Origin of the sequence: Polynucleobacter asymbioticus QLW-P1DMWA-1 (genome assembly GCF_000016345.1) — a bacterium.
GTDB classification, from domain to species: domain Bacteria; phylum Pseudomonadota; class Gammaproteobacteria; order Burkholderiales; family Burkholderiaceae; genus Polynucleobacter; species Polynucleobacter asymbioticus.
In genome coordinates this window covers 283,364-1,206,109 of sequence record NC_009379.1, presented here as the reverse complement: position 1 = coordinate 1,206,109, position 922,746 = coordinate 283,364, and the positions used below count along the sequence as shown (strand labels likewise).

878 protein-coding genes, 23 tRNA genes, 3 other RNA genes, 5 pseudogenes and 2 riboswitches (2 of these 911 only partly in view) are annotated in these 922,746 nt (G+C 44.7%); of the genes and pseudogenes, 400 read left to right on the top strand and 509 right to left on the bottom strand.

All coding sequences use genetic code 11. The features are described 5' to 3' along the window. Positions 1-1,539 carry the 5' portion of a penicillin acylase family protein gene (locus PNUC_RS06050; protein WP_011902991.1) on the bottom strand. 921 nt of this gene lie to the left of the window's left edge, so only the first 1,539 of its 2,460 coding nucleotides appear in the window; its start codon is at positions 1,537-1,539; the stop codon falls past the left edge of the window. A gap of 132 nt (positions 1,540-1,671) precedes the next feature. Here PNUC_RS06050 and PNUC_RS06045 point away from each other — a divergent pair. The 7 genes from PNUC_RS06045 (at position 1,672) to PNUC_RS06015 (ending at position 12,697) form a co-directional block, all read left to right on the top strand. Further along, positions 1,672-1,760 (top strand) — tRNA-Leu (locus PNUC_RS06045). Positions 1,761-1,939: 179 nt separating this feature from the next. After that, entirely contained in the window at positions 1,940-8,536 is a 6,597-nt protein-coding gene (locus tag PNUC_RS06040; protein ID WP_177182405.1) for a two-partner secretion domain-containing protein, read from the top strand. A gap of 51 nt (positions 8,537-8,587) precedes the next feature. Next, positions 8,588-9,361 carry a bestrophin-like domain gene (locus tag PNUC_RS06035; RefSeq protein ID WP_011902989.1) on the top strand — a complete coding sequence of 258 codons (774 nt, stop codon included), beginning with the start codon at positions 8,588-8,590 and terminating at the stop codon, positions 9,359-9,361. Between the two features lie 3 nt (positions 9,362-9,364). Next, positions 9,365-10,156, top strand: coding sequence for a phosphate ABC transporter substrate-binding protein (locus tag PNUC_RS06030; protein ID WP_011902988.1), 792 nt, complete (start codon positions 9,365-9,367; stop codon positions 10,154-10,156). Further along, a complete protein-coding gene (locus tag PNUC_RS06025) occupies positions 10,153-10,992 on the top strand; it encodes a phosphate ABC transporter substrate-binding protein (protein WP_011902987.1) in 840 nt (279 codons plus the stop codon). The genes PNUC_RS06030 and PNUC_RS06025 overlap by 4 nt, the downstream gene beginning before the upstream one ends. Before the next feature lie 11 nt (positions 10,993-11,003). Then, positions 11,004-12,194: a TAXI family TRAP transporter solute-binding subunit gene (locus PNUC_RS06020; RefSeq protein WP_011902986.1), complete on the top strand. Its 1,191-nt coding sequence runs from the start codon at positions 11,004-11,006 to the stop codon at positions 12,192-12,194. Positions 12,195-12,232: 38 nt separating this feature from the next. Then, positions 12,233-12,697: a hypothetical protein gene (locus tag PNUC_RS06015; protein ID WP_011902985.1), complete on the top strand. Its 465-nt coding sequence runs from the start codon at positions 12,233-12,235 to the stop codon at positions 12,695-12,697. Between the two features lie 15 nt (positions 12,698-12,712). Here PNUC_RS06015 and PNUC_RS06010 read toward each other — a convergent pair whose 3' ends face one another. From PNUC_RS06010 to PNUC_RS05990, 5 genes are read right to left on the bottom strand one after another with little or no spacing between them, the layout of a single operon-like run. After that, positions 12,713-13,126 carry an ExbD/TolR family protein gene (locus PNUC_RS06010; RefSeq protein WP_011902984.1) on the bottom strand — a complete coding sequence of 138 codons (414 nt, stop codon included), beginning with the start codon at positions 13,124-13,126 and terminating at the stop codon, positions 12,713-12,715. Positions 13,127-13,128: 2 nt separating this feature from the next. Beyond that, complete coding sequence (locus PNUC_RS06005; protein ID WP_011902983.1) at positions 13,129-13,821, bottom strand: MotA/TolQ/ExbB proton channel family protein; 693 nt, start codon at positions 13,819-13,821, stop codon at positions 13,129-13,131. A gap of 5 nt (positions 13,822-13,826) precedes the next feature. Next, the gene (locus PNUC_RS06000; RefSeq protein ID WP_011902982.1) at positions 13,827-14,531 is read right to left on the bottom strand and encodes an energy transducer TonB; all 705 of its coding nucleotides are present in this window, start codon (positions 14,529-14,531) and stop codon (positions 13,827-13,829) included. Further along, positions 14,528-15,334: a glutamate racemase gene (murI, locus tag PNUC_RS05995; protein ID WP_011902981.1), complete on the bottom strand. Its 807-nt coding sequence runs from the start codon at positions 15,332-15,334 to the stop codon at positions 14,528-14,530. The genes PNUC_RS06000 and murI overlap by 4 nt, the downstream gene beginning before the upstream one ends. Before the next feature lie 18 nt (positions 15,335-15,352). Further along, positions 15,353-16,876 carry a fumarate hydratase gene (locus tag PNUC_RS05990; protein WP_011902980.1) on the bottom strand — a complete coding sequence of 508 codons (1,524 nt, stop codon included), beginning with the start codon at positions 16,874-16,876 and terminating at the stop codon, positions 15,353-15,355. Positions 16,877-17,053: 177 nt separating this feature from the next. Between PNUC_RS05990 and acs the strand changes: the two genes are divergently transcribed. Together acs and PNUC_RS05980 are read left to right on the top strand one after the other, a co-directional pair. Next, on the top strand, positions 17,054-19,027 hold the full coding sequence (gene acs, locus PNUC_RS05985) for an acetate--CoA ligase (RefSeq protein ID WP_011902979.1): 1,974 nt from the start codon (positions 17,054-17,056) through the stop codon (positions 19,025-19,027). 58 nt (positions 19,028-19,085) lie between these two features. Continuing rightward, positions 19,086-19,176 (top strand) — tRNA-Ser (locus PNUC_RS05980). 85 nt (positions 19,177-19,261) lie between these two features. Here the strand turns inward: PNUC_RS05980 and PNUC_RS05975 are convergent. Next, entirely contained in the window at positions 19,262-19,591 is a 330-nt protein-coding gene (locus tag PNUC_RS05975; RefSeq protein WP_048812113.1) for a hypothetical protein, read from the bottom strand. Between the two features lie 324 nt (positions 19,592-19,915). Between PNUC_RS05975 and PNUC_RS05970 the strand changes: the two genes are divergently transcribed. Both PNUC_RS05970 and PNUC_RS05965 read left to right on the top strand, forming a co-directional pair. After that, the gene (locus PNUC_RS05970) at positions 19,916-20,779 is read left to right on the top strand and encodes a DUF2971 domain-containing protein (RefSeq protein WP_011902978.1); all 864 of its coding nucleotides are present in this window, start codon (positions 19,916-19,918) and stop codon (positions 20,777-20,779) included. Continuing rightward, entirely contained in the window at positions 20,780-21,784 is a 1,005-nt protein-coding gene (locus tag PNUC_RS05965) for an SIR2 family protein (RefSeq protein WP_011902977.1), read from the top strand. 150 nt (positions 21,785-21,934) lie between these two features. Here PNUC_RS05965 and PNUC_RS05960 read toward each other — a convergent pair whose 3' ends face one another. Next, positions 21,935-22,237 (bottom strand): hypothetical protein, encoded by a 303-nt coding sequence (locus PNUC_RS05960; protein ID WP_011902976.1) that lies wholly within the window; start codon positions 22,235-22,237, stop codon positions 21,935-21,937. 142 nt (positions 22,238-22,379) lie between these two features. On the opposite strand from PNUC_RS05960, the gene hsdR reads away from it, so the two are divergent. From hsdR to PNUC_RS05945, 3 genes are read left to right on the top strand one after another with little or no spacing between them, the layout of a single operon-like run. Next, a complete protein-coding gene (hsdR, locus tag PNUC_RS05955; RefSeq protein WP_011902975.1) occupies positions 22,380-24,722 on the top strand; it encodes an EcoAI/FtnUII family type I restriction enzme subunit R in 2,343 nt (780 codons plus the stop codon). 39 nt (positions 24,723-24,761) lie between these two features. Beyond that, positions 24,762-26,234, top strand: a complete 1,473-nt coding sequence (locus PNUC_RS05950; protein WP_011902974.1) for a type I restriction-modification system subunit M — start codon at positions 24,762-24,764, stop codon at positions 26,232-26,234. Beyond that, positions 26,234-27,922, top strand: a complete 1,689-nt coding sequence (locus PNUC_RS05945) for a restriction endonuclease subunit S (protein ID WP_048812112.1) — start codon at positions 26,234-26,236, stop codon at positions 27,920-27,922. Before PNUC_RS05950 ends, PNUC_RS05945 begins: the two co-directional genes overlap by 1 nt. 27 nt (positions 27,923-27,949) lie before the next feature. On the opposite strand, the gene PNUC_RS05940 is transcribed toward PNUC_RS05945, so the two are convergent. After that, a complete protein-coding gene (locus tag PNUC_RS05940) occupies positions 27,950-28,153 on the bottom strand; it encodes a helix-turn-helix transcriptional regulator (RefSeq protein WP_048812111.1) in 204 nt (67 codons plus the stop codon). A gap of 551 nt (positions 28,154-28,704) precedes the next feature. Between PNUC_RS05940 and PNUC_RS10825 the strand changes: the two genes are divergently transcribed. From PNUC_RS10825 to PNUC_RS05920, 4 genes are all read left to right on the top strand, one after another. Next, entirely contained in the window at positions 28,705-29,637 is a 933-nt protein-coding gene (locus PNUC_RS10825) for a YdaU family protein (RefSeq protein ID WP_011902971.1), read from the top strand. Beyond that, the gene (locus PNUC_RS05930) at positions 29,627-29,857 is read left to right on the top strand and encodes a hypothetical protein (RefSeq protein WP_048812110.1); all 231 of its coding nucleotides are present in this window, start codon (positions 29,627-29,629) and stop codon (positions 29,855-29,857) included. Before PNUC_RS10825 ends, PNUC_RS05930 begins: the two co-directional genes overlap by 11 nt. Continuing rightward, positions 29,854-30,324 carry a hypothetical protein gene (locus PNUC_RS05925; RefSeq protein WP_011902970.1) on the top strand — a complete coding sequence of 157 codons (471 nt, stop codon included), beginning with the start codon at positions 29,854-29,856 and terminating at the stop codon, positions 30,322-30,324. The genes PNUC_RS05930 and PNUC_RS05925 overlap by 4 nt, the downstream gene beginning before the upstream one ends. A gap of 117 nt (positions 30,325-30,441) precedes the next feature. After that, positions 30,442-31,662, top strand: a complete 1,221-nt coding sequence (locus PNUC_RS05920; RefSeq protein ID WP_227717079.1) for a terminase — start codon at positions 30,442-30,444, stop codon at positions 31,660-31,662. 33 nt (positions 31,663-31,695) lie between these two features. On the opposite strand, the gene PNUC_RS05915 is transcribed toward PNUC_RS05920, so the two are convergent. Further along, entirely contained in the window at positions 31,696-32,148 is a 453-nt protein-coding gene (locus tag PNUC_RS05915) for a hypothetical protein (protein ID WP_011902968.1), read from the bottom strand. An 82-nt stretch (positions 32,149-32,230) separates the two neighbouring features. Here PNUC_RS05915 and PNUC_RS05910 point away from each other — a divergent pair, with 82 nt between their 5' ends. The 4 genes from PNUC_RS05910 to PNUC_RS05890 all read left to right on the top strand — a co-directional run bounded on the left by PNUC_RS05910 (position 32,231) and on the right by PNUC_RS05890 (position 36,839). Then, positions 32,231-33,079 carry a hypothetical protein gene (locus PNUC_RS05910; protein ID WP_011902967.1) on the top strand — a complete coding sequence of 283 codons (849 nt, stop codon included), beginning with the start codon at positions 32,231-32,233 and terminating at the stop codon, positions 33,077-33,079. Further along, entirely contained in the window at positions 33,076-33,282 is a 207-nt protein-coding gene (locus PNUC_RS05905) for a hypothetical protein (protein WP_048812109.1), read from the top strand. The genes PNUC_RS05910 and PNUC_RS05905 overlap by 4 nt, the downstream gene beginning before the upstream one ends. Positions 33,283-33,694: 412 nt before the next feature. Then, the gene (locus PNUC_RS05895; RefSeq protein ID WP_011902966.1) at positions 33,695-35,656 is read left to right on the top strand and encodes a hypothetical protein; all 1,962 of its coding nucleotides are present in this window, start codon (positions 33,695-33,697) and stop codon (positions 35,654-35,656) included. After that, a complete protein-coding gene (locus PNUC_RS05890; protein WP_048812107.1) occupies positions 35,637-36,839 on the top strand; it encodes a hypothetical protein in 1,203 nt (400 codons plus the stop codon). The genes PNUC_RS05895 and PNUC_RS05890 overlap by 20 nt, the downstream gene beginning before the upstream one ends. A gap of 119 nt (positions 36,840-36,958) precedes the next feature. On the opposite strand, the gene PNUC_RS05885 is transcribed toward PNUC_RS05890, so the two are convergent. Further along, positions 36,959-38,458: a Fic family protein gene (locus PNUC_RS05885; protein WP_011902964.1), complete on the bottom strand. Its 1,500-nt coding sequence runs from the start codon at positions 38,456-38,458 to the stop codon at positions 36,959-36,961. Positions 38,459-38,569: 111 nt separating this feature from the next. Beyond that, complete coding sequence (locus tag PNUC_RS05880) at positions 38,570-39,175, bottom strand: 3'-5' exonuclease (RefSeq protein WP_011902963.1); 606 nt, start codon at positions 39,173-39,175, stop codon at positions 38,570-38,572. 449 nt (positions 39,176-39,624) lie between these two features. On the opposite strand from PNUC_RS05880, the gene PNUC_RS05870 reads away from it, so the two are divergent. From PNUC_RS05870 to PNUC_RS05845, 6 genes are all read left to right on the top strand, one after another. Further along, positions 39,625-40,671 carry a phage major capsid protein gene (locus PNUC_RS05870; protein WP_011902962.1) on the top strand — a complete coding sequence of 349 codons (1,047 nt, stop codon included), beginning with the start codon at positions 39,625-39,627 and terminating at the stop codon, positions 40,669-40,671. 11 nt (positions 40,672-40,682) lie between these two features. Beyond that, positions 40,683-41,066 (top strand): hypothetical protein, encoded by a 384-nt coding sequence (locus PNUC_RS05865; RefSeq protein WP_011902961.1) that lies wholly within the window; start codon positions 40,683-40,685, stop codon positions 41,064-41,066. A 194-nt stretch (positions 41,067-41,260) separates the two neighbouring features. Then, the gene (locus PNUC_RS05860; protein WP_011902960.1) at positions 41,261-41,794 is read left to right on the top strand and encodes a hypothetical protein; all 534 of its coding nucleotides are present in this window, start codon (positions 41,261-41,263) and stop codon (positions 41,792-41,794) included. After that, a complete protein-coding gene (locus PNUC_RS05855; RefSeq protein WP_048812105.1) occupies positions 41,791-42,141 on the top strand; it encodes a M15 family metallopeptidase in 351 nt (116 codons plus the stop codon). Before PNUC_RS05860 ends, PNUC_RS05855 begins: the two co-directional genes overlap by 4 nt. Positions 42,142-42,255: 114 nt before the next feature. Beyond that, on the top strand, positions 42,256-43,362 hold the full coding sequence (locus PNUC_RS05850) for an AAA family ATPase (RefSeq protein WP_011902959.1): 1,107 nt from the start codon (positions 42,256-42,258) through the stop codon (positions 43,360-43,362). Then, positions 43,313-44,098, top strand: a complete 786-nt coding sequence (locus tag PNUC_RS05845; RefSeq protein ID WP_143070061.1) for a hypothetical protein — start codon at positions 43,313-43,315, stop codon at positions 44,096-44,098. The genes PNUC_RS05850 and PNUC_RS05845 overlap by 50 nt, the downstream gene beginning before the upstream one ends. Here PNUC_RS05845 and PNUC_RS05840 read toward each other — a convergent pair. Further along, entirely contained in the window at positions 44,072-45,376 is a 1,305-nt protein-coding gene (locus tag PNUC_RS05840; RefSeq protein ID WP_011902957.1) for a tyrosine-type recombinase/integrase, read from the bottom strand. The two genes, PNUC_RS05845 and PNUC_RS05840, sit on opposite strands and share 27 nt — an antisense overlap. A gap of 266 nt (positions 45,377-45,642) precedes the next feature. On the opposite strand from PNUC_RS05840, the gene PNUC_RS05835 reads away from it, so the two are divergent. From PNUC_RS05835 to PNUC_RS05825, 3 genes are all read left to right on the top strand, one after another. Beyond that, positions 45,643-45,948, top strand: a complete 306-nt coding sequence (locus tag PNUC_RS05835) for a YciI family protein (RefSeq protein WP_011902956.1) — start codon at positions 45,643-45,645, stop codon at positions 45,946-45,948. A gap of 72 nt (positions 45,949-46,020) precedes the next feature. After that, positions 46,021-46,377 (top strand): toxin-antitoxin system TumE family protein, encoded by a 357-nt coding sequence (locus PNUC_RS05830; RefSeq protein WP_048812104.1) that lies wholly within the window; start codon positions 46,021-46,023, stop codon positions 46,375-46,377. Next, positions 46,374-46,721 (top strand): HVO_A0114 family putative DNA-binding protein, encoded by a 348-nt coding sequence (locus PNUC_RS05825; RefSeq protein WP_011902954.1) that lies wholly within the window; start codon positions 46,374-46,376, stop codon positions 46,719-46,721. Before PNUC_RS05830 ends, PNUC_RS05825 begins: the two co-directional genes overlap by 4 nt. 1 nt (position 46,722) lies before the next feature. Here PNUC_RS05825 and PNUC_RS05820 read toward each other — a convergent pair whose 3' ends face one another. Continuing rightward, positions 46,723-47,316: a 3-keto-disaccharide hydrolase gene (locus tag PNUC_RS05820; protein ID WP_011902953.1), complete on the bottom strand. Its 594-nt coding sequence runs from the start codon at positions 47,314-47,316 to the stop codon at positions 46,723-46,725. Positions 47,317-47,395: 79 nt separating this feature from the next. On the opposite strand from PNUC_RS05820, the gene PNUC_RS05815 reads away from it, so the two are divergent. From PNUC_RS05815 to PNUC_RS05775, 9 genes are all read left to right on the top strand, one after another. Further along, positions 47,396-49,816 carry a DUF748 domain-containing protein gene (locus tag PNUC_RS05815; RefSeq protein WP_011902952.1) on the top strand — a complete coding sequence of 807 codons (2,421 nt, stop codon included), beginning with the start codon at positions 47,396-47,398 and terminating at the stop codon, positions 49,814-49,816. Between the two features lie 10 nt (positions 49,817-49,826). Further along, on the top strand, positions 49,827-50,051 hold the full coding sequence (locus PNUC_RS05810) for a hypothetical protein (protein WP_048812103.1): 225 nt from the start codon (positions 49,827-49,829) through the stop codon (positions 50,049-50,051). Positions 50,052-50,200: 149 nt separating this feature from the next. Then, positions 50,201-52,003: an NAD(P)H-dependent oxidoreductase subunit E gene (locus PNUC_RS05805; protein WP_011902951.1), complete on the top strand. Its 1,803-nt coding sequence runs from the start codon at positions 50,201-50,203 to the stop codon at positions 52,001-52,003. 38 nt (positions 52,004-52,041) lie between these two features. Next, positions 52,042-54,933: a formate dehydrogenase subunit alpha gene (fdhF, locus tag PNUC_RS05800; RefSeq protein WP_011902950.1), complete on the top strand. Its 2,892-nt coding sequence runs from the start codon at positions 52,042-52,044 to the stop codon at positions 54,931-54,933. Positions 54,934-55,079: 146 nt separating this feature from the next. Next, on the top strand, positions 55,080-55,322 hold the full coding sequence (locus PNUC_RS05795; RefSeq protein ID WP_011902949.1) for an AbrB/MazE/SpoVT family DNA-binding domain-containing protein: 243 nt from the start codon (positions 55,080-55,082) through the stop codon (positions 55,320-55,322). Beyond that, positions 55,322-55,663: an endoribonuclease MazF gene (gene mazF, locus PNUC_RS05790; RefSeq protein ID WP_011902948.1), complete on the top strand. Its 342-nt coding sequence runs from the start codon at positions 55,322-55,324 to the stop codon at positions 55,661-55,663. Before PNUC_RS05795 ends, mazF begins: the two co-directional genes overlap by 1 nt. A gap of 35 nt (positions 55,664-55,698) precedes the next feature. Further along, the gene (locus PNUC_RS05785) at positions 55,699-55,911 is read left to right on the top strand and encodes a hypothetical protein (protein ID WP_048812102.1); all 213 of its coding nucleotides are present in this window, start codon (positions 55,699-55,701) and stop codon (positions 55,909-55,911) included. Between the two features lie 22 nt (positions 55,912-55,933). After that, complete coding sequence (gene nadB / locus PNUC_RS05780; protein WP_011902947.1) at positions 55,934-57,592, top strand: L-aspartate oxidase; 1,659 nt, start codon at positions 55,934-55,936, stop codon at positions 57,590-57,592. Between the two features lie 65 nt (positions 57,593-57,657). Beyond that, the gene (locus PNUC_RS05775; RefSeq protein ID WP_011902946.1) at positions 57,658-59,037 is read left to right on the top strand and encodes a TAXI family TRAP transporter solute-binding subunit; all 1,380 of its coding nucleotides are present in this window, start codon (positions 57,658-57,660) and stop codon (positions 59,035-59,037) included. Between the two features lie 7 nt (positions 59,038-59,044). On the opposite strand, the gene nadC is transcribed toward PNUC_RS05775, so the two are convergent. The 4 genes from nadC to PNUC_RS05755 all read right to left on the bottom strand — a co-directional run bounded on the left by nadC (position 59,045) and on the right by PNUC_RS05755 (position 62,632). Next, positions 59,045-59,902: a carboxylating nicotinate-nucleotide diphosphorylase gene (gene nadC, locus PNUC_RS05770; protein WP_011902945.1), complete on the bottom strand. Its 858-nt coding sequence runs from the start codon at positions 59,900-59,902 to the stop codon at positions 59,045-59,047. A 95-nt stretch (positions 59,903-59,997) separates the two neighbouring features. Then, a complete protein-coding gene (nadA, locus tag PNUC_RS05765; protein WP_011902944.1) occupies positions 59,998-61,125 on the bottom strand; it encodes a quinolinate synthase NadA in 1,128 nt (375 codons plus the stop codon). 93 nt (positions 61,126-61,218) lie between these two features. Beyond that, a complete protein-coding gene (locus PNUC_RS05760) occupies positions 61,219-61,920 on the bottom strand; it encodes a hypothetical protein (protein ID WP_011902943.1) in 702 nt (233 codons plus the stop codon). Between the two features lie 49 nt (positions 61,921-61,969). Beyond that, positions 61,970-62,632, bottom strand: a complete 663-nt coding sequence (locus PNUC_RS05755; RefSeq protein ID WP_011902942.1) for a bactofilin family protein — start codon at positions 62,630-62,632, stop codon at positions 61,970-61,972. A gap of 294 nt (positions 62,633-62,926) precedes the next feature. On the opposite strand from PNUC_RS05755, the gene PNUC_RS05750 reads away from it, so the two are divergent. From PNUC_RS05750 to PNUC_RS05740, 3 genes are read left to right on the top strand one after another with little or no spacing between them, the layout of a single operon-like run. Beyond that, complete coding sequence (locus PNUC_RS05750) at positions 62,927-63,661, top strand: M48 family metallopeptidase (RefSeq protein ID WP_011902941.1); 735 nt, start codon at positions 62,927-62,929, stop codon at positions 63,659-63,661. Between the two features lie 24 nt (positions 63,662-63,685). Then, positions 63,686-64,273 (top strand): adenylyl-sulfate kinase, encoded by a 588-nt coding sequence (gene cysC / locus PNUC_RS05745; protein ID WP_011902940.1) that lies wholly within the window; start codon positions 63,686-63,688, stop codon positions 64,271-64,273. After that, the gene (locus PNUC_RS05740) at positions 64,274-65,068 is read left to right on the top strand and encodes an FkbM family methyltransferase (protein WP_011902939.1); all 795 of its coding nucleotides are present in this window, start codon (positions 64,274-64,276) and stop codon (positions 65,066-65,068) included. It abuts the gene before it with no gap. Between the two features lie 27 nt (positions 65,069-65,095). On the opposite strand, the gene PNUC_RS05735 is transcribed toward PNUC_RS05740, so the two are convergent. Next, positions 65,096-66,313 carry a hypothetical protein gene (locus PNUC_RS05735; RefSeq protein WP_011902938.1) on the bottom strand — a complete coding sequence of 406 codons (1,218 nt, stop codon included), beginning with the start codon at positions 66,311-66,313 and terminating at the stop codon, positions 65,096-65,098. A gap of 129 nt (positions 66,314-66,442) precedes the next feature. Between PNUC_RS05735 and PNUC_RS10890 the strand changes: the two genes are divergently transcribed. The 4 genes from PNUC_RS10890 (at position 66,443) to PNUC_RS05715 (ending at position 105,498) form a co-directional block, all read left to right on the top strand. Then, the gene (locus PNUC_RS10890; protein WP_011902937.1) at positions 66,443-71,737 is read left to right on the top strand and encodes a sulfotransferase; all 5,295 of its coding nucleotides are present in this window, start codon (positions 66,443-66,445) and stop codon (positions 71,735-71,737) included. Between the two features lie 211 nt (positions 71,738-71,948). After that, the gene (locus PNUC_RS05725; protein ID WP_011902936.1) at positions 71,949-103,238 is read left to right on the top strand and encodes an ESPR-type extended signal peptide-containing protein; all 31,290 of its coding nucleotides are present in this window, start codon (positions 71,949-71,951) and stop codon (positions 103,236-103,238) included. A gap of 166 nt (positions 103,239-103,404) precedes the next feature. Beyond that, on the top strand, positions 103,405-105,177 hold the full coding sequence (locus PNUC_RS05720; RefSeq protein WP_048812100.1) for a ShlB/FhaC/HecB family hemolysin secretion/activation protein: 1,773 nt from the start codon (positions 103,405-103,407) through the stop codon (positions 105,175-105,177). Between the two features lie 24 nt (positions 105,178-105,201). Then, complete coding sequence (locus tag PNUC_RS05715) at positions 105,202-105,498, top strand: hypothetical protein (protein ID WP_011902934.1); 297 nt, start codon at positions 105,202-105,204, stop codon at positions 105,496-105,498. Positions 105,499-105,503: 5 nt separating this feature from the next. Here PNUC_RS05715 and PNUC_RS05710 read toward each other — a convergent pair whose 3' ends face one another. Both PNUC_RS05710 and pgi read right to left on the bottom strand, forming a co-directional pair. Continuing rightward, positions 105,504-106,889: a phosphomannomutase/phosphoglucomutase gene (locus tag PNUC_RS05710; protein WP_011902933.1), complete on the bottom strand. Its 1,386-nt coding sequence runs from the start codon at positions 106,887-106,889 to the stop codon at positions 105,504-105,506. A 60-nt stretch (positions 106,890-106,949) separates the two neighbouring features. Next, positions 106,950-108,482 carry a glucose-6-phosphate isomerase gene (gene pgi, locus PNUC_RS05705; RefSeq protein WP_011902932.1) on the bottom strand — a complete coding sequence of 511 codons (1,533 nt, stop codon included), beginning with the start codon at positions 108,480-108,482 and terminating at the stop codon, positions 106,950-106,952. 137 nt (positions 108,483-108,619) lie between these two features. Between pgi and PNUC_RS05700 the strand changes: the two genes are divergently transcribed. The 4 genes from PNUC_RS05700 to mdlC all read left to right on the top strand — a co-directional run bounded on the left by PNUC_RS05700 (position 108,620) and on the right by mdlC (position 112,646). After that, positions 108,620-109,756, top strand: a complete 1,137-nt coding sequence (locus PNUC_RS05700; RefSeq protein WP_011902931.1) for an NAD(P)/FAD-dependent oxidoreductase — start codon at positions 108,620-108,622, stop codon at positions 109,754-109,756. A 34-nt stretch (positions 109,757-109,790) separates the two neighbouring features. Continuing rightward, positions 109,791-109,880, top strand: a tRNA-Ser gene (locus PNUC_RS05695). 540 nt (positions 109,881-110,420) lie between these two features. Then, positions 110,421-110,837 carry a hypothetical protein gene (locus PNUC_RS05685; protein ID WP_143070036.1) on the top strand — a complete coding sequence of 139 codons (417 nt, stop codon included), beginning with the start codon at positions 110,421-110,423 and terminating at the stop codon, positions 110,835-110,837. Positions 110,838-111,044: 207 nt separating this feature from the next. Then, positions 111,045-112,646 (top strand): benzoylformate decarboxylase, encoded by a 1,602-nt coding sequence (gene mdlC / locus PNUC_RS05680; RefSeq protein ID WP_011902929.1) that lies wholly within the window; start codon positions 111,045-111,047, stop codon positions 112,644-112,646. 168 nt (positions 112,647-112,814) lie between these two features. Here mdlC and PNUC_RS05675 read toward each other — a convergent pair whose 3' ends face one another. Then, positions 112,815-113,732, bottom strand: a complete 918-nt coding sequence (locus tag PNUC_RS05675; RefSeq protein WP_011902928.1) for a hypothetical protein — start codon at positions 113,730-113,732, stop codon at positions 112,815-112,817. 43 nt (positions 113,733-113,775) lie between these two features. Continuing rightward, positions 113,776-115,011, bottom strand: coding sequence for a patatin-like phospholipase family protein (locus PNUC_RS05670; protein ID WP_011902927.1), 1,236 nt, complete (start codon positions 115,009-115,011; stop codon positions 113,776-113,778). Positions 115,012-115,113: 102 nt separating this feature from the next. Between PNUC_RS05670 and PNUC_RS05665 the strand changes: the two genes are divergently transcribed. Together PNUC_RS05665 and PNUC_RS05660 are read left to right on the top strand one after the other, a co-directional pair. After that, positions 115,114-116,556, top strand: a complete 1,443-nt coding sequence (locus PNUC_RS05665) for a sensor histidine kinase (RefSeq protein ID WP_011902926.1) — start codon at positions 115,114-115,116, stop codon at positions 116,554-116,556. Positions 116,557-116,667: 111 nt separating this feature from the next. Continuing rightward, on the top strand, positions 116,668-118,773 hold the full coding sequence (locus tag PNUC_RS05660) for an alkyl/aryl-sulfatase (protein WP_011902925.1): 2,106 nt from the start codon (positions 116,668-116,670) through the stop codon (positions 118,771-118,773). 67 nt (positions 118,774-118,840) lie between these two features. On the opposite strand, the gene PNUC_RS05655 is transcribed toward PNUC_RS05660, so the two are convergent. The 4 genes from PNUC_RS05655 to rph form a co-directional block, all read right to left on the bottom strand. Further along, on the bottom strand, positions 118,841-119,779 hold the full coding sequence (locus tag PNUC_RS05655) for a Bug family tripartite tricarboxylate transporter substrate binding protein (RefSeq protein WP_227717078.1): 939 nt from the start codon (positions 119,777-119,779) through the stop codon (positions 118,841-118,843). Positions 119,780-119,895: 116 nt separating this feature from the next. After that, positions 119,896-121,116 (bottom strand): radical SAM family heme chaperone HemW, encoded by a 1,221-nt coding sequence (gene hemW / locus PNUC_RS05650; protein WP_227717077.1) that lies wholly within the window; start codon positions 121,114-121,116, stop codon positions 119,896-119,898. Beyond that, positions 121,067-121,657, bottom strand: a complete 591-nt coding sequence (gene rdgB / locus PNUC_RS05645; protein WP_011902922.1) for an RdgB/HAM1 family non-canonical purine NTP pyrophosphatase — start codon at positions 121,655-121,657, stop codon at positions 121,067-121,069. Before rdgB ends, hemW begins: the two co-directional genes overlap by 50 nt. Before the next feature lie 12 nt (positions 121,658-121,669). Beyond that, positions 121,670-122,410: a ribonuclease PH gene (gene rph, locus PNUC_RS05640; protein ID WP_011902921.1), complete on the bottom strand. Its 741-nt coding sequence runs from the start codon at positions 122,408-122,410 to the stop codon at positions 121,670-121,672. 56 nt (positions 122,411-122,466) lie between these two features. Between rph and PNUC_RS05635 the strand changes: the two genes are divergently transcribed. From PNUC_RS05635 to PNUC_RS05620, 4 genes are all read left to right on the top strand, one after another. Next, positions 122,467-123,396 carry a YicC/YloC family endoribonuclease gene (locus PNUC_RS05635; RefSeq protein ID WP_011902920.1) on the top strand — a complete coding sequence of 310 codons (930 nt, stop codon included), beginning with the start codon at positions 122,467-122,469 and terminating at the stop codon, positions 123,394-123,396. 16 nt (positions 123,397-123,412) lie between these two features. Further along, the gene (gene gmk / locus PNUC_RS05630; RefSeq protein ID WP_011902919.1) at positions 123,413-124,051 is read left to right on the top strand and encodes a guanylate kinase; all 639 of its coding nucleotides are present in this window, start codon (positions 123,413-123,415) and stop codon (positions 124,049-124,051) included. Between the two features lie 44 nt (positions 124,052-124,095). After that, positions 124,096-124,299: a DNA-directed RNA polymerase subunit omega gene (gene rpoZ, locus PNUC_RS05625; RefSeq protein WP_011902918.1), complete on the top strand. Its 204-nt coding sequence runs from the start codon at positions 124,096-124,098 to the stop codon at positions 124,297-124,299. A gap of 90 nt (positions 124,300-124,389) precedes the next feature. Continuing rightward, positions 124,390-126,714: a RelA/SpoT family protein gene (locus PNUC_RS05620; protein WP_011902917.1), complete on the top strand. Its 2,325-nt coding sequence runs from the start codon at positions 124,390-124,392 to the stop codon at positions 126,712-126,714. Positions 126,715-126,726: 12 nt separating this feature from the next. Here the strand turns inward: PNUC_RS05620 and greB are convergent, their stop codons facing one another. Continuing rightward, positions 126,727-127,227 (bottom strand): transcription elongation factor GreB, encoded by a 501-nt coding sequence (gene greB / locus PNUC_RS05615; protein ID WP_011902916.1) that lies wholly within the window; start codon positions 127,225-127,227, stop codon positions 126,727-126,729. Positions 127,228-127,245: 18 nt separating this feature from the next. On the opposite strand from greB, the gene PNUC_RS05610 reads away from it, so the two are divergent. From PNUC_RS05610 to PNUC_RS05575, 8 genes are all read left to right on the top strand, one after another. Continuing rightward, positions 127,246-127,322 (top strand) — tRNA-Arg (locus tag PNUC_RS05610). An 87-nt stretch (positions 127,323-127,409) separates the two neighbouring features. After that, a complete protein-coding gene (locus tag PNUC_RS05605; protein ID WP_011902915.1) occupies positions 127,410-128,591 on the top strand; it encodes an MlaE family ABC transporter permease in 1,182 nt (393 codons plus the stop codon). After that, positions 128,591-129,367, top strand: a complete 777-nt coding sequence (locus PNUC_RS05600; protein WP_011902914.1) for an ABC transporter ATP-binding protein — start codon at positions 128,591-128,593, stop codon at positions 129,365-129,367. Before PNUC_RS05605 ends, PNUC_RS05600 begins: the two co-directional genes overlap by 1 nt. Next, entirely contained in the window at positions 129,364-130,293 is a 930-nt protein-coding gene (locus PNUC_RS05595) for an MlaD family protein (RefSeq protein ID WP_011902913.1), read from the top strand. The genes PNUC_RS05600 and PNUC_RS05595 overlap by 4 nt, the downstream gene beginning before the upstream one ends. After that, positions 130,290-130,916, top strand: a complete 627-nt coding sequence (locus tag PNUC_RS05590) for a PqiC family protein (RefSeq protein WP_011902912.1) — start codon at positions 130,290-130,292, stop codon at positions 130,914-130,916. The genes PNUC_RS05595 and PNUC_RS05590 overlap by 4 nt, the downstream gene beginning before the upstream one ends. Positions 130,917-130,977: 61 nt before the next feature. Continuing rightward, positions 130,978-131,916, top strand: a complete 939-nt coding sequence (locus PNUC_RS05585) for a tripartite tricarboxylate transporter substrate binding protein BugE (protein ID WP_048812255.1) — start codon at positions 130,978-130,980, stop codon at positions 131,914-131,916. 47 nt (positions 131,917-131,963) lie between these two features. Further along, positions 131,964-132,749 carry an SDR family oxidoreductase gene (locus tag PNUC_RS05580; RefSeq protein ID WP_011902910.1) on the top strand — a complete coding sequence of 262 codons (786 nt, stop codon included), beginning with the start codon at positions 131,964-131,966 and terminating at the stop codon, positions 132,747-132,749. Further along, positions 132,746-135,244: an ABC transporter permease gene (locus PNUC_RS05575; RefSeq protein WP_011902909.1), complete on the top strand. Its 2,499-nt coding sequence runs from the start codon at positions 132,746-132,748 to the stop codon at positions 135,242-135,244. Before PNUC_RS05580 ends, PNUC_RS05575 begins: the two co-directional genes overlap by 4 nt. Positions 135,245-135,261: 17 nt before the next feature. On the opposite strand, the gene PNUC_RS05570 is transcribed toward PNUC_RS05575, so the two are convergent. From PNUC_RS05570 to PNUC_RS05555, 4 genes are read right to left on the bottom strand one after another with little or no spacing between them, the layout of a single operon-like run. Next, on the bottom strand, positions 135,262-135,798 hold the full coding sequence (locus PNUC_RS05570) for an RDD family protein (RefSeq protein WP_011902908.1): 537 nt from the start codon (positions 135,796-135,798) through the stop codon (positions 135,262-135,264). A gap of 18 nt (positions 135,799-135,816) precedes the next feature. Further along, positions 135,817-136,446, bottom strand: coding sequence for a DUF3106 domain-containing protein (locus tag PNUC_RS05565; protein ID WP_011902907.1), 630 nt, complete (start codon positions 136,444-136,446; stop codon positions 135,817-135,819). Positions 136,447-136,466: 20 nt separating this feature from the next. Continuing rightward, positions 136,467-136,934, bottom strand: coding sequence for a DUF3619 family protein (locus tag PNUC_RS05560; RefSeq protein ID WP_011902906.1), 468 nt, complete (start codon positions 136,932-136,934; stop codon positions 136,467-136,469). Beyond that, positions 136,931-137,500 carry an RNA polymerase sigma factor gene (locus PNUC_RS05555; RefSeq protein ID WP_011902905.1) on the bottom strand — a complete coding sequence of 190 codons (570 nt, stop codon included), beginning with the start codon at positions 137,498-137,500 and terminating at the stop codon, positions 136,931-136,933. Before PNUC_RS05555 ends, PNUC_RS05560 begins: the two co-directional genes overlap by 4 nt. Before the next feature lie 193 nt (positions 137,501-137,693). Between PNUC_RS05555 and PNUC_RS05550 the strand changes: the two genes are divergently transcribed. From PNUC_RS05550 to PNUC_RS05525, 6 genes are all read left to right on the top strand, one after another. Further along, positions 137,694-139,481 (top strand): acetolactate synthase 3 catalytic subunit, encoded by a 1,788-nt coding sequence (locus tag PNUC_RS05550; RefSeq protein WP_011902904.1) that lies wholly within the window; start codon positions 137,694-137,696, stop codon positions 139,479-139,481. Next, on the top strand, positions 139,481-139,972 hold the full coding sequence (gene ilvN / locus PNUC_RS05545) for an acetolactate synthase small subunit (protein WP_011902903.1): 492 nt from the start codon (positions 139,481-139,483) through the stop codon (positions 139,970-139,972). Before PNUC_RS05550 ends, ilvN begins: the two co-directional genes overlap by 1 nt. 51 nt (positions 139,973-140,023) lie before the next feature. Further along, positions 140,024-141,040 (top strand): ketol-acid reductoisomerase, encoded by a 1,017-nt coding sequence (gene ilvC, locus PNUC_RS05540; RefSeq protein ID WP_011902902.1) that lies wholly within the window; start codon positions 140,024-140,026, stop codon positions 141,038-141,040. Positions 141,041-141,079: 39 nt separating this feature from the next. Next, positions 141,080-141,727, top strand: a complete 648-nt coding sequence (locus tag PNUC_RS05535) for a phosphatidylserine decarboxylase (RefSeq protein WP_011902901.1) — start codon at positions 141,080-141,082, stop codon at positions 141,725-141,727. A 22-nt stretch (positions 141,728-141,749) separates the two neighbouring features. Then, complete coding sequence (gene pssA, locus PNUC_RS05530) at positions 141,750-142,610, top strand: CDP-diacylglycerol--serine O-phosphatidyltransferase (protein WP_011902900.1); 861 nt, start codon at positions 141,750-141,752, stop codon at positions 142,608-142,610. Between the two features lie 234 nt (positions 142,611-142,844). Next, positions 142,845-144,392, top strand: coding sequence for a 2-isopropylmalate synthase (locus PNUC_RS05525; RefSeq protein ID WP_011902899.1), 1,548 nt, complete (start codon positions 142,845-142,847; stop codon positions 144,390-144,392). A 26-nt stretch (positions 144,393-144,418) separates the two neighbouring features. Here the strand turns inward: PNUC_RS05525 and PNUC_RS05520 are convergent, their stop codons facing one another. After that, a complete protein-coding gene (locus tag PNUC_RS05520; RefSeq protein ID WP_011902898.1) occupies positions 144,419-145,012 on the bottom strand; it encodes a lipid-binding SYLF domain-containing protein in 594 nt (197 codons plus the stop codon). Between the two features lie 208 nt (positions 145,013-145,220). Between PNUC_RS05520 and rpsO the strand changes: the two genes are divergently transcribed. The 22 genes from rpsO to PNUC_RS05410 all read left to right on the top strand — a co-directional run bounded on the left by rpsO (position 145,221) and on the right by PNUC_RS05410 (position 166,154). Next, entirely contained in the window at positions 145,221-145,490 is a 270-nt protein-coding gene (gene rpsO / locus PNUC_RS05515; RefSeq protein WP_011902897.1) for a 30S ribosomal protein S15, read from the top strand. A 268-nt stretch (positions 145,491-145,758) separates the two neighbouring features. Further along, the gene (gene pnp / locus PNUC_RS05510) at positions 145,759-147,927 is read left to right on the top strand and encodes a polyribonucleotide nucleotidyltransferase (protein ID WP_011902896.1); all 2,169 of its coding nucleotides are present in this window, start codon (positions 145,759-145,761) and stop codon (positions 147,925-147,927) included. Positions 147,928-147,957: 30 nt separating this feature from the next. Continuing rightward, entirely contained in the window at positions 147,958-148,956 is a 999-nt protein-coding gene (locus PNUC_RS05505) for an NAD(P)H-quinone oxidoreductase (protein WP_011902895.1), read from the top strand. 16 nt (positions 148,957-148,972) lie between these two features. Beyond that, positions 148,973-149,731: a triose-phosphate isomerase gene (gene tpiA, locus PNUC_RS05500; protein ID WP_011902894.1), complete on the top strand. Its 759-nt coding sequence runs from the start codon at positions 148,973-148,975 to the stop codon at positions 149,729-149,731. A 22-nt stretch (positions 149,732-149,753) separates the two neighbouring features. Further along, complete coding sequence (secG, locus tag PNUC_RS05495) at positions 149,754-150,098, top strand: preprotein translocase subunit SecG (protein ID WP_011902893.1); 345 nt, start codon at positions 149,754-149,756, stop codon at positions 150,096-150,098. An 86-nt stretch (positions 150,099-150,184) separates the two neighbouring features. Beyond that, positions 150,185-150,269, top strand: a tRNA-Leu gene (locus PNUC_RS05490). Positions 150,270-150,377: 108 nt separating this feature from the next. Then, positions 150,378-150,737: an NADH-quinone oxidoreductase subunit A gene (locus PNUC_RS05485; protein ID WP_011902892.1), complete on the top strand. Its 360-nt coding sequence runs from the start codon at positions 150,378-150,380 to the stop codon at positions 150,735-150,737. A gap of 5 nt (positions 150,738-150,742) precedes the next feature. Beyond that, the gene (locus PNUC_RS05480; RefSeq protein WP_011902891.1) at positions 150,743-151,225 is read left to right on the top strand and encodes a NuoB/complex I 20 kDa subunit family protein; all 483 of its coding nucleotides are present in this window, start codon (positions 150,743-150,745) and stop codon (positions 151,223-151,225) included. A 3-nt stretch (positions 151,226-151,228) separates the two neighbouring features. Beyond that, the gene (locus PNUC_RS05475) at positions 151,229-151,828 is read left to right on the top strand and encodes an NADH-quinone oxidoreductase subunit C (RefSeq protein ID WP_011902890.1); all 600 of its coding nucleotides are present in this window, start codon (positions 151,229-151,231) and stop codon (positions 151,826-151,828) included. A 3-nt stretch (positions 151,829-151,831) separates the two neighbouring features. Beyond that, a complete protein-coding gene (locus tag PNUC_RS05470) occupies positions 151,832-153,085 on the top strand; it encodes an NADH-quinone oxidoreductase subunit D (RefSeq protein ID WP_011902889.1) in 1,254 nt (417 codons plus the stop codon). A gap of 23 nt (positions 153,086-153,108) precedes the next feature. Then, positions 153,109-153,615, top strand: a complete 507-nt coding sequence (gene nuoE, locus PNUC_RS05465; RefSeq protein WP_011902888.1) for an NADH-quinone oxidoreductase subunit NuoE — start codon at positions 153,109-153,111, stop codon at positions 153,613-153,615. Further along, positions 153,612-154,910 (top strand): NADH-quinone oxidoreductase subunit NuoF, encoded by a 1,299-nt coding sequence (gene nuoF / locus PNUC_RS05460; protein ID WP_011902887.1) that lies wholly within the window; start codon positions 153,612-153,614, stop codon positions 154,908-154,910. Before nuoE ends, nuoF begins: the two co-directional genes overlap by 4 nt. Before the next feature lie 31 nt (positions 154,911-154,941). Then, on the top strand, positions 154,942-157,257 hold the full coding sequence (gene nuoG / locus PNUC_RS05455; protein ID WP_011902886.1) for an NADH-quinone oxidoreductase subunit NuoG: 2,316 nt from the start codon (positions 154,942-154,944) through the stop codon (positions 157,255-157,257). Positions 157,258-157,265: 8 nt separating this feature from the next. Next, a complete protein-coding gene (gene nuoH, locus PNUC_RS05450; protein WP_011902885.1) occupies positions 157,266-158,339 on the top strand; it encodes an NADH-quinone oxidoreductase subunit NuoH in 1,074 nt (357 codons plus the stop codon). 11 nt (positions 158,340-158,350) lie between these two features. Continuing rightward, positions 158,351-158,842 carry an NADH-quinone oxidoreductase subunit NuoI gene (gene nuoI, locus PNUC_RS05445; RefSeq protein WP_011902884.1) on the top strand — a complete coding sequence of 164 codons (492 nt, stop codon included), beginning with the start codon at positions 158,351-158,353 and terminating at the stop codon, positions 158,840-158,842. A gap of 20 nt (positions 158,843-158,862) precedes the next feature. Continuing rightward, positions 158,863-159,510 carry an NADH-quinone oxidoreductase subunit J gene (locus PNUC_RS05440; protein WP_011902883.1) on the top strand — a complete coding sequence of 216 codons (648 nt, stop codon included), beginning with the start codon at positions 158,863-158,865 and terminating at the stop codon, positions 159,508-159,510. Then, positions 159,507-159,815 (top strand): NADH-quinone oxidoreductase subunit NuoK, encoded by a 309-nt coding sequence (gene nuoK, locus PNUC_RS05435; RefSeq protein WP_011902882.1) that lies wholly within the window; start codon positions 159,507-159,509, stop codon positions 159,813-159,815. Before PNUC_RS05440 ends, nuoK begins: the two co-directional genes overlap by 4 nt. 2 nt (positions 159,816-159,817) lie before the next feature. Beyond that, complete coding sequence (gene nuoL, locus PNUC_RS05430; RefSeq protein WP_011902881.1) at positions 159,818-161,875, top strand: NADH-quinone oxidoreductase subunit L; 2,058 nt, start codon at positions 159,818-159,820, stop codon at positions 161,873-161,875. A gap of 24 nt (positions 161,876-161,899) precedes the next feature. Further along, positions 161,900-163,366, top strand: a complete 1,467-nt coding sequence (locus PNUC_RS05425) for an NADH-quinone oxidoreductase subunit M (RefSeq protein WP_011902880.1) — start codon at positions 161,900-161,902, stop codon at positions 163,364-163,366. Between the two features lie 10 nt (positions 163,367-163,376). Beyond that, positions 163,377-164,876 (top strand): NADH-quinone oxidoreductase subunit NuoN, encoded by a 1,500-nt coding sequence (gene nuoN, locus PNUC_RS05420; protein ID WP_011902879.1) that lies wholly within the window; start codon positions 163,377-163,379, stop codon positions 164,874-164,876. 121 nt (positions 164,877-164,997) lie between these two features. Beyond that, on the top strand, positions 164,998-165,597 hold the full coding sequence (locus PNUC_RS05415) for an NUDIX domain-containing protein (protein WP_011902878.1): 600 nt from the start codon (positions 164,998-165,000) through the stop codon (positions 165,595-165,597). A 65-nt stretch (positions 165,598-165,662) separates the two neighbouring features. Continuing rightward, positions 165,663-166,154 carry a DUF1178 family protein gene (locus tag PNUC_RS05410; RefSeq protein WP_011902877.1) on the top strand — a complete coding sequence of 164 codons (492 nt, stop codon included), beginning with the start codon at positions 165,663-165,665 and terminating at the stop codon, positions 166,152-166,154. 65 nt (positions 166,155-166,219) lie between these two features. Here the strand turns inward: PNUC_RS05410 and PNUC_RS05405 are convergent, their stop codons facing one another. Then, a complete protein-coding gene (locus PNUC_RS05405; RefSeq protein ID WP_011902876.1) occupies positions 166,220-167,740 on the bottom strand; it encodes a CoA-acylating methylmalonate-semialdehyde dehydrogenase in 1,521 nt (506 codons plus the stop codon). A gap of 161 nt (positions 167,741-167,901) precedes the next feature. Between PNUC_RS05405 and PNUC_RS05400 the strand changes: the two genes are divergently transcribed. Both PNUC_RS05400 and PNUC_RS05395 read left to right on the top strand, forming a co-directional pair. Continuing rightward, positions 167,902-169,023 (top strand): NADH:flavin oxidoreductase/NADH oxidase, encoded by a 1,122-nt coding sequence (locus tag PNUC_RS05400; RefSeq protein ID WP_011902875.1) that lies wholly within the window; start codon positions 167,902-167,904, stop codon positions 169,021-169,023. Between the two features lie 89 nt (positions 169,024-169,112). Next, positions 169,113-170,051: a Bug family tripartite tricarboxylate transporter substrate binding protein gene (locus PNUC_RS05395; protein WP_223245963.1), complete on the top strand. Its 939-nt coding sequence runs from the start codon at positions 169,113-169,115 to the stop codon at positions 170,049-170,051. Positions 170,052-170,059: 8 nt separating this feature from the next. Here PNUC_RS05395 and PNUC_RS05390 read toward each other — a convergent pair whose 3' ends face one another. Then, positions 170,060-171,370 carry an amidase gene (locus PNUC_RS05390; protein ID WP_011902873.1) on the bottom strand — a complete coding sequence of 437 codons (1,311 nt, stop codon included), beginning with the start codon at positions 171,368-171,370 and terminating at the stop codon, positions 170,060-170,062. 69 nt (positions 171,371-171,439) lie between these two features. Here PNUC_RS05390 and PNUC_RS05385 point away from each other — a divergent pair, with 69 nt between their 5' ends. The 4 genes from PNUC_RS05385 to PNUC_RS05370 all read left to right on the top strand — a co-directional run bounded on the left by PNUC_RS05385 (position 171,440) and on the right by PNUC_RS05370 (position 175,132). Beyond that, on the top strand, positions 171,440-172,102 hold the full coding sequence (locus PNUC_RS05385) for a SprT family zinc-dependent metalloprotease (protein ID WP_011902872.1): 663 nt from the start codon (positions 171,440-171,442) through the stop codon (positions 172,100-172,102). Between the two features lie 120 nt (positions 172,103-172,222). Further along, entirely contained in the window at positions 172,223-173,020 is a 798-nt protein-coding gene (locus PNUC_RS05380; RefSeq protein ID WP_011902871.1) for a hypothetical protein, read from the top strand. Between the two features lie 111 nt (positions 173,021-173,131). After that, positions 173,132-173,896, top strand: coding sequence for a hypothetical protein (locus PNUC_RS05375; RefSeq protein ID WP_011902870.1), 765 nt, complete (start codon positions 173,132-173,134; stop codon positions 173,894-173,896). Positions 173,897-174,040: 144 nt separating this feature from the next. After that, the gene (locus PNUC_RS05370) at positions 174,041-175,132 is read left to right on the top strand and encodes a tartrate dehydrogenase (protein WP_048812253.1); all 1,092 of its coding nucleotides are present in this window, start codon (positions 174,041-174,043) and stop codon (positions 175,130-175,132) included. 13 nt (positions 175,133-175,145) lie between these two features. Here the strand turns inward: PNUC_RS05370 and dnaQ are convergent, their stop codons facing one another. From dnaQ to PNUC_RS05345, 5 genes are all read right to left on the bottom strand, one after another. After that, entirely contained in the window at positions 175,146-175,856 is a 711-nt protein-coding gene (gene dnaQ / locus PNUC_RS05365) for a DNA polymerase III subunit epsilon (protein ID WP_011902868.1), read from the bottom strand. Then, the gene (locus tag PNUC_RS05360) at positions 175,856-178,954 is read right to left on the bottom strand and encodes an efflux RND transporter permease subunit (protein ID WP_011902867.1); all 3,099 of its coding nucleotides are present in this window, start codon (positions 178,952-178,954) and stop codon (positions 175,856-175,858) included. Before PNUC_RS05360 ends, dnaQ begins: the two co-directional genes overlap by 1 nt. Next, positions 178,951-180,264 carry an efflux RND transporter periplasmic adaptor subunit gene (locus tag PNUC_RS05355; RefSeq protein ID WP_011902866.1) on the bottom strand — a complete coding sequence of 438 codons (1,314 nt, stop codon included), beginning with the start codon at positions 180,262-180,264 and terminating at the stop codon, positions 178,951-178,953. Before PNUC_RS05355 ends, PNUC_RS05360 begins: the two co-directional genes overlap by 4 nt. A 110-nt stretch (positions 180,265-180,374) precedes the next feature. Continuing rightward, positions 180,375-180,839 (bottom strand): ribonuclease HI, encoded by a 465-nt coding sequence (gene rnhA / locus PNUC_RS05350; RefSeq protein WP_011902865.1) that lies wholly within the window; start codon positions 180,837-180,839, stop codon positions 180,375-180,377. 9 nt (positions 180,840-180,848) lie between these two features. Beyond that, a complete protein-coding gene (locus PNUC_RS05345) occupies positions 180,849-181,667 on the bottom strand; it encodes a class I SAM-dependent methyltransferase (RefSeq protein WP_011902864.1) in 819 nt (272 codons plus the stop codon). Positions 181,668-181,673: 6 nt separating this feature from the next. On the opposite strand from PNUC_RS05345, the gene gloB reads away from it, so the two are divergent. The 7 genes from gloB (at position 181,674) to PNUC_RS05310 (ending at position 191,572) form a co-directional block, all read left to right on the top strand. Beyond that, positions 181,674-182,483, top strand: a complete 810-nt coding sequence (gloB, locus tag PNUC_RS05340) for a hydroxyacylglutathione hydrolase (protein ID WP_011902863.1) — start codon at positions 181,674-181,676, stop codon at positions 182,481-182,483. Beyond that, positions 182,483-183,916, top strand: coding sequence for a transglycosylase SLT domain-containing protein (locus PNUC_RS05335; RefSeq protein ID WP_011902862.1), 1,434 nt, complete (start codon positions 182,483-182,485; stop codon positions 183,914-183,916). Before gloB ends, PNUC_RS05335 begins: the two co-directional genes overlap by 1 nt. A 34-nt stretch (positions 183,917-183,950) precedes the next feature. Then, the gene (locus PNUC_RS05330; protein ID WP_011902861.1) at positions 183,951-185,834 is read left to right on the top strand and encodes a propionate--CoA ligase; all 1,884 of its coding nucleotides are present in this window, start codon (positions 183,951-183,953) and stop codon (positions 185,832-185,834) included. A gap of 273 nt (positions 185,835-186,107) precedes the next feature. Next, positions 186,108-187,292 carry a glutamine-hydrolyzing carbamoyl-phosphate synthase small subunit gene (gene carA / locus PNUC_RS05325; protein WP_048812252.1) on the top strand — a complete coding sequence of 395 codons (1,185 nt, stop codon included), beginning with the start codon at positions 186,108-186,110 and terminating at the stop codon, positions 187,290-187,292. Next, positions 187,292-190,555 (top strand): carbamoyl-phosphate synthase large subunit, encoded by a 3,264-nt coding sequence (gene carB, locus PNUC_RS05320; RefSeq protein ID WP_011902859.1) that lies wholly within the window; start codon positions 187,292-187,294, stop codon positions 190,553-190,555. Before carA ends, carB begins: the two co-directional genes overlap by 1 nt. A 58-nt stretch (positions 190,556-190,613) precedes the next feature. Beyond that, positions 190,614-191,090 carry a transcription elongation factor GreA gene (gene greA, locus PNUC_RS05315; RefSeq protein WP_011902858.1) on the top strand — a complete coding sequence of 159 codons (477 nt, stop codon included), beginning with the start codon at positions 190,614-190,616 and terminating at the stop codon, positions 191,088-191,090. Further along, positions 191,090-191,572 (top strand): DUF4149 domain-containing protein, encoded by a 483-nt coding sequence (locus PNUC_RS05310; RefSeq protein WP_011902857.1) that lies wholly within the window; start codon positions 191,090-191,092, stop codon positions 191,570-191,572. The genes greA and PNUC_RS05310 overlap by 1 nt, the downstream gene beginning before the upstream one ends. Positions 191,573-191,640: 68 nt before the next feature. Here PNUC_RS05310 and PNUC_RS05305 read toward each other — a convergent pair whose 3' ends face one another. Further along, on the bottom strand, positions 191,641-192,267 hold the full coding sequence (locus PNUC_RS05305) for a YhbY family RNA-binding protein (protein ID WP_011902856.1): 627 nt from the start codon (positions 192,265-192,267) through the stop codon (positions 191,641-191,643). Positions 192,268-192,394: 127 nt separating this feature from the next. Here PNUC_RS05305 and PNUC_RS05300 point away from each other — a divergent pair, with 127 nt between their 5' ends. The 4 genes from PNUC_RS05300 (at position 192,395) to glmM (ending at position 197,377) form a co-directional block, all read left to right on the top strand. After that, the gene (locus tag PNUC_RS05300) at positions 192,395-193,069 is read left to right on the top strand and encodes an RlmE family RNA methyltransferase (RefSeq protein ID WP_011902855.1); all 675 of its coding nucleotides are present in this window, start codon (positions 192,395-192,397) and stop codon (positions 193,067-193,069) included. Positions 193,070-193,227: 158 nt separating this feature from the next. Further along, positions 193,228-195,105: an ATP-dependent zinc metalloprotease FtsH gene (gene ftsH / locus PNUC_RS05295; RefSeq protein WP_048812095.1), complete on the top strand. Its 1,878-nt coding sequence runs from the start codon at positions 193,228-193,230 to the stop codon at positions 195,103-195,105. Positions 195,106-195,120: 15 nt separating this feature from the next. Further along, positions 195,121-195,984, top strand: a complete 864-nt coding sequence (gene folP, locus PNUC_RS05290) for a dihydropteroate synthase (protein WP_011902853.1) — start codon at positions 195,121-195,123, stop codon at positions 195,982-195,984. Positions 195,985-196,033: 49 nt separating this feature from the next. Continuing rightward, positions 196,034-197,377 carry a phosphoglucosamine mutase gene (gene glmM / locus PNUC_RS05285; RefSeq protein ID WP_048812251.1) on the top strand — a complete coding sequence of 448 codons (1,344 nt, stop codon included), beginning with the start codon at positions 196,034-196,036 and terminating at the stop codon, positions 197,375-197,377. 4 nt (positions 197,378-197,381) lie between these two features. Here glmM and PNUC_RS05280 read toward each other — a convergent pair whose 3' ends face one another. Together PNUC_RS05280 and PNUC_RS05275 are read right to left on the bottom strand one after the other, a co-directional pair. Beyond that, a complete protein-coding gene (locus PNUC_RS05280; RefSeq protein WP_011902851.1) occupies positions 197,382-199,469 on the bottom strand; it encodes a TonB-dependent receptor in 2,088 nt (695 codons plus the stop codon). Between the two features lie 61 nt (positions 199,470-199,530). Continuing rightward, a complete protein-coding gene (locus PNUC_RS05275; protein WP_011902850.1) occupies positions 199,531-199,899 on the bottom strand; it encodes a hypothetical protein in 369 nt (122 codons plus the stop codon). A gap of 60 nt (positions 199,900-199,959) precedes the next feature. On the opposite strand from PNUC_RS05275, the gene PNUC_RS05270 reads away from it, so the two are divergent. Both PNUC_RS05270 and PNUC_RS05265 read left to right on the top strand, forming a co-directional pair. Continuing rightward, positions 199,960-200,036 (top strand) — tRNA-Pro (locus PNUC_RS05270). Between the two features lie 36 nt (positions 200,037-200,072). Beyond that, positions 200,073-200,149, top strand: a tRNA-Arg gene (locus PNUC_RS05265). Between the two features lie 354 nt (positions 200,150-200,503). Here the strand turns inward: PNUC_RS05265 and PNUC_RS05260 are convergent. Both PNUC_RS05260 and PNUC_RS05255 read right to left on the bottom strand, forming a co-directional pair. Beyond that, a complete protein-coding gene (locus PNUC_RS05260; RefSeq protein ID WP_064721993.1) occupies positions 200,504-201,097 on the bottom strand; it encodes a nitroreductase family protein in 594 nt (197 codons plus the stop codon). Further along, positions 201,087-201,554 (bottom strand): nuclear transport factor 2 family protein, encoded by a 468-nt coding sequence (locus PNUC_RS05255; protein ID WP_011902848.1) that lies wholly within the window; start codon positions 201,552-201,554, stop codon positions 201,087-201,089. The genes PNUC_RS05260 and PNUC_RS05255 overlap by 11 nt, the downstream gene beginning before the upstream one ends. Positions 201,555-201,667: 113 nt before the next feature. Here PNUC_RS05255 and PNUC_RS05250 point away from each other — a divergent pair, with 113 nt between their 5' ends. Further along, positions 201,668-202,807, top strand: coding sequence for an HPP family protein (locus PNUC_RS05250; RefSeq protein ID WP_161485573.1), 1,140 nt, complete (start codon positions 201,668-201,670; stop codon positions 202,805-202,807). After that, positions 202,804-203,328, top strand: a complete 525-nt coding sequence (locus tag PNUC_RS05245) for an HPP family protein (protein WP_011902846.1) — start codon at positions 202,804-202,806, stop codon at positions 203,326-203,328. Before PNUC_RS05250 ends, PNUC_RS05245 begins: the two co-directional genes overlap by 4 nt. A 6-nt stretch (positions 203,329-203,334) precedes the next feature. Here the strand turns inward: PNUC_RS05245 and PNUC_RS05240 are convergent, their stop codons facing one another. From PNUC_RS05240 to PNUC_RS05215, 6 genes are read right to left on the bottom strand one after another with little or no spacing between them, the layout of a single operon-like run. After that, a complete protein-coding gene (locus tag PNUC_RS05240) occupies positions 203,335-203,844 on the bottom strand; it encodes an HPP family protein (RefSeq protein ID WP_011902845.1) in 510 nt (169 codons plus the stop codon). A gap of 3 nt (positions 203,845-203,847) precedes the next feature. Further along, positions 203,848-204,756, bottom strand: coding sequence for a DNA-binding protein YbiB (gene ybiB, locus PNUC_RS05235; protein WP_011902844.1), 909 nt, complete (start codon positions 204,754-204,756; stop codon positions 203,848-203,850). Between the two features lie 7 nt (positions 204,757-204,763). Continuing rightward, on the bottom strand, positions 204,764-207,604 hold the full coding sequence (locus PNUC_RS05230; RefSeq protein ID WP_011902843.1) for a nitrate reductase: 2,841 nt from the start codon (positions 207,602-207,604) through the stop codon (positions 204,764-204,766). Continuing rightward, the gene (gene nirD, locus PNUC_RS05225) at positions 207,597-207,947 is read right to left on the bottom strand and encodes a nitrite reductase small subunit NirD (protein WP_011902842.1); all 351 of its coding nucleotides are present in this window, start codon (positions 207,945-207,947) and stop codon (positions 207,597-207,599) included. Before nirD ends, PNUC_RS05230 begins: the two co-directional genes overlap by 8 nt. Then, positions 207,940-210,390: a nitrite reductase large subunit NirB gene (gene nirB / locus PNUC_RS05220; RefSeq protein ID WP_011902841.1), complete on the bottom strand. Its 2,451-nt coding sequence runs from the start codon at positions 210,388-210,390 to the stop codon at positions 207,940-207,942. The genes nirD and nirB overlap by 8 nt, the downstream gene beginning before the upstream one ends. Further along, a complete protein-coding gene (locus PNUC_RS05215) occupies positions 210,387-211,682 on the bottom strand; it encodes a CmpA/NrtA family ABC transporter substrate-binding protein (protein ID WP_011902840.1) in 1,296 nt (431 codons plus the stop codon). Before PNUC_RS05215 ends, nirB begins: the two co-directional genes overlap by 4 nt. A 151-nt stretch (positions 211,683-211,833) precedes the next feature. Between PNUC_RS05215 and cobA (PNUC_RS05210) the strand changes: the two genes are divergently transcribed. The 16 genes from cobA (PNUC_RS05210) to PNUC_RS05135 all read left to right on the top strand — a co-directional run bounded on the left by cobA (PNUC_RS05210) (position 211,834) and on the right by PNUC_RS05135 (position 225,879). Beyond that, positions 211,834-212,637, top strand: a complete 804-nt coding sequence (cobA, locus tag PNUC_RS05210) for a uroporphyrinogen-III C-methyltransferase (protein ID WP_011902839.1) — start codon at positions 211,834-211,836, stop codon at positions 212,635-212,637. Between the two features lie 20 nt (positions 212,638-212,657). After that, positions 212,658-214,031 (top strand): CmpA/NrtA family ABC transporter substrate-binding protein, encoded by a 1,374-nt coding sequence (locus PNUC_RS05205; protein ID WP_011902838.1) that lies wholly within the window; start codon positions 212,658-212,660, stop codon positions 214,029-214,031. 15 nt (positions 214,032-214,046) lie between these two features. Beyond that, positions 214,047-214,907 (top strand): nitrate ABC transporter permease, encoded by an 861-nt coding sequence (gene ntrB, locus PNUC_RS05200; RefSeq protein ID WP_011902837.1) that lies wholly within the window; start codon positions 214,047-214,049, stop codon positions 214,905-214,907. Beyond that, on the top strand, positions 214,897-215,760 hold the full coding sequence (locus tag PNUC_RS05195; RefSeq protein WP_011902836.1) for an ABC transporter ATP-binding protein: 864 nt from the start codon (positions 214,897-214,899) through the stop codon (positions 215,758-215,760). Before ntrB ends, PNUC_RS05195 begins: the two co-directional genes overlap by 11 nt. 30 nt (positions 215,761-215,790) lie before the next feature. Beyond that, positions 215,791-216,234 carry a cyanase gene (cynS, locus tag PNUC_RS05190; RefSeq protein ID WP_011902835.1) on the top strand — a complete coding sequence of 148 codons (444 nt, stop codon included), beginning with the start codon at positions 215,791-215,793 and terminating at the stop codon, positions 216,232-216,234. Positions 216,235-216,321: 87 nt separating this feature from the next. After that, the gene (locus PNUC_RS05185) at positions 216,322-216,762 is read left to right on the top strand and encodes a PAS domain-containing protein (protein ID WP_011902834.1); all 441 of its coding nucleotides are present in this window, start codon (positions 216,322-216,324) and stop codon (positions 216,760-216,762) included. Between the two features lie 396 nt (positions 216,763-217,158). Further along, complete coding sequence (locus PNUC_RS05180; protein WP_064721991.1) at positions 217,159-218,298, top strand: linear amide C-N hydrolase; 1,140 nt, start codon at positions 217,159-217,161, stop codon at positions 218,296-218,298. 356 nt (positions 218,299-218,654) lie between these two features. Next, positions 218,655-219,992 carry an NAD(P)/FAD-dependent oxidoreductase gene (locus tag PNUC_RS05175; RefSeq protein WP_011902832.1) on the top strand — a complete coding sequence of 446 codons (1,338 nt, stop codon included), beginning with the start codon at positions 218,655-218,657 and terminating at the stop codon, positions 219,990-219,992. Between the two features lie 290 nt (positions 219,993-220,282). Next, positions 220,283-221,197 (top strand): amino acid ABC transporter substrate-binding protein, encoded by a 915-nt coding sequence (locus tag PNUC_RS05170; RefSeq protein WP_011902831.1) that lies wholly within the window; start codon positions 220,283-220,285, stop codon positions 221,195-221,197. 52 nt (positions 221,198-221,249) lie between these two features. Then, positions 221,250-222,032: an amino acid ABC transporter permease gene (locus PNUC_RS05165; RefSeq protein ID WP_011902830.1), complete on the top strand. Its 783-nt coding sequence runs from the start codon at positions 221,250-221,252 to the stop codon at positions 222,030-222,032. 21 nt (positions 222,033-222,053) lie between these two features. Further along, positions 222,054-222,722, top strand: coding sequence for an amino acid ABC transporter permease (locus PNUC_RS05160; protein ID WP_011902829.1), 669 nt, complete (start codon positions 222,054-222,056; stop codon positions 222,720-222,722). A gap of 33 nt (positions 222,723-222,755) precedes the next feature. Next, positions 222,756-223,490 carry an amino acid ABC transporter ATP-binding protein gene (locus PNUC_RS05155; protein ID WP_011902828.1) on the top strand — a complete coding sequence of 245 codons (735 nt, stop codon included), beginning with the start codon at positions 222,756-222,758 and terminating at the stop codon, positions 223,488-223,490. 5 nt (positions 223,491-223,495) lie between these two features. Further along, positions 223,496-223,906, top strand: coding sequence for a hypothetical protein (locus PNUC_RS05150; RefSeq protein ID WP_227717086.1), 411 nt, complete (start codon positions 223,496-223,498; stop codon positions 223,904-223,906). A gap of 28 nt (positions 223,907-223,934) precedes the next feature. Beyond that, positions 223,935-224,624, top strand: coding sequence for a DUF3313 domain-containing protein (locus tag PNUC_RS05145; RefSeq protein ID WP_011902826.1), 690 nt, complete (start codon positions 223,935-223,937; stop codon positions 224,622-224,624). A gap of 3 nt (positions 224,625-224,627) precedes the next feature. Further along, positions 224,628-224,891 (top strand): EF-hand domain-containing protein, encoded by a 264-nt coding sequence (locus tag PNUC_RS05140; protein ID WP_011902825.1) that lies wholly within the window; start codon positions 224,628-224,630, stop codon positions 224,889-224,891. Positions 224,892-224,940: 49 nt separating this feature from the next. Then, on the top strand, positions 224,941-225,879 hold the full coding sequence (locus PNUC_RS05135) for an alpha/beta hydrolase (RefSeq protein ID WP_011902824.1): 939 nt from the start codon (positions 224,941-224,943) through the stop codon (positions 225,877-225,879). Between the two features lie 44 nt (positions 225,880-225,923). On the opposite strand, the gene PNUC_RS05130 is transcribed toward PNUC_RS05135, so the two are convergent. The 4 genes from PNUC_RS05130 to wrbA form a co-directional block, all read right to left on the bottom strand. Continuing rightward, positions 225,924-226,109: a hypothetical protein gene (locus tag PNUC_RS05130; protein WP_048812093.1), complete on the bottom strand. Its 186-nt coding sequence runs from the start codon at positions 226,107-226,109 to the stop codon at positions 225,924-225,926. 88 nt (positions 226,110-226,197) lie between these two features. After that, the gene (locus PNUC_RS05125) at positions 226,198-227,616 is read right to left on the bottom strand and encodes an FAD-binding oxidoreductase (protein ID WP_011902823.1); all 1,419 of its coding nucleotides are present in this window, start codon (positions 227,614-227,616) and stop codon (positions 226,198-226,200) included. Next, on the bottom strand, positions 227,613-228,005 hold the full coding sequence (locus tag PNUC_RS05120; RefSeq protein ID WP_011902822.1) for a DUF2069 domain-containing protein: 393 nt from the start codon (positions 228,003-228,005) through the stop codon (positions 227,613-227,615). The genes PNUC_RS05125 and PNUC_RS05120 overlap by 4 nt, the downstream gene beginning before the upstream one ends. A gap of 9 nt (positions 228,006-228,014) precedes the next feature. Then, positions 228,015-228,623, bottom strand: coding sequence for an NAD(P)H:quinone oxidoreductase (wrbA, locus tag PNUC_RS05115; RefSeq protein ID WP_011902821.1), 609 nt, complete (start codon positions 228,621-228,623; stop codon positions 228,015-228,017). A 22-nt stretch (positions 228,624-228,645) separates the two neighbouring features. On the opposite strand from wrbA, the gene PNUC_RS05110 reads away from it, so the two are divergent. The 4 genes from PNUC_RS05110 (at position 228,646) to PNUC_RS05095 (ending at position 232,364) form a co-directional block, all read left to right on the top strand. Continuing rightward, on the top strand, positions 228,646-229,494 hold the full coding sequence (locus PNUC_RS05110; RefSeq protein WP_011902820.1) for a YihY family inner membrane protein: 849 nt from the start codon (positions 228,646-228,648) through the stop codon (positions 229,492-229,494). A 77-nt stretch (positions 229,495-229,571) separates the two neighbouring features. Further along, entirely contained in the window at positions 229,572-230,027 is a 456-nt protein-coding gene (locus PNUC_RS05105) for a CBS domain-containing protein (RefSeq protein WP_011902819.1), read from the top strand. A gap of 42 nt (positions 230,028-230,069) precedes the next feature. After that, positions 230,070-231,185, top strand: a complete 1,116-nt coding sequence (aroC, locus tag PNUC_RS05100; protein ID WP_011902818.1) for a chorismate synthase — start codon at positions 230,070-230,072, stop codon at positions 231,183-231,185. Positions 231,186-231,200: 15 nt separating this feature from the next. Continuing rightward, positions 231,201-232,364: an MFS transporter gene (locus PNUC_RS05095; protein WP_011902817.1), complete on the top strand. Its 1,164-nt coding sequence runs from the start codon at positions 231,201-231,203 to the stop codon at positions 232,362-232,364. A 13-nt stretch (positions 232,365-232,377) separates the two neighbouring features. Here the strand turns inward: PNUC_RS05095 and PNUC_RS05090 are convergent, their stop codons facing one another. The 5 genes from PNUC_RS05090 to PNUC_RS05070 are packed head-to-tail and all read right to left on the bottom strand — an operon-like array spanning position 232,378 to position 235,990. Continuing rightward, the gene (locus tag PNUC_RS05090) at positions 232,378-233,169 is read right to left on the bottom strand and encodes a peptidylprolyl isomerase (RefSeq protein ID WP_011902816.1); all 792 of its coding nucleotides are present in this window, start codon (positions 233,167-233,169) and stop codon (positions 232,378-232,380) included. 58 nt (positions 233,170-233,227) lie between these two features. Beyond that, the gene (locus PNUC_RS05085; protein ID WP_011902815.1) at positions 233,228-233,512 is read right to left on the bottom strand and encodes a BolA family protein; all 285 of its coding nucleotides are present in this window, start codon (positions 233,510-233,512) and stop codon (positions 233,228-233,230) included. Next, a complete protein-coding gene (locus tag PNUC_RS05080; RefSeq protein WP_011902814.1) occupies positions 233,509-234,057 on the bottom strand; it encodes a septation protein A in 549 nt (182 codons plus the stop codon). Before PNUC_RS05080 ends, PNUC_RS05085 begins: the two co-directional genes overlap by 4 nt. Before the next feature lie 32 nt (positions 234,058-234,089). Then, positions 234,090-234,494: a peptide-methionine (R)-S-oxide reductase MsrB gene (msrB, locus tag PNUC_RS05075; RefSeq protein WP_011902813.1), complete on the bottom strand. Its 405-nt coding sequence runs from the start codon at positions 234,492-234,494 to the stop codon at positions 234,090-234,092. Between the two features lie 29 nt (positions 234,495-234,523). Continuing rightward, the gene (locus tag PNUC_RS05070) at positions 234,524-235,990 is read right to left on the bottom strand and encodes a protein adenylyltransferase SelO (protein WP_011902812.1); all 1,467 of its coding nucleotides are present in this window, start codon (positions 235,988-235,990) and stop codon (positions 234,524-234,526) included. Positions 235,991-236,045: 55 nt separating this feature from the next. On the opposite strand from PNUC_RS05070, the gene PNUC_RS05065 reads away from it, so the two are divergent. Further along, entirely contained in the window at positions 236,046-236,528 is a 483-nt protein-coding gene (locus tag PNUC_RS05065) for a PaaI family thioesterase (RefSeq protein ID WP_011902811.1), read from the top strand. Positions 236,529-236,531: 3 nt separating this feature from the next. Here PNUC_RS05065 and PNUC_RS05060 read toward each other — a convergent pair whose 3' ends face one another. Next, entirely contained in the window at positions 236,532-237,389 is an 858-nt protein-coding gene (locus tag PNUC_RS05060; protein ID WP_011902810.1) for an NRDE family protein, read from the bottom strand. A gap of 17 nt (positions 237,390-237,406) precedes the next feature. Next, positions 237,407-238,417, bottom strand: a complete 1,011-nt coding sequence (gene ygfZ / locus PNUC_RS05055; RefSeq protein WP_011902809.1) for a CAF17-like 4Fe-4S cluster assembly/insertion protein YgfZ — start codon at positions 238,415-238,417, stop codon at positions 237,407-237,409. A 20-nt stretch (positions 238,418-238,437) separates the two neighbouring features. On the opposite strand from ygfZ, the gene mltG reads away from it, so the two are divergent. Genes mltG through PNUC_RS05025 form a run of 6 tightly spaced genes read left to right on the top strand, consistent with a single transcriptional unit; the run spans position 238,438 to position 243,431 of the window. Further along, on the top strand, positions 238,438-239,511 hold the full coding sequence (mltG, locus tag PNUC_RS05050) for an endolytic transglycosylase MltG (protein ID WP_011902808.1): 1,074 nt from the start codon (positions 238,438-238,440) through the stop codon (positions 239,509-239,511). A 14-nt stretch (positions 239,512-239,525) separates the two neighbouring features. After that, a complete protein-coding gene (tmk, locus tag PNUC_RS05045; RefSeq protein WP_011902807.1) occupies positions 239,526-240,170 on the top strand; it encodes a dTMP kinase in 645 nt (214 codons plus the stop codon). Positions 240,171-240,182: 12 nt separating this feature from the next. Next, complete coding sequence (locus PNUC_RS05040) at positions 240,183-241,316, top strand: DNA polymerase III subunit delta' (protein WP_011902806.1); 1,134 nt, start codon at positions 240,183-240,185, stop codon at positions 241,314-241,316. 31 nt (positions 241,317-241,347) lie between these two features. Then, positions 241,348-242,139 carry a TatD family hydrolase gene (locus PNUC_RS05035; RefSeq protein ID WP_011902805.1) on the top strand — a complete coding sequence of 264 codons (792 nt, stop codon included), beginning with the start codon at positions 241,348-241,350 and terminating at the stop codon, positions 242,137-242,139. Then, the gene (locus PNUC_RS05030) at positions 242,136-242,846 is read left to right on the top strand and encodes an ankyrin repeat domain-containing protein (protein ID WP_011902804.1); all 711 of its coding nucleotides are present in this window, start codon (positions 242,136-242,138) and stop codon (positions 242,844-242,846) included. The genes PNUC_RS05035 and PNUC_RS05030 overlap by 4 nt, the downstream gene beginning before the upstream one ends. 60 nt (positions 242,847-242,906) lie before the next feature. After that, positions 242,907-243,431, top strand: coding sequence for an ion channel (locus tag PNUC_RS05025; RefSeq protein WP_011902803.1), 525 nt, complete (start codon positions 242,907-242,909; stop codon positions 243,429-243,431). A 3-nt stretch (positions 243,432-243,434) separates the two neighbouring features. On the opposite strand, the gene PNUC_RS05020 is transcribed toward PNUC_RS05025, so the two are convergent. From PNUC_RS05020 to glxR (PNUC_RS05005), 4 genes are all read right to left on the bottom strand, one after another. Next, positions 243,435-244,214, bottom strand: coding sequence for a DUF3108 domain-containing protein (locus PNUC_RS05020; RefSeq protein WP_201721384.1), 780 nt, complete (start codon positions 244,212-244,214; stop codon positions 243,435-243,437). A 206-nt stretch (positions 244,215-244,420) separates the two neighbouring features. After that, a complete protein-coding gene (locus PNUC_RS05015) occupies positions 244,421-244,990 on the bottom strand; it encodes an HNH endonuclease (RefSeq protein WP_011902801.1) in 570 nt (189 codons plus the stop codon). A gap of 87 nt (positions 244,991-245,077) precedes the next feature. Continuing rightward, the gene (locus PNUC_RS05010; protein ID WP_011902800.1) at positions 245,078-245,668 is read right to left on the bottom strand and encodes a YqiA/YcfP family alpha/beta fold hydrolase; all 591 of its coding nucleotides are present in this window, start codon (positions 245,666-245,668) and stop codon (positions 245,078-245,080) included. 9 nt (positions 245,669-245,677) lie between these two features. Next, on the bottom strand, positions 245,678-246,577 hold the full coding sequence (glxR, locus tag PNUC_RS05005; RefSeq protein ID WP_011902799.1) for a 2-hydroxy-3-oxopropionate reductase: 900 nt from the start codon (positions 246,575-246,577) through the stop codon (positions 245,678-245,680). Positions 246,578-246,735: 158 nt separating this feature from the next. Here glxR (PNUC_RS05005) and PNUC_RS05000 point away from each other — a divergent pair, with 158 nt between their 5' ends. Further along, entirely contained in the window at positions 246,736-247,344 is a 609-nt protein-coding gene (locus tag PNUC_RS05000; protein WP_011902798.1) for a hypothetical protein, read from the top strand. A gap of 10 nt (positions 247,345-247,354) precedes the next feature. Next, complete coding sequence (locus PNUC_RS04995; RefSeq protein ID WP_011902797.1) at positions 247,355-247,714, top strand: hypothetical protein; 360 nt, start codon at positions 247,355-247,357, stop codon at positions 247,712-247,714. 2 nt (positions 247,715-247,716) lie between these two features. Here PNUC_RS04995 and PNUC_RS04990 read toward each other — a convergent pair whose 3' ends face one another. Genes PNUC_RS04990 through PNUC_RS04980 form a run of 3 tightly spaced genes read right to left on the bottom strand, consistent with a single transcriptional unit; the run spans position 247,717 to position 249,646 of the window. Then, complete coding sequence (locus tag PNUC_RS04990; RefSeq protein ID WP_011902796.1) at positions 247,717-248,964, bottom strand: beta-ketoacyl-[acyl-carrier-protein] synthase family protein; 1,248 nt, start codon at positions 248,962-248,964, stop codon at positions 247,717-247,719. Next, positions 248,961-249,197, bottom strand: a complete 237-nt coding sequence (locus PNUC_RS04985; protein WP_011902795.1) for an acyl carrier protein — start codon at positions 249,195-249,197, stop codon at positions 248,961-248,963. Before PNUC_RS04985 ends, PNUC_RS04990 begins: the two co-directional genes overlap by 4 nt. Further along, positions 249,197-249,646, bottom strand: coding sequence for a DUF4118 domain-containing protein (locus PNUC_RS04980; RefSeq protein WP_048812092.1), 450 nt, complete (start codon positions 249,644-249,646; stop codon positions 249,197-249,199). The genes PNUC_RS04985 and PNUC_RS04980 overlap by 1 nt, the downstream gene beginning before the upstream one ends. A gap of 36 nt (positions 249,647-249,682) precedes the next feature. Here PNUC_RS04980 and PNUC_RS04975 point away from each other — a divergent pair, with 36 nt between their 5' ends. Next, positions 249,683-250,558 carry an alpha/beta hydrolase gene (locus tag PNUC_RS04975; protein ID WP_011902793.1) on the top strand — a complete coding sequence of 292 codons (876 nt, stop codon included), beginning with the start codon at positions 249,683-249,685 and terminating at the stop codon, positions 250,556-250,558. A 50-nt stretch (positions 250,559-250,608) separates the two neighbouring features. Further along, the gene (locus tag PNUC_RS04970; RefSeq protein ID WP_011902792.1) at positions 250,609-251,343 is read left to right on the top strand and encodes a sterol desaturase family protein; all 735 of its coding nucleotides are present in this window, start codon (positions 250,609-250,611) and stop codon (positions 251,341-251,343) included. A gap of 35 nt (positions 251,344-251,378) precedes the next feature. Here PNUC_RS04970 and PNUC_RS04965 read toward each other — a convergent pair. The 4 genes from PNUC_RS04965 to gltX all read right to left on the bottom strand — a co-directional run bounded on the left by PNUC_RS04965 (position 251,379) and on the right by gltX (position 253,176). Beyond that, positions 251,379-251,455, bottom strand: a tRNA-Asp gene (locus PNUC_RS04965). A 50-nt stretch (positions 251,456-251,505) separates the two neighbouring features. Then, positions 251,506-251,581 (bottom strand) — tRNA-Glu (locus PNUC_RS04960). A gap of 34 nt (positions 251,582-251,615) precedes the next feature. Continuing rightward, positions 251,616-251,691 (bottom strand) — tRNA-Ala (locus PNUC_RS04955). Positions 251,692-251,769: 78 nt separating this feature from the next. Continuing rightward, a complete protein-coding gene (gene gltX / locus PNUC_RS04950; RefSeq protein ID WP_011902791.1) occupies positions 251,770-253,176 on the bottom strand; it encodes a glutamate--tRNA ligase in 1,407 nt (468 codons plus the stop codon). 55 nt (positions 253,177-253,231) lie between these two features. On the opposite strand from gltX, the gene hslO reads away from it, so the two are divergent. Beyond that, positions 253,232-254,197, top strand: coding sequence for an Hsp33 family molecular chaperone HslO (gene hslO, locus PNUC_RS04945; RefSeq protein WP_011902790.1), 966 nt, complete (start codon positions 253,232-253,234; stop codon positions 254,195-254,197). Between the two features lie 10 nt (positions 254,198-254,207). Here hslO and ftsB read toward each other — a convergent pair whose 3' ends face one another. From ftsB to PNUC_RS04925, 4 genes are read right to left on the bottom strand one after another with little or no spacing between them, the layout of a single operon-like run. Continuing rightward, positions 254,208-254,525 (bottom strand): cell division protein FtsB, encoded by a 318-nt coding sequence (ftsB, locus tag PNUC_RS04940; protein WP_011902789.1) that lies wholly within the window; start codon positions 254,523-254,525, stop codon positions 254,208-254,210. Between the two features lie 19 nt (positions 254,526-254,544). After that, complete coding sequence (eno, locus tag PNUC_RS04935) at positions 254,545-255,831, bottom strand: phosphopyruvate hydratase (RefSeq protein ID WP_011902788.1); 1,287 nt, start codon at positions 255,829-255,831, stop codon at positions 254,545-254,547. A 50-nt stretch (positions 255,832-255,881) separates the two neighbouring features. Beyond that, positions 255,882-256,745 carry a 3-deoxy-8-phosphooctulonate synthase gene (gene kdsA, locus PNUC_RS04930; protein WP_011902787.1) on the bottom strand — a complete coding sequence of 288 codons (864 nt, stop codon included), beginning with the start codon at positions 256,743-256,745 and terminating at the stop codon, positions 255,882-255,884. 10 nt (positions 256,746-256,755) lie between these two features. Beyond that, a complete protein-coding gene (locus PNUC_RS04925) occupies positions 256,756-258,417 on the bottom strand; it encodes a CTP synthase (protein ID WP_011902786.1) in 1,662 nt (553 codons plus the stop codon). Between the two features lie 86 nt (positions 258,418-258,503). Here PNUC_RS04925 and PNUC_RS04920 point away from each other — a divergent pair, with 86 nt between their 5' ends. The 3 genes from PNUC_RS04920 (at position 258,504) to PNUC_RS04910 (ending at position 261,891) form a co-directional block, all read left to right on the top strand. Further along, on the top strand, positions 258,504-258,950 hold the full coding sequence (locus PNUC_RS04920; RefSeq protein ID WP_011902785.1) for a DUF2147 domain-containing protein: 447 nt from the start codon (positions 258,504-258,506) through the stop codon (positions 258,948-258,950). Between the two features lie 7 nt (positions 258,951-258,957). Then, positions 258,958-259,146 (top strand): superinfection immunity protein, encoded by a 189-nt coding sequence (locus PNUC_RS04915; RefSeq protein ID WP_011902784.1) that lies wholly within the window; start codon positions 258,958-258,960, stop codon positions 259,144-259,146. 159 nt (positions 259,147-259,305) lie between these two features. Continuing rightward, positions 259,306-261,891, top strand: coding sequence for a bifunctional aconitate hydratase 2/2-methylisocitrate dehydratase (locus PNUC_RS04910; RefSeq protein ID WP_011902783.1), 2,586 nt, complete (start codon positions 259,306-259,308; stop codon positions 261,889-261,891). 93 nt (positions 261,892-261,984) lie between these two features. Here the strand turns inward: PNUC_RS04910 and PNUC_RS04905 are convergent, their stop codons facing one another. From PNUC_RS04905 to PNUC_RS04895, 3 genes are read right to left on the bottom strand one after another with little or no spacing between them, the layout of a single operon-like run. Then, the gene (locus PNUC_RS04905) at positions 261,985-262,740 is read right to left on the bottom strand and encodes a spermine/spermidine synthase domain-containing protein (RefSeq protein ID WP_011902782.1); all 756 of its coding nucleotides are present in this window, start codon (positions 262,738-262,740) and stop codon (positions 261,985-261,987) included. A 12-nt stretch (positions 262,741-262,752) separates the two neighbouring features. Next, positions 262,753-266,790 carry a phosphoribosylformylglycinamidine synthase gene (purL, locus tag PNUC_RS04900; RefSeq protein WP_011902781.1) on the bottom strand — a complete coding sequence of 1,346 codons (4,038 nt, stop codon included), beginning with the start codon at positions 266,788-266,790 and terminating at the stop codon, positions 262,753-262,755. 21 nt (positions 266,791-266,811) lie between these two features. After that, entirely contained in the window at positions 266,812-267,486 is a 675-nt protein-coding gene (locus tag PNUC_RS04895; protein WP_011902780.1) for an ABC transporter ATP-binding protein, read from the bottom strand. A 2-nt stretch (positions 267,487-267,488) separates the two neighbouring features. On the opposite strand from PNUC_RS04895, the gene PNUC_RS04890 reads away from it, so the two are divergent. Then, on the top strand, positions 267,489-268,148 hold the full coding sequence (locus tag PNUC_RS04890; RefSeq protein ID WP_011902779.1) for an arylesterase: 660 nt from the start codon (positions 267,489-267,491) through the stop codon (positions 268,146-268,148). A gap of 17 nt (positions 268,149-268,165) precedes the next feature. Here the strand turns inward: PNUC_RS04890 and PNUC_RS04885 are convergent, their stop codons facing one another. From PNUC_RS04885 to ispD, 10 genes are all read right to left on the bottom strand, one after another. After that, positions 268,166-269,629 carry a peptidylprolyl isomerase gene (locus tag PNUC_RS04885; RefSeq protein WP_011902778.1) on the bottom strand — a complete coding sequence of 488 codons (1,464 nt, stop codon included), beginning with the start codon at positions 269,627-269,629 and terminating at the stop codon, positions 268,166-268,168. A gap of 99 nt (positions 269,630-269,728) precedes the next feature. Next, a tRNA-Val gene (locus PNUC_RS04880) sits at positions 269,729-269,804 on the bottom strand. A gap of 116 nt (positions 269,805-269,920) precedes the next feature. Further along, the gene (lon, locus tag PNUC_RS04875) at positions 269,921-272,353 is read right to left on the bottom strand and encodes an endopeptidase La (protein WP_011902777.1); all 2,433 of its coding nucleotides are present in this window, start codon (positions 272,351-272,353) and stop codon (positions 269,921-269,923) included. A gap of 179 nt (positions 272,354-272,532) precedes the next feature. Next, positions 272,533-273,894 carry an ATP-dependent Clp protease ATP-binding subunit ClpX gene (clpX, locus tag PNUC_RS04870; RefSeq protein WP_011902776.1) on the bottom strand — a complete coding sequence of 454 codons (1,362 nt, stop codon included), beginning with the start codon at positions 273,892-273,894 and terminating at the stop codon, positions 272,533-272,535. 38 nt (positions 273,895-273,932) lie between these two features. Continuing rightward, positions 273,933-274,562, bottom strand: coding sequence for an ATP-dependent Clp endopeptidase proteolytic subunit ClpP (clpP, locus tag PNUC_RS04865; protein WP_011902775.1), 630 nt, complete (start codon positions 274,560-274,562; stop codon positions 273,933-273,935). 31 nt (positions 274,563-274,593) lie between these two features. Continuing rightward, positions 274,594-275,931: a trigger factor gene (gene tig / locus PNUC_RS04860; RefSeq protein WP_011902774.1), complete on the bottom strand. Its 1,338-nt coding sequence runs from the start codon at positions 275,929-275,931 to the stop codon at positions 274,594-274,596. Between the two features lie 57 nt (positions 275,932-275,988). Further along, positions 275,989-276,075, bottom strand: a tRNA-Leu gene (locus PNUC_RS04855). 67 nt (positions 276,076-276,142) lie between these two features. Further along, on the bottom strand, positions 276,143-276,733 hold the full coding sequence (locus PNUC_RS04850; protein WP_011902773.1) for a malonic semialdehyde reductase: 591 nt from the start codon (positions 276,731-276,733) through the stop codon (positions 276,143-276,145). 46 nt (positions 276,734-276,779) lie between these two features. Next, positions 276,780-277,283 carry a 2-C-methyl-D-erythritol 2,4-cyclodiphosphate synthase gene (gene ispF, locus PNUC_RS04845; RefSeq protein WP_011902772.1) on the bottom strand — a complete coding sequence of 168 codons (504 nt, stop codon included), beginning with the start codon at positions 277,281-277,283 and terminating at the stop codon, positions 276,780-276,782. A 10-nt stretch (positions 277,284-277,293) separates the two neighbouring features. Beyond that, positions 277,294-278,046 (bottom strand): 2-C-methyl-D-erythritol 4-phosphate cytidylyltransferase, encoded by a 753-nt coding sequence (gene ispD / locus PNUC_RS04840; protein ID WP_011902771.1) that lies wholly within the window; start codon positions 278,044-278,046, stop codon positions 277,294-277,296. Positions 278,047-278,069: 23 nt separating this feature from the next. Here ispD and mfd point away from each other — a divergent pair, with 23 nt between their 5' ends. After that, positions 278,070-281,612: a transcription-repair coupling factor gene (gene mfd, locus PNUC_RS04835; protein ID WP_011902770.1), complete on the top strand. Its 3,543-nt coding sequence runs from the start codon at positions 278,070-278,072 to the stop codon at positions 281,610-281,612. Between the two features lie 20 nt (positions 281,613-281,632). Beyond that, positions 281,633-282,523 carry a phosphoserine phosphatase SerB gene (gene serB, locus PNUC_RS04830; RefSeq protein ID WP_011902769.1) on the top strand — a complete coding sequence of 297 codons (891 nt, stop codon included), beginning with the start codon at positions 281,633-281,635 and terminating at the stop codon, positions 282,521-282,523. 40 nt (positions 282,524-282,563) lie between these two features. Here the strand turns inward: serB and PNUC_RS04825 are convergent, their stop codons facing one another. From PNUC_RS04825 to PNUC_RS04795, 7 genes are all read right to left on the bottom strand, one after another. Continuing rightward, positions 282,564-283,748 carry an acetyl-CoA C-acyltransferase family protein gene (locus tag PNUC_RS04825; protein ID WP_011902768.1) on the bottom strand — a complete coding sequence of 395 codons (1,185 nt, stop codon included), beginning with the start codon at positions 283,746-283,748 and terminating at the stop codon, positions 282,564-282,566. A gap of 81 nt (positions 283,749-283,829) precedes the next feature. Next, a complete protein-coding gene (rimO, locus tag PNUC_RS04820; protein WP_011902767.1) occupies positions 283,830-285,188 on the bottom strand; it encodes a 30S ribosomal protein S12 methylthiotransferase RimO in 1,359 nt (452 codons plus the stop codon). Positions 285,189-285,190: 2 nt separating this feature from the next. Further along, the gene (phaR, locus tag PNUC_RS04815; protein WP_011902766.1) at positions 285,191-285,751 is read right to left on the bottom strand and encodes a polyhydroxyalkanoate synthesis repressor PhaR; all 561 of its coding nucleotides are present in this window, start codon (positions 285,749-285,751) and stop codon (positions 285,191-285,193) included. Positions 285,752-285,861: 110 nt separating this feature from the next. Further along, positions 285,862-286,602, bottom strand: a complete 741-nt coding sequence (locus PNUC_RS04810; RefSeq protein ID WP_011902765.1) for a 3-ketoacyl-ACP reductase — start codon at positions 286,600-286,602, stop codon at positions 285,862-285,864. A gap of 41 nt (positions 286,603-286,643) precedes the next feature. Beyond that, positions 286,644-288,275: a class I poly(R)-hydroxyalkanoic acid synthase gene (gene phaC, locus PNUC_RS04805; RefSeq protein ID WP_011902764.1), complete on the bottom strand. Its 1,632-nt coding sequence runs from the start codon at positions 288,273-288,275 to the stop codon at positions 286,644-286,646. Between the two features lie 119 nt (positions 288,276-288,394). Then, positions 288,395-289,180 carry a peptidoglycan editing factor PgeF gene (pgeF, locus tag PNUC_RS04800; RefSeq protein WP_011902763.1) on the bottom strand — a complete coding sequence of 262 codons (786 nt, stop codon included), beginning with the start codon at positions 289,178-289,180 and terminating at the stop codon, positions 288,395-288,397. Next, positions 289,177-290,217: an RluA family pseudouridine synthase gene (locus PNUC_RS04795; RefSeq protein WP_048812091.1), complete on the bottom strand. Its 1,041-nt coding sequence runs from the start codon at positions 290,215-290,217 to the stop codon at positions 289,177-289,179. Before PNUC_RS04795 ends, pgeF begins: the two co-directional genes overlap by 4 nt. Positions 290,218-290,237: 20 nt before the next feature. Between PNUC_RS04795 and PNUC_RS04790 the strand changes: the two genes are divergently transcribed. Further along, positions 290,238-291,125 (top strand): outer membrane protein assembly factor BamD, encoded by an 888-nt coding sequence (locus PNUC_RS04790; protein ID WP_011902761.1) that lies wholly within the window; start codon positions 290,238-290,240, stop codon positions 291,123-291,125. A gap of 71 nt (positions 291,126-291,196) precedes the next feature. Here PNUC_RS04790 and alr read toward each other — a convergent pair whose 3' ends face one another. After that, positions 291,197-292,297 carry an alanine racemase gene (gene alr, locus PNUC_RS04785; protein WP_048812246.1) on the bottom strand — a complete coding sequence of 367 codons (1,101 nt, stop codon included), beginning with the start codon at positions 292,295-292,297 and terminating at the stop codon, positions 291,197-291,199. A 73-nt stretch (positions 292,298-292,370) separates the two neighbouring features. On the opposite strand from alr, the gene lplT reads away from it, so the two are divergent. Next, on the top strand, positions 292,371-293,690 hold the full coding sequence (gene lplT / locus PNUC_RS04780; protein WP_011902759.1) for a lysophospholipid transporter LplT: 1,320 nt from the start codon (positions 292,371-292,373) through the stop codon (positions 293,688-293,690). A gap of 41 nt (positions 293,691-293,731) precedes the next feature. On the opposite strand, the gene PNUC_RS04775 is transcribed toward lplT, so the two are convergent. From PNUC_RS04775 to scpA, 8 genes are read right to left on the bottom strand one after another with little or no spacing between them, the layout of a single operon-like run. Beyond that, positions 293,732-294,271 (bottom strand): uracil-DNA glycosylase family protein, encoded by a 540-nt coding sequence (locus tag PNUC_RS04775; RefSeq protein ID WP_011902758.1) that lies wholly within the window; start codon positions 294,269-294,271, stop codon positions 293,732-293,734. Continuing rightward, positions 294,268-294,816, bottom strand: coding sequence for a GNAT family N-acetyltransferase (locus PNUC_RS04770; RefSeq protein WP_011902757.1), 549 nt, complete (start codon positions 294,814-294,816; stop codon positions 294,268-294,270). Before PNUC_RS04770 ends, PNUC_RS04775 begins: the two co-directional genes overlap by 4 nt. Next, positions 294,816-295,550, bottom strand: a complete 735-nt coding sequence (gene tsaB / locus PNUC_RS04765; protein WP_071540367.1) for a tRNA (adenosine(37)-N6)-threonylcarbamoyltransferase complex dimerization subunit type 1 TsaB — start codon at positions 295,548-295,550, stop codon at positions 294,816-294,818. Before tsaB ends, PNUC_RS04770 begins: the two co-directional genes overlap by 1 nt. A 33-nt stretch (positions 295,551-295,583) precedes the next feature. Continuing rightward, positions 295,584-296,051, bottom strand: a complete 468-nt coding sequence (locus tag PNUC_RS04760) for a VOC family protein (RefSeq protein WP_011902755.1) — start codon at positions 296,049-296,051, stop codon at positions 295,584-295,586. Positions 296,052-296,066: 15 nt separating this feature from the next. Continuing rightward, on the bottom strand, positions 296,067-298,091 hold the full coding sequence (gene accC / locus PNUC_RS04755) for an acetyl-CoA carboxylase biotin carboxylase subunit (protein ID WP_174249839.1): 2,025 nt from the start codon (positions 298,089-298,091) through the stop codon (positions 296,067-296,069). Between the two features lie 27 nt (positions 298,092-298,118). Further along, a complete protein-coding gene (locus PNUC_RS04750) occupies positions 298,119-299,651 on the bottom strand; it encodes an acyl-CoA carboxylase subunit beta (protein WP_011902753.1) in 1,533 nt (510 codons plus the stop codon). Between the two features lie 10 nt (positions 299,652-299,661). Continuing rightward, positions 299,662-300,687: a methylmalonyl Co-A mutase-associated GTPase MeaB gene (gene meaB / locus PNUC_RS04745; RefSeq protein WP_011902752.1), complete on the bottom strand. Its 1,026-nt coding sequence runs from the start codon at positions 300,685-300,687 to the stop codon at positions 299,662-299,664. 15 nt (positions 300,688-300,702) lie between these two features. Further along, positions 300,703-302,922, bottom strand: coding sequence for a methylmalonyl-CoA mutase (gene scpA / locus PNUC_RS04740; protein WP_011902751.1), 2,220 nt, complete (start codon positions 302,920-302,922; stop codon positions 300,703-300,705). A gap of 61 nt (positions 302,923-302,983) precedes the next feature. Between scpA and PNUC_RS04735 the strand changes: the two genes are divergently transcribed. Then, positions 302,984-303,622: a GntR family transcriptional regulator gene (locus PNUC_RS04735; protein WP_011902750.1), complete on the top strand. Its 639-nt coding sequence runs from the start codon at positions 302,984-302,986 to the stop codon at positions 303,620-303,622. A gap of 66 nt (positions 303,623-303,688) precedes the next feature. Here PNUC_RS04735 and PNUC_RS04730 read toward each other — a convergent pair whose 3' ends face one another. Both PNUC_RS04730 and PNUC_RS04725 read right to left on the bottom strand, forming a co-directional pair. Then, positions 303,689-304,054, bottom strand: a complete 366-nt coding sequence (locus PNUC_RS04730; RefSeq protein ID WP_011902749.1) for a c-type cytochrome — start codon at positions 304,052-304,054, stop codon at positions 303,689-303,691. A 13-nt stretch (positions 304,055-304,067) separates the two neighbouring features. After that, complete coding sequence (locus PNUC_RS04725; protein ID WP_143070055.1) at positions 304,068-304,400, bottom strand: c-type cytochrome; 333 nt, start codon at positions 304,398-304,400, stop codon at positions 304,068-304,070. 207 nt (positions 304,401-304,607) lie between these two features. Between PNUC_RS04725 and PNUC_RS04720 the strand changes: the two genes are divergently transcribed. The 3 genes from PNUC_RS04720 to PNUC_RS04710 are packed head-to-tail and all read left to right on the top strand — an operon-like array spanning position 304,608 to position 307,174. Further along, positions 304,608-305,477, top strand: coding sequence for an AAA family ATPase (locus PNUC_RS04720; RefSeq protein WP_011902747.1), 870 nt, complete (start codon positions 304,608-304,610; stop codon positions 305,475-305,477). A gap of 30 nt (positions 305,478-305,507) precedes the next feature. Continuing rightward, positions 305,508-306,683: a vWA domain-containing protein gene (locus tag PNUC_RS04715; RefSeq protein WP_011902746.1), complete on the top strand. Its 1,176-nt coding sequence runs from the start codon at positions 305,508-305,510 to the stop codon at positions 306,681-306,683. Positions 306,684-306,718: 35 nt separating this feature from the next. Next, positions 306,719-307,174, top strand: a complete 456-nt coding sequence (locus tag PNUC_RS04710) for a RidA family protein (RefSeq protein WP_011902745.1) — start codon at positions 306,719-306,721, stop codon at positions 307,172-307,174. On the opposite strand, the gene PNUC_RS04705 is transcribed toward PNUC_RS04710, so the two are convergent. Then, positions 307,171-307,821 (bottom strand): nucleotidyltransferase family protein, encoded by a 651-nt coding sequence (locus tag PNUC_RS04705; protein WP_011902744.1) that lies wholly within the window; start codon positions 307,819-307,821, stop codon positions 307,171-307,173. The genes PNUC_RS04710 and PNUC_RS04705 overlap by 4 nt on opposite strands. 49 nt (positions 307,822-307,870) lie before the next feature. On the opposite strand from PNUC_RS04705, the gene PNUC_RS04700 reads away from it, so the two are divergent. Continuing rightward, positions 307,871-308,830, top strand: coding sequence for an XdhC family protein (locus tag PNUC_RS04700; RefSeq protein WP_011902743.1), 960 nt, complete (start codon positions 307,871-307,873; stop codon positions 308,828-308,830). A 21-nt stretch (positions 308,831-308,851) separates the two neighbouring features. Here PNUC_RS04700 and parC read toward each other — a convergent pair whose 3' ends face one another. Together parC and PNUC_RS04690 are read right to left on the bottom strand one after the other, a co-directional pair. Further along, positions 308,852-311,233 (bottom strand): DNA topoisomerase IV subunit A, encoded by a 2,382-nt coding sequence (gene parC / locus PNUC_RS04695; protein ID WP_011902742.1) that lies wholly within the window; start codon positions 311,231-311,233, stop codon positions 308,852-308,854. 71 nt (positions 311,234-311,304) lie between these two features. Beyond that, entirely contained in the window at positions 311,305-313,293 is a 1,989-nt protein-coding gene (locus PNUC_RS04690) for a DNA topoisomerase IV subunit B (protein WP_011902741.1), read from the bottom strand. Positions 313,294-313,373: 80 nt separating this feature from the next. Between PNUC_RS04690 and PNUC_RS04685 the strand changes: the two genes are divergently transcribed. The 9 genes from PNUC_RS04685 (at position 313,374) to thiE (ending at position 322,460) form a co-directional block, all read left to right on the top strand. Then, positions 313,374-314,594: a CaiB/BaiF CoA transferase family protein gene (locus PNUC_RS04685; protein ID WP_048812244.1), complete on the top strand. Its 1,221-nt coding sequence runs from the start codon at positions 313,374-313,376 to the stop codon at positions 314,592-314,594. Then, positions 314,594-315,826, top strand: a complete 1,233-nt coding sequence (locus PNUC_RS04680) for an MFS transporter (RefSeq protein ID WP_011902739.1) — start codon at positions 314,594-314,596, stop codon at positions 315,824-315,826. Before PNUC_RS04685 ends, PNUC_RS04680 begins: the two co-directional genes overlap by 1 nt. A gap of 209 nt (positions 315,827-316,035) precedes the next feature. Continuing rightward, positions 316,036-316,110 (top strand) — tRNA-Arg (locus tag PNUC_RS04675). Positions 316,111-316,334: 224 nt separating this feature from the next. Continuing rightward, positions 316,335-317,168, top strand: a complete 834-nt coding sequence (locus PNUC_RS04670; protein ID WP_011902738.1) for an NUDIX hydrolase — start codon at positions 316,335-316,337, stop codon at positions 317,166-317,168. Between the two features lie 75 nt (positions 317,169-317,243). Further along, a riboswitch (TPP riboswitch) is annotated at positions 317,244-317,352 on the top strand. A gap of 37 nt (positions 317,353-317,389) precedes the next feature. Further along, complete coding sequence (thiC, locus tag PNUC_RS04665) at positions 317,390-319,333, top strand: phosphomethylpyrimidine synthase ThiC (RefSeq protein ID WP_011902737.1); 1,944 nt, start codon at positions 317,390-317,392, stop codon at positions 319,331-319,333. Positions 319,334-319,342: 9 nt separating this feature from the next. Further along, positions 319,343-320,491: an FAD-dependent oxidoreductase gene (locus tag PNUC_RS04660; protein WP_048812090.1), complete on the top strand. Its 1,149-nt coding sequence runs from the start codon at positions 319,343-319,345 to the stop codon at positions 320,489-320,491. After that, positions 320,482-320,679, top strand: a complete 198-nt coding sequence (thiS, locus tag PNUC_RS04655) for a sulfur carrier protein ThiS (RefSeq protein ID WP_011902735.1) — start codon at positions 320,482-320,484, stop codon at positions 320,677-320,679. The genes PNUC_RS04660 and thiS overlap by 10 nt, the downstream gene beginning before the upstream one ends. Positions 320,680-320,703: 24 nt before the next feature. Next, positions 320,704-321,522, top strand: coding sequence for a thiazole synthase (locus tag PNUC_RS04650; protein ID WP_011902734.1), 819 nt, complete (start codon positions 320,704-320,706; stop codon positions 321,520-321,522). Between the two features lie 11 nt (positions 321,523-321,533). Continuing rightward, positions 321,534-322,460 carry a thiamine phosphate synthase gene (thiE, locus tag PNUC_RS04645; RefSeq protein WP_011902733.1) on the top strand — a complete coding sequence of 309 codons (927 nt, stop codon included), beginning with the start codon at positions 321,534-321,536 and terminating at the stop codon, positions 322,458-322,460. Here the strand turns inward: thiE and PNUC_RS04640 are convergent. The 3 genes from PNUC_RS04640 to thiD form a co-directional block, all read right to left on the bottom strand. After that, the gene (locus PNUC_RS04640; RefSeq protein WP_011902732.1) at positions 322,457-322,792 is read right to left on the bottom strand and encodes a hypothetical protein; all 336 of its coding nucleotides are present in this window, start codon (positions 322,790-322,792) and stop codon (positions 322,457-322,459) included. The two genes, thiE and PNUC_RS04640, sit on opposite strands and share 4 nt — an antisense overlap. After that, on the bottom strand, positions 322,789-323,130 hold the full coding sequence (locus PNUC_RS04635; RefSeq protein ID WP_011902731.1) for a hypothetical protein: 342 nt from the start codon (positions 323,128-323,130) through the stop codon (positions 322,789-322,791). Before PNUC_RS04635 ends, PNUC_RS04640 begins: the two co-directional genes overlap by 4 nt. 130 nt (positions 323,131-323,260) lie before the next feature. Then, positions 323,261-324,142, bottom strand: a complete 882-nt coding sequence (gene thiD, locus PNUC_RS04630; protein ID WP_011902730.1) for a bifunctional hydroxymethylpyrimidine kinase/phosphomethylpyrimidine kinase — start codon at positions 324,140-324,142, stop codon at positions 323,261-323,263. Positions 324,143-324,163: 21 nt separating this feature from the next. Between thiD and PNUC_RS04625 the strand changes: the two genes are divergently transcribed. Continuing rightward, positions 324,164-324,239 (top strand) — tRNA-Asn (locus PNUC_RS04625). A 62-nt stretch (positions 324,240-324,301) separates the two neighbouring features. On the opposite strand, the gene PNUC_RS04620 is transcribed toward PNUC_RS04625, so the two are convergent. Continuing rightward, positions 324,302-324,886 carry a hypothetical protein gene (locus tag PNUC_RS04620; protein ID WP_011902729.1) on the bottom strand — a complete coding sequence of 195 codons (585 nt, stop codon included), beginning with the start codon at positions 324,884-324,886 and terminating at the stop codon, positions 324,302-324,304. Between the two features lie 277 nt (positions 324,887-325,163). On the opposite strand from PNUC_RS04620, the gene PNUC_RS04615 reads away from it, so the two are divergent. The 4 genes from PNUC_RS04615 to PNUC_RS04600 all read left to right on the top strand — a co-directional run bounded on the left by PNUC_RS04615 (position 325,164) and on the right by PNUC_RS04600 (position 329,712). Next, positions 325,164-326,468: a peptidase U32 family protein gene (locus tag PNUC_RS04615; RefSeq protein WP_011902728.1), complete on the top strand. Its 1,305-nt coding sequence runs from the start codon at positions 325,164-325,166 to the stop codon at positions 326,466-326,468. Between the two features lie 8 nt (positions 326,469-326,476). Beyond that, positions 326,477-327,004: a hypothetical protein gene (locus tag PNUC_RS04610; protein WP_011902727.1), complete on the top strand. Its 528-nt coding sequence runs from the start codon at positions 326,477-326,479 to the stop codon at positions 327,002-327,004. A 31-nt stretch (positions 327,005-327,035) separates the two neighbouring features. Next, on the top strand, positions 327,036-327,878 hold the full coding sequence (locus PNUC_RS04605) for a transporter (RefSeq protein WP_143070032.1): 843 nt from the start codon (positions 327,036-327,038) through the stop codon (positions 327,876-327,878). 85 nt (positions 327,879-327,963) lie between these two features. Continuing rightward, a complete protein-coding gene (locus tag PNUC_RS04600) occupies positions 327,964-329,712 on the top strand; it encodes an IlvD/Edd family dehydratase (protein WP_011902725.1) in 1,749 nt (582 codons plus the stop codon). A gap of 35 nt (positions 329,713-329,747) precedes the next feature. Here PNUC_RS04600 and PNUC_RS04595 read toward each other — a convergent pair whose 3' ends face one another. Together PNUC_RS04595 and PNUC_RS04590 are read right to left on the bottom strand one after the other, a co-directional pair. Beyond that, positions 329,748-331,424 carry an AMP-binding protein gene (locus tag PNUC_RS04595; protein ID WP_011902724.1) on the bottom strand — a complete coding sequence of 559 codons (1,677 nt, stop codon included), beginning with the start codon at positions 331,422-331,424 and terminating at the stop codon, positions 329,748-329,750. A gap of 9 nt (positions 331,425-331,433) precedes the next feature. Further along, positions 331,434-331,991 carry a phosphorylase family protein gene (locus PNUC_RS04590; protein WP_011902723.1) on the bottom strand — a complete coding sequence of 186 codons (558 nt, stop codon included), beginning with the start codon at positions 331,989-331,991 and terminating at the stop codon, positions 331,434-331,436. 11 nt (positions 331,992-332,002) lie between these two features. Here PNUC_RS04590 and PNUC_RS04585 point away from each other — a divergent pair, with 11 nt between their 5' ends. Next, positions 332,003-332,521 (top strand): adenine phosphoribosyltransferase, encoded by a 519-nt coding sequence (locus PNUC_RS04585; protein ID WP_011902722.1) that lies wholly within the window; start codon positions 332,003-332,005, stop codon positions 332,519-332,521. 17 nt (positions 332,522-332,538) lie between these two features. On the opposite strand, the gene PNUC_RS04580 is transcribed toward PNUC_RS04585, so the two are convergent. Genes PNUC_RS04580 through PNUC_RS04560 form a run of 5 tightly spaced genes read right to left on the bottom strand, consistent with a single transcriptional unit; the run spans position 332,539 to position 334,366 of the window. After that, positions 332,539-332,820 carry a YqjK family protein gene (locus tag PNUC_RS04580; protein ID WP_011902721.1) on the bottom strand — a complete coding sequence of 94 codons (282 nt, stop codon included), beginning with the start codon at positions 332,818-332,820 and terminating at the stop codon, positions 332,539-332,541. Beyond that, the gene (locus PNUC_RS04575) at positions 332,817-333,185 is read right to left on the bottom strand and encodes a phage holin family protein (RefSeq protein WP_011902720.1); all 369 of its coding nucleotides are present in this window, start codon (positions 333,183-333,185) and stop codon (positions 332,817-332,819) included. The genes PNUC_RS04580 and PNUC_RS04575 overlap by 4 nt, the downstream gene beginning before the upstream one ends. Positions 333,186-333,191: 6 nt before the next feature. Then, positions 333,192-333,548 (bottom strand): DUF883 family protein, encoded by a 357-nt coding sequence (locus tag PNUC_RS04570; RefSeq protein WP_011902719.1) that lies wholly within the window; start codon positions 333,546-333,548, stop codon positions 333,192-333,194. 30 nt (positions 333,549-333,578) lie between these two features. Then, a complete protein-coding gene (locus PNUC_RS04565; protein ID WP_011902718.1) occupies positions 333,579-334,040 on the bottom strand; it encodes a Smr/MutS family protein in 462 nt (153 codons plus the stop codon). A 29-nt stretch (positions 334,041-334,069) separates the two neighbouring features. Next, positions 334,070-334,366 carry a hypothetical protein gene (locus tag PNUC_RS04560; protein ID WP_011902717.1) on the bottom strand — a complete coding sequence of 99 codons (297 nt, stop codon included), beginning with the start codon at positions 334,364-334,366 and terminating at the stop codon, positions 334,070-334,072. 377 nt (positions 334,367-334,743) lie between these two features. Between PNUC_RS04560 and PNUC_RS04550 the strand changes: the two genes are divergently transcribed. Further along, positions 334,744-335,283, top strand: coding sequence for a hypothetical protein (locus PNUC_RS04550; protein ID WP_011902716.1), 540 nt, complete (start codon positions 334,744-334,746; stop codon positions 335,281-335,283). 104 nt (positions 335,284-335,387) lie between these two features. Here the strand turns inward: PNUC_RS04550 and PNUC_RS04545 are convergent, their stop codons facing one another. The 7 genes from PNUC_RS04545 to PNUC_RS04515 all read right to left on the bottom strand — a co-directional run bounded on the left by PNUC_RS04545 (position 335,388) and on the right by PNUC_RS04515 (position 345,066). Then, entirely contained in the window at positions 335,388-335,963 is a 576-nt protein-coding gene (locus tag PNUC_RS04545; RefSeq protein WP_011902715.1) for a phasin family protein, read from the bottom strand. A 261-nt stretch (positions 335,964-336,224) separates the two neighbouring features. Continuing rightward, entirely contained in the window at positions 336,225-337,154 is a 930-nt protein-coding gene (locus tag PNUC_RS04540) for a hydroxymethylglutaryl-CoA lyase (protein ID WP_011902714.1), read from the bottom strand. A 13-nt stretch (positions 337,155-337,167) separates the two neighbouring features. Beyond that, on the bottom strand, positions 337,168-338,361 hold the full coding sequence (locus tag PNUC_RS04535; protein WP_011902713.1) for a CaiB/BaiF CoA transferase family protein: 1,194 nt from the start codon (positions 338,359-338,361) through the stop codon (positions 337,168-337,170). 94 nt (positions 338,362-338,455) lie between these two features. Further along, a complete protein-coding gene (locus tag PNUC_RS04530; RefSeq protein WP_174249831.1) occupies positions 338,456-338,956 on the bottom strand; it encodes a hypothetical protein in 501 nt (166 codons plus the stop codon). A 46-nt stretch (positions 338,957-339,002) separates the two neighbouring features. Further along, on the bottom strand, positions 339,003-342,131 hold the full coding sequence (locus PNUC_RS04525) for an efflux RND transporter permease subunit (RefSeq protein WP_011902711.1): 3,129 nt from the start codon (positions 342,129-342,131) through the stop codon (positions 339,003-339,005). A 2-nt stretch (positions 342,132-342,133) separates the two neighbouring features. After that, the gene (locus tag PNUC_RS04520; RefSeq protein ID WP_048812088.1) at positions 342,134-343,420 is read right to left on the bottom strand and encodes an efflux RND transporter periplasmic adaptor subunit; all 1,287 of its coding nucleotides are present in this window, start codon (positions 343,418-343,420) and stop codon (positions 342,134-342,136) included. Continuing rightward, the gene (locus tag PNUC_RS04515) at positions 343,417-345,066 is read right to left on the bottom strand and encodes an efflux transporter outer membrane subunit (RefSeq protein ID WP_048812087.1); all 1,650 of its coding nucleotides are present in this window, start codon (positions 345,064-345,066) and stop codon (positions 343,417-343,419) included. Before PNUC_RS04515 ends, PNUC_RS04520 begins: the two co-directional genes overlap by 4 nt. Positions 345,067-345,410: 344 nt before the next feature. On the opposite strand from PNUC_RS04515, the gene PNUC_RS11200 reads away from it, so the two are divergent. The 4 genes from PNUC_RS11200 (at position 345,411) to PNUC_RS04495 (ending at position 347,910) form a co-directional block, all read left to right on the top strand. Further along, positions 345,411-345,764 (top strand): Arm DNA-binding domain-containing protein, encoded by a 354-nt coding sequence (locus PNUC_RS11200; protein WP_048812086.1) that lies wholly within the window; start codon positions 345,411-345,413, stop codon positions 345,762-345,764. Between the two features lie 11 nt (positions 345,765-345,775). Continuing rightward, on the top strand, positions 345,776-346,102 hold the full coding sequence (locus tag PNUC_RS04505) for a tyrosine-type recombinase/integrase (RefSeq protein WP_143070031.1): 327 nt from the start codon (positions 345,776-345,778) through the stop codon (positions 346,100-346,102). A 159-nt stretch (positions 346,103-346,261) separates the two neighbouring features. Then, positions 346,262-346,603, top strand: a complete 342-nt coding sequence (locus tag PNUC_RS04500) for a helix-turn-helix domain-containing protein (protein WP_011902708.1) — start codon at positions 346,262-346,264, stop codon at positions 346,601-346,603. Then, positions 346,603-347,910 (top strand): type II toxin-antitoxin system HipA family toxin, encoded by a 1,308-nt coding sequence (locus tag PNUC_RS04495; protein WP_011902707.1) that lies wholly within the window; start codon positions 346,603-346,605, stop codon positions 347,908-347,910. Before PNUC_RS04500 ends, PNUC_RS04495 begins: the two co-directional genes overlap by 1 nt. 29 nt (positions 347,911-347,939) lie before the next feature. Here the strand turns inward: PNUC_RS04495 and PNUC_RS04490 are convergent, their stop codons facing one another. The 7 genes from PNUC_RS04490 to cysS form a co-directional block, all read right to left on the bottom strand. Further along, entirely contained in the window at positions 347,940-348,707 is a 768-nt protein-coding gene (locus PNUC_RS04490) for a metallophosphoesterase (RefSeq protein WP_011902706.1), read from the bottom strand. Between the two features lie 240 nt (positions 348,708-348,947). Further along, a tRNA-Ser gene (locus PNUC_RS04485) sits at positions 348,948-349,042 on the bottom strand. 69 nt (positions 349,043-349,111) lie between these two features. Beyond that, entirely contained in the window at positions 349,112-350,362 is a 1,251-nt protein-coding gene (locus PNUC_RS04480) for an aspartate kinase (protein ID WP_011902705.1), read from the bottom strand. Positions 350,363-350,412: 50 nt separating this feature from the next. Further along, positions 350,413-351,741, bottom strand: a complete 1,329-nt coding sequence (gene tilS, locus PNUC_RS04475; RefSeq protein WP_011902704.1) for a tRNA lysidine(34) synthetase TilS — start codon at positions 351,739-351,741, stop codon at positions 350,413-350,415. Beyond that, on the bottom strand, positions 351,707-352,678 hold the full coding sequence (locus tag PNUC_RS04470; protein ID WP_011902703.1) for an acetyl-CoA carboxylase carboxyltransferase subunit alpha: 972 nt from the start codon (positions 352,676-352,678) through the stop codon (positions 351,707-351,709). Before PNUC_RS04470 ends, tilS begins: the two co-directional genes overlap by 35 nt. A 9-nt stretch (positions 352,679-352,687) precedes the next feature. Further along, positions 352,688-353,344, bottom strand: coding sequence for a DNA-3-methyladenine glycosylase family protein (locus tag PNUC_RS04465; RefSeq protein ID WP_011902702.1), 657 nt, complete (start codon positions 353,342-353,344; stop codon positions 352,688-352,690). Next, positions 353,344-354,765: a cysteine--tRNA ligase gene (gene cysS / locus PNUC_RS04460; protein ID WP_011902701.1), complete on the bottom strand. Its 1,422-nt coding sequence runs from the start codon at positions 354,763-354,765 to the stop codon at positions 353,344-353,346. The genes PNUC_RS04465 and cysS overlap by 1 nt, the downstream gene beginning before the upstream one ends. A gap of 87 nt (positions 354,766-354,852) precedes the next feature. Between cysS and PNUC_RS04455 the strand changes: the two genes are divergently transcribed. From PNUC_RS04455 to PNUC_RS04445, 3 genes are read left to right on the top strand one after another with little or no spacing between them, the layout of a single operon-like run. Beyond that, on the top strand, positions 354,853-355,668 hold the full coding sequence (locus PNUC_RS04455; protein WP_011902700.1) for a tetratricopeptide repeat protein: 816 nt from the start codon (positions 354,853-354,855) through the stop codon (positions 355,666-355,668). A gap of 4 nt (positions 355,669-355,672) precedes the next feature. Further along, a complete protein-coding gene (locus tag PNUC_RS04450; protein WP_011902699.1) occupies positions 355,673-356,176 on the top strand; it encodes a peptidylprolyl isomerase in 504 nt (167 codons plus the stop codon). Continuing rightward, positions 356,173-356,961, top strand: a complete 789-nt coding sequence (locus PNUC_RS04445; RefSeq protein ID WP_011902698.1) for a UDP-2,3-diacylglucosamine diphosphatase — start codon at positions 356,173-356,175, stop codon at positions 356,959-356,961. Before PNUC_RS04450 ends, PNUC_RS04445 begins: the two co-directional genes overlap by 4 nt. A gap of 44 nt (positions 356,962-357,005) precedes the next feature. On the opposite strand, the gene PNUC_RS04440 is transcribed toward PNUC_RS04445, so the two are convergent. Next, complete coding sequence (locus PNUC_RS04440) at positions 357,006-357,794, bottom strand: inositol monophosphatase family protein (RefSeq protein ID WP_011902697.1); 789 nt, start codon at positions 357,792-357,794, stop codon at positions 357,006-357,008. Between the two features lie 127 nt (positions 357,795-357,921). Between PNUC_RS04440 and PNUC_RS04435 the strand changes: the two genes are divergently transcribed. Together PNUC_RS04435 and cysE are read left to right on the top strand one after the other, a co-directional pair. Continuing rightward, positions 357,922-358,674, top strand: coding sequence for an RNA methyltransferase (locus tag PNUC_RS04435; protein ID WP_011902696.1), 753 nt, complete (start codon positions 357,922-357,924; stop codon positions 358,672-358,674). Between the two features lie 23 nt (positions 358,675-358,697). Continuing rightward, the gene (gene cysE / locus PNUC_RS04430; RefSeq protein WP_011902695.1) at positions 358,698-359,456 is read left to right on the top strand and encodes a serine O-acetyltransferase; all 759 of its coding nucleotides are present in this window, start codon (positions 358,698-358,700) and stop codon (positions 359,454-359,456) included. 3 nt (positions 359,457-359,459) lie between these two features. Here cysE and PNUC_RS04425 read toward each other — a convergent pair whose 3' ends face one another. Continuing rightward, entirely contained in the window at positions 359,460-360,065 is a 606-nt protein-coding gene (locus PNUC_RS04425; RefSeq protein ID WP_048812240.1) for an FKBP-type peptidyl-prolyl cis-trans isomerase, read from the bottom strand. A gap of 51 nt (positions 360,066-360,116) precedes the next feature. Here PNUC_RS04425 and PNUC_RS04420 point away from each other — a divergent pair, with 51 nt between their 5' ends. Then, positions 360,117-361,349: a cupin domain-containing protein gene (locus PNUC_RS04420; RefSeq protein ID WP_011902693.1), complete on the top strand. Its 1,233-nt coding sequence runs from the start codon at positions 360,117-360,119 to the stop codon at positions 361,347-361,349. Positions 361,350-361,460: 111 nt separating this feature from the next. Further along, complete coding sequence (locus PNUC_RS11005) at positions 361,461-361,628, top strand: hypothetical protein (protein ID WP_011902692.1); 168 nt, start codon at positions 361,461-361,463, stop codon at positions 361,626-361,628. Positions 361,629-361,701: 73 nt separating this feature from the next. On the opposite strand, the gene bamC is transcribed toward PNUC_RS11005, so the two are convergent. The 9 genes from bamC to PNUC_RS04375 all read right to left on the bottom strand — a co-directional run bounded on the left by bamC (position 361,702) and on the right by PNUC_RS04375 (position 373,092). Then, positions 361,702-362,847, bottom strand: a complete 1,146-nt coding sequence (gene bamC, locus PNUC_RS04415; RefSeq protein WP_011902691.1) for an outer membrane protein assembly factor BamC — start codon at positions 362,845-362,847, stop codon at positions 361,702-361,704. Then, positions 362,844-363,716 carry a 4-hydroxy-tetrahydrodipicolinate synthase gene (gene dapA, locus PNUC_RS04410; RefSeq protein ID WP_048812239.1) on the bottom strand — a complete coding sequence of 291 codons (873 nt, stop codon included), beginning with the start codon at positions 363,714-363,716 and terminating at the stop codon, positions 362,844-362,846. The genes bamC and dapA overlap by 4 nt, the downstream gene beginning before the upstream one ends. Before the next feature lie 77 nt (positions 363,717-363,793). Next, complete coding sequence (locus PNUC_RS04405) at positions 363,794-364,357, bottom strand: class I SAM-dependent methyltransferase (RefSeq protein ID WP_201721419.1); 564 nt, start codon at positions 364,355-364,357, stop codon at positions 363,794-363,796. A 9-nt stretch (positions 364,358-364,366) separates the two neighbouring features. Continuing rightward, complete coding sequence (locus PNUC_RS04400) at positions 364,367-365,569, bottom strand: tryptophan--tRNA ligase (RefSeq protein WP_011902688.1); 1,203 nt, start codon at positions 365,567-365,569, stop codon at positions 364,367-364,369. A 30-nt stretch (positions 365,570-365,599) separates the two neighbouring features. After that, on the bottom strand, positions 365,600-366,448 hold the full coding sequence (locus PNUC_RS04395) for a 3',5'-nucleoside bisphosphate phosphatase (RefSeq protein WP_011902687.1): 849 nt from the start codon (positions 366,446-366,448) through the stop codon (positions 365,600-365,602). 9 nt (positions 366,449-366,457) lie between these two features. Next, positions 366,458-367,561 carry a cell division protein ZapE gene (gene zapE / locus PNUC_RS04390; protein WP_011902686.1) on the bottom strand — a complete coding sequence of 368 codons (1,104 nt, stop codon included), beginning with the start codon at positions 367,559-367,561 and terminating at the stop codon, positions 366,458-366,460. Further along, a complete protein-coding gene (gene lpdA, locus PNUC_RS04385; protein WP_011902685.1) occupies positions 367,562-368,998 on the bottom strand; it encodes a dihydrolipoyl dehydrogenase in 1,437 nt (478 codons plus the stop codon). A 12-nt stretch (positions 368,999-369,010) separates the two neighbouring features. Beyond that, entirely contained in the window at positions 369,011-370,186 is a 1,176-nt protein-coding gene (odhB, locus tag PNUC_RS04380) for a 2-oxoglutarate dehydrogenase complex dihydrolipoyllysine-residue succinyltransferase (RefSeq protein ID WP_011902684.1), read from the bottom strand. A 50-nt stretch (positions 370,187-370,236) separates the two neighbouring features. Continuing rightward, on the bottom strand, positions 370,237-373,092 hold the full coding sequence (locus PNUC_RS04375; protein WP_011902683.1) for a 2-oxoglutarate dehydrogenase E1 component: 2,856 nt from the start codon (positions 373,090-373,092) through the stop codon (positions 370,237-370,239). 300 nt (positions 373,093-373,392) lie between these two features. Here PNUC_RS04375 and PNUC_RS04370 point away from each other — a divergent pair, with 300 nt between their 5' ends. Continuing rightward, positions 373,393-374,088 (top strand): helix-turn-helix domain-containing protein, encoded by a 696-nt coding sequence (locus tag PNUC_RS04370; RefSeq protein WP_011902682.1) that lies wholly within the window; start codon positions 373,393-373,395, stop codon positions 374,086-374,088. Positions 374,089-374,158: 70 nt separating this feature from the next. On the opposite strand, the gene PNUC_RS04365 is transcribed toward PNUC_RS04370, so the two are convergent. From PNUC_RS04365 to PNUC_RS04290, 16 genes are all read right to left on the bottom strand, one after another. After that, positions 374,159-374,443: an H-NS histone family protein gene (locus PNUC_RS04365; RefSeq protein WP_011902681.1), complete on the bottom strand. Its 285-nt coding sequence runs from the start codon at positions 374,441-374,443 to the stop codon at positions 374,159-374,161. A 202-nt stretch (positions 374,444-374,645) separates the two neighbouring features. Further along, positions 374,646-375,086 (bottom strand): PaaI family thioesterase, encoded by a 441-nt coding sequence (locus PNUC_RS04360; RefSeq protein ID WP_011902680.1) that lies wholly within the window; start codon positions 375,084-375,086, stop codon positions 374,646-374,648. A 49-nt stretch (positions 375,087-375,135) separates the two neighbouring features. Continuing rightward, positions 375,136-375,212: transfer RNA gene (locus PNUC_RS04355), tRNA-Pro, on the bottom strand. A 24-nt stretch (positions 375,213-375,236) separates the two neighbouring features. Then, the gene (locus PNUC_RS04350) at positions 375,237-375,587 is read right to left on the bottom strand and encodes a MerR family transcriptional regulator (RefSeq protein ID WP_011902679.1); all 351 of its coding nucleotides are present in this window, start codon (positions 375,585-375,587) and stop codon (positions 375,237-375,239) included. Continuing rightward, positions 375,565-375,888, bottom strand: a complete 324-nt coding sequence (locus PNUC_RS04345; protein ID WP_011902678.1) for an integration host factor subunit alpha — start codon at positions 375,886-375,888, stop codon at positions 375,565-375,567. Before PNUC_RS04345 ends, PNUC_RS04350 begins: the two co-directional genes overlap by 23 nt. Before the next feature lie 45 nt (positions 375,889-375,933). Beyond that, positions 375,934-378,390, bottom strand: coding sequence for a phenylalanine--tRNA ligase subunit beta (gene pheT / locus PNUC_RS04340; protein ID WP_011902677.1), 2,457 nt, complete (start codon positions 378,388-378,390; stop codon positions 375,934-375,936). 23 nt (positions 378,391-378,413) lie between these two features. After that, entirely contained in the window at positions 378,414-379,460 is a 1,047-nt protein-coding gene (pheS, locus tag PNUC_RS04335; protein WP_011902676.1) for a phenylalanine--tRNA ligase subunit alpha, read from the bottom strand. A 26-nt stretch (positions 379,461-379,486) separates the two neighbouring features. Next, on the bottom strand, positions 379,487-379,852 hold the full coding sequence (gene rplT / locus PNUC_RS04330) for a 50S ribosomal protein L20 (protein WP_011902675.1): 366 nt from the start codon (positions 379,850-379,852) through the stop codon (positions 379,487-379,489). Between the two features lie 25 nt (positions 379,853-379,877). After that, positions 379,878-380,075 (bottom strand): 50S ribosomal protein L35, encoded by a 198-nt coding sequence (rpmI, locus tag PNUC_RS04325; protein ID WP_011902674.1) that lies wholly within the window; start codon positions 380,073-380,075, stop codon positions 379,878-379,880. 140 nt (positions 380,076-380,215) lie between these two features. Next, positions 380,216-380,740 carry a translation initiation factor IF-3 gene (infC, locus tag PNUC_RS04320; protein WP_174249837.1) on the bottom strand — a complete coding sequence of 175 codons (525 nt, stop codon included), beginning with the start codon at positions 380,738-380,740 and terminating at the stop codon, positions 380,216-380,218. A gap of 42 nt (positions 380,741-380,782) precedes the next feature. Further along, complete coding sequence (thrS, locus tag PNUC_RS04315) at positions 380,783-382,705, bottom strand: threonine--tRNA ligase (RefSeq protein WP_011902672.1); 1,923 nt, start codon at positions 382,703-382,705, stop codon at positions 380,783-380,785. A 98-nt stretch (positions 382,706-382,803) separates the two neighbouring features. Beyond that, a tRNA-Val gene (locus PNUC_RS04310) sits at positions 382,804-382,880 on the bottom strand. A gap of 18 nt (positions 382,881-382,898) precedes the next feature. Continuing rightward, positions 382,899-384,929, bottom strand: coding sequence for a RelA/SpoT family protein (locus PNUC_RS04305; protein ID WP_011902671.1), 2,031 nt, complete (start codon positions 384,927-384,929; stop codon positions 382,899-382,901). A 9-nt stretch (positions 384,930-384,938) separates the two neighbouring features. After that, a complete protein-coding gene (locus tag PNUC_RS11185; RefSeq protein ID WP_011902670.1) occupies positions 384,939-386,819 on the bottom strand; it encodes an alpha/beta fold hydrolase in 1,881 nt (626 codons plus the stop codon). Positions 386,820-386,853: 34 nt separating this feature from the next. Next, positions 386,854-387,504, bottom strand: coding sequence for a CoA transferase subunit B (locus PNUC_RS04295; protein ID WP_011902669.1), 651 nt, complete (start codon positions 387,502-387,504; stop codon positions 386,854-386,856). A 38-nt stretch (positions 387,505-387,542) separates the two neighbouring features. After that, a complete protein-coding gene (locus tag PNUC_RS04290) occupies positions 387,543-388,244 on the bottom strand; it encodes a CoA transferase subunit A (RefSeq protein WP_011902668.1) in 702 nt (233 codons plus the stop codon). 156 nt (positions 388,245-388,400) lie between these two features. On the opposite strand from PNUC_RS04290, the gene PNUC_RS04285 reads away from it, so the two are divergent. From PNUC_RS04285 to PNUC_RS04270, 4 genes are read left to right on the top strand one after another with little or no spacing between them, the layout of a single operon-like run. Then, positions 388,401-390,071, top strand: coding sequence for an electron transfer flavoprotein-ubiquinone oxidoreductase (locus tag PNUC_RS04285; RefSeq protein ID WP_011902667.1), 1,671 nt, complete (start codon positions 388,401-388,403; stop codon positions 390,069-390,071). Between the two features lie 3 nt (positions 390,072-390,074). After that, complete coding sequence (gene gloA / locus PNUC_RS04280; protein ID WP_011902666.1) at positions 390,075-390,461, top strand: lactoylglutathione lyase; 387 nt, start codon at positions 390,075-390,077, stop codon at positions 390,459-390,461. A 2-nt stretch (positions 390,462-390,463) separates the two neighbouring features. Continuing rightward, entirely contained in the window at positions 390,464-391,636 is a 1,173-nt protein-coding gene (locus PNUC_RS04275; protein ID WP_011902665.1) for a GNAT family N-acetyltransferase, read from the top strand. Further along, on the top strand, positions 391,633-391,896 hold the full coding sequence (locus PNUC_RS04270; protein ID WP_011902664.1) for a DUF1289 domain-containing protein: 264 nt from the start codon (positions 391,633-391,635) through the stop codon (positions 391,894-391,896). Before PNUC_RS04275 ends, PNUC_RS04270 begins: the two co-directional genes overlap by 4 nt. 39 nt (positions 391,897-391,935) lie before the next feature. Here PNUC_RS04270 and PNUC_RS04265 read toward each other — a convergent pair whose 3' ends face one another. Both PNUC_RS04265 and PNUC_RS04260 read right to left on the bottom strand, forming a co-directional pair. Continuing rightward, a complete protein-coding gene (locus tag PNUC_RS04265; RefSeq protein ID WP_071540364.1) occupies positions 391,936-393,543 on the bottom strand; it encodes an ABC-F family ATPase in 1,608 nt (535 codons plus the stop codon). A 110-nt stretch (positions 393,544-393,653) separates the two neighbouring features. Then, entirely contained in the window at positions 393,654-394,364 is a 711-nt protein-coding gene (locus tag PNUC_RS04260; RefSeq protein ID WP_011902662.1) for a queuosine precursor transporter, read from the bottom strand. 94 nt (positions 394,365-394,458) lie between these two features. Between PNUC_RS04260 and PNUC_RS04255 the strand changes: the two genes are divergently transcribed. Next, positions 394,459-395,637 carry an acyl-CoA dehydrogenase gene (locus tag PNUC_RS04255; protein WP_011902661.1) on the top strand — a complete coding sequence of 393 codons (1,179 nt, stop codon included), beginning with the start codon at positions 394,459-394,461 and terminating at the stop codon, positions 395,635-395,637. An 86-nt stretch (positions 395,638-395,723) separates the two neighbouring features. On the opposite strand, the gene PNUC_RS04250 is transcribed toward PNUC_RS04255, so the two are convergent. The 18 genes from PNUC_RS04250 to PNUC_RS04165 all read right to left on the bottom strand — a co-directional run bounded on the left by PNUC_RS04250 (position 395,724) and on the right by PNUC_RS04165 (position 411,191). Beyond that, entirely contained in the window at positions 395,724-397,733 is a 2,010-nt protein-coding gene (locus PNUC_RS04250) for a c-type cytochrome (protein WP_011902660.1), read from the bottom strand. Between the two features lie 130 nt (positions 397,734-397,863). After that, on the bottom strand, positions 397,864-398,961 hold the full coding sequence (gene mnmH, locus PNUC_RS04245) for a tRNA 2-selenouridine(34) synthase MnmH (protein WP_011902659.1): 1,098 nt from the start codon (positions 398,959-398,961) through the stop codon (positions 397,864-397,866). Between the two features lie 9 nt (positions 398,962-398,970). Beyond that, positions 398,971-399,390 carry an acyl-CoA thioesterase gene (locus PNUC_RS04240; protein WP_011902658.1) on the bottom strand — a complete coding sequence of 140 codons (420 nt, stop codon included), beginning with the start codon at positions 399,388-399,390 and terminating at the stop codon, positions 398,971-398,973. A gap of 20 nt (positions 399,391-399,410) precedes the next feature. Beyond that, positions 399,411-399,794 (bottom strand): TIGR01244 family sulfur transferase, encoded by a 384-nt coding sequence (locus PNUC_RS04235; RefSeq protein ID WP_011902657.1) that lies wholly within the window; start codon positions 399,792-399,794, stop codon positions 399,411-399,413. Positions 399,795-399,805: 11 nt separating this feature from the next. Then, on the bottom strand, positions 399,806-400,252 hold the full coding sequence (locus tag PNUC_RS04230) for a YeeE/YedE family protein (protein WP_011902656.1): 447 nt from the start codon (positions 400,250-400,252) through the stop codon (positions 399,806-399,808). Position 400,253: 1 nt separating this feature from the next. Then, entirely contained in the window at positions 400,254-400,691 is a 438-nt protein-coding gene (locus tag PNUC_RS04225; protein ID WP_011902655.1) for a YeeE/YedE family protein, read from the bottom strand. A 25-nt stretch (positions 400,692-400,716) separates the two neighbouring features. Next, positions 400,717-401,838: a YeeE/YedE family protein gene (locus PNUC_RS04220; protein WP_011902654.1), complete on the bottom strand. Its 1,122-nt coding sequence runs from the start codon at positions 401,836-401,838 to the stop codon at positions 400,717-400,719. Positions 401,839-401,857: 19 nt separating this feature from the next. Then, complete coding sequence (locus PNUC_RS04215) at positions 401,858-402,175, bottom strand: hypothetical protein (RefSeq protein WP_011902653.1); 318 nt, start codon at positions 402,173-402,175, stop codon at positions 401,858-401,860. A gap of 59 nt (positions 402,176-402,234) precedes the next feature. Beyond that, the gene (locus tag PNUC_RS04210; protein ID WP_223245950.1) at positions 402,235-403,038 is read right to left on the bottom strand and encodes an MBL fold metallo-hydrolase; all 804 of its coding nucleotides are present in this window, start codon (positions 403,036-403,038) and stop codon (positions 402,235-402,237) included. Positions 403,039-403,203: 165 nt separating this feature from the next. Further along, the gene (locus PNUC_RS04205; protein ID WP_011902651.1) at positions 403,204-403,641 is read right to left on the bottom strand and encodes a DsrE family protein; all 438 of its coding nucleotides are present in this window, start codon (positions 403,639-403,641) and stop codon (positions 403,204-403,206) included. 24 nt (positions 403,642-403,665) lie between these two features. Further along, the gene (gene soxB, locus PNUC_RS04200) at positions 403,666-405,396 is read right to left on the bottom strand and encodes a thiosulfohydrolase SoxB (RefSeq protein WP_011902650.1); all 1,731 of its coding nucleotides are present in this window, start codon (positions 405,394-405,396) and stop codon (positions 403,666-403,668) included. Between the two features lie 47 nt (positions 405,397-405,443). Continuing rightward, on the bottom strand, positions 405,444-406,082 hold the full coding sequence (gene soxX, locus PNUC_RS04195) for a sulfur oxidation c-type cytochrome SoxX (protein ID WP_011902649.1): 639 nt from the start codon (positions 406,080-406,082) through the stop codon (positions 405,444-405,446). A 19-nt stretch (positions 406,083-406,101) separates the two neighbouring features. Beyond that, positions 406,102-406,914 carry a sulfur oxidation c-type cytochrome SoxA gene (gene soxA / locus PNUC_RS04190; RefSeq protein WP_011902648.1) on the bottom strand — a complete coding sequence of 271 codons (813 nt, stop codon included), beginning with the start codon at positions 406,912-406,914 and terminating at the stop codon, positions 406,102-406,104. Positions 406,915-406,959: 45 nt separating this feature from the next. Then, on the bottom strand, positions 406,960-407,268 hold the full coding sequence (gene soxZ, locus PNUC_RS04185) for a thiosulfate oxidation carrier complex protein SoxZ (RefSeq protein WP_011902647.1): 309 nt from the start codon (positions 407,266-407,268) through the stop codon (positions 406,960-406,962). A gap of 54 nt (positions 407,269-407,322) precedes the next feature. Next, positions 407,323-407,775 carry a thiosulfate oxidation carrier protein SoxY gene (gene soxY, locus PNUC_RS04180; RefSeq protein WP_011902646.1) on the bottom strand — a complete coding sequence of 151 codons (453 nt, stop codon included), beginning with the start codon at positions 407,773-407,775 and terminating at the stop codon, positions 407,323-407,325. 83 nt (positions 407,776-407,858) lie between these two features. Then, positions 407,859-408,941 carry a c-type cytochrome gene (locus PNUC_RS04175; protein WP_011902645.1) on the bottom strand — a complete coding sequence of 361 codons (1,083 nt, stop codon included), beginning with the start codon at positions 408,939-408,941 and terminating at the stop codon, positions 407,859-407,861. Next, on the bottom strand, positions 408,925-410,280 hold the full coding sequence (gene soxC, locus PNUC_RS04170) for a sulfite dehydrogenase (protein ID WP_011902644.1): 1,356 nt from the start codon (positions 410,278-410,280) through the stop codon (positions 408,925-408,927). Before soxC ends, PNUC_RS04175 begins: the two co-directional genes overlap by 17 nt. A 50-nt stretch (positions 410,281-410,330) precedes the next feature. Beyond that, positions 410,331-411,191, bottom strand: a complete 861-nt coding sequence (locus tag PNUC_RS04165; RefSeq protein ID WP_048812083.1) for an MBL fold metallo-hydrolase — start codon at positions 411,189-411,191, stop codon at positions 410,331-410,333. A 146-nt stretch (positions 411,192-411,337) separates the two neighbouring features. Between PNUC_RS04165 and PNUC_RS04160 the strand changes: the two genes are divergently transcribed. Genes PNUC_RS04160 through PNUC_RS04150 form a run of 3 tightly spaced genes read left to right on the top strand, consistent with a single transcriptional unit; the run spans position 411,338 to position 413,712 of the window. Continuing rightward, complete coding sequence (locus PNUC_RS04160) at positions 411,338-412,579, top strand: NAD(P)/FAD-dependent oxidoreductase (protein WP_011902642.1); 1,242 nt, start codon at positions 411,338-411,340, stop codon at positions 412,577-412,579. Positions 412,580-412,581: 2 nt separating this feature from the next. Beyond that, a complete protein-coding gene (locus PNUC_RS04155; RefSeq protein ID WP_011902641.1) occupies positions 412,582-413,391 on the top strand; it encodes a sulfite exporter TauE/SafE family protein in 810 nt (269 codons plus the stop codon). 12 nt (positions 413,392-413,403) lie between these two features. Then, on the top strand, positions 413,404-413,712 hold the full coding sequence (locus tag PNUC_RS04150) for a high-potential iron-sulfur protein (protein WP_011902640.1): 309 nt from the start codon (positions 413,404-413,406) through the stop codon (positions 413,710-413,712). A gap of 52 nt (positions 413,713-413,764) precedes the next feature. On the opposite strand, the gene PNUC_RS04145 is transcribed toward PNUC_RS04150, so the two are convergent. Continuing rightward, on the bottom strand, positions 413,765-414,481 hold the full coding sequence (locus tag PNUC_RS04145; protein ID WP_011902639.1) for a Crp/Fnr family transcriptional regulator: 717 nt from the start codon (positions 414,479-414,481) through the stop codon (positions 413,765-413,767). Between the two features lie 163 nt (positions 414,482-414,644). Between PNUC_RS04145 and PNUC_RS04140 the strand changes: the two genes are divergently transcribed. Next, positions 414,645-415,541 (top strand): prenyltransferase, encoded by an 897-nt coding sequence (locus PNUC_RS04140; protein ID WP_011902638.1) that lies wholly within the window; start codon positions 414,645-414,647, stop codon positions 415,539-415,541. A gap of 41 nt (positions 415,542-415,582) precedes the next feature. On the opposite strand, the gene PNUC_RS04135 is transcribed toward PNUC_RS04140, so the two are convergent. Genes PNUC_RS04135 through PNUC_RS04105 form a run of 7 tightly spaced genes read right to left on the bottom strand, consistent with a single transcriptional unit; the run spans position 415,583 to position 419,125 of the window. Next, a complete protein-coding gene (locus PNUC_RS04135) occupies positions 415,583-415,795 on the bottom strand; it encodes a YgaP family membrane protein (protein WP_011902637.1) in 213 nt (70 codons plus the stop codon). Positions 415,796-415,809: 14 nt separating this feature from the next. Continuing rightward, complete coding sequence (locus PNUC_RS04130) at positions 415,810-416,127, bottom strand: ArsR/SmtB family transcription factor (protein WP_011902636.1); 318 nt, start codon at positions 416,125-416,127, stop codon at positions 415,810-415,812. Positions 416,128-416,139: 12 nt separating this feature from the next. Further along, the gene (locus tag PNUC_RS04125) at positions 416,140-417,117 is read right to left on the bottom strand and encodes a sulfurtransferase (protein WP_011902635.1); all 978 of its coding nucleotides are present in this window, start codon (positions 417,115-417,117) and stop codon (positions 416,140-416,142) included. A gap of 14 nt (positions 417,118-417,131) precedes the next feature. After that, complete coding sequence (locus tag PNUC_RS04120; protein ID WP_143070029.1) at positions 417,132-417,740, bottom strand: DUF6969 family protein; 609 nt, start codon at positions 417,738-417,740, stop codon at positions 417,132-417,134. Between the two features lie 32 nt (positions 417,741-417,772). Beyond that, positions 417,773-418,006 (bottom strand): hypothetical protein, encoded by a 234-nt coding sequence (locus PNUC_RS04115; RefSeq protein ID WP_048812081.1) that lies wholly within the window; start codon positions 418,004-418,006, stop codon positions 417,773-417,775. Between the two features lie 20 nt (positions 418,007-418,026). After that, complete coding sequence (locus PNUC_RS04110) at positions 418,027-418,596, bottom strand: DUF6691 family protein (protein WP_011902632.1); 570 nt, start codon at positions 418,594-418,596, stop codon at positions 418,027-418,029. Between the two features lies 1 nt (position 418,597). Beyond that, positions 418,598-419,125 carry a YeeE/YedE thiosulfate transporter family protein gene (locus PNUC_RS04105; RefSeq protein WP_011902631.1) on the bottom strand — a complete coding sequence of 176 codons (528 nt, stop codon included), beginning with the start codon at positions 419,123-419,125 and terminating at the stop codon, positions 418,598-418,600. A gap of 78 nt (positions 419,126-419,203) precedes the next feature. On the opposite strand from PNUC_RS04105, the gene PNUC_RS04100 reads away from it, so the two are divergent. Together PNUC_RS04100 and PNUC_RS04095 are read left to right on the top strand one after the other, a co-directional pair. Continuing rightward, positions 419,204-419,917 (top strand): c-type cytochrome, encoded by a 714-nt coding sequence (locus PNUC_RS04100; RefSeq protein ID WP_011902630.1) that lies wholly within the window; start codon positions 419,204-419,206, stop codon positions 419,915-419,917. A 45-nt stretch (positions 419,918-419,962) separates the two neighbouring features. Beyond that, entirely contained in the window at positions 419,963-420,895 is a 933-nt protein-coding gene (locus PNUC_RS04095; RefSeq protein WP_011902629.1) for a c-type cytochrome, read from the top strand. A gap of 376 nt (positions 420,896-421,271) precedes the next feature. Here PNUC_RS04095 and PNUC_RS04090 read toward each other — a convergent pair whose 3' ends face one another. The 3 genes from PNUC_RS04090 to PNUC_RS04080 form a co-directional block, all read right to left on the bottom strand. Further along, entirely contained in the window at positions 421,272-421,778 is a 507-nt protein-coding gene (locus PNUC_RS04090; RefSeq protein ID WP_011902628.1) for a hypothetical protein, read from the bottom strand. Between the two features lie 56 nt (positions 421,779-421,834). Beyond that, positions 421,835-422,326, bottom strand: a complete 492-nt coding sequence (gene pal / locus PNUC_RS04085; protein WP_011902627.1) for a peptidoglycan-associated lipoprotein Pal — start codon at positions 422,324-422,326, stop codon at positions 421,835-421,837. An 85-nt stretch (positions 422,327-422,411) separates the two neighbouring features. Further along, the gene (locus PNUC_RS04080) at positions 422,412-422,717 is read right to left on the bottom strand and encodes a hypothetical protein (RefSeq protein ID WP_071467194.1); all 306 of its coding nucleotides are present in this window, start codon (positions 422,715-422,717) and stop codon (positions 422,412-422,414) included. A gap of 131 nt (positions 422,718-422,848) precedes the next feature. Here PNUC_RS04080 and modB point away from each other — a divergent pair, with 131 nt between their 5' ends. Beyond that, positions 422,849-423,502 carry a molybdate ABC transporter permease subunit gene (modB, locus tag PNUC_RS04075; RefSeq protein ID WP_011902625.1) on the top strand — a complete coding sequence of 218 codons (654 nt, stop codon included), beginning with the start codon at positions 422,849-422,851 and terminating at the stop codon, positions 423,500-423,502. Then, positions 423,502-424,608, top strand: a complete 1,107-nt coding sequence (locus PNUC_RS04070) for an ABC transporter ATP-binding protein (protein WP_011902624.1) — start codon at positions 423,502-423,504, stop codon at positions 424,606-424,608. The genes modB and PNUC_RS04070 overlap by 1 nt, the downstream gene beginning before the upstream one ends. Here the strand turns inward: PNUC_RS04070 and PNUC_RS04065 are convergent. From PNUC_RS04065 to PNUC_RS03950, 24 genes are all read right to left on the bottom strand, one after another. Further along, positions 424,601-425,275 carry a class I SAM-dependent methyltransferase gene (locus PNUC_RS04065; protein WP_397428483.1) on the bottom strand — a complete coding sequence of 225 codons (675 nt, stop codon included), beginning with the start codon at positions 425,273-425,275 and terminating at the stop codon, positions 424,601-424,603. The two genes, PNUC_RS04070 and PNUC_RS04065, sit on opposite strands and share 8 nt — an antisense overlap. Then, positions 425,247-426,455: an O-succinylhomoserine sulfhydrylase gene (locus PNUC_RS04060; RefSeq protein ID WP_011902622.1), complete on the bottom strand. Its 1,209-nt coding sequence runs from the start codon at positions 426,453-426,455 to the stop codon at positions 425,247-425,249. Before PNUC_RS04060 ends, PNUC_RS04065 begins: the two co-directional genes overlap by 29 nt. A gap of 60 nt (positions 426,456-426,515) precedes the next feature. Continuing rightward, positions 426,516-428,054, bottom strand: a complete 1,539-nt coding sequence (gene purF, locus PNUC_RS04055; RefSeq protein ID WP_011902621.1) for an amidophosphoribosyltransferase — start codon at positions 428,052-428,054, stop codon at positions 426,516-426,518. Between the two features lie 4 nt (positions 428,055-428,058). Further along, the gene (locus PNUC_RS04050) at positions 428,059-428,625 is read right to left on the bottom strand and encodes a CvpA family protein (RefSeq protein ID WP_011902620.1); all 567 of its coding nucleotides are present in this window, start codon (positions 428,623-428,625) and stop codon (positions 428,059-428,061) included. Continuing rightward, positions 428,625-429,464: an SPOR domain-containing protein gene (locus tag PNUC_RS04045; RefSeq protein WP_011902619.1), complete on the bottom strand. Its 840-nt coding sequence runs from the start codon at positions 429,462-429,464 to the stop codon at positions 428,625-428,627. Before PNUC_RS04045 ends, PNUC_RS04050 begins: the two co-directional genes overlap by 1 nt. Before the next feature lie 3 nt (positions 429,465-429,467). Continuing rightward, positions 429,468-430,793, bottom strand: a complete 1,326-nt coding sequence (gene folC / locus PNUC_RS04040; protein WP_011902618.1) for a bifunctional tetrahydrofolate synthase/dihydrofolate synthase — start codon at positions 430,791-430,793, stop codon at positions 429,468-429,470. Between the two features lie 4 nt (positions 430,794-430,797). Further along, the gene (gene accD, locus PNUC_RS04035) at positions 430,798-431,685 is read right to left on the bottom strand and encodes an acetyl-CoA carboxylase, carboxyltransferase subunit beta (RefSeq protein ID WP_011902617.1); all 888 of its coding nucleotides are present in this window, start codon (positions 431,683-431,685) and stop codon (positions 430,798-430,800) included. A 6-nt stretch (positions 431,686-431,691) separates the two neighbouring features. Further along, positions 431,692-432,489: a tryptophan synthase subunit alpha gene (gene trpA / locus PNUC_RS04030; RefSeq protein WP_011902616.1), complete on the bottom strand. Its 798-nt coding sequence runs from the start codon at positions 432,487-432,489 to the stop codon at positions 431,692-431,694. 50 nt (positions 432,490-432,539) lie between these two features. After that, a complete protein-coding gene (gene trpB / locus PNUC_RS04025; protein ID WP_011902615.1) occupies positions 432,540-433,733 on the bottom strand; it encodes a tryptophan synthase subunit beta in 1,194 nt (397 codons plus the stop codon). 33 nt (positions 433,734-433,766) lie between these two features. After that, entirely contained in the window at positions 433,767-434,441 is a 675-nt protein-coding gene (locus tag PNUC_RS04020) for a phosphoribosylanthranilate isomerase (RefSeq protein WP_011902614.1), read from the bottom strand. A gap of 26 nt (positions 434,442-434,467) precedes the next feature. Next, positions 434,468-435,295 carry a tRNA pseudouridine(38-40) synthase TruA gene (truA, locus tag PNUC_RS04015; protein ID WP_011902613.1) on the bottom strand — a complete coding sequence of 276 codons (828 nt, stop codon included), beginning with the start codon at positions 435,293-435,295 and terminating at the stop codon, positions 434,468-434,470. 9 nt (positions 435,296-435,304) lie between these two features. Then, positions 435,305-436,681: a FimV/HubP family polar landmark protein gene (locus PNUC_RS04010; RefSeq protein WP_011902612.1), complete on the bottom strand. Its 1,377-nt coding sequence runs from the start codon at positions 436,679-436,681 to the stop codon at positions 435,305-435,307. Between the two features lie 17 nt (positions 436,682-436,698). Beyond that, positions 436,699-437,856 (bottom strand): aspartate-semialdehyde dehydrogenase, encoded by a 1,158-nt coding sequence (asd, locus tag PNUC_RS04005; RefSeq protein ID WP_011902611.1) that lies wholly within the window; start codon positions 437,854-437,856, stop codon positions 436,699-436,701. A 48-nt stretch (positions 437,857-437,904) separates the two neighbouring features. Beyond that, on the bottom strand, positions 437,905-438,975 hold the full coding sequence (leuB, locus tag PNUC_RS04000) for a 3-isopropylmalate dehydrogenase (RefSeq protein ID WP_011902610.1): 1,071 nt from the start codon (positions 438,973-438,975) through the stop codon (positions 437,905-437,907). A 23-nt stretch (positions 438,976-438,998) separates the two neighbouring features. After that, positions 438,999-439,646 carry a 3-isopropylmalate dehydratase small subunit gene (gene leuD / locus PNUC_RS03995; RefSeq protein ID WP_011902609.1) on the bottom strand — a complete coding sequence of 216 codons (648 nt, stop codon included), beginning with the start codon at positions 439,644-439,646 and terminating at the stop codon, positions 438,999-439,001. A 35-nt stretch (positions 439,647-439,681) separates the two neighbouring features. Beyond that, entirely contained in the window at positions 439,682-439,888 is a 207-nt protein-coding gene (locus PNUC_RS03990; protein ID WP_011902608.1) for a hypothetical protein, read from the bottom strand. A gap of 10 nt (positions 439,889-439,898) precedes the next feature. Continuing rightward, on the bottom strand, positions 439,899-441,308 hold the full coding sequence (gene leuC / locus PNUC_RS03985) for a 3-isopropylmalate dehydratase large subunit (protein ID WP_011902607.1): 1,410 nt from the start codon (positions 441,306-441,308) through the stop codon (positions 439,899-439,901). Positions 441,309-441,325: 17 nt separating this feature from the next. Further along, a complete protein-coding gene (gene gltA / locus PNUC_RS03980) occupies positions 441,326-442,639 on the bottom strand; it encodes a citrate synthase (protein WP_011902606.1) in 1,314 nt (437 codons plus the stop codon). A gap of 82 nt (positions 442,640-442,721) precedes the next feature. Continuing rightward, positions 442,722-442,991: an FAD assembly factor SdhE gene (locus PNUC_RS03975; RefSeq protein ID WP_011902605.1), complete on the bottom strand. Its 270-nt coding sequence runs from the start codon at positions 442,989-442,991 to the stop codon at positions 442,722-442,724. Beyond that, entirely contained in the window at positions 442,988-443,692 is a 705-nt protein-coding gene (locus tag PNUC_RS03970; RefSeq protein WP_011902604.1) for a succinate dehydrogenase iron-sulfur subunit, read from the bottom strand. Before PNUC_RS03970 ends, PNUC_RS03975 begins: the two co-directional genes overlap by 4 nt. Before the next feature lie 17 nt (positions 443,693-443,709). Then, a complete protein-coding gene (sdhA, locus tag PNUC_RS03965) occupies positions 443,710-445,488 on the bottom strand; it encodes a succinate dehydrogenase flavoprotein subunit (RefSeq protein ID WP_011902603.1) in 1,779 nt (592 codons plus the stop codon). A gap of 4 nt (positions 445,489-445,492) precedes the next feature. Then, the gene (gene sdhD, locus PNUC_RS03960) at positions 445,493-445,858 is read right to left on the bottom strand and encodes a succinate dehydrogenase, hydrophobic membrane anchor protein (protein WP_011902602.1); all 366 of its coding nucleotides are present in this window, start codon (positions 445,856-445,858) and stop codon (positions 445,493-445,495) included. Positions 445,859-445,882: 24 nt separating this feature from the next. After that, entirely contained in the window at positions 445,883-446,302 is a 420-nt protein-coding gene (gene sdhC / locus PNUC_RS03955; RefSeq protein WP_011902601.1) for a succinate dehydrogenase, cytochrome b556 subunit, read from the bottom strand. A 132-nt stretch (positions 446,303-446,434) separates the two neighbouring features. Continuing rightward, positions 446,435-447,178 (bottom strand): GntR family transcriptional regulator, encoded by a 744-nt coding sequence (locus PNUC_RS03950; RefSeq protein WP_223245949.1) that lies wholly within the window; start codon positions 447,176-447,178, stop codon positions 446,435-446,437. A gap of 146 nt (positions 447,179-447,324) precedes the next feature. Between PNUC_RS03950 and PNUC_RS03945 the strand changes: the two genes are divergently transcribed. Together PNUC_RS03945 and PNUC_RS03940 are read left to right on the top strand one after the other, a co-directional pair. Then, complete coding sequence (locus PNUC_RS03945; RefSeq protein WP_011902599.1) at positions 447,325-448,314, top strand: malate dehydrogenase; 990 nt, start codon at positions 447,325-447,327, stop codon at positions 448,312-448,314. Positions 448,315-448,335: 21 nt separating this feature from the next. Beyond that, entirely contained in the window at positions 448,336-448,710 is a 375-nt protein-coding gene (locus PNUC_RS03940) for a hypothetical protein (protein WP_011902598.1), read from the top strand. A gap of 65 nt (positions 448,711-448,775) precedes the next feature. Here PNUC_RS03940 and PNUC_RS03935 read toward each other — a convergent pair whose 3' ends face one another. Beyond that, entirely contained in the window at positions 448,776-449,987 is a 1,212-nt protein-coding gene (locus tag PNUC_RS03935) for a DUF2863 family protein (protein ID WP_011902597.1), read from the bottom strand. Beyond that, positions 449,987-450,763 carry a peroxide stress protein YaaA gene (yaaA, locus tag PNUC_RS03930; protein ID WP_011902596.1) on the bottom strand — a complete coding sequence of 259 codons (777 nt, stop codon included), beginning with the start codon at positions 450,761-450,763 and terminating at the stop codon, positions 449,987-449,989. The genes PNUC_RS03935 and yaaA overlap by 1 nt, the downstream gene beginning before the upstream one ends. A 94-nt stretch (positions 450,764-450,857) precedes the next feature. Between yaaA and PNUC_RS03925 the strand changes: the two genes are divergently transcribed. From PNUC_RS03925 to PNUC_RS03865, 13 genes are all read left to right on the top strand, one after another. Beyond that, positions 450,858-452,057 (top strand): pyridoxal phosphate-dependent aminotransferase, encoded by a 1,200-nt coding sequence (locus tag PNUC_RS03925; protein ID WP_011902595.1) that lies wholly within the window; start codon positions 450,858-450,860, stop codon positions 452,055-452,057. A gap of 34 nt (positions 452,058-452,091) precedes the next feature. Continuing rightward, on the top strand, positions 452,092-452,799 hold the full coding sequence (locus tag PNUC_RS03920) for a glutathione binding-like protein (RefSeq protein ID WP_048812229.1): 708 nt from the start codon (positions 452,092-452,094) through the stop codon (positions 452,797-452,799). A 1-nt stretch (position 452,800) separates the two neighbouring features. After that, positions 452,801-453,655: a 3-hydroxybutyryl-CoA dehydrogenase gene (locus tag PNUC_RS03915; RefSeq protein WP_011902593.1), complete on the top strand. Its 855-nt coding sequence runs from the start codon at positions 452,801-452,803 to the stop codon at positions 453,653-453,655. Positions 453,656-453,694: 39 nt separating this feature from the next. Next, complete coding sequence (locus PNUC_RS03910) at positions 453,695-454,174, top strand: DUF3429 domain-containing protein (RefSeq protein ID WP_048812079.1); 480 nt, start codon at positions 453,695-453,697, stop codon at positions 454,172-454,174. Between the two features lie 4 nt (positions 454,175-454,178). Then, positions 454,179-455,492, top strand: a complete 1,314-nt coding sequence (locus tag PNUC_RS03905) for a replication-associated recombination protein A (protein WP_011902591.1) — start codon at positions 454,179-454,181, stop codon at positions 455,490-455,492. Between the two features lie 11 nt (positions 455,493-455,503). Further along, positions 455,504-456,130, top strand: coding sequence for a 2-hydroxychromene-2-carboxylate isomerase (locus tag PNUC_RS03900; protein ID WP_011902590.1), 627 nt, complete (start codon positions 455,504-455,506; stop codon positions 456,128-456,130). A gap of 87 nt (positions 456,131-456,217) precedes the next feature. Then, a complete protein-coding gene (locus tag PNUC_RS03895) occupies positions 456,218-456,793 on the top strand; it encodes a peptidylprolyl isomerase (RefSeq protein ID WP_011902589.1) in 576 nt (191 codons plus the stop codon). Positions 456,794-456,815: 22 nt separating this feature from the next. Continuing rightward, positions 456,816-458,639 (top strand): bifunctional aminodeoxychorismate synthase component I/aminodeoxychorismate lyase, encoded by a 1,824-nt coding sequence (locus PNUC_RS03890; RefSeq protein ID WP_011902588.1) that lies wholly within the window; start codon positions 456,816-456,818, stop codon positions 458,637-458,639. A gap of 9 nt (positions 458,640-458,648) precedes the next feature. Then, positions 458,649-459,209, top strand: coding sequence for an NUDIX hydrolase (locus PNUC_RS03885; protein ID WP_011902587.1), 561 nt, complete (start codon positions 458,649-458,651; stop codon positions 459,207-459,209). A gap of 8 nt (positions 459,210-459,217) precedes the next feature. Continuing rightward, positions 459,218-459,955, top strand: coding sequence for a leucyl/phenylalanyl-tRNA--protein transferase (gene aat, locus PNUC_RS03880; RefSeq protein WP_011902586.1), 738 nt, complete (start codon positions 459,218-459,220; stop codon positions 459,953-459,955). Beyond that, positions 459,952-460,698 carry an arginyltransferase gene (locus PNUC_RS03875; RefSeq protein ID WP_011902585.1) on the top strand — a complete coding sequence of 249 codons (747 nt, stop codon included), beginning with the start codon at positions 459,952-459,954 and terminating at the stop codon, positions 460,696-460,698. Before aat ends, PNUC_RS03875 begins: the two co-directional genes overlap by 4 nt. Before the next feature lie 9 nt (positions 460,699-460,707). After that, entirely contained in the window at positions 460,708-461,742 is a 1,035-nt protein-coding gene (locus PNUC_RS03870; RefSeq protein WP_011902584.1) for a quinone-dependent dihydroorotate dehydrogenase, read from the top strand. Between the two features lie 92 nt (positions 461,743-461,834). Next, positions 461,835-462,668, top strand: a complete 834-nt coding sequence (locus tag PNUC_RS03865; RefSeq protein ID WP_011902583.1) for an IclR family transcriptional regulator — start codon at positions 461,835-461,837, stop codon at positions 462,666-462,668. Between the two features lie 10 nt (positions 462,669-462,678). Here PNUC_RS03865 and PNUC_RS03860 read toward each other — a convergent pair whose 3' ends face one another. Continuing rightward, positions 462,679-463,707 carry a serine hydrolase gene (locus tag PNUC_RS03860; protein WP_011902582.1) on the bottom strand — a complete coding sequence of 343 codons (1,029 nt, stop codon included), beginning with the start codon at positions 463,705-463,707 and terminating at the stop codon, positions 462,679-462,681. Positions 463,708-463,814: 107 nt separating this feature from the next. After that, a complete protein-coding gene (locus PNUC_RS03855; protein ID WP_011902581.1) occupies positions 463,815-464,702 on the bottom strand; it encodes a DMT family transporter in 888 nt (295 codons plus the stop codon). A 200-nt stretch (positions 464,703-464,902) separates the two neighbouring features. On the opposite strand from PNUC_RS03855, the gene PNUC_RS03850 reads away from it, so the two are divergent. Beyond that, on the top strand, positions 464,903-465,457 hold the full coding sequence (locus PNUC_RS03850) for a phasin family protein (protein ID WP_011902580.1): 555 nt from the start codon (positions 464,903-464,905) through the stop codon (positions 465,455-465,457). A gap of 66 nt (positions 465,458-465,523) precedes the next feature. Here PNUC_RS03850 and lpdA (PNUC_RS03845) read toward each other — a convergent pair whose 3' ends face one another. From lpdA (PNUC_RS03845) to aceE, 3 genes are read right to left on the bottom strand one after another with little or no spacing between them, the layout of a single operon-like run. Continuing rightward, positions 465,524-467,308: a dihydrolipoyl dehydrogenase gene (gene lpdA / locus PNUC_RS03845; protein WP_011902579.1), complete on the bottom strand. Its 1,785-nt coding sequence runs from the start codon at positions 467,306-467,308 to the stop codon at positions 465,524-465,526. 9 nt (positions 467,309-467,317) lie between these two features. Continuing rightward, complete coding sequence (gene aceF, locus PNUC_RS03840; protein ID WP_011902578.1) at positions 467,318-468,922, bottom strand: dihydrolipoyllysine-residue acetyltransferase; 1,605 nt, start codon at positions 468,920-468,922, stop codon at positions 467,318-467,320. 14 nt (positions 468,923-468,936) lie between these two features. Further along, entirely contained in the window at positions 468,937-471,633 is a 2,697-nt protein-coding gene (gene aceE / locus PNUC_RS03835) for a pyruvate dehydrogenase (acetyl-transferring), homodimeric type (RefSeq protein WP_011902577.1), read from the bottom strand. A gap of 193 nt (positions 471,634-471,826) precedes the next feature. Between aceE and PNUC_RS03830 the strand changes: the two genes are divergently transcribed. The 7 genes from PNUC_RS03830 to PNUC_RS03800 all read left to right on the top strand — a co-directional run bounded on the left by PNUC_RS03830 (position 471,827) and on the right by PNUC_RS03800 (position 480,302). Continuing rightward, a complete protein-coding gene (locus PNUC_RS03830) occupies positions 471,827-474,364 on the top strand; it encodes a sensor histidine kinase (RefSeq protein WP_011902576.1) in 2,538 nt (845 codons plus the stop codon). A 36-nt stretch (positions 474,365-474,400) separates the two neighbouring features. After that, the gene (locus PNUC_RS03825; protein WP_011902575.1) at positions 474,401-475,048 is read left to right on the top strand and encodes a response regulator transcription factor; all 648 of its coding nucleotides are present in this window, start codon (positions 474,401-474,403) and stop codon (positions 475,046-475,048) included. 19 nt (positions 475,049-475,067) lie between these two features. Continuing rightward, positions 475,068-475,922 (top strand): bifunctional methylenetetrahydrofolate dehydrogenase/methenyltetrahydrofolate cyclohydrolase FolD, encoded by an 855-nt coding sequence (gene folD, locus PNUC_RS03820; protein ID WP_011902574.1) that lies wholly within the window; start codon positions 475,068-475,070, stop codon positions 475,920-475,922. Between the two features lie 53 nt (positions 475,923-475,975). Then, positions 475,976-478,102: a M3 family metallopeptidase gene (locus tag PNUC_RS03815; protein WP_011902573.1), complete on the top strand. Its 2,127-nt coding sequence runs from the start codon at positions 475,976-475,978 to the stop codon at positions 478,100-478,102. A 15-nt stretch (positions 478,103-478,117) separates the two neighbouring features. Continuing rightward, positions 478,118-478,450 (top strand): c-type cytochrome, encoded by a 333-nt coding sequence (locus tag PNUC_RS03810; protein ID WP_011902572.1) that lies wholly within the window; start codon positions 478,118-478,120, stop codon positions 478,448-478,450. A gap of 14 nt (positions 478,451-478,464) precedes the next feature. After that, complete coding sequence (locus tag PNUC_RS03805; protein WP_011902571.1) at positions 478,465-479,739, top strand: NAD(P)/FAD-dependent oxidoreductase; 1,275 nt, start codon at positions 478,465-478,467, stop codon at positions 479,737-479,739. 104 nt (positions 479,740-479,843) lie between these two features. Then, positions 479,844-480,302, top strand: coding sequence for a phosphate-starvation-inducible protein PsiE (locus tag PNUC_RS03800; RefSeq protein WP_011902570.1), 459 nt, complete (start codon positions 479,844-479,846; stop codon positions 480,300-480,302). 3 nt (positions 480,303-480,305) lie between these two features. On the opposite strand, the gene PNUC_RS03795 is transcribed toward PNUC_RS03800, so the two are convergent. Then, the gene (locus PNUC_RS03795) at positions 480,306-481,718 is read right to left on the bottom strand and encodes a TAXI family TRAP transporter solute-binding subunit (RefSeq protein WP_011902569.1); all 1,413 of its coding nucleotides are present in this window, start codon (positions 481,716-481,718) and stop codon (positions 480,306-480,308) included. Positions 481,719-481,799: 81 nt separating this feature from the next. On the opposite strand from PNUC_RS03795, the gene PNUC_RS03790 reads away from it, so the two are divergent. The 4 genes from PNUC_RS03790 to PNUC_RS03775 are packed head-to-tail and all read left to right on the top strand — an operon-like array spanning position 481,800 to position 485,450. Further along, complete coding sequence (locus tag PNUC_RS03790) at positions 481,800-482,501, top strand: pirin family protein (protein WP_011902568.1); 702 nt, start codon at positions 481,800-481,802, stop codon at positions 482,499-482,501. 52 nt (positions 482,502-482,553) lie between these two features. Beyond that, positions 482,554-484,101 (top strand): UxaA family hydrolase, encoded by a 1,548-nt coding sequence (locus PNUC_RS03785; RefSeq protein WP_011902567.1) that lies wholly within the window; start codon positions 482,554-482,556, stop codon positions 484,099-484,101. A gap of 58 nt (positions 484,102-484,159) precedes the next feature. Then, complete coding sequence (locus PNUC_RS03780; protein ID WP_011902566.1) at positions 484,160-485,140, top strand: DnaJ C-terminal domain-containing protein; 981 nt, start codon at positions 484,160-484,162, stop codon at positions 485,138-485,140. 4 nt (positions 485,141-485,144) lie between these two features. After that, positions 485,145-485,450: a chaperone modulator CbpM gene (locus PNUC_RS03775; protein WP_011902565.1), complete on the top strand. Its 306-nt coding sequence runs from the start codon at positions 485,145-485,147 to the stop codon at positions 485,448-485,450. A gap of 16 nt (positions 485,451-485,466) precedes the next feature. Here PNUC_RS03775 and PNUC_RS03770 read toward each other — a convergent pair whose 3' ends face one another. Next, entirely contained in the window at positions 485,467-487,389 is a 1,923-nt protein-coding gene (locus PNUC_RS03770; RefSeq protein ID WP_011902564.1) for an ATP-binding cassette domain-containing protein, read from the bottom strand. A gap of 67 nt (positions 487,390-487,456) precedes the next feature. Between PNUC_RS03770 and PNUC_RS03765 the strand changes: the two genes are divergently transcribed. After that, complete coding sequence (locus PNUC_RS03765) at positions 487,457-488,053, top strand: AAA family ATPase (protein WP_011902563.1); 597 nt, start codon at positions 487,457-487,459, stop codon at positions 488,051-488,053. Positions 488,054-488,115: 62 nt separating this feature from the next. Here the strand turns inward: PNUC_RS03765 and PNUC_RS03760 are convergent, their stop codons facing one another. The 3 genes from PNUC_RS03760 to PNUC_RS03750 all read right to left on the bottom strand — a co-directional run bounded on the left by PNUC_RS03760 (position 488,116) and on the right by PNUC_RS03750 (position 491,983). After that, entirely contained in the window at positions 488,116-488,760 is a 645-nt protein-coding gene (locus tag PNUC_RS03760; protein WP_011902562.1) for an OmpW/AlkL family protein, read from the bottom strand. A gap of 167 nt (positions 488,761-488,927) precedes the next feature. Next, positions 488,928-490,343: an oxygen-independent coproporphyrinogen III oxidase gene (gene hemN, locus PNUC_RS03755; protein ID WP_011902561.1), complete on the bottom strand. Its 1,416-nt coding sequence runs from the start codon at positions 490,341-490,343 to the stop codon at positions 488,928-488,930. Between the two features lie 26 nt (positions 490,344-490,369). Further along, positions 490,370-491,983, bottom strand: a complete 1,614-nt coding sequence (locus tag PNUC_RS03750; RefSeq protein WP_011902560.1) for an NAD(P)/FAD-dependent oxidoreductase — start codon at positions 491,981-491,983, stop codon at positions 490,370-490,372. A gap of 100 nt (positions 491,984-492,083) precedes the next feature. On the opposite strand from PNUC_RS03750, the gene PNUC_RS03745 reads away from it, so the two are divergent. Then, on the top strand, positions 492,084-492,632 hold the full coding sequence (locus PNUC_RS03745; RefSeq protein WP_011902559.1) for a YaeQ family protein: 549 nt from the start codon (positions 492,084-492,086) through the stop codon (positions 492,630-492,632). 11 nt (positions 492,633-492,643) lie between these two features. Beyond that, the gene (locus tag PNUC_RS03740; RefSeq protein ID WP_011902558.1) at positions 492,644-493,060 is read left to right on the top strand and encodes a putative toxin-antitoxin system toxin component, PIN family; all 417 of its coding nucleotides are present in this window, start codon (positions 492,644-492,646) and stop codon (positions 493,058-493,060) included. Here PNUC_RS03740 and PNUC_RS03735 read toward each other — a convergent pair. After that, positions 493,057-494,064 carry an LLM class flavin-dependent oxidoreductase gene (locus PNUC_RS03735; RefSeq protein ID WP_011902557.1) on the bottom strand — a complete coding sequence of 336 codons (1,008 nt, stop codon included), beginning with the start codon at positions 494,062-494,064 and terminating at the stop codon, positions 493,057-493,059. The genes PNUC_RS03740 and PNUC_RS03735 overlap by 4 nt on opposite strands. A gap of 29 nt (positions 494,065-494,093) precedes the next feature. Between PNUC_RS03735 and PNUC_RS03730 the strand changes: the two genes are divergently transcribed. From PNUC_RS03730 to PNUC_RS03720, 3 genes are read left to right on the top strand one after another with little or no spacing between them, the layout of a single operon-like run. After that, positions 494,094-494,315 (top strand): hypothetical protein, encoded by a 222-nt coding sequence (locus tag PNUC_RS03730; RefSeq protein WP_048812078.1) that lies wholly within the window; start codon positions 494,094-494,096, stop codon positions 494,313-494,315. Next, positions 494,312-494,524, top strand: a complete 213-nt coding sequence (locus PNUC_RS03725; RefSeq protein WP_011902556.1) for a SlyX family protein — start codon at positions 494,312-494,314, stop codon at positions 494,522-494,524. Before PNUC_RS03730 ends, PNUC_RS03725 begins: the two co-directional genes overlap by 4 nt. A 58-nt stretch (positions 494,525-494,582) precedes the next feature. After that, positions 494,583-494,933 carry a phage holin family protein gene (locus tag PNUC_RS03720; RefSeq protein WP_048812077.1) on the top strand — a complete coding sequence of 117 codons (351 nt, stop codon included), beginning with the start codon at positions 494,583-494,585 and terminating at the stop codon, positions 494,931-494,933. Positions 494,934-494,962: 29 nt separating this feature from the next. Here PNUC_RS03720 and PNUC_RS03715 read toward each other — a convergent pair whose 3' ends face one another. After that, on the bottom strand, positions 494,963-496,792 hold the full coding sequence (locus PNUC_RS03715; RefSeq protein WP_011902554.1) for an AsmA family protein: 1,830 nt from the start codon (positions 496,790-496,792) through the stop codon (positions 494,963-494,965). A gap of 108 nt (positions 496,793-496,900) precedes the next feature. On the opposite strand from PNUC_RS03715, the gene PNUC_RS03710 reads away from it, so the two are divergent. After that, entirely contained in the window at positions 496,901-497,248 is a 348-nt protein-coding gene (locus PNUC_RS03710) for a zinc ribbon domain-containing protein YjdM (RefSeq protein ID WP_011902553.1), read from the top strand. Positions 497,249-497,252: 4 nt separating this feature from the next. Here PNUC_RS03710 and PNUC_RS03705 read toward each other — a convergent pair whose 3' ends face one another. Next, on the bottom strand, positions 497,253-497,471 hold the full coding sequence (locus tag PNUC_RS03705) for a YdcH family protein (protein ID WP_011902552.1): 219 nt from the start codon (positions 497,469-497,471) through the stop codon (positions 497,253-497,255). Between the two features lie 223 nt (positions 497,472-497,694). Here PNUC_RS03705 and PNUC_RS03700 point away from each other — a divergent pair, with 223 nt between their 5' ends. Next, positions 497,695-498,474: a hypothetical protein gene (locus PNUC_RS03700; RefSeq protein ID WP_011902551.1), complete on the top strand. Its 780-nt coding sequence runs from the start codon at positions 497,695-497,697 to the stop codon at positions 498,472-498,474. A gap of 23 nt (positions 498,475-498,497) precedes the next feature. Here the strand turns inward: PNUC_RS03700 and PNUC_RS03695 are convergent, their stop codons facing one another. From PNUC_RS03695 to dnaX, 9 genes are all read right to left on the bottom strand, one after another. Further along, positions 498,498-498,761, bottom strand: a complete 264-nt coding sequence (locus tag PNUC_RS03695) for a hypothetical protein (protein WP_011902550.1) — start codon at positions 498,759-498,761, stop codon at positions 498,498-498,500. Positions 498,762-498,800: 39 nt separating this feature from the next. Further along, a complete protein-coding gene (locus PNUC_RS03690) occupies positions 498,801-499,379 on the bottom strand; it encodes a protein-methionine-sulfoxide reductase heme-binding subunit MsrQ (protein ID WP_011902549.1) in 579 nt (192 codons plus the stop codon). A 153-nt stretch (positions 499,380-499,532) separates the two neighbouring features. Continuing rightward, positions 499,533-499,664, bottom strand: a complete 132-nt coding sequence (locus PNUC_RS11155; protein ID WP_256205754.1) for a hypothetical protein — start codon at positions 499,662-499,664, stop codon at positions 499,533-499,535. Between the two features lie 41 nt (positions 499,665-499,705). Beyond that, on the bottom strand, positions 499,706-501,031 hold the full coding sequence (locus PNUC_RS03685; RefSeq protein ID WP_048812226.1) for a Y-family DNA polymerase: 1,326 nt from the start codon (positions 501,029-501,031) through the stop codon (positions 499,706-499,708). A gap of 1 nt (position 501,032) precedes the next feature. Beyond that, positions 501,033-501,524 (bottom strand): LexA family protein, encoded by a 492-nt coding sequence (locus tag PNUC_RS03680; protein ID WP_011902547.1) that lies wholly within the window; start codon positions 501,522-501,524, stop codon positions 501,033-501,035. Between the two features lie 136 nt (positions 501,525-501,660). Further along, on the bottom strand, positions 501,661-503,076 hold the full coding sequence (locus tag PNUC_RS03675; protein WP_011902546.1) for a carbohydrate porin: 1,416 nt from the start codon (positions 503,074-503,076) through the stop codon (positions 501,661-501,663). Between the two features lie 222 nt (positions 503,077-503,298). Then, positions 503,299-503,913, bottom strand: a complete 615-nt coding sequence (recR, locus tag PNUC_RS03670; protein WP_011902545.1) for a recombination mediator RecR — start codon at positions 503,911-503,913, stop codon at positions 503,299-503,301. Further along, complete coding sequence (locus PNUC_RS03665) at positions 503,913-504,236, bottom strand: YbaB/EbfC family nucleoid-associated protein (RefSeq protein WP_011902544.1); 324 nt, start codon at positions 504,234-504,236, stop codon at positions 503,913-503,915. The genes recR and PNUC_RS03665 overlap by 1 nt, the downstream gene beginning before the upstream one ends. A 64-nt stretch (positions 504,237-504,300) precedes the next feature. Next, positions 504,301-505,962: a DNA polymerase III subunit gamma/tau gene (gene dnaX / locus PNUC_RS03660; protein ID WP_011902543.1), complete on the bottom strand. Its 1,662-nt coding sequence runs from the start codon at positions 505,960-505,962 to the stop codon at positions 504,301-504,303. 32 nt (positions 505,963-505,994) lie between these two features. Here dnaX and ffs point away from each other — a divergent pair. Together ffs and PNUC_RS03650 are read left to right on the top strand one after the other, a co-directional pair. Then, an RNA gene (gene ffs, locus PNUC_RS10855) (signal recognition particle sRNA small type) lies at positions 505,995-506,093 on the top strand. A 294-nt stretch (positions 506,094-506,387) separates the two neighbouring features. Further along, the gene (locus tag PNUC_RS03650; RefSeq protein WP_011902542.1) at positions 506,388-507,044 is read left to right on the top strand and encodes a putative quorum-sensing-regulated virulence factor; all 657 of its coding nucleotides are present in this window, start codon (positions 506,388-506,390) and stop codon (positions 507,042-507,044) included. Here PNUC_RS03650 and PNUC_RS03645 read toward each other — a convergent pair. The 5 genes from PNUC_RS03645 to PNUC_RS03625 all read right to left on the bottom strand — a co-directional run bounded on the left by PNUC_RS03645 (position 507,033) and on the right by PNUC_RS03625 (position 512,404). Further along, positions 507,033-507,539 carry a hypothetical protein gene (locus tag PNUC_RS03645; RefSeq protein ID WP_011902541.1) on the bottom strand — a complete coding sequence of 169 codons (507 nt, stop codon included), beginning with the start codon at positions 507,537-507,539 and terminating at the stop codon, positions 507,033-507,035. The genes PNUC_RS03650 and PNUC_RS03645 overlap by 12 nt on opposite strands. Before the next feature lie 70 nt (positions 507,540-507,609). Beyond that, positions 507,610-508,614: a linear amide C-N hydrolase gene (locus tag PNUC_RS03640; protein WP_011902540.1), complete on the bottom strand. Its 1,005-nt coding sequence runs from the start codon at positions 508,612-508,614 to the stop codon at positions 507,610-507,612. A 212-nt stretch (positions 508,615-508,826) separates the two neighbouring features. Then, positions 508,827-510,161, bottom strand: coding sequence for a metal-dependent hydrolase family protein (locus PNUC_RS03635; protein ID WP_011902539.1), 1,335 nt, complete (start codon positions 510,159-510,161; stop codon positions 508,827-508,829). A 193-nt stretch (positions 510,162-510,354) separates the two neighbouring features. Next, positions 510,355-512,193 carry a DNA helicase RecQ gene (gene recQ, locus PNUC_RS03630; RefSeq protein ID WP_011902538.1) on the bottom strand — a complete coding sequence of 613 codons (1,839 nt, stop codon included), beginning with the start codon at positions 512,191-512,193 and terminating at the stop codon, positions 510,355-510,357. A 121-nt stretch (positions 512,194-512,314) separates the two neighbouring features. Further along, a tRNA-Ser gene (locus PNUC_RS03625) sits at positions 512,315-512,404 on the bottom strand. Positions 512,405-512,540: 136 nt separating this feature from the next. Here PNUC_RS03625 and PNUC_RS03620 point away from each other — a divergent pair. Beyond that, the gene (locus tag PNUC_RS03620) at positions 512,541-512,786 is read left to right on the top strand and encodes an AbrB/MazE/SpoVT family DNA-binding domain-containing protein (RefSeq protein ID WP_011902537.1); all 246 of its coding nucleotides are present in this window, start codon (positions 512,541-512,543) and stop codon (positions 512,784-512,786) included. Next, positions 512,786-513,208, top strand: coding sequence for a type II toxin-antitoxin system VapC family toxin (locus PNUC_RS03615; RefSeq protein ID WP_011902536.1), 423 nt, complete (start codon positions 512,786-512,788; stop codon positions 513,206-513,208). Before PNUC_RS03620 ends, PNUC_RS03615 begins: the two co-directional genes overlap by 1 nt. On the opposite strand, the gene serS is transcribed toward PNUC_RS03615, so the two are convergent. Genes serS through PNUC_RS03600 form a run of 3 tightly spaced genes read right to left on the bottom strand, consistent with a single transcriptional unit; the run spans position 513,205 to position 517,531 of the window. Beyond that, complete coding sequence (gene serS / locus PNUC_RS03610) at positions 513,205-514,515, bottom strand: serine--tRNA ligase (protein WP_011902535.1); 1,311 nt, start codon at positions 514,513-514,515, stop codon at positions 513,205-513,207. The genes PNUC_RS03615 and serS overlap by 4 nt on opposite strands. Positions 514,516-514,561: 46 nt before the next feature. After that, entirely contained in the window at positions 514,562-515,245 is a 684-nt protein-coding gene (locus PNUC_RS03605) for an outer membrane lipoprotein carrier protein LolA (protein WP_011902534.1), read from the bottom strand. A gap of 9 nt (positions 515,246-515,254) precedes the next feature. Beyond that, positions 515,255-517,531 carry a DNA translocase FtsK gene (locus tag PNUC_RS03600; protein ID WP_397428494.1) on the bottom strand — a complete coding sequence of 759 codons (2,277 nt, stop codon included), beginning with the start codon at positions 517,529-517,531 and terminating at the stop codon, positions 515,255-515,257. Positions 517,532-517,606: 75 nt separating this feature from the next. Here PNUC_RS03600 and trxB point away from each other — a divergent pair, with 75 nt between their 5' ends. Beyond that, positions 517,607-518,563 (top strand): thioredoxin-disulfide reductase, encoded by a 957-nt coding sequence (gene trxB / locus PNUC_RS03595; RefSeq protein ID WP_011902532.1) that lies wholly within the window; start codon positions 517,607-517,609, stop codon positions 518,561-518,563. Positions 518,564-518,630: 67 nt separating this feature from the next. Here trxB and vapC read toward each other — a convergent pair whose 3' ends face one another. From vapC to PNUC_RS03580, 3 genes are all read right to left on the bottom strand, one after another. After that, positions 518,631-519,029 carry a type II toxin-antitoxin system tRNA(fMet)-specific endonuclease VapC gene (vapC, locus tag PNUC_RS03590; protein ID WP_011902531.1) on the bottom strand — a complete coding sequence of 133 codons (399 nt, stop codon included), beginning with the start codon at positions 519,027-519,029 and terminating at the stop codon, positions 518,631-518,633. After that, complete coding sequence (gene vapB / locus PNUC_RS03585) at positions 519,029-519,262, bottom strand: type II toxin-antitoxin system VapB family antitoxin (RefSeq protein WP_011902530.1); 234 nt, start codon at positions 519,260-519,262, stop codon at positions 519,029-519,031. The genes vapC and vapB overlap by 1 nt, the downstream gene beginning before the upstream one ends. 387 nt (positions 519,263-519,649) lie before the next feature. Continuing rightward, complete coding sequence (locus PNUC_RS03580; protein ID WP_011902529.1) at positions 519,650-521,710, bottom strand: sodium-translocating pyrophosphatase; 2,061 nt, start codon at positions 521,708-521,710, stop codon at positions 519,650-519,652. Between the two features lie 172 nt (positions 521,711-521,882). Between PNUC_RS03580 and ppa the strand changes: the two genes are divergently transcribed. The 3 genes from ppa (at position 521,883) to PNUC_RS03565 (ending at position 524,485) form a co-directional block, all read left to right on the top strand. Continuing rightward, the gene (gene ppa / locus PNUC_RS03575) at positions 521,883-522,419 is read left to right on the top strand and encodes an inorganic diphosphatase (RefSeq protein WP_011902528.1); all 537 of its coding nucleotides are present in this window, start codon (positions 521,883-521,885) and stop codon (positions 522,417-522,419) included. Positions 522,420-522,456: 37 nt separating this feature from the next. Next, a complete protein-coding gene (locus tag PNUC_RS03570; RefSeq protein WP_011902527.1) occupies positions 522,457-524,076 on the top strand; it encodes an NAD+ synthase in 1,620 nt (539 codons plus the stop codon). Positions 524,077-524,146: 70 nt separating this feature from the next. Next, entirely contained in the window at positions 524,147-524,485 is a 339-nt protein-coding gene (locus PNUC_RS03565) for a P-II family nitrogen regulator (RefSeq protein WP_011902526.1), read from the top strand. A gap of 30 nt (positions 524,486-524,515) precedes the next feature. On the opposite strand, the gene PNUC_RS03560 is transcribed toward PNUC_RS03565, so the two are convergent. Then, positions 524,516-525,520, bottom strand: coding sequence for a helix-turn-helix domain-containing protein (locus PNUC_RS03560; RefSeq protein ID WP_011902525.1), 1,005 nt, complete (start codon positions 525,518-525,520; stop codon positions 524,516-524,518). An 80-nt stretch (positions 525,521-525,600) separates the two neighbouring features. After that, positions 525,601-526,230 (bottom strand): response regulator transcription factor, encoded by a 630-nt coding sequence (locus PNUC_RS03555; protein ID WP_064721953.1) that lies wholly within the window; start codon positions 526,228-526,230, stop codon positions 525,601-525,603. A 230-nt stretch (positions 526,231-526,460) separates the two neighbouring features. On the opposite strand from PNUC_RS03555, the gene ilvD reads away from it, so the two are divergent. Further along, positions 526,461-528,155, top strand: a complete 1,695-nt coding sequence (ilvD, locus tag PNUC_RS03550; RefSeq protein WP_011902523.1) for a dihydroxy-acid dehydratase — start codon at positions 526,461-526,463, stop codon at positions 528,153-528,155. 58 nt (positions 528,156-528,213) lie between these two features. On the opposite strand, the gene PNUC_RS03545 is transcribed toward ilvD, so the two are convergent. The 9 genes from PNUC_RS03545 to PNUC_RS03500 form a co-directional block, all read right to left on the bottom strand. After that, a complete protein-coding gene (locus PNUC_RS03545; RefSeq protein ID WP_011902522.1) occupies positions 528,214-528,666 on the bottom strand; it encodes a copper chaperone PCu(A)C in 453 nt (150 codons plus the stop codon). Positions 528,667-528,697: 31 nt separating this feature from the next. Then, positions 528,698-529,174, bottom strand: a complete 477-nt coding sequence (locus PNUC_RS03540; RefSeq protein ID WP_011902521.1) for a TlpA family protein disulfide reductase — start codon at positions 529,172-529,174, stop codon at positions 528,698-528,700. After that, on the bottom strand, positions 529,171-530,424 hold the full coding sequence (locus PNUC_RS03535; protein WP_011902520.1) for a sialidase family protein: 1,254 nt from the start codon (positions 530,422-530,424) through the stop codon (positions 529,171-529,173). The genes PNUC_RS03540 and PNUC_RS03535 overlap by 4 nt, the downstream gene beginning before the upstream one ends. After that, the gene (locus PNUC_RS03530; RefSeq protein WP_011902519.1) at positions 530,424-532,622 is read right to left on the bottom strand and encodes a TonB-dependent receptor; all 2,199 of its coding nucleotides are present in this window, start codon (positions 532,620-532,622) and stop codon (positions 530,424-530,426) included. The genes PNUC_RS03535 and PNUC_RS03530 overlap by 1 nt, the downstream gene beginning before the upstream one ends. A gap of 74 nt (positions 532,623-532,696) precedes the next feature. Further along, positions 532,697-533,068, bottom strand: coding sequence for a DUF2946 domain-containing protein (locus tag PNUC_RS03525; protein WP_048812074.1), 372 nt, complete (start codon positions 533,066-533,068; stop codon positions 532,697-532,699). Positions 533,069-533,183: 115 nt separating this feature from the next. Continuing rightward, positions 533,184-534,437, bottom strand: coding sequence for an oxalate/formate MFS antiporter (oxlT, locus tag PNUC_RS03520; RefSeq protein WP_011902517.1), 1,254 nt, complete (start codon positions 534,435-534,437; stop codon positions 533,184-533,186). 748 nt (positions 534,438-535,185) lie between these two features. Next, positions 535,186-535,261, bottom strand: a tRNA-Thr gene (locus PNUC_RS03510). A 15-nt stretch (positions 535,262-535,276) separates the two neighbouring features. Next, positions 535,277-535,750 carry a cyanophycin metabolism-associated DUF1854 family protein gene (locus tag PNUC_RS03505; protein ID WP_011902516.1) on the bottom strand — a complete coding sequence of 158 codons (474 nt, stop codon included), beginning with the start codon at positions 535,748-535,750 and terminating at the stop codon, positions 535,277-535,279. Next, positions 535,747-538,080: a cyanophycin metabolism-associated ABC transporter gene (locus PNUC_RS03500; RefSeq protein ID WP_011902515.1), complete on the bottom strand. Its 2,334-nt coding sequence runs from the start codon at positions 538,078-538,080 to the stop codon at positions 535,747-535,749. Before PNUC_RS03500 ends, PNUC_RS03505 begins: the two co-directional genes overlap by 4 nt. Positions 538,081-538,281: 201 nt before the next feature. On the opposite strand from PNUC_RS03500, the gene PNUC_RS03495 reads away from it, so the two are divergent. Together PNUC_RS03495 and cphA are read left to right on the top strand one after the other, a co-directional pair. Continuing rightward, on the top strand, positions 538,282-540,474 hold the full coding sequence (locus tag PNUC_RS03495) for a cyanophycin synthetase (protein WP_011902514.1): 2,193 nt from the start codon (positions 538,282-538,284) through the stop codon (positions 540,472-540,474). After that, positions 540,475-543,045 (top strand): cyanophycin synthetase, encoded by a 2,571-nt coding sequence (cphA, locus tag PNUC_RS03490; RefSeq protein ID WP_011902513.1) that lies wholly within the window; start codon positions 540,475-540,477, stop codon positions 543,043-543,045. It abuts the gene before it with no gap. A gap of 88 nt (positions 543,046-543,133) precedes the next feature. Here cphA and PNUC_RS03485 read toward each other — a convergent pair whose 3' ends face one another. The 6 genes from PNUC_RS03485 to PNUC_RS03460 form a co-directional block, all read right to left on the bottom strand. Continuing rightward, entirely contained in the window at positions 543,134-544,141 is a 1,008-nt protein-coding gene (locus PNUC_RS03485; protein ID WP_011902512.1) for a class 1 fructose-bisphosphatase, read from the bottom strand. 81 nt (positions 544,142-544,222) lie between these two features. Further along, positions 544,223-546,832: an aminopeptidase N gene (gene pepN, locus PNUC_RS03480; protein WP_011902511.1), complete on the bottom strand. Its 2,610-nt coding sequence runs from the start codon at positions 546,830-546,832 to the stop codon at positions 544,223-544,225. A 45-nt stretch (positions 546,833-546,877) separates the two neighbouring features. Next, a complete protein-coding gene (locus tag PNUC_RS03475; RefSeq protein WP_011902510.1) occupies positions 546,878-547,453 on the bottom strand; it encodes a TMEM165/GDT1 family protein in 576 nt (191 codons plus the stop codon). A 100-nt stretch (positions 547,454-547,553) separates the two neighbouring features. Continuing rightward, the gene (gene ald / locus PNUC_RS03470; RefSeq protein WP_011902509.1) at positions 547,554-548,672 is read right to left on the bottom strand and encodes an alanine dehydrogenase; all 1,119 of its coding nucleotides are present in this window, start codon (positions 548,670-548,672) and stop codon (positions 547,554-547,556) included. Between the two features lie 12 nt (positions 548,673-548,684). Then, a complete protein-coding gene (locus PNUC_RS03465) occupies positions 548,685-550,064 on the bottom strand; it encodes an amino acid permease (RefSeq protein WP_011902508.1) in 1,380 nt (459 codons plus the stop codon). 235 nt (positions 550,065-550,299) lie between these two features. Then, a complete protein-coding gene (locus tag PNUC_RS03460) occupies positions 550,300-551,079 on the bottom strand; it encodes a tRNA threonylcarbamoyladenosine dehydratase (protein WP_011902507.1) in 780 nt (259 codons plus the stop codon). 22 nt (positions 551,080-551,101) lie between these two features. Between PNUC_RS03460 and pdxH the strand changes: the two genes are divergently transcribed. After that, positions 551,102-551,737: a pyridoxamine 5'-phosphate oxidase gene (gene pdxH / locus PNUC_RS03455; RefSeq protein WP_011902506.1), complete on the top strand. Its 636-nt coding sequence runs from the start codon at positions 551,102-551,104 to the stop codon at positions 551,735-551,737. 12 nt (positions 551,738-551,749) lie between these two features. On the opposite strand, the gene msrA is transcribed toward pdxH, so the two are convergent. Further along, entirely contained in the window at positions 551,750-552,322 is a 573-nt protein-coding gene (msrA, locus tag PNUC_RS03450) for a peptide-methionine (S)-S-oxide reductase MsrA (protein WP_011902505.1), read from the bottom strand. 49 nt (positions 552,323-552,371) lie between these two features. On the opposite strand from msrA, the gene PNUC_RS03445 reads away from it, so the two are divergent. Then, positions 552,372-553,769, top strand: a complete 1,398-nt coding sequence (locus PNUC_RS03445; protein ID WP_011902504.1) for a coniferyl aldehyde dehydrogenase — start codon at positions 552,372-552,374, stop codon at positions 553,767-553,769. A gap of 18 nt (positions 553,770-553,787) precedes the next feature. On the opposite strand, the gene leuE is transcribed toward PNUC_RS03445, so the two are convergent. Then, positions 553,788-554,597, bottom strand: a complete 810-nt coding sequence (leuE, locus tag PNUC_RS03440; protein ID WP_161485571.1) for a leucine efflux protein LeuE — start codon at positions 554,595-554,597, stop codon at positions 553,788-553,790. 113 nt (positions 554,598-554,710) lie between these two features. Between leuE and PNUC_RS03435 the strand changes: the two genes are divergently transcribed. Together PNUC_RS03435 and PNUC_RS03430 are read left to right on the top strand one after the other, a co-directional pair. After that, a complete protein-coding gene (locus PNUC_RS03435; RefSeq protein WP_011902502.1) occupies positions 554,711-556,213 on the top strand; it encodes a DEAD/DEAH box helicase in 1,503 nt (500 codons plus the stop codon). A 2-nt stretch (positions 556,214-556,215) separates the two neighbouring features. Continuing rightward, entirely contained in the window at positions 556,216-556,791 is a 576-nt protein-coding gene (locus tag PNUC_RS03430) for a chorismate--pyruvate lyase family protein (RefSeq protein ID WP_011902501.1), read from the top strand. Here PNUC_RS03430 and PNUC_RS03425 read toward each other — a convergent pair. Together PNUC_RS03425 and hemC are read right to left on the bottom strand one after the other, a co-directional pair. Beyond that, positions 556,784-557,608 (bottom strand): uroporphyrinogen-III synthase, encoded by an 825-nt coding sequence (locus PNUC_RS03425; protein WP_011902500.1) that lies wholly within the window; start codon positions 557,606-557,608, stop codon positions 556,784-556,786. The two genes, PNUC_RS03430 and PNUC_RS03425, sit on opposite strands and share 8 nt — an antisense overlap. Positions 557,609-557,631: 23 nt before the next feature. Next, the gene (hemC, locus tag PNUC_RS03420; protein WP_048812222.1) at positions 557,632-558,597 is read right to left on the bottom strand and encodes a hydroxymethylbilane synthase; all 966 of its coding nucleotides are present in this window, start codon (positions 558,595-558,597) and stop codon (positions 557,632-557,634) included. 55 nt (positions 558,598-558,652) lie between these two features. On the opposite strand from hemC, the gene argH reads away from it, so the two are divergent. The 3 genes from argH to PNUC_RS03405 are packed head-to-tail and all read left to right on the top strand — an operon-like array spanning position 558,653 to position 562,157. After that, the gene (argH, locus tag PNUC_RS03415) at positions 558,653-560,071 is read left to right on the top strand and encodes an argininosuccinate lyase (protein ID WP_011902498.1); all 1,419 of its coding nucleotides are present in this window, start codon (positions 558,653-558,655) and stop codon (positions 560,069-560,071) included. A 5-nt stretch (positions 560,072-560,076) separates the two neighbouring features. Then, positions 560,077-560,628 (top strand): TRAP transporter small permease subunit, encoded by a 552-nt coding sequence (locus PNUC_RS03410; protein ID WP_011902497.1) that lies wholly within the window; start codon positions 560,077-560,079, stop codon positions 560,626-560,628. After that, positions 560,625-562,157 (top strand): TRAP transporter large permease, encoded by a 1,533-nt coding sequence (locus tag PNUC_RS03405; protein ID WP_011902496.1) that lies wholly within the window; start codon positions 560,625-560,627, stop codon positions 562,155-562,157. The genes PNUC_RS03410 and PNUC_RS03405 overlap by 4 nt, the downstream gene beginning before the upstream one ends. Before the next feature lie 13 nt (positions 562,158-562,170). Here the strand turns inward: PNUC_RS03405 and panD are convergent, their stop codons facing one another. Genes panD through PNUC_RS03380 form a run of 5 tightly spaced genes read right to left on the bottom strand, consistent with a single transcriptional unit; the run spans position 562,171 to position 567,191 of the window. Beyond that, a complete protein-coding gene (gene panD, locus PNUC_RS03400; protein ID WP_011902495.1) occupies positions 562,171-562,533 on the bottom strand; it encodes an aspartate 1-decarboxylase in 363 nt (120 codons plus the stop codon). Between the two features lie 16 nt (positions 562,534-562,549). Continuing rightward, positions 562,550-564,817 carry an arginine/lysine/ornithine decarboxylase gene (locus PNUC_RS03395; RefSeq protein ID WP_011902494.1) on the bottom strand — a complete coding sequence of 756 codons (2,268 nt, stop codon included), beginning with the start codon at positions 564,815-564,817 and terminating at the stop codon, positions 562,550-562,552. Beyond that, positions 564,814-565,728 carry an ion channel gene (locus tag PNUC_RS03390; RefSeq protein ID WP_011902493.1) on the bottom strand — a complete coding sequence of 305 codons (915 nt, stop codon included), beginning with the start codon at positions 565,726-565,728 and terminating at the stop codon, positions 564,814-564,816. The genes PNUC_RS03395 and PNUC_RS03390 overlap by 4 nt, the downstream gene beginning before the upstream one ends. Positions 565,729-565,741: 13 nt before the next feature. Beyond that, positions 565,742-566,308: a dCTP deaminase gene (gene dcd / locus PNUC_RS03385; RefSeq protein WP_011902492.1), complete on the bottom strand. Its 567-nt coding sequence runs from the start codon at positions 566,306-566,308 to the stop codon at positions 565,742-565,744. Positions 566,309-566,360: 52 nt separating this feature from the next. Then, positions 566,361-567,191 carry a formate dehydrogenase accessory sulfurtransferase FdhD gene (locus tag PNUC_RS03380; RefSeq protein WP_011902491.1) on the bottom strand — a complete coding sequence of 277 codons (831 nt, stop codon included), beginning with the start codon at positions 567,189-567,191 and terminating at the stop codon, positions 566,361-566,363. A 143-nt stretch (positions 567,192-567,334) separates the two neighbouring features. On the opposite strand from PNUC_RS03380, the gene metG reads away from it, so the two are divergent. The 4 genes from metG to panC all read left to right on the top strand — a co-directional run bounded on the left by metG (position 567,335) and on the right by panC (position 571,002). Then, on the top strand, positions 567,335-569,005 hold the full coding sequence (metG, locus tag PNUC_RS03375) for a methionine--tRNA ligase (RefSeq protein WP_011902490.1): 1,671 nt from the start codon (positions 567,335-567,337) through the stop codon (positions 569,003-569,005). Between the two features lie 104 nt (positions 569,006-569,109). Next, complete coding sequence (locus PNUC_RS03370) at positions 569,110-569,298, top strand: DUF3460 family protein (protein ID WP_011902489.1); 189 nt, start codon at positions 569,110-569,112, stop codon at positions 569,296-569,298. Continuing rightward, positions 569,291-570,154: a segregation and condensation protein A gene (locus tag PNUC_RS03365; protein ID WP_011902488.1), complete on the top strand. Its 864-nt coding sequence runs from the start codon at positions 569,291-569,293 to the stop codon at positions 570,152-570,154. The genes PNUC_RS03370 and PNUC_RS03365 overlap by 8 nt, the downstream gene beginning before the upstream one ends. After that, on the top strand, positions 570,151-571,002 hold the full coding sequence (panC, locus tag PNUC_RS03360; RefSeq protein WP_011902487.1) for a pantoate--beta-alanine ligase: 852 nt from the start codon (positions 570,151-570,153) through the stop codon (positions 571,000-571,002). Before PNUC_RS03365 ends, panC begins: the two co-directional genes overlap by 4 nt. A gap of 105 nt (positions 571,003-571,107) precedes the next feature. Here panC and PNUC_RS03355 read toward each other — a convergent pair whose 3' ends face one another. Then, positions 571,108-572,250 carry a linear amide C-N hydrolase gene (locus PNUC_RS03355; RefSeq protein ID WP_011902486.1) on the bottom strand — a complete coding sequence of 381 codons (1,143 nt, stop codon included), beginning with the start codon at positions 572,248-572,250 and terminating at the stop codon, positions 571,108-571,110. A gap of 214 nt (positions 572,251-572,464) precedes the next feature. Here PNUC_RS03355 and PNUC_RS03350 point away from each other — a divergent pair, with 214 nt between their 5' ends. Further along, entirely contained in the window at positions 572,465-572,740 is a 276-nt protein-coding gene (locus PNUC_RS03350; RefSeq protein ID WP_011902485.1) for a glycine zipper domain-containing protein, read from the top strand. Between the two features lie 187 nt (positions 572,741-572,927). Here PNUC_RS03350 and PNUC_RS03345 read toward each other — a convergent pair whose 3' ends face one another. The 6 genes from PNUC_RS03345 to PNUC_RS03320 all read right to left on the bottom strand — a co-directional run bounded on the left by PNUC_RS03345 (position 572,928) and on the right by PNUC_RS03320 (position 579,621). Then, on the bottom strand, positions 572,928-573,860 hold the full coding sequence (locus PNUC_RS03345; protein ID WP_011902484.1) for a methionyl-tRNA formyltransferase: 933 nt from the start codon (positions 573,858-573,860) through the stop codon (positions 572,928-572,930). Position 573,861: 1 nt separating this feature from the next. Beyond that, positions 573,862-575,109: a formyl-CoA transferase gene (gene frc / locus PNUC_RS03340; RefSeq protein WP_011902483.1), complete on the bottom strand. Its 1,248-nt coding sequence runs from the start codon at positions 575,107-575,109 to the stop codon at positions 573,862-573,864. 127 nt (positions 575,110-575,236) lie between these two features. Continuing rightward, the gene (locus PNUC_RS03335) at positions 575,237-575,665 is read right to left on the bottom strand and encodes a PAS domain-containing protein (RefSeq protein WP_011902482.1); all 429 of its coding nucleotides are present in this window, start codon (positions 575,663-575,665) and stop codon (positions 575,237-575,239) included. 101 nt (positions 575,666-575,766) lie between these two features. Then, complete coding sequence (gene frc, locus PNUC_RS03330; RefSeq protein WP_011902481.1) at positions 575,767-577,017, bottom strand: formyl-CoA transferase; 1,251 nt, start codon at positions 577,015-577,017, stop codon at positions 575,767-575,769. Between the two features lie 72 nt (positions 577,018-577,089). After that, complete coding sequence (gene oxc / locus PNUC_RS03325; RefSeq protein ID WP_011902480.1) at positions 577,090-578,799, bottom strand: oxalyl-CoA decarboxylase; 1,710 nt, start codon at positions 578,797-578,799, stop codon at positions 577,090-577,092. Between the two features lie 204 nt (positions 578,800-579,003). Further along, the gene (locus PNUC_RS03320) at positions 579,004-579,621 is read right to left on the bottom strand and encodes a Crp/Fnr family transcriptional regulator (RefSeq protein WP_011902479.1); all 618 of its coding nucleotides are present in this window, start codon (positions 579,619-579,621) and stop codon (positions 579,004-579,006) included. A gap of 82 nt (positions 579,622-579,703) precedes the next feature. Continuing rightward, positions 579,704-579,917: riboswitch (cobalamin riboswitch) on the top strand. A 144-nt stretch (positions 579,918-580,061) separates the two neighbouring features. Between PNUC_RS03320 and PNUC_RS03315 the strand changes: the two genes are divergently transcribed. The 5 genes and pseudogenes from PNUC_RS03315 to PNUC_RS03300 all read left to right on the top strand — a co-directional run bounded on the left by PNUC_RS03315 (position 580,062) and on the right by PNUC_RS03300 (position 583,926). Beyond that, entirely contained in the window at positions 580,062-582,182 is a 2,121-nt protein-coding gene (locus PNUC_RS03315; RefSeq protein WP_011902478.1) for a TonB-dependent receptor, read from the top strand. A 123-nt stretch (positions 582,183-582,305) separates the two neighbouring features. Then, entirely contained in the window at positions 582,306-582,593 is a 288-nt protein-coding gene (locus PNUC_RS03310; RefSeq protein ID WP_011902477.1) for a hypothetical protein, read from the top strand. Continuing rightward, a pseudogene (locus PNUC_RS11195) lies at positions 582,568-582,807 on the top strand (cell division protein ZapA); the annotation flags it as partial. The gene PNUC_RS03310 and the pseudogene PNUC_RS11195, both read left to right, overlap by 26 nt. Positions 582,808-582,888: 81 nt before the next feature. Beyond that, positions 582,889-583,107, top strand: a non-coding RNA gene (gene ssrS, locus PNUC_RS10850) — 6S RNA. Beyond that, positions 583,108-583,926, top strand: coding sequence for a sulfite exporter TauE/SafE family protein (locus PNUC_RS03300; protein ID WP_011902475.1), 819 nt, complete (start codon positions 583,108-583,110; stop codon positions 583,924-583,926). It abuts the RNA gene before it with no gap. Here the strand turns inward: PNUC_RS03300 and PNUC_RS03295 are convergent, their stop codons facing one another. The 9 genes from PNUC_RS03295 to PNUC_RS03255 all read right to left on the bottom strand — a co-directional run bounded on the left by PNUC_RS03295 (position 583,927) and on the right by PNUC_RS03255 (position 593,775). After that, entirely contained in the window at positions 583,927-585,450 is a 1,524-nt protein-coding gene (locus PNUC_RS03295; RefSeq protein ID WP_011902474.1) for a malonate--CoA ligase, read from the bottom strand. A 24-nt stretch (positions 585,451-585,474) separates the two neighbouring features. Continuing rightward, positions 585,475-586,827, bottom strand: a complete 1,353-nt coding sequence (locus PNUC_RS03290) for a TRAP transporter large permease (RefSeq protein WP_011902473.1) — start codon at positions 586,825-586,827, stop codon at positions 585,475-585,477. A 1-nt stretch (position 586,828) separates the two neighbouring features. Beyond that, on the bottom strand, positions 586,829-587,347 hold the full coding sequence (locus tag PNUC_RS03285) for a TRAP transporter small permease (protein ID WP_048812069.1): 519 nt from the start codon (positions 587,345-587,347) through the stop codon (positions 586,829-586,831). A gap of 1 nt (position 587,348) precedes the next feature. Next, entirely contained in the window at positions 587,349-588,383 is a 1,035-nt protein-coding gene (dctP, locus tag PNUC_RS03280; RefSeq protein WP_011902471.1) for a TRAP transporter substrate-binding protein DctP, read from the bottom strand. 139 nt (positions 588,384-588,522) lie between these two features. Beyond that, the gene (locus tag PNUC_RS03275; protein WP_011902470.1) at positions 588,523-589,827 is read right to left on the bottom strand and encodes a malonyl-CoA decarboxylase domain-containing protein; all 1,305 of its coding nucleotides are present in this window, start codon (positions 589,825-589,827) and stop codon (positions 588,523-588,525) included. Positions 589,828-589,959: 132 nt separating this feature from the next. After that, the gene (locus PNUC_RS03270) at positions 589,960-590,868 is read right to left on the bottom strand and encodes a LysR substrate-binding domain-containing protein (RefSeq protein WP_011902469.1); all 909 of its coding nucleotides are present in this window, start codon (positions 590,866-590,868) and stop codon (positions 589,960-589,962) included. A gap of 11 nt (positions 590,869-590,879) precedes the next feature. After that, positions 590,880-591,665, bottom strand: a complete 786-nt coding sequence (lgt, locus tag PNUC_RS03265; protein WP_011902468.1) for a prolipoprotein diacylglyceryl transferase — start codon at positions 591,663-591,665, stop codon at positions 590,880-590,882. 28 nt (positions 591,666-591,693) lie between these two features. Then, positions 591,694-592,161: a DNA polymerase III subunit chi gene (locus PNUC_RS03260; protein ID WP_011902467.1), complete on the bottom strand. Its 468-nt coding sequence runs from the start codon at positions 592,159-592,161 to the stop codon at positions 591,694-591,696. Positions 592,162-592,164: 3 nt separating this feature from the next. Continuing rightward, the gene (locus PNUC_RS03255) at positions 592,165-593,775 is read right to left on the bottom strand and encodes a leucyl aminopeptidase (protein ID WP_011902466.1); all 1,611 of its coding nucleotides are present in this window, start codon (positions 593,773-593,775) and stop codon (positions 592,165-592,167) included. A gap of 160 nt (positions 593,776-593,935) precedes the next feature. Between PNUC_RS03255 and lptF the strand changes: the two genes are divergently transcribed. From lptF to PNUC_RS03240, 3 genes are all read left to right on the top strand, one after another. Further along, positions 593,936-595,051 carry an LPS export ABC transporter permease LptF gene (gene lptF / locus PNUC_RS03250; RefSeq protein ID WP_011902465.1) on the top strand — a complete coding sequence of 372 codons (1,116 nt, stop codon included), beginning with the start codon at positions 593,936-593,938 and terminating at the stop codon, positions 595,049-595,051. Next, positions 595,048-596,202, top strand: a complete 1,155-nt coding sequence (gene lptG / locus PNUC_RS03245) for an LPS export ABC transporter permease LptG (RefSeq protein WP_011902464.1) — start codon at positions 595,048-595,050, stop codon at positions 596,200-596,202. The genes lptF and lptG overlap by 4 nt, the downstream gene beginning before the upstream one ends. A 63-nt stretch (positions 596,203-596,265) precedes the next feature. Continuing rightward, complete coding sequence (locus PNUC_RS03240) at positions 596,266-597,207, top strand: CysB family HTH-type transcriptional regulator (protein WP_011902463.1); 942 nt, start codon at positions 596,266-596,268, stop codon at positions 597,205-597,207. A gap of 30 nt (positions 597,208-597,237) precedes the next feature. Here the strand turns inward: PNUC_RS03240 and PNUC_RS03235 are convergent, their stop codons facing one another. Continuing rightward, entirely contained in the window at positions 597,238-598,068 is an 831-nt protein-coding gene (locus PNUC_RS03235; protein ID WP_048812068.1) for a hypothetical protein, read from the bottom strand. 87 nt (positions 598,069-598,155) lie between these two features. Then, positions 598,156-598,240, bottom strand: a tRNA-Leu gene (locus PNUC_RS03230). Between the two features lie 151 nt (positions 598,241-598,391). Here PNUC_RS03230 and PNUC_RS03225 point away from each other — a divergent pair. From PNUC_RS03225 to rng, 8 genes and pseudogenes are all read left to right on the top strand, one after another. Beyond that, positions 598,392-599,111 (top strand): YebC/PmpR family DNA-binding transcriptional regulator, encoded by a 720-nt coding sequence (locus tag PNUC_RS03225; protein WP_011902461.1) that lies wholly within the window; start codon positions 598,392-598,394, stop codon positions 599,109-599,111. Positions 599,112-599,140: 29 nt separating this feature from the next. Then, the gene (gene purD, locus PNUC_RS03220) at positions 599,141-600,418 is read left to right on the top strand and encodes a phosphoribosylamine--glycine ligase (RefSeq protein WP_011902460.1); all 1,278 of its coding nucleotides are present in this window, start codon (positions 599,141-599,143) and stop codon (positions 600,416-600,418) included. A 36-nt stretch (positions 600,419-600,454) separates the two neighbouring features. Further along, positions 600,455-601,366 (top strand): oxygen-dependent coproporphyrinogen oxidase, encoded by a 912-nt coding sequence (gene hemF / locus PNUC_RS03215; protein ID WP_048812219.1) that lies wholly within the window; start codon positions 600,455-600,457, stop codon positions 601,364-601,366. Beyond that, positions 601,354-602,052 carry a nicotinate (nicotinamide) nucleotide adenylyltransferase gene (gene nadD / locus PNUC_RS03210; RefSeq protein ID WP_143070023.1) on the top strand — a complete coding sequence of 233 codons (699 nt, stop codon included), beginning with the start codon at positions 601,354-601,356 and terminating at the stop codon, positions 602,050-602,052. The genes hemF and nadD overlap by 13 nt, the downstream gene beginning before the upstream one ends. Positions 602,053-602,099: 47 nt before the next feature. Next, positions 602,100-602,486 (top strand): annotated as a pseudogene (gene rsfS / locus PNUC_RS03205) (ribosome silencing factor); the annotation flags it as partial. Between the two features lie 33 nt (positions 602,487-602,519). Beyond that, on the top strand, positions 602,520-602,963 hold the full coding sequence (gene rlmH / locus PNUC_RS03200) for a 23S rRNA (pseudouridine(1915)-N(3))-methyltransferase RlmH (RefSeq protein WP_011902456.1): 444 nt from the start codon (positions 602,520-602,522) through the stop codon (positions 602,961-602,963). Then, positions 602,956-603,582 carry a Maf family protein gene (locus tag PNUC_RS03195; protein WP_011902455.1) on the top strand — a complete coding sequence of 209 codons (627 nt, stop codon included), beginning with the start codon at positions 602,956-602,958 and terminating at the stop codon, positions 603,580-603,582. The genes rlmH and PNUC_RS03195 overlap by 8 nt, the downstream gene beginning before the upstream one ends. Continuing rightward, positions 603,579-605,042 carry a ribonuclease G gene (gene rng, locus PNUC_RS03190; RefSeq protein WP_011902454.1) on the top strand — a complete coding sequence of 488 codons (1,464 nt, stop codon included), beginning with the start codon at positions 603,579-603,581 and terminating at the stop codon, positions 605,040-605,042. The genes PNUC_RS03195 and rng overlap by 4 nt, the downstream gene beginning before the upstream one ends. Positions 605,043-605,066: 24 nt before the next feature. On the opposite strand, the gene msbA is transcribed toward rng, so the two are convergent. Beyond that, the gene (msbA, locus tag PNUC_RS03185; RefSeq protein WP_011902453.1) at positions 605,067-606,830 is read right to left on the bottom strand and encodes a lipid A export permease/ATP-binding protein MsbA; all 1,764 of its coding nucleotides are present in this window, start codon (positions 606,828-606,830) and stop codon (positions 605,067-605,069) included. Between the two features lie 10 nt (positions 606,831-606,840). Between msbA and PNUC_RS03180 the strand changes: the two genes are divergently transcribed. Genes PNUC_RS03180 through PNUC_RS03170 form a run of 3 tightly spaced genes read left to right on the top strand, consistent with a single transcriptional unit; the run spans position 606,841 to position 609,550 of the window. Then, entirely contained in the window at positions 606,841-607,602 is a 762-nt protein-coding gene (locus PNUC_RS03180; RefSeq protein ID WP_011902452.1) for a glycosyltransferase family 2 protein, read from the top strand. Continuing rightward, complete coding sequence (locus PNUC_RS03175; protein WP_011902451.1) at positions 607,599-608,387, top strand: glycosyltransferase family 2 protein; 789 nt, start codon at positions 607,599-607,601, stop codon at positions 608,385-608,387. Before PNUC_RS03180 ends, PNUC_RS03175 begins: the two co-directional genes overlap by 4 nt. A 2-nt stretch (positions 608,388-608,389) precedes the next feature. Continuing rightward, a complete protein-coding gene (locus PNUC_RS03170; RefSeq protein WP_011902450.1) occupies positions 608,390-609,550 on the top strand; it encodes a glycosyltransferase family 9 protein in 1,161 nt (386 codons plus the stop codon). 21 nt (positions 609,551-609,571) lie between these two features. Here PNUC_RS03170 and dnaE read toward each other — a convergent pair whose 3' ends face one another. Continuing rightward, positions 609,572-613,186 carry a DNA polymerase III subunit alpha gene (dnaE, locus tag PNUC_RS03165; RefSeq protein ID WP_011902449.1) on the bottom strand — a complete coding sequence of 1,205 codons (3,615 nt, stop codon included), beginning with the start codon at positions 613,184-613,186 and terminating at the stop codon, positions 609,572-609,574. Between the two features lie 3 nt (positions 613,187-613,189). On the opposite strand from dnaE, the gene gluQRS reads away from it, so the two are divergent. After that, on the top strand, positions 613,190-614,140 hold the full coding sequence (gluQRS, locus tag PNUC_RS03160) for a tRNA glutamyl-Q(34) synthetase GluQRS (protein WP_011902448.1): 951 nt from the start codon (positions 613,190-613,192) through the stop codon (positions 614,138-614,140). 10 nt (positions 614,141-614,150) lie between these two features. On the opposite strand, the gene PNUC_RS03155 is transcribed toward gluQRS, so the two are convergent. From PNUC_RS03155 to PNUC_RS03145, 3 genes are all read right to left on the bottom strand, one after another. Continuing rightward, positions 614,151-615,572 carry a DEAD/DEAH box helicase gene (locus tag PNUC_RS03155; protein ID WP_011902447.1) on the bottom strand — a complete coding sequence of 474 codons (1,422 nt, stop codon included), beginning with the start codon at positions 615,570-615,572 and terminating at the stop codon, positions 614,151-614,153. A gap of 6 nt (positions 615,573-615,578) precedes the next feature. Beyond that, entirely contained in the window at positions 615,579-615,983 is a 405-nt protein-coding gene (locus PNUC_RS03150; protein WP_174249836.1) for a GlcG/HbpS family heme-binding protein, read from the bottom strand. Between the two features lie 135 nt (positions 615,984-616,118). Continuing rightward, positions 616,119-617,303: a pyridoxal-phosphate-dependent aminotransferase family protein gene (locus PNUC_RS03145; protein ID WP_011902445.1), complete on the bottom strand. Its 1,185-nt coding sequence runs from the start codon at positions 617,301-617,303 to the stop codon at positions 616,119-616,121. A 202-nt stretch (positions 617,304-617,505) separates the two neighbouring features. On the opposite strand from PNUC_RS03145, the gene PNUC_RS03140 reads away from it, so the two are divergent. Together PNUC_RS03140 and PNUC_RS03135 are read left to right on the top strand one after the other, a co-directional pair. After that, a complete protein-coding gene (locus tag PNUC_RS03140; RefSeq protein ID WP_011902444.1) occupies positions 617,506-618,189 on the top strand; it encodes a GntR family transcriptional regulator in 684 nt (227 codons plus the stop codon). Continuing rightward, on the top strand, positions 618,186-621,263 hold the full coding sequence (locus tag PNUC_RS03135) for an FAD-binding and (Fe-S)-binding domain-containing protein (RefSeq protein ID WP_011902443.1): 3,078 nt from the start codon (positions 618,186-618,188) through the stop codon (positions 621,261-621,263). The genes PNUC_RS03140 and PNUC_RS03135 overlap by 4 nt, the downstream gene beginning before the upstream one ends. Before the next feature lie 41 nt (positions 621,264-621,304). Here the strand turns inward: PNUC_RS03135 and PNUC_RS03130 are convergent, their stop codons facing one another. Genes PNUC_RS03130 through queG form a run of 3 tightly spaced genes read right to left on the bottom strand, consistent with a single transcriptional unit; the run spans position 621,305 to position 623,577 of the window. Next, positions 621,305-621,655 (bottom strand): AzlD domain-containing protein, encoded by a 351-nt coding sequence (locus PNUC_RS03130; RefSeq protein WP_011902442.1) that lies wholly within the window; start codon positions 621,653-621,655, stop codon positions 621,305-621,307. After that, positions 621,655-622,440: an AzlC family ABC transporter permease gene (locus tag PNUC_RS03125; protein WP_011902441.1), complete on the bottom strand. Its 786-nt coding sequence runs from the start codon at positions 622,438-622,440 to the stop codon at positions 621,655-621,657. The genes PNUC_RS03130 and PNUC_RS03125 overlap by 1 nt, the downstream gene beginning before the upstream one ends. A 42-nt stretch (positions 622,441-622,482) precedes the next feature. Beyond that, positions 622,483-623,577, bottom strand: coding sequence for a tRNA epoxyqueuosine(34) reductase QueG (queG, locus tag PNUC_RS03120; RefSeq protein ID WP_011902440.1), 1,095 nt, complete (start codon positions 623,575-623,577; stop codon positions 622,483-622,485). 42 nt (positions 623,578-623,619) lie between these two features. On the opposite strand from queG, the gene tsaE reads away from it, so the two are divergent. The 3 genes from tsaE (at position 623,620) to PNUC_RS03105 (ending at position 625,662) form a co-directional block, all read left to right on the top strand. Next, complete coding sequence (tsaE, locus tag PNUC_RS03115) at positions 623,620-624,150, top strand: tRNA (adenosine(37)-N6)-threonylcarbamoyltransferase complex ATPase subunit type 1 TsaE (protein ID WP_011902439.1); 531 nt, start codon at positions 623,620-623,622, stop codon at positions 624,148-624,150. Between the two features lie 3 nt (positions 624,151-624,153). Next, complete coding sequence (locus tag PNUC_RS03110; RefSeq protein ID WP_011902438.1) at positions 624,154-625,500, top strand: N-acetylmuramoyl-L-alanine amidase; 1,347 nt, start codon at positions 624,154-624,156, stop codon at positions 625,498-625,500. 86 nt (positions 625,501-625,586) lie between these two features. Further along, positions 625,587-625,662, top strand: a tRNA-Lys gene (locus PNUC_RS03105). Between the two features lie 217 nt (positions 625,663-625,879). On the opposite strand, the gene glxR (PNUC_RS03100) is transcribed toward PNUC_RS03105, so the two are convergent. Beyond that, positions 625,880-626,779: a 2-hydroxy-3-oxopropionate reductase gene (glxR, locus tag PNUC_RS03100; protein ID WP_011902437.1), complete on the bottom strand. Its 900-nt coding sequence runs from the start codon at positions 626,777-626,779 to the stop codon at positions 625,880-625,882. A gap of 295 nt (positions 626,780-627,074) precedes the next feature. On the opposite strand from glxR (PNUC_RS03100), the gene PNUC_RS03095 reads away from it, so the two are divergent. The 5 genes from PNUC_RS03095 to PNUC_RS03075 all read left to right on the top strand — a co-directional run bounded on the left by PNUC_RS03095 (position 627,075) and on the right by PNUC_RS03075 (position 630,168). Further along, entirely contained in the window at positions 627,075-628,016 is a 942-nt protein-coding gene (locus PNUC_RS03095) for a 2-keto-3-deoxygluconate permease (RefSeq protein WP_011902436.1), read from the top strand. An 82-nt stretch (positions 628,017-628,098) separates the two neighbouring features. Beyond that, positions 628,099-629,079 carry a 2-hydroxyacid dehydrogenase gene (locus tag PNUC_RS03090; protein ID WP_011902435.1) on the top strand — a complete coding sequence of 327 codons (981 nt, stop codon included), beginning with the start codon at positions 628,099-628,101 and terminating at the stop codon, positions 629,077-629,079. A 176-nt stretch (positions 629,080-629,255) separates the two neighbouring features. Further along, positions 629,256-629,453, top strand: a complete 198-nt coding sequence (locus PNUC_RS03085; RefSeq protein WP_048812067.1) for an antitoxin VbhA family protein — start codon at positions 629,256-629,258, stop codon at positions 629,451-629,453. Next, complete coding sequence (locus PNUC_RS03080) at positions 629,450-629,968, top strand: zeta toxin family protein (RefSeq protein WP_011902434.1); 519 nt, start codon at positions 629,450-629,452, stop codon at positions 629,966-629,968. Before PNUC_RS03085 ends, PNUC_RS03080 begins: the two co-directional genes overlap by 4 nt. 2 nt (positions 629,969-629,970) lie before the next feature. Beyond that, on the top strand, positions 629,971-630,168 hold the full coding sequence (locus tag PNUC_RS03075) for a hypothetical protein (RefSeq protein WP_011902433.1): 198 nt from the start codon (positions 629,971-629,973) through the stop codon (positions 630,166-630,168). A gap of 272 nt (positions 630,169-630,440) precedes the next feature. Here PNUC_RS03075 and PNUC_RS03070 read toward each other — a convergent pair whose 3' ends face one another. From PNUC_RS03070 to PNUC_RS03040, 8 genes are all read right to left on the bottom strand, one after another. Further along, positions 630,441-631,193, bottom strand: a complete 753-nt coding sequence (locus PNUC_RS03070; RefSeq protein WP_011902432.1) for a hypothetical protein — start codon at positions 631,191-631,193, stop codon at positions 630,441-630,443. Between the two features lie 10 nt (positions 631,194-631,203). Continuing rightward, positions 631,204-631,941, bottom strand: a complete 738-nt coding sequence (locus PNUC_RS03065) for a hypothetical protein (protein ID WP_011902431.1) — start codon at positions 631,939-631,941, stop codon at positions 631,204-631,206. A gap of 567 nt (positions 631,942-632,508) precedes the next feature. Continuing rightward, the gene (infA, locus tag PNUC_RS03060) at positions 632,509-632,769 is read right to left on the bottom strand and encodes a translation initiation factor IF-1 (RefSeq protein WP_011902430.1); all 261 of its coding nucleotides are present in this window, start codon (positions 632,767-632,769) and stop codon (positions 632,509-632,511) included. Positions 632,770-632,854: 85 nt separating this feature from the next. Further along, entirely contained in the window at positions 632,855-633,058 is a 204-nt protein-coding gene (locus PNUC_RS03055) for a cold-shock protein (protein WP_011902429.1), read from the bottom strand. 396 nt (positions 633,059-633,454) lie between these two features. Further along, positions 633,455-633,583: a hypothetical protein gene (locus PNUC_RS11150; RefSeq protein WP_256205752.1), complete on the bottom strand. Its 129-nt coding sequence runs from the start codon at positions 633,581-633,583 to the stop codon at positions 633,455-633,457. Positions 633,584-633,651: 68 nt separating this feature from the next. Next, entirely contained in the window at positions 633,652-633,957 is a 306-nt protein-coding gene (locus PNUC_RS03050; RefSeq protein WP_048812065.1) for a hypothetical protein, read from the bottom strand. Further along, positions 633,944-634,516, bottom strand: a complete 573-nt coding sequence (locus PNUC_RS03045) for an RNA polymerase sigma factor (protein WP_011902427.1) — start codon at positions 634,514-634,516, stop codon at positions 633,944-633,946. The genes PNUC_RS03050 and PNUC_RS03045 overlap by 14 nt, the downstream gene beginning before the upstream one ends. An 8-nt stretch (positions 634,517-634,524) precedes the next feature. Further along, positions 634,525-634,965 (bottom strand): DUF3106 domain-containing protein, encoded by a 441-nt coding sequence (locus PNUC_RS03040; RefSeq protein ID WP_011902426.1) that lies wholly within the window; start codon positions 634,963-634,965, stop codon positions 634,525-634,527. A 144-nt stretch (positions 634,966-635,109) separates the two neighbouring features. Here PNUC_RS03040 and PNUC_RS03035 point away from each other — a divergent pair, with 144 nt between their 5' ends. Both PNUC_RS03035 and PNUC_RS03030 read left to right on the top strand, forming a co-directional pair. After that, positions 635,110-635,778 carry a Spy/CpxP family protein refolding chaperone gene (locus PNUC_RS03035; RefSeq protein ID WP_011902425.1) on the top strand — a complete coding sequence of 223 codons (669 nt, stop codon included), beginning with the start codon at positions 635,110-635,112 and terminating at the stop codon, positions 635,776-635,778. Beyond that, positions 635,779-636,081, top strand: coding sequence for a hypothetical protein (locus tag PNUC_RS03030; protein WP_011902424.1), 303 nt, complete (start codon positions 635,779-635,781; stop codon positions 636,079-636,081). A gap of 237 nt (positions 636,082-636,318) precedes the next feature. On the opposite strand, the gene PNUC_RS03025 is transcribed toward PNUC_RS03030, so the two are convergent. Further along, positions 636,319-636,831: a hypothetical protein gene (locus PNUC_RS03025; protein ID WP_048812064.1), complete on the bottom strand. Its 513-nt coding sequence runs from the start codon at positions 636,829-636,831 to the stop codon at positions 636,319-636,321. 128 nt (positions 636,832-636,959) lie between these two features. Here PNUC_RS03025 and PNUC_RS03020 point away from each other — a divergent pair, with 128 nt between their 5' ends. Together PNUC_RS03020 and PNUC_RS03015 are read left to right on the top strand one after the other, a co-directional pair. After that, complete coding sequence (locus tag PNUC_RS03020; RefSeq protein ID WP_011902422.1) at positions 636,960-637,796, top strand: hypothetical protein; 837 nt, start codon at positions 636,960-636,962, stop codon at positions 637,794-637,796. Between the two features lie 19 nt (positions 637,797-637,815). After that, a complete protein-coding gene (locus tag PNUC_RS03015; RefSeq protein WP_011902421.1) occupies positions 637,816-639,453 on the top strand; it encodes an amidohydrolase in 1,638 nt (545 codons plus the stop codon). Between the two features lie 80 nt (positions 639,454-639,533). Here PNUC_RS03015 and PNUC_RS11085 read toward each other — a convergent pair. The 5 genes and pseudogenes from PNUC_RS11085 to PNUC_RS02995 all read right to left on the bottom strand — a co-directional run. Beyond that, positions 639,534-639,671: pseudogene (locus PNUC_RS11085) on the bottom strand (2-hydroxy-3-oxopropionate reductase); the annotation flags it as partial. Beyond that, positions 639,672-640,415 carry a bestrophin-like domain gene (locus tag PNUC_RS03010; RefSeq protein ID WP_071461584.1) on the bottom strand — a complete coding sequence of 248 codons (744 nt, stop codon included), beginning with the start codon at positions 640,413-640,415 and terminating at the stop codon, positions 639,672-639,674. It abuts the pseudogene before it with no gap. 391 nt (positions 640,416-640,806) lie between these two features. Continuing rightward, positions 640,807-641,901 (bottom strand): linear amide C-N hydrolase, encoded by a 1,095-nt coding sequence (locus PNUC_RS03005; protein WP_011902419.1) that lies wholly within the window; start codon positions 641,899-641,901, stop codon positions 640,807-640,809. A 35-nt stretch (positions 641,902-641,936) separates the two neighbouring features. Next, a complete protein-coding gene (locus PNUC_RS03000) occupies positions 641,937-642,593 on the bottom strand; it encodes a linear amide C-N hydrolase (RefSeq protein WP_080512730.1) in 657 nt (218 codons plus the stop codon). A gap of 444 nt (positions 642,594-643,037) precedes the next feature. Then, the gene (locus PNUC_RS02995) at positions 643,038-643,721 is read right to left on the bottom strand and encodes a MarC family protein (protein ID WP_011902418.1); all 684 of its coding nucleotides are present in this window, start codon (positions 643,719-643,721) and stop codon (positions 643,038-643,040) included. 425 nt (positions 643,722-644,146) lie between these two features. On the opposite strand from PNUC_RS02995, the gene PNUC_RS02990 reads away from it, so the two are divergent. Together PNUC_RS02990 and PNUC_RS02985 are read left to right on the top strand one after the other, a co-directional pair. Beyond that, positions 644,147-644,779 (top strand): class I SAM-dependent methyltransferase, encoded by a 633-nt coding sequence (locus PNUC_RS02990; RefSeq protein ID WP_011902417.1) that lies wholly within the window; start codon positions 644,147-644,149, stop codon positions 644,777-644,779. Positions 644,780-644,920: 141 nt separating this feature from the next. After that, positions 644,921-645,793, top strand: a complete 873-nt coding sequence (locus PNUC_RS02985) for an MBL fold metallo-hydrolase (protein WP_011902416.1) — start codon at positions 644,921-644,923, stop codon at positions 645,791-645,793. 14 nt (positions 645,794-645,807) lie between these two features. On the opposite strand, the gene PNUC_RS02980 is transcribed toward PNUC_RS02985, so the two are convergent. After that, positions 645,808-646,704, bottom strand: a complete 897-nt coding sequence (locus PNUC_RS02980; RefSeq protein ID WP_011902415.1) for a cation diffusion facilitator family transporter — start codon at positions 646,702-646,704, stop codon at positions 645,808-645,810. A 303-nt stretch (positions 646,705-647,007) separates the two neighbouring features. On the opposite strand from PNUC_RS02980, the gene PNUC_RS02975 reads away from it, so the two are divergent. The 3 genes from PNUC_RS02975 to PNUC_RS02965 all read left to right on the top strand — a co-directional run bounded on the left by PNUC_RS02975 (position 647,008) and on the right by PNUC_RS02965 (position 649,861). Beyond that, positions 647,008-648,009, top strand: a complete 1,002-nt coding sequence (locus tag PNUC_RS02975) for a GNAT family N-acetyltransferase (RefSeq protein WP_011902414.1) — start codon at positions 647,008-647,010, stop codon at positions 648,007-648,009. A gap of 86 nt (positions 648,010-648,095) precedes the next feature. Further along, entirely contained in the window at positions 648,096-649,502 is a 1,407-nt protein-coding gene (locus tag PNUC_RS02970) for a DUF2252 domain-containing protein (protein WP_011902413.1), read from the top strand. 8 nt (positions 649,503-649,510) lie between these two features. After that, positions 649,511-649,861, top strand: a complete 351-nt coding sequence (locus PNUC_RS02965) for a DUF3147 family protein (protein ID WP_011902412.1) — start codon at positions 649,511-649,513, stop codon at positions 649,859-649,861. Positions 649,862-649,875: 14 nt separating this feature from the next. On the opposite strand, the gene PNUC_RS02960 is transcribed toward PNUC_RS02965, so the two are convergent. Both PNUC_RS02960 and PNUC_RS02955 read right to left on the bottom strand, forming a co-directional pair. Then, on the bottom strand, positions 649,876-650,217 hold the full coding sequence (locus PNUC_RS02960; RefSeq protein WP_011902411.1) for a winged helix-turn-helix domain-containing protein: 342 nt from the start codon (positions 650,215-650,217) through the stop codon (positions 649,876-649,878). Between the two features lie 42 nt (positions 650,218-650,259). Next, the gene (locus PNUC_RS02955; RefSeq protein WP_048812062.1) at positions 650,260-650,586 is read right to left on the bottom strand and encodes a hypothetical protein; all 327 of its coding nucleotides are present in this window, start codon (positions 650,584-650,586) and stop codon (positions 650,260-650,262) included. A 288-nt stretch (positions 650,587-650,874) separates the two neighbouring features. On the opposite strand from PNUC_RS02955, the gene PNUC_RS10820 reads away from it, so the two are divergent. Genes PNUC_RS10820 through PNUC_RS02940 form a run of 3 tightly spaced genes read left to right on the top strand, consistent with a single transcriptional unit; the run spans position 650,875 to position 653,958 of the window. Beyond that, positions 650,875-651,468 (top strand): response regulator transcription factor, encoded by a 594-nt coding sequence (locus PNUC_RS10820; protein ID WP_011902409.1) that lies wholly within the window; start codon positions 650,875-650,877, stop codon positions 651,466-651,468. A gap of 3 nt (positions 651,469-651,471) precedes the next feature. After that, entirely contained in the window at positions 651,472-653,247 is a 1,776-nt protein-coding gene (locus tag PNUC_RS02945; RefSeq protein ID WP_011902408.1) for an ATP-binding protein, read from the top strand. A 3-nt stretch (positions 653,248-653,250) separates the two neighbouring features. After that, positions 653,251-653,958 carry an outer membrane beta-barrel protein gene (locus PNUC_RS02940; RefSeq protein WP_011902407.1) on the top strand — a complete coding sequence of 236 codons (708 nt, stop codon included), beginning with the start codon at positions 653,251-653,253 and terminating at the stop codon, positions 653,956-653,958. A gap of 154 nt (positions 653,959-654,112) precedes the next feature. On the opposite strand, the gene PNUC_RS11000 is transcribed toward PNUC_RS02940, so the two are convergent. Further along, positions 654,113-654,274 carry a hypothetical protein gene (locus PNUC_RS11000; protein ID WP_155763311.1) on the bottom strand — a complete coding sequence of 54 codons (162 nt, stop codon included), beginning with the start codon at positions 654,272-654,274 and terminating at the stop codon, positions 654,113-654,115. Between the two features lie 294 nt (positions 654,275-654,568). Here PNUC_RS11000 and PNUC_RS02930 point away from each other — a divergent pair, with 294 nt between their 5' ends. Then, positions 654,569-654,946 carry a hypothetical protein gene (locus tag PNUC_RS02930; protein ID WP_011902406.1) on the top strand — a complete coding sequence of 126 codons (378 nt, stop codon included), beginning with the start codon at positions 654,569-654,571 and terminating at the stop codon, positions 654,944-654,946. A 43-nt stretch (positions 654,947-654,989) separates the two neighbouring features. Here PNUC_RS02930 and PNUC_RS02925 read toward each other — a convergent pair whose 3' ends face one another. Both PNUC_RS02925 and PNUC_RS02920 read right to left on the bottom strand, forming a co-directional pair. Then, positions 654,990-655,202: a hypothetical protein gene (locus PNUC_RS02925; RefSeq protein ID WP_011902405.1), complete on the bottom strand. Its 213-nt coding sequence runs from the start codon at positions 655,200-655,202 to the stop codon at positions 654,990-654,992. A 3-nt stretch (positions 655,203-655,205) separates the two neighbouring features. Then, positions 655,206-655,949 carry a COG4280 domain-containing protein gene (locus PNUC_RS02920; protein WP_011902404.1) on the bottom strand — a complete coding sequence of 248 codons (744 nt, stop codon included), beginning with the start codon at positions 655,947-655,949 and terminating at the stop codon, positions 655,206-655,208. 246 nt (positions 655,950-656,195) lie between these two features. On the opposite strand from PNUC_RS02920, the gene PNUC_RS02915 reads away from it, so the two are divergent. Continuing rightward, positions 656,196-656,630 (top strand): hypothetical protein, encoded by a 435-nt coding sequence (locus PNUC_RS02915; RefSeq protein ID WP_011902403.1) that lies wholly within the window; start codon positions 656,196-656,198, stop codon positions 656,628-656,630. A gap of 653 nt (positions 656,631-657,283) precedes the next feature. Here the strand turns inward: PNUC_RS02915 and PNUC_RS02900 are convergent. Both PNUC_RS02900 and PNUC_RS02895 read right to left on the bottom strand, forming a co-directional pair. Then, complete coding sequence (locus PNUC_RS02900) at positions 657,284-657,688, bottom strand: hypothetical protein (protein WP_011902402.1); 405 nt, start codon at positions 657,686-657,688, stop codon at positions 657,284-657,286. Between the two features lie 50 nt (positions 657,689-657,738). Then, positions 657,739-658,176 carry a DoxX family protein gene (locus tag PNUC_RS02895; protein ID WP_011902401.1) on the bottom strand — a complete coding sequence of 146 codons (438 nt, stop codon included), beginning with the start codon at positions 658,174-658,176 and terminating at the stop codon, positions 657,739-657,741. Between the two features lie 98 nt (positions 658,177-658,274). On the opposite strand from PNUC_RS02895, the gene PNUC_RS02890 reads away from it, so the two are divergent. Next, positions 658,275-659,498, top strand: coding sequence for a c-type cytochrome (locus tag PNUC_RS02890; RefSeq protein ID WP_011902400.1), 1,224 nt, complete (start codon positions 658,275-658,277; stop codon positions 659,496-659,498). Between the two features lie 17 nt (positions 659,499-659,515). Here PNUC_RS02890 and PNUC_RS02885 read toward each other — a convergent pair whose 3' ends face one another. From PNUC_RS02885 to PNUC_RS02875, 3 genes are all read right to left on the bottom strand, one after another. Beyond that, a complete protein-coding gene (locus PNUC_RS02885) occupies positions 659,516-659,797 on the bottom strand; it encodes a hypothetical protein (protein ID WP_143070022.1) in 282 nt (93 codons plus the stop codon). A gap of 489 nt (positions 659,798-660,286) precedes the next feature. Beyond that, entirely contained in the window at positions 660,287-662,017 is a 1,731-nt protein-coding gene (locus PNUC_RS02880; protein ID WP_011902398.1) for a ubiquinone-dependent pyruvate dehydrogenase, read from the bottom strand. Between the two features lie 94 nt (positions 662,018-662,111). Further along, positions 662,112-663,425: a ClC family H(+)/Cl(-) exchange transporter gene (locus tag PNUC_RS02875; RefSeq protein ID WP_011902397.1), complete on the bottom strand. Its 1,314-nt coding sequence runs from the start codon at positions 663,423-663,425 to the stop codon at positions 662,112-662,114. Positions 663,426-663,615: 190 nt separating this feature from the next. Between PNUC_RS02875 and PNUC_RS02870 the strand changes: the two genes are divergently transcribed. Next, complete coding sequence (locus tag PNUC_RS02870; protein ID WP_011902396.1) at positions 663,616-664,050, top strand: GlcG/HbpS family heme-binding protein; 435 nt, start codon at positions 663,616-663,618, stop codon at positions 664,048-664,050. Between the two features lie 77 nt (positions 664,051-664,127). Here the strand turns inward: PNUC_RS02870 and PNUC_RS02865 are convergent, their stop codons facing one another. The 3 genes from PNUC_RS02865 to PNUC_RS02855 all read right to left on the bottom strand — a co-directional run bounded on the left by PNUC_RS02865 (position 664,128) and on the right by PNUC_RS02855 (position 666,699). After that, positions 664,128-665,426 carry a lipase family protein gene (locus tag PNUC_RS02865; protein WP_011902395.1) on the bottom strand — a complete coding sequence of 433 codons (1,299 nt, stop codon included), beginning with the start codon at positions 665,424-665,426 and terminating at the stop codon, positions 664,128-664,130. 105 nt (positions 665,427-665,531) lie between these two features. After that, positions 665,532-666,065: a hypothetical protein gene (locus tag PNUC_RS02860; protein ID WP_011902394.1), complete on the bottom strand. Its 534-nt coding sequence runs from the start codon at positions 666,063-666,065 to the stop codon at positions 665,532-665,534. A 76-nt stretch (positions 666,066-666,141) separates the two neighbouring features. After that, positions 666,142-666,699: a hypothetical protein gene (locus PNUC_RS02855; RefSeq protein WP_011902393.1), complete on the bottom strand. Its 558-nt coding sequence runs from the start codon at positions 666,697-666,699 to the stop codon at positions 666,142-666,144. Between the two features lie 141 nt (positions 666,700-666,840). Here PNUC_RS02855 and PNUC_RS02850 point away from each other — a divergent pair, with 141 nt between their 5' ends. Then, positions 666,841-667,560 (top strand): phytochelatin synthase family protein, encoded by a 720-nt coding sequence (locus PNUC_RS02850; RefSeq protein ID WP_011902392.1) that lies wholly within the window; start codon positions 666,841-666,843, stop codon positions 667,558-667,560. Positions 667,561-667,612: 52 nt separating this feature from the next. On the opposite strand, the gene PNUC_RS10815 is transcribed toward PNUC_RS02850, so the two are convergent. From PNUC_RS10815 to PNUC_RS02820, 6 genes are all read right to left on the bottom strand, one after another. After that, on the bottom strand, positions 667,613-668,380 hold the full coding sequence (locus PNUC_RS10815) for a c-type cytochrome (RefSeq protein ID WP_201721381.1): 768 nt from the start codon (positions 668,378-668,380) through the stop codon (positions 667,613-667,615). Then, positions 668,380-669,807 (bottom strand): hypothetical protein, encoded by a 1,428-nt coding sequence (locus tag PNUC_RS02840; RefSeq protein WP_011902390.1) that lies wholly within the window; start codon positions 669,805-669,807, stop codon positions 668,380-668,382. The genes PNUC_RS10815 and PNUC_RS02840 overlap by 1 nt, the downstream gene beginning before the upstream one ends. A 118-nt stretch (positions 669,808-669,925) precedes the next feature. Next, positions 669,926-670,303, bottom strand: a complete 378-nt coding sequence (locus tag PNUC_RS02835; protein ID WP_011902389.1) for a nuclear transport factor 2 family protein — start codon at positions 670,301-670,303, stop codon at positions 669,926-669,928. Between the two features lie 75 nt (positions 670,304-670,378). Continuing rightward, positions 670,379-671,299 (bottom strand): tyrosine-protein phosphatase, encoded by a 921-nt coding sequence (locus PNUC_RS02830; protein ID WP_011902388.1) that lies wholly within the window; start codon positions 671,297-671,299, stop codon positions 670,379-670,381. A 61-nt stretch (positions 671,300-671,360) separates the two neighbouring features. Next, positions 671,361-671,831, bottom strand: coding sequence for a hypothetical protein (locus PNUC_RS02825; protein ID WP_011902387.1), 471 nt, complete (start codon positions 671,829-671,831; stop codon positions 671,361-671,363). 85 nt (positions 671,832-671,916) lie between these two features. Beyond that, entirely contained in the window at positions 671,917-672,525 is a 609-nt protein-coding gene (locus PNUC_RS02820; protein WP_011902386.1) for a glutathione S-transferase, read from the bottom strand. 271 nt (positions 672,526-672,796) lie between these two features. Here PNUC_RS02820 and PNUC_RS11145 point away from each other — a divergent pair, with 271 nt between their 5' ends. The 6 genes from PNUC_RS11145 (at position 672,797) to PNUC_RS02795 (ending at position 680,102) form a co-directional block, all read left to right on the top strand. Next, positions 672,797-672,928, top strand: a complete 132-nt coding sequence (locus PNUC_RS11145; protein WP_256205751.1) for a hypothetical protein — start codon at positions 672,797-672,799, stop codon at positions 672,926-672,928. A 1-nt stretch (position 672,929) separates the two neighbouring features. Then, on the top strand, positions 672,930-675,617 hold the full coding sequence (locus PNUC_RS02815) for a bifunctional acetate--CoA ligase family protein/GNAT family N-acetyltransferase (RefSeq protein ID WP_011902385.1): 2,688 nt from the start codon (positions 672,930-672,932) through the stop codon (positions 675,615-675,617). Between the two features lie 144 nt (positions 675,618-675,761). Then, entirely contained in the window at positions 675,762-676,640 is an 879-nt protein-coding gene (locus tag PNUC_RS02810) for an HpcH/HpaI aldolase/citrate lyase family protein (protein WP_011902384.1), read from the top strand. 77 nt (positions 676,641-676,717) lie between these two features. Further along, entirely contained in the window at positions 676,718-677,515 is a 798-nt protein-coding gene (locus PNUC_RS02805; RefSeq protein WP_011902383.1) for a bestrophin-like domain, read from the top strand. A gap of 104 nt (positions 677,516-677,619) precedes the next feature. Beyond that, positions 677,620-679,449: a putative nucleotidyltransferase substrate binding domain-containing protein gene (locus PNUC_RS02800; RefSeq protein WP_011902382.1), complete on the top strand. Its 1,830-nt coding sequence runs from the start codon at positions 677,620-677,622 to the stop codon at positions 679,447-679,449. After that, on the top strand, positions 679,446-680,102 hold the full coding sequence (locus PNUC_RS02795; RefSeq protein WP_011902381.1) for a 3'-5' exonuclease: 657 nt from the start codon (positions 679,446-679,448) through the stop codon (positions 680,100-680,102). Before PNUC_RS02800 ends, PNUC_RS02795 begins: the two co-directional genes overlap by 4 nt. 69 nt (positions 680,103-680,171) lie before the next feature. On the opposite strand, the gene PNUC_RS02790 is transcribed toward PNUC_RS02795, so the two are convergent. Both PNUC_RS02790 and PNUC_RS02785 read right to left on the bottom strand, forming a co-directional pair. Continuing rightward, the gene (locus PNUC_RS02790; RefSeq protein WP_011902380.1) at positions 680,172-681,899 is read right to left on the bottom strand and encodes a cation acetate symporter; all 1,728 of its coding nucleotides are present in this window, start codon (positions 681,897-681,899) and stop codon (positions 680,172-680,174) included. Beyond that, a complete protein-coding gene (locus tag PNUC_RS02785; protein WP_011902379.1) occupies positions 681,896-682,204 on the bottom strand; it encodes a DUF485 domain-containing protein in 309 nt (102 codons plus the stop codon). The genes PNUC_RS02790 and PNUC_RS02785 overlap by 4 nt, the downstream gene beginning before the upstream one ends. A gap of 268 nt (positions 682,205-682,472) precedes the next feature. Between PNUC_RS02785 and PNUC_RS02780 the strand changes: the two genes are divergently transcribed. Further along, positions 682,473-682,691, top strand: a complete 219-nt coding sequence (locus PNUC_RS02780; protein WP_048812057.1) for a hypothetical protein — start codon at positions 682,473-682,475, stop codon at positions 682,689-682,691. 17 nt (positions 682,692-682,708) lie between these two features. Here PNUC_RS02780 and PNUC_RS02775 read toward each other — a convergent pair whose 3' ends face one another. Together PNUC_RS02775 and PNUC_RS02770 are read right to left on the bottom strand one after the other, a co-directional pair. Next, positions 682,709-683,083, bottom strand: coding sequence for a hypothetical protein (locus tag PNUC_RS02775; RefSeq protein WP_011902378.1), 375 nt, complete (start codon positions 683,081-683,083; stop codon positions 682,709-682,711). Continuing rightward, positions 683,084-683,311: a hypothetical protein gene (locus PNUC_RS02770; RefSeq protein ID WP_011902377.1), complete on the bottom strand. Its 228-nt coding sequence runs from the start codon at positions 683,309-683,311 to the stop codon at positions 683,084-683,086. It lies immediately after the preceding gene. A 214-nt stretch (positions 683,312-683,525) separates the two neighbouring features. Between PNUC_RS02770 and PNUC_RS02765 the strand changes: the two genes are divergently transcribed. Beyond that, a complete protein-coding gene (locus PNUC_RS02765; RefSeq protein WP_011902376.1) occupies positions 683,526-684,191 on the top strand; it encodes an alpha/beta hydrolase in 666 nt (221 codons plus the stop codon). On the opposite strand, the gene PNUC_RS02760 is transcribed toward PNUC_RS02765, so the two are convergent. From PNUC_RS02760 to pmbA, 4 genes are all read right to left on the bottom strand, one after another. Further along, a complete protein-coding gene (locus tag PNUC_RS02760) occupies positions 684,188-684,973 on the bottom strand; it encodes a sulfite exporter TauE/SafE family protein (RefSeq protein WP_011902375.1) in 786 nt (261 codons plus the stop codon). The two genes, PNUC_RS02765 and PNUC_RS02760, sit on opposite strands and share 4 nt — an antisense overlap. A 25-nt stretch (positions 684,974-684,998) precedes the next feature. Further along, the gene (locus PNUC_RS02755) at positions 684,999-686,270 is read right to left on the bottom strand and encodes an NRAMP family divalent metal transporter (RefSeq protein ID WP_011902374.1); all 1,272 of its coding nucleotides are present in this window, start codon (positions 686,268-686,270) and stop codon (positions 684,999-685,001) included. A gap of 113 nt (positions 686,271-686,383) precedes the next feature. Beyond that, positions 686,384-687,466 carry a TRAP transporter substrate-binding protein gene (locus tag PNUC_RS02750; protein ID WP_011902373.1) on the bottom strand — a complete coding sequence of 361 codons (1,083 nt, stop codon included), beginning with the start codon at positions 687,464-687,466 and terminating at the stop codon, positions 686,384-686,386. Between the two features lie 56 nt (positions 687,467-687,522). Continuing rightward, positions 687,523-688,824, bottom strand: coding sequence for a metalloprotease PmbA (gene pmbA, locus PNUC_RS02745; protein WP_407635746.1), 1,302 nt, complete (start codon positions 688,822-688,824; stop codon positions 687,523-687,525). 71 nt (positions 688,825-688,895) lie between these two features. On the opposite strand from pmbA, the gene mog reads away from it, so the two are divergent. Then, entirely contained in the window at positions 688,896-689,519 is a 624-nt protein-coding gene (gene mog / locus PNUC_RS02740) for a molybdopterin adenylyltransferase (protein WP_011902371.1), read from the top strand. Between the two features lie 55 nt (positions 689,520-689,574). Here the strand turns inward: mog and orn are convergent, their stop codons facing one another. Continuing rightward, positions 689,575-690,162 carry an oligoribonuclease gene (gene orn, locus PNUC_RS02735; protein WP_011902370.1) on the bottom strand — a complete coding sequence of 196 codons (588 nt, stop codon included), beginning with the start codon at positions 690,160-690,162 and terminating at the stop codon, positions 689,575-689,577. Positions 690,163-690,177: 15 nt separating this feature from the next. On the opposite strand from orn, the gene PNUC_RS02730 reads away from it, so the two are divergent. Together PNUC_RS02730 and rsgA are read left to right on the top strand one after the other, a co-directional pair. Beyond that, positions 690,178-691,431, top strand: coding sequence for a M48 family metallopeptidase (locus tag PNUC_RS02730; protein ID WP_011902369.1), 1,254 nt, complete (start codon positions 690,178-690,180; stop codon positions 691,429-691,431). Between the two features lie 2 nt (positions 691,432-691,433). Then, complete coding sequence (gene rsgA, locus PNUC_RS02725; RefSeq protein WP_011902368.1) at positions 691,434-692,447, top strand: ribosome small subunit-dependent GTPase A; 1,014 nt, start codon at positions 691,434-691,436, stop codon at positions 692,445-692,447. Here the strand turns inward: rsgA and PNUC_RS02720 are convergent. The 6 genes from PNUC_RS02720 to rpsP all read right to left on the bottom strand — a co-directional run bounded on the left by PNUC_RS02720 (position 692,392) and on the right by rpsP (position 696,332). Further along, a complete protein-coding gene (locus PNUC_RS02720) occupies positions 692,392-693,351 on the bottom strand; it encodes a CobD/CbiB family protein (RefSeq protein ID WP_011902367.1) in 960 nt (319 codons plus the stop codon). The two genes, rsgA and PNUC_RS02720, sit on opposite strands and share 56 nt — an antisense overlap. Continuing rightward, positions 693,348-694,085 (bottom strand): CoA pyrophosphatase, encoded by a 738-nt coding sequence (locus PNUC_RS02715; RefSeq protein WP_011902366.1) that lies wholly within the window; start codon positions 694,083-694,085, stop codon positions 693,348-693,350. The genes PNUC_RS02720 and PNUC_RS02715 overlap by 4 nt, the downstream gene beginning before the upstream one ends. A gap of 63 nt (positions 694,086-694,148) precedes the next feature. Continuing rightward, complete coding sequence (gene rplS / locus PNUC_RS02710; protein WP_011902365.1) at positions 694,149-694,538, bottom strand: 50S ribosomal protein L19; 390 nt, start codon at positions 694,536-694,538, stop codon at positions 694,149-694,151. A 126-nt stretch (positions 694,539-694,664) separates the two neighbouring features. After that, entirely contained in the window at positions 694,665-695,411 is a 747-nt protein-coding gene (gene trmD, locus PNUC_RS02705; RefSeq protein WP_011902364.1) for a tRNA (guanosine(37)-N1)-methyltransferase TrmD, read from the bottom strand. A 17-nt stretch (positions 695,412-695,428) separates the two neighbouring features. After that, positions 695,429-695,995: a ribosome maturation factor RimM gene (gene rimM / locus PNUC_RS02700; protein WP_011902363.1), complete on the bottom strand. Its 567-nt coding sequence runs from the start codon at positions 695,993-695,995 to the stop codon at positions 695,429-695,431. A 91-nt stretch (positions 695,996-696,086) separates the two neighbouring features. Next, positions 696,087-696,332, bottom strand: coding sequence for a 30S ribosomal protein S16 (gene rpsP / locus PNUC_RS02695; protein WP_011902362.1), 246 nt, complete (start codon positions 696,330-696,332; stop codon positions 696,087-696,089). A 224-nt stretch (positions 696,333-696,556) separates the two neighbouring features. Between rpsP and PNUC_RS02690 the strand changes: the two genes are divergently transcribed. Continuing rightward, positions 696,557-697,087 carry an META domain-containing protein gene (locus PNUC_RS02690; RefSeq protein WP_011902361.1) on the top strand — a complete coding sequence of 177 codons (531 nt, stop codon included), beginning with the start codon at positions 696,557-696,559 and terminating at the stop codon, positions 697,085-697,087. 12 nt (positions 697,088-697,099) lie between these two features. Beyond that, the gene (locus tag PNUC_RS02685) at positions 697,100-697,546 is read left to right on the top strand and encodes a hypothetical protein (protein ID WP_011902360.1); all 447 of its coding nucleotides are present in this window, start codon (positions 697,100-697,102) and stop codon (positions 697,544-697,546) included. Between the two features lie 43 nt (positions 697,547-697,589). Here PNUC_RS02685 and PNUC_RS02680 read toward each other — a convergent pair whose 3' ends face one another. From PNUC_RS02680 to PNUC_RS02660, 5 genes are all read right to left on the bottom strand, one after another. Further along, on the bottom strand, positions 697,590-699,377 hold the full coding sequence (locus tag PNUC_RS02680; RefSeq protein WP_011902359.1) for an acyl-CoA dehydrogenase: 1,788 nt from the start codon (positions 699,375-699,377) through the stop codon (positions 697,590-697,592). A gap of 60 nt (positions 699,378-699,437) precedes the next feature. Next, positions 699,438-700,373: an electron transfer flavoprotein subunit alpha/FixB family protein gene (locus PNUC_RS02675; protein WP_011902358.1), complete on the bottom strand. Its 936-nt coding sequence runs from the start codon at positions 700,371-700,373 to the stop codon at positions 699,438-699,440. Beyond that, the gene (locus PNUC_RS02670; RefSeq protein WP_011902357.1) at positions 700,374-701,123 is read right to left on the bottom strand and encodes an electron transfer flavoprotein subunit beta/FixA family protein; all 750 of its coding nucleotides are present in this window, start codon (positions 701,121-701,123) and stop codon (positions 700,374-700,376) included. It abuts the gene before it with no gap. Between the two features lie 81 nt (positions 701,124-701,204). Continuing rightward, positions 701,205-702,857 carry an acyl-CoA synthetase gene (locus tag PNUC_RS02665; protein WP_048812212.1) on the bottom strand — a complete coding sequence of 551 codons (1,653 nt, stop codon included), beginning with the start codon at positions 702,855-702,857 and terminating at the stop codon, positions 701,205-701,207. A 46-nt stretch (positions 702,858-702,903) separates the two neighbouring features. Beyond that, entirely contained in the window at positions 702,904-703,824 is a 921-nt protein-coding gene (locus PNUC_RS02660; protein ID WP_011902355.1) for a histone deacetylase family protein, read from the bottom strand. 51 nt (positions 703,825-703,875) lie between these two features. On the opposite strand from PNUC_RS02660, the gene PNUC_RS02655 reads away from it, so the two are divergent. Beyond that, complete coding sequence (locus tag PNUC_RS02655; protein ID WP_227717085.1) at positions 703,876-705,177, top strand: lytic murein transglycosylase; 1,302 nt, start codon at positions 703,876-703,878, stop codon at positions 705,175-705,177. Positions 705,178-705,179: 2 nt separating this feature from the next. Here the strand turns inward: PNUC_RS02655 and cysM are convergent, their stop codons facing one another. From cysM to gyrA, 16 genes and pseudogenes are all read right to left on the bottom strand, one after another. Continuing rightward, entirely contained in the window at positions 705,180-706,091 is a 912-nt protein-coding gene (gene cysM / locus PNUC_RS02650) for a cysteine synthase CysM (protein WP_011902353.1), read from the bottom strand. A 41-nt stretch (positions 706,092-706,132) separates the two neighbouring features. Beyond that, positions 706,133-706,561 (bottom strand): ComEA family DNA-binding protein, encoded by a 429-nt coding sequence (locus PNUC_RS02645; RefSeq protein WP_011902352.1) that lies wholly within the window; start codon positions 706,559-706,561, stop codon positions 706,133-706,135. Between the two features lie 129 nt (positions 706,562-706,690). Beyond that, the gene (locus PNUC_RS02640) at positions 706,691-707,431 is read right to left on the bottom strand and encodes an alpha/beta fold hydrolase (RefSeq protein ID WP_011902351.1); all 741 of its coding nucleotides are present in this window, start codon (positions 707,429-707,431) and stop codon (positions 706,691-706,693) included. A gap of 8 nt (positions 707,432-707,439) precedes the next feature. Beyond that, the gene (rfaD, locus tag PNUC_RS02635) at positions 707,440-708,468 is read right to left on the bottom strand and encodes an ADP-glyceromanno-heptose 6-epimerase (RefSeq protein WP_011902350.1); all 1,029 of its coding nucleotides are present in this window, start codon (positions 708,466-708,468) and stop codon (positions 707,440-707,442) included. Beyond that, on the bottom strand, positions 708,465-709,394 hold the full coding sequence (rfaE1, locus tag PNUC_RS02630; protein ID WP_052293997.1) for a D-glycero-beta-D-manno-heptose-7-phosphate kinase: 930 nt from the start codon (positions 709,392-709,394) through the stop codon (positions 708,465-708,467). The genes rfaD and rfaE1 overlap by 4 nt, the downstream gene beginning before the upstream one ends. A gap of 10 nt (positions 709,395-709,404) precedes the next feature. Next, complete coding sequence (locus tag PNUC_RS02625; RefSeq protein ID WP_011902348.1) at positions 709,405-710,769, bottom strand: UDP-glucose dehydrogenase family protein; 1,365 nt, start codon at positions 710,767-710,769, stop codon at positions 709,405-709,407. 34 nt (positions 710,770-710,803) lie between these two features. After that, positions 710,804-712,015: a lipopolysaccharide assembly protein LapB gene (gene lapB, locus PNUC_RS02620; RefSeq protein WP_011902347.1), complete on the bottom strand. Its 1,212-nt coding sequence runs from the start codon at positions 712,013-712,015 to the stop codon at positions 710,804-710,806. A gap of 66 nt (positions 712,016-712,081) precedes the next feature. After that, positions 712,082-712,420, bottom strand: a pseudogene (locus tag PNUC_RS02615) (integration host factor subunit beta); the annotation flags it as partial. 52 nt (positions 712,421-712,472) lie between these two features. After that, positions 712,473-714,146, bottom strand: coding sequence for a 30S ribosomal protein S1 (rpsA, locus tag PNUC_RS02610; protein ID WP_011902345.1), 1,674 nt, complete (start codon positions 714,144-714,146; stop codon positions 712,473-712,475). Positions 714,147-714,291: 145 nt separating this feature from the next. Next, the gene (cmk, locus tag PNUC_RS02605; RefSeq protein ID WP_011902344.1) at positions 714,292-714,954 is read right to left on the bottom strand and encodes a (d)CMP kinase; all 663 of its coding nucleotides are present in this window, start codon (positions 714,952-714,954) and stop codon (positions 714,292-714,294) included. Positions 714,955-714,958: 4 nt separating this feature from the next. After that, positions 714,959-716,278 carry a 3-phosphoshikimate 1-carboxyvinyltransferase gene (gene aroA, locus PNUC_RS02600; RefSeq protein WP_143070051.1) on the bottom strand — a complete coding sequence of 440 codons (1,320 nt, stop codon included), beginning with the start codon at positions 716,276-716,278 and terminating at the stop codon, positions 714,959-714,961. A gap of 8 nt (positions 716,279-716,286) precedes the next feature. Next, complete coding sequence (locus PNUC_RS02595; RefSeq protein WP_011902342.1) at positions 716,287-717,168, bottom strand: prephenate dehydrogenase; 882 nt, start codon at positions 717,166-717,168, stop codon at positions 716,287-716,289. A 19-nt stretch (positions 717,169-717,187) separates the two neighbouring features. Further along, positions 717,188-718,312 (bottom strand): histidinol-phosphate transaminase, encoded by a 1,125-nt coding sequence (hisC, locus tag PNUC_RS02590; protein ID WP_011902341.1) that lies wholly within the window; start codon positions 718,310-718,312, stop codon positions 717,188-717,190. Positions 718,313-718,361: 49 nt separating this feature from the next. Beyond that, the gene (gene pheA, locus PNUC_RS02585; RefSeq protein WP_011902340.1) at positions 718,362-719,441 is read right to left on the bottom strand and encodes a prephenate dehydratase; all 1,080 of its coding nucleotides are present in this window, start codon (positions 719,439-719,441) and stop codon (positions 718,362-718,364) included. Continuing rightward, positions 719,441-720,538 carry a 3-phosphoserine/phosphohydroxythreonine transaminase gene (gene serC / locus PNUC_RS02580; protein WP_011902339.1) on the bottom strand — a complete coding sequence of 366 codons (1,098 nt, stop codon included), beginning with the start codon at positions 720,536-720,538 and terminating at the stop codon, positions 719,441-719,443. The genes pheA and serC overlap by 1 nt, the downstream gene beginning before the upstream one ends. Positions 720,539-720,564: 26 nt before the next feature. Further along, positions 720,565-723,267 carry a DNA gyrase subunit A gene (gyrA, locus tag PNUC_RS02575; protein WP_011902338.1) on the bottom strand — a complete coding sequence of 901 codons (2,703 nt, stop codon included), beginning with the start codon at positions 723,265-723,267 and terminating at the stop codon, positions 720,565-720,567. Positions 723,268-723,426: 159 nt separating this feature from the next. Here gyrA and ompA point away from each other — a divergent pair, with 159 nt between their 5' ends. From ompA to ssrA, 4 genes are all read left to right on the top strand, one after another. Beyond that, positions 723,427-723,990 (top strand): outer membrane protein OmpA, encoded by a 564-nt coding sequence (gene ompA, locus PNUC_RS02570; protein WP_011902337.1) that lies wholly within the window; start codon positions 723,427-723,429, stop codon positions 723,988-723,990. 94 nt (positions 723,991-724,084) lie between these two features. Then, positions 724,085-724,774 carry a bifunctional 2-polyprenyl-6-hydroxyphenol methylase/3-demethylubiquinol 3-O-methyltransferase UbiG gene (gene ubiG / locus PNUC_RS02565; RefSeq protein ID WP_011902336.1) on the top strand — a complete coding sequence of 230 codons (690 nt, stop codon included), beginning with the start codon at positions 724,085-724,087 and terminating at the stop codon, positions 724,772-724,774. Further along, positions 724,771-725,445, top strand: coding sequence for an HAD family hydrolase (locus tag PNUC_RS02560; protein ID WP_011902335.1), 675 nt, complete (start codon positions 724,771-724,773; stop codon positions 725,443-725,445). The genes ubiG and PNUC_RS02560 overlap by 4 nt, the downstream gene beginning before the upstream one ends. A 65-nt stretch (positions 725,446-725,510) precedes the next feature. Continuing rightward, positions 725,511-725,869: a transfer-messenger RNA gene (gene ssrA / locus PNUC_RS10845) on the top strand. A 74-nt stretch (positions 725,870-725,943) separates the two neighbouring features. Here the strand turns inward: ssrA and PNUC_RS02555 are convergent. From PNUC_RS02555 to PNUC_RS02535, 5 genes are read right to left on the bottom strand one after another with little or no spacing between them, the layout of a single operon-like run. Continuing rightward, on the bottom strand, positions 725,944-727,800 hold the full coding sequence (locus PNUC_RS02555; protein ID WP_011902334.1) for an O-linked N-acetylglucosamine transferase, SPINDLY family protein: 1,857 nt from the start codon (positions 727,798-727,800) through the stop codon (positions 725,944-725,946). A 31-nt stretch (positions 727,801-727,831) separates the two neighbouring features. After that, a complete protein-coding gene (locus tag PNUC_RS02550; protein ID WP_011902333.1) occupies positions 727,832-729,001 on the bottom strand; it encodes a methyltransferase in 1,170 nt (389 codons plus the stop codon). Beyond that, a complete protein-coding gene (locus PNUC_RS02545) occupies positions 729,002-729,895 on the bottom strand; it encodes a pirin family protein (RefSeq protein ID WP_201721380.1) in 894 nt (297 codons plus the stop codon). After that, the gene (locus PNUC_RS02540) at positions 729,864-730,415 is read right to left on the bottom strand and encodes a carboxymuconolactone decarboxylase family protein (RefSeq protein WP_011902331.1); all 552 of its coding nucleotides are present in this window, start codon (positions 730,413-730,415) and stop codon (positions 729,864-729,866) included. Before PNUC_RS02540 ends, PNUC_RS02545 begins: the two co-directional genes overlap by 32 nt. Before the next feature lie 9 nt (positions 730,416-730,424). Further along, on the bottom strand, positions 730,425-731,426 hold the full coding sequence (locus PNUC_RS02535; RefSeq protein ID WP_011902330.1) for a tripartite tricarboxylate transporter substrate binding protein: 1,002 nt from the start codon (positions 731,424-731,426) through the stop codon (positions 730,425-730,427). An 88-nt stretch (positions 731,427-731,514) separates the two neighbouring features. On the opposite strand from PNUC_RS02535, the gene PNUC_RS02530 reads away from it, so the two are divergent. The 7 genes from PNUC_RS02530 (at position 731,515) to PNUC_RS02500 (ending at position 737,861) form a co-directional block, all read left to right on the top strand. After that, complete coding sequence (locus PNUC_RS02530; protein ID WP_048812210.1) at positions 731,515-732,285, top strand: sulfurtransferase; 771 nt, start codon at positions 731,515-731,517, stop codon at positions 732,283-732,285. 82 nt (positions 732,286-732,367) lie between these two features. Then, positions 732,368-733,372, top strand: a complete 1,005-nt coding sequence (locus PNUC_RS02525; protein ID WP_011902328.1) for a Bug family tripartite tricarboxylate transporter substrate binding protein — start codon at positions 732,368-732,370, stop codon at positions 733,370-733,372. A 47-nt stretch (positions 733,373-733,419) separates the two neighbouring features. After that, positions 733,420-734,793: an MmgE/PrpD family protein gene (locus tag PNUC_RS02520; protein WP_011902327.1), complete on the top strand. Its 1,374-nt coding sequence runs from the start codon at positions 733,420-733,422 to the stop codon at positions 734,791-734,793. A 22-nt stretch (positions 734,794-734,815) separates the two neighbouring features. Then, the gene (locus tag PNUC_RS02515; protein ID WP_011902326.1) at positions 734,816-735,793 is read left to right on the top strand and encodes a D-2-hydroxyacid dehydrogenase family protein; all 978 of its coding nucleotides are present in this window, start codon (positions 734,816-734,818) and stop codon (positions 735,791-735,793) included. Positions 735,794-735,810: 17 nt separating this feature from the next. Next, on the top strand, positions 735,811-736,347 hold the full coding sequence (locus tag PNUC_RS02510) for a chromate transporter (protein WP_011902325.1): 537 nt from the start codon (positions 735,811-735,813) through the stop codon (positions 736,345-736,347). After that, positions 736,326-736,868 (top strand): chromate transporter, encoded by a 543-nt coding sequence (locus PNUC_RS02505; protein ID WP_011902324.1) that lies wholly within the window; start codon positions 736,326-736,328, stop codon positions 736,866-736,868. Before PNUC_RS02510 ends, PNUC_RS02505 begins: the two co-directional genes overlap by 22 nt. 15 nt (positions 736,869-736,883) lie before the next feature. Further along, a complete protein-coding gene (locus tag PNUC_RS02500; RefSeq protein ID WP_011902323.1) occupies positions 736,884-737,861 on the top strand; it encodes a Bug family tripartite tricarboxylate transporter substrate binding protein in 978 nt (325 codons plus the stop codon). A gap of 22 nt (positions 737,862-737,883) precedes the next feature. Here the strand turns inward: PNUC_RS02500 and crcB are convergent, their stop codons facing one another. The 4 genes from crcB to PNUC_RS10990 are packed head-to-tail and all read right to left on the bottom strand — an operon-like array spanning position 737,884 to position 739,411. After that, complete coding sequence (gene crcB, locus PNUC_RS02495; RefSeq protein WP_011902322.1) at positions 737,884-738,261, bottom strand: fluoride efflux transporter CrcB; 378 nt, start codon at positions 738,259-738,261, stop codon at positions 737,884-737,886. An 11-nt stretch (positions 738,262-738,272) separates the two neighbouring features. Beyond that, positions 738,273-739,052 (bottom strand): 4,5-DOPA-extradiol-dioxygenase, encoded by a 780-nt coding sequence (gene ygiD, locus PNUC_RS02490; RefSeq protein ID WP_011902321.1) that lies wholly within the window; start codon positions 739,050-739,052, stop codon positions 738,273-738,275. 9 nt (positions 739,053-739,061) lie between these two features. Continuing rightward, a complete protein-coding gene (locus PNUC_RS10995) occupies positions 739,062-739,199 on the bottom strand; it encodes a hypothetical protein (RefSeq protein WP_167523315.1) in 138 nt (45 codons plus the stop codon). A gap of 44 nt (positions 739,200-739,243) precedes the next feature. Further along, on the bottom strand, positions 739,244-739,411 hold the full coding sequence (locus tag PNUC_RS10990; protein WP_155763310.1) for a hypothetical protein: 168 nt from the start codon (positions 739,409-739,411) through the stop codon (positions 739,244-739,246). A 29-nt stretch (positions 739,412-739,440) separates the two neighbouring features. On the opposite strand from PNUC_RS10990, the gene PNUC_RS02485 reads away from it, so the two are divergent. Further along, positions 739,441-740,103, top strand: a complete 663-nt coding sequence (locus PNUC_RS02485; RefSeq protein ID WP_048812209.1) for a site-2 protease family protein — start codon at positions 739,441-739,443, stop codon at positions 740,101-740,103. 70 nt (positions 740,104-740,173) lie between these two features. Beyond that, on the top strand, positions 740,174-740,626 hold the full coding sequence (locus PNUC_RS02480) for a c-type cytochrome (RefSeq protein WP_011902319.1): 453 nt from the start codon (positions 740,174-740,176) through the stop codon (positions 740,624-740,626). On the opposite strand, the gene PNUC_RS02475 is transcribed toward PNUC_RS02480, so the two are convergent. Next, positions 740,627-741,307, bottom strand: coding sequence for a cytochrome b/b6 domain-containing protein (locus PNUC_RS02475; protein ID WP_011902318.1), 681 nt, complete (start codon positions 741,305-741,307; stop codon positions 740,627-740,629). It abuts the gene before it with no gap. Positions 741,308-741,350: 43 nt separating this feature from the next. On the opposite strand from PNUC_RS02475, the gene PNUC_RS02470 reads away from it, so the two are divergent. Beyond that, positions 741,351-742,556 carry an MFS transporter gene (locus PNUC_RS02470; protein WP_011902317.1) on the top strand — a complete coding sequence of 402 codons (1,206 nt, stop codon included), beginning with the start codon at positions 741,351-741,353 and terminating at the stop codon, positions 742,554-742,556. Between the two features lie 20 nt (positions 742,557-742,576). On the opposite strand, the gene PNUC_RS02465 is transcribed toward PNUC_RS02470, so the two are convergent. Beyond that, a complete protein-coding gene (locus PNUC_RS02465; RefSeq protein ID WP_011902316.1) occupies positions 742,577-743,518 on the bottom strand; it encodes a 3-hydroxyacyl-CoA dehydrogenase family protein in 942 nt (313 codons plus the stop codon). An 85-nt stretch (positions 743,519-743,603) separates the two neighbouring features. On the opposite strand from PNUC_RS02465, the gene PNUC_RS02460 reads away from it, so the two are divergent. The 4 genes from PNUC_RS02460 (at position 743,604) to PNUC_RS02445 (ending at position 748,552) form a co-directional block, all read left to right on the top strand. Next, entirely contained in the window at positions 743,604-744,533 is a 930-nt protein-coding gene (locus PNUC_RS02460) for a 2-hydroxyacid dehydrogenase (protein WP_011902315.1), read from the top strand. A gap of 12 nt (positions 744,534-744,545) precedes the next feature. After that, positions 744,546-745,472, top strand: a complete 927-nt coding sequence (locus PNUC_RS02455) for a dihydrodipicolinate synthase family protein (RefSeq protein WP_011902314.1) — start codon at positions 744,546-744,548, stop codon at positions 745,470-745,472. Between the two features lie 27 nt (positions 745,473-745,499). Then, positions 745,500-746,450: a TAXI family TRAP transporter solute-binding subunit gene (locus PNUC_RS02450; protein WP_011902313.1), complete on the top strand. Its 951-nt coding sequence runs from the start codon at positions 745,500-745,502 to the stop codon at positions 746,448-746,450. A gap of 89 nt (positions 746,451-746,539) precedes the next feature. Beyond that, complete coding sequence (locus tag PNUC_RS02445) at positions 746,540-748,552, top strand: TRAP transporter permease (RefSeq protein ID WP_011902312.1); 2,013 nt, start codon at positions 746,540-746,542, stop codon at positions 748,550-748,552. Positions 748,553-748,634: 82 nt separating this feature from the next. Here PNUC_RS02445 and PNUC_RS02440 read toward each other — a convergent pair whose 3' ends face one another. Next, entirely contained in the window at positions 748,635-749,768 is a 1,134-nt protein-coding gene (locus PNUC_RS02440) for a mandelate racemase/muconate lactonizing enzyme family protein (protein ID WP_011902311.1), read from the bottom strand. Between the two features lie 108 nt (positions 749,769-749,876). Here PNUC_RS02440 and PNUC_RS02435 point away from each other — a divergent pair, with 108 nt between their 5' ends. Next, positions 749,877-750,809, top strand: a complete 933-nt coding sequence (locus tag PNUC_RS02435; protein WP_011902310.1) for a 3-hydroxyacyl-CoA dehydrogenase NAD-binding domain-containing protein — start codon at positions 749,877-749,879, stop codon at positions 750,807-750,809. 266 nt (positions 750,810-751,075) lie between these two features. Continuing rightward, the gene (locus PNUC_RS02430) at positions 751,076-752,296 is read left to right on the top strand and encodes a M23 family metallopeptidase (RefSeq protein WP_223245943.1); all 1,221 of its coding nucleotides are present in this window, start codon (positions 751,076-751,078) and stop codon (positions 752,294-752,296) included. Between the two features lie 63 nt (positions 752,297-752,359). Here PNUC_RS02430 and PNUC_RS02425 read toward each other — a convergent pair whose 3' ends face one another. Next, complete coding sequence (locus tag PNUC_RS02425; RefSeq protein ID WP_011902308.1) at positions 752,360-752,800, bottom strand: universal stress protein; 441 nt, start codon at positions 752,798-752,800, stop codon at positions 752,360-752,362. Positions 752,801-752,895: 95 nt separating this feature from the next. Here PNUC_RS02425 and PNUC_RS02420 point away from each other — a divergent pair, with 95 nt between their 5' ends. Next, the gene (locus tag PNUC_RS02420; RefSeq protein WP_011902307.1) at positions 752,896-753,297 is read left to right on the top strand and encodes a DUF2177 family protein; all 402 of its coding nucleotides are present in this window, start codon (positions 752,896-752,898) and stop codon (positions 753,295-753,297) included. A gap of 93 nt (positions 753,298-753,390) precedes the next feature. On the opposite strand, the gene PNUC_RS02415 is transcribed toward PNUC_RS02420, so the two are convergent. Beyond that, entirely contained in the window at positions 753,391-754,110 is a 720-nt protein-coding gene (locus PNUC_RS02415) for a sulfite exporter TauE/SafE family protein (protein WP_011902306.1), read from the bottom strand. A gap of 73 nt (positions 754,111-754,183) precedes the next feature. Here PNUC_RS02415 and fnr point away from each other — a divergent pair, with 73 nt between their 5' ends. Beyond that, positions 754,184-754,954 carry a fumarate/nitrate reduction transcriptional regulator Fnr gene (gene fnr, locus PNUC_RS02410; protein ID WP_011902305.1) on the top strand — a complete coding sequence of 257 codons (771 nt, stop codon included), beginning with the start codon at positions 754,184-754,186 and terminating at the stop codon, positions 754,952-754,954. On the opposite strand, the gene PNUC_RS02405 is transcribed toward fnr, so the two are convergent. The 10 genes from PNUC_RS02405 to PNUC_RS02360 all read right to left on the bottom strand — a co-directional run bounded on the left by PNUC_RS02405 (position 754,951) and on the right by PNUC_RS02360 (position 764,126). Further along, positions 754,951-755,211, bottom strand: coding sequence for a hypothetical protein (locus PNUC_RS02405; RefSeq protein WP_011902304.1), 261 nt, complete (start codon positions 755,209-755,211; stop codon positions 754,951-754,953). The genes fnr and PNUC_RS02405 overlap by 4 nt on opposite strands. Beyond that, positions 755,208-755,411, bottom strand: coding sequence for a FixH family protein (locus tag PNUC_RS02400; RefSeq protein WP_048812055.1), 204 nt, complete (start codon positions 755,409-755,411; stop codon positions 755,208-755,210). Before PNUC_RS02400 ends, PNUC_RS02405 begins: the two co-directional genes overlap by 4 nt. Before the next feature lie 30 nt (positions 755,412-755,441). After that, the gene (gene ccoG / locus PNUC_RS02395; protein ID WP_011902302.1) at positions 755,442-756,899 is read right to left on the bottom strand and encodes a cytochrome c oxidase accessory protein CcoG; all 1,458 of its coding nucleotides are present in this window, start codon (positions 756,897-756,899) and stop codon (positions 755,442-755,444) included. A gap of 3 nt (positions 756,900-756,902) precedes the next feature. Further along, complete coding sequence (gene ccoP / locus PNUC_RS02390) at positions 756,903-757,841, bottom strand: cytochrome-c oxidase, cbb3-type subunit III (protein WP_011902301.1); 939 nt, start codon at positions 757,839-757,841, stop codon at positions 756,903-756,905. Beyond that, a complete protein-coding gene (locus PNUC_RS02385; RefSeq protein WP_048812208.1) occupies positions 757,838-758,005 on the bottom strand; it encodes a cbb3-type cytochrome oxidase subunit 3 in 168 nt (55 codons plus the stop codon). Before PNUC_RS02385 ends, ccoP begins: the two co-directional genes overlap by 4 nt. A gap of 17 nt (positions 758,006-758,022) precedes the next feature. Further along, on the bottom strand, positions 758,023-758,673 hold the full coding sequence (ccoO, locus tag PNUC_RS02380) for a cytochrome-c oxidase, cbb3-type subunit II (protein ID WP_011902299.1): 651 nt from the start codon (positions 758,671-758,673) through the stop codon (positions 758,023-758,025). Positions 758,674-758,683: 10 nt separating this feature from the next. Further along, on the bottom strand, positions 758,684-760,126 hold the full coding sequence (gene ccoN / locus PNUC_RS02375) for a cytochrome-c oxidase, cbb3-type subunit I (RefSeq protein WP_011902298.1): 1,443 nt from the start codon (positions 760,124-760,126) through the stop codon (positions 758,684-758,686). 170 nt (positions 760,127-760,296) lie between these two features. Then, positions 760,297-760,473, bottom strand: coding sequence for a cbb3-type cytochrome oxidase assembly protein CcoS (gene ccoS, locus PNUC_RS02370; protein WP_011902297.1), 177 nt, complete (start codon positions 760,471-760,473; stop codon positions 760,297-760,299). A gap of 9 nt (positions 760,474-760,482) precedes the next feature. Further along, on the bottom strand, positions 760,483-762,918 hold the full coding sequence (locus PNUC_RS02365) for a heavy metal translocating P-type ATPase (RefSeq protein ID WP_011902296.1): 2,436 nt from the start codon (positions 762,916-762,918) through the stop codon (positions 760,483-760,485). An 8-nt stretch (positions 762,919-762,926) separates the two neighbouring features. Further along, a complete protein-coding gene (locus tag PNUC_RS02360; RefSeq protein ID WP_201721418.1) occupies positions 762,927-764,126 on the bottom strand; it encodes an MFS transporter in 1,200 nt (399 codons plus the stop codon). 135 nt (positions 764,127-764,261) lie between these two features. Here PNUC_RS02360 and PNUC_RS02355 point away from each other — a divergent pair, with 135 nt between their 5' ends. Further along, positions 764,262-765,227: a Bug family tripartite tricarboxylate transporter substrate binding protein gene (locus tag PNUC_RS02355; protein WP_064721947.1), complete on the top strand. Its 966-nt coding sequence runs from the start codon at positions 764,262-764,264 to the stop codon at positions 765,225-765,227. Between the two features lie 10 nt (positions 765,228-765,237). On the opposite strand, the gene PNUC_RS02350 is transcribed toward PNUC_RS02355, so the two are convergent. Further along, positions 765,238-765,993 carry a 2OG-Fe dioxygenase family protein gene (locus tag PNUC_RS02350; protein WP_011902293.1) on the bottom strand — a complete coding sequence of 252 codons (756 nt, stop codon included), beginning with the start codon at positions 765,991-765,993 and terminating at the stop codon, positions 765,238-765,240. 45 nt (positions 765,994-766,038) lie between these two features. Next, the gene (gene clpB, locus PNUC_RS02345) at positions 766,039-768,642 is read right to left on the bottom strand and encodes an ATP-dependent chaperone ClpB (protein ID WP_011902292.1); all 2,604 of its coding nucleotides are present in this window, start codon (positions 768,640-768,642) and stop codon (positions 766,039-766,041) included. 103 nt (positions 768,643-768,745) lie between these two features. On the opposite strand from clpB, the gene PNUC_RS02340 reads away from it, so the two are divergent. After that, the gene (locus PNUC_RS02340; RefSeq protein WP_011902291.1) at positions 768,746-768,988 is read left to right on the top strand and encodes a GIY-YIG nuclease family protein; all 243 of its coding nucleotides are present in this window, start codon (positions 768,746-768,748) and stop codon (positions 768,986-768,988) included. A gap of 119 nt (positions 768,989-769,107) precedes the next feature. After that, positions 769,108-770,706, top strand: a complete 1,599-nt coding sequence (gene ggt, locus PNUC_RS02335; RefSeq protein ID WP_011902290.1) for a gamma-glutamyltransferase — start codon at positions 769,108-769,110, stop codon at positions 770,704-770,706. Positions 770,707-770,778: 72 nt separating this feature from the next. On the opposite strand, the gene oxlT (PNUC_RS02330) is transcribed toward ggt, so the two are convergent. From oxlT (PNUC_RS02330) to PNUC_RS02295, 8 genes are all read right to left on the bottom strand, one after another. Then, positions 770,779-772,047, bottom strand: a complete 1,269-nt coding sequence (gene oxlT / locus PNUC_RS02330; protein ID WP_011902289.1) for an oxalate/formate MFS antiporter — start codon at positions 772,045-772,047, stop codon at positions 770,779-770,781. A gap of 232 nt (positions 772,048-772,279) precedes the next feature. Further along, the gene (locus PNUC_RS02325) at positions 772,280-773,938 is read right to left on the bottom strand and encodes a carboxylesterase/lipase family protein (RefSeq protein WP_011902288.1); all 1,659 of its coding nucleotides are present in this window, start codon (positions 773,936-773,938) and stop codon (positions 772,280-772,282) included. A 31-nt stretch (positions 773,939-773,969) separates the two neighbouring features. Then, on the bottom strand, positions 773,970-774,434 hold the full coding sequence (gene moaE, locus PNUC_RS02320; RefSeq protein ID WP_011902287.1) for a molybdopterin synthase catalytic subunit MoaE: 465 nt from the start codon (positions 774,432-774,434) through the stop codon (positions 773,970-773,972). 1 nt (position 774,435) lies between these two features. Continuing rightward, positions 774,436-774,693, bottom strand: a complete 258-nt coding sequence (moaD, locus tag PNUC_RS02315; protein WP_011902286.1) for a molybdopterin converting factor subunit 1 — start codon at positions 774,691-774,693, stop codon at positions 774,436-774,438. Positions 774,694-774,711: 18 nt separating this feature from the next. After that, positions 774,712-775,953, bottom strand: a complete 1,242-nt coding sequence (locus tag PNUC_RS02310) for a molybdopterin molybdotransferase MoeA (protein ID WP_011902285.1) — start codon at positions 775,951-775,953, stop codon at positions 774,712-774,714. 31 nt (positions 775,954-775,984) lie between these two features. Next, entirely contained in the window at positions 775,985-777,427 is a 1,443-nt protein-coding gene (thrC, locus tag PNUC_RS02305) for a threonine synthase (protein WP_011902284.1), read from the bottom strand. A gap of 8 nt (positions 777,428-777,435) precedes the next feature. Next, the gene (locus PNUC_RS02300; RefSeq protein ID WP_011902283.1) at positions 777,436-778,746 is read right to left on the bottom strand and encodes a homoserine dehydrogenase; all 1,311 of its coding nucleotides are present in this window, start codon (positions 778,744-778,746) and stop codon (positions 777,436-777,438) included. Continuing rightward, positions 778,743-779,999 (bottom strand): pyridoxal phosphate-dependent aminotransferase, encoded by a 1,257-nt coding sequence (locus PNUC_RS02295; protein ID WP_011902282.1) that lies wholly within the window; start codon positions 779,997-779,999, stop codon positions 778,743-778,745. The genes PNUC_RS02300 and PNUC_RS02295 overlap by 4 nt, the downstream gene beginning before the upstream one ends. Positions 780,000-780,078: 79 nt before the next feature. Here PNUC_RS02295 and PNUC_RS02290 point away from each other — a divergent pair, with 79 nt between their 5' ends. The 12 genes from PNUC_RS02290 to PNUC_RS02230 all read left to right on the top strand — a co-directional run bounded on the left by PNUC_RS02290 (position 780,079) and on the right by PNUC_RS02230 (position 791,287). Next, positions 780,079-780,456 carry an Mth938-like domain-containing protein gene (locus PNUC_RS02290; RefSeq protein WP_011902281.1) on the top strand — a complete coding sequence of 126 codons (378 nt, stop codon included), beginning with the start codon at positions 780,079-780,081 and terminating at the stop codon, positions 780,454-780,456. Next, positions 780,456-782,150: an ArnT family glycosyltransferase gene (locus PNUC_RS02285; RefSeq protein WP_011902280.1), complete on the top strand. Its 1,695-nt coding sequence runs from the start codon at positions 780,456-780,458 to the stop codon at positions 782,148-782,150. The genes PNUC_RS02290 and PNUC_RS02285 overlap by 1 nt, the downstream gene beginning before the upstream one ends. A gap of 9 nt (positions 782,151-782,159) precedes the next feature. After that, on the top strand, positions 782,160-783,320 hold the full coding sequence (locus PNUC_RS02280; RefSeq protein ID WP_011902279.1) for a DegT/DnrJ/EryC1/StrS family aminotransferase: 1,161 nt from the start codon (positions 782,160-782,162) through the stop codon (positions 783,318-783,320). 41 nt (positions 783,321-783,361) lie between these two features. Then, complete coding sequence (locus PNUC_RS02275; RefSeq protein WP_011902278.1) at positions 783,362-784,324, top strand: glycosyltransferase; 963 nt, start codon at positions 783,362-783,364, stop codon at positions 784,322-784,324. Beyond that, entirely contained in the window at positions 784,325-785,194 is an 870-nt protein-coding gene (locus PNUC_RS02270; RefSeq protein WP_011902277.1) for a formyltransferase, read from the top strand. A 35-nt stretch (positions 785,195-785,229) separates the two neighbouring features. Next, positions 785,230-786,276 carry a bifunctional UDP-4-keto-pentose/UDP-xylose synthase gene (locus PNUC_RS02265; protein WP_011902276.1) on the top strand — a complete coding sequence of 349 codons (1,047 nt, stop codon included), beginning with the start codon at positions 785,230-785,232 and terminating at the stop codon, positions 786,274-786,276. Positions 786,277-786,288: 12 nt separating this feature from the next. After that, positions 786,289-787,206 (top strand): polysaccharide deacetylase family protein, encoded by a 918-nt coding sequence (locus tag PNUC_RS02260; protein WP_011902275.1) that lies wholly within the window; start codon positions 786,289-786,291, stop codon positions 787,204-787,206. A 32-nt stretch (positions 787,207-787,238) separates the two neighbouring features. After that, positions 787,239-787,706, top strand: coding sequence for a peroxiredoxin (locus tag PNUC_RS02255; RefSeq protein WP_011902274.1), 468 nt, complete (start codon positions 787,239-787,241; stop codon positions 787,704-787,706). Between the two features lie 232 nt (positions 787,707-787,938). Beyond that, positions 787,939-789,585 (top strand): PhoH family protein, encoded by a 1,647-nt coding sequence (locus PNUC_RS02245; RefSeq protein ID WP_011902273.1) that lies wholly within the window; start codon positions 787,939-787,941, stop codon positions 789,583-789,585. Between the two features lie 106 nt (positions 789,586-789,691). Continuing rightward, positions 789,692-790,099, top strand: coding sequence for a C40 family peptidase (locus PNUC_RS02240; protein WP_223245942.1), 408 nt, complete (start codon positions 789,692-789,694; stop codon positions 790,097-790,099). Positions 790,100-790,124: 25 nt separating this feature from the next. Then, a complete protein-coding gene (locus PNUC_RS02235; protein ID WP_011902271.1) occupies positions 790,125-790,946 on the top strand; it encodes a mechanosensitive ion channel family protein in 822 nt (273 codons plus the stop codon). Between the two features lie 74 nt (positions 790,947-791,020). Next, the gene (locus PNUC_RS02230; RefSeq protein ID WP_011902270.1) at positions 791,021-791,287 is read left to right on the top strand and encodes a hypothetical protein; all 267 of its coding nucleotides are present in this window, start codon (positions 791,021-791,023) and stop codon (positions 791,285-791,287) included. Positions 791,288-791,385: 98 nt separating this feature from the next. Here the strand turns inward: PNUC_RS02230 and dnaB are convergent, their stop codons facing one another. The 6 genes from dnaB to PNUC_RS02200 form a co-directional block, all read right to left on the bottom strand. After that, complete coding sequence (dnaB, locus tag PNUC_RS02225) at positions 791,386-793,836, bottom strand: replicative DNA helicase (RefSeq protein WP_397428487.1); 2,451 nt, start codon at positions 793,834-793,836, stop codon at positions 791,386-791,388. Between the two features lie 69 nt (positions 793,837-793,905). Beyond that, complete coding sequence (gene rplI, locus PNUC_RS02220; protein WP_011902268.1) at positions 793,906-794,358, bottom strand: 50S ribosomal protein L9; 453 nt, start codon at positions 794,356-794,358, stop codon at positions 793,906-793,908. A gap of 13 nt (positions 794,359-794,371) precedes the next feature. Beyond that, complete coding sequence (rpsR, locus tag PNUC_RS02215; protein ID WP_011902267.1) at positions 794,372-794,644, bottom strand: 30S ribosomal protein S18; 273 nt, start codon at positions 794,642-794,644, stop codon at positions 794,372-794,374. A 13-nt stretch (positions 794,645-794,657) separates the two neighbouring features. Next, entirely contained in the window at positions 794,658-794,951 is a 294-nt protein-coding gene (gene priB / locus PNUC_RS02210) for a primosomal replication protein N (protein WP_011902266.1), read from the bottom strand. Positions 794,952-795,011: 60 nt separating this feature from the next. Then, positions 795,012-795,386, bottom strand: a complete 375-nt coding sequence (gene rpsF / locus PNUC_RS02205; protein WP_011902265.1) for a 30S ribosomal protein S6 — start codon at positions 795,384-795,386, stop codon at positions 795,012-795,014. Between the two features lie 135 nt (positions 795,387-795,521). Further along, positions 795,522-796,598: an asparaginase gene (locus tag PNUC_RS02200; RefSeq protein ID WP_011902264.1), complete on the bottom strand. Its 1,077-nt coding sequence runs from the start codon at positions 796,596-796,598 to the stop codon at positions 795,522-795,524. Positions 796,599-796,657: 59 nt separating this feature from the next. Here PNUC_RS02200 and lexA point away from each other — a divergent pair, with 59 nt between their 5' ends. After that, positions 796,658-797,377 (top strand): transcriptional repressor LexA, encoded by a 720-nt coding sequence (lexA, locus tag PNUC_RS02195; protein WP_011902263.1) that lies wholly within the window; start codon positions 796,658-796,660, stop codon positions 797,375-797,377. A gap of 65 nt (positions 797,378-797,442) precedes the next feature. Here lexA and PNUC_RS02190 read toward each other — a convergent pair whose 3' ends face one another. From PNUC_RS02190 to uvrC, 5 genes are all read right to left on the bottom strand, one after another. Continuing rightward, positions 797,443-797,904, bottom strand: coding sequence for a hypothetical protein (locus PNUC_RS02190; RefSeq protein WP_011902262.1), 462 nt, complete (start codon positions 797,902-797,904; stop codon positions 797,443-797,445). 85 nt (positions 797,905-797,989) lie between these two features. Next, positions 797,990-798,063 (bottom strand) — tRNA-Cys (locus tag PNUC_RS02185). Positions 798,064-798,112: 49 nt separating this feature from the next. Next, positions 798,113-798,188 (bottom strand) — tRNA-Gly (locus tag PNUC_RS02180). A gap of 117 nt (positions 798,189-798,305) precedes the next feature. Next, positions 798,306-798,881, bottom strand: a complete 576-nt coding sequence (gene pgsA, locus PNUC_RS02175; RefSeq protein WP_011902261.1) for a CDP-diacylglycerol--glycerol-3-phosphate 3-phosphatidyltransferase — start codon at positions 798,879-798,881, stop codon at positions 798,306-798,308. A 34-nt stretch (positions 798,882-798,915) separates the two neighbouring features. After that, positions 798,916-800,832, bottom strand: a complete 1,917-nt coding sequence (gene uvrC / locus PNUC_RS02170) for an excinuclease ABC subunit UvrC (protein ID WP_080512729.1) — start codon at positions 800,830-800,832, stop codon at positions 798,916-798,918. Between uvrC and earP the strand changes: the two genes are divergently transcribed. After that, positions 800,831-801,901: an elongation factor P maturation arginine rhamnosyltransferase EarP gene (gene earP, locus PNUC_RS02165; protein WP_011902259.1), complete on the top strand. Its 1,071-nt coding sequence runs from the start codon at positions 800,831-800,833 to the stop codon at positions 801,899-801,901. The genes uvrC and earP overlap by 2 nt on opposite strands. A gap of 87 nt (positions 801,902-801,988) precedes the next feature. Continuing rightward, a complete protein-coding gene (gene efp, locus PNUC_RS02160; RefSeq protein WP_011902258.1) occupies positions 801,989-802,549 on the top strand; it encodes an elongation factor P in 561 nt (186 codons plus the stop codon). Positions 802,550-802,635: 86 nt separating this feature from the next. Here the strand turns inward: efp and PNUC_RS02155 are convergent, their stop codons facing one another. The 18 genes from PNUC_RS02155 to PNUC_RS02070 all read right to left on the bottom strand — a co-directional run bounded on the left by PNUC_RS02155 (position 802,636) and on the right by PNUC_RS02070 (position 818,700). Next, complete coding sequence (locus PNUC_RS02155) at positions 802,636-803,373, bottom strand: carbonic anhydrase (protein ID WP_011902257.1); 738 nt, start codon at positions 803,371-803,373, stop codon at positions 802,636-802,638. A gap of 28 nt (positions 803,374-803,401) precedes the next feature. After that, positions 803,402-804,475: a beta-N-acetylhexosaminidase gene (gene nagZ / locus PNUC_RS02150; RefSeq protein ID WP_011902256.1), complete on the bottom strand. Its 1,074-nt coding sequence runs from the start codon at positions 804,473-804,475 to the stop codon at positions 803,402-803,404. Between the two features lie 34 nt (positions 804,476-804,509). Continuing rightward, on the bottom strand, positions 804,510-804,902 hold the full coding sequence (gene acpS, locus PNUC_RS02145) for a holo-ACP synthase (RefSeq protein ID WP_011902255.1): 393 nt from the start codon (positions 804,900-804,902) through the stop codon (positions 804,510-804,512). Then, a complete protein-coding gene (locus tag PNUC_RS02140) occupies positions 804,899-805,645 on the bottom strand; it encodes a pyridoxine 5'-phosphate synthase (RefSeq protein ID WP_011902254.1) in 747 nt (248 codons plus the stop codon). Before PNUC_RS02140 ends, acpS begins: the two co-directional genes overlap by 4 nt. A gap of 12 nt (positions 805,646-805,657) precedes the next feature. Beyond that, positions 805,658-806,392 carry a DNA repair protein RecO gene (recO, locus tag PNUC_RS02135; RefSeq protein ID WP_011902253.1) on the bottom strand — a complete coding sequence of 245 codons (735 nt, stop codon included), beginning with the start codon at positions 806,390-806,392 and terminating at the stop codon, positions 805,658-805,660. Between the two features lie 6 nt (positions 806,393-806,398). Beyond that, complete coding sequence (era, locus tag PNUC_RS02130; RefSeq protein ID WP_233424084.1) at positions 806,399-807,292, bottom strand: GTPase Era; 894 nt, start codon at positions 807,290-807,292, stop codon at positions 806,399-806,401. A 44-nt stretch (positions 807,293-807,336) separates the two neighbouring features. Then, the gene (gene rnc, locus PNUC_RS02125) at positions 807,337-808,128 is read right to left on the bottom strand and encodes a ribonuclease III (RefSeq protein WP_011902251.1); all 792 of its coding nucleotides are present in this window, start codon (positions 808,126-808,128) and stop codon (positions 807,337-807,339) included. Positions 808,129-808,132: 4 nt separating this feature from the next. Then, positions 808,133-808,939 (bottom strand): signal peptidase I, encoded by an 807-nt coding sequence (lepB, locus tag PNUC_RS02120; protein ID WP_011902250.1) that lies wholly within the window; start codon positions 808,937-808,939, stop codon positions 808,133-808,135. Continuing rightward, positions 808,939-810,744, bottom strand: a complete 1,806-nt coding sequence (gene lepA / locus PNUC_RS02115) for a translation elongation factor 4 (protein ID WP_011902249.1) — start codon at positions 810,742-810,744, stop codon at positions 808,939-808,941. The genes lepB and lepA overlap by 1 nt, the downstream gene beginning before the upstream one ends. A 146-nt stretch (positions 810,745-810,890) precedes the next feature. After that, positions 810,891-812,342 (bottom strand): DegQ family serine endoprotease, encoded by a 1,452-nt coding sequence (locus PNUC_RS02110; RefSeq protein WP_011902248.1) that lies wholly within the window; start codon positions 812,340-812,342, stop codon positions 810,891-810,893. A gap of 47 nt (positions 812,343-812,389) precedes the next feature. Beyond that, the gene (fabF, locus tag PNUC_RS02105; protein ID WP_011902247.1) at positions 812,390-813,637 is read right to left on the bottom strand and encodes a beta-ketoacyl-ACP synthase II; all 1,248 of its coding nucleotides are present in this window, start codon (positions 813,635-813,637) and stop codon (positions 812,390-812,392) included. Between the two features lie 21 nt (positions 813,638-813,658). Then, the gene (gene acpP / locus PNUC_RS02100; RefSeq protein WP_011902246.1) at positions 813,659-813,898 is read right to left on the bottom strand and encodes an acyl carrier protein; all 240 of its coding nucleotides are present in this window, start codon (positions 813,896-813,898) and stop codon (positions 813,659-813,661) included. 100 nt (positions 813,899-813,998) lie between these two features. Next, positions 813,999-814,742: a 3-oxoacyl-ACP reductase FabG gene (gene fabG, locus PNUC_RS02095; protein WP_011902245.1), complete on the bottom strand. Its 744-nt coding sequence runs from the start codon at positions 814,740-814,742 to the stop codon at positions 813,999-814,001. A gap of 39 nt (positions 814,743-814,781) precedes the next feature. After that, the gene (fabD, locus tag PNUC_RS02090; protein ID WP_011902244.1) at positions 814,782-815,717 is read right to left on the bottom strand and encodes an ACP S-malonyltransferase; all 936 of its coding nucleotides are present in this window, start codon (positions 815,715-815,717) and stop codon (positions 814,782-814,784) included. A 42-nt stretch (positions 815,718-815,759) separates the two neighbouring features. Beyond that, the gene (locus tag PNUC_RS02085; protein ID WP_011902243.1) at positions 815,760-816,746 is read right to left on the bottom strand and encodes a beta-ketoacyl-ACP synthase III; all 987 of its coding nucleotides are present in this window, start codon (positions 816,744-816,746) and stop codon (positions 815,760-815,762) included. Then, positions 816,743-817,756: a phosphate acyltransferase PlsX gene (plsX, locus tag PNUC_RS02080; protein ID WP_011902242.1), complete on the bottom strand. Its 1,014-nt coding sequence runs from the start codon at positions 817,754-817,756 to the stop codon at positions 816,743-816,745. Before plsX ends, PNUC_RS02085 begins: the two co-directional genes overlap by 4 nt. An 83-nt stretch (positions 817,757-817,839) precedes the next feature. Further along, complete coding sequence (rpmF, locus tag PNUC_RS02075) at positions 817,840-818,019, bottom strand: 50S ribosomal protein L32 (protein ID WP_011902241.1); 180 nt, start codon at positions 818,017-818,019, stop codon at positions 817,840-817,842. 105 nt (positions 818,020-818,124) lie between these two features. Beyond that, the gene (locus tag PNUC_RS02070) at positions 818,125-818,700 is read right to left on the bottom strand and encodes a YceD family protein (RefSeq protein ID WP_011902240.1); all 576 of its coding nucleotides are present in this window, start codon (positions 818,698-818,700) and stop codon (positions 818,125-818,127) included. 42 nt (positions 818,701-818,742) lie between these two features. On the opposite strand from PNUC_RS02070, the gene PNUC_RS02065 reads away from it, so the two are divergent. Next, positions 818,743-819,348 carry a Maf family nucleotide pyrophosphatase gene (locus PNUC_RS02065; protein ID WP_011902239.1) on the top strand — a complete coding sequence of 202 codons (606 nt, stop codon included), beginning with the start codon at positions 818,743-818,745 and terminating at the stop codon, positions 819,346-819,348. Between the two features lie 22 nt (positions 819,349-819,370). Next, entirely contained in the window at positions 819,371-820,141 is a 771-nt protein-coding gene (locus PNUC_RS02060; protein ID WP_011902238.1) for an SAM-dependent methyltransferase, read from the top strand. A 31-nt stretch (positions 820,142-820,172) separates the two neighbouring features. On the opposite strand, the gene sppA is transcribed toward PNUC_RS02060, so the two are convergent. From sppA to PNUC_RS02045, 3 genes are read right to left on the bottom strand one after another with little or no spacing between them, the layout of a single operon-like run. Beyond that, on the bottom strand, positions 820,173-821,120 hold the full coding sequence (gene sppA / locus PNUC_RS02055) for a signal peptide peptidase SppA (protein ID WP_011902237.1): 948 nt from the start codon (positions 821,118-821,120) through the stop codon (positions 820,173-820,175). Between the two features lie 46 nt (positions 821,121-821,166). Continuing rightward, positions 821,167-821,856: an HAD-IA family hydrolase gene (locus PNUC_RS02050; protein WP_011902236.1), complete on the bottom strand. Its 690-nt coding sequence runs from the start codon at positions 821,854-821,856 to the stop codon at positions 821,167-821,169. Beyond that, positions 821,853-822,872, bottom strand: a complete 1,020-nt coding sequence (locus tag PNUC_RS02045; protein ID WP_011902235.1) for an RluA family pseudouridine synthase — start codon at positions 822,870-822,872, stop codon at positions 821,853-821,855. Before PNUC_RS02045 ends, PNUC_RS02050 begins: the two co-directional genes overlap by 4 nt. A 465-nt stretch (positions 822,873-823,337) precedes the next feature. Here PNUC_RS02045 and PNUC_RS02040 point away from each other — a divergent pair, with 465 nt between their 5' ends. From PNUC_RS02040 to PNUC_RS02020, 5 genes are all read left to right on the top strand, one after another. Beyond that, on the top strand, positions 823,338-825,977 hold the full coding sequence (locus PNUC_RS02040; protein ID WP_011902234.1) for an Rne/Rng family ribonuclease: 2,640 nt from the start codon (positions 823,338-823,340) through the stop codon (positions 825,975-825,977). Between the two features lie 83 nt (positions 825,978-826,060). Then, complete coding sequence (gene moaA / locus PNUC_RS02035) at positions 826,061-827,176, top strand: GTP 3',8-cyclase MoaA (protein WP_011902233.1); 1,116 nt, start codon at positions 826,061-826,063, stop codon at positions 827,174-827,176. After that, entirely contained in the window at positions 827,176-827,775 is a 600-nt protein-coding gene (gene mobA, locus PNUC_RS02030; protein ID WP_011902232.1) for a molybdenum cofactor guanylyltransferase MobA, read from the top strand. Before moaA ends, mobA begins: the two co-directional genes overlap by 1 nt. After that, complete coding sequence (gene moeA / locus PNUC_RS02025; RefSeq protein WP_011902231.1) at positions 827,772-829,085, top strand: molybdopterin molybdotransferase MoeA; 1,314 nt, start codon at positions 827,772-827,774, stop codon at positions 829,083-829,085. Before mobA ends, moeA begins: the two co-directional genes overlap by 4 nt. A 12-nt stretch (positions 829,086-829,097) precedes the next feature. Continuing rightward, a complete protein-coding gene (locus PNUC_RS02020; protein WP_011902230.1) occupies positions 829,098-829,391 on the top strand; it encodes a hypothetical protein in 294 nt (97 codons plus the stop codon). Positions 829,392-829,426: 35 nt separating this feature from the next. Here PNUC_RS02020 and PNUC_RS02015 read toward each other — a convergent pair whose 3' ends face one another. After that, positions 829,427-830,443: a 2-hydroxyacid dehydrogenase gene (locus PNUC_RS02015; protein ID WP_011902229.1), complete on the bottom strand. Its 1,017-nt coding sequence runs from the start codon at positions 830,441-830,443 to the stop codon at positions 829,427-829,429. A 97-nt stretch (positions 830,444-830,540) separates the two neighbouring features. Between PNUC_RS02015 and fdxA the strand changes: the two genes are divergently transcribed. The 4 genes from fdxA to PNUC_RS01995 are packed head-to-tail and all read left to right on the top strand — an operon-like array spanning position 830,541 to position 833,284. Further along, positions 830,541-830,864 carry a ferredoxin FdxA gene (gene fdxA, locus PNUC_RS02010; RefSeq protein ID WP_011902228.1) on the top strand — a complete coding sequence of 108 codons (324 nt, stop codon included), beginning with the start codon at positions 830,541-830,543 and terminating at the stop codon, positions 830,862-830,864. Positions 830,865-830,908: 44 nt separating this feature from the next. Continuing rightward, positions 830,909-831,955: an NAD(P)/FAD-dependent oxidoreductase gene (locus PNUC_RS02005; protein ID WP_011902227.1), complete on the top strand. Its 1,047-nt coding sequence runs from the start codon at positions 830,909-830,911 to the stop codon at positions 831,953-831,955. 35 nt (positions 831,956-831,990) lie between these two features. Continuing rightward, a complete protein-coding gene (locus PNUC_RS02000; RefSeq protein ID WP_011902226.1) occupies positions 831,991-832,785 on the top strand; it encodes a thymidylate synthase in 795 nt (264 codons plus the stop codon). A 10-nt stretch (positions 832,786-832,795) separates the two neighbouring features. Further along, entirely contained in the window at positions 832,796-833,284 is a 489-nt protein-coding gene (locus tag PNUC_RS01995; RefSeq protein ID WP_011902225.1) for a dihydrofolate reductase, read from the top strand. Positions 833,285-833,360: 76 nt separating this feature from the next. Here PNUC_RS01995 and PNUC_RS01990 read toward each other — a convergent pair whose 3' ends face one another. Next, positions 833,361-834,200 carry a peptidylprolyl isomerase gene (locus PNUC_RS01990; RefSeq protein ID WP_011902224.1) on the bottom strand — a complete coding sequence of 280 codons (840 nt, stop codon included), beginning with the start codon at positions 834,198-834,200 and terminating at the stop codon, positions 833,361-833,363. A 95-nt stretch (positions 834,201-834,295) separates the two neighbouring features. On the opposite strand from PNUC_RS01990, the gene PNUC_RS01985 reads away from it, so the two are divergent. Next, the gene (locus PNUC_RS01985) at positions 834,296-834,919 is read left to right on the top strand and encodes an SOS response-associated peptidase (protein WP_011902223.1); all 624 of its coding nucleotides are present in this window, start codon (positions 834,296-834,298) and stop codon (positions 834,917-834,919) included. 6 nt (positions 834,920-834,925) lie between these two features. Here the strand turns inward: PNUC_RS01985 and PNUC_RS01980 are convergent, their stop codons facing one another. Continuing rightward, on the bottom strand, positions 834,926-835,240 hold the full coding sequence (locus PNUC_RS01980) for a hypothetical protein (protein WP_011902222.1): 315 nt from the start codon (positions 835,238-835,240) through the stop codon (positions 834,926-834,928). A gap of 128 nt (positions 835,241-835,368) precedes the next feature. Here PNUC_RS01980 and PNUC_RS01975 point away from each other — a divergent pair, with 128 nt between their 5' ends. Further along, a complete protein-coding gene (locus PNUC_RS01975; RefSeq protein ID WP_048812051.1) occupies positions 835,369-835,584 on the top strand; it encodes a hypothetical protein in 216 nt (71 codons plus the stop codon). Positions 835,585-835,591: 7 nt separating this feature from the next. On the opposite strand, the gene PNUC_RS01970 is transcribed toward PNUC_RS01975, so the two are convergent. Beyond that, complete coding sequence (locus tag PNUC_RS01970; RefSeq protein ID WP_011902221.1) at positions 835,592-835,903, bottom strand: 4a-hydroxytetrahydrobiopterin dehydratase; 312 nt, start codon at positions 835,901-835,903, stop codon at positions 835,592-835,594. A 7-nt stretch (positions 835,904-835,910) separates the two neighbouring features. Next, a complete protein-coding gene (locus PNUC_RS01965) occupies positions 835,911-836,636 on the bottom strand; it encodes a pseudouridine synthase (protein WP_011902220.1) in 726 nt (241 codons plus the stop codon). 86 nt (positions 836,637-836,722) lie between these two features. On the opposite strand from PNUC_RS01965, the gene PNUC_RS01960 reads away from it, so the two are divergent. Continuing rightward, a complete protein-coding gene (locus PNUC_RS01960; protein WP_011902219.1) occupies positions 836,723-837,271 on the top strand; it encodes a DUF2889 domain-containing protein in 549 nt (182 codons plus the stop codon). On the opposite strand, the gene PNUC_RS01955 is transcribed toward PNUC_RS01960, so the two are convergent. The 3 genes from PNUC_RS01955 to PNUC_RS01945 are packed head-to-tail and all read right to left on the bottom strand — an operon-like array spanning position 837,268 to position 839,304. Then, on the bottom strand, positions 837,268-838,038 hold the full coding sequence (locus PNUC_RS01955) for an SDR family NAD(P)-dependent oxidoreductase (RefSeq protein WP_011902218.1): 771 nt from the start codon (positions 838,036-838,038) through the stop codon (positions 837,268-837,270). The genes PNUC_RS01960 and PNUC_RS01955 overlap by 4 nt on opposite strands. A 29-nt stretch (positions 838,039-838,067) precedes the next feature. Further along, entirely contained in the window at positions 838,068-838,622 is a 555-nt protein-coding gene (locus PNUC_RS01950) for an isochorismatase family protein (RefSeq protein ID WP_011902217.1), read from the bottom strand. A 13-nt stretch (positions 838,623-838,635) separates the two neighbouring features. Continuing rightward, the gene (locus tag PNUC_RS01945) at positions 838,636-839,304 is read right to left on the bottom strand and encodes a TetR/AcrR family transcriptional regulator (RefSeq protein WP_143070020.1); all 669 of its coding nucleotides are present in this window, start codon (positions 839,302-839,304) and stop codon (positions 838,636-838,638) included. Between the two features lie 99 nt (positions 839,305-839,403). Here PNUC_RS01945 and PNUC_RS01940 point away from each other — a divergent pair, with 99 nt between their 5' ends. Next, positions 839,404-840,993 (top strand): 4-hydroxyphenylacetate 3-hydroxylase family protein, encoded by a 1,590-nt coding sequence (locus tag PNUC_RS01940; RefSeq protein ID WP_011902215.1) that lies wholly within the window; start codon positions 839,404-839,406, stop codon positions 840,991-840,993. On the opposite strand, the gene PNUC_RS01935 is transcribed toward PNUC_RS01940, so the two are convergent. From PNUC_RS01935 to PNUC_RS01920, 4 genes are all read right to left on the bottom strand, one after another. After that, complete coding sequence (locus tag PNUC_RS01935) at positions 840,990-841,544, bottom strand: lipocalin family protein (RefSeq protein WP_011902214.1); 555 nt, start codon at positions 841,542-841,544, stop codon at positions 840,990-840,992. The two genes, PNUC_RS01940 and PNUC_RS01935, sit on opposite strands and share 4 nt — an antisense overlap. Positions 841,545-841,547: 3 nt before the next feature. Then, positions 841,548-842,510: a protein-methionine-sulfoxide reductase catalytic subunit MsrP gene (gene msrP, locus PNUC_RS01930; protein ID WP_011902213.1), complete on the bottom strand. Its 963-nt coding sequence runs from the start codon at positions 842,508-842,510 to the stop codon at positions 841,548-841,550. A gap of 54 nt (positions 842,511-842,564) precedes the next feature. After that, entirely contained in the window at positions 842,565-842,972 is a 408-nt protein-coding gene (locus PNUC_RS01925; protein WP_011902212.1) for a BLUF domain-containing protein, read from the bottom strand. Between the two features lie 101 nt (positions 842,973-843,073). Next, positions 843,074-845,308, bottom strand: a complete 2,235-nt coding sequence (locus tag PNUC_RS01920) for an NADP-dependent isocitrate dehydrogenase (protein ID WP_011902211.1) — start codon at positions 845,306-845,308, stop codon at positions 843,074-843,076. A gap of 268 nt (positions 845,309-845,576) precedes the next feature. Here PNUC_RS01920 and PNUC_RS01915 point away from each other — a divergent pair, with 268 nt between their 5' ends. Next, the gene (locus tag PNUC_RS01915) at positions 845,577-845,924 is read left to right on the top strand and encodes an FKBP-type peptidyl-prolyl cis-trans isomerase (protein ID WP_011902210.1); all 348 of its coding nucleotides are present in this window, start codon (positions 845,577-845,579) and stop codon (positions 845,922-845,924) included. 67 nt (positions 845,925-845,991) lie between these two features. Here the strand turns inward: PNUC_RS01915 and PNUC_RS01910 are convergent, their stop codons facing one another. Next, positions 845,992-846,957: a transglycosylase SLT domain-containing protein gene (locus PNUC_RS01910; protein ID WP_011902209.1), complete on the bottom strand. Its 966-nt coding sequence runs from the start codon at positions 846,955-846,957 to the stop codon at positions 845,992-845,994. Between the two features lie 494 nt (positions 846,958-847,451). Between PNUC_RS01910 and PNUC_RS01905 the strand changes: the two genes are divergently transcribed. Continuing rightward, on the top strand, positions 847,452-848,498 hold the full coding sequence (locus PNUC_RS01905) for a DNA/RNA non-specific endonuclease (RefSeq protein WP_011902208.1): 1,047 nt from the start codon (positions 847,452-847,454) through the stop codon (positions 848,496-848,498). Here the strand turns inward: PNUC_RS01905 and PNUC_RS01900 are convergent. Further along, the gene (locus PNUC_RS01900) at positions 848,490-848,732 is read right to left on the bottom strand and encodes a DUF3820 family protein (protein WP_011902207.1); all 243 of its coding nucleotides are present in this window, start codon (positions 848,730-848,732) and stop codon (positions 848,490-848,492) included. The two genes, PNUC_RS01905 and PNUC_RS01900, sit on opposite strands and share 9 nt — an antisense overlap. A 149-nt stretch (positions 848,733-848,881) precedes the next feature. On the opposite strand from PNUC_RS01900, the gene PNUC_RS01895 reads away from it, so the two are divergent. From PNUC_RS01895 to PNUC_RS01885, 3 genes are read left to right on the top strand one after another with little or no spacing between them, the layout of a single operon-like run. Continuing rightward, the gene (locus PNUC_RS01895) at positions 848,882-849,796 is read left to right on the top strand and encodes a DUF6662 family protein (protein ID WP_011902206.1); all 915 of its coding nucleotides are present in this window, start codon (positions 848,882-848,884) and stop codon (positions 849,794-849,796) included. A 52-nt stretch (positions 849,797-849,848) separates the two neighbouring features. Continuing rightward, positions 849,849-850,667, top strand: a complete 819-nt coding sequence (locus PNUC_RS01890) for a sulfite exporter TauE/SafE family protein (RefSeq protein ID WP_048812050.1) — start codon at positions 849,849-849,851, stop codon at positions 850,665-850,667. 59 nt (positions 850,668-850,726) lie between these two features. Next, positions 850,727-851,230: a hypothetical protein gene (locus PNUC_RS01885; protein ID WP_011902204.1), complete on the top strand. Its 504-nt coding sequence runs from the start codon at positions 850,727-850,729 to the stop codon at positions 851,228-851,230. 71 nt (positions 851,231-851,301) lie between these two features. On the opposite strand, the gene PNUC_RS01880 is transcribed toward PNUC_RS01885, so the two are convergent. The 6 genes from PNUC_RS01880 to PNUC_RS01855 all read right to left on the bottom strand — a co-directional run bounded on the left by PNUC_RS01880 (position 851,302) and on the right by PNUC_RS01855 (position 858,881). After that, a complete protein-coding gene (locus tag PNUC_RS01880) occupies positions 851,302-852,030 on the bottom strand; it encodes an ABC transporter ATP-binding protein (protein ID WP_011902203.1) in 729 nt (242 codons plus the stop codon). A gap of 31 nt (positions 852,031-852,061) precedes the next feature. After that, a complete protein-coding gene (locus PNUC_RS01875; protein ID WP_048812205.1) occupies positions 852,062-853,990 on the bottom strand; it encodes a branched-chain amino acid ABC transporter ATP-binding protein/permease in 1,929 nt (642 codons plus the stop codon). 2 nt (positions 853,991-853,992) lie between these two features. After that, a complete protein-coding gene (locus tag PNUC_RS01870) occupies positions 853,993-854,871 on the bottom strand; it encodes a branched-chain amino acid ABC transporter permease (RefSeq protein WP_011902201.1) in 879 nt (292 codons plus the stop codon). A gap of 146 nt (positions 854,872-855,017) precedes the next feature. Then, the gene (locus PNUC_RS01865) at positions 855,018-856,202 is read right to left on the bottom strand and encodes an ABC transporter substrate-binding protein (RefSeq protein WP_011902200.1); all 1,185 of its coding nucleotides are present in this window, start codon (positions 856,200-856,202) and stop codon (positions 855,018-855,020) included. A 143-nt stretch (positions 856,203-856,345) separates the two neighbouring features. Continuing rightward, positions 856,346-857,230 carry an EamA family transporter gene (locus PNUC_RS01860; protein ID WP_143070044.1) on the bottom strand — a complete coding sequence of 295 codons (885 nt, stop codon included), beginning with the start codon at positions 857,228-857,230 and terminating at the stop codon, positions 856,346-856,348. Between the two features lie 31 nt (positions 857,231-857,261). Continuing rightward, positions 857,262-858,881, bottom strand: a complete 1,620-nt coding sequence (locus PNUC_RS01855; RefSeq protein WP_011902198.1) for a GMC family oxidoreductase — start codon at positions 858,879-858,881, stop codon at positions 857,262-857,264. A 114-nt stretch (positions 858,882-858,995) separates the two neighbouring features. Between PNUC_RS01855 and yjgA the strand changes: the two genes are divergently transcribed. Beyond that, entirely contained in the window at positions 858,996-859,523 is a 528-nt protein-coding gene (gene yjgA / locus PNUC_RS01850; RefSeq protein ID WP_011902197.1) for a ribosome biogenesis factor YjgA, read from the top strand. A 21-nt stretch (positions 859,524-859,544) separates the two neighbouring features. On the opposite strand, the gene PNUC_RS01845 is transcribed toward yjgA, so the two are convergent. From PNUC_RS01845 to PNUC_RS01840, 3 genes are read right to left on the bottom strand one after another with little or no spacing between them, the layout of a single operon-like run. Further along, positions 859,545-860,633 (bottom strand): acyltransferase family protein, encoded by a 1,089-nt coding sequence (locus tag PNUC_RS01845; RefSeq protein ID WP_011902196.1) that lies wholly within the window; start codon positions 860,631-860,633, stop codon positions 859,545-859,547. A gap of 5 nt (positions 860,634-860,638) precedes the next feature. After that, a complete protein-coding gene (locus PNUC_RS10985; protein WP_161485569.1) occupies positions 860,639-860,815 on the bottom strand; it encodes a hypothetical protein in 177 nt (58 codons plus the stop codon). A gap of 49 nt (positions 860,816-860,864) precedes the next feature. Further along, the gene (locus PNUC_RS01840) at positions 860,865-861,443 is read right to left on the bottom strand and encodes an HdeD family acid-resistance protein (RefSeq protein WP_011902195.1); all 579 of its coding nucleotides are present in this window, start codon (positions 861,441-861,443) and stop codon (positions 860,865-860,867) included. 213 nt (positions 861,444-861,656) lie between these two features. Between PNUC_RS01840 and PNUC_RS01835 the strand changes: the two genes are divergently transcribed. The 4 genes from PNUC_RS01835 (at position 861,657) to PNUC_RS01820 (ending at position 862,945) form a co-directional block, all read left to right on the top strand. Further along, the gene (locus tag PNUC_RS01835; protein WP_048812049.1) at positions 861,657-861,881 is read left to right on the top strand and encodes a hypothetical protein; all 225 of its coding nucleotides are present in this window, start codon (positions 861,657-861,659) and stop codon (positions 861,879-861,881) included. Between the two features lie 4 nt (positions 861,882-861,885). Further along, positions 861,886-862,257: a hypothetical protein gene (locus tag PNUC_RS01830; protein WP_011902194.1), complete on the top strand. Its 372-nt coding sequence runs from the start codon at positions 861,886-861,888 to the stop codon at positions 862,255-862,257. A gap of 80 nt (positions 862,258-862,337) precedes the next feature. Next, positions 862,338-862,568, top strand: a complete 231-nt coding sequence (locus PNUC_RS01825; protein ID WP_048812048.1) for a hypothetical protein — start codon at positions 862,338-862,340, stop codon at positions 862,566-862,568. Next, a complete protein-coding gene (locus tag PNUC_RS01820; RefSeq protein WP_080512728.1) occupies positions 862,568-862,945 on the top strand; it encodes a type II toxin-antitoxin system death-on-curing family toxin in 378 nt (125 codons plus the stop codon). Before PNUC_RS01825 ends, PNUC_RS01820 begins: the two co-directional genes overlap by 1 nt. Positions 862,946-863,036: 91 nt before the next feature. On the opposite strand, the gene PNUC_RS10945 is transcribed toward PNUC_RS01820, so the two are convergent. The 3 genes from PNUC_RS10945 to PNUC_RS01810 all read right to left on the bottom strand — a co-directional run bounded on the left by PNUC_RS10945 (position 863,037) and on the right by PNUC_RS01810 (position 864,521). After that, positions 863,037-863,354, bottom strand: coding sequence for a hypothetical protein (locus tag PNUC_RS10945; protein WP_143070019.1), 318 nt, complete (start codon positions 863,352-863,354; stop codon positions 863,037-863,039). 119 nt (positions 863,355-863,473) lie between these two features. Continuing rightward, positions 863,474-864,184: an RES family NAD+ phosphorylase gene (locus PNUC_RS01815; RefSeq protein WP_052293995.1), complete on the bottom strand. Its 711-nt coding sequence runs from the start codon at positions 864,182-864,184 to the stop codon at positions 863,474-863,476. Beyond that, complete coding sequence (locus PNUC_RS01810; protein ID WP_011902191.1) at positions 864,144-864,521, bottom strand: antitoxin Xre/MbcA/ParS toxin-binding domain-containing protein; 378 nt, start codon at positions 864,519-864,521, stop codon at positions 864,144-864,146. The genes PNUC_RS01815 and PNUC_RS01810 overlap by 41 nt, the downstream gene beginning before the upstream one ends. Positions 864,522-864,683: 162 nt before the next feature. On the opposite strand from PNUC_RS01810, the gene PNUC_RS01805 reads away from it, so the two are divergent. The 3 genes from PNUC_RS01805 to cobA (PNUC_RS01795) are packed head-to-tail and all read left to right on the top strand — an operon-like array spanning position 864,684 to position 867,838. Next, entirely contained in the window at positions 864,684-866,396 is a 1,713-nt protein-coding gene (locus PNUC_RS01805) for a nitrite/sulfite reductase (protein WP_011902190.1), read from the top strand. Next, a complete protein-coding gene (locus PNUC_RS01800; RefSeq protein ID WP_011902189.1) occupies positions 866,393-866,995 on the top strand; it encodes a DUF934 domain-containing protein in 603 nt (200 codons plus the stop codon). The genes PNUC_RS01805 and PNUC_RS01800 overlap by 4 nt, the downstream gene beginning before the upstream one ends. 21 nt (positions 866,996-867,016) lie before the next feature. Continuing rightward, a complete protein-coding gene (cobA, locus tag PNUC_RS01795; protein WP_011902188.1) occupies positions 867,017-867,838 on the top strand; it encodes a uroporphyrinogen-III C-methyltransferase in 822 nt (273 codons plus the stop codon). A 10-nt stretch (positions 867,839-867,848) separates the two neighbouring features. Here the strand turns inward: cobA (PNUC_RS01795) and PNUC_RS01790 are convergent, their stop codons facing one another. From PNUC_RS01790 to PNUC_RS01780, 3 genes are all read right to left on the bottom strand, one after another. After that, a complete protein-coding gene (locus PNUC_RS01790; protein WP_011902187.1) occupies positions 867,849-868,223 on the bottom strand; it encodes an HVO_A0114 family putative DNA-binding protein in 375 nt (124 codons plus the stop codon). Then, positions 868,220-868,561, bottom strand: coding sequence for a toxin-antitoxin system TumE family protein (locus PNUC_RS01785; protein WP_011902186.1), 342 nt, complete (start codon positions 868,559-868,561; stop codon positions 868,220-868,222). The genes PNUC_RS01790 and PNUC_RS01785 overlap by 4 nt, the downstream gene beginning before the upstream one ends. Positions 868,562-868,623: 62 nt before the next feature. Continuing rightward, entirely contained in the window at positions 868,624-868,989 is a 366-nt protein-coding gene (locus PNUC_RS01780) for a sirohydrochlorin chelatase (protein WP_011902185.1), read from the bottom strand. 85 nt (positions 868,990-869,074) lie between these two features. On the opposite strand from PNUC_RS01780, the gene PNUC_RS01775 reads away from it, so the two are divergent. Then, a complete protein-coding gene (locus PNUC_RS01775) occupies positions 869,075-870,106 on the top strand; it encodes a calcium:proton antiporter (protein WP_011902184.1) in 1,032 nt (343 codons plus the stop codon). Between the two features lie 87 nt (positions 870,107-870,193). On the opposite strand, the gene PNUC_RS01770 is transcribed toward PNUC_RS01775, so the two are convergent. Both PNUC_RS01770 and PNUC_RS01765 read right to left on the bottom strand, forming a co-directional pair. Then, positions 870,194-871,090 (bottom strand): glycosyltransferase family 2 protein, encoded by an 897-nt coding sequence (locus PNUC_RS01770; RefSeq protein WP_011902183.1) that lies wholly within the window; start codon positions 871,088-871,090, stop codon positions 870,194-870,196. A gap of 46 nt (positions 871,091-871,136) precedes the next feature. Then, entirely contained in the window at positions 871,137-873,209 is a 2,073-nt protein-coding gene (locus tag PNUC_RS01765) for an acyltransferase family protein (RefSeq protein WP_011902182.1), read from the bottom strand. A 71-nt stretch (positions 873,210-873,280) separates the two neighbouring features. On the opposite strand from PNUC_RS01765, the gene PNUC_RS01760 reads away from it, so the two are divergent. After that, positions 873,281-874,813, top strand: coding sequence for a phospholipid carrier-dependent glycosyltransferase (locus PNUC_RS01760; protein ID WP_011902181.1), 1,533 nt, complete (start codon positions 873,281-873,283; stop codon positions 874,811-874,813). A 99-nt stretch (positions 874,814-874,912) separates the two neighbouring features. On the opposite strand, the gene PNUC_RS01755 is transcribed toward PNUC_RS01760, so the two are convergent. Further along, positions 874,913-876,343, bottom strand: a complete 1,431-nt coding sequence (locus PNUC_RS01755) for a bifunctional class I SAM-dependent methyltransferase/glycosyltransferase family 2 protein (RefSeq protein ID WP_011902180.1) — start codon at positions 876,341-876,343, stop codon at positions 874,913-874,915. 394 nt (positions 876,344-876,737) lie between these two features. Between PNUC_RS01755 and cysC (PNUC_RS01750) the strand changes: the two genes are divergently transcribed. Beyond that, positions 876,738-877,325, top strand: coding sequence for an adenylyl-sulfate kinase (gene cysC, locus PNUC_RS01750; protein WP_011902179.1), 588 nt, complete (start codon positions 876,738-876,740; stop codon positions 877,323-877,325). Positions 877,326-877,611: 286 nt separating this feature from the next. On the opposite strand, the pseudogene PNUC_RS01745 reads toward cysC (PNUC_RS01750), so the two are convergent. Then, positions 877,612-877,927, bottom strand: a pseudogene (locus PNUC_RS01745) (transposase). 374 nt (positions 877,928-878,301) lie between these two features. On the opposite strand from PNUC_RS01745, the gene PNUC_RS01740 reads away from it, so the two are divergent. Beyond that, positions 878,302-879,546 carry a hypothetical protein gene (locus PNUC_RS01740; RefSeq protein WP_143704846.1) on the top strand — a complete coding sequence of 415 codons (1,245 nt, stop codon included), beginning with the start codon at positions 878,302-878,304 and terminating at the stop codon, positions 879,544-879,546. Positions 879,547-879,566: 20 nt separating this feature from the next. Continuing rightward, positions 879,567-880,736, top strand: coding sequence for a glycosyltransferase family 87 protein (locus PNUC_RS01735; protein ID WP_011902177.1), 1,170 nt, complete (start codon positions 879,567-879,569; stop codon positions 880,734-880,736). On the opposite strand, the gene PNUC_RS01730 is transcribed toward PNUC_RS01735, so the two are convergent. Both PNUC_RS01730 and PNUC_RS01725 read right to left on the bottom strand, forming a co-directional pair. Further along, positions 880,725-881,147, bottom strand: coding sequence for a divergent PAP2 family protein (locus PNUC_RS01730; protein ID WP_011902176.1), 423 nt, complete (start codon positions 881,145-881,147; stop codon positions 880,725-880,727). The genes PNUC_RS01735 and PNUC_RS01730 overlap by 12 nt on opposite strands. Further along, on the bottom strand, positions 881,144-882,028 hold the full coding sequence (locus tag PNUC_RS01725) for a decaprenyl-phosphate phosphoribosyltransferase (RefSeq protein ID WP_011902175.1): 885 nt from the start codon (positions 882,026-882,028) through the stop codon (positions 881,144-881,146). The genes PNUC_RS01730 and PNUC_RS01725 overlap by 4 nt, the downstream gene beginning before the upstream one ends. A 188-nt stretch (positions 882,029-882,216) precedes the next feature. Here PNUC_RS01725 and PNUC_RS01720 point away from each other — a divergent pair, with 188 nt between their 5' ends. Then, the gene (locus tag PNUC_RS01720; RefSeq protein ID WP_011902174.1) at positions 882,217-883,518 is read left to right on the top strand and encodes an FAD-binding oxidoreductase; all 1,302 of its coding nucleotides are present in this window, start codon (positions 882,217-882,219) and stop codon (positions 883,516-883,518) included. A 1-nt stretch (position 883,519) separates the two neighbouring features. Further along, entirely contained in the window at positions 883,520-884,269 is a 750-nt protein-coding gene (locus PNUC_RS01715; RefSeq protein WP_011902173.1) for an SDR family NAD(P)-dependent oxidoreductase, read from the top strand. Positions 884,270-884,418: 149 nt separating this feature from the next. On the opposite strand, the gene PNUC_RS01710 is transcribed toward PNUC_RS01715, so the two are convergent. Genes PNUC_RS01710 through PNUC_RS01665 form a run of 10 tightly spaced genes read right to left on the bottom strand, consistent with a single transcriptional unit; the run spans position 884,419 to position 896,733 of the window. Then, positions 884,419-884,820, bottom strand: coding sequence for a GtrA family protein (locus PNUC_RS01710; protein WP_011902172.1), 402 nt, complete (start codon positions 884,818-884,820; stop codon positions 884,419-884,421). Next, entirely contained in the window at positions 884,817-886,103 is a 1,287-nt protein-coding gene (locus PNUC_RS01705) for an NAD(P)/FAD-dependent oxidoreductase (protein WP_011902171.1), read from the bottom strand. Before PNUC_RS01705 ends, PNUC_RS01710 begins: the two co-directional genes overlap by 4 nt. 10 nt (positions 886,104-886,113) lie before the next feature. Next, complete coding sequence (locus PNUC_RS01700) at positions 886,114-887,088, bottom strand: NAD-dependent epimerase/dehydratase family protein (RefSeq protein ID WP_011902170.1); 975 nt, start codon at positions 887,086-887,088, stop codon at positions 886,114-886,116. A 28-nt stretch (positions 887,089-887,116) separates the two neighbouring features. Then, the gene (locus PNUC_RS01695; RefSeq protein WP_011902169.1) at positions 887,117-888,058 is read right to left on the bottom strand and encodes a phytanoyl-CoA dioxygenase family protein; all 942 of its coding nucleotides are present in this window, start codon (positions 888,056-888,058) and stop codon (positions 887,117-887,119) included. Positions 888,059-888,088: 30 nt separating this feature from the next. Continuing rightward, a complete protein-coding gene (locus tag PNUC_RS01690; RefSeq protein WP_011902168.1) occupies positions 888,089-889,429 on the bottom strand; it encodes a hypothetical protein in 1,341 nt (446 codons plus the stop codon). Beyond that, positions 889,426-890,259, bottom strand: coding sequence for a class I SAM-dependent methyltransferase (locus PNUC_RS01685; protein ID WP_011902167.1), 834 nt, complete (start codon positions 890,257-890,259; stop codon positions 889,426-889,428). The genes PNUC_RS01690 and PNUC_RS01685 overlap by 4 nt, the downstream gene beginning before the upstream one ends. 27 nt (positions 890,260-890,286) lie before the next feature. Then, positions 890,287-893,535, bottom strand: coding sequence for a glycoside hydrolase family 99-like domain-containing protein (locus PNUC_RS01680; RefSeq protein ID WP_011902166.1), 3,249 nt, complete (start codon positions 893,533-893,535; stop codon positions 890,287-890,289). 9 nt (positions 893,536-893,544) lie between these two features. Then, a complete protein-coding gene (locus tag PNUC_RS01675; RefSeq protein ID WP_011902165.1) occupies positions 893,545-894,912 on the bottom strand; it encodes an ABC transporter ATP-binding protein in 1,368 nt (455 codons plus the stop codon). After that, positions 894,902-895,744, bottom strand: a complete 843-nt coding sequence (locus PNUC_RS01670; protein ID WP_011902164.1) for an ABC transporter permease — start codon at positions 895,742-895,744, stop codon at positions 894,902-894,904. Before PNUC_RS01670 ends, PNUC_RS01675 begins: the two co-directional genes overlap by 11 nt. A 20-nt stretch (positions 895,745-895,764) precedes the next feature. Beyond that, positions 895,765-896,733, bottom strand: a complete 969-nt coding sequence (locus tag PNUC_RS01665; protein WP_011902163.1) for a glycosyltransferase family 2 protein — start codon at positions 896,731-896,733, stop codon at positions 895,765-895,767. Between the two features lie 282 nt (positions 896,734-897,015). On the opposite strand from PNUC_RS01665, the gene PNUC_RS01660 reads away from it, so the two are divergent. Continuing rightward, the gene (locus tag PNUC_RS01660) at positions 897,016-898,098 is read left to right on the top strand and encodes an MraY family glycosyltransferase (RefSeq protein WP_011902162.1); all 1,083 of its coding nucleotides are present in this window, start codon (positions 897,016-897,018) and stop codon (positions 898,096-898,098) included. A 45-nt stretch (positions 898,099-898,143) separates the two neighbouring features. Here PNUC_RS01660 and PNUC_RS01655 read toward each other — a convergent pair whose 3' ends face one another. From PNUC_RS01655 to PNUC_RS01635, 5 genes are all read right to left on the bottom strand, one after another. Continuing rightward, complete coding sequence (locus PNUC_RS01655; protein WP_143070016.1) at positions 898,144-899,307, bottom strand: hypothetical protein; 1,164 nt, start codon at positions 899,305-899,307, stop codon at positions 898,144-898,146. A 460-nt stretch (positions 899,308-899,767) separates the two neighbouring features. Further along, the gene (locus tag PNUC_RS01650) at positions 899,768-900,451 is read right to left on the bottom strand and encodes an acetyltransferase (RefSeq protein WP_011902160.1); all 684 of its coding nucleotides are present in this window, start codon (positions 900,449-900,451) and stop codon (positions 899,768-899,770) included. A 204-nt stretch (positions 900,452-900,655) separates the two neighbouring features. After that, positions 900,656-901,888, bottom strand: coding sequence for a glycosyltransferase (locus PNUC_RS10940; protein ID WP_011902159.1), 1,233 nt, complete (start codon positions 901,886-901,888; stop codon positions 900,656-900,658). A gap of 13 nt (positions 901,889-901,901) precedes the next feature. Further along, a complete protein-coding gene (locus PNUC_RS01640; RefSeq protein ID WP_011902158.1) occupies positions 901,902-903,065 on the bottom strand; it encodes a DegT/DnrJ/EryC1/StrS family aminotransferase in 1,164 nt (387 codons plus the stop codon). After that, complete coding sequence (locus tag PNUC_RS01635) at positions 903,062-904,450, bottom strand: lipopolysaccharide biosynthesis protein (RefSeq protein ID WP_048812044.1); 1,389 nt, start codon at positions 904,448-904,450, stop codon at positions 903,062-903,064. Before PNUC_RS01635 ends, PNUC_RS01640 begins: the two co-directional genes overlap by 4 nt. A 211-nt stretch (positions 904,451-904,661) precedes the next feature. Between PNUC_RS01635 and PNUC_RS01630 the strand changes: the two genes are divergently transcribed. The 3 genes from PNUC_RS01630 to PNUC_RS01620 are packed head-to-tail and all read left to right on the top strand — an operon-like array spanning position 904,662 to position 907,883. Continuing rightward, positions 904,662-906,026 (top strand): undecaprenyl-phosphate glucose phosphotransferase, encoded by a 1,365-nt coding sequence (locus PNUC_RS01630; protein ID WP_011902156.1) that lies wholly within the window; start codon positions 904,662-904,664, stop codon positions 906,024-906,026. Positions 906,027-906,040: 14 nt separating this feature from the next. After that, a complete protein-coding gene (locus tag PNUC_RS01625; protein WP_011902155.1) occupies positions 906,041-907,078 on the top strand; it encodes a glycosyltransferase family 9 protein in 1,038 nt (345 codons plus the stop codon). A 10-nt stretch (positions 907,079-907,088) separates the two neighbouring features. Next, entirely contained in the window at positions 907,089-907,883 is a 795-nt protein-coding gene (locus PNUC_RS01620) for a WecB/TagA/CpsF family glycosyltransferase (RefSeq protein ID WP_011902154.1), read from the top strand. 3 nt (positions 907,884-907,886) lie between these two features. Here PNUC_RS01620 and PNUC_RS01615 read toward each other — a convergent pair whose 3' ends face one another. From PNUC_RS01615 to PNUC_RS01585, 7 genes are read right to left on the bottom strand one after another with little or no spacing between them, the layout of a single operon-like run. Further along, a complete protein-coding gene (locus PNUC_RS01615) occupies positions 907,887-908,795 on the bottom strand; it encodes a hemolytic protein hlpA-like protein (protein WP_011902153.1) in 909 nt (302 codons plus the stop codon). A 17-nt stretch (positions 908,796-908,812) separates the two neighbouring features. After that, positions 908,813-909,619, bottom strand: a complete 807-nt coding sequence (locus tag PNUC_RS01610; protein ID WP_011902152.1) for a glycosyltransferase family 2 protein — start codon at positions 909,617-909,619, stop codon at positions 908,813-908,815. Between the two features lie 27 nt (positions 909,620-909,646). Then, positions 909,647-911,047, bottom strand: a complete 1,401-nt coding sequence (locus PNUC_RS01605) for a hypothetical protein (protein ID WP_011902151.1) — start codon at positions 911,045-911,047, stop codon at positions 909,647-909,649. A 6-nt stretch (positions 911,048-911,053) separates the two neighbouring features. After that, positions 911,054-911,800 carry a glycosyltransferase family 9 protein gene (locus PNUC_RS01600; RefSeq protein ID WP_011902150.1) on the bottom strand — a complete coding sequence of 249 codons (747 nt, stop codon included), beginning with the start codon at positions 911,798-911,800 and terminating at the stop codon, positions 911,054-911,056. Positions 911,801-911,812: 12 nt separating this feature from the next. Next, positions 911,813-912,790 (bottom strand): GDP-L-fucose synthase, encoded by a 978-nt coding sequence (gene fcl, locus PNUC_RS01595; RefSeq protein WP_011902149.1) that lies wholly within the window; start codon positions 912,788-912,790, stop codon positions 911,813-911,815. Between the two features lie 26 nt (positions 912,791-912,816). Beyond that, on the bottom strand, positions 912,817-913,947 hold the full coding sequence (gene gmd / locus PNUC_RS01590; protein ID WP_011902148.1) for a GDP-mannose 4,6-dehydratase: 1,131 nt from the start codon (positions 913,945-913,947) through the stop codon (positions 912,817-912,819). Between the two features lie 50 nt (positions 913,948-913,997). Further along, positions 913,998-915,473: a mannose-1-phosphate guanylyltransferase/mannose-6-phosphate isomerase gene (locus PNUC_RS01585; protein ID WP_011902147.1), complete on the bottom strand. Its 1,476-nt coding sequence runs from the start codon at positions 915,471-915,473 to the stop codon at positions 913,998-914,000. Positions 915,474-915,638: 165 nt separating this feature from the next. On the opposite strand from PNUC_RS01585, the gene PNUC_RS01580 reads away from it, so the two are divergent. Beyond that, complete coding sequence (locus tag PNUC_RS01580; RefSeq protein WP_155763409.1) at positions 915,639-915,779, top strand: hypothetical protein; 141 nt, start codon at positions 915,639-915,641, stop codon at positions 915,777-915,779. A gap of 25 nt (positions 915,780-915,804) precedes the next feature. Here PNUC_RS01580 and PNUC_RS01575 read toward each other — a convergent pair whose 3' ends face one another. The 10 genes from PNUC_RS01575 to PNUC_RS01525 form a co-directional block, all read right to left on the bottom strand. Beyond that, entirely contained in the window at positions 915,805-916,347 is a 543-nt protein-coding gene (locus PNUC_RS01575; protein ID WP_011902145.1) for an HPP family protein, read from the bottom strand. Positions 916,348-916,476: 129 nt separating this feature from the next. Then, positions 916,477-917,837 (bottom strand): IS3-like element ISPlsp1 family transposase gene (locus tag PNUC_RS10870; protein WP_143070014.1). Its coding sequence is split into 2 segments (ribosomal slippage): positions 916,477-917,378 and positions 917,378-917,837, totalling 1,362 coding nucleotides; the frame shifts between segments, so codons are not numbered across the junction. A 131-nt stretch (positions 917,838-917,968) separates the two neighbouring features. After that, positions 917,969-918,277 carry a high-potential iron-sulfur protein gene (locus PNUC_RS01560; protein ID WP_011902142.1) on the bottom strand — a complete coding sequence of 103 codons (309 nt, stop codon included), beginning with the start codon at positions 918,275-918,277 and terminating at the stop codon, positions 917,969-917,971. Positions 918,278-918,466: 189 nt separating this feature from the next. Beyond that, a complete protein-coding gene (locus PNUC_RS01555) occupies positions 918,467-918,670 on the bottom strand; it encodes a hypothetical protein (RefSeq protein ID WP_048812041.1) in 204 nt (67 codons plus the stop codon). A 3-nt stretch (positions 918,671-918,673) separates the two neighbouring features. Further along, complete coding sequence (gene folE / locus PNUC_RS01550; protein WP_048812198.1) at positions 918,674-919,387, bottom strand: GTP cyclohydrolase I; 714 nt, start codon at positions 919,385-919,387, stop codon at positions 918,674-918,676. Positions 919,388-919,502: 115 nt separating this feature from the next. Continuing rightward, positions 919,503-919,874, bottom strand: coding sequence for an MAPEG family protein (locus tag PNUC_RS01545; protein WP_011902140.1), 372 nt, complete (start codon positions 919,872-919,874; stop codon positions 919,503-919,505). Between the two features lie 2 nt (positions 919,875-919,876). Further along, positions 919,877-920,509, bottom strand: a complete 633-nt coding sequence (plsY, locus tag PNUC_RS01540; protein WP_011902139.1) for a glycerol-3-phosphate 1-O-acyltransferase PlsY — start codon at positions 920,507-920,509, stop codon at positions 919,877-919,879. A gap of 47 nt (positions 920,510-920,556) precedes the next feature. Further along, positions 920,557-921,474, bottom strand: a complete 918-nt coding sequence (gene xerD, locus PNUC_RS01535) for a site-specific tyrosine recombinase XerD (protein WP_011902138.1) — start codon at positions 921,472-921,474, stop codon at positions 920,557-920,559. A gap of 45 nt (positions 921,475-921,519) precedes the next feature. Next, a complete protein-coding gene (locus PNUC_RS01530) occupies positions 921,520-921,792 on the bottom strand; it encodes a BrnA antitoxin family protein (RefSeq protein WP_011902137.1) in 273 nt (90 codons plus the stop codon). An 88-nt stretch (positions 921,793-921,880) separates the two neighbouring features. Beyond that, positions 921,881-922,366, bottom strand: a complete 486-nt coding sequence (locus PNUC_RS01525; protein ID WP_011902136.1) for a YajQ family cyclic di-GMP-binding protein — start codon at positions 922,364-922,366, stop codon at positions 921,881-921,883. Positions 922,367-922,471: 105 nt separating this feature from the next. Between PNUC_RS01525 and murB the strand changes: the two genes are divergently transcribed. Continuing rightward, positions 922,472-922,746: the beginning of a UDP-N-acetylmuramate dehydrogenase gene (murB, locus tag PNUC_RS01520; RefSeq protein WP_011902135.1), read on the top strand. It continues 763 nt past the right edge of the window; only the first 275 of its 1,038 coding nucleotides appear in the window; the start codon lies at positions 922,472-922,474; its stop codon lies off the right edge, out of view.

Sequence of the window (922,746 nt, the reverse complement as noted above, 5' to 3'; positions counted from 1 at the left end):
GCTGCTCGGCAATTGGTCAAAAGGTATGTAGCCGGTCCAATCATATTGTTTATCCCAGCCAAGAGCTGGAGCCACGCCATACAAGCCATGTTGCAGTACCCTTTTTGGGGATACACCTGCTGCTTGATAAGCAATATTGCCATCTACATCGGCCATGACGACGTTTTGCATGGGGGCGTAATTCATTCGCAATGCTTGCTTAAAGGAGTCCAAGTCCTTGGCACGATTCATTGCGAGAAGGCCGGCAATTGACTGATTTTCATCATCAAGCGCTGTCCAGCGAAGTGCAAATACAAATCGACTGGTGTCTAAAGATCGTGCTGCCCGCGCATAAGAATCAGAAATAACAGGGCCATGTCTGGTTTCTTTCACCAAGAAAGTCAATGGAGTTGAGTCTTTGATGTCAATAATTTCTTGGCGAACTTTGAATGGTAAGGGGCCATCGGGACCGCGATACATGCCAGGATTTTTTGAATCAATTTGCTCAATATATAAATCTTGAACATCGGGATTTGTGTTGGTATAAGTCCAGGCAAACTGATCGGTTCTCCCCAAAACTACGGCGGGTATACCAGGTAAAGTTGCTCCAATCACATTCATTCCTGGCGCATCTAGATGCGCGAAATACCAAATTGAAGGTGCGGATAGACCCAAATGGGGGTCATTGGCCAACAAAGGTTTACCACTGGCAGTGAGCTTGCCACTCAGTGCCCAGTTATTTGAACCAATGCCATCCTTACCTCCGGGTAAATCATTGGAGCTTAATTCTGTAGAGGGTAAATTATTTGGTCGTGGAGAAGGCTCCTTTGAGGGCGTATTAAATACATTGAGCTCTCGATACATTTTTGCAAAATCCGCATCTGTTACAAGCTCACCAGGCGTGTATGGTTGAACAACCTCCCAGACTTGTTTGGTGCTTAAGTATTGAGAAAGTTCGAAGCGTAATAATTCTTTACTCCAGTTTCCACCTAAGTCATAACTCATCATCAACATCCAGGCGACGCTATCTGTTGGTGACCAATGTCCAGGCTTAGAGCCTGTTAGAAAATATTCAATCGGCAGTGCCCAGCCTAAGTTGGCATTACCTGCATTGACACCATCAGCATATGCTTGAAGATCACGTTTAATAGTGATGGGGTAGTGATCATATTGACGTTCGGCTGTGCGCTTAATTCCTAAGGTTCTAATAAAGCGATCAATCTTGACGGTCTTATCACCCAGAATTTCAGAGAGACGACCGCTTGCAAGACGGCGATTAATTTCCATTTGCCAAGAGCGTTCTGATGCATGTAGATAACCTAGAGCAAATAGGGCATCAGCCTGTGATTTCGCTTTGATGTGTGGAATGTCTGCTTCATCAAAAGTGATGACAACTGGATCGGCAAGACCTTTAATAATCGTTTTTCCCCCGGGTGTAGATTTGGCGGAGGAAAGATAGATGATGGCAATCGTAAGACAGAGTACGCAAGCGATGCCTGTTAACCAAATCAGAGGGCACAAGATTTTGCGTAGGCCTGCTGAAGTGACAATGGTTCTCATGCCAATATTTTAGTGTGTTTACTTGAGGCTGCTCTTAGTGGGGTGGCGGAGGTTCTGAGAGAGATATTGGCCTTGCATGCTAGAATTTCGCTTGTCTTGATTTATTTGGCCTGGCATTTATCGCTAGCGCAAGCCCGAGTGGTGAAATCGGTAGACACAGCAGATTTAAAATCTGCCGACTCAAAAAAGTCGTGCCGGTTCGATTCCGGCCTCGGGCACCACTAAAAACCATGCGAAAACCGCATCCTAAGCCTTTTTGAGGGCTTATTTCCTCATTTTCGAGCCCTTTTTTTGGAAAAAAACTAGTAAAATCAGGTTCTTACACTTTTTTATTTCAGTATTGGTGAATAGCATCGGAAGGCAATCTTCCTTTTCTCTTTCTTGCGTTACCAATTCTTTGTTGAAGCGGACGAAGAGCGTACTGACACATTCTCTTTTTCTGATAGCGTATGCAGGACTCTCTCACGCAGCCGCTCCCGTGCCAGCACCCACAGCAAAAACCCTCCCCACCGGCGGTCAGGTAGTCGCTGGCAGCGCCACAATTAGTTCTTCATCCACAGCGAATACTGCTGTGATGAATATCAACCAAACCTCACAAAGAGCAGTAGTGAACTGGGATAGTTTTAACGTTGGTAAAAACGCCACGGTGAACTTTAATCAACCGAACTCTTCTGCAGTCACTCTCAATCGCGTGACGGGTGGTAATGCTTCAGTCATTAATGGCGCCATCCACGCTAATGGCCAAGTCGTACTCGTTAATGAAAACGGGGTGGTCTTTGGTAAGGGTGCGCAGGTTAATGCAGCAGCAGTCACTGCCTCTACTCTGAACATCGCCGATCAAGAGTTCATGGATGGTAAGAGTACTTACAAAGATGATGGCATTGGAGTAGGTTCAAATGCCGGCAAGATCATCAATAAAGGCAAGATCCAAACCAATAATGACAATGGTGAAGGTGGCTTTATTGCTCTATTAGCCCCAGAAGTGCGTAACCAAGGTTATCTCTTAGCCCAAAAAGGCGGCACGGTTGCTATTGGCTCTGGCTCTCAAATCACTCTGCATATCCAAGGCCAAACTTTAGTAGCCATCAAAGTCGATGAGAGTGTCTATAACGGCCTGATCACCAATAAACGCATTATCGAAGCCCCCGGTGGTTTAGTGGTTTTGGCTACTGGAGCAGCCAATCAACTGATGGCAGGAGTCATTAAGAACACAGGCCGCATTGCTGCCAATAGCTTAGAGAGCAACGGCGGGGTGATTGAGTTGGTAGCTAAAAACATCACCCAATCTGGGCAAGTGAGCGCAAATAGCCAAACCAAAGAGGGTGGTCAAGTCAATCTGGTTGCTAGTGAGATTACGCTTACTAAGAACTCCAAGACCACAGCCACTGGCGCAGCCGGTGGGGGCCAAGTCAATATTGGTTTAGCTAGCACCCAAGTATCTGGTGGTGCCCAAGTCAACACCCCAACTCCAGTGGCAATCAAGGCCAATGCCAACCAAGCAGCCCAAACGAATCAGCTAGCCAATACGGTTGCTGTGCAAGAGAGCGCCACAATTGATACTTCAGCTACCCAAACAGGTAACGGCGGATCGATTGCGATCTGGTCCAAGGTACAAACCACAGTGGCTGGCATCCTTAAATCCATGGGCGGGGCAATCTTAGGTAACGGCGGCTTTATCGAAACCAGCTCCCAAGGCCAAGTTGTTCTAGCCCCAACGGCAAGCATCAATACCAGCGCAAACAACCCAACTGGCAAAGCCGGCACTTGGCTCTTAGATCCGATTGACCTGATCATCAACAGTGATGCTGCCAATGTAATCGCCAACGCCTTAGCAAACACCAATGTGACCATTGCAGTTACCAACAGCACCACTGCTTGCCCCATTGGAAGTTGTACTCAAACTAATGTCAGTGGCGCCAACAGCAGTCTGACTATTGCTAGTGGCGCCGATATCCTCAAATTGGGCACCAACTACACCACGCTCACTCTCTCATCAGAAGGCATCTTTAATCTCAATGCCAATATCAGTGGTCAGAATCTTGATGTGATCATCAGCTCTTCGATTGCCTATCTGAACGTAGGTAGCTCCATTAATGCCTCCAAAGTAACCGTCCAAGCTCAAACAATCTATAGCGCTGGCAGCATCCAAACCAGTAATTACCTCCTAGGCGCAAACCCAGGATCTTTAGGTAATGCCATCGCCTTATTAGCCCAAGCCATTTATGTGTCAGGCAGACTATCAGCTAATGCCATAGGCAAAGTAGCTGGCAGCATTACGCTCACCGCCAACACTATCAAGCTATATCCAAATGCAGTGTTAGAAGCCAATGGTGATGAAGGTGGCCAAATTACGGTTGCTGCCAATGACTCCCTCTGGAGTAGCGCTACAGTGCAAGCCAATGGTGGAAACGGTAGGGGAGGAACACTGTCCTTAACCGCAGCAAACGATCAATACTTTGACCAATCGGCATTACAAGCAAACGGCACTACCGATGGTGGCGCCATCACGATCACTACCCAAAGTGGTGACATCTCCTTTGCTAACTCCCTCATCCAAACCAACGGCTCGACTGGTCGTGGCGGTAGCATTAGCCTATCGGCTACTAACATTACCCAAATTGCTAACAGCAATATCAGCGCAAACGGGTACTCCCAAGGTGGCACAATATTAATAGGCAATGACGCTAGTAACGGTTCATTGCCTTTTTCTATGGCGACCACCATTGATGAAAAGACCGCTATCAATGCAGCCCAGTTAGACCCCAATCCCACCAACCAACACGGTGGTTTTATTGAAACCTCGGGTCACACTCTAAACCTGCTGGCAACTATTAATGCTGGTAGAGGGGGGATGTGGTTGTTGGATCCGAATGATATTTCAATAGAGGCGCTACCAGTTTTAGGTGGGACACCCTTTGCATATGTAAGTGGCTCTTCATACACCTATACGGCAGGGGCTAGTAGCGTGGTGTATACCGCCCTGATTACTTCTGCCCTGGCTACTGCGGATGTCATCATTACTACAGCGTCAGGCAATATTACTGTTAACGGTGCGATTAGCGGAGTTCGCTCATTAACCCTTCTTGCTAGCTCTGGAAATATTCAATTAAATGCAGGTATTCAGTTAACCGGTGCAGGATCCTCCATTGTTCTAAAGGCAAGTGGTTATATCTCTACTGCTGGTGCAAATACCTATTTGACCAATGGTGGCGATGTCATTTTTTGGTCTAACACTGGAAATGTAACTAGTACTACCGCAACAAATGCCAATTTTATTTACCTTGATTCAGGTACAAAACTTATGACTGTCGGGGGCGCCATTTATCTTGCAGGTGGCTTACCTTCTATAGGTACTACATCTAATGGAAACAACTATCCAACTGGGTATGCATTTACTGGCAGTGTAAATTCTGGAGTTCTATTGGGGTCTTATGCTGGTAACGGCATTCCCATCATCATCAAGTCTGATGGCGGCAATATAGTGATTGCTGGACAAACAACTAATACTAATCTGCCGGGCTTTAGTAGCCAATCTTCTCTGTTGATTGATTCAGGAATGGGCACAATTTCGCTAACGGGAACTGCACATAATGGCCATGGTATTGAGTTGGGCTATGGCTCTGCTTATTCAAATATTGTGATTACTTCCGCGTCATCGTCACCCACAGCAATTCAGATCAACGGGACGACAGATGGCGGTTCGGGCTATAAAGGCTTCTGGGCGATCCATCTTGCTGGCTCCGCTACGCCAGGTGTTTTAATTCAGGCAACAGGATTTGGAGGTGGTGTTTCACTTACTGGAATCAATACGCCAAGTGGTATTGGGGTGTATTTAAGCGATATTGCCATTCTTGCGAACAATGGCCCAATTCAAATCAATTCAACCGCCCTTGTAACTCAATCGACCTCATCGTTTCTCGGGGCTTGTTCAGGCACTGCGAATCCTTGTGCTTCTTTCGCCATAGGTGACAATACATACACGCCAATTACTAACTCTTCTTCTAATATTGCAATTAATGTGGATGCTAGGAATGCAGGCGGGGTCTCTTGGAACGGGGTATTGACTGTTGATACCACCGGCGGTCTAACAATTGCACCCTACACAACTGACGGCTGGGCCACAACCCCATTTACATGGTCTGGAAGCAATGCTCTCTCGGGTGGAATAGCTACATTTACTGCAGATGCAAATAGTTTCATTGGCGTAGCTGATAAGCTAATGATTAAGAAAATTACTAGTCTTACTATTGGTGCATCCGACTCCACCAATACGGTGAATATTAACCAAGACACCGGCCCCTTTGGAAATCTCTCAGTTCATGCCGGAAATATCAATATTAATGCGCCAATCCATTGGGTATCTGATGAAGCTATCAATTTGATTTCATCTGGCAATATTTCCGTTAATGCTGATTTAGTCGGCCCCTCAAGTGGGTTAACTGCTGTCTATGGCGGCACTTATTCTTGCTCTGTTTGTTCCTCTTACTATGTACTTTTAAATCCGGGTTCCAGCGTTTACGGTAGCGTACCAAATCTGACTTACGGAATTTATACTAGCGCCGCAGGGACAACATTAGCTTCAAGCGCAATTTCTAGCCTTGTTTCTGGTACGGCTAGTTGGAGTGGAGTCATGCCCGACTCAACTTCTTCAGTTGGATCCTATCCTTTAAGTTACTCATCTGGACTTTCTATCTCTAGTTTGTCTTATAGTCTGATTGCAGGTAATCTAAACAATTGGACTATTACTCCAGCACCATTGGGTATTAAAGTTACTGCAACATACACGAGCGGTAGTGTATTTACTCCCAGCAATAGCGTTATTGCAGCAACTGGTTTAATGGCAGGGCAGACCATTACGAGTCTTCAGGCGAACTCTTCTAATGTAGGCCCTGGAAATTTTGTAACTACCAGTGGATTGATTGGGGCAGGCGGTTTTCTAGCTAGCAACTATGCGATGTATGCTGGAAGTGAGGTAGGGAATTCTGGGGTGTTGGCTGGCGGTTTATACAGCGGGACAGTATCGGGCGCTACAAATTCAGGCGGAACAAACACCGTCAATATTAATAGAGCTAACCTCGCCATTACTGCTAATCCTAGCCCCTCTGGAAATGTGTATAACGGCAACGCATACAACGGTAGTTACATAACCAATGCCTTGGGATCTGACCAGGGATTGATGACCATCTCAGGCGTTGCTACTGGAGTTAATGCTGGAACTTATACCTCTAACTTAGCTGTTAATGGCGCTGTCCTCTCTAACTACAACACGCCGGTAATTACTAATGCGAATTTAGTGATCTCACCAAAACCAATTACGATTACCGATATTGCAAGTCGTACCATTTACGATGGTGTAACAAATTACGCCACCTTGATGGCTAATGCGGGTTATACACTGAGCTCAGCATTGGTGGGTAGCGATACGATTGGTGCAATCAATCAAACAGCTTCATCAGTTGGTGGTACTTCATTTTCTGGTATCGCTCAGGCTGGTATTTTCTTTAGCACTCCGAGCGCCGCTGTTTTATCAATTGGTAATGCCAATAACTACCTTTTCTCTTATGCAACTGCTAGCAATACTGTTGCCAAGGCTAGCCTCACCATTGCTGCAATACCCAATCTCACGGGGAACGTTTACAACGGCTCTACTTATAACGGTACCTATGTAACAAATGCTTTGGGCTCTGATCAAGGCTTGATGACTATCTCAGGTATTGCTTCTGGAGTTGATGCTGGAATCTATACCTCTAATTTAGCAGTTAGCGGTTCAGTGCTATCTAACTACAACAGTCCAGTGATTAGAAATGCGAATTTAGTGATCACTCCTGCGCCGTTAGTTATCAAAGCGAATGACTTAGCAAGAGTGGCAGGGACTGCTTTTTATGGCGGTAATGGTGTGACCTATACCGGTCTCCTGAATGGGGAGTCACCCTCAGTACTCTCAGGGGTATTAACGTATTCTGGATCAGCTCAAGGCGCAAGTAATGCGGGGGCTTATGTAATCCAACCCGGCGGTTTGACTAGTCAAAATTATTCTATCGGATTTATTAGCGGTGTTTTAGTGAATACTCCACAGCCAGTGGTTAATGCGATTACTCCGCCACCGCCGCCTCCACCTCCTCCAATGGTTTTTAGTATTGCGCCTCCTCCACCCCCACCGGCAGCAGCTGCGATGGTGTCCATAGCCCCGCCACCACCTGCTGCTGAAGCTGGGTCCGGGGGACGAGAAGTTGCTCCTCCACCTGTCGCTGCTGCAATGGTTGCAGCGCCTGATGGTGGAATTGCCTTGGCACCTGCACCAGCAGCTCCGCCACCAACTGCTTCTGCACCACCACCTGCAGCTCCCTCAGGCGCAAATCCATCAAATACTCCTAGTTCATCTACCAATACGGATGCATCGAGTAATAAGCCGTCAGAAGGTAAACCAAATGGCACGAACTCAAAAGGAGAGCGTATTGGAAAATATGACGCTCGAAGATTGGCGGAATCAAAAGAAGCCAAAGAGGGTAAGGGTGGATCTGATAAACCTGGTTCTAAAAAAGCAGAACCTGGAGTGAATGGGGAAACCCCTCCTAAATATGCTGGTAAATATGCTAATGGTTTCCGGGCTGCTGAAAAGGCTGCTGGAAAAGATGGCGCCAATAAGTCATTGGCTTCAAATAAGGCTAACCCTCCTAGAGAGGGAAAATACAGCAACCGAGTAAATGCGCTTAATAATGGTTCAGCGTCAGCTTCAGCTGCAATGGCAGCGGCCGCGATGTCACAACATCAATTCTCCTCAACTGGCTTACCCCCTTTACCAGGGGCTCCTGCTGAGGCAGCCACCCCAACAATATTGCGGGGCGGCGATAGCTTAACCCAGTCTTATGATGATGTACCATCGATACGTAATTCAGGGGTTGCTAATGCGGGACGTTCACGGAATACGGAAAATTACCATGAGAGTCTTGAGTCGGTTAATTTAATGTCGACACTGAATTTATTTATAGTCCATTAGTGAATTGAAATTTAACTCTTATTAATTAGAAAATCCAAGGAATTTATAAGCATGATTGAATACCTCCACTCGCTGCCCAATGTTGTCATTGGGTTATGCATTATGTGTGTTGGACTTATCCTTTCCACTGGAATTCCTTTTTATATTCGCTGGAAATATGATCTCAACCCAGACGAGCATTTGGCAAAAGGGGCAGAAGAAGGGTTCAAGCTGTTCACTTCTATTACGCTTTTATTAATTGCCTTTTCTTTAGTTCGTGTTCAAGGCGACCATCGTAATGTCGAAGATTTAGTATCTAGAGAAGCTGCTTTGATGTTTAAACTCAATCGCTCATTGGCAGCATTTGGGGGTCCACAAGCTCAAGAGTTACAGGGTGATTTAAAAGATTATGCAACTGCCATCGTTGACGATGAGTGGCCACTCATGGCCAAAGGCAAAAGAAGTGAAGAGGCATCAAATACCTTGATTGATCTTACGCAGGGAATTCGTTTATTGGATCCCCGGAATCCCGTGCAGCAAATGGCGAGGGCTGAAATAGTAACGACCTTAAATCAACTCTCAGACGTGAGGGAGGCGCGCCTATCAGCGGTAAAACTTAAATTGCCATCTTATCTATGGCAGGCACTGACCGTTTCTGTCTTGCTACTGATCGTCTTCGGTTGGTTACAAAACCCACTTCCGAAAATGGTAGCTTATGTCGGTGGCGTAACGATAGGGGTTGCCTTATTGCTCACGCTAGTCATTGCCTTGGAGGGTTTATTTGTGGGTGAAAGTCAAGTAAACCCAGAAGCAATAGTTTCTATCTTGCCGTCTTTGGGTGCTTAAACTATGCCGACAAATTCAGCAGAGATGGATGCGCTTCAGTTCATACAGCTTAGAGGCTCCAGCACTGTCTTAAAGGTAATACAGCGCATTGGCTCTGCCTATATGGATACATACCCAGATATTCGCTTACCTTTAGTGGGTGGCGGAACCGCAATGGGCTACAAGTCTGTTTTAGATGGCACCTCAGATATTGGTATGGCAGCCGGTCAGATGCCGGCGAGTATTGAAGTTTGGGCAACTAGAAATCATCTGTCGATTCAAAATGTGACGATTGCGATTGACGGTATCTCTCCAATTGTGAATCTAGCTAATCCAACTAATGATTTAACACTAGATCAATTGCATGACATATTCACAGGAAAAATCACCAATTGGAATGCATTGGGTAAATTTTCTGGCCCAATTAATGTCATTAGTCATGATCCGCAATTGGGTACCTATGAAACATGGAAGCGCGAGGTGGCGGGTAAAGATTACATCACCTTAAAGGCAAAAGTAGTTAATCACTTGGCGGAATTAAATAGCGCCATTATGTCTGATCCGCATGCTATAAGTTATGTAGGCAATACATTTTTGGATAAAGCGAAAGTAAAGCCATTAACTGTTAATGGGCTTGCTCCAAGCATTCAAAATATCCAACAGGAAAAATACCCAATCAGAAGTAAGTTACAACTTCTGACTACCTCAAGCCCAAGTAAAGAGGTGAGCAATTTTGTAGCCTACTGCTTGGATCCCAGTCAAGGGCAGACCATTATTAAAGAAATGGGCCTTGTTCCCGTTGCAAAATTATCATGATGAATCGTCGACAACTACTTCAAGCGTTGGGCGTTATAACTGCCGTTGGTGTTGGTGGAGCCATAGCCGGTTATTTTGCTTATCCTTATTTTGCAATTAAAGCGCAAAAAGATCTGATGATTTCTGGGTCCAAAGCGGTTTCCCGTTTTGTGGCTTTATTGATTGCGCCATTCATAGAAAAGAATCCTAGCGCCAAAGTCTCAATCGAGGGCGGTGGTTCATTCGCAGGGTTAACAGCCCTGGCAAATGGCGGCATTGATTTAGCAATGATGTCCAGGGATTTAAATTTTGATGAATTTAATCTCGATTTTCATAGTCATTTAATTGGTATTGAAGGCATTGCTATTATTGTTCACTCCAACTTGACCGTGAAGAGCATATCCCTTGATCAATTCAATAACATATTAGAAGGGACCATTGACAATTGGAGCGAAGTGGGTGGGCCTAATAAAAAGATCAGTATTTATAACCGAGCTGAAGGCTCTACTACGCGGGCTTTTATCGAGGATTTGGTCATGCGTGGTGCGCCTTATGCAAAAAATTCTCAGGTCTGTAATAGCGCAGCGGATGTAACGAATTCAGTTTCCAATGATCCGTATGGAATTGGTTACCTGACGACACGCAATCTTAGCGATAAGATTAAAACCTTAGCTATTAATGGCGTAGAAATTAACAACAAGACACTCTTATTGAAGTTGTATCCATTGGCTAGGGATATGTTTCTAGTAAACCGAACTACCGCCAGTCAAACTGCTAAAGATTTTGTTCGCTATAGTTTGAGTTCGCATGCTCAAGATATTTTTGTCAAGAATGGCTTGACTCAGGTTTCCCGATAGGAATTGGTTTTATGTCAGATATCCCGAACGAAATTGAAGAGTATGTATTTAAAGCTCTAGACTGGATAAGAGGTAAGCATCACATCCGTAAAGGCTTGGCTCTACTATTAATCGCGCTGCTGCTGGGTCTAGCCGGAAAATTTGCCTACGATCTTTATCCTCGCCATTATGAGTTGACTATCAGCGGTGGCGGCATGCTATCCAAGAGTCATTATTTGACCAAGGTATTACAGGCTGAAGCGGCTCAGCGCAATATTTCACTAACGATTGTGCCAATGGCCGGTTCATTCGAGGCTCTTAATGAATTAAATGCTGGAAAATTGGATCTAGCCTTTGTTCAAGGCGGTATCGATCCTATGGGTTATGACAATGTTACCCAAGTTGCCTCGATGCCCCCTCAGCTGATTCAATTTTTAGTTAAGGATGATGTCAAAACAATTCAGGATATTCGCGGCAAGCAAGTCAATCTGGGTGAAAAGAATGGTGGCCCTAGTATTGTCTCCAACCAAATGCTGCGCTTTTCCGGCTTGGTGCCGGAAGTAGATTATGTAGAGACAAATTTTAATGATGAAGAGCTATTGGGCATGAAGCCCGAAAAACTTCCGCAAGTCATTGTTCAAATTTCGTATGCTCCTTCAGCGGTGGTTGATTTTTTAGTTCAAAAGAGGGGATATCAATTACTTGAAATGCCATTCCCGGCATCATTGGCGATGCGCATGGGCTGGGTGTCTGATGCCAAAATTTTGGCATATATGTATCGAATTGCCCCACCGGTACCGGCTTCTGACATACATGTCATCGGCGTGAACCTGAATCTCTTGGCCAATAAAGAAGTGGATCCTCGCGCCATCTCTAAGCTGCTAGAAGTTCTATATAAACCCAAGATTGCATCTATCGTAGCCATTCCAATTTCAGAGGATAAGATCCTCACCCCTTCAGGGTTCCCCATATCCAATGGGACTGATATGTATATCGCTAGCAAGCAGCCTTTGATTACCTCGCAAATGATTGATCAAATCAAAGGTTTGTTTGGGCTGATTATGACGCTCGCATCCATTGCCCTCGTTGTATTTAAGTGGTTTAAAGGTCCAACGGATGATGAGGAGGGTGACGGTGAGGATGGTGATAAGAAAAAGAGTGACGCTCCTACTGTGGGAGATCATATGGATAATCTTTCCAGCAGCATCTCCAAGCTCACGTAACAGATCTTGTATTGCTAAAGCGTCTATTTGAATTTGCAATGAAGAAGATGGCATATCGCGTATTCATCTTTATCACCCTTATGATGACGATAGCATCTGCTGCTCAGGCAGCAGATATGCTTTTATTCGATTGTCAAAGGGTTGAGAAAAATTACACTGAAGACTATGAGATGAAAATTGTTCCTGCGACGGTAAGTCAAAAAGCAAAGATCTATCTAGATGATCGCGACTTGGATCAATCCGATGCAAACGGTACTCAAGTAGTAAAAAGTATCGTCATTAATGCCAGCACGATCTTAATAAATATTCAGGCTAGCTTTGAACCTGAAGTGCTAAATGGAATTACCTATTCCGCGGGCACTTTTTCAACCCAAATCAATTTGAATCGCAATACGGGAAAATTAACCAAGACTGAAGAGATCCATGGCGGCATTTTGGGTGCCAATCTTGGCAATGGAACTCATCTCAGCGAAGAAACTTGTCAACCCGCAAAAGTCCGTTAGAAAAGGGCTTTGCCTTTAATTAGGCTCTGTAACAAACCCGAGCTTAGTTAAACCCGCGCGGCGCGATGCAGCCAATACTTGAGCCACATATTCATATTGAACCGACTTATCTGCGCGTAGATTAATTTCGGGTTGTGGATCTTTTTGCGCTGCTTTTTCAGCATAGCCATCAAATGTCTTGAGATCAATTGGCGTGCTATTCCAAAAGATTTGTCCTTTAGCGTCTATTGATAGCTGAACGGATTCTGGCTTGACTTCGTTGCGAACGCTATTGGCCTTTGGTAGTTCAACCTTTACAGCTTGTTGGATTACAGGCAGGGTAATAATGAAGATGATTAGCAGTACCAACATGATGTCCACCATCGGAGTCATATTGATCTCCGCCATGATGGCATCATCATTGTGATCGTCCGGAATATTAAAAGACATGCTTATTCTCCGGACTTCACACGTGCGCCAGTGACAAAGTAGGCTAACAGGTCATTGCCAAAGCGATTAAGCTCTGCAACCAATAGCTTATTACCGCGGTTCAAGGCATTAAACCCGAGCACCGCTGGAATAGCTACCGCTAAACCAAGGGCGGTCATGATGAGTGCCTCACCAATTGGCCCAGCCACTTGATCTAACTGCGCGCTGCCAGAGCTGCTGATAGCGATCAGTGCGTGATAGATGCCCCATACGGTACCGAATAAACCAATAAATGGAGCTACTGCACCTGTGGACCCCAGGAAAGTTAATCCCTTCTGAAGGCTGGCTGCGATCGAATCTATGCCATTTTTAATGCTTCTTGCCATCCACTCTGAATAGTTCAGTGTTTGCAATAGCTCACGGCGATTGCTTGATTGGCTTTGATGGTGAGTTGATGCAGTAGCTGCTGATTTTGCAATTTGATAATAAGGGTTAGCGGCATGATTGCTAAACGATGCGAGCCCTTGTTCATAAGAAGTAGCGCGCCAAAATTGTTCCAGTTCTGGTTTAAGCTTGCGAAGATTGCGCAATTCCCAAAAGCGGGTAAGCAAAATGACCCAAGTCACAATTGAGCAAATAAGCAATGCAATCGCAACAAATCGAGTAATGCCATCGCCTTCAAGCCATAGATTTGCGATACCAAAAGGTGTATTCATGGTTGTTAATTCTTCAGATTAAATTTAATTAAAAGGTTGGTAGAAATTTTTTGTGGTGCGCCATTGACTAAAAAAGGTTTAAAGCGATAACGTTTACCAATATCGGTTGCTGCACGATCCAGCCTAGGGAAGGTGCTTGATTGCAATAGAGCAACATCCTCAACACTACCGCTTTCATCAATGATCAACCGAACTACCACTGCACCTTGCTCGCCTGAGCGTTTAGAGAATGAAGGGTAGTAGGCATCGGCATCTGGTTGATACACCACTACCAGTTTACCAATGTCAGTCTGAATAGGCGTCCCGCTTGCACCACCGCTAGTTGCAGGGGCTACCGAGGCATTTTGCATCTGGCTTTGCGATGAAGATGCATCGCTCTTGCTTTGCTGTGGGCTTGGAGGCGTAGGCGCCTCAGATGCTTGTTTAGGGGTTGGTTTCTGGCTCGGCTTTTCTTCCGCTTTTTTCTTTTTCGGCTCTTCTTTGGGTTTTGGTGGCGGGGCTGCAGGAGCTTGTTCTGCTTTAGCTCCGGCAGTATCCGGACTCACTAAATTGGCCATCACTCGCGTATCGTCTAACTGCGGCTTGGGTGCGCTCCAGTGCAAAAATTCAAGTGCAGGCAGTGCGTGTAATAAAAGTACGATGGCAATAATGATGCGCTCGGTTTTATTGAACGGGAGATGTGAGTCCAGTTTTTGCAAGAAGGTACTCATCCGATGTCACCTAGCAGCTGAGTGGTCACTGCATGCAAACTTAAATCACACGACAAGAGATCGCTTGCCATTGAAAGCAAACGATCCTCATTCTTACTGCTGATAAAAGTTACTGAGCCCACATCTTTTTTTGTGGAGAGATTTTGCAGTAACTCCAGTTGTCTCTTAAGTTGTCTTACAACTGCATCACTCGTATCAATTAAGGTAATGGAATCGCCCAAGAGCTTGCGAATCGATTTTCTTAAAAAAGGGTAGTGGGTACAGCCAAGCACAATCGTGTCTGAGCCCGCATCCTGTATGGGCTCTAGATGTTTTGCTAGAAGCTCTAAGGTTTCTTCGCTATTTGCGTTTCCAGATTCAATCAGTGGTACTAAGCCTTCGCCAGCTTGCTTGATGAAGCGACAGTTGCTAGGTAGGGTTGCAAGCAGTGCGTTAAATTTATCGCTCTTCAATGTGGCTTCGGTTGCCAAGACACCCACGATACCGTTTTGGGTATGCATTGCTGCAGGCTTAATACCGGGCTCCACACCAATAACGGGGATGGATAATTGCGCACGAATTTCTTGAATCGCTTGGGCTGTGGCGGTATTACAGGCAACGACGATTGCGTCACACCCTTCATTAGCAAGATAACGACATAAAGCCAAACTGCGTTGCGCAATCCAATCGCTCGAACGCTCCCCATAGGGTGCATTAGCTGAATCTGCAAGATAGAGGTAATCGTTTTCAGGAAGCTGGCGCAGAGCCTCATCCAAGATGGACAAGCCTCCTACGCCAGAATCAAAAACCCCGATGAGAGCCAATGCAGATCTATTTACGAGTTAAGCAATGGTGACTGGGATATTGCCAATTTTGGCTTGCCACTCTTTTGGTCCAGTCTCATGCATTGAGATTCCCTCGGAGTTCACTGCCACGGTTACCGGCATATCTTTGACATCAAACTCGTAAATGGCTTCCATTCCCAAGTCCGCAAAACCAACTACTTTGGAATGCTGAATGGCTTTAGAAACTAAGTAGGCGGCACCACCAACAGCCATTAAATAGGCTGATTTATGCTTTTTAATGGCTTCAATCGCGGCAGGGCCACGCTCAGCTTTACCGATCATAGAAATAAGACCTGTTTTAGCCAGCATCATTTCAGTGAACTTATCCATTCGGGTTGAGGTAGTCGGACCTGCAGGGCCGACAACTTCATCACGTACAGGATCTACTGGGCCAACGTAATAAATCACTCTATTTTTAAAGCTCACAGGCAACTCTTCACCCTTAGCTAGCATGTCCTGAATACGTTTATGCGCAGCATCGCGACCAGTCAAAATCTTGCCGTTGAGTAATAAAGTTTCGCCTGGTTTCCAGCTAGCTACTTCTTCGGCCGTCAAGGTATCTAGATTGACTCGCTTAGATTTTTTAACATCCGGTGTCCAAGTAACATCTGGCCAATCGGATAAAGAAGGTATTTCTAATTTAGCCGGACCATCACCATGCAAGTGGAAATGCACGTGGCGTGTAGCAGCACAGTTCGGAATCATCGCAACTGGTAAAGATGCGGCATGCGTTGGGTAATCCAAAATCTTAATATCCAAGACGGTAGACAGACCACCCAAGCCTTGTGCACCAATACCTAATTTATTTACCTTGTCAAAAATCTCTAGACGGAGTTCTTCAACACGATTCTTTGGGCCGCGCTCAATGAGTTCTTGAATATCTACAGGCCCCATCAAGGCTTCCTTGGCCATTAACATCGCTTTTTCAGGGGTGCCACCAATACCAATGCCGAGAATGCCGGGAGGGCACCAACCAGCACCCATAGTGGGAACAGTTTTAACAACCCAATCCACAATCGAGTCGGATGGGTTGAGCATGACCATCTTGGCTTTGTTTTCAGAGCCACCACCTTTTGCGGCACAGATCACTTCTACATCATCGCCAGGTACGATTTCGTAATGAACAACGGCGGGAGTGTTGTCACCAGTATTTTTACGTTTACCTGCAGGATCAGCCAATACAGAAGCACGCAACATATTGTCTGGATTTAGGTAGGCACGACGTACACCTTCATTCACCATCTCAGTTACGCTCATGGTGGCATCAGGCCACTGAACGTTCATACCGATCTTGAGGAATACCAAAGAAATACCCGTATCTTGGCAAAGAGGGCGATGACCTTCCGCACACATGCGGCTATTGGTCAGAATTTGAGCGATGGCATCTTTAGCAGCTTCACCTTTTTCTAGTTCATAAGCTTTGCCCATGGCATCAATAAAGTCCTTGGGGTGGTAGTAAGAAATGAACTGAAATGCATCGGCAACGCTTTGAATGAGGTCGTTTTGTTTGATTTTGGTCATGGTTTTTAGCTTAAATATTAAGGTTTGCCCTATTTTAAGGGTTTGCCATAGAGCAAATCCCCCGTGTTTTCACTTATCTTCTTAGGTCTTGAGGGTGTAAACCTGTCATTTTGCGATATTTTCGCGCTTTTGTAGATGTAAATAGATTATTGATTATCAATTTGAGGGCTGTGAAGCATGGAACCATTAATGCAAGAAAACCGCGTTTTTAACCCACCTGCAGATTTTGTTAAGGGTGCCACCATTCCAGGTATGGAAGCTTATAACAAGCTATGTGCTGAGGCTGATGCAGATTATGACGGTTTTTGGGGTCGTCTTGCAAAAGAAAATATTTACTGGAAAAAGCCTTTTACCAAGGTTTTGGACGAATCAAAAGCGCCTTTCTATAAATGGTTCGAAGATGGAACTACAAATGCTTCTTATAACTGCTTAGATCGCCAGGTAGAAAATGGTTTGGGCGATAAGGTCGCCATCATTTTTGAAGCCGACGATGGCACAGTAACTAAAGTTACTTATAAAGAGATGTTGGAGCGCGTTTGCAAAATGGCAAATGCACTTCGCAAGATGGGCATCAAGTCAGGTGACCGCGTCATTATTTACATGGCGATGACGATCGAAGGCATTGTTGCGATGCAAGCTTGTGCTCGTATTGGTGCAATTCACTCTGTAGTGTTTGGTGGCTTTTCTGCTCAAGCCTTGCGTGATCGTATTGTTGACGTGGGTGCAGTCGCAGTCATTACTGCTGACGGACAATTCCGCGGTGGCAAATCATTGCCATTAAAAGCCATCTGTGATGAGGCGCTCTCCACTGGCGAGTGCGGCAATGTAAAACATGTCATCGTCAGCAAGCGTACTGGCACTGAAGTCACCATGACAGCTGGCCGCGATGTTTGGATGCAAGAAATTGTGGCTAATGAGCCTGCAACTTGCGAGCCAGAGTGGGTAAGCGCAGAGCATCCACTATTTATTCTGTATACATCCGGTTCAACCGGCAAGCCAAAGGGCGTACAACACTCAACAGGCGGCTACTTATTGTGGGCAATTCTCACAATGAAGTGGACTTTTGATATCAAACCAAATGATGTGTTCTGGTGTACTGCCGATATCGGTTGGGTAACTGGCCACTCTTATATTACTTATGGCCCACTCGCAGTAGGCGCCACAGAGATCGTGTTTGAAGGCGTGCCAACTTATCCAAATGCCGGCCGTTTCTGGGATATGATCCAAAAACATAAGGCAAGTATTTTCTATACAGCACCAACAGCGATTCGCTCTTTGATTAAAGCATCTAGCAATGACGAGTCAATACATCCAAAGAGCTATGACTTATCTTCATTGCGTCTCTTGGGTTCAGTAGGTGAGCCAATCAATCCTGAAGCATGGATGTGGTATTACGAAAATGTAGGCAGCTCACGTTGCCCAATCGCCGATACATTCTGGCAAACAGAAACTGGTGGTCATATGATTTCACCATTGCCAGGCGCAACCCCAATGATTCCTGGTTCATGCACATTGCCACTACCAGGTATTAAGGCGGCGATTGTGGATGAGGCTGGTGTAGATGTACCAAATGGTCAAGGCGGTATCTTGGTTGTGAAGCGTCCATGGCCATCAATGATTCGTACGATTTGGAATGATCCGGACCGTTTTGTTAAATCCTATTTCCCAGAAGAGTTGGGCGGTACTTTGTATCTGGCAGGTGACGGCGCGATTCGCAATAAAGATACAGGCTACTTCACTATTACTGGTCGTATCGATGACGTATTGAACGTTTCTGGTCACCGTATGGGCACGATGGAAATTGAATCATGCTTGGTAGCGAATCCATTGGTTGCTGAAGCGGCAGTAGTTGGCCGCCCTGACGATATGACTGGTGAAGCCATTTGCGTATTCGTAGTTCTTAAAGGTGGTCGCCCAACAGGTGATGAAGCCAAGAAGATTGCTACTGAATTGCGTAATTGGGTAGGGAAAGAGATCGGACCGATCGCCAAACCGAAGGATGTGCGTTTTGGCGATAACTTGCCTAAAACTCGCTCTGGCAAGATCATGCGCCGCTTGCTGCGTGTGATTGCTAAAGGTGAAGAGGTTACTCAAGATACCTCAACCCTTGAAAATCCAGCGATTTTGGACCAACTCAAAGAGTCTCTCTAAACAGGCAAATTCGCATTTAGAGCCAAACCCTTTCGGCAATCGTATAATCATTGGTTCCGGAAGGGTGGATGAGCGGTTTAAGTCACACGCCTGGAAAGCGTGCGTAGGTTAATAGCCTACCGCGGGTTCGAATCCCGCCTCTTCCGCCAGTAGCACCCTGAGAGCCCCTATCCATGGGGCTCTTTCTTTTTGAGGGCCTTCTACCCACCACTCTACCCACCAGCAAAACATAGCCTAGATTTGGATTGAATTGGATCCAGATGGACAGGAAACTTCCCTGCAACGCATGGCAAGATACGCATAGATATCAAAGGAAAGCAGGTTCTCGGCACCTTTAATGGCTGGAACATCCCCATAGCTCAAAAAAGCAATTTCGAGCCTCTCAGAGCCTATAAATGCGTTGATGGGGGATTGAAGAAAGTCGTCCACAACCTTCTTACATGCTTCGATTGCGTCATCAAGCTTGCCAAACTCCCCAATGCTTACCCAGGGGCTCGGCTTACCCCCTCTGAAGTCGCTGTAAACATTAACGCTAAATGGTTTCGATAAGTTCATTACTTCCATAGTCATCCCCTGAGTTTTCCGTAGGATTGTTAGCTTACCCTCAGGGGATGCCCATGTTTCAATTGGTGGATTGTGTCGGCGGAGATCGAGCTAAACGCAATTTTGTAGCTCAAAATCATATCCAGCATTCACGGGCCCTATGCTATTGGGACTCTGTTACCCATCTCCAAAAATTGTTTAATAGGAGTTGTGTAAGGCTTTCTGAAATCATGCTGGTAAGCCACTATTTTCGGATCTGCTCTGATATGCTGGACCTTAGACTTCAAGGCACTTTGAGTGAGAACATTTTTTGAGAAATTTCTACCTCTAATTGCATAAATATGTATGCCTAAATCAAATATTTCTTCTAGTCAGCTACTTAAAGAGGTCGCGTTATTGCCGATTAGGGAAAGGCGTCGCTTTATCGTAAAGCAAAATTACAAAGTTTTTCTTTATAAATATTACTCATGCAACGCCCCGGAGTATCTGAGTTCAATAATATGCGACTCAAATTTATGGTTAAGTTCCCCGCAATCATTTAACGACCCATTTGATATGAAGTGGGTTTATACGGTTGACAGAAATCCAGCAAAGCGACGGAAAAGACTAAAAGGTATTCTTCAAAATAACCCTGATATAGCTCAAAAAACATGGAAGCTAAGACAGCGTCAAATTGACCAATTAATGCTCGATCCTGAGGGTTTAGAAACAAGGGTCATGGAGTCCAGTGTAAAACACGCCGGCACGGCTGGTGTATGTTGCTTATCCCAAGATCCTAGGGAAATTTTAATGTGGAGTCATTACGCTGATCAGCATAAGGGTTTGGTTTTGCAATTTGATGTCAGCATAAACCCGGAAGTTTTTTTACAAGCTATTTCAGTTGAATATTCCGCTGATTATCCTGTTGTCGAGTGGACTGACCCGCAGGAGAATGCATTAAAAGTCGGCTTGTTAAGAAAATTTAAAAGTTGGGGGTATGAGCAAGAGCGAAGAATTATTAGGCCTGGGCTTGCCAATAGCTTTTTGCCATTTAAGCCTAGCGCCTTAACTGGGATTATTTTGGGTTGTAGATTTCCAGAGGAGCAAATGCCTCTGATAGAAAAGATTTTAAAAGACAGGGAATTAAAAGGCTTCTCTATGCCCATTATTTATTCTGCAAGGCAGGATAGGTCCTCATATGGGTTGAAAATTTTCAAGAGAGTGAATTAGATGCCAAAATTACTTTTACTGGGCGCTGGTTTTAGCCGCAATTGGGGTGGATGGTTGGCTACAGAAGTTTTTGAATATTTACTGGGTACCAAAGCAGTTATTGGAAGTGACAAATTACGACAATTACTATGGAAGCACCAGTTGTCAGGTGGTTTTGAGGCTGCCTTGGCAGAGTTGCAGATGCTGGCTAAAAACCACCCAGCTGAGTGGCAATTTGATTTGGCCGAATTTGAATCTGCGGTTTTAGTCATGTTTGGCGATATGAACTCTGGTTTTCTTGATCTTGGTGATTGGGATTTGCAAACCCCTCCTAAGGAGTCTTCGAAAACTATTCCTTTCTTTTTAAACAAATTCGACGCTATTTTTACACTCAATCAAGATCTTTTGCTTGAAGAGCATTACTTATCTAGGGTCGATTTATCTTTGATTTCCCCTAGAAGATGGGATGGAGCGTCACTTCCTGGGTTAGATTTTCGGCCATCATTGGAGCCATTTCATCATTTATCTAAGGCGCGGGGAAGATGGATTCCGCAATCTAATTTAAATGTAGATTTATCAGCAAGAATGCAGCCTATATATAAATTACATGGATCCTCTAATTGGCAGAAAGAAGATGGATCACCTCTTTTGATTATGGGTGGCAATAAAACTCAAGAAATTTCTACTACTCCTATATTGCAGATGTATCAAAACAAATTCGCTGAATACTTAAGTGAGCCTAATGCTAGGTTGATGGTTATAGGGTATGGATTTGGCGATGAGCATATTAACGAGGCGTTAACCCAGGCCGTGGAATTGGGATTAAAGATCTTCTTAATTGATCCCATGGGGGCAGAACTTGCTTTAAAGCTAAATAAGACTAGGTCTTCGGGTCAAATTACCTGCGGAACTCCGTTGGAGAGCGTATTCCAAAAATCGTTGATCGGCGGATCCCGTCGTAGCCTCAAAGAGATTTTTGATGGAAGCCCAATAGAATACAAGAAAGTGATGAATTTCTTCATTTAAAAATTTGCAGTTAGCAGGGTTCGGTGTTCGAATAATATTTGTAGTGATTCGACTCGCAGCCATATACAACCGTAGAACCCATATTCACGAAACCCTTTTTTGGGCTTTCTATCCACCACCAAAATAGCGTCTCAATACTTCATTAGCTAATCACCAACCCTTGATGCTAGGCGCTTGATTTACCTGTGGGGGTGTTCCAATTGTTGTATTTGGTGGGGTAGTAATTGGTGCCTGAATATTTCCTTGATATTGACCCTGAGGCCCATAGAAATTTGTTTGATTACCTTGTACTTGAGCTGATCCCTGGAATGCCCCAGTAGCACTGTAAGAGTTAGACACTCCATTGGGAGATGTTTGTATATAACCTTTGTATTCACCGTTAGGGCCATAAATGGCCTGACTATGTGCAAACCCCGAAATGAGCAGTGCGACCAAACAAAATTGATATTTCATTAACTTTCCCCTGTTGCGTCAACTTAAGTGTATGCCTATAAAGGCTCAGATAGTGAGCCTGGTATGCAAACCCTAAAAATGCCATTAAATGACTGATTTCCTTATATTATTAAGGGATATATATAACTTTTGGCATTATTGAATGAGCAAGAAATCCCTTAGCGAACGAGATATTTGTACGAAATTCATTACGCCAGCCATTCTTGGCGCAGGCTGGGATTTGCACACTCAAATTCGCGAGGAATTAAGTTTTACTAAAGGCCGCATTATTGTTCGCGGCAAGTTACATACCCGCGGAAAGCAAAAGCGCGCAGATTACGTCCTTTATTACAAATCCAATATTCCCATCGCTGTAATCGAGGCCAAAGAAAACAACCTCAGTATTGGCGCAGGAATGCAGCAAGCACTTGATTATGCGGAAACGCTTGATGTGCCTTTTGTCTTTAGTTCAAATGGCGATGCATTCTTAATGCATGACCGAACTGGCCTGGCGGATAAAGTAGAGCAAGAGCTTTCTTTAGATGCATTCCCGTCGCCAGAAGAGCTATGGTCGCGTTATTGCAGATGGAAGGGTGTTGATACCCCTGAGGCAAAAAATACCGTAGAAATGCCTTATTACGATGATGGCACTGGGCGCGCTCCCAGGTATTACCAAGTCAATGCAGTCAACAGAACAATCGAAGCGGTGGCTAATGGCGCCAATCGCATTCTGCTGGTAATGGCTACCGGTACAGGGAAGACGTACACAGCTTTTCAGATCATCTGGCGCCTATGGAAGTCTGGAACCAAGAAGCGCATTTTATTTTTAGCTGATCGCAATATCCTGGTAGATCAAACTAAAAATAACGACTTCAAGCCATTTGGCGCTGCAATGACTAAGATCAGCAAGCGTCAGATTGATAAGAGCTACGAAATTTACTTGTCCCTTTACCAGGCTGTTACTGGTAACGATGAAGAAAAGAATATTTACAAGCAGTTCTCTCCAGACTTCTTTGATTTGATCGTGATTGATGAGTGTCATCGCGGTAGCGCCTCTGAAGATTCAGCTTGGCGTGAGATCTTGGATTACTTTTCTTCTGCCACACATATTGGCTTAACAGCTACGCCAAAAGAAACTAAAGAAATATCAAGTATTACTTACTTTGGTGACCCTGTTTATAGCTACTCACTAAAACAGGGCATTGAAGATGGTTTCCTTGCCCCTTATAAAGTAATCCGGATTGATATAGATAGGGATCTCCAAGGCTGGAGACCCAGTGCTGGACAAGTAGATAAACGTGGTCAATTAATCGAGGATCGCATCTACAACCAGAACGACATGGATCGAACCCTGGTCTTAGAAAAGCGTACAGAGCTAGTTGCAAAGAAAATCACTGAGTTCTTAACGGCTACTGATCCATTTGCTAAGACTATCGTATTTTGTGATGACATTGATCACGCAGAGCGCATGCGTCAAGCCTTGGTTAATTTAAATCCAGAGCGAGTCAAAGAAAATCGTAAATACGTTATGCGCATTACCGGTGATGAGCAAGAAGGCAAAGCTGAGCTTGATAACTTCATTAACCCAGAAGAACGTTACCCAGTAATTGCTACAACCTCTAAGCTAATGACTACCGGTGTAGATGCGCAAACCTGCAAGCTAGTTGTACTTGATCAACATATCAAGTCCATGACTGAATTTAAGCAGATGATTGGGCGCGGCACCCGAATTAACGAAGATTACGACAAGTACTGGTTCACCATCATGGACTTTAAAAAGGCTACTGAGCTTTTTGCTGATGAAGCATTTGATGGCCCGCCAATTGTTATCTATGAGCCTGGGGTTGATGATCCCCCGGTTCCCCCGGTGGAGCCGCCAACGCCTCCCGGAGTTGAGCCGCCCGTTCCCCCAGAACCCCCTGGCTTTCCTCCTGGACCAGAGGGTGTGAGAGCTAAATACTTTGTGGGTGACGTAGAGGTTCAGGTTATTGCCGAGCGGGTTCAGTATTACGGACCCGAAGGTAAGTTGATTACAGAGTCCTTAAAGGACTACACCCGTAAAGCAGTACGAAAAGACTATTCAACGTTGGATCAATTTCTAAAGAGATGGACTTCCGCTGAGCGTAAGGCCGCTGTAATTAAGGAGCTAGAAGAGCATGGTCTTTTACTGGAGGCGTTGGCAATCGAAGTTAATAAAGACTGCGATGCTTTTGATTTAATTTGCCATGTTGCATTTGATCAGCCTGCACTCACTCGTAGGGAGCGTGCAGATCAAGTCAAAAAGCGTAACTATTTCACCAAGTATGGCGAACAGGCTCGCAAGGTTCTCGAGGCTTTACTTGAAAAATACGCAGATACCGGTATCGAGAATATTGACGATATTAAGATTCTGACCCTAGACCCATTTAGTAAAATGGGTACAGCTAGCGAACTTGTATCAGCCTTTGGCGGTAAGCCAGGCTATATAGCAGCTTTGCATGAGCTAGAAAACCAGCTCTACGCCTAAAATTCATAGCAATACCCCAATAGATAGGCATTACCACTTATGAGTATTAGTTCAACTATTAAATCAATCCAAGACATCATGCGTAAGGACGTAGGCGTCGATGGCGATGCCCAGCGTTTGAGTCAATTGGTGTGGATGCTCTTCCTGAAAATCTTTGATGATCGTGAGAGCGAGTGGGAATTGCTTCAGGATAAATACAAGTCTCCGCTCCCTGAAAAGTATCGCTGGAGAAATTGGGCGGCTAATGCTGAGGGCATGACCGGCGATGAGCTAAAGCAATTTCTAGACAATGATCTATTCCCAGCACTTCAAAACCTAGAGGCTAAAGGCGGTCATCAACGCGCTTATGTTATTCGTTCCGTATTCGAGGATGCCTATAACTACATGAAGTCTGGCCAGCTGATTCGCCAGGTGATCAATAAGATTCAAGAGGGCGTGGATTTCAACAAAGCCCAAGAGCGCCATCTGTTTGGCGACATGTATGAGCAGCTTCTGAGAGATCTCCAGGCAGCCGGTAATGCAGGCGAGTTCTATACCCCAAGAGCTGTAACTGAATTCATGGTGCAGATGGTTAATCCGCGTCTTGGTGAAAAGGTAATGGACCCAGCCTGCGGAACGGGTGGATTCTTATCATGCTCAATAGAACACATCAGAAAACAAGATGTCAAAACACTAGAAGATGAGGCGCAACTGCAAGGAAGCATCTTCGGTATTGAGAAAAAACCAATGCCACACTTGCTGTGCACAACAAACATGATTCTCCATGGGATTGATGTGCCAAGCAATATCCGTCATGACAACACGTTAGCTAGACCCTTAATTAGCTGGGGCCCATCAGAGCGGGTAGATGTAGTTGTTACTAACCCACCATTTGGTGGAATGGAAGAGGATGGAATAGAAACCAACTTCCCAGCCGCATTTAGAACTAGAGAAACAGCTGATCTATTCCTGGTGCTAATTATGCAAATGCTAAAGCCTGGAGGGCGTGCCGCAGTAGTTCTGCCCGATGGATTTCTATTTGGCGAAGGTATTAAGACTCGCATTAAAGAAAAACTTTTGGAAGAATGCAATCTCCATACCATCGTACGCTTACCAAAAGGTGTATTCGCACCCTACACAGCTATTAATACCAATCTCCTTTTCTTTACTAAAGGGATTCCTACAAAAGATGTTTGGTTTTATGAGCATCCATATCCAGAGGGTGTGAAGAGTTACAACAAAACTAAGCCGATGAGGATTGAAGAGTTTGAGGCTGAAAAAGAATGGTGGGGTAATGAGGGAGGCGCCTATAAAGGTCGCAAAGAAGGTGAATATTCTTGGAGGGTAAGCATTCGGGATATTAAAGACAGAAATTACAATCTTGACATAAAGAATCCTCATATAGTTGATCGGGAAGCCGAGGATCCCGAACTTCTATTGGCTCAATATAATTTGCTACAGGATGATATTAATAGACTAAAGAGTGAGTTAAAAACAGTTTTAGGGCAGGCTCTATACGCTAAGAATTCTTAATGGAGATCCTCGAAAAAATGCTTGTTGATTCTTTTGACTTGTGGAGTACATCCATGTCGGAGAGAGCCTCTACTCGTGGCAGGAGTTCAGCAAATTCCGGTAATATTTATGGCGTCCAGAAACTGAGAGAATTAATTCTTCAATTGGCTGTTAGCGGGAGATTAACAACTGCTGCGAATAGTTTGCGATCCGCCAATGAAAATCTATCAGATCAATCTAAGGCCGAACCATTTATTGTCCCTAGCGGTTGGGTTTGGAAGTCTTTAAGAGAGGTTGGGCGTGTAAGTACTGGGAAAACTCCAGACACTAGAAATAGTAATTTCTATATTGGCACAACCCCATTTATCGGACCTGGCCAATTAAGCATGAATCATCGGATTCTAAAGTCGGATAAGTTTATTTCAAAAGAGGCTGAATTAAATACCTCAATTGCACTACCAGGAAGCATTTTAATGGTTTGTATAGGTGGGTCAATTGGTAAGTCGGCAATAGCTACCCATAGAGTTGCCTTCAATCAACAAATTAATGCAATTCAAACTACAGACTGCAATGTAGAGTTTATCCACATGTGCTTAAGGGCAAAGTTTTTTCTGGAGAGAGTTCACCAGCTTTCTTCTGGATCTGCTACTCCAATCATTAATAAATCTAGATGGGAAAACATACAGATTCCAATTCCACCAATTGGTCAGCAAAATAAAATAGTAGAAAAAGTTAATGCGTTGATGCAACTATGTGATCAGCTTGAGAGGGATGCGCTTAAAAAGGAAATATTCCACGATAACTTAGTTATTCATTTTATGAGCCTTCTTCTCAGGGCTGAGAGTATCGGGTCATTTCAAGATAATTGGAGCGAGGTGTCTCAACTTTTTGATGAGCTATTTATATCAGAACAAAACATCAATTATCTGAGGGGAATTATTATTGATCTTGCTCTCGAGGGTAAGATTTCTCTACAGGATTCTAGTAAAGACACTCTAGTAGATTTTCTTGAGTTATGTCGTAAAAATGCATGTCATTCATCAACCAAGAGGGGTAGGAAATTAAATAATGCATCCGATTTTCAGTCGGATAAAAAAGGTCTACATCAGATCCCGGAGAGTTGGTCCTGGATTAGATTATCCGAATTAGCCTCCTTTGAAAATGGCGATAGAAGTAAAAATTATCCGTCGCGCGATCAATTTGTAGCGGCTGGAATGGCATTTATTAATGCAGGCCATCTTCAAGAAGAGGGAATTGATTATTCAAATATGAATTTCATAGATGTAGAAACGTATGACAATCTTAGATCAGGAAAGATCAAAGAGGGGGATATATTGTTTTGTCTTAGGGGTTCTCTTGGAAAATTTGCCATAGTCAAGAATGGTGAAACTGGAGCAATAGCATCTTCATTGGTAATTATTCGCCCTTTTGCGCCAGAGATTGTTGACTATCTTGGAATTTATTTTTCTTCAACTCTCGCTAAGGATCAAATTTTAAAGTTTGACAACGGTACTGCTCAGCCTAATTTAGCGGGAGCCGATCTTGGCCATTTTCAAGTTCCTCTTCCCCCGCTGAGTGAGCAAAAAGCTATAGTAGCAAGTCTAAAAAGATTGCTAGCTTTATGTGATCAGCTTAGTGAGAGTTTTTCAAAAGCCAGGCAATTAGAATGTATGCTGGCCGACTCTTTTGTTGATCAAGCGCTATCCTAGCCCCTGAGAATACTCTGGGGCCTGCATTTAAGAATTGTCCATCCTTTCTTTGAGGTAAGTTTGAACCTGCTCAATAGTCCAAAAGGAAGACCTGCCAATTTTGATTGGTTTTGGAAATTCACCTTTCTGAACCATCAGCCAAAACTTAGATTTTGATACCGGCATCACTTTTAATATTTGCGGAATTCTCATCAAAGTAATAGGTGGGATTTGAGGGCTTGATTGACTCATCACCATCTCCTTAGCGGGCGCGTTTTACATTTTTACGATAAACCTGCAACGCCATCTTTGCAGAACTCATTTTTGTGTATCCATAAGATCGATACAAGCTATACAAGCGAAATGCCATCATTTAATTTAATCTCCTATTGTGTTTTGTTATGCATCATTTTGTGTGCTGCTGAAGTGCAATGTAGTCAATGAAATTTTGGTGGTCAATCAAATGTCAATACCCACTTTGAAGACGCATATTATTTTTTGACTACAAAAAAAAATTTATTTATAGAAGTGTCATAAGCCATATAAATAAATGGCTACAGCCTTGTCAGTAAATTCTGATAGCGTAAAGAGAGCGGTGGACACGCATAGATCAACAAACGCTTTAGATAAAGAAATTCATTCTCACGAATATCTCAAACATGGATTACAGAGAATTGATGAATAAATAAATTAAAGAAAAATTCAGAAAAAACGCGTTTGACGATACGCTTTCCAATTGTTAGATTCATCTCTTGCAAAAAATATTACGCGCAAGAAAAAGAACTACACGGAGACAGACTGAGATGAATTACTACGAGCATCACATTGGAGATTACGCAGAAGCGACTGCGCATCTTACATTCATAGAGGATGCAACCTACAGTCGCCTTATCAGAAAGTACTACGCCACAGAAAAACCGCTACCTATCGAAATCAAGTTGGTACAAAGATTGATCAACGCACGATCAAAAGAAGAAAAAAATGCAGTTGTCTCCGTTCTCAATGAATTTTTTACCCTCACTGACGATGGCTGGAGACAAGAGCGCTGCGATCATGAAATAGCCCGTTTCAAAGACAAGCAACTTAAAGCCAGGCGGAGCGCAGAAGGCAGATGGCAATCATTCCCCTCAGACGAGCCCCAACCAGAAACTTCACCAAATATTGGATGCGTTCGCAATGCGACCGCAATGCGAACGCATTGCTCACCAGACACCAAACACCAGTCACCAGTAACCAATCTCCATACACCAGGCAAACAAAACAATGGGGGTGAGAAAGAAAATTTTCCCCAAGAGTCAACAAAGCCATCCGATGAAGAAAAACTTTTTCAGGCGCGTATTGAAAAATATAAAAGCTTTGCAGCCATGATCAGCAAGGAGGGCAGAGCTATAGCCGTAGATGACTACCGCATTCGGGACATCGTCAATCTCGGGGTAACGGAAGCCGAGGTGGCAGAGGCTATCGCGACAGCAAAGGAAACCCGAATGAAAGTCTCAAACCCAACCCCGATCAATGCAGGATATGTCTTGGCCATTCTCAAGGGGGCGCGCAAAAAACTGGAAACCCCCAAAGCCGATGAAGACGCTTGGTGGAAATCCAATGAGGGCGTAGACGCCAAAGGCAGGGAGCTCTCGATGAAGGCCCAAGCCTCTGAAAGCTACGATTCCTTCAAAACCCGAATATTTGCCGAACTACGTAAACGCCAGGAAACCATGGAGAAGTCCAATGCAAACTAATCAAGCCATTGCGGGCGTGATTGATCGCCTAGACATGGAGGACTTCCCCATTGGATCAAAAGTGAAGACCCCAAGCGGGCGCGTAGGCACCGTGGTCAAACATCGCGGAGCCCAAAGCCGTCATGACTTATTCCAAAGAATCATCATCGAGTTTGATGAACCTCTTGGGGATTCGGTAGCGCTGCAACCCCATCTTTTACAGTTGATCAAGACCTCATGATTGAAAACAATCAAAAGAAATCAAAGAAACCAGCACTAAGCAAAAGCAAGGGAGGGGCAAGGCCTGGAGCTGGCCGCAAGGAGGGCAGTCTAACCAAGCGTACCCGTGAGATTGCTGAGGTAGCTGCTGCCCAGGGCATTACCCCCTTGGAAGTCATGATGAGCACGATGATGGCGCTTTACAAGGAGGCGGGTAATTGCAGTCGCGAAAGTAATCAGCATCATGATCAAGGTGATAAAGCTAATCAATATGATGATGGTCATACCGCCATGATCACGGAGAATCGCATCAAGTTACTGAACATGGCCGCCACCATCGCCAGACATGCTGCACCCTATGTACATCCACGTCTCTCCGCAATAGAGCACACAGGCAAAGATGGCACACCCCTGCAAAGTGGGGTCTTAGTGGTACCTAGTGCCATGAGCATGGATGAGTGGGAGCAAGCTGCCCAAGCAAAACACTAGCCCATGAAAACTATCTGGGCACCATTGCCCGGTAGCCAGACACTATTTCTGACATGCCCTGTGTACGAGGTATTGCTTGAAGGCACCAGAGGAGGGGGCAAGACCGACACCTTGCTCATGAGCTATGCCCAACATGTAGGTAGAGGCTTTGGGGATCACTGGCGCGGCACACTCTTTCGCCTCACCTATCCACAATTGGCTGACGTAGTGGCCAAGAGCAGGCGCTGGTTCTATCAAATCTTCCCAGGCGCCAAGTTCAATGAATCTGACTATGTGTGGAAGTGGCCCACAGGAGAGATGCTGTACTTTCGTTATGGTGCCAATGAGGATGACTACTGGAATTACCACGGCCATGAATACCCTTGGCTAGGATTTGAAGAGCTGACCAACTGGCGAAACCTCTCTTTTTACGAAGCCATGCATTCCACCTGCAGGTCATCTCACCCTGGAATGCCGAGGATGGTGAGGGCTACCTGCAATCCATTTGGGGTGGGCCACGCATCCGTAAAGGAGCGATTTCAGATTGGAGCTATTCCTGCAGGGCAGATCATTAGGCAGGAGGGCGCATTACCCAGAGTGCGAATTCACTCGACTATCTATGAGAACACCCACCTTCTCAAAAACGACCCGAACTACCTGATGAGTCTAGAGTCGCTAAGCGATCCAAACAGACGCAGAGCCTGGCTAGAAGGTGATTGGGATATCCACGTGGGAAGCTTCTTAGAAGGCGTATGGCAGCCCTCTAAGCACGTTGTAGAACCCTTCGCAATTCCACCGACATGGAAGGTCTGGCGCTCAATGGATTGGGGTTATGCCAGACCTTATGCCGTTTATTGGTTTGCCTTATCAAATGATGGAGTCTATTACCTATGGAGAGAACTCTATGGATATGGAGATAAAGAAAATACGGGCACTAGGGAAGATGCAACGGTAGTAGCGGAGAAGATCAAAAAGATCGAGATACACGACCAACGTCTTGGCTATGAATACCGCATGAACCTAGCTGATCCATCCATCTTTTCAAAGATAGGTGCAGAGCGGTCAATAGGTCAGATCTTTAGAGATAAAGGGGTGAAATGGACCGAGGCCTATAACGCATCAAGAAGCCGAGTAAATGGGGCTCAGGAAATCATCCGGCTACTAGCTGAGGACAGACTCAAGATCTTCTCAACCTGTAAGCATTGGCTTAGAACCATCCCTCAGTTGCCACCAGATTCATTAAATCCGGAGGACGTAGATACCGATGCAGAAGATCATGCTTGGGATGCGACGAGGTATGGGGTTATGAGAGCCAGGCAAATACCTGAAAGTGATTCGCTCTATGGATTGAGGGGTTAACGGTAATTCAGTGCGGATATCAAAAATTTAGTGTTAATTTAAGTAGCGGCGCAATGAATAAAAGGCAGCATAATTAAGTGAATTAAGAGTATTAAAAAAAAGATTTGCTAAGTCAGTAAGCTCTGCTGACGTTATTTCTCGCTCACTTCCTGTGGGTCTGCCGGGCCTCAGAATATCGGCTTCGCCTTGCAACGATCCATATATTCTGCCGTGAATTATTAGATTCCTCTCCTCAAATAAGTCTTCCAGATGGTCTAAAAGCTGTGGAAATGTCACTAATTCCTGGGTAAGGTGACAATGACTCAGTCGGCCTTGGATATATTTTATTTTTTGACTTGTTGGAAATCTATGAAGATTCTTGGGTTGATTTGAGTCATATGGAAGTAGAGTATTAATGCACTCGTCAATCGCCTCTTCAACATAAGCAGCATATAAGGCGAGGTAACCTAGTGCTTTAACTATGTCGCCAGTATCTTTTAAGATCATATTAACCCCAGTAAATTGTATCTATCTTAAAGGTTGGATATGCTATTAGTCATATGATTTGATTTGCGATGAAGGAGTGAGGATGATTAAAGAGGCGTTGGAAATTATTGAAATTATCCCGGGTACATTCTGGGGGGTTATTGTTGGCTCTCTTTTTTCGCTAGGAGGTGTTTGGCTAACCAATAAAGCTAGCGATCAACGGCTTAAAACTCAGTTTGATCATGAGAGGGCATTAAAAACGCAGGAGAGGGAAATGTCCTTGCGAAAAGACGTCTATTTGCAAGCAGCCGAGGCTGTTTCCGCCGGTGTTCAAGCATTATCAAATTTCCCCAACCTTGAAATTTCTAATGACGAAGTTGCAAAAGTCTATGTTGAAAAATCACCCTCGATTTCTAGAGCCTATGTAATAGGTAGCATGAAAACAATTAAAGCCTTAACCGATTTTGGGGGTGAGCTAGCAGCTTTAATGCTTGTCTTATACGTCGAAAGGGCTGAAATATTGACTTTGAAAAATAAAGTAACTCTTCTTGATTTTCAAATGAGTGGATTCGGTAAAGATAGAGATCGATACTTGGAATTAATGCGAGATGCAAATATTAATGGCCAGCGAGATCCGCAGTACTGGAAGGTGCTTAATGAGGGATTTGAATTTGAGCAAGGAAGGATTCACTCGCACAGCCAAGATCGAGATGCTATTTCTAAGCAATTGGCTTTGCAGCAATTTAAATTTATGAAGCGTTGCGTCACTGAGAGCCACAGAATGAGTCGGTGTCTCGCACCTCTATTAATTGCAGTCAGAGAAGAGCTTCAGTTGCCGCTTGATATTGATGGCTATAGAGAAATTCTGGATAGCAGTATTGCAAAGCAGCAGGTTGCCATCGATGATTTTGTAAATATATTTGCTAAAAAAATTAACTCAGAAAAACTATGATAGATAAATCTAATGTCGAGCTGATAGGGCAAATAAAGCCTGAGAAGTTAACTTCGCTTGCTGAAGATCTAAAAAGGGAGCAGGGTGAGATTCTTGCCGATCAGGAGCATTGGAAAGTCCATGGCACAAATAGGCGCAAAGCTTCTAGCAAGCGTGAAATCATGGAGGAGCTAAGCCGTGAAAGATTTCCCTGGGAAGAGTAAACCCACGCTAGAGTCCTTACTAGTCGATCAGCAGGTGATTACAGGCAAGAAGTTTATTGAGCGTAATAGATTGGAAAAGCATGAGGCCGAGAAACAAAGGGCGTTGCTACAAGAGGCCATGGAGTTTGAAGAGAGAAACCGAAGAATTAAGAGTTAGTCATTTCTGAAAAATTGATCAATCTATTTCTCATGGATGAGATGAGGTTCTATTTACGAATAATCCCACCGAAAGGGAGGTGCGGATGATTGTTGCGGTTGGATGATCCAGTTGCCTTGCAAAGGCATTGAGTATTTAAATGTCTATTTCTTATTAAATAAGGGGATCGCAATATGGGTCGTACAGTAATTAAATTACATCGGAAATATCCCAAATAAATTCAAAAAAATAAAGTAAGGGCGCTATAAATAAGATGTGCCTCAAGACTCAAATGCCCTCCAACAAAAATGGACTGCCCGCATCACACATGCGCGCGCTCACTGGTCAACCTTTCATAAGCGCGTAAGGCATAACCGCAACACTGTAGCCGGCTTTAACTGGAATGCCGATCCCACTGGTAAAGACTTCTACAGCCTAAGAGCCAACCTTATACATGGCACTATCTCTGCGGTACTTCCCAATGTCTACGCCCGTAACCCCGAGATATCAACAACACCAACCCACTCGGGCGCGGATATCAAGCTCTTCTGTAAAACACTAGAGAAAGTCACCAATAGAGCGCTGGAACATGCCCAACTCAAGAATCGAGCAAAGTCTACTGTAAGAGCAGCGCTGACCTGTAGCTTCGGCATTCTAAAAGTGATGTATCAGCGAGATCCAGGCAAGGATTCATATATCCAGGGTCGTATCAACGATGCCCAAGAAAACCTCCTAGCTATAGAGGATCTTGCGCGAGACCTCCATGAGGATAACCAACGTCATCATCATGATGCCAAGAGGGCTGAGCTAGAGGAGCTCATCAAGTCGCTTCAGGAACAATCGGAAGTGCAATCTGCCGAAGCCTTAGTAATCGATAGAGTTCTTACTGAAAACCTCCTCATTGATCCCTCAATCTGTGAGTTCTGGGATTACACCGATGCAGACTGGATCTGCCAAATCATCCCGATGAAGCGTAGCCAAGCAGAAGCGCTCTACAAGAAGAATCTAGCTAATGCCAAGATCTACCAACCGGGCCAGGGCGAACCTTCTCACAAGAAAGCTAAGCGCCTAGCCTCAATGCAGATGAATGCTGGTTCAGGCCCAGTGACTGATGATCAACAAATAGCGGTGCTAGAGATCTGGGATAGAGTAACTCAGCGCGTATACACCATGGTGGAGGGCGCGACTGAATGGCTGCGTGAGCCTTATTCCCCACCAAGGGCGGGAGAGCGTTGGTACCCATTCTTCTTATTGCCATACCAAGTAATAGATGGTCAATTCGTTGGCCCAAGCTTAGTCGATCTCACCGAGCGATTACAGGACGAACACAACGAAGCAAGGGATCGATTCAACCAACATCGAGACCTCTGCATACCAGGATGGGTAGCTTCCGCTGATATCAATGAGAAAACTATTAAGAAACATTCAGATTCAAGATTCGGTGAGATCACGATTGTCGATACCGAAGGCAAGCCACTGAATCAAGTCATCATTCCTAGGGGTCACCCCAAGATCGACCCCATCGTCTATGACACCAGTGCAGTACGTTATGACTGGGAGCAAGTCACTGGCCTGCAAGATGCTGCGCGCTCAACAGTGGTCAGGCCTAAGACAGCAACCGAAGCCAACATCTTACAAAGAGCCTTGTCAGGGCGCGTATTTGAATTCAAAGACCAGATAGAGGATTGGTTACAAGAGATAGCCCAATACAGCGCCCAGGTACTTTTACAAGAACTCACTAAAGAGCAAGTAGAACGCTATATGGGGCCGCCAAGCAATAAGACCACCATGGTCAATGGCGAACTAGTCATGACTATCGAGAAAACCTATGACTGGCCAGAACTCACCAAAGACCGAATCTTTGACATGGTCGATCTATGCATAAGAGCAGGCACCACCGGCGCACCAGATGGCATAGAAGATAAAGAGAGTTGGCTCAAGGTCTTACCCATGATTACGAATCTATCAATTCAGATACAAAACCTACAAGCCAGAGGAATGGATTACGAGCATATCCGTAATCTCCTACACGAGACCCTCTTGCGATATGACGATCGTATCGATTCCAATCTATTTATACCGAATGTAGAAAAGCAAATGGAGGGATGGTCACGCGATGACGATCCAAACTTAGGAATAAATTGGTTTTCTGAACGAAGGCAAAAGACAAATGCTGAAATGCATTACGGCAGCAACTTATTAAAAGAGGAGACAGGTAATGACGCAAGAAGCAAATGAAGTGGAAGGTTTTAAATCGGAGGTTCTAACCAAGGGTGGCTCAATTCAAAGGGAGCAGAATAGGGAGGCCAAGAAAGAGCGCGAGCGGCTTGAAAAAGAAGCTTATGAGAAGCACGCGGCCGAAAGTGCTGCAAGGCGCAATAAGGCAAGGGAAGAGCGTGCGCTTGAATTGATTGCGCAAGCAAAAGCCAGGCAAGAAGCCGCTCAATTAGATAAGGAGCGTAGCGCTCAGATACAACAAACACAAAAGGCGGAACGTAAGAGTCAGAGCCGGAGCCAAGCAGCCAACTTACTAGATGATCTAAGTAAGACCCCTAATGCATCTCTTGCCAAGTTATCTGAGGATATTGATGAGGGCGAAGTATTGGAGGAGGAGTCCGAAGCTCTATCGCCCGAGTCTATATTTAGGCCTGTAAAGGGCGAAGTGCATGTGCCAGCCTTTATGCCTGCTACAGAGGTTACGGCGCCACTACAAGCCCATGACCTTGGTGAAATATTGCCTGCACCAGTCGCCATTACCGTCGATACACTTCCGAAAACTGAGATTCAAATCGAAACTGGTGAAGATCTAATTAAGCGGGTATTGAACCCCGGGCCTACGGGTTTGAGTCCTGGTGTCGATGGCAGCGTTAACCAAGAAGCCTCTAGCAACATCAAATCGAAGAGGGGTTGTGAGCGTGTGCAGAGAATCATCAATGAAAAGCGTGATCTAGAAAAGCAGGTTGAAGATCTTCAATGCACGGTTACAAGCTTGCAAGACGTGATTCGTAAATATGAAATAGAAAGCAAGTTTGTGGGTAATGTGATGGCTCACGTGGATTCACAGAAAAAGCCTTCCGAATTGGTCTTAGAAGCAAAGCTGCAGATGCTCAAGTTTTTGAATACTCGTTCAGATGAAATTGATCACACCGATAAGGCGATCTGCTTTAGCAAATACATGTCAGACCCTTTCTACATGCAAGTCTTTGTGCAGAGCAATCAGCCAGAGCAGTGGCAGACCATGATTGAGTCCATCTATGAGGCGATTGGAAGGCCGGAGCCTAGTTTTGGAGGCATTAAGCCTATGGCAACCCATAGCCCTCAGCCTATACGGGCGCGAACCTCAACCCTAGGCACGCCATTGGCCAGCGCAGGCAATCCCATGGATCGAATTGCTCAGCATCTAGGGAATATGGGGATATAGATAGCTGTGAATTACATGCCACTTAAAACTAGTGGCATGTAGACATAAATGTCTTTAGACACCCAAATCGCCTCATTTTGTCTACAAAACAGCCGATATAGTCATTTTTCGTCAACAACTTAGCTTATATCGTGAGGATCAAGCAATTGATGCTGTGAGGGGTTGTCTGTAAATGCGTTACAAGCCTTCATTTTTTCCCAAAGATTTGGGAAGTTCGAATAATCAAATCCAGCGGTCCAACGCCATGCGCGAGTCATGGATCGAATGAAGGGGCTGGGATCATTGTTTTGAGACAGCGCTTTTAATGGCAGCAAATAATCCTCACGATAAGCCGTGGGAATAATAATGCGAGAGGCGGAGTGTTGAGTTAAGAATGCATTCATGGTTAGACGCGCCGTTCGGCCATTGCCATCCATGAACGGGTGCACTTCAGTAACTACAAACATCGCCATCAATGCGCGCGCAAATGGATCTTCCAGTAAAGCGATGCGCTTGAATCCTTCCCGCAAAGTGCCTTTAACAAGCTCTGGATGAACAAAAATAGTATTTCCTGCTTGGTTACTTTGCTCTTTCCATTCGCCTGGATTTTTATCTGGGCGACTAGAGAGTATTTGGAGGTTGCATTGCAAAAGCCACGCTAAGAAATCATCTTCATCTTTTGGGGGCTTAGAGCGAAAGGGCTGCTCCATGATTGCTTTAAAGGTGCCCAATACATCATGCGAATCTTCATTTCGTTTTGGAATCATCTTCCCATCGAAAATAATCTCGGAGGCCTCTTCGACAGTGAATGTAGTTCCTTCAATGTAGTTCGAAAAGTAGGATTCAAAGAATGCGAAATTAAAGGCGCTTTTACCCGTTTTTGCCTGATCTTCAATGATGGGAAAAGGTTTTCTTAATGCAGAAAACAAAGTTTCGAAGATCTCAATGCGATCAGGATCATAAGGTTTACCAGCTGCGCGCGCTAATGCATCAGCAGCCCGTAAAGAGCGGGCTTTACCAGTTTGCATTAAGGCCGAAACAATCGTGTTGAGCGTTTTAAATTGAACCTCTAGACCCAATTGAGGGGCAATTGCTTTAGCGTCATCACGTAGTGCATTGAGCTTGTGTTCACCACGAATGGTGCATAGCTTACTCAAATAAGACTCAACCCAAGGGCGACCCATAGTGCGAAGATCTGAGCCTTTGCGGCTATAGAGGTTCTCCAGTAACCGCCTAGCCTCTGAGGATATAAAGAGTTTTCCATACTGGGTATCGTTTAGCGAATCTTTGTGCGATTGAACTGCAGCAGGGCCTGGCAAGATATTGAGAGTCAACCCTGGAAATGCTATTTGACGTGCTCTATTGCCAGACACCAAAAATATATTCCCACTATCATCCGGTTTGCAAAGATGAGCAGAGCGGTAAGCTACTACGGAGCCTGGATAAAGATATTCGGTAATTTGCCGCCAATTTGGCCGAATGATTTGCTCGAGTGGGCTATTGAGGTCGCTGGTGTAAATGCCGCGATAAATTTGACGCAAACGACCAGACCTAGCCAAGCGGGAAATTCTCTGGGCGTTGGTTTTGTCTTCTCTCGAACTAAAAAGCAAGAGGGGCAGCTGGTCAACAGAAGTGTTCATAGGGCCTCAATTTATCCATTAATGTCAACAACTATGCATATATTATAGTTTAATGTCAACAAAAGTGCGTATAGAATCAAAATAACCCTATTTTTAGGTATATAGATACGGCTATTTCAAAGCCTTGGCATCGTTTACCAGTTGATATATCCGATTGTGCCTGTGAAGGATTTCAAAGAAAAGCCTCAAGGTATTGAGTGCATCAACATCCGCTCTGTGTGGACTGCCTTCAAATTGAAGCTTAAAAGAACCCAGGCCTGAGGATAGACCGCCACTGGGTTTTTTGCCCATGGCAAGCATGTGCAGGCTATACCAAGTTTTGACATCGATCCATCGACGACCAAAATAGGGAAAGCTGATACCTCGATCTTTAAATTCAGTTTTCAGTTCAAGTGAATCGCCACCGCCCCAGGTAATGGGATTAACAAAGCAATTACGCGTAGTAATAATTTCACCAATTTCTTTAGCTGCTTGTTCATGTGGAACTGAATAGTCAGAAATATCCTGATTGCAAATGCCCGTTAATTGGGTGATGAACTCAAAAATAGGCTCTTTAGGATCTAAGAACCATTTATACGAAGATAGGGATTGATTGACATAGTCATGGTAGTTTCCGACTGCTAACCCTATTTGAATGATCTTTGGATTTACTGTGGAATTATCTTGCGAATTGTTAAGCTCTAAATCAAGCGCGAAATAACACTGCTCTTTGTCCATGGGACTCCTTCACTATTCATTTAGATGAATGAGCAATGTAGAGATCAAGCTGCAAAGAGTCAAACAAAATAAATCACCACATTCCTATTAATGAATTTGCGATAGAGTAATTCAGTCAAGGGCACCCCAAAGGGGTGGCTTGCGCACCCTTGACGGCCACTGCCAAAGAAACGCTCTTTTATGCCCAAGGTGGCGCAAAGACACATTGGGTATAAAGACTCATAGCGATGTGAATAAATCGGCCAATAAAAACCCCAGAAATATCCAAACCCCACACCAAGCACCCCAATAATCAATTCATGTGGTGAGAGCTAATCACTCAATCTACTGCTTCATACCATCGCGTAAAAGCTAGAGTCGCGACTAGTAGCGTAGCAATGGATGGGTTCACGCTCCATCACCAGGTATGAAGCCACCAATTTCTTAAATAATTATTGATGGGGTGGCATATGCCAATTTCAAATACAGACTTGCAAGAGCTAGCCAAGGTTTCCTTAGATGAGTACTTGCGTAATCTACCGGTCGATCAAATCGCTGTAGAGAGACCTTTCCTTAAAAAACTGATGGAGGGTCGTAAGAGCCTATTGGGCGCAAAGCAAAACGTAGTCGAGAACATCCGCAAAGAGCATGGCAGTAACTTTAGCTGGGCCTTTGGGGAGGAGACGGTCAAGTTCAATAAACGCAATACGACTGAGCAGGCCTCCTTCCCATGGAGAAGGGCGGTAGATGGTCTTTATATCGACTATGACCGACTCTTTAGTAACGGCATCAAGGTGCGTGAGGGCGGGGCGCGTGGTTTCCAGTTGGAATACAACGAGCGCGTACAACTCATCAACCTCTTGGATGAGCAGTTAGAGGTTTTAAGAGAAGGCTTTCTGAATAAGTTAGACCTAGAACTTCACCGCGACGGCTCCCACGGCGCCGATGCGGTAGTTGGCTTAGATAGTCTAGTCAGCATAGCGCCCGATGCTGGAACGGTAGGAGGTATCGATCGAGCTAAAGCAAGTTACTGGCGTAACTACGCTATCAAAGACATTGCCTCAACATCGCCTGGTAACTTAGTGGGTGAGATGGAAACCGCATGGCGTCAATGTATTAAGCATGGCGGTAGTCCTGATTTCATCATCGCTGGGGGTAAGTTCATTGATACCTATCGTAAGCAAGTCACAGTAACCCATATCGCTGGATCGGGTGAGACCAAGTACATCGATGCTGGCGTAGGTGCGGGCGTAAATACTGGCCTAGCCTTCAAAGGGGTAGAGATCATCTGGGATCCGCAGTTTGATGAGCTTGATGCCATGGCGAATCGCACGGTGGAGTGGAGCAAGCGTTGCTATTTCCTCAATACCCGCTTTATGAAGCTACGTGACGACGATCTAGACATCGTTGCCCCCATCCGTCCGCACGATACCTTGGCGATGTACGCCATGGTGAACCTACGCTGCGCTTTATCAATCTCTCGAGCGAATGCCCATGCGGTATTGGCGATTCAATAAGGAAGATCAATATGAACCACAAAGAACTCATTCATAGTGACTTCCAAATTAAAGAGGTGGAAGCGGTAGTGCGCAGGGATGCCTTCACAACTATCCATGTGTATGTACCGCCTTATGAGACCAACATCCTTCGCAACCTCTTTGGGCGCGAGAACGTCACGGTGTTCGAGCGCCCATCAAAGACCACCATTACGCCAGAACAAGAGTACGACCGTCTATGCGCAAAGTATGGCCATGAAGTCGTAGCCAAAGTCTTTGGTGAAGATGATGGAGATCGCCTAATGGAGATCGTAGAAGGCTTGATGAAAGAAGGTCAGCTCCCAGCACAAGAGAAGGCATTAGAAGGAACTCTTGAGCAAGAGCCATCAGAAGCCAAAGGAGCTAAAAAACGCTAGTAGTAGGGAAGGCTATCGCCATGACTACTGGCAGCAGGTGTTTGGGTGCGGCTGCGGGTGTTGAAGTAACCATGGTGTGTGGGCGCGCGTAACTGCGCCCCACTGCCAACACCAATTAAAAGCCTTGGCGGTAGTGGGGCGGTGGACTTCCATACTCATTCATACCTTCGAGCATCAAGAAAAGAACCTAATACATGCTTCCAATCATCACATCCCTAGTGCAAACCTTGGCCGTCAATGGCCTTGGCTTACTTGCGGGCGCGGTCCAAGCTAAAGGTAAGGAGTTCATCGAGAGCAAGATTGGGGCGCGCATTCCAGACAGCCCAAGTCAAGAAGATCTCATCAAGCTTAAACAGCTTGAGATTGAGCAAGAGCAGTTACTACTGCAATACACCCTTAAACAAAAAGAGCTCGAGATAGAAGAATCCAAACTGCTAGCAGAGATGCATCGAGCCTCACAAGACAATGCTACCAATCGCTGGCAATCCGATATGGGTAGCGATTCAAAGCTATCAAAGAACATCAGACCAGGAACGCTGGTTTATATCCTGACGGCTTATCTACTATTTGCCTTACTCTCAGCCATAGGTATTGATATCAATGAAGCCTATGTAAAGCTCCTCGGCGAGTGGGGTCAGCTAGTCATGCTGGCTTACTTTGGAGGCAGATCAGTCGAGAAGATTTTTGAGATGCGTATGCATGGCTTAAATAAAAAAGAAGAGCAATGAGTAGCCTGGTAAAGGAGCAAGCTGCATTCTTGATCGATGTCAGTCGTCTTATTCAGTTTGCGACAGCAGAAGGGTGGGTAATCACTGGAGGTGAGCTCTGGAGATCCCCGGAGCAACAAGAGATCTACTTTAAGACTGGTAGATCAAAGACTATGAATAGCAACCATCTAAGACGCTGCGCTATTGATCTGAACTTCTTCTGGAGTGGAAAACTTGTTTGGGATAGAGAGTTGATACGCGAAGTCGGCGAATACTGGGAGAGCCTAAGCCCCAAGAATCGATGGGGAGGAAATTTCAAGGGCTTTGTGGATGTGCCACATTTCGAAAGGGTTATCCTAACTTATTGAATATTAAGGATTAAATAATTGTATCAGTCATCCGTAAAAAAATTACGGATGACTGATACAATCTTTGCTCCAAAGTGAGAACTCGACAATTCGAGTTAAATAAGGCGATAAATCATGTTGACTAAATTTGAGGTGGAGAATTTCAGGGGCTTTAAGAATAGGTTTATTTTTGATTTATCTGAGATTAAAAACTATGAATTCAACAGCGACTGTATAAATAACGGCATCGTAAATAAGGCCATGATTTACGGCAAAAATGGGTGCGGCAAGTCAAACTTGGGCTACGCAATTTTTGATTTGATTTCTCATTTAACGGATAAGTTTGTCCCAAGGCACGAGTACATTGCAAACTATTTACATGCCGAACTCTCTGGGGCGCCTGCTAGGTTTAGGTATGCCTTTAAATTTGATGGAACTAACATAGACTACTTTTGCGAAAAAGTGGGCGTCAATGAAGTTGTTTTTGAAGAGCTGAAAATTGATGGTGAAACTGTTGTTCTCTATAAAGTGGGCGAACCGATACAGATAGACTTAGTTGGTGCAGAGTCACTCAACAGAGATTTAGGTGCAACTAAAATTTCAGCCCTAAAGTATATTAAAAATAATGCAGTTCTTGATAAAAGCCCAGCCAATGACGCACTAAAAAAGCTTTTTAACTTTATTGATGGCATGCTATTTTTCAGATCTGTGGATGAAAGAACATTTATTGGCAATCAAGCGGCTGGTGACGATATATTAAAAAATATTCTTAACAAAGGAAATCTAAAAGACTTTGAAGAGTTTCTTAATGCTGCAAATGTAGAGTGTGAGTTAGCGACCATCGAAGTCAATGGTCAAGAGGAGGTGGTTTTTAAATTTGGTGATAAAACCCTTAATTTTTGGCAGGGGGCATCTACTGGCACAAAGTCGCTATCACTTTTTTACTACTGGCTTCAGTTGCTTAATGATGGTCAGGTTTCTTTGGTTTTTGTTGATGAGTTTGATGCTTTTTATCATTACAAACTTTCCGAATTCATTGTTGAAAAGTTAAAAGATGCGAATGCTCAGGTTGTACTTACTACTCACAACACGAGCTTAATGACAAATGATTTAATGAGGCCAGACTGCTGTTTTGTGATGGAAGATAAGGTCATAACTCCATTCTCTAGAATGACAGATAAAGAGTTAAGATTTGCCCACAACATTGAGAAAATGTATAAAGCGGGAGCTTTTGGTGGCTAAGTCTGTCTTATTCGTTTATGAGGGTGAAAAAACAGAGACACAGGTTCATGAAGTTTTTGAGAGACACTATTTCTCTAGCAAACAGACTTCAATTAAGGTTGCTTTTGGAGCCGAGATCTATCAGCTTTGGAAGCGAATGACCTCTGAAGAGTATTTGGATGTTTTGGAGGTTTTAAAAGAGCGGGCACTTATAAATCATGATGAGATTGCCCCCTTAAAGAGGGGTGATGTATCAGAAATATATTTATTCTTTGATTATGATGGCCATACTTCGCTTTCCTGTGATGAGGACTTGGGAAGCATGTTGGATTACTTTAATGAGGAAACTGGACCTGGAAAGCTATATATAAGTTACCCCATGGTTGAAGCGGTTAAGCATATCAATGCTGTCAATGACTTTCTTGATACTGTTTTTAATATCCCCGATGGTAAAAGTTACAAAAAACTTGTAAATGATGAAACTGATTACATGCATCTATCGAAAATCAAAAAGAGTGAGCTCGATTATGTTGTTCTCCAGAATTGCAAAAAAGCCAATTACCTGGTTCAAGGTGATAGAGCCCCTCCAGAGTATCAAACGGTGATTTCCAGGCTTAGCCAGGGTCAGATATTTAGGGCTCAATTAGAGAAGCATATTTTGAGGTCTAATCAAGTCTCAGTATTGAGTGGATTTCCTTTATTTACGGTTGAGTATTTCGGTCGGGATGCTTTAACTGCTCTTTATCATGGTAGATAGATTTTCATTCTTATTAATTGCAGCATTTACTATGGCGCCCCATTCTTCCATTAGTACTGTGCGTTTCTCCAGCTGATCCTGCCTTCTATAGGCAGCCTCAGCTTTATTCTTAATGGTGTGCGCCAAAGCTAGCTCAACGGTCTCATTCGGATAGTCGGTAGTCTCGGCTGCCCAATCTCTAAATGTTGATCTAAAGCCGTGGGGAACATATCCAGAATACTTTGGCATCTTTCTCATCATAGAAAGTAGTGCCATATTGGAAAGATGAGACTCTTCTTTATGCAGTGATCCTGGAAATAAATAACTACTCACACTGATAGTTTTTAGATGTTCAAGGATTTCCATTGCCCTAGTGTTTAGTGGAACGCGATGCTCTTTGCCGGCCTTCATTCGCGCCGCAGGAATTACCCACACCTTAGTTTCTAAGTTGAACTCTGTCCACTTGGCTTCAATAACTTCGCTTGTGCGAGTGGCAGTCAGAATCAATAGCTCCAATGCCAAGGCAGAATAACCATTGTGTTCACGAAGATCTTTTACAAATTCCCCAATGCGCTGAAACGGTAGGGCTGGGTGATGGCTCTTCTTCTGAATCTTTTTAGCCTTGGGTAGTAAATGTCCTAGCGCACCTTTTAGGCGTGCCGGGTTATCCCCTTTGATGTACTCATGGGCCTTGCACCAATCAAAGATCACCTCAATGCGTTGTCTAACCCTAGTAGCGGTCTCGGTGCGTACATTCCAAAACGTACCCTCAACAGTGCCATTCTTGTTTTTAATTTCTTGCTCTAGTAATTTGGCGATATGGCTGGTGTTGATCTGGTCTACGCGTAATTCACCTATCTCAGGATATGCAAAGGTGGAGATGGTGTTCCTCCATTGGTCAGCATGCTTAGAGCTCTTCCACTCCGCTTTTCTTCCCTCGATACAGCGTTCGGCAGCTTCTTTAAAGGTGATGCCATTATTAATAGCTGTAATTCTTTTGCTTTTAGCCTTACAGCGATCCTCGGTCGGGTCAATGCCATCCATGACCAATTGACGCAATTCAAGGGTTTTTCGGCGAGCATCAGCTAATGACCGAGCCTCCAAGGATCCCAAACCCATTTCGCGTCTTTTAAATAGGGTGGGGCTGGTATAGCGAAAAATCCAGCTACGCTTAAAGTTGTTTACCCCTTTTGATACTTGGATATATAGACCCTTAGATTCTGGGTCAGCATGGTACCCAGGGCTTATGATTGACCCAAGACCTCGTGCCGTAAAGCTAATTTTTTTACCTTCTTCCAAGCCTCAACACCCCATTCTCTACCCACCACTCTACCCACCACCAATGCATAGATTTTAGTGGGTTAGAGAGGGCTAGTCGGGAGTGTGGTTAACCAAAAAACCTATGTAGATAAACGGCTTCAGGGTTTTGATGGAGCTCTTCGGAGGGCTCATTTATGGACGCCTCTTCCGCCAAGATGTACTAAGCCACCAAACTTTGGTGGCTTTTTCTTTGGGGATTAGCGTAAGATTTCACAATAACTACAACACATATAACTGGAGAGAAAATGATTTATGCAATCTTATTGATGGACCGTCCTGGTACTGCTGACTTACGTATTCAGGTTCGACCAGATCATCGCGCTTATTTAGCTAAGTTATCGGATCGTATGGCCTTTGCTGGACCGCTGACATCCGAAGATGGTAAGACCGTTGTTGGTAGCTTGCTGGCAATTGATTTTGCTAGCAGGGCCGATGTAGATGCGTGGCTAAAAGAAGAGCCTTATACCAAGGCGGGTGTTTATGAAAAACCGATTGTTCATGTCTTCAATAATATGTGGGCACAAAAAGTTGGTTTTCCACCGGCGCCATAACCATTTTTGTTAATTCTATTTCGTTCCCAGGGTTGTTACTTTTGATATATCATTAGTTGATATAGTTTGGAGATGAAGAAGGTTGGCATCTCCATACTATTAGACTTACATCAGCAGGTAATAGACCAAGAGGATGGTTACTGGGTGAAGATAGAAGCTTGGGAGGTCGCCATTACAGAAGCAGTTCCGCACGGAATTCGCTACTCATTGACACTACATAACCCCAAAGATATAAGAATTATGGGTTATGACAATGCCCATTCTGTGAAGCAAAAACCTGCTTATTCAGGAAGAAGATTGCCATACGATCACAGGCATCGGTCTATCCGGGATGTGGGAGTTCGTTATGAATTTAAAGATGCATATCAACTGCTTAGGGATTTCTTTATTGATGTTGATAAAGTCTTAAAGGTGGATAAAGAAAAATGAAGGTCATCAAAATTGGAATCGCATCTCAAGAGGAGATTCGCAAGCGGATGCTTGCAATTGCCAAAGGGGAATTAAAAATAAAGTCTAGTGATCCAAAGATATGGTTTACTTCAATGCGCTCTTTATCTGCGGTTTTAAGTGATGAAAATCGCGCTTTATTGGATGTGATTAGATCTTCAAAGCCGGTATCCATTTCTGAATTGGCGGAATTGACTGGGCGTAAGCAGGGCAACTTATCAAGAACCCTCAAGACTATGTCTAATTATGGGTTGGTCAGAATGGAAAAGCAGGAGAGGGCATTAATGCCTATCGCCTGCGGTGATCGCTTTGAGATTTTTGTGTAACTCAAAGCGTTTTAATCTGCACCTTCTTAAACTTGATAATTCCCCCGGCTGATTGCAGGGCAATCGGGCCTTCTACATAGCGGCTATCCTGCCCATCAGCAACAGTGGTAACGCCATTTAGCACAACTTTAAAGTGTGAGCCATTGGCAGTAATTTCCATCGTATTCCAGCGACCACCAGCCTTTGGCACTGGATCTACTTTAGCCACATCCACAATCGCACCAGTTGCATACGCTTGCTCAGGACGCGTATCCCAAATATTGATTTCATAACAGGTACTTTGAGTAACTTTTTTGGGATCTTGGCAGCGAATAAAGATACCGCTATTGGTATTGGATTCTGCCCAAAACTCAGTCCTAATAATGAAGTTTTTATATGGCTTGGTAGAAACCAAAAATCCATTGGGTTTATTGCCTTCAACAATGCCGTTACCAATGACCCAATTGGCAGTACCGATGATGTTCCAGTCAGTGAGGCTGACACCATCAATGAGGTCCACAAAGCCATCTTGATTTTGGGCTTGAACATAGTTATTAAAAAGTAGGGCCTGCAGGCAGAAAATGGTGGTGAATAGGTATTTTGGGGCGATTTTCATGGGGGTCTCCACAAGGGTTATATTTATTGTTCTGTGATAATTTTCATTGTTACTGATTTTGTTTCGTTAAGACAAGTAGATGCTTTCCATTAGAAATCACCGTTTTCAGGTTTGGGGTTTGCGCATTGCAGCTACCTTCCTCATCTTGGCCTTCCTTTTCTGGGCAGGCTGCCATATTTTTGTGCCCGGCTTAATTAAAAAGTCAGTAACTGAGTATGGCCAGAGACTTGGCTATGAGATCGCCTATCAAGATTTAACCCTATCTCCATTACGCCTACAGATTGAGCTTAATGACCTCCACTTATCAAAAGAGGGGGGTAATACACTTCTGGAGTTTAAAAAGCTGCTTGTTTCGCTGAAGTGGACAAAGCTGGTTAAAGGAGAGCTTGGCTTTGATCAAATCCTCTTGGATGAACCCAAGTTACTGGTGGAGAAAAAACTAAATACCTGGAATTGGCAAGAGTTTGCTTATGCGATCGAAAAGAATTTACCCCCAGCGGATCCGAAAGCTCCCAGCAAGCCTATCAAGATTTCTGTTGGTAAATTTTTAGTGAGCAGTGCTTCGCTAGCGTTAGTAGATCAGTCATTAAAACTAAAAGAAGAGCTCAAACCATTTACCGTTGAATTGCTCGATGTTGCGAATTACGATAAGGAGGGAGATGTGTCTGGCGTGCGCGGACGGTATGACTTGAATTTAGGTGCGCTACAGTTACTGATTCCAGGCATCAATAAAACGATTGGCTTTCACCACATTAGCCTTGGTGGTGGATTAGATAATCCAAGCCCAAATAATTTAGGCGTTCAATTGGATTTGAAGCTAGATGATGGACAAATACTCTCTCATTGGGACCTCAATACCATCTCAAAAGAGATTTCTGGAAAATTGAAGTTAGAGAATATTGCTACCGCTCCTTTTATTGCATTACTTCCAGCTAATAAGGAGTTGTTAGGCAGCAGTGGGGTAATGAATGCGGATATAGGGGTTACTCTTGGTGGTGATTCTGATCGGATCGCTGGAGATCTTCATTTATCCAATCTGGCTGTAATTGAGAAAGGTGAAAAAACACCTTTAATTACTTGGGATGCCGCAGACGTTCGCCAGTTTGAATATAAAAGTAGCAAGCAAGCTAATGATCATTCTAATAGTAGCTTGACCATTGATGAGCTCATCATCGACCACCCGAGCTTGCGTTTTGACATCAACGATCAAGGCATGTCAAATTTCAGGCGCTTATTCTCAAAGCCTGCAGCAGATGCAGCAAGCCCTGAAAATGCACCTTTAGTTAATAAAACAGCATCCCCAGAATTTAAAAATACATTTGGGTTGGATATCAAAACACTTGGTATGAAAAATGGCGAAGTCTTTTTTACTGATCTTGCCATGCGCCCCAATTTCAAAGTGGACATTAAAAAATTTAATGCCACCCTAATAGGCGTTAGTAATGCACCCGGCCATTTTGCAACGGTTGCCATGGATGGTGTAGTAGCAAACTCCGGAAGTATGAGGGCCAAAGGACAGGCCTCATTCGATGATCCGCGCCGTAATCATGACATCTTGATGACCTTCCGTAATTTGCCGCTAACGACTTTTAACCCTGCGGTGATGACCTATGCTGGCTATCAAATTAGCGGGGGTCATCTGAGTCTCAATCTCAATTACCGAGCCAAAGACGGGCAGTTAACTGGTAGCAATCAGATCATCATTAAGGGTGTTCAGCTAGGTGATGAGGTACCCGATTACCAGGGCAAAAAATTACCCCTTGGTCTTGCAATTGCACTGCTTGAAGACTCTGATGACACCATTGATGTCACTATCTGTATTGCCGGTAACGTTGATTCACCTGAGTTCAGTGCGAGTGGCTTGGTATGGCAAGCGATTAGTAATGTACTCAGTAATGTCGCCACAGCCCCATTTAGGGCTTTAGGATCCATCATGGGTATGGGAGGTGAGAATGGCATCAATGCCGTCCTTGGTGAGGCTGTGTTTTTACCTGCTGACCAAGATCGCCTTGAAAAGTTCGGTGAATACTTGGATAAGCATCCCAATTCCAAGCTTGAGCTTATTGGCACCTATGATCCAGTGCAAGACAAACAGGAGTTGGCGCGTGTGAAGGCAGATACAGCCATTCTGAAAGATGCCGGCTTCAAACTTGAACCTGGTGAGCCCATCCCAGCGCCTAGCTTGACTGATCCTCGCATTCAGTCGGGTTTAAGGACAGCTTATGCGCAATACGTTGGCCGTATCAAGCTTGGGCAACGCTTATTGATGCTTCCAGAGGGCGAAGCTCGCAATGACCAGCTTCACACAGAGTTAATTGCCGCTATCGACATTAGTGAAGACGAACTAAGGCAGTTGGCAAAAAACCGTGCCCAACTCGCTTTTAGTTTGATGACTACCGAGAATCCCGGCCTGAAGGATCGTATTAATTTTGGCGATATTAAAACTGTAGAGGCAGGCAAAGAGGGCGTCCCTCTCGATGTTGAGCTCAGAATCAAGTAGACTTGAGTCCATGAATTCAACAAAAATGCGCTTAAGCTTACTTTCTTCTGTTTTGACAACATTGGCTCTTGCTGGATGTGGCTCAATTGAGTCAGCAGCCCAGGATGATTGCACCTCTATTGGCTGGAATATAGGTAGTAAAGGTTATGAGGAATGCTACAAAGACCGCCTGAATGAGCGCAAGGAAGATTACGCAATGCCACCCGGGGACAGGCCATCTCCCTCTATGCTCTAAATTAGGGATTACCCTTAAATTCAGTACTTGAGCAACGTCAAGGACTTTAGGGATTAAATCACCCAAAATCAGGCGATATCTTGCATGATCGCACCTAAAAAGGGGCTTTCGTTGGCATTAAAACGAATAAAAATTAGAGACTGAATACTATGAATCACCCAAAGCCTTCTGGAGAAGTCAAAGCAGTTGCCATAGCTACTGCTGATGATTTGCGCGAAACCATTCGTCGCAAAAGTAAGTTGAAGGGTCGTCAAGTGGATGATGTTTCAGTCGCTGAAGTTCGCCAGTTGATTGGTCATGCCCCACATCGCCGTGATTTATTAATTGAACATCTTCATAAGCTGAACGATGAATATCGTGCGTTGCACGATCGTCATTTAGTTGCTCTTGCAAAAGAAATGAATCTGCCGATGGCAGAGGTGTATGAAGTCGCCACTTTCTACCATCACTTTGAAGTGGTGCGTGGTAATGATCCAGTGGCGGACATCACTGTGCGTGTTTGTGATGGCATCGCTTGTGAGTTAGCTGGTGCGCAAAATTTATTAAGCAAGCTACCTTCTATTTTAGGTAATCCCAATATCAAGGTTGCCGCTGCTCCGTGTGTAGGCCGTTGTGAGCAGGCTCCAGTTGCTGTGGTGCATCAGTACCCAGTTATTTTTGCTAGTGTTGATAAAGTCGCCGCAGCAATCAAGAATGTCATGACCACTCAGCCTCTAGCCAAAGATGACGCTAGCTTTGATCCTGCTGCTTTAGCAGAGCAGGGCGTATCACCTCAAGGTGAAGGGCAGTCAATATCACCCGATTATGTAGGCTACGAAGCTTATCGCGCTAAAGGTGGATATGCCTTAGCAAAGGAAATCGCTGAAGGTAAGCGTGATGCGGAAAGCATTATTAAGGCCATGGAGAGCTCAGGCTTGCGTGGTTTAGGTGGTGCAGGATTTCCGGCGGGGCGCAAATGGCGTATCGTAAAAGATCAGGTTGCGCCAAAGCTCATGGCCGTCAATATTGACGAGGGTGAGCCAGGCACATTTAAAGATCGCACTTACTTAGAGCGCGATCCGCATCGTTTTTTAGAAGGCTTATTGATCGCGGCTTCTGTAGTGGGTATTGATGCTTGCTATATTTATTTACGCGATGAATATCATGGTTGTCGTGAGTTACTGCAGTTGGAGATAGATAAGCTAAAGGCCAATCCCCCATTTAAATTGCCTTTAATTGAATTACGTCGTGGTGCTGGTGCTTACATTTGCGGTGAAGAATCCGCGATGATTGAAAGTATTGAAGGTAAGCGTGGTGAACCACGCATGCGTCCACCTTACATTGCACAAGTAGGATTATTTGGTAGGCCAACTCTTGAGCATAACTTTGAAACCCTATATTGGGTACGGGATATTGTTCAGCGTGGACCAGAATGGTTCAGTTCCTTTGGCCGTCATGATCGCAAAGGTCTGCGTAGCTTTAGCGTCAGTGGGCGCGTTAAAAAACCCGGCGTTAAATTGGCACCTGCAGGCATCACGATTCAAGAGCTTATTGACGAGTATTGCGGCGGTATGCAAGAAGGCCATCAGTTCTACGGATATCTTCCTGGTGGGGCATCAGGAGGGATCTTGCCTGCCACTATGAATGACATTCCTTTGGACTTTGATACCTTGCAACCTTACGGATGCTTTATTGGTTCCGCAGCGGTAATGGTGTTCAGTAACCAAGATAAAGCCCGTGATATGGCTTTAAATGTGATGCATTTCTTTGAGCATGAGAGCTGTGGCCAATGTACCCCGTGTCGGGTAGGTACTGGTAAAGCTGCCAAACTCATGCAAGCGAAATCTTGGGATCAAACCACCCTTGAAGATTTAGCAACCGTGATGGTTGATGCTTCTATTTGCGGTTTAGGTCAAGCAGCACCAAACCCCATTCGTTGCATCCATAAATATTTCCCGAACGAAGTTGCATAAGGATTCGCTGAAAAGAGATCAGGGAAGATAAGATAAAAATGAACGCACCCACAAATCCGAAAGAACTGCAATTGCAAACCGTTGAATTCAAATTAGACGGCAAGACGATTGTTTCTTATGAAGGTGAAACAATTCTCAAGGCAGCAAAGCGTCACGGTATTGATATTCCGCATCTTTGCTTCAAAGATGGTTATCGCCCAGACGGAAATTGCCGTGCTTGTGTTGTCGAAATTAATGGTGAGCGCACCTTGGCGCCTAGCTGCTGCAGAACCGCCACTCCAGGCATGGAAGTGCAAGCCAATAGCGAGCGTGCTGTAAAGAGTCAAAAGCTTGTTTTGGAGATGTTGCTCTCTGATATGCCAGACCAAGGTTTTAAATGGGTGGGCGATAGCAAGGCAGAAGAAGAGCAGCATCAGCATGGTGAGCTCAGCACTTGGGCTGCACGTATGGATGTCACTGTTCGTCCCGAGCTCAAAGCACTGCGTAGAGATAAAGTCGCTCACGATATCTCTCATCCTGCGATGGCTGTCAATCTTGATGCCTGTATTCAATGTAACCGCTGTGTACGAGCTTGCCGTGAAGAGCAGGTGAATGATGTGATTGGTTACGCGATGCGTGGTGGACATAGCGAAATTGTGTTTGATCTAAACGATCCAATGGGCGAGAGTACCTGTGTTGCCTGCGGTGAATGTGTGCAGGCTTGTCCTACTGGCGCATTGATGCCAAAAGGATTGATTGGTTCACAAATCGTCGATCGTAAAGTAGATTCTGTTTGCCCATTCTGCGGAGTAGGTTGTCAAATTACCTATAACGTGAAAGATGAAAAGATTGTGAGTGTTGAGGGTCGTGATGGCCCAGCGAACCATAATCGTTTGTGCGTTAAAGGTCGCTTTGGCATGGATTACATCCATAACCCACAGCGTTTAACCAAGCCGCTGATACGTAAACCTGGCGTTCCTAAAGATGAATCTTTGCTCGAGCGTGATCAAGATTGGTCTGAGATCTTCCGCGAAGCAACATGGGAAGAGGCGATTGAGTTTGCTGGCGGTGGGTTGAAGAAACTCAAAGATCAGTACGGCAATAAAGTGTTAGCAGGATTTGGTTCTGCAAAAGGAAGTAACGAAGAGGCGTATTTATTCCAAAAGCTAGTACGCACAGGCTTTGGCAGCAATAACGTAGACCATTGCACTCGTCTTTGCCATGCTTCATCTGTAGCAGCGCTTTTAGAGGGTGTGGGTTCTGGTGCTGTAAGTAATCAGGTAAACGATGTTGAGCATTCCAGCTTAATCATGTTGATTGGATCGAACCCAACAGCCAATCACCCGGTTGCTGCAACTTGGTTTAAGAATGCTGCTAAGCGTGGCGCAAAGATTGTGTTGTGCGATCCTCGTAAAACTGAAATCAGTAAACATGCTTGGCGCACTATGCAGTTCAAGCCTGATACTGATGTAGCGATGCTCAATGCCATGATCTATACGATCATTGAAGAAGGCTTGGTTGATCAAGAATTTATCAAAAATCGCTCTAATAACTTTGAGGCACTCAAAGAAAATATCAAGGGGTATAGCCCTGAAGCGATGGCGCCAATCTGTGGTATCCCAGCTGAGACACTGCGTGAGGTTGCTAGAGAATTTGCCACTACTAAATCTGCGATGATTTTGTGGGGCATGGGCGTGAGTCAACACGTGCATGGCACTGATAACGCTCGCTGCTTAATTGCGCTCGTGAGTATTACTGGCCAAATTGGTAAACCGGGTTCTGGTCTACATCCATTGCGTGGTCAAAACAATGTGCAAGGTGCTAGTGATGCTGGTTTGATTCCGATGATGTTCCCGAACTATCAAAGGGTTGATAACCCACAGGCGCATGCTTGGTTTGAGAAATTCTGGGATACACCGCTTGATAAAAAGCCGGGTTACACCGTAGTTGAAATCATGCACAAAATCACTGCACCTGATAGCGATCCCGATAAGATTCGCGGCATGTATGTTGAAGGTGAGAACCCTGCGATGAGTGATCCTGATTTGAATCACGCACGACACGCTTTGGCTTCTTTGGAGCATTTGGTGGTGCAAGACATCTTTATGACTGAAACTGCTCTTCTCGCAGACGTTGTATTGCCTGCAAGCGCTTGGCCAGAAAAGGTGGGTACTGCAAGTAATACTGACCGTATGGTGCAAATGGGTAAAAAAGCCATTGAACCTCCTGGAGATGCAAAGCCAGATCTATGGATCATTCAGGAGATTGCTAAACGCATGGGCTTGAACTGGAATTATCAAGGTTCTGATGATGGAGTTGCTGAGGTCTATGATGAAATGCGTCAAGCCATGCATGCCGCTATTAATGGTATTACTTGGGAGCGCTTGGAAAAAGAATCGAGTGTTACTTATCCATGTTTATCGCTTGAAGATCCGGGTCGCCCAATCGTTTTTGATGATGAGTTTGCTACTACCGATGGAAAAGTGAAGTTGGTTCCTGCGGATATCATCCCCGCAAATGAACGTCCTGATTCTGAATTCCCGTTTGTCCTGATTACTGGTCGTCAACTTGAGCATTGGCATACTGGAAGCATGACTCGTCGCGCAACAGTGCTCGATGCTATTGAGCCTATGGCCACTGTATCGATGAATGGTGAAGATATGACTCAGCTAGGTGTGTCTGCTGGAGATGTCATTACCGTTCAGTCTCGTCGCGGTGAGGTAGGTATTCATGTACGTCGAGATGACGGTACACCACGTGGTGTGATCTTTATTCCGTTTGCATACTATGAGGCTGCTGCTAACCTCATTACGAATTCTGCGCTAGATCCGGTTGGCAAGATTCCAGAATTTAAGTATTGCGCGGTCAAGTTGGCTAAAGGTGGTCAAGCGTCCAAAGTAATGGGATATGGCACTAACGATCCAACACTCAATCCGGCGGCTATTGTCTAATATGACCTCTGTAGGTAAATGGTTCTAGTAGCCATTAACCTTAGAAAAACCCTTCGAACCCCGTCTTAATGGCGGGGTTTTTATTTGCGGCTTGATTCTATTGGGTGATGTAGATACAATGTAGATACATTATGAAGGAGGCTCTTATGCAAACAATGATTAAAAAGTGGGGTAACAGCCCGGCTTTACGTTTAAATGCTGCGGTAATGAAGTCTGCCCAATTGAATATTGATCAACCTGTCTCTGTAAAGGTTCAAAAAGGTCGCATCGTGATCGAGCCTATAGTCAAGCAGAAGTATCCACTCGAAGAATTGTTGGCTGGTATTACTGCTAAGAATTTGCATAGCGAAGCAGACTTTGGTGGCCCCGTGGGTAAAGAGCTTCTCTAATGGTGAGAGCTTATGTGCCAGAAGCTGGTGATATTGTAGGGCTGGAGTTTGAGCCTCAAGCCGGAAGAGAGCAAGCTGGTCGTCGACCTGCTGTTGTGTTGACGCCAGAGGTCTATAACAAAAAAACTAATCTCATGATTTGTTGCCCATTAACAACCCAGATTAAAGGTTATCCCTTTGAGGTTCTAGTTGTAGTGGATGGGGTTCAATCAGCGATCTTGTCTGATCAGGTTAAGTCCTTGGATTGGAAAATAAGAAAAGCAAAATACAAAAATAAAGTGAGCTCAGAGATCCTTGGTGAAGTAAAAGCTAAGGCAAAGTCTTTGCTCTCTATTGCGTAGATGTCGGCTACCCAATGTTAGAGCGTAATTTATGTATGTACATAAGTACTATAGCCTCAGAGAAGGGTTATTCGGAAGAAGAGCAAACACAATTCTTGGTTAGATTGGAGCGCGCTTGTGTAGATAACCCCGATCTTCCACCTACTTTTGTGGCTAACTGTTTAATGCCCCTTTCTGAGTCTAAGTTAGATGAGTCATTTCCTTTGCGCCTCGTAATACAGGAATTCAAGCGTGACCTATATTTCTAATGCCAGTTAGAATAAGAGCTCCATGGCCAGTTCAAAACCTTCCTCAAATACCAGCGATAAAGCAGAACTTCCCGTCCTCATCATTGGGGCTGGATTAGCTGGGTTAACTGTCGCCTTGCACATGGCTGAAACTCAGCCTGTCATTTTGATGGCCAAGCGTGGTTTGGGTGAAGCTGCTACAGCCTGGGCACAGGGCGGTATTGTTGGGGTAGTCGATAAAGAGCATGACAGTATTGATTCTCACGTAGCAGATACCCTAGATGCGGGAGCCGGTTTAGTGGTTGAGTCTACTGCTCGTTATATTGCCGAAGAAAGTGCTGAAGCAATTCGTTGGTTGGTAGAGCAGGGCGTTCCATTTACGACCGATAAATCTGGCCCCATGGGATTGCATCTCACTCGTGAAGGTGGTCATAGTCATCGTCGCATTGCCCATGCTGCTGATGCTACTGGTAAAGCAATTCATGAAGTCCTGCTGGATAAAGCAAAGGCGCATAAAAATATTCAGATCCTAGAGCATTGGATTGCACTTGATCTCATTACTAATCGTCAGCTTGATGCCAAGACGCAGCGTACTCAACCCAATCGTTGTTATGGGGTGTATGCCTTAGATATTAAAAATAACCGTGTTGAAACTATAGAGGCTAAGTCTGTAGTTTTAGCTACTGGTGGGGTAGGTAAGGTTTATCGCTATACAAGTAATCCTGATACCGCTACTGGAGATGGTATTGCTATGGCATGGCGTGCAGGTTGCCGTGTAGGCAATATGGAATTTATTCAATTTCATCCCACTTGCTTATATCACCCCAGTGATCGCACCTTCTTAATTACGGAAGCGATGCGAGGCGAGGGTGGCTTACTGAAATTGCCTGATGGCACTCGTTTTATGCCTGATCATGACGATCGTAATGAGCTGGCACCACGTGATATCGTTGCACGTGCCATTGACTTTGAAATGAAGAAGCATGGCTTGGATTATGTTCATCTTGATGCTACCCATTTGGGTGAAGAATTCATTAAAGAACACTTTCCGATGATTTATGCTCGGTGCTTGACTCTCGGCTTAGACATTACCAAAGAGCCTATACCTGTGGTCCCAGCCGCACACTATACCTGTGGTGGTGTCGTAACTGATCTCAAGGGCCGCACAGATCTACCAGGTTTGTATGCGGTGGGTGAGGCTACCTATACGGGATTACATGGCGCCAACCGATTGGCAAGCAACTCCTTATTGGAGTGTGTTGTCATCGGTAAAGCTGCCGCCGAAGATATCTCGATGTTAAAAACGCCAACAATGCCGACCTTACCTCTGTGGGATGAGAGTCAAGTTGAAGATGCAGATGAGCAAGTGGTGATTGCCCATAACTGGGATGAACTACGCTCATTAATGTGGAACTATGTTGGCATTGTGAGAACAAACCGCCGATTAGAGAGAGCTCTTCATCGTATTAAGTTGCTACGTTATGAGGTTCAAGAGTATTACGCGAACTTTAAGGTAACGCGGGATTTGATTGAATTGCGTAACTTGCTAGAGTGTGCAGAACTAATTGTTCGCTCCGCCTTAATGCGTCGAGAAAGTCGAGGGCTGCATTACAGTCGCGACTATCCTGGAACCTGGGCGGTTTCTTACCCTACTATTCTGACCCCTCAGGCTGAGGGTGGGGACAATACCCCCGAAGCCTAGCTGTTAGATTCCAGGCTTTCTCAATATATTTGGTGATAAGCTAGTTGTATTGAGACGGAGAGTTCATGGCTAGCTTTAAAGAAGATTTTACTGAGCACATATCTGCTGTTTATCAGACCTTGTCTGATGAGCTGAAGAGCTGGTTTGAGTTCCTTCGTGAAATCTGGCCCCTTCTTGTTCTGCTCCTCGCTGGCTTATCAATATTAATTTGGTTTGCTAAGCCTGCGCCACCCAAAAAAGTCATGATGGCCACTGGCGCTGGCGGCTCTTACAATATCTTGGGCGAAAAATATCAAGCTTACTTCAAGAAAAAAGGCATCGAGCTAGAGTTGGTCCAAACCAAAGGTTCAGATGAAAATCTTCAGCATTTAATTGATCGTAAGGATCCAATTCAGATTGCTTTAGTACAGGGCGGGATGATTGCCCGAGAGGGGCTTAGTGGTGTGCAGTCATTAGGTAGTGTTGACTACGAGCCTGTGTGGTTATTCTATCGAAATAAAGCTTTTGACAACACCAGCCATATCCTTGACCGGGACATCATCAAGTTAAAAATTGGTATTGGTCCAGTTGGTAGTGGTACTCATACCCAGGCAATCAATATCTTGAAGCTGAATAATCTATCAAGTGATACCCCCAATCTCATCCCCTTATCGAATCATGATGGGGTTAAAGCCCTTCAGCGAGGTGAGTTAGATGCCTTGTTGCTAGTAGATGGTTTTACTTCGGTGAATGTTCAAACCCTCATTAAAGATCCGACTATTCATTTAACTTCTTTTAATCGAGCAGACGCCTATACGCGTCTAGTGCCTTATTTTGAGGAGGTCATGGTACCCATGGGTGGCTTTGATCTAGGGATAAATGACCCAGATCACCCCATTAAATTGTTATCTACCACTACAAACCTATTAATTGATGATCGCTTGCACCCAGCTATTCAACTACTGCTTTTAGAGGCTGCTAAAGAGATTAATGGAGAGAAGAGTTACTTTGCTAATGCTGGTCAGTTCCCGTCCTATATGAACTCTGAAGCGCCCTTAAGTGAAGAGGCCAAGTATTTTTACCAAAAGGGTACGCCGGTGCTAATGAAGTATCTGCCATTTTGGATGGCAGAGTTTCTAGAGCGGATGTTCTTGCTCTTGGTGCCTTTTGCAGCGTTCGCTTATCCCATCATCAAATCGATACCAAACTATCGCGTGAACTTAGCCCGCAAACAAATTAATAATATTTACAAAGAACTAGATAAGTTTGAGCATGAAATTATTGAAAATTATGAGCCAAGTAAACGTGATTTGTATCTGGCAATCTTGGATGAGATGGAGCGAAGGGTGTTGATAAGTAAGGCTGCCAAGCTAGCAACAGTAGATTGCTATACCCTAAGAAATAATATTAATTTCATCCGCAATTCTTTAGGCAAAGAATCTATTTACCACTCAAGACCAGCTTAAAAGCAGATTAAGCTTGTATGCGCATTGAAAAATCAACTGCGTTTACATCTTTAGTAAGTTTGCCTAGTGAAATTCTGTCTACGCCCGTTGCTGCAATGGCGCGCATCTGATCTAGGTTAATGCCACCAGAAGCCTCTAGCAAAGCTCTACCTGCCGTGAATGCAACCGCTTCTTTCATCTGATCTGTAGTGAAGTTATCAATCAAGATACTTTTTGCGCCAGCCGCCAATGCTTCTTCGAGTTCAGCAAGGTTTTCTACTTCAATCTGAATGTCTACCCCTGAGTTAAGTGCTTCGGCAGCTTTAAGGGCGGCAGTGACGCTACCGGCTGCGGCAATGTGATTTTCTTTAATTAAGATGCCGTGCCATAAAGCCAAACGTTGGTTTTGTCCTTGACCTACACGCACTGCATATTTTTGAGCTTGACGTAGACCTGGAATGGTTTTGCGTGTATCTAATACGGCGCACCCCTTAGGATTGGGACTTGCCCCTGCAATGGCATCCACGTGTTGATGGGTAATGCTGGCCGTCCAAGATAGGGTTTGCAAAAAGTTAATGCAAGTGCGTTCAGCAGATAGTAGGGCTTGGGAGTCCGCTTCAATATCGCAGACCTTCGTATCGGCCTTCATCAAATCGCCTTCCACGTAATACCATTTGATATTGGCTTTGGGGTCAAGCTTTTTAAGGGTTCCCTCAAACCAATCGACGCCACACAAGACTGCCTCTTGACGCACTAATAGTTGCGCATGAACTTGCTTACTAGGCACGAGCTTGGCAGTCCAATCACCGGTACCAATATCCTCCATGAGTGCATCAGCGATATTGCGTTGACGCGCTTGCTCTAAGGTCTCGTTGTATTCATACATAGGAGGGACAGTCTAAAAAGTCAAAAAAGAAAATCAAAAAAGTAAATCAAAAAATAAAAACATGAACTAAAAAAAGCAAGAGGCTAACAAGAGTCTTACGCGGCACCAATATTTTTTACAAAACCATGCTGTGCTTTAGCTAATAGCTCTGGATGATCTTTTGTAAAGTCGAGCATACGCTCAATGCAGGTAAGTGCTTTAACGCGAACAGGCTCTTCAATCAAGATCTCGCCAGAAGCATTCTCGAGACAATCTAAAATTCCTTGTAAACCATTCATGGCCATCCAAGGACAGTGAGCACAGCTCTTACAAGTGGCGCTATTGCCGGCGGTAGGGGCCTCAATGAGCTTTTTATGTGGAGCTAGCTGGCGCATGCGATGCAAGATGCCGTTATCAGTAGCAACGATGTATTCAGTGGCTGTTCCATCTACAACGGCCTTAATCATGGCTGAAGTGGAGCCTACAACATCCGCTAAATCCACCACGGCCTGTGGTGATTCAGGGTGAACCAAAATCATCGCATGAGGATGTTTGGCTTTTAAGATCTCCAGTTCCGCAGCTTTGAATTCGTCATGAACAATACAAGCGCCATTCCACAACAACATATCAGCGCCAGTTTGCTCTTGAATATATCGACCCAGATGGCGATCAGGTGCCCATAATATTTTTTTGCCTTCAACCTTGAGTTGATGAACAATAGCTAATGCGCAAGAGCTTGTGACCATCCAATCGGCTTGGGCTTTTACTGCTGCGCTAGTATTGGCATAGACCACTACAACCCGATCAGGATGCAAAGCTCTAAAGGCAGCAAAGTCAGCAGCATCACATCCCAAGTCTAAAGAGCAGGTCGCATCCAAGTCCGGCATAAATACGCGCTTTTCGGGGCTGAGAATCTTTGCGGACTCACCCATAAAGCGCACCCCGGCAACAATTAAATTCTTAGCGGAGTGGTTCTTACCAAAGCGAGCCATCTCCAAAGAGTCAGCGACGAAACCGCCAGTCTCCATGGCGAGATCCTGAATATCGCCGTCCACATAGTAGTGAGCAACTAGAGCAGCATCCTTTTCGACCAAAAGTTGCTTAATACGAGCTATTACGGCTGCTTTTTCAGGGGTGCCTAAATGGGGCGGAACTTTTGCCCAAGCTTGGGCTGTACAGGTTACCCCAGCAGCATCTTGCTGAGGGTAATCAAAGGCTATGGGAGCACTGACAGTTGAATTCATACGAAATCTTAACCCGTCTGCACCTAGACCGCATTAAATAGCGCTGACATGCTCTAGATAAGCTAAAACACAATGGGATTAAAAGAGGTGAGCTTACATTTTTGGGGGCTGTACTGGCCGCATAAAGCCCTGCATTCTCTTTTCAATTGCAGCATCAATAGTGGCGGATATAAGCGCTTTTTCGGTGACGGGTATGGATGTTTTTAGACTAAATGTGTTGCTCGAGATTTGATGGCTCATTAATTTTTGAAATTCTTCTGCACTAATTCCATGATCTCTGATGGGCTGGTTGAACCCATTATCTTCATGTGTTTTATCGGTAGGGGAAACTTCGCTACGAGATTTTTCAGGATGGGCTTCACTATCTTTATCGAGAGACTTATCTTGTCCAAAACGAATAGTGATTCCCTTTTTTAGCTTTTGATTAATAGCCCATAAACTTAAAAATATAAGAATAGTAATAAGCGATAAGGCGAGGGCGAATTGGGTCAATGCCTGATGATTTTCAGTAATATTTTTAGAAGCAACTTCTTGCTCGGACTTCAAGTTATTTATTGAGTCAAGTAGAGCATCATTCTGAGTTGTTAATTGTGTAAGGCTTTTTTTAACTTCAGAGTTTGCGACGTTCTGATTGGCAAATTCTCTTTTAATGGTTGATCGAAGAGACTTTAGGTCATCATTTACTATAGCAAGCGCAGGATCGTTGATGTTGCTGGAATCAGGGCTACCAGCATAGGTTATGCATGGGCCAAGCGCAATTACTAGCCCCAGACATAAGGTTCTTGTGCTCTTCACAACTATTAATAGGCCCTAAGATTAAATTTGTTTTTACAGTAAATTAATATTAGAGCGGAAGGGAGAAGTCGTAGTAATTTTCTCCAGCATTCAATCTTAATTGCAATGTTTCATTTCTATTTTTGAGTTCTTGGATTTCACTGTTGCTTACCAAAAGACCAAGTTTGTCACCGGTTAGGTTAACCCAGGCTGGTGCCGTGCTGCCATCAACCAGAGTTAAACGTGCTGAAGATAGTGCGCCTGAACCTTGTAGTTTTGCCTTCAGTTCATTGGGGAAGTTTAAGAGGATCACTTCTGCAGTTTGGGTTTTTGTTTCAGGGGTGCTGGTTGATGTTCTAGAGGGGAGCGGCTTTTCTGAGATTTTCTTTAGCTTTCCAAGAACTTCGCAACCTTGTTCCATGGCTAGTGTTGAGTAGTGAACTTCTCCCTCAACTAGTGCGCCTTTGCGAATGATGACATTGGTTGCTTGGATTAGGCCCTTAACAGATCCAGATATATCTAATTGGGTACAGTTAATATTTCCCACGACTGAGGATCCGGCTTCTGATACGGTTTTGTTGGAGGAAATATTGCCCTCAACCCTACCTGAAACAATCACAGTACCTTGGCCAATGAGGTCACCAACGATATTGAAGTTTTTGCCCAATAAAAGGACGTTGTCTTCATCAATGCCTTGGTCTGATTGGCGGGAAGGATTTTGGTTATTGCTCATGATTGCCTGTAAATATAGAAAATGAGGGTGCTTCAATTCTCAAGCATCTTAGCATGCCAAATGCCTCAAATGCATTGTCCAGAGACCTGAAATGAATAGCAAAATGTTCAAAATTTATCCAAATTTAGCCAATATTGAGCTCCAAGGAACTAATTTTGCAGGTTTTTCCATATCACTAGGGGCTAGGCGGGGATCTTGCAGGGGGTTATTCTTGCTCTTATTGAGTATTTTTAACCCCAATCAACTTTTTAATGGAATATCCATCATTTTTACCCAGCTTGTAAGAGGACAGAAGTGCGCCTGAGGACTACCTTCTTAATTGTGGTGTGTAGCTTATTCCTGTTTGGATGCGCTAGTTCTGGGGTTGGAAAATCGACCAATATCTATTTCCCAGATGATCGTTGGTGGGTTGGGGCTAAAACCAGCCAGAATAAGAGTGAACAAAATTTAGCAATAGCGCGCCTTAAGATGCAGCAAGTTAGTTCTGTTCCATTTTTATTGGGGGTAGCTCAGAGTCCCGAAATTAATGCCTACGCAGTCCAGCAAAATGAAAAATACCTTGTCATTTTTACTAATGGCTATTTGCAGCAATTTGGTCAAGATCAGGATGTATTGGCCTTTACCTTAGGTCACGAACTTGCACACCATCAACTCGGTCATACTGAGCCCGGTAGAAACCAAGTCCGAGACACGGCCTGGAGCGCTTCGAGTCAGGCCTTGGGAATGCTTGCTAGCTACTTTGTGCCATTTAGTGGTTTTTTTGTAGGTAATGCGGTAAAGGCGGCTGGTTTAAGCTTCAATCGGGATGATGAGCGGGCTGCGGATGAGCTGGGCATGAAGTGGGTCATTCAGGCGGGCTACTCCCCTTGTGGCGAATACCGTCTAGCTAAAAGTTTGGATCAGCTAAAGCAAGGCGCTAACATTCCATTTTTATCAACTCACCCAGGAAATGGTGAGCGCATGGAGGTCGCTAAAGACATGCAACTCAACCAAGGGCTTCTTACTTGCGACGCAGGGAGTGCAGGATAGATGTATTAAGCTAGCACATTCAATATGAAAATTAATCAACAATTCGACATTACCAAAGGGGATAGAGCCCTGGCTAATGGGCATAGACCGCTATGCTTTTGGTTTACAGGCCTTTCTGGTTCGGGTAAATCTACGATTGCAAATGCTTTTGAGAAAAAGTTGCATGCCAATGGAATTAAGACTTATGTACTAGATGGTGATAATTTACGTCAAGGCTTAAATAGTTCACTGGGGTTTGATTTAGAAAGTCGCATTGAGAACATTCGCCGAACCGCAGAAGTAGCAAAGTTAATGGTGGATGCGGGATTGGTAGTTTTGGTTACTCTCATATCTCCACTCAAAATTGGTCGCGATAGTGCGCGTGCATTATTTGGGCTGGATGAATTTGTAGAGGTCTATATCAACACCCCTTTGGATATTTGCGAGGCTCGAGATCCTAAGGGGATTTATAAAAAAGCCCGCCAGGGAAAAATTTTGGATTTTACGGGTATAGATTCACCCTATGATGTTCCCATCAATCCTGATGTAATGCTGGACACATCAAAAAATAATTTAGATGAAATAGTGATAACGCTATTGAATTTAACTGATTTTAAATTGACAAAGTCATAAATGAAAACAACACGCCCTATCGCATTCGTGATGGTTGCAGTAAACCATGGCACCATGCTAGTAAACCGGAATGACTACCATCTAGTAGATGGCGGAGGTTATGGGGTTGGTTATCAGTTGCTTAATACCTCCTCCTTCGATCAAGGTGAAATTAGTCTCGCTTTGGCTTTGCTGCAGCAAAGAAAAGCCCATTTCGGAAGTGGTGTAGTTGCAATTGACTGTGGTGCCAATATTGGCGTTCACACTATTGAGTGGGCCAAAGCGATGTACGGGTGGGGCGAGGTAATATCAATTGAGGCCCAGGAACGCATTTTTTATGCTTTGGCTGGCAACGTTGCGATGAATAATTGCTTTAATGCCAGAGCAGTTTGGGGCGCAGTTGGAGCCAGCAACGGAACTATTGCCGTGCCACAGCTAAATTATATGAAGCCAGCTAGTTATGGAAGTTTGGAGCTTCGAAAAAAGGAGTCCAATGAATTTATTGGACAGGAAATTGATTATGAGTCAGGTGCATCCACCGAAACTAGATTATTTTCAATAGATAGCCTCTCCTTAAAGCGAGTTGATTTAATCAAAATCGATATCGAAGGTATGGAGATGGAATCTTTGATTGGGGCAGAGCAGTCATTGCGTCAATTTAAACCGATTTTGATTGTGGAGAAAATTAAATCCAAAGAAGGGGAGATCGTTTTGTTTTTAGAATCCCTTGGCTACAAAACATTTCCTATTGGAATCAATATTCTCGGTGTTCACAAATCCGACCCCACCTTATCGGATCTAAAAATAACGCAATAAATTAGCGCCCAAGAGTTTATGCTTTTCTTATTTTTCTAAACCCAGTTTTAGCTCGGAAAAAATATCTTCAAGTACTCTTTGCGCATTGTTTTGCTTTCTCCAAGCATGCGAGAGATATTTTGCTCGTTCAGTCATTGGGCCAATATTGCTTAAGGCTATTTCAATGCATGTGGCGATTGCCTCAGGGGTCCAATATTCAAATTTGAGGGCACTTATTTCCCCGGCATCCAAACGATCGGATAGCCAGGTATTGGCTGGAATCACCATGGAAATCCCGTAAGCTGCGCATTCAGATAGAACCCCGGATGAGCGGGTGGCATATCTAGCAGGGGCATAAGGAAGGCAAGAGAGCATACACCGTGAAAGATGCTGCATATATTCTGTTTGATCGGGATTGCCAATTAACACCTCTAAATTTCCCTGGAAACGCAGGGCATTGAGGGTTGTCTTTAGTTGTTCGAAGTCTGAGGAGTTCTGGACTTGGACTAGGTAGCGCAATCCAGGATGTCTGGTGTCGACAAGCTTGATGATGTTAATTAAAAATTGACTTCCTCTTTCGGGTCGGTATGTTCCTAATAGGCCAACATCAATATCTCTCGTTTGCGCCAATAAGATAGCGGGATCGAGTGGGTAGAGTGTTGGCATCTTTACTGTTAATGCCTTTATTCCAGAGGCTGCTTGGAGTGCTGCGCTCAAACGATGATCAGTACTAGCTAGTAAGATATTTTTGGAATCAAGTTGCTCAATAAGCTCACTTCCAACCGCTCTCCAGTAAGTAAAGTTTCCTTCAAAACGTGTTCGATCATCGTTGAGGGACCATCTAAATTCTGGCCTATAACAAAATAAAACAATTTTTGGGCGCTTATCTGCCGGAATGGTTTTTAACCATAAGGCAACTCCATGGGCCTCATTTTGTCTAGCATAAGGAATATAAATAATTTCTTCCGGGGTAAATTCTTTCGGAAGGTGGTTGGCTAGTGCTGAACCAAATGCATTTCCAAGGCTCACAAACTCCGATTGCTCGGCGCTGCTTGGATTTGTATCCACCATGGAGTCAGTGGCACATGGAAATATGGGTAGGGCTTTTAAATCATGGAGGATTCGACTGTCGCAAGCAGTATTTGCATAAATAGTAGCGGTGCCCCCCATGGCCTTGAGAGCCTCTATATAGGCTATAGCTTCCCCATATGGATGGCTATGAAAGCTGCTAAGGCTATTGTGTAGAAGATGGATGTGAACAGCCATGATTCATAGGGTGCGCAGGTAATTAAGTGAAGACAATTTTTCGTAAATTTAGTCCATTATGCCCTTCTATCCCTGATGGAGCCTTTGTGTAGAATGGGGTGACCTATACCTGATGAATAAGATTTTCCCGTGGCCACTAAAGATAAACCCAAGCGCGAGACTACTCGCAAGTCGATCTCTACAAAAGGGCCTGCGCATTTACCCAAGGGTAACTATTCAGTAATACCCGATCCTAGCAAGAAAGTCGTCAAGAATGAGTATGCCGCTGAAATGCAGGCCGCTGCTCAACTCGAAGTTGCGGGAAGACTTCAGGAGGCTGAAAGCATCTATCAGCAGATAGTCAATCTGAAGCCTGATTTTGCGCCTGCATGGCATAGCCTCGGAATGTTGGCGTATTCAGTTGGTAAGCACGAGTTAGCACTCCAACTAGTTAGCAAAGCGGTTGATCTTGATAAAAAATCATTTTTATTTCAACGCAATTTTGGGGAGATGTCTCGCAGGTTTGGAAGGCTTTCTGAATCAATTGCTGCGGGTGAAGCTACTGTAAAGTTGGCTCCATTAGACGTAGATGCTCACTTTAATTTGGGCTTGGCTTATACGGATGCGAAGGACTATACCAAGGCTGTTGCAGCCTACAAAAAAGCGCTGAAATTAAATCCTAAGCATGGTTTGTCGTGGAATAACCTAGGCTCTGCATTAGAGCAGAGCGGGAATAAAGATGAAGCATTAGAGGCTTATATCAAGGCTGCGGAATTAAATCCCCAACATTCTGAGGCGCAAAATAATCTAGGTGCTATTTATAGCGAGCAGGGCCTTTTAGAAAAAGCCAGAACAGGTTTTGAGGCGGCCATTGATGCCAAGAAAGATTTTGTCGAGGCACATTACAACCTCTCACAAATTAAAACCTATACCCTAGATGACCCGCATTTATCCATCTTGGAAAATGCCAACCAAATTCAACATCAATTTAACGATCATGTTCGTATTCGGTATAACTTTGCACTGGGTAAGGCTTTAGATGATATCGGGCAATATGACCGTGCTTTTGCGGCCTATGCCTTAGGCAATCAATTGCAACACGCTTTACTCCCTGTAGATGAAATTAGGGCGGATCAGTTAATTGAAGAAATTTTTCGCACTTTTAACTCCTCTTTTTTTGAAGAGCGTAAAGGCTGGAGTAAAAACTCAAGTTCTCCTATTTTCATCGTAGGTATGCCTCGCTCTGGCACTACATTATTAGAGCAAATCTTGGCTAGCCATCCTTCGGTATATGGCGCAGGGGAATTAAGTGATTTCAATGATTTGGTTACAGAGCTTGTAACTGAGAATGGCAAGGATTCTTTTGCCAATCGCGTAGTTCATCTGGATAAGAAAAGCCTACAAAAAATTGGCGATGAATATGTAAAGCGCGTGTGGAAGCTTTCCCCTGATAGCACTTATATTACCGATAAAATGCCGGCCAATTTTTTCTATATTGGCCTCATTCACCTCATCTTTCCGAACGCCAAAATTATTAATGCAATGCGTGATCCGATGGATTCATGTTTTTCTTGTTATTCGCGTTTATTCAATGATTCGATGGATTTTGCCTATGACCTGGGGGCTCTAGGGCGTTATTTCGTTCGGTATATGCGCTTGATGCAACACTGGGAGTCTGTATTACCACCCGGTACTATTTTGAATTTGGCTTATGAAGACTTGATAGCTGATACTGAGGGTCAAGCCAAGCGAATTACTGAATATATTGGCTTGCCTTGGGACGCAGAGTGCCTTAAGTTTTATGAGAATGACAGACTAGTTAAGACGGCTAGCATTGCTCAAGTTCGCAAGCCAATTTATAAAACCTCTCTGGCCCGATGGAAGCATTTTGCCCGCCATCTATTGCCTTTGTATGAAATAGTTAAAGATTACAGATCGGCAAAAGCGCCCGAGTTTCCAAAAGAGGCTTTGGCTCAAATAGTATCCACTAAACAAGCGCTTGCTGTGGATCAATTTATTCAACGATGCCTGCAGTTACAAAATCAAAATAATCACAGCGAAGCTTTGGCATTGCTAGAAGATGCAGTGCGGCGTGGTGAGCAATCCCCGCAAATTTGGCACTTACTAGGAATTTCGTTATATCGCCTAAATCGCTTCCAAGACTCTCAGTCTAGTTATGAACGTGCATTACAGTTGGAGCCCAATTTCCCTGCAGCGCTCAATAGTTATGGATTCCTATTGCAGGACATGGGCTATGTGCAAGAGGCTAAAAATGCCTTTGAGAAAGCTGTTCAAATTGCGCCTGAATTTTCTATGGCTAGATTGAATTTGGGTATGGCTCAATTAAAGCTGGGCGACTGGGAAGCAGGCTGGGATAACTATGAGTCCAGGTGGACTGGTTCGGCGGAAACCGTAAATGCGAACTTTAAAAAACCAGAATGCCCTTTGCCGCAGTGGGATGGGCAAGCGGGCACTGAAAATCAAAATCTTCTTATCATTACTGAACAAGGTTTTGGAGATATATTCCAGTTCGCACGCTTTTTAAAGTTAGCTACTCAGAAATTTACAAAAGTGGGTTTTATTTCTTCCTCACCAAGTTTGAGAATTCTAGAGTGGTCCTTTGGCGATAAAGTCGTGCTCTTAAATCGCATGCCAGCCGATTACTCTACGTGGCATTGGTATATCCCTTTGATGTCTTTACCGCGTGCATTAAAGACGCGTTTGGATAATTTACCCGTTGATGTGCCTTACTTGGGTGTTTCTCAAGCGGCTAAAAATCACTGGCGAGATCGTTTGGAACATGATGCCCCAGGGCGCTTTAGGGTCGGAATTGCATGGGCTGGACGAAAGACCCACCAATACGATGGAAGAAGAAGTATTCAATTACAAAAGTTGTTGCCTGTGTTGCAAGGTGAGAACATCACTTGGGTGAGTTTACAAAAATGGGCCCCCGAAGAAGGGCGACCACAACTTCCCGACTCAATTGATTGGATTGACTGGACCGAAGAATTAACTGATTTTGCAGATACAGCTGCATTGATTAGTAATTTAGATTTGATCATCTCGGTAGATTCATCTATGGTGCATTTGGCCGGTGCTTTAGGTAAGCCGGTCTGGATGCTCAATCGTTTTGATTCAGAGTGGCGTTGGTTAATTAAGCGTTCGGATAGCCCATGGTATCCAAATTTGCGGATATTTAATCAACCCCAATTCGGCAATTGGGATCCCGTGCTTATGGAGTTAAAGCAATCCTTGCAGCAGTTAAATGTACCTCAGGTGCCAGCCAAAAAACGGATTGCGAATACGCAAAATGCGGCCTTGGTAAAAACTTCCAACGCTCCCATGCAATCTCCGTTGACCATTGATCAGGCAATGCAAGTGGCTGGTCAACTGCAAGGTGCCGGTCGAATTCATGAGGCTGAGCAAGTACTGCGCCAAGTTTTGGCTATAAACCCAAAACATGCACATGCCCTTCATTTATTGGGCGTGGTTTCCCACCAGCAGGGCAGGGGACCGCTAGCCTGTCAGTTGATTAAAGATGCGATTGCTATTGAACCTAAGGTCGCGCTTTTTCACTGCAACTTAACTGAGATGAGTCGTCAGATGGGTCGCCATCAGGATGCCATTTATCACGGTGAGCAAGCAATTCAATTAGACCCCTCTATGGCTATGGGCTATAGCAATCTGGGTATTGCCTTCTATGACAATAAAGAATTTGTAAAAGCAAAATCTTGCCACGAGCGTGCTTTGGCATTGGCACCCAATATGTTGCAATCCCTCAATAATATGGGAAGCATTGCGCGCGCTGAGAAAGATAAAAATAGTGCGATTGAATGGTATCAGCGTGTTATATCCATTGCTCCCGACTATTTAGAGTCGCTTAGTAATTTAGGCGCTGTATTGGTTGAGCTTGATCGTGCTGATGAGGCAATTCCTATTTTGCAAAAAGCACTTAGCTTGAATGAGAGTTATCCAGAAGCACTCTGTAATCTTGGTTTAGCAAGATTAAAACGAGATGAGATCGACATTGCGGGTAGGTTACTAGAGCGCTGCCTACAGCTTCGGCCCGGTTACCCGGAGGGGTTAACAGGCTTGGCGCGTATTTTTAATGAGCAGGATCGCTTACCTGAGGCTGAGCAGCTGCTTTTGACTGCCCTAAAAAATGCCCCTGATAAGGTGGATGCTCGCTGCCAATTGGCAGCAATCTATACAGAGCTTGGCAAAGCTAGTGCTGCAGAAGCGCTTTACCAAGAGGCTTTAGTTATTGAGCCTGATTCAGCCGATGCATTTACTGGCCTTGGCAATTTAAGTTTAGAGGCCGGCAATATAGAGCTTGCAGAAGAGTATCTTAATAATGCTATCCAACTTCAGCCCGACAATCTAGACGCTCGTTTTCATTTAACGCAAATTAAAAAAGTAGAGGCGGGAAGCGCTAATTTAATTGCATTGGAGAATGCATTAACGGGCAACCAACGATTAACGAATGACCGACGAATTTCTTTGCATTACGCATTGGGAAAAGCTTACGACGATTTACATGAATACGATAGGGCCTTTGAGAATTTTTCAATAGGCGCTAAACTGAAGCGGGCAAAGTTGCATTACAGCGCTGCTGAAGAAGGTGCTTACATAGACCAAATTATTGCTACGTTCACACCGGAGTACTTTAAGGCACATCAGGGAGGTGGATCAACATCCCCCTTGCCTATATTTGTATTGGGTATGCCACGGTCTGGCACCACATTAACTGAGCAAATTCTAGCAAGCCACCCCGAGGTCTTTGGGGCGGGTGAGATCAGCGATTTAATTGAATCTATTGAGACTGCGGATCGAAGTAATTCAGCCAATTTATACCCGAATAGTCTTCGCGATTTAGGTGGAGATAAGCTTACTCAATGGGGTAAAAATTACATTGCACGATTAAATGCATATGCCCCAAATGCATTGCATATTACCGATAAGATGCCAAGCAACTATATGCTATTGGGATTGATTCCGCTCATGTTGCCTAATGCAAAAATCATCCATGTCAAACGCAATCCAATAGATACCTGCTTATCTTGTTTTACTAGATTGTTTAATCGACATCAGTCGGCTACCTATGACTTGCATGAACTGGCTGAACACTACAAAAACTATATGCGCCTCATGAATCATTGGAGAAAAGTTCTTCCAGAAGGAAGTTTTCTGGAAGTTCAGTACGAAGACATTGTGGCTGATATTGAAGCCGAAGCTCGTCGCTTAGTGGAATATTGTCAGCTTGAATGGGACGACTCTTGCTTGGAGTTTTACAACAATAAACGTCAAGTAAGAACAGCTAGCGTTGCCCAGGTGCGTAAGCCAATCTATAAGCAGTCAGTAGAGCGTTGGCGTAACTATGAAAAGCATCTCACCCCATTATTGGATGCATTGGGCAAAGAACCCGGGAATATCCCGGTGAAATAGTAAAAAAGACGGGATTAAACAATCCCGCCTTTAACTTTTGGGGTAACAAATCAAGGGCAAATCCTTGATAAAAGTCAATAAATTCCTTAAAAATCAATTATTTACGAAAAGTATCAATACCATTATTATATGGTGTGGATTTTTTCGTTCTTATTTTCTTAAACAAAAAATTCTATATAAAACAATGACTTACAAACACTAAAACTACTTAATGAATCGCGTTTATCGCATCGTCTGGAGCAAAAGATTGGGGGCGCTCGTTGTCGTCTCCGAAATTACGCATGGACAAGGTAAATCGAGCAGTAAATCAACCCAAGTAGGTTCAGTTTTAGTTGGATCTTTGTTGATGGCTGGAGGTATCGGGGCTGCCTTACCTCAAGTGGTTGACCCCTCTGCAGGACCCATCACTGCTGACGGAGTATTTAATAGTTCAAGCCATCTCATTTCAACGAGTTCCAGCCCTGCTGCACTTTATGTTCCAAGTTTGAATATTGCAGGATCTGTTACCAATATGGGAACCATTGCCGGTGAAGGCGGCTCACCTGCAAACGGAATCAAGGTTAATTCAAATGCCACCTTAAGTGGCAACATTAACAATGCTGGCACCATCATTAGTGGTGTTACCGCAATCGCGGTTGGACCTAACGGCAAGATTACTGGCAGCATCAGCAACACCGGATTGATTGTCGGCTCTTCTGCCTCTGGTATCGCCGTTCAACGTGGCACGGTTCTAGGCGGTATTACAAACTCTGGTTTGATTGCCGGCACTTCTGGTGATGGAGGTATCTCCGTAAATAATTACGGTTACATTGGCTCCATCAATAACCAAAGCTTAAGTGGATCACAGGTAGGTACCATTGCTGGTCGTCTATACGGTATTGTTATCCAAACTGGCGGAACAATTGGCTCTATTAATAATGCGGGATCAATACTTGGTGGCACTGCAATCAAGGTGGATGCTAGTAGCACGGCTGGTAGCACCATTGCAGGCAGCATTATCAATAGCGGTCTAATTGCAGGCTCTAATACCGGTATCTCTGTCATAAGCGGCTCAAGTCTTCTTGGCGGAATTAATAATTCAGGAACCATAATAGGCAATGGTGCTTATGGCATCAATGTATCTACCAATAGTCTTCTTGCTGGCGGAATCTACAACAGTAAGTCTGGTTTTATTTATGGTGGTCTAACAGGCATTAATGTTGGTGGAGCAAGTACTGTTGCGGGTGGGTTCGCCAATGATGGCTCCATTATTGGATATTATGTCGGCGTACGATTAACCGGTGCAACAGTACTTGGTGGCATCACTAATACTGGAATGATTTCTGGCTACTACACAGCTCTAGAGTTGGGAACTGATGGCACTAATAATTTAGTTGACTCCATCACCAACACTGGATCCTTGATTGGTGAAAATTCACAAGGCCTTCAGCTTCAGTCTATCAAAGTGACTGGCGATATTATTAATGCGCCAAGTGGATTTATTTACGGCGGTACTACAGGCGTCCAAATTCAGAAGGGAAGCACTCTTGTTGGTAGCCTGATTAATGATGGCACGATTGTTGGTGGTAACACCGGCATCAGACTCTCCTCCAACTCCACCATCCTAGGCACCATCAACAACACTGGCACCATTGCTGGTAATACGTACTCATTGAACTTGCAAAATACAGCAAGTGGATTGGTGGTAAATAACTCTGGCACCTTAATAGGCGCAGCCAATATAGGTATCAATACCTTAAACCTGTCTGGTTCTAATGCCGTAGTAGCCGGCAACATCACTGGCTCATCTTCAAGTACCGTCAATGTATTAGGCACCTTTAGTAGTGGCGGAGATATTGCAGTAGGCGCAGTCAACATCAGTAACACCGGCGCCTTAACCTTAAACAACAACGTAAACGTTAATACTGGTACAGGTACCCTGACCAACGCCGGTAACCTCATTGTTGCTGCTAGTACTTACAGCCCAACCATTACTGGCAACTATGCTCAGTCGGGTAACTACACCATCAGTATTGACGATGGACTGGGTTCATACGGTAAGCTGCGCATCACGGGCCGTGCAAACTTTACGCCTGGCTATAGTTTTGGGATAACTCCAGGGTCGGCCTATATTCAACCCCTATACACTTCAATTTTGTATGCTGTTGGAGGCATAACAGGATTTACCGCTCCATACATTATCTCTCCGTACTATGAAGTAATTCAATCGCCATCAGATAGTAACGAACTTGACTTGTTTTACTACGATCCGGGACCAGGCCCAGGCCCAGCACCATCGAGCACATTAGTATTTGCGTCGGACACATCGACTGGGAATGGCTTTGCATTGCCTGGCTCTACATATACAGATGCAATCATCAACTCAGGTGTTACTGTGGTTGGTGGTCATTATGGTCTGTACCTCACTAGCGGTTTGGTCTCTGGATCAATTAGTAATAGCGGTACGCTTATTGGGAATGCCGATGCGGGTATTTATATTGGTAACTCTGCAACATTAGGTGGCGCTATTATTAATGATGCAAATAGTTTGATCTCTGGCGGTCAATACGGTATTGCGGTTCAAAGTGGTGGTGTAGTGGGTTCCATTAATAATGCAGGAACAATTCTTGGTGCTACCGCTATCTACGTAGGCACTGGCAGTCAAATAAACAACGGCATTACCAATACTGGATTGATTGCAGGCACAGTCGCTATTAGTAATGCTGGAACCATTGCAGGTGTAACTGCTATTCAGATTGCTGGCGGCGGCGTAGTACAGGGTAGCATTACCAACGCCGGACTCATCTCTGGCGGCAATGCGGGTATTGCCATTTCTTCTGGCACTCTATTAGGCGGTATTAATAACCAAAGTACCGGCACGATTACTGGTGGTCAATACGGTATTTTGGCAAACCAAAATAGCGTGTTACTCAATCAAGATATTGCTAATAGTGGCTTGATTACCGGCTCAGTAGCAGGTATTACTTTTGCCGATGGTGCTTCTTTTAATTACGGCATGATCGTGAACTCTTTAAGCGGTACGATTGCTGGTGGTCAGTACGGTATAGCTAATGCTAGTGCTTTATATGATGGCGTAAATAATGCTGGCTTAATAACTGGTTCAGTAGCTGGTATTACCGCCACTACAGGCGATACCTTTGGCCTCATTACCAATTTAAGTACTGGTGCGATTGCTGGCGGTGCTTATGGTATTACCGCTTCTGGTGGCATGGCAGGATTAACTAACTCTGGACTAGTTTCTGGTTCAGTAGCTGGTATAGCTCTTGGTGCTGGTGGCCAAATGTACGCTATTAGTAATGCAACTAACGGCACAATCACCGGTGGCGATTATGGTGTATTGGCTAGCGATAGTGCTTTGATCGTTAACTTTACTAATGCTGGACTCATCACCGGTTCGATTGCTGGTATTGCTATGCAATCATCTAGCATAGTTGATCCTTCCTTTATGAACCTAAGTACCGGTACGATTGCTGGTGGGCAATATGGTTTATTGGCTACGAGTAACGGCGGCGTTAATCACGGTATTACTAATGCAGGTTTGTTTACGGGCTCGGTAGCAGGTATTGGTGTTAATGGCGGACTAATTAACTACGGTGGAATTTATAACGATACCACCGGTACGATTGCTGGCGGTCTATATGGTATTTCTAATGCACATGGTGCAATGGAAGGCGGCATCCTTAATAGCGGATTACTCACGGGCTCAGTAGCCGGTGTGATGGTGGATGGCGGCCAAATACTATCGACCAATGGAAGTGATGCAATCTATAACACTAGTATTGGTAACTCTAATACTGGCACGATAGCTGGTAGTCAGTATGGTATTGCCATTATTAATAGCGGTCGGCTTACTGGTGACATTGGTATTGGCAATGCCGGAACTATTTATGGTGCTACTGCTATTAAGGTGGAGGCTGGGAGTCAAGTTGCGGGTGGTGTTACCAATAATGGCATGATCTATGGCGCCATTGGTATCAATAACCAAGGTCTAATTACTGGATCGGTATCGGGTGGCACTATCTTTGGCGCAACTGCCATTCAATTTGGTGGCGGTACTTTAGTTGGTGGCATTGTCAATAGCGGTTCAATCATTGGCGCCAGTAATGGTATCGCCTTAACCCATAGCACCATTGTTGGTGGCATTACTGATGCGGGAATGATTGCAGGGGGTTTGCGTGCAATTAGTGTTGATGGTATTAGCCGAATTGATGGCGGAATTACAAATGCGAATTTAATTTCCTCGGATGACACTGGCATTAAAGTTGGTTTCAAATCAAGAATCGACTCTATTGATAACCAAAGTATTAGCGGTCAAGTGGGCACCATCGCTGGTGGAAAATTTGGTATCAATATACAAAGTGCTGGAGTAATCGGTAGCATCAGTAATTCTGGAGTCATCATTGGTCGAGGTAGTACAGGTATTGCAGTTTCAGCTGGTAGCTTGATAACCAACGGAATATCAAATAGCGGTCTTATCTACGGCCACCATCGAGGCATTGCCGCTCTTAGTTCTAATGAGTCCGCCGATTCAATTTTCAATCAAAGTATAAGTGGCTCCCAAGTAGGAACCATTGCTGGAGGGGAGTATGGTGTTGCCATTCAGAATGGCGGAGCTCTCGGCTTAATTAATAATGCCGGTTCGATACTTGGCAATTCCCTAGGGGTTTTAGTTTTAAACGGGCCTTTAGATACTCTTACAAATACAGGATTTATTCGAGGCGATGCAGTAGGGGTTGGAATTCAATCAACCGGGGGTTCAAACGGTAGCGTTGGATTCCTTATTAACGCTGGCACAATCTCCGGCGCAACAGCTATCCAAGTCACTTCTGGTAGTCAAATTACAAATGGCATTACTAATACTGGATTGATCTCAGGGAGTGCTCTTGGAATAAATAACGCCGGCAACATCTATGGAGCGACAGCAATTCTGGTTGATGGAGGCAGTACTGTCCTTGGCGGCATTAATAACACCGGAACGATTGCCGCAAATCCTGCTGGGCATGCAGCTACTTTTACTGCAGCCTTAAAAATTAATGGCGGTACACTCCTTGGCGGCATTACTAACTCTGGTTTGATTGCTGGGCCAACAGTTGGCGGCGGATATCAGGCAGGTATTTTGTTGTTGTCAGCTACTGTTGACACTATTGTGAACTCAGTTGGTGGAACGATTACATCGGGCCGTGACGGTATTCGCTTATCTGGCGGCAGCACTATAAATTCGATCAATAATGCCGGTGGATCAATCATGGGTAGCGAGGCAGGCATTATTGTTGCTTCCGGTAGCCAGATTAACTCACTTACTAATACCGGCCTCATCAGTGGAAGCTCGCGCATTGGTGTGGCTTTGATGGGGAATTCGAGCTATATAGGCCCTTTGCAAAATTACGGCACCATTATCGGCAAAACGGTTGGTATCTCAGTCAATAACTCGGGGTTGATTATTGGTGGCCTTACCAATACTGGCACCATTACAGGTGGCAATATTGGCATTGACTTAGTTTCAGGTGGCACCATTTCAGGCGGAATCACCAATACAGGCTTAATTGGAGGTACTGCTCTAGGCGGCGTTGTTCTTGCAGGCCAATATGGTAATCAAACTCTATCGGGGGGCATTACTAACTTAAGTAGTGGCACAATTTTCGGCCAAACTGGTATTCAGGTAAATGGTTATGCGAATGCTTTCTATATGGATACGGGCTTTATGCATTTTGGCTCTGCAAATGCGAGCAATGCAAGCCTACTTGGAGGCATCACCAATAGCGGCTCCATCATTGGATCGCAAAATGGCATTACTGTTGCAGGTTTGACGGCAGTTGCAGGACCTCACAATACTTACTTTGCAACTGGTATAGGCTCTATATCAGGCGGTATTACGAACACTGGTCTGGTTGCAGGTATTTCTGGTGCTGGTATCTCAGTAGGTGGTTACGGTTACATCGACTCCATCAATAATCAAAGCTTAAGTGGTTCACAAGTTGGCACCATCGCTGGTGGTCAATATGGTATTGCCATCCAAAGCGGTGGAGTAGTGACCAGTGGCATTACCAATGCGGGAAGTATTTTGGGTGGTACCGCTATCTATGTTGGCACTGGCAGTCAAATAAACAACGGCATTACTAATACTGGATTGATCTCAGGCACAGTCGGTATTAGTAATGCTGGAACCATTGCAGGTGTAACTGCTATTCAGATTGCTGCTGGCGGAACAGTGCAAGGCAATATCACCAATACCGGATTAATCTCAGGCAGCAATGCGGGTATTGCCATTTCTTCTGGCACTCTATTAGGCGGTATTAGCAACCAAAGTACTGGCACGATTACTGGTGGGCAGTATGGTGTCCTGCTTAATCAAGCTGCGACATTACTCACACAAGATATCGCCAATAGCGGTTTGATTGCTGGTTCAGTTGCTGGCATTGCTATTACTAGCGGCGTTAATCTTTACCGTAGCATTTCCAATTCTGTTTCTGGCACGATTGCCGGTGGGCAATATGGAGTTCTTAATACTGGGGTCAACAGTCTATTTGCGAACTTGATCAATGCCGGTTTAATTGCAGGAACGACAGCTGGTGTTGCTACTGCTGACGGCGGCCGCTTTTTTGGGGTGACTAACTTAGATTCTGGCACGATCACCGGCGGCGCTTATGGCATCAGCAGCGCTCACTATCTAGATAGCATTGCTAATGCAGGATTGATTACCGGCTCCGTTGCCGGCATTGTTGCACAGGGCAGTGGTGTTATTGGCGCTATTACAAATTCTATTTCTGGAACGATTGCTGGTGGGTCTTATGGTGTTCTTGATGCTGACGCGGGCATTGTTGGTAGTACGTCAGTAGCTATCAATAACGCCGGCACCATCATGGGCGCCATTGCGGGTATTACTGCGCAATCTAGTAATCCTATGCGCTCGATTACTAATTCCAGTAGCGGTACGATTGTTGGCGGTAACTACGGTATCTTGGTTGGAACTTCAGCCGGTGGAGATATTAATGACGGAGTATTTAATAGCGGGTTGATTCTTGGTTCATCAATTGCTGGTATTGGTTTAGATAACGGATCCTATAACTACGCTGACATTAACAACAGCGCCACAGGTACCATTGCCGGTGGTCAATTTGGCATTAGCGTCGCTAACAACAGTAATGCATATCAAGACATCAACAACCAAGGTTTGATCACTGGCTCAGTGGCAGGTATTTTGGTTGACCACAGTAATCTCAATGGCATCATCAATCAAAGTACCGGCACGATTGCCGGTGGTGCTTATGGTATCTCTATCAGTAATACAGGCCAAATTAATGGGTCGACTGGTATTAGCAACGCGGGAACAATTTACGGTGCTACTGCAATCAAGGTAGCTACTGGTAGTCAAATCACCAACGGTATTACTAATAGCGGTTTAATTAGTGGCACTACTGATACTGGTGTACTAGCTATTAATAATGGGTATATTGACACCATCAATAATCAAAGCTTAAGTGGCTCTCAAGTGGGCACCATCACCGGTGGTCAATACGGTGTTGCAGTTCAAAGTGGTGGAGCGATCGGTTCTATCAATAATGCAGGAACGATTATTTCCCTAGGTGATGCGGGGCCAGGCAGATCTGCAGGCATCTATTTAGGCGCTCAATTGATTGGACCACCCGGACCCTCTGCATCTGGTGGAGCAATTATCAGTGGCATTACCAACACAGGCTTAATTCTAAGTACGAGCGCGGGCATCTTAATTACAAGTAATAGTCAACTTTCAGGCGGTATCACTAATGCTGGTTTGATAAATGGCTGGGCAGGTATCGTTGTTAATGACGGCGCTACTGCAACCGGAGGAATTCTTAATACAGGAACCATTCTTGCAAGCAGCTATGGCTTAGATATATTTGATGGTGGCACTGTTTTAGGTGGCATCACCAATATAGGCACCATCTCAAGCGGTGGTACAGGACCTAGTGCCGATAGAGGCGCTATCTTTTTGGCGGGTGGCGGGCTGATAGCCAATGGAATTACCAATACTGGATTAATACAAGGTGCAGATGGTATTTATGTTGGCCAAACTAGTGGTTATCCAACTGGTGGCACGGTACTGGGAGGCATAACAAATTTTGGCCAGATTGTAGGTGCAAGTGCTGGTATTGCAGTAGTTTCACAGTCAACCGTCGTGGGTGGCATTACCAATACAGGCCTTATTGCTGGTACTTATAACGGCATCCTAGTAGGTAACAACTCTTACATCGACTCTATTAACAACCAAAGCTTAAGTGGTTCTCAAGTAGGTACGATCGCTGGTGGTCAATATGGTATTGCAGTTCAAAGTGGTGGAACGATCGGTTCTATCGGTAATGCCGGATCTATTCTTGGCGCTACTGCAATCAAAGTGGAGGCTGGCAGTCAAATCACCAACGGTATTACAAACTCAGGCTTGCTCTCCGGCACTGTTGGCATCAATAACGCCGGGCTCATTTCGGGCATCACAGCAATTAAGTTAAATAGTGGAACGGTGATTGGTGGCATTACCAATACAGGCCTTATTGCTGGTACTTATAACGGTATTCTAGTTGGTGGCGGCTCTTATGTGGATTCCATCAATAATCAAAGCTTAAGTGGTTCACAAGTTGGTACGATTGCCGGTTACCAGTCTGGTATTAATGTCGGTGGAGTAGTGGGCTCGATCAATAATGCGGGCACCATTATTGGCGCAGCTGCATTACAGATCAACGGTTCTGTTTTAGGTGGCCTAACCAATTCTGGAGTCATGATTGGTCAAGGAGGATTGGGCATCAATCTGGGTGATAGCGATCTTATCAGTGGAGGTCTTACCAACACAGGAACCATTGTTAGCACTAATCATGCAATTAATGCATACAAAACTACCATTACCAAATCTAGTGATGGCATTGCTGCTATTTACAACTCAGGCACATTAATAGGGGTAGGAACCGTTGACGATGCATCAGGTATTAGATTAGAGCACTCTTATGTTGATGGTGGAATCTATAACGATGCCAATGCCTTGATATCAGATCATAGTTACGGTATTAATTTGGTTAACAGCTCAACTGTGATTGGCGATATCACTAATAGATCAGGCGCCACCATCTCAGGTGGAGGTGATGGCATTCATATTCAGAGTAGCGTACTTGCTGGAGCCATTAGTAATAGCGGCAGCATATTGGGTGGCAATAACGGTATTTTAATTGGGTACGGCAGTAATATCTCTAACGGTATCACGAACGCCGGCCTCATCTCTGGCGCCAACACTGGTATTGCACTCTCCTCCAACTCCACTATCCTAGGTACCATCAACAACACTGGCACCATTGCTGGTAATACGTACTCATTGAACTTGCAAAATACAGCAAGTGGATTGGTGGTAAATAACTCTGGCACCTTAATAGGCGCAGCCAATATAGGTATCAATACCTTAAACCTGTCTGGTTCTAATGCCGTAGTAGCCGGCAGCATCACTGGCTCATCTTCAAGTGCCGTCAATGTATTAGGTAACTTTAGTAGTGGTGGAGACATTGCAGTAGGCGCAGTCAATATTAGTAACACCGGCGCCTTAACCTTAAACAACAACGTCAATGTCAATACGGGTACCCTGACCAACGCCGGTAACCTCATTGTTACTGCTGGCATTACTCCAATCATTACTGGTAACTATGCCCAGTCAGGTAAATATAGTGTCGGTATTACTGGTCCAACTAACTATGGTCAGCTGCACATCATCGGTGATGCAAACTTTACTTCAGGCTATAGCTTTGGCATTACCCCAGGATCGGTAGTAACAACCGGCACTTATGGTTCTATCTTAGATGCCACTGGCACTATTGGTGGCTTTAGTGCGTATAACGGCATCTACCATTACAGCGGCTTAACAACCGCTTACTCAGTCACTGGTGATATTGCCCCTAATGAACTTGATTTAATTTATGGCACTACCACCGGCTACGGTCAGCTCGTCTTTAACACCTCTACTTATACCGGTGATGTGGGCTTTGCTAGTTACCACAATGGTGTCCTCATTAACTCCGGTGTGAGCGTAGGTGGTAACTCCTACGGTATTTACATTAACTCTGGTGGCTCAATTGATGGTGGTATTACCAATAGCGGTACCTTAGTAGGCACATCGTATGCCGGAATACTGATTGGTAATAACAGTACTTTAGGCGGCACCTTAGGCGGCCTTTATGGCGCTGGCATCCAAAACTTAGCAGGCAGCACCATCGCTGGTGGTCAATACGGTATTGCCATCCAAAGTGGTGGGGTTGTAACGAGGGGTATTACCAATGCGGGAAGTATTTTGGGTGTTTCTGCAGGTTTACTAATTTCAAGCTCTAGCCGCTTAACAGGTGGCCTAACTAATACTGGCTTGATTGCTAGTCAAGGCTGGGCTGGTGTAGTGGTAAATAGTGGCGCCACAGTAGCCGGAGGGATTTTTAATACAGGAACTATCCTTGCGGCAAATTATGGTGTAGATGTTTTTGATGGGGGCAATGTTTTAGGTGGCATCACCAATACTGGCACCATAGTAACTAGTCAGGGTGGACCGTTCCCTATGGGTGCAATCTTTGTGGGGGCAGGCATCGTATCAGGCGGTATTTCTAACTCGGGTTTAATTAACGGAGCATCTTCCTCTGGTGTTCTAGCTATTAACAATGGTTACATCGACTCCATCAACAACCAAAGCTTAAGTGGTTCACAAGTAGGCACCATTGCTGGTGGTCAATACGGTATTGCAGTTCAAAGCGGTGGAACTATTGGATCCATTTTGAATGCGGGAAGTATTTTGGGGGGCACTGCAATACAGGTAGTGCGTGGTAGTCAACTTACCAATGGCATTACTAACTCAGGATTGATCTATGGCAGCGGCATGATGAATGCCGCTGGTATCGCTGTTGGTAGTGCAGCTAGTATTGTTGGGGGTATTACTAATAGTGGTTTAATAATCGGTAACTCAAATGGAGTTTTAGCTTATGCTAGCTCAACTGTTATTGGCGGTATTTCTAACTCGGGTTTAATTAACGGAGCATCTTCCTCTGGTGTTCTAGCTATTAACAATGGTTACATCGACTCCATCAACAACCAAAGCTTAAGTGGTTCACAAGTAGGCACCATTGCTGGTGGTCAATACGGTATTGCAGTTCAAAGCGGTGGAAGCATTGGCTCTATTAATAATGCCGGAACGATTTTTGGCGGCTCTAAAGCTATTTCTCTTAAATCTTCAACTCTATTGGGTGGTATCACCAATGTCGGTTCTATTATCGGTCCTTACAGGGGAATTGATTTAGGGCACGGAGCGCTATTAGCTAATGGCATTACTAATAGTGGATTAATTCAGGCAACTGTATGGTCGGCTATCGATGTTTGGGGTGAGCCTGGCTCTACCATCACCTCGGGTATTTCTAATTTGAGTGGCGGAACGGTTCTGGGTAATGGTGTAGGTATTTCAGTTTGGTCAGCATCTACGATTGCTGGAGGTATTAGTAATGCAGGGCAGATTATAGGCTCTACATTTGCTGGCATTCTTGCAACGAGTAGTGGTCCCTCTACTGCAGCCGGAACAATTCTTGGCGGCATTACCAATACAGGTTCAATTATTGGCGGCAGCATAGGGATTTTTGCAAACGCTGGCTCCTTAATCGCTGACGGAATTACTAATACTGGTTTAATTTCTGGTAGTAGTGCTTCTGGAATTTTTATTAACAACAACTCTTTCATCGACTCTATCAATAACCAAAGCTTAAGTGGTTCACAAGTTGGCACCATCGCTGGTGGTCAATACGGTATTGCCGTCCAAGGTAATGCAACTCTCGGATCAATATTGAATGCCGGATCAATTTTGGGTGCTACAGCCATTTATGTGGGTGATGGTGGCACTATTGTTAATGGCATTACTAATAGCGGGCTGATTTCGGGAGCTAATGTAGGTATTACGCTAGACAACCCAATCCATTTATTAGGGGATATTGTTAATAGCGTAGGTGGCACCATTTCAGGGGGCGTTACAGGCATTAAATTTGCAGCCCGTGGTACCGATATTTCTATTAGTAATAGCGGCCTTATCTATGGAGGATATGCCGCTTTACATCTTTCTAATTCCTATCAGTTAAGTCTACTCGCCAACTCATCAGAGGGCACCTTAGCTGGTGATAGTTATGGCGTATATGTAGACGGCGCATCCCATATGAACGGCATTACTAATGCTGGATTGATCTCTGGATCAATAGCCGGACTAGGGCTTGGTGGTAACTCTAGCATTGATCAAGTCATTTTTAATGCTAACGGCGGCACGATTTTAGGCGGTCAATACGGAATATTCGCAGCCTCTGATTCTGTAATGAATGCAGGCATTAGGAACAGCGGATTAATTACAGGATCTATCGCTGGCATAGCTTCTCTATCAAGAGCGTATATTCACGGTGGCATTATTAATGATCTAACGGGAACTATTTCTGGTGGAGAGTACGGCATCCTTGCTTCAAATAATGGCAATATTCCAGACGGCATTACTAATGCTGGATTAATTTCTGGCTCTAATGCTGGTATTTCTGCAAGAAACTATGGCACCTTAATGGGAGGCCTCACCAACTCTGGCCTAATTTTATCTAGCAATACTATCGGTAGCTCTGCTATTGCATTCAATAGCAACTCCACTTTAGTGGGTGATCTGATCAATAGCGCTGCGGGTGTGATTAGTGGCTTTGAAGGTGTCAAGATCACTAACACCTCCACCATCCTTGGCAATATAAATAATAGCGGCTTGATTACTGGTATGGGCGATGGTAGTGGTAGCTCATACGGTCATGGTATCCAGCTCTATAGCAGTGGCTTATTGACTGGCGATATCATTAATAATGCTAGCGGCTCCATCATGGGTGTTGGTACTGGTATTAGCATCTACAGCCGATCTACTCTAACTGGTAGCATTAATAACAGTGGTCTAATCTCAGGTGGCTTGGGCGATCAACAGACCGGCATCATCATTGGTGATAACAGCACCCTAGCTGGCAATATCCTGAACAATGCTGGCGCTACCATCTCTGGCGTTGGCACCGGCATCAGACTCTCCTCCAACTCCACTATCCTAGGCACCATCAACAACACTGGCACCATTGCTGGTAATACGTACTCATTGAACTTGCAAAATACAGCAAGTGGATTAGCGGTAAATAACTCTGGTACCTTAATAGGCGCAGCCAATATAGGTATCAATACCTTAAACCTGTCTGGTTCTAATGCCGTAGTAGCCGGCAACATCACTGGCTCATCTTCAAGTGCCGTCAATGTATTAGGTAACTTTAGTAGTGGCGGAGACATTGCAGTAGGCGCAGTCAATATTAGTAACACCGGCGCCTTAACCTTAAACAACAACGTCAATGTCAATACGGGTACCCTGACCAACGCCGGTAACCTCATTGTTGCTGCTAGCACTTACACCCCAATCATTACTGGTAACTATGCTCAGTCAGGTAACTACAGTGTTGGCATTAATGGCCTAAGCTATGGTCAATTACACATCCTCGGTAATGCCAGCTTTACACCAGATGCTATCTTTAGTATTGCTCGAGGATCAAACCTTACTGGTAGCAGCTATAGCTCTATCGTTGATACCACTGGCACTATTGGTGGCTTTAGTGTGTATAACGGCATCTATCATTACAGCGGCCTGACTACCGAGTACTCCGTTACTGAGGTAGGTACTAGCGAACTTGATCTTCTCACCACTACCACTGGCTACGGTCAGCTCGTCTTTAACACTTCTACTTATACCGGTGATGTGGGCTTTACTAGTTACCACAATGGTGTCCTCATTAACTCCGGTGTGAGCGTAGGTGGTAACTCCTACGGTATTTACATTAACTCTGGTGGCTCCATTGATGGTGGTATTACCAATAGCGGTACCTTAGTAGGCAGCTCGATTGCCGGCATCTTTATTGGTAATAACAGTACTTTAGGCGGCACCTTAGGCGGCCTTTATGGCGCTGGCATCCAAAACTTAGCAGGCAGCACCATCGTTGGTGGTCAATACGGTATTGCCATCCAAAGTGGTGGAGTAGTAACGAGTGGTATTACCAATGCGGGAAGTATTTTGGGTAATACCGCAATCCGAAATAATAGTGGAACTATTCTGGGCGGCTTACTGAACACGGGCTCATTGATTGGCGCTAGTAATGGTATCTCACTCACTTATAGCACCGTAGCTGGCGGCATTACTAACACTGGATTAATTACTGGCATTGGTAGTACCGGTATCTATTTAAAAGGCGCCACTTTATTAGGCGGTCTTACCAATACTGGCACCATCTATGGCAATACCGATGCAATTGCAATTACTCACAATAGCTTCATTGCCAATGGTGTTGTTAACACAGGCTCCATTATTGGTGCAAGTAATGGCATCTCGTTATATGCGAATGGTCAGGTAGCTGGAGGTATAACCAATACAGGCTTAATTGCAGGTATGAATCAAATTGGAGTGAAGTTAAATGACTTCTCTACCATTGCAGACGGCCTTACTAATGCTGGCACAATTTATGGCGGACGCACCGCCATTAAGGTTGGCTTTGAGAGTCAAATTACTGGTGGCCTTACTAATGCTGGCTCCATTATTGGTAACAGCTATGCCGGAATCCTCGTTAGCGGCAATGCCTCTGCTATTGACTCCATCAAGAACCAAAGCTTAAGCGGCTCACAAGTAGGCACCATTGCTGGTGGTCAATACGGTATTGCAGTTCAAAGCGGTGGAAGGATTGGCTCTATCAATAATGCTGGAACGATTATTTCCCTTGGCGCTCCAGGTCCATTTAACCCAGCGGGTATCTATTTAGGTGGGTCCGGACCATTTGGATCTGGTGGAACTATTGCCAATGGCATTACGAACACTGGCTCAATCCTAAGCCCTAGTGTTGGCATCTTAATTACAAACTCGAGTCAATTGATAGGCGGCATTACTAATGCAGGTTTGATTAATGGTGCAGCCCGGGCAGGGGTGATTATAAATAGTGCCGCAACAGTTGCCGGAGGAATTACAAATACGGGAACCATTCTTGCTGGAAACTTTGGTCTAGATATTTATAACGGCGGTACTGTTTTAGGGGGGATCACCAATACAGGAATGATAGCAACTAGTGATGGTGGGCCGTTCCCTCTCGGTGCAATTTATGCTGGTGCAGGGGGTTTAATATCTGGCGGTATTTCTAACGCTGGTTTAATTAGCAGTGTATCTTCCTCTGGGGTTATAGCTCTTTATGGAGGTTACATCGACTCCATCAACAACCAAAGATTAAGTGGTTCACAAGTAGGCACCATCGCTGGTGGTCAGTACGGTATTGCTTTACAAACCGGTGGACGGATTGGCTCTATTAATAATGAGGGATCAATTCTTGGTGCTACTGCAATACACATTAGCGCAGGTGGTCTAATTAGTGGTGGCATTACTAATAGCGGCTTGATTGCAGGAAGTGGCGTAGGTATATCCTTAATCACGGGCAGCTTTTTAAATGGCGGCATTAAAAATACTGGCACGATAGCCGGTCAATTGGCTGGAATAACTTCTTTATCATCTTCAATAAGTGGTGGAATAACAAATAATGGCCTCATTTCAGGCTATGATTTTGGAGTAGCGGTCATATCTGGTGGTAGCTTTGGCCCAGGCTTCATCGATTCTATTGACAATCAAAGGGCTGGCTCTGTAATCGGAACCATTTCGGGCGGCTTGCAGGCCATCTCAATATTTAATGCCGGTACGGTGGGCTCCATTATCAATGCCGGCCTTATTTCAGGAGTGGGAAATTCTTTCACAGGTGCCGGTATCTACGTTGGCCCTGCTCCATTTGGGCCCTTTGGCACTCAAGGCGGTTTGATTACTAGCGGTATTACCAATACTGGCTTGATTATGGGTGGTGTCAATGATTCCGGACAAGGCTTTGGTCTAGACCTTGTTAATTCATCTTTGCTTAATGGTGTTACCAACTCTGGAACTTTTTTAGGGATTGGGGTGTATGGTGGTGCTGGTATCAATCTTCAGAGCTCTACTCTGATGGGCGGCATTTCCAACAATGGCTCTCTGGTCGGTTACGCAGGAACTATTGGCGGCGCTGGTATAGCCCTGAACAATGCATTACTCACCGATGGAATCAAAAATCTAGCTATGGGTACTATTGCTGGCCTAGCTATGGGTGCGGGCGCAGCTGGTATCAATCTTCAAAGCTCAACCCTATTAGGCGGCATTACTAATCATGGAATGATCGAAGCTCAAGGTATAACTGGATTCGGTATCAACTTAAATTACTCCACTATGACTGGCGCAATTGCTAATACAGGCGGCACGATCTTTGGAATTAGTGGTGGCGCTTCAACTGCTGCCGGAATTAACCTCTATCACAGCACGTTAACAGGAGGTATTACTAATAGCGGTTTGATTTATGCAGAGGCTGTTGCTAATCCAGCCTTTGGTATTTTAGTTTCCCACTCCTCCTTGGTGGGGGGTATTACCAATAATGGAACTATTGCTGGAGAATCGAATGTTTTTGCTGGCGGAATTAATGTTACTAATCAATCGATTCTATCTGGAGGTATTAGCAATTCTGGATTAATCGCAGAAATCGGATCGGCTAATATCGCCGGAATTATTGTTGGTATTGATTCTACTGTTTATGGGGGTATTACTAATAGTGGTTTAATAATCGGTAACTCAAATGGAGTTTTAGCTTATGCTAGCTCAACTGTTATTGGCGGTATTTCTAACTCGGGTTTAATTAACGGAGCATCTTCCTCTGGTGTTCTAGCTATTAACAATGGTTACATCGACTCCATCAACAACCAAAGCTTAAGTGGTTCACAAGTAGGCACCATTGCTGGTGGTCAATACGGTATTGCAGTTCAAAGCGGTGGAAGCATTGGCTCTATTAATAATGCCGGTTCTATTATTGGCAGAACTGCCATTCAAATGGACTCTGCGGGCCTTATCTCCAACGGCATCATCAACACTGGCCTCATTGCAGGTGCAGTCGGTATTAATAATGCAGGAACCATCTTAGGCAATACCGCTATTAACAACAATGGCGGTACGATTCTTGGTGGCATTATCAATACCGGATCAATCATGGGTACTAATCAAGGTATCTATATTGCCAACGGCTTAGTCACCAATGGTATTAATAATGCTGGTGGACTCATTAGCGGCAACGAAGCCCTCAACATTTATAGCTATGGCACTGTTTTAGGCGGCATCACTAATGCTGGGGCGATCATCGGCGCCACCTACTCAGGCCTAGGCTTAGGCAGAAACAGCACGATTTTTGGTGGCATTACCAACACTGGCCTAATTAGTGGCAACTCTTCTTCTGGTATTGGCGTTGGCAACTACAGTACCTTATCTGGTGACCTGATCAATGCTGTCGGCGGAACAATCACTAGCGCTTTGCAAGTAGGTATTGGTTTGAGTACTCATAGCACCATTACTGGCAGCATCATTAACGATGGCCTCATCAGCGGCTCAACTGCTGGTATTGCGGTAGCAAACTTTGGTACTTTAGTAGGAGGCCTTACCAACACTGGCCTCATTAGTGGTAACTACTTTGCGGGTGTAGGTGTCGGTCACGGTTCTTACGTTGACTCCATCAATAACCAAAGCATCAGTGGTTTACAAATAGGTACCATCACAGGTGGTCAATATGGTGTTGCCGTTATTAATGGTGGAGCTGTTGGCTCGATTAATAACGCTGGCTTGATTAATGGCTCGCTTGCCGGTATCGGCGTCTCCACCAACTCCACCATCCTAGGTACCATCAACAACACTGGCACCATTGCTGGTAATACGTACTCCGTTAACTTACTCAATAGCGCTAATGCCTTTACCGTTGATAACAGCGGCACCTTAATAGGCGCAGCCAATATAGGTATCAATACCTTAAACCTGTCTGGTTCTAATGCCGTAGTAGCCGGCAACATCACTGGCTCATCTTCAAGTACCGTCAATGTATTAGGTAACTTTAGTAGTGGCGGAGACATTGCAGTAGGCGCAGTCAACATCAGTAACACCGGCGCCTTAACCTTAAACAACAACGTAAACGTTAATACTGGTACAGGTACCCTGACCAACGCCGGTAACCTCATTGTTGCTGCTAGCACTTACACCCCAACCATTACTGGTAACTATGCTCAGTCAGGTAACTACAGTGTCGGTATTAACGATATTGCAGGTACTTACGGCAAATTACATATCACTGGTGATGCTAGCTTTACCCCCAACGCGACCTTTAAGATTGCACCAGGATCTAACGTTACTGGTACTGCTTACAACGCAATCTTAGATACTACTGGCACCATTAGTGCCTTTACGCCTTATAGCAATACCTTCCATTACAGTGGTCTGACTACGGAGTACTCCGTTACTGAGAACATCGCCTGGAATGAACTGGATCTTCTGATCGGTACGAGCACCGGCTATGGTCAACGTATCTTTGATACCTCTACCTATGCCGGCACGATTGAGCCTGGCTTTACTAGTTACCACAATGGTGTCCTCATTAACTCCGGTGTGAGCGTAGGTGGTAACTCCTACGGTATTTACATTAACTCCGGTGGCTCAATTGATGGTGGTATTACCAATAGCGGTACCTTAGTAGGCACATCATATGCCGGAATCCTGATTGGTAATAACAGCACACTGGGTGGCACCTTAGGTGGTCTTTATGGTGGTGGCATCCAAAACTTAGCAGGTAGCACCATCGCTGGTGGTCAATACGGCATTGCCATCCAAAGTGGTGGAGTAGTAACGAGTGGCATTACCAATGCGGGAAGTATTGTGGGTAATACCGCAATCCGAAATAATAGTGGAACTATTCTGGGCGGCTTACTGAACACGGGCTCATTGATTGGCGCTAGTAATGGTATCTCACTCACTTATAGCACCGTAGCTGGCGGCATTACTAACACTGGATTAATTACTGGCATTGGTAGTACCGGTATCTATTTAAAAGGCGCCACTTTATTAGGCGGTCTTACCAATACTGGCACCATCTATGGCAATACCGATGCAATTGCAATTACTCACAATAGCTTCATTGCCAATAGTGTTGTTAACACAGGCTCCATTATTGGTGCAAGTAATGGCATCTCGTTATATGAGAATGGTCAGGTAGCTGGAGGTATAACCAATACAGGCTTAATTGCAGGTATGAATCAAATTGGATTGAAGTTAAATGACTTCTCTACCATTGCTGACGGCCTTACTAATACCGGCACAATTTATGGTGGGCAAGCTGCAATTAAGGTTGGCTTTGAGAGTCAAATTGCTGGCGGCCTTACTAACTCCGGTTTAATCAATGGCGCTACTTATGCCGGAATCCTCGTTGGTGGGTATGCCTCTGTCATTGACTCTATCAACAACCAAAGCTTAAGTGGTTCTCAAGTTGGAACCATCGCTGGTGGTCAATACGGTATTGCTATTCAAAGTGGTGGGGTAGTAACGAGTGGGATTACCAATGCGGGAAGTATTTTGGGCTCTAACGGAATCTTCCTTCACAGTGGTAGTCAACTTATTAATGGAATTGTAAATACCGGATTGATATCTGGTAGTGGCATGTCTGAAGCCGCAGGTATATATGCTGGGTTTGGCTCTACTATTGTCGGCGGTATTAATAATGATGGGATTATTTCTGGAAATTCAGTTGGCATTATTGCTTATAACAATTCATCTATTGTTGGTGGCATTACCAATACAGGCAATATTCAGGGGTCATCTAATGCTGGCATCTTGAGCTTTGATGGTGCTTACATTGACACTATTAATAACCAAAGCCTAAGCGGGTCCCAAGTTGGAACTATCGCTGGTGGTCAATATGGTATTGCTGTCCAAAGTGGCGGAACAATTGGTTCCATTTTGAATGCGGGAAGTATTTTGGGTGCTACTGCAATTCAGATTGATGCAAGTAGTCAAATCACCAATGGCATTACCAATACCGGTTTAATTGCTGGAACCGTAGGCATTAATAATGCAGGCACTATTGCTGGGGTAACTGCAATTGCAATCAATGGCGGCACTGTAATAGGCGGAATAGTAAATACCGGTTCCATTTTAGGCACTAGCGCAGGTATTTATCTGAACCAAAGCACAGTCACCGGCGGAATCACTAATGCTAATTTAATAAATGCTATCTCAGCAATTAACATTCACAATACTTCTTTATTAGGAGGCATCACCAATACAGGAGCTGTTATTGCTCAGCAATTTGCGATTGGAGTGAGTGGGGCGGATGCAAGGATTGTTAATGGTATTACCAATAGCGGAAGCCTAGTTAGCAATGGATCGGCACCAAATAGCGGAATCTATATTGGCAGTAATGCGCTAGCATCGGGCGGTATAGTCAATCAATCTTCTGGAGTAATTCAAGGTGGCAATGGTATTGATGTGGCATACCACGGAGTTCTAACGCAAGGGATTAACAATCTTGGAAATATCATTGGGACCTCTAGAGGCATTGCTCTCTACGGTGCAGGAACTGTAGCTGGTGGCATCACTAACTCTGGATTAATCTCAGGAACTTCATACTCCGGAATACTCATAAGTTCTAATTCAAGCCTTGACGCCATCAACAACCAAAATACTGGTTCTACTGTAGGCACCATCGCTGGTGGTCAATACGGTATTGCCGTCCAAGGTAATGCAACTCTCGGATCAATATTGAATGCCGGATCAATTTTGGGTGCTACAGCCATTTATGTGGGTGATGGTGGCACTATTGTTAATGGCATTACTAATAGCGGGCTGATTTCGGGAGCTAATGTAGGTATTACGCTAGACAACCCAATCCATTTATTAGGGGATATTGTTAATAGCGTAGGTGGCACCATTTCAGGGGGCGTTACAGGCATTAAATTTGCAGCCCGTGGTACCGATATTTCTATTAGTAATAGCGGCCTTATCTATGGAGGATATGCCGCTTTACATCTTTCTAATTCCTATCAGTTAAGTCTGCTCGCCAACTCATCAGAGGGCACCTTAGCTGGTGATAGTTATGGCGTATATGTAGACGGCGCATCGCATATGAACGGCATTACTAATGCTGGATTGATCTCTGGATCAATAGCCGGACTAGGGCTTGGTGGTAACTCTAGCATTGATCGAGTCATTTTTAATGCTAACGGCGGCACGATTTTAGGCGGTCAATACGGAATATTCGCAGCCACTGATTCTGTAATGAATGCAGGCATTAGGAACAGCGGATTAATTACAGGATCTATCGCTGGCATAGCTTCTCTATCAAGGGCGTATATTCACGGTGGCATTATTAATGATCTAACGGGAGCTATTTCTGGTGGAGAGTACGGCATCCTTGCTTCATATAATGGCAATATTCCAGACGGCATTACTAATGCTGGATTAATTTCTGGCTCTAATGCTGGTATTGCTGCAAGAAGCTATGGCACCTTAATGGGCGGCCTCACTAACACCGGCACCATCATGGCCGCTTCTGCCATTTCCATTAGCACTAATAGCACTCTCTATGGTGGCATCAATAACGCGGGCTCCATCATTGGCGCCAATACGGCTATTACAGTTACTAATAACTCTACCATCGCAGGCGACGTAATCAACAGTATTGCCGGTGTGATTAGGGGTACCAATGGGGTGAAAGTTAGTACATACAGCAGCTTGATGGGTAACATCACCAATAGTGGCTTGATATCAGGTGGCACAGGTGGTACTGGTCACGGTATCCAAGCCTACAATCATTCGCTTATTAATGGCAATATAGTGAACAATGCCGGCAGTACGATCATCGGCGCTGGCTCTGGTATTAGTATTTACGAAGCCTCCACCATGATTGGTAATATCACCAACAGTGGCCTGATCGCTGGCGGTACTGGTGATCTACAGACTGGCATCATCATTGGTAATGGCAGCACCCTAGCTGGCAATATCCTGAACAATGCTGGCGCTACCATCTCTGGCGTTGGCACCGGCATCAGACTCTCCTCCAACTCCACTATCCTAGGCACCATCAACAACACTGGCACCATTGCTGGTAATACGTACTCATTGAACTTGCAAAATACAGCAAGTGGATTAGCGGTAAATAACTCTGGTACCTTAATAGGCGCAGCCAATATAGGTATCAATACCTTAAACCTGTCTGGTTCTAATGCCGTAGTAGCCGGCAACATCACTGGCTCATCTTCAAGTGCCGTCAATGTATTAGGTAACTTTAGTAGTGGCGGAGATATTGCAGTAGGCGCAGTCAATATTAGTAACACCGGCGCCTTAACCTTAAATAACAACGTCAATGTCAATACGGGTACCCTGACCAACGCCGGTAACCTCATTGTTACAGCAGGCAATACTCCAACCATTACTGGTAACTATGCTCAGTCAGGTAACTACAGTGTCGGTATTAACGATATTGCAGGTACTTACGGCAAATTACATATCACTGGTGATGCTAGTTTTACCCCCAACGCGACCTTTAAGATTGCACCAGGATCTAACGTTACTGGTACTGCTTACAACGCAATCTTAGATACTACTGGCACCATTAGTGCCTTTACGCCTTATAGCAATACCTTCCATTACAGTGGTCTGACTACGGAGTACTCCGTTACTGAGAACATCGCCTGGAATGAACTGGATCTTCTGATCGGTACGAGCACCGGCTATGGTCAACGTATCTTTGATACCTCTACCTATGCCGGCATGATTGAGCCTGGCTTTACTAGTTACCACAATGGTGTCCTCATTAACTCCGGTGTGAGCGTAGGTGGTAACTCCTACGGTATTTACATTAACTCCGGTGGCTCAATTGATGGTGGTATTACCAATAGCGGTACCTTAGTAGGCACATCAATTGCCGGAATCTTGATTGGTAATAACAGCACACTGGGTGGCACCTTAGGTGGTCTTTATGGTGGTGGCATCCAAAACTTAGCAGGTAGCACCATCGTTGGTGGTCAATACGGTATTGCCATCCAAAGTGGTGGAGTAGTAACGAGTGGTATTACCAATGCGGGAAGTATTTTGGGTAATACCGCAATCCGAAATAATAGTGGAACTATTCTGGGCGGCTTACTGAACACGGGCTCATTGATTGGCGCTAGTAATGGTATCTCACTCACTTATAGCACCGTAGCTGGCGGCATTACTAACACTGGATTAATTACTGGCATTGGTAGTACCGGTATCTATTTAAAAGGCGCCACTTTATTAGGCGGTCTTACCAATACTGGCACCATCTATGGCAATACCGATGCAATTGCAATTACTCACAATAGCTTCATTGCCAATAGTGTTGTTAACACAGGCTCCATTATTGGTGCAAGTAATGGCATCTCGTTATATGAGAATGGTCAGGTAGCTGGAGGTATAACCAATACAGGCTTAATTGCAGGTATGAATCAAATTGGATTGAAGTTAAATGACTTCTCTACCATTGGTGACGGCCTTACTAATACCGGCACAATTTATGGTGGGCAAACTGCAATTAAGGTTGGCTTTGAGAGTCAAATTGCTGGCGGCCTTACTAACTCCGGTTTAATCAATGGCGCTACTTATGCCGGAATCCTCGTTGGTGGGTATGCCTCTGTCATTGACTCTATCAACAACCAAAGCTTAAGTGGTTCTCAAGTTGGAACCATCGCTGGTGGTCAATACGGTATTGCCATCCAAAGTGGTGGAGTAGTAACGAGTGGGATTACCAACAGTGGCACTATCAGTGGTGGTAGTGCTGGTATCGCAGTTGTCAATCACTCCATCATCGCAGGTAGCATTACCAACAGCGGCTCTATCAGTGGTGGTCGGAGTAAGACTGGCATCATAGTTTCAAGCACTTCAATTATCGCTGGTGGCATTATCAACAGTGGCACTATTAGCGGTGGTGGAGTTGCTGATGCTATTGTTCTTCAAAATGGTAGCTCTCTGGGTGGCGGCATCACAAACGATGGGGTGATCTCTGGTGGTACATCTGGTGCCGGAATTTATCTTGGTAACTCTTCAATTGCTGATGGAATAAAAAATAATGGGAATATTCTTGGGTATACAGGGATTTCTCTTCGGGACCTCTCAGTTTTATCAGGCGGAGTATTAAATAGCGGAACAATATCCGGTGGTGGTACAGGGATTATCTTAAAGAGTAACTCTACTTTATCAGGTGGAATACAAAACAGTGGTGCAATAAAAGGTCGTTCACAAGGAGTCTTCCTGAGTAGCTCATCTATTGCTGGGGGCTTAACTAATTCTGGCTTGATTTCAGGCGCAACCAAGGTCGGCATCTTTGTAGGTACTAACTCTTACATCGATTTCATCAATAATCAAAGCTTAAGTGGATCTCAAGTTGGAACCATCGCTGGTGGTCAATACGGTATTGCTATTCAAAGTGGTGGGGTTGTAGGGTCAATTAATAATGTGGGTACTATCGTAGCTGATGCTGGAGGCATTAGGTTAAGTGATGGCGTATTAGTGTCGGGCGGTATATCAAACTCAGGATTAATCTATGGTCGGGGTTGGGCTGGAATATTGGTCAGTTCTGCATCCACCATTAATGGTGGCCTGTTAAATACAGGTGCCATTGTTTCTGATTTTAGTGGCATAGGCATTGATATATTTAATGGCGGAACTATATTTGGTGGCCTCACCAACGCAGGGACCATCAACGGTAGTTCATTGGGAATCTTTGCTCCGGGCGCAGCCTTAATTACTGATGGCATAAGTAATTCTGGCCTAATTCATGGTGGCGCAACTGCTATCTATATTGGCCCCAGCCTGAGTAATCCGTCTGGTAGTACGGTACTTGGCGGTATTGCTAATACTGGCTTGATCTCCAGCAATTCTAATGCAGCTATATTTGTCGGCGATAGTTCCTATGTAGACTCCATTAACAACCAAAGCCTAAGTGGGTCACAAGTAGGCACAATCTCTGGTGGCCAATATGCCATCAGCATTCAAAACGGAGGAATTGTTGGCGTACTGAACAATGCTGGCACGATCCAAAGTTCTCTAGTTGGAATCTCTACAGTTATTAATATTGCTTCAGCTGGCTCTATCTCCAACGGCATCATCAACACCGGTCTGATTGCAGGCGCAGTTGGTATTAATAATGCCGGCACAATCTTAGGTAATACTGCTATCCAAAATAATGGCGGAACCATCCTAGGCGGCATTCTTAATACGGGCTCCATCATTGGTGCAAACCAAGGTATCTTTATTAGTAATGGCCTAGTCACCAATGGTATTAACAATGCTGGCGGACTCATTCGTGGCAATGAAGCGCTCAATATCTATAGTTACGGCACTGTTTTGGGTGGCCTCACCAATACAGGCTCAATCATCGGCGCCACTTACTCTGGCTTAGGCTTGGGTAAAAATAGTACGATTGTTGGCGGCATTACTAATACTGGATTAATTAGCGGTGTTATTTCTTCGGGTATTGGCATTGGTAACTACAGCGTACTGTCTGGAGACTTAATCAATGCTGCTGGTGGAACTATTAGCAGTAGCCAACAAGTAGGTATTGGTTTAAGTACTCACAGCACCATTACTGGAAGCATCATTAATGATGGCCTAATCAGTGGATCACTTGCTGGTATCGCAGTAGCCTACTACGGCACCCTAGCTGGCAATATCCTGAACAATGCTGGCGCTACCATCTCTGGCGTTGGCACCGGCATCAGACTCTCCTCCAACTCCACTATCCTAGGCACCATCAACAACACTGGCACCATTGCTGGTAATACGTACTCATTGAACTTGCAAAATACAGCAAGTGGATTGGTGGTAAATAACTCTGGCACCTTAATAGGCGCAGCCAATATAGGTATCAATACCTTAAACCTGTCTGGTTCTAATGCCGTAGTAGCCGGCAACATCACTGGCTCATCTTCAAGTGCCGTCAATGTATTAGGTAACTTTAGTAGTGGCGGAGATATTGCAGTAGGCGCAGTCAATATTAGTAACACCGGCGCCTTAACCTTAAATAACAACGTCAATGTCAATACGGGTACCCTGACCAACGCCGGTAACCTCATTGTTGCTGCTGGTAATACTCCAACCATTACCGGTAACTATGCTCAGTCAGGTAACTACAGTGTCGGTATTACCAGTCCAACTAACTATGGTCAGCTGCACATCATCGGTGATGCCAGCTTTACTTCAGGCTATAGCTTTGGCATTGCCCCAGGATCGGTAGTAACTACCGGCACTTATGGTTCGATCTTAGATACCACTGGAAACATTACCGGCTTTACAGGCTTTAGTGGAAATTATTCATTCAGTGGATATACCAACCCATTTGAAATTGCGAAAATTGGAAGTAATGAACTGGATTTAATTTATGGCACTACTACCGGCTATGGTCAACGTATCTTTGATACCTCTACCTATGCCGGCATGATTGAGCCTGGCTTTACTAGTTACCACAATGGTGTCCTGATTAACTCCGGTGTGAGCGTAGGTGGTAACTCCTACGGTATTTACATTAACTCCGGTGGCTCAATTGATGGTGGTATTACCAATAGCGGTACCTTAGTAGGCACATCAATTGCCGGAATCTTGATTGGTAATAACAGCACACTGGGTGGCACCTTAGGTGGTCTTTATGGTGGTGGCATCCAAAACTTAGCAGGTAGCACCATCGCTGGTGGTCAATATGGTATTGCCATCCAAAGCGGTGGAGTAGTAACGAGTGGTATTACCAATGCGGGAAGTATTTTGGGTAATACGGTTGCTGGTATTTTAGTAGGATCAAATAGTCATCTTGATTCCATCAACAACCAAAGCATTAGTGGATCTCAAGTAGGCGCCATTGCTGGCGGTCAAATTGGTATTTCTATCCAAAGTGGCGCAGTAGTAGGCTCCATCTCGAATTCTGGAAGCGTTATCGGAAATTCATATGGAATTCGATTAGCAGGTAATTCGACTATCTCTGGAAATATTTCCAATAGCGGGCAGATTTCTGGAGTTGGATTTACTGGCATTAATGCTTTCCAATCCACCATATTGGGCGGTATCTCCAACTCTGGCGTGATTACTGGAGGAGCTACGGGAATAAGCGCTTATTATGGATCTCAAATCGCTGGCGTTACAAATGACGGTGTTATTTCCGGCAGCGGGCTTGGAATTAATGTGGCCTCATTCTCTACACTTTCTGGTGGCATAGATAATGCAGGCACTATTACAGCGGGCGTAACTGCAATTCAAGTGATTGGTAATAGTAGTATCACCGGCGGAATTAACAACTCTGGTTTAATTAGCGGTTCGTCATCTATCGGAATATTAGCTGGAAGTAATTCCCATATAGATTTCATTAACAACCAAAGCTTAAGTGGTTCACAAGTTGGAACTATAGCTGGTGGTCAATATGCCATCAGTATTCAAAATGGTGGGGCTGTAGGCTCAATTAACAATGCTGGCTCAATTCTTGGCGCTACTGCAATTCAGATTGATGCAAGCAGTCAAATTACCAATGGCATTACCAATGCTGGTTTAATTGCTGGAACCGTAGGCATTACCAATGCAGGTACGATATTGGGTACAGCTGCCATTCAAATTGCTGGCGGGTCCGTCATTGGTGGAATTATTAATAGCGGTTTAATTTCTGGTGCAAGTAGCTCGGGAATTTTAGTGACAAATAACGGTTATATAGATTCAATCTATAACCAAAATAATGGTTCTCAGACTGGTAGCATTATCGGAGCCCAGGTTGGCGTTCTGATTTCATCTGGTGCTCGTGTAAATGCCTTAACTAATACAGGTTTAATAAGCGGCGACCTAAAGGGTCTGACAATTGCAAATCACGCAAATCTAGGCCAATTAGTTAACAGCGGCACTATTACCGGTGGTAATAACGGTATAGATTTGCTTAGTTATGGAACCTTAAGTAACGGCTTATTTAACAGTGGCTCAATTATTGGCGGAAATACTGGTATTTATGCGGGAGTTCACGCTACCTTACTCGGCGATATTACCAATACCGGTGTAATTTCTGGTAGCGCTCACTCCCTTTCATTTGTAAATCACAATATCTTTGCGGTATCGAATAGCGGCACCTTGCTTGGTTCTGTGTATTTGGGCCAAAATAGTCTGAACCTCATTGGTGCTAATCCTGTAGTGATTGGCGGTATTACGGGTGGCACCAACAGTACAGTAAATGTAACTGGGACATTTAGCACCGCAGGCATTATGAATGTTGGTGCAATTAATATCAGCAATAGTGGTGCTATGACATTGAATAACAATGTTACGGCTTACAACGGAATAGGCGGGGTTGGCACGCTAAGTAATGCTGGTCATTTGAATGTTCTGACTGGCGCAGCTCCAACTATTACAGGAAATTACAGCCAATCTGGAAATTACAGCGTTGGTATTAGCAACACCAGCACTTATGGCAGGCTATTTGTTACTGGTGATGCTATTTTTACAGGTTTAAGTTACAGCTTTGGAATCAACCCAGGCGCCAACCTTACGGCTAACCAGACTTACGGGTCAATCCTCTTTACTGGTGGGGTGATTAGTGGGTTTACTAATTATTCATCCACTTATTATTCAGGCGGAATGAGCACTGCTTACTCTGTAACTGAAGTTGGAAATAATGAGCTTGATTTAATTGTTGGTAGCACTAGAGGTGCCGGTCTTCAAACCTTTAGTGCGAATACGAACAGTGGCACTTTATCTGGCTTTAGTAGCTATGAGAATGGTGCAGTCATAGATTCCGGCGTTCTGGTTGTTGGTAGAACAAATGGCATTTATGTCAGCTCAGACAGCTCTATCAATGGGTCGATTGTAAATAATGGAACTTTGATAGGCGTAACTGGAGCGGCAATTTATATAGGCGATCCAAGCACCCTTGGAGGCGCTATTGTTAATAATGCTGGCGCAACATTAAGCGGTGGAAATTATGGTATATATCTGAACACCGCCGGAACTGTAACCAATGGCATTACTAACGCCGGTTTGATTCAGGGGAATAGTATTGCGGGTATTGCGGTTATGGGGGCCTCGGCTGTCATTGGCGGCATAACCAATATAGGCACGATCTCAGGTAATCGCACGGGTTTGTTGGTCTCAACAAACTCTACTGTTGTTGGCGGCGTAACTAATAGCGGCACCATCGCTGGCGGCTTGCTCGGAGTTGCCCTGAAAAATGCGTCAGTTGTCGACTCAATTGCTAACACCGGCTCTATTTTTGGCGCTACTGCAATACAAGTGAGCGCTGGCAGCAAGATTATCAACGGTATTACTAGCACTGGTTTGATTGCAGGTACGATCGGCATCAGCAATGCTGGCTCCATCCTGGGCGTTACTAGCGTTCAAATAGCTGGCGGAACAGTTGCGGGCGGCGTCATCAATACAGGCTCATTAATTGGAGCTAGTAATGCGATTTCTGTAACAAATGGCACTGTGACAGGCGGCATTGCTAATACTGGATTAATAAGCGGAGCACTTGGTGCTGTTGTAGTGGCTAACCACAGCACTCTATTGGGTGGTATCACCAACACAGGATTAATTGCAGGAACTAACGCTATTTTGGTTGGTAGCAGTTCTTACGTTGACTCCATTAACAACCAAAGCTTAAGTGGCTCACAAGTTGGCACAATTACCGGTAGTCAATATGGCGTTGCCATTATTAATGGCGGGGCTGTCGGCTCGATCAATAACGCCGGTCTGATAAGTGGCTCTATAGATGGTATCGGTGTCTCCACCAACTCCACCATCCTAGGCACCATCAACAACACTGGCACCATTGCTGGTAATACGTACTCCGTTAACTTACTCAATAGCGCTAATGCCTTTACCGTTGATAACAGCGGCACCTTATTGGGCGCCGCCAATATAGGTATCAATACCTTAAACCTGTCTGGTTCTAATGCCGTAGTAGCCGGCAGCATCACTGGCTCATCTTCAAGTGCCGTCAATGTATTAGGCACCTTTAGTAGTGGCGGAGACATTGCAGTAGGCGCAGTCAATATTAGTAACACCGGCGCCTTAACCTTAAACAACAACGTAAACGTTAATACTGGTACAGGTACCCTGACCAACGCCGGTAACCTCATTGTTGCGGCAGGCAATACTCCAACCATTACTGGTAACTATGCTCAGTCAGGTAAATATAGCGTGGGAATTACCAATACCTCTGCCTATGGCAAGCTTTTTGCAACTGGGAATGCCGTGTTTACAGGTGGCGCTTATAGCTTTGGCATCAACCCAGGATCTACAGTTGCTGCAAATCAAACATATGGCTTAATTTTCAAGGCAGCTGGTGGAATATCTGGATTTAATTCTTATTCGGGTACTTATGTTTCTGGCACTAGTTCTTATGCCTACACCGTGTTACAAGATGCTACTGATCCAACCGCTTTAGATCTATCGGTTGGAGCGCAGACTATCAACACGATTAATTATGTTCCTAACGTTTTGGCTAACAACAACCCATCTGCGGTTGGTGCTGCAACTGCATTAACGGTTATCGCTAATGGCACGCCAGGTACTATGGCGCCAGCTATTAATGCGTTGAATTCTCTCAGTGGTAAAGCGCAATCAAATGCGATTAGTCAAACAGTGCCACTGATGGCGGGTGCGTTTAGTCAGGCGACTTATAGTACTCAACGTGCATTAAATCAAATTGTTCAATCCCGTATGGATTCAGGGCTTGGCTTGGCTAGAGGTGAAGAATTTATTGGAACTGACCAGTTCTGGATGAAACCATACGGTAGTTGGTCAAATCAAAATGACCAAGCAGGAGTTTCCGGATATAAAGCCAGCTCTGGAGGTGTCGTTTTGGGTGTCGATAAAGAGTACTCCGTAAACTCTAGGGTTGGTGCTATGTTGGCAATTGATAACACCAACATCACAAGCAATTCTGCTGCTGCGCCTAATAGTGGTGTGGTAAATAATTATCAAATGGGCTTATACGGTACCTACAGGCTTGACCCAACCTTGCATGTTAATTACCAAGCGGATATGGGTATCAATCAAAATAAGGGAACTCGTACGATTAACTTTGTCCAAAGTGCTGCAGCTTCATCGAATTATTACAGCTATTCTGCGCATGCTGGAACAGGCATTAGCAAGCAGATGCCGATTGCTGAGGGCACAACATTTATACCTTCCGTACGGGTTGATTATTTTGGAATGCAAGCTAATGGGTATACAGAAACCGGGGCATCTTCTGGCTTGAATTTAAATGTTAATCAGCAAACATATCAAGAGCTGATGACTACGGCAGATCTTAGATTGGATCAGGCGTTAACACCAAAATCGAAAATTGTTATTAATGGTGGTGCTGGTTATGATTCCATGAATAAGCAAACCCAAATTAACTCAGTCTTTACTGGTGGTGGACCTACTTTTGCGACAAACGGTTTACAAACATCCCCAGTGCTTTATCACGCTGGAGTTGGTTTTGTGGGTACCGATAAGAATGGAATTGAATACTCAGTTCGTTACGATAATCAATTCAAAACCTCGGGTTTTGTCAATCAGACGGGTTCTGTTCGGGTAAAAATTAACTTTTAATTCACCTGACAGGTGAATGGAGTTCACGGTAATGCACCTGCTGTTAGCATTGAGCGCCTTATGGGCTATAGGCTGCTAACAATGAGTAGTTTTTAAGGCTTATGCGATAATTTACTTAATATATTCAATAGCTTAATTCACTTAAAGCTCTTTTTCGACGCTAGTTTTGACTTTACGAATCACCACATCTAAATCTAAATTAGTCATTGGCTTGCTAGGGCTTGTGACATGTACTTGGTCGTATCAAGTATTCGGACAGGTCGATGCTGGAGCGCTGCAACAGGGTCTTGAGCAGCAATTACCATTGCCATCCCCTTTGGCTTTGCCTGAGCCTAGTAAAGCTGCGCCAGTTCAGCCTAGCGCTCCCAAACAAGGGGAAGTGCGTTTCACGGTCAAGTCATTTGTACTGGAGGGTGTCAATATTCTTCCTGAGTCTGAAGTGCAGTTAGCGATTCGTTCTTGGGTTGGGGTGCCAGTTAGCTTTGATGATCTGCAAAGAGCATGTGATGCCATTCAAAATTTATATCGCAGTAAGGGTTACACGGTTCAGGCAATATTGCCACCACAAAAGATTGCGGATGGCATTGTAAAAATATTAGTTACCGAAGCAAAGTTGGGAAAAGTGGTCGTAGAAAATCCTAAAGGACCAACTCGCTTCAGTAAAGAACGAGCAGCAAGCTACATTACTTATGCCAATCCCATTGGTGCTCCATTGAGCATGCCTGCGATTGAGCGAGCTGTAACCATCTTGAATGAAACACCCGGCGTTATCGTTCTGAGCCAATTAGAACCTGGTGATAAGGACGGTGAGTCAGATTTACGCCTCCAATTAACTCAGCCCGATCTCGTGCAAGGACGTGTTGAAGCCAATACCTATGGCAGTAGAACAACAGGCGCGAATCAGGGTATTGTCGCCTTAAATCTGAATAACCCCATTGGTATTGGCGAATCTTTTTCTTTAAATGGAATCGTGTCGCAAGGCTCGCAATATATTCAGGGGGCGATTTCCGCACCAGCCTCACCTGATGGCTTGCGTTTAGGTCTTGCAGGTACCTTCCTAAATTATAAGAATGTTAGTAACTATGCCTATAACGGTGGTGCAGGCTCGGCCTGGACAACCGGTGTTAGTGGTGCATATCCTTTGATCCGAAGCCCAGGAGCTAACCTAAATGGATCTGTTAACTACGATATCAAGAGCTATAACAATACAAATTTCATCACTGATAGCGTTATTAGTGCCTACAACATCAATAATCTCTCTGCGGGGCTATCCGGAAATCTAGCTGATGACATTGGGTATGGCGCCATCAATACTGGTTCTGTAACCATGGTTCTAGGGCACCTCGATATTCAGGCGACTAGCCAATCTGGTTATGGACTGTACGCAATTCCGGACACAACTCCCACAGCTTATGGAGTTGTGACCCCATCTAATTTTGCCAAGTTAGCATTCTCGGCTAATCGTACTCAGCAACTAGATCAAAGTGGTAATACGAATTTATATGCCGGTGTGTCTGGTCAATTTGCATCAGTCAATTTAAATACGGCGGAACAAATTTACCTTGGCGGTCCTTATGGAGTTCGTGCATATCCGGTAGCACAATCAGGGGGCACTCAAGGTGGATTATTCACTGTTGAACTGAGGCATCGTATTTATGAAAAGTTTACTTTGTCTACCTTCTTTGATGGTGGTGTAGTTCAGCAATATAAAAATTTATATCCAGGTTGGCAGGGTCAAACTAATGCCAACAATACTTACTCTTTAATGGGGGCTGGTTTTGGTGTGAAGTGGGATTACGAAGGGTGGGGTATCAATGCGATGGTTGCATGGAAGGTTGGTCAAAACCCACTTTATAGTTCTACAGGACAGGCGGTTAATACGGATGGAACAACCACTCAACCTAGGGGTTGGGTAAGTGCAAGTTATAACTTTAATTAAGACTATCAATTCGCAAGGATTCAAATGTCTGAAGATAAAAAAATAGAAGCTAAACCTGAAGATCGGTCTGAGCAAATTCAGGGCCGTAGTATTTTTATTGTAGAAACCACTCCAAGCGGTGTTCAGGTAAAGACGGGGTTTCTTGCTGAAGATGGAAGGGTATTAGAGTTGCCAGCTATATTTCCCACCCAAGAATATGCTTTATCGCAAATAGATGAATTGCGCAAAATCGTGATCCAACACTTTGCGCAAGCCCAGCAGGCTAGCGCATTACATGGAGTTAGCCTAGAAGGCCCATCTCCTGACGATACGATTCAATAGATTTATTAAAACGGCAGCTTTGCATCAGGCTTGGCAGCCAAGAGAACGACTTTAAACTCCGCCTGAATACGTTTAATTGCCTCTTGGCTGTCCGCCTCAAAGCGCATCACTACTACTGGCGTTGTATTTGAAGGACGGGCAAGACCAAAGCCATCAGCATATTCCACGCGTACACCATCAATGGTATTAATAGACTCTGAGCTTGGGAACTTGGCATTGGCTTTGATGACATCCAGCAATGCAAATGGCTCACCTTCAGCGCAGGCTAATTGAAGCTCAGGGGTGCATATAGCATTTGGCAATTCATTTAAGGTTTGGCTTGGATCTTTCTCTTTAGACAGAATCTCCAATAAACGTGCACCAGTGTAGAGACCATCATCAAAACCAAACCAGCGGTCTTTGAAGAAGATATGTCCGCTCATTTCACCGGCAAGAGGGGCGCCCGTTTCTTTGAGCTTGGCTTTCACTAATGAGTGACCCGTTTTCCACATCAATGGTTCACCACCATATTTTTTTACGTAGGTAGCGAGATTACGAGTGCACTTGACGTCATAAATGATCTGACCACCAGGATTACGGGTGAGAACATCTTTCGCAAACAACATCATTTGACGATCCGGGAAAATGACTTGACCATCTTTAGTAACAACACCGAGTCGATCAGCATCACCATCAAAGGCAAGGCCTAATTCATTATCAGTAGTCTGTAGATTTTTTATGAGATCTTGTAGATTCTCAATATGGGCTGGGTCAGGGTGGTGGTTAGGAAATTTACCATCCACTTCGCAGAATAATTCTTGTACTTCACAGCCTAAAGCCCTGAAAAGTTTTCCAGCAAATGCACCACCAACACCATTGCCACAATCGACTGCAATTTTCATAGGTCGAGCAAGCTTCACATCGCCAACGATATATGCCAAATACATCGGGAAAATATCGAAAGTGCTACGTATACCTTGGCCAGTGAGAAATTGTCTCGCTTCAATACGTTTACGAAGTGCCTGAATTTGATCGCCATAAATAGCGGCACCACCCAATACCATTTTGAAGCCGTTGTAATTCGGTGGGTTATGGCTACCGGTAATCATGATGCCTGATTTAGGCCTTTTGCCATCAAGCAATTGGTTGGCGGCAAAGTAGACCATCGGAGTTGCCACCATACCGAGGTCAATAACATTAATGCCCGTAGAAAGCAAACCCTCAGTTAAGGCTTCAATTAAAGCTGGGCCTGATAAACGGCCATCACGACCGATCACGATTTCTGTTTCATTAATCTCGCGCATCTCTGTACCAAACGCTTGACCAATGAGTTTGGCGATCGATGGATCTAATGTCTCATCAATAATGCCGCGAATGTCATAAGCCTTGAAGATCGATGGGGAGAGTTGCATGGAAACCTTTAGATACTGAGGGGTGAAGTAAAACTTTAAATCAATAAATGATTTGTGGTTTTACGAGTGAGAGTTCAAAAAATTAATGCGTGAAGCGGTAATGGTATCAATACCGTCATTTGTTTCAATATGATCAGAGCCGGTAGCAAGAGCCTTTTCAATAGGCTTAGCAAGTACCTTGCCAAATTCAACGCCGGGCTGATCAAAGCTATTGATGTTCCAGAGTGCGCCTAAAGTTGCAGCACGATTCTCATATAGTGCTAGTAGGGCACCAAGATAGAAGGCATTTAGCTCAGGCAGTAGTAGTAGGCTACTAGGACGATTGCCGGGGTAGATATCGTTTGGGTTATCTGCATTCTTGCCATGGGCTAAAGCTTGGGCTTGAGCCAAGCAATTAGAAAGCAGGATACGGTGATGTGCAATCGCTTCAGGGCGATCACTCATCGGTTTACGCACGGCAATAAAATCAATCGGAATGATTTCAGGGCCTTGATGGAAAAGTTGGAAGTAGGAATGCTGCGCATTACTGCCAGCACTACCAAACACCACTGGTGAAGAATGTTTTACTGGTTTTCCATCGCGGCCAATACTTTTACCATTGCTTTCCATATCTAATTGCTGCAACCACTTTGGAAACCAATCCAAAGCATCTGCATAAGGAATAGCGGCATAGGCCTTAATGTCATGTTTATCTTGCTGATATAAAAGTGCGAGCGCCATGATGACAGGCAGATTATTTTCTAGTGATGCATTTTTAAAATGCAAATCCATTGCGTGCGCACCCGCTAGGAATTCTTCAAAAGTCTTAAATCCATACTGAAGAGCAATTGGTAGACCGACTGCTGACCATACGGAGTAACGACCACCGACCCAATCCCAGAAAGGGAAAATATGGTCTTCTTCAATCCCAAATTCTTTTGCAGCAGGGATGTTTGCAGTAACAGCAAACAAGGAGTGATTGATTTGACTCTTAGTAAGCCCATTGGCTTTGAGCCATGCCACTACAGCCTTGGCATTCATCGTGGTTTCTAAAGTTGTAAAGGACTTTGAAACAATAATCACGCGCGTGCTATTAGGTTGAGCACGATCCAGAATGCGAGCTAATTCAGCGGTATCAATATTGGCCAAGAAATGCATGCGCATGCCTCGACAATCAATACCAGGTACATGAGCCAATGCTTCAATGGCTAAGCGTGGACCAAAGTCTGATCCTCCAATGCCAATATGAATCACATCAGTAATGCCAACCCACTTATTGCAAAGTGCTTCAATACGTCGCCATACATTTGCAACGGCTGGCATGACATCTTGGCCGTGGAGCATGACTGGAGTTTTAGATAGGTTGCGTAAAGCGGAATGTAGGGCGGGGCGATCTTCGCTCTGATTGATATGTTTGCCGGCAAACATATCGGTAATAAATTCAGGGACGCCTGCTGAGCGGGCGTTTGCAAATAGCTTCTTCCAGGACTTCTCGTCGATACCTTGGTATGCAGTATCCAGAACTACATCTACAGCAGCATGGGAGCCATTGGGCAGCGTGCCAAGGTCATTTGTGCTGATTGCTTTGGACTGAGAATCGGTAGTTAAAGACATTTCTAGATTTTATCATTATCAATAAGGGGCCTCAAAACCCTTAAAACACTGAAAATGTTAGGATTTCGGTATATTAAGAGTCATAAGAAAGGCCTATTACTGATAGATGGGCTAAGAATAGGATCTGAGGCAGAAAGATGGAGCGCGTAGATTGTGTCGTAATCGGGGCTGGGGTAGTCGGTTTAGCTGTTGCCAGAGAAATGGCACTCCAAGGCCGCGAAACTATCCTGCTAGAGCGAGAAAATGCCTTTGGCACCATCAGCAGCGCCCGCAATAGCGAGGTCATTCATGCGGGGATTTATTACCCCAAGGATTCTTTAAAAGCAAAGCTTTGTGTCAAAGGAAACCACCTTCTCTATGAATATTGCCGCAGCCATCAAGTGGCTACTCAACCCTACGGCAAGCTCATCGTAGCTAGCGATGCATCACAACTAGATGACTTGCAAGCGATTCTGTATAAAGCGCAAAACAATGGTGTTCCAGACATCAAAATTATCTCTGGCGAACAAGCTAAAGCTTTAGAGCCACAGTTGCAATGCGTAGCAGCCATTCTTTCCTCGTCCACTGGCATCGTAGACAGTCATGGATATATGCTTTCTCTTTTGGGTGGCTTTGAAGATGCTGGCGGTATGGTGGCCTATCAATCGCCGCTGATTAGTGCAAAGCCAATTGGGGCGAATGCAGAAAATGGTTTTGAGCTCGAGATTGGTGGACCTGATGGCATGCAATTGCAAGCCAAGTTGTTAATTAACTGTGCTGGTATGAGTGCACCAGCAGTTGCCCAAAAAATTACAGAATTAGCGAAAGATCAAATACCTAAAGCGTACTTCGCTAAAGGTAACTATTTCTCTTTATCCGGTAAATCTCCATTTACCCATCTCATTTATCCCATTCCAGAGCCTGGCGGGCTCGGCGTCCATCTCACTTTAGATATGGGTGGTCAAGCCAAGTTCGGTCCAGATGTAGAGTGGCTTGATATTGAGTCTGAGGAGCAAATTGATTACACAGTAGACTTAAAAAGAGGGGATGGCTTTTATGAAGCCGTACGTCGTTATTGGCCCGGCCTCAAAGATGGTGCTCTTCAGCCAGATTACTCTGGGGTTAGGGCAAAAATAGTCCCACCCAACAGCCCCGCAGGAGACTTTTGCTTTAATGGCCCAACAGATCATGGGCTGCAGGGCTTATTCAATTTATACGGCTTTGAGTCCCCCGGGTTGACCTCCAGCCTTGCTATTGCCAAGCATTTAGAGGGTCAAATCAAAAGTTCTTTATAATCTATGGCTTGAATCGAATCTGATTCAAGCAAATGGAAGAGTGGCAGAGCGGTTGAATGCACCAGTCTTGAAAACTGGCGAGGATGAAAGTCCTCCGTGAGTTCGAATCTCACCTCTTCCGCCAATTCAATAGGTATTACAAGGGTTTGTGGCAATACAGCGGCCTTGTTACCAAAATCTTCACAAAAGCCATCCTCCGGGGTGGCTTTTTTATTCCTAGCAATTCATAATTTAAGCGAAAAATTGATCCCAATGCCGATTAGGGGAATCTAACCATGTTTAAAAAATATGTTTATTTGCATTCAGTACTAGCTTAGCTTTATCCGCTCTTGGGCAGTCAGATTCAAATACTCAAAATCTCAAAGATCGTGTCGATCAAAGAGCTACTTCGAGGGGCGATAACATAACCAAACAAGATGTCAGGGAGACTGTTCGCGATACACCGGGAAAAGCAAGCGCGCCTGTTGGACCAAAGCTTACTGCATGCCCTGGGGAATTTGCTTTCTGTGGCTCTTCAACTTGTAAGCCAACTGGTAAAAAAATTGCTGTCAATGTTGGTGGTGATCACAGAACTAAAAATTATCCTGAGGCAGTTTGCGAGTGCCCAATTATCACTAAAGAAATTGCTGATAAGAATGGGATAGCGCTTGAAGGATTGGCTGGCTTGAATGAAGGAAACATGAAAGGGTCTTGCGCACGCACTGGCCCAGATAGAATTTGGTCGTTAATGGGTTTAGAAACAGTGTTTCCAATGGAGAGCGCAACACCTAAATGGCAACCTGGAACAGCTGGGTATCAATCCTGTCCTCAGGGTACAAAAACAACTAATTGCTGGAGCTTTGACTGCAAAGTAAATCCAAAGCCAGTTAAAACTACAAAATCCGATGGGCAAGAAATGCTCGTGCGGACTGCTACATGTTCTTGCGCTATTTTTGATGCCTATCTAGGTCACCATACAGGCCCTGAATCGTATATGGCAACTGGTGCCGGTAGCCATTACAACAATCCATCAGCAGCATGCTCTCAATATCCAGTTGGTGCCGAAACCGGCCAAAATACTTGGACTGGAGAAGTGCAATAAAACTTTTTTCTTTTCAAGCGGGTTTAATATTTACTAACAAAAACCCCATGCCCTTAAGCATGGGGTTTTTTGTTTTATACGCGAGGAATATTTGGTATTAGACTTTAATTACAAAAAGCTTATTTTTGGTCATCATCATGAATCAATGGTTTATATTAGCTTTAAAGCTAACTTTAACTATATACAGCACCCCATAGAAAGAGTACTATGCGCACAGTAAAAGAAATCACATTTGATTTATTGCGAAAGCTTCAGGTAACCACAGTAGTTGGTAATCCTGGTTCTACTGAAGAAACATTTCTCAAAGATTTTCCATCTGACTTTAATTATGTATTAGCTCTTCAAGAGGCTAGTGTGGTCGCTATTGCAGATGGACTTTCTCAAAGTTTGCGTAAGCCGGTCATTGTGAATATTCATACTGGAGCTGGACTAGGTAATGCGATGGGGTGTTTACTCACTGCGTATCAAAATAAAACGCCTCTCATTATTACTGCTGGTCAGCAAACTCGTGAAATGCTCTTGAATGAACCTCTGCTAACCAATATTGAAGCTATTAATATGCCCAAGCCTTGGGTGAAATGGAGCTATGAGCCAGCAAGACCGGAAGATGTGCCTGGTGCTTTCATGCGGGCCTATGCAACTGCGATGCAGCAACCCCAGGGCCCCGTATTTTTATCTCTCCCTCTAGACGATTGGGAAAAATTGATCCCTGAGGTCGATGTTGCACGAACTGTATCCACTAGACAAGGGCCCGATCCGGACAAAGTGAAGGAATTTGCCCAGCGTATTACCGCTAGCAAAAACCCGTTGTTAATATATGGCTCAGATATTGCTAGAAGCCAAGCATGGTCTGACGGCATTGCATTTGCAGAGCGCTTAAATGCACCTGTGTGGGCTGCTCCATTTGCTGAGCGCACCCCCTTCCCAGAAGACCATCCTTTATTTCAAGGAGCGCTTACTTCGGGTATCGGTTCGCTGGAAAAGCAAATTCAAGGCCACGATCTGATTGTTGTGATTGGCGCGCCAGTCTTCCGCTATTACCCATGGATAGCAGGGCAGTTTATTCCTGAAGGCTCAACATTATTGCAGGTAAGTGATGATCCGAATATGACATCGAAAGCAGTGGTTGGTGATAGCTTGGTAAGTGATAGCAAACTATTTTTAATTGAGGCCTTAAAGCTTATTGATCAGCGCGAAAAAAATAACACGCCTCAACGATCTCCTATGACGAAAGAAGATCGCACGGCAATGCCTTTAAGGCCTCATGCCGTACTTGAGGTTCTGAAAGAAAATTCACCCAAAGAGATTGTTTTGGTGGAAGAGTGCCCCTCGATTGTTCCTTTGATGCAGGATGTGTTCCGCATTAATCAACCGGACACTTTTTATACCTTTGCTTCTGGTGGTTTGGGGTGGGATTTGCCTGCTGCAGTAGGCTTGGCTTTAGGTGAAGAAGTATCCGGTAGAAATAGACCTGTGGTTACTCTCATGGGTGACGGTTCTTTCCAGTATTCGGTTCAAGGGATATATACGGGTGTTCAGCAAAAAACACACGTAATTTATGTTGTGTTTCAGAATGAGGAGTACGGCATATTGAAGCAATTTGCTGAGCTAGAACAAACACCGAATGTTCCTGGATTAGATTTACCGGGCTTAGATATTGTTGCGCAGGGCAAGGCTTATGGTGCTAAATCTTTAAAAGTGGAAACTCTGGACGAACTAAAAACTGCTTATCTAGAAGCTTTGTCATTTAAAGGAACTTCAGTCATCGTTGTTCCTATCACCAAAGAATTAAAGCCTTTATTTGGGTAGTATCCATCGAGGGTAAAGGTAAATCGTTTACAAAAAATGTATAACCCCGGCGCATTGGCTGGGGTTATACATTTTCAGGTTACAGAATTTATTGCTGACTAGGAGTGCTCGATCGTCATTATGGGCACCCTTAAATTCGGGGGTATATTTTCTTTGATGGAGTTGGCATTAAAGAAGCAAAAGATACTTTTGAAGTTCATTTATAGAAAAGTCTAAGTAATGAGCCTCTTTATCTGATACTCCATAACTTAGAGTAATTATTTCGTCTGATACGCAAAGGCCTGTTGCAAACTCTAAACCTCTTTGTTGAATAAAAAATGGCCTGCTTATTTCTAGAATGTTGAACTCGTTATCAAGCATTACAAAACTATGTCGATAATATCTTTGATCCAACATGATTGGTTCGTAATGCCCAAGGCAAATATGTTTATCTTTAATCGTGATGAAGGGTGTTCCGCCCCTTAACTTAATTTGGCTGCTGCTAGTTAGCACACCCTTTTTTAGCAGTATTTGGTTGCCTCTTATCTCAAGGCAACTCAACGGATCGAGTCCATAGAAAAGATAAAGGTTATGATTTGAGACTAATGGAGCCCAATTTTTTTCACAATCTGAATTTGTGGGAGAGCTCAGCCAGATAGCATTGACAATCGTATTTTGCTTTATTTCAATAATAATTTGCTTTGGCTTATAAATCCCCCCGGGAAATGAAAGGCCCGCGCAAATGCCATATAAAGCCCCATCTATGACAAAAAGTCTTATATCTTCAAGTCCACAATCTGCAATCCCAGTTAATTTTCTTGTGGCGAAATCATTTAGAGGTGATGTGGTGATTAAATTATTATCTTTATCGCAGATAAAAATAAGGTTTTCTGTGTTTGGGGCACTTGTATATTCGTATCTTAGTCCACCATTAATTGTTTTTAAGGAAGAGCGCCTAGCAATGAAGATTTTTTGATTTCCCAGCCATGTGACTGAGGGGTTAAAGATCGTATCTTGACCTAATAATATTTGATATTTGGAGGCTACTATATTTTCAGTAAGCAACTCAGTCTTAAGAATAGTTTCTAGGTTTGGCGGGGCTGTCATATTAATTCTGGGAGGTATGTGAGAATGGTAGCCGTATGTATTGCTATTGAATTTTTTTCATCTGCATCTTTTCTCCATCGGCATCATAGGCACCTTTAAATCCTGGCGGATATTTGCTCCAAGGGTAGCCCTTAATAGCGTGTTCGTAGCCATATTGATAGAGAGCATTCATATACTTCGTGTCAAATTCTTCAGTATGAGGCTCATTAAAGTCTGAACCAATATATGCAAGATTGAAGCCGACGTTATCGCTTTGCGCCGTGTTGTAGATACGGTAGAGATCGCCAATCCCTTGAGTTTGTATGAGTTGTGAGATTGCTCTGCCTGCAACACTCAGGGTGCGGCGTTCTGTTTCATTCCAGCGGGGATCTAAACGCGAGTTGCGGATAATGTACACCTGGCGTTTAGCGCGGCGCTTAATGCCTAATTCGTTTGCTTTTACGGCTGCAGCAGCAGGGTACAAAAAGACTTGGGTGCTCGCACCACCATCAACATGCATCTCTTGAAATACTTGCTCATCTACCAAGAAATCAAACATGACGGGTGGGAATGCGCCTGGAATAGATGCTGAGGCCAGCATGATGCGTCTAAACAGCTCAAGAGCTTCTGGAGTGCCAATACTGGCAATACGCCCCATATTCCAAATAATGGGCTGACCCGCATCAATATTGGTAGTGCCAACTAAGAGCCAGCGGCCATTCGTTGTGTATTCATAGGCAATTTTTTTCAGAAAATTGGCATCAACGTATTTTGAGATCAATGTATAGAGTGGGGTGGAGTCTGCAAGACCATCGCTAATGATGCCGGATAGAATGCCGCGCTCTATATACACATCAGTTGGTTTGATGCTGGTGTAAACCTCTTTCAATATTGGGTCATATTCTTTACCAAGGTAGGCAAAAGGAGCAATCAGTGCGCCAGTACTAATTCCGGTAACTAAATTAAATGTCGGTCTAGAGCCCTGTTGGGTCCAGCCAACCAAGAGACCAGCTCCAAAGGCACCGTCATCACCACCTCCAGAAAGGGCTAGGTAATTGGCGTCGCCATCAAAAGCATTTTTCCCACGAGATGATTCCAGCGCGACAACATCTTGAACCAGGGCATCGACTCCAGTTTGAGTGGAGACAAGGTAGCGAACACTCGGTAAGCCTGCAATATGAGCCTTGCTTAAGGATTGAGCTGGAACGGCTGCTTTTCGCTCTAAGCCAGAACATCCACAAAGTAGAAGGATTAAGGTAAGGCACGAAGCTAAGAGTGAGCGCATGATTTGACTGGACATAGTGTGGTTTCATTGTAAGGCTCATAAAGTGATTTTTGCTCGTTACGCGACCAAAATAGAGGCTTTAAGCTATGCGCCTATAGTCGTTGTAGGATTAGCGTCATGAAGCTCATGCTTGCCATTTATTTCTTTATCTTGGCCATCATTCAGATGGGCCTTTTCTTTGGGATTTCTCACTACTACCGCTCGCAGAATTTAGTAAGGCCAAGTCCTTATTGGATGAATTCACTGTTGGTCAGTATTTTGGGTTTGATCATCTTTGGCGCAGGCATCGTGACGATCGAAGATGTCGCTAAACCTGAATTTAACTTCACTGTCGCCAATACGCTTTTGTATATCGCCATTGGACTACAAGCCATATTTTGTTATTCACTAAATCAGCCCATTTCGAAAATTCTTAAGATTGGCTTTTTTATATCTGCCATTCTTTTTCTAATCGTTTTTGAGTTTATGCGGGTCCATAGCACATTTGAGGTTCGCACAACATTCATGTGCATGGTAGCGAGCGTGTTTTATATCTGGCAGATACTTGAAATACGTCGTAAAAGAAAACAAATATTCTCTAATCAGCTTACGTATTTGCAGTATGCGAGTACGGCTGAATTATTTTTTGCGATAGGGCGGATGGCAATTCTTGTTGCCGGCACCTTCACTATTCGGCAAGTTGACCAAATCCCTCAATTCCTCATCTTATTTACCATTGCACAATTGGTAATGAATACGCTGTCCTATATTGCCATCGGGGGTTACTGGGCGGAACAAATCACTATTGCGAACGTTAAATCGCATCTGGAGAATGAGGAGATCAAGGCACTTCTTAAAGAGCGAGAGGCTCTGATAGGTTCGCTATTAAAAGCCAATAAGACTGCTAGTACGGGTGCTTTATCTGCCTCGATAGCGCATGAGCTCAATCAACCGCTTGGAGCGAGTAGTCTAAACATTCAGTTCTTGCAAAAGAAGCTGGCTGATGGTGACTTAGATCCAAGCGTTCAGTCAGAGATTTTGAATACATTATTAGTTGATAACAATCGTGCAGCGAACATCATTCGCTCTTTGCGCTCTATCTTTTCTGAGAAGCACGTCGTTAATTCAAAGGTAGATCTGAGTGATTTAATCGATACAGTTCTCGATATTACTAAGCCAGAGTGTATTGCAAGGAATATTCAAATCATACTTCGTCTACAGCCCGGCCTGATTTTGCAGGCCAATGCTGGAGAAATTCAGCAAGTGCTTTTAAACCTAGTCAACAATAGTATTCAGGCCTTAGAAAATTCTTCTCAAGGACATAAAAAGCTCACCATTGAAGGCGTTCATACCGAGGGTGGTATTCGGATTTCAGTCGCCGATAACGGTGACGGCATTACTACGGATACTCAGAGTCAGCTATTTGAATTGCTTTCTAGCAACAAACGGAATGGCATGGGATTGGGTCTCTGGTTATGCAAACACATCGTGACTCGCCATGGTGGCTCAATCTGGTTTGAGTCCAATCTAGGCGGTGGCGCCAAATTCCTTGTTCAGTTGCCCCTCAATACTCAGGGATAAGTAATGATTGGTTTAGCGATACATTAGCCTAAGGGCTAATTGCCATGTAGGATGGGGCTCATATCATTAGATTGAGATATCAAAGTGGCTTTTTTCGTCAGGACTAAATATATGAATTTTACTATTTCTAAAATGGCTTTTGCGGTTTCATTGATGGCTAGTAGCTTTGCTTTTGCTGCCGGTGGCGGGGGCGTAGTAGTTGATCCTGGCGCAATGGAGGGAAAGCACTTTGATCCTAAGGGGCAGGCCCCATCGAGCTACACCGTTGATCTACAGAATAATTTGCGCAAGACTCTCCCGTTTGAAGATAAGCGCGACTTTGAAGAATCTAAAAAGGGATTTATTGCTGCCCCAACATATAAGTCCATCATGGCCGATGCTGGGAATGTTGCATGGGATATGGGTAGTTATGATTTTCTGCTTCAAGGTAAAGACTTTGATAGCGTTCATCCATCCTTGCAGCGCCAAGCGATTCTCAATATGGGATACGGGCTGTACGAAGTTGTCCCCGAGAAAATCTATCAAGTGCGTGGGTTTGACTTAGCCAATATTAGCTTCATCAAAACAAACACAGGTTGGATCGTCTTTGATCCATTGACTGCGAAAGAGACAGCTCGGGCTGCCTTAGAGTTAGTCAATGAAAAATTAGGTAAGCGCCCTGTGGTTGCGGTGGTGTATTCCCATTCTCACGGGGATCACTTTGGCGGTGTTCGTGGTGTAGTGGATGAGGCAGACGTGAAAAGCGGCAAAGTCAAAGTCATAGCCCCGGTAGGCTTTATGGATCATGCCGTTGCTGAGAATGTCTATGCCGGTAATGCAATGACGCGTCGGATGTACTTTCAGTACGGCGTTTTATTACCCCGGAGCCCCTTTGGGCATGTGGACCAAGCGATTGGCAAGAATACCGCTGCAGGAAGCTTGGGATTAATTGAGCCCAATGTATACATCACTCAACCATTTGAAACCATGACGGTAGATGGGGTGGAAATGGAGTTCCAAAATACGCCTGGCACTGAGGCGCCTGCGGAAATGAATACCTACTTCCCGCAATTTAAAGCATTTTGGGCTGCTGAAAATATCACGGCAACGATTCATAACATCTATACCTTACGAGGCGCATTAGTGCGCGACTCATTGGCTTGGTCTAAAAATATTAACAACGCTTTATATCGGTATGGCACTCAGAGTGAAGTGATGTTTGCTTCGCATAGCTGGCCACGTTGGGGTAACGAACGCATTCAGGAGGTGATGCGTACACAACGTGATAGTTATGCTCATTTGCACAATGAAGTGTTGCACTTGGCAAACAATGGCGTCACCATTAATGAAATTCAGAATGTCTATAAGCAACCAGAGAGTTTAAAAACCCAGTGGGCTGCTCATAGCTATCATGGTTCTGAGGAACACAATAGCCGCGCCGTAATCAACCGCTATCTAGGTTATTGGGATGCCAATCCGGCAACCCTGGCGCCCCTATCACCAAGAGATTCTGCTCCTTTGTACGTTGAAATGATGGGTGGTTCGTCAAAGATCTTGGCGAAAGGACGACAGCTTTATAAACAAGGTAAATATCGCGAGGCGATGGAGATTGTCAATAAATTGGTTTACGCTCAACCCGACAATACTGCAGCCAAAGATTTACTTGCAGATATCTTTGAGCAAATTGGCTACCAAAAAGAGAGCGCAAGCATGCGTAATAGTTTTTTAGGGGCGGCGTATGAGTTGCGTCATGGAATGCCATCAGGAGCCTCTCCAAAATCCAATGGACCTGACATGATCAAGGCGATGACTACCGAGTTATGGCTTAACTCACTAGCAATTAGTATGGACAGTAAAAAAGCTACTGGCATGAATTTCGTTATCAATCTCGATACGCCTGATAACGGCGAAAAATTTGTAATTGAGATGAGTAACTCGACCTTAACGAATATCAAAGGTCAGCAAGCCAAGGATCCAACACTAACGATTACTCTGAATCGCAGTGATTTAGAGCAAGTCATGGGCGGTCAAACTACATTCGACAGGCTTTTGGCTGAAGGCAAAGTGAAGTTTGTTGGCGACCGTAAGGCCTTTGATCAACTGAAAGGTACCTTAACTGTCTTTAAGCCAGACTTTGAGCTCATGCCAGGCACCAAACCTAAGACTGCGCCTCAAGTTCAGAAAACAACTCGCGATCCATTTGAAGCGCAAGAGTTGGCCATTACTGCGGGTGAGTAGTAAGCGAGAGAATCCAATCTGCATCAATAAATAAGGTTCCTGTTTGGAGCCTTATTTATTTTCTGTTTTAGTTCAGGTCAACCTGCAGCTTGGCATCTTTCACCAACTTTGCCCATTGATTTCGATCTTTGACAATAAATTTACTGAAGGCCGCTGGGGTGCCGCCACCATCCTCTGCTCCCACATCAGCCATCTTGGCTTGCACTTCTGGCTTTCGTAAAATCGTATTGACGTCGGTATTAATCTTTTGCACAATTTTTGGGTCTAAGTTAGCTGGACCCATTAAGCCGTACCAAGCAGTAGCCTCAAATCCTACAAAACCGAGTTGATCCATGGTGGGGAGGTTGGGGTAGGCAGGAGAGCGTTTGGTGCGTGTTTGGGCCAAAGGAATGACTTTGCCACTTTGAATATGTGGTGTAGCAGCAGCCATAGTTTCAAAGGCATAGGTGATATGTCCTGCCATTAAATCCACGAGTACTGGACCGCTACCTTTATAGGGGATATGCAAGGCTTGGGTACCTGCCATATGCATGAATAATTCAAAGGCAAGATGTTGAGTGCTGCCGTTGCCTGCCGAGCCAAAAGTGACTTTGCCTGGATTTTGTTTCATATAGGCAACTAAATCTTTAACGTTCTTTGCAGGCGCATCTACGTTAGCTATCAAAATATTGGGCGTGATACCCAGCAAGACGATGGGTGTGAAATCCGTCGCTGCGTTATAGGACATTTTTTGCCCCAAAGCAGGAATGATGGACATGGCGTTCACATGCGCAAGTCCAAGCGTGTAACCATCAGGCGCTGACTTGGCTACTAGATCTGCTGCAATCGTACCGGCAGCGCCACCGCGGTTATCAACAATGACTTGCTGACCCCACATTTGAGATAAGTTGATTGCAATGACGCGGGCTACTGCATCAGAGCCGCCGCCTGGTGGGAAGCCAACAATCAGTTTGACCGGCTTATCGGGCCATACTTTAGATTGGGCAATTGAATTAAATGAAAGCAATAGGGTACTTATGAACACCATCACGCTGACAAGAAAAAGATGATGACGCCTAGAACAACAAGCTCTTTGAAACATGTTTGGTCTCCGAAACTATTTATTTTTGTATTGGTCTTACTTTAACTGAGAAATATTTCCTGCAGGTTGTTCAGATAGCGTAAACCCTGATCTGTAGCCTTTAGTTTGCTAGGATTTTCATCCAAGAGGCCTTTTTTGCAGGCCTCATTCAAGCCTTTGCTAATCGTGCTTAAAGGTAACCCTGTCCGCTCACTATAGGTATTGGTATCTACACCATCGCTTAAACGTAAGGTGTTGAGCATAAATTCAAAGGGGAGGTCTTTAGCTTCAATTTCACGAGATTCAATTAAGGCATTGCCTTTAGATTCCATCAACTGCATATACGTTTCTGGATGGCGTTCTCGCACTTGACGGGTAATCTTATTGGGATAGGAAATTTTTCCATGTGCACCTGCACCAATACCGATGTAATCCCCGAAGCGCCAGTAGTTCAGATTGTGTTTGCACTCTTGATCTTTCTTGGCATAAGCCGATATTTCATAACGCCGATAGCCTGCTTTAGACAGTAGATCTACATTTTGATCAAACATCGCATCAATCACTTCCTCGTTCGGAAGCTTGGGTGGAAAATTTGCAAAGTAAGTATTGGGCTCTAAGGTGAGGTTATATAAAGAAAGGTGGGGCGTATTAAAAGAGAGGGCTGTTTCAATATCAGTCTTGGCAGAATCCAGGTTTTGATTTGGTAGGCCATACATCAAATCGATATTGACTGATTTGAAGTGATCTAAGGCAATTTGCACTGCACGCTTAGCTTCCGCGCCATTGTGAATGCGACCTAGAGCCTTAAGTTGTTCATCTTGGAAGCTCTGAATACCTAGGGATACGCGATTAATCCCGCTTTTGGCAAACGCAGCAAATTTTTCAGCCTCAACTGATCCAGGATTGGCCTCCATAGTGATTTCAGCATCAGGCTCCAGATTAATGCGCGCACGAACCGCTGAAAGCAATTGATCCATACCTTCTGGTGAGAGCAGGCTAGGGGTGCCACCGCCGATAAAAACGCTATGGACTTGTCGCCCCCAAATATTAGGAAGCTCTGTTTCTAGATCTGCAATCAAGGCTTTGATATAGCGCGGCTCATCAAACCCATTGGTACTGCTTTTGGCATCCTTAATTTGATGGGAATTAAAATCGCAATAAGGACATTTCTTTTCACACCAGGGAAAGTGGATGTAAAGCGCTAACGGCGGTAACGCGCTAAGAGTAACTGGATTAAGCACGTGACTGAAGCTGAGTAATAAGTTCGCGTAAGGCTTGACCACGATGGCTGATTAAATTCTTTTGCGCTGGATCCATTTCAGCCGCTGTCATCTGAAGTTCTGGTAGGAAAAAGAACGGGTCGTAACCAAAGCCATGACTTCCTTTAGCTTCATCAATAATCTTGCCATACCAGCGTGTTTGCACAATGAGTGGCTCGGGATCATTCTCACTGCGAACCATCACTAAGGCGCAAACGTAATGCGCCTCTCGATCACTTTGCTCTTTTAATGCAGCAATGAGTTTTTGATTATTGGCAGCATCATCCCCTTGCTCACCGGCATAGCGGGCTGACAATACGCCAGGTTCACCATGAAGAGCATGGGCGCAAATGCCTGAATCATCGGCCAGAGCGGGAAGGCCGCTTGCAGCACTGGCGTGACGAGCCTTTGCTAAGGCGTTTTCAACAAAAGTGTAGTGCGGCTCTTCAGCCGAAGGAATGCCTAGTTCACCTTGTGGGATCACTTGGAAGTTCAAGGGGGCTAAGAGCGCCTGAAACTCCCTTACTTTGCCAGCGTTGTTAGAGGCTAGGACTAATTTCTTCATACAGATTGCTGCTTACTTTAAAGAATCAATTTGTAATTGAGTGAGCTCTTGAATGCCTTGTTCAGCTAAATCTAGTAGGGCATTTAATTCTGCTCTTGAAAAAGCAGCGCCCTCGGCCGTGCCTTGTACCTCGATCATGCCGCCTTTACCAGTCATCACGACATTCATATCGGTATCGCAGGAAGAATCTTCTGGGTAATCTAGATCCAGGACAGGTGCACCTTGGTAGATGCCCACAGAAATCGCGGCAACGCTATCAATGATGGGATCTTGAGTTAAGGCACCACTTTTAAGCAATTGATTCACGGCATCACGAGCGGCAACATAGGCACCGGTAATTGAAGCGGTACGTGTTCCACCGTCTGCTTGCAAAACATCGCAATCCAAATGGATGGTGCGCTCGCCAAGAGTTTTTAGATTAAATACACTACGCATTGCACGACCGATTAAACGTTGAATTTCTTGGGTACGACCAGATTGTTTGCCGCGTGCAGCTTCACGATCGCTGCGGGTATGTGTAGAGCGGGGAAGCATGCCGTATTCAGCGGTAACCCAACCTTCACCTGAACCTCTTTTGTGGGGCGGTACTTTATCTAGAATGCTGGCAGTGCAAAGAACCTTAGTGTCACCGAATGCAATTAAGACAGATCCTTCGGCATGTTTCGTAAAGGCTCTAGATATTGTCACGGGGCGCAAGTCTTTTGGTTTGCGTCCGCTTGGGCGGGTGATATTAGCTAAGTTTGGGCTGCTCATGAATGTTGGCCTTGAAATATGGTCTGAATGGTTAAGGATCAATCTACAATGTCCATATGATATCGAGCATGACTGGTTATGGCAGCGCTTCTCGCCAAGTCTCCCTAGGAGCTGGTGTAGTTGCTGATCTGCAGGTGGAATGTAGGGCTGTCAATAGCCGCTTTCTGGATTTGGGCTTCCGTCTTCCGGATGAGTGCCGTGGGGCTGAGCCCGCCATACGGGAAATGGCAACGCAAAGCCTTTCCCGAGGAAAAGTCGAGTTTAGGGCTGCTTGGAGGGTCAATAGCGGGGCAGCTGGCACAGCCAAAAGCAATCCGCATGCCTTAGGCGCCCTCAATAAAGATCGTCTAGATGCGCTCTATACCCTTCAAGAAAAAGCCCAAGAAGCTTTCCCAAAGGCAGTCGAATTAAGTATTGCCGAAGTCTTGCGTTGGCCTGGAGTAGTGTCTGAGCCACGCGGCGAAGAAGAAGGCTGGATTGCGGCTACAGTTGAAGCAGCTCGCGCAGCTTTAGCAGCGCTTACTGAAAGTCGTCACGCTGAGGGCAAAGCTCTGGTGGGTGTGCTCACTACGATTACCGGCAAGATGCGCGAGATTGTCAAAGTGATTGAACCCAAGGTTCCAGAGTATGTCGCTCAATATCAAGAAAAGTTAACTGAACGCCTAGCCGAAGCTCTGGCTGCTCAAGAGCAAGCAAAAGGCGGCGCAGAATTAATGGAACGTATTCGCCAAGAGGTTGTTCTGTACGCAGTACGGATCGATGTGGCAGAAGAGTTCGCGCGCTTGAAAACCCATCTACAAGCAGTAGATAACGCTCTAGCTGGCAAAGGTCCTGTCGGTAAGCGTTTAGATTTCTTAATGCAAGAGTTAAACCGTGAGGCCAATACTCTGAGCTCTAAATCTGTTTCCGAGGAATGTACGCAAGCTGCACTTGAGCTCAAGCTCTTAATTGAGCAAATGCGCGAGCAAGTACAAAACCTAGAGTAATGACGATAATTTAGCGATGAACGGTTCAAACTCCACTTCCTCTTATCAAGGCAGCATGTTGATGATTGTGGCTCCTTCGGGAGCAGGTAAATCCTCCTTGGTAAATGCTTTACTAAAAGAAGATGCAGGCCTGAAATTATCTCTTTCAACAACAACCCGAGCGCCTAGACCAGGTGAAATGGATGGAAAAGATTATCGTTTTGTTGCGCAAGATGAATTTGCCCAAGAACGCGATCAGGGTCATTTCTTAGAATGGGCAGAAGTTCATGGACATTTTTATGGCACCTCCAAGCCCTGGATTGAATCTCAAATGCAGTCAGGCAGCGACGTCATTTTAGAAATTGATTGGCAAGGTGCTCAACAGATTCGTAAACTCATTCCTTCAGTTCAATGGATTTTTATTTTTCCTCCCTCGATTGAGGCCCTAGAAGAGCGCCTGCGCAAGCGGGGGCAGGATGATGAAGCCACCATTCAAAGGCGGCTTGCAGCTGCCCATGTGGAGTTAACACATGCCCACGAAGCTGATTACATCGTAGTTAATGATTCTTTTGAGCAGGCTTTAGCAGATTTAAAGCACATTCTGGCTTCTAGTCGCCTTCGCTCAGGCCCCAGCATGGCCCGTAATCCAGCGCTTTTGAAGCGCCTCGGGGTCTAATCAGTTATCCTATAGGTATTGAAGCTAAATTAAGTGAGTCCAGCATGGCCCGTATTACTGTAGAAGATTGCCTTAAAACTATTCCTAATCGTTTTGAACTTGTATTGGCTGCGACTTATCGTGCTCGCCAATTGGTTCAAGGTCATTCGCCACGTGTTGAGTCCAGAGATAAAGCCACTGTTGTTGCTTTGCGTGAAGTGGCAGCTGGTGTAACCGACCGTGACATGTTGACCAAAGTACCTTTGTAATAGAGGAGTTCCGGTGTGGAGCTCCCATTTAGTGCGACCAAGACATCGGAATTAGTAGGAGGGGCCTCGTCCAAAGAGGCCTTCAATAAGGTGCAAACCGATCTGCTGGATTCTCAGTCAGACACTCCCGTCACCATCAATAAGTTAAGTGGTAAAAAATCGATCATTGCCGACTTATTAGCGCAATCGAGTCGCCATTTATTTGGGCCTACATCAAGCCCAACTCTCCCTTTAAAGCATCAAGTCGTTTCGATTGAGGGGCTTTTATCTAAGTTAACTTACCTCAAGCCTGAAGAAGTTGTTCAGATCAAAAAAGCATTTCAATTTTCAGATGCTGCGCATTTAGGCCAATATCGCCATAGTGGCGAGCCTTACATCACTCACCCAGTTGCCGTTGCTGAGCTCTGTGCCACATGGCGCCTAGATGCACCCTCCATCATGGCTGCCTTATTACATGATGTGATTGAAGATACAGGCTGCACTAAAGCCGATCTTGTTGAAAAGTTTGGTAACAAGGTTGCTGAACTGGTAGAAGGGCTCACTAAGCTCGATAAATTAGAGTTTCAGAGTCATGCTGAGGCGCAAGCAGAAAGCTTTCGCAAAATGTTTATGGCGATGGCACGAGATGTACGGGTGATATTGGTAAAGCTCGCTGATCGTACACACAATATGCGCACCTTAGATGCGGTGCCGATTGAAAAGCGCCGTAGAGTCGCCGCTGAAACCATTGAGATTTACGCACCCATTGCACACCGCCTGGGTCTGAATATTATTTACCGAGATTTGCAAGACCTTAGCTTCCGCTACTCAATGCCGATGCGTTTCCGAGTAATTGAGGGTGCGGTTAAGCGGGCGCGGGGTAATCGCAAGGAGATGATTGAAAAGATTTTGCAAGCATCTCGTATGGCATTTGCAAAAGCGAATCTTGATGTAGATCTGCGCGGCCGTGAAAAAACGCTGTTTAGTATTTACAACAAAATGCGTGCCAAACATTTGAGTTTTTCTCAAGTGTTGGATGTATACGCGTTTCGCGTTACGGTAGGCAGTATTGATGAGTGCTATCGGGCTCTAGGAATTCTGCATTCTCTCTACAAGCCGATGCCAGGTAAATTTAAAGATTACATTGCCATTCCCAAGTTGAATGGCTACCAGTCTTTACACACTACTTTATTAGGCCCCTCTGGTGTGCCTGTGGAATTTCAGATTCGCACTACTGATATGCATGCGATTGCCGAGGCGGGTGTAGCGGCTCACTGGGCCTATAAGGACGGCTCTCCAGATATGAGCGAGGTTCAAAACCGTGCACATCAATGGTTGCAATCCTTAATTGATATTCAAGACACCAGTGGAGACTCTCAAGAGTTCTTAGAGCACGTCAAGATTGATTTATTTCCAGATGCTGTTTATGTATTCACCCCAGCAGGCCAGATTAGAGCTTTGCCACGAGGCGCCACTGCACTTGATTTTGCTTATTCCATTCACAGTGATTTGGGTAATACCTGTGTGGCCGTAAAAATTAATGGCTTGCAGTTACCTTTGCGTAGTGAGTTAAAGAACGGCGACATTATTGAAGTGATTACCTCTGCAAATTCTCAACCCAACCCAGGTTGGCTGGCATTTGTGCGAACTGGTAAAGCCCGCGCCTCCATTCGGCACTCACTAAAAACAAAGCACTACTCAGAGTCGCTCCAATTAGGCGAACGCTTATTGGCCAATGCTTTGCGCCAACAAGGGGTAGATGCTGCATTGCTGACCCCAGAAATTTGGGAAAAGCTCATGCACTGGACGGGTGATAAAACCCGCGAGGAAGCCTGCGTCAATATCGCCTTGGGTCGTAGATCTCCTCAAGAGTTGGCTATTCGCCTCAAAATCTTGGTAGATGATGAGGATGGCGGCGAACAAATGCGTCTTGGCACTGGGGATTGGGTTGCTCCTCAGCAGGAAGGTCACCACCATCAGCGCCAAGCGATCTTAGTAGATGGGCGCGAAGGAAATTCCATTAGCTTCCAATCCTGCTGCCATCCTATTCCAGGTGACAACATTATTGGTTATCTCGGTAAAGGTGAGGGACTTCAGGTTCACGCTAATGATTGCCCTACAGCACTTCGCATGCTATCGAAAGATAGCGATAAATGGGTGGAGGTGGAGTGGGGCAAAGAACTTAATCGAGAATTTGAAGTTGATCTTGCAATTGATACGCGTCAAGGTAAGGGCGTATTGGCGCGAGTTGCTAGTAGCGTCACATCTGCAGACTCCAACATCATGAATGTTTCGATGGAAGATCGATTTAAAGAAGATTCTGTGACGATTCGTTTTACGATTCAGGTCTATGACCGTCTACATCTCTCTAAAGTGATGCGGAGCTTACGCACCAATCCAGATGTGATGCGTGTGACGCGAACTAGGGCCGGTTAATAGCAACCTCATTTAGAGGTATTGAACCTCTAATATCTCTATTTCCGTAGGTCCAGTCGGCGTTTGAATCTTGACGCAATCACCCAATCTTGCCTTGATCAGGGCTTTGGCGATGGGGGAAACCCAGCTGACATGATTTTTTTCTAAATCGACTTCATCAACACCAACAATCGTGATGGTAATTTCCTTGCCAGCATCGGCTCCCTTTAGTGGGGAATAGGTCACCGTAGCTCCAAAAAAGATCTGTTCAGCATCTTGATCCCCCGATTTTCGGGCTGAATTATCGACCACCACAGCAAATTCCAGGCGTTGATTCAGAAAGCGAATTCGGCGATCTATCTCCCGTAAGCGCTTTTTTCCATAAATATAGTCCCCATTTTCAGAGCGATCTCCATTAGAGGCAGCCCAGTGGACAACCTTGACAACCTCCGGTCTATCAAGGTTTAAGAGCTGTAAGAGCTCGGTTTTGATGCGCTCGTGACCAACGGGTGTGATGTAGTTCTTCTCTTCCATGGCATAATTATGGCTGTTGCGGCTGTAGCTCAGCTGGATAGAGTACTTGGCTACGAACCAAGGGGTCGTGGGTTCAATTCCTGCCAGCCGCACCAACTCATATGGGGCCTAGTTGAAAAACTGGGCCCTTTTTACTTTTAGCAATTCCATCGGCCCCTACAGAGATCCCTTATAGTTGCCCTATGAGTAATTCTGACACCATTTCCACTAATTCTGAGGCATCAATTGCTGCCTGGGGCAAGGTGGATGACACGCATGCAAATGTCACGTTAAATGGTGTTGTAAATGTGTATACGCTGGGTGGTGTATGGACGCAAGTGCGTGCAGCCCAGGATGCATGGCTACATTCAAGCTCTACGGTTAATAGTGCTGCTAAATCCCTTACTTGTGATGTCACCAAAGTCGAAACACTTGATGGTGCTGGAATCGCTTTCATCATTGCATTGCAAGAAGCACAAACTGTCGCCGGTGGTAATTTCGAATTGATAGGCTTAGCTGAGCGCTATCAGCCACTGTTAAAAGAATTTGATCCCATCTCAAATTTATTTCCAGCCCCTGTAGCGAAGCCACAAAGAGGTTTTGTGACCAATATAGGAATGGGTACTGCAAATTTAATAAAAGATAGCAAAGGTTTAATTACCTTTCTAGGTCATCTTGGCTCAGACCTTGTGTGGTCTGTTCGAAATTTAAAGCATGTTCGCTGGGGTGACTTTGTTAATGCAGCTGTAGAAGCTGGTATTAATGCTTTGCCAATTATTGGGTTGGTTGCCTTCTTAATTGGCGTAATTCTTTCATTTCAAGCTGCTATCGGGATGAAGCAGTTTGGCGCCGTGTCATTTGTTGGCCCGCTAGCTGCACTCGGCATCGTACGTGAGATGGGGCCTTTGATTACTGCTATTTTGCTAGCCGGCCGATCATCAGCAGCATTTGCTGCTGAGATTGGAACCATGACCGTCAATAGCGAGGTTGATGCCTTGGTTTCGGGCGGCTTAAGTCCAATGCGATTCTTGGTGGTACCCCGTGTTCTGGCTGGTATTTTGGTTGCCCCGATCCTAACGTTATTTGCCGACATCGTCAGTATCTTTGCATCCATGCTCACTATGTTGATTTATGGAATCCCTTTCATTAATTTTTATAACGGCATGCTCTCCGCAGTCGATGTTGAAGATGTCACGTCGGGATTAATTAAGGCCACCTTATTTGGTGTAGTTGTTTCAGCGGTAGGCTGTCTGCGGGGTATGCAAACTGGAAACGGGGCAGCAGCAGTTGGTATTTCTGCAACTCGTGCCGTGGTTAGCAGCATCGTGATGATCGTGATTGTTGACGGAATATTCGCTTTCATTTCTTATAAGACGGGCTTCTAATGAGTGAAGTGAATAACACCACCTGCGCGATTGACGTCCAAAACCTGACAGTTGGCTATGGATCTAACGTCTTAATGCAAAACCTCAATTTCACTGTTAATAATGGTGAAATCTTTGTCATCTTGGGTGGCTCAGGTTGCGGTAAATCTAGCCTTTTGAAGAATTTATTTGGTTTGTATCAACCTTTGTCGGGTGATGTGCTCATAGAAGGTCAAAACATCACCACCGCTCAAGGCCCCGCACGCCAAAAAATTATGACGAGTTTTGGTGTCATGTATCAGCAGGGTGCTTTATTTGGTTCGATGAATTTGTTGGATAACGTAACCTTGTTTATGCAGGAGTACACCCAGCTTACTCAGACGCAGATGAATTTATTGGCGCGTTGTAAGCTTGATCTGGTTGGCTTGTTGCCTTATGAGTCTTATATGCCTAGCGAAATTAGTGGCGGCATGCAAAAACGCGCAGCGATTGCACGCGCGATGGCCTTAGATCCTAAGATATTGTTCTTGGATGAGCCTTCAGCAGGTCTTGACCCGATTACCTCGGCCGATCTAGATAGCACCATCATAGATCTATCAAAAAATTTAGGGATTACCTTTGTCATTGTGTCGCATGAATTGGCAAGTATCTATGCCATCGCAGACAAAGTCATTATGTTGGACAAGCAAGCTAAAGGCATTATTGCTGAAGGAGACCCCAAAGTGTTACGTGATACCAGCAAAGATCCTCGAGTGCATCAATTTTTCAATCGCATTATGAGCAAGGACGCGGCATGAGTAATAACTCAAACCCAAACTATTTTCGCTTAGGCGTATTTGTACTGGCTGCAATCGGCGTCTTGATTGCCGTGATTCTGATTTTTGGATCGGGACAATTCTTTAAAAAATCGTTCACGATAGAAACGTATCTCAAGCAATCTGTAACAGGTTTAGATGCTGGTGCGGCAGTTCGGTTCAGGGGGGTCAAGATTGGCCAGGTCACTCAGATTGCTTTGACTGGCGATATTTATGAAACAAATATGCCATTTGATCAACGTCGCCAGTATGTTTTAGTGCGGATGCAAATTTATGGCGATAAAGTGGGTCAAGAGCAGATTGCAGATTTCGTTGAAAATAATTTGCGTGCCCGCATCAAATCACAGGGGATTACTGGCGTCAGTTATGTGGAGTTTGATTTTGTATCTAGTGCGCACGATTATCCGCAATTACCTTATAGCTGGAAGCCTGATTACCCCGTAATTCCATCGCTACCCAATCAGACGGATGAAATTATCGCTGGGATTCAAAAGCTTATTGGCGCGCTTAACCAAATGAATATTGATGGCTCCGTGAAAAAGATGGACCTAGTACTGGATAACCTCAATGTCATGATGGCTGGCAACGGTAAAGATAACCAAGGCGTAATTCAGACCGTCAAGGAATTGAATGTCATCTTAACTAGAGTTAATAACGTGACCGATAAGGGCGAGTTGAAAGCGTTAATGGATCAATTGGTGGCTGCGACTACTTCATTGCGTCAAACAATTACCAGTGTTCAAGGCGATACCACTTTGACTATGGATAACATCAAGCAGGCTAGTGAGAATTTAAATGAATTTAGCCGCATTATTAGCCAGTCTCCATCGAGTTTGATATGGAGCGAGCCTCCACCTAAGATTGCACCAGCGAATCAAGCTACAGGCCAGACTGGGGCGCAGAAATGATGAAGCGCATTCTATTGATCGCCGCTATTCTGGGATTGTCTGCCTGTACTTTGCCAACGCGTCCACCTGTGAGTCCTGCAGCATGGATGGTTAATCCCGAAAGAGCTGGCCCTCCAAGGCAAGAACGTACAGATATTTGGTTAAAGATTGGTTCAGTATCAGTTGCACCTCCATTTGACGGCAAGTCTCTGGTTTACCGAACAGGGGACCAGCGTTATGAAAAGGATTTTTATAACGTCTATGCCGTTATCCCCGCAGAGATGTTTGGGAATGCCGAACGTCAGTGGATGAATAAGGCCAATATTTTTTCTGCCACTGTCGGGCAGAGTAATAGCTTCTTTCCTTATTACTATTTACAGGCCTCTATTGAGGAGTTCTATGGAGACTATCGATCTAAGCCTGAAGCAGTGGTTAGCGTCGAGTTTTTCTTAAGCGCAACTAGTGGTGCAAAAGTAAACCCCCTGATTGGTGCAAATCGATACACCAAGCGCATATTACTTAAAGACAATACCCCTGAAGCACTGGTACTGGGTCAGCAGCAAGCCTTAGCTGAAATCTTCCAAGAATATGAAATGCAACTTTATAAATATGCCGGCAATCTGCCAAAACCTTTAGGACAGTAAGATGATCAATCAATCGCGGGGCTACAAGATATTCACCAAGACTGCTTTAGTTGTTTGTCTCATGCTTGGGCTTGGGGCCATCTCTATAGCTCACGCAGATGGATTTCCCAGTAAACCGATTCGCTTGATTGTGCCGTTCGCCCCCGGGGGAAGCACAGACATCATCGCGCGTTCTGTTGGGGATGCTTTGGGTCGTCAATTAGGACAACCTGTCATTGTGGAGAACAAGGCAGGTGGGGGCGGCTCCATAGGCGCCTTAGAGGTCATGCGTGCACCTAAAGATGGTTACACCATTGGGATGGCCACTGTATCTACTACAGCTGCCAATCCTGCGATCAATCCAAAGATTGGTTATGACCCAATCACTGATTTCACAGCAATTAGCAATATTGCAGCTACGCCAAACATCATTGCAGTAAACCCATCATTTCCTGCAAAAGATTTCAAGACCTTTATGGAGGTGCTCAAGGCTAATCCTGGAAAGTATTCGTACTCTAGCTCAGGTACAGGTGGTATTGGCCACTTGCAAACAGAGCTTTTTAAAAGCCTGACTGGTGTTTATATCGTCCACATTCCTTATCGTGGCGCCGGCCCTGCATTGGCAGATACGGTAGGCGGACAAGTTTCCATGATTTTTGATAACCTGCCTTCATCTCTGCCATTCATCAAGGATGGTAAGTTGGTGCCGATTGTGGTTGCTGCGCCAAAGCGTCTAGCTCAGCTACCTAATGTTCCGACCTTTACCGAAGTCGGTTTAGCCCCAGTCAATCGGATGGCGTATTACGGCCTTCTCGGTCCAGCTGGGTTGCCAAAAGATGTGGTTGATAAATATTACGCAGCTTTGCAAAAGGCGGTGACTGATCCGGCAGTTAAAAAGCGCATTGATGAAACTGGCTCTTTGATTAATGTTAACGGCCCAGAAGCATTCGCAAAAGAAATTAAAGCGGAGTACACGGTTTATAAAGAAGTGGTGGCTAAGCAAAAATTACAGCTGGATTAAGCAGTGAATAGCAAAAAACAAAAAAGATAAAAATAGGTGGGAATAACATGGATTTAGGAATTCAAGGAAAAGTAGCTCTAGTAATGGCTTCAAGTCGTGGCTTAGGTCAAGCGATGGCAGTTTCATTGGCTCGCGAAGGTGTCAAGGTAGCGGTAACAGGGCGTAATGCAGAGGGTCTGCAGAAATCTGTTGAGTTGATCGAGGCAGCTGGTGGAAAGGCTTTGGCTTTATCTTGGGATCTATCAGACCCTACGGTGATAGATGGCCTGGTTACCAGGGTGGAAAATGAATTGGGTCCAATTGATATTCTTATTAACAATACTGGCGGCCCTCCACCTACACCAGCGGTAGGTCAAGATCCTGCACTTTGGCAAAAAAGTTTTAATGACATGGTGCTTTCATTAATCGCTATTACAGATCGAGTAATTCCTGGTATGCGTCAGCGTCACTGGGGCCGCATTATCACTAGCACCACTTCTGGCGCGGTCGCTCCTATTAAGAACTTAGCAATTTCCAATACCTTGCGGGCTGCCTTGTTAGCTTGGTCAAAAACACTCTCTAGCGAAGTGGCTGCAGATGGAATTACTGTGAATGTCATCATGCCTGGTAGGGTGGCGACAGATCGCTTGCGTCAGCTGGATGAAGCGCGCGCTAAACGAGAGAGCATCAGCTATGAAGAGGTAATTAAGGCGAGCCTGAGCCAGATTCCGATGGGTCGTTACGGAGATCCTCGTGAATATGGCGATGCCGCGGCATTCTTGGCTAGTCAGAATGCTTCTTTTATTACTGGCACTGTCATGCGTGTTGATGGTGGTCAGATACAGGCCATTTGATTTCCTTTTTATTAGACCTCTTTAAGGGGTTAAGGCAGGACCTTCGCTCTAAAGAGCTATTGAGTCTATTGCTTGCCCTTGTTTTATCGGTAAGCGCATTAAGTAGCGTAAGTTACTTGGCTGATCGCATGCATCGCGCATTCGAGTTTGATGCGCGCCAATTACTCGCTGCCGATTTATTAATTGCCTCTGATCAGCCATTGCCCCCAGAGTTTTTACAAGAGGCGATAAAGAGTCATCTTGAGATAGCGCAAACCGTAGTCTTTCCCAGTATGGCTAGTAGTGGGGGTGTTAGTAAACTCGCATCCATAAAAGCGGTCAGCTCCTCTTATCCTCTAAGGGGTTCTTTGGAAGTTTCTACGGGGCAAAGTTCATTACAAAATAACGCCATATCAAATACAGGGCCAGCTTGTGGAACGGTCCTGGTTGATGCAGCCTTATTAAGTAGTTTGCATTCCAAGATTGGCGATTCAATTCGCTTGGGCGGTCAACAGTTTGTGATCGCTGGAATCTTGACGCGCGAATTAGATCGTGGCGCTGGGTTTATGAATTTCGCGCCACGTCTGATGATGTGCATAGATGACTTAGCCTCCACAGATTTAATTGGGCTTGGTAGTAGAGTCACCTATCGATTCTTGGTGGCTGGCCCAGACAGCATCATGTCAACATATCAACAGTGGGCAACCCGTTATATTGAATCTCAAGCCTTACATGGTCTTCGCGTTGAAACTATTGAAAATGCGCAGCCAACGATGCGCAAAACTTTAGATAGAGCCGAACAATTTCTCTCTTTAGTCTCTATTTTGACGGCTATGGTTGCTGCCGTAGCAATTGCCTTATCAGCGCGCCGCTATATGCATAAGCAGGCAGATACATGCGCGGCATTGAAATGCTTTGGGGCAACTAAAGCGGTTATTTTAAAAAGACAAGCTCAAACGCTACTAGCGCTTGGCGCAGTCGCGGCAGTGATAGGTTCTGCCTTGGGATATTTGGCGCAACTTTTCTTAACTTGGTTATTAGGTAATCTGATCCCCGGAAATTTACCGGCTATATCGGCTTGGCCTTTTTTTTGGAGCATTTTATTTACCTGTTTCCTATTATTGGCTTTTGCTGGGCCCCCCATTTTGAGTTTGGTGAATGTCTCACCCATTCGCTTAATTAGAAAAGATTTCAAGTTCAACACGCTTTCCACGCTATGGTTGGTAATCTTGGGCTCTTCTTGCTGCGCGCTATTAATTTGGGTAGCAGCGCAGGACCTTAAACTCACGCTTTGGGTTCTAGGTGGATTTGTTGGGGCTATTCTGATCTTTTCAGCCAGCGCTAGTTTTATTCTGTGGTTATTGAATCGCTGGCAAACACAGCACTTTGCAGTGCGCTTTGCTCTGACTGCCATGGCGCGTAGATCAGGATTTGCCATTTTGCAAATCACGGCCTTGGGCATCGCTTTAATGGCTCTTTTGATGATCTTGCTATTGCGTCAAGACCTGCTCAGCTCATGGCAAAGCACGATTCCACCTGATGCGCCAAATCGTTTCATGATTAATATTCAGAGCGATCAAAAAGTAGGTATTAGTGAGCAATTAGAAACCTCAGGAGTTTCTAAGCCTAATTTTTACCCTATGGTGCGCGGCCGTCTAATTGAAATTAATAGTCGCGATATTTCGCCATCAAATTATTCTGATGAAAATGCAAAACGATTAATTGATCGTGAATTTAATTTGTCTTACACAGCCCAATTACCTCCAGGTAATCGAATTCTTTCAGGGGACTGGATAGAAGGGGACAAACCCCAAATTTCCATGGAAAGTGGAATTGCGAAAACGCTTAAGCTAAAACTCGGTGATCAACTGACCTTTGAGGTTGCGGGTGAGAAAGTAAACGCACCAATTACTTCATTACGCAAACTGGATTGGGGTTCCATGCGTGTGAACTTTTTCGTTATTATGCCGCCTGCACAACTGAGTCAATTGCCGCAATCCTGGATTACCTCTTACTACCAAAGTCCAAAGCAAGAATCACTAGATTTTGAGTTAAGCCAGACCTATCCTAACTTGACGATTGTTGACGTATCTGCATCCCTGCAGCAGATTCAGGAAGTGATTAATAAGCTTTCTGCTGCTTTAGGGCTACTGTTTGCATTTACGATTCTTGCCGCAATTTTGGTGATGAGCTCTGCTATTGCTGCTACTCAAGATGATCGCTATAAAAATGCCGCCTTGTTGAAAGCTCTGGGGGCTTCGCGCAAAGTGTTGGCACAGATTGCCAGAGTAGAACTGCTGTTGATTGGCTCCTTAGCCGGATTATTAGCTGGCCTAGCTTCTGGAGTGGCCGTGTGGGCGCTTGGCCGCTTTGTCATGGAAATCGAGTTTCACGCTTTTGGGGAGGCGATCTTGATGGGGGTTGGCTTTGGTGTCACGGCATCCTTGTTGGCTGGATATCGTTTTCAGGGGCAAATACAAAAAGCAACCGCAATCGAGTGTTTGCGAGAGGCCTAGAATGACCTGAGAGCCTGCTACGAGAGCTTAACTAAGTTCTTGGGTAGCTCGACAAGGCGAGACCCTGCAAGACGATCAGGAAGGCTTTGTCGGAGCGCGGGGCTGCAGCGATCTAAATAAATACTCAAAGGCCAACAAAAGAGTGCCACCGCAAAAAGCATTTCAATGATTTGCCACTTCTCCAAATGAAATATCCATTGCAAGAGAACACAAGGAATAAGCCAGAGCGAACCATAGATGTAACGCCATAGTGCTTGACGTTTAGTGATGTTAAGTCCTCCGGCACCAATAATCCGGACGCGCCAAGTTTGCATTGCTAGTGTCTGGCCTGGTTTAGTCCAATACCAAACAAAGTAAATTGCCAGTACGCCATAAAGATAAAGAAACGTCAGCCAGCTTGGAAGAGAAATTCCAAACAAAATTCCAAGAAACAAGTTCGGAACTAAAAAAGTTAATGCAATGACGCCAAGCAGGACTAATTGCTCGTAGAGGGTGTATGACACACGTCTCCAGAACGAAGGTGCTGGCAAATCATTGAGTTCTGCTGGAGACATTAACTACTAAATGAATGATTAATAAGGATTACCTGAGGCTTCAGCGGCTGGTGCGCTAGGGGCACTCACGTTTTCTGCAGGCAGACTTCTCGGTCTAGGTGCAGGAGAAAGGGGTGTTGTCTTCTCATTGATGGTGTGCTGCTGAAGAGTCGGTGCGTTCGTGGCGGTAGGTTTTCTTTTGGCCTCTTGGTCAGCCAACTTTTTCTTTTGCTCATCACTTAATTTCTGATAAGCGCTCCAAGCCTCCGCTTTTTTCTCGGGAGGAAACTTAAGGCTACTTAAATAATTTTCACGCGCAATCCGACGGTCTTTTTGCGATAAGTTAGACCAGCTTGTCATGCGCGATTGCAGACGTTCTTGATCTTGTGCGCTCATCTTTGGATAGATGTTGGCTATGTGGATCCATTTTTTGCGACTATCCGGGATCATGTATTCCCAGTCGCTCTCGAGAGGCGCAAGTACTTTTTGCTGTGAAGGACTCAGGCTTTCCCAAGTTCCATCAGGTTTCTTTTCTGGGATGGCTGTAGATTTGCTATGAGCAGCACCTCCTGAAGATTGTGCAAAAGCAGTGTTCGAAACGACTCCAGCGGCATTAATTGCCAAAACCATAACAGGCATAGCAATAAGCGACTTAATCGAGCGCTGCATGAATAGAGGGCGAATAATAATTACTTACTTGGTGTTAACTGGGCAGAGCTATCTTCAGAGTCAGAATCTGACAGCGGGCCATTTTTGAGGAAAGCCATAAAGCCGCTATCTGCGTAAGCATCTGGCGGCACATCATCAGCTAAAAGGGCGGCGTCAACTTCGGCAATATCGTTAATTCGAGATTCATCTTGCCAGTGAGCGATGCCAATCAATCCAAACACAAGAACAACTAGGGGCGCAATCCAGCCAACAGTGCCCCAAACGTGATTTGAGCCACTAGTCCAGTTTCCGGCTACGCCAGCAAAGACAGGCTTTTGAACTCGTACTTTTTCAGGTTTACGAAGTGATAGGGCCTTCATGCGAGCTGCATAAAGACGATCTTTAATCGCAGGAGAAAGGCTTTGCGCACCTTGACGGAGCAGGGCAGCACTAGCTCGACCAAATTGGTCAGCTTGGGTCGTATTTAATGGTTCGTCAAAGTGTTTCACAGCGTAATTCCTTTTAATTTCAATGCTTTAGCTAAGGTTTGGGTTGCTCGAGAGCAATGGGTTTTGACGCTGCCTTCGCTACAACTCATCGCTTTGGCAGTTTCAGTAATACTTAGCTCATCCCAATAACGCATCAGGAAGGCTTCTCGTTGACGTACGGGCAATTTTGATATTTCTGACTCTAAAGCCTGTAATAGCTGACTCTGTTCTAGTTTTTGCGCTCCATCTTGGTGAATTTCGCTCTCGTCAGGGGCAGAAAGTGACTCAAGAGGGTCAAAATCATCGTTTTCATCCGTTTTTTTGCCCATACTGGAAAACAAGGTGACCCATGTATTTCTAACCTTTTGTCGCCTAAACCAGTCGTGTATGCGGTTTTGCAAAATTCTGGTGAAAACCAGTGGCAGTTCTGCCGCAGGTCGATCGGCATATTTTTCAGCCAATTTGATCATTGCATCTTGAACAATATCCATCGCCGCATCATCATCGCGCACGGCGTAAACCGCTTGCTTGAAAGCACGCTGCTCGACGCTACTCAGAAAGTCAGATAGTTCTTGGGCTGATGCCATGCAATGGATTAGACCTGAATCTGTAAGAATTGATCCATTTTAGGGGATTGCTATAGAATATAGGGCTTACTACCTAGAATCTCATTCAAGAAGTGGTTTTTTCCGGTAGCAGCGCCGTTCGAACTCAGGCCATAAGCAGGAGATAGAACAGACCAATCAATTTTTTGCCGAAAATTGCAAAGGACGAAAGAAAATGAATACAAGCAGCGCAGAATTTTTAGCTACTAAAGCTAACAAAGACACAACAAATACAAATACTGAAGCAGCGCCTCCAGAAATGATTGGTGCTGAGATGCTCGTGCATGCATTGCACAAAGAGGGCGTTGAATTCGTTTGGGGTTACCCAGGTGGGTCCGTTCTCTTTATCTATGATGAAATTTTTAAACAAGATAAGTTCGAACATATTCTCGTTCGCCATGAACAGGCAGCTGTTCATGCGGCTGATGGCTATGCGCGCGCAACCGGTAAGGTTGGCGTTGCATTAGTCACTTCGGGACCAGGTGTAACGAACGCAGTTACTGGCATTGCCACTGCCTACACTGATTCGATCCCGATGGTGATCATCAGCGGTAATGTGCCAACCTATGCGATTGGTGAGGATGCTTTCCAAGAGGCAGATACCGTTGGTATTACACGCCCAGTGGTGAAACATAACTTCCTAGTGAAGGATGTGAGAGATCTACCTTTGGTATTAAAGAAGGCTTTTCATATCGCTCAGACCGGTCGACCTGGCCCTGTATTAATCGATATTCCTAAAGACGTTTCAGCAGCAAAAGCCCCGTTTGTTTATCCGGAAACTTTGGAAATGCGCTCCTATAACCCAGTTGTTAAAGGGCATAGCGGACAAATCCGAAAGGCTGTAGCGCTGTTGCAAGAAGCCGAGCGTCCATACATCTACACCGGTGGTGGCATTATCTTGGCAGACGCAGCGCCTGAATTAAAAGAATTTGCTGACCTTCTGGGGTATCCAGTAACCAATACCTTGATGGGTCTTGGTGGCTTTCCAGGAACCAGCCCCCAGTTTTTGGGCATGCTCGGTATGCATGGCACTTACGAAGCCAATATGGCGATGCAACACAGTGATGTGTTGATTGCGATTGGCGCACGTTTTGATGACCGTGTGATTGGAAATACAGAACACTTTGCAAGTCATCCGCGCAAGATTATTCATATTGACATTGATCCATCTGTGATTTCTAAGCGTGTGAAGGTCGATGTTCCCATTGTTGGCAATCTCAAAGAGGTATTAGTAGAGATGACTGCCCAGTTGAAAGCTGCCGGCCCACGCAAGAATGGCGAGAAGCTTGCCGCTTGGTGGGAGCAAATCAACGAGTGGCGCAAAAAAGATTGCTTGAAATATGACGAAGCTTCTCAAATTGTTAAGCCGCAGTATGTCGTTCAAAAGTTATGGGAACTGACAGGCGGCGATGCATTCATCACGTCTGACGTAGGTCAGCATCAAATGTGGGCTGCTCAGTTCTACAAATTTGATCAGCCACGTCGTTGGATTAACTCTGGTGGTCTTGGCACTATGGGTGTTGGTTTGCCATATGCCATGGGTATTAAGAAAGCATTTCCGGACAAGGATGTATTTGCCATTACCGGTGAAGGCTCAATTCAGATGTGTATTCAGGAACTTTCTACCTGTAAGCAATACAACACTCCTGTAAAGATTGTTTCTTTAAATAACCGTTACTTAGGTATGGTTCGTCAGTGGCAGGAGTTAACTTATAACAAGCGTTATTCCAGCTCTTATATGGATTCTTTGCCTGATTTCGTGAAATTAGCTGAAGCCTATGGTCACGTTGGCATGCGTATTGAGAAGAAGTCTGATGTTGAAGGTGCTCTTAAAGAAGCGATTCGTTTGAAAGATCGCACTGTATTTATGGACTTCCAAACCGATCCAGAAGAAAACGTTTGGCCTATGGTTCAAGCGGGTAAAGGTATTACTGAAATGCTTTTGGGTAGTGAGGATCTGTAATGCGACATATTATTTCTGTATTAATTGAGAATGAGCCGGGCGCGTTATCCCGCGTAGTGGGTCTATTCTCAGCGCGTGGCTACAACATCGATACCTTAAGTGTTGCGCCAACTGAAGATCCATCCTTATCTCGCATGACCATTGTTACCTTTGGTTCTGATGACGTTATTGAACAAATCACCAAGCACTTGAACCGTTTGGTTGAAGTGGTTAAGGTATTTGATTTAAGCGAAGGCCCACACATTGAGCGTGAGCTCATGATGATTAAAGTGCGCGCCGTTGGAAAAGAACGTGAAGAGCTCAAACGTACTACCGATATCTTCCGCGGTCGCATCATCGATGTGACTGATAAGAGTTACACCATTGAGTTAACTGGTGATGGTGCCAAATTGGATGCCTTTATTGATTCGATCGATCGCGCATCAATTCTTGAAACTGTCCGTTCGGGTGGTTCAGGAATTGGACGTGGAGAGCGCATCCTCAAGGTTTAATTTTTTTAATAGATTTCTGCATTAATTACATTTTCAAAACAAGGAAAGAGCATGAAAGTTTTTTACGATAAAGACGCTGATTTGTCCCTCATTAAGGGCAAGAAAGTCACCATCATTGGTTATGGTTCACAAGGTCATGCGCATGCATTGAACCTGAAAGATTCAGGCTGTAACGTTACCGTTGGTTTACGTAAAGGTGGCGCTTCCTGGAGCAAAGCAGAAAATGCTGGCTTAACAGTTAAAGAGGTTGGCGAAGCGGTTAAAGATGCTGACGTAGTCATGATGTTGTTGCCTGATGAGCAAATCGCTGACGTATACAACAAAGAAGTTCACGGCAATATCAAGCAGGGCGCTGCATTGGCATTCGCTCACGGCTTTAATGTGCATTATGGTCAAGTTCAGCCACGCGCTGACTTAGACGTCATCATGATCGCTCCAAAAGCACCTGGACATACTGTTCGCGGTACATACTCACAGGGCGGTGGTGTTCCACATTTGATCGCCGTTTACCAAGATAAGTCTGGATCTGCACGTGATGTTGCATTGTCTTATGCGACTGCAAACGGCGGTGGTCGTGCTGGCATTATCGAAACAAACTTCCGCGAAGAAACTGAAACTGACTTGTTCGGTGAACAAGCAGTTCTCTGTGGTGGCGCTGTTGATTTGATCAAGACAGGTTTTGAAGTGTTGGTAGAAGCTGGCTATGCCCCTGAGATGGCTTACTTTGAGTGCTTGCACGAGCTTAAGTTGATCGTTGATTTGATCTACGAAGGCGGTATTGCCAACATGAATTACTCAATCTCTAACAATGCTGAATACGGTGAGTATGTCACTGGCCCACGTGTTGTAACTGAAGATACTAAGAATGCAATGCGTCAGTGCTTGAAGGATATTCAGACTGGTGAGTATGCTAAGAGCTTCATCCTTGAGAACAAGGCTGGTGCCCCAACATTAATCTCACGTCGTCGTTTGAATGCTGAGCATGAAATTGAAATCGTAGGTGCTAAGTTGCGCGCGATGATGCCTTGGATTGCTAAGAATAAATTAGTTGATCAAACTAAGAACTAAGTAAATCCAAAAGCATTTAACGAAAAGGCTCAGAAAAATATGATGTATCCACACCCTATTATTGCGAAAGAAGGATGGCCGTATTTGGCTTTAATAGGGATTGTGACTTTGCCGGTTCACTATATTGGCGGCATTGCCTGGTCGTGGCCGTTGTGGATTATTTTCATTTTTGTTCTGCAGTTTTTCCGTGACCCACAGCGTATTCCTGCCATGGGTCGCGACCTTGTTTTATCGCCAGCCGATGGTCGTATTGTTGTTGTGGAAAAAACAAACGATCCTTATGCGGATCGTGAAGCGCTCAAAATTAGCGTTTTTATGAATGTATTTAATGTGCACTCTAATCGCAGCGCTGTTAATGGCTTGGTAAAAGAGATTCAGTACTTTCCGGGCAAATTTGTTAATGCCGATTTAGATAAAGCTTCCACTGAAAATGAGCGCAATGCTGTAGTGATTGATGCTAATGGCCACATTGTTACCCTGGTACAAGTGGCAGGTTTAATTGCGCGCCGTATTCTTTGCTACATTCATGTCGGTGATCGTTTAAAAGCGGGTGAGCGCTACGGCTTTATTCGCTTTGGATCACGTGTAGACGTTTATTTACCCCTCACTGCTGAACCATTGGTTTCTGTTGGTGATAAAGTATTTGCAACCAATACAGCTTTGGCGCGTTTGCCGGGCTTAGATTGATTCGCAACCCCCGAGGTCATCTTTGACAACATTTCGTCGTCGCGGTCGTTTAGATAGAAGCAGGCTTTCTCGTACCCGTACTCAAAGTACTCAAGATGAGTGGGCTGAAGAGCTTGGCGATCCTTTGGACTATGAAGTAGAAGCCACTCACGCGCGCACACGTCCTCGTAATAAGGGCATTTATTTATTGCCTAATGCATTTACTACTGCAGCCTTATTCAGTGGTTTCTTTGCCATCGTGAATGCGATGAATGATCAATTTCAAATTGCTGCAATTGCTATTTTTGCCTCTCTAGTATTGGATGGCATGGATGGTCGTGTTGCCCGTATGACTAATACACAAAGTGCATTTGGTGAGCAGTACGATTCTTTAGCCGATATGGTTTCGTTTGGAGTGGCCCCTGCATTAGTTGCTTACGAGTGGGCCCTTAAGGATTTAGGTAAGTGGGGTTGGTTAGCAGCATTTACCTATTGCGCAGGCGCTGCATTACGCTTGGCACGCTTTAATGTGAATACAGGCGTCGTGGATAAAAAATTCTTTCAAGGTCTTCCTAGTCCTGCCGCAGGTTCATTAATTGCTGGTTTTATCTGGTTGGCTGATGACAATAAGATTCCAGTGCGAGACACCGCAATTCCTTGGATTACCTTTTTCATTGCTGTTTATGCTGGCTTGACAATGGTTTCCAATGCCCGCTTTTACAGCGGCAAAGCGCTTGATGTGCGCTATCGGGTTCCTTTTGGGGTGATGGTTCTATTGATTTTGACCTTCGTTTTGATCTCATCCAACCCCCCGTTAACCTTATTCGGCTTATTTGTGGTCTATTCCATCTCAGGCTATGTCGTTTGGGCCTGGGAGCGACTCAGTGGAAAACGTTTTAGCTAAGTCTCGATTTTTCGGGTATATTAAATCTATGTTGATGAATTTTTCACCTTTAACTGACCTCCTTCTACTGGCACTAAGCATTTCGCTTGGGGCGGGTAAGGCCTGAGTTGATGAGATAAAAATATCCATTAACCACCAATACCAGCCCCAGCACATTGCTGGGGTTTTTGTTTTTAGATTTACAGTATTAGGCGATACCAAAATTACAAAGCAATATTCGATCGGAGAGTAGTGATGAGCGATAAAGTAATCATTTTTGACACCACCTTGCGTGATGGCGAGCAATCCCCTGGGGCATCAATGACCAAGGACGAGAAGGTCCGCATTGCCCGTCAATTAGAGCGCCTCAAAGTCGACGTGATTGAGGCTGGATTTGCAGCTAGCTCTGAAGGTGACTTTCAGGCGATATCTGCGGTTGCTGCAGCAGTAAAAGATTCTATTGTGTGCTCCTTGGCTAGAGCCAATGACAAGGACATTACTCGCGCTGCCGATGCTTTGCAGGCTGCCAATGCCAAGCGCATTCATGCATTTTTGGCAACGAGTCCCTTACATATGGCAGTTAAATTGCGCATGTCTCCAGAAGAGGTGTTAGAGCAAGCTAAGCGTTCGATTCGCTTTGCTCGTAATTTGGCATCGGATATTGAATTCTCCGCAGAAGATGGATATCGCTCAGAGATGGATTTCTTGTGCCGTGTCGTTGAAGCGGTAATTAATGAGGGCGCATCTACCATCAATATTCCCGATACCGTCGGCTATGCAACACCTGAGTTATATGGTGATTTCATCAAAACCTTGCGCACCCGCGTGCCCAATTCAGATAAGGCAGTTTGGTCTGTGCATTGTCATAACGACTTAGGCATGGCGGTTGCCAATTCATTGGCGGGCGTAAAAATTGGTGGCGCACGCCAGATCGAGTGCACGATCAATGGCCTTGGTGAGCGAGCAGGCAATACCGCTTTAGAAGAAATTGTGATGGCATTGCGCACTCGTAAGGATTACTTTGATATGGTGTGCGGTATCGATGCAAGCCAAATTGTTCCAGCATCCAAATTGGTTTCTCAAATTACTGGTTTTGTCGTTCAACCTAACAAAGCTGTTGTTGGCGCAAATGCCTTTGCACACACCTCAGGCATTCATCAAGATGGTATTTTGAAAAATCGTGATACCTATGAAATCATGCGTGCAGAAGATGTGGGCTGGTCTGCCAATAAGATTGTTTTGGGCAAGTTATCCGGCCGAAATGCTTTTAAGCAACGCTTGCAAGAATTGGGAATTACAGTTGAGGCTGAGGCTGATTTGAATGAGGCATTTACACGCTTTAAGGCATTGGCTGACCAAAAGTCTGAAATTTTTGATGAAGATATTATTGCCATCATGTCTGATTCAGCGGCAGCGGAAGAGGGCGAACACTACCACTTCATCAGCTTAAGTCAGCATTCTGAAACTGGCGAGCGTCCAAAGTCACGTGTCATTTTCCGCATGGGTGACAAGGAAGTGAGTTCTGAAGCTGAGGGTAATGGCCCAGTTGACGCTAGCTTGAATGCCATTGAAGAAATTGCCAAGAGCGGGGCAGAGCAGTTGCTCTATTCTGTGAATGCAATTACCTCTGGTACGCAATCACAAGGAGAGGTAACCGTACGTCTTTCTAAGGGTGGCCGTATTGTTAATGGGGTAGGAACTGATCCTGACATCATTGCCGCTTCAGCTAAAGCCTATTTGTCTGCTTTAAACAAATTGCATGATCCAAGTCAGGCTAAGCTAAATGCGCAAATGGCACCTTAACAGTATCAATTACAAGGGGCGCCCAATTAATTGAGGGTGCTGTCCTTGTAATACTTTGTACCTTTACCAGTGACTTCTGCTGCAAGGCCTGAGTCAGTTAATTGATACATTAATATTCCATCTGCAACAATCGTGGCATCTTGATAGGCGTCACCATTTTTTTCGTACTTTGCTGCGGCGGTCATTTGGCCGCCAAAAGTCCAGCCAGAATTTACAAAGTTATTTAGTACGGCCTCATTCTGAAATACAAAAATAGTTTGGGTGGATTTAATACCAATCCCCAAACCTGCTTGAACTTCGGCCATATTCATATAAATTGGCTTGGAGCTAAATTTATTCATCACTACGCCAGTACCGGTTCCGCCGCCAGCAATCAAAATCTTCATCCCAAAATTGCTAAAAGTTGCATATCCAGCTGCCTTTTCAATTAAATCCTTAGCTTTTGGTTCAACGGCATACAGATGTTTAAGGATTTGCTGGTTCTTTTTAAGAACTTCCTCTCTTTGTTGGGCCACGGTCTTACTTGCACCAAATGGATTTGCAAATTGAGCAAAAACAGGTTGATTTACGCAGAGCGTTAATACAAAGAGGGCAATGAATGGGCGGATAAAAGGGCGCATATTTTGTAAGTTATTGATTAATATGAATAAAAGTTGTTTAGTGATCAGAATTATGAGTTCCAGGATAACAAGAATTACAACCTGACTGCTCAATATTAGCCCTGGTCTGCTATAATTCGATGGCTTTGATTTGTAAAGCTTTTTTGTTAATAACGCACGACACAGAATGGGTGAAAGCTCAGGTGTTCGCAAGTAAGGAGTATTAAAAATGGCAGTTGCTGATATTAAAACGGCGGAAATCGTCAAAGATAACGCGCGCAGCGCAAACGATACGGGTAGCCCTGAAGTTCAAGTTTCATTGCTTACAGCCCGCATCAATGAATTAACCCCCCATTTCAAGGCTAACGCCAAAGACCATCACAGCCGTCGCGGTTTGTTGAAGATGGTTTCACGTCGCCGTCGCCTCTTGGATTACCTCAAAGGCAAAGATTTGGATCGCTATCGCGCATTGATTGAGAAATTAGGTCTCCGTAAGTAATTCTTATCGGTAATGCAATGCCATCTATCTTAGGGTTGTTTCTTCACAGAATCAGTCTTAAGCAGATGGCATGTTTTTTGGGCGCTTCAAGATCATTTGTGTAGGGGATTGTGTCATTCCAATGAGTTTCTGAGTTGTAAACAGAGTCTCCCTGGAATGGCATCCCTTTTGATCCTAAAACGCTCCAGTGTTGTCGTGACACTGTTTTATCCCACGACAAGCGCACTGCTTATGTGAGTTTTGCGTGAACAATTTGGAGAAGATCAGAATGACTATGTTTAAAAAAGCAGTAAAGAGTTTTCAATGGGGCAACCATCAAGTAACGATGGAAACAGGCGAGATTGCTCGTCAATCTGGTGGTGCCGTTATCGTGAACGTTGACGACACAGTAGTAATGGGCACAGTAGTTGCCTCCAAGTCTGCTAAGCCAGGCCAATCCTTTTTCCCTTTGACTGTTGATTACCTTGAGAAGACTTACGCTGCAGGTAAGATCCCAGGTGGTTTCTTCCGTCGTGAAGGTCGTCCATCAGAAGGTGAGACATTAATCTCCCGTTTGATCGATCGTCCATTGCGCCCGTTATTCCCAGAAGGCTTCTTGAATGAAGTTCAAGTGGTGATTCATGTGTTGTCTATCAACCCTGATGTTCCTTCTGATATTCCTGCATTGATTGCCGCTTCTGCAGCATTAGCTATTTCAGGTATCCCATTTGCTGGCCCAGTCGGCGCAGCACGTGTTGGTTACGCCAATGGTCAATACCTCTTGAACCCAACTCGCACCGAACAAGCTACTAGCGAACTCGATTTGATCGTTGCTGGTACGCAAGCTGCTGTATTAATGGTTGAGTCTGAAGCTAACCAGCTTTCTGAAGAGGTGATGTTAGGTGCTGTTGTATATGGTCATGACCAAATGCAAACTGCCATTAACGCAATTAACGAATTAGTTGCTGAAGCTGGTAAACCAGAGTGGGATTGGACTGCCGCGCCTAAAGATGAGCCATTCATTGCCAAGGTTACTGCTTTGGCTGAAGCACCATTGCGTGAGGCATATCAGATTCGTCAAAAAGGCGCTCGTTCAGACAAGCTCAAAGAAATTACTAAAGAAGTAATGGCTAAGTTGCAAGAAGAGGGCGACGTTGACGCAGTTGCTGTTAATGACATCTTGTTTGAAATCGAAGCGAAAATTGTTCGTAGTCAGATTTTGAATGGTGAGCCACGTATTGATGGCCGTGATACACGCACTGTTCGTCCAATTGAAATTCGTAATGGCGTATTGCCACGTACACACGGTTCAGCATTGTTTACCCGTGGTGAAACACAGGCTCTCGTAGTGGCAACTTTAGGTACAGCACGTGATGAGCAAATCATTGATGCACTTGAAGGTGAATACCGCGATCGCTTCATGTTCCACTACAACATGCCTCCGTTTGCAACTGGCGAAACAGGTCGCGTTGGCAGCCCAAAGCGTCGTGAAATTGGTCATGGCCGTTTAGCTAAGCGTGCTTTGATTCCAGTATTGCCAAGCGCAGAAGATTTTGCATATAGCATTCGCGTTGTTTCAGAAATCACTGAATCCAATGGCTCCTCATCCATGGCATCTGTTTGCGGTGGTTGTTTAGCAATGATGGATGCGGGTGTTCCAGTTAAGGCACACGTTGCTGGTGTTGCTATGGGCTTGATCCTTGACGGCAATCGTTTTGCTGTGTTGACTGATATCTTGGGTGATGAAGATCACTTGGGCGACATGGACTTTAAAGTAGCTGGTACTGCAAATGGTATTACTGCATTGCAGATGGATATTAAGGTTCAAGGTATTACTAAAGAAATTATGCAAGTGGCTTTGGCGCAAGCTAAAGAAGGCCGTTTGCACATCTTGAGCAAAATGCAAGAAGCAATGGGTTCAGTTCGTACAGAATTGTCAGCTCATGCTCCGCGTATGGTGTCATTCAAGATTCACCCAGATAAGATTCGTGAAGTGATCGGTAAAGGCGGCGCAACTATCCAAGCCTTAACTAAAGAAACCGGTTGCAGCATCGATATTAAAGATGACGGCACAGTAACTATCGCCTCAACAAGTGCTGAAGGCATGGCTGAAGCCAAAGCTCGCATTGAAGGTATTACTGCTGAAGCTGAAGTAGGCAAAATCTACGAAGGTCCAGTAGTGAAGTTGCTTGAGTTCGGTGCTTTAGTCAACATTCTTCCTGGTAAGGATGGCCTCTTGCATATTTCTGAGATCTCTAACGAGCGCGTAAAAGAAGTGAAGGATTATTTGGCAGAAGGCCAAGTGGTTCGCGTGAAGTTATTGGCTGCTGATGAGCGTGGTCGTTTGCGTTTATCTTTGAAGGCTGCAATGGCTGATGAAGGTGGCACGATTGCTCCTTTGGCTGGTGCTGCTGAAGTGGTGGCTGAAGAAGCCCCAGCTTCTGGCGAATCTGCTTAAGTAATTCATCGCAACCTTCCGGAGCTTTCAATGCGCGTAATTGAAATCAAAGAATTTGGCGCACCAGAAATGTTGGTGCCAAACACCCGTCCTGACCTAGCCGCTCCAGCGGCTGGTTCTGGTGAGGTCTTGATTAAAGTGCTGGCTGCGGGGATAAACCGTCCAGATGTCTTACAGCGTAAGGGCCATTACCCGGTGCCAGCGGGCGCATCCGATATCCCTGGTTTAGAGGTTGCAGGCGAAATTATTGGCGGCGATTTATCGCATGCAGATAATGCTTTCGGCTTAAAGCTGGGAGATAAGGTTTGTGCCTTAGTACAGGGCGGTGGATATGCCGACCTTTGCACGGCACCTATTGCTCAGTGTTTGCCTTATCCAACTGGATTTAGCGATCAAGAGGCTGCGGCTCTACCTGAAACCTTTTATACCGTGTGGAGCAACGTCTTCATGCGTGGTGAATTGTCTGAGGGTGAAACACTATTAGTACAGGGCGGCTCTAGTGGTATTGGTGTTACGGCCATACTTATCGCCAAAGCCTTAGGTCACAAAGTATTTGTTACTGCTGGAACTGATGAAAAGTGCGCTGCATGCGTTGCATTAGGTGCGGATCTGGCGATCAACTACAAGACACAGGATTTTGTCGAAGAGATTAAGAAAGCAACTGATGGCAAAGGTGTCAATGTCATTCTTGATATGGTGACTGGCGCCTATGTACAGCGCGAAATAGACTGCTTGGCAGATGATGGCCGCATAGTGATCATTGCAATTCAAGGCGGCTCAAAGGCAGAGGTCAGCACAAATCAAATTTTGCGCCGTCGCCTCACTATCACTGGTTCAACATTACGCCCACGTCCAGTCTCTTTTAAGAAGCAAATTACAAAACAGTTATATGACAACATATGGCCTTTGTTAAATGCTGGCAAATTAAAGCCATCTATTTACAAAACCTTTACGTTGGATCAAGCGGCAGATGCCCATAGTCTTATGGAGTCATCTGAGCACGTTGGCAAAATTGTTTTAACGGTTTAAGAACGTCTCCGAACTTATGCGACCACTTATCGTCATTGGCAACTGGAAAATGAACGGCAATCTTGCTAGTAATCAAGATTGGGTCAAGACCGTTGCCCGTGGCATGGAAAGTGGCATGCCAGCCGGACGTAAGTTTGCTGTATGTCCGTCATTTCCGTATTTATCTCAATGTTCTACTTTGATTAAAGAGCATTCTTTAGCTTTTTTAAGCTTAGGCGCTCAAGATGTTTCTGCTCATGGCGCTGGTGCTTATACCGGTGAAGTAGGCGCATCCATGCTAAAAGAAATGGGTTGTGAATACGTCATTGTTGGGCATTCAGAGCGTCGCCAGATGCATCAAGAGGCTGATGAGTCTGTCGCAGCTAAAGCATTGCAGGCATTAGATAGCGGCATGACGCCAGTGATTTGTGTCGGTGAAACTGCTGACGAGCGTAACTCGGGTAGGGCGGAAGAGATTGTTTGCTCCCAAGTGGCTAAACAGGTATCAGTTCTTCAGGATCGATTGGCTGATTGCTTGATTGCTTATGAGCCTGTTTGGGCTATTGGCACTGGAAAAGTAGCTAGCGCTCAAGTGGCGCAAGATATGCATCGTGCAATTCGTATGCAATTAGCCGAATTTGATGAAGATGTAGCGTCACATGTTGGAATTTTGTATGGCGGCAGCGTCAAGCCTGATAATGCTGTCGAATTATTTGCAATGCCAGATATTGATGGTGGATTGGTTGGGGGTGCTTCACTAAATCCGCAAGACTTTCTGGCCATCTGTCAGGCATAGATTTTTTATTTGGAGATACGCTGTGGAATGGATTAAAACTTTATTAATAGTTTTGCAGGTGATTTCAGCTTTGTCTGTGATCTTGCTGGTATTGCTGCAACAGGGTAAGGGCGCTGATATGGGTGCTGCCTTCGGATCGGGAGCATCAGGTAGCTTGTTTGGCGCCAGCGGTTCAGCCAACTTCCTGTCTCATGCAACAGCTATCTTTGCGGCGGTGTTTTTCATGTGCACCATCGGAATTACCTGGGTTGGCAATAAAAAAGAAGTAAACCCTGGAGTTCTATCTGGAACGGTAGCTCCGGCTGCAACTCCAGCGGCTCCAGTGGCTCCGGCTCAGGATCCAAGCAAACCTGCAGTTCCTAGATAAAAAAGTAGGTTTTTACAGATTTAACTACCCCTATTTTAGGGAAGTTCAGTGGTGCAATGCAGTAGAATTGACAAGTTTTACAAGATGCCGACGTGGTGAAATTGGTAGACACGCTATCTTGAGGGGGTAGTGGCTTAGGCTGTGCGAGTTCGAGTCTCGCCGTCGGCACCAAAATGAAGTATTTGTAAGGGTTTTTGCTCTAAATCAATACTGTATGTAGTGGAATAATTATCATTTGTAGCATTTGAAGATTTACCGGACGAACGACTCAGGACCATTTTGAATCTCGCTAATTACTTTCCTGTTCTGCTTTTTATCCTCGTAGGTATTGGGGTTGGATTAGTCCCCATGTTCCTCGGAAAAATTCTGGCTCCCTCAAAGCCTGATGCTGAAAAACTCTCCCCGTACGAATGTGGATTTGAGGCCTTCGAAGACGCGCGGATGAAGTTTGACGTGCGCTACTACCTCATTGCTATCCTTTTTATCTTATTTGATTTAGAAACCGCTTTTCTTTTCCCTTGGGGTGTTGCACTTAGGGATATAGGCTGGTTTGGTTATGCCTCAATGGTTATTTTCCTCTTGGAATTTATCGTTGGATTTGTATATATCTGGAAAAAGGGCGCTCTCGACTGGGAGTGATCGATATGGCATTAGAAGGCGTTCTCAAAGAAGGATTTGTTACCACTACTGCAGACCAGTTGATTAACTGGACTCGCAACGGTTCTTTATGGCCAATGACCTTTGGTCTGGCTTGTTGTGCGGTTGAGATGATGCATGCTGGTGCTTCCCGCTATGACTTAGACCGATTTGGCGTTGTTTTCCGCCCATCTCCACGTCAATCCGATTTAATGATTGTTGCTGGAACTCTCTGCAACAAAATGGCTCCCGCGTTACGTAAGGTTTATGACCAAATGCCAGAGCCGCGTTGGGTTATTTCAATGGGCTCATGTGCCAATGGTGGCGGTTATTACCATAACTCTTATTCAGTTGTGCGCGGCTGCGACCGCATTGTGCCAGTGGATATTTATGTTCCTGGCTGCCCCCCAACTGCAGAGGCCTTGATCTACGGAATTATTCAGTTGCAATCTAAGATCGCTCGCACAAGCACGATTGCGCGGAAGGCCTAAATCATGTCAGATCGTTTAGTTCATTTAGCTGCTAATTTAGAAAAAGTTCTAGGTAAGCGCGTCCAGTCAATCGAGATTGCCCTAGGCGAAGTGACTGTTGTTGTTAATGCAGATACTTATTTTGAATCTGCCATGCTCATGCGTGATGATCCTTCATTAGCGTTTGAGCAATTAATTGATTTGTGTGGCGTTGACTACCAAGATTTTCGCGATGGCGCATGGAATGGCCAGCGCTTTGGAGTGGTAAGTCATTTACTCTCACTTGAGCACAACTGGCGCTTGCGTGTTCGTGTGTTTGCTCCAGATGATAGCTATCCATTAGTCGCATCCATTACTCCGGTTTGGAGTTCTGCTAATTGGTTTGAGCGCGAAGCATTCGATCTTTACGGCATTATTTTTGAAGGCCATGAAGACTTACGTCGCATTTTGACTGACTATGGTTTTATTGGTCACCCATTCAGAAAAGATTTCCCAATTAGTGGCAATGTTGAAATGCGCTATGACCCTGAGTTAAAGCGTGTGGTCTATCAGCCTGTCACCATTGAGGCTCGTGAGATTACTCCTCGTATCGTTCGCGAAGAGCAGTACGGAGATCCGGTTTAAGTCATGACAAAAATTAAGAACTACACCCTCAATTTTGGTCCTCAGCATCCTGCTGCTCACGGCGTATTGCGCTTAGTACTTGAGCTCGATGGTGAGGTTATTCAGCGTGCAGACCCACATATTGGTTTGTTACATCGTGCGACTGAAAAATTAGCCGAAACACGCACTTGGATTCAAAACGTTCCTTATATGGATCGTTTGGATTATGTGTCGATGATGTCAAATGAGCATGCTTATGTGCTCGCGATTGAAAAGTTATTACAGGTTGACGTTCCATTACGCGCGCAGTACATCCGCGTCATGTTTGATGAGTTAACAAGACTGTTAAATCATTTACTCTGGATCGGTTGTCATGGCCTAGACGTCGGTGCGATGGCCGTGTTTTTGTACGCATTCCGTGACCGTGAAGATATTTTCGATATGTATGAAGCGGTTTCTGGTGCGCGTATGCATGCTGCTTACTATCGCCCGGGTGGTGTTTATCGCGATTTGCCAGACCAAATGGCTCAGTACAGCAAGTCTAAGATTCGTAGTGCATCCGCTATTAAGCGTTTGAATGAAAATCGCAGCGGCACATTGCTAGATTTTATTGATCAATTTACTAATGGCTTTGATGCCAACGTAGATGAATATTGCAATCTCTTGACCGACAACCGCATCTGGAAGCAACGCTTAGTCAATATCGGTATTGTTACTCCTGAGCGCGCCTTACAGCTTGGCTTTACCGGCCCTATGTTAAGAGGGTCTGGCATTGAGTGGGATTTACGTAAGAAGCAGCCTTACGAAGTCTATGACCGCTTAGATTTTGATATTCCTGTAGGCGTGAATGGCGATTCTTACGATCGTTACTTGGTACGCATGGAAGAAATGCGTCAATCCAATCGCATCATTAAGCAGTGCGTTGCTTGGTTGAAAGCAAATTCAGGCCCTGTAATGAGTGATAACCATAAGGTTTCTCCGCCAAAGCGCGTTGATATGAAAACCAATATGGAAGAGTTGATTCACCACTTCAAATTATTTACCGAAGGAATGCATGTTCCCAATGGTGAAGCGTATTCCGCAGTTGAGCATCCCAAAGGTGAGTTCGGTATCTATTTGATTTCTGATGGCGCTAATAAGCCCTACCGCATGAAGATTCGTGCACCTGGCTTCGTTCATCTTTCAGCAATGGATGAGATGTCACGTGGCCACATGCTTGCTGATGCGGTAACCATTATTGGTACCCAAGATATTGTGTTCGGGGAGATTGACCGCTAATAGAGCGTGCCAAGGATTATTTAATGACAACAACTCTTCAACTATCCGATAAAACACTTGCTGATATTCATCGCAATATCGCTAAGTACCCAGCTGAACATAAGCAATCTGCTGTGATGGCCTGTTTAATAGCTGCTCAAACAGAAGTGGGCTGGGTTTCACCAGAGGTGATTGAGGCCGTGGCCCAGATTTTAGAAATGCCAACCATTGCAGTTGACGAAGTGGCCACTTTCTACAATATGTACAACACGAAGCCTATTGGCAAATATAAGTTAGTCATTTGCACCAACTTGCCTTGCCAATTGACTCATGGTGAAACTGCTGCAACTTATCTAAAAGAAACTTTAGGTATTGGTTTTAATGAAACTACCCCATGTGGCACATTCACTTTAAAAGAGGGTGAGTGTATGGGTGCATGCGGAGATTCACCAGTCATGTTAGTTAATGACAAGCGTATGTGCAGTTTCATGAGCAAAGAAAAGATTGATGCATTATTAAGTGAATTGCGTGCAGGAGGAAAAGCAGCATGACCAGCTTGCACGATCGCCACATCAAGCCGTTAATCCTCGCTGGATTAAATGGCGATAACTGGCGCTTAAAAGATTACGAAAGTCGTGGAGGCTATCAACAACTTCGTCATTTAATCAATGACAAAGTAGCGCCAGATGCCATCATTGCAGAATTAAAGGCTTCATCATTACGGGGTCGTGGTGGCGCAGGCTTCCCAACTGGATTGAAGTGGAGTTTTATGCCGCGTCAATTCCCGGGTCAAAAATACTTAGTCTGCAATAGTGATGAAGGTGAACCTGGTACTTTTAAAGACCGCGACATCATGCGTTACAACCCACATGCTTTGATTGAGGGCATGATTATTGGCGCCTACACTATGGGCATCACCACTGGATATAACTATATCCACGGTGAAATTTGGGAAGTGTATTCACGCTTTGAGGAAGCTCTTGAAGAAGCGCGCGCTGCGGGTTATCTCGGCGATAAAATTTTAGGAAGTGAATTTTCATTTCAGCTCCATGCCTCACCTGGTTGGGGTGCTTATATTTGCGGTGAAGAAACCGCGTTGCTGGAGTCTTTAGAGGGTAAAAAGGGTCAGCCACGATTTAAGCCACCTTTCCCAGCAAGTTTTGGTTTGTATGGCAAGCCAACGACTATTAACAACACAGAAACATTCGCTGCAGTGCCTTTTATTTTGGCGATTGGTGGTCAAGCTTATTTAGAGCTTGGTAAACCTAACAATGGCGGCACGAAGATTTTCTCTATTTCTGGTGACGTTGTTCATCCTGGAAATTATGAAATCCCATTGGGGACACCGTTTGCCGAGCTCTTGAAGTTAGCTGGTGGCATGCGTGACGGCATCCCTTTAAAAGCAGTTATTCCTGGTGGATCTTCATCGCCTGTTGTGCCTGGTGCGCAGATGATGGAGTTGACGATGGATTACGACAGCATTGCTAAAGCTGGGTCTATGTTGGGCTCAGGTGCTGTGATTGTGATGAATGAAACACGCTGTATGGTTCGTGCATTAGAGCGCTTGTCTTATTTCTATCACGAAGAATCATGTGGTCAGTGCACACCGTGTCGTGAAGGTACTGGCTGGTTGTGGCGCATTGTTCATCGCATCGAACATGGCCAAGGACGCCCTGAAGATTTAGATTTGCTAAATGACGTGGCTGCCAATATTCAAGGCCGTACGATTTGCGCCCTGGGTGACGCAGCGGCAATGCCGGTACGCGGCATGCTAAAGCATTACATGGATGAATTTGTGTATCACGTAGAACATAAGCGCTGCTTAGATTCTGCAAAACCTTTATAAAGATTTAAAGTACGGGACACTTAAAGTGAGCATGGTTGAAATCGAATTAGATGGTAAGGCTGTAGAAGTTCCGCAAGGTTCGATGGTGATGCACGCCGCGAACAAGCTCGGCACCTATATCCCTCACTTCTGTTATCACAAAAAATTATCAATTGCCGCTAACTGCCGTATGTGTTTGGTAGAGGTTGAGAAAGCACCAAAACCATTACCTGCTTGTGCTACTCCGGTAACACAAGGTATGAAGGTCTTTACCCATTCAGCTAGGGCGGTAGAGGCTCAGCGCTCAGTAATGGAGTTCTTACTCATTAATCACCCATTGGATTGCCCAATATGCGATCAGGGTGGTGAGTGCCAGTTACAAGACTTAGCAGTTGGATACGGTAAATCAAGCTCACGCTATGACGAAGAAAAGCGTGTTGTATTCCATAAGAATGTTGGTCCACTAATCTCCATGCAGGAGATGACTCGTTGCATTCATTGCACCCGTTGCGTACGTTTCGGTCAAGAAGTTGCCGGCGTGATGGAGCTTGGCATGGTCAATCGTGGTGAGCATTCAGAAATTACTACCTTTGTTGGTCAAACTGTAGATTCAGAACTCTCTGGAAACATGATTGATTTGTGTCCAGTAGGCGCATTGACCAGCAAGCCATTCCGCTATGGTGCCCGTACATGGGAATTGGGTCGTAAGCGTTCAGTGAGCCCCCATGACAGTCTTGGCGCTAATACTACCGTTCAAACCAAGGCTAATAAAGTAATGCGCGTCGTTGCTTTAGAAAATGAATCTATTAACGAGTGCTGGATTAGCGATCGCGATCGCTTCTCTTATGAAGGTCTTAATAGCGCAGATCGCATCACTACACCAATGGTGAAGCAGGGTGGCCAATGGTTAGAAACTGATTGGCAATCTGCATTAGATTATGTAGCACATTCACTTAAAACGATTGCTGCAGAAAGTGGCCATGAGGCGATCGGAGCATTAGCGCATCCTATCTCCAGCACTGAAGAGCTGCACCTTTTGCAAAAAATCATTCGTGGTCTAGGTTCGAATCAAGTAGAGACCCGTTTACGCCAATCTGATGTTAAATCGGCTGCAAGTGCTCCATGGTTAGGTATGCCTATTACCAAGTTGAGCGAGCTTGATCGTGTATTGGTTATTGGTAGTTTCTTGCGTAAGGATCAACCAGTAATCGCAGCTAGAATTCGTACCGCTGCAAAACGTGGTCTTCAAGTAAGTCGAATTGATGCCGGTGGAGATGATTGGTTAATTCCATCTAGCGGTATCGCGGCTACACCGAGTGCTTGGCTCAATTGTTTGAGTGAGGTCGCTTTAGCGGTTGCTAAAGAAAAGTCAACCACTGCTCCAGTAGGCACGTTTAATTTATCTATTTCTCCTGAAGCACAAAAGATTGCTGATAGCTTGCTCTCGGGCGAAAGAACTGCAGTATTGCTTGGCTCTGCCGCAATAGCACATCATCATGCATCTGATTTACATATCATGGCGCAATTTATTGCCGATCAAACTGGCGCTACTCTTGGATTCTTACCGGTTGGTGGTAATGCAGTCGGCGCCTCGTTGGTAAATGCCAACGGAGTTGGTGTTGAGTCTGTGTTATCCGGCGATCGCCGCGCAGTGATTTTAATGAACATTGAGCCTGATTCAGATTTACCAAATCCTTCGCAAGCACGTCAAGCCTTGTCTAAGGCAAACACTGTCATAGCGTTAAGTTCGTTTAAGAGTCCTGACTTATTGGAAGTGGCTGACGTTATTCTGCCTATTTCTACATTTACTGAAACAGTCTCCACCTTTGTAAATGCTGAAGGTAGAGCGCAAACTATTCAACCAGCCGTCAAACCCCTGGGCGACTCTCGTCCTGCATGGAAAGTATTGCGCGTCTTAGGTGGATTACTTGAATTAGATGGTTTCTTATTCAACATGCCAGAAGAGGTTTTAGGTGAAGCTTTACCTGAGAACTATTGCACTCGTTTGAATAACAACGCTTCCAGCTCATCCATTGTGAATGGAAATTTAGCTCCGTTTAATGGTCTTGAGCGTTTGGCTGACGTTAATATTTATGCTGGCGATCCAATCGTTCGTCGCTCTTCGGCTTTGCAGTTAACCCGTGATGCTAAGCGCGGAAATCAAGTTGCCCTTAATTCAGCCACATTTTCTGAATTAGGTTTAAAAGAGGGCGATGCTGTTCGAGTGACTCAGGGATCTCAATCTGTTGATATGCCGGCATCCCTGGAAGTTAATCTAGCGCCAGGTGCCGTCAGAATTTCAGCTGGCACTGTGGCTAGTGCCAAATTAGGATCGATGTTTGGTCCTGTAACTGTTAGCAAGGCGTAAGGTACGAGATGGATAATTTCTTGAACCTCATTACCACCCAAGGCGAGGCTATATTTGGTTCGCTGTGGCCATTAGTATGGGCGCTAGTTCGCATCGTCATTATTGTTTTGCCAATGTTTGGATGTGTAGCTTATTTGACTCTCTGGGAGCGTAAGTTAATTGGTTGGATGCACATTCGTCTTGGGCCAAATCGCGTTGGTCCATTGGGTTTATTGCAGCCTATCGCCGATGCGTTAAAGCTCTTAATGAAGGAAATCATCGCTCCTGCTAAAGCTAGCAAAGTGTTGTACTTCATTGCGCCAATTATGGTCATCATGCCTGCCTTTGCAGCTTGGGCTGTAATTCCATTTCAGGCAAAGATGGTGTTAGCTGATGTTAATGCCGGACTCCTCTACATCATGGCTATTTCATCAATTGGTGTCTATGGAGTGATCTTAGCGGGCTGGTCATCTAACTCTAAATATCCATTTCTTGGAGCAATGCGTGCATCAGCTCAAATGATTTCTTATGAAATCGCAATGGGCTTCGCATTAGTTACCGTTCTTCTTACTTCTGGTTCATTGAACCTCAGTGACATTGTTGCCTCACAAGAGCAGGGCTATTTTGCTCATTTGGGCCTGAATTTCCTTTCCTGGAATTGGTTGCCACTCCTGCCGATGTTCTTGATCTACTTTATTTCAGGTGTTGCTGAAACTAACCGTCATCCATTTGACGTGGTCGAAGGCGAGTCTGAGATCGTTGCAGGTCATATGGTTGAATACTCAGGCATGTCATTTGCCATGTTCTTCCTAGCTGAATACGCAAACATGATTTTGATTGCTGCTGTAGCTTCAATCATGTTCTTAGGTGGTTGGTTACCAATTGTGGATTTACCTATCCTGCGTGATATTCCTGGCTTCTTCTGGCTTTTTGGTAAGACATTCTTCTTGTTGTCCTGCGTTATTTGGTTGCGCGCAACTTTACCTCGTTATCGTTACGACCAAATTATGCGTTTGGGCTGGAAGATTTTTATTCCCATCTCAGTATTCTGGGTGGTTGTTATCGGCGCGTGGGTTGTATCCCCATGGAATATTTGGAAATAAGTTGATCAATCATGTTTAAGAAAATTTCCCAATTCCTCGATAGCTTAATGCTTAAAGACATCTTGACCGGTATGTCTATCACCGGCCGTTATCTTTTCAAGCCAAAAATTACTATTCAATATCCAGAAGAGAAGACGCCTTTGTCCAATCGTTTTCGTGGGCTACATGCATTACGCCGTTATGAAAATGGCGAAGAGCGTTGTATTGGTTGTAAATTATGTGAGGCGGTATGTCCGGCATATGCAATTACTATTGAAACTGCTGAGCGTGATGATGGTACGCGTCGCACTTCACGATACGACATCGATCTAACGAAATGTATTTTCTGCGGCTTCTGCGAAGAGGCATGTCCTGTCGATGCAATTGTTGAAACTAATATTTTTGAATATTTTGGCGATAAACGCGGCGATTTGTACTTTACAAAAGATATGTTGTTAGCTGTTGGCGATAAGTATGAAAAAGATATTGCCGTAAACCGTGCCATTGATGCACCTTATCGTTAATCGAATAGAGCCTATATAAAATGACATTCGATCCATCTACTTTATTTGCCGTTTTCTTCTACGGATTTGCAGGGCTATTAGTTATCTCTGCATTACGTGTGATCACCGCTCGCAATCCTGTTCATGCGGCTTTATTTTTAGTTTTGGCATTCTTTTGTGCATCTGGTCTCTGGATGCTGCTTAAAGCTGAATTCCTTAGCTTAGCCCTGATCTTAGTTTATGTGGGCGCTGTAATGGTGCTGTTCTTATTCGTTGTGATGATGCTCGATCTCGACATTGAGCATTTACGCCGTGACTTTAAAAAATTCCTGCCTGTTGCTTTCTTAATGGGTACGGTGATTGTTCTTGAATTGTCCATCGTGATCATTCGCAGCTTCATTGGTACCGATACACCGGTACAGCCAATGCCTGAAGAGATGATGGCAAACAATACTCAAGCTTTGGGTATGCTGATATTTGTTGACTACGTCTATGCTTTTGAAATTGCTGGCGTTATCCTCTTGGTCGCCATTATTGCTGCTGTTGCTCTCACATTGCGCAATCGCAAAGATTCCAAGTCACAAAATATTCATGAGCAGGTGAACGTGGTGGCGGCTGATCGTATGCGTATTGTCAAGATGGATTCTGATATGGCTGCAAAGCAAGATAGCAGAGGGGAAAAGAAATGACTATTACTCTCGCCCATTATTTGGTATTAGGCGCAATCTTGTTTGCGACTAGCGTTATCGGTATTTTCTTGAATCGTAAGAACGTGATTGTTTTATTGATGGCCATTGAATTAATGCTCCTCTCAGTAAACATGAACTTCGTTGCTTTCTCCCACTATTTGGGTGATATGGCAGGTCAAGTATTTGTATTCTTTATTTTGACTGTGGCAGCTGCTGAAGCAGCTATCGGTTTAGCAATTTTGGTTGTTCTATTCCGTAAGGTAGACACCATTAATGCTGATGATCTTGACCACCTAAAAGGCTAGTCATGCAATTGACCTTAAATATTCCCGTTCTCTGCGCGATTCCACTGGCACCATTAATTGGTTCAATGATTGCCGGCTTCTTTGGTACTAAGCTTGGCGGTAACCGCATAGGGCACGGAGCATGTCAGTTCGTAACCATCTTGGGCGTAATGATTGCCTTTGTTCTTTCTTGCAATGTTTTAGTGCAAGTCATGGATGGTTTTTATTTCAATGGTACGGTCTATCGCTGGATGCAACTGGGTGAGCTCAATTTAGATATTGGCTTCTTAATTGATCCTTTGACTGCAACCATGATGTGTGTTGTGACCTTTGTGTCTTTGATGGTTCACATCTATACGATTGGCTATATGAAGGGTGAGGAGGGTTATAACCGCTTCTTCTCATACATCTCTTTATTTACCTTTGCCATGTTGATGTTGGTAATGAGTAACAACCTTCTTCAGCTCTTCTTTGGCTGGGAGGCTGTTGGGGTTGTTTCTTATTTATTGATTGGCTTTTATTTCGAACGTCAATCAGCAGTGTTTGCCAATATGAAGGCCTTCTTGGTTAACCGTGTTGGTGACTTTGGCTTCATTTTAGGAATTGGTTTGCTACTGGCAAGTACTGGCTCCATGCAATATGACGTCATCTTTTCTCAAAATACCGCTTTAGCTGCGCAAACATTGCCCGGCACAAGCTGGAATTTAATGACGGTTATTTGCATTTGTTTATTTATTGGCGCGATGGGTAAATCAGCTCAATTCCCACTGCATGTTTGGTTGCCAGACTCAATGGAAGGCCCAACGCCGATTTCTGCATTAATTCATGCTGCGACGATGGTTACAGCAGGTATTTTTATGGTGTCACGGATGTCGCCACTGTTTGAGCTCTCTGACGTTGCACTCAGCTTTATTTTGGTCATTGGATCAATCACGGCTTTATTTATGGGCTTTTTGGGCATCGTACAAAACGACATCAAACGCGTTGTCGCATACTCAACCCTGTCTCAGCTTGGTTATATGACGATCGCCTTAGGAGTCTCTGCATATCCAGTGGCAATCTTTCATTTAATGACCCATGCTTTCTTTAAGGCCTTACTGTTCCTTGCTGCTGGTAGTGTCATTCTGGGTATGCATCATGAACAAGACATGCGCAAGATGGGTGGTCTCTGGAAGTACATGCCAATTACTTGCTTGATGATGCTTTTAGGTAATCTGGCTTTGATCGGTACACCATTCTTCTCTGGTTTCTATTCCAAGGACTCAATTATTGAAGCAGTAGCTGCAAGTGATATTCCAGGATCTGGTTTTGCTTACTTCGCTGTGATGGCTAGTGTTTTTGTAACAGCTTTGTATTCTTTCCGCCTGTACTTCTGGGTATTCCACGGTAAGGCGCGTTGGGGTCATGCCGATGCTCATGCACACGATCATCACCAGCATCCTGAGCAGGGCGATGATCATGCGCATCATGGTTTAGCTCCTGGTCAAAAGCCTCATGAGTCCCCAATTGTGGTGACATTGCCATTGATCTTATTGGCGATACCTTCCGTCATCATTGGCTTTTACACCATTAGCCCGCTCTTGTTTGGTACTTATTTTGGCGACTCTATCTTTATTGATCTTGCGCGCCATCCAGTCATGAAAGATTTGGCGGAAGAGTTTCATGGTCCAGTGGCAATGGCAATTCATGCATTTACATCACCAGTGTTGTTGCTAGTTGCCCTGGGTGTTCTTACTGCTGCCATTGGATATCTGTGGGCTCCTAAATTGCCAGCGAAATTTGCAGAGGCATTTGCGCCAATCAAAAAATTGCTTGATAACAAATACTACTTAGATGATTTCAATCAGGCCGTATTTGCTAAGGGTCTTATTTGGATTGGTAGTTTCTTGTGGCATCGCGGCGATCAGAAGGTGATTGACGGGTTCTTTGTTAACGGCAGTGCGCACGCAGTAGGGCGCTTTGCTGGTGTGATTCGCCATTTGCAATCCGGCTATCTCTATCACTATGCTTTCGCAATGATTGCGGGCTTAGCGGTTTTGTTGGCTTGGGTTTTGTACGCTTACCTGCCTTTTGTTCGCTAGGCCTTTGTTACTTAAGTAGCCATCATGATTCTTTCTTATGCCATCTGGACCCCAATAGTCTTTGGACTCATTATTTTGTTTTATGGGTCCGAGAGACCGACCGCAGGTGTTCGCTGGTTAGCGCTAATTGGTGCTGTGATTAGCTTTATTGCGACACTCCCATTGGTATTGAATTTCGATATCGCCAACCCTGGAATGCAATTTGTCGAGAAGATGAGTTGGATTCCGCGCTATGACATCAATTACCACCTTGGTATTGACGGTATTTCAGTTTGGTTCATTGTTTTAACCGCATTTATCAATATATTTGTTGTTATTGCCGCTTGGGAAGTCATTGAAACCAAAGTCTCTCAATACATGGCCTCATTCATGATTCTTTCTGGATTAATGATTGGTGTCTTTTGTGCCCTAGATGCTTTGCTGTTCTATGTCTTCTTTGAAGCAACCTTAATTCCGATGTACATCATCATTGGCGTATGGGGTGGTCATAACCGTATCTATGCAGCGTTCAAGTTCTTTTTGTATACCTTGTTAGGCTCCTTGCTAACACTAGTTGCAATGCTGTACCTCTATAACGTAACCAACACCTTCGATATCTTGACTTGGCAAAATGCCCGTCTTGATATTGTCGAGCAAATATTATTGTTCTTTGCATTCTTCATGGCATTTGCAGTCAAGGTTCCAATGTGGCCGCTGCATACCTGGTTACCAGATGTACACGTTGAAGCTCCAACTGGTGGTTCTGTTGTGCTGGCGGCGATTATGTTGAAGTTGGGGGCTTACGGTTTCCTGCGCTTCTCTTTGCCTATAGCGCCAGATGCAAGTCAATATCTTGGACCTTTCGTCATTTTCTTATCCTTAGTTGCTGTGATTTACGTTGGCGCAGTTGCCTTAGTGCAAAAGGATATGAAAAAGTTGGTTGCATACTCATCTGTAGCGCACATGGGCTTTGTTACGCTCGGATTCTTCCTCTTTAGCCCTTTGGGTATTGAGGGTGGTATTGTGCAAATGATTTCACATGGCTTTGTAGCTGGCGCGATGTTCTTATCCATCGGCGTACTCTACGACCGTATGCATACACGTCAAATTGCAGATTACGGAGGTGTTGTGCATCGTATGCCTGCCTTCACCGCTTTTGCAGTGTTGATGGCGATGGCCAATTGCGGTTTACCAGCAACTTCTGGTTTCGTTGGCGAGTTCATGGTAATTCTGGCAGCTGTTGATTACGATTTTGTCATTGGAATTTTGGCGGCCACAGCATTAATTCTTGGCGCTGCATATTCTTTATGGATGGTTAAACGCGTATTTTTTGGCGCCGTAAATAATGCTCATGTAGAAGAGCTTAAGGACCTTAACTTCCGCGAATATTTCATGATGGCGGTCCTGTCTATTTGTGTAATTGGTATGGGTGTTTATCCAAAACCTTTTACTGACATTATTCATCCGGCTGTAATTAATCTGCTTCAGCACGTTGCTGTTAGCAAACTCTGAGTAAAAGCAAATGCAAGCATTCGATCTATACGCCGTCCTGCCAGAACTCGTTTTACTCATAGCCACCTGCTTACTATTGGTAGCTAGTGTCTATGTGCGCGAGAGGGTGACATCAACCCCTGGTGTCGAGCAAGATATTTTCCATACCCCGCGCGGCGTTGGGTTTGTCTATTTCTTTTCGCTGATTTTGTTGGCGTATCTGATTTTCGCTTTTCTAGGCCGCCTTGGCGATGTCTCATTGGTTGCAATGAATGGCTTATTCCAATCTGATCCACTTTCTAATTTGTTAAAAGCGTGTTCAAGTGGCGCCGTATTAGTTAGCTTGATTTATTCAAAGCAATACTTGAAGGACCGCGGACTGTTTCGCCCCGATTTCATTGTGTTGGCTCTATTGGCTTTATTAGGTCAATTTGTATTAATTTCTGGCGCCAATCTGTTGACTCTTTACCTCGGCCTTGAGCTGATGGCTTTGCCTACCTATGCATTGGTGGCGATGCGTCATAACAGCGAAAAAAGCGTTGAGGCAGCAATTAAGTATTTCATCCTTGGTGCTTTAGCTTCGGGCTTTCTCCTTTATGGCATGTCTATGCTCTACGGCGTAACCGGCTCTTTAGATTTGATAGAAATCTTTAAAACGGTTGCTGATCCTCGTGTGAATCATTTGGTGATGGCTTTTGGCTTGGTATTTATTGTGGCAGGTCTAGCTTTCAAATTAGGTGTAGTGCCATTCCACATGTGGGTTCCTGATGTTTATCAAGGCGCCCCTACAGCTGTAACACTCATGATTGCGGCGGCACCGAAGCTAGCTGCATTTGCATTGTTGTTCCGCCTATTGGTAAATACCTTGTTGCCTCTTTTAGGTGATTGGCAACCCATGTTGGTGTTGCTCGCCGTTCTGTCATTGGTAGTTGGTAACGTGACTGCTATTGCGCAAACCAATGTGAAACGTATGCTTGCTTACTCGGCAATTGCTCAAATGGGCTTTGTTTTGCTAGGAATGCTTTCTGTTTTTGACGACCATGCCTTTAGTGCTGCTCTGTTTTATGTTGTTACCTATGTGTTAACTACTTTAGGTAGTTTCGGATTGCTGATGATCTTGTCTCGCAAAGGTTATGACTGCGAGACCTTAGACGGTCTTAAGGGTTTGAATAAGAAACATCCTTGGTTTGCATTTATTGGCCTGGTCATGATGTTCTCTCTTGCAGGCATCCCGCCAACAGTGGGTTTTGCAGGTAAGTTAGGTGTTTTGGAAGCTTTGGTTGATGCTGAGCACACATTTTTAGCTGTGATTGCTGTTTTAGCTTCTTTGATCGGCGCTTTCTACTATCTCAGGGTAGTTAAGGTAATGTACTTTGATGAACCTGCTCATGAAGTTACTGTTACCGGCTCTTTATTTGCCAAGGGAATTTTAAGTTTGAATGCTATCTTGGTTTTGGTGATCGGTATAGTTCCAGCTGGCCTGATGAGTATTTGCCTTGAGGCTATGCGTAGAACTTTACTAGGTTCTTGAGTCTAGTGGTATCTACTGTATAAAGGCTCCGTTAGGGGCCTTTATTGTTTTGACGGCGCAATGACACTAATTTGTCATTCTTTATAAATAACATTGTGTAATTTCGACTATCTCAAAACTTATGACTGAAAAATCATTTCAAGATTTACCTCTGGGTGATAAACATCTTCGTGAGGATGTTATTTCTAGCGAAGATATCTACGGAGGGATTTTTTTGAAAATGAAACGGGATAAAGTTTCTTTGCCTGATGGTGAAGTGGCCATTCGTGAGTATTTGACTCACCCTGGTGCTGTTGCCATAGTGGCTATTTTGGATGATGGCAGGGTGCTCTTAGAGCGGCAGTTTCGCTACCCAATTAATAAAGCTTGCATTGAAATACCTGCGGGGAAATTAGAGATTGGTGAAAATCATCTTTTGTGCGCCCAGCGAGAACTAGAGGAAGAAACTGGTTACACGGCAAAAAAATGGAGCTATATACGCCGCATCCATCCCGTAATTTCTTATTCAACTGAATTTATTGACATCTATTTAGCTGAAGGACTTGTACCAGGGCCAAGCCATCTTGATGATGAAGAGTTTTTGGATGTTTTTGCCGCCCCATTGGAGCAATTAATTGTATGGGTTGAGGAGGGTGAGATTACTGATGTCAAAACAACCATTTCTGCCTATTGGCTCGACCGCTATCGCCGTGGCTTAGCGGAGCCTAGCCCCTTAAACTAGGTTATGGGCAATTCCTATTAAAATAGACCTATTGAATTTGGCATTTATGCCCCTATATAGGTCTTATGAAAGTTTACAACCTCGCTTGCCCACTGGATCACCGCTTTGAAGGCTGGTTTGCCTCAGAAGAAGATTGCCTTGCCCAACAAGACAAGGGAATGCTTGCGTGCCCAGTTTGCGACAACACCGAAATTACTCGGATGCCCTCGGCACCTCATATTGCTAAATCTTCCTCTTTGACTGTCGCTGTGCCAAAGGAAAATGAAAGTTTAGGGAGTGCAACTGGTGATGTGGTGGCCCTCACAGGTAATGATCACTCTCACCTTGAGGCACAAGTTCAAGCAGCCTTTTTAAAGGGCATGCGTGAGTTGATGGGAAGATCTGAGGATGTAGGAAGTTCATTTGCCGATGAGGCCAGAAAGATTCATTACAAAGAGGCTCCTGAACGCAGTATCCGTGGCCAAACCACTCTTGATGAGGCTGATGCGCTGCGTGACGAGGGTATCGATGTACTCGCGATGCCAATGATGCCTTCTCTGAAAAACACTCTTCAATAAATATTGAAGTTCAAAGTAAATAAAAAAGCGATCCGAAGATCGCTTTTTTCTCTTGCACTGCCAATTTACTTAGAGGTAGGCATTACAAACTCAGCACCTTTAGCAATACTTTCAGGCCAGCGCTGCATCACGCTCTTTTGCTTGGTGTAGAAGCGAACACCTTCCTTGCCGTAGGCATGCATATCACCAAAGATGGATTTCTTCCAGCCGCCAAAGCCGTGCCAGGCCATTGGCACTGGAATAGGTACGTTGATACCAACCATACCAACTTGAACGCGGCGTGCAAATTCTCGGGCAATGTTGCCATCGCTAGTAAAGCAAGCAACACCATTACCAAATTCACAAGAATTCACAAGATTAAGGGCTTCTGTGAAGTTAGCAACACGTAGGCATGAAAGTACTGGTCCGAAGATTTCTTCAAGATAGATCTTCATGTCAGGTGTGACGTTGTCAAATAATGTACCGCCAATAAAGAAGCCATCTTCATGGCCAGGCACCTTTAAGCCGCGACCATCTACCAAGAGTTTTGCACCGGAGGCAACGCCGCTATCGATATAGCCAGTAATACGCTCTAATGCGGCCTTGGTAACAATAGGGCCCATTTCTGCATCAAGTTCCATGCCGTTCTTAACCTTGAGTGTCTTGGTGCGCTCAATTAATTTAGGCATAATTTTTTCAGCAACATCACCAACTAAAACTGCAACTGAGATCGCCATACAACGCTCGCCTGCAGAACCATATGCTGCGCCAATTAAGGCATCAATCGATTTCTCAATGTCGGCATCAGGCATGATAACCATGTGATTCTTGGCGCCACCCAATGCTTGTGAGCGTTTGCCAAAATGAGCGCAACGTTCGTAGATGTAGTTTGCAATCGGTGTAGAGCCGACAAAACTCACTGCTTTTACATCTGGATTTTCTATTAAGGCATCAACCGCTTCTTTATCGCCTTGAACGACGTTAAAGACGCCATCTGGAAGGCCTGCTTCTTTGAGAAGCTTTGCCATAAACAGGGATGCCGAAGGATCTGTTGGGCTTGGTTTGAGGATGAAGGTATTTCCACAGGCAATAGCCATTGGGAACATCCACATTGGAACCATTACTGGGAAATTGAATGGAGTAATGCCGGCAACAACACCAAGTGGCTGGCGCATTACCCAGTTGTCAATATCAGTAGAAACTTGTTCTGTGTAATCACCCTTTAAAAGTTCTGGAATACCTGTGGCAAATTCAACAATTTCTATGCCGCGCGTAACCTCGCCTTGAGCATCAGTAAATACTTTGCCATGCTCAGCAGTAATGATGGCAGCCAATTCATCACGATTGGCATTGAGAAGCTCTAAGTATTTGAAAAGAATTCGAGAGCGACGTAAGGGACTGGTTAGACTCCAGGTCTCAAATGCCTTTTGTGCCACTGCAACAGCCGCATCAACCTCTTGTTTGCTGGCTAGAGCTACTCGACGCGCTACAGTTCCTTTGCTAGGATTGTAGACATCAGAAAATCGTCCATCTTTAGGGGTGATGAGAGAGCCGCCAACATAGTGGCCAATATCGTCTTTTGATGCGTAGGCTTGTGGTGCGTTCATAGTCTTCTAGCGTAAAAAATGGGTTTTTATTAAAGTATGAAGGGGGCCGGCTAATAAGCCTGCACAACTTCGCCGTCTCGTTTATTCTATTTTTATTCATTTTAGCTCTATAGAGCTTTTTGTGCTTTTTTGACCTATTTCTTTCATTTTTAAGGTATTTCATGAGCTTGCTTTTTTCACCTTACACCCTAAATTCTCCCCGTGGCCCGTTGGAGCTCCCCAATAGGATTGTTATTGCGCCGATGTGCCAATATTCGGCCACCAATGGGGAGGCGACAGACTGGCATTTAATGCATTGGGGAAACCTATTAAATGGTGGGGCAGCACTTATGATTATCGAAGCCACTGGAGTTACCCCTGAGGCTCGTATAACCCCCGCGTGTCTCGGCTTGTGGGATGACCGAACGGAAGCAGCTTTAAAAGATAAATTAACCCGTGCCCGTGCTTTGGCGCCAGCTACCCCAGTATTTATTCAGCTGGCACATGCAGGTCGCAAGGCCTCAAGTGCTACCCCTTGGGATGGTGGGCAGCTATTGCCAGCCGATAAAGGAGGCTGGGAAACCATGGCGCCGTCAGCAATTCCACAGTTAGAGGGTGAGCGTCTTCCGCATGAACTTTCTAAGTCAGAGCTTAAAGAATTAGTAGATGCCTTCGTAATCGCAGCTAAACGCGCTGATCGTATTGGACTAGATGGTATTGAATTGCATGGTGCCCATGGCTACTTATTACATCAATTTTTATCGCCGATTGCCAATCAACGTAACGACGAATACGGCGGTTCTTTTGAAAATCGCATTCGTTTTCCATTGGAATTATTTGCAGCAGTCAGGGCAGCTTATCAGGGCGTATTAGGCATCCGAATTTCCGCAAGCGATTGGGTAGAGGGTGGCTGGACTCCTCAGGAGACCGCTGAATTTGCTAAGCAACTTAAACCTTTGGGTTGTGACTTTGTGCATATTTCTTCCGGCGGGGTTTCGCCAAATCAAAAGATTGCTTTGGGTCCTAACTACCAAGTACCTTTTGCGAAAATGGTGAAAGAGCATTCTGGTCTCCCTACGATGACCGTAGGCCTTATTACTGACCCACATCAAGCAGAAGCTATTTTAGAAGCTGGCGATGCTGATTTGATTGCCTTAGCAAGAGCCTTTTTGTTTAAGCCGCGCTGGGGCTGGGAGGCAGCAGCTGCATTAGGTGGAACAGTAACTGGTAATGAGCGTTACTGGCGTTGTTTACCTCGAGAAGCGCAAACAGTATTTGGACCTGTGAAGGTTGGTCAACGTTAATTCAGTCAAAAAGATGAGTGATCAGAGCAAAAATAATTCAGGAGAAGGTTGTGAAAAATTTCCAGACTATTGGCAAATGGTTTGCATGCATAGGTTTTGTATTAACCATCCAAACTCTGTCAGCTCAGACCTTTCCAGACAGGCCGATTGTTTTGGTTGTGCCTAATCCTCCTGGAGGATTGGTTGATACATCAGCTCGTTTATTAAGTGAGCCCTTAACTCGCGTTATAGGTCAGCCAGTCATCGTAGATAACAAACCAGGCGCAAGCGGTAATACGGCATACCAATATGTAGCCAAAGCTAAACCTGATGGTTATACCTTGCTGATTTCCTATTCTGGCTACCACGTTGGTAATCCTGCGCTCATGGATAAGCTACCATGGGATCCAATTAAGGATTTTTCTCCTATTGCATTACTTACCGTATCTACTAATGTCATCGCTGTTCATCCATCATTACCAGTAAATAACTTGAAGGAGTTTATTGCGTATGCAAAAGCTAATCCCGGCAAATTAAATTACGCCTCACAGGGAAATGGATCTGTTTCCCATATTGGTACAGAGATGTTTAAACAGTCCACTGGTGTCGATATGGTTCACGTACCCTATAAGGGCTCTGGCCCCGCTATTCAAGATGTACTGGCCGGTCAGGTTCAGGTGTTTATCTCCACACCGCCTTCGGTCATGCAGCATGTGCAAAGCGGTAAATTAAAGGGCTTAGCAGTTACTGGAAAAAATCGCCATCCTGGCATGCCTAATGTTCCAACCACTGCCGAGGCTGGATTGCCCTCGTTTCAGCTCGAGTCTTGGGTTGCGTTATATGCCCCTGCAGGAACTCCTGCGCCAATTATTGCTACCCTCACTGATGCGGTAAAGAAAAGCCTGGCTCTTCCTGAGATTAAGGAGCGCGCTGATGTTGCTGGTGTGGAATTGCGATACCTGACTCCAGGTGCAACGGATGCTTTAGTAAAAAAAGAGTTGCCTTACTGGAGCAAGGCAATCAAATCAGCGCACATTACGCTTGATTAAGATCTGAGTTACGCCTGCTCCCGTAATACGGGATCAGGCAGCGCTTTTGCAAAAGCCTTAGCAACACTGAGTAAAAAGTGATCTTTGCCTGGACCCGCAATGAGTTGAACGCCTACCGGCAGACCATTGGGTCCAGTTGTTATTGTGAGATTGATGCAAGGCAATCCAAGCAGGGTCCAGCCTCTACAAAATATCGGATCACCGGTACCATCTTTTATTAACGGCGCCTCGCCAATAGCACTAGGCGCAATAATGATGTCAACTTCCTCGGTAAAGACTGATTTAATCGTCGCTACCGCCTCTTGGGAGAAATGCAAATCCTTGGAGTACTGTTCGTAGGAAATTTGATCGCCAGCTTGAATTTGTTTAATCAAAAGGGGGCTCAGTTTCTTTGAAAAGTGATCCATTTCAAAAGCGAGGCTACGTGACATTTCGGAAAGCATGATGCGAGTTTGAACTGCTCGAATATCTTTCAGTGACGATGGGAGGCTGAGGTCACTAACAACCCCTTTGGCTATGGCTTCCGCAGTAAAACGTGCAAGTGCTAAAGCACCCATTGTCTCTTTACTTGCAAACTCAGAATCAAATGTTTTGCATAACGCAATACGGGGTTTTATGTGGAGATCTTCCACCTTTGCCATCGCTAGATCATCACTCATTGCCGCAACCCCAAGCGCAACATCGTCGATGCTTCTGCCAAAACAACCCAGGGTATCGAAAGAGGGCGCTAGACTCTTGACGCCTGCCACACTAATTTTTCCAAATGATGGCTTAAATCCCACTACGCCACAAAACGATGCCGGGCGAATAATGGAACCTGCCGTTTGACTTCCGGTTGCGAGTGGAACCATAAAATCAGCAACCGCTGCTGCTGAGCCGCTAGAGGATCCTCCGGGGGTACGTTCCTCATCATGGGGGTTACGTGTGAGCCCACTTTTGAAGGAGGCGAACTCAGTTGTGACAGTTTTACCCAAAATAATGCCGCCAGCACGCCTCATCAGCGCTACTGAGACGGCATCTGTACTTGGATAGTGCTTCGCGTAAATTGGGGAGCCATAGGCGGTTGGTAAGTCGTAAGTATCAAAAAGATCCTTCACTCCGATGGGTAAACCATGCAGAATTCCTTTAACAGGGCCCTTATCTAGCGTTTTGGCACGACTTAAGGCGTTTTCCTTATCCAGGCTTACCCAGGCCTTCAAAATACTCTCTTTTTGGCCAATTCGGTCAAGGCAGGAGAGCAATAGGTCGCTAGATTTAATTTCCCTGCGTGATAGGGCTTTTGCCGCTTGGGATGCGCTCAGGCTTTCTAGATCTTTCATCCATCCATTCTACTTATGGTGGCGTATGATCGCAATTTACCGTTTTAAATCACTCTAAATTACAAAAACATGACGCAACATTCTGTACGAGAAGCTTGGCTCGAAGACGCTGTAAGACACCTTGAGCCTGTATTTTCTAAAGCGGGCTATGCCATTCCGCCGGTGAGAGTCTCCTGTGGCTTTCCAGCCTCAAGTAGCCCAAGAACCACGCTTGGCCAATGTTGGCCGCGAGAGCGTTCAGGAGGTGGTGTAAATGAGATCTTTATCTCACCTAAAATCGACGACCCCGTTCAGTTGTTAGACACCTTGGTACACGAGTTATGTCACGCGGTTGATGATTGTTTTAGCGGTCACGGTGAGGACTTTAAGGGGATTGCTCAGACAGTTGGATTAGAGGGTCCAGCAAGAATGGCGCATGCAACAGAAGAGCTGACAGTTAGACTCATGATGATTAGTCAAGAGTTGGGACCTTATCCTCATCAAGCCATCGTGTTTCCACCTCCAAGACCTAGCAACGCCAGTAGAAGTAAGGCGAAGTGCGGACAGTGCGGCTATGAAGTGACTTTGCTCAAAAAGTGGGCCAGTTACGGCGCACCGATTTGCCCCAAAGATAACATCCGCATGTTAGAAGATATTCCTGAAACTATTAAGAACACAACTGAGCACGACAGTGAATCAGTAGGTAAGGGCGCGAAAGCGCCTCCCGATGAGATTCGAAGAGCGATTAGTTAACCGGAATTTAATAAATTCCTTTTTAGTGCGGTATTTAGGGTAAACACTAATCTGCATAAGTGGTTAAACGAATCGGTTATAGTTTTATCAGAACTATTAAATACTTTTTTGGAAACTCTCATGCATCTCATTAAAACTTTATTCTGTGCAGTGCTACTCATTAGTGCGAATACATTTGCCGCAGATATCAATATCCCTTCGAGCAAAGACGGCTCTTTTTTAGTTGCTCAAAATACTATTCGAGATGATATTCGTGCTAGGGAGTCTTCTGCGCGTTCAGGCGATGCACGCAATAAGAATGCCAATGAGGGTAGTGCAGATCCAAAATCAAAAACCCTACTTGGAAAAACGGGGCTTACCCAATGTCAGGGTGAGTTTGCTTTATGCGCAGCTTCAACATGCACACCCACTGGTAAGAAGATTAAAGTAAACGAAGATGGTGGTAAAACAAGCAGATTATATGAAGAAGCCTCTTGTACATGCCCGATCATAGACAAGAAAATTGCCGAAGCTAACGGTGTTGATTTAGTTGGCTTAGCTGCAGTTAACGAAGGCAATATGAAAGGCTCATGCGATCGTCCTGGCCCAGGCAAGATTTGGTCTTATTTTGCTTCCGGTATTACTGTCTATCCACAAGAAAGTGCTACACCTCCTTTTGCACCTCGTACCGCCGTTCCGCAAACTTGCGCCGCTGGAAGTGTTGGTACCAATTGCTGGAATTTTGAGTGCACGGTAGATAAGCCTCAGCCAGGCAGCCCAAGAACTGCCACCTGCTTCTGCCCAATAGGTGAAAGTTACATAGGTCATAAAGCAAGCCCTAAAGATGCACTAGAAACGATGGCTGGTGGATACTACCCTTCTCCTACCCAGGCTTGTAGTCAATTACCAGTTAGCGGCCCAATTCCTGCTAATCTCTAAAACGCAAAAACCACCCAAATACCCGGGTGGTTTTTTTTTCGCAAGCTTAAAAAATTCATCGAAATTAATAGTACCTGTAAAAAATTTCCTTAACTTAAAAAATAAATTCCAATGAAATTAATCCGAATTCTTTTGCTATCGTTGCTGGCATTTAGTAGCCATATTTATGCGGCTGATGTAAAAGACCGTGATGCTTCTAGGGCAGATGTTCATAATGATGGCGGCGCTAATGTTAATGATGTAGCTACAGATACACCAAAGCATCAGAAGCCAGAACCAGCTCGAAATTCTGGCATTCAACAATGTAAGGGGGAGTTTGCCCTATGTGCCTCATCTACCTGTAAACCCACAGGCAGGATGATTAAAGTCAATATCGCTGATGGTAAATCCACAAAAGAGTATCCAGAAGTTATTTGCAAGTGCCCAATCATTACCGCAGAAATTGCTAATGCTAATGGTGCAGATCTTTCTGGTATCGCTGGAGTAAATCAAGGAAATATGAAGGGCTCTTGTGCGGTACCAAGCCCTGACAAAATTTGGTCTCTCTTTGCTCCTCTAACAAACTACCCACAAGAAAGTGCAACTCCGCCTTTTGTTAAAGGAGACAGTCAGAATACATTTAAACAGGCCGTCTGTTCTTCCGGTGTTGGTTCTAATTGCTGGAGCTTCTTGTGTACTCGTGATAAAGCGTTAACCAATGGAACAAGAACAGCTACGTGCGCATGCCCTGCAGGGGAAAATCCTTTTGGCGCGCCTACACAAAATAGCCAATTTTTGATTGGTGCTGGCTCACAATATACAGCCGCGCAAGGTGGTCAGCAGGCTGCATGCTCTCAATATCCTGTGAGCGTTCCAAACATCGCTGATTACAAGTAGGTTTAGGTATTAACTTGTTTTGATGTATCAGCGTTGAAGGGGAGTGCCGTTTGCTAGTTTATGTAAAAAACCTCGCTTAAGCGTGAGGTTTTTTGCTCTAAAATGGGCATCATTATTCAAATTAAAAAATACGGAGACCAGTTAATGAATGCAAAAAAAATCTTTAAAAATCCGAAAATAGCGGTTATCGCTGGTGATGGTATCGGCAAGGAAGTGATGCCTGAGGGCGTTCGCGCTCTTGAGGCGGCTAATCGCAAGTTTAATATTGGCATGCAATTTGACCACTTTGATTTTGCAAGTTGTGATTACTATCTCAAGCACGGCAAGATGATGCCGGATGATTGGTTCGATACCCTAATGAAATACGACGCCATCTTCTTTGGCGCCGTTGGCATGCCAGACATTCTTCCTGACCACGTGTCTTTGTGGGGAAGCTTAATTCAATTCCGCCGTGGTTTTGATCAGTATGTGAATTTACGTCCTGTTCGCCTTTTGCCTGGTGTTCCTTGTCCATTGGCGAATCGCAAGCCTGGCGATATTGATTTCTTCGTGGTTCGTGAAAATACTGAAGGTGAGTATTCCAGTGTTGGTGGAAAAATGTTCCCCGATACTGATCGTGAATTTGTCATACAAGAATCCATCTTTACAAGACAGGGCGTTGATCGCATCCTGAAATACGCTTTCGACCTTGCTCAAAGCAGACCCAAGAAACATTTGACTTCAGCGACCAAGTCTAATGGTATTGCAATCACCATGCCTTATTGGGATGAGCGTGTAGAAGCCATGTCAAAGAATTTTGCCGATGTGCGTACTGATAAATACCACATTGATATCCTGGCTGCGCACTTTGTAATGAATCCAGACCGTTTCGACGTGGTAGTTGCCAGCAATCTTTTTGGCGACATCCTGTCTGACTTAGGACCAGCATGTACCGGAACAATCGCGGTTGCACCATCGGGAAGTATTAATCCTGAAGGGAAGTTCCCGTCACTCTTCGAGCCGGTTCATGGTTCAGCCCCAGATATTTACGGAAAAATGATTGCCAATCCAATCGGTCAAATCTGGAGTGGAGCAATGATGCTGGATCACCTAGGCTATCCAGAGGCTGGTCAAGCTATTTTCTCGGCAATTGAAAAAGTACTCGCATCTGGAGCAGGTCATGCACCTTTAACTCCTGACTTGGGTGGTACAGCAAAGACTGACGACCTAGGTAAAGCTATCGCCGCAGCCATCTAAAGCAGAATTCATTTTAATTGGCTATGTTCAAAGGACTCCATACGGGGTCCTTTTTACTTGCCTTTGCGATTTCGGCCAAAATCTTTTCGTGTAATTGGCAGTCATCATCACTTGCTGCCAAGACTCTTAAATCAGTCGGCAGCTCCTTCATATGACCAGATGAATCGGCGCCAACGGTGTAATCAATGAGATCGATTGAAAGATCTTCTTGACCTCTCGTCATCGCAATATAAACTTCAGCTAGCAGTTGGGCATCTAGCAAAGCGCCGTGCAATGTCCGGTGTTTATTACTAATCGAGAAGCGTTCGCACAAAGCATCAAGTGAATTTCGCTTACCCGGAAACATTTGACGGGCATCCAATAGGGTATCGATAACCTTGGATGCAAGACCTCTAAATGGAGGGCGCTTCAATAAGGCAAACTCATTATCTAAAAATCCCAAGTCGAAGGCTGCGTTATGAATAACGATTTCAGCACCATCAACAAACTCAATTAATTGCTCTGCAATGTTTCCAAATACGGGCTTATCAGATAGAAACTCACGAGATAAGCCGTGTACAGCAAAAGCACCCGCATCAATATCCCGTTCTGGATTGATGTAGTAATGGAAGGTGCGATCAGTCAGGCGACGATCAATCACTTCCACACAACCAATTTCAATCACGCGATCACCTGTCGCGGGATTTAGACCGGTAGTTTCAGTATCGAGGATAACTTGACGCATTAGGTACCCTCAAGAACGGACTCAGGAATATCCATAGGACCATTGCCAGCGTATTTATCAAGATAGAGGTAAATCACTGGAGTAATAATCAAGGTTACAAATTGAGAGAAGATTAAACCGCCGGCGACACTAATGCCTAATGGTTGGCGCAATTCAGCGCCGGCGCCTAGGCCAAAAGCAATTGGAAGTGCGCCCATGAGCGCTGCAACGGTTGTCATCATGATTGGGCGGAAACGCAAGATACAGGCTTCTCTAATGGCTTTCTCTGGTGCCATACCTTGGTTACGTTGTGCATCTAAAGCAAAGTCAATCATCAAAATAGCATTTTTCTTGACGATGCCAATTAAGAGTAGGATGCCGATTGAAGCCACAATAGTTAGCTCAAAACCAAATATACGCAGAGCCAAGATCGCACCAATCGCCGCAGAGGGTAGGCCGGCCAAAATAGTGAGCGGATGAATGTAGCTCTCATAGAGTACACCAAGCAAAATATAAATCACGCCTAGTGCTGAAAGGATCAAAATTAGCTGCCCAGATTGGTTGCTCTTAAATACGGCTGCGTCACCACCATAGCTAGTAATGATGGAGGGTGGTAGACCAATTTCTTTGGTGTAGGCCTCAATTTTTTTGGTTGCATCACCTAAAAATACATCTGGCGCTAGATTGAAGGAAAGCGTCACCGCAGGGATTTGGCCTTGGTGATTAACCGCTGTAGGCCCTACCGTCCGAACAAAGCTAGCTACGCTCGATAAAGGAATGAGCTTATCGGTTGCGCGACCACGAACAAAGACTTTATTGAGATCGGTTTCGTACTGCCGATCTTCTTCGGCGCCCTCAAGAATAACGTAGTAAGTATTGACGGGAGTGTAGATGGTAGAAACTTGTCTCTCACCAAAAGTCGAATACAGGGCGGTGCGGATATCAGCAATGCTGACGCCAGCACTAGCGGCTTTTTCACGATCGATATCGATTTTGACATTCAATCCCTTCAATTGAGAATCACTTGTCACGTCGCGGAAGATGGGGTCAGTCTTCATCTTTTGCATTAACTTATCTGCCCATTCATTGACACCTTCAAAACCAACGCTTTGTAATGTGAATTGATAGCGACTTTTACTGTTCTTACCCCCAAGCTGTAAGTTTTGTACGGGCCTCATATAAACCTGTAGGCCCGGGATTTCTTTAAACTTATTGCGAAGACCTTCCATCACTTTGGACATCTTTTGGCGATCGCTTTTAGGCTTCAAAATGATGAATATCCGACCGGTGTTGTAACCAGAGCTGGCGCCACCTCCAATCACGGAGATCGAGCTATCCACATTGGGATCGGTATTAACTAAAGCGGCTGCTTGATCTTGAAGGGCCAGCATTGCCTTAAATGAAATATCTTCCGAAGCTTCTGTGGTTGCTTGAATCTGGCCAATATCCTCTTCCGGGAAAAATCCCTTAGGACTGTTTACAAATAACACCACCGTGATAACAAAGGTAGACAAAGCACCCCAGAGAACTACTTTACGATTCTTTAAGGCAAGATCAAGATAGTGAATATAGGTCTTGAGCATCCAATCAAATATGCGGTCAAACTTTTTGTTGATTGCATATTCTTTGGGGTGTTGTCCTGGTTTAGGCAAAAAACGACTGCAAAGCATTGGAACAACAGTCAGTGACACTACTGCTGATACCAATATTGAAAGTGAAACTACGACCGCGAATTCCCTAAAGAGTAAACCGATTGGGCCCGCCATAAAGAACAGTGGAATAAAGACTGCTACCAATGAAATGGAAATTGAAATGATCGTAAAGCCAACTTCTTTACTACCCTTTAAGGAGGCCTTAAGCGGATCCATGCCTTCTTCAACATAGCGCATGATGTTTTCAAGCACCACAATCGCATCATCAACTACTAGGCCAACCGCCAAGGTAATGCCTAAGAGGGAGATGTTATCCAGGCTATATCCCAGGAAGTACAGTAAGAAAAAAGCGCCAATTAAAGAAATAGGCAGGCTAATAGAGGGAATAACTGTTGCGGAGACATGTTTAAGAAAAAGGAAGATGACTAACACCACCAATAGAACGGTGAGGGCTAAAGTCAGGTTCACGTCATGTATCGCCTCAATAATCGACAGTGATCGATCATTCAAAAGCTGTAGCTTTACTGACTCTGGCATCTGTTTTTGGAGTTGTGGCAGTAATTCTTTTACGGAGTTAACAACTTCAACAGTGTTGGCGCTTGGTTGACGTAATACAGCGATGGCAATAGAGCGCTCGCCGTTTGAACTTGCTAAAGTTTTAACATCCTCGTAACTTTCGACAACCTCGGCCACATCTTTGAGGTAAATCGGTAAGCCATTTTTCTGACTAATGATGAGATTGGCAAATTCTTCTGGTTGAACCATTTGCGGGTTAGCGTAAATGGTGATGGCTTGACGAGGACCATCTAAAACTCCAACAGGGCTATTGGAATTAGCCTTATTAATAGCTGTAGCTACGTCGTCAACCGTGAGATTGCGATTGGCCAATGCATCAGGATGAACCCGTACGCGAACTGCATAGCGTTTTGCGCCGTAGACCAATACCTGAGCAACACCACTAATAGTGGATAGATTGGGTGAGAGTAAATTTTCTGCATATTGGTTGAGGTCCGACAAACTAATTGAAGGAGAACTCATCCGGACCACTAGCACCGGTGTATCAGCAGGGTTAATTTTGCGATAAGAGGGGGGCACCGTCATCTCGATCGGCAAACGCTTTTGCGCGCGCAATAGAGCGGCCTGTACGTCTACTGCAGCTTTATCAATATCCCGGTCATTATTAAATTCCAGGGTAATGCTAGTGCTTCCCAAAGAATTGGTTGAACTAATGACTGTGATGCCGTCAATAGTCGAGAATTCTTTTTCTAGCGGTAATGCAACTGACGCCGCCATATTTTCAGGTGAAGCACCTGGCAAGGAAGCGCTAACTGAAATAACTGGTGTATTAAAGCTGGGCAATGCCGCAACAGGAATCTTGACATAAGCTACAGCGCCGGCAATGACGGTTGCTATTGAGAGCAACACCGTCATTACGGGGCGCCGAATACATAATTCGGAGAGCGTCATTTCTTATCGGGACTAGAAGGGGTTATTGGTGCGGGAACATTAGGGTCGGGTGGTGCCGCCTTCGCTTCACGGATCTTGCTTCCTGGACGCAAGTTTTGCTTGCCTTCGACTACAACTCTATCGCCAGCCTCAATACCAGTTACTACTGATGAGCCTTGGTATTCATAAACCACATTAACTGGCTTAGAAACGGCTTTACCATCTTTATCAATAACGTAGACTAATTTTCCGCGGGGATTAATTACCACCGCTTGAGATGGTATTGATAGGGCGTCTTTGAGCGTATTCGCCACCAAAGATACTCGTGCAAATTGACCTGGAAGTAGCGTCATTGCATCATTCGGAATTTGTGCTTTTACACGGACAGCCGCAATAGATGGATCAACTTGGTTGTCAACAACAATGACTTTTCCCTCGTAGGTTTTTTTACCACTATCTCCAACGGTAACTTTTACATTCATCGCCTCGCCATCAAGCTGGTTTTCTAAAATGACGGGGATGTCTTTTTCTGGAATAACGAACTGAACATTAATAGGATTTAATTGCGTAATCGTTACCATTGATCCAACGCTTGAGGTAGCAGTTGAATTAGTTGAAGTTGACACAACGTTACTTGCTTGAACCAGTGAACCCGGAAACACATTGACGATACCAGCCCGACCATCAATAGGCGAGCGAATGTAATCAAATGAAAGTTGCACTTCTGCCGAGCGGGCTGCTGCTTGAGCTGACTTGGCATTAGCTAAGGTCGTCTCAAGACCTGCTTTAGAGATGAAGTTTTTAGCCACCAACTCTTTTGCTCTTAGGTATTGTTTTTGGGCGTCATCAGCCAAAGCCTTTAATTTCTCGTAATTGGCTTTATCGTTGCGATCATCGAGCGTAAACAGCAAGTCTCCGGCTTTGACTTCTTGGCCATCTTTTACTTCGATCTTCGCAACCGTATTCGTTACCATTGGGCGGATATCCACAATGTTGTTAGAAACGATGGTTCCTGCAGCTTCGATAATGAGGGGAACATCTTGCTTTTCTACTACGACGGATGTCACCGTGACTGGGCCGCCTGCTTTATCAGATGCGGGGAAAAGGTAGTCATAAGTTTTTGAGCCCGCATAAATAACTATTAGTACAAGCAAAATGCGCCATTTAAATTGCACTACAAATGCTTTTGCAGTGGCGTAGTCTATTTGTTTGAGTTGATTTAAGCGGGGCGAATATTGTTGCCACAGCGCACACAAGCGAACTTTGGCAACATCTTTTAGCTGCACCAACTTGGTTACCGCTTTATCGAGAGAAGCTTCTATTTTTGACACAGTCTCGTTTTCTAGGTTTTTTAAGGTTTAAATGGTGTTTCTGGCTTTTTTAGAGCTCGTACATTCTCTCATAAGACCTTAAAATAAGCCTTGAGCTAATGCCTCCCTGGTTAAGGTAAAAACTCTTCCACACCTTTATTTGCCAGCGCGTCGGCAAGTTCATTTCCTGGGTGACCATTGTGACCCCGTACCCAATGCCATGAAATATCGTGGTCTGGAAGTAGGGTATCTAACTCTTGCCATAAATCGGCATTTTTAACGGGATCTTTGCTAGCTGTTTTCCAACCCCGTTTTTTCCAACCTTCAAGCCACTCTGTCACCCCCTTTTGAACATATTGAGAATCAGTCCAGAGCTCTACTGAGCTGCGCTGCTTAAGGGCTTTGAGAGCAAAAATAACCGCACATATTTCCATGCGGTTATTAGTAGTGAGCTTTTCACCCCCATGAATATGTTTTTCATGGCTCCCGGAACGCAATACAGCGCCCCAGCCACCAGGACCAGGGTTACCTTTACAGGCCCCATCTGTATAAATAATGATGTGAGGGTGACTCGAAGGGTGTTTTGAATGGGGCATACCTAGAATTTACTTTGTTTGAGGCTTTTTTAGAGGACCGGCTAGCTTGCTTCGGTCTACGGCAGGAGCTAATTGTTGAATGGCTGGCGCACGAATGGATTGAGCAGGCCCTATAAGACGCATTCCTTGATGACGCTTAATTGCAGAAACTAAGAATACAGCACCAAAAATGGGCCACCAGCGATTCCCCATTTTTTCCAGGAAGTCCATGCGCCCCATGGCGGAGTGCCCTTGGAGGGGAAATTTATAACACCCGAAATGACCCCGATCTAATGAGTAATTGAGTAATTGCAGCCAATCTTTAACTCGAATTAAGCTGATGAATTGGCCATCTCTTGGTAAGTAAGGAGAGCCAATTAAGCGACTCAGGTATTGCCTTGCACCCCAAAGACTGGCTGGATTAAAACCAGAAATTACCAGGCGACCCTCAGGACGTAATACTCGGTCCACTTCGCGTAGGATTTGATGGGGGTCTGCCGCAAACTCCAAAACATGGGGGAGAACAATCAAATCGATTGTTTCATTGGCAAAAGGAAGTTCAGCGCTATCTCCTTCAATCACATGCCAATTAAATCGGGCAGCGTATTCACGACTATCGTGAGAATGCACGATTAGGGCCTGCAAAGGCATGCGATTTTCTTCAAGGGCATTGATTTGAGGTAGCCCAATTTGAACGGCATGAAAGCCAAATACATCGGCCACAATTTGATCAAAACAGTTCTTTTCCCACCCTAGAACGTATCTTCCTGGTGGGGATTGCAGCCATTTCTCCCATGAGCTCCATGGGGGTGCAGGTGTCTGAGAGGGGATGGGTGGGGTTGGTATCATCGGTCTATGGATAAGAATACTTTATTGCAAGTTTGGCCTATCCCGGCCTTTGATGACAATTACATTTGGTGCATTCACAACGGGAAATCTGCTTTGGTGGTCGATCCGGGTGATGCTGTACCGGTTTTAGAGTACCTCAAACAGTCTGGTTTACGTTTAACTGGCATCTTAATCACACATCACCATGCTGACCATACCGGTGGAATTCTGGCCTTGCTGGACGCTTTGGGCAAAGATATTCCCGTCATTGGTCCTGCTGGTAGCAATATTCCAGGGCGTACGCAGATTGCGAAGGCCGATGACAAAATAGAAATCACTTCACCGCGAATATCACTTCAAGTCTATGAAGTGCCAGGTCATACATTAAGTCATATTGCCTATTTTGCAAATATGCAGGCCAATGTTGTGGAGCCTATGCTGTTTTGTGGTGATACCTTGTTTGCTTCTGGTTGTGGGCGGTTATTTGAGGGTACACCAACACAGATGACCCAATCCTTGGCGAAGTTTGCTTCCTTACCAAAAAATACTTTGGTGTATTGCACTCATGAATACACGCTATCGAATATACGATTTGCTCTTGCTGTTGAGCCCAATAATGTGAATTTGATTTCATGGGATGAGCAGGCGAGGGCATTGCGTGATCAAGGCTTACCAACATTACCGACCACTGTTGGGCAAGAACTTCAAGTCAATCCATTTATGCGTTGTGATCAAGCAGAAGTCATTGCAGCTGCTAAGGAGATTTCAAATCATGCAGATTTATCTACTCCAGCCCATGTTTTGGCAGTGATACGCGCCTGGAAAGATCGATTCTGATGCGTTTGATGTATGCGGTGATCCTGATTGCCGCCTTCTTATCGGGTTGTGCTAGCACCGACTGGTCTTCGGATACACCCACTAAGGCAAACTCACGCTCCTCAAGAGCTGCTCGGGTAAATTTAAAGAATCAATCCGTCAGTAAGGTGTATGCACCATCTGATAACTTATGGATACGTATACGTGATGGCTTTGAAATGGAGCCGATGAACACGCCTCAAGAGCTTGATCAAGTTCGTTGGTTAAGCGCAAGGCCAGATTATGTGAATCGGTCGATGACCAGATCTTCACGCTATCTTTTTTACATCGTGCAGGAAGTCAATGCCCGAAACATGCCAACAGAAATTGCTTTACTACCGTTTGTAGAAAGTGCATTTGTTACAAGCGCAAAGTCTAGTGCTAAGGCGGTGGGGTTATGGCAATTTATGCCGGCTACTGGAAAGGATTTCAAGCTGACGCAAAATGTTTTTCGAGATGAACGAAGGGATATTGTCCAATCCACCGATGCTGCATTGGATTATTTACAGCGCTTAAATAATCAATTTGGTAGCTGGGAGCTTGCCCTAGCAGCGTATAACTGGGGCGCCGGCAATATTCTTAAGGCACAAAAGCGCAATATTGCTGCTGGATTGCCAACGGATTATGAGAGTCTGACTTTGCCCAATGAAACGCGCAACTATGTTCCAAAGTTGATGGCGTATCGGCAAATTGTTTTGGATCCAAAAGCATATGGAATTACGCTTCCTGAATTAGAAAACCATCCTTACTTTATTGCTGTAGATGTTGGTAGTGATATAGACGTATCTCTAGCAATTAAGTTAGCAGAGATTCCACCTGAAGAATTTCAAAGCTTAAATCCATCATTCAATAAGCCGGTTATTCTAAGTAATGCAAATCAACAAATATTGTTGCCGTTTGCTCACGCAGAAATATTTCAAGATAACCTCAAGAAATACAATAAACCCTTGTCATCTTGGACTGCGGTTCAAGTAAGTAAAACAGAAAGTGTTGATCAAACTGCTAAGAGTTTAGGTGTAGATGCTGATACCCTTCGAGAGGTCAATGCCATTCCAAAAGGGATGCGCATCAAAGCAGGCTCAACAGTATTGATCCCAAAAACGAGCCGTAGACCAGGCGATGTATCTTCAGCGTTGGCTGAGAGCGCAAGTCTTAGTCTAGAAAAACCGCCTCCACCTGTACCTAAGTGCCCTAAGCCAGTCAAAGGGGCAAAAAACACAAAAGCGGCCAAATGCGCGCCCGTAAAAGCTTCCAAAAATACTGTGTCGACCGCTTCTAAGGGTAATTCTTCTGCAAATAATGCTGCATCTCAGCATAAATCCGCATCGACAGGGCTTGCAAAATCTGCGAAAAATGCTAGTTCGGCTACTTCAAGCAGCAAAACCAGCAGTAAGGGAGGTAGCAAAAGCCAGTAATTTCAGAAACTTTTAATTAAAAATTAGGTTAACCATGTCCTATAAAGCAACTCACGAACGTTCAATTAAAGACCCGGATGGATTCTGGGGTGAACAGGCAAAATTGATTCATTGGGAAAAGCCTTTTGAGAAAGTTCTGAATTACGATAGCCCGCCATTTGCTAAATGGTTTGAAGGTGGCCTCACCAATCTTTGTTACAACGCAGTCGACCGCCATTACAAAGAGCGTCCAGATCAAATTGCCTTAGTTGCCGTATCTACTGAGACTAATCAAGAAAAAGCTTATACATTCAAAGAGCTCTACGAAGAAGTCAATCGTATGGCTGCTATTTACAAAGCAAATGGCATCCAAAAAGGCGATCGCGTACTGATATACATGCCAATGATTGCTGAAGCTTGCTTTGCCATGCTTGCTTGTGCCCGCATTGGTGCTATTCATTCAGTGGTGTTTGGTGGGTTTGCATCACATAGCCTTGCATCACGCATTGATGATGCCAAGCCAAAAATGATCGTTACAGCTGAAGCTGGAGCGCGTGGCGGTAAAGCAGTTCCTTATAAGCCCCTGCTCGATGAAGCGATTACCCTGGCTGAATACAAACCAGAAAAAGTATTAATTGTGAATCGTGGCCTCACTGAATTTACAGCAGTTGCCGGTCGTGATTTGGATTACGCTACAGAGCGCCAAAAACATCTCAACGACATTGTTCCGGTTGAGTGGGTGGACGCGACACATCCTTCTTATATTTTGTATACCTCTGGCACTACTGGTAAGCCAAAGGGTGTTCAACGTGATACTGGCGGATACGCAGTAGCGCTCATGTCTACGATGAACCACATTTTCTGTGGCAAGCCTGGTGAAACCATGTTTACTACTTCGGATATTGGCTGGGTAGTTGGACACAGCTACATTATTTACGGTCCTCTGCTCAATGGTATGGCCACCATCATGTATGAGGGAACACCGCTACGTCCTGATGCCGGTATTTGGTGGGAGCTCGTTGCTAAATACAATGTTTCAGTTATGTTCTCAGCGCCAACTGCCGTACGTGTATTGAAAAAGCAAGATCCTGCTTTCTTGACTAAACATGACCTTTCATCACTGCGCGCATTGTTTTTAGCAGGCGAGCCTTTGGATGAACCTACTGCGAGTTGGATTCATGATGCGATTAAGAAGCCAATCGTGGACAATTATTGGCAGACAGAAACAGGTTGGCCTATGTTAGCCATTCAGCGCGGCGTTGAGGTAATGCCCCATAAGTTTGGATCACCTGGTGTCCCCTCATTTGGTTACAACATGAAATTGCTTGATGATGCAACTTCTGCTGAGTTGGGTCCCGATCAAAAAGGCGTGATTGCTATAGAAGGTCCTTTACCTCCGGGCTGCATGCAAACGGTTTGGGGTGATGACAAGCGTTTTATTAGCACCTACTGGGAAACCATTCCAGGCAAATTGATTTACTCCACATTTGACTGGGGGATTAAAGATAAAGACGGTTACTTCTTCATCTTAGGTCGTACTGATGATGTAATTAACGTGGCAGGTCATCGTTTAGGAACGCGTGAGATTGAGGAAAGCATTTCTAGTCACCCAAATATTTCTGAGGTTGCTGTGGTTGGTATTGAGGACAAACTCAAAGGCCAAGCTGCCATTGCTTTTGTTATTCCAAAGGATTCTGCAAAAACAGAAAACCTGGAGGCTGAGTGCATGAAAACAGTGGATTCTCAATTAGGCGCCATCGCCCGCCCGGGTCGCGTGTATGTTGTCAATGCATTGCCTAAGACCCGTTCTGGCAAGATTGTTCGTCGCGCGCTTCAGGCGGTTGCGGAAGGTCGTGACCCTGGCGATATCAGCACAATGGAAGACCAAGCTGTTTTGAGCCAAATTAAAACCATCATTGAGCAAAGCGCAAAAGCATAAAACGGCGATAGGGCGTATATAGGCTACACATGCCATCTTTTTTGAGAATTGCCACTCATAGCCAGTGCTGTGGGTGGACTTCTCACTTTAAAGGCTAATTGGCTAAGGGTTCAAGGGCTTGCGGACCAAAACTGGTATCATTGGAAGGTTCGAAACTTAATAAATACCCTAGCGCTTAAAGACACTCACCTCCCGCATAAACAAGCCTCGGGTTAGTATTTTTGGGGGTTTTGAGCGTCGGATGGAGCAGGGACTGGAGATGGTTTGTCACCCTTGCTTCCTTCTTTTCCTTTTGCCGTGTTGGCCTTAGCCGACGGCTCTATATTTCACGGATTTAGTATTGGCGCCCCTGGCGAAACTACCGGTGAAGTCGTTTTCAATACCGCACTTACAGGCTATCAAGAGATCATTACTGATCCTAGCTATTGTAGTCAAATAGTCACATTGACTTACCCTCACATCGGAAATGTCGGTGTAAATGCCCAGGATGCTGAGTCAGACCGGATTCATGCTGCAGGGCTTGTTATTAAAGACTTGCCCAAGCGGGTTTCCAATTTCCGCTCTGAAGCTCCATTAGATGCTTATTTGACTGAAGCTGGTGTCGTCGGTATTGCGGGTATAGATACTCGCAAGTTAACTAGAATCCTTCGTGATAAGGGCGCGCAGTCCGGCGCGATCGTTGCTGGAAAAGCGGGTGATGATTACGAAACCTTAGGTAAAAAAGCCTTAGAGCTAGTAAAGGCATTCCCGGGAATGGCGGGCCTCGATTTAGCTAAGGTAGTTACAACCAAAAAACCATATGAGTGGCGTGAGGGCGAGTGGGACTTACATGGTCCAAATGGAACCCCCGCTTATAGAACTTTAGATACAAGCAAGCCGACTTATAAAGTGGTTGCCTATGATTTTGGCGTTAAGCGCAATATTTTACGTATGCTCACAGAGCGCGGCTGTGAATTAACTGTAGTTCCAGCACAAACTAGCGCAGCTGAAGTTCTTGCCATGCAGCCTGATGGCGTATTTTTATCAAACGGCCCCGGAGATCCAGAGCCATGTGATTACGCAATTGCTGCTGCAAAAGAAATCATTGAAGCTGGTGTCCCCACCTTTGGGATTTGTTTAGGCCATCAAATTATGGGTCTTGCTGCAGGCGCAAAAACATTAAAGATGAAGTTTGGTCACCATGGTGCAAACCATCCTGTAAAAGATTTGGATACGGGGCGTGTAGCTATCACTTCACAAAATCACGGTTTTGCTGTTGATGCAAGTACATTGCCGGCAAACGTACGAGTAACGCATGTTTCCTTATTTGATGGTTCTTTACAAGGCCTAGCTTGGAAAGACAAGCCTGCTATCTGTTTCCAGGGTCACCCTGAGGCCTCGCCTGGACCTCACGACGTTTCCTATTTATTTGATCGTTTTATGGAGCTAATGAATGCTGCCAAGAAGGAGGGCAAATAATGCCTAAGCGTAGCGACATTAAGAGCATTTTGATTATTGGTGCTGGTCCAATTGTGATTGGCCAAGCCTGTGAGTTTGACTACTCTGGCGCGCAAGCATGTAAAGCATTGCGCGATGAAGGTTATAAAGTGATTTTGGTGAACAGCAATCCTGCAACCATTATGACTGACCCAGAGATGGCCGACGTGACATACATCGAGCCCATTACCTGGGAAGTAGTTGAGCGCATTATTGCCGCCGAAAAGCCTGATGCAATATTGCCTACGATGGGTGGACAAACTGCATTAAATTGTGCGCTTGATCTACATCGCCATGGTGTTTTAGAGAAATATGGTTGTGAGTTAATTGGCGCTTCACCAGAGGCAATTGATAAAGCTGAAGACCGCCAAAAGTTTAAAAATGCCATGACTAAGATTGGTCTGGGCTCTGCTAAGTCGGGAATAGCGCACTCGATGGATGAGGCGCATGAGGTCCAACAACACATTCAGCAAGAAACCGGTAGTTCTGGCTTTCCGGTAGTAATTCGTCCTTCTTTCACAATGGGTGGATCAGGTGGCGGTATTGCTTATAACCGTGAAGAGTTTGAAGAGATTTGCAAGCGGGGCCTCGATTTATCCCCTACACGCGAACTGTTAATTGAAGAATCACTCTTAGGTTGGAAAGAGTTTGAGATGGAAGTGGTGCGTGATCGTAACGATAACTGCATCATTGTTTGCTCTATTGAAAACTTAGATCCAATGGGCGTTCATACCGGTGATTCGATTACAGTAGCACCAGCACAGACCTTAACGGATAAAGAGTATCAAATCATGCGTAATGCATCGATTGCAGTGCTACGTGAGATCGGCGTTGATACTGGTGGCTCTAACGTTCAGTTCTCGATTAATCCAGTCGATGGTCGCATGATTGTGATTGAGATGAATCCCCGCGTATCCCGCTCATCTGCTTTGGCCTCTAAAGCGACTGGGTTCCCAATCGCCAAAATTGCTGCAAAGCTTGCAGTGGGCTATACGCTTGATGAATTGAAGAATGACATCACTGGTGGGGCAACGCCTGCTTCTTTTGAGCCTTCAATAGATTATGTTGTTACCAAGATTCCACGTTTTGCTTTTGAAAAATTCCCGCAAGCTGACTCTCGTTTGACCACTCAAATGAAGTCTGTTGGTGAAGTGATGGCGATAGGCCGCACCTTCCAAGAGTCATTCCAAAAAGCATTACGCGGTCTGGAGGTTGGTGTTGATGGCCTAGATGAAGTGTCTACCGATCTAGATGACATCATCCAAGAGATTAACGAACCAGGCCCTGACCGCATTTGGTATCTAGCAGATGCTTTCCGCATGGGTATGGGATTGGACGAAATTTATAGTGAGACAAAGGTTGATCCTTGGTTCCTCGAGCAAATCGAAGAACTCATCACGATTGAAACTGAACTCAAACAACGCAAGATTGATAGTCTTTCCGCTCCCGAACTGCGCGCTGTAAAGCAAAAAGGGTTCTCTGATCGTCGGCTTGCTAAATTACTTGGCGTAGATGCTTCTTCAGTACGTGCAGCACGTCATCGCTTAAAAGTTGTGCCTGTATACAAACGTGTTGATACCTGTGCTGCAGAATTCTCTACTAATACTGCTTACATGTACTCAACATATGAAGCAGAGCACGGTGAGTGCGAGTCTCGCCCAACAAATAAAGACAAGATTATGGTTTTGGGCGGAGGTCCGAATCGTATTGGTCAGGGTATTGAGTTTGACTATTGCTGCGTGCACGCTGCCCTAGCAATGCGCGATGATGGTTATGAAACCATTATGGTCAACTGCAATCCAGAAACAGTTTCCACCGATTACGACACATCTGATCGCTTGTACTTTGAGCCGTTAACCTTAGAAGATGTTTTGGAAATCGTTGCTAAAGAAAAGCCAAAAGGTGTAATCGTTCAGTATGGTGGTCAAACACCTTTGAAATTGGCCTTAGATTTGGAGCGTAATGGTGTTCCCATTATCGGCACATCTCCCGACATGATTGACGCTGCAGAAGATCGCGAGCGCTTCCAGAAGTTACTGCAAGATTTGGGCTTACGTCAGCCACCTAATCGTACTGCGCGTACAGAGGAAGAGGCTTTAAAACTTGCTGAAGAGATTGGCTATCCCTTGGTAGTGCGTCCATCTTATGTATTGGGCGGACGAGCCATGGAAATTGTCCACGATGGACGTGACCTTGAGCGCTATATGCGTGAAGCTGTGAAGGTATCCCATGATTCACCTGTTTTGCTTGATCGCTTCCTCAACGATGCAATTGAGTGTGATGTAGATTGCATTAGCGATGGTACTAAAGTATTTATTGGCGGTGTGATGGAACATATCGAGCAAGCTGGTGTTCACTCTGGTGACTCTGCCTGTTCTTTGCCACCTTATTCATTATCTGATGCGACTGTAGAAGAAATTAAACGCCAAACAGCAGCGATGGCCAAAGGCCTCCATGTGATTGGTTTGATGAATGTACAGTTCGCTATCCAGAATGTAGATGGTCAAGATGTCATTTATGTATTAGAGGTCAATCCACGAGCTTCACGTACCGTACCATTTGTATCTAAAGCTACTGGCCTGCAGTTAGCAAAAATTGCTGCTCGTTGCATGGTTGGTCAAACACTTGAACAGCAGGGCATTCAGGCTGAAGTAAAGCCGCCATACTTCTCAGTTAAAGAGGCTGTATTTCCATTCAATAAGTTTCCTGGCATCGATCCAATTCTTGGGCCAGAAATGCGCTCGACAGGTGAGGTCATGGGTGTTGGTAAAACCTTTGGTGAGGCGCTATTTAAATCTCAATTGGGCGCAGGCATTAAATTGCCCAAGAGTGGTACCGTTCTACTCACTGTAAAAGATAGCGACAAACCTAAGGCAGTCGAAGTGGCTAAGCTCTTGCATCAACTGGGTTTCCCAATGGTTGCCACCAAAGGAACCGCAGCGGCGATAGAAGCAGCTGGTTTACCAGTGAAGTTGGTAAATAAGGTGAAGGATGGCCGTCCTCACATTGTTGATTTTATTAAGAATGGCGAAATATCCTTGGTATTCACAACGGTGGATGAAACTCGTACAGCTATTGCTGACTCAAGATCTATTCGCACCTCAGCTCAAGCAAATGGCGTGACTTATTACACGACCATTAGCGCTGCTCGTGCGGTGATGGATGGTTTGCTGGCCTCTCAAAATGGCAGCAAAGAGTCTCTCGAGGTTTATTCCTTGCAAAACTTACATAGGACGCTCATTTAATCTAAAATCAAGCTTTATACGCGCGATTTTGCGCATGAATTTAAGTTAGGTAAGCAGTATGAGCACAATTCCTATTACTAAACGCGGTGCAGAACTTCTTAAGGAAGAATTGCACCGCCTTAAGCACATTGAACGTCCAGCAGTCATTATTGCTATTTCTGAAGCCCGCGCACAGGGCGATCTTTCTGAAAATGCAGAGTACGATGCTGCAAAAGAAAAGCAGGGCTTTATTGAAGGCCGCATTCAAGAATTGGAAAGCAAACTTTCTGCCGCTCAAGTGATCGATCCAGCTAGCTTAGATGTTACAGGTCTAGTTGTCTTTGGCGCCACCGTAGATCTAGAGGATCTAGAAGACGGTACCAAGCTTACCTATCAAATCGTTGGTGATGATGAGGCAGATATTGCTTTAAATAAAATATCTATTAGCTCACCGATCGCTCGTGCTTTAATTAGCAAAGAAGAGGGTGATGTAGTTGCTGTACATGCTCCTGCTGGTAATCGCGAGGTTGAAATTTTGGCGGTACGTTATATCTAATGCGAATTACGCAATCCCAGAGAATTTTTAACGTAATTTCTGGGCTTTGGGTCGGGAGCTTTTTTGCTGTTGGTTTCTTAGTTGTTCCAATTCTGTTTTCAAGTTTGGGCGATCGTCAAATTGCTGGCCTAGTAGCCGCAAATCTTTTCAAAATAACGGCCTATATAGGTGTCTGCCTTAGTGCCATTCTGATGGTGGCTGCTAATTTTTATGTGCGAACAGGACTTGATTCTTATCGGATGATTCGGTGGATTCTATTAGGAATGCTGATCTGCTCCATAGGGGCAGCCTTTATTTTGATTCCCAGGATGAATATCTTGCGTGATCAAGCTTTGTATCTAGGCGTATCTGTCACTGAAACCAACAATGCAGATTTCTTTAAAAGATTGCACGGTATTTCTAGCGCTCTTTTTCTGCTCCAAAGTGCGCTAGGCATAGTTTTACTATGGAGAACTACCAAAACAATAAATACGAATATCTAGCTATTAAATCATTTCATTGATACGAAAAAACGCCGTTATACGGCGTTTTTTATTTACTAAGGTGCTACTTAAGACCCAAGTGATTTTTTCTTGGTGCTGCTCATTCTCACTTTGCGTTTTTTGATGGGAGCAGGGGCAGCAACTGCTTTACGGTAGCCAGGCGAAGACCAACCAATTTTAGATTCTGCAGCTTCAGAGCGCAGCACACGCTTTTTAGGGGTGGCAGATTTCACAGCTGCAGCCCGCGCGAATGGTGACTTATTAGAAGCTGAACGACGGTCAGATCTTTCTGAAGTACTAGTGCGAACACCTGCTTTAGTTGGTGCACGATTTGGTTGACGTTTAGTGCGCGGCGCTTGTAATGATTTCTTAGTTTGCTTGTTAGATCTACCTAAGTTTGAAAGTGCATCATCAACGATATCTTTCGGCTTCCAAAGAACGAGTAACTTACCGATGTGTTGAACTGGCGCTGCATTGAGTTTGTCGCAAAGCTCTTCATAGATTGCAATGCGTGCTTCGCGATCATCACCAAACACGCGAATCTTTATCAATCCATGATGATTGATTGCTAATTTGGCTTCTTTCACTACGGCAGGAGTTAAGCCATCGCCGCCAATCATGACGACCGGACTTAAGTCGTGGGCGTCAGCTTTGAGGGATTTACGTTGTGTAGGGGTAATGGTAAGTGCAGTCATGGCCTTGATGATAGAGCATTGATGGTAAAAAATTGCCCTTTTAACCCGATTTTGCAGTGATTTAACACAATTCCTTTTGCTTTAGAGGCTAGAAACTAGGAAAATAGACAGCGAAAGTGGGTATGTTTTGGCAAAGAATAAATTTAATAAAAGTTGGTTGCAGGATCATTTAACCGATCCCTACGTGAAGATGGCTCAAAAAGAGGGCTATCGCGCTAGAGCGGTTTACAAGCTCAGCGAAATTGACGAGCAAGATCATCTCATCAAAGCCGGTATGACTATTGTGGATTTGGGGAGCGCTCCTGGGAGCTGGTCTCAGTACGTCCGCAATCGGCTTACTGAACTAGGCAAAAGCAATCCAAAAATAGAATCTGGTAAACCAGACGGTCAGATTATTGCTATTGATATTCTGCCAATGGAAGATATTGCTGATGTCAGCTTTATTCAAGGTGACTTTAGAGAAGAAGAGGGTTTGGCTGCCTTAGAGGCACTTTTGCCAAAGAGCGCTGAAGGTAAGGTTGACTTGGTGCTATCAGATATGGCGCCCAACCTCTCTGGAGTTGGCGTTGCAGATTCTGCCAGAATGGCATTTTTGGCAGAAATTGCCTTAGACTTTGCTACAGCCCACTTAAAGCCGGAGGGCGCCTTGCTAATAAAGTGCTTTAACGGTAGTGGGTACAGCCAAATCGTGGAATCCTTTAAAAAGGTCTTCAAAACGGTTGCATCTCGTAAGCCAAAGGCATCAAGAGCAAAGTCCTCGGAGATCTTCCTTTTGGGAAAAAATCTCAAACCTCCAAAATAAGTATTCGAATAGAGATTAAAAGGACTCAATAACCCCCGAAATAGAGGGGGTTTATTAAATAAAGATGCGATTAGCCCTTGAAAAAGGCTAGTAGTAGAATCAAATACTTAGGTAGCAATCCGCTTTAACTCCTGGATTAATCCAGAAAAGGACTCAATTTGAACAGCAATATGTTCCAAAAAATCGGTGTGTGGCTCATTGTGGGCTTAGTGCTTTTTACTGTGTTTAAACAGTTCGACAAGCCTAAGGATCAGAATCAGGTCACCTATTCCCAATTCATGGATGATGCAAAAGCGGGCAAAGTTAAGCGTGTAGATGTGCAAGGTCGCACATTGCAAGTAACTCCTGCAGATGGAAATAAATATTCCATCATCTCTCCTGGTGATATCCGGATGGTTGGTGACCTCATGAAGTATGGAGTTCAAGTAACTGGCAAGGCCGATGATGAGCCTAATATGCTGGTGTCTGCTTTGTACTATCTTGGGCCAACTTTATTGATTATTGGTTTTTGGTTTTTCATGATGCGTCAAATGCAGGGTGGCGGTAAGGGCGGTGCATTCTCTTTCGGCAAATCCAAAGCGCGTCTGATTGATGAAAACAGTAATACAGTTACCTTTGCAGATGTTGCCGGTTGCGACGAGGCCAAGGAAGAGGTCTTCGAGTTGGTGGACTTCTTAAAGGATCCGCAAAAATTTCAAAAGCTAGGCGGGCGTATACCGCACGGCGTTCTTTTGGTTGGCCCTCCAGGTACTGGTAAAACCTTGCTTGCAAAGGCAATTGCTGGCGAAGCTAAAGTCCCTTTCTTCTCTATCTCCGGCTCAGATTTCGTAGAGATGTTTGTTGGTGTTGGTGCATCTCGTGTTCGCGATATGTTCGAAAACGCCAAAAAGAATTCTCCTTGCATCATCTTCATTGATGAGATTGATGCTGTAGGTCGTCATCGTGGCGCTGGTATGGGCGGCGGTAATGATGAGCGTGAGCAAACACTCAACCAAATGCTCGTTGAGATGGATGGTTTTGAAAGTAACAGCGGTGTGATTGTTGTTGCCGCCACCAATAGATCTGATGTATTGGATAAAGCGTTGCTAAGACCAGGTCGTTTTGACCGTCAGGTGCACGTTGGCTTACCTGATATCCGCGGTCGCGAACAAATTTTGCAAGTTCATATGCGTAAGGTACCGATTGATCCAGATGTGAATGCGGCAGTGTTAGCCCGTGGCACACCTGGCTTCTCAGGCGCTGATTTGGCTAACTTGGTTAACGAATCCGCTTTATTTGCTGCACGTCGTAATAAGCGTTCGGTTGATATGAAGGATTTTGAAGACGCAAAAGACAAGATTTACATGGGGCCTGAGCGCAAATCTGCTGTGATGCGTGAAGAAGAGCGTCGTAATACCGCATATCATGAATCTGGTCATGCTGTAGTTGCAAAAGTATTGCCTAAAGCAGATCCCGTGCATAAGGTCACTATCATGCCTCGTGGTATGGCATTGGGCGTTACTTGGCAGTTACCGGAGTTTGACCGTGTGAACTTATATAAAGATCGCATGTTGGAAGAGTTGGCGATTTTATTTGGTGGCCGTGCCGCTGAAGAAGTTTTCTTGCACTCAATGAGTACAGGTGCATCGAATGACTTCGAGCGAGCTACTAAAATGGCGCGCGATATGGTGACTCGATACGGTATGAGCGATAGTCTCGGCACGATGGTTTATGTCGACACTGAATCCGAAAGTATTTTTGGCCGCACGAATTCTAAAACTGTTTCTGAGTTAACTCAACAAAAGGTAGATGCAGAAATTCGGATGCTGATTGATAGTCAATATGCTTTAGCACGATCCATCCTTGAGCAAAACCGAGATAAAGTCGAGGCAATGGTTGCCGCTTTGCTCGAATGGGAAACCATAGATGCCGAGCAAATCAACGACATCATGGAAGGCCGTCCTCCGCGCACCCCTAAGCCGCCACCTGCTACTCAGTTTGGAAATTCTGCTGGAACTCCAGGGCCTGCTGCCGGCAGCGCCCCAGCAACTGCATAAGCTGTCCCTGTCTTAATGGGCAATCTAGGCATACACAAGATGCCCACAACATGGCGTTGTGGGCGTTTTCTTTTTGACTTTAACAAACGCAAGCGCCCCATTGTGATGGGTATATTGAACGCGACTCCTGATTCATTTTCTGATGGCGGCATGTTTAGAACAGCAAAAGATGCCCTAGCGCAAGCCGAGCGAATGATTGCTAACGGTGTCGATCTGATTGACATTGGCGGAGAATCTACAAGACCTGGTGCAGAGCCAGTCCCTCTTCAGGAAGAATTGGATCGTGTCTTACCAGTGATAGAAGGTTTAAAAGATTGCGGCATTCCTCTGTCAATCGATACCTATAAAGCAGAGACGATGCGAAAAGCATTGGTTGCTGGTGTCGATTGCGTGAATGATATTTGGGCGCTTAGACAAGAGGGCGCCTTGAAGGCTGTACTAGAAAGTAATAGCTGCGGTATTGTTTTAATGCATATGCAACGTGATCCACTCACAATGCAATTTAATCCTGAATACCGCAATGTGATTGAAGAGGTGAGGCAATTCCTCAAAGATCGAGCAAACCTTTTAATTGAAAATGGGGTGGGTTTCGATCGCATCGCCATCGATCCGGGTTTTGGTTTTGGCAAAAGCCTTGAGCATAATCTTTCCATGCTCTCCAATTTCAGTCAATTTTCTAGCTTGGGATTTCCTGTATTAGCCGGAATCTCTAGAAAATCAATGCTGGGAAAGGTAACGGGCAAAGAGACCAATGATCGCGTTTCGGCAAGTGTGGCTGCCGCAGTCATGGCTGCTGATCGGGGTGCAAGAATTGTTCGCGTTCACGACGTGCCTGAAACTGTCGATGCTTTGAAGCTTTGGGAAGCGGTTCAGCCCTAGAGATTAATTAAAAAGCACCCTAAAGGGTCTAAGTTTTATAATGACTGTCATGAAAAAACAATACTTTGGTACGGATGGCATACGAGGTGAGGTAGGGAAATTTCCTATTGTTCCAGAATTTATGACTCGCCTGGGATATGCTGCCGGTAAGGTACTTACTAAAGATGCTAAACCGCATGAGCGTTGCAAAGTATTGATTGGAAAAGATACTCGTGTCTCTGGTTATTTATTAGAAGCAGCTCTTGAGGCTGGTTTTGCAGCGGCCGGTGTGGATGTGATGTTATGCGGCCCAATTCCAACTCCAGGTGTTGCCTATTTAACCAAAGCATTGCGATTATCTGCAGGTGTCGTGATTTCTGCTTCACACAATCCTTATCAAGATAACGGTATCAAATTCTTCTCAGCTAAAGGCGATAAGTTATCCGATGATTTTGAGCTTGCCATTGAGGCAGAATTAGAAAATCCGATTGGGTGTGTTAGCTCTAAAGAATTGGGTAAAGCCTTTCGTCTAGATGATGCAGCAGGAAGATATATTGAATTTTGTAAATCAACATTTCCAGGTGACTTAAATCTAAAAGGCTTAAAGTTAGTTGTTGATTGTGCAAATGGAGCCGCTTACCACACAGCTCCTCATGTGTTTCATGAGCTTGGTGCTGAGGTCATCTCCATTGGAGTTTCTCCAGATGGTCGCAATATTAATGATGGGTGCGGCGCTACTGCACCAGCAGCCCTTATTGCCAAGGTAAAAGAAGAGGGCGCTGATTTAGGTATTGCTTTAGATGGAGACGCCGATCGCTTACAAATGGTTGACTCTACAGGGCGTTTATTCAATGGTGATGAGTTACTTTATGTGCTTGCTAAAGATCGAATTGATCGAGGCCAACAATTGGGTGGCGTTATTGGAACCTTGATGACAAACTTAGCTATTGAAAATGCTATTAAAGGGCTTGGTATTGGATTTGAACGTGCCAATGTGGGTGATCGTTATGTTTTGGAATTATTAAAGCAAAAAGGTTGGCTCATCGGTGGCGAAGGCTCTGGTCACTTGCTATGCCTAGACCAACATTCCACAGGTGATGGCACTATTGCAGCCCTTCAAGTATTGGCGGCAATGAGCCAGAATAAAAAAAGTTTGTCCGAGCTTCTCAATACAGTGAAGATTTTCCCGCAAGTACTCTTGAATGTGAAATTGAAGCCTAGTTATGACTGGAAGTCAGATGAAGTTCTTAATAAACAAATTACCAAAGTAGAAGCAGACCTCAAAGACGCCGGAAGGGTGCTTATTAGGGCGTCTGGCACCGAACCCTTGCTTCGAGTAATGGTTGAGACCCAGAGCGCTGATGTAGCCATGAATGCTGCCAAAAGCATTGCTGACTTGGTGCCCACCCCTTAAGTATTCAAAAGGCTGCTCTCAAGCCGACCATGAGGCTTCTGCCAGGCTGCGGGGCATAGAGTCTAACGGACATTGGGGAAGTAGCATAACGAATGTCTTCATTTAAGAGATTCTTAAGGGCCATATAAGCGGTCCAGTTCACCTTTCCAATTCGTTCTGTGTAAGATAAATTCGCGTTGAGTAGGTTATAGCTGGGCGTAGGTCCTATTTCCCAGCTAGCAAGTCTATTTTGCTGAAAGCTATAGATGTAAGTCGCGCTAGTGAGCCAACCATTACGTTGATATGCTAACTCTGTACCCAGACGAGGGGCCGGCTGTAAGGGTAAATTTCCACCAGAAGTAAATGTGCCTTGAGAGACATCTCCAAATACACGTCCACCAACCCCTGTTTGACTCCAGTTGTAAGTAATCTCACCTTCAGCGCCTTGGATATTGGCGTTAGCCTGAGAGGCTTGCACTACAGAGAAATTCTCATTAGCCTGGCTGTAAGAGCCTGTATAAAAACCATAGATGTAATTAGAGAACTGATTCCGATAAATGCTGGCCTTGCCGCGCATCAAGCCTACTGTTTTTTGCAAGCTAAGCTCAAGATTGTGTGAAGTTTCAGTTCCTAGATTGGAGTTACCAATATCAAATGTTGCCGTTGAATCGTGCGGGCCATAGGAATACAGTTCTTGAGGGGATGGCGCCCTTTGTGACACTGTATAGGCTAAGCCAAGCCCATACCCACTTGTAATATCCAACATTCCCCCAGCAGAGTAGGACATTAAATTGAACTGCCGGTTCTGAATAGTAGGCGGGCCGTAGGTGTTGGGAGTAAATTCTTGAGAACTTTGACTTGGAAATTGAGTGCTTGAATTCGGATTTTGAGATGCATAGTTATAACGTGCCCCCAAACTCGTTTTTAAAGGGCCGTAACGCCCTTCTTCCACTACAAATAGGGCTGTTGAGTTTGATTTAGTTTGAGGAACGATTGCGTAGTTATTAGTAGTTAAATCCGTGGCATTTAATGTTGCGCCAGTAATTTGAGCGCCGATTACTCCTTTTGACCCTAGCAATGCTTTATGCGCTAATTCCAATCTTGCTTCAGTTGCGGTGTTATTCCACTGAGTAGAAGCAACTCCATTATTCGTAAACTCAGTGTGTTGATAGTTTGTATTTGCAGCACTGATTTTGACTGAAGAAAAGCCATCAAAGGGATCATTCGTTTGATGCGCTAAGTCATAGCGGTTTTGGGACTGCTGAATAAAACCACCTTCAGAGGTAGGGATTCCATAGTTATGGTTCAGGCGCTCCATTGATAGGCCTGTATATCCATCGGATCTAATATAGCTTGCACCCACTCCCAAGCTATTTTCATCGCTATAAGAAAAGGGTAGCTTTCCACTGTATGGAATGTTGACTGGATTACCGGGATTGATAGCCCAATTGGCATTGGGGCCTCCTTGCTCAGCAAACCCAGGAATACGATAGTTGTTAGAGTTGCTGATAGCAGAATCTACATGTAACGCCAAGGGACCAGCTGGGGCATCTAATTCAATATTGGCTGTTTTGTTTTGGTTTACTGTTTCATAGCTGGTATTAACTGCGCCTGAGAGCGTATCAGGCATTGAAGTCACAATGCGATCATTCACCACGTTTACTAGTCCACCACTGGAACCTGAGCCATACTGCAGAGCGGCTGCACCCCGTAATATCTCAATTTGATGGGTATTTTGCATAGGACTAGCAACCGCATGATCTGCAGAAATACTGGAGACATCCCCAGCAGCCAAACCATTTTGCAGAATCTGTACTCGTGCACCGTCTAATCCTCGTATGACGGGTCTAGAAGCGCCCGCACCATAACCAGTAGCTGATATGCCCAATTCATTTGAAAGGGTTGCACCCAAGGTGCCGCTCAATTTACCTTGCAATTCATCGCCAGCAATGATTTTGTTAGGTGATAGAAAGCCTTGGCCATCATCGCGATTACCGGTGACATTTAATGTTGGTATGTCTGATGCAGCAATATCTTGAGCAGAGACAGATCTGCAAAACATCACGGCAGCAAAAACTAAAACAGAGAGGTGCTTCAATACATTCATATTCATCCGAGTTCACTACAGAGGTAGCGAATAATTAAAACAAGGGTGCGCTGAGTAGCGCAACGTTTTAAACGATGAAAGTAGGAGGAGCGCGGGACAGGTAGGATGTAATCCTAGTTTGCGCTATTAAAGAATGATTGAATTGAGTAGGGGAGAAACGGAGTAGCTCAAAGCTAATCACATTTGATGTCTGACTTGGAATAAAGCCTGCTAGCGTTAGCGCATCAAATAGATGGCAAGTATCTGAGCTGTGAGTAAAACTAGCGCTTTGATGATCAACAACTATTTTTTGTGCTGCAACTTGCTGTTGATTAGCGTGGGAAATACTGTGGTTAAGGCCGATTCCTTGAGTGCCCAATAAGCAAATGAGTAATAGAGCGCTTGAAAAAAGGGCTCGATATTGCTTTGAGAACTTGCTAGAAAAATAGGCAACCATGGCCTGAATATTACAGGATTTGCGTCTAATGGCGCTGTCAGTGTAGAATATCGGTTCCGTCGGAGTGTAGCGCAGCCTGGTAGCGCACCTGCTTTGGGAGCAGGGGGTCCAAGGTTCGAATCCTTGTACTCCGACCACTTTCCCTTATTGTTCTAAATATACCCAGCACATAACTGCCCATAGCTCAGCTGGATAGAGCAACGCCCTTCTAAGGCGTAGGTCGCACGTTCGAATCGTGCTGGGCAGGCCAATTTACCCCATTTAATACTATTTCAGGCTGGTCGATTGTGATCTATTGACTCAATCATGGTCAAGCTTTGCTAGCGTGAGGGTGCCCTTGAGTCTAGCGTGGAGGATCCTGGGGCACTATGTGCGACCCTGCGACTGGGTGATTTTGATGAAATTTTGACCCTGACGATCGAGTGTCGGTTTGACCCGACTCGGAAGTGTCCCGTTACGTGACGGTCAGGCGGCTCTTATAGGGTGGCTTGCTGGCGTTCAATTTGGGTGATTGGCAGTATTTAGGTGGCAGAGAACGGCCAGTAGGTGCCAGTCAGCTAGGCCAATTTACTTCTTGGAAAGCAGAAATATCCAGTAGATCTAATTAGAAAACTGAACTATAAGAATTTGCATCAGGCCTTTGCTTATTGGGCTTATGAACCGAGATAGTGCCGATAGTGATGAAGCACAGAGGCTCCTCTTTATCCTTAAGTAAAAATAACTCCCTCATCTTTTGGCTGTATAGAGCCTTACCGCTTGATAGTCCTGAGCCAAATCCTAAAGAATTAGCCATTAGTAAAATATTTTGAATTGCACATCCTGCGGAGATGAGTTTTTCTTGCTCGGGAATATTGTCAAGTTCATTGTTCAGCTTAGCGGTTGCCAATAAAAGCAAGGGGCCTCGAAAAGCTTTCTGCTTTGCTTCATCAATTTGAGTTGGCGTTGCGCTTGGGTCTCTTGCTATGAGTGCGTCTGCAAATAAGTCACCTAATAAATTACGACTTTCGGGGCTGACTTCATAAAAGTGCCAAGGCGTTACCTTTCCATGATCGGGGGCGGCTCCAGCCGCATTCAAAATTTCTAATTTCTGAGATAGGTTGGGGCCTGGTGCAATCAGTCTTTTAGGAGAAACATGCTGACGACTATGGATCAGTGCATGAGCAAAGCCTCCGAGTGAATCTAAATTATCAGAAGCCAAAATCACTTAGTCCTGGGTGGTCATCCGGTCTTCTTCCTAGGGGCCAAAAAAACTTTCGATCAGATTCTTTGATGGGTAAATCATTAATGCTAGCGAAACGTCTCATCATGAAACCATTCTCATTGAACTCCCAATTCTCATTACCAAAGCTTCGCGACCAGTTACCAGAGTCATCATGACATTCGTAAGCAAAACGAACTGCAATGCGATTAGCTGTAAAAGCCCATAGTTCTTTAATTAAGCGGTAGTCAAGCTCCTTGGCCCATTTACGCTGGAGAAACTCTTTTACTTGCTCTCTGCCTTTTGGAAATTCCGCTCGGTTTCTCCAAATGGTATCTTCCGTATATACCAAGGAGACTTTCTCAGGATCGCGGGTATTCCAAGCATCTTCTGCCATTCGAATTTTTTGAATTGCTGTTTCTTTAGTAAAAGGGGGTAGGGGTAGTTTTTGTTCCATAGCACTTTGTGGTTAATGTTTCGGAATAATAAGAATAAACAGGGATTTGCATACAATAGCCCAACTAGTACCACTTTTGGTGCATTTAAAATAAGCCTTTAATGAGATCGCTTTTGAGACATTTTTTTAAAAAGTTAATTACCATTGTTCTTCCAGAAACTACCTCAGTTTCTTGGTTGGAGCGGTTTAGATCGGTTTTAGGAGTTGTGCTGGGCTTGCTCGCAATGATGGGACTTGGTTTATTGCTTGCAGGTTACGGAAACGCATCACCATGGGTTGTCGCCTCGATGGGTGCCAGTGCATTTTTATTATTTGTCTTACCCTCAAGTCCAATGGCGCAACCATGGGCAGTTATAGGGGGTAGTTGTGTTTCTGCTTTGGTAGGTGTTGCGTGTACGCAATTTGTCCATGAATTACCATTATTAATTCCCTTATCTGTTGGACTCGCAATCTTGGCAATGTTTGCCTTGCGTTGCTTACACGCACCTGCTGCAGCTTTAGCCCTTTTAATTCCTTTGGGTGGAATGACAGATTTTCATTTTGTGCTTTTTCCGGTTATGGGTAATGCTGTTTTATTGGTTTTATGTGCAGTCATTTATAACTCCTTAACTGGCAAGCCATATCCGCAACGCCCTAAGGCCGTCTTGGATTCATCTCCACTGCAGAAACGAAATCGTAAGATCGAGGATCAGGAAATTAACGCTGTCTTGGAGAGCTATAACCAAGTACTAGATATCAGTAAGGATGATTTAGCCAATTTGATTTCTCAAGTTGAACATGGGGCTTATCAAAAGAAGTTGCAAAGTATGCTATGTAAAAATATTATGACCACTGAAGTCTTATACGTTGGGATGGATTCACCTTTGGATCAAGCATGGAATTTACTGCGCAAGCGTCATGTTAAAGCTTTACCAGTCATAGATGGTGCAAAAAGGGTGCTTGGAATTATTACTCTAGAGGATTTTCTTAAAAGTGCAGCAGTGGATTTCCACCAAACTTTTGGACAGCGCATCAGGGGTTTTATGCGGACAGCTGTTCCCGGTTTGAATAGTTTGCCTAACGCTGTTGGGCAGGTGATGAGTAAGCCGGTAAGGGTAATTAGTGAAGATCGAAATATGCTTGACTTAGCTGAGATATTTTGTGGTGATGGTCATCACCATATCCCCGTAATTAATGATAATAGGCAGTTGGTAGGAATGATCACCCAATCTGACTTTGTAAAAGCTATTGACCAGTCTATTGATATTAGATGAAAAATATTTTCAATAAACTGATTAATTTCTTTCATCAAATTGCACCACCTCAGGACCAATACTCTTGGTTTGATAGGTTGCTAGTATCGATTGGTGTTGGCCTAACTATTTTTGCGATAGCCCTATTGAATCTTCTATGGGGTGATATGACTCAAGATGAGAACATGGTGACGGCAGTTTTTGGAGTCAGCGCTTTATGCATTTTCCTATTTCCCAATAGTAAATTCTTTTCGCCCTTAACTTTAATAGAGGCAAATCTATTGGCTTCCTGCGTAGCCTTCATTTGTGTTTATCTAATTTCATCGATTTCTGTGGGAATTCCAGTTGCCGTCATTGGTACGATAGTTGGAATGTATTTGCTGGGGTGCATGCATCCACCAGCGGTTTTCTTAAGTATTTTTATAGTAATGGCTGGAACTAATAGCTATGACTTTGCCTGGCATCCCGTTTTGGTGGACTCTCTTGTATTGGTCTTAGCAAGTTTTTTAAACAAAGCTTTAATAAAGCGTTCGTTGGGCTAAGCTTTGCTACCCCCAAACACTCCAATCCTTGGATTGCGGTGAGGGTTCATTCCACTTCACTGGGTAATGCAGGGCTTTACCGGGAGTGAGGCGACTCCAGATGGCTGCTACAACCGCAAGAATCGTCACGCTTACCAAAACAACTGCTGTAAGATGGCCAAAGCTAGCATGCGCCTGGATCATGATGAGTGGATTAGCACCAGCCGGCGGATGAACGGTTTGCGTAAGCAATAAGACTACCAAAGTAATTACCTCCGCAAGCAAGTAAACCCATAAAGCATCATCAAAGAGCTGGTAGCAGACAATACCAATGAGTGCGCTAATGAGGTGCCCGCCAAATAAAGCTCTTGGCTGTGCTGCAGGAGCACCAGTCAAGCCAAACAGAAATATTGTTGAACCGCCTAGCGAAGCAAGTAGTAATGGCGTTGTTGGTGGTTTAGTGGCAAGCAGGGCCAAGCCAAGCGCAACGATTGCTCCCAATGAAACCCATGCCAAACGTTTAACTGTTCTGAGCATCGCTTAGTGTAATCCAGCCATCGTAGATATTTGAATGGCTTGTCTGAGAATTGAGCTCGGACATTTGACTTGCCCAGATAGAATTTGCTCGGTAACGGATGCGGTTGAAATGGCATCAATGTCTAAAAACGGACTGAGATCTTCAAAGCGCTCTTCGGGGGTTGTAATTTCATTCGCATTTGCATGCAAAAAATGCATTTCAGGTAATCGTTGCAGGGAGGCAGTTGGTTCACCCTCGCTCCCTCTAATCAAAATTGCATTGGCTGAGCGAAGTTGAAAAAATTCTCGTAGTTTTTCTGGATATTCTGGATGTGTGTAGTTGGAAACTTGCCAAGGCTTCTGAAGGGTTGGGTTAATGAGTTTTGCCAGCACATGACTAGTATTCCGCAGACCTATTCGCTCCCTGATATCTAATAACTTTTGAAGCGCTGGGGAAATAACATTAAGAGAGCAAAAGATCGGTTGATTCAATGCCAGGAGTGCACCAAATTCATCTTTCGTTTTGAGAATTGGCCAGCCAAGGGACTTAAAGATTTCATGGCTCGTTATCCTGGTTTGATCTTTTTCGACCCCCTGAACAAGCACTGTAAAACCATAACTAACAAGCATGCCGGAAAGAAGTGGTGTGAGATTTGCTTGTTTTCTAGCCCCGTTATAGCTTGGTAAGACTATGGTTGGACGTGTGCCAAGATTTAGTAAATTTAGATGTGGTTGCAGAGCATCCATAAAGCCCATGAGCTCAGATACGGACTCACCCTTGATGCGCATAGCAATACAAAATGCACCGAGCTCAAGATCGCTGACATTGCCATCTAGAATTTGAGTGAATACTTCTTTAGCCTGATTGCGATCAAGATCGCCGGCACCTTTGCTGCCTCGGCCAATAACTTTTAAGAATGATGTGATGCTCATTGCAGGATTATGCCGCTACTTCCACTTTCTTGAGAAAGCTGACAATAATTTGCTTGACTTCGGGCTTGCAGGATCCACAATTAGTTCCACATTGCGTTTCTGATTGAAGTGAGCTCATAGCATCATCGGGGGAGGTTCCTGCAGGCATCTTGCTTAAGCATTGCTTCATTGTGTCTGCAGATACATTAAAGCAATTACAAATGGCCTTACCTTTGGGTTTAATTTCTACAGGGGGTTTGCTGACAGGCATCAACAAAGACCGACCAAGCGCTTTTGCATCTAAACCGCTTTCTAGGTACTCTCTTAACCAGGCAGTACTTGCTAGGCTGCCAATAGGGCCGGTAAGCATGGCAGATAGAACCTTCTCTTGAGCGCGAACAAGTCGAACTACGCCCCTGCGCTTATCAATATAGCGCATTACAGGTTCTCCAGATGCTTCATCTAGCTTGAATTTCTGCATCACTTGCTTTAAAGCTTGCGCGGCAAGAGATTCTGATTCTTCTAGCGGGTCATCGTGGTGAGCGGCCTTGAATGAAACTCCAATGAGGCCACCATCCTGCTCTCTACCAAATAGAACACATTGGGCAGAATCGAAATGAGGCAGGATGCTGCGCAAACTGTTTTGAACAGAAAATACTTCTTCTTTAGGAAATAAGCCGAAAGCTACTAAATGCCAGGGAAGATTAGCGGGCAAAATCTTGACGGCTGAATGTTTCAGTTCGGGCTGACCGGATACGGGGTCGATCATGTTGCAAGTAAGGCCGTTGACTCCGCGGCCCGGTGTTTTACCAGCAGCGCCTGAAATAAATTCAGAACCCCAGTGCATGGCAATAAAGGCTTGCGAGGAGGCGATATCGTCTGAGACTTTGATTGGGAAGATCTCACTACCTCTGCGACTAGTGACATGAACTAAATCACCATTTTCTAGATTCATCCTGCCGGCATCTTTAGGTGATAGTTCTACACAAGGCTCAGGTGAGTGCCCATAAAGCGTTCCAATGGTTCCAGTTCTACTCATACCGTGCCATTGATCTCTGAGGCGCCCAGTATTTAAGGCAAATGGATATCGTGCATCCACTGATTCTGCAGTTGCCTTATAAGGCGCAGCGATAAAGTGTGCTTTCTTATCTTTAGTTGGGAATATTCCATCTTCATAGAGACGTTTCTTTCCCGAATCTGAACCTACTGGCATTGGCCACTGTTGAGGCCCACGCTCCTCAAGGATTTTGTAGCTTAAACCAGTAATATCGAGATCGCGACCGGCTGTACTCTCACGATGCTCATTCCAAATATCCTCAGGTCCGGCGTAAGGAAATAGAGTGGATGTTCCTTCTTTTCTATTGCCTGGTAATAGCGCTTCAAGAGCTAATCCAATTTCAAGAGCGATCTGCCAATCATGTTTAGCAGACGCATAGGGATCAATTGCGGGATTTACTTTGGAAATTCTTCGCTCTGAATTAGTAACTGTTCCCACTTTTTCTGCCCAGGTAGTGGCGGGCAATAATACGTCTGCATATAAGGTAGTGGCCGTGTGCGCATAAGCTTCCTGCACCACAACAAATTCTGCCTTGCTTAATCCCTCGTGAACTGCATTGAGATCAGGCATTGATTGTGCAGGGTTTGTACAGACAATCCATATTGCTTTGAGTTTTTCAGTACGCAATGCCTCAAACATGGGAATGGCACTAAGACCTGGCTTTTCGGGAACTGAATCCACCCCCCACAGGTTTGCAACTTCTGCACGATGTTCTGGGTTAGCAAGATCACGGTGTGCGGATAGTAGATTGGCTAAACCTCCAACTTCCCGGCCACCCATGGCATTGGGTTGTCCAGTCAAAGAGAATGGACCAGCACCAGCTTTCCCTATTTGACCGGTGGCCAAGTGTAGATTTACTAAAGCAGCATTCTTGGCTGTACCTGATGCTGATTGATTTAATCCCTGGCAGTACATCGATAGAGTTGCGGGAGAAGTTGCAAACCATTGCGCTGCTTGGAACAAGTCTTTTTCGTTAATGCCACAGATCTGACTTACTGCCTTAGGCGTGAAATCTCTAACCAAATCACGCAGCGCATCAAAATCTGCCGTATATGAGTTGATATAAGACTCATTAATCCATTTCTCCCAGAGCATGATGTAAAGCATCCCGTGATAGAGGGCAACATCAGTACCAGGTTGTATCTGTAGGTAGAGATCAGCCTCTTTGGCGGTATCGGTTTTTCTGGGATCAACAACAATAACTTTGAGATCCGGATTATTTTTACGGGCATCCTCAAGACGTCTATATAAAATCGGATGAGCAAAAGCGGTATTTGATCCCGTAATAAAAATAGTGGATGCAGAATCAATATCTTCATAGCAACAGGGTGGGGCATCCATTCCCAAAGTTTGCTTGTAGCCAGCTACCGCACTAGACATACATAGGCGTGAGTTGGTATCAATATTGTTAGAGCCAATTAGGCCCTTCATTAACTTATTAAAGATGTAATAGTCTTCGGTCAGTAATTGACCAGACACATAAATGCCAACAGATTCTGAACCATGCTCTTGAATGATGTCGGCAAATTTTTGGGCAACAGTTTGAATTGCCTCGGGCCAAGAAATATCTACCGGATCTTCGCCTCTTGCCTTGCGGATTGCTGGTGAACCCAGCCGAGCCTGCATCTGAAGGCTTGGGTTTGCAGTGAGATGAAGGGTGGAGCCTTTACTGCAGAGTCTGCCAAAGTTTGCAGGATGATCGGGGTCGCCGCGAACCCCGGTTACCTCGATCTTTCCGTTACTTTCTGCGGTTTCAATAATGACGCCACAGCCAACACCGCAATAGCAACAGGTGCTCTTAACTTCAGCCATGAGTAGCTTGCAATTCCTCGCGGCTTAGCCAAACCACACCAGACTCTACTTTGACTGCAAAGGATTTAGCACAGCCTTCATCTGGGGCAACTGCACAGCCAGTGGAGAGATCTATATTCCAGGAATGCAGTGGACAGGTTACGGATTTTCCATGGACAATGCCCTGAGACAGGGGGCCACCCTTATGCGGGCACTTATCCAATACGGCAAATACTTCGTCTTCTGAATTTCTGAAAATAGCTATTTGACCAGCTGGCGCTTCAATAACCCGAGATCCCAGAACAGGAATCTCATCAACTGTTGTGATTTTTTGCCACTGATCAAGTTGGGCGGTATTAGACATTTCCAACCTCGACAATAGGGATGGTTTTAAATTGACGAACATCTACACCAGCACGTTCAAAGTCTTTCCAGGGATCTGGAGCATCTTTTAGATCAAACAGCAGTCTTTCGTAGAGAGCTTTACGACTTTCAGCATCGTCGACCACTTTTTGCTTAATGTATTCCATGCCAACTCTTGCCAAGTAATGGACAGTTCGATCCAAATACCAAGCTTCTTCGCGGTACAGCTGTAAGAAGGCACCAGAATATTCACGAACTTCCTCATCAGTTTTAACTTTACAGAGAAATTCCGCTACTTCAGTTTTAATGCCGCCGTTACCACCAATATAGAGTTCCCAGCCAGATTCAACACCAATGATTCCAACATCTTTGATGCCAGCTTCTGCGCAGTTTCGTGGGCAGCCAGATACTGCAAGCTTCACTTTGTGAGGTGCGTACATACCAAAGAGCATTCTCTCTAGATCTACGCCCATTTTCATGGAGGACTGGGTACCAAAACGACAGTGCTCATCACCAACACAAGTTTTCACTGTGCGAATTGATTTGCCATAGGCATGACCTGACGGCATATCCAACTCTTTCCAAACCGCTGGGAGATCATCCTTCTTGATGCCAAGTAAGTCAATTCGTTGGCCGCCAGTGACCTTCACTGTGGGCACTTGGTATTTCTCAGCAACGTCAGCAATTCTTCGTAGTTCAGAAGGAGTAGTTAGACCACCAAACATCCGCGGAATAACTGAGTAGGTGCCATCTTTCTGGATATTGGCATGAGCACGTTCATTAATGAAGCGGGATTGTGGATCATCTTTTGCTTCATGTGGCCATGTGGAGATCAAATAATAATTTAAGGCAGGGCGACAAGTCGCGCAACCGTTAGGTGTTCTCCAATTCAGCTCGGTGCGAACTTGCTCTTGAGAAATTAAGTGACCGGAGCGTATGGCTTGACGAATTTCATCATGAGAAAGATCGGAGCATCCACAAATTGATTTCTTTCTAGGGGTTGCTGAATAGTCTGTGCCAAGAACATTCATCAGCACTTGCTCAACTAGGCCTGTACATGAGCCACAGGAGCTGCTTGCTTTAGTACATTTCTTTACTTCATCAAGCGTGAATAAACCCTGTTCCCGAATAGCCTTGACAATGGTGCCTTTGGTAACCCCGTTGCATCCGCAAATTTCATCTGCATCAGTCATTCCGGCCGCTTTATTGTGACCTTGATGGCCAACATCACCAATATTGGATTCACCAAACATCAATGTGTCACGAATTTCTGCAATGCTTTGTTCGTCACGCATGAGCTTGAAATACCAAGTGCTATCTGCTGTATCGCCAAACATGCAGGCGCCAATTAAACGATCATCTTTTAAAACTAATTTTTTATACACGCCACCAATAGGATCGGCTAGAGTAATTTCTTCAGTACCTTCGCCTCCCATAAAGTTTCCAGCGGAGAAGAGATCGACGCCCGTTACTTTCAGTTTTGTTGACGTTACGGAGCCCTCATATCGACCGATACCGTGTTCGGCAAGGTGATTTGCACAAACCTTAGCCTGCTCAAATAAAGGCGCAACTAAACCATAGGCAGTTCCACGATGGCTTGCACACTCACCAACTGCATAAACTCTTGGATCAAACGTTTGCAGAGTATCGTTAACAACGATACCTCTTTGGCAATGTAAACCTGCAGATTCGGCTAAAGCTGTATTGGGCTTAATACCCGCCGCCATAACAACTAAGTCAGCCGGTATTTCTAGCCCACCTTTAAAGCGGATATGGCCGACACGATCGCCGGCGGCATTAGGGGTAATTGCCTCGGTAGAAGTTTTCAGTAAAAACTTAAGACCTTTTTCTTCCAAGGATTTTTGTAGTAAATCAGCTGCTGTTTTATCTAGCTGTCTTTCCATCAACCATTCGGCAAGATGGACCACGGTCACACTCATACCTCTGAGAGCTAGACCGTTTGCAGCTTCGAGACCAAGCAGGCCACCACCAATGACTACGGCATTTTTGTAACGCGTCGCCACATCAATCATCTCGTTGGTATCTTTAATATCACGATACGCAATCACGCCAGGTAAGTCATTTCCTGGAACAGGCAAGATGAATGGTAAAGAGCCGGTAGCCAGTAATAAGCGATCGTAGCTTTCAATGGTGCCATCATCGGCAATAACAGTACGCTCTTTGCGATCAATCTTAGTTATGGTTTTGCTAAGATGAAGATGGATGCCATTGCTCTTGTACCAATCGAGGTCATTTAGAACAATTTGCTCAAGAGTCTGTTCGCCGGCCAATACTGGGGACAGCAAAATACGGTTGTAGTTGGGATGGGGCTCAGCACCAAAGATGGTGATGTCATAAAGCTCTGGGTCGAGCTTTAATAGTTCCTCGATGGTCCGAACGCCGGCCATCCCATTGCCAATCATGACGAGTTTTTGTTTTTTCATGCTTTGATCTTGAAGCTATCTGCATAAGCAGCAGGGTTGGAGCCATTCCACACAACACCATCAAATAATTTGCTGGAGCGCATATCGCTTTTTGGTAGTGGTGTCTTTGAAGCAGTAGCAGCCTCTTTGTAAAGCGCAATGTTGTTTACTTTTTTTGCTACAGCCAAGTAATCTGGGTGCTCTTTGAGTAAACCCCAGCGCTTGTGCTGAGTCATAAACCACATGCCATCAGATAGGTAGGGGTAATTAGCCATACCATCGTTATAGAATTTCATCGCATGGGGATCATCCCAAGTTTTGCCGATACCGTTGTTATAGCGACCCATCATGCGGTCTTGAATCACACTAACATCAGTATTGACAAATGAAGGTGCAGCTACAACTTCCGCAGTTGCATGCTTATTCGAAGTCGATGCATCAATATATTTTCCAGCCTCTAATATTGCTGCCGTAACTGCGCGACAAGTATTGGGATACTTCTTGGCAAAGTCGGAGGTTGTTCCTAAAGCCTTTTCTGGATGATCTTGCCAGATTGCTTGTGTAGTAATGGCTGTAAAGCCAATGCCGTCAATGATTGCGCGGGCATTCCAGGGTTCACCTACGCAATAGCCATCCATATTTCCGCTACGCATATTCGCGACCATTTGTGGGGGCGGAACGGTGATAATTTTTGCGTCTTTAAATGGATTAATGCCATAGTTCGCTAACCAGTAGTAAAGCCACATAGCGTGTGTACCAGTTGGGAAAGTTTGCGCAAAAGTGTAGTCACGCTTTTCTTTATCCATGAGCGCTTTAAGACTGGCGCCATCACTTACACCTTTTTGATAAAGCGCTTTTGATAAGGTTATTGCCTGACCATTATTATTTAGAGACATCAGAACTGACATATCTTTTTGTTGGCCACCAATACCCATCTGCAATCCATAAACTAAACCATAGAGGATGTGAGACATATCATTCTCGCCATTTACAAGCTTGTCACGGATTGCAGCCCATGACGCTTCTTTAGTGGGGATGATCTTAACGCCGTACTTCTTATCTAGACCAAGATGGTTAGCCATGACAACCGATGAGCAGTCTGTAAGGGCAATGAAACTGACCTTTACATCCGTTTTCTCAGGGGCATCTGAGCCTGCCGCCCATGCACCCGCTTTAACCATTGGGTCGATTAAGGACAGAATGCTGGCAGAGCCAATACTTTGGATAAGTTTGCGACGCGTAGGATTCGCATCAGCAACAGTGGGGGTAGTAGCTTCTGGTAATAAACCGCTAATGCTTATTTTCACTTTCATGCTGAGCTCCTTTAGTCGATAACTAACGATAAAGAAGTAGTAAGTCCCGAGATTAGAGTGGTGGCTCAGTATTGGTGCACCAAATCAAAGCATGAGCATTTTTGGTTCACGTAGAGAATTTAGGGCTATTGCCGACTGTTACAAATGATGCATGGAACAAATTGCACTAAGAACAGTCAAAGCACCCAAATTAAATGGGGCGTTGCCTGGCGTCTACCTCATTGGTGCTGGGCCTGGAGCCTCTGATCTCATCACTGTTCGGGGTTCAAGAATTTTGGCTCAGGCAGACATTGTTTTTTTTGACGCACTCATCGATATTTCTATGTTGGAGTGGTGTCCTAGCACTAGGTTGGTGCAGGTAGGCAAAAGATGCGGATCGCATTCAAGCTCTCAGCACTTCATCAACAAGCAATTGGTGGATGCTGCAGGTAAGTACTCAGTAGTTGTGCGCTTAAAAGGCGGAGATCCAATGATCTTTGGTCGTGCACAGGAAGAGATTGACGCTCTTGAGAAAGCAAACGTGCGCTATGAGATTGTTCCAGGCATCACTACTGCCTTAGCGGCCTCGGCAGAATTAAAGCAGCCTCCAACTACGAGAGAGTTAAGTAGAACCCTGACGCTGACTACTCTTCCAGGCCGTTGTGCGCACGAAGATCATAAAACCGCTATTTACTATATGGCGCGTGATCAGCTATCTGAGGTTGCGACAACATTGATTGCTCAGGGCTACACGGTAGATACCCCTGTTTGCTTGATGGAATCGGTCAGCCTGCCAACGCAACGCAGTTTTGCTTGCACATTAGATGAATTGCGCTTTGGTGATGTTCATCATCATTTTTTAGATAAGCAACCTGTTGTGGTGATGGTTGGAGAGGTTTATAGAAAAAAACTGCATACGCTTATCCCATTAATCGAGTCACAAAATCATTTCAACGTATTTCAAGCGGCATCTTAATTACTTACTAGGAGCTATAAATGAATTCATATCGTCCTTTTGATCCAGATAGACCTCTGTTTAGCAACCGCTGCAGCTGTGGACAGCATGCATCTGAGTTAGATCATGCAAACTCGCTTTCAGCAATGGTGGATGCCGAGCAGCAAAGCGCAGATTTTGTTGAGGCCAGCTTAGTTAAGGCTCTTTTTCCTCAAGAAGATCGTAGACGCGCATTTTTAAAGGCTGTTGGAGTTGGTGGAGCAATGAGCGCTCTCTCGGGCTTCTTGCCAGTAGGGTCCTTGCAGGCAATGGCACAAGAAAAAGCGCCATTAGAAAAACCAGACCTAAAAATTGGCTTTATCGCAATTACTTGTGCGACTCCACTCATCATGGCTGACCCACTTGGTTTTTATAAAAAACAAGGCCTGAAGGTTACGCTTAATAAGACCGCAGGTTGGGCTTTAATTCGTGACAAGATGCTCAATAAAGAGCATGATGCCTCACACTTTTTATCACCAATGCCGATCTCAATGTCAATGGGCTTGGGTTCTGATCCTTCTCAGATGCGTGTGGCCACAATTCAGAACGTGAATGGTCAGGCTATTACGTTGGCTAACAAGCATAAAGATAATCGTGATCCGAAAAACTGGAAAGGCATGAAGTTTGCTGTTCCATTCGAATACTCAATGCATAACTTCTTGCTGCGTTATTACGTTGCTCAAGCTGGCTTAGATCCAGATAAAGATATTCAGATTCGCGTTACACCTCCACCAGAGATGGTTGCCAACTTACGTGCCGGCAATATTGATGGTTTTTTAGGGCCTGATCCATTTAACCAGCGCGCAGTATATGACGAGGTCGGATTTATTCACATTCTGACTAAGCAGATTTGGGATGGTCACCCTTGCTGTGCTTTTGGAACCTCAGAAGAATTTATCCGTAAGAATCCAAATACCTTTGCAGCCCTCTATCGTGCAGTCTTAAATGCTTCGACGATGGCACGTGATCCTGCGAATAGACCTTTAATTGCTAAAGTAATTTCTACGCCAAATTACCTTAACCAGCCAGAGACAGTTGTAATGCAAGTTCTCACTGGTAAGTTTGCAGATGGTCTAGGCAATGTGCAAAACGTACCAGATCGCATCGACTTCAACCCAATTCCTTGGTACTCCATGGCAACTTGGATGTTGACTCAAATGCAGCGCTGGGGCTATGTCAAAGGCGATGTGAATTATAAGGACATCTCTGAAAAAGTATTCTTGCTTACGGACGCTAAAAAGTATATGGGCGAGACTGGCATTGCAGTTCCACCATTAGCTAAAGTGGGATACAAAAAAGACAAGATTATGGGTAAAGAGTTTGACCCTAGTCAACCGGCAGCCTATTTGAAATCTTTTCAAACTAATAAAGCATGAACTTAGGGTAAATGAATGAAAACAGTATCAATTAAGGTTAAAGGCGCAATTCTATCGGTTGTGATTTTGCTCATGTGCTTATTTATCTGGCATATGGCGACAACACAAAAAGTTACACCGCCGCCAGGAGTATCAACTAGTTCTAGTGAGTACAGCAGTCTCATGGGTCAGGGTGGTAGTGATCCTGTTCAAAAAACTGGATTCCCAACCTTAACGCAAATGGGGGAGACTATCTATAAGCAGTTATCACACCCTTTTTATGACAATGGCCCAAACGATAAGGGAATAGGTATTCAACTTGCTTATTCTTTGGCGCGTGTTGCCTTAGGATTCTTGTTGGCGATGATTGTCGCTATTCCGTTTGGATTCTGGATCGGCATGTCACCATTGGCTTACGAGGCATTTAATCCATTCATTCAAATTCTGAAGCCGATTTCGCCATTGGCTTGGATGCCTATCGCGCTCTACACCATCAAAGACTCTGCTATTTCTGGAATCTTTGTGATCTTTATTTGTTCCGTATGGCCAATGCTCCTCAACACAGCATTTGGAGTTGCTAATGTACGTAAAGAATTATTAAACGTTGCCAAGACATTAGAAGTCTCTCCTTTACGTAAGGCATTCTTAGTCATTCTTCCTGCTGCTGCACCAACCATTTTGACTGGTATGCGCATATCCATGGGTATTGCCTGGTTAGTGATCGTTGCTGCTGAGATGCTTGTTGGTGGTACCGGAATTGGTTACTTCTTATGGAATGAGTGGAATAACCTATCGCTCTCCAGTGTTATTTTTGCAATTCTTTTAATTGGTATTGTTGGAATGTTGCTAGATACAGCATTTGGCAAGTTACAAAAGGCGGTTTCGTATGCAGATTGAAAATACATTCCTCAAAGTTTCAAACCTCAGCAAGTCGTATAAAGCTGACGCACCTCCAGTATTTGAAGGAATAGATTTTGAAATCGAAAAAGGAGAGTTTGTTTGTATCATCGGCCATTCCGGATGTGGCAAAACTACTATTTTGAATGTGCTTGCTGGTCTTGAAGAAGCAACTGGCGGCAATGCCATCATGCTTGGTAAGCGTATTCAGGGCCCTGGTTTAGAGCGTGGAGTTGTATTCCAAGGGCATGCATTAATGCCGTGGATGACAGTACTGCAGAATGTGGCTTTTGCAGTGAAGTCAAAGTATCCCGATTGGTCAAAAGAGCAGATTACTGAGCATTCCAAAAAGTATCTAGCAATGGTCGGCTTGGTAAATGCTGAAAATAAAAAACCATCTGAATTATCTGGCGGTATGAAGCAAAGGGTTGGTATTGCAAGAGCCTTTGCAATTGAGCCAAAAATGCTACTACTTGATGAACCATTCGGAGCCTTGGATGCGTTAACTCGTGGGGTTATTCAGGATGAGCTACTCAAAATTTGCAAAGAAACAAATCAAACTGTATTTATGATCACCCACGATGTTGATGAGGCAATCTTGCTTTCTGACAAAATTATGCTGATGAGCAACGGCCCTAATGCACGTATCGCTGAAATCGTTGTCAACACTTTGCCCAAAGGAAGAAAGCGGGCCAATTTACATCATGATGCTATGTATTACCCAATGCGAAACCATTTAGTAGATTTTCTAGTCAATCGATCAAAGGATCTGCAGGTAAAAGGAGCTAAGGGTGAGTTGGATGGTTACAAGCCTGTAATAGTGCTTCCAGGTGTTGATGCGGTTGTTGCTTAATAAACTAAAACTTAAAACTAGGAGAAAAAGATGGATCGTTCAGTAGTTACACAAAAAATTATCGAAGCCAAAGTTCGCAATGGCATGAAGTGGAGTGATATTGCAAAAGCAATAGGAGAATCAAAGGAGTGGGTTACTGCAGGCTGTTTAGGTCAAATGACCTTTACTAAGGTGCAGGCTGAAGCCGCTGGTAAGTTATTTGATTTGACTGATGAAGAGATGGCTTGGTTGCAAATTGTTCCTTATAAAGGATCTCTGCCAACCGCCGTTCCAACAGACCCATTGATCTATCGTTGGTATGAGATTGTGAGTGTTTATGGCACTACTATTAAAGAGTTAATCCATGAAGAGTTTGGCGATGGCATTATGAGTGCAATCGATTTCTCAATGGATATCCAGCGCGAGCCTGATCCAAAGGGCGATCGTGTTCAAGTAGTGCTGTCAGGTAAGTACCTTTCTTACAAGACTTACTAAAAATAGATGCGCCCCTGAGAACCACCTTCGGGTGGTTTTTTATTGGGGTATGCTTAGTCATAAATTACTTAAAAATAGAGTTTAAAAATGCCAAACGCTATAGATTTCGAAACACTTGTTAGCCAAATTGGCGAGGCTGTGATTATTTCCGATCGAGATGAGAATATCTTGTTTTGGAACGCATCCGCCGAGCGTATTTTTGGATATAGCTCAGACGAGGCCCTAGGAAAAACTCTCAGTATTATTACGCCCGAGCGTTTTAGAGAGCGCCATTCAAAAGGATATTTTCATACCATTCAGACTGGTGTGACAAAGTATGGAAATACCTTATTGAGAGTGCCTGCTGTCCATAAAGATGGTCGCTCTATTTCTATTGCTTTTTCAGTGAGTATGCTTTTTGATGATCAAAATCAACCTATTGCTATAGCTGCGGTTGTCCGGGATGAGACTGAGCGCTTCCAGGAGGAGCGTAATTTAAAGGCCAAGTTAGCTGCATATGAGAAGGCAAGTAACGCTCCAAACGGGTAATCTTGCTGCAAAAATAGCCTTTTCAAATAGCTGCTTTGGGTCGAGCTGAGCCAGTCATTGGAGGGTAGGGCGAAGGGCTGCTTTGTCAAAAACAGGAGCCCATCGCCAACCCCATTGATTTATTGTTGGTTTGACCCGACTTTGAGGTGTCCTGTTACGTGACGGTCAGGCGGCTCTTATAAAGCACTTTTGGGGATGCTCAAGGGAAAGTAATTAGCTATTAGGGAAGGCAGCCAATAACTGCCATTGGTTACCGCTCAATATCAACAGGTCATTGTCACCAATGATGCCTGGCAGGCCACGCCCATATCCCCGCCGCTAGCCGCTCTATTTAAGAACAGCATGTCTTATTGCTGTATGCTAATTGCAGAAATATTAACAATGGAATATGTAATTATGAAAAATATTAAGGCTTTAACCAGCTTATTAGTTGCCGGATCTTTGATCATATCTTCCGTGGGTAATGCTTTTGCCTGCACGTCTCTTATGGTCATGGATAAAAAGGGGAATGCCTATCATGCCCGTACGATGGAATTTAGCGTACAGATCCCAACATCACTTACCTATTTCCCTGCGGGCACCAAAATTGAATCCGCTACACCTGCGGGCAAAAAAGGGCTTTCATTTAATACTCAATACGCCATCTTAGGGATGAGTGCGAACCTGATTCCAGGAGCCAAGCAGGTTGGATTTGTAGAAGGGGCGAATGACCAGGGGGTAAGCGTCTCAATGAACTGGTTGAATGATTCAACATCTCAAGCTGTTGGTACCGATGACACTAAAATTTTGGCAGCCAATGATTTAATATCGTGGATGCTTGGCAATTTCAAGAGTGTGGCTGAAATCAAAGCCGCCATGACAAATGGTTCTACTGAACTCTGGAACCCTATTTCGATTCCATTTGACAAGAGCGCGCCTATGCCTGGGCACTACGCAATCAATGATAAAACTGGTGCCGCCCTGGTAGTCGAATTTACAAATGGCAAAGCTAATGTGTATGACAACCCTGTCGGTGTTATGACGAATGGCCCAGACTTTCCATGGCACCTTCAAAATCTGAATAACTATACCTTTACTAACGTAGATAAAAACACTGGACAACTTGGCAAGTTAAAGCTGGGTACTCAAGATGCCGGAATTGCTTTGACGGCACTTCCTTCTGCACAAACCTCCCAAGGTCGTTTTGTTAAAGCAGCGTTCTACGCTAATTATGTCGGCAAGGCCAATTCACCCGATGAAGCTATAAATACACTTGGCCACATCATGAATAACTTTGATCGCCCCGTTGACTTGACGGTTGATGGTGCTGGTGGTGTAGGCGATGGCGCACGTAGCAAGTCCATCTCAAGCGAAGTTACTGAGTGGACGGTGATGAATGATCCAACACGGAATCTCTACTATGTGCGTAGTATTGGCGCGTTGAATTGGTCGGTGATTGATATGAATCAGCTAAAAGACGTGAAAACAATTAAATCAGTATCCACTTATGATGTTGATAAAGCCGGTGCTAATGCTTTCACACTATTTCTTAAGTAGGCAGCGTTGCCCACAAACTAGTTAAACCACCTTCGGGTGGTTTTTAATTTGCGACCAACTGCTTTGGCTCGATAAGCGACCAATCATTTAGTTTGGCTCAGAGGTCTCAAATAGGCCAAATAGGGGACGGTTAAATTCACCATCACCCTGGTTTATCAAGGCTAAATAATGGGGGTAAACCCTTTTTAAAAACATAATCTATATAAAAATTACACCTAATGTCTTAGCTCATTTATAAAGCCCCTAAGGCATAGGTCGCACGTTCGAATCGTGCTGAGCAGGCCAAAATAGTGGTCGAACCATTTAAATATATAGTTAGAACTTAAATAGAGTCTTGAAAGTGTTGAGATCAGAGCATGGGTAAAGTTCACAAAATAGTGATAGTAGGTGGTGGTGCAGGGGGCCTGGAACTGGCTACAAAGCTGGGGAATCGGTACGGCTCTGTAAAACCGAGCTCACGGAAAATAAGCGTCACATTGGTGGATAAAAATCGTACTCATATATGGAAGCCTAAACTCCATGAGGTTGCTGCAGGAATAATGGATCTTGCTGATCAAGAGTTAGACTACATCGCCCAAGCACATTGGCATCATTTTGCTTTTCGCATTGGTGAACTTATAGGCATTGATCGAGAGAAAAAGGAAATCCGTATTGGTCCTTTTTTAGATGACACAGGTGAATTAGTGACACCTGAAAGACTAATACCTTACGATACATTGATCATTGCAATTGGTAGCTTAACAAATGATTTTGGTACTCCGGGCGTAGAAAAATATGCTCAACGTTTAGAATCTCTAGCAGATGCGAAACGATTTCATTTGCGGATGATTAATGCGTGCCTTCGAGCGCAAACACAAACTTCTCCTTTGGCGTTAAATCAACTGAAAGTGGCTATTATTGGGGCTGGCGCTACCGGTGTGGAGCTTGCTGCAGAGTTGCATCGAACAACTCGTCAGGTTATCTCATATGGTATGGATCGCGTTGATCCAGATGCAGATATCAAAGTTATCCTCATAGAAGCTGCGCCCCGCATATTACCTGCACTCCCTGAAAGACTATCTGCAGCCGCACAAACGCTACTGGTAGATCTTGGCGTCCAAGTTATCACGAATGCAAAAGTAGAAGAAGTCTTTGCAGATAAACTGCGCCTCTCCGATGGAATGGAGATACCTGCTGAATTAATTATTTGGGCTGCCGGTGTTAAAGCGCCTGATTTTTTATATGAAATTGGCGGCCTAGAAAGCAACCGTGCAAATCAATTAGTGGTGTTACCTACGCTTCAAACTACGCGCGACCCCAATATCTTTGCAATGGGTGATTGTGCCGCCTGTCCTTGGCCTGAGGCTAATAATGGGAGAGGTGGGATTGTTCCGCCACGTGCTCAAGCAGCCCATCAACAAGCTTCCCATTTATTTACCCAAATTGAAAATATTATTCACAATGCTCCCTTGAAACCGTATCGTTATCGTGATTTCGGTTCACTTGTTTCACTAGGAAAATTTAGTAGCGTCGGCAGTATGATGGGCGGATTGATTGGTGGAAGCTTGATGATCGATGGTTTGTTTGCAAAGCTCATGTATGTGAGTCTTTATAAATTGCATCAATTGGCCTTACACGGCTGGATAAAGGTAATTCTCGATACGATCAGTCGTCTAATTCATCGGAGAACCGATTCGATTGTGAAGCTTCACTAAAACCACTTAATCCAAGGTTTTGGTTACAAGTTAGCTTGGTGCTGGGCAGGCAACCATACATCCCGTGCAGATTAAATCACTTCTCCAGACTCAAAACGGTCTTTTTTAGGCTTTTTTGACCTCATATAGAGGGATTTACTAATTCCCTAGGCATAAAAACACCATAAGCCGATGTTACAGTTGGGATGGAGGCTTATTTTTAGCAAATTGGTGCACGGGAATGTGTTCTAACCAACAAATTTGCTATAAATACATATGTATACACAAAAGCAGTTCATAGGAGAATATTCATGAAATACAAGAATTTGATCAGCGCGAGCGTTTTTGCTGCCAGCTTTTTAGTTGGTGCAATCGATGCAAATGCTGCAAGTCAGACTTTAGACAAAATTAAATCATCTGGTGCCGTAACAATGGGTGTGCGTGAATCATCGATTCCGATGTCATATACAACTGGCGATAGCCGTTTTGATGGCTACCACGTAGAAATTTGCCGCATGATTTTGGGTGACATTAAAGATAAGTTGGGCATGAGCACCTTGCGAATCAATTATCAGCCAGTGACATCCCAGAATCGCGTTCCCCTGGTTCAAAACGGTACCGTAGATATTGAGTGCGGCACAACCACTAATAATGTAAACCGCGCAAAAGACGTTGGCTTTGCTTACACTTTGTACGTTGAGGAAGTTCGTATTGCTGTTAAAGCCAATTCTGGAATTACTTCAATCTCACAATTGGCCGGTAAAAAAGTAGCCACTACAACCGGCACTACTTCGGTTCAATTGCTTCGTAAGCATGAAAAAGCCAATGGCGTGAACTTTGAAGAAGTGTATGGCAAGGACCATGCTGACAGCTTCCTATTACTTGAGTCTGGTCGCGCTGATGCATTTGTGATGGACGGCTCAATTTTGGCCGGTAATATTGCAAACTCTAAGAATCCTAAAGACTACAAGATCGTAGGCGAAGTGTTGAGCACTGAGCCAATCGCAATCATGGTTCGCAAGGATGATCCTGAATTTAAGGCTGCTGTAGATGCTGCCATAACCAAGATCGTTGCTAATGGCAATATGCCTAAATTGTGGAATAAATGGTTTCTGTCTCCAATCCCACCAAAAAATATCGTGGTTGGCCTAGCATTATCACCAGCAACTAAAAATGCATGGGCAAACCTGAATGACAAACCTGCAGAGGATTACAACAAGAAGTAATGTATTTCATTACCAATGAAATTAAATAATTGATGAATCTACGAACGCACTTATGGATTTAGGAATTTTTTGCAAAAGCACTTTAGATGGGGAAGTGGTAGATCACTGCTTCTCCTCTTTGCTTGGTATTGGACAAAATGCGGATCCCAGCTATTTAGACTGGTTGATGAAAGCCTGGGGCTGGACCCTAGCTGTAGCAGGTTTAGGTTTAATCATCTCTCTATTGCTTGGTGCTGTTATGGGCACTCTCAGAACGCTTCCTGCAGATACTCGTTTAAACCGTTTCCTGGTTAGGCTATCTACAACCTGGGTGGAGTTATTTCGAAATATCCCGATTTTGGTTCAGGTATTCCTGTGGTATCACGTCATACCTGCATTTATTCTTCCCTTAAAGGCTTTACCTTCTTATTTATTGGTTAGCCTTGCACTCGGATTTTTTACTTCTGCTCGTATTGCTGAGCAGGTAAGGGCTGGAATTCAGTCGCTTCCATCAGGACAACGTGCCGCAGCAACTGCATTGGGTTTAAATACTTTTCAAAGCTATCGTTACGTTATTTTGCCAATGGCCTTACGAATTGTTATACCCCCACTTACTTCTGAGAGTATGAATTTAATCAAAAACTCTTCAGTTGCATTTGCAGTATCCGTCCCTGAACTGACTTTATTTGCAATGCAAGCGCAAGAAGAAACTTCACATGGTGTTGAAATTTACTTAGCAGTGACGATCTTGTACGCTTTGTCTGCATTTGCGATAAACCGTGCAATGGCATTGATTGAGAAGCGCTCACGCATTCCTGGTTTTATCGTCTCAAATAACGAAGTGGCGGCGCACTAAGATGAATACATGGGTGATTTTATGTTGAGTCTTGATCTAAGTTTTTATAACTGGGAACTTTTTACAAGTTATATCCTAAAGGGTCTACTCTTTAGCGTTCAGTTGACTGTGATTGCAACGGTAGGAGGCATTGTTTTTGGCACCTTCCTTGCGTTGATGCGGCTGTCTGGAAAACCTTCTATGGTTTATCCGGCAACAATCTACGTCAATACAATGCGTTCAATCCCATTGGTCATGGTGATTCTCTGGTTCTTCCTCTTGATTCCAATGTTAATTGGCAGGCCAATTGGGGCAGATCTTTCGGCGACCATTACCTTTATCGCATTTGAAGGTGCATTCTTTTCTGAAATCGTGCGCGCTGGAATTCAGTCGGTTCCAAGAGGTCAGGGTTACGCTGCTGAAGCATTGGGCATGACTTACGGACAGAACATGCGTTTTGTTGTATTACCCCAAGCATTCCGCAATATGATCCCCGTCTTCATGACACAGACCATCATTTTGTTCCAAGACACATCTTTGGTTTACGCCATTGGCGCATATGACTTACTAAAAGGCTTTGAAATTGCCGGTAAAAATTATGGTCGCCCCATTGAGACATATATATTGGCAGCATTTACCTATTTCATTATTTGTTTCTCTCTATCAAAAATTGTTAGAAGAGTACAAGCCAAAGTGGCGATTATTCGCTAATAGATTTTTAATCCTCACTATTTCTAAATCATCATGATTGAACTTAAAGACGTTTCGAAGTGGTACGGCGATTTTCAGGTACTTACTGATTGCACTACCAGAATCAATAAAGGTGAGGTTGTGGTCATATGCGGACCATCTGGTTCCGGAAAATCTACCTTAATCAAAACAGTGAATGCTCTTGAACCATTTCAGAAGGGTGAGATCACTGTTGACGGCATTCAACTGCATGATCCAAAAACAAATTTACCTAAGCTAAGAGCTAGGGTTGGGATGGTATTTCAGCATTTTGAATTATTTCCACATTTGAGCATTACAGAAAATCTGACTCTCGCTCAAATCAAGGTGCTTGGGCGTTCGGTTGATGAGGCTAAAACACATGGCCTCAAATATTTAGAACGGGTTGGATTAATTGCGCAAAAAGATAAATTTCCAGGCCAGCTATCTGGCGGTCAACAGCAACGTGTTGCTATTGCTCGTGCATTGAGTATGGACCCAATTGTGATGCTCTTTGATGAACCTACATCTGCCTTAGATCCAGAGATGGTTGGCGAAGTCTTGGACGTTATGGTGAAGCTAGCCAATGAAGGCATGACTATGTGCTGCGTTACACATGAAATGGGTTTTGCACGTAAAGTGAGCAACCGCGTTATTTTTATGGACCAAGGTCGAATTATTGAAGATTGCACTAAAGAAGAATTCTTTGGCAATCCAGATGCAAGGTCGCTGCGTGCAAAAGATTTCTTGTCTAAGATTTTGGCGGGCTAATTGAAGTGACTAATTTATTGAAGTTCAGAATTAATTTAATTAGCGTATTTTGTTTGGCATTACCATTGTTATCAGCATGCTCTGCAGCAAAGATAGAGGCGCGTTTAGAGGCTAATCCGCAATGCAAAGATATTGTTAATCCAAAAACTGGCGCCGTAATGCCATGCCCAGGTACCGATAAAGCCTTTTATGCTGCGGCTGGGCTTGGTCCTAAAAAGGCTGCCCCCACCAATTCATCTGTTGATGCCAGTAATTTAACCCCCTCAGTCCCTGATATTGCCGGCAGCGCAACCTCTGCTCCTGCCTCTGTAGCAACATCAGATAGCACTTCTGTAGCGGCGCCTTCACAGCCCCCTGATTGCAAGCCTAAATTGCACCAAAAGTCTGGCAGTCTCATGCCTTGTCCAGCTCCTTAACTAGTCATTTAAACCCCATAAGATCACCATGAAAAAACTGAGTCTATTTACCGCTTCTGTCTCTGCGGCAATTTTGTTAGCTGCGTGTAGTAACACCCCATCATTAGTATCTCAACCAATGCCTAAATCTGGCTTCCTACCGAACTATTCATTGCTCGTTCCAACTAGCACTAGTGTGCAAGATGTTCGTCTTTGGAGATATCGTATAGCTGGCGTTAATCCAGGTACATACACAGCAGTTATTTTGGATCCAATTGAACTTAAGCAGAACGTCACTCAAAACGTGAGCTTAGCTACGATCAATCAAGCAAAGGCTAGCTTACAGGCATCGATGGTTGAGGCAGTAAATGCTCGTGGAAATATTCGTATTGTGACTAAACCGGGCCCTGGTGTAGCGCGTATTTCTGTTGGTATTACTGGGGCTGAGAGTTCTGCAGATAGCCTGCAGCCTTGGAATTTCACACCGATTGGATTGGCGATGAATGCTGCAGCTTATGCAGGTGGCGTAAATTCTAAAACCCCAGCCTTAGTTGTTGAGAGCAAAATTACTGATAGCAAATCAAATGAATTGCTCGGCGAAGGTTTGGCTGTTGTCCAAGGGGAGTCTTTCCGTACTGCCGCTGGTTCGGTTGAGTCTTTCATTGCAATGACAAAGAAAGTAGTCCTCGCTTCTTTGGAAGCATCAGCTAGCCCAGTTCCAACTTCTCTTAAGCAATAAGCTATGACCAAATCTTTTATGAAGATTACTGCGGCAGTGAGTCTAGGTCTCCTGAGCTCTTTATCTTTTACCTGTCAAGCGGCAGATAGCACAATCAATGCTGAAATAGCGGCACGTTTTGCTAAGTGCGATGTGAACCATGATGGTAAATTGACTCAGGAAGAGGCAAAAGGGTGCATGCCTAGAATTTACGATCACTTTGCATATCTTGACTCAGGAAACAAAGGTTATCTGACAGTTGCTCAAATACAAGCAGCTGCTAGGTAAAAATAATATCGAGAGCCTCTTCGGAGGTTCTTTTTTTGAGTGCTTAACTATGCCAATCCAATTTTTAGGCTTCGAACAAAAACGAATAACCGTACCTTCTGCAGATGGGCCAATTGAAATTGCTTGCCAGATAGGTGGCTCAGGACCGGCACTTTTACTTTTGCATGGTTTTCCTCAAACAAAAGCAATCTGGCATAAAGTAGGGCCAGCATTGGCCAAGAACTACACTGTAGTTATCCCAGATTTACGTGGATATGGCGCATCTTCAAAGCCTAATGGAAAAGATGATCATTCAACTTATTCCAAGCGTTCAATGGCTGCTGATCAGCATGCTTTAATGAAGGAATTAGGTCATGAGCAATTCTTTTTATTAGGGCATGACCGAGGGGGTCGGGTATCACATCGTTTAGCAATGGATTTCCCTCAAAGCGTAAAACGCCTGATGGTTTTGGATATCTCTCCAACGCTAGCAATGTATGAAAACACAACCATGCAGTTTGCAAGGGGATACTGGCATTGGTTTTTTCTTATTCAGCCAGCACCAATTCCAGAGGCGATGATTGCTGCAAACCCGGAATTTTGGTTAAAAAAACATATGGGTCGACATGCTGGTACTGGAATCTTTAGCGCTGATCGATGGACTGAATATCTTTCTGCTGTCAGTGACCCTCAATGCATGCATGCCATGTGTGAAGATTATCGGGCGGCCGCATCCATCGATTTAGTTCATGACCGAGAAGATAGGGCAGAAGGCAAAAAACTTGTGATGCCACTACGAGTTCTATGGGGCGAGCATGGGCTAGTTGAGAAGTGTTTTAAGCCCATAGATGACTGGAGCAATGCCAGTAAATCTGAAGTAACTGGAAAGGCCTTAGCCTGTGGCCATTACATTCCTGAAGAACTTCCAGATACCTTGATAGAGGAAGCGAGAACCTTCTTTTCACAAGGAGTGGGCGGGGAAGTTGCTGTAAAAATTAATAAAACCTAAATAAATCAATTATTTAGGTTTTATTGTTAGAGCAATATTTGAAATTACTCTGGATGAAAATTGTTGCTAGCCATGAAGCTAATAGTGCGCTCAAAGCCAAGAATGCGGATATATCGCCAAGCGATATCGCGATATTTGCTATCCAAGTAGCCAATAGCGACCTCAGGCGTACTTTTAGACAAGTCGATTTCTTGAATTGCACGGGCCCAACGTTTGAGTCTTGTTGACATATATGTCACCTCCATGTGCTTACAACGCATGTCAAAGGGCTCGAGATGACAAGAATTACAAAAAAATATCAAATTAACCAAAAATTGGCTAAATTGAGACAACTTTGTGAGGATTGAGGATATTTTGGGGGTCTAAGGCCCTTTTAAGAGTCTTCATGAGCTCATGGGCAACTTCACCCTTATGAGCCCTCAAGTCCTCTAATTTCAGCTGTCCAACCCCATGTTCAGCTGAAATGGACCCATGACAACGCTCAACTTGTGCATAAATAAGCTCATGAATAGGCTTTTCATGGATCAGATTAAAGGCTTTGGGGTCTACCCCGAGCGGAGGGGCAATGTTGTAATGCAGATTGCCATCCCCCAGATGGCCAAAATTAATGATTCTGACCCCGGGATATTGGGACCGCATTTGGGCGTCAGTCTCCTTGATAAAGTTGTCTAAAGAGGAAAGAGGGATCGTAATGTCATGCTTTAAATTGGCACCTTCTTCTGCCTGCGCTAACGTAATATGTTCGCGCATATGCCAAAAGCTATTTGCTTGACTTAAGTTATTGGCGATAACGGCATCTGAAATTAAGCCAGCTTCAAAAGCCTCTTCCAAAACGGTTTCCAATAGTTGTCGCACATGCTCCTCGCTTTCATGGTCTGAAAGCTCAATCAATATGGTGTAAGGAGGGTTTCCTTGTAAAGGATTTGCCATGTGCGGAAAATGCTTTTCATTCAGAGTCAATGACTCCTGCGTCATCATTTCAAAACCAGTGAGCAGTGATGTGGCGCGCTTCTGAAATAAATTGAGTAGGGCGATAGTAGATTCAATCGAATCAATAGCAACTAAAGTTGTCCATTGGGAAATAGGTAGGGGATATAGTTTCATTACAGCAGCTGTAATAATTCCCAAAGTACCTTCCGACCCAATAAAAAGATCACGTAAATCGTAGCCCGTATTGTCCTTACGCAACCCCTTTAAGCCATTCCAAATTTCGCCTTTTGCAGTAACTACTTCAAGACCAAGACAAAGGTCTCGAGTATTGCCATATCGCAGTACATTTGTACCGCCAGCATTGGTGGCTAAGTTGCCCCCAATCATGCAGCTACCTTCAGCACCAAGGCTTAATGGAAATAGAAAGTCCTGATCAGCAGCTTTATCTTGAACGGCTTGCAAAATGCATCCCGCTTCAAGTGTGATTGTTTGATTTGCTTTATCAATCTCACGAATGGCATTCATACGCTTGAGATTGAGGATGATTTGAGCGCCAGTGTTATCGGGGGTAGCCCCGCCACAAAATCCTGTATGCCCACCTTGGGGTACGATGGCTATTTGGTTTTTTGCACATAACTGAACTATCTGGGCTATTTCTTGGACAGTTTTTGGTAATGTGATTGCTAAGGCTTTACCGCTATATCTCTTGCGCCAATCATTTAAATATGGGGCCTTATCGTCATCATCAACCAATACGTTTGGGTGGCCAAGAATGAGAATTAATTCCTCAAGAAATTCGGACCTCATTCGCCTGCCTGTAATTTTTTCTTAGCCAAACTCTTTGCTTCCTTTTTAATTGGCTTTAAATAAATTAGTAAACAAACAAAACCAGTGGTAGCTAAAAAGGTTTCGAGAAACGCCAACCAAAAGTTAGCGCCTGACTCCAAAATTCTGACAAGGCCTTCGGTGATATATAGCAATATCAACATCGATGCCCACTGCATGGTATAGATCTTGCCACGCCATAGGCCGGGGATGGCAAATAACAAAGGTATGCCCTTGAGGATCAACCAGGAGCCCCCTGGTCGAAGTGGGGATAAAAACCATTCCCATGCAACGCAAAGAATAAATACATCTACAAATGCTGCAGTTGCTATTAATTGATAGGGATTTTTAGAAAGAATTTTTTTGTACATAACGGGGACTTAAGACTGAGTGCGCGCTAATCGAAGCGCAGTTTCTGCAAGTCGTTTGCCTTGAGCAAGCGCTAAACGCTTTTCTTCCGCACTGATTGGAGCTCTCCCATCAGCATGGGCAAGGTGAGTAACCCCATATGGGCTGCCGCCTGTTTGAGAGGACATTAGATCTGGCTCGCTGTATGGCAATCCCACAATCATCATGCCGTGATGTAACAAGGGGATCATCATGGTTATCAGGGTGCTTTCTTGACCGCCATGCAGACTGCCGGTGCTAGTAAAAACGCAGGCTGGCTTACCTATTAAGGCACCATTGAGCCATTGTGAGGTACTGCCATCCCAAAAATACTTCATGGGGGCTGCCATATTCCCAAAGCGCGTTGGTGAGCCCAAGGCTAGGCCGACGCATTCCTGCAGGTCGCTGTACTCCACATAGGGGGCACCATCATCAGGGATAGCAGGCTCACTAGCCTCACAGACAGTCGATACGGCAGGAACCGTGCGTATGCGGGCATTTGCGCCGGGAATACTCTCAATGCCTTCGGCAATCAGACGTGCTAAATCCCTGGTTGCACCATAACGGGAGTAGTACAAAACTAAAATATCGTGTTGGCTCATATTCTTCTCTTATGATACGGCGATGCGCTTATTTCGTAACCCCCAATTATGGCTCTCTCTAGCAAAAGAGATCTGGGAGCGAAATCGCGGTCAAAATTTGAACCAAATTGCCGGTGGATTGGCATTTACAACTACTTTATCTCTGGTACCCATGGTCACGATAGCCACTATTTTGATTAGCTATTTACCAAAGGTGATTCAGATTAAGAATGCCTTCAAAAACTGGTTGCTTGAAACCTACATGCCAGGAGGATTGAATGAGCAAGTCTTCATTTATCTTGATCAGTTTTCTGCACAAGCTAGAGGCCTAACTTTATTGGGTTTGATCAGTTTATTTATTACTGCAATCATGACCTTATCAGTGATAGAGAGCGCATTTAATCAAATATTCAAAGTAAAACTGCGTCGGCCTCTACATAAAAAAGTGGCCATTTATGCTACAGCAACTATTCTTGGTCCGATTCTCTTGGGGCTAGGCGTGTACTTAAGTGGAATTTTATTTAGTGCGGCTGAAGGGTGGACAGATTCAGTTTCAGCAGGGTTTAAATTGATTGCAACAATAGCCCCAATCATTTTGGCAATTATTGTGTATACGGTTGTTTATAAGGTTCTTCCTTATGCGCAGATTTCCCTATCCGATGCCTTCAGTGGGGGTTTTTTTGCAGCCCTTAGTTTTGAGGCAATGAAGTTTGGATTTGCCATATTTTTGACGCATACTGCTTTTTATAAAACGGTCTACGGTGCCTTTGCCATCCTCCCCCTAGCATTGCTCTGGATTTATTTAACTTGGTGGATAACCCTAGCGGGCGCTGTCCTAGTTGCCAATCTACCCAGCATCCGAAGTGGTGTTATTAGGGTTATTCGTTACTAAAAGCTCTCATCAATCGCTTGATTGATATGCCTCTTGGGGCTATATTGAAGTTTAAATACATCGCATTTGGAGACAAGATGAAAGTTCGTGACATATTGCGCGTGAAGGGCAGCACATTATTTACTGTTGCACCTGAGACCGCGCTCCAAACCGCAGTCTTGGTAATGAGTGAGCATGACATTGGCTCCTTAGTTGTGATGGACTACGAGAAGCTGGTCGGAATTTTGACTTTTCGAGAAGTCATAGCCGCATTAGCAAAACATCATGGCAAGCTAGACGGACTTCAAGTGAACAGCGTAATGAATCAAAAGCCATTGACTTGCAATATGGAAACTGAAATTGATGAAGTTCGACGCATGATGCTAGTTGATCATGCGCGCTACTTGCCAGTGGTTGACCAGAAGATGTTGATGGGCGTCATTTCTTTTTATGACGTTGCAAAATCAGTTGTTGAAGCGCAAGATTTTGAAAATACCATGCTTAAGGCCTATATCCGAGATTGGCCTGAAGATGCCGAAAAGGCGGCTAACTAGGCTTTCTGGGCTTAAATGCCTGACAAATGACATAATGTCGATATGTCAGGAAATACTTTAGGCCTCCTCTTTACGGTCACTACTTTTGGTGAGTCTCATGGTCCCGCTATTGGGGCTGTTGTAGATGGTTGCCCCCCGGGCATGACCCTTAGTGAGGCCGACATTCAAGCTGATCTTGATCGCCGTAAACCCGGTACCTCAAGACACGTTACTCAGCGCAAGGAAGAGGATAAGGTAGAGATACTGTCCGGTGTATTTGAAGGTAAAACTACTGGTGCACCCATTGGGCTTCTCATTCGGAATACTGATCAACGCAGTCAGGATTACGGCGATATATTGCAAACATTTCGCCCAGGACATGCGGATTACGCCTATCACTACAAATATGGTTTCAGAGACCCACGTGGTGGAGGGCGCTCATCTGCTCGCTTAACTGCGCCTGTTGTAGCTGCTGCTGCCATCGCAAAAAAATGGCTTAAAGAGCATTATGGCACAGAGTTTTATGGTTATATGGGCCAATTGGGCGAAATAGAGGTCCCATTTCAAGATAAAAAACACATTGCTGAAAATCCTTTCTTCGCTGCAAATTCAGAAATCATTCCTCAGCTTGAGGGCTATATGGATGAATTGCGAAAAGCAGGGGATTCATGCGGTGCTCGGATTGAAGTGCGCGCAAGCAACGTACCTATTGGTTTAGGCGAACCTCTTTTTGATAAGTTAGATGCCGATATCGCTCATGCCATGATGGGCATCAATGCGGTAAAGGGAGTGGAAATCGGTGCCGGCTTTAAATCGGTTTCTCAGCGTGGTAGCGTACACGGCGATGATTTGCATCCGGATGGTTTTGCTAGCAACAATTCCGGGGGCACCCTTGGAGGCATCAGTAGCGGTCAAGAATTACGGGTGGCGATAGCAATTAAACCCACCTCCAGCATCATGACTCCTAAGCATTCTGTCGATATCAAAGGCCAGCCAATTACGGTACAAACCAAAGGTCGCCATGATCCTTGTGTCGGTATACGAGCTACTCCAATTGCTGAGGCAATGTTGGCTTTAGTTTTAATGGATCATGCATTACGTCATCGCGCTCAATGCGGGGATGTTGAGTTGGCTGTTCCACCAATACCTGCTTCACGTCCAGGATCTCAGCTCGACTAACCATCGCCCCTTGAAATGACGCCTTCGCTACGCTGGGCCTTCGGGTCCTTTTTCTTTTTATATTTTGCATATGTCGGCCTAGTTTCACCCTACGCGAGTTTATTTTTCCTTGATAGAGGATTTAGCGTTATTGAGATTGCTGTTCTCATGTCGATGCTACAGATTACCCGCATTATTGGACCCTTTAGTTGGGGCTGGCTCTCTGATTATTTATCCAACCGCATTGGCATTATTCGAGTTTGCGCCTGTCTTGCAGCCTTAACTTTTTTATGCATTTTTTTCCTGCATAGCTATATCAGTTTCTTTATTTGGATGTTTGTACTTCACACCATTCTTAGCAGTCAAATGCCCTTGGGTGAAACTGCCACCATACATGCTTTATATAAAGATAATTCATTTGATAAGCGCTACGGACGTTTGCGCTTATGGGGCTCTATCGGTTTTATTGCGATGGTTCTTGTGGCTGGTGAATTATTTCAACGTAAAGGAATTGAAGTCTATCCAGTTGTAGGTTGCGTTGTCTTGATTGCCTTAGCACTAGTTACTTTTTGCCTCCATGAGCCCAAAATGGAGCGACGTAAGATGGTCAAGGGTGAGTTGCTTGTCGTTTTATTTAACCCAGATGTCCGATGGTTTTTGATCTCTGGGTTTTTCATGATCTTCGCTCACGCTGCTCTTTATGTCTTTTACTCCCTCTATTTAGCCGACCTTGGCTACAACAAATTTCAAATCGGGCTTTTCTGGGCTCTTGGAGTATCTTCTGAAGTGCTGTTTTTTTATTACCAAAATAAACTTTTAAGCCGCCTGGATGCCGAGGTAATACTCCAGGGTGCCTTTGGGATAGGAGTAGTACGCTTTATTTTGATTGCCTTCTTGCCAATAACATCGGTTTTAATTCTTGCGCAACTCATGCATGCCGCAACCTTTGCAGCCCATCACAGTGCGGCGACTAAGTTATTGCAACGCTGGTTTACGGGACCGCTTCAAGCTCGGGGTCAAGCCATTATGGCAACCGTTTCCTATGGTCTAGGTGGTACGATTGGTGGCTTGTGCGCGGGATGGATCTGGGAGCTCTCACAGCCAAGAGATGTTTTTGTAATGTCTGCTTTCGCCTGTGGGATAGCGGGTATGGCCATTCAAAAAATGAGGCCACGCCGCTATCCAGCGCATAAAGATTAACTGCTATTACGACTTATTGAATTTTGGCTTTAGCGCGGAGTTTTTGCATCATTTCTGAAAACTTGGCTTTCTGCCAATTCTGGTCCGATACGATCATTTGTTTGAGCTGAGGCTTTAATTCTTCATAGCTTGGAGCCTTTGTATCGCGAACTTCCACCATCTTAATAACGTGCCAGCCAAATTGTGATTTGACAGGCTTGTCGGTCATTTGACCATTTTTAAGTTGAACCATTGATTTCGAGAACTCGGGTACAAGAGCTTTTTCAGTTACCCAACCTAAATCGCCGCCATTAGCAGCTGATCCTGGATCTTTAGATTTTGTCTTGGCAATATCTTCAAAATTCCCGCCACTCTTAACCTGCACAATGATTGCTTTCGCATCACCTTCTTTTTCTACCAAAATATGTTCTACATGGTATTCCTTGCCAGCGTATTGATTCTTTACTGAATCGTAGGCTGCCTGGAGGTCAGCTTCTGAAACACCATCCTTTTCGACATAATCCTCAAAAACTGCAGCTACCAAGATACCGACCCGAGCTTGGTCAAGCTGTTCGCGCACAGATTCCTTTTGAATTACTCCGCGTTTATCTGCCTCTTGCAAAATCAGCTCTTTGGTTACCAACATTTCACGACCTTGGTTACGAACCTGAGGATTATCTGGCTGGCCTGATTTCTGAACTAGTTTATCTAGCTGCGCCTTGGGAATCGCTTTACCATTAACTATTGCCGCATTTTGTGCAAAAGCAGTTGTATAGAGCAGAGCGGAACTGATAAGGCTTGCTGTGAAAATTTGACGTGGATTCATGATGATAGGTAGTAAGTGATAAAGAATTTAAAGTACAGAGTTCAGAATGTTAAAGAGCCTAAGCTAAATATTCCCCGGGTGCATAAGCAAGAATCGTAAGAGCATGAATTTCTTTGGGAATATGCTTATGTAAGGCGGCATAGATGGCGCGATGGCGACCTACCAAATGGATGCCCTTAAAGGCAGGGCTAACGATAGCGACCTTAAAGTGCCCGCCACCGCTTGCAGCGCCTGCATGTCCAGCGTGTAGATGACTCTCGTCATCGATAATGAGGTGTTCAATCTCAAAAGATTCATGCAGATCTTTTTCAAACAAGGCAATACGCTGCTGATTGATATTCATTCTGCAGGGTGTTCAATATGTCGAGACATCCAAAACCCTTGCGCGATAACAAAAGCAATTAATAAACCAGTACTACCAAAAAGCTTAAAGTTCACCCAAGTCTCTTCAGAGTATTCAAAGGCGATATATAAGTTAAGAAAACCCATAAAGAAAAAGAAAGCAGACCACGCAAGATTCAGTTGATGCCAAACTGTATGGGCATGTGTAGGCTTTAGGGTGATTTGCTTACCCATTAAAACCTGGATCCAATTCTTATTGAAGAACTGAGCGCTCACAAAAAGGACTCCGGAAAATAACCAATAGAGCGCTGTCGGTTTCAAAAGAATAAAAGTGCTGTCATGCAAAAAGATGGTTAGGCTGCCGAAAACCATAATCATGATTAAGCTTACCCATTGCATTGCATCAATTTTTCGGTGACGGTAATAGACCCATAGGATTTGAACAATAGTCGCCACCATGGCCACAATAGTTGCCTGATAGATACCACCAAATTTATAGGCGATAAAAAATAAAATAATGGGGAAAAGGTCGAATAAAAATTTCATAGGGAGATTATCCAGTTATTTTAAGGTCAGTCCTATTTAGTCAATTTGGCGTTATCCCCAGGCTCAAAACTTAAGGAGGCTGAGTTAATACAATAGCGAAGGCCTGTAGGCATCGGCCCGTCATCGAAGACATGGCCCAAGTGGGCATCGCAGTGAGAGCAGCGAACTTCAGTTCTGATCATTCCGTGACTTGCGTCCTTTATTTCTTTGATTGCTGCGGCTTGTTCAGGTGCGTTATAGCTTGGCCACCCGCATCCAGCATCAAATTTAGTATTTGATAGGAAGAGCAGTGTGCCGCAACAAACGCACGAATATTTTCCCTGGTCCCAATGATCCCAATATTTACCCGAAAAAGGCCTCTCAGTAGCCGCCTCTCTAGTGACTCGATACTCAATATCGCTTAAAGATTGTTTATATTCTTGATCTGTTTTTTTCATTGCAACTCCAGAAAAATTGATTGACTTCGTTAGGAAGAGCAGCTCACATCGACTTTTTGCAGATCTTTTGGGGGTGCTATGGCATATTTTTCATGCTGAGGCTGATCATCAAATGGACGGCTCAAAATATTAAGCAGGGTTTTTATCTCAGCATAATCATGCTGTTGCGCCTTATTAATTGCTTCTTGGGCTAAGTGATTGCGTAGTATGAACTTTGGATTTACCCCATCCATCTTTATTTTCCTTGTCGCATCATCATCAAGCTCCATCTGTAGTCGCAAAAGATAATCTGACAACCATTGATCTATGGATACACGATCTATAAATTCATCTCTTAAGGCAATCGCATCTACGCAATCCGTTTTCTTAATATCACTGAGTTTGCGAAAGAGGGTGGTGAAGTCTACGCGTGAATCATGCATTGCCTGAAGTAATCGCTCCACCAACTTGATGTCATTTTCATGGTCTATAGCAAAGCCCAGTTTTCTTCTGAAAAGGGATTGCCAAGTGGACGCATAGCTTTTGGGGAAGATTTCCAGCGCATCGCGGAGAATATCTTGAGCTTTTTCTTCTGAATATTGATTTTCTAGCAACGGTATAAAGGTGCTTGCCAAACAAGCCATATTCCAATGCATGATCTGGGGTTGGCGATGGTAGGCATATCTACCAGCTTGATCACTGTGATTGCAAATATGATCGATTTGAAATTCATCTAAAAAACCAAATGGGCCATAGTCAAGCGTAATGCCAATTGCGCTGATGTTGTCGCTATTTAAAACACCATGACAAAAGCCTACCGCCTGCCATTGCGCCACTAGCTCAGCATTGCGGATGCAAATTTGTTTAAATAATTCTAAATAAGGATCTTTGCTAGAAAGGCAGTCTGGATAGTGCTCTTGAATTAATAAGTCAGCCAATTCTTTGACGCGAACCTGATTTTGCGAGGCAGCATAATGCTCAAAATGACCCACTCTTAAAAAACTGGGGGCTAATCGAGCGCAAACTGCAGCAGTCTCTATCGTCTCTCGCCTCACGGGCATGTCCGAACCAACAACTGAGAGCGCTCGACTGGTGGGAATGCCTAGGGCATGCATTGCCTCACTACAAAGAAATTCGCGTATGGATGAACGCAATACCGCGCGACCATCACCCATTCTGGAATATTGAGTTTTACCAGCACCCTTGAGTTGCAGTTCTTGGCCCGCAATTTCACCTAATAAGATAGCTCTACCATCGCCTAATTGACCCGCCCAGACTCCAAACTGATGACCGCTATAGGCAGTTGCTATGGGGTTTGAAAATTCATGGCTCGATGTTTTTAATTGATTGCCCGCCAAAACCTCAAGCCAAGATGAATCTACTGGGAGCCCAGAAGCATCCAGTTCAAGATGAATTAATTGAGAAGCCGAAGGGGAAAACGCAACCCAATATGGATCTGGAATTGGGGTGGGAAAGGTAGTCCGACAGGCGTCATCGCCGCTTAAGGTAAAGGCCATATGGGCTATTCTAGGTGTATTTCCAAAATCATGCCTAAGCCTCTAAAATCAAAATATGACCAAACAAGTTCAAATTAATCCGCAAACTCAACTTGCCAATCTAGGCGAGGAGTTGAATGTCCCTTTCTTAAAACTGCTTGGAGTTCGTTTCCTCAGTGCTGAAATGGGTAAGGGGGAGATTTTATTGGCTCTTAAGCCCGAACATACCAACACATGGGCGGTGGCTCATGGAGGTGTATTGCTAACACTAATGGATGTTGCGATGGCGGTCGCCGCTCGATCAGGAGATCCCGGGGATCGCAGTGTTGTTACGATTGAGTTGAAGAATAACTTTATGCAAGCGGCTAACGGTATTTTGCGCGTGAAGGCTGATACTGTTAGAAGAACTGCAACAATGGCTTTTTGCGAGGCAAAGTTATACAACGATCAAGGTGAGGTTTGCTGCATGGCCACGGGAACTTTCCAGTTCATAAAGCGCTTACCAACTCGCAATGCCGATGGTGAACGCGTCATCAATGAAGATCAACGTTCTAAATAAACCCTAGACCGAAAGATTTGAGCCGGGGGCAGTACTAAGCGCCCCTGTGATCACATCATGCCCCACAGTGCCAGTTGCATCAAAGCGACGCTCTACCATTTCAAAATGGCCATCTTTGCGAACCCTTAAGACGGTACTGGACCGAGTCCCATAAGAGGGCGTTTTAATGAAGGCTGCTGACAGAGCCTTTTCCCATTCCTTGCTCACACCAGTATTGGGTAATTCGCTGTCACTAGCATGATGTGTGTCGGCCAATAATTTTAAATACTGATCTGTATTTTTCAGTTGACCGCTATCCATTGCTAGCGCTTGGGCAAATGCAGAAATTCGATGGTTTACTTTTGGCCAAGGGGTATCGAGCATCGCATTTGATAACCCATAGACACCCGGACTTAATGGTTGAGGTGGAAAGATTTTGCGTGGTCGGACATTTTGACCCATCATCATGCGGTTGCTTACCCAATGCATTTCGGCATTTTGGGGGTTGCTGAGATCTGCCATTAACAAATTGAAGCCATTGTATTGAGAAAACCGTTTTGTATTTGTCTCAATAAAATTGGAAGGGCTTTGGTTGCCGGTAAGGTAGAGTAAAGAAAGCTCTCCACGCGTTCTGGCATCTGGATTCTTCTCGCTAGGCGCTCTTACATTTGTGAGCGCAGAAAACTTTCCTGTTTTAGTAAAGCCAAGCCAAGTTCCAGGGCTACCTAATACATCAGCGCGATCTCTACCAGCTAAAACATGAGGGTGCTCTTCCCAGTACGAAATACCTTCGGTATCGCGCTCATAAAATTCATCGCGATTAGCTGCCACCACTAAAGAGTAGTCAGGATGAGAATTCCATGCAAAAAGTATTAGGCACATAAATGCTTGGCTAAATCTTAAATTTCCAATAGAGGGTAAGGCAATGAATCTATTTTTAACATAGGTCCATCAGGGGCGCCTAGATGAATTGAACCACTTTCGAGCGCCTCTAATTTGCACTCCACCTGCAGATCAATCCTTCCGGACTCAAACATGCTTGGGGCGGATAGGACAACCATACCCGCTGGCTGATTTGAATCATCACTGTGAAATAGCTCAGTACCGGGTGATGTCAGTGCATCTTTTATCGAAGCATTAGTAATGTTTGCTAGAAAAAGTCGTCTTTTAATGGCGCCTCGATATTGACTGCGTGCCACGATCTCTTGGCCGGGATAACACCCTTTTTTGAAATCGACTCCAGCAACAGACTCAAAATTAATCATTTGAGGAACAAACTGCTCCTGCGTTGCTAATACGATTCTCGGAATGGCACTTAATACCTCTAGGTCGTTCCAGGCATCGATACCCCCTTCAAAAGGGGGCTCAGTTTTTTCGTTACCTAGCTTTGCAATAAGGTAGCGGGTGTATGTAAGCCCTTGTACTAAAACATTGGGGATCTCCGCTACCAGGCAATCTTGAGATGTTTTCAGATGTTCACATCCGTCATGAATAGCGGCATCAAAAAATCCTGATACATTCCATTCGGAAGACATGTCTATGACCTTCACCTTGGATCTCAGTACATACATAGCCAAGCGCTTAGCGGTAGTTGCTGCAATATCTTTAGAGATAAATAAAACATAGCGATCATCTGATGACTCAGAGGTAGGGAACAGACCTATCCATGCACTAGAAATGAGGCGCCCTTTAGGGCTGCAATATCCAACTAGCCTGACGGAGTCGGATGATTTGGCAATATCTGGGTCATGGGTGCGCTTCATACCTAGAAGCGAATTACTGAGTTGACTTTGTAAAAAACTAGTAGCGTCTGGCCCCTCAACGAAAATCATGCCCCATTGAGGCAAAAGGCATCCCCCTGAAATGGGTGGCTGAGACTTTATTGAAGCATTTTGAGTAATTTGATTCATGACCCTTTTATCATAGCCTGATGCGCAAAAAAATTCAGAGAAGAACGCTATTTAGCAAGAAAAAGTCAAAATCTCCAAATCTTGTGGCCTATCTACTTGGGTTGGCAGCTTTTTTTGTATTGATCTATGGTGCTATCTTTTTCTTGCCTGTCGTACCAGCCCAATCCAATGTGGCAGATTTAACTGTATATAAAGTCAAAATCAATCCCCAATCTAGTCTTGCATCTATAGCCGGTCAATTAAAAGAGCAGGGTATTGAGCTACCTTCATACACATTTCAAGTTAGTGCAAGAGCGCTATTCGTTGGCTCCAAATTGAAACCTGGCACTTACTTATTTTCTACCAACGCAAGTTTAGGCAAGATATTGCTTCAAATTGCTCGGGGAGATCGCATTAAAGAAAGTGTCGCGATTATTCCTGGAATGACAATTTGGCAAGTGAGGGACCTGGTGAATTCACATCCGGCACTAATACACCAAACCAAGAGCATGGACTCCAAAGAATTATTGCAGGCTCTTAATCTGAATTACCCAGGTGATGAAGGCATCTTTCTTCCTGATACCTATATTTTTGATCCCGATGATCTCGATATCACTATTTATCGACGAGCTTCCCAGGCTATGCAGAAACAACTCTCGCAATCATGGAGCAAAAAAGAGCCAAACTCACCCCTCAAATCGCCTTATCAATTGCTGATACTAGCCTCAATAGTAGAAAAAGAGACGGGCCGGTCTAGTGATAGGGGTTTAGTAGCTGCAGTCTTTATTAATCGATTAAACAAGGGTATGCCGCTACAAACAGACCCCACCGTTATTTATGGAATTGGCCCCAAATTTGACGGCAATCTCCGCAAGGCAGATCTTCGTAAAGATAGTCCCTACAATACCTATATGCGCAAAGGACTGCCACCAACACCAATCTCAATGCCAAGTAAGGACTCGATAGAGGCTGTCATTACCCCAGCATCAAGCAATGCTTTATATTTTGTTGCTAAAGGTGATGGCAGCAGTCATTTTTCCCAAAGTCTAGATGAGCATGAGGCTGCGGTGGATCGCTATCAACGCAAAATGAATTCCAAAGCATCTTCAAATTAATTGCTAAAACAACAATGACTAAGACATCACTTTATCCAGGATTTTTCATTAGCTTTGAAGGCATCGATGGGGCAGGTAAAAGCACCCATATTGAATCATTTAAAAAGTTGATGCAGGAACGCTATCCCGATCGCGAAGTGGTGATGACACGAGAACCTGGCGGAACACCTTTAGGTGAGCAGCTTAGAAATCTCCTTTTAGACGCACCCATGAATTTAGAAACTGAAGCGCTATTAATGTTTGCAGCACGAAGAGAGCATATTGCGCAAATTATTGAACCTGCACTGCTAGCTGGAAAAATTGTCATTTCGGATCGATTTACCGATGCGAGTTTTGCTTATCAGGGTGGTGGCAGAGGGTTAAGTCTTGCTAAATTAAATGATTTAGAGCAATGGGTACAAGGTCGTGCTGACGGCAAGCTACTTCAGCCAAACTTAACCATATTATTTGATCTTCCTGGTGAGATTGCGCAAGCTCGCCGCTCTAAAGTCAGAACCCCAGATAAATTTGAAAAATTAGACCTGGTATTTTTTGAAAAAGTTCGCCAAGAATACTTACGTCGCGCTCTTGAAGATCCATCACGTTTTCATAAAGTAGATGCCACTCAAACCCCAGAAGCAATCTGGAACGGTTTACAAGCTTTAGAGATTAATTGGTAGATGAGTGACCTAATGAATCTTTCTAACTCACCTGGGCAAGTAGCGCCTTGGCTTCAGCCTCTTTGGGATAGTTTAGATTTTAGTAACTTTCCCAACGCCCTTATATTACATGGTCAATCCGGCATTGGAAAATTTAACCTTGCCGTAGAACTTGCTAAAGCGCTGGTATGCGAAAGTACCTCAAGCGAACATAAACCCTGCAATCATTGCGAAGCGTGTCATTGGTTTAGCACTGGAAATCACCCTGACTTTATTGCACTTGTTCCAGAGACGCATCGAAGGCTACTACCACATGCTGAGTATGCCAGTGATGAACCCCCAAAAAAAGGCCGAGCCGCTCGCGATGATTTGGATGGTGAGGCAAGTGAAAAAAAAGAAAAGAAAAATATCTCCATTGAAGAAACGCGCCATGCAATTGAAAGCCTTTCCATTGGATCTCATCGAGGTGGAAATAGGGTTATTTTGATTTACCCTTTAGAAATGCTGCGCCACGATTCAGCCAATACTTTGCTGAAATCTTTAGAAGAACCCCCTGCAAATACTATTTTTATATTGCTTGCTGACCGCGTGGATCGAGTTTTACCTACTATACGATCACGTTGCCGTTTACTAACTGCGCCACGCCCAGATCGCGAGCAGGGGGTTGCCTGGCTAAAGTCTCAATTAGCTAACTTATCGGACATCAAAATCAATGATGCTGATATCGATACTATTTATGACGAGCAGGGAGGGGCGCCCTATGCAGTATTGGATTCCTTAATTGCAAGGCATAACAAGGACGACAAGGATGAGCTAACAATTGCAATTCAGGCATCTAGACTATTACTTCAATCGATGTCACAGGGCGGTCGAATGCCTTGGTTAGAAACGGCAGAGAAAATTCATAAGGCGCAGTATTCTTTTTTACTTGCCACCATGCAGCGCTGGGTATCGGATTTGCAAACTGTTGCGCAAGGTGGTACTCCACGGTATTACCCAAAGCACCTCAACACCCTAAATGCCTTGAGCCAATCAGTTCGTATTGCCAAACTTCTTCAATTTTGGAAGGCGCTGATTCAGGCGCGACGCTCGGAGAACCACCCCTTGGCAAGCCGAATACAGCTAGAAGCCTTGCTTTCTCAGTATCAACAAGCTTTTGAGGGCTAAATTCCACTAAGGCAGACTAAAATAGCGAGTCATGTTTATAGACTCCCACTGCCACCTCGATTTCCCTGAATTCCAAGCTCGTTTGCCGGAAGTATTGGCTAATATGGAAAAGGCACAGGTTAGCCATGGCTTATGTGTCTCAGTAGACATTCCTGACTTTCCAAAAGTGTTGCAACTAGCGCAAGATCATCCCCATTTATATGCATCTGTAGGCGTTCATCCAGATTATGAAGATACGCCTGAACCCAGCTTTGAATTCTTGGTGGATACAGCAAAAGCTAACCCTAAAATCATTGCTATAGGTGAAACTGGCTTAGATTACTTCCGAATGGGCGATCGAAGCTATGACTCTATGGAATGGCAACGAGATCGTTTCAGGACCCATATACGCGCTGCCATTGCCGCCAAAAAGCCTCTCATCATTCATACAAGATCCGCATCAGAGGACACAATCCGAATTTTGAAGGAGGAGGGCGCTCAATCCATTGGCGGCGTGATGCATTGCTTTACAGAAAGCCTGGATGTGGCCAAAAAAGCAATGGATTTGGGGTTTTACATCTCTTTTTCTGGAATAGTGACTTTTAAAAGCGCTAAAGACCTCCAAGAAACTTGCAAACAGGTTCCTTTGGAAAGAATGCTCATTGAGACAGATTCACCTTATTTAGCCCCAATTCCATACCGCGGCAAGACAAATGAACCAGCCTATGTGGCTAAAGTAGGCGAATTTATAGCCGAATTAAAGGGCGTTTCATTGGAAGCCCTTGGAAAGCAAACATCAGAGAATTTTTTTGATTGTTTTCAGATAGATAGAATTGATTCATGAGAAGTCACTTCTGGTTGAATCAGTCTCTATTTAGTCTATTAATGGCAATTGGATTGTCATGTTCTGCGCAAACAGAAGATCAAATCAATGACTTTAGTAAAGCCGCTAAGTTTGATGATGTCTCAACCGTGAAGTCCTTAATTTCTAAGGGAGTTAGTCCTAATACCGTGGATCCCAAGGGCAATCCAATGCTCAATTTAGCTATTCGGGACAAATCGACTAAGGTAACTGAATTTCTCCTTAAGGATCCGAATATTGACGTAGATTTATCCAATACCTATGGTGAAACACCCCTAATGATTGCTGCAATTGAAGGTGATTTGCCGGTAGTTAAAGAGTTGGTGCTACAAAACCATTCACGTGTTGACCATATTGGCTGGACGCCGATGCATTACGCTTGCTCAAAAGGCCAATTAGAGGTGGCTCAGTTTTTAGTGGCTAATGGTGCCGTAGTTGATTCAACCAGCTTAAATGGCACAACACCGTTGATGATGGCAGTGCAATCCGGCAATGAACAGCTTATTCGCTTCTTGCTAGACCAAGGTGCTGATATCAGCATACGTAACGGAATGGGTTACAGCGCTATTGATATTGCCGATATCTATGAGAAGCCTTGGATTAGTACTGGATTAAAGTCGCGTTGGCAAAAGGTCTACAAACAACCATATCCAGGGCCTTTAAGGCCGATCCCTGCCAAATCATCCTAATCACGGTTTGCGTATAATCATTATTATGTCAAACAAGATATTCCTCTAATTCTATACCCTATGTTCTACATATTAGAAAACCTAAACCTCCCCAGCCTATCTCAGTTCTTTGGTGAAATAAATGCCGATATGGCAAACCAGGACTTGTGGATTGTGATTGTGGCTGCCTGCTTAATGCTGGCCTTACATGCCATTGCCGTATTGGTGATTGCTGCAACATATCATGGCACCGATAGATTGATGACCAAAAAGCGTATTTATGGGGCTAGTTTTGTTTCTTACTTCATCGCAATCCTTTTGGTCATAGCGATGCATTTGAGTGAAATTGTGATTTGGGCCTATATATGCGTCGCACTTAAAGTGTTCCCAACCAATCCGCAAACCTTTTATTTCGCTGGAGAAATGTATACAACGGTTGGATTTGGAAATTGGACGCTTACTCAAAGCTGGAAAATACTACCGATCATTATTTCCTTTTCAGGCATTTTTGCTGTTTCCATGTCGGGTGCGGCGCTCTACACAATGATGAATTCTTTGCTTGGACATAACAAAGTTGTAGTTCCTGATGACGGGTCTAAGCTTTAGGCATTATTTTTGCACTGGATTTTTTTGCTTAAAAACCAGCTCTAGAACCCGACCATTGGACTCCACAGATCGAATTCTGCCTGGAAGCCACTCCAGGTCCTTAGCAAGCCAGATATCAACCTGGCGTTTATATGGGTCACTTTCACGCTGCATGAGTGCATAGTGACGATTCACAGCCTTTCCTAAGCTTGGAATATCTTCCGAGGTAGTCTCACCATAGCTTTTGAACTGCCATATCTCCAGAGTGTTGTAATCCACAACTGGAATAGCCCGCAGACTACCTGCCTCATCAATTTTGCTATCACCGTTTAATAAGGCAGCCAATTGAAACATAAGACTAAATCGATCTTGGGTGCCAGGAATAATAGGGGGTGAAAAGTCTGGCTTTTCTGAAAAATACATCTGCCCTCCTCCCTTTTCATCGCGATCAAATCTTGAATAACGTGGAGGGCGATCCCCTCGTTGAGACCAATAAATGGCTGGACTAATTCCATATGCATCTACTGAGCCACGTGACTCAAATATAAAAGGACCTACAAAGGCGTAGGGAATGTTCACATAAAGTCGGTAATTATTACCTTCTGTAATCCAATCGATTTCACCGGTTTGATATTTTTGCCCATCAACGTAAGAGTCGTAATAAATAATCCCTGATTCGGGTAATTTAAAGGGGGTACCCCGTTGACTTCCATCTACACCCTGCTCACCCACGCTTGAATTGGGTGTAGTTGTTAATGCCTGTTGGTTGGTTGTGGGAATACGCTTCTTGGGTGCTTTAGACATTTGTATTTTTTTAGGAGGCTCAATCCGCAATTCGGTTTTAATAATTAAGTCGTCCGGAAGCTCGGGTGAATTACTAAATGAAATAAACGGGATGCCAAAAAATAGTATGAGGTGTCCTAGTATTGAGAGAAATAGTGCGAGAACAATAATTCGCAATGATCCCGTGCGAAATTTATGTAAAGCAGTTACAAACACCGATGTAGTTCTCAGCGAATGCTCTCAAGTAAGCGGCTATTCTTAGGGAGATTAGCTGCTAAAAAATCCATTTGATCCGCTAGGATATTGCGGCCCTTGAGAATCATGTCTTCATAAAGGCTGGGCATATAAGGTGCATACAACAGGGCCATTCCGGCTTGTTCGGGCGTGCGATTACCTTTACGTTGATTGCATGGTCTGCAAGAAACAACCAAATTCATCCAAGTGTATTTTCCACCACGACTATTTGGAATGATGTGCTCGGCCTCTGCATGACTCTCTTGGATGACATCCCCGCAATATGCACACAGTCCACGATCTCGTTTGAAAAGTTTATGTTTGGTAATCACAGGCACTACATCAAAAAGATTAATCTTTGCTGTGCCTTTGATGGCAATGATGGAATGGAGCTCGATTGCCGATTGAAGACCGCTACTACGAGATATCCCACCACGCATTGTTTTAATAGGATCGCCTAGAGTCCATAAAATGTTTTGATCAGCGTATATCTTGGTAGCTTCCTCGGCATTTACCCAGCCTTGAGGAATTCCGCCTGCGTCTAATTTTAGGATGCTCAGCACAAACTCTCCTTTCTGGATGTATTTGAAATACTCAGAACTTCCTGAGTCATACTACAGAAGAAGTTCCCGGCCATCAATCCAAGGGCTTTATTGCTGGGAAATGAACTCTATAACTTGAGGAAGATGATTGGCATAATCCGCTATTCCATGATCGCTGCCTTCGAGCACTAGCTGCCTTGCGCCTTGATAAAATTCGACCATTTCGCGCCAATCCAGCAGCTCATCACCCTTTGCTGCAATCAAAAAATAGCGCTCAGGTTTGGTAATGTGATTTACCTGTAAGCCCTTCAGTTGAGCAATATATTCGGGGCGAAAGTCGAATGGCTCTTCGCTATCGTAAGAGGTCATCATGCCAACGTGGGGTTCCAGCTCCCTTGCCGCATAAACAGCAGGATTTAATGTGACTGCTTTACATGCATATTTCTCGGCAAGATAGTTAGCATAAAAACCACCTAAAGAAGACCCAATAACAATCAATCGGTCTGCTTTAGAAGAATCAATATGTGCGGTCACCATTTCCATGCTCTCCTTTGGAGATGCAAGCAATTGAGGGCAATACCATTCAATGGAATTATCTGCGGAAGATATTGCCTTTATTGCTTCACCCGTCATCATGGCTTTACTAGAGCGAGGCGATGAACGAAAGCCGTGCAAATAGACCACCAATGTTGATGCCATATATTTCCTTTAGGCCTTTTGCCCAATTTCAAAATTGGCAAGTTTTTCAAGTGCTTTGACCATTGCCGAGTGGTCCCATGCTTTACCGCCATGCGCCGAACAAGCATTAAAAAGTTCCTGGGCATTAGCAGTATTAGGCAATGAAACACCTAAGGCACGGGCGCTATTAAGGGCTAGATTCAAATCCTTTTGGTGTAATTCAATTCGAAAACCAGGATCAAAAGTTCGCTTTACCATCCGCTCGCCATGAACTTCCAATATTTTGGAACCAGCAAATCCACCCATGAGGGCTTGACGTACCTTAGCGGGATCGGCGCCAGCTTTGGAAGCAAAAAGCAAAGCTTCTGCTACAGCCTCGATATTAAGAGCCACAATAATTTGATTGGCAACCTTTGCAGTTTGACCATCTCCATTGGAACCCACTAAATTAATATTTTTTCCCATCAGGTCAAAAATAGGTTTTACTTTATTAAATACTCCCTCCTCACCACCAACCATGATGGAAAGGGTTGCATTTTTAGCACCTACTTCTCCGCCTGAAACTGGAGCATCTAAATAGTCGCAGCCCAAAGCATTCATTTTTTTGGCAAATTCTTTAGTCGCTATAGGTGAGATTGAACTCATATCCACTACAACCTTCCCCTTGCTCAGGCCGCTAGCAAGACCATGCTCACCAAATAATACTTTTTCTACATCCGGGGTATCAGGCAGCATCAAAAAAATAAGGTCTGCTTTTTCTGCAACTTCTGATGGTGTTTTACATTGAATGGCTTTTGAGTTGGCAAGGTCTGGTGATACTTTGCTACGGGTATTAATAAAAACTTCGTACCCTGCATTTACTAAGTGTCCAGCCATTGGGGCACCCATGATGCCTAATCCAATAAAACCTAGTTTTAGTTGTCCGCTCATTCTGTCTACCCTCGTTTTAATAAGTGTTTGCCATCAAGCTAAGATCTTAACAAAGAAGTAAATGGACTTTAAACATGATATTTAGTGGTATTTGAGGGAAATACCCTTAAAAAATAGGCTAATATTGTGATTAGAAGCTTTTTTACTAAAGGGAAAAAATGAATATCAAATTTGCACAAATCGCACTGGCAATTACTGCGGTTTTAGCCGGCTCTTCAGCAGCTATGGCTCAATCTGCTACAGCCTCATCTTCAGATAACAAGCCAGCCGTTATTGATGCCACTGCTGTCGATAATAGCTACCTGCTTTACGAGGGTGATGTAGTCAAGGTTGATAAAAAGAAAAGGACAATTACCTTTAAAAATAAAGAGGGTGAGTCTAAATTTGTTGCGGGATCCGATATTACCAATTTCGATCAAATCAAAAAAGGCGATCACTTAAGCGTTACTTATCAATTGGCCGTGGCTATTGAATTGATTAAAACTAAAAGCAATGGCATTCGCAGCAAGGTCGAAACAAATACCATTACCAATTCAAAAGCCAATGAAAAGCCATCTGAAAAAATTGCAAATAAGACAACCATCATCGCTGATATCGTTGAAGTCAATCGTGAAAAGAAATTGGTATCTGTAAAGGGCCCAAGTGGAAAAATTACTACTGTCACTGTAAAGAACCCTGCCCTATTGGCTGATGTTAATGTTGGCGAACAGGTAAAAGTGATTTACTACGATGCAATGGCTGCATCGATTACAACCCCAAAGAAGTAATACTTAGACAATGATTGTTTTTTTATTGGCCCTACAGCTGGTGGTTTCGGCGCTGTATTATTTATCGGCGCCGTTCCACCTGACTTGGCCAGTAGTAGTATTTTGGCTAGCTAATTCTGTGAGTGTAGTGTTTTTAATAAAACATCATCGAGAGTTGGCGGGCCAATTCAATTCAACGCTAAAGAAGTATCGACTGCTATTTACCATCACATTAATTATTTCGGAAATCATTATTAATCTAGTTTCCGAGGATTATGTAGCTGATAACTTTCATGGCTTCATTAGCGATACTGAAGTTCTTTTGACTGGGATGACTTTAGGCGTTTTATGGCACTACGAATTAACAAAAAATATTAAAAAAGTTCTTTAACTTTAATCTAGCTTAGCAACCACAATAGATGCGTTAGAACCTCCAAAAGCAAATGAATTACTCATTGCAAATGACATGGGCTTCTCAATAGATTTCAAGGGTAGATAATTCAGATCACAGTCTGGGTCTGCAATTTGTAAAAAGGCTGTACCCGGGGCGATATTATTTTCTAATGCTTGCAAAGTAATGACTAGCTCGAGCGCGCCAGCAGCTCCAAGTGTATGCCCATGAATTGCCTTGGTAGAACTAATCGCTACCCCCTTTGCTGCATTTAGCCCAAAGGCAGATTTAATCGAATTTGTTTCAGCAATGTCACCAACCTGTGTGGCAGTACCATGGGCATTGATATAGGCAATTTGATCAGAATTAACTCGGGCTTCAAGAAGCGCCGCCTTAATTGCTTTTGCTTGGCCAACAGAATCGGGCTTGGTGATGTGTCGAGCATCTGTGCTCGTGCCATACCCGACTATCTCCCCCAATATTTTTGCACCTCGCTTTTGAGCGCTTTCTAGGGATTCTAAGACAAGGGCCGCTGCACCCTCACCCAATATAAATCCACTTCTATTCTTTGAAAACGGTTTGCACGACGAGGAAAGATCTTCCATATCCGGTGTTGCAAGTGTTCTTAACGCTTCCCAAGCTTTAATGGGTCCGGCGTTAAAAAGACTTTCTGCGCCACCAGCAATTGCTCGCTCACAAAATCCATACTTAATACTTCTAAAGGCTTCACCAATAGCATGGCTAGATGAAGCGCATGCAGTTGAATAAGTCAGTGATGGACCTGTAAAGCCGGTTTGTAGGGCTAGCAACGCAGCCGATCCATTAGCCATGACCCCAATAATCGTAAAAGGCCGCGCACGCCCTTTGTTGTTGAGATAAATATCTTGATAGGCACTATCTAAAGTATTAGACCCCCCAAAGCCAGTACCCCAGAAAATACCGCTTGCATCCAATTCTGACTCGCTGAGATTTTCAATGCCAGATTGCTTTAATGCCTCATGCGCGACAAACCAGGATAAGTGGGCAGTCTTATCAAACATGCCCAATGAAGAGGAATCTAGGCCATAGTCCAGATCTTGCTTAATTAGAGCGGCGCACTGTAAATCTACAGGTATTGCTGTTGGAGTATTAAATACAGATATGCCAGAAACACATTCAATGGCTTTTTGAAATTGAGTTACCGCACCAACACCAAGTCCAGATACTGCACCCAGGCCTGTGACTACAACTCTTTTTCCTGCTGAGCTCAATTGATAGGCTTCGCAGTATCAAGTAATGCAGCAACTTCTGCCAAAGTGTCTACCTTGGCATCTTCATTTGGGATGCGGACTTTGAAATGATCCTCAAGATCAAAAATGAGTTCAATCTTGCCTAAAGAATCTACGCCCAAACTTTCAAGAGTTGTATCAGGTCCCAATTCGTCGATTTTTTTGTCGAATTTTACTGAAACTAATTCGATCAAGGTGTTAAGCGTGTTGGACATTATTTATTTTTCTTCAGTTCGTTCAGCAGGCGATTATCTCGGTGCAGCAAAATCAAATATCTAGACTCAGATACCAGGAGTAGTAGTTTAGATTTAAATCGTTCACGTTGCAAAATTTCAATTAAAACAATCGCCACACTACCAAAAAATAAGTTGATGAGGTAGCGCTCTAAGTCGTGCGTCGTGAATATGAATTCGCCAAAGGGGGGTACGAAATAATAGTTAGCAAAGATACTGCTGCCTAAGATGAAGATGGTAGCTGGAACATAACCAAAAAAATAAGCTAGGAAGGTGGCAGCTAGAAAATAAAATTTATAAGTATGAGCACTATAAAAGGCAGGCCCAAAAGAAATCATGGCCGACGTAATGATCAGAAATAATGCCGTTGACCAGAGAAAAACGTCTAACGCACTAAAAGGTGACCAATTTTTTGAATTACGAATAATCATGCCCGGTTTTGTCTCTTATGGGTCTAAAATATATTAATGAACCTTGCAACGAATGATGATTCTAGCCCTTTAATTGTACTATTTCATGGGCTTTCCTCATCCCCGCTAGAGTTTAATTTCCTTGGCTCACAACTAATTGCTGCCGGATATAGAGTGAATACTCCCAGCATTCAGGGGTATTCTTTCGGTGGAAACGCCACCAGCTGGAAAAGTTGGCTTAGCGAAGCTGTTTCACATGTTCAGGGTTTACAGGCAAACGAATCCAAGCCCATTACCTTGGGTGGCATCTCATTAGGTTCAACCTTGGCCTTAGCTGTCGCATCCGAACTAAACGACATCTTAGGCGTCCTTGCCCTATCCACCACCCTCAAATATAACGGCTGGGCAGTGCCATGGTATCGTGCCCTGATCCCAGCAGGAATGGTTTTGGGGCTTGGGGATCGCTACAAATATATGGAAAAGGACCCTTTTGGCATTAAAAACCCCCAAATTCGTGCATATATTAAGAGGGTTCTTACAAGTCAAGATGTGTCGGATGTTGGCGGCTTATATATGTCTTTGAGACATATGCATGAAGGTAATAAGCTATGTAAATATGTAATAAAAAATTTAGCGACAGTAAGTTCAGCCATTTTGACTATTCACGCAGTAGATGACGAAATTGCAAACGTACTTAATGCGCAATTAGTGGCAGAGCGCACTAGCGCTACCATGGTACGACAAATTTATCTCGGTGATAGCTACCATATGATTACCGTCGATAATGAACGCGAAACAGTTGCTGCTGAAGTTCGTAGTTTCCTAGATTCTATTTATGGAAAATTTAAGCCAGAGCCCTATGAGGATAAAATTTTGTCCCCTGAATTGCAACGTTTTTTGCGCAATATCAAAAGAGGCAAGGAAAGCAAATAATTGTTTCGCTTGTTTGCCATCAACATTAACCAACTAAAAAGTTCAATATAGTGAACGTACTTCTACCCTATTTGGCTTCACCCATCATATTGATTGGTCTTAGCTACTGGGAAAGAAAATATCCGCTGTATCCCTACGGCTCAGATAAGGGTTGGCATAAGAGATTATTTATTTATGCCGCTCTTGGTCTATTAGCTACAACTTTAATAGGCCTAGCAAGCGAACCCTTTACTGAAAAATTAAACGCTCATAGTGTAGTCGCACATTTTTTTTCAGAAATGCCAAGCTGGCTCAATGGATTTGTGGCCTATTTTTTTATCTCATTTTTTGTCTACTGGTGGCATCGCTACCGCCACCATAGCAATACGGCATGGAAAGTCTTTCACCAAATCCATCACAGCACATATCGATTGCAGGCGGCCACCGCTTTTTATGCCCACCCTTCTGATTTTGCGGCTAATTTGACCATCATCAACCTAGTGAGCTATGGTTTATTGGGTTTTAATATTGAATCAGCAGCATGGGCCACTTTATGGGTAGCAGTTTTTGAGTACTGGGAGCACACCAATATTCGAACGCCACATTGGCTTGGATATTTCATTGTTCGCCCAGAGATGCATCGTATTCATCATGAACGCAATCGTCATAGCAACAATTACGGCCTTCCTCTTTGGGATATCCTCTTCGGAACTTATGAAAATTCGTCTAGGGTCGTAGAGTGTGGTTTTGAAATTGATGAAGAGGAGCGAGTTGTAGATATGCTCGCTTGTAAACAAGTTCAATAAAAAAGCCCCGATGAAGGGGCTTAGTGTCATATTTTTGGCGGAGCGGACGGGACTCGAACCCGCGACCCTCGGCGTGACAGGCCGATATTCTAACCAACTGAACTACCGCTCCAAATTAACTCGAGTAATACTTAAAAAACTTTTTACTACAACCAGAAAAACTGGCGTCCCCAGGGGGATTCGAACCCCCGTACTCACCGTGAAAGGGTGATGTCCTAGGCCTCTAGACGATGGGGACCTGGACTACTACAACTACTATTATTTTAAATGCTTGGTGGAGATAAGCGGGATCGAACCGCTGACCTCTTGCATGCCATGCAAGCGCTCTCCCAGCTGAGCTATACCCCCGAAATCTCGCAATAAAACTACAAGACACTCAAAACAATCCAAGATTTTATCCTATTTTTGTGCAAGTGCGCAAATTGCTTATACAACGACCTTGGAAAGCCTATTTATAGCCTCTTCTTTGCCTAAAACAACTAAGACAGCATCGATAGCTGGAGTCTGTGTTGTGGCAAATAAGGCATAGCGAACTGGCATTGCTAAGGCAGGCATTTTGATCTGGTGCTGGGCTAGAACCTGCTTGAATGCAGCGCTATAGGATTCTTTAGTCCCATCCGCATTCTTGAGTGCTTCTATCAAATCTTTTAGTGCGGGAACTATTGCTTCAGAGATATTTTCTGTAATTTGATCCTTGGTAAGATTCGGCGCTGTTGCATAAAATAACTTGGCACCTTCCGCAATTTCAATCAGAGTATTAGCCCGATCTTTTAGCAAGCCGACTACCTGAATAAAATTGGGACCATTTTCCGTATCAATGCCTAACTGATGTGCAAAAGGTTTGCATGCTTCTGCCAATTTAGCGGCATCTGCATTTTGAATATACTGGTGATTAAGCCAAAGTAATTTTTCTGGATTATGTTGCGCTGGTGAGCGCCCTAAACTATCCAACTCAAACCAATCAACAAACTGCTCTTTAGTAAATACCTCTGCATCGCCATGTGACCAACCCAAGCGAGCAAGATAATTCAAAATAGCATCTGGTAAATAGCCAGCCTTTTGATAGTCTCGAACGCTCATCGCACCATTACGCTTGCTCATTTTTTCGCCAAGATCATTCAGAACAGTCGGTAAATGGGCGTAAACAGGCGGAGAACCTCCTAAAGCCTTCATGATATTAATTTGACGGGGGGTGTTATTTACATGATCATCACCCCGGATAACGTGTGTAATCTTCATATCAAGATCATCCACAACTACACAAAAGTTGTATGTAGGAGTGCCATCAGGTCGCGCAATAACTAGATCATCAAGCTCATCATTGCTAATTTCTATTTGACCCTTGACAGCATCATTCCAAATGACCGAACCACCAATGGGATTTTTGAAGCGAATAACGGGTAAAACTCCCTCTGGGATTGGCGGCAAATCTTTGCCAGGCTCAGGCCTCCACAAACCGTTATATCGAGGTTTTTCTTTATTTGCCATTTGCTGATCACGGAGCTTATTGAGCTCATCCTCACTCATGTAGCAAGGGTATGCAAGGCCGGCTTCCACCATTTCCTTAATGACAGCTCGGTAGCGATCAATGCGCTGCATTTGATAAATCGGGCCTTCATCGATATCCATCCCGAGCCATGCCATGCCTTCAATAATGACATCGACAGCTTCTTGGCTAGAACGTTCTAAATCGGTATCTTCAATACGCAAAATAAAGTCGCCTTTATTGTGGCGTGCAAAAGCCCAGGGATATAAGGCGCTGCGTAAATTTCCCAAATGTATAAAGCCCGTGGGACTGGGGGCGAAACGTGTACGAATATGCATAATTGCCATTATCTCAGGTCAGCCTGCGTAACAGAAAAATCAAAAAAAGGGGATACTTTGCCTTATGAATGAATTATTGGTATTTATGTGTGACGGAGCCCCAGTTCGCGGGGAAATCGTATCCATCGGCAGTGCTTGGCAAGCCGTTTTAGAGCGTCGTAATGACCCCCCCGCCATTCGAAAGATTCTGGGTGACTTTGTCGGTGCAGCCACCCTCCTTAGCGCTAGTTTAAAGTTCGATGGCACCTTGATTATTCAAGCACAAAGTAATGGCCCTATTCAGCTGCTAGTAGTTGAATGCAAATCAGATCTGTCGATGCGCGCCACTGTAAAGCTCTCTGTCGATCCTTCGGAAATTAAAATAGATGCCACTCTTGGCGAGTTATTGGATGCTGAACACTCTGGGCGCCTGGTAATCACGCTTGACCCCGCTGATAGAGAGCCTGGCCAACCTCCTTACCAGGGCATTGTTGCTCTGCAAGAACAGCAGGGGGCCGTTATTAAGCCCGTTACTAGTGCAGCTGAAGCTATTGCGCTTTATATGCAAAATTCTGAACAACTCGACACTCGAATTTGGCTTGCTTCAAATGAAAACCAAGTCGGAGGCCTGCTGCTTCAACGACTGCCAGATTCTGGTGGACATGCCCATCTCGATCCCCAGGAAGCCGCTGAAGGTTGGTCAAGAATTCAGACCTTAGGTGAAACCATTACCGATGAAGAATTACTCACGCTACCTCCAGAAACTATTTTGAGGCGACTTTTTCTAGAAGAGTCTGCTGAGAATGGAGTCCGAAGCTTTCCAACTCGACCAATTCGTTTCTCATGTCGCTGCTCTCGAACAAAAGTAGCTGACGTATTGAGAATGTTGGGTGAAGAAGAGATTCAAAGTATTCTTGCAGAACAAGGCGTAGTTGAAACTATCTGCGATTTTTGCGCGAAGCCTTATCGCTTTGATGCGGTCGACTGTTTGCAGGTATTTAAAACTGATTCATTGACTGATGCTACTAGACCACCTTCTAGCGGACATTAACGGTGTATCTTTATTGCTTTACGGTAGATGCCTTGGCAGTATCTGCAGAAGATTGATCTGCGGGTAAGATTTGCACAAAGAATTCGCCCTCTTTAATGAGTCCATGCTCTACGCGAGCACGTTCCTCGATGGCGCGTGTGCCGTCTTTTAAATCTTTAACATCACCTTCAAGTTTTGCATTGCGAAGTGCTAGGAGGCTATTTTTAGCCTCCTGCAATTCCACTTGCTTTTCCATCTCATAGACCTTGAGCCACCCTCCCTTACCCAACCAAAGCGGGTACTGGATTGCAATAAGCAATACCAGCATAGAGTAAATAACAATGCGCATAATCTAGATAGCTACAGTCTTAACGCTTGAGGTTATAGAAAACAGACTTTCCAGGATAAGTTGCCACATCCCCTAAGTCTTCCTCAATACGTAAGAGTTGGTTGTATTTAGCAATGCGATCGGAACGAGATAAGGAACCCGTCTTAATCTGTCCTGCATTTGTACCAACCGCGATATCAGCGATAGTGCTATCTTCCGTTTCTCCAGAGCGATGTGAAATCACTGCCGTGTAGTTCGCACGTTTTGCCATTTCAATCGCAGCAAATGTCTCAGTCAAAGTTCCAATTTGATTAATTTTGATCAAGATTGAATTAGCAATTCCCTTATCAATGCCCTCTTTAAGAATTCGCGTATTAGTAACAAAAAGATCATCACCTACTAACTGAATCTTTTTTCCCAATTTTTGAGTAATATCAGCCCAGCCATCCCAATCGCTTTCATGCATGCCGTCCTCGATAGAAACAATCGGAAACTGGTCAGCTAAATTACCAAGATAGTCAGAGAATTCACTTGAGGTTAGTTGCAGGCCCTCACCTGATAGATGGTATTTGCCATCCTTGTAGAACTCGCTAGCTGCGCAATCTAAGGCTAATAAGACATCTTCACCAGCCTGATACCCAGCACCTTCAATCGCCTTCATAATGATTTGCAAGCATTCATGATTACTTTTGAAGTTTGGTGCAAAACCACCCTCATCACCAACTGTTGTAGGCATTCCTTGAGCAGCAAGAATCTTTTTTAGCTCATGGAAAATTTCAGCGCCACAACGCAAGGCATCACGAAAGTTTTCTGCGCCAACTGGCATCACCATAAACTCTTGGATATCTAAACTATTGTTTGCATGTGCACCACCATTAACGATATTCATCATGGGGACCGGAAGCTGCATACCACCAGATCCACCAAAATAACGGTACAAAGGTAAACCTGCTTCTTCAGCGGCAGCGCGCGCAACGGCCATGGAAACAGCCAGGGTTGCATTAGCGCCTAAGCGTGCTTTGTTATGGGTGCCATCTAATTCAATTAAGGTGTGATCTAAAAAAGCTTGTTCGCTAGCATCCAAGCCCAAAATAGTTTCTGCGATCTCGACATTGATGTTTTGAACAGCCTTAAGCACGCCTTTTCCAAGATAGCGAGACTTGTCACCATCACGGAGTTCTATCGCCTCTCGCGAACCTGTAGAGGCTCCTGAAGGTACTGCGGCGCGACCCATTACACCTGACTCGAGCAATACATCGCACTCTACAGTTGGGTTTCCACGTGAATCCAACACTTCTCTACCGATGATGTCAACAATGGCGCTCATGCACCTTCTCCTTAAAACAATATGAAATTGGGTTATTTAATGCACTGCAATTACTTAAAGCTGTCTTCTAAAAAAGAGTTGTTCGCTTTTACGACTGAATCAATATCCACCAAAGACTGTAATAATTCTTTCATGCGATTTAATGGCACAGCATTGGGTCCATCAGATAAAGCTTTTGCCGGATCAGGATGTGTCTCCATAAATAAACCGCTAATGCCGACTGCGACTGCTGCACGAGCGAGTACCGGCACGAATTCACGTTGACCACCGCTGGAATTTCCTTGGCCGCCAGGTAATTGCACTGAATGCGTTGCATCAAAGACTACCGGGGCCTTTGATTCGCGCAAAATGGCTAAGCTACGCATATCAGAAACAAGATTGTTATAGCCGAATGAAGCACCGCGCTCACAAACCATGAATTGATCAGACAAACCCATTTCTGCAGCGGCTCCACGAGCCTTCTCAATCACATTAAGCATTTCATGAGGGGAAAGAAATTGACCTTTTTTAAAGTTCACGGGCTTACCGCTCTGGGCACAGGCACGAATAAAGTCTGTTTGACGGCATAAAAAAGCGGGGGTTTGTAAGACATCAACTACTTTTGCTACTGCAGCAATCTCGCCAATGTCATGCACATCAGTTAATACTGGTACGCCCACTTCTTTCTTTACCTTCGCCAGTATTTCCAAACCTTTTTCCATCCCCAGGCCGCGAAATGAGGTGCCTGAAGATCGATTGGCTTTATCGAATGAGGATTTATAAATAAAGGGGATTTTTAATGCTGAGGTAATTTCTTTTAACTCGCCTGCAATATCAATGGCAGATTGTTCTGATTCAATGACGCAGGGGCCAGCGATTAAAAAGAAACGGTGATCTAGGCCAACATCGAACCCACAGAGTTTGAATGTACTCATAACATCCCCCTTACGAAACTTGCTTCAAAGTGGCATCCTGGTGAATCAGGGCAGCTTTAATAAATGCCGAGAATAAAGGATGCCCATCACGTGGAGTGGAGGTAAATTCTGGGTGGAATTGAACTCCAAAGAACCAAGGGTGCATTGAGTCAGGCAACTCCATCATTTCAGGCAGCATTTCGTTTGGAGTGCGCGCTGAAATTACCAAACCAGACTGCTCTAGCTTTGGCACATAAGTATTATTTACTTCATAGCGATGACGGTGACGTTCATTGACTTCTGCACCATAGATGCGATGTGCCAAAGTGCCCGGCTTAACCGGACAACGCTGGGATCCTAGGCGCATGGTGCCACCAAGATCAGAGGCATTTGTGCGTTTTTCTACGCGCCCTTCTCTATCGAGCCACTCAGTAATTAAGGCAACTACAGGACTTTCTGTATCCGCATCGAACTCCGTACTATTTGCTTGCACAATATTCGCCACATGTCGGGCAAACTCAATTACAGCCAATTGCATTCCAAGGCAGATACCTAAATAAGGAACTTGGTTTTCACGGGCATAACGAATTGCTGCAATCTTGCCCTCAGTCCCCCTCTTACCAAATCCACCTGGTACCAAAATAGCATCCAAATCTTTAAGGCAATCAATACCCTCTTTTTCGATATCTTCAGAGTCTATGTAAGTGATATTGACTCGTGTATGAGTATGAATGCCAGCATGGCGTAATGCTTCGATCAGCGATTTATAGGATTCAGTCAACTCTACGTATTTACCAACCATTCCAATGGTCACTTCATGTTTTGGATTGGCCAACTCATAGACCAGATTCGCCCATACAGACAGATCTGCCGGTTTTGCATTGAGTTCTAACTCACGACAAATTAAATCATCCATGCCTTGTGCTTGGAGCATTTCAGGAATCTTATAAATTGTGTCAACGTCCCAAACTGAAATAACCGCCTCTTCGCGAACATTGGAAAAGAGCGAGATCTTAGCGCGTTCATCATTTGGGATTGGGCGATCAGCGCGGCATAACAATACTGTTGGCATGATGCCAATTTCACGTAATTTCTGAACCGAATGTTGCGTAGGTTTGGTTTTTAATTCGCCAGCACTGCTGATAAAGGGTACCAACGTCAGATGCACAAAGGCGCAACTGTGCAAAGGTAGACGCAAACTCATCTGCCTTGCAGCCTCTAAAAATGGGAGGGATTCTATATCTCCGACAGTTCCACCGATCTCACAAATAGCAACATCTGCTTTGCCATCATGACTAGCCTTTGCTCCACGCTCAACGAAAGCTTGGATCTCGTTGGTGATATGTGGAATTACTTGAACTGTTTTGCCTAAGTATTCACCACGACGCTCTTTGCTGATGACTGATTCATAAATTTGTCCAGTAGTGAAGTTATTGCTTTTGCGCATCTTTGCTGAAACAAAGCGCTCATAGTGACCCAAATCTAAATCAGTCTCTGCTCCGTCTTCAGTTACGAAAACTTCGCCATGCTGAAGTGGGCTCATGGTGCCCGGGTCAACGTTAATATAAGGGTCTAATTTTAGGAGGGTGACTTTCAGGCCGCGGGATTCGAGAATCGCGGCAAGCGAGGCAGCTGCGATTCCTTTCCCTAAAGAAGAAACCACACCACCAGTGACAAAAACGTATTTGGTCATCGCTTAAGCTCTGTTGGAAAAAGTAATTATAACGATAGAGCTTCCTGGATTCAGAAAAACCAAAAAAGGTAGTATCTATAAAAGCAATGAAAAAAACGCTCGTTCCTCTATTTTTTGCCGCCTTTTCACTCTTAGGCTTTAGCTATGCCTACGCCCAAAACCTGGACACCATTACTGGGAACTGGACAACTTTTGATGACGGAACCAATCAGCCTGCCGCAATAGTCCGTATTTCAGAAAAGAATGGCCTATTTTTTGGTGTTATCACAAAATTATTAGACCCAAAAGCCCCGGTAAACTGCGATAAATGCCAAGATCTTCGCAAAGGTAAGCCCTTAGTTGGAATGGAAATTCTTTCTGGACTCAAGAAAACGGGCGATCTATATGTCGGCGGCTATATTTTGGACCCTGATGAGGGCGAAATTTATAAGGTTGAAATGAGACCTACCGATGGCGGCAATAAACTGGATGTTAGGGGGTATGTAGGCATCCCTTTGCTAGGTCGCACCCAAATTTGGAACCGAGAAAGGTAATTATTAGATGCGCCTCTTATTTTCAGTTTTGATAACCCTGCTTTCACTCTTCTATTTCCTCCCTTTTGCGATCGCTTTTCACAAGAAAAGGGCTAATACTGGGGCTATTTTTGCCTTAAACCTGTTTTTGGGTTGGTCCTTAATTGGGTGGGTTGTTGCCCTAGTCTGGGCACTTAAAGAAGAACAGGTTGTTTAAGGCACTCCGTCCTCTCTTTTGGTGAAATTAGCTGCAATTAGCGAATTCTTAGGGTTTAAACTCTTATATAAGACTTAAATTACTCACTATAATTTGCAAAATAGGGGGAAAATCCCTTTTTGGCCTTTCTATTGATAACTTTTACCCATAGGAAACATGATGTTAGAAGCTTACAACGCTCTTGTTGCTGAACGCGCCGCCCTAGGCATTCCAGCCCTCCCTTTAACCAAGGATCAAACCGCAGAATTGGTGAAGTTACTCATAAATCCGCCTGCTGGCAAAGAGGCAGAACTAGTAGAGCTCATCACGAACCGTGTACCCGCCGGTGTTGATGAAGCCGCCAAAGTAAAAGCAGAATTCTTAGATGCAATTGCTAAAGGCACAGAAAAATCTCCTTTAATTTCTCGCATACGCGCTACTGAATTATTGGGCACGATGCTCGGTGGCTACAACATCAAGCCATTAGTAGAACTGCTTGCTGACGCAGAATGTGGAGCGGCAGCTGCTGAAGCACTGAAGAAAACACTCTTGATGTTTGATTACTTTAATGACGTTCAGGAGCTCGCTGAAAAAGGCAATGCGAATGCTAAAGCAGTAATGCAAAGCTGGGCAAATGCAGAGTGGTTTACAAGCCGTCCTGCAGTACCAGAAAGCATGAAGCTTACTGTTTTCAAAGTAACTGGCGAAACCAATACCGACGATCTCTCGCCTGCACCAGATGCTTGGAGTCGCCCCGATATTCCATTGCATGCAACGATCATGCTGAAGAACCCACGTCCTGGTATTGAGCCTGATGAATCTGGTGTTCGCGGGCCGATGAAGCAAATTGCCGCCCTCCAGAAAAAAGGGAATCAAATTGCCTATGTTGGAGATGTCGTAGGTACAGGTTCCTCACGTAAATCCGCTACTAACTCAGTCCTATGGTGGACAGGTCAAGATATTCCATTCGTGCCGAACAAACGTTTTGGTGGGGTGTGCTTGGGTACCAATATTGCCCCAATCTTCTTCAACACAATGGAAGATTCAGGAGCATTGCCTATTGAATTAGATGTATCTCAAATGAATATGGGTGATGAGATTGAGCTTCGTCCATACGAAGGTAAAGTATTTAAAGATGGCAAGGAAATTACCAGTTTTTCATTGAAATCCCCAGTGATTTTGGATGAAGTACGTGCCGGTGGTCGTATTCCTTTGATTATTGGCCGCGGTTTAACTGCTAAAGCTCGTGCAGCACTTGGCTTGCCTGCATCCACGGAGTTCCGCTTACCGGTAAATCCAGTAGATAACAAAAAGGGCTTTAGTTTGGCTCAAAAAATTGTTGGTCGCGCATGTGGCTTACCAGAAGGCCAAGGTGTTCGCCCTGGTACCTACTGTGAGCCGCACATGACTACAGTCGGCTCACAAGACACCACGGGCCCAATGACTCGAGATGAACTGAAAGATTTGGCTTGCTTAGGATTCTCTTCAGATCTAGTGATGCAGTCGTTTTGCCACACGTCAGCCTATCCTAAGCCTGTAGATATTCGCACTCAACATGAGTTGCCACCATTCATGACTAATCGCGGTGGTGTCGCTTTGCGTCCAGGTGATGGCGTAATTCATAGCTGGTTGAACCGCTTGCTCCTACCAGATACATGCGGAACTGGTGGTGATAGCCATACTCGTTTCCCAATTGGCATTTCCTTTCCAGCAGGCTCCGGATTAGTGGCTTTCGCGGCCGCAACTGGTGTGATGCCATTAGATATGCCTGAGTCTGTATTGGTCCGATTCAAAGGCAAGATGCAACCTGGTATCACATTGCGTGATCTAGTCAATGCAATTCCTTTGTATGCAATCAAAAAAGGTTTATTGACCGTTGAGAAGCAAGGCAAGAAGAATATTTTCTCTGGTCGTATTTTAGAAATCGAAGGTCTACCCGATCTGAAGGTTGAGCAAGCATTTGAATTATCTGATGCTTCAGCTGAGCGTTCTGCTGGCGGCTGTACAGTTCACCTGAATAAAGAGCCGATTATTGAATACATGACATCAAACATTACTTTGATGAAATGGATGATTGCGAATGGTTACGATGATAAACGCACGTTAGGCAGACGCATTAAAGCTATGGAAGCCTGGATTGCTAATCCACAACTTCTCAAGGCTGATGAAAATGCCGACTATGCAGAGATCATTGAAATCAATATTGATGAAATCAAAGAGCCAATTCTTGCCTGCCCTAATGATCCAGACGATGTCAAAATCTTATCTGAAGTTGCCGGCGATAAGATTGATGAAGTGTTTATTGGCTCATGTATGACCAATATCGGCCACTTCCGTGCAGCAGGTCAGGTATTGCAGGGTAAGAAAGATATGCCAACCCGTTTATGGGTAGCGCCTCCAACCAAGATGGATGCCATGGTATTAATGGAAGAAGGTTACTACGGCATGTTGGGTGCAGCTGGTGCCCGTATGGAGAGCCCTGGCTGCTCACTTTGCATGGGTAACCAAGCGCAGATCCGCAAAGGTTCGACAGCTGTATCAACCTCTACACGGAACTTCCCTAACCGCTTGGGTATTGATACTCGCGTATATTTGGCTTCCGCTGAATTAGCTTCTGTTGCCGCCCTCTTAGGCCGTTTACCAACTCCTGCGGAGTATTTAGAGCAAGTTAAGTCGCTCGAATCTAAAGCTGGTGATGTTTATAAATACATGAGTTTTGATAAGCTCAAGTCATTTAGCGATGTGGCAGATACCGTAACGGTGTAATTGTTGGATCATCCGACATAGAAATATGTCGGAATAAAAAAGGCGATCAATAGATCGCCTTTTTCTTTGCATATCAACGCCACGAAAGGCAATTTATATGGCTAATTTGTTTTCTTGCCTAGCATTTTCACGGCTGATTCCGGAAACCCATTTATTTGTAGGTAAACCAGTCTTTTCAAGGATCAGTTTGGCGCGTTTACTAACGTCCTTCCACTCAGCCTCTAATCTAGGGCCTTTAAAAGCAATCGCGACTACATTGCAGTCATGTGATTCAGGAAACAATAAGACGCGGTTATCAAAAGCTTCGCATATATTGTTGAGGTTGATATTAAAGCTCTTATGACGTGAGAATAAGTTGACAGTCAAAACGCCTGGGCCTTTTAGGATATCAAAGCAGCCTTTATAAAAATCAAGAGAGCTAGCAACAGGCCCATCGCAAATCGCATCATACAGATCAACCTGTACAGCATCAAACTGGTTTTTATATTTCGCTGACTGTACAAATTCTTTAGCGTCTGCTTGCAAAGTCTCAAGCCGTCGGTCATCATCGGGCGTAAAAAACATTGATCGTGCGGCAACAATCACAGAAGGATTTAGCTCAACGACTGTAGTTTTTACTGCGGGGCAATAACGATGCTGAAATTTAGTTAGCGCTCCAGTACCTAAGCCGAGCTGAGCTATGCGCATGCCAGGCTTGGTTTCTAGAAATAGAAGCCAAGCCATCATTTGCTGGTTATATTCCAGATAGATTTCATCAGGGTCACGTATGCGCATAGCGCCTTGAATGAGTTCGCTACCAAAATGCAGGTAGCGAACACCCCCGCTTTCCGAAAAAGTTACTGGCTCCATGGCAAACACAGCTTATTGAGCCCAGCGACGAGCGTTACGGAATAGACGTAACCACGGACTTGCGCCATCCGGAACTTCTAGCCACTCAGGAGGACACCAGCTCATTTGTGCTGCACGGAATACACGTTCAGGATGGGGCATCATGACCGTAAATCGACCATCAGGCGTGGTAACGCCTGTCAAACCGTTTGGTGACCCGTTTGGGTTCATTGGATAGGTTTCAGTTGGATTACCCTGATGATCAACAAATCGTAATGCAGCTAAGCCTTCCTTAGCGATTTGCTCTATATTTCCTTGCTGACTAAAGTTAGCAAAGCCTTCACCGTGAGCTATAGCAATAGGCAACTGGCTACCTTCCATTCCTTGCGTAAAAATGGAGGGGGAAGATAGTACTTCAGCCATTACCAAGCGTGCTTCATATTGTTCAGATTGATTGCGAGTAAATTTAGGCCAAGCTTCCGCACCAGGAATAATTCCTGAAAGATTACTCATCATTTGGCAACCGTTACAGACGCCTAAGGCAAAGCTATCTTGGCGAGCGAAGAAGCTTGAAAACTGATCACGTAGCTGTTGATTAAAAAGAATGGTTTTAGCCCAACCTTCACCTGCACCCAAGACATCACCATAACTAAATCCACCGCAAGCAATTAACCCGCGGAAATCGTCCAACCTAGCTTTGCCAGTCAATAAGTCAGACATGTGCACGTCATAACTATCAAAACCAGCCCAATTGACTGCATAAGCCATTTCCACATGAGAGTTAACGCCCTGCTCTCGTAATATAGCTACCTTAGGTCGAGCATTTTTCTGAATGAATGGGGCCGCAATATCTTCTTTAGGGTCAAATGTAAGCTTTGGCGACATACCTGGGTCAGCCAGGTTATCCAATAAAGAGAATTCACTATCTGCACATACTGGGTTGTCACGCAAACGGGCAATTTGATAGCTTGTATTGGTCCACATCTTTTGAAGAAGTTCGCGTGGCTCAGCAAAAATCTTTTTAGCATCCCGCCATATTTCAATATGGCCATTATTGTTAGGCTTACCAATGACATGGCTAAATGCGCTGAGGCCTAATTTACGCAGCGTTGCAAACACAGCATCGCGGTCAGCTCTTCTTACCTGAATCACTGCCCCCAACTCTTCGTTAAAGAGTGCGCGCATTGTTTGCTCGTGACGACGACCAGAAACTTGCTGCGCCCAATTTTTAGCATCACCATGATCAGGTTCCTGACCAGCGTCAACTGCAATCATGTCTACGTTAAGTGAGACACCAGTGTGGGATGCAAATGCCATCTCAGCAACGCAGGCAAGCAAGCCACCATCTGACCGATCATGATATGCCAGCAATTTTCCCTCTTTACGCAGCTCAATGATTGCCGAGGCTAATGCTTTGAGGTCTTCTGGATGATCCAGATCTGGGGCTGTATTGCCAGATTGATTTAATACCTGAGAAAGAATGCTGCCTGCCATTCGATTCTTGCCACGACCCAAATCAATCAGAATAAGTTCGCTATCAACGCTAGAACCATCTGGATGTTTTAATTTAAGTAACGGCGTGCTTGTTTTGCGCACATCCTGAACAGAAGCAAATGCAGAAATGATGAGAGAAACCGGGGAAACTACTTTCTTTGCTTCATTACCATCTTGCCATGCGGTAGCCATGGACAATGAATCCTTACCAACAGGAATTGATATTCCTAGGGCTGGGCACAATTCCATACCCACCGCCTTTACAGAGTCATATAACTTAGCGTCTTCACCTGGAGCTCCACATGCTGCCATCCAGTTAGCGGATAGCTTAACTTCTTCCAGGCGCAAAATATCAGCAGCCAATAAATTGGTGATGGCCTCACCCACTGCCATACGTGCTGCTGCAGGCGCATTAATTACTGCAACAGGGGTTCGTTCACCCATAGTCATTACTTCACCGCGATAACCCTTGTAATCCATCAAAGTCACTGCGCAATCGGCTACAGGAACTTGCCATGGACCAACAAACTGATCTCGCGCATTCAAGCCGCCAACCGTTCTATCACCGATAGTAATTAAGAAGGATTTACTTGCGACTGTTGGTTGCTGCAGGACCCAAGCGACCGATTGAGCCAAGTCAGCATCTGTAACATTTAACTCTGTAAATTCTTGTGGCACTCTTTTTACATCACGATGCATACGCGGAGGCTTACCAAGCAACACCTCCATTGGCATATCAATTGGGTATGAGGTATCAGAACTAGTGGGTTGTTTTGAGTCGCTCAATTTCAGCTGACGTTCAGCAGTAGCTTCTCCTACAACAGAGAAAGGGCAACGCTCACGTTCACAGAACGATTTAAATAATTCCAAATCTTTAGCTTCAATTGCCAAAACATAGCGTTCTTGAGATTCATTGCACCAAATCTCGGCAGGGCTCATACCACTTTCTTCAAGCGGCACGCTACGCATTTCAAAAGAAGCGCCTAAACCAGCACCATCTGCTAGCTCAGGGAATGCATTAGATAAACCACCTGCTCCAACATCATGAATAGAAACTATGGGATTATTGACACCCAACGCACGGCAAGCATTAATTACCTCTTGCGCGCGACGCTCCATTTCTGGATTACCTCTTTGTACAGAATCAAAATCAAGATCAGCGGTGTTCGTACCGGTTGCAACTGAGCTACCTGTAGCGCCACCCATACCAATGCGCATGCCAGGGCCGCCTAATTGAATAAGCAAATGTCCCGGTTGAATCGCCTTTTTCTCTGTATGAATAGAGTCAATACTACCTATACCGCCCGCAATCATAATTGGCTTGTGATAGCCGCGACGAACGCCTTCTAGGGTTTGCTCAAAAACACGGAAGTAACCTCCCAGAATTGGCCTACCAAACTCATTATTAAATGCAGCGCCGCCAAGTGGGCCATCAATCATGATCTGCAAAGGAGTTGCTATGCGATCAGGCTTACCGTAATACTCGCTTTCCCATGGAAAATTCGTTCCGGGAATATTTAAATTGGATACTGAGAAACCCGTTAAGCCAGCTTTAGGGCGGCCACCAATACCTGTGGCCCCTTCATCGCGAATCTCTCCACCTGCACCAGTTGAAGCGCCAGGAAACGGTGCAATAGCAGTTGGGTGATTATGAGTCTCCACCTTCATTAAAGTATGAACTAAACGCGTATCTTTTTCATAGCGCTGCTCTTTACCTTGAGGGACCCAAGTCTCAGCCTCACATCCCACCATAACTGCTGAGTTATCAGAGTAAGCAACAATGGTGCCTTCGGGCTGAAGTTGATGTGTGTTACGAATCATGGAGAACAAAGAGCGCTCTTGATCATCACCATCAATTGTCCAACTGGAATTGAAAATTTTATGGCGGCAATGTTCACTATTAGCTTGCGCGAACATAATTAACTCAACGTCGCTAGGATTACGCTCCAAGCGAATAAAGTTCTCGGTCAAATACGCAACTTCATCATCGGATAAAGCTAAGCCCAATTCTTGATTTGCTTTATCAAGTGCAGTCCGCCCTTCTGATAAGACTGGGATGCGAGTCAATGGACGGTCATCTAGCGATTGGTACAGATTATTAGCTGCCTCTAATGAATCAATCACAGCCTCTGTCATGCGATCATGAATTGCAGCTAAAACAATTTCATTTTGCTCGGCAGTTAAGTTCTTTTTTGATTTCCAGGAAAACTGTATGCCGCGCTCTAAACGCAATACGTTAAGAGCGCATTGCTGGGCAATGTCAGTTGCCTTACTTGCCCAAGGAGATACCGTGCCCAATCTTGGAATCACAATAGCGCCCTGCAACCCATCGGATGATTTTCCGAACCAAGATTTACCTTGATTGATTTTGGAGGCAAAAGGCTGTCCGTAGGTCAGCAGGCTAGCCAAGACAGCTTCACTCTCAGGGCTTAATTGAGTCTCTGACCAAATGAAATGTAAGTATTGGGCCTCAATAGAATCTAGCTCAATCCTTTGGGCTGCCAAAGTGGCCAAAAGTCTCTGTTGACGGAATGGAGAAAGCGCATCGGCGCCAGGTAAAAAGTGGAAAAAAGACATCCCTAGATTATAAGGTTTTGCCTATAACAATCGCCCACCCTGAAGGTGTAATTGACGCTGACACCGCCCAGCCAAGGCTGAATCATGGGTTACTAAAATCAGGGTCGATTTATTGGCCTTATTGAGGCCAAAAAGAAGCTCAATCACCCTATCCCCACTAGTCTCATCAAGGCTGCCTGTGGGCTCATCTGCGAAAAGGATGTCAGGTTTATTAATAAACGCCCTAGCCAGGGCTACCCGCTGCTGCTCACCTCCTGAAAGAGTGCCTGGAAAGTGGTTGAAGCGATCCTGAAGACCAACCTGAGTTAGCCAAGATTTGGCTTGATCCTGAGCATTTTTAAGCCCATTTAACTCCGCTGGCAAAATGACGTTCTCTAAGGCCGTCAAATGGGGTAACAGCTGAAAGGTTTGGAAAACAAACCCAACGTGAGCACCCCGCAAGATAGCTCTGCCATCTTCGTCTAGCGAATTTAAGTCCTGACCCATCAAAGTGACATTTCCAGTGCTTGGCACATCTAACCCAGCCAAAATACTTAACAAGGTGCTTTTTCCGGATCCTGAGGTGCCAGTAATGGCCACGCTTTCACCGGCTTCAATATCAAAGCAAATGTCATGCAAAATGCTAAGAGCGCCATCACTAGATGAAACACTTTTGCCAAGATGGTTGGCACTGAGAACTTTGCCTGGAATACTCATAAATGAATCAAACTAGATGGACGACTTACTTAAAAAGAAACTATGTATTAACAGGTCTATTTTGCCTGTTAATTCCATTTATTACCGCCGCTCAAACAAATCCGACCATCCTAGTCTTGGGAGATAGCCTTTCCGCGGAATATGGACTGAGCCGAGGTACTGGTTGGGTCAAATTGCTTGAAACTCAGCTGCAAAAGGATTCCAGCCCGTGGACTGTATTTAACGCCAGCATTAGCGGTGAAACCAGCTCTGGCGGCCTGACTCGTACGCAAAAACTTCTGGATGATAAGAAGCCTAGGATCGTTTTGCTTGAGCTTGGCGCAAATGATGCACTGAGAGGCTTAACAATAGAGCAGACTCAAAATAACTTAAAAAAAATCATTGAACTGAGTAAGCAGTCAGGGTCAAAGGTTCTTTTATTTGGTATGCAAATTCCACCCAATTATGGAAAAGAATACGCGCAACAATTTAAAGACCTCTATGGGCAACTAGCAAAACAAGAGCACATTCAGCTTCTACCTTTTTTCTTTAACGGATTAGCAACAAATAAGGAATTATTTCAGGCCGATAATATTCATCCGAATGAAAAGGCCCAAAACATACTTTTCAAAAACGTATGGGGCGCAATGGCCCCATATTATTCGATGCTTAAATCTCGCTAATTTGGCGAGAATAAAAATTAACTACCCGCTCCAGTGGAAACTGGTTTCAATGGGTTGATGACTTTCACGCTAGCAGCATCACGCCAATACGCCATAAAGCCAGCAAATTCAGATTGAGCGGAGAGTGCTTGAATTTGTTGAGCTTGTGCTTTATGAGCCTTGGCATCTACGCCAGCAGGTTGTCGCACCTGATCTACTCGATAAAGCGTTGTCCCAACTCCTGGGTTAGCAACAGAGACAATTGCAGGCAATTGGTTGGTATTAACGGACATCACATCATCCAAAGCTAGGCCGACCAAATTGGCTGGTTTATTGCGGGATACCCAAATCGGCGCCGCAAATCCAGTTGCAAGCTTAGGATCTTTTTGCAAGCTTGCATAGCGCTCAGCAGCTGCAGCAATAGCCAATTTTTCTGCAGCACGTTGGCTTACCTGACGCTTCACCTCAGTTGCCACTTCTTTATAAGGCAAGATTTGTGCTGGATGAAAAGTCACAACGCGAGCGGAAACAAATACGCCCGGTGAAGTCTGGATTGCCTCAATATTGCGTTTATTTTTGACTGCATCATCACCAAATAGAGATTGAACTACCTTAGGATTAGCTAAGGGATTATCTTTGGATGCGCCACTAGGACCTGAGCGAGTGATGCCCTTTTGGGTTTGAATCGATAATTTAAGCTTGTCGGCAGCTGGCTTAAGACTATCAGCCTGATCGTAAGTCATATTAGCGAACTGATCCGCTTTTGCGCTAAACCCTTTGGCATCCTCCTTAGGATCGGCTTTCAGGACAATGTATTCAACATCAATGTATTCAGGGCTTTCAAATAATTTCGTATTCGCATTGTAGAAAGCCTGCAACTCTTCCTGAGTTGGGTTAACTTTGTTTATATACTCTTTGGCATCAAAAGATAAGGATTGGACCTGTCTTTCCGTCTCATAAAGAGTTGATACGATTTCAGATAGTTTGGGTGTAGGTAATTCGGTCCGCGCTACAGAGTTCACAAATTGACTAATCTTGAGATCAAATGCTTGGCTTGCATAAAACTGCTCTTCATTCAAACCATTGCTTGCTAACAGCTGCTTGAAGCGGACATCATCAAAACTACCATCTTGACGGTATAAAGCACGTATCTGCGGAATATTTTGCAAGCTTTTGATCAAGGCTTCTTTGCCTACTTGCAAGCGTAAGTTGATGACAGCAAATCCTAAGATGCGCTGTTGTAACAATTCATTCAAAATTGCCTGTCTAAATTGCAAGCTTTGGGCAATCTGAATGTTTCCTCCAACTCGCTCAGCCTGACGCTTTGCCGCTGAATCAACCTCTTGTGCAGTAATGGGTTTCCCGTTTACTTTTACCAAGTCAGTTTCTTTATCCAAAAAACCGGAATAGCTCGAAATTCCGAACATCACAAAGGATGGAACGATAAAAAGCATCAGAACTATTTGGAGTAACTTTTGATGCTTACGGACGGTATCAAACATGGGTGAAGTCGCTAGTAAAAATTAAGAATAATGCGAGTTTACTAGGCAGAGAGCATTTGAGGGTAGAAAGCCATGAAACGGCTAGGAGAGGTAATAGTTTGGTGGGCGCTGAGAGGCTCGAACTCCCGACATTCTGCGTGTAAGGCAGACGCTCTACCAACTGAGCTAAGCGCCCCAAATTATTACAGCTGAGATTGTAACCTAAGCAGAGTCTTGAGGCTTGGATTCCGTCAAATTTACCCTTTTTTTAAGGGGAAATTTGACGGTGATACTGAAATTCAGCCTACCCATTTAATGCTTAAGAACATCTCCAGAAGAAACGTTTCCACTGGCTTTGCTGGCCTCAGCAGCTTTCTTGGCTAACTCCTCAGGAGTCGGCTCAGGCAAAGCTTCTGGCATGCGTTCTAAGGCTAGCTCAAGGACTTTATCAATCCAGCGAACAGGAACAATCTCAATTGCATTTTTGACGTTATCAGGAATATCAATTAAATCTTTGACATTTTCTTCCGGAATTAAAGCCAACTTAATCCCACCACGATGGGCAGCTAAGAGCTTTTCCTTTAAGCCGCCAATGGGCAATACTTCTCCACGCAATGTTATCTCACCAGTCATTGCAACATCAGAACGAATTGGAATGCCTGTGAATACAGATACCAAAGCAGTGGTAATTGCTATACCAGCTGAAGGCCCATCTTTAGGTGTTGCGCCATCCGGGAAGTGAATATGAATATCTTTCTTCTCAAAAGCTTCATCAGTAATGCCAAGGCGTTTTGATCTAGAGCGAACCACTGTACGTGCAGCCTCAACTGATTCTTTCATTACGTCGCCGATTGAACCAGTACGAGTAATAACCCCTTTTCCAGGCATCACCGCGGCTTCAATAGTCAGAAGATCACCACCTACTTCTGTCCATGCTAGACCAGTTACCTGGCCAACTTGGTTTTCTTTGCCAGCCAAACCGAAGTCATACATGCGAACAGAGAGAAACTTCTCAAGATTGTCAGCATTAACCACAATAGGAGCGGCCTCTTTTTTCAAGAGCAACAACTTCACTACTTTGCGGCAAATCTTGCTGATTTCTCTTTCCAAAGAACGTACGCCAGCTTCTCGGGTGTAGTAACGAATCATGCTACGCACAGCGCTATCTTCAATCTTTAGCTCATCTTTTTTCAGACCATTATTTTTAATTTGCTTTGGAATTAAATAGTTAACAGCAATACTAGTCTTTTCATCTTCGGTGTAACCAGCAAGACGAATAATTTCAAGACGGTCCAATAAAGGGCCTGGAATATTTAAAGAGTTAGACGTTGCCACGAACATGACGTCCGATAAATCAAAATCCACTTCCACATAATGATCTTGGAAAGTATGGTTTTGCTCAGGATCTAACACTTCTAACAAAGCACTGGCAGGATCTCCACGGAAATCCATACCCATCTTGTCCACCTCATCTAATAAGAATAAAGGGTTGCGAACCCCTACTTTTGTAAGGCTAGATAAAATTTTGCCAGGCATAGAGCCAATATAAGTTCGGCGATGACCACGAATTTCAGATTCATCACGCACTCCGCCCAGCGCCATACGCACAAACTTTCTATTCGTTGCACGTGCAATAGATTGGCCTAAGGAAGTTTTACCAACTCCAGGAGGGCCAACTAAACAAAGGATAGGTGCTTTCACGCGGTCAACACGCTGCTGGACTGCGAGGTACTCCAGAATGCGTTCTTTAACCTTATCTAAACCATAGTGATCTTCATCCAAAACTTTTTCAGCATTGGTGAGGTCGTTATTAATCTTGGTTTTTTTCTTCCAAGGAAGATTAACCAAAGTATCAATAAAATTACGAATGACAGTGGCTTCCGCTGACATTGGCGACATCAATTTGAGTTTCTTAAGCTCAGACTCGGCTTTTTTCAAAGCCTCTTTAGGCATACGTGCAGCTTTAATTCGTTTCTCCAGCTCCTCGAGATCCGCACCCTCTTCGCCCTCACCCAGCTCTTTCTGGATGGCCTTCACTTGCTCATTTAAGTAATACTCGCGTTGACTCTTTTCCATCTGGCGCTTTACGCGACCACGAATACGCTTCTCAACCTGAAGAATATCGATTTCACTTTCAAGGTCGGCCAATAGACTTTCAAGACGTTGAACGACATCCGTCATTTCGAGCAAGCGCTGTTTCTGCTCTAGCTTGACAGGCAAGTGCGCGCAAATGGTATCCGCCAAACGACTAGGGTCGTCAATACCGCCAAGCGACGACAATATTTCTTGCGGAACTTTTTTGTTCAGTTTTACGTATTGATCAAATTGAGCCATGATGGCGCGACGCAGCGCCTCGGTTTCATGTGCATCAATAGCATTGATCGCTGTAGGCGTCGCTTCGCAATTGAAATAACCTAAGCTATCTTCAATTTGGCTCACCTCAGCACGCTGAACTCCTTCCACTAGCACCTTAACAGTGCCATCTGGAAGTTTGAGCATCTGAAGAATATTGGCAATACAACCAACTTCATAGAGATCCTCTATGCCGGGCTCATCCTTTGCGGCTGTTTTTTGGGCAACCAAAAGAACGTTTTTACCCGTTTCCATAGCTGCTTCAAGCGCTTTGATGGATTTGGGGCGTCCCACAAACAACGGGATCACCATATGAGGGAAGACAACTACATCCCTTAAAGGGAGCAAAGGTAGTTGAATAGGCTCAGAGGGTAGTAATAAGTGGCCAGGCATAGGGCAATTCCTCCAAAGTAATCATTCCTCATTAAGCTCATTTAGCGGATGAACCACTAAATAGAGTATTTATTCATGAGTAGCATACTACCTATATGGGTGGTACTTTGGATAATTCAAGGGTAAAAAGTGCAAAAAAGGGGCAAAAATGCCCCAAAAATAGCAAAAACCCTAAGAATTTAGGCTTTTTTGCTCATATCTGGTTGATCCAGATCCTGTTTATAGACCAATAAAGGCTTTCCACCTTCAGCAATGCTGGATTCATCTATAACAACCTTTTGAACATTCTTTAGGGATGGCAAGTCATACATTACATCCATTAAGGAGCCTTCAAGGATAGATCTGAGGCCGCGAGCACCAGTTTTTCGGGCAATCGCCTTTTTAGCAATTGCAGATAGGGCCTCGCGACGCACTTCTAGTTCTGAGCCTTCCATTGTGAGAAGTGCTTGATATTGTTTTACCAAGGCATTCTTAGGCTCAGTCAAAATCTGTATCAAGGCTTCTTCATCCAATTGCGCTAAAGTGGCAACCACTGGCAAACGGCCAATTAATTCTGGAATCAAACCAAACTTAATTAAATCTTCTGGCTCAACCTCAATCAATAAATCACTTACGCCACGCTCATCTTTGCCAGGGACAGTTGCATTAAAACCAATGCCTGTTTTAGCAGTACGTTGCTGAATCACTTTTTCAAGGCCGTCAAAAGCACCGCCGCAGATAAACAAAATATTGGTGGTATCCACTTGCAAGAAGTCTTGATTAGGGTGCTTGCGACCACCTTGAGGTGGTACGGAGGCCATAGTGCCTTCGACTAATTTCAGCAATGCTTGTTGAACGCCCTCACCGGATACATCACGGGTGATAGATGGGTTATCTGACTTGCGAGAAATTTTATCAATCTCATCAATATAGACAATACCGCGCTGCGCTTTTTCTACGTTGTAGTCACAAGCTTGTAATAACTTCTGGATGATATTTTCAACGTCTTCACCAACATAACCTGCTTCGGTCAAGGTAGTTGCATCAGCCATGACAAAAGGGACATCTAGCATGCGCGCCAAAGTTTGAGCCAACAAAGTCTTACCTGAGCCTGTTGGTCCGATAAGCAAAATATTACTTTTTGCCAATTCCACGCCATCCACAATAGCCTTGGCTGGTAACTTAGACTCTTTCTTATCTGAAGCCTCTACAGGCTTACCATCCTTATCCAGCTTCTCTTTTTTTGGCTTAGGTAGGTATTGCAAGCGCTTATAGTGGTTATATACCGCTACCGCCAAAGTTTTTTTAGCGTGCTCCTGGCCAATAACGTATTGATCTAAATTCCCACGAATTTCATGAGGAGTAGGTAAAGACTCATCACCCTCTTCTTTCGGCAACTTAGCAATTTCTTCTTGAATAATATCGGTGCACAAATCAATACACTCATCGCAGATAAATACAGAAGGGCCTGCAATAAGCTTTTTTACTTCATGCTGGCTTTTGCCGCAAAAAGAACAATACAAAACTTTTTCAGAAGAATTAGTGCCGGTGGTATCGCTCAAGATGCGTGCCTAGTAATGGTTTATTTAAAGATTAGCGCTTAAGGGCGCTTTTCGATCACTTTGTCGATCAAGCCATACTCACGGGCTTGCTCAGCAGACATAAAATTATCGCGATCAGTATCTTTTGCAATGGTATCAATCGATTGGCCAGTGCGATCAGCCAGAATCTTGTTCAAACGCTCACGCAAGTACAAAATTTCGCGAGCTTGAATTTCAATATCGGATGCTTGGCCACGTGCACCACCTAAAGGCTGGTGAATCATTACGCGTGAATTTGGCAAGGCATAGCGCTTGCCCTTTTCACCAGCACACAATAAGAATGCACCCATGCTAGCTGCCATACCCATGCAAAGGGTGCTGACATGAGGCTTAATGAATTGCATCGTATCGTAAATGGCTAAACCTGCCGATACTGATCCACCCGGTGAGTTGATATACAAAGAAATATCTTTGTCTGGGTTTTCGCTCTCAAGGAATAAGAGTTGGGCGATCACCAAGTTTGCGGTTTGATCATTCACCTCGCCAACCAAGAACACTACGCGCTCTCTTAATAGGCGGGAGTAGATGTCATACGCTCGCTCGCCGCGTCCAGAGGTCTCAATGACCATAGGAACCAGACCCAAACCTTTTGGCTCTAAATTTTCTGACTGAAAATGGTTCTGATTCATCACATGATCCTTGTAATTAATTAACGACGATTTAGTTTAGCTTGCTTAACTCTTCGAAGGTAATTGCTTTATCAACCACCTTAGCAAGAGATGTGAAATGCTTAATCACGTTATCTTCGAGAACAAGGTTCTCGATATCCTTCAGGCGACTTGGATTGCTGTAATACCAACGCACTACTTCTTTAGGATCTTCGTAAGTAGCAGCTTGCTCTTCGATTTCAGCTTTAATTTGATCTGTAGTGGCAGCTAAGTTTTGCTTTTTAACTAGCTCACCCAAAATCAAACCAAGGCGAACGCGTTTAGTTGCTTGTTCAGCAAATATTTCTGCAGGAATTGGTGCATCTTTAGCATTTGGAACACCACGTTGCATCAAATCTTGGCGCGCGGACTGAACCAAACGCTCTTGTTCTGAGGTAACCAATGATTTAGGAACATCTAACTCACATAAAGCATTGAGCTTATCCATTACTTCACTTTTTAATAGTGAGGTAATACGACGCTTGACTTCGCGATCTAAGTTTTCCTTTACTTCTTCACGCATCTTAGCAACACCGCCTTCAGCTACGCCTAAAGAAAGAGCAAAGGCATCGTCAACTACTGGCATGTGCGCCCAGTTAACAGACTTCACTGTAATTGTGAACTCAGCAGTCTTACCAGCGACATCTTTACCGTGGTAGTCCGCAGGGAATGTCAATGGGAAGGATTTGCTCTCGCCTACTTTTAAGCCCAAGGCAGCAGCCTCAAACTCTGGCAACATGCGGCCTTCACCTAATACAAATTCAAAATTTTCAGCTTTACCACCAGCAAATTCAACGCCATCTAATTTGCCCACAAAGTCGATCACTACTTGATCGCCATTTTGTGCTGCCGTATTTGCGCCACCATCACCATGAGCACCAGCTTCGCCGCGTGCATGGTAATGCACTTGTTGTTTACGCAGAACGTCTATGGCGCGATCAATTTCGGCTTCGCCGATTTCAGTTGTGTATTTAGTAACCTCAGCCGCACTAAAGTCGCCCATCTTTACTTCTGGCAATACTTCAAAGAAAACATCAAAAGCGATAGTTTCAGCTTCGAGTTCGCTCTTAGGCTCAAGACGAGGTTGACCAGCAAGGGGAATTCCTTCTTTTTGGCATAACTCATAAAACAAATCAGATGCTTTATCAAATTGAAGTTCAAAATCAACTTGCATGCCGTATTGTTTTTCAACCATGCTCTTAGGCACTTTGCCTGGACGAAAGCCTGCCACTTTCATGGTCTTACCTACTTTAGCCAAACGAGCCTCACGCAACTTTGCCAAATCGGCACGAGCGAATTCCAAAGTCGTTTTACGGTCTACTGAACCTAAATTTTCTATCTGCACAGCCATTCTCGTCTCTTAATTGAAGATCTGGAAATGTGAAGTCCAAGCCAAGAAGCAATCTTGTGGTGCGAGGAGGGGGACTCGAACCCCCACACCATTTCTGGCGTCAGGACCTAAACCTGGTGCGTCTACCAATTTCGCCATCCTCGCGAATTCCGCAAATACTGCCAAGCTTAAACTTCACTCTAAAGACCGTAATTCTACAATGCTTAGGGTATTAGAGGATCCTGCAGGCCTCATCGAAGGATGGACGGGGTTGACGTGGCATCAAGCTGGACTCATCCCCATAGCCGATATTCACTAAAAAGTTCACTTTTACCCTACCGTCAGGGAAAAATGCTGCATTTACCTTGTCGGCATCAAAGCCGCTCATGGGACCACAATCCAATCCAATTGCCCTTGCTGCCAAGATTAAATAAGCGCCCTGCAAGCTCGAGTTTCTAAACGCTGTCTGCTCTATAAACGTGTCTTTGCCTACAAACCAGCTTTTAGCATCTACATGCGGGAATAGTTTTGGTAATTGCTCATAAAAATCAAGATCCATCCCAATAATGGCTGTTACGGGGGCATTTTTAGTTTTTTCAACATTTCCCGGATTAACGCACTGGAGTAAACGCTCTTTTTCTGCAGCGCTCTTTACGAAAACGATTCTGGCTGGGCTGCAATTAACCGAAGTAGGCGCATATTTAAATAAATCATAAATTTGCTTTAGCTGTTCGTCACTTACAGGTGTATTTTTCCACGTGTGATGCGTGCGCGCACTAATAAATAATTGCTGTAAAGATTGCTCATTTAAAACTGATGCCATGAAATAGTCCTGCCTATAAGTTGTATTGATGCTTCAAGAAGAATATTTATACCTTGTATAACAAGGCAACAGCGTGCACCGCAATGCCTTCGCCCCGCCCCAAATGTCCAAGTGATTCATTTGTTTTTGCCTTCAGGTTGACATGACTGGGTGTGACTGACAAATCAGCGGCAATATTGCGAACCATTTCAGGCAAGTACTCTGCAAGTTTCGGCTTCTGGCAAATAATGGTGGCGTCCACGTTCCCAATGTGAAAGCCGGCTGCCTGCACCTTCTGTAGAGCTGCTCTGAGCAAAATACGGCTATCCATATCTTTAAATTGGGGATCTGTGTCAGGAAATAACTGACCAATATCGTTTAGTCCAGCTGCGCCTAAAAGTGAGTCTGTTAGCGCATGCAAAAGCGCGTCTGCATCTGAATGCCCCAATAGTCCCTTTTCATGAGGGACATGCACGCCACCCAAAATAAGCTTTCGCTCGGGTACTAACGCATGAACATCGTAGCCTTGACCTATGCGAAATTGAGGAATGTGTGGGGACGACTGATTCATATTGAACTCTTTATTTTTTCGACAAGGAATGGAGAAGTAATTGCATTAATTCCCAATCAGCTGGATGGGTAACCTTGAAGTTACGGGTGGCACCTTCAATCAGTAAAGGTTTAAATCCAGACAATTCCATCGCACTAGCTTCATCGGTGATATCGGCCTCCTGACGTATAGCCTCTTCTAAAGCATCGTGTAATGTCTTAAGACCAAACATTTGTGGGGTTTGTGCTTGCCACAAATGTTCACGTGAAATTGTTTTTTCTGAATGTGGAATATTGCCTGCGATTACCGAATCTAAATCTGCCTTTTTTAAAGTATCAGCAAGCGGCATCGCTAGCAATCCTCCGACATGACTGCCTTGCACAGAATCAATTAATTTTTTTATCAGCTCTGCTGTTACGCCGGGCCTTGCTGCGTCATGAACCAGGACCCAATCATTTATAGAGATACCAGCCTCTAAAAGAGCCCCCAGGGTATTGCGAACAGTCTCTTGACGTGTGGGTCCGCCAGTAGGCAAGAAATGGACAGGCTTCTTCCCTTTTGCCAAACCTTTCAGAATGGGGTTGTCGATGAATCCTGGGGCAACCCCAATCCAAATAGACTCGATCTGAGGACTTTCCATGAAAGCTTCTATCGCATAGGCTAGCATCGGTTTTCCAGCTAATTGCTGAAATTGCTTGGGCAGATCGCCTCCTAGACGAGTACCAGCCCCACCTGTTGGCAAGAGTGCGTGGCATTTTGCGGTTACTAGATTTCCAGAGCTCATGCCTGATTCTATAATGAGCAAAGATGTCTGACGCATTAAAACTTGCACCCCCCATACCCGCCCCGCGGGCTGGGCAGCGCTTTACCTTTTCAGGGCTGGTCGGATCGGCTGATGCAGCCCTCTTAGCCCAAACTGCCCTACGCTATCGCAATGAGTTTTCAGTAATGGTGGTGTTCTGTGCCCAAGCACAAGAGGCGCAACGCTTAGCCGACGAAATTCCTGCTTTTGCCCCTCAGCTGAAGGTTCGCTTGCTTCCCGACTGGGAAATACTCCCTTACGACCATTTTTCCCCACATCAAGATTTGGTGTCTGAACGTTTGGCCACCTTGTATGAGCTATTAAATGGTAGTTGCGACATAGTCTTGGTACCAGTCACCACGGCCCTTCAGAGATTAGGTCCGCCCCAATTTTTATCTGGGCATACTTTTTTCTTCAGACAAGGTGACAAGCTAAATGAGTCCGCACTGCGGTTGCAATTACAACAAGCAGGCTACGACCCAGTCAGCGCAGTCCTGCGACCTGGCGAATACAGCATCCGAGGCGGCTTAATTGATTTATTCCCAATGGGGTCCAACCTCCCTTATCGCCTCGACTTATTTGGTGACGAGATTGAGCAAATCAGAGCTTTTGATCCTGATACGCAACGTAGCCTATACCCAGTAAAAGAAGTTCGGCTTTTGCCGGGTCATGAGTTCCCCTTTAATGATGAAGCACGTACTTCATTCAGAAGCCGTTGGCGAGAAGTCTTTGAAGGTGATCCTACTCGTTGCTCCATTTACAAAGATGCAAACCTAGGCATCCCGAGCGCTGGAATTGAGTCTTACCTACCACTGTTCTTTGAGGAACAGTCAACCTTATTTGATTACTTTCCCCGGTCTGGCGATCCCGTATGGCTGGTAAGCATTGGCAATGTTGAGGAATCCATTCGCGGCTTCTGGAAAGACACTCTGTCGCGTTTTGAATTTCTAAAGCATGATTTAGATCGACCCATTCTTCCGCCTAAAGACTTATTTCTTGATGTTGATGATTTTTTCACCACCGCCAAGCCCTATGCACGTCTATTACTAGAAAATGAATCGGCAGCAGCAAATCAATTTTTACCTGTTCCAGATATTGCCATTCATCGTCGTGATGCTGATCCCATCTCCCGTCTACGTGCAGTAGTAGCGCAACAGAAGCTACGGGTTTTAATCTGCAGCGATAGCGCGGGTCGCAAGGAGTCTATTCGACAACTTCTTGATGAAAGTAATTCAGTTGCCGGCATAGACGGTAAGCCTCTTTACGCCTTAAAACCAGAGGGCTTTGATAGCATTGCTGATTTTGTTAAAAGTGATTCTCTATTCGGATTAGTAACAGCTCCACTTTTTAATGGTTTCTTGTGGTCGGCTGAAAATTTATTAGTACTTACCGAAGCAGAATTATTCACCTCTACGGCAAGACAACGCAAAAAAAGCAAGGGATCAGAAAATGCTGATCCTGATATGCTATTTAAGGACTTGTCCGAACTCAAAATTGGCGATCCTGTAGTTCACGCTGAACATGGTATTGGTCGCTACCAAGGTTTAGTTTTGCTTAATCTTGCGCCACCAAAAGAAGCGCCTATTTTTGAAGAGTTCTTGCATTTGCAATATGCCGGACAAGCCACTCTCTATGTTCCTGTACAGCAGCTTCAAATGGTTACTCGATATGCAGGCTCAGATCCTGACTCTGCCCCTCTGCATCAACTAGGCTCAGGTCAGTGGGATAAAGCCAAGCGTAAAGCAGCCCAACAAATTCGTGACACAGCAGCTGAACTCCTAGGCCTTTATGCAGCGAGAGCAATACGCAAAGGACATGCTTTTGAATTTTCGGCACACGACTACGCTGCATTTTCTGAAAGCTTTGGTTTCGAAGAGACGCCAGATCAGGCTAATGCGATTGCTGCCGTCATTGGCGATATGACTAGTGGAACGCCAATGGATCGACTGGTGTGTGGTGACGTTGGGTTTGGAAAAACTGAAGTTGCCTTAAGGGCGAGTTTTGTTGCTGTAATGGGCGGCAAACAAGTGGCCATTCTTGCCCCCACCACATTACTTGCAGAGCAGCATGTTGCTACATGGAAAGATCGTTTTGCCGATTGGCCGGTGCGTATAGTTGAATTATCCCGCTTCAAAACTACTAAAGAAATTAATGCTGCTCTTGAGGCCATCGCCAAAGGTGATGCGGACATCATTATTGGTACGCATAAACTGCTATCAAAAGAAACGCAATTTGCTAATTTAGGCTTAGTCATAGTAGACGAAGAGCATCGCTTTGGCGTGCGTCAAAAAGATGCACTAAAGGTATTGCGTGCTGAGGTCGATATTCTGACTCTGACAGCAACACCTATCCCTAGAACTCTCGGAATGGCAATGGAAGGTCTGCGTGAGCTCTCCATCATCGCCACGGCACCACAAAAACGCTTGGCCATTAAAACCTTTGTGCGACGTGAAGGTGATGGGGTTATTCGGGAAGCGGTATTACGTGAAATTAAGCGCGGTGGTCAAGTCTACTTCTTACATAATGAAGTAGAAACCATCCAGAATCGGAAGCATGCCTTGCAAGAACTGATTCCTGAAGCGCGTATTAGCGTGGCTCATGGTCAAATGCATGAGCGTGAGCTTGAATCCGTCATGCGTGAGTTTGTAACCCAGCGAACCAATATTTTGTTGTGCACAACTATTATTGAGACTGGCATTGATGTGCCCACAGCAAATACCATCATCATGCATCGAGCCGATAAATTTGGCTTAGCTCAATTACATCAATTACGGGGTCGCGTAGGCCGCTCACACCATCAAGCTTATGCATATTTATTAGTTCCAGATCCTGAGGCTTTAAGCAAACAAGCTCAGCTGCGCTTAAATGCTATCCAAGCAATGGAGGAATTGGGTTCTGGCTTCTATTTAGCGATGCATGATTTAGAAATTCGTGGAGCCGGAGAAGTATTAGGAGATAAACAATCTGGCGAGATTCATGAAATAGGTTTTCAGCTATATACAGAAATGTTGAATCGCGCCGTTAAATCACTGCGTAGCGGTAAGGAGCCTGACCTACTGTCCCCACTACAGGCAACCACAGACGTGAATCTCGGAGTACCAGCCCTATTTCCAGAGGATTATTGCCCTGACGTTCACGAACGTCTGTCGCTATATAAACGTTTTGCGGGATGTAATGATTTTTCAGAGCTTATGGGGTTACGGGAAGAATTGGTTGATCGTTTTGGGGATTTGCCAGATCAAGCAAAATCGTTTTATGAAACCCATCGTTTGCGATTAGAAATGATTGGTTTTGGCATCAAGAAGATTGATGCCACACCCGCATCAATTCAGATCCAATTTATCCCCAATCCCCCAATTGATCCTCTGAAGATTATTCAATTAATTCAATCTTCAAAGCATATTCAACTCAACGGCCAGGATAAACTCAAAGTACTACCCCAGAAAGAACGTGAATTCGAGAAGCTGGAACAACGCCTTGATGCTATACGCAATATTTTGCGACGCCTCAATGAATCAGCTGTACTCAGTAGCGCCAAAGCCAATTAGTCTTCCGCTATTATTTAGCCATGCCAAGTCACCAAACTCTAGTAGCCCTCTCAAGAGACCCTATTTCTGAGAAATTCATCTTTAAACTCAAGGACCTGGCTCTAGGTTTCGGCGCCACGCTTCATACTCAAGGCGATCAAATTAGCAATGGTATCTACCATTCTGCTCGCTGGGAATGCAATCACCATTTAGACGCGCCACAACGAGAAGCGCTGCGTAACACCGCGGCAAACTTTAATTCTGACCTTTGCTTCTTAAAGACTGACCTGGATCCTAAAGCTATTCGGGTGCTAGCAATGGATATGGACTCCACACTGATTAATATCGAGTGCATTGATGAAATCGCTGATTTCACCGGCAAGAAATCTGCGGTTGCAGAAATCACTGAAGCCACCATGCGCGGAGAAATCAAGGACTTTAAAGAAAGTTTACGTAGACGGGTTGCCCTGCTTGAGGGCGTTCATGCAGATGCCCTGGAGGCAGTCTATCGGGAGCGTTTGAGACCAAATCCGGGCGCCATTGAATTACTTGCTGGCGCTCATCAACGCGGACTCTACACCTTATTGGTATCAGGCGGCTTCACTTTCTTTACAGAAAAACTGCGTGAGCAATTAGGATTTAAACAAACTCAAGCAAATACCCTGGAAATTATTGATGGCAAGCTCACTGGTAAGGTGCTGGGCGATATTGTGGATGGTGCTGCAAAGGCTGCTCATCTAGATCTGGCCTGCCAGGCTTTGGGCGTCGATAAAAGTAATGCCATCACCATGGGCGACGGCGCAAACGATCTCATAATGATGAATGGCTCTGGAATTAGTGTTGCATACCAAGCCAAGCCAGTAGTCAAAGAAAAAGCCGACGCGGCTTTTGACCGTGTCGGCTTGGATGCTGCCTTACTGCTGATCACTTAGTCTTTCACTAAACGATCTTTCGTAATTTTTTCTATTACTCTTATAGGCGCTCGAAAATAGTAGCAATACCTTGGCCACCACCAATACACATGGTTACCAAAGCGTATTTACCTTGCACGCGGTGTAATTCATGGATAGCTTTAGTGGCAATAGCTGCGCCAGAACAACCAATTGGGTGACCTAAAGCAATTGCACCACCATTTACGTTTGTCTTGGCTGGATCTAAGCCCAAGCCTTTTGTTACCGCCAATGCTTGTGCAGCAAAAGCTTCATTGGATTCAATGACATCGATTTGCTCCAATTTCAACCCAGCACGCTCAAGCGCAATCTTAGTCGCAGGAATAGGACCTTCACCCATGATGTGGTTTGGCACACCTGCAACTGCGTAAGACACCAAGCGTGCAATCGGCTTATGACCAGCTTTCTTGGCTGTTTCAGCATCGGCCAAAACAAAGAATGCAGCACCGTCGTTAATTCCTGAAGCATTGCCAGCTGTAACAGAGCCACCTTCTTTTTTGAATACAGCCTTCATCTTGCCCAATGTTTCCATTGTGGTTTCTGGCTTGCAATGTTCATCAGTATCAAAAACTACATCGCCTTTGCGGGACTTAATCGTAATAGGGACGATTTGAGATTTGAAACGACCTTCTTTAATTGCATTGGCAGCACGACGATGAGATTCAACCGCCAAGGCGTCTTGCTCTTCACGTGTAAGCTTCCATTTTTCAACTAGGTTCTCTGCTGTAACACCCATATGACCAACACCAAATGGATCAGTCAAAACAGCCACCATCAAGTCAAGCATCTTGGTATCGCCCATACGCGCTCCACTGCGCATCGCTGGTGAACCATACATGCCGCGTGACATCACCTCAACACCGCCACCAATACCGTAATCGCAGTCACCCAACATAATTTGTTGTGCTGTGGTCACAATTGCTTGTAAGCCAGAGCTGCACAATCGATTCAATGCCATTGCGACAGATTCCATTGGTAAGCCAGCTTGAATGGATGCAACACGCGCAACATAGGCATAACGACTATCTGTTGGAATCGTATTTCCAACAGTCACATAATTAATCAAAGCAGGATCCACACCGGAGCGAGCGACTGCTTCTTTCATGACGATTCCACCAAGCTCTGAAGGCTCGAAACTACTGAGGGAACCATTAAAGGTGCCAATTGCGGAACGAACTGCACTTAAGACAACGACATCACGACTCATATCAATCCCCTTAGCTATGCCCAAAAATTGGGCTTGATTTGTACTTACTCAATTACTCAAACAGTATTTTTAATGCAATCGTCAAGTTTCTGCTATTAGGTCATGCCCTTGGGAGCTAATGACGGTTGCACGGATGATTTCTCCAGTACGATAGCGTTTTGAAGGTTTGGTTGGGGGTAAAACCCTCACTAGGCCATCAATTTCGGGTGCATCTCCTATGGTTCGACCAATTCCGCCAGATTCATCTACGCGGTCAATGAGCACCTGAACTCTTTTGCCTATTTTTTTAGCAAGTCGCTTGATCGAAATATCCTCAGCCTTAGCCATAAAACGTGCTCGGCGCTCCTCTCGAACAGCATCTGGCACCGGATTATCTAATTCATTTGCTTTCGCACCCTCTACTGGAGAGTATGCAAAGCAACCTGCACGATCAATTTGCGCTTCTTCCAAGAAATTAAGAAGGTACTCAAACTCCTCTTCAGTTTCACCAGGGAATCCTGCGATGAAGGTACTACGTATTACCAAGTCTGGGCATGCTTCACGCCAAGCCAAAATACGTTCTAAATTTTTCTCGCCACTTGCTGGTCGCTTCATTCTTTTGAGAACATCGGGATGTGCATGCTGCAAAGGGATATCTAAATAAGGCAATACTCCATAGCCATGTTCTGAGAATTCGGCCATCAAAGGCAAAATATCATCCACATGTGGGTATGGATAAACGTAATGTAAGCGTACCCAAGCCTGATGTTCTCGTGCAATTTGATTTAATGCATTGACCAAATCGAACATACGCGTTTTAACAGGCTTACCATCCCAAAAACCTGTACGGTATTGAATATCAACACCATAAGCACTGGTATCTTGAGAGACCACTAGCAACTCTTTTACGCCTGACTCAAACAGACGTTTGGCTTCTAACAAAACCTCACCTATCGGTCTTGAAACCAAATCACCACGAAGACTCGGAATAATGCAGAAGGTGCATCGATGGTTGCATCCTTCAGAAATTTTTAAATACGCGTAATGTTTTGGCGTGAGTTTTACACCGGCTGGCGGCACTAAATCGGTAAACGGATCATGGGGTTTGGGTAAATGCAGGTGAATAGCTTGCATTACCTCATCAGTAGCATGCGGGCCTGTAACTGCAAGGACTTTAGGGTGAATGCTCAGAATCAAATCTGAGCCATCAGCATTTTTCCTTGCACCCAAACAACCCGTCACAATTACCTTGCCATTTTCAGCAAGCGCTTCTCCGATAGCGGAAAGACTCTCCTCTACTGCTGAATCAATAAAGCCACAAGTATTAACAACAACAAGATCAGCGCCTGAATAGTCTTTAGCAGTTTCATAGCCCTCAGCACTCAGTTGAGTGAGGATGAGTTCAGAATCAACTAAAGCCTTGGGGCATCCCAAGGATACAAAACCAATTTTCCCAACCACAACTATTCTTTTTCGGTTTTGTTAGGGTGAGGTGTGAATGGGAAAGACCCAAACAGATTTTGTGAGCCCTGCAATTGCTCTTGCATCTTCACAAACAAATCCTTGCTTTGCTCCATGTAGTTTCCCATCAAACCTTGCATGAGTGGGTTTTTGAGATTCATCATTTGAGACCAAGCTTCAGGTGTACTGCCTGCGCCCAACCCTTTAGTTTGATCGCCTAGCTTGTTGTGTATATCAACAAACGATTGCATTGTCTTTTCGAGATAATTTCCCATCAAACCTTGCATCGAATTACCGTAAAAACGAATAATTTGAGAGAGCATCTGGGTAGAAAAAACAGGTGCTCCACCAGCCTCTTCTTCAAGAATTATTTGCAATAGGATATTGCGGGTAAGGTCTTCGTCAGTCTTAGCATCAACTACCTTGAAGTTCTCACTGCCCATCACTAAGCCCTTGATATCGGCCAATGTGACGTACGTACTTGTCTGGGTGTCGTAAAGACGACGATTGGGGTATTTCTTAATGAGTCGATCTTCACCAACTCGTTTAGCGCGGGTAACCATGATTTTCCTTACTCTTTACTGCAACGCAACATCGACATAGTTTATCCCTACTTTATATAAAAGGTAAATATGTCGTGTTGCGCCTACTCCAAAAAGCCAAAATTACTGGTTTAGCCAGTATGGATACCGCCGTTTAAGGAGAAATCAGCCCCAGTAGCATAGCCACCATCATCCGATGCAATCCAACAACAGATCGAAGCTATCTCATCCGGAGTTCCCAGACGCTTAACCGGAATACCGGAAACGATTTTTTCTAATACATCTTCACGAATCGCCTTAACCATATCGGTGCCTATATAGCCTGGAGACACTGTATTTACGGTGACGCCTTTGGTTGCGACTTCTTGAGCCAACGCCATTGTGAAACCGTGCAGACCAGCCTTAGCAGTGGAATAGTTGGCTTGACCAAATTGGCCTTTTTGACCATTTACTGAGGAGATATTAATAATACGGCCCCAGTTGTTATCGACCATGTCATCAATCACTTGTTTTGTGACGTTAAACAATGAGTTGAGGTTGGTGTCAATCACAGCCTTCCAAGCATCAGGGGTCATTTTGCGGAAAACGCTATCTCGGGTAATGCCAGCGTTATTCACCAAAACATCTACACGACCAACTTCAGCCTTGACCTTCTCAAAGGCAGCGACAGTGCTATCCCAATCAGAAACATTGCCCTCAGAGGCAATGAAATCATATCCAAGCACCTTTTGCTCTGCTATCCAACGGTCTTTACGTGGCGAATTGGGGCCACATCCAGCGACTACCTTAAATCCATCTTTTGCCAAGCGTTGGCAAATAGCAGTACCAATACCACCCATACCACCAGTTACGTATGCGATTTTTTGAGACATCAATTTCCCCTTTAAAAAACTTTTGTTAATCGTTGTTGTATTTAATTCACTTGATCTGCTTTTTCTTTAACGTATAAACCTGGCGCAGGTTCCAGCTTTTTGTATTTCGCATTTCCAAATGTTTTGCTTGCTGGCTTTTGCTCTCCGCCAAATTTGGTCAACCATTGCGTGTAGTTAGGCCACCAACTTCCAGGAATTTGTTTAGCCTCTTCCAGCCACTCTTGAGCAGTGGCAGCAATTTTGTCACTCTCAAAATAGTAACGCTTGTTCTTGTGAGGAGGATTGATTACCCCAGCAATGTGCCCTGATGCACCAAGGACAAAACGATTTTTACCCTTAAGAATATGAGTAGACTCATAAGCGGATTGCCAAGGAACAATATGGTCCTCATGAGAGGCGTATATATATGCGGGACATTTGATCTTTCCTAGATCAATTTTTTCGCCGCAAATTGTTACCTTACCTGGTTTGACTAAATCATTTTGCAAATAGGTATGACGTAAATACCAGCAATACATTGCACCTGGTAAATTGGTTGAATCCCCATTCCAATAAAGCAAGTCAAATGGGGGTGGTGAATTTCCTTTAAGGTAATTTTCAACAACGTAATTCCAAACCAAATCATTTGGGCGCAAGAATGAGAAGGTATTACCTAGGTCCAAACCAGACATCATCCCAAACTTTCCACCTTTACCGCCAATACTATTTTCACGCATCTCAACCATGCCTTCATCAATGAAGACATCCAAGATCCCAGTATTGGAAAAGTCTAATAAGGTAGTAAATAAGGTCAAACTGGCAGCCGGATGCTCATCTCGCGCGGCAAGCACAGCCAAGGCGGAGGAAGTTAGTGTGCCACCTACGCAGAATCCTAAGACATTGATTTGCTTTGATTGACCTATATCTTGAACGACTTCAATTGCCTTGATAACGCCCTTGCCCACATAGTCATCCCAACTAACTTTTGCCATTGATGCATCTGGGTTTTTCCAGGAAACTAAAAATACGGTATGCCCTTGTGCGACCATATGGCGCACAACAGAGTTATCTGGTTGTAAATCTAGAATGTAATATTTATTGATACACGGAGGCACCATTAAAAACGGACGCTCAAAAACAGTTTCAGTCAGAGGTGTGTACTGAATTAATTCAAATAACTCGTTACGAAAAACCACGTTGCCTTCGGTGGTGGCAATATTTTTTCCAACTTCAAAGGCGCTCTCATCAGTTTGAGATACTTTGCCTTTTTTCATGTCCCCTAGTAAATTGACAATTCCTTTTTGAATGGACTGTCCTTGGGTGCTGATAATGCTTTCCATGACCTCGGGATTGGTGGCGATGAAATTAGATGGGGAAAGAGCATCAATCATCTGTTCAGTAGTGAATAGGATTTTCTGACGGGTTTTTTCGTCCGTCTCAACCGCTTTCGCCAAGGACATCAAATGTTTTGAATTTAGTAAATAGGTTGCTGCAATGACCTTACTCCAAGAGGAGTGCCATGCTTTGCCAGAAAAACGACGATCTTTTACTTCAATCGCTTCTGGATTTGTGGCGATGTGCGCCAACTCCGCAAAATATTCTTTTTGAATTTCCGCCAAACGCTCCGGGGGAATTAATGCCATATGGTGCGGCGCCAAAGCCGGCGTTGCACCTGTATTCATACCTGCAAACATAGTAGTCTCTTTATTTAATTAAGGACATTCTCCATGCATAAGAGCTATTGAGTTATACGCAATAACCCTAGCCTAGCAGCTAATTCAGTAATAACCCTCACTTGTAACAAGGGAATTTCTTAACCTGCAATCCAGATAAAACTGGCAAATCTTCCAGTTACGCCATCTCGGCGATAAGAAAAATATTGCTCAGACTCTGAAACCGTACAGAAATCACCCCCATAAATTTGGGTAATTCCAAAAGCATGTAATCGACTGCGGGCTAAGGCATAAATATCGGCTAAATATTTGCCTGGCCTATCTGCAATGGATTTAAATGCCTCTTCAGGAAAAGGAATGTGGCTAGCTTTAAAAGAGTCCAGTACATCCTGACCAACCTCAAAACGCTTTGGACCAATCGCCGGACCCATCCAAGTAACTAAATCTTGTGGCTTAAGTTGTGGATTGAGCGCCAACAGTTCGTGAGCGGTATTTTCCAAAACACCTGAGCATAGGCCACGCCACCCTGCATGTGCTGCCCCAACTTCAGTACCGCTAGAGCTAGCGAATAAAACAGGCAAACAATCGGCCGTCATGATAGCCAACACCTCGTTTGGGATATTCGTAACAATGGCATCAGCTGCAATCGGCATTGCTGTATTGGTTTTACGTTTTACTGGAGTGCTCACTACTGTGCTGTGAGTTTGATCAAGCCATAGAGGCTCTGCTGGCAGGCATTGAGAAACTAATGTCCTATTAGCTAAAACAGCTTTCATTGAGTCACCAACATGCAAACCCAAATTCAGAGAGTCATAAGGTGCCTGACTTAAACCGCCGTTTCTAGTTGATATCTTGGCATGCACCCGGTGTGGCGTCTTCCACTGCGGTAACAAGAAATATGGGTTTTTATTTTGCTCATCCATCATGCCCGTACTTCATTCTTGATAGATGCTAAGACAACCCCTTCTTCAGGCAAATCATGCGTGGACATGCCGACTTGAGGTAGTAGGTTAATTAGATCAACGGGTGGCAAACGAAACCAAGTTTGCAATTCTTGGGTAACGGGATGCTGTAGGCTCAGAGCAAAAGCATGTAGCGCCTGACGATCAAAGGATAGGGCTTTGGCAACTCCCGGCGCTTTCTTGCGATATACCGGGTCACCCACCAAAGGAAACCCTAAAGACTCAAGATGAACGCGGATTTGATGGGTTCGCCCTGTTTCCAAACGACACTCCAATAAAGCCACTGGAGCATTTTCTACGTTTCCTTTAGCGATTCGTCTAAACAAAGTAGCCGCCGGCTTACCCTGAGGACTGCCAGCAGCCATTTTTAAGCGATCTCGTTGATCACGACCTACCGAGGCCAACACCTTGCCCTGGCTGGGCGCATCACCCCAAACCCAAGCTAGATATCTTCGACCCACCGTTCGCTCTTGCAACTGCCTAACCAATGCGGTTTGGGCGTGAGCGGTACGTGCCACTACCATTAGTCCTGACGTATCCTTATCGAGACGATGAACAATACCTGCGCGTGGCAGAGACTTTAACTCTGGAAAACGGTGTAAGAGGCCATTTAATAAGGTGCCTGACCAGTTGCCTGCAGCAGGATGTACCACCAATCCCGGCGGCTTGTTAATCACAATGATGGAGTCATCCTCGTAAACCACCTCCAAAGGGATGTTTTCGGGGCTAAAGGCAAATTGTTCAGGCATTTCTTGAGGAAATACCTTAACACTCTCGCCCCCCCTCAATAAATATCTGGCTTTGGTGACTTTTCCATCAACCATAACTGCGCCAGCTTCAACCCAAGCCTTGAGCCGATTACGGGAATAATCAGGCAAAGATCCAGCCAACACCTTGTCCAGGCGTTCACCAGCCATCTCCAATGGAATTTCCAGAGAGATGAAATCCTCATCATCGATATAATCAACAGGATTCGATTCAGGAGTTTGCGGCAATGCCACGCTTAAAGAGCCTTTCAGTTATGTCCGACGTAATATCAGACGCCAGTTTAAGGCTTGCTGGACCCTCTTCACCCCAAAGAGGCTTTTCAGCCATTTTTAGTCGCACTTTTGCACTACTTTTAGCAATCATTTTTGCACTCATCCTACTTGGCGGATGCGCAGGTAGCGAGGGCAAAAAAGACGACACCGATATTTGGCCAGAAGCAAAGCTCTACTCTGAAGCTACCGACAAAATGAATGATGCGGATTTTGCGAAATGCGGTAAATATTTTGAAAAACTAGAGGCGCGCTTTCCTTTTGGGCCGTATTCTCAACAAGCTCAAATTAATTCTGCTTATTGCTATTGGAAAGCCCAAGAGCAGGCGCAAGCATTAATTGCCATTGATCGCTTCATCAAATTGCATCAAGGCAGTCCAACATTGGATTATGCGTATTACCTCAAAGGCTTGATCACATTTAATGATGATTTAGGCTGGCTAGGTAATTTCACCGGCCAAGATCTCAGCGAACGAGACCCTAAGGCAGCAAAAGAAGCCTTCGAATCTTTTAAGACTGTTGTAGATCGCTTCCCAGATAGTAAATATGCACCCGATTCATTGGATCGAATGCGCTATATCGTGAATTCTTTAGCTGAAGCTGATGTCAATGTGGCTCGCTTCTACTATCAACGCGGGGCCTATTTAGCCTCTGCAAACCGCGCTCAGCTGGTAATCCGCGACTATGATCGTGCACCCGCCGTTGAGGAGGCCCTCTATATTTTAGTGAAATCCTATGAGAAGCTAGGGCTGACACAACTTAGCAATGACTCGGCCCGGGTATTTGCCTTGAACTTCCCAGATAGCACAATGCTAGAGACAGGTCAGCGGGTAAAAAAAGAAGTTAAATGGTGGCAGTTCTGGAATAAGTAATTTTCTAGCGCCCAATAAAAAATCCTCTAAATATGTAGAGGATTTTTTATTTGTTAAAAGCCAGTGGAAAATTATTTAATTGCAACCGGTACGCGTGGTGCAACAGCGCAGAGTAATTCATAACCAATCGTATCGCTCATTCGCGCTACTTCATCAACAGGAATACGATCGCCCCATAATTCAACAACACTGCCAATTTTGGCTTGGGGTGCATTACGCAAGTCAATAGTCAACATATCCATGGATACACGTCCTACGATGGGGCAAACAATACCGTTACCGTCCTCAGCCCCAATACTCACCCACACAGGCGTTCCGTCTTTAGCGGTACGTGGATAGCCATCAGCATAGCCGCAGGCCACGATACCTATTCTCATCGCTTCTGGTGCTTGATAGCGGCCACCATACCCCACGCCATCACCAGCCTTCAATTCTTGAATATCAATAATTTCACTTTGAAGTTGCATAACGGCCTTCAAATGGGCATGCTCAATGTCAGCGTAAATGCCAGTTGGTGAAGCGCCGTACAACATAATGCCGGGGCGAATCCAGCCCCCTAAGGCATTTCGATGCCATAGGATGGCAGCTGAGTTCGCAAGGGAGGTGGGTCCAGATAGACCATCAATCGTTCGCTCAAATACCTCTTGTTGTTCGCCTACAGTGGGGCGTTGATCTGCTTGATCAGCGTTAGCAAAATGGGTCATGTGATGCATCCGACATCCAAAAGCATGTAGTCGATGAAAGGCGGTTCTATAGGCCTCTGGCTTAAAACCCAGTCGATTCATACCGGTATTCATTTTTAAAAAAATACTAAAAGGCTTATGACCTTGCTCAATGTACTTTTCCAGCCATTCCACCTGAGCTTCACAATGCACTACTAAGTCACAACTCAATTCTTGAGCGAGTTCTAATTCATTTTCATGAAATAAACCCTCTAAAAGCAGGACTCTCCCTTCCCAGCCATGCTCCCTCAACCAAACAGCATCTTGGATATCCAATAGAGCAAATCCATCAGTAGAACTGAGGCCTTTGAGTGCGGCATCAAAGCAATGGCCGTAGGCTCTTGCTTTGATAACTGACCAAATTTTGGACTCTGGTGCCAATTCCCGAACTCGGTTTAAATTATGTCGAAAGGCCTGCGTATGAATAGATGCCAAAATTGGTCTATTAATCAAGCTATTAGCTGAAGCACCCAATTCACCCCTCCTTTCATGTTTTAATTACATTAATGACTAGATTGTACGAATGAACCGCAGTTTTTACATCATTATGGCGGCGCAATTTTTTTCGTCGCTGGCTGATAACGCCCTGCTCATAGCAGCAATAGCCCTCTTGGCCCAGCTTAACGCACCGGCCTGGATGACGCCTTTGCTCAAATTATTCTTTGTATTGTCCTATGTTCTGCTTGCAGCCTTTGTGGGAGCCTTTGCAGACTCCAGACCTAAAGGCAATGTCATGTTCATTACCAATACGATTAAGTTCGTGGGTTGCGTGGTAATGCTGTTTGGTAGTCACCCCCTTTTTTCGTATGCCATTGTCGGTTTGGGGGCCGCGGCTTACTCCCCTGCCAAATATGGAATATTGACTGAACTACTCCCCCCAGAAAAATTAGTGGCTGCAAATGGTTGGATTGAGGGACTCACGGTAAGCTCCATTATTTTGGGTACAGTGCTAGGTGGCGTATTAATTAGTGCTTCCGTTTCGCAAAGTCTACTGTCGATTGACATACCCAATGTGACCACCGGAATTGATACACCGGCTGAATCAGCCATTCTCATCATCATGATGATTTATGTGATTGCGGCACTCATTAACCTCAAGATTCCAGATACCGGCGCACGCTACGTGTCTCAAAAGACCAATCCGATTGAGTTAATCAAAGACTTTTCTGTATGTTTTAAAACCTTATGGAATGATCGTCTTGGGCAAATCTCTTTAGCTGTCACCACTTTGTTTTGGGGTGCAGGCGCCACCTTGCAATTTATCGTGATTAAGTGGGCACAAGTAGCACTTCATATGACGCTCTCCCAAGGCGCTATTTTGCAAGCCATTTCTGCAGTTGGAGTGGCTATTGGCGCTGTCTACGCAGCATGTAGTGTGCCCCTTAGAAAGTCTTTGAAAGTCCTGCCATACGGCATTGTGATGGGCTTAGTGGTTTGTGTGATGGCGATTTATAACTCTGATATGCTGCCTAACACCAGTTTATTTGCTATCGGCAAATTTCAGATTTCATTAAATCTTATTCCGGCGTATTTCTTATTGGTTTTGGTTGGCTGTTTGGCTGGTTACTTTGTAGTTCCCATGAATGCCCTCTTACAACATCGCGGCCACGTATTGATGTCCGCTGGACATTCTATTGCCGTGCAGAACTTTAATGAAAACATTTCTGTATTAGCGATGTTAGCTATCTACTCATTACTAATTTGGTTGGATCTTCCAGTTCAGTCTGTCATTATTGGATTCGGCCTGGTAGTCAGCGTCATTATGTGGTTAGTCATTAAACGTCATGCACGTAACCAAGCGGAATATGACTCAATGCATCTCATCGGCGAACACAAGCACTAAGCTTCATATCCGCATGAACTGAGTTTCAGCTCAAATTAGATTTAAATATTTTGCAATACTGATTTAGCTAGTAATAGGTCCTGCCAAAGAAAAGCTTTATCTTTCGGACTGGCCACAACCTGAGTCAAATCAAAAGAAGCAATCACCGGAATATCGTCGTCCGTGCCGGTATTTAAGGCCAATACTGTTTCACGTAACTGCGGTAGGGGGTCGCGTTCACCGGTAATCTTTTGAGTACTCGGCCCACCAAAGGCAAAGGCCACCAAAGGAAAGCCATTTTCAGGGATTTTTAATTGAGATAAATTATCTGCTGGATTTTTCCACTCCCACTCGTCAGAAGACAGTCCTAAAACTCGAATGAGGTTATTAAACAGCGTTTGAGTGTCACCCTGGGGTTTGGCACCAAAGAACCACCACTTGCCAGTAGAGTTACGTTCAGACATTGGGGAAGCGTTTTGATCGGTGTTAAGAGATTCTGGGCGGGCAAGCTCAAGCGAGGCTGTCGGTTCCGATAAAGTCTCTCGAGAGGTCCACTCGGTAATGCCCATTTCTTTCAAAAAACTGGAATGTGTATTGCTCATGCTGTTAGCTTAATCGATTTAGCCATGACGATTGCATCTTCACGCTTTCCAGTCTCCGGATTGGCTGGGTAGTAGTCCTTGCGAACACCAATTTCTTCATATCCCAAGCTCTGATACAGGCTTACCGCAGGAATATTTGAAGGCCTTACTTCCAAAATAATCCTAGGCATATTTTGCTGTATTGCTACACCCTCTATTGCAACCATCATCCGCGCACCTAGCCCGAGTTTTCTCAGCTTAGGAGATACGGTGATATTGAGTAAATGCAATTCATCCACAGCGGGATACAAAATACAGTAAGCCCATAATGCCTCGGGAGCTAGATAAGTCCCTTGAGTGGAGCTTTGTGCATTGCCTTGTCCACCGGAAGAGCCAGAGGCCGGCCGTATGCAATAGGCCCAATGACCAGCAGCTAGAGAGTCAGAAAAGTTTCCCTTGGTCCACGGATGTATATGGGAAATAGATTCAATTTCTAAGACTGAGTCTAAATCCGCTACTTGCATAGGCATAAAAGAGAGCTCAGCACCATCTTCATGTTGCGACATTAGGAGGATGACTTTCCAAATGCAATCTCACGCTCATGGGTTGTGAGGGCTACTTTATCTCTCACGTAAAGCGGCGCCAAATGATGAACATCACACTGCTGATTATTCTTAAGTGCCCTTTTAGCGCATTCCAAGATACCAATAGCTGAAATCGAAATATCCGCGTCTAGTGCATCTGAAGAAATGGTGCGATTTACAAAAAGTCGCTCTCCAAATACCTTCAGACCGCTACCAGCCAAATAATGAATGCCCCCTAACTGAATATCCTCTGGTTTGCTGAGATGAATATCACCCAAACGCCTTGGTAGCTCGGATATAGATTCGGCAGATTGATATTTGGCCCAATAGATTTCATCCATACGGGCATCAATGGCAATTACAAAGCATTGAGGCTGTTTCTTTTTGAATTGCTGAGTTTTGCACAACTGTGCAGCGATAGCATCTAAGCTGGTTACGGGAATAACCGGTAGATTTGTTGATATAGCCAAGCCCTGGACTGCTGCCACACCTAAGCGAACTCCAGTAAAAGCGCCAGGGCCAATGCCAACAGCAATGGCGTCCATATCCTTCAGTTGCAGGTTAGCATCCTGCAACAGATCCTCTACCCAAGGGAGTAATAGTTGGCTTGCTCCTGCGGAGACAAGTTCATGCCTGAGTTGCGGTGCAGACTCATGCATAGATAAAGCCACCGAACACCATGCCGATGAAGTGTCGATAGCAAGTAAGTGCGTCAATGGAAACTCATTTAAATTGGGTGTAAAACCAAATTATGAACGTAATCCCGCAATTACCTCAGGAGGGGCCTGCACTAACTCAATTAAAACGCCTTCTCCACTAATTGGAAATTCATCATTGCCTTTTGGGTGTACAAAAGTAATGTCAAATCCAGCAGCACCCTTGCGAATACCGCCCGGCGCAAATCGAAGGCCGTTGGCTGAGAGCCACTCAACGGCCTTAGGCAAGTCATCTACCCATAAGCCAATATGATTGAGAGGCGTTTGATGAACTGCGGGTTTTTTTTCAACATCAAATGGCTGCATGAGATCTACCTCAATCTCATGTGCACCAGTGCCAATAGCGCAAATATCTTCATCTACGTTTTCACGCTCAGAAACGAAAGTGCTTTTATATTCAAAGCCCAACATATCTACCCACAACTTCTTAAGGCGGTCTTTACTTTCACCGCCAATGGCGATTTGCTGAATACCTAAGATTTTGAATGGTTTAGCGGCCATATGTTTTCCAGTGAATTATTCAAAACGGATGATTAATTGATCAACAGCCAAACTATCACCTTCTTTGGCACAGACCTCTGCTACGACGCCATCTTGCATTGCCGAGAGTGTATTCTCCATTTTCATCGCCTCAATAGAGGCCAATTTTTGTCCAGCAGTGACCGCATCGCCAGCTTTTACGGCAATCTTGGTTAACAGACCTGGCATTGGTGACATCACGAGCTTAGAGGTATCCGGCGGTAACTTCACTGGCATGCGACGCTGTAGTTCGGCACCAAGTGGGCTTAAGACCATGCACTCAAAGTGAGCTCCATCGAGCACTAAATAAAATTTAACGCCTTTTCTGTCAACCTGAGCGGTAACCTTGTGGGTTCCGTTAATGGTTGCATGCAAGCATATTTGACCAGGGCGCCAATCGCTGACGATGTCATAGCGGCTTACGCCATCTGCTTCATCGATGTAGACCGAATAGATACCATCTTTTAACTCAACGCGAATAGGTACTTCATAAGGGTCGGTCATCGAACCGGTTTTCTTACCAGTAACAACCACAAACTTCTTAGCAATAACCATCTCATGACCAGCCAATTGACCATCAATCATCTTGATATGCTCAAGATAGCGATAACGCATAAATGCTGCTAATGCCGCTAAACGCTTAGGATCGGCAGGTTGCACTGAGTCCTTTTTAAATCCGTCTGGATACTCTTCAGCGATAAACCCAGTTGTAAAGTCGCCATTCACAAAACGTGGATGTTGCAATAACGCAGCCTGAAAAGGAATATTGGAATGAATGCCACGGATTACAAAATCATTCAATGCATTACGCATCTTTTCAATGGCTTCGGTGCGATCTTTTCCGTGAACAATCAACTTAGCGATCATTGAGTCGTAATACATTGGAATCTCGCCACCCTCATAGACGCCTGTATCTACACGAACACCATCAACTGACTCTGGAGGACGATATTTAACCAAACGACCGGTAGATGGTAAAAAGTTACGGAATGGATCATCTGCATTAATACGACATTCCATTGACCAGCCATCCAGTTTTACATCTTCTTGTTTGAATGCCAGCTTCTCACCAGCAGCAACACGAATCATTTGCTCTACCAGGTCAAGGCCGGTAATACTTTCTGTGACCGGATGCTCGACTTGTAGACGAGTATTCATCTCTAAGAAGTAGAACGACTTATCTTTACCAACCACAAACTCAACAGTACCTGCAGACTGGTAATTAACCGCTTTAGCTAAAGCAACAGCTTGTTCACCCATTGCTTTACGCGTTGCTGGATCAATAAAAGGAGAAGGCGCTTCTTCGATGACTTTTTGGTGGCGCCGTTGAATAGAGCAATCTCGCTCATTGAGATACACGACATTACCCTGGGAATCACCTAATACTTGAATTTCAATATGACGTGGACCTTCTACAAATTTCTCAATGAAAATTCTGTCATCACCAAAGCTATTCATCGCTTCAGTTTTGCAAGCAGCGAAACCTTCGGCCGCTTCTTTGTCGTTGAATGCAACCCGCAAGCCTTTACCACCTCCACCTGCGGAGGCTTTGATCATTACTGGATAACCAATGCCTTGAGCAATCTTTACAGCTTCCTCAGTAGTGTCGATAGCTTCGTTGTAACCAGGAATCGTATTAACTTTAGCCTCTAAAGCCAGCTTTTTAGAGGCAATTTTGTCGCCCATTGCTGCGATAGATTGGTGCTTAGGCCCAATAAAAACGATACCCTCTTCTTCGCAACGCTTGGCAAACTGTTCATTTTCAGACAGAAATCCATATCCTGGATGTACAGCTTCAGCCCCGGTATCTTTACATGCTTGAATAATGCGATCGATTACCAAATAAGATTCGCGTGAAGGCGCTGGTCCAATGCAGACAGCCTCATCTGCAAGCTGTACGTGACGCGCTTCTTTATCGGCCTCCGAATAAACAGCAACGGTCTTGATGCCCATCTTCTTGGCGGTTTTCATTACACGGCAAGCAATCTCACCGCGATTGGCAATCAGAATTTTCTTAAACATTTTCGTAGTCATAATTTGTCAGCGCCTTTACAGAGGAATATTGCCGTGTTTACGGGCAGGATTCTTCAAGTCTTTGTCTTTTAGCATCGCCAAGGAGCGCGCGATTCGCTTGCGAGTCTCGTGCGGCAAAATAACATCGTCGATATAACCTCGACGGCCTGCCACAAATGGATTTGCAAACTTCGCCTTATATTCGGCTTCACGTGCTGTAATTTTTTCTGGATCCGATTTCTCTTCACGGAAAATAATTTCTACAGCGCCTTTAGGGCCCATCACTGCAATTTCAGCAGATGGCCATGCAAAGTTAACATCACCACGCAAATGCTTGGAGGCCATCACGTCATATGCGCCACCATAAGCCTTACGGGTAATTAAGGTTACCTTTGGAACGGTGCAATCAGCGTAGGCATATAACAACTTAGCGCCATGCTTAATAATGCCGCCGTATTCTTGAGCGGTACCGGGCATAAACCCTGGAACGTCAACCAAGGTGACTACTGGGATATTAAAAGCATCACAGAAGCGGACGAAACGCGCCGCTTTAATAGAAGCCTTGATGTCCAAGCAACCAGCTAATATCAGTGGTTGGTTAGCAACAATACCAATAGAGCGACCTTCAATACGTGCAAATCCAATCACAATATTTTTAGCGTAATCAGGTTGCAACTCAAAGAACTCGCCATCATCCACAATCTTCTCTATCAACTCCTTCATGTCATAAGGCTGATTTGGGTTAGATGGCACTAATGTATCTAATGAAAAATCGGGTTCTTCATTACGATTGGCACCTTTAATCAACGGTGGTTTTTCGCGATTAGAGAGTGGCAAATAGTTGAAGAAGCGACGCAACATCATGATCGCATCCACATCATTTTCAAATGCCAAGTCACAAACACCTGATACTGTGGAATGGGTTACGGCACCGCCCAATTCTTCTGCAGTTACATCCTCATGAGTAACGGTTTTAACCACCTCAGGACCAGTAACAAACATGTATGAACTGTCTTTCACCATAAAGATGAAGTCAGTAAGCGCTGGTGAATACACTGCACCTCCAGCTGAAGGCCCCATAATCAAGGAAATCTGGGGAATGACACCAGATGCTGTAACGTTACGTTGGAAAATTTCAGCATAGCCACCTAAAGAAGCAACGCCTTCTTGAATACGTGCGCCACCAGAGTCATTTAAACCAATAACGGGTGCGCCCACTTTAAGTGCTTGATCCATAATTTTGCAGATCTTTTCTGCATGTGCTTCTGATAATGAACCACCAAGAACTGTAAAGTCTTGTGAAAATACAAAGACTAAACGTCCGTTAATCATGCCGTAACCAGTAACAACACCATCTCCCGGAACAGTTTGATCACTCATGCCAAAGTCATGGCATCGATGCTCAACAAACATATCCCATTCTTCGAAAGTGCCAGCATCGAGCAAAAGCTCAATTCGTTCGCGAGCAGTCAGCTTGCCTTTAGCATGCTGAGACTGAATGCGCTTCTGCCCACCACCTAAACGGGCAAGCTCACGCTTCGCTTCTAGTTGTTGAATGATTTCCTTCATTAACTACTCCTTAGAAAAATTCATGCCCCATAGACTCCAGTAAACGTCTTGCTGCAACTGAAGGAGCCAAGGTTCCTTGATTTACTTGTGCAGTAAGGCTCGGTAAGAGCCCCTGCACTGCTGTATTGCTACGAAATGCGTTCTTTAAACCTGCATCGATGCGGTCCCACATCCATGCGCCCGATTGTTGTTTACGACGAGATTCAAACTTACCATTTGCTCTTTGCAGTTTTTCAAAGTGCATGATTTTTTCCCAAAGCTCAGGGACACCTTTACCTTCGAGCGCACTTAAAGTCATCACTGTTGGATGCCAAAAATCTTGGTTGTGAGAGGCATGATCAGGATTCCCCTGAAATCCGAGTAAACGTAAAGAGCTGGTGATAAATAGTTGCGCACGCATTGCGGCATCAGGATCAATGTCTACCTTATTAATCACAATCAGGTCGGCGATTTCCATTACGCCCTTTTTAATTGCCTGCAAATCATCACCAGCATTAGGCAATTGCAATAGCAAAAACATATCAGTCATGCCAGATACAGCGATTTCACTTTGGCCAACGCCTACTGTTTCAACAATGATGATGTCAAAGCCAGCAGCTTCTGCAACCAACATCGCTTCACGTGTTTTCTCGGCCACTCCACCGAGAGTCAAAGAAGAAGGACTTGGTCGTATAAAAGCATTATCCAAAACAGATAAACGCTCCATGCGGGTTTTATCGCCCAATATGGAGCCGCCAGACAAACTTGACGTGGGATCGATAGCCAACACAGCTACACGATGACCTTTTTCTATGAGATAAAGACCTAGACTTTCTATTAACGTAGACTTACCGACTCCCGGTACACCAGAAATTCCCAATCGAAAGGATTTGCCAGTCTTCGGAAGTAATGTATTTAATACATCGTCAGCACGTTTTCGGTGGTCTAAACGCGTTGACTCCAGCAACGTAATCACCTTCGCCAATGCGCGACGCTGCTTTAGCGACGCAATATCAGCTAAGTCATTTACTAGCGCTAGATCAGCGGCTTCGAGCATGCTCAGAAACCCGACTTAAACTGGTTTCATTGATTTACGAATCTGCTCAAGTACATCTTTTGCAGAAGCTGGAATTGGTGTTCCTGGGCCATAAATACCTTTGACCCCTGCCTCGTAGAGAAACTCGTAATCCTGCCTTGGAATGACACCGCCAACGAAAACGATAATGTCGTCCGAGCCTTGTTTTTTCAGCTCTGCAATGATGGCGGGAACAAGCGTTTTATGCCCAGCAGCTAATGTTGAGACGCCTAATGCATGAACGTCATTTTCAATGGCCTGACGAGCGCACTCTTCAGGAGTTTGAAATAAGGGGCCAATATCAACGTCAAACCCTAAGTCCGCATAAGCGGTAGCCACAACCTTAGCGCCGCGGTCATGCCCATCCTGACCGAGCTTAGCAATCATCACACGGGGGCGACGACCAAAATCTTTTGCAAAATCAGCGATTTCTGTTTGAAGTTTTGCCCAACCTTCAGCTGAGTCATAAGCGGCTGCATACACACCGGTCACCTTTTGAGTATCGGCGCGATGGCGCCCGTAAACCTTTTCTAATGCATCAGATACCTCACCTACTGTAGCGCGCAAACGAATAGCATTGACTGATAACTCTAATAAGTTACCGGTGTGATCTTCCGCGGCTTTAGTAAGTGCATCTAATGCGGCTTCAACTTTTTGAGTATCACGCTTAGCTTTGATTTCTTTAAGACGTGCTACTTGCCCTTCGCGAACCATCTCGTTATCAATCATTAACACATCAACGAGATCTTCTTTGGCTAGCTTGTATTTATTAACACCAACGATGACATCTGAACCCGAGTCAATTTTGGCTTGTTTTTCAGCTGCGGCGGCCTCGATCTTGAGCTTGGCCCAACCACTTTCGACTGCCTTAATCATGCCACCCATGGAATCAACTTCTTGAATAATTTCCCAGGCTTTATCGGCCATCTCTTGAGTCAAACTCTCCATCATGTAGGAACCAGCCCAAGGGTCGATCACGCTAGTGATATGAGTCTCTTCCTGCAAAATTAATTGGGTATTACGTGCAATGCGACTTGAGAATTCAGATGGCAAAGCAATTGCTTCATCCAATGAATTGGTATGCAAAGACTGAGTGCCGCCAAATACAGCAGCCATTGCCTCAACAGTCGTTCTCACTACATTGTTGTAGGGGTCTTGCTCTGTCAAAGACCAACCTGAAGTTTGACAGTGTGTGCGCAACATCAACGACTTTGGATTTTTTGGCTCAAAGGATTTCATAATGCGCCACCACAACAAACGAGCGGCACGTAATTTGGCAACTTCTAAATAGAAGTTCATACCAATAGCAAAGAAGAATGACAGGCGTCCCGCAAAGCCATCCACGTCCATACCCTTGGCAAGCGCAGTCTTCACATACTCTCTTCCGTCGGCTAAGGTGAACGCTAATTCCAATACCTGGTTTGCGCCAGCTTCTTGCATGTGATAACCCGAAATCGAGATCGAGTTAAATTTCGGCATATTTTTTGCCGTATATTCAATGATGTCACCAATGATGCGCATTGATGGCTCTGGTGGGTAGATATAGGTGTTGCGCACCATGAACTCTTTCAGAATGTCATTCTGTATGGTTCCAGAAAGCGCTTCTTGCTTTACGCCTTGTTCTTCACCCGCAACGATGTAGCCGGCTAGCACAGGTAGCACAGCACCATTCATAGTCATTGAGACAGAAACCTTATCTAACGGAATGCCGTTAAATAAAATTTTCATATCTTCAACTGAGTCAATTGCGACGCCAGCTTTACCAACATCACCTGCTACACGAGGATGGTCTGAGTCATAACCGCGGTGCGTCGCCAAATCAAATGCAACTGAAACGCCTTGGCCGCCAGCAGCTAATGCTTCACGGTAAAAAGCATTTGATGCTTCAGCAGTTGAAAATCCAGCGTATTGACGAATCGTCCATGGACGCACGGAATACATTGTTGCTTGGGGTCCGCGTACAAAAGGTTCGAATCCTGGCAATGTATTTGTGTAATTCAGATCCTGTGTATCTGCAGAGGTGTATAAGGCTTTTAATTGAATACCGTCAGGTGTATTCCAACCAAGCTTATCTACGTCGCCATTAGGGGCAGATTTTTGCGCTGATTTATTCCAAGCGTCCAGATTCGTTTCTGGAAATGATGGCCATGGATTGGTTGATGAACTTTTCTTGTCTGAACTCACAAAGCACTCCCTGATTGTTTTGTTGCATTGCATCGATATTTGCTAATTCTGCTTGACTATTCGTCATTTGTCTAGATATCATGTATTCATAATTATGAATACAAAACTGAATAATAGACCCTTGTACGAAGACGTTGCTGACCGCCTGCGTGAGCAAATATTTAGTAAAGAGTTGGCTCCTGGAAGCTGGCTAGATGAACAAGGCTTGGCTGAGCAATTTGGAATTAGTCGAACTCCTATGCGGGAAGCCATTAAGGTATTGGCTTCTGAAGGCCTAGTGACGATCAAAATGCGTCGAGGCTCTTATGTCACTGAAGTTGCCAGAAAGGATTTAGAGCAAATCTTTACCATTCTTTCCCTATTAGAAGGTGAAGCAGCAAAGATTACCGCCAGCAAAGCCACAGAAGCTGAGCTTAACTTGCTAGATCACTTACACCACCGACTTGAGAAGGCAGCTGCTGATCGAGATATAGAGCAATTTTTTGAGGTCAATGGCAAATTTCATGAGCTCATTCAGGAGATCGCAGGAAATCGCTGGATGAATGGCGTGATAAATGACCTACGAAAAGTTCTTAAATTACATCGTCGAGATTCTCTGACGAGCACGGGGCGTCTACAAAATTCACTGATTGAGCATCGAGAAATCCTCAATGCGATACTAAAGCGAGATCAAGTCGCAGCTGAATTTGCGATGCGTAAACATTTGGCACGCGGGCTCGAAGCGGTTAAATAAAGACATTTAGAAAACAAAAAAGGCTTAGAAAAATCTAAGCCTTTTGTATTTGTGCTCAGTAGAACCTTACTTCTTGATAACAAAGTTCCCTGGTAAGGAAGCAATGTAAGCAGCGATGTCACGCAAATCTTGGTCTGTTAAAGGCGTTGTTTGCGCCTTAATAAGGGAGGACATGGTGGCGTTATTGCGACCGTATAAGTGATTTGTATCACCCACTTCATATGCCTTCAAAGCGTAATAAAGATAATCTGGGTATTGACCGGCGAGCTTAGGGTATGTGGGCATGATTGGTGCATTCAGACCAGCGCCGTGACATGAAACACAATTACCTTTCTCAACTAAAGCCTGCCCCTTATCAATGCTTGCTGCATTGGCTACGTTGACAAGACCGATACTGGACAGCAAAACTGCGGTAACTAGAGCTAATTTCATAAACGTGCCTCTATCACTTCAATGGGTTGTTAGGTGAGCTGGCAGTTTGCGCAGCATAGTATTCGCCGATATCAGCCATATCTTGATCAGATAGGCTGGTAGCAATAGATCGCATGGTTGGATGCTTTCTTTCGCCTTTTTTGTATTCCGATAAGGCTGTAGCAATGTAACCCGCATTTTGGCCACCCAACATAGGCACTCTATATACGTAGGGATAGTCGGCACGATAGTCAGGAATGGAATGGCAACCAGTGCAAAGCCAAACCTTGCCGTTACCAGCTGCAGCACTACCTTTTACTTCGTCAGCCTGGGCTGAAAATCCCATTAACGCCACACCGGCGCACATGAGTAATTTAAGCAGAATAGAGTGTTTTTTCATAGAAATCGGTATTTATGAGTTTGATTTAAATCAATTTGGGAGAGTATAGCGGAGAGCTGCCAAATTAGTCTTTTCTTTAGCCATTTCAGACCTGGAAATCAGTATAAATACTGAAATATTTGCCCTATTTACCTATACTTGTACGCTCTACAAAAGACTGTAAAGTGCCAAAAAATGACTAAGCCCGCATCTACCGCCCAAAACCGCTTTGATGGCAGTCAAAGCTACGTTGCTACCGATGACCTGAAATTAGCGGTGAATGCAGCAATTGCCCTTCAGCGCCCCCTTCTTATTAAGGGAGAGCCTGGAACCGGAAAAACGATGTTAGCCGAAGAAGTCGCGGCTGCCCTAAAGATGCCTCTATTACAGTGGCACATTAAGTCGACTACCAAGGCGCAACAAGGTTTATATGAATACGATGCCGTTAGTCGTTTGCGGGATTCTCAATTAGGCGATGAAAAAGTAAAAGATATTCGCAACTACATTGTGAAGGGTGTTCTGTGGCAAGCCTTCGAGGCAGATGAACCTACCGTATTGTTGATCGATGAAATTGACAAAGCAGATATTGAATTTCCAAACGATCTATTGCGAGAAATCGATCGCATGGAATTTTATGTCTATGAAACGCGTGAATTAATCAAAGCGAAACACCGTCCTTTAGTCATCATCACCTCAAACAATGAAAAAGAATTACCAGATGCTTTCTTGCGTCGCTGTTTCTTTCATTACATTACCTTTCCAGATGCGCAAACGATGCAAAGCATCGTGGATGTCCACCATCCCAATATTAAGCAAGATCTACTCGAAGCTGCCCTCAAAGCCTTTTACCAGATACGTTCCCTACCCGGCCTAAAGAAAAAGCCATCCACATCCGAATTAATTGATTGGTTAAAACTCTTGCTAGCTGAAGACATACCTCCGGAGGCCCTTTACAGCCAAGAGGAAAAAATTGTCGTTCCACCTCTTCATGGAGCGCTACTAAAGAACGAGCAAGATGTTCATTTGTTTGAGCGTCTTGTGACGATGAATCGCAATCATCGCTAATAAAACTTAGCTCATCTTTAATTACATTTGATGCTCATTCAGTTCTTTCTGAATTTGAAAGAGGCCAAAGTGCCTGTTTCAGTACGAGAATTTTTAACTCTACTTGATGCGCTGAAGTCCAATGTCATTACCCCCTCAATAGATGATTTTTACCAACTGGCTCGCATGACTTTGGTAAAAGATGAGCAACACTTTGATCGTTTTGACCAAGCATTTGGTAGCTACTTTAAGGGTGTTGAAAAAATCATCGCTCTAACCCCAGATATCCCCATGGATTGGCTTGAAAAGAAGTTGCAACGGGTACTCAGCGACGAAGAAAAGGTGGCCCTAAAAAAACTGGGCGGACCTGAGGCCTTAAAAAAGCGCTTAGAAGAGCTTTTAAAAGAGCAAAAAGAATGGCATGGTGGAGGCAGTAAGTGGGTTGGAGCCGGTGGCTCATCTCCATTTGGGCATAGCGGCTACCACCCCGAAGGAATAAGAATTGGTGGCGAAAGTGCCGGCAACCGCACTGCGATTAAAGTGTGGGAAGCACGAGAGTTTAAAGATTACGACAGCGACCTAGCCCTAGGTACGCGCAATATTAAAGTCGCTTTAAGACGCTTACGGCGTTTTGCTCGCGAAGGTTCTGTACTCGAGTTGGATTTAGATAAAACCATTCATTCGACTGCTGCCAATGCAGGAATGCTAGATATTCAGATGCGCCCAGAGCGCCATAATCAAGTCAAGGTTCTTTTGTTGATGGATGTGGGTGGATCGATGGATGATCACATCCAGCGTATTGCTGAATTATTCTCAGCAGCTAAAGCAGAATTTAAACATCTTGAGTACTACTATTTTCATAACTGTGTTTATGAAAATCTATGGCAAAGTAATCGCCGCCGCCGTGATCAAGTTACCGCTACCCAAGACATCATTAATAAATATGGCCCTGATTACAAGCTCATATTTATCGGTGATGCAACTATGTCTCCCTATGAGATCTTGAGTCCAAATGGCTCTGTGGAATATAACAATCGAGAAGCCGGTGCCGTTTGGATTAATAGGCTTCTAGACCACTTTCCCCATTTTGCGTGGCTCAACCCAGAACCTGAATCTATTTGGGAATATCGACAATCGATCGACATCATGAAGAACTTACTAAAAGATCGTATGTATCCTGTTACGCTAAACGGTCTTGAAAGTGCCATGCGCCAACTTTCCAAGTAATATTTACTATTCATTTATCCAATCGGAAAACTACTATGAGCACTATTAGCGAACGTCTCAACACTCTTGGCATCCAATTGCCCCCTGTCGGCGCACCAGCTGCAGCCTACGTAATGGCTGCCACTAGCGGCAACACCGTATTTCTATCTGGTCATATTGCCAAACAAGATGGAAAACCCTGGGTTGGAAAACTAGGTAAAGATATGGATACGGAAACTGGTAAAGCTGCTGCGCGCGCTATTGCTATTGATTTAATTGCCACCTTACAAAACCACCTAGGCTCACTAGACAAAGTAAAGCGCATAGTCAAGGTGATGGGGCTTGTCAACTCAACCGATACTTTTATCGAGCAGCATTTAGTAGTTAATGGCTGTTCAGAGCTTCTTTTTGAAGTGTTTGGAGAAGCGGGCAAGCATGCTCGTAGTGCATTTGGTGTGGCGCAAATCCCATTGGGTGCTTGCGTAGAAATCGAGTTGATTGCGGAAATCTAACTTTTTGTAACGCCTAAGGCCAGGATGTCGGCTGGAGTGTCGACGTCTTGGATAAAAGCGTTGTTTTCTGTTTTCAAATGGTGAATCAGCTCCGGATGGATATCCATAAATGTTCTACACACCATTTCTGGTGTCGCTAAAATTTCCGTCACCACCTTGCGGGAAAACAGTACTGGATTTCCGCGTTGCCCGTTGACCAATGGCAAGAGGATTTCTTGGTTCGCACTTCGTAGTTTGAATTGGTCTAGTAATAATCTCATCTCATCAACACCTACATAAGGCTGATCACATAAGCACACCATCAAGACGTCGTATTCTTGATTTAACGCTTCTAAGCCGATGCGTACAGATGATGCCTGCCCTCTTTCTGGATCTGAATTACGAATGATTTGAGCTGAAGGCTGATACAAACTCTTGAAGCTGTCATATGCTATCTCAATCTCTGGCGCATGAAAGCCAGTAACGATGATCAATTGCACAGGTTCAAGTTGGCTAGCGGCTATGCAAAAGTTTTCTAGAAAAGTTTTTCCGCCTTTTTTAAGTAAGGCTTTGGGAATCGAACCCATACGACTCCCCTCGCCTGCTGCCAATAAGATGATGGCAACTCGTAAGGCAGTATCAGTCGAAGATTTACTCGATAAAGTCATTAGAGTGATAATAATTAATAAATTAGATAAATCATCAAAAAGATAAAGAATGAATAGTACTGACTTAAGCGTTCTCAAATCAGCCTTAACCTGGTTACAAGCTGGTCACTTAGTAGCTATTGCCACCGTAGCGCAAACGTGGGGCTCAGCCCCTAGACCTGTTGGCTCTTGGTTGGCCATTCGAGATGATGGCCAAGTTGCGGGTTCGGTCTCAGGTGGTTGCGTGGAAGACGATTTAATTAGTCGAGTGCAGACAGACATCCTCACTCGTAGCACACCAGAAATGGTGGTCTATGGCGTTAGCCAGGAAGAGGCTGCACGTTTTGGTTTGCCGTGTGGCGGAAACCTGCGCCTTTTAGTGGAACCAAAGCCTGAGCTGGCGATATTAGAACAATTACTCTCATCGATCAGCAATCATCAAATAACCCGACGCTCAGTCAATCTGCTTACTGGTAAATCGACTCTATCGTCCGGCAATCAAAATGATGATTTCATCTTGACCGATACAGAGATGAGAACGACCTACGGGCCACGTTGGCGCATGATCATTATTGGTGCTGGACAACTATCTTTATATACCGCGGATTTTGCTCTTGCTGCCGATTTTGAAGTAATTGTGATCGATCCTCGTGAGGAATATATCGAAGGTATCAACCGAGATGATGTGAGCTTTATGCGCGGTATGCCCGATGATGTCCTTCTAGAATTAAATGTGGATTCTCATACCGCTGTAGTCGCGTTAACCCATGATCCTAAATTGGATGATATGGCGCTGATGGAGGCCTTAAAGTCCCCAGCCTTTTATGTTGGCGCCTTGGGAAGTCGTAAAAATACCCTAAAACGCAAAGAGCGTCTTTTGGAATTTGACGTCAATCAAGAGCAGGTAGAAAAACTCCATGGCCCAGTAGGACTGCATATCGGGGCCCTCACTCCACCAGAAATCGCAGTTTCGATTCTGGCAGAAGTCATTGCCGTTAAATACGGCATCATTGTCCCGAAGAAAAGCTAAAGACTAACTAGGGTTTAAGTCTTAGCTAGCTTTAAGCTTTCCGTCTTTCAAGCGAGGCTCTACAAAGTGTCCTTTGCGAGCGCGATTGCCAGCAAAAGATTTCAGTGTTTTGGCATCAAGACTCAGTTCAGTAGGCTTGCCTGCACGTCCTGCTCCAGAATAAGTAGCGCCATCAGACCCGACGGCAATTGCTGACGCTAAAAACTCCTTGTCATCTAGACCCATCAGAATGACGCCTTTGCCACCAGTAGGTAAACGCTTTAATTCATCCAAGGAGAATACCAACAACTTAGAAGCTTCCGATAGGCAGGCTACTTGCTTCATGCCTACCTTCACTTTAGCAGCACCCAATGGTGCATCACCAGGCACTTTACTATCGACACTAATAAAGGATTTACCCGCCTTATTACGCGTGCTCATATCCGAAACATTAGCCAAGAATCCATAGCCTGCTTTAGTAGAGAGCAAGACCAAGTCATCAGGCTGTCCAGCATAGTAAGCCACCATTTGAGAGCCAGTAGCCAAGTTTACAAAGCTAGTCAGCGGTGAACCATCACCACGCGCGCCTGGCAATTCACTAACTTGAACGGTATATACACGGCCATCACTGCCAAAGCCCTGTATAACATCAATAGTACGAACCTCGAAGGTGCCATACAAAGCATCACCCGCCTTAAAGCTAAATTGCGTAGCATCGTGCTCATGGCCCTGACGTACCCGTACCCAACCTTTTTGGGAAACGATTACCGTTACAGGTTCATCGATTACTTTGGTTTCAGCAACAGCACGCTTATCTTCTTGAATCAGGGTACGGCGATCATCACCAAAATCTTTGAGATCTGACTCGATCTCTTTAATGATGCGTTTACGCAGTACAGCATCACTTTGGAGTAAGCCTTCTAAATCATCTCGTTCAGTTTGCAGTTGCTTGAGTTCTTGTTCAATCTTAATTCCCTCGAGACGCGCTAACTGACGCAAACGAATATCTAAGATATCTTCCGCTTGACGATCAGAGAGTTTGAACTCTTTGATCAAATCGGATTTAGGCTCATCGCTGTTACGAATAATCTTGATGACTTTATCGATATTGAGAAGAACAATTAAGCGCCCTTCCAATATATGCATACGATCTTTGACTTTACCCAGTCGATATTGGGTACGGCGCGTGACTGTAGATACCCTGAACTCAACCCACTCGCTCAAAATTTCTTTTAAGCCTTTTTGGCGTGGACGACCATCATTACCAATCATCACCAAGTTCATTGGTGCATTGGACTCTAAGGAGGTATGCGCCAGCAATAGATTTACAAATTCATTGACATCAATGTTTTTACTCTTTGGCTCGAAGACCAAACGAACAGCTGCATCTTTACTTGACTCATCACGCACACCATCAAGCACGTTTAGGATGGTCGACTTCAAATTATTTTGCTCTGGTGTGAGGGTTTTTTTACCAACCTTCACTTTAGGATTGGTGATTTCCTCAATCTCTTGCAATACACGTTGTGAGGAGGCTGATGGCGGTAATTCATTAACTACTATTTGCCATTGGCCGCGAGCCAATTCTTCGACAGACCAACGAGCACGAACCTTGATACTTCCACGCCCTGTTTCGTAAATTTGCGCAATTTCCGCTGGCGATGAAATGATCTGACCGCCACCTGGATAGTCAGGGCCAGGCATGATTCCCAGCAGTTCTGCAGTAGACATTTTGGGAGACTTCATCAACGCAATTGCTGCAGAGGCTACTTCACGTAAATTGTGTGAAGGAATCTCGGTAGCCATACCAACTGCAATACCTGAAGCGCCATTGAGCAATACAAAAGGCAGGCGCGCAGGAAGTAATTTGGGCTCCTGAAAAGAGCCATCATAGTTCGGCGCAAAATCTACCGTACCTTCATCAATCTCACTTAAAAGTAAGCCTGCAATCTTGGTTAAACGCGCTTCGGTATAACGCATGGCAGCTGCACCATCACCATCGCGTGAGCCAAAGTTCCCCTGACCATCAATTAGTGGGTAACGCAATGAAAAGCTTTGCGCTAAACGCACCAATGCGTCGTAGGCAGATTGGTCACCGTGAGGATGAAATTTACCCAATACATCGCCAACCACACGAGCGCTCTTAACGGGTTTGGCATCAGCTCGCAGACCCATCTCACTCATTGAGAACAAAATACGGCGTTGCACAGGCTTTTGACCGTCAGCGACATCAGGCAATGCACGACCTTTAACAACGCTAATGGCGTAATCTAAATAAGCACGCTCTGCATAGACTGCTAAGGTTAAGCCATCCTTACCATCTTCATTTAAGTCGATGGTTTTTGGATCATGCGGATCTTTAGGTCCTCCTGCATTTGGTGTTTTAGCAGGGGCAAGTGGCTCATCTACCTCGACAATATCCATCTCAATCGGATTTGAAAACAAGTCTGCCTGCTCATCGATCTTCTTGCTATCGGGTGTTTTTTTAGTAGCCATTAAATATCCGCCTCTACTTCATTACCGCGCTCTTCAAGCCAGTCACGACGGGCACCAGACTCTGATTTACCCATCAACATATCCATGGTTTTAAAAGTTTCGTCTTCGGTCCAAGCGCCTAAAGTCACAGGCAATAAGCGCCGGGTATCGGGATTTAAAGTGGTATCCCAAAGTTGCTCAGCACTCATCTCGCCCAAACCTTTGAAGCGAGAAATTTGCCATGCCGTTTCTTTGACGCCATCTTTACGTAATTTATCTTCAATCGCTTGCAATTCACTAGCATCTAAAGCATAGATTTTTTGAGCTGGCTTCTTACCGCGAGCTGGTGCATCCACCCTAAAGAGGGGTGGACGTGAAATATAAATATGTCCCAAATCAATTAATTTAGGGAAATGCTTGTAGAACAGGGTGAGTAAAAGAACCTGAATATGCGCACCATCTACGTCCGCATCAGACAAAATGCACACCTTACCGTAACGTAAGTTTGATAGGTCTGGAGTGTCATTAAGTCCGTGAGGGTCCACCCCAATCGCTACCGCGATATCGTGCACTTCATTATTGGCAAATAAACGATCCCGCTCTGCTTCCCAGGTGTTTAAGACCTTGCCGCGCAATGGCAGGATGGCTTGATATTCCTTATTACGACCCATTTTGGCCGAACCGCCAGCTGAATCACCCTCAACTAGGAAGATTTCATTCTGGGCAATATCTTCACTCTCGCAATCGGTTAGCTTACCCGGTAAAACGGCGACGCCAGAAGATTTTTTCTTTTCTACTTTTTGGCCAGCGCGAGTCCGTGCTTGTGCTTGTTTAATAACTAAGTCAGCAAGCTTACGACCATAGTCAACGTGTTGATTAAGCCAAAGTTCAAGGGCTGATTTTGCATAGCCAGACACTAAACGCACTGCATCTCTTGAGTTGAGGCGCTCTTTAATTTGTCCTTGGAACTGTGGATCCAATACTTTTGCGGATAAGATAAATGAAGCACGTGCAAATACATCCTCAGGCATAAGCTTTACACCCTTAGGCTGCAAAGCATGCATTTCGATAAAGCCTTTTACTGCATTAAATAAGCCTTCACGTAATCCACTCTCATGCGTACCACCAGCTGGAGTGGGAATGAGGTTTACATAACTCTCGCGAACTGGTGCACCATCTTCAGTCCAGCTCACAACCCATGCAGCGCCCTCGCCCTCAGCAAAAGAATCATCCTCGCCATTACCGGTTGCATATTGCTCACCTTCAAATGGGGGAATCACTTCTGGGCCATGGCCAGCCTGAGCTATAGCCTCATTGAGATAGCCTCGTAAGCCTTGCGCATATTGCCATGTTTGGCTATCACCAGACTTTTCTTGGATCAAAGTAACCTTAACGCCTGGCAGGAGAACTGCCTTAGAGCGCAAGAGACGAATCAACTCAGGCATAGGAATTGCAGCACTATCAAAGTACTTGCTATCTGGCCATGCACGCACACGGGTACCGTGTGACTTATCTTCTTTTGAGGATGCTCTCGTTTTAAGCTTTTCGATTACCTTGCCATCAGCAAAGGTCAAAGTAGAAACTTGTCCCTCACGCCAAACGGTGACTTCTAATCTTTTCGATAGCGCATTGGTTACTGAGACACCGACACCATGTAAACCACCTGAGAATGCATAAGCACCGCCCGTGCCTTTTTCAAACTTGCCACCAGCATGTAACTGTGTAAAGACAATTTCAACGACAGGAAGCTTTTCCGTAGGATGAATGCCCACTGGAATACCGCGTCCATCATCCTCAACGCTCACGCTGCTATCAGTATGTAAAGTGACGGTAATGTGTTTGCCAAATCCCCCTAAAGCTTCATCTGAGGCGTTATCCAACACCTCCTGGATGATGTGCAATGGGTTGTCGGTTCGGGTGTACATACCAGGCCGCTGACGGACTGGTTCTAGTCCTTTTAGGACCTGAATCGATGATTCGCTGTATTCAGAAGTTTTACGGGTAGCCATGCGCGCAAATTGTAGTCATGTCTGAGGGCCAATCGGAACTTTTCGGGAAATCCCCTGCCATCCATGCCAAAATTGGGGGTATGGGAGCCTTAAGTCATATTCGCGTTTTAGACCTCAGCCGGGTACTTGCCGGCCCTTGGTGCGCACAAAACCTGGCCGATTTGGGGGCAGACGTCATTAAAGTCGAGCGCCCGGGGACCGGGGACGATACTCGCCATTGGGGTCCTCCCTTTGTCTTAAACGAGCAAGGGCTCGAAACGAAAGAATCTGCCTATTTTATTTGCATCAACCGCAATAAACGCTCTATTACAGTAGATATTAGCAAGCCAGAAGGTCAGGAAATTATTCGCAAGCTAGCTTCTGAATCCGACATCGTCCTAGAAAACTATAAAGTCGGTGACTTAGCAAAATATGGCCTTGACTATGAGAACCTAAAAAAGGTTAAGTCAGATCTCATTTATTGCTCTATTACTGGTTTTGGCCAAACTGGTCCTTTCTCACATCGCCCTGGTTACGACTTCATTGTTCAAGGTATGGGCGGCTTCATGAGTGTGACTGGTGAAGCCGAAGGAGTAGACGGCACGGGCCCACAAAAAGCGGGCGTTGCGATTGCAGATATCTTTACAGGGATGTATGCCACTACTGCAATTTTGGCGGCCGTTGTCCATCGTGATCAAACGGGCGAAGGACAATACATTGACATGGCCTTACTGGATACTCAGATTGCTGTGATGGCCAATGTCGGAAGCGCCTATCTCACCTCTGGTGAAGTACCGCAGCGGCTTGGCAACGCTTCTTCAACCATAGTCCCTTATCAAACTTTCCCCACTTCAGATGGCTGGATGATTGTGGCCGCAGGTAATGACGGGCAATTTAGACACTTCGTCACTGCTGGTGGTGAAGCCCAGCTTGCTGATAATCCCCTCTATATCAACAACCCCCTACGCGTTGAGCATCGCAAAGAATTAGTGCCTTTGCTAGAAGCCATGACACGCAAGAAAACTAAAGCAGAATGGATTGAGTTATTAGAAAAAGCCAACGTCCCCTGCGGGCCTATTAATAACTTCAAAGAAGTGTTTGAAAACGAACAAGTCATTGCTCGCAAAATACAAATTGAGGTTCCACACCCAACAGCCGGTAAGATGAAGTTAGTTGCTAGTCCAATGCACCTCTCTAAAACACCCATCGAAGTCAGAATGCCGCCACCCACACTGGGTCAGCACACCGATGAGATTTTGCAAGAGCGCTTAAATTTGGATGAGTCCAGCATCGCCGCATTGCACAAAAAGGGAATCATCTAATGAGTCAAGCTATCTCCAAGCCATCTTTATCGATGAAGCAAGTGCTCATTTTTGGTGGCTTGATGGTGACGATGTCTATGGGTATTCGTCATGGCTTTGGACTCTTTAATTTACCCATCACTCTCGAAAATGGCTGGGGACGTGAAACCTTTGCCCTCACAATCGCCTTACAAAATCTGATTTGGGGTGCCGTACAACCAGTTACTGGTGCTCTTGCCGATCGCTATGGCGCATTTAAGATCATGATTGCTGGTGGTGTGCTGTATGCACTTGGATTATTTGGGATGGCTATCTCCACTGATGCACTCAACTTCACGCTCGCTGGTGGGCTACTTATTGGTTTAGCGCAAACAGCTACTACGTATAGCGTGGTCTACGGAATCTTGGGTCGTAATGTGCCTGCAGATAAACGCGTTTGGGCAATGGGCATTGCTGCTGCAGCAGGATCGTTTGGTCAATTCTTAATGATCCCTACTGAACAAGGATTATTAAGTAGCTTTGGCCCTCAAAATGCACTTATCCTCTTAGCACTCATGGCAAGCTTAATGATTCCAACAGCATTTATGCTACGTGAGAAAAATTTCGTCTACACACATAACTTGGGTGATCAGACTATCAAAGAAGCGCTTAAAGAAGCATTGCGCAATCCTAGCTTTCGTCTTTTGACTTTAGGTTATTTTGTCTGTGGTTTTCAGGTGGTCTTTATTGCAGTCCATCTAGCGCCTTATCTCAAAGACTTGTCGGCTATTTACCCATCTGTTGGGGCCCCTGCAGTTGCTACCACTGCTTTAGCGCTCATTGGATTATTCAACATCTTTGGGACATATAGCGCCGGGATCTTGGGGCAACGCTTTCCAAAACGCTATCTTCTCTCAGCCATCTATCTGGGTCGGTCGATTGCAATTACTGGATTTGTGCTGCTGCCACTGAGTCCGATGACAACCTATATTTTTGCGGCCATCATGGGTTTCTTGTGGCTCTCAACTATTCCGCTAACAAATGGCATCGTTGCACAGATTTTTGGCGTCAAATATCTGACAATGCTTTCTGGTCTGGTTTTCTTCTCTCATCAGCTCGGTAGCTTTTGTGGCGCATTCTTGGGTGGGTACCTTTTTGATCGCACTGGCTCCTATTTAATTGTTTGGGAGATAGCCATTGCCTTAGGTGTATTTGCGTTCTTAGTAAACCTACCTGTTAAAGAACGAGCATTGCATCGGGTTGCTCACGCCTAATGAATAGATCACTCTTTGCTCACCATAAAAAAAGTTCTTTTTGGAAAATCATCTTTTATGGTTTTGCAGCATTTATTTTATTGTTAGTTTTCTCCAGCTACTTCGCCCCTGACATGATGGTTGCCATCACAAACCAAGTTTGGGCTTTATGTGGGTGGCAATAGTTTTTACTGTTTTTCTAATATCATTGCTTCGCAATAAATTATTTTCTCGCCGTAGCACAATGGATAGTGCACATGCCTCCTAAGCGTGGGATACAGGTTCGATTCCTGTCGGCGGGACCACTACTCCCAGAAAGTTATCCACAGGATATGTGGATAAATCCTGAAATGTTTTCGTAAGTCGCAGATTTGTATGGGCTGACCTGACTTGCTTAATTTCTGGGCAGCCATATTCAAGCCTTGGTGTTTGTTTATCCAATGCATTTCTGCATTACAACTGAATCTTTTGTGGTAGGAAATTGTTAGGGACGGCACGCTGGAGTAAAAGTTCCCTTAAACTGCAAGCCATGACTAGCCTTTCGACAAGCACTCTCGCCGCCCTTGAGGAAATGCTCCAAAATATGGCGCGCTCCGCTCCCGCAGACTTTATGCCCATTTACCTTTCCCAAGGTGTCTCGGGCTCACAAATCATTGGCCAGCTCAATCCTGAATTTGCAACTTATCTTCAAGAGACCCTCAAAAAAAATCCCATCCCACTGATATCAATGGGTAATGATTGCCTCACTATTCAAGCGGGAAAACCTAAAACCTTATCCATTAGCTTGCAAAAACTAGCAGAACAAATGCGCAATGGTGGGTTTATACCGGGATGGCGTAATGAAGATTTTGCTTGGGTGGATCAAAACGGACATAAGTACTTTCGCTTAGAGCGTGCTGCGTTTCGCACCTTTGGATTGCGTAGTATGGCAACCCACATTAATGGTTACACCAAAGCCAATACGATTTGGCTTGGCAGGAGAAGTGAAAATAAAGCAACCGATCCGGGCAAGCTAGATAACATTGCCGCGGGCGGTATTACCGCAGATGAGACACCATGGGTAAGCGCTCGTCGAGAACTCTGGGAAGAGGCAGGCGTACCGCCTCAAATTGCCGACGAAATTGAACCGGTAGGTCGCATTCATATGCGCCGCCCTATTCCGAATCGCGGTTTTCATGATGAACAGTTGTATGTTTATGACTTAGAGTTAGGCGATAACTTCATTCCAACCAATCACGATGGTGAAGTTAGTGGCTTTATAGAGGTTTCTTATGCTGAAGCTGCAGCTCGTATCCTGGCCGATGAATTCACCAGCGATGCTGCTTTTGTGACCGCAGACTTCATTTTGCGCCGCAATAAGTAGTCACAAAGGGCCTTTTCAAGGGCCGTTGACCGACATCATGCGCTTTGACCCTGATTCGTGGTTAAATCTATCTTAAGGATGAAACAGGGGTGCCCTTAACAACAGAGTTTGTTGTAAGGCGCTGAGAAAGACCCTCTAACCCGATCCAGGTAATGCTGGCGTGGGGAGTTACATCAGACCGACACCCGGTTTCGTCCATCTAAAACAGCTAGGAGATGGACATGAGTGCAAGCAACCCTAAAAATTCTAAAAATGAAATCCCAAGTCTTAAAAGCTTAGAGCGTGATTTTGGGCAAAAATTTGCTTATCCAGCATCAACCAAAACATACTTACAGGGATCGCGTGAAGATATCAAAGCGCCGATTCGCATGATTGAGCAATTGCCAACGCGCGTTGGCGAAGAGTTGGTAGCAAACCCACCTGTACCCGTTTACGATACTTCCGGTCCTTACAGTGATCCTGAGATTGTGATTAATCTTGAAAAAGGATTGCCACGTTTACGTGAAGCTTGGATTGCAGAGCGTAATGACACAGAGCAACTGAGTGGCCCTAGCTCTGAGTATGGTGTTGCACGCTCTAAAGATGAGGCAACACAAGAGTTACGCTTTGCCCACATTAGCGCACCACGCGTAGCCAAGTCCGGTAATAACGTGAGTCAAATGTATTACGCCCGCCAAGGAATTGTTACTCCAGAAATGGAATACGTTGCTTTGCGTGAATCCATGGGCCTTGAGCAATTACGCAAAGATCCTGCATACAAGCAATTACTCAAGCAGCATCCAGGCAAAAGCTACGGCGCTAACTTACCCGATATTGTTACCGGTGAGTTTGTCCGTCAAGAAATCGCCGCTGGCCGTGCCATTATTCCCGCCAACATCAATCACCCAGAGCTTGAGCCCATGATTATTGGTCGTAACTTCCGCGTGAAGATTAACGGCAACCTAGGTAACTCTGCAGTGACCTCCTCTATTAATGAGGAAGTAGAGAAAATGGTTTGGTCCATTCGTTGGGGTGCTGACACGATCATGGACTTGTCTACCGGTAAACATATTCATGAAACACGCGAGTGGATTATTCGCAATTCTCCAGTTCCAATTGGTACTGTACCGATCTACCAAGCGTTGGATAAAACCGGTGGTATTGCAGAAGACCTCACCTGGGAAATGTTCCGCGATACATTGGTTGAGCAAGCAGAGCAAGGTGTGGACTATTTCACCATTCATGCTGGTGTCTTACTGCGCTACGTACCTTTAACTGCGGATCGTATTACCGGTATTGTTTCTCGCGGCGGTTCCATTATGGCTAAGTGGTGCTTGGCCCATCACAAAGAAAACTTCCTCTATACAAAGTTTGATGAAATTTGCGAGATCATGAAAGCCTATGACGTTTCATTTAGCTTAGGCGATGGTTTGCGTCCTGGCTGTATTGCTGATTCCAATGATGCAGCCCAATTTGGCGAATTGCATACATTAGGTGAGCTTACAGCTAAAGCCTGGAAACATGATGTTCAAGTCATGATTGAAGGTCCTGGTCACGTTCCAATGCAGCGCATTGAAGAGAACATGACTGAAGAGTTAAAGCATTGCCTAGAAGCCCCCTTCTACACTCTTGGACCATTGATTACCGACATTGCCCCAGGTTACGACCACATCACCAGCGGTATCGGTGCAGCGCAAATTGGTTGGTATGGCACAGCCATGCTTTGCTATGTCACGCCAAAAGAGCATTTAGGCTTGCCTGACAAAGAAGACGTGCGTGAAGGCATTATTACTTACAAGATTGCTGCTCATGGTGCCGATCTTGCTAAAGGTTTGCCAGGTGCACAGGTTCGAGATAACGCCCTCTCCAAAGCACGTTTTGAATTCCGCTGGGAAGATCAATTTAATCTAGGCCTTGATCCTGAGCGCGCTCGTGAATATCACGATGCCACTCTACCTGCTGAAGGCGCCAAAATTGCGCACTTCTGCTCTATGTGTGGACCTAAATTCTGCTCTATGAAAATTACTCAAGAAGTGCGTGACTATGCTGCTACCTTAGATGCGGACGGCAATCCAAAAGTACCGTCAAAGGTCATACCGATTGCAGAAGTTGCTCAAGAGGCAACTAAGGGCATGGAAGAAATGTCCGCAGAGTTCCGTAAACGCGGCAGTGAGATTTATCAGTAAATCCTTTTCATGAAGACATCCTTCGCGCAAAGTAAGTACGCCATCGTTGGAGCCGGCCTAATGGGCCGACTCCTAGCGGTGTCGCTTGCTCAGCGTGGAGCGCAGGTAGATCTCTTTGACAAAGGTAATGAAGATGCTAGTGGTTCAGCAGCGCGTATTGCGGCTGCAATGCTTGCACCTTTAGCTGAATCTGTTATCACTGAAGATGTAGTGGTTCGCATGGGCATTCATAGCCTGCCTCGTTGGAAAGAACTTATTTCTCAACTTAGTACACCTGTTTTTTTTCAACAAGAAGGCACTCTGATCTTGTGGCACAGGCAAGATGCTGCTGAGGCTGAACGCTTTAGTAAGCATCTTGAAAAAAATTGTCGTCATAACTCACAGCTCTCACTTCCACAAAAAATTGATGCGGCTGTACTAAAAGAAATTGAGCCATCTGTATCGGAGCGTTTTTCTCAAGCCCTCTATTTGCCTAATGAAGGACAACTGGATAATCGTCAATTACTCAATGCCCTTTTGCAAGAGTTAAAACGCTTAGGGGTATCTTGTCGCTGGAATGTGGAGGTAAACCCAGATCAATTACGGTTGGACTCTACATATCAAGGCGTGATTGACTGCCGGGGTACTGGGGCGAAATCATCCTGGTCTTCAGAAGCTAGCAGCAATACTTTGCGCGGTGTGCGTGGTGAGGTTATTCGTCTGTATGCGCCTGAGGTAAAGCTCTTGCGCCCTACACGCTTAATTCATCCACGCTACCCTATTTACATTGCTCCAAAAGAAAACGATATCTATGTGGTTGGTGCAACTGAAATTGAATCTGATGATTTATCAGAAATGAGTGTACGTTCCGCCATGGAATTACTCAGCGCGGTTTATACAGTTCACAGCGGTTTTGCCGAAGCCCGAATTCTGGAGATGGCGACTCAATGTCGACCCACCCTTAAAAATAATCTGCCAGAAATTCGAATGCAAAAAGAAAAAGGGTTGGCTGATTTGATGTTGATCAATGGGCTATATCGCCATGGTTTTATGATTTCTCCTGCAGTGCTTGATTCAGCAATGGAATTACTGGAAACCGGTGAAAGCAATACTGCGCTAGAGTTGGGATTAAGCATTAACCAGATTGCTAGCAATACCGAGGCTAATGTATGCGTGTAATCATCAATCAGGTCGAGTATGAGCTACCCAGTCAGAGCGTGATCACAGATGCACTATCGATGATTGATGCAAAGCCACCCTATGCAGTTGCAGTGAATCTCAATTTTGTGCCTAAAACTAAACATATTGAATTTCGCTTAAATGAAAATGACCAAATTGAAGTAATAGCACCTGTTACAGGCGGCTAATTACAGAAGTAATACAGATAACCTATGACTGCACCACTACCTCATAAGCTCAATAGCGCTGATGCCCTCGTACTCTATGGCGAGAGCTTTTCGAGTCGTTTATTGTTAGGTACATCACGATACCCATCACCCCAGGTCTTAGAGAATGCTGTGCAAACAGCGCAGCCAGCAATGATTACGGTCAGCTTGCGTCGTCAAGGTACAAGCACTACAGAAGCCCATAGTGGCTTTTGGGATCTTTTAAAAAAAATGGCGGTGCCAGTACTGCCAAATACCGCTGGTTGTCACAGCCCTCAAGAAGTCATTACTACTGCGCAGATGGCACGTGAAGTATTTGAAAGTGATTGGATCAAGTTGGAGTTGATTGGTGATGACTACACGCTCCAACCCGATACATTGCGTCTTGTTCAAACCGCAGAAACACTGATTAAAGATGGTTTTAAGGTTCTTCCTTACTGCACCGAAGACTTAATCTTGTGTCAGCGCTTAGTAGATGTTGGTTGCCAGGCAATTATGCCTTGGGCTGCACCCATAGGTACTGGCCAAGGCCCTCTTAACCCCTATGCCATGAAATTACTCCGCGATCGCATTCAGGTGCCACTCATTGTAGATGCTGGCCTTGGGCTCCCATCGCATGCATGCACGGTAATGGAGTGGGGTTTTGATGGCGTACTACTCAATACCGCGGTAGCTTTATCCAATGACCCCGTTGTGATGGCCAAATCGTTTGCTATGGCAGTAGATGCTGGGCGCTCAGCCTACTTATCAGGGGCCATGAAGCCCCAAGAATCCGCCCAAGCCAGTACACCGTTAGTCGGTACGCCGTTTTGGCATCAAGCGTAAGGAAGAACTTTATGAGCCTAATACGTGACCTTGCCGATCAAATCGTGTCAGCCCATCGCAAAGATGATATTTGTCTGCCTATTCCGGACTACACACTCAATACACCGCCCCCACGAATTGATAATGAGTCGGCTGCAGATCTTAACGAACTGGCCGCTACCTTAGCTGCTATCGAAATGGGCTTTATTGAGAAGGATGCCAAGACGATAGGTAAGGCCTGGTCCCGTATGGTTTTGCAAGACGGTGGATTTGATCCTTTCAAGTGGCCTAGCCGACCTGAGCATTTTGATTTACTCCCGTGGACCCGCAATATGAATCCCAAGGCATTTAAAGAGTGTCCAAAACGCTTGGGACTCTATGGCGTGATGCCGGATGCCGACTGGGTTAAACGGATGGTCGAAGCAGAAATTCCCACAGTGCAATTGCGTTTTAAATCTGAAGATCGCTACAAAATCCGTAAACAAATTCGAGAATCTGTAAAGGCTACTGAAGGCAGCAAAACTCTCCTTTTTATTAATGATTATTGGGAAGAAGCAATCGATGCAGAGGCCTATGGTGTTCATTTAGGCCAAGAAGATATGGAAACTGCTGACCTTGAAGCAATACGCTCTGCTGGTTTGAGGTTAGGTTTGAGTACGCATGGCTATGCTGAGATGGTGTATGCAGATCGTTTTTGCCCCAGCTATATTGCGATGGGCGCAGTATTCCCAACTAATTTGAAAAAAATGCCAACAGCACCTCAAGGTTTGGGCCGTCTTTATAAATATGCGCAGTTAATGAATCACTATCCACTGGTAGCAATTGGTGGCATCGATGAAAGCAGTATTCATGCAGTAGTGAAAAGTGGAGTAGGCTCAGTTGCTGTAGTGCGGGCCATCACGCAGACCAAAGACCCCAAGGCGGCAGTTAAGCACTTACAAGAATTGATGCGAGCTTAAGTCTTCGTAATAGATAGCGCTCTGTTGCCAATCAGTAACTTACCAACAGCAGGACATATCAAAACATCTTTGTAGCGAACAGGTACATATTCATATGGGCCACCAGATGCTACTTTCCAGGTAGAGCCGTCATATAGAGTAAACAAGTCGCCTGGATTTCCGTAAAAGGTCAATGGTTCTTTAATGACATCTTTATAGCAAGTAATAGCTTCACTTTTTGCTGCCTGAGCGAGAACAATTTCTGAGTTAGCTATAAAAACCAGAACCAATACCAATACCAATGAAAATGAAATCTTCCTCGCAGAAGAAAGTCTACTGAATACCCGGATCATTGATGATGAAAAGTAGCCAATAGTTCGGAACAATCTTTAAGCCAAGCTAAGCCGTGTTTTGTAGGCAATACAAACTTACGTCTTCCATCGCGTGTACAGGTTTCAGTCTTAATCATCTTCTTCAGAATTAAGCCCTTCATGACAGAATGAAGGGTTGCTTGCGATGCAATTTCATTGAGCAAGATAAGGTCTAATACGACAAATTCAACGCCATCAATATGGGCATCTAATACGGCCTCGAGCACCAATAACTCTTTAGAGTCATTGATCCTATAACGTTTATTCACTCTATGAACTGCCTTTGAAAAATGCAGGTAATTAGATGGGAAATCAGACATAGCCAAATGCTATTCTCTCCAGAGCTAATAGACTAGAACAATCGAGTATAACTTTTATATCTAATTTTTAAAAAAGATTTTTTCTAGGCTGATAGCCAAGGTCTAAAAAAGTTGACCAAAATCAATATTCTTAAATACCTTTTTCTTTTGCCAATGCAGTTGGGTAGAAATCATGCATATGCCAGAGCGGTCCTGGCCCCTCGCCAATACTTAAAAAGCGCCCGGCTTCTAGGCCAGCCTCTACATAAGCAATGGCTTTAGCAACTGAGTGCAGTAAATCATGTCCATCAGCCAAGTAAGTAGCAATAGCGGAAGCTAAAGTACAACCCGTTCCATGTGTATTGATTGTGTTCACGCGATAGTGCTTAAATTCTTTTGTCAGAATTACTTCTAATTCATCTTCAACGCTTCTCCACATTAGGAAATCCGTTATTTGTGTATGCGTCGAGTCGAGATGTCCACCTTTAATAAGGACCGCTTGAGGCCCCATATCAAGCAGTTCTTGTGCAGCTAATTTGAAATCATTTGGCCCGCTAATTTCTCTTCCTAGTAATAGAGAGGCTTCTTCTAAATTTGGCGTAACGAGTGAAGCGATTGGAAACAATTCAGCAATCATCGCTTGGGCAGTGTCATCACCGCCTAAACTCGCCCCTGATGTTGCCCTCAGTACTGGATCCAAAATGATTCTTTTGACGCCATGACGACGCAGAGCTTTGGCTACGGTTCGCACTATTTCCGGGCTGGCTAACATTCCTATCTTGACAATATCAGCACCAATATCCATTAAAACGGCATCAATCTGAGCCTCAACGACATCAAGGTCGACATCCTGAATCCGCGTCACTCCCAAAGTGTTTTGGGCAGTTATGGCGGTAATGACGGACATTCCATATCCACCTAGGGCTGTAATCACCTTGAGGTCGGCTTGAAGCCCCGCCCCGCCGCCGCTATCGGACCCAGCAATGGTCAATACTTTAGGGATCTGTATAGAAGTGGGAAGAAGTGATTGCATCTTGCTATAATATCGGCTTATTCCTCGATAGCTCAGTTGGTAGAGCGCCGGACTGTTAATCCGTAGGTCCCTGGTTCGAGCCCAGGTCGAGGAGCCAGATGCAAGAAAACCACCTTTTTAGGTGGTTTTTTCTTTTGTGGCTCGGGCGAAATGGTCGCCTTAGATCAAACCCTTCTTTCGCAGATTAGCCAAGCGATTATTGAGAGTCTTAATAGTCAGAAGATGGTATTTATCACCCTCTGTCCAAGCAGTGCCTTTCCATTCAATACCCTCTGGTGTGACATTAGCGAAAGGCTCCATACCCTCTCTTGCGTAACCCTCTAAGATGGAAATTAGCGCCGCCCGATCTTCTGATCCGCCAGCATCTTTAACAGCATCCAAAATGGGCTGAGTGATCGTATCGCTATAGGTGACCTTGGAGTCAGGATGTTTTGGTGCTACCGGCTCTTCGAAGATGTATTCATGGGGCCACTCAAATACATTTCTTGCAGAATTTTTCACAGCCTCTGGACTCACTGCACCGCTCTCAGAATTTTTAGGGTCAGTTGGTAAACTTAATTCCAAAATCCAAGCTTCAAATTCTGCAATGCGGCTGTAACGTTTTTCTTCGCTATCGCGCTTCTGCTCTTCTTGCGAGAGCAATAAAGTGACCCATGCCCACGCAATATCTTTAGGTATTGCAAACTCTTGAGCCAATATAGCGCTAGCTTTTTTAAGGATGGGTTTAGATGTCAGTTTTGTCATTGCATTCTTTCGTTGATGCCTTCAATTTAGGGTGAAAAGTCAAAGGGAAGGCTCCCCGTTCATTACTACAATGCTCTCCACAGTCCGAGTAGGATACTCTTCATTGACCCATAAACAGCTTAGCAGCTAGATTAAATGATGGTATTTGACGCTATTCTTTCTCCTTTTTAGATTCTGGTGTGGCAACCAATTTAAGCCTATATCCACCATAAATAAGGCTTTTTTTGGGTTTTAAATCTAAATTACACAAAACGGGGCTCCCTATTAAAATAGGGCCATGAAAAAAATCCCTGAACTCCTAGCCCCTGCCGGCAGCCTCCAAATGTTACGCACCGCTTTTGATTTTGGTGCCGATGCAATTTATGCAGGTCAACCGCGATATTCGCTACGCGTACGCAACAATGACTTTGGCAAGATTGAGGTTCTTAAACAGGGAATCGATACCGCCCATGACTTAGGTAAAAAGTTTTATCTAGTATCTAACTTATTGCCGCATGGTGGTAAAACGCGTACCTATATTAAGGATATGGACCCAGTCATTGCATTGAAACCTGATGCAATCATCATGTCAGATCCTGGCCTCATCATGATGGCAAGAGAAGCGTGGCCTGATATGCCTATTCATTTATCCGTTCAAGCCAATACAGTCAATGGAGCATCTGCAAAGTTCTGGCGTTCTGTTGGTATAAGCCGCGTTATTTTGTCTCGTGAACTTTCTTTTGATGAAATCGAAGAAGTACGTCAAGACTGTCCAGAAATGGAACTTGAAGTTTTTGTACACGGTGCGCTGTGTATTGCTTACTCTGGTCGCTGCTTACTTTCCGGCTATATGTCTCACCGCGACTCTAATCAAGGCGCATGTACTAATGCTTGCCGCTGGGACTACAAAGTAAAGCCAGGTCAACAAAATCAAAGTGGAGATGTAGTGTTACTACAAGAAGCTAAAAGGCCTGATGATTTGATGCCGATGGAAGAGGATGAGCATGGCACCTACATCATGAACTCTAAAGATTTACGCGCTATTGAACACATCGAGAAACTGACTGCGATGGGAGTAGATTCTTTCAAAATTGAAGGTCGTACAAAATCACCCTATTATGTTGCTCGCACCGCTCAAGCCTACCGTGCTGCTATTGATGATGCTGTTGCTGGGCGACCATTTAATACCGCATTACTAGGTAATTTAGAGGGATTAGCCAATCGTGGTTATACCGACGGCTTCTATGAGCGTCATCACGATAAAGAATATCAACTCTATATGCGTGGTTACTCTCTCTCGGGTAGAAGTCTATATGTTGGAGAAACTTTAGAGGTTGACGAAGTAAATGGTCGCGTCAAAGTGGATGTCAAGAATCGTTTTTCAGTAGGTGATAAGCTAGAAATTCTTGATCCTAAAGGCAATCAAGATCTAGTACTCGATGCCATGTGGAATATGAGTGGCGAACCCATTACTGTTGCACCAGGATCAGGTCACTTTGTTTGGATTCCGTTAAAAATTAAAGGTCAGAAAGCCTACATTGCACGCTACACCAATGAGCCTGCGCCTGTTGAAACTGAAAGCGCCTGCGCAACTTGCGGTTGATCAATTTAATGAATACGAACACTCAAGATAAGCCGATACCACTCACGCTTAAACAAAAAGCAATTGAGGAAGTAAAAGAGGCTTTTGCCCTCACCCTCTATTTTGGCACCTGGTTCTGTGCACTCTCCTTTTTAGCCGCCACCATCCTAGATGAAAGACCTATTCCTTTATCTATGTTTGGCTTTGCGTTAATTAAAGCAGCCTTTTGCGCGAAATTTTTGCTTATTGGTCAAGCCATCTTTCCCATTAAGGTAAAAGTGGGTCATGGTATTTTGCGTTCCCTACTCATCGAGTCTTTGGTTTACCTTGTTATTGTCTTAGCCTTAAATTACTTGGAAGCTGGGGTACGCGGCCTAATCGATGGCAAAGAATTTCTCATCTCAATGACTGAATTTGGTAGTTCCAATCCGTTAAAGGTCGTGGCAATGTCTATCGTCTATTGGTTAATAGTCTGGCCATACCTCGTCTTTATGGGCATGGAACTTGCTTTAGGCTCTGAGTTCACATCCGCATTACTCTTTGGCAGAAAAAAGTAAGTTGTTGGTTTTGAGATTTTTTTGGCTATGTTTGTTTGGCTTATTTGCCCAACAAATTCAAGCCCAAGAAATAGAGGCGCGTGCATATTCCAATGCGCCAATCAACATGAACTTCCTCACAGGCGGTATTGCGCAAGCTAAAAGCGGTGCATACACAATAACAACCGAAGCGGCAAGCCTTACTCATGTTCTAGATGTTTTTGGGCAATCGGGAAGGCTTACGCTCGTAGTTCCGTTTGCTCAGCTCTCTGGTACTGGGTCTGTAGGTGGACAAGCAATTAATGCGTCCGCAGAAGGTCTATCTGACCCGATGATTAAAGCTTCAGTCAATTTATATGGAGCGCCCGCCTTATCCATCGAGCAATTTAAAGGGTATGAACAGGATTTAATTATTGGCGCTAGTTTGGCCGCCACTATACCTTGGGGACAATACAACAACAGTCAATTAGTTAACGTGGGTGCTAATCGATCAGTCATTCAACCGGGATTTGGTGCATCAAAGGCGGTGGGTCCATGGCGCCTTGAACTGGCTGGCATGGCATCAATCTACACCAGCAATACCAGTTTTTTGGGAAGTAATACGCTTACCCAAAACCCCATTTATTCTGCTGAAACCCACGTGATTTACTACTTCCCCAATACCGCATGGATCTCTGCGGATGCCACGTATTTCACGGGTGGTCAAACCTATGTCAATGGTATGGCTGCAGGTGGCACTCAAGAGAACTGGCGCTTTGGCACCACCCTTTCCTACCCAATTGATAAACAAAATTCGATACGACTAACTGGAAGTACCGGCATTTATTCAAGAACCAACACTGACTATAACGCTGTAGGTATTTCATGGCAGTATCGTTGGGGTGGCTGGCCTTAGCCAAATGCATCTGCTATCGCTACAATTGTAAAAATATATAAAGTACTAAAAACTTTATTCATACTAATAACTATACGAGACGCATATGAGTTCAAAGCCTAACGATTCTAAAAATGGAACTGAGACTGGATTACGCAAAGGTTTAACCAGTTATGGCGATAAAGGCTTCTCTTTATTTCTGCGTAAGGCTTTTATTAAAGGTGCGGGATATACCAATAGCGCCTTAGATCGCCCAGTCATTGGAATTATCAATACTGGAAGCGCCTACAACCCCTGCCACGGCAATATGCCGCAATTACTTGAAGCCGTAAAGCGTGGTGTGATGTTGGCGGGTGGTTTACCGATGGAATTTCCAACAATCTCGATTCATGAAAGTTTTGCAGCGCCGACAAGTATGTATCTGCGCAATCTCATGTCCATGGATACCGAAGAAATGTTGCGAGCTCAACCAATGGATGCCGTTGTCATGATTGGTGGATGCGATAAGACTGTGCCGGCACAAATGATGGGGGCCGCATCGGCAGGATTACCGGCGATTCAATTAATCACTGGTTCAATGTTGACTGGATCGCATCGCAATGAACGTGTAGGCGCCTGCACTGACTGTCGTCGCTACTGGGGTAAATTTCGCGCTGGTGAAATTGATGAGATTGAAAAAGATGAAGTAAATGATCAACTCGTAGCTAGCGTTGGTACTTGTTCTGTGATGGGCACAGCCAGCACCATGGCTTGTATTGCAGAAGCTTTAGGTATGACTGTGCCCGGTGGCGCAACCCCACCTGCCGTAACAGCTGACCGTATTCGAGTTGCCGAAGAAACGGGAACTTGCGCCGTCAAAATGGCTAAAGAAGGTTTAACGATCGACAAAATCTTAACCGCAGATGCATTTGAAAATGCGATGCGCGTATTGCTAGCGATTGGCGGATCAACTAACGGCATTGTTCATTTAGCAGCTATTGCTGGGCGTATGGGCCTTGAAATTGATCTGGATGCTCTAGATAAAATGGGTAATGAAACTCCTGTCTTGGTTGATTTAAAGCCTTCGGGCGATCACTATATGGAAAACTTTCATGATGCGGGTGGCATGACAGCCCTCCTACGTGAACTAAAGCCACTCCTCAAACTAGATGCATTAACCGTCAGCGGTAGAACGCTAGGCGAAGAAATTGATGCAGGCCCGCCCAGCTTCAAACAAGATGTGGTGCGTAAAATTGATAACCCAATATATCCGCGCGGCAGTATTGCTGTATTGCATGGCAACTTAGCACCAGGTGGCGCCATCATTAAACAATCTGCTGCGAATGAAAAACTCATGGAACATGAGGGCCGAGCAGTTGTTTTTGAAAACTCGGAGGATTTGGCTAATCGTATTGATAGCCTTGACTTAGATGTCACAGCAGAGGACATTATTGTTTTGAAAAACATTGGGCCCAAAGGTGCGCCTGGCATGCCTGAGGCTGGATATATTCCAATTCCGATGAAACTAGCCCGCGCTGGCGTCAAAGATATTGTGCGCATTTCTGATGGTCGCATGAGTGGCACCGCTTTTGGAACCATTGTGTTGCATGTCACCCCTGAGTCAGCTATCGGCGGGCCTTTAGCGCAAGTGCGCAATGGGGATCGTATTCGTTTGAGCGTGAAAAATCGAGAAATTAGTCTTTTGATTTCTGAGGCTGAAATGGCTAAGCGTATACAGGAGAATCCAATTACTCCTCCTACAGCGGAACGTGGCTATAAGAAGCTATTCCTAGACACGGTGACGCAAGCAGATCAAGGCGTGGATTTTGATTTCTTAAGAGCCGCTAAGATAGTTGGTAAGACGCCGAGTAAATAAAGAGAATAGCTTAAGTTAGATGCTCAATTTCTAACTTAGAGATTCCTTAGTTCGCGACGTAAGATTTTCCCAACATTGGACTTGGGAAGTTGATGCACAAAGATGATCCTTCTAGGCCTCTTAAAGCTGGTGAGATGCTCTTTGCAGTACTGCATCACATCCGACTCACTTAAGTGGTGGTTGTCTTTGACGATATAGGCTTTCACAATCTCGCCTAGCTTGCGATGAGGTGCGCCAATAACGCCACACTCTCGAATACCAGGCATGCCTGTAAGCACATCCTCCACATCATTCGGAAATACTTTAAATCCCGCCACTACTATCATGTCTTTCTTACGATCGACAATTTGTATGAACCCCTCTGGGGTAATGAGTCCTATATCACCTGATTTAAAGTAGCCATCGGCTGTCATAGAGTGGCGCGTCTCTTCTGGCTTATTCCAATAGCAGGCCATGACCTGAGGGCCTTTAATTGCTATTTCGCCAGGAGTGCCTTGTGGTAACTCAACTTCATCATCGTCCAAAATCACAATGTCAGTACTTGGCATCGGCACGCCAATATGGCCAGTGAAATGCTTTTCTAGTGGGCTATTTACACAAACGACAGGCGATGTTTCCGATAATCCATAGCCCTGAGCTATAGGAACACCAGTTAAAGCCTGCCAATGATCAGCGGTAGTTTTATGAACTGCCATCCCCCCGCCAATAGTGATCATTAAGTTCGGAAGTTTTACTTGTTTAAATTCTGGCCGATGTACAAGCGCATGAAATAAGGTATTCACGCCAGGGAAAATATTAATTCCCGGATGTTTTTTTAATAACTTAATAAAGCCATCAATGTCCCGAGGATTTGCAACCAAAACCAATAAAGCGCCTTGTGAAATTCCTAACAGTGCACATGCTGTCAATGCAAAAATATGAGTCATTGGCAGAGCACATAGAAACTGCAATTGTTGATGACTTTGATGCTTGAGGCCAGGTCTAAGCCACGTTTCAATTTGTAAGACATTAGAAAGAATATTTCGGTGTAATAAGACAGCCGCTTTAGAGACACCCGTAGTACCGCCGGTGTACTGCAAAAAAGCAATATCGTTTAAGCCAATCTGGGGTTGCACAAACTGATGCTGACTGCCAATCTTTAAAGCTTCTTTCAGGTGGATGCATGGAAAACTCCATTCTGGAATGAGGTGCTTAATATTGCGTGCAACCCAGTTCACAATGACACCCTTAAGACCCAAAAGCTCTCCGGGGCTACTAACAAGCACCTTCTTTAAAGTAACCTGCTCGGCAATTTGTTCATAAGTAGCCGCAAAGTTCTCCATCAACACTAGAACAGAAGCACCACTATCTAAAAGTTGAGATTCCAGCTCTCTAGAGGTATAAAGTGGGTTGATATTGACGACCACATACCCTGCGCGCAAGGTACCAATCATGGCCACCAGATACTCAATGACATTTGGGTACATGAGCGCAACCCGTGCACCCTTCTCAAGTTCTAGAGTTTGCAAATACGCTGCAAAGTTTAGTGATAAACGATCCAGTTCGCGATAGGAAAAGTACGTTCCCATTGCCTCAACTGCTTTACGATTTTCGAAATGCCCAAAGCATTCTGTCAGAAAATCTGCTACGGAAGCATGACTGAGCGGACCAATCTCGCTTGGTACTCCTTCTGGATAGTTCTGATGCCAAGACCTAGAGGGATTCATATACATGCAGAGTCATTAACTGAGCAGCTGCTTTAGCTCTTGTAAAAAGAGTTCCTGACCATGGTGAGCCCTCTCCTGCCAATCATTGCCAGAATTCTCATTAGCATCATCAGTAATGTATTTATAAGATTGCCAAGGTATGTCATGATTGCTGGCAACAAAAGCGATTGCAAATAACTCCATATCGACTACATCAACCCCCTTACTGAACAACCAGGGGTCAGTCGTAGTCACAAAGCTATCCCCCGACCCACAGACAAATTGACCGGATGAAATATATTCAGACGGTCTATTGCAGAATGGAGTTTGCCCCCTTGGAGCAAGGGGCTCTGTAATCATGTCGCGCTGGATCACCTTACCTATCTCTAGCAAACCATTTACTTGGGTATTAATCTTGCCTGCAGTTCCAAAATTAATAATGCGTGCAGGCTTATGCTCATGAATTGCCTTCACACTAGCAATAGTGGCATTAATTTTGCCTACACCTGAGTAGACTAGCCTCACACCCGATGGCAATGCATCGCGCTTGAGCTCGGTTTCTAATGCAGTGATAATAAGTAATTCTGTTGTCATGGTTACCAATAATGAATTTATTAGATTATCTACCTGGTGTGCCGGATTTTCCAAAGCCTGGAATTCTCTTTAGAGATATCTCCCCTTTGTTAGCCAATCCTGCAGCATTTAAAGAGACCATAGCCCAATTAGATGCCCTGGCAAAGACATTTGACTATACCCATATTCTAGGCATTGAGTCCAGAGGCTTTATATTTGGGTCTGCGCTCGCTCACCATGCCCATAAAGGCTTTGCGATTGCCCGAAAGCCCAATAAGTTGCCATTGGCAAGTCACCGAGAGCAATACGGCTTAGAGTACGGATCAGACTCATTAGAGATCCAACAGTCCACTCTTCCCACAAATGCAAAGGTACTTTTGATTGATGATGTATTGGCAACTGGCGGCACATTGATCGCAGCTGATAAATTGCTTCGCAGTGCCGGCTTTCAGGTTAGCGGCGCCATCACTTTGCTAGAGATTGCCGTACTAAACGGTAGCGAGCAATTAGAGAAAAACCACATTCACCATAAATCGGTATTACGTAGTTAAGGCTTGACGACTGAAAACTAGACTCGCTTTTTAACGCCTTTAAGAACTTTTACTGCACCCCATCCCAAAGCAAGAGTCTTACTCGCTAGTTTTGGCTTATAGTGCGCCAAAGCTGCAAATGCACTTGTCCAAAGTAGCGGGTTGCTTTTCAGAAAATGGATAGCATCAATACCCTTATCAGCCCACGACAGAGGCTTTTCCCACGGCTCAAAGTGTTCAGCAAATGCCTTACGCTCATGGGCGCATTGCGATTGAAGCAATTTACGGCGCTCTTCAAGCTCCTTTAAGGTCTGACTCATTTATCGAGTGCTTCTCTATCTTTAGCGAATTCGGCAATGGATGCCTCAAACAGTTTTGGCATTGTGCGTAAGGATTGAACAATGAGCAAAGACATGATCAGCCCCACAGATATAAAACCAATAGACAGGATGCTCAATGCAAGCATGCGATCAGTTTCCCAGCTATAAATAACTATCAGCAATGAAAACATCACTAAGCCAAAAAATAAAAAGAATAACGCGCAAACAATCATTACCATCAAGCGAATGATCTTGCTTCTATGAATTTGCACATCAACAGAAAGAAGTTCTAAACGTGATTGCGCAATAGACGCGCCAGTGGCTGCCAGACTTTTAATTGAAGAAAGTAAATTTTCTTGTGACATAAGGTCCTAGCGACGACGCATAAAAAGACCAAGCAATAGACCGACGCCTGCTGCTACCCCAACAGCTTCCCAGGGGTTACGGTGAACAAAGTCATCAGCACCATCAGCAACTTCTCTTGCCTTATCGGCTAACTTACCCTCAACCCCTGACAAACTTGCCTTGGCATTTGTAAGCGTTTCTAGGGCTTTATTGCGTATTGAGTTTAGAGTTTCACCAGGATGGTCTTCTGTAGCCTTAATTAAGGCTTCTGCGTCAGCCATTAAAGACTTAAATTCACCAATAAGCTGATCTGCACCTGCAGATACCTTATTCATTGCAGCATGCTCGACTTCTTCTAAATGCTCAGATTTTTTAGTGGTCATCAGATTTATTCCTTTATGGATGTTTCTATTCTAAGCACTTCTGCGCTCCGATCCCAGCAATAAGACCGTCATTCCAGCATTGCCACCCTTAAAATGCTTCAAATATCTTTTTAAACCGGGTCGTCGCTCTAGAAGGAGTCGATATTCAGAGCTGCCAAACGGTACCTGCTCCCCAAAATAGTACTCTTCAACTCTATCAGCAAATCGATTGTGCTCAAGAGCATCATGAATAGCCCATTTAATTCGGCCACCCTCACCGCTTGACCCATACCCGTGTATCAAGACGATAGCCTTAATTCCTAATTCCTGAAAATGCCTGATATTTTCCGTTAAACGATCAAGAGCCTCCTCAACTGTTGGGGCCCCGTGTTTAATGTTGAGCTCGACCGTATCCCCACTCAAGATTGGTGGAGTCGCACTTCCACAATGCGGACATTCATTAAATAATGTTCGCGTATTTCCGCAGTCGGGGCACTCAGCAATATGAATCATGAGACCCCGTTACTTGAATAAATTAATGGTTAAGAACAGTACTTACCCTCTAAAGCTGAAACATCAGCTGTTTTGTCATCAACCATTTGATTCATGGTCTTTTGAGCCATATCACGGTTTTCTTGAGTCTTCAGGTGATGATTGATGAGTGTTGCTACATCCTTACGAATCGAAGTATTGCCATAACGCAAACCCTTCAATGTTGACACTGCCTCAGCCGATATCTTGCACTGCTGATTAACTAAAGCGGAGGAATCTGAAGTGGTGTTTGCGTACGCAAATGCTGCAACAGAAATAGTGGCAACTGCTAATAGAGTTTTTTTCATCTTAATTCCTTATCTTATGACCACACGTTGGACAACAACCTTTGTCTTTTGCCTTCGTTTTTCTGAGGGCTGCATACACACTGGATTCTGAAATCTCCATCTTCCGAGCGGCTTGAGCTGCGCTCATGCCCTTGCCTATCCAATCCAAGGCTTGATGTGTTTTTGGTATTTGTCGCTTCATTTCATCTCCCAGTGACAACACTATATCACAACTTCTGTAGTTGTGAAGTTGTGAATAATAGTAAATTTATTGCGATAAACCCTAATAAGAAATCAGGGAAAAAATCGGCTTCAGACTAGGCTGGGCCCTGGTTTTGGGACAAAGATGAGGTTTACAGCCGGACGATAGTATTATTTGAGGATCTAAGGAGCCCACTATGTACCGCATTGCTTTATTAATAGCACTCAGTTTTGGCCTAGTCGCCTGTAACCAAAATGACAAAAAAATTAGCTCATGGGAAGTGAATGACGTTTATCACGCCACTGTTATCACGCCCAATACATCAACAGGAACAAAGACTTATGCAGGCCCTCCGATTAACACGGAAGATGGAAACAATACCTATGAGATGTTTAACCTCAAAACAGAAAAAACGAGCCAAGGTGTAAGTTCCTATCAACTGCTTGTACAGCTTACCTATTTTTCTAAATGGCGTTATTACAATGCGGCAACTTTAAACAACAATCCAGCCACCACCTTTAGTGTAGTCGGTCGAGAAGCTGGTGGATGTGAAGCTAGAGGCTGCATCTTTAGGGAATTACTCTCTATTCAGCTACCAGCGGACTTCGTAAAAAGTCATAAAGACAAGGGATTCCAAATCAGCATCTCTTCTCAATCTGGAATCACAAGCGACTTGTATGTTCCACCTCAATATCTACAAGGCTATCTAAAAGCTGTAGAGGGCTCAAATAACTAATAGCCCGGGAAGGCCTACCGTATTAGCTTTGGTGGGATGTGTCTTTTAAATTGTGCAAATGAAAAAACCGCCCGAAGGCGGTTTTTTTGATACTGAAAAACTAATTAAGCAGTTTTGCGTGCTTTAGCAGCTGGCTTTGCAACTGCGTATTGACCACCTTGAATGTTAGCCAATGCAGCATCAACACTTTTCTCAAAGTTAGCGAAAGCATCAGTAGCTGTAGCGCGAACTTGGTCAAACTGTTGAAGTGAAGATTCAAATGCTGTTTTGAATGCAGAAACAAAAGCTTCTGAACCAGCTGGAGCAGTCTTAGTAGCTTCTTTAACGAACTTAACTAAGTCATCACGAGCGTCATCGATAGAAGCATCGATTACTTGAGCAACTTCTTTGTTACCGTTACGAACTACTTTATTAACTTTAGCTTGGTAAGCAGCAGCATACTTAGCAGCTTCTTGAGCAACTTCAGGCTGAGCTAATTTAGATAACTGTTGTGGATCCTTGATAGCCAACAATTGTGAGCTTGCATCTTGAGCTGCAGCCAAAGCATCTTTAGCAGCAGCTTGGTTGATTTCAGCTAATTCTTGTGCACTTTCAACAGCTACTTGAGCCAAGTGTTTTGCGTTCTCTACAGCTTTAGCTTGAGCTTGAGCGATCTGGTCATTTAATTGGTTTTGAAACATGATGATTTTTCCTAACTTAAGTAAATTGGTTATATTTTGTTGCGATGCACCATTGTAAAAAATATTTTGTTGTGGTGCAACATTTATTTGTTGCAAAGCAACAAATAAGCGCTAAAAAACTTCTAATTCAGTATAAGTACCTGTTTTAATTGAATATTATTATTTATAAAAAGCAGAACGGTACTAGGGTTTTTATATAAAAAAGCAAATTATTGGGGTCCGGAAGGGAATTTGGACGCCTTTAGAGGGGGCTTGCTGATTTCATTTGCGTAAATCGTCTACATAAGCTGGTGCTGGATGCAAGTCACATGAAAGCCCTGCTTTAGCAATTTGCCCTGGTACATCATGACGGACAATCATCGGTAGCTCACGAGCTAGCTGTAGCAATCTTGGGATATTGATTCCGGTGTCATAACCCATTTCATCGAGCATATGAATGGCATCCTCGCTGGAGATATTGCCACTTGCTCCAGGAGCATATGGACAGCCTCCTAATCCACCAAGAGATCCATCAAAACGAGTAATGCCCGACTGAACAGCCGCTAATAAATTCGCTAAACCCATCCCACGCGTATTGTGGAAATGGAGTGTGAGCTGTAAGTTGGTAAAACGTTTTTGCAAAGACTCTGCCATCTTGGAAACCTGTGCTGGATTGGCCATTCCCGTTGTGTCGCAAATAGTGACGCCGCGAACTCCTAGATCGGCGAACCGTTGTACATAATCCTCAACCACCTCTTGAGGAACATCACCCTCCATTGGGCAGCCAAATGCAGTTGATAGAGAAACGTTGATGGGTACTTTTCCATCAACATATTGAATCACTTTAGCGAGACCAAAAAAACTCTTCTCTCTGCCCATCCGTAGATTGGCTAAGTTATGTGTTTCGGATGTCGACATCACGAGATTAAATTCATCTGCACGAGATTCAAACGCCCTCTCGGCTCCACGTAGATTAGGCACTAAAACAGTATATTCAACGCCAGGGACTCGTTTAATCTTCCCCATCACCTCTTCTGCATCACGCAGCATTGGAATCGCCTTGGGGGAGGTAAATGAAGTCACCTCTATTTTTGCGAAACCGCATTGGCTCAGTTCGTCAACCAACTTAATTTTGTCTTCAGTAGGTATAAAGTTTGGCTCAATCTGAAAGCCATCCCTACACACCACATCATTAAAATAAATTCTGCTCATGTATTTACCCTGCCTACTTAGTAAAGGCGACACCGCGCTCTTTTAATGAAGCGACCTGTGACTCGCTCAAACCAATGCTTTTGAGAATTTCATCGGTATTCTCACCAATTTGAGGGGCTAGTGTCTTAATGGATCCCGGGGTGCGAGATAGCTTAGGTATTACACCTGGAACATCTAGGGTAGACCCGTCAGCCATTTTGATGCTTTGAATATTTTCTCTAGCCCTGTAATGTGGGTCATTGGCAATATCGACCACTGTATAGATACGTCCTGCTGGAACTGCTACTGAATCTAACGCTGCCAATACTTTGTCAGTATTCAGTAATTTAGCCCACTCACCAATCGCTTGATCTAACTCAGCAACCCGTTTAACGCGTCCATCATTATTTTCTAGCTCAGGATCACTACTTAAGTCTTCTCGGCCTATTACCGTCATTAAGCGCTTGAAAATACTATCGCCATTACCAGCAATCAATACGTATCCACCATCACTACAGAGATAGGCATTCGTTGGGGCGATGCCGGGCAACGCGCTACCCGCAGCTTGTCGCACCTCACCAAATGCACTGTATTCCGGTAATAGACTTTCCATACAATTAAAGACTGCTTCATATAAAGCGATATCAATAATCTGGCCCTTGCCGCTTTGGTGTCGCTCTTGAAGCGCAAGTAATATACCAATTACTCCATGCAGTGATGCCAGAGTATCGCCAATACTGATTCCTACACGCACTGGCACGCGTCCCGGCTCGGCAGTTAAGTGGCGTAAGCCACCCATCGCCTCAGCTACCACTCCAAATCCAGGCTTGTCACGATACGGGCCAGTTTGACCGTAGCCACTAATTCGTAAAACAATTAACTTGGGATTGAGTTCGAGTAACTTTTCTGGATCAAGGCCCCATCCCTCTAAAGTGCCTGGGCGAAAATTTTCAATTAAGACATCAGCTTCTTTTAAAAGAGTTCGCACAATATCTTGTGCTTCGGCTTGTTTTAAATCTAAAGAGAGTGAACGTTTATTGCGTGACTGAACTTGCCACCAAATTGAAGTTCCATCTTTAAGAAGACGCCACTTACGCAAGGCATCGCCTACCTTAGGCGGCTCTATCTTGATGACATCAGCACCAAAATCTGCCAGCGTCTTGGCTGCAAAGGGACCGGCGATAAGCTGCCCCATTTCAACTACCTTCAGATTAAATAATGGCTCCATATCACCCTTTTAAGTAGCTTTTAGATAGCTAAATCTTTTGAATTCGTACCGTTCATTAATACGTGAAGGGTAAAGCCATTATCCATAAGTATGCCTATTGGGACTTGGGTACTGTTGTCTGCGGACTAGGAGCAGGTGCAACTGACGGAGTGCTGGGTGCTTGTGGTATAGCTATCTGACTTGGTGGAGGTAAAGAGCCATTAGCGGTTAACAAAATCACTTGATCTACTAAGTCATTCTTATCGTAGCTCACTTCATAAGCAACTAAATTACCATCGGCAATTGTCTCTACTGGTGTAGTGATGACCTCTGCAATACCTAGGGTGAAGACATCAGCTACCCCTTCTGCGAAAGCACGTCCAGCTTTGGCACCACCGCTATAACCCTGAGTAAAGCGATAGATGTCATATTTTTTTCCATCCCGAATTTCTGTAGATGTTGGCTGACCAAACTCTGCAACTAAAAAACTTTTCGGTGTACCTATTTTAAATAGATCAACATTCTTTTCAGAGGGTTGGTGTGCAGCCATATATACGGAGCAGCCACTCAACATCAGGAAAAAGAAAAATATTAAACCTAATTTTGCAAACTTCATTCTGCGCCTCATATTTTTATTTAATTTTTATCGCGTACCCGATCAATTAAACCTTGATATCTTTTTTCTTGGTGCGGTTCTCAAAGAAGGTTTCAATTTCGACATAAAAGACGGGAACTAATGCGACTGCTAGGCAGGTAGAGGCAATCATGCCGCTAAATACGGTAATTCCAAGCGATATACGAGCTGCAGCGCCAGCACCACTAGAAAATATTAACGGCATGACACCCAAAATAAAGGCGATAGAGGTCATGACAATTGCCCTAAATCGAACCTTAGATGCTTCCAAAGCAGATTCAACAAAGCTCATTCCCTTATGTTTGCACTCCAGAGCAACCTCAACAATCAAAATGGAATTCTTACAGGAAAGCGCAATCATCAAGACCAAACCAATTTGTACATAAATATTGTTTGGTAAACCAGTCAGGGCAAGCGCCAGTACCGGACCCGACAATGATAGGGGAACAGCCGTCAGCACCGATAATGGGGCAACCCAAGTTTCATACTGAGCTGCTAGAACCAGGTATACCAATAAGATGGATAGTCCGAAGATCAAGACAATGGTGTTGCCCACTAACTTTTCTTGATAGGACATGCCTTCCCACTGAAAAGCGACGCCATCTGGCAAGGTTTGTGTAGCCAGGTTTTCTAGCACTTGCATCACCTGACCTGAGCTATAGCCATCACTAGCGGCCCCCAAAATGGCAGCGGATGGATATAACTGGAACTGGTTTACAAAGGATGGTCCATTAACTTCTTTGATGTCAATAAAAGATCCTAGGGGAACCATTCCACCAGTCTTATTTCTGACATACAACCGACTGATCTGATCGGGAGTCATCCGGTACTTACCATCAGCCTGGACATACACCTGATATGTTTGTCCGTATTTGAAAAATTGATTGACGTAGGTCGACCCAACATAGGACTGCAATACCTCATATGCATCCCCAATCGCCACGCCAACAGTTTCGGCGCGAGCGACATTGAATGTGAGTTGGAGTTGAGGGACATCGTTTTGAAATGGTGTAAAGATCATCATGACCTCTGGATGCTTTTGGGCTTCACTGATAAATTGTGATGTAGCCGCTTCTAATTTTGCAAAATTATTACTGCCATCAGTAAGCATGAGTCTCATTGAAAAGCCACCGGATAAGCCGAGACCTGGTATGGCAGGTGGTAAAAGTACAAAAGACTTGAGTTCTTGCACCTGCTTCAGACGTTCATTCATCGCTATATAAACATCACGCAAGCCCTCACCTCTGCCGCGCACATCCCATGGTTTCAGGATGACATATAAGCCGCCAGTATTCGATTGGATGCTACTGTTATTAATAAGGTTAATGCCGCCAATGACAACCACCCTATCTACGCCAGGTATCTCTCGCAATACATCCACTGCTTTTTTCATTCCCTCCTCTGTTCTCTGCAAAGATGAAGCATCAGGTAAGGTAACCGAAACAAGCAGATAGCCCTGATCCTCATTCGGAATAAATCCCGAGGGAATCATAGCCAGGCCAATGAGAGATGCAGCAATAATAGAAACTCCAAATGCAATGGCTTTGGGCCGATTATTCATCAGCTTATGAATTTGATGTTCATACCAGCTGGAGAGGCGATCAAAATACTGATCAAACTTTTGATAGAACTGATTCTTTACTGCATTTGGATCAATGGGTCTAAGATAAGTCGCGGCTTGTGTTGGTTTTAAAGTAATTGCATTGATACCGCTAATTAATGCGGTAGCTGCAATGACCAAGGCAAATTGCCGATACATTTGACCGGTAACACCAGAGATAAAAGAGGCAGGCAAAAAGACGGCCATTAATACAAGGGTAATGCCGATAATAGGCCCCATTAATTGCGTCATGGCGTCGATTGCACCCTGCTTAGGATCCTCACCCTCTTCCACCTTCTTGGAAACCGCCTCGACCACCACAATTGCATCATCGACAACAATACCAATACACAACACAATCGCAAACAAGGTGATAAGGTTGATCGTGAAACCCAATGCAGCCATGCAGGCAAAAGCACCAATAATTGTCACGGGCACTGTAGTAGCGGGTACTAAGGTAGCGCGCCAGTTTTGTAAGAAAACAATAATGACAAATAAAACCAAGATACCGGCTTCATAGAGGGTTTTGTACACCTCATGAATAGATGCCTGCACAAACATGGTGGTATCAAATGGAATTTCCCAAGCAACCTCCTTGGGAAGTGTCTTGGTGATTTTTTCCATTTCTTGACGAACTGCTTGAGCCACAGCTAACGCATTAGCACCCGGCATTTGATAAATTGCAATGCCGCCCGCAGCCTTGTCATTAATTTTAAAGAATTGACTGTAATTTTGGCTGCCCATCTGAATTCTGGCGACATCCCGCAAATAGGTAATATCGGATTTAGTTCCAGTCTTAACAACAATGTTGCCGAACTGCTCTGGCGTGGTCATTGCGCTCGTAACATTGAGCGTTAATTGGAAATCTTGCCCAAGTGGTGTTGGGGGCGCCCCTATTTGACCAGACGTAAGCAATACGTTTTGTTTATTAATGACCGCGATCACATCGCTTGGCATTAGATTACGCATCTTCAGCTGTGCAGGATCGAGCCAAATCCGCATACTGTAATTTCCCACGCCAAATACATTGGCTGCCGCCACGCCCGGTATTCGAGCTAAACGTTGTTGTAACTTCAGGTTTGCGAGATTACTTAAAAACAATCCATCGTGATCAGGGTTTGTTGAGGTTAGCGTCACAAATTGCAAAATAGCCGTGGACTGGGTTTTAGTTGTGACACCCTGCTTTTGTACCGCCTGGGGTAAAGCCGGCAATGCAATCGCCACCCTGTTCTGAACGTTCACTTGTGCCAACTCAGGATCTGTACCAACCTGAAACGTGACCGTTAGCGTGTAATTACCACTATCGGTAGAAGATGACTCCATGTAAAGCATGCCATCCACCCCATTAACCTGGGTTTCAATATTGCTTGCTACTAACTGCTGTACTAGAGTAGCGCTTGCACCTGGATAGCTAGTGGTGACCTGAATTGTTGGGGGTACGATATTGGGGTATTGTGAAATCGGCAAACCAAAAATACAGACGCCCCCAATGAGCACCATGATCAAGGCGATCACATTGGCAAGTACTGGCCGTTCGATAAAAAATTTAGAGAGCATGATTATTTAAGAATCATCGCTTCAAGGGTTACTTGTTTCGGATTGGCTTCTTGATTAACGCTTAAGTTAATGAATCCGTTAATCACCACTTGGCTGGTCGCTGACAAACCCTTCGTTACCTCAACGTACTTTTCAAAACGCTGTCCCAGGGAAATATCCTGGCGTTGAGCCCGCTTAGCCTCATCCAAAATAAAGACATAGTTCCCAACTTGATCATTCATCACGGCGGTATTGGGCACCAATAAAGCCTGTCTTGGTTCGCCATACTGGGCCATTACACGTGCATACAGCCCAGGTATTAATTGATAGTCAGCATTCTTAAAGATTCCACGCAATTGCAAGGAGCCGGTTTCTGTAGAGATTAAATTTGCCGCGTAGTCTAAGATACCTTCATGTGGGTAGCCTTTTTCACTCTGTAGACCAACAAAGAGCGGCAAGGTATTCACCTCAGCCTTATATTCTTCTTTGTTCTCCAAGCCCTTCTGAAACTTTAAGAACTCTCGCTCATTGATTGAGAAATACACATATATGGGAGAAATCTGCTGGATGGTTGCTAGCTGTACACCTTTTGTAGAAGTGTCTAGGTATGTACCTACATCCAATAAATGTCTACCCATTAGTCCATCAAATGGAGCTCTAATTTCGGTATAGCCTAAATTAATCTTAGCAAGGGTTAAGTTAGCCTCCGCCTGCTGATACTGAGATAAAGCTTTATCAACAGCCGCCTGAGATGTTGCATTTTCTTTTAGCAAGGATTTTTGACGTCCGTATTCAATTTTGGCTTCGTCATAGATAGCTTTTTTAAGCTTAACTTCTTGTATATAAGGCTCTTGCTCAATAACAAACAACAAATCATCTTTTTTCACCATAGAGCCATCTACAAACCCAATTTTGGTGAGATAGCCCTTTACGCGCGCATCCAAATTAACGGTGAGATAAGGATCAACAACCCCATCGAAGGTAGCAAAACTGCGTATTTCTTGTGAAAGGGGTAATGCCGTAGTAACCGGTATGGGGACACGAGTAACGCCTTTACCGCATGATTTGAGGCAAACCACCACAATGATGGCAAATATCAGGATGATGGAGATGCCAATAGTTCTTGGTGATAACTGTTTATTGATAACTGGGATCTTGAATGTACTTAACTTTTCTAATAAAGCATTCCAACGTGCCAAAAATAAGGTCCAATAAGGTTGCAGACGCTCCCAACATTTAGTCAACAAAGGCTGCACATGGCCCCATAATTGCGTCAGCAAAAGTTTGGCTTTTAATAAAAAGTCTTTCATGGCGCAGCACTTCCCTGAGTCGGTGTTGTAGATTTAATTGGAGCTAGCCCTTCAGCGGGAGCATCTTGTTTCGGCAGAAGCAACTTGCCAGTTTGAACATTCAGCGGTTCACCAGTCTTTGTGAGGACATTACCCCAATCTGTACGTTCAGTCATTTCAGCAACAGTGCTTACAGGTAATTTAGGCGGCGTCATATCAGCAGACCAGCCGCCCCCTAGCGCCTTAAATGCGCCGACATATCCGATAAGCTCGTTGGACTTTGTTTGCACTAAAGAGTTTTGAATACTCAATAATGATTGCTGAGCAACGATCACTGTGTTGTAGTCATTTTGGCCAGCTTTATATCGCTCTAAAGCCATATCAGCGGCACTCTTGGCAGCAATAACCCCGCGGGTATAGTCTTCCACAGAACTCTTAGAGGTTGAAATTGCGATAAGGGAATCCTCAACCTCTTTTTGCGCGTTAAGAACTAGATTTTGATATGCCAAAATACTTTGCTGGAATACGGCATCTTGTACGCGTACCTGATCGACTATTGCGCCTCGATAAAACAAGGGTAAAGAGAGGCCGGCTGAAATACCAGTTGAGTTATTCGCCCAGCTAAATAAACTACCTGTAGATCCACCACCAAAATTAGAGTTTGCATATCCAAAATTGCCCCCCAAGGTAAAGGTGGGGAAAAGTTGTGCTTTATTAACACCGATCAAAGAGGATTGGGCTGCCGCAGCAAATTCAGCTTGTAGTACATCTGGGCGGCGGCGCAATAAATCCCTTGGCATACCCACGCCTAACTCGGTTGGTGGCTTAAGTGAACCCTTGGTATTGCCGTAGGTTTTCTCATAATAATCTGGAGGTTCGCCCAATAAAATACTCATGGCGTGTTGTGTTTTCTTGAGGCTCGCAATCAAAGCTGGGATCTGCGCCTTAGTTTGCTCATACTGCGCCTGGGCTTGGCTAAGATCTAACATAGAGGTCGCACCATACTTAAATCGTGCGCCTGCAATACGCAAGCTTTCCTTTTGCAGCGCAAGATTTGTTGTGGCGACCGCGATCAGCTCTTCGTTATTACGGATATTGATATAGGTATTTGCGACGTCCGCACTAATAGAAACATCAGCCGAATAAAAAGCAGCCACTCCAGACATATAGGAGTTCAAAGAACTTTCAATGCCGCGCCTAGCTTTACCCCAAAAATCTAATTCCCAATTGAGTTGAACTACGGCATTGTTAAATACCAGGTTGCCGGGGCTATTGGTAATTTCTTGCAAATTGCTATTGCGGGTGTTGGCATAAGAACCACTCAGCGCAACGGTTGGCAATATGGTTGCATCAGTTACCCCAAGTTGCGCCTGTAACTGATAGATTCGTATAGCCGCTTGTTGGAGTGTTAGGTTTTGAGACGCAGCCTGCTTGAGTAATGCATTGAGGGTAGGATCATTGAAACTTTGCCACCACTCTACGGGATCTAAAATTTGATTAGAGTTTTCGCCCAGCGATTCTGTAAATTGGGTTTTCGCAGTTGCCTGATATTGATCACCAGCCTTCACCGATGGTCTTGAAAAATCTGGTCCCACCATAAAACAACCTGACAACACTAAAGTGCAGCCGAGAATGAATAGATAGATGATTGATTTTTTAGGCAACATTCCAGTACTCGGTCATCAAAACCATATCAATCTAAATTACATTGCTAAAAGTGTATGTAGGTTCATTATTCCCAACCACCTCTACAACCCGACAATATTGAGGGTGGATGAATAATTCCTCATTATGGCATTGGTTTAACGGGCAAAGAAAAATGGCTCGAGAGCCCTATTTTCGATACATACTTGGCGGAGACGAGATCTAGATTTTGACCCTCCTGTCAAGTCTACCAATGTCCATTAAACCCTTTTCCCATATGGCTTAAAAGGTAGACCCTACTCCCGAGCAACCCATTTCAGCTTACTAAAATCCATGTTTCACTGGTAAGCGGGATGGTAAGAAAATTATGGGCATAAGTAATGGCGGACGAGAAATAAAAGGGCTAAAACTCACCAGATTTACAGCCAGAGGGATTCTCGCCATTCACCAACCAAGATGGTATGCCGACCTAGAAACAAGGGGTTTGTACTTGAGAGTATTCGCGGGCTCCGACGAACCTTCCCGAAGTTGGCTCTATAGGTTTACCAGTCTAGTTAGCGGCAAAAGACGGGCAATGGGTCTGGGATCTCTTGATATTTGCTCATTAGCCAATGCCAGACAAAAGTCTTTAGGCCTCAGAAGAGCCATTTTTGATGGGCTTGATCCCATTGACCAGCACCAAGAAAAGAAATTGGGCGTAAAGGAATCCTCGACTATCTGAAGACAATCAGAGTGAACTCTTATTTATTCCCTAGCTCTCTCCATAAGGAGCGCGCTCTATCCAATATGGCTCTGCTCTCCATGATGAGAAAGATGCCTAAGTACGCAGACTTTGTGCCACATGGTTTTAAATCAACATTTCGTGACTGGGCTGCCGAGACTACTGAATACTCGAATGAGACTGTTGAGTTAGCTTTAGCGCATACGATTCAGAATAAGGTAGAAGCGGCCTATAGAAGGCAAGATCAGCTAGAAAAACGGGTTTGCTTGATGAGCGACTGGGAGGGCTTTATAGAAAAACGCATGGAGAATCTGTCCGGTAAAGAGGTGTCCCTTTGACGGAATTACAAGCCTAAATTTTCTACTGTAAACCATTAAAAGACTTATATATAAGTCATTAAAATACTTAAAGACTTATTTATGAGTCATATTTATTGACCTATAGCGTATAAACAGGTATATTAACGCCTCATACTTAACAAAATGCATGAGGCAACTATGCGCGTAGATCAAGAACTGACCCTAGCATCAAAGCAACTTGGCCAATCCGCTGAAATAGCGCAATGCCTTGTTTCTTTGCGTCTTGCGCGTCGTGTTCGCCAAGGTGAAGCAGCAGTCCGTGCCGGCCTATCTCGCGCTACTGCACAGCGCATTGAAAAGGGTGATCCTGGTGTAGCCATTGGCGCGCTCTTGCGTTACTTAGATGCAATTGCTCCAGGCATGAACTTATTGCAACTATTAAGCGGAGATGATCCTGCGATCATTGCTTTAGAGCGTCGCTCACGTCCACAACGCGTGCGTGATTTAAGTGCAGCGGAAATGAAAGCGCTTGATTTCTGATGGCCAATACCACTAAGGATCTTTTTGTCTTTGCCAATCTTGATGGTGAATTTGTACCAGCAGGACAACTGCAAGTAGATGAGGAAGGCTCAAGACTTATTGCCTCATCATTTGCTTATGGCTTGCGTTACTTAGATAGGAGCAACGCACAAGAAGTGGATCCAGTCGCCCTTAGTCTTAGGAATAAAAGAGAGATCAAAGGCAAACGCCTCGTTCCACCTAATGGCTTAGAGGCCTTTGGTGGAATTCGGGATGCTGCTCCTGATTCCTGGGGAAGAAGAGTGATTGAAGCTAGGCTTAAGGTTCCAGCCAATAGCCTTCCAGAATCAACCTATCTACTCGAAGCAGGTAGTGATCGTGTTGGGGCTTTAGACATTCGATCTTCTTTAGATCAAGAGGAGTGCCCTGCTCACGAAAGTATACACAATCTGTCATACGTACTCGAGGGTGCGCAAAAGATTGAGGCGGGCTTGCCAGTATCAGAAGCACTATCCAGAATTTTGATTGTGGGTAGCGGTCTTGGGGGCATGCGCCCTAAGGCAAGCGTGCGCGATGATGAAAACATTTTATGGATGGCTAAGTTTCCAGGCAACAATGATGGCGCTTTAGATGTGCCGAGCATTGAATACGCCACACTCAAACTTGCGCAGTTAGCCGGTCTTAATGTAGCGCAAACTCAATTAGAACAAGTTGGCAAGAAAAAAGTGTTGATGGTCAAACGCTTTGATCGCTCTTGGACTGCTTTTGCTCGGCCAGTAGAAATTCGTCATCATGTCGTTAGCGCCCTCACCTTAGTTGCCTGTCACGAATCAGAATCCAACACAAAAAGCTATATGGATATTGCGGATACCATCCGCAGATATTGCGTGGTTCAAACAGTCAAAGCTGATATTGAAGAACTATATGCACGCATGATCTTTAATATTTTTGTTAGTAACGATGATGATCATCTACGCAATCATGCATTCTTATGGAATCATAAGCTTAAAGGCTGGAGTCTAAGTCCACTCTATGATGTGATGCCTCATGCGGTCATTGCAAGTGAGCGTTATCAACATCTAGGCGTTGGACCTCAAGGTAAATTGGCCACGCTCGATAATGCCTACGGTGCTAAAGAGCGCTTCGGCCTATCTGCGCAGCAAGCAAGCTCCATTATCGATCGCGTATGGCGAGTAACCAGGCAATGGAAAACGCACTTTGAAAGCCTTGGAATTGTTGCAGATCAAATCGAAGGAATCTCTCTAGCCTTTAGGCGTATCGATGATATTTGCAGCCCTGAATTAATCAAGACCCTAGCCAAAAACTAAGCGCTTATTATGAAGCGTATGGTGGGTCACTAGATTTCAATTATTAAAGATGGATTAAATGCTGGGTTCTCAGCATGGTTAGATCGCACATAACCGCGAGGATTACAAACCACTCTAGTGCCATTCGTTTGATAATCACAGGAATCATGCGTATGCCCATGAATCCATAAAGACATCTTTCCAAAGAGATGCGCTAACTCGGAGGCAAAACAGGCGGATAGTAGATCGGGCTTATAGCGCTGTGCAACCGATATCATTGAAGGTAGGTGATGGGTAACCACTACCGTCTTGCCATCAAACGGATTCTCTAATTCTTTTTGCAGCCAAGCCAGTGACTTTTCATGCAATTGGATAGACTTTTTTGGAGAAAAATTTCTGCCTCCGTCACGGATTCTTCTGAAGTCATTTAAGTAAAGCTCGCCATACGATAAGCATTTAGATTTAAGATCTTCGCCAAATAATAAAAAGTCCGTCCATAACGTAGCCCCTAAAAAACGGACGGGAGTATTTGATTGGGGATCATGAAGCTCAATCCCATCGTCATCTAGGAAATGAATGCCGTTTTCTGCGCATGTATTTTGGATGTCCTCAATGACATGAGAACGCTGAGAGCCATAGAATTCATGGTTGCCAGCCACATAAATAATTTCTTGATCCGGAAAAGATTTCCTGGCCCAAGTTACACCTTCCGCGCGAAGGCCGATATCACCCGCCAGGACAATGACATCTGCTGTATTTGATACGGGGGTAAAGTCAGCAAACTCTAGATGCAAATCACTCAGTACATGAAGTTTCATAAATTGGATAAGACGCGATCTTGGCTTTTATATTGAAATCTAGTGTATTCAATTAATTAACCATGCCATCAGGATGTAATAAGCGATTGTTAGCTTAATTGGTATTAGCCACATATTTGCAATCACATATTGTTTGGGTGGTAAGCATACTGGTAAGCGGGAGTGATAAAGAAAAAGCCCCGGTTAGGGGGCTAAGTCTATATTGCGCATGGTAAAAAGAAGAAAAAATGCCAAAAGTGCTGGCGGAGACGAGAGGATTCGAACCTCCGATCAGAGTTTTAGCCCCGATGCTCCCTTAGCAGGGGAGTGCCTTCGACCAGCTCGGCCACGTCTCCGTATTTCTTACCACTACAACGCCCCACAGTTTAACGGATAACCGTTTCTGAGGGGTTTTTGCTCTTTTCTTACTTCTGATCTAGCTCAAAAGCCTTATGTAAGGCACGTACCGCCAATTCCATGTACTTCTCATCAATCACAACGGAAATCTTGATTTCACTCGTGGAGATCATCACGATATTGATACCCTCTTCTGACAAGGTACGGAACATTTTGCTAGCGATGCCAACATGCGAACGCATACCAACGCCAACAACTGAAACCTTAGAAACTTTTGGATCTCCAGAAATTTCTTTTGCTTCGATGTGGGCTTGCACATTGTTTCTGAGAATATCCAAAGCTTTTTGATAGTCAGCGCGAGGCACTGTAAAGGTAAAGTCCGTTTTACCTTCTACGGATTGGTTTTGAATAATGATGTCCACATCAATATTCGCATCAGCGATCGGACCCAAGATTTGATAAGCAATACCTGGGCGATCAGGAACTCCCAAAACGGTAATTTTGGCTTCATCACGCGCAAAGGCGATGCCAGAAATAACGGCGGCTTCCATAGTGCTGTCCTCTTCAAATGTAATCAAGGTGCCCGACTTCATCTCTTGATCAAGGGGCATCAACGGATCTGTCAAAGAAGACAGAACACGGGTTTTAACTTTGTACTTACCAGCAAACTCTACTGAACGAATTTGCAACACCTTGGAACCTAGGCTGGCCATTTCCAGCATCTCTTCGAAGGTAATCTTATCTAAACGACGTGCATCTTCACAAACACGGGGGTCAGTGGTGTAAACACCATCTACGTCCGTATAGATGAGGCATTCATCAGCCTTGAGGGCTGCGGCCATTGCTACAGCCGACGTATCTGAACCACCGCGACCTAAAGTCGTAATGTTGCCATCTGGGTCAACGCCCTGAAAGCCAGTCACTACTACCGCACGACCAGCGTTCAAATCATTCAGAATTTTTTGATCATCAATGCTTTTAATGCGCGCTTTTGTAAATGCTGAATCAGTGTGAACGGTTACCTGCCATCCTGCATAACTCACCGCATCAATACCTTCGCGCATCAAGGCAAGAGCCAATAAACCAGAGCTGACCTGCTCACCAGTAGAAGCAATTTGATCTAACTCGCGCGGTTTTGCTTCAGGATTAATTTCTTTTGCTAAGCCTAGTAAGCGATTTGTTTCGCCTGACATAGCAGAAGGTACAACCACCACTTGGTGGCCAGCACGCATCCATTTGGCTACGCGTTTAGCGACATTTGCAATGCGCTCAACCGAGCCCATTGAGGTGCCGCCATATTTATGAACGATAAGAGCCATAAAAACCGTCTGTTAACCGAGAAATACATTCCCGAGGATCTAAAAAGGCCTTATTTTACAGGGTTTTGTAACGGCAAAGCACTCTCTTGCCACTCCGGCCAAACTCGCGCGCCAGAATTGACTAGATGGGGATGGCTGGGGCCAATACCAGCCACAGCAATGAGATCGCCCTCGATATAGAGCAAAGGTGCCTGACGCTGCCAAGGCGGGATATCGCTCTCCTGGAACAGGTTTTTGAGGGTTTTGCGTGGACTATTGGGTTTGATTTGGATTTTTTCTGAACCAGACCGCATGCGGAACTCCACCCGTCCATTTTCTTGGGCATTTTTTACCCATGCGGCAGCTAAGCCTAGTCTTTGACTTTTGCTAGGAATGGCTTGAAAAATCCACCGTCCAGAAGTCTTGGTGATGGCCTGTAAGTGGCCACGCCATACTCTCAGACTCACTCCATCATGAAGCCACTCAAGCTGAGCATCTTGCCTTGTATTTTGTAAATCAAGCCACCATGCTTGCAAGCGTTCTTGTGAAGGCATACCCAACTGATGTGTTTTTAGCCAATAACGCACAACATTATTGGCTGCTCCCAGATCCGACTGAGCCAAAATGAGTAATGGCTTTATCGCTACGCCATCTTTAAGTAGTATTGATTTACCGTCCTCTTTAGCGAGTCGGTCTAACAAAGCTTGCGCTTCACTCATGAGGTTTGCACTACGCGCTAAATTAGCAACTGCTGCTGGCTGAATTTTTTCTAAGCGAGGAATAATCTGCTTACGAATTGCATTACGACGAAATTGAGTCTTCTGATTGCTCGGATCTTCAATCCATTTAAGCTTATTTGCCTTTGCATAGACCTCTAACTCAGCCCTGCTTTGATTCAGTAAAGGGCGCCAAAGCGTAATGCGGCTTTGATCATGAGTAAGCTCGCGCTCATGAGGCATGCCAGATAAGCCGGCTACGCCAGCACCCCGTAACAATTGCAGCAACACTGTTTCTGCTTGATCGTTTTGATGGTGCGCCAATAGTAAATCCCCAATACCATACTCAACACAGAGCTCTGCTAAAGCCTCATAACGCCCAGCCCTTGCTCTCGCCTCTACATTACCCTGATCTGTATCTTGAGCGAGGTGTAGCAAGCGAAAGTCAAAACCAATCTTGTATTTTTTTGCGAGCTTTTCGCAAAAGATAAGCCAATCATCCGCCGGCTTTTGCAAACCATGATGAATATGAAAAGCCCAGATTTCTGTGGGAGAGTCTTTGTATGTTGTTTGCGCTTTGCAAACAGTGTCGAGCAATACAACCGAATCGAGGCCACCACTGAGGGCGACCGCAATTCGTTTTTGCGACTTAAGCTTTGACTGTGATTTCCTTGAACTTGCCATAACTCATTAGACGCTCATGGCGACGCTCAAGTAATGCATCTTCTTTCATGCCATCGAAAGTTTTGAGTGAATCAGAAAGTGCCTTACGCATATTGGCCATCATCACATCGTAATCACGATGAGCGCCACCAATAGGCTCGGCCACAATCTTGTCAATTAAACCTAGAGCCTTAATGCGTTGTGCGGTTAGGCCCAACTGCTCAGCAGCTTCTGATGCTTTATCAGCAGTTTTCCAAAGGATAGATGCGCAACCTTCTGGTGAAATTACTGAGTAAGTAGAGTTCTGTAACATCAAGACCACATCACCCATTGCAATAGCTAGAGCACCGCCTGAACCACCCTCACCAATGATGGTGGCAATGATAGGCACTGTGAGCTCCGCTTGAACATACAAGTTGCGCCCAATCGCTTCCGATTGATTGCGCTCTTCTGCATCGATACCAGGGAATGCGCCCGGTGTATCTACAAAAGTAAATACTGGGATAGAGAATTTTTCAGCTAGACGCATTAGGCGCATTGCCTTGCGATATCCCTCAGGTCGGCTCATACCAAAGTTACGCAGTGCGCGCTCTTTAGTATCACGACCCTTTTGGTGGCCAATCACCATACAAGGTTGGCTATCGAAGCGTGCTAGTCCACCAATAATGGATTGGTCATCGGCAAATGTTCGATCTCCATGCAGCTCATGGAAGTCCGTGAATAATCCGCCAACATAGTCCAATGTATAAGGACGTTGTGGATGACGCGCTACTTGAGATACCTGCCATGGCGTTAAATTGGCATAGATATCTTTAGTGAGTTGCAAACTCTTTTCAGAAAGCGTTTTGATCTCATCAGAAATATCTACCGATGACTCATCTTGCACAAAACGCAATTCTTCAATCTTTGACTCTAATTCAGCGATTTGTTGCTCAAAATCCAGGAAAGTCGTTTTCATAGTCTGATTTTAATATTCAACCGGGATGGGGTCGATACTTCTCCACATATACCAGGTCGCAACCGTGCGCCAAGGAGCCCAATTTGCGGCCACTTCCCTAGCCTCATGGCGGCTCACAGGCTCTCCGCTGAAGTAATTAAGGGAAATAGCCTTAATTAGACCAACATCATCAAGAGGGAGGATATTAGGGCGAACCATATTAAAAATAAGGAACATTTCGGCTGTCCAGCGTCCAACCCCCCGAATTGAGCTTAATTCCTTAATAACGCTCTCATCGTCCATATCCTTCCATTGGCTGGCATGAAGCCTTCCCGAAGCAAAGTGATCCGCTAAATCTCGGATGTATTCCACCTTACGCCCAGACAAACCGGCTGCCCGTAATTCTTCAACAGTCAGTTCTAGGATATTTTTAGGATTTACTTTTTTCTTACTAGCAGTAAGAACACGATCCCAAACCGCTTGTGCAGCAGCAACAGAAATTTGCTGGCCAACAATTGCCCTGGCTAAAGTCGTAAATGCATCGCCACGTGTCACCAAAAAACCCGAGCCATATTTTGGAATCAATTTTTTGAGAATGCGATCATGCTTCATGAGTTCGCCACAAGCTTGCTCCCAATATTCAGGGGCTATCTCTTCTATTAAGACCACTTCTTTATTAACTGTCACTAAGCTCTACGCCACTCTGTGATGCCGCCAGGCTTATCTTCCAGAACCACTCCTTGTTCGAGTAGCGCTTTACGAATGCCATCTGCTTTTGCAAAATCTTTAGCCTGCTTTGCAGCAACACGTGCAGCAATGTGTTCTTCAATTTGCTCGCTACTTAGACCGGATTGATCCTTTGATCCTGCTTGCAAAAAGTTAGTCGGATCACGTTGCAAAAAATTCAAGGTCCCACCTAAAGACTTCAACAAACCAGCAAGCATTTGCTTTTCGGCACCCTGAGCGCGATTGACTTCACTTGCTAAGTCAAACAGTACCGCAATGGCTTCGGGGGTATTGAAGTCATCATTCATGGCATCAGCAAAGCGTTTTGCCCAAGGGTTCTGTAGATCGATCGGGACCGTGTCAACTTCGGGAATATGGGTTAAAGCGGTATATAACCGGGTTAATCCTGAACGCGCCTCTTCAAGCTGAGCATCACTGTAGTTAATAGGGCTGCGGTAATGTGCTTTGAGCATAAAAAAGCGCACTACTTCTGGATCAAAACTTTTTAATACATCTCGAATCAAAAAGAAATTACCCAAAGACTTGGACATTTTCTCTTCATTGACACGAATGTGTCCGTTATGCATCCAGTAGTTCACAAAAGGCGCATCATTCTCTTGGCGATTTTGTCCATACAAAGCACCTTCACTTTGCGCAATCTCATTCTCATGATGCGGGAACTGTAAATCAGCACCGCCCCCATGAATATCAAAATGCGCTCCTAGCAAGTCACATGACATTGCTGAACATTCAATATGCCAACCAGGACGACCTTCACCCCATGGTGAATTCCAGCGGGTATCTGCTGGCTCTTCTGGTTTAGCGCTTTTCCATAAAACAAAATCAAGTGGATCTCGTTTTCCTCCACCGATTGCTACGCGCTCACCAGCATTGAGCTCATCCAAGGTCTTGCCTGAGAGTTGACCATACCGGGGCAAGAGACGCACTGCAAAATTGACGTCTCCATCTTCGCCTTGGTAAGCCAATTCATTTTCAATCAGCTTGCCAATCATTCCCTGCATCTGTTGGATGTAATCAGTAGCACGTGGCTCTTGGTCTGGATGCATTAAGCCAAGCTCATCCGAGTCGGCATGCATAGCAGCAATGAAGCGGTTTGTTAAGGCAGAAATGGGCTCGCTATTTTCAAGCGCGCGCTTAATGATTTTGTCGTCAATATCGGTAATATTGCGCACATATTGGACCTCATACCCACTGGCCCGTAACCAGCGGACTACCATATCAAATACGATCATGACCCTGGCATGGCCTATATGGCAGAAGTCATACACGGTCATGCCGCAGACGTACATCTTCACCTTGCCCGGCACAATGGGCTTAAATACCTGTTTTGAACGGCTAAGGGTGTTATAGATTTGCAGCATAGGGCTATAAAGGTGAGGCAACTAGCGCCAATTTGTTAGACTGAGCGCTGAGTATATCGAATGAGCCAGTTTTTCACCCCTTCCCTTATGTTTGCCACCCTCAAAGCACCTATCCCCGCCTTTTTTAAGGCTTTTGCTATTGCAGCCAGTATTTTGGCTATATCAGGGTGTAGCACCCCAGGCCAACAACTGGCCGATACAGAAATAGCTGCTGTTAATAAGCAAGATGCTAAGTCACCTGAAGCACAACCCCAGGCCTATTTAGGCGCCTATGGAGCGCCAGGCGCCCCAAGATTGTCTACAGACTCGCCATATGACCCTCTGAATCCTGAACTCTCTGAAACAGTTGCCATTCCTTTTCTCTCTTTTTTAATTATTGAACCGGACCCCGTCACTAAAAATGCCGTGCCATCAGATGTAGAAAAACTTGTTAAGGCCGGCAAATATCCAGATGCGATTAATTTAATTAATACACATCTTAAAAAGAATCCACGCAATGTTCAGCTTCGCTTTGTTAAGGCGCGTATTCAAATTGAGATGCGTGACTACGACCAGGCCAAGAAAACCTTAATTGAAATTACCCAGCAATTCCCAGAATTACCTGAACCCTACAACAACCTCGCTGCTATAGCAGCCAACCAAGGCAAATGGATAGAAGCAAGAGACTACTTAGAGCTTGCTCTCAAGTTGCGCCCAAGCTATAGCATTGCTTCGGCAAACTTAGGTGAGGTTTATGTGCGCTTAGGGGCTAAAGCCTATGAGGATGCTGCCCAAAACACCCAACTAAATCAACGCCTTTATGCTAATCGCGCCAAGGCATTAATGAATCTATTAAAGCCTCAGGCTAGAGCAGTCAATACACCAACAATGAATTCCCCCACTAACTCACCAGAAAGTAAATAGAACAATGGCGAAAGTACTTCTTAAAACCAATAAAGGCGACATCACCCTCACACTCGATGCCGTTAAAGCACCAAAAAGCGTTGCAAACTTTTTACAGTACGTAAAAAGCGGTCATTACGATGGCACTATTTTTCATCGTGTCATTGATAACTTCATGATTCAAGGCGGCGGCATGACTGCTGGCATGAAACAAAAGTCTACTGGTGCTGAAATTGAAAATGAGGCTAACAATGGCCTCAAGAACGATCGCGGTACAGTAGCAATGGCTCGCACTAGCGATCCGCATTCAGCAACTGCACAATTTTTTATTAACATCAATGACAATGATTTCTTAAACCATACCGCACCAACTGCACAAGGCTGGGGCTATGCAGTATTTGGCAAAGTCACTGATGGGCTTGATGTTGTAGACACTATTCGCAAAGTAAAAACAGGCTCTTCAGGATTTCATCAAGACGTGCCTGCTGAGGATGTAGTGATTGAGAAGGCCACCGTTCTCGAGGAATGAGTCTGCAATTCGCAAGCGCCCTTTTTATCTCAGATTTGCATCTGACGCCGTCAATGCCCTTGACGGCGCAGCGTTTTTTTGACTTTTGTGAAAAAGATGCACCCAAAGTAGATGCTGTTTTTATTCTGGGTGATTTATTTGAGTATTGGGTCGGGGATGATGCCTCTTCCCAATCTCCTTTTCAACAAGAAGTGAAGCGCGCTCTCGCAAACCTAGCGAACAAAACAAAAACGTTTTATATGCACGGCAATCGGGACTTTTTAATAGGTTCTGATTTCCTCAAAAAGACTGGCATGACATTGCTAGCCGACCCAACAGTAGTTGAAATTTCTGGCGAGAAATACGTTCTCTGCCATGGTGATTCGTTATGCACTGCCGATGTAGGCTACCAAGTATTTCGCACCTGGGTTAGAAAGTCCTGGGTACAAAAATTATTTTTCCAGCTACCTGTTTCTTGGCGTCGGGCCATTGCTAACCATTTGCGTAGCAATAGCCATGCGCAATACCAGCGCGGCATCAGAAATTCTTACGCTCAAAATCAAATCAAAACGAATGTGACGCTAGAGGCATGCGGGGCAATATTACGCGCCCACTCTGGAAGCAATTTGATACACGGACATACTCACTTGCCCAATCATCATCATGAACATTTAGGTGAGCAACGTTGGCAACGCTGGGTTCTATCTGATTGGGATTTGGATCATCCAGAAAGCACTTCACCAAGATCAAATGCGCTTTTAATCAACAACCAAGGTGTGCGTACGCTTGATCTGATTAAGACTTAAAAGCTTAATCAGATCATCTATTTAGGTGCTCTAGCAGTAGCTGGTTATGTCGCAGAATACTTGGAGAGCAACTGCACCATTTGCGCAAAGATTCGCGGATTAGCAGCCATCACCTCACCACTCTTTAAGAAGCCTTCTTCACCTCGGTAATTACCAATCAGTCCGCCAGCTTCAGTAATTAATAAAGCGCCTGCTGCCATATCCCATGGCTTCAGATCACTTTCAAAAAAGCCATCGTAACGACCAGCAGCCACATAAGCTAAATCTAATGATGCGGCACCTGGGCGACGCAAACCCGCACATTGACGGGACATCTCAGCAAAAATCTTGAGGTATTTCTCAAGATCTTGATCTTCACGATAAGGAAAGCCTGTACCGATTAAAGAGTTTGCTAAACGATCTTGAGAACCAACACGCAAACGCCGACGATCCAAATACGCACCAGCTCCACGGGTTGCAGTAAATAACTCATCACGCGTCGGGTCGTAGACCACGGCTTGTTGGGTCACTCCGTTAACCGCTAAGGCAATGGAGACTGCATATTGCGGAAAGCCGTGAATAAAGTTGGTTGTGCCATCTAATGGATCGATGATCCAAATATTTTCAGCATTTTCATTATGAGAACCTGTTTCTTCAGCCAAGAATCCATGCGTGGGATAGGCTTCACTCAGCGTTTCAATGATTGCTGCCTCAGCAGCTTTGTCCACCTCAGTCACAAAATCATTGTGTTGCTTGCGATCAACCTGCAGTCGCTCTAAATTGAGAGAAGCACGGTTGATGACGGTTCCTGCGCGACGGGCGGCCTTTACGGCCACATTTAACATGGGATGCATATTATTGGTGGACAAATTAAATAAGAACGAGCCTGTAATATTGCCTAAACTGCACGACAATACGAAGCTAATACTCTGATTCTAAACGATAAGCTTAAGCCACCCCGCTTCAAACATATAAAAACCCATGAATATCGATCAATCCCAATTCCTTCGCTGGGTACTAGTCGAGACCAGCCACCCCGGAAATGTCGGATCAGCAGCTCGAGCACTCAAGACAATGGGTTTTCACGATTTACGCTTAGTAAATCCAAAGACCCTAGACATCAGCACTCAAGCCGAAGCAATTGCCTTAGCAAGTGGTGCAGTCGATGTTCTGGAGACTGCTACAGTCTCAGGATCCTTGGAAGATGCGGTACAAAACTGTTCTTTAGTCCTAGGCCTTACTAGCAGAGATCGTGAATTTGGCCCTCCCGCTCTAGATTGGGAGTCTGCCCGAGCACTGATTTCAGAAACCGTGGCCAATCAAGGTCAAGTGGCCATGGTATTTGGGACCGAAAGAACTGGGCTAGAAAACGAACATCTTGCTTTATGCACTCATCGCGTCTGGCTGAACGCTAATCCTGACTACCCCTCCTTAAACCTAGCTCAAGCCCTCATGGTGTGCGCATATGCGCTCAGAGAGACCTTTGAAAACCGTACTCAAACCACCCTCACGTCAGCGGATATCAATGACGGCGTTGATTTTGCCGACCCTATTGCCGTAGCAGCCATGCTCGAGCACTGGCGAGAGGGTTTAGAGGCAATTGGTTATCTAGATCCAGCCCACCCTAAGAAGCTAATGCCCCGCTTCCAGGCTTTATTTGCCCGCAGCCGCTTGCGTAAGGAAGAAATCGATCTATTGCGAGGCATCGCCAAACAGATGCTTCTGAGAAAATAAGCAAGCCCCGTTAAAATCAATCCATGTTTAATTCCCTTTTCGAACAAGTTGACTCCATCATCGTCAGAGACCCTGCCGCAAGAAATCGCCTTGAGGTGATTACCTGCTATCAAGGTTTGCATGCCGTATGGCTGCATCGCGTCTCTCACTTCTTATGGAACATTGGTCTGAAATGGATCGCTCGTGTGCTCTCCATGTTCTCCCGCTTTCTCACCGGAATAGAAATTCATCCAGGCGCAAAAATTGGGCGTAGAGTGTTTTTAGATCATGGCCTAGGTATCGTAATTGGCGAGACTACTGATATTGGCGATGACTGCACTATCTACCAAGGTGTTACTTTAGGCGGAACATCCTTATACAAAGGTGTTAAACGCCATCCTACTCTTGGCAAAGGCGTTGTTGTTAGTGCTGGTGCAAAAGTACTAGGCGGGTTTACCGTAGGCGACGGTGCACGTATCGGATCAAATGCAGTAGTACTCAAAGAGATTCCTCCTGGTGCAACTGCAGTGGGTATTCCTGCGCGCATCTTGCATCCGGATTTACCGCAAAGCGCAGACAGCAAAACTAAAGAATACTTTTCTGCTTATGGTGTGACGCCCAATGTTGACGACCCAGTTTCTATGGCACTCAAGGGTTTAATTGATGCCACCATTGAACAAGAGGCCAAAATTGCGCAACTTGAAAAAGTCATCGCAAAACTGAGCAACTCTTCTGCGGATGCAACCGTTTCAAGTGATACCAAGCGAGATCTAGGAGCCATAAAAGAATGGCTTAAAGAGTAAAGATTAATGTAGGGTGCGCGGGCCTGAGCTTGGTGTGCCTGAGATGCCTTCTGGAAAGTCATCGTCATCATCCTCTTCATTTGGCATACCAAATGTGAAGTTCTCGCCGCCATCCGGGTGACGATTTTCAATTTCTTCTTCAGTAGCTGCACGAATATCTTCTACCTGAACCCAAAAACGCAAGGCCATACCAGCTAGAGGATGATTGCCATCCAAGACCACCTGGTTATCTGCCACATCAGTCACCGTATAAATTAGTGGCTCATCATCTGCGTCCGAATGATCGGTAGTGGCTTCAGTATCACTAACATCCGCATCAGGCACGCCTTCAAACTGCATTCCAACTTCCAAAGGCTCCGGAAAACGGGTACGCGGCTCAATCTTGAGCAACTCAGGATCATATTCACCAAAAGCCTCATTAGGCTCCAGTTGAATCGTTGCCTCATAACCAATATCCTGGCCATCTAGCAAAGATTCAATCTTAGGAAAAGTGCCTTCATACCCACCGTGCAGGTATACCATCGGAGAATCAGGCTCCTCGATGACATTATTCTGTGCATCGGTTAACTTGTAACGTAGGGATACGATAGTATTTTTTTCAATCTTCATGCGCAATTTGTCGTACATTTGTTTTTAATGAGTTATCACTAGCCTTTACTTATGAGTTCATTTTACTTGAGCAAACCCTATCAGCCACCGCAAGCCCCTCAAAACCTGCCATTAAACGTACCCTGGGCATTATTTGGCGGTATTAGTCCCGAACAGTTTATGAAGCAGTACTGGCATAAGAAGCCTTTACTGATTCGTGGAGCTATACCTGCATTTTCCCTAACCAATCAAAATGGGGAAGCTTTAGAGAGCCCCATCTCCTTTCCGGAGCTAGCAGAATTATCGACTCAAGATACTGTTGAGTCTCGTCTCATTCGCTCTAAACCATGGAGTTTTGACCATGGTCCATTTGCAAAAAAATCCATCCCTGCTATTAACAAGCCCAATTGGACTTTATTGTTGCAGGGCATGGAAGCTCACCATCCAGCTGCAGCAAAAATACTATCGTGGTTTCGTTTCATCCCCGATGCCCGTTTAGATGACCTCATGATTAGCGTTGCAGGTATAGGCGGTGGCGTTGGACCGCACTTTGATTCATACGATGTGTTCCTCATGCAAATGTCAGGAAGAAGGCATTGGCATATTTCTGAGCAAAAAGACTTAAGCCTGAATCCAAAGTTACCGTTAAAAATATTGCAGCACTTTCGCTCTGAGCAGGACTGGATTCTTGAGCCAGGCGACATGCTTTATCTCCCCCCTCACGTTGCTCATGATGGGATTGCACTAGATGCCGGTTGCCAAACTTGGTCTATTGGATTTCGCTCCCCAAGTTTTAAAGAGCTGCTCCAAGAAGGCCTATGGCGTTTAGCGGAGTCCCTCGAAAATCTGCCAGAATTGGAGCAGAAGTTTGCCGATCCAAAGCAAGAAGCCACCGCAAGCGCTGAACAGCTGCCAGACGAGCTTATCGCCCAATTAAAGGGCCAACTGCACAAATTGAAGCTAGACCAAATAGATAGCTTCTTGCCCGGAATAACAGCCTACCTCTCCGAACCTAAGCAACAAGCCATTTTTGATGGCCCAAATAGCCCATTAAAACCCAAAGCTTTCTTAGCTCGCCTAAGCAGGGAGAATCTCCTTCCGCACCCTCAAACCCGCATTTTGAGCCTTGGTAAGCAAGTTTTTTGCAACGGGGAAAGCATGACTCAAGACCAAGGACCGAGGATTGGGGATGCTTGGAGATCCCTCTCAGCCCAAAAGAGGTTACGCACTAAATCCCTTCAAAATATTGATAAAAGTAGCCTCTATGAAGCATACCTGTCGGGCTGGCTCATTTTTGAAGAATGAGATCTAGAGATGGCTATAATAAATACTGGAATTCACCTAGGGATTTGCCCTCGGTTCTCCAACAACAATTATCGATAATTGGTGTTTAATTTTTTTAAGAGGAAATTACAAATGAAGAAGTCACTCGTATTCGTTGCAATGTTAGCTATCGCTTTGGCCGCTTGCGGTAAAAAAGAAGAAGCAAAACCTGCTGAAGCTCCTGCTGCTGCTCCTGCTGCACCTGCTGCTGAAGCTCCTGCTGCTGCTCCTGCTGCACCTGCTGCTCCTGCTGGCAAGTAATCTTCTTCTTGAAGAAAAAAAGCCGCTGAAAAGCGGCTTTTTTATTTGCTCAAATTCTTCTGAGCTTCTGCGTTTACTTAGTCAGTTGATCACTCAATAAAGTCAGCAACTGAATTCCTGCCGGAGTGTTTTCTGGCTTGCCATCTGCATCTTGTACGTAAACATTCGCAGAGTTTTCGCCAGTACTCTTCACTAGCACCTGATATTTTTTCGCCTTCAAAGCAGCGTTATCTGAGCTACTAAACAGGTTAGAGAAGAATCCTTTTGATTCACCCACGTCTTTTGCATTTACATAACGCACGTAATACACGCCGGTAGAACGATTACGATCTTCCACGGTAAAGTTCGAGCGATCTAAGGCCAAACCTACATCGCGCCATGAGCGGTCAAAACTTGTGCTCAATTCAATATAGCCTTGATTATTAGCCTGCTGAACAAACTTGGCTTTTGGTGTTTTAGGACCTACTGGGGCTGCGACCATTGCCTTAGCTTGCTCTTGGGTCATCCCCAAGCGCTCCATTAGACGCTGTAGAAATACTGCCTCAAGCTCGGGGTCACTCGGACGTGGCGTCCAGATTGTGTATAAACAATTGCCAGTGGTATCAGATACGCACTTCTCCATTGCGCCCTTTTGAGTAATGTAAATCTCGGTCTCATTGGGTTTAGCAACTTCTAAACGGGTTTTATATTTATCGCGCTCACCAGTATCAGCAATTGAATCAAGCACGCTATTTAGGGTCGAGCGCAACCAATCCTGTTGAATCTTTGCGCGATTTTCAGCCCAGTCGGTTTCCATGATTCCAGTAGATGGGGAATCGACGGTTAACAAGAAACCGTTTTCTTGCCAAAAATCTTTGACCTGGGGATATAGCTCTGGAGCAGGTTTATCAACGACTAACCAACGACGGTCTCCATCACGAGCAATGCGCATTCCTGGGATACCAGTCATTACATTACTTCTCATCTGAACATTCTTTTTAAGCGCTGCGTTGTACTCAGACATGGTCGCAGTGCCATCCTGAACAACATAACGACGATCGGCCTGTGCAGTAATCAAATCTGGTGGGTAGGATAGATTGGGCCCACGAACAGCGCCTGCACTCTTATAGTCTACGGTATCACTGTTGGTTACTGACTTACAAGAAGTCAAAGCGAGTACCGCTAGGAATAAGGCGAATATCGCCAAAAGACGGCGAGAGAATAAAAACAAATTCGTCATAGTAAGTTTGCCTGTTTTAATGCTGCCTTCAGAGGCTCTCTTAAAGAGCTGCTTAAAGGGGTTAACGGCAAACGGATGCCGGCGGTAATCTTACCCATTTCATGAAGCGCCCATTTCACAGGAATTGGATTGGCCTCTATGAACATTGCTTTATGTACTGCGATTAGTTGGTACTGAATTTCACGTGTTCTTTTCACATCATCTGACATTGCAGCAACACACAATTCATGCATTAAACGCGGGGCCACGTTTGCAGTCACAGAGATATTGCCATGACCGCCCATTAGCATCAACATCGCCGCAGTTAAATCATCGCCGGAGAAAACAGAGAACTCATGGTGACCTGCACGCTTGAGGTCATTAATCAATAAGGTGCCGCGCTCTAAGCTACCGGTCGCATCTTTAATGCCAATGATGCCCGGTACACCCGCTAGTCGCACTACGGTATCACCAGCCATGTCAGCTACGGTGCGCCCTGGTACGTTATATAAAATGACTGGAAGGTCAACAGACTCTGCTATTTTTTTAAAGTGGGCATACATACCCTCTTGTGTTGGCTTATTGTAGTAAGGCACCACCTGCAAACTTGCATCAGCCCCAACCTTTTTAGCAAAGTGAGTGAGCTCAATCGCTTCTTGGGTCGAGTTACCACCGGTACCAGCAATAACAGGAATGCGGCCAGCAATTTGTTCAACTGTTACTCGAATTAATTCGCAATGTTCTTCTACTGAAACTGTAGGCGACTCACCACTAGTTCCAACAATCACAATGCCATCACTACCTTCGCTGACATGCCAATCTAACAAAGCTCGTAAGCCTGGGTAATCCAAACTACCGTCCTCGAACATCGGCGTCACAATAGCCGGCATGCTGCCTTGAATAGTCTTCTTACTACCTTGGGAATGAGCTTTATTTGTCACCGAATGTATACCGATTTTTAGCTGTCTTAACCCTGAAATTGTAACGGAATGTGCTCTTTTAGAACGCCTTTTACGGCACATAGGCGCTGAACCATAGCTGGTTTGGGGTCATCCACATAAAGATCCTCATAAGCCACTACTTTTAGGCCATGATGGGCCGCCAAAGTGAGCAATTCCCCGGGTTTTAGAAGGAAATTGGGGTTAGAGGGCCTGCCAAATTGAGCATTCCCTTGGGCAAAGGTTTCATAGATCAAAATACCGCCCTCCTCAAGCATTTCCGGCAGGCGATCCAAATGAGGCCTAAAGAGGTAATTGGTCACCACGATTGCACCGAATACCTTGCCCTGTAAAGGCCATTCATCAGACTCTAAATCCATTGCCTGAGAAATAATCCGGCCCTCCTTGGTTTGCGAAACCTGGGAAACATCCTGATCGACTGCTAAAACGGGATAGCCTAAATCAGCAAATAATCGAGCGTGCCGGCCTCCACCACATGCAAGATCGAGCACCAGGCTATTTTTAGGAGCCAGAGATGCAAAACGCTTCACCCAAGGCGAAGCGTTTTGATTGAAGTCGTGGTGTGCGATCAAGTGGCGAGCTTAATCATAGGCAAGGCCCATCGATTCACGGACCTCACGCATTGTTTCTTGAGCTACTTTACGCGCCTTATCGCATCCATCTGCAATGATCGATCGCAGCAAACTAGGGTCATCTAAATACTTTTGCGCACGCTCAAACATCGGTTGTTGTTCTGCCAAAATGGCATCAATCACTGGTTGCTTGCATTCAAGACATCCAATAGCAGCGGATTTACAACTCTTATCCACCCATTGCTTGGTTTCTTCATTGGAATAGACTGCATGCAGTTGCCATACCGGGCATCGCGCAGGATCTCCTGGATCTGTTCTACGAACCCTGGCAGGGTCTGTAGGCATGGTGCGAATCTTTTTAATCACATCTTCTGGCTGCTCTCGAATACCAATCGTATTTCCATAAGATTTAGACATTTTTTGGCCATCAATACCAGGCATTCGTGATGCAGTGGTTAATAAGGCTTGAGGCTCAGGAAGAATGATTTTTCGGGCGCCCTCTAAGAAGCCAAACAATCGCTCGCGATCAGCCATCGACAGGCTTTGCGCCTCCTGTAGTAATGCCTTGGCCTGCTCCAGAGCCTCATCATCACCACGCTCCTGAAAGGCAACCCGCAACTCTGAATACATCTTAGCCCGTTTGCTACCCAATTTTTTAACCGCTTCCAAGGCCTTTTCTTCAAAGCCGGGCTCGCGACCATAGAGATAATTAAATCGGCGCGCTACTTCACGCGTCATTTCTACGTGGGGAACCTGATCCTCCCCAACCGGGACAAATTGAGCGCGGTAAATCAAAATATCCGCCGCTTGCAATAAGGGATAGCCCAAGAAGCCATAGGTTTGTAAATCTTTTTCTTTTAATTTTTCAATCTGATCTTTATAGGTAGGAACTCGCTCCAACCAACCCAATGGCGTACCCATCGAAAGCAAAAGAAATAATTCTGCATGCTCAGGAACTTTACTTTGGATAAACAAAGTAGCTTGATTAGGATCTACGCCCGTAGCCAACCAGTCAATGACCATATCCCACACAGATTGCTCGATGACATCCGGAGTTTCGTAATGGGTTGTGAGTGCATGCCAATCAGCAACAAAAAAGAAACAAGGATATTCGGACTGCAAACGCACCCAATTTTTTAATACACCATGGTAATGGCCAAGATGCAAATTGCCCGTAGGCCGCATACCAGAGAGAACACGTTCAGCAAACATCTTTTTTCTTTATCGTTGTTATGAATTTAATTAATGGAAGGCCGACCAAATAGGCGTCAAATGATCAGGCAAATGCGGTAAAACTCCCAAGTCAATATGGCTCTCTGCAGGATCATGAAAGTCTGAGCCGCGCGATGCCAAGAAACCGTACTGCTGGGCAATTTTTCCAAAGGTCTTATATTGATCAGGGCTATGACTGCCCGTAATAACCTCTATCCCCAAGCCGCCAATATCTTTGAAATGCTTGTATAGCTCATCCATTTGCATGGCAGTAAATTTATAACGTCCAGGATGGGCAATGACAGCTACACCACCAGCAGCTTTGATCCAGGCAACTGCATCATCTAGACTGGCCCACTGATGAGGAACATATCCAGGCTTATCTTCAACCAAATAATTTTTAAATACTTGTTCAGTATCTTTGCAAACACCCTGCTCCACCAAAAAACGGGCAAAGTGTGTTCTTGAAATTAAGTCATGGTTACCGGCGTAATGTAATGCACCTTCATAAGCACCAGAGATGCCTACCTTTTGCAACTGTTCGGCCATTAACTGAGCGCGATTTCCTCGCCCTTCACGCGTACGGCGTAAACCTTCAATAATTCCAGTATGTTTTGCATCGATACCTAAACCAACAATGTGAATGGTTTGGCCCATCCAGGTGACGGAGATTTCTACGCCAGACAAATAATCAATCTTCAGTGCGCTAGCAGCATCTATTGCGCGTTCTTGGCCTCCCAATTCATCGTGATCAGTTAGGGCCCATAAATTAACGCCATTTGCTTTAGCGCGCTCAGCCAATGCTTCAGGCGTTAAGGTGCCATCAGAAACGACTGAATGGCAATGCAAATCGGCATTTAGAGTGGAAATACTGGTCATGACCCTATTTTAGGTCAAGCTGGTGTCAATTACCCGGCGAGGCGCATCAAGGTAGTCCCGAGACTGCATTTCAATCAAGCGGGACACGGTTCGGGAAAATTCCGCTGTAATTTGACCTTCGGTATACAAATCAGGGGCTGGAACCTCAGCAGAGATGATGAGCTTGATTTTATGGTCATATAAGACGTCGATGAGCCAAATAAAGCGACGCGCTTCATTGGTCATTCTTGGGGGCATATAAGGCACGCCTGACAAAATCACCGTATGAAATTGATTGGCTATCTCTAGGTAGTCATTTTGAGAGCGTGGACCACAACACAGTGTTTTGAAGTCAAACCAAACTACACCATCAGCCATGTGGAGCGGTCGCAACTCACGAGACTCAATATTTAATACTGGATTGCGCGCCTCATTTTGATTTCCAATCAAGGTTTGAAACATCACACCAAGCGTTGCTTGAGTTTCCGCATTTACAGGCGTGAGATAAGCCTCTACTTGAGCCATCTGCACGCGGCGGTAATCATTGCCCGCATCTACATTCAAAACATCAAGCTTTTCTTCAAGCAGCTTGATGGCTGGTAACAACCTATCGCGATGTAAGCCATTCGGATAGAGCTGGTCAGGACGGTAATTGGAAGTCATAACAAACTGCACACGATCAGCAAATAATGCACTGAGTAGACGGTACAAAATCATTGCATCGGCAATATCGTTAATATGAAATTCATCAAAACAAATGAGGCGATAGCGATTGGATATCCGCTTTGCCAGCTCATCTAGTGGATCCGCCAATCCTGAGAGCTCATGCAATTCACGATGCACTTCCCGCATGAACTCATGGAAATGAATACGGATTTTCTTTTCTAATGGTGAAGCAGCATAAAAGCAGTCCATTAAGAAAGATTTACCACGTCCCACACCACCCCACAGATATAGCCCTCGGGGAAGCGTTGGTTTAAAAATCTTTTTCTTTAGGGTATTGCTGCGGATTTCTTTGTAAGCGATCCATTCGTCTTCGCACTGCTGTAAACGCTCTACAGCACGAAGCTGCGCGGGATCACTTTGATACCCGCGCGCTTTTAACTCTTGTTGGTAAAACTCAATGGTTTTCAATTACATATTTAATGCACGTGAATCTGTCGCCAATGCTGCTTCACGCATCACCTCTGACAAACTTGGATGTGCATGACAGATACGAGCAATATCTTCTGCTGCCGCTTTAAATTCCATCGCAACTGCTGCTTCAGCAATTAAATCTGAAGCATTTGCCCCAATGATATGAACACCGAGAATCTCATCAGTCTTGGCATCCGCCAAAACCTTGATGAAACCATCAGCACGACCCATGCCCAATGCGCGGCCATTAGCCGCGAATGGGAATTGACCTGCTTTATAAGCAATGCCGGCTTCTTTGAGTGCTTGTTCGGTTTTGCCAACCCATGCAATTTCAGGATCTGTGTAAATAACCCAAGGAATGCAGTTGTAATCGATGTGTGGTTTTTGACCGGCAATCACTTCAGCAACCAAGACGCCTTCATCTTCTGCTTTATGCGCCAACATAGGGCCACGCACTACGTCACCAACGGCATAAACACCAGGCGCAGCAGTTGCACAAGTATGGTCATCAATCGGGATAAAGCCACGCTCATCCACTTTGAGGCCAATCTTATCTAAACCCAATTTATCTGTATTTGGAACACGACCAACAGATACGATTAAGCGTTCACACTCGAGTTTGGCAGCTTTTCCAGAGCTATCGGTGTAATTGACAACTACACCCTTCTTGTCCGCTTTTACATCACCGATTTTGACGCCAGTATGAATACTCAAACCCTGCTTAGCAAACAGCTTTTGTGCTTCTTTTGCAATGCTGATATCGCAAGCGCCTAAAAATGAAGGCATTGCTTCAAGCACAGTCACTTCAGCACCGAGACGGCGCCATACAGAACCTAACTCCAGACCAATCACGCCAGCACCAATTACACCTAACTTCTTAGGAGCAGAATCAAATTTGAGTGCACCTTCGTTATCGCAGATCAATACATTGTCAACAGTAATACCGGGGAGGTGACGTGCTTTAGAGCCAGTCGCAATAATGACATTCTTTGCCGTAACGGTTTCTGTATCTTTGCCATCAATCTTGATTTGATAACCATCAGCGCCCTTACCTTCAAATGAGGCGTGACCTTTTAACAAAGTGATCTTGTTCTTACGGAACAAATATTGAATCCCACCCGTCATTTTGGTGACGATGTCATCCTTACGGGCAATCATCTTTTTGGAGTCGATACTTACAGCACCTACTTTGATTCCATGATCGGTAGCATGATGACTAATCTTCTCGAATTCTTCAGAAGATGCCAACAATGCCTTAGAAGGTATACAGCCTACGTTTAAACAAGTACCGCCCAAACGTACCTCACCCTTAGGATCATCAAAAGAGCTAGATTCAGCACAGGCAACTTTGAAACCGAGTTGCGCTGCACGAATGGCGGCGATGTAGCCACCGGGGCCACCACCAATTACAACTACATCAAAAGCTTGGCTCATGATCTTCCCTTTTTACAAATCAAGGAGGAGACGTGAAGGATCTTCTAAGGCATCCTTCATAGCAACTAAACCAAGCACAGCTTCGCGGCCATCAATGATGCGGTGATCATATGACAGAGCTAAATAGTTAATTGGGCGAACAACTACTTGACCGTTTTCAACTACTGCACGATCTTTAGTGGCATGGATGCCCAAGATCGCTGATTGCGGAGGATTAATAATTGGTGTGGACAGCATGGAGCCAAATACGCCACCGTTAGAGATGGAGAATGTGCCGCCAGTTAACTCTTCAATTGACAGCTTACCTTCGCGAGCTTTCGTACCGAACTCAGCAATCTTCTTCTCAATATCAGCCAAATTCATTTGGTCAACATCGCGCAAGATTGGAACTACCAAGCCGCGTGGTGAGCTAACGGCGATACCAATATCAAAGTAACCGTGGTAAACAATGTCATTACCATCTACAGACGCATTCAAAAGTGGATATTTCTTCAAAGCGTGTGTGGCTGCTTTAACGAAGAAAGACATAAAGCCTAACTTCACGCCATGAGTCTTTTCAAACTGATCTTTGTATTTGTTACGTAAGGCAATAACTGGGCCCATATTGACTTCATTGAATGTAGTCAAAATAGCGTTGTTAGCTTGTGACTCAAGCAAACGCTCAGCAATACGTGCGCGCAAGCGGCTCATTGGAACGCGCTCTTCTGGGCGATCGCCAGTTGGAATTGGTGCGCTTGGCAGTGTCGCAGACTTTGTGCTGCTTGCAGAAGCATTTAAAGCATCACCTTTAGTGATGCGACCATCACGTCCAGAGCCTGCAACTTGACCAGCGTCGATATTTTTCTCTGCAAGAATTTTTGCAGCTGAAGGAGCCGCGGCTGCACCAGCTTTAGCAGCAGGAGCAGCAGCTTTAGCAGGTATTGCGGCAGGAGCGGCAGCGGCAACAGCAGTGCTATCAATCTTACCGATCAACTGTTCAGCAACAACAGTGCCACCGTCACCCACAAGGATTTCAGTGAGAACACCAGCAGAAGGAGCTGGTACTTCGAGAACCACTTTATCAGTTTCAATTTCAATCAAGATCTCATCTTGACCAACGGCGTCGCCAACCTTCTTTTTCCATTGCAACAAAGTTGCTTCAGCAACTGACTCAGAGAGTTGGGGAACTTTAACTTCGAAAATAGCCATGATTAATCCTATTTATAAATGTATGTGTGTATGTTGAGTTATGAAGACGATTATTTCGTGATCACGTAACCTTTGAGCTTGGCAAATGCCGCATTCAATAGAGACTTCTGCTGTTCTTGGTGGAGATGAGCGTAACCACAAGCTGGAGATGCTGATGCGGGACGGCCTGCATAGCCCAGCTTCATACCATCAGACATGTTTTCCAAGATGTTGTGCTGCACGAAGAACCAAGCACCCTGGTTTTGCGGCTCGTCTTGACACCACACTATCTCTTCCAGTTTTGGATATTTCTTCAACTCAGCAGTCAATGCTTTATGCGGGAAAGGATAGAGTTGCTCTAAGCGAATAATCGCAGCATCTTCAATCTTCTTCTCGGTGCGTTGTTTAACTAGGTCGTAATAGACCTTGCCTGAACACATAATTAAACGAGTGACTTTCTTGGCATCTAATTCAGTATCACGCTCACCCAATATCGTTTGGAAGCCACCTTTAGTAAATTCTGATAAAGGTGATGCGGCCTCTTTATTGCGGAGCAATGATTTTGGAGTCATCAAGATCAGTGGCTTACGGAACTGGCGAATCATTTGACGACGCAACACGTGGAAAATCTGTGCTGCAGTTGTTGGTTGAATCACCTGCATATTGGTGTCAGCGCACAACTGCATGAAACGCTCAAGACGTGCAGAGGAATGCTCTGGGCCCTGACCTTCATAACCATGCGGTAACATCATGACTAGACCGTTTGCACGACCCCACTTCACTTCACCAGAGGCGATAAATTGGTCAATAACTACTTGAGCACCGTTAGCAAAGTCGCCAAACTGTGCCTCCCAAATAGTGAGGGTATTCGGTTCTGCAGCGGCATAGCCGTATTCAAAACCCAGAACAGCCTCTTCCGAGAGGATTGAGTCAATCACCACAAATGGTGCTTGATCTTTAGTGACATGTTGCAGTGCTATGTAAGTACCGGTATCCCACTTCTCACGATTTTGCTCATGCAAAACTGCGTGACGGTGAGTAAATGTACCGCGTCCACTGTCTTCGCCAGATAAACGCACTGGATAGCCACTCGCAACCAATGATGCGAAAGCCATATGCTCACCCATACCCCAATCGATGTTCACGTCACCACGACCCATTGCTGCGCGGTCGTTATAGACCTTTGCGACCAATGGGTGTGCTTTAAAGTCATCTGGAATGGTTGAAATCTTCTCAGCCAAACGCTTCCATTCTGTTAATGGAATGGCGGTATCAGCTTCATCAGTCCACTTCTTATTCAAAAATGGAGACCAATCTACTGCAAACTTGCCTTTGAAATTGCTTAATACTGGATCTGAAGTTTGCTTACCCTCGTCCATTGCTGCGCGGTACTCTTTAACCATCAAATCACCAGTACCGGCAGGTAATACACCTTGAGTTTCCAGTTTGTCTGCATACACCTTACGTGTACCAGGGTGGGCGGCAATGATTTTGTACATCAATGGCTGAGTCATTGCAGGCGTATCTTGCTCGTTATGACCAAGCTTACGGAAGCAAATGATGTCAACTGCAACATCCTTATGAAACTTCATGCGGAATTCAAGCGCTAATTTGGTAGCCAATACAACCGCCTCAGGATCATCTCCGTTCACATGCAGTACAGGAGCATCAACAATTTTCATGATGTCTGTGCAATACAAGCTAGAACGCAAATCGCGTGGGTCAGAAGTAGTAAAACCAATTTGATTGTTGATCACAATATGCATCGTGCCACCCGTGGAATAACCACGAACTTCCGACATCGCCAATGTTTCCTGCATCACGCCTTGGCCTGCAATAGCAGCATCACCGTGAACCAAGACTGGCATTACTTGCATACCCAACATATCACCACGACGCTCCATACGAGCACGTGCAGAACCCTCAACTACTGGGTTCACAATTTCTAAATGAGAAGGGTTAAATGCCAAAGACAAATGGACCGGGCCGCCTGGGGTAGAGATATCGCTTGAGAAACCTTGGTGATATTTAACGTCGCCAGCGGGCAATGTTTCAGGACCTTTGTGCTCGAACTCAGCAAATAAATCTTTAGGCATTTTTCCTAAAGTATTGATCAATACGTTCAAACGACCGCGGTGAGCCATACCAATCACAATTTCTTGTACGCCCTTATTACCCGCATCACGAATTAATTCATCCATACAGGCAATAAAGCTTTCGCCACCCTCTAAAGAGAATCGCTTTTGACCAACATACTTTGCCTGGAGATAGCGCTCTAGGCCCTCTGCTGCCGTGACTCGGTCAAGAATCTGGCGCTTCTCATCCACATTAAATTGTGGCGTGGAGCGAATAGACTCTAATTTTTCTTGCCACCACTTTTTAATCTTCTGGTCAGCAATAAACATAAACTCGACACCGATCGTGCCGCAGTATGTTTCGCGCAATGCTTGCAGCAAGTCACGCAAAGACATTTCGTTTTTGCCAAAGAATGTATTGCTAGTGTTGAAGACGATATCCATATCGCCATCAGTAAAGCCATAGAAGGCGGGATCTAACTCAGGAATGTCCTGGCGCTCCGTCCGCTTCAATGGATCTAAGTTTGCCCAGCGATTACCGACGTTACGATACGCGGCAATTAACTGCTGAACAGCAACGCGTTTGCGGCCCATCTCTGAGTCAGCCGAATCAGAAATCGTTCTGATGGGGCCCTGCTTAGCGCGCTCAGCAAATGAAGCAACAATAGGTCCGTGGGCGACGTCATTGCGAGACGAGCCGTCAACTGCTGGAACCTGTTTTACGTTATCAAAATAATCTCGCCAATGATCAGCAACCGAAGCTGGATCGTGCAAGTAAGATTCGTAGAGTTCCTCTACGTAGGGGGCGTTTCCGCCGAAGAGATAGGAATTATCTCTTTGATCCTGCATCATGATGCTCACCTTTCATCGGGTTTCCCGAATAAAAACTGTGGTTATAACCATTCGTTACACGGCTGTACCGTTTCACGAATTGATCTGTGCAAATACTGGTACTACGACAGTAATTTAACACGATTGACCATAGACAGATAAAGGGCTTTCCCTGATTTTTATTGTTTTTCGGGTATCTCCCTAGAAATCGGAAATTATTAAGAACCTTCCTACTCCTCTTTCAATAATGACTGACAGATTCAAATGGATTTGATTCTTATTCTCTAAATCTTCAAGTGAATTAATGAAATTAAGGGAAATATGAAATCAATTACCTCAGAAATGGAATACCTCAGTACTCGACAAAGCGCCAAGATACTGCAGGTATCCCTAGGTACAGTTCAAAAAATGGTTGAATTAGGCGAATTAATTGCCTGGAAAACCAGGGGTGGCCATAGACGTATCCTGGCAAGCTCACTTGAGCAACAGCTTCAAAGAAGAAAAAGGGCTATGCGTCAAAAGACAACTCAAAACTGTATAGCCATGGGTATATTCAGAAGATCAGAAAATAGCGAGGAGTTGCTTCAATCCATTCAAGACTGGCAGTTAAAAGTGGAGATGGAGGTAGCGGTAGATAGCCTTGAGGGGTTAATGAAAACGGTATCAATTGCCCCGGACCTGATTTTCTTGGATGCCTTAATACCTCCGGTTGAGCAGGTTCATATAATACATTATCTGAGCAAAAACAAGGACACACAGCGCATACCTATTCTAGTAGATGAAGGATTTATCAAACTACATCCAGGTGTGGTGACTCTTGCTGATGAAAATAATGGCAACCGACCTCAATTAACCGAATGCATTAAAAAAGAGTTGGAAAATGGGCTTATTGACTTAAATCCGCTCATTATTGGCTATCCTGCAACCAATCCTGATTTAGATACCAATCTTCAAGGCAGTCGTCTGGAGTTGCTAGAACCTCTTTTCATAGAGGCCTTGGCCAGAAAGTGCGCATAAGCTGAAATATAGTTAAAACAAAGGCCGCTTAAGCGGCCTTTGTTCACTAAAAATATTCTAAATCAATGGTTTAGATCAGGAAACTACTGCGATCTCTACCGTCAATCCATTTAGGAGCTTTACCGCGACCTGTCCAGGTTTCGCCTGTAGAAGGGTTGCGATACTTAGGTGCCACTTTGCCACCAGCAGATTTACCCCCTGTTTTGCGGCTAAAAAGGTCTGAAGCAGATAAGTCATATTGCTCAATAATCAGCTTTGCCTTAGCAATTCCATCCGCCTTTTCACGTGCAACAGCCTCTTTAATCTGTTTATCTAACTGCTCGCGTTGGGCTAGAAGTTCTTTATAAGAAGACATGTATTTTTTTCTCCGAATAATTGGTTATAAGAAATAATCGATGAATATAGTATTTCGAGTAACTATTATATATATGTATTTCTTAATATACCAATAGATATAAATCAGGATATTAACCCATATTTATCAAAGGCTTAAACAATTTAAGGTTAAATTAATATACATAATAATTATAAAAACTATTATCAAATTACTAGATATATCATCTTCTTAGAGTAAATGTCCCGCTAGCCTTAGCGGTTATCTCGCCATCTTGGTTCAGAACCACTGCCTCACAGTAATTAATAGTCTTACCGGCCTTTAAAACAAGCCCTTCTACAACAATCCTACCAACGCTAGGCCGCAAGAAGCTGGTCGTCATATCAATGGTGATGACTCCTAGGGGGTGTTTGGCAGCACTTCTAGCTGCGGCTGCCATCGCAAAATCGAGCAAAGTCATCACGAGACCACCATGGGCGACCTGGAAGCTATTTGTGTATTCGTGCTTTAAGTCGAGGCTAATGCGCGACCTCCCCTCCTCAGCAAACTCTGGCACAACTCCCAGATGATCCAAAAAAGGAATATTTAATCCGAAATAGCTCATTGGCAAACGATCGGGTGAAGCCGGGGCATCTAAATTGCCCTTGGAATTTGGTGTATTCATAGTGATTTAAATTAAACCACTAAAACAGGTGTGCATATAAAGAATAGATTGGTCGGGGCGAGAGGATTTGAACCTCCGACCACATGCACCCCATGCATGTACGCTACCAGGCTGCGCTACGCCCCGACGGAAGAGAAAATTGTATCAGGACTACTTGGATAGAATCTGCAAAACGGCTTGCAATTCTTCACGCAGACGCAGTTCGCCACGGGCCTCATCGAGGCGATTTCTGGCGCCGCTAATAGTAAATCCTTCTTCGTATAAAAGTGCTCGGATTTTACGAATCAAGACAACTTCATGATGCTGATAGTAACGACGGTTACCGCGTCGTTTTTGTGGACTAAGTTGCGTGAACTCTTGCTCCCAATAGCGCAATACATGGGAGCGCACACCACAAAGGTCTGCTACCTCACCAATGGTGAAATAGCGTTTTGCAGGAATAGGAGGAAGTTGAGAGCTCGGTAGTGCCGAGCTTGCGTCAAACTCTGTTTTCTCGAGCATGAGACTCCACTACATCTTTAAGCTTTTGACTAGCGTGAAAAGTAACTACGCGTCGTGCGGCAATGGGAATCATTTGACCTGTCTTTGGATTTCGGCCAGGACGAGCCGATTTATTGCGCAACTGGAAATTGCCGAAACCAGAAATCTTCACTTCTGTGCCAGCCTCAAGAGATTGACCAATGCGATCAAAAAAAGCATCAATCATGTCTTTGGCTTCACGCTTGTTCAAACCCACTTGATCAAAAAGAGCTTCAGAAAGCTCATTCTTGGTAACGGTGTCACTCGAAATCAATTCAGTCATCGCAAGTCTCTTGTGTAATTATTTGATTTATACCTAATACTAAACCTAGCGCAAACGGGCTGCGCACTTTTTCTCAACAGCGCCCAACAAAGAGGCCATTACTGCATCTATTTGGGGATCCTGTAATGTTTCCACTGGGTTTAAAAGAGTCACTCGGAATGCCAGACTCTTCTCATCATCAGCCATGCTACTAGATCCAGCCTTAGGCTTGAATTCATCAAAGAGCTCAATGCCCCGAACAAATTGTTGCTTGGTAGCACTCATGGCATCTAACAAGGATTGAGCAGAAACATTTTGCTTCACTACCACTGCTAAATCACGCTGCACTGCAGGAAATTTACTCAGCTCTTCAGGCACCGGTAAGCCAAGCTCACGAATAGGATCTAACTCTAATTCAAATAAAACAGGTGCCTGCGGTAACTCATAAGCCTGTTGCAAGCCGGGATGAAGCTCTCCGATAAATCCCACTTCAACGCGATTCTTGGCTGTAGTCAAGAATATCTTCGCACTGCGCCCGGGATGCAAAGCTGGATGTTGCGCAGCTTCAGTAACAAAATGAAGCGGATCTAATACCCTCTCAAGATCGCCCTTTACATCAAAGAAATCTACTGCCCTTGTAGCATTGGCCCACTGTTCTGGAACAAATGAACCGTAAGCTAAGCCACCAATTTTTTGTGGTTGGTTATAACCGGCTACTTTGCTAGCCTCTTCCTGAACATTGGCATCACGATTAAATACACGGCCAGTTTCAAATAGACGAACACGCCCTGCACCACGATTTAAATTGGCTTTCAGGTTAGTTAACAAGCCACCCCATAAGGTGCTTCGCATCACGCCATATTGATTGGCAATCGGGTTTAGAACAGCAATAACGTCTTTTTCGGAGACGCCCATTAAGCGTCGTTCGCTTTCAAGATCAGTAAAGCCAAAATTCACTGCCTCTTGATAACCTTGTAGAGCTAAACGCTGGCGCAATAAATGAATGCCCCGCTTCGCTTCTGCCTTGGCACTCATTTTTAATGATGCCACTGGCGGTTGATCTGGAATATTTTCGAAGCCATACATGCGAGCCACTTCTTCGATCAAATCTTCTTCGATTTCGATATCAAACCGATAGCTCGGTGGTGTCACAATAAATGCATCGCCCTCTTGCTTAAATTCAAAGCCAAGGCGTTTGAAGACATCTGCAACAATTTCATTTGTCAGAGGGATGCCGATTACTTTTTGAGCGCGAGTTAAGCGCATACGAACAGGCTTACGCTCTGGAACATTTAAGATTTGATCGTCTATTGGTCCTGCTTGACCACCGCATACTTCAATAATTAAGGAGCTAAGGTACTCCAAACAATTAACTGTATTTTGCGGATCAACACCGCGTTCAAAGCGATGGGCTGCATCAGTACTGAAATTAAAACGGCGAGCACGCCCCTGAATTGCAGAAGGAAGCCAATAAGCGGCCTCTACATAGATATTCTTGGTGTCATCGCTAACCGCGCAATGGTTGCCACCCATAATGCCTGCAAGCGCTACTGGGCCAGACTGATCAGCAACTACGCCTGCGTCTTGTAACTTTCCAGCTGAATCAGGACCCTGCAAGGTGACTGTCTGACCATTCAGGAGCTCAAGAGTTTCGCCTACTTTCGCCCAGCGAACAGTAATGTCGCCATTTAACTTATCAATATCAAATACATGAGTAGGCTGACCCATTTCCAGCATCACATAGTTGGAGAGGTCAACTAATGCAGAAATACTTCTTTGACCAGCGCGAGATAAGCGCTTCACAATCCACTCAGGTGTTTTAGCCTGCGGATTTACACCACGAATTACACGTCCAGCAAAACGGCCACAAAGATCAGTGTTTTCAACTGTAACTTTGAGTTTTTCATCAATAGCTTTAGCTGGAACGCTCCATTTGGGAGCACATAAATCCGCACCAGTAATAGCAGAAACTTCTCTTGCCATTCCCAACAAAGACAAACAGTCCGCTTTATTCGGAGTTAACTTAATAACAAAAATTTGATCATCAAGATCCAGATATTCGCGGATATCTTTTCCAACGGGAGCATCTTGAGGCAATTCAAGAATGCCTTCATGATCATCACCTAAGCCGAGTTCACGACCTGAGCACAACATGCCTTGGCTTTCTACGCCACGAAGCTTGCCAACCTTAATCATGAAGGGCTTACCACCAGCTTCCGCTGGAGGTAATTCAGCGCCGACCATAGCGCATGGAATCTTAATTCCTGCGCGAGCATTAGGGGCGCCGCACACAATTTGCAATTCTTGGCCAGTGCCAGCATCTACTTTGCACACACGCAAACGGTCTGCATCAGGGTGTTGCTCAGCCGATAGAATCTGCGCTATAACAATCTTAGTAAAGGCTGGTGCAAAAGAATGTTGTTCTTCAACCTCTAATCCAGCCATAGTCATGGCATGACCTAAAGCATCGCTATCGAGTGATGGATTTACATACTGACGAAGCCAAGATTCAGAAAATTGCATAGCGCTATCTAGTAATTATTTGGTTATGCGGGGAATTGCGCCAAGAAACGCAAATCATTTTCAAAGAAGAGACGTAAATCATCTATGCCGTAACGCAACATTGTTAAGCGCTCTAAACCAGAACCAAAGGCGAAGCCGGTATAGCGCTCTGGATCAATACCCATATTACGCAATACATTAGGATGCACCTGCCCTGCACCAGAAATCTCTAACCAACGACCAGCAAGCTTGCCGCTACCAAAGGCCATATCGATCTCTGCAGAGGGTTCAGTAAATGGGAAATACGATGGTCGAAAACGTACTTGTAATTCATTGGTTTCAAAGAAAGTTCTTAAGAAGTCTGTATAGACGCCCTTAAGATCGGCAAATGAAACAGATTCCGCAATCCACAAGCCTTCTACCTGATGGAACATAGGTGAATGGGTTGCATCACTATCAACGCGATAAGTTCTCCCGGGTGCAATCACCTTGATTGGCGGCATCACGTCTGCGTCAGCATAGTTCTTCACATGCTCACTAGCATAACGAACCTGAATAGGACTTGTATGCGTGCGTAATAACAAAGGCTTCTGGTTAGAATCTTTGCCATCGATATAAAAGGTATCCTGCATTGAGCGTGCAGGATGATTTTCAGGACTGTTCAAGGCAGTGAAATTAAACCAATCGGTTTCAATTTCAGGGCCATCAGCCACATCAAAACCAATAGAGCGGAAGATTTCCTCAACACGCTCCCAAGTACGCATCACTGGATGCAAGCTGCCTACCGCTTGGCCGCGACCTGGTAGCGAAACATCAATCGCTTCAGCAGCGAGACGCTGTTGCAGTACGGCATCGGCCAATGCTTGGCGACGCTCTTGTAATGCAGCTTCAACTTGAGTTTTAATTTGATTAATTTGGGCGCCAGCACTCTTGCGCTCTTCAGGCGACATTCCACCAAGCGCTTTTAAACGCTCAGTGAGAACACCTGATTTACCGAGATACTTGGCTTTCGCGTCCTCAAGAGCCGCCGAATCGGCAGCTCCCAAGAAATCACGTTTAGCATCCTCGACAATTTGGTCGAGAGAAACCATTGCAGCTTAGTTTTAAAAAACTAAGATTAAGCTGCAGCGTTTACTACGGATTTGATCCGAGTAACCAAAGCAGCAAAAGCCGCTTTGTCAGCAATGGCCATATCAGAAAGCACTTTGCGGTCGAGTTCGATCGCAGCTTTCTTCATACCATTCATGAATACGCTATAGGTCATGTCATGCTGACGAACTGCCGCATTGATACGAGCAATCCACAATGCGCGGAATACACGTTTCTTGTTGCGACGGTCACGATATGCATATTGACCAGCACGCATAACGGCTTGCTTAGCAATACGGAATACGTTCTTACGACGGCCACGGTAACCTGTAGCGGCATCGGTGATTTTCTTATGACGGGCTCTTGCTGTAACCCCACGTTTGACTCTTGGCATTTAATTCTCCTAATCTAGTCTGAGGTTAAGCGTATGGAAGCATGGAGCGAATTGACTTAACGTCAGCTTTCGCAACTTCTGTGGAACCACGTAGGTGACGCTTATTCTTTGTGGTCTTCTTGGTGAGGATGTGGCGTTTAAAAGCCTGTCCTCGTTTAATCGTTCCGCCTGCGCGAACCGTGAAGCGCTTTTTTGCGCTACTCTTGCTCTTCATCTTGGGCATAAAGCACCCCTTCAATTACTTGTGCAACATAGGTGGTAACCGACGGTTACTCTTCCTGTACCCAGAAGCACTTCAAACTCCCAGCGTCCTTAGTTATTCACTTCGGACACCTCCCTACATAAGAACCAGGTAGAACCTAGTTACTTAGCCTTACGGATGGGGGCCAATACCATCACCATCTGGCGGCCTTCCATCTTTGGAAACTGTTCGACTTGGCCGTATTCAACGAGATCCAACTTCAAACGCTCCAACATTCTGACTCCGATTTCTTGGTGGGCCATTTCACGACCCCGAAAACGCAGCGTAATCTTTGTCTTATCGCCATCTTCCAAAAAGCGGATTAAATTGCGTAGCTTCACGCCGTAGTCACCATCATCAGTGCCGGGACGGAATTTAACTTCCTTCACCTGAATCACTTTTTGCTTCAGCTTAGCTTCATGCATCCGCTTAGCTTCTTGGTATTTGAATTTGCCGAAGTCCATGATGCGGACTACAGGTGGCACAGCAGTAGGAGCAATTTCAACCAAATCGGTTTCTTTCTCTTCTGCTAAAGCCAAGGCTTCACTCAACTTAACTACACCGATGGGCTCTCCATCAATTCCAATCAAACGCACTTCAGGAGCAGTAATTTCCCGGTTAATGCGCTGCAATTTTTCAGTAGCGATCTTCTTAATTCCTTAAAAAAAACAATAAAAACCGTTCTAACCCTAGCTAGGCTCGGGTCCGACTTTTTGGGATATATCCTGCTGGAGTCGGGCAACGAAGGCATCAAGAGGCATTACACCTAAATCCACTCCGCCACGGGCACGAACGGCCACCGTATTACTTTCTGATTCTTTATCACCAACAACTAGCAAAAATGGGATCTTCTGTAATGCGTGCTCGCGTATTTTATACGTAATTTTCTCATTCCGCAAATCAGACTCCACTCTAAACCCTTGTTTTTTCAGCGATTGCTGCACTTTTTGTGCATATGCAGCAGAATTTCCTGAGATATTAAGGACTACAGCCTGGGTAGGAGCAAGCCAAACTGGCATATTTCCAGCGTGATTTTCAATCAAAATACCGATAAATCGCTCTAAAGAACCCACAATTGCCCTATGGAGCATCACCGGAGTCTTACGGCTATTGTCCTCAGCTACATATTCAGCCCCTAAACGGGCAGGCATTGAGAAATCGACCTGAATCGTGCCGCATTGCCAAGTCCGCCCAATAGAGTCCTTGAGGTGGTATTCGATCTTAGGGCCATAAAAAGCACCCTCTCCTGGCAATTCTTCCCATTCTTGACCAGAAGCTTTGAGGGCACCGCGCAAGGCATCCTCTGCTTTATCCCAAATAGCATCATCCCCTACACGTTTAGCAGGACGTAAAGCGAGCTTTACAGCAACCTCAGTAAAACCAAAATCTTGGTAAACAGCACGCACTGCTTTATCAAACGCGGCAACTTCGGACTGAATCTGATCTTCTGTACAGAAAATATGACCATCATCTTGCGTAAAGCCACGTACGCGCATCAAACCATGCAATGCGCCTGATGGTTCATTGCGGTGACATTGACCAAATTCACCAAAGCGTAAAGGCAATTCGCGATAGCTATGCAAACCAGAGTTATAAATCTGTACATGGCCTGGACAGTTCATCGGCTTTAATGCGTAAGCACGATTTTCTGACTCAGTGGTAAACATATTTTCTTTATAGTTATCCCAGTGACCAGATTTTTCCCAAAGCCCACGATCTAAAATTTGTGGCGCCTTCACTTCTTGATAGCCTTCGTTCTGGTAAACGCGGCGCATGTATTGCTCCACTTCTTGCCAGATCGACCAACCTTTTGGATGCCAGAAAATCAATCCTGGCGCTTCTTCTTGGAAGTGGAATAAATCGAGCTGCTTACCTAAGCGACGGTGATCACGCTTCTCGGACTCTTCAAGCATATGCAAGTAAGCATCTTGATCTTCTTTACGCAGCCATGCAGTGCCATAAATACGCTGCAACATTTCATTCTTGCTATCACCACGCCAGTAAGCGCCAGCAAGCTTCATAAGCTTAAATACCTTCAACTTACCAGTGGATGGAACATGAGGTCCACGACATAAATCGGTAAACTTACCTTCAGCATATAAAGAAACATCTTCGCCCTGAGGAATGCTGGCAATAAGCTCTGCTTTGTAGTTCTCGCCTTGCTGCTTGAAAAACTCAACAGCCTCATCACGCGGCATGACAGTGCGAACTACTGGCTCATCTTTTTTAGCGAGCTCAGTCATTTTCTTTTCTAAAGCAACTAAATCATCTGGTGTAAATGGGCGATGATAAGAAAAATCATAGTAAAAACCGTTTTCGATAACAGGGCCAATCGTGACCTGCGCCTCTGGAAATAATTCCTTAACGGCATATGCCAACAAATGCGCCGTGGAGTGTCGAACAATCTCTAAGGCTTCTGGGCTTTTGTCAGTAATGATGGCTAGATGGCTATCTTTGTCGATAACAAAACTGGTATCGACCATCTGGCCGTCAACGATGCCACCTAAGGCTGCTTTTGCTAAGCCGCTACCAATGCTTTGGGCGACATCCGCTACGCGAACTGGTGCCTCATATTCACGTTTAGATCCATCTGGCAGAGTAACTACTGGCATAACAACTCCATCTTATTTACTGAACATCCGTTTTACTTCGGTGACCTAAAAATAAAGCGCGGCAGCTTTTGGGCAACCGCGCTTTGGGTCCTATTCGTTGGTAGGCTCGATTGGACTCGAACCAACGACCCCCACCATGTCAAGGTGGTGCTCTAACCAGCTGAGCTACGAGCCTATACAGCCATAGAGTTTATCACCGGCGACGCACTTGGGTGACGCCTTTCACCTCTTCCAGGCTATTTTGAACCACACGAAGTACTTCAGAATCCTTAATTTCCACAGTCAACAGGATCTGGGCCAAGCCTTTTTTAGCTGATTTTCGAAGATCAATGACATGAACACCTTGCCTGGTCAGAATTTCAAACAACTCCCTCATTAATTCAGGTCTATCCACCCCAGAAACGACCAAATCCGCAGGGAACACTCGCTTTTGCTCTGAATTTACTACGGGGTCAGCAGCTGATGCAGTCCAAGCTGTTTGAATCACTCGCTCAGGAGCTCTTTCCAAGAGCCCCCTAAAGGTCTTGCAAGAGCGTCGATGAATGGATACGCCTCTGCCCTGAGTGACAAACCCACCAATAGCATCTGGAGGCACTGGCCGACAGCATCGCGCTAATTGCGTCAATAGAGAATCAACCCCAACCACCAAAACATCGCCACCTTGTCCAATCTTGCGACTGCTGTTGCGTAATACGATTTCGGGTGCAGATGGTGTAGGCTTTTGCTCGGCACTTATATCCGTCTTGTCGGAAGTCTTTGCTACTAAGCCGCCCTCTTCATCATCAAGCGCATTAAACCAAGCGCGCACTCTTTGACGTGCTCGTTGAGAGCGCAAATAATTTTTATCAGGACTAATCCAATCGCGTGATGGGCCACCGTGTTTCACGGCAATGATCTCTACTGTCTGCCCATTTTGTAGTGCAGTCTCAAGAGGAACCATAGCTCCATCTACACGCGCGCCACGACAACGATGTCCAAGATTGGTATGTACAGCATAAGCAAAATCAATTGGTGTAGAGCCCTTTTCTAATGAGATTACTTTGCCCAGCGGGGTAAGCACATAAATATGGTCATCAATCTCATGGTGCTTGAGTTGCTCCCAAGCATCTTCTTTCCAGGAGATCAGCTGTCTCGCCCAGGCAATCTGACGTTCATAAGCCACTTCTGCGCTATGAGTGCCTTGCTGATGACTGACGTTGGGTTTATTTGTTTTGGCAGGATTGGCTGGTGTTGCCATACCAGTGTAAGCGCCCTCTTTGTAGCGCCAATGCGCCGCTAATCCATACTCAGCTTGTTGATGCATTTCGTGGGTACGAATCTGGATTTCAAAGGCTGCTCCATCCTCATTCATGACTACGGTATGAAGGGATTGATAACCATTGGGCTTAGGTCGAGCAATATAGTCGTCAAACTCACGTGGTACTGGCTGCCAAATGTTATGGACGATGCCTAAAACGGCATAGCAAGTTTTTACGTCCTCTACCAGAACCCGAAACGCCCTAACATCGTATAGATTGGCAAAGTCGAGTGACTTGCCTTGCATCTTTTTCCAAATACTATAAATATGCTTTGGTCGACCTAGCACCTCACCATCGATACGCGCAGTTTTAATTTCTTCCTGAAGCTGTACAACAATTCGCTCGATGAATGCTTGTCGCTCGATTCGTTTGGCATCAAGCATATTGGCAATCTCGCGATAAGTTTCTGGAGATAGGGCTCGAAAAGCCAAATCCTCCATCTCCCATTTCATCTGCCATATACCGAGACGATTAGCCAATGAGGCATCGATATTTAATATCTCTTGTGCCCATGTGACTGACATTGCCATTTTTTCTTGTGTCACCCAGCGAAGAGTTTCCAAACGGGAGGCTAGGTAAATTAATACCACTCGTAGATCATCGCCAAAGGCCAGGAGCATCTTGCGGAGCATTTCTTCTTGTCCAGAAACACTCAAGCCACCATCATCACGAACCAATTTTGCTTGGGCTTGACGAAGCCCTCTATACCCTATTAAGAGCTTAGCTGGCTCATCACCAATCAATTTAGTCAGAGCTTCTTTGCCATGAGTCCTAGCGATATTGCTGGCTGCAATAAGCGTGGCTTCATCCAGATTTAAGGATTGCAGTATCTTTGTTACGGCAGCCGCATGACTCTCTGCTGGCTCGCCAAACCATGCATCTTTAAATATCGCGGTTTTGTCTGATTGACTTGGTGTATTTGCCATTGGCAAAAATTAACTGAAAAATTCTTTTGCTAAAGCAATCTGTTCTGGTTTAACGAATGCAGGCGCATGGCCAACATGTGGGATTTCAATACTTCTTGCATAGGGATTTATTTTGCACATTTCGGCAACCGTAGCTGCAGATAGCAAATCAGAGTCACCCCCGCGAACGATCAACATTGGAATGCGAATTTGTTTAAAGGCATGCCACATCGCCATCTCCCCCGCCTTGGCCATAATAGGATTCACTGAGGCAAAGGGTACGGAGATATTGGGATCGTAGTGCATGATCCACTGCTCATCCTTTTGAATCAACATTGGTCCGTTATAAATCTCCCACTCTTGAGGGGTATGCTCGCCAAATGACGCGCATATCTTATTGAGGCGCTCTAATGCATCAGCACGATTCCCAAAAACGAAGGGTTGGCCAACATAAGAACCTAAGCGCTTTAATGCTTCAGGTTCAATCCTAGGGCCAACATCATTGATCAGCATCTTTTGAATTGGACAATTTGGCATAGCGGCGTAAACCATACCAATTAATCCACCCATCGAAGTGCCCAACCAATCGACTTGAGAAACCCCAAGTTTTTTAATAAGTTGGGCTATGTTAGCCACATACTGAGGCACCGCATATAGCATTGGGTTGCTTAAGCGATCAGACTCACCCCTGCCCACGATATCGGGACACACTACGTAATAGTCTTTACACATTGCCTGTGCCAATGTTTTGAAATCACTACCGCGACGAGTTAAGCCGTGTACGCAAAGCAATACCTTTGGATTAGTAGGGTCGCCCCATACGTGGTAAGCCATGCGATGCTCAGACTCACCTGAAGAGCACTGAACATAAAAGGTATCACCCTGATGGAGAAAAGTAGTTGGTTTTTCTTCTGTATTAAGACCATGATCGTCATGCTCATGATCATGTTCGTCTTGGCCAACCTCTTCAGGTTGCAAAGTAACGTGATCAATTCCATGTTTATCTAACAGCATGGCATTGATCTTAGCCATAATGGATGGCCACTCTTGCATGTCGCTAATTTCAATGTGCCCAATGAGTGCGGGAAAGCTAGGGGTCATCTCCCAGACATGTAAATCATGAACCGCCAAAACTCCGGGAACTGCTTTTAAATCTCGACCGACTGCCAAGTAATCAATGTGCAAAGGCACACCCTCCATGAGGAAGTGATAAGACTCATGCAAGATCGAGATAGTCGATTTAAGGATGAGAAGTGAAACCAAGATGGAAAGAATCGCATCAATTGGCATCCAGCCAGTGAGCTGAATAACAATACCAGCTATCAACGCCGCCACTGATCCTAATAAGTCGCCCATGACATGGACTAGAGCTGCACGAGTATTCACACTCTTCGTGTCGCGTGAAAGGACCCATGCCACTACAACATTCATCAAGAGGCCAATCGCAGCTACAACGGTGACGGTTAAGCCATCGACCTTGTGCGGATTAGCAAAACGACTAATCGCTTCAATCACAATCCACAGTACCAATGCGAGCATTGCAATACTGTTAACAAATGCCGCTAATGCTTCTGCTCTACCAAACCCAAATGAATGCCTTGGTGATGGTGGACGACGAGCAATAATTTGCGCTAGAAGTGCTAGACCTAAGGCAGCAGCATCCGTCACCATATGACCGGCATCAGAGATCAACGCCAATGAATTAGCAAAATAAGCGGCGGCACCTTCAACACCTGAAAATCCTAATGTCAGGACAAGTGCAATAAGAATTAAATTCTGATTAGAGACTTGTTTGGTGTGGGAATGCCGAGCATCACCCTTTTTATGGGCATGCAAAGAAGGATCTACCCCAGATTGACTATGAGGCTTTATTGGTTTTGAATGCGAATGGAAATGATGGGAACCCGACATGTGAACCCATTATTCCATTAATTGAGGATGCTGGTTAGAAACCCGTTGTATCAACAGGGGCGCCAGTTTTAGCAATCACTTCTTCCTTGGTCACGCCTGGGGCTAATTCTGTTAACTTCAAACCCTTGGGAGTGACGTCTAAAACACATAGGTCAGTAATGATCTGACTAATGACACCAACACCTGTCAAAGGCAAGGTGCACTTAGGCAAAATTTTGATGTCTTCTGTTCCATCTTTCTTTTTGGCCACATGCTCCATCAGAACAACGACGTGTTTAACGCCAGCCACCAGATCCATGGCACCACCCATGCCCTTCACCATCTTCCCAGGAATCATCCAGTTAGCAATGTCCCCATGCTCACTCACCTGCATTGCACCCAAGAAAGCAATATTAATTTTGCCGCCGCGGATCATACCGAAAGCATCCGCCGAAGAAAAAATAGATGAGCCTGGCAAGGTGGTGATAGTTTGCTTACCTGCATTAATCAAGTCAGCATCAATTTGATCTTCTGTTGGAAATGGTCCAATGCCTAGCAATCCATTTTCAGATTGGAGCCATACCTCAATGCCTGCAGGTACATGATTGGCTACCAAAGTAGGAATACCGATTCCCAAATTAACATAGTAACCATCCCGTAATTCTTGAGCAGCACGTGCCGCCATTTCATCTCTAGTCCAAGGCATATTGATCTTCCTAAATTTCTTTTAAGTATTCTATTTATTTAAACGGTTGCTGACATAGTGCGCTGCTCAATGCGCTTTTCTGGCTTATCGTTAATCACTAAACGCTGCACATAAATGCCAGGAGTGTGGATCTCTGCTGGATCCAACTCGCCATTCTCTACAATCTCTTCAACTTCTGCTACGGTGATCTTGCCAGCCATTGCGACTACTGGGTTGAAATTGCGCGCTGTATGTCGATAAACTAAATTACCAGAACGATCTGCTTTCCAAGCCTTCACTAGAGAAATATCCGTGACGATTGAGCGCTCCATAATATATTTCTCGCCATCAAATTCTTTTACCTCTTTACCTTCGGCAACTAATGTGCCAACACCGGTCTTTGTGTAAAACGCCGGGATACCGCAACCACCAGCGCGCAACTTTTCTGCCAATGTGCCTTGTGGCGTGAATTCCAACTCCAACTCACCAGCCAAATACTGTCTTTCAAATTCCTTGTTTTCACCAACATAAGATGCAACCATCTTTTTGACTTGACGAGAATTCAATAAAAGACCTAAGCCAAAGCCATCGACGCCAGCATTATTAGAAACCGCAGTCAAATTTTGCGCACCCAGGTCTTTGACTGCCTCAATTAAAGCCTCAGGAATACCACATAGACCAAAACCACCAACACCTAGTTTTTGTCCATCTTTTAAGATATCCCGCAAAGCATCCGCTGCCGATGGGTAGGTTTTATTCATAACTTTGTCCTAATATTGCCAAAAAGGGTAAAAAAGCAATCATAACGCCTCCGACCCTCAAGCCCATAGAGGCTCGGCACAAAGTTGGTTTTTAGCTATTCGAACTAAACTAATAGGGCTAAAAAGCCTATTTTTAAGAAATTTCAGGAAATTTGAATGAACGCTATAGAACTAGTAGAGCAATTCGGACCAAGGGAGTCGATGGACTATGACCTAGTCATTGTTGGGGGTGGTCCTGCAGGTCTTTCGGCGGCGATTAAAGCGAAACAACTGGCAAGCTCTACAGGGAAAGATATTAGCGTCTGCGTTCTCGAAAAAGGTTCTGAAATCGGCGCTCATATTTTGTCTGGGGCAGTGATGGATCCCAAGGCATTAACTGAACTCTTTCCTAATTGGAAAGAAATGGGTGCGCCTCTGGATACCGAAGTTAACCAAGATCAATTTCTATTCTTAACGTCAGATAATTCGTATCAAGTTCCAAATTGGATGCTGCCCCACTGTTTTAAGAATGAAGGCAACTATATTGTCAGTCTTGCCAACGTCACTCGTTGGCTCGGCGCGCAAGCTGAGAGTCTGGGCGTAGAAATATTTCCTGGATTTCCAGCTGCAGAAATTTTATATAACGAGCAAGGCGCAGTGTCTGGCGTGATTACCGGATCCATGGGCCTGGATAAAGAAGGTAACCCTACTGATCAATTTCAGTTAGGCATGGAATTACGAGCTAAGTACACTCTCTTTGCTGAGGGTGCCCGCGGCCACCTAGGCAAGCAGTTGATTGAAAAATTTGCATTGGATAAAGATGCTGATCCCCAAAGCTACGGTATTGGCATTAAAGAGCTTTGGGAGGTAGAACCCTCCAAGAGCAAGCCTGGCCTGGTAGTTCATACCGCTGGCTGGCCTTTAGAAAGTGATACCTATGGTGGCTCCTTTTTGTATCACTTAGGCGATAACAAGGTAGCTGTAGGCTTGGTGGTTGGCTTGTCTTACAAGAACCCATACCTTTCTCCATTTGAAGAATTCCAACGTTACAAATTGCATCCCAAGATTCGCGAAACATTTGAGGGTGGTAAGCGGATTGCTTATGGTGCACGAGCACTTACTGCGGGCGGATTAAATAGCCTACCAAAAACAGTATTTCCAGGCGGGGCTTTGATTGGTTGTGATGCAGGCTTTTTGAATGCTTCACGCATTAAAGGAAGTCATGCTGCAATTAAAACTGGCATGCTTGCTGCAGAAGCTGCAGTTGCTGCCTTGAATGAAAATCGCTCTGCTGATGTTTTAGCGTCCTACCCTACTGCCTTCCAAAATAGCTGGCTCTATACCGAACTCAATCAGGCACGCAACTTTAAGCCATGGATGTCTAAAGGCTTATATGTAGGCACGCTCATGGTTGGCTTAGAGCAAAAACTGTTGGGCGGCAATATGCCGTGGACTGTGCATCTTAAACATGCAGACCATGAATGCTTAGAGCCGGCTGCCCAACATCAGCCTATTGAATATCCAAAGCCTGATGGTAAGCTGACTTTTGATCGACTGTCTTCGGTATTTATTTCCAATACCAACCATGCTGAGAACCAACCCATTCATCTGACTTTAAAAAACGATGCGGTTCCGGTGGATATAAATCTAGCTAAATATGCTGGCCCAGAGCAACGCTATTGCCCAGCTGGTGTTTATGAATACGTAGAAACTGATGGCAAGCCCCGTTTACAAATTAATTCTCAAAACTGTGTTCACTGCAAAACCTGTGACATTAAAGATCCCACTCAAAATATTGTTTGGGTAACACCAGAAGGAAGCGGCGGTCCTAACTACGCCTCAATGTAAATAATGATGATTCTGCACACCATGCTTCGTGTTGGCGACTTAGATCGCTCCGTTCATTTTTATACTAAAGTGTTGGGCATGAATATTTTGCGAACTACCGAAAGGCCGGAACAAAAATACTCACTAGTCTTTGTGGGCTTTGGCAAAGGAAATGCTGATGGACAATCAGAGCTTGAGCTGACCTATAACCATGGTGTTCATTCCTATGACTTGGGAACGGCTTACGGACATATTGCAATTGGCGTTCATGATGCTTATGCTGCTTGCGACAAAATTAAAGCGGCAGGTGGCAATGTCACTCGTGAGGCCGGTCCCGTTGCCGGTGGAGATACCATCATTGCCTTTGTAACCGACCCTGATGGTTATAAAATTGAATTAATTCAGCGCTAATAGTGACAGATTCTGAGCAGTTCCATTTAGAAATCCTTGATCATCTATCGGATGTAACTGCCGCTGACTGGAATGCTTTACTTGGCCCTGACTCGGGCCCTTTTCTAAAGTATGAATTTTTAAGCGCACTCGAGAAAACTGGATGTGTTGGCGGTAATACTGGGTGGCAAGCTGCCCATCTGGTATTAAAAAAAGCAAACCAACTAGTAGGTGCAATGCCTTTGTACTTAAAGCAACACTCCTACGGTGAATTTGTCTTTGATTGGTCTTGGGCACAAGCCTACGAACAGCAAGGCTTGAATTACTACCCCAAGATTCTTGGCGCAATTCCATTTACACCTGTCCAGGGTTCACGCATTCTATTCCTTGCTGGTTTAAATAAAGCTGAAATTCAGAATGCATTAATTAAAGGTCTTAAATCATTGCTAATAGAGAATGATCTGTCCTCTGCACATGTTCTATTTCCAACAACTGGGGAGGTAGAGCAACTAAAGGGGCATGGCTTCTTATTAAGAGACTCCGTACAGTTTCATTGGCATAACCAAGGCTTTCAAAATTTTGAACAATTTTTGGCGGCTCTCACCATGAAGCGCCGTAAAAATATTCGCCGCGAGCGTGAGCAGGTAGCAAGAGAAGCTATCTCGTTTAAACATGTGTCCGGCAAAGCCTCTACCGATGAAGATTGGGAATTCTTTTTTGATTGTTATCAGAATACTTATCTTGAGCATCAGTCTAGCCCTTATCTCAGCGAAGCATTCTTTAAGTTGTGGGTACGGCAGATGCCAGAAAATTTACATCTGATCTTGGCTCAACGAGATGGCATTTCAATTGCTGCATCCTTGATCGTAGTAGATCGCGAATCATCGAAAGCCTATGGAAGGTATTGGGGTGCTCTTGAACGTGTTCCTTGCTTACACTTCGAGACCGCATACTACCAAGCCATCGAGTATTGCATTAAGGAGGGGATTCAGACTTTTGAGGGTGGCGCTCAAGGCGAGCATAAGATGGCGCGTGGATTTTTACCCACCACTATTCAATCAGCCCATTACATTAAAGACCCCAGATTTTCAAAGGCAATTGAACACTTCTTGCAACGCGAACACCAAGGCATTGGGGCCTACGTTGATGAGCTCGCCGAGCATAGTCCGCTGAAATCGACTAAAGTACCCACATGAATTCTGGAAGCACTAAACCTCAATCGCAAGATGGCTCACATTCCCTTTCTACAGGGGATGATGAATCTGATTCACCATGCATCGGCGTATGCACTACCCTCTATGATGAGATTTGCCAGGGTTGCGGCCGCACCTTAGGTGAAGTGAGTAACTGGGTCTTTTTATCTGATGAAGAAAAAATGTCTGTTTGGAAACGCATCAGAGCAGAAGGGACTGCCACCCGCTTCCAACGACAGGCAAAAGAAAATAAGCCCATTTAAAGGGCTTATTTTTATGCTGACTGATTTGCTGCAACCGCTTTATCCAGCCAGTGCCTGGCTACGCAGATACTCCTCATAAGTCCCAGAGTAATCCACTACAGTGCCATCCATCTTGACTTCGAGGATACGGTTGGCCAAGGCAGAAACGAACTCGCGGTCATGAGAAACGAAGATTAAAGTGCCGTCAAATTTCTCAAGAGCAATCTGCAAACTCTCAATCGATTCCATGTCCATGTGATTGGTTGGCTCATCCATTGCAAGCACGTTATATTTTTGAAGCATGAGTTTGCCCCAAATCATACGGCCCTTTTCTCCGCCAGAAAGAACCTTGACTGACTTGCCAATGTCATCACCAGAGAACAAGAGGCGCCCCAAGGTGCCACGGATTACTTGATCGTCATCACCAGTGTTGCGCCACCAATTCATCCAATCCATGAGCAATTCGTCTTTTGCAAACATCTCAGTATTGTCTTGCGGCATGACGCCAACGTTGGCATTCTCAGCCCACTTCACATCACCACTATCTGCAGCAATACCATCAAAGCGTTTGCTGAGAATAGTTTTCAGGAGTGTTGTCTTGCCTGCACCATTCTGACCAATGATGGCAATTTTTTCACCGGCACGAACACCAAGTTTAAAGTTTTTAAAGATCACACGGTCATAGGCTTTAGTCAGTGCGTTGCACTCCACCGCCATGTTATGTAATTTCTTCTCTGTATCAAAACGAATAAATGGGTTTTGACGTGAAGAAGGTTTTACTTCAACGATTTCGATTTTCTCTAACTGACGTTGGCGTGAAGTTGCTTGACGTGCCTTAGAAGCATTTGCAGAGAAGCGAGCTACGAAAGCCGCTAATTCAGCAATTTTCTCTTTGGCTTTTACATTAGAGCTCAGTTGCTGCGTACGTGCCTGTACAGAAGCAAGCATGTAAGAATCGTAATTTCCTGGATAGACTTTCAATGTGCCGTAGTCCATATCAGCCATATGGGTGCAGACTTCATTGAGGAAGTGGCGATCATGGGAAATAATGATGATGGTGCTCTTAATATCATTAAGAATATCTTCAAGCCAATGAATGGAGTGAATATCCAAGTTATTGGTTGGCTCATCTAAGAGTAAGACGTCAGGATCAGAGAACAAAGCCTGTGCTAGCAACACACGTAACTTCCAACCCGGAGCAACGTTACTCATGGGGCCATTGTGTTGTTCAATGGGAATACCAATACCTAATAACAACTCACCCGCTTTTGCTTCAGCGGTATAGCCGCCGTACTCGGCGTACTTACCCTCAAGCTCTGCAGCTTTCATGTAATCTTCATCAGTAGCATCTGGATTGGCATAGATAGCATCCCGCTCAGCAGCGGCCTTCCACATTTCTTCGTGGCCCATCATCACCACATCAAGTACACGCACATCTTCGTATGCAAATTGATCTTGGCGCAGCTTACCCAAACGAACGCCTGGGTCTAGACTGATGTTCCCGCTGGTTGGTTCTAACTCACCACCCAAAATTTTCATGAAGGTCGATTTACCGCAACCATTAGCGCCGATCAGGCCATAACGATTGCCGCCGCCAAACTTGACGGAAATATTTTCAAACAGGGGTTTTGCCCCAAACTGCATAGTGATATTAGATGCGGACAGCACGGATGTTTTCTAGCTTTCTGAAATTCAATTCAACAGATACCCCCTAGACCGGGGGCAAAGACCGTTATTTTAACGGTTTAGAGCAGGAAAAGTCTGAAATTGAGAACTAATCAGACTTTGACCCTAAATGGGGTGAAATTCGTATGAATATCGTAGTGATCCTCATTTTCCTTACGTTTAAGGAAATTCACGACCCAATAGGTTAAAGGCGTTGCCAAGACTTCCCAGGCTGTTTTCAGGGCATATTGGGCTAAAGCCACCTGAATCACTTCGTCTGTTGGCCACAAGCCATAGAAAGCGAGCATATAAAAGAAGGAGGAATCTACGAGCTCCCCTACTGCTGTTGAGCCAATCGTGCGCATCCACAAATAGCGGCCTTGAGTCCAAATTTTCATCTTGGCCAATACATAGCTATTTACAAAACTGCCACACCAGAAAGAAAACATAGATGCCAAAGCAATTCGCCATGAATTACCAAAGACAGTTTCTAAACCCTGTTGATAGTTCGCCATGTACTCGCCAGGAGCCACCGGTAACGTGATCACAATTTGCGCCATGATGGCAGCAAACACTAAGGCAGCAAAACCAGCCCAAACCGCGCGTCGATCATATGCGTATCCGTATACCTCGGTGAGGATATCCCCAAAGAAATAGGAAATCGGAAAGAATAAGATGCCGCCGCCAAAAGGGACTGTCCCAAAATAAGGCAAGGTCACTACTGCGGCTTTTCCGGCGCCAATAAAGTTCGAGCACAGGAGAACCACCACAAAGGCAGCCAAAATAAGGTCGTAATAACGATGGTGACGTCTTGGAGAGTCCATAAGCTCAGAAAAATGGATAATAGAAAGAAGAATATCCGCATTCCTGAAAATACGCAGGAAGCAGGAAAAATTAAACAATAGGACGACTAATACCATGAGCAAAGCCAGCTTCAATTGGGCAGACCCCCTCCTCCTCGATACTCAGTTAAGCGAGGAGGAGCGCATGATTCGTGATGCAGCTGCTGAATATGCCCAGGGCCGTTTGATGCCCCGTATTCAAGAGGCTTACCGCAATGAAACCACTGATCCAGCGATCTTTCGTGAAATGGGTGAGCTCGGTCTTTTGGGTGTGACCATCCCAGAACAGTACGGTGGATCTAATTTAAATTACGTTTCTTACGGACTCATCGCACGTGAAATTGAACGCGTGGATTCTGGCTATCGCTCCATGATGAGCGTGCAATCTTCACTAGTGATGGTACCCATTAATGATTTTGGTACTGAAGCGCAAAAGCAGAAATATCTTCCCAAATTAGCCAGCGGCGAATGGATTGGTTGTTTTGGATTAACTGAACCCAACTATGGCTCTGATGCTGGCGGCATGATCACGCGCGCTAAGAAAGTTCCTGGCGGCTTTTCTCTCACTGGTTCGAAGATGTGGATCTCAAACGCACCTATCGCAGATGTTTTTGTAGTGTGGGCAAAAAATGATGAGGGCATTATTCGTGGCTACATCCTAGAAAAAGGAATGAAAGGCTTAAGCGCCCCCAAGATCAGCGGTAAGCTGGGTTTACGTGCCTCGATCACCGGTGAAATCGTGATGGATGAAGTATTTGTACCGGATGAAAATGAATTCCCAGAAGTGACTGGCCTCAAAGGCCCTTTCACCTGCCTGAACTCTGCTCGTTATGGCATTTCATGGGGGGCATTAGGTGCTGCTGAGTGGTGCTGGCATGCTGCCCGCCAGTACACCTTAGATCGCAAACAATTTGGTAAGCCTTTGGCTGCCAATCAGCTAATTCAAAAGAAGCTGGCTGATATGCAAACTGAAATTGCATTGGGTTTACAGGGCTGCCTGCGCTTGGGTCGCATGAAAGATGAAGGTATCGCAGCTCCAGAAATTACCTCGATCATGAAACGCAATTCTTGTGGCAAGTCTCTGGATATTGCCCGGATGGCACGAGATATGCACGGTGGCAATGGCATCTCTGATGAGTATGGTGTGGCGCGTCACATGATGAATCTGGAAGTAGTGAATACCTACGAAGGCACTCATGACATACACGCCTTGATTCTAGGTCGCGCGCAAACTGGCATTCAGGCTTTTAGCTAGCAAGACAACTAAGGTAATGACATACTAAAAAGCACCCTCAGAGGGGTGCTTTTTTATTGGAAAGCTTTAAAGATAAGTATGGGTAATTAATACCTTGCATCCTTAGGTTTCTCGCCATTTGGCCAATCTTTACTCTTATCAGTAAAGTCTGGTCTACCCATGTGTGAGAAATATTCAGCAACGTCTACTGCCTCCTGGTCTGTCAAGCTGCCACCCTGACCAAGCGGAAATTTCGTGTTGTGACCCATAGGCATATTTTGCTTAATAAATGCTGCAGCTGTATATGTACGAGCCATGCCAGCCCCTAAGTTAAAGGATTCATCACCCCAAACCATAGGAAAAGCATAGCGTCCATCTGCCTTCTTCACGCCTTCACCATTATTGCCATGACATACAGCACATTGCGCTTGGTACACCACTTTTCCATTATCAACATTGGGCATTAAAGCTTTATCAATCTTTCCAACTCCACGACCAGGAATCTGATCACCCTTCTGATATGGGCCATTAACCCAGTTCATATAAGCAATCATCGCCTTCATTTCATTCGAATCTTTTGCAAGCGCTTTTCCATTCATTGAGCGCTTGAAGCAGCCGTTGATTCGATCTTCAAGATCAATTACCTTGCCTGCACGTGGAGCATAAGCGGGAAATTGAGCGGCAACGCCAATATACGGGGAAGCATTAGCTACGGTTCCTGCATTGGTATGGCAACTACTGCAATTCAAACTATTGCCCACATGATCTGGTAACAATACGCCCGTCTCTGACATTAGACGCATTCCATAGACTAGTTGACTTGAATTGGTTTTATCAAGCATCTTAGAAAAGCGAGGGGTAACAAATTTTGATTTTGTGGCAATCTCGAGTTGAAGCTGATCGCGTACAGCCTTCACTTGATTTGGTGTAACCGCAGGTGCGCTATTACCCCAGGATGATCGAATAAAGGAAATAATTCCTGCTAACTCCGCATCATCTAAAGAGCCATATTCTGGCATTCCCACAATTCGATGATTTGTTTTTGTTTCGGTTGAACGCCAGCCACTTAACACCACATGAATTACAGACGTAGGATCATCTGAAAGAATTGACTTATTCCCAGCCAATGGCGGAAATACTTTTGGAACACCCTTACCATCGCTCAAATGGCACGTAGAGCAAAACTGGTAATAAGAAAGTCCATTTTTAGTCTTATACAACTGAGACTTCTCAACAGCAAGAATGGGCTGCATCTGCGCATCAGATTCATTACTCAGAGATTTTAAATAGATAGCCATAGCCATTAAATCTTCATCTGTGAAATGCTGAGTACTTAAGCCAATGACCTCTGTCATCGTTCCGTAAGCAGTCGCATGTTGATTCTTTCCTGTTTTTAAGAAAGTAACAATTTCTGGTGCCGTCCAAAGATTTCGTAAATTGACTGCATGCCAGCTATCAACTGTCGATCCTGAAAGGAAATATTTACCATTGGAGCCGTCCTGGCTCATGGCCTTCTCTTGAAATAAAAGACCGCGGGGGGTATGGCAGGATCCACAATGCCCCATACCCTGAACAATATATGCGCCGCGATTCCATTGCGATGATTGTGCAGAATCCTGAATGTATGGCTTACTACCACCAAAGAGAATATTCCAAAAGCTCAGGCCCCAACGCATGTTGTAAGGCCATTTCATTTGACTTGGAATGTTTTTTTGCTCGACTGGTGCAACTCCAAACATCAAATACTGATAAAGAGCATGCATATCATCAGTAGTCATCTTCGAATAGGATGGATAAGGCATTGCTGGATATAGATTATGCCCATCAGCTGCCACACCTTTGCGCATTGCCCTATCAAATTGTTCAAAGGTATATCGACCTATGCCGGTCTTTTCATCGGGCGTAATATTGGTCGAATAGAGTGCGCCAAAAGGGGTCTTCAACTCCAACCCACCGGCCATCGGCTTTCCATCTTTATTGGTATGGCATGCAACACAATCACCAAGGTGAGAAAGATATTCACCCCTCTTGATGATGTCGCCAGAATTCTCTACAGCACCTACGCTTAAGCTATACGCCGCAAAAATAAAATAGATAGCCCTTAATAACCAATTCATGAAATATTCATACCCTAAGTAACAATGCGATAACAGCGCATTGTCAGTATGGGGGAATCCCGAATGCTGACCTTGATATAAATCATCATTTGCCCCTACATTTCAAAATGCTAGGCGAACTTGATATAGATCAAACTGATTTCAGGTTACATATGGGGGAGTCAATGCGCATCACAATTACCTTCGCTGCTTTAGCAAAGGCCTCATCACCATCATTTTCTAGCTGCACAAAGTTCTCAATTTTGTATTGAGGAAAGTTACGCACAATAGATGATTGATAAGACGGGTCATAGTGCTTGACCAACAACTCCTCAACTAATTCTGGAAAATGACCTGCATCAATTGCTTCATTCCATTTAGCAATTTGTACTTTTCCGTAATGCGCTGTGAGCAAAGCTAATTTGGCTTTGAAATTATCGGTATCACTCAAAAAATGATGGTACTCACGAATCAACCACGATACCCGCGTCTGAGTACTAGACCTCAACTCAATGCAGGCGCCATTGCGAATTTTTTCCATCAATGCGTCGGGGATATGTACACCCCCAACCTTCTTGCTTTCAGACTCAACCAATACAGTCTTGCTAGGATCTAAAGTACGGAAAGCATTCCATAGCTCTGTTTCAAAGGCTTTTTGTGAGGGCTGCTCAATATTGGGCTCATTACCCAGCACTGAACCCCGATGAATTGCCAGGGCTTCAAGGTCCAAAACTTGCGCGCCTAGCTTCTGAGCCTCTTGCAAAATTCTCGTCTTACCGCTACCCGTCATTCCACATACAACCAAAAATGTATATTGCTTAGCAGCTTCTTCCAGACCATCAATCACTGTCCGCCTAAAACCTTGATAGCCACCTTCGAGCTGTTTGGCCTTCCAACCTATCCGATTGAGAATATGGGTAAAGGCACCACTTCTCTCGCCGCCGCGCCAGCAATAAATTAATGGGCGCCATTCACGTGGCAAGTCTAGTAAGTGATTTTCCAGATGATTGGCAATATTGCGAGAGACCAATGCGGCACCCAGTTTTTTAGCGGCAAACGGTGAGACTTGTTTATACAAGGTACCGATTTGGATGCGCTCTTCATTGCTCAGAACGGGATAATTTACCGCTCCAGGAATATGGTCTAACGCAAATTCTGCAGGTGATCTCACATCAATCACAAGATCAAACTGATTTAACTCTGTAAGAAATTGATCTAATTTAAGAATATGGGGATTACTAGGTTGCATGCTGCCAGACTAGCGTAACTTCTGCAAGATATCGTCTGGCCAAGGCGCGGACTTATTGGTAGTCAGATCTACCCAGACCATAGTTGCACCTCCAATAGCTGCTTCTGTCTCTGGGTCAGTCGTCAAGGCCATACTGGTGTAGACATCCATACTAGTTCGCCCGATAGCGCCAATAGAAGTTTTGAGAATGAGCTCTCCAGGATAAGAAAGCTGTTTGTAGAAGTTACAAAAACCGTTCATCATCAACATAGAATTTCTGCCAGGAGCTACTTGATAGCCCAAGGAAGTAATCCACTCTACTCGCGCCTGCTCCATATAACGAAAGTAAATCGTATTATTAACATGGCCATATGCATCCATATCACCCCAACGAATGGGGGTGATCATCTCATGAACGAGCTTGCGCTCCGAAGGTATATCAATGCGCATGAAGAGTATGTGTGGCGGACTTATCTAACTTGCAATGCAAGTTGATACAAATTAGTTGACCGTGCTCCAGAGCGGCAGAATGCCAGTACTGGTTCGGGCATTGTTGCCAATAAACGCGCCATCTCAATTACTTGCTCAGGCGTAATAGCGCCAGAGACTACCGGCAAGTATGCGTAATTTAAGCCTAGCTTTTCTGCTTCAGCCTGTATATCAGCATTCTTTGGCTGATCAGGGCCACCCTCACCGTCTGGACGATTATTAATGACACTTTTATAGCCTTGTTTAGCAATCTCTGCTAAATGAATTGGCTCGATTTGGCCAAGAGTACCGAATTGTGCATTATGGCAAGAAATTGGAAGACTCATCACACCCTCTGTTTTAAATAAATTTTTGATAAATTTCATTTGATTCTAAATTATGCTTGTTTTGGTTTTTGCTTATGGGCACTAAAGAATCGCTCACATACTTTCATTCCCACCAGCATCGCCACGATAAATACAAAAGCCTTTAAATAACCAGCACCCAAGGCAACAATAGCTGGTCCAGGACAAATACCTGCTATTCCCCAGCCAATACCAAAAACAAAGCTGCCAATAACTAATGGCTTAGTAATATCACGCCTAGTAGGAACATGCAAAGCACCCCCGAAAAAGGCTTCACTTCTTTTGCTTACAACATAAAAGCCACCTAAACCAACCAGGATTGCGCCAACCATCACAAATATCAGAGAAGGATCCCAAGATCCAGCGATATCAAGAAAGCCTAAGACCTTTTTGGGATTGCTCATCCCGGAAATAATTAATCCCCAGCCAAATAAGACACCAATTGCGTACTGGCTAACGAGTCCAAAATGTTTTCTCATCTCAGGCTCCGATCAAATGACGCAAAACGAACACCGTTATAAAGCCTGCGCCCATAAACGTCAGAGTTGCAACCAAAGAACGTGGTGACAGTCTGGATAAACCACAAATACCATGACCACTAGTACAACCTGAGCCATATTGAACGCCAAAGCCAACCAGTAAACCGGCTGTTATGATTCCAAGCCACTCTGTATCAATCTGAATAATGGGGCGAATATCAAAAATTAAGGCCGCCAAAAAAGGGGCAGACAATAATCCAAGCACTAAGCTAAGCCGCCACGTGATGTCCCCTGCTTTGGGATGGATCAAGCCAGAAACAATACCGCTGATTCCTAAGATTCGGCCATGAAGTACTACATAAAGCGCCGCTGCTACACCTAGCATCATTCCACCAAGTAAGGATGGAATGGGTGTAAACGAAAGCCAGTCGATTTGCATTACTTGTTTTCCAGTCTCTTTGTCGTTAACTGCAAGGATTGGGTGCTAAACGCATCTGTAGATAGCGTACACCTAAATAACCACCAAAAATAAATCCTGGTAACGCCAATAAAGAACCTAGGGCTAGAGTAGATATGCCACTTAAACCTTGACCCACTGTACATCCTAACGCAGTGACACCACCAAAGCCCATCAGGGCTGCTCCAACCAAATGATTAGCCGTATCTTCTGAATTATGAAATGATTCCCAACGAAAAGATTTAGTCATGACTGCAACGACTGCAGATCCCAAAATCATCCCGACAACCGCAACAATGCCAATCGTAAGTACTTTAGAGGTATCGCTATACATCATTAACCAATCCAAAGAATAAGCATATGGTGCAACAAATGAAAGACTCTCCATCTTCCCGGAATTAGTGAGTAAAAATACTTCCTCAAGCGTATTTGGATCCTCGGCAAGGTGTCCAAGGCTGCCTGATACCCACCAAACGGCAGTAATGGCAAGACCGACCGAAATACCAGCAAAAATATTTTCTGCAGTTCTAAATGCTTTATCCGCTAAAGCATACGCAATAAATGCAATTCCAATAATCAAGCCAAGCGCTAAATGCAAATTTGCTCTCGCCATGCCAAGTGGTGCTGAAAGTAGGCTGGGCAAATCTTGTGGTGAAGCGAATGTGATAAATACAGTGTCTAAAGTATTGATCCGAATAACACCTAAAAATCCTCGCAAAGTCATGTATGCAGTTAAACCCAAAACCATAAAGACAATCACTGACTTTAAATTGCCGCCGCCAATACGCACCAGGGTCTTGCTACCACAGCCAGATGCAAGCACCATACCCATGCCAAATAAAATACTTCCTACAATCGTTGAGAGCCACAAAAACTTATTGCTTGTGTAGATCGTCTTCAAAGAATCAATCAAACCTAAGTGAGCCAAGAATGTAAAACCAAGAATGGCCACTCCAATCGCTAGGAACCACTGCCTTAATCGATTCCAGCTGGAAATAATAAAAACATCGGAGATGGCACCCATGGTGCAAAAACCCGTTTTTTGCATCACCATACCAAGTGCAAAAGTAATAGCAAAAGTTGTCCAAAGAACTGCTTTTCCTAAAGAGTGGATATCAAGGACTTCCATAGTAATTAGATTCAGAAAATTAAGGCTTGAATTTATAAAATTGCTTATTCAAATAAGCAGTGACGTCAGCCTCATCTTCAGGGAAAAGATCAAGACGTAACTCAGTGTTGCAGCGCTCAACCATCGATTTCAGCTTTGCTAAGGAATTCACCTTGCTGTCAGATCTTGTATAAATCGCATCCCCATTACCAAAGGCAGTTTTCTTTGAATGACAGGAATAACACTTATGTTGGTCAATTTCTTTGCCATTTTCAAGATTCGCGGTCGCAAAAGAGCTCACACTGAAGCCAAACATGGCTAAGGCAAATGACGTACGAGTAAATGCGGTGAATTTCATTACAAATCAGTGATTTATGGCATAAACCACTATTTTAGAGCCAAGTGACTAATTTCACCTTATTCCGCCTGAATCGATAAATAAACGTTATAGGCATTCATGCGATTAGCCGCTCTAAATAAAGGCATACCTTCATATTCAGACCAGTCGGCCTGCTTATAGGCCTCTTCAAAAGGATCCATATTAATTGCTGCGGGCGTCATCGATTCTCGTAAATACTTGAGGTAGCTTCGAGTAAATGCAATATCTTGGGCTGGATTGACTGAATAAGCTCCGTGACCCGGAATAACAATATTAGGCTTAAGTTGCTCGATTTCATCCAATGCGTGTAGCCACCCCTTGCTATCTGCATTACCCACAAAAGGAATGCGACCCCGAAATACCAAATCTCCAGCAAAGAGTACTTTTTCTGAGGGCACATACACCATCAAATCTTCAGGAGCGTGAGCTGGACCAACACGGGTGATGTAAAAATCTATTCCACCAATAGTCAATTTAGTCTTTTGATCGATCCAAACATCGGCTGAAATTAATTTTGTGTTGGCATTTACCCAAGGTGAAAAATCAATTCGTGACGCGATTAATCGTTGCTTTGCTGTTTCAGAAGAAAGGTAATTTCTACCCTCGCCTTGGGCATAAATCGTTGCACCGATTTTTTTAAATTCCTGCAATCCATAAACATGGTCTGCGTGATAGTGGCTTACGATGACTGCAACGACTTTTTGATTCGTGACCTTCTTAATTTCAGCAATTAGCTTTTGCGCAAGAATGGGCGAGCCCAAAGCATCCACCACCACTACACCGCCGGGGGTGACTACAAAACCAGCATTAGATATAAAGTTTTGATTTGCACTACTTCCCATTTCAGGGCGCCCCTGTACAAAATAGGTGTGTGGTGCAACTTGAATTGGCCTAAGTAATATATTGTCAGGAGCGGCTATCTGGGCAAAGGTGGACCCAAAAAAGAATAGGGATCCAATCAGGACCCCTATCGAATTTCGTAATAAACCAATCATTTCGGTTAATCGTTATGGCTTGATATAAGCAAAGCCATCCTTGTATTGCAAGTCCGCAACACGAACAACACCTGATGGAGTGAAATCAGCATCGAGAATAAATTGATCTTTCTTAAGATTGCGATTTTTTAAAGTAATTTCACATACTTCAAATTTGACGCCACGAGACTTCAATGCCCCAATCAGTGGTGCGTACTCGATATTATTTTTCTTGTCTTTAGCACCTTCCATCAATAAATCAACGCCATTGGCATGGGTGACGACAATGATGGTGGTATCAGGGGCCGTATCCAAATGGTTACGAATATTACGCAACCCCTTTAGACCTTGTGATTCAGCATCATCAATGTGATAAACCACTTTTGTTGCGCCTGTGTGCTGTGCAAATGCCATTGAACCAAGACCAAAAGTCAGTATGGTGGCAAGAAATAAGTTGATGAGTTTTTTCATCTCATTGACCTTCAAATAAGGGGTTTAAATAGGAGCCATACCAGGGTTGTTAGCAACCCCTTTAACAACGGGCTCATTGAGTTTCACTGCTTTGACAACCTTCACATCTTTTAGGTGACGTTCAATCACATCCCAAATTGGCTCACCACCAGCGTTTTTAGCCTCTTCACTTACAGGCGCCCAACCGGCAACCTTATATGTCTTGCTAGCTTCAATAGATTTGCCATTTAAACGCATATCCGAGATGCGATTTCCAGCGCTCTGGACTGGATCGATGGTGTATTGCATACCCCCTACGCGCACCATATCACCTCCTTGTTGATAGTAAGGATCTGGGTTGAATAAGTTATCCGCCACATCTTCTAGGATAGTTTTAATGGTTTCACCAGTCATATTAGTAACAGTGGTGTACGGGTAAGTAATGGCTGTTTGATCTAACAGGTTTTCACGTGTAATGGCTTGACCTGGCAATAGACTTGTTCCCCAGCGGAATCCTGGAGAGAAGGCAATCTCAGCATTCTTCTGAGACATCAGACCATCAAGAATCAGTTGATCAAAACTACCATTAAAGTTACCGCGACGATACAGAAGACCTTCGGTAGTTGCTAATTTCTCATTTAGCTTAGTTTCATAAGGTGCCCTGACCTTTGCTATCAACTTATTCATTGCTGGATCGGCAGGAATCATGTTTGAGAAGATAGGGAAAAGTTTATAGCGGAAATCTACAGCCTTGCCACCCTTCACATCAAAATCTAAAACACCCAAGAACTTACTGTTAGAGCCAGCATTAGTAACTAGGGTTACACCTCCAGAATTCTTAACCTTTACTGGGATAGGAACGCCGTCATGAGTATGGCCGCCCATAATTGCATCTAAACCACTCACACGGGAAGCCATCTTCAAATCAACATCCATACCATTGTGAGAAAGCAAGACGACTACTTTAGCGCCCTTAGCTTTAACCTCATTGATTGTTTTTTGAAGATTTTCTTCCTGAATACCAAAGGTCCAATCAGGCGTGAAGTAACGGGGGTTTGCAATTGGGGTATAGGGGAATGCCTGTCCAATAATGGCAACTTGAATGCCATTTTGTACTTTCATAACATATGGATTAAAAACAGAATCGCCAAAATCTGCCGTCTTAATATTTTGCGCAATAAACGAAACTTTACCTTTGAAATCGCCGTTTACGATCTCCATTACACGCTTTTCACCCAGAGTCATTTCCCAGTGAGGCGTCATTACGTCAACACCCAATGCAAGTGCTGCATCAACCATATCCTGGCCATTAGTCCAGAGGGCTGTACCTGATCCCTGCCAAGTATCTCCTCCATCAAGCAATAACGCACCAGGGCGATTTGCCTTCATTTGTTTAATGAGGGTTGCCATGTGAGCAAAGCCACCCATCTTGCCGTAATTCTGTGCTGCAGCGACATAGTCTAAGTATGTAAAAGCGTGCGCATCACGAGTGTCCGGGGCAATACCATTTGCCTTTAAAAAGTATTCGCCTACTAGGTGCGGTGTTTTGCCTTCTTGCGAACCAATCCCAATATTTACATTAGGTTCACGGAAGTAAATTGGCAATAACTGAGCATGGCAGTCTGTGAAATGCAAAAAATGGACGTTACCAAATTTAGGCAAATCATAAAATTTTTGCGCATTACTTTGAGCGCTTACAAAATTAGATTGGAGGCTCATCCCTCCTGCAGATGCTATAGCTAAAGCTTGCAAAAAATCGCGACGACTTAATGACATAAGATTCCTTCTATGAAAACAGGCCTATCGGCCTGTCTTTCATTTATTTATTGATTAACTGGTGAAGTTGGATCCAATAGCAATGCCATCAAATCTTGAATTTGCTGCTCATTCAAGAGCTTAAAATGAGCAAACCGAGGCATATTGCTACAAGCGTTATATGCCTTTGAATTATTGATCCGATTCCAGGTATAAACCACTAACTCTTGAGAGTTACCGCGTAACTTTCCATAGTTCCAAAGAGAAGGCCCAATCGTTCCATAAGAAATTTCTTTCTTATCGATTTGATGGCAGTTATAACAACCGCCGCCAATTGGAGTATCAGCTTTGTCAGTCCAAGTGGCACCACGACCGCTTTGGGCAATCGCTTCACCCTTTTTCCAGTCACCAATGTACTTGCCATCAGATGGCTGCTTAATATCATCCATATTGATTTTTTGGATCTTTTCACGCATCCCTTGGGCTTTTTCACTACTAGCAAATACAGGGTCAGAGCAAAACTTTTGTGTTTCATCTTGTTGAATGCGATCTAAACCAGCAATACCCTCAGCCCTAAAACCATCCTTCATCATTTTGTTAAATTTAGGATCATTTTGTTGTTGAGCAAAGACACTACCCTGCGTTAAAACCAGAGTTAAAGCTATTCCGGTAAAAGCGAAGATGGATTTAATGTTCTTAGTTTTCATTTTCTCTATCTCTTATCCATTAACGCTTCAAACCAGGGGTCTCTACTATTCCACCATTGGCATTCTTTGCCATATACATAGATAACGCTATGGTGACATCGGAGGCATAAATTGGGAATGGGAAGCGCTGTTGACGATAGCAATCATTTAAACGTTGTTGCATGGTCCAAAATTGGCCGCTAGATACGCGATATGCAGGCCAAGAACCCCATCCCATCGCTGCGCCCTTCTGAGTCGTCAAATTGGGGAGATCCTGCAAGCGAATGCGTTTACCATTTTCTCCATGACACGATGCACATGAGAAGTCCATAGGGCCGCCTTCGAAATAAAATGCACGCTTACCGAGCTCATACATCTCTTTTTCTTTTGGGTGATTGGTGCTGACATTAATCTTTTCACCTTTAGACAAAGTGACGACGTAAGCAACAATAGCCTCCATGTCCTTTTTGGGGCCCACTTGAAATGGTGCATCAATCATTTCTTTTGGGTTACGACCTTGCAAGTTCTGCATACAAGTCATCAAGCGCGACTCAAGATCTTGCACTCTATTGGTATCTTTGAAGTAACGCGGCAACTGCGCTGCCGCGCCCTTCACAACTCCTGGTCCAAGGCCTAAGTCACACTTTTCTAGCGTGGCATTTTTGGGGCCAGTAGGTTTCTTCCAAAGATCTTCGCCAGCAGCCTCATATAGTTCTGAAGGATTTCCATCAGCAATCATCTCACGATACTTTGCGATCTCATCAGAAGCTGTTTGGGCAAACACTGAAGATGAAATCGATAAGCTCGCTGCTAATATTCCTAGGGCCAAGCCCAAGGTGAATTTACGATGCATTTGTTTCCCTTTCAAAACTATGAAGGCAATAATAGGAGGCAATACTTAAGAAGCAGTAGCTTCGTCAGTACGCTTATCGCCCTTATTATCCAGCCAGCTAACTACAATTTTGTCGCCTTTAGCACCCTTGTATTTAAAGTTCAAAAATGGATCCTTAGATACTGCTGGACCAAATTGAGCATTTAAAACATCTTTGCCATTAGCTTTTACATTGATGGTGGTGATGTGCCATGCAGGAATTACTTTTCCTGATGCGTCTTTACGCTGGCCAGACTCCATATCATGCTTCATCAAAATTTTTACATCCACAATTCCACCGTTTTCGGCTGCTCTTACGCGCATTGGATCAGACATATGTTCCTCTTGTAATCTAGTAATTAGTTAAATGTTTATACAGATTGGGTGAGCTTAACCGCCACATCCGCCCAAAGTTACTTTGACTTCCTTAACAGCCATACTCCATTTACCATCCGCTTTAACTAAAGCATATACATTGGAAGTTTGACCCATCTTTATACGCGTAGTAATGAATGGCTCTGTGCCAGCAGGAATAAAGAATTGAGCAGCCAAAGCGCTAGGATTCTTTTCAACCAGGATAGCCATTTGTTCAGCCTTGAGCGTGGTTGTAATGCCTACAGGAACAACCGCGCCATTTTCGGCGATATCCGGAGCATTTAAGGTAACGGCAGCTGATTTATCAGGGCTGCCAGCACCCAATATTTTGAATACATCATCTAAACCTTTGCCCTCAAAAGCGGCTTTGTTCCACTCTTGTGCTTGAGCCACACTAATGAGGCCTGCAGAAGCCATCAAGCCAAAAACGGCTGAATACTTTAATAAACTGCGTCGCTGCTGATTCATAAAAAACTCCTTTTTTTAAGCTCTTAACGTGAATACATTATCTACTTTCCAATAAACCATACTGGCTATTTATTGGGTACTTCTTATTTACCTCCAGAAAGCACCCAAGTCACGAGCGCCTTACGATCTTCATCAGACAATTGAGACTGAGCTGGCATCGGAATTGGTCCCCAAACTCCTGAACCTCCATTCTTAACCTTAGCCATTAGCGTATCCAAAGCCCCACTTTGCCCTTGATATTTAGCAGCAATGTCGGCAACGGAAGGACCAACCAGCTTAGTGCTCATTGCATGGCAAGCCGTGCAGTTCTCGCTCTTAAACAATTCAGCCGGCCCCTTTTTAGAAGCATGTGTTTCAGATGCATGAGCTAAACCTTCGGCTGAAGCGCCTGGTAACTTAGTCAGGGGTGGTTTTGTAGAGTCAGATCCGCGGAATGGGCCATATTGGCGATTCTGCTCTGCAATGTTTCCGTGAGCATTTCGTGCGTAATCGGGCAACTCTGAACCAATTTGAACGAATTGCACACAGTTGGTCATGCAAGCAGTAGCGTGAACATCTGGTGTGCCTTTGGAATTCCACAAGCCATGCTTCAAAGTCATACCATTTCGGTTTGGCATTCGTTTTTGTACTTCAGCAATATTAGTGTTGCTAAGCACGAAATCATCAGGCACTACTTCCGCCATATTTAATAAGTAAGCCACCAATGCAAAGGTGTCATCCGGCGTGAGTGAGCGCGGAGCATTCCAAGGCATTGCACGATAGATGTAATCCCACAATGAAGAAACTGTCGCCACTTTCATAATGGTTGTCCTTTGGGGCTGCTTTCTATCCGAAAGGGAAGCTACCCTGCCCGTTTTAATATCATCCGTGGTTGTTCCACCAATGATGGGCGTAAATATCTCGTTAGACTCACCAAACGTACCATGACAAACAGAGCACTTTGCTTCCCAGAGTTGCTGACCTTTTTCTACCGAACCAGATCCCTTGGGAAGTCCTTTAAAGTCTGGTCGAACATCAATATCCCAGGCCGCAACTTCTGCCGGCGTAGCGTCTCTGCCGATGCCTGGATAGTGCGTGCTCGAATTCTGCGCAACCACTGAACCAACCGCAAAAAATGTTGTAACTGCAAACAGAGTGAATTTTGCAACTTTAGCCAACTTGAACATTGCTAACCTCCCCGTTTGTACCAACTTTCCAAGATTGAATAGCGTTGTTGTGATAAATAGATCGCGTACCACGCACATCTCTTAAGAGCTTGATTGACGGTTGCACGTAACCCGTGTCATCAATGGCTCGTGACTGCAAAATAGCTGGTGCACCATCCCACACCCAATTAATATTGAAACGAGTGAGCGCCTTTGTGAGAACTGGGGTTTCTAAGCGAGCAGTTTTCCAATTATTTCCACCATCGAAAGAAACATCTACTCGCTTGATCTTTCCTCTTCCGGACCACGCCAATCCGCTGACGTTATAAAAGCCTTTGTCCAACAATTGCTGGCCACCTGAAGGCGTTGTGATCACTGACTTGCATTCCTGTATCGAGGTGTATTGACGTGCCAGCCCATCGGGCATTAAATCGTTGTAATGAACAGCCTCGTCCTTGGTTGCATAGGGCATATCGCCAACCTCTAAGCGACGCAACCACTTAACCCAACTAACACCCTGAACTCCAGGAACGACTAAGCGCAAAGGAAAGCCGTTTTCGGGACGGAGCATTTCTCCGTTCATGCCCCACGCAACAATAGCGTCATTTAAGACATCTTCTAAATTAATGGTTCGGGTCATTCCCGAACCGTCTCCACCTTCCGCCAACAAATATTTTCCTTTTTTGAGGTCAGCACCACACTCCTCCAAAAGCACTGAGAGAGGAACGCCGGTAAATTCACAGCAAGAGAGCATTCCATGGGTGTACTGCACAGTTGGTACTGCAACATTACCCCACTCCAAGCCGGTATTTGCTCCACATTCAATAAAATGAATGCGCGAAACTGATGGTAAGCGCATCAAATCATTCATCGTAAACACACGATTGTTCTTAACTAAACCATTTACCATTAAACGATGCTTCTCAGGATCAATGTTGTACCAACCCTGATGCTGCCTTTCAAAATGTAAACCATTTGGCGTAATGATTCCAAACAAACCTTGTAGTGGCGTGAATGCAACTGATGCCGCAGATACCCTTGTCAATCCTGGCGATTCGCGACGAATCAAGTTCGCCTCGTAAATAGATGGTGTGCCATAAGGCATTGTGGCAACGTTTTTACCTAAAGTAGTCTGCCAAACTTGCTTCTCGAGAATTGCTGGATCACCTTCTGATGATGCAAGAGCATTCATGGATGTACCCAAACCTACCGCACCACCTACAGCGGCCATGAAACCATTTCGCATAAAGCCGCGACGTGTATTGTCCATGCCGTTTTTATTTAAATCAGCAATAAGATCTTGAGATAAAAAGTTTTCAGGGGCCTTCTGAATTTGACCTCTTCGTTTTGGATCTGACATTAAGGAAAAACTCCTGTAAATATAAGTACTAAATAGGGTTCTTAAATTCTTTAAAGGGCGTTAACTGGAATCTTGAGATAAGCGATTCCATTCGCTTCTTTAGGTGGAAATTCACCAGCTCGAATATTGACTTGAATAGCAGGAAGAATAAGGACCGGCATCTCTAAAGTGGCATCACGCTTTGTGCGCATCTCAATGAACTGCTCTTCAGAAATGCCGTCATGCATATGAATATTTGACTTTCTCTCTTCTGCAACAGTAGTTTCAAAATTAACTGGTCGACCATTTGGCGGATAGTCATGGCACATAAACAAACGGGTCTGCGGAGGAAAGCTTAGTATCTTCTTCATTGATTGATACAAGACATGGGCATCTCCACCGGGGAAATCACAACGAGCAGTACCTACATCGGGCATAAACATAGTGTCACCAACGAATATGGCATCACCAACTTGATATGCCATACACGCAGGAGTATGCCCAGGAACAAACATGGCCTTCAAACTCAGGTTACCAAAATGAATCTCTTCACCATCCTTAAGGAGACGGTCAAATTGAGAGCCATCAGTAGGAAATGTATTTTCTAGATTAAAAATCCCTTTGAATACCCCCTGCACTACTGAAATATGATCCCCAATAGCAACTTTGCCACCAAGCTTCAATTTCAAATATGGTGCAGCAGTAACGTGATCCGCATGCGCATGCGTTTCTAGAATCCATTCGGTTTTTAGATCATTTTTCTTAATAAATTCGATGACTTCATCTGCCATCTTGGTATGAGTACGTCCTGATTTAGGGTCATAACTCAGAACTGAATCAATAATGATGCAAGGAGACCCTACTTTTTCATAAACAACATACGTTACGGTCCAGGTATCTGGATCAAAAAAGCCTTTTACAACTGGATTCATTTCAATTTCGCCTAAGTAATATTTCCTAGTGCAATTATTTAATATTGCTGGTAAAAACACACTAATAACTAACCCTTATAAGCATATAACTATTAGTTATATAGAGACTATCTCCTTATAACCATTGAGCAAGGAAGAAAGAGAAGATGAATAAAAAGCTACAAATGGATGAATTTGACGTACTTATTGCTGGTGGTGGTGCGGCGGGTATTGGCTTAGCTGCGAGCCTTAAGAGTCGTGACCAATCATTAAAAATAGCCATTATTGAGCCCTCTGAAGACCACTATTACCAGCCATCATGGACATTAGTGGGCGGTGGAGCATTTAATGTAAAAAATAGTAAGAAAAAAACAAAGGACATCATCCCTCCTGGTGTCGTTTGGATTAAGGACAAAATTGCCGGATTCAATCCCAACGCCAATGAAGTCATGGTTCAGAATGGCGCGCCAGTCAAATACCAATATTTAGCGGTGACTACCGGATTAAAAATTAAATGGGATGCAATCCCGGGGCTTGTAGAAGCAATCGGTAAAAATGGAGTCACATCAAATTACAGTTATGACTACTCTCCTTACACATGGGAGCTGGTCAAACAAATGAAATCTGGCAAAGCCATATTTACACAGCCGCCCATGCCCATTAAATGTCCAGGCGCACCTCAAAAAGCAATGTATCTCTCTTGCTATGAATGGGAGAAACAAGGAAATCTAAAAAATATTGAAGTTGAATTAAATAATGCTGGAGCAGCCCTTTTTGGTGTTGCAGATTTTGTGCCTCCACTCATGGAGTATGTAAAAAAATATAACGCAACTTTGAATTTCAATTGCAACCTCGTTTCAGTCGATGGCCCCAATAAAAAAGCGATCTTTGCAGTAAAGGATGCTGATGGCAATGTGACTCAAGTAGAGAAAACATTTGATATGCTTCATGTAGTTCCCCCACAAGGGCCACAAGATTGCTTGATTGGAAGCCCTATTGCTAATGCTGATGGCTGGGTAGAGGTAGATCAATTTAGTCTGCAGCATACGCGATATCCGAATATTTTTGCCCTCGGAGATTGCTGCTCCTCACCGAATTCAAAAACTGCAGCAGCAGCTAGAAAACAAGTAGTAGTGGTTGCAGAAAATCTTTTGGCTTCTCGCTCCAAGAAACCAATGCCTCTCAAATATGATGGATATGGATCTTGCCCTCTGACTGTTGAAAGAGGAAAAATTGTTTTGGCTGAATTTGGTTTTGGTGGCAAGTTGATGCCAACCTTCCCTTGGTTAATTAATCCACTTAAAGCAACTAAGTTAGCATGGATTCTAAAAAAAGATGTGCTTCCTTGGCTATATTGGAACGCAATGCTCAAGGGCAGAGAATGGCTTGCACGTCCATTTGAAAACTAACAATGGATAGCTTGTTCATTGCCTCAGCACTCGGGGCATTCGTAGGTATTCTGATGGGCCTCACTGGCGCAGGAGGCGGAATTCTTTCTGTTCCGCTACTCGTCTTTGCTTTTCATATGCCAATGTCCGAAGCGGGGCCCATTGCCTTAACTGCTATTGCTATTTCTGCGGGAGTTGGCGCTGTTATTGGATTGAATGCCAAAGTACTTCGCTACAAGGCGGCTATGTTTATGGCGATTTGCGGCCTCATTCTTTCGCCATTGGGTTTATGGGTAGCACAACGCGCACCCAATACACCAATGCTTTTACTTTTTAGTGCGGTATTAATTTATGTTGCTGCGAAAATGTTTGTGCAGGCAACGCAAACCATAGCAGGTAAAGCACCAGAGCTTACCAAACCACCGCCTTGTCAATTAGATATGTCTATAGGCAAACTCATCTGGACCGTTCCTTGCGCTCGATCCCTGATGCTTGCGGGAGCTTTTGCTGGATTTCTTTCGGGTTTATTGGGCGTAGGAGGCGGCTTCATTATCGTTCCTTCTCTCAAGAAATTTACTGACCTGCCAATGAAGGCTATTGTGGCAACTTCTTTAGGTGTGCTAGCAATCGTCTCTGCAGGAGGTGCAGCGGTGTCGCTGGTATCTGGCACGCTGGACTTAACTATTGCCGCGCCCTTTGCAGTAGGTTCTCTTGTGGGTCTTCTAATTGGAAAAGTATTAGAGAAAAATATTAGTGGTCCACGAGTTCAGCAAATCTTTTCTGTCTTTACTTTTTTAGTTGCACTTAGTCTCATTTACAAATGCTTTACCTAACCCGGAGAAAATATGAAATCATCTCGTCGTCAATTTATTATCATGTCTGCTGCTGGTGCCTGCACTCTAGCACTCAACAGCAAAGTTCAAGCTCAAGCTATGGTTGCTGATACTGATCCACAAGCTACTGCTTTGGGTTACAAGTCTGATGCTACTAAGGTAGATAAAGCGAAATACGCTAAATACGCTGCTGGTCAAGAGTGCGGTAACTGCGCTTTGTTCCAAGGTAAAGCTGGTGCTGCTGCTGGCGGTTGCCCATTGTTTGCTGGTAAGCAAGTATCTAGCAAAGGCTGGTGCTCTGCTTACGCTAAGAAGGCTTAATACTTCAATGCCCCCAAAAGGCTGCTTAGGCAGCCTTTTTTATGCCTCCACTCTAAACTCCGCGCTTAGAAAACTGTCGTAGGAGTTCTAGGTTTGGAATTTGCACCGATAGCCTAGTGATATTGGAGATTAATCCTTGTTCAGCCATTGATGCTAAAGCTCTGCTAATTGTTTCGCACTTCACATCCATCATCAGACCCATATCCTCCCGCTTAAAAAGAGGCGCAATTGCGAACGAGCCGGACTCTTTAGCAAGCTTCAAAAAGAATCGCGCCAATCGCACCTCAATTCTTCCGGTATTGATTTCAGAAAACCAGGATTCTGACTGAAGCAGCGCTTCACCCCACTTCTTTACAATTTGACGATGCAATCTTGGCGACTCTTCACCTAAGGTTGAAATGATATTTTTTGGGATTCTACACAGATGGACATTCGTCAAGGCATAAGCGGAGTGCTCATAGGCTTCACCAAGCAGCGCCTCCATACCAAACAGATTTCCGGGCAGAACAATTCTAACGATTCGCTCAGACCCATCAGAATTAATATGCAAGATCTTAATATAGCCATTACGTAAGGTATAAAGCGAGCCTGCCTTGTCCCCTTGCTGATAGATTCCCGCATAAGCTTCAAAGCTAAGATCATCGATTGGGGAATGTATTTTTGAAAAATCTTCCTCATTCAACTCCGCAAATAGCGCAGAACTTCTAATGGAGCAATTTTCACAATCACTCTCACCTTGCCAGGCATTTTTAATTTCTATTGTTTTCATCGAATCTACTAGTATGGTGCATTTAAAATAAACAGGGTAACTAAAGAGAAAGTCTTACACTTAACTTAACACAGATAACTTCATGCCGCTTGAAGTGAACCGTTATCAAATATTTCTTCAATAATCTTCACCTCCCTCCATCCAAAATGAGTGGGCAATTTAATTGAACCAACTTTTTAAATACTTTTTGGCAACTAGACCAACATTCCTGGTTATTACGCTACTCGGATGTTGGATAGGATTTCTAAGCAGCAGCCTAAGTGTGGCATGGTCCTTAAATTCTCTCGCTGTATTAGCAGTCCTAATGATTCATGCATCATCTAATTTATTAAATGACTATTTTGATTATTTAAATGGAACTGACCTTATCAATATCAATAGAATTAGCCCCTTTACGGGTGGCAGCCGCTTTATCCAGGATAACGTTTTCAGCCCGGGAGAAATTTTTCGCCTTAGCATTGTATTGCTCGCCTTATCTGCATTGATTGGGCTCTATCTTTGCTACACCAGCACATGGAAATTACTTGCCATCGGAATTACCGGCGTCTTTTTTGGTTGGTCTTACTCGGCACCACCATTAAAGCTAATGTCCCGTGGAATATTAGGTGAAATAGCGATAGCAAGCGCCTGGAGTCTAGTCGTTATTGGTTTTTCAGTGCTGCAAAATGGCCAAGTCAATCTTGCCCTAATACCGCTTGCGCTTGCTTATGGGCTAATGGTTGCAAATATTTTGTTCTTAAATCAGATACCTGATATTGAGGCAGATAGAAACTCTAGCAAAGAAACAATTGCCGTGAAAACCTTACCGCACAAGTTATGGAAGTGGTATTCAGTCATCTTCATGTCTGCATATATATTGCAAGCGATTAGTATTTTTTATAAACAGACATATATATCAACGCTGATTACCTTAGTAATGGCGCCAATTTTCATCTTTTGCGCAATTCAGCTGCGAGCATTCCCGCTGGATCGAACCAAGCAAAGCTGGATCATTCCTCTAAATATAATAGGAGTCCACCTATATGCCCTACTAATTTGCATGGGACTCTTCTGGGGGTAAAGCCATGAGGCATTCCTTGACTCAGAATGCCTCATTAACACTTACTTGCAGCAACCACCACCGCCAGAACCGGTTCCGCAGGAATTAATTCCAAGAATTGGATATAGAGGGCAGAACTTGAATAAGCCTGTAGCCAAAGGTACAACACCAATCCAACCCCAAACACCAATCATGCCAGCAATAGTCATTCCAATTAATGCTAAGCCAACAATGATACGCAATACACGATCAATACCACCGACGTTACATTTCATATTAATACCCCTTTTTATTTACCACAATAATTTTTATAAAGAACGCTCATAACTTCTAATGCCTCACTACTTGAGAGTGAGTAATAAATCTGCTTACCCTCTCTCCTAGTTTTAACCAACTCTTCATTTCGCAATACCGTCAATTGCTGCGAAAGGGTAGGCTGATGAATATCAAGAGCCTCTTCAAGCTCTCCGACACATTTCTCGCCTTGACTGATTTCACATAGCAAAAGCATGCGGTCGCGATTTGCTAACACCTTCATTAAACGACAAGCCTCATCAGCTGAAGCTTGCATTTTCTTTAAGTTAATTTTTGATTGAATGGTTGTCATATTTTTAAACTGTTAATTTAAAGGCACACCTACTAATGGACGCCCCTCGAGAGTCCAAAGATGTAAAGAACCATCATATAACTTTGTAGATTTATTGCCGACCAATTCAGACATTACAAACCACCCTCCCGCAGCCAAATGACCGGTATTGCAGTAAGTAATAGTTGGAGCCTTATTGCTAAGACCATTACCAGCCATTAATGCCTCATAAGTATTCTTACTCCAGAAATATAGCGCTCCATTACTTGGTTTAGCTAGCAACTCAGGGGCCAATTCCTTTGCGCCGGCAATATGGCCATAAGTCAATACCGAAGGACTCTTTGCAACACCCCAATACTGGGCTGGCTGACGTGCATCAAGTAACTGTGGTTTGCCAGTTTTGGATGCTGCAGCGACCTCATCTGAGCTGGCGATCAATTCTTTGCGGTATGCTTTTGCTACCCAGTTTCCATCGGCTTTTTGTGAATTAGTAGTGGTGAACTCCCGGCCTTCGTTGAGCCAGCCAGCAATACCACCATCTAATACAGCTACCCGATCTTCTCCATAAACCTTAAATTCCCAGTAGGTTCGCAGTGCCTCATCTACGTCAGACATATCCTGCCCAACAGGAACAAGAATGATTGGCTTATCCGCATTCACGCCTGCAGATTGAATTAACTTCTCAAAGTCAGCTTTTTCTGGAATTAAAAATTTCACTTTTTTTCCATCTACCACGCGCTCAACCCTAACCTTCTTAAAGTCAAGAAGACTTGAATTATTGATATGACCACCCATCTCAACCAAGAACTTCTTTCCGGTTTTTTTATCAACATCAAATTCTGGAGTTTTTAGATAGCTAGCAGCATCTGTTCTCACCTCAACAATTTGAACCTCTGATTGGTTTTTGCTAAGCCAATCTGCCGTCACTACTGGGCCAGGCAAGTCAATCGCATGGACAAGCCCAATTAATGAACTTAAGACAACAGCCAACATCCATTGAATCTTTTTCATTTCAACTCCTTTAATTAATTTACTACCAATAAATGCTCAGAAAGACGATTAAGTAAGTCAATTTTGCATTCCGTAATGACATGATGTTTCTTGGACTGTAATACCGATGGCAGGTTACCCACCTTGACTTTGAGTTGGTTAATTCTTTCATCACGCTGATGAATGAGCTTTTTCATTTCAAGATAAAACAATTTAGTGAATGCGCTTACCCATCGAGCGATTGGTCCTGCTCTACCCTTGGTTACTACATCAAATCCCCTCAATGCCTTAATGACTGCTTTAGCGTCGACCATAGACTCTCCCGTTACCCATTGATTAGTGGTAAAAATTCTGACGGGCAAACCTTGTTGATTCAATGCAATTCCAATCAGATGATGAAATTTTTCTGGCGTGTTTGTACTTCGCTTAAACAGATGAAAGTGGCCATGCTCCCCATTTGGCATCCCTTCGGATTCGTGAGAGTGATAATAAAATTCATATCCACTATCAGAATCTACCAAGTCATTTCTTGGGTAATGCTGCCATTCAACAAACTGCTTTGATCCATAGAGTGCAGCCTCACATAAGCTCTTGCCTTGTTTGGCATAGCGGGTCTGCACACTCACAATCTCTTGTGCGGCCATGCAGAGAGTTGATTGAACCAGCATATTAAAAATTATTCGGCGGCTTTACGCTTCTTAGGGCCACAAGGATTAGACGGGCCGCATGGATTGGCTGGCTTTTTCTTAGCAGGTCCACATGGATTTGGGGCATCCTTCTTTGGACCACATGGATTTTTTTGCTCTGCCCCAGTTGTTGCAGGAGGAGTATCTGCGGCACGCGCCATTGGAGCTGCCGCTAGACCAGATAATGCCAATATAAGTGCAGCTACTGTTGATTTTTTAGACATAGATTTCCTAGTTATAAGAATTAATTTAATTTAGAGCTCACTGGACCTATAGATTTTTTCTCCATCCATGACCCAAATAAGAAAACACCAACTGCTGCTAATACCATCACCACATCTATAGAGAGACTTGAAACATTCAAAGCTGCTGGCAAAGCATCGGCCTTAGAAAACTCACCCAGAGTCGTTAAAGCTTCGATGCTTGGATATATTCCAGAAAATATGACCGTACCAAATAGCAAGCCAATTAAGAAAATTGCTGCATCAATGCGTCCAGACATCATTCCAACTACTGATGTACCTGGGCAATATCCACCTATAGCAAATCCCGCCCCTACTAAGGCACCACCTAGCGCTGCGGCCCCCAAGAATGCTGGTGGTACAAACAACTCATCCACTGCAACAATGCCTAGCTTTTCAAAAATCATTAAGCCAACGGCTGCAACAACAATCGCCGTGAACATCACTTTAAAAACTGACCAGTCAGTTAATCGAAACTGAGCTGTCAACTTATTTGGATTACCAAACCCTGCGCGCTCCAGTACAAAACCAAAAGCACCGCCCAATAGAAGGCCTGAAATAATGATTTCCATATTATTTCTCCTCTTTAATAAAGCGATTGGCCAATAAGCCAACCGCAAAGAATGTGCACAAAAATGTGAATCCAGCAAGACTTAAGACTGCCGCCCCTGATAATCCCAACCCACTAGTGCATCCCGCAGCAATACGAGCACCAAAACCAGCCAATACGCCACCCATCAGTGCGGTAATGGGACGCTTAGATCCCCCCAAGAATTTGCGCCCATCCATCTGAAACTGAATCCTGTGGGCAAAATAAGCGGAAATAAGGGCGCCTATAGCAACACCAGCCACCTGCCATGTAATCCAGGCATTTAATGGCTTGCCATCCTCTACCATTCCACCCAAATAATCATTTGCACTTGTGGCTACTGGAGCAAGGTTCATTCCCAACCAAGCAGTCAAACGAGTAGTAAAGCCAGTTGCCCCCAGCCCATGACCGGTTATGACAAAAGTCGTCAGCAATACCATTCCAAGCAAAATACCCGCTACCAAGGGGTTCCAATAAGGCTGAGGTAGGTTTGAAATTTTTGTCTCAGACATGCAATTTCTCCTTTTAATTTACTAATTTATAATATATCATAATATATATTAAATCATAGGCAGTTGGGAAATATAAATATGCAAATACTTAGAATCGTCTATTTCATTGTTATCTGGGCCCTATTACCCATTAGTGGATTTGCAGCAGACGGGGAAGCCATCATGGTTCACGGCGGTTCAAATCCAGCAGCAATGCCTTGCATCGCCTGTCATGGAGCAGATGGAAAGGGAATGCCCTCCTCTGGATTTCCAAGGTTATCTGGTCTACCAGCCCCATATATTGAAAAGCAACTCTACGACTTTAGAAGTGGGGCAAGAGAGAATCCAGTAATGGGGCCGATTGCTAAAGCCCTATCTGATGAGGAAATTAAAGAACTTGCAATTGCCTATTCCAAGCGGCCTAAAGTCAATGTCAACAACTCCACTAAATCCAATCCAGTACAAGGCAGCGGCGCTTGGATTGCTACACGTGGGGAGTGGAATAAAAATATTCCTGAATGCACGCTTTGTCATGGCCCAGATGGTGTTGGCGTAGGTGATTCATTCCCACCTCTTGCAGGTCAATCTCCCTTGTATCTTGAAAATCAATTGAATGCATGGAGAGAGCAAAAATTAACAACACCAAAAAAGACTAGCAATATTCCTGCAACAAGACACAATGATCCTAATCATCTAATGCAACACATTGCTGCCAGCCTTACAGAAGCGCAAATTAAAGCCGTATCTGAGTACTTTGGCAGTCTTGGTGATTCAACAGAACCCTTTGATGAATCTCAGCATCGCTTGAGATAAAAATTCACTCTACTAACAATAAATATTCATGAGATGTATTGAGATATGAAAAATTACTCCAAACATTGCATTGCCTTGATATCACTATTTTTGTGCACCGCTATTTACGCCGCAGATAAAAGCAAGCTGGATGATCAAACACAGATTCCTGCAGCACCCAACAAATTAAGTAGTGAAAAATACTTCCAACCGCCTAAGGATTCAGATCTACAAAACAATGCCTTTGGGGATTTGGTTCGTAAGGGAGAGGCGCTATTTGTTAATACAAAGGCGCTTGCCCCTCAAAATGTTGGCAATGAGATGAATTGTGTGAATTGCCATTTAGATCGAGGTAGAAAAGCAAACTCATCCCCAATGTGGGGTGCTTATCCAATGTACCCTGCGTATCGCAAAAAAAATAATAAAGTAAACACCTACGCAGAAAGGTTGCAAGGTTGTTTTTCATACAGCATGAATGGCACTCCACCGCCAGCTGATGGCGAAATTATTCTTGCTCTTACTACCTATTCTTATTGGTTATCAACAGGAGCGCCAACTGGGAAAGCGCTTCCAGGCAGAGGTTTTGATGAACCTCAACCACCCAAAGGAGGATTTGATATTGCGCGCGGAAAAGTGGTTTACGAAAAGCAGTGCGCAATTTGCCATGGTGAAAATGGGGAAGGCAAAAAAGTTGGCGTGAACTATGTCTTTCCGCCGCTGTGGGGCAAAGACTCTTATAACTGGGGAGCCGGAATGCACCGTATTAATACTGCAGCCGGATTCATTCAACACAATATGCCTCTTGGCCGTGGTGAAACATTATCCGATGTTGAAGCCTGGGATGTTGCTGCTTATGTGAATATGCACGAACGCCCCCAAGATCCGAGGCTGATTGATGGGGATATTGAAAAAACGCGTAAGCGATTCCATGCCGATGATGGTGTTAACCTTTATGGGACCACCCTAAATGGTGTACTCATTGGGCAAGGAACAAAATAATTTTACCCAGCACTATATAAGTTAGTTAAACAAAAGACTGTCAAACAGTCTTTTGTTCATATTGCTACCAATACTTAAATGGTCGTTCCGCTTTCGTATTCGGGCCGATTGCTCTCATTCGCCTCCTGCAATGTGGACATGTCAAACCATCCCAAGGAGTCAAATGGTTTGCAGAATGGCAAGATTTGCAAACAGAAGACTCCTCTGGCGGGTCTAAAAATGTCCCAGGATTGGGAACCGTGCAGGTTGCAACCTCTTTACAAGAGCTACATACCATTGCAGCCTTAGAGAATAGAGGCCCTCTTTCGGCACCAATCCCAGAAACGCATTCATAACTACAAGATCGGCATACAAACCGATACTCGGAAGACATCATTTAATTAGCTACCTTATGCTCTTTCATGATTTGCGCCCACCGTGATCTAGCATATTGAATACGCATAGCTCGCTCTTGGTTGGCGACACCAATTGTGATCTTCTGGCCAATTAAATCTTTATAGACATCACCAATTTTTTCGTAGTAATTGCTATAGACAGCCACTAAATCAGGTGACGGTAATTCCTTTGCTATTACCTGACATCTCAAAGTAGATTCTTGGAATCGAGTAAGAATTACAGCCTGCTCTGAACTAATCTTGTCACTTGAATTAAATAATGTCTTTGCATTGGGGTTGTTTGGTAACAGGGCAATGATTTTCTGATCAACGTACTTTGCATCTTCAGTCTGGTTAACCTCGGATAGGCATACCTGTATTTTTTTCAAAACGCTATCTACTTGAGTTTGAGAGACATCTGTTGCTGACTGAGATGTTGGAGCTTTATTGCTTGAGCATCCAACTAATAAAAATCCAACCAATAAAATACTGCGATAAATATATTTCATACATACCTCTGAATGTGGGAAGACGTTTCAATTAAGTCGCTAAATTCAAATTCAACTTAGCGGTAAACAATGTCGGCGCGACGATTTTCTTTAAAAGCTGCTTCCGTTTGAGCTGGGTTTTCAGGCTTCTCTTTACCAAAGCTAACCGCTTCAACCTGAGACTCGCTTACACCCAAAGCCAGAAGTGCCTTTTTTACTGCTTCAGATCGCCTCTGGCCAAGGGCTAGGTTATATTCTGCAGTTCCACGATCATCTGTATTTCCTTGAATAATGATCGATGCTTTTTGCCTCTCAAAGGATTTCAAATACGAGGCATGTGCGGAAATAATGGATGCATATTTTGGATCTATAGAGTAGCTATCAAACTCAAAGTAAATTGAACGCTTACCGTATACGCTTGATCTAGGGTCCGAAATCGGATCATAAGTCAATGGGCTGCCAGCACTGACCGTAGCCACTCTATTATTGTCATCAAGCTTTACACCAGTAGAGCAGGCTGCAACCAATACAGCAAAGATCGCCAAAATACATATTTTAAAAAACTTCATCGCGAGAATACTCCCTATTAAGACTAAATCATTTAGTCAAATCGACACTGGATTCTGTGAAAACAAGAATCCACACCTAAGAAAATTAGGCAGTGATTTTGGGGGGCTTGAAGGTTGAATCCGGTAAATTCTGTGTATACAGAATATTTTTTGAGGGAATGAACGTTGCAATCTGGTGAGGAACGAAAGCAATTACCACCCCAGTTTCACCAACGTTTGCAGTGACATGACTCATTAAAAAAAGCGTATGAGACTCTCGCTCACCATTGCTACCATGTATAGCTGATTTTCCGCCATCAGATAAGTCGCTAATATGGGCCATTTGATGCATTTGAGCACGCTCGATAGCAGCATCAATGAAAATATTAGCGGCCGCCACCTTAAATGACATTAGAAATAAGCAAAGAAGAATGGCGAGGGATTTTCTGTTGCAGCGCATGTTAATGATTCTATACCTTATTTAAGGCTTCCATTGGGGCAATATCTCTCCACTCCTTAGCAAAGGCAATACAATTGCACGTGATGGATTCAGATGCTATTTATCTCTCCCTAAAGCTTGCCATATGGACCCTTGTGCTGCTATTGCCCTTTGGTATATTGGCTGCTCGCTACTTACTTAATGCCGGAGTTATTAAGCCTTTTATTGAGGCTACCCTAGCACTTCCTTTAGTCCTCCCTCCTACCGTTTTAGGTTATTACCTTCTTGTCGGCCTAGGTGGGAAAACTATATTTGGCATCCCTTTGGTGTTTTCGTTTACCGGAATACTGATTGCCTCTCTGATTGTTAATTTGCCATTTGCCATTCAGCCAATCCAGCGTGCCTTTGAAGCTATTAACCCTGAGATTCGGGAAGCAGCTCAAGTGAGCGGTTTATCCAATTGGCAAGTCTTTCGCTTGATTGAGTTTCCCCTGGCTTGGCGAGGGATCACTAGTGCAGCGGTACTGACGTTTGCACATACTCTCGGAGAATTCGGTGTCATTCTGATGGTTGGTGGCGCAATTCCTGGAGAAACTAAAACGGTATCTATTGCAATTTATGACAAGGTGCAAAGCTTTGATACTGCAGGCGCTGGTACGCTCTCATTAATTCTGTTGGGTACCTCGCTTATAGCAATTGCTATTTCGTATGGCCTCTTTGGGCGCAATCCCTCTCGCGGTAAAGGGTGGAGAAGCTAATGCTCAAAATTAAACTATCGCAGACGACACCTAACCCTTTGCAACTCAAGCTTGAGTGCATTCCTGGAGAACTCCATGCATTGGTAGGTCCCTCAGGAAGCGGCAAGACAACTGCATTAAGAACAATTGCTGGACTCAATAATGCTTCCTCAGGAAAAATTGAATGTGATGGTGAGCTTTGGTTTGAGGCAAATGAAATCAATGGAACGACTACCGCACTTAGTCCAGCCCAGCGTTCATGCGGATTCTTATTTCAGCAATACGCCCTTTTTCCCCATCTCAATGCCATTGAAAATGTATGCATTCCCCTTTACAACAGCATCAACAGCCTTGCCGAACGAAGAGTATTGGCGCAGCAATGGCTTGATCGTATGGGAATTGGTGAGCTAGCTAACCGAATGCCCAATCAACTCTCTGGCGGTCAGCAGCAACGGGTTGCACTTGCCAGGGCATTAGCAAGATCCCCAAAAATATTATTGCTGGATGAGCCCTTCTCTGCCATTGATGCGCCTACTCGTCAGAGCCTCTATAAGACACTAGCCAATCTTCGAAAAGATTTGAACATTCCTATCCTTTTAGTGACACATGATTTAAGGGAGGCGGATTTATTAGCCGATCGCATTACTGTCATTGACCAGGGTGTTGGACTGCAAACTGCTCCACCTCAAGTTCTTTTTGAAAGACCCAGAAACTCGCGGGTTGCCGAATTAGTTGGCATTAACAATATGTTTGAGGGCGTCTTTAGCGCTGGCAAATTGAGCTGGAATGGTAGTACTCAGGTTTTTGATGTCATCGATAAAGGCAAGATCCCACCCAATACGCCCGTTGCTTGGGTGATTCCTGCCGAAGGCCTAAGCCTTCATGCACAGGTCACGGCACAATCAATTGAGGTAATAGTTGACCAGATAAGCGCTCTTGGCCAGATTGCCGTGATTCAATTACGAACAACCGAAGGATCTCATACGATTATTTGGGAAGCCTCAGCTGCTGAGGTAAAGCGTCTATCTTTAGAGCTTGGCAGTAGAAGTTACGTAGAAATGGATGCCAGCCAAATACACATCATGCCATTGCGCCCCATCAACGACCCAAGGCGCTTTACTAATTAGGCTTTTGGGCGACTAAACCCAAGATAGCAGACATACCTGTATGTCTTGGGCCTTCAGATAATTCTTTTTCATAACTGACAAGCTCTAGTATTTCAAACTCTTTAGCTAGGTCACGAATAAGTTCTTCTGTATAGAGATGTTCAATTAAGGATGGGCCACCAGTTTTGTATTCTAGTTGCTTGGGTGTGTAACCCTGCAATATAAAGAGACCACCAGGCTTAGTCGCTTTGTATGCCTGCTGAAAAATTCTAGCGCGCATGGCTGCATCGGCAAACTGAATAAAGATTCCGATGACTGCATCGTACGTATTTGCATGCCACGCAAAGCTATCGGTATCGGAGAAGGAGTATTCGACTTCTACTTTATTTTCTTTAGCGAACTGCCTTGCTTTGGTAAGTGCAATATCAGAAGCATCAAATCCAACTACTTGCAAGCCTTGCTTAGCAAGCCAAACGCCATTACGACCTTCTCCATCAGCAATGCAAAGCACTTTTTGATTGGGTTTTAAATGCTGATGGGCCTTTTCTACTAGATACTCATTCGGCTCTTTACCAAAAATGAACTCTTCTTTATCGAAGCGCTCATTCCAGAATTGAGTAGCTTCTGCAAAACCCATGGATTTATCTAGGTGCACCTGGTTATTTTTTGAGTCCGCCAATGAGATCACCCTTTAGGTCATTAATGTTTTCCAAGCCAACCGCAATGCGCACCAATCCATCGGTAATCCCTGCGGCTTTACGAGCTTCTGGGCTTACGCGGCAATGGGTAGTTGTAGCTGGATGCGTAATCGTTGTACGTGTATCACCTAAATTAGCCGTAATTGAACACAACTTGGTTTGATTAATTAACTTGAAGGCTGATTTCTTGCCACCCTTTAATGCAAAAGACACAATCGCACCGCCTGCTTTTTGTTGACGCATTGCCAAAGCATGCTGCGGGTGAGATTTCAGTCCTGGGTGATAGACGCGCTCTACTCCAGGCTGTTTTTCTAGCCACTGTGCTAATGCCAGTGCATTTTCACTTTGCTGCTTCATGCGCAGCTCAAGCGTCTCTAACCCCTTGAGAAATATCCAAGCATTAAATGCAGACAATGTTGGCCCAGCAGTCCGAACATAAGGGAAAACTTTACCCATGACAAAGTCGTTGCTACCAACAATAGCGCCGCCAACCATTCTGCCCTGACCATCTAAGTACTTCGTTGCTGAATGAATGACAACATCAGCACCTAGTGCCAGTGGCTTCTGTAAAGCGGGCGTACAAAAACAGTTATCAACTGCAAATAAAGCGCCCGCTTTCTTGGCAATCTTAGAGATCGCTTTGATGTCTGCAATTTCAGTTAACGGATTCGATGGCGTTTCTAAATAGAATAATTTGGTGTTGGGTTGAACAGCAGCCTGCCATGACTTGGTATCGGCCAAGTCAGCATAGGTTGTAGTGATACCGAAGCGACCCAAGATATTCGTAAACAATTGAATCGTCGCACCGAATACAGAACGAGAGCAAACGACATGATCACCCGCCTGCAGGTGGGCCATTGCCATCGTTAAAATTGCAGACATGCCGGAGGCGGTCGCAATACATGCTTCTCCACCCTCCAAGGCAGCCAAGCGATCTTGAAACATGCTGACCGTTGGATTGGTAAAGCGGGAATAGATAAAACCTTGGTCTGCATGAGCAAAACCATCAGCCGCTAATTCAGCGCTATCAAAACAAAAGCTAGAGGTAAGAAACATGGCCTCTGAATGCTCTTGATATTCAGCGGTACGGCGAGTACCAGCACGAACTGCGAGAGTCTCTAGTGCCAGTTTTGAAAAATCAGGTTTTTTACGGGTGGTTTTGCTCTTCATCCTGCTATTTTGACACCGAATTGAGGAATTGCCTCCCTTGAGGCAATTTCCTGTGGCTTTTTAGTCTTCGGTAGCCAAATGCAAATGAAGCTGGGAACGGGCAAAGTCGCTGGAATCACGCTGACGATCCGCTTTAGCCGCAGTGGAATTGCGCTGCGCCTCGAGGGCATCCAAATACGAGTCGTTAATATCCCCAGTGATGTAATTGCCATCAAAACAAGAAGCTTCAAATTGCTGAATATTCGGATTAATGTCACGAACCGCTTGCTTCATATCCTCAACACTTTGATAAATCAGTTGGTCAGCGCCAATCATCTTATTAATTTCTGCATCAGTGCGGCCATAAGCAACTAACTCACTACGCGTAGGCATGTCGATGCCATAGACGTTAGGGAAGCGTACAGGAGGTGCTGCAGAAGCAAAGATGACTTTCTTAGCACCAGACTCACGAGCCATTTGTACAATCTCAAAAGAGGTAGTACCGCGCACGATAGAGTCATCAACAATTAATACCGTTTTATCTTTGAATTCAATACGCATAGCATTGAGTTTTTGACGCACGGATTTCTTGCGCACAGCCTGCCCCGGCATGATGAAGGTTCTACCGATATAACGGTTCTTAAAAAAGCCTTCACGATAGTCAATGCCTAATTTCTTAGCCACTTGCATCGCAGCTGGACGACTAGAGTCTGGAATCGGCATGACTACATCGATTTCATCAACATTGGTTTCTTTGCGGATCTTTTCAGCTAGGTAATCGCCCATACGCATACGCACGTTGTAGACCGTAACGCCATCAATTGTGGAGTCAGGTCTAGCCATGTAAACATATTCAAAAATACAAGGCGTTAGAACGGCATTCGGAACACACTGACGTGAATAGAAATTACCATCCAAGTCGACATAGATCGCTTCGCCTGGATGAACATCACGGACAAAAGTAAATCCTAAGCCTTCCAAAGCTACTGATTCAGATGCCACCATCCACTCAGGGCCCTGTGGCGTATCAATGCGGCCAATGCATAAAGGACGGATACCAAAAGGATCGCGGAAGGCTAATAAACCATAACCAGCAATTAAAGAAACCACCGCATAAGAACCTTTGACCCTACTTGTTACGCCCGTAACAGCATTAAACATTGCCGTCTCATCTAAAGCGGCGCTGTTCGTTTCTTTTTGAAGTTCATCAGCCAATACATTGAGGAGTACCTCAGTATCTGAGCTGGTATTGATATGGCGACGATCACGATAAGCCATCTCCACACGCAAGCTTGGTGCGTTGGTGAGGTTGCCGTTATGTGCCAAGATAATTCCATAAGGAGCGCTTACATAAAAGGGCTGCGCCTCTTCTTCGCTACTGGCAGAACCGGCAGTTGGGTACCTTACCTGTCCGATACCGGCATTACCAACTAAGCTACGCATATTGCGAGTTCTAAAGACATCTCGTACCAAGCCATTAGCTTTATGCATCGTGAACGAATTGCCGTTCATCGTTGCGATACCGGCTGCATCTTGTCCGCGATGTTGCAAAAGCAACAATGCGTCATAGAGAAGTTGATTTACTGGTGAGTGGGAAACTGTTCCGACGACGCCGCACATATCTCTAGATTCCTATTGTTATTTTAGGAGTAATGGTAGGTGTTACTTTGGGCATTGGATCACCCAATTGCTTAGCCCAGTCAGCTGGCAGCCAACCTTTAATTAAACCGGTAGCCATATCGATAGCTGGTCTTGTTATTGCGTTCTTCCAGGCCATGCTCTGTGGAATAGGAGTCAAGGCAGCTAAGGTAGCTAAGACCACTACGATCAAGCCACCACGAGCTAAACCAAATACAAGCCCAAGAAATCGATCCGTCAAACTCAGGCCTACTGAAAGAATTATTTTTTGTACCAACCCACCAAATAATCCGCAGACGATAAGTGTCAACACAAATAAAATTAAAAAACTCAGACCAAGAGTCAGCAATTCATCTAGATGAAAAGTAGAGAGCCATTCGGTAGCTAAAAAATTACTGTAGTGATAAGCAACCCAGGCAGCCACAAACCATGAGGCAAGTGCTAATACTTCTTTAAATAAGCCCCTCGAAATACCCACTAAGGAAGATACCAACAAGACCACTAGGGTGAAGTAATCCACCGATGTTAGCTTAAGGGTGGATAAGTATTCCATTACTGCTTACCAGTCTCAACGAGCCTGGGCGATAAACCCATGGCCTTAATTTTTTTCTCAGCCACTTCAGCAGCGTCTTTATCGGTATACGGACCGGCACGCAAGACATATAGTTTTGTGCCGTCAGTTCCCGTTTTGGTTAATACATAGTTAGGAATTTTTTGGTCCCTCAACTTAGAAACCCAACCTTTGGCGCGCTCTTCAGAGGCGAAGGCTCCAATCTGAATCACAAATTTTCCCGAGCCTGTGGATACGCTTGTTTTACGGGCTGTGTCATCCGCTTTAGGTTTGACGGCAGCAGAAGCAACCACTTCTTCACCAGCAGCCAACCCCAACCCAGAAGTTTTACTCGGAGCCGTAGTAGGCTTAGCTTCTGTTTTGGTTTCTGTTTTTACTTCGGCCTTGACTTCAGGCTTCGCCTCAGACTTGACTTCAGGTGTTGGCAACACTGCAGCTTTGGGTGCCTCTATCGGAACATCCGCTTTTGGTTTTTCTTCAGGCCTTGCTTCTGGTTTTACATCGGCGCTTGGCACCGGAAGACTGGCAACGATATTGACGGCAATGTCATTGGTAACCGGTTTTGGTTTGCTATCTAAGATGCGTGGGAGGCCAATTACGGCAATCAAGACTAAAACGGCAGCGCCAATTAAACGATGACGTGCTCTTTGTTGTTCTGGGTCCTCTGTGAGAGCCAACTCTTCCGCTTCTGCAGCACGCTGAAAACTGCGTGGACTAGGTTTGGGGCTAACTTTTTTAGCGGTGCGTCTATCCCTTACTGAACCCAATTCAAGGTCATCAGCCTGTGTTTTTCGCTTAAAAAAGCTCGGTAAACGAATCATGGATCAATGCGCCTGGTTGTTTCGATAAGCCATTACACCGGCAACGGTATAGAAGGATCCGAAGGTCACAATTCTATCACCCTCACCTGCGACGGATAGCGCTTTTTGATACGCAGAAGCAGGGTCAGCAAAGCACTCAATACCTCCATCAGCGCCATTTTTAGGCTTTACGCCCATCAACTCAAGCTTCTTTGCCAAAGCCATGGCGCTGGCAGCGCGAGGGGTTGGGAGGTCAGTACAGAACCAGAAATCCACAATATTGAGCAGGGGCTTTATCACCCCTTCAATGTCTTTATCAGCCATGGCCCCAAAAATGGCATAGGTATAGGGGTGATAGCCCATTTTGTCCAAACCTTGCCCCAAAGTAGCCGCTGCGTGCGGGTTATGGGCAACGTCCAAAACCACCGTTGGCTGACCAGGAAGCACCTGAAAGCGCCCCGGCAGTTCAACTAAGGCAAAGCCATTACGAATATCTTGGGCGCCTACTGGCAGGCGTTGATGCAAGGCCATTAAGGCAGCAATCACTGCTGAGGCATTCAGAATTTGATTGGCGCCCCGTAATGCGGGATAACCGAGGCCGCTAAAGCGCTTTTTACGCCCTGCCCATCCCCATTGCTGTTTGTCGCCCTGAAAGTTGTAATCGCGCCCCTGCAACCAAAGGTCACATCCCAACTTTTCAGCGTAATCAATCAAGGATTGCGGTGGAACAGGATCGCCACAGACCGCGATATGCCCTGGCCGAAATATGCCCGCTTTTTCTAAACCAATAGCTTCACGTGTGCCGCCTAAAAAATCAGCATGATCAATATCAATGCTCGTCACAATAGCGCAGTCAGCATCCACAATATTGACGGCATCCAATCGACCACCCATACCTACTTCCAATACCACCGCATCCAGATTGGATTTAGCAAACAAATGCATGATGGCTAAAGTGGTGAACTCAAAATAGGTAAGCGTTGGAGCATCAACCAAACTGACGCGGGCATTTTCAACAGCGGCAAAGTGCTCCAAAAGGAGATTATCTTTTACCTCTTCGCCATTAATACGAGCACGTTCATTAAAAGTCATCAAATGGGGTGACATATGACAACCAACTCGATATCCAGAAGACAACAAAATACTTTCCAAATAAGCGCAGGTAGAACCTTTGCCATTGGTACCAGCTACTGTGATTACGGGACAGTCGAAATGGAGATCTAAAGCAGCCTTCACGCGATTGATACGATCAAGACCCATATCAATGCCAACAGGATGCGCAGTTTCGAGGTGACTAAGCCAAGCCTCGAGGCTGGAAAATAAAATAGGGGTTTGGTGTGCTGTACTCAAGCGCTTAAACGGCTGCGCTACCCGCAATCGCAGGCTCAGGAAGTTTTTGCAGCAGAGCAAGTAAATGCGCAATCTCACCACGCATTTGGCGACGATCGACAATCATGTCAATGCCACCCTTTTGCATTAAGAATTCTGAGCGCTGAAAACCTTCTGGCAATTTCTCACGAACGGTTTGCTCGATCACACGTGGCCCAGCAAAACCAATCAATGCTTTTGGTTCAGCCATCACCACATCACCCATGAAGGCAAAACTAGCAGAGATGCCGCCCATTGTTGGGTCTGTAAGAACGCTGATGTAAGGCAAACCTTTTTTAGACAACAAGGTCAACATCGAGTTTGTTTTAGCCATCTGAAAGAGTGACAGCAAACTCTCTTGCATGCGCGCACCGCCAGTAGCAGTCACGCAGATAAATGCACATTTCTTACTAATTGCTTCTTGTACGCCACGAGCAAAACGTTCGCCCACTACTGAGCCCATTGAGCCACCCATGTATTGGAATTCAAAACAGGCTGCTACAACGGGAATCGTTTCAATCTTGCCGCCCATCACAATCAAGGCTTCAGATTCGCCAGAGGCATCATTAGCCTCCTTAATACGATCAGGATACTTCTTGGAATCCTTAAATTTCAATGGGTCAATTGGATAGATATCTGCGCCGATTTCATAACGGCCTTTTTCATCCAACAAACTGTCTAAACGCAAGCGTGCGCCAATGCGCATATGGTGACTGCATTTTGGACAAACTGATAAATTCGCTTCGATATCGGTGCTATAGAGCACTGTTTCACAACTTGGGCACTTAACCCACAATCCTTCAGGTACTGATTTGCGATTAGCAGGATCAGTATGTTGAATTTGGGGTGGGAGTAATTTATCTATCCAGCTCATTAGTTTTTAACTATCCAATGCGTCGCGAATCTCACGAATGAAGGTTTCCAATGATTGTACTGCCTGCCCAGGGGGTGCATCCTCCAAAAGGCGAATAATCCGGCTCCCTATGACCACTGCGTCAGCGCTGACTGAAACAGCCTTGGCACTTGCTGCATCGTTAATTCCAAAGCCTACGGCGATAGGAATATCGGTTTCTTCCCGAATTTTAGGGATGATGCTGGCTACATCCTGGGTATTGAGATGGGAAGCGCCTGTTACACCACGCATGGAAACGTAATAGATATAACCAGAAGCTATTTTGGCAGCCTCTTTAATGCGCTCATGGGATGAAGTTGGCGCTAATAAGAAAATCGGGTCAATTCCTGCAACACGCATGCGTGCCGCAAAATCAACGCATTCCTCAGGCGGATAGTCAACAATCAGGACTCCATCTACCCCAGCTGCTTTTGCTTCGGTTGCAAATCTCTCTGCACCCATTTGCTCAACAGGATTTGCATATCCCATTAAAACGACTGGAGTCGTTGCATCTTTTTTGCGAAACTCTTTCACCATGTCTAGGCAGCTATGTAAAGTAACTCCCTGTGTCAAAGCACGCTCAGAAGATCTCTGTATCACGGGACCATCAGCCATCGGATCAGAGAATGGCACGCCCAATTCAATTACGCTAGAGCCACCACGCACGAGTGCATGCATTAATTCCACGGTTAATTTGGGATCAGGATCACCGGCAGTAATGAAGGGAATCAATCCCTTCTTTCCGCTTGCTTTGAGCTCTTTAAAGAGTGCAGTTATTTTTGACATAGCAGTTTCGTTTTTCTATTCTTATTTTTCTTTTTATTCTTCTCTTTTACCTAGCCTTCAGAACCAGTTGCCTGAGCAACGGTATGCATATCCTTATCGCCACGACCAGAAAGGTTCACCAAAATGGTTTTATCTTTAGGCAAAGTCTTGGCCAACTTGCAGGCATAGGCAATAGCATGGGCTGACTCCAGCGCAGGAATGATGCCTTCAATCTGACAGCAATCATGGAAGGCTTTTAGAGCTTCCTCGTCGGTAATGGCTACATAGTCAGCACGACCAGAGTCTTTTAACCATGCATGCTCAGGACCAACACCGGGGTAATCCATACCAGCAGAAACAGAATGCGTTTCAGAAATCTGACCGTTCTCATCTTGGAGTAAGTAAGTCCGATTGCCATGCAAGACACCAGGCTTACCGACACACAGAGCCGCTGAATGCAAACCACTACCCAAGCCATGACCTGCAGCTTCTACGCCTACTAATTTCACTTCCGGGAAATCGATGTATGGGTAAAAAATACCCATGGCATTTGAACCACCGCCAACACAGGCCAATACAAAGTCTGGTTGACGCCCAGTCATTTCTGGCATCTGCACTTTGCACTCTTCTCCAATCACGCTTTGGAAATCGCGCACCATCATTGGATAGGGATGTGGACCGGCAACAGTACCGATGATGTAGAAAGTGTTATCGACGTTAGTAACCCAATCACGCATTGCCTCATTGAGCGCATCTTTTAATGTTTTAGTACCAGACTCTACTGGCACCACTTTGGCACCGAGTAATTTCATGCGATATACGTTTTGAGCTTGACGTGCGACGTCCACAGAGCCTTGATAGACAGTACAGTCAAGACCAAATCGTGCACAGATAGTTGCCGTTGCAACACCATGTTGCCCTGCCCCAGTCTCCGCAATGATGCGGGGCTTACCCATACGCTTGGCCAACATCGCTTGACCAATTACGTTATTAATCTTATGGGCACCAGTGTGGTTTAAGTCTTCACGCTTTAAATAGATTTGCGCCCCGCCAAGCATTTCGCTCCAACGTTTTGCGTGATACACCGGAGAAGGTCTACCAACAAAGTGCTTTAACTCGTAATGAAACTCTTCAATAAATTCTGGATCGTGTTGATATTTTGCATAGGCTTCTTTGAGTTCCTCTAATGCATACATCAATGTCTCAGAAACAAACACGCCGCCGTAAGGACCAAAATGTCCTCTTGCATCTGGCTTGTCGTACATAGCTACCTCTTTTGATTTATCTACAGCAAATTATTAGGATGATGCTTTCGCATCTGCCGCGCGCACTGCTTTTATAAAGTCAGCCATGAGCACAGAATCTTTAACACCCTTGCTGCTTTCTACGCCACTAGAGACGTCAACTGCGCAAGGATGTAGGCGAGCAATAGCCTCGCCCACGTTGTGCGTGTTCAATCCACCACTCAAAACGACCCGAGGCGCGTTTTCGCTTACCCATGTCTGTGGAATTCCTTGCCAATCAAAAGGAACGCCCCCTCCACCGTAACCCTCAACCAGGGCATCGAGCAAAAAGGCGTTTGCATCCCCATATTGTAGGGAAAAATCGTCAAATGCGAACTGCCCCCCTACTCGTGCGGCCTTCATCCAAGGCTCGCCTGCAGCTAGCTCAGCACAGCGCTCTGGGGTCTCATCCCCATGAAACTGCCATAAAGTAATCGAGGCAGCAGCCCGAATAGCAGCAAATTGCTCATCCGTGGCATTTACTACGAGCCCGACAGCATCTACCCCTGTTGGTAACCGAGAAATGAGTTGGGCAGCAATATTCGGGCTTACAACGCGGACGCTTGGAGGATAAAAGACAAAGCCAACAGCATCTACCCCTGCTGAAACAGCAGAATCGATATCAGCAGCCGTCCTTAAGCCACAGATTTTTACCCTAGTTCGGCCGGGAGAATATGTCAGTAAGCCCATAAATCAATGATAAGGCCTAGAGCCGTTTATTTCCCGATGACATTGGTTGGAAGCCACGCGTTTTCCAGCCAAGGCTGCGGGATTGCAAATTCTTCTGGATATTTAATTTTGGCTAAATATAGACCATCCGCCATAAAGGTAGGTGCAGCGATTTGCCGATTCTTAGCAGTCAATACCTCAGCCATCCACCCAGACTGTTGTCTGCCCTGACCAATTTGCAAAAAACAACCAACAATATTACGGATCATATGGTGCAAAAAGGCATTACCCCGAATACGGAAATACACCCATGGTTCCTGAGAAATAATGTCAATAGCGTAAATGGTTTTTACAGGCGTTTTACTCTGGCACTCCGAAGAACGAAATGAGCTGAAATCATGCTCTCCGATTAAACACTCAGCCGATTTTTTCATGGCCTCAACATCAAGGAATTGATCCGGGGGTAGCATGAGATAGCCTGCGCGAGCATTGACTATCGGTGAACGGCATGGTCCAGCATGCAACGCATAAATATAAGTTCGTTCATATGCAGAAAAGCGCGCGCTAAATTCTTCTGGCACCTCTTTTGCCCAATTCACCACAATGGATTTAGGCAAAAAGGTATTTACACCTCTTACCCAAGAAAAATCTTCACGCCCTACATTGGTATCGAAATGCACTACTTGCCCTAGGGCATGAACCCCAGTATCGGTTCTTCCGGCAGTAATCGTATGCACTGGAAATGCCTTCGCTTCTTCGCCAATAAAAGCAGTCAGCGCCTTTTCTAGCTCATCTTGAATGGTAGGCTGATGAAGTTGGGTTTGCCAACCAGCATAAGGACTACCATCGTATTGGAGACCAAGTGCTATTCGCATTGTTTTACCTTAGGCCTGGCGATGCGACAGCTCCGCCAATAATCCTTGCGCTTCAATCGTTATAGCAGGATCAACCGTATTGCTAACTCGCAATATCTCCTCTAAAGATTTTTTAGCAGCAGAAAAATCTTCAATCGTGATGTAGGCACGTGCAAGGTTTAATTTGACGCGTAAGGTATCTGCCAATGGATTTGAAGCGGGAACTTGAGCATTGACTGAGGATTCTTTTACGGGCTTAGATAAATCGAGATCGATGCCTGCAAACAAGGCCTTAGTGCGATCCGGTATTTCAAATGGCGCATTGTGCGCGGCTTTCTGAGGAGCATGTTCTACCTTAGCCTCAAAACTAGGTGCTTCAGTACGACGCGCATTACGCGCCAAAGCCCACAATAAAAGGCCAGTCAACGCAATTAAACCAATCGCCAAAATAGCGGGGCCAAAGCCACCTAAACCAAAATTACTATCAAGTGCTTTTTTCTCTTTTGACTTATCGAGCAAACGCTGCAGATCAGTAATATTTTTCTCTAGCTCAGCAACGCGCGCCTTCGCTTGCTCAAGCTCCTTCTCTTGAGCTACAAGATCTTCTGTATAACGACGCTCCTGGGCATTACCATCGGTGCTGGAGCCAATCTTTAAACGATCCTTGGGGCTTGCATTCTCATCTTTGTCGGCAGACTTCTGCGATCTATTTGATCCATCTATTGCATCATGGTCTGCACGCCATTGTTCATTCGCATCAGCAACAAACTGACTGGCTTCGGCTGGGCTAATAGAGCGCAAGAGAGCTTGGCTGGGTTTATTTAACTCAGCACCAGCTGCTAAACGATTGATGCTGCCGCTGGCAAAGGCATCTGGATTGGCTTTGTAGAGCGCCATAATCGTTTGATCTAGGCTGGCACCATCTAACTGCGGCGTCATTAATGCAGCTATCTCAGATAAGGTTTGACCAGGTTTTACAGTAACCTTTTGAGTGTCGCCAATTAACAAGGTATAGGTTTTAGTAATGCTACCGCTCGCCCAATTGAGAGTAATCAGCAAATCCAAAAAAGGATCATCCGTCATTGGCACGGCATTAACAGTCTCGACCAATACCATCAATTGTTCTTGACGATTACGGTAGACCATCGCCTGAGGATTGAGGTCTAGAATTTTTTGTGAGATTCCCAGACGCTCATAAGTCGGTTTACTGGCTAAGGCTACCTTTAGGGAAGCTAGATCCACCTGCTCATCAACAGCAAGACGAATGGGGATTTCAACACGAAGTGGTTCGCCTGGACGAGATTGCAACAGAGGCGAACCCAAAGAAACAGCCCATACCGAACATGCCCAGCTTAGCCATACACAGCAAAGTACTTTAACAAAGCGCGTAAAGCTAAATTGAGTCATTGTCCGCTTGCTTCCAATTACTTCTCAAGCAAAATTCTGAGCATGCGACGCAATGGTTCGGCTGCACCCCACAACAATTGATCACCTACGGTAAAGGCGCCCAAGTATTCTGGACCCATCGCCATCTTATGAAGACGGCCGATGGGCACAGTCAACGTCCCGCTCACTGCTGCTGGCGATAAATCACGCTCAGTAGTTTCGCGATCATTGGGAACTACTTTTACCCATTGATTGTCATTGGCTAAAATAGCTTCGATTTCCTTAAGGGGAATATCTTTTTTCAACTTCACAGTTAAACCTTGTGAGTGACAACGCATTGCGCCAACCCGGACACATAAGCCATCAATTGGAATGCTACCAGGTGTGCGGAATGCAGGACGGCCCAAGATCTTATTGAACTCAGCGCCACCCTTCCACTCTTCTTTAGTCTGGCCATTCTCTACTGGAACATCAATCCATGGAATCAAGCTACCAGCCAAGGCAGTATTACGGAAATTTTTCTTTGGAAAATCAGCGGAGCGCAATGTCTCAGTAATCTTCCGATCGATATCCAAAATCCATGATGAAGGATCAGCCAACTCTGTTGCAACGCTATCGCGTAAGGCACCCATTTGCAATAAGAGCTCACGCATATTTTGAGCGCCAGCCCCAGAGGCAGCCTGGTAAGTCATAGCGCTAATCCATTCAACCATATCGGCCTTAACCAAACCACCCATAGCCATCATCATCAAGCTCACGGTGCAGTTACTACCAATCCAATTTTTACCGCCAGCAGCCAATGCTTTATCAATGACGGGACGATTGACCGGGTCTAAGACCAAAACAGCGTCATCTTTCATACGCAATGCACTCGCTGCATCGATCCAATGACCATTCCACCCTGCTGCACGTAGTTTAGGGAAGATATCGTTGGTGTAGTCACCGCCTTGGCAAGTCAAAATAATGTCGCATCGTGACAATGCTTTGATGTCATTTGCATCTTGCAAGGTGCTTTCGCTCTTGGTGACTTTTTGACCATTAAGCAATGGCACTTCGCCACCTGCCTGGCTAGTACTAAAAAATACCGGCTCGATGAAATCAAAATCTTTTTCAGCCAGCATGCGCTCCATGAGAACGCTTCCAACCATTCCACGCCAGCCAACTAAACCTACCAAAGGTGTTTTTGTATTTGCCATGATCTAACTATCTAGTAAATATATTGATGTTTATCCGTTGCTACCGTATTAAGCCAGAGCGGCAACTACAGCATCGCCCATTTGCACTGTCGTTACCTTCTGAGTTCCTTCGGTATAAATATCAGCAGTACGTAAACCTTGAGCCAGCACTTTTTGAACCGCTTTTTCAATGCGATCTGCTTCTGCAGGCATTCCTAAGGAATAACGCAACATCATTGCAGCGGACAATATAGTTGCCAATGGGTTTGCAATTCCTTTGCCAGCGATATCGGGTGCAGAACCATGGCTAGGCTCATACAAGCCCTTATTGTTCTTATCCAAAGAAGCTGATGGCAGCATACCAATGGAGCCAGTCAACATTGCCGCCTCATCTGACAAGATATCGCCAAATAAATTTCCCGTCACCACAACATCGAATGCTTTAGGCGCCTTTACTAACTGCATGGCTGCGTTATCGACATACATGTGAGACAACTCAACGTCAGGATACTCTTTAGAAATACGAATCATGACTTCACGCCAGAGCTGTGAAGTTTCCAATACATTCGCTTTATCTACGCTACAAACTTTCTTACCGCGTTTGCGCGCAGCTTCAAATGCAACGCGACCAATGCGCTCTACTTCTGGCTCGCTGTAATGCATGGTGTCATAACCTTCACGCGCGCCTTTAAACAAAGGCAATTCTGATGTACGAATTCCACGTGGTTGACCAAAATAGATATCGCCATTCAGTTCACGCACAATCAAAATATCTAAGCCGCCAATAATTTCTGGCTTAAGACTAGATGCAGCAGTGAGCTCTGGATAGCAAATGGCCGGACGGAAGTTGGCAAACAACTCTAAGTGTTTACGTAATCCTAAGATTGCTTGTTCAGGGCGAAGTTCGCGTGCGAGTGTGTCGTATTTCCAGTCACCGACAGCGCCGAACAAAATAGCATCTGCTTTTTTAGCAAGTTCAAGAGTGGCTGGTGGCAAAGGGTGGCCAGCAACATCATAAGCAGCCCCGCCTACTGGCGCTTCCTCTAAATCAAACTTTGGACCAAGCGCATGGAGCACTCGAACGGCTTGAGCAACGATTTCCGGGCCGATACCATCGCCCGGGAGAACTGCAATTTTCATGAAAGGCCTTTAACTCAATAAAATTACGGCAATTGTGTCGCAAGCCAAGGCATCTTCAAAATGCGCTCAGCTTCATAAGCCTTGATTTTATCTGCATGTTGCAGGGTTAAACCAATATCGTCTAGCCCGTAGAGTAGGCAATGCTTACGGAATGGGGCCACATCAAAGCTATATGCTGTGCCATCAGGCGTAATGACCTTTTGGCCTTCTAAATCGATGGTGAGCTGGTAACCGTTAAATGCCTGAGTTTCATTAAATAAATGGTCTACCTGCATCTCAGTCAACACAATTGGCAGAACACCATTTTTGAAACAGTTGTTGTAGAAGATATCGGCAAAGCTAGGGGCAATTACGGCCCTGAAGCCAAATTGATCTAATGCCCAGGGAGCATGCTCACGAGAGCTGCCGCAACCAAAGTTTTTGCGAGCCAGCAAAATACCAGCGCCTTTATAGCGTGGCTGGTTAAGAACAAAGTCTGGGTTAATGGGACGCGTGCTGCAATCTTGGCCAGGTTCACCATGATCTAAATAGCGCCATTCATCAAACAAGTTCTGACCAAAGCCAGTCTTTTTGATGGACTTTAAAAACTGCTTCGGAATAATGGCATCGGTATCCACATTCTCGCGATTAAGCGGAGCAACCAAACCTTTGTATACCGTAAATTTTTCCATGATTCTGACTTTGACTCTAGATGAAATCGAATGAATTACTTCACTGGGGTAACAACAACATCTTTACCCTTAGTTTGTGATTGATTGCTTTGGGATGAGTTAGAGCCGCCCATTGAGGTGCCCATATTTTGTAAATCTTTTCCCATACCTTCCATCGTGCTGCTACATGCGGCAATGACTAAACCAGCAATACCAACAATGGTAAGTTTGGCAATTAAAGAAACAGGTGAAAATTTGTGCACGCGATAACCTCTATGAAATTTTACGAACGTCAACAAAATGACCTTCGATTGCAGCTGCCGCAGCCATTGCTGGGCTAACTAAATGGGTTCTGCCGCCATTACCCTGACGACCTTCAAAGTTCCGGTTAGAGGTTGAAGCACACCGCTCACCTGGCTCTAAACGATCAGCATTCATTGCCAAACACATAGAGCAGCCTGGCTCACGCCATTCAAAGCCGGCAGCTTTAAAAATACGATCTAAACCTTCACGTTCCGCCTGGGCTTTAACCAAGCCAGAGCCAGGAACTACTAATGCTAACTTCACATTAGGCGCTACCTTCTTACCAAGGCGGTCTACAACCTTAGCAGCCGCGCGGATATCTTCGATGCGACTATTGGTGCAAGAGCCGATAAAAACCTTATCAATCGTAATACTGCTTAATGGCGTATTAGGAGTAAGGTTCATATACTCTAAAGCACGTTCCATTGCAGAGCGCTTATTTGGATCTCGTTCTTTTTCTGGATCAGGAATGCGTTCACTAATAGCGAGAACCATTTCTGGTGAAGTACCCCAAGTGACTTGAGGAGCAATTTCTTCTGCACGCAATTCCACAACAGCATCGAACTTAGCATCTGCATCAGTGTGCAAAGTTCTCCAATATTGCAGAGCTTGTAGCATCGCAGGCCCCTTAGGTGAGTATGGGCGACCTTGAATATATTCGATAGTAGTTTCGTCAACAGCAACTAAACCAGCGCGGGCGCCAGCTTCAATCGCCATATTGCAAAGCGTCATACGACCTTCCATAGAAAGGTTTCGAATAGCTTCACCGGCGAACTCGATGGTGTAACCAGTGCCGCCGGCTGTGCCAATCTTCCCAATCACAGCAAGCACAATATCTTTAGCAGTAGAGCCTGGCTGCAAACGGCCATCAACACGCACCAACATATTCTTGCTCTTTTTCATGAGCAACGTTTGAGTGGCTAATACATGCTCCACTTCGGAGGTTCCAATACCAAACGCTAAGGCTCCAAAGGCGCCATGCGTACTTGTATGAGAGTCACCGCATACCACTGTCATACCAGGTAAGGTTGCACCCTGCTCTGGCCCAATGACGTGAACAATTCCCTGACGGGTATCGTTCATCTTGTATTGAGTGATACCAAAAGCATCGCAGTTTTGATCCAAGGTATCTACTTGAAGCTTTGAGATTGGATCTGCAATTCCTTCGGAACGATCAGTAGTAGGAACGTTATGGTCACTGACTGCTAAATTAGCAGAGATGCGCCAAACAGGACGACCAGCCAAATTCAGACCTTCGAACGCCTGAGGACTGGTTACCTCATGCAATAGCTGACGGTCGATATAGATCGTGGCTGTGCCATCCTCTTCAGAGTAAACAACGTGGTCATCCCACAATTTGTCATAAAGCGTACGAGACATGAGAGACCTTAAAACCCTTATTTGCGAACAGTAATGTTAGGAACTTTGCGTGCAGTTTCACCAACATACAACTGACGTGGACGTCCAATTTTGTACTCAGGATCAGTGATCATCTCTTCCCACTGAGCAATCCAGCCAACTGTTCTTGCCAAGGCAAAGATACAGGTAAACATTTCAGTTGGGATGCCCAAGGCGCGCTGAACAATGCCGGAGTAGAAGTCTACGTTTGGATAAAGCTTACGGCTAACGAAATAATCATCTTCCAAAGCAATCTTCTCAAGAGTCATTGCCAACTTGAACAATGGATCATCCTGCAAACCTAATTCATTCAATACTTCGTAGCAAGTTTCACGCATCAACTTAGCGCGTGGGTCAAAGTTTTTATAAACGCGGTGGCCAAAGCCCATCAAGCGAACACTAGAGTTCTTATCTTTGACTTGAGCAATAAATTCGTCAATCTTTTCAACGCCACCATTGGCTTGGATTTCATTCAACATCTGCAAGCAGGCTTCATTTGCACCGCCGTGAGCTGGGCCCCAGAGGCAGGCAATACCAGCAGAGATAGCAGCAAAAGGATTTGTGCCAGAAGAGCCACACAGACGAACCGTTGAAGTAGAAGCATTTTGCTCATGGTCTGCATGCAATGTGAAGATGCGGTCCAAAGCACGTACCAATACTGGGTTTACTTTGTACTCTTCACAAGGTGTTGCAAACATCATGCGCATAAAGTTTGCTGTATATGACAAAGAATTATCTGGATAGATAAATGGCTGTCCTACAGAGTACTTATAGGCCATGGCAACTAGAGTTGGCATTTTCGCGATCAAGCGAATTTGCGCGACTTCACGTGCTTTAGGTTGACTGTAATCAATTTCATCGTGGTAGAAAGCAGCCATTGCGCCAACCAAACCGGTCAATACCGACATTGGATGTGCGTCACGACGGAAGCCACGCAAGAAGAATTGCATTTGCTCATGAACCATAGTGTGGTGCATGACCATTTCTTCGAAACCTTTTTTCTCTGTCGCATTTGGCAGCTCGCCATTAATCAAGAGATAGCAAACCTCTAAAAAGTCACAGTTATGCGCCAAGTCTTCGATAGGGTAGCCGCGATAGAGCAACTCACCCTTATCACCATCGATGTAGGTAATTTTGCTATTGCATGACGCAGTAGAAAGGAAGCCTGAATCATAAGTGAACTTACCAGTCTGACCGTAGAGCTTACGAATGTCGATTACATCAGGACCAACAGTCCCTTTATAAATTGGCAGATCAATATCTGGAGTACCGTCCGAAAACGAGAGCTTTGCCTTGATGTCCGATTCAATCATTTCTAATCCTTAGTCATTCAAATTGATGATTAATACACTATTCGATCACATGCTATTACTGCCACTGCACCAAAATGCTGATTTATTTCTCTCTCAGCTTCTGTAAAACCGCCTTAAAGGAGGCTGTTTCCATCTCCTTCTCCAGTGTTGGTACAGAATCTTTACGCCCAATTAACAAGTCCATCAGATCGTTGTCCTCTAGTGCCAATAACTGGCTCAATACATTTCCATCTTCTACGCTTAGCTGTGCGCCGTAGCGCTCAAAGAAACGTTGCAGAATTAAATCGTTCTCCAGCAATCCCCTGCGGGCATCACTTTTTAAACGATATAACTCTGCATTACCGAGGGTCATACCGCCCTACGAACCATCAACTCCTTGATCTTGCCAATTGCCTTAGTTGGATTCAAATGCTTAGGACATACGTCCACGCAATTCATAATCGTATGGCAACGGAACAATCGGTATGGATCCTCTAAGTTATCCAAGCGGCGCGCAGTATCTTCGTCACGGCTGTCGGCAATAAAGCGATACGCCTGCAACAAACCAGCTGGACCGACAAACTTATCTGGATTCCACCAGAAAGATGGGCAAGATGTTGAGCATGATGCGCACAAAATGCACTCATACAAACCATTCAACTCTTCACGCTCTTCAGGGCTTTGGAGACGCTCTTTTTCTGGAGCTGGATTGTCGTTTACTAAGTAAGGCTTGATAGACAAATATTGCTTGAAGAACAAAGTCATATCGACGATCAAATCGCGCACAACTGGCAAGCCAGGTAATGGGCGCAATGTAATAACTTTTGGCAGAGTCAACATATTGGTTAAACAGGCCAAGCCATTTTTGCCATTGATGTTCATTGCATCTGAACCACAAACGCCTTCACGGCATGAACGACGATAAGAAATCGTTTCGTCTTGTTTCTTCAAAGAAATTAAAGCATCTAACAACATACGCTCGCCAGTAAGTTCTAACTCATAGCGTTGCATGCGCGGCGCAGCATCGACATCTGGATCGTAGCGGTAAATTTCGAATATACGGATATCACTCATTTTCTATTTCTCTTCGCTTAGAAAGTACGTTCTTTAGGAGGGAAGGACTCAACGGTCAAAGGCTTCAATACAACTGGCTTGTAAGACAGCTTATTTCCTTCGCTATACCAAAGGGTATGCTTCATCCAGTTGTCATCATCGCGCTCTTGATGATCATCATGTGAGTGTGCGCCGCGACTTTCTTTGCGGGCTGCCGCAGAAATCATAGTTGCATTTGCAGTCTCAACCAAGTTAGCCACTTCCAAGGCCTCAATACGTGCTGTATTGAAAATCTCTGACTTATCTTTAACCCATAAGTGCTTAGCGCGCTCAGTTAATTTAGCCATTTGACGAACACCTTCGTCCATCAACTCTTGGTTGCGGAATACGCCAGCGTATTTCTGCATGCATTTACGAATGTCATTTGCAACATCTTGTGCATATTCACCAGAAGTGGAGTTATCCAACTTAGCAATACGCTCTAATGTGTGCTGACCAGCATTCTCAGGTAATTTTTTGAACTCACGATTTTTAAGATCCATGGCAACAATGTGATTGCCTGCTGCACGGCCAAATACTAAAAGGTCGAGCAATGAGTTGGTACCCAAACGATTTGCGCCGTGCACTGATACGCATGAGCACTCACCAATCGCATACAAACCATTGACAATTTCGTTATGAATGCCATTGGCAGGCACAACAACTTGACCATTAATATTCGTAGGAATGCCGCCCATTTGATAGTGAATCGTTGGCACTACTGGGATTGGCTCTTTAGTAACGTCAACGTTAGCAAAGTTGATACCGATCTCGTACACAGAAGGCAAGCGCTTCATAATAGTTTCGGCGCCAATGTGCGTTAAATCAAGCACAACGTAATCACCATTAGGACCGCAACCGCGCCCTTCTTTAATCTCTTGGTCCATGCAACGTGAAACGAAATCACGCGGGGCTAAATCTTTATAAGTTGGCGCATATCGCTCCATGAAACGTTCGCCATCTTTATTACGCAAGATGCCGCCTTCACCGCGACAGCCTTCTGTCAGCAACACGCCAGCACCAGCAACGCCAGTTGGGTGAAATTGCCAGAACTCCATATCTTCCAATGGAATGCCTGCACGAGCTGCGAGGCCCATACCATCACCAGTGTTAATAAATGCATTGGTAGATGCATCCCAAATACGGCCAGCACCACCAGTTGCCATCAACACTACTTTGGCTTCGAGAATGTATACCTGACCTGTTTCCATTTCGAGGGCAGTTACACCAACAACATCGCCTTCATCGTCACGGATTAAGTCGAGCGCTAACCACTCAACAAAGAAATTGGTTTTTGCACGTACGTTGCGTTGATACAAAGTGTGCAACATGGCGTGACCGGTTCGGTCAGCAGCAGCACAAGCACGTTGCACTGGCTTCTCACCATAGTTTGCAGTATGACCACCAAATGGGCGCTGATAAATCGTGCCATCTGGGTTACGGTCAAATGGCATACCAAAGTGTTCGAGCTCATAAACGGCTTTTGGTGCTTCACGACACATAAATTCGATCACGTCTTGATCGCCTAACCAGTCAGACCCTTTAATAGTGTCGTAAAAGTGGTAGTGCCAATTGTCTTCACTCATGTTGCCGAGGGAAGCGCCAATACCACCTTGGGCAGCTACCGTATGGGAACGTGTTGGGAATACTTTAGTGAGTACAGCAACATTCAAGCCAGCTTCAGCTAACTGTAACGAGGCGCGCATACCTGAACCACCCGCACCAACAATCACCGCGTCAAAACGGCGGCGTGGCAATGATTTTTGAATTGCAGTCATCTAATTACACTTTCCACAAAATTTGTACGGCATAGGCCGCACAGGCTACGAGATACAGAACGGTCAACACTTGGAGTGTTAAACGAATACTGACCGGCTTGATGTAATCCATCCAGATATCACGGATACCAATCCAAGCGTGATAGAACAAGCTGATGAATGCCAACAACGTCAATAACTTCATGAATTGATTGCTAAAGAGGCTTGACCAGCCTTCATAAGTTGCGCTACCAGTGATGCAGTAGTCAACCAATAAAACAATCGTAAATACCACCATCACAATCGCGGTGACGCGTTGAATGATCCATTCTTTGAGGCCGTAATGCGCACCAACAACTAAGCGCTTTGGTCCAATTTGATAAATAGGCATGAAATTTCCTTAGTGAAGAAACGCTTAGTACAAGCCGAATAATTTAAGACCAACAACCGCAGTCAAAGCCACGCCAAGACAGAATACAAAAATGGCTGAACGATTGGCTTCAGACTTCTCTACGCCGATTTCCAAATCGAGTAAGAGGTAACGGATGCCGGCGCAGAAATGGTGCAAGAAACACCAGATCAATCCAAGACAGACTATCTTCACCAATACATGGCCGGTAATCGCTTGGAACTTTTGATAACTCACTTCAGAAGCGAGGCTCTGGTCTAAAAGATACAAGAGGAACGGCAACATGAGGAACAGTACTGCTCCGCTGATGCGATGAAGAATAGAAACTTTTCCGGCCCAAGGAAGGCGATATTTCACCAACTGGGCTAAACCGATGTTTCGGTAAACCGGTCTATCTTTTTTTACATTTTGCTGTGCTTCAACCATGGGTAATCTCTATCGTTAGGTGGAGGTTCAGTGTGACTTTGTTGTGTCGCAACATATTCTATTGGAAACCTTAAGGGCGGTGGGGATTTTTACGGGTTTATAGGGGTTAATTAGGGGTTTTAACGGATAAATTCAATTCAATTTGTTTTCATAGTGCTGCTCTGAAGTGTCGTATCTGGCATGCCGAATTTCTACTGGTTTATTCCCGTAGGTAAAAGCAACCCGCTCAACCGACAGGAGGGGTGCGCCCAGCGGTAAATTCAGATGCTTTGCCAGGATCTCATCAGCTGACACTGCTTTGATTTTTTCCTCAGCCCTCACCATATGCGTGGCGTACTCACCCTCATAGAAGGCATACATGGGTCCGTGCCACGCGTTCAATGCTTCAAGATCCAAGCCCTTAAAGCGGCCTCCAGGTAGCCAAATCTCTTCAAAAACAATGGGTTGGCCTGCAAAACTTTGTACACGATCAATATGAATAATGGGGTCGCCTGCCTTTAATTTAAGCAAATTGGCGACATATGAGCTAGCTTTGGCTTGTACACAGGCTAGAAATTGATTGGTTAGGTGAAATTTCTCGCCAGAATCAGGCGCCAGACGCAGAAAACGGTACTGCCAGTCATCCTCTTGGTGAGTGGCGACAAATGTCCCTTTGCCTTGGCGACGAACAAGTAGGTTTTGTGCAGCCAACTCATCAATAGCCTTACGAACAGTTCCCTGGCTCACGGCATAGCGAGCCGCCAAGTCCATTTCACTAGGAATAGCGGCGCCCGGCAGCCACTCAGAGGCCTGCAAGCTGGCCAAAATCATCGCCTTAATCTGTTCATACAGAGGGCTAAATGAGGCGATCGGCAAGTTTATTTCTGACAAATTCACTCCATGACGGTTATCAATTGGATAAAATTCACTGTAATTCTAAGTCTTATATAAGACATCATTGACAGTGTAAATGGAAAGTCCATACACTTGAATGGATAATAGAAAAGTTTTCGTTAATTAACCTTCCTCTGGAGTTCTAAGTAATGGCAAAAGCCCCAATGCGTGTCGCCGTAACCGGTGCAGCCGGTCAAATCGGATATTCCCTTTTATTCCGCATCGCCAATGGCGACCTTTTGGGCAAAGATCAGCCCGTAATCCTTCAATTACTAGAAATTCCAGACGAAAAAGCGCAAAAGGCTTTAACTGGCGTGATGATGGAGCTGGAAGACTGTGCATTCCCGCTATTAGCTGGAATGACTGCACACTCCGATCCTATGACTGCATTTAAAGATATCGACGTTGCCCTTTTAGTTGGCGCACGTCCACGCGGACCTGGCATGGAGCGTAAAGATTTGCTCTCAGCCAATGCGCAAATTTTCACAGCGCAAGGTAAAGCATTGAACGCAGTTGCTAAGAAAACTGTAAAAGTATTAGTTGTTGGCAACCCAGCAAACACCAATGCATACATTGCAATGAAATCTGCTCCAGATATCCCTGCGAAAAACTTCACAGCAATGTTACGTCTTGACCACAACCGCGCGCTCTCACAGTTGGCGAATAAATTAAACAAGCCTGTTGCTGATATTGAAAAATTGGTTGTTTGGGGTAATCACAGCCCAACCATGTATCCAGACTATCGCTTTGCAACAATCGATGGCAAGTCAGTAAAAGATAGCATCAACGATGCAGCTTGGAATAAAGATGTTTTCATTCCAACTGTTGGTAAGCGTGGTGCAGCAATTATCGAAGCTCGCGGCTTATCATCAGCAGCTTCTGCAGCAAATGCTGCGATTGATCACATTCACGATTGGGTGCTTGGAACAAACGGCAAATGGGTCACCATGGGCATTCCTTCCAAAGGCGAATACGGCATTCCAGCTGAAGTCATTTATGGCTTCCCTGTCACTTGCGAAAACGGCGAATACAAAATGATCGAAGGATTAGAGATCGATGAGTTTTCCCGTGAGCGCATGACACATACCTTGAACGAATTGCTTGAAGAGCAAGCTGGCGTTAAGCATTTGCTTCCTTAATCCACTCAGGAAATTAAACACATGAAGAAATCCCTTCTCACTATTGGCCTCGCGATTGCATGCCTCATGGGCGCTACTAACGCGAGTGCTGATGAAGAAGCATTTACATGGTCATGCCAAGATAGCAAGCAATTTAAGACGACCGGCTCTTCCGAGAAAGTTCGCTTAACTTGGGAAGCTAAAACGTACGACTTAGAACGTCAAACTTCCTTGCCGGGTAGCTTGCGTTATAAGAACATGAACTCCGGTTTTGATCTTGTAGTGCTGGGCAACAAAGCTATGTTGTTCAACATTAAAGCTGGTGTGCGCCTTGCTGATTTCTGCCAAACAGCAGATATGAAAGCCGGTAAGTTGCCACATTTGTTTGCGGGAACAGAGCCTTTTGTGCAAAACTAAGTTTTAAACAAATGAAAGTAAAAAAAAGCCGAGAGTTTCTCGGCTTTTTTCTTGTTCATATTTTCTTAGTGAAACAACGGCTGTTGTGTTGGGGTATCCTCCGGCATTTCTGCATGCACTGCCTCACCTGATCGATCGGGAAATAAGGGCGCGCCACAGTCATCACATAATTCTGGATCAAACAACATCGCATGACGGAAGACATCTTCTACTCCCGCATCATGCAGGGCATCGCAAATCTTCTTGATTGGACTTTCATCATCCGATAGATCATTTAAGGCATCGCTAGAAACACTCTCACGATCATATAAAGGCCAAATCACTCCATACATCACCTCGGATGAGCCTTTAGCACTAAATGAAATTCGGTATTCATCTGCCTGCTCTTCTCCAAAGGCGCCAACAACACAAGATAAGCCCGCAGGCAGAATGCCTAGTGTACTTTCTAAGAAATTCACTCCCGCACGAATGCTGAGTGGACGCACATGCTTATCAGCTAAACGACAATTGGTGAAATACGCCTCTGGCAATAAAAGCTCAAACTCGCAGCCGGGCAACATCGATGCTACTGGTTCATGCATTGCGGTTTGCCATCCAATCAAACTGACGCCACGCTCTTGACGAGCTGGCGATTCTTCTTGCCATTTGAAAATAGGTGAACCGCTAGGAGCGCTTAAGGCGGCAATGATAAATCGTGGATCCGCTAACACCGCAATAGTCTCAGACATGTCGCGCAACTCCAGCTTGACTTCTTTTGCGCAGATTGCCGCACTAGCTAGGGCTTCCATCAAGATGCGTGTCTGGCAATGGGAATGCGGCATTTGATCAATGCTGTAAAGCCAAGGTACTATTGCTAGACGGGCATCGGTGGCAGCTATAGAAGAATGCAGTGCTTGTGCTGTAGCTTCAATCATATTGGTCTGCAAGGGGCCCGAAGGAATTTGATAGCGTGTATGCGCCACAATTGGCATTGCAATTAAAAGAACATCCCACTCTTGATTTTCATGCTCAATCTTTAAAGACTCGGCAAGCGTTTCAGCAGTATCGGCGAGCACTTCAAACGCGACTGTATTAATACGAAATGTCTGATCCAAAGCCGCATCAATCACATTTTGATTTTGACTTTTTAATAAACGCATTAGACGTACCGTAAGCCGCTCTTCCCAAAAGCGGTCCTCAACCTGACTTCCAGAGGCCGCTAAAGAAATAGCATCCGAGACTAATTTTTCAGCCTCAGGAGAGCTACGCTGCGAAGATTTTGTGCGATGTACGGCCATTATTTTCTTTCCGCCCTTCTAAACACAGGTTTATCTATCTTAGATTCAGCAGCAAAGTATTTGTACCCATCTAGATTAAAGCCTTTTAAGTCCTCTGGATCGGTAATGCGATTTTCGACTACATAACGAGCCATCAAACCACGGGCTCGCTTGGCATAAAAAGAAATAATTTTGTACTTACCATCCTTGGCATCCTGAAATATGGGTGCAATCACAGGGCAATCAAGCTCTTTGGGCTGGAGTACCTTGAAATACTCTTCAGAGGCCAGATTGAGCAATACGGGTTTCTTTTGCTTCCCCAGCAGTGCCTTCAGTGAGTCGGTCACCCTTCCACCCCAAAATGCATATAGATCTTTACCGCGGATATTCTTAAGGCTGGTGCCCATCTCCAGACGATAGGCCTGCATGAGGTCTAAAGGACGTAAAACGCCATAGAGGCCTGAGAGTATTCGCACGTGGTCCTGTGCAAAATCAATCGCCTTGGTATTTAGGCTTTTGACATCAAAGCCATCATAAACATCGCCATCAAATGCATAAATAGCCGGCTTACTATTATCTACAGTGAATTTTTTAGACCAATCACGATAGCGTCCCACGTTTAAGACGGCTAATTGGTCGGATAAGCTCATTAACTTCGCCACGTCCTGTGGAGCTAATTTTTTTAGTTCAGCAATCAACTTGGCTGATTCCGAGGCAAACTCAGGCAATGTGGGTGCCTTGACCTTGATTGGGGTCTTGTAATCCAAGGATTTAGCAGGAGAAAGTACGATCAACATGGCACAATTTGTATATGAATTTCTTCCATTCTAGCGACTACCTGATATATCCGCATAAAAGCCCTGTAGGACGTATTTAGCCCATTTTTTATTTATGACCTCACCAAACATCACTCCATCGTTTCCCAGTCGCTTACCCAATGTGGGCACTACGATTTTTACTGTGATGTCGGCGCTTGCCGCAGAACATCAGGCCATTAACTTAGGTCAAGGGTTTCCGGATTTCCCATGCGATCGAAATTTAATTGGCAAGGTGAACGAAGCCATGCTGGCAGATCACAATCAATACCCTCCAATGATTGGTATAGGTGATTTACGAAATGGGATCGCAAAGAAGATAGGTGATTTATATCAGCATCACTATGATCCCGACACTGAAATCACAGTCACTGCTGGCGGCACTCAAGGAATTTTGACTGTCATTCTTTCTTGTGTTGGTCCTGGTGATGAAGTCATCATTATTGAACCCGCATACGATAGCTATCGACCATCTATTGAATTGGCTGGTGGAAAAGCAATTGCCGTTTCCCTGGAAACTATGCGCGATCAAAATGGCCAAGTAGCCTCTTACGTCATCCCATGGGAAGCATTAACAAAAGCGATTAATCCCAAAACACGCCTAATGATTATCAATACACCACACAACCCTACGGGTATGGTTTGGCAAAAGGCAGACTTAGATCGTTTAGCGTCCTTGTTAAAGAACACCTCAACCCTAGTCTTAAGCGACGAAGTGTACGAGCATATGGTCTACGATGGCGCCAAGCATCACAGCGTTGCCTCGCATCCAGAGCTGGCGGCCAGAAGCTTTTTGATTTCTAGTTTTGGTAAAACTTACCATGTCACGGGCTGGAAGGTCGGTTATGTTGCTGCCCCCGCCTCTTTAACAGCAGAGTTTCGCAAGGTTCACCAGTTCAATGTATTTACTGTAAATACACCAATGCAATATGGGCTAGCATCTTACCTTTCTGAAGCAGCACATTATTTGAATCTTCCAGACTTCTACCAGGCAAAGCGTGATTTCTTTAGGGCTGAATTAGAGAAAACAGGATTTAAGCAATTACCTACACCTGGAACTTATTTTCAATGCGTTGATTACACGGCGCTCAATATTCCTGAAGCAAAATTACCAGAAGCAGAATTTTGCAAATGGCTCACTACCGAAGTTGGTGTAGCAGCGATTCCGGTTTCCGCTTTTTATCAAAAGCCTACCGAATCCGGTGTGGTCCGTTTTTGTTTTGCCAAACAAGAAAAAACTTTAGCTAGCGCCTTGCAACGTTTGCAATCACTGTAAAAAAGAGAAGAAGATGAGTAAAAAAAATAAAGATGTGATTGATGTTTATAGCTGGCCAACACCTAATGGTCATAAAGTTCACATCATGCTCGAAGAGTGTGGCTATCGCTTGGGTCGAGACTGGATAGCTCACCCTATTGATATAGGTGCAGGTGATCAATTTACCCCTGACTTTTTGAAGATCAGCCCAAACAATAAGATCCCAGCAATTACTGATCCCAATGGTCCGGATGGAAAATCTATTCACGTCTTTGAATCGGGTGCCATTCTTCTATATCTAGCTGGTAAGACTGGAAAATTTTTACCCAAATCGGCCCGTGGGAAATACGAAGTATTGCAATGGCTCATGTTCCAAATGGGTGGCTTAGGCCCCATGCTTGGGCAAAATCACCACTTTCGACTCTATGCGCCTGAGAAAATTGAGTACGCCATTAATCGCTATACCAATGAAGCAAAGCGGCTATATGGGGTCTTAGATACCCAACTGAAAGATAATCCATATATTGCCGGTAAAACCTATTCCATTGCCGATATTGCCATTTATCCCTGGACTCGGAATTGGAAAAATCAGGGAATCGATCTTGAAGATTTTCCTAACTTTAAGCGTTGGTATGAAATGGTTGGCAAACGCCCTGCAGTAATCCGCGGGTGTGAGGTATTAACATCATTACGTAAGCCCTTGCATGATGACAAAGCAAGAGAGCAGTTATTTGGATCAACCCAGTATCAAAGAAAGAAATAAGATGAAGATTCAATCAGTAGGTGTAATCGGCGCAGGTACCATGGGAAATGGTATCGCTCAAGTATGCGCAGTAGCTGGTTTAGATGTTGTGATGGTAGATATTAATGATGCCGCTGTTCAACGCGGACTGGATCAAATCAGTAAGAGCTTGGATCGTCTTGTAAAAAAAGAAACCTTAACGCCTGAAGCAAAGGATGCAGCTCTGAAGCGCGTCAAAGGAAGCGCTTCTTATGCCGACTTCAAGGGTCTGGAGCTAGTGATTGAGGCTGCGACTGAGAATCAGGCTATCAAAGAAAAGATTTTGAAACAAGTCGATGAGATCGTCGGTAAAGAAACTATTATTGCCACCAATACTTCATCGCTTTCTATTACCAAGTTAGCTGCGTTGGATTCCAATCCTGCACGCTTCATTGGCATGCACTTCTTCAATCCCCCGCCCTTGATGGCACTAGTTGAGGTAATTCGTGGATTGCAAACAAGTGACGAAACACATGCAGCTATTATTGAGATGGCTAAGCGTATTGGCAAAGAACCCATCACCGTAAAGAACTCACCCGGGTTTGTTGTTAACCGCATCTTGCTTCCAATGATTAATGAAGCCTTCTTCGTGCTTTCTGAAGGTTTAGCTAGCCCTGAAGATATCGATGCCGGCATGAAATTGGGCTGCAACCAACCTATTGGACCGCTTGCACTCGCAGACCTAATCGGTCTTGATACCTGCCTTGCAGTAATGGAAGTGTATTTTGAAAACTTCAGCGACTCTAAATATCGTCCGTGCCCTCTTCTTCGTGAAATGGTTGCAGCAGGTTACCTCGGTCGTAAAACTGGTCGTGGCGTTTACACCTACGACAAATAAACTATTCGTCATTTTATCAATCTAACCATCAATCCTCTTGTGAATCCCCTTCCACCTCTTGTTCGCAAATTAGCATATGCCGGCCTGATCCCTTTTGTAGGGTTGGCACTGATGGTGCAACTAGCACCTACACCTGTGAACTATCTCAGCGCAGAGTCTTTAGCGGGATATGGCGCCATCATCACCTCCTTTATGGGAGCTTTGCATTGGGGTGCAAGTCTTCATACTCTAGGCAAGCCTCTCACAGGAGATCGTTGGGTCGATCGTAATGCGTGGATATGGGGAGTGATACCCGCTTTGGTTGCATGGGTTGCTCTTCATATTTATATACCAGTGGGTTTACTAATTCTGGCAGCCATGCTCATCATCCAACGTAGTATTGATCAAAACACCTACCGTTATTATTTTTCAGATGATGTAACTCGTGCAGCCTTTATGACCATGCGCAATCGCTTAACTTATGTTGCGGTAGCTTGCCTTACCTGGGCTGCAGTAGTCATCCTCTTTATTCAAGCATGATGCAATGAGCGGTCTTTTTGATAGCACGCCAACGCCACCATTAGCGGAAGCGCTCCGTCCAAAAACGATCACTGAAGTCATTGGACAAACCCATTTACTAGCCACTGGCAAGCCCCTGAATTTGGCCTTTGCCTCTGGTAAGCCGCACTCAATGATTTTATGGGGGCCTCCAGGCGTAGGAAAAACTACCTTGGCGCGCTTATCAGCCAAAGCCTTTGACCGCGAGTTCATTGCAATCTCAGCTGTATTGGCTGGTGTAAAAGAAATTCGTGAATCTATCGAGCAAGCCCAGCAAAATATGGCGCAATATGGCAAACAAACGATTTTGTTTGTTGATGAGATCCATCGCTTCAATAAAAGTCAACAAGATGCCCTCTTACCTCATGTGGAATCAGGCTTATTTACTTTTATTGGCGCCACTACTGAAAACCCCTCTTTTGAGGTTAACTCTGCCCTACTTTCAAGAGCACAAGTCTATGTACTGAAATCATTAAGCGCGGATGAGCTCAAGCAACTATTTGATCGTGCCCATCAATTTGCAATGCCAGACGTCACGTTTGAAGATAGTGCTACAGAAACCCTCATCTCGAATGCTGATGGTGATGCCAGACGCCTTCTCAACTTGGTTGAGCAAATTCGGAATGCGGTTACCACTCCTGGAGCAGAAGTAGCTTCAGTGAACCAGGCATTCGTTGAGAGCGCGCTCAGTGCACAAGCGCGACGCTTTGATAAAGGTGGCGATCACTTTTATGATCAAATTTCTGCGCTCCATAAATCTGTCAGAGGGTCAGACCCGGATGCATCCCTGTATTGGTTCTGTCGCATGCTTGATGGTGGAGCAGACCCACGCTATTTAGCCCGGCGCATCATTAGAATGGCTTGGGAAGATATTGGACTTGCCGATCCTCGAGCAATGCAAATCGCAAACGATGCTGCACAAACTTTTGAAAGGCTCGGCTCTCCTGAGGGTGAGCTCGCTTTAGGTCAAGCGGTAGTCTATTTGGCGGTTGCCTCTAAAAGCAATGCGAGCTATAACGCCTTTAATGCAGCGCGTGCCTATGTGGCCAACGATCAATCCAAGCCAGTCCCAAATCATCTACGAAACGCACCTACTAAGCTCATGAAAGAGCTTGGACACGGCAAAGCCTATCGCTACGCGCATGATGAACCCCATGCTTATGCCGCCGGTGAAACCTATTTTCCTGATGGCATGGAGAATCCTCGTTGGTATGAACCAGTAGAGCGCGGCCTTGAGAGCCAGATCAAAGAGAAGATTGCTTTTTTACGCAAGCTAGATTCTGAACATAAAAAGAAATAAAAGGATTTCGGATGAGCGCTAAATTACCAGCCACTTTTTACTATGACATCATCTCCCCATTCGCTTACCTGTATGTCAAGCAAAGATATCGCCTTGAAGATAAGCTTGATATCACGCCCGTTCCAGTTCTATTGGGTGGCTTACTAAGAGCAACGGAAAATATTGGGCCCGCTGAAGTCACCGAAAAACGCCCTCATACCTATCATTTTTGTATCTGGCAGGCCGAGAGACTGGGCATCCCCTTCCGCTTCCCTGAACGTCATCCTTTTTTAAGTGTTGCTCCTCAGCGTTTGCTTCTTGAGCTTAATGCAGATTGGCAAATGGTAGAGCGTGCTTTTGACTTTGTATGGCTTGAAGGCAAAGACCCGACGCTTTCTTGGTCTGAGTTTTGTGCTTATCTTGGCCTAGGAGCCAATACCCCCAAACCCGAAAGCCCAGAAGTCAAAGCAGCCTTGGTTTCCAATACCAATAAAGCAAAAGCTGATGGTGCGTTTGGAGTCCCCGCTCTTATCCTCAATCAGCACTGTTTTTGGGGCCTGGACACCATTGACTGGACCCTGGATTACCTTGAAAGACCCGGCATGTTTGAGGAGGCCCCATACGCCTTTGCCAGCACTATTCCAAACGGTCTAAGGTAATCCACTTACCCCACGGTGATATTGCATCGATTTATTAATTGGGCAATACAATCATTAGTATTCATTTCAATTACTCAGGGAGTTTTCATGCGCAAACTATTTGCCAGCCTTATTTTGATTGCTAGCTGCTTCGCTAGCCAAGCAGCGATTGCAGGTCCTAAGGTTGAATTTAAAACTACTTTAGGTAATTTTGTTGTGGAATTAGATTCAGATAAAGCGCCGAAGACAACCGCTAACTTTTTAAACTATGTAAAAAGCGGTTTCTATAACGGCACTATTTTTCACCGTGTCATTGATGGCTTCATGATTCAAGGTGGTGGATTTACACCTGACCTCACTCAAAAGCAAACCGATGCTCCGGTTGCTTCAGAAGCTCAAAATGGTTTAAAGAACAATGCTTACACCATTGCTATGGCTCGCACTTCGGATCCCGATTCAGCTACTGCGCAATTTTTTATTAACGTCAAAGATAACCAGGCGCTTGATTATCCCAATGCCATGGGAAATGGTTACACCGTCTTTGGAAAAGTGATTTCAGGCACGCAGACTATTGATGCCATCCGCAAAGTGCCCACTATGGTTGCCCCTACACCACGCATGGGTCGCATGTCTGATGTCCCGACTAACCCAGTCATCATTCAATCAGCGACCATCCTGAAATAATTCAGCCTACTGAATAGCCGCCATGATTTTGCTCGATGATGCGCAAAGTACAGCGGCTAATCCAACCAGTCGCCTATACCAAAATCCGCTTCACTACTGGTGCGTCAGTCCAAGTGGCGATAACGCCATCGATCATGAAGCAACTCAAACTTGCCTTATAGAAATCACCACTGCACTGAGTAAGGGGCAATTTGTGGTTACGGCATTTGCCTATGAGCTTGGAAGATCAATCCATCATTTGCCACAAAAACCAAATTCCTCTAATCATCACCCCTTGATCGAAGCTTGGTCATTTCAAGATTACAAGAAGCTCTCAAAATCAGAGGTAGATACTCTGATTGAGGATGAATTAGGAAAAGAAGGTGTATCTCAAGGTATTGCAGGAGTATTGGAGGTTGAGGAAACCTTAACAGAAGCCCAGTTTGCATCAGACATTGCCGTAATACAGGAATATATTCGTAGTGGCGATAGCTATCAAATCAATCACACCTATCGGATCAAAGGGAAAACCTACGGATCACCCCTAGGACTATACCAACGCCTTCGCAATCGTCAGCCAGGTAGATTTGGTGCTTACATCAAATCAAATACCCATCACCTCCTCTCTCAATCGCCTGAATTATTCATTGAGCGCAATGGAGATATTCTGAAAGCAATGCCAATGAAGGGGACTGCAAGCGCTCTATCGGATACACCAGGTGCATTATCTGCGGACCCCAAGAATCAAGCTGAGAACGTGATGATTGTCGATTTATTGCGCAACGATTTAAGCCGCATCTCCCTACCTGGTAGCGTGACAGTACCTAACTTATTTGCAGTTGCAAGACATGGTGATGTCTTGCAAATGACCTCAACTGTAGAGGGTCAGATCAAACCAAGCATCTCCCTTGTCAATATATTGGAGGCAGTCTTTCCCTGTGGGTCAGTCACTGGCGCCCCCAAAAAACGCAGCATGGAAATTATTCAAGAACTAGAACCCGAGGATCGCGGATATTACTGTGGCGCCTTGGGGTGGCTCGATCCAAGCGGTGATTTTGCGCTGAGTGTCCCCATCAGAACAGTAGAAATATCTGAAGATGCCAACAGTCATGCTGCCCATTTCACATTAGGAATCGGCGCTGGAATAACAATTGATTCAGATGCGCAACAAGAATGGCAAGAGTGCCATATTAAGTCTGCTTTTTTAAAGAATTTACCTAGCCATACTGGTTTATTCGAAACCATTGCCATTAAACAAGGCAAAACTCAGAATATTGAAGCTCATCTCAATAGAATGCAAGCATCCGCATTGGCTCTAGGCATTCAGTTTGATCGAGTAAATGCTCAAACAACGATAAGTGAAGCATGCAAAGCGCTTAATTCAGATCATGACTTTAGGCTCCGCTTAGATCTAAGTCCTACTGGAATCATTAGCGCGACTACCGGACAACTTGAAGCCCTTAAACCGTTAGTAAAGATTTTTTGGGCTGCCGATATTCTGCCTTTTGATTGCACGATGTTTTCAGGGAATGCATTGCTGCGCCACAAAGTTACCCATCGAGGTCTCTATGATCAAGCCTGGCAAGCTGCTGTTCAGCAAGGAGGGTTTGATGCGCTCTTTATAAATGAACAAGGATTTGTGACTGAGGGTGGGCGTTCAAGCATCTTTATTAAACCATCCAACAGCACTTCCTGGCTAACGCCCCCTGTATCTACAGGTCTATTACCAGGTGTTATGCGTGCAAGCTTACTCACAGACCCTAAGATGAATGCCCGTGAAGCGAACCTGACTATTCAGGATGTATTAGAAGCAGATGAGATTATTCTTAGTAATGCGCTTCGAGGCGCTATCAAAGCCCATTTTTAGAAAGTATTTATGAAGTTTTGCCCTCACTGCGCATCTCCTCTCACCATCAAAATTCCAGCGGATGATTCACGCGAACGTCATGTTTGCGAAGCATGTGGCAGCATTCACTATCAAAACCCCCGTAATGTGGTTGGCAGTATTCCAGTTTTCGGCGAACAAGTTCTGTTATGTCGTCGTGCAATTGAGCCTCGACATGGTTACTGGACTTTGCCAGCGGGTTTTATGGAGTTAGGTGAAAGCACTAGTCATGGTGCTGCTCGAGAGACGCTTGAGGAGGCAGGTGCCGTGGTGGAAATTGGCCCACTATATTCCCTGCTTAATGTTCCGCATGCAGAACAGGTTCATTTGTTTTACCTTGCCACCATGTCCTCTCCAGATTTCTGTGCTGGCGAAGAAAGTCTTGAGGTAGCGCTCTTTCATGAACATGAAATTCCCTGGAATGACCTAGCCTTTCCTACCGTCAAGCAAACGCTTGAATGGTTTTTTGCGGATCGCGCTACTGGACGCCTAGATGCCGGAAAAGAATTGAATGTTCGCAGTCGAGACATTCTTCCATCAGAAAAGATTTAATTACTCAGATGAGTCAGATTGCCTGGCTAGGACCTCATGATCCTTTTCCTAACCCCTATCGAGATCCGGATCCAGATCAAAGTGTGCCCGGACTTTTTGCTGTTAGCGAGCGCATCTACCCCGGACAGCTAGAACAAGCATATCAATTGGGTATATTTCCCTGGTACTCAGATAATCAGCCGGTCTTATGGTGGTCTCCTGACCCGCGCATGGTTCTGAAACCAAGTGAATTTAAGTGCAGCATATCGCTTCAAAAAAATATTCGTCATTTTTGCCAGGATGATAAGTCAAAACTATTGGTAGATAATGATTTTGGCGCAGTAATTCGGGCATGCGCCACAAGCTCTCGCAAAGAGCAGGATGGAACTTGGATCACCCACGAAATTATGGATGCCTATACCTCCTTATTTGAACAAGGGCGTGCACACAGTATTGCTCTTATAGAAAATGGGCAACTCATTGGTGGGCTTTATTGCGTTGCATTAGGCAGTATGGTTTTTGGGGAATCTATGTTTAGCCTTAAACCAAATGCATCAAAAATTGCCCTGTCTGCCCTGAGCGCCTGGTGTATTCAGAATGCCATCGCCATGATCGACTGCCAACAAGAAACCAACCATCTGCGCTCATTGGGTGGCGCACCCATACCAAGACCAGAATTTCTAGAGCATCTGCAAAAATCGGTAAATCAATCTACTATAGACAGACCTTGGAACTTTGATAAATCCATTCTGAACTACTGGCTATGACACGGCTCAAAGAACTACCCTTAACAGCGCTGCAGTTTTACGCCACTGCACCCTATCCCTGTAGTTATTTGCCCAATAAAACTGCTCGCTCGCAGGTCGCCACGCCCTCCCATTTAATTCATGCAGATATTTACAACGAGCTGTTGAATGCCGGTTTTCGTCGCAGCGGTCTTTACACCTATCGCCCCTATTGTGACGAATGCAAAGCGTGTGTTGCGACGCGAATTTTGGTCAATCAATTTGCTCCCACACGCAGCCAACGCCGTGCCTGGAAAAAACATGCTGGCCTTGTTGCCTCAGTTCTGAACCTGGGTTATCAAGAAGAGCATTACCAGCTCTATCAGAACTATCAAAATCAAAGGCACGCTGGTGGAGATATGGACAGCGATGACCAAGATCAATACATGCAGTTTCTTTTGCAAAGTCGCGTGAACTCGCGCATTGTCGAATATAGAGATGGACCGCAAGACCCCCACCCTGGTCGCTTACGCATGGTCAGCATGATCGACTTATTAGAGCAAGGTATTTCATCTGTCTATACCTTTTATGACGCATCAGATACTACGGCTAGTTTTGGTAGCTACAGTATTTTGTGGCAATTAGAACAGACCAAGGAACTGAATCTGCCATACCTCTATCTTGGCTATTACATCAAAGACAGTGAAAAGATGTCCTATAAAGCCAAGTATCAACCCATGGAAGGTTTAATCGACGATCATTGGCAAGCGCTGACTGGGTCATAATATCTACCCATGATCGATCGTTACTCTTTATTGCGCCCTTGGCTCTTTTGCTTAGACCCCGAGCAAGCCCATAACCTCACTTTAAAAAATCTAGACCGAGCTCAACGTTTTGGTCTATTGCAACGATTGGTAAGCAAACCGATTGCTGATCCACAGAATCTGTGTGGCATTGAGTTTCCCAACCCAGTAGGCCTAGCAGCCGGCTTGGATAAGGATGGAAAACACATTGATTCACTAGCAGCTCTCGGTTTTGGTTTTTTAGAAATTGGAACAGTAACGCCACGACCACAAGCAGGAAACCCAAAGCCGCGCATGTTTCGACTCCCTCAAGCCGAAGCGATCATCAATCGCATGGGTTTTAATAATGATGGTGTTGAGGCATGCGTATCCCGAGTGCGTCAATCAATATTTTGGCAACGCGGTGGTGTTCTAGGTTTGAATATTGGCAAAAATGCAATCACCCCAATAGAAGACGCAGCAAGTGATTACATTGCTGCAATGGAAGCGGTATACGAGATTGCCACTTACATTACCGTGAATATTTCATCACCTAATACTCAAAATCTACGAGCCCTCCAAGGTGAAGACATGTTGCGCTCTTTGCTAAGGAGCTTAGATGATGCTAGAAAACGCTTAAGTGATCGCTATGGGGTACGTAAACCCCTCTTCTTAAAAATCGCTCCCGATTTAGATCAAAATGATATTCATCTGATCGCCGATCTGTTGATGGAATTTAATATTGATGCGGTCATTGCCACCAACACTACTATTTCACGTGAGGCAGTAACAGGCATGCAATATGGAGAGGAAACGGGTGGTCTATCAGGCGCTCCGGTTCGAATCGCTTCCAATATTGTCATCAGAGCGCTCAAGGCGCGATTAGGTGTCCAACTTCCCATCATTGGTGTAGGCGGCATCTTAAGCGGTGCTGATGCCCGAGAAAAGATCATGGCTGGGGCCAGTTTGGTTCAACTTTATAGCGGCCTTATTTATAAGGGCCCAGATCTGGTAAGTGAATGCGCTAAGGCGCTAAGACAGTCGTAATCTCGCTTTAAACCCATTAGAACCCCGCTTTTTTGCGGAAAATTTTATAAAATCCCATTTCATAATATGCAATATCTTGCAGAATCGCTACAATGGGTGGCATGAACACTAGCAAAACTGTCAAAACCTCTAAAACTACCGGAGAAGTTGCAAAAACTGCTATCCAGGTAGTTGAGCGCATGATGAACTTGCTTGATGCGTTGTCAGAACAAGAAGAATCGAGCAGCCTAAAAAATCTGGCTGAACAAACTGGACTTCACCCCTCTACAGCACACCGCATCCTAAATGACATGGTGGCATGTCGTTTAGTTGAACGTGGTGATGGTGGCACCTATCGCCTCGGTTTAAAACTCTTAGAGCTTGGCAATTTGGTTAAGGCAAGATTATCTGTACGTGATGCAGCACAAGCTCCGATGCGCACTCTTCATAAAGTGACCGGTGAGACAGTGAACCTTTCTGTACGTCAAGGCGATGAAATTGTTTATGTTGATCGCGCCTATAGCGAACGCTCGGGAATGCAGGTGGTTCGAGCAATCGGCGGTCGAGCACCCCTTCACCTCACATCTGTTGGCAAGTTATTTTTGGCAAGCGATGATCCCAATCAAGTACGTGCTTATGTCACTCGCACCGGTTTATCGGGTCATACCCGCAACAGCATTACCGATTTAAGCAAACTGGAAACCGAACTCAATCTCGTAAGAAAAGTGGGTAACGCTCGTGACAATGAAGAATTAGAGCTTGGGGTGAGTTGCATTGCTGCGGCTATTTTGGATGACACTGGAAAACTCGTTGCCGGCCTATCACTTAGCGCCCCAACTGACCGTATACAGGCTGACTGGTTGCGCTCCTTACAAGACACCGCCTTGCAAATCTCCAAGGGGATGGGCTACAAACCCAAGATTGGTGAGCCAGGCACTTCCGCCTAACTCAAACACCTTACATTAAGCGACGTATGGGTGGCGCACCAGATGGCATGCGTTCATACCAATCACGCACACGAACTGCATCAGCAAAACGTGATTGTGTTCCTACAGAATCTAAAAAGACCAATAGAAGTGGTGTGTTATTCACGCGCGCTTGCATTACCAAACACTTTCCGGCGGCATTAATAAAACCTGTTTTTTGCAGACCGATATCCATATCTCCAGAACGCACCAAACGATTGGTATTCAGAAATTTTTGCGGGCGATTTGCAATCACCATGGTGAGATCTGGCCATGTAGAAAATTCACGAATCAACTTATATTGATAGGCTGCGTTCAACATGCGGGTTAAATCTTCAGCGGAAGAAACGTTCTCACTCATCAATCCAGTAGGATCTGCAAAATGAGAATGGTCCATACCCAATTCTTTTGCCTTACGATTCATTGCATCTACAAAGGCCGGAATTCCACCTGGATAATTTCTCCCTAAGGTATATGCAGCACGGTTCTCAGAAGACATGAGTGCAAGATGTAATGCATCTTCACGACTCAAAGCAGTTCCTCCGGCTAAACGAGAGTGTTTGTAAATATAAACATCTTGCTCATTGATAACAATGGTTTCATTAAGGGGTAATTTAGAATCGAGCACCACCATTGCAGTCATCAACTTAGTAATGGATGCAATTGGCAAGCTCACTGAAGGATTTTTTTCGAAATATACTTCTTTGGTATCTTGATTAACTACCATCGCAACGCTTGACTTCAAACTCAGGTTGTCATGTTGGCCACGCAATCCCAACGCTGTTGCTAGTGATGGGGGTGCAGCAACTACTGGGCCAGTAGAACGCGTCACAGTTACTCGCACGGTCTTGGGCGTTTTAGGAGACCTCACTACTACTTTTTTGGTAGATTGGGTGGCTACCTTGGTGGTAGTTTTAGCGGGCTTATCTTTACTCTTAGAGGTATTTGCTGACGCGTTTCCCAATACCGCAAAGGTAAAGAATAAAGAAGCTACCAACAACCAAAACCGATTCAAATGCATCCCAAAATACCTTCCAAAACTTTCAACATACGGAATGATAATTAATTTCCGTGCGGGAGGCGGATTTATTCGCCCCAATTCGATAAATACGGCTTGATAGAGCCGCCCTATTCCGCAATGGTTGCCACAGTATTGGGTTGGCGGGCATTGACCAAAACTACGCCCGTCATCGTCAAACACAGGCCAATTGCCATCAATACTGTAAATGGCTCTTTGAATAAGAACCATGCCATTAAAGCCGTAGTTGGCGGAGTTAAATACAGCAAGCTCGTTACTTTGGTGGCGGCACCCTTGCGAATCATCATAAATAAGAGACTGATAGAACCGATAGATAGAGGGAAAATGGCCCACAATAATGCGCCAATAACTGAAGCATTCCACACCATCACGCCGGTTTCGAAGAAATACATACAGAAGAAGCTGAGCACTGCTGAAACCCCGAATTGAATCGAAGATCCAGCACGTAGATCAAATACGGGGCAATATTTTTTCTGATAGAGAGTTCCAAACGTGATCGACAAAAGCGCTATGAATGCCAAAACGAAGCTAACAAAAGGAATATGGTTAAAACCAATTTTTTCAGCAACCACTAAAGCAACGCCCGCAAAACCGAATGCCAAACCGAACCACTGACGCGGTGACACTTTTTCGGAGATCCAAGCTGCAAACCAAGCAGTCAAGATAGGCTGCAGGCCAACAATAATGGCAACCAACCCAGCGGTCATGCCAAGCCTGACCGCAAACCAGACACCCATCAAATAGCCAAATTGCAGCAAGGTTCCAGCAACAGCTATATGGCCTATTTGCGACCGACTTGGCCAAGTGATGCGCCATATGAGATTGAGGATAGCCATCGCCGTAAGAACCCCAGCAAAACGCCAAAATAGAAACGTTGCAGGCTCAACATAAGGCATCGCCAAGCGGGCAATCACAAACCCAGTACTCCATATCAGCACAAATATAGGGGCTGTTGCATTATCTAGGCTGAGTTTCATGGGTAACTTGCTGAAATTATTAGAATTTTTAACTAAAGAGTGATTTTAGGCTCTTTTACACCCACCCTGCTTGTTCAAGCTTGGCCTAAGGGTGATTATATTGCATTGCAATATACCTGATCTACAATGGTGCATAAATTTGAAGCCGACCCTAGAGGTCATAATAGAAAGAAGCATTACCCCAAATGAAAGGGATTGACATGAACTTAACGCCAGAACAAATTGCAGCAGCGCAAAAAGCCAATTTAGAAACCTTAAGCGGCTTAACGAACCAAGCTTTGCAAAGTATTGAGAAATTAGTTGAACTCAATTTGGCCATCGCCAAACAAAGTTTGAGCGACAGTGTGAACAACGCAAAGAAGGCTCTTGAGGTAAAAGATATTCAACAGCTTCTCGCTCATCAAGCCGAGACAGTGCAGCCAATCGCTGAAAAAATTATTTCGTATAGCCGCCATCTTTATGAATTAGCGCATGAAACTCAAGAGAGTTTTACTAAATCTGCAGAAAAAGAATTTCAAGCAGGCCAAGAAAAAATGAATGCCCTTGTTGAAGAGTGGACCAAGAACGCACCAGCTGGCTCTGATGTGGCTGTTCAAGCCCTCAAGCAAGCAATCGCTTCCGCTAACAATGTATATGAAACAAGTCAAAAGGCAGTAAAGCATGCAGTTGAGGTTGCGCAAACCAACATCAATACTGCAACCGATGCCGTTGCCAAAACAACTAGCGCTGCTAGCAAAGCAAGCAAGAAGAAGTGAGAGATCTTCGCCTGTAATGCAAAAGCCCCGATTGCTCGGGGCTTTTTATTTTAGTGAGGCGACAAATTAAGACTTTTTCTTCACCGGTGGTAAGTCTGTGCAGTGGCCATGTGCGGCTTCAGCAGCCAGGCCAACAGATTCACCAAGTGTGGGGTGTGGATGAATGGTTTTACCAATATCTACCGCATCAGCACCCATCTCGATCGCCAAACATACTTCACCAATGAGATCGCCAGCATGCGTTCCAACTATACCGCCACCAATAATGCGGTGGGTGTTGGCATCAAAAATGAGTTTTGTGAAACCTTCATCTCGTCCATTGGCAATGGCACGTCCACTAGCCGCCCAAGGGAATAAGCCCTTTTCATAAGCGATACCTTGAGACTTGCATTGTTCTTCAGTCAAACCTGCCCAAGCAACCTCTGGATCAGTGTAGGCAACTGATGGAATTTGCTTGGCATCGAAGTAAGACTTCTCACCAAAGGCTGCTTCCGCTGCAACGTGACCTTCATGCACCGCTTTATGAGCCAACATCGGCTGACCAACCAAATCACCGATAGCAAAAATATTAGGAACATTAGTTCGCATTTGCTTATCAACAGAAATAAAGCCGCGCTCGTCTACTTGCACACCCGCTAAACCAGCGTCAATCTTCTTGCCGTTTGGTGTACGACCCACCGCAACCAATACGAGATCGTATGTTTGTGGCTCAGCTGGTGCATTTTCACCCTCGAAAGTGACTTGAATCCCGTCAGGCTTTACCTCAGCTTTAGCTGCACGGGTCTTGAGCATGATTTTTTCAAAGCGTCCAGCATTGAACTTCTCCCAGACCTTCTCCAAATCGCGATCAGCACCCGCCATCAAACCATCCATCATCTCGGCAATATCAATACGAGAGCCAAGAGTACTGTAGACAGTTGCCATTTCTAAACCAATGATGCCACCGCCTATCACCAGCATTCTTTTAGGAATACTTTTAAGCAAGAGTGCGCCAGTGCTATCGACAATACGCGGATCTTCTGGCAAGAAAGGTAATTTCACTGGCTGACTACCAGCAGCAATGATGGCCTTCTGAAAGTGCACTACTTCTTTTTTTCCAGTTAAGTCTTGGCCTGTGCCATCAGTAAGCTCCACCTCAACATGGTTTGCATCCAAGAATCGACCTAAGCCACGTACCACTTTTACCTTACGCGCCTTAGCCATACCAGCTAAACCACCAGTGAGTTTTGCAATGACAGAATCTTTGTAGCCACGCAGTTGATCAATTTCAATCTTTGGTGCGCCAAAAGTGATGCCATGTTTAGCCATGGTTTTTACTTCATCCATTACAGAGGTGGTATGCAGTAATGCTTTTGATGGAATACAACCCACGTTCAAACACACACCGCCTAATGTGGCGTAGCGCTCTACGATGATGGTGTTCATACCAAGATCAGCACTACGGAAGGCTGCGCTGTAGCCACCGGGGCCAGCACCAAGGACCAATACTTCGCACTCATGATCGACTTTACCGCTGTGTTGCCCTGCCTTGGGTGCTGCTACTGGAGCAGAAACTGCGGCTGGCGCTGGAGCCGCGATAGGCGCTACGGCAGGAGCGGGCTTGGCTGCACCAGCGCTGGCTTCAATTTCAGCGATGACAGAACCCTTGCTCACTTTGTCGCCCAATTTCACTGTAATACTAGTAATCGTTCCACTGGCATCTGCCGGCACTTCCATAGTTGCTTTATCTGATTCAAGAACTAATAGAGGCTGCTCTTTTTCAATCACATCTCCAACCTTGACCAGCACTTCAATCACTGGCACATCTGAGTAGTCACCAATATCTGGAACGAGGATTGTTTGCTTAGCCATACACCCTCCTTACAGACTAGCGCGACGGAAGTCGGCTAAAAGTTGAGCAATGTACACGTTAAAACGTGTCGCTAAGGCGCCATCAATCACACGATGATCTGCAGATAATGACAATGGGCAAATCAGGCGTGGGACAAATTGCTTACCGTCCCATACTGGCTTCATAGCAGCCTTACTCACACCTAAAATAGCCACTTCTGGCGCATTCACGATCGGGGAGAAATAGGTACCGCCGATACCTCCTAAAGAGGAAATAGTGAAGCTAGCACCTTGCATTTGCTCGGGTTTCAGCTTGCCATCACGGGCCAAGGCGGCCAAGTCAGAAGTTTCTTTAGCTAAATCAAAGATACCTTTTTTATCTACGTCTTTAATGACAGGCACCACTAAACCGGTAGGGGTATCAGCAGCAAAACCAATATTGAAATACTTCTTCAATATCAAATCATCACCATCCAAGGAACTATTAAATTCTGGGTATTTTTTCAAGGCAGCTACTGCAGCCTTCATTAAGAAGGCGAGCATCGTAATTTTGACACCCTTCTTTTCATTCTCTTTATTAGTCAATACTCGGAATGCTTCTAAATCAGTGATATCCGCATCTTCGTGATATGTCACAGCAGGAATCATGATCCAGTTACGGCCGAGATTGGCAGCAGTGAGTTTCTTAATGCGATTTAATGGTTGACGCTCGATCTCACCAAACTTAGCGAAATCAACTTTAGGCCAAGGAATAATATTGAGTCCACCCAAACTATCACCACTGGGTGCAGCAGCAGGATTACCAGCGCCACCACTCATAGCCGCTTTAACAAATGCCTGGACGTCTTCCTGAGTAATGCGGCCTTTAGGACCAGATCCTTTTACCTGGGTGATAGTGACACCGAGTTCGCGAGCGAACTTACGAACAGAAGGACTGGCGTGACTCAATGCGGCATCTATTGGAGCCGGCGTATTGCTCACCGGAGGAGGTGCCGGAGCCCGAGCAATTGGCGGCTCTACTGCTACCGCTTTAGTCGCAGCAGGAGCAGGAGCTGCAGAAGACACTGCTGGTGGAGTAGCAACTGCAGAGCCTCCCTCTAAGATCACTACAACCGACCCCTCAGAAAGGTTGTCGCCAACTTTGACCTTCACTTCTTTCACAATTCCAGCGTGAGAAGAAGGAACATCCATCGTTGCTTTATCAGATTCTAGAACAACAATGGATTGTTCTTTTTCAACTTTGTCACCAGCCTTAACCAGAACTTCAATGACTGGAACGTCTTTGTAATCACCGATATCGGGAACTTTAATTTCGATTGGCGCTCCGCCCGAACTAGCCTCGACCGCAACGGGTGCTGGCGCACTTGCTGTTGGAGTTGGTGCGGCTGCAGCAGCGCCCTCCTCCAACATGATCACAACCGATCCCTCAGAAAGGTTATCGCCAACCTTGACCTTCACTTCTTTCACAATTCCAGAGTGAGAAGAAGGAACATCCATCGTGGCTTTATCGGACTCAAGAACAACAATAGATTGCTCTTTCTCTACTTGATCACCAGGCTTAACCAGAACTTCAATGACTGGAACGTCTTTGTAATCACCAATATCGGGAACTTTAATTTCGATTATTTGACTCATGAATTTATCTCTTCTTAAACCGTCATTGGGTTAGGTTTAGTGGCATCAATCTCATACTTCTTGATGGCTTCAGCCAATTTTTGACGATCCAATTGACCGGCATCAACTAAAGATCTCAAAGCAGTGATTACCACCCAGCGACGATCTACTTCAAAGAAGTCACGGAGCTTCTCACGAGTATCCGAGCGACCAAAACCATCGGTACCTAACACCTCATAACGACGTCCTAAGTGTTGAATGGCTGGACGAATTTGCTCAGCAAATAAACGTACGTAGTCTGTAGCCGCAATCACAGGACCAGAAGTGTCCTTGAGGCACTTCTCCACATGTGAGAGTGCTGGTGTTGCTGATGGATTAAGTAGGTTGGCACGATGCACTGCAGTCCAATCACGACCCAATTCTGTAAAGCTTGGACAGCCCCACAAATCAGAGGCAATACCCCAATCTTTGTGTAGCATCTCAGCTGCCTCAATCACTTCACGGAAAATCGTACCTGAGCCCAAGAGCTGCACGCGCAATTTAGCCTTGTCATCACCAACTGACTTGAGCTTGTACATTCCCTTAATGATGTCTTTCTCAGCACCTTTTGGCATAGCTGGATGAGCATAGTTTTCGTTCATTAAAGTGACGTAGTAATACACATCCTCCTGAACTTCCAACATGCGACGCATACCATCTTGGATTACTACAGCCAACTCAAATGAGAATGTTGGGTCATAGCTAATGCAATTCGGAACTGCACCACTCCACAGGTGGCTATGGCCATCTTCATGCTGTAAGCCTTCACCATTGAGTGTGGTTCTACCGGCAGTACCACCTAATAGGAATCCACGGCTACGCATATCTCCTGCAGCCCACGCTAAGTCACCGATACGTTGGAAACCAAACATGGAGTAGAAAATATAGAACGGCAACATGGGAACACCATGGGTCGAGTAAGAAGTAGCAGCTGCGATCCAGTCGCACATACCACCTGCCTCGTTAATACCCTCCTGCAAAATCTGACCGTGCTGATCCTCTTTATAGAACATCAATTGATCGTGGTCTTCTGGGGTATATAACTGTCCCAATTGATTCCAAATACCCAATTGACGGAACATACCTTCCATACCAAAAGTACGTGATTCATCAGGAACAATAGGCACTACCCGTTTGCCCAAAACCTTATCGCGCACTACTGTGTTGAGCATGCGAACAAAAGCCATTGTTGTAGAAATTTCACGGCCTTCGGTAGTTGCCTCTAGCAATGGAGCAAAAACATCTAGTGCGGGTACAGGCAAGCTATCTGCTTTTTGGCGACGCTGCGGGAGATATCCACCCAATTCATTCCGACGCGCTTTCATATATTCAAGTTCAGCACTACCTTCAGCGAATTTCACTAAAGGCATCTCATCTAGATGCTCATCTTTTACTGGAATTTCAAAACGATCGCGGAAGCGACGCACGTCATCCGCATTCATCTTCTTAGCTTGGTGAGCAATATTCATTGCCTCACCAGAGCCGCCCATGCCGTAGCCTTTAATAGTATGGGCCAAGATTACCGTTGGCTGATCTTTATGGTTTACGGCAGCATGGAAAGCGGCATAGACCTTATGGGGATCATGTCCGCCACGATTAAGCTGCCAAATCTCATCATCGCTCCAGTCACTTACCAGGGCTTTTAACTCAGGAGTGTTGAAAACAATTTCTCGAACATAGGCACCATTCTTTGCCTTCATTGTTTGATATTGACCATCAACAATTTCGCCAAGACGTTGCATTAAGATACCTTTCTTATCCCGTGCAAACAACGCATCCCACTGACCACCCCAAACTACTTTAAGAACATTCCAGCCAGCGCCTCGGAATTCACTTTCCAATTCTTGAATGATTTTTCCGTTACCGCGAACAGGTCCATCTAAACGCTGTAAGTTGCAATTAATTACGAATATCAAGTTATCCAACTTCTCACGACCGGCCATACCGATCGCGCCCAAAGATTCAGGCTCATCAGTTTCACCATCACCCAAGAAAGCCCAAACTTTGCGGCCTTGCTCTTGAATAAAGCCACGATCCCTCAAGTACTTCATAAAGCGGGCTTGATAAATCGCCATGATTGGGCCCAGACCCATCGACACTGTAGGGAACTGCCAGAAATCGGGCATTAACCAAGGATGCGGATAGGATGAAATACCTTTGCCCCCAACCTCTTGACGGAAGTTATCTAATTGCTCGTCCGCTAAACGGCCCAACATATATGCCCGTGCATATACACCTGGTGCAGAGTGTCCTTGAACAAAAATTAAGTCGCCACCATGCTCAGGAGAAGGTGCATGCCAGAAATGATTAAAGCCTACGTCATACAAAGTCGCTGCAGATTGAAACGAGGAAATATGTCCGCCTACGTTGGTATCTTTATTTGCGCGCAGAACCATCGCCATTGCGTTCCAACGAGTGTATGAACGAATGCGATGCTCTACATTTTGATCGCCTGGTAATCGCGCTTGATTCTCTACAGGAATCGTATTGATGTAAGGCGTCTCTGCATGAAATGGTTGATTCACGCCATTGACACGTGCATGAGAAATTTGCTGATCAATTAAATAAGCAGCGCGCTCAGCGCCTTCAGTGCGGATGACACCATCGAGTGCCTGCAACCATTCTTGTGTTTCTCCAGGATCTACGTCCTGCGCATTTTGCTTACCTAAAAACTGTTCTGGAACTGCGGCCATATTTTGTCTCCGTTTAATAGTTCTTAATTTGTCATTAACTCTATAGGCAACATTCTAGGAAGGTATATGGGTGTAAACAAGCAATTTTCCACATAATGATAATATTTCTCATAATGTGGTATTTTGCTGCGTTGCATATAGAATGGGTGCTCTAGCCTCGAGAAATCCAATTTTTACTGGTTAATCAGGCAAAATGACCCTTAATCATATGAAATTCAGCGCTTTTTCCAGCCTACTGCTCAGCCCATTTAAATGGCTCCGAAAAATACGGGGATTTCGGCTCGTTTACACACCGCTGCTCGCCATCGTTCTTTTTACTGCGGTAATGGGCATCATTTTGGGAACGCTGCACCTCCAAGAGAAGAATCAACAAGAAGCCGCTCTATTTAGAGAGCTCTCATTTGCCAAGCAGCGCATTCAAGTGCGCTTTGCAAATAATCTTGAAACGCTCAATACAATCAATCGCGAAATTGCAGTGAGTGCTGATGACACAAAGCTGAAACAGCTTGCGCATGAACAATCTGATGATCTGGTTATTAATAATCATGAGATTGTCAAAGTTCTCTGGTTGAATGAAAAATATCAACGCCAATGGAGTGCTCCACCAAGTACGTCCAAACCCGATTGGATTGGTAAAACTCAGAATGATCAAGCAATTAATACTGCTCTAAGTAATGCAATTGAATTGAGTAGGTTAACTGGTCGTGCAGCATTCAGCCCATTTCTGACTCTGACTTTGCCAAGCACTGATCCGCCCGTCAACGATAGGATTGTTTTTTGGCAAGTGGTGCCCAATATTGTTGGTGGAGAGGCGATTGGCTTTTTAGCCGCTCTATACACCACACAAGGAATACTCGACATCATTCCAGGTGACTTAAAAGCCCACTACCGCTTTACCCTTCTTGCTGATAACGAACGAGTCTTATCCATTTCATCGGACCGCGATATCCCCAAAAGGGCTTTTAGCAATCAGACCAGCTTAGATATTGGGGTTCTTAGTCCTAATATGACTTTGCGGATTGATACTTACCCGCCCCCAACTAATCTCACATTCAGAATGCTGATCGGGGTTGTTTTAGGATTATCTGCCTTCGTGATTTGGAGTTTGTGGTCAGTTCTAAAACAAATGCAAGTTCGCCAAGAAGCAGAGGCCAATTTACGGACAGAAACAAACTTTCGTAATGCAATGGAAAACTCCACACCAATTGGTATCCGTGCACATGATATGCAAAAACGCATTACGTATGTCAACCGCGCATTCTGTGAAATGACGGGTTGGACACCAAATGAGCTCATTGGCCTTCACCCTCCCTTCCCCTTTTGGCCAGATAGCAGAAGAGATGAGTTAGTCGAGAAAATGAATCGCGCCCTTAATTCAGATATTGATGCGGGAATGAAAAAGGGGATCGAAGGGGCCATTTTGCGTAAAGATGGATCGCTTATTCAGACCCGCACCTTTATTGCTCCGCTGATTGATCAAAGGGGTAAGCAAACTGGCTGGGTTACCTCATTAATTGATATTTCTGAACCTAAAAAGATCCGCGAAGAATTGGCTGCGTCACAGGAACGCTTTACCACTGTTCTTGAAGGTCTAGATGCCGCCGTTTCAGTGGTATCCCTTGAGGATGATGAGCTCTTGTTCGCCAACCGTTTTTATCGCGAGCATTTTGGCAATGACTCGAAGGGTCACTTTTTGTTGGCCCATCAAGAAAATAGAATTGAGACACTACATAACATTGCACAAGATCTTCAAGATTACATTCGGGATGGCATCCCTACTTCATTCCTCTATCAAGAATCGGAATCTGAAGAAATCCAGCTAAGTGATGGCAGCAATAAATGGTATGAAGTACGACGTCGATATATTCCTTGGGTTGATGGGCATCTAGCGCAACTACTCATTGCTACTGACATTACCCCTAGAAAGGTGGCAGACGACTTAGCGCGCCAGCAAGAAGAGCGCATGCAATTTACTAGCCGCCTCACCACTATGGGTGAAATGGCGTCCTCTCTTGCTCACGAGTTAAACCAACCACTTTCGGCAATTTCCAATTACTGTATGGGTGTAGCTAAGCGCCTGGAGGGAAATATAGACCCGGCCCTTGGCAAAGACATCTTGCCAGCACTAGAAAAAGCATCGGATCAAGCGCACCGTGCGGGAATGATTATTCAACGCATTCGAGGATTTGTGAAACGCAGCGAACCCCAACGAAAGTCTTTAGCGATTTCGGAAATCATTAATGACGCAGTCGGTTTAGTTGAGATTGAGGCGCATCGTCATCGTCTCAGTATCTCTTCTAATATCGCGCCCAATCTTCCTGAGGTTGATGTCGACCCTGTGCTGATTTTGCAAGTTTTGGTCAATTTATTAAAAAATGCCTTAGATAGCACGCGAGAGGCCTACCCACTCTCCTCTCGCTGGTCGGCTCCTGTGGTTAATATCAGCGCCGATTTAGACACCAGTATTTTCCCAGCCATGCTCAAAATTCAGGTAACTGACGGAGGGGCAGGAATCCCAGAATCCGTCTCTCAGCGTATGTTTGAGCCCTTTTTCAGCACCAAATCCGACGGGATGGGTATGGGCCTCAATATTTGCCGGTCCATTATTGAGTCACACCATGGCCGCCTGTGGGCAATCAATACCATGGATGCGGAACATACCAAGCTGTCAGGCTGCACCTTTACAATACTTCTACCCCTTGAATCTCCAGAGATTAAGGCTGCTGTTTAGTAGTCCTACTTTTAGACTCACCTTGCGAGACCGAATATGAACTTAAGCGTTAGCTCTAAACCAAACCAGGCCGAAGTGGTCTATGTAGTTGATGATGATGAGGCAGTGCGCGACTCGTTAACTTGGCTTCTAGAAAGCAATGGTTATGTTGTTCGGTGTCATGCGAGCGCTGAACGTTTCTTGCAATCTCTTCAAAGTACGGATAAGTCTACGATCTCTTGCGCTATTTTGGATGTTCGCATGCCAGGCATGTCTGGACTTGAACTACAAGAACGCTTGATCAGCGAGAACTTACCGATGCCAGTGGCATTCATTACCGGTCATGGCGATGTCTCCATGGCAGTGTCAACAATGAAACGTGGTGCAGTAGACTTCATTGAAAAACCATTTAAAGAAAATGATCTCTGCGGTTTAGTTGATCGCATGCTCGCTAAAGCGCGCGTGGATTACTCACAAGCTAGCCAAAGAAAAATTACTCAAAGCCTACTCAGTAAATTAACTGGTCGCGAACGTCAAGTGCTCGAGCGCATCGTCGCTGGTCGCTTGAATAAACAAATTGCTGATGATTTAGGAATTTCCATTAAGACCGTTGAAGCACACCGTGCCAACATTATGGAAAAGCTCAATGTGAATACTGTGGCTGATTTACTCCGCCTAGCGCTTTCTGATCCACAACCCAATTAATTAACATCGTCTTTGCAATATGCCAGCTCAATTACTTGACGGAAACGCCCTCTCTAAAAAGCTACGAGCTGAAATCGCTGCGCGGGCTGCCATTGTTACCGCTAAAGGGGTTAGGCCTGGTCTAGCGGTTATCGTCGTTGGCGATAACCCTGCAAGCCAGGTATATGTCCGTAATAAAGTAAAAGCTTGTGAAGATGTTGGCTTTCATTCGGTATTAGAACCCTACCCAGCAGAATTAGGTGAAGAAGAGTTACTTGCTCGAATTGCGACTCTCAATGCTGATCCTGCAATCCATGGGATTTTGGTACAACTACCATTGCCAGAGCATATTGCCGCTGAGCGTGTTCTTGAAGCGATTGCACCTGAAAAAGATGTGGATGGCTTTCACGTTTCGAATGCTGGCGCTTTAATGGTGGGTAAACCAGAATTCATCCCATGCACTCCTTATGGCTGCATGAAACTTCTAGAAAGTATTGAGTACCCTATTCGCGGCGCACGAGCTGTCATTGTGGGGGCCTCTAATATTGTTGGCAAACCTATGGCAATGCTCCTTCTGCAGGCAGGTGCCACCGTCACTATATGCAATAGCAAAACTCGGGATCTAGCTCATCACACTAAAGATGCTGACATTCTGGTGGTAGCTACCGGTAAACCCAAGATGGTTTCTGGTGACATGATTAAAAATGGCGCTGTTGTAATTGACGTGGGTATTAACCGCCTGCCTGATGGCAAGCTCTGTGGCGACGTTGACTTTGATGCCGCTAAATACGTTGCCGGCTGGATCACCCCCGTTCCTGGTGGTGTCGGCCCAATGACCATCACCATGCTGCTCATGAATACGCTAGAAGCCGCTGAAAAGGCCTCAAAACCCTAAGAAAACGCAGGGAGTTTTAAGCAAAAACAATCTGCGTCCATTAAGCTAGAGGGATGACTACAAATCCTTCTGCAGCCTTACCTGCCTCATTACAAAATAATCCCTTACTGAACTTTGGCCGCGGCATAGCCGCTTATGCTGAGGTAAAGCCCGAGCATATTGCACCAGCAATTCAGTTCCTCCTAAAACACGCGCAAACTGCAGTCGACCTTGCCGTAAATCCCAACACGTCGCCCACATGGGATCAATTGGCCGAACCCCTTGAGGATGCAACCGAATCACTCGGCAGATCTTGGAGTGTGATCTCCCATTTAAATAGTGTTGCTGATTCACCAGAGCTGCGAATAGCTTATGGAGAAATGCTGCCAGAGGTCACTGCTTTTTTTTCTAGCCTGGGACAAAATTTAGCCCTGTATCAAAAATTTAAAGCCTTACGTAATAGTCCTGAATTCAACTTATTGAATCGGGCCCAGAAAAAAGTGATTGAAAATTCATTGCGTGACTTCCGTTTGGGTGGCGCTGAACTGAGCGAAGCGGATAAACCCCGCTTTGCTCAAATTCAAGACGAGCAAGCCCAACTAGGAAAGGCATTTTCAGATCATGTTTTAGATGCAACTGATCGCTTTGTTCACCTAATAACAAAGACGGAGGAATTAGCTGGTCTTCCTGAGGATGTAGTCGCTGCAGCTGCGGATACCGCAAGTCAAAAGAACCTCAAAGGCTGGGCCTTTACGTTGCACTTCCCTTCTTACTATCCAGTGCTTCAGTACTCAGAAAACCGAGAGCTACGGCGTTTAATGTATGAGGCTTACGTTACACGCGCCTCAGAGTTGGCGCCCAAATACGCCGATGGCAATATTGATTGGGATAACACTCAGAATATGCTCAATCAGTTGCGCTTACGTGATGAAGAAGCGCGCATGCTTGGATTTGCAAATTATGCAGCCCTGAGCTTGGCGCCTAAGATGGCTAGTACTGTTGATGAAGTTGATCTCTTCTTAACCAATTTCGCCGAAAAATCTAAGCCGTTTGCCCAAAGGGATTGGGATGAGCTTAATGCGTTTGCTAAAACGGAATTGGGAGTTACCGATGGCCTTCAAGCATGGGATGTTCCATTTGCTTCTGAGAGATTAAAGCAAGCACGTTATGCATTTTCAGAAAATGAACTCAAGCAATACTTTCCATTACCAAAAGTGCTAGATGGTCTCTTTGGCGTCATTCAAACATTGTTTGGCGTAAAAATTGAGCCTGCCAATTTACCAACATGGCACGCTGATGTGCAGTCATTTTCTGTTAGCGATGTTAAAGGGAAAATATTGGCCTATTTCTATCTAGACCCATATGCACGATCAGGCAAGCGTGGTGGGGCCTGGATGGATGATGCTCGAGGCCGCCGCGAACTACCGAATGGTGAAGTCCAAGTACCAGTTGCCTATCTGGTTTGTAACTTTGCACCGCCCGTCAAAGTAGATGGCGTATTACGCCAGCCTACTATTACCCATGATGATGTCATTACTCTTTTCCATGAAAGTGGTCATGGCTTACATCACCTATTAACCCAAGTAGGCGCGTTAGGCGTTTCAGGAATTAATGGCGTTGAATGGGATGCTGTTGAACTACCGAGCCAGTTCATGGAAAACTTTTGCTGGGAATGGGAGGTATTAGAAAAAATGACTGCCCATGTAGACACCGGAAAACCATTACCCCGCGAACTCTTTGACAAGATACTGGCGGCAAAAAATTTCCAGAACGGCTTAATGACATTACGTCAAATTGTGATGTCCTTGACTGATTGGCGACTGCATTCTTGCTTTGATGCCGCCCTTGCTCAAGGCCAAGCCATTCTTCATTTATCCAGAAAGCTTGCCGTGGAGTTTAATGTGATTCCACAGCCGGATATTTCTCGTTGGATCAATACCTTTAGCCATATATTTGCTGGTGGTTATGCTGCAGGTTATTACAGCTATAAATGGGCGGAGGTATTATCTGCGGATGCCTACTCTGCATTTGAAGAGGCCGCAAAACTCACCGGCTCAGTGCTAGATCCAGTGACTGGAGGCCGTTATCGTCAAGAGATCCTAGAGGTTGGCGGAAGTCGACCCGCCGCCGAATCTTTTAAAGCATTCCGCGGCAGAGAACCCAGTATTGATGCGCTACTTCGTCACGGCGGACTTCATTAAAGAGATGATTTAACTATGCAAAAAAAAATTCTTAAGACTGCTTTTACAAGCAACGTCTTTTTGATTCTTGCTGGAATAAGCAGTGTCAGCTTCGCGCAATCCCCGCAAACTCTTTCTTTGTATCATCGCTCATTAGCAGCTACCTGCGCCAATTGTCACGGTACGGACGGTAAAGGCGTAGTGGATGGTGGCATGCCCCTCATTAATAATCTCAGCAGCCAGCAGTTGCTCGAGCAGCTTAAGGCATATAAATCGGGTGCTCGCGAAGGCACCATCATGCCCCAGCTGGCTAAAGGTTATTCAGATGAGCAACTCGAAATCATCTCTGTGCAGCTAGGCAAAAAATAATAAGGATGTACATCATGGATCGTCGACAATTTATTGGCCAAGGTACAGCAGCACTGGGATTATTAGCAGGCTTCTCTAATCCGGCTCATGCTAATTTGCAAAAAGCGCAGATCTTGGTGATTGGCGGTGGTTATGGCGGCGCTACTGCCGCAAAATATTTACGCCTCTTCTCTAACAATACCGCTCAAGTGACCCTGATTGAGCCTAACGCGTCCTTTGTGTCCTGCCCACTCTCTAATTTAGTTGTTGGCGGATCTCGCTCACTTGCAGAGATAACAAGTCCCTATGACACCCTCAGCAAGCGGCACGGAGTCAAGATTATTCAAGATAGCGTCATCAGTATTGATCCTGATAAAAGAATCGTCAAACTTTCGTCTGGAATAGCGCTTCCTTATGACAAGGTCGTGGTATCACCTGGGGTCAGCCTCTTAATGGACAGTATTGAAGGACTTGCGAGTGCCAATAAAGCTGGGGCGACTCTTCAGGCATGGAAAGCTGGGCCTGAAACGGTGGCCTTATACAAGCAATTGGCTGCGATGCGTGATGGCGGTACTTTTGCAATCACTATTCCTGAAGCGCCCTACCGCTGTCCACCAGCCCCGTATGAGCGAGCTTGTCAGGTAGCCAGCTATCTTAAAAAGTACAAACCTAAATCCAAGGTGCTTATCTTGGATGCAAATGACGACGTTACCTCTAAAGGCGCACTTTTTAAAAAAGCGTGGGCCGATGAATATCCAGGCTTAATTGATTACCGCCCAAGAAATAATGTGATTGCAGTAGACGGCAAGACAAAAACTTTGAAAATAGAGGTAGAAGAAGACGTCCGTGCCGACGTCTTAAATGTTTTACCCGCTATGAATGCCGGTTTAATTGCTATCAAAACGGGGTTAGCAAACTCAAATGGGCGTTGGGTGAATGTGAACTATCTTAATTTTGAATCAACTGCTCAAAAAAATATCCATGTATTGGGTGATTCAATTCAAGTAGCGCCAGCAATGCCAAAGTCTGGGCATATGGCTAATCAACAAGCAAAAGTCGCTGCAGCTGCGATAGTAGCCGAGCTCAATGGGTGGGAAATCAATCCTACGCCAGTCGTAAATAATGCCTGCTATAGTTTTGTAAATGCCACAGAAACGATTCATGTAGCTAGCGTGCATCAATATAGCGCAGTGAATAAAACGTTTGAGCCCGTTCACGGAGCTGGAGGCCTTTCAACAAAACCGTCGTCTCTTGAAGGACGTTACGCATGGGGGTGGGCCCACAACATCTGGGCCGATACCCTAGGTTGACCTGATGTAATTCTAGAAAAAAAGAGGCTCTAGTGCCTCTTTTTTCTTCCTTTATCTCATTTGAGAAATATACTAATGGGAATGATTAGATCTCTGGAGACTTGATGACTATGACCCCCAATCCACCAAAAGATATAACCAAGCTGGAAGATGCCATTGAAAAGTGGAGCGTACCTATCGGTAACTTATTTGTATCCCTCTTTCATCGCATAGCACTATTTGCAATAGGCGCTGCAACAGTGTGGTCTGCAGCAGTTGCTTTTCTGGGAATGGTCAGCAAAGGATCAGCCTCGATCGAAGACTTGTTATTGCTATTTATTTATTTAGAAATCGGCGCCATGGTTGGGATCTACTTCAAAACCAACCATATGCCTGTGCGGTTTTTGATTTATGTTGCAATCACTGCGGTCACCCGCCTCATCATTGATTTGGTGAACACCAAACATGAAGCGGACATGGCAATTCTCTTCATGGGAATTACCATATTGATTTTGGCCCTAGCAAATGCCATTGTTCGCTACGCCTCGTACAAATTCCCGAGTCGCGGCGGTGAAAGCGAATAACGACTATAAATCGAGATCTACAGCCCCTTCATATTGATAGGACTGTACCCCCCTATTGAGGCAGTTGCGCACGAAATCAATACTAGTCCTCAAGGAATAGTAATCAGCTGCAATTGATTTAGAAACCTGAATCTTTAAGGCCTGATACTCGATTAAATCTAAACGCTTGAGATATTCATCACGCTGTGCAGGGCTATAGCTCACCAATAAATCTTGCTCAAATTCTTTTAAGTTGCCATAAAGACGATTGATCTTTCCATACATACGTTTAGTACGATAACCAGGCAATGCTCGTAAGATGGGATAAGCGAGTGCACAGAACGGCAAGAAAATAATAACGAGTCTATTAATGAGCTCAGCAAGCCAAAATGGAAAATAAGCAGCCAGCAGAGGGTAATGATTTTTTTCATAATGAACTGCCACTGGACTCTCGGGCAATAGAGAATCTTTAAAAGATGGAAACTCCCCTCTTCTTGCGAAAAAAGAGGCTTTGCCATTAATCTGCCTAGCTGCTTCCAGAAAAAGGAATTGAATTGCTGGATGCATCCGATCATCGATTAATAAATTTGTTGTAGTAGCCAGCAACTTCATATCTTCACGGGGAAAATTGCGAGGTAGATCAAAAGATCCTTCAGGCACATCCATGATATGCAGATAGGGAATAATCTTCACAAAAGCTGAAGCACGTTTAAAGGCTACTAAATGGATTTTGGGATCGTGTAGAAGCATCTGAACATTTGGCGAATCATAGCCATCAGCAATAAAGGTGCCGTCAATCTCTCCGCTTTGCAAGGCTTTTACAGCCTGATCTCCGCGCATACGTAAGAAATCACGTTCATCTTCTAGTCCCGTAACACGAAGAATACGGGTCGCTTGAGCATTGGTTCCGCTACCATCAATACCAATATTGATTTTTTTATCTTTGAAATACTTCAGCTTTTGGTGTAACTCCTCAAAGTCAGCGCTATTGATCTCTTGGCCGCGATAGAAAAACCAAATTGGGTCATAAGCAATCGCGCCCAATGTTTGAATACCTCGGCTAATATCTTTTGGGCGTGTAACTCCTGCTTGCACAAATGCAGCTTGTACTGGATCCTTTTTATCGACTAGGCGATTGATATTTTCTTGTGCGCCATTAGTAGAAACGAGCTCAAGAGTAACGCCTTTTTTTGCAAAAAATTCAGCATATTGTTTTCCTAAAACCTCATAAGCCCCACCAGCAGATCCAGTCGCTATAGAAATTCTTCTCGGAGGGGGTGGATCCGCATACCACCAGATGCCCATTAAAATCAGCAGCAGCAAAAGCAAAAGAGGCCATGCTTCTTTCAAAAATTGAGTGAAGTCAGCCCATTTTTCCTTAACTGACTCAGAAAGCCCCAAAAAGGTCTCGTGCGTATTTTGTTTGAAGCTTCCCATAGGCCGGCAATCTGCAAATTTTGTAAAAGCTAATGATAATGTGCATATCTCTCTTCCATTAAATGAAAAGGCTCAGAATTTATGCTAGTCCTTAGAAAATCCGCCGATAGAGGTTATGCAGACCATGGGTGGCTTAAAAGCTTTCACTCCTTCTCTTTTGCGGGCTACCATGACCCCAAATTCATGGGCTGGGGCAATCTCAGGGTAATCAATGAAGATCGGGTTGCTGCAGGAATGGGCTTTGGGAAACATGGCCATAAGAACATGGAAATTATTAGCTATGTTCTCTCAGGAGAATTGGCTCACGAAGACAGCATGGGAAATATTAAAGGTATCCCGCCTGGAGATGTACAGCGCATGAGCGCAGGTACAGGTGTGGTACACAGCGAATTTAATCACGCAAAAGATCAGACTACCCATTTTTTACAAATTTGGATTGAACCCAATCAATTCGATATTGCACCTGGTTACGAACAAAAAACGATTCCTGCAATAGAAAAAGATGGGGTACTTCGTTTAGTTGCTTCCCCAGAAGGAAATGATGGCGCTGTGAAAATCCATGCGGATGCTAAGGTGTATGCCGGCCTATTTAATGGACCTCAATCAGCAACGCATCAGTTAGACCCGAAGCGCAAGGCATATGCGCATCTGATTCGTGGCTCCCTCAATGTCAATGGTCAACCATTATCTGAAGGCGATGCTCTGCTTATCGATGGGGAAACTCAATTAAAAATTGATGGCGGCAAAGATGCAGAAGTGCTGATTTTTGACTTGAGTCATTAATTTATCGCGCGACTGTCTTTAGGATGAATTCATTCACCAATACTCAGAAATCATGATTGAAACCTCAGAAAAGCGATTGATTGGCCCCATTATTCGGCTACATCCTAATGACAATATTGTTGTGGCACGTGTGGATATTGGTATCGGCACAGAAGTAGCGAGTGAAAAATTTACGAGCCGCAGCCAGGTCCCCGCTGGTTACAAGATAGCTGCCAAACAGATTCTCAAGGGTGAACCCATTCTTAAATATAACGTTACTGTTGGTTTTGCAAATGTCGATATTGAAGCCGGCACCATGGTGCATAGCCATAACACTGAATTTCGAGAATTTGATCGTGACTATGCTTATGCAAGTGAATTTAAGCCGACCACCCTTCTGCCTGAATCTGAACGCGCTACCTTTCAGGGTTATGTAAGGCACAACGGCAAAGTGGGGACGCGTAACTTTATTGGCATTCTTTCAACGGTCAATTGCTCTGCAACCGTTGTAAACAAAATTGCTCAATGGTTTACACCTGAGCGACTAAAAGAGTTTCCTAATGTAGATGGTGTGGTTGCTTTTAGTCATGACATAGGTTGCGGCATGGAGATGAGCGGTGAGCCGATGGAGCTTTTACGTCGCACGATGGCTGGATACGCTCGCCACCCCAATCTGGCAGCAGCTTTGATTGTGGGTCTAGGCTGCGAACGCAATCAACTCAAAGGCCTGATGGAGCAGGAACACCTTCAATCAGACTCGACTTTACATACCTTCATCATGCAAGAGTCTGGAGGAACTCGTAAAACCATTGAGGCTGGTATCGAGGCTGTTAAAGCCCTACTGCCAGAGGCCAATAAAGCTAAAAGGCAAACTGTTGCAGCAAGTCATCTGTGCGTGGGTCTGCAATGTGGAGGATCAGATGGATTTTCATCAATTACCGCCAACCCTGCCCTAGGTGCAGCAATTGATATTTTGTCGCGCCATGGTGGCACAGGGATTCTTTCTGAAACTCCTGAGATCTACGGAGTTGAACATACGCTGACTCGCAGAGCTGCAAGCAAAGCCATTGGTGAAAAACTGATTGAACGCATTCGGTGGTGGAAAGATGAGTACTCTGTTGGCAGAGATGTGCAAATTAACGGGCAAGTAAGCCCAGGCAATCAAATTGGTGGCCTTGCTAATATTTTTGAAAAATCATTAGGCTCTTCGATGAAGGGTGGCACTGGTCCACTCATGCAGGTATACAAATATGCCGAACCCATTACCAGCAGTGGTTTTGTTTTTATGGACACCCCTGGATTTGATCCGGTTTCTGCCACAGGACAAATTGCTGGAGGAGCCAATTTAATTGCCTTCACCACAGGTCGTGGATCCATGTTTGGCTCAAAGCCAGCACCCTGCATTAAATTAGCTACCAATACCCCAATGTACGAACGTTTAACCGAGGATATGGATATTAATTGCGGGGAAATTTTGGACGGCACAGTCTCGGTCCAAGAGATGGGGCAGCGCATATTTGAGCTTTTCTTGCGCACTGCATCAGGGGAAGCTAGCAAAAGCGAGCTTCTGGGCCTAGGAGACTATGAATTTGTTCCATGGCAAATTGGGGTAATGAGCTAATAGAACGGTAAAATCGATTATTAGCTCAATCAAGACTTAATCGAAACTGAACAGGCTTATGAAATTTAGGGACTATTACGAAACACTAGGCGTCGCCCGTGGCGCCACCGAAGCTGAAATCAAAACAGCCTATAGAAAGCTGGCGCGCAAATACCATCCAGATGTGAATAAGGAAGCTGGCGCAGAAGAACAGTTCAAGGCAATCGGCGAAGCTTATTCAGTATTAAAAGATACCGAAAAGCGGGCTGCATATGACCGCTTTGGTGCCAACTGGAAAAATGGTCAAGACTTCAATCCCCCACCAAATTGGAATGAAGGATTTGAATACTCTGATGATGGGTTTGGTGGTGGCCATCCTGGATACGGCGGCGGCTTTGAAGGGGATCAAAGTGAATTCTTTGAATCTCTCTTTGGCAGAGGCAAACATCGCCAAGGTGGACGCGGTGGACAAAGTCGTCAAGGCATGAATTTCAAGGGGCAAGATCACCACGCTAAGATTTTGATTGATTTAGCTGATGCATACAACGGCGCAAAACGCACAATCTCTCTTCACATGCCAACCCAAGATGCCAATGGACATGTCAGTACACAAGAGCGTAAGTTAGACGTCAGTATTCCTAAAGGAATTAAGGCCGGTCAAAATCTAAGACTATCCGGTCAAGGTGGGCCCGGTATGGGCGAAGGCCCAGCAGGAGACCTCTATCTAGAAATTGATTTCCACCCCAATCCCATTTATCGAGTCGATGGTAAGGATGTATTTATTGATATTCCTTTGGCACCATGGGAAGCTGCATTAGGAACAACGGTAAATGTCCCAACGCCGGCAGGGTCTACCTTGGAACTGAAGATACCCGCAGGAACAGTTGCAGGGCGGAAGATGCGCCTAAAAGGTAAAGGCATTCCTAGCGCTGAAGCTGGTGATCTTTATGTGATTCCGACTATCGTTCTGCCGCCAGCAGAAACTGAGGCACAGAAAACAGCCTATCAAGATTTTGAAAAGGCTTTTGATTTCAACCCAAGATCACATTTGAAGGGATGATGCGATGACTCAAACTAATATCACCTGGATTGAAGGTAGCATTGTTGAGAATGAAGTGCACATGAGCATCGTAGAGCTGTCGCACGCCTCACGTACGCCGCAAGAACTCATTATGTCGTGGGTAACTGAAGGTGTTCTGAGCCCACAGGGCACTTCTCCTGAGGATTGGCGCTTTAGCGGCGACTCCCTTAGAAGAGCAAAGACAGCCGCACATCTGACTCACGATTTAGAACTCAATGTGCCAGGCGTTGCTTTAGCGCTTGAGCTCTTAGATGAAATCACCAGGCTGCGTGCGCTTTTGCCGCGCTAAACTCAGACCCAGTTTATTAAGTCTCTGATCGACTCAAAAGCTGCTCCCAGCGTTGCAGCTTTTGATCTAGATCTGCAGTAATCTCACTTAAGCGAGCTTGCATACTAGCCGCCAGCTCTGGTTCATTTTTGTAGAGATCGGGATTACTCATCGCAATACCAATTTCAGCCTGCTCTGTTTCCATTTCTTCAATTTGCAATGGCAAAGTCTCTAACTCTTGCCGCTCTTTACCGTTTAGCTTTTGTACACCACTCTTTGCCGCTGGTTTAGCTTCAACTTTAATGGCAGGCTTGGTATCAATTTTGACTTCTACTTTTTCAGAAGATTTGGCATTGGCAGCTCGTATTTTGTCCGAGCGGGCTTTTTGAATTTTCCAATCCTCATAGCCACCCTCATACTCGCGCCAGAATCCATCACCCTCATTCGCAATGATGCTGGTGACTACGTTATCTAAAAAGTAACGGTCATGACTGACTAAAAAGACGGTGCCCTTGTAATCTTGTAATAGCTGCTCTAACAAATCGAGGGTATCGATATCCAAATCATTAGTCGGCTCATCTAATACCAATACATTGGCAGGCCTTGCAAATAAACGCGCTAGTAAAAGACGGTTACGCTCACCACCAGATAATGTACTTACAGGAGAATTTGTTCTCTCTGGAGCAAATAAGAAATCACTCAAATAACTCTTAACGTGTTTTTTATTGCCATTAATTTCTATCCATTCACTACCAGGGCTAATGTAGTCTTCGAGCGAGGCATTCAGATCCAGTCCTTCGCGCATCTGATCAAAATAGGCAACCTCAATACGAGTACCCATAGTCGCGGTACCTGAGTCTGGAGCAATGGTTCCTAAGATGAGTTTGAGTAAGGTTGTTTTACCAGCGCCGTTAGGGCCTAGTAATCCCACCTTATCTCCACGCAAAATCGTTGCTGTGAAGTCTTGCACGATCGGGCGATCATAAGATTTGCTGACATTCTGTAGATCGGCAACGATCTTACCGCTGCGATCACCTGCAGAAACTGCTAACTTCACTTGACCCATCGCATCCCGTCGTTCAGTGCGACTGGTGCGCAATTTTTCCAAGCGGGCAATACGGGCAACGCTTCGGGTACGTCGAGCTTCTACGCCCTTACGAATCCAGACTTCTTCTTGCGCCAATAATTTATCCGCCCTAGCGTTCGCTAAGGATTCAGAATTTAATTCTTGCTCCTTAAGCACTTCATATTGCGTAAAGTTCCCAGGATAGCTACGTAAAATGCCGCGATCGAGCTCCACAATTTGCGTGCATACATTGTCCAAGAAGGCGCGATCGTGGGTAATGAGAATGACCGAACCTTGATACTCTTTGAGTAATTCCTCTAACCAAGCAATCGAATCCAAATCCAAATGGTTGGTTGGCTCATCCAGCAACAGGACGTCTGGCATCTCTACTAAAGCGCGCGCCAAAGCAACACGCTTTTTCGTTCCACCTGAGAGCGTACTAATCTTGAGCTCAGCTTCAAGATGAAGACGATCTAGAGTTTCATGAACTCGTTGCTCCCAGTTCCAGCCACTCAATGCTTCTAGTTGCGATTGGACCTCATCTAAGCGGTCATGTGATGCATCATCCCACTCCCCGACACTCAGAGCCTCATACTCTTCACGCAGCGCCTTGGCCTGCGCTACGCCCTTAGAGACAGCATCAAAAACAGTTTCTTCAGCCTCAAAAATGGGTTCTTGTGGAACATAGGCAATACGCAAACCTTGCTGGTATTGCAGTAAGCCATCATCCATTTTTTCAATACCGGCCAATATCTTCAATAAAGAAGATTTGCCAGTGCCATTACGGCCAATTAAGCCAACACGTTCACCAGATTCCAGTGAAAAAGCAGTGTTTGCGAGGAGGTCAACGTGGCCGAAAGCCAGTTTTGCATCAGTGAGTACGATTAAAGCCATGGCGACATTATCGTCACTTCGGCAAAAGAAGAGATATTTCCTGAAAATTCTGCGAGACTAACCGTAAATGATCTGTAAATTGACCCCCGCCACTCCTCGTTTGATCCTTTTTGCTGGTCACGCCGGTACTGGTAAATCGACTCTGGCTAAGAAGGCCTTACCCATGATTATTGAGAAAACAGGGGAAGACTTTTTCTTTCTAGATAAAGATACGGCATATGGGGCATTTAGCGCCCATGTGATGGAATTGACTACCCATAACCCCAATGATCGAGACAGCCCTTATTACTTAGATAATCTGCGGGATTGGGAATACCGAGGCCTAATTGATATTGCACGCGAAAACCTGCTTTTGGGGGTAAATGTCATTTTAGTGGGGCCATTTTCCAAAGAAATTGCTAGCGGCAAGATGTTTAATGCTGAGGCACTTGGCGTTCCCCCCAACACAAGTATTCATATTGCTTGGATAGATCTGGATCAAGAGGAAGCTAAACGTCGCATGGAAAAACGAGCAGATCCCAGAGATCAATGGAAATTACAACACTGGGAACAATATGCCAAGCGAAGAGTGAATTTGCCGGAACACCCCTCAATTCAGCGCTTTGATAATTTTGCCTTCAATGAATCACTCTTTGAACATCTAATCGACCATCTCACCAAATAATAGAGAGAGCAAAAAAATAGAGCCCCTTAAGGGCTCTATCTCAAGAACTAAGAACTGAATTCTTAGAACTTATAAGTCACACCAACTGCTGGCATCCAAGGATTTAAAGTTAGCTTACCTAAATTTGTATTACCTTGAACAGTATTTACATTAGTACTCATGGTTGCATATTTAACATCAATATTTGCACCCCAGTGTTTATCAAACATATAATCCGCACCAACTTGGCCAACTACACCAACACTTGACTGGTCAACCTGCACACTGTTACCCAGAGCAGGGAAATTTTGACGATTACCGAAAATAGTGTAATTCACACCAACGCCAACATATGGTTTAAATGCGCCGAAATCAGTGAAATGGTACTGAACCAAGAGTGATGGCGGGAGGGCAGAAATTTTTCCAACATTCGTATTTCCAGATCCAGCAGTAATGTTAACTTGCTGTGGCCATGTTAAAACTAACTCGGCAGCTATATTTTTAGTGAAGAAATACGAAACATCGAACTCTGGAATCCATTGATTCTGAGCTTTTACATTCAGCGTGGAAACTGTATTTGTTTGTCCATTTTGAAATAACAAATCAACGGCACGTACGCGCACCATCCATGGATTGTCATCTTCGACAGCCTGTGTCTGTGCTTGTGCAGCGATTGGGGCTAAGGATGCTACTGCAGCCATTGCTGCTACGAGTGATTTAATGCGCATGATGGTTTCCCTTTAGTTATCAATTTCAATGAATCCATTTTGAAATTGATACCCATAAGGCAATTTGATTCAAATCAAGTACATGCCTGCTGTGATTTTTTTCTTTGTTAAAAAGCAACAGTGTTTTTGCGCTTCTTTGATATAGATCAAATAGACGCTGGTTTACCCTAAAGCACTTTTGAGTAAGTGCCTTTTGCTTGAGATTCTCGGAGGTGACGATCAAATGTCATTGCTACACGTCGTGCTAAAAGTCGCCCTTTGATAGGGACAACAATATCGTCTCCATGCCATTCTAGAAGCCCTGCCTCTTCAAGACTCTTGAGTTCATTTAGCTCAATGCTGAAGTATTTAGCAAAGTCAATTTGATGGAGCTTAGAAAAACTTGCTGTATTCAGGGCAAATTGGCACATCAACTCACCAATCAACTCACGACGAAGCAGATCATCCTTGTCAAGTTGCAGACCCCTGAGTACAGGCAAATGACCGTCATCGATTGCGGCATAGTATTCATCTAGAGTACGGACATTTTGCGAATAGCAATCATCAACCTTACCAATAGAAGAGATGCCAAAAGCCAAAAGATCACATTCTGCTTGAGTTGAATAACCCTGGAAATTGCGATGTAACTTTCCTTCTTTTTGGGCTATGGCCAATTCATCATCTGGCTTGGCAAAATGATCCATCCCAATGAACACATAGCCAGCTTCACCTAAGCGTGCGATTGTATTAGAAAGAATATCTAACTTGTCTGCGGCTGGCGGGAGATCTGCTTCTGAAATTCTTCGCTGCGGCTTAAAGATATGCGGCAAATGCGCATAGTTGTATACAGAAAGACGATCTGGGTTCATCTTCAGAACCGCATCAACCGTTTCTTTAAAGGTTTCTGGTGTTTGCTTTGGAAGGCCGTAGATTAAATCGACACTTCTCGATTTAAATCCATATTTTCTGGACCAGTCCATCACGGCTTGCGTTTCTTCAATCGTTTGGACCCGATGAACCGCCTCTTGTACTGCGAGATTAAAATCCTGCACACCAAGACTAATCCGATTAAATCCTAAGTCTGCCAATAAAGCGATATCTTGCTCTGTCACTCGGCGTGGATCAATCTCAATAGAGTATTCGCCACCTGGCAATAACTCAAAATGAGTGCGAGTGTGGTGCATCAACTCAACCATTTCTTCATGAGAAAGAAAGGTTGGTGTTCCCCCACCCCAATGCAATTGGGTAATGGGTATTTTCTTCTGGGCGCCCATAGCAGCGGAAACCATAGCCATCTCCTTAGCCAAATACTTAATGTACTTAGCACTTCGACCATGGTCTTTGGTGATGATCTTGTTACAACCACAGTAATAACAAATATTAGGACAGAACGGTAAATGAAAATACAGTGACAAAGGTTCATCTACTTTAGAGATACGTTGCAAAGCGCCTAAATAGTCGCCCTCTTTGAATTCTTGATGAAAGCGGTCTGCGCTGGGATAAGAGGTATAGCGTGGGCCATTAATATCGAACTTCTGTAGCAGCTCTGGATGAAATAGCGCTTCTTTTTCATCGGATGGGATATTGGTAGAAGCAGAGCTCATAAATAATAGTTTGATCTAGGTCGAGGCTACTGGGATAAACAATCTAAAGCAAGCGCTTCAGCTACTTTAATCCCATCAACTCCTGCGGACAAGATTCCGCCAGCATAGCCAGCACCTTCGCCTGCTGGATATAAGCCCTTGATATTAAGACTTTGAAAATTCGGGCCACGGGTAATACGTAGAGGCGAAGAGGTTCTCGTCTCTATACCAGTAAGTACAGCATCCTTCATCGAAAAGCCCTTAATTTGCTTTTCAAAGACGGGTAGCGCCTCCCGAATGGCCTCAATCGCATAAGGCGGTAAGGCCTCCGCTAGATCGGTTAAATGAACACCCGGTTTATAAGAAGGTATTACCGTTCCAAACTCAGTGGAGGCTTTGCCCTCCAAAAAATCACCGACTAATTGTCCGGGCGCTTCATAGTTAGACCCGCCCAATACAAAAGCCTTGGATTCTAGCGCTCGCTGAAATTCAATCCCAGCAAGCGGTCCGCCAGGAAAGTCTTCTGGAGTAATCCCCACGACTATGCCCGCATTAGCATTGCGCTCATTACGCGAATATTGACTCATGCCATTCGTAACCACTCGATTGGGTTCAGATGCGGCAGCGACCACAGTTCCGCCAGGACACATACAAAAGCTATACACAGCGCGGCCATTTTTGGCATGATGAACTAGCTTGTAATCAGCTGCACCAATCAATTCATTGCCTGCATGTGGACCAAGACGGGCTTTATCAATCAAGGATTGGGGATGCTCGATCCTAAATCCCACTGAGAATGGCTTGGCTTCCATATAAACACCGTCTCTATGCAAAGCCTCAAACGTATCTCGAGCACTATGGCCCAAAGCAAGTACAACATGATTTGCCGGCAGATCTGCATGGCCTTCAATCTTGACGCCCACGATATGATCATTTTGGATATCAAAGCCAACTACTTTTTGTGAAAAACGAATTTCACCGCCAAGGTTAATAATTTCTTGGCGCATTTTTTCTACTACGCCGACTAAACGAAAAGTACCGATATGGGGCTTAGCCACATAGCGAATTTCTTCCGGAGCACCTGCTTTTATGAACTCATGAATTACCTTGCGTCCATAAAACTTGGGGTCCTTAATCTGGCTATAGAGCTTTCCATCCGAGAATGTCCCTGCACCACCTTCACCAAACTGCACATTCGATTCAGGATTGAGAATGTTTTTACGCCATAAACCCCAGGTATCTTGGGTACGCTCTCTTACTGGTTTGCCGCGTTCGAGAACAATGGGCTTGAAACCCATCTGAGCTAAAACGAGGGCTGCAAAAATGCCGCATGGTCCAAAACCAATCACCACTGGGCGAAGTGCATTTCCTTGGACAATCGATTCAGGGGCTTTAGCAACAAAGTGATAGCTTGTATCAGGAGATGGCCTTATATGGACATCATTCGTGAACCTCTTTAAGAGTGCCTCTTCATCTTTGACTGAGAGGTCAATCGTATAAATAAATGCAAGGGAAACATTTTTACGGGCATCGTAGCTGCGCTTATATACCTCAAAAGAAACTAAATCCTTTGTGGTTAAATCAAGGCGCTTCAAAATCGCTGCCCCCAACTCTTCTGGGGCATGATTAATCGGCAAACGCAGTTCAGTAATACGGATCATGGGGTTCTACGATATACGGTAATTTGAAGCTCTTTAGACAAATAATACTGGTTATGGGCCATATCACCCCGACTTATGGTCATAAAGGCGATAATGCGTGATGGCTCTACGCGCAACTATTCACAAAGCCGACCTTCATGTCGCTGATTCTGACCGTCATTACTATGGCAGTCATTCCCTCACTATAGCTAAGCATCCTTCAGAAACTGAAGAGCGGATGATGATCCGCATCATCACTTTTGCATTACAGGCCAATGAAGATCTGACCTTTACTAAGGGTCTGAGTGATACCGATGAGCCCGACTTATGGATCAAGGACCTCACCGATGCCATTAAGCTCTGGATAGAGATAGGTCAACCAGATGAGCGTCGAATTCTAAAAGCCTGTGGACGTGCTGATCAAGTTATTGTGTATTGCTACGGTGGGCAGACTAGCAAAATCTGGTGGGATGGCATCGCCAATAAACTTACTCGCGCTCGCAATCTGCAGGTTATTGCTATTCCCTCAGCACAAGCCGCAGAACTTAATAGTCTAGTTGAACGCAGCATGGTCCTACATGTCAACGTGCAAGATGGTGAAGCCTACGTCTCTTCCGATAAAGGACAAGTCACCATTACCCCTGAAATATGGCGCAGCAATCAAGAGTAGCTGTAATTTAGATGATTACTGTTGTCTTCGATACCAATGTTTTACTAGATCTGTTTGTTTTTAATGACTTTAGAGCTCTGCACCTTAAGCAGGCGTTAATTGAAAAAAGAATAGATGCTGTAGCTAGCCCTCAAACCCTGGAAGAATTTGTAGACGTCATTGCTAGACCCCTCTTTTGTCTTGATAAATCCAATCAAAATCTCATTTGGGAACAATGGCACACTTTAAGTAGAGTCCTGAACGATTCAGAGTTAATGAGTGCCCCCTGGCAATGTCAGGATCCAGATGATCAAATCTTTTTGGATTTAGCCTTCACCGTGAAACCTTGCGTATTAATGAGCAAGGACAATGAGGTCTTGAAATTAGCTAATAGAGCGGCAAAAGAGAATATTCAAATCACCTCGAATTACAACGCACTGTCTATTTAAGCGTTAGATAAGCTTCTAGCCGCTTCAGCTGCAATCTCAAAAGATCTCAAGCGAGCCTGATGATCAAATATTTGCCCAGTGAATAGGATTTCATTTGCACCGGTTTTATCAAGCCAATGGCGCATTTGGTTCCGCACCGCTTCCAAGGAACCGACTAAAGAGCATTGCAAGGTATGGTCAGCTGCTGCTTTTTCATGGGGCTCACAAAATTTATTAATATCTGCAATGGGTGGCGGTAATTGTCCGCGGGTATTGCGCCGCATGCGAATGACATTCTGCTGCAATGTAGTAAATAAATGCTGCGCCTCTTCATCAGTATCTGCAGCTACAACATTCACTACAAATGCAGAATATGGTGAAGCTAATTGCGCTGAAGGCTTAAATAGCTCGCGATAAATTGACATCGCCTCCAATAATTGTTCTGGAGCAAAATGTGATGCAAATGCATAAGGTAAACCAAAGTGTGCTGCCAACTGCGCCCCATACAAGCTTGAACCCAAAATCCAAAGCGGAACATAGGTATTAGCGCCCGGGATAGCCTTCACAGACTGCCCCTCTTGTATAGGTCCAAAATAATGCTGTAACTCCCGAACATCTTGCGGAAAGCGATCGTCACTCCCAAGTAAATCACGACGTAAAGCACGCGCTGTCATTTGATCAGTTCCAGGCGCCCTGCCGATGCCCAATTCAATGCGCCCCGGATAAATTGACTCTAAAGTGCCAAATTGCTCTGCAATGACTAGAGGAGCATGATTTGGCAACATGACCCCGCCAGACCCCAGTTTGATGCTGGAGGTACCCGCTGCTAAATAACCCAATAAGACCGCAGTTGCCGAACTGGCATTACCGGTCATATTGTGGTGCTCTGCCACCCAATAGCGCGTGTAGCCCCATTTTTCTGCGTGCTGCGCAACATCCAAAGAGTTTCTTAGGGCATCACCGGCAGTAAATCCCTGCGGTATAGGAGATATATCTAGAATGGAGTATGGGATGGGATTTGCCATCACCAAATAATACCTAGAAAGCAATATTCATGAGCAAACCCAAGATGGCTGACCCCGACGAGGGACTTTTTAAGCCAGGATGCAAGTTACGCCACAAGAAAACAGGTGGATTTTATAAAGTGCTGTTACTAGCAAATGTAGAGGCCACCCTAGAGCCTGCTTATGTGTATGAATCCATGCAATCCCATGATTTTTGGATCAGGCCACAAGCAGAAATGGAAGATGGACGTTTTGAAGTGGTAAGTTTATGAGCATGAACACACCTGAAGAGCGCATTACTAATTTAGAAATTAAGCTCAGCTTTACTGAAGATCTGATTGAGAAACTCAATGAGACTGTCTACAAACAGCAGCAGCAAATAGAATTTCTTTATCGCGAGCTTAAAGCCGTTAAAGAGCAAGCTGGTAGCGGTGGCTCTGGTGGCGGAAGCGCAATAGACGATATTCCTCCCCATTATTAATGGGCTGATACCATATCAACTGTAGACTTAAATCTGACTGAACTTTGCAAAGGAAAAAATCATGAGCAACTTAACGCTATTTCTTGTCCAGTGGGGCTTGACCTCTTTATCCCTTTGGGTTGCCAGCTACATATTTAGTGGCTTGCGTTTTGCTGACGGCGGATCACTTCTCATTGCTGCGCTTGTCTTAGGTTTTGCTAATGCTATCGTGAAACCGTTGCTAGTACTATTCACACTACCGTTGACTGTTGTCACCATGGGCTTATTTCTTTTGGTGATCAATGCTTTGGTACTGATGTTGGTATCTGCTTTGGTCAGTGGATTTACTATCTCCAGCTTCTGGACTGCATTCTTTGCAAGCATCTTTATTTCACTATTCAGCCTCTTTGTCAGCGGATTAGTTTTTTAAGAAATACCGGGCTCTATCTCACTCAGAGTTTAGTTGGAGCCCGGATAAATATCAGGCCAAGAATGTAACGCGGCCTTACAAGGCTGCGGCCTGTTAGTAAGAGATCGAGCGTTCTCAGCCAAAATAGTAGCGCCCCCCGTCAAAATACCTAGCCCAATCGATACTGCGCTATTGACTACCCCAGCCTTATTCACGCCAGCCTGAGGATTCATTAAAGTACCCCCCAGCTTCACTAGGCCTGCCAGGTCTACCCCGGTAGTAAGACCTGATTTTTCCGTTGGATTGATAAGCACATTTAACGCCTCATTACTCAAATTAACCGTACCAGATAACACAATATCTAAACGATCCGTCACCATTCCGATAGAGTTATTCATCGTCACCAAACCATTACTTACTGGCAAATAAGCCACCGCACATTCCAAGGTTGTTTGATCAGTACTTTTACGCATGGGGTTTACTGCATTGAGAACGGTAATAACCAGATCTCCGGTGCTATCCAAAAACTTGGAATCTAATTGACTGCTTCCTACTGAAATTTGAACGGCGCCATTTGCTCGGCTGGCCAGCTGATGGGCGCTTAAACCACTACCACGCAGATTAAATGCGATTTGAGTATCACCTCCCGCCACTTTGGTTCCAGGGCGCACAGCAGAGCTGATTTGTTCAAGCGTAAAGCCTTTCATAAGACCTTTAGCGGCAACCGATGGAGAAGGCCCAGAAAACTGTGACACTGCTAGCTGAATCTGAGCGCTACCCTTACCTATCTCAAAACTAAAATCATTAGCACTCAATTGATCGCCATTAAATATCAAATCCCCTTTGAAATTGTCCAATGGCGCAAAACCAGAAATTTTCAACTGGCCAATATTAAAAGCGACCTTGCCACTGGCCACTGGCAGTAAGTGAAAAGGCAAATCCTCCTCACTAAAGAAATATCCTCCTTTGCCCTCAGACCTAGTTGAAGAGGCGACAGATGAGACGCCTTTAGCGCTTCCCATCTGAGCCGCTGAAGCGCCTGCAATGAGTGGGATGAAATCAAAAGATTTTGAGCTTAATTGAACATCAAATTTAGCTAAAGCTTTGGGCTTCTTATCTACAGAACCTTGAATCAGCATCGTTTTGCCATTCAAAGTTAACGTGAAGTCTAAATCTGCCTTAACCGGCTTGTCATCCCATGCATTGAACATCGAGCGAAGGTTACCTGTTTTTCCCTTAAGGGCAAACTGATACCCCGAGTAATCCGCCTGAGCATCAAACTCAGACTTACCCTCTCGCCCTTCATATATCAGCTTGGGAATAGAAATGGATTTAGTGGGCGCACCCCAAGCTTTGTAAGTCACTCTTGCATCAGTGACGTGGATGCTTGAAATTTGGTCTGGGAGAGACTGCTCTGAACTAGATGCAGATGGATTGATTGCAGAGTTTGCAGCGGCTGTAAATGGTGCAGCAGGCAAGGTTAAATCCCAGTTTTCTTGTCCCGCCTTATTCGTCTGCAGATATAGATTTAAGCCCGCAATATTAATAGTGCTAATTTCTACTTGCTTTTTAAATAGAGGTAGCAACTTAATTTCAAATTCAAGATGTTTCACAACCAACATATTGGGATCGGTATTGCTAGCCCAAGTGGCATTGCTTAGTGAAACTTGGTCGGCAGTAACAGCAACCGATGGGAACACTTTTAAGCTTACCGGTCCTGAAATAGTCAAATTTCGTCCAGTGGCATCTTTCACTGAAGAAATGATGAGTTGCGATAAGTGCGCGGGGTTGATCAGAGATGAGGCATACCACGCTCCAGCACCAACTACGCTTAAGAAGATGGCTAACCCTAGCAGGATGATTTTGACTAGTTTATTCATAATGAACCTATTCTATATGCCCCACTGTGATTGCAGGGGTCTAGACTAAAATAGCCTTTTAGAGTCCTTTCAACCCCTTTTTCACATGAGCCAAAGCTACCTAATTCCATGAGTACAAGTGATAACTTACCGAAGTGCCCTGTCTGCCAAGAAGATATGACTTATCCAGATGGCGAGAACTTTGTATGCGCTCAGTGTGGTCATGAATGGCCTATGGCAGCGGTAACCGAAGAAGCAGAGGCTGGATTGATCGTGAAAGATGCTAATGGCAATCTATTGGCAGATGGTGATACCGTCACCTTAATTAAGGACCTCAAGGTGAAGGGCTCCTCTACTACGCTCAAAGTGGGCACCAAGATCAAGGGTATCCGCCTTGTCCCCGGGGATCACGAGGTGGACTGCAAGACTGAAGCAGGCAATATGTTGCTGAAGGCCTGCTTCTTAAAGAAGGCTTAAGCCACTAGCTAGCGCTAGCCTTTTTCAACACTGCATATATCTGATCCTTCAAAAGCAGTTTTTCCTTCTTCAAGATCTCTATTTGCTCGGGAGTGGCTGACTCCTTATGGTCCTCCATGCGCAGAATCTTGGCATCTAGATCATTGTGCTTATCAAATAAGTGAGAAAAATGACGGTCTGAAGTTTTTAATTTGCTAATCAATTCGCGATATTCAGGAAACATAGATTCTCTCGATTTCAGTACTCAGGTTGAAGAAAACTGCATGGTTTTAGTTTATCAACCTAGCCAATGAAGAACAATATGTCAGTTAATTTATTTATTTTGGTCGTGCCCTTGTAATCTAAAGGGCAATCCCCATATGAAGCTGGTAATTAATGCAAGCAATTTGCAGTAATATCAATAAGTGCTGATGCACATTAACTACCAAAAAGAAGGGTAATAAACCATGGCTACAAAGAAATCTCCAGCAAAAAAGAAAGTAGCTACCAAGGTGGTAAAAAAAGCCCCTGCTAAAAAAGCCGTTAAAAAGACTGTTGCTAAAAAAGTAGTTGCAAAGAAACCAGTAGCAAAAAAACCGGCGGCTAAAAAGGCTGTTAAAAAAGCTCCAGCGAAATCTTCAGACAAATCGCCGAAAGTCGATCAATATGGCTTAGAGCAAGATGATGAGTTTCACGGTCTCTATTTCGCTAAATCTACTAAAAAAGGTTTAGTTGAAGTGAAGCCCTGCACCTTCTCTCTGATGTACTGGTGGAAAGGTTTGCTCGGCTATCCTGACATGATTGAAATCTCCAAAGGAAGCAATACTGCTATGTTGCAGTTTGAATCTACTTTTGGTGGCGGCGATTCTGGCGAAACAGAATTGACTGAAAAAGATGTGCTTGATATCGATCACATTATTGAAGTAGACGAAGAAGAGATGTTGATTTCTCTCTACTCTTATGTGCCTATCCCAGTTCCAGAGAAATTGATTGGTGCATTAGGTCTTGCGATTCTCAATATCAACCCGGAAACCCGCTACGGCAGCCTTGAGCTCTGCTCCACCGACAATGAAGAAGGTGAAACTGAGCATTTCTTGCGTTACCGAGTGGCCACTTATTTGCGCGGCATTAAATCAGGCAAAGTAGAAGCAATTGAGAGCATGGTTACCAATGGCTCTGAATTCTTTGGTCTTGCTTTAGATGCGATGTGCGTTAATAAATCCATCAAGAAATGGTTGCTTAGCTAAGTCTTACTAAGCACCCAGACAATTTATCTACACAAGTAGATATACGTCATAGGAAAGCGGTCGTTGACAGTTTTACGACTATCCAAAATCGTTACAGTCCGCTTTCCTAGCTTCTTGCATTCAGCAAGAGCCATAGCCTGAGCTTCCTCTTCTTTAGCATCCTTTGGTGCATGCACCCCAATGGTTCCATCGGATTGTTGATACACCCCAAATTGACTTTGAGGTGTTGAGCATGCCATCAATAACAAGCCGGCGGAGAGTAACAAGCTATAGAGGGTGATTTTCATGACGTGATTGATGAGAGGTCTTGATAAGGCATTTTAGCCTTAGAGACGCTTTCTAAAGAAAGGGATACGAAAGCATAAGAGGAAGATGATTACTGCAGCGTAAATAGCCACAGTATCAATGTCGTTCTTACCTGCCTTATGCCACCAATAATGCAGTATCACCAAAACAGCAATGGCATATATTGTTTTATGCAAGGCACTCCATTTTCGACCCAAGGCACGCTGCGCCCAATGACTTGAGGTCATTGCTAGCGGCGTCATTAATACTAGAGCAGCAAACCCCATCGTAATAAAGGGCCTCTTCAATACATCCTTGAGCATGGCCCCCAAATCGAAGTTTTGGTCCAGCCACAACCAGATTGAAAAGTGCAAGACTGCATAAAAGAATGTAAAGAGGCCAAACATGCCGCGCAACTTAATCCAGGTCGGCCACTTAGTTAGCAGCCTTAAAGGCGTCATTGCAAGGGTAATGCACAGGAACACGAGTGCCCAAGTCCCCGTTGAACGCGTAATGAACTCTACTGGGTTGGCGCCAAGACCGTCATTTACCCCTAGCCAAATGAGGCGAGCAAGAGGCCCAAGTGAGAGCAGGAATAATCCTGTTTTTAAATACCGCATAGGCCGATATTAAACGACTTCCGCCTTTTAGCTACTCCACTCTGATCTATTCATTTTTACTGAAGTCAAAAAGAGCAAGGGAATAAGGAATCCGTGATTTCCTTATTCCCCCTCTGGCCTACTGCTGAATTTTTTAGTGCTTACTTACTGTGCTTACTGATATTTTCGGCTAAACATTGACTTGCTTTCGCTCTCGCTACGCTTCGTATTTTTTAATACTGCGCAATAAGACAAAATCATGATGACTGCTAAAGAAATTCCGTTGAAGTTGTTTAATAAGTCCATTTTTTTCTCCTTTTTTACTATTCAATAACTACTTAATTGGTTTACCTAGCAACTGGTAACTCATCCCAACGCGTGGTGTAGTTGGGTGACCTGTTACCTGATCGCATTTGCCACTCTTGCTTCGTGCCCATAGCGGCAGATCTGATCGCCGCATTACCAAAGCGACTGTTGATTTCATCTACCGCCTTCATCAGATGTGCAGACTTGCCTTTGGTCTCAATATCTTCAAACAGAGATTGCTGCGCAGTAGGCTTATCGCTAATGAGGTTGAGGATGACGCCAGCCTTCTTGTAACGAAAGCCACTTTGATAAATTTGTTTTAAGCCTTTGAGGGCAGCATTCGTTAAGGTCAGCGTGTTATCACTTGGATCCGAAAGCGGAATAGTGATGCTTTGGTGGTGCTGTGGCTCGTTTTGCTTAAAGGGGTTGGTTTGAATAAATACAGTGAGCGCACCCGTAGTGCCATTTTGGCTTCTCAGCTTTTCTGCAGCACGGGCAGCATGCATCGCTACGGATTCAGCCAGCTCTTCTAGCTTGGTGACTAGTTTGCCAAAACTACGGGAAGCAATAATCTGTTGTTTAGCCGGGGCCACCTCTTCCAGCTTGAGGCAAGACACTCCGCGCAGTTCATAACAAAGGCGCTCCATCACTACGCCATACTGTTGGCGCATTGCCTGAGGCGATGCCTGCAAGAGATCAAATACGCTGTGGATATTCTGCGCTTTGAGTTTTTTGGCCAGCTGTCTACCAATTCCCCATACTTCTGCAACAGAGGTTTCGCTCATCCACTGATAAAACTCTTCCTTTGGCATCGCATTGACATCACACACGCCAGCGAACTGCTGGTGTTTCTTGGCTAAGTGATTAGCAAATTTAGCAAGCGTCTTGCTAGCACCAATACCTACGCAAACAGGCAAGCCAGTGGTATCTCTTACTTTCTCCTTCATGCTGCGCCCAAGCTCAACAGTGTCTTGATATTGCTTTAAGACAGTCTCAATTTGCAGAAAACTCTCATCGATGCTGTAGACCTCAAGATTGGGCGTGAATGCACGCAATACCTCAACTACACGGGAGCTCATATCGCCATATAAGGTGTAGTTCGAAGAGTAGGCCTGAATCCCGTGCTTCTTAGCAAGTTCTTGCATCTGAAACCAAGGAGTGCCTGTCTTGATCCCCAAAGCCTTGACTTCGGCGCTACGCGCTACCGCACAACCATCGTTATTCGAGAGCACTACCATTGGCACGTCTTCCAGCTTTGGCTGAAAAACACGCTCGCAAGAAACATAGAAGTTATTCACGTCCACGAGCGCAAAAAGTGGGCTGCTGGAGTTGCTTGGGCTAAGTGATGGGTTATGTGAATGAGTCATCTCATTTTCCATTTCTAGAGCTGGCATTACTGTACTTGCGCACTACCCCTACCACCACGCCCCAAATTTGTAGCTCACTACCTTCGTTAAAGGTAATAGGCTCAAAGTGAGGGTTTTCTGGTTGCAACTCAATCCGACCACGCAATTGATAAAGGCGTTTAATGGTGTATTCACTATCTACTACCGCCACAACGATGTCCTTGTGTTTTGGCTTGAGGGCTTTATCAACCACGACCTTGTCGCCATCGCAAATACCGGCACCCAACATAGAATCCCCTTTCACGGTAAACATGAAAGTGGCTGGCTTGTTTTGCACCAGGTAATGATTCAAATCTAGGCCATCCTCAGCGTAATCCGCTGCTGGACTAGGAAACCCTGCTGAGATCCGATGACTTAAGAGCTTGAGCTCATAGGCGGCAAAATGACCCGCCAAGGCCTGAGGAGCTTGGCTAAGAGTTACTTTTGCGATGTGTGTTGCTGATGTCATAGTCATTAATATACTGTATGTTTATACAGTATATGTAAAAACCGCAAAAATGAGGCTTTTTTTGTTGCTTTTGAGCTATCTGCCTAAAATTTAGGCAATAAAAAACCACCCACAGGTGGTCTTTTGTGGAATGAGTGCCTCATCAAAATTCGGCATGAACTCTAAAAGACACAACATTTACAGGGCCGCGAGCTGCATTGTAGGCAGGGTTCATGATGTGCTGGTAGTTGAGGCCCAAGAGGACATTTTCAATCACCAAAGCGTTGTAGTACACCTCACTAATTTGTTCAGGCTTATAACTAATAGACTGACTTGGACCTGCGTAAGGATAAGGGGTGTCACCAATGAAATTGGAAATTCCCCCTGCTTGTAAATAGGCTCTTCGATTAGATGAAATGCCATTGAGCATCGCAGATAGGCCTATCGTATCTTTGGCCCTACCCCAGCGCTCACCATTAATCCCCATGCCAACAGATAAAGAGCTGTCGGCTTCTGCAAAAGCCATTGTTTCAGTATGCCCATCGGATGTAAATGCCCGCATATAAATTCCCATGTCTTTTGTCAAAGCTTGTTCAGCATTTAAACCAATACCGGTTTTGACTTGAGCGCTGTTGCGTACATTAAGAATGGCTTGTGTACCCTGCGCTTGATTGGCAATCAAGTAATTCGTGGCGTCCGTGAAGCGCGCCATCACCATTCGATTGCGATATCCCAGTACGCTGACCTTGCCAGGCAAATCACCAATAGAGTGTTGACGTTCAACCTCTAACTGATCACCGTAAGAATTAAAAATTTGCCAGTTCAGATCGCGCCCGTTTGGGTCTTTTGGAGCTAGCATGCGTGAGGCCCTAAAGACCCAATTATCGCGATACCACTCACCCGCCAAGCCCCAGCTATAGCCGCGCGCATCGGCTGCGTAGTCATAAGATAGGTAAGTCATATTGCCCCAGTTCATAAATTGCACTCGGGGATCTTTGGCATATTTACTATCGTCAAAAATATCTAAGGTGGAAAACTGTCCTGCAGTAATCACAAAACGATTGCTACTGACTGTTTGACTAATCTGGTTGGCATCATTTTCCAACTCAACCTTACCACCCTCTTGGTTAATCGTTTGACGCAAGAATGCGCGAGCAGAATAAAAATGGGCTTGTGCACCTTGTGCGCGAGTTGCCTCGCCATTGGTAGGGCCACCTAAACCTGTCAATCCAGAAAAAGGCACCCCAGAAACTACTTCAGGATTGAAATAAATATCGGTATCAGAGGCGACACGTGCACCAAAAAATAGCGTCCCCGACCAGGTATAACTCATCGACTTATCGGGTAGCAAACTGTTTTGCCCCTGATAAGGAGAATTGAATGCGTTATAGCGCTGATTGATGTAGGTTGTCTGACCGTGCAGGTTTACCGGCAAATCAAATATGGTGCCTTCAGTTGGAAGACCTTCAATGGGCCGTGCAAAACTCTCAACCTGGTCAGCACCAGACCCCGCCCTCTGCGCGTACACAGAGGCAGTCAAAAAGCTCAGCAGGAAAATGAGCAGTAATTTGCGGGTCATTCACAATTTCTGATTGGGCTACCTATCCAGAGGAAGGCGGCAGATTGAAGGAAACATCGGGTAACTCACAGCCCGGAATTGAAGCCCGAGGGTGGTACAGCCCAAATTATCACCAAAAAGAGGCAATTTACCTAGTATTTATGTCGTGGGAATGACAGAGGGCTGCGGCTAGGCCGCTCTCATGTGCCCTGAAAACAACTCCGGAGCTCCACGCAAAAGTGCCTAGCGTCGATCCATTAAGGCGCGAGCAAGTGTACCCGCATCAACATACTCCAACTCGCCGCCCACTGGAATGCCTCTAGCGATGCGAGTTACTTTGATGCCCTTCGCTTTCAGTACTTCGCCAATGTAATGGGCAGTAGCCTCGCCTTCGCTAGTGAAGTTGGTCGCTAAGACCACCTCCCGAATGGGAACTCCAGTATCAGGATTTTCAATACGCGTGAGCAAACGATCAAAATGAATTTCATTCGGACCCATACCATCGAGTGGCGAGATGCGACCCATCAATACAAAATAGTTGCCTTTAAAGCTCAGTGTTTGCTCGACCATCACTTGGTCTGCTGGTGTTTCCACAATACAGAGCAAAGAAGGATCCCGCCGCCCATCGGCACAAGTGCTACAGATTTGAGTTTCTGAAAAAGTATTGCAACGGGCGCAATGCCCTACTGTATCTACGGCCTCACCCAATGATTGCGCTAAGACTGCGGCACCATTGCGATCATGCTGCAATAAATAAAATGCCATGCGTTGCGCAGACTTGGGGCCTACGCCAGGCAATACGCGCAATGCCTCGATCAAACGACCAAGAGCATCTTGAGGTGCTTCAACACGCGCCATTAGAACGGCAGCTTAAATCCAGGGGGCATTGGCATGCCAGCGGTAGCACCAGACATTAATTGGGTGCTAGCAGCTTCCACCTGCTTAAAGGCTTCTGTATAGGCGGTCACAATCAGGTCTTCTAACATCTCACGATCATCCATTGCGCCTGGATCAATCTGTACGCGCTTGAGCTCATACTTGCCAGAGATAGCCACTTTCACTAAGCCACCAGCTGCTTGCCCATTAACCTCCAACGCAGCCAATTCGGCTTGCGCGGTTTTCATCTTTTCTTGCATCTGCTGAGCCTGTTTCATGAGGCCAGCAAGTCCACCTTTCATCATCGCGTCTTTTCCTTAAATACGAAGAACTAAATTAATTATCTTTATCTCAATACACGCACAAAGTTTAAAGCGGCTTTACTGAGCCGCCGACTACTTTGGCGCCAAACTCTTTTTCTAATTGCTGAATAAATGGATCAGCTGCAATCATTTGTTCAGCATTCATTCTTTTTTCCTGATGTATCTGAGCATCTACTTTGGCAACAGTCTTACCTTCAACCTCACCCTTCTCAATGACAATCTTGACGGGCTTACCAAAGTGCGCAGTCAGCGCATCCGCCAAACGACCAACGGATGCCTCCGAAGCCAACTGAGGCATTGGTGTGACTATCGTGGCACGTACACCAGTCGCAGAATCATTCCACTCTTGTAACTCTGTCTGAAATGCTAGTTGCTGAACTAAGCCACGCACAGGCAATTGGCGCATCAATGCATGCCAATCAGGACGCCCAGCTGAGCTTGCTACCGCAGTTGGAGCTGCAGCGGCAGGTACAGATACTGGAGCTGCTGTTGGAGCGGATACTCTAGCAGCAGGTGCTGGAGTAGCGGCTCTAGGGGCGGATGCTGCCGGACGAGGAGTGCTTACGGGCGGAGCTGATGGCGCCGGAGAAGAATTACCTCCTCCACCAATGCCTGGACGAAACGCTAGCATCCGCAAGAGCGTCATGGCAAAGCCAGTTTGCTCATCTGGTGCGAGCGATAAATCAGGACGACTCGTAATCGTAATTTGATAGAAGAGTTGCGCCTCTTCTTTTGTGAGCTGCGTAGCCAGGCGACGAATCTCACTTGCCTCTGGCCAATCTTCTAATACAGATTCTGGAACAACTTGTGCTGCTGCAATCTTTTGCAACAAGCTAGACAGGTCTTGCAAAGCCAATGAGAAAGACATACTGCGCTCACCCATCTCGTTTGCAACAGACAATAGACTTGCACCGTCTTTAGCAATCAAGCAATCCAAAATGCGGATGAGGTAAGCATCGTCCAATGTACCGAGCATACCGCGCACAGACTCTTCGCTCACCTTACCAGCAGCATAGGCAATGGCTTGATCAGTCAGTGATAAGGCATCACGCATAGAGCCTTGGGCAGCTTTAGCTAAGACACGCAAAGCATTAACTTCATACTCCACTTTTTCTGCGGCAAGTACTTTTTCTAAATGCTCCACGATGAGCGGTACAGGCATTTGCTTGAGATTGAACTGCAAGCAGCGTGACAGAATAGTCACCGGGATCTTTTGTGGATCAGTGGTGGCTAGAATAAATTTGACGTGCTCTGGAGGTTCTTCCAAAGTTTTGAGCATGGCATTAAAGGCATGATTGGTGAGCATGTGCACCTCGTCAATCATGTAAACCTTATAACGACCATTACTTGGTGCGTAAGCAGCTTTTTCTAAAAGAGCGGCAATATCATCAACCCCACGATTACTGGCGGCATCCATCTCAATGTAATCAACAAAGCGGCCTGCATCAATTTCCATACAAGCTGGGCATTTACCGCAAGGCTCTGAAGTCATCTTGCCAGAGCCATCAGCTCCAGTGCAATTGAGGGCTTTGGCCATAATGCGGGCAATCGTGGTCTTACCGACCCCACGGGTGCCCGTAAACAGCCAGGCATGGTGCAGGCGGCCCTGATCCAAGGCATGCGTTAAGGCCTTGACCACGTGGTCTTGACCGACTAATTCAGAGAATGTTTTGGGGCGCCACGAGCGGGCTAATGCCAATGCTGTCATGTCTTACATTCTAACAAGCTAAAATGGAATTGGATGGGCCTCCCCGCATGGTGGGTTGGATAACCTGGTCAGGTCGGGAACGAAGCAGCCAAACCCAATTTCTGCCAGTGCCGGGGGCTTGGCTCATCCACCCTTCCCTCTCAAAAACCAGTGATTTAGAAGACTTTCAAAATCCTGAGAATTCCCCAGATCATCCAAATAATTGCCAAAATCAAGACTGTCCTTGAGTCCATTACCACTCTAAATAGACTTAACCTTCCGTGAGTACATTCAATAGATACTTGCAAGTTAAATCCTCCTTTAATTACAAAGAATCAGCGTAGAGCCTAGATAATCAAATTGATAGGGGCTGAAGTTGATTTATTGGTAGGAATGCTTACCCGAGGCACAATAGCTTTATTGAACAGATCATTTAAAAAGTACATATGTCCCAAGCCATTATTTTCGATGTAGAAGCCACTGATAAAAACAATGCCGTCATCATCGAAGCTGCGTCATTAGATGTGACCTCACTCAAACCATTTGAAGTGGGTAACCCTTGGGTACAACGCTATAACCCTGGCAAGCCAATCAGCTTAGGTGCTTTAGCTACCCACCACATCCTAGATGAAGAGTTAGTGAATTGCCCTGCTAGTAGTTCATTTCGATTGCCGGCTGGAACAAAATATCTGATTGGTCACAATATTGATTTTGATTGGGTTGCCATTGGCAGCCCTGAAGTAAAGCGTATCTGTACCTTAGCATTGGCACGCAGCCTTTGGCCCGATTTAGATAGCCATACTCAAAGTGCGCTGTTGTATTACTTTGAAAGAGATACTGCTCGAGACCAACTGCGGAACGCCCATAGCGCTTTAGCAGATGTGTGGGTCTGCTCTAAGATTGTTGCTCAAATTATCAATCAATTGCATCCAATCTCCTTAGATGCTTTATGGGAAATGTCTGAAAAGGCCAGAATTCCAACAGTCATGCCTTATGGAAAACATAAAGGTGAGTTGATCAGCCAAGTGCCAACAGACTACAAGCAGTGGCTACTACGCCAAGACAATGTGTCTGGATATCTTCGCAAAGCTTTAGGTGGTTGAATTGCTATTTGCTTCTCGACTTTGACGAACTCTCGCCAATTCTTGCAGCATAGAATACAGGCCCGCCCCTGATATAGAGGCAGAAAATAGGCCGGTAAACCCAACAACAAAAGGGAGTCCTCGCAAATCCGGGGGCAGCTGGTAAGAGCCGAAGCCGAGTGTCGTATACATCTCGCCAGAAAAATAAAATGCCATCAACGGATCCGGAAACACTTTCATGCAATCCATCACATAAGAAAAATATAGAAGATCCATCAAATGGGTCAGCATGATGATAAGCATCGTCAAGGTATAAACCAGATAGCTAACTCTTACTCTCCAGGCTTCTGCGGATTTGTTTATAAAAGACGAATATCTATGGGTAAGAAATAGAATGGTGAAGCCATGCAAGGCAAATATCAGAATAGCCGTAACTATAAAAACATCAATTCTCTCGCCAAAAATATGGTCCGCATAAAAAGCCAACAATGGTATGGGGTTTTGAAAATTGATCATAGCAATAATAAGTATATGGAAAAAACCACCCGCAGGTGGTTTTCAATGATTCACTTGAATCGGTAAATGATTAAGCTGTCCCGAAAGCAAATGGCTCTGCTGGAACAAACTGGCCAGCAGTATTGCCAGCATAATACTTACCTCCAGCGATTGCCAACTTCTTCACTGGCGCCCCTTTTGAAAAATCAATATCTTTCAAATCAACCCAAAAGGTGTTTGGTGTTGTGGCTGAATCAAAGTAATAGATCATATTTTGATGATCAGTTACAGTACGCCAAATACTAGATGAAATATTCGGTTTATCTGGGCTAGTAATACCTAGTGGCACGCCTATGGACCGCATCACTCCCATGACTGAAGCTACGCCCTGATATTGCATTTTTTGTTCAGGCACGGCAGAAATGTAATTTTTATCAACTGACTTCGGAATGATGCCAATAAAGTATGAGGTTCTAGCAAAGCGATCTGCTGCGCTGATTGTTCCAGGCAAGAAAACATTGCCGCCAATTTCTTTCCAATAGGCATCAAGCGCTAACTGCTGATCAAACACTGGTGAATTAGTCATGACTTGGTATTCCCTGCCATGATGGATGGTCAAATTTCCATCGATGTACTCAAATATAGCCGAGTCACCACTTGGATCAGAGAGGGATAAATGCAAGCTAGCAGCACGGCCATTTGGCAAGATAGGCGCTTTTATTCTGAAAGGTTCTGCTTGCAGACCTGTAACAGCTTCCGCTACCGTTGCATAGTTATCCAATGCATACTGCATCCATAGGGTCATCGAAAGAGCTGGCTTGCCATTGAGGTCTCCATAATTGGATTCGGCCAAATAGAGTAGATTTCCGTTTAAACCTTTTTCATTTACGCCATCTGCAGAGCCGATGTTGTATCCAGAAACTGCTACGCTGCCGTATTTAGAAGTCCACTCTAGAGAGCCTGCTCCGCAAGAACCATTGCGAGCCATACCAGCTGGAAATACCCACATATCGCTCTGCATATCTTCGCCCCAATCCATTGAGCGTCCAGTAATGACTAAATTATTGTCTCCAAGATACACGGCTCTGGTACACATAGAAATTCCTTTGGTTATGATTTTGATGAACTAATAGATATCGGTAATACCAGTAAATTTATACACCAATAATGAGACAAAGGCATTGACGTGCCGCTAATCATAAATACCTAGATGGCCCCATAATGCCCAAAAGTAAGGCACTGCATTAATCAAGAGCAACAAAAAACCAGCCGAAGCTGGTTCTTAAGAGCTTAATGAGCCACTTAAAATTACAAAGTATTTTTGTAAATCTTTCCGTCTTTCATAATGACGCGGAAGTTTTTAGCAGGATCTGCAACGATATCCAGGTTTTGAGTTGGATCGCCATCAACCAAGAGTAAATCAGCATAAGCCCCCTCTTTGACTACGCCCAATTTACCTGCTGTATAGGGATTGCGAGGCCCAGATAAGGCAAACAATTGCGCATTGTCATGAGTTACCATTTTGAGGGCTTGGGCTGGAGTCATCCATTTAGTCATTTTGGCTAACTGGATGTTCTGAACTACTCCATCAGGCTGAAAGAAGAAATCTGTACCCCAAGCTAACTTAACATTGTTTTGCAACGCCCATTTGAATACGTTGTTTTCACCCATTACAACCTGGTGTTCTTTGTAGATCTGAAATGGAGTGTATGGAGGATGAAACTCTTCAAAGTTTTGGGTACTCAACCATACGTCTTTGTTCTTAAGATACTTCACGGTTGGCTCATCAAGTAACTGACCATGCTCAATCACCTTAACGCCAGCATCAACCGAACGGCGAATTGAAGCTGTGTTGTATGCATGAACGGAGACATAAGTTCCAAAATCAGACGCTGCCTCTACTGCTGCCTTAATTTCGTCCGAAGTAAATTCTTGTACAGTTGGCGTGTCATCAGCTGAAGAGACGCCGCCGCTAGTGGCTAATTTAATTTGGGACGCACCATTGCGTAAATTAAATCTAACGGCGGTCAGTACTTGAGCGCGTCCATCTACAACAGATGAAATTCGCAGCTTCTCGCCAATCGATAAACCGCCACCAAAGCTACGCGGGAGCTCTTCAGGAAAACTAAAATCACCGTGCCCCGATGTTTGGCTAATCATGGTGCCGCTTGGATAAATCCGTGGACCCAAAACTTTCCCTGCATCGATGTCGCTCTTCAATTGAAATACTGGACCTGCCATATCCCGTACAGTAGTCCAACCATTTAACAACATTTCTTTGGCAGTTTGATAAGCAATGGCATTCAGTTGTTTTACGTCGCCTTTAAGAATTTCATCCATCGTAGCAGTCAGCCAAATATGGGTATGAGCATCACTTAAACCCGGCATCAATGTACGGCCGCCACCAGAAATGACTGTAGCTGTTGTGCCAGTTGGTACTTGAATTGGCTTAGCTGAAATAGTTTTGATGAGATTATTTACAACCAAAACATTAGTAGGGGGCGTTAGCTTTTCTGAAGTGCCGTCAAAAACACGAACATTTTCATACAACGTAGCAGTCGCTTGTGAAGCGGGCTGCGCAAAGGAATATGCCCCACTAAATAGCGCACTTGAAACCAGGAAACCCTGAACAATAGTTTTCATAATTTATTAATGTTGATTTTTAATTTATAGATTTTCTAATTGACGGAAATAGATAGAAAGTCTGACTATGTAAGGCACTTATAATATACATAATTTAATAGAAATTAAGCAAGAATATGAGGTGTTATTTGGGTTTTATTTCACAGCATTTTTAAACCCTTATATTACTGACCAACCTAGCTAAGAGAGGGATTTAGCCGTCACTCTTAAGGGTCGCCTCTACAACCTTAATAAAGTGTGTCCCATACCGCTCTAGTTTTGCCTGCCCTACCCCACCAATTCGACTAAATTGATCTAAGGTGATTGGCGAACTTTTGACCATTTCTTGCAAAGTACTGTCATGAAAAATCAGATAAGGGGGTACACCCTGTTGGCGTGCTAGCTCGGTACGTTTGGCTTTAAGGGCTTCCCAAAGGTTTTCATCTGCAATATTGGTAAATGGGTGCGTAGAGCGCTTGCTAGCCCCTGATTTAGCAACCTTGCTTTTGGAATAAGCAGCCTCTTTGCGCAAGCACACCTCTTGCTCACCACGAAGTACTGGAAGCGCAATGGCATCAACTAATTTAAGGCCGCCATAGAGAGCGATGTCCGCCTCCAAATATCCACCAGCCACTAATTGACGAAAGACGCTATTCCATTGGGACTGATTAAGCTCTGAACCAATCCCAAAGGTACTTACCTGATCATGAAAATATTGCTTCACTCTCGGAGTCACTTTTCCAAGGAGCACATCTATCAAATGGGTCACACCAAAACGCTGTCCCGTGCGATAAACACACGACAAAGCCTTTTGGACTTCGTGTGTGGCATTCCAGGTTTCCACCGGCTCCAAACAGTTATCGCAGTTGCCGCAATTACCTGGGTGCGCCTCGCCAAAATAGCGCAAGATACCTTGATGACGACAGTCAGTAGACTCACAAAATCCTAATAAAGCATTGAGCTTTTGGCGCTCTACCCGTTTACGATCTTCCGAAGCCTCTCCCGAATCGACCATTTGACGCAAACTGACTACATCACCCAATCCATAAACCATCCAAGCATTGGCTGGCAAACCATCACGGCCAGCCCGGCCAGTTTCTTGGTAATAGCCCTCCATACTTTTAGGGAGATCGAGATGCGCGACAAATCGGACGTTAGGTTTATCAATGCCCATGCCAAAGGCCACCGTGGCAACCATAATGACGCCTTCTTCTCGTAAAAAGCGCTTTTGATTAGCGCTACGCACTTCCTGGCTTAATCCTGCGTGATACGGCATGGCATCCCAGCCCCTATCTTGCAACCATTGCGCAGTATCTTCAACGCTACGGCGCGATAAGCAGTAAATGATTCCAGAATCATTGGGATGTTCTGCATCTAAAAAATGTTCAAGTTGCTGCTTGGCGTTCTGCTTTTGCAAGACCCGATAGCGAATGTTTGGACGATCAAAACTTGATACAAATTGATGTGCAGATTCCAAGGAGAGTCGTTCAACAATTTCTGCCCTTGTGGGTGCATCGGCGGTGGCAGTTAAAGCAATACGAGGGACGGCAGGAAAGCGCTCATGTAACACCGTTAACTGACGATACTCAGGCCGGAAATCATGTCCCCATTGAGAAACACAGTGCGCCTCATCAATCGCGAATAATGCTATTCCAGGACCCTCGTTGAGTCTATCGAGTATTGATAGAAAGCCTGGATTCATAAGACGTTCAGGTGCCACATAAATTAAGTCAAGATCTCCAGCCAGCAACTGACTGGTCACTTTTTGAGCTGTAGCTGCATCCAGACTAGAGTTCAGAAATGAAGCTTTCACGTCCAACTGGGTTAACGCATCGACTTGGTCCTGCATCAGTGCAATTAAGGGTGAAACCACCACCCCCACTCCGCGCCGAATAAGCGAAGGAATTTGATAGCACAGGGACTTACCGGCACCAGTCGGCATGAGGACCAAAGCATCGCCGCCCGCAACTACATGCTCAACAATAGACTCTTGAGCACCGCGAAATTGATCAAAGCCAAAAACATCATGAAGTACTTGGTGGCTCGATTGCAACAGTAACGCTCCCTTATTTTATTAAATACTCACGCAATACAAACTACGTATAAATAAAAAGCCCCACGTCATGCGGGGCTCATTCAATAATCTCTTTATCGGTACAAATATAGAGTCTAGTTGGCGGAGAGGGAGGGATTCGAACCCTCGGTAGGTTTGACCCTACGCCTGATTTCGAGTCAGGTACATTCGACCACTCTGCCACCTCTCCGAACCGAGAATTCATTATAGCTAGCGATATATAAAGCCATACAGCTGATATTGACTTAAAAATGGCTGGTAATAAGAGATACGTCTCTTTAAAATAGATATACATATATGTATATCTATTTTAAAGAGGTTAGAGCATGAATATTCAAATTTCAAAATGGGGCAATAGCCTAGCGCTTCGCATTCCCGCTGCATTCATCAAAGAAATCCAACTAAAGGATGGGGATAAGGTTGAAGCAACCCTATCGAAGGATGGCTCACTAATTATTAGACCGCAAAAATTAGATCGCAAAGCAATTGCAGCAGATCTTAGAGCATTTAGAGCTACGTTGAAGATGGGTAAATCAGTGATGGATGAAGTTCGCTCAGAGGCACGCTACTAATGATTTATATTGATACCAGTATTTTAGTGGCCTTATGTACAGCAGAAGAAAAGAGTGACGCTGTTGATAAATGGCATGAAAACAGTTCCGTAAAAATGATTTCTTCTAGTTGGGCATTTACAGAATTCTCTAGCGCACTTAGCCTGAAGGTCAGAACCAATCAATTAACCGAAAAACAGAGTCGTGAAGCTTGGAAAAAATTTGACAATCTCTGCCAGAACGATATTGAGCTAATGCCCATCGAGAACAAAACGTATTACTCTGCTGGAATTTTAGTTGTTGATAGCAAGTCAAACCTCAAAGCTGGTGACGCACTTCATCTTGCCGCCGCAAAGCAATTCAAATCTAAATCTTTGGCAACTCTTGATAAAGTTTTAGCAAAAAACGTTGCTAGAGTAAAAATTAAAGCCGTTCTAATTTAATTCGGCTTTAACGTCTCTAAGCCACCCAAGTAAGGCTGTAGCGCTTTCGGAATAGCAATACTGCCGTCTACTAGTTGTTTGTTCTCAATCAGAGCAACAAGCGCCCTACCCACAGCTAAGCCAGAACCATTTAAGGTATGAAGCAATTCCGGCTTACCTTGGCCCGCTTTAAATCTAGCTTGCATACGGCGTGCCTGGAAATCACCCATGCTTGAGCAAGAGCTAATCTCACGATACGCATTTTGAGAGGGCACCCATACCTCTAAGTCATAGGTCTTGGTGCTACCAAAACCCATGTCTCCAGTACAGAGCAATACTTTTCTGTAAGGTAGCTCGAGTAATTCCAATATACGCTCTGCATGGCCCGTCAATTCTTCGAGAGCTTGCATCGAGTGTTCTGGTTTAGTGATTTGCACTAACTCGACTTTGTCGAATTGATGTTGACGAATCATGCCGCGTACATCACGACCATAGCTGCCAGCTTCAGAGCGGAAGCATGGGGTATGAGCAACAAACTTCAGCGGAAGAGTATCGGCATTCACGATTTCATCTCTGACTAAGTTTGTGACAGGCACTTCTGCAGTTGGAATAAGGTAGAAGTTTTCAGTTTTGGCTTCGCCGCCCTCATCTTCACCACCCATTTGACGCGGGACTTTAAAGAGGTCTTCTTCGAACTTTGGCAATTGACCAGTTCCACGCATAGAAGCAGCATTGACCATATAAGGCGCATAGACTTCTTGATAGCCATGGTGAGTTGCATGCGTATCGATCATGAATTGCGCTAATGCGCGATGCAATCGAGCGATAGGTCCCTTGAGCACGACAAAGCGTGAGCCACTAATCTTTGCAGCCACTTCAAAATCGAGACCCAATGGACCACCGAGATCTACGTGATCTTTAATCTCGAAATCAAACATGGGTTGCTCACCCCACACTTTGACTTCCTTGTTCTCAGTTTCATCTTTACCGGCTGGAACAGATTCATCGGGAAGATTGGGAATGCCCATCAAGAAATCAGCAATCTCTGCTTGAAGCACGCTTAATCTTGCAGCGCCTGATTCCATATCCACGTTGATTTGACTAGCTTCAGCCATTTCAGCAGCCGCATCTTCACCCTTACCTTTTTTCATACCAATTGCTTTAGCCAATTGATTGCGTTTGGCTTGTAACTCTTCAGTGCGGGTTTGTAAAGATTTGCGCTCAGACTCTAGAGTGTTGAATTTCTCAACATCCAGCTGAAATTTACGGGTGGCTAAGCGCGCCTGCACTGCAGCGATATCTTTGCGAAGTAATTGTGGATCAATCATGTAATGCTCTATCGGTCTAGGTGTTGATGTAAATACTCTGTAAGCGCTAGTTTAAGCGGACAACTTCTGCGCCTTTAGGGGGGATGAAATTGAAGCGATTTGCCGGCAAATTCACATTTAGCTTTATGTTGTCTAAGGTTACCAAGACTACGCTTCCCAGTCCATCAATCAGCTCTAGAGCCTTCGGTAGACCGTTAGTCATGCCAATCGAGATCTTGGTATAAGGCAAATCATTTTGGTTCTTAGCGTTCGGATCTTTTTTGGGAACCAATGCAACCCATTTCATCCCCAGTCGCTCTTCACCATCGATTAACTCAAAATGTTGATCCAAGGAAGATTCGCCAAACAATATAGCGGCAGGTGTTGAAGCCAAAGCTTGTCCTGCAGGACGAAACGTGGCTTGATTTAAATCCTTGTCCCACAAAATGAGTTGAGTGCCATTGGTAATCAACTTTTGTTCGTATGGCTTTTGTGTATCCCAAACAAAGCGGCCAGGCCTTTGAAAGACAAATTGCCCCTGGGTTTGACGCACTACTTTTAAACCCTTGTCTTGTGGCTCATTTGCTTTAGGCGCACGTAATTGTTGTTGAACAAAATCACCTTCAGCTGTTTTTGAGTTGCGTACAAATTGACGCAATTGCTCAGAGCCAGATTCACCTTCGGCTATAGCTACATTTGAAATCAGGATGCTAGCGATGCCAATGGCAAGCGCGGAGAAAAGTCGTTGCAAAGTATTGCCTTACTCAGAGGGGCGATGGAGAATCTCGCGATTTCCGCCATTACCCATTTTTGAAACTAAACCGGCTTTTTCCATATCTTCCAATAGACGAGCGGCACGGTTGTAACCGATGCGCAAATGACGTTGCACTAAAGAAATCGATGGGCGTTTGTTTTCTAGAACAATCGCAACCGCTTGATCATAAAGTGGGTCTGCTTCACCGCCACCCTCACCAGTGAGCGCATCAACATTGGATTCATCAGCGCCTTCTAAGACGCCGTCAATGTAATTGGCTTCGCCCTTCTCTTTAAGCCATTCCACTACACGATGCACTTCATCATCTGATACGAAGGCACCATGCACGCGTACCGGTAATCCTGTACCTGGCGCCATGTAAAGCATGTCACCCATACCCAAAAGCGCTTCAGCGCCCTGCTGATCCAAAATCGTACGACTGTCGATCTTGCTGCTGACCTGGAAAGAAATGCGGGTAGGCACATTGGCCTTGATCAAACCTGTAATGACGTCCACACTCGGACGTTGAGTTGCCAATACCAAATGGATACCGGCAGCACGGGCTTTTTGCGCAATACGTGCAATGAGCTCTTCAATCTTCTTACCAGAGACCATCATCAAGTCAGCCAACTCATCAATCACGATGACGATGACAGGCGCTTTATAAATTGGCTCAGGATCATCCGGAGTTAAGCTAAATGGATTGGTGAGCTTCTCACCTTTTTCTTCTGCTTCCAGAATCTTCTTATTAAAGCCTGCTAAGTTACGAACGCCGAACTTACTCATCAGCTTGTAGCGACGCTCCATCTCATTCACGGCCCAATTGAGCGCGTTGTATGCCTGCTTCATGTCGGTAACAACTGGGCATAACAAATGCGGGATCTTGTCGTAGATAGCCATCTCTAGCATCTTCGGATCAATCATGATCAAGCGCACCTCATCAGGCTTAGCCTTAAAGAGTAGTGAGAGGATCATGGCATTAATACCAACCGATTTACCAGCGCCAGTAGTACCCGCTACTAAACAGTGAGGCATCTTGGCTAAGTCAGCCACCATAGGACTACCAGAGATGTCCTTACCTAAAGCCAGAGTCAACAAGGAATGATTGTCGTTGTAAACCTGAGAGGTCAAAATCTCAGAGAGGTAAACCGACTGGCGTGTTGGGTTTGGTAATTCCAATGCCATACAGGTTTTACCCGGAATGGTTTCTACTACGCGCATGCTGACAACGCCAAGTGAGCGAGCTAAGTCACGTGAGAGATTAACAATCTGACTGCCCTTCACGCCAATCGCTGGATCGATTTCATAACGCGTTACTACTGGGCCTGGATAAGCTGCGATCACAGTTACTTGTACATTGAACTCAGCTAACTTGCGCTCAATTAAGCGTGATGTAAATTCCAACACATCAGCAGAGATAGTTTCTTTTGCTTCGGGCACTGGATCTAGCAAGGCTAGTGGCGGTAATTCTGAATCAGGAATATCAACGAACAGGGGTTGTTGTTTCTCACGCTCAACACGAACGCTCTTCACAATTTCTGCTGGTGCGCGCACAATTTGTACTGGCGCTGCAACCTCTACACGCCCCCGAATTTCTTCTACAAACTCTTCACGCTCTTCAGCGGCTGCTTCACCCAGCTTGCGATCTTCTTCGCTGTCACGACGCTCGCGAATGCGCTTAAACGCCACTTCTAAGAAACGCCCTACTTTCTCAGCAACATCAAGCCAAGAAAAATGCAGAAACAAAGATAGGCCTGCGCACAAACCAAATAGAAGAACTAGAGTTGAGCCGGTAAAACCAAGAGACATTTGCAGGGGATCACCAATCAACTCACCCAAGATGCCGCCGGGAGGCCGTGGAAGCTCCCAGGACAGCGAATGCATCCGAATCGACTCAAGCCCCATGCTGCAGACTAAAGTCAGTCCAAATCCCAGCCAACGCATTAATAAAGAGTCTGGCTTAGCCTCAGGATCCGCCGGCAAAGGGATACTCCAGAGCTCACGCCAACCATTTAAGACGCGACGGCCAAATAGGACCACCCACCAAAATGCTGAAATACCAAAGATATAGAGCATTAAATCGGCCAAATAGGCGCCAAAACGCCCACCTAGATTCTTGGGGGCCTCAAAACTGGCATGGGACCAGGCAGGATCTGCCTTGGAATAGGTTAATAAAACAGCAAATAAACCCAGGCAAAGGCCTAGGGAGATAAACCAGCGCGCCTCTAGGAGCAGGCGGGGCATCCGCCCCTGTCCATCTAATTCAGGGGGCTGGGGACTCATTGGAGTCTTGGACTTCGGATATACGGTTCTCGCCATGTTCTACCGATTGTAAACAAGCAATCCTATAATTTGCTTATGACTACAAATACCCCAAAACACTCTAAAGTTCTTATCCTTGGCTCAGGCCCTGCAGGTTACACGGCTGCAGTCTATGCTGCCAGGGCTAATTTGAAGCCTACCCTCATTACAGGCTTGGCTCAAGGTGGTCAATTGATGACTACCACCGACGTGGAAAACTGGCCTGCCGATGCTGATGGCGTTCAAGGGCCAGAATTGATGGATCGCTTTTTAAAGCATGCCGAACGCTTTAATACCGAAATCATTTTTGATCATATTCATACGGCTGCTCTTAAAGAAAAGCCAATTCGTCTGGTTGGCGACTCTGGAACATATACCTGCGATGCGTTGATTATTTGTACTGGTGCATCTGCTCAATACATTGGACTTCCTAGCGAGGAAGAATTTATGGGGCGCGGTGTTTCTGGTTGCGCTACTTGTGATGGCTTCTTTTACCGCAATCAAGATGTCTGTGTAGTTGGCGGTGGTAATACTGCTGTTGAAGAAGCGCTCTACCTTACAGGCATCGCCAAAAAAGTTACCGTAATTCATCGTCGCGACAAATTCCGTGCTGAGCCAATCCTGAATGATCGTCTCATGGCTAAAGTTGCTGAAGGCAAAGTTGAGCTCAAACTCAACGCCACCCTCGATGAAGTTCTTGGTGATGAAAAAGGAGTTACTGGTGTACGCATCAAGAAAGAGGATGGTAGCACTGAAGATATCGCTGTTACTGGCGCCTTTATTGCGATTGGTCACAAACCTAATACAGAACTCTTTGTTGGTCAGCTCGATATGCACAATGGTTACCTTAAGACCCACTCTGGCCTTGAAGGCAATGCCACAGCCACTAACATTCCAGGTGTATTTGCTGCGGGTGACGTGCAAGACCACATATATCGTCAAGCCATCACTAGCGCAGGCACAGGCTGTATGGCTGCACTAGATGCACAGCGTTATTTAGAGACTTTGTCTTAATTTCTCTAGGTTACTTGCAATAAAAAACGCCTAGCAATGCTAGGCGTTTTTGTTTTAGCGGTTACGCTTAAACCCAGTTTTCAAGGGCAAGGTTTGGGACCCTCTTAAACTCAGACATATTGTTAGTCACCAAAGTTAAGCCATGACTTCTGGCGTGAGCTGCAATATGAATATCATTCACTCCAATAGGCTTGCCTGAGTGCTCTAAAAAAGCCTTAATTTGCCCGTAATGCTGAGTTGCGGTAATGTCATACGGTAAAACCTCTAAATGGCTGATGAAGTCTTCAATAACATTAAGATTTTTTTCTACTTGCTTACTTTTTTCGGCGCCATAAATTAGCTCTGCCAATGTAATTGCTGATATAGCCATACGATTAGCATTTTTGTTGAAAACTTTAAGCACCTCTAGCGGTTTTCGCTTTATGACATAAATAACAATATTTGTGTCCAATAAGTACTTCAGCATTAAAGGGACTCTCTATCACCTTGCTCCTGAGAGCCTCTTTCATTCATAAAGTCGTCACTTACACCCGCTTCACCCAAGAAGAAGTTGTCCCACATATTTTCTATAGGGGCAATGATGCGCTCACGGCCTTTTGATCGTACGTTAACCTTGCGTACATTCTCAGGCAATCGCATTTCTGCAGGCAATCTCACTGCCTGAGTTCGGTTATTGGTGAACACTGTTGAGATAGCCATTATTTAACCCTCCATACGTATATAGCAATTGTATAGCGCACTTAATCTTATTTCAATCCCTTTACATGGGAGACTGAGCCCCTATTGGGCTTTACCGCACTTTTATTTAGCATTCACACCCCAGATCATCTTCCAGTTCATGCGCCAAGATTTGCATCTTTGATACCAGATTTAATGCCTCTATGTCGATAAAGTCGCTTGGAAAAGTTTCAGAGTTTGTTACGTTTACGCGTACTCAAATTAACTTAAATTTTTCCATAAGTTAAATAATAATTAAACCAATGACCAGATTATCGAAATGGCGATAACAATGCAAAACGCCTAGCATTGCTAGGCGTTTTTCTTTACTGCCGTCTTATGACTACTGCATATTTTTTCTTGTGCTGCTTAGCGTGAGATCACTGGCAAGAGAGGCACGATGAGCAATGCCACGATGTTGATGATTTTGATGAGTGGGTTTACTGCAGGACCAGCAGTATCTTTGTAAGGGTCACCTACGGTATCACCAGTCACTGCAGCTTTATGGGCTTCAGAACCTTTGCCACCAAAGTGACCTTCTTCAATGTATTTCTTCGCATTATCCCAAGCGCCACCACCGGTACACATGGAAATCGCAACAAATAAACCAGTGACGATCGTACCCATGAGTAAGCCACCTAATGCTGCAGGTCCAAGCAAGAGACCGACCACAATCGGCGCAATCACTGGCAAGAGTGAAGGAACAATCATCTCTTTAATTGCTGCTGAAGTCAGCATGTCTACTGCCTTACCGTATTCAGGCTTTGCGGTGCCCTCCATGATTCCTGGAATATCGCGGAACTGACGACGTACTTCTTCCACTACCGCACCAGCACAACGACCAACTGCTTCCATTGCCATGGCACCAAACAAGTAAGGAATCATGCCGCCAATAAATAGGCCAATGATGACCATATGGTTAGATAAGTCAAAGGAGACTTGCTGACCAATGCTTTCTAGGGCATGGGTGTAATCAGCAAACAGCACGAGTGATGCTAGGCCCGCAGATCCAATCGCATATCCCTTTGTCACTGCCTTAGTGGTGTTACCCACCGCATCTAATGGATCAGTAATGTCGCGCACTGCTTGTGGCAAGCCTGCCATTTCTGCAATACCGCCAGCGTTATCGGTAATCGGTCCATAGGCATCTAGTGCAACCACAATACCGGCCATCGATAACATTGCAGTAGCGGCAATCGCAATACCGTACAAACCAGCGAGCCAATATGCAGCATAAATTGCAGCACATACGAAGAGCACTGGATAAGCAGTGGACTTCATCGAGATACCTAGGCCCGCAATAATATTGGTACCATGACCTTTGGTAGATGCCTCAGCAATATGCTGCACTGGCTTGAACTGAGTGCCTGTGTAGTACTCAGTAATCCACACCAAACCAGCAGTGAGCAAGAGGCCAACAACAGTAGATCCAAATAAGCGCCACTGACTTCCCGGAATTCCGAGGGCATCATCCGGCATGATGAAATTGGTCACAAAATAGAATGCAATCAGTGACAAAGTGCCAGCGATGATCAAACCTTTATACAAAGCAGGCATTACATTTTTCATGCCAGGTGTTGCCTTCACAAAGGAACAGCCAATGATGGAGGCAATGATAGAAACGCCACCTAAAACCAGCGGATAAATAATGGCAGCTACTGGCGCACCACTCACCATGAGTGAGCCTAGCACCATCGTTGCAATCAACGTAACAGCATAAGTTTCAAACAAGTCAGCTGCCATACCTGCGCAATCGCCAACGTTATCACCGACGTTATCGGCAATCACCGCTGGATTACGTGGATCATCTTCTGGAATACCTGCTTCAACCTTACCCACTAAGTCAGCACCAACGTCAGCACCCTTGGTAAAGATGCCGCCACCCAAACGAGCAAAGATCGAAATTAGGGAAGAGCCAAACGCAAGACCAATTAGGGGATGCAGTACGGAAGCCAAATCTTGTCCTGCACCGATAGATACCAGGAACATAAAGAAGAGGCCTACTCCAAGTAAGCCTAAACCCACTACGAGCATGCCGGTAATAGCGCCACCTTTAAAGGCAACATTCAGTGCTTCGTTCATCCCTTTAGTGGCAGCTTCGGCAGTCCGTACGTTTGCCCGCACAGAAACATTCATACCGATAAATCCACAGGCACCAGATAGAACTGCACCAACTACAAATCCAATTGCAGTGGCAAGATCCAAAAAGAGCGCCATTAAAATAGTCAGGACAATCCCTACTACGGCAATCGTTTTATATTGACGCGATAAATACGCTGAGGCTCCCAGCTGAATTGCCTCCGCAATTTCTTGCATCTTGGCGTTACCAGTACTCTGCTTCAGAATCCAGCTGCGCATCACAAAACCGTAAACTACGGCCAGGACACCGCAAGCCAAGGCAAAATACAAGCCTAAAGTGACATTACTCATGCTTGAACTCCCTAAAGTTGATCTTTATTGTTTTGTATAACTTGCGCCTATGTCTACCAGGTTTCCGAAAGCTTTAAACTAGTGTCTTTAAGCAGTACCAGTATGTAACAGAATCGCCCGTGCCCCTCTTTGCTAAGATCAGGGTATTTACTAATCACTATTCGGAGTATGTATGAGTCTCGACAAGGTAAAGCCAGGTAAAAAGATCCCTGAAAGCTTCAACGTCATTATTGAAATCCCAATGAATGCGGATCCAATTAAGTATGAAGTTGATAAAGAGAGTGGCGCTATTTTCGTTGACCGTTTTATGGGCACTGCAATGCATTACCCATGTAACTATGGCTACATCAATAAAACTATCGCTGGTGATGGCGATCCCGTTGACGTTCTCGTCATTACTCCATTCCCACTCATTCCTGGCGTTGTTGTTAGTTGCCGTGCAATCGGTATCTTGCAAATGGAAGATGAAGCTGGTCAAGACGCTAAGTTGTTAGCTGTACCAGAAGATAAGATTTTGCCAATCTACACTCACTGGCAAAAACCAGAAGACATCAATCCATTACGCTTAAACCAAATCCAACACTTCTTCGAGCACTACAAAGACCTCGAAAAAGGTAAGTGGGTAAAAGTTAAAGGTTGGGGTGGTGTTGCTGATGCCCATAAAGAAATTTTGGAAGGCATTGAGCGCTACAACAAAGAAAACGCTTAATTCTTATTCAGCAATAACTAACGGCCTATAAATCGGAGTGAGCGCGCAAAAAATTGCCCTAGCCCAAATAAATCCCTTATTAGGTGATTTGGGTGGGAACGCGCAGCTCATTCTGAAAGCCTCTCAGGATGCCTTTAAACAAGGCGCCAAACTCGTAGTAACGCCAGAGCTATCGCTCACTGGCTACCCTCCAGAAGACTTACTCTTGCGCCCTGCTTTCATTCAGGCGTCTGAGCGTGAGCTTGATTTGCTCATGCAGGAACTCACTGCTTATCCAGATCTCACCGTCATCGTGGGTCACCCAAAACAAACAGATGCAGGACTGCAAAACTATGCATCGGTTTTACGTAACGGCAAAGTCATTGCCGGTTACGCCAAACAAGAATTACCTAATCACGAAGTATTTGATGAGGTGCGTTACTTTGTCCCAGGAAATCGAGCGTGTGTATTTGAATGCGCGGGCATTCACTACGGATTAATCTTATGTGAAGATGCGTGGCACCCAGGGCCAGCAAAACAATCACACGCCGCTGGTGCGCAAATACTCTTAGTACCAAATGCCTCACCCTACCACCTGAAAAAAGAAGCGCTGCGTATTGACGTATTGCGAAGCCATATTCATAAAACTCACATGCCTTTGGTATATGTCAATTCAGTGGGTGGTCAAGATGAATTGGTCTTTGATGGTGGCTCATTTGCACTCAATGCCACAGGCGAAGTTGTCATGGCTCTACCCCAATTTGAAACCGCTCTAGGGTATGTAGAAGTCAGCAGTGCTGGACAGCTAAAAAAAGGGGTAATTGCTCTACCCCAAAGCGTTGAGGCACAGGCTTATCAAGCTCTAGTGCTAGGTGTAAGGGATTACGTCACCAAAAATCGCTTTCCAGGGGTCATTATTGGCCTCTCTGGCGGGGTGGATTCAGCATTGGTGCTTGCCGTTGCAGTAGATGCCCTAGGCGCCGACAAGGTTCGCGCCGTGATGATGGCATCACGCTATACGGCTGACATCTCTTGGATCGATGCACGCGAATTAGCTGACAACCTTGGCGTTCGATATGATGAGATTCCCATTAGCGGTCCAGTAGACGCATTAGAACAATCATTGGCAGAACAATTTAAAGGCATGAAGGTTGATGCCACAGAAGAAAATATACAAGCACGCGTGCGTGGAACGATGCTCATGGCGCTATCCAATAAAACTGGTCGATTGGTTTTAACCACCGGAAACAAGAGTGAAATGGCCGTGGGTTACTGCACTTTATATGGCGATATGGCTGGCGGATTTGCGGTCATTAAAGATATTGCTAAAACACTGGTGTATCGTCTTTGCGCCTATCGCAATAGTATTAAACCAGTAATTCCTGAACGTATTTTGACGCGTGCCCCTTCCGCTGAATTGCGCCCCGATCAAACCGATCAAGATAGCTTGCCGTCCTATGAGGTATTAGATGGCATTGTTGAACGCTATATGGAACAAAATCAATCTATCGAGGAAATGATTGCCGCTGGATTTGATGCCGAGAGTGTTGAGAAGGTGACTCGCCTGATCAAACTTAATGAGTACAAGCGTCGCCAAGCGCCTCCAGGAGTACGCGTGACGACTCGCGCCTTTGGCCGAGACTGGCGCTACCCCATCACCTCTCAATTTAGAGCTTAGGACAGCAAAAAGACTTGAATTTGGTGGTTTGCTCCAGTTCTAGGTATGATTACCGCAATAGGGGGAATAAATGAAATTAATTACATCAATCATTAAGCCGTTCAAGCTCGACGAAGTACGAGAAGCATTGGCAGAGGTTGGCGTTACTGGCCTGACCGTTACCGAAGTAAAAGGTTTTGGCCGTCAAAAAGGTCATACTGAACTTTATCGTGGTGCCGAGTATGTGGTGGACTTTTTGCCCAAGGTAAAAGTAGAAGCTGTTGTTCCTAGTGATCGCGTTGAAGCAGCGCTCGAGGCAATTACTAAAGCAGCACGTACTGGAAAAATTGGTGATGGCAAAATTTTCGTTACCCCGGTAGAACAAGTCATTCGCATTCGCACTGGCGAAACCAACGAAGCTGCTGTTTAATTAATAGCCGCTTTACACACCTAGACTGAGTTACTGACGTATCTGAGTCTCTACTGGAGCGTCAGGCTGAATAATGATTTCAGCTGGCTCCAAAATAATTGTCTTATCACTAGTATTACCAATGCGCACCTTGGCGCCTTGGTAATACATGTCCACTTTATTTAATCCAGCTGTAAGGACTTTAAATGGGGGTTTTCCAAAGACGCTGATTCCAACCCCTGGCTCCAAGCTCTTATTTTGTGTTTTTCCACCAGCATCGATTACGCAGACTGTCTGAGCTGTCTTGGACTGAAGATAAACCATATTCCCCGGCTTCTTAGGCACATCGGGCCTGTAGTTCAGTGGACTAGAGTCTAGCGGTGGACACTCGCTAGCTGCAGCCACAGCAGGCGCAGATGCAACTGGTTCTGGCGCTACTGCTGCAGGCGCCAGAGCTTCTGACTTCTGCTCGGTTACTGGGGCTTGCGGCGCCTCTTCAATAATAACGATATCTTCTTCTTTGGGAGGCTCAGGGAAAAATAATGGTCGTAAATTGATTACGGAGAAGGCTACAGCAGCTGCAATAATGATTAAGAAAAATATTTTTTTCTTCGCGCCTAATCCTGAGGATTTTTTACTAAATCCCATTCCAGACGATGATAGCTCTGGTGAATACAGGGATGGCTTCGATGATTTTTTTTCTAAGATCTTGGGAGCCTCGGGCTGAGATACCTTTTCAAATAATGCAGTCTGCGCTTCTTTCACCTCAATCTCTTCCACTGCATTTTTGTCATTACTTTTAATTTCTGAAGCAATGTCACCCAAATCGAAAGCTTCACTTTCTGAAATCTTTAAGATGCCCGCTACTTTTTTAGCCGCAGTAACTTTTACTTGAGTGCCGTAAAAAGAGCTGGTCTCACCATTTTCAATTTGTTCTATTTGACGCACTGATAGACAAGTCATTCCAGACAAGTCTTTGGTGTTAAGGCCAAGCGCTTCTCTAGCCTTGGTAAAGGCCTCTTTACGAATCTCAGGAAGCTTGGTGGATTTACTCACGACTGATTAACCATCTCATATGTAGGTACACGCTCATAGTAATACCAAAATGGAGCAGGAGTAATTAGCCATATAGCCAATTATTTAGATAAAGGATGGCTCTCGAGATCAGACTCGAGATATTTCTTCACTAGCGTTTGAACAGAATCCGCATGCATCTTATCCATCACCCTGGCCTTATGGACCTTAATAGTGGCGTCGGTTGTACCCAATTTGACCGCAATATCTTTGTTTAGCAAGCCTTTAACTAGCCAAGCACATACTTCACGCTCCCTCGGGGTCAGGTTCTCATAGTCTCTTTTAGTCTCGACATCCAAAGAGACTCGCTTGAGTTGACGACCATCAAAATCAATCGCGTCTGCCACTGATTGCAATAATTCTTCAAGATTGAAGGGCTTAAATAAAAAGTCTAAGGCTCCTTTTTTAAGCCCTCGAACGATTTGATGGGGATGGCTTTGCCCGCTCACAAAAATAATAGGGGTTTTTCTGCCCAATTTAAGGAGCTTTTCTTGCAGATCAAGGCCATCGGTATCGGGCATCTGCATATCTAACAAAATGACTGCTGGCGCCACGGGCACTGACTTTTCTAAAAAAGCCTGGGCTGAAGCATAGTCATCAACGAGATAACCCAACTCACGCAACATCCTCGAAAGGGAAATGCGCATCGATTCGTCATCATCAATTAAGTAGATATGGCCGACTTTAGTCATTGAACTCAAAGGCAAAAAATGAAGATGTATTTAATGTATAGCAGCCTGCATATCCTGGCTATTAGCTTATAAGCTAATAAAATAGGACATTCATTCTGTGTGCTATCGTTATTTATTGCGGTGCACCATTAATGACCGTTATCACTGCTATTGAAGTTACTGCGCCTTGAATTGCATCTCACGGCACAATAGTGTCTTTTAAAACAAATCTTTTCTGGAGATAAATAAGCATGAAACGCCTCAATGAACGCTCTCGCATGGTTACCGAGGGGGTCGCTCGCGCACCCAATCGTTCGATGTACTACGCGATGGGTTACGAAGAAAAGGATTTCGTAAAACCAATGGTTGGCGTTGCAAACGGCCACTCCACTATTACCCCTTGCAATAGTGGCTTACAAAAATTAGCTGATGCCGCAGTTGAAGCTCTAGAAGCAGCTGGCGCAAAAGCACAAGTATTTGGTACGCCAACCGTTTCTGATGGTATTGGTATGGGTACTGAGGGTATGAAGTATTCCCTCGTCTCACGAGAAGTGATTGCTGACAGTATTGAAGTTTGTGTAAACGGTCTTTGGCAAGATGGCGTAGTAGTCATTGGTGGCTGCGATAAAAATATGCCTGGTGGCATGATGGCTTTAGCTCGCACGAATGTACCTGGCATCTATGTATATGGTGGCACGATTAAGCCAGGCCACTTTAAAGGCAAGGAATTGAATATTGTTTCTGCATTTGAAGCAGTTGGTGAATTTACCTCCGGTCGATTGAGTGAAGAAGATTTAAAAGGTGTTGAGCAACACGCCTGCCCAGGTAGCGGCTCTTGCGGTGGAATGTACACGGCCAATACCATGAGCTCTTCATTTGAGGCTTTGGGTATGAGCTTGCCCTACTCTTCTACGATGGCAAACGTTGACGCTGAAAAAGTAGCGAGCGCTGCCGAATCAGCGCGCGTCCTCGTTGAAGCCGTTAAAAACAACCTGCGCCCACGCGACATCATTACCAAGAAATCCGTTGAGAATGCGGTTAGCGTCATCATGGCAGTTGGCGGTTCAACCAATGCAGTGTTGCATTTCTTGGCGATTACTAGTGCCGCTGAAATTGATTGGACAATTGATGACTTTGAACGGATTCGTAAGCAAGTCCCAGTCATCGTTGATATGAAACCCTCTGGCACTTATTTAGCAACTGACTTACACCAAGCTGGCGGTATTCCACAAGTCATGAAGATTTTGCTTGACGGTGGCCTGCTTCATGGCGATTGCATCACCATTACCGGAAAAACTATTGCTGAAGTATTAAAAGATGTTCCATCAGTGCCGCGCGCTGATCAAAAAGTCATTCGCACGCTAGACAACCCACTCTACAAGCAAGGTCACTTAGCGATTCTGAAGGGCAATATTTCTCCAGAAGGGTGCGTTGCCAAAATTACTGGCCTCAAGAATCCATCGATTACTGGCCCAGCTCGAGTCTTTGATTCTGAAGATGATGCGATGGCTGCCATCATGGCTCAGAAGATCAAAGATGGCGACATCGTGGTGATTCGTTACGAAGGCCCTAAAGGCGGTCCTGGTATGCGTGAAATGCTTGCCCCTACCTCTGCCCTAGTTGGTCAAGGTTTAGGCGAGTCAGTTGGCCTCATCACCGATGGTCGCTTCTCTGGTGGTACTTGGGGCATGGTAGTTGGTCACGTTGCTCCTGAGGCCTTTGTAGGGGGCACAATTGCCCTCATCAACGAAGGTGACTCAGTCACGATAGATGCTCACCAACTTCTTATTCAGCTCAACGTCAGCGAAGAAGAAATTGCTAAGCGACGCGCAGCTTGGAAACAACCTAAGCCACGCTATACCCGCGGCTTACTTGCGAAGTATGCAAGCCTTGCTAGTAGTGCGAGCAAAGGTGCTGTAACCGATTTGAATTTAGATTTGACCTAATTGGCGCATTAACAAAACAAAAGCCCCTAGGTAATACTAGGGGCTTTTTTATTACCCTTTACTTCGCTCCGACTGCATTTACTGGAAGCTTCAATTCCATCTCGCCTGCTTTAGCAAACTTGAGTTTTACTGGTACGGTTTGGCCGGCTACAAAAGGACCTTTTAAATTCATGAACATCAGGTGATAGCCGCCCGGCTTTAATTCAACACTACCATCTGCTGGTACAGCTATATCTTTCACTTGACGCATCTTCATGACATTACCGTCCATGGCCATTTCATGTAATTGCACTTCGCCTGCGGCGGGAGAGCTAGCGCCGATGAGTTGATCTGCATTCCCCTTGTTGTCAATCTTTAAAAAACCGCCTGCCACTTGCTGACCAGGGGCAGTTGCGCGCGTATACGCATTTTCAATTTTGATGTTGGTAAATGCAGGATTCTGCGCTAATGCTGAGCCGCCAAAGGCGATACCAATTACGGCACTCATTGCTACTAATACTGTTGATTTCATATTGATCCTTATAGTTTCATTATCAAAAAAATTATCCAGCCTGCGAATACCACTGCTTCAACTTATCAAAATCGAGGCTGCCTGTTTTACGTATTACTTTACCGTTTCTATCAATCAATAAGGTAAATGGGGTTTCTCCACGCCATTTAGGATCAATCTCATAACGAAGAGAGTCATCAAAAGGTGTTGCTAAAGTATAAGAGGCTGAAGAACTGATGTTCGCTATATTGAGCATCTTTATTACACTCTCAGATGAAACATCATCAACCTGAATAAAAACGATATTCGCATTTTTATTTTGTGCAAGAAACTTACCCCATAAAGGCATTTCTTTGGCACACGGTGCACAGGTAACGCCCCAAAAATGAATGATGACAGTCTGTCCAGCATAAGGCTTCATTAAAGTCTTCCAGTCACCCTTCTGATAGGGCTTTACTGTTTCGCCGCCTGCCATGACCGATTGCATCATTACAAATAAGCATGTGAAAACGATAAGAAATTTTTTCATGGGTTGGAGTTTAAGGGAATGAGTTGATATCCGTCTGCCCGAGTCAGCCAAGATAAAAATACCAAATCACCTTTATTAATTAATAAAGGATGATCTGAATAGCCATTTGTCTGGCTTAACTGCTTTGGTGTAGACCAAGTTTTTCCATCATTAGAAGATTGCTGTAAATAGATGGTGGTGTTGATGCCGTCAAACTCTTTCCAGACCAGCCAGATTGATGATCCCAAGGCTAACAAGTAAGGGCGGGAAACATTGCTACCCTCCTTGCCAATCCGGATCGGCTTAGAGTATGTAGCGCCTTGATTATTGGAGTTAGCATAAAACACGCCAGAGCGGGCTTTGCCTTGGGTAAACCAAGCTACGTGCATTTTTCCAGACCCTGAAACTGCAATCGTAGGTCCATGGTGTGGGCAGGCATCAGTCTTCCACTCATCGTGGGATACCCGTTGTACCTTGCCCATGGCTGTCTGAGAAATAATTTGAGAGGCATGATCCCGTACACCGCCTGGGAAGATTGCCCTATAAATAATTGCCACACCACCCTGCGGATCATTAGCGGCGCCGATACGGCAACATTCGCAGCTGCTCTCATTGGCAATCCTCTCTGGCGAAAAGGTGTCACCACCATCATTTGAAAATGCATAAGCAATAGATCCACCTAGAACAGAGTGGCCACTTTTCTTAGCCTGAGCAACCAAGCGTTTATCGATCCAGGCAATAAAAATAGAGCCGTCAGGACGCTTAATAACCGACGGAAATCGCTGACTAGACCCATCATTAACCAATGATCTAGGAGTTGAAAATGTATGGCCCCAATCCGATGATTGAGCGACATTGATTTGCGCATTCCAGTTAGAGTCTTTGAAAAAGGCATAAGCGAGAAAAACGTTTCCACGATCGTCGGCCACAATTTGTGGTCGCGAATCCGCGCCTGTATCCAAAGATTTACCATGCTCACCAATGATGACTGCTGGGCCAAAGCTCTTGCCCATATCATCTGACTGCGCCACTGATACAGAGCCTCCTGCAGTCCAAGCTAACAACAACCTGCCATCAGTAGTTAAAAAAGGTGTAGCACCATTAGCACAATCCAGACTGGTGCTAGTGCATGCCGTTGGTTTGGCGGGCATCATCATGCCAGCATGCGAGGAATGGTCCATCTGCGCCCATGAAAGCGCAGAGACAACGCACCCTAAAGCCCCTAGTAAAAGGGCTTTAGATGGCAATTTAGGGAACAAGTTTTTAGACATTAGAAGATGATACGCGCGCCAACGGTAATCGATTGAGGCTGCCCAGCAATATAACTGCCTTGGCTAGTGCCTGTCCCGTAAGTAATATAGGTGCGATTAAACATATTCACAATAGAGGCAAATAAAGAAGCTTGAGGAGTGAGTTGAAGATTTGCCTTTAAACCAACTACCGCATAGGAAGGAACCGGTAAAGTATGTGCCCCATCTAACCAAGAATTTCCAATATAACGAATGTTGGCAGTCAAATTAGCATAAGGAACCGGCATATATGTGAGACCTGCATAGCCCATATTTTGCGGGACTCCACCCACCTGGGAGCCAATCGGATTTAGCGTTGAACTAACACCCGATCCTATCCATGTAAGTACTGTATTGGTATGGGTATAAGTTCCATCTACAAGCCATTGAGCATTTATGTCATGGTGTGCTTGAACTTCCAAGCCTTGGCTCTGAAGATTTTGATTATTACCGTACAAAGTATAGGTTTGACCATTCGCTCCAGTACAGACTGATAAAGGACAACCGGCAGAATAAGCTTGTGCTTGTGAAACATTAGGGGCATAGACTGCGTTTTTAACCTGAGCACTAAAACCTGTTATCTGCACAAAACCTGCGTTCCAACGGTAGTCAGTACCGAGTTCATAGCCTGTCATATTCTCTGGAGTAAGCAAAGGATTTGCAAGGCTCACACTTGTAGAGTTGCCATAAGTACGAAGAGTGTTATTCAAGCCAGGGGCATGAAATCCTTGATACGCGGCGCCTCTAAAATCCAATTCTTTAGTGGCCTGCAAAAGTAATCCTAAATTTGGGCTGAACTTATTCACAGTTTGGTTTGGTACATTGGTATAGCTTGGCTTTCCATTTGCACCAGCGATCCAATAGGTTGGGGTTTGGCTTTGCCACTGATCTTCCCTAAGTGAAAGCGTTGCTTGCAATGGGATCACATCTGTTTTTGCTTTCATTTGCGCCATTACTCCATAAAACTCTTGCTGGCCCTTTGCATAGTCAGATGAAGTCACTACTCCATTGGTATAACCAGCGGCAGAACTAAAGGAATTAGTTAAGTTTTGCGCAGCTACCTGCCTGCCATCAACGCTCACAACAAACTGTTGTATTGCCTGGTCTTTTAAGTCATGGGTGTATTGAGCAGACGCACCAGTTGTTGAATAAGGGTCGTTATAGTTCGCGCTAATGTAAGGAGCGCTTGTGCCGCTATTACTTACATTTTGTTGCCACAATGTTGTGTTTTCATAGAATGCATTTACTTGAACCTTTTGCACTGCGCTTAAACGTGTTGTTGCCCCAGCTGAAAAGGTTGTCTCATTGGTCGTTTTGGTCGCGAAGTTATAACCGCCAGTTGGCAGGTTCTGCATATTGTGAGAACCGACGTTAAAAAAAACGTCAGTATCTGAGCTCAACTTCAACGCACCCTGCAAACGATAGTTAGCACTATTGGCGCTTTCTGGTCCCATACCTGGCAAAAGAGGAGCTGACTGGCCGTAAGCATTCTTCTTGGGATAGGTCGTTGCAGGAGAGATGGTTGGCTGATTGACGTAACCATCTGTATTAAAGTAATCGGCAGATACGCGCAATTTCAGCACTTCATTAATAGCAACTTCTTTTGAGGCTGCAACAGTACTAGTGTTATAGGAACCATAACTTGCGGAAATTTCACCCTTGTTATCTGTAATTGGCTTAGTAGTGATATTTACCAAGCCACCCATTCCATAGTTACCGTATAAATTGGAGACACCTCCACGAATAAGCTCAACATCTTCAATGGCAGAAAGGGGTACCAAGTTCCACTGTATAGTCCCGTACATGGCGTCATTCGCCGGCAACCCATCGATTAAAGCCAAAGTACGCGCGTTACCCAATCCACGTACATTTAAACTTTGGCCCGTTGGATCTTTTTCATAATAGGGTTGATCATTCAAAAAAACGCTCGATTGATTTTTTAATACCTGATCAATCGTCATGCTCGGAGAATTTTGAATATCCTCATTAGTAATAATCGAGGTATTCTGTGTCATATCCTTTAATTCAGTTCCAGAACGACTCGCGCTCACAACAACATCACCAATTCTCTGCCCATAATCAGGTGGTGGTGCTATTTGCGCACGCACTCCAGCGCTGATGAAGGCCGACCCAAAAAGTATGCCGATGCAAAGGCTGATTCTCTTTTGCTTGAACAACATTTTAATTTCCCCACTCTATTGCAGCAACACTGTTTGTTGCCAACTACATAGCTAGGCTATGCCCTAAAAAATAATTAGGCTTGTGCGGGAGGTGCAGCTGAAGGAGGTGTAAACCAAACAGTGAGAGGCCTGGGTGATTGATAGAAAAGCTTTGGAAGCAACGCAAAAGATGTTGGCGCTTCAAATGTGAGATTGGTATTAAATGCTGGCGTGATCAAGCTATGAGTAACGCAATATGGACAAGGTTGCATTTGATGGGCAACGTCTTGATCGTCGCCCTGAACATCAATCTGCATCTTGCTGCCATCAACAGAGCAAATTTCCATCGCAAACCCTTGGCCATGCTTAGCAAACGAAACTGCTTGAGAAACCGCAGGAGCCAAAGCACTCATCGCTATAGCTAGAGCTGCGATCCAGTGAATGAGGCGGTTTTTATGGAAATTCATGATGGGGAGATTTTATATGACTTTTCCTTCCTCGATCATGAGTCAGTCTGCTTAATTGGTGCAGGCAATAAAAAAGGAGTCCGAAGACCCCTTTTGTCAGAATGACGTTGCTGTTTTAATGACCGGCATTCTTGTTGGCTTCTTCAATAAAGCGCTTGCGAGCTGGCGCCAAAATGAACTTAGCTGCAAACGCCGCGGTAATTGTAACAATTGCACCCGCTACAAAAACCGTATTCCAATCACCAGTTGATGAAAGAACAGATGCCAAAGGCACCAATAGAGAAGCGGTTCCTTTTGCTGTGTATAAAGTACCGGCATTACCAGCTGCATTTTTTACACCAAATGTATCCGCACAGATCGCTGGGAAGATCGAGAAAATTTCACCCCAAAACAAGAAGATCAATGCAGCAAAAGTCATAAATGCATATGGATCATGTCCAAAATGCATCAACCCTAGCATCGATAAGCCCTCGCCAAAGAAGACGAAGAACATAGTGTTTTCACGACCAAAGCGATCTGAAATAAATCCACATAGTGGGCGAGTGAAACCATTGCATAGGTTATCAATTGATAAAGTCATTGTGAGCAGCGGCAAGGTAGTGCCAAATAAGATCATCGGCAATTTCGCAAGACCCCAATCCTTAGCAATCGGTCCAATTTGCGCCGTCACCATCAAACCCCCAGCGGCTACAACAACAAAAATGACATAGATTAGCCAAAATAAAGGTTTTTTAATCATTTGACCAGAGGTATAGTCCACCTTAGTGGTAACGATACGAGGAGCTGCCTGCACGCCCTTAGGAGGCGTTGGTTTTGTCATCAATAAAGCCAACAAGAAAATCAGTGCGCCTTGTGCAAGACCAAAGAATAGAAAGGCATGCTCATAGCCATCTGCCAGAATCATATTGCCAATTGGAATTACCGTAATCGCTGCACCAGCTCCAAAGCCTGCTGCAGTTAAACCAGCAGCGAGACCACGCTTATCCGGAAACCATTTCAGCGCATTACCAACGCAAGTGCCGTAAACGCAACCAGCACCAATACCAGCAACAACAGCTGCTGCATAAAGCATTTCGAGTGAAGTTGCATAACTATCCATCACCCAACCAGCTGCAGCAAATACAGAGCCGATCAGAATAACAATGCGAGGTCCAAATTTATCAACCATCCAACCTTCAACTGGAACCAGCCAAGTTTCTACTACGATAAAGATTGAGAAAGAGAGTTGGATTGCAGATAAAGCCCAGCCAGTTTTAATCTGAATGGGGTTAACAAACAAAGTCCATGCATATTGAAGATTGGCAACCAATCCCATGCAAATAATTCCGAATACTAACTGCGCCCAACGGTTATGCCATGGCTTACTCACGATTTATGCTCTCCTGATTATTTCTTTTTTTAGATTACGCACCTTCTTTAGGGGCTCAGTAATTCTCAGACATCAACCCTTTAATTATCTTGATGATCATCAAGATAATTTCATTTGCGCACTAGTGATTACCCCTAAGCCAAGAGATTGAATTGCAAGTTATTCACACTCCTTTTTATCAGTCATGATGAATAAAAAAGCCACCTAAAAAGAAGGTGGCTTTTCTAGATAACTACTTTTTTGAATTACATACCGCGATATGCGCCATCAAAATCATAGTGACGGGATTGCTGCTGAGCAGCTGGTTTGCTTTCAGAAAAAAGCTGGTTGAACATATTCAATAGAACAGTCATTTGAATCTCCTTAAGGGTTAGTACCTAGAGTTTAACCCTAATGTTATTGCATAGCAATAATCAATTTCGTATTATGAAAAAGAATCAACAAAAAACCATTGGTTTTGAACGATTAAAAAATGAGTTTGGGCGTTTGGGGCTTGTACTGCCTGCGCTAATCTCTTGCAGCTCTGCCTGTTTTTCCAGTATTCCGCTGGAGGGACTGTCTCCCGATCTCACCCGAAGCACCGGGCGGTTAACAACTTATTTCTTTGAGGGGCTGCCACATCCGTGACTTTGCGCCTATTGGTTCTAGTGCCAACCCCTTGGTTAGAACGAGTTCCAACCAGAAGTAACACTGTATTCCTTTATTTCCCAAAAGTCAAGCAATTTAGTCAAGTATTTGCTCGTAAAGGTGGTGCCGCTTGCCGGAATCGAACTGGCGACCTTTTCATTACGAATGAACTGCTCTACCAACTGAGCTAAAGCGGCTAGGCTAAAGAAAGATTAGCGAAAGCGATCGAGGATTTTTTTGCTGACTTTATCGAGCTGCGTAGAGTCTTTGATTAAAAACTGCAAACCATTGGAATCAGCAATCAACAAAGTATTGCCTGCGATGCGTCGAATGTCTTCTTCGCCTTTTAAGCGAATACGAGTTGACCCACGATCTGTTTCGATATCCCAAATACTTGGCGTAGCAAATGTAGACACCTTGGTAATTTTTTCAATTACCGGCATAAATTCTCGAGCAGCCAAGTCTTCTTCAATCATAGCCAACTCTGCTACAGGAATGCTAGCAAGGTCAGGATACCAATGAAGCTCTTTACCAGATTGATCCATGATGCCAATACCAGCATCATGCGCTGTAATAGGAAACGCTCTCACCGGATGAACGCCTACATGGTGATGTCCGTTGGCATCTATATATACGAGACGACCTAAAGCATCGCGCTCAAGTAATTGAGTGTGATTCGAACTCATACGCCTCCTCCAATATCCTTGGCCGCTTCTTCTAAACGCTCTTCTTGGCGCTCCTCCAAACTCTCGCCAATCGCACCACCCTCAACTAATTCAGCTGCATGACGCAACTGGGCTTGGTACAAGACGTAATAAGCACCTTGGGCCTCCATTAACTGGTCATGAGAGCCAATTTCGACAATCTCCCCTTTGTCCAACACCACGAGGCGGTCAGCCTTTCTGAGTGTGGAGAGACGGTGCGCAATCGCAATGGTTGTGCGGCCTTTAACCAAGTTATCCAAAGCACGCTGAATTTCTTTCTCAGTAGTGGTGTCAACCGATGAGGTTGCCTCATCCAGAATGAGAATGGCTGGATTAATTAAGAGCGCGCGTGCAATAGAGATACGTTGACGCTCACCGCCAGATAAGGATTGGCCACGCTCACCAACCAAAGAGTCATAACCCAAAGGAAGTCGCAAAATAAAATCATGCGCATGTGCTGCGCGCGCTGCTTCAATAATTTCTTCTCGTGTCGCATCCGGTTTGCCGTAGGCAATATTTTCTGCAATGGTGCCAAAGAATAAGAAGGGCTCTTGCAATACCAGACCAATACATTTGCGGTAATCAGCAATACCAATGCTACGAATATCGCGCCCATCTAAAGCAATGGATCCTGAGCTCACATCATAAAAACGGCAGATTAAATTCACCAAGGTGCTCTTACCTGAACCGCTATGCCCTACTAACCCGATCATTTCACCTGGGGCAATATCCAAATCAATCCCCTTGGAAACTGCACGATTGCCATAGCGGAAACCGACGCCACGCAAGGAGATACCACCTTTTACTGGTCCTAGAGGTGCAGGATTCATTGGCTCAGGAACGCTCGATACGTGATCCAAGATATCGAAAATACGCTTAGCACCAGCAGCGGCTTTTTGAGTGTGCGAAACAATACGACTCATCGAATCTAGGCGCACATAAAAGCGGCCGATGTAAGCCAGGAAGGCTATCAAAACACCAACGGAGATTCTTCGATGGGCTACTTGCCAAATACCAAATCCCCAAACAACCAATAAGCCTGTCTCGGTTAAGAGCGTGACTGTTGGAGAAAATAATCCCCAAACTCGATTCACGCGATCATTAATGAGTAGATTGTGCTTATTGGAATCTACAAAACGTTTGAGCTCACGGTCTTCTTGAGCAAAGGCCTTAACAACACGAATGCCAGGAATGGTATCGGCCAAAATATTCGTTACTTCAGACCAGATGCGATCAATCTTCTCAAATCCAAAACGCAATCGATCACGCACTGCATGAATCATCCACACAATGAAAGGCAACGGTGCTAAGGTCACTAATGCAAGCAATGGATCAATCGATACTAAGATCGCAGCCGTCATCGTGATCATCAGCACATCGGTTATGAAGTCCAATGCGTAAAGGGATAGAAAGACACAGATGCGATCGGTCTCGGCACCAATACGGGCAATTAAGTCACCAGTTCGCTTACCACCAAAATACTCGAGTGAGAGTTTGAGTAAGTGTTCAAAAGTCGTATTACGTAAATCAGCGCCGATCCGTTCGCTCACTAATGCAAGCAAATACGTTTTCCACCAACCTAATCCCCAGGCGACGATAGAGGCGCCAAATAAAGCTAACAGATATTTAGTGGCTAAATGAAAATCTATCGGGTTGCCACGCTCATAAGGAATCAAAACATGATCCATTAAAGGCATTGTTAAATAAGGCGGAATTAATGTCGCGCCTGTGGACAGCAAGGTCAAAATAAAACCAAGTAAGAGCTGGTGTTGATAAGGCTTAGCAAAACGCCAAAGCTTAAACAAGGTCCAGGTGGATGCTGGCTTGTCATCTTCTGGATCACAAGTTGGGCAGATATCCGAATTGGCTGGCTTAGGACTTAAGCAAACAGGGCACACTTGCTTGTCATACTCACTTGCCTCGCCATGTGCCTCTTGATCACCGCGTGTCAGCTGTCTAAAGCTTGATTGCAAACGCAAGACTTGGGGGTTTACCGCCAAAGTGAAATACCAAATTCTTTGTAGATTTTGCTCAGTTTCGAGACTCAATCGACCTACTCCGGCATGGTCCCCGTGAACCAAATGCTCGCCAGACCCTAATGGCCATGACTCAAAACGAGTGCCGTCAGTCCAAAATAGACCCTGCTCTGTTAGCCAAAGTAGGCTTTTTTCAAAGCGCAACTCTGCATCTAAATCGAGTTCAACCCATGCCAGTACTGCCTCTTGGCTCCGCATGGGGGATGGTGGGGCCTCAAGAATCATCAGCCAATGACTTGGCATCGCAGGGGCAAAAGGTAGGATTTCTGGCTTCATTTAGCTTAAAAGTATAGTTGAGCCAGATTTTTTAGATTTATTAATCATGTCAACTTAAGGGGCAAGAAAACCGTTAAATTAGCTAACGAAGCCTTTTTATGTATTTTTGCAATTTTTGTGGATTTTGACTAAAACTAGAACTAGAGAGACCGTCTGATACGCCAACCCCAAAAACTGGCGCTGACCATCGCAACACCATACATGCCCCAATTACTAGACAAATCCATTGAGATCCTAAGCGTCAAGCATCTCCGTGGTCCCAATATGTGGACTTACCATCCCATTATTGAGGTTTGGATCGATATTGGAGATCTTGAAGATTACCCCTCAAATCTCATTCCCGGTTTTTATGACCGCTTAGTCAAATCGCTTCCCAGCTTAATAGAACATCGTTGCAGCTATGGCGAAACTGGCGGATTCCTCAAGCGCGTTGAAGAAGGCACCTGGCCCGCTCACATCTTGGAGCACATCACATTAGAGCTACAAAATCTTGCTGGCATCCCCGGTGGTTTTGGCAAAGCTCGTGACGGGGATCGCAGAGGTGTTTACAAGGTGATGGTAAGCGCCATCAACGAAGAAGTTACTCTCACCGCACTGAAATACGCACGCGATCTTTATCTTGCTTTAGCACAAGACAATCAAGATTGCGTAGCATTGGTTCAAACTATTACTGAAAATCTTCGCGAGATCGGCGATGACTTGCTACTAGGGCCTAGCACTGCTTGCATCGTCAATGCAGCCGAAGAGCGTGGCATTCCCTCAATTCGTTTATCTGAAGGCAATTTAGTTCAGCTGGGTTATGGCGCAAAGCAGCGTCGTATTTGGACTGCTGAAACCGATCAGACTAGCGCCATTGCTGAAACTATTTCTAGAGATAAAGATCTCACCAAAAGCTTACTGGCTAGTGCTGGCGTGCCTATTCCTGAAGGCAGAACAGTTACTAGCCCCGATGATGCGTGGGAAGCAGCTCAAGATATCGGACTGCCTGTAGTGGTTAAACCAATTGATGGTAATCATGGTCGTGGGGTATTTATTAATCTCTACACTCAGCAAGAAATTGAAGCAGCTTATGCTGTTGCCATCGATGAGGGTAGTGAGGTTCTTGTCGAGCGTCATATTGTTGGAGATGAACATCGTCTACTGGTAGTTGGTAATAAAGTGGTAGCAGCCGCTAAAGGCGAAACTGTTTGGGTTACTGGCGATGGCAAACATAGCGTTCAAGAACTGATCCGACTTCAAATTAATTCCGATCCCCGTCGCGGCACTGCTGAAGAACACCCTCTTAATCCAGTCCGAATTGATTCTGCCGTCGAACTAGAGTTGGCGCGCCAACAATTGACAGGCGAAAGCATCCCCACTCTTGATCAAAAAGTACTTATTCAAAGCAATGGCAATGTGGCATTTGATGTAACTGATCTCATCCACCCTGATGTAGCGAGTCAAGTAGCATTAGCCGCTCGCGTAGTTGGATTAGAGATTGCAGGAGTTGACTTAGTTGCTCAAGATATCAGTCGGCCTCTCGCCGAACAAAATGCAGCTATCGTAGAAGTGAATGCTGGCCCAGGCTTGTTAATGCATTTGAAGCCTGCCAGCGGAAAACCTCAGCCTGTTGGCAAAGAAATTGCGAATCATCTTTTCCCTCCAGGAGTAGATTTCCGCGTACCTGTAGTGGGTGTGTGCGGTGAGAGCGGCAAAACACCCGTAGCTGAGATGATTGCCCACTTTTTGCGCCTTACTAACGTCTATGTTGGTCTTTCTTGCAGCAAGGGTTTATTTTTCGGCAACCGCGCGATTCCCAATACCAATGCATCCAATTGGGAAAATGCTCGCCGCACCCTTCTGAATCGCGCAGTTGAAGCCGTTGTAATTGAAAACAATCATCTGTCTATGCTGATTGAAGGCTTGGCATACGATCGCTGCCAGGTAGGCGTTGTTCTCAATGTCGATCCAAAGGCCAACTTTCCTCAATACGCCATCTATGATGAAGATCAGGTCTTTAGCGTAGTGAGGACTCAAATTGATGTGGTCTTACCTACTGGCATCGGCGTTCTCAATGCAGATGACCCAATGTGTATTCAGATGGCTGAATTGTGCGATGGCGAAGTGATTTACTTCAGTGAAAATGCTGACTCTGAAGTCATTCAGAAACATTTGCAAAATAATGGCCGGGCGGTATTGGTTGGCAAACAACAAATTACCCTTAAATCTGGCAAATTAGATCAGAAGTCTATTCCAGTTCCAAAGCACTCTGAGTCCAATAACGCTTCCCCGTGGAAGTCGATGAATTTAGGTGCTGCGATTGCGGCGGCATGGGCTCTAGATATACCATTTAATGTAATTGAAGCTGGTGCGGAAACATTCGTGCCAGACACTACCACTGCTACAGGGGCTTAATTGGAAATTACCCGTATTCGTATGTTGCGCGGCCCCAATTTATGGAGTCGCCATACCGCTTTGGAAGCAATTGTTTCTTGTGATGCCTCCGAGCGATCGATTGATTCCATTCCTGAGTTTGAAATCAAAATCCGTGAACGCTTTCCACAATTAGGTAGCATGCGTCGCGGTGGCCTTACTGAGCCACTCTCTCTGGCACATGCGCTAGAACATGCAGCGCTGGGCTTACAAGCTCAAGCGGGCTGCCCTGTTACCTTTAGTCGTACCGTTCAAACGGTAGATGAAGGCGTATATCAAGTAGTTGTTGAATACATCGAAGAAGTCGTTGGTCGCATGGCTTTTGACTTTGGCTTTGCCTTAATTCAAGCCACCTTAAATGATGCACCGTTCGATTTAGATGCTGCGCTATCAGAGCTTGAAGCGCTCTACGAAGATGTACGTCTTGGCCCTAGCACTGGCTCTATTGTGGATGCCGCGCTTCAACGCAATATCCCCTATCGCCGTATGACTGAAGGCAGCATGGTGCAATTTGGTTGGGGTAGCAAACAAAAACGTATTCAAGCAGCAGAAACGAGTAACACGAGTGCGATTGCTGAAGCAATTGCGCAAGATAAAGAACTAACCAAAAATTTATTAGCCGCAGCTGGTGTTTCTGTACCTATTGGTGAAGTGGTGACCAATGCTGATGATGCATGGCGCGCTGCCCAGAAAATTGGTGGCCCTATTGTTCTAAAGCCAAAAGATGGCAATCAAGGCAAAGGTGTCGTTGCTAATATTCAAACCGAAGAAGAAGTACGCGCCGGCTTTGAAGTTACTCAAGGCTTTGGCCGAGAAACTATTGTTGAGCGTTATTTACCAGGCGCAGACTATCGCCTACTGGTTGTTGGCAATCGTTTATCCGCTGCAGCTCGTCGAGAGCCAGCACAAGTCGTTGGTAATGGCAAACATACTATTGCCGAGCTCGTAGAAAAAGAAAATCAAAATCCTTTGCGTGGCGATGGCCATGCAACTGCCCTCACTAAAATCCGTTTTGACGATATTGCTCTTGCCCACCTGGCAAGCAATGACCTTTCCCCTCAATATGTGCCCAAGACTGGTGAGCGCGTTCTACTTCGTAACAATGCTAACTTGAGTACCGGTGGAACTGCTACAGACGTGACTGATGATGTGCACCCAGATGTTGCTGCTAGCGCTGTTGCTGCAGCCCAAATGATTGGCCTTGATATTGCTGGGGTAGACATTCTGTGTGAGGCAATCTATAAGCCGCTTGAGCAACAAGGTGGTGGCATTGTCGAAGTGAATGCGGCACCGGGTTTGCGCATGCATTTAAAGCCTTCTTACGGCAAAAGCCGCCCAGTGGGTGAAGACATCATTAATATGATGTTCCCGCCTGGTGAAGATGGACGTATTCCGGTAGTGGCTGTTACTGGAACAAATGGCAAAACGACAACCGTCCGCCTAATCTCACATCTATTAACCGAAACCGGTCTACGTGTAGGCATGACTGGTACTGATGGGGTCTATATCAACCATCGCGCGATTGATACCGGTGATTGCAGTGGTCCCAAGAGTGCTCGCAATGTACTGATGCACCCAGACGTGGATGCAGCGGTTTTAGAAACTGCCCGTGGTGGACTATTACGCGAAGGCTTAGGCTTTGATCGTTGCGAAGTCGCAGTGGTCACCAATATTGGCGAAGGCGATCATCTTGGTTTGAACTACATTACCAGCGTTGAAGATTTAGCCATCTTAAAGCGCGTGATTGTGCAAAACGTAGCACCAACTGGTGCAGCAGTGCTTAATGCCGCTGATCCCATGGTTGCCAAGATGGGTGACAAATGTTCTGGTCGTGTTATTTTCTTTGCTCAAAATCAGCACCATCCCGTCATTACCGCACACCGCGCAAAGAATAAAAAAGTAATCTATAACGATGGTACTTATATTGTGGCTTCCAAGGGCTCGCGCGTAATGTATCGCTTCCCTGTTAGTGAAATCCCTTTGACACAAAATGGTGTTCTAGGCTTTCAAGTAGAAAATGCAATGGCTGCCATCGGTGCGGCTTGGGCGTTAGGCTTGGATGCAGAAAAAATTGCTCGTGGCCTCAATAGCTTTGAAAGTACCGCGAACTCGGTTCCCGGTCGCTTCAATCAATTTCAGCACAATGGTGCTACGGTCATCGCCGACTATGGGCATAACCCAGATGCAATGCGCGCCTTGGCTAGCGCGATCACCGCAATGAAACCCAAACAAAGCCACGTAGTCATTAGTGGCGCAGGCGATCGTCGCGATGAAGATATCCGCGATCTCACCCGCATTCTGGGCAACTCTTTTGACAACATCATCTTGTATCAAGATGCTTGCCAGCGTGGTCGCGAAGATGGTGAAGTGCTTAAACTTTTACAAGAAGGTTTAGTGGGCGCAACGAAAGCCAAGCAAGTCAAAGAAATTCATGGTGAATTCCTAGCCATTGATACAGCCTTGAACGATATCTCTGCAGGTGATATCTGCTTGATTTTGATTGACCAGGTGGAAGAGTCTTTAGCTTATCTCAAAGAAAAAGTAAGGCCGTAAGTTTTTAGCGTTTCGTTTCCAGCCTAGACAAAAATACTTCCCGTTAAAGAAAAACCCCAATCAGTGATTGGGGTTTTTGCTTTGAAGACTATGCCAATGATGAGTGATAGTGCTGTAGACGATCAATCTCTTCTTTGGAGCCGAGCATGACAGAAACGCGCTCATGCAAGTCCGTTGGCTGTAAATCCATAATCAATTGTGTGCCATTAGTTGAAGCGCCTCCAGCCTGCTCCACTAAGAAGCTCATAGGATTGGCTTCATACATCAAGCGCAGCTTTCCGGGTTTATGCGGCTCACGTTGATCCCATGGATACATAAAGACACCGCCGCGAGAAAGCACGCGATGCACATCTGCCACCATGGAAGCAATCCAACGCATATTGAAATCTTTTTCACGTGCGCCACCCACTCCAGCTAAACATTCCTCTACATACCGTTTTACTGGATCAGCCCAATGACGCATGTTTGACATATTGATCGCGAACTCTTTAGTGGAATGCGCAATAGTGACAGCATCTTTAATTAATAAGAACTCACCAGTCACTTTATTTAGAGTGAACATCACAACGCCATCACCCAATGTCAATGCCATCGTGGTTTGTGGGCCGTAGACCACATAGCCTGCAGCCACTTGGTGACGTCCTGACAATAAAAAGTCTGCTGTCTGCAATGGTGCTTGAGGATCTTGTTTTTTTAGGATAGAAAAAATCGTGCCAATGGAAACATTGACATCAATATTAGATGAACCATCCAATGGATCAAATAACAAGAGATAGTCACCGGTACCTTGCACTGGAACTGGTAGCTCCATCTCTTCAGAGGCCAGTCCAGCAAGCGATTTACATCCCTGCACACCCTCGATTAATAAATCATTAGCAATGATGTCTAGCTTCTGCTGAACTTCACCTTGAACATTACCGGTACCAGCAGATCCTAATAAACCGATTAAGGCGCCTTGCGCCACTTCATGACTCAAGGTGGAGCAAGTTTGCGTCACAGCAATCAGGAGCTCTTGAAGGCCTGCAGGTGCAGCTTCACCCTGAGGTTTAACTGCAGCCAAATATTGCTTGAAATTGGTATGGGTACTAGAAGACAAAACGATTACTCCGTTGAATTTACTCAATATCGATTAAAAATAAGCCTCTATTTTGCCCTGTTATCCCAAAACCCTGGAATCTCAATTACCCAAAGCCTTGCCAATCACCTCTCTGACGTCGGGAGACAAGGTTTGACAAGCTGCAACCTGCTCTAGAGCGGCTTTCATCTTGCTTTGGTAGGGCTCAGCAAATAAACGCCAGCGATCCAAAGCTCTGGCAAGACGAGCGGCTACCTGCGGGTTGATCGCATCTAAGGCTAATACGCTCTCCACCCAAAACGCATAACCACTGCCGTCGGGCTGATGAAAGCTCGCTGGATTATTGGCGCAGAAAGCATGAATAACACTACGGGCACGATTTGGATTATTTAACTTAAAGGCTGGATGTTCGCGTAAATGCTTTACATCACTTAAAGTCAATTCCAAGCCCTCTACTGGTGGCCGACTAGATTGCAATGCAAACCATTTATCGATTACCAAAGCATCATTCGCAAAGCGATTAAAGAAGTCTGCAAGACATTCGTTTGCTTCTTTTGCACCATGAATCACGAGTGCTGACAAAGCTGCATAGCGATCTGTCATATTGTCAGCAGTTTGATACTGGTTCACTGCCATTGGCGCCCAAGTTTTAGGATCCGCCTCCAAAAGCATGCTCAAGGCGAGATTTTTCAGTGCACGCTTTCCGGCACTGACTGCATCTGGCTTAAACGGTCCTGGTGTTTGGTTTTGCTGATACAGGGCAGCCCACTCCAACTGCAATTGCTTAGCGATCTCCTTACGAAAAGCGCGGCGAGCAGTAAAGATTTGTTGTGGGTCTACGCTTTTACATTGCTCATACAAATAGGTTTCTGCCGGCAAGGTTAATGCCAACTCTTTAAAGGCAGGATCTAACTGGGGATCCATCAAGAGAGTGCGATATGCCTCAATGAGTTTTGCATCGGGCAAGCGGTTACCCAATATCATTTGCATGGCCAACTTTTGACCCGCTTCCCAGCGGCTAAAAGGATCATCATCGCCCGAGAACAAGGTCAATAGATCTGCTTCACTCTGGTCAAATTCGAGCTGAATGGGGGCAGAAAAATCACGGTTAATCGAAAGCACTGGCCGTTCAGAAATATTATCAAAGGTCCAAGACTGCTCAGGCTCTGTTAATTCAAGCAATTTCTCAACTTGCTCATTGCCAGAAGTAATCAAACGTATCTTCAATGGAATATGAAAAGGTTTTTTATCAGGCTGGCCTGGGCTTGGAGCACAGGATTGGCTTAATGTGAGTTGATATTGTTTTTTAGTAGCGTCGTAATGCTCTTGCACCTTCACACGCGGGGTGCCAGCTTGGCTATACCAATTTTTAAATTGAGTAAGGTCTCGATGATTGGCATCGGCCATTGCTGCAAGAAAGTCATCGCAGGTTACCGCTTGACCATCGTGGCGTTTGAAATATAGGTCCATACCCTTGCGGAAACCTTCCCGCCCCAGGAGGGTTTGATACATACGAACAACCTCGGAACCCTTTTCATAAACCGTTACGGTATAAAAGTTATTAATTTCTTGATATTCATCCGGGCGGATCGGATGGGCCATTGGACCCGCATCCTCAGGAAATTGCATTTGACGCAGCAATCTAACATCTTCGATGCGCTTAACCGCCCGTCCAGACTCGCTGCCCATTTGATCAGCAGAAAACTCTTGGTCCCTAAATACGGTTAACCCTTCTTTGAGGGATAGTTGAAACCAGTCTTGGCAAGTGACTCGATTACCCGTCCAGTTATGGAAGTATTCATGGGCAACGACACTTTCAATATTGGCAAAATCAGCATCAGTTGCAGTCTCAGGTTGAGCAAGAACAAACTTGGTATTAAAAACATTTAATCCCTTGTTCTCCATTGCACCCATATTGAAATCACTCACGGCCACAATCATGAAACGCTCTAAATCCAACTCCAAACCAAAGCGCTTCTCATCCCAGTGAATCGAAGCAATTAAAGAATCCATCGCATGACGAGTTTTCTTCAAGTCATGAGGCTCAACCCAAATTTGCAGTAGCTTCTTAGCGCCGCTACTAGTGGTAATGGTTTCTTCTATACACTCTAATTTACCGGCGACTAATGCGAATAAGTAAGAAGGCTTTGGAAATGGGTCTTCCCAAGTAGCGCTATGCCAACCGTTCGGCAGCTTTTCTGTTTTCAACAAATTACCATTCGATAGAAGAACTGGGCACTGCGCTTCTCGCGCCTGAAGAGTCACGCGATAACGCGCCATGACATCTGGACGATCTAAAAAGTAGGTAATCTTTCTGAATCCTTCTGCCTCACATTGCGTAAAAAAGTTTCCATTAGAAACATACAAACCCATTAAGGTAGTATTTTTCTCAGGAACACAAATAGAAATAATTTCCAAGATGAATGGGTCTTTACCTTCATTTGGTAAGGAATGGATCGAGAGGGTTTCAGGAGTGAGTTCAAAATGGCGATGTGCATCACCATTGATTCGCAAACTCACAAACTCTAAATCTTGACCTACCAATACCAATGGCGCACCAGCGACAAAGCCTTTGCCTGGCAATACATCGATACGACTTTTAACTATCGTTCGCGCCGGATCTAGAGCAATATCCAGTTCTACTTGGTCAAAGGTATATACAGGGGGACGATATTCGAGCCGACGAAAGCTCTGTGGCAGATCAGTTTTCATGGGTCTATTTTAAGTCTTAGGCCCATCTCCTGCTTTAGGCTGAAATCAGCTCCACGTTAGGGTAGCTATACCAATCGCAATAAAGGTAACAGCAGCCACTGCATGCACCCATTTAATGGGCATCCGCTTGGTAAATTTTTGACCGACCCAGACTGCTGGGGCATTAGCTAACATCATCCCCAATGTGGTGCCAACAGTTACGGAGAATACATCCGAGTATTTTGCACCCAAGGCAATAGTAGCGATTTGGGTTTTATCTCCCATCTCCGCCAAGAAAAACAACACTACCGTCAGAAAAAATACCTGGAGCGCCTGATCAGCTACCTTTGAATCGGCAGCATCATCAATGTGGTCTGGTACCAGTAGCCATAGACCAATACCCAGAAAGCTTCCGCCTAATATCCAACGCATTGCATCAGGCGATACCAAGGTAGTCAGCCAATGTCCAAGTAGCGCAGCACATGCATGATTAGCAATGGTGGCAATAAAAATGCCGCAGATAATGGCCAACGCCTGCTTTGGATAGCGCGCAGCCAACATGAGTGACAGAAGTTGGGTTTTATCACCCATCTCCGCTAAAGCAACTACTCCAGCGGAGAGGGTTAAGGCAGAAAAATCCATGGGTAGCTAGGTCTTTGGTAAGTACGGCAAATTTATACGGTATCTCCGTAGTGTAATTCCCCTCACCTATTAAAACGACTAACCCAATGGATTCAAAGCACTATGCCACCAATAGCTCCTCTGCTATCGAAAACTCCAGGCCCTGAGCTTGTGCTACTGGCTTGGAAGTCAAAACGCCTTTATGCACGTTTAAGCCATTTCGCAGGTGATGGTCGATTGACAAGGCTTTCATCACCCCTCGATTCGCTAAAGCCTCAACAAATGGGAATGTGGCATTAGTCAAAGCAAAGGTTGAGGTTCGTGCAACAGCGCCAGGCATATTGGCAACACAGTAATGCAAAACCCCGTCTACTAAAAATGTGGGGTCCGCATGCGTGGTAGGTTTGGAAGTTTCAAAACAGCCGCCTTGATCAATCGCAACATCGACAATCACAGCGCCAGATTTCATTTTCTTTACCATCTCTCGTGTCACCAATTTAGGAGCGGCTCCACCGGGTAACAATACAGCTCCGATCACCACATCAGCCTCACATACCTCCTGCTCAATCAACAAATTATCGGAATAAAAAGTGCGCACCCGATTGCCGTAGAACATATCAATTTGCCGCAATCGTTCAATATCTCGATCAAAGATGCACACATCCGCTCCCATACCGACTGCCATCTGCAGAGCATTACGACCGACCACTCCTGCCCCCAGAATGACAATCTTGGCAGGCGATACCCCCGGTACTCCAGCCATTAAGACACCCAGTCCACCATTGGTTTTTTCAAGATGAGAGGCGGCAGCCTGAATCGACATACGCCCTGCTACTTCACTCATTGGTGCCAATAAGGGTAATGCGCCATTCATTGCAGTAACAGTCTCATAGGCAATGCAGGTAGCCCCGGAACGAATCAAGGCTTGGGTTTGTTTTGGATCAGGTGCTAGATGTAAATACGTAAAGAGAATTTGATCTTCACGCAACATTGCACACTCCTGCGGCTGTGGCTCCTTTACCTTCACAATCATCTCTGCTTTTTGAAAGACCTCAGCAGAACTATTGATTAGCGAAGCACCAGCCATTCGATATGATTCATCACTTAAGCCAATTTGCTCGCCTGCGCCTCTTTGCACTAAGACCGTATGGCCTTGTTTACATAGACCACTGACATTGCCAGGAGTTAAACCTACCCGGAACTCGTTATTTTTTACTTCTTGTGGAACTCCAATAATCATACTGTTCTCCAATTATTTAAACTCACGACGGTTTTTTTTGCGATGTAACCCAACGATATAAAACATCGCTAGATACACCCCTAAAAGACACGGGCCCAGAATTAAAGCTACCCGTGCATCCTCATGAAAGCCCATCAGCACCACTACAAAAACAATAAATGCCAAAGCAAACCACGAGGAATAAGGCCACCAAGGAGTGCGATAACTCAACTGAGCTACTTGATCCTTGGTTAATGAGCGTCGAAATTTCATCTGCGTAAAGAGGATGGCAATCCAGACCATCAGGCCCACAAAAGTCACTGCTGCCATGGTGTACTGAAATGCCTTATCTGGCACAAAGTAATTAAGGACAACACCAGACATACAAACAGCCACGGTCAACATCACAGCGCGATGTGGGACGCCATACTTAGATAATTTGCCAAAAGGTGCCGGCGCATAACCATTAGACGATAAGGAATAGAGAATTCGTCCGCCGCTAAAGATGCCTGCATTACAGGATGAGAGAGCCGCAGTAATCACCACAAAGTTAATCAAGCCTGCAGCTTCACGCAAACCAATGCGCTCAAACATCACTACAAAAGGACTTCCTTGCTGACCCACTTCATTCCAGGGGAAGATAGCCAAGATAACCAAAATTGCGCCCATGTAGAAAATCAAAATGCGCCATGCGAGAGAATCGATTGCCATCGGAATGGTTTTTTCTGGATTCTCCGCCTCTCCAGCAGATAGCCCGATCATTTCAATACCGACGTATGCAAACAAGACCATTTGTAACGAGAGCAACATTCCAGTAATCCCATTTGGAAAGAAACCGCCATACTGCCAAAGATTACTCAAGCCTATAGGTTGCCAATCATTAGTAAAACCAAAAAGAATGACTGACCCTCCGAGGGCGATCATGGCGACAATTGCTACTACCTTAATCAAGGCAAACCAAAACTCAAACTCGCCAAATACTTTTACAGCAATCAAGTTGATTAAACCCATCATCGCGATGGAAGAAAGCGCCCAAATCCATTGCGGTGTTTCAGGAAACCAAATGCCCATGTAAATGCCAACGGCAGTGACCTCAGCAATTCCCACTACGATCCAATATGTCCAATAACCCCAACCCACCATATATCCAGCCAAGGGGCCAACATAAGTATTAGCGTAGGCAGCAAATGAACCTGCTACAGGCTCATGCACAGCCATTTCACCGAGAGTGCGCAGCACGATAAATGCGACGATGCCAGCAAGTAGATAACCCAGAAGAATCGATGGACCTGCAATTTGAATTGCTGATGCCGAACCCAGAAATAGGCCCACGCCGATTGTTGAACCTAAGGCCATTAATCGAATGTGCCTTACTTTGAGATGACGTTTTAAGCCAGATTGTTCAGTCTGCAAAAGAGACCTCCTTTCAATTTGTCGTTGGCGGTTTACCAACGAAGCAAAGTCTAGGGAGGACTGCAGGAATGCACTAGGGCTTAAAAATACCTAAAGTAACTAAGTAAATAAAAATAAGTAGCTCTAAAAAGAAAAGTCTTTTAAATCAAGACGTGCATTGTGAAGAAATAATTTTTGACCGCAGAAGAATCAGTAATTTCCTACAGGGATTCCCCTTAAGAAATAAGGCGCTCTTTTAGAGGGTAGCCTCAAAAGATGCGGGATTGAGACCCAAACCAATCAGATTTAATATTTCAGCTGCTGCCGCCAATCCGCATGCCGCAGTAACCATCACGGTGGAGCCATAACCCGAACAGGCAAGACCTCCTGTAGATGCACCTGCTCTAGGCTCATGGGAATAAATAGCGCGAATGCCGATTTTCTTTTTGAGGTTCCTAGAAAACCCATGATCCTGCCTTAGTCCTTGGCGCACCTTAGCCAGCAACGCATCTTGCTCAGTGCGTGATAAATCATCGCAGCGCACGGATGTCGGATCAGATTTTCCACCTGCTGCTCCACACATCACTAAAGCACGTTGATGTTTTGCGGCCCATACTGCAAGAGCAATTTTGGTTTGCGCAGAATCCGTGGCATCCAAAACAAATGCATCCTGAGGAATAATGCGATCTAAGTTATCCGAATCAAGAAACTCATCATGTGTAGTGAGTAGAATTTCAGGATTGATTTGCAAAATGCGTTGGGTCATCGCCTGCACTTTAGCCATGCCATATTGACCATCGATTGCATGAATTTGGCGATTCGTATTGCTCTCAGAGATGTGATCAAAATCAACCAATACCAAATGGCCAATGCCAGTTCGAGCTAAAGCTTCAGCTGCCCAGGAACCAACACCCCCTAAACCAGCAACAACTACGGTGGCGCTTTGAAAACGCGCACGCAATTCTGGGCCGTAGAGTCTTGAAACCCCGCCAAAACGCCGATCTTCAATACTGCCTTCTATCTTGTCTTCCGCCATAGCTTCTCTTTATACTGAAAAAATGGACTCCATTGCTCAACTTCGCAAAAACTACACCTTTGGTCAGCTTTCAGAAACCGAGGTTCCTCATCATCCGTTGCCCTTGTTTCAACTGTGGTTTGATCAAGCAGTGAAAGCAGAGTGTCCTGAACCCAATTCCATGACTTTGGCAACAGCTGATAAAGCAGGCAATCCATCAGCCCGTATTGTCTTACTAAAAGGCGCAGACCAAAACGGTTTCACCTTTTTTACCAATTACGAGAGTCAAAAAGGCCAAGATCTCGCTGTTCGCCCTCAGGCTGCCCTTCTTTTTCACTGGCATGAACTAGAGCGTCAAGTTCGAATCAAGGGCCTTGTGGAGCGCGTAAGCGCTACTGAAAGCGACGAATACTTTCACTCACGCCCACCTGCTTCCAGAATTGGTGCTTGGGCCTCGCCGCAAAGTGCTGCTATCCCGAATCGCGAGTTTTTAGAAGAGGCTGAGAAACGTTTCAAGTCTGAATTTGGAGAAGCGCCTCCACGCCCTGAGCATTGGGGTGGTTATCGACTACGCCCAACTGAGATGGAGTTTTGGCAAGGTCGCCCCTCCCGTCTGCATGATCGCATCCATTACAAGCTCGATGGCAGCAATTGGAAAGTGACTCGCCTCGCACCGTAATCAAACGAAGTACTAAGCGTATTGCGGGGCAATAAGCGATTTAAATTTGGCCCTAAATTTAGCCAACTTCGGAGCTACTACAGCAGCGCAGTACCCCTGATGAGGGTGCTGCTGAAAATAATTTTGGTGATAGTCCTCAGCCGGATAAATTGTTGGCGCTGATTCGATTTGAGTAACTACAGGATCAGCGTAAATTTTGGAATCCTCAAGCTCTTGTACGACTTCATTAGCAATCTTGGCCTGCTCATCACTATGCGTATAAATCACTGAGCGATATTGGGTGCCATGATCATTGCCCTGGTAGTTCAATGTTGTTGGATTATGGATAACAAAGAAAATTTCCAATAGATCTCTGAAGGAAACCACTTTCGGGTCAAACTCGATATCCACAATTTCCGCATGGCCCGTAGCACCGGTGCAAACAGACTCATAAGAAGGATTGGGTCTAGCGCCCCCGGCATAACCAGAAACGACACTTTTAACGCCTTGAATTTGCTGGTAAACAGCTTCCAGACACCAAAAACATCCGCCACCAAGGGTGGCACGCTCTAAGGTGGGTAGGTTTTTATCGGTAATTTCATTCATGGCTTTATCCTAATGCCTTATTCCAATGCTTGCCAACTATTAATACACCATGAATCGCTTCACCATTCAGCTTGATGAAATCAAGGCGGCCTTCGCAGCCGAACCAAACCCCACCTTAGAAGTGAGGCTTGAGCGCATTGGACGAATCAGCAAGATGATCGAGGTCAATGAAGAGAAAATCTGTAAAGCACTGGTTGCCGATTTTGGTGTCCGAGATTCCATTGAAACTCGTCTTGTTGAATTTCAAAAGATTTACCAAGCTTGTGCGTACGCACGCAAGCATCTCAAAGAATGGATGAAGCCAACTCAAATAGAGACCCCCTTTTATTTGGGCGCATCCGAAGCTTGGATTGAAAGTCAATCAATTGGCGTAGTTGGCATCATAAGTCCCTGGAATTACCCAGTGAGATTGGCTCTACTTCCTGCAATCGCTGCTTTTGCTGCGGGTAACCGTGTTTGGCTAAAACCATCTGAGCGCAGTTCACGCACATCAGGTTTTTTAGCAAGCCTCATTCAAGAATATTTTCACCCGAGCGAATTTTGCGTCTCCACTGGAGGGGCTGAGGTAGCTGAACAATTTGCCGCCCTACCTTTTGCGCATCTATTTTTCACAGGCTCAGAGGCCATTGGTAAAAAAGTCATGCGCGCAGCAGCTGAGAACCTGACTCCTATTACTTTGGAGCTTGGTGGCAAATCACCAGCTGTCATTGACTCATCTGCCAAGCTGAAAGAGGTAGCTAGCTCAATAGCCTATGGCAAGCTTCTGAATAGCGGTCAAACTTGTATTGCACCAGACTACGTCCTCATTGAGCAAGAACAGCGAGATACATTTATTCAAGAGCTTCAAGCTGCAGCCCAAAAGCAATTTAGTGACCCTAAGGAGCTTACCGGTCCAATCGACGATGAGCAATTGCAGTACTGGCAACATCTAGTTAGTGACGCTATTGACCGTGGCGCAAAAGTAATCCCACTGCTGAATAATCCTTCGGCGGGCGCAAGACGATTTGAGCCAGTCGCCTTAATTGATGTGCCTCAAGAAGCCCGCGTACTTCATGAGGAATTATTTGGTCCAATATTGCCCATAGTGACTGTGGCAAATTCTTCAGCTGCCATTGAATACATCAATAACAGACCTCATCCATTGGCGCTTTATTGGTTTGGTAAAGATAAAAAGAATTTGAAACAGGTGCTTGAGCAAACACGCTCTGGCGGAGTAACCATCAATGACGTATTCCTGCATGCAACTCTAGAGTCTTTGCCATTTGGTGGGGTTGGCTCTAGCGGCATGGGCAGATATCACGGCAAAGCAGGATTTGATAACTTCAGCTACCAAAAATCGATTCTGGAAGTCCGTGGCCTCTTGGGAACAAACCTACTAAAAGGCACTAAGCCAGCACATCCTCCCTACACCAAAAGGACTGAGCGTCTTTTAAAGCGACTGAAGTAAGGCTGAAGTAACTAAGAACTAAGCGAGCGCTAGTCGCAGGGCAAACCCAATAAAGAGTAATCCAGCGACTATCCACAGACCCGCAGCCAAACGCTGGTGTCTCTGAAAGTAGGTGAGGCAATATTGGCCAACACATATAAGAGTGCCGAGATAAGCCATACTCATTAGCTGCAAAACGATCGCTAGATAGAAAAAAGTATGTAAGGGGTACTCAAAATCTGGTCTGATAAATTGCGAGAAAAATGCAATAAAAAAGAAAATTGCCTTGGGATTAGTCAGCGATAAAACGAGTGCAGCAGCTAGTGGATGCAGAAGCATGATGCGCACCTGCAATACATTGATGTTTGCAGAATCAGCTTTAGAGTTCCAGCGCTGCCACCCGCTTCTCACCAAGCCAATTCCTATCCACCCTAAATAGGCTGCTCCCATAAGGCGCACCACATTAAAAGCGATTGGCGATGAAATCAGCAGAGATACTGCGCCCAACACTACTGCACCCATCAACACCGAATCTCCAATGAATATTCCCAATGCACCCCACGCGCCATAGCGCCACCCTTTTAAGGTGGTGATAGTGAGAACATAAAGCGAGTTTGGCCCTGGAAAAAGAATCGTGATGAGTGTGCCCAACAAATAGGTTGGGAAATCAATGATTCCAGCGTTTGTAGGTGATAAGAGGTTTAATGTGAACCATTCCATTGCTACATGATAATTAAAGTCGGGAAAACCCTTGTAATCTCGGTCGTAATCTGCCATACTGAGAGGCTTTTTTAAGCAATTTGATTCATCGCCCCCCAGCTCTATTTCAGCGATTAGTTTAGAAGTCATAAACACAATAACGCTGCCGCTTGTCTGATGGTCGATGCCTTTGACCATCGCACCCTATAAAAAACCATGGGTGCAACATACGGAGACATCCCTTAAAGGGGATGTGTAATAGCATGACTTTTTCTAAAGAAACTAAAATCGAGTCGAAAGACTCAAAGAGCACTGGAACTGAATTCCAGAATTTCGCCCTAGCGGCATCACTCCTTAAAAACGTTGCTGAACTGGGTTTTACCCAAGCCACTTCCGTGCAAGCTCAGGTTATTCCTGCGGCCTTAGCTGGTGGTGATTTATTGGTCAGCAGCCAAACCGGTAGCGGTAAAACCGCAGCCTTTTTATTGCCTTTGATTAATCAACTCATCGAAGACAACCCGAACAACTCACCTGTACCAGGTCGCGCACAACCTAAAGTGTTAGTGCTCTGCCCTACTCGTGAATTGGCTCAGCAGGTTGCCGCCGATGCAGTGAACTTAGTTCGTGGCATGAAGGGTATCCGTATTGCAACTGTGATGGGTGGCATGCCTTACGGCAAGCAGATCCAAGCATTGAAAGGTGCATTGTTAGTTGTTGCAACTCCGGGTCGTTTACTCGACTTGTGCGACAGTAAAGCAATTCGCTTGGACGATGTAAAACAACTCGTTATCGACGAAGCCGATCGCATGCTCGACATGGGATTTGCTGATGATCTCGAGGCTATTGATAAGCGTTGCGCTGGTCGTAACCAAACTTTGATGTTCTCAGCAACTTTCGCGCCAAAGATTATGTCTTTAGCAAATGAGTTGACCACTGATGCAAAGCGTATTGAACTTGCTCACGCAGGCGAAAAGCACGCCAACATCGAACAGAAGTTACATTGGGCTGACAGCATGTCACACAAGCACAAATTACTTGAGCACATTTTGGCTGATGCCACTTTGGATCAAGCGGTAGTGTTTGCAAGCACTCAAGTTGAGAGCGAGAAAATCGCCGACACCTTACGTGCTAATGGCTACGAAGCAAGCGCCTTGCATGGTGCAATGCCTCAGGCTGTGCGTATGCGCCGTCTCGAGTCCTTACGTAAGGGTCATACCAAGATTTTGGTAGCAACCGACGTAGCAGCTCGTGGTATCGACGTTCCACGTATCAGTCACGTGATTAACTTTGGCTTGCCAATGAAACCAGAAGACTACACGCACCGTATTGGTCGTACTGGTCGCGCTGGTCGCAATGGTGTGGCTATCACTTTGGTCGAACATCGTGATCGCGCCAAGATTCGCAATATCGAGCGCTTTACGCAGCAAGATATCGTGGCATCAGTGATCGCTGGCCTTGAGCCACAAGCTAAACCAAGCTTTGGTGGTGGCGGTGGTCGTCCTGGTGGCCGCTCTGGTGGTGGCGGTGGCCGCTCTGGTGGTGGTCGTTCTGGTGGTGGCTATGGTTCTGGAGCTCGCTCTGAATCTCGTTTCGGTGGTGGTGGCACTGGTGGTGGAAACCGCACAGGCAATCATTTCGAGTCTCGTTCAGGTGATACACGTCCAGCACGTTCTGCTGACTCACGTCCGGCACGCCCAGCAGGTGGACCACGCTTTGCTAAACCAAAGACTGGGGGCGGTCAACGTCGTAACTTTAGCGGAAGCTAACAGTGGCTCACCGTAATCGTCTCCGTTCTGCATGGAATCGAGTCGGTTCCGGTGAAGTTCATCGGGCGCCACGCAAGTGGCAACCTTGGTTAGCAGATACCGGGTCTCTGACCCAAAAAATTGAGCAAGCCATCGGACAAAAACTGCAAGTTCAGGTTTTGCGCGATTGCCCTCAAACATTAAATAGCGACGAAAGTCGCTATTTTCATTTCAGGATTAGACGTTGCCGAGTACGTGAAGTATTGCTCTGCGCCAACGATATTCCTTTAGTTATGGCTCATAGCGTCATACCTACAGCAAGCTCTAGCGGCAGTAATCATCAAATCTTGCGACTAGGGAAGAAACCCCTGGGTGCGGTGTTATTTAATCAAACCCGCAAACACACTAAATCAAAGCCGCCAAGAGATATTGCTCGCCTAGATAAAGGCAGTGAACTCTGGAAGAGATACGCAAAAAATAATGTCGCTCTCGGTTCTCCTTTATGGGCGCGTCGCACTCTCTATCGCCTTAAAGGTCACCCCATCTTGGTGAATGAAATTTTCTTGCCCGCCTTACTAAGCTATTTAAAAACTAAATAGTGAGCCACGCTAAAGTGGTTTTAATGAGTGCCTCATCACCTGGCTCTGAAGTAAATACCTCCCCAAAACCAATCGCCTCTGCCGCATCAGCAATATTGTGATGTGGGCATAAGGCGCTCGCGCTTTCTAAACCGTAAGGGAATTGATCGCGAATGACTTCCCCTAAATAGCGCACCGCTTCTGAAGAAGTAAGCAACCAAAGCGATTTTGAAAAATCCATTTCGTGAATCACTTGCCACGCAGGATTATCAATATCTAAGGGAACCCGGGTGTAGGTGGATATGGCTTCGACTGTTGCGCCCGCTTTCTGCAGAGTATCCGCTAACCACTCTCTGCCACCATCGCCCTTAAAAATCACTACTTTTTTATGAGTCCAATCCCAATCCAGAGTTTGTAACTCTTGCCATAAACCTTCTGAATCCCAGCGCTCATTAATGCTGGGCATATATATAGAAGTTGGATAGTCCTCTTGACCGATGCCATGATTTTTTAAAGCCAAACGACTGCTTCCGCCCATCACGCCAATAGGAATGATTCGCTTGGAAAAATCCTGCCAATCCCGCTCCAGTAAACGCATCACGCTTTCAACGGCATTAGGGCTAACAAAAATAGCTAGGTCGGCATCTTGAAGCGTGCTGGCAATAGAGTCTGCGAGATGCTCGTCACTCTTGGGAACGATGGTCAATAAAGGTAAAGACACTAGTTCGGGTAGGCTACGCTTGGCTATCGCACTAGCCTCAATTACTTTTGTGAGCACTTCAATTAATTGTCGAGCTTGCCCGGTTGGTCGAGTAATGACAATAGTCTTTGTGCTCATGATGTCATGCCTACCGAGCTGTCTTACTTCGGAATATGCGGAATTAAGTCTGCTGCGCCTTGCGCCAATAAATCCTGTGCAACGGCAAGACCTAATGCTTCAGCTTCTTCAATTGTATGAACTTGCCCTACTCCATCGGCAAGACAAATCGCTTTACCATCAACGCTGGCAACAAAAGAACGAATGTTCATTTGATTGTTATCCCACACTGCGTGGGCTGCCAATGGCACTTCGCAAGAACCACCCAATTGGCGCGAGACCATACGCTCAGCAGATACTGCTAGTAAGGTTGGTAAATCATTTAATGGCGCAAGCCAATGTTTAATGCTGGGATGCTTGCTAAGCGTTTCAATACCTAACGCACCTTGTCCAGCTGCAGGGGTATATGGGTCATAAGGAAGATAAGCACGAATACGACTTTCTAAACCCAAACGTTTTAATCCGGCTGCTGCCAAAATGATGGCTTGATATTCGCCGCGATCTAACTTACCCATACGAGTATCCAAATTACCCCGCAATGGATGCACTTCTAAATGAGGAAACTTTGCTCTGAGAACGGCTTCGCGACGCAAACTTGAGGTTCCCACCACAGCCCCTTTAGGCAATTCCTCAAGGCTTGCATAGTCATTGGAGACAAAGGCATCTCGCGCATCCTCTCTAGCCATGACACATGCCAAATCAAATCCCTCTGGCATGACCATCGGCACATCTTTCAGGGAATGCACCGCTAAATGTGCGCGCCCGTCTTCTAGAGCTGTTTCCAATTCTTTTACAAATAAGCCCTTCCCTCCGACCTTAGACAGGGCTCTATCCAATATTTGGTCGCCACGGGTGGTCATACCCAGAATCTGCACATCGCACTGTGGATAGAGTGATTTAAGGCAATCTCGGACATGCTCAGCCTGCCACATGGCTAGTCGGCTCTCCCGTGAGGCTATAACTAAGCGCTCTGGGGCGGCTGGGGTGGCGTTAGATGAGGAAGAATTCAGGGTTTGGGACATAACATTTAAAATAATCAAAGACCTACACCAATATACTGTGTTTATGAGCTCATCCAAAAATTCCCTAGCCAACAAAGCCCAAGCTTGGTCGGCCCGTTTTACCGAACCCGTCGACGAACTAGTACAGCGTTATACAGCCTCTATTGGCTTTGATCAACGCTTTGCCATGGTCGATATCGCTGGCTCACTAGCTCATGCTGAAATGCTGGCCACCCAAAAAATCATTAGCGCTCAAGATTTAGCTGACATCCAAAAAGGAATGGCGCAAATTAAGAGTGAGATTGAAGCTGGTCAGTTTGAATGGCAATTGGCATTAGAGGATGTGCATCTGAATATTGAAGCGCGCCTTACTCAATTAGTTGGTGATGCTGGTAAACGTTTGCACACTGGTCGCTCACGTAATGATCAAGTTGCAACCGACTTGCGTTTGTGGCTGCGTGCTAGTGTGGATGATATTTCTGTCACACTGAAATCCCTACGCATCGCTTTACTGGATCTTGCTGAGAAGCATGCCTCCACAATCATGCCAGGTCATACCCACCTTCAGGTAGCCCAACCCATTACTTTCGGCCATCATTTGATGGCTTATTACGAAATGTTTAGTCGTGATGCCAGCCGCTTAGTAGATTTGCGTGCTCGCTTTAATCGTTTGCCTTTAGGTGCAGCGGCATTGGCTGGAACCACTTACCCAATCGATCGCGAACAAGTGGCGCGCATCTTAGGTTTTGATGGTATTTGCAACAACTCCTTAGACGCAGTATCAGACAGAGACTTTGCTATTGAGTTCTGTGCGTTTTCATCCATTTTGATGATGCATGTCTCTCGCCTCTCGGAGGAGCTAGTGCTGTGGCTCAGCCCACGCTTCGGCTTTATTGACCTTCCAGACCGCTTCTGTACTGGCAGCTCCATCATGCCGCAGAAAAAGAATCCCGATGTGCCAGAGTTGGCACGTGGAAAAACGGGTCGCGTGTATGGTGATTTGATTTCTTTATTGACGCTCATGAAGAGTCAACCGCTCGCCTATAACAAAGATAATCAAGAAGACAAAGAGCCTTTGTTTGATGCAGTAGATACTGTACAAGATACATTACGCATCTTCGCTGATATGGTTCCTCATATTGAAGTCAAAGCAGAGGTCATGAAGGCTGCTGCCGAAGAAGGATTTGCAACGGCGACTGATTTGGCTGACTACTTGGTTAAAAAAGGTTTAGCTTTCCGTGATGCGCATGAAGCTGTTGCCCATGCTGTAAAAGCATGCGTTGGTAGAAACTGCATGTTGACTGATCTCAGTCTTGCCGAGTTGCGTTTTGCATGTGGATTAGATAATCGCCCTGAACTGATGAGTGATGATGTGTTCGCCTTGCTAACGGTCGATGGTTCAGTGCAATCTCGACAGCATGCTGGTGGAACAGCGCCAGCTCAAGTCCTTGCCGCCATCAAACGAGCTCGAACCGACCTTTAATTCTTATGGAGTTTTGGTCCAAGCTCTCTAACGGCATTGATCGCATCAACCAGATGCTGGGCAACGCAGCCAGCATCATGATTTTATTGTCCTGCGTAGTATCAGCGGCAAATGCCCTGATGCGTTATGGGTTTGATATCAGTAATAACTGGCCGCTAGAACTCCAGTGGTACCTATTTAGCGCAGCTGTGATGTTGGGCGCCGCCTATACCCTCAAACGCAATGAGCATGTCCGCGTCGACCTCATTTATTCCCACCTTTCTGATCGCGGTCGCCTCCGGGTTGATCTATTTGGCTTGATCGTCTTTCTAATGCCTGCATGTTTATTGTTTACATGGCTTTCCTGGACAACCTTGTTTTATCCGTCTTGGTTAATTCAGGAACACTCTTTAAATTCTGGCGGACTAGCTCGTTATCCCATTAAATTTGTTGTGCCCTTTGGGTTTTTTATGTTGAGCCTGCAAGGTCTCTCAGAAATCATTAAGCGAATTGGCGCACTCAAAGGCGAAATCGTGCTTCCTGCTGAAGACCTTCATTACGAAAAGCCAATGCAATGATCCCATTGGAATATATGCCACCACTGATGTTTGGTGGCTTAGTGATCTTTATGTTGGTAGGCTTTCCGGTGGCCTTCTCTCTGATGGCTGCTGCCCTGTTTTTCTCTGTTATCGCCATTAGCGAGGGATTTTTTGGAATGCCTTTTTTACAGGCGATTCCCCAACGAATCTTTGGTAGCGTTTTAGCCAATGACCTTCTCTTAGCCATTCCCTTTTTTACCTTTATGGGCGCCATTTTGGAGCGCTGCGGTCTCGCCGAGGAAATGCTGGACTCCATGGGTCAATTGTTTGGTCGTGTGCGCGGGGGCCTCGGTTACTCAGTCATCATCGTTGGGTTTATCTTGGGTGCCATTACAGGCACGGTGGCTGCTCAGGTGATTGCTATGGCCATGATCTCTTTGCCTGTGATGATGCGTTACGGCTACAACATGCGCTACGCCACAGGCGTTTTAGCGGCTTCTGGCACCATTACTCAACTTGTTCCACCCTCCCTTGTTCTCATTGTCTTGGCAGATCAACTCAAGACCCAAAGCGGTAGCGCTGATGTGGGCAGCATGTATTTGGGTGCTTGGGGCCCTTCTCTACTGCAGATTGGTCTTTTTGCGCTTTACACTTTCTTTCTATCCCGTATTCGCCCAGAGTATTTACCGCCCGTGCCAGAAAGCGAACTCACTCTCAAGGGTTGGGCTTTATGGAAAAAATGTCTCATGGGCATTATTCCTTCGGCTGTTCTCATATTCTTGGTGCTAGGTACCATCATGACGGGTATTGCCACTCCAACAGAGTCAGGGGCAATGGGAGCCATGGGAGCCCTATTGCTTGCGTGGATACGTCGAGCAAACATTCCCAACCTCAAAGGATTAATACAGCAAGCCTATCAAAACACAATGCGCATTACCGCCATGGTAGTGTTTATCTTGATTGGCTCCACTTGCTTCTCGGTAGTCTTTCAAGGGGTAGATGGTGGGCACTGGGTTGAGAATTTATTCTCAAGTCTGCCTGGCGGCTGGATCGGATTTTTAATTGTCGTCAATATATTTGTCTTCTTTTTGGCCTTCTTCTTAGACTTTTTTGAGATCGCTTTTATCGTGGTGCCGATGCTGGCTCCGGTAGCAGTAAAACTACTTTCACCCGTCTTGCTAGATTCCATGAATGGCAATCCGCAGGCTGCTGCCAGTGCTGCATTAGTTTGGTTTGGCGTCATGCTTTGCGTCAATATGCAGACTTCTTTCATGCACCCTCCATTTGGATTTGCCCTCTTCTACCTCAGAGGTGTTGCACCCAAAGAAGTCAAGAGTAGCGACATTTATTGGGGCGCCCTTCCTTGGGTTGGCCTTCAGCTCATCATGGTGCTCGTAGTGATTGCCTTCCCTGCACTAGTCACTACTTTGCTCGATAAACCTGCTGCAGTCATTCAGAGTCAGGATTTTAATTTCACAAACACAGACGAAAATAAACTGGAGGCCCCATCAAGCAAGATTGATGAAGATGCTCCGGTAAATTTTCAATTAGATAAACCGACTAAGTAATCGCGTTTTCTATTTAGATTTTTTTGATTTCTTTAATGCTGTTGTTGTCACCTACGAGAACAATTTTGGGTACATGATTATTTACTTCGGCGTCAGGAACTGATCCATAAGTACAGATAATGAGATGATCCCCAACGTGGGCTTTTCTAGCTGCAGCGCCATTTAAGGAAATAATTCCAGAGCCACGGACTGCTTTAATAATGTAAGTTGAAAAACGATTGCCATTATTGATGTTGTAGAGTTCAATTTTCTCAAACTCACGCATATTGGCAGCGTCCAATAGATCCTCATCAATACCACAAGAGCCTTCATAATGAAGATCCGCCTCTGTGACGGTTGCACGATGAATTTTGGCTAACAACATAATTCGATTCATTTGAATTTCCTATTTCTTACAAAGTGATATCACGTTCTTGTCGAACGCAGTCCACATAGTACTCACTACGTCCATCAACGTCTGCTTTTACCAAACCATGGATATCTGTTTCAAAACCAGGAAACTTCTCATTGAAGTCTCTAGCAAAGTAGAGGTAATCCACAATTCGTTTATTAAAGCGCTCACCTGGAATTAGCAATGGAATGCCTGGTGGGTATGGCGTTACCAACATGGCCGTTACACGTCCATCCAGCCTATCCAAAGGCACTCGATCCACTTCCTTATGAGCCATTTTTGCCCAAGCCTCAGAAGGCATCATTGCAGGCTCCATATCTGAGGTGTACATCTCAGTGGTCATGCGTGCTACATCACGGCTCTTATAAAACTCATGAATTTGCTGGCAAACATCTTTCAGACCAACGCGCTCATAACGAGGGTGCTTAGCTACGAACTCTGGAAGCACTTTCCACAAAGGCGCATTTTTATCAAAATGATCTTTAAATTGCTGCAACTCAGTCACCAAGGTATTCCAACGACCCTTGGTGATGCCGATAGTGAACATGATGAAGAAGGAGTACAGACCACACTTCTCTACGATCACACCGTGCTCAGCTAAATATTTAGTAACAATGCTGGCCGGAATACCCATTGAACCAAAGTTGCCTTCAATGTCTAAGCCAGGCGTCACTACCGTAGCTTTGATTGGGTCAAGCATATTGAAGTCTTTGGCAAGCTTGCCAAAATCATGCCAAGAAGCTGATGGCTCCAAAATCCAATCAGAACGCTCGCCAATACCTTCTTCGGCCAAATGATCTGGTCCCCAAACCTTAAACCACCAGTCGGCTCCAAACTTGTCATCAACCTCACGCATGGCACGACGGAAGTCCATTGCCTCCGCAATAGACTCTTCCACCAAAGTGGTTCCGCCAGGTGATTCCATCATGGCTGCCGAAACGTCGCATGACGCAATAATCGCGTACTGCGGACTCGTAGAGGTGTGCATGAGATAAGCCTCGTTGAAGCAATCACGGTCTAGCTTGGTATCTTCCGCATCTTGAACCAATACTTGGGACGCTTGAGAGAGACCAGCCAACAACTTATGCGTCGATTGAGTAGCAAACATCAAACTCTTCTTGGTGCGCTTGCGATCAGACCCAATCGCGTGCATATCCTTATAAAAAGGATGGAAAGCAGCGTGCGGCAACCATGCTTCGTCAAAATGTAAAGAATCTACCTTGCCATCCAGCATTTCTTTAATCATCTCAACGTTATAGACAATTCCATCGTAGGTGCTTTGGGTCAAGGTCATCACGCGAGGGACGACATCTTTATTTTTGATAAATGGATTAGCATCAATCTTTTTCTTGATGTTTTTCCATTCAAACTCTTCTTTAGGAATCGGCCCAATGATGCCCAGGTGATTACGGGTAGGCATTAAGAAAATCGGAATCGCGCCCATCATCGTGATCGAATGAATTACGGACTTATGGCAATTACGGTCTACTAATACTACATCTCCGGGAGCAACTGTCGAGTGCCAAACGATTTTATTGGAAGTAGATGTACCATTGGTAACAAAGAACAAATGATCTGCATTGAAGATGCGCGCAGCATTGCGTTCGCTCTGCAACACTGGCCCAGTATGGTCAAGCAATTGACCTAATTCTTCAACGGCATTACAAACGTCTGCGCGCAACATGTTCTCACCAAAGAATTGATGGAACATACGTCCTACTGGGCTCTTCAAGAAAGCCACGCCGCCAGAGTGGCCAGGGCAATGCCAAGAATAGGAACCTTCAGAAGCGTAATTAGTGAGCGCCCTAAAAAATGGGGGAGCTAAAGAATCGAGATACACCTTCGCTTCACGAATAATATGGCGCGCCACGAATTCTGGCGTGTCCTCATTCATATGAATGAAGCCATGCAATTCACGCAAGATGTCATTAGGCATATGACGGGAAGTACGTGTTTCGCCATACAGGAAGATAGGGATATCTTCATTGCGTTTGCGCACTTCAGTAATAAATGCGCGTAAATTATTTAATGCTGGCAGATCATGGTCTTCTGAATCAGAAACAAACTCTTCGTCATCAATTGAGACGATAAAGGAAGATGCACGGGAGGCCTGCTGCGCAAATGAAGTTAGGTCGCCGTAACTAGTTAGGCCGATCACTTCCATACCCTCGTTTTCAATGGCCTCGGCGAGATCACGAATACCGGAACCCGATATATTCTCAGAGCGAAAATCCTCATCGATGATGATGATTGGGAAACGAAATTTCATAAATACTCCCCTACTGACTTGTCCGAGGAACTCGGAACCCACTTCTCAAAATTGGCCAGATCTATGACCCGACCGCCGTCTGGCGAAACCGTGACTATATCGACAAATGTCGCATTTTGCTCAATATCTTTAGGCAAGTAAACATGTCGTGCATACACCTGGTTTGCAAGACTCTCATGGTAGCCGGTAAAAGTAACCAAAAGATGCCAATGGGGATTTTTAGCCCCCTCTGATAAACACTCCGTCAACAGGCTACTCTCATCTAAGGTATGCATCGCTGTCCATGTTAACGAAAAGACAGGGCTTTCAGAGCGATGCAATGGCAGCTCCACTGAGCGACGATAGCGCTCCCCTTCACTGGTAATGCTTTCAGCAATCATCCACAAACGCAATTGCGCTTCAACGATATGAGAACTACGGCCATTAGCCACCCGAAACTTAAATGTCTTCATGCCATTGTGATTCCCAACTACCGCCACTTTAGAAAAGTGTACCCCTGCCGTTGGTCGTGTAAAACGCGCAAATGCCAAACCGGTAGTTAATGCGGAATAGACAATGCCAAAAAAGGCTTCAAACGTCACAATAGAATTGGGCCAATGACCTACTGGCGTCATCTGACCATAACCGATGGTTGCCATGGTCTGGACACTAAAGTAAAAAACATCAATGAGAGCGCCTGGCTGAGTATTGGTAATGGCGCCAGGGCCGCAAGCCAAATAAGCTATAGCAAAAAGTAAATTGGTCCCCAAATACACAACGATGACCAGGAGCAAAAACTTACTCCAAGAGGTACCCAGCAACCAGTGATAAAAATCATTCTCCGGCCTGGCCAAAGAAGAGCGAGTGAGGGTCGCCCGATAATCCTCTACATTAATCCGTGTAGGACGGGAGCCAAACGGGAAATTGCTCACCGGGAATGAATGATCAGGTCTTGGGCAGGGTCACGCCCCGCTGACCTTGATATTTACCACCGCGATCTTTATAAGATGTGCCGCACACTTCATCACTTTCAAAGAAGAGTACTTGCGCACAACCTTCGCCTGCATAAATTTTGGCAGGTAGTGGCGTGGTATTAGAAAACTCCAGCGTCACATAACCTTCCCACTCAGGCTCAAATGGAGTGACGTTCACAATAATTCCACAACGTGCATATGTACTTTTACCAACACAGACTGTTAATACGCTACGTGGGATCTTGAAGTACTCGACTGTTCTAGCCAAAGCAAAAGAATTTGGTGGAATGATGCAAACATCGCCTTTGAAATCAACAAATGATTGCTCATCGAAATTCTTGGGGTCAACAATGGTGCTATTGATATTCGTAAAGATCTTGAATTCATTTGCACAGCGAATGTCATAGCCATAGCTTGAGGTGCCATAGCTTACGATTTTGTTACCTGCGGCGTCTTGGCGAACTTGCCCAGGTTCAAATGGGCTGATCATGCCTTGCTCGCCCATGCGGCGGATCCAGTGGTCAGATTTAATAGTCATGGCCGAATTGTAAAACCTTCAATAGGTACTGCCCATGAATTTATCGTCGGTTTTAGCTGAAAATGACCCTCTCAGGGGCGTTATAGATCTCGAAGTGCTTTCCTGAGCAACGGGAGAGAATCGTTAGATGGGTTTTGCGGGCCAGTTCAAGACCCATTAAGGTGACCCCCGATCGAGTTAACAAGAAGGGAATACCCATTTGAGCCCCTTTAATAACCATTTCTGACGTTAGTCGCCCAGTAGTAAAGAAGATGAGGTCCTTACCTGGTCTATCAGCCAGCCACATTAGCCCCGATATGGAGTCAACAGCGTTGTGACGCCCGACATCCTCAATGAAGTGCAAAAGATGGACGCCCCCTGACTCAGTCCGCTCAAAAACTGCACAAGCATGTACTGACCCAGACTTCTTATAAATCGTGTCATGAGTACGGATAGCCTCTACCAAGGCAAATATAGCCTCTTGAGGTAATGTTGGACCATCTGGCAGACGGATCTCTGACATCTCCTCCATTAACCCGCCAAACATCGTTCCTTGGCCGCATCCCGTGGTCACCACTCGTTTGCTGGTCAAGGCGTCTATATCGACTGTACTTCGACGGGTTTTGACTGCGGCAGAATCAGTCTCCCAGTCCACTTGGATGCTTTCAATATCGTCGGGCGACTCTACTAGGCGCTGATTGCGAAGGTAGCCTAAAACTAAGGCTTCTGGAGCGCTTCCCAAGGTCATTAGTGTGACTACCTCACGCTTATCCAAATAGATCGTTAAAGGACGCTCTCCTGGAATATGCGTTAGTTTTTTACGGCCAGCCTCATCCAATATCTCTACCTCGTGCACCAAGGGCACTGAGGCGCGTGACATCTGAATATTGGGTTTTACAGCCATGGATAGTCTCTAAGTTGGTTTTATCGCCAATTTTATCGGCACTAATCGGGGTTTTACTTTAACCGCAGACTAAAATCACTGCAGAACTCAGCATAATTTGAGATTCACCCCTAATTTAACCTTCTTATTTAAGTCCGCATTACATGAGTAGCTCCCAGCGTCGCCTTCTTGTTACCTCCGCCTTGCCATATGCCAATGGTCAGATTCACATCGGCCATTTGGTGGAATACGTTCAGACTGATATCTGGGTTCGGTATCAAAGAATGCGTGGTCATGAAGTCCACTACGTTGGAGCTGACGATACCCATGGCACGCCCATCATGTTGCGCGCTGAAAAAGAAGGCATTACCCCAAAAGAATTAATTGCGAATGTTTGGAAAGAGCATAAGCGTGACTTTGACAATTTCCTGATTTCCTTCGACAACTACTACACCACCGATAGTCCGGAGAATGAAAAGCTAGCGCAAAGTATTTACCTCAAATTACGTGATGCGGGTCTCATTGAAAAACGCGCAATAGAACAGGCCTATGATCCAGTCAAAGAAATGTTCTTACCAGATCGCTTTATTAAAGGTGAATGCCCTAAGTGCGGCGCTAAAGATCAGTATGGTGACTCCTGTGAAAAATGCGGGGCAACGTATTCCCCCACCGATCTGAAGAATCCTTTTTCAGTAGTGAGTGGTGCAACTCCGATTAAAAAAGTTTCCGATCATTACTTCTTTAAGTTATCAGACCCGCGTTGTGAAACTTTTTTACGTGAGTGGACGCAAGTTAAAACACCACTGCAACCCGAAGCGCGAAACAAAATGAAAGAGTGGGTTGGCGAACCAGGTGACAGTAAGTTAGGTGACTGGGATATCTCGCGAGATGCCCCGTACTTTGGCTTTGAAATCCCCGATGCCCCTGGTAAATACTTCTACGTATGGCTAGATGCCCCAATTGGCTATTACGCCAGCTTCCTCAATTACTGCCAAGCTAAAGGCCTCAATTTTGAGGAGTGGGTAAAGCCCGACACCACTACCGAGCAATATCACTTTATTGGCAAAGATATTCTATATTTCCACACGCTATTTTGGCCGGCAACTTTACAGTTTGCCGGTTATCGCACACCAACGAACGTGTTCGCTCATGGCTTCTTAACCGTTGATGGTGAAAAGATGAGCAAATCACGCGGCACTTTGATTTCTGCTAACAGTGTGATTGAGTGCGGTTTTAATCCTGAATGGTTCCGCTATTACTTTGCAACCAAGCTCAACGACAGTATGGAAGATTTGGATCTGAATCTCCAAGACTTTGTGGCACGCGTAAACAGCGACTTACTCGGCAAGTACATCAATATTGCAAGTCGAAGTGCGGGCTTCTTGGTAAAGCGCTTTGATGGTGTTGTTTCAGATGCGGCAATGAGTAACCCTCTGCTTCAAGAAATTGCTGCGGCTAGTGAAAAAATTGCTGGCCTCTATGAAGCGCGAGAATATGCAAAAGCATTGCGGACCATTATGGATTTAGCCGATAAAGTAAATGCCTTTGTTGATGAAAACAAGCCTTGGGAAATTGCAAAAAATCCTGAACGCGAAGCAGACTTACAAACAGTGTGTAGCGTGACTTTAGAAGCTTTCCGCATGCTCACTCTTTACCTCAAGCCCGTCATTCCGCAAGTGGCAGCAGGCGTAGAAGAGTTTTTCTCACTAGAACCTCAAAACTGGGCCGACATCAATACGCCTTTATCGAGCAAAAACCCAATTAAGGCCTATAAGCACTTAATGACCCGCGTTGAGGCCCCGCAAATTGAGGCTTTGCTGGCTGCAAACTTGTAAAAAACCCCTAAAAAAGCACCTATAATGGTGGTCGTAATCCCCACATAACTTTTGATATTAAATTTCATAAGTCATTGAATTTATTGAGTATTTTAGGAAATGCCATGGCAAGATATCAATCTGAAATCACCCAGTTCTTAACCGAACTCAAATCCGAGAAGCCCAATCTCGAGGCTGAGCAACAGGCTGGTCGCGCCCTCCTATGGGATAAAGAGCCATTGAGCGTTGAAGATCAACGTCGCGCCAAAGCTGCCAAATTAAAACAATGCGCCTACGTTTATTCGAATGACTGAGCCAAGTACTCAGCCGATCTCCGATTTACTAGATAGCACACCGTCGGTTACCGATGGCATGTCGGCTGCTTTCGCCAAGCTTTATGGCGAGCCCCTGTTTAAGCTTCCTACTGACTTATACATCCCTCCAGATGCATTAGAGGTTTTTCTAGAGGCCTTTGAAGGTCCACTTGATTTACTGCTCTACCTTATTCGTAAGCAAAATTTCAACGTCCTTGATATTCCAATGGCTCAGGTCACTCAACAATACTTGAGTTATATCGATCAAATTCGTCATCACAACCTAGAACTTGCTGCAGAATATTTGCTGATGGCAGCCATGCTGATTGAAATTAAATCCCGCATGTTGTTGCCGATGAAAAAAGCGGACAGCGAAGAAGAGGTTGAAGATCCTCGCGCAGAATTGGTACGTCGCCTCTTGGAGTACGAGCGCATGAAGCTTGCAGCACAAGAGCTTGATCAAATTCCACAGCAAGGTCGCGACTTCCAAATAGCCCATGGATTTGTTGACACTACAGTAGCTATTACCTGGCCTGAAGTGAATTTAGAAGATCTACAAATGGCCTGGCGTGATGTTCTCCATCGCGCTAAGCTAACTCAACACCACACTATTACTCGCGAAGAATTATCTGTGCGCGACTTCATGACTCGCATTTTGCGTCGCCTCCAAAATACGCGCTTTGTGGAGTTTGGAGAGCTATTTGAAGACGCCATTAAATCTGGTAAGGGCATTCCGGTTGTCATTGTGAACTTCATTGCCATGCTTGAACTTTCACGAGAAGCCTTAGTAGAGATCACTCAAGCTGAGCCATACGCGCCGATCTATGTGCGCCTTGCTTACACCCCTGTTGCATGAAGATTATTAGCGACATCCAAGAGTTGCGCGATCATCTGCGTGGTCAAAACCGTGCATCCTTTGTGCCGACCATGGGTAACTTACATGAAGGCCATTTGTCACTCATGCGTTTAGCAAGACAGCATGGAGATCCCGTCGTTGCCAGCATCTTTGTTAATCGTTTGCAGTTTGGTCCTAACGAAGATTTTGATAGCTATCCACGCACAATGCAGGCTGATATTGAAAAGCTGGAAAAAGAAGGTGTGTACATTTTGTTTGCACCGACTGAGCGTGACCTTTACCCTCAGCCGCAGGAATATCGTATAGATCCACCCCAGCAACTAGGGGATATCCTAGAAGGTGAATTTCGCCCAGGTTTCTTTAAAGGCGTATGTACGGTTGTTCTGAAGCTTTTCTCCTGCGTTCAACCTAAAGTTGCTGTGTTTGGAAAAAAAGATTATCAGCAACTGATGATTATTCGCCAGATGGCTAAACAGTTTGCTCTACCAGTGGAGATTATTCCCGGTGAAACGATTCGCGCAGAAGATGGTCTTGCCCTCTCCTCTCGCAACGGCTATCTCTCCGTAGAAGAACGTGCAGAAGCGCCTGAATTACAAAGAGTACTTCAACAAGTGCGCGAGCAGGTGCTTGGTCTAAAACACCGTGACGTTAGCTCTCTATTGGAAATTGAAAAGAAGGCTATTGCCACTCTTGCGGGTCGTAGATGGGAGCCTGATTACATTGCTATTCGTCAGCAAGGTGACTTGGCCCCCGCTTCAAATGAGCAATTACAAGCTGGTGAACCGCTCGTCATTTTGACGGCTGCAAAACTTGGCAAAACACGCTTGATTGATAACCTAGAGATTTAGATTGAGTGCCAGATTTCATACGGGCAACTCAAATCAGTAAAGACCTAAAGTAAATAACAAAAAACCACCCGAAGGTGGTTTTTCTTTTTAAGCTGCTGCTAATTTTTATTTATAAAACAAATTAAATGCATCAGCCCCAGCCTGGTCTACGGCATAGGTTGATACCGATTTCACCTGTTGCACATCCTTTAATTTATTCATATCGATTACTGTCCAGTTCAGCGCATTAATACTTTTTACAAAAGTAAGATTTCTCGCCAAATCATTCATCGTGGTCCACTCAGTGACCTCACTAGAAAATTTGCTTCCTCGTGGCCCATCCCCAACTCCGCCAGGGGGATCAATCGTCAGATCTTGGGGTCGGTCGAAGTTATTCATGATGTGTGCCAATAAATTAATGGCGTCCTCAGGATTTTTGCCCTTGCGAACATAGTTAGTGTAAAAAGCAGCTTTTACAAATCGTCCTGTAGCAGTTTGTGCGGATGGTAAGGCAGTCAGAGCAATACCCGCATCTGCAGTTTGTAGCTTTTGCTTTCCTAGTTGGCCGGTGTTTTTATTCACGTTTGTAAATGTATAGTTATTCAGATTAGTTAAATGCCAAGGGAACTCAGGAGCATTTGTCATGACGCCAACAGGATTGTCGTAGACATTCTTCTTGCCATTAATAAACTCAACAACTAAACCATTGCCTGCCTTGTCAAAAATAGCGTAATGCAGTGGCAAAGGTGCGCCGCCCATCATCGGTATCGGCGGCAACCAAAACTCAGTGTTGTCTGTGAGTAAGGCAGTCTTGACTTCGGCTACTGTCTTAAAATTACCCAATACCCAAGCGCCAAAATCATTCAAGGACAATATTTTTGATGCGTCATCACCTAAAGGTGGTGCTGTTAAATCATTTAACTCGTTACCAGAAAAACTCAAACCTTGATCATTAGCCCCTTCATCAATGAGGGGTTGTTTGGCTCCAGTTGTTACTGCTGCAGTCATTCCTAAAATGGCGTACTTCGTATTAAATGTGACGCCCTGAACCCCAGCCGGAGTTACAGATTCGATTTTGGTCCCAGCTGGAAAATAAGTCATCAAGGTTGGGACGGGAAAACTAAATTCCAGGGTACGGCCATGATAGGCATTACCGTTAACGTCTGTGACGATGAGAGCTGTACACGCGATAGCATTACCGATTGAGGAGAAAACAAGTGCTCCTGCAAGCATTAAGCTAGTGATAGTCTTAAAATTTTTCTTTTTCATATTGATGGTTGTGGTTACGTTTTGTGTGAGCAAGGCGAGTGAATTCAAATACTACCAGTCGATTAAGATGCAAATAAGTATTCTCACCTAGGGTTACCCCTAGCGCGAATATAGCCATGACAATGTGGCCTTGAAACTCCGGCCCCCACTTATTAAAGGCCCTCAATAACTAACCATTATTCAGATAAAATCGACACATCTATTCAGGAGAATCATGATGAAGAAAACTCTAGCTATAGCACTAACACCAGTTATCCTACTTACAGCTTGTTCAGGTATGAGTAATTCCCAGCAAAGAGAATTATCGGGCGCTGCGATTGGTGCAGCCGCTGGCGCCGGCATTGTTGCCATTGCCGGTGGAACTGCCATTTGGGGTGCTGTTGGTGGCGCCGCTGTCGGTGCAGTAGGCGGATACGCTTATGACAAATATGAAAAGTCAAAACAACAAGAGTACAACTCGGGTTACCAGGCTGGTAAAGCTACACAATAATTAAAGCGCCTTAAGAGACGCTTTTTTAATCCCAAATTCATTTCATTTAATTTAACTTAAATATTCGGGCCGCATTCTCAGAGTAGATCTTAGGTCGCTTAACCTCGGTGACAAAAGCCTCTTGAACAGCAATACGTTTTATTTTCTTGATGAAATTGGCTAAAAATAATCATTCAAATTGAAGGCACTATAGAGCGAAGGACTGCCCTACTTCTATATTCAACTCTTTAGCCAGCTCAGCACCAGTAACTTTGCCTGCTGCACCCTTAGCCTTTAGAACCTCTATTTGACCACCATGACAAGTCACAAAGAATGAATCTAAGGTGATCTGGGTTACTTCGCCAGGTTTGCCTTTTACAGAAGCAAATGTAGCAGCGACATGTTTATGGCAATCGTAGATTTGAATCTTTTGCTCGCCAAATTTAGTCCACGCTCCAGGAGCTGGATTGCAAGCGCGGATCAAGTTATAAATTTGACTAATGTGGGTTGCCCAATGAATTTGTGCAGCATTGGCATCAAACCAACCTTCATAGTTTGCTTTTGATTCATCCTGCACCACTTCTTGATGCTGACCCGCTACAACTAAATCAGCGGCTTCCATCAACGCTTTAATGCCCACCGGAAAGAGATGGTCAAAGTAAATCTTGCCTAAGGTGTCATTAGGCCCAATGGGTACTTCTTTTTGCAAAATCACTTCGCCTTCATCCAAGCCATCGGATGGACGGAATATGGTTAAACCTGTTTTTTCTTCGCCTAAGGCAATCGCCCAATTAATTGCGCTGGGACCACGGTACTTGGGCAGTAAGGAGGGATGGTATTGAATAGTGCCATGCTTCGGAATCTTTACCAGCTCTTGCGGTACAAATTGCAGAACATAGGCCATCACACAAATATCGGCATTGCTATCAATCATGGCTTGAGCAGCCTCTGGGCCCTTTAAGGAAGCAAACTGCAAGGGTGTTAGACCCCTTGCGAGCGCAGCTTCTTTCAGAACCTCGGGTTTGCTTGACTTGGGATTGTCTGGCGGGCAAAAAACAGCTACGACCTCATCCCCGCGATCTAAAAAAGCCTCTAAAGCAGCCTTACCAAAATCCGCACTCCCAATCAAAGCAACCCGCATCTTAGATCACCTTATCGTGACGAAGAGTAATTAACTCATCTGTTGAGTAACCTAACTCAGAGAGAATCTCGTCCGTATGCTCACCCAATAATGGAGAGCGCTCTACATCAGTAGGGCTATCCGATAACTTGATCGGGTTACCGACAGTGAGATATTTACCACGGATTGGGTGATCTACTTCAACCACAGTACCAGTAGCACGCAATGCAGGCTCTTCGGCAATTTCTTTCATAGACAAGATCGGGCCGCATGGAATGTCGTATTGATTTAATACATCCATTACTTCAAATTTGGTCATTGTCATTGTCCACTTTTCGATCTCACCAAAGATCTCCATTAAGTGTGGCAAGCGAGCCATTGGTGATGCGAAGCGCACATCAGTAATCCAGTCTTCACGACCGATCACTTTACAAATGGCTTCCCATACTGGAGCCTGAACAATCACATACATATATGCATTTGGATCGGTTTCCCAACCTTTGCATTTGACAATCCAGCCAGGCTGACCACCGCCAGAAGCATTGCCGGCGCGGGGTACAGAGTCACCGAACTCACCGTTCGGGAATTGTGGATACTCCTGCATGAGACCAACACGCTCAAGACGCTGTTGATCGCGCAATTTCACACGGCATAAGTTCAATACGGCATCTTGCATTGCTGCCAATACTTTTTGACCGCGACCAGAATGGGTGCGTTGATACAGTGCAGTAACAATTCCTAAAGCTAAATGCAATCCTGTGCCGCTGTCACCAATTTGCGCTCCAGTAACCATTGGAGGGCCATCATCAAAACCAGTCGTTGAGGCAGAACCACCTGCACATTGCGCCACGTTCTCATACACCTTGCAATCTTCGTATGGGCCAGGACCAAAACCTTTTACAGAAGCCAAGATCATCATAGGGTTGAGTTCTTGAATACGCTCCCATGAGAATCCCATGCGATCAAGTGCACCTGGCGCAAAATTTTCTACCAATACATCACACTCTTTAATGAGGCGCTCAAGAATTTCTTTACCCTTTTGGGTTTTGGTATTCACGGTAATAGAACGCTTGTTGTGATTGAGCATTGTGAAATACAAACTATCGGCATCAGGCATATCCCTTAACTGACCACGGGTAGCATCGCCTTCACCCGATTTTTCCACCTTGATTACATCCGCACCGAACCAAGCCAATAATTGCGTACAGGTTGGACCTGATTGAACGTGCGTAAAGTCGAGGATTTTTACCCCTTCTAGTGCTTTTGCCATGATTTAAGTCCTAATAAGAATGAAATTTTGAATTAGATCGATTTTACCAGTGAGAAAATACGCAAAATCGAATGTGCCCAATTTTTGGGCACAAAATGGGTTCAAGGCCTATGCAGGCTATGTGAGGCTATTTAGACAGGTTTTCAAGATCAGAAATGCGCTTTTTAAGGGCTCTCTCTTCTGCAAAACGCTCAGTCTCGTCACGAATAATCGCCACCACCCCACTTGCTCGGTGATTTTCGTCAAAAAGCATCCCTACTGAAAACGCTATGGATAAAGTCTGGCCATCCTTATGGAGCGCAGGCACCTTTAATAAAGAGCTGCCATAACGCGTTGTACCAGTCTCCATGGACTTCTCATACCCCTCAGAATGTCTCTGTCGCTGGCGCTCTGGAACAATTAAATCCAGACGTTGCCCAAGCGCCTCCTCTTGGGAATATCCAAAAATGCGCGTTGCTGCAGGATTCCACAACACAATCTTTTCATCAGCATCAGCAACAATAATGGCGTCGCCAACACACTCTACTAGTTGATGTAAATCGATATTGGTATTCATGTAATCAGTCTATAGAGTTTTTATGAGTAGCGCTTCATTTTCAAGATGAAAAAAGGCGCTCACAAGGAGCGCCTTCAAGTTAGTACATTTGATTATTGTTATTAAACTGCTTTAGCAGCGTGCAACTTAGCAATATCGTCAGAGCTGTAGCCAAGGTCAGTCAACACTTCATCTGTGTGCTCACCCAAAACTGGTGATGGACCAACTTCGATTTCCAAATCAGAGAACTTGATTGGGCTGCCGATAGTCAAATACTTGCCACGTACTTTGTGATCCACTTCAACGATTGAACCGCTCTTACGCAAGTCAGGTGAAGCAGCCAATTCTTTCATAGAGAGAACTGGAGCACATGGAATATCGAACTTGCGGAGAATGTCTACAGCTTCGTACTTAGTCTTGTCTTTGAGCCAGTCTTCGATTGTTGCGAAGATGTCAAAAATCTTGTCTTGACGTGCTTCAGCAGTCATATACGCTGGATCAGTTGCCCACTCTGGCTTACCAATCGCACGGGTGATTGGCTCCCAAGCGTGACCTTGAATAGTGAAGTAGATATATGCGTTTGGATCTGTTTCCCAGCCCTTACACTTCAATACCCATCCTGGCTGACCGCCACCACCGGCGTTACCGCCGCGTGGAACTACGTCAGTGAATGAACCGTGTGGGTATTGTGGGTACTCTTCCAAGTAACCAATCTTGTCCAAACGTTGTTGATCGCGCAACTTCACGCGGCACAAGTTCAATACCGCATCTTGCATTGAGCAAGATACTTTTTGACCTTTACCAGTTTTTTGACGCTGCATCAATGCAGTCAAAATACCAATTGCCAAGTGCATACCAGTATTAGAGTCACCTAATGCTGCAGCAGAAACTGTAGGAGGACCATCCCAGAAACCAGTAGTAGAAGCAGCACCACCAGCACACTGAGCAACGTTCTCATACACTTTTAAGTCTTCGTATGAGTGGCCATCGCTAAAGCCTTTAACAGAAGCCATAATCATTTTTGGGTTCAATTCTTGGATACGTTTCCAAGAGAATCCCATGCGATCCAAAGCGCCTGGACCAAAGTTCTCAACCATCACGTCAGAAGTCTTGATCATCTTTTCTAAAACTTCTTTACCTTCTTGAGTCTTAGTATCGAGAGTTAATGAACGCTTATTACCATTGAGCATGGTGAAGTACAAAGCATCTGCGCCTGGGATATCGCGCAATTGGCTACGTGTTACGTCACCAGAACCTGGACGCTCTACTTTAATTACGTCAGCGCCATACCATGCTAACAACTGAGTACATGCAGGACCTGCTTGTACGTGTGTGAAGTCAATAATGCGAATACCGTCTAATGGTTTAGTCATGTGTGTTTCTCCTTAAGTCTTTCTTGTTTACTTCTAAATTTAGCCTAAAAAATATTAACCTTTTGTTACTTTTTATTTCTTAGCAGCTGCTGTGGATGGGTTTAAGTTCGTTAAACGTCCACTCTCAGTACCTGCAGTTTCATCAATAACAGCATTGATGAGGGCTGGTTTACCGGCAGCAATCGCTTCTGTTAACGCTGCTTCTAATTCTGCTGGAGTAGTAACGTAGTAACCCACGCCACCAAATGCCTCAATCATCTTGTCGTAACGGGCATCTTTAACGAATACAGTCGGCGCAACATCTGCACCACCCGTTGGATTTACGTCAGTACCACGGTACACACCGTTGTTATTAAATACAACGGTAGTAATTGGCAGGTTGTAACGGCAAACTGTTTCTAATTCCATACCGCTAAAGCCAAATGCGCTATCGCCCTCTACTGCAACTGTAGGCAGACCACTGGTAACTGCGGCGCCAATGGCGTAGCCCATACCAATACCCATAATGCCCCATGTGCCGGAGTCAAAGCGTTTGCGTGGCTTGTACATGTCAACAATTGCACGGCAATAGTCCAGAGTATTTGCCCCTTCATTGACTAAGTTCACGTCTGGGTTCTTCTTGATCACATCACGAATTACACGTAAGGCGCCATGGAAGTTCATTGGGTTTGCTTCTTTAGCCAATGTCTCTGCCATCTTCGCAGTGTTCTTGTCTTTCTTCTCAGTGATTGCAGCAATCCACTCAGCACTCGGCTTAGGCACCGCAGAGATACCTTTCAAGAGTTCACCGACGCATGAACCGATATCACCAATCAATGGGGCAGCGATTTGTACGTTGCTATCCACTTCATTTGCTTGAATATCAATTTGAATAAATTTCTTCGGATCTTTACCCCAAGTCTTGCCTTTACCGTGTGAAAGCAACCAATTCAAACGTGCGCCAATCAACAACACTGAATCAGCTTCAGCCAATACGAATGAACGCGCTGCAGAAGCAGACTGCGGATGATTATCTGGCAACAATCCTTTTGCCATCGACATTGGCAAATAAGGGATACCTGATTTTTCGATCAAGTCACGAATCTCTTTATCAGCCTGAGCATAAGCAGCGCCTTTGCCCAAGAGAATTAATGGACGCTTAGCGCCCTTCAGTACATCCAACGCACGAGCAACTGCATCAGCCGCTGGAATTTGACGTGGAACTGGATCAATTACTTTGAAAATAGACTTCTTAGCTTCTTCAACAGGCATTGTTTGAGCGAGTAACTGAGCTGGCAAGTCTAAATAAACACCGCCTGGACGACCAGAAACTGCAGCGCGAATCGCACGAGCAAAACCAATACCAATATCTTCAATGTGATTGATACGATAAGCCGCTTTGCAATATGGCTTAGCTGCATTGAGCTGATCCATCTCTTCGTAGTCACCTTGCTGCAAGTCAACGATTTCACGCTCGCTTGAACCTGAAATCAAAATCATTGGGAAGCAATTGACAGTGGCGTTAGCCAGCGCTGTTAAACCATTCAAGAAGCCTGGTGCAGAAACAGTCATGCAAATGCCAGGCTTTTGTGTCATGTAGCCAGCAATCGCTGCAGCATTACCTGCGTGCTGTTCGTGACGGAAACCAATAAAACGTAAACCTTCAGCTTGCGCTAAACGGCATAAGTCAGTAATAGGAATACCAACGAGACCGAAAATGGTATCGAGATCATTTGCTTTGAGGGCGTCAATAACAAGGTGAAAGCCGTCTGTTAGTTGTGTGTTTTGGTTATCTGTTGTCATAGTAGTTTTTATATGAATTGCGAAAGGGCACTCGATGAGGGCAAAAGCAATTTAGCTTGCGCTACTGTCTCCAATTAAGTTATGAATTGCACTACGGGTTTTAGTTCCCGCTTAGGCTGAAATGAATATTAGGCTTGAGGGTGGGGTTCATCATTGACTTCGGTCAATTTCCCCCTAAATCCAGCAATCTAAAGCGGTTCAAGCCTAAATAAAGAGCTCTTTATGCTTAGTTTTGAGGCGGCTCAGGGTCTCAGGGGAAAGATTGAGATACGCGGCCAGCTCTTTTTTAGGAAGCAGCTCAAATAGATCCTCATATTTACGCAAGAAACGCTCTACCCGGCCCGGGGCATCCAACATATGCAATGTGATGGTGTGCGCCATGATTTCGCTCATCAAACGCATGACTTCAAACTCAAAGCTTTCCTTGAGAGGCTTGTGCTCCTCCAGGAATTCAGCCCACTTCTTCATGGGCATACGGGCGACACGAGCCTTAGTCACACAGGCTATGCTGTATGGGGCCGCCGTCTTCAGGCGCCATGCGGCATAACTGGTTTCAATATCTTTTTCGATGGCAAAACGCAGGATCATTTCCTTAGCATCGGCACTGGAAACGATACGCTTGAGAATTCCATCAAGGACAAAATACTGCTCCATCTGGTGATCACCTTGATGAAGCAGTATTTCTGATTTTTTGAGGTCCGAAATTTCTAAATGGCGCTCTAAATCGGCCATTGCTGCCGAATCTAAGCTTTTAAGCACTGAGTTTTGGCTCAGTTGAAGACGAATCAGGTTTTTTTCGAGGTGCTTGTCTAATGCTGTCATGAATCCTTCATCCTAGACCCTCTATTGTAGGCTTTTTCGCCCCAAAAGAGGGGCTAAAACCCTAAACAGCCTCTGTTATGAGCTAAAATCCAGGGGTCGTGGTGCTTTGTTGCAATGCAACAGAGTTAAACGGGAAACACAAAACGTGTGCTGCCCCCGCAACGGTAAGTAAATGCCCTCTTTCAGACATGAAAAGGGTCAGGAGTCTGAAATAGCCACTGTGCGCGTCAATTGCATGGGAAGGCCAGATTCTGAGATTTACTAGCCCGGATACCGGCCAAGACAGGTGGAATTTTGCGGACGGGGACCTTCGCGCGCCGATGACAGCGCCCTATCTCTTGATGCGACGCCAAATTGACGCCTGATCTCTTGCACGTGAAATTCTGTTCGACCCAACTAACGGGGAAGTTAGTTAGGCAATCGATAACAGGAAGTCATGAATGAAGCAGCAGTTCAAGCGAAGGCCTATCGCCCTATTTTGCGGCGCCCTATTTGCATTTGGCTTATACACATCTGCATTTGCACAAAGCTCTCAATCTACTGTCATCGTGACAGGCTCACGATTTGAAGAAAACCTCAATGAAGTTCCGGCGAATGTTCAGGTAATTACTCGAGATGAGATTGCCAATTCAACATCGAGCAATATTCCAGATGTTTTATCTCAAATCGGCGGCCTCAATGTGCGAAGCACTAATCCAGGACAACTCAATCTTGATGCAACTGTCGACATGGGTGGTTATGGTGTGGGTGCAAATAGCACCACATTAATTTTAGTTGATGGCCAAAGAATTAATTCCATTGATTCAACAAGTATTAGCTGGGAGTCAATTCCCATCGACTCCATTGATCGCATCGAGGTATTACAAGGCGGAGCGAGCGTTCAATACGGAAACGGCGCCGTTGGTGGCGTTATTAACATTATTACCAATGGAAATACTTCGAAGTTGAATCAAGCTAGCGTTAGTTACGGCAGCTATGGAACCCTAGTGAACAATGCAATATTGCGCGATAGCTTTGAAGACACTACATATCAATTAACGGCCAATACCTCCAATACGCAAGGTTGGAGGCAAAATTCCGCAGCAAATGCTTATGCCTTTGATGCGAAGATCACCCAAAAATTTGGCGGGATAGACAAAATCTATACCGACTTCTTTTATGGTTACACGAATGCGCAAAACCCAGGCGGTGTTGTTGGGCAAGTTGGGGAAGGAAATCCTCAATCTGCCAAGTTCAATAATATTGGCTCAAACACCACAACCAACAATGCGGGGGTTCGATTTGGCGGAACCAAAGGGCTAGGGGATGGTTACATCGGAGAGTTAGATGCTTCCTATACCAATAGAACAGTCTTTTATTACAACCCCTTTTACGATAGTGATGCCGCTCTCAATGTAACGCCCTACCCTATTGTGGGAGCAAGTAATAGCAACCTATCCGGCTGGCAATTGAACTTAACTCCTCGCTTAAAGGCAGACTTAGGGCCATTGGGCACGGGGATTGTGGGATATGAATTAAACAAGGCTGGCCAAGGCGGAACAAATGCTTTTGGTTCTGCCGCCACCAACATTTTGACGCAAGACTATTACATTTCCAATCCCAATGGACTGCCTTATAACTCTCAACATGCATCCGTTCTGAATCAATCGTTTTATGCAATTCTTAAATTACCGATTACGAAAGAACTCAGTCTTGATGGTGGAGCGCGCCATCAAATGCAACAAGCCAGCACTTATGACTCAAACATTTACTCACCGAATGGTGCCGTCACTGCTGATCAAACCTATTCAGCTAATGCAGGGGATGTTGCCTTAAATTTTAATTACGCAGGCAAGCAAAAAGTCTATGTGAAGTGGAATCAGTCTTATCGCTTTCCCAATATTGATGAATTCTGGGGATTTGATCCCAACACTTATAACCGTGTGTTTAACGGGATCCTTAGACCGCAAATAGCACAAACGTATGAGGTCGGCGGTAACTGGATGTGGAGCAGCGTCAGAGTGAATGGATCTATTTTTTCATCTAGCTCTCAAAATGAAATCATGTATGACCCTTCTTCAGGCTTAAATTACAACTCGCAGTACAACGTTAATCGCCGCGGTGTAGCGATGGATACATCATCCAACATTACTAATCGACTGAGCCTTGCAGGTGGCGGTAAATTTCAGCATTCTTACTATGCTGATGGTCCCTACGCTGGAAATGCTATTCCCGTAGCCCCCAACTTACTACTAAACGCCAGAGCAAGTTATTCAATAGATGAAAATTGGTCTGTTGGCGGCGTAGTGAATTACGTTAGTAGCCAACACTATGATGCAAGCCAAATTTATTACAGTTCACTTGCGCTCATGCCATCCTATACAGCTGGTGATGTGTATATAAATTACAAGACTGGAAATTTTGATGCAAAGTTCACGATTAAAAACGTAGGGAATGCCTCGTATGCGAGTTACGGGGGATACACCAATGTCATGGCAGCGAATGGAACGTTTAGCAATAATTACTACTATTACCCAAGCGATGGCAGAGCGTTTTATATCACCGGAAAATACAACTTCTGACCGATCTGAAGGGTTGCCAGCCCAACCCTTCCTTTTAAGATCAAAATAGGGTTATTTCAGAGCAGGTAAAGCGAAAACAGGGGTGTAGCGCAAAGCTTCCTTTCTCAAGGCTACAATGCCAATATGAGCGAATTAACCCCACTTCCCCCAGGCGATAGCTCCAGCGACATAGATGCGCTGCGATCTTCTATTGCTCGGCTAGCTGAAAAGATTGCGCTAATTAACGAGGCGGTCACAAACCTCCATCAAAATCGTGCGCAATTGGAAAATAAAATTGAAGATGCTCAGAAACGGGTGCAACGTATTTTGAGTCGCTTACCAGATCAAAATGATGGCCGCCAATTAAACTTGCTTGGCGAAACAATTCCCCCAATTACTCCAGAGGATGACAGTGAGCCAACAACGCATTGAAGTAACTCTTGCTGGGCAGAAGATCACTCTTGCCACTAGCGCAGAACACGAACCCCTACTTCGTGCAGCATGCGTGTTGGTTGACGAGCAAATTCAACTCGCTATTGGCGGCGGTAATCGCAGCATCGAGCGAGCGAGCATGATGGCTGCTCTCAAAATTGCTGGCGACTTAATCACTCTACAAAAGAAACAACCGCAATCCAGCGCTTCCACAAATGTAAGCCCTGATGAAGTAGTTCGACTAAAAGCAGAAATTCGTGCGCTTGAAGAGCAAGTCGATACTTTGATGCAAACCCTTTCCCTGCCTGGTTCGCCAAGGCCAATAGTTCCTTGAACCGATGCGCAAGCATCCGGAACGATCTTTACCTTGTGGGCGTGAGCGTTTCGAAAGTTCACAGTGTCAGCCTCGAGCTGGTCACTCCCTGAGCCTCTTAATGCACCCGAAGCAGAGTAGCCGTTCCACCTTGAACCTTAGGGTTCAGGATGACGGCCTAGCGGCTAAGGCGGGGAATTCATGTTACTAAGCGATATCTTGATGCTGATGTTGTGCGGCGGCATCTCGGGATTTTTAGCCGGCCTCTTAGGGATTGGTGGCGGCATGATTCTCGTGCCATTCATGATCTTGGTTTTTGGTCATCTCGGCTTCAATCCAGAAGTCATTGTGCATATGGCCATTGCTACTGGTATGGCAACGATTTTGTTCACTACCTCTTCGGCTATTTGGGCACATCACAAACATGGATCCGTTGACTGGAAACTAGTTGTTGCATTGAGTCCTGGAATGATTTTTGGTGGCCTAGTAGGTGGTAGTGAATTATTTGAAGCCTTGAAGACCTCCTGGCTTTCTCTTTTTTTTGCTATCTTCATTGTGTATAGCTCTATCCAAATGCTATTGAACAAAAAACCAAAGCCTGGCAGAGAATTGCCCGGGCCTTTAGGCCTGTTTGGCTTTGGAACGTTTGCCGGCGCACTCGCAAGTTTGGTTGGCGCTGGGGGTGCCTTCATTACCGTACCATTCATGCTGTGGTGTAACGTGAAGCCCCACAATGCCATGGCCAGCTCATCTGGCTTGGGATTTCCAATTGCAGCGGCAGCTACATTGGGTTATATGTATGGTAGCTGGGGAAATCCCAACTTACCAGTAGGTTCGCTTGGGTTTGTCTACCTGCCAGCAGTTGCATGCATCGTAGCGGTCAGCATCTTTACCGCGCCGATTGGCGCCAAGATGGCCAGAAAGCTGAATGTGGGACAACTCAAGAGAGTCTTTGGCGTGATGTTGCTATTCCTTGCAGCCTTCATGCTTAATGAAAGCCGCAAGGCATTTGGGTTTTAACTAACTCGTATATTGCTGACGCAAAATATTCTTTTGCACTTTACCCATTGCATTCCGAGGTAAATCACCTACGATCTCTAAACGCTTAGGAATTTTGAAGTTCGCAATTTGAGTTTTGAGCGTAGCAATCATGGCTTCGGCATTCAACTTTGCACCCGCTTTAGGCACTACCACTGCCATCACCGCTTCACCAAAATCAGGATGCGGAATGCCGATCACTGCGCTTTCGTCTACGCCATCCATGTCATCAATAAAGCTTTCGATTTCTTTTGGATATACGTTGTAGCCACCAGAAATAATCAAGTCCTTACTGCGTCCAACGATGCATAAGTAGTCTTTAGGTGCTTTGCCGCCATTGGCATCACCACCCCAACGACCAACGTCACCAGTCTTAAACCAACCATCCTTGGTAAATTCTTCGGCGGTCTTTTCTGGCATATGCCAGTAACCCTTAAATATATTGGGGCCTTTTACCTGAATGCTGCCAATCTCGTCAACACCACAGGGCTTGTTGTTCTCGTTTACTACGCGAACCTTGACTCCTGGTAAAGGACGCCCAACTGAGCCGCCTACACGCTTACCTTTGTATGGGTTAGAAACTAACATCACAGTTTCACTCATGCCATAGCGTTCCAGTATTGGTTGACCAATCACTTCTTTGAAAGTATTAAATGTTTCTGTAAGCAGCGGTGCTGAGCCACAAACGAATAAACGCATATTACGAGCTACATTCTTATTGAAATTCTTGTCCGCCAATAGGCGAACATAGAAAGTAGGCACACCCATCATCACAGTTGATTGCGGCATATGATGAATCAGTTGAGATACGTCTAAGCGCGGCAACCAAATCATCTTGCTGCCATTGATTAATGCACCGTGGGCTGCCACAAACAATCCGTGTACGTGGAAAATAGGCAAAGCATGCAACAGCACGTCGCCCTTTTTCCAGCCCCAGAATTTTTGTAATACTTGTGCATTGCTATATAAATTCTTATGAGACAGCATGGCGCCTTTGCTACGGCCTGTAGTACCAGAGGTATACAAAATCGCAGCCAAGTCATCGTCTTTAGTAACCACAGTCTTAAAGCTATCGCTTAATCCTGCAGCACGCTCGAGCAAAGTACCTGTTCGGTCATCATTTAAAGTAAAGACATGTTTAGTGCCCGCTTTAAAGGCAACCTTAGATACCCAAGAAAAATTCTTGCCGCTGCAAACCATCACTGCTGGCTCGGCATTCTCAATAAAGTACTGAATTTCAGCTGACTGATACGCAGTATTTAAAGGCAAATACACATAACCGGCGCGAATCGTAGCCAGGTACAGAAAGAGTGCTTCAGGCGATTTTTCAACCTGAACAGCCACTCTTGAACCTGCTGGTAACTTCAGACCTTTTAATAAATTTGCCATCTTTGCAGTGGCACGCTCTAGATCATCCCAAGAGTAATAAAGACCATCATGCGTTTCTAAGGCGCATGCTTTTTTATCTTTTGGAAAACCTTTTTCCAGCACTGAATATAAATTCATGAAAACTATCCTAAATTTCTTAATCTAAAGAGGTGCGCCCATTACCCAGTCGGATAAACCCGTGGCTATTCCCGGGAATACACAAAGTAACACTACTGAGAGGAGCATGATCACTACAAAAGGCAGTACACCATTAATAATTTCGGTCAAGGTAATATCAGGAGCAATATTTTTAATGACAAAAATATTAAGTCCAACTGGTGGATGTATCAAACCAGTCTCCATCACGATCGTCATTACTACACCAAACCAAATTAAGTCAAAACCAGCCGCACGCAAAGGCGGCAAGAAGATTGGAGAGGTCATCAAAATAATAGAGACGGGCGGCAAGAAAAAGCCCAGCACAATTACCATTACTAAGATTGCAGCCAACAACACCCATCGAGAAGCCCCTAAGTCAACAATAGCTTGCGCAGCAGATTGACTAAGATGGAGGTAGCTCATGACGTTAGCAAATAACAAGGACATGCCGATAATGAACATCAGCATCGCAGACTCTCTTATCGTGACATCAAGCAATGGATACAAATCCTTGAAGCGCCACATCTTATATATCACAGCAATTAATAAGAAAGCGAATACCGCTCCCAATCCCGCAGTTTCTGCGGGAGTAGCATAGCCACCATACAAGGCAACCATCACACCAATTAACAATATCAAGAAAGGAAGAACTCTTGGTAAGGAGCTCATCTTTTGTTGCATAGTGTATGTTTGGCGATCTAGAATCGGACTGGGAGTCTTATTAAGCTCGTAAGCTTCATATGCTGTTGAATATTCCTTACGGAAACGATAAATGGTGTAACCAGAAAAAAAGATTACCAACATTACTCCCGGGCCAATTGCCGCCAAGAATAAGCGCCCCAGTGACTGCTCTGCTGCAACTGAATACAAAATCATCGTAATAGACGGTGGTAACAGAATTCCCAAGGTACCGCCAGCAGCAATAATACCGGCAGCAAAACCAGGTGAATAACCACGTTTGCGCATTTCTGGAATGCCCGCACTACCAATTGCAGAGCAAGTTGCCGGACTAGAACCTGCCATTGCCGCAAATAATGCGCATGCAAATACATTGGCAACGCCTAAACCACCAGGCACCTTTCCCATCCAAACATGCAGTGCATCATATAAATCCTTACCTGCACGTGAACGGCCAATAGCAGCGCCTTTTAAGATAAACAGTGGTATGGACATCAAGGTAATGCTGGACATTTCCTCATACACATTTTGCGCAACCGTATCAAGGGATGAAGCTGGCATAAAGAAATACATAAAAATGATTGCCACAATACCTAAGGCAAAGGCAATTGAAATCCCCGAGAACATAATTAACAGGGTCACCACAGCGAACAAAAGTCCAATAGTGAGAATAGACATATTAATGACCCCCTTTTACAGCATCAGGAGCTACTGCTTTTCTGATAAAAATTTGTAAAAATAGTTGGAATGTAAGAAGCACCATTCCAGTGAACATCATTGAATAGGGAATCCATAATGAGGGTGCCCAAGTGGAATTCGTTACCTGTCCATCAACCCATGCTTCATGGAGTAAATCCCAAGTTTTGGCTGAGAAAAAAGCAAAAAATAAACAGGAGATCACATCAACGACAATTCCGCGGACTTTATTAACTGGATGAGGCAATAGGCCTTCAATTGCAGAAATACCAATATGTCCGCGCTTTTCCTGAACATATGAGCTACAAAGGAAGGTGACCCCAACCAGGCAGAACAAAGCAGCTTCATCCTGCCAGTCATTTGCCGCATGGAATAGCCCGCGTGACATCACGCTATAACTGAGAATCAAAGCGGCGGCCATTAATGCGACTGACCCCAGCAATACCAAGCATTTATTTACTGCTGACATCATTCTGTCAGCAGCCTCTAAGATCGCATACATACTATGAAATCTTCTCGGCAGAACGCATCATTGCTGCACAAGTTTCATTTCGCTCCGAGAACTCCTTCCAGGCAGAATTCTTGGCAACGGCTTTCCATTTATCTATCACCGACATGTCCATTTCGAACACTTTATTGCCAGCCTTTGCAAAAGCAATGGAAGCATCAATATCATCTAATTTAGCCTGTTCAGTTCCGAACTTTTCCATGTCGGTGCCAACCGCCATAATCACGTCGCGCTGTTTTGGTGTCAAAGAATCAAATATTGTTTTTGACATCATCAACGGCTCCAACATGTACCAATAGGATTTATTTTTTGCAGAGGTAAAGTTTTTGGTGAGCTCAGCCAATTTGAATGACATTAAACTGGCTGAAGAGGTGTAAGCCGCATCTAATGAGCCAGTTTGCACAGCTTGATAAATCTCGTTAGAGGGAATAGATGTCATCACTGATCCGCCAGCCGCTTTGAGCATGGCATCAAATTCACGGCTTCCACCTCGAACTTTTACGCCTTTGATGTCATCAGGAACTACGATTGGACCAGAACGGGTGGCAACACCGCCAGCCTGCCATACCCAACTTACTATCACGATACCCTTGGATTCCATTACCTTATTCAAAATCTTACCTACTTCAGCGTTTTTCCATTTGGCGCCTTGCTCATAGCTATTAACCAAAGCTGGCATCAAACCAATATTAGCTTCAACAACCTCTCCTCCTGCATAGGGCATGGGATAGAAGCTAAAGTCTAAGGCTCCCTTACGCAAGGCGCTAAATTGAGCATTGGTTTTCATTAGTGAAGACTGTGGATAAACGTCGAACTTCAATTCACCATTTGTTTTCTTGCTTACTTCATCGGCAAATTTCTTGCAGAGGCGATCACGGAAATCAGTGCCACTTGGAAATTGATGGGAAATTTTTAGGCTTTTAGCACCAGTTTGGGCCCATGCGCTTAAGTCGTATCCCGCAATTGATGCACCTGCAGCGCCCAGCAATAGTGAACGGCGCAATTGACTAATTTCTTTTGTATCTTCCATCATCATCTCCTTAATAGCTGCTGTTTTCGTTACTCAAAGGACACTACCGGCTTTGTAGCCACCGGCTTCTTTTATGCCCCATTCTAAAGCGAATACTCTATGAATTCTGCTTTAGATGATCTCCTCCAAAATCCTCTACTTAGGGCTGCATTAAGCGCCCTACCGCCCTTGAATAGTCAATTTCACCATGCGTAAAGCGCTCATGGTTCTCTTCAACAGCGGATAAGTCATACAGATAATTCACCATCAGAGAGGCAGACTGTCGTAATCCTTTGCGTGACAAATCCCCTGCCCAATTAATTTGGTGTAATTTGGCACCATTCCCCAAATGGAACTTGGCTACTGGATTGCCATTACGCCCTGCCGAACCCAAGGCTAAATAAATACCTGCCAAACAGAGCAAGGCCGCTTTTTCTTTTTCGCTTGCATTATCAGGATGCCAGCCAGAACTTAAACGCTCTGTCCAAGAACGTGTTGTGAGACCCAATGTTTCCAGGGCATGCTCACGCGCTGTTCGAATAGCCGGCTTAAGTTGTGCACCCGCTTTATCGCCTGCCACATCTGCGCCAGCAGCTACCCAATCAATAAATCCAGGAATTGGAGATAGCGTTACAAATGTTTTGATTCCAGGGAACTCCGCATGCAATTTTTCAGCCACGCGCTTAATCAAGAAGTTACCCATCGAGACGCCACGTAAACCAGGCTCACAGTTACTAATCGAATAAAAAGCAGCAACTTTGTACTGTGAACTTTGATGTACTGTTTCTGCCTTCTTATCTACCAATGGAGTAATTACCGCTGGAATCTCTGGTAACAGCGCCACTTCAACGAATATCAATGGCTCATTAGGCAGCTGTGGATGGAAAAAGGCAAAGCAGCGACGATCTGGCTGAAGGCGGCGACGTAAATCATCCCAACCATCAATCGCATGAACGGCTTCGTGCTGAATCAATTTTTCTAAAATTTCTGCAGGCGATTGCCAATCCACCTGATGCATCTTCAAAAATCCAGGGTTGAACCAAGAAGATAAAAGGTGGCGTAAATCGAAATCAACTGCTGTGAGTTCTGGTTGTTTCTCAAGCAATTGCAATAAATCACGACGCATTGCTACTAGCGCTGCAGTACCATTGGTCGCGCGATTTAAGCGGCGAAATAATTCTTGTCTTGGCGGCTCTGTCACGCGCTGCAACTTAATGTAATTGCGTGCAGTTGCTTCCGTAGAAAAATTTTGAGCCGCGGTCATTACCGCTGCAGGATCCGGGTTTAATTTTTCGAATAGAAAAGTGAAAAATTTTGCGTGCTGGTCCTTAGAAAGTTTGCGGTAATTATGAATGACATCATCAGCCATACTTACGGCATTGGATTCACCTCGTTCTGAGATGAGACGATTCACGGCGCCTGTAACGCGCGAGAAATACCGGGCTTTAGCTAACTTTTCAAGCATGCAAGTCTCTTCGTAAGAACACTCAATTAAAAGTAATGCACCAATGTAGTACTGGGTAGATACAGAATCAATTAAGAAAAGTGAGTTTTCATTAACTTTAAGTTAATGAATTAGAGCATATCCTACGGGGAACTATTTATTATTGCGATGCAACATGCGGCCTTCAGCTGCTAGGGCCAAGATATTGGGGTTAGATTCATTAGCCTGAAGGTACATGAGGGCTATTCGTTGAACTACCTGATATTTGGGGGCAAGAGGGATAAAGTCGATCGCATCACCCATCAAGGACCTTACGCGCCCAGGAAGAAGCGATCTCCCCATATCTCCGGAGACCATATTCATGAGGGAAAAGATGTCGCCGACCTTCATCACTACATTGGGCTTAAATCCTGCCAATGCAAATGCATCATCAAAACCAGAAGTGGTTGCAAAGCCATCTTGCAAGGTGACAAACTTTTCATCGCGATAGTCTAATAAATCAATTGCACCAGATAGTGGCTTGCTACTCTTAGAGGATGCAAAAAATAGCTGATCCTCAAATAGCGGGACCACCTGTATATCCTCCGGCAATTTACCTGAAGGTGTTGCAATGACTACTGCATCGATCTGACCTTCCGAGAGTTTTTTCATGAGATCTTCGTTAGATCCCAAGTACAAATCAATATCCAAATCTGGTCGACGAATTTTGGTGCCCATAATGAGGCGGGGAATAATATTAGCCGTTAGAGAATACATAGAGCCCAGACGTATCTGCCCGCTCTCTACCCCAGCTTTTGCTCGGGTCTTTTTTAAAACTCGCTCAACGTCATCCAATAAATCTACACTGGCCTCAGCTAAATACAAGGCTGCATGCAAAGGCTTTAACTGACGCCCTTCTTTGACGAATAAGGGGCAACCTATTCCAGTCTCCAAGGAATGCAAGGCCTTATGAATGCTCACTGAGCTAAGCTGAAACTCTTCGGCAGTTTTCACAAGACTCCCTGTTCTCACAAAAGAGCAGAGAATTTCTAGCTTTCTTAGAGAGACCTCGTCATTCAACATAAGAATTGCTTTTAAGTGTCTGTGGAATTTCGACGCAACAAATAAACACCTAGGATGATCATGGGGACACAGAGCCACTGCCCCATAGAAAGTCCCAGCCCCAAAAGACCCAAGAAGGCATCAGGCTCGCGAGCGAACTCCGCTAAGAATCGACAGATACCGTAACCCAATAAAAAGAGACCAGACACCCGCCCAATCGGACGTGGCTTGCTGGAATAAATCCAGAGAACGATTCCCAAGAAAATGCCCTCGCCTAATAGTTGATAGATCTGTGAGGGATGACGAGGAATGGAATCGACCATTGGAAATATCATTGCCCAAGGCAAGTCCGTTGGTCTTCCCCACAACTCACCATTAATAAAATTTCCTAGACGACCGAATGCCAAGCCAAATGGAATAAGCGGGGCGACTAAATCACTGACTACAAAAAAGCTGGTATGCCGTTTTTTAGCAAACCATAACAGCGCGCATAAAACACCCAACAAGCCACCATGGAAGGACATTCCGCCCTCCCAAATTTTCAAAATACTAAGAGGGTTGGCGAGGTAATACCCAGGCATATAAAACAAGGTGTAACCAAGACGACCGCCAAGCACCACACCTAAGACACCTGCGAACAACAGATCTTCTAAATCTTTATATGTCCAGCCTAGAGTCTGATAACGAGGCGCACGAATACGCAAGCGTCCTAACAATAAGAATTGTGCAAAGGCCAATAGATACATCACCCCGTACCAATGAATGGCAAACGAACCGAATCGAATTGCAGCAGGGTCAAACTGGGGATGTATCAACATGAATATCTAAGGATTGGAAAAAGAGTGCTTAAGCACTTTTGGATTGGTCAAAATTATGAAGCTCATGGCCCAAAGCCCGGTAAGCCTTGAATCGCTCTCGCCCAGCCAGACGCTCCGCTTCATTAACCGTAACTACCTCGACAATGCGCGGGAAACGCTCGACCAACCCCAGAACATCGGGTGGCATCTTCACACCAATATGGATCAGGACATCAGCGTGAGGAATTTGACTAAAGGCAGTAGACGCAAAGTCATCAGCAAGAACAATGGGAGTTTCTGCTGCAGCCTCATGATTGATAGAGCAGTGTGGCAAAAAGTCAGTAGTACTAAAAGTCCATAGCAAGCTATCTAGCTTTTGCAAATCACCTTTATCGCCTACGATCACTATTTGTCGAACTGGATGTCCCTCGGCAGTAGCGCTCCAAATTTTTCGAATGAGGCGACAAACGTATTCCAGCTTATCGCCAACATTGCTATGAAAATCAATCCGAGCCATGAATCACTTTTGCTCAAGCAAGAAGTTCACCAGTAGGGGCACTGGGCGACCAGTGGAGCCTTTCGCAGCACCACTCTTCCATGCAGTGCCTGCAATGTCCAAATGCGCCCATTTATATTTTTCAGTAAAGCGAGACAAGAAGCAGGCTGCAGTAACGCTACCAGCGGGGCGTCCGCCAATATTGGCTACATCAGCAAAGTTTGATTTAAGTTGCTCATGGTAGGCAGTATCCAAAGGTAAACGCCAGACAGTATCCAAAGAGGCGCGCCCAGCTTTAGTCAACTCTGCAACCAATTGCTCATCATCAGAAAATAAACCGCTATGCACGTGGCCCAAAGCAATAATGCACGCACCCGTAAGAGTGGCCACATCAATTACAGCCTTCGGTTTAAAGCGCTCTACGTACGTTAATGCGTCACACAAAATCAAACGCCCTTCAGCATCTGTATTTAATACCTCAATGGTTTGGCCGGACATACTTTTCACAATATCGCCTGGGCGAGTTGCGCGCCCTGAAGGCATATTTTCACAAGTTGGCACAACGCCAATGACATTCTTTTTCAGCTTCATTAAAGCTGCGGAATACATCGTGCCGATTACCGATGCAGCGCCACACATGTCGTACTTCATTTCATCCATTGCCTCACCAGGCTTTAATGAAATTCCACCGGTATCAAAAGTAATCCCTTTGCCTACCAATACAATTGGCGCTTCTCCAGCTTTTCCGCCCTGATGACGCATCACAATAAATTGCGGCGGAGTATCCGATCCTTTTGCAACAGACAGGAATGAACCCATACCCAATGCTTCGATCTGCTTTAACCCCAGCACCTCAACCTTTAGACCTACTTTTTTTACAAGCCCTTGGGCTGTTTTTCCAAGATACGTAGGGGTACAAATATTGGGCGGGAGATTACCTAGGTCTTTAGCTAAATTCATCCCTTCGACCATGGCGTTGCCTTGCTCAACGGCTAACTTTAATTCTTTATCAAAATGACTATTACCAGCAAAGGTGAGGTGCTTGAAAGTATCCGCCTTCTCTTTAGCCTTAAATTTCATGGCTGGTTGACGCACGCCAAAACGATAGGCCTGATCACCTGCATATTGAATGGTTAGGCGCACTTCCTCAGTCATGAACTCCGATTGATTAGCAGTCGCAAAGCCAGGGACGTACCACAACGCATTCTCAATTGAGCCCCCCGTCAGATTCTTTAGGCCAGCGCGAGCAACCGTTGAAAATGCCGACAAGCTTCGCTCTTTTGATAAATGCAAGTCACCCATAGAAAGTAATAACACTCGCTTGGCTTTAACACCGTTATCAGCCCATGAAGATTCTGCCCTCAATAGACAGGAAGATCCCTGCTTGACATCCAAATCGCCCAAGTGACTTACACGAGCAACAGCCCCACCTAGGAGCAAATCAAGCTCAGCTAAAAGGCCTGTTTTAGCTTTCGCGCCTTTATTGCCAATCAAACCCTCTAAATCTACATTTGAATAAGCCAAAACTAAACAATCCGTGCTGTAAGCAAGGATACTTTTTAGGCTTGATTTAAGTAGTTTTGGACTCTGAAGGTCTGTCTGAGGGAAAATCTTGGTACTAAATTGAATAGTCATAATGTATTACGGTATTTTTCAGTCGAATTTAGGGTGAAAGAATGTCTAAGCTAGATGTTTATCCATTATCCTCCGACATGAGATTAACCCACTTTGTCTACGTCAATATAAGCGATTTGCCCCTTTTTCGACCCCCGCCGAGCTATATAAATACCCTTTCATGATTTTTAAACAAGCCCTTCGCCGCGAACTTAGCTTAACGACAGGCGGCGTCTTTTTGGTCTTGGTAACCATCATGATTACCACCTTAGTTATCCGCATTTTGGGATTTGCTGCGAATGGCGCCATCAACCCCGAAGATGTTCTCGTTTTAATCTCCCTAGCAACATTGGGTTACTTAGCAGTCTTACTCACCGTTTCGCTTTTTGTGGCCACATTAATTGTGTTGGTTCGCTGGTATAAAGACTCTGAGATGATTGTTTGGTTTGCAAGTGGCTTAAGTATTAGCAATCTGATTCGCCCTATTTTGCAATTTGCCACCCCCCTTATCATCATCATCGCCTTACTCGCGTTATTTGTATGGCCTTGGGCAAACCGGGAATCCACCCTGATTAGTCAGCGCTTTCAACAACGTGACGATGTGTCTATGGTGAGCTCAGGACAATTCAGAGAATCGGCTAGAGCAGAGCGTGTATTTTTTATCGAAGAGTTGGATGTTGATAAGAACGAAGTAAAAAATATCTTTGTGGCAGACTCTAAAAATGGGCGCGTAAGTGTGGCTGTAGCTTCTGCTGGCTATATTCAAAACTCTGAAGATGGTGAAAAGTCCGTCGTTTTGCATAATGGCCGACGTTATGAAGGACAGCCTACCCAGCCAGACTTTCGGATTTTAGAATTCACTGATTACACCACCAAAATTCGCAGCAAAGAGGCTTTGGCGCCCCCTCCGAGGGACCGGGAAAAAACCATCTCTGAACTCTTGAATGAAACCGAGCCAACCACAATCAATCCTAATCGCGCGGAGTTGCTCTGGCGCATAGGTTTGCCGCTCATGGCGCTAGGCTTGGTACTGATTGCTATTCCATTAGCATATGTAAATCCACGACTGGGTAATTACACAGCCATGTTCTATGCCATTCTGATTTACTTGATTTATAGCAACCTCTTGAACCTGACGCAGAACTTTGTGTCACAAGGCAAGTTCGGATTCTTTGTAGGTATTTGGCCAATTCATCTGCTAGCACTTGTAATCGCGACCATCCTCATTCGTAACCGAATTAATCCGTCGGTGAAATGGTGGCGTCGTCAATTACCTGCAGCATTCGCGAAAAAATGAAACTGCTCTTTCCATATATCTACGAGCGTTATCTTGCACGGCAAATTTATGCCGCATTTGGTTTTATTTTATTTGCCTTAGTCGCCCTGTTTTTGTTCTTTGATATTTTGAGTGAGCTGGGATCGGTCCAAGGTCAGTACACCTTAGCGCTGGCACTACTGCATGTTTTGTTAAAAGCCCCGAGCCGTATTTCTGAGATTATTCCGATTGCAGGCTTGATCGGGAGTATTTATGTCTTTGCCATGCTGGCCAGTCAATCTGAGTTCACCATCCTGCGGATCGCAGGTCTAGATGTCAAACGTGGCCTCATCACACTTGGGAAGATTTCACTCCCATTGATTGTGCTGACTTTAGTCATGAGTGAATGGGCTGGCCCCTATACAGAGGCGAAGTCTGAGCAAATACGCATGAAGGCTTTAGGCTCAAGCTACTCATCGCAATTTAAAACTGGTGTCTGGGTAAAAGATCGCCTCCGAGACGAGGATGGCAGCGGTCCTGTTCGCCCGGGCGTGCGTTATGTCAACGTAGGTAAGGTTGAAAAAGATAATGAAATTCGTGATATCCGAATGTACGAGTTCAATGATGTATATAACCTACTGTCGATACGCAGCGCCGTATCAGGTCACTTCGATGAGACAGGGATTTGGGTTTTAAATGATGTCACCGAAACTCGCTTTAAAGAAATCAAACAAACTGATCCACTCAATCCTGTTTTTTCTGCTCAAACCCTGACACACCCCATTCTGACTCTCGAGTCCGAAGTCACGCCACAAATTTTGAGCGTGCTATTGATTAGCCCCGAGAAAATGTCCATCCTCAGTCTAGGGCGTTTTATTGATCATCTACAAGAAAATAAACAAGATGTTCAGCGCCATTCAATTGCTTTCTGGAAAAAGGTGGTTTACCCCTTCACTATTTTTGTCATGCTTGCTTTGGCTCTTCCTTTTGCTTATTTAAAGGTGCGGGCTGGTAGCGTTGGTATCAAGGTATTTGGCGGAATCATGCTCGGAATGAGCTTCCAACTGTTTAACTCCCTTTTCTCAAATGTAGGCATGCTGAGCGCTTGGCCAGCATTCATGACCGCCCTGACACCACCTTTGCTCTATTTCTTATTGGCACTAATGGGATTACGCTGGGTTTCTAAGGCCTAATACCTAAAATTCATTTAGAATTTAATTCCTATATCGTTGTTGATATATAGATAGGAATTACAAATGAATCTTCATCAGTTCCGCTTTGTACGAGAAGCTGTTCGTCAAAATTTCAACCTGACCACTGCTGCGAAAGCGCTGTTTACTTCGCAACCCGGCGTTTCCAAAGCCATCATCGAATTAGAAGATGAGCTTGGCGTAGAAATATTTCGTCGTCACGGTAAGCGCATTCGCTCACTTACTGAGCCAGGAAAACGCATCCTCATCTCTATTGAGCGCATTCTAGATGAAGTGGAAACACTCAAACGAGTGGGCGAGGATTTTGCCAGTCAAGATCAAGGCAACTTTGTGATCGCCACCACTCATACACAAGCTCGTTATGCACTCCCGAAAGTATTAACGGAATTTACCAAACGCTTTCCAAAAGTTCGCGTCAGTATTCAGCAAGGAAGCCCAGGTCAGATTGCAGAACTTCTCAGTCACGATCACGCCGATATCGCGATTGCGACTGAAGGTATCGCAAACACGCCAGGCGTTCTAGCTTTACCAGGCTATCAATGGCAGCACGTCCTCATGGTTCCCCTGAGCCACCCCCTACTCAACCAAGCCAATGTGACGCTTGAGGAAATCGCCAAGTACCCCATCATTACCTATGACAAGGCATTTGCTGGTCGTAGCAAAATAGATGCAGCTTTCGCTCAGCGCAATGTCACGCCAGACATCATTCTTGAGGCGATCGACGCCGATGTGATTAAGACTTATGTAGAAGCAGGCATGGGCATTGGGATTGTTGCTGGACAAGCTTATGACCCAGATCGCGATCGCAACCTTAAGGTAATTTCCGTAGGCCATCTATTTGGCAATAACGTTACCCATCTTGGGGTTAAACAAGGCGCTTATCTGCGCTCTTTTGTGTACACCTTCATTGAGCTTTTCTCACCAACATTAACCAAAAAAATTGTTGAGCAAGCAATGACTAGCGGCGCAGATACATATGAAATTTAAGAAACTAAATGGGTAAAAATGGATTTCTAACTACCCCACCTTCTTAAGAACCAAGTCTCCCAAAGTCTTATGCAAACTGAGATATTCAGCCCTTTTTTGATCTGCATAAGCAATTTTTAAAGCGTCTAACTGAATTAATGCAGCCCGTTCATTTGCGATTGGGGCTGATGAAAAAGGCAGGTCGAGAGAGTTATATGCCCTGACCTTCCATGAATCATTAGTTGCAAGCATGAGCGAAGCAATTCTTTCGATAACAAATGTTTTGATTGGCGCAGGACTATCATGACCCTGAGCAAGCGAATTTAGACCATGCGCAATCGAGCTCATATTAAACTCAGCTTCAGCCCAAATTAATTCACAATTTTCTAACCAAGCTTTCCAGAAAGCTGGCTTTGCAACAAAAAAATTACAGAAAATATTATTCCCTGAATGCATTACTAGTTCATTAATATTTATATAGGGGTTAAGGACATGAAGAGCTCCTATGATCGACTCCGTTGAATTGGGATGAAGAGATATAGCCTGCAGAAAACTATTTCGAAACCACGCCCCCAGGTCAAAAAGAGGAGAAAAGGTAATTACGTCTAGGTCGCTTTTTTGTTGCCCAATAAAGCTAAGGCAATCATTGGCAGATAAGCCAGTTTTTTCTTTGAATTTGGGAGAAAAAAATCCATAAAAACAATTTTCATCAAGCGCGTTATTCAGCAAATAATTTCTCATTGGCCAATACTCACGCCAGTCTGGTCTTGAATTTTCCAGGTTATCTAGAGGCAAAAAATCAGGGTCTAGGGATTTTTTGGTTTGTGCATCATAAAAAATTTGGAAGATTTGAGCGTTACTCATACCGAAACTATAAATCATCCAGCTTTATCTAGAAGCCGTATAAACGTATAAGTCGAAGAAAAATAAGCTGTAAAGGCAGCTATTGAGCAGTAAATGACTATATGTTGGTGCCTCGGGGCGGACTCGAACCGCCACGCCTTGCGGCACCGGATTTTGAGTCCGGCACGTCTACCAATTCCATCACCGAGGCAGGTGTTTGCAGTGGAAATTCTGCTGATTTAACCGTTTTGAAACAGTTAAGACATCAGAGTGTAACAAAAAATGCCTCAGCTTCCCTTTCTTGGGTCTAGAACCCCTTAAAATGACGTCTTGTAGCCAAATTATTTAAAGGACTTACCTGTATGGCCGGCCATTCGAAATGGGCCAATATTCAGCACCGCAAAGGTCGTCAAGACGAAAAACGCGGCAAGATTTGGACCAAACTCATTAAAGAAATCACTGTCGCAGCCAAAATGGGTGGCGGCGATCTCACCGCTAATCCCCGCTTACGTTTGGCAATAGACAAGGCTAAAGATGCCAATATGCCTAATGACAACGTGCAAAGAGCTATTCAGCGCGGCACGGGTTCACTTGAAGGAGTGAACTACGAAGAGATTCGTTATGAAGGTTATGGCATGAATGGTGCTGCCATCATTGTCGACTGCTTAACAGATAACCGTACACGCACCGTTGCTGAAGTTCGCCATGCCTTTAATAAGAATGGCGGCAATATGGGAACAGAGGGATCGGTTGCTTTCCTCTTCAAACATTGTGGACAAATGTTATTTGCGCCTGGTACTAGTGAAGATCAACTCATGGAAGTTGCTTTAGATGCTGGCGCCGAGGATGTAATCACACATGACGATGGATCTCTTGAGGTGCTAACACCGGTACCTGATTTTTCTAAGGTACAAGATGCGATTAGTCAGGCTGGCCTCAAAGCAGAACTAGCTACTGTCGCTATGCGTCCAGAAACTGAAATTGCCCTAGAGGGTGATCAAGCTGAAAGCATGCAGAAATTATTAGATGCGCTTGAGAACCTAGATGATGTACAAGAAGTATTTACAAACGCAGCCCTATAACCCATTAATTATTAAAGACATACCCTGTTATGAAAATTCTTCTCGTCGGATCTGGCGGTCGTGAACACGCTCTAGCTTGGAAGCTAGCGCAATCCCCACAAGTGCAAACTGTCTATGTCGCACCAGGGAACGGTGGTACAGCCACCGCTAAGCAAGTAGCAGCTGGTATACAAAATTTACCTATTACCGGCCTTCAAGAGCTCGCAGATTTTGCAAAACGAGAAAAAGTCCATCTCACAGTAGTGGGTCCTGAGGCGCCATTGGCTGCAGGCATTGTGGACGTATTCCGTAATAATGGTTTACGTATTTTTGGGCCAACCCAATTAGCCGCTCAATTGGAATCCTCTAAGGATTTTTCAAAAGCATTTATGAAGCGTCATGGAATTCCGACTGCGGATTACCAAACCTTTTCCAATGCGACGCAAGCCCATGCTTACATTGATTCCAAAGGTGCTCCTATTGTGATTAAGGCGGACGGCCTGGCTGCAGGTAAGGGAGTAGTTGTTGCCATGAACCCAGAAGAAGCCCATGCTGCGGTTGATATGATGCTCGCCGATAACAAGCTTGGTAATGCTGGTGCTCGAGTAGTGATTGAAGAATTTCTGACTGGTGAAGAGGCCAGCTTCATTGTTCTGGTTGATGGCAAACACGTGCTCGCTCTTGCAACCAGCCAAGATCACAAGCGCCTACTTGATGCTGATCAAGGCCCCAACACAGGCGGCATGGGTGCTTACTCCCCTGCACCGGTTGTCACCCCTGAAATTCATGCACGCGCATTACGAGAAGTCATCATGCCAACTGTAAAAGGCATGGAATCTGATGGGATTCCTTACACAGGCTTCTTGTACGCGGGCCTGATGATTACCCCTGATGGCAAGATTAAAACTTTAGAATTTAATTGCCGCATGGGCGACCCAGAAACCCAACCGATCATGGCTCGCTTGCGAAGCGACTTAGTCAATGCCTTAGATCATGCAGTTGATGGCAAGCTCAATGAAGTTGAACTCGATTGGGATCGTCGCACCGCTCTCGGAGTAGTTCTTGCTGCCCATAATTATCCCGATACACCTCGTAATGGCGATGTCGTTACCGGCATACCTGCAGACACAGAAGATCAAATCACCTTTCATGCGGGAACGAAGTTACAAGATGGCAAGCTAGTAACTTCAGGGGGGCGTGTGATGTGTGTTGTAGGTTTGGCCGATACAGTTCGTGGCGCTCAACAAAAGGCCTATGACGTAATCAATCAAATTCAGTTTGATGGCATGCAATATCGCAAAGATATTGGCTATCGCGCTATTAAATAATGAATTGAAATAGACTTGTCGACACCACATACCCAAATTGATATTGCAACCCTGAAGAGTTACTTCTTGGGTTTGCAAGATCGCATCACGACTGCAATGAGCGCCTTAGATGGTAAATCGTTCATGGTTGATGAGTGGAGTAAACCTGAAGATAGCAAGCTGAAAGGCTATGGTCGCACTTGCATTTTGGATGGCGGCAATATTTTAGAAAAAGGTGGGGTTGGCTTTTCTCACGTGCGTGGTGATCAAATGCCACCATCTGCATCCCATCACCGTCCAGAAGTAGCGGGCCGTAGCTTTGAAGCCATGGGCGTGTCTTTAGTTTTCCATCCCAATAATCCTAAAGTCCCCACGACGCACATGAACGTGCGCTGTTTTATTGCCCAAGCACCTGATAAAGAACCTGTTTGGTGGTTTGGGGGTGGTTTTGACCTTACGCCCTATTATGGCGTCGACGAAGACTGCAAGCATTTTCATCAAACAGCTAAAAATGCCTTAGATCCCTTTGGTGACAGTCTTTATCCTCGCTTCAAAAAATGGTGCGATGAATATTTTTATCTCAAGCACCGCGAAGAACCTAGAGGGATTGGCGGCGTTTTCTTTGATGACTTTAATGAGTTTGATTTTGAACAAAGCTTCGCGATGACTCGTGCAGTTGGCGATGCCTTTATCGAGGCTTATCTACCAATTGTTGAAAGACGTCACCAAGATGGCTTTACACCAGAAGAAAAATCCTTTCAGGAATACCGTCGTGGGCGCTATGTAGAATACAACCTCATTTTTGACCGCGGCACCATCTTTGGTCTGCATTCAGGTGGGCGCACTGAATCTATTTTGATGTCAATGCCACCAGTAGTTCAGTGGCGCTACAACTGGAAGCCTGAGCCCAGCACTCCCGAAGCCAAGCTCTATGACCATTACCTTAAACCACGTGATTGGTTAGCTTGAGCGCTCGCAAAAAAATTGGTATCTTGGGCGGTACATTTGACCCGCCACATATCGGCCATCTTAAGTTAGCTAGCCATTTTGCAAAATTGCTGCAACTAGATGAGCTACTATTTATTCCTAGCGGAGAGCCTTGGCAAAAAAATTCAGGGATCACTCCAGCGCCGATTCGTCTTCAATTAACCGAAGCGGCAGGAGTCGATTTAGCAAGGGCATTTCTATATTTAAACATCGCCACTCAAATTGGAATTGACCACATAGAAATCGATCGCGCAGGCCCCAGCTATGCTATTGATACAGTCAAAGCTCTAAGGGAGCGGTTTGGGTCTAATGCGAGCCTCACCTGGCTCATGGGTGCAGATTCACTGATATCTTTACCTACATGGAATTCATGGGAAGAATTAATTAAACAAGTGAACTTTGCGGTAGCGAGCAGACCAAATCATGACTTAGATTCAAAAATTCCTCCTGCTGTTAAGGCTTTGCTGGCAGCACACCAAATACAAGATCCAAGCGCACTTGAAAATAGCGCTTATGGCCTCATCTATATAGACAGCAAGCTCTCAATCAACCTTTCTTCCACCGAACTACGAAATCGCTTAAAAAGCGGCCCACAAGGCTCCCTAGGGTCTGAGCAAATACCTTCACACGCCTTAGAAATCATTACAAATCTGGGCTTATATCAGTAATCAAGCTAAGATCACCCTCAACACTAGAAAACTACCAATAAGAAACTATGGACTTACGTAAATTACAGCGCGTCATTATTGATGCCTTAGAAGATGTTAAAGCGCAAGATATTCGCGTTTACGACACCACCAAATTGAGCGAGCTCTTTGATCGCGTCATTATTGCTACGGGATCAAGCAATCGCCAAACCCGCTCTTTAGCCATGTCTGTCAAAGAAGAGGTCAACGCTAAAGGTGGTGAAGTGATCTCGATCGAAGGCTTAGAAACAGGCGAATGGGTATTGGTGGATTGCGGCGATATCGTGGTCCATATATTGCAACCTATGTTGCGCTCCTACTATCAATTAGAAGGCATGTGGGGCGCAAAACCCGTACGCGTCAAATTGGCTGGTAGCAAAGGGCTTGTTAAGGCCAGCGAACCAGACGAAGACGAATAATTCGCAAAATTTTTGTTAGTTCATTAGTTGATGCGTTTAACTATTGTTTCTGTTGGTCACAAAATGCCCGACTGGGTTGCTACTGCAACCCACGACTACATAAAGCGCATGCCTGCCGACTGCAGTATTGAAATTAAAGAGATTAAGCCAGACCTCACGCCTGCTAAGGAGGCGGTGAAGATAGCCGCTGCAATTCCTAAAGGTTCACGTGTCATTGCCTTAGACGAGCGTGGCAAAGACCAAACAACACAACACCTTGCTACACAACTGGCTGGCTGGCGCCAAGAAGGTTTTGACATCACCTTTTTAATTGGGGGCGCCGATGGTCTTGACCCTAGCTTGAAAACCAACGCTCAAGCGATGTGGCGACTCTCTAGCCTCACCCTCCCCCACGCTATGGCTAGAGTATTGTTAGTAGAGCAGCTTTACCGTGCTTGGACTATCTTGCAAGGGCACCCCTATCATCGTGAGTAATACCTTCATCTATCTCGCCTCACAAAGTCCTCGTCGCCAAGAATTACTGAAGCAAATCGGTGTTCGCTTTGAAATGCTCTTACCTCAGCCAGGCGAAGATACAGAGACCATTGAAATACCCCGCCCTAATGAAAAAGCCCGCAATTATGTCGAGCGCGTAACTTTTGCAAAAAGCGTTGTTGCCCTTAAGCGCTGGAAAGAGAGTGGCTTGCCATGGGCGCCCATTCTCTGTGCAGACACAACCGTTAGCCTTCCAGGCACTCATGATGGAGAGATTCTAGGCAAGCCCGCAGATGCACTCGATGCGGCACGAATCCTACAAATGCTGAGCGGCAATACACATGAGGTATTAACAGCGCTGGCCCTAACAATTGACCCTAACGAAATCCCAGTCTGCCTTTTACAAGTTTCTCAAGTTCAGTTTGCTGATTTATCTCAAGAGCAAATTGAAGCCTATATTGCTAGTGGTGAGCCCTTTGGCAAAGCTGGGGCCTACGGGATTCAAGGTCGCGCAGGTGCTTTCATTTCCTCTATTCAAGGTAGTTATAGCGGTATCATGGGATTACCTCTTTATGAAACCGCTCAACTTTTAGACCGCGCCCACCTTAACCGCATATGAATGAAGAAATTCTCATCAACATCACGCCGCAAGAGACGCGTGTTGCCTTAATTCAGCAAGGTGCTGTGCAAGAGCTCCAGATCGAGAGAACTCGGCAGCGCGGTATCGTTGGCAATATTTATTTAGCTAAAGTAGTGCGCGTTTTACCTGGCATGCAATCCGCCTTTATTGAGGTTGGACTGGAACGAACCGCCTTCATGCATGTAGCAGACATCACTCAAAGTAATCCACAACCTCAAATTGAGAAGTTACTATTTGAAGGTCAATCACTTTTAGTGCAAGTTCTCAAAGATCCATTAGGAACTAAAGGCGCACGTCTTACTACCCAACTAAGCATTGCCGGCCGTAACTTAGTGTATTTACCTCCTGCCGGTACCGATGTCGCAACTGAAAAATATATTGGCGTTTCTCAACGGATAGATAAACCTGAGGAGCGCGAAGCAATTAAAGCGCGCCTTGCTAGCCTCATGGCGGAAGATGAAAAAGGCGGAATCATTGTGCGCACTAGCGCTCAAGATGCCTCCGACACTGAGCTTCAGCATGATATGCATTACTTAAGAACTACCTGGGAAAATATTCGGGATGCCATGAAAAGCAAAGCTGCCCCAAGCTTGCTCTACCAAGATCTCAGTTTGGCAGAACGTGTTTTGCGTGATGTTGCAGGAGAAGACACCAGCCAAATTCGGGTGGACTCGGCCGAGAACTTTGAAAAACTCAAAGGTTTTGCCAATCTATACATGCCCAATCTATTGAGCAAACTCACCTTGCATCGGGGCGAGCGTGCCCTATTTGATCTCTTTGATGTTGACGCGGAGATTAATAAGGCCTTAGGTAGACGCGTAGACCTCAAGTCTGGCGGCTATCTCATGATCGATCAAACCGAATCGATGACCACCATTGATGTCAACACTGGTAGTTACGTTGGCGCTAGAAATCTAGATGACACTGTTTTTAAAACCAATCTAGAGGCAGCTCAAGCGATTGCCCGCCAATTGCGTTTACGAAACCTTGGCGGCATCATCATTATCGATTTCATCGACATGATTGGTAGAGACCATCAGGAATCGGTTTTATATGAATTGAAGCGTAATCTTGAGCGCGATCATGCCCGTACCTCAGTCAGCGAATTTTCTGCGCTAGGCTTGGTGGAGATGACGCGCAAAAGAACCAGGGAATCATTAGCCCATATCACCTGCGAGCCCTGTGCTACTTGCCAAGGAAAGGGTGAAATCAAAACTGCCCAAACCATCTGCTATGAAATCTTGCGTGAAATTGTGCGCGAGCATCGTCAATTTAATCCACGCGAATTCAGAATTGTGGCTGCGCCTGATGTGATTGATCTTTTTCTAGAAGAAGAAAATCAATTTTTAGCTCAGCTGGGTGATTTCATTGGCAAGCCCATCACCTTGCAAGCGGAAGGCAGTTTCCGCCAAGAACAATACGATATTGTTTTAAGCTAAACGTTTAATTACACCGATATACGATCAAGCGTTTGAAAATTGAATACGGTGGAGGTTGGCATATAGGCCATCATGTTTGATGAGATCCTCATGCGATCCATTTTCAACCACCTTGCCATTTTCTAAAACGACAATTCGATTGGCATGCTCAATCGTAGACAAACGGTGAGCAATCACTAAGGTGGTACGGCCAGCCATGAGTCGCTCTAAGGCGTCTTGCACTTGACGTTCTGATTCCGAATCTAAAGCTGAGGTTGCCTCATCCAGAATCAAGATAGGGGCATTTTTATAAATCGCACGAGCAATCGCCAAACGCTGACGCTGGCCGCCAGATAAGCGATTACCGTTGTCACCCACAAGCGAATCAATTCCCTCGGGAAGGTCTCGGACTAATCCACTTAAGTTGGCCGCTTCCAAGGCCTCGATTACCCTGCCTCGGTCAATACTCTCTTCTCCAACAGCACCATAAGCGACGTTAGCAGCAATACTATCGTTAAACAAAATAACATCTTGACTCACAAAAGCAATTTGCTTTCTGACATCGGATAGTAGGATATCTTCTAGAGGAATTCCATCCAAGAAAATATGTCCTGAGGTGGGCTTAAAGAATCGCGGTAATAAATTCACTAGAGTCGACTTACCGCCGCCCGAGGGGCCAACAAAAGCCACTACTTCGCCAGGCTGAATATCCAAATTAATATCAATTAATGCATCCTTGCGACCGACTTCTTGCTGATAAGAGAATCCTACTTTTTCAAAACGAATAGCGCCTTTGGCATGAGCCAAGGCAATCATGTTTGCCTTACGATCTTCGTCTTCCTCAAGCGGTTGATCCATTAAACCAAAGATCATTTCCGCTGCTGTCAAACCTCTTTGCAAAGGTTGATTGATATCGGCCAAATGCTTTAAAGGTGAAATGACTAGCATCATGGCGGTAATAAATGCAGCAAACCCACCAACCGTTGTGCCTTCCGTAGCCGACTGCATCAAGGCTATCACCAGCACCACCGAAAGAGCCATAGAGGCAATCAACTGGGTAATCGGCTGATTAAGCCCGCCGGCAACAGCCGACTTCAAGGCAAATTGGCGTAAACGTTCTGCCTTCTCCATGAAGCGACTCATCTCATATTCCTGAGCCCCATGAACTTTAACGATCTTATAACCCGCAGAAGATTCTTCAACGATATAAGCTAACTCACTCGTCAAATTTTGCTGCTCGCGGTTTAAGGATCTCAAGCGGCGATTAATTTTGCTCATGATCAATGCGATCACTGGGAAAATAATTAATACCACCAAAGTTAACTGCCAGTTCAAATAGATAAGGTAACCCATCAAACCAACGACTGTGAGTGAATCACGGACCAAGCTAATTAACATTCCACCCAAGACAGACAAAACATTATTGACTTCAAATACAACGGCATTAATTAAATTCGAGGCTGAATTTTGTTGAAAGAAAGTAGTTTTTGCATGCAAGAGTGTTTGAAACATTTGCTCACGCAATTTGAGTAAAACTGCGTTGATTACTCTGGTGAGTAAATAATTTGATAAAAACTGAGCCAAACTGCGGACTAAAGCTAGGCCAACCAAAAATACGGGGACTTGCCATAACTTACTATTAAGCTGGCCAGTAAAACCTCGATCGAGAAGTGGCTTCATTAGGGCTGGGATAGAGGTTTCAGCCCCTGCAACCACAGCCATAGCTGCTAAGGACCCCATAATCAAGCGGATATGGGGTTTGAGGTAGGTAATTAGGCGATTTAAGGCGGTACGGTCTTGAGCATTCATATAATGAATTATGCCCACCTTATCCGTCATACTCATCACCCGCAATGAAGAGGTCAATCTTGAGGATTGTTTAGCCTCTCTGGAGGGGATTGCCCGGCAGATCGTGGTTGTTGATACCAATAGTGCAGATCGCACCCTCGAAATCGCCCAAAAATACGGTGCTTTAATAGCTCAGCCCACCGATTGGCCTGGTTTTGGGCCCCAAAAGAACCGCGCCCTGGAGCTTGCTACTGGGGATTGGGTTTTATCCCTGGATGCTGACGAGCGACTTACACCGGCCCTCAGATCCGAGATTCAGACGGCTATTCACCATAACGCCCATGTGGATTGCTTTGCTATACCCAGACTATCTTGGTACTGCGGTCGCTTCATCAGGCATTCTGGCTGGAGCCCCGATTATGTAGACCGACTCTTCAAGCGGGGAAGCGCCCACTTTTCAGATGACTTGGTCCATGAACGCCTGATTCCTCAGGGGCAAGTTGCCAGACTCAAAAACCCCCTCCTGCACTTTAGCTTTATGAACTTCTCCCAAGTCTTGCAAAAACTTGATCGCTATTCCACTGCATCAGCTGAGCAAGCATTTGCCAAGGGTAAAACCAGCAGCCCCTTAAAGGCCGTTTTACATGGTATTTGGGCATTCTTACGGACTTACGTTATTCGCGCTGGATTCTTGGATGGCACTCAAGGTTTTGCATTAGCCATCTCCAATGGGCAAGGTACTTACTATCGCTATATGAAGCTTTGGCATTTACATCAGGAAGCAGGTAAATGATTTCGATTCTGCTGGCCACTTACAACTGGCCGCAAGCTTTAAAGCTCTGCCTAGAATCTCTGGCTACACAAGGTGATCTTGATTTCGAAATCATCATTGCTGATGACGGTTCTGGAAAAGAGACTAAAGAGCTAATCGATTCGATGAAAACTGCTTTCCCAGTGCCCATTACCCATCTTTGGCAAGAGGACCTAGGGTTTCGAAAAACAATCATTCTGAACCAAGCGATTGCAGCCGCTCACGGTGACTATTTAGTTTTTTTAGATGGTGATTGTCTGGTACAACCTGACTTTGTCGCTCGCCACCGAGCGCTTGCTCAAAAGGGCTACCTGGTCACCGGCAGCAGGGTTCTTTTAAGTGAATCTCTCACGCAACAATTGCTACAGTGGCCAAGCTGGAACTTCCAAAGCCTTATGGCGAAGCTCTTGGGGCACAGAGTGAATGGCGGCATTAATAAATACTGGCCTCTCAAAATCAAACTAGGTGATGGTGTTTGGCGGCATTACAAAAAGTTTGTATGGAGGCGCATTAAGGGATGCAATATGGCCTGCTGGAAAGCCGACGCAAAAGCTATTCATGGCTTTGATGAAACTATGACTGGCTGGGGTCATGAAGATGCTGACTTTGTATTTCGTTTACAGCGTAATCACATCATTCGTAAATCTGGTTCATGGGCAACTGAAGTATTCCACCTATTTCATCAAATACATGATCAAAGCAATGCGGCCGAAAATGCTAAGCGTGTCCGTGAAAAAATTCTAGCCAAAGCACGCTCGGTAAATTGACTATGACTCGCTTTTCATCCTTTAAGCCTAAAAAAGTCTTATTCATTGCCACACGGCAAATTGGCGATGTGTTGGTCACTACTCCGCTCATTAGCAAGGCACGTGAACTATGGCCTGATGCTGAGTTTCATTTTTTGGGCTACAAAGGCAAGCTGGATATGCTTAAGGGCAATCCCGATATCGCCCAATTGATTGAAACCTCTGACCGCCCTAGCCTTGGTGAATACCTTTCTCTGTTTAATCGCCTATTCCAACGTTATGACCTGGCCTTTGTCACACAACCCAGCGATCGCGCTTACCTTTATGGCTTAGTAGCAGCATTCAGACGCGTTGGGGTATTAGGCGGACATCCTCAAGGTAAAGATACGCAGGATCAGGCCAAAAGAGATAAAACGCAAAAGCAAAATGCATGGAAAAAATGGATCTCCATACATACAGTCGGTGTAGATTACTTTTCACAACATGTCATCACTGAAAAATTACGCTTACTAGAAGTATTTTTTAAAAATCCGGAAGCGCTTTTCAGTAAACCCATTTCAGTAACACCGCCTGTAGGTGAGGCTTTGACCCCAGTCATTACCAACGAGCTTACCCAGCCTTATGTAGTTATTCATCCGGGTCCATTAACAGCATACAAGCGCTGGCCTTTAGCTCACTGGCAACAATTAATAACTTGGCTGGTGCAACGAGGCTTTCAGGTCGTTTTAAGTGCTTCGCCGGCCAAGCAAGACCTTGCCTTAAATCAAGACATCTTGTCACTACTCGATGAGAGTGTGCAAAAACAGGTGCTTGATAGCGCTGGAAGATTATCCCTTCCTCAGGCAGGTTCTTTGCTACGCGGCGCGGCGCTTTATGTAGGAGTGGATACCTCAATTACGCATTTGGCTGCCGCCTGCAATATACCCACCATTGCTTTGTTTGGTGCCACTCCGCCCACTAATTTCGGGCCATGGCCGAATGGGTTTATTGGTAAACAACCTTATCAATTGCGTGCACGCTCACAAACTGTAGGTAACGTCACTATCTTGCAAGGGCCAGGAGCATGCGTTCCCTGTCGTCAGGCTGGATGTTTAGATCGCGCTGATAGTCATAGCGAATGCTTGGATTTATTGGAGCCGAATCAGGTAATCCAGGCGATTGAACAAGCGCTCAACCAACAATAAGCAAGTGCTGCCGCCAATCTTTTAGTGGTATTGAACCTCTACCGCATTACTCTGTTTGGAAGCTAATAATTGATGTAGGCTATGCAAGCACGCATCGTCGGGATATATGCGCATCTCTTCGGGAAACTGCATTAAGCAAGCCCCGCCACTAGTAGTCACAGCAGCAGTCAGCATTAAGCCTTTAACACCCTCATTTGAACCCGGCGTTGCAAAAGGCGCACCCTGCCTTGGATCGCGCGCACGATTAGCCATTAAATAAGGTCCAATTTGACTACGCAACATTCTGATATCAATTGCGGGATCAAGGCAGACATGGATATTGCGCGCAAAACGCATTCGAGCACCCGTGATATCCATCACTGCTTCGGAAACAATTCTCATGCCACCCGAAAACTTATCGGGGGAGACGTTTACCTTGGCAATTAATAGCTCATCTTCCTTGAGCCAAGAGCGGTTGGGTTCATAGACTTCGCTATACAGAGTGACCTCTACGGCGGCAGTACCATCATCAATCGTAGCAATCATCATTCGTCCACGTTGACCTGTAAGCATGCGTGCAGAAGTAATGATGCCTGCGACTAACTGGTCTTTACCTTCGACCAATTTGGATAAAGGTTGGCGAATGAAATGCGCCGTCTCATCTCGATAAGCATCAAACATATGCCCGGTTAAGCATAGGCCTAATGAAGCCTTTTCTTCCTGGAGTCGTTTCTTCTCTGACCATATAGGCTCACGCACTAACTCAGGTAGGTGTCGATGCTCTTCACCAGCCACTTCAAATAAACTCACTTGATGAATGGAGGCCTCTGCTTGTTCAGCAGCTTCAATGGCTCTAGCCAAAGATGCCAACAAGGTAGAACGAATATCATAAAGATTGCCACCAGCTGGAACGGAATCTCGGTAAAGGCTATCGAATGCGCCTGCACGCATGAGCGCTTCAATCGCGCGTCGATTCACTTGTCGGCGATCTACCCGTGCGCAAAAATCAAACAAGTCTTTAAACGGTCCATCCGCTTCTCGGGCTTTAACTATCGATTCAATTGCAGCCTCACCGGTTCCGCGAACAGCACCCAGTCCGTAACGAATATGACTAATTGGGCTATCAGGTGTCGCATCAGGAGCGCGAAGTGGAGTGAACTCATAAACACCGGTATTGATATCAGGCGAGAACACGCGGATTTGATTCACCAAACAATCGTCATACAGAATTTTCACCTTATCGGTGTCATCCATTGCTAGCGATAAGTTGGCAGCCATAAATTCAGCTGGGTAATACGCTTTTAGCCAAGCGGTTTGATAGGCTAACAAGGCATATGCAGCAGCATGGGATTTATTAAATCCATACCCAGCAAAACGCTCCATCAAGTCATAAATCTCGTTCGCTTTAGCTTCAGAGATACCGCCCGCTTTTGCACCATCACTAAAAATCTTGCGATGCTGCGCCATTTCTTCTGGCTTTTTCTTACCCATCGCACGACGCAACATGTCAGCGCCACCCAATGAGTAGCCGCCAATCATCTGTGCCATTTGCATCACCTGCTCTTGATAGACCATGATGCCGTAGGTCTCACGCAACACTGGCTCAATACGAGGATCCGGATACTCTACTTTTTGACGTCCATGCTTACGCTCAATAAAGTCTGGGATGAGATCCATTGGGCCTGGGCGATACAAAGCAACCAACGCAATAATGTCTTCAAAGCGGTCTGGCTTTGCTTCGCGAAGCATGCCTTGCATGCCGCGGCTTTCCAGCTGGAATACAGCAACGGTATTTGCCTTTTTAAGTACGTCAAACGCCTTTTCATCATCCAGTGGAATCTCGCCGATATCCCAATCCTTGCGATCAGCATGGAGGGCTTTAATCCAGCGCTCTGCTGCGGCCAAGATGGTGAGGGTTGTTAAACCCAAGAAGTCGAACTTCACTAATCCGATGGCTTCGACATCATCCTTATCAAACTGACTGATTACAGAGCTACTATCTTGATCTTTACTTTCTTGCGTATAGAGTGGGCAAAAATCTGTTAAACGACCGGGAGCAATCAATACTCCACCAGCATGCATGCCCACGTTACGAGTCATACCCTCTAACTGCTGCGCCAAAGAAAGTAATTGACGCACTTCATCTTCATTCTTTTCGCGCTCGGCTAATTGCTTCTCTTCTTTTTTAGCCATTTCAATAGTCATATATTGACCTGGCTTATTCGGTACCAACTTAGCGATACCGTCAACAAAGTTATAACCCTGCTCCAATACGCGACCAACGTCACGAATTGCAGCTCTCGCCGCCATGGTTCCGAAGGTAGCAATCTGGCTAACCGCGTCTTTACCGTATTTGTCTTTAACGTATTGAATGACCCGATCGCGCCCGTGCTGACAAAAATCGATATCGAAGTCGGGCATGGATACCCGCTCAGGATTTAAGAAGCGCTCAAACAGTAAGTTGTAACGCAGGGGATCTAAGTCGGTAATACCCAAGGAATACGCCACTAAAGAACCAGCACCTGATCCACGACCTGGGCCAACTGGAACACCATTATTTTTAGCCCAGTTAATGAAGTCCGCCACGATCAGAAAATAACCCGGGAAACCCATCTGAGAAATCGTCTTGACCTCAAAGACTAAGCGGTCATGGTAGCGGGACATTTCTTTGGCACGCTCTTCTGGGTCTGGAAAGTTTTTCTCCATGTGACGCTCTAGACCAACTTCAGATTGCTGTAGCAAGTAATCATCGAGCGTAATGCCTGGAGGTGTCGGGAAGTCCGGTAAACGTGGCTGCCCCAACACTAAAGAAAGATTACAACGCTTAGCAATTTCTACCGAGTTAGCTATAGCGGCTGGTAAATCAGCGAAACGCTTTTCCATCTCCTCCTGCGTCAAGAAATATTGCTCATCATTAAATTTCTTTTGACGGCGAGGATTTCCAAGCAACTCACCTTCAGCAATACAGACCCGTGCCTCATGGGCAATGAAGTCGCTTCTTTGCATAAATTGCACAGGATGTGTTGCTACTACAGGCAACTTTAATTCACTAGCGAGGTGGCATGCTAACTGAAGATGCTTTTCATCCTGAGGGTGCCCGCCACGCTGAATTTCAATGTAAAACGATTTAGGAAATAACTTCTCCAATCTCAGTGCAGCAGCTTTAGCCATGTCTTCTTGATCGGCCAATAAAGCTGCACCCACTTCACCGTTACGTGCAGCTGACAGTGCAATCAAACCATAGGCCATTGTTCTCTTGGCTGCTTTATCTTCGGCTTTAGCTGCTGGTTCACTAAACCAGGCTAAGTCGACCTCAGCCCGACCGCGAGATTGGTTATCAAGTGAAGCCTTGCTTAAAAGTTGGCAAAGATTTAAATAACCCGAATGGTTTTGAACCAATAACAATAGACGATGGGGTTGATCAGGATCCTGTGGGTTACTGACCCAAACATCGGCGCCAGCGATGGGTTTAATACCTCCTGATCGGGCAGCCGTATAAAAGCGCACCAAGCCAAATAAATTGCTTAAGTCCGTTAGGGCCAAGGCGCCCATTTCATCTTTTACAGCTGTAGCTACCGCATCGTCAATACGAACGACTCCATCCGTAATTGAAAACTCGGAATGAATGCGTAGATGTACAAAACGGGGTGAAGCCATGAGATGATTTTAGCTGTGTCTACATCTAAAAACCTTCCACCCCCAGCCGGCGGCTATCGCGGGCGATTTGCCCCCTCACCCACCGGCCCGCTCCATGCTGGATCGCTGGTTGCCGCGCTTGGAAGCTGGTTAGATGCCCGTAAAAATGGAGGGAAATGGCTCCTTCGGATGGAGGATTTAGATACCCCAAGAAACGTTCCGGGATCCGCGGAGCAAATTCAGTCCCAATTGCTCGCCTGCGGCCTTGTTTGGGATGAGGAGCCGATCTATCAATCTGAGCGAAAGCAGCTCTACCAAGCGGCTTTAGAACGCTTAAATAAGCTCAAATACCTATATCCATGCACCTGCACTAGGCAAACGATTGCAAAAGCCCTTTCTGAGCTGGGAATTGAAACCCCCCGTCATCAAGAAATTGTCTATCCGGGAACCTGCAGACCAGAAACCCCTTTTTCCTATGCAATACAGGACATCAGTCAGAGCCATAGCGCTTGGCGCATTGCACTTCCTAAAAATACAAATATTAAATTTGATGACCTATCAATGGGGGCTCAAAGCCAAAATCTGAATCAGCAAGTGGGTGACTTTGTTTTACGTCGTGGTGACGGAATATTTACATACCAATTAGCCGTTGTCGTCGACGATGCATTACAAGGCATTACTCATATTGTTCGAGGCGAGGATTTGCTGGGCAATACCGCCCGACAATTGCACCTACAAAATGTATTGGGTTACCACAGGCCTAGCTATCGGCATCTGCCTCTGGTGCTTGATGAGTATGGAGAAAAATTGAGTAAACAAACGCTCGCTACTCAGATTCAAGTTCAAGACAGTCAGCATGCACTTTTAGAATTACGAAAGGCTGCTACCCATTTAGAACTGAGTGGCTTGCCTGATGGCAAGAGTACTACCCTGGCTGAGTGGCTATTAGCAGCCACTCGCGCATGGAACAGTTAATACAACTAGATTATTTCTTTTTAAAGCCGCCTAATAGGGCGCCGACTGCTGGCTTAGCAGGCGTGATGCCGGCTTTTTTCTCTTCAGTCTTTGTAGCTCCAGCAGAATCTGCAGGAGCAGCGCCAGGCTCATAAGGCATATAGAAGAAAGGGTCAGACATTTTGGTTGGTGCAGCACTTGATGATGGGCGACTGGATGAGGGAGCTCCTTCAGGCAATGGCTTCACATCTAACTTACGCTTCATTAACTTTTCAATATCATCGAGCAAGCGTTTCTCGCTCGCATCAACCAAAGCAATCGCATCACCTTTACTACCAGCACGACCAGTGCGTCCGATACGGTGAATAAAATCTTCAGCGTTATAAGGAAGTTCGTGATTAATAACGCAAGGCATATCAGGAATATCCAAACCGCGAGCAGCAACATCGGTTGCTACCAAAGCTTCGATTGCGCCGGATTTAAAAGCATCCAAAGTTAAAGTACGCTCACCCTGACTCTTATCTCCATGAATTGCACCTGCTTTAATACCATCGCGCTCTAAGGCACGCGCTAACTTAGCGCAACCCAAACGGCTATTGGTAAAGATGATGCATTGTCGAGACAAGCCTAGACGCGTGCGCGCTTCTAGTACTTTCACAATTGCGCGTTGCTTATCGCCTGAAGACACCATATGCACTACTTGCTTTACAGTATCAGCAGCGGCATTTTGACGAGCCACTTCAACCGTTACCGGAGTACGTAAATAGCTTTGTGCTAGCTTCTTAATCTCTGGGGAGAAAGTCGCAGAGAACAACAATGTTTGTCTTTGCGCTGGAATTAAATCGATGATGCGCTGCAAGTCAGGCAAAAAGCCCATATCCAACATGCGATCTGCTTCATCCAATACCAAGATTTCAACCTGGGATAAATTGGCCACCTTAGAGCCAATGTGATCTAACAATCGTCCTGGGGTAGCAATCAAAATCTCTACGCCATTACGCAGTATGGCTACTTGCTCTTTCATATCCACGCCGCCATAAACAACTGCAGCGCGCAAATCAGTATGTTTGGAGTAGCTCGCCGCATTCTCTGCTACCTGCACTGCCAACTCTCGCGTTGGTGTCAGTACGAGTGCGCGAATTGGATGGCGTGCTGGTGAGGCGCTATTGCTAGCGTGACGCAGAATCTGTTGAATGATCGGCAATACAAAGGCTGCGGTTTTACCAGTACCTGTTTGGGCGGCGCCCATCAAATCGCTTCCCGCCAACACGTGCGGAATAGATTGCGCTTGAATCGGAGTCGGTATGCTGTAACCCTGTTCAGCAACCGCTTTTTGAATTTTCGGGTCTAAGCCAAAATCAGCAAAGGTGATTGTTGCTGGAGTGTTATCACTAGGGGTAGCTTGATCGCCAGCCCCTGTAGTAGAAGTTATTTCAGTAGCAGTATTTGTCAAGGTAACTTACAGAATGGCCGCAATGCCGGCCTTAGCGGTCTCAGCATCTTCGGTCGATTTAACGCCGGAAACGCCGACTGCGCCGATGGTAAACCCATTTACCTCGATATTGACTCCACCCTCTAACATGCCTGAAATATGTGGCACGGATAAAAAGGATGTACGTCCGTTATTAATAATTTCTTCGTAAACACGGCTTTCGCGTTTACCCATTGCAGCAGTGCGCGCTTTTTCTTGAGCAATGTAAGCTGACACTGGAGCACAACCATCACGACGAATTAAACCCAATACGTGGCCACCATCATCACAAACAGCAATAGTCACTGCCCAATTTTTTTCAGCAGCATATTTATTTGCTGCATCCAAAATCTTTTGAGCGTCCGCTTGAGTTAAGTATGGTTTAGTAGCCAACATGGTTAATCTTTCTGTCTCAAATATGGTTTATGTGTCGTAAATGCTATTTATACAAGTGCTTGAATTATAAAGGGTGCGGCTAACCCAATGCCTCTGAGCCTCGCCACACCTTGTCTCCACCCTAACTACTGATTATTTAAGGAATTCTTGGGCTGCAACCACCCCGCTAGCCTTGGGTTTGTAGCCCATAGAGCCCAAACTCATCTCTACGCCACTTAAGGCAGCCATTAAGCTAAGTTCGTTGCAGTCGCCCAAATGGCCGATTCGGAAGGCTTTACCTTTGATTTTGCCTAAGCCAGTACCTAATGAAAGGTTGAACTTCTCAAGCGCATGCTTGCGTAAAACGTCAGCATCCATTCCTTCGGGAACAGCAATACAAGTGAGAACAGGCGAATGGCAATCTTTGTCCTGACACTGAATTTCTAGGCCCCATGCATTAACTGCTTCACGACATGCGGCCGCTAAACGCTGATGACGCGCAAAAATAGTATCTAAGCCTTCGGCCATCATCATGTCTATTGCTTCGTGCAATCCATACATGAGATTGGTGCTAGGAGTAGTTGGCCAGTAGCCTGTTTTATTCGACTCCAGGATTTCATCCCAAGCCCAATAGGATTTTGGGAACGTACTGTGTTTGCTGGCTTCAATTGCTTTCGGTGATAGGGCATTAAACCCGATGCCAGGAGGCAACATCAACCCTTTTTGCGATCCTGAAACAGTCACATCTGCGCCCCACTGATCATGCTCATAGTCCGCAGAACCAAGGCCCGACACGCTATCCACCAGCAAAAGCGCTGGATGCTTTACAGAATCAATGGCTTTACGAACCGCTGCAATATTAGAAGTAACGCCGGTTGAAGTTTCGTTATGCACTACACACACGGCCTTGATTTCATGTTGTGTATCTTTGCGTAAACGCTCTTCAATGACAGAAGCATCCACACCCCAACGCCAAGAATCTTGCCCTGCTTTTCCAACTACTTCAACATCCAAACCGAGACGTTTTGCAAGCGCACGCCATAAGTTCGCAAATTGACCAGTCTCATAGAACAACACTTTGTCACCAGGATTGAGCACGTTCACTAATGCGCCTTCCCAAGAACCAGTTCCGGAAGCGGAATAAATAATGACTGGCTGCTCTGTTTTAAAAATCTTTTTAATGCCATCTAATACCTTTAGACCAAACTGACCAAACTCAGGACCACGATGGTCAATGGTTTGATAGCTAATCGCGCGCAGTACACGCGGAGGAACTGGGCTGGGGCCAGGAATATGTAAGAAATGGCGGCCAGATGCGTGGTTATCAAGTTTCAGCATGCTTTGTCTCGTTGGTGATGGTTTAGTAATTGGTTTAATTCTGGACTAAGTGTAAGACAATTTTAAAGAAATTTCTATTTTGTATACAAATATATCTACCGTTCTTTGAAAATAAAGCCAATTTAAGCCATTTAAAGCACTTATTTTTGATTTATGATGGTGGTATCAGTATTTTGTATACAAATTAAGGATTACAAGCGCGATGTCCATAGAGCAGCCCAACTCTCAAAATTTGCCAGAAGCGATCTTTCAAAAATTGAGGTCACTATTGGTGGAGGGCAAGATTGCGCCGGGAAGCAAGCTCAATGAGCGCGAATTGGCTGAAAGCCTCCATGTTTCTCGTACCCCCATTCGAGAGGCGATTCGTCGTCTTGCTGCAGAGGGTCTCGTTGAACTCATTACCAATCGCGGAGCCATTGCATTGCAACTGAGCTTGGAAGATGTCATCCATACCTTTGATGTGATTGCACAGCTCGAAGGCTTCTCAGGCGAGTTGGCTGCAAACAATATCAGTGATGCAGCTCTATCAGAATTAGAAGCCCTTCAATATGAAATGATGGCCTCTTATGCGCGTAGAGATTTATCGAGCTATTACAAACTCAACTTACGCATACATCACCTGATTAATCAGGCAGCGAACAATCCCATCCTCTCCCGCCTCTTCTCCCAAGTCAATGCGCGCATTGAAGCGCTTCGCTTTCGCTCTAACCAAGACGGCGTGAAATGGGAAAAAGCGGTGGAAGAACATCAAGAAATGCTTGATGCACTTAAAACACACGACAGCGCCAGAATGCGCAAGATCATGATTCAGCACGTACAAAACAAACGCGATGTAGTGGTGCAATTACTGACATCAGAAACCTTATCAGAGACAACTTCATCATGAATAAACCCTTAGACCTCAAAGAGCTGATGGTGGATCAAGCTGTATTAGCAAAACGCTTGCGCCGAGAAACTACTGGCGAAGTCATGACTGATAGCGCCAGTCGCGGCCGCTATGCAACCGATGCTTCTATTTATCAAGCAATGCCTGTTGCAGTCTTTGTGCCAAAAACTGCACAAGATATTGCTAATGCCATTCAAATTACAAGTGATCTCAACGTACCCATTCTTCCTCGTGGAGGCGGCACAAGCCAATGCGGTCAAACTACTGGCGCAGCATTAGTTATTGATAACACCAAATACTTTAGAAATGTCTTAGACCTCAATATCAATAAGGGGTATGTTGAAGTAGAACCCGGCATTGTGCTGGATCATCTCAATGGCTCACTCAAACAACATGGCCTTTGGTATCCAGTGGATGTCTCTACTGCTGGACAGGCAACGATTGGTGGCATGGCAGGAAATAATTCTTGCGGCAGTCGCTCAATTGCATACGGCAATATGGTGCATAACGTATTAGGCATCGATGCTTGGTTGGCAGATTGCAGAATTGCTAACTTTGGTGATTATGCAAATAGCTCAGGTGCCGCTAAACAATTGGGTGACTTTGTTAAGGGATTAGCCACCTCACTTCAACCAGAGATTGAAGAGCGCTTCCCTAAAGTACTCAGGCGTGTAGCTGGCTATAACCTAGATATCTTCCATCCACAGAGTCAACTTCCCTATACCCAAGACGGCAGCGTGAACTTATCGCACCTACTGGTAGGCAGCGAAGGCACTCTGGCTTACTTTAAGTCCCTCAAACTCAAACTAGCACCGTTACCGCAACACAAGGTGTTGGGTATTGTGAACTTTGCTAGCTTCTACAAGGCGATGGATAGCGCGCAGCACATTGTGAAGCTTGGCCCTACTGCAGTGGAGTTGGTGGATCGCACCATGATCGATTTAGCCCGCAGTAATCCCAGCTTCAAAAAGACGATTGAGAGCGCCTTAATTAATTCTGCAGCTCAAACGCCTGAGGCAATTTTGCTGGTTGAGTTTTCAGGCGAAGCCCATGCGCCATTGTTAGAAAAGCTCAAAGCACTACAAGAACTCATGAGCGATTTAGGCTTGCCTGGCTCAGTGGTTCCAATGCCAAACGCCGGATTACAAAAGAATTTGTGGGAAGTACGTAAAGCGGGCCTCAACATCATGATGAGCCTCAAAGGCGATGGTAAGCCAGTGAGCTTTATTGAAGATTGCGCCGTTCCTTTAGAAAGCCTGGCCGATTACACCCAAGCACTAACCGAAGTATTTTCTAAATATGGTTCACGTGGCACTTGGTATGCGCATGCGTCGGTAGGTACATTACATGTACGTCCTATTTTGGATATGCGTCGTGATGGCGCCCAAAAAATGCGGGCTGTCGCTGAAGAAGCGTCAGCCTTAGTACGTAAATACAAAGGGGCTTACAGTGGCGAACATGGCGATGGTCTGTGTCGTGGTGAATGGATCTCTTGGCAATTTGGACCGAAGATAACCGAAGCTTTAGCAGAAATTAAAGACGCCTTTGATCCAACAGGATTATTTAATCCGGGGAAGATTATTAATCCTCCCAAGATGGATGATGCGAGCAACTTTAGATTTCCACCAAGCTATAAAGTCATTCCACTCCAACCCGCCTTGGACTGGTCCGCATGGAATGTGCAAAATGATCCCGTAACTGAAGCCATTACAGCTGCTGGCACTGGTGGCGACCCCGCCATGGGCTTAGCCAAAGCGGTAGAGATGTGCAATAACAATGGCCACTGTCGTAAATTTGATGCCGAAGTGATGTGCCCTAGCTATCGCGTCACAAGAGATGAAAAGCACCTCACCCGCGGTAGAGCCAATACCATACGTCTTGCTCTTTCTAACCAGTTAGATATTCAAGATGAGTCATCCCCTCTTGGTAGCGATGCTATTAAAGAGGTGATGGAATTGTGTGTGAGCTGTAAAGCCTGTCGCCGTGAATGCCCTACTGGTGTCGATATGGCCAAGATGAAAATTGAGTTTTTATCTGCATACAAAAAACGGGTGGGCCACTCATTAAGAGATTTGGCTGTTGCCCACCTGCCGCAGTACGCCTCCATCATTAGCAACACCCCATACTTGCCGACCTTACTTAACTTACGCAACCATGTTCCAGTCATCGCCAAGCTTCAAGAATGGATCATGGGAATTTCTGCACAAAGAAGTTTGCCTGTGTGGGAAAGCAAGACATTTTGGAATCAGGCCTCTAAAGAATCCAAAATGGCTTCCTACCAATGTAGCCCCGAGGAATTATCAAAGCAAAAAGGCGTTGTGCTTTTTGCAGATACCTTTAATGCTTACTTTGAGGATGAGAACCTGCAGGCCGCACTGAAGGTGCTTGAAGCTGGGGGATACAAGGTACACATCCCTCAAAAGAACAAGGCAAAGCAAGCCACTGAGGCCAAACAAGCCAGCACCTGCTCTAAAGAATTCTGCTGCGGAAGAACTTATCTCGCGGCGGGTATGGTCGATAAAGCCAAATCCACGCTGGGTGAGCTAGTGGATCATCTCGCGCCCTACGCCGAAAAAAATATTCCCATTATTGGATTAGAGCCTTCCTGCTTATTTACACTCAAGGATGAGGCTTTGGTTATGGGCTTTGGAGAGCGCGCTGTGACCGTCTCTCAACGAGCACAACTCTTAGAAGAATTCTTGGCTGCTGAAGTGAAAGCCGGAAAATTAACACTGCCACTTAAGCCATCGAGCAAACCAGTGCTGTTTCATGGTCACTGCCATCAAAAATCATTTGCTGCAGTTACCCCTGCCATGGAGTTATTGAAACTGATTCCAAATGCAGACCCTAAGCTGATTGAATCCTCTTGCTGCGGCATGGCTGGCAGCTTTGGGTATGAGGCCGAACATATTGAAGTATCCAAACAGATGGCTGAAGCGAGTTTATTGCCTGCTATTCGTAAATCGCCTGATAGCTGGGTAGTTGCCGATGGGACGAGTTGCCGCCATCAAATTGCTGATGGGACACAAAGAGAGGCTGTACATATTGCCAAAATCTTGGCAGCACATCTTTAAAACTAAAGAAAGACTGGATAGTGATTCGCTGAAACAATCACTTAGCGAATCACTCCATAAGACACCATCAAAATGGTGCCGGTTAATAAGGCTGGTACCAAGCGGCGGGTTGGCCTAGACATCATGACAACGATACTCAAGACACAAATCAATATTCTGATCCATAAAGGCACCGTTGCCATTAGGCCTAAGGGCAACACGATAAGACGCACAGTGAGCGCTGCAACCATGGCGTAAGTGACGGCAGCTAACCAACGAAAAATCTCGCTATCTTGATTAATCCGCTGCGATAAGGTCACACCAATAGCGCGGCAGAAGTAAGTGCCTAGGCAGGCACCCACCAGAGCAATCCATAAACCCCAACCAGATAGTGCGCTCTGAATCGCATTCATCAGCCCATCACTCCTGGTTTCTTACGCAAGAATTTACGGTCAATTAAATAAGCAATGGTGCCAGAGACTAAACCGGCTGTTAGCAAGCTGGTATCGCGATCGATATAGAAAAAAATGGGCCCAAAGACACAGCCCAGCAAAATAGCGATTCGATTAATCCAGGGCTTTACTTCTGTAAACGTCAGCAAGAAGAACAAAGGATTAATAAACACAAGCCCCAAGGTAACGGGCGTTGGTACCATCCCTGCCAAAAAATATCCCAAAATCGTTCCGGGCACTGAAATTAACCAACACAACAATCCAAGGCCAGTGAAATAACTCAAGCGGTGCTTGGTTTCAATTGAATGAAACTCTCGCATTGAGATGGCCCAAGCCGTCATCGCCAGCAGATGTACCGAAGCATACAAACCACGATTGCGGTCTTTGTGATGAAATTGCGGAAAGAGTGTCACCGTCATGGTGATAAAACGAGTGGCTGTTAGCGTGACTGCCAAGGCAATCGCAATAGCTGATGATCCAGTAATCGCCATTTCCAGAAGCACGACTTGCCCAGGCAGGGCAAACATAAATAAGCTTGTAGCAGACGTAAACCAAATATCAAAACCATTGGTCTTGCCCATGGCTCCAAAGCCCACCATGCCAGCAAACAGCACTACTGCTGGAGCGCCTGCTGCATCCCGAATGCCAGACCAAAACGCATCGTTTCGACTAGAAAAACGCTCGGCAGCGGATTCCTCGAGAGCGATTTCGCTTGGGTCTATATAAGGCTGATCGGCTGATGACATGGATAAATTGTAAGGGTGGATGTATTTCTTTGCTTATTTAACTTAAGTACTAAGGGCCCAATTAATGTGCTCCACTAGCAGTGGGTCAGCGCCCTCTAAACTATGTTGCAAAGCCAAGCGAATGTCGTCCTTCTGACTTGCAGGTACTGTTGAGTTAGAAAGTGCATTACCCATTGCCACAGCTAAATTACGACGCCACCGCAAATACCCAATACGACGAATAGCGCTGCCTTCGTGTCTTTGCTCAAACTCCGCTTCTGTCCAAGACCAAAGCTGCAGAAGAGTGGCCTGCCCCAGACCATGACGCTGAACAAAGTCAGGCATTTGGCTACGCTTGGCAAATTTATTCCAAGGACAAATCAACTGACAGTCATCGCACCCATAAACACGGTTGCCCATAGCCCTTCTAAATTCAATAGGGATAGCTTCTGGGTTTTCAATTGTCAAATACGAGATGCAGCGACGAGCATCTAATTGGTATGGCGCTGTAATAGCTTGAGTAGGACATATATCAATGCAGGATGTGCAAGTTCCACAATGCTCTTCTACTTCAGTATCTATAGGCAACGGTATATCAACCAAAATTTCGCCCAAGAAAAAAGTAGAGCCGGATTCTCGATTGAGTAAAAGCGTATGTTTTCCACGCCAACCCAAACCTGCCTTACGGGCAAGCTCAACCTCCATTAAGGGGGCTGAATCGGTAAAGACACGATATCCAAATGCACCAATTTTTTCCTCTATGCGTTTTGCAAACTCTTGCAAACGATTTCGCAATACCTTGTGATAGTCGCGACCTCTTGCATACAAAGAGACCACCGCTTGAGAAGGATCTGCCATGCGTTCCCACTCACGCTCAAAACTGGTTTCGGGAGGTAGGTAGTTCATAGAGACGCAAATGACTCGCAGGGTTCCAGGCACTAATAACTGAGGATCGGATCGAAGATCAGCATGACGTTGCATGTATTCCATATGGCCATGGCGCCCTTCAGACAACCATGTTTGCAATCGATCGCTTGCAGGGCCTAAATGGGTGTCGGTAATTCTTAAGGCATCAAAACCCAATTCATGCGACTGCCCCCCAAGCCAGTTACGCAGCTTGGCTTCATCTAAAGAGGTTAAATTGGCAGATAAAGGCATCTTGATTAGAAATGTAGCGCAATAATTGAATAAACTAGAGCAATGGCTCAAAAGCAGGAATTACTAAAAGCGTCACTTCAGCAACATTGTAGGCAAGAAGCGGATACCGCCGCCCTAGCCAAATTTCTTGCCGCCACACTTTGGCATTATCTAGTGCAATCTCCGCAAAAGCATCTCAATATCTCTTTAAAGGGTGATCTTGGGGCGGGTAAAACCACTTTTGCACGCTATCTGATACAAGCTATGGGTTATGAAGGCAAAGTAAAGAGCCCTACCTATACCTTATGCGAGCCCTACCAAATTGAACTCAAGCAACAAGAGATCACTATTCACCATTTTGATTTGTATCGTATGCGTGACCCACTAGAGTGGCAAGAGGCTGGATTTGAGGAGCACTTTGATATTCCTGGCATTTGCTTAATTGAATGGCCTGAAAAAGCAGAAGGCACACTCCCTGCTTTTGATCTACAAATTCAACTGACGGCAGGCGCGGATGAGAATGAACGCTTCATCAATATCAATGCGCTGAGTCAATCTGGAGCATCTATATTAAAAGAGGGTGCATCAAAGTAATACATGAGCTCTAAAAAAGTGAATCTCTCGAAAAGGTTAACACTCAAGACGTCCGCTCAGTTCTTGAGTTTTGCTTTATTACTCACTGAGTTTGATATTGCTTGGGGTGCCAAGATCTTAGGTGTGCGCGTATGGCCATCCGAAGATTACACGCGCGTTACCCTAGAGACAGATAAAGCCCTACCCATTACTCAGCAGATCCTGACTAACCCAGATCGCTTAGTGGTTGACGTGCAAGGGTTGGAGCTCAATCCAACTCTCAAAGATTTAGTGGCCAAAGTAAAGCCAAACGATCCCTATATTTCACAAGTCCGGGTTGGTCAATTTCAACCGGGAGTTGTGCGCTTAGTGTTCGATCTTAAAGAACCTATCAAGCCGCAGCTCTTTACCCTCGACCCCATTGGTGAGTACAACTACCGCATGGTGTTTGACCTCTACCCTACGACACCACCTGATCCCTTAATGGAATTAGTTAAGAGCAGCGCTAAAAAAGAAAGTGCCCTCGAAAAATCCAATGAAGAGGTCGACCTCATTGCGCAGTTTGCTACCAATAAGGACAAAGAGCTTGCCAAGACTCCCGCCGCCCCAGTAGCTCAAGCCATTCCTGAGACTAAAGCACCGCCAGCTGCTGCTAAATATAAGCGCTTAATTACAATCGCTATTGACCCTGGTCACGGCGGTGAAGATCCTGGCGCAATTGGAGCGGCGGGCTCTAGAGAAAAGAACGTTGTACTGTCGATTGCCAAAAGACTCAAAGACAAGATTGAAGGCGAAGCGTATATGCGCCCCTACTTGACTAGAGATGGCGATTACTTCGTACCACTACATGTCAGGGTTCAGAAAGCCAGACGAGTAGAAGCGGATTTATTTGTATCTATTCATGCAGATGCATTTATTGAATCCAATGCCAAAGGGGCATCCGTATTTGCACTATCACAAATGGGTGCCAGTAGCACCATGGCACGCTGGATGGCTAATAAAGAAAATGCCTCAGACTTAATTGGCGGAATCAACATCAAGACTCAAGATCGCCAAGTGGCTAATCTCTTATTGGATATGTCGACTACCGCTCAAATTAAAGATTCTCTTCAGGTTGGCAACTCGATTCTGAAGCAAATAGGCGGTTTTGCACCCCTACACAAGGGAAAGGTAGAGCAAGCGAGCTTTGCCGTTCTCAAGGCCCCTGATATCCCCTCGATCTTGGTAGAGACAGCTTTCATTAGCAACCCCCAGGAAGAAGCTCGATTAAATGATGATGGCTATCAGGACAGAATTGCTGAGGCCATTTTGAAGGGAATTAAGGAGTATTTTTCCAAAAATCCACCAGTAGCCAGACGGATCAACTCCTAGCGAACTTGTAATTACAAGGGCTGAGGGGCAGACCAGCCAGCACCAAGGAAGGTCAATAAACTTCTTGCTATAATTTGGGGCTTACTGGGTCGGTAGCTCAGTCGGTAGAGCAGCGGACTTTTAATCCGTTGGTCGCGAGTTCGAATCTCGCCCGACCCACCAGTTATATCGAGGGATCACAGAAATGTGGTCCCTTTTCTTTTGTCTGTTTGGAATGCGGCAGTCACCGTGAGGTCCGACCAAGAATCGGTATTTTTTAAGAATGCACAGTAATATCGCCAACGCATCTGTAAAAAAATCCTATTTGGTCAAATTAAAACCTCATCATTTCTGATGAGGTTTTTTAACGTTATGCACTTCTTAAATAGAAAGAATTGCTTTAGGTAGCTTTCTGACCAACTTCGAAATTTGCAAGCTTTTCCAGAGCCTTGACCATTGCAGAGTGATCCCAGGCCTTACCACCATATGCCAAACAGGAATTAAATAATTCTTGAGCATTAGCAGTATTAGGTAAAGAAACTCCCAGAGCTCTTGCACTATTAAGCGCTAAATTTAAATCCTTTTGATGTAACTCAATCCTAAAACCAGGATCGAATGTTCTCTTGATCATGCGCTCAGCATGCACCTCTAAAATTTTAGAGCTAGCAAAACCGCCCATCAGGGCCTCACGAACTCGAGCAGGATCTGCGCCGGCCTTGGAAGCAAACAACAAGGCCTCGGCTACAGCCTCAATATTCAGTGCAACAATAATTTGATTGGCTACTTTAGTAACCTGGCCTGCGCCATTGTCACCAACCAAAGTAATATTTTTACCCATCAGATCAAACATAGGCTTGACTGTCTGGAATACAGACTCTTTGCCACCGACCATGATGGTCAAGGTACCGCCCTTTGCACCTACCTGACCTCCTGAAACAGGGGCATCCAGATATTCACACCCAAGAGCATTAATCTTTTTTGCAAAATCCTTGGTGGCAATTGGAGAGATTGAACTCATATCAACAACAATCTTGCCCTTAGACAAACCATGAGCAACTCCATGCTCACCAAAAAGTACTTTCTCAACATCTGGTGTATCAGGCACCATCGTAAAGATAATGTCAGCCATTTTCGCTACTTCTGCTGGAGTTGCGCAAACAACAGCGGCGCTATTAGCCAACTCTTCTGGCACCTTGCTGCGGGTATTAATAAATAGCGCATGGCCAGCGGCCATTAAGTGCGATGCCATAGGGGCGCCCATAATACCCAACCCGATAAAACCTAGTTTTAACTTACTCATCAGTGATTAACCTATCTTTTATTAGCGCGCTGTCTCGTTTTTTAATATTGATTGAGGCGCTAGCGCTTATGGCGCCCCCATAGCTTTATTGTATTAAAAAGAATATCAGTTCGCCTCAGGGCTGATTTGCCTAATTTCTAGGTGTTTTCTCTTACTTTTGACCTATATCAATAGATTATTTCGACATCACTTGATCTAATGATTAGTGAATTTGCAAGCGTAACTGTATTCGTAGAAAAACATAAAAATGGGCTCTTTTGAGACCCCGAGACAAATCACACCAGAAAAGGTAAACATGAAAATTTATCAAGCAATTAATAAAGTTCCCGGCGGAATCATGGTTGTACCCCTATTTATTGGGATGCTCCTAAATACATTTGCTCCAAATGCTTTAAAAATTGGAGGTTTTACCCAAGCACTAACAAACCAAGGTTATCCAACCTTTTTAGCAATGTACCTCTTCACCGTTGGTACAAAAATGACGCTCAATGCTGCTCCAACAATGCTTAAGCGTGGCTTTGGAATTATGTTTGCCAAGGTGGGTATTGCAATTGCAGTGGCACTCGGTATTGCTCATTTCTTTAATGGGGATGTTTTGGGTCTCACAACCCTGGCCGTATTGGCAGCTATGAATGACACCAATGGCGGCATGTTCTTGGCGTTGACCAGCACGTTTGGTAATAAGGAAGATGCGGGCACTTATGTCCCACAAAGTATTGAAACCGGTCCCTTCCTGACCATGCTGGTATTGGTTGGCGCAGGTTTAGCCGTTATCCCTTGGATGACCATGTTCTCAGTAATTGCCCCGATTCTTGCGGGTGCATTACTTGGAAACCTAGATAAAGACTTGCGTGACTTCTTTGGCGCTCATGAGCCAATCATTGTTCCATTTATGGCATTCACGCTTGGACAAGGCATCAACCTTTCTGCGGTGCTTACAGCAGGTCTGCCAGGTATTCTCTTAGGAATTACTGTATTAGTGCTTACCGGCATTGTGTGCATCCTAGCTGACCGCCTATTAGGTGGCTCTGGTGTTGCTGGTGCTGCAGCGTCAAGCACAGCTGGTAATGCTACCGGCACGCCACAAGCAGTCGCATTAGCAGATCCAACTTTTGCTGCAATTGCGCCAATCGCCACCGTACAAGTTGCCGCATCAGTGATTGTTACTGCCGTACTTACTCCGCTATTGACTGCCTTTATTTATAATAAAAATAAGCGCAAAAATGGTGGGAATTAAGCTTTAGCAGTCACCTCTGTTTTAAGGTGGTTTTATCTAGTGCAAAACATTTTGTTTTGCACTTTTTTATTAGGAATTTGAAATGTCTAAACCAAATGTATACATCACACGCAGTATTCCCGAACAAACTATTGCCGAGCTAAGAAAGACCTGTGATGTTGAAGTTAATCCTCATGATCGCGCTTTAACTCGCGAAGAACTCATGAATGCTGTTAAGGGCCGTGATGCGGTGATCACCCTATTAACAGATAACGTTGATGCCGAAATCCTCGATGCAGCAGGGCCGCAATGTAAGATTATCGCCAACTACGCTGTTGGTTTTAACAACTTCAATCTAGATGCAGCCACAAAACGCGGTGTCATCATGACCAATACCCCCGGTGTTTTGGATAAGGCAACCGCCACCCATGCTTGGGCTCTCCTGTTGGCTACTGCAAAACGTATTTCAGAATCAGAGCGCTACGTTCGCGAGGGTAAATGGAAAGGCTGGTCCCCAATGACATTTATCGGCCAAGATGTGGACGGCAAAACTCTCGGTATCGCCGGCTTGGGCAGAATTGGTACGATGTTTGCTAGAAAAGCAGCGGCTTTTGATATGAAGGTTATATATACCAACGAACAACGTAACTTCGATTTTGAGAAAGATCATGGAGCTACCTTTGTGGATAAGGAGACCCTCCTAAAAGAGTCAGACTTTCTCTCAATCCACCTGCCTTTAACTCCGGAAACAAAATACTACATTGGAGCAAAAGAATTATCCCAAATGAAACCTAGCGCTATTCTCATTAATGCAGCGCGTGGTCCGCTCGTAAACGAGAAAGAATTAGTCGAAGCACTTCGCAATAAGGTAATTTGGGGTGCTGGACTTGACGTCTTTGAGGACGAACCAAAGCTGGCTGAGGGACTTGATCAATTGGACAATGTTGTTATTGTTCCGCATATCGCCTCTGCTACCCTTGATACGAGACTAGCGATGGGCAAAATCGTGACTGATAACGTTTTAGCAGTACTCAATGGAAAAGCTCCAATTACCTGCATTAATCCTGAGGTCTTAAAAAAATAAATTTTTAGGTAGCTTATGGCGAGGTTCGAATCTCTCCCGACCCACCAGCAATACTAAGCCTCGCTTCTGCGGGGCTTTTTTATTGACTGCATCATCCTTCTAAATAGCTCTTTAAACCCTGTTTTAGGGCTATTTTTTGACTAGAAAATCAGCCCTAAATCTACTAAAATAGGTACATGCCAACTAAGTTTGCCACCCAATCTCAAACCCGCCAATACAACGTTTCTAATGCTGTGGCTTCTGCTCGGATTGAAGGCATCGTTCCAACCAAGCAGTTAGAGCAAAACCTCACTGATTACGTTGCCGGCAAAAAGAGTATTGCGCAAATATTGGAAGAAACTAAACAACGCTATGTCACGCTACGACGCGGATGATGTCCGGAATAAATAAAAAAATTATCATCATTGCAGGACCTAATGGAGCTGGTAAAACTACTTTTGCCAAAAACTTCTTACCGCAAGAAGCTCATACATTTCGTTTTATTAATGCTGATCTTATAGCGGCTGGTTTGGCACCATTTAATCCTGAATCTGTTGCATTCAAGGCGGCTCGCTTGATGCTCAATGAGTTGGATGAATACACCAAAGCAGGTGAAAGTTTTGCATTTGAAACCACGTTATCCGGCACCCATTATCTACAACGCATTCAAGAGTGGAAAGACTTGGGCTACACAATTAAGCTCTGGTTTATTGCCCTAAGTTCTCCTGAATTAGCCATCTCTCGAGTAGCAGAGCGAGTTGCACAGGGCGGACACAATATTCCTGAAGAAGTCATTCGTAGGCGCTATCGAGCAGGATTAGAGAATCTCCCAAAGTATCAAAAAGCTGTAAACTCATGGGTATTGCTTGATGGTGATTTAACTGAATTAGAAAAGATTGCTCAAGGCTAGAAATGATTATTCCAACTCCAGATATCCTCAATTCACCAGATCCTGATATATCAGGCTCCTACTTCGCTATTAAACGTGCTAGAAAAGCAGCGATAGACTTGGCAATCCAAACCAATACCGCAATCGTGACCACAATTAATGGCAAGATAGTGCGGATCCCTGCTGCAGAACTCATCAAACAGCGTCAACTTACAGCCTAAACACCGTTGGTCGCGAGTTCGAATCTCGCCCGACCCACCAGTTATACAAAGGGATCACAGAAATGTGGTCCCTTTTCTTTTTGGTGGATGGAATGTATTGGCCACTGTATGGACGGAATAGATGATCTAATGGACGTTTCGAGTGGGGATAGACTACGCCGGAAGAGACTGAGCATCTCTAAACGCGACGGCTGTCGGGTTAACCGACATTTCATATATGGATAGCTAAAGGCAACTAACGGCCCGAAGCGGGCCTTCGTCAACAATTGCCGTTACTGTAAAGCGTTGTATAGCAACAAGGAGTTAAGAGTGCTATACGATGCAGAATTCTTACCAGCTGCAGGCAAAACCAAAGTATTTAAAGTGGTGACAGCTACCGCCCCAGCAATATCCATAGCAGACCCTTGGGTTTGAATAGCAGTTAAAGCAGTGGCTGCCGTTCCCAGGTCAGCTATTTTTTGAGTTACTGTTAAGTCTGTATTAAAACTTGTAACTAGAGTATTGAATGAACTATCGGGAATATAGCTGGCGCCATTGACCGTTCGTGTTGTGCCATCAATTGCCGACAGCAGCTTATTTACACCAGATCCGCCAGTCATGATTGCGGTTACCGCGTATGCGCCACCAGCATCACGAAATGCTTTAGCAGCCGTATCGTAGCCAGCAATATCCGTTTGAACCCAAGCATTTGAAGATGCAACTGAAGTTGCAAAGTTATTGACCCAGGTAATTTGCCCAGTAGTGCTGCTATAGACTGGAGAGTTAATGGCTAAGGTATCGATATTTTTAATATCAACAGAAAGCGTTAAATTGATGGCAGCTTGATCTAATAAGCCAGTTGCTACGGGATCAGCTAAAGCAAACGCTGTTCCTACAGCTTTAAATGCATTTACTACACCAAGCAAGTTGGTTAATGCTGGTGCAACAGCTACTGAAGCTGGCGCCACAAAGGTAAATGCGGTTGGTGGCGCTGCAAATGCGAGAGCTGAAATTGTAAGTAGCGAGGCTACAAGGATTTTTTTCATTGGTACTTTCTTAAGGATTCAATATTTCTCTAGGGTCATTGGCCGTTTTAGCTTTACCACCTGATGTTGTTGGCGCAATTTCGACCACCTTCTCCGGCATACCGGGTGAGGTTTGCACCCTTCTAGCCATAATGCGCACTTCTTTATTGGCTTTGATGAGTTTTTCTTCAAGATCAACAGTTGATTCACCCATCTCTTTTGCATCATCAAACTCTGCTTGCAAGTTTGCCAATCTGTCCTTTGATACTTGTAAATAGACTGTTGGGCTCGATGTCCTGATGGCTTTTTCTATATCCTTGTTTTGCAGCATCATCACGACAGCTGCATTTCCAAAACCCAAAGCTGCCATCCTCTGACTATTCTTTAACAAGACACAGTTGTCATCCACGTAAGTGCCGCCACCTGCAAGCCCTAAGCCCAGGATCGATCCGGATGCAGATACAGAGCCAAGACAGACATCGCTACCGGCTGCTGTTAAGCCCGGAGCATACATAGTAGGAACTGAATAAACTTTTGCCGTGGTAGTCCCCGGATTATTGCTATTCACGTTGCCATACCCACCCGTAACATTAGTCGAGTTTTGCTGGGTACCAATATTGCTACCCAATAAATTAGATTGCCCACCCCCAACCGAAGTATTCGTTGCACTAGCTCCCGTAGAGTTGACATCGTTGGATGTCTGGCCTGATGCAGATGAAATGAATAAGGCCAAAATCAGTAAAAAAAATATGCGGATAAATCTCTCCATTTTTTAAGCGCAACTTGCGCCCATAGAGCGGCCATTAACTGGACACTTTAATTAACATAACTAATAAGGATTGCATCTTGCCTGCTATAGCTGCAGCTAAGACGTTTAATAGAAGCCCACGAAGAATCACTTGCTAATGAAGTGCATTAGCAGCGGTTATATAAAAAACTAGTTCTGGAGGGGTGAGACCTACTCTAATTCGCTAGAGAGGACGACTGTTACGTAGGATTAAGAAAATCAAGTGCTATAACAGTTATTAGCCTTGACCTAGGTGTACCTTACTCTTTTAATGACCAAATAGATACAACCTATTTTGCTGAAGGTTATAAAGGGTCAATGAGTGCCTTAATGGCTGTTTTCATATTTGATATGTGACTGCTATTGGCCGATTTGAGACTTTGGGCCAGTTTCTAGCGTTAGGCAGCTGCCGACCCCAAGCAGACGCTCAAATGAAAAAACCACCCGAAGGTGGTTTTAGTATTTCTTAGTGGCTCGGGGCAGAATCGACCAGGGCCTGAGGTTCTTTGTAAATATTAATTTAACTTGCAGCTCTAAGCTTCAAAGCTATCAATGTCGTCTATAAGGCGCGCCAGCAAAAGATTGCTTCTTATCAATATGTCTAAATGTAATACGGCCTTTGCTTAAGTCATATGGAGAGACCTCCAAAGAAACTTTGTCTCCAGCCAATATACGGATGTGATTTTTTTTGACTCTTCCTGCTGTGTAGGCAATAAGCTTATGGCCATTGTCTAAGGTAATCCGATACCGAGAATCTGGCAGAATTTCATCAACAAGACCTTCCATTTCAAGCAACTCTTCTTTTGCCATTTAACATCCTTAATAAATATAAAAAGCCCAGTCATGCTGGGCTTTGGTCCAGGCAAATAATGTCTGCCTGGCATTTGCTGCTGATTTAAACAGGTTGAATATTGGATGCTAACTTGCCTTTAGGGCCAGTAGTAATATCAAAAGTTACCTTTTGACCTTCAGCTAGTGACTTAAAGCCGTTGCTATTAATTGCTGAAAAATGGGCAAATAAATCTTCGCCACCGAGTTCAGGAGTAATAAAACCGAAGCCTTTAGCGTCGTTAAACCATTTCACAATTCCGTTTGCCATATCTGACTATTCCTTAAAAAATATAAAAGGGACTATGCCCCGAATGAGGCGAAAATCAAGAATGGCGGGGGAGATGCTAAAAAGAACTATCGCAGAACTGCGGTATTAATTACTAGTACAACACACTATTAGCTTGAAAATCGCTAAATGTATTTTACTCTACTTTAGTCATAAAAGGTTACTTAATAACAAATCACCTTTAAAACAACGATAGTTACAGTAAAAGTGCCTTGGTAATACCTCGCCAAGTTCATAGAGTTAGAAAAAATAAGCAGTAAGAATGCCTCACCCTGGCTCAGGAATGTCGTTTTAAACGACATAGAAGGGATCTCTGTAGCCCTGGAAAATGAAATAACACTCCGAGGCTCTATATAACGAATACTTACGACCTTGGATTCAACCGGCCAACGCAAGAGATTGATCAGCCCTTGGCTCTGGTGTTGCCTGAAACATAGCATTTTGAGAATAAGTCAAACCCACCATTCCCACAGCAGTGAGCATCGCTGCTAATAGTTGCTTTTTCATGATGATCCTTTTGTTAAAAAAGCCCCAAAAACTCCTTTGAGTTCAGGGGCAAGGGAGAACGCTGTAGATTAAATGGTTGAGAGGCTTAATTCAGATAAGGCGTCAATTCGATACAGCTCTTCTTCAGGAGATGTCAGCAGATGCTGACCCAATAACATGGAAGCAGTGATGATTGCTATCGCAATCAATGCGATAAGCCTAGGATGCAATCTAGCAAGAACCAAAACTTCAGAGATTCGATCCGTGGGTTGATCTCCCTTGGAGACAGCTCTTTGCCAATCTTGATAAATGCGTTTTTCAAAATGATTAGATAGCTCTTGAACTTCGATTTGATCTAAAACTTTCTTTAAATGTTTTTTATCATTCGCTCGCATGAGATTCACCTCTTTCTAATTCCATCTTGAGTTTCAACTTAGCCCTATATAACAATTGATCGACGCTATTCTTATTCATACCCATTGCCAGACCAACCTCTTCTGCCGTCATATCTTGATATGCCCACATCAATATCGCCATTCTTTGTTTGCTACTTAAAACATCCATTGCCTTTTTAATGCTTTCTGGGCTGACTCCCTCTGCGATACTCCACTCAATCTCTTTGATGGGTTGATGCTCTACCTCATCAAACTCCTCGAAGAATCCCTTATTAATACTTTTGATCCTATCCAAACAAAGATTGCTCACGATCGCGTAAAAGTAAGTAAATAGTCCTGACTTTCCCGCAAACGAATCGGCACTTTTCCATAAGCGAATAAAGGCCTCTTGTACGACATCTTCTGCATCTTCTTTATTGCCAAGCATCTTCCAGGCCAAGGAATATGCGGGGGAACTCAGTAGGCGAATGACTTCTTTTGACGCCTTGGAATCCCCCGCTACAGCTCTTTTTAATAAAGCCTGTTCGATGCGGTGTTGCTTGCTAGGAAATAAAGTCAAACTGATCCTTAATTGCTCATTGGCTTATTCCAATGTTCTTTTTCATTGGGATGCGCCTTCATCCACTCTTCGCGTTCTTTTTTCATCTCAAGGCGCTCTTCTGGTGTCATTGCCGCAATCATGGCTTTGCGGTTATCGCGCAGCTCTTTCTTTTGCTCTGGAGTTAACGCCTGCCATTGGGCATGCATCTTCTCGCGCAGTGCTTTACGCTCTTCAGGACTTAAGGCTTTGAATTTGGCATGGAGTTTTTGGCGATACTCACGGCGCTCTTCTGGAGTGGCCTGCTTAAACTGCTCTCGCAGATCCTTAGACATTTGCAGGCGTTGCTCAAAGGTCATATTAGCAACTACCTGGGGGTCTTGGGGATCTGGTAAGGCAGCGCTTGCAATACCAATCGCTCCCACCATCAAAATACTTGCCATCATTAAACCTTGCATTGCTCTTTTCATCTATTTCTCCTTATTTGTTAATTCTTAGACGCGGGCACCTATAGAAAACTTACGGCCAAGACAAAATAATTATTTTCTTTTTAAAGTAAGTATTTTCCAAAATTAGTGTCTAACAAGGGTTAGACACATACAGTTGAGAGAAAAATGAATCGGGCCATCATGCCATTGCGCTCAATTATCTTGAGTTTTTTAGTTTTAGTAGCAATTTTGCCCATTAAAGAGTCTTTTGCTCAATGGGGCGGATCTCAAGGCTCTGGAATCCCCGGAATGCCTGGAATGCGAAGGGGCGCCGGGCGCAATGCCTCTAATCCCGACTATTCCAGCATATCGGCAAATACCCATATCTCAATGCCTGCTCCAGGCTCACAACTGCTTACTTATGAACAAATCGAAACTGGCTTATCTCGCCTTGAAGAAAGCCTTAAGCTAACACCCGAACAAAGCAAGGCTTGGGGTAATTTTGCAATCAAGGTGAGACTTTATGCGAGTGATGTTGCCAAAGAAAGAGCTAAATTGAATAACGATAGTTCCGACACTATTGATGGACTTAAATTTCTAAGCCAATCTACCGAAGATGCAAAAAATCGATATACCAGCTTAAAAGAGGTTGATGAGACTGCCAAACCGCTTTACAAATTATTGACTTCTGAGCAAAAGGCATCTTTTGATAGCAAAGTACCTACTTTTATTAATGCAAGCCAAAAAAGACTGCCACCAAGCCAACCAAACTACAACTTGCCAGAACTCGGAGGATCACCGTCGTCCAATCAAAATCCTGGGTCAGGCATCTTGCCAGGCTACAGTCATCAGTAAATGCGCAACCCCAACAATCTAAGTGGTCATATTCTGCCGACTTCAGGCGCAATGCTTGGCGTATGTATGACCGTTATCAGCATTGTGAAGCTAACTCAGACCAACCGAGGTGTTGCCTATTGGGTGGATGACCTGCTAGCTCTAGATGCCCTCATCTTTCTAGCAAGCTCTATCTTTTCATATCTATCCATTCGAAGCAATTCAAAGAAGGTTTATTTTGAAGATATTGCGGATAAGTTCTTTATGCTCGCATTGCTCTGCATGGGTGCTGCAGTCTTACTACTGACATATGAAATTGTGTAGGCGGTGTGATGGCTGCATCCGGCCGATTTGAGACATCAGGGTCTGCTTATCCCATAGGATAGCTTTCGACCCAAAGCGGATGCCCAACCAAAAAAATATTCCCCTGGCAAAATGAAGACACTGAAATCAACAATGCCATCATCAACAAAATATTTTGCGGCGCATAGGGATCTTCTGAATGAATTTTGATTAGCTAAGCACAAATATATAAAGCTTGCCTTAATAATCAGTTGAACCCTAGCTTCTTTTGGCTAATAAATATGATTCCAAACCTTCATTGCCGGCAAGATGCAAAATAAAACGATAGGCAATATAGGGCAAGATAATCAGCCAATATAGACACGTGAGCGCCAAAATATGAGCGATGTCCCCATCACAAAAATTTCGCATGGATTCAACAAATCCTTGATGCTTAAAAAAGCCCTCTGTTCCTGCAGCAGAATAACGCAGCATTAGAGCAACAATGGACGCAAGGGTTGTGCGAACTAAAATTGCTAAATAAATAGTGTATTTCACATTAGGGTTGAATATCACTCCAACAGGAACGATCATTTCTGCGGTGAGCATAATTTTAGACATCACCAAGGCCTGAATCACGGCAAACCCATAGGACTCAATTCCTTTTTCTGGCATATGAACAGCAGCTTGATTGTAAAAAGTAATCGCACAAAACCAGAGTGAGAGGTAGATAGCTACTATTGGCAGCTCCTTTAACATTTCCTTCATGTGCCCTAAAAAGGTAAATTTCATATCAGGTCCGTTCAAAATAGGGAATTGCAGAGCTAAATCTACTGCAAACGATTTTCTAAATATTACCTTATTATTAAAATCATCCTAATTCTTGAAGCCTGCGAAGCCATACCTTAAACATCATACAGATGCATCAATTCAAAGCACTACTGACTATCCTGATATTGTGTAACTTCAAACTTGTGCTCGCTCAAGATACAAATTCATTCTTTGAAGCACTCACTCCAGGAGAGGAAAGACTTATTTCTAGTGAGCGGCAATTACAAGCTCAAGATAATGTTGCCTCCGTTCCAATTTATTTCAACTTTGATCAAAAGGTAGGTTTGGGACATCAAGGCTCAACTCAATACACCCAAATAGAGCCCTGGCTTCCTTATCGCATTAATTCAGACTACAGTTATGTAGTACATCCTCAGATCACTTATCAGTCGTTCAACAATTTCGATGGGTACTCTAGCTCAGGTTTTAAACCAGTCATCATAGAAAGTTTTTTTACCGAATCCAACGAGTCTCGACTAAGAAACTCATTTGGTATTGGCCCAATGGTGCAAATCGGCACCAATATGCCCGCCATGTATGGAAGTTCACAAAATGCCGCGGGATACAGCATGGGCGCCATTCATCGAAGTGAGGATTGGATCATGGGTGCTTATGCATATCAATCCTTTGGCCTTGGAGCAATGCCGCTAAATGGTCCTAGCGCCAATAATGTCTCATTTGAACCTTTTATCACCTACATCACCAAAAGATATGGGAACATTACACTTGATTGTGAATCGATCACAAATATTGATACTGGCGCCCACTCCTATCCCATCAATTTAATGGGTAGCAAACTCATTGAAGTGGGTGATCTGCCCCTACTATTTACAATCGGTGCTCGTTATTACACTGTCAACACCAACCAAGGTGGCGCACAAGGCTGGGGCGGTCGCATCGGAATTACCTATGCTTTTTCACACTAACACTCATTAAAGCAAGCTCATGACATCAAATCAAACTCTCTACTTCAACGGCAATATTTTAACTATGGCCGGTGATCAGCCTGAATATGTGGAAGCAGTATTGGTGACGGACGGGAAAATCACCTTCACTGGCAACAAAAAACAAGCTAGCACTTTGGCCGGTCAAGACGCCAAGCTACATGACTTGCAAGGACATACCTTAACCCCAGGATTTATTGATACCTGGGGCCACTTTGGCTTATTTGCTCAACAAACATTGAGCTTGAATGTCGGGTACTTTGCAGATAATCCACCACGCAGCAGATCAGAGTTAATTACACAGTTGAAACAATCTGGCAAGCTCCTCAACGGATGGCTGATCGCTGCCGAGTATATGGATGGACTAATGAAAGATGGGCCACTAACTATGGCAGATTTAGATACAGCCTTTCCGGATACGCCGGTGCTGGTACAAAATATTTCAACCTTAGCAGGTTTATTTAATACAGCAGGCCTCAAAAAACTTGGCATTACTGCAGATGCCAAAGTTGAATCCGGCACGATCGTAGTTGACCCCAATACCCATCAAATGACGGGCATCATTATCGGGCTACCTTATCTCAAGGCAGTTGCAGAAGCCTATGGAAAGTTTTCCCAAGACCTCACTTTTAAGACTTATCAAAGTGCAGAGAAAATTTATGCTTCCTATGGCACCACTACTGCTCAGCATTACCAAGCAAGCCCTGATGATATTCAATTGATGCGTCTAGCTGCTGATAGCGGTGCGGTTTCGATCGATTTAGTGGCTCTTCCAATGAGTGATACGGTCGATGCTTTACTAAAAGATAATCCTGATTTCTCCTTTGGAGTCTATAGCAAAGGTGATCATGGCTTTAAGGTGGCAGGTATGTTGATGTCCACAGACGGAGGGCCACAACTCAAACTTGCTTATCTTTCAGAGCCCTACAGCAACACTACCGGCTTCCCAGATGACTGGCGGGGCATGGCTTACTATACCCAAGAGCAGGTTGATCACTACACCAAACTTGCTTACGAAAAAAATATCCCTTACTTTTGCTATAGCAATGGTGATGCCGGAATTGATATGGCCTTAGCTGCTATTAAAAAGGCGATTGCTGAAACCGGGATAACCGAAGATCGTCGTACGACTATCTCCCATTCTTTTTTTGCGAGAGAAGATCAATTGAATGACTACAAAACCAATCACATTATTGCAATCACCTTATCTAATCATATGTGGCTATATGGGGATATTTACTTAGATATTGTTGGTCAAGAACGTGCCGATAATTTTTGTCCTATGGTCACAGCACACAACAAAGGGATAGTAGTCGGCATCCATAATGATGTCCCCTCTTCTGGTCCGGATTGCCTGTTTACTATTTGGAGCGCAGTCAATCGCAAAACAATGTCCGGAAAAACATTGGGCGCAAAGGAAAAAATGAATCCCTACCTAGCATTACAGGCATTTACCAGTAATGCGGCCTATGTATACCGCGAGGAGAATACGAAGGGCAAGATCATGCCTGGCATGCTGGCTGACTTAGTAGAGTTGGATCAGAATCCTTTAACAGTTGACCCTGATACAATCAAAGATATCAAAGTGGTCAACACCATAAAAAATGGCAAAGTGATTTATTCAAGATCCGCCAACTAATCAAATGGCCAAATAAAAAACCCCATCATTTCTGATGAGGTTTTTAAATGTAATGCACTTCTTAAATAGAAAGAATTACTTTAAGTAGTCTTCTGACCAACTTCGAAATTTGCAAGCTTTTCCAGAGCCTTGACCATTGCAGAGTGATCCCAAGCCTTACCACTATAAGCCAAACAGGAATTAAATAATTCTTGAGCATTAGCAGTGTTGGGATGCGACTATTCGATTCTGGTCTTAATTGAAGCGAGAATTTTAATTAAAGCAGATGGGGCAATCGCATTCTGCCCCTTAAATGGCTGATCAGTTATAACAAGTAATGAAATTAACCCGCCATATGCAATTGAGAGAATGGAGAGCCCAAAAATGTAATGGCCTGTTCGAAGAAACATAGCATTAAGACAAATAAGTGCACCAAGACATATAAAAATTACCACCCAAAATAATGTCGGCAAACACTTATCTGATTTATCAATACGAGTTTCTCTACTTTCAGCAACCTCTTCAGACTTCTTGATAATGTCCGAGTAAAGCGCTACTTGTTTGGGAGTTGTTGGGTCTAATTTAAAAATGTTTTGAGATATATTGCGCCACAACATATGGGTTTCTTTGCTGCCATTTTCTTCAGCAAGTTTTGGCCACTCAATGAAAATGATTGACTCAATGTATGCCCTTAATTGAATGCGGGCCTCTAGCGCCTTTTCGCTTCCAAACCTTAACAGAAGTCGATCTAAATTATTGATTCTCGCTGCTTCTGTAGAGACAATTCCCTCGACCTCGCGAAAATTGGTTTGCGCCTGATTTAACAAAAAGCCAATCAATAAACCAAGGCTTGAGGCTATGGGGCCAAATAAGGAGAGGCCTGATTTTGTACTCTCATCATTGGGCGATAAAAATGGGAGCAATTGAAGCAGGATGGGGAAACCGTCCATTGCTGCAGTAATCAAAACAATAAAAAACAGCATTATTGTCAGATTGGAAAATCGATAGATAAAGCTCGTCATAAAAACCCAAATTGAAATGTTTGCAGTGAATAATACTAGCTGTTCCTAGTAATTGTGCTCATTACGAACTAAATCTGGCGCCGAAAGCGCCCAATAAGAGACCTAATACCGACGGATTAATCATCTGTTGGCCGAATGCTCGAATCTCGTCCTACCCACCAGTAATGCAAAAGCCATCTTCGAGTGGCTTCTTCCTTTCATATACTTTCAGTTTTGGCAACCTAGCGTCGCACTAATGATTCGTGAGTCTTTAAAAGAACCTTATCGTCCCCTCGCGGATTCCCAAATAAAAACCACCCGAAGGTGGTTTAAGGCACTAGACAAAACGCTTTTTCGTTAAAGCTTACAAATATTAATTTAGAAACAAATGGGTTCCATCACCACCGTCTAACTCATCAATGCTATCCAATGTGATTACCTTTAACTGTTTTAAAGAAGCTAGTTTAGGTATGTCAAACTTAGTAAAGTTCATGGCATTAATTGTGCGGATATACCATTGATTTTGCGCCAGATCATTAACAAAAGAAATCAGAGTGACCTCCGAGGATGCTTGAGTTTTATCTGTGGCGTTATTTTCGACATTTGCAGTGGATGGGTCAGGCAGGTCAATCGAAATATTACGAGGCCTATCAAAATTATTCACCACATGGGCAAGCGTTAAAACGGCTTCTTTAGGGGTGCTCGCTTTTTTGGCGTAATTAGAATAGAAGGCGGCCTTTACAAATCGACCAACAGAAGTTTGATCAGACGGAAGATTGGCCAATGCATTTCCGCTATCAACAGGACTCACTTTTAATTTATTGAACTTGCTACTATTGGTATCCACATTAGTTAACTGAGCATAGTTATTTAAATTCACCAAATGCCAAGGAAACTCTGGGCCATTGGTCATTACACCCACTGGATTGTCATAAACCTGGACTTGACCATTAGTAAACTCAATCACGATCGCACCACCAGTTTTATCAAAGAGGGCGTAATGCACTGGGGAAGGCAGATTTCCAAAGGCTGCTAATGCTGGCACCCAAATATCAACTTCCTTATTGGCCAGGGCTTGTTTCACTTGTGCCACATTCTGAAAGTTACCTAGCGCCCAATGACCTAGATCAGTACTAACCAATACCTTGTCGTCTGAGGAGCTCACTTCTATTGATGTGGTACCAAATAGATTGTTACCCGTAAAGCATAGACCCTGATCATTCGAGCCTTCCAGCACGCTTTCTTGCTTCGGCTTAACGTTCAGAGGCAACATTCCAGCAAGGGTCACAGCCAAAAATGCATATTTGGTATTGAAAGTCTTGCCTGGCTTACCTGCTTGTGTCATGGACTCTATGCTTGAGCCTGCAGGATAGTAAGTGACTGATTCTGCAAAAAAGATGGGGTCCTCAATCGATCTAGCTTGATACGTCACACCATTGGCATCTTGATACATAAATACTGTACACATAATATTTTCTTTTTTATAGTTAAGGGAGGTGCCTATTAATGGAGAAACAAATGAGTTCCATCACCACCATCTAGCGCATTAATACTATCTAACTGAACTACTTTTGTTTTACCCAAAGCAGCGAGCTTACTAATGTCAAACATGGTGTAGTTCATGGCATTAATAGTACGAATGTAGAAATGATTTTGAGCTAAATCATGCAAAAAGGTAATGAGAGTCACCTCAGAAGATGAACTGTCTACACCTGGCTTGGGTGTATCTGCTATATCAACTGAGAAGTTGGTAAAGCGGTCAAAATTGTTCATGACATGCGACAAAGTCAGAATGGCCTCTTTAGGTGAACTGGTCTGCTTAGCATAATTAGAGCAAAAAGCCGCTTTTACAAATCGACCAACTGAGGTTTGGCTTGAAGGAAGCGCATTTAGCGCACTACCACCGTGATACTCGCTTACCTTCAAATTATTGTATTGCCCGTTACCATGATCCACATTAGTTAACTGAGCATAGTTATTCATATTCTTTACGTGCCAAGTATATTCAGGGTCATTAGTTAATACACCCACCGCATTGTCATGAATCAGAACTTGGCCATCAAGAAGTTCAATAACAAGACCAGCTCCAGATTTATCATAAATTGCATAATGTGCAGGTGCTGGTACATTATCAAAAATTGGTACGGGTGGCGCCCAAATAGCAACCTCCTTGCTCTCAAGAGCCTGTTTTACTTGGGCTACATTTTAAAAATTACCGAGCACCCAGTGACCCAAATCATTGACAGACAATACTTTGGAATCTTCCACGGAAGTTTCAGCAGATGATGAATTCATCAATACGTTGGCGGTAAAAGACATGCCTTGATCACTGTGACCTTGCAAGACCAATTCTTGCTTGGAATTCGGAATTAAGTTTTTAACGGTGATCGCTAAAAACGCATATCGGGTATTAAACGTAACTCCCAGCTTACCTGCTGGTGTTTGGGACTCTATCAGAGAACCCTTTGGAAGTAGGTTAATGATTCCACAAATAATTCTTGCTGTTCATGGGTCCTACCGGTATAGGCATTTCCATTTGCATCTTTATAAATTAAAGCTGTACACATAATATTTTTCTTTTTTATTAGTTATGGGAAGTGTCAATTAATGGACAGGCAGTAATTTAATTAGTTCTAGATAGCCATTGATACCACCCAAGAAAATCTGCACCCCAATTGCCAACAAGATAAAGGCAAAAAGACGCATTAATACATTGGTTCCATTGACCCCAAAGATTCGTTGAATGCCGGAAGACTCGCGGTAGATAAAATAAATCGTAAGTGACAATGCAAAAAGTGCTGCCACAGTTCCTATCACAGCAGGAAGTTCATTGGCAATACTAAAGCTGCTGCTCTCTTGATATGCGGCTACTAAAGCAATTGCAGTTGCAATTGAGCCGGGCCCAACTGTTAGGGGCATCGTGAGCGGGAAAAAAGCGCTCCCGTCAGACGTTTCATCTGTAATTCCTGTAGATTCGTTAGCACCCTTATCAGATGCACTTTTCTGATTCAGAAGATTCCATCCCATCGCAATAACTACCGCTCCCCCAGCTAGCTTCAGTGCCGGTAGAGATATTCCAAAAAACAATAGCAGTTGAGGGCCAATCAACATGGAAGCTAACAGCATAAAAAAGCAATTAACGCTCACACTTCTCGCTAATTTATTTCGAACGCCCTCAGAGCATCCTTGAACCATATTCAGAAAAATTGGCCCGTCCCCCAAAGGATTGATTACCGGAAAAAGTGCAGCAAAAACCGTGACAAAGCTTGCAAGGGCAATTGATAACATGTATATCCTTTGAAATTGAGTATGGATGACTACAGACAAATCATTACCTGCAAATAATAGCAATTATTCTAGTGGGTTAATCGCTTTAATAGGATGTACCCCAATTACAGTCAAAAGATGAGGGTTAATCGTCTCTTTATGGGCTTGATTTCAACCCGCCGATGAACACACTACAAACTAATCATTGCGACTAAGACTAATCAACTGTGATTGCGACTAATATTTGGAGTGGTTTTTTATTACCCTCCAAATATCCGCAATTCGCCGACAGCAGTTATTTAGGTACGCTAGACTGACTGCGCATAGGTAGCGAGCTCGAACCTGACCGAGCCTACCGGTAATATAAAAGCCACCTTTGGGTGATCTTGTCCTATGCCTTTAATTGAAGGAAGTTAACCTCCCACTAAAATTAGGTAAGATGAATTATGTCTACCCCACTAAATCATTTGGATAAATCTAGACTGATTTCCCAAAAAAATATTGCTCACTATGACCAGAACGCCGTCTCTTATGATGAAGGTACACAAGGTCATGACGTCAGTCAAAATATCAATGCTCTATTACGAGCCATCAAAACCGAGCCTCCATTTACTATTCTTGACTTTGGATGCGGTCCGGGTAGAGACCTGCAGACTTTTAGTAAGCTTGGTCATATTGCTACAGGTCTTGAAGGTAGCCAACAAGCAGCTCAAATAGCCAGAACTAAAAGTGGTTGCAATGTACTGGTGCAAGATTTTTTTAACTTAGATTTGCCAGAAGGCTACTGTGATGGCATTTTTGCTAATGCCTCTCTATTTCATATTCCCAATAATATTTTGCCCAAAGTACTAGGTAATTTATGGGCTTGCTTAAAACCCAATGGCATTCTTTTTAGCTCAAATCCTCGCGGCAATAATGAAGAAAGTTGGTACGGAGATCGCTTTGGGTCATATCACAATCTAGAGGGCTGGAGATCTTTTATGACAAATGCAAACTTCACCGAAGTAGAGCATTACTATAGGCCAAGTGGGCTGCCATTTGAACAACAGCACTGGCTAGCAAGCGTCTGGAGAAAGTAATGTCTACCTCTAGAGAGCATCCATAAGACTATTGGAATGGCGTCATTACCCCAATAGAGGGCTTCACTCTCTGAGGTAATCGATTCTTATGGGGTGGCCACTATTATTGGCTTTCGGGGCTTATTGATCCTACAATGAACCATGGAAAGTTATAGCGCCCCGGTTGTAAAAACCTTCTTTGATGCGTCTACCTGGACTTTTACTCATGTCGTTTATGAAAAGCCAGGCAGTGAATGCGCAATCATTGATTCCGTCCTTAATTATGACCCCAAGTCAGGACGGACAAGTACTGAATCCGCTGATGAGGTCATTGAATTTATCAAACAACAAAAGCTAAGAGTAGTTTGGATTCTAGAAACCCATGCTCATGCAGATCACCTTACGGCAGCCACTTACCTAAAAAAGCACCTCGGTGGCAAGTTGGCAATTGGTGAACATATCAAAGAAGTACAAGCTACTTTCAAAAACATTTTTAATTTAGAAGACTCGTTCGAAACCAATGGATCTCAATTTGATTATTTAATTACAGAAAATGAAGAGCTGCCTTTGGGTAATCTGAAGATTAAAGCTCTGTTTACACCAGGGCATACTGCAGCCTGCATGGCTTATGTAGTTGGCGACGCTATCTTTGTAGGGGACACTATGTTTATGCCTGATGTTGGGACGGCTAGATGTGATTTTCCTGGTGGCAATGCAAATGTTTTATACCAATCAGTTAAGAGTATCTTAAGTTTTCCCAATGAAACTAGGCTGTATATGTGTCATGACTACCCGCCAAATGAGCGAGAGGTAGCCTATATTACAACAGTCCTCGATGAACGTAAGCACAACATTCATATAAATGATGGTATTTCGGAGAAAGACTTCATATCTATGAGGGCGGCAAGAGATGCCACACTAGATATGCCAGCATTAATTTTACCGGCAGTACAGATTAATATTCGCGCTGGAGAATTCCCGCCCAAAGAGACGAATGACGTTTCTTATCTAAAAATTCCGCTCAATTTATTATGAATCTCAAACAGCGATCAAACAGGGTCTATGTGCGTCATCACATTGAGAACCGGTAACTCCTTCTTGATTTGATTACCAGCTCTTAGGGCAATATCATGCCCTACCTGAACAGTAGCATTTGCGTCCACATCAATATGAACATCTACCAAGATCATGTCGCCCATCTTACGGGTCCTGAGATCATGAAAACCCCGAACGCCCTCAGTAGACTTAATAATTTCCTCTATATGACGGTGCTCTTCTTCTGAAACCGCCCTATCCATCAAGTCATGAAGCGCATCCCAGCCAAACTTCCAACCCATTTTTGCGACCATTAAGCCAACTACTAGAGCGCCGATAGCATCAAAAATGGGGTGACCAAGCAAGGCACCAACAATACCGATAGAAACGACTAGTGAAGAAGCTGCATCGGAACGTGCATGCCATGCATTGGCTACTAGCATTGAAGAGCGAACTCGCTTAGCAACTGCCAACATATATCTAAAGAGTATTTCCTTGGCAACTAAAGAAGCTAGCGCTACATACAAGGCCAGGATTTGAATTTGCCCAACCTGAATGGGATTAACAATCTTTTCTCCGGCCTTAAACAGCATCCCGACTCCAACTGCCAATAAAGAAATTCCTAAAAATAGAGAGGCAGCAGTTTCATACCGTTGATGGCCGTAGCGGTGATCTTCGTCCGCATCCTTGGCACTATGGTGATTGGCAAAGAGCACAACAAAATCGGCAACTAGGTCTGTCGCAGAGTGAATACCGTCTGCAATCAAACCCTGAGAGCCAGACACAATACCTGCAAATACTTGAGAAACGGTTAGGCCGATATTAACAACGACGCTAACTAATGTGCTTTTTTTGGCGGCCGCTTGCTTAGCGGGGGTTTGTGGTTCGTGGTCTTCTATTTCTTTATCCATAAACCTATATTAGCAAATCAGCAAGGCAGTCATTAGGACTCACTTGCTGAGCCATACATATACTCTTACTCAGCCGACTTAAGGATGACTGTATCGTGCTGCTCTTTATTCATTTTTTTGAGGGCGGCAGTCCTGATAAGCCCAACCCCCAAGAGTACAACTCTATTATTGATGAAGCAAAGACATTTTTTGGTATTCATTAGCCCTTAATCGAAAAAGGCTCCCTCAGGTGGCAATGCGCCCTGCTCGAGCCATAATGATTTCTTAAGGAACTCTTTTCTTTTATCTTTACACTACTTAAGAATGATGAATCAAGAAAATCAATTTCAGTTTAATTACTTACAAATAGAAGATATTCCAAAGCTGATAGAGTGTGTCCGCCGCTGCTATGGGGAAAGCTACCCTTTTAAGCAGATATATAGCCCAAGCGCTTTAGAGGAATTGGTTCTAAATCAATTAATGCACTCTGTCGTTTGTAAAGATGCCAATCAAAATGTTCTAGGGCATGGCGCACTGACATTTTCTGGTGAAGAGAATTCATCACCAGAACTTGGCAAATTATTTGTAGATCCTGACCATCGAGGTCATCATATTGCAGATTTGCTTGCCTCTGAATTAGTTAATCTTTCAAGTAACTTAAGCCTTCCTGGCTTTTGGTCTGAGTGCGTAACCAATCATCCCTACAGTCAAGATGTTGTGATTGCTGCTGGTGGTGTAGAAGTTGGACTTTTGCTAGGCGATTTACCAGCCACTTTAAAAATGCAGGGTGAGAATAACTTTAGTGACTCACGAATGTCCTTGCTCACCTACTATGTACCATCCGCTAATGCTAAACCCTCAAATATATTTATCCCAGAATCTCAGGCAAATCATATAAAATCCTTGGCAAGTCACGCCAATCAAGCTCGCCACATTTCTACAGAATTATTTTCAGGTAGCGGCCAGACAAAACTCTCCAGCAATATCGATCTAGCCACTCTGGATGCATGTATTCAAATCACTAGCATTGGAAGTGACTTTTCATCCATGATTCAATCGGAGATTGATACATTAGAAAAGCAACAGCTTGCTTCAATTTATATTGATCTTCCTATTGGCGATAAGGCTGCAGCTACGGCTTATTTGACTCTAGAGAAACTGGGGTTTTTCTTTGGTTCATGGCTACCCCATTTTTGGAAAAACCAGGACGTTCTCAGAATGCAAAAAATATATACTCAGATCAATGAGTCTGAAATTATTTGCGCACGAGGTCAAGGTGCGAGAATGAAGGACTATGTCATTACAGAGATGAAGCGGGTGTCATAGCCCAAATCCTGTCACCCCCATCAGCAATACAACAGCCATCTCCGAATGGCTTTTTCTTTTGCCGCCTCTCATGGCATCATAGAGACATGCCTAGCGAACTATATAAATCATTTCTGAAAAGAAACCCAAGCCCCCAACAGCGCTTTGAATCGGGTAAATCCGTACGAAAAAAAGTACCTAGATCCTCAATTGGGCAATATACAGTCGAGGCCAATCGTCAGTCCCCCATTGATATCTTGCTTTCCCAAGCAAAAACACGCATTCCAGAGTACGTACCCATCCGTCATGCCCGAATGGCTGTAGATCCATTTGCCTTCTTTCGAGGAGGTGCTGCAATTATGGCTAAAGACTTGGCTACTACGCCAAGCCCACCAATTACAGTTCAATTATGCGGTGATATGCATGTCAGTAATTTTGGCTTCTTTTCTACGACCGAACATCAATTGGTTTTTGGAATCAATGATTTTGATGAGACCCTTCCAGGTAACTTTGACTGGGATTTAAAACGTCTGACCGCAAGCGCGATGATTGCTAGTCAACAATTAGGTCAAGACAAAGCTTATGGAGAGATGATTGTTCGCAATATAGCGCAGGCTTATCGACTCTATCTGCATCGATACTCAGCTTTACCCTTCATTGATCTTAAGCGCACTTATATAGATGAACAGGCTTTGACAAATAGAGCAAAAAATTATGCAAATGAACCAAGTCAAAAATATTTAAAGAAGTTGCTTGATAAAGCACGCAAAAATAATAGCTTAGGCCTGATAGGTAAACTTACTGAAACCACTCCGGATGGTATTCGCTTAATTGATAACCCTCCCTTCATAGAGCACCTAGATCTTTCGGTACATGGTAACGATATATCGATACTCAATGATGAAGGTATGAATAGCTATATTCAGTCCTTACCTGCAGATCGCAAGCATTTGTTATTGAACTATAAGTGGATTGATTGGGCCCGTAAGGTAGTTGGGGTCGGTAGCGTTGGAACCTCATGCTGGGTAATGTATTTTGAAGGTCGGGATATTAATGATCCCCTCTTTTTGCAATCCAAACAGGCCCAAGAGTCCGTGCTAGCATCTTTCTTTCCAAAAACTCAGTTCGGCTCCGAAGGAGAGAGGGTAGTTCATGGTCAATGTCTCATCCAAGGGGCTCCTGATTTGTTTCTAGGCTATGGAAAATCAAGCGAGCTTGATTTTTATATCCGCCAATTGCGGGATATGAAGGGCGGCATTTCGATTGGGGGTGATGGCATCAATAAAAAAGTATTTCCGGACTTTGCAAAACTATTTGGCTGGGCTTTAGCAAATGCACACTCTCGTTCAGGAGATCCCGCTGTACTCGCGGGATATTGCGGTAAAGGTGAAGCAATGGATGATGCGCTCGTCAGTTTCGCTACCATTTACGCCAAGCAAAATGAAACGGACTACGATATGTTTATGAAGGCCATTAAATCAGGCCAGGTGAGTTGCGCTAAAAAAGGATTTTAAGAGTCCCTATGGCTTGGATCATCACCAAATACCTATTAACAGCAGCAATGGTGGTATTCATTTCTGAGGTTGCCAAAAGAAGCGATAGGCTTGGCGGCTTTATTGCAGCATTACCCCTGATGACGCTTTTAACCCTTATTTGGCTTTATGTAGAAAACCAACCAGAAGAAAAGATAGCAAATCACGCCTATTACACCTTTTGGTACGTGATCCCTACATTGCCTATGTTCTTGTTATTTCCATACCTGCTACCAAGAATTGGATTCTGGCTAACTGTGGGTGCAAGCATTGTTGTCACGATTGCCTGTTTTGGGCTATTCGCCCTACTCATGAAACACTTTGGTGTTGAGTTGTTGTAATTAAATAGCCACCCCTAATGGAACATTCCTAAATGGGATAATGCCGATATATTGACATCGCCAGTTAGTGCATCGGGACTTACTTGGATTGAATCAAATAGTCGAGTCAACTCATGAGGAATGTTGTCATTGGGACAGTACACCCCTCTTCTCCCGCCAGTCTTCAATACAACCAATCCGACAGACATCAGTTTTTTAAGATGAAAATCCAGCGTACCGGAATCTACCCCAAACTCTTCAATGACATCTTTCGGTCTTACACCTACTTTTCCTGAGCGATAAATAAATCCAAAGACTCTGAATCTTGTCTCGTGGGCAAGAGCTTCAAATATTGGCAAATATATAGAAGTCTTCATTATTCCTCCGAGATTTTTTGAGTCATTAACTACTTAAAGGTATTAGTTTGATGTGCCGGTGGTGTAATCAAGAATTTGCTGAGATGAGCCATGGTGGTCCTGAAAGGCAATACTATGGATAGTCTCGCTCGCTTCAGCCACCTCTTCGTGAACTTCAACCTGAATAGCGCTAATCTCATCAGATAGGGTCTGTGACTTTGGATCCATATCAGCAGGTAGATGATGGGGATTATTTGGGTTTGTCTGGACTTGCTGATTCATTCCAAACTGGATGTTGGGGCCAGCTACTGCTACTGAGCCAAAAACAAAACCGGATGCCACCAGAACGGTAACAAGTGGATGGCGACCACATAATGAAGTGAGGGACATAGTAGACCTCCAAAAATTGAATTGAATTGATCTTAAGAACATCCCCATTTCTTATCTATAGCACTTTAGCTCTAGTCACAAAATTGACATCAATTATGAGATGGCCTTAGTCCCACAACCTAAGACAAACCCCTACTGGAAGCTTTAAATAAGGGCTTTAAACCAGAAAGTTGATCTCCATCAATTTTTTAACTAGAACTAAAGTATTAGATAGGTAAATGTGATGAATGACATAATTAATCCAACTCAAAAAACCAACAAAATAGATTAGAAAAATTAGAGGTCGCCATGCATTCTGTGTCTTTGCTGATCGTTGACGACCACCCGGTGTATAGGGACGCCCTGCACCAGTTTTTAACTCGGAAGTTCTTCTCTTCAGGCAACGAAGTCTATTCTGCGAATTCCATTAAAGAGGGCTTAAAAATAGTCCAGGGGAAAGAGTCCAAGTGGATCATCCTCTTGGATCTATTGATACCAGATTCAGAAACACAACTCTGCGGTATTAAAGAATTTAAGAAGCTAGAAGAAGTAGTTGCAATCGCCGCTATTTCTGGGCTTGAAAAAGAAACCTTAGAGCAAGAATGCATTGAGGCTGGCTGTAGCATCTTCATTCCAAAGAGTAGCGACACCTCATATATATATCAAAGTCTTTGCGATCTCATGGGTCTTAACCCAGATGAGGCTGAGTTAACACAGCTCACTGATAGGCAAAAAGAAATACTTGCTCACATTTCTAATGGCGACTCAAATAAGATGATTGCTTACTCATTAAATATCAGTGAACAGACAGTGAAGGTTCATCTGGGCGAAATCTTCAAAAAAATAAAAGTGTTCAATAGAACACAGGCTGTTATTAAAGCCAAAGAGAATGGATGGGTATAGAGCATGGATACATACTCTATACATCAGCCTGAGGAACTGCTGTTAAGCGAGAAATACCAGTTCCTTGAAACAGCCTCTAAGACCAATACAGCTGGAACAATCATTGGCCCTATACTTACTGGGGCCCTTATATTTCAAGAAGCTGCAATTCTCAACCTGCTTATCTGGCTATCGGTTATGGCTATATGCGTTGCTTTTAGGGCATATATGGTCTTCGTTAAGAATAAAGATCGACGACTACCCATTCACAAAAAGATTGTCAACCTTAACGTAGGTGTTTTTTCAGTAACAGCCTCTTGGGGTCTGGGCTGGCTCATCGTTGCCCCCACCCTGCCATTTAACTTGCAATGCCTTTATCTTTTAATGAGCTCCACCGCCGTATTTGTTGGGCTATATGGGTACTCAATTAATCGCTCTACATTCTTATGCTTTGCCCTGCCCATATTTATTGGTCAATTCATTGCATCGCTCATTCCGCCCCTCATGTTTCCCTGGCCCATTCTATTGGGTGAGTTTGCATTTTCTTTATACGCTATCAAGATGGCTTCCTATTTCTCAAATTCCTGGGTCAAGACCGTTAGCCTGCAAATTCAAAATCAAACGCTGAATAAAGCGCTTGAGCTTGAGCGTAATACCGCTATCTCAGCAAACATAGCAAAATCTAAATTTATTGCAACTGCTAGCCATGATCTAAGGCAGCCACTTCATGCAGTTAATATCTATCTAGATCTATTTGAACCTAATAAGTTGAACCAGAAAGAAAGAATTAACTTTCTACAAATCAAAAAGAGCATTCAAACACTCAACTCCATGTTTAAGTCCCTCCTGGATTTAAGCAAATTAGACGCAGGTACCTCAGATAATTTAAAAAAGCCATTTGAGTTGATAGAGCTAGTGGGATATTTGTCTAATACCTATACCCCCATTGCTACAAATAAAAACTTGGCTCTCCAGTTTGAATTTATGAACATGGGTATCAACGGTGACAAGTTGCTATTGCAACAATTGCTTGGAAATTTAATCTCTAATGCTATTCAATATACGGCTAGCGGAAGCATCCTAGTCAAACTTGATAAAAATAATGATTGTTTGCATATTAAGATTGAAGATACTGGCTGTGGAATTGAGCCAGCACTACAGGACAAGATATTTGATGAGTTTTTTAGAGTAGATAGCACTCGAAATATGCACGATGGTCTTGGGCTGGGCCTATCTATCGTGAAGAGGCTTTGCAAAATATCAGGGGCAGATATCTTGATCAGCTCCGTCTTGGGGGTGGGAACCACCTTCAAGATTCAGACAACATACTCAACCCAGTCTTTAAATGACGAGGAAGCCCCTGCAGTACAAAAAGTATTGCATGAAAATGTAAACCCTCAAGAATTTTTACTAGAGGCTAAAACGATTGCAGTTTTTGAGGATGATCACACTATCTTTGATGCGTACAAGCAAGCATTGACGCAAAATGGATTCTCAGTTCTCTCTCTATCAGAGAATAGCCAGGATTTAATGAATCAGCTGGCCAATATCAATCAAATTGATTGCATCTTGAGTGATTACCGCCTGGAGACTACCACTGGCGATTTAATTATTCAGCAACTACGGGATAGCTTTAGCGTAGATATTCCTGCAATCATCATTACCGCAGACACATCACCGCAACATATTCAATTATTCAAAGAATTAAATATTGAGGTTCTCTATAAACCAATCGGCTATAGCGAAATTGTTGAAGCAATTAGATTATTACTAAAAACCAATCTTAATAACCATAGGTAAGAAATGAAGTCACTCAAATACAGCTACATGCCAGCGATACTGGCTCTACTTATTTCAGCCAATGTATACGCAGATGCACAGTCAAACCCTTGGGTTGGTGCTTATGGACAAATTGGCGTAGGCTATGAGAGCTACATCCCAAAAAATGCCAATGGAACCACAACCACTGCTTCTGGATACAGCTTCCCTAATGTTGCCTCTGCCAACCATGCCAATGGCCCAGCAGGAAACATTGGGGTTGGATATAACTTTGGAGCTGGAGATAGCTTTGTAATCGGATTAGGTGCAGCCCTTTACCCTGGACACTCAAAATCTGCGAGTTCAACACTAGTTACTACCGTTGGTAATACTCCAGTAGTTGGAACTGGAACATATGATGTTTCCAACGTATTTAGTTTTTCACTTATTCCTGGGTATGTCATTGACAAAACGCATCTCATCTACGCTAAGGTTGGTTACGCTGGCTCAACAATTAATGCAAACTCAGCTGGGAACTATCCTCAGCAAACTAATAGAGTCAATGGCACTGTTTACGGGTTGGGATATAAGCAATTCCTTCCAGAATCGTCTATCTATTTTTTCGGCGAGGGAAATTATGCGGTAAACAGAGCTAAATCAGTCTCTTTAATCACGGATAGTGGCTCAACTATTGCATCAACAGCAAATGCTACTGGCTACGACATTTTGATTGGCCTTGGTTACCACTTCTAGAAGTGTTGATAAAAAAACCACCCCGGAGGGTGGTTGTTAATATTCAAACCACTGTCATGGAAGTCTGAATAGCTACTGAGATTCATTTATAAAATCAGGCCTTGATAATATGATTGATCTTGATCAAGATATTGATCTATCTAGAGCTAAAGTATTAGTCTTGATTGGCACAAACATTACCCATTGCATCTGACACTACGCTAGACGCAGCATTTGCATGCAGATGAGTACCATTTTGATTTAAAGCAGATGCACTTGCAATGCCAAATAAAAAAGCTGTAATGGCTATGATTAAATTTGTAATGAATTTGTTCACTTTATTTCCTTGTATAAATTGTAGATTGAAGCTAATTTCTTTTAGCAAGCGGGATATTAATCTACAAAAGATCACAAAAATATGAAAATGGGTAGCATTAGAACTAAAGTATTAACTGATGAATAAAGGCTCTAGAGCTAAAGTATTACATCTTGAGACCGCCATACCCTCTAGCATGAACCATCGCCCGACTACACCCTCCAAAGCCTATTTTTTATGAGAATCTGATAGGATTTGTAATGGCAGAAGAGTTAATAATTTATTATAATATTTGAAATTATCTTTAAATTTAATATGAAAATATTGTTAGTTTTAACTCTCGCCACTGTATTGCTTGCCTGCTCCAAAAAAGATGCTGATTTAGTGCTCTCCTGCAACGGCAGCAATGTTGTCACAAGCGAAGATAGCTCCATAGTGACTGATGAAACTCGTAAGTATATTTTTGAAAATAAGAAGCTAGAAAATTACAACTGTGATTGGAGCTCTAAGACGATCGTTTGCTATGCTACAAATGATGGCCCTGAGAATCGAAGCCGAAGTCATCTTGTTTATGACATCAGAACTGGCAGCTTTACAGAGTTAAATTCCACAAGGGCATCTGCAACTAACCGATTGATCAATAGAACTGTTTTTGTTGGGCATTGCGAAAGCCCGATATTTCACTACATGTAGACGCCCAACCCCTGCTTCACATTAGTCGCCATAGAGAATGTGACTATCTATTTTTTCTTCTGTACCTCATCACGCTCTCTGTAAGTAAAGTGAGATACCCTATGAGCAAAAGAATTCCTCCAAGAATTGGCTGAAGGCCCAACCATTTGACGGCGATACTGATTATTGCAATCAGAGAAAGCAATAAAAATACCAAATTGCCATCATCTATAAACAGATCGCGAAGTTCTTTTAAAGTAGTACGTAAAAATTCCATCTTTTATGCCTTTAGATGCTTGTGATCAGCGCTTAATATTCGAATCAATAAGAAAGTAAAGACTCCTATTAGTGCAATCAGGGGGAGTAGGACGAGATCGCTACCTGGCCACTCAACCCCCATTGCCTCACCAATCCAAAATGCGCTAAACGCGGTTAGCATCACGCCCACTGAAAGTTTTAATAAATTCTCTGGTATTTGGGTTAAGGGGCGATGCAATACCAGCCCCACTAGCAAAACAATCAGGCAAGCTAATAAAGCCCCAATACCTGCATAGAGCATTAAGCCCTCTCTAGTACCCACTGCAATAACAATGAAAACTACTTCGATGCCTTCGAGTAAAACTGCTTTAAATGAAGCAATAGCAGCTAGATAATCAGCGCGCTTACTTCTCTTTTGGGCATTGAGAGCGCTAACCTCCTCTGCATATGTCTTACTCTCATCATGCAAGGCAATGTAACCTGATGCGCGAAGAATAGCCTTACGCAGCCAGCGCATTCCAAATAAGCCCAGTAGCACCCCAACAATAAATTGCAAGATACCAATCGGAATAAGCTGAAGTAGCGGCCCAAACACCAGCACAAGCGCTACCAACACTAGTAATCCTGCTGCTGTTCCTATAAAAGCAGAGCGCCATGTATTCGTGATGCCAACCGCAAGCACGATCGTAAAGGCTTCAACAACCTCTACAAAAGAACCCAGAAAGGCAGCTGTCACCGTTGAAATGATTGATGTTAAATTCTGCATGGACTCACATTACGCTAAGTGCTGCTATTAATCAAAGGTGCACCAGAAATATGCCCCGCCCTGCCCTAGAACTTAAACCATCTAGGCCTGAGCATCAGTACTTATTTCTGAGTCCTATATAGAATAAGCTACTTAAGAAATATTTTCCAAATATACTACAAATGTAAATCGTAATATTTTATTTAATAGGTATGGTTGCTGAATAAAACCCACAAATCTAGCTTACTAATTCCAATAAGGATGATTATGAAAAAGTATTTAATTGGCGCACTTCTATCAACTTTTTCCTTTGGGGCTTTTGCGGCCTGCCAAGGAACGGATCAACCATTAATTATTGCCGGTGAAAATATTTGTGGAGCTATCAGCGCTCCATCAACTAAGGGTGAAATTGCTATCCGCATGCCTGCAGGACCAGGATCAGAGTTGTATCTTCTGCATCAAAATAAATTAAACAAATTATCTCCAGGCATTTTTAAAAGCTATGTAGATAGTCTTAAAAAAGATGAAATACCTTCGGGTGTGTCTCACGCTATTAGAGCAATTGAATTTGCTCCAACAAGTCTTCCGCAATATGCTAATAAAACTTTTAGCTGCGCAACCCCGCATATCATCGAAGCACCAAAAGGAAATATTGATAAAGCAGTCTTATTGATACCAAACTGTGTTGCTGCTACACAGTAATCAATGAGTTGGTTTTGGGGTAAGGCTCCACCTGATACCCCTGATTCACTAGAAATGAAAAGCCCCTGAATGAATGTTCAAGGGCTTTTTCATTTGAGGCTTTGAAAGTAAAACTAGCCTAGACGTAATCTCATTCTTCCCAGGGAAATCTCTCCTGAGATAACCTTTCCATCATTTCCCGCTTACTTAGCGCAGCCCTCCTTGAACCGTTCACTCCGAACTTAGCTCTACGCTCACTATCCGAAAGAATCTCTGAGTTCTCACTGCTTCTGCCCTCTTCTTCCGATGTGGGGATTTCAGGCTTTAAGCTTATTTCTTTAGTCATAATCACATCTCCAAGGATGACTTGAATATTTCTTGATCTTGTATGGTTGTATTTGGCAAAAAATGATGATTTTCGATTAATATAAAACCATATTAATCGACAAATTTGTGTACGAGGACTTTTATGATTGATTTCATATCCACATTCGTATTTATTATTCTTATCGTAGTGACTGCAGTTCAAATCCACTCACTCACTAAAATATTAAAAATTCTGAATGAAACTACGCTAAAAAATGAGATTCATTTGATGAGAATTGAAAAGGCATTGGAAGCGATGGAAAAAGAGTCGATAGTCACTCATAAATAAAAACTGTCTTTTGGTGGTTTTATTCACAAAAACCCGTCATGAGTAAGCTGCCCGAAAAGAAACCAAATGGTTTCTTTTTTCCTTTTGCTGATGCATTGATACTCAAGTAATCGACAAAGGCTCCCTTCTTATCCGCAGACTCCTGCTCCCAAATGACTTTATAAGCATTTTTCCCACTGCCCAATGAAACTACTCTAGGGTTTTTGAGGGCATCCATGACATCCCCAAGCAGCTCTCCAGTATTTTTGATTACCGTAAATTTCTGCCCCATTCTTGGGCCATCTCGTAATACGTCTAGAGTTCCACTATCCCCTATGTAGGCATCGCTGATCACTTGGCACTGAAAGAGATTGGGGTCTGCATACGCCTTGAGCGAGATAAATGCTGTAGCCAAAGTAAGTAAGGCGGTTAAGAAATACTTCATAGTAGATGCATACCTTTTATTAAATCTATTTTCTTGATTAGCAATACTCTTTAACCAAAAAGTACTGCATCTAATGAATATTTTCCAGCACCAAAACAGAAAAGCATGAGATACGCAGCGATGATCCCCAGATTCTTAATAAAGTTTTCTTTATTCACAGCGGGATCAATTCCCGCCCAAAAAGGATGCCCAAAATACGTTACTGGAATCAGCCAGAGCGCCACTAAGGCAGCTGCAATCCGTGTCTCAAAGCCCAACAATATAGCTAGTCCCATACCAAATTGAAATAAGGCATTGGCATAAGCAAACCATAAAGGGGGTGTTGCGCCATGATCAAATACCTTCATGAATCGCTGTGTGGCGGGGTTATCTTCAAAATCATCCCTAATGTCCAATAATTTAGATAATCCGTAGACCAGCATAATGGGCGAAACCAAGCAGCGTGCTATTAAGAGGATCAGATCGGATGAGGCGGTATAGTTTTCCATAATCCAGTCTTAAGAAATTACCAATATATCAATCTTAACGGGTATATTAAATATAAATATGCTGCTAAGAGTATTTAATCCTATATGAGGTCTGCCCCATGTTTTGCACTTTATCCACTTCGGCAAACAGATTAAAAAGCCTGTTTTTTTGTGCAACCGTTGCCTTTGCACCTTTTTATGCTTTTGCTGATGATGCCGTAAAAGATGGCGCTTATCTAGCTACCGCAGGAGACTGCACCTCTTGTCACACAGCACCAGGCGGAAAGCCCTTTGCTGGTGGCCTCAAAATGGCAAATCAATTTGGCTATTTACTCACACCGAACATTACGCCTGATATAGAAACCGGCATCGGGTCTTACAGCAAAGATGATTTTTTTCGTGTTCTTCATAACGGAGTAAACAAAAAGGATCAGGATCTCTACCCTTTTATGCCATATGGGGCATATACCAAAGTGACTAGAGAAGACTCTGACAAAATTTACGATTATTTAAGAACCATTCAACCAGTTTCGAATTCTATTGAGGTTAATCATCTAGATTTTCCCTTCAATATTCGAAGCAGCATGATTGTTTGGCGTGAATTATTTTTCAAACCGGGGACATACAAATCTGATCCTACTCAATCCGCCGCGTGGAATCGTGGGGCTTATTTAGTCGAAGGCTTAGGCCACTGCAGCTCTTGTCACTCACCTCGTAATTTAATGGGGGCCATTGAAAATTCGAAGGCTTATACAGGTTCAGTGATTGATGGCTGGTACGCCCTAAATATCACCTCAAATCCGCTAACAGGTCTTGGCAAGTGGTCAGCTCAAGATATTGCACGCTTCCTAAAAACGGGATCCTATGAGAGCAAAACAACTGCCTTAGGTCCAATGGAGGAGGTGGTTCATAACAGCACAGGAAAAATGACTGATTCGGATCTATTGGCAATGGGAACTTACCTTAAGACTTTGCCAGCCAATTCAAGTTTGTCAGAAGATCAAAAAAAAGTGGATGCAAACACTCTAGTTGGCACCAGACTTTATATTGATAACTGCAGCGGCTGTCATCAGTCTTCTGGCAGAGGTATTACCGGGGTTATTCCACCTCTAGCCGGCAACCCTGCAGTAATAGCCGCTCGGCCAAACAATATTATTAAGGTAATCATTCGCGGATTCACTGCGCGCAATGGCTATATTCCGATGCCATCATTCGCCTCCAGATTAAATGATCAGGAAATTGTGGAAATTACCAATTACATCAGATCTAACTGGGGAAATACCGCTAACCCGGATGCCACTAAAGGTTTAGTGGAGGATATTAGAAAGCATCCTGGTATTTAACTCCCCTGCATACACTCTTACTGAGCAGCCCTACCGCCAGGTCTATACCGATCCATTACCCGATCAAGACCATCATTTGTAATAGCTGGATTAGCTTTTTGTAAGCAGCCTAATAAAACTGCCTTATTGGCATGCTTTTCATCAGAGCCTGGCAAAGATCCCCGAGGAGCTGGATTGACATTACTAAAGCAGGCTCTAAATTGTTCAGGGGTTACCCCAAGGTTCCGGCTGATGGAATCCACCGGTCTATGGGGATCATCTCGCAATACTCCCGTGGCAGTAGGTGGGGACTGGGCCAATACCGAGCCTGTTGCAATACTAGCCCCAATAAAAAACAAGGTATTTTCATTTTGCTACCCCACTATTAATTTAGTTATCCCGCTGCTAGCCTTTTAAATTATAAAATCTCTTGTAATTCACCAATCAATACTGTTGAATGCATTTGCATTTATCTATAAAAAAAGATACATCGTAAGATTTTCTATTTCAAGGATTGGTTTAATATGTTGCCGTTGTATAAATGGACTTGAAATTAGACCTACAACTTTAAATATAGCCATGAAAAACAAAAAGATTCTTATATTTCAATTAATGATTCTGATTTCTATGGCAGGATGTACATCAAGTGACCCTGTATATGTTGTCCCAGCAGGCCCAGGCTTCCCTCCTCCTCCGGGCCCCTTCTTCGAGCAACCTGGCGGGCCAGGATTTGCACCGCCGCCGCCAGGCCCGAGATTTGGACCGCCACCTCCACCCTAAGCTTCTAGGATAAGCACCAATAAATAATGTTAGACCAACTTTTTCAATGTATGAACAGGGTCAACCATAAGCCCTTCCACATCTTTTATTCTTCCGCTAATTAAGGCCTTCATTCCGTAAGTCACCATTCCGGCTACATTTTTCTCCGTAATGTCAGGAGGCATAATTAATTCGTAGCGATTCGTATGAACATCGAGTAAGGCGGCGCCTGGATATGCTAAGAACTCTTTTACAGTCTGCTCTAGATCAGCTGTTTTAGTCGCCTCAAACCCTTTGATACCAACAGCCTCTGCTATCTTAGAAAAATTCGGGTTCTTCAGATCTGTAAAGCTATTGAGCAATCCCTCAGTCTTCATTTCTAACTCAACAAAGTTGAGCGAGCTGTTATTAAGCACCACGATTTTAATAGGTAGATTTTCTTGATCGATGGTGAGCAGATCACCCATCAACATTGCTAAGCCACCATCACCTGACAAACTAATAACTTGGCGATTTGGGAACGCTTTTTTTGCCCCCAGTGCCATAGGCATCGCATTGGCCATAGAGCCATTACGTAAGCTGATCAGGCTTCTACGTTTTCCATTGGTATCAAAGTGACGCAGTACCCATACCATTGCAGACCCTACATCACCGGTCAGGATGGCATCTTCGTCCGCATATTGATTAATCAGATGAGTGAGATATTGAGGGTGAATAACGCAGCCATCTCCAGGGGACTCTTCCCCCGCCAATGAAGCCTCTGTCTTTTTGCGCTCCTCAAGACACTCTTTCAAGAAGTCATCATTCGAATGCTCAGTAAGCAGCGGTAAAAGCGCCTCTAAGGAAGGAATGACATCACCCTCTAATCCCAAGGTAACTGGATGACGCTTTCCTACACGCGAACCATCACGATCGATCTGAACTATCTTGGCGTGCTTTGGATAAAACTGGCCCCAGGCAAAATCGGCTCCCAGCAAAAGAAGTGTATCGCACTCATTCATCATATGAAAGCCTGAATGCACTCCGAGTAAACCCGTCATTCCAACGTTGTATGGATTGGCGTATTCAACAAAATCTTTGGCACGTGAAGTATGTGCAATTGGCGCCTTCAGTTTCTTGGCAACCTCAATCAATAGATCGTGTGCACCGTTACAACCTGCCCCAGCATAGATACCGATTTTTTTACCTTCAGAAATAATCTTGGCAGCTTCCTTCAATTCAGCATCATTCGGTCGACGAATTGGATTAGGAATATGCACGGAATAAGCAATCTCGTCCTTCACAAGCGCTTTACTCAAATCCACCGGCAGAACAATGACTGCTGGACCTTGTCTACTAATCGCCGCCTGAACAGCTCTCACCGCTAAATGGCGAGCCTGCTCTGCGTTATATAACTGCTCACAAAATACGGAGCAGTCTGAGTACACTTTAAGAAAATCAATCTCTTGTGGCATATCTGTACCGAGAGACATCGTATCTATTTGGCTCGCAATCACCAGCAATGGAATGCGACTTCGGTGAGCTTCATACACACCATTAATTAAATGCAAGCTGCCAGGACCACAAGAGCCTGCACAACCGGCTAAAGTGCCAGTGAGATAAGAGTCAGCTCCCGCCGCAAAGGCACCGACCTCTTCATGGCGAACGTGTATCCATTCAATACTGCTTTTAGAAATAGCATCGCTGACATAGTTTAGCGTATCGCCAATCACACCATAAAAATGCTTTACTCCAGCAGACTCAAATACTTCAACAATGACTTCAGCCGCAGTTTTTGCCATTTTTGCTCTTTCTTATACAAGATCAATTTTGATGAATTAAATTTTAGTGTTAATGCAATAAGTGGAAAATAAAAGAAATAAGTCTATGGGTGACTCACGTTCCCCTATCTCTTAATGCATCGTAAATAGGCTCTTGTTTTAACAATACGGGAATAAATGTACAGATGACGCTGGCAATTAACAAGGGGATCATCAGGCTAACCTTGCCACTCATTTCCGTCACCAGCAAAATGCCTGTAAGGGGTGCTCTGACAACAACCGTAAAAAATGCCGCCATACCAACCAATGCAAATGAAATAGGATCTAATTGAGTGATTCCTGCATAAGTTAATAATGGATTTAGCAACAGCACGAAAAGGACACCAACACCTGAACCCATTAATAGGATGGGTGAAAATATTCCTCCAGGCACTCCAGAGGAATAGCAAATTGGACCCAGAAAAAATCGTAGCGCCATGATCAAAATCAGGGGGAATAAAAAATAATCCCCACTCAATAGAGACTGAACTTGTAGATCTCCTCCCCCTACCAAGTTCGGGTAAAAATACGCTAGTGAGCCGATACCGAAGCCGATGATCGATGCTTTAACAACCGGAGAAATACTGCGAAAAGAATCAGCAATATTTAAAGCGCCAATGATGGTTCGACTATACATTGCTGCTATGAAGCTCAGCAATACTGAGAACACAATATAAAAGCAGAGTGTTACACCAGAATCCGGCAAAAGGTCACCAACAAAAAATTCAATCGAGTTTCCGAAATGGTTCCGAAAGACCAACATGCCGGAAGTCACGGCAGCGAAGGAAACAATCAATCTTTTGATGTCGATCTTTTTTGATATCTCCTCAAATGAGAATGCAATACCTGATAGAGGCGCATTAAAAGCAATCGATAGCCCTGCGCCTGCTACTGCGGTATACAAGAGCGATTGCTCAACCGCTTTAAGACGAAATAATTTTCCACACTGAGAGCCAATGACAGCCGCCATTTGTACAGTAGGACCCTCTCTACCCAAAGCCATTCCAGATCCGATGGATAACAGACCGCCAAAGAATTTAATTGGTAAAGCCCTGAACTTACTTGGCTTCGCATCCCCATGCATAACCGCCTCTACATGCTGAATACCACTACCAATCGTGGTGGGCTCTAACTTGACTAACATCCGAGAGATTCCAACGCAAACACTCGTAATCAGCGCGGTAACCAGAAAGCCGGGAATGAGCCACCCGCTATCCACCGCGTGCAGATAAACAATGAATGCATGAAACTGAATAGCTAGGAAGTTAAGGGAGGTCCTAAATGCACCGCCGACAATACCAACCAAGATCCCGGCAAAAACAGCAACCAACAGTACCCTGAAAATATCGTATGGAGAATCGGCTAAATCTTCTTTTTGAATGCTATTCACTCTACTTCTATCCTATGTGCTTATTGATGAATTGTTCATTATTGTGAGTCATGTCTACAGAATAGGAGTACGGGCCTCGGCCTATATTTATACGCCCCTATCATCCCATTTAATTAACCCATTTGTGATATTTTTACTCATAATTCAATGGCATTAGCTGGTATTCCTATAAAACCAAGGATATTGCATCATGACACTCCTCTCTTTAGCTCAAGCCAATCTTATTGCAGACAAAGCACTCGAAAAAGCCGAATCCTTAGACTTTCAGCCACAAACTGTGGCAGTTCTTGATGCTGGTGGCCATATTAAAGTCATTAAACGTTCCGATGGGGCAAGCCTGCTGAGGCCAGAAATCGCTTTTGGCAAAGCATGGGGTGTCTTGGGTATGGGTTTTGGTGGTAGAGACTTAGCGAAACGTGCTGAACAAGCACCCGCTTTTTTTACCGCCTTGAATGCTATTTCTAATGGTCGAATGGTGCCTGTTGCCGGTGGTGTACTAATTAAAGATGCCCAAAATGAAATCATTGGCTCCGTTGGAGTTAGCGGGGACACTTCCGATAATGATGAAATTTGTGCGGTAGCCGGTGTAGTTGCTGCAGGTTTAGTTGCCGATACTGGCGCATAGCATTAAAGCTAAAAAAACCGCCCGAAGGTGGTTTTAGAATTTCTTGATGCCCTGAAACTAGTAACACTAACTCTCGTCTAGTTTTGTGGACACCCATTTGCCAATGGTTTACCAGCAACACGTTCCTTAACCCAGGAAAGATACATCGGCGCTGATACGCCGGGAGTCGTAAAGTGAGTTTGCTCTCCTGGCAACTGAATTCTTTGTACATTAGCACCTCTAGAGCACATCTGTTTTTGATAGAGCTCATGCTGAATCGGGGGAACTGCGGTATCTTTTGTGCCCCAATAAATAACCACTGGTGCAACTGGCTTAACGGGCTTTACACTGCCGTCGATAAATGCATTGAGCCATGCCAAAGAATTACGAGGTTGAGGTTTAATTAAAGATTTATATTGGTCGCCATAAGCGTAATTAAAAGAATCAGCCATCACGTGGACACATTTATTACCCGCCAACTGATCGACTACCTTAGCGCCTTCATCTGTCAAGATATCTGTTAACTTCAGATTCGGAAACGCTGCTTCAGAACCCCAAAGAGCCATCACATAATGGGCAAATAAGAATACGTTAGGGACATTGGCCTGAGTAAACTCATTTAAGAGTTTATTAGCACTTGCTTCATCGGCTGGTGGCTTGGGAAGTACGATTGCTATGTCATCTGGTGCCAAGCCAACAAATCCAAGATACTGAAGATTATCGGCAGCCGTACCCTGTTGCGCCTGGTAATCGATCATGCTTGCTGCAGCAATAGTGGCGCCTCCGCCCTGTGACCAACCATAAATAATAGTCTTCTTACCGGCACCCGCTTCTCTCATGGAACTAGCAGCTCTTGCAGAGTTAATGGCATCTCTACCATTAGTTCCAGCGATCGCATATTGATGTCTCCCTCCACCACCTTGACCCTGATAGTCAGTAGCTACAACAACATAGCCTTCTTTAATAAATTCTTCTACGTTTGGAATGCCGTAATCCGTCCATGAGTTTCCACTCATAAGAAAATATTCATTCAATGGAGAGGCGGGATTAATGATTTGTGAAGGACCACAGTTTTGCGCTGATCCCGTTGTGCCATGAGCCCACGCCAAGATCGGCCTACCCTCTTGCGGCGGCTGACCTATCGGCGCAACAATTAATCCAGTAACTATTGTCTTGCGCCCAGCAACATCAGATGAAATATAAGCAATCTTCCAGGCCTGAGCGCCCTTAACCGAGGTCTGAATTCTTTCTTGCTTAATAATTTGACCCAGCTTGCCATTAATTTCAAGCTTAGAGACTGATTGATAAAAATCTGACACAGGTGGGTCTGCAAAAACAGCAGTAGAAAGAATTCCTAAAAATATACTAGCCAAGAAAACGGAAAAATAGTTTTTCATAAGTAATCAAGCAATATGAAGTTATTAAAAATAATCAATAGATCGTTCACTATCTAGCCTACATCTTTTAATCTACCGCTGCAATACATCTCATACAACCATCTTTTATCCGTTTGAAAACTCTGGATTAAAAGTTTGGAAAAGGCTCATGATTACCAGTGCTACAAACAATAGCCCTGAAATAAAGTTGATACTTTTCTCTCTTTTAGCTGTCCATGCCCAACCCAGAAATCCAATAATAGCCAGCACTACTGATAGCACTGCCAACTGAGAAAGATTAATTAACAACAAGGTTGCTACATTCCAAAATCCTGTGGCGCCCGGAACGAGATCTTGATGAACTATATATTGCTCTCTACCGGCCCCAAAAATACCGACAAACAAGGTTCCGATCCAATTAGCCCACAAGGAGATGTAGAGAGAAGCAGTGGCAATTGCCTTAGTAAATTTAGGAAGAGATAAATGAGGCCACATCCAAGCAAAGGCAAAAAAGACTAAAGCTTGTACCGCTCCGATCAAATGTGCCTGTAGCAAGCCAATTTTGGCTATAGCATATGGCGAATAAATCGGCGCCAAAAGCCCAAGCAAAAACATGATGAGGCCAGAAATTAAAAACTTTTTGTCGAATTGGAAGTTCATTTAATCCTAAAAAAATATGGTGTTAGCCATACTACTCTAGTAATTCATCATTACTAGTAGTAAATAACACTAAGAACTAAGAACTCATAACCATCTCGGCAACAATAGCTAGCGTGAGGAGTAAATTGAGAACGGTCACAGTTGTTAGCACTTTTCGAGAAGTTGTGTAGAAAGCAGTCATTGACATGACGATCAATATTGCTGATGCTGGATTAGATCCAGGAGTCAGTGCAGCCAAATACCAATTAAAGGGATAAGCCAAGAAAGCATAGAAAGCCAAAAAAGGTAAAGCCCATCGACCATCACTTCTAAACCAAGAACTGAGATCGGAGCCAGCCTGAGCTTCGGATAAAGGCAATATCAACGCCGCTGCAATAAAGAGAGTGATGACAAAGCTCATCAGCAATAGAAATAGACCAAAATTCCAGCGACTAATGAGTGAATCTAATTCAACGAAATTCCAGGAAAACTGCAGCAATAAGAAGAAAATATTTAAGGCCCATATAAATGGTACCCAATCTAACTTGACCTGCCTTCTGGCAACACAAATTTGCACTACCGAGATAATCACCCGGGTCATACCAAGACCAACAATAATCCCTAAAGCAGCTTGTATCCATTGAAACGAGTGCATATATCTAGCTCCTGAATATATTTTTAGTGTACTGCTATAGAGCCCTTCTTACGCTAATATCCATTTAATACAATTTTCGATAAATTAAGCATAATGCTTAGAGCCATCCTTTCTAACCCCATCTCCAATTGAATATAGGCCATGACTTACACACGCCAACTAAAATTTTTGATCGCCACAATATGCATATTTGGCGGACTGTTAACGAATGCTTTTCCAGCAGATCTCGTCTATATCAATACTACCGCCGGGTCTGAACGCTTACTCCACTCTACCCACAACCGACAATATTTTGCACTAGCTAGTTATGTTGATACTCAAGAACGTGTGACCTTTTGTGGTATCTCTTCAATGTCGGCTACCTTAAATAGCTTGCCGACTGTAGTCCGCCCCATTACTCCAGAGTTAGCGCCACACCCTTATTTCACTGAAGACAGTATTTTTAATGAAGCTACAACCAAGATTAAAAGCCGCGATGATGTATTAAAGAGTGGCTTAACCTTGGAACAAATTGGACTCTATCTAACCGCGCTGAAAGCGAACCCAAAGGTTTATTACGGTAGTGACTTAACCGTGGCTGAACTTAGAAAAGTTATTCAGTCCTCATTAGCAAATCCGTATCAGCGAGTTATGGTGGATTTTGATCGACAGGCTTTGCATCAACTGGGCAACGGTCACTTCTCACCTATTGGGGCTTATGACTCTAAATCAGATTCAGTATTAATTTTGGATGTAGCTAAATATAAGTATCCACCGTTCTGGGTGACTACAAGCGACCTATTGGCATCTCTCAAAACAATAGATCCTGACTCTGGACGCTCGCGCGGCATCGTTCAGATTACCGTTAATCCTAAAAACTGATTCTTATCATTCTCTTGAGAGATTGATGCAATTCATTACATCAATCAAATTACTACAGGGTATTTAGATAAGCAGCTACAGCTTCTGCATCTGCATCAGAGAGATTCTTGACGTTGTTTTGCATCAATACGCCTCGGGGGCGAGCAAATGTAATCGTCCTCGGAGCCCAGGTATTGCCACCAACCTCCATAAAACGTTTTTGATCGGGGTGCTGCCAAACTTTGAGCTGTTGTGTGAGGTAGAAAGCATGCTGTCCTGCTATTCTCGGAAAGGTTGCCATCCCTTCACCGTTGGGACCATGACAAGAATTGCACTGAATAACGCCCTGCTCTGGTATGCCCTTCTCAAAAATCTCCTTGCCACGAACTAGTTGGGGATCTTCAAGTCCAGTATTAGCGATTTTCATTGGGGCTTGCTTAGAAAAGTAATCTGCTAATTCTTGAATTTGCTTATCTTTCAATGGGCCAGCCATTCCCCACATATAGCGTACCCCATAAAAATTACTTCTACTGTGATCGCGATAGTCTTGTAATTGATTTACTAAATAATCCTTTTGCTGACCAGCAAGATTGGGGACCATAGGAGAATGAGACTGCCCATTAACCCCATGACAAGCTGCACAAACCTGCACCGCCAATACATTACCCGCAACTTCATAATCCCCTAAAGTTCTGCTTCTTGTCGGATTTTCTAAAGTTGTCACAGGGGGAATGTTGTTGAAATAAGTGCAGCCGGCAAGAGCTGCTACAGAAAAGGAGAAAGCAATTACAAGGGAGCTTGCAACTTGAGATCTACCAATCATTTTAGAAAATATCCGCATCACATTGCCAGCCATAAATAAAGCCAGCTGGCATTATTCGCACTCGCATTAGTACCCAGGCCGTTATAGTTGATGGTTCCGCCATTGAATTTAGTAAATGCAGTGTATTGATATGTCAGGCGCAAATTTTGTAATGGCTGATACCAGATGGAAGGTATCCAAGCTGTCGAGTTTGGGTTTAAAGCGGCTCCGGATACTGCATTGGTACCGTAATACGTATCCGACGTTCCAGTAATGTTTTGAAATGCTACAGCGGCACCATAGGTAGCGTCATAAACATAACTTACCTTCGACATAAATGAGTTTGTTGTGTTATTCGGGTTGCTATACAAAATACCAGTAGGATCAGAGATATTTTCCTTGGTATAGCGAGCTTGTGCGGTTACTGTATGTGGATCAACTAAATATTGGTATTGACCATCAATTGCTCTATCCTGAAATTTAACGGTGCCCGCGCTTAAAGCGGGAGAATTAACTGGGCCATTGCAGGTGAGTGCAGCACCTCTATAAGAAGCGCTAGCAGATACTGTGTTACAGCTAGAGTATTGGTTAATATTGGCACCCAAAAGACCAATCATCCAGTTATGTCCTGCATGCTCATCACTTTGATAAGCAAGGCGTACATAGGGATTAACGCCCTGCAAATAGACCGGGGAATTATTGGGATTGCTATTGGATGCGGGGTAAGTCAGCCATGAGAATGCTCCTGAACCACCCGACTGATAGAGATCAGCCTCAGCATAAAAGTTTTTATTGATATATGCGTATACACCATACCCCGGGTTATGAATTGAGTACGCTGACAACCTGGTACTAAAAGGCAATCCATAAGTAGAGGAGTTTCTGGTTGATCCCATATAGGGATACATCCACATTGGCGATGAATTCCACACATCGGTGACACCAGCATAATTATTTAATGAAGCGCCCCAGATAATATCTTTTACAGGGTCCGCACTATTGCCTACGTAATGATCTGCGTAACGCCAGTCTTGTACATCCGCTGCAAAACTATTTTGGTTTGGAACACTTCCTTTGCCGCTGACTTGCTCATCTGAAGCGTAATACCATTGACTAAATGCACCAAAGTTATCAAAGATCTTTCCGCCGACATCCAAGAAAAGGTAGTTAGGTTCTAACTTACCACTTTGATGGACTTGTCCAGTGCCGTTGTTTCCATTGGTACTCGTTGCAGCACCACCAACAAACTGTACTGATACAGGTATGGTGGTTCGCTCTCCAATCGTATAACCAGTTAATTTAAAATACCGGCCATATGGAGTGAGCTCTGGGTACTGGCCACCAGCATGACAAGCCACACAGTTTTGACCGGTTTGTCGAGAAAATAATGGGAGCGCTTGCGCTGAGCCTAAATTAAGGCAGAGAAGAATGAAACCAATCAGGAAGGTGAAGAGGAATTTCTTCATTTAAGTCTTCATACCTAGAAATCTAGCTCATGACCCTATGATTCAGTAGGGGCAATAAGCTGTTAAAAAGTAGGCCCACTATACACTGCAAAAAGAAGGTATGCAGGCCCTGCTTACCCTAGGATGCAATCAAATCGGCATATGCAATACATTTTCTTTGACCATTTTGGGTCTTCCAAACACTGAGGCGCGGGGAAAATTGGGGGGATAGTTGAGTGCCATCGCGGTATTCAATGGCTGCAATGCAAAAACTCACAATCAGGTTATCCCCGGCTTGAGTAACCTTGAAATCCTTAAACTCAACCGGGCCTAGATTCATCTCTTTCATGAGTTTCATAGCGCTGGTGCGATCATAGGAGCCAGACTTAGCAATAAATTGACAAGCAGGATCGAGCATAGCTTCAAGGGCATCCCAATTTTGTTCTTGAATGTATTGCACTGATTGACGCTCTAATAATTCGGCTTCGACTTCAATATCATTTTGATTGGCAGCCATTCCTAAACCCCCTTATTGGTCAAATGACCATCTCTAATTAAGACACCACTATAGCGTCAGTCAAATAAAATGGCTCTACTTAATAGATACAGCTGAAGTGAGATACATTGCGCGAATCTTTTTCTGGGTAGCTGCATCAATGCCAAGGCCTTTTGAAAAATACTGCTCAATAGAGCCATAGCGCTTATTCATTTCATCAAATGCCGCATCTAAATATGCAGGCTTAACCCCAAAAAATGAAATCAGTATTTCCGGATCTCCGCCCTTAGCGGTAAAGGCATCTATTTCCTTTTGATGAAATGGCAATAAATAACTATTGCTTAGTAAATAATCCTCGTAAATCTTCTCTTTAGAAACCCCCAGCAAAGCGTAAAGAGATGCGGCTGCCCACCCCGTCCTATCCTTGCCATTGGTGCAATGAAAGACATTAGGTGAGCTTGTTGGGTTTTGCAATGAAAGAAAGAGGGATCGATAATTCTTCTTTGCGCTAGGCATAGACACAAAACCTCGATAGCTTTTAGTAAACATATTAACTACGCCTTGAGCGCCACCAAATTTTTCAGCTGTTCGTTTTGGGTCTTGAAACAAGATACTCAGTTGATCTGGAGGAATGGCGACATCAGCATCATCAGCCATTACATTGAACTGAGTGTAATGAACGCCTGAAGAAATAATGTCAGGTACAGCAGCAATCTCAGCATTCGTTCTAAGGTCATAGTCATTTTTTAAATCGAGTTGCCCAAGCTTAGCCAACTCTTGAGCATTCATGGGATTAAATGCATTAGAGCGATAAGTCTTGCCCCTCACTACATATAAGCCTTCATTATTTTGATAACCACCAATATCCCTTAAATTTGGCAAAGAAGGTATATCAAGAAACGCGCCAAGACTTTGACCGGGAGTCAGGCCTACTGAAGGTACTTGAGCTTGAACGGGAAGCCAAGAGCCCGCCAGTATGAATGAGGCAATAAAGACCTTAGATATCAATTGCTTCATGGTCGCCTATTTCTATAAAACACTGATTTACCCGGAAAATGAAATCGCTATCGCAGTAGCCTTAATTTGCCCCGGGCTTGCACACTTTATTGAGCTGGTTGCAAATTTTCATGATTGAATTTACTGCAGCTGATGTGCCTAGATTTGGATTCTGGGCAGTAACCGTGGCAGAGATCATGATTTCAGATGAAGCATTTCCCAAAGGAACTACGCTGATAGAGGCCTTGTTGCCACCTTCAGTCACATTCATTTTCATATTCCGAGAATCCTGGGAAACAATCGTTACAGCAGTATTCTGGGAGGCCACATTTACTGCTGTCGCATACACTTTATTTGCCGGAGCATCAATAATCACTGTGGCAAATTGGGATGCCGTATTGTTGTTTGAGTCTTCTTGTGACATTTGATTAATACGTCCAATGACATGACGAGCAGCGAAAATTAACTGAGAGTGTGCTGTCTCTGAAAAAAGAAAACTCAGCAATATTATTTTTGCTAAAAGACCAACAAAGGTAGTTTTATCCAATCTCATTATTTTTCTCAATCTCAAAAAGGTGCTGGTGGCTCAGCGCTTTTTATATCCTAACATGCCCTTATGATGAAAGCTGATAGCCAGATCAATCGGTCCAAGCTGGATATTTATGCATCACCGAAAGAAATAATTCCGATTCAAGATAGTGATTCAACCATCTTTTTAGCGCTGGTAGCGATAAGTCATTAAATTTCTCTAGATCAGCCATTGCAAACTGTCTGATGAATGGAAATATAGCTACATCCACCCAACTCTTTTTTTCGCCCATTAAATACTGAGTAGACTTTAAGACAGTCTCCATAGGGACAAGCATCAAATCCATTGCCTGCGCCAAGACCTCTTCTTGATTTAATTCGGGATGACGCTCGAGATATTTGTATTGGTCTAATAATTTCTTAAAAGGCCCGTCATTTTTATCAATCCAAGCCTGAGAGATAGACTCATCAGCTGATCTCCAGCCATCTGGATCTGCTTGATCTAATGCCCAATCAATGATATCCAAGCTTTGCTCGAGAATCTGATCACCAACACAGAGCACAGGAACTGTTCCTTTAGGTGATAAACGCAACATCGATTGAGGTTTACTTCTTAACTGAATCTCTCGGTGCTCAACCTCGATTCCAGCGTATTTCAAAGCCATGCGAGCCCTCATTGCATAAGGGCATCTGCGGTAAGAGTACAAAATCGGTGGCATGTATTAATTTTTTAAAATACTGGCGGCTTCATGATGGAGTCCAGAGGCATCAATATACACTTTAAGCTAAATTGAATGCCCCAATTACCAACATTGCTCTGGTGACTATTATGAAGAATTCTCTACATTTTTAGCTAATGAATACCCTCGAATTTGCGATATATCAAACATAAAGGCTGCGATTCATCGGATACTCTAAAGCTATAGTTCATTTCTAGGAATAACCGTGCCCTCTACCTTCATTTTGCATCCCGTTTGCATATGCCATGAAATGAGTACTTGTTACCCAAAATATCCAGAATGCTCTAGCCGTATTCATTTCTTTTTAGAGAGGCGTTATGTATTTAGCCCTCTAGCGCGTATCGTTGCAGCGCACATCAAAGCACTTATCGGAGCTGATTAAATTGGAAAAGCATTATCTAAACTCACTACTAGACCCCAGCTCAATTTCTATCTTTGTAAATCAAAAGGCGTCTAAATCAGACTACTCCTATCAAAATACTTTTCTGAAGTTATTTGAAGAAGGCCAATATACCAGCGAGGTTGAGTGGATTGATACAAGTCTTTCATTTGAGATCAATAAAAATGAACTCAAGAAAAAAGGGCTGGCAATCATTGCCCTTCCTCATCATGAATTAGTTGCCGCCCTAGAGTTAGCCGGACGATTAAAACATCAATCTGCAGTTCTCATTTCCACCGGTATTGATAAGTCAACTAGCGATGAATTAAAGGATTTAGCAAAGCACTACGGTATTCAATTATTGGGCCCCAACACTATGGGTTTCCAAAGACCCTATCTTCATCTCAATGCCAGCGTCATGGGCGATTTGGCCAGCCCTGGTCCATTGGCCTTGATTGCCCAATCAGGCGCTTTAACGTCGGCGATGCTCGATTGGGCCAAAACCAATGGAGTTGGTTTCTCTTTTGTGGCCTCAGTAGGACAAAATGCCTCTGTAGATATTGCCGAGCTACTAGATTTTCTAGGAAATGATGCCAAGACACAAAGCATTGTTCTCTACCTAGAGGGAATTACGAGCTCTAGAAAGTTCATGAGTGCATTACGTGCCGCCGCCAACATCAAACCGGTGATCGTTCTCAAATCTGGTCACAAACCAGCAGGCAATGAAGCAGCTAAAACCCACTGTGGCAGCATTGTTGGCACAGACGCCGTATTTGATGCAGCTATTCGTCGCGCTGGCGCCGTGCGCGTCAAGTCTTTTGTTGACCTCTTCTCCGCCGCTAAATGTCTAGCCTCAAGCTATCGCCCAGTTGGTAATAGACTAGCAATCATCACCAATGGGGGTGGCCCTGGAGTTTTGGCAGCTGATAGGGTTAGTGAAAACAACCTGCTTTTAGCAAAGCTCTCTGATGAATCTATTGAGAGGCTTCGTCCAACCCTCTCAGCATTAGCGTCACTTGAGAATCTAGTAGACCTCTCTGAAGAAGCAACTCCTGAGCAATATTGCGCCGCTATTGAAGCTGCTAATAGCGATAGAGCTGTTGATGGAATTCTGGTGATTTATTCACCTAAGCCAACAGTGGATAGCCTCGAGATTGCGAACGCGATTGCAGAGCTCAAAAAACAAATTAATAAGCCCCTTTTAAGCTGCTGGATCGGTGATTCCTCCGTAGTCGAAAGCAGGCTAAACCTATCGAATGCGAATATTCCGACATTTAGAACTCCGGAAGCAGCTGTTGGTGCATTTGAAAATATTTCTAGCTTCTATACCAATCAGAAGCTTCTTCAACAAACACCTCCCCCTCTCTCTAAAACCTCAAGCCCTGATTTAGATGGCGCCAAACTCATTATTGAGAATGTTCTCGCCTCTAGAAGGACCGTTCTGACTGAAATGGAATCCAAAGCACTGCTTTCGGCATTTCATATTCCAATTACTCAGACTATTCTTGCTAAGAGCGCCAATGAAGCAATCATGATTGCAAACCAAATTGGCTATCCAGTTGTGCTGAAGATTGATTCTCCTGATGTCAGCCATAAATCCGACGTCAATGGCGTCGCATTAGATGTCATGAATGCGGTCAGCGTGAGAGATGTGTATGCTCATATGACACAAACCGTCACCCATCTCGTACCAGATGCAATCATTAATGGCATCACTGTTCAAAAGATGGTGCGTAATAAACGTGGTCGTGAAATCTATATAGGCTTAGTAAATGAAGAGCCCTTTGGTCCAGTCATTGCGTTTGGTGCCGGCGGAACGATGATTGAATTATTAAATGATCAATCGATGGAGCTTCCTCCACTGAATCAATATTTAGCACAGCAACTGATTAGCCGCTCACGCATTGCACAAACCCTGAAAGAATGGCGAGGTGCGCCGGCTGTGAATGAAGAGGCCATTGAACACATTCTTCTACGTGTATCAGAAATGGCTTGTGAGCTTCCTCAGCTAGTGGAGATGGATATCAACCCCATCATCGTGGATGAATTTGGCGCAGTTGCAGTAGATGCCAGGATTGTGATTAGTAACTCACACCACCTTAACAACAGCCAAATGGGCTTATATAACCATTTAGCCATCCTTCCCTATCCACATCAATATGAGCAATCATATCCACTTAAGGATGGTGGCGAATATCAAATTAGGCCGATTCATCCGGATGATGCAGATATGCTCAAAGCATTCTATAAAACCATGTCTCCTGAATCGCGCTACTTTAGATTTATTTCTAATGCGCCGGAGCTCCCGCATTCCATGGCAGCCAAGTTCACTCTCATTGATTACGATCGAGAAATGGCCTTGGTAGCATTAGTTCGTAACTCAGAGCTTGCCAGTGATGGCACACGGGTGGAGACAGAGAAAATTATTGGCGTATCACGCTACAGCACCAACCCAGATAAAGCGAGCTGTGAATTTTCTTTAGCAGTTGGTGATGATTTTGGTGGTCAAGGCATCGGTTCGCGATTGATGCTCAATATCATGGAGGTTGCTCGAGACAAAGGCCTATCTGAAATTGATGGCCTAGTACTTTCCAAAAACCCGGGAATGCTCAAGCTCATGCGTAACCTAGGCTTTTCAGTAGAGAACTTGGTGGATGACAGTGATTTCAAGATCGTTAGGAAAAAGCTATAGCTAAGGATATTTCCTTGAAATATAACAGCCCCCGATCTAAACCTTAGGGGCATTTTTTGGGCAACTTTTTCATGAATAACAGCTCGTTCGTATATGATAATTTCCATCACCATTAATACTATTTAATTCAGTACAACTCTTACCATGATCAATATCAATCGACCACGCCGCTCTGTACTTTATATGCCAGGCGTCAACACGCGGGCCCTTGAAAAAGCAAAAACATTGCCTGCTGACTCTCTCATTCTTGATCTGGAAGATGCCGTAGCTCCAGACTCAAAAAGCATTGCCCGAGAGAATATCCGAACCGCACTCGAATCTGGCTTTGGTCACCGGGAAGCTGTTGTCAGAATAAACGGGCTCAATACTCCATGGGGGTTAGATGATCTAAAGGCCTTCGCTAATACCAAAGCCGATGCCATCGTCTTACCTAAAGTGGAATCTGCAAAAAAAATCCAAGAGGTAGCCAAGCTCTTGTCTGAGTTGAATGCGCCAAAAGATCTCACAATTTGGGCCATGATTGAAACACCTAAGGCCATTTTTAAATTAGAGGAAATTGCTGGCGCTCATCCAAGACTAGAGGCCCTAGTCTTAGGCACCTCTGATCTAGTTAAAGATTTGCATGCTCGCCACACCTTAGATAGGACAGAAACACTCACCGCTCTCTCACTTTCTGTTTTAGCGGCTAGAGCCTACGGTCTATGCGTTCTTGATGGCGTTCACCTCATCTTAGATGATGAGGCCGGCCTAAAGCAGTCCTGCGTCCAAGGCAGGGACATGGGATTTGACGGTAAAACCTTGATACACCCCAGCCAAATAGCTTTGGCAAATGAACTATTTGGGCCATCAGCCCAGGAAATCGAAGAGGCTCAACAAAAGATTGCAGCCTATGAATCCGCCATATCTACAGGGGCGGGAATTGCCGTTCTCAATGGCAAGCTGATTGAAGAATTGCATATTCAGGATGCAAAAAGGTTGCTTGCTTTGGCTGCGGCCATTCAATCCTTTGGCACCAATAACTAAAACCGCGCCAGACTCAAGAAAGAATGGTTTAGGATAGACCTTAGTTGCTATTAACAACCTATCTTTAGAGACATATTATGGATTTCCCATTACTTCGGTTCGCGCTTTCTTATCCAGGAATAGATCTCAGGATAACGCTAGTCCTTTTTGTTCTACTGCTTTGTTTTAGTGCTTACTGGTTTTTTCAAAAATTGTTTCCCCACCTTTTATTTGGTGAAGATGCGCCTTATGCTGGCTATATCTATAACGCAATGGGGGTGGTATTCAGTCTCGTATTTGCATTTGTTACGGTACTGGTTTGGCAAAATTACAATGGGGTGAGCGATGCAGTAGCTAAAGAGGCCAGCACCCTAAATAATGTCTATCGCGTCTTTTCTGCCTTCCCGCCAGAAATTGACAAGACTGGAAAAGCCCAAGTAAGAGCCTATGTCAAGACCGTAATAAATGAAGAGTGGCCACTGCTGAGTAAGAATGAATTTAGCCTTAAGGCTTATAAGGAGCTCACGACATTAGAGGATCTTGCAGTTCAGATTAAGCCGAAAAATATGGGCGAATCTAACGCGCACCAACAGCTTCTACACTTAACACTACAGGCAACTGAATTACGTCGAAGCCGAATTTTCAATGCGAAATTTGCACTAGCTCCGGCAGCTTGGGTTGGCCTTGGATCAAGCTTAATGGTATTTCTAATTTTTTCCTGTCTTTTCCAGATGAAGTCCCGGAAGATACATATGATTCTGATTGCATTCCTAAGTCTAACGGTAGTAGGTATTTTGTATTTCCTCATTTTATTTATTCACCCTTTCTTGGGGCCTTTAGCCATCACGCCCGAACCCTTTACTGCCCTCCTTAATACTTCCTGGGTATATCAATAGTTAACAGCGTCAGCCTCCCTACGGCTGAGTTGACAATATTCGGAAGCCTTTAATTAGGATCTACCCTTCTTCCCTGCTGGTCTAGAAGGAAATAGAATGGAAGAATGCCTAATGCCTTTAATTTCTCCGCATCCCCCTTTGACTGCCTAAATAGTCAGGAACAAAAATTAGTGCGCGATAGCGTTGATATCGCCTACTTTAAAGAAGGTGAAATTATTCTGGATGTGGGTTCCGCCCCCACACATCTCTTCATACTCATTAAAGGGTTTGTGCGTCAATTTGAAAATAGCGAAGAGGTTGCGCTATACGGCCCAGATGATTGCTTTGATGGACGCGGCCTGATGGCCGGAAAAGTATCCAGTCAATTTATCGCCTCAGAAGAAGTAGTTGCCTATCAATTAGCTAAAGCAGCAGTGAAAGAACTCATTTCCGATAATGCGACTTTTGGCGCACTGCTTTTTGCAGACCTATCCAAAAAGTTGAATGCCCTTGCAGAGCGTCGCAGTCAATATGAAATTAACTCGTTAAGCTTAGCGCAGGTGAGTCAAGCATTTCTGCGTGAAATCCATTTTGTGGATGCGAACACTAACCTGTTTGAAGTAGTCAGAATCTTTAGCGAGAATAGAACTAATAACGTACTAGTGCGAGATGATTCAAAAGGTGAAAAAAGATTAGGGATTTTCACAATCACTAATTTGCAAAGGGCAATTCTTGCGAAGATCCCGCTTGAATCCACGCCCGTGGGACCTTTAAGCAACTACAAACTGATCTGTGTGCAAGCTAGCGACCATCTTTATGAGGCCTTAGCAGTCATGATTCGGCATTCCGTCCATCGCGTCATTGTGATGGACAAAGGCAATGCCATTGGGACACTAGAGCAGGTTGATCTATTAAGCTTTATTGCCAATAGCTCCTCTTTAGTGGTTCAAAAAATTTTTCAGGCAAAAACACTAGATGACCTTAAGGTGCCTGCCGAACAAATTACAAACCTGATTAGCCTGCTACATCGAAATGGTACTAAAGTGGGAATGATTGCTCGCTTAGTACAAGAGCTTAATTCAAAATTATTTGAAAGGGCATGGTCTCTAATTGCTAGCCCTGACTTACAAAAAAATAGTTGCCTATTTGTGATGGGAAGTGAAGGTCGAGGCGAGCAGATACTGAAGACTGATCAAGATAACGGCTTGATTTTGAGTAATAATTATCAAAACCTAGAAGAAGCGGCTAGCGCATGTGATCGCTTTTCTGCGGCTTTACTTGAATTTGGTTTTCCAGAGTGCCCAGGCAAAATCATGGTGAATAACCCTGAATGGCGCATGTCAGAAGCGGACTTTATTAGCACCACCAAACAGTGGCTTTTAGAGCCCACTCCAGATAGCCTTATGAATTTAGCTATCTTTTTAGACTCCCACCCAATTACTGGGAATGCCGATTTGCTGTTCGCAATTAAAAAGGCGTTATTTAACCTCGTTACCGATAACCAGTTCTTGCTGGCCAGGTTTGCTTCAGCGATTGAAAGCTTCTCCTCTGAAATTGGCTGGTGGAATCGCCTCCTTACTCTAGGTGGCGAGGGGCATGAGAACCGCATTAATCTCAAAAAAGCAGGTATCTTTTCTATCGTGCATGGCGTGCGTGCCCTGGCATTAGAGAACCATATTTGGGCCAACTCTACTGCCGAGAGAATTAATGAACTAGTACGCCTTAATAAGTTTCCAAAAGATCTCTTCGAAGACGTCAATGAATCTTTACATCTTCTAATGGAGTTGCGGCTGATGAGTGGTATTTCCGAGCTAGAAACCGATAAAGAAGTTTCGGGTGAAATTGATATTAGCCGACTATCCACCTTAGAGCGAGATCTCCTCAAAGACTCCCTGAGTGTCGTGAAACGCTTTAAGCAATTTTTGCGCCAGCACTTCCACCTTGAGTTTGCATGAATCGATTGGTACCAAGCCCATTAAGGAAGTTCTATCACGCCATCTGGCGTGAATGGCTCATCTATCACCTGGCAGATGAACGCTATAAATTCATGTTTAATCCGCCACCGCCAAATGAATGGGTAGTCATTGATTGCGAAACGACTGGCCTGAATGTAGCCCAAGACCAAATCATTTCTATTGGTGCCGTCAAAATAGTTGGTAATCAGCTCATAACGAGTGAACGGCTAGAGCTTCTTGTTAAACCAGATAAAGAAGTCTCAGCAGAGAGCGTCAAAATTCATCGGCTACGGGAACTCGATATTGCAAATGGACTTGATCCAGAAGTCGCAGTAGCAAAATTAATGCAATTTATTGGAAGCCGCCCGATTGTGGGCTACTACCTGGAGTTTGATATGGCCATGCTACACAAGATCATCTGGCGCATGCTAGGGCAAGGATTGCCGCAACCTAAGATTGAAGTATCGGCTATGTACTATGAATATAAGAATGCTCAGCTCCCCATTAATCTTCGCGGACAGATGATTGATCTTCGTTTTGATACGCTGATGAAGGATTTAAACCTGCCGGTACGAGATGCACATGATGCATTGAATGATGCCGTAATGACTGGGATGGCTTTTATTAAGCTTCGTCAATTGCTCAAACCATAAAAAGTGAGCGCCCAATAAAAAACCAGGATTACTCCTGGCTTTTTATTTGAACTTAGTTCCGCTTCACTCTTAGTGACCAGAAGCTCCTGATGCACCAAAACCAGTTTCAGAGCGAACTTGCTGGGCAGCAAATGCAGCGCGCTCTTTCTTAGCGTTTTCACTGTTATCTAAAATAGAGAACAACCAAACACCTAGGAAGCCAATCGTGATAGAGAACAAGGCTGGTGATGAATAAGGGAATAATGCAGAACCCTTCGGATTACCCAACACCGCTTCCCATACTGATGGAGAAACTACGGTCAACGCTACAGAAGACACGAGACCCAAGAAGCCGCCGATGACGGCGCCCTTAGTGGTGCAATTCTTCCAAAGAACCGACATAAACAATACTGGGAAGTTCGCAGAAGCGGCAATCGCGAAGGCTAAGGACACCATGAAAGCAATATTTTGCTTTTCAAAAACGATGCCTAAAACCACCGCAATAACACCCAAAGTCAAAGTAGTTAAACGAGATACTTTTAACTCAGCTGCACTATCCGCATTTCCTTTCTTGATCACCGTAGCGTAAAGATCATGGGATACCGCTGAAGCACCTGACAAGGTTAAACCGGCAACCACAGCCAAGATCGTCGCAAATGCTACTGCAGAGATAAAGCCAAAGAAAATATTTCCGCCAACAACCTTAGCAACCAAAACAGCAGCCATGTTTGCGGTACCTGCACCACCGTTGATTACCCCTTTAGCCACGTTTGCCATCTCAGGATTGGTCAACACTAACGTGATCGCACCAAAACCGATAATGAAAATTAAGACGTAGAAGTAACCGATCCATGTAGTTGCCCACAAAACAGATTTACGCGCTTCTTTTGCATCGGGTACGGTGAAGAAACGCATCAAGATATGCGGTAAACCGGCCGTACCAAACATCAATGCCATACCGAAGGAGATCGCTGAAATTGGATCCTTAATAAATCCACCTGGACCCATGATGCTTAAACCAGCTTTAGCTGCTTCTTCTGGTGTCTTACCAGCATTAGCTGCAATCGCTGTTTTCACCTCAACTGCTTTTGCAAACAACGCTGCTGGGCTAAAGCCATACTCAGCCAATACCATAAATGCCATGAAGGTTACGCCCGCTAATAGCAAGCAAGCTTTAATGATTTGAACCCATGTAGTTGCAGTCATACCGCCGAACAACACATAGATCATCATCAAGCAACCAACGATCACAACAGCCATCCAGTACTCAAGGCCGAAGAGCAATTTGATCAATTGACCGGCACCAACCATTTGAGCGATCAGGTAGAACGCAACAACAACCAAAGTACCAGATGCGGCAAAGGCTCTAATTGGGCCTTGCTGGAAACGATATCCAGCAACGTCGGCAAAAGTAAATTTACCTAAGTTACGTAAACGCTCAGCCATCAAGAAGGTAATTACTGGCCAGCCCACCAAGAATCCGATAGAGTAAATCAAGCCGTCATAGCCGTTAGCCATAACCGCTGCAGAAATACCCAAAAAGGAAGCTGCAGACATGTAGTCACCAGCAATAGCCAAGCCGTTTTGGAAACCTGTAATGCCACCACCACCAGTATAGAAGTCTGCAGCAGACTTCGTTTTAGTAGCGGCCCACTTAGTAATGAAAAGAGTACCGGCAACGAATGCCGCAAACATACCAATAGCAACCCAGTTGGTTTCTTGTTTTTCAATCTGGCCCATATCGGCGCCAGCTGCGATTGCCAATACAGGCAATACTAAAAGTGCTAATGCACACAATAATTTTTCTATGCGATTCATTTAACGGCATCCTTCAAAATTTCAGCAGTTAAGGTGTCGTATTCATTATTCGCACGGCGAACGTAAATACCAGTGATAAGGATCGTGAAAATGATTACACCCATACCAATAGGAATACCCAAGGTAATCACGCCATCGCCAATTGGCTGTGCCAAGAATGGCTTATCAAAAGCGATCAAAGCAATGTAACCGTAATAGACAATAAACATCAAAATACAGAGGGCCCAACCAAATGAGCTGCGCTTGCGCTTTAGCTCTTGGTATTTTGGATTAGCCTCTATGCGCGCTACGACAGCATCAGACATGCGTTTCTCCTTGAAAATGAAAACGTATAAGCAGCCTAAATTTTAATAAGTGAAAAGCAGGAATTACGCCTTAAACTGCCACCAGAACCCTGATTTCTAGGGAAGATCCTATAAAGGTATTCCCTAGAAAGTTGCTAAGATGGAATATCGCTGCCCTCAGGACGTAAAGAGCCCAATATTGATTCTTTTAAGCCCTTATTTGGTGCATGTAGATTTACAAAAGTGCACAAGAAAAATTAGTACTAATTTCTAGAACCTAAGATACGGCATGCGTATCAAAATTACAAAAAGCCTTGTGCTCAGCGCCCAAATTCATAACACTGAAAATATTCCAGAAGCTTTATTTCCGGAAGGTGAATATGCCGCCAATCTCACCCCAGAAGGAAAGATTGAGGTAATCAATACGAAAAAAATTAGGGCGCTCTTTTCCTTCTCTCAATTTAGGGAAAAAGTATCCCAGGGCGACTTCGTGGTGGTTGAGACTTAAGGAATACCAACGCTAAGTCATTCGCTAGTCACGCCCAAGACCTCGATTAAGGCAGCCAGCTTTTCTACAGAAGCAAATACGCTTGAGTTTTCCAAGTCCGCTGTTTCCCAGTTGTACTCCAAAGAAAAGTGGGCGGACTCCACAATCAACTCATAGCTTGATGAGCTCTTATCTGTCACATTAGCCTCAGTCTCCTCGGCTACTGGAACCTTCAGGGTTTCAATGGCCTCTATTAGTAAGTCTACCTCTGCCAGGGAAAGTCCCTTGGTATGCAAGACATCATCTGTTTTCTTGACAGATATTGTCGGCGTCTCATCAAGCGCAATTTCATATTGACTTAAACCGAGATCAAACCAAACAGTCAACTCAATAGCAATAGGATACGTTTTCATTTAATCGACCTCGTCAGCATGGGGTTCATCAAAATGTGCATGGTGCGGTTTGAGCTTAGCCTCTAGCTGAACCCATTTACTTTGCTGCTGACGATATTGACATGCTTCGTCGTGATTTTCGATCAACCCAAAAATCACTGTTGTTGGAATCTTGCAATAAGCACATCGATAAGCATGTTGATGCTCCGCGATCTTTTCCTGCGGATAGTCAATAAAGAAGGGCTTCATTAAACCTCCTGATATATATAGAAGATGTCAAAAACATCTTACACCCCAAAAGACCGGATGGTGGACTTAATCATTATTGCCATTTAGAAGGCTCTCTTTCCGGGATGCTTTTAGCTATCTTCTGAATCTTTAGGCCAAACTGAGCATCGGCATATAACAAAGAGGCTGATATGCGTCGATAATCAGAACTCAATCACCTGAAGAGCTAAAACTTATGTTGCCCTGCATTGAAATAGAAACCGCCCCTAATCCTAGCGCTGCTGTAATTTGGCTCCATGGTCTTGGTGCCGATGGGAATGATTTTGTACCCATCGTTCCAGAGCTCAACTTGGAAGGCTGCCCTGCGATTCGCTTTATATTTCCAAGCGCGCCGAATATGCCGGTAACAGTCAATGGCGGATATGTCATGCCAGCCTGGTATGACATTATTGGTAGAGACTTAGTGGCCCAAGAAGATGCTTCTGGTATTGCGCGCTCAGCAACAGCGATTAAAGAAATCATTATTAACGAAGCAAGTCATGGAATTGCCTATGAAAATATTGTTCTTGCCGGATTTTCTCAAGGTTGCGCCATGGCGCTGCAAATAGGCCTCCGCTTTCCCCACCAACTAGCGGGCATCATGGCTTTATCTGGCTACCTACCCCTTGCAACAACCCTTTCACTTGAAAAACATCCCTCCAACCAAAGTACGCCGATTTTTATGGCCCATGGTTTATACGACCCGGTAGTCATTCCTGCTCGTGCTGAAGCATCCTGCGCCTTGCTAGAAAAATTGGGTTATCAAGTCAGTTGGAATGAATATCCAATGGAGCACTCTGTCAATCATGAAGAGCTCCAAGATATCTCTCGCTTTTTGCGAAGCGTATTAATTAAAGGCTAAAGCAGGCCATCTGAGATTAGTTTGATGCTCGCGACCAGCAAGAAAAATCGTACGATATGGTAGTACCATTTCATCGAAATACGCTTCGCTAAATAGAATCCAAAATACACACCAAATGGAACGCAGGGCAAAAGCAAAAGCGAAGTGGCTAATTGTTGAAAGTTCAGAAGCTCTAAATATGCATAGGGGCCCAACTTACCAAAATTAATGAAGGTAAAGAAAACACCCAGCGTTGATGTATAGACCATCGGCAACAGGTTTTCTCTCAACATAAAGACAGTAATGGGTGGGCCGCCAATATGCGCCACAAAGGAAGTAAATCCCGAAGTTAATCCCATAGCGCGCCCCAGCCATGGATAGGGCTTCGCCTCCCTAGAATCAAAGTATGTCATTGCCAGGTTCTGCATTAAGAAGAGCAATGTAAATATTCCGATAGAGAGCGTAAGAACCTTTGGGGTGATTGCGGTAAAGAAAAACATGCCAAGGGCTAAACCCACAATTGCAGGGGGCAAAATGAGTTTGAGTATTCTCCAATTGGCGTTTCGGATAAAGCGACGCAAGCCCACTAAATCAATTGCGATGAGCAAGGGTAGCAAAATAGCTAACGCCTCATTGATGCTCGATTGACTTGCCATTAAGGGTAGAGAAAGAATTCCGAGTCCCGCTCCAAATCCACTCTTAGAAATTCCAACAATTAATACACTGATGACTGCACAAACAAAAAATGCCAATGTATGGGCATGAAAGGATTGACTTAAAGGAGCTACAAGAGAATTAAACATCGAGCAATGTTACCAAGATATGGCTTTAGGCAACAAACATATAGACAGCCGCCACCGCCATAAAGCCCGTTGCAAGCCAACCAAGTATTTTCATGCTCAAAGTTGCTACGTGAGGCCCCATCACTGAAGACCTAGATGACAGAATCATGATTGCCACCATCAACGGCACTGCCACCACACCATTCAGAACGGCGCTCCAGAACAATGCCTTCATCGGGCTTATAGGAGAATATTGAATAGCCAAGGCTCCGAGAACACTAATGGCAATAATGGCGTAAAACTTGCCGGCTTGCGCGGCGTTATCCTCAAGGCTAGAGCGCCAGCCAAATACTTCAGATAGAGCGTAAGCTGCCGATCCAGCTAAAACAGGCACACCCATCAAGCCAACCCCCAAGATACCCAAGGCAAATAACATAAAGGCAAATTCACCTGCCAATGGCCTGAGTGCTGATGCTGCTTCAGCTGCGGTATTAATATCTCGAATGCCCACTACATGCAAAGTGACGGCAGTAGCCAAAATAATGCAGTACGCCGCAACATTGGAATACAACATCCCACTCCAGGTGTCCCACTGAATTCTTCTGAGCTCAGAATGAATTTCTTTTGCATTGCCTAAAAGCAGGCTATTTTCATGGCGTAGATTCATATCCTCAACTTCTTGAGATGCTTGCCAAAAGAATAAGTAAGGACTAATCGTGGTGCCAAAAATTCCTACGACTACTGCTGCAGAGGCTGCATTGAAGGTGATGGTAGGGAAAAAAGTTTTCCACACCACCTCACCCCACGGGACATGTACTGTAAATAACACTGCGCCATAGGCTAATAGAGAAAGGGATAGCCACTTCAAGAAAAATACATAGTGACGATAGGGAATGAGAATCTGCAAAATTAAAGTCAGTAAAACGAACACACCCGTCATGATGTGCCAATTAATGCCTGTTACCAGCTGCGCAACTTCACCCATGGCTGCAATGTCAGCGGCAATATTGAGAACATTGGCGATTAACAAAATACTGACCAAGGCAATTAATACTGCGGGTGGAAATGCCAGCTTCATATTGGCGGAAAGGCCACGGCCAGTGACTCTGCCAATTCGCGCACATAACACTTGAATGGTTGACATCAAGGGATAAGCAAAAGGCATAGTCCACAACATATTGAGGCCAAACTGTGCCCCGGCCTGGGAATACGTCACTATTCCACTAGGATCATCATCTGCAACCCCAGTTACTAGGCCAGGCCCCACCCGCGATAAGGGGTGTTGCTTGATGCGCGCCCAAATTGCAGAAAAGTTCACAATGGGAAGAAGTAGAGAGTCATCATTGATCCAGTGTAGCCCGTTAAAAATAGATTAGAAAAAAAGGGCTCCATAGAGCCCTTTCAACGAGTCCATTATTTAACAATCCAAGATCATAATTTTTTGGCAAAACTGTATTGAGCAAAGGCTTGTTCTGCTAAACCAAACCATTGGGCCTCCATGTTTCTAAAGACACGATAGTCGTCAAAGATCTTTTTAAACTGGGGATTTTTTGCAGATTCTTCAGCGTAGGTTTCTTGACTTGCTTTGAAGCAGGCATCCATCACCGAGGTATTGAATTTACGTAATACCGCTCCATTTTGAATCAGTCGCTGGAGTGCTGGTGGGTTAAGGGCATCATATTTAGCGCACATATCGGTGTGCGCCTCAAAGCAAGCGGCCTCCCAAGCTGCTTGATATGCTGGCGGTAAAGATTCCCACTGCTTTTTATTTACCAAGAAAGAAAGGGCTGCGGCACCTTCCCAAAATGCAGGGTAATAGTAGTTTTTGGCAACCTTTGCTAGCCCCAATTTCTCGTCGTCATATGGTCCGACAAATTCTGCAGCATCGATCGTACCTTTTTCTAAGGCCGAATAAATTTCTCCAGCCGGTAATTGCTGGGGAACCACGCCCAACTTGGCGAGCACTTGCCCTGCGAAACCAGCAATGCGGAATTTCAATCCTTTTAAATCTTCGGGTGATTTAATTTCTTTGCGAAACCATCCACCCATTTGAGTACCAGTCTGACCGCCTAAGAAATTCACAATATTGTAGGTGGCATACAGCTCACGCATTAATTTCATCCCATTGCCATGTAGCATCCATGCCGATTGTTGGCGGGCAGTCATGCCAAAGGGAGCGGCGGTATCAAAAATAAAGGCGCTATTTTTGCCGAGGTAGTAATAACTAGCGGTATGTCCACACTCCACTGTACCGTTTTGCACAGCATCTAATACCTGGAGGGCTGGGACCACCTCACCGGCTGCAAATACTTTGACATTGAACTTGCCATCAGTTGCTTTGCGCAAGGCGTTGGCAAATACTTCTGGGGTGCCGTACAAAGTATCTAAGGATTTAGGAAAGCTAGAGACCAAGCGCCAATTGAGGGTTGGCAAGCTCTGCGCAATGGCTGGTGCGCCAATCGCAGCAACTCCAGCACCAATAGTGGCCTTCTTTAAAAATGAGCGTCTTTGCATCACAATCTCCCTTAAAAATTTTTGGGTGTCTGATAGATTCTAAATTCTAGAGCGCTTTATTTTCCGCCAACTGTCATAGAGCCGATCAAAATAGAGCCTGTTTCTTTGGTTCCACGAATTAATGTATCACTACCAATCATTTCAATATCCAACAGCATATCGCGCAAATTTCCAGCAATGGTGACTTCTTCTACAGGATATTGAATTTCGCCATTCTCCACCCAGTAACCAAAAGCACCACGCGAGTAATCACCCGTCACATAATTCACACCCTGGCCCATTAACTCGGTCACCAGCAACCCCGTACCCATTTCTTTGAGTAACGCTGTCAAGCCACCTTTAGGGGTCTTCTTACTTTGAAGGGTTAAGTGATGAGATCCGCCTGCATTACCCGTGGTTTTCATCCCCAACTTGCGTGCAGAATAAGTTGAAAGGAAGTAGCCCTCCAAAATACCTTTATCCACTACAGTTCGGGCAGTCGTCTTTACACCCTCTTCATCAAATGGCGCACTTCCTGTCATTGCCTTCAGATGCGGGTTTTCAAAAAGACTGACATGCTTAGGAAGTACTTGCTTACCAAGACTGTCTAGTAAAAAACTAGAGCGGCGATACAAGGCGCCTCCTGAAACTGCTTGCACCAAGCCACCAAGAAGGCCGGCAGCCAAAGGTGCCTCAAAAATGACTGGGCAGCGGCGCGTTGTAATTGACCTCGCCTTTAAGCGAGAGAGCGCTCGTTGTGCAGCGTATTTACCAATGGCAGCTGGGTCTGCTAACTCTTGCGGAAGACGTGAGCTGGAATACCAATCGTCTCGTTGCATATGCGCGTTTTTTCCACCCACGCTAGCAATTGGGGCACAAGAAATATAGTGGCGAGAAAAAGGATAGCCTCCCATAAACCCGTGAGAAGTACCCATCATAAAATGTGCATGATGGGCAGAGACTGAAGCACCATCACTATTTTGTATTTGCTTACTTACAGAGAATGCTGCGCCCTCTGCAATTCGCGCAATTTCTACTGCGCCTGCTGCATCGATATTCCATGGATGAAATAAATCTAAGTCCATCGGATTTTTTTCAAGCAACTCTGCTTCAGCTGGACCAGCGCAAGCATCTTCAGCAGTGTGTTGAGCGATGTGATACGCAGCGTCGACTGTCGCTTTTAATGATTCCTTTGAAAAATCACTGGTACTGGCATTGCCGCGGTGATGCCCTAAAAAAACAGTCACGCCAACTTGCTTATCCAAACTTTGCTCAATGGTTTCTACCTCACCCTTGCGAACCGTTACCGAAAGCCCTTGACCCTCGGAAATTTCCGCCACAGCGTCCGAGGCACCCCTTCTTTTGGCCTCTTTAAGCATGAAATTGATGATTTCTTGAAACTGGCTGGATGAATATGTAAACATGCCCTAATAATAGCTAGAATAGAAACATGAAGCATAACCAAGCTTGGGAGCGCAGCACTCCCTCCGAACTCAAAATTGGCTTGATCTCCATTTCGGACCGAGCCAGCAAGGGTGTCTATCAAGACGAGGGCATTCCCACCCTACAAACCTGGCTTATTAAGGCTATTAAGAACTCCTGTGCCTTGCACGAGCGTTTGATTGCGGATGAGTCTGAGATCATTACAGAAACGATTATTGAGCTCGTAGATGAGTTTTGTTGCGATCTGGTGCTAACCACCGGCGGAACTGGGCCATCGCGCAGAGACGTCACTCCAGAGGCAACCTTAGAAGCAGGTACTCGAGAGTTGCCGGGCTTTGGCGAACAAATGCGCCAAATCAGCCTGAAATTTGTTCCTACGGCTATTTTGTCCAGACAAACTGCCGTTCTTCGTGAAATCGAGGGGCATGCTGCCCTCATCATCAATTTGCCCGGTCAACCCAAGGCAATAGCAGAGACTTTAGAAGGCCTCAAGGATGAAAACGGTAAATCGATCGTTCCTGGTATTTTTGCAGCCGTTCCCTACTGCATCGATCTGATTGGTGGACCTTATATCGAAACCAATGAAGAAGTGGTTAAAGCCTTTAGACCCAAAAATGCCATCAAGAAATAATTAACTCAATGAAGTCCAAGCCTGAAGTAATAAGGTACGCTCATGCGGACCTTATTTATTGTGGCAACGGAACAATAAACTTCTCTCGATAGTATTTGAGCTCTTCAATAGATTCTTCAATATCAGCCAAAGCTGTGTGTGCTTGATTTTTTGTAAAGCCTTTTACTAACTCTGGATGCCAGCGTTTACAAAGCTCTTTCAAAGTTGACACATCCACATTTCGATAATGAAAATAAGCCTCTAGTTTTGGCATGTACTTGGCCATAAAGCGGCGGTCCTGACCTATCGTATTACCGCACATAGGGGCAATACCGGCCTTGATATATTGCTTTAAAAAGGCAATGCATTCAGCCTCCACCGCAGCCTCGTCTAACGTCGAAGTCTTAACCTTATCAATCAAGCCAGAGCGGCCATGGGTACCCTTATTCCAGGCATCCATCGCATCCAAGATTGCATCGTCTTGGTGAACCACCCAGACAGGGGCCGTGGCAATCGTATTCAGGTGGGCATCCGTCACAATAATGGCGATTTCTAAAATTCGCTCAGTTTCAGGGTTCAGGCCTGACATCTCCATATCCACCCAGATTAAATGCTCACTCGGTGAGGCTGTTTTGGCTGTTGCCGTATTGATTTGTTCGCTCATATCTATAATGATCTCATGACATTCACAATTGTTTTTCTTATTGCATTTATTGCCAGCTTTGGCTTGCGCCACTGGCTTTCCCAACGACAAATTCGCTACGTAGCCCAGCACCGTGATCAGGTTCCAGCTGAGTTTTCTGAAAAGATCACCTTGGCTGAACATCAAAAAGCTGCCGACTACACCATTGCTAAATTACGACTTGGTATTTTAGAAAATGGCGTTAGCGCAATTATATTAATTGGCTTCACCCTCTTGGGAGGACTGGAAGTCCTGAATATCACCTTACTGCAATTATTGGGTGAAGGCATCACCCAGCAAATTGCTTTACTTGCCTCTATTGCCATTATTTCTGGATTGCTTGATTTGCCTTTTTCTTGGTACAAACAATTTCACCTGGAAGAGCGCTTTGGCTTTAATCGTATGGGTAAAAAGTTATTTTTTGCAGACATGCTTAAAGGTCTTCTTGTGGGTGCCGCAATCGGCATCCCACTTCTGTGGGTCATTCTCACGCTGATGGCTAAATCTGGCGATCTATGGTGGCTTTGGGCTTGGGCTGTGATCACTGTATTTAGCTTGCTCATGCAATGGATCTTCCCCACCTTTATTGCGCCCCTCTTTAATAAATTCCAAGCCTTGGAAGAAGGTGCGCTCAAAACTCAAATCGAAGCGCTTCTAAAACGTTGCGACTTTGCAAGCCAAGGTCTGTTTGTGATGGATGGCAGCAAACGGAGTGCTCATGGCAATGCTTTTTTTGCGGGCATGGGCAAAGCAAAGCGGATTGTTTTCTTTGACATCTTAATTGAAAAGTTGAACCCCGGTGAAGTAGAGGCCGTACTGGCGCATGAGCTGGGTCACTTTAAGTGCAAGCATATCCGCAAGCGTCTATTGGTTTCTTTTGCCTTAAGCTTTGCTATGTTTGCTTTGCTAGGTTGGATTAGTACCCAAGTGTGGTTCTATACTGACCTCGGTGTCATGCCTAACCTCAATGGCTATAACGGTGGATTAGCCTTGGCACTCTTCATGCTCGTATCCCCCGTATTTAGTTTTTTCTTCACGCCACTTTCTAGTCTAGCTTCTCGTAAACATGAATATGAGGCCGATGGTTTCGCTGCAGAAAAGTCTTCTGCCAAGGATTTAATTTCTGCCTTAGTCAAACTCTATCAAGACAATGCTTCTACTTTGACCCCTGATCCGATTTATACGGCGTTCTATAGCTCACACCCTCCGGCCCCATTACGCATTGCTAATCTGCAACGCTTTAGCTCATAAATATGGAACAATTTCGCGCGCTATTAACTGCTTCTTATGGAAGGCATTACTTAGCGCAGCGTTTGATTGCAGATGCTGCAGGTAACGAATCTCCAAGCGGTCCTTTAATTCAAGTCAGTACACCTGCTAAGCAACATATTGGTGCCGTTGGTGATCGCATGCTGCTGGAAATGACTTCAGTAGACCAAGCGCGCATTATTGAAATAGAACCTCGTGAAAACTTGCTCTATCGATCAGATGCTTTTAAGAGCAAATTGATTGCGTCTAATGTCGATCAAATTCTCATTGTGCTAGCAACACAGCCCGCTTTCTCACCAGATCTCCTGGGAAGAGCAGTAGTGGCAGCAGAGACCAATCAAATCGGTCTGCATATCCTACTCAATAAATGTGATCTGCCAGACAATATAGAGCATGCTCGCAAAATCATTGCGCCTTATGCGCGTATGGGCTACCCCGTTAGTGAAGTCTCTGCTAAATTTGATCCGGCATCGATCGATGCGCTACAGTCTGCCCTCAAAGGCAAGGTCTCTGTTTTTGTTGGTCAATCTGGAATGGGTAAATCCAGCTTGTTAAATGCCTGGGTACCCAATGCTGCTGCATTGACTCAAGAATATTCCGTTCGATTGGATACCGGAAAACACACTACGACTGCCTGTCGGTATTTTGAGTTGCCCGAATCATGGGGTAGAGATGCGTCTGGCAAGCTCGGAGCGCTGATTGACTCGCCAGGCTTTCAGGAATTCGGCTTAGCGCATATGTCGGTCAGTGAACTCCAGCATGCTTTTAGAGAATTTAAAGACTTACTAGGCAAGTGTCGCTTTCATAATTGCGCACATCAATCAGAACCAGATTGCGCTGTACGCGCAGCAGTAGATAGAAATGAAATAGCGCCAGAAAGACTGGCGCTATTTAGACAACTTCGTTCGGACTCAAAAACTGCCGATACTCAAATTCAGGGAATTAGCCAAGCCAAAGAGCGATGGTCAGCATTAGCAACAAAGCCATCCAAGCGATAACCAAACGCCACACCAATCCAACGGCAGAACGCATTGACCGCTCTGTAGGCTCTAAACCCACTTCGTAAACTACAGGCTCACCCGCCTCAGCCATGCGCAAGGCTTCATCACTATCAGGCTCGCTTAATGGTTCACCAAGACGTACACCAAGCGCGCCACTTCCCGCCGCCAAAATGACAGCTGATAAAGAGTCTGACCATTTTTGAGTCAGGTAGCGCCAGCCATATAATGCGCCTTCAAAATTACCAACAATCGCAAAGCCCATTGCGGTAATGCGTGCTGGAATCCAATCTAATACATAAAAGAAATGACGTGAAGCTTCACTTAAATTAAAGTCACCGCGCTCAGACCAACGCTGTGAAGCAATATCAGCCAAGCGATAAAGAACTACGCCTGCTGGGCCCATTGGCATCATGAACCAGAAGAGCACACCAAATACATGATGATGTGAGCCAATAATTGCGCGCTCTAAGGCTAAAGAGATCACTTCAGTCTCAGAAAGGTTTGAAGTGTCTAGCTCAGGACCATACCATTCACCTAAAGCAGTACGCGCAGCAGGAAGATCATGCGCCTCAATCGCTTCGTGTACTGCTGTAAATGAATGGCTAAATTGACGGAAGCCAAAAAACAAATACGCAATCAAGACATTCCAAAGAAAGCCCAATATCGGATAGGTCACCATACAAGTGACATAAACAATAAATACCAAAAAGGTCGGGAGAATAAAAGCGACCATACACGCGATACGTGCACCCACTGGACTTGCACCCTCTTCAGTCTTGCCGCCGAATTCACCTGCAACCCAATCTAACCAACGAGCACAGATGCGTGCAATCCAATGACTAGAAGTCACTGGGCGGTATTGCTCAGCGATGAGGGCGAAAAGAATAGAAAAGAAAGTCATACTTTTAATAAATGATATAGGTTACGTAACATTCCCGCAGTAGCACCCCAAATAAAGCGGTTCTCGTAAGGCATTGAATAAAAACGACGTCCACCCTGCTCACTTTGCCAGAGCCTAACCTGATGGTTAGCAGGATCTAGCAAAAATTCTAGGGGCACCTCAAAAACATCAGCCACTTCAAATGGATCTAAGACGTATTCTGCCTGAGCTTGGACTAATCCTACTACTGGAGTAACGCTATAGCCAGAAACTGTTAAATATTCCGGTAAGTGACCGATGATTTCCACGCGACTGGGATCTAGGCCAATTTCTTCTTTACTCTCCCTCAGGGCAGTCTCCTCTGGGCCTGCATCCTCAGGATCCATGCGCCCGCCAGGAAAACTAATTTGGCCCGCATGGTCGCGCAGGTGATTTGTTCTTTGGGTTAACAATACCCACAAACCATCTTCCTTCAATACCAAGGGAATCAAAACGGCTGCTTTAGTCACTTTGCCAACCGCCTGTCGCTTCGCAATAATGTCGGCGGCAATGACGTGCCGATTCTCATCGGTAATCTCCGGCTCCCATTGAGGAGGAGCCTGAAATCGCTCCCTCAAACCCGCTGGCCGCAAGAAATTCAGGGATACCTTTTGTTGATTACCGCATACCTCATGAATTGGAATCGATTGAGCATCAAAGCCCGGCGGAGCTGCAACATTAATTGCGTCTTCTTCGGGTTTAGAGATCTTGGTCATGGTTATATTCTAAGGTAACAAAAAAGGCGACCTAAGCCGCCTTTTTATTTCAAGCCGGATAGATTATGCGGCTGGAGTCGCTGCCACCTTGCGAGCAGGAAGCTTCTCTTTAATACGTGCAGACTTACCTGAACGATCGCGCAAGTAATACAACTTAGCACGACGTACATCACCGCGACGCTTGACTTCAATGCTAGCGATCAATGGCGAGTAAGTTTGGAATGTACGCTCTACACCTTCGCCAGATGAAATCTTACGAACGATAAAGCTGGAATTGAGTCCGCGATTACGCTTAGCAATCACAACACCTTCAAAAGCCTGAGTACGCTTACGCGCACCTTCAACAACGTTTACACCTACAACTACTGTATCGCCAGGTGCAAAACTTGGAAGAGTTTTGTTGGCACTTAAGCGAGCAATTTCTTCTTGCTCAATTTTTTCGATCAAATTCATTTTTAATCCTTAAACATCGTATTAGCGTTTAATCCCGAGATATCAATCAACGGACCTAATAGAGGATGCAGTTAAAACAATTTCACTAAACCAAAAACCAAACCTTTAAATCACCTCTGAGAATAATCACAGCGAGCGAAGAAATTGTTCATCTTCTCGGGTTAGCAACCCATTGGCACGGGCCGACTCAATCAGATCCGGCCTTAACCTTAACGTCAGCTCTAAAGACTTCTGCCGACGCCAATCTGCTATTTTAGCGTGATGTCCGCCTAAAAGCACGTCTGGAACCAATAAATTTTCATATATTTCAGGGCGCGTGTAGTGTGGGTAGTCCAAAAGGCCATTCATAAAGCTGTCCTGGGTGGCTGATTCACCATCTCCAAGCGCTCCTGGAACAAGCCTAATGACTGCGTCCATGATGGTCATAGCGGGGATTTCACCCCCAGAAAGCACAAAATCGCCAATAGAAAGCTGGATATCTACGTTTCGATCAATAAAACGCTGATCTACAGCCTCATATCGCCCACAAATAAAGCTTAAATTTCCGTAATCGAGGATATCTGTCGCTATCTTCTGTGAAAACCGCTCCCCCTGAGGGGCCAGAAGGCAAATGGGGCCGCTTTTAATGCCAGCTGCCTGATGTGAGGCCTGTATACCTGCTACTGTATCTTCCAGAGGCTTGGCCATCATGACCATGCCGGGGCCGCCACCATAAGCGCGGTCATCTACTGTTTTACGGGGATCAGGGCAGAAATCTCTTGGGTTCCATAAATGGACACTGGCTAAAGACTGCTGACAGGCCCGACCAGTAATGCCCCACTGCGTTAAAGCAGAAAACATTTCAGGAAACAAGGTGACTACATCAAAACGCATAGTTCAGTTGGCTAGGCTTACACCCAATCCGATTGCCAATCCAGTGTTAATAACTTGTTTGGTAGATCCACATTACGAACAACTTCCTTCACAAAAGGAACAAGGTATTGAATTGTTTTAGTCGAAATGTCGCCAATAGCAATAACGCCATGCGCACCGTTCTCAGTCACATCAATCACATCACCCAATATCTCATCTTGCAAATTTTTTGCTTTGCAGCCAATGAGATCTACCCAGTAGTAAGAGTCGCTTTCTGCCTTAGGAAATGCATCTCTATCAAGAAGAATACGTGCACCTTTTAAGGCTAGCGCTTGATCGCGATCAGATACACCATCTAAAGTAAGCACGACATTACCGCTATGCATTTTTGCGCTTTTTACTTTGTACTGTGTGAGAGTGGCTTCTTCAGTCGATGACAAAGCCCCCGCAGAACGACGCGGTAACAGTGAAAGCCAAACAACTTTAGAAGATAGTAGAGCTACAGGGTCGGGCGAGTGAGGTCTAACCTTTACTTGCCCCTGCAAACCTTGCGCCTCAGAAATGGCGCCTAGCTCTATCAAGTTATCTAGGGAAGGTGTACTCATTTGTAAGACACCCTATTTTCCCGAAATAAAAAAACTAAAAATCCTATCGCCGACATCTTCACCATCAAGATGAAGATCTCAGCAAACGGAATTAAACAGCTGGATTGTTCTTGATTAAACGAACAACAGTTGGTGAAATTTGTGCACCAACGCCAGTCCAGTAAGTCAAACGATCTTGAGCAATGCGCATTGCTTGCTCAGTAGCCGCTGCTTGTGGATTGAAATAACCAATACGCTCGATAAAGTTCGAGTCACGACGGTTGCGCTTATCAGTAGCAACGATGCTGTAAAAAGGGCGCTTCTTAGAACCGCCGCGTGCCAGTCGAATGACGACCATACTTATTCCTTAAAATCTAAAATGAAAACAGGTTGATTACAACCCAATGAAATTTCTACTAAAAATCTTGGGCTCCAGCCCACCAAACCAACTTATGGTGAAGCGGAAAACCTCATATTCTAGACGAAAACCCCTACTTCTTCCACCTATTTCAGCAGTGAAGCGATTAGAATAGAAGTCGGAACGATATAAAAAATATATACAAAACAATAACTTAGGTAAATATGTTCGCCAAAACAGCACTTCGCAGACCCTTTAAAAACTACTTAAATACTGGATTAAGAGGTGTTTTCTGCCTCAGCGCTAGTCTTTTGGTTGCGTGCGCGAATGTGATTCCACCTTGTGGGGCCAAAGTGAGCCCTCCAAGCAGTGAGCTCAAAAACACCAAATGGGAGCTTACCCGCTGGAACTTAGCCCCTAACTCGAATGGCGAAGTGCGCACCCGTCAGATTCCTCAGGGCGAAAGCAACAACCCCATTCAAATCATATTTGATGCCAATGGCCAACGCGTAAGTGGTTCAACTGGATGCAATCGCTTCACCGCGCAATTGGATGAAGATGGTCGCGGCTTTTCTTTAAAACAAATCGCCAGCACAAAAATGTCTTGTAGCCCGCAACGCATGGAATTAGAAAATGATTTTCTTTATGAATTAAATGATTACCGCAGTATTGTTCGTAATGGCGACCAGCTACTCATGATTGGAACAGATCGTGAAGTATTAAGTTTTACGCAACGTCCTAACTCAATCAAGTAAACACCAGTCTTCATGAAAAAATCAAAACTTATTTTTTGCGCCCTCGGATTATTTTTTCCAGGCAGCGGTCTCAACTGCTTTTACTTGCAAGGCCTTAAATCTTTTTGGGCTTGGTCACAATTACTCGCCCTAGTTGGCGGAATATTAGGCTGGTCTCTACTAAAAGATGCACACTTTCATTCAGCACCAGGCTGGGTGCTTCTCACTTTTGGCTTTATAGCAATAGAGGCAAGTTGGCTGAGCACGATTGCATTTGGCTTACGTCCAGATGAAAAATGGGACGCCCAATTTAACCCGAATATTGCCGAGCATCAGCGCAGTCAATCTGGATGGCTGGTAGTGCTGACTGTTATTTTTTCACTGGTTCTTGGGGCCGGTGTCATGATGACTTTTTTAGCCATCTCTTTTGAGCAATTTTTTATTTCACAGATTTATGAGGCAAAAAAGCTATCCCAGTAATAGCGGATAGCTTTTTGAGCTTGATGAGTTCTGTTTAAAGTATTTAAAACTGCTCTACTTCCAGTGCATTGGTTGAATACCCACTTTCAACAATAGAGGTTGCCAACGCTTGCGTCTGAGGCATTAAATTCTCTGCAAAGAAACGGGCTGTCGCAATTTTTGCGCTATAAAAGCTCGGATCAGTTTCACGCAAACGTTCTGCAGCCAATAATCCTCGCGCCATTTGCCAGCCACCCAATACCAAGCCTGCTAAGCGCAAATAAGCAAAGCTGCCTGCGTATACCGCTTTAACATCGCTCTTAGCATTTGCCAAAATATACGCGACTGCCTCTTCAAATGCAGCACGCGCTAAAGTTAGTTGCTTAAGTACCGCTTGAGCATCGGCAGAACTACTAGCTGCCAATTCTTTTTCAGTCTCAGCAATTTTTTGTGAGAGCACTTTAGCAGTTGCACCACCATCACGAACTGTTTTTCTACCCACTAGATCATTCGCTTGAATCGCTGTTGTGCCTTCATAAATAGTCAGAATGCGTGCATCGCGATAATGCTGTGCTGCACCAGTCTCCTCTATAAAGCCCATGCCACCATGGACCTGCACCCCTAAACTAGCAACCTCGATGGACATCTCCGTAGAAAAGCCCTTAACAATAGGTACCAAGAATTCATAAATCGCTTGATTGGCTTTTTTGACCGCTTCATCTGGGTCAGCATGCTGTGCATCATATGCAGCAGCGGCGTAATACGCTAAAGCACGTGAAGCTTCGGTATAGGCGCGCATTGTCATTAACATTCGCTTCACATCAGGCTGATGAATAATCGCTACCGGGCCTGGCGATCCTGCCAGGTCACGACTTTGCACGCGATCTTTTGCATACTGCACCGCTTTTTGATAGGCACGCTCAGCAACTGCTATACCCTGCATGCCAACAGCAAAGCGTGCTGCATTCATCATCACAAACATGTATTCGAGACCGCGATTTTCTTCGCCAACTAAATAACCAATAGCGCCACCATGATCACCAAATTGCAATACAGCCGTTGGACTAGCTTTAATTCCAAGCTTATGTTCAATAGATACACAATGCACATCATTGCGGTCACCCAATGAACCATCAGCATTCACTAAGAATTTAGGCACTACAAATAATGAGATACCCTTTACGCCCTCGGGTGCATCAGGTGTTCTCGCCAACACTAAATGGACAATATTCTTTGCCATATCGTGTTCGCCGTAAGTAATATAAATCTTGGTACCAAATATCTTGTAAGCGCCATTACCCTCTGGCACTGCACGTGCACGCACCATAGATAAATCAGAACCAGCTTGTGGCTCTGTTAAGCACATCGAGCCAGTCCACTCACCAGAGATCATGTTCGGAACAAAACGCTCTAGCAGCTCTGGACTTGCTGCAGTTAATAACGCTTCAATAGCACCATCAGTCAACATGGGGCACAAGGCAAATGACAGGCTTGCAGAGTGCACCATTTCAAAACAAGCCGTTGCAATTAACTTTGGTAATCCCTGACCACCAAATTCTGCGGGATGTACAACACCCTGCCAACCAGCAGATCCAAATTGCTCAAAGGCCTCTTTAAAACCCGGGGCTGTTGTTACTACCCCCTCTTTAAATGAGCTTGGGTTTTGATCTCCAGGCCAGTTAAGGGGTGCAACAACATCTTGATTAAATTTTGCTGCCTCTTCCAAAATGGCTGGGGCCAGATCAACATCAGCACCAGCCTCGGCATAGGTAGGGTAAGCAACAACCTCAGATAGCCCAGCTAATTCATTCATCGCAAACAACATATCTTTTACTGGGGCTACGTATGGCATTACTACTCCTCTTTATTTCATATGAACGATCAATTACCGCAATAGCAAACCTAACCTAAGTTAACCCAAGGCCTTCGTCAGCTCTGGGACTGCAGTATTTAAGTCAGCCACCAAACCATAATCAGCTACGCCAAAGATAGGTGCTTCTGGATCCTTGTTGATAGCAACAATTACTTTGGAGTCTTTCATGCCCGCTAAATGCTGAATAGCGCCAGAGATACCTACGGCGATATACAACTGGGGTGCAACAATTTTTCCAGTTTGACCAACTTGGTAATCATTCGGAACATAGCCGGCATCAACTGCGGCGCGCGAAGCCCCTAAAGCTGCTCCAAGCTTGTCAGCCAATGGAGCAATCAGCTCTTGATACTTTTCGCCAGAACCCAGTCCTCGTCCACCAGAAACAATAATCTTGGCAGCTGTCAGCTCAGGGCGGTCTGATTTTGTTAACTCACGACCTACAAAGCTAGACTTTCCAGCGCTATCTGAAGCGGCAACTTTTTCAACGGCAGCTGAACCACCTGTGGCGGCCACTGGATCAAAACCAGTAGTTCTTACAGTAATCACCTTTACTGGATCGCCAGTCTGCACTGTTGCGATTGCGTTACCAGCATAGATAGGACGCTCAAAAGTATCTGCGGTAATCACTTTAGTGATGTCAGATAACTGCGCAACATCTAACTTAGCAGCTACACGTGGCAACACATTTTTTCCATTAGCGGTAGCTGGCGCCAAAATATGGCTATAGCTGCCAGCCAATGCCAGAATTTGTGCAGCAAGCGGCTCTGCTAATTGATCAGCTAAATAAGCAGCATCAATTTGAATCACCTTACGCACGCCAGCGATTTGAGCTGCAGCTTGCGCAGCGGCATCAGATTGGTTTCCAGCAACCAGCACATCGACCTCTGGTGCGCATTGCAAAGCTGCTGCAACGGCATTGAGCGTTGCAGCCTTTAAAGAAATATTGTCGTGTTCAGCAATAACAAGAGCAGCCATTTAGATCACCTTCGCTTCATTTTTAAGCTTTTCTACGAGAGCGGCTACATCGGCAACCATCACACCTGCACTACGCTTAGGTGGCTCTTCGACTTTGAGTGTTTTAAGGCGTGGGGCAGTATCAACGCCCAATTCTTCAGGCTTCACGATATCGATCGTCTTTTTCTTGGCCTTCATAATATTTGGCAAGGTCACATAACGTGGCTCATTCAGGCGCAAGTCTGTAGTGATCACTGCTGGTAATGTGAGAGCAATAGTTTCTAATCCGCCATCAACTTCACGCGTCACTGTGGCTTTGCCATCAGCAACCACTACTTTGGATGCAAAGGTAGCTTGAGGAATATCGAGAAGACTTGCCAACATTTGACCAGTTTGATTGCTATCGTCATCAATAGCTTGTTTGCCCAGAATAATGATTTGAGCCTGCTCTTTTTCAGAGAGGGCTTTAAGAATTTTTGCTACAGCCAGTGGCTGTAGATCCAAATCAGTTTCTACCAAAATGCCGCGGTCAGCACCAATAGCAAGAGCGGTGCGCAAGGTTTCTTGGCACTGAGTAACGCCCGCAGTAACGACCACTACTTCAGTTGCAATGCCGGCCTCTTTCAGCCGAACCGCTTCTTCTACAGCAATTTCATCAAAAGGATTCATACTCATTTTGACGTTAGCGATATCAACGCCAGAGTTATCAGACTTCACTCGGATCTTCACGTTGTAATCTACGACCCGTTTTACAGCTACTAGGATTTTCATTTGTAATTCTCAATCTCTACAAAAAGATATTTAATTTATAAACTCGAGCAACGATCATTTTACTGCTCCCGAAGAAGTTCCTTAGACATCAATAGCCCCAGCTGAACCAGCCTGCTTACGCAATTCAAACTTTTGAATTTTTCCAGTGGACGTCTTAGGAAGCTCGCAGAAGACAATGGCTCTGGGGACCTTAAATCCGGCTAAATGTTGCTTGCAGTGGGCAATCATTTCCTCAACAGTCACCTCAGCTCCAGGCTTGATTTCCAAGAAAGTGCAAGGCGTCTCGCCCCATTTAGGGTCTGGTTTAGCAACGACTGCAGCCGCATTAACCGCTGGGTGGCGATAGAGAACATCCTCTACCTCAACAGAAGAGATGTTTTCACCACCAGAAATAATAATGTCCTTGCTGCGATCCTTCATCTTCACATAACCATCGGGATTTTTGACTGCCAAATCTCCAGAATGAAACCAACCACCCTCAAAGGCTTCTTTGGTCGCTTTTTCATTCTTCAAGTATCCCTTCATCGCGATATTGCCCTTAAACATGATTTCGCCCATCGTCTCACCATCGGCTGGTACAGGCTGCATTGTTTCTGGATCAATCACATCAATCGCTTGTTGCATGTGATAACGCACACCTTGACGTGCATTTAAGCGAGCGCGCTCACCAATATCTACGTCATTCCATTCATCTTGCTTTACACAGACTGCTGCGGGACCATATACCTCAGTTAATCCATACACGTGGGTTAAATCAAAACCCAGCTTTTCCATGCCCTCAATAATCGAGGCTGGAGGTGCAGCCCCAGCAATTAAACCCTTAACGCCTGATGGGACACCTACCTTGAGCTCATCAGGGGCATTTACCAGCAGGTTATGAACAATCGGTGCCGCACAATAATGAGTCACACCATGCTCTTTAATCGCCGCAAAAATATGTTGCGCGTCAACTCGACGTAAACAAACATTTACGCCTGCACGAGCAGCAATCGTCCATGGGAAGCACCAGCCATTGCAATGGAACATGGGTAATGTCCATAAATAAATAGGATGTTTATTGATGTCCCAATCCAACACATTCGATACCGCATTAATCGCAGCACCACGATGGTGATAAACCACCCCTTTCGGGTTACCTGTCGTTCCCGAGGTGTAATTTAAGCAAATCGCTTGCCACTCATCTTCAGGCACGATCAAAGGAAATTCTGGATCACCTTCAGATAGCAGTTGATCGTAAGTCACAGTGCCTAAACACTCACCAGGAACATCAAATTCTTTTTCTTCGACATCGATCACCAAGATTTCACGGCCACTATCTTTTTTTACGATTTCAAGCGCTTTCTTCATCACGCCAGAAAACTCAGGATCGACAATTACTACCTTTGCTTCACCATGATTAAGCATGAATGCAACTGACTCAGCATCTAATCGAGTATTTAGTGCGTTCAATACAGCACCTGCCATCGGAATGCCAAAGTGCGCCTCTACCATCGGGGGAGTATTTGGCAACATCACTGCCACCGTATCGCCTAGACCAATGCCACGCTTTTGTAGGGCGCTGGCTAAGCGGCGACAACGCTCATAAGTTTGTTGCCATGTTTGACGCAACTTTCCATGAATGATTGCTGTCTTATTAGGATAAATTTCGGCCGATCTCTCCAAAAACAATATGGGAGTAATTGGGGTGTAGTTGGCGGGGTTTCGCTCTAAACCTTGCTCATAAATATTGGCCATCATCTACTTTCAATAACAGTGTTACTTTTCAATTAATCAAGTTAAATTAGATATCAGCCAAAGCCTTTACGTGGGCTACGACACTGCGCCCAAGAGCTGACAAGTTGTATCCGCCCTCAAGGCAACTCACAATACGGCCTTGAGCGTATTCATTAGCGATTTCTTTTAAACGCCGAGTGATCCACGCATAGTCTTCTTCAACCAGACCCATTTGACCCAAATCATCTTCGCGATGTGCATCAAAGCCTGCTGAAATGATAATGAGCTGAGGTTCAAAATTTCTTAAAGCTGGCATCCAGCGCTCATCCACAATAGAACGCACCACATCACCACGAGTCGCTGCTGGCAATGGTACGTTCACCATATTATTGGCGTGATCTAGTCCGCTATAGGGATAAAAAGGATGTTGGAAAAAACTACACATCAATACATTAGGATCATTGAAAAAAGCAGCTTCCGTACCATTTCCATGGTGAACATCAAAATCAATGATGGCCACCCGATCAATGCCATAAGCCTCCATGGCATAACGCGCAGCAATAGCAACATTATCAAAAAGACAAAAACCCATTGAACGAGTTGGCTCTGCATGGTGACCTGGTGGCCGTATTGCGCAAAACACATTCTCTACTTCACCCTTCATCACCGCATCTACCCCTGCGATGGCGGCACCCGATGCACGTAAGGCAGCGGTCCAGGTAAATGGGTTCATGATGGTGTCTCCATCGAGCATGGCATATCCAGATTCCGGCGCCTGCTCTTTAACAAAGGCAATATGATCTGGGCTATGTACTAGCTCAAGCTGCTCCTCGCTAGCCAAAGGGGCATCTAAGTGATGTAAAAATACATCGATACCGCTGCGGATCAATTGGTCATTAATAGCCTGAATTCGTTCTGGACACTCTGGATGGTGGCTACCCATCTCATGTTTGAGAAAGTCTGGATGAGTTATGTATCCTGTTGTCATTACTTAAAATCCTTAATAGCAAAACTGTATTTTTTATAATTTAAATAACACGTGCATCAATTCCAACTATCCGATACTTCACGCATGCTCTTTCGCACCTATTCTCTACTGATTGCCTTAGCTTTGGGCGCCTGCACTAGCGCCCCTACGCAGCAATCTGCCCCCCAGCAACCCATCGTAAACCAAGCAGACGATGCTCTTACTGAGGCGCGCTATAGCCAAAATCTCAACGTTTTATTGACTCAAGTCTCAGAAACTCAAGAAATCCCGCTTTCAACCCTACAAACGGGCTTTCTTGATGCTAAAACGATTCCGTCAATACGCAAATTGGTATTACCCCCATCGGGCACCTTTAAGAAAAATTGGCTGGTTTATCGCAAGCGCTTTATCGAACCCATCCGCCTCAAGGCTGGCAAGGCTTTTTGGGAAGAAAACCAAGCCTATTTAACTCAAGTAGAGCAAGAATCTGGAGTTCCAGCGGAAGTGATTGTGGCCATTATTGGCATTGAAACGATTTACGGTCGCCAAACTGGCAACTTCCGGGTCAAAGATGTTCTCTCCACTTTAGCCTTTAGTTATCCAGACACCCCCAATAAGGTTGCGCGTGAGCAATTATTCAAAGATCAGCTCAAGGAACTTATCCTCCTATGCTGGAAAGAAGCGGGTGGAAGCCTTCCGGGCAAAAACAGTAACCAAGGTGTCAATAGCGCTCGTTTTAGCGCTTGCCTGAATCAAAACAGCTCCTACGCTGGAGCTATAGGATTGCCTCAATTTATGCCAAGTAGTATTCGGAGTTTTGCAGTAGACGGGGATGGTGACGGCCGAATCGATCTGAAGCAAAGTCCTAAAGATGCTATCGCTAGCGTTGCAAATTTTATGAAAATGCATGGCTGGCAGGCGGGAATGCCAATTTACTTCCCAGTTCAGGAAAATGCCATACCTGCAGCAAGGCAATTGGCGGATGGTGAACCTCAACTGAAATACACCGTTGCCGAATTGATTGAAAAAGGCATTCTGAGTAAACAGCAAGGCGATCTTCAACGTGGTGGCGTTGAGCCGCAAAGTAAAGCCATGATTGTGGATCTACCCTATCCAGATAAAGATGGCGCAGATCAAGTGCAATACTTTGTAGGTCTGAATAACTTTCTCACGATTGTTCAATACAACCGCAGCTACTTTTATGCTCAGAGTGTGGCTGAATTCGCAGAAGCTTTGGGATACAAGAACCGCAGTGTAGTTCCAATTGAAGCTTCACCCAAGGCAACTAACAGCAAAGCAAGTCACGAAACAGTGCCAGCAAAAAAGTCTAGCGGAAAGAAAAAATCAAAGTCTGCTAGCAAAACTACAGGCTAAGCTTACGCAGGAAATACACCTGTAGATAAATAGCGATCACCGCGATCGCAGACAATAAAGACAATTGTGGCATTTTCAACTTGCCTAGCGATACGCAAAGCCACCACCAGCGCTCCTCCGGCTGAGATGCCACAAAAGATTCCTTCCTCTACCGCCAAGCGACGAGCCATATCCTCAGCATCTGCTTGAGTCACATACTCGATGCGATCTACTCTATCGCCCTGATAAATTTTTGGTAAATATTCTGGTGCCCATTTGCGGATACCTGGAATTTGCGAACCCTCTTCAGGTTGCGCTCCAATAATTTGGATAGCCGGATTCATAGACTTGAGATAAGTTGAAACCCCTGTAATCGTTCCTGTTGTGCCCATAGCTGAAACAAAGTGGGTGATCTGACCATCGGTATCACGCCAAATTTCTGGGCCTGTAGTTTCAAGATGCGCTCTTGGATTGTCAGGATTAGCGAATTGATCGAGCAATCTACCGCGACCTTCCCTTTGAAGCTGAAGTGCGTAATCTCTAGCAAATTCCATACCACCAGATGCTGCAGTTAGGATGAGTTCAGCGCCATAAGCAGCCATACTTTGACGACGCTCAATACTTTGATTCTCTGGCATTACTAAAACCATCTTGTAACCCAACATGGCAGCAGTCATTGCCAATGCAATACCAGTATTACCACTGGTAGCTTCAATTAAGGTATCGCCAGGTCTAATTTCCCCACGCTCTTGAGCGCGCATGATCATCGACAGCGCAGGTCGGTCTTTCACCGACCCGGCTGGATTATTTCCTTCTAACTTACCCAGAATCACATTATTACGTTGCTCATTTTCAACACCCGGAATACGCTGCAAGCGCACTAAAGGTGTATTGCCAACTGTTTGTGAAATTGTTAGGTAATCGGGTTTACTCATGGAGCCATTTTAGCCATAAGCAAGCCTACACCCGAAAGGGTTTAATTTCTGCGAGTTGCTCCCGTACGTTCCGGCTGAGAGCGAGTACCAGCTTGATTACGAGAATTGCGTCTGCCAGCACTACCGCCCTCCTTCTTTGTTCTGCCATTGGGCTCCCGAAAGGAGCTGGGGGCTTCAATCGTTAAACCGTTATCCACCATCTTTTCCACCGATTTCATACCAATACCTCGGACTCTTTTTTGCAAGTCATTGGCATCTTGAAAATGGCCACCATCTAAACGCTCGGCAATAATGGTTTTTGCTTTTGATGGCCCAATACCCTTAATACTCTCCAACTCAGTTTGGGTTGCCGTATTGACATTTATTGGGGCTGCAATTGCAAAACCCAAAGAAGCGAGCGCTAAACCTCCCGCAACAATAAAAGTACCTACCAAACTCTTCGCATGACTTAAATTTATATTCATCAACATTGACTCTCCATTGGTTAATAAAAAATCCACGGACACAAAGTGTGCGTGGATCGTTTACAACGAAGTAGCTAAAGCTATGTTGACTAAATTCTGGCAGCTACAAACAAATCGGTAAAGACTTACATATCACTAATGACTTAATATAAATTGAGCAGCTCGTTTGATTAATTCAGGCTCGGTTTGATTAAAGCCATGGTAGGCAAAGGAATCGCAAACATTGCCCTCCGTAATACCTCCTTCAATGACATCGAGCTGAGAGATATATTTAGTGGGTCTATTTTGGATAATGTCAGCAGTCGCTGATAATGGAGTGCCAGCACAACCGTCGCTTGCGTGATGAATCCCTAAAACCGGAAGGCTTACTTCCTTATTTAAAGATGCAGTATGAATTGTCCCGGCAATAATGATGCCCGCAATCTGTTCCTGCCCTACTGGCAAGTTATTTGCATAGTAGGTGGCTGTTGAAGTCCCCATACTGTGCCCAAATATCCAAACAGGTAAATGAAGTTTTGTCTTATAGAAAGAAACTGCCTCATTAACCCTAGTTAAATGATCCTGGCGTCCCCGAAGATTTCCTCTGCGCAGATCCCCTAAATCATATGGGCTATCAACCAATACTGCATCAATACCATACTGACCCCATAGGTTTATTGAGCGTACAAAAGTATGTCGACTCTTTGCTGAGCTGTTATCAAAGATTCCCGCAACACCGCCACCTCCAGGAAAAAGTAATACTAATGCGCGAGGTTTTGCTGTGCTTACCAACAAAGTCCTAGTGGGTGCCTCTTCTCCATGCGGAATATCAAAAACTTGGGCAGTTACTGCGCCACTAACAATCCAAATGACAAAAGCCAAAAGAGCTTTAGTCATGATGAGTCTTATTTGCTATCTAAAGGATTGGCTAAAAACCCCGCATTCGCCTCTAGCCACTCAATGTATCGGCCTACACCTTGCTCTACATTCAGGAAGGGCTCTTTATAGCCTGCAGCCCTTAACTTGGTTAGGTCTGCTTGGGTAAAACACTGATATTTTCCTCTTAATGCATCTGGAAATGGAATGTACTCAATGGCTTTTTCTTTAACCAATTCTTGCAAAGTTGCTGGGGTTGCCTTGTCAAGCTTACGCATCCCATTTGCTACTGCATGTGCAACATCGTTAAATGGCTGCGCACGACCGCTACCCAAATTAAAGATGCCGCTAATTTCTGGGTGGTCTAAAAAGAATAAATTGACTTTGACTACGTCTTCAACGGATACAAAGTCACGGCTTTGTTCACCAGGGCCATAGCCGCCATACTCACCAAACAGTTTGACATGGCCATTAGCCTTGTACTGATGGTATTGATGAAAAGCCACAGATGCCATGCGACCTTTATGGGACTCACGTGGGCCATACACATTGAAATACCGAAAGCCCACTACTTGTGCTGTATTTGCGTTCTCAGCAAAACGCTTACGCATTACTTGGTCAAACAGAAACTTAGAGTAGCCATAGATATTGAGCGGCTTCTCATGCTCGCGGCTTTCGATAAAGACATCAGAGCCGCCATAGGTGGCCGCTGAAGAGGCATACAGCAACTGTACTTTTTGCTCTGTGCAGATATCAAGTAAATCCATGGTGTAGCGATAATTATTTGCCATCATGAAAATACCGTCTGTTTCCATGGTGTCTGAACAAGCACCCTCATGAAAAACGGCTTTGATCTTACCAAGCTTTCCGCTTCTAAATGCCTCTAGAAATTCATCTTTATCAAGATAATCAATAATGTCTAAATCAGCTAAATTTCGATATTTATCGGCAGGACGTAAGTCGTCGACTGCAATGATATTTTTCTCGCCGCGCGCATTGAGCGCCTGGACAATATTGGCACCAATAAAACCAGCTGCTCCAGTTACGATAATAGTCACTGTAATTCCTCAGAAGTAATGGTTGCGGTTCCCAACTTACCAACCACAATGCCGCCTGCACGATTAGCCAAAGCCATTGCCTTCTCTAGGGGCCATTTAGCCGCTACAGCAACAGCAAGAGTAGCAATAACAGTATCGCCAGCGCCGGATACGTCAAACACTTCGCGCGCTTGCGCTTTTACATGGCTCACACCAGCCTCAGTATATAAACTCATCCCTTCTTCGGAACGCGTCAAAAGGAGCGCCTCTAAATTAAGAGATTTTCTGAGGGCCTGAGCTTTGTTAGTTAAGTCTTCTTCGCTTGACCATTGGCCTACGACCTGACGCAGCTCACTACGATTCGGCGTTAATACGGTAGCCCCACGATACTTCTCATAATCCTCACCCTTGGGATCAACCAAGATAATTTTGTTCTGTGCCCGTGCTTGCTCAATCATGTGAGCTACTTGACCTAAGGCACCCTTACCGTAATCAGAGAGGATGACTACATCAGCAGTTCCCACTAATTTTTCAAAACGCTCTAACTTATGAGCTAACGCTTTTTCACTGGGGGTCTCTTCAAAATCCAAACGAATTAACTGTTGTTGCCTTGCAATCACACGCAATTTGACGATGGTAGGTACATCTGCATCAATTTCCAACTGACTATCAACACCGCCTGATTTAAGGAGCTCTGCGACCCGCTTACCTGGTTCATCATTACCAACCACACCAAGAATAGTGGTTTGAGCCCCTAAAGCGGCGACGTTACGAGCTACGTTTGCTGCGCCACCTAAACGCTCATCAATCTTGCCAACTTGAACAACCGGCACGGGCGCCTCAGGTGAAATACGACTGGTATCACCAAACCAATAACGATCGAGCATGACATCACCCACTACCAGCAGGCGTGTTTTAGAAAACTGTTCGCGGTTTGCTTTTTCCATTTGTATGCTCTTAATTATGTCGCCCAATGCCATGGTACTCAATACCCAGCTCTTTCATGGCGGTTGGCTCATATAGATTACGGCCGTCAAAAATAATAGGGCGAGTTAGCTTTTGCATGACTTGATCAAAATCAGGGGTATGGAAGACCTTCCACTCAGTAGCAATCACTAGAGCATCGCAACCATCTAAGGCGGCCATAGGGTCAGCAACCATAGAAACTTTTTTCAAACCTTCTGAGTTACCCTGGAAATCTAGATCAAAGCAATGTTTCGCCTCCGGCATAGCAACGGGATCGTATGCAACTATGGTAGCTCCACGCTTAACCAACTCTTGAATAATCACTCGACTAGGTGCTTCACGCATATCGTCAGTATTAGGCTTAAACGCAAGACCCCAAAGCGCAAACTTCATTCCTAAAAGATCTTTACCAAAACGTTTCTCAATTTTTTCAACCAAGATGTACTTTTGAATTTCATTAACCGCTTCAACGGCATCCAAAATCTTAAGCTCTCTGCCGTGCTCTTTGGCTGTTTTAGATAAAGCTGACACGTCTTTTGGAAAGCAAGAGCCTCCGTAACCAGTTCCGGGGTAGAGAAAGCCAAAACCAATACGAGAGTCTGCGCCAATACCCTGTCGTACCGCTTCAATATCGGCGCCAACTAAATCAGCTAGATTCGCTAGTTCATTCATAAACGAAATACGAGTGGCTAACATGGCATTTGCTGCATACTTAGTGAGCTCTGCGCTCTTAACGTCCATGTAATAGGTACGCTCATGATGGCGATTAAAGGGCGCGTATAGTCTACGCATTTGCTCTTTGGCACGCAAACCAGCAGGCGTACTTTCAGTACCAATCACAATGCGGTCGGGACGCATAAAGTCCTCAACAGCCGCACCTTCTTTTAAAAATTCCGGATTGGAAACTACTGAACAAAGTTCAGTTGAAAGCCCTCTCTTTTCGAGCTCTTCTGAAATCGCTTCAGACACTTTATCGGCAGTGCCCACTGGCACAGTAGACTTATCCACGATGACTTTAGGAGTTGTCATATGACGGCCAATATTACGAGCAGCAGCAACAACATATTGCAAATCTGCAGAACCATCTTCATCAGGAGGCGTGCCAACAGCGATGAATTGAATATCGCCATGAGCAACAGAAGCAGCAATATCAGTTGAAAACTGCAAACGGCCAGCAGCGCGATTGCGCTCAATCATTTCCTTTAGACCTGGCTCATAAATAGGCACACCACCAGAATTCAGAATTTCAATTTTCTTAGGGTCCAGGTCCAAACAAAAAACATTGTTCCCTTGCTCAGCGAGGCAGGCGCCAGTAACTAAGCCTACATATCCACTGCCAACGATAGTAACTTTCAAGTGAACCCCTAATAAAGTCTATTTATAAATGGTATTACATTGAAGGGCCGCTAGGAGCAACCCCTTCACTTCTTCTGGGGGAGTATGCCTCCCAATGATTACAGCCTGGACATTGCCAATAAAACCTGCGCGCCCGGAAACCGCAGTTACCGCAGGTATAGCGAGCCAAACTCGTAGTTCGTTGACGCAATAAATTCAAAATAGATTGGAGCTCCAAAATTCTTTCAGGGCTCGCACTGCCTTGCTCCAATGCCAAACGGGTTTCTGCCATCTTAGATAATGCGCTCAGTGATGGTGAATGCTGCATCACTTCTGAAAGCATCGCATTTGCAGCCTGTGGACCTCGAATAACTGTTAACTGTTTATGCACAATATCGAGCAACTCACCAGAGGCTTGGGTTTTCAGAAGCTCAACCAGGCGATCTAAACCTTCATTCTCTTTACTTAAAGCGGTATGAGCCAACATCCAACGATCAGCAAGCAGGTGCATATAAGCAGGATGCAAAGAAGCGATCACGCTCCAAGCCTCGATAGCCTGCGCTGGACGCTCTGTGGCCATAAAGTAATCGCCCTGCAAAATCAGAGCGCGCGCATGATTAGGAACCGCCTGCAAAGCCCGTTGAATAGACTGCTCAACTTCAACCAAATCCTTGCGACGCAATGCATCTTGACCTAACTCACAATGAAATTGAGCAATTTCAGTATGGTGAGATTTTCCTTGCAGACTCTCAAGCTCAGTTGCAGCAATGATGGCTTTCTTCCAATCACGCTCAACTTGATACATTTCTAATAAGCTTTCCTTAGCCGGAACAGCATACTTACCATCACCCACACGGTTCAATGAGGCTTCAGCGCGATCCAATAAACCTGCACGCAAAAAGTCGCGCCCCAACTCATAAGCAGCATGATCACGATCACGCAGCTTTAAGTCATCACGATTGGCCAAATGCTGGTGTACTCGAATAGCGCGTTCAGTCTCACCACGACGACGGAATAAATTACCCAAAGAAAAATGCAACTCAATCGTTTCAGGATCAAGCTGCGCAATCTTTACGAGCGTCTCAATCGCCTGATCGGGCTGCTCATTTAATAAAAGACTGAGACCTTTAAAGGTGGAACGCTGCTGGCGCATACGCTCACGCTCGTCCATGCGATTCTCAAGACGCAAGTCCCAACGAGACGCTAACCAGCCGATACCAAACATAATTGGCAGAAGTAGTAACCAGGATGTCGCTATCTGAATCATGCTGTGCAGAAATTAAATAAAAAAATGGCCCGAATGGACCACTGAGGATGAGCCTGAATACTAGGCACCTGAACCCTCTTTGGGGCCCGCCTGTTTTAAGGGCTTGTAATCAACGCGCTCGCGCAATTCTTTACCAGGCTTAAAGTGGGGAACACGTTTTTCTGGAATCAATACCTTTTCGCCAGACTTTGGATTGCGGCCGGTGCGTGCAGGACGATGGTGAAGTACAAAACTTCCCACGCCGCGCAACTCAATACGCTTCCCTTCAGCCAAGGCTTGGGTCATTGTGTCCAGCAATGTTTTTACAGCCAACTCCACATCCCTAGGTAGAAGCTGCGGAAATTGCTCCGCGAGACTCTCCACTAGTTCGGAGCGGGTAATTGCTTGTTGCTCTTGATCCGTCATGATCTATCAATAAAGAATCGCCACCCTCCTCATGGAGAGCGGCGATATTGATTTAGCCTTGATTGTCCAATTTTGCTTTCAACAAAGCACCCAAATTGGTTGTGCCAGACTGCGCATCACCTTGGAGCTTGCTCATTGCATCTTGTTGATCAGAGCTGTCTTTTGCTTTGATTGAGAGATTGATTACGCGTGACTTACGATCAATATTAATGATCATGGCAGTAACGCTGTCGCCTTCTTTCAATACATTGCGTGCATCTTCAACGCGATCGGTTGAGATCTCAGAAGCGCGCAAGTAAGCTTCAACTTCATCAGCTAAGTGAATAGTTGCACCCTTAGCATCAACAGCCTTCACAGTGCCAGTTACTAGGCTACCCTTGTCGCTAACAGATGTGTAGTTGTTGAATGGGTCACCAGACAATTGCTTAATACCGAGAGAGATACGCTCTTTCTCAACATCAATTGCCAATACAGTGGCTTCAACTTCATCACCTTTTTTGTATTTCTTAACAGCTTCTTCGCCTGGCTCATTCCATGAAAGGTCTGAGAGGTGAACTAAACCGTCGATACCGCCAGGCAAGCCAATGAATACGCCGAAGTCAGTAATAGACTTGATCGCACCAGAAAGCTTGTCGCCTTTTTGCTGTGAACGTGCAAACTCTTCCCATGGATTTGCTTTGCACTGCTTGATGCCCAAGCTAATACGACGCTTGTCTTCATCAATATCCAGAACCATTACTTCAACTTCGGTTCCTAATGCAGTAGCTTTGCTTGGAGCAACGTTCTTGTTGGTCCAATCCATTTCAGAAACGTGTACCAAACCTTCGATACCAGATTCGATTTCAACGAATGCACCGTAATCAGTCAAGTTGGTTACTTTACCGAATAAACGGGTATTTGGAGGGTAACGACGAGCGATACCAACCCATGGATCATCACCAAGTTGTTTCACGCCGAGTGAAACACGGTTTTTCTCTTGATCGAACTTCAAGATCTTTGCTGTAACTTCTTGACCAACAGTCAACATCTCGCTTGGGTGACGCACGCGACGCCATGCCAAATCGGTAATATGCAAGAGGCCATCGATACCACCGAGGTCAACGAACGCGCCGTAATCTGTGATGTTCTTAACAAGGCCAGTAACCACTGCGCCTTCTTTAAGGTTAGACATCAACTTAGCACGCTCTTCACCTTGGCTAGCTTCAACAACTGCGCGACGTGACAACACTACGTTGTTACGCTTACGGTCGAGCTTGATAACCTTGAACTCCATCGTCTTACCTTCGTAAGGGCTGGTGTCTTTGATTGGACGTGTATCAACAAGTGATCCAGGCAAGAATGCGCGGATACCGTTAACCATCACAGTCAAGCCGCCTTTAACCTTACCGGTAACAGTACCAGTAACGATCTCAGCTTGCTCGAGAGCTTTTTCCAAATTCAACCATGATGCGAGGCGCTTAGCCTTATCACGGGAGAGGATGGTGTCGCCATAGCCGTTTTCAAGAGCGTCGATAGCAACAGAAACGAAATCGCCAGGAGCTACTTCAATCTCGCCAGCGTCGTTATGGAATTCTTCAACAGGAATAAACGCTTCAGACTTTAAGCCAGCGTTAACAACGACGAAGTTATGGTCGATGCGAAGGACTTCAGCCGAAATGACTTGGCCGGTCTTCATATTCGATCGGGTTAATGATTCTTCAAATAATTCTGCAAATGATTCAGACATGTGTATTCACTTTGTGCCGTCAGAAGGCCCGACGGGTTAGGTTAAAAAAGCCTTAAAGAAACACGCTAATGAAAAGGTCGCGTTGTGGAGTTTCTTCAGACACCAAAACTACTACTTACAGCTCACTACTCAACTACATACAAAATTAGGCAATCGCAGACTGATACCAATCCAAAACTGTCTTAACTGCTTGATCTATCGACAAATCTGATGTTTCAAGCACTTTTGCACCATCTGCGACTAACAAGGGGGCGGTACCTCGACTACTGTCTCTGGCATCGCGCTCCTGCAAATCCTGCAGTAAGTCAGAAAGTTTAGCAGAAATTCCCTTAGCTATCAATTGCTTATAGCGACGCTCAGCCCTGGCGGCAGCTGTTGCGGTCAAGAAAACCTTTAAAACTGCATCTGGGAATATGACGCTGGCCATATCCCTTCCGTCAGCCACGAGACCAGGAAATTGGCGAAAACTGCGTTGTAGACCCACTAAAGCAGATCTGACCTCTGGATGAACCGCTAAAGCTGATGCTCTTAAACCTATGCTTTCAGTGCGAATTGCATCTGTTACTTCGTCGTCATCGAGGAAAATCTGACTATTTTTGAATGAAATCAATAACTTAGGAACTAAAAGGCCTAATTCAGGGCCATTTTTCACGTCAATTCCGTGCTTTTCGCTGGCTAAGGCCACCAAGCGATAAAGCGCGCCGCTATCTAAGTAATGAAAGCCGAGCTTTTCAGCAACTAATGAAGCAACCGTTCCTTTGCCTGAAGCAGTCGGTCCATCAATCGCAATGACTGGAATAGCGCTCATGCAATTAACTAACTATCTTTGCAAATTCTGCAAAGTAAGTTGGGAATGTTTTAGCTACGCAATTGGGATCATTGATCTTCAAAGTGTTTGGGCCCAATGTGGCAAGCGAGAAACACATTGCCATACGATGGTCATCATAGGTATCGATACCTTCTGATGGTGATTTCCAATCACCTAACGCGGCTGGCGCTTGAACAACAATGTAATCAGCACCCTCTTCAACAATTGCGCCAATTTTTTTCAACTCTTTTGCCATGGCTGCAATACGATCAGTTTCCTTCACGCGCCAGCTAGCAATATTATTTAAGCGGGTTTGCCCCTCTGCAAATAAAGCAGCGACAGCGAGTGTCATGGCAGCATCTGGAATTTCAGTGCAATCGAGCGTAATACCATTGAGTTTGCCGCCGGCATTCTTTACACCAGATACTTCAATCCAGTCTTCACCAGCAGTGATCTTGGCTCCCATGAGGGCTAACGCATCAGCGAAGGCGACATCACCCTGGATGCTATCTTTACCCACACCCAAGACTCTTACAGGCCCAGCCCCTAGTGCGCCTAGCGCCAAGAAGTAAGAGGCAGAAGATGCATCTCCTTCGACGGATAAGTTGCCAGGACTTTTGTACACAGCATCAGAGGTTTTTGCAGGAATGACAAACGATTGAGCATCAGGGCAAGCAACGTTCACACCAAAGCGCGCCATGAGTTTTAAAGTGATGTCAATGTAAGGACGAGAAATGAGCTCACCAATGACTTCAATACGCACAGCTTCTTGAGCCACTAAAGGGAGGGCCATCAGTAGCGCAGTTAAAAATTGACTTGATACATCGCCGCGCACCTTAACGACATCTTTAATCTGAATATCTGCAGCCAATATTTTGATTGGGGGATAACCCTCTTGTAATTCATAGTCAATCTTGGCACCTACTTGACGCAAACCATCCACTAAGTCGCGTATAGGCCTTTCATGCATGCGAGCAACGCCTGATAAGCGGTAATTGCCACCTTGCATTGCTAAGGCCGCAGTTAATGGACGAATGGCAGTGCCAGCATTTCCCATAAAGAGGTCTGCCTCACGTACTGGAAATTGGCCACCGCATCCTTTAACTACGCAAACATGGTTTGCTTGATCTATCACTGATAAACCCAACTGACGCAGAGCGTTGCGCATGACTTGCGTGTCATCGGCATCTAGCAAATTCTTTAAAGTTGTTGTGCCACTAGCAAGGGCTGCAAGCAGCAGTGCACGATTAGAAATACTTTTCGAGCCTGGCAACACAATCGAGCCTTGAGCTCGCGTAAATGGACCAATCGTAATTTCTGGAATGCCACTCATTAAAGAACGTCCAAATCTTGACGAGCTTTACTTGCCTTATTAAATAATTTTTCAAGGCCAGCGCCATCGTTTTCAGCAATGAGTTTACGCATGTGATTGACGATCAATAAATACTGATCAACTTCTTTCAGTATGGCGGTGCGATTACCTAAACAAATATCACGCCACATTTCTGGGCTAGAGGCCGCTATACGAGTGAAGTCTTTAAAGCCTGCACCCACATGACTGAGTTTTTGATCAGCATCCTCAGAGTTCACTACGCTTGCCATTAAGGCGTAAGACAAAATGTGAGGAAGATGCGAAACCGCTGCGTAAATAGCGTCATGCTGTACGTTGCCAATCTTTTTTACCTCTGAACCTACAGACTCCCAAAGGCCGGCAATCAAAGCGGTATCTTCAGGGGAATTTTCTTGCAAAGGGCAAATAATGGTTTGCTTACCTTGGAATAAATCCGCCTTAGCAGCTGCCGCGCCATGCTGAGCGCCACCAGCAATAGGATGGGCTGGAACAAACTGGCATGCTTTCTTACCCAGCACTTCCTTGGCAGCCAAAATGACATCTCCTTTTGTGCTGCCAGCATCAGTAATCATGGTGCGCGGCTCAAGATGTGGCTCAATAATTTCAAATGCAGTGCGCATTTGCGCTACGGGCACGCACAAAACAATCACATCGGATTGTTTGGCAGCCTCAACCAAATCTACTACACCATCAATCGCGCCCATCTTCTGCGCTTGATCCAAATTTTCTTTGCTGCGACCAACACCTAATACTTTAGTAACAACACCAGCTTGTTTAAGCGCCAAACCCAAAGAGGCCCCAATTAAACCAACACCAACGATAGTGACAGTTCCGTAATTGCTTGCTGGATTAATAATGGTCATTAATGTTTTATCTAATTTCTTACTGTGGTGCCAAGATCGCTTTTAAAGCACCAATGAATGCTGCATTTTCTTCTGGCAAGCCTATTGAGATGCGCAACCACTGTGGCAAGCCATAGTTACCAACCGGGCGAACAATAATCCCCCGCTTCAGAAGCGCCAGATTAATCCGAGCACCCGCTTGATCATCTTCACCCACCTTGACTAATACAAAGTTCCCAGCCGAAGGCAAATAACGCAGACCCAATTCATCAAAAGCCGTGGTCAGTTGACCATAGCCAGCAAGATTAAGCTCAAATCCTTGTTGTAAGAATGCCTGATCTTGAAAAGCTGCAATAGCAGCTGCCTGAGCAAGACTATTGACATTAAATGGCTGGCGAATGCGGTTCAATAAATCTGTTAGATGAGGCTGGGCAACACCGTAACCAATTCGTAACCCTGCTAGACCGTAGGCCTTAGAGAAACTGCGCGACAAAATCATATTGGCGAAACGCTTCACCCAAGCAATCGCATCATAGCGTTGCTCTAAATTAAGGTACTCGTTATAAGCTTCATCAAGCACCACCACCACATTGGATGGAACTGCCATTAAGAAATCTTCAATCTCTTTGGCTGTGAGATAACTTCCCGTAGGATTGTTTGGGTTAGCCACAAAAACCAACTTCGCTTTATCGCCGGCCGCTTTAATTGCAGTTAACATGGCTGGTAAGTTATGACCATACATTGCGGTGGCATCAACCTCAACCGCTTTAGCACCAACAGCTTGAGTAGCCAGTGGATAAACAGCAAAAGCATGTTTAGAGAAAATCACTTCATCACCAGCTTGTGCGACTGCACGGGCAGCCAACTCGAGAATGTCATTACTACCATTACCCAAGGTAATCCAATCTGTTGGCACACCCAAACGACTGGCTAAGACATTCTTTAATTCAAAGCCATTGGAATCTGGGTAGCGCCCCAAATCACTTGCCGCCTTGAGCATTGCTTCTTGCGCTGATTTTGGCATTCCCAATGGGTTTTCATTGGAAGCGAGCTTCACGATCTTGGTTTCATCTAAACCATACTCACGTGCGACTTCGCTAATAGGACGGCCGCCAACATAAGGGGCAATCGCATGAATATGTTTTAAGCCAATCTTGGATGTCATTCGAGTTTACTAATGTATGAACTGATTGTTAAATAAAGCTGATCTTTAGTTAAGCTGAGTGCGGATAAGAACCCAAGTTCTTATAGAAAGCGGCAACCCCTTTAAGCTCTTCTAACGCTTTCACCACCTTATCGTCATCCGCATGACCAGCAATATCAATATAGAAGTGATATTCCCAGGTGCCTTTGCGCGCAGGACGAGACTCAAAGCGATTCATAGAAACGCCATGCTTGGCTAACGGTGCCAATAAACGATGAACAGCACCAGGTTGATTATCTACAGACAAGACTAACGATGTCTGGTCTTTCCCGGTTGACTGACATGCGTACTTACCTACCACTACAAAGCGTGTTCGATTGTGTGGATCATCTTGAATCTGGGCGGCAACCGCTTGCAAGCCATAAGCCTCTTGCGCTGGATCGCCAGCAATAGCAGCCAATGTAGGATCGGCAGCAGCTAGACGGGCCGCTTCAGCATTACTGCTCACTGCTTGACGCTTTAATTGCGGAGCATGAATACTCAACCACTGCTGGCACTGAGCCAACGCTTGGGCGTGAGCACAAACTGTTGTTACTCCATCCAAATTACCGCTCTTAGTCAGTAAATGGTGACGTATTGGGAGCACTACTTCACCGCTAATCTGCATAGAAGAATCTAATAACAAATCTAACGTACGAGAAATAGCACCTTCACTGGAGTTCTCTACTGGTACAACGCCAAATTGGGCAGCACCCTTCTCGACCGCCTTAAATACTTCATCCAAACTAGCGCACGGAAGACCTGCTATTGAATGGCCAAAATAGGTTTGTGCCGCTTGCTCAGAAAATGTTCCTACTGGTCCCAAATAAGCAATGGTCTGACGAGCCTCCAATGCCCGGCAAGCAGACATCACTTCACGCCAGATAGCAGCAATACCGTCAGGAAGCAAGGGACCATTATTTATTTCTTGAAGACGTGCAACAACCTGACGTTCGCGCTCAGGACGAAATACTGGTGAAGAAAATCCGCCTTTGACATGACCCACTTCTTGAGCAGCTTTTGCTCGCTGAGTCAGTAAATCTAAAATTTGCGCATCCAATGCGTCAATTTTTTCACGCAAGGGAGCTAAGCGCTGTTCTTCAGTACTCATTAAGCTCGCCTTTCAAAGTCACGCATAAATTCGATTAAGGCTTTTACACCTTCAATAGGCATGGCGTTATAGATGCTCGCACGCATACCACCTGCAGCCTTATGACCACGCAAAGCCACTAAACCAGCAGCATTAGACTGAGCCAAAAACTCTGTGTTTAGGTTCTCATCTTTTAAGAAGAATGTCACGTTCATACGCGAGCGATATTCTTTAGTGACGCGGTTTTCATACAAACTGCTTTGGTCCAAGAAGCTGTAGAGCAAATCTGCTTTTTCTTGGTTGCGTTTTTCAATCACCTTTACGCCACCTTGCTTTAACAGCCACTTAAAGCCTAGACCAGCCATGTAGATTGAGAAAGTCGGGGGTGTATTAATCATCGATTGGGTGTTCGCTTGCACAGACCAATCCCAAATCGTTGGCGTAATGCCCATGCTATGACCAATGAAGTCCTTACGAACGATCACAATCGTCACGCCAGATGGGCCAATATTTTTCTGCGCACCACCGAACCAAACGGCGCATTTCGTAACATCCATTTCTTTAGAAAGAATGTTGCTAGAAATATCTGCCACTAGTGGAGTATTTCCCACATCGGGTACATCTGGGAACTCAACGCCACCAATAGTTTCGTTAGCGCAATAAAGAACATAGGCAGCATCATTGGAGAGCTGCCAACTAGATTTTGCAGGAATTGTGTTGAACTTTTCTGCAGCAGAAGATGCTACTAAATTAGCGACCCCATACTTCTGTGCTTCTTTAAATGATTTCTCAGACCAGATACCGGTAACGATATAGTCTGCCTTAGGTCCATTCTTAGCCAAAGGCATTAAGTTCATTGGAATCGCAGCATTCTGTCCCAGACCCCCGCCTTGCAAGAGCAAGATTTCGTAGGCATCTGGAATATTCATGAGAGTGCGTAAGTCGTGAATGACTTCTTCATACACTTCCATAAACTCTTTACTACGATGACTAATTTCCATCACGCTAGTACCAAGACCACGCCAATTAAGCATCTCATCGGCAGCCTGCTTCAATACCTCTTCAGGCAAAGTAGCAGGCCCCGCTGCGAAATTGAATATGCGGCGGTCAAAAGTCATAACGTTACTAGTCTAGTGATGGCGCCTTAAGCGTCACCTGCCACATCAGAATTAGTATCGTCAGCTGGTTCAGCGGATGCATCACCCTCTTCATCAGTCTCATCGTCTGAGTCGCTTTCTGCAATACGCTGCAAGCCAGACAAACGCGTACCTTCATCAACGTTGATCAAAGTAACACCTTGAGTAGCACGACCCATCTCACGAATTTCAGATACTCGTGTACGAACTAAGATGCCGCCAGTAGTAATCAACATGATTTGATCTTCAGGCGATACCAATGCAGCGGCAACCACTTTTCCGTTACGTTCAGTCGTCTGAATAGCAATCATGCCTTTTGTACCGCGGCCATGGCGGGTGTACTCAGCAATTGGCGTGCGCTTACCGTAACCATTTTCAGTAGCTGTTAATACGCTACTTGGTATGGCAGCACCATTGGCATCAACCACAGCAGCCTCAGCGCCTTCAGCAGCTTCAGCTGGGGCTACCAACATGGCAATGACTTGATGGCCATCACCGAGGTTCATGCCACGCACACCGCGCGCTGTTCGGCCCATTGGACGAACGTCGTTTTCATCAAAGCGTACTGCTTTACCAGCGTCAGAGAACAGCATCACATCGTGCTGGCCATCAGTGATAGCTGCGCCAACTAAAAAGTCATTCTCATTTAAGTCGACCGCAATAATGCCGGCCTTACGTGGGTTCGAGAAGTCAGACAAACGCGTCTTCTTCACGGTGCCCAAGCTAGTAGCCATAAAGACATAGTGATCGTCTTGGTATCCCTTAATTGGAAGGATCACGGTAATCTTCTCACCTTCGATTAGCGGGAACATATTCACGATAGGCTTGCCACGTGATGTACGACTTCCTTGTGGCACTTCCCATACCTTGAGCCAATACATCCGACCACGATCAGAGAAGCACAAGATGATGTCATGCGTATTTGCCACGAATAAAGTATCAATCCAATCTTCATTCTTTGTCGCTGCCGCTTGCTTGCCACGACCACCACGTTTTTGTGCGCGGTATTCGCTCAGTGGCTGACTCTTCATATAACCAGTATTGGAGAGTGTGACCACCATATCTTGCGGAGTAATCAAATCTTCCGTGAAGAGTTCAGTTGCATTCATTTCAATAAATGAACGACGACCAGTATCTCCGCCAGCAACACCAAACTCAGCTTGAACTTCTTTCAACTCAGTTTCAATAACTTGCGTCACGCGCTCTGGCTTCGCTAACAAATCAAGTAAATCAGAAATTTCTGACATTACTTCTTTGTACTCATTGACGATCTTATCTTGCTCAAGACCAGTCAAGCGTTGCAAACGCATCTGCAAAATTTCTTGCGCTTGACTATCAGAGAGGCGATACAGACCCGTTGTTTGCATGCCATACTCAGGCAACAAGCCTTCTGGGCGATAAGCATTACGGCCGCCTGGAGTATCGGTCTCAGCACGCGCTAACATCTCACGCACCATTGAAGAATCCCACGCTTTACCCATTAACTCTTGCTTGGCAACTACTGGATTTGCAGCAGCTTTAATAATCGCAATGAATTCATCGATATTTGCTAATGCAACAGCTAAGCCTTCTAAGACATGACCGCGATCGCGTGCTTTACGCAATTCAAAGATTGTGCGACGCGTCACAACTTCGCGACGATGTTGCAAGAAGTACTCAAGCATCTGCTTCAGATTCAACAAGCGTGGCTGGTTATCTACCAAAGCCACCATGTTCATACCGAAATTATCTTGCAGCTGAGTGCTCTTATATAAATTATTGAGAACAACTTCAGGCACTTCACCACGCTTCAGTTCAATCACTACGCGCATGCCGGATTTATCTGACTCATCACGTAAATCAGAAATGCCCTCTACTTTTTTCTCATTCACCAACTCAGCAATACGCTCGAGCAAGTTCTTTTTATTGACTTGGTACGGTAACTCATCAACGATGATCGCTTGACGTGCACCTTTATCCAAATCTTCAAAGTGAGTCTTAGCGCGCATGACCACGCGACCGCGACCAGTTCTATAGCCCTCACGAACACCTTGAACGCCATAAATAATGCCGGCGGTCGGGAAATCGGGGGCTGGAATGATCTCAATAAGCTCATCAATCGTGCACTCTGGGTTGTGGAGCACATGTAAACAGGCTGATATGACCTCATCCAGGTTATGGGGAGGGATGTTAGTAGCCATACCTACAGCAATGCCAGAACTACCATTTATGAGCAAATTAGGCACTTTGGCCGGCAGAATCAAGGGTTCCTTCTCGCTGCCGTCGTAATTTGGCCCGAAATCAACGGTTTCTTTGTCCAAATCGGCCAAAAGGTCGTGAGCTATCTTACGAAGACGGATCTCCGTATAGCGCATTGCAGCAGCGTTATCGCCGTCTACAGAGCCAAAGTTACCCTGGCCATCAACCAGCATATAGCGCAGAGAGAAATCCTGGGCCATGCGAACAATCGTGTCGTACACCGCAGAATCACCATGCGGATGGTATTTACCGATTACATCGCCAACTATACGGGCAGATTTTTTGTAAGCTCTGTTCCAATCGTTGTTTAATTCATACATTGCAAATAAGACCCGGCGGTGAACCGGTTTGAGGCCATCACGCACGTCTGGCAGGGCTCTGCCGACGATGACGCTCATTGCGTAGTCCAAATAGGACCGCCGCATTTCGTCTTCGAGGGATATTGGTAGTGTTTCTTTAGCGGCTTGTTCCATCTAGAAATAATATCATTTTGATGACAGAGGGGCGCTATGCTAAGATTCTGTCAGTTTGTACGAAATTGAGATGTGTCGCTTTGCAGTTTTTGCTTCAAGGTAGGGCGAATTACATTTAAGTTTGACTTTAATTAAAAAAGAGATTTTTGAGGACTAAAAATGAACAAAACCCTGAAAGTGTTGCTCGCTTCTGTTATTACCGTTTCTGCTACCGCAGCGATGGCTTCTGATAACTGGCAAAACGGCGACGGTACCCTGAACTGGAAAAATGGCGATGGCACATTGTGCTGGCGCGATAACAACTGGACACCTGCAACTGCCGCTAAGGGTTGTGACGGTGCGTTGACTGCCGCTGCTGCTGGCGTTAGCCAAAGCAAGATCACTTTACAAGCTGACACACTTTATGACTTCAACAAGTCTGATTTGAAGCCAGAAGGTAAAGCTACTTTGGACAAGATCGCTGCTGATTTGAGCAAGATCAAGTTAGAAGTAATTATCGCTGTTGGTAACACTGATAGCGTTGGTACAGATGCATACAACATGGCCCTCGGTCAACGTCGTGCACAATCTGTTAAGACATACCTCGTATCAAAAGGTGTTGACGCTAGCCGTATCTACACAGAATCTAAAGGCAAGAGCAATCCAGTTGCAAGCAATGCAACTGCTGAAGGCCGCGCTAAGAACCGCCGTACTGACATCGAAGTTGTTGGTACAGCTAAGTAATTTACTTTACTTGTAAAAAAGCCCGCTTTTAGCGGGCTTTTTTATTTCCGCTATATTCATGACTTCCCTATTCGCATACGAATAAATACACCATATGAACGTTGACCAATCGGAAATCGCTAAATTTAGCGCCCTAGCCCATCGCTGGTGGGATCCCAATAGCGAATTTAAGCCACTTCACGCCATCAATCCCCTTCGCCTTAATTGGATAAAAACCTTTATTGATCTAGATGGAAAGAAGGTATTGGATGTAGGTTGCGGCGGTGGAATCCTCGCTGAATCTATTTCGCAGTCCGGCGCAGACACTACCGGTATTGATTTGTCAGACAAAGCCCTCAAAGTAGCTGAATTACACGCTCTTGAAGTAGGCGCAAATTTGACTTATCGATCTATTTCAGCAGAAGCCTTAGCTGAAGAACAGCCAGAACAGTATGACGTGGTGACGTGCATGGAAATGCTAGAGCATGTTCCTGACCCTGCGTCCGTTGTTCGCGCCTGCGCAACACTCTGTAAACCTGGTGGCACTTTATTTTTTAGCACCTTAAACCGCAGTCCCAAGTCCTACTTATTTGCGATTATTGGTGCAGAATACATTCTCAAGCTACTCCCAAAAGGTACGCACGAATACACTAAATTTATTAAGCCTTCAGAGTTGGTCGCCTTTACTCGTCATGCCGGATTAGAGTTGTTAGGCATGAAAGGTCTCAGCTATAACCCCATTACACAGGTCTATAGCCTTAACAATGATCTTGATGTGAATTACATGATCGCTGTACGCAAATGAAGCAAAGCCCCTATCACGGGATCTTTTTTGATCTTGATGGCACTTTAGCTGACACAGCTCCAGATCTTGTAGCAGCGACCAATCAATTGCTCATAGCTCGCAATCTGGCGCCCAAGCCTTATGAATTTTTGCGACCATATGCATCTGCTGGCGCTCGAGGTTTGCTTGAAGGCGCCTTTGGCATTAGCACTGACCACCCTGACTTTGCAGTCTTACGCGATGAGTTTTTTGCCAATTACGAGAATGCATTGCATGTAGAAAGTAAATTATTTGAGGACATGGATAGCTTGCTTGATCAAATGGATCAAGCCAATCTTCCCTGGGGAATTGTGACTAATAAGAGCGAGCGTTTTACCAACCCCCTGGTAGAGCTCATGGGTCTGCACAAAAGATCTGTATCCACTGTATCGGGCGATACCACCGCTCATGCAAAACCCCATCCCGAACCCATCCTGCATGCCGCACGACTCGCCAATGTCGACCCAAGCAAATCTCTTTATATCGGCGACGATATTAGGGACGTTGTAGCAGGCAAGGCGGCAGGAATGAAGACCGTGGCTGCGGCTTATGGCTACTGTGGCTGTAAAGAGCCTCCTGAGGCCTGGGGAGCTGACTATATCGTCAACAGCCCTCTTGAATTACTGCAAATCATCTTTCCCAACAAGGTTTAAGCCAAAAGATATTGAGCAATTTAAAGCTAGCGGCTTTAAAATAGTGCTTCCTATGCATTAACTCCGGGGTCGACATGGTTTCGACGTGGATTACAAAGCATCAAGGGCATACCGAGGACCCGTTATCTCGTAAATCAATGGGAATGTAATAACTGCAAACGACGAACGTTTCGCACTAGCCGCTTAATTGCGGTTGCCCCTGAACTGATTCTCTCTTGGGTCAGCTAGCGCAAGCTAGATCAGGGTCATTTACAAGAGATAAGATCATTTCATGTCACGGGGAATGATTCGAAAACTAAGTGAATCGTCAGCGTGGAACATGTCAATCTGTGACTAGCTGGCTAAATTAAATGATATGACTAAGTATGTAGAACTTGTTGTGGAGGATTTGCGGACGCGGGTTCGATTCCCGCCGACTCCACCAATAAAAGCCGGTAATTTTACGGCTGCGCCAAAACCCTTCTTTCAAATGAATGAGGGGTTTTGTTGTTTTAAAGCCTAAGAAATATTTTCAGGCGCTAAATTCGCCCTATACCGTTCAACCATTTTTTTGTAGAGCACCTCTAAATCCTGAGTAAATAGCACGGTATCAAAAAGGGGTTTTGTTAATCGGTTTTCAACTAGGCGATCTTGAATTGCCCTCAACGCTAAGGGGTCACGAGCCAATTCAATTGCACGTTGTTCATATGCTTGGGGAGTATGCGTTACCAACTCTGCCAATCCCACGGCATTCAGAAGACTTGCCGCCACCCTGCCTGGAAATGTATTTCCCAAAAGCGTGAGAACCGGAACTCCAGCCCACAGAGCATCACTAGCTGTGGTGTGGGCGTTATAAGGAAGCGTATCCAAAAAAAGGTCTGCTATTTTGTGACGCGCAAGATGCTCTGGAAGGGGTAATCTCTGCGCAAAAATAATGCGGTCAGAAGAAATTCCACGCTTCAGAGCCTCAGCCTTCAGATTTTCTTCGGCCGGCACGTTATCTTGTATCAACCAAAGAACACTTCCTTCAACCGCCTTGAGGATCCTCATCCAACTATCAAATGTTTCAGGCGTAATCTTGTAATTATTGTTAAAGCAACAATATACAAAGCCCGACTCCGGCAGACCCAATTCTGCTCGTGTAAATTCTCGTGCGGAGATGACACGTTTTGAATCATTAGCCTGATAGCTATTGGGCATATAGGCAATTTTTTCTACGTAATACTGACGGCTATCAGCTGGAATCACAATCGGATCAGCTATCAAGTAGTCCATATACTCAGCACCTAAAGTGCCTGGGAACCCCAAATAATTTACCTGAATAGGTGCTGGATGCGATGCAAAGATATTTTGGCGCCCTTCGCCAAAGTAACCATTTAAGTTCACCAAAATATCGATCTGTAAGTCCTCAATCAAACTCACAACCGCAGGATCCGTCATTTGACTGATATCGATTATTTCTTTGAATGCTTTTTTCATGCGCGGCCGTAAAACACCACCATCATCCCAGCCATTATCTAAAGCATAGATTTCAAAATACTCAGGGTCATGAGACTCATACACCCCCGTCATTAATACGGATGTCGCCTGATCTCTAAACTCCCCACAAAGATAGGCAATACGAATTTTTTCATTCTTCGATTTAGGGGCAGATTGAATCACCGCCTTCTTTCTTGCAGGAAAGCGTTGCTTGGCAAATATCTTGGCTGACTCCAAAAGGTCTTGCTCGGAAGTGGAGATCCCCTGAAATCCAAAGGGCTCTACCACCAGCTGGTGGGCATGCAAATCCTGTTGAATCTTTAGATAGATGCCATCCAAATCCGCCCAATCACAAATGAGCATTTTGTAGTGCAAGATGATCCCCAAAAGAAAAGGTTCGGTGGGTCTTAACTGATAAGCGTTGATATAGGACTGCAAAGCCTCTGCATAGCGTCTTAATTCACCCAGTATTTTTCCTTTGTTAAACCATCCCTCAGCCATTTGGGGTTGCAGAACAACTGCTTTTTCATAACAAGTTAAAGCTTCTTCACGCTTACGAAGATTATCTAAACTTCTTCCGTAATTGAGCCAGATCTCTGGATTGTCGGGGTCTATAGCAAGAGCCTTCCGATGGTGCTCAAGAGCATCCATATCCCTTTGTAAGGTAGATAAAGCCTTAGCAGTATTGAAATGGAGCGCAGAATTATCGGGGGTGAGTTGTAAAGCTTGTTCAAAAAATCTCAAGGCATCGTCTGGGCGATTCTGCATTCCGCAGACTATCCCCAGCAAATGCAAAACATCTGGATTCTCAGGGCTAGCCAGAAGCATTTCTTGAAGCAGGGATTCCGCCTCAAGAAATTGGTTGTTTTGCAGGGCCTGGAAGACTTCTTGGAACATATCAAGAATATTGGTTGGTAAAGTCTAAATTTTAAAGCGAAGTTTTAGGTGCCAAACGCCACAGCGAAGTAAGTTCAGCAGATCTGGCCTTATACAGCGCATCAGTAGGATCAAATGCCTTGCGATGGCTAGGCTTGGTATTCATACGATCAAGCACCTGGAGGCCCGCCTGATCAATCCAGTCCCGTAACTCTTCGCGAGTTCTTAATCCCAAATGCTCTGCTAGATCCGAAAGAATTAACCAACCCTCCCCACCCGGCAGCAAATGGTCTTTTAAGCCCTGCAGAAAACCCTTCAACATTTGGCTTTCTGGATCATAAACGGCATACTCTAAAGTAGAACTCGGTCTCGCTGGCAGCCAAGGTGGGTTACAAACAATCAGAGCAGCTTTGTCATCAGGAAATAAATTGGTTTTGAGAACTACGATCTGCGACTCTAATCCTAGACGCTCAATATTTTCTTGGGCACACGCAATAGCTCGATCATCTTGGTCGGTAGCGATAATTTTCTTTACCTCACGAACTGCCAAAACTACGGACAATACCCCGGTACCAACTCCGATATCAAACGCGATAGATGATTTTTGTATGGCCTTAGGTAGTGGCGCCTTGAGAAGCAATTCGATATATTCCCCTCGAATGGGAGAGAAGACGCCGTAATGGGGATGAATTCGAATCTCTTCATCATCCCTAACTAAAATAGGTACGCCTTTCTTGCGCCATTCGTGAGCACTAATAACACCGAGTAACTCTCGCAATGAAACAACATAAGCCTCTTGTTGCGCTCCGTAGGCTTCCATGCAGGCTTGTGTAAGCTCAGGTGCTCGGCGAAGCGAGATGCTATGGTCAGCGTTGATTGGGATCAAAACCATACCCAAAATACGGGCACGCTGCGACTGAGAAAGGCGGTGTAGATTAAAAATATCTACAGGGGATTTAGATTTTTCTTTCTCGAGCCTATCAATACGCTGTGATTTTTTAGAAGGCTTATCAACTCTTCTAATTAAAGCTTGCAATAACTGTTTGGCATTCTGAAAATCACCAGTCCATAACATCGCCGTTCCTTCGCACGCTAAGCGATAGGCAACATCGGCCGTTAGCGTGTCATCAGCAGCAATCACTTTTTGATGGGGGCGAATTCCATTCTCTGAGTGCCATTTTGCAGAATGACTTAACTCACCCTGATTCCATTGAATATTCACTTAGGAAATAACAAAACGATTATTTTGATAATCATCAATGGCCTGTTCGATTTCAGCGCGGGTGTTCATGACGAAAGGACCATATTGGACTATGGGCTCATGCAAAGGCAAGGCAGCCAACACAATAAATTGTGCACCTGCTTCACCAGACTTCACCTTGAGACGATCACCATCACCCAAGACGATGGCAGCTTGTGTTGGCGCTGGTCTCATAGGCCCACCAACCTCTAGCTCACCCTTATAGAGGTATAGAAAAGCATTAAATTCCTTAGCAATGCGATGCTCAAACTCGATATGAGGGGGTAAATTTACGTCCAGAAACAATGGCGCAGTAGTGATGCCTTGTATCGGACCTTGAATTGCGCCATCAGCACCTTCATACGAGCCTGCAATGACTTTAATAGAGCCACCGTGCTCTAGCTCAACACGAGGTATCTCCTCCACCTGAATATCTTGATATCCTGCAGGCTTCATTTTTTCTTGAGCTGGTAGGTTTATCCACAACTGAAAGCCACGCATTGCACCACTGACTTGTTGAGGCATTTCAGAGTGGATAATGCCGCGACCTGTTGTCATCCACTGCACGCCACCCGTCTTCAAATGCCCCTGATTGCCTAAATGATCCTCATGCAACATATGCCCTTCGAGCATATAGGTCACCGTCTCAAAACCACGGTGAGGGTGTGCAGGAAAACCCGCCACATAGTCATTGGGATCGTTTGAAGAAAACTCATCCAACATTAAGAAAGGATCAAGCCTCAATTGCTCTTGCCCGCCCAAACTACGACGCAGCTTTACGCCTGCGCCATCAGAGGTCGCAATGCCAGGGATGATGGTTTGAATATTGCGAATCATCAATTCATTAAGCTGGAGGGTGGTCTTCTGGATTGACATCCAGCGCAATTAGGAATCGAGACACCATGTTGTAAGCAGCAATCACTGTTACCAGTTCGACAGTATCTGTACTTCCTAGTTCTTGCTGCAAACGCTTCATCAGCGTGCCATCAACTTTTATATTGCGCGTCATCTGAAATGTTAAATCCGCAGCATCGTTCTCAACTTGTGAAAACAATTGCCTAGGAAACGTGGCTTGACCTATCAAACGCAACCCTTGAACCTGCTCTTCAGTACCGCCAGCCTTTTTAAATGGTGGTGCATGATGAAAAAATTCATATTCAGCGCCATTCAGAACAGCAACACCGCACATCGCTAACTCACGTAATTTTGGATCTAGAGATAAATTATTACGGATCTCACCAATAAAATGATTCCAGCCCTCTGCAATCGGAACGCTATGTAAAAGCATCCGATCTAAATTAATAAATTGGCCGCCGCGTCTCTTGCGAATCGCGGCAACCAATTCTGCGGGTTCTGCCAAATCCATTGGCTGATATGGAATTAAACGTTCAGACATATTGATTCCTTATTGACCAGTTTCTTTAATATTATTTTCAATCACAAACTTGCCCCAAACCGCAATTTGTTTGCCGATAAATTCGCGCAAAGTTTCGGGCGAACCGCCAACAATTTCAATGCCTTGAGCTTTAAACTTTGCAGCGACAGCTGGATTCTTTAGCGCCTTGTTAATTGCTTGATTCATTGCATTCACAATGGCTGGCGGAGTTTTACCAGGAGCTAAGACAGCCCACCATGCCGGTGCGCTAAAGCCTGGGAAGCCACTTTCAGCAATCGTTGGCACGTTAGGTAAAGAAGGTGATCTTTTTGCAGTAGTGATTACCAAAGGAATAACCCCACCACTTTCAATATGCGGCTTGACTAAAAATTCAGAGCCAATCGCCAACTCAACTTGTCCACCCAAGACGTCTTGCATCAATGGGCCACCGCCACGATAAGGAATGTGGTTCCAATCAAAACCGGCTTGTTTAGCAAGGCGGGCCATCGCTAAATGACCTAAGCTACCAATACCAATCGAACCATAGCTAAATTTCTTACCAGCCTTTGATTGCTCTACTAATTGTTTAAAGCTGGTAATGCCTGAATTCTTACTAGCTACCAATACCATTGGTGATGTGCCAACCAATATCACCGGGGCAATATCTTTAATTGTGTCGTACGGGAGCTTGTCTTTGAGACTCGGGTTCACTCCGTGCGTATCAAATACCACTGCAAAGGTATAACCATCTGGATCTGAACGAGTCATGGCTGATGTGCCAATCACGCCAGAAGCGCCTCCCACATTCTCAACAATCACGTTTTGCTTTAATTCGGATTGCAAGGCAGGAGCCAAAATACGAGCAACCTGATCGACCGAGCCCCCTGGTGGGAATACGGCTATCAAGCGAATTGGCTTTTGAGCAGGCCAAGTGCCTACTCCACCTGATTGGGCCCAACTGAGGCTACTTAGACCTAAAGCCATCAGACCTACAAATAAAGCTCTTTTGGCTATTTTTACTGAATTCAGCATGGATTGTCTCCTCCTAATAAGACCTCAAGATTACCACCCCCAGGGGCTGTTTGCTCGATAATGGCGGGGTAGCTAGATGAGAGAAAAAATGAAGTCAATTTTGAATATTGCCGCCTATTTATTTGTCAGCCTTGATGCGTTGACAGATTTACGCGCCAAAATGCTCGATGAATGTAATGCCCGAAATCTGAAAGGCACCATTTTGCTCACCGGAGAGGGCATCAATATGTTCTTGGCTGGTGGAGAAAATGAGATGCGTGGATTTCTGGAGTGGCTTCGGTCTGATCCACGCTTCCAAACAATGCAGGCAAAAGAAAGCTGGTCAGACACTCAACCTTTCAAAAAAATGCTTATTAAACTCAAGAATGAAATCATTCGCATGAATCATCCGAGCATTCGCCCAGAAGAAGGTCGTGCAAATTTTATTGCACCTAAGAAGCTACAGGAATGGCTTGATCGCGGTACTGATGATTTAGGGCGGCCAGTAGTTATGGTCGATACTCGTAATGCCTTTGAGGTGGAGTACGGTACCTTTGAAAATGCCCTCCACTTTAATATTGAAAAATTCACGGAATTTCCTGCAGCTATTTCCGCGCAAAAGGAAGCGCTTGCCGGCAAAACACTAGTGAGTTTTTGCACCGGAGGTATCCGCTGTGAAAAATCGGGGCTTTATATGCGCGAGATCGGTATGGACCACAGCTATCAACTTGAAGGCGGCATCCTTAAATACTTTGAAGAAGTTGGTGCAGCGCACTACAAAGGCAGCTGCTTTGTTTTTGATGAGCGCGAAGCGTTGGAGCCAAACCTAGAGACCATCCCAATCGAACAATCTATCCGAAAAAAGCTCAAAACTGAGTAGGATCAAGCAAAGTTTTCCCCAAAAATAGTAGAATTCAGCGGTTGCTCCACATGAATACATAACAATAATCTGGGCTTGAGACATGACTAAAACCTCTAATCGGCGCGCGCCGATTTTTTTATCCTATGCGCTGTTAGCATTCACTGCATTGACTGGTAGTCTTAGTGCTTACGCTCAAGCAGCAGGCCCCACATATCCTGTCAAGCCAATCAAGCTGATTGCCCCTGTTGCCGCCGGTGGTGGTTTAGATAATATTGCTCGCGCTGTTGCTGAAAAACTATCTCGCTCAATTGGTCAGCCAGTGATTGTTGAAAATATGGGTGGTGGTGGTGGCTCAATCGCATCTCAAGCCACAGCAAAGGCACCGGCTGATGGCTACACACTCATGATTGCGTATGTTGGTACACATGGCACCAACCCAGCAGTACGTCGTCTACCTTACGATGCCATTAAAGACTTCACCCCCATTGGAATGATTGGCGCCACACCAAATGTATTAATCATTAATCCAGAATTACCAATCAAAAATTTTTCTGAGTTTGTAGCCTACGCCAAAAAGAATCCCGCTAAATTAAGTTATGGCTCAGCTGGACCTGGCACTCTAACCCATTTAGGAATGGAACAATTAAAGCTAGCTGCCGGAATCTTTATGGTTCACGTCCCCTATCGCGGAGTTGGCCCAGCCTATACAGATTTACTCGCAGGTCAAACACAGGCTATGTTCCCCACACTATTTGCTGCACTGCCCTATATCACCACTAACCGAGTGCGCGGCCTCGCTGTGACTGGCGCTAAGCGTAGTCCCGCAGCGCCTACCATCCCGACTTTTAAAGAGCTTGGATATAACGGTTTTGATGGTCAGCAGTGGTACGGTGTAGTAGGTCCTGCCAACCTACCGCCAGCAATTGTCAGCAAGCTCAATACTGAACTCAATAAAGTGTTGGCTACCCCTGAATTCTCAGAAAAGATGACTAGCGAGGCGATGACTTTAATGCCAATGACGCCAACGCAGTTTGCCACCTACATCAAAGAAGATATTGCACGCTGGGCCAAGGTCGCCAAAGATCGCAATATCGAACTTGAATAAATTCTCATTCTCTAATACACCATTCCATCTCTTACATAGGAAATCATATGTCCCACGCTATTGCCGCCGCAGCTGATCTCAATGCACCTCCAGTAACTAAAATTTTGGCAGAGTTTGTTACTTCACACCCCAGCCAAGGTTGGACGCCAGAAGTAGATCACGAAGCACATCGTACGTTTTTAAACTGGCTTGGTTGCGCCATTGGAGCCGCTAATCATGAAAGCGTAGAGTCTTCTTTAGCTGCAATACGGGAATTTCAGCCCGCACCGCAAGCCAGTATTTTAGGGCGTAAAGATAAAGTAGATATGGGTGGCGCCGCGCTGATTAACGGTATCAGCTCACATACTTTTGACTTTGATGACACACACCTCAAAACAGTCATTCATCCAGCAGGCCCAGTTGCATCTGCAATCCTAGCCCTAGGTGAGCACATAAATTCAAATGGTCGCCAAATTATCGATTCACTCGTTCTCGGCATCGATGTAGCCTGTCGCGTCGGTAATGCAATGTACCCTGATCACTATCATCGCGGCTGGCATATCACTGGTTCAACCGGAATGCTCGGCTCTGCAGCAGCATGCTCACGTTTGATGGGTCTTGATCTGCAAAAAACAACTATGGCACTGGGTATTGCTGCCTCTCAACCCGTTGGTATGCGTGAGCAATTTGGCACCATGACTAAGCCCTTTCACCCTGGTGGTGCAGCTCGCGCCGGACAACTCTCCGCGCTTTTAGCGAAGCATGGTTTTACTTCAAGCCCTAAAGCGCTTGAAGCTGGTCGTGGTTATATGCAAACCGTATCCACCAAGTGCGACTGGAGTGAGATTGATCGCGCCCTTGGAAAATCATTTGAAATTTCTTTGAATACTTATAAACCGTTTGCTTGCGGCATTGTGATTCATCCGGCGATTGATGCTTGCGCACAATTACGTGCCCAGGGAGTTAAAGCAGAGGACGTAGAGAGTATTGAATTGCGCGTTCATCCTTTGGTATTAGAGCTTACCGGAAAGAAAACACCTAAAGATGGTCTCGAAGGAAAATTTAGTGTGTATCACGGCTGTGCTGTTGGCTTGATTTTTGGTCAAGCTGGCGAAGGCGAATACGCTGATGACATTGTGAATCGCCCTGATGTTGTCGCCTTACGCGCTAAGGTGAACGCCACTACGGATACCTCTATTAGCGAAGCATCAGTTGACGTTAAAGCCTTCCTAAAAGATGGAAAAGAAGTTCATATCTTCGTGAAGAATGCGATTGGCTCTGTTGAGAATCCAATGAGCGATACTCATTTAGAGCAGAAGTTCACGAGCTTGGCAGAGCCAGTGATAGGTAAAGAAAAAACGCGTCAATTGATTTCTGCATTATGGAAATTAGGACAAGCATCAGATCTAAAGCAGATTCTGAGCCTTTGCACCCCTGAATAAACTTCACTGAAAGTATTTAAAAATGGCTTCTGTACCAAATATTGTTGTTTTAGGCGACTATGAACATGCATTGCGTCGCTTCCCTAATTGGGAAAAATTAGAAACACAAGCAAATCTCAAGATCTATCATGAGCCCCTAAGAGACGAGGCCTTATATCAAGTCATTAAAGATGCAGATGCAATAGCCATTGTTCGTGACCGTGCGCCAATGAATGAAGCCATGATTGCGCGCCTGCATCACTTGAAGTTTTTAATGTTTACTGGTGAGCGTAATGGCACTCTAGATGCAAAGGCTTTAATGGCCCGGAACATCACCGTTGCTTGCTCTCCTGGTGGTCCCTCCAAGGAAACTACCGCTGAACTAACTTGGGCTTTAATTCTAGGGGCTTCAAAACGCCTTATTGAAGAAAATAAATTGATTGCTAGTGGCGGTTGGCGTGATGAACTTTCACTGCTTCCAATGCTAGCAGGAGAGCGCCTAGGCATCATGGGACTTGGCGCTATTGGTAGTCGAGTTGCACGCGTTGGTGCCGCATTCGGCATGGAAGTAGTTGCATGGAGTCCACGCATGACACCAGAGCGTGCTGCGCTTGAAAATGCTAAATCAGTTAGCTTGGAAGAATTACTAAAAACCTCTAAAGTAGTCTCGATGCACCTAGTTGCAGGGCCGGGAACCAAAGGGATCATTAGTACAGAGCAGCTTGCCTTAATGCGCCCAGACTCTATCTTGGTCAATACCTCACGCGCAGCACTCATTAATATGGGCGATCTTCAAAAAGCGCTTGTGGCTGGAAGACCTGGTCAGGCAGCTGTGGATGTCTTTGACGTTGAGCCGCTTCCTAAAGATGATCCTTTGCGCAATACCGCTAACTTATTAGTCACACCGCACCTAGGATTTATCGCTGAACCCATTTTTGCTGCTTTCTCTAAAGGCATTATTGAAGCACTTGAGGCTTGGCTAGAAAATAAACCTGCACCCCATCCATTTAATCCACAGTAATTTCTCTTAGATCCATCTTGAAGACACTTACTCCTAAGCAATTATTTATTGGGTTTAGCAAAATCGGTATGTCGGGGTTTGGTGGCGTACTGCCCTGGGCTCGCCGTACGATCGTAGAAGAAGAGCATTGGCTCACCTCGGAAGAATTTAGTGCCATGCTCGGTATTTGCCAAATTGTTCCTGGGCCAAATATCGTGAACCTGGGGGTGTGTGTTGGCAGTCGATTTGCTGGCATTCCGGGCGCAATTGCTGCGGTAATGGGCTTATTGCTTGGCCCTGTTGCCTTAGTGATTGTGTTGGGCATTTTGTATGGACACTACAGCTATATGCCTCTTGTACAAGGAATGCTCAGAGGCGTTTCAGCAGTTGGGGTTGGCCTTATCGCCAGCACGGGCTTCAAGATGATGCGTTCTGAACTCCAATATCCGCCGATGCTTGCCGTCATCATTCTGACTGTACTAGCAGCAACCTACTTTCATCTTGGTTTAGGCTGGGTTGTACTCATCTCTTCACCTTTAGCGTTATTGCTTGCATGGAAGAAAGTGAAGAGATGATTAGTACGCTTGCTAGCTTATTTCTAAAGCTCTCTGTTTTTTCACTATTTGCCTTTGGTGGAATTAACGCATTACTCCCAACGCTTTATGATCTTGCCGTCAATCAAGAGCAGTGGATTAACGGCCAAACGTTTGCCGATTATTTTGCAATTGCTCAAGCAGCACCAGGCCCAAACCTGATGACAGTAACGCTAATAGGCTGGAATGTAGGTGGCATTTTCGGTGCAGCCATTGCGACTCTAGCCATTGCCTGGCCTTCATCGATCATGATTTATTTCTTGCAACGCTCTATCAATAATATGCAGGACAAGGATAAGCAGAAATCGATCCAGTTCGCAGCTGGGGCCCTAGCCGTTGGCTTAGTGCTCTCAGCTTCTTGGCAAATTGCTCTACAAATTAACCAAAGCACTGCAGCCTACTTATTGACTATTGGAACGATTGCTATTACTTTCTTTACGCGCTGGCACCCCTTGTACCTTATAGTCATTGGTGCTTTACTTGGGGTAATGGGTTTTATTTAAAGGTTAGGGGTGTATATGAACTTCTTCAAGTTGATTTTCATTTCGATCGCAGCAATTGCAAGCCTTTCTTCTTCGGGCGCATTTGCTCAAGCAAATTACCCAAACAAGCCAATTAATTTTATTGTTCCCTATGGTGCTGGCGGCGGAGCTGACTCACGCAGCCGACAGATTGCTCAGAAGATGAGCATCATCCTCAAGCAGCCCATCATTGTTGATAACAAACCTGGTGCTGGCGGCAATATTGGCACTGAATATATTTCAAGAGCAGCTCCTGATGGATACACCATCGGCATGGGAAACTTCGCGCCCATGGCAGTCAATAAGACACTCTTTGGAAATCTCCGCTACGACCCTGAAGCGGATTTAACACCTATAGTGCTGATTGAAAAGGGTCCTTTAGTATTGGTAGTGAATCCAAACTCTCCTTATAAAACAGTACAAGATATTGTCGCAGCTGCAAAAGCAAAACCAGGGGTACTTACCTTCTCCTCAGGCGGTATTGGTGGTAGCCATCAACTCTCAGCAGAACTCTTTAAACAAAGTGCAGGCATTGACATGATTCATGTGCCCTATAAAAGTGGATCCGCTGGTTTAACCGATTTGATGGCGGGCAATGTCACTATGATGTTTGATCAGATGTACTCAGCTTTACCCAGCATCAAGGCGGACAAATTACGCCCAATTGCAATCACCAGCAAAAAACGCTCCCCCCTCTTGCCTAGCATTCCAACATTTGCAGAGGCTGGCTACCCTAAAGTAGAGGTTCTCAATTGGCAGGGTTTAATTGCACCTAAGGGCACTCCAAAAGCCATTATTGACAAACTGAATGCTGCTGCAAATGAGGCTTTAAAGGACCCTCAATTACGCGAACTGATGCTTTCTCAAGGCAATGAAATTGGCGGTGGATCACCAGCAGAATTTGCGGCTTTAATTAAAGCTGAATCAGCTAAGTGGAGTTCAGTAGTAAAGACGGCAAATATCAAACCAGAGTAAAGTAACTCTGTCTAATAACTGCTTACTTGATTGCCTGATAAGTCCAGATACCCAAAAGGGTAAGCACTAAAGAGCCTACTAGGTGCAGCAACGCTGTGCCTAGGGCCCAGGTAAATTCTCCACGTTGAATCATGGTCACCACTTCTGCTGAGAAGCTAGAGAAAGTAGTTAGGCCTCCAAGAAAACCGGTAATGATCAACAGCTTCCACTCTGGGGATAAATGGGGATTGTTTCCAAAAAAGGCTAGTGCAATACCAATCAGATAGCCACCCACCATATTGGAGATCAATGTTCCCAAAGGAATTACTGATGCCACTCCAACGGACAATAAGTTAAAGCCAGTCCTTAATAATGCACCAAGTCCAGCCCCACAGAAGATTGCAAGTATCGATAGCCACATAATCAGAGTCTTTATTGAACAGAAAAACTGAGCATACTAATGGAGCTCATCTCAATTCCATCTATAAATACTTTGGCAATCTCATCGTCTTGTTGCAAAGCCAAAATATATAAAGCAGGCCAGTAATGCTCAGCCGTAGGAATGGATAAGTGAGCTGCATCACCATAACGCTCCCAATCAATCAATGGATCGTGATGATTGGCGCGGATTTCAGAAGAAAAGAAGTCATTAAAGTCCTTTGCCCAAGGATATGGCTGCGCATCATCTTGCCAATGAATCGTGCGCAGGTTGTGAACAACATTGCCACTGGCCAAAATCAGAATATTTTCATCGCGCAGCGGTCTTAACTGTTTAGCAAGCTCATAGTGCTCACGCGCCGACATCGATCCATCCAAACTTAACTGTACTACCGGAACATCAGCATTGGGATAAAGGTATTTGAGAACAGACCATGCGCCGTGATCAATCCCCCACTCATTCTCTTCAAGCACTATAGGAATATCTAGCAATTCTTGAACACGATCCGCTAAAGCGGGAGAGCCTGGTGCTGGATATTGAATATCAAACAAGGTCTGCGGAAAGCCACCAAAGTCATGAATAGTTTTTGGCTTAGCCATTGCGGTAACCCATGTACCGCGAGTGACCCAATGTGCGGAGATAACCAAAATGGCATCTGGGCGTTTTAAATTTTTACCTAAATTTGCCCAAGCCTGCGTATAGCGATTGGGCTCTATGGCATACATTGGACTGCCATGGCCAGCAAATACTGCAGGTTGGCGATGGCTAGTCATTAATACAAATTAACCGAATACGTAACCAATATGAGCAGCTACCAATGCAAACAAAATTGCTAGGCTTGTTGCGATAGCCAACATTACGATCAAAGTGATGATCTTTTTGTTGATTTCGCCTTTAGATTCGTTATGCCATTCGTTCATGCTAAATCCTCTGTAAACACATTAATGATGGATGCAATTATCCACTATCGACCGCGGCCTGCCTTACGCATCATGGCTTTTCCGCCACCAAAGCCAGCTTGAGGCCTTCCTGCTGGGCCGGATGGTCCTTTGGGGACTGGTGGACGTGCTGGGGGTTTAACACCGGCTGTCTTAACGGGGGTTTTTGAATCGGGTTTCTTTTCTTCAGTCACTTTTGCGCTCCTATGGATATCATATTGCCATGATTACTGACTATTCTATCCAAGCTGTCGCAATTAATGCGATTCCCTTGATTTTTGCCATCACCATCCATGAAGCAGCCCATGGGTATGCAGCCCGCAAATTTGGGGATAACACGGCGTATATGCTCGGCAGGGTAAGCCTCAACCCCGCTAAACATATAGATCCAGTGGGAACTATTCTGATACCCCTAGTACTGATACTGACAGGATCCCCGTTTTTAGTGGGCTATGCCAAGCCGGTACCCGTCAACTTTGGCAGGCTTCGAAACCCCCGGATTGACTCTATTTGGGTTGCTCTGGCTGGGCCAGGATCCAACTTTATCCAAGCGATTCTTTGGGCTATCTTCTGGGTTGTAGTACAGGGTATTGGTCTCCAAGAGCCCTTTTTCATCTCCATGGCCAAGGCAGGGATTATGTGGAATGTGGGGCTTTTAGTATTTAATCTCTTCCCCCTACCACCCTTAGATGGCGGACGTATCCTGGGAAGCCTTTTACCTGCACGTCAGTCTATTGCCCTAGGTAGATTAGAGCCTTGGGGCTTCTTTATTGTTCTTGGCTTGGTATTTACCGGAATTATCGGCAGCCTATGGATGGAGCCCCTGAGCAACTTTTTCCTGGGAATCATTAATTTATTGATCACCCCCCTTAGAATGCTTTTTTAAGGCCTGCAAGAAATAGAGTTCTCGGATATCCTCATTATGAGCAGTACCACCTGATCAATGGAGAGATCTTATGACAATACGAAAAATCATCTTAGCTGGAGCAGCTATCGCATTAACGATCAGTGCTAGCACCACATTTGCGCAATTTCAAAATGCTGATAAAGCAGTTGAATATCGTGAGAGTGTGATGACTGTGATTGGTACGCATTTCGGTAGGATCGGTGCAGTTGTTAAAGGCGATGTTCCCTACAATAAAGATGAGGTTGCAAAGAATGCAGCGATCGTAGCGATGATGTCTACACTCCCCTGGCAGGCATTTGGCCCAGGCACTGAAGGTGGTAAGGCTAAGCCAGAGGTTTGGTCGGATAACGCCAAGTTCAAAGCAGCGGCTGAAAAAATGCAGCTAGCAGCAGCTAATCTCAATACTGCAGCACAGTCAGGCGACTTAGACAATATCAAAAAAGCGTTTGGCGCCACTGGGCAAGCCTGTAAAGGCTGCCATGATGATTTTAAAAAGAAATAATTACTGAGTAATGAAGTAACCAACTACTACAGCGATCACGCTCAGCAATACCAAAGCAAAGGCGCGCTGTAAACCTCCATCTTTGGAGGCGCGGCCCAAGTCAGTAGGCAGATACTTTGCCTCCTCGCTTGGGTCAATTTCTTTATCGCCAGTGATCATCGGTTTAATGAGGTTTTCACCTTTGAATTTGTTGTAATACCAAATCGCAGCGATATGGATAGTGATTAAGGTGTAAATCACCACTTGGTTGCCTTCATGTATCTCAGATAAAAATGAAACAACAGACCCCGAAGCAAATTTAGCAAGCGGACCCTGAAATGCAATCTCGTCATCTACGAATAAGCCAGTGAAGGCTTGAACGCACAAAACAAAAAGTAAGGCAAATACTGAAAGAGCCCCAATTGGGTTGTGTCCTAAAACGCGTGGTGAGCTTCCCTGCAAATAATGGATGATCTTTGCAGGACTTGGAAAGAAGGATGTAAATCGTGCGTGAGTCGATCCCACAAATCCCCAGACTAGCCTGAAGATCAAGAGCGTCAAAATGGAATAACCAAAATAGGCATGGTATTCAATAGCATTACCGCCAATATTGACGCAAATTAAGCTCCCCACAATACAAGCCACGAGTAGCCAGTGAAAAAGACGGAGTGGTAAGTCCCATATGCGGATCATTTTCTTCATAAGCAAAAGGATAAAGCACAATCTCCCTTAAACTACCAAAAACATGAATCCAAGCAAAGCTTTTAGAACCCTGCTGCTTTATCGTATTGGCGCTACCCTCAGCTATCAAATCACGATGGTGGCTGTTGGTTGGCATCTATATGAAATTACTAATAGCGTTGTATCTCTTGGCTTAGTTGGCCTAGCCGAGCTGGTTCCCTACTTTCTCTTAGCCCTATATGCAGGTCACGCGGTTGATCACTACTCCCGCAAACTGATCGCGGCATTTGCATGTCTGATTCATATTGCAGTTGCCCTGTTTCTAACGGGAATTGCTCTTGGGTGGCTTACTCCGCCAGTGCCACTGATTTACACAGCCATCGCATTTATCGGGGCTGGCCGGGCATTATTGAGGCCTTCCTATACCGCCATCTTTGGTCAAATCATTCCCCGCGCGCAATTGCCTCGCTATACCGCTTATGCCTCATCCGCCTTTCAGATTTGCGTAGTGGCAGGTCCTGGACTTGGGGGCTTATTGATTGGCTTTGCCGGTCTAGAGTGGACGTATTTGATGGCAGCCTTTTGTGGCGCCCTCGGTTTGTATGGCATTACCTTTATTCACGCCCCACCGGAGAAGATCAGCCAATTAGGCGGGCATTTTTTCAAAAGCTTTTTAGAAGGCTTTCATTACGTGAGAAAACATGAACTCATTCTAGGGATCATGGCTTTAGACATGTTTGCCGTTCTCTTTGGCGGCGCCGTCTCTATTCTGCCGGCCTTTGTCAAAGAGATATTGGATGCGGGTCCAGAAGTATTGGGCATCTTGCGTGCCGCTCCCGCAGCTGGGGCCGTGATTACTGGCATCTATTTAGCAAGACGTCCTTTGCTTACTGACTCTGGAAAACATTTATTTCTCTCTGTTGCCGGATTTGGGCTCGCCATCATTGCTTTTGGCATCTCCAACCATTTGTGGATATGCGCCTTTTTCTTATTTATTTCTGGTTGTTGCGATTCAGTGTCAGTAGTGATTCGCGGCAGCATTATGCAATTAACGACACCTGATCATATGCGTGGCAGAATTAGCGCCATCAATGGCATCTTCATTGGATCTTCAAACGAGTTGGGTGCACTGGAGTCCGGAATTGCTGCAAGCCTGATGGGCTTAGTACCTTCTATTGTCTTTGGTGGAGTAGCAACCATCGCGATTGTGCTGATCACTTATAAGCTAGCTCCGCACTTAAGCAAACTACATCTCAAAGATATCTCGTAGAGTTATTTAAATCAGAATGCCTATTTGATTTCAGGTAAATCTTTTTGAATAATCTTTAAGCCAGCACGCAAAGCATCTTGATAGCGCTCACGTTCAGCCTTAATTGTTTCAGCAGTCCAAGGGAAAAAGCCTTCGCCTGTTTTCATGCCGAATTTTCCACTCTCCACCCGATCACTCAAGCACTTTGCAATCGTTGGTGAATTATTTAGAGAGGGATAAATTTTGGCACCACCAGCCGCATGAACTTCAAGCCCTGCATGATCTCGCTGCATAGCTGGGCCGGCTGCAATGTAACGAAAGCCAAAGCCAAAACGAACTGCTTTATCAATATCTTCTGGGGTACATATACCGGCATCGACCATAGCAAAAGCTTCACGTGAGAGTGCATGCTGTAAACGATTGGCTAAGAATCCCGGTAAATCTTTTTTCACGGTCACTGGAACCATGCCACATGCTGTCATCAATCTAGACAGACTGTCACCAACCATGGGTGAAGTTTTTTCACCATAAACCACCTCTACACAAGGAACTAAATGGGCCGGCATAAAGAAATGTAAGCCGATCATACGTGCAGCAGTTTTTAAACCGCTAGCAATCTCACTGATTGGGAAGCTGGTGCTATTGCTTGCCAAGACTGCTTCCGGTTTTGCATACTTTTCTAGCTTTGCAAATAACTCTTGCTTGATATCTAAGCGTTCGGGTACACACTCGATCACCAGATCTACGTCTGCCCAATCGACTTCCTCAAGGGAGCCGGCAACCGTCAAAAGATGAATACGATGTTCATATCCAAGATCAGTCATCGTATTGACAAAGTAATCGGGTAGCAGTGCGCGGCGCTCTGTTGTGGGCTCCACTACCTGCACTGCACAACCGCCACGAGCACAAACTGCTGCCACATCTGCCCCCATAGTGCCACCACCGACTATGACTACTTTCGTTTCAGCTGGGGTAAACAACATGAACTAATCTCCTAAGGATGCGGCACATTTGGTTAAAAATTCTCATACAATGGATTCATTATTCCAATAAAAATTAGAGACAGACATGATCCCCGTCAATTCGGTGCTACAGGTCGGCCATTTCCCGGAAATTATGCAGGCAGAAATTGATCGCCGCTTAAGTCCTGTTCGTCATTTAAATCTTGATGCCCCAATTCCCTCGGGGAACTTTGAGGCTATTTTGATCCGCTCTAATACCAAGCTTCCACAATCCCTAATACAGCAAATCCCCAGTATTCGTCTGGTAGCGACCTGCGGCGTTGGGTATGACAATCTTCCACTGCCCTACCTCAAAGCAAACAATATTAAAGCAAGCAATACACCTGGCGTACTCAATGATGCTGTCTGCGAACTGGCTATTGGCATGATGCTTAGTCTCATGCGCCGCATTCCTGAATCTCAAGAGTATGTAAAAAGCTCCGCTTGGTCTAAGGCCCCTTTTAAATTAACGACAACCCTGGCTGGCAAACGCGTCGGCATTGCTGGAATGGGTCGCATAGGTCAAGACCTAGCGCAACGCTTAGAGCCGTTCAAAGTAAAAATCGCTTACACAGGCCCAAGTCCTAAAAAAGTTCCATATACCTATTACCAAAGCATTCAGGAACTTGCTAAAGCTAGCGATGTCCTTTTTCTTGCGTGCCCCGCCACGTCCAAAACAGAAAAATTGGTTAATGCAAAAGTATTAGATGCACTAGGGCCCTCTGGCTATTTGATTAATATCGCCCGTGGCAGCGTAGTCGATGAAGTCGCTCTTTTGGATGCACTGCAACATAACCAGATTGCTGGGGCAGCGCTCGATGTCTTTGATAATGAGCCTAACCCCAATTCAGCCTTTTTCAGCTTGAATAATGTTTTATTAACACCCCATATCGGCAGTGCTACCTCGGAAACACGGATAGCCATGACCAATTTAGCAGTAGATAATTTAGAAGCCTTCTTTACACAACAACCACTTCCCTCGGAAGTGAATAATTAAATCGGAGTCAGCATGACCATTTCTTTGCACCCTTCTACTTTGCCAGCGGTGTTATCACCAGTACTAACACCCTTCACGGCAGACGGAAGTCCTGATGCTGAAAAATTGCTGAAGCAATGCAAATGGTTAGAGGCCAATGGGGTAGGTCAAGCAATTTTTGGCACCAACTCAGAAGCCAACTCCATTTCAGCGCCGCAAAAGATGGCCGCCTTAACGAAGTTGATCGAGGGCGGATTAAACCCAGGACATCTGATGCCTGGTACTGGAGCAACCTCTATCGATGCCACTGTGAATATGACTCGTCATGCGCTAAATCATCAATGTGCTGGCGTTCTGATGCTTCCACCCTTCTATTACAAAGATGTTACTGATGATGGGCTCTTCGCTTATTTTTCAGAAGTCATTCAGAAGGTAGGTAGTGCTGCATTGCAGATTTATATCTACAACATTCCACCAGTTACCAAAATTAATTTAAGCCTTTCTCTTTTAGAGCGCCTTGCTAAAGAATATCCAAAAACTGTAGTGGGCATGAAAGATAGTTCCGGCGATTGGGCTTACACCGAATCTGTCATCAAATTATTGGCCCCATCTGGATTCCGCGTATATGCAGGCAGTGAAGTTTTCTTGATGCGCGCCCTACGTGCTGGCGGTGTTGGCTGCATCTCTGCTACCGCAAATGTCAATCCAAAAGCTATTGCAGATTTAGCTGCACACTGGAGAGAATCGAATGCAGATCAACGCCAAGCTGCTTTAGACCAAGTACGCGGAGTATTTTCAAAGTATCAAATGATTGCGGGTATGAAAACAGCGGTAGCCCATTTCAGCAAAGATCCAGAGTGGTTACGAGTTCGCCCACCACTGATGCAGTTAAGCGCAGATCAACAGGCTCAGTTACTGAGTGAGTTAGCAGCGATTCATTTCAGCATGCCTGGCCTGTAATAACCAAAAAATAAATTGGAGACATTCATGAAACTACTGAAGATCATCGCACTGTCATTAAGTCTCTTGTGGATTAGCGCTCATGCGCAAAATATTTCCATTGCCACTGGTGGTACTGGCGGCGTCTACTATCCAATGGGCGGTGGATTAGCTTCGGTTCTCTCAAGCAAAGTCCCTGGGATGTCCGCAACCGCAGAAGTAACAGGCGGTTCAGTAGACAACCTCAACTTGATTGGTACCGGCAAACCTTACGTAGGCTTTTCTATGGCAGATGCTGCCAAAGACGCCCAAATTGGTGAAGGCAAGTTTGTTAACAAAAAAGTGGATCTCCGTACCCTGGTAGTTCTATATCCAAACTTGATGCATGTGGTGACTGTTGACTCTACCGGCATCAAATCTATGAAAGACCTTAAAGGCAAACGCGTGAGTACAGGCGCACCTGGAAGTGCAACTGAAGTCATGGCCTTCCGCTTGTTAGAAGCTGCCGGCATGGATAAGGATAAAGATGTGAAACGCGAGCGTCTCAGCGTAGCGGAATCTGTAAATGCAATCAAAGACCGCAAGATTGATGCATTTTTCTGGGTAGGCGGTCTACCAACAGCCGCTGTGACTGATTTAGCAAACACGCCTGGTACCAAAATTGTGATGATTGATACGAACGAAGAAGTGACTGCCATGAATAAGAAGTATGGCAACCTCTACTTCACCGCAAATATTCCTAAGGCAACCTATAGTGGCATGGCCAAGGACAATAAAGTCGCTGCGGTTGCAAATATCTTAGTAGTTAATGCCAATATGCCAGATGATCAAGCATACAAAATTGTGAAGGCAATTTTTGATAACAAACTTGAGCTAGTTCGTACCCATCAAGAATTTATGAGTGTTAATCTCGATAATCAAAAACAAAAAGCCACCCCGATAGACTTTCATCCTGGTGCTTTAAAGTTCTTTAAAGAAAAGAATGCCAAAGTAAATTAAGCAGGAAAAAAGAGGGTGGGTCAACCCCCTTTTTTTCTGGTTTTATGTAGTAACAAAAAATAAATATAAATCAGTAGACAGGCGGAGACATGAATCAAAACGTCATTGACAACGAAACGCAAGAAAAATTAGAAGCCTTTATCAAGCAGGAGGAAGGAGACTCTAATGATTACAAAGGGCTCCTAGCAAAGTTCATCACTCTTGTCGCTGTAGGCATGTCTTTATTCCACCTCTATGCTGCATATTCAATCGTCCCAACCCAAGAGCTCAGGGTGATTCACGTTGCCCTAGTGCTGTTCTTAGTGTTTTTAAGTTTTCCTATTGCTGCACGCTTTAAAAATAGACTCATGTGGTGGGATGTGATTTTTGCGCTTATCTCCGTTTATGTTGCGTATTACATATTGAGTGGTGGCGATGATTTCATGGATAGAAACACCGCGCCAAATTCAACGGATGTTGTGATTGGAATTGGTTTAATCCTCCTCATTCTTGAAGGTGTCAGAAGAACAAATGGTTTGATACTGGTGAGCGTTACCGTCCTATTCTTGCTCTATGCTCTTTTTGGCAACTACTTACCTGCACCTTGGACACATAAAGGTTACGATTTAGATCGTTTAGTCGGTTATATGTATATGACCCTAGAGGGGATCTATGGCACAGCGGTTGATGTATCAGCAACCCTGATTATTCTTTTCACTATTTTTGGCGCCTTCTTACAGTTCACAGGCGCCGGAAAATTCTTCATCGACTTTTCATTTGCAGCTATGGGTGGGAAATCATCCGGAGTTGGCAGAACCATTGTGATGTCTTCGTTCTTGCTGGGAGGCCCATCTGGATCAGGTGTTGCTACGACGGTTACCGTAGGCTCAGTTGCGGCGCCAATGCTAGATAAAGTCGGTTACGAGAAGAATGCAGCGGGCGGCCTTTTGGCTGCGGGAGGATTGGGCGCCATCATTTCTCCTCCAGTGCTGGGTGCTGCCGCCTTCCTAATTGCTGATTTTTTAAAGATTTCGTATTTAGATGTATTGCTTATGGCAACCATTCCTACCATCCTTTTTTACCTAGGCTTATTTGTGATGGTGGAAATTGATGTACGCAAATACGGTATGAAGAACATTCATTTTGAATCTACCGAGAGTGCATGGCAATTAACTAAAAAATATTGGTTCCACTTCTTCTCATTAATCTCCATTGTGGTGTTCATGCTGATGGGCTTCTCGCCAGTTATGTCGGTATTTTGGGCAACGGTTGTATCAGCTCTATCCAGTATGTTGCGCGAAGATACGGCGATTATTCCTTGGACGTGGTTTAAAGGCAAAGAACCCATTCTGTCGGGCCTCTATAACTCCAACCTCACTAAGTCCCTGGCTGCAGGATCTACTGGGGTGTTAGCGATTGCTGCAACTTGCGCAGGTGCGGGCTTAATTGTTGGTACCGTTACGCTAACAGGTCTGGGCCTGAAATTTAGCTCTATTGTGATTCAATATGCTGGCGGCTCACTCTTGCTCACCACTATCTTTACAGCGCTGGTAGTTTGGGTGGTCGGGCTTGCGGTACCAGTCACTGCGTCTTACATCATTTGCGCTGTGATTGCTGCGCCAGCACTGATCAACTTAGGAGTGCCTGCATTTGCAGCACACATGTTCATTTTTTACTACGCTGTTCTATCTGAGGTCTCCCCTCCTACCGCACTTTCACCATTTGCAGCAGCGGCCATTTGTAAGGGCAACCCTTACAAAACAACTTTGCAAACCTGGAAATATGTCGCGCCCGCTATTTTGGTGCCCTTTATGTTTGTTCTGGATAAATCTGGAGTGAGCTTATTGTTAATGGGATCTACTGAAGCACTTGAGCAGGCAGACTGGATGCAAATTGCTTGGATTTCATTTACCGCAGTAGTGGGAATCATTTGTTTGGCAGGTGGTCTACAAGGTTGGTTTATTGAAAAAACCAAAATTTTTGAGCGCATCATCATGGTTGCTTCCGGGGTAGCTCTGGCATACCCCTCTACTGAGGCTGACTTAGTTGGATTTGTTGGCTTTGCTTTGGTTTTGGTTACTCAAACCATCACCCACTTCAAGCTCAATCCCCGATCCTCTTAATCGCTATCAAACAATAAAGCCCGCAATTGCGGGCTTTATTGTTTTGGACGACCTGAATCTTTATTAAGTAACTAGAGCTTCATTAAGAAATCTTTGTCCAAGCTGCTTTGCCAGCATATTGTTTAATAGCCGCCTCATCAAACTCAAACCCAAGTCCTGGCGTTTGATGCAAGATTAAGTCACCCTTCTTGAAGGTGAGTTGCTTATTTATCAATCTACGGAAATTAAGGACTTGATCATCCAGGAAGAATTCCACAAATCGCGCATTCGGAGTGGCCGCTACAAGCGGTGCGTGCAAATCATGCATCCAATGAGGACAAACCGTAATTCCTTTTGCATCAGCATAAGCAGAAATACGACGCCATTCAGTAATGCCCCCACAAACTGCAGCATCAGACTGTAATATGGCTACCCCACCCGCATCAATCAATTCTCTAAAGCGCCAACGCCCTGCTTCCATCTCACCGGTTGCGACATTGATGGTGGTTTGACGAGCAAGTGCCGCATGAAGATCTATCGCATCAGGAGAAAAGGGTTCTTCTATCCAATAGGGGTTGTAGGCCTCAAAGCGTCGGACATACTCTAGTGCGGTCGGTAGGTCTTTCCAAGCATTATTGGCATCCAGGGTCAACAAAATGTCTTCCCCAATGGCTTTACGAGCCGCCTTAACGCGCGCCTCCTCCTCGGATGGAGAAAGACGCCCCACCTTCATCTTGACTGCTTTAAATCCTTGCTTTACGTAGGACTCCATTTCCTTGCCCAACTTGGCCGGTGTTTTACCTTCTAGGTAATAGCCGCCACTTGCATAAGCAGGGACACGATCATCAACCACCGCTCCCAAGTAGTGATGCAGAGGCAACTTAGCAGAGCGTGCATTTAAATCCCATAAGGCTGTATCTAATATAGAGATGCCTCTCATCACTGCACCAGTGCGACCCTGCAAAATGGATTCGTTATACATTTCCATCCACAAACCTTCGCTTCGATGGCTATTTTGGCTAATCAGCTTAGGTGCGAGTAATTGTTCTACGGCAATCTTGGCGATATCTCCACCAGCACTACCAACATAGCAAAAGCCAATACCCTCATTGCCATCCTTAGCTCGAACTTTTACCAAGCAATAGTGACGCTCGGAGACGGTGCGTGTGGAAAATGAAGTAACCTTATCTAAAGGAACCGCTACGGAAGCAACCTGAACAGATTCAATAATAGGCACCTGAACTCCTTATGCAAAAAATGATTGTAGCGAGATTTTTCATTGGCTGTATGGGTGCAAATCGGGAATAATTCTTTGACCAAATCATTCAAAAATAGTAAATAAGCCATGAGTAAAGTAGTAGTCATCGGTACAGGAACAATGGGCATTGGCATCGCTGCGGGATTTTTAGCTTATGGCGCTAATACCATCCTTCTTGGACGTAATCCTGCCAAGACAACATCTTGCATCGAGGCTATCGAAAATTGTGCCGCCTCCATTAATCCTGCCTGGCCTCAACTTGGGGGTGCATTAAGTACCGGTAGCATTGCAGATTGGTCCGATTGGACGAATACTGATTTAGTCATTGAGAGTGTTTCCGAAAATCTGGGGTTAAAGCGCTTGATATTTTCAGACCTAGATCAACGTTTGCCTTCGCACATACCCATTGGTAGCAATACATCAGGCTTTCCTATTAGCGATATCACAGCTAGTCTACCTACTGCACATCGGATGTTTAACACCCATTACTTTATGCCTGCACATATCGTCCCACTGGTGGAAGTGGTGTTGGGCAAGACGTCTGATCCCGAGCTAGCAAAAACAGTCTGCCAGCTTTTTCAGGCTCACCATAAAAAACCCGTGCTTGTGAAAAAAGATATCCCAGGATTCTTAGCAAACCGAATTCAACACGCCTTGATGAGAGAGGTGTTATCGCTCGTAGATGAAGGTATTGCCACCCCCGATGATATTGATACGGCAGTTCGTTATAGCTTTGGATTTCGCTATGCTGCGGTTGGTCCAATGACCCAAAAAGAAATCTCAGGATGGGAAGGCATGGCTTTGGCTGCCGAATTGATCTACCCCTCCCTATCAAACATTACTGCACCACCTGCCTGTGTCACAAACTTAGTAAAAAGTGGCAAAACTGGCATTGCTAAGGGGGAAGGATTTAAACAATGGTCCCCTGAAGAGGCTGCAATACTCAAAAGCAACTACGAAGAACGCCTTAAGGCTGCTTTTGAGGTTCTTAAGGTTGCACCAGATAAAGAGGATCACTAATTTGCTGCGTCACAGCATGAATTTCGGTATGCATGCTCGCAATATTAGATAATTGCGGGGTGAACAAAAAAGCAACTAGCAGATCCCCGCTGACAACAAGGCTACTCATTGCGCTGGGGTGCGCACTACTGAGTCTCAGCCTTGGCCTCGCCTCATCAGCACAGGCCCAGTCAAGCCAAAAACGCAAGAAGGTTTTTATCCAGAACACCAAATCAGTTGGGTTTAAGGATAAGTCTGCCGCTGGAAGCGCAAAAGCTAGCAGTAGCATGAGCCTGAATCCAGAGCTATTCCAGCGCAAGAACCCTAATGAGCTGATTTTGGATAGCGAGGCCAATCTTGACTATCGCGTTGTTCAAGGCTGCTTACGCCGCAGCTTTAATGAGGACAACCTACCTGCCAGTATTGGTATAGATAATCGCCAGTTTGCAGAGTTCTTCAAAAATCAGACTAAAGGCTTTTTTGATCATATGCGTGGGGATTGCATTCCTTACGCAGCCGCTTTCACAACTCGGAATCGTTTTGACTCATTGAGCATCATGAATGGGCCATTCCAAGATAGCAAAACCGAGGTATGGACATTCACTCCTTCGGCGTTTGGTGGTTTCCTAGTTCAACAAGATTTCCTTAAAAATGAATCTAAGAACCTTACTGAAATTCGTGTACCCCTAAGAGAAGTTTTATATGACCCGCGTAAGCTAGGCGATAAATTGCCAGTGGAATTGGTTTGGGAATTAAATTCCATCATTAAGCAGATCTACCCTGAAGACAATAATTCGCTCGAGAACCCGAATAGTGTTGTGCGCTTAATCGTGGACTTTGGTGATCGCGAAAGATGGGCACAAATATGGTCAGCAGAAATTATTGACCCCAGCAGTAAAGAAGTCTTCGCGAGTGCTTTCTGGGTTGAACGTGCAGACTTACCAGGTGGATTTTTCACCGCCAGCGGCGAATCCTTAGAACGTACCTTCTGGACTAACCCACTCAGTTATCGTCGCATATCTCGTGGCGTTGGAATGGTGAAGGCCTCTTCCGGAAAACGCTCCAAGAGCAATGCACCGGTGGCTCAGGCTGCTCCCAACAAACAACGCTATCGCGCCCACATGGGTATTGATTATGCTGCCCCCATTGGCACTCCGGTATTTAGTGTTGCAAATGGCAAAGTAGTTCATATGGGCTTTAGTGGCGCTTTTGGCAACCTGATCGTCTTAGAGCACCCAGGGAACTATCACACCTACTATGCCCATCTAAGCAACTACAACCCTGAGCTTGAATTAGGCAATGAAGTCAGGCGTGGCTTAGAGATTGGCTATGTTGGGACCACCGGCAGATCCACAGGACCGCATTTGCATTTTGAGTTGAGAAAAGATGGTATCTATGTTGACCCCTACGGCTCACGAACCCAACTCGATTTATGGTCAATGCGTGATAATGAAAGCGGACAACTCACACGAGAAATTCTGTTGCTAGGAAGTCCGATTAATCGCTAATCACTTATACAGCGTAGGTAATAAAAAAGGGTCCATTGGACCCTTTTTTTAAGCGAAGCAAACTTATCCCAGCACAAGCACTGGCAACTTGGAGTGCACAATCACTTCATGGGTTTCGCTACCTAAAAGAATACCTTTAAGACCCGTACGTTTATGTGAAGCCATCACGATGACATCTGCTTTAGCTTTCTTGGCGCCATCCAAAATGCCTTCTGCTAAGTTGGCGTTACCAATATGTAAAGCCTTCGCTTTAATGGCTACCCCTAAAGCAGTATTGGCTTTCTTAAAGACATCTTTTGCATAGGCCTCACAAGCGCTTTTATGTTCTTTTGCAGAGATGCCGTAACCCATCGTGCTATCGGAATACACCATTGGAGGCATTGGATCAGAAACATAGACCAAAGTCACTGCAGCGCCATCAGCTTTAGCAAGCTCTGCCACCTTTTTCAGTGATTTTTTGCTGACATCTGAGCCATCCACTGGCACCAATAAATGTTTAAACATATTTGTCTCCTCTAAATTGATCTACTAATCTACTAATCTACTCTATCCATCATAATGCTTATTATTAGTCTATAAAAGTGCGAAGGGTAACTTAATTGCTCAAATATATTGGTATCTATCTCTCTTTTTTAATCAGCCTAGTTACGATCGATTTGGTTTGGCTTTTAGGTATCGCAAAAGCCCTTTATCGCGATGAAATGGGCGATCTCATGGCTACTGAACCCAAACTCATTGCCGGCCTTGGTTTTTACCTGTTCTACGCTCTTGGTGCCTGCATCTTTGTGATTGCCCCAGCCCTTGCCAAACAATCATGGATTCAAGCTATGCAATACGGGGCCCTCTTTGGCTTCTTCTGCTACATGACTTATGACTTAACTAATTTAGCCATCATCCGAGATTTTCCAACGCGCCTTGCTTTTATTGATATTGCCTGGGGTAGTCTGGTAACAGCTGTGGGCGCAGGTATTGCCTATTGGGTAGGCGAGCGACTTTCCTAGATCGAATCCAAGCCGATCAGTCATCACGATGTTTTTTCATCCTCAAATTCTTGATTCATTCAAGAGCTATCACCGTCGCCTTTTTACTAAAGACTAAGAGAGGCAAAAGCCTCCCTTTAATAATGCTTCAGGCAATACCCAAGCACGATATAAACCAAATCCCCCGGCAATAAAAAGCAAGCAGGCAGCAAAATAACGAACCCAAATATATTGTCCAAACTGAGTGAGCACTGCTGAGAATTTAGAGATCAATAACAAATTAGGAAGAGTGCCCAAGCCAAAGGCCAACATGAAGACTGCGCCAGTGAATACATCGCCCGATAAAAAAGCTAAAGGCAACACGCTATAAACCAATCCACAAGGAACCAAGCCCCAAAGCATTCCACTAAACCAACGTGAGGGGCCGCTTGCAAAACGACCGATATATTTAGCCCAATAAGTAGCAATTTTTGCGTTAAGCCACTTCGCACCCACCAAGCTTCTGGATTTACCCACGCTCAGTAAACGAATGCCCATCAAAATCAATATCAGAGCAGCCAAAGCAAATAGCGGTCTTTGCACTGGAATCAGGCTCTGCCGCCATACCTCTACCCCAACCCAAGCCGCTAGTGCCCCCAGAAGAACATAAGTCGTGATGCGCCCTAAATGCATGATGAGTTGAAGATAAAAAAGCTCGGATTTGGAGCGCAAAGGGGTCTCCGAGGCTATTGGACGCTCAATTGCTGCTGCAATGCCTCCACACATGAGCGCGCAATGCCAGCCGCTCACTAGGGCACCCAGAAAAATGGCTAAAACTAAGCTGCTAGTGAGCATTTTTCAGGGTAAATGGGGTATGAATTTCGTTCGTCATCCTAGTAGAATAAACTGTCTGCATTAACAGTCCAATATGAATTACAAGCCCACCGACACCCCCACCAGCAAATGCTCAGTCTGCGTTCTTGGGCAGTTCTGTCTTCCGGTTGGCCTGAGCGCTACTGACGTCACTAAAATTGATTCTCTAGTCAAAGAGCGTGTGCACTTGCAAAAGGGTGAGAGCCTCTATCGACATGGCGACCCTCTTTCATCCGTGTACAGCGTTCGTTTTGGAACCCTCAAAACAGAGTTCTGCCTACAAGATGGCCGTCAACAAGTGATTGGCTTTCATCTTCCCGGTGAAATTTTAGGTTTGGATGGTATTGGCGATGGCCATTATCAATCAGATGCAATTGCTTTAGAAGAAAGCGAAGTCTGCATTATTCGCTATGAAGCCTTTGAAGATTTAGCCAGACAGATTCCAGTGTTACAAAATCAATTTCATAAGATTATGAGTCGTGAGCTCACTCAAGACCAACGCCACTTACTCTCATTAGGCACAATGCGTGCTGAAGAGAGACTTGCTGCATTTTTACTGAGTCTTTCACAGCGCTTAGCGGCACGGGGTTATCTCAATAATGAATTTGATTTGCGGATGAGCCGAGTAGAGATTGGAAGCTATTTAGGTATGCAGATTGAAACTGTGAGCCGCATGCTTTCTCGTTTTGCAGAATCAGGTTTGATTCAAATTAAGCAACGACATATCAAACTGATTGATATGGATGGCTTGTATGAGTTGGCTGGCGTCCCCAACCCCGATAGGGCCACCTGTGTAAGCGCAGAGATACCAGTAAAACAGGCTTAAATTAGGCCGCGATCGATTTCTTTTGAATCCGGTGATTCAATACCCGGCAAGATGTAGGCTGTTAAGGCGCTAGAGACGGCGCAAAAAGTCCAAATCAGAAAAAAGCCAATGGTATAAATACCCTCATCAGAAATATCGGGATGATGGCCAAAAAATAAGAGGTCCTCTGGCTGTATAACTGTAAATAGCAAGCCTTCGGCCATACCAGCCACTAAAAATGAAGGCCATAAAATCCAAATCAGCAGGCGGTACTTCATTTGCTGGCCTGCGAGTCTTTAATTTGTTCGACTTTCAAACCCTGTTTTACTACGCCATCACGTAATGATTTATCAGCATACAGATTTACTGCTAACCAAATCGTAATTGCGCAACCAATTACAGCTACGGCTGGGCCACTAATTAACAGCCAAGGCCATAATTGTTTCCACCATGGTTTATTGATTTCTTGTTCAGTCATATGCGTGCTCTCCATTGATTGCTGACTAGCTTAACGAGGAATAATAAAACTAGATTTCTCATCGCGCTTTCTCGTTACAGACTCATTGCCCGTAAGTTCCTGCGCAGTCACATCAAAATAAATGGGGTAATTCCCTGGTTCATTAACGCCAATTGCAGTACTGACTTTCACTGGCATCAACTGATTGCTAGCAGGGCCAACATTCACTTCGGTAACTTCTTGTCCCTGTGAATTCAAGATCTTTAGGCCGTCTAATCCAGTAGCCTTCATTTGGACTTTCATGGCATGCTCAGACGCATTCATAATCTGAATACGGTAGATATTCTCAATCCGAACGCCATCGACTTCACGTGCTAAGGCACCTCGGTCACGCATCACATCTACTCGCAATGGATTACGGGTGACTAATGACACTAAAAAGGCTGAGGCGAGCACAGTGATGAATGCTATGTAGATCAAGACTCGGGGTCGGAGGATATGCCGAATTGCACTTTGATTAGATTCTTTGTCCTCAATGGCGCGTTCAGTGGTGTAGCGAATCAATCCTTTTGGATAATCCACTTTTTCCATGACTTGATTACATGCATCGATACATGCACCGCAGCCAATGCACATATATTGCAAGCCATCGCGAATATCAATACCTGTTGGGCACACCTGAACACAAATGCTGCAATCAACACAATCACCTAATCCCAGAGAACTCTGGTCTGCCGATTTACTACGACTACCTCTAGGTTCTCCACGCACTTTGTCATAAGTCACTAAGAAGGTATCTTTATCGACCATCACACTTTGGAAGCGTGCATAAGGGCACATATATTTACAAACCTGCTCACGCATAAATCCTGCATTACCCCAGGTAGCGAAGGAGTAAAAACATAACCAGAATGTCTGCCAAGGGCCCAAGGACAAATGGAGAACCGCAGCACCAAGAGTTTCAATTGGTGTGAAATATCCAATAAATGTAAAGCCCGTCCAGAAAGCTATCAACAGCCATAAGAAATGCTTAGTAATCTTCAATCGCCACTTTTTAAATCCCCATGGCCACTCCTCACCATCCAAACGAATACGTGCAAATCGATCACCCTCAACCTTGCGCTCGATCCACATGAAGATTTCGGTATAGACCGTTTGTGGGCATGCATAACCGCAAAATAATCGCCCAGCTACGGCGGTAAATAGAAATAAAGCTAAGGCGGAGAGAATTAGTAAGAGCGTGAGGTAAATCACGTCTTGCGGCCATAGTACTAAGCCAAAAATATAAAACTTACGCTGAATTAAATCGAACAGAACGGCTTGACGGCCATTCCAACTAACCCAAGGCAAACCGTAAAAGAGAAGTTGGGTTGCGAATACGAGAATCAAGCGCCACCGAGCAAAAAGCCCAGATACAGAGCGCGGATAAATCTTTCGCCGGACCTCGTAAAGAGACTCCTCAATTACTTCTATCGGAATAGGTTTCCCAACCGGCGAATTATCTGACACTAATTACTTTGTATCTGCTGAAGTATTTGCTGGCTGTTTATTGTTTGATAAACCCCATACATATGCAGTTAATAACTGAATCTTCTCAGGGCTTAATACTTTATCTTGAGCAGGCATCATTGCCATACGACCCTTAGTGACTGTTTCAACAATGGTCGCTTCAGAGCTACCGTACAACCAAGTTTTATCTGTCAGGTTTGGTGCGCCTATAGCAATATTGCCTTTGCCATCGGGGCCATGACAAGCGACGCAGTTAGCCTTAAACACTTCGGCTCCACGAGCTGCCTTCAAATCATCGGCTGGTAAACCAGATAAAGAACGTACATAGTTGGCAACGTCAACAATTTGTTTGCTATCCAATTGTGGAAATGGAGGCATTACACCACCACGACCATTAGTAATGCTTGCTTTGATATTTTCTGGAGAACCGCCATAGAGCCAGTCGCCATCAGTCAAATTAGGGAAGCCTTTAGCACCACCCGCATCTGAACCATGGCACTGTGCACAAGAATTCAAGAAAAGACGTTGACCCATCTCACGAGCCTGAGGATCAGCAGCAATTTGCTCAATATCCATCTTCACATATTTAGCGTAGACCGGCTTCAAATCGTCGTTAGCGGTAGTCATGGATTTCATCAAAGCACCATCAGTGCTGTAACCCAAGATTCCAGGGAAAGAGCCTAAGCCTGGATACAACACGAGGTAGACTAAGGCAAAAATACAAGAGATCAAGAACATCCACATCCACCACCGTGGCAATGGATTATTTAATTCACGTAAATCGCCATCCCAAACATGACCAGTATCAGCGACCTGGCCATCTGGCTTCAGCGTAACTTTAGTCTTTCGTTGAGAAAACAATAACCATATGCACCAAAAAATACCGACTAATGTTACTAAGGCGATATAGGTGCTCCAACCGGCGCCAAGAAAGTCACTCATGATTTGTCCTTGATAAATTCATCTGGAAGATCGAACGGAAGTTCGGCAGACTCTTGATTGGCAGCCTGTCTTTTTGAAGACCAAGCCCACCAAACAATGCCAATAAAAACGATTAAGCCAATGACTGTAGAAATGGCTGAGAGGTAAGGTGCAATATTTTGCATAAGATATCTCACCAACATTACTTGGCAACGACCTCGTCAACAATGATGTATCTACGATTAATGCCAAGACCTTGGAGATAAGCAACCAAAGCATCTAACTCAGTCTTACCTTCCAACTCTTTAGGTGCATTTGCAATATCGTCATCGGTATAAGGCACGCCCAAACGACGCATTGCCACCATATGAGACTGAATGGTATTTGCATCAGCGGCATTCTTAGCCAACCAAGGATAAGCAGGCATATTGGACTCAGGAACCACATCACGAGGATTATTCAAGTGAATTTGATGCCATGCATCAGAGTACTTACCACCAACGCGGGCCAAGTCAGGACCAGTACGTTTACTACCCCATAAGAATGGATGATCAAATACAGACTCACCAGCCAATGAGTAAGGGCCATAACGCTCAACTTCAGAGCGGAGTGTACGAATCTGTTGTGAATGGCAGCCAACACAACCTTCGCGCTGATAAATATCGCGACCAGCCAAACGTAAGGCTGAGTAAGGCACTACACCAGGACTAGGCTCAGTAGTGGAATGCTGGAAAAACAAAGGAACGATCTGCACTAAACCGGCAACTGAAATTGCCGCAATAGTAGCGATGATCAACCAACCAACATTACGCTCAAGCGTTTCGTGGGAGAAAAATCGACGTTGTTCTGACATGTTCTTATCCTTAATGAGCAGCAATCGACGCTTGTGGAATCGGAGCGTCTATAAATTTTTTGTGAGCTACTGTCTTGTACACGTTGTAGGCCATGATGAACATGCCGCTTAAGTAGCACAGACCACCCAATAAACGAATGACGTAGAACGGATAGGTTGCTTTGACAGATTCAACAAAGCTATAAGTCAAGGTACCGTCTGGCTCAAACGCTCTCCACATCAAACCTTGCATCACTCCAGCAATCCACATAGCAGCGATATAAATCACTACACCAATAGTTGCTATCCAAAAATGCAATTCGATTAATTTAGTGCTGTACATATCCCGCTGACCAACCAAACGTGGAATCAGGTAGTACAAGGAGCCAATGGTGATCATAGCTACCCAACCTAATGCACCAGAGTGCACGTGACCAATTGTCCAGTCAGTGTAATGAGACAAACTATTCACTGTCTTGATGGACATCATTGAGCCTTCGAAGGTAGACATGCCGTAGAAGGACAACGCCACTACCAAGAACTTCAAGATAGGATCACGACGTAATTTATACCAAGCGCCAGACAGGGTCATGATGCCGTTGATCATGCCACCCCATGACGGAGCCAATAAGATTAATGAGAAAACCATGCCAAGAGACTGAGTCCAGTCCGGCAATGAAGTGTGCTGCAAATGGTGAGGACCTGCCCACATGTATGTAAAGTTCAAAGCCCAAAAGTGAACGATCGACAAACGATAGGAGTAAATCGGGCGCTCAGCCTGCTTAGGAATGAAGTAGTACATCATGCCCAAGAAACTAGTGGTCAAAAAGAAGCCTACTGCGTTGTGACCATACCACCACTGAATCATTGCATCTTGAGCGCCAGAATATGCAGAATAAGACTTAAATAGGCTTGCAGGCATTTCGATGTTATTCACAATATGCAAAACAGCAATCGTCAGAATATAGGCACCAAAGAACCAGTTTGAAACATAAATATGTTTTGTCTTACGTTTGATTACTGTGCCGAAGAAGACAACCGCATATGCAACCCAAACTACTGTAATTAAGATATCAATTGGCCACTCTAACTCTGCATACTCTTTAGATGTAGTAATACCGAGTGGTAATGTGATTGCCGCAGATACGATCACTGCTTGCCATCCCCAAAATGTAAATGCCGCTAACTTGTCACAGAAGAGACGAACTTGACAGGTTCTTTGCACGATGTAGTAAGACGTAGCAAAGAGTGCAGATCCACCAAACGCAAAAATCACTGCATTGGTATGTAATGGGCGCAAACGACCATAACTCAGCCAAGGAATATTGAAAGTGATTTCCGGCCAGATCAACTGGGCTGCGAGGATAACCCCCACGAGCATGCCCACGATTCCCCACAGCACGGTAACGATGGCAAATTGACTGATAACCTTGTAGTTGAAGTTATCTTGATTACTCCCCACGGTAAGTCCCATGGTTTCTCCTTTTTTGTGACCAAACAGCGACATAATCCAAATAGACTGATTCGATTATGAAAGTAAGGCCCCTAAGGGGGTTTGATCTATGTCAAAAAGGATTGCCCAAATTCAAGCGCTGGGCACAAGGTATACCCTGATAAGGATAATAACCCTTTAAAACATGATTATTATTGAGAGTGCTCACTAACTTTATGCTGCGCCGGCACATCATCATCCATCAAAATGGACTCACCTGGACCATTTAAGTCATCAAACTGACCGCTTTTGACTGACCAATGCAAAATCCAAGCTAAAAGTCCCACCAATACAAGGGATAAGGGGATCAAGATGTAGAGACTCTCCATCCCTACAGTCTAAGCCTTTCGCAAACGCCACGCATTTAAAGTGACGGCCAAAGAAGAGAGTGACATCCCAATGCCTGCAATCCATGGGTTTACTAAACCCATCATTGCCACAGGAATCGCAAGTAAGTTATAGATCAAAGCCCATAGTAAATTTTCTTTAATAATGACTGCTGTTTTATCGGCTAACTTTAATGTTTTAGCCAATGGCTCTAAAGAACTTGCAGTCAAGATAGCATCTGCACCTGCTGCTGCAAGTGGGGCTCCTGCCCCTACAGCAATTGAAATATCAGCACGCGCAAGCAGTGGGGCATCATTCACCCCATCACCAATCGCCCAAACAAAACGTCCTGATTCTTGGAGTTGCTCGATGTATTCATATTTATCTTCAGGCGTACAGCCTCCGCGATAACTATGAATACCCACATGGGAGGCCCACCATGCAACGGTTGCCGGGTCATCTCCCGATACTAAATGCACTCTGATGTTTCTGGTTTTGGCAGCTTGTAATAAATTTACTAAACCTGGACGTGGAGTATCCAGAAAAACAAAAGTAGCAATCAACCCCTGATCATCGGCAAGATGTACTTGACCATACTGTCCTACTCGAGCATCTGGAGTGATGCCCAACCAAGCAGCACTACCAAGACGGTAAGATCCAGAACTTAAACCTTTGCCAAGCAGGTTGATTACCGGATCTGCCAAGATGGGAAGACTTAACCGCTCACTTTCAATCGCACGCAATAATGAAAGTGCCAATGGATGGCGTTGCCCAGACTCTAAAGCCGCTGCTAACGCTAAAGCATCTTCACGACGATAGCCTGCTCTCAAATGAATGACCTCTTGTAACTCGGGCCGTCCCATCGTGAGAGTGCCCGTCTTGTCGAGCACTAAATCGCTTGCCTTAACTAAGCCCTCCAAGACATGACCGCGAACAATCAGAAGACCTAACTTAGTTACCGCGCCCTGAGCTGCCGCCATCGCAGTCGGCACTGCCAAAGACAAAGCACAAGGGCAACTTGCCACCAAAACAGAGACTAAAACTGTCCAGGCTTTACTGGGATCAAAATACAACCAAATTGCCGAGGAAATAAATGCACTCAGCAATAAACATCCTACAAAGTAGGCTGCCCACTTTTCTGCAAGGCTCACCATCACTGGCTTTGCAAGCAATGCTTGATCGAGCAATGAGGCAATGCCAGCAATACGGGTAGACTGCCCTACTGCATCGATTCTCATGAGCAATGGGTTTAGGATGTTGTGCGTTCCTGCATAAACACGATCGCCAATTTTTTTCTCAACCGGCTTTGATTCCCCCGTCAGCAAAGACTCATCAAGAGCACTCGCATTTTCAATTAATACTCCATCAGCTGGAACAACTTCTCCTGGAGATACACGCAATACTTCCCCTGGGTTGCAGTTCACTACGGGGACTACTTCCACCTCAAATGAATCTGGGTAAGAATGTAAGCGCTCGCATGTCGCTGGTAATTGTTTTGCTAAGGCCTCTGCCCCGCCCTGGGCATCCTGACGTGCAAGCAACTCCACGTAACGTGCCGCAAGAATAAAAGCGACAAACATGGTGATCGAATCAAAATAGCTTTGCCCCGATCCTGTAATCAGGTTGATCGTACCGGCAATAAATGCCAATGCTAGCGCCAGAGCAATTGGTACATCCATATTGAGCATATGAATTTGTCTGAAAGACTGAACGCTACGCCAAGCAGACTGAAATATAGGACCAGCCGAATACACCATTACCGGCACGGTTAATGCCCAACTAGTCCAACCCAATAACAAATCAAATTCTGGAGTAATGTCATTAGCACCAACATATGAAGGCCAGGCATACATCATGACTTGCATCATGCCTAGCAAAGCGACACCAAGCCTCGTTAGTAATTGTCTGCGTTCTTTTTTTACTCGATCCAATGAAAGCGATGGCTCAAATGGCCATGCTTCATAGCCAATTCTTTCTATCTCAAATAGAAGTCTGGCAAGGCTGGTTTTCTCTGGAGAAAAGCGAACCATGACTTTTTGGGTCACATAATTAATTTGTACGTCACTAACACCATCAATGCGACGCAAATGCTGCTCACATAACCATACACATGCTGCACAACGGATCTTTTCTAGACGTAAAGTGGTTTCTAGTACACCAGTATCGCCATAAGGTCTTGTAAACCGTCCTCTTAGCGAGAGATCATCGTAGGGTTTGAGTTTTTCAGGGATGTCATTGCTTGCTAAATAAGCTGCCGGCTTATCGCCAGATTGAGCGCGGCGTACATAAAAAACCTCTAAGCCTTCCCCATGAATTGTTTGTGCAATCGCCATACATCCAGGGCAACAAAAAGGCCGCAGGATCCCACCAAGCTCTGCCTCAATCAGCTCTCCTGGCAAGATCACACTAGAACAGTGGTAGCAAGTCATGTGTGTAGCTTTATTCATCGAGGTATTCAAGCTGATTTACCAGCCCAACCATTACGGCGCTCATACAGCACAAAGAGCACACCCCAAATCACGATTGCAGCATAAGCCCATATCCACGCCGCGTGTGATGAGCGTGAGCCTGCAATATCCAAGACAAAGCCAAAAATTGCAGGGCCCAATAAGCCACCACCAAAACCCATTAAAGAATGCAATCCCATAGCTGCACCCTTAATATTTTCTTGAGCGCTCATGACTAAGCCGGCCGTCAATGTTGCTGAGTCTGCCATGATAAAAACTGCATGCGCAACTGCTAAAATAATAATGAGCCACCATGTATGCCCAGTCGAACTGGCCAAGATAATACCGAGCACAGCACTCGTAATCATCGCGATACAAACCCATCTTTGTCGGCCAATCCGTAATGCAATTTCATTGCCTAATATCGAAGCAGGTACACCAAAGAAGTTAATGATTCCAGCCAATGTAGTAATCGCTAGAAAAAAGGATTCGCCAGAACTTATTGCGCAAAAAGCAAAGAAAGCCACAATCCAACTACGAGATGCAAAGAGCTCGATTGTATGGGCTGTATATCCAAAAATAAAACCAGCTGCTTTTTTATCTTGCAAGACTATCTTCCATTTATCTACTGGAAATAAATCACGCAATCGAATTTGCAAAGGCCCACTCCATTTTTCGTGATCGAGTGGCGGTATGAAACAAAGAACAATCACAAATGCTAGCAAGGGCCCTAAAGCAATGAGGCCAAATACATAACGCCACCCAAGCAAACTTAAGATCCACCCAGAACAAAGATAAGAGAAACCAGTGCCAATGCCAAAGAAGGCAGTATAAAAAGCAATATGGCGCGTGAGCTCTCCGGATTTGATTCGGTCTGACAAAATCTTCAGCCCAGGCATGTAGGTTCCGGCAAGCCCGGCCCCATTAATTGCCATGAATAACAAGGCAGTCCAAAAGTTATGGGAAAAAATTCCCATACCCAATAAACCGATTGCCGCAGACAAGCCCCCGATTAAATACACTTTGCGAGCATCGATCCGGTCGGTTAAAGCAGTAGCCACAGGTACGGCCAACATATAACCAAAGAAAAAAGCGCTGGCAATAAGGCCGGATTGGAGATTACTTAAGCCCCACTCCTCTTGTAATGGAGTAAGAACAACTGCATAACAGGCAAAACCCAATAAGGCACAGGTTTGTGCCATCAGCATAAGAGGGGTATAACTAGTTGAACGAAAGCGCATAAATAGTCAGTAGAAACGTGAACTCATTCTACTCGTCCCAGCCTTAAGACCCGCTACACTAATAGCTAATAAGACGGGGACAGCATGAAAATAAAATACTCCATGAAACAACTCTCTCTGCTGGGAATGGGCCTCCTTATTAGCTTGTATTGCACACTCACGATTGCAGACAACTACCCAACAAAGCCAATCAAAGCCATCGTTCCATTTGCCCCTGGAAGTGCTACCGACCAAATTGGTAGAGCCTTTGCAGCCAAAATGGGTGAAGCATTAGGCCAGCCAGTCATTGTTGAAAATCGGCCCGGCGCTAGCGGCATGATTGGCGCTGATGTCGTAGCTAAATCTCCCGCTGATGGCTATACGCTTTTATTTGGAACGAATAGTACGAATGCCGCATTAAAAAGTCTCGCTAAAAATCTTCCCTATAACCAAGACACAGCATTTACACCCATTGGATATTTTGGGTCGGTTCCACTGATTATTGCTGTCAATAATGATTTACCTGTGAAGTCGCTCAATGGTTTTGTCACACTGGCTAAATCCGATCCAGGGAAAGTGACCTTTGCATACGCTAGTGCTTCTCAGCGGGTTTCCTCCGAAATGCTGGCAAGCGTAGCTGGCATCAAAATGACTGGGGTTTCATATAAGAGCGGCCCTAATGCCATGACTGATTTAATTGGAGGTCAAGTTAATATGTTTAGCTCAGACTTTGCTGTGAGCCTACCCCAAGTCCAAGCAGGGAAAATTCACGGGCTCGCAGTCACCTCATTAAAACGCTCTCCTGCCATCCCTCAATTACCTACAGTAAATGAAGCTCTGGGCATTAAAAACTATGAATTGATTGCTTTCTTTGCTGCGTTTGGCCCCGCTAACATGCCAAAAGATATCGTTCTGAAACTGAATAATGCAATTAATGAGGCTGCTAAATCCAAAGATTTAGTCGAACGCTTTTCAGCAATGGGTTTTGAAACACAACCTGGTAGTCCTGAAGCCTTGGATAAAAAAATAAAATTGGAAACGGCTAAATGGGCTAAGGCTATTAAGGAGGCAGGGATGGAACCTGAATAGTTGTCTAGTCTTATTGCTGACTACGGTTTGGAGAGTCCTGAAAACCATTTGAGCGGTAAGTCAGAACTAAGGTATCTCGATAGCCGTAATTTCCGAGCGGCTGGATCGGGGTTGATTCATGAATCATGCGCGCATCATTCATCAACAACAAAGACCAAGGCTGTGAAAGCGTAAATCTCAAACCAGTAGAACCAGAGGCTTCGAAAATTCGAGTTTCACCACCTTTAATTCCCACTCGGTCTATTAAAAAGACAGCGACAAAATCGACGCCATCACGATGCGCACCCTCGGGTGTGGGACGCCCTATTCCATCGGTGGTATCAATCCGAAATTGATGAGCTTCCACAAACCAAGTTGTCACTGGCTTTTGGCCACTCAATAAGGCTCCAAGACCAAGGAGCAAAGACTGCCACGCTGGATTCGCAATTAAATGTGCCTGCATTGGCTCAAACCATCGTTCAATCCCCCCGTGCAATGCGTTGTAATCTACAGACTGCCAATGCGCACGATGTGGTACCAGCGTTAGTGTATTTGACTGAATTTCATAACTCGCATGACGACGATAACGGTAACGACCGCCATCCTTGAGATAGGGATCACGCGGCAATCCCTCCCAAAAATGAGAGATATCTTCCAGGCTGACTAGGGAAGTATTTGCAATATCTCCAACCGTTTCTGCAGAAGCTACTGCAAAACCATTATTTCGCAAGGCATCAGCCAAACCACTGGCGGGGGTTAAAAGGGGCGATAAATTAGCTGCAGTCATGTACCAAGTTTACTGGTGCAGGAAAATTCCTGCACCACGAGTTGATTAATGAACTTGGCGAGTAAAACTGAAGTCGCCTTTGTTATCCACATCTACCGGCACTGTATCTTTAGGCCCAAAAGTACCTTCCAGAATCATCTTGGAAACGGGGTTTTCAATATGCTGCTGGATAGCACGCTTGAGTGGTCTTGCCCCAAATACAGGATCAAAGCCCACCTCGGCAATCTTACTTAAGGCAGCATCACTCACCTCAAGCTGCATATCGACCTTAGCCAGACGATCTGACAAGTTTTTGAGGAGTATTTTCGCAATATTGGCAATATTGCCTTTATCCAAGCCGTGGAAGACAACAATTTCATCAATCCGGTTCAAGAACTCTGGACGGAAGTGGTTCTTCAATTCCTCAAATACCGCTTCCTTAATTTCAGCCTGCTTCTTATCAACCATAGATTGGATTAGATGCGAACCAATATTACTGGTCATCACAATCACAGTATTTTTGAAGTCAACCGTGCGGCCTTGACCATCGGTTAAGCGACCATCATCTAGAACCTGCAAGAGCACGTTAAAGACATCTGGATGTGCTTTTTCAATTTCATCAAACAAGATGACGCTATATGGATGACGACGAACTTGTTCAGTTAAATATCCACCCTCTTCGTAACCAACATAACCTGGAGGGGCGCCAATCAAACGGGCAACGCTATGTTTCTCCATGAACTCACTCATGTCGATACGGATCAGATGATCTTCACTGTCAAACAAGAAGCCTGCTAAAGCTTTGCAAAGCTCTGTCTTACCAACACCTGTGGGCCCAAGGAACAAGAAGGATCCATACGGACGATTCTCTTCAGCTAAGCCAGCACGGGAGCGACGAATCGCATCTGACACTGCACGAATGGCTTCTTCCTGACCAACAACGCGCTTGTGCAGTAACTCTTCCATTTTGAGAAGCTTGTCACGCTCGCCCTGCATCATCTTAGAAACCGGAATACCAGTAGCACGAGAAACCACCTCGGCAATCTCTTCAGCACCAACTTGAGTGCGCAGCAATTTATTCTTCACTACGCCATTTTTATCACCCTTGGCTTCAGCAGCCGCAGCAGATTTGAGTTTAGCCTCTAACTCAGGAAGTTTGCTGTATTGCAATTCAGCAACCTGCTCAAGCTTGCCTTCGCGCTGTAACTTCACAATGTCAGCACGGATTTTTTCAATTTCTTCTTTCAGATTGGCAGCGCCTAATACAGCACCCTTCTCTGCTTTCCAGATTTCCTCTAAGTCCGCATACTCGGCACCAAGACGTTTAATTTCATCCTCGATTAAGCCCAGACGCTTTTGCGAAGCCTCATCTTTTTCCTTCTTAACGGCTTCGCGCTCAATCTTGAGCTGTATCAGACGGCGCTCTAGCTTATCCATCACCTCTGGCTTAGAGTCGATCTCCATCCGAATGCGTGAACCCGCCTCATCAATTAAATCAATCGCCTTATCTGGTAAGAAACGATCGGTAATGTAGCGATGCGACAACTCAGCTGCCGCCACGATAGCTGGATCAGTAATTTCTATCCCGTGATGAAGCTCATAGCGCTCTTGTAAGCCACGCAAGATGGCAATAGTCGCCTCCACACTCGGCTCCTCTACCATGACTTTTTGGAAGCGACGCTCAAGTGCGGGATCTTTTTCAATGTACTTACGATACTCATCCAAGGTAGTTGCGCCAATACAATGCAACTCACCACGTGCCAAGGCAGGCTTAAGCATATTGCCAGCATCCATAGCGCCATCGCCCTTACCAGCTCCAACCATGGTGTGGATCTCATCGATAAAAATGATGGTTTGACCTTCATCCTTAGCAACATCACTCAGAACCGCCTTAAGGCGCTCCTCAAATTCACCACGATACTTGGCACCAGCCAATAACAAGGCCATATCCAGAACCAGTACACGTTTATTTTTAAGGGTCTCAGGCACCTCGCCATTCACAATGCGTTGCGCCAAGCCTTCAACAATGGCAGTCTTACCGACCCCTGGCTCGCCAATCAACACTGGATTGTTTTTACCGCGACGTTGCAAAATCTGAATGGTGCGACGAATTTCATCATCACGCCCAATCACTGGATCCAATTTACCCGCGCGCGCACGCTCCGTTAAATCGACCGTATATTTTTTTAAAGCTTCCCGTTGACCTTCAGCATCTGCACTATTCACTGACTCTCCTCCGCGCACTAAATCAATAGCCGCTTCTAACGATTTACGATTTAAACCATTCTCGCGAGCCACTTTACCGAGCTCACCCTTGTCATCAGCCACTACTAGCAAAAATAACTCGCCAGCAATGAATTGATCATTCTTCTTGTTTGCTTCTTTCTCGCATAAGTTGAGCCAATTACTTAAATCACGCCCAACTTGAACCTCTCCGCTGGTGCCCTGCACTTCTGGCAAATTACCAATCAGCTTTTCCACACCTTTTTCAAGGCCTAGCACATTGACTCCAGCGCGCGTGAGCAAACTTTTTGCCCCACCATCAGAGTCACGAAGCATCGCTAACAGAAGATGGGCGGGCTCAATATATTGGTTGTCTTTGGCTAAAGCGATACTTTGGGCTTCACTAAGAGCCTCTTGAAATTTGGTTGTTAACTTATCTATTCTCATTTTTTAAACTCCATTAACTTCGTATATACCTATCTATAGAATATAAGGGCAATATTAATAATTTCAAGCATCTAACCCACTTTAAACCCTAATTTCCTTTATTTTGACCTGGCTTGTTTATCTCCTCGAATGTGCTGATGGCACTTACTATGCTGGCATCACCAACCGTTTAGAGCATCGCTTAGAGGCCCATAACTCAGGGCAAGGTGCCCGCTATACGAGGTCCCGCAGACCAGTAATCCTCTTGGCAACCCAAAAGCACCCAAACCGATCAGAAGCGTCTAAAGCTGAGCTTCGCTTAAAGCGTTTGCCCCGTACAGAGAAGCTCGCCTTTTTTGAGTTTTAGCTCGGCTATCACTGCTGCGCACTAAAGCAACCAATATTGTGCAAAGTCAGTAAATCCGCATTTCTTTGAGCTCTACAATATGGACATAACTAAATTAACGAACTTAATGGAGAACAAACATGCAGCCTAAATGGGGAATTAGGGGAATGGCGGTAGCGCCACATTCCCTAGCATCGGAATCAGCATTAGCCGTTTTACGAGAAGGCGGCAATGCTTTGGAAGCCATGGTCGCAGCAGCAGCAACTATCGCTGTTGTTTATCCCCATATGAACTCCATTGGTGGCGACTCATTTTGGGTGATTCATTCTCCTGGCAAAGCCATGGGCGGTATTGATGCTTGTGGCGCGGCGGCTGGTCTAGCCACTAAGAAATGGTATGCAGAGCGCGGCATTACTAAAGCCATCCCTTTTCGTGGTGCAGTAGCGGCCAATACCGTCGCTGGAACAATCTCTGGCTGGGGAGCAGCGCACCAACTATCCAAGCAAGGATTGGGTGGCAAGTTACCGTTATCCCGACTGCTCGCAGATGCGATTCACTATGCAGAAGCTGGCACACCCGTTACCTTCAGTCAATCTAGCCTGACTACCAAGAAGGCTGAAGAGCTTAGCCCTATTCCCGGCTTTGCAGAGACCTTTTTAGTCAATGGAAAAGCGCCTATTGTTGGCAGCATCTTTAAACAAGAGCGTCTTGCGAAAACCTTGCGCCAAATTGCCAAAAAAGGTACCGACGATTACTACCGGGGTGAATTGGCTGAATCATTAGCCAAGGAACTAACCGAATTAGGTAGTCCACTCAGATTAGACGATCTTCATCGTCATCACGCAAAACTCATAGACCCCCTAGAGCTACAACACAGTATGGGTAATGTCTACAACATGACTCCACCGACGCAAGGTGTGGTCTCATTAATGATTATTGGCATCCTGGATCAATTAAATTTGAAACGCTTCAAAGTGGATAGCGCCCAATATGTTCATCATTGTGTTGAGGCGACTAAACAAGCTTTTAAAGTGCGCGATCAGTTTGTAACCGATCCCGCGTACATGAAAAAACATGCACAGTCCTTCTTGGCGCCTGCATTTTTGAAGAAACTCGCTAAGAATATTGATCCTGAAAAAGCACTTCCTTGGGGTCAAGGTAAAGGTCCTGCAGATACCATTTGGATGGGCGTCATTGATGGCGACGGTAATTGTGTTTCATTTATTCAAAGCATCTACCACGAATTTGGCGCAGGAATTGTGTTGCCGACATCGGGCGTTAATTGGCAAAACCGGGGGTGCAGTTTTTCCCTCGACCCAAAAACACTGAATCACCTTGAGCCTTATCGCAAGCCATTCCATACACTGAATCCAGCGATGGCTTTATTTAAGGATGGTCGTTCGATGGTATATGGCACGATGGGTGGGGATGGCCAACCTCAAACTCAATGTGCAGTATTCACACGCACTGCCACTTATGGTCTTGATCCGCAAGACGCCATCAGTCGCCCACGTTGGTTACTTGGTCGTACTTGGGGCCAAACCAGTGATAGCCTGAAATTAGAGTCGCGTTTTAGTCCTTGGGTGGCCAAAGAACTTCATGCTCTAGGCCATGAGATTGAAATGCTAGATGCTTTTGATGAGACTGTCGGCCACGCAGGCTGCATCATTCGCAATCCATCGGGCACCCTCCAGGGTGGCTGGGATCCTAGGAGTGATGGCGCAGTCAGCTCTTTTTAATACTGCAGTATTCCGATGGCAATAAAAAAGGCTACTTGTTTGGTAGCCTTTTTTCCATCAACAGTTTCTAGCTTAAGCAGTACGTGACTTCAAATACTTAGCACGCATTGGGCGTAGAACAAAGAACGCCAAGATGGCAGCTGTCGCATCCAATACGATCATGATGGCAAACACAGGCATCCAGCTATCAGTCGCGCCGTGAATGTACGCTGCAATTGGTCCACCAATAATGGAACCAACGCCTTGAGCCATGTAAAGAAAACCATAGTTTGTCGTGGCATGCTTTTGACCAAAAGTATCAGTCAAAGTGGACGGAAATAAAGAGAAAATCTCACCCCAACCAAAGAACACAACACCAGACAAAAGAACGAATAACACTGGATCAGTACGTGTAGTAACCCAGACAAACATCGCAATTGCTTCCAAGCCAAATGCAATAGTCATAGTGTATTCACGTCCGATACGATCAGATACCCATCCAAATAAGGGGCGGGTTAAACCATTCGTGACACGGTCAATAGTTAAGGCTAAAGGTAAGGCAGCCATACCGAAAACAAGCGCTGACGTAATGCCAAAGTCTTTTGCGAAGGCGCCCATTTGAGAGATCACCATGAGTCCTGATGTAGACATCATGGACATCATCAAAAACATGACCCAAAATACCGGTGTCTTCAACATAGTCTTTGGTGCAACTCCTGCTGCTGCAGCTTCGATTTGACCAGCTGTTTGCACACGATCGGCGTGGGGCACGCGAATACCTTGTGCAGCCAATAATCCAACGGCACCAATGATGTATCCAAAAAATGTCAGCGTGCCCTGAATACCAGATACAGCCAAACTGTCAGCGATTGGGAAAGTAGTCAGTAATGCGCCGATGCCATAACCAGCAGCAACCATACCAACTGCAAAGCCGCGGTTATTTGGAAACCAACGCACCATCAAACCAACAACACCAATGTAAACAATACCGGTGCCCAAGCCACCCAAAACACCATAAGTGATGTAAAGATTAGAGACGGTAGTGAGATTGGCAGAAAGAACCCAACTTGCACCAGTCAATATGGTACCGATTGATAAAAGAAGACGTGGGCCAAACTTATCTACCAAATATCCCTGAAAGGGTGAGAAAAAAGTTTGCAGCACAATCAAAATAGAAAACGTGACTTGCAGCTCTGTCAAAGTAACACCAAGCTGCCCCATGATTGGCTTGGTAAATAGAGCCCATACATATTGCGGGCTGGATATAGACATCATGCAAATTACACCCAAGGCCAATTGAACCCACTTGGACTTGAGGGGATTGCTACTAGTGCTTTTGGCACCCATTACAGCTGAAGTCATAAAAATCTCCGGTTTATTGATAAATCAAAATTTCTAAATTTCTTTTGTATGGGCATTTTGATCCAATCTTTCGGGTAATTACTGAGGGATGCGCCAAATTAGTGCGTATATGCATCTTCCAACATTGTTAGATGCACCAATTTAATCTCCGCACTAAGAAATTAACCTTCCTTAAAGCAAAAAACCACCCCGAGAGGTGGTTTTTCTAAAATATGCGGTGCTATCCAAAAAGCTAAAACTTTGCCTTGATTTCCTCTTCAGCATACATTTCCCTCATATGCAGAATTTGATAAGCCACTCGCTCTTTTAGTAAACCAGTAACCGTTTCTTTGTCATAGGAAAAATTTCTCATGACATCGTCATTTAAGCTATAGATCGGCCAGTTAGCTTGACCATTGACGTTCGGGTTACCAGACTTAGCAAAAGCAGCCCAGCTAGCAGACATTTTTTCTGACATGGCTTTATCTTCGGGGCTATTTTTATCGGTGATTGGATACCAATATTTAGACCAAACACCCTTTTCCTTCAGCTCTGCAGTCGCTTTTGCAATGCGGCCACACTGATCTGCACCTGATTCAACTTGTTTTGGCGCTTGGGGCATTAAGCCGTAACTTCCAAATACAAAACTGATTTCAAAGGTATGAGGTACGCCTGGATAAGCGGGGCGAATATTCTTGGTTAAGTAATCAAAATAATATGCATATCCCGGCGCAACACCGCGCATGCTATCTGCAAGAGATTTTGTGCTTCCACGATAGAACATATCGCCCATGATGTCTGATGACAATATGCACTTGTCATTATCCTGCGCGTAAAGTGTGTCAATGATTTTTGGGTTTTCACGAAACATCTTCACCAGCTTATCTACTGGAGGCTGTCCAGGCACCAGGAAGCTGGAATCCCAAGAGTTGGTGCCAATCATGAAAGGCACTTTAGCCTGTTTACCAGCGGCAAATAAAGGAACGGGATCCCCCTGAAGGATTTGCCCATCAATAAAAGGGCCTCCAAACTCCCCTTCCTCAAAAATAGCTGGCGTTAAGACCAACTGTTTTGTAGGTAAATTTCTTAATTCTTTCAGATTTTTGACGCCAAGTGCATTCATATACTTGGCATCTATTTCCACCTCTGGAGTCATCCCTAAGCGCTTCTCTGTCATGCCACGCAAAGGACTTTGTTGTGCACTCTCAGCAATTGCTCTATGAAATAGTCCTTTAGCAGCATCCGATACCATTAACCAGGTAACACTACGTCCTCCTGCTGATTCGCCAAAGATAGTGACATTATTTGGATCACCACCAAATGCTGCAATATTATTTTTAACCCATTTCAACGCAGCAATTTGATCCATGGTGCCGTAGTTACCAACCGGCTCACCTTTAGCCTTAGCCTCTTCAATCAACTCCTTGGTAGCAAAGAAACCAAAGGTACCTAAACGATAGTCAAAGGTAACGACAATGACACCATTCTTCACTAAATTAATTGGAGTGAACTGCGCATCTCTGCTGCCATCAACAAATAAGCCGCCACCATGAATCCAAACCATGACTGGTAAATGCTTGCCGGTTTTTTTGGGAGCAAAGACATTGAGCTTAAGACAATCCTCATTCCCAGGCAAAGACAGGCCAGTACTTAAGTTTTTAACATAGGGTTGAGGGCAGGAGTCCCCAAACTGACTGGCATCACGGGTACCACTCCAAGAGAGAGCAGGCTGCGGAGGTCTCCAGCGTAACTCGGCTACTGGTGGGGCTGCATAAGGAATATTTTTGAAGGCCTGCATGTTGTGCTCGATCGCACCTTGAAGTCGACCAGCTTCAATTTGAGCAACAGGTCTATCAGCAGCGCATACGTTTAATGCAATAGCACTGAATAGCCAGGCAATTAATTTCTTCATTTATATCCCTCTTGCGAAAAATGAGTACAGCTTAAGATTTATTCCAACGAGCCATTGCAGTCTCATCAGTAACACGCGCATCCACCCAGCGACTTCCCTCTGGGGTGTCTTCTTTTTTCCAGAAAGGCGCAGCTGTCTTGAGATAGTCCATGATGAACTCACACGCCGAGAAGGCTTCGCCACGATGAGCACTAGTTACTGCCACCAAAACAATTTGATCCTCTGGGAGTAATAAGCCCACGCGATGAATTACCAGCGTTTGAAATATATTCCAGCGAGTAGCTGCTTGATCCAAAATTGCTTGCAATGATTTTTCAGTCATGCCTGGGTAGTGCTCAAGTGTCATACCCTTGACTTGACTACCGTCACTCAAATCCCGCACAGTGCCTAAAAAGGACACCACGGCACCAACGCGCGCATCGCCCTTACGCAGAGCTACAATTTCAGCACTGAGATCAAAATCTTGCTCTTGAATGCGAATTACAGAATTTGACATTTCATCCACCTGTCACTGGTGGAAAGAAAGCCACTTCCGCACCTTCTTCCAGTCTAGTACTTGTATCAACCATATGGTGATTGAGAGCACAGCGCATGGATTTACCATCGGCGAGCACTTCAGCCCAAGCTCCACCGCGCTGAGCAAGATAAACCCTCAACTCAGTAATAGTGTGAATTGAATCTGGAATTTCAATATTCTCTTGTCCAACGCCAAGGGCTTCACGCAAGGAGGCAAAGAATCGCAATTCGAGTTTCATCTGAGAATCGTAATCCGATTAAGTGAGGAGCGCATCAAAAGGAATATATTTCACTAGATCACCCTTTTTCACAGGCTGACCTGGAGGGCAGTCTACCAAGCCATCACCCCACGAGGCACTCGTGAGTACGCCGGAGCTCTGATTGGGGAATAACTCGAGTCCACCCTCAGCATTTACCTTCACTCGCAAAAATTCATTGCGGCGATCGGCTTTAAGCCAATCAAAGTCAGCGCGCATGAAATACGATTGCATGGGCTTCACATCTCTTCCCTGTAACTTCAAGATAAAGGGGCGCACAAACAGTAGGAAGGTGACAAAACTAGAGACTGGATTACCTGGCAAGCCAATAAACCAAGCCTCCCCATCCTGAGGTTCGCTCGATTTACGAACAGCCCCAAATGCCAAGGGCTTTCCGGGTTTAATTGCAATCTGCCAAAGATCTAATCTGCCTTCAGCACTTACTGCAGGCTTAATGTGATCTTCTTCGCCAACCGATACACCACCCGAAGTAATGATCAAATCATGATCCTTGCTAGCCTTGCGCAAAGCCTCGCGAGTAGCGTCTAATCGATCTGGAACAATTCCTAAATCAGTGGCTTCACAACCCAATGATCTGAGGCACGCCAATAATGTATCTCGATTGGAGTTATAAATACCACCCGGCTTTAATGGCTCACCTGGAAGCGCTAACTCATCACCAGTAAAGAAAGCGGCTACTTTAACGCGACGCTTTACATTTAAATGGGTAAGACCTGCAGAGGCGGCTACTCCAAGCTCTTGAGGCCGCAATAATATTCCCGCTGATAAAGCAGTCTTACCAACGCTGAGATCTTCGCCCTGACGCCGAATCCATTGCCCAGCGCTTGGCGCAATATTGATTTGCACTTGGTCGGAAGCTCCATCAGGGATTACACAATCCTCTTGCATGACTACGGCATCAGCACCAGAAGGAATTGGTGCACCCGTAAATATTCTGGCAGCGCTACCTGCGTGTAGAGGAGTTCCCATGGATCCCGCAGGAATGCGCTGAGCTATGACAAGTACGTTTCCAGGAATGGCGGTATCTGCAGTGCGCACGGCATAACCATCCATAGAGGTGTTATCTTGCGGCGGCACATCTACCAGGCTTTTGACATCTTCAGCTAATACACGCCCTAAGGCAGCCTGCATTGGAACTCGCTCGCTGTCACTGACAACTTGTGCATTGCTTAGTAAATGGTCTAAAGCCTGCTGTGCAGTCAACATCGGTGGCTTAGTCATAACGATGAATGAATTACTTGTAGTGATTAAATCAGTTGAGGTGCGCAGTAATAAATGCTTTGACCTGATTTACATCTGCATCAATATTTTCGACACGCTGTGGGTGCGACTTGATATCACGAAATGCTGGTGGGCACTCGGCTGGACGACCCAAGGCTTCTTGAATCGTTTCTTCAAACTTAATTGGTAGCGCAGTTTCCAAAACGAGCATCGGGATACCGGCCTGCAAATGTTCGCGAGCAACCTTTACGCCATCGGCAGTATGTGTATCAATCATCACACCATATTTCTGATCGATATCGCGAATAGTCTCTAAACGATTTTGATGGGTGCTGCGTCCAGATTGGAAACCATACTTACCAAGCTCTTTGAATACCTTATCTTGAGAGATATCAAAGCCACCGGTCTCATCCACTTGCTTAAACATCCCTGCTGTAGCTTTACCGTCTTTACCCATGAAGTCAAATACAAAGCGCTCAAAGTTACTTGCCTTGGAAATATCCATGGAAGGACTAGAGGTTTGCAGAGTCTCGGCTGATTTGCGCGCACGGTAAACCCCGGTGCGGAAAAATTCATCCAACACATCATTCTCATTGGTTGCCACAATCAGATGCTCAATAGGTAGACCCATCATGCGTGCGATATGACCAGCACATACATTTCCAAAGTTACCAGACGGCACCGTGAAAGAAACTTTTTCCTTGCTAGATTTCGTGGCTAATAAGTAACCTTGGAAGTAATACACCACTTGGGCAACAACACGACCCCAGTTAATCGAGTTGACAGTACCAATTTGGCTCTGAGCTTTAAACGCATGGTCATTACTCACTGCTTTCACGATGTCTTGGCAATCATCAAAGACACCGGCCACTGCTAAATTAAAAATATTGGGATCTTGCAAGGAATACATTTGTGCAGATTGGAACGAGCTCATCTTGCCGCGAGGTGAAAGCATAAATACCCTTACACCCTCTTTGCCACGCATTGCATACTCTGCTGCACTACCAGTGTCGCCGGAAGTCGCACCCAAGATATTGAGTTTTTGGCCAGCACGCTTTAGAGCATATTCAAAAAGATTGCCCAATAACTGCATTGCCATATCCTTGAACGCCAAAGTGGGCCCGTTAGAAAGACTCAATAGACCAATCTTCGTGCCATGCTCTTCACCCAGCCAATGCAAGGGGGTGATGTCTTTAGCATTATCTTGAGAACGACCGTTGCAATAGACTTGCTCTGTATAGGTCTTGCGCAATAAAGCACGCAAATCAGCCTCAGGAATATCGTCGCAATACAAACTGAGCACTTCATAGGCAAGATCAGCGTATGACAAACCGCGCCAAGAATTTAGTTGCGCTAGAGTGACTTGCGGGTACTCAGTTGGCAGGTACAAACCGCCATCAGGCGCCAATCCCCCCAACAGAATTTCTAGAAAGGATTGTTGTGGGCTGTTGCCACGAGTAGATTGGTAACGCATGTATTTAATTAAGACAGATTTTCTAAACGAATCTTCACCACTTCACCTGCGACTGTTTTGAGATCCTGAATCTCCTGGATAGCAGCCAGCATATTTTTTTCTTTAGTCTCGTGAGTCAGAGCCACTAAATCGGTTTGACTTTCGCCTTCATCAGCCTCTTTTTGCAACAGCGCATCAATTGATACTCCATGAGAAGCCAAAATCTTGGTGATGTCCGCCAACACGCCCGCTTGGTCGGCAACCCGCATCCGCAAGTAGTAACTGGTAGTGATCTCACCAATTGGCAGTACTGGTGTATCTTGAACGGCATCAGGCTGGAAGGCCAAATAGGGAACACGGTGCTCAGCATCCGCACTTAATAAACGCGTGATATCTACCAAATCCGCAATCACTGCAGAAGCCGTTGGCTCAGAGCCAGCGCCTTTACCGTAATACAAAGTCGTTCCAACTGCATCCCCAAATACTTGAACTGCGTTCATGGCACCTTCAACATTCGCAATCAAACGCTTTGATGGAATTAAGGTTGGGTGAACGCGCAGCTCAACGCCGGATGAAGTTTTCTTAGCAATTCCGAGTAACTTAATGCGATAGCCTAATTGCTCAGCGTAACGAATATCTATCGCTGCTAATTTAGTAATACCTTCTACGTGTGCTTTTTCAAATTGCATTGGAATACCAAATGCAATTGCACTCATGATGGTTGCTTTATGAGCAGCATCAACACCCTCAATATCGAACGTAGGGTCTGCCTCGGCATATCCCAGGCGTTGCGCTTCCTTGAGTACAGTCTCAAAGTCCAGGCCTTTGTCACGCATCTCAGAGAGAATAAAGTTGGTAGTGCCGTTAATGATTCCGGCAATCCATTCGATGCGATTGGCTGTTAAGCCTTCGCGCAAGGCTTTAATAATCGGAATACCGCCTGCCACTGCTGCTTCGAACGCCACCATCACGCCTTTAGCATGGGCCGCTTTAAAAATCTCATTGCCATACACCGCAATCAAGGCCTTATTAGCAGTAACCACATGCTTACCCGCTGCAATAGCCTCGAGCACTAAATCTCTAGCGATGCCATAGCCGCCAATGAGCTCAACAACAATATCAATCTCTGGATTATTGATGACAGCGCGAGCATCGCTCACTACTTGCGCACGATCTTTTACCAATTCCTTGGCGCGCTCAACATTTAGGTCGGCAACGGTATGAATACGAATGCCGCGACCTGCGCGACGCTGAATTTCGTCTTGGTTACGCTCTAGAACAGTGAATACGCCACCACCTACGGTGCCAATGCCTAATAGACCTACTTGAATCGGTTTCATGATGCCTTTGTTGCAGTTGAAGAAGCCTTACGGCCATGCTTTTGACGATAGCGCTCGAGAAAACGTGCAAGGCGGCCAATCGCCTCCTTCAACACATCCTCATGAGGCAAGAAGACTACGCGGAAATGATCCGGTTTGCCCCAATTAAAACCTGAGCCTTGCACTAACAATACTTTTTCATCCTTTAAAAGATCGGCGACGAACTGTTGATCATCCTCGATGGGATAAATCTCTGGATCTAATTTAGGAAACAAATACAAAGCAGATTTTGGCTTAACGCAACTCACGCCAGGAATTTCAGTAATCAATTTCCACGCAAGATCGCGTTGTCTTGCTAAGCGTCCACCTTCGTTAACTAAGTCATTAATACTTTGATAGCCGCCAAGCGCAGTTTGAATAGCGTATTGCCCTGGAACGTTGGCGCATAGGCGCATTGAGCAGAGCATATTAAGGCCTTCAATGTAGTCCCTCACCATCTCTTTATCACCCGAAACCACCATCCAACCAGCACGGTAGCCGCATGAACGGTAATTTTTGGAGAGGCCATTAAAAGTAATGATGACTACATCGGTAGACAACGATGCCAAGGAAAGATGTTTTTCACCGTCGTACAACATCTTGTCGTAAATTTCGTCGGCAAATAAAATCAAACCGTTTTCACGAGCTATCTGCGTTAACTCCACCAACACTTCTTTGGAATAAATTGCGCCGGTCGGATTATTCGGATTAATCACCACGATCGCTTTTGTACTTGGCGTAATTTTTTTACGAAGATCAGCTAAGTCAGGAGCCCACTCTTTAGATTCATCACAAAGATAATGCACTGGAGTACCGCCAGACAAACTGACGGCGGCGGTCCACAATGGATAATCAGGCGCTGGTACCAACACTTCATCGCCGTCATTTAATAAAGCATTCATCGACAGCACGATGAGTTCAGAAACGCCGTTACCGGTATAGACATCATCTAAAGTGACGCCCTGAATCCCTTTTTCCTGGCAATACTGCATGATTGCCTTACGAGCGGAAAAGATCCCTTTGGAATCAGAATAAGCAGAAGCGTTACTCAGGTTACGGATCATGTCCAACTGAATTTCTTCAGGAGGATCGAAGCCAAAAACCCCTACGTTTCCGATGTTTAATTTGATGATCTTATGACCCTCTTCCTCCATACGCTGAGCGAGCTCGAGCACCGGCCCGCGAATGTCGTAGCAGACATCATTCAGTTTTTGGGACTTTAGGATGGGTTTCACAATAAATTAAAGGGTAAGTTCTTGAAATGTAGGAAAAAACAGCTAGTTATAATCCACATAATTATGACAGAGAGTCCACTTGAAGCTTCAATCTGACCCCCACTCAGGAGCCAATACGATCACCGGCTATGGTGATGGCTACGTAGAGATCAACCAGACCCCATATGCCCATGCTGTCTTATTGAGCTCGGATGGGGCTATTGCTGAATGGCCCGTAAAGACCTTTGAGGATCTAGAGGCCGGCCATTTCAGTCAAATGATCGACCTCAAGCCAGAACTGATTCTGATTGGTACAGGAAAACGCCAGCGTTTTCCCAAGCCTGAGCTCCTAAAATCCTTAATTACAGCCAAAATAGGCTTTGAAATCATGGACTCCCAGGCGGCCTGCCGAACTTACAACATCCTTGTAGGCGAAGGCCGCCAGGTCTTGTTAGCGCTGATTGTGGAGCCCAATTAATGCAATTTGGGCAGATTCGCCAGTCTTCAGCCCTTCACCCCGGCAAAATCCTGCTGCTGGTGATTATTTATGGGCTGCTTTGGTTTGGCACCCTCAATTACCGGCACCTCATCCCCTCTGACGAGGGGCGCTACGCCGAAATGGCCCGTGAAATGCTGGTGACAGGTGACTGGGTTACGCCCCGCTACAACGGCTATCAATATTTTGAAAAGCCACCACTACAAGTGTGGGCTACCGCAGTCACTTTTCAGATATTTGGTATCGGGGATTGGCAAGCAAGACTTTGGACGGCCCTCACTGGCTTTCTCACCATTCTAGCAATTGGATTTACCGGGGCGAGGATTTATAACGCTAGAGTAGGTTGGCTTGCAGCAGTCGTATTGGCATCGAGCCCAATGTGGGTGATTAGCGGCCACTTCAATTCTTTAGACATGGGCTTGTCTGCTTTTTTAGTAGGTGCAGTCTGTAGTCTTTTATTAGCGCAAACCTCACACAACAAATCGAGCAGCCGAAATTGGATGTGGGCTTGTTGGTTTTTTATGGCGCTCGCTACATTATCTAAAGGTCTGATTGGTGTAGCTATTCCGGCAATGGTTTTTATTGTTTACTCATTTAGCGCTGGCGATTGGAAAATCTGGACACGCCTGCGTTTCTTTAGTGGAAGCATTCTCTTTCTCATTGTTACAGCGCCATGGTTTGTATTGGTCTCAATTCGTAATCCAGTGTTTCTAGAATTCTTTTTTATTCACGAACATTTACAACGCTTTACTCAAGATGCCCATAGCCGAACAGGGCCTCTGTATTACTTCATCCCCCTGCTTGTTATTGGCCTACTACCATGGGTGCTACAGCTCCCAGGCGCCTTAATCCAGGGCTGGAACGAGCGCAAGCCCACCTTCTCAATAACATGGCTATTGGTGTGCTGGTCCGTTGTAATTTTTGCCTTTTTTAGTGTCTCGCAATCCAAATTACCGGGATACATCATTCCTATTTTTCCTGCGCTAGCCTTGTTAATAGGAAACCGTTTAGAGCGACTGCTTGGCCATACAAATGTCATGCCGATTACTTGGCAATTGCAGGCGCTTGGATTTGCAGCACTAGGCTGCATTGGCTTTTTCTTCTTATCTGCAATTGGCAAACAAGCAAGACCTGATGAAATAGATGCCTATGCACAGTATGTTTATTGGGTGATCGTTGCATTAATTGCTTTAATTACTTTTAGTCTTTACGCAGCTTGGCAATGCAAGCGTAATGGGCTACAAAGTATTGTGAGTTTTGCTGCCGGATTTTTTCTTTGTGCAACCATCGCCGGCACTGGCCATGAAACTTTAGGTCGCGCTGTTTCTGGAATTGATCTTGCTAATCGGATCAAAAATACGATTCCGGAAAAAGTGAATTTCTATTCAGTTCGCATGCTGGACCACACCATGCCATTTTATTTAGGTCACACCATGATCATGGTTGAGGATCCAGATGAATTGCGATTTGGCGTCGATCAAGAGCCTGAGCTGTGGTTACCTACCCTAGATGCCTTCATTGCGCGCTGGAAAGAAGATCAAACCGCTTATGCCATGATGGTTCCAGAGCAATTTGTAGCGCTGCAAAGTCTAAACTTACCCATGCAAGAGGTGGATCGTGACTCTCGAAGAGTAATTGTGAAACACCCTGATACATCTACTGCGACGCCTCAATAAAGGTTACTCATGTCAGCACCAACATTTATTCCGTTCACGCGCCCGAACTTCAATCAAGAAACGATTGATGCGGTTGCCGAGGTTTTACGTTCTGGTTGGGTAACCTCAGGTCCCAAGCTCGCAGAATTTGAATCCACTCTGAGCGAATATTTTGGAGGTCGTCCGGTGCGGTGTTTTGCCAATGGCACAGCCACAATGAAAATTGCATTGCAAGTTGCTGGCATTGGCCCTGGTGATGAAGTCATCACCACTCCGATTTCTTGGGTTGCTACTTCAAATGTGATTTTGGGTGTCGGCGCTAAACCCGTCTTTGTAGATATTGATCCCATTACTCGCAATATCGACCTCAATAAAGTGGCTAATGCAATTACACCAAAAACACGCGCGATCATGCCCGTCTATTTAGCAGGACTGCCCGTAGACATGGATCGACTCTACGCCATAGCCAATCAATATAAGCTGCGCGTAATAGAAGATGCTGCGCAGGCCTTTGGCTCCCAGTGGCAAGGCAAGCGAATTGGCAGCATTGGTGATCTAGTGAGCTTTAGTTTTCAGGCCAATAAAAATCTCTCTACTGTTGAGGGTGGCTGCCTTGTTCTGAACAATGAAGCCGAGGCAAAGTTAGCTGAAAAATTGCGTTTGCAAGGTCTCACTCGCCAAGGCATGGATGGTATGGATGTAGATGTGCTGGGCGGAAAAGATAACCTCACCGATGTCAACGCAGTTATCGGCCTAGAGCAACTAAAACAATTACCAAGTTATCAAACACGCAGAGCAGCACTAGCGCGCCAATACTTTGATCTCATTCGCACAGAACTCAAATCCGCTGGCTTAGAAGATTTAAATCTCGAGTTGCCAGTAGAAAGCTTTACCGATACGAATTGGCACATGTTCCAAGTGGTTTTGCCTTTGGATCAAATAACAATTGATCGAGCACAAGTGATGATGGAGTTAAAAGATCTGGGCATTGGCACTGGAGTGCATTACCCAGCCATTACTGGATTCACGCTTTATAAAGATCAGGGCTACAAAACCTCTGACACACCCATTGCCGAACGTATTGGGCGCTCCATCCTAACGCTCCCTTTGTTTCCAGCCATGACTGATGAGGATATTGGCCGCATAGCCAAGGGATTAGTTGGTATCTTAAAAAAATACCGTAAAAACTAGTAATCTTGGGTTACATCCCCAGAATCAGGCAAAATTGCGGCATGACTGCAAATTTAGTTGCCAATCCGAAGCTCAGTATTGTTATTCCCGTTTACAACGAGGAAGATGGGCTTCAAGCATTATTTGATCGCCTCTACCCTGCGCTAGATGCCCTTGCGGCCAAACGCAAAATTGCCTATGAAATCGTTTTTGTAAACGATGGCAGCAAAGATCGTTCCGCCGGCATCCTGGCTAAACAAGTTGAACTACGACCTGACGTGACTCGTGCTGTGATATTTCATAGCAATTTTGGTCAACATATGGCCATCATGGCTGGCTTTGAATATGCCCAAGGTGAACACATCATTACCCTGGATGCCGACCTTCAAAATCCGCCAGAAGAAATTGATGCACTCACTGAGCAATTATTAAATGGTCATGACTACGTAGGAACAATTCGATCAGCTCGTCAAGATAGCTTCTTCAGAAAATTTGCCTCTCGCCTCATGAATCGTCTACGTGAAAAAATTACCCGTATTACGATGACCGATCAAGGCTGCATGCTGCGTGGCTATAGCCGTCGCATTGTGGATTTAGTTCGTCAATGCGATGAGAGCAATACATTTATTCCAGCACTGGCCTATACATTTGCAGCCAATCCAACAGAAATTACCGTCAAACACGAAGAACGTTTTGCAGGTGAGTCCAAATACAGTTTGTATCAGTTAATTCGTTTGAATTTCGATTTGGTCACTGGCTTCTCTGTAATGCCTTTGCAGATCTTCTCCATACTGGGCATGCTCTTAGCGCTTGCTGCAGGCAGCCTATTCGTCTATCTATTGGTACGCCGCTTTGTTCTGGGCGCCGAGGTTGAAGGGGTCTTCACGCTGTTTGCTCTGACCTTCTTCTTGATCGGCGTGATGTTATTTGGATTAGGTTTACTAGGCGAATATATCGGGCGTATCTATCAGCAAGTCAGAGAGCGCCCTCGTTATGTTGTGCAAACTGTTTTAGAGAAAAAATAATTGCACGCAGTCGTCTTTGCATATCACAATGTTGGTGTCGGTTGCCTAAAGGCACTTATTGCGGCTGGTATCAAAGTGGATTTAGTAGTGACCCACCAAGATGATCCCAATGAAAATGTATGGTTCGGTAGTGTGGCTCAGCTTTGCCAAGAAAAAAATATTGACTGCATCACACCTAACGCAAGTCAATTGGTCGAATTGATCCCCAGGCTACGAGCACTTGCTCCCGATTACATTTTTTCTTTTTACTATCGCCACATGATTTCCGCAGAGATCTTGGCCATTGCCAAAATTGCAGCACTCAATATGCATGGCTCTCTACTTCCTAAATATCGCGGCCGAGCACCAGTGAATTGGGCAATCTTGCATGGTGAATCTGAAACTGGGGCTACTTTGCATGTCATGGAAGCCAAACCAGATGCCGGAGACATTGTTGGACAAGCCTCGGTTGCTATTGGCCCTGATGAAACTGCCACAGAGGTGTTTGGCAAAGTCAGTCAGGCAGCCGTAAAGGTCATTACTCAAGTTTTACCAGATCTCATTACCGGCAAAATCACCCGTAAACCCAATGAGCTCGAAAAAGGAAGCTATTTTGGGGGCAGAAAGCCGTCAGACGGGCAAATTCATTGGGATCAAACAGCACTGCAGGTCCATAACCTGGTCAGAGCAGTAGCACCCCCTTATCCAGGCGCCTTCACAGACCATCAGGGCAAGACCATGATTGTCAGCAAAACAAGCCTCAAGGGGCCATTTGCGGCCAATCTGGATCTTGGGCTTGCGGGCATCCAAGTGGTTGATAATCGGGTATTCGGCATTTGCGGGGATCGCCAAGCAGTAGAAATCTTGGAATGGTTCCCTGCTGGCAAATAAGCAATAACAAATTAGATTAAAACGAGGCAGTAAAGATGAAAAAAGTACTCATTCTTGGCGTTAATGGCTTTATTGGCCACCACCTTTCAAAACGTATTCTGGAGACAACCAGTTGGGATGTCTATGGAATGGATATGCAAAATGATCGTCTTGGCGACCTCATCAATCATCCGCGCATGCATTTCTTTGAAGGTGATATCACCATTAATAAAGAGTGGGTCGAATATCACATTCGCAAGTGCGATGTCATCTTGCCTTTGGTCGCTATTGCAACACCAGCTACTTATGTGCAGCAACCACTCAAAGTATTTGAGCTTGATTTCGAAGCCAATCTTCCGATCGTGCGCTCTGCCGTGAAATACAAAAAGCATTTGGTCTTTCCATCTACCTCTGAGGTTTATGGCATGTGCGAAGACAGTGAGTTTGATCCGTCAAAATCGAATATGGTTTATGGCCCAATCAATAAACCGCGCTGGATTTATGCCTGCTCCAAGCAACTAATGGATCGTGTGATTTGGGGTTATGGCATGGAAGGCTTACGCTTCACACTCTTCCGCCCGTTTAACTGGATCGGTCCTGGCTTAGATAGTATCTACACTCCTAAAGAAGGCTCATCTCGTGTTGTCACTCAGTTCTTGGGCCATATTGTTCGTGGCGAACCCATCAACTTAGTAGATGGTGGTGCGCAAAAACGCGCCTTTACTTATATAGATGACGGTATCGATGCATTAATGCATATCATCGCCAATAAAGATGGTATTGCCAACGGCAAGATCTACAACATTGGTAATCCAAAAAATAATCACTCAGTACGTGAATTAGCTAATCAAATGCTCGATATTGCTCGCAGTATTCCTGAGTACGCTAAGACTGCAAATGATGTGAAGATTGTAGAAACGACATCGGGTGCTTATTACGGCGAAGGTTATCAAGACGTTCAAAATCGTGTGCCAGCAATTGACAACACGATGAGTGAATTAGGCTGGAAGCCAACAACAACGATGGCTGATGCGCTCAAGAATATTTTTGAAGCCTATCGTCAGGATGTTGATAAAGCCCGTCACTTAGTCGACAAAGAATAAGTTCCGAGGTTCATGGCCAAAATCGCTCTCAAGGTTGATGTCGATACCCTACGCGGCACTAAAGAGGGCGTCCCCAACCTGGCGCGCACCCTCAAGCGTTTTGACCTCAAAGCCAGCTTTCTATTTAGCCTGGGGCCTGACCATACAGGGTGGGCTCTCAAGAGAGTCTTTCGCCCTGGCTTTTTGAAAAAAGTAAGCCGCACTTCAGTAGTCGAGCACTACGGCATCAAAACCCTTTTGTATGGCGTTTTTCTGCCAGGACCTGATATCGGTAAAAAAGCAGCGGCTGAGATGCGTGAGATTGATCAAGCTGGGCATGAAACAGGTATTCATACTTGGGACCATGTAGCTTGGCAAGATGCGGTGCGAGACCAAGATGCGACTTGGACAAAAGCGATGATGCAAAAGAGCTGGGATCGTTTTGTTCAAATCTTCGGTCATTCACCAGTGACTTATGGTGCCGCGGGTTGGCAAATGAATACAGCAGCATTTGAGCAACTCGACCAATGGGGAATTCAGTATTCCTCAGATGGACGAGCAGAACCAAACCTGATGCCCTACCGATTAGCCCTGCCATCAGGCAAAGCAAAGCATGTGCAGTATCCGACCACACTCCCCACCTTTGATGAGCTCATCGGAATTGATGGCGCAGATGAGTTTGGAGCGGTTAAAAAACTACTAGAGATCACCCAAAGCAACCCCAATGATCAGGTCTTCACCCTCCATGCCGAGCTAGAAGGACAAAAGCTACTGCCTGCGTTTGAGCAGTTATTGGCTGGCTGGCTCAATCAAGGCCATGAGCTAGTCACCATGGGTGAGCTTCATAAATCCTGGGAAGCCACCAAACAACTCGATAAAATAGCAGTATTGCCACTCACCTGGGGTGAGATACCTAATCGAAGTGGCGAACTGATTATTCAGCACAACTAAAACGTACGAGACTTACTTAAAGAAGGATCATCATGACAGTCGCAATTGGTCAACCCATTCCTCCATGCTCTATCCCAGCAACTTCGAGCCTCACATTTTCCCCCGCTTCAGCAAAAGGGAAAAAATTGGTTTTGTATTTTTATCCTAAGGATATGACTCCAGGCTGTACAGCAGAGTCAGGCGAGTTCAGAGACAACATTGAGGCGTTCACTAAGGCCAACACTTTGATCGTTGGGGTTTCCCGCGACAGCCTCAAATCACATGACAACTTCCGTAGCAAATTGCAGTTGCCATTTGAGCTCGTTGCCGATACAGAAGAAATCCTATGTCAGCTGTTTGGTGTTATCAAAATGAAAAATATGTACGGCAAACAAGTCCGAGGGATCGAGCGGAGCACCTTCCTTTTTGACTCTTCTGGCAAGCTTGCACAAGAGTGGCGTGGTCTTAAGGTTCCTGGCCATGTGACAGATGTATTACAAGCTGCTCAAGCTACTAAATAAATTTTTAAAGAATTTGTGTAGAGGTAGTTGCAAACCCCAAAATTTGGGGTAAAGTAATTCATATGCACCGTAAACGACGGGAAAGTCTGACAATCCGTTTAAACCAGAAGCCTGAAGATCGTAAAACAGGTTTGGAGAGCAACCCCCGCCGTTTTTTAGATGTACACGCAAATCGTTTCGCAACAAACCGTCAATGCACTTCGCTTGGCGGTTTTTTCTTTTAGGAGAGTCCATGCCCCTGCCACCCATCCCCACTCAAATTGCTGATCAAGTAAAGCTGAGTCGTAAGGACACCCCGGACTTAAAGAAACGTCCTTCGCAAGCAAAGCCAGTGGTGGTAGAAGCATCTAATTGGACAAATGACGCAGAGGAAGATTTATCTGCTGCAGAAGTTGCTCTTGAAAAAATCAAGATGGATCGCAGCCCAACTCGTAACGCGCAAAAAGCGGCAGCTCCAGCAAAACCAAAACGTGTTATTCGCACCGGCCCTCCTAGTCTCTTTGTTCTAGATACCAATGTTTTAATGCACGATCCAAGCTCTTTGTTCCGTTTTTCTGAGCACGATCTGTATTTGCCAATGACGACACTTGAGGAATTGGATAATCACAAAAAGGGAATGACTGAAGTAGCCCGAAATGCCCGTACAGTCAGCCGCTCCTTAGACCAACTGATCGCCAATACCAGTGGCACCCTTGACGATGGTATCCCACTCAATAAATTAGGCAATGATGATGTTTCAGGTCGCCTGTACTTTCAAACTAAGCTTGCCACACAAGCCTTGCCAGAAGGGTTACCGGAAGGCAAAGGCGATAACCTCATATTGGCCGTAGTTAGTGAACTTCAAAAAACCCGCAAGGGTCAAGAAGTTGTATTGGTATCCAAAGATATCAATATGCGTATTAAAGCTCGTGCTCTAGGACTGCCTGCAGAAGATTATTTCAACGATCAAGTATTAGAAGATCGCGACTTAATGTATTCAGGAGTAATGTCATTGCCTGCCGATTTTTGGCCGAAGCACGGTAAAGATATGGAAAGCTGGGCTGACTCCAAGTCAGGGACCATGTTCTATCGCGTAACAGGGCCTTCTGTCCCCAGCATGCTGATCAATCAATTCGTTTATCAAGAAAATCCAGATGGCTCCACTCCTTTTTATGCTCTTGTTAAGGAGATCAATGGAAAAACTGCGCTTTTGCAAACGCTGAGAGATTTTTCTCATCAGAAGAACAATGTCTGGAGCGTAACGGCGCGCAATCGTGAGCAAAACTTTGCCATGAATCTCCTGATGAACCCAGATGTCGACTTTGTCACCCTGCTGGGACAAGCTGGTACTGGTAAAACCTTGCTAGCACTGGCGGCTGGTCTTGAGCAAGTCCTTGATAGCAAGCGTTATAACGAGATCATCATTACTCGCGCCACTGTTCCAGTTGGCGAGGACATTGGCTTCTTGCCGGGAACTGAAGAAGAAAAAATGCAGCCATGGATGGGTGCATTTGATGACAATCTCGAAGTTCTACAGCGTAATGATGATGCAGGCGAATGGGGTCGGGCTGCTACTCAAGAGCTGATTCGTTCACGTATCAAAGTAAAGAGTATGAACTTTATGCGCGGCAGAACATTCGTCAGTAAATTTGTCATCATTGACGAAGCTCAGAACTTAACTCCTAAGCAAATGAAAACCTTGGTAACTCGTGCAGGTCCTGGAACAAAAATTGTTTGTTTGGGCAATATTGCGCAGATCGATACACCATACCTCACCGAAGGCTCATCCGGTCTCACGTATGTGGTGGATCGCTTTAAAGGCTGGCGCCATGGTGGCCATATCACCCTTGCGCGTGGTGAGCGTTCACGTCTTGCGGATCATGCTGCCGACGCACTTTAAGAAAGCCCTCTCATGCCGCACTCTCATTGGGTGCGGCATTTTTATTTGCATAATCCTGACTCTGTCGGGATGTAGCATCTTTAGCTCAAAGTCCAACTCCTCAAGAGTGGCTCAATTCAAACAAGATACGAGCGTTGGAACTGAAGATATCTCTATTGCAGCAGTCGGTTTGGTGGACGTACCCTATCGTTATGGCGGCAATACCCCTAAGGGTGGTTTTGATTGCAGCGGCCTGATTGTTTATGTATACAACAAGGCAGCTGGCATTAAATTACCGCGCACCATTCAACTGATGAGTACTCAGGGTCGCAGTGTTGAAAACCAACCACCAGCACCGGGTGACCTTGTGTTCTTCAATACCACGGGCGAGAAATACTCTCATGCTGGCATCTATGTTGGTCAAGGAAGATTTGTACATGCGCCAAGCGCAGGTGGTACCGTGCGCCTAGACCATATAACGACACCCTACTGGGCTGCTAAATTTACTGAAGCACGACGCATTACATCGCAATAAAATAAATTTTTGACAGAAAGTAGCAATGAAAGATATTGAGTTTGATCGGATCCAGGATCTAGTGATAAATGCAGCAACAGATGTGGGTCTAAAAATATTGGCTGCACTTGCTTTTTGGATCATAGGCCGATGGCTGATTGGAGTTGCCCTACGTATTACAAAGTCTGCACTTGGGCACCAAAAAATAGACCATACTATTTTGCGGTATCTGAATTCGGCCCTTTCAATAACGCTCAATATTCTTCTTGTGATCGGAATACTGGGTTTCTTTGGCATTCAAACTACTAGCTTTGCAGCGCTGATTGCTACTGCTGGCGTTGCCATTGGCGCGTCATGGGCTGGTTTGCTGTCGAATTTTGCAGCTGGAGTTTTTATTATTGCCTTACGTCCATTCAAAGTGGGCGATGGCGTTACCATTTGCGGTATCACTGGAACAGTAAGAGAGATTGGTCTTTTTTCCTCCACTATCAGCACGCCTGATAACGTCATTACCTTAATTGGAAATAACAAAATCTTGGGTGACACTATTCAAAACTATAGTGATACGCCTTATCGCCGGGTAGATTTAAAGTGTCAGCTGTCTGCTAGCGCAGATAGAGAAGCGGCCATGAAGCTACTGCGTGAAAAGATTTCCACAATTCCAAACGTACTCCAAAATCCACCAGTTGAAGTCAATATCCTGGAATTTAATCTAGTAGGAGCAGTACTAGCAGTACGCCCTTACTGCAGCAATAGTAACTACTGGCAAGTATATTTTGAAACTAATCGTGTAATGAGCGCTGCTCTGGAAGAGGCTAATTTTCCTACTCCAGTAGCGTCACAACATATGATTATGAAACAGGATTAAGATTAGACTAATTAATGTTGTAATTAGTTGTTATTTTTATAAGCAGTTGATCAACCCACCTAGGAGAAGTCAGCATGAAGAAAATTATCATCGCCTTAAGTATTGCATTGAGTTTTGCACTACCTACCTATGCCTTTGCGGATCAAGCGGCTTGCGAAGCTAAAGCAGTGAGCAAGGAAGGCAAACCACTGTATGGTGCAGCTAAGGATGCTTCAATTAAAAAATGTATGGGTGGCGCTAAAACAGATGATTGCGAAGCTAAAGCAGTCAGCAAAGATGGCAAGCCACTGTATGGCGCAGCAAAAACAGCATCGATCAAAAAATGTGAAGGCGGTAAATAAGCTGATTCAATTTCATTTGAATGCTGCATTAAAAAAGCCTCGCAATGCGAGGCTTTTTCTTTATTAATTTCTTTAACTAAAGTTTTGGCTAAGTGTTTTTAGAATGGTTCATACCCACCAGAGGAGTAACCAATTGATCCCATCGCCAAGTTGTCGAACTTGGTATAAGGACCTTGCCAGCTCAGACGCACAGTACCAATTGGCCCGTTACGTTGCTTACCGATAATGATCTCAGCCATGCCTTTATCAGTAGTCGTATCCGGGTGATACACCTCATCACGGTATATGAACATAATTAAGTCGGCATCTTGTTCGATCGCGCCTGACTCTCGTAGGTCAGACATGATGGGACGCTTGTTGGGACGCTGCTCAAGACCACGATTTAACTGGGAGAGCGCAACCACTGGGCACTGTAATTCTTTTGCGAGAGACTTGAGTGAGCGAGAGATTTCAGAAATCTCTGTTGCGCGGTTTTCCGATCCAGAACCGCTCATTAACTGCAAGTAGTCGATCACCACTAAGCCGAGTGTGCCACCAAAGTTTCTAGCAATACGACGCGCACGCGCACGTAACTCTAAGCTAGATAGTGCTCCGGTTTCATCAATCAAAATTTGGGTATTGCTTAAACGCGCAATAGCATCAGTCACTCGCGGCCATTCGTCATCCTGCAATTTTCCAGTACGCATACGACCTTGATCAACACGCCCTACTGAACCCAATAAACGGGCAGCCAATTGCTCGCCTGACATCTCCATGGAGAAGACAACAACAGGCAAGCCTTCTGCTAATGCCACATTCTCAGCAATATTCAAAGCGAATGCAGTGTTGTGAGTAACGACATAGTCATTGGTTACATAAGTTCGCGAAGGGTGACTAACAGAAACACATTGGGCTTGGGCCGTTCTGTTTGGCTCAATACTCTTGAAGGTAATTCTGCGCTGACGATCCCATTGTGATCTCAATCTTTCGCACTTTTCAGGCAAAGTAAAAGCTTGAAAGCTAGGTCCAAAACTCATATTCAAAACATAAGCTAAGCGACCCTGCTTCTTCTCGCCCTTATAGGTATAACTCGATTGCTTGCGTGCAATTGAGCAAAAACCACCCAATGATCTAGCTAAAGATGCAACGTCCTCAGATAATTGCTTGCTAGCTGTGCAAAAACGAATAGAGCCCCACTTCTCAATCCAGCCATCGGTATCCATCAAGCCCTGGAATAAAGCAAGCCGAGAAGCCTTATTAGCCTCAAGATAAGTAGCGGGAATGTATTTATCAAAACTTCTGCAACCTAGTACACCTAAATCTTGTAGTGCAGATCTGAAATAATTGGTTGGTACTGATTGGCGCTGGCCATTAACTGCTACTCTCTCCTTGGAGACTAATCTCCAGTCGTATGCATTGGCATGAACCAACTCCATCTCATAGCCCGCAAGCATATTCATGCGCTCAATAAGTTCTGACGATTTAGTTGAGAACATTACCGAGCTATGAGATAAGGCCAAGGTTCCATCACCTAATAATGCACCTAAAACCCACGGATGAATTGGTAACTCCTCGGAATGGCCAAAATCGCCTGAAACAGGATCAAACCATAGACGGCTCTTGTAACGAGAGCAGGAAAGCATTTCGATTAGGCGAGCGGTATTAATTACCCTAGGCTCATTCCACTCTCGATACATGACCCGCCATAGATGCTCATCGCAGCACTCGGCTTCACGACCATCAGAGAAAGTGACTTTATATATTTGCTTAATGCCTTGCGGGTATATGCCAGTGACCATAGAGTGCTGACCATCCACCGAAGCAAGACGGTCACCAAAACGTAAGTCGCCCATTAACTTCCAACCGTCGACTGTTTTCACTTTTGCATCCAAGGGCTGCGCTTTGCCCATGGATGGTCGACCGGCAACGATAACTAAGTCACCTTTTTGCAGGCCGCTGGTTTGTTTATCTAAATCAATGAAGCCAGTAGCAATACCAGTAATGTCGCTACCACCCTGGCGGTTATAAAGCTCATCGATGCGAGCTACAACGGTTCTTAAAAGAGGCTCAATCTCGAGGTAGTCGGCTTTACGACTGCCCTCTTCACCAATTTGCAAAATACGAGACTCGGCTTCATCAAGAAGGGTTCTCACGGAACGGCCTTCTGGAACAAAAGCAGAGTTAACAATATTGTCTGAAACTTCAATCAAGCGACGCAGAATGCTGCGATCACGCACGATATCGGCATAGCCTTTGATATTTGCGGCACTAGGAGTGCTTTGCGCTAATGAGTTGAGGTAATCAATACCAACTAAATCACCGCCTTGTTCTGACTTAACTGCCTCATGAACAGTAATGACGTCAGCGGGATGATTGTCACTCACTAAACGTGCGATGACCTTATAGATCAAAGCATGTTCAGGACGATAGAAATCTTTTTCGGATAAGACGCCGCCTAGACGATCCCAGGCAGTGTTATCAATCAGCAGACCGCCGAGCAAAGATTGCTCGGCTTCTACAGAATGCGGTGGAACTTTTAAAGCCTGCACGACTGGATCCCCAGAACCCATCATGCCGGGATTCAGCGTAACGGAACGTGAACGGGATTCAGCCATGAGGCTAGTTTACAGATCTAAAACTTAAGCTTGCTCGCCAACTACACGAATAGTGATGTCTGCTACTACGTCGGTATGAACAGCAACCGCAACAGGATGATCACCAACCATTTTCAATGGGCCAGTAGGCATGCGAACAGAAGACTTCTCGATCGTGAACCCTTTCGCTTTTAATGCATCAGCGATATCGTGGTTAGTTACAGAACCAAACAAACGACCGTCAACACCTGCTTTTTGACCGATTTCGAGAACCAAGTCTTTGAGCTTTGTGCCAACTGCTTCAGCAGCAGCCAATTTCTCAGCAGCTAATTTTTCCAACTCAGCGCGACGAACTGCAAAGTCAGCAATGGCTGCTTCAGTTGCACGACGTGCTTTACGTTGTGGGATTAAAAAGTTACGAGCGAAACCGTCTTTAACGCGAACTACGTCACCGAGGTTGCCCAAGTTTGTTACTTTTTCTAAAAGAATGATTTGCATTGAGGGCTCCCAATTATTTCTTATGTTGATCAGAGAATGGCAATAAAGCCAAGTAACGAGCACGCTTGATAGCAGTGTCTAACTGACGCTGATATTTAGCTTTTGTGCCAGTCAAACGAGCAGGAGTGATCTTGGCGTTTTCGCCAATAAAGTCCTTCAATGTGTCTACATCTTTGTAGTCAATCTGTTCTACGCCAGCAACAGTGAAACGGCAATAACGCTTACGCTTGAACAATGGGTTCTGAGCTGGTTTCTTTTTGAAATCGGGTTTCTTTCCAAACGCCATGATGATTTCCTCTTTAATTTTTCAATTGAATATGGGTGATATGGAAAACAAGTCTTTGATTACGTAGAGTCTTGGGTGCCAAGAATCCTTCAAACACTGCCTGGGCTCCTAAATCCATTTGCTCTAGATCCTTTTGTATCGGACCGATTGCTATGGCTTCAACGCTCATCTGGATTTTCCTTGCCACTCCTACCTCGTTTGCTTGTCCGCTATGCTCTAGCTGGCAATGCATCACCGGTATTCCTGCTGGTGTAAATCGAATTGCGTCTTTAGATACCAAGATTGCAGTGAGGGTGAAATGATTCAACGCCGCTCCGCTTCTCTGATACGTTTTCTAGTCTGTGTCTTCCTCTTCAAATTTTTTAACTTAAGCCGCTACTGCTGGAGCGTCGGATTGAGCTGATTTACGCGCTTCTTCACGTTGCACTTCTTTCATCATGATGGAAGGCTCAGTTTCAGCTTTCTTAGTCTTGATAATGAGGTGACGCAAAACAGCATCGTTAAATTTGAACGCATGCTCGAGCTCTTCCAGAGTTTTCTGGTCGCACTCAATGTTCATGCAAACGTAGTGGGCTTTAGCAAGCTTGTCGATCATGTAAGCCATCTGACGACGACCCCAATCTTCAATACGGTGAATTTTGCCGCCCGCAGCTGCTAATGTAGCTTTGTAACGATCGATCATCGCAGGTACTTGCTCGCTTTGGTCCGGATGGACGATAAAGACGATTTCATAATGACGCATCAAACACTCCTTCAGGATAAAGTCACCTGGGCGTCTTGCTAAGTTCTGATGGTTGTGAACTCAGCGCCAGTGTGACAAGGTAGTAACAAATTGTATGTACAACTAACAAACACTTTTATTGCCGCTTTTCAGCGCTTACCTAATTACAGGCAAGACCGCTATTCTAGCAAAAAAATCCTGCCAAGTCAGGGGTTTACCACTGGAAAGTGACTGTTTTTCAGCATTTAGCGCTAATTGCAAGGCAATTCTGGCTCTAGGAGCTGAAAGCGAACCGGATGCTAGGCAACCAGAGGGGTCTTTGTCGGGGATATCTTGAAATGTTTCACCTGCACCAGTCCTAGTGGTTCTCACGAGAGCAATGCCGTGTTTAACCGCTGCAAACAAGGAATCTCGCCAGGCATCATGAAATCCTCCCATGCCAGAGCCAGCCAGCACCAAGCCCTTTACCTTTGTGGTCAGCCAGTGCGTAATCGTCTCAGAACGAGCGCCAGCATGGCTAGTCAAAATCTCTACCCAAGGCCATTCATCCTCTTTAGGGATTGGCAAATCCTCAGTCCACAGCTCTTGAACCGCCTTCACTCCAGATAACCAGGAAGGATTAATCAGCCCTACTGAACTGCTTGGTGAGTTCTGAATGGGGGCATTAAGCGCGCTGCCATGGCGCTTAGCCAAGTCCATTGCCATACAACCTCGCCCATCCATCACCGCGTAAATACCACCCGGGCAGTTATCAATTGGGGTAGAGGCCCAACGAATAGCATCCAATAGATTGGATGGGCCATCCGCTTTGGGGGCGTTCGCCGGGAGCATTGCTCCTGTCAAAATCACTCTTTTGCCTAAATTTTGAGCATATTTACCGCAGGTCAGCTGCAAAAATATCCCCGTTTCTTCCAGCGTATCGGTCCCATGAGTCACCACAACCCCTAAAACAACAGGATCGGCTAGGGAAGTCCTCACAGCTTGGCCAAGAATGCTCATCAAGGGTTCTGTCAGGTTGCGACTGTTGATGTTGGCTACTTGTTTAGAAACCAGTTGCACCCCTTCAGGCACTGCAGATGCAATCTGGGTCAACAATGAAGCAACCTCAATCTGCCCTGCCTCGTACTCCATTGGTTTATCACTAGGGTTAGCAGCCAAGCCAGCAATAGTGCCACCCATACCTAAAACCAGGATATGGGGTGAATTGGTCGGGTTATTTTGCAGTGAGCTCATACCCCATTATCCCCTCTAATTTGCTTGAATTATCAAATAGTGCTGTATACAATCCCAGTATGGACATAAATACAGTCGATTATCCAGAGGAGCTGACTGCCCTCCCCAAACTCACTCCACGCCAGAGTGAGATTTTGGAACTCATTACCAAAGCGATTGATGAAAGTGGTTTGCCGCCTACTCGCGCAGAAATCGCCACTCAATTAGGCTTTGCTTCAGCAAATGCAGCAGAAGAACATCTGCGCGCTTTAGCAAAAAAAGGTTATATCGAATTAACACCTGGTACTTCACGCGGCATTCGAATTCCACAACGATTTAATCAAACACATCACACGAATAAATATCGTCAGATGTCTTTACCTTCCGGTGCATTGCAACAGCTCACTCTTCCATTGATTGGACGAGTTGCTGCTGGTTCGCCAATCATGGCAGTTGAGCATATTGAAAAACAAGTGCCAATTGATCCGAGCTTATTTAGCAAAGGTGCCGATTACTTATTAAAAGTAAAAGGGATGAGCATGCGCGATGCCGGTATCTTGGATGGTGATTATTTAGCGGTTCGCAAAACGACTGAAGTTCGCAATGGTGATATCGTTGTTGCTCGCTTAGATGATGAAGTTACTGTCAAACGCTGGCAGCAAAAGAAAACAGCCAATGGAATGGTGATTGAATTGCAAGCTGAAAATCCAGACTTCAAAAACATTGTGGTCGATAGTCGTCAACCCAACTTCGCTATTGAAGGTCAAGCTGTTGGTCTCATTAGGGCCGAAGGCCTGTAAGGGTAGACGCTATAACGAAAAAGGCCTCTAACTTAGAGGCCTTTTTATTGCGTGACCAGTAATTATTATTTACGCGTTGGCGCTATCACGTTTGCGTTCTTTGGTGATGAGGTAATAATAATGATTGATTTAGGTCCGCCAAGAGAGCCATCCATCACTTCGATCGTTGCAGTTCTATCAGCTTTAGTAAAAACCAAGATACTAGTTTTAGCCTTAACCGCAGTGACCGTTGTCCAACCATTTTTTGGATACTCAGACTGAAAGAATGCGTACACATCAGTAGCGCCTTGTACTGCGTTCACTACGGCTCTACCAACCCACTCATTACCGCGACCGATAATGATCGAATCTGTTCCGTTCAAACGCGCACCCTGAGGCAACAACATATCACCCAGTAGTTGCGACTGTAATTCTTGAACTTCTTCAGGAGTGCCAGTTGGTGAATCACCAGATGATGCGCAAGCACCCAATAAGGCTGACAAGAAAATCGCCGATGCGCTCAGTTTTAGGGTGTGGAGTTTAATCATAATTAGCTCTTATTTAATGACGCTACATACTTACATTAACTGAAAGTATTTTAGGTGATGCACCTATTTCGTCAAGGCAAATTACTGGAGGCGCGTGAGGGAATCGAACCCCCGTACGAAGCTTTGCAGGCTCCTGCCTAACCACTCGGCCAACGCGCCAAATACCTAAATCAAAAATGGGAAGCTTTTGAGGGCTTCCCATCGAACTTGGAGCGGGAAAGGAGGTTCGAACTCCCGACCTATACCTTGGCAAGGTATCGCTCTACCAGCTGAGCTATTCCCGCATAACAGGGCAATAGTTTAACAAACAATCGCCAAGAAAGCATTTTTCCATGAGAAAGTAGAGGCTGAGAGGACTACTTTTACCAGCTAAAGCCTTTCCAGACATGACTCCCGGGGATTTAATCTATTTTGCCGGCGAGCTGTGGCAAAGCCTTTTTAAGGTAATAAAACATTGACCATAGAGTCAAAAAGGCAGCAATCCAAATTAACCAAGTACCAATCTTGGCGCAATCTAGCCAACCAAATAAGGTGTCATTCAGCAATAAAAAAGGAATAGCAACGAGTTGAGCAGTCGTTTTTAGCTTGCCTACCATGTGAACTGCCACGCTTTTACCAGCCCCGAGTAATGCCATCCACTCCCTTAAAGCAGAAATCGTAATTTCTCGGCCGATGATTACGAGCGCTACCCAAACTTGCACACGATCTAAATTGAGTAATACCAATAGCGCTGCTGCCACGATTAACTTATCTGCAACCGGATCTAAAAATTGCCCAAAAGCAGATTCTTGTTTGAGACGACGCGCCAGAAATCCATCCAACCAATCGGTGATTGCAGCAGAAATAAAAATCACCACGGCAAAGAGATTTTTATCAAAAGGTGTCAGCCAGGTATTGGGGAGATAAAAGATAGCCACCAGCAATGGAATTGCTGCAACACGCAACCAGGTTAAAGCGATTGGTAGATTGAATGGCATTGGCTAAGCATAAACTAAATAAGCAAGATAGAGGCTAATGGAGTTGACGATAAATCTGCTCTGCAAGAGTAAGAGAAACCCCCTCCACACTAGCAATCTCTTCAATACTGGCATTAGCTACCCCTTTCAGACCACCAAAGCGAGCAAGTAACTTCTGTCGTCGCTTGGCCCCAATACCCTCGATCTCCTCTAAACGAGAGACTGTTCTTGCTTTTGCACGCTTGGCACGCATGCCGGTAATGGCAAACCGATGTGCCTCATCTCGAATTTGGGCAACCAATAACAAGGCAGCACTATCAATACCAAGCTCCAGGGGTTCGCGACCATCAGCAAAAATCAAGGTCTCTAGGCCAACTTTTCGACCCTCCCCTTTGGCGACACCAACAATCAGACTAACATCCATACCAAATTCTGTAAGCACTTGACGAGCCATTTCTACCTGGCCTTTACCGCCATCAACCAAAATGACTTGTGGCATTTTTTCTGGGGGAAGTTCCTGGAAATTGGCATACCGTCTTTGTAATACCTGGCGCATTGCTGCGTAGTCATCGCCAGGGGTAATGTCATTGATATTAAATCTACGATACTCACTCGACTGCATGGCATTTTTTGCATAGACAACACAAGATGCTTGAGTAGCCTCACCTGAAGTATGGCTAATATCAAAACATTCAATACGCAAATGTTCTAAGCCCTCTAAGTCCAAACTCAGAATATCCACTAAGGCACGTGCCCGAGCTAACTGACCGCCTGTCTCTACCAAGCGTTTTGTTAAAGCAATCTTGGCATTGCCTTCTGCCATCGCAAGCCAATGGCGTCGTTGGCCTTGGGGCTGATGTAAGAAGGTAATTTTTCGACCAGCCTGAGCATTTAATAAATCATGTAAGTCTTCTGGCGGACTCTCACTCAGAGTTGTAATTTCATCACCGGCTGCCTGCAAGGCATGATTCATCACAATGACCGGTGGAATTAAATTCGTTACCGACACCTCTTCTCCAGCGGTCTCATCTAAATAATGCTGAGCGATGAAGGCTTCTAAAATTTCTGTTGGCGATGGCAATTCACCGGAGGAAGAGCGCAAGCCCTTGGGGAAGTAAGCCCTATCTCCAAGATGCCTACCGCCACGCACCATTGCTAAGTTCACGCAGACCATACCCTCCATCAGAGCAACCGCAATAACGTCTACATCACCCTCTCCTTCGGCAACCGTATCCATTGCTTGCTGTTGTAAGACACTAGAAAGATCAGCGATTCGATCACGCAATATAGCGGCCATCTCAAACTCCATGGCTTCACTATGCACATGCATCTCTTTTTCTAATTCGGATAAAACTCGGCTATGGTCGCCCTCTAAAAAGCGCGTTGCTTGTGCTACATCTTGACTATATTGCTCCACACTTAAACGCCCAACACAAGGAGCGCTACAGCGATGAATTTGATGCAGCAAACACGGGCGGCTGCGATTTTTAAAGACGGAGTCTTCGCACGTTCTCAGGCGAAACACTTTTTGCAGAATTTGTACGCTATTGCGTACTGCCCAACTATTCGGGAAGGGTCCGAAATAATGATTGCGCTTATCGACCTTGCCTCGATAAGACGCCAAACGTGGAAATTGGTGACCCGTTAACATCACGTAGGGATAAGACTTGTCATCCCGAAACAAAATATTAAATGGGGGCGCTAACTCTTTAATGAGATTGTTCTCTAGAATAAGAGCTTCAGTTTCTGTCCGTGTTACCGTTGTTTCATAGCGGGCAATTTTGCCCACCATTAATTCAATGCGCGGCGAGAGCTGTGTACGCTGAAAATAACTAGAAACCCGCTTTTTGAGATTACGAGCTTTGCCAACATACAAAATATTCCCTGCTTCGTCAAAAAAGCGATATACCCCCGGCAATCCGGGTAGCCGTTTAACGTCCTGCTGAAGGGTTTCAAAAAGCGAATTGCTCATGCGTTGGGATATTTTCTGCCAAATCGTCGATAACTATGGTGATGCCGGTGTTTGCTGGCGACTAGCCCGAAGCTTATCAAGTCTTCACGGCCAAGAGGTGCGCATTTTTTGCGATGATCTGCCAACCCTCAATTTACTCGCTTCCGGAGTGGATCCCAGGATTAAAGAAAAAATCGATATCCAGCCATGGGAGGCTAGCCATGAAAATGTGCGCCATCCCGTTAAAGTTCCCGATGTGGTAGTGGAGGCTTTCGGCTGCGAACTTCCGGAGCGCTATCTAACGAATCTCTTTATTGCCCCGATTAAACCCATCATTATTAATTTAGAGTATTTGAGCGCAGAGCCTTGGGTATCTGAATTTCATGGAAAGGCATCACCTCAATCCCATGGCATTCCAAAATATTTTTTCTTTCCAGGCTTTCAAGATGATGTGGGCGGTCTTTTACTGGACCCCATTCCACCCATTGGCAGCTTAGTAGAAAACCAAATTCCGAAAGATCTACAAGCCCTTTGGTCAACACTTCGTCCCAATGCAAAACGCATCAGTATCTTTTGTTATCCTGGCGCACCTTTACGCAAATGGCTCAGTGATTTAGCAGCGCTTGGTGAAAACGTCGACATTTTGCTAGCCCATGGTCACGCAGAACAATTAAATTTATATGGTGAGCAACCTATTGAGCTGCCTAACAATCTAAAGCTATTCTCAATGCCCTTTGTTTCTCAGGATGAATATGACTGGGTGCTATCGCAATGTGACTTCAATATTGTTCGTGGAGAAGATTCATTTATTCGAGCGCAACTTGCAGGCAAACCCTTCATTTGGCATATCTACCCACAAGAAGATCGCGCGCACGAAGTTAAATTAGCCGCCTTCTTAGATCTATATCTATCAGATGCTAGTCAAGATTTAAAACTGGCAACGATAGCAGCGATGACATGGGCCATGCCAAGCGATTGGTTTAATTCACTCCAAATCTGGAATAAGCATGCGCAAGCTTGGCGCACCCATTTACTCGAAAAACAGGGGGATGGGGGCTTGGCAGCCCGTCTAGTGCGGTTTATTGCCTAAGGCCAAGCAATAAAGGCTTTCGGGCGGTTACAATCTTGTTTTTGATAAAAACCGCAGAAAAACAACTCTGCACCCAGGAATAGCAAGATGAAAACAGCACAAGAACTCCGCGTTGGTAACGTAGTAATGATCGGCACTGATGCCATGGTCGTTTTAAAAGCAGAATACAGCCGCTCCGGCCGCAACTCATCCGTTGTGAAAATGAAATTTAAGAATTTGTTAACTGGCGCACCGAACGAAGGTGTTTTCAAAGCTGATGACAAATTTGATGTTGTGATTCTCGACAAAAAAGAATGCACCTACTCTTACTTTGCAGATCCAATGTATGTATTCATGGATACTGAATACAACCAGTATGAAGTTGAGGCTGAGTTCATGGGTGATGCCTTGAACTACCTCGAAGAAAGCATGCCATGCGAAGTAGTGTTCTACGAAGGTAAAGCACTTTCAGTAGCAATGCCTAACTCACTCGTTCGCGAAATCATTTACACAGAGCCAGCAGTTAAAGGCGACACCAGCTCAGGCAAGGTATTAAAGAACGCCAAATTGGCAACTGGCTATGAACTGCAAGTTCCATTGTTCTGCAACACTGGTGACAAGATTGAAATCGATACTCGCACAGGTGAGTACCGCAGCCGCGCTAACTAATTAGCTAGCTACAGATGTTAAAAAAGCCCGGCATGCCGGGCTTTTTTATTGCCATTACCTAGAACGCCTCACTGAAGCAACGTGCATTAATTCGTTTCAGTGATCTTGCGGCCGTTCAATGGGAATGTTGGACGAGCATTCATAGGGTAGAGTTTTCTAAATTGCTCTAACTGCGCTTTAGACATTTCCATTGGGGTTTTCAGGATGTAGAAAGTGACACCTTCACTACAGGGAGGGGTTGTCAAGGAACCTGTGTAGCTATAGTAAGCAAGCGATTTAGGGAGTAGCCCACTAGGATCGATCTTTCCCTTAATGGCTACTTTTCCTTCTGCGCTAGGCATTTGCGCAAATGCCTCTTTGAATACTGGGTTTTCAGTGCCTTCTTTAAAGAACACTCCAATCACTGCTAACTTACCATCAGCACTCTGATGCACTAAGTGAGCATTAAATGGGTATGACTTTCCGTCAACCTTTTCTTCGCCAGGCGCATGAAAATGCATTTGTAAAAACTTGTAATCGACACCAGATAAATTGGCGCCGCCAGCATCCGATAGGGCAACTTGAATGGTATGTCCGTTATTAATAATTTCGCCAGCTGAAGCTTTGTAAGCAGGCTTAATTGCCGCAGTTGCTTTGCCTAAAGACTTTGTTGGAATATCAATTGGCGCTTGTTGCTGGCCCAACTTACAAGTAGCGAACTCGGGACTCAAATTACCCCAATTATCAGGGCCCGTTTTACCTTCGTAGCCCCAATGGGAATCGCCAGCGCTAAAGACGACAGTCGATGAAGCAAGTAAGACTAAGCTAAGAAAACTTTTTTTCATATTGCGATCCTCTCGATTGAAATGACACTCAAATTAAATTGAACTGCTTGAGTAAACCTTTAGCATGCTGATACTCTGGCTCATTCTGCAATAAATCCCAGGCTACTGCAGGGGAAGTTGGCATGAGCCTATTTAAGCGCCTTTTAGACTCGTCCAGCTTGGTTTTGGAGACTTTGAGCTTGCTAAGAAGCTGATCTGCCAAATCAGGTCGATTACAGATCAACACTGCATCACAACCCGCCTCTAAGGCCAGCTCAGCGCCTTTAACCACTGATCCAGCAACACTTGCACCCTCCATTGAGAGATCGTCACTAAAGATCACGCCCTCAAAACCTAATTCTTGGCGCAAAATGGAATGTAGCCAGATTTTTGAGAAGCCTGCAGGATTACTATCAACCTTAGGGTAAATCACATGGGCCGGCATCACTGCAGCAAGGCTTAAATCTAGCCACTCATAGGGCTTAGCATCATCATTCAGAATTTCTTGAAGAGAACGTTCATCCACTGGAATCGCCACATGAGAATCCGCCTCTGCCCAACCATGTCCCGGGAAGTGCTTGCCGCAATTCTCCATTCCGCCTAAACGTAAACCTTCATTCAGACTCTTTGCTAATACAAATACGATTTGGGGATCACGACTAAATGAACGGTCACCAATGACGCCGCTACGACCAAAATCTAAATCGAGTACTGGTGTAAAGCTAAAGTCAACGCCACATGCTCGCAGCTCAGCTGCCAAAACATAACCACAAGCAGTTGCTGCTGCCATTGCTAGAGCAGCTGATTCAGCGGCATGAGAAGAATGATGTTTAGCGCCCCACAACTCTCCTAATTTACGCATAGCGGGTAAATGAGTAAAGCCATCGGTCTTAGCGCGCTGAACTCGCCCACCTTCATGGTCAATCGAAATCAAGACATCAGGGCGAAGCTTTTTAATATCTGCGGTGAGCTTAGTAAGCTGCTTGCGATTGGCAAAATTACGGCCAAATAAAATCACGCCACCAGTGAGGGGATGCAAGATCCGGCGACGGTCTTCTGCATTTAAGACCTGACCCACCACATCCAATGTAATTGGCCCTGGATTCATAGTCGCTTTACTCATTTCTTCCTCTATATAAATACTTGATTTCTGGTGATTATTTTTGAGTAACGATCACATGGGCAATTGCCATATCTTGCTCATCACTCACAGTAATATGTGCTTCCCAATTCTTTTCCGCCATAAATTGAGCTAGCGCGCCCAAGTATGAGGTGATTGGTTTTCCGCTAGGCTCATTTAAAGTTTGCAATGAGCGCCAAGTCATTGGCATATGCATACCTAAGCCAATTGCCTTTGAGAATGCTTCTTTAGCAGCAAAGCGCGTTGCTAAAAACGCTATGCCTCGTTTGTGATTTCTAGCAAGACGGTGCTTGAACACCAGCATCTCATCTGGGCCAAGCACCTTTTCAGCCAGGCGACCGTTCGTGCGATCGTAAGCAGCCTGTAAACGCTCTATCTGCAAAATGTCAGTGCCGATGCCGATGATCATTTTTGATTATTTCTACCTTGAACCATCAGAGCCTTCATGTCAGTGATGGCTTTCTGCCAACCCTTAAATAAAGCCTCAGCCACTATCGCATGACCAATATTGAGCTCTGACAATTCATCAATAGCAGCCATAGGCATGACATTTCCCTCATGTAATCCGTGGCCAGCATTGACTCTCAAGCCGATGCTTTTTCCGAACTTTGCTGCTTTTCGAATACGCTCTAATTCAACAACCTGCTCTGATCCTGATAAGTCAGCATAACGACCAGTATGCAATTCAACCACTGTCGCGCCAATATCTTTTGCTGCCTGAATTTGCTTTTCTTCAGGATCAATAAATAAAGATACGCGAATGCCTGCGTTCTTTAGTTGGGAGGTGGCCGCTTTAACAGCTTCATAGTGGCCCACTACATCCAAACCACCTTCGGTAGTGACCTCTTCCCGCTTCTCAGGTACTAAGCACACATCATGTGGCTTTACCTTGCATGCAATGTCGATCATTTCAGGAGTAACGGCACACTCTAAATTCATGCGGGTTTTAATTAATGGTCGCAATGCGAATAAGTCTGCATCTTTAATATGGCGACGATCTTCGCGTAAGTGCAAGGTAATTAAATCAGCGCCTGCCGATTCTGCAAGCTGAGCCGCTCTCAGGGGGTCGGGATATATCGTACCTCGCGCATTTCGCAAGGTAGCGACGTGATCAATATTGATACCCAATTCCAAGGCGTGAGAAGCAGTCATTCCTGTAGATTACTAGATTTTCTTTAAATCAATCAAAATTTGCCGCGTGGTTAAGACTTGATCCTGCAAGTGCAGTCCCAATAGAAACCGCATGAGTTGCTTACTCTCAGACAGAGTTTCTGGATCAGAAAAATCTCCTGCAGCAATCGCCAAGAGCGACTTCCCCCGCAAAACCGGCCAATGACCGGGGTCGTCAACCTGTATTGGGCGCACACCACGCTCAGGTTGGTAAACATAGAGGGCCTCAAAAACAGGAGAATCGTTTGTTTCAACACAGCGATCTAATGCAGCGGCATACCCTGTCTCTTGCAATAAAGAGAGTTCAAAAGGTCGTAATATTTCCTCTAAACCTTTAGATTCAAACTCGAGATTAGACAAAGCATTAATCGTTTCTGAGTAACGATCGTAAAGCCTTTCGTAATCATCTTCTCGAGCCAAAAACTTGACCAATAGCTCATTGAGATAAAACCCACAGAGCAAAGCATCGCCGACTAGAGAAGGCATGCCACCTACCCATTCGGATTTAGTCAGAGTACGTAATTCTGATTTACCACTCCATGAAACTAATAACGGTTGAAACCGCTGTAATACTGGTCGTAAGACAGAATGGGGACGTTTAGCGCCCTTGGCAATTAAGGCCATGCGGCCATGCTGCCGTGTAAAGACATCCAGGATTAAGCTAGTCTCTTTATAGGGGATGCTGTGCAATACAAAAGCAGGTTCGTCAGCAACACGAATCGAGGCCATGGCGTTTTACTCTAGACCTTGCGCCCGTAATTCAGCTCGGTCATCGGCCCAGCCACGCTTCACCTTCACCCAAGTCTCTAAAAAGACTTTGCCATCAAAGAGCTTTTCCATATCGATGCGCGCATCAGTGGAAATCTTTTTTAGGCGCTCACCCTTTTGTCCAATAATCATCGCTTTGTGGCTATCCCGATCCACCAAGATGGTTGCAGCAATGCGGCGCATTTTTCCATCCATCTTAAATTGATCTATGACCACGGTGCTGGTGTAGGGCAACTCTTCGCCAGTAAAACGAAATACCTTTTCACGAAGAATCTCAGCTGCTAAGAAGCGCTCACTGCGATCGGTAATAGTGTCGCCATCGTAGACGGCCTCAGCCTCAGGCAAATATCCCTCGAGGACGTCTAATAGTCTTTCGATATCGCCAGGACTCTTGGCGCTCATCGGCACGATTTCAGCAAACTCAGACTTTTGATCTTCATGGCCGCCTAATTCACACCAAGGGAGAGCCATTTCTTTAATAAAGCTGAGCAAGGCTTGGTCACGCTCTGAAGGAGTCTGAAAGCGGCTATTAAATAAATCCAGCTTGTTCAACACTAGAACAACCGGCAAATCATCCGGAAGTAACTTCAATACTTTTTTATCATCTTCACCAAAATAACCAGCTTCCACTACAAAGCAAGCGACATTTACATCTTGCAAGGCAGTAGTAACTGTGCGATTTAATGCCTTGTTTAAGGTATTCATCAAACGCGTCTGAAAACCAGGGGTATCAATAAAGATGAATTGGGCTTCTTCGCGATTCTGGATGCCCAAAATGCGATGACGAGTTGTCTGAGCTTTGCGTGAGGTGATACTAATCTTTTGACCAACCAAAGCGTTCAACAGAGTTGATTTACCCATATTAGGACGCCCAACAATGGCGATAGTGCCGCATCTAAACACGATTAGCCCTTCAGCTTAAGATTTAACTGCTCTTCGGTCACTTCTTTTTTGGCCGCCTTCTTCTTAGCCGACCGAGTTTTCTTGGGTTTACGAGATTCTTGAGGCAGGGCCTTGAGCACCGCAACTAAAGCGATCTTAGCGGCCGATTGTTCGGCAGCGCGGCGTGATGCACCATCACCTTTGACAGAAACCTTCAGACTTGGAATTAAGCACTCAACCTCAAACTGTTGATTATGTGCAGCACCAGTTGTTCCTGTGACGTTATAAGTTGGCAAAGGCAGTTGGTAGCCCTGCAAACACTCTTGTAAAAGTGTTTTGTCATCTTTACCTAAAGTCTTGGGATCAACTTGAGCCAAAATCACCGAGTACAGCTTACGCAAGCAATCTTTTGCAGCATCAAAACCGCCATCCAAAAAGATTGCGCCCGTTACCGCCTCTAAAGTATCCGCCAGAATCGATGGGCGACGGAATCCCCCACTTTTTAACTCACCTTCACCAAGGCGAAGATGGTCAGACAATAAAAGTGTCTGCGCTATTTCATATAAAGCCTGTTGCTTCACCAAATTAGCGCGGACACGAGAAAGGTCACCCTCGTCTAAATCAGAGTAGCGCTCATACAAGAGATCTGCAACCACGCAGTTCAAAATAGAATCGCCCAAAAACTCCAGGCGTTCGTTATTCTTCTTGCTGTGGCTGCGATGCGTTAAGGCTTGATTAAGAAGCTCAGTCTTTTTAAAGACGTAGCCAAGGCGCTCTTGAAGCGTTGCGGTTTCAATGACGGCGCGCGCGTTCATACAATTACTCGAATCCGCCTATTCGACGAAGATTGCCCAGATTTAGCCAAACAAAGAAGGCTTTACCAACGATATTTTTATCTGGTACAAAACCCCAATAGCGTGAGTCTGCACTGTTATCACGGTTATCACCCATTGCAAAATAGTGACCCGCAGGTACTTTGCAAGTTAAACCGGATTCTTGATACTGGCAAAACTCAACGCCTGGAAAACGTTCAGTCGGAAAAACTGTTGCGGGACGATCTGGGTCATTCAAGATCTCGTGACGATTGCCACCCAAATCTGGTGGGAATGTTTCTGTAAAGAGCTTGGCATAACGCATATTCTCAGGATCGAGATATGGCTCACCACCGCTGTAAGCTAAGGGCTGGCCATTAATAATCAGACGCTTATCTTGATACTCAATCACATCGCCAGGCAGTGCCACTACCCGTTTGATGTAATCAATCGACTCATCACGTGGGTAACGAAAAACAATCACATCACCACGCTTTGGAGCACCCAAGTCAATCACCTTCTGATTGATGACTGGCAAACGAATGCCGTAGGTAAATTTATTCACCAAAATGAAGTCGCCAATTTGCAAAGTCGGAATCATGGAGCCCGAGGGGATCTTAAATGGCTCGACGATAAAAGAGCGTAAAACAAATACCGCGCAAATGACCGGGAAGAATCCAGCGGTATATTCCAGCCATAACGGCATACGGTCAATACCAGCCAGGCGTCTTTGAGGCGCAAAGTAATAGCGATCAGCAATCCAAGCAATGCCTGAAATTACCACCAAGATAAAAAGGATGAGGGCAAAGTTCATTAATCGTCCACCTGCAAAATAGCTAAGAAAGCTTCTTGTGGAATTTCTACGTTACCAACCTGCTTCATACGCTTCTTACCCTCTTTTTGCTTCTCTAATAACTTGCGTTTACGGGAGATATCACCACCATAGCACTTAGCCAAAACGTTTTTGCGTAAGGCCTTTACGTTTTCACGGGCAACGATATTGCTACCAATGGCCGCTTGAATAGCTACATCAAACATTTGACGAGGAATAATGCCGCGCATCTTAGCAACAACTTCGCGTCCACGATGCTGGCTATTACTGCGGTGAACAATCACAGAGAGTGCATCCACCCGCTCGCCATTAATGAGAATATCAACCTTCACTACGTCTGCTGGGCGATACTCTTTGAACTCATAATCCATCGAGGCATAACCGCGTGAGATGGATTTCATTTTGTCAAAGAAGTCCAACACAATCTCTGCCATCGGCAACTCATAAGTGAGTTTGACTTGACGGCCTAGATAATTCATGTCCATTTGTATGCCACGCTTACCAACACACAGAGTAATGATCGCACCCACATATTCTTGGGGCATATACAAATTCACTGTCACGATAGGCTCAAGAATCGTATTGATCTTGCTGGCCTCTGGCATCTTCGATGGGTTATCAACTGAGAGAATAGATCCATCAGATTGCTCTACTTGGTACACCACCGTTGGAGCGGTAGTAATGAGATTCATGCCGTACTGACGCTCTAAGCGCTCTTGCACAATCTCCATGTGCAATAAACCTAAGAAGCCACAACGAAATCCAAAACCAAGAGCCTGTGACACTTCTGGCTCATACAAAAGGGAAGCATCGTTTAACTGCAACTTCTCTAATGATTCACGCAACTGATCGTATTCACTTGATTCCACGGGATATAAACCAGCAAACACTTGAGGCTTCACTTCTTTAAAGCCGGGTAGCGGCTCAGTAGCGGGAACTCGACCTTGCTGTCCTGGAGAATGCGTTACGGTATCACCCACCTTAGCGGCTTTTAACTCTTTAATACCAGCAATCACAAAGCCCACTTGACCAGCAGATAACTCAGGGCGGTCTATCGACTTTGGACTAAACACGCCTACGTGTTCAACTAAATGACTTGAACCATTCGCCATTAAGGTAATTTTGTCTTTTGGTTTTAAAGAGCCATTTACAACGCGCACCAACATGACCACGCCAACGTAGTTATCAAACCATGAATCAATAATCAAAGCTTGCAATGGATCTGCTGCGTTACCTGTGGGCGGAGGCACTCTAGCAATCATCTCCTCGATCACATCTTGAACACCTAAGCCTGTTTTGGCTGAGCAGGTGACTGCATGAGATGCATCAATGCCAATCACATCTTCAATTTCTTTTTTAGCGCGCTCAGGATCAGCTTGAGGCAAGTCAATCTTATTAAGCACTGGTACTACTTCGACACCTAACTCTAAGGCCATGTAACAGTTGGCTACGGTTTGAGCCTCAACACCTTGACTAGCATCCACCACCAGCAATGCACCTTCGCATGCAGATAAAGAACGGCTCACCTCGTATGAAAAGTCAACGTGGCCCGGCGTATCAATCAAATTGATGTTGTAGGTTTTGCCGTCCCTGGACTTATAAGTCAATGCAGCTGTTTGGGCTTTAATCGTAATTCCACGCTCGCGCTCAATATCCATCGAATCGAGAACTTGGGCTTCCATTTCACGATCAGAGAGGCCGCCACAATGCTGAATAATGCGATCTGCAAGCGTAGACTTGCCATGATCAATATGGGCGATGATAGAAAAATTGCGGATTAAATCCATAGCGTCTTAGTTAGTAATTCTGAGTAATTCAAAAAACGCCTTATCAGAACGCACCTTAATGATGCGCTGCAAAAAGTCGTCTTAGGGGCATTGTAATGGGTGGCGCCCTTTAGGCACCGAACCCTATTTTTTGGCCTAAAAATGGCTTATTTTGACCTTACTGGGATCACTAAAGTGCTGTCAGCACGGCGAATAAAGACCGGAACGGCCTTATTACTATCCAGACCTTTAACCAGGGCCTCAAACTGCTTCACCCCCGTAATATCCGTATCAGCAATGCGGATAATCACATCCCCAGGACGAACCCCCGCCCTAGCTAAAGGACCGTCGCCAAGGCCAGTCACTTCAACGCCCCCTTTGATATTCCAGTCCTTCTTCTTGGCATCACTTAAGTCATTTACCTGGATACCCAGAACATTTCCACCGTTACCACTGGCAGCCGGTACCTCCTGCTTTTTAATGGCAGCCTGGTTTGACTCCGCATCCGTCACAGTAACCGTGAGGTCGCGAGTAGTGCCTTTACGCCAAACTTGCACCACTACAGAAGTGCCAGGCTTAGTTTCTCCAACTACTCTTGGTAAATCCGTTGACTTATTGATTTCGTGTCCATTAAAACTCAAAATTACATCGCCTGATTCAATGCCACCTCCAGCTGCAGGACCGCCTGGCTCGACATTGCGAACATATGCCCCACGTGGCTTACCCAAACCTAAACTCTCAGCCACTTCTTTAGTCATATCACCTAAAGCGACACCGATACGGCCACGCGTCATTTTTCCATTGGTACGCAATTGATCGGCAACGCGTATTGCTTCATCAATCGGAATGGCAAAAGAAATTCCCATGTATCCGCCAGAGCGACTAAATATTTGCGAATTAATGCCAATCACTTGTCCCGCTGTGTTTAAGAGTGGACCGCCAGAGTTACCAGGATTCACAGCAACGTCTGTTTGGATGAATGGCAGATAGTCGCCAGTATCTCGACTCTTTGCAGAAACGATACCTGCAGTGACCGTATTCTCCAGGCCGAACGGGGAGCCAATGGCGAGCACCCATTCACCCACACGCACCTTAGAAGAGTCACCCAAAGGTAATCTAGGGAGATCACGCGCATCAATTTTGACTACGGCTACGTCGGTGCGCTTATCCATACCCAACAACTTCGCTTTGAATTCGCGCTTATCAGTCAAGGTGACATAAATCGTTGTTGCACCTTCAACTACGTGCGCGTTCGTCAAGATCATGCCGTTGGAATCAATAATAAAACCTGAACCTACACCGCGATCAGCCTCTTGAGGTTTACCGGGAGCTGGCTGTACTTGCTTAGGGCTGTTTGGAATTCCGGGAATAGGAACGCCGAAGAAACGGCGGAAAAATTCTGCTTGATCTTCTGGCATCCCAGGAATACCACCCTGAGTTTGTTGAACATTCACCTTTTCTGTCGTGCGAATATTCACTACCGCTGGACTGGCGCGCTCGACTAAATCCGCAAAATCAGGAATTGTCACTCGAGGCGTCTCGGCGACTGACTGGGAAATGAATGGGGATTGCCCAAGACTCAAAATAGCCAAGAGCGCAATTAAATGCTTTTTCATCATGCTAGAGACCTACTTGGTGAAAACCAACAATAAAGATATTCAGAATATTAGGTCAGCTTACCAAAAATCAAGGTGCCGTTAGTACCACCAAAGCCAAAGTTGTTTTTGACTGCATGATCAATCTTAACGTCCCTGGCAGTATTGGCGCAGTAGTCCAAATCGCACTCAGGATCCTGATTAAAGATATTGATTGTTGGCGGAGATTTCTGGTTATGGAGGGCCAGAATGGTAAATACAGACTCCAAGCCGCCTGCCCCACCCAAGAGGTGGCCAGTCATCGACTTGGTCGAATTAATTAGAACCTTCTTAGCATGATCGCCCAGAGCAGCCTTGATCGCCCCAGTTTCATTCTTGTCACCCAAAGGTGTAGAAGTACCGTGAGCATTAATGTATTGGATTTGATCTGCGTTTAAGCCAGCATCACGCATTGCATTCAACATACAACGGCGTGGACCATCCATATTTGGAGCGGTCATGTGATACGCGTCACCACTCATACCAAAGCCAAGTAGTTCACAGTAAATTTTTGCGCCACGTGCTTTTGCGTGCTCATACTCTTCAAGCACCACCACACCAGCACCTTCACCCAGAACAAAACCATCACGATCCCTATCCCAAGGACGTGACGCAGTTGCAGGATCATCATTACGTGTAGAGAGCGCTCTTGCGGATGCAAAACCACCAACACCTAAAGCCGAGATTGTGGACTCAGCACCACCAGCAACCATTACATCAGCATCACCATACTGAATCAAACGTGCAGCTAAACCAATGCTATGCAAACCAGTAGTACAAGCGGTTACTGCAGCGACGTTAGGACCTTTGAGGCCAAACAAAATGCTTAGATGACCAGAAATCATATTAATGATTGAGCCGGGCACAAAGAACGGGGAGATGCGACGAGGGCCGCGAGCCAACAGCTCAGCGCCTGTTTCCTCGATCATTGGCAAACCGCCAATACCAGAGCCCACCATAACGCCAACGCGTTCCGCGTTTTGCTCGTTAATCTCTAGTCCACTGTCGCGAATTGCTTGTGTGCCAGCAGCAATGCCGTAATGGATAAATGTATCCATGTGGCGCGCTTCTTTAGCAGAAACATATTCTTCGACATTGAAATCTTTCACCTCTCCAGCGAAATGAACGCTAAGCGGCGTGTGGTCAAACTTGGTGATCGTAGCAATGCCTGATTTGCCCGCGAGCACATTAGACCAAGCTACGTCAACCGAATTACCAACAGGTGAGATGAGGCCAAGGCCGGTAATAACTACCCGGCGTCGGCCATTTGATGCTGACACAGTAATGCCTAGGCTAGGGAATTAACCCTGAGCTTTTGATGTAGCGAAGTCGATCGCGAGCTGAACTGTGGTGATCTTTTCAGCTTCCTCATCAGGAATTTCGATACCGAATTCATCTTCCAAAGCCATAACCAGCTCAACAGTGTCAAGAGAGTCAGCGCCCAAGTCGTTCACGAAAGAAGATTCATTTTTGATATCTCCTTCTGCGACGCCCAATTGCTCAGCGACGATTTTCTTAACGCGTTGTTCGATGTTGTCCATTAATTTCCCCAGGGGTTGTAAAAACGATGGAAAGATTTTATCAGTTTGGCGGACCGAATCAGCAAATCCGCCGAAAAATGATTAAATCCTTGCTTTGCCGTTAGGCTAAATATAGTCCGCCATTGACGTGTAGGGTATTACCCGTAATGTAGGCAGCCGCTGGAGAGGCCAAAAAGGCCACTGCCTGGGCTACATCCTCTGGGCTACCCAAACGCGCTAAAGGAATGTTCACTTTTAGGGCATTTTGCTGATCTTCACTCAAGGCACGGGTCATATCGGTATCAATAAAGCCGGGGGCGACACAGTTCACTGTGATGTTTCGGCTACCGATTTCACGGGCTAGGGCACGCGTCATCCCAGAAACACCTGCTTTTGCAGCTGCGTAGTTCGCCTGCCCCGGATTTCCCATATGACCTACGATAGAGGTGATATTGATAATGCGACCACCACGAGCCTTCATCATGGGACGCATTACTGCTTGAGATAAACGGAAGACGGCGCTTAAGTTGGTATCAATGACGTCCGTCCATTCATCACCCTTCATACGCATGGATAAGTTATCACGTGTGATGCCGGCGTTATTAACCAAAATATTAATACCGCCATACTCTTTCACGATCTGATCGATGATCTCTTCGCAAGCATTGGGTGCAGTGACATTGAGCACCAAGCCAGCTCCGCCAGACGGTTTCAAACGCTCATTAATAGCATTAGCCCCACTCTCTGAAGTCGCTGTACCGATTACCTTTGCACCACAGCTCACTAATTCATCCGCAATCGCTTGACCAATTCCGCGCGATGCGCCAGTTACTAAAGCAATTTGTCCGCTTAAGTCGAGATTCATATTTATCTTCCGCTGTATTTTTTCTGTATTAATTGCTCATTATTTCAGGCTAGCCAACACCTCATTTAAGCTGGCCTCATCAAATACTGGTACGCCAGTCATTTGATCATGAATACGCTTTGTTAAGCCTGCCAGAACCTTGCCCGGCCCGCATTCAACGACATGCGTAACACCTTGCCCAGCCATAGCCCGAATAGTTTCATGCCAACGCACTGGTTTGGCAGCCTGACGTACTAGAGCATCTTTAATAGCTTGTGGCTCATTCAGAATTTCAACATCCACGTTATTAATCACTGCAATCGTGGGCGCTTTAAATTCGATGTTTGCCAAATAGCCTTTGAGTTTTTCAGATGCTGGTTGTAATAAAGAGGAATGAAATGGTGCAGATACTGGCAATGGTAAAGCGCGTTTTGCGCCAGCCGCTTTCAACATCTCACAAGCCTTAGTTACCGCATCACTTGCACCAGCAATCACCACTTGTCCGGGCGCATTGAAATTTACCGCTTCCACTACAGCACTAGAAGCGGCGCTTGCTTCAGCGCAAACCTGAATCACTATTGCATCATCCAAACCAAGAATTGCAGCCATGCCACCAGTACCTACTGGTACAGCATTTTGCATTGCTTCAGCACGAAAACGCACAAAAGGAACAGCATCTTTAAAAGAAATAACGCCTGCCCCTACCAAAGCTGAATACTCACCTAAGCTATGACCTGCCATCACTCTTGGAGGGGGGCCACCTGCTGCTAACCATGCCCGATAAAAAGCCACACCAGCAGTCAACATGACCGGCTGAGTATTGGTGGTTAAGGACAAAGCTTCAGCAGGGCCTTCTGCAATCAACTTGGCCACATCTTCACCTAAAGCCTCAGAGGCCTCTTGCAAGGTAGCGCGAACTTCAGGATGGTGTGCAATGGAATTGAGCATGCCAACCGATTGAGAGCCTTGACCAGGGAATACGAATGCAAATGTCATGGAAATTTTCGCTAAATAAAGAAATAAGTAATAGGAAAAATATTAGTACTTGAGTGCCACTGCGCCCCAAGCAAAACCACCGCCTACACCCTCTAACAGCAAGTGTTGACCGCGCTGAATTTGACCAGAGCGAATGCCACAGTCAAGCGCCAAGGGAATGGATGCAGCAGAAGTATTGCCGTGCTCATGCACAGTCACAATCACTTTATCCATCGACATGCCCATCTTCTTGGCAGTTCCCTCCATGATGCGAATGTTAGCTTGATGAGGTACCAACCAATCAATTTGTTCTGGCTTGAGATTCGCTTTAGCCAACACTTCATGCGCTACTTGCTCTAAGACTTTCACAGCCAATTTAAATACCGCTTGACCATCCATAGTCATGAATGGAGAACCATGTACCGCACCATTACCTGAGCGGCCTGGGACACACAAAATATCTCGCTGACTACCATCAGCATGCAAGGCTGTCGATAAGATGCCTGGCTCGGAAGATGCTTCTAACACTACGGCACCAGCTCCATCGCCAAACAACACGCAAGTACCGCGATCTTGAAAATCCAGAATGCGTGAAAAGGTTTCAGCGCCGATTACCAATACTTTTTTGTAAGAGCCTGTTCGAATAAATGCATCCGCAGTGGCTAAGGCATAAGTAAATCCTGCGCAGACTGCTTGCACATCAAAAGCAGCGCAGGCGGTATGGGCACCTAACTTATCTTGCACTACACAGGCGGTACTCGGAAAACCACCCAAATGATCAGGGGTTGAGGTTGCCAAAATGATGAGATCTAAATCTGAAGAAGTAATACCAGCACTACTTAATGCAGCTTGAGCTGCCTTGAGCGCTAAATCGCTAGTTAATTCATTTTCAGCAGCAAAGTGACGTGCAGAAATACCACTACGAGTGGCAATCCATTCATCACTGGTTTCTAGGCCAGTTTTGGCTAAACGCTCAACCAAATCTTGATTGGTTAGACGCAACTCAGGCAGATAGCTTCCGGTACCCGCGATTCTTGAAAAAATACTCATTCCGTTGTCTCCACCACGAAGGCTGCAGCAATCCGCTCCACCATGTGATTTTTCGACGCCTCATAGGCGCGCTCCAAGGCAAATCCAAATGCAAAACGATCGGCTGAACCATGACTTTTAATCACACAGCCACGTAAACCTAATAATACGGCACCGTTATAACGACGATGATCGACCCGCTTACGAACACGTAATAAAGGGACCATGGCACAAACTGCCATTAATTTTGTGAAGAGGGAGCGATTAAATTCTTTACGAATCAAACCACTCATCATTTTTGCTAAACCTTCGCTTGCCTTCAAAACTACATTGCCAACAAAGCCATCGCAGACCACGATATCGGTAGTGCCTTTAAAAATATCATTACCTTCCACGTTACCGTAGAAATTTAAGTTAGTTTGACGCAAGAGCTCACTAGTTTGCTTGACCACCTCATTACCTTTAATCACCTCTTCGCCTATATTTAAAAGGCCTATGGAAGGGTTGGGTTTGCCGTCAACCACCTGAACCATGACATTTGCCATTTGCGCAAATTGCACTAAATGCATCGGCTCACAGTCGGCATTAGCACCGAGATCTAACATCGTCGTGCCAAGCCCTAATTCATTAGGGATGGCGGTAGCAATTGCTGGGCGATCGACACCATCCAGAGTTTTCAAAATGTAACGGGAGATCGCCATGAGCGCGCCCGTATTGCCTGAGGAAACCACCGCATCGGCAGCACCCTCTTTTACCTGCACGATAGCAACGCGCATAGAAGAATCTTTTTTACGACGCAGGGCGATCTCAATGGGGTCATCCATTAAGACCACTTCACTCGCAGCAATAATTTGAATGCGCTCAATTGGCGCCTTAGGAGATTTGTCTAAGACTTGCTTAATCAAATCGGGATCACCAACGAGGATGATCTTGACATCAGAATGCTTTTCCAGGAAATCGCAGGCAGCTGGAACCGTGACTACGACTCCATGATCTCCGCCCATGGCATCAATAGCAAGAGTAACGCTCATAAAGTCATTAGTTGCTGCAAGTGATTTATCCAAGAAAAAAGCGGCTTTTACTGGAGCCGCTTCTATCTGTTTAGACTAAAAAATTAGTCGTTTTTTGTTTTAACCACTTTACGACCACGATAGTAGCCGTTAGGTGAAATGTGGTGGCGCAAATGAGCCTCACCAGTTGTGGCTTCAACAGCCGTAGCAGGTGCGGTCAAAAAGTCGTGCGCACGGTGCATGCCACGTTTGGAAGGTGATTTTTTATTTTGTTGAACGGCCATATTGGACTCCTAAGCAAGCCGATATTCTAACATGAAAAAGCGTCTAAATGCTTGATTTATCTGCAATGAGCAGTCAAAACAACAGATGCCTTATAGACCATTTTCTTAGTTTTTCTTCATATTTTTCAATACGTTAAAGGGATTTTCGCGCTCCTCAGACACCTCAAGAACCTCCTCATCACCGAAGATAGAGGCATGGGGCTCACAAAATTCATCCGGATGCTTGGGAATGAGAGGCAAAGACAGTAAAACCTCGTCCTCAATGGTTTCCAGGAGGTTGAAATGCTGACTAGCCACCAAAGGATCTTGCCCCTCATCTTCCATGGGGTAGTTGTCAGCCTCTTCCTCGCTAGCAACCATGACAAAACGGCGTTTTTCAGCTAAATCCACCGCGCAATCTTGCAAACAACGCTGGCAAATGAGGTGTAAACGCCCAGAAAGCCCTAATTCGAGTATTTGGCGAGGCTCGCTGCCTGGAGAATCCTCAAAATGGGTCTCCAATTGCCATTCGAAACCGTCCCCAGCGATCACAGTAGACGCTTCCTCAGCGATCCTGGGCAAATCTGAAATAGCTAAAAATCCAGATCCTTTGTAGGGCTGGGGGGCACAAAAATCGACCCGCTTCAAAGCGCTTGGTTCGGTCGATAAGTGAACTTGAGGTAAAACTTGATTACGATTCATGACATCAGTCTAAATGAAGGTCAGCGCGAAAGCACCAGCAATATGAGTAATTCCCAAAATCTACGCCTCATCCTGGCATCCACCTCCCAATATCGCCGCGAGCTTTTAGAGCGCCTTCGCATTCCATTTGAAGTGATTTCACCAAAGGTTGATGAAACACCACGCACCGGTGAAAGCACTCTAGACCTCGCACTCAGACTTGCTCACGCAAAAGCAGCAGCAGTTTCGAAACAACATCCAGATGCTTGGGTCATAGGCTCAGATCAAGTGGCAGATTTATGTGGTGCGGCGATTGGAAAACCAGGCAACTTTGAAAGAGCGTTCGCGCAATTGCAATTAATGCGTGGAGCCACCGTGACCTTTCATACAGCCTTGTGCTTAATGAAAGGTGACACACAAACAACGTTGAATGTTCCTACGGAGGTAACCTTTCGCAAACTTTCCGATGAAGTTCTGGAAAGCTATTTACTTGCGGAGGAGCCTTATGACTGTGCAGGTAGCGCCAAGTCTGAAGGCCTAGGCATCAGTCTTCTAGAGGCGATTCAAAGCGATGATCCCACTGCACTCATTGGCTTGCCCTTGATCGCACTAACGGGTTTACTGCGTGATGCGGGCTTTGCTATTCCATCGAAAACAAATACTAAATAATTTATAAGAATAAAAAATATTTATGGCAAAACTTGGCACACTCTACTTGGTTCCCAACACCTTAGGTGATGATGCACGCATAGAACAACTGCCCTGGGTATTACCAAGTGAAACGATGACGCAAGCAGCAAAACTTCAACACTGGATTGTGGAAGATGCCAAAACAGCGCGGGCTTTATTAAAAGCAATTGATAGTGTTACCCCCTTAAGTTGCAGTATTCAAGAAATGCAAATGGGTGAATGGCGTGGCGCTGCACGCAATGCAAAATATGGTGATGCCGTTAAACCAAGCGACTTACTAAAGCCACTACTAGCTGGAAATGATATGGGCTTGATGTCAGAAGCAGGTGTTCCAGGTGTTGCCGATCCTGGTGCAGAGCTCGTGCTGGCAGCGTATCAACTAGGGGCAGTGGTTAAGCCATTAGTAGGCCCCAGTTCAATCTTATTGGGTTTGATGGGTAGCGGCCTGAACGGACAACGTTTTGCTTTTCAGGGCTACCTGCCTCATGACACCCATGAACGCAGCGCCAAGCTCAAACAGCTAGAAGCGGAATCGAGAAAATTACAGCAAACTCAAATTTGGATTGAAACGCCCTATCGCAATACCGCAATGCTGATGGCATGCTTGAATTCTTTGTCGCCACAGACACTGTTGTGCCTTGGCATCGATCTCACCCTTCAATCGGAAATGCTTGCCACCTTATCGATTGCCGATTGGAAAAAACGTTACCCCAATGAAGCTGCTTGCGCGCCCTTACAAAATAGGCCAACAGTATTTCTACTATTGGCCTAAATGAAAATCAACACTTCAAATTCAATTCCGCTTACTTCAAATCTGGCGCCTTGACTAAAGCCTTGCCAGCTGCGGCACCTGCTTCTGCACCAAAACGTTTTGCAACGCGTTCTGCAAAGTTTTCTTTCTGGGTGTAATCCAAAATATCAGGCGCTTTAAAGATATCTCGCGCTACTGAATCTACAGTACCGTAACCATCAACCAACCCTAATTTAACGGCTTGCTCACCATTCCAAATACGGCCGGAGAATAAATCTGGCGTTTCCTTCAAGCGAGCGCCACGACCCTCTTTCACCACAGCAATAAATTGCTGATGAATCTCATCGATCATCGTTTTCACCATCTCGACTTGCTTGGGCTCTTCTTTGCTAAAAGGATCCAACATGCCCTTATTTGAACCCGCAGTAATCATGCGACGGGTTACGCCCAACTTATCCATCAAGCCAGTAAATCCAAAGCCTTCCATGATCACACCAATGGAGCCTACCAAGCTGGCCTTGTCTACCAGAATTTGATCTGAGGCAACAGCAACGTAGTAACCACCAGAAGCACAAATGTCTTCAACCACTACGTAAAACGGTTTGTTTGGATGCAGTTTGCGCAAACGATGAATCTCATCATTCATCATTCCTGCTTGCACTGGTGACCCACCAGGGCTATTGATGCGCAAGATCACACCCGCACTATGTTCATTTTCAAAAGCAGCTGTTAGCGCTGAATTAATATCCATCGCATTTGCCATGGAGCTAGAAGAAATCTCACCATCTAGGGTCACCATCGCAGTATGTTTTTCCACCCCCATGCCACGTCCTGGAAGATGAAAATCAAACACCACCAGAAGAACCCCTACGATAACCAACAAGGTTAGCACTCGCATGACTGCTTTCCAGCGGCGGGCTTTTCGTGTCTCTTTTAAGCTCTCCAAAAGCAAGTGCTCTAGCGCTTGGCGTTCCCAGTTGGGATTTGGATTATTTTCCATTTTTACTATTCCTTAGTATTTCAAGATTAACTACTATTAGCTTTTATTACTTCAGTGGGGCTGTCAAATTTGATTTAAGCCATGCTGATAATTGAGTCACATCATCCACATGGGTCAATGACTGCGAAGTTTTTAGCGTATCGGGTGGATGAGCGCCATAGGTCACAGCGACTGCATCAACCCCAGCATTAGCAGCCATATCTAAATCATGGGTGGTATCGCCAATCATGAGTATGCGCCTTGTGGGTACTTGCAATACATCTGAAAGCTCTAAGAGCATTCCAGGATGGGGCTTAGAGAATGACTCATCTGCAGTGCGTGTTTCATGAAAAAGATGGCCAATTTGATGATGCTTCAAAGACCGATCTAAGCCAACACGCGACTTACCTGTTGCTACACCCAAGAGATAATTGTCGGCGCGGAGTTCCTCAAGCAATTCACGGATACCGACGAATAAATCAAGCTCATGATCTTTTGCCAAGTAGTGATAGCGAAAACGATCCGTCAATTTTTGAAAATGAATTGGCTCAATCCAAGGAACTGCTCGTCGCAATGAATCATGAATACCCAATCCAATCACTGAACTAGCCAACGTGTCATCTGGCTCTTTAAAACCCAGATCCCGGCACGCCTGCTGAATGCAATACACGATGGTGGGCGTGGAATCCATAATGGTTCCATCCCAGTCCCACACAATCAAGTCATATCGACGTTCTGGTTTATTAGTTTGCGTCATTCACTTACATCAGCAACATCAAAGGTTTTCATCATGGCTGCAAATTCTGATGGCAAAGGTGATTCAATGCGCATTTTTTCACCGGTACGTGGGTGCGTAAAGCCGGCCAGATGGGCATGCAGATAGAGTCGCTTGGATTTGAGTAACTTATCTTGATCTTCAAATCCATACTTATCATCACCCAAAATAGCGTGTCCTAGCTTTAGAAGATGTACTCGAATCTGATGGGTGCGCCCTGTTTTTAACTGAGCCTCAGCCAATGTGATCGCAGCACCTTCCCGCTTGAATACTTGAGTCACTCGTAATGCGGTGTGACTAGGCAATCCGTCCGGATCAACACGAACGCGCCGCTCACCATTTGCCAGTAAATACTTATGAAGCGGATATTTCAGTTGCATCACTTGCGCGCCCTGCTCGATTTCACCATGTGCAAGCAAGTAGTAGCGCTTGTCTGTTTGGCCTTCACGAATCTGGCGATGCAATTCAACGAGAGCACTCCGTTTCTTAGCTAAGAGTAGAACTCCGGAGGTATCGCGATCCAAGCGATGCACTAATTCCAAAAACTTCAACTCGGGACGAGTAATTCGAAGGGTTTCAATCACCCCCAAAGCAATTCCTGAGCCGCCATGAACCGCCAATCCCGCTGGTTTATTCACAATCAGGAGTGCCTCATCTTCAAACAGGATGGGCATTTTGTCGGAATAGCCCTGCGCACGGGACTTGGTCTGGGCGGTATTAACAGCCGCCATCTGGGCAGGCTCAGCAATTCTGACAGGAGGAACTCTAACCACATCCCCCTCAACCAGCCGGGTAGTGGGCTCAGCTCGCTTCTTATTTACTCGGACTTCACCTGAGCGAATAATCCGATAAACGTGACTTTTGGGGACCCCTTTGGCCCAACGTAGCAAGTAATTATCCAAACGCTGGCCAGCCTCTTCAGGGCCGATTGTCTGCAAATGGACTGCCGGTGGGGCAGATTGGGTCTTGGAAGGCTTGGGTATGGGACTGGGTTTCATGATTTATCTCTCTTGTCACCCCAATAGAGGATGGCAAGGGACTCAACGATACCCCATTGTCATTCAACTTGTGCCGTATAATCAACGCTCTAGCCAATTTATTGGCCCGAGACCAACCTGAAGTCAGGTTTGAATCGTGGAGCTTGGAGTCGCCCTTTAATAGACTCCCGGGGTTGCCCCTCCCCCGTTGTAATGAGGCGCAGGGTTGGTGTGCCGTATGCCGCGACCCGCGATTAGAAGACAGTTTTCAGGCGCGCGCCTGCATTGATGACCTAAAGGAGGTCTCTGCGGCGATCGTCAAGTGTGGCACCGATTTAACCAACCGTTAATTTGGTGAACTAGGTCAAAAAGGCCTAGATTTGCATGATCCACACTAGTAAACCGCTCAAGGTTTAATCCTTGGCGGCACCTAACCTGTCCCCTAGCGCAACGCCGCAGCGACGCCCTCCCCCATAGGAGAGTGTTATGAAACGCATGTTGTTTAATGCAACTCAACAAGAAGAGTTGCGAGTTGCCATCGTTGATGGTCAAAAACTCATTGATATCGATATTGAAGCTGCCGGCCGTGAACAACGCAAAGGCAACATTTACAAAGGTGTCATTACCCGCATTGAACCCTCTTTAGAGGCATGTTTTGTCAATTACGGTGAAGAGCGTCACGGCTTCTTACCATTTAAAGAAGTTGCCAGAACGTATTTCAAAGAAGGTATTGACGTTCGCAACGCCTCCATTAAGGATGCCTTGCGTGAAGGTCAAGAAATCATTGTTCAGGTAGAAAAAGAAGAGCGCGGCCAAAAAGGCGCAGCCCTCACTTCATTTGTCTCCTTGGCCGGTCGTTACTTGGTATTAATGCCAAATAACCCACGCGGAGGCGGTGTTTCCCGTCGCATTGAAGGTGAAGACCGTCAAGAATTACGCGAAGCAATGTCCCAATTAGAAGTTCCAGAAGGCATGAGCATCATTGCTCGTACTGCTGGTATTGGTCGCGATGCTACTGAATTGCAGTGGGATTTAAGTTACCTCATGCAGTTGTGGAAAGCGATTGATGAAGCAGCTAAAGGTAATTCAGCACCATTGTTGATTTACCTTGAGTCTAGTTTAGTGATTCGTGCGATTCGTGATTACTTCCAACCTGATATTGGCGAGATCCTCATCGATACCGATGACATCTATGAACAAGCGGCAGCATTTATGTCTGTTGTTATGCCAGACAACTTGCCAAGAGTGAAGCGTTATCACGACGATGTACCTTTGTTCTCACGCTTCCAAATTGAACACCAAATTGAAACCGCGTACTCACGTACGGTGCCACTGCCATCTGGCGGTGCCATCGTCATTGACCACACTGAAGCTTTGGTTTCTGTGGACGTCAACTCAGCACGCGCAACCCGTGGCTCTGATATTGAAGAGACCGCAACCCGCACCAACTTAGAAGCTGCCGATGAAATCGCTCGCCAAGCACGTTTACGTGACTTGGGTGGATTGATCGTGATCGACTTCATTGATATGGAATCTAGCAAGGCTCAGAAAGATGTAGAGAATCGTTTGCGCGATGCCCTACGTCATGACCGTGCTCGCGTTCAAATGGGCAAGATCTCCAAATTTGGCCTGATGGAAATGTCACGCCAACGTTTGCGACCAGCCCTTTCTGAAGGTAGTCATGTGACTTGCCCACGCTGTAATGGCACTGGCCACATTCGTGATACCGAATCTTCTGCATTGCAAGTTCTGCGCATCATCCAAGAAGAGGCAATGAAAGAGAATACTGCAGCGATTCATACACAGGTACCAGTCGAAGTGGCTGCATTCCTCTTGAATGAAAAGCGTGCTGAAGTCATTAAGATTGAGACTCGCTTCAAAGTAAACGTCTTGATGGTTCCGAACAAGCATTTAGAGACACCACATTACAAGCTAGAGCGCTTGCGTCATGATGATCCTCGTTTAGATGATCAAAAAGCAAGCTACGTGATGGCAGAAGAAGCTGCGCGTGAATTGGAAACTGATACGACAGTAAGTCGTAAGGATGCCGAATTAAAAGTGCGTCCAGAAGCAGCCGTTAAAGGCATCACTCCTGCTCAGCCAGCACCAATTAGCCAGCCACGTCCAGCACGTACTGAAAAAACTACTACGGAAAGTTCTGGCGGCCTCTTTGGATTCATTAAGAAACTATTTTCTTCCTCCCCTGCGGTAGAAGAAAAACCAGCACCAAGCAATACGCGCGGTCGTAACCAAGGTCGCAATGGTGATCGCAATAATCGCAACGGTAATCGGGGTCGTCGTGGTGATCGCAATGAGCGCAATAGTGAACGTGCAGAACGTCCAGCGGCCGCTGCAGCTGAAGGCCCTGCTAGCACTCCTGCTGAAGGTACCAACAACCGTACCCGCAATAACCGTACCCGCAATAATCAAAACGGTCCTAAGCCAGAGCGCCAAGAAGGCAATCGTAACCAAGCAAACCCAGCTGCAGTAACTCCTGCAACTGAAGCTGCTCCAGGAACGGATGCTACCCCAGGAGTTGAAGGTGAAGAGCGTCGTGGTCGTGGTCGCAACCGTCGTGGTCGTGGTCGTGGTCAACGCGAACGTGGCGAACGTACTGAAGGTGGGACTGATGCATCGCCCGCAGTAGTTGCTTCGTCTGCTAGTCCATTTGCAGGCCCTCCTGTAGGTATGGCAGGCGCATCGGCATCGATGCCTATTCAGAACATTACGAATAGCTTTAGCAATGCAAAGCCAGTTGCTGAAAAACAAGAAAGAGCGCCACGTGCTCCACGTCAATCTAATCGCTCTGCACCAAGCTCAACTCCAGTAGCAATACCTGTTGCCGTAGTTGCAGCAAAAGCGACAGTAGAAGTGATTACAAAGCCCGCGCCTGAGCTTCCAAAAGTTGCCTTCCAGGCACTTGAAGAAACTCCTTTGCATAGCGTGGTGCAGTCTGCTGGCATGATTTGGGTTGCAACCGATTCCTCAAAGCATGCAGAAGCGCAAAGTCAGATCAAAGCAGAACCTGTTGCAAGTAACTTAGGCAGAACTCCTAAGCCGGCTGCAGCATTGCCAGATGGCCCAATGGTTTTAGTTGAAACCGGCGGCCAAGAAAAAACGGTTTAACGATTTTCTCCAGACCGTCATTAATCTCATAAGGATTGGTGGCGGTTTGGCAGAAACCCCGTTTCACAGCCATAATTCAGTATATGGTTGAAAAAGTAATCCCCATTCGTATTGATGAAGGCAAAGGACTTGTGCCGTCTATTGGCACACAGCTCATCACGCCACATGGACGCACGCAAGATACTCGGGGGCGCGTCTTGCGTGACCTGCGCATCTCTGTCACTGATCGCTGCAACTTCCGCTGCACCTATTGCATGCCCAAAGAGGTCTTTGATCAAAACTATCCTTACCTCGCTCACCAAGAACTATTAAGCTTTGAAGAAATTACCAGACTCACCTCTATTTTCTCTAGTTTAGGTGTTGAAAAAATTCGCCTCACTGGTGGTGAACCGCTACTTCGCAAAAATCTAGAAATTCTGATTGAAATGCTTGCCAAAATTCATACTACGGTTGGCAAGCCACTTGATCTCACCTTGACCACTAATGGCAGCATTCTTCGCAAGAAAGCAGCCGCACTAAAAGCTGCTGGACTCCAGCGCTTAACAGTGAGTCTTGATGGCTTAAATAATGATGTCTTTAAAAAGATGAATGATGTAGATTTTCCTGTTGAAGATGTTCTAGATGGAATAGCTGCTGCACAAGAAGTTGGCTTTGCTAACATTAAAGTGAATATGGTCGTTAAAAAGGGAACAAACGATCATGAAATCATTGCGATGGCAAAGCACTTCAAAGGAAGCGGCATCATTCTTCGTTTTATTGAATTTATGGATGTCGGTAGCTCCAATGGCTGGAATATGGAGCAAGTTCTTCCATCCAAGGAAGTAATCGCCCAAATTAATGCCGTATTCCCACTGGAACCAATCGATGCCAATTACACCGGGGAAGTAGCCCAGCGCTGGCGCTACCTAGATGGCTCAGGCGAAGTAGGGTTGATCTCCAGCGTGACTCAGGCTTTCTGCCATGAGTGCACACGCGCCCGCATATCCACTGACGGTCAACTGTATCTTTGTTTATTTGCTAATGAGGGGTTTGACTTCAAATCGTTGCTTCGTTCCGGCGGTAGCGACTTGGAAATTGCAAACGCCATCATGAACACCTGGGCACAGCGCAATGACCACTACTCTGAAATCAGAGGCTCACAAACTGCAAACCCTACTAGTAGTAGTCGTAAGGTCGAAATGTCTTATATCGGCGGCTAATGATCTCCCCTGAAAATATTACAGGTCTGATACTGGCTGGTGGTCGCGCCCAACGCATGGGCGGAATTGATAAAGGCTTAATTTCTTTTCACCAAAAACCCTTAATTGAATCTGCAATCAACCGCCTAAAGAATCAAGTGGGTCCCATTCTGATCAATGCGAACCGCAACATCACCAAGTATGCGGGCTATGGTTATCCAGTCGTCATGGATGAAACTCCCGATTTCTCTGGCCCATTGGCAGGCTTCTCAGTTGGTCTTAAGGCTTGTAAAACATCTTATCTATTGACGAGCCCATGTGACTCCCCTTTACTACCCCTAGACCTTGCGGCACGCCTAGCGGCTGAAATGGAGCGTGGTCCTTTTGATTTGGTTTATGCCTCTAGCCTCGAATCTGGAAAGACTTGGGCGCAACCTGTGTTTTGCCTTATGCGCGCGAATCTGCAAGACTCACTCACAGCCTTTCTAACAAAAGGTGATCTGAAAATTGATCGCTGGTTTAAAGAACTTAAAAGTAGCACTGTAATATTTGATGATGCTCAGGCGTTTGCCAATGTAAATACCCCTGAGGAATTAAAAATTCTGGAAGCAGCTTTATGAAATACTCGCCCAATAGTCCTATCTTACTGACGCCATCACTGCATGTGGATGAAGCGAGAAAAGCAATCACCAATTTGGTTGCAGAACTATTGCAAGAAGCAAATGCAGCTCAAGACCCTCAGGAAATTGAAACTGTCTCTTTAGACAAAGCGATTAATCGCATCCTCGCAGCTGATTTACTCTCCCCTATTGATGTGCCAGCTGCAGATAATTCTGCAATGGATGGTTATGCATTTGATGGGGCTTGCTTGAGCGTAGGTAGTCCTAAGATTAGTTTGCGTATAGTCGGCACAGCCTTGGCTGGCAAGCCTTATGAGGGCAGTATTGGTAAAGATGAGTGCCTGAAGATTATGACTGGCGCCTTGATGCCACAAGGTTGCGACACCGTTATTCCACAAGAATTTACAAGCGAACAAGATGGCACTATTCGCTTTAAGCAGGATCAATTGAAAGTTGGCGAGAATCGCCGCTTAAGAGGTGAAGATTTAAAGCAAGGAAAAGCAGCTATCAGTGCTGGACGTCTCTTACGACCTTCGGACTTAGGTCTTGTAGCGTCGCTTGGAATCTCTACGCTTCCCGTTCGCCGCAAACTCAAGGTGGCCATCTTGTCATCCGGTGATGAACTTCGTGCACTGAACCAAACGCTTGATGCTGGTAGTGTGTACGACAGCAATCGCTATAGCTTGACAGGTCTACTTAATCGCCTCGATTTAGAAATCATCGACTGCGGTATTGTTCGCGATGACCCAACGTCATTGAGAAAAGCATTTATAGAGGCAAGTGAAAAAGCAGATGTATTAATTTCTTCTGGTGGCGTTTCGGTAGGTGAGGCGGATTTCACAAAACAAATCATGCAAGAGCTGGGTGATGTTGGCTTCTGGAAAATTGCCATGAGGCCCGGTCGTCCCATGGCTTTTGGCGTTCTCAAGGCTGCTCCTGGAAATCCGTCTGCTCGCAAAACCCTCTTCTTTGGCCTACCGGGTAATCCAGTAGCGGTAATGGTCACTTTCTACCAATTCGTGCGAAGTGCTCTCTTGCAACTGAATGGTGCTAAACAAACAGAGCCACCTCTGATTCAAGCAATCTCTGAAACTGCCATCCGCAAAAAGCCCGGTCGTACTGAATTCCAACGTGCCATCTTAGGACGCGGTTCTGATGGTAAGCCTACCCTCAGGCTGACTGGTAGCCAAGGCGCTGGAATCTTGCGCTCAATGAGTGAGGCAAATTGCTTTGTGATCTTGGCTCACGAGCAAGGAAATATTGCCGCTGGAGACTGGGTAGATATAGCACTTTTTGAAGGACTGCTTTAAGATTGCGTCATCATGAAACTTACCAAAAAAGAACTCGTCTTTCTCGACCCAACCCATACCGCCAAAACACTAGTACTTGTCTACTTATGCTTCTCTGTACCGATCGTTTTATTGGCGTTGTTTGTAGCCTTTATACGTGACGGAGCGATTCCAGGATTTACAGTACTCTCGGCTTTGATTCTCAATGCTTTATTGGGTTATGGCTTGCTGTGGATTGCCTGCAAAGTCTACAACTGGGTAGCCGGCAAATTCGGCGGCATTGAATTAGCACTCCGGGAACTTCCAGAAGAAATCGAAGCCGAGTAATTACTCGACTTCGATGTGCTTACGCTGCTCTTAGATTATTCTGCTTTAAATACTTCCGCATTAATCAAGCTAGGTGGTTTTTTACCACCCAAGGCAGCACGTAAATTATCGATCGCTAAATCCACCATTGCTCTACGCGTCTTTTCAGTTGCACTTGCAATATGAGGGGCTAATACGACATTGCTCAATTTAAGCAACTCAGGATTCACCGAAGGCTCACCTTCAAATACATCCAAGCCAGCTGCAAAAATGGTTTTCTCTCTCAACGCTTTAGCTAAAGCAAGATCATCCACAATACCCCCGCGGGCAATGTTTATCAGGGTTGCAGTGGGTTTCATTAATGCGAGCTCTTTTTCCCCAATAGTGTGATGACTCTGGGCGCTATATGGCAAAACTAAAACAACGTGATCGGCAGTACGCAGTAATTCTTCTTTAGAAACATAACTGGCAGCACACGCCTTTTCATCCGCCTCCGATAAACGACTACGGTTGTGATAAATCACCTTCATTCCAAAACCTAGTGCACGCTTAGCAACACCTTGGCCAATACGACCCATACCAATAATGCCTAGAGTGCTGCCATGCAAATCCATCCCTAGTGGATTATTCACAATCGACCATTTATCCCACTTACCTGCGCGGATCCAATGCTCAGACTCTGTAATGCGTCTAGCGGTTGCCATCAGAAGGGCAAATCCAAAGTCTGCCGTTGTATCTGTCAGTACATCCGGGGTATTCGTTGCCATCACTCCAGCAGTGGTAATTGCTGGTACATCAAAGTTGTTGTAACCGACTGAAATATTAGCCACAATTTTCAGATCTTTTGCTTGCGCCAATGCCTGAGCATCAATGCGTTCACTGCCAGTAACCAGAGCCCCAACAACCCCAGCAAGTTCTTTTTTTAACTCCTCAGGAGTCAAAATCTGATCAGCTTGATTGGATCGAACTTCAAAGGATTCCTCTAATTTGGCCAAAGCCTCAGGAAATATGGCCCTAGCAACCAAGATTTTGGGCTTTTGGGCATTAGTTTGGGTATTTGTTGACGTATTCATAGGGGGAACTTTACCTCAAGTAAAAAGGCTTATTTCAGCTAAAATTGATCTTTTACCACTTATAAGCCCCCTTAAGGGCTCTCGAAATTAAGACGCTATGACTTACGTTGTTACCGAATCCTGCATCCGCTGCAAATACACCGACTGCGTAGATGTTTGCCCAGTTGACTGCTTTCGTGAAGGTCCTAACTTTTTAGTGATCGATCCAGATGAGTGTATTGATTGCGCTGTATGCGTACCAGAGTGTCCCGTCAATGCAATTTATGCAGAAGATGATGTTCCTGGAGATCAACAATCTTTCATCAAACTCAATGCTGAGCTATCCCCTGACTGGACCTCCATTACCAAGTCCAAGCCCGCACTGCCAGATGCGGATGAGTGGAAAGATGTAAAGAACAAACTCGATCAACTAGTTAAGTAATCGATACGGTCTTTACCCGACCACCGACCCACTCGAGAGAAATTGTGTTGCACTCACCTATAGAAGCCGATGCAGTCATTATTGGTGCCGGCCCTGTGGGTCTATTTCAGGTTTTTGAACTGGGTCTCCTAGAAATCAAGGCGCATGTTATTGACTCTCTTCCTGAAGCAGGAGGTCAATGCATCGAGTTATACCCAGATAAACCCATTTACGATATTCCTGCAGTACCAGTCTGCACTGGTCGTGAGCTGACTCAGAACCTACTAAAACAAATCGAGCCCTTTGGTGCGCAATTTCATTTAGGACAAGAAGTGAGGACCCTGGAGCAACAAGCCGATGGGCGCCTACTGATCGGCACTTCACAGAATCAATACTTTTTGAGTAAAACCGTCTTCATTGCAGCTGGCGTAGGTGCATTTCAGCCACGCAAGCTCGCCCTGGAGGGGATTGAAGCTCTTGAAGACAAACATATTTTTTATCACGTAAAGCATCCGGAGCAATTTTCCGGAAAGAAAATAGTTATCTGCGGTGGTGGAGACTCAGCTTTAGATTGGGCTTTATTCTTGGTAGAAAAAGCCGCCAGCGTGACATTGATTCATCGTCGCGATGACTTTAAAGCTGCCCCAAAATCAATTGCAAAGATGCGTGAGTTGTGTGCTTCCAAGCAAATGCAGTTGCTGATTGGGCAAATCACTTCTTATGAAGCGCAAGATGATCATCTAAAAGAAATTGTCGTTACTGACATTGATGGAAAAACTCAAGCACTACCAGTAGATGATCTCCTCATTTTCTTTGGGCTTTCTCCAAAGTTAGGCCCCATTGCTGAATGGGGCTTAGATATAGAGCGCAAGCAACTTGTTGTGGATACGGAAAAGTTTCAAACCAGTATTCCTGGTATTTATGCAGTAGGTGATATCAATATTTACCCTGGAAAAAAGAAACTCATTTTGTCAGGTTTTCATGAGGCCGCTTTAGCTGCTTTTGCTGCGGCAGCATATCTGAACCCGGAAAAGCAGATTCAACTGCAATACACCACCACCTCGCCCAAACTTCATAAAGCACTTGGTGTGGGCTCCCCCACATTCGAGTAAGCTACTACTAAACAACCCATTTATAGCGATTTTCTATGCGCCAATATCACAATTTAATGAAAGAAGTCCTAGCCAAGGGCGTACAAAAGTCCGATAGAACTGGGACCGGCACGATCTCGGTATTTGGGCACCAGATGCGTTTTAATTTGGCCGACGGCTTTCCAATGGTCACCACCAAGAAGCTCCACATGAAGTCCATTGTTTATGAATTACTCTGGTTTCTCAAAGGCAGTACAGATAATAATTGGCTTAAAGAGCGTGGCGTATCCATCTGGAATGAATGGGCAGCTCCTGACGGCGATTTAGGCCCTATATATGGCTATCAATGGCGTTCTTGGCCTGCGCCTAATGGTCAGCACATTGATCAGATCTCTGAAGTGGTGGAGACCATCAAAAAGAATCCTGACTCACGTCGCATCATTGTTTCAGCTTGGAATGTGGCAGATATCCCGCGTATGGCTTTAGCGCCTTGCCACGCCTTCTTTCAGTTTTATGTTGCCGACGGAAAGTTATCCTGCCAGCTATATCAGCGAAGTGCTGATATTTTCTTGGGCGTCCCATTTAATATCGCTAGCTACGCTTTATTGACCCATATGGTGGCGCAGCAATGTAATTTAGAAGTGGGTGACTTTATTTGGACTGGTGGCGATTGTCATTTATATAGCAACCATTTAGAGCAAGTTGACCTCCAATTATCGAGAGATTTTTTACCCCTGCCTAAACTCAATATTCTGCGTAAACCAGATTCACTCTTCGATTATGAATTTGAAGACTTTGAAATTGTTGGCTACGAATCCCATCCCCACATTAAAGCTCCAGTAGCTATTTAAGAAATCAAAGATGACACAACCCGCCATCTCTATGATTGTTGCGCGCTCCCGAAATCATGTCATTGGACGCGACAATCAAATGCCTTGGAAAATTTCGGCAGACCTGCAGTTTTTCAAGCGCGTCACGATGGGTCATCCCGTCATCATGGGCCGAAAAACCTGGGAGTCTATCGGAAGACCGCTTCCAGGACGCCGTAATATCGTTGTTAGTCGCAATGCAGACCTTCAACTTACTGGCGCTGAACTGGCTGGATCACTAGATGAAGCACTTAATCGCTTAAGCGAGGCGCGACGCGTATTTGTCATTGGTGGTGAGCAATTATTTAAGCAAGCTTTTGATAAGGCAGATCGCCTCTACATTACGGAAATAGATATCGATATCAATGATGGTGACACCTTCTTTGAAGTGCCTGATGAATCTTCCTGGACAGAAGTCGAACGCACTCCGGGATCTGAAGGTGAAATTCATTTCAACTTTCTCACTTTAGAACGCAAATAATAAGGGCTCCTAGGAGCCCTTATTATTTCTGCACAGATTGTTGCACAGCGAATGTTTTGTTTACTAACAACAAATTCTATTGAACAACAATCTTAGAATCTTTAGCAATCTTAGCAACAAACTCATACTGTTTTTTCTGAATTAAACCAGCGCGAACAGCTTGCTTAGCCTGTTCGAAAGTAGGTGGCTTGCTTGATTTTTTATCTTCCACTTTCACCAAATACCAGCCTTGTTGCATTTGAATAGGGGCTGAACACACTTGACCCTTTCCAAGCGTGGCTAATACCGATCCAATTTGCGGGGGAACCTGACCAGGCTGGACCCATCCAGCTGCACCGCCTTGCGCTTTATTGGGGCCTAGTGACACGCTTCTAGCCACCTTATCAAATGGCTCACCTTTTTTAATACGGTCTAAAGCTGCTTGCGCCTCAGCTTCTGTAGCCACAGCAATATCACTGATTTTGTATTCCGTAATCATGCCTTGTGGTCCCAATGAAGAAACCTCCCTGTTGTACTCTGCTTGTACGTCAGCATCGGTAATGGGGTTTTGTGCCATAAAAGTTGACAGCTCTAAATCGGCCAAATAGTTTTGACGAATTAATGCCAGCTGGGAATTTGCTTTCTCTGAATTTGCTAAACCATCTTTTTCAGCTTGCTGAGACAAGAGCATCACTTCAACAAACTTCTGAATGACGGCTTTGCGTAATTCAGGGGAGTCTTTTTGGCCTTGTGAAATCGCAACCTTAATGCCCTGCTCAACCATGTCATTGGTGATGATTGCTCCATTTACAGAAGCAGCCGCATTAATTGGCAAACCACTTTGTTGAGCAAAAGCGCTACCAAAACAACCCAATAAAATACTGGATGTAATGAGCTGCGCAACCGAAGGTTTTAATCGGGAAATAAGCAGTTTCATAGGGTTCAATCTTTCTAAAAATGAGCTCTAATATTAACAGTAGAGTGCTTTTATCAAGCCAAACGTAGTCCCATTCATGCCAGTAAAATAAGCAGATGTGTGTTCAATACCTCACCACTGTCAACATAGATTGGGTTAAATCCCATTTCGATCTGGATTTACCAGCATCCACCGCCCACGATGTATTTCCCACTTATCCAGGACCGATTGTTTTAAAAAGCCACAATACTGACCGCATGGCAATTGGACTTGCTCGATTTGGCCTGATCCCAGCCTGGGCTAAGGATGAGGATTTTGGTAGAAAAACTTACAATGCACGAGCTGAAACTGTCGCAATCAAACCTTCATATAAAAATGCATGGGCTAAACGACATTACGCCCTCACATTGGTAGATGCATTTTATGAACCCAGTTATGAATCAGGCAAAGCAGTGCGCACTCGCATTCATCAAGCTCAACATAAACCTATGGCTATTGCCTCGATTTGGGATACATGGACGGAACCAGATACCGGCGAATTCATTGTATCTTTCTCGATGCTCACGATAGATGCTAGCAATCATCCAGTGATGAAACGCTTTCATAAACCAGAGGATGAAAAACGTACTGTAGTACCTCTTCGACCGGAGTTGTTCAACGATTGGTTGAACGCTACACCAGAGGCGGCTAGCGCATTACTCTGTTGCGAGTCGATGACAGAGTTAGCGATCGCCGAGTAAATAATTTTAAAAAGTCATTACTGGTGACATTGGGGTGTAGGGATCAGCCGATTCTGTTTCGAGAGCCTCAGCCTCTTCTTCGCCCTCAGGGGCACTAAAGTATTTACCAGAAGACTGAGTTGTTGTAACTGGCTGCCCATTGAGTGTGGTGGCGCCAAAGGGGCCTTCAACTGGAGTGAGCGATCGGCTATTTAAAGCCTTGAGTTGGGCTGGCGTATACGGAGAAAAAGTCTTCGAACCTAATGGGGGTGGAGTTTGTGCACTCACAGAGCTTGCAAAACCCAAAAAATAAATAGTAAAAAGGGTACATTTAATTTTCATATCTGGATTGTAAATTGGATACACCCAATTTCTCTAAAGCAGATAACTGGCTTTCTTGTACATAAAACATATATCCCTATCGATTTCTGGTGTAATTTGCTATCCTGAAGTCTCAATTAAGGATAAACATGACAAACGAAGATCAAACCCAAAACGATGAAGATTTCGACTACGGGTGCGAATGCGCAATGACCTTGCTGAATGAGCCCACAGAAGAGTGTCTCAATGACTTAATTGATGAGCTAGATGAAGATGGCTTTATCGCCACGGAAGTCGTTTATGGCCTACTTGCCACCATTTTGATGAGCCTCAATGAAGAGGAAGACGAGGGCGAAGAACATTAATAATCGATTATTTCGATTTGGTTTCAAGCTGTAGGGCCATGGCATCCATAAAGGATGCCATTTTTATATCTAACTCAGTCAAAGCACCTGCAGAGTGAGTGCTTAACTCAACCTTTACTATATTCCAAGAATTCGACCAATCAGGATGATGATTCAATTCTTCTGCATAACTTGCACAATGAGTCATAAATTCGAAAGCTTGAATAAAGTGTTGAAAAGTAAATTGGCGAGTCATTTTTTTCTCTTCTACATTGACTTTCCATAAGGGAATAACACCCTCAAAATCATAATCAGCCGGCAGTATTGAATTCGAAGTCATGACACTGCTATGCAGCAACACTCTTAGATAACATTTGCAGGTCTTGAGGATAAAGCCAGCGCCACTCCCCTTCCGCTAAATCCGTTGGCATAAGGTACGCACCAATTTCTGTGCGATGGAGCTTGGCAACATGATTGCCCACTGCAGCCATCATCCGCTTAACCTGGTGATAGCGCCCTTCAACAATAGTCATCGCCAAGGTGTATTCAGTGAGTTGATTGCATGCCACTGCAAAACAGGGCTTGGGATCATCGTCTAATACCACTCCATTTAATAAATGATCGATTTGCGATTGCGTTATGGGCTCAGGCGTAGTGATCTCATACACCTTACCAATATTCTTTTTAGGCGTCGTCATCTTATGAATAAACTGCCCGTCGTCCGAAATCAATAAAAGCCCGGTGGTGTCAAAATCTAATCGCCCTACGCATTGCAAGCCTCGCTCTACAAATGGGCTCGGTAATAGACTGTAAACACTGGGGTGATGCGTAGTTTTATGCGAGCACTCATAATTTTCTGGCTTATTAAATGCGATATAAGCTTTTTCATGGTATTCCCAATCCCGGTCTTCTACGGTCAAGACCAAACCCTCGGTTGCAATTCTTTCTTCGGGATCTTCGGCCAATACACCATTGACCTTCACCAAATCGGCGTATACCAAATCGCTGCAATAGCGCCGCGTGCCAAAGCCTTGGCTAAATAGAATCTTTTCGAGGGAAATGGGTTTTGCCATACAGCCAAGAATACTACAGGCGAATTGGTGTACTTTTAGTCTATTCATTATCATTAGACATATCTTTTAAATTTGAATTGGCCCCCATGTTGTCATCCCCTGAAAAGCGCTCTCCATTACACACCCGAGAAATTACTTTTTATGGGTACGCTCGAGAAGATGGTCTTTGGGATATTGAAGGTCACTTAAAAGATACCAAGGCGGCACCCTTTCAGACTGGAACCAAAATTTGGCAACCAGGCGAGGCATTTCATGATATGTGGGTACGCCTTACTGTCAATAACGAATTAGTCATTCAAGATATCGAAGTAGCGATGGATGGCCATCCTCATCCAGAATGCCCGCTCGTAGTTCCACCCATGAATGCACTCATCGGCGCGCGCCTAGGGAAAGGATGGCGCAAAACGATTCAAACCCATTTGGGTGGCATACAAGGCTGTACGCATTTGCGCGAGTTGCTCAATAGCATGGCAACTGCCGCCTTTCAGTCTATTCCAGGGGCTTTATTTGATCCAGATGAAAATAAGCCGCCCCTTTACTTGGGCGGCTGTAAATCATGGGACTTTAATGGCCCCGTGGTGATGCGAATCTATCCCCAGTTTTATCAATGGAAAGATCAAGACAAGTCGTCTTAAAACTCCCCGCGATGCACATTAAATGCATTAAAGGATTGCTGAACCGGCATCATTTCTAAAACGTTGATATTCATATGGCTTGGTAAAGTGGCTGTCCAGTAGATCGCCTCTGCAACATCATCTGCACTTAAAGCCTTTACTCCGGTATAGACTTGACCGGCCTTATCGTCATCACCCTTAAAGCGTACATTTGAAAACTCAGTACCAGAGCACATTCCAGGCTCTATACAAGTGACTCGCACTGGTGTGCCAACCAAATCAGCACGCAAATTCAAGCTAAATTGTTTTACAAACGCCTTAGTGCCGCCGTAAACGTTGCCACCAGGATACGGGTAATTAGCTGCAACAGAACCCAGATTAATCACGTGACCACGTTTGCGCTCAACCATTCCTGGTAAAAAGGCGCGACTCATATGGGCTAGGCCTTTGATATTGGTATCAATCATTCGATCCCAGTCGCTCAAAAATGCTTTGTGCGCTGGCTCTAAGCCGAGGGCCAAGCCAGCGTTGTTTACTAGGACGCTGACGTTTGCAAAATCAGCCGGTAGGGCTGATGCCAAAACATCCACCTTAGCAGCATCGCATACATCCACCACCATGGTGAGTAATTTTTTCTGTTGATCCACCGGAAGTGATGCCTTCAAAGCCTCGAGGCGTTCAATTCTTCTGCCTACGGCAATTACCTTATGTCCATGAGCTAAAAAGCGACGAGCAGTTGCCTCACCAAATCCAGCGGTAGCGCCAGTTACTAAAACAGTGTGTTCCATATTTCCTCTTGTATTGTCTCTATTAATAATTAATTTTTTACTTCTCTATTTTTAATTAGCTGCAAAATATTTTTAAATTGAGGGTGATTCAAAGTCGTTAACCATTCAAAAATAATCATTTCTATACCAAGAATTGTAATTCCTTGATCTCGCATACGCTCAATGGCCAGTTGTTTATCGTTTGGCGACCTACTACCACAAGCCTCGGCCACTACAGCCACATCAAATCCCTTCGCCTTTAAACCCAATGCGGTTTGCATCAGGCATACATGGGTTTCGCAACCGGCAAGTACAGTCTGATTAATCGAGGAATTGATTTTTTGAATAGACGCCACCAATCCATCTTCCACTCCATTAAACGAATATTTCAATACAGTTTCATTACAGCAATTGCGAATCCGCTCATCATTTGGACCGAGCCCTTCTGGATTTTGCTCAGTTCCAATGACGGGAACCTCCATTAAGGCGGCGGCCTGCGCCAACATGAGGGCCGCCTTTACGGCAGCTTCCCCTCCATGAATACTTGGTAAGAGTCGTGTCTGGTAATCCACCAAGATCAGAGCGCTAGTAGCTTGATTAAACATAGAATGTATCTCGTTATTTTTGCTTCGTCATCTTCGGTATACGAAGGGCTAGGTTATCAAGATAATGTTTGATTAATTCATCTGCACTTTTACCAAACATTCGAATGCGTCCCGTATGGTTAAGAAGCAAGACCCCAACAATATGGGCAAAGATGGCTGTCACTTCTGTGTCAATCTCATTTTTACTAAAACCCAATTTACTCAAAGCGATCTCTTGGGGGCGCATGGCATCTCGAAGTCGTGCATTGAGTTGTGAATCCCATTCATTTGTTAGGCCCCGTGGCTTAAGGCCCTGAAACAGATAAAAACCCAAATCCAAATCACGTGGGTTATCTCGGTAGAACTGATAAAACGCTAAAACACTTTTTTGCAATACGAGAAAATCATTTGACGAGCCGGTATCCTCATTTAGGGAAATGGCTCGCTCAGCTTCACTTACAAATGCATTCAAGCGCTCTAATGATTCTGCTAAGAGCGCCCCATAAATCTCTTCCTTATTGGCGAAGTAGCTATAAATAGCACCTGCGGTATAGCCAGCCCGCTTAGCAATCTCGCGCATGCTGACGGCTTCTAGGCCAAACTCAATAAATACTGAGGTGGCTGCGTTCAAAATATGACTCCGCTTTGCATCCGCGAGGGCTTGCTGGCGAAGATCTCGAGCGGTGGCAGCGGCTTGATTCATACCGAAATTATACATATGTTTATATTATTGAACACTGTTCAATTTATGTGTATGATTTAACTAATCACCCTTTAACGCCAATTACCTTAGGCATCCTCCATGAGTCAAAGCACCTCCCAGTTCATGAATAGCAAAGACTATCAAGAGTCATTGCGCTCACTAAAGCCAACTGTCTATGTCGATGGTCGATTGATCGAATCCGTCGCCGATGAGCCTTCTCTTCGCCCTGGAGTCCAAGCCTTAGGAGTGACTTATGACATGGTCCATGACCCAGCGCTAGCACCGCTCATGTTGGCTGACTCGAATGGCACTCCTGTACCAAGAATGCTGCACATTAATCAGTCTTCTGGAGATCTCTTAAATAAATTAGAAGCGGTACGTGTACTCTGCCAAGAAACTGGATGTGCCCAACGCTATTTAGCCCATGATGCGTTAAATGCGATTGCACAAGTTTCTGCGCGCATTGATGATGCCAAAGGAAGTAATGAGCATAGTGCTAAATTTTCTGAGTATCTATCGCATGTACAAACGAAGGACTTGGCATTAGGCATTGCCATGACAGATGCAAAAGGAGATCGCTCCCGCAGACCTCATGAGCAAGAAAATCCAGATACTTACGTACATATCGTTTCTCAAGATGCTAAAGGGGTCGTGATCTCGGGTACAAAAGCGATTGTGACTGGCGCCCCTTACATGCATGAATTCTTAGTCATGCCAGGTCGCAATATGACTAAAGAGGATGCAGCCTTTGCGATTTGCTGTGCTGTCCCTGTGGATGCCAAAGGTATTACGATTGTGGCACGCCCAGCGGGACGCCCAGGCGACAAGGTCGAGCATGGTAAACCGATATTTTCTAGTAAATATGGTCAATCGACTGGGGTAGTGATATTCGATAAAGTATTCGTTCCCTGGGATCGTGTTTTTTATGCTGGCGAATGGGAACACTCTAGCGTGCTGACTTATAACTACGCCACCCATCATCGTCATAGCTGCATCGCGGCGCGAGCAGGCTTTGGAGATCTGTTAATTGGTGCTGGCGCTTTAATGTGCGAAGCGAACGGATTGGATCCAGCAACCAAATCTAATTTACGTGATCCGATGGTTGAACTCATTAAGATCACTGAAGGATTTTATGCTTGCGGTGTGGCTGCTAGCGTCTATGGAACGCAAGATCCGTACAGTAAATCATTTATGCCTGAGCCGGTATTTTCTAATATCGGAAAACTCTTATTAGCAACGCAGATTTATGACATGCATCGCTTGGCACATGAAGTATCGGGAGGATTAATCGTAGCGTTGCCAGGACCAGACGAAGATCACAACCCAGCAACTGCAGCCACTTTGGCAGAGGTGTTACGAGCCAATCCAGCCGTCCCTTATGACAAGCGAATTGAAGTTGCACGGTTTATTGAAGATCTCACAGCGTCTTATCAAGGCGGTTGGTATTCCGTCATTAGCCTACATGGTGGCGGCTCTCCAGCAGCAATGAAGCAAGAAATCTATCGTCAGTACCCTATTGGCAATAAAGTAGAGCTAGTGGAACGTTTATTAGATCGCGGAGTGCTGACTAGTAGCGAAGAGCGGGCGATTACGAAAAATAAACAACCTGGGCGCTGCTGCGATCAAGGCTGTAGCGCGCCAGGACAAGCAGTGATGGTACCTTTGCCAGAGCCTGGCAGAAGAACTTAATTGCCTGTTTGGGTAGTTAACTCAAGCTTACGCACATCAAACTGTTGCGCCTTTAAGCGTTGCAGTAGCTCTTCGTAAGTTTTCTGATTCAGTTGTGGTGTCCTAGATAAGACCCAAAGATATTCACGCTTTGGGTCGCTCACTGCAGCCACTTGATATTGTGGGTCGAGATCAATCACCCAATAATCACCCCATACCATCGGCAAGAACGATAACCATGCGGGTGCGAAACGAACCAGCAGTTTTGGGGAGTCTTTTGCTCCAATCTGTTTAGCGACACCTTCAGCGTCTGTTACTTCCCCAGAGGCTGTTTTACAGCTGTTGAGCACCTTCAGGTTGCCATCAGGTTGTATGGAGTATTCAGCTTTGGTATTGGCAACGCATTTCCTCTGAAACCAATTTGGGAATTTTGCAACCTCATACCAAGTTCCCATATAGCGAGGAACATCTAGACTGGGTATCGTCTTTACAGGCGCTTCAGATTGACTATAGCCATATGATGTGAATAGAAGAAGGAGGATGCCAAAGACTGCTGTATAGATTTTTCTCATTGCTTAATAATATTTCTTTAGATCCATTCCAGCATACATACTGGCTACCTGATCACCGTAACCATTAAACATTTGCGTTTTAATCTTCGGAGCAAATACTCCCTTAGCATCACCAATGCGGCGCTCAGTCGCCTGACTCCAGCGTGGATGATCTACCTGTGGATTAACGTTAGAATAAAAGCCATATTCACGTGCATCAAACATATTCCAACTAGTCTTGGGCATCTCTTCAGTAAAACGAATTTTGACAATCGATTTAGCACTCTTAAAGCCGTACTTCCAGGGAACCACAATACGAACGGGTGCCCCATTTTGTTTAGGCAATACCTCACCATATAAACCAAAGGTTAATAGCGTTAAGGGATTCATCGCTTCATCCATACGCAAACCTTCGCGATAAGGCCAATCAATCACATTGCTACTCAAGCCAGGCATTTGCTTGCGGTCAGCCAGCGAAATGAATTCCACATACTTGGCGGAACCCAAAGGCTCTACCTTATTAATCAGTTTAGATAATGGATAACCATCCCATGGAATGACCATGGACCAACCCTCTACACAACGCATCCGGTAAATGCGCTCTTCCATTGGCGCCAACTTTAGAAGCGCATCAATATCTAGAGTGATCGGCTTTTTGACTAATCCCTCAATCGAGATTGTCCAAGGGCGAGTCTGCAAGCTACCAGCATTTGCTGCGGGGTCAGCTTTATCCGTACCGAACTCATAAAAGTTGTTATACGTTGTAACGTACTTATACGGCGTAGTTTCTTCTTTTAATGAATATGCTGAATTGAGAGTGGCGCTTAATTTTTCAGGGGTTGCTGCTAAAGCCTCTCTTGAAAACCAAGGCGCTAAGGCCGCCCCAAAACTACCCGCCGCAGCTGCCTTAATTAAAGAGCGTCGATTTTCAAAAACGGTTTTAGGGGTAATGTCGCTAGGAAAGAGAGTTTTATCAATAAAACGCATAGTGCACCCATTGAATGTAATGCGTTCATTTTGCTACTGATTGGAATTTATTGCTTAGCGCTCAGTCTCGCGCATCTTATTCATGAGGGCCAGGCTATGCTTATCCATGCCGCCGACCATTCCTGCCAGAACTGGGTAGTCTCGGGTCAGGGTCTCGCCCCCATAGAAGCGCAGTAGCCAATCCGGGAAGCTTCGCTCTGATATCTCACGAATCTCGAGCAACTCTACACGATGGTGCCGCTTATCGTCCTGAATGCGCTTCCAGACTTTCATGACGTTGGCGCGCTCACCTTCAATAATTTGACCAAACTGCTGATTGTCATAAAAGAGAATGCCTGTAATTCCATTCTTTAGATTGAATGCTCGTGCAGCCTCCAATAAACGCATCAGACCTAAAAAAGACATATCTGAAACTGCTTCGCTCAGATAACTTAGCTCTACTAGGTCTTTTGGTTTTGACATAACTCAGAAAGAGAATTGATAAATAAAAAAGGCAAACCCGAAAGTTTGCCTTTAAATATTAATCCTAATTTTTGAAATGAGGTACTTATCGCTTCTACCTATTAAGCTCTTGCCGCTTTTAAAGCTGCATTAAATGTTTGGCTTGGGCGCATCACTGCTTTGCACTTTTCCGGATCAGCAACAAAGTAACCGCCGATATCTACTGGCTTACCTTGAACTGCCTTAAATTCAGCCGTAATCTTCTCTTCATTTTCTGACAAAGCTTTAGCCAAAGGTGCAAAGTAAGCTTGCAATTCTTTGTCTTCAGTTTGTGCTGCCAATGCCTTAGCCCAGTACATGGCTAAATAGAATTGACTGCCACGGTTATCTAGCTCGCCGGTGCGTGGTGAAGGTGACTTATTGTTATCCAATAAAGTACCTGTCGCCTCATCCAAAGTACGGGCTAAGATTTTTACCTTGTTATTGCCTGTCTTATCGCCAATATCTTCGAGAGATACCGCTAGAGCCAAAAACTCTCCGAGAGAATCCCAGCGTAAATGGTTTTCTTCTACCAACTGCTGAACGTGTTTCGGAGCAGAACCACCAGCACCGGTTTCAAACAAGCCACCACCAGCCATCAAAGGTACGATAGAAAGCATCTTCGCACTGGTGCCTAATTCCATAATTGGGAACAAGTCAGTGAGGTAGTCACGCAAGATGTTACCGGTTACAGAAATAGTGTCTTTGCCACGAATGACGCGCTCTAGGGTGTAACGCATTGCACGAGTCTGAGACATGATCTGAATATCCACACCCGTAAGATCATAGTCTTTGAGGTAGGTATTTACCTTCTTGATCAATTCAGCTTCATGCGGGCGGTACTCATCAAGCCAAAATACAGCTGGGGTATTAGAAAGACGCGCACGATTCACAGCCAACTTGACCCAGTCACGAATCGGAGCATCTTTACACTGACACATACGCCAGATATCGCCCTCTTCCACGTTCTGCTCAAGCAACACAGTGCCATCATCAGCCACGATGCGGGCTACACCAGCCTCTGGAATTTCAAAAGTCTTGTCGTGTGAACCATACTCTTCAGCCTGCTGAGCCATCAAGCCCACGTTAGGTACAGTACCCATCGTCGTTGGATCGAAATTGCCGTGTGTCTTACAGAAATTGATCATTTCTTGATAGATACGGGCAAAAGTACTCTCTGGAATCACGGCCTTGGTGTCATGCAAACGACCATCCGCACCCCACATCTTGCCGCCTACGCGAATCATCGCAGGCATAGAGGCATCTACGATCACATCACTTGGAGAATGCAAGTTGGTGATACCTTTAGCAGAGTCAACCATCGCCAATGCTGGGCGATGCTCATGGCATGCATGCAAATCTTGAATGATTTCTTCGCGCTTAGATTCAGGCAAAGTCTTAATCTTTTCATACAGGCTGCTCATACCGTTATTGGCATTGACGCCCAACTCTTCGAATAGCTTCGCATGCTTCTCAAAAGCATCTTTGTAGAAAATCTTGACAGCATGACCAAATACGATTGGGTGAGATACTTTCATCATGGTTGCCTTCACGTGCAAGGACAACATCATGCCTGTCTTGTATGCGTCTTCAATTTCTTTTTCGTAGAACTCGCACAAGGCTTTCTTACTCATATTCATACTGTCGATAATTTCGCCAGCAAGTAAAGAGACCTTTGGCTTGAGCACAATCGTTTTGCCGCTCTTAGTTACTAAATCCATCTTGACATCACATGCCTTGGTCATTGTCATTGACTTCTCGCTAGAGTAGAAGTCACCACCATGCATATGGGATACGTGCGTACGGGAAGCTTGGCTCCACTCACCCATGGAGTGCGGGTTTTTACGAGCGTAACGCTTAACAGCGGGTGGCGCACGGCGGTCAGAGTTACCTTCACGCAATACCGGATTTACTGAACTACCTAAGCACTTGGAATAGCGCGTACGAATCGATTTTTCCTCATCCGTTTTTGGATCTTCTGGGAAATTGGGAATCTTGTAGCCTTTTGATTGCAATTCTTTGATCGCAGCTAATAACTGAGGAACAGAGGCGCTGATATTTGGCAACTTAATAATGTTGGTATCTGGCATCAAAGTCATTTTGCCAAGCTCTGCCAAATTGTCAGGAACTTTTTGTTCGGTCGTTAAGCACTCAGAAAATTCAGCCAAGATACGTGCAGCAACAGAAATGTCGCTATTCACAATCTCTACACCAGCAGGCGCTGTGAAAGTACGAATGATGGGCAGAAATGCGCAAGTCGCTAAAAGCGGTGCTTCATCTGTCAGCGTGTAAATAATCTTTGATTTCTCTGAAGCCATTAACGTTTCCTCAATATTGATAAATTTACAGAGTCAGGTTTTAACCCTGCCACTCTCACATTCCACATTTTGCAATGTCGCTTTTAGCTGGCCTACCTTAGAGCAGGCCCCATGCCAATGAGGCGAGTCTTCTATTTTAAATCATCGAACCCCTTAAAAATGGTCGTTTTGCACCTGAAAGCTGCTTATAAACCCCAATCTAAGGGAATCCACCAAGTGGGCCAGAGATATACTGAGCGCTCAATTTCAGCGAAATAGGAAAACCGCCATGAGTGAACTCAAAAAAATCGATACCGTTGTAGGCGACGGCACAGAAGCAAAAGCTGGTAACCACGTTGACGTGCATTACACAGGCTGGCTGTTTGATGAAAAAGCAGCAGATCATAAGGGCCAGAAGTTTGATAGTTCTTTGGACCGCGGACAACTCTTTAGCTTCCCTTTAGGTGCCGGCCATGTCATTAAAGGCTGGGATCAAGGCGTTGAGGGAATGAAAATTGGCGGCAAACGTACCCTAATCATTCCTTCAGAACTTGGTTATGGCGCTCGTGGTGCTGGTGGCGTGATTCCCCCAAATGCAACTTTAGTATTTGATGTGGAACTACACGGGGTGAGCTAAGTTTTACCGTAAAAAACAAAAGCCACCCAAGGGTGACTTTTGTTTTGGCTACTGAAGTTACTTAGACTTAAGAGCGTAGATCCTTACCGTTGAGGGTCAAACGATTTACCGAGCGAGTCTGGCACAAGCCAATCAAGCGGTTACGTTCTGCCATGACCTTATCAGCATAGCCCCCATCATCCTCGGCATTAGCAGCGCCTACATAAAACTTGAGGCCATTACGCAAAGAACCGGCTGTAGCAATGAGGTACTTCAAGATATAGGCGCCCACACGAATGTTCACTTCTGGCTTAACCGCTTGAGTGGTGCCACCATATACAGCGTATTTATCTCTGTGCACTGAAGTCATCACTTGCATAAGGCCTTCTGCACCAGCCTGGCTTTTTGTATTGGGGTTAAAGTTTGACTCAATGGAAATCACGGCCAATAGCAACACAGGATCAATATTGACTTCTTTTGCAATCAGAATCGTATTGGAAACATATTCCTCAATCTTGGCGCGGTCTAGGCTGTATTTCTTCTCAAAGAAGTCAGCTACTGCACGTTGATTTTGAATAGAGCCCATCAAATTACTATCCAGGGCCTGAGGGTCAACCTTAGACGTTGGAATGCGGTCAGCTAAATGAGAGATTGATTTGACCTGCACTTGAGCAACAGAGGGCATCAAGAGAGCCACAGTGTGCTGTTTAACACTGGACTTGTTATAGATTACTGCGGCAATATCAGTTTCAGGGGCTGCGGTGGCAGTTGACTCATTGGCGCTCTTATATTGATCGAGCATACCAAAGCCATTACTCCAAACCATATGGCGCGCCTCATCTGGAACCAGAATGCGCGCCAGATCAAAAGGGCCTGCATTGGTACCGTTGCCCGATAACCAAAGACCTACCACCATAAATACAGTCACAACTAGGACGCCATTGATGACTCGGTAAACCGGAGCCATGGCATGAGCCAGCAGATCTTTAGCAGCCAGCATAGCCGGTTGCGTGTTCTGCATGTCGCCCAAATTGTTAGATAAACATTTACTCATTCAGTGTTTGCGAAGCCTTCAAAATCGTTGTGCTGATTTATGTTGCATCGCAATATATTAAAAACATGAGCCATCCTAAAAAGGTTCTTATATCAAGTCAAGAATAAAGAAAGCCATTTCCATTACTTTTAGATCTTGAAATACGGGAGATCCCGAACAAGCCTCTTCAATTGATGAATTAGCCTATATAAATCAATAACTTAAGTATGTTAGGGAGCACTAATTTCATTTTGTAAAAAATTGCCTAAATTTGGACTTTTTTACTATTTGGAATGAAAAATAGCCCACTAAAACCAGATATCTAGTATTTGCAGATCTCCGGATTTCTACCGCTAGTAGCTTTAGAGAAAATGCTGCAAGGCATTATTTATAAGGGGAGAAATCTAAAAAGTGAACTTTTGTAGTCGAGTAAGTCGACTATTGATGTTGGCTCTAGAGCTAGTGCCACTCAAAAAGTAAAAGCAATGATCAAGCAGCCCATACACTAATAAGCCATGACTGCTCTTCGCAAACTTCTAGCACTCCTTACGCCGCTCGCCCTCCTGGCGACTTTACTTAGCCCATTACAAGCGTTTGCTCTTTTTGAGGAATGCAAAGACCTCTTCCCCAATCAACAAGTTCCCACCAGTTCGCAAGTGGGCCGCGATCTTTGTTTCGATAGTTTTGCTATTTACTATTCGCCCCAAGATAAGAAGCCGATCTATACGGTTGAGAAACTCAACCGCGCACAATTACTTGCGCCACACCCGCGTAGAAGCAACCAGTTTTATGAGGAGGCTCGCCTTCCCTTTGCCGAGCGCGCCCAACTATCAGACTATCGCAGTAGCGGCTATGACCGTGGGCACAACGCTCCAGCGGGAGATATGAGCAATGAACGGGCCATGGCTCAATCATTTTCATTGGCAAATATGATGCCTCAAGCCAGACAAAACAATCAGGGCATTTGGGCTAAGAATGTGGAAGAGCCAACTCGTTTATATGCCAAGCGTGCAGCGGGAGATATTTATGTTTTCACTGGCTCAACCGGAAAACAAGGCAGCATTGGGAGAGGGCGCGTCACCATTCCAAGTCATCTCTATAAATTGGTTTATGACCCACAAAAGAATTCTGCATGGGCTTATTGGATTGAAAACAATAATGAAGCAATGATGTCGCCACCAATTTCCTATGCCGAATTAATGGAAAAAACGGGCATCGATTTTCAACTCCCCATCAAGACAGATGCGCAACCATCCAAGCAAAGTGTCTTGACCCCTCTCCCCGCGAAGCTTCAGAAGCCGTTGGTTGGTGGCTGGTACCCCATCTTCTTTGATGAATACTCACCAGAAAAAGTAAATGCCCTTATCGCCCGCATTCAGGAAAGCAAGGTGAGTAGCGTCCAAATTCAATACGACCTCAACAGTGAACTTGCCAAAAGAATTGCTGCTCAGATTGAATCTCAAACTGCATTGTTCGTTAGCCCCATTCAAAGTAGTCCGCCAGACTCAGCTAGCGTGACTTACGAACGCAATCGCGTTACGGCAATCGTTCGCTCAAAGTAGTTTAGATCTGGCTTGTAAGCCATGCGCTCTTTGAATAGGTGCTAAGAGTCCACGTAGTCCATTGTGATCTAAGGTATGCATTAACTCGAGCAACTCCCCAAGCTCACCTTTAGGAAATCCTTCGCGCGCAAACCACGCCAAATAATTTCCAGGCAAGTCTGCCAAGGCCCGGCCAGCATGCTTGCCAAAGGGCATCTTCATTAAGACGAGTTTTTCTAATGCTTGTGAATCCATCCAAGAATCTTACAAGCAAATACTGATAACCCTATAGTGCCCACCATTTATTAAAAAATGGTCTTTCAGTATTTGAGAATCATTCTTATTTGGTTTGTTATATTGAGAACCGTTCTCATTTAACTTTCTCAACCACTCTACTCAATCTTATGAAACTGACTATTCAAAGACTCATTGCTTTTAGCTTTTTTCTTGCCGCCACATTGCATTTCTCATTCGCTCATGCGGGTGAAGGTGTCTTTGGTTGGATTTACACCTTAGACCTTCAACCCAAAGGCACTCTCGAGTTTGAACAGCGACTACAACTCAACCAACAACAAGCTGCTGGAAAGTTCGAATCATGGACAGCGCGCTCTGAACTTGAGTATGGCCTCACTAATGATCTTCAGATAGCCGGTTATATCAATTCTTATTACACGAGTGCCAATCAGAATTACACCAATGCAGAAGCCTGTGAAGACTCGCCTAGCTGCACCGGTGGCTATGGCGTGCCCTCTTCGCATGATCCATCAAGCCCCTATAAGCAAAGCGGTGTTGAAGGGGTTTCTTTGGAGGCAATCTATCGCATCACCAACCCGGTTACATCGCCTGTCGGTGTAGGTCTTTATCTAGAGCCTAGCTGGGGCAAGAACAAAGATGAGATTGAGGCCAGACTGTTGCTGCAATCGAACTTTATTGATGATCGCTTGGTTCTTGCAAGCAACATAGTAGTGGCGAACGAACGCCTCAAGTTTATTGAAAATGGCAATGTGCCGGAATCGATGCTGGATATCCTAGTGGGCGGTAGCTATCGTTTTGCGCCTAAATGGTCTGCTGGTGTAGAGGCTCGTTTTCATAACGATTATTCTGAACTCAATTTGCGCAACCAAGTTCAACGCGCCACCTTTGTGGGCCCCAATTTGCACTATGCAGCTAAAGATTGGTGGGTAACCGGTGCGTGGCGCTATCAGCTGGCTGGTGGCAACTGCATGGGTGGTGGCGAAGCAGAATGTTCAGATGCCCGCGTATGGGATAGTCATACCGTTAATGAGTACATTCTCAAGGTAGGCTTTCCTTTGAATTAAGGAGCCATCACAGTGTTCAATCCATTGCATTCCCCCTATAAAATGGAATGCAATGGATTACTCAACGATCATCAGCCCATCACTAGGAGTGCTTGTAGGACTTCTGATGGGTTTAACCGGCGCTGGAGGCGGAATACTATCCGTCCCCCTGCTGGTTTTTGCACTTCATCTCACTGTTGCTGAGGCTGCACCAATTTCGCTTTTAGCTATTGCACTTGCTGCTGGGGTGGGCGCACTACTCGGGTTTAAAAATAAAATTCTTCGTTATAAAGCTGCCGGGTTCATGGCCATCTTTGGCCTATTACTATCACCCCTTGGTCTGTGGTTGGCGCAACGCATACCTAATGCCCCTCTATTGATTCTTTTTAGCGGCATTCTGTTTTACGTTTCCATCCGTCTTTATCTACAGGCGCACAGAAAAATATTAGGCGTACCTGAGAAAGAAAGTAAACCAGCACCCTGTCTTCTAAACACCTCCATCGGAAAGCTCGATTGGAATCTTCCCTGTGCAAAAGCCTTGATGCTTTCTGGGGCGACTGCTGGATTTTTATCGGGACTATTGGGCGTGGGCGGTGGATTTGTATTGGTGCCAGCCCTAAGGCGATACACCGATCTCTCAGCACAATCTATTGTGGCCACTTCCTTAGGCGTGCTTGCCATTGTGTCTGGCGGAGGTGCCGTATTTTCAGCGGTATCCGGCTCCCTCCACATCTTCGTAGCCGCGCCATTTGCTCTGGGGGCTTTAGGTGGGTTGCTTATTGGCAGAGTGATCGGCGGAAAAATCAGCGGACCTAGGCTTCAGCAAGTTTTTGCCATCATGGCGTTTTGCGTAGCAATCAGCCTGATCATTAAAGGCGGGAACGCCTTGTGAAAAGACCTACTCTATCAATCATCTATATTCTTTTATTTAGTCTTTTAGGAGTCATATTGATGTCTACGAATAAACCAAACGGCTTTTTATCGACATCAGTTAGCACCGTTTCAGGCACAGTAAGTAATCTAAATAATGAGCTACTTGAATATGTCAATTCTGAAAAGCCGACCCACGATCATTCCTCGGTGTATTACAAACGTTTTTTTGTTTCTACATTCAATTTGGGCAACAAAGCGATATCAGCTTCATTCTCAAAGCCGATGACCATTGCAGATGGTGATCAGATTATTGTGTCAGGCTATATGAAAAATGATGCCCTTCAAGTATTGGCCTATAACAACCAAACTCAGCAAGTCAGTCATCATGAAAACTGGATCATTCTTATTCTGGGCGCCATCTTCTTTGCTGCGGTCGCCATCGGCTTACTCAATAGTCAATTAGCGCTGGATGGAGCAATCATTCCCAAGATCTTCTTGTTTGGATTTACGCTAGTAGCTATCTATATGGTCTATCGCGCCCTGCTTGTTCGGGAGGCCATTAAATTACTCTCTAATGGATGACATTGCCCCTAAGATCCAAAAGAAAAAGCCCTTAAAGATAAGGGCTTTTTTCATGAGTCAGTCAGATCTACTTAGTGACTGCTAGCACCACCTAAGTAAGCTGCTTTTACAGCGGGATCATCCTTCAGTTTGCTTGCAGGGCCATGCGTAGCAATCTTACCGTTCTCAAGAACATAACCGTAGTCAGCTACGTTTAAGGCTGCGGCAGCAAACTGCTCAACCAACAACATGGTGACGCCTTGAGACTTGAGATTAGAAATGATCTTAAAGACCTCTTCCACCAGGATCGGTGCAAGACCCATTGAAGGCTCATCCAAGAGAATGATTTCTGGATTCAACATCACAGCACGAGCCATCGCCAACATCTGCTGTTCACCACCTGACAAAGTACCAGCTAACTGATACTGACGCTCTTTCAAGCGCGGGAACATTTCAAGTGCTTTTTCCAAATCATGCTTGATATCGCCTTTTGGGCGGCTACCAGTAAAACGCGGGAAAGCACCTAATAACAAGTTGTCAGTAACAGACATGGTTGTGAAAACACGACGACCTTCAGGACTGTGTGCCAAACCTAAGCGAGCAATCTTATGTGAGTCATAACCGTTAATTTTTTCACCGCTGAGAGTCACTTCACCCCCAGTAGGCTTAATCATGCCGGTAATGGCACGCATAGTAGTGGTTTTACCAGCACCGTTTGAGCCAATCAAGGTAATGACTTGGCCCTTGGGTACATCGATGCTGATGCCATGCAGGACTTTAACTTTGCCGTAGCCTGCTTCAAGATTCTTAATAGATAACATGGTATTTACCGATTCAATATAGTTCTAGTGATTAAGTACCCAAGTAGGCATGAATCACCTTCTCGTTAGTCTGAACTTCAGCTGGCTTACCTTCTGCAATCTTCTGACCGAAGTCCAATACAGAGACTGTGTCACACACTGACATCACCACATCCATATGATGTTCAATCAAGATAAAGGTAATGCCGTTATCGCGAATCTTACGAATAATGCGTAAGAGTTCTTTGATGTCCGGTGCCGTCAAACCTGCTGCTGGCTCATCCAAGAGGAGTAATTCTGGATCCAACGCCAAGGCGCGAGCAATCTCGAGTAAGCGTTGTTTACCATATGGCAAGTTACGTGCTTCTTCGTTTGCTAAATCATCCAAGCCAACAAACTTCAAGAGAGCCATTGCACGAGCATGCGCCTCAGCCTCTTCTTTTTTGTAGCGCGGTAAATGGAGAGCAATTTCTACGATATTGGACTTAAAAGTGTGATGTAAGCCAACCAAAATATTTTGGATGGCTGTCATTTCACCAAAGAGCTGAACGTTTTGGAAGGTGCGTGCAATACCTGACAAAGCAATGTCTGAAGAGGTCTTGCCAACGACGCTCTGACCAGCATACAAAACATTACCAGCCGTCGGAACGTAGATACCCGTCAACACGTTCATCATCGTGCTCTTACCAGAGCCGTTAGGACCAATCAAGCCGTGAATGGTGCCGCGCTTGATGCTCAGATCAACATTGTTCAGCGCTTTTAAGCCGCCGAACTGCATCAATACTGAATCTACCTTCAAGAGCTCAGCACCAGAATTTTGATTGCCGACTGCGCTAATAAAGCTAATGGAGTCATCCACTAGTTCAGCATCGCCGCCACGAACGGTTTTAGTCTTGCCAACGATCGAGTGATAGAAGCTCTTTGCAAAGCCAACGATACCGTTTTGCAAGTAATACACCACCAACAGGATCATGAAGCCGAAAATACTCAAGCGCCAGTCAGAAATACTATCGAGCCAGAATGAGAATACGGCTAAACCGATCACGCCAGCCAATGGAATAGCCACGCGCTTTGGAGTAGTGACTTTCTTAGAGAGGGCCAAAATGGCGCCAGCAGTAACTACGATAGCAATGATAGAAGCAACAATACGGAAAGCATTGATATCGTCTAGCAACTTCGGCAACAACACAATAATCGCTGCACCAATCACCGCACCTAAGCGTGACTTACGTCCGCCCATAATGATGCCCAACAAGAACAGAACTGCTAACTCATTGTTATAGGTATTTGGGGAGATGTATTGCTCTGAGTAGGCATACAAGCAACCTGCCAAACCAGCAAAGCCAGCACTGATCACAAAAGCGATCACTTTGAAGCGATACACAGAAACACCCATACAGTCGCAAGCTACTGGGCTATCACGCAAAGCTTCAAATGCACGACCCATTTGGGATTTAACGAAACGGTCAATGACGATTAAGGCAAGGATAGTCACAATGGAGACCAACCAGAAATACTCAGCCTTAGTCATCGGCACGCCCATAAGCTCTGGACGAGTTAACTTAATACCCAATGGGCCTTCAGTTAACCAAGTCATTTCGTTGATCAAGATCTGGGCAATCGTTCCAAAAGCCAAGGTCACCATCGCTAAGTATGGACCGACTACTTTCAGGGCCGGTAAAGCCAATAGACCACCAAAGCAAGCAGTAACGATCACAGAAGCTGGGATCGTAGCCCAGATAGGCAGACCTAAATGGAAGAACATAATACCTGCGGTGTATGAGCCAATACCAAACAAGGCAGCATGGCCTAGAGATACTTGACCGACATAACCCACCACAATATCCAAACCAAACAACAAGATCGTATAGATCAGAATGGTTTCAGCAAGGTGAATGTAATACGGGTTGTGAATAAATAGCGGCAAACAAAATAGACCGACTATTGCAATTAATAGAGGGATATGCGACTTCAATTTCATCATTAAACTTTCTTAATTGCAGATTTGCCGAAGAGACCAGACGGCTTGTATGCCAATACGAGCAATAACAAGATCAAACCTGGAACGTCTTTGTAACCAGTGGAGAAATAGAAACCAGTTGCCGTTTCAATAATTCCCAAAATTAATCCGCCCACAATAATGCCCAGGCCGCTAGACAAACCGCCAATAATTGCCACTGCAAAAGCTTTCAAACCTAAAGCGCCACCCATCGTTGCACCAGTTAAGGTCAATGGAGCAATCAATACGCCAGCAAAGGCTGCAGTCAATGATGACAAGGCGTATGAGAAGGTAATTACCAAGCTGGTATTGATACCCATCAAGCCTGCAGCATCGCGATCGTTAGAAGTAGCAACAACCGCTTTGCCGTAAATGGTCTTGCGATTAAAGAACTCTACTAACAACATCATGACCAATGCGCCAACTACTACCAAAATTTCCATCGGCAATATATTCGCGCCCAAGAAACTCATTGGTTCCATCGGCAACGGCGATGGGAATGGCAAAGCGTCACGACCCCAAATATTTTCAGCAACGTTTTTGAAAATAATACCGAGTGCAATGGTGGACATAATCCAACCAAACTCAGATTTAATTTTGATTGCAGGACGAACACCAATCAACTCTACAAAGCTACCTTGAATCATTCCGAAAATACAAACAATGGGAATCATTGCCCAATAGTTCATTCCGAAGGTATCAACGCAAGTCAAGCCCACGAGGGCTCCCAACATCAACGCCTCACCCTGACCGAAGTTCAATGTGCCAGAGGTGGCAAATGTGAGCTGAAAACCGAATGCGATAACCGCATAGATCATCCCTACCGCAATACCGCTCGATAGGATTTGTGCAAGCATGTCCATTTTTATTGGCCTAAAAGATACTTAAAACTGTTTTATTAACGAATTCGACATTGTAAGCAAAGCGCCGCTTTTTGGGCGGCGCTTTGCTTTTACAAATGCTGCAGTGCGGAATAAATAATCAATCCCGCCTGTCGATAACCTTTGAATTACTTCTTCTTAGGAGTTGCGTCTTCCGCATTCAAGAACTGAACACGTCCACCCTCAACTACACCCATCACCACGTCTTTTGCTTTAATCGCTTCGTGATCAGTTGCAGAGAATGGCTTGTTGTAAGTCATTACAACGCCATCAACTGGAGCATTCAGACCTTGAAGCGCAGCCAAAATCTTTGGTCCTTCTGTGCTGTTTGCTTGCTTAATTGCAGCTGCCAAGAGGTATACAGAGTCGTAACCTTGCGCAGCAGAAACAGGAGAAGCAATCACGCCATTCTTAGGCTTGAACTCTTTAAGGTAAGCATCAACGAACGCTTTACGTTTTGGAGTAGTTGCTGGGCTTTGAATAAAAGTCTCGGGCATTGTTGCACCGTCACCATTCTTACCAGCAGTATCAATAAAGCTAGCCATTGACAATGTCCAGCTACCAATCATAGGTTTCTTCCAGCCCAACTTTGCCATACCGTTAGCAATTTGCGCCAACTCTGGTCCGATTGCGTATGTCAAAACAACATCAGCGCCAGCATTTTTTGCTTTAAGCAACTGTGAGGTCATATCCACATCACCCAAGTTGAACTTTTCTTCAGCAACTGGAGTAACGCCATATGTCTTCAGGGCTTTTTCCAAATCTTCACGACCCAACTGACCGTAGTTAGTAGAGTCAGCCAAGATGGCCACTTTCTTTAAGCCACGCTTTTCAACGGCTTCTTTTGCAATCATCGGTGCTTGAATATTGTCAGCAGCAGCGTTACGGAAAATATAGTTTTCAGCAGCATTTGGGAACTGATGAGTAATTAAAGAACCTGTAGCCACGTTATTAAACACAGGAATCTTGGCGTCTTGATAAAAACGCTGTGATGCCAATGAAACGCCGGTATTAATAAAACCTAATGTTGCTACTACTTTTTCATTATTAATTAACTCTTGTGCGATTTGAACGCCACGCTCATTTTTAGCTTCATCGTCACGTTCTACCAAAACAATCTTGTTGCCATTCACACCGCCAGCAGCATTAATTTCTTTAGCAGCCAAACGGACGCCATCACGCATGCTCACGCCCATAGAGGATGATCCACCTGTATACGGGCCAGTAACGCCCACCTTAATATCTGCGGCATATGCACCAGTTGCAAACAAGGTAGCTGCAGCTACCGCAAAAATGTGACGACGAATGTTCATAAAGTCTCCATGACTAAAAGCTATTAAATAAATGTTTTTATAGGCACTACAAATAACGAGTAACTATCTTACTGTTAATGCAAAGGCAAAAAAAGGGGTTTGTATTAGGGTTTTACATTAGCTCCGTAAGGGGCTGGCAAAACTTAAAAATAGCGGGCAAGGCGAATTCTCAGACTTGGCCAAAATAGATTGACCATCAAGCCAGCGATTACTAACCCCGCAGCCAAAATCTTCCATAGGGGGAGTGGCTCACTTAAGAAAAAAGCAGATGCCCCCATTCCAAAAATGGGTACTAATAAAGGAGCTGGAGCCACCACTGCGGCAGGGTGCTTAGAGAGCAACCACCCCCATGCTGCATAGCCAAAGAGCGTATTGGCCCAGGATTGCCAGAGAACACCAATCCAAGCACCGGTGGGAGCTGATGACATTGCTGCAGCCATCGATCCCCAGCCGCCCTCAAAGATCCAAGCTAGCAAGAATAAAGGGGGAATTGCAAAGGCACTTGCCCAGACTACATAAGAAAACATATTGATTGAGCCCGCTCGGCGACTCGTTGTATTGGCGATCCCCCAAGAAAGGCCGCAAAAAACAACCATCGCCAAACCCAAGGCCGTCGTAGTGGCATCTGTGTGCACTGCAATAATTCCTAAACCGGTGATGGCGACTGCGAGCGCAACGACTTGATAGAGCTTTAGCCATTCTTTGGCGAAGAACATGGCAAAGCCGATAGTGAAAAATACCTGCGTCTGAATGACTAAGGAAGCTAAGCCCGGAGAAATGTTGCCATCAATAGCAAGGTACAAAACACCAAACTGCCCTACCCCTACCGCTACGCCATAGACGCAAAGGCTAGTCCAGGAAGCTTTTGGCCTTGGTACAAAAAACACCATAGGCAATAAAGCAAAAACATAGCGTAATGCTGCAAATAAAAATGGTGGAAAACTCGCTAGTGAAATTTTGATCACTACAAAATTAGTACCCCACACCGCTACGATCGCCAAAGCCAATAATAGGTGGCTTATAGGCAACTGATAGGCTGATTCGCTCTTGGCAGAAAGTTTACTCACCCGCCAATAACTCCGCGACACGTTCTGCAATCATCATCGTTGGAGCTGCTGTATTTCCAGAGGTAATCGTGGGCATCGCCGATGCATCGACTACCCTCAGATGATGAATACCACGCACGCGAAGTTGGGAATCCAAGACTGCCATCGGATCATCAGCACGCCCCATCTTACAAGTGCCTACAGGATGAAAAATCGTAGTACCAATGTCACCTGCAGCTTTTATCAGCTCGGCATCTGTTTGGTATTGCACGCCAGGTTTATATTCCTCGGGGTCAAATGGCTGAAGAGCTGGGCTTTTCACAATATTACGAGTTAAGCGCAACGATTCTGCAGCAACCTGACGATCTTCTTCAGTAGATAAATAGTTGGGGTGAATCGCTGGTGGAGCTTCAGGATCGGTAGAGGTAATATGCACGCTACCTCGGGATGTAGGACGTACATTGCAAACGCTTGCAGTGAATGCATTGAATGAATGCAAATCTTCACCAAACTTTTCTAGCGATAAAGGCTGTACGTGATATTCCACATTGGCACTCTTTTGCTCAGGAGAACTAAAGGCAAATGCACCCAGCTGTGATGGCGCCATCGACATTGGACCTGAGCGTTTTAATAGGTATTCCAAGCCAATCATCATCTTGCCCCATAAAGAGTTGGCCTTGGTATTCAATGTCTTAATGCCATTGACTTTATAGACCATGCGCAATTGCAAATGGTCCTGCAAGTTCTCGCCCACACCCGGTAAATCAGCAATCACCGGAATACCTAATGAATTTAAATGAGCGGCAGCGCCAACACCAGAGCGCTCCAAAATCTGTACGCTACCAATCGCGCCCGCGCTTAATAACACCTCTCCGTTAGAGCCGATGAGCGCTTCAGATGCAACATTGTCTTTAACGTATTCCACTCCAAGACAATTTTTAGTTACTGGATCGATCTTGAGTTTAGAAACCACTGCTTGAGTAAGCACAGTTAAGTTACCGCGCTTAGCTGCATCGCGCAAAAATGCTTTAGAAGTATTCAATCTCCAACCAGCACGTTGACTCACATCAAAATACCCTACGCCAAGGTTATCGCCACGATTAAAGTCATCACTCGCCGGAATGCCCGCTTCTACCGCGGCCTCTTTAAACTTATCCATAATGGGCCAGCGTAAGCGCTGTTTAGATACTGTCCACTCACCGCCTTTACCGTGCCACTGATTCGCTGCGCCGTGGTAATCCTCGAACTGTTTATATCGTTTGAGCGCATTTTCCCAAGACCAAGACTCATCACCAGTGGCTTGCACCCAAGCTTCATAATCAGCGGCTTGACCACGCATATAGATCATGCCGTTGATCGAAGAACATCCACCTAATACGCGCCCACGGGGATATAAAAGCGAACGGCCATTAAGACCTTGCTCGGCCACCGTCTTAAAGCGCCAGTCTGCACGTGGGTTATCAATGCAATACAGATAACCCACAGGAATATGAATCCAGATGTAGTTATCTTTCTTGCCAGCCTCAATCAACAAGACCTTTTTCTGGGGATTCTCAGTCAAGCGCTTAGCTAACATACAGCCAGCGCTGCCTGCTCCAATGATGATGTAGTCGTATGTATTTGCTTGTGTCATGGTCTTTGCAGGGAATAAAACGGTATTAATAGCTTTCGATCATCCTATTATTTACCAAACTACAAAATTGAGCATCTCACCAGAAAAGCATCAATACCCGTCTAAAATGGCGGTATGCATATTAATGAGAAAAATCGTACGCCCAAGCTTGTCGAGGCAGATGAAGGCCCAAGCAAGTCTGAGTTAAAGCGCCAAATGACCGAACGCCAGAAGTTGGCAGAAGTTCTGGCCGCCTTAAGTAGCGACGCACTCAAAACCATCCCCTTGGACGAGGCTATCAAAACAGCGATTGCCGAAACCAACAAGATTAAGAGTTTTGAGGCTATTCGTCGCCACAAGCAGTACCTCGGTAAGCTGATGCGCTTTTTGGATGATGAAGAGTTGGAAGCAATTCAAAAACGCTTAGATGCTATTCAAGGGGTAAGCAAAGCAGAAACGGCGAAATTACATTTCTTAGAAAGCTATCGCGATCGCCTCATCGCAAATGATGAAACCTTTACGAAGATGATTGAGCAATATCCAGATATGGATATTCAGAATATGCGCACTCTCATTCGTAATGCGCGTAAAGAGAAAGAGCAAAACAAGCCGCCTAAAGCTTTTCGTGAAATCTTTCGCGTCTTAAAAGACATGGGGCTATAGCACCCTGTTTTTTAATTCGTTTTAGAGTTTGATTTTTCGTGCAGGCACTTCAACCCAGCGGTAAAGATAGTTCGCAGCCATCCAGCTGCCTGCAAGCGCAACCAACATCAATGCAATTGCTAATACACCGTCATGGCGCTTGCTCATGCCCCAGCCTATATACAGGCTATTCACAAGCAAAATAAAAGAGAAGTGAATTAAGAAGGCGCAATACGATCTTCTGCTACCCCACAAAATCGCGTTGACTAATTTATGTGTCCTCGGATTTTTTAGTTTATTGGAATGATCTTTATATTGATCTTTGTATGCCCAATCACCCCAAAATATTAATAAGATGGCGACACCATATGCCAAGATATTGCGCAACCAAAATTGATGAAAGCTCGAAACAACAATCGCGATACCGATCAGCGCTATAAAAACTCTAGCGAAACGGTTGATCATGGGATCAGGGTAATTTTTACAGAGCTGAGCTAGGACACCTAAGCCATAAGCGCCCATGAAGTAGATGAAGTAGTTTTCGTAATCGCCATGACGATTGAAATACAGCAACGAAGTCACGCAAAGCACCGCCAACATCCAGATCACCGAGCGATAGCCTGGAAACATTCCCAAAATGAGTGCCAAGATGGCATACAGTTGCCAATCAATTGCGACATACCAAACGCCTGCCGATATTGAATCTAGGCCTAAGATGCCTTGCAGAAAAAATAAATGGGCTAAAAATTGACCCATGGTTTCAGATTCACCAACAAATTCATCTTGCACCCAAAAGCGCGCTACCCAAGCGCAAAGAATCGTGACAAGGAGCGCTACGACATAAGGAGCAAAGAGACGTAGATAGCGATTAAAAATTACTTTGAGTAATTCTCGCGAAGTCTTGAGCCCACCAGTGCGCGTAAGTGATTGGGCAGCAAGATAGCCACCCATGACTAAGAAAATCTGCACTGCATAACGGCCATACTCAAATAACCAGGTCATGATGCCCGGAAGTACTTGCCGAGCATCTTCCGCAATCTGACCGTAGCTAGAAAAATGGTGAAGGATGATTGTTAAAGCAGCGAAGGTCTTTAAGAAGTCGACTAGGAGAAAGTGATTTTTAGACTGCAAAGAAACTACTTAGCCTTTGTCTTGCCCATCAAAGAGGCTAGCAAGGGATTAGAACTTGCTAGCTCTTTTTTGGATTTGGCTTTGTCGGCTGCAGTTAATTTAGGCGTCTTCGCGGAATTCTTCATACGCTGCGCGGTGACTAAAGCTAAATTTTTGTACAGATCTGTTTTTTTCATTGACATAAAAAGTGCTCTTCAGGCTTGTGGCCTGAAGATCCTATTTTTTGGCTTATTACTTAGTAATAGAGCGTGCTGCAAAACCAAGGAATAATAAAGACCAGCCTTGCAAGAGTAATTCGATTGCAATCAACAAACCAGGCAACCACAAGCTTGAAGCTGGCCAGCTGTTCATGATGAGAAAGCCCATCAAGATGGAGATCGCGCCTGACAATGCCAACCAGAACCACTCAGCAAACTGACGATGTTGGAAAGCAGAAACTAAACGCAAGAAACCTGTGATAAAGAAAATTGCAGCTAGCCATAAAGTAATTGCTTCAAGCGCTGGCAATGGGAATGCCCATGTGTAGAGACCAGCAACAATATACAAAACAGCAAAAGCTATTTGAATGCTAACGCTCTTCCAACCCTTAGATTGAAATGCATGAACACCTTGCAATACACCACCGGCAAACAGAAAAATGCCCAAAACATTAATAGAAATGAATGAGAACAAGATTTGACCAGAAATACCGATCATGCCAAGAATGATGAATAGAATGCCTAGGCCAATAAGGGCGCCTGGAACTTTGCCGGCTGCGCCTAATACTTTGCTGCGGATTTCATTTAATTGCGTCGTGTTGAGTTCAGTCATGTGTTCGCTTTCAAGTCATGAATAGGTAAAGAAGCCTCTACTGTATCAATAAACCCCTCTTTCCAGCGAAAATGGGCTTTGGAGGCACCCAATGCCTAGGTGGAGGTTGGATGATCTATAAAAACGGGTATTCTTTGGCCTTGTATAAATAATGAGATCCAGCCACTAATTACTCAAGGTGATTAGAAGTAGCCGGCATAAGAAAGTATTGATATGGATACCACCCTCACCATCATTCTTGGCATTGTTGCCATGCTCCTACCTTTAGTGGTGGGACGTTTTGTCTGGAAACGCTTTGATCAATGGTTTGGTCGCAATGATGAAGCTTATATGGATACTTTGGGCTATTTCATCAAGAAAATTGGTTTCACGATTTTGGTTGCCTTCATTCTTTTATGGATAGGCATCTTCCTCGTCTTTAACGGCAACGGCGGCTAAAAAGATGAATGAGCAACTCAAGGGCATTCTGAATAAGGCAAAACTCAATTTTCTTATTTTGGGTTGCATCCTGATCATTGCCATAGTCGGGAAAGTTGTCGCTCCTGAGTTAACCAACACTATTTTTAATACTGCCGATCAATTAGCCTCTGAGTTGTACTTGATTTTTGTCGCCATCACTTTGGGCGCATTTATTCCCAACTTCAAGTATGTTGCTGCAGGCTCTGTAGCAGCCTTTGTTGCCGCTGCAATCTTGATCCATTTAGGAGTGTTTAATTACCTCACTACTGAATATCTCTTTTCAGTATTGCTGGTAGTGTTGGGCTTCTCAGCCATTGCTAATCTTTATAGGCACTATAGAGAATTTAAGCTTTAAACCTATTTTTTCAGGGTTTTTAAGGTTTCTTGATTTTTCATGAAATTTCAAGAATAATCTTGAAAAAGTGAAGGAAAGCTATGAAAACACTCAATTTAAGCAAATTTTCCTCTCAAGCCAGTCCTGAGATTTTGAATGGCCTCCATCAAATTGCTGATGCAGAGGGTCGGAAATTCCATGCTGTTTTGGATGAAGCCTTTCGCGATTACCTCAGTAAAAAAGGATTTGCCATTAATCGCCGCCAAATGATGTCTCACTTTGCTCAAAGCTTGCAGGAGTTTGAGGATCTATACAAAGAACTTGCCAAGTAGTGATTTATCTTTCTTTTGAAGATCTCATCTTGATGCATGAGGTCTTGATTCAAAGATTTGGTGGTTCTCCCGGTATTAGAAATACAGATGCACTTGAGGCGGCCTTAAATCGCCCTCAGTGCGGCTACTATCCGGATCTGATTGGTCAAGCTTCAGCCTTATTTGAAAGTCTCGCTGTTAATCATCCTTTTATCGACGGAAACAAAAGAATTGCATTTGCAGCAATGGATACATTTTTACGCATAAACGGTATGCAGCTAAACATTAACTCTAGAGATGCTTACACAAAAATTTTAGATATGTTCGACAGGCAAGAGCTGGAGCATCATGTGATTGATGCTTGGTTACGTTCCATTTGTCAAAAAAAATTGAACTAAATAAAGAATATCTAAGGCCCAAATAGCAAGGGTCTTAGATATTCAATGCATTTGATATATTTAGTCTTTACTTCTAACCAGTCTTCGGAAATTACCACCAAGACCAGTTAGCCCCATGCCTATGACGCGCTTCAAATAAGGGGTCAAAGTCCTTTCCATCAAGCCAATGCTTCATCACCCGATTATTTCTAGTGCGGCGGCGTCGATCGTATAGCCTTCTATACCAGCGTGGTGCTGAAGTTCCCATTGTGACCTGCTTATCAGAGTGAAAAATGGCAATTGCTTTCCGGCCAGCACTTGAACGAGAGTCATGCCGTACTCTGATGCCACATTTGATATAGAGATCCCAGTCTTTTAATACCCAGGTGTATTCATACCGTTCATTTTTACGTCTCATTGTTCGTGACATAACAAACTCCTTTTCATTAGTTACGTCATGACAGACTCCTTAGGAAAAATTAAATAAAAATTAGTGCAGTTATTTTTTTAAATGGCTGAACTAATTTTAGAGAATGGAAAAAACCACTTTTACATTAGGGCTCTATAGTTATAAAACGCATTCTGGCTTTTCAAGCGAACGCCATCTTGGTGAACCGATAAAAACCAAGTATGTGGATCAATCTGCACCTTAACTCCTTTCAATGCCGTGGGATCTAAGATAGCTACACACCAAGAGTCATCAGTATCGCGAGCGGATTGATACACAATCGCCTGCATGTTTGCCTTGCGAGCAATGCGTGCAAATTCTTGGGTAGCTAAATAATCAGTTGAATTACACCAAGCCTCCTGATGACCTAAAAATGGGTTTTGACGAAGATCTACTGCTAAGCAAGTAGGCTTACAAGAAAAAACGGTGTGGGCTACGGGACTTAAGTTATTTAACTCAATTGCGTCTTGAAGAAACTTCCAACGCCAATATCCCAACTCTGCGCCTGCAGCTTGAATGGATTGCGCCCCATAAAATATGCCAGGATCAATTTCTGAGCGGAAGCGAGAGCCCCCTCTTTTAGGGTTATATCGAAATGGCGTAGCAAGTAAATACTCTAACCCGAACGCATCCATAGGTAGTGGTGGTTTATTTTTTTCAAGCAGGACTTCCAACATTTCCTGCTCTTCAAAGTCGTCAACTAACTTCATCGTTGACGCAATATGCTGGGCCTCAACGATTCTCCAAACCTCCGCACACGAGGAGAAGGCATTAGACGATACCGCGTGAGGAGTCCAAGTATTGAACGACACGTACTAATCCCTCCGTAGTCTGAATTAATGAAATGGGTTGGGCATGTAAACCCAAGTTCTCGCTTTGAAGCCATTGTTTTGCTACAGCGTCATCACTGACAATTGAATCTAAGGAGCGATATAGGCGAATAAAAAGCAGCGAAAAATCCCATTCTTTGCTACCTTCCCTTAAGACATACCCCCCTTGATATAGGCGAGTAATAGAGGTGGGACTTAAACCCAAAATCCGCGCCAATAAAGCATGTGATATCTCAAGCCGATCTGCAGCACGAGTCACCGCCTTCGCCAAAACCGAAGCAGGGCTTGAAATAGGCTTAAATTGAGTGGAGGCGGTCATTTTTTGCGATTTTGTATTGAGTTGTTTATTTCTAATGAAATATTATTCTATTTAAATTTCTATAGAAATACAATGGCTCAAAGCTGATATATCAATTTGGACATATAGAATCCACTTTTGAGTATTTGAAGGAATATTGAAAATCCATGACAATCGTGGGCTATGTATAAATATGACCACATTGACCAAACCCTTGTAGATCAACGGGTTGCCCAATTTCGAGACCAAGTAGCCCGGCGCCTTGATGGCACTCTTGCTGAAGAAGAGTTCCGCCCGCTGCGCTTACAAAATGGTTTGTATCACCAGCGCCATGCTTATATGTTGCGCGTTGCCATTCCATACGGATTATTTAATTCGAAACAGTTGCGCACGATGGCACTGATTTCAGAAAAGTATGACCGCGGATATGGTCACTTCACTACTCGTCAAAATATTCAATACAACTGGGTCACGTTAGAAGACACTCCCGATATTTTGGCTGAGCTAGCTACAGTCGAAATGCATGCCATTCAAACTTCTGGCAACTGCATTCGCAATATTACGAGTGATGCCTTTGCTGGTGTTGCTGGAGATGAATATGTAGATCCACGCCCTATTTGTGAATTACTTCGCCAATGGTCAACTCTGCACCCAGAGTTTGCACACCTGCCACGTAAATTTAAATTTGCGATTAATGGCGCTAAAGAAGATCGCACTATCTTGCTTTGTCATGATGTCGGTATTGAATTGAAGAAAAATGCCCAAGGTGAATTGCTAGCTGATATCTATGCTGGTGGCGGCATGGGGCGTACGCCTATTTTGGGTTCGCTCATAAAAACAGGTTTGCCATGGCAATTACTGCCGAGCTATCTCACTGCTCTCTTGCGCGTTTACAACCGCTTTGGCCGCAGAGATAATCTCTATAAGGCTAGGATCAAGATCTTAGTCAAAGCTTTAAGTCCAGAAGAGTTCGCCCGCCAAGTGGAAGGTGAATGGCTCCACATCAAAGAAGGCGATGACAACTTTACTCAGGCTGAATGGGATCGTGTTGCTAAACACTTTACTAAGCCTGCTTACAAAGATTTACCTGCATTGACAACTGATCAAGTGATTGCCGGTGCAAGTCAAGCAGATCAGGCTGCTTTTGCTCGCTGGTTAGGGCGCAATGTCAAACCACATCAAGTACCAGGGTATGCGAGTGTGATTTTGTCACTCAAGCCACATGGCTCAGTAGCGCCTGGCGATGCTACGACGGCGCAGATGTATGCGATTGCTGATCTATCTGATCAATATAGCTTTGGTGAACTGCGTGCCACCCATGAACAAAACTTGGTGCTGGCTGATGTTGAGCAAGCCAAGCTTTATGAATTATGGCAAGAGGCTAAAAAGCAAAAAGTGGCATTGCCAAACGTTGGTTTGCTGACTGACATCATTGCCTGCCCAGGTGGTGACTTCTGTTCACTGGCAAATGCTAAATCATTACCGATTGCTAAAGCCATTCAGGAACGCTTTGATGACCTCGATTACCTGTTTGATCTAGGTGATATCAGTTTGAATATTTCTGGTTGCATTAATTCTTGCGGTCATCACCACGTAGGCAATATTGGCGTGCTGGGTGTCGATAAAGATGGTGAAGAGTGGTATCAAATCACTTTGGGTGGCGAGCAAGGCAATGACGCAGCGATTGGTAAGGTGATTGGGCCTTCTTTCTATGCAGACGAGATCCCAGATGTGATTACCAACATCATCAATACTTACGTGCAAGATCGTAAGGACGATGAGTCATTTATTCAGGCGTATCGCCGTTTAGGGGTGACGCCATTTAAAGAGGCGGCCTATAAGAACGCCAAGAAGAAAGAAAAAGCAGCCCAGGTTTCTGGAGAGGATGCATCATGAGCCAAACCAATACACCAAGCAGCAATACGATTGCAGCGCACGATCAAGTGCTGCACTTTCCTAAGGGTAGTAAACCAAGCTTAGCTCCAAATGTGTGGTTAATTTGGAGTGGCAGCCAAGATGAAGGCGGATTACCTGATTTAGAGCATGGTCCAGCCAACATTACAAAAGTTCTAGTGCCATTTTCTTGGTGGGTGCAACACCACAATGAAAGTGATATTGCCGCTAAAGCCAAAGAAGGAAAGATTGGCGTTTGGTTTGCGGCTGATGAAGATATTCTCAAACATGAGCAATTAATTGAAGTGGGTAAAACAGTATGGCCTGTAGTGGCAGCGCACTTCCCTATTTTCAGGGATGGTAGAAGCTTTAGTACTGCAGCCCTATTGCGTGATCGCTTCCAATGGCAAGGTGAGATCCGTGCGATTGGTGATGTATTGATCGATCAACTCTTGCAAGGTGCTCGCGTTGGCTTTGATAGCTTTGCCTTACGCCCCGATCAAAACACTGATGTGGCCTTAAAGCAATTCGACTTATTTAGTGTCACTACTCAAAACAGCTGGCGCGGCTTAAGAACTACGCGCGCCTCTTTGAGCGCTTAACTATTTAATATTCAGCAGAACATGAATCAGTCAACTTCCAAACCCACATCACAAGCCCAAGGTAAGGTTTACCTAGTCGGTGCTGGGCCAGGCGCGGCTGATCTCATCACTGTGCGCGGGGCAAAACTCTTAGCGCAGGCCGATATTGTTTTTCACGATGCCTTAGTCGAACCAGAAATGCTCGCCCTATGCCCTCAAGCAATTCAGATTGCAGTAGGCAAACGTTGCGGCAAACTCTCTTCCGCTCAAGAATTTATTAACAAACGCCTAGTAGATGCGGCACAAAAATATCAGACTGTCGTACGACTCAAAGGTGGTGATCCGATGCTGTTCGGTCGCGCCGATGAAGAAATTCAGGCTTTGAATGCTGCAGGTATTGAGATGGAAGTTGTGCCAGGCATTACTGCTGCGCTAGCTGGGGCAGCCAGCATTCAGCAATCATTGACCTTGCGTGGTGTTTCAAGAAGCGTAGCCTTCATAACCCTTGCTCAAGGCGCTGAAAATCTTACCTCCGACCAGCCTATTGCCAACCCTACTGCAGATACCTTGGTGTACTACATGGGTCGCAAAGATGCAGCCAAGATTGCACAGCAATTGATTGCACAACACTCACATATGAGTCAAGGTACGCCAGTACATATTCTGGAAGCGGTGAGCACACCGCGTGAGCGCCAGTGGACTAGCACTCTGCAAGAGTTAGCCGAAGGTAAAGCAGATGGCTGGTTTGATAGCACTTCGCCTGCGCTCATCATGATTGGCGCAGCTTTGAAGATCGATGCTATAGAGAAAAAAGCACTTAGCGCTAATAGGGATGTCGAGGTATTGCTAAAGAAAACTGGCTAAGCTCTAATAATTAGCCAAGTGTAGCTATCATCTCGATTTTAGAGGCTACAGTCTGCACCAATTTTTCGATACCATGGCCTGGATTGGCTATTTTATGAGAAACAAGTAAACCAACTTTTTCTAATAGGCCAATATCCTTTGTTATCGCAGAGCGATCCCGATGTAGCTTAGCTGTTAACTGGGTAATCGTTTTGGGCTCACTCATTACCTCCAACATCAAACGTCTACGAGCCTCAGAGAGGACCATGAACATTTCCGCCGGGTCTTCAAAGGAAAAGGTAACTGACTTCTTAAAGGATTCACTGCGGTCTACTTTTTGAGCAGCTTTCCGTGCGCGATCGAAAAAGCCTTCAACTTTATCGGTACGAATAATCACTTTTGTCATTTCTTACCCTTTTTAAATCCTTTGATAATTTCTTGCCAGTCTTGCTCGAACTGCTCCAGCGTCTTCTCGTAACTCACAAACTGGACAGGGGCTACTTTTCCCATGTAGTGCCTATGGTGGTAATCATGCGCATTATCAAACCCCAAAACACGCCCATTATCTTTTTGACAAATCAGCTTATTTATATAAGCCAAGTTATATCGGGCAACAACCGTCTTACCGTCTTGCACATAGCCCCAAACTTCAAAACTTAATAGCCCACCACCATTGCTCGACTTTAACTTAAAGGTTTCTCGTTCTAATTGAGATTCAAGCTTTGGCCTAGGCTTTTTAGACATAGGCTATAGTAGCACAGGTATGTGATTATATTACATACCTGATAAACCCAAGGGTTAAATAATCAGGATATTTTTTGTGATCCAAAATCAATGATCGCTTGCAAAACCCCTAAATCCTCACCAACGGCAAGCGTCGCGCTTAAAGAAACTGCCGGAAATTTTTCCTGGCAAGCCTGCAGCAGCACCGGAAAGTCATTGCGTAAATGACCGCCTTGGCCAAAAAATACCGGCACGATAGTAATTTGAGTGGCACCCTTGGCTGCCAATGCAGTAACAGCTTCCTCTAAAGAAGGTTGCATCATTTCCAAGAAAGCAAGTTCTACAGGGGTACTAGCATGTTGCTCTTGCCACAGACTAGCAAGCCGATCGAATGGCTCGCGCCAACGACTATCTCGCGCACCATGGCCAAATAAGATTATTGCCTTCATTTTGCTTATATTTCCTTTAATTCATCCAATCATCGGATAATCTAAGACATCTTAATAGTATTCACCCCTTAACGCAGGAATAGGTATGGCAACTCTCATTCACGAACTCGCTGGTCAAACCTGGTTTATCGTTTTTATGGCTATCGCACTATTTGGTGGGGTACTGACAGCGGTTCATCATGCTGAAGTGATTGCACATAAAACGGGTGAGCCTTTTGGTACCCTTGTATTAGCAATATGCGTCACGATTATTGAGGTCTCACTGATTATCTCGATGATGCTTAGCGGCCATGAAGGTTCTGAATTTATTGCCCGTGATGCTGTCTTTGCCACCGTCATGATTGTGATGAATGGAGTGATTGGATTGTGTATTTTTATTGGCGGCCTCAAGCATTATGAAATGAGTTTTCGTAATGACGGTACGAATTCTGCATTGGCAGTGCTCACAGCGCTTGCTACATTTATTCTAGTAATGCCGATTGTCACCACCAGCTCTCCAGGTCCAGACTTCACTAAAAGCCAACTCGCCTTTGCGGGCATTGCCTCATTTGCACTTTATATTGCTTTTCTATTCTTTCAGACTGTTAGTCATCGTGATTACTACCTTCCTAAAGCAATTGATAAGAAAACCGACATCAATTTTCATGCGCAAAAGCCTAGCAACCTCAAAACGGGCGTCAGCGTAGTACTACTGATCCTCTCCTTAATTATTGTTGTTGGCTTGGCTGAGCTACTCAGCCCTGCAATCGAAGCGGGTGTCAAAGCTGCTGGCGCACCCAAGACTATTGTTGGTATTGCCATTGCACTTTTAGTATTGCTGCCTGAAGGGTATGCCGCAGTAAGAGCGGCTAGAGCCAACCGCTTACAAAGCAGTTTGAACTTAGCGCTAGGCTCAGCTCTTGCTAGTATTGGTCTCTCGATACCAGTAATAGCGGCTATTGCCATCTTCTTTAACCTACCAATTAGTCTAGGCATTAGTAGTCTCAATATCACACTGTTGTACTTAACCCTTTTTATTGGCGCCCTGACCTTAGCTATCGGCAAAACTACCCGCTTACAAGGGGTAGTTCATCTCATCATCTTCTTTGAATACCTATTCTTAAGTTTGGTGCCTTAAGACCAGATAGCGTTATCACCATCACTAGAGACCAAACCTAGTCCAATAACATTTCTAGCGAACTTATGGGTGCTATTGATAAATTGATCATGACTTCTTCAGATCATAATCACAATCAAATAATGGGCCATTGATAGGCATGTCATAGCTTGGGGTACGGTAATGCAGGTAAGAAAGGCTATAGGGGTCCACTCGGAGCCATAAATCCTCTAGAGCAAAGGAGTCGTGGGGATTCTGCGGTACCCAAACACTTTCCAAGGCATACCATCTCTTTGGCCCGCCCCCCACCATCATGCGCAGCCAATTCTTCAAGCGCTTTCTGATCAATTTAGGCCAAGTTTGACGTGAGCTCAGAGGCAAACCGGATGTATGTATTCCGGCCCCAATTTCTGAAATGGGTTCTGTAAAGGCATATTTACTTAATGGGTGCCCCAGTTGAATAAAAGACTTCACTGTAGTACGGCGCGTCGAGCGAGCGCGACTCTCTACCGACATTGAGCGTGTGGTTTGATCCAGCAAATTAGAACCATTTAATACAAATGTTCGAGAATCGACCTCAAAGCTGCAAATTGACATCACTGCATAGGGTTTTATCTTTTCAGTAATTACCTGATGCAGTGGCACATCACTATTGGTAAAAATAAATTCATCCATATCCAAAAAGCCTATGGCTGTATCAGAGCTATAGTGTTCACAGGCATAAGCAAACATTCGGCGAAAGTTCGTATGTTGATTTTGAGGGTGCTCTAAATCCCACTTATATAGCTCAGTATCAGATGAGCCAGAAAATCGAGTGGGTACTGATTGTGAACTAAAGTGCTTTACCTTAATTCCTTCAACACTATTAATGCGGGCAATAGAGTCATCTGTGGAGTGATCATCACAAAGAATAAAGTCCACAATACCGCGCGCCTTGTAATACTCGAGCCACTCCACAGCTCTGACTGCTTCATTTTTAAATTGACTGGCTAGGACTATTTTCATTGGTGCTATATACGCTTTATTTACTTTATATACAAGAGCCAGATACCTAGCGTGATGAATCTACAAGTTGATGATTTAAAACCTCACCGACTCTTCCCGCTGCATAGTCAGAGATATGGTCAGTATAAGAATACATTTTCCGGCCGTCTTTTTGATAGGAGCAAATATTATTTTGAACATCACATAAAATGGGCCCAGAATCAAATACGCGAACTTGACCTGGGTATTTTTTTGCAACAGCATTCAGAACTTCAAGGTATTTGGCCGTCATTTGGGTATGCTTTTCATAAGTCATTGAGCAGCGGGGATCAATTTTCTCAAATTGATCCAACCAACTAATGCCGAGCTTTCTATGAAAACAATCTTGTGGCAATGCCAGGGTGGGATTGTCGACTATCAAAACCACCTGCTTTCTACTTTCCACTAATTTGGCAACAATCGCATCTAGCCCCTGAATTGCCTGGGCTTGATGCTCACCCTTATAAAGACTATCTACATCGGTTGTCATGACGCCTTTGCTTGAAAATGCTAAAGCGACCACTTTCACTTGTGAGTTTTTGGAAACTTGTTTGATCGCTTGATCGGTATAAGTTGATTGAGAGGGCTTTACATCTGCGCGGCTATCAGATAAGTAAGGCATGATAGCTTTATCCCCACCAGGGCCATAGATCGTTAGCCACCTACCCCCAGCTTGAGAGCTGCGCACTAAGCCCGGAAACAATGCCATAGCTTTGCTATCCCCAACTAAGGCAAATTTAGCAGGCTCGCGCCGATCCTCAAAGCAGCCAGCAAAGTATTCTTTAAAAGCCAGGTCAGATAAACCACAACCCTGAATAACAAATCCCCCATCAGAACCATCTTGAGCAGACTGCTCAAACTGAGAAAGTGTGTTCACGCCTCTTTCAGAAAAACCATTGGATGTCAGAATAAATCCAACGGCCAAGATGGCAATCATCAATCCAATCAATACGCTGGATTTTTTTCTAATGAACTGCCTATTACGCAATGGCTTTTCAATGAGGCGATACGTAAGCCAAGAAAACATAAGAGAGAGGCCAACAATGAGTAAGCGCTGCTCAATAAATATTGGTCCCCAAATTTGCGCAAAGGAGAGCAGCGCCCAATGCCATAAATAGAGGGGATAACTAATCAGTCCAATGGCGACCATGAAGCGATTTGATAAAAGGTAGCGATTAATCCAAGTCTTTTCACCACCATAGAGGATCAAGGCAGCACCAACAACGGGCAGAAGAGCAAGCCAGCCTGGGAATAAGCTGCGCGGGTAAATCACCATCACGCCTACCACTAAGCAAGTTAAACCCAAGAATGAAACAAGCTGTCTAAATAACGTATTTTCTGCAATAGTCTGCAGCCGCAAGCCCCATGAGGAAATGCCGTCACCCCCACGAGACCCAGACTGATCTGAGCTAAATACGTGAGCCAATAAGGCGCCAACCAGCAATTCCCAAAACCGACTAAAAGGAAGAAAAAAAGCGGCTGACTTATTCACATGAATGAGATGCATATTCCAGGCGAAAGAGCAGGCTATCAATAGCAATAAATACCCACGCAAAGAAAAACCTAAAGATGAAGGAGAGCGCGAGCGTAATTTATAGAGAAAACATAAAAGTATTGGCCAGATTAGATAAAACTGCTCTTCAATTGCCAAAGACCAAAGATGCAATAAAGGCTTTTCAACGGCTCGACTATCAAAATAGCCCGCCTCAGAAAGATAGGTGAAGTTTGAAAAAAACCCCACTGCAGAGAGGAGATGCTTTCCGAGTAGCTGTAGTTCCGCTGGATAGAGCATGAACCAGCCCAATCCAATGGAGCAAGCCAATACCAAAATTAATGCTGGGAAGATTCGGATAATGCGTTTGCAATAAAAATCCACCAGACTAAATGTCTTATCTGCTAGCCCATCCAAAATGATTGAGGTAATTAAGTAACCAGAAATTACAAAGAAGATATCCACCCCAATAAAGCCGCCATGGGCCCAATTTGGAAAAGCGTGATAAATCACCACTAGCAAAACAGCTAACGCACGGAGGCCATCAATATCTTTGCGATATTTGAGATGAAGGGGGGCTTGGTCTACAAAGAGAGGATTAAATGACAAGGGCTGGAAAGCAAAAAGAGATAATAGGTATAAATGGTACTAGACCATCAATCTTAAGCCAAAATAGACCCATGAAACGCTGCCTACAGACCCTCTCTAGCATTTGGCCCTACTTAGCTCTAAGCGCCATCGTGCTCATCCTGTTTTATGCAACAGGCTACAAGCAAAACTGGCCACATTGGGTGGACCAAGAGCTCACCCTCTCTTATAACGGCTTGCTAGTCTACTCAGGCTCCAATCAAGAGTATCTAGACCACCCGGGCTTTTTTTCCATCCATCTCATTGCCTATTTGATTGGGATCGCCAATTATTTAGGTTTCTACCATCTCCAGAACATCACTGACCTCAATCAATCAAGCTCTATGCTTGAAAGTATGAGGATCCTCATCATCACGACAAGGCATGCTGCTTTACTAACGACTATTGCTTATGTCTTGGTAGCCTACTATATCGCTCAAAAAATTACTCGAGAGCGTGTTTTATCTTTTTTAATTGCCCTGCTCATTTTTATTAGCAATGGTGTATTTTTTCATTTCACTCTCACGAGAACAGAACCGATTGCCTTTCTTTTCTTGCTCGGGTCCCTGTATTTCTATATTCAATACTTTAATAGCCAAGGTAAGCAGGTTTTATCTTTATTAGCTTGCTTGCTGATGCTCTTTTGTGGCGCCTTAAATAAAGCACAAGTCTTAGTGCTTGCGCCCTTTTATTTCACCTGGACTTATTACTTTATTTCCGCAAAGGTAGAAGGCAAGCCAATTGAATCAAACGAGTCCAATGACTCTGACAACCCTTTAAAGCTGGCCAGCCTAGCAAGCTTTATAGCGCTAGCACTTTTTTACAGTCTGATTAGCTCAGGCCTGAGCCTAGTAATCAATTTCGGCTTAATTGTGTTTTTCTATGGTCTTACTTTCGTAAGTGCCAAAAAAGTAAAGATTAATGTCTTCAAAGCCACTAGCTTATTTAACATTTTTTATCTGATTGCTTTTGAAGCATTAAATTACTTTAGTTTCAAACTCAATCAAAACATATCAATCTTTACTAATATTGAAGATCCTATCAGCATGACACGCTGGCTTGCTCCAGACCCTAATGCTGAAAAAATTGCCATGGATAGCAATGCACTCTACGTACTGAGCAAAATTGCCAACTCCTTACTTGAGCCCTTAATTACCTTATTTTCTAAGGTTTCATCACCTCTCATTTTGGTGATTTTTTGCCTTGTCTTACTTTATGGATTGCGCAAAAAACTCAATAAGGTCGACATCACGTTTGGCATCTATAGCTTCCTGGCATTTTATGCAGTCTCGCTAATTAATCGCACTCGGTATATAGATGCGCCCCACTATCTTTTGCTTGCAGAGTTTTTTCTTCTTGGATTTGCCCTGGTATTAATACGAAAATTAGACTCCATCAAGGCGCAAGTAAAGGCAGTGAGCCTCCTGATTTTTTTAATCCTGCTAGTGAACTTAGTGCCGCATACCCGCTACGTCAATCTATTAATGCGTAAAGGCGGACAGCCCTTCTGCTCTTCGCCACAAATCTTCCTAGAAAAGATCGATGCCAAAAGAATTGCAGCTGAATGCCAGGGAAACCCCATTTAATAGAGCAAAAGACTCAAACGCACAAATAAAAAGGGGCAAAAGCCCCTTTTTATTATTTCATCATGCGCTTGCCAAGTTGGCAAAAAGTCGCGCGCAGACCTAGGTAAATTTAATTCTGCGAGCCGCAAAGACCACCATCTTGAGAAGTAACCAGCCATGCGACCAGCGTGAGATGTTGGTCTCTCCATACCGACGCGCGCGATAACGAATAGGCACTTCCATGATTTTCAGATTGAGTCGGGCGGCGCCAAAGAGTAAATCAAAGTCACCGAAGGGATCAAAGTCACCAAAGTAAGTGCGGTTATGTGCGATCCGTTTGTAATCATTATTCCAGAGCACCTTCGTGCCGCATAAGGTATCCCGTATAGGCTGCCCTAATAGCCAGCTAAAGGCCCATGAGAAAAACTTATTACCAATCAGATTAAGAAAGCGCATTGCGTCTTCTTGCATTGGGTAAACCAAGCGTACGCCATTGACAAACTCTGCCGAACCATTTGCAATCACATTAAAGAAGCGAGTTAAGTCTTCTGGTGGCACAGTAATATCAGCATCCAAAATCATCAAGATGTCGCCCGAGGCTAAATCAAAACCGTTCCGAACAGCATTACCCTTACCCTTACCATCTTGCTTAAGTAATTTGCAATTGCGATTGGGATTCTTAGAGATCTCTAGAGCAATCTTGTCATAAGTATCGTCAGTAGAATTACCCTCAACAAAGATGATCTCAGTTCCGCCGCCCATCTCCGGAATCCGCTCCATAAGCTCTTCGATATGGCCGGACTCATTACGCGCAGCCACGATGACAGAGACTGTAGGATTCTTCTTCAGAGCCAGCCCAATCGGACGCGCCATCACAAAATTGGTAATGTCTAGCAATTCAAAAGGCCAAATACGAGCAAGGTATCGATTACAGAAATTTGATAGTAATGGAATCGGTAAAGGGGCGATGACTTCCCGCCACTCTCGCAAAGGCTCATACCCAGAAATCTCTAAGAGGTTTTTCATATCATGGCGGGTTAACCAATTCTGCGAAAGATTGGGAGTAGCCAAACCAAGCCAGCGAGCAAAGCGCAGTGGCAAGCTCCACAAATGGCTAAAGAAATTAAAAATGATGCGTGTTTCTGGATGACAGTAAGGGCGCAATTGCTCTAAAACAGTTTGTACATCCCAGAGGTCGTTGACCAAATCAGACAAGATAATAAAATCAAATGTTTGATCATCTAATTTAATCTCATGGGCATCCATTTCAATAAAGTTGACCTGGGGAGATTTCTTTTTAGCAGAGTCTAGCGCCGGCGAGCTAAAGTCCACCCCCACTGCATAGGAGGAATCTAAAGCGGCGAGCAAACGTCCATTAGCACAGCCAAGTTCTAAAACACGAGATCCAACAGGTATTAAATGCTGATAAATATCAGTCAAGCGCCCTTGATAATACGAGCCCCATGAACGAGATATAGAAGCATGAATGCGTTTCCAAAAGCTCTGGCGGGTAAGCTGGTATTGGACAAATTCTTGGTGATGGGTATTCATGAGAGGCTACTTTAAGAACAAGCAATCACTATACCCAATTTTCTGCCAAATACCCCATATTATGCTTGTCAACCTAGTTCCAAGAGCCAATAAATCATCAGCAGAAGTAATTCTTTATCCATGTTTGCCTTATCAATGCCCATCGGACCTACATTAAGTCCTTGGCTAAAATAAAGACTTTGGATTCAGCCTAATTGTTTAGGGTAATTAGCTCATTTGACTGATTCAACATTGATATTTAGGCCTAACTCATTTGAAGCAATCGCCGTAGAGGTTATAAAGCTTAGTAATGAAGAAATCAGCCGCTAAAATAAGAGATTGCAACGAAATTAACTACGATCTTCACCAGGAGATCTTTTGATAACAATCAATATTATTGATTCATAATGAAATCATGAATGAGCAAACCATTAAGCATCTAACGCCACCTATTTTGACTGTTGACAGGACACAAAGGGAATCTTTGCTTAGTCAAACTGGAAAAATAATCTGGTTTACTGGTTTATCGGGCGCTGGGAAGTCAACATTAGCCAATGCCTTAGAAATTCAACTTCATGAACAAGGCAAGCAGACTTTTTTACTAGATGGCGATGTAGTGCGCCAAGGACTTAATCAAGATCTGGGATTTAGCGATCAAGATCGTACAGAAAATATCCGCAGAATCGCCCACGTAGCCAAACTCATGATGGATGCAGGCCTCATTGTCATCTGCGCTTTCATTAGCCCATTCAAGATAGAGCGAAGGTTAGCAAGAGAGCTGGCTGGAGACAGTCGATTTATTGAGGTCTATCTCAATACTCCAATGAGCGTCTGTGAAGAGCGCGACGTCAAGGGGCTTTATCAAAAAGCAAGATCGGGAAATTTATCTAATTTTTCTGGTATCGGCAGTGAATATGAGCTACCCGAGCATGCTGAATTAACGATTGATCCTTCTCAAGAATCGGTTGATCAAGCAACTGAAAAAATACTCCCACTTATTTAGATTGGCGATGCCCCAAAGCCATGACATACATCGTCATTTGCATGGCTAACTTTTTACGCATGTCATCCATCATTTATTGCTGCTGTATATCAGCCGATAAAACAGTATGCGCAGAAAAATTAGCACTTCTGACGGCATAAATTTTCGTTTGTGGAATGACCTCATTCCCTGATGTATCAAAAACCCCAAAAACCACTACGTCATTAAGATCATAGGCAGAGATTGTCTAATTGACCCATAGAGACCTTCATTCCCTCTGCCGCTAGCTTCTGTTGCACTGAGGCAATCATTTCTCGTCTTCGCCCAACAGAGATGACAACTTTTTTTCGTGCAAGAATCTCGAACATGGCCTCACCGTAAGCCTCCTGCAACTCTTTGAGTTGCGGTTCATATTGTTCACGAATATCCAAAGATTTTGCTCTAGGTATATTTTCCATGGCTTTTTTGGCATCTTTTACCCAATCTTCAATCTCAGAAGAGGCAATATCAAAAGCGCGCCTAGACTCTTAAATTGTCGTTTTGCCTTGGATAATTTCAATCACCAAAGCGGCTTTACATTTGGCTGTCCATCTCTTGGTCTCTTCTTCCATCACGATACCCATTTCATAATCCTTTCATAATTATGACTGAACAGGTTTTTAGTGGGTCATTACATGCATATTAAGATTAGGCTTGCTATTGAAACTCTTTTTTTCCATCCAACAGGCTGCCTACACCCTTCCCACTATATATCTGCCAGGCTTAACAGCATAAAATAACTCTCATGTCGAAAATCAGACCCCAAACTACGGTTGACTCATTTATTTTTTGGTCGACGATTGGCCTCGCTACATTCTTTTTTTTAGCGTTTTTTTGGATTAATTGGCAAACCTTTCCGATCCCATGGGATGACGAATCAAGCTTCACACTACAGGCAATTGCCTGGGCTGAGCACAGCACTCTCTTTACTAGTGCCCTAAGTAATGAGCGCACTATTATGTGGATGAACCCTGGCTATATGATTCTGACCGGGTCTATTTATAAAATTTTTGGTTATTCATTTGCTCTGTCCCGAGAAATATCCTGGGCATTCTATTTACTAGGCTTCTTGACATTGTCAATTACCCTGAAGGATATTGTTTCCAAAATTTCAATCCTTTTGCTAGCTACAAGCTTTCTTCTCCCCTCAAGCTTAGCAAGCGGAAATCTTGCTCGCATGGAATCAATGGAGATATTTTTCGCCTCTCTAATTTTTCTTGCCTTAATATATAAACGATTTTGGATAGCAATAGCAATTTTAATTATTTGCGCACTATTTCACTTCAACGCGATATATATATCTTTACCCATAATTGGAGCTATCGCATTAGAACTTAAAAGCGCTCGAAGTCTGAAAATACTACAGCCCAATAAGTGGGATGTGCTCGCAATATCCGTATCTCTAGCCCTGCTTGCCCTGTACTTGGGATTTGTATTTAAGAATCTTGATGCATTTAATCAAGACATGATCTATCAATTTTCAAGAAAGTTTGGAAGAACGCCATTCTATAAGATCCCAAAAAATATTTTTTATCTTTTTGTAATTAGTAGCACAGTGCTTTTCGCATTCTTTAAAAATCATCGTAACTTAACTATTCTTGGTTTATTGTCTCTGTCATTTTTCTTGACATATGCAATTGGTCAGGAGATGTGGTATCAGATTTTTTTCAATTTATCACTCGGCCTCATTAGTATTGTCGGCCTCAATCTATTGCCCGAAAAGAAATTCATTAAAGTGTTGGCACTGATGATCCTCATCGCCCTTAATGCATATCAGGCAGGAAGTTCTTTTGCAGGCATGAGGCCCGCTTTCTCAAAAAATCCCTATATTGACGGACCAACCACTCTAGAGATTGAACAGCAGATTCTTAGTCTGGCCCAAGGCGTAGATTCTAATGGGCCGGTGACAGTGAGCTTTATGTCTAGAGGTGTAGGAATGATGTTTTACCCATTTCTGAAGCGCAATGATTTGCAGTTACGCTATAAGTTACCTGACCAAATGAATAGCAATTTCCCGTCTAATATTTGCGTATACATTACGCGATCACTAGATCCTGATTGGTTAAAAATTGCTCTAAGTGGTCCCACTGCACAAGCATGTGACAAGGGTTTAATTGTGTCAGAAGTCAATGGTGATGTTAGAGTTTTCAGGACTGAAAAGAATATTTTTACCGAAATCAATCGCCAACAAAATAAACCCTAAAGACTAGAAAATATCTATATATGAGAGAAAAAGCCTTTTTTAGATATCTTCCAATAATGGTGCTGGGTATTTTTGCGGTCATATCAGTGGCTAAGGGAATTCAAAATGCATTGGTTTTTAGCCAGGACTTTCAATGGAGCCCTACAGTACTATTTTTAGAAGGGATCAATCCTTATCAATATTTTTTAAACGGAAATATTGATAACAGAATTATCTTATCCCAGGCCCCAAACTACGCTCACCTCGCCTATTTTATATGTGCACCGTTTGCAATCATGGACTGGTGGTATGCCAAGCTCATTTGGGCGTTGACAAATATCCTACTTGCTATTGTGTGTGTCAACATCATTTCTAAAGAGGTTGAACTAACAAAGAGGGATATATTGATTGTGTTATTTGTTTTTTTGGCAAGCGCCTCTCTACGTAACACCATATCCAATGGGCAACATAGCTTAGTTGTGCTGTTGGCATTTTGTGCATTTTTTCTGAGGCCGTTAGGATTAAGACTTTTTCTAATGGGCTTTGCATACTTCAAATATAGTTTTATGCCTGTTTTATCCGTATTTATTCTTTTTAAGCATGGAATTAAAGGGTTCTTTATTTCATGCATTAGTTGCATGCTTGGATGGCTTGCTTTCTCCATTGTCCTCAGTGAGCCACCACTTACAGCCTTACTTGAGCCACTGAAGGTGGGATCCAGTTCTGTTGGACTCGGAACGGCGGATCTAATGTCATTTTCTGAAGTTTTTGGTTTTACAAAAAATTCCGCACCATATTTGATGTTTACCTATGGAATCCCAGCTGTAGTAAGCGTATTGATTGCATATGTAATTGCAAAAAAAGAAACCGTCTGTAGGCTACAGACCTTGTCTTTACTATGTATTGGATCACTAATGACAGTAAAGCATCTTCCTTATGATTTTGTGGTGCTTCTACCTGCTTTTGTACTGGCCTATCAAAACAAAAAAACTCTTCAAGGGAAAATAGCGCTTGGACTAATTCTTTTCTTTTGGTTTGGAATTAAATACGAGTTTCAACTATCAGAACTCATAAATGTAAAGATTGAGTACTTTATTGGTCTGAATTTTTGTGGCCTTTTAATGCTATTTATATATTTTTTGAAACAAGCATCTTCCGTTCAAAAGGCTATTAAATATCCAAATTCAGAGACTCATTACTCAACTAGCTAGAAAATTTACCGAATAAGCTACTGCTAACCCAGTAAGCACGCCAGCTAAAATTTCGATGCGTGTATGCCCCATGCGCTCACGCAAGAAAGATGCATGAGATGCATTTAGAGAATTTAACTTGTTAATTGCAGAGGCATGCTTGCCTACTTGCCTACGCAAACTGCTGGCATCTAGAATTACGATGAAGGCCAGTGCAATAGCAACACCAAAAGCAGGATTATTAATCCCCTCCCTCAAGGCAATGAGCATAGCAATGCTTGAAACGATAGCACTGTGGTTGCTGGGTAACCCACCATAACCAATTAAGTCAAAAGCAAAACGACGCGCTCTCAAGCTATTAATTAAGAACTTCAAGATTCCTGCAACCAGCCAAGCCAGAAAAGGAATAAGTATGTATGAAAATTCTTTCATAGACTAAATCCGGAGAGAACAAAAACACAAGTGGCGACCCAAAGAACCACTACCGCCATTAATTGCCAGTCAGCCAGCAAAGCATCAGTTGGAGACTCGCCCCCATCGAGAGCTTCAACTACGTACCAATAGCGAAAAAGACCGAATAAAACTAATGGAATGGTAATGACTAATGCAGGACGGGCTGACATTACAAACATGCTATAAAAAAGTAAAGCGCCAGTCGCAGACATTTCTGCGTAGCGGTCCACCAGCGATACTGAATATTTTTGCAAAACCTTACGGCCATCAGACCCACTTTGAGCAAGCTCCTGGCGACGTTTTACTGCCGCCAAATACAAAGCCAAGCATAGAGTTGTGACGCACATCCAAGCTGATGGATCTAAATTCAGGGCAGTAGCACCTGCAATAACACGCAAAACAAAGCCTATAGCGATAGTAAAAATATCAATAACTGGCTCGTGCTTTAAGACAAAGGTATAGGCAAGGTTTAAGACAGCATAAGCAACAATTACCAAAATAACCTTTGGCATTACCAAATACCCAAGAGCCAAAACGATATAAAGGGCCGCCAAAACAACTAAAGCAGCATTTTTAGAAACAATGCCTGAAGCTAGAGGGCGTGATGTGGACTTTTTAGGGTGCCGACGATCATGGTCTATGTCATGAATATCATTCACTATATAAGTTGCAGACGATGCCATACAAAAAAAGAAAGCAGCCAGAGAGGCTTGGGCTAGTGCATATGTATTGAGCATCTCACCCGAAAATACTAAAGGCGCAAAAACAAAGCCATTTTTTACCCATTGCTTTGGTCTTAATAGCTTTATAAGCGCAATTAAGCGGTCCTTCAGACTAAATCCAGTTTTTTCAATTTTCATATGTCTCAGACTAATAGCTTTTAAATTCAGAATACAGATGCCATGGGTCTTATTTTCGCATTAATTACAATATCAATATATATTTAACGGTTACTTTATGAATAGTTACTATCAGCCTTTAAAATACTCAAAATATCGCATGCCTAATAAATACACCCTCAACACCCTGTAAATACCTTCCAGATTAAATGAAACCAATTTCCTCCTGGGGTCGATTAAGCCATGAAGATCATCAGGTTATCCCCTTAAATGATCGACATCAGGCTTTCAATCAAATTCGTGCAAATGAAACTCAGGGCGGAATCGCTCATGGCATGGGTCGTAGCTATGGGGATGTAGGATTAAATCCAAAGGGAGCTTTGTGGCTCACGACTGGGCTTCATCACCTAATCCATTTTGATGAACATACCGGGCGCCTGATATGTGAGTCTGGTGTACTCTTAAGAGATATTCAAAGACTCCTGATACCTAGGGGATGGATATTACCTGTCACCCCGGGGTCTCAGATGGTCACAGTGGGCGGTGCAATTGCAAATGATGTACATGGGAAAAATCATCATCTACTTGGGTCGTTTGGTGATCACGTTCAAAATATTAAATTAATACGAACTGATGGCACCATAATTGAGTGTGGGCCTTTACATAATACCGAATGGTTTTCCGCAACTTTAGGCGGTTTAGGACTTACTGGCGTAATTCTTGAAGCAGAAATTCAGATGCGCCCCACTGCTGGCCCTTGGCTAGATACTGAGTCAATCCCCTATTCCAATTTATCTGAATTTTTTGAGTTAGCTGACTCCTCTGAAAAAGACTGGGAGCATACAGTCTCCTGGATTGACTGCATATCCGGCAAAGGGCAGGGCATTTTTATGCGCGCCAATCCAAATAAAGAACTAAAGCATGCTCCAAAAATGAAGGCTGAGAAAAAAATGCCTTTTGTGCCGCCCATTTCTCTAGTTAATAGTCTTACCTTACGCCCCTTTAATTTTCTTTACCGCAACCATCAAAAATACAAAGCTGGAACAAGCACTGTACATTACGAGCCCTTCTTTTATCCATTAGACAAACTGTTAGAGTGGAATCGAATGTATGGCCCCAAGGGATTCTTTCAGTACCAAAGTGTTGTTCCAAGAAATGTGGGGCAAGACGCTACTCAAGCCATGCTGAAGGAAATTGAAAAATCAGGTGAAGGCTCATTTCTTGCAGTGCTTAAGACCTTTGGCAACAGAGAGTCTCTAGGAATGCTCAGCTTTCCAGAGCCCGGAGTTACGCTAGCGCTAGATTTTCCAAATCATGCATCGCGTACACACAAACTCATGAATCGCTTGGATGCTATTGTCAAAGAAGCAAAGGGTCGGATATACCCGGCTAAAGATGCCCGCATGCCTCGTGAACTATTTGAGGCAGGCTACCCGAAGTTAAATGAATTCTTAAAATATCGAGATGCTGGAATTAGCTCATCATTATCACGTCGTCTACTAGGAAGTTAAATTGAACAATACAAAACGAATTGCCATTATTGGGGCTACTTCATCTATAGCTGAGCATTGCGCAAGAATATGGGCACAACAAGGTTCAGTAGAATTAATTTTGGTTGGTAGGGATCAGCGAAAATTAGAGATAGTCGCCGCTGACTTGCTAGTGAGATCACAAAACACAAAAATAGAAATAGTGGTGACTGATTTTATCGACCCAACTGCCATTCAAAATACAGTTGATGCTCTATTTACATTTCAACCAATCGATATTGCCTTAATTGCACACGGAACGCTTCCAGAGCAACAGGATTGTCAGAGTAATTTAGGGTTAAATTACAGCACCTTAGAAATTAATGGAATTTCCCCAGTGCTCTATGCAGAAGCCTTTGCCCAACATATGACCAAACTAAATCAAGGCTCTATTGCCATTATTGGTTCTGTTGCAGGCGATCGCGGACGTAAATCAAACTATGTTTATGGAGCCGCGAAAGGTCTAGTGACGAGATACGCGCAAGGATTACAACACCGCTTTGCAGGAACTGGGGTTAATGTCTCACTCATTAAACCAGGCCCAACCAATACACCTATGACTGCGGCGATGAAAGGTAGCGAGAAATTTGCGACGCCAGAAGAAGTCGCCAAAACTATAACTGCAGGAATTGAATCCAAGAAAGCGGTAATTTATGCACCTGCTAAATGGTGGCTAATTATGATGGTCATACGACATCTTCCAAGTCTCATTTTTAACAAGATGAACATCTAGAGTCGTCATGATCTAACTCAAAGATTGGGTTTGCTAACCTTTAAATTCAGCATTTCTAAAATTCCCATACAAATAAAAACAGTAAGCACCGAGAACCAAATTATTGCAAAAGAACTCCTAATGCTACCTTACCGATTTTCATAAATGGCTTATTTAAATGACCAACGTTTATGACCCAAATAGCTTGTGAATACAGGAAAGGCTATCCCAATAGCGCTTGCAATTTCAGCAGCATATTGGTCAACACCAAATGCAGGTAAAACGTAATAATTAAATCCCATGCTGATAATCCAAGTCTGCAATGCGGCTATCACGTTCACCAAAGTAAAAAAAACTGCAGAACGTTTAAGAGATTGACTAGTTGATTTAAAAACGAATAGCCTTGCTAGTACAAACGCTGAAACCATGCCAGTTAGATAAGCGAAAATAACAGCACTAGAAAAACTACAGTACTGGTTATAAAAGATGCGTGATAAAAAATTAACGGTAGCTGCAATTCCACCAGTAATTAAAAAACTAATAAATTGCTTTGAAAAAAATTGGTGGATCACCTGACAGCATCCTGAGCCATTTTTCGACCGAAATCTATACTCTCAGAAATTCCCCGATCTTCAGGGTAGTAGTAGGAAGTATCCGCAACCCAAAGACCATTAATTGGAAGCTTAGCATTAGGGATAGTTTCTAAATAGCCCGGCACCCCAATTGGCTGTGCAAAGCGATATCGACTGGCCCGAATATCTAAATAATCATCATCTGTAAGCTTGGGATTGATTTTCTTGAAATATTTTTTTACCTTTCCAAGAAATACCTCATCAGGCTGAGCAAACTTTGGGTGCTCTCCTGGCATATAAAACGGCACATACACAATCGAATACTCTAACGGACGCAAATTAGAGTATTCCACTATGCCGGGTATATCCATTTCAGGGTCATTTATATTGAGCCAAAAATACTCGGTTAAAGGCTTACTTAATTTCACGATTACACAAACAACCGCAATATTTTTAACATTTTTAAATTGCGTCAAAATTTTACTTGGTAAGTCTGGAATTACCCTTGGTATAAAAGGGAGCGGGATCGTACTAATAACGGTATCAAATTGTTCAAAACCATTTGGGGTCTGAATACCCTTCACACTATCATTTTCAATGACAACTTTAGTTACCGGCGTTTTTAGAAACACTTCCCCACCGTTCTTTTTAATATCAAACTGCATACCATGTAAAAGAGTATCCGAACCACCCTCAAGATAGCCAAGTTTTTCTTTAAATAGACTGTAGCGTGAGCGTCCAATACGGCGTATGCGACTCCATATCCAAGCTGCCGAGAGATTACTTGTGTACTCATAAAATTTGTAATCAAATAATCTGCGCCATAAAACCTCGTAAGCTTCTGGGCCTACCCATCGCTGGATCCACTGCACAGCATTGCCTTTATCCAAAGGCTTCCAATCATCACGCTTAGTAGATATGAATGCATGCAAGCCATAGCGAAATTTAGCAATAAAGCTCAGACCGCGAAATTTAAGTAATGCCACAGGATTTCCCCAATCCTGCAATTGATTTAAATACCAATACCCCATTTTCGTGGGGATCCAACGCATTTTTTCACTCAAACCCAACTCATCTAGCACTTTTAAAAAAGCATGGTCAGATATGCAGTGAAAATGATAGTAACGCTCAATCCTAAGGCCGGAAAAATCGAACGCCGCAGTCATACCGCCAATACGATCATCGGCTTCATAAACTATAGGATGATGACCATCTCTAGCTAATTGATAAGCTACCGCTAGACCCATAGGGCCAGCACCCAAAACTGCAACTTTTTTTCCCACGCTAATTCCCTTAAAATTCGAGCACTACTTTGCTATATACCGGGTGATTGAATGTTTCTTCAATCGCTTTTTCAAAAGGCGTATATGAAACGCCAAAAGTTTCTGGCCAGTTAGTTACCTCGAATTCGTCTTTAGCAACCAATGCTTGCAATTGCTGAGTTGTAAATGGTGGATTTTTATCGAATAACGCCCATACCCAAAGTAATCCATAAAAAAGACCATAAGGGATTTTTAAAATAGCAGTTTTAGCACCTATGGTTTTTTTAATTATTCGAATCATATCGATGTAATTAATTTTCTGATGTCCTGAGATATTAAAAATGCCTGATGGAATTTTATTTTCTATACAACTAATGATGACATCGCAGAAATCACCAACATATAATGGCTGACGCATAAATTTTCCATTGCCTGGAATTGGAAAAATAGGAATCTTTTGCATCAACCGAGCAAGCCAACCCAAATGCTTTCTATCAAACCACCCATACATTATTGTTGGACGTAAGATTGGGCAAGAAATGCCACTTTGTAGAACAATATTCTCTTGTTTAATTTTGCTACGAGTGTAGAAATCATCGGCAATAGACTCAACTACCGAAGAACTTATATGTACAAGAGATGGAATATTATTTAATTTAACTAAATCCAAAATAAGTGAAGTTGACGAAACATTATTGTCAATAAAATCTTGATAAAAGAGTCCACCAATTTGAGCCTGAAGCATCACCACCACATCAGCGCCAACAAAATGGCGTTGCCAATTACCTTTTTGAGAAATATCAGCACGCTCAACGAGAACTTCTGGATGCATATCTTTAAGAATTTCAAGATTTGCCCCATGTTTATCAATAACAATAATTGTGGAATAACCCCTAGCAATCAATCGCGCCACTAAGTTTTGACCCACAAGGCCTGCACCGCCAGGAAGAATAATTTTTTTATTAATAAATAGCCTTCGAGTAAATTTACTAGTGCCCACGCACATTAAAAATTTGACAAATTAGAAATAGGGACTAATTTCGAAATTCATTAGCCGGCTGAGGATCTGCATGTTGAAATTCTACATTTTTATGAATTAGAAAATTCCTATCAGCATGATTCATATAGCCATAATTTACGGAATCAGGTGGATTTGAGTTTCTATAAAATACATTGAGACCGGATACGGGAACACCTGATGGCACAACATGATTAACAATACTCAATCTAGACCTACCTTGACTGGATATAGCACTTCCTCCATGAGGAAGGTGGGGATGCCATATCAGAGTGTCACCAGGCTCCATCGGCACAATTTTCTTCTCAAGGCCTTTAGCAATACAAGATTCAATTGTTGCCTGCTGATAATCAGCCCACAAACGTGGATCCATTTGATCAATTTGATCACCATATTTGTAATACCTTTCAAATATTTCGAAACGATCCACCTCATGAACAAGATGCCCCCCATCATAAATTTCTAATGCACCATTAAGATGATCAACCCTTTCTAGCGCAACCCAAACCCCCAAATAATAATATTCCGGGGTTGTTGTAAAGTAAGGTGAATCACGGTGAATGCTTTGTTCAGAACCAGATTCAAATGTTAAGCTTGTGAAGCAAGTTGATGGCGACTGGAATAAATAATCTTGTATTTTTAATGCTCGAGTGTTCAGGGAAAAGATGTCCTGAAATTCATACAAGGCCATATGCAAATTCACAATACGCCTTTGCAATCCATTGACATCTGCGTGACGAGCGTAAATATTGGCATATTTTTTTTTATGCCTATAGAATGCATTTCGCGCACTCTCTATTCTTTCTGGTGGAAGTGAATTTTTGAGAACGACATATCCATGGTCTAAAAAAAATGAAATCTCATTTTTAATGTCCAATGGACAATCCCTATACAAATTACGAGCCTTTGCACCGAGATCCATGTACCAAGGAATTTCTGGCAATTTGTTTAAATTCATAATGTTTCTCCATCGACAAAAATTAGAAAATTAATTTTTCAACCAAATTCCATGTTTTCTAAGCTGATCCAATCCCAAAGAAACAGAGTTGATCTCTGCACCTCCGGATCCCCAATAAAATTCTTTAATAAAATTTTCAGCTACGGTATTCGAGGGCTCGGATGACATGATCGCACCTACAGCCATAATGAATTGATGATTTTCAGCTCTAGCAGCCGCAATGCGCCAAGCTGCGTTACTTACAAATATTAATAAAAAAATCATAAATGATGCAAAGGAAATACTGTTTTTCAAATATTTATTTTTTAATTTCAACAGCATATAAATCCCTGCAAATGGAATTGTTATAAATAAATAACCATAATGTAATTCTAGCCCTGCCCACCAAGGCTGCATGGATGCCCTTGAAATGCTTATAACAAAGCATAAAATTATTGTCTGTGTAGATACAAGAAGAATTGAGTAAGAATAAAGAGATATTTTATTTATTTGATTTTTACTAAATTGATTAGCCAATCCATATCCACAATAAAATATTGGGGCTAGGGAAAGAAATATCATAAATAAGGATTCGAACTTGGTTAGCCTGGACCCAAAAATTCCGAGCCATGAACCAGTCAAGCCATTATAAAATTTTAAAACTTCCAGTAATGCACCATGATGGCCTTGATTGTTTATTGAATTTAGCCAAGTCGCTCCAGTTAGTAATAAAATAGTCGAAAACCATAAAATAATTATTATTAAATTTGATTTTGATTTTAAAAATTTTCTTTTAAAAATAATTATTGCTATTAAAATTCCAGCTCCAATAAATAGTGATTCAATTAGGCCATTTCCCCCACAAAGGGCACAGAGAAGCAAAAAAATAAAAATTTGATGGCAATAGAGATCATTATTTCGAATTGATTTAACCCAGTAGTATAAAGAGCAGGACATAAATAGAATTCCTGAAATAAACTGAAAATTAAAGCCCCAGTAAACAGTATTAAAACCCCAACCCATTGATATCAATGGAACAATACAAAATGGTAAGTAACCCTCTTTATTATCACTTGAGTCATCTAATATATTGATCCATAGAAAGGATACTAAGGCTGAACATAGCACATTAAAGCCAATTAAAATTCGAAAATCCAAACCACTTATTTTCAATAGGGCTAGATGTATTAAATTTTGAAGGGGGATATAGTGTTCATTATGTGGTAAAAATAGTGACTTCATTAGCGCTTGATTTAAATCGCTTAGTTGATATACATACATCCAGTCGTCAGCATAGGGATAGGGCCTGCCTAAAGGCAGAAGTACTAAAAAAAATGCAAGTGAAATCAATATAATTAATACATAAGATGGGGTCTTATTATCTAATATCATTTTCTTTTAACAACTAAAACTGCTTGCCAGAACTTCTGCGGCTCATCAATGTAATCAATTATTTCAAAGTATTCACTCCAATTATTTTCAATGTACTCTTTTGAAACTACTGCATCACCATATATATCAGCCCCCCTGTAATCGCCACCACCAGTTGGTAGGTAAACAAACTCACCTTTTTTGAACCTATCAATAAAAGATGGAATTTCTTTTTTGAACCTTACTAAACCTGCATGCCAACCAGAATCAGGATTATTTTCATCTATGGATTGTATAAATTCTAAAAATCTTAATGGCTCAAGCGTTAGGATAAATAAAGAGCCACTCTTAGAAACTCTTGCCAGCTCTCGCATCCAAAATAGGTGAACATTTTCAGGAAGATGGGTAAATACTGAGTAGGCTATAGTTATGTCAAAAAAATTCTCAGAAAATTTCAATTGTTCGAAATTGGAAATTTTAGATAAGATGCCCTCAACCCCCGTCGACCTACATACCTCAAGGATAGATGGATCAATATCCACTCCATAGAGATTATTAAGCGATATGTCTTTACGAAAAAATCGCATAAATCTTCCCCAACCACAACCAAAATCAAGCGCCTTAGTCTCGTCATTAATTTTTAAATTTTCTTTTATTAAGCACTTTTTAAGTAGCGAATAGAACTGGTTCGCCTCAGAAAGGCTTGCCTGGAAGGATGATCCAACAAATTGGCTTTGTATTTCATGGCTTGGAAAAGATGGGAATTTAATTCCATCAACACAGGTGCTTGATACTGACTTTAAAAGCATTTCAAGCCATTTTTGATCGGTATAATTAATAAATTCCCTCATTTCCGCCTTCCAGTCTAAGTTTTTTATCTATAAATCTATGTTGTAAAAGCCGCTTGATTCTGAAACTAGTCCAAACAGCCTTTCAACTGCATGTGCTACCGTTCCGTCAGCCAAGCCTTCCTCAACATCAAACAACTCTCCAGACTCCAGTTTTAGTAATTTTTGAAGTGCTGCTGGCCTAGCCCAAAACATTGACCCCGCAGGAAATTTACTTTCCTTAAAATTTACACCTATCACTGAGCATACTTTGGAAATGTTTTCACGATTAAAGTACATATTTATATCGTTATGTTGCAAAAAGTATTTCCCAGGCACTAGCATGCCTAATTTTTTATTAACTTCAAAAAATTTCGGTATTTTCTCTAAAGTTATCTCATTATTAATAAGTGAAAAATAAAGCTCTTTCCTAATAACTTCTCCATCAGATCTATATTCTGATTTCTTTGAATGAATTTTGCATATAGCAACATAATTTTTATGTATTATTTTTTTTAGTACATTTATGAAGGGCAGAATATCTCTTCCTCGATTCTCAACCAACTCAATATTCGCCGAAGGAAAATCATTTTTAATACTTTGATATTGCTCAAGATTGGTGATTGTTATATAGATGTCAGAATCATGTACGGATAATATCTTTTTAATTATTTTTTTAATATCTTCCCACGTATCCATGTAATGAATATGCACAACAATGGCAATGCTATTCTCTTGTGATTCTCTAATGATTTCAGCATGCTCAGGATTTATATAATTTTTAAGGATGTCATAAGTCGCTTGTAAATATTTAAAACCATATTTAGTATCTGGCTCCAAATGTGTTCCCTCGGCCCATTCATTCCATGCGTTTATAAATATAAATTTTTCATTTTCATTTAGCCTGATAGAATTTTTTGTACAACTTGCTATATTTGAAAGCCATTGCTTATAGCGTCTAATACTAAAATTAGCCATAATATGGCTGTTATTTTTCCTTCTTGCAGTATTATCCCAAGACAACATAGCCGCTCTATATTGTTTATATTCTGGCTCTAATTTCTTTACCTCATTATTAACAATCTGATTATAGCAATATACATTACCCTCAAAATCTTTATTTAAACCTTGTATATTTGAAGATATTTCTTCAGAAATAATTGTATGGGGCGGGAATTCAACTGCCGCATCAAAGCCCAGCGGTCTAGGGTCTCGAATGCCAAATGTTTGAGCTGCTATTAAGTAAATACCTGAAAATCCATTTTCTATAAGAATATTATTCCATAATTTGGTTATATCAATAATATTTGGGATTATATTAGCCCTATAAACAATAAGAACGGGTTTATTTTCAATCTTTATATATCTATCATCCTTAAAATACTTTATAAGATATCTTATAAAATTTTCAGAATCTTCAAGCGAATGATTTTGCGATATTAAGATTTCATTTTCTTGCCCATCCCATCTTCTGCTCCAGTTCTCATTTGCCCATGTAAGACAAAATGGAATATCAATTTTCTTATTATTGAGCATATTAATAAGAGGCAACTCCATTAATACTTTTCCTGAAAACCAATAAAAATAGTAGCTAAATCCGTATACCCCATATTCTTGAGCAATCTTTGCCTGCTCTTCCATGATCGCCTCAACTCGCAAATCGTAATACCCTAAATGTATCGGTCGATGTGGTTGATTGTGACCTATAAATTTAGCTGTTGCTTTACAGACATTTGTCCACTCTGTAAAGCCCTTTCCCCACCATTCATCATTCTCTGGAAATGGATGAAACTGAGGCAAATAAAAGGCAATGGCTTTGACTTTTGGATCAATTTTTTTATTTACCTGATATGAGGAAAATTCTTCACTTAACGGGTCAAAGTCAATAACTGGTAATTGATATTTTAAATTTGAAATTAATTTATTCGTATTTTTAAATGCTATTTTAGAAGTCTTGACCTTCTTTAATTTATTAAATATTTTTCTCAGAGTATCATGCAGCCCATAGTTAGTTAAAGATTTTCTCAATTGCAAAAATATATAACGTGACTCATCGATAAAAGAACTATTCTTAACTTTTAGTTCTTTTGCGCTAAAAATACTTCTATAAAAATCACCAAGCACTCTCAAGGGTTTAGTGAAACGCATACTTCTAGAGTTTTTAAACATCATTTCCACCTTTTTTATCTCAATGGTGTAATGTTTTTCTAGTTCGCTTATTTGGTTATTGCGCTGAACTAAATCTGCACTTGTATCTCTTAGTGATTGCTCTAGTTCGCTTATTTGGTTGTTGCGCTGAACTAAATCTACACTTGTATCTCTTAGTGATTGCTCTAGTTCGCTTATTTGGTTGTTGCGCTGAACTAAATCTACACTTGTATCTCTTAGTGATTGCTCTAGTTCGCTTATTTGGTTGTTGCGCTGAACTAAATCTACACTTGTATCTCTTAGTGATTGCTCTAGTTCGCTTATTTGGTTATTGCGCTGAACTAAATCTGCACTTGTATCTCTTAGTGATTGCTCTAGTTCGCTTATTTGGTTATTGCGCTGAACTAAATCTGCACTTGTATCTCTTAGTGATTGCTCTAGTTCGCTTATTTGGTTATTGCGCTGAACTAAATCTAGTTCAACAATATTTAATCTCTTAGTGATTTGTAAATCTTCTGGATAAAAACTGTCATTTTTAGCTATAGTATTTTTATCACAATAAGCATTTGAATAATCTACTATGGAGTCTAATATTCTTTTATCAAATGTATTTGCATTAGATGAGCCTTTAACAAAAATTGCAACAAAATCATTCCACTCACCCTCTTCACCAGCAGATCTAATTTTTCCATGGATGAACGATTCCAATAGCTTTATATCATAGCCATTACGAGTAGCCCACAAAGCTAATGAGTGACCAGCATCTGGATAAAATCTCCAGCTATCAACCGGGTATCTGTGAATATATCCATTTGAAGGTGCATTTATATAAATTAGTCCCCCAGGTTTTATGATGCGCACCAACTCCAAAAACAGCACCCAATAAAAATCAGAGTGCTCAAATACAGAACTGCATACCAGTGCGTCAATACTGTTGGATTCAAAAGGCAGAATGTATGGATCCTCGAGGACGACGTCTACATTATTCCCCCCAGAAAAATCAACCCCGATATATTTAATCTCATCCGGCAATTCATTTTTTAAAGAGCCATTTATATCCTGCGATCCAATATCCAGAACCACCAGAGGACCCCTATTCAGGCAATAAGTTTGAAAAAAAAGGTTTCCCAACATCTTTGCAGAGCGATGCATTTATAGATCCTAACGCCCTTTAACAATATTCATATTTATGTCTAGCATTGGAATTCCCATTAGGCCAGTGCAAACGCTACTTGAGTGAGACTGAAAAATAATCGCATCATGGACCCAATCCAACTGTCGATGATCGCTCTGAACACCGCTGGCAATGGCGGTATTTATAGAATAACTCCCAGACGGCAGTAGAGGGATATTAAATTTAAATTCCGCAGTGACAACTTCCCCCGCATCTAGACACAATGGGTGATCTCGATAAGTCAAGAACGTATTATCACCAAACAAGTTTTGCCCCAGTCTATCAACTATAGAAAATCCAACTATAGGCATGCTAATGTTATTAATTGCCTGCGCAGTGATTCTAAGGGTAACTTCCTCGCCCCCAACAATCCAACTAAGAGCATGCCCGCCTGCATCTAGCAAGATTACATCTGTAATCTTAGCTTCTCCCGTTCCAAAGGAAGACGCTGCAGAATCAAATTTAAAGATCTCTAGATCATTTCTGAGATTTGATGTATTTATAAAATCTAAACGCTGATCCTTAACTGGATTTGAAAAAATATTTTTTGCAGTAGTTGATTTCAATTTTGTAGATGTGCTACTGCCCTGCTGAGCCTCATAAAAAGCCTCTAAATAAGATTCGCATACTGTCTTTGGTGATGCTAATTGAAGCATCTTACCTTTTTCAATCCACAATACCTTATCGCAAAAACTTTTAACGGCTGAAATGTCATGGCTTACAAAAATTATTGAACCAGACTTTTTAAATTCTCTCAAAAAGCGCATACACTTTTGAGAGAAGAAGGCATCCCCAACAGCTAAAGCTTCGTCGATTACTAGAATATCGGCATCAACATGTACGATTACCGAAAAAGCTAGCCTAACCATCATTCCACTCGAGTATGTTTTAACTGGCTGGTCAATAAATTCTCCAATATCAGCAAATTCCTCGATTGCGCTAAAACGCTTGGCTATCTGCTCTGCCGTCAAACCAAGTACAGCCGCATTTAAATAAACATTCTCTCTGCCCGTAAATTCAAGATTAAAACCAGATCCTAGCTCCAATAGAGCAGCAACCCTTCCATTTACCTTTACTACACCATGAGTGGGACTTAAGGTTCCACAAATAATTTGAAGAAGAGTAGACTTCCCCGATCCATTTCTGCCAATAATTCCAACAGTTTCACCTTTTTGAACTGCAATCGATAGATCTTGTAGTGCCCAAAAATCTCTATAGTAATTATTTTTCGAGCTTCCCAATAACTTAGCTAGCTTTGGAAAAATAAATTGCTTTAATCTGTCGCCTGCGCGATCATAAATTTCGTATCGTTTACTTAAATCAGTTACCTGAATTACTATTTCATTAGAGGACATCTGCAAATCCTTTCCTCGTTTTCTGAAACCATGCAAATCCCAGTAACATTACAATTGCGGCGAATATAAAATACAGGCTAAGACCAAGCCAATCTGGAATTTGCCCAAAAAACAGTACTGCCCTAGCCTGCTCAATAATAAAACTGACGGGATTTAACAATATCCAAAACTGAAACTGTCTAGGTAAAGCGGCAGTAGGGTAAAAAACTGGAGATAAAAACATGATTAGCGTTGTGAATACGCCAATCGCTTGCCCTATATCTCGAGCAAATACTCCAAGCGATGCAATAAACCAAGAAATCCCCAATATTAAGAGTGCGAATGGAAGCAACACTATTGGTAGAAAAATTGCCGTCCAATTTATAAATCCGTTCAGCAACAAAAAAGCGAAAAGCATTACTGCAACACTAATACACGCATGAAAAAGCACTACTCCAAAACTAATGACTGGTAATATTTCTAGTGGAAATACTACCTTTTTCACATAATTGACGTTATTCAAAATCAATCCAGGAGCTCGATTGATTACCTCTGCAAAAAGGTTGAAGATGATTAAACCTACAAAAAGTATCAATGCAAACTCAGTTTTGCTATCTGAACTATTTGCGCCCCAGCGGGCCTTGAAGACTACTGAAAAGACGAATGTATAAATAATGAGCATTACAATCGGATTAAAAAAAGACCATGCCAACCCAAAGACTGAGCCCTTGTAGCGCCCAATAACTTCGCGCTTTGTCATCTGATAAACCAGCTGACGATTCTTAACTAAGCTCGCTACTAAAGCTTTCAGTGAAGTAGGCTGCGCTTTATGAGGATTTGACATCTGAGTCATAGCAATCTTTAATTTCTTATCTATATTTTTTTAATTAAAGCTGCTAAAAATAAACTAAACGTTCCGCGGCGTGTTTGACGATATAGTCCACATACCCCCATCAAGCGTAACCGATCACGCAACCTAGCACCTCTTAGTAATTCAAACATTCTCAGAATCTCTTGATGATTTTTAACAAGCAAGTGATTTACCTTTTTTAGCGCTTCAATGTTTTTTGTATTCCACCTTTGGAATCGCCCTTGTAATAGCATCCAAATTCTTTCCATCTTTGCTGGGAATGAATTATTGCCGCCAACCAAAGCAAATTCATGCTGACGGTAAAGCACATATGCTTTACGATCATAAAACACATCACCCTCAACACCGGTGATTAACTGATATAGCCACCAGTCATGGGATGGCACATCTACTGCGCCAACTTTTGTAATTAGCATTTTTGCTGATTGGTTAAACACCATCGTGTTGCCACCAGCAATACTTTGCACCAAGGCATTTCTAAAGCTTGGTGGAAAAACAAACTGTGGTGACATACCGCAGGGCTTTAGATTCTCATTTACGTACCTAGTGCGCCCGCAATACAAATAAGGCAGACGGGAATCTTGATTAAAAATAATATTGTTTAGCGCTGTAGATAATTTCTCAGGCAACCAAACATCGTCCTGATCACAAAATGCGTAGTAATCGGCTTTAATTTTTGAATCACAGGCTAAAGATAAAAAATTCTGGCAAAAACCTTTTTGAGGGCCACTGCGAATAGTCAATTTCCCAGATGGCCATTTAGCCTGATATTGCTGCAGGATTTCTAGGGTTTGGTCGGTAGAGCCATCATCACTAGCGAAAACAACCCAATTTTGATGGGTCTGGCTTTCCAAAGAATCGAGCTGCTCAGCCAAAAACCGTGCCCCGTTATAGGTGCAGAGCAATATAGCCACCAAAGGGGCATGAGAAGTTGCGCTTAAATCGAGATTTTTCTCAATAAAATCAATCATTTACACTAATTTCTACCCAATTTTGACCAATTTATTGACAACAAAACCACTCCCAAGAGACTTAACCCTATTTATATATACCAATTATAACGATTGGGGGGGTAAATATGTACGTTTTCGCACATAACTCCTCTAAATATCTCTAATTTAGACGGATAGAAGCGCTAATACCGTTTGCTATCACCCCCTTGAAAAGGCATTGGTTTTGTTTGACCCCAAAATCGTCGATATCTAGCCTGCTGGTTTCCCTATCAAAGCTATCGTTAATATTAGAATGAAAAGATGTCTAGCTTATTAACTGCCTTTATAGCCTCTTTATTTCTTACGTTTTTGATTATTCACTCTAGACTGAGTCACGAAAATCATTCTGGGGACATGGCGGATGCAGGGATTCAAAAACTCCATTTAGTTACCATTCCAAGGGTTGGGGGAATAGGCATATTTTTTGGATTAATTGCTGGATTAACGCTGCACATCATTAGTACCCCCTACGAATCAATTACATGGCAACTACCCCTAATCGCAAGCATCCCATTTGCAATTGGTTTATCCGAAGATATCTCCAAAAAAGTAGGCGTGAGAATACGCTTAATGGCAGTTGCAATTTCCGCTTGCTTAGCCAGCTACTTTTTAGATTTAAAAATTTCCAGCATTGACATAGCGGGAATTGATTATCTGCTCTCATTTCCTGGCTTAACTATTGCCATCACTGTATTTGCCATTACTGGGCTGACTAATTCCTACAATATTATTGATGGATTAAATGGCTTATCCAGCATGACTGGAATGCTTGCAGCCTCGTGTTTAGCGTATTTAGCGTATAGATTAGGTGACACTACGCTTCTATTTTTGAGTCTAGTTCTATTGGCCGCCATTCTTGGTTTTTTCATCCTCAATTATCCAAGAGGTCATATTTTTCTAGGGGATGGGGGTGCATACCTCATTGGATTTTGGATTGCAATACTGAGCATCTGTTTATCTTACAAACATACGCAAGTCTCTCCATGGTTTGCATTACTAATTAACGCATATCCTGTAACTGAAACTCTTTTCACAATTTATAGAAGATCCTTCTATAAAAATTCTTCTGCAATGGATGCAGATCGACTTCATCTTCATTCGCTTATTTATCGACGCATCTTGCATTCCCATGCGCTAAAAACTGAAAATAAATTCATCGGCAAAAACTCAAAAGCGGCACCCTATTTATGGATCATCAACTTAATAACGTTAGTACCAGCGATATTGTGGTGGGATAAAACTGGAATGCTAATCGGGGCTTTTATAATTTATTTCACAGTCTATTTATGGCTGTACAAAAAAATTATCAGCTTTCAAACCCCAAAATGGCTTTTATTTAAGTAACTCATTCTTTTACTGCAAATCATTTCCCTCTTCAGGAGAGATTGCCTATCGGTAATTTGTGCCACCACTCATTTTGGCCTCCAAGGAATTAGCGATCAACCCCGCGCCCAATGCCAGCCAAAACAAAAGATTCTCAACATAGAGTTTTTGGCTGATTTCTGTGGTGCACCACATTAATAAAAGGGAAAGTAACACCCACCGAGTCGCCTGAGTCCATTGCAATACACCCATAGATGGGTATCCCATTTGGAATATAAGCATCAACATTGCAACCAAAATAAGCGCAGTTCCCGGTATCCCAATTCCTAAGGTGAGATCTATCCAGCCGCTATGGGATTGATGCAATTTAGAATCCGGCCATTGCAATTTAGCTATATGGCCAAAAGATCGCTCCACTAAACCAAAACCAAGGGGGTAGTCCAGAATGGAGCGGGCTCCTTCTTTGGCCCAGGCTATACGCTCATAGTTCGTGATCGAAACCACGGCTCCTTGATCATTTAAAGGATAACCTTTTTCACCGTTGTATTTCCACTGTTGATTTTGGGTTGTGTTTAAAGCAACTTTTGCATCCAATTGAAAAGTTTTCCAAGATTCATTGCCTTGAAGATGGGCGCTCAAAAACGATAAAGAAGCACCTAACAACAAGATACTTAGGAAAATTTTTGGCATCCAACTGCCCTTAGATCCTGTTTTGAATATTAGCAATAAAAAAAACACCAGCAAAAGTAATGCATAAGCAATGCCATTTTTAATATTTTCAAAATAAAAAACGGTCATTACCGTTGGTAGAGTAGCTAAGTAGACTAAATTTGATAAGGATAACCATCGATAAGCTGAGATATTTCTCAATAGAGAACCCAAAGCTACCGCAAAAACAGGCAAGCAAAAAGCCACGTATGCAGTTTTGGCAACATAGGGAGCGTTAGGTCCAATATACATTTGCATCACTGTTGGAATAACAATGCCAAATCTAGAGCTATAGGAAGTTATCAAGAGTTTGACTATGTAGATTAGCGTTGGGGCAAGCAAGCCAATATAAAAAATGATCCAACAAGCTTTCAAGCAAGACTTATTCTTTTCGTTAGATTGATTTGAATTAGCTAAGCGTGAGATTGACAGCCCCATACCAATAGCAAATATCACACCAATAGCTACCCTTTTCCAAATACTGTTTAATTCAGCAATCTGAGCAGCAGGATCTTGGCTCAAGAACAAGAAGTGAAAAATTACCCATCCGAAAAGGGCGATAAGCAACCAAATAGGCAATACTCTTTTTTGTAGAAAAAGGTGGCGTGACGTACAAATGGGATAGATGCTCAGTAAGGCTCCAATACCTAAACATGTATTACGCAATGCAATAGTCCCAGGCAAAACCCAGATAGCATAGAGGATGGCAAAACAGGTTACTTGGATGCCAACTAGGTGGAGATTTAGCTTAATTTTGAATCCTGTAATTTGTGAATTTCAAATGTAACAGCGGCCGTTAACGTCCACTCACAAAATTAATCTTTACTGCTAAACATATTAATAGATCTTAATTATTACGCAGATTAATATTGATAAAAGGTCAACATTCCAGCTCAGAGGCGCGCATCATAACTCCAGTGAGATAAGACCACAAAAGAATCTATAAAACGATAGGTCATAAATTTATAATGAATCTTTGTACTTATTTTAAGTACTCATCGCCAATACTGCGCATTCTGACTGGCTTTGCAGGTATTCCATAAGCAACTTGATTGCTTGCCAAGTCTTTATTGAGGTAGCTACTGGCACCAACAACACAATCATCACCTATTTTTACGCCGTGCTTAATGGTTGCACCAATAGATACTGCTGAACGCAATCCAATTGTCACGCCCCCGCCAGTGGATACTGCAGGCGCTATAGAAGAATAATCTAGCATTACGCAATCATGATCTATAGAGGCTTGGGTATTAATTAAACAAAACCTCCCTACTTTTGAATTAGGGCCTATCACAGCCTTTGGCATGACAACTACACCTTCTCCAATTTCAGCAAAAAATGAGATGACTGCTGAGGAGTGCACTAGAGATGGAAAATGAAGATCGCTCGCCTCTGAAAGCAACTCTTTATATATTCTTTCGCGTAAGGCATTGTCTCCAACTGCAATTGCAAAGCTAAATCCGTCCAGAATATTCAGTTCATCCAATTTATCAATGATGCTATAGCCCAATAAATTAGAACCTTTTTTATTCCTATCCACAAAACACTCAATTTCATAACCTGCCGATAGGGCAACATTGGCAACACTGACCGCATGTACTCCTGCGCCCAATATAACAAGAGGGCGTAAGTGGTGTTCGCTGTTGGGGCTAGCTTTTCCTTGCATCTTTAGTATTGCCTTATCTTGTATTTGCGACTCATTACATTCTAAGTGTATGAAGCTTTACTTAAAAGAGTTTTTACTTACTGCTTCTTGCCATGACCGTCACACACCTAAATAATCACCAATCAAGGTTAATCATAATTTACCAAAAAACGCAAACCTTAAGCAGCACGGCTAAGGCCAATCTTTTAGGTGATGAGAACATCATCAATTTGCTCGCTTATCCTTGATTGCTTCCAAAAAAACATTGTATAAAACTCTGCCGGCATTCTTTCTGCGCTCCAGGCCCTGAGCGAGCAAAGTCGCATTATCAGATCGTGCAGAAGGAACTTCGCCACGCTCTAACATGATCTTTGCCAGCTCCATGGGGTTACCAGCAGCAAAGAAAGTAAGCTCCCCGCAGTTCATTTCTTTATTGATTGGTATATCCGAAGCAATTACGGGAATGCCCAATGAGATTGCTTCATATGATGCACCACCACCTGGACCACCTTCAAATAAAGTGGGCTGAATTACTGAAAGAGCATTTTTCATCAGAGAAATTTGATCATCTTTAGGGATATGGCCAAGTATTTTTATTTTTTTAGTTAGATTTAGCTCATTAATTAAATGATTTATTTCTTGAAAATATTTAGGGAAGCGAAAGTCATCGGTAGACCCTGTGCATATTAAGAGTGCATCACCGCCTCTATCGTAGTATTCCTTAAAAGCCAAGAATGCAGTTCTGTGATCCTTATGCTTCCAGAATTGATTGCAAATTAAGAAGTAAGGCTGGGTAATTTCATACTTACCCCTGACATCCAATTGAACATCAAGCCAATGAGGCATAGGACAGGGACAAAAAGGCAGCGCATGAAGTTTAGCTGTATGCTCCGGATAAAACATCTTTGCATCATTAATGACAGCGCGTCCATTCACAACGATATGCTGCGCATCAAATAACATCTTCGCAAAAGCATCATTACGAGACTGAATTTCATCTTTTGAGAAAAATTCTGGGTAATAACGATGCTGAAAATCAAATAAATAGCCTACCCACGGTAACGAGAAACTTTTATCCGGTACATCCATGCATGGAAATACCACATCCGATCCTTCGGAGATAGCTGACCTCAATTGTGCATTGAAGTTTGATCCAGCCAGAACGATATCGGTACTGCTGGAGAATACTTTATAGGTATTTTGCAGATACCCACTTGAAAATCCCGGCCTCTTTTCCCATCGCAGCGCTCTTCTTTTCTTGAACTGCTTCAATAGATTGCGAACTGGATAGCTTATCTTTTTTAGTTTTTCTAAAAAATTATCTTTGGGCAAAAATAAAGTCTTATGAAGATCTGGATTGGTCTTTTGCTCCTCATCCAAATAGGAGAGCATATATCGAATGAAATCAATCCCGCCACCCCAGCCAGTAAAGCCCTGACTTAAGATTCCTATTTTCATAAATTGCGCATTTTCAATTTTGTTTATTGCACCTAATGGGAACGGCTGCAATCTCAGCTCTATTGCGATACAGATTATTTTGTCTTTTGCCCAAAAAGGTTTTAATGCAATCACATACCTTAATGATCTGACTCTCTTGAAGGCCTGGATAGCTTGGAAGATTTATGCCGCGCCATCCTAAATCCTCTGCAACTTTGTGCGACTGAAATGGAGTGCTATACATTGGCATTGTATGTACGGGATAGAACAAAGGTCGGGTTTCAATGCCTCTTTCTAGCAAATAATCCCTTAACTGATCTCGTATTTTCGCATCCGCAACCAGAATCGAGAACATCCAATAAGTGTGAAAGACATCGGGCGCTTCTTCTTGAATTTCAACCGGAAGATCTTTTAAGTATTTTTTATATAAATTAGCTACATTTCGTTTTTGCTCAATGAACTGATCTGCCTGCTCAAGCTGAGCCAAACCAATTGCTGCACAAATATTAGTCATGCGATAGTTGTATCCAACAACATCATGCCAATATTGCCTGTGAGTTGCGAGCCCCTGCCCCTTAAGGTGTTTTACCCTGTCAATTAAAGTCTGATCATTGGTCACAACCATTCCCCCCTCGCCAGTGGTGATGGTTTTATTGCCAAAGAAGCTGAAAGTTGCGATATCTCCAATAGCGCCGACACATACATCACGATACTTTGACCCAAATGCTTCTGCAGCATCTTCAATAACATAAACACCATGCTGCTTGGCGATACGCATCACCTCATCCATATTGCATGGATGACCATATAGATGCACCAGCAGAATTGCCTTAGTCTTAGAGGTAATCTTTTTTTCAATATCAGCGGGATCGGCCTGCCATGTGTCCCTCAGTGAATCGACAAAAATAGGGGTGGCACCAACGTAGCGGATTGCATTCACAGAAGCTATATAAGTTAGAGTCGGAACAATGACCTCATCACCAGGGCCTACCCCCAATGCAAGCAAAGCGAGATGCAAGGCAACCGTTCCATTTGAAACGGCAGTGGCATGCTTTACATTAATCTTTTGAGCAAATGCATCTTCAAATTTACTTAAATAAGCGCCTTTAGAGGATATCCATGTCGACTCTAGACAGTCCAACACATATTTCTTTTCATTTCCAGATAGCGATGGTTGGTAGACTGGAATTTCAATCATATGGATCTCTTTTCATGAAAAAAACTGGTAATGGTCTCTCTGTATACGATCCCAATCCAAAATAAAATATTTGCTACAAAGAACATTGTAAATCCGAGCATCATTGCCACTAAACCATATTCATTTAATAAATATATCTTCAGGGGCATACCAATCAATATTAAAGCCGCAAGACCCTTGATCTGAGGCCTCATTAGGGACACGCCATTCAAGAACATTGAAAAAGCATTAGCGCTAGAATCGCAAGCAGCCCATAAGCCAAATGAGATAAGCAATGCGTATGAAACAGCGATTTCCCCATGGGTCCACCAGGCAATAATAGGCTTCCCAAGCACAATCAGCACTCCACTTAGCATGAGCCCCCCACCGACTGTAATCATCATAGACCGCCTCAGGGTCGATGCAATAAATGCTTTATCGTCATGTGCATGAGCATTAGCATAAGCTGGCCATAACCCAGAATTGATAACCGAGAATGGTTGAGTCACAAATTGAAATAATCTCTGTAATACGCTATAGATAGCTACAACCGCTACGCCTAATGCGTTAGCAACAATAAGACTATCTGCCCCAAAAACTACAATGCCGCCAATTTGCAAAAAAAAGAAGCTTCCACCAACCCTCAATAAGTAATGAGACTCCAATCGAAAACTTTCGGCTGGCGCAACAAATTCCACTTGATTGCGGATAACCAAAAGAACTAATAAGCCAAGGCTAGCAATCAACCCTCCCGTCATGCTGGCCAACAATAAAGTCGAGATACCCCCCTCCGAGCGTACCGCCAGCCATATCAAAACTAAAGACAGCACCGAACCAACTGCACTGGCAATATTGGCCCAATAACCCTGTTGCAATCCAAAAAAAACTTTATTAATTCCGCTCGTAAAAATATTACAGGCAAAAAGAATGGCAAAGAGCTTCATGGCCGACTGCGTCTCCTCATACAACGCTTGAGTTGGCAGTTTTAGTATCGTTTGCCATGGAAGATAGTATGCAAAAGGGTATAAAACAAAAAGGATGATTACCGAGGCAACGCCTAAGATGAATAAGCTCGCACCAACACATTTTCTCAAATGCTTTGCATTTGCTGGAGCAGCATATAAAGCCACCCTGTTAGTCAAGGCATTGCCAATGCCAAAATCAAGAAAATTTAATAGGCCTACCAAACTTGCAATAGTCATCCAGACTCCGAACCTATCGACACCCAAGTGGGGAAGAGAAATTCTTACGGAAACAAGCATGACTAACATCATGATGCCCTTGCTACATAGACTACTGATAGCGGTAAGCAGCGCCAATCTATAGCGCTCATGAGCCCTACCGGCCTCAGACTCAATGTCAAATGGCTTAAGACTTAGGTAGCGAAAGTATTCTGTAATTTTCATTGGCACTTTACTTAAAACCGGCTTTTTAAATTACATATCTCAAAGTCGGCCATTAGCCAACGATTTTCTCATAAGACCTTGTAATGATTGAAATATTTACATCATCAACAAAGACTCACAATCCTGAGAAAAGCCCTCCAAATGATAATTTACGGCTATTATTGTGAAACCTAGATTTAGAACAAGATTGCCTAGTAATTTAAATTTCGCCATGAAAATGAATGCATCCAGTAATTCTGGTTTATTGCGCCCCTATAGCTCTGAGTTATCCAACTTAAATCGCTTACTAGATACTCTATTGATATGGGGTACATTGCAGATACTATGCATGATCTACGGCATTCAAAATCTAGATATTTACCAATATACCGCTTTACTCGGTATTATTTTTTACTTCTTAATAGCTGAAGTCAGATCACTTTATCGTTCCTCCAGGCTTGAGTCTTACGGCTCCATTTCTACCAAAATTTTAAGTACCTGGATATTGGTTGCCATTTCGCTAATATTTCTTGCCTTCATTACCAAATCTTCAGCAACTTTTTCACGACTCACTATTGGCGGCTGGTTAGTTCTTACCCCACTCCTTCTGGTGATTGAACGGTTATTTATTTACATCCTATTGCGTAGATTGCGTAGCAAAGGAAGTAACACGCGTTCATATGCAATTTTGGGAGACTCCAAAACTGCTGAGCAACTTCTTTCCAAAATAAATAATCTTCCTTGGATGGGTCTAACTCACTTTGGGAACTATCAAGGGCTAAATAATCTTCTAGAGGATGTCCAAAGTAAATCGATTGATTATGTTTTCTTGTGCTACACAGATAACCAACAAGAAGAAATTATTCAGGCCATCAATGCTCTTGCGGACTCTACTGCCTCAGTCTATTTAACGCCAAATGTATTTTTAGCAGACTTGCTAGGGTCTCAATGGATTACCTTGGGCAATATGCCCATCATCACCATTAATGATCATCCATTTTATGGTGCTAGATGGTTAATTAAGAAGCTAGAAGATACTTTGCTATCCATTCTTATCTTGGTTCTCATCTCCCCTTTGCTACTATTGATTTCTATCGCAGTAAGAATAAGTTCCCCGGGACCAATACTATTTAAACAACGTCGCTATGGCTTAAATGGGGAAGTCATACAAGTTCTAAAGTTTAGAACCATGACTACACAAGATGATGGTGCAGTCGTTATACAAGCACGAAAAAATGATAGCCGCGTAACAGTTGTTGGTAAATTCTTACGGAGAACATCACTTGATGAACTCCCACAGTTTATGAATGTTTTGCAAGGGTCCATGTCTATTGTTGGTCCACGACCACACGCAGTTTCTCATAATGAACATTATCGAAAATTAATTAACGGTTATATGTTGCGTCATAAAGTAAAGCCTGGAATCACAGGCTGGGCACAGGTCAATGGATTGCGTGGGGAGACAGATACGCTAGAAAAAATGAAGGCTCGCGTAGACTATGACCTTTACTACATTAACCACTGGTCTTTATGGTTTGATTTGAAGATCATTTTCATGACTATTGTGAATGGTTTTACTCATAAATCAGCTTATTAAACCCCGATTTAAACGTGCAACTTATTCCTCAGTACTCATCTGTTTGTCTTTTAAGTGCGCGCCGCTATGGAGATGCCATTATTAATGCGGTAATTCTTAAGCAAGCGGCAAAATCTAGACCAGACATCAAATGGATTATTTGGACCAAGCCTGAATTCGAGCCCTTATTCAAATTAATGGGATTTGATCAAATTATTACCGCTGAGTTCCCAATTGCTGGCGGGCATAAAAAACTGATAGCTGGTGGATGGAAAAATCTTTGGCGCTCCATAAGCCATCTCCGAACCCTGAAGATTGATGCGAGCATTGATTTCATCGGGGATACTCGTGAGGCGTTCTTAGGTTCACTGATTAATACCAGAACTCATTATTCACCAAAGTGGGAAAACGATCATTGGATGCGAAAGTTAATCTGGAAAATTCCGGTTGCTTCAGCAAAGTATCTACCCATTGCCAGCATCGATGATCAGGTATATAAATTCATTCCAGATCTTCTTTCTAAGATTCTAGGGGTCGATATTGCCCTAGATTCAAAGCCTCAACCAATCAATTCAAAACCTAAAATTGCATTTCATCCTTTTTCGAGTCAACTATTTAAGCAATGGCCAGCACAAAACTGGCTACATCTTTTCAAAGAGCTCTCTAGCAATGGCAGTGAAACCATCATTTTTTGCTCTCAGTCAGAGTTAAAAGAAGCCCAAAGGCAATTTGCTCACTTAAACCCTCAAATTCCAATTCGTTCTTGCAAGTCAATAGAAGACCTGATTGAGCAAGTTAATAAAATTGATCTTCTTATTGGAGTTGATAGCTTTCTGGTGCATCTTGCTTCAGCGCTTGGTAAGCAGACAATTGTCATTAATGCAGGAAATAAACCTCAATGGTGGCAACCTCCAAACTCTATAGCATTAGGTCAAAGCGGAAATTGCCCTAGTTATCCATGCATGAATGAGCCAACTTGCCTTGGAAAAGTAGGTGAATCCAAATGCGTTGACTCAATTAGCCCAGACTCTGTTTTGAAGGCTGTCGAGCAAATGCTATCAACGACAATATAACAAGATCGGCATGATTGAAAACCTTACCAACCCTCTCAGGATGTCACTACGCACTCAATGTGATGTTATCGACATACCTGTAGATATTGGAAATATAAATAGCATCTCACAAGGTTTAAATGAACTCGCAAATCAAAAGGCCACCGCAGGAAAATATGTCTGTGTAGCAAATGTGCACATGCTCACCGTTGCCCGAGAGAATCCTTTACTCAAGACAGTCCTTGAGAAAGCTCACCTCGTGATTGCCGATGGCATGCCCCTGGTATGGACACAAAAAAGAAAAGGTTTCACGCAAGCACAAAGAGTATCTGGGCCTGACTTAATGCTAGATCTGTGCAAATTATGCGCAGCCAATAATCATTCCATTTTTCTGCTTGGTACAGATGAGGCGACTTTAAAAGAGCTATCAGCTATGCTCCTGGAGCAATTTCCAAAACTGAAGATTGCTGGTTACCATGCTCCAGCTCGTTTACCTGAGAACCCTCCACTTGACGAGGAAATTGCTCGGAAAATAAACGCTTCTGGTGCCAGTTTTTTATTTGTGGGCTTAGGCTGCCCAAAACAGGAATTCTGGTGCTCTACATTTGCGCCGCACTTGAATCCTATATCGATCGGCGTGGGTGCAGCCTTTGACTTTCACTCGGGAAAGAAAAAGAGGCCTCCTTTATGGGTTCAACATTTCGGGCTTGAGTGGTGCTATCGTCTGCTCTCAGAGCCGGGTAGACTTTGGAAGCGCTATCTTATTAGCAATACCCAGTTTATATATTTATCGATGATAGATCTTGTGAAGAGCAAGCGTCCTTAAAATTTAACGCAGATATGCCCTAAGTTTTCTATAGATTTTCCATAAATAGGAATCTGTAAACTGGTGCTTGGCAGTAAACCCATCGGCTTCTTTATTAGCTTCAACCTTACTTGGGTGCGTCATTGGAAACCTAAGAGTACCTGTCGGGATATTTGAAAAAATACTTCGACCTTGTGTATGTGTTGCACCCACACCAAACCCAATATTACTGATGAGATTGATGTTGGGCATTATAGAAATCATCTTATTTTTCCAAGAAGCAAACGTCCACTGATGATCCCAGGTATCTAGACCTTGAAAATAAACCTTATCAAAAGACTTTTCCCAATGCCTTTGCTCAGACCCAGAAAGGCCGAGGTCGTTTAACCACCCAGCAGATTTCAGCTGCGGCCATGCACTCATCTGAACGTCATATTTTTGCCAGGCACGAGCCCATGTTGCCCAACCCCAGATATGACAAAACTGACTAAAGTAATAATCTGCATCCCCCCTTTTGATTCCCTCTTGAAAGTTGCATCCAGAAATCATTCCAACATGATCATCAAATCGATAGCGCTTTAAGAGCTCATCACAAAATTGAAAAAATTCAGGCGCAGGCAGGCAGTCATCCTCCAAAATAATTGCTTCTGGCACATTTTGAAATACCCAATCAAGACCTGTCGCAAGCCTCATCTTGCACCCAAGGTTAATATCGGAGAAATTAGTGAGAATTTCGCAATCCCAATCGACGCGATCAATAATCGCACGCGTCTCTAGGCATTTTTGATGCTCCCCAACTACATTGGTACGTGCGCCGTCTGCAATTATCAAAAGCTTTTTTGGTCTAGCTTTCGCAATCGCCTCAAAGGTAACTCTAGCTTTATCTGGTCTATTGAATATGACAAAGACGACCGGGGAATTCAATTGATACATTTCCACTCCAAAGAGTACTACGAAGTCTTATTAAAAAAGTGTTTAGTCTGCTCAACAAGATGGTAAAACTGCCCCTTCAATATATGCATTGAATATCGCCTTACTTTATAAAAAGTTCTAATCAACTTATTAGGTCTTTGCCCACCCCATATCAATTCGTACTCTTTAACGAACTGGGGCTGCTGCAATGAAGTTTTAGTTTGAGAATGCATGCGCAAGTAACCCAACACTAGGGGCACATGGGCCGCAGAGTAACCCTTAAGTACCCTTAAAAACCACTCATAATCAAAACCATAATGAAGCTTCTCATTCAAAAATCCTATGGATTCATGAATATTTCTCCTCCAGATGGCGCTTTGATTCGTCAGAACCATTCCCTCGGCCAAAATGGATTTGTAAGTTGGGCGAATATAGCGAATATTTCTAATCTTTTGATCTTGTGCATCAATCATAGCCATATCCCCTATTACCAAATTTACTTTAGGATTTTTTTGAGCACACGCTATCATTTCTTTAATGGCATATGGAGAAAATAAATCATCCGAGTTTTGCCATCCAATCCATTCACCAGTAGCTTTTTTAATACCTTTGTTGATGGCCTGTGCCTGACCCTCGTCAGGTTCTGATACCCAATATGCCAATTTATCAGCGTAACGCTCAATGATCTCTACACTACCATCTGTGGATCCGCCATCAATGACAATCAACTCAATATTAGGATAGTCTTGATTTAACACAGACTGAATTGATCTCTCAATAAAATCAACCTGATTAAAGCTGGGCATAATAATCGATACTTTAGGTGTTAGTGGTTGATTATGCATATAAAAATATCGTATCTGTGCCAAATATTATTTAAATGATCCGATTGGTTTAAAGGTCCCACTCTTTATGCTCACACTCAAAGTAGCTGCAAGTCCAATCATAAATATCAAGCCATCTATATAGACTTTTTGAGATAGCTCTGTTGTAAACATGCTTAACAACAAGCTTGCTAATGCCCACCCACCGATGATCTGCGCAAGACTGGAGCTAGATAAAGATTGATACCAAGCAAGTGCCCCAGCGCCCAATAATAAGAAAACCCCAGGCAAGCCTAAGCCTAGAGTGAAATCAAGCCACCCACTATGACTTTGATGTAATTTTGCATCGGGCCATACTTTTTTACCAAGACGCCCAAAAGATCTTTCCACCAAACCAAATCCCAATGGGTTTTGTTTTATTAAACGCAATGCCGCAGTACCCCATGCAATGCGCTCATAGTTGGTGCCTGAGATTTGTCTACCTTCTTCGTCTTTAGGCGGCTTTAATGTGGCCTGATCCTGCCAATTGTTATATTGATCAATCTGTACAGCAATCCTGGCATCTGAAACGATCGAATTCCATTGAGAGTTATTACGAAATTGATACAAAGCCCCAATCACAGGAATCGCTGTAATCAAGCAGCCCAAAAAGATCTTCTGGTAAGAAAACGATTTAATTTGGTCTTTGAGTATTAGTCCGCAAAAACACAATGTCAGAAAAAAAGCGTAGATCTCGCCATTGCGGTCCTTCTCAACAATGAAGTTTAGAAGTACAGCCGCAATACATATTAAATAAACCAATGCATTACGACTTAATAGATTACCCTTCAAATAGAGCTCATACAAGCATCCTAGTGATATGGCATATAAAGGAAGGCAGAAAAAGACATAAGCAGATTTATGAACAAAATATTTGGTGGCTTCAGGTTGAAGCAACATGAGTTCAGGTACATCTATGCCATAACGGGCCACCAAAATACCTGCTCCAAATTTAATCCAATAAATCAAGGTAGGCAGAGCAAAACCAATAAACAGAATTCCCTTAGAAATTTTGGCTTTCTCAGGTGCTGACTGCAATTGCGCATTAAGCGCCAGGCCTAAGCCACAGGCAAAGATAAAGCCAATGGCAGAGCGTTTCCAGATGGTTCCAAATTCAAGCCACTGCGCATCAAAATCAGATGCCAGAAAAATTAGATGAAAAATAACCCAAGAAAATAAAGCCCCAATCATCCATATAGGAAGAGCATGCTTACTTAGGAATAAGTTTAGATTGCGGAAAATCGTGTAAAGACTGATCGCTGCACCTATAAATAAACATAGATGGCGAATCAGAATCGTTTCAGGAAGAACCCAAACCCCAAACAAAATCGCAAATAAGAAACACTGCAGAAAAATAATGGATGAGGAAGGCGAATAGATTTGCTTATCTAATGTTCCAACTCTATTCATTGAGCATTAATCCCGATATCGAATCACTTGCCAGGGCAAGCGACGAGTAAATTCAGTCGGGCTATTTCTGGCGAGGTGATAGAAAAAAGGCTTATGAGGCTTATTGTGAAATAAGCTTTCTACAAAATGCACGAAAGATGTATCGATCGTATGGATCTCATCGGCCATTAAGGCTAATTTAGTCCAATCAAAAATATTATTGGTTTCTGGAGAAACCGTAATGATTTTTTTGTCAGTAGGGTTGTTAATTTTGAGGTCATAACTCACCAAACCAGATTCAAAGTTACAAACCAAGATATATGGCTCATGATTCGAATTCAGCTTTTCATACAGCCAATCTGATTTAGGTCCGGGCGGAACATCACAATCTTCCCAGCGAGCCTCAAAAGGCACTTGATGCTGCTCATAAAAAGATTCATCAAAGCGTTTGATATCTACACCATCTATTCCAATAGGCGCATAGCGGGCATTTAAGAAGCTTGTAAATTGACGCACTTCACGTCCACCCTCAATGGGGAAAAGGAAAACATTATCTAGATCCTGAAACATCCAAGCCAAGGACTGATAACAACGTGGCAGGCAAGCATAGTAATAACGGGTTTTGGGATTACGCTTTGAGAGCGCGCGCATTAAACCCAAACAAACCAAATTATCGCCAAGCCCAAAATGGGGCTCCAACACCAAGATATCTTCCCGAATTGGAAGAAAGAGGTTTTTAAATGCTCTTTTGAGATTGCTATCTTTAAAACGCATGAAAACCGTTCATTATTTAGTTGTTCTCTGCAAAAATTCTTGATAGGCAGATTGCAGGCCATCATTCAAATTGACTAATGGATTCCAGCCCAACCGATTTAACCTGGAGGAGTCCATCCATTTACGCGGAGTTCCATCGGGCTTGGTAGGATCAAAGTCGATATTACCTTGATAACCTACAGCTGCACCAACTGCATTTGCTAGCTCCGCAATCGTTACATCAGCGCCATAGCCAACATTAATATGGCTGCACATCGGTTCTGTTTGTTGGTCGTAAATTGACTTATCTAAGTCCATCACAAATACTGATGCCGCAGCCATGTCATGAACATAAAGAAACTCACGCCTAGGGGTTCCTGTGCCCCAAATAGTCACTGTGGGTAACTTACTTTCCTTAGCTTCATGAAAACGTCTTATCAAAGCTGGAATCACATGGCTATTCTCTGGATGATAGTTATCACCAGGACCATATAAATTAGTTGGCATCACCGAACGATAGTCAATGCCATGGGAGGCACCATATTGGCGGTTATAACTTTCACATAACTTAATGCCGGCAATTTTAGCGACTGCATAAGGTTCATTGGTCGATTCGAGTAATCCCGTTAATAATGCATCTTCAGCCATTGGCTGCGGTGCCAATTTAGGATAAATACAGCTTGAACCCAAAAAGAGGAGCTTCTTAACGCCAGAAACAAAAGCCTGATGAATTACATTGGATTCCATCATCAGATTTTGATAAATAAATTCCGCTGGAAAAGTATTGTTTGCATAAATGCCGCCTACTTTTGCTGCAGCCAAATAGACTTGATCGGGTTTTTCTGTCTCAAAAAATGCTTGAACGGCAGCTTGATTGATTAAATCGAGCTCAGCATGTGTACGAGTAATGATGTTCTCGTAACCCTTTTCTTTCAAGGTACGAACAATGGCAGAACCAACCATGCCTCTGTGGCCGGCTACATAAATTTTTTGACTTAAATGAATCGACACTCTATTGGTTCTATTCTAAAAAGAGATTAATTTTCTTTACCCACTGCTACGCTATGACCATGTTTGAGCAATAGCGCATGCTGCTTAGCCTTGTCCAAGTCATTAGCTACCATCTCTACGATCATTTGGTCCAAAGTAATTTCTGGAACCCAGCCCAGTTTTGCTTTTGCCTTAGCTGGATCACCCAGGAGTGTCTCCACTTCAGTTGGGCGGTAGTAGCGCGGATCAATTTGCACAATCACATCACCCACTTTTAAAGCAGGGGCTTTATCGCCTTCGATAGCAGCTACGATGGCTTTCTCATTTTCAGCAACGCCTTCAAACTTCAGAGTAATACCAAGTTGCTGAGCGCTGCGGGTAATAAATTCACGCACAGTAAATTGGACGCCAGTAGCAATGACATAATCTTCTGGCTTGTCTTGTTGGAGCATGAGCCACTGCATACGAACATAGTCTTTAGCGTGACCCCAGTCACGTAGCGCATCGATATTTCCCATAAAGAGGCACTTCTCAAGACCTTGAGCAATATTGGCTAAACCACGGGTTACTTTGCGGGTAACAAAAGTTTCACCGCGGCGCTTAGATTCATGGTTAAACAAAATACCATTACAGGCATAAATGCCATAAGCCTCACGATAGTTCACGGTAATCCAGTAGGCATACATCTTTGCTACTGCATATGGACTACGCGGATAAAAAGGGGTGGTTTCTTTTTGTGGAATTTCTTGCACCAAACCATAGAGCTCAGAAGTCGAGGCTTGATAAAAACGGGTTTTCTTCTCTAAACCCAAGATACGGATGGCTTCTAGCATACGCAAAGGACCAATCGCATCCACATCAGCAGTGTACTCAGGAGATTCAAATGAAACGGCTACATGAGACTGAGCGCCTAAGTTATAAATCTCATCCGGTTGAGTCTGCTGGATGATGCGAACCAAATTACTGGTATCGGTTAAGTCGCCATAGTGAAGAATAAGATCGGGGTGATTAACGTGCGGATCTTGATAGAGATGATCAATGCGCTCGGTATTAAAAGAAGAGGCGCGACGCTTAATACCGTGAACGATGTAGCCTTTTTCCAATAAAAACTCAGCTAGGTAAGAACCATCTTGGCCAGTGATACCGGTGATGAGGGCGACTTTTTGTTTGCTTGTCATATTTTTTCTACTCTTTAATCTGTATCTTTATTATTAACTGGTAAGGCATATCAGCTACGCCCATACGTATCTTCAAACCGCACAATATCGTCTTCACCCAAATAACTGCCAGACTGCACTTCGATGATCTCCAAGGGCTCTGCGCCCTTATTAGCCAGACGATGCGTTTGTCCTTGAGGGATGTAAGTGCTTTGATTTTCAGTGAGCGTAATAACTTGATCCCCATTGGTGATTTCTGCAATACCCTTGACCACAATCCAATGCTCAGCACGATGGTGATGCATTTGTAGAGATAGACTAGCACCAGGCTTCACTTGAATCCGCTTGACTTTAAAACGCTCACCCTCATCCACACTGTCATACCAGCCCCAAGGCCTAGCTACTTTACGGTGGAGATTTTTCTCTTCACGCTTTTGAGACTCTAACTGGGTCACAATATTTTTGACATCTTGACTATGTTTTCTATCAGCTACTAAGACCGCATCAGCAGTTTCAACAATAATGAGATTTTCAATACCGACTGCGCTTACTAAGCGACTGCTGGCATGAACTAATGAATTTTTAGAGTTTGTTAGTAAAGTATCGCCACTAGTAACATTGCCAGATACATCTTGTTGCCCTACTTGCCACACTGCATCCCAAGCGCCTAAATCATTCCAACCGGCATCTAACTCAACCATTTTGATGGGGTATTGAGATCCTGGACATTTCTCAATGACAGCATAGTCAATGGACTCACCAGGAATGGCACTAAACTCTTTTTTACCAGGGCGGATAAATCCGATTCCCCCAGAACTATCTTCAGACTTACATGACCAAGCTTTTTGTGAGGCCTCAAAAATATCAGGGCGAAATGCTTTTACTGCGCTTAGCCAAGTACTGGCTTTGAGAACAAACATACCGCTATTCCAAAGGTAGGAGCCTTCTGCTAGATAGGTTTGCGCAGTCTTACTGTCAGGCTTCTCTACAAAGCGTGCAACAGTAAAAGCATTATTTTGATCTTTTTCACCAGAGCGCTGAATATAACCATAGCCAGTTTCAGGTGCTGTTGGCGTGATCCCCAAAATAGCAATAGCATCATCAGAACTTTGCACTGTTTGAATGCAATCTTGCAATGCTTTAGTAAATGCTATTTGATTTTGAATCGTTTGATCAGCTGGAGTAATGACCAAAATAGGATCTTGCCCTTGGGCGATTTGCTGAGCACAAAGGGCGGCCATATTTAAAGCGGGTGCAGTATTACGACCAACTGGCTCTAGCAGTAGTGTGGCATCTACATTCTTTAATTCACGCAATTGGTCTAATACCAAAAAGCGATGATCTTCATTAGTGACGACTAAGGTAGAGCCCAACTGAATTTCTTTATTGGCAACAGTGCGAATTCGTTCAACAGCTTGCTGAAAAAGACTCTGTGATGATCCATCTCCTGAGAGCACTAAAAATTGCTTAGGAAAGCCTGAGCGTGACAATGGCCAGAGTCGGGTTCCGGAACCGCCGCATAGGATGACAGGAATCACTAAGGCCATAGAGGGTCTTGGAAAGCTATTTATGCTTTTTATCAATAAAACCTGATTTTAAAGGGTTTATTGCCTCTCTTTAGCAAAGACTCTGAATTTATTAAAATGACAGTTGCAGCACCACAGGCGCACAATAGCGCTGTATTCCAAACAATAACTAACGGAGCCACCAATATGAGCAATATCCCTAAGATTAATCTTCGCAATTCCCTCACTGAATGCGGCCAATCTATTCGCAAAGAAAATGCTGGCAAGTTCCAGAATTACGGCATTTTGGACTGCAAAGCCTCGATTGCTGCAGGCAAAATCAAATAAGACTTTTTAAACCCTATCTTTAGGGTTATATAGCCGGTCTATTGGGGTAAGGCTTACCAGTGAGATTGCTGTAAGCCGCCCCGGCCAAGATTAATAAGATGGAATCAATCATTACCGGAAACAGGGCATATCGGTAATTGCCAACGTGCCCTAACACCACTATCAGAGACACTGCGGCGGCAGGTGGGTGTAGGCAGCGCAAGATAAACATGCCCAATATCGAGAAAGCTGCAGCCATAGGCAGAGCCAATAGCGGCTCGCCAATCAGATGAAAGCAGCTAATTCCGATTAAAGCCGATAAGGTATTGCCTGCAATTACAGCCCAAGGCTGTGCCATGGGGCTACCTGGTAATGCAAATACCAATAGAGCGCTTGCTCCTAATGAAGCCATTAACCACTCATCGATACCGCTACGTTCACCAAGATATTTGGCAATGACAAACACGGTCAATAAACCCAGAAAAGCCCCTGCAACCGAGCGAAGACGTTCGGCCCAGTTCACAGGTGGTTGATCCCCGCCAAGGTAAAAGGAATAATGCTTTACAAGGTATTTAAGGCTTCGTTTCATAGAAACTTTTTTTAGTATTTATACCGATTTAGTGAACAAGCACCTCGTCAAGCTTAATGCATTGATGCGACTTGGAAATAAAAAAGACTGCCAACAATTGAACTGACCCCCAAAAGTTGGACGGTTTAGCTAGGTTAGCACGAGGGATTGAGTTCGGTATTGCACCGGACTCAATCCTTTTAGTTTTTGTTTGATCCGATCATGGTTGTAGTAGTGGATATATTCATGCAGCCCTTGTTTAAATGATTCAATAGTCTCAAACCTCTTCGGATAGAAGAACTCGGTTTTCATAATCCCAAACCAGTTCTCCATCACGGCGTTATCTAAGCAATTACCTTTTCTAGACATGCTTTGAGTAACACCTTGTTTCTTTAAGGCTTGTTGATAAAACCCCATCTGATATTGCCAGCCCTGGTCTGAGTGCAGCATCGGCTTATCAGCCTGCTTGAGATGTTTAAAAGCGCTGCTAAGCATGGTAGTCACCATACTCAGTTGAGGCCGATCACCAATCTCATACGAGATGATCTCTTGGTTATAAAGGTCTAGGATGGGTGAGAGATAGACCTTTTGCCCCCTGATGCTGAACTCCGTTACATCAGTGACCCATTTTTGATTCGGTTTACTTGCTCTAAAGTTGCGCTCTAGCAAATTGGGGGCCGCCTTACCAACCCCTCCTTTGTAGGACTGATAGCGCTTAGGCCTAACCATAGACCTGAGTCCAAGTTGCCCCATGAGCTTTTGTACTGTCTTGTGATTGAGGTATTGCCCCCGATTGCGAAGCTCTAAATGGACTCGCCGGTAGCCATAGCGACCCTGATGGGTATTGAAGATGGCCTTGATCTCGATCTTGGCATTGGCATGGGGGTCAGTATTACTACTGGCTTTTTGCCAGTAGTAATACACGCTTTTAGGCATTTGGGCTGCCAGCAAAATAACTTGCAATGGATGGTGTTGCCTTAACTCAGTGATGACTTGGGCTTGTTCTTGCTTGCCAAGTGCTTTTGCTGGGCTAAGGCTTCGAGCTTTTTTAGGTAAGCGTTCTCCACTTCCAAATACTGCGCTTTGCGCAGTAACTCTTCATGCGTAAGTGAGGTTAAGGGCTTGGCAAGCAAGGCCTTAATATCGCTAGGTTTTGACATGGGTGGCCGTCCCTTGGGTTTTGGTTCTAGGGCTGTAATACCACCTTCATTGTAGAGGCGTTGCCATGCTAGTACTGAGCTTGGTGCTGGGATATTGAAGTGGGTTGCCGCTTGGTTCACCGAGAGCTGATGTTGTTCCATGTGCTGCAAGACGGATAACTTAAAAATACTGGAGTACTGGATGGCACTTTTATTCAAACTCTTTTGACCGTGAGCCTTAAAAGCATGAACCCATTTGCGCACATAAGCGTATTTAACGCCAAATTGATCCCCAATGTTTTTAAAGCCACCCTTACCGGAGAGATAATGCTGTATGACTGTTAACTTGAACTCTTTGCTATATTTGGACATGAAAACTGCACCTGATTAGGTTGGACGGATGTCCAACTTTTGGGGTGCAGTTCACAATGACAGTCTTTTTTATTTATCAGCTTCCATTGCTTTAAATGGTCACTGAGTATGCAGCTTTCACTGGGCTTTAATTAAGCCTTTTTAGCGTAAGCAGAGCACCAGCCTTTGCTAGATACTTGCTTACCAGCAAACAATGGGCAACCACCAGCAGCAGCACCAGCTTTACCTTGGAACAAAGCGCAGTTACCGCACTCTTGACCAGCAGCGTATTTAGCGTATTTCGCTTTATCAACCTTAGTAGCATCAGACTTGTAACCCAAAGCAGTGGCTTGTGGATCAGTATCAGCAACCATAGCTTGAGCTTGAACTTTGCTGTTCAATGCCAAAGTACAGGCACCAGCAGCAGACAAAATCATAAATTGGCGACGACTATTTTTCATGGATTCTCCAAAAAATAAGGCAGTAAAAGAGTTGCTTCATTAAATCTAGAGGTGATCATAGTGGAGAAGATTTTTACTTGCTACCTACACTCTAACTCTATGATTTATATGACTTATTAGTTGAGAATTATTCTCATAAAAATCTACTCCTCGCACAATCAGTTTGAATTGCTAGGAAAAGTCAACTTTTTACTGCCAACCCTTAAGCTCCATGCATGACACGCGCTGCTTGAGATAGGCGCCAGTACCTGATTCTGGGTAATTGCGTGCGCAATCCCTCATATCAGCCCTATATTGCGTGGGATTATTTTTTGCGGCATCAGGATGCGTAGTTGGAAATTGCGAACAAGCTACTAGAAAAATTCCGCTCATCAGAATTACAAGTACTCGCATGCCTTAGCGCTTATCCAATAGAGATAAAAACTCACGACGCAAGTTAGAGTCTTTTAAGAATGCGCCGCGCATCACACTGTTTACCATCTTAGAGTCGCGATCTTTGACGCCACGCCATTGCATGCAAAAGTGATCGGCATCCATCACGATGGCAACCCCAATCGGTTTAATTTTTTTCTCTAGCATGTCAGCCAACTCAACTACAGCCTCTTCTTGAATCTGTGGTCTACACATCACCCACTCAGTCAATCGTGAATATTTAGATAAACCAATTAAAGCGGACTCTTTGCTTGGTAATACCCCAATCCAAATACGACCCATGATGGGGCAAAGGTGATGAGAGCAGGCGCTTCTAATCGTAATAGGTCCTACGATCATCAATTCGTTTAAACGGCTGACATTTGGAAACTTGGTAAGGGTTGGCTGCTCTACATAACGACCATTAAAGACCTCTTGTACATACATCTTAGCCACACGACGACTGGTGTTCTTGGTGTTGTGATCGCTATTGGTATCAATCACCAGGCTCTCAAGTACGGCTTGCATTTTTTCAGCAACCTCATCTACCAAGCCCTCTAGTTCACCGGGTTTAATAAAAGCGGAAATATTATCGTTCGCATGAAAGCGTGCATTTTGCGCTTCGATACGGCGACGAATCATTACCGATAGCGGCAAGCCAGCATCGTCATTTTTACTTTGTATTTTTTGAGGAGTCATCTTTTTAACGCTCAATTTTTTTGCTACAGCCTTAGTTTGTGTCTTTGCTGGTGTTTTGGTATTTTTCGTAACCATGAGTAGTTGTCTCGATATTAGTATTTAATTTGTTTTTTGTTTATATCTGAAAAAAAATGCTCACTGTGCACACCATTCCAGCAAGCCACACAATCGATCGTGTCGTTGGCCAGTTAGCCACATAGCAAACTAGATAAGCGATTCGGGCAATCACAAAACCCACTGCTAGGATATCAATTCTGAACTGCGGGGCATTGGCAATCTGAGCAATGATGACTGTGGCAAAAAAGAGGGGTAAAGATTCAAAAAGGTTGGCTTGAGCAGCATTGGCTCTAGCCCTATAGCCATCCTGCTTTGCCAACCACTGTCTTGGCATGCTGTTGTCGTAACCCTCAAAGCCCTTCTTGGCAATGCCAGTAGCTACATAAGGCAATAAACCCATAATTAGGATGCAAGCGTAAGCAATAGTCATGGTTATTGGGTCTCTTTCTTGGAGCCGATGCGGCTTTCTGTGCCATTCATTAAATTTTGAATATTGCTATGGTGACGCCAAATTAATAAGAAGCAAACAATCAGTAGCGCAATGCCCATTGGCTGAAAGCCAAACAAGAACACAAAATAGACTGGGCCAAATATGGCAGCAGCAATAGCAGCCAAAGAGGAGTAACGCATAAATTTAGCAACGATGATCCAAGTCGCTAGCGTAGCTAAGCCCAATATCCAATTAATGCCAAATAAGATACCGCAAGCTGTAGCAACGCCCTTACCGCCTTTAAAGCCATGAAAGACTGGGAATAGATGCCCCAAAAATACTGCGATTACTACACCACATAAAAGCCAAGAATTTAAACTGGCTGTTAGCGATTGGTCTCCCAAAATATGGCGGGCCAACATGACTGCAAAGTAACCTTTTAAAGCATCGCCAATTAAAGTGAGTACAGCAGCCTTCTTATTGCCCGTACGCAAAACATTGGTGGCACCAGGGTTACCAGAGCCATACGTATGAGGATCGGGCAAACGCATGCATTTACTCACCACCACCGCAAATGAGATGGAACCAATCAGATAGGCTAGCGGAATGAGTAAAAGATCTAAGGTCAAAGTCATATCGACATGTTAAACACTTTTGGAGCTTATAAGCCTTTTGAGCTCTGCTAGCCGCGAGGGTGATGTTGCTGATGAATGGATTTCAGGCGCTCTCTGGCGACATGGGTATAGATTTGGGTAGTGGAGATATCGGCGTGCCCAAGCAATAGCTGCACCACCCTTAAATCCGCTCCATGATTCAGCAAATGGGTGGCAAAAGCATGCCTGAGGGTATGAGGTGATAAAGCGACAGGAATATTGGCTACGGTCGCGTAGCGCTTAATGAGCGCCCAAAATGCTTGACGGGTAAGCCCCGTGCCAGTGTGTCGACCCACAAATACCGCATCAGTTGTTTTTCCCTCGAGCAATGGCGTTCTCGCTTCCGCTAGATACCTTCTTAACCATTGCCCTGCTTCTCCGCCGAAAGGCACTAATCGTTCCTTGCCACCTTTGCCATTGACCACTCGAACTACGCCCTCATTCAAACCTAGTGCAACCGTTTTAAGAGAAACAATTTCTGAAACGCGTAGGCCGCTGGCATACATGAGCTCGAGCATGGTGCGATCGCGAAGTCCTAATGGGGTTTCAATATCGGGTGCATTAAGCAAAGCAGTCACCTGATCTTCACTCAATGTTTTTGGGAAACGCAATGCTTGCTTGGCTGCACGGAGTCCAATACAAGGATCACTCTTGACTAAATTGATTCGTAATGCATGGCGATAAAAACGCTTGAATACCGTTAAACGCCGATTGGCTGTAGTGGCTTTATCAGCGCGGCGATGCGCTATATAAGCAGTGAGATCTTTTTCTGTAACCGCATAAAGATCTACACCTGACTGTTGATATAGCCACTGGGCTAGGAGCAATAAGTCACGGCGATAGGCTGAAAGACTATTTTTTGCCAAACCATCTTCTAGCCAGCAGGCATCGCAAAACCGCTCTATTGCCTCTTGGCTTGCAGGATGTATAGGCAGCTGAGTGGCCATTGAGATGACTATTTTACGTACTTAAAAAAGGGTGTATTTCTTAAATTACCTCGTCGCCTCTTCTAATTTTTCAGCTAGCCATATTTGCATCAGTGATTGATAGGGTACATCCAATTTATTAGCTTGTAACTTGATATTTTCAAGAAAGCTCTGGGAAAGACGGAGTGAGATAGAAGCTGTTGTAGGCTTCAGATTGGGCATCGTAACCCGGACCGCTTTAGAGAGATCAAAATATTCAGATGCATCATTCTTTTCCCAAAAAGTGCGCTCTTCTTTTTCGGTTTTAAATTTAGGAATTATCTTGTTAGGCTTTTTCATAAAATGCCCTTTCTTTTTTACTCATCGGTCTTGCAGGTATTTGTTTCAAGGGGGTTTTCAATCCCCTTAATTAGAAGACCTGGACACCCTAATCACGGAAGTTATTAAAGCCCAACGGCGCTTCAGTAACTTCTTTTTTCAATAGGGCCATGGTTTCTTGCAAGTCGTCGCGCTTGCCACCAGTAACGCGAACTGCATCACCCTGAATACTGGCTTGTACTTTGATCTTGCTGTCTTTAATAATGCGTACTACTTTTTTAGACAACTCAGAGGTAATGCCTTTTTGAATCTTCATGGTTTGCTTACGCTTATCACCACCAATGGTTTCTGTTTTGTCATCTTTTAGATAACGCACATCCACATTTCGTTTAGCCATTTTATTAACCAATACATCGCGCACCTGACCCAATTTAAAGTCGTCATCGCCAAATAAGATCAATGCTTCATCTTTTTGCTCTACGCGGCTATCAGAACCCTTAAAGTCAAAACGATTGCTAATTTCTTTGTTGGATTGCTCAATGGCGTTTTTCAACTCAACCATATCGGGTTCGCATACTACGTCAAATGATGGCATTTGGACTCCTTATCTTTTCTCTCAATATATTGCTCGAAATTGCTGGCTTTTGAATATTTTGATCCAGAAAGCCAATGCAATTGCGTTTCCGAATAAGATTGTGGCATGAACCGTGCTCAAAATGCGCCCCAGCCATCTAAATTAACTCGGAATTTAGGACTGCAGGGCCGCAATACCTTTGGCTTTGACGCTAGCGCCGAGCTTGCCTATGAAATCACGAGTGCTGAGCAGATCCCGGAAGTCATGGAATCCATTGCAGCGCAAAAATTGAGCTGGAGAGTATTGGGTGGCGGTAGTAATGTCATTTTGCCTAAAGTGTTGCCAGGGGCGACCCTGCTGATGAATATCACTGGCGCAGAAATCACCTCTTCCAACCAAGA

Coding starts and splice junctions, on each gene's coding strand:
- PNUC_RS05915 (WP_011902968.1), bottom strand. CDS start 32,148: ATGATCTTAAAAGATACTGGCGACATAGTTAAAGCACTAGGTTACCTC.
- gluQRS (WP_011902448.1), top strand. CDS start 613,190: ATGATTTTAGCTGTGTCTACATCTAAAAACCTTCCACCCCCAGCCGGC.
- PNUC_RS01615 (WP_011902153.1), bottom strand. CDS start 908,795: ATGTATCAATTGAATTCCCCGGTCGTCTTTGTCATATTCAATAGACCA.
- PNUC_RS05255 (WP_011902848.1), bottom strand. CDS start 201,554: ATGGAACAAAAACTACCCCTACCCCCTTTTACTAAAGAAACAGCAATT.
- PNUC_RS05990 (WP_011902980.1), bottom strand. CDS start 16,876: ATGACCAAAATCAAACAAAACGACCTCATTCAAAGCGTTGCCGATGCA.
- PNUC_RS05085 (WP_011902815.1), bottom strand. CDS start 233,512: ATGAATATCAATCAGCAGCGTATTGCCTTGTTTGAAAAAGATCTGCAT.
- moaE (WP_011902287.1), bottom strand. CDS start 774,434: ATGTCAAATTCTGTAATTCGCATTCAAGAGCAAGATTTTGATCTCAGT.
- rfaE1 (WP_052293997.1), bottom strand. CDS start 709,394: ATGGAAAAAGCAAACCGCGAACAGTTTTCTAAAACACGCCTGCTGGTA.
- PNUC_RS02680 (WP_011902359.1), bottom strand. CDS start 699,377: ATGCCATACGTAGCCCCAGTAAAAGATATGTTGTTTGCGATGAATGAA.
- PNUC_RS02920 (WP_011902404.1), bottom strand. CDS start 655,949: ATGCAGAATTTAACATCAATCATTTCAACGGTGACAGCTGCCTTTCTG.
- PNUC_RS01700 (WP_011902170.1), bottom strand. CDS start 887,088: ATGTGCGTGGGCACTAGTAAATTTACTCGAAGGCTATTTATTAATAAA.
- PNUC_RS02300 (WP_011902283.1), bottom strand. CDS start 778,746: ATGAAACCGATTCAAGTAGGTCTATTAGGCATTGGCACCGTAGGTGGT.
- PNUC_RS06035 (WP_011902989.1), top strand. CDS start 8,588: ATGATTGAATACCTCCACTCGCTGCCCAATGTTGTCATTGGGTTATGC.
- PNUC_RS03555 (WP_064721953.1), bottom strand. CDS start 526,230: ATGACTAAAGTCGGCCATATCTACTTAATTGATGATGACGAATCGATG.
- PNUC_RS01925 (WP_011902212.1), bottom strand. CDS start 842,972: ATGTCAAAACCAAAAGACCTAGTAGAGCTAAGTTATCTGAGCGAAGCA.
- PNUC_RS04480 (WP_011902705.1), bottom strand. CDS start 350,362: ATGGCTCTTATCGTTCATAAATATGGCGGCACCTCAATGGGCTCGGTT.
- hsdR (WP_011902975.1), top strand. CDS start 22,380: ATGAGCAAGAAATCCCTTAGCGAACGAGATATTTGTACGAAATTCATT.
- PNUC_RS03665 (WP_011902544.1), bottom strand. CDS start 504,236: ATGATGAAAGGTGGACTTGCTGGCCTCATGAAACAGGCTCAGCAGATG.
- ggt (WP_011902290.1), top strand. CDS start 769,108: ATGCAGCCTAAATGGGGAATTAGGGGAATGGCGGTAGCGCCACATTCC.
- PNUC_RS05035 (WP_011902805.1), top strand. CDS start 241,348: ATGTTTATAGACTCCCACTGCCACCTCGATTTCCCTGAATTCCAAGCT.
- PNUC_RS02890 (WP_011902400.1), top strand. CDS start 658,275: ATGTTTTGCACTTTATCCACTTCGGCAAACAGATTAAAAAGCCTGTTT.
- cysC (WP_011902940.1), top strand. CDS start 63,686: ATGAAAATTAATCAACAATTCGACATTACCAAAGGGGATAGAGCCCTG.
- PNUC_RS03830 (WP_011902576.1), top strand. CDS start 471,827: ATGACCCTTAATCATATGAAATTCAGCGCTTTTTCCAGCCTACTGCTC.
- eno (WP_011902788.1), bottom strand. CDS start 255,831: ATGAGCGCCATTGTTGACATCATCGGTAGAGAAGTGTTGGATTCACGT.
- PNUC_RS02245 (WP_011902273.1), top strand. CDS start 787,939: ATGCCCCTGCCACCCATCCCCACTCAAATTGCTGATCAAGTAAAGCTG.
- PNUC_RS02235 (WP_011902271.1), top strand. CDS start 790,125: ATGAAAGATATTGAGTTTGATCGGATCCAGGATCTAGTGATAAATGCA.
- greA (WP_011902858.1), top strand. CDS start 190,614: ATGAGCACAATTCCTATTACTAAACGCGGTGCAGAACTTCTTAAGGAA.
- PNUC_RS03290 (WP_011902473.1), bottom strand. CDS start 586,827: ATGTCTATTCTCACTATTGGACTTTTGTTCGCTGTGGTGACCCTGTTA.
- tig (WP_011902774.1), bottom strand. CDS start 275,931: ATGGCTGTGCAGATAGAAAATTTAGGTTCAGTAGACCGTAAAACGACT.
- oxlT (WP_011902289.1), bottom strand. CDS start 772,047: ATGACTTCAGCTGTAATGGGTGCCAAAAGCACTAGTAGCAATCCCCTC.
- rpmI (WP_011902674.1), bottom strand. CDS start 380,075: ATGCCCAAGATGAAGAGCAAGAGTAGCGCAAAAAAGCGCTTCACGGTT.
- PNUC_RS04525 (WP_011902711.1), bottom strand. CDS start 342,131: ATGCTCTCTAAATTTTTTATCGAACGGCCAGTACTTGCCAATGTGATC.
- PNUC_RS02260 (WP_011902275.1), top strand. CDS start 786,289: ATGGCCAAAATCGCTCTCAAGGTTGATGTCGATACCCTACGCGGCACT.
- PNUC_RS03320 (WP_011902479.1), bottom strand. CDS start 579,621: ATGACAGCATTAGACAAGCACCTCGAAAAAAACCTGATTCGTCTTCAA.
- PNUC_RS04885 (WP_011902778.1), bottom strand. CDS start 269,629: ATGTTTGATACCGTCCGTAAGCATCAAAAGTTACTCCAAATAGTTCTG.
- PNUC_RS03710 (WP_011902553.1), top strand. CDS start 496,901: ATGAGTACAAGTGATAACTTACCGAAGTGCCCTGTCTGCCAAGAAGAT.
- argH (WP_011902498.1), top strand. CDS start 558,653: ATGAGCTCATCCAAAAATTCCCTAGCCAACAAAGCCCAAGCTTGGTCG.
- PNUC_RS04600 (WP_011902725.1), top strand. CDS start 327,964: ATGAGTTCAAAGCCTAACGATTCTAAAAATGGAACTGAGACTGGATTA.
- PNUC_RS04590 (WP_011902723.1), bottom strand. CDS start 331,991: ATGACAACAGAATTACTTATTATCACTGCATTAGAAACCGAGCTCAAG.
- PNUC_RS03975 (WP_011902605.1), bottom strand. CDS start 442,991: ATGACCCTCGGTAATGCAGAGTTATATCGTTTAAAAAGTGATGCCCGC.
- oxc (WP_011902480.1), bottom strand. CDS start 578,799: ATGACAACAGATAACCAAAACACACAACTAACAGACGGCTTTCACCTT.
- PNUC_RS04205 (WP_011902651.1), bottom strand. CDS start 403,641: ATGAAAAAACTCATCAACTTATTTCTTGCCACCATACTGACTTTTGGT.
- plsY (WP_011902139.1), bottom strand. CDS start 920,509: ATGACTTTGACCTTAGATCTTTTACTCATTCCGCTAGCCTATCTGATT.
- PNUC_RS05240 (WP_011902845.1), bottom strand. CDS start 203,844: ATGCTCAGAACAGTTAAACGTTTGGCATGGGTTTCATTGGGAGCAATC.
- PNUC_RS05390 (WP_011902873.1), bottom strand. CDS start 171,370: ATGAAAGATCTAGAAAGCCTGAGCGCATCCCAAGCGGCAAAAGCCCTA.
- cmk (WP_011902344.1), bottom strand. CDS start 714,954: ATGAGCGCTATTCCAGTCATTGCGATTGATGGACCGACTGCTTCAGGC.
- PNUC_RS04565 (WP_011902718.1), bottom strand. CDS start 334,040: ATGATTCATATTGCTGAGTGCCCCGACTGCGGAAATACGCGAACATTA.
- gloB (WP_011902863.1), top strand. CDS start 181,674: ATGGATAAGAATACTTTATTGCAAGTTTGGCCTATCCCGGCCTTTGAT.
- PNUC_RS03125 (WP_011902441.1), bottom strand. CDS start 622,440: ATGTCATCAGCCGATCAGCCTTATATAGACCCAAGCGAAATCGCTCTC.
- tmk (WP_011902807.1), top strand. CDS start 239,526: ATGACTAAGACATCACTTTATCCAGGATTTTTCATTAGCTTTGAAGGC.
- PNUC_RS03010 (WP_071461584.1), bottom strand. CDS start 640,415: ATGCTGTTTTTTATTGTTTTGATTACTGCAGCAATGGACGGTTTCCCC.
- folP (WP_011902853.1), top strand. CDS start 195,121: ATGGGCAATCTAGGCATACACAAGATGCCCACAACATGGCGTTGTGGG.
- frc (WP_011902481.1), bottom strand. CDS start 577,017: ATGACTAAACCATTAGACGGTATTCGCATTATTGACTTCACACACGTA.
- PNUC_RS05345 (WP_011902864.1), bottom strand. CDS start 181,667: ATGATACCAACCCCACCCATCCCCTCTCAGACACCTGCACCCCCATGG.
- PNUC_RS05400 (WP_011902875.1), top strand. CDS start 167,902: ATGAGCTTGCTTTTTTCACCTTACACCCTAAATTCTCCCCGTGGCCCG.
- PNUC_RS02825 (WP_011902387.1), bottom strand. CDS start 671,831: ATGAGATTGGATAAAACTACCTTTGTTGGTCTTTTAGCAAAAATAATA.
- infA (WP_011902430.1), bottom strand. CDS start 632,769: ATGGCAAAAGAAGAGTTGCTTGAAATGGAAGGTCTTGTTGATGAAATT.
- PNUC_RS03815 (WP_011902573.1), top strand. CDS start 475,976: ATGACTACAAATCCTTCTGCAGCCTTACCTGCCTCATTACAAAATAAT.
- PNUC_RS01530 (WP_011902137.1), bottom strand. CDS start 921,792: ATGAAAAAGCCTAACAAGATAATTCCTAAATTTAAAACCGAAAAAGAA.
- PNUC_RS05130 (WP_048812093.1), bottom strand. CDS start 226,109: ATGTCAACAAGACTCAAACGTTGGGCCCGTGCAATTCAAGAAATCGAC.
- sdhD (WP_011902602.1), bottom strand. CDS start 445,858: ATGCCTATTTATCAAATTGGACCAAAGCGCTTAGTTGTTGGTGCGCAT.
- PNUC_RS03445 (WP_011902504.1), top strand. CDS start 552,372: ATGAATCGCTTCACCATTCAGCTTGATGAAATCAAGGCGGCCTTCGCA.
- PNUC_RS03370 (WP_011902489.1), top strand. CDS start 569,110: ATGGCAAGATATCAATCTGAAATCACCCAGTTCTTAACCGAACTCAAA.
- PNUC_RS05975 (WP_048812113.1), bottom strand. CDS start 19,591: ATGGAAGTAATGAACTTATCGAAACCATTTAGCGTTAATGTTTACAGC.
- PNUC_RS04110 (WP_011902632.1), bottom strand. CDS start 418,596: ATGGAAATCATTATTTCAGGCCTTCTATTGGGCGGTGCTTTTGGTTTT.
- lepB (WP_011902250.1), bottom strand. CDS start 808,939: ATGAACTTTGCCCTCATCCTTTTTATCTTGGTGGTAATTTCAGGCATT.
- PNUC_RS03435 (WP_011902502.1), top strand. CDS start 554,711: ATGACTTTTTCTAAAGAAACTAAAATCGAGTCGAAAGACTCAAAGAGC.
- PNUC_RS04910 (WP_011902783.1), top strand. CDS start 259,306: ATGTTAGAAGCTTACAACGCTCTTGTTGCTGAACGCGCCGCCCTAGGC.
- PNUC_RS01810 (WP_011902191.1), bottom strand. CDS start 864,521: ATGACCGCCTCCACTCAATTTAAGCCTATTTCAAGCCCTGCTTCGGTT.
- rng (WP_011902454.1), top strand. CDS start 603,579: ATGAATGAAGAAATTCTCATCAACATCACGCCGCAAGAGACGCGTGTT.
- PNUC_RS02595 (WP_011902342.1), bottom strand. CDS start 717,168: ATGACCATTATTAATCCAGCAAGCAATTACGGAACTGTCACTATCGTT.
- PNUC_RS03130 (WP_011902442.1), bottom strand. CDS start 621,655: ATGAATGCGATTCAGAGCGCACTATCTGGTTGGGGTTTATGGATTGCT.
- soxZ (WP_011902647.1), bottom strand. CDS start 407,268: ATGTCTGATCCAATGCGCGTAAGAGCAGCCGAAAACGGTGGAATTGTG.
- PNUC_RS05605 (WP_011902915.1), top strand. CDS start 127,410: ATGAGTAATTCTGACACCATTTCCACTAATTCTGAGGCATCAATTGCT.
- PNUC_RS05030 (WP_011902804.1), top strand. CDS start 242,136: ATGAGAAGTCACTTCTGGTTGAATCAGTCTCTATTTAGTCTATTAATG.
- PNUC_RS02665 (WP_048812212.1), bottom strand. CDS start 702,857: ATGGCCAATATTTATGAGCAAGGTTTAGAGCGAAACCCCGCCAACTAC.
- PNUC_RS02435 (WP_011902310.1), top strand. CDS start 749,877: ATGAGTAAAGTAGTAGTCATCGGTACAGGAACAATGGGCATTGGCATC.
- PNUC_RS04225 (WP_011902655.1), bottom strand. CDS start 400,691: ATGCAAATCGACTGGCTTTCGTTTACACCCATTCCATCCTTACTTGGT.
- PNUC_RS02515 (WP_011902326.1), top strand. CDS start 734,816: ATGGCTTCTGTACCAAATATTGTTGTTTTAGGCGACTATGAACATGCA.
- serS (WP_011902535.1), bottom strand. CDS start 514,515: ATGATTGATCCACAATTACTTCGCAAAGATATCGCTGCAGTGCAGGCG.
- PNUC_RS03110 (WP_011902438.1), top strand. CDS start 624,154: ATGAGCTCTAAAAAAGTGAATCTCTCGAAAAGGTTAACACTCAAGACG.
- orn (WP_011902370.1), bottom strand. CDS start 690,162: ATGAGCGAACAAATCAATACGGCAACAGCCAAAACAGCCTCACCGAGT.
- pheS (WP_011902676.1), bottom strand. CDS start 379,460: ATGGTTTCTCTCGACCAAATTGTCGAGGATGCTAAACGTGATTTCTTG.
- PNUC_RS03770 (WP_011902564.1), bottom strand. CDS start 487,389: ATGGCTTTAATCGTACTCACTGATGCAAAACTGGCTTTCGGCCACGTT.
- dcd (WP_011902492.1), bottom strand. CDS start 566,308: ATGACTATTAAATCTGACCACTGGATCCGCCGCATGGGCGAGCAAGGC.
- PNUC_RS05410 (WP_011902877.1), top strand. CDS start 165,663: ATGAAAGTTTACAACCTCGCTTGCCCACTGGATCACCGCTTTGAAGGC.
- rplT (WP_011902675.1), bottom strand. CDS start 379,852: ATGCCAAGAGTCAAACGTGGGGTTACAGCAAGAGCCCGTCATAAGAAA.
- PNUC_RS04920 (WP_011902785.1), top strand. CDS start 258,504: ATGAAAAAAACGCTCGTTCCTCTATTTTTTGCCGCCTTTTCACTCTTA.
- PNUC_RS03825 (WP_011902575.1), top strand. CDS start 474,401: ATGAACTTAAGCGTTAGCTCTAAACCAAACCAGGCCGAAGTGGTCTAT.
- PNUC_RS04530 (WP_174249831.1), bottom strand. CDS start 338,956: ATGAAGTTTGCAAAATTAGGTTTAATATTTTTCTTTTTCCTGATGTTG.
- PNUC_RS03235 (WP_048812068.1), bottom strand. CDS start 598,068: ATGATTTATAGTTTCGGTATGAGTAACGCTCAAATCTTCCAAATTTTT.
- PNUC_RS05960 (WP_011902976.1), bottom strand. CDS start 22,237: ATGAAATATCAATTTTGTTTGGTCGCACTGCTCATTTCGGGGTTTGCA.
- yjgA (WP_011902197.1), top strand. CDS start 858,996: ATGCATATTAATGAGAAAAATCGTACGCCCAAGCTTGTCGAGGCAGAT.
- rplS (WP_011902365.1), bottom strand. CDS start 694,538: ATGAATTTGATCGAAAAAATTGAGCAAGAAGAAATTGCTCGCTTAAGT.
- trmD (WP_011902364.1), bottom strand. CDS start 695,411: ATGCGTTTTGATGTAGTCACCTTGTTTCCTGAAATGTTTTCTGCTTTA.
- PNUC_RS04810 (WP_011902765.1), bottom strand. CDS start 286,602: ATGTCTCAAAAAATCGCATACGTAACTGGTGGTATGGGTGGTATTGGT.
- PNUC_RS04610 (WP_011902727.1), top strand. CDS start 326,477: ATGAATACGAACACTCAAGATAAGCCGATACCACTCACGCTTAAACAA.
- PNUC_RS01785 (WP_011902186.1), bottom strand. CDS start 868,561: ATGTCTAAAAAGCCTAGGCCAAAGCTTGAATCTCAATTAGAACGAGAA.
- PNUC_RS03460 (WP_011902507.1), bottom strand. CDS start 551,079: ATGGCGGAAGACAAGATAGAAGGCAGTATTGAAGATCGGCGTTTTGGC.
- PNUC_RS03805 (WP_011902571.1), top strand. CDS start 478,465: ATGGATCGTCGACAATTTATTGGCCAAGGTACAGCAGCACTGGGATTA.
- PNUC_RS03915 (WP_011902593.1), top strand. CDS start 452,801: ATGAAGATTCAATCAGTAGGTGTAATCGGCGCAGGTACCATGGGAAAT.
- PNUC_RS02000 (WP_011902226.1), top strand. CDS start 831,991: ATGCGCCAATATCACAATTTAATGAAAGAAGTCCTAGCCAAGGGCGTA.
- PNUC_RS03940 (WP_011902598.1), top strand. CDS start 448,336: ATGAAGAAATCCCTTCTCACTATTGGCCTCGCGATTGCATGCCTCATG.
- PNUC_RS02445 (WP_011902312.1), top strand. CDS start 746,540: ATGAATCAAAACGTCATTGACAACGAAACGCAAGAAAAATTAGAAGCC.
- PNUC_RS03495 (WP_011902514.1), top strand. CDS start 538,282: ATGCCCCAATTACTAGACAAATCCATTGAGATCCTAAGCGTCAAGCAT.
- PNUC_RS04010 (WP_011902612.1), bottom strand. CDS start 436,681: ATGACTCAATTTAGCTTTACGCGCTTTGTTAAAGTACTTTGCTGTGTA.
- mdlC (WP_011902929.1), top strand. CDS start 111,045: ATGCGCACAGTAAAAGAAATCACATTTGATTTATTGCGAAAGCTTCAG.
- glxR (WP_011902799.1), bottom strand. CDS start 246,577: ATGAGCGGACAACTAAAACTAGGTTTTATTGGATTAGGCATCATGGGT.
- pnp (WP_011902896.1), top strand. CDS start 145,759: ATGACTATGTTTAAAAAAGCAGTAAAGAGTTTTCAATGGGGCAACCAT.
- PNUC_RS02960 (WP_011902411.1), bottom strand. CDS start 650,217: ATGAAGACTTCTATATATTTGCCAATATTTGAAGCTCTTGCCCACGAG.
- PNUC_RS03870 (WP_011902584.1), top strand. CDS start 460,708: ATGATCGATCGTTACTCTTTATTGCGCCCTTGGCTCTTTTGCTTAGAC.
- pgsA (WP_011902261.1), bottom strand. CDS start 798,881: ATGCCATTCAATCTACCAATCGCTTTAACCTGGTTGCGTGTTGCAGCA.
- fabD (WP_011902244.1), bottom strand. CDS start 815,717: ATGACATTTGCATTCGTATTCCCTGGTCAAGGCTCTCAATCGGTTGGC.
- PNUC_RS01560 (WP_011902142.1), bottom strand. CDS start 918,277: ATGAAAAATAGTCGTCGCCAATTTATGATTTTGTCTGCTGCTGGTGCC.
- PNUC_RS03345 (WP_011902484.1), bottom strand. CDS start 573,860: ATGCGGGTTGCTTTGATTGGGAGTGCGGATTTTGGTAAGGCTGCTTTA.
- PNUC_RS02820 (WP_011902386.1), bottom strand. CDS start 672,525: ATGCCACCGATTTTGTACTCTTACCGCAGATGCCCTTATGCAATGAGG.
- PNUC_RS05570 (WP_011902908.1), bottom strand. CDS start 135,798: ATGTCTCCAGCAGAACTCAATGATTTGCCAGCACCTTCGTTCTGGAGA.
- nuoH (WP_011902885.1), top strand. CDS start 157,266: ATGGATAATTTCTTGAACCTCATTACCACCCAAGGCGAGGCTATATTT.
- PNUC_RS10945 (WP_143070019.1), bottom strand. CDS start 863,354: ATGTCACGAACAATGAGACGTAAAAATGAACGGTATGAATACACCTGG.
- plsX (WP_011902242.1), bottom strand. CDS start 817,756: ATGAGCGTTACTCTTGCTATTGATGCCATGGGCGGAGATCATGGAGTC.
- ilvC (WP_011902902.1), top strand. CDS start 140,024: ATGAAAGTTTTTTACGATAAAGACGCTGATTTGTCCCTCATTAAGGGC.
- sppA (WP_011902237.1), bottom strand. CDS start 821,120: ATGGAAAATAATCCAAATCCCAACTGGGAACGCCAAGCGCTAGAGCAC.
- PNUC_RS04705 (WP_011902744.1), bottom strand. CDS start 307,821: ATGACTTTATCGAGTAAATCTTCGACTGATACTGCCTTACGAGTTGCC.
- PNUC_RS01980 (WP_011902222.1), bottom strand. CDS start 835,240: ATGAAAATTAAATGTACCCTTTTTACTATTTATTTTTTGGGTTTTGCA.
- PNUC_RS01735 (WP_011902177.1), top strand. CDS start 879,567: ATGAGAGAAAAAGCCTTTTTTAGATATCTTCCAATAATGGTGCTGGGT.
- cobA (WP_011902839.1), top strand. CDS start 211,834: ATGGAACAAATTGCACTAAGAACAGTCAAAGCACCCAAATTAAATGGG.
- uvrC (WP_080512729.1), bottom strand. CDS start 800,832: ATGAGCAATTCGCTTTTTGAAACCCTTCAGCAGGACGTTAAACGGCTA.
- lgt (WP_011902468.1), bottom strand. CDS start 591,665: ATGTTGATACATCCCCAGTTTGACCCTGCTGCAATTCGATTCGGTTCG.
- PNUC_RS03025 (WP_048812064.1), bottom strand. CDS start 636,831: ATGAAATTTACCTTTTTAGGGCACATGAAGGAAATGTTAAAGGAGCTG.
- msrB (WP_011902813.1), bottom strand. CDS start 234,494: ATGAAAAAAACAGATCAAGAATATAAACAATCTTTAAGCGATATTGAG.
- PNUC_RS02675 (WP_011902358.1), bottom strand. CDS start 700,373: ATGGCTGCTCTTGTTATTGCTGAACACGACAATATTTCTTTAAAGGCT.
- fdhF (WP_011902950.1), top strand. CDS start 52,042: ATGAACGCACCCACAAATCCGAAAGAACTGCAATTGCAAACCGTTGAA.
- PNUC_RS05010 (WP_011902800.1), bottom strand. CDS start 245,668: ATGGCATCAACATTGGTGGTCTATTTGCACGGCTTTCGTTCATCGCCT.
- PNUC_RS06000 (WP_011902982.1), bottom strand. CDS start 14,531: ATGAGTACCTTCTTGCAAAAACTGGACTCACATCTCCCGTTCAATAAA.
- rpsA (WP_011902345.1), bottom strand. CDS start 714,146: ATGTCTGAATCATTTGCAGAATTATTTGAAGAATCATTAACCCGATCG.
- PNUC_RS02915 (WP_011902403.1), top strand. CDS start 656,196: ATGAAAAAGTATTTAATTGGCGCACTTCTATCAACTTTTTCCTTTGGG.
- fdxA (WP_011902228.1), top strand. CDS start 830,541: ATGACTTACGTTGTTACCGAATCCTGCATCCGCTGCAAATACACCGAC.
- PNUC_RS03080 (WP_011902434.1), top strand. CDS start 629,450: ATGATGTCCGGAATAAATAAAAAAATTATCATCATTGCAGGACCTAAT.
- PNUC_RS02190 (WP_011902262.1), bottom strand. CDS start 797,904: ATGATTAAACTCCACACCCTAAAACTGAGCGCATCGGCGATTTTCTTG.
- PNUC_RS05180 (WP_064721991.1), top strand. CDS start 217,159: ATGAAAAATATTAAGGCTTTAACCAGCTTATTAGTTGCCGGATCTTTG.
- PNUC_RS02500 (WP_011902323.1), top strand. CDS start 736,884: ATGAACTTCTTCAAGTTGATTTTCATTTCGATCGCAGCAATTGCAAGC.
- lplT (WP_011902759.1), top strand. CDS start 292,371: ATGAACCGCAGTTTTTACATCATTATGGCGGCGCAATTTTTTTCGTCG.
- PNUC_RS05330 (WP_011902861.1), top strand. CDS start 183,951: ATGTCCTATAAAGCAACTCACGAACGTTCAATTAAAGACCCGGATGGA.
- PNUC_RS01825 (WP_048812048.1), top strand. CDS start 862,338: ATGAAAACACTCAATTTAAGCAAATTTTCCTCTCAAGCCAGTCCTGAG.
- PNUC_RS05795 (WP_011902949.1), top strand. CDS start 55,080: ATGCAAACAATGATTAAAAAGTGGGGTAACAGCCCGGCTTTACGTTTA.
- lpdA (WP_011902685.1), bottom strand. CDS start 368,998: ATGAGCCAAGCTTTTGATGTAGTTGTAATTGGTGGTGGCCCCGGTGGC.
- PNUC_RS03180 (WP_011902452.1), top strand. CDS start 606,841: ATGCCCACCTTATCCGTCATACTCATCACCCGCAATGAAGAGGTCAAT.
- PNUC_RS05275 (WP_011902850.1), bottom strand. CDS start 199,899: ATGGTTGCCTATTTTTCTAGCAAGTTCTCAAAGCAATATCGAGCCCTT.
- queG (WP_011902440.1), bottom strand. CDS start 623,577: ATGCCTTTATCTGCCAATTTAACCTCTTTAGATGAAGCCAAGCTGCGT.
- PNUC_RS05360 (WP_011902867.1), bottom strand. CDS start 178,954: ATGACGCTCTCCGAATTATGTATTCGGCGCCCCGTAATGACGGTGTTG.
- PNUC_RS03745 (WP_011902559.1), top strand. CDS start 492,084: ATGGCTCTACGCGCAACTATTCACAAAGCCGACCTTCATGTCGCTGAT.
- soxB (WP_011902650.1), bottom strand. CDS start 405,396: ATGTCATTAAGTCGTCGCGATTTTTTGCAAGCTTTAGCTATAGCATCT.
- ygiD (WP_011902321.1), bottom strand. CDS start 739,052: ATGACTAGCCATCGCCAACCTGCAGTATTTGCTGGCCATGGCAGTCCA.
- PNUC_RS05820 (WP_011902953.1), bottom strand. CDS start 47,316: ATGAAAATCGCCCCAAAATACCTATTCACCACCATTTTCTGCCTGCAG.
- PNUC_RS02940 (WP_011902407.1), top strand. CDS start 653,251: ATGAAGTCACTCAAATACAGCTACATGCCAGCGATACTGGCTCTACTT.
- PNUC_RS04050 (WP_011902620.1), bottom strand. CDS start 428,625: ATGGAATACTTATCCACCCTTAAGCTAACATCGGTGGATTACTTCACC.
- PNUC_RS05140 (WP_011902825.1), top strand. CDS start 224,628: ATGACCAAATCTTTTATGAAGATTACTGCGGCAGTGAGTCTAGGTCTC.
- PNUC_RS03895 (WP_011902589.1), top strand. CDS start 456,218: ATGCGCAAACTATTTGCCAGCCTTATTTTGATTGCTAGCTGCTTCGCT.
- PNUC_RS03635 (WP_011902539.1), bottom strand. CDS start 510,161: ATGAAAACTATTGTTCAGGGTTTCCTGGTTTCAAGTGCGCTATTTAGT.
- PNUC_RS04395 (WP_011902687.1), bottom strand. CDS start 366,448: ATGACCAGTATTTCCACTCTAAATGCCGATTTGCATTGCCATTCAGTC.
- PNUC_RS03295 (WP_011902474.1), bottom strand. CDS start 585,450: ATGAATTTATATTCAGTGCTGGAAAAAGGTTTTCCAAAAGATAAAAAA.
- PNUC_RS03270 (WP_011902469.1), bottom strand. CDS start 590,868: ATGTTGAATGACGAGGTCTCTCTAAGAAAGCTAGAAATTCTCTGCTCT.
- lon (WP_011902777.1), bottom strand. CDS start 272,353: ATGCCTGGCCACTTATTACTACCCTCTGAGCCTATTCAACTACCTTTG.
- PNUC_RS02425 (WP_011902308.1), bottom strand. CDS start 752,800: ATGTTTAAACATTTATTGGTGCCAGTGGATGGCTCAGATGTCAGCAAA.
- PNUC_RS05425 (WP_011902880.1), top strand. CDS start 161,900: ATGATTCTTTCTTATGCCATCTGGACCCCAATAGTCTTTGGACTCATT.
- PNUC_RS03800 (WP_011902570.1), top strand. CDS start 479,844: ATGACTATGACCCCCAATCCACCAAAAGATATAACCAAGCTGGAAGAT.
- xerD (WP_011902138.1), bottom strand. CDS start 921,474: ATGGCCACTCAGCTGCCTATACATCCTGCAAGCCAAGAGGCAATAGAG.
- PNUC_RS04115 (WP_048812081.1), bottom strand. CDS start 418,006: ATGTCTAAAAAATCAACAGTAGCTGCACTTATATTGGCATTATCTGGT.
- era (WP_233424084.1), bottom strand. CDS start 807,292: ATGGGTAAATCAACTCTGTTGAACGCTTTGGTTGGTCAAAAGATTAGT.
- phaC (WP_011902764.1), bottom strand. CDS start 288,275: ATGTTTGCAGGTATGAATACAGGTGCAACGCCGGCTTTGGCGCCGCAC.
- PNUC_RS01875 (WP_048812205.1), bottom strand. CDS start 853,990: ATGAAATTGAAGTCGCATATCCCTCTATTAATTGCAATAGTCGGTCTA.
- dctP (WP_011902471.1), bottom strand. CDS start 588,383: ATGGAAGATACAAAAGAAATTAGTCAATTGCGCCGTTCACTATTGCTG.
- PNUC_RS03050 (WP_048812065.1), bottom strand. CDS start 633,957: ATGCGAGCGAATGATAAAAAACATTTAAAGAAAGTTTTAGATCAAATC.
- PNUC_RS01680 (WP_011902166.1), bottom strand. CDS start 893,535: ATGCATCGCTCTGCAAAGATGTTGGGAAACCTTTTTTTTCAAACTTAT.
- PNUC_RS04635 (WP_011902731.1), bottom strand. CDS start 323,130: ATGTCTGATTTCCCATCTAATTACCTGCATTTTTCAAAGGCAGTTCAT.
- PNUC_RS05025 (WP_011902803.1), top strand. CDS start 242,907: ATGTTCTACATATTAGAAAACCTAAACCTCCCCAGCCTATCTCAGTTC.
- PNUC_RS01890 (WP_048812050.1), top strand. CDS start 849,849: ATGGATTACTCAACGATCATCAGCCCATCACTAGGAGTGCTTGTAGGA.
- gmd (WP_011902148.1), bottom strand. CDS start 913,947: ATGACAAGCAAACAAAAAGTCGCCCTCATCACCGGTATCACTGGCCAA.
- PNUC_RS03355 (WP_011902486.1), bottom strand. CDS start 572,250: ATGAAAAAGAAAAATTTTAAGACTATCACTAGCTTAATGCTTGCAGGA.
- PNUC_RS11200 (WP_048812086.1), top strand. CDS start 345,411: ATGGGCATAAGTAATGGCGGACGAGAAATAAAAGGGCTAAAACTCACC.
- PNUC_RS03905 (WP_011902591.1), top strand. CDS start 454,179: ATGAGCGGTCTTTTTGATAGCACGCCAACGCCACCATTAGCGGAAGCG.
- PNUC_RS05440 (WP_011902883.1), top strand. CDS start 158,863: ATGACATTCGATCCATCTACTTTATTTGCCGTTTTCTTCTACGGATTT.
- PNUC_RS04250 (WP_011902660.1), bottom strand. CDS start 397,733: ATGAATTGGTTATTAAGGGCTATCTATTTTATTTTTGCGGCGTATAGC.
- recR (WP_011902545.1), bottom strand. CDS start 503,913: ATGGCGCGTGTTGAAGCACCTCAAGATGCTCTTGGTCGTTTGATCGAG.
- PNUC_RS03810 (WP_011902572.1), top strand. CDS start 478,118: ATGCAAAAAAAAATTCTTAAGACTGCTTTTACAAGCAACGTCTTTTTG.
- PNUC_RS03750 (WP_011902560.1), bottom strand. CDS start 491,983: ATGATCCGTATTACTGAACTGCGTTTGCCGATTAATCATGCCCCAGAA.
- PNUC_RS04660 (WP_048812090.1), top strand. CDS start 319,343: ATGAAGACATCCTTCGCGCAAAGTAAGTACGCCATCGTTGGAGCCGGC.
- PNUC_RS03260 (WP_011902467.1), bottom strand. CDS start 592,161: ATGGCTCGGATTGATTTTCATAGCAATGTTGGCGATAAGCTGGAATAC.
- PNUC_RS04770 (WP_011902757.1), bottom strand. CDS start 294,816: ATGTCGCAACATGAAGATGGTGCTGAGCTCTCTTTTATGCCTATGCAA.
- PNUC_RS05930 (WP_048812110.1), top strand. CDS start 29,627: ATGCAAACTAATCAAGCCATTGCGGGCGTGATTGATCGCCTAGACATG.
- PNUC_RS05535 (WP_011902901.1), top strand. CDS start 141,080: ATGATGTATCCACACCCTATTATTGCGAAAGAAGGATGGCCGTATTTG.
- PNUC_RS01640 (WP_011902158.1), bottom strand. CDS start 903,065: ATGATTGAAATTCCAGTCTACCAACCATCGCTATCTGGAAATGAAAAG.
- PNUC_RS05700 (WP_011902931.1), top strand. CDS start 108,620: ATGGAGCGCGTAGATTGTGTCGTAATCGGGGCTGGGGTAGTCGGTTTA.
- acpP (WP_011902246.1), bottom strand. CDS start 813,898: ATGGACAACATCGAACAACGCGTTAAGAAAATCGTCGCTGAGCAATTG.
- PNUC_RS10820 (WP_011902409.1), top strand. CDS start 650,875: ATGCATTCTGTGTCTTTGCTGATCGTTGACGACCACCCGGTGTATAGG.
- PNUC_RS05065 (WP_011902811.1), top strand. CDS start 236,046: ATGACCAAACAAGTTCAAATTAATCCGCAAACTCAACTTGCCAATCTA.
- PNUC_RS02365 (WP_011902296.1), bottom strand. CDS start 762,918: ATGAATAAAGCTACACACATGACTTGCTACCACTGTTCTAGTGTGATC.
- PNUC_RS03175 (WP_011902451.1), top strand. CDS start 607,599: ATGATTTCGATTCTGCTGGCCACTTACAACTGGCCGCAAGCTTTAAAG.
- PNUC_RS03395 (WP_011902494.1), bottom strand. CDS start 564,817: ATGAAATTTCGTTTCCCAATCATCATCATCGATGAGGATTTTCGCTCT.
- thrC (WP_011902284.1), bottom strand. CDS start 777,427: ATGCGTTACCAATCTACTCGTGGCAACAGCCCACAACAATCCTTTCTA.
- PNUC_RS04305 (WP_011902671.1), bottom strand. CDS start 384,929: ATGGCAAATACACCAAGTCAATCAGACAAAACCGCGATATTTAAAGAT.
- moaD (WP_011902286.1), bottom strand. CDS start 774,693: ATGAAACTCGAATTGCGATTCTTTGCCTCCTTGCGTGAAGCCCTTGGC.
- PNUC_RS04725 (WP_143070055.1), bottom strand. CDS start 304,400: ATGTGCGCCGGTGTGGCGTTAATGGGATTTTCAGCCCAGGCTGACGAA.
- PNUC_RS06015 (WP_011902985.1), top strand. CDS start 12,233: ATGAAGAAGATGGCATATCGCGTATTCATCTTTATCACCCTTATGATG.
- PNUC_RS03925 (WP_011902595.1), top strand. CDS start 450,858: ATGACCTCACCAAACATCACTCCATCGTTTCCCAGTCGCTTACCCAAT.
- PNUC_RS05175 (WP_011902832.1), top strand. CDS start 218,655: ATGGGTAAAGTTCACAAAATAGTGATAGTAGGTGGTGGTGCAGGGGGC.
- PNUC_RS01620 (WP_011902154.1), top strand. CDS start 907,089: ATGATTGAAAACCTTACCAACCCTCTCAGGATGTCACTACGCACTCAA.
- PNUC_RS10985 (WP_161485569.1), bottom strand. CDS start 860,815: ATGTCAATGAAAAAAACAGATCTGTACAAAAATTTAGCTTTAGTCACC.
- lptF (WP_011902465.1), top strand. CDS start 593,936: ATGATTTTTAAACAAGCCCTTCGCCGCGAACTTAGCTTAACGACAGGC.
- PNUC_RS01665 (WP_011902163.1), bottom strand. CDS start 896,733: ATGATTGATTTTATTGAGAAAAATCTCGATTTAAGCGCAACTTCTCAT.
- cysM (WP_011902353.1), bottom strand. CDS start 706,091: ATGAGTAAACCCGATTACCTAACAATTTCACAAACAGTTGGCAATACA.
- rph (WP_011902921.1), bottom strand. CDS start 122,410: ATGAGCAGCCCAAACTTAGCTAATATCACCCGCCCAAGCGGACGCAAA.
- PNUC_RS03600 (WP_397428494.1), bottom strand. CDS start 517,531: ATGAGTCCCCAGCCCCCTGAATTAGATGGACAGGGGCGGATGCCCCGC.
- PNUC_RS04470 (WP_011902703.1), bottom strand. CDS start 352,678: ATGAAAACGACTTTCCTGGATTTTGAGCAACAAATCGCTGAATTAGAG.
- PNUC_RS02065 (WP_011902239.1), top strand. CDS start 818,743: ATGAGTAATTCCCAAAATCTACGCCTCATCCTGGCATCCACCTCCCAA.
- nuoN (WP_011902879.1), top strand. CDS start 163,377: ATGCAAGCATTCGATCTATACGCCGTCCTGCCAGAACTCGTTTTACTC.
- PNUC_RS04895 (WP_011902780.1), bottom strand. CDS start 267,486: ATGAGTATTCCAGGCAAAGTTCTCAGTGCCAACCATCTTGGCAAAAGT.
- PNUC_RS02045 (WP_011902235.1), bottom strand. CDS start 822,872: ATGAAACCCAGTCCCATACCCAAGCCTTCCAAGACCCAATCTGCCCCA.
- clpB (WP_011902292.1), bottom strand. CDS start 768,642: ATGAGAATAGATAAGTTAACAACCAAATTTCAAGAGGCTCTTAGTGAA.
- PNUC_RS04710 (WP_011902745.1), top strand. CDS start 306,719: ATGAGCACTATTAGCGAACGTCTCAACACTCTTGGCATCCAATTGCCC.
- PNUC_RS01885 (WP_011902204.1), top strand. CDS start 850,727: ATGTCTACGAATAAACCAAACGGCTTTTTATCGACATCAGTTAGCACC.
- PNUC_RS11185 (WP_011902670.1), bottom strand. CDS start 386,819: ATGTCGGGTTCCCATCATTTCCATTCGCATTCAAAACCAATAAAGCCT.
- PNUC_RS02970 (WP_011902413.1), top strand. CDS start 648,096: ATGCCTAGCGAACTATATAAATCATTTCTGAAAAGAAACCCAAGCCCC.
- PNUC_RS02720 (WP_011902367.1), bottom strand. CDS start 693,351: ATGACTTTCTTTTCTATTCTTTTCGCCCTCATCGCTGAGCAATACCGC.
- PNUC_RS05125 (WP_011902823.1), bottom strand. CDS start 227,616: ATGAGGTCCGAATTTCTTGAGGAATTAATTCTCATTCTTGGCCACCCA.
- PNUC_RS06025 (WP_011902987.1), top strand. CDS start 10,153: ATGATGAATCGTCGACAACTACTTCAAGCGTTGGGCGTTATAACTGCC.
- pgeF (WP_011902763.1), bottom strand. CDS start 289,180: ATGATGGATGAGCAAAATAAAAACCCATATTTCTTGTTACCGCAGTGG.
- PNUC_RS04235 (WP_011902657.1), bottom strand. CDS start 399,794: ATGAAATTTATCAAAAATTTATTTAAAACAGAGGGTGTGATGAGTCTT.
- nuoE (WP_011902888.1), top strand. CDS start 153,109: ATGACAACAACTCTTCAACTATCCGATAAAACACTTGCTGATATTCAT.
- pheT (WP_011902677.1), bottom strand. CDS start 378,390: ATGCAATTTTCTGAATCTTGGCTTCGTCAGTATGTAAATCCATCACTC.
- PNUC_RS05905 (WP_048812109.1), top strand. CDS start 33,076: ATGATAGATAAATCTAATGTCGAGCTGATAGGGCAAATAAAGCCTGAG.
- PNUC_RS02660 (WP_011902355.1), bottom strand. CDS start 703,824: ATGACAACAGGATACATAACTCATCCAGACTTTCTCAAACATGAGATG.
- PNUC_RS04285 (WP_011902667.1), top strand. CDS start 388,401: ATGAACGCTATAGAACTAGTAGAGCAATTCGGACCAAGGGAGTCGATG.
- PNUC_RS04145 (WP_011902639.1), bottom strand. CDS start 414,481: ATGAAAACAATAGAAATTAAAAATGCCTGGCAAGGTGAGAGTGATTGT.
- PNUC_RS03700 (WP_011902551.1), top strand. CDS start 497,695: ATGGCTACAAAGAAATCTCCAGCAAAAAAGAAAGTAGCTACCAAGGTG.
- PNUC_RS05185 (WP_011902834.1), top strand. CDS start 216,322: ATGCCAAACGCTATAGATTTCGAAACACTTGTTAGCCAAATTGGCGAG.
- PNUC_RS05855 (WP_048812105.1), top strand. CDS start 41,791: ATGAGTAGCCTGGTAAAGGAGCAAGCTGCATTCTTGATCGATGTCAGT.
- PNUC_RS01760 (WP_011902181.1), top strand. CDS start 873,281: ATGAAACGCTGCCTACAGACCCTCTCTAGCATTTGGCCCTACTTAGCT.
- PNUC_RS04700 (WP_011902743.1), top strand. CDS start 307,871: ATGAATAGTACTGACTTAAGCGTTCTCAAATCAGCCTTAACCTGGTTA.
- cynS (WP_011902835.1), top strand. CDS start 215,791: ATGGATCGTTCAGTAGTTACACAAAAAATTATCGAAGCCAAAGTTCGC.
- PNUC_RS01675 (WP_011902165.1), bottom strand. CDS start 894,912: ATGTCCTCTAATGAAATAGTAATTCAGGTAACTGATTTAAGTAAACGA.
- rnc (WP_011902251.1), bottom strand. CDS start 808,128: ATGAACGCGCGCGCCGTCATTGAAACCGCAACGCTTCAAGAGCGCCTT.
- PNUC_RS03505 (WP_011902516.1), bottom strand. CDS start 535,750: ATGAGTTCGAATCACACTCAATTACTTGAGCGCGATGCTTTAGGTCGT.
- PNUC_RS02870 (WP_011902396.1), top strand. CDS start 663,616: ATGACACTCCTCTCTTTAGCTCAAGCCAATCTTATTGCAGACAAAGCA.
- ompA (WP_011902337.1), top strand. CDS start 723,427: ATGAACAAAACCCTGAAAGTGTTGCTCGCTTCTGTTATTACCGTTTCT.
- earP (WP_011902259.1), top strand. CDS start 800,831: ATGCGTTGGGATATTTTCTGCCAAATCGTCGATAACTATGGTGATGCC.
- PNUC_RS03145 (WP_011902445.1), bottom strand. CDS start 617,303: ATGCTGAAACTTGATAACCACGCATCTGGCCGCCATTTCTTACATATT.
- PNUC_RS04790 (WP_011902761.1), top strand. CDS start 290,238: ATGTCCGACGTAATATCAGACGCCAGTTTAAGGCTTGCTGGACCCTCT.
- ccoP (WP_011902301.1), bottom strand. CDS start 757,841: ATGAGTGACTTTCTTGGCGCCGGTTGGAGCACCTATATCGCCTTAGTA.
- PNUC_RS02830 (WP_011902388.1), bottom strand. CDS start 671,299: ATGAAGCAATTGATATCTAAGGTCTTTATTGCCTCATTCATACTGGCG.
- PNUC_RS01985 (WP_011902223.1), top strand. CDS start 834,296: ATGTGTGTTCAATACCTCACCACTGTCAACATAGATTGGGTTAAATCC.
- PNUC_RS05380 (WP_011902871.1), top strand. CDS start 172,223: ATGCATCTCATTAAAACTTTATTCTGTGCAGTGCTACTCATTAGTGCG.
- yaaA (WP_011902596.1), bottom strand. CDS start 450,763: ATGTTGATCGTACTTTCTCCTGCTAAATCCTTGGATTACAAGACCCCA.
- PNUC_RS02955 (WP_048812062.1), bottom strand. CDS start 650,586: ATGTCCCTCACTTCATTATGTGGTCGCCATCCACTTGTTACCGTTCTG.
- PNUC_RS04240 (WP_011902658.1), bottom strand. CDS start 399,390: ATGCGCATTGATATACCTTCGGAGCGCAAGCTCGTTCATGAGATGATC.
- PNUC_RS01840 (WP_011902195.1), bottom strand. CDS start 861,443: ATGACTGAACTCAACACGACGCAATTAAATGAAATCCGCAGCAAAGTA.
- PNUC_RS01575 (WP_011902145.1), bottom strand. CDS start 916,347: ATGAAACGAAGCCTTAAATACCTTGTAAAGCATTATTCCTTTTACCTT.
- PNUC_RS03780 (WP_011902566.1), top strand. CDS start 484,160: ATGAAATTTAGGGACTATTACGAAACACTAGGCGTCGCCCGTGGCGCC.
- PNUC_RS11005 (WP_011902692.1), top strand. CDS start 361,461: ATGAAGAAGTCACTCGTATTCGTTGCAATGTTAGCTATCGCTTTGGCC.
- aat (WP_011902586.1), top strand. CDS start 459,218: ATGAGTCAGATTGCCTGGCTAGGACCTCATGATCCTTTTCCTAACCCC.
- PNUC_RS03765 (WP_011902563.1), top strand. CDS start 487,457: ATGATCTGTAAATTGACCCCCGCCACTCCTCGTTTGATCCTTTTTGCT.
- scpA (WP_011902751.1), bottom strand. CDS start 302,922: ATGCAATGCAACAAAACAATCAGGGAGTGCTTTGTGAGTTCAGACAAG.
- pdxH (WP_011902506.1), top strand. CDS start 551,102: ATGGACTCCATTGCTCAACTTCGCAAAAACTACACCTTTGGTCAGCTT.
- PNUC_RS04760 (WP_011902755.1), bottom strand. CDS start 296,051: ATGGCCGCTAAACCATTCAAAATCTTAGGTATTCAGCAAATCGCCATT.
- gyrA (WP_011902338.1), bottom strand. CDS start 723,267: ATGGAACAAGCCGCTAAAGAAACACTACCAATATCCCTCGAAGACGAA.
- PNUC_RS05585 (WP_048812255.1), top strand. CDS start 130,978: ATGCTTGGGCTTGGGGCCATCTCTATAGCTCACGCAGATGGATTTCCC.
- PNUC_RS02040 (WP_011902234.1), top strand. CDS start 823,338: ATGAAACGCATGTTGTTTAATGCAACTCAACAAGAAGAGTTGCGAGTT.
- PNUC_RS03020 (WP_011902422.1), top strand. CDS start 636,960: ATGCATCAATTCAAAGCACTACTGACTATCCTGATATTGTGTAACTTC.
- PNUC_RS03865 (WP_011902583.1), top strand. CDS start 461,835: ATGGGTGGCATGAACACTAGCAAAACTGTCAAAACCTCTAAAACTACC.
- PNUC_RS05850 (WP_011902959.1), top strand. CDS start 42,256: ATGTTGACTAAATTTGAGGTGGAGAATTTCAGGGGCTTTAAGAATAGG.
- fabG (WP_011902245.1), bottom strand. CDS start 814,742: ATGAATCTCGACTTAAGCGGACAAATTGCTTTAGTAACTGGCGCATCG.
- PNUC_RS03530 (WP_011902519.1), bottom strand. CDS start 532,622: ATGTTGTTCAAGCAAAAGAGAATCAGCCTTTGCATCGGCATACTTTTT.
- PNUC_RS05160 (WP_011902829.1), top strand. CDS start 222,054: ATGTTGAGTCTTGATCTAAGTTTTTATAACTGGGAACTTTTTACAAGT.
- PNUC_RS05170 (WP_011902831.1), top strand. CDS start 220,283: ATGAAATACAAGAATTTGATCAGCGCGAGCGTTTTTGCTGCCAGCTTT.
- PNUC_RS05950 (WP_011902974.1), top strand. CDS start 24,762: ATGAGTATTAGTTCAACTATTAAATCAATCCAAGACATCATGCGTAAG.
- PNUC_RS01660 (WP_011902162.1), top strand. CDS start 897,016: ATGTCTAGCTTATTAACTGCCTTTATAGCCTCTTTATTTCTTACGTTT.
- cysS (WP_011902701.1), bottom strand. CDS start 354,765: ATGCTGCAAATCTATAACACCCTTAGCCGTTCAAAACAGGTATTTAAG.
- PNUC_RS01525 (WP_011902136.1), bottom strand. CDS start 922,366: ATGCCATCATTTGACGTAGTATGCGAACCCGATATGGTTGAGTTGAAA.
- PNUC_RS02975 (WP_011902414.1), top strand. CDS start 647,008: ATGATGAATCAAGAAAATCAATTTCAGTTTAATTACTTACAAATAGAA.
- accC (WP_174249839.1), bottom strand. CDS start 298,091: ATGTTTAAGAAAATTCTGATTGCCAATCGCGGTGAGATTGCTTGCCGT.
- PNUC_RS04490 (WP_011902706.1), bottom strand. CDS start 348,707: ATGAAACTTCATGTACTGAGTGATTTGCATCTAGAGTTTGCTGACTTT.
- PNUC_RS05470 (WP_011902889.1), top strand. CDS start 151,832: ATGACAAAAATTAAGAACTACACCCTCAATTTTGGTCCTCAGCATCCT.
- PNUC_RS04560 (WP_011902717.1), bottom strand. CDS start 334,366: ATGAAAAAAACTCTATTAGCAGTTGCCACTATTTCTGTTGCAGCATTT.
- PNUC_RS03945 (WP_011902599.1), top strand. CDS start 447,325: ATGGCAAAAGCCCCAATGCGTGTCGCCGTAACCGGTGCAGCCGGTCAA.
- PNUC_RS02110 (WP_011902248.1), bottom strand. CDS start 812,342: ATGATGAAAAAGCATTTAATTGCGCTCTTGGCTATTTTGAGTCTTGGG.
- PNUC_RS04360 (WP_011902680.1), bottom strand. CDS start 375,086: ATGAATACACCAAATTCCAAGGGCAATTTAGATGCCCCGGCTTCACCC.
- thiD (WP_011902730.1), bottom strand. CDS start 324,142: ATGCAATCACTTCTTCCCACTTCTATACAGATCCCTAAAGTATTGACC.
- PNUC_RS05710 (WP_011902933.1), bottom strand. CDS start 106,889: ATGCAACTCTCCCCATCGATCTTCAAGGCTTATGACATTCGCGGCATT.
- PNUC_RS02760 (WP_011902375.1), bottom strand. CDS start 684,973: ATGTTTAATTCTCTTGTAGCTCCTTTAAGTCAATCCTTTCATGCCCAT.
- PNUC_RS04375 (WP_011902683.1), bottom strand. CDS start 373,092: ATGATGCAGGATCAAAGAGATAATTCCTATCTCTTCGGCGGAAACGCC.
- nuoI (WP_011902884.1), top strand. CDS start 158,351: ATGTTTAAGAAAATTTCCCAATTCCTCGATAGCTTAATGCTTAAAGAC.
- PNUC_RS04580 (WP_011902721.1), bottom strand. CDS start 332,820: ATGAGTCAGACCTTAAAGGAGCTTGAAGAGCGCCGTAAATTGCTTCAA.
- PNUC_RS02800 (WP_011902382.1), top strand. CDS start 677,620: ATGCCTAATGCCTTTAATTTCTCCGCATCCCCCTTTGACTGCCTAAAT.
- PNUC_RS02525 (WP_011902328.1), top strand. CDS start 732,368: ATGACTAAAACCTCTAATCGGCGCGCGCCGATTTTTTTATCCTATGCG.
- PNUC_RS05000 (WP_011902798.1), top strand. CDS start 246,736: ATGAATATCAAATTTGCACAAATCGCACTGGCAATTACTGCGGTTTTA.
- PNUC_RS04045 (WP_011902619.1), bottom strand. CDS start 429,464: ATGATTCGTTTACCGAGCTTTTTTAAGCGAAAAACACAGGCTGATGAC.
- PNUC_RS03475 (WP_011902510.1), bottom strand. CDS start 547,453: ATGGATTTTTCTGCCTTAACCCTCTCCGCTGGAGTAGTTGCTTTAGCG.
- PNUC_RS01955 (WP_011902218.1), bottom strand. CDS start 838,038: ATGGAACACACTGTTTTAGTAACTGGCGCTACCGCTGGATTTGGTGAG.
- nirD (WP_011902842.1), bottom strand. CDS start 207,947: ATGTCTAATACCGCCCAACTTGATCAGTGGCAAAAAATCACAACAGTT.
- PNUC_RS05870 (WP_011902962.1), top strand. CDS start 39,625: ATGCCAATTTCAAATACAGACTTGCAAGAGCTAGCCAAGGTTTCCTTA.
- PNUC_RS04150 (WP_011902640.1), top strand. CDS start 413,404: ATGAAATCATCTCGTCGTCAATTTATTATCATGTCTGCTGCTGGTGCC.
- PNUC_RS03410 (WP_011902497.1), top strand. CDS start 560,077: ATGGAGTTTTGGTCCAAGCTCTCTAACGGCATTGATCGCATCAACCAG.
- PNUC_RS04850 (WP_011902773.1), bottom strand. CDS start 276,733: ATGGCATCAGTTTTAAATGAGCAATCTTTACAGCAATTATTTATTAGT.
- PNUC_RS01635 (WP_048812044.1), bottom strand. CDS start 904,450: ATGAAAATTACAGAATACTTTCGCTACCTAAGTCTTAAGCCATTTGAC.
- PNUC_RS02360 (WP_201721418.1), bottom strand. CDS start 764,126: ATGCTGATGGCACAAACCTGTGCCTTATTGGGTTTTGCCTGTTATGCA.
- tilS (WP_011902704.1), bottom strand. CDS start 351,741: ATGGCAAGTTCAAGGAAATCACAGTCAAAGCTTAAGTCGCAAAAACGA.
- PNUC_RS05375 (WP_011902870.1), top strand. CDS start 173,132: ATGAAATTAATCCGAATTCTTTTGCTATCGTTGCTGGCATTTAGTAGC.
- PNUC_RS03275 (WP_011902470.1), bottom strand. CDS start 589,827: ATGCTTGAAAAGTTAGCTAAAGCCCGGTATTTCTCGCGCGTTACAGGC.
- PNUC_RS01630 (WP_011902156.1), top strand. CDS start 904,662: ATGAAAATGAATGCATCCAGTAATTCTGGTTTATTGCGCCCCTATAGC.
- PNUC_RS05525 (WP_011902899.1), top strand. CDS start 142,845: ATGAGCGATAAAGTAATCATTTTTGACACCACCTTGCGTGATGGCGAG.
- PNUC_RS04650 (WP_011902734.1), top strand. CDS start 320,704: ATGACTGCACCACTACCTCATAAGCTCAATAGCGCTGATGCCCTCGTA.
- PNUC_RS04220 (WP_011902654.1), bottom strand. CDS start 401,838: ATGGAAGTCCTTGATATCCACTCTTTAGGAAAAGCAGTTCTTTGGACA.
- PNUC_RS04120 (WP_143070029.1), bottom strand. CDS start 417,740: ATGGCCGCACAAGAGATTGTGAGTGTGCAGACCCGCTATGCCAAACAA.
- purD (WP_011902460.1), top strand. CDS start 599,141: ATGAAAATTCTTCTCGTCGGATCTGGCGGTCGTGAACACGCTCTAGCT.
- panD (WP_011902495.1), bottom strand. CDS start 562,533: ATGAATCGAATTATGTTGTTAGCCAAAATTCATCGTGCAACCGTCACA.
- PNUC_RS02715 (WP_011902366.1), bottom strand. CDS start 694,085: ATGACCAAGATCTCTAAACCCGAAGAAGACGCAATTAATGTTGCAGCT.
- PNUC_RS03705 (WP_011902552.1), bottom strand. CDS start 497,471: ATGTTTCCTGAATATCGCGAATTGATTAGCAAATTAAAAACTTCAGAC.
- PNUC_RS04450 (WP_011902699.1), top strand. CDS start 355,673: ATGGCGAAAGTACTTCTTAAAACCAATAAAGGCGACATCACCCTCACA.
- PNUC_RS01800 (WP_011902189.1), top strand. CDS start 866,393: ATGAGCCAAACCAATACACCAAGCAGCAATACGATTGCAGCGCACGAT.
- PNUC_RS06005 (WP_011902983.1), bottom strand. CDS start 13,821: ATGAATACACCTTTTGGTATCGCAAATCTATGGCTTGAAGGCGATGGC.
- PNUC_RS05155 (WP_011902828.1), top strand. CDS start 222,756: ATGATTGAACTTAAAGACGTTTCGAAGTGGTACGGCGATTTTCAGGTA.
- PNUC_RS05965 (WP_011902977.1), top strand. CDS start 20,780: ATGCCAAAATTACTTTTACTGGGCGCTGGTTTTAGCCGCAATTGGGGT.
- PNUC_RS05475 (WP_011902890.1), top strand. CDS start 151,229: ATGTCAGATCGTTTAGTTCATTTAGCTGCTAATTTAGAAAAAGTTCTA.
- PNUC_RS01720 (WP_011902174.1), top strand. CDS start 882,217: ATGAAACCAATTTCCTCCTGGGGTCGATTAAGCCATGAAGATCATCAG.
- ispD (WP_011902771.1), bottom strand. CDS start 278,046: ATGAGCTCTGGAAATCTAGTAACCGCAAAATGCCACGCACTCTTGCCA.
- PNUC_RS01775 (WP_011902184.1), top strand. CDS start 869,075: ATGGCAACTCTCATTCACGAACTCGCTGGTCAAACCTGGTTTATCGTT.
- PNUC_RS01610 (WP_011902152.1), bottom strand. CDS start 909,619: ATGCATAATCAACCACTAACACCTAAAGTATCGATTATTATGCCCAGC.
- PNUC_RS01770 (WP_011902183.1), bottom strand. CDS start 871,090: ATGAAAATAGTCCTAGCCAGTCAATTTAAAAATGAAGCAGTCAGAGCT.
- PNUC_RS03035 (WP_011902425.1), top strand. CDS start 635,110: ATGAATCGGGCCATCATGCCATTGCGCTCAATTATCTTGAGTTTTTTA.
- PNUC_RS01585 (WP_011902147.1), bottom strand. CDS start 915,473: ATGGCCTTAGTGATTCCTGTCATCCTATGCGGCGGTTCCGGAACCCGA.
- PNUC_RS05550 (WP_011902904.1), top strand. CDS start 137,694: ATGAATACAAGCAGCGCAGAATTTTTAGCTACTAAAGCTAACAAAGAC.
- PNUC_RS01970 (WP_011902221.1), bottom strand. CDS start 835,903: ATGACTTCGAATTCAATACTGCCGGCTGATTATGATTTTGAGGGTGTT.
- PNUC_RS02530 (WP_048812210.1), top strand. CDS start 731,515: ATGAAGTCAATTTTGAATATTGCCGCCTATTTATTTGTCAGCCTTGAT.
- PNUC_RS01685 (WP_011902167.1), bottom strand. CDS start 890,259: ATGAGGGAATTTATTAATTATACCGATCAAAAATGGCTTGAAATGCTT.
- PNUC_RS03850 (WP_011902580.1), top strand. CDS start 464,903: ATGAACTTAACGCCAGAACAAATTGCAGCAGCGCAAAAAGCCAATTTA.
- PNUC_RS04435 (WP_011902696.1), top strand. CDS start 357,922: ATGAATATCGATCAATCCCAATTCCTTCGCTGGGTACTAGTCGAGACC.
- metG (WP_011902490.1), top strand. CDS start 567,335: ATGAGTAGCTCCCAGCGTCGCCTTCTTGTTACCTCCGCCTTGCCATAT.
- PNUC_RS06020 (WP_011902986.1), top strand. CDS start 11,004: ATGTCAGATATCCCGAACGAAATTGAAGAGTATGTATTTAAAGCTCTA.
- purL (WP_011902781.1), bottom strand. CDS start 266,790: ATGTCTTTTTTCCACTTTTTACCTGGCGCCGATGCGCTTTCTCCATTC.
- PNUC_RS02860 (WP_011902394.1), bottom strand. CDS start 666,065: ATGAACTTCCAATTCGACAAAAAGTTTTTAATTTCTGGCCTCATCATG.
- folD (WP_011902574.1), top strand. CDS start 475,068: ATGCCAGCTCAATTACTTGACGGAAACGCCCTCTCTAAAAAGCTACGA.
- PNUC_RS05165 (WP_011902830.1), top strand. CDS start 221,250: ATGGATTTAGGAATTTTTTGCAAAAGCACTTTAGATGGGGAAGTGGTA.
- PNUC_RS02255 (WP_011902274.1), top strand. CDS start 787,239: ATGACAGTCGCAATTGGTCAACCCATTCCTCCATGCTCTATCCCAGCA.
- frc (WP_011902483.1), bottom strand. CDS start 575,109: ATGGCAAAAGCACTAGAAGGGGTAAAAATCCTCGACTTTACGCACGTT.
- PNUC_RS04995 (WP_011902797.1), top strand. CDS start 247,355: ATGATTGTTTTTTTATTGGCCCTACAGCTGGTGGTTTCGGCGCTGTAT.
- purF (WP_011902621.1), bottom strand. CDS start 428,054: ATGTGCGGCGTCGTCGGAACAGTTTCCCACTCACCAGTAAATCAACTT.
- PNUC_RS05195 (WP_011902836.1), top strand. CDS start 214,897: ATGCAGATTGAAAATACATTCCTCAAAGTTTCAAACCTCAGCAAGTCG.
- PNUC_RS02670 (WP_011902357.1), bottom strand. CDS start 701,123: ATGAAAATCCTAGTAGCTGTAAAACGGGTCGTAGATTACAACGTGAAG.
- PNUC_RS02480 (WP_011902319.1), top strand. CDS start 740,174: ATGACAATACGAAAAATCATCTTAGCTGGAGCAGCTATCGCATTAACG.
- PNUC_RS01975 (WP_048812051.1), top strand. CDS start 835,369: ATGACAAACGAAGATCAAACCCAAAACGATGAAGATTTCGACTACGGG.
- rpsF (WP_011902265.1), bottom strand. CDS start 795,386: ATGCGTCATTATGAAATCGTCTTTATCGTCCATCCGGACCAAAGCGAG.
- PNUC_RS04230 (WP_011902656.1), bottom strand. CDS start 400,252: ATGAGAAAACATTTTGGACTCGTTAGCCAGTACGCAATTGGTGTCTTA.
- folE (WP_048812198.1), bottom strand. CDS start 919,387: ATGACTCCTCAAAAAATACAAAGTAAAAATGACGATGCTGGCTTGCCG.
- PNUC_RS03285 (WP_048812069.1), bottom strand. CDS start 587,347: ATGTATGCGATCTTAGAGGCTGCTGACAGAATGATGTCAGCAGTAAAT.
- PNUC_RS04365 (WP_011902681.1), bottom strand. CDS start 374,443: ATGTCTTCTTATAAAGAACTTCTAGCCCAACGCGAGCAGTTAGATAAA.
- PNUC_RS03740 (WP_011902558.1), top strand. CDS start 492,644: ATGATTACTGTTGTCTTCGATACCAATGTTTTACTAGATCTGTTTGTT.
- PNUC_RS02085 (WP_011902243.1), bottom strand. CDS start 816,746: ATGAGTATTTTTTCAAGAATCGCGGGTACCGGAAGCTATCTGCCTGAG.
- pepN (WP_011902511.1), bottom strand. CDS start 546,832: ATGAAAACTGATCTGCCACAGAGCTTTCGTCGGCTCGAATATCGTCCC.
- PNUC_RS04095 (WP_011902629.1), top strand. CDS start 419,963: ATGAAAAATTACTCCAAACATTGCATTGCCTTGATATCACTATTTTTG.
- PNUC_RS04985 (WP_011902795.1), bottom strand. CDS start 249,197: ATGTCCAACACGCTTAACACCTTGATCGAATTAGTTTCAGTAAAATTC.
- PNUC_RS03525 (WP_048812074.1), bottom strand. CDS start 533,068: ATGAATTTCCATAAAAACCGCCTCATTCACTGGATCGCAGCTCTAGCT.
- PNUC_RS05665 (WP_011902926.1), top strand. CDS start 115,114: ATGAAGCTCATGCTTGCCATTTATTTCTTTATCTTGGCCATCATTCAG.
- PNUC_RS03170 (WP_011902450.1), top strand. CDS start 608,390: ATGACTCGCTTTTCATCCTTTAAGCCTAAAAAAGTCTTATTCATTGCC.
- PNUC_RS02430 (WP_223245943.1), top strand. CDS start 751,076: ATGAGCCTGAATCCAGAGCTATTCCAGCGCAAGAACCCTAATGAGCTG.
- PNUC_RS05715 (WP_011902934.1), top strand. CDS start 105,202: ATGTCTGAAGATAAAAAAATAGAAGCTAAACCTGAAGATCGGTCTGAG.
- PNUC_RS04690 (WP_011902741.1), bottom strand. CDS start 313,293: ATGGCTACCCGTAAAACTTCTGAATACAGCGAATCATCGATTCAGGTC.
- PNUC_RS02835 (WP_011902389.1), bottom strand. CDS start 670,303: ATGGCTGCCAATCAAAATGATATTGAAGTCGAAGCCGAATTATTAGAG.
- rplI (WP_011902268.1), bottom strand. CDS start 794,358: ATGCAAATCATTCTTTTAGAAAAAGTAACAAACTTGGGCAACCTCGGT.
- PNUC_RS05735 (WP_011902938.1), bottom strand. CDS start 66,313: ATGGCTGTTCACATCCATCTTCTACACAATAGCCTTAGCAGCTTTCAT.
- PNUC_RS05135 (WP_011902824.1), top strand. CDS start 224,941: ATGCCAATCCAATTTTTAGGCTTCGAACAAAAACGAATAACCGTACCT.
- PNUC_RS02520 (WP_011902327.1), top strand. CDS start 733,420: ATGTCCCACGCTATTGCCGCCGCAGCTGATCTCAATGCACCTCCAGTA.
- PNUC_RS03785 (WP_011902567.1), top strand. CDS start 482,554: ATGATTGAAACCTCAGAAAAGCGATTGATTGGCCCCATTATTCGGCTA.
- PNUC_RS02640 (WP_011902351.1), bottom strand. CDS start 707,431: ATGACTAAAGCTCTTTTGGCTTTTGTCATTTGGATTGTTAGTGGCGCA.
- PNUC_RS01870 (WP_011902201.1), bottom strand. CDS start 854,871: ATGGACATGCTTGCACAAATCCTATCGAGCGGTATTGCGGTAGGGATG.
- PNUC_RS04445 (WP_011902698.1), top strand. CDS start 356,173: ATGAGTCTGCAATTCGCAAGCGCCCTTTTTATCTCAGATTTGCATCTG.
- PNUC_RS05805 (WP_011902951.1), top strand. CDS start 50,201: ATGAATCACCCAAAGCCTTCTGGAGAAGTCAAAGCAGTTGCCATAGCT.
- PNUC_RS05280 (WP_011902851.1), bottom strand. CDS start 199,469: ATGAATATGAATGTATTGAAGCACCTCTCTGTTTTAGTTTTTGCTGCC.
- PNUC_RS02400 (WP_048812055.1), bottom strand. CDS start 755,411: ATGACTGAACAAGAAATCAATAAACCATGGTGGAAACAATTATGGCCT.
- cobA (WP_011902188.1), top strand. CDS start 867,017: ATGAATCAGTCAACTTCCAAACCCACATCACAAGCCCAAGGTAAGGTT.
- PNUC_RS05580 (WP_011902910.1), top strand. CDS start 131,964: ATGGATTTAGGAATTCAAGGAAAAGTAGCTCTAGTAATGGCTTCAAGT.
- PNUC_RS10995 (WP_167523315.1), bottom strand. CDS start 739,199: ATGAACGAATGGCATAACGAATCTAAAGGCGAAATCAACAAAAAGATC.
- PNUC_RS01600 (WP_011902150.1), bottom strand. CDS start 911,800: ATGCGTTTTAAAGATAGCAATCTCAAAAGAGCATTTAAAAACCTCTTT.
- PNUC_RS01730 (WP_011902176.1), bottom strand. CDS start 881,147: ATGAAAGAATTTTCATACATACTTATTCCTTTTCTGGCTTGGCTGGTT.
- PNUC_RS03065 (WP_011902431.1), bottom strand. CDS start 631,941: ATGGAGAGATTTATCCGCATATTTTTTTTACTGATTTTGGCCTTATTC.
- ftsB (WP_011902789.1), bottom strand. CDS start 254,525: ATGCGCATTGTTATTTACTCTATGCTGGTATTGCTTATTGCAATCCAG.
- PNUC_RS05660 (WP_011902925.1), top strand. CDS start 116,668: ATGAATTTTACTATTTCTAAAATGGCTTTTGCGGTTTCATTGATGGCT.
- acpS (WP_011902255.1), bottom strand. CDS start 804,902: ATGATCATCGGCATCGGCACTGACATTTTGCAGATAGAGCGTTTACAG.
- PNUC_RS04905 (WP_011902782.1), bottom strand. CDS start 262,740: ATGGAGCCAGTAACTTTTTCGGAAAGCGGGGGTGTTCGCTACCTGCAT.
- PNUC_RS02485 (WP_048812209.1), top strand. CDS start 739,441: ATGATTACTGACTATTCTATCCAAGCTGTCGCAATTAATGCGATTCCC.
- PNUC_RS03255 (WP_011902466.1), bottom strand. CDS start 593,775: ATGACTATTCAATTTAGTACCAAGATTTTCCCTCAGACAGACCTTCAG.
- PNUC_RS05060 (WP_011902810.1), bottom strand. CDS start 237,389: ATGTGCCTAATACTTTTTGCATGGAATTCTCATCCTGACTACTCTTTA.
- PNUC_RS05565 (WP_011902907.1), bottom strand. CDS start 136,446: ATGCAGCGCTCGATTAAGTCGCTTATTGCTATGCCTGTTATGGTTTTG.
- PNUC_RS02050 (WP_011902236.1), bottom strand. CDS start 821,856: ATGACGCAAACTAATAAACCAGAACGTCGATATGACTTGATTGTGTGG.
- PNUC_RS05145 (WP_011902826.1), top strand. CDS start 223,935: ATGAAAAAACTGAGTCTATTTACCGCTTCTGTCTCTGCGGCAATTTTG.
- rimM (WP_011902363.1), bottom strand. CDS start 695,995: ATGAGTACACCTTCCCTAGATAACTTGATAGAGCTAGGCGCCATTTCT.
- PNUC_RS05725 (WP_011902936.1), top strand. CDS start 71,949: ATGAATCGCGTTTATCGCATCGTCTGGAGCAAAAGATTGGGGGCGCTC.
- PNUC_RS04455 (WP_011902700.1), top strand. CDS start 354,853: ATGTTTGCCACCCTCAAAGCACCTATCCCCGCCTTTTTTAAGGCTTTT.
- PNUC_RS02200 (WP_011902264.1), bottom strand. CDS start 796,598: ATGAGCTCACTGCAAAATAACCCGACCAATTCACCCCATATCCTGGTT.
- PNUC_RS03015 (WP_011902421.1), top strand. CDS start 637,816: ATGACATCAAATCAAACTCTCTACTTCAACGGCAATATTTTAACTATG.
- PNUC_RS01965 (WP_011902220.1), bottom strand. CDS start 836,636: ATGGCAAAACCCATTTCCCTCGAAAAGATTCTATTTAGCCAAGGCTTT.
- mltG (WP_011902808.1), top strand. CDS start 238,438: ATGCGCAAAAAAATTCAGAGAAGAACGCTATTTAGCAAGAAAAAGTCA.
- PNUC_RS03315 (WP_011902478.1), top strand. CDS start 580,062: ATGAAGCAGCAGTTCAAGCGAAGGCCTATCGCCCTATTTTGCGGCGCC.
- lapB (WP_011902347.1), bottom strand. CDS start 712,015: ATGATTCAGATAGCGACATCCTGGTTACTACTTCTGCCAATTATGTTT.
- gmk (WP_011902919.1), top strand. CDS start 123,413: ATGAACGGTTCAAACTCCACTTCCTCTTATCAAGGCAGCATGTTGATG.
- PNUC_RS03040 (WP_011902426.1), bottom strand. CDS start 634,965: ATGAAAAGAGCAATGCAAGGTTTAATGATGGCAAGTATTTTGATGGTG.
- PNUC_RS05405 (WP_011902876.1), bottom strand. CDS start 167,740: ATGAACGCACCACAAGCCTACGCATCAAAAGACGATATTGGCCACTAT.
- hisC (WP_011902341.1), bottom strand. CDS start 718,312: ATGACATCCAAGATTGGCTTAAAACATATTCATGCGATTGCCCCTTAT.
- PNUC_RS05940 (WP_048812111.1), bottom strand. CDS start 28,153: ATGAGTCAATCAAGCCCTCAAATCCCACCTATTACTTTGATGAGAATT.
- PNUC_RS04975 (WP_011902793.1), top strand. CDS start 249,683: ATGAACCTTGCAACGAATGATGATTCTAGCCCTTTAATTGTACTATTT.
- PNUC_RS01755 (WP_011902180.1), bottom strand. CDS start 876,343: ATGAATACCCATCACCAAGAATTTGTCCAATACCAGCTTACCCGCCAG.
- PNUC_RS05670 (WP_011902927.1), bottom strand. CDS start 115,011: ATGTCCAGTCAAATCATGCGCTCACTCTTAGCTTCGTGCCTTACCTTA.
- sdhA (WP_011902603.1), bottom strand. CDS start 445,488: ATGACTGCAATTCAAAAATCATTGCCACGCCGCCGTTTTGACGCGGTG.
- PNUC_RS04925 (WP_011902786.1), bottom strand. CDS start 258,417: ATGACCAAATACGTTTTTGTCACTGGTGGTGTGGTTTCTTCTTTAGGG.
- PNUC_RS01605 (WP_011902151.1), bottom strand. CDS start 911,047: ATGAATAGAGTTGGAACATTAGATAAGCAAATCTATTCGCCTTCCTCA.
- wrbA (WP_011902821.1), bottom strand. CDS start 228,623: ATGAGCCAACACGATATTTTAGTTTTGTACTACTCCCGTTATGGTGCA.
- accD (WP_011902617.1), bottom strand. CDS start 431,685: ATGAGCTGGATAGATAAATTACTCCCACCCCAAATTCAACATACTGAT.
- aceF (WP_011902578.1), bottom strand. CDS start 468,922: ATGAGTCAAATAATCGAAATTAAAGTTCCCGATATTGGTGATTACAAA.
- PNUC_RS02535 (WP_011902330.1), bottom strand. CDS start 731,426: ATGCTGAATTCAGTAAAAATAGCCAAAAGAGCTTTATTTGTAGGTCTG.
- PNUC_RS02840 (WP_011902390.1), bottom strand. CDS start 669,807: ATGAAGAAATTCCTCTTCACCTTCCTGATTGGTTTCATTCTTCTCTGC.
- PNUC_RS02555 (WP_011902334.1), bottom strand. CDS start 727,800: ATGTTCCAAGAAGTCTTCCAGGCCCTGCAAAACAACCAATTTCTTGAG.
- PNUC_RS03085 (WP_048812067.1), top strand. CDS start 629,256: ATGCCAACTAAGTTTGCCACCCAATCTCAAACCCGCCAATACAACGTT.
- dnaX (WP_011902543.1), bottom strand. CDS start 505,962: ATGACAGCATTGGCATTAGCCCGCTCGTGGCGCCCCAAAACATTCTCT.
- pgi (WP_011902932.1), bottom strand. CDS start 108,482: ATGTCTTTAACTACCGATTCTCAGTCCAAAGCAATCAGCACAAATGAC.
- carB (WP_011902859.1), top strand. CDS start 187,292: ATGCCTAAGCGTAGCGACATTAAGAGCATTTTGATTATTGGTGCTGGT.
- PNUC_RS04135 (WP_011902637.1), bottom strand. CDS start 415,795: ATGAAATGTAACGTCGGTGGTATTGATCGTGTATTGCGTATCATTGTT.
- PNUC_RS04130 (WP_011902636.1), bottom strand. CDS start 416,127: ATGACAACCATTCAATCAAAAATTAACTTAAAGAAAATGCAAGCTTCA.
- PNUC_RS05945 (WP_048812112.1), top strand. CDS start 26,234: ATGGAGATCCTCGAAAAAATGCTTGTTGATTCTTTTGACTTGTGGAGT.
- glxR (WP_011902437.1), bottom strand. CDS start 626,779: ATGAGTAAGTTAAAACTAGGTTTTATCGGGTTGGGTATTATGGGCGCC.
- PNUC_RS04515 (WP_048812087.1), bottom strand. CDS start 345,066: ATGTTGCCTAAAAAATCAATCATCTATCTATTCATTCTCGGCTGCACT.
- nuoG (WP_011902886.1), top strand. CDS start 154,942: ATGGTTGAAATCGAATTAGATGGTAAGGCTGTAGAAGTTCCGCAAGGT.
- PNUC_RS03690 (WP_011902549.1), bottom strand. CDS start 499,379: ATGCGGTATTTAAAAACAGGATTATTCCTGCTCTCACTTGGGCCTCTT.
- leuD (WP_011902609.1), bottom strand. CDS start 439,646: ATGGAAAAATTTACGGTATACAAAGGTTTGGTTGCTCCGCTTAATCGC.
- PNUC_RS03540 (WP_011902521.1), bottom strand. CDS start 529,174: ATGAAAAAATTTCTTATCGTTTTCACATGCTTATTTGTAATGATGCAA.
- PNUC_RS02405 (WP_011902304.1), bottom strand. CDS start 755,211: ATGAAGTACCGCCTGCTGATTTGGATTTTATGGCCTTCATTTTTAGTG.
- PNUC_RS04370 (WP_011902682.1), top strand. CDS start 373,393: ATGAAATCAATTACCTCAGAAATGGAATACCTCAGTACTCGACAAAGC.
- PNUC_RS05110 (WP_011902820.1), top strand. CDS start 228,646: ATGCGCTTATTTCGTAACCCCCAATTATGGCTCTCTCTAGCAAAAGAG.
- PNUC_RS04215 (WP_011902653.1), bottom strand. CDS start 402,175: ATGAAATTCACCGCATTTACTCGTACGTCATTTGCCTTAGCCATGTTT.
- PNUC_RS02790 (WP_011902380.1), bottom strand. CDS start 681,899: ATGAATCGCATAGAAAAATTATTGTGTGCATTAGCACTTTTAGTATTG.
- PNUC_RS02765 (WP_011902376.1), top strand. CDS start 683,526: ATGTTGCCCTGCATTGAAATAGAAACCGCCCCTAATCCTAGCGCTGCT.
- PNUC_RS04255 (WP_011902661.1), top strand. CDS start 394,459: ATGAGCAAAGCCAGCTTCAATTGGGCAGACCCCCTCCTCCTCGATACT.
- nuoF (WP_011902887.1), top strand. CDS start 153,612: ATGACCAGCTTGCACGATCGCCACATCAAGCCGTTAATCCTCGCTGGA.
- PNUC_RS01865 (WP_011902200.1), bottom strand. CDS start 856,202: ATGAACATTCGTCGTCACATTTTTGCGGTAGCTGCAGCTACCTTGTTT.
- PNUC_RS03790 (WP_011902568.1), top strand. CDS start 481,800: ATGCTAGTCCTTAGAAAATCCGCCGATAGAGGTTATGCAGACCATGGG.
- modB (WP_011902625.1), top strand. CDS start 422,849: ATGGATTCAGATGCTATTTATCTCTCCCTAAAGCTTGCCATATGGACC.
- PNUC_RS02785 (WP_011902379.1), bottom strand. CDS start 682,204: ATGTCTGATGCTGTCGTAGCGCGCATAGAGGCTAATCCAAAATACCAA.
- trpB (WP_011902615.1), bottom strand. CDS start 433,733: ATGTACGACAAGCCAGATGCAAGAGGACATTTTGGTCCTTACGGCGGC.
- PNUC_RS02795 (WP_011902381.1), top strand. CDS start 679,446: ATGAATCGATTGGTACCAAGCCCATTAAGGAAGTTCTATCACGCCATC.
- odhB (WP_011902684.1), bottom strand. CDS start 370,186: ATGGCTATTTTCGAAGTTAAAGTTCCCCAACTCTCTGAGTCAGTTGCT.
- greB (WP_011902916.1), bottom strand. CDS start 127,227: ATGGAAGAGAAGAACTACATCACACCCGTTGGTCACGAGCGCATCAAA.
- mazF (WP_011902948.1), top strand. CDS start 55,322: ATGGTGAGAGCTTATGTGCCAGAAGCTGGTGATATTGTAGGGCTGGAG.
- PNUC_RS03760 (WP_011902562.1), bottom strand. CDS start 488,760: ATGCGCATTAAATCACTCGTAGCAGCAATGGCTGCAGTAGCATCCTTA.
- PNUC_RS04090 (WP_011902628.1), bottom strand. CDS start 421,778: ATGAAATATATTTATCGCAGTATTTTATTGGTTGGATTTTTATTAGTT.
- dnaB (WP_397428487.1), bottom strand. CDS start 793,836: ATGGGTTCTGGGGATCCAGTCGTGCAGGCTTTAAAAGTTCCACCGCAT.
- rpmF (WP_011902241.1), bottom strand. CDS start 818,019: ATGGCCGTTCAACAAAATAAAAAATCACCTTCCAAACGTGGCATGCAC.
- PNUC_RS04260 (WP_011902662.1), bottom strand. CDS start 394,364: ATGGACTCTCCAAGACGTCACCATCGTTATTACGACCTTATTTTGGCT.
- vapC (WP_011902531.1), bottom strand. CDS start 519,029: ATGCTGAAGTACTTATTGGACACAAATATTGTTATTTATGTCATAAAG.
- PNUC_RS03140 (WP_011902444.1), top strand. CDS start 617,506: ATGTCCATAGAGCAGCCCAACTCTCAAAATTTGCCAGAAGCGATCTTT.
- PNUC_RS05385 (WP_011902872.1), top strand. CDS start 171,440: ATGACGCAACATTCTGTACGAGAAGCTTGGCTCGAAGACGCTGTAAGA.
- lptG (WP_011902464.1), top strand. CDS start 595,048: ATGAAACTGCTCTTTCCATATATCTACGAGCGTTATCTTGCACGGCAA.
- PNUC_RS05090 (WP_011902816.1), bottom strand. CDS start 233,169: ATGAATCCACGTCAAATTTTCACAGCAAGCCTTATCAGTTCCGCTCTG.
- PNUC_RS04750 (WP_011902753.1), bottom strand. CDS start 299,651: ATGAAGGAAATCATTCAACAACTAGAAGCGAAGCGTGAGCTTGCCCGT.
- PNUC_RS01935 (WP_011902214.1), bottom strand. CDS start 841,544: ATGAGAAAAATCTATACAGCAGTCTTTGGCATCCTCCTTCTTCTATTC.
- PNUC_RS03640 (WP_011902540.1), bottom strand. CDS start 508,614: ATGTGTACCAGAGCCGTGTATCTTGGAGACAATAATTTAGTCATTACT.
- PNUC_RS05415 (WP_011902878.1), top strand. CDS start 164,998: ATGACTGAAAAATCATTTCAAGATTTACCTCTGGGTGATAAACATCTT.
- acs (WP_011902979.1), top strand. CDS start 17,054: ATGGAACCATTAATGCAAGAAAACCGCGTTTTTAACCCACCTGCAGAT.
- nadC (WP_011902945.1), bottom strand. CDS start 59,902: ATGTATGAATACAACGAGACCTTAGAGCAAGCGCGTCAACGCAATATC.
- PNUC_RS04345 (WP_011902678.1), bottom strand. CDS start 375,888: ATGACTGAATTGATTTCGAGTGACACCGTTACCAAGAATGAGCTTTCT.
- PNUC_RS05920 (WP_227717079.1), top strand. CDS start 30,442: ATGAGCTATGCCCAACATGTAGGTAGAGGCTTTGGGGATCACTGGCGC.
- PNUC_RS04160 (WP_011902642.1), top strand. CDS start 411,338: ATGAATAAAAAGCTACAAATGGATGAATTTGACGTACTTATTGCTGGT.
- PNUC_RS03135 (WP_011902443.1), top strand. CDS start 618,186: ATGAATAAACCCTTAGACCTCAAAGAGCTGATGGTGGATCAAGCTGTA.
- PNUC_RS03935 (WP_011902597.1), bottom strand. CDS start 449,987: ATGGCCGTACATCGCACAAAATCTTCGCAGCGTAGCTCTCCTGAGGCT.
- nirB (WP_011902841.1), bottom strand. CDS start 210,390: ATGAAAAAACAAAAACTCGTCATGATTGGCAATGGGATGGCCGGCGTT.
- PNUC_RS03240 (WP_011902463.1), top strand. CDS start 596,266: ATGAATCTTCATCAGTTCCGCTTTGTACGAGAAGCTGTTCGTCAAAAT.
- rsgA (WP_011902368.1), top strand. CDS start 691,434: ATGGAACAATTTCGCGCGCTATTAACTGCTTCTTATGGAAGGCATTAC.
- PNUC_RS03380 (WP_011902491.1), bottom strand. CDS start 567,191: ATGGCTGTAAAACCCAATATTCAGATGTCACGCGCCTCAGTGCCCTTG.
- ygfZ (WP_011902809.1), bottom strand. CDS start 238,417: ATGAATCAAATTACTCAAAATGCTTCAATAAAGTCTCAGCCACCCATT.
- PNUC_RS02750 (WP_011902373.1), bottom strand. CDS start 687,466: ATGCAAAGACGCTCATTTTTAAAGAAGGCCACTATTGGTGCTGGAGTT.
- PNUC_RS05040 (WP_011902806.1), top strand. CDS start 240,183: ATGAATCTTTCTAACTCACCTGGGCAAGTAGCGCCTTGGCTTCAGCCT.
- PNUC_RS01910 (WP_011902209.1), bottom strand. CDS start 846,957: ATGAGTAAATGTTTATCTAACAATTTGGGCGACATGCAGAACACGCAA.
- PNUC_RS02850 (WP_011902392.1), top strand. CDS start 666,841: ATGACTTACACACGCCAACTAAAATTTTTGATCGCCACAATATGCATA.
- PNUC_RS04500 (WP_011902708.1), top strand. CDS start 346,262: ATGCGCGTAGATCAAGAACTGACCCTAGCATCAAAGCAACTTGGCCAA.
- PNUC_RS04350 (WP_011902679.1), bottom strand. CDS start 375,587: ATGCTCGAGAAAACAGAGTTTGACGCAAGCTCGGCACTACCGAGCTCT.
- PNUC_RS03350 (WP_011902485.1), top strand. CDS start 572,465: ATGATGAAGAAAACTCTAGCTATAGCACTAACACCAGTTATCCTACTT.
- PNUC_RS11145 (WP_256205751.1), top strand. CDS start 672,797: ATGAGTACTTGTTACCCAAAATATCCAGAATGCTCTAGCCGTATTCAT.
- PNUC_RS03680 (WP_011902547.1), bottom strand. CDS start 501,524: ATGACTATGACATCAGCAACACACATCGCAAAAGTAACTCTTAGCCAA.
- PNUC_RS02060 (WP_011902238.1), top strand. CDS start 819,371: ATGGCAAAACTTGGCACACTCTACTTGGTTCCCAACACCTTAGGTGAT.
- PNUC_RS04915 (WP_011902784.1), top strand. CDS start 258,958: ATGCGCCTCTTATTTTCAGTTTTGATAACCCTGCTTTCACTCTTCTAT.
- asd (WP_011902611.1), bottom strand. CDS start 437,856: ATGGCAAATACAAAAACACCTTTGGTAGGTTTAGTTGGCTGGCGTGGA.
- PNUC_RS02855 (WP_011902393.1), bottom strand. CDS start 666,699: ATGCACTCGTTTCAATGGATACAAGCTGCTTTAGGGATTATTGTTGGT.
- PNUC_RS05590 (WP_011902912.1), top strand. CDS start 130,290: ATGATGAAGCGCATTCTATTGATCGCCGCTATTCTGGGATTGTCTGCC.
- glmM (WP_048812251.1), top strand. CDS start 196,034: ATGAAAAAACAATACTTTGGTACGGATGGCATACGAGGTGAGGTAGGG.
- PNUC_RS02020 (WP_011902230.1), top strand. CDS start 829,098: ATGAAACTTACCAAAAAAGAACTCGTCTTTCTCGACCCAACCCATACC.
- pal (WP_011902627.1), bottom strand. CDS start 422,326: ATGAAGTTTTTTAAAATATGTATTTTGGCGATCTTTGCTGTATTGGTT.
- PNUC_RS03620 (WP_011902537.1), top strand. CDS start 512,541: ATGAATATTCAAATTTCAAAATGGGGCAATAGCCTAGCGCTTCGCATT.
- leuC (WP_011902607.1), bottom strand. CDS start 441,308: ATGTCTCGTACGCTTTATGACAAATTGTGGGATGACCACGTTGTTTAC.
- hslO (WP_011902790.1), top strand. CDS start 253,232: ATGAATGAATTATTGGTATTTATGTGTGACGGAGCCCCAGTTCGCGGG.
- PNUC_RS05520 (WP_011902898.1), bottom strand. CDS start 145,012: ATGCGCCCTTTTATCCGCCCATTCATTGCCCTCTTTGTATTAACGCTC.
- PNUC_RS04295 (WP_011902669.1), bottom strand. CDS start 387,504: ATGCCTTGGACTAGAGATGAAATGGCGGCACGTGCTGCTCAAGAATTA.
- PNUC_RS03885 (WP_011902587.1), top strand. CDS start 458,649: ATGAAGTTTTGCCCTCACTGCGCATCTCCTCTCACCATCAAAATTCCA.
- PNUC_RS03730 (WP_048812078.1), top strand. CDS start 494,094: ATGAGCAAACCCAAGATGGCTGACCCCGACGAGGGACTTTTTAAGCCA.
- PNUC_RS02810 (WP_011902384.1), top strand. CDS start 675,762: ATGATCAATATCAATCGACCACGCCGCTCTGTACTTTATATGCCAGGC.
- ntrB (WP_011902837.1), top strand. CDS start 214,047: ATGAAAACAGTATCAATTAAGGTTAAAGGCGCAATTCTATCGGTTGTG.
- rpsP (WP_011902362.1), bottom strand. CDS start 696,332: ATGGTCGTCATTCGACTGGCACGCGGCGGTTCTAAGAAGCGCCCTTTT.
- PNUC_RS04440 (WP_011902697.1), bottom strand. CDS start 357,794: ATGCATCCCATGTTAAATGTGGCCGTAAAGGCCGCCCGTCGCGCAGGA.
- gltX (WP_011902791.1), bottom strand. CDS start 253,176: ATGGCAATTATGCATATTCGTACACGTTTCGCCCCCAGTCCCACGGGC.
- ubiG (WP_011902336.1), top strand. CDS start 724,085: ATGAACGTTGACCAATCGGAAATCGCTAAATTTAGCGCCCTAGCCCAT.
- PNUC_RS03735 (WP_011902557.1), bottom strand. CDS start 494,064: ATGGCAAATCCCATCCCATACTCCATTCTAGATATATCTCCTATACCG.
- mfd (WP_011902770.1), top strand. CDS start 278,070: ATGTCTGACGCATTAAAACTTGCACCCCCCATACCCGCCCCGCGGGCT.
- gltA (WP_011902606.1), bottom strand. CDS start 442,639: ATGATTGAATCGGACATCAAGGCAAAGCTCTCGTTTTCGGACGGTACT.
- PNUC_RS02560 (WP_011902335.1), top strand. CDS start 724,771: ATGAAGCAAAGCCCCTATCACGGGATCTTTTTTGATCTTGATGGCACT.
- PNUC_RS05775 (WP_011902946.1), top strand. CDS start 57,658: ATGGCTAGCTTTAAAGAAGATTTTACTGAGCACATATCTGCTGTTTAT.
- PNUC_RS03310 (WP_011902477.1), top strand. CDS start 582,306: ATGAGCGAATTAACCCCACTTCCCCCAGGCGATAGCTCCAGCGACATA.
- pheA (WP_011902340.1), bottom strand. CDS start 719,441: ATGAGTACTGAAGAACAGCGCTTAGCTCCCTTGCGTGAAAAAATTGAC.
- serC (WP_011902339.1), bottom strand. CDS start 720,538: ATGACTTTTGACCGCCGCATATTCAATTTCGCAGCGGGGCCTGCTACT.
- PNUC_RS02985 (WP_011902416.1), top strand. CDS start 644,921: ATGGAAAGTTATAGCGCCCCGGTTGTAAAAACCTTCTTTGATGCGTCT.
- mog (WP_011902371.1), top strand. CDS start 688,896: ATGAAGCATAACCAAGCTTGGGAGCGCAGCACTCCCTCCGAACTCAAA.
- PNUC_RS02455 (WP_011902314.1), top strand. CDS start 744,546: ATGACCATTTCTTTGCACCCTTCTACTTTGCCAGCGGTGTTATCACCA.
- rdgB (WP_011902922.1), bottom strand. CDS start 121,657: ATGAAGAAATTAGTCCTAGCCTCTAACAACGCTGGCAAAGTAAGGGAG.
- ccoO (WP_011902299.1), bottom strand. CDS start 758,673: ATGTCAGAACAACGTCGATTTTTCTCCCACGAAACGCTTGAGCGTAAT.
- ybiB (WP_011902844.1), bottom strand. CDS start 204,756: ATGAGCATCACATCATTCTTAAAAGTTATTGGCCGAGGCAGCAAAGGT.
- PNUC_RS02415 (WP_011902306.1), bottom strand. CDS start 754,110: ATGCTCACTAGCAGCTTAGTTTTAGCCATTTTTCTGGGTGCCCTAGTG.
- PNUC_RS04825 (WP_011902768.1), bottom strand. CDS start 283,748: ATGAGTCGTGATGTCGTTGTCTTAAGTGCAGTTCGTTCCGCAATTGGC.
- PNUC_RS03580 (WP_011902529.1), bottom strand. CDS start 521,710: ATGAGTAATGTCACTTTAGGCTTGTATTTTGCCTTGGCTTGCGGTGTC.
- clpP (WP_011902775.1), bottom strand. CDS start 274,562: ATGAATCAGAACCATTTTCAGTCAGAAAATTTAGAGCCAAAAGGTTTG.
- PNUC_RS05835 (WP_011902956.1), top strand. CDS start 45,643: ATGATTTATGCAATCTTATTGATGGACCGTCCTGGTACTGCTGACTTA.
- PNUC_RS01990 (WP_011902224.1), bottom strand. CDS start 834,200: ATGAAACTGCTTATTTCCCGATTAAAACCTTCGGTTGCGCAGCTCATT.
- PNUC_RS04020 (WP_011902614.1), bottom strand. CDS start 434,441: ATGGGCTTACTGACATATTCTCCCGGCCGAACTAGGGTAAAAATCTGT.
- PNUC_RS05880 (WP_011902963.1), bottom strand. CDS start 39,175: ATGGACAAAGAGCAGTGTTATTTCGCGCTTGATTTAGAGCTTAACAAT.
- PNUC_RS01945 (WP_143070020.1), bottom strand. CDS start 839,304: ATGAATCAAGCCGCTGCCACCGCTCGAGATCTTCGCCAGCAAGCCCTC.
- PNUC_RS02470 (WP_011902317.1), top strand. CDS start 741,351: ATGAATCCAAGCAAAGCTTTTAGAACCCTGCTGCTTTATCGTATTGGC.
- PNUC_RS04155 (WP_011902641.1), top strand. CDS start 412,582: ATGGATAGCTTGTTCATTGCCTCAGCACTCGGGGCATTCGTAGGTATT.
- PNUC_RS04615 (WP_011902728.1), top strand. CDS start 325,164: ATGAAAAAAATCCCTGAACTCCTAGCCCCTGCCGGCAGCCTCCAAATG.
- PNUC_RS04890 (WP_011902779.1), top strand. CDS start 267,489: ATGAATCAAACTAGATGGACGACTTACTTAAAAAGAAACTATGTATTA.
- vapB (WP_011902530.1), bottom strand. CDS start 519,262: ATGGCTATCTCAACAGTGTTCACCAATAACCGAACTCAGGCAGTGAGA.
- PNUC_RS03365 (WP_011902488.1), top strand. CDS start 569,291: ATGACTGAGCCAAGTACTCAGCCGATCTCCGATTTACTAGATAGCACA.
- PNUC_RS03855 (WP_011902581.1), bottom strand. CDS start 464,702: ATGAAACTCAGCCTAGATAATGCAACAGCCCCTATATTTGTGCTGATA.
- PNUC_RS03615 (WP_011902536.1), top strand. CDS start 512,786: ATGATTTATATTGATACCAGTATTTTAGTGGCCTTATGTACAGCAGAA.
- PNUC_RS04400 (WP_011902688.1), bottom strand. CDS start 365,569: ATGTTTGCTGAACGTGTTCTCTCTGGTATGCGGCCTACGGGCAATTTG.
- PNUC_RS03030 (WP_011902424.1), top strand. CDS start 635,779: ATGCGCAACCCCAACAATCTAAGTGGTCATATTCTGCCGACTTCAGGC.
- PNUC_RS02280 (WP_011902279.1), top strand. CDS start 782,160: ATGTCAGCACCAACATTTATTCCGTTCACGCGCCCGAACTTCAATCAA.
- PNUC_RS02980 (WP_011902415.1), bottom strand. CDS start 646,704: ATGGATAAAGAAATAGAAGACCACGAACCACAAACCCCCGCTAAGCAA.
- PNUC_RS05825 (WP_011902954.1), top strand. CDS start 46,374: ATGAAGGTCATCAAAATTGGAATCGCATCTCAAGAGGAGATTCGCAAG.
- PNUC_RS03055 (WP_011902429.1), bottom strand. CDS start 633,058: ATGGCAAACGGAATTGTGAAATGGTTTAACGACGCTAAAGGCTTCGGT.
- PNUC_RS02965 (WP_011902412.1), top strand. CDS start 649,511: ATGGCTTGGATCATCACCAAATACCTATTAACAGCAGCAATGGTGGTA.
- soxC (WP_011902644.1), bottom strand. CDS start 410,280: ATGTCAGATCCAAAACGAAGAGGTCAAATTCAGAAGGCCCCTGAAAAC.
- PNUC_RS05020 (WP_201721384.1), bottom strand. CDS start 244,214: ATGTCTAAAGCACCCAAGAAGCGTATTCCCACAACCAACCAACAGGCA.
- PNUC_RS01915 (WP_011902210.1), top strand. CDS start 845,577: ATGAGTGAACTCAAAAAAATCGATACCGTTGTAGGCGACGGCACAGAA.
- PNUC_RS01695 (WP_011902169.1), bottom strand. CDS start 888,058: ATGAATTTAAACAAATTGCCAGAAATTCCTTGGTACATGGATCTCGGT.
- PNUC_RS03900 (WP_011902590.1), top strand. CDS start 455,504: ATGAGCGCTAAATTACCAGCCACTTTTTACTATGACATCATCTCCCCA.
- PNUC_RS03685 (WP_048812226.1), bottom strand. CDS start 501,031: ATGACTCATTCACATAACCCATCACTTAGCCCAAGCAACTCCAGCAGC.
- PNUC_RS04535 (WP_011902713.1), bottom strand. CDS start 338,361: ATGGAGCCATTATTTAATCTGAAGGTAGTTGAAATGGGGCAGCTTATC.
- leuE (WP_161485571.1), bottom strand. CDS start 554,597: ATGACTTCTAAACTAATCGCTGAAATAGAGCTGGGGGGCGATGAATCA.
- phaR (WP_011902766.1), bottom strand. CDS start 285,751: ATGGTTACCCGCGCTAAACGAGTTGGTGAAGATCGACTCATTAAGAAA.
- PNUC_RS02265 (WP_011902276.1), top strand. CDS start 785,230: ATGAAAAAAGTACTCATTCTTGGCGTTAATGGCTTTATTGGCCACCAC.
- PNUC_RS03675 (WP_011902546.1), bottom strand. CDS start 503,076: ATGACCCGCAAATTACTGCTCATTTTCCTGCTGAGCTTTTTGACTGCC.
- PNUC_RS03795 (WP_011902569.1), bottom strand. CDS start 481,718: ATGGGAAGCTTCAAACAAAATACGCACGAGACCTTTTTGGGGCTTTCT.
- hemN (WP_011902561.1), bottom strand. CDS start 490,343: ATGAGCTCTGCTTCTACCAATATCCCATCCGATGAAAAAGAAGCGCTA.
- PNUC_RS11155 (WP_256205754.1), bottom strand. CDS start 499,664: ATGGACTTATTAAACAACTTCAACGGAATTTCTTTAGCAGTCATCATG.
- PNUC_RS03890 (WP_011902588.1), top strand. CDS start 456,816: ATGATTTTGCTCGATGATGCGCAAAGTACAGCGGCTAATCCAACCAGT.
- PNUC_RS05080 (WP_011902814.1), bottom strand. CDS start 234,057: ATGAAATTTTTATTCGACCTTTTCCCCATTATTTTATTTTTTATCGCC.
- PNUC_RS01555 (WP_048812041.1), bottom strand. CDS start 918,670: ATGCGAGTACTTGTAATTCTGATGAGCGGAATTTTTCTAGTAGCTTGT.
- rnhA (WP_011902865.1), bottom strand. CDS start 180,839: ATGCCCCATTCAAAACACCCTTCGAGTCACCCTCACATCATTATTTAT.
- PNUC_RS04540 (WP_011902714.1), bottom strand. CDS start 337,154: ATGAGCAGAATTTATTTTAATGATGTGGTGTGTAGGGATGGCTTTCAG.
- PNUC_RS03005 (WP_011902419.1), bottom strand. CDS start 641,901: ATGTGTACAGTATTTATGTATCAAGATGCCAATGGTGTGACGTATCAA.
- PNUC_RS02540 (WP_011902331.1), bottom strand. CDS start 730,415: ATGTCTGAACGTTTAATTCCATATCAGCCAATGGATTTGGCAGAACCC.
- aceE (WP_011902577.1), bottom strand. CDS start 471,633: ATGGCCGCAGTTCCAGAACAGTTTTTAGGTAAGCAAAATGCGCAGGAC.
- PNUC_RS02925 (WP_011902405.1), bottom strand. CDS start 655,202: ATGGAATTTTTACGTACTACTTTAAAAGAACTTCGCGATCTGTTTATA.
- trxB (WP_011902532.1), top strand. CDS start 517,607: ATGACTACAAATACCCCAAAACACTCTAAAGTTCTTATCCTTGGCTCA.
- PNUC_RS04520 (WP_048812088.1), bottom strand. CDS start 343,420: ATGAAAGACTTTTTATTAAAAGCCAAACTTTTGCTGACGCAATTATGG.
- PNUC_RS02465 (WP_011902316.1), bottom strand. CDS start 743,518: ATGTTGTTTACCCCAGCTGAAACGAAAGTAGTCATAGTCGGTGGTGGC.
- rpsR (WP_011902267.1), bottom strand. CDS start 794,644: ATGGCGTTTGGAAAGAAACCCGATTTCAAAAAGAAACCAGCTCAGAAC.
- soxX (WP_011902649.1), bottom strand. CDS start 406,082: ATGAAAACTAAGAACATTAAATCCATCTTCGCTTTTACCGGAATAGCT.
- PNUC_RS04495 (WP_011902707.1), top strand. CDS start 346,603: ATGGCCAATACCACTAAGGATCTTTTTGTCTTTGCCAATCTTGATGGT.
- PNUC_RS02690 (WP_011902361.1), top strand. CDS start 696,557: ATGTTCGCCAAAACAGCACTTCGCAGACCCTTTAAAAACTACTTAAAT.
- dnaQ (WP_011902868.1), bottom strand. CDS start 175,856: ATGCGTCAAGTTATCCTCGATACTGAAACTACCGGTCTAAATCCCGCG.
- thrS (WP_011902672.1), bottom strand. CDS start 382,705: ATGCCAGTAGTTACTCTGCCAGATGGATCTAAACGTGAATATGAGGCA.
- PNUC_RS02805 (WP_011902383.1), top strand. CDS start 676,718: ATGGATTTCCCATTACTTCGGTTCGCGCTTTCTTATCCAGGAATAGAT.
- PNUC_RS03405 (WP_011902496.1), top strand. CDS start 560,625: ATGATCCCATTGGAATATATGCCACCACTGATGTTTGGTGGCTTAGTG.
- PNUC_RS04595 (WP_011902724.1), bottom strand. CDS start 331,424: ATGTATATGAATCCCTCTAGGTCTTGGCATCAGAACTATCCAGAAGGA.
- PNUC_RS03535 (WP_011902520.1), bottom strand. CDS start 530,424: ATGTCTAAAAACTTGTTCCCTAAATTGCCATCTAAAGCCCTTTTACTA.
- soxA (WP_011902648.1), bottom strand. CDS start 406,914: ATGCATCGTAAATTCACCTTGGGCTTGGCCCTAGGAATATTAGCAGCG.
- PNUC_RS01580 (WP_155763409.1), top strand. CDS start 915,639: ATGAGCAATATCCCTAAGATTAATCTTCGCAATTCCCTCACTGAATGC.
- rlmH (WP_011902456.1), top strand. CDS start 602,520: ATGCGTTTAACTATTGTTTCTGTTGGTCACAAAATGCCCGACTGGGTT.
- PNUC_RS06030 (WP_011902988.1), top strand. CDS start 9,365: ATGCCGACAAATTCAGCAGAGATGGATGCGCTTCAGTTCATACAGCTT.
- PNUC_RS02140 (WP_011902254.1), bottom strand. CDS start 805,645: ATGACTGCTTCTCACGCCTTGGAATTGGGTATCAATATTGATCACGTC.
- crcB (WP_011902322.1), bottom strand. CDS start 738,261: ATGTGGCTATCGATACTTGCAATCTTCTGTGGGGCTGGACTTGGTGCA.
- PNUC_RS05105 (WP_011902819.1), top strand. CDS start 229,572: ATGAAAGTTCGTGACATATTGCGCGTGAAGGGCAGCACATTATTTACT.
- PNUC_RS05095 (WP_011902817.1), top strand. CDS start 231,201: ATGACGCCTTCGCTACGCTGGGCCTTCGGGTCCTTTTTCTTTTTATAT.
- PNUC_RS02350 (WP_011902293.1), bottom strand. CDS start 765,993: ATGACTGCAGCTAATTTATCGCCCCTTTTAACCCCCGCCAGTGGTTTG.
- PNUC_RS03335 (WP_011902482.1), bottom strand. CDS start 575,665: ATGAATACCAATATCGATTTACATCAACTAGTAGAGTGTGTTGGCGAC.
- PNUC_RS03650 (WP_011902542.1), top strand. CDS start 506,388: ATGTCCCAAGCCATTATTTTCGATGTAGAAGCCACTGATAAAAACAAT.
- PNUC_RS04735 (WP_011902750.1), top strand. CDS start 302,984: ATGAATACAAAACTGAATAATAGACCCTTGTACGAAGACGTTGCTGAC.
- msrA (WP_011902505.1), bottom strand. CDS start 552,322: ATGAATGAAATTACCGATAAAAACCTACCCACCTTAGAGCGTGCCACC.
- PNUC_RS01855 (WP_011902198.1), bottom strand. CDS start 858,881: ATGACACAAGCAAATACATACGACTACATCATCATTGGAGCAGGCAGC.
- PNUC_RS02355 (WP_064721947.1), top strand. CDS start 764,262: ATGAAACAACTCTCTCTGCTGGGAATGGGCCTCCTTATTAGCTTGTAT.
- PNUC_RS03070 (WP_011902432.1), bottom strand. CDS start 631,193: ATGAAAAAAATCCTTGTAGCCTCGCTACTTACAATTTCAGCTCTCGCA.
- PNUC_RS01905 (WP_011902208.1), top strand. CDS start 847,452: ATGACTGCTCTTCGCAAACTTCTAGCACTCCTTACGCCGCTCGCCCTC.
- PNUC_RS04570 (WP_011902719.1), bottom strand. CDS start 333,548: ATGACCACTAAAAAATCTGAGCATTTAGAAGAAGTCGAGCATGCTGCA.
- moeA (WP_011902231.1), top strand. CDS start 827,772: ATGAAATACTCGCCCAATAGTCCTATCTTACTGACGCCATCACTGCAT.
- PNUC_RS02505 (WP_011902324.1), top strand. CDS start 736,326: ATGGAAGAAAGTGAAGAGATGATTAGTACGCTTGCTAGCTTATTTCTA.
- dnaE (WP_011902449.1), bottom strand. CDS start 613,186: ATGGCTTCACCCCGTTTTGTACATCTACGCATTCATTCCGAGTTTTCA.
- PNUC_RS01725 (WP_011902175.1), bottom strand. CDS start 882,028: ATGAAAATTGAAAAAACTGGATTTAGTCTGAAGGACCGCTTAATTGCG.
- PNUC_RS01545 (WP_011902140.1), bottom strand. CDS start 919,874: ATGACTATTGCTTACGCTTGCATCCTAATTATGGGTTTATTGCCTTAT.
- PNUC_RS02990 (WP_011902417.1), top strand. CDS start 644,147: ATGTCTACCCCACTAAATCATTTGGATAAATCTAGACTGATTTCCCAA.
- PNUC_RS04775 (WP_011902758.1), bottom strand. CDS start 294,271: ATGAGCAATACACATTCCAGTTTTTTGAAAGAAATGGGCATTACCGAG.
- PNUC_RS02230 (WP_011902270.1), top strand. CDS start 791,021: ATGAAGAAAATTATCATCGCCTTAAGTATTGCATTGAGTTTTGCACTA.
- PNUC_RS02930 (WP_011902406.1), top strand. CDS start 654,569: ATGAAAATATTGTTAGTTTTAACTCTCGCCACTGTATTGCTTGCCTGC.
- ispF (WP_011902772.1), bottom strand. CDS start 277,283: ATGAATCAGTCGTCCCCACACATTCCTCAATTTCGCATAGGTCAAGGC.
- PNUC_RS01895 (WP_011902206.1), top strand. CDS start 848,882: ATGAAACTGACTATTCAAAGACTCATTGCTTTTAGCTTTTTTCTTGCC.
- PNUC_RS04720 (WP_011902747.1), top strand. CDS start 304,608: ATGACTAAGCCCGCATCTACCGCCCAAAACCGCTTTGATGGCAGTCAA.
- PNUC_RS05205 (WP_011902838.1), top strand. CDS start 212,658: ATGAATTCATATCGTCCTTTTGATCCAGATAGACCTCTGTTTAGCAAC.
- PNUC_RS01835 (WP_048812049.1), top strand. CDS start 861,657: ATGGATACCACCCTCACCATCATTCTTGGCATTGTTGCCATGCTCCTA.
- PNUC_RS04080 (WP_071467194.1), bottom strand. CDS start 422,717: ATGTCATTTAAGGTGGCGGCCGCTAATATTTTCATTGATGCTGCTATC.
- PNUC_RS01805 (WP_011902190.1), top strand. CDS start 864,684: ATGTATAAATATGACCACATTGACCAAACCCTTGTAGATCAACGGGTT.
- PNUC_RS03545 (WP_011902522.1), bottom strand. CDS start 528,666: ATGAAATCAACAGTATTAGTAGCAATGAGTGCCGTAATTGGTATCGCC.
- PNUC_RS05480 (WP_011902891.1), top strand. CDS start 150,743: ATGGCATTAGAAGGCGTTCTCAAAGAAGGATTTGTTACCACTACTGCA.
- PNUC_RS04550 (WP_011902716.1), top strand. CDS start 334,744: ATGTACCGCATTGCTTTATTAATAGCACTCAGTTTTGGCCTAGTCGCC.
- truA (WP_011902613.1), bottom strand. CDS start 435,295: ATGCGAATAGCACTTGGTCTCCAATACGATGGTAGTCCTTATGCTGGT.
- PNUC_RS04680 (WP_011902739.1), top strand. CDS start 314,594: ATGAGTCAAGCTATCTCCAAGCCATCTTTATCGATGAAGCAAGTGCTC.
- ccoS (WP_011902297.1), bottom strand. CDS start 760,473: ATGGAGAGTCTCTACATCTTGATCCCCTTATCCCTTGTATTGGTGGGA.
- PNUC_RS02865 (WP_011902395.1), bottom strand. CDS start 665,426: ATGAAAAACTATTTTTCCGTTTTCTTGGCTAGTATATTTTTAGGAATT.
- sdhC (WP_011902601.1), bottom strand. CDS start 446,302: ATGGTTGAAGCACAGCAAAATGTAAAAAAAGATAGACCGGTTTACCGA.
- PNUC_RS05070 (WP_011902812.1), bottom strand. CDS start 235,990: ATGGCCTTTACCTTAAGCGGCGATGACGCCTGTCGGACTACCTTTCCC.
- PNUC_RS05635 (WP_011902920.1), top strand. CDS start 122,467: ATGATATCGAGCATGACTGGTTATGGCAGCGCTTCTCGCCAAGTCTCC.
- PNUC_RS04670 (WP_011902738.1), top strand. CDS start 316,335: ATGACTAGCCTTTCGACAAGCACTCTCGCCGCCCTTGAGGAAATGCTC.
- PNUC_RS05555 (WP_011902905.1), bottom strand. CDS start 137,500: ATGGCATCAGCCCAAGAACTATCTGACTTTCTGAGTAGCGTCGAGCAG.
- gloA (WP_011902666.1), top strand. CDS start 390,075: ATGATGATTCTGCACACCATGCTTCGTGTTGGCGACTTAGATCGCTCC.
- PNUC_RS04070 (WP_011902624.1), top strand. CDS start 423,502: ATGCTCAAAATTAAACTATCGCAGACGACACCTAACCCTTTGCAACTC.
- PNUC_RS05830 (WP_048812104.1), top strand. CDS start 46,021: ATGAAGAAGGTTGGCATCTCCATACTATTAGACTTACATCAGCAGGTA.
- soxY (WP_011902646.1), bottom strand. CDS start 407,775: ATGAATCAGCAGCGACGCAGTTTATTAAAGTATTCAGCCGTTTTTGGC.
- PNUC_RS01690 (WP_011902168.1), bottom strand. CDS start 889,429: ATGATATTAGATAATAAGACCCCATCTTATGTATTAATTATATTGATT.
- PNUC_RS04585 (WP_011902722.1), top strand. CDS start 332,003: ATGAATTTATTAGATTATCTACCTGGTGTGCCGGATTTTCCAAAGCCT.
- aroC (WP_011902818.1), top strand. CDS start 230,070: ATGTCAGGAAATACTTTAGGCCTCCTCTTTACGGTCACTACTTTTGGT.
- PNUC_RS02730 (WP_011902369.1), top strand. CDS start 690,178: ATGACATTCACAATTGTTTTTCTTATTGCATTTATTGCCAGCTTTGGC.
- nagZ (WP_011902256.1), bottom strand. CDS start 804,475: ATGAGTAAAGCGACTATGAATCCAGGGCCAATTACATTGGATGTGGTG.
- PNUC_RS02995 (WP_011902418.1), bottom strand. CDS start 643,721: ATGTTATCAATTGCCCTTGCAAGCTTTGTCACGGTTTTTGCTGCACTT.
- lpdA (WP_011902579.1), bottom strand. CDS start 467,308: ATGGCTAAGCAAACAATCCTCGTTCCAGATATTGGTGACTACTCAGAT.
- PNUC_RS05245 (WP_011902846.1), top strand. CDS start 202,804: ATGAAAAATATTTTCAATAAACTGATTAATTTCTTTCATCAAATTGCA.
- PNUC_RS01880 (WP_011902203.1), bottom strand. CDS start 852,030: ATGTTATCTATTAAGAATCTTGAAGCAGGCTACGGCAAAGTTAAAGTC.
- pmbA (WP_407635746.1), bottom strand. CDS start 688,824: ATGCTTAAAGAGGCCAAAAGAAGGGGTGCCTCGGACGCTGTGGCGGAA.
- PNUC_RS10825 (WP_011902971.1), top strand. CDS start 28,705: ATGAATTACTACGAGCATCACATTGGAGATTACGCAGAAGCGACTGCG.
- PNUC_RS02385 (WP_048812208.1), bottom strand. CDS start 758,005: ATGCAAAATATTGCACCTTACCTCTCAGCCATTTCTACAGTCATTGGC.
- lexA (WP_011902263.1), top strand. CDS start 796,658: ATGGACATAAATACAGTCGATTATCCAGAGGAGCTGACTGCCCTCCCC.
- PNUC_RS01830 (WP_011902194.1), top strand. CDS start 861,886: ATGAATGAGCAACTCAAGGGCATTCTGAATAAGGCAAAACTCAATTTT.
- rpoZ (WP_011902918.1), top strand. CDS start 124,096: ATGGCCCGTATTACTGTAGAAGATTGCCTTAAAACTATTCCTAATCGT.
- PNUC_RS05120 (WP_011902822.1), bottom strand. CDS start 228,005: ATGTACAAAAAAATTCTTTCTAAAAATCCCTATCAATTAATAGCAACT.
- PNUC_RS05505 (WP_011902895.1), top strand. CDS start 147,958: ATGCGCGTAATTGAAATCAAAGAATTTGGCGCACCAGAAATGTTGGTG.
- PNUC_RS05595 (WP_011902913.1), top strand. CDS start 129,364: ATGAGTAATAACTCAAACCCAAACTATTTTCGCTTAGGCGTATTTGTA.
- thiS (WP_011902735.1), top strand. CDS start 320,482: ATGCGTGTAATCATCAATCAGGTCGAGTATGAGCTACCCAGTCAGAGC.
- PNUC_RS02275 (WP_011902278.1), top strand. CDS start 783,362: ATGACTGCAAATTTAGTTGCCAATCCGAAGCTCAGTATTGTTATTCCC.
- PNUC_RS02460 (WP_011902315.1), top strand. CDS start 743,604: ATGATCCCCGTCAATTCGGTGCTACAGGTCGGCCATTTCCCGGAAATT.
- PNUC_RS03645 (WP_011902541.1), bottom strand. CDS start 507,539: ATGATCAATTTTCAAAACCCCATACCATTGTTGGCTTTTTATGCGGAC.
- PNUC_RS03075 (WP_011902433.1), top strand. CDS start 629,971: ATGATTATTCCAACTCCAGATATCCTCAATTCACCAGATCCTGATATA.
- leuB (WP_011902610.1), bottom strand. CDS start 438,975: ATGAAAATTGCAGTTCTCCCGGGCGATGGTATCGGCCCGGAAATCGTT.
- PNUC_RS05230 (WP_011902843.1), bottom strand. CDS start 207,604: ATGGCTGAAGTTAAGAGCACCTGTTGCTATTGCGGTGTTGGCTGTGGC.
- PNUC_RS04210 (WP_223245950.1), bottom strand. CDS start 403,038: ATGGGAAGTAGTGCAAATCAAAACTTTATATCTAATGCTGGTTTTGTA.
- PNUC_RS05310 (WP_011902857.1), top strand. CDS start 191,090: ATGCGAATTACGCAATCCCAGAGAATTTTTAACGTAATTTCTGGGCTT.
- PNUC_RS02475 (WP_011902318.1), bottom strand. CDS start 741,307: ATGAAGAAAATGATCCGCATATGGGACTTACCACTCCGTCTTTTTCAC.
- PNUC_RS04425 (WP_048812240.1), bottom strand. CDS start 360,065: ATGAAGATTGAAAAAAATACTATCGTATCCCTACGTTACAAGTTAACC.
- dapA (WP_048812239.1), bottom strand. CDS start 363,716: ATGCCGGCTATTGTGACGCCGATGTTCGAGGACGGTAGTTTGGATTAC.
- trpA (WP_011902616.1), bottom strand. CDS start 432,489: ATGTCAAAAATAACTGCACTCTTTAAAGAGCTCAAAGCAAGCGGAAAG.
- PNUC_RS04640 (WP_011902732.1), bottom strand. CDS start 322,792: ATGATCCGGGTATTCAGTAGACTTTCTTCTGCGAGGAAGATTTCATTT.
- PNUC_RS02770 (WP_011902377.1), bottom strand. CDS start 683,311: ATGAAGCCCTTCTTTATTGACTATCCGCAGGAAAAGATCGCGGAGCAT.
- ccoN (WP_011902298.1), bottom strand. CDS start 760,126: ATGGGACTTACCGTGGGGAGTAATCAAGATAACTTCAACTACAAGGTT.
- PNUC_RS04620 (WP_011902729.1), bottom strand. CDS start 324,886: ATGACAAAACTGACATCTAAACCCATCCTTAAAAAAGCTAGCGCTATA.
- PNUC_RS05970 (WP_011902978.1), top strand. CDS start 19,916: ATGCCTAAATCAAATATTTCTTCTAGTCAGCTACTTAAAGAGGTCGCG.
- mobA (WP_011902232.1), top strand. CDS start 827,176: ATGATCTCCCCTGAAAATATTACAGGTCTGATACTGGCTGGTGGTCGC.
- recO (WP_011902253.1), bottom strand. CDS start 806,392: ATGGCCTCGATTCGTGTTGCTGACGAACCTGCTTTTGTATTGCACAGC.
- PNUC_RS05785 (WP_048812102.1), top strand. CDS start 55,699: ATGTACATAAGTACTATAGCCTCAGAGAAGGGTTATTCGGAAGAAGAG.
- PNUC_RS02775 (WP_011902378.1), bottom strand. CDS start 683,083: ATGAAAACGTATCCTATTGCTATTGAGTTGACTGTTTGGTTTGATCTC.
- PNUC_RS02325 (WP_011902288.1), bottom strand. CDS start 773,938: ATGAAGAAATTAATTGCCTGGCTATTCAGTGCTATTGCATTAAACGTA.
- PNUC_RS01920 (WP_011902211.1), bottom strand. CDS start 845,308: ATGGCTTCAGAGAAATCAAAGATTATTTACACGCTGACAGATGAAGCA.
- PNUC_RS05755 (WP_011902942.1), bottom strand. CDS start 62,632: ATGAGCAATAACCAAAATCCTTCCCGCCAATCAGACCAAGGCATTGAT.
- PNUC_RS04060 (WP_011902622.1), bottom strand. CDS start 426,455: ATGAAGAGCAAAACCACCCGTAAAAAACCTGATTTTTCAAAACTGGCA.
- PNUC_RS05910 (WP_011902967.1), top strand. CDS start 32,231: ATGATTAAAGAGGCGTTGGAAATTATTGAAATTATCCCGGGTACATTC.
- PNUC_RS04730 (WP_011902749.1), bottom strand. CDS start 304,054: ATGAAATTAGCTCTAGTTACCGCAGTTTTGCTGTCCAGTATCGGTCTT.
- PNUC_RS05740 (WP_011902939.1), top strand. CDS start 64,274: ATGAAAACAACACGCCCTATCGCATTCGTGATGGTTGCAGTAAACCAT.
- ilvD (WP_011902523.1), top strand. CDS start 526,461: ATGAAACGCCTCAATGAACGCTCTCGCATGGTTACCGAGGGGGTCGCT.
- PNUC_RS04105 (WP_011902631.1), bottom strand. CDS start 419,125: ATGTCTGAGACAAAAATTTCAAACCTACCTCAGCCTTATTGGAACCCC.
- PNUC_RS02945 (WP_011902408.1), top strand. CDS start 651,472: ATGGATACATACTCTATACATCAGCCTGAGGAACTGCTGTTAAGCGAG.
- msbA (WP_011902453.1), bottom strand. CDS start 606,830: ATGAATGCTCAAGACCGTACCGCCTTAAATCGCCTAATTACCTACCTC.
- PNUC_RS01940 (WP_011902215.1), top strand. CDS start 839,404: ATGAGTCAAAGCACCTCCCAGTTCATGAATAGCAAAGACTATCAAGAG.
- PNUC_RS03565 (WP_011902526.1), top strand. CDS start 524,147: ATGAAATTAATTACATCAATCATTAAGCCGTTCAAGCTCGACGAAGTA.
- lepA (WP_011902249.1), bottom strand. CDS start 810,744: ATGGATTTAATCCGCAATTTTTCTATCATCGCCCATATTGATCATGGC.
- PNUC_RS04165 (WP_048812083.1), bottom strand. CDS start 411,191: ATGAATCCAGTTGTAAAAGGCTTTTTTGATCCAGATACCTGGACCGTA.
- PNUC_RS05860 (WP_011902960.1), top strand. CDS start 41,261: ATGCTTCCAATCATCACATCCCTAGTGCAAACCTTGGCCGTCAATGGC.
- PNUC_RS05865 (WP_011902961.1), top strand. CDS start 40,683: ATGAACCACAAAGAACTCATTCATAGTGACTTCCAAATTAAAGAGGTG.
- PNUC_RS03970 (WP_011902604.1), bottom strand. CDS start 443,692: ATGAGTGATATCCGTATATTCGAAATTTACCGCTACGATCCAGATGTC.
- tpiA (WP_011902894.1), top strand. CDS start 148,973: ATGCGACCACTTATCGTCATTGGCAACTGGAAAATGAACGGCAATCTT.
- panC (WP_011902487.1), top strand. CDS start 570,151: ATGAAGATTATTAGCGACATCCAAGAGTTGCGCGATCATCTGCGTGGT.
- PNUC_RS03875 (WP_011902585.1), top strand. CDS start 459,952: ATGACACGGCTCAAAGAACTACCCTTAACAGCGCTGCAGTTTTACGCC.
- PNUC_RS04685 (WP_048812244.1), top strand. CDS start 313,374: ATGGGAGCCTTAAGTCATATTCGCGTTTTAGACCTCAGCCGGGTACTT.
- PNUC_RS02155 (WP_011902257.1), bottom strand. CDS start 803,373: ATGAAAAAAAGTTTTCTTAGCTTAGTCTTACTTGCTTCATCGACTGTC.
- PNUC_RS05925 (WP_011902970.1), top strand. CDS start 29,854: ATGATTGAAAACAATCAAAAGAAATCAAAGAAACCAGCACTAAGCAAA.
- ilvN (WP_011902903.1), top strand. CDS start 139,481: ATGCGACATATTATTTCTGTATTAATTGAGAATGAGCCGGGCGCGTTA.
- PNUC_RS04125 (WP_011902635.1), bottom strand. CDS start 417,117: ATGAAAAAGATTCAATGGATGTTGGCTGTTGTCTTAAGTTCATTAATT.
- PNUC_RS04980 (WP_048812092.1), bottom strand. CDS start 249,646: ATGATTATTCGTAATTCAAAAAATTGGTCACCTTTTAGTGCGTTAGAC.
- PNUC_RS02545 (WP_201721380.1), bottom strand. CDS start 729,895: ATGTCAATCCAGAAGACCACCCTCCAGCTTAATGAATTGATGATTCGC.
- PNUC_RS04715 (WP_011902746.1), top strand. CDS start 305,508: ATGCTCATTCAGTTCTTTCTGAATTTGAAAGAGGCCAAAGTGCCTGTT.
- PNUC_RS04175 (WP_011902645.1), bottom strand. CDS start 408,941: ATGTTCAAGTTGGCTAAAGTTGCAAAATTCACTCTGTTTGCAGTTACA.
- PNUC_RS01900 (WP_011902207.1), bottom strand. CDS start 848,732: ATGGATTCACAAGCATTAGAAAAACTCGTCTTAATGAAGATGCCCTTT.
- PNUC_RS05305 (WP_011902856.1), bottom strand. CDS start 192,267: ATGACTGCACTTACCATTACCCCTACACAACGTAAATCCCTCAAAGCT.
- PNUC_RS05890 (WP_048812107.1), top strand. CDS start 35,637: ATGACGCAAGAAGCAAATGAAGTGGAAGGTTTTAAATCGGAGGTTCTA.
- thiC (WP_011902737.1), top strand. CDS start 317,390: ATGAGTGCAAGCAACCCTAAAAATTCTAAAAATGAAATCCCAAGTCTT.
- thiE (WP_011902733.1), top strand. CDS start 321,534: ATGAGCCTAATACGTGACCTTGCCGATCAAATCGTGTCAGCCCATCGC.
- PNUC_RS04545 (WP_011902715.1), bottom strand. CDS start 335,963: ATGTTTCAAAACCAATTAAATGACCAGATCGCTCAAGCTCAAGCTAAA.
- PNUC_RS04420 (WP_011902693.1), top strand. CDS start 360,117: ATGAGTTCATTTTACTTGAGCAAACCCTATCAGCCACCGCAAGCCCCT.
- PNUC_RS02900 (WP_011902402.1), bottom strand. CDS start 657,688: ATGAAGTATTTCTTAACCGCCTTACTTACTTTGGCTACAGCATTTATC.
- PNUC_RS10815 (WP_201721381.1), bottom strand. CDS start 668,380: ATGCGGATATTTTCTAAAATGATTGGTAGATCTCAAGTTGCAAGCTCC.
- PNUC_RS03725 (WP_011902556.1), top strand. CDS start 494,312: ATGAGCATGAACACACCTGAAGAGCGCATTACTAATTTAGAAATTAAG.
- PNUC_RS11150 (WP_256205752.1), bottom strand. CDS start 633,583: ATGAAAAAGCAACTATTAGCAGCGATGCTCACTGCTGTGGGAATGGTG.
- PNUC_RS01670 (WP_011902164.1), bottom strand. CDS start 895,744: ATGACTCAGATGTCAAATCCTCATAAAGCGCAGCCTACTTCACTGAAA.
- PNUC_RS03095 (WP_011902436.1), top strand. CDS start 627,075: ATGAAAATTTATCAAGCAATTAATAAAGTTCCCGGCGGAATCATGGTT.
- PNUC_RS02880 (WP_011902398.1), bottom strand. CDS start 662,017: ATGGCAAAAACTGCGGCTGAAGTCATTGTTGAAGTATTTGAGTCTGCT.
- PNUC_RS01960 (WP_011902219.1), top strand. CDS start 836,723: ATGTTGTCATCCCCTGAAAAGCGCTCTCCATTACACACCCGAGAAATT.
- PNUC_RS03225 (WP_011902461.1), top strand. CDS start 598,392: ATGGCCGGCCATTCGAAATGGGCCAATATTCAGCACCGCAAAGGTCGT.
- PNUC_RS02645 (WP_011902352.1), bottom strand. CDS start 706,561: ATGTTGATGAATATAAATTTAAGTCATGCGAAGAGTTTGGTAGGTACT.
- efp (WP_011902258.1), top strand. CDS start 801,989: ATGAAAACAGCACAAGAACTCCGCGTTGGTAACGTAGTAATGATCGGC.
- PNUC_RS03300 (WP_011902475.1), top strand. CDS start 583,108: ATGTTACTAAGCGATATCTTGATGCTGATGTTGTGCGGCGGCATCTCG.
- nuoK (WP_011902882.1), top strand. CDS start 159,507: ATGACTATTACTCTCGCCCATTATTTGGTATTAGGCGCAATCTTGTTT.
- PNUC_RS02285 (WP_011902280.1), top strand. CDS start 780,456: ATGCAATTTGGGCAGATTCGCCAGTCTTCAGCCCTTCACCCCGGCAAA.
- rpsO (WP_011902897.1), top strand. CDS start 145,221: ATGGCAGTTGCTGATATTAAAACGGCGGAAATCGTCAAAGATAACGCG.
- PNUC_RS04270 (WP_011902664.1), top strand. CDS start 391,633: ATGAATTCTGGAAGCACTAAACCTCAATCGCAAGATGGCTCACATTCC.
- PNUC_RS03775 (WP_011902565.1), top strand. CDS start 485,145: ATGACTCAAACTAATATCACCTGGATTGAAGGTAGCATTGTTGAGAAT.
- PNUC_RS01790 (WP_011902187.1), bottom strand. CDS start 868,223: ATGACAAAAGTGATTATTCGTACCGATAAAGTTGAAGGCTTTTTCGAT.
- PNUC_RS03715 (WP_011902554.1), bottom strand. CDS start 496,792: ATGAATAAACTAGTCAAAATCATCCTGCTAGGGTTAGCCATCTTCTTA.
- moaA (WP_011902233.1), top strand. CDS start 826,061: ATGGTTGAAAAAGTAATCCCCATTCGTATTGATGAAGGCAAAGGACTT.
- PNUC_RS01950 (WP_011902217.1), bottom strand. CDS start 838,622: ATGTTTAATCAAGCTACTAGCGCTCTGATCTTGGTGGATTACCAGACA.
- PNUC_RS05815 (WP_011902952.1), top strand. CDS start 47,396: ATGCTTTCCATTAGAAATCACCGTTTTCAGGTTTGGGGTTTGCGCATT.
- cysE (WP_011902695.1), top strand. CDS start 358,698: ATGTTTAATTCCCTTTTCGAACAAGTTGACTCCATCATCGTCAGAGAC.
- PNUC_RS03090 (WP_011902435.1), top strand. CDS start 628,099: ATGTCTAAACCAAATGTATACATCACACGCAGTATTCCCGAACAAACT.
- PNUC_RS01995 (WP_011902225.1), top strand. CDS start 832,796: ATGACACAACCCGCCATCTCTATGATTGTTGCGCGCTCCCGAAATCAT.
- mnmH (WP_011902659.1), bottom strand. CDS start 398,961: ATGCAACCTAGTAATCCCCATATTCTTAAATTAGATCAATTTCTTACA.
- nadA (WP_011902944.1), bottom strand. CDS start 61,125: ATGAATTCAACTGTCAGTGCTCCCATAGCCTTTGATTACCCTCAGCAA.
- PNUC_RS04290 (WP_011902668.1), bottom strand. CDS start 388,244: ATGAATAAAACCTACCCATCGGCAGCGGATGCTTTGCGGGATATCTTA.
- PNUC_RS01780 (WP_011902185.1), bottom strand. CDS start 868,989: ATGAAGGCAATAATCTTATTTGGCCATGGTGCGCGAGATAGTCGTTGG.
- PNUC_RS05600 (WP_011902914.1), top strand. CDS start 128,591: ATGAGTGAAGTGAATAACACCACCTGCGCGATTGACGTCCAAAACCTG.
- tsaE (WP_011902439.1), top strand. CDS start 623,620: ATGGCTCAAAAGCAGGAATTACTAAAAGCGTCACTTCAGCAACATTGT.
- PNUC_RS06010 (WP_011902984.1), bottom strand. CDS start 13,126: ATGTCTTTTAATATTCCGGACGATCACAATGATGATGCCATCATGGCG.
- meaB (WP_011902752.1), bottom strand. CDS start 300,687: ATGCTCGAAGCCGCTGATCTAGCGCTAGTAAATGACTTAGCTGATATT.
- PNUC_RS02895 (WP_011902401.1), bottom strand. CDS start 658,176: ATGGAAAACTATACCGCCTCATCCGATCTGATCCTCTTAATAGCACGC.
- PNUC_RS03695 (WP_011902550.1), bottom strand. CDS start 498,761: ATGAAAATCACCCTCTATAGCTTGTTACTCTCCGCCGGCTTGTTATTG.
- PNUC_RS02685 (WP_011902360.1), top strand. CDS start 697,100: ATGAAAAAATCAAAACTTATTTTTTGCGCCCTCGGATTATTTTTTCCA.
- PNUC_RS02450 (WP_011902313.1), top strand. CDS start 745,500: ATGAAACTACTGAAGATCATCGCACTGTCATTAAGTCTCTTGTGGATT.
- PNUC_RS03860 (WP_011902582.1), bottom strand. CDS start 463,707: ATGCATTTGAATCGGTTTTGGTTGTTGGTAGCTTCTTTATTCTTTACC.
- ald (WP_011902509.1), bottom strand. CDS start 548,672: ATGATTATTGGAGTTCCACAAGAAGTAAAAAATAACGAGTTCCGGGTA.
- PNUC_RS04575 (WP_011902720.1), bottom strand. CDS start 333,185: ATGTCACAAGAAAATTTACTTTCTTCAATTAAAAGTCTGGCAGCCACT.
- PNUC_RS01650 (WP_011902160.1), bottom strand. CDS start 900,451: ATGCAAGGAAAAGCTAGCCCCAACAGCGAACACCACTTACGCCCTCTT.
- PNUC_RS05810 (WP_048812103.1), top strand. CDS start 49,827: ATGAATTCAACAAAAATGCGCTTAAGCTTACTTTCTTCTGTTTTGACA.
- nuoL (WP_011902881.1), top strand. CDS start 159,818: ATGCAATTGACCTTAAATATTCCCGTTCTCTGCGCGATTCCACTGGCA.
- PNUC_RS03425 (WP_011902500.1), bottom strand. CDS start 557,608: ATGAGCACAAAGACTATTGTCATTACTCGACCAACCGGGCAAGCTCGA.
- PNUC_RS05675 (WP_011902928.1), bottom strand. CDS start 113,732: ATGACAGCCCCGCCAAACCTAGAAACTATTCTTAAGACTGAGTTGCTT.
- PNUC_RS05335 (WP_011902862.1), top strand. CDS start 182,483: ATGCGTTTGATGTATGCGGTGATCCTGATTGCCGCCTTCTTATCGGGT.
- PNUC_RS03500 (WP_011902515.1), bottom strand. CDS start 538,080: ATGAAGCCAGAAATCCTACCTTTTGCCCCTGCGATGCCAAGTCATTGG.
- PNUC_RS10940 (WP_011902159.1), bottom strand. CDS start 901,888: ATGAAAATAGGAATCTTAAGTCAGGGCTTTACTGGCTGGGGTGGCGGG.
- PNUC_RS02070 (WP_011902240.1), bottom strand. CDS start 818,700: ATGAATCGTAATCAAGTTTTACCTCAAGTTCACTTATCGACCGAACCA.
- PNUC_RS05370 (WP_048812253.1), top strand. CDS start 174,041: ATGAATGCAAAAAAAATCTTTAAAAATCCGAAAATAGCGGTTATCGCT.
- ppa (WP_011902528.1), top strand. CDS start 521,883: ATGAGTCTCGACAAGGTAAAGCCAGGTAAAAAGATCCCTGAAAGCTTC.
- bamC (WP_011902691.1), bottom strand. CDS start 362,847: ATGACGAATTTGTTTTTATTCTCTCGCCGTCTTTTGGCGATATTCGCC.
- fnr (WP_011902305.1), top strand. CDS start 754,184: ATGAATTACAAGCCCACCGACACCCCCACCAGCAAATGCTCAGTCTGC.
- kdsA (WP_011902787.1), bottom strand. CDS start 256,745: ATGAGTACATTCAAACTCTGTGGGTTCGATGTTGGCCTAGATCACCGT.
- PNUC_RS04100 (WP_011902630.1), top strand. CDS start 419,204: ATGCAAATACTTAGAATCGTCTATTTCATTGTTATCTGGGCCCTATTA.
- PNUC_RS05215 (WP_011902840.1), bottom strand. CDS start 211,682: ATGAAAGTGAAAATAAGCATTAGCGGTTTATTACCAGAAGCTACTACC.
- PNUC_RS02015 (WP_011902229.1), bottom strand. CDS start 830,443: ATGAATACGTCAACAAATACCCAAACTAATGCCCAAAAGCCCAAAATC.
- msrP (WP_011902213.1), bottom strand. CDS start 842,510: ATGCGTTTTATTGATAAAACTCTCTTTCCTAGCGACATTACCCCTAAA.
- PNUC_RS02310 (WP_011902285.1), bottom strand. CDS start 775,953: ATGACTAAGCCACCGATGTTGACTGCACAGCAGGCTTTAGACCATTTA.
- PNUC_RS05885 (WP_011902964.1), bottom strand. CDS start 38,458: ATGAACACTTCTGTTGACCAGCTGCCCCTCTTGCTTTTTAGTTCGAGA.
- nadB (WP_011902947.1), top strand. CDS start 55,934: ATGGCCAGTTCAAAACCTTCCTCAAATACCAGCGATAAAGCAGAACTT.
- serB (WP_011902769.1), top strand. CDS start 281,633: ATGCCAAGTCACCAAACTCTAGTAGCCCTCTCAAGAGACCCTATTTCT.
- cysC (WP_011902179.1), top strand. CDS start 876,738: ATGAATGAGCAAACCATTAAGCATCTAACGCCACCTATTTTGACTGTT.
- parC (WP_011902742.1), bottom strand. CDS start 311,233: ATGGATATTGTCGAGGTAGATGAGCCACTTGCCCCTGCTAAAACACCA.
- PNUC_RS02780 (WP_048812057.1), top strand. CDS start 682,473: ATGCGTATCAAAATTACAAAAAGCCTTGTGCTCAGCGCCCAAATTCAT.
- PNUC_RS01740 (WP_143704846.1), top strand. CDS start 878,302: ATGTGGATGAACCCTGGCTATATGATTCTGACCGGGTCTATTTATAAA.